851 protein-coding genes, 11 tRNA genes, 2 other RNA genes, 6 pseudogenes and 2 riboswitches (2 of these 872 running past the window's edge) are annotated in these 911,451 nt (G+C 65.2%); of the genes and pseudogenes, 388 read left to right on the top strand and 482 right to left on the bottom strand.

The genetic code is table 11. The features are described 5' to 3' along the window. The 9 genes from RPC_RS14575 to RPC_RS14535 form a co-directional block, all read left to right on the top strand. Positions 1-6,548, top strand: partial view of a filamentous haemagglutinin family protein gene (locus RPC_RS14575; protein WP_415914844.1) — the 3' portion only. It extends 5,863 nt beyond the left edge of the window; the window shows 6,548 of its 12,411 coding nt (coding positions 5,864-12,411); its start codon lies beyond the left edge, outside the window; it ends in the stop codon at positions 6,546-6,548. After that, the gene (locus RPC_RS26245) at positions 6,538-7,017 is read left to right on the top strand and encodes a hypothetical protein (RefSeq protein WP_011473353.1); all 480 of its coding nucleotides are present in this window, start codon (positions 6,538-6,540) and stop codon (positions 7,015-7,017) included. The genes RPC_RS14575 and RPC_RS26245 overlap by 11 nt, the downstream gene beginning before the upstream one ends. 7 nt (positions 7,018-7,024) lie before the next feature. Continuing rightward, positions 7,025-7,813 (top strand): lytic transglycosylase domain-containing protein, encoded by a 789-nt coding sequence (locus RPC_RS14565; protein WP_011473352.1) that lies wholly within the window; start codon positions 7,025-7,027, stop codon positions 7,811-7,813. 38 nt (positions 7,814-7,851) lie between these two features. Next, positions 7,852-8,238, top strand: coding sequence for a hypothetical protein (locus tag RPC_RS26830; RefSeq protein WP_415914711.1), 387 nt, complete (start codon positions 7,852-7,854; stop codon positions 8,236-8,238). Positions 8,239-8,632: 394 nt separating this feature from the next. Then, positions 8,633-9,313 carry an STN domain-containing protein gene (locus tag RPC_RS14555; RefSeq protein ID WP_011473350.1) on the top strand — a complete coding sequence of 227 codons (681 nt, stop codon included), beginning with the start codon at positions 8,633-8,635 and terminating at the stop codon, positions 9,311-9,313. Further along, positions 9,310-10,017, top strand: a complete 708-nt coding sequence (locus RPC_RS25085; RefSeq protein WP_011473349.1) for an energy transducer TonB — start codon at positions 9,310-9,312, stop codon at positions 10,015-10,017. Before RPC_RS14555 ends, RPC_RS25085 begins: the two co-directional genes overlap by 4 nt. Before the next feature lie 150 nt (positions 10,018-10,167). Then, positions 10,168-10,710 carry an RNA polymerase sigma factor gene (locus tag RPC_RS14545; RefSeq protein WP_011473348.1) on the top strand — a complete coding sequence of 181 codons (543 nt, stop codon included), beginning with the start codon at positions 10,168-10,170 and terminating at the stop codon, positions 10,708-10,710. A gap of 390 nt (positions 10,711-11,100) precedes the next feature. After that, positions 11,101-12,084, top strand: a complete 984-nt coding sequence (locus RPC_RS14540) for a FecR family protein (protein ID WP_011473347.1) — start codon at positions 11,101-11,103, stop codon at positions 12,082-12,084. A 305-nt stretch (positions 12,085-12,389) separates the two neighbouring features. Then, entirely contained in the window at positions 12,390-12,794 is a 405-nt protein-coding gene (locus tag RPC_RS14535; RefSeq protein ID WP_011473346.1) for a DUF4174 domain-containing protein, read from the top strand. Positions 12,795-12,911: 117 nt separating this feature from the next. On the opposite strand, the gene RPC_RS14530 is transcribed toward RPC_RS14535, so the two are convergent. Both RPC_RS14530 and RPC_RS26510 read right to left on the bottom strand, forming a co-directional pair. Further along, the gene (locus RPC_RS14530; RefSeq protein ID WP_041802870.1) at positions 12,912-13,253 is read right to left on the bottom strand and encodes a septal ring lytic transglycosylase RlpA family protein; all 342 of its coding nucleotides are present in this window, start codon (positions 13,251-13,253) and stop codon (positions 12,912-12,914) included. Positions 13,254-13,363: 110 nt separating this feature from the next. After that, positions 13,364-13,897: a hypothetical protein gene (locus tag RPC_RS26510; protein ID WP_167532077.1), complete on the bottom strand. Its 534-nt coding sequence runs from the start codon at positions 13,895-13,897 to the stop codon at positions 13,364-13,366. 60 nt (positions 13,898-13,957) lie between these two features. On the opposite strand from RPC_RS26510, the gene ssrA reads away from it, so the two are divergent. From ssrA to RPC_RS14480, 9 genes are all read left to right on the top strand, one after another. Continuing rightward, positions 13,958-14,316: a transfer-messenger RNA gene (gene ssrA, locus RPC_RS25515) on the top strand. A gap of 368 nt (positions 14,317-14,684) precedes the next feature. Next, complete coding sequence (locus RPC_RS14515) at positions 14,685-15,719, top strand: class 1 fructose-bisphosphatase (protein WP_011473342.1); 1,035 nt, start codon at positions 14,685-14,687, stop codon at positions 15,717-15,719. Positions 15,720-15,744: 25 nt separating this feature from the next. Next, complete coding sequence (locus RPC_RS14510; RefSeq protein ID WP_011473341.1) at positions 15,745-16,620, top strand: phosphoribulokinase; 876 nt, start codon at positions 15,745-15,747, stop codon at positions 16,618-16,620. A gap of 139 nt (positions 16,621-16,759) precedes the next feature. Further along, positions 16,760-18,727, top strand: coding sequence for a transketolase (gene tkt / locus RPC_RS14505; protein ID WP_415914843.1), 1,968 nt, complete (start codon positions 16,760-16,762; stop codon positions 18,725-18,727). A 37-nt stretch (positions 18,728-18,764) separates the two neighbouring features. Next, the gene (gene fba, locus RPC_RS14500; RefSeq protein ID WP_011473339.1) at positions 18,765-19,850 is read left to right on the top strand and encodes a class II fructose-bisphosphate aldolase; all 1,086 of its coding nucleotides are present in this window, start codon (positions 18,765-18,767) and stop codon (positions 19,848-19,850) included. Between the two features lie 75 nt (positions 19,851-19,925). Then, a complete protein-coding gene (locus RPC_RS14495) occupies positions 19,926-21,311 on the top strand; it encodes a ribulose-bisphosphate carboxylase (RefSeq protein ID WP_011473338.1) in 1,386 nt (461 codons plus the stop codon). A gap of 92 nt (positions 21,312-21,403) precedes the next feature. Continuing rightward, complete coding sequence (locus RPC_RS14490; RefSeq protein ID WP_011473337.1) at positions 21,404-22,105, top strand: HAD-IA family hydrolase; 702 nt, start codon at positions 21,404-21,406, stop codon at positions 22,103-22,105. 235 nt (positions 22,106-22,340) lie between these two features. Then, on the top strand, positions 22,341-23,096 hold the full coding sequence (locus RPC_RS14485) for a threonine/serine exporter family protein (RefSeq protein WP_415914710.1): 756 nt from the start codon (positions 22,341-22,343) through the stop codon (positions 23,094-23,096). Positions 23,097-23,119: 23 nt separating this feature from the next. Then, positions 23,120-23,578, top strand: a complete 459-nt coding sequence (locus tag RPC_RS14480; protein WP_041802867.1) for a threonine/serine exporter family protein — start codon at positions 23,120-23,122, stop codon at positions 23,576-23,578. Between the two features lie 125 nt (positions 23,579-23,703). Here the strand turns inward: RPC_RS14480 and RPC_RS14475 are convergent. Beyond that, positions 23,704-23,797, bottom strand: a tRNA-Ser gene (locus tag RPC_RS14475). A 650-nt stretch (positions 23,798-24,447) separates the two neighbouring features. On the opposite strand from RPC_RS14475, the gene RPC_RS14470 reads away from it, so the two are divergent. Continuing rightward, positions 24,448-25,968 carry a porin gene (locus RPC_RS14470; protein WP_011473334.1) on the top strand — a complete coding sequence of 507 codons (1,521 nt, stop codon included), beginning with the start codon at positions 24,448-24,450 and terminating at the stop codon, positions 25,966-25,968. Positions 25,969-26,220: 252 nt separating this feature from the next. Here the strand turns inward: RPC_RS14470 and RPC_RS14465 are convergent, their stop codons facing one another. Then, positions 26,221-28,464 carry a lytic transglycosylase domain-containing protein gene (locus RPC_RS14465; RefSeq protein ID WP_011473333.1) on the bottom strand — a complete coding sequence of 748 codons (2,244 nt, stop codon included), beginning with the start codon at positions 28,462-28,464 and terminating at the stop codon, positions 26,221-26,223. A gap of 250 nt (positions 28,465-28,714) precedes the next feature. Continuing rightward, positions 28,715-29,305 carry a BA14K family protein gene (locus RPC_RS14460; protein ID WP_011473332.1) on the bottom strand — a complete coding sequence of 197 codons (591 nt, stop codon included), beginning with the start codon at positions 29,303-29,305 and terminating at the stop codon, positions 28,715-28,717. 224 nt (positions 29,306-29,529) lie between these two features. Here RPC_RS14460 and RPC_RS14455 point away from each other — a divergent pair, with 224 nt between their 5' ends. Next, on the top strand, positions 29,530-29,940 hold the full coding sequence (locus RPC_RS14455) for an NADH:ubiquinone oxidoreductase subunit NDUFA12 (protein ID WP_011473331.1): 411 nt from the start codon (positions 29,530-29,532) through the stop codon (positions 29,938-29,940). Here RPC_RS14455 and RPC_RS14450 read toward each other — a convergent pair. Further along, positions 29,931-30,632 (bottom strand): DJ-1/PfpI family protein, encoded by a 702-nt coding sequence (locus RPC_RS14450; RefSeq protein WP_011473330.1) that lies wholly within the window; start codon positions 30,630-30,632, stop codon positions 29,931-29,933. The two genes, RPC_RS14455 and RPC_RS14450, sit on opposite strands and share 10 nt — an antisense overlap. A gap of 101 nt (positions 30,633-30,733) precedes the next feature. On the opposite strand from RPC_RS14450, the gene RPC_RS14445 reads away from it, so the two are divergent. Continuing rightward, complete coding sequence (locus tag RPC_RS14445) at positions 30,734-31,702, top strand: GlxA family transcriptional regulator (RefSeq protein WP_011473329.1); 969 nt, start codon at positions 30,734-30,736, stop codon at positions 31,700-31,702. 103 nt (positions 31,703-31,805) lie between these two features. Next, positions 31,806-34,262: a PAS domain-containing sensor histidine kinase gene (locus RPC_RS14440; protein WP_011473328.1), complete on the top strand. Its 2,457-nt coding sequence runs from the start codon at positions 31,806-31,808 to the stop codon at positions 34,260-34,262. Positions 34,263-34,491: 229 nt separating this feature from the next. On the opposite strand, the gene RPC_RS14435 is transcribed toward RPC_RS14440, so the two are convergent. Continuing rightward, on the bottom strand, positions 34,492-35,142 hold the full coding sequence (locus RPC_RS14435; protein ID WP_011473327.1) for a hypothetical protein: 651 nt from the start codon (positions 35,140-35,142) through the stop codon (positions 34,492-34,494). A gap of 217 nt (positions 35,143-35,359) precedes the next feature. On the opposite strand from RPC_RS14435, the gene RPC_RS14430 reads away from it, so the two are divergent. Next, entirely contained in the window at positions 35,360-36,289 is a 930-nt protein-coding gene (locus RPC_RS14430; protein ID WP_011473326.1) for a DUF2155 domain-containing protein, read from the top strand. 194 nt (positions 36,290-36,483) lie between these two features. Here the strand turns inward: RPC_RS14430 and aat (RPC_RS14425) are convergent, their stop codons facing one another. Next, the gene (gene aat, locus RPC_RS14425) at positions 36,484-37,176 is read right to left on the bottom strand and encodes a leucyl/phenylalanyl-tRNA--protein transferase (RefSeq protein WP_011473319.1); all 693 of its coding nucleotides are present in this window, start codon (positions 37,174-37,176) and stop codon (positions 36,484-36,486) included. A 216-nt stretch (positions 37,177-37,392) separates the two neighbouring features. Between aat (RPC_RS14425) and RPC_RS14420 the strand changes: the two genes are divergently transcribed. From RPC_RS14420 to RPC_RS14410, 5 genes are all read left to right on the top strand, one after another. Continuing rightward, the gene (locus RPC_RS14420; RefSeq protein WP_011473325.1) at positions 37,393-37,986 is read left to right on the top strand and encodes a hypothetical protein; all 594 of its coding nucleotides are present in this window, start codon (positions 37,393-37,395) and stop codon (positions 37,984-37,986) included. 85 nt (positions 37,987-38,071) lie between these two features. Further along, a complete protein-coding gene (locus tag RPC_RS14415; protein ID WP_157043210.1) occupies positions 38,072-38,671 on the top strand; it encodes a hypothetical protein in 600 nt (199 codons plus the stop codon). Between the two features lie 4 nt (positions 38,672-38,675). Beyond that, positions 38,676-39,872, top strand: a complete 1,197-nt coding sequence (locus RPC_RS26240) for a hypothetical protein (protein WP_011473323.1) — start codon at positions 38,676-38,678, stop codon at positions 39,870-39,872. 546 nt (positions 39,873-40,418) lie between these two features. Next, positions 40,419-41,165, top strand: a complete 747-nt coding sequence (locus RPC_RS26235) for a hypothetical protein (RefSeq protein ID WP_011473321.1) — start codon at positions 40,419-40,421, stop codon at positions 41,163-41,165. A 16-nt stretch (positions 41,166-41,181) separates the two neighbouring features. Further along, complete coding sequence (locus RPC_RS14410; RefSeq protein WP_011473320.1) at positions 41,182-41,838, top strand: OmpA family protein; 657 nt, start codon at positions 41,182-41,184, stop codon at positions 41,836-41,838. A 57-nt stretch (positions 41,839-41,895) separates the two neighbouring features. On the opposite strand, the gene aat (RPC_RS14405) is transcribed toward RPC_RS14410, so the two are convergent. Then, on the bottom strand, positions 41,896-42,588 hold the full coding sequence (gene aat, locus RPC_RS14405; RefSeq protein ID WP_011473319.1) for a leucyl/phenylalanyl-tRNA--protein transferase: 693 nt from the start codon (positions 42,586-42,588) through the stop codon (positions 41,896-41,898). 145 nt (positions 42,589-42,733) lie between these two features. Here aat (RPC_RS14405) and RPC_RS14400 point away from each other — a divergent pair, with 145 nt between their 5' ends. Further along, a complete protein-coding gene (locus tag RPC_RS14400) occupies positions 42,734-44,551 on the top strand; it encodes a B12-binding domain-containing radical SAM protein (protein WP_011473318.1) in 1,818 nt (605 codons plus the stop codon). 206 nt (positions 44,552-44,757) lie between these two features. Here the strand turns inward: RPC_RS14400 and RPC_RS14395 are convergent, their stop codons facing one another. The 9 genes from RPC_RS14395 to RPC_RS26230 form a co-directional block, all read right to left on the bottom strand. Continuing rightward, the gene (locus RPC_RS14395; protein ID WP_041801839.1) at positions 44,758-45,444 is read right to left on the bottom strand and encodes a spermidine synthase; all 687 of its coding nucleotides are present in this window, start codon (positions 45,442-45,444) and stop codon (positions 44,758-44,760) included. A 15-nt stretch (positions 45,445-45,459) separates the two neighbouring features. Further along, complete coding sequence (locus tag RPC_RS14390; protein ID WP_011473316.1) at positions 45,460-46,548, bottom strand: response regulator; 1,089 nt, start codon at positions 46,546-46,548, stop codon at positions 45,460-45,462. Then, a complete protein-coding gene (locus RPC_RS14385) occupies positions 46,545-46,985 on the bottom strand; it encodes a response regulator (protein WP_011473315.1) in 441 nt (146 codons plus the stop codon). Before RPC_RS14385 ends, RPC_RS14390 begins: the two co-directional genes overlap by 4 nt. Continuing rightward, on the bottom strand, positions 46,982-48,511 hold the full coding sequence (locus tag RPC_RS14380) for a sensor histidine kinase (RefSeq protein ID WP_041802865.1): 1,530 nt from the start codon (positions 48,509-48,511) through the stop codon (positions 46,982-46,984). Before RPC_RS14380 ends, RPC_RS14385 begins: the two co-directional genes overlap by 4 nt. Positions 48,512-48,623: 112 nt before the next feature. After that, complete coding sequence (gene accC, locus RPC_RS14375; RefSeq protein ID WP_011473313.1) at positions 48,624-49,979, bottom strand: acetyl-CoA carboxylase biotin carboxylase subunit; 1,356 nt, start codon at positions 49,977-49,979, stop codon at positions 48,624-48,626. Between the two features lie 130 nt (positions 49,980-50,109). Next, positions 50,110-50,589 (bottom strand): acetyl-CoA carboxylase biotin carboxyl carrier protein, encoded by a 480-nt coding sequence (gene accB, locus RPC_RS14370; RefSeq protein ID WP_011473312.1) that lies wholly within the window; start codon positions 50,587-50,589, stop codon positions 50,110-50,112. A 35-nt stretch (positions 50,590-50,624) separates the two neighbouring features. Then, positions 50,625-51,080 carry a type II 3-dehydroquinate dehydratase gene (gene aroQ, locus RPC_RS14365; protein ID WP_011473311.1) on the bottom strand — a complete coding sequence of 152 codons (456 nt, stop codon included), beginning with the start codon at positions 51,078-51,080 and terminating at the stop codon, positions 50,625-50,627. Positions 51,081-51,504: 424 nt separating this feature from the next. After that, on the bottom strand, positions 51,505-52,164 hold the full coding sequence (locus RPC_RS14360; protein WP_011473310.1) for a DUF1236 domain-containing protein: 660 nt from the start codon (positions 52,162-52,164) through the stop codon (positions 51,505-51,507). A 249-nt stretch (positions 52,165-52,413) separates the two neighbouring features. Then, complete coding sequence (locus RPC_RS26230; RefSeq protein WP_011473309.1) at positions 52,414-52,704, bottom strand: hypothetical protein; 291 nt, start codon at positions 52,702-52,704, stop codon at positions 52,414-52,416. Between the two features lie 268 nt (positions 52,705-52,972). Here RPC_RS26230 and RPC_RS14355 point away from each other — a divergent pair, with 268 nt between their 5' ends. Further along, positions 52,973-53,203 carry a hypothetical protein gene (locus RPC_RS14355; protein ID WP_011473308.1) on the top strand — a complete coding sequence of 77 codons (231 nt, stop codon included), beginning with the start codon at positions 52,973-52,975 and terminating at the stop codon, positions 53,201-53,203. A 401-nt stretch (positions 53,204-53,604) separates the two neighbouring features. Here RPC_RS14355 and RPC_RS14350 read toward each other — a convergent pair whose 3' ends face one another. Together RPC_RS14350 and RPC_RS14345 are read right to left on the bottom strand one after the other, a co-directional pair. Beyond that, positions 53,605-54,372 (bottom strand): DsbA family protein, encoded by a 768-nt coding sequence (locus RPC_RS14350; protein WP_011473306.1) that lies wholly within the window; start codon positions 54,370-54,372, stop codon positions 53,605-53,607. A gap of 85 nt (positions 54,373-54,457) precedes the next feature. Beyond that, positions 54,458-55,876: a M48 family metalloprotease gene (locus RPC_RS14345; RefSeq protein ID WP_011473305.1), complete on the bottom strand. Its 1,419-nt coding sequence runs from the start codon at positions 55,874-55,876 to the stop codon at positions 54,458-54,460. A 112-nt stretch (positions 55,877-55,988) separates the two neighbouring features. On the opposite strand from RPC_RS14345, the gene RPC_RS14340 reads away from it, so the two are divergent. The 6 genes from RPC_RS14340 to RPC_RS14315 all read left to right on the top strand — a co-directional run bounded on the left by RPC_RS14340 (position 55,989) and on the right by RPC_RS14315 (position 63,855). Beyond that, positions 55,989-57,209 carry a pyridoxal phosphate-dependent aminotransferase gene (locus RPC_RS14340; protein WP_011473304.1) on the top strand — a complete coding sequence of 407 codons (1,221 nt, stop codon included), beginning with the start codon at positions 55,989-55,991 and terminating at the stop codon, positions 57,207-57,209. A gap of 277 nt (positions 57,210-57,486) precedes the next feature. Continuing rightward, a complete protein-coding gene (locus tag RPC_RS14335) occupies positions 57,487-58,836 on the top strand; it encodes a dicarboxylate/amino acid:cation symporter (protein ID WP_011473303.1) in 1,350 nt (449 codons plus the stop codon). A gap of 371 nt (positions 58,837-59,207) precedes the next feature. Next, a complete protein-coding gene (locus tag RPC_RS14330) occupies positions 59,208-61,478 on the top strand; it encodes a TonB-dependent receptor (RefSeq protein ID WP_011473302.1) in 2,271 nt (756 codons plus the stop codon). Positions 61,479-61,644: 166 nt separating this feature from the next. Next, positions 61,645-61,926: a DUF3649 domain-containing protein gene (locus RPC_RS14325; RefSeq protein WP_011473301.1), complete on the top strand. Its 282-nt coding sequence runs from the start codon at positions 61,645-61,647 to the stop codon at positions 61,924-61,926. Between the two features lie 58 nt (positions 61,927-61,984). Then, complete coding sequence (locus RPC_RS14320) at positions 61,985-63,559, top strand: PepSY-associated TM helix domain-containing protein (RefSeq protein ID WP_049766104.1); 1,575 nt, start codon at positions 61,985-61,987, stop codon at positions 63,557-63,559. After that, entirely contained in the window at positions 63,556-63,855 is a 300-nt protein-coding gene (locus RPC_RS14315) for a DUF3325 family protein (protein ID WP_011473299.1), read from the top strand. The genes RPC_RS14320 and RPC_RS14315 overlap by 4 nt, the downstream gene beginning before the upstream one ends. A gap of 135 nt (positions 63,856-63,990) precedes the next feature. On the opposite strand, the gene RPC_RS14310 is transcribed toward RPC_RS14315, so the two are convergent. Next, a complete protein-coding gene (locus RPC_RS14310) occupies positions 63,991-67,080 on the bottom strand; it encodes a ribonuclease E/G (protein WP_011473298.1) in 3,090 nt (1,029 codons plus the stop codon). Positions 67,081-67,772: 692 nt separating this feature from the next. Here RPC_RS14310 and RPC_RS14305 point away from each other — a divergent pair. The 4 genes from RPC_RS14305 to RPC_RS14290 all read left to right on the top strand — a co-directional run bounded on the left by RPC_RS14305 (position 67,773) and on the right by RPC_RS14290 (position 73,858). Then, complete coding sequence (locus RPC_RS14305) at positions 67,773-69,068, top strand: N-acetylmuramoyl-L-alanine amidase (RefSeq protein WP_011473297.1); 1,296 nt, start codon at positions 67,773-67,775, stop codon at positions 69,066-69,068. A 168-nt stretch (positions 69,069-69,236) separates the two neighbouring features. Next, entirely contained in the window at positions 69,237-71,729 is a 2,493-nt protein-coding gene (locus RPC_RS14300; protein ID WP_011473296.1) for a penicillin-binding protein 1A, read from the top strand. Positions 71,730-71,830: 101 nt separating this feature from the next. Further along, a protein-coding gene (gene prfB, locus RPC_RS14295; RefSeq protein WP_157043209.1) for a peptide chain release factor 2 occupies positions 71,831-72,962 on the top strand; the annotation gives its coding sequence in 2 pieces (ribosomal slippage) (positions 71,831-71,899 and positions 71,901-72,962; 1,131 coding nt in all). A gap of 14 nt (positions 72,963-72,976) precedes the next feature. After that, positions 72,977-73,858: an NAD(P)-dependent oxidoreductase gene (locus RPC_RS14290; protein ID WP_041802861.1), complete on the top strand. Its 882-nt coding sequence runs from the start codon at positions 72,977-72,979 to the stop codon at positions 73,856-73,858. A gap of 15 nt (positions 73,859-73,873) precedes the next feature. Here RPC_RS14290 and RPC_RS14285 read toward each other — a convergent pair whose 3' ends face one another. Further along, positions 73,874-75,241 carry a M23 family metallopeptidase gene (locus RPC_RS14285; RefSeq protein ID WP_011473293.1) on the bottom strand — a complete coding sequence of 456 codons (1,368 nt, stop codon included), beginning with the start codon at positions 75,239-75,241 and terminating at the stop codon, positions 73,874-73,876. 91 nt (positions 75,242-75,332) lie between these two features. Beyond that, positions 75,333-76,202: a peroxiredoxin gene (locus tag RPC_RS25510; protein WP_080507390.1), complete on the bottom strand. Its 870-nt coding sequence runs from the start codon at positions 76,200-76,202 to the stop codon at positions 75,333-75,335. A gap of 349 nt (positions 76,203-76,551) precedes the next feature. On the opposite strand from RPC_RS25510, the gene RPC_RS14275 reads away from it, so the two are divergent. Next, complete coding sequence (locus RPC_RS14275) at positions 76,552-80,265, top strand: DUF3971 domain-containing protein (protein ID WP_011473291.1); 3,714 nt, start codon at positions 76,552-76,554, stop codon at positions 80,263-80,265. A gap of 33 nt (positions 80,266-80,298) precedes the next feature. Here RPC_RS14275 and RPC_RS14270 read toward each other — a convergent pair whose 3' ends face one another. Both RPC_RS14270 and tyrS read right to left on the bottom strand, forming a co-directional pair. Then, positions 80,299-81,996 (bottom strand): methyl-accepting chemotaxis protein, encoded by a 1,698-nt coding sequence (locus RPC_RS14270; protein WP_011473290.1) that lies wholly within the window; start codon positions 81,994-81,996, stop codon positions 80,299-80,301. Between the two features lie 258 nt (positions 81,997-82,254). Beyond that, on the bottom strand, positions 82,255-83,511 hold the full coding sequence (tyrS, locus tag RPC_RS14265; RefSeq protein ID WP_011473289.1) for a tyrosine--tRNA ligase: 1,257 nt from the start codon (positions 83,509-83,511) through the stop codon (positions 82,255-82,257). Between the two features lie 162 nt (positions 83,512-83,673). On the opposite strand from tyrS, the gene RPC_RS14260 reads away from it, so the two are divergent. Continuing rightward, the gene (locus RPC_RS14260) at positions 83,674-84,777 is read left to right on the top strand and encodes an anhydro-N-acetylmuramic acid kinase (protein ID WP_041801836.1); all 1,104 of its coding nucleotides are present in this window, start codon (positions 83,674-83,676) and stop codon (positions 84,775-84,777) included. A 102-nt stretch (positions 84,778-84,879) separates the two neighbouring features. Here RPC_RS14260 and RPC_RS14255 read toward each other — a convergent pair whose 3' ends face one another. After that, positions 84,880-85,527, bottom strand: a complete 648-nt coding sequence (locus tag RPC_RS14255; RefSeq protein ID WP_011473287.1) for an alpha/beta hydrolase — start codon at positions 85,525-85,527, stop codon at positions 84,880-84,882. 246 nt (positions 85,528-85,773) lie between these two features. Here RPC_RS14255 and RPC_RS14250 point away from each other — a divergent pair, with 246 nt between their 5' ends. The 9 genes from RPC_RS14250 to RPC_RS14210 all read left to right on the top strand — a co-directional run bounded on the left by RPC_RS14250 (position 85,774) and on the right by RPC_RS14210 (position 93,691). Beyond that, complete coding sequence (locus RPC_RS14250) at positions 85,774-86,946, top strand: cysteine desulfurase family protein (RefSeq protein WP_011473286.1); 1,173 nt, start codon at positions 85,774-85,776, stop codon at positions 86,944-86,946. Between the two features lie 73 nt (positions 86,947-87,019). After that, the gene (gene sufB, locus RPC_RS14245) at positions 87,020-88,501 is read left to right on the top strand and encodes a Fe-S cluster assembly protein SufB (RefSeq protein WP_011473285.1); all 1,482 of its coding nucleotides are present in this window, start codon (positions 87,020-87,022) and stop codon (positions 88,499-88,501) included. Beyond that, positions 88,498-88,821, top strand: coding sequence for a hypothetical protein (locus RPC_RS14240; protein WP_041801834.1), 324 nt, complete (start codon positions 88,498-88,500; stop codon positions 88,819-88,821). The genes sufB and RPC_RS14240 overlap by 4 nt, the downstream gene beginning before the upstream one ends. After that, positions 88,808-89,203, top strand: coding sequence for a type II toxin-antitoxin system VapC family toxin (locus tag RPC_RS14235; protein ID WP_011473284.1), 396 nt, complete (start codon positions 88,808-88,810; stop codon positions 89,201-89,203). The genes RPC_RS14240 and RPC_RS14235 overlap by 14 nt, the downstream gene beginning before the upstream one ends. Positions 89,204-89,496: 293 nt before the next feature. Then, positions 89,497-90,252: a Fe-S cluster assembly ATPase SufC gene (sufC, locus tag RPC_RS14230; RefSeq protein ID WP_011473283.1), complete on the top strand. Its 756-nt coding sequence runs from the start codon at positions 89,497-89,499 to the stop codon at positions 90,250-90,252. Between the two features lie 28 nt (positions 90,253-90,280). After that, entirely contained in the window at positions 90,281-91,603 is a 1,323-nt protein-coding gene (sufD, locus tag RPC_RS14225) for a Fe-S cluster assembly protein SufD (RefSeq protein WP_041802859.1), read from the top strand. Further along, positions 91,600-92,847, top strand: a complete 1,248-nt coding sequence (locus RPC_RS14220; protein ID WP_011473281.1) for a cysteine desulfurase — start codon at positions 91,600-91,602, stop codon at positions 92,845-92,847. Before sufD ends, RPC_RS14220 begins: the two co-directional genes overlap by 4 nt. After that, positions 92,844-93,215, top strand: coding sequence for an SUF system Fe-S cluster assembly protein (locus tag RPC_RS14215; RefSeq protein WP_011473280.1), 372 nt, complete (start codon positions 92,844-92,846; stop codon positions 93,213-93,215). Before RPC_RS14220 ends, RPC_RS14215 begins: the two co-directional genes overlap by 4 nt. A 71-nt stretch (positions 93,216-93,286) precedes the next feature. Continuing rightward, a complete protein-coding gene (locus RPC_RS14210) occupies positions 93,287-93,691 on the top strand; it encodes a HesB/IscA family protein (RefSeq protein WP_011473279.1) in 405 nt (134 codons plus the stop codon). 566 nt (positions 93,692-94,257) lie between these two features. On the opposite strand, the gene RPC_RS14205 is transcribed toward RPC_RS14210, so the two are convergent. From RPC_RS14205 to RPC_RS14190, 4 genes are all read right to left on the bottom strand, one after another. Beyond that, positions 94,258-95,325, bottom strand: coding sequence for a GGDEF domain-containing protein (locus RPC_RS14205; RefSeq protein ID WP_011473278.1), 1,068 nt, complete (start codon positions 95,323-95,325; stop codon positions 94,258-94,260). A gap of 140 nt (positions 95,326-95,465) precedes the next feature. Continuing rightward, on the bottom strand, positions 95,466-96,956 hold the full coding sequence (locus RPC_RS14200) for a DEAD/DEAH box helicase (RefSeq protein WP_041801831.1): 1,491 nt from the start codon (positions 96,954-96,956) through the stop codon (positions 95,466-95,468). A 359-nt stretch (positions 96,957-97,315) separates the two neighbouring features. Continuing rightward, entirely contained in the window at positions 97,316-97,783 is a 468-nt protein-coding gene (locus tag RPC_RS14195; protein ID WP_011473276.1) for a hypothetical protein, read from the bottom strand. 101 nt (positions 97,784-97,884) lie between these two features. Beyond that, positions 97,885-98,070: a hypothetical protein gene (locus tag RPC_RS14190; RefSeq protein ID WP_011473275.1), complete on the bottom strand. Its 186-nt coding sequence runs from the start codon at positions 98,068-98,070 to the stop codon at positions 97,885-97,887. Between the two features lie 108 nt (positions 98,071-98,178). Between RPC_RS14190 and RPC_RS14185 the strand changes: the two genes are divergently transcribed. Beyond that, on the top strand, positions 98,179-98,466 hold the full coding sequence (locus tag RPC_RS14185) for a type II toxin-antitoxin system RelE/ParE family toxin (RefSeq protein WP_011473274.1): 288 nt from the start codon (positions 98,179-98,181) through the stop codon (positions 98,464-98,466). 12 nt (positions 98,467-98,478) lie between these two features. Then, positions 98,479-98,811 (top strand): HigA family addiction module antitoxin, encoded by a 333-nt coding sequence (locus RPC_RS14180; protein WP_011473273.1) that lies wholly within the window; start codon positions 98,479-98,481, stop codon positions 98,809-98,811. Between the two features lie 57 nt (positions 98,812-98,868). Here the strand turns inward: RPC_RS14180 and RPC_RS26225 are convergent, their stop codons facing one another. Together RPC_RS26225 and parE are read right to left on the bottom strand one after the other, a co-directional pair. Continuing rightward, complete coding sequence (locus tag RPC_RS26225; RefSeq protein ID WP_011473272.1) at positions 98,869-99,912, bottom strand: hypothetical protein; 1,044 nt, start codon at positions 99,910-99,912, stop codon at positions 98,869-98,871. A gap of 58 nt (positions 99,913-99,970) precedes the next feature. Beyond that, the gene (parE, locus tag RPC_RS14170) at positions 99,971-102,028 is read right to left on the bottom strand and encodes a DNA topoisomerase IV subunit B (RefSeq protein ID WP_011473271.1); all 2,058 of its coding nucleotides are present in this window, start codon (positions 102,026-102,028) and stop codon (positions 99,971-99,973) included. A 372-nt stretch (positions 102,029-102,400) separates the two neighbouring features. On the opposite strand from parE, the gene RPC_RS14165 reads away from it, so the two are divergent. From RPC_RS14165 to RPC_RS14140, 6 genes are all read left to right on the top strand, one after another. Further along, the gene (locus tag RPC_RS14165; RefSeq protein WP_011473270.1) at positions 102,401-102,931 is read left to right on the top strand and encodes a DedA family protein; all 531 of its coding nucleotides are present in this window, start codon (positions 102,401-102,403) and stop codon (positions 102,929-102,931) included. Between the two features lie 117 nt (positions 102,932-103,048). Beyond that, positions 103,049-104,038: an MBL fold metallo-hydrolase gene (locus RPC_RS14160; RefSeq protein WP_011473269.1), complete on the top strand. Its 990-nt coding sequence runs from the start codon at positions 103,049-103,051 to the stop codon at positions 104,036-104,038. 598 nt (positions 104,039-104,636) lie between these two features. After that, positions 104,637-105,320: an FMN-binding negative transcriptional regulator gene (locus RPC_RS14155; RefSeq protein WP_011473268.1), complete on the top strand. Its 684-nt coding sequence runs from the start codon at positions 104,637-104,639 to the stop codon at positions 105,318-105,320. Next, the gene (argC, locus tag RPC_RS14150; RefSeq protein ID WP_011473267.1) at positions 105,317-106,372 is read left to right on the top strand and encodes an N-acetyl-gamma-glutamyl-phosphate reductase; all 1,056 of its coding nucleotides are present in this window, start codon (positions 105,317-105,319) and stop codon (positions 106,370-106,372) included. Before RPC_RS14155 ends, argC begins: the two co-directional genes overlap by 4 nt. Beyond that, positions 106,369-106,971: a class I SAM-dependent methyltransferase gene (locus tag RPC_RS14145; protein ID WP_011473266.1), complete on the top strand. Its 603-nt coding sequence runs from the start codon at positions 106,369-106,371 to the stop codon at positions 106,969-106,971. The genes argC and RPC_RS14145 overlap by 4 nt, the downstream gene beginning before the upstream one ends. A gap of 133 nt (positions 106,972-107,104) precedes the next feature. Beyond that, positions 107,105-107,467 (top strand): hypothetical protein, encoded by a 363-nt coding sequence (locus RPC_RS14140; RefSeq protein ID WP_011473265.1) that lies wholly within the window; start codon positions 107,105-107,107, stop codon positions 107,465-107,467. Between the two features lie 202 nt (positions 107,468-107,669). Here the strand turns inward: RPC_RS14140 and RPC_RS14135 are convergent, their stop codons facing one another. Continuing rightward, the gene (locus RPC_RS14135; protein WP_011473264.1) at positions 107,670-108,068 is read right to left on the bottom strand and encodes an MAPEG family protein; all 399 of its coding nucleotides are present in this window, start codon (positions 108,066-108,068) and stop codon (positions 107,670-107,672) included. Between the two features lie 195 nt (positions 108,069-108,263). Continuing rightward, complete coding sequence (locus RPC_RS14130) at positions 108,264-110,069, bottom strand: PHA/PHB synthase family protein (protein WP_011473263.1); 1,806 nt, start codon at positions 110,067-110,069, stop codon at positions 108,264-108,266. A gap of 342 nt (positions 110,070-110,411) precedes the next feature. Here RPC_RS14130 and RPC_RS14125 point away from each other — a divergent pair, with 342 nt between their 5' ends. The 6 genes from RPC_RS14125 (at position 110,412) to recJ (ending at position 117,638) form a co-directional block, all read left to right on the top strand. Next, positions 110,412-110,747, top strand: a complete 336-nt coding sequence (locus RPC_RS14125) for a transposase (RefSeq protein ID WP_415914709.1) — start codon at positions 110,412-110,414, stop codon at positions 110,745-110,747. A gap of 212 nt (positions 110,748-110,959) precedes the next feature. After that, positions 110,960-112,180, top strand: a complete 1,221-nt coding sequence (locus tag RPC_RS14120; protein WP_011473261.1) for an LL-diaminopimelate aminotransferase — start codon at positions 110,960-110,962, stop codon at positions 112,178-112,180. Between the two features lie 99 nt (positions 112,181-112,279). Next, entirely contained in the window at positions 112,280-113,602 is a 1,323-nt protein-coding gene (locus RPC_RS14115) for a homoserine dehydrogenase (RefSeq protein WP_011473260.1), read from the top strand. Positions 113,603-113,663: 61 nt separating this feature from the next. Continuing rightward, a complete protein-coding gene (gene glpX / locus RPC_RS14110) occupies positions 113,664-114,665 on the top strand; it encodes a class II fructose-bisphosphatase (RefSeq protein ID WP_011473259.1) in 1,002 nt (333 codons plus the stop codon). A 51-nt stretch (positions 114,666-114,716) separates the two neighbouring features. Beyond that, entirely contained in the window at positions 114,717-115,445 is a 729-nt protein-coding gene (locus RPC_RS14105) for a haloacid dehalogenase type II (protein ID WP_011473258.1), read from the top strand. A gap of 351 nt (positions 115,446-115,796) precedes the next feature. Next, entirely contained in the window at positions 115,797-117,638 is a 1,842-nt protein-coding gene (gene recJ, locus RPC_RS14100; RefSeq protein ID WP_011473257.1) for a single-stranded-DNA-specific exonuclease RecJ, read from the top strand. A 194-nt stretch (positions 117,639-117,832) separates the two neighbouring features. Here the strand turns inward: recJ and RPC_RS14095 are convergent, their stop codons facing one another. From RPC_RS14095 to efp, 4 genes are all read right to left on the bottom strand, one after another. Further along, a complete protein-coding gene (locus RPC_RS14095; protein WP_011473256.1) occupies positions 117,833-118,924 on the bottom strand; it encodes an FUSC family protein in 1,092 nt (363 codons plus the stop codon). Beyond that, positions 118,924-120,141 (bottom strand): lytic murein transglycosylase, encoded by a 1,218-nt coding sequence (locus RPC_RS14090; RefSeq protein ID WP_011473255.1) that lies wholly within the window; start codon positions 120,139-120,141, stop codon positions 118,924-118,926. The genes RPC_RS14095 and RPC_RS14090 overlap by 1 nt, the downstream gene beginning before the upstream one ends. An 88-nt stretch (positions 120,142-120,229) precedes the next feature. Next, positions 120,230-121,933 (bottom strand): peptidoglycan DD-metalloendopeptidase family protein, encoded by a 1,704-nt coding sequence (locus RPC_RS14085; RefSeq protein ID WP_011473254.1) that lies wholly within the window; start codon positions 121,931-121,933, stop codon positions 120,230-120,232. Between the two features lie 26 nt (positions 121,934-121,959). Beyond that, positions 121,960-122,526, bottom strand: a complete 567-nt coding sequence (gene efp / locus RPC_RS14080) for an elongation factor P (RefSeq protein WP_041801825.1) — start codon at positions 122,524-122,526, stop codon at positions 121,960-121,962. A gap of 138 nt (positions 122,527-122,664) precedes the next feature. Here efp and epmA point away from each other — a divergent pair, with 138 nt between their 5' ends. From epmA to RPC_RS14060, 4 genes are read left to right on the top strand one after another with little or no spacing between them, the layout of a single operon-like run. Continuing rightward, positions 122,665-123,717, top strand: a complete 1,053-nt coding sequence (gene epmA / locus RPC_RS14075) for an EF-P lysine aminoacylase EpmA (RefSeq protein WP_011473252.1) — start codon at positions 122,665-122,667, stop codon at positions 123,715-123,717. Then, a complete protein-coding gene (locus RPC_RS14070; protein ID WP_041802850.1) occupies positions 123,714-124,796 on the top strand; it encodes a lysine-2,3-aminomutase-like protein in 1,083 nt (360 codons plus the stop codon). Before epmA ends, RPC_RS14070 begins: the two co-directional genes overlap by 4 nt. Positions 124,797-124,808: 12 nt before the next feature. Then, the gene (locus tag RPC_RS14065) at positions 124,809-125,009 is read left to right on the top strand and encodes a hypothetical protein (protein WP_011473250.1); all 201 of its coding nucleotides are present in this window, start codon (positions 124,809-124,811) and stop codon (positions 125,007-125,009) included. A gap of 25 nt (positions 125,010-125,034) precedes the next feature. Continuing rightward, positions 125,035-125,292 carry a hypothetical protein gene (locus tag RPC_RS14060; protein ID WP_011473249.1) on the top strand — a complete coding sequence of 86 codons (258 nt, stop codon included), beginning with the start codon at positions 125,035-125,037 and terminating at the stop codon, positions 125,290-125,292. Between the two features lie 6 nt (positions 125,293-125,298). On the opposite strand, the gene RPC_RS14055 is transcribed toward RPC_RS14060, so the two are convergent. Further along, entirely contained in the window at positions 125,299-125,871 is a 573-nt protein-coding gene (locus RPC_RS14055) for an HdeD family acid-resistance protein (RefSeq protein ID WP_011473248.1), read from the bottom strand. 325 nt (positions 125,872-126,196) lie between these two features. On the opposite strand from RPC_RS14055, the gene RPC_RS14050 reads away from it, so the two are divergent. After that, positions 126,197-126,436, top strand: coding sequence for a DUF3551 domain-containing protein (locus RPC_RS14050; RefSeq protein ID WP_011473247.1), 240 nt, complete (start codon positions 126,197-126,199; stop codon positions 126,434-126,436). A 172-nt stretch (positions 126,437-126,608) separates the two neighbouring features. Here RPC_RS14050 and RPC_RS26505 read toward each other — a convergent pair whose 3' ends face one another. Together RPC_RS26505 and RPC_RS14045 are read right to left on the bottom strand one after the other, a co-directional pair. Beyond that, positions 126,609-126,758: a hypothetical protein gene (locus RPC_RS26505; RefSeq protein WP_167532075.1), complete on the bottom strand. Its 150-nt coding sequence runs from the start codon at positions 126,756-126,758 to the stop codon at positions 126,609-126,611. A gap of 226 nt (positions 126,759-126,984) precedes the next feature. Continuing rightward, entirely contained in the window at positions 126,985-127,485 is a 501-nt protein-coding gene (locus RPC_RS14045) for a collagen-like protein (protein WP_049766103.1), read from the bottom strand. Positions 127,486-127,815: 330 nt separating this feature from the next. On the opposite strand from RPC_RS14045, the gene RPC_RS14040 reads away from it, so the two are divergent. Together RPC_RS14040 and RPC_RS14035 are read left to right on the top strand one after the other, a co-directional pair. Continuing rightward, entirely contained in the window at positions 127,816-128,097 is a 282-nt protein-coding gene (locus tag RPC_RS14040) for a DUF3551 domain-containing protein (protein WP_011473245.1), read from the top strand. 368 nt (positions 128,098-128,465) lie between these two features. Next, a complete protein-coding gene (locus tag RPC_RS14035) occupies positions 128,466-129,581 on the top strand; it encodes a beta-ketoacyl-ACP synthase III (RefSeq protein ID WP_011473244.1) in 1,116 nt (371 codons plus the stop codon). Between the two features lie 198 nt (positions 129,582-129,779). Here the strand turns inward: RPC_RS14035 and RPC_RS14030 are convergent, their stop codons facing one another. Beyond that, a complete protein-coding gene (locus tag RPC_RS14030) occupies positions 129,780-130,100 on the bottom strand; it encodes a hypothetical protein (protein ID WP_011473243.1) in 321 nt (106 codons plus the stop codon). Between the two features lie 191 nt (positions 130,101-130,291). After that, the gene (locus RPC_RS14025; protein ID WP_049766102.1) at positions 130,292-130,996 is read right to left on the bottom strand and encodes a TetR/AcrR family transcriptional regulator; all 705 of its coding nucleotides are present in this window, start codon (positions 130,994-130,996) and stop codon (positions 130,292-130,294) included. Between the two features lie 153 nt (positions 130,997-131,149). Between RPC_RS14025 and RPC_RS14020 the strand changes: the two genes are divergently transcribed. Together RPC_RS14020 and RPC_RS14015 are read left to right on the top strand one after the other, a co-directional pair. Then, positions 131,150-132,253: an efflux RND transporter periplasmic adaptor subunit gene (locus tag RPC_RS14020; protein ID WP_011473241.1), complete on the top strand. Its 1,104-nt coding sequence runs from the start codon at positions 131,150-131,152 to the stop codon at positions 132,251-132,253. A 15-nt stretch (positions 132,254-132,268) separates the two neighbouring features. Then, entirely contained in the window at positions 132,269-135,448 is a 3,180-nt protein-coding gene (locus RPC_RS14015; RefSeq protein WP_011473240.1) for an efflux RND transporter permease subunit, read from the top strand. Positions 135,449-135,521: 73 nt separating this feature from the next. Here the strand turns inward: RPC_RS14015 and RPC_RS14010 are convergent. Further along, positions 135,522-135,596: transfer RNA gene (locus RPC_RS14010), tRNA-Glu, on the bottom strand. Positions 135,597-135,903: 307 nt separating this feature from the next. Here RPC_RS14010 and RPC_RS14005 point away from each other — a divergent pair. Then, positions 135,904-136,161 (top strand): PilZ domain-containing protein, encoded by a 258-nt coding sequence (locus RPC_RS14005; RefSeq protein ID WP_011473239.1) that lies wholly within the window; start codon positions 135,904-135,906, stop codon positions 136,159-136,161. A 346-nt stretch (positions 136,162-136,507) separates the two neighbouring features. Here RPC_RS14005 and RPC_RS14000 read toward each other — a convergent pair whose 3' ends face one another. Further along, a complete protein-coding gene (locus RPC_RS14000) occupies positions 136,508-136,957 on the bottom strand; it encodes a VOC family protein (RefSeq protein WP_011473238.1) in 450 nt (149 codons plus the stop codon). Positions 136,958-137,948: 991 nt separating this feature from the next. On the opposite strand from RPC_RS14000, the gene RPC_RS13995 reads away from it, so the two are divergent. The 11 genes from RPC_RS13995 to RPC_RS13945 all read left to right on the top strand — a co-directional run bounded on the left by RPC_RS13995 (position 137,949) and on the right by RPC_RS13945 (position 147,336). Continuing rightward, positions 137,949-138,149: a hypothetical protein gene (locus RPC_RS13995; protein ID WP_041801821.1), complete on the top strand. Its 201-nt coding sequence runs from the start codon at positions 137,949-137,951 to the stop codon at positions 138,147-138,149. An 11-nt stretch (positions 138,150-138,160) separates the two neighbouring features. Continuing rightward, the gene (locus tag RPC_RS13990; protein WP_011473237.1) at positions 138,161-138,751 is read left to right on the top strand and encodes a hypothetical protein; all 591 of its coding nucleotides are present in this window, start codon (positions 138,161-138,163) and stop codon (positions 138,749-138,751) included. Between the two features lie 535 nt (positions 138,752-139,286). Then, positions 139,287-140,048: an SIR2 family NAD-dependent protein deacylase gene (locus tag RPC_RS13985; protein ID WP_011473236.1), complete on the top strand. Its 762-nt coding sequence runs from the start codon at positions 139,287-139,289 to the stop codon at positions 140,046-140,048. Between the two features lie 196 nt (positions 140,049-140,244). Further along, a complete protein-coding gene (locus RPC_RS13980) occupies positions 140,245-140,907 on the top strand; it encodes a cold-shock protein (RefSeq protein WP_011473235.1) in 663 nt (220 codons plus the stop codon). Positions 140,908-141,072: 165 nt separating this feature from the next. Further along, on the top strand, positions 141,073-141,555 hold the full coding sequence (locus tag RPC_RS13975) for a DUF192 domain-containing protein (RefSeq protein WP_011473234.1): 483 nt from the start codon (positions 141,073-141,075) through the stop codon (positions 141,553-141,555). Positions 141,556-141,611: 56 nt separating this feature from the next. Then, positions 141,612-141,688 (top strand) — tRNA-Pro (locus RPC_RS13970). Between the two features lie 92 nt (positions 141,689-141,780). Then, entirely contained in the window at positions 141,781-142,392 is a 612-nt protein-coding gene (locus RPC_RS13965) for a CAP domain-containing protein (RefSeq protein WP_011473233.1), read from the top strand. A gap of 146 nt (positions 142,393-142,538) precedes the next feature. Then, positions 142,539-144,275 (top strand): outer membrane beta-barrel protein, encoded by a 1,737-nt coding sequence (locus RPC_RS13960; RefSeq protein WP_011473232.1) that lies wholly within the window; start codon positions 142,539-142,541, stop codon positions 144,273-144,275. 340 nt (positions 144,276-144,615) lie between these two features. Continuing rightward, complete coding sequence (locus RPC_RS13955) at positions 144,616-146,064, top strand: tryptophanase (protein WP_011473231.1); 1,449 nt, start codon at positions 144,616-144,618, stop codon at positions 146,062-146,064. Between the two features lie 398 nt (positions 146,065-146,462). Further along, on the top strand, positions 146,463-146,990 hold the full coding sequence (locus RPC_RS25080; protein ID WP_011473230.1) for a hypothetical protein: 528 nt from the start codon (positions 146,463-146,465) through the stop codon (positions 146,988-146,990). Then, a complete protein-coding gene (locus RPC_RS13945; protein ID WP_011473229.1) occupies positions 146,971-147,336 on the top strand; it encodes a hypothetical protein in 366 nt (121 codons plus the stop codon). Before RPC_RS25080 ends, RPC_RS13945 begins: the two co-directional genes overlap by 20 nt. A 150-nt stretch (positions 147,337-147,486) precedes the next feature. On the opposite strand, the gene RPC_RS13940 is transcribed toward RPC_RS13945, so the two are convergent. Next, positions 147,487-148,734, bottom strand: a complete 1,248-nt coding sequence (locus RPC_RS13940) for an OpgC domain-containing protein (protein WP_011473228.1) — start codon at positions 148,732-148,734, stop codon at positions 147,487-147,489. A 215-nt stretch (positions 148,735-148,949) separates the two neighbouring features. Between RPC_RS13940 and RPC_RS13935 the strand changes: the two genes are divergently transcribed. The 4 genes from RPC_RS13935 to RPC_RS13920 all read left to right on the top strand — a co-directional run bounded on the left by RPC_RS13935 (position 148,950) and on the right by RPC_RS13920 (position 153,928). Further along, positions 148,950-149,255 (top strand): ETC complex I subunit, encoded by a 306-nt coding sequence (locus tag RPC_RS13935; protein WP_041801819.1) that lies wholly within the window; start codon positions 148,950-148,952, stop codon positions 149,253-149,255. A gap of 149 nt (positions 149,256-149,404) precedes the next feature. Further along, on the top strand, positions 149,405-151,009 hold the full coding sequence (locus tag RPC_RS13930; RefSeq protein ID WP_011473226.1) for a carboxyl transferase domain-containing protein: 1,605 nt from the start codon (positions 149,405-149,407) through the stop codon (positions 151,007-151,009). A 2-nt stretch (positions 151,010-151,011) separates the two neighbouring features. Then, positions 151,012-153,015 carry an acetyl/propionyl/methylcrotonyl-CoA carboxylase subunit alpha gene (locus tag RPC_RS13925; RefSeq protein WP_011473225.1) on the top strand — a complete coding sequence of 668 codons (2,004 nt, stop codon included), beginning with the start codon at positions 151,012-151,014 and terminating at the stop codon, positions 153,013-153,015. A gap of 7 nt (positions 153,016-153,022) precedes the next feature. Beyond that, on the top strand, positions 153,023-153,928 hold the full coding sequence (locus RPC_RS13920; protein WP_011473224.1) for a hydroxymethylglutaryl-CoA lyase: 906 nt from the start codon (positions 153,023-153,025) through the stop codon (positions 153,926-153,928). 32 nt (positions 153,929-153,960) lie between these two features. Here RPC_RS13920 and RPC_RS13915 read toward each other — a convergent pair whose 3' ends face one another. The 3 genes from RPC_RS13915 to RPC_RS13905 form a co-directional block, all read right to left on the bottom strand. Then, positions 153,961-154,248, bottom strand: coding sequence for a hypothetical protein (locus tag RPC_RS13915; protein WP_011473223.1), 288 nt, complete (start codon positions 154,246-154,248; stop codon positions 153,961-153,963). Continuing rightward, complete coding sequence (locus tag RPC_RS13910; protein ID WP_041801817.1) at positions 154,245-154,475, bottom strand: hypothetical protein; 231 nt, start codon at positions 154,473-154,475, stop codon at positions 154,245-154,247. Before RPC_RS13910 ends, RPC_RS13915 begins: the two co-directional genes overlap by 4 nt. A gap of 90 nt (positions 154,476-154,565) precedes the next feature. Next, entirely contained in the window at positions 154,566-155,537 is a 972-nt protein-coding gene (locus tag RPC_RS13905) for an ATP-binding protein (RefSeq protein WP_011473222.1), read from the bottom strand. 177 nt (positions 155,538-155,714) lie between these two features. On the opposite strand from RPC_RS13905, the gene yajC reads away from it, so the two are divergent. The 5 genes from yajC to RPC_RS13880 all read left to right on the top strand — a co-directional run bounded on the left by yajC (position 155,715) and on the right by RPC_RS13880 (position 160,097). Beyond that, positions 155,715-156,149: a preprotein translocase subunit YajC gene (yajC, locus tag RPC_RS13900; protein WP_011473221.1), complete on the top strand. Its 435-nt coding sequence runs from the start codon at positions 155,715-155,717 to the stop codon at positions 156,147-156,149. Positions 156,150-156,222: 73 nt separating this feature from the next. Further along, positions 156,223-157,827 (top strand): protein translocase subunit SecD, encoded by a 1,605-nt coding sequence (secD, locus tag RPC_RS13895; protein WP_011473220.1) that lies wholly within the window; start codon positions 156,223-156,225, stop codon positions 157,825-157,827. A 16-nt stretch (positions 157,828-157,843) separates the two neighbouring features. Further along, positions 157,844-158,848 carry a protein translocase subunit SecF gene (secF, locus tag RPC_RS13890; RefSeq protein WP_011473219.1) on the top strand — a complete coding sequence of 335 codons (1,005 nt, stop codon included), beginning with the start codon at positions 157,844-157,846 and terminating at the stop codon, positions 158,846-158,848. Continuing rightward, a complete protein-coding gene (locus tag RPC_RS13885) occupies positions 158,848-159,234 on the top strand; it encodes an Mth938-like domain-containing protein (RefSeq protein WP_011473218.1) in 387 nt (128 codons plus the stop codon). The genes secF and RPC_RS13885 overlap by 1 nt, the downstream gene beginning before the upstream one ends. Then, entirely contained in the window at positions 159,231-160,097 is an 867-nt protein-coding gene (locus RPC_RS13880) for a phytoene/squalene synthase family protein (protein ID WP_011473217.1), read from the top strand. Before RPC_RS13885 ends, RPC_RS13880 begins: the two co-directional genes overlap by 4 nt. Before the next feature lie 197 nt (positions 160,098-160,294). On the opposite strand, the gene trmFO is transcribed toward RPC_RS13880, so the two are convergent. The 3 genes from trmFO to RPC_RS13870 form a co-directional block, all read right to left on the bottom strand. Continuing rightward, on the bottom strand, positions 160,295-161,725 hold the full coding sequence (trmFO, locus tag RPC_RS13875; protein WP_011473216.1) for a methylenetetrahydrofolate--tRNA-(uracil(54)-C(5))-methyltransferase (FADH(2)-oxidizing) TrmFO: 1,431 nt from the start codon (positions 161,723-161,725) through the stop codon (positions 160,295-160,297). Between the two features lie 122 nt (positions 161,726-161,847). After that, the gene (locus RPC_RS25505) at positions 161,848-162,000 is read right to left on the bottom strand and encodes a DUF1127 domain-containing protein (RefSeq protein ID WP_011473215.1); all 153 of its coding nucleotides are present in this window, start codon (positions 161,998-162,000) and stop codon (positions 161,848-161,850) included. A gap of 454 nt (positions 162,001-162,454) precedes the next feature. Beyond that, on the bottom strand, positions 162,455-163,411 hold the full coding sequence (locus RPC_RS13870) for a DUF2189 domain-containing protein (RefSeq protein WP_011473214.1): 957 nt from the start codon (positions 163,409-163,411) through the stop codon (positions 162,455-162,457). A 321-nt stretch (positions 163,412-163,732) separates the two neighbouring features. On the opposite strand from RPC_RS13870, the gene RPC_RS13865 reads away from it, so the two are divergent. Further along, positions 163,733-164,116, top strand: coding sequence for a DUF3597 domain-containing protein (locus RPC_RS13865; RefSeq protein ID WP_011473213.1), 384 nt, complete (start codon positions 163,733-163,735; stop codon positions 164,114-164,116). Positions 164,117-164,247: 131 nt separating this feature from the next. Here the strand turns inward: RPC_RS13865 and RPC_RS13860 are convergent, their stop codons facing one another. After that, positions 164,248-164,538, bottom strand: coding sequence for a GNAT family N-acetyltransferase (locus RPC_RS13860; RefSeq protein ID WP_011473212.1), 291 nt, complete (start codon positions 164,536-164,538; stop codon positions 164,248-164,250). Positions 164,539-164,907: 369 nt separating this feature from the next. Between RPC_RS13860 and RPC_RS26825 the strand changes: the two genes are divergently transcribed. Continuing rightward, the gene (locus tag RPC_RS26825; protein WP_011473211.1) at positions 164,908-165,036 is read left to right on the top strand and encodes a hypothetical protein; all 129 of its coding nucleotides are present in this window, start codon (positions 164,908-164,910) and stop codon (positions 165,034-165,036) included. A gap of 10 nt (positions 165,037-165,046) precedes the next feature. Here RPC_RS26825 and RPC_RS13855 read toward each other — a convergent pair whose 3' ends face one another. Beyond that, positions 165,047-166,519, bottom strand: coding sequence for a DASS family sodium-coupled anion symporter (locus tag RPC_RS13855; protein WP_011473210.1), 1,473 nt, complete (start codon positions 166,517-166,519; stop codon positions 165,047-165,049). Positions 166,520-166,669: 150 nt separating this feature from the next. Here RPC_RS13855 and RPC_RS26220 point away from each other — a divergent pair, with 150 nt between their 5' ends. Then, on the top strand, positions 166,670-166,813 hold the full coding sequence (locus RPC_RS26220) for a hypothetical protein (RefSeq protein ID WP_157043207.1): 144 nt from the start codon (positions 166,670-166,672) through the stop codon (positions 166,811-166,813). 6 nt (positions 166,814-166,819) lie between these two features. On the opposite strand, the gene RPC_RS13850 is transcribed toward RPC_RS26220, so the two are convergent. The 4 genes from RPC_RS13850 to RPC_RS13835 form a co-directional block, all read right to left on the bottom strand. Then, entirely contained in the window at positions 166,820-167,596 is a 777-nt protein-coding gene (locus tag RPC_RS13850; RefSeq protein ID WP_011473209.1) for a potassium channel family protein, read from the bottom strand. A 114-nt stretch (positions 167,597-167,710) separates the two neighbouring features. Further along, a complete protein-coding gene (locus RPC_RS13845; RefSeq protein ID WP_011473208.1) occupies positions 167,711-168,067 on the bottom strand; it encodes a hypothetical protein in 357 nt (118 codons plus the stop codon). Between the two features lie 82 nt (positions 168,068-168,149). Further along, positions 168,150-168,905 (bottom strand): outer membrane protein, encoded by a 756-nt coding sequence (locus tag RPC_RS13840; RefSeq protein ID WP_011473207.1) that lies wholly within the window; start codon positions 168,903-168,905, stop codon positions 168,150-168,152. A 185-nt stretch (positions 168,906-169,090) separates the two neighbouring features. After that, positions 169,091-170,425: a ferredoxin reductase family protein gene (locus RPC_RS13835; RefSeq protein WP_041801814.1), complete on the bottom strand. Its 1,335-nt coding sequence runs from the start codon at positions 170,423-170,425 to the stop codon at positions 169,091-169,093. A 316-nt stretch (positions 170,426-170,741) separates the two neighbouring features. Between RPC_RS13835 and RPC_RS13830 the strand changes: the two genes are divergently transcribed. Further along, positions 170,742-170,963, top strand: a complete 222-nt coding sequence (locus RPC_RS13830) for a DUF433 domain-containing protein (protein WP_011473205.1) — start codon at positions 170,742-170,744, stop codon at positions 170,961-170,963. Positions 170,964-171,034: 71 nt separating this feature from the next. Next, positions 171,035-171,259, top strand: coding sequence for a DUF433 domain-containing protein (locus tag RPC_RS13825; protein WP_011473204.1), 225 nt, complete (start codon positions 171,035-171,037; stop codon positions 171,257-171,259). 139 nt (positions 171,260-171,398) lie between these two features. Here RPC_RS13825 and RPC_RS13820 read toward each other — a convergent pair whose 3' ends face one another. Further along, a complete protein-coding gene (locus tag RPC_RS13820; RefSeq protein WP_415914708.1) occupies positions 171,399-171,626 on the bottom strand; it encodes a hypothetical protein in 228 nt (75 codons plus the stop codon). 510 nt (positions 171,627-172,136) lie between these two features. On the opposite strand from RPC_RS13820, the gene RPC_RS26215 reads away from it, so the two are divergent. Then, complete coding sequence (locus RPC_RS26215) at positions 172,137-173,192, top strand: hypothetical protein (protein WP_157043206.1); 1,056 nt, start codon at positions 172,137-172,139, stop codon at positions 173,190-173,192. Between the two features lie 42 nt (positions 173,193-173,234). Here RPC_RS26215 and uvrA read toward each other — a convergent pair whose 3' ends face one another. Together uvrA and RPC_RS13810 are read right to left on the bottom strand one after the other, a co-directional pair. Continuing rightward, positions 173,235-176,240: an excinuclease ABC subunit UvrA gene (gene uvrA, locus RPC_RS13815; RefSeq protein WP_011473201.1), complete on the bottom strand. Its 3,006-nt coding sequence runs from the start codon at positions 176,238-176,240 to the stop codon at positions 173,235-173,237. Positions 176,241-176,519: 279 nt separating this feature from the next. Next, positions 176,520-177,263, bottom strand: a complete 744-nt coding sequence (locus RPC_RS13810; RefSeq protein WP_011473200.1) for an outer membrane protein — start codon at positions 177,261-177,263, stop codon at positions 176,520-176,522. Between the two features lie 455 nt (positions 177,264-177,718). Here RPC_RS13810 and RPC_RS13805 point away from each other — a divergent pair, with 455 nt between their 5' ends. Then, on the top strand, positions 177,719-178,228 hold the full coding sequence (locus RPC_RS13805) for a single-stranded DNA-binding protein (protein ID WP_011473199.1): 510 nt from the start codon (positions 177,719-177,721) through the stop codon (positions 178,226-178,228). A gap of 8 nt (positions 178,229-178,236) precedes the next feature. On the opposite strand, the gene RPC_RS13800 is transcribed toward RPC_RS13805, so the two are convergent. The 3 genes from RPC_RS13800 to mazG all read right to left on the bottom strand — a co-directional run bounded on the left by RPC_RS13800 (position 178,237) and on the right by mazG (position 180,914). Then, positions 178,237-178,608: a hypothetical protein gene (locus RPC_RS13800; RefSeq protein ID WP_011473198.1), complete on the bottom strand. Its 372-nt coding sequence runs from the start codon at positions 178,606-178,608 to the stop codon at positions 178,237-178,239. Then, positions 178,605-179,906, bottom strand: a complete 1,302-nt coding sequence (locus tag RPC_RS13795; RefSeq protein WP_011473197.1) for a hemolysin family protein — start codon at positions 179,904-179,906, stop codon at positions 178,605-178,607. Before RPC_RS13795 ends, RPC_RS13800 begins: the two co-directional genes overlap by 4 nt. A gap of 183 nt (positions 179,907-180,089) precedes the next feature. Continuing rightward, positions 180,090-180,914 carry a nucleoside triphosphate pyrophosphohydrolase gene (gene mazG, locus RPC_RS13790; protein WP_011473196.1) on the bottom strand — a complete coding sequence of 275 codons (825 nt, stop codon included), beginning with the start codon at positions 180,912-180,914 and terminating at the stop codon, positions 180,090-180,092. Between the two features lie 124 nt (positions 180,915-181,038). Here mazG and queC point away from each other — a divergent pair, with 124 nt between their 5' ends. Continuing rightward, the gene (gene queC, locus RPC_RS13785; RefSeq protein WP_011473195.1) at positions 181,039-181,761 is read left to right on the top strand and encodes a 7-cyano-7-deazaguanine synthase QueC; all 723 of its coding nucleotides are present in this window, start codon (positions 181,039-181,041) and stop codon (positions 181,759-181,761) included. 220 nt (positions 181,762-181,981) lie between these two features. On the opposite strand, the gene RPC_RS13780 is transcribed toward queC, so the two are convergent. The 3 genes from RPC_RS13780 to nthA are packed head-to-tail and all read right to left on the bottom strand — an operon-like array spanning position 181,982 to position 183,647. Beyond that, positions 181,982-182,365: a nitrile hydratase accessory protein gene (locus RPC_RS13780; RefSeq protein ID WP_011473194.1), complete on the bottom strand. Its 384-nt coding sequence runs from the start codon at positions 182,363-182,365 to the stop codon at positions 181,982-181,984. Next, entirely contained in the window at positions 182,362-183,018 is a 657-nt protein-coding gene (gene nthB, locus RPC_RS13775) for a nitrile hydratase subunit beta (RefSeq protein WP_011473193.1), read from the bottom strand. Before nthB ends, RPC_RS13780 begins: the two co-directional genes overlap by 4 nt. Then, positions 183,018-183,647 (bottom strand): nitrile hydratase subunit alpha, encoded by a 630-nt coding sequence (gene nthA, locus RPC_RS13770; RefSeq protein ID WP_011473192.1) that lies wholly within the window; start codon positions 183,645-183,647, stop codon positions 183,018-183,020. The genes nthB and nthA overlap by 1 nt, the downstream gene beginning before the upstream one ends. Before the next feature lie 218 nt (positions 183,648-183,865). On the opposite strand from nthA, the gene RPC_RS13765 reads away from it, so the two are divergent. Both RPC_RS13765 and RPC_RS13760 read left to right on the top strand, forming a co-directional pair. Beyond that, complete coding sequence (locus RPC_RS13765) at positions 183,866-184,195, top strand: YdhR family protein (RefSeq protein WP_011473191.1); 330 nt, start codon at positions 183,866-183,868, stop codon at positions 184,193-184,195. 158 nt (positions 184,196-184,353) lie between these two features. Then, the gene (locus RPC_RS13760; protein ID WP_011473190.1) at positions 184,354-185,076 is read left to right on the top strand and encodes a hypothetical protein; all 723 of its coding nucleotides are present in this window, start codon (positions 184,354-184,356) and stop codon (positions 185,074-185,076) included. Positions 185,077-185,197: 121 nt separating this feature from the next. Here RPC_RS13760 and RPC_RS13755 read toward each other — a convergent pair whose 3' ends face one another. Beyond that, on the bottom strand, positions 185,198-187,261 hold the full coding sequence (locus RPC_RS13755; RefSeq protein ID WP_011473189.1) for an ATP-dependent helicase: 2,064 nt from the start codon (positions 187,259-187,261) through the stop codon (positions 185,198-185,200). Positions 187,262-187,485: 224 nt separating this feature from the next. Here RPC_RS13755 and RPC_RS13750 point away from each other — a divergent pair, with 224 nt between their 5' ends. From RPC_RS13750 to RPC_RS13740, 3 genes are all read left to right on the top strand, one after another. Further along, positions 187,486-189,204, top strand: a complete 1,719-nt coding sequence (locus RPC_RS13750; RefSeq protein ID WP_011473188.1) for a methyl-accepting chemotaxis protein — start codon at positions 187,486-187,488, stop codon at positions 189,202-189,204. Positions 189,205-189,433: 229 nt separating this feature from the next. After that, a complete protein-coding gene (locus RPC_RS13745; protein ID WP_011473187.1) occupies positions 189,434-191,173 on the top strand; it encodes a methyl-accepting chemotaxis protein in 1,740 nt (579 codons plus the stop codon). A gap of 430 nt (positions 191,174-191,603) precedes the next feature. Continuing rightward, entirely contained in the window at positions 191,604-193,286 is a 1,683-nt protein-coding gene (locus RPC_RS13740; protein ID WP_011473186.1) for a methyl-accepting chemotaxis protein, read from the top strand. 67 nt (positions 193,287-193,353) lie between these two features. Here the strand turns inward: RPC_RS13740 and RPC_RS13735 are convergent, their stop codons facing one another. Beyond that, positions 193,354-194,649, bottom strand: coding sequence for an MFS transporter (locus RPC_RS13735; protein ID WP_011473185.1), 1,296 nt, complete (start codon positions 194,647-194,649; stop codon positions 193,354-193,356). A gap of 245 nt (positions 194,650-194,894) precedes the next feature. Further along, positions 194,895-195,788: a LysR family transcriptional regulator gene (locus tag RPC_RS13730; protein WP_011473184.1), complete on the bottom strand. Its 894-nt coding sequence runs from the start codon at positions 195,786-195,788 to the stop codon at positions 194,895-194,897. 97 nt (positions 195,789-195,885) lie between these two features. On the opposite strand from RPC_RS13730, the gene RPC_RS13725 reads away from it, so the two are divergent. Further along, the gene (locus tag RPC_RS13725; protein ID WP_011473183.1) at positions 195,886-196,977 is read left to right on the top strand and encodes an alpha/beta hydrolase; all 1,092 of its coding nucleotides are present in this window, start codon (positions 195,886-195,888) and stop codon (positions 196,975-196,977) included. 20 nt (positions 196,978-196,997) lie between these two features. Continuing rightward, on the top strand, positions 196,998-198,281 hold the full coding sequence (locus RPC_RS13720) for a sulfatase-like hydrolase/transferase (protein ID WP_011473182.1): 1,284 nt from the start codon (positions 196,998-197,000) through the stop codon (positions 198,279-198,281). Positions 198,282-198,327: 46 nt separating this feature from the next. On the opposite strand, the gene RPC_RS13715 is transcribed toward RPC_RS13720, so the two are convergent. Genes RPC_RS13715 through RPC_RS13705 form a run of 3 tightly spaced genes read right to left on the bottom strand, consistent with a single transcriptional unit; the run spans position 198,328 to position 200,687 of the window. Beyond that, positions 198,328-198,858 carry a GrpB family protein gene (locus tag RPC_RS13715; protein ID WP_049766101.1) on the bottom strand — a complete coding sequence of 177 codons (531 nt, stop codon included), beginning with the start codon at positions 198,856-198,858 and terminating at the stop codon, positions 198,328-198,330. A 39-nt stretch (positions 198,859-198,897) separates the two neighbouring features. Beyond that, on the bottom strand, positions 198,898-200,004 hold the full coding sequence (locus tag RPC_RS13710; RefSeq protein ID WP_011473180.1) for an ATP-binding protein: 1,107 nt from the start codon (positions 200,002-200,004) through the stop codon (positions 198,898-198,900). Continuing rightward, complete coding sequence (locus RPC_RS13705) at positions 200,001-200,687, bottom strand: response regulator (protein WP_011473179.1); 687 nt, start codon at positions 200,685-200,687, stop codon at positions 200,001-200,003. Before RPC_RS13705 ends, RPC_RS13710 begins: the two co-directional genes overlap by 4 nt. Before the next feature lie 211 nt (positions 200,688-200,898). Here RPC_RS13705 and RPC_RS13700 point away from each other — a divergent pair, with 211 nt between their 5' ends. From RPC_RS13700 to RPC_RS13690, 3 genes are all read left to right on the top strand, one after another. Then, positions 200,899-201,369 carry a DUF2147 domain-containing protein gene (locus RPC_RS13700; protein ID WP_011473178.1) on the top strand — a complete coding sequence of 157 codons (471 nt, stop codon included), beginning with the start codon at positions 200,899-200,901 and terminating at the stop codon, positions 201,367-201,369. Positions 201,370-201,563: 194 nt separating this feature from the next. Then, on the top strand, positions 201,564-202,118 hold the full coding sequence (locus RPC_RS13695) for an SH3 domain-containing protein (RefSeq protein WP_011473177.1): 555 nt from the start codon (positions 201,564-201,566) through the stop codon (positions 202,116-202,118). Positions 202,119-202,275: 157 nt separating this feature from the next. Then, positions 202,276-202,773 (top strand): GNAT family N-acetyltransferase, encoded by a 498-nt coding sequence (locus tag RPC_RS13690; protein ID WP_011473176.1) that lies wholly within the window; start codon positions 202,276-202,278, stop codon positions 202,771-202,773. A gap of 31 nt (positions 202,774-202,804) precedes the next feature. On the opposite strand, the gene RPC_RS13685 is transcribed toward RPC_RS13690, so the two are convergent. Continuing rightward, positions 202,805-203,371, bottom strand: coding sequence for a cytochrome b (locus RPC_RS13685; protein ID WP_011473175.1), 567 nt, complete (start codon positions 203,369-203,371; stop codon positions 202,805-202,807). A 299-nt stretch (positions 203,372-203,670) separates the two neighbouring features. Between RPC_RS13685 and RPC_RS13680 the strand changes: the two genes are divergently transcribed. Continuing rightward, on the top strand, positions 203,671-204,837 hold the full coding sequence (locus RPC_RS13680; protein ID WP_011473174.1) for an efflux RND transporter periplasmic adaptor subunit: 1,167 nt from the start codon (positions 203,671-203,673) through the stop codon (positions 204,835-204,837). Positions 204,838-204,855: 18 nt separating this feature from the next. After that, positions 204,856-207,966: a multidrug efflux RND transporter permease subunit gene (locus tag RPC_RS13675; RefSeq protein WP_011473173.1), complete on the top strand. Its 3,111-nt coding sequence runs from the start codon at positions 204,856-204,858 to the stop codon at positions 207,964-207,966. Between the two features lie 62 nt (positions 207,967-208,028). Here the strand turns inward: RPC_RS13675 and bla are convergent, their stop codons facing one another. Beyond that, on the bottom strand, positions 208,029-208,928 hold the full coding sequence (bla, locus tag RPC_RS13670; RefSeq protein WP_011473172.1) for a class A beta-lactamase: 900 nt from the start codon (positions 208,926-208,928) through the stop codon (positions 208,029-208,031). A 538-nt stretch (positions 208,929-209,466) separates the two neighbouring features. On the opposite strand from bla, the gene RPC_RS13665 reads away from it, so the two are divergent. The 5 genes from RPC_RS13665 (at position 209,467) to RPC_RS13645 (ending at position 214,874) form a co-directional block, all read left to right on the top strand. Then, on the top strand, positions 209,467-210,471 hold the full coding sequence (locus RPC_RS13665) for a hydroxyacid dehydrogenase (RefSeq protein ID WP_208855616.1): 1,005 nt from the start codon (positions 209,467-209,469) through the stop codon (positions 210,469-210,471). A gap of 23 nt (positions 210,472-210,494) precedes the next feature. Further along, positions 210,495-211,196 carry an RraA family protein gene (locus tag RPC_RS13660; protein WP_011473170.1) on the top strand — a complete coding sequence of 234 codons (702 nt, stop codon included), beginning with the start codon at positions 210,495-210,497 and terminating at the stop codon, positions 211,194-211,196. A gap of 208 nt (positions 211,197-211,404) precedes the next feature. Continuing rightward, positions 211,405-212,814: a DASS family sodium-coupled anion symporter gene (locus RPC_RS13655; RefSeq protein WP_011473169.1), complete on the top strand. Its 1,410-nt coding sequence runs from the start codon at positions 211,405-211,407 to the stop codon at positions 212,812-212,814. A 164-nt stretch (positions 212,815-212,978) separates the two neighbouring features. Then, positions 212,979-213,935, top strand: a complete 957-nt coding sequence (locus tag RPC_RS13650; RefSeq protein WP_415914707.1) for an amidohydrolase family protein — start codon at positions 212,979-212,981, stop codon at positions 213,933-213,935. Between the two features lie 15 nt (positions 213,936-213,950). Further along, positions 213,951-214,874 (top strand): SMP-30/gluconolactonase/LRE family protein, encoded by a 924-nt coding sequence (locus RPC_RS13645; RefSeq protein WP_011473167.1) that lies wholly within the window; start codon positions 213,951-213,953, stop codon positions 214,872-214,874. 233 nt (positions 214,875-215,107) lie between these two features. On the opposite strand, the gene RPC_RS13640 is transcribed toward RPC_RS13645, so the two are convergent. Continuing rightward, positions 215,108-216,994, bottom strand: a complete 1,887-nt coding sequence (locus RPC_RS13640; RefSeq protein WP_011473166.1) for a sigma 54-interacting transcriptional regulator — start codon at positions 216,992-216,994, stop codon at positions 215,108-215,110. Positions 216,995-217,568: 574 nt separating this feature from the next. Here RPC_RS13640 and RPC_RS13635 point away from each other — a divergent pair. The 3 genes from RPC_RS13635 (at position 217,569) to RPC_RS13625 (ending at position 219,536) form a co-directional block, all read left to right on the top strand. Further along, positions 217,569-218,312 (top strand): IclR family transcriptional regulator, encoded by a 744-nt coding sequence (locus RPC_RS13635; RefSeq protein WP_011473165.1) that lies wholly within the window; start codon positions 217,569-217,571, stop codon positions 218,310-218,312. A gap of 76 nt (positions 218,313-218,388) precedes the next feature. Continuing rightward, the gene (locus RPC_RS13630) at positions 218,389-218,616 is read left to right on the top strand and encodes a hypothetical protein (RefSeq protein ID WP_208855615.1); all 228 of its coding nucleotides are present in this window, start codon (positions 218,389-218,391) and stop codon (positions 218,614-218,616) included. After that, positions 218,613-219,536, top strand: coding sequence for an SMP-30/gluconolactonase/LRE family protein (locus RPC_RS13625; RefSeq protein WP_011473164.1), 924 nt, complete (start codon positions 218,613-218,615; stop codon positions 219,534-219,536). Before RPC_RS13630 ends, RPC_RS13625 begins: the two co-directional genes overlap by 4 nt. Before the next feature lies 1 nt (position 219,537). On the opposite strand, the gene RPC_RS13620 is transcribed toward RPC_RS13625, so the two are convergent. Further along, complete coding sequence (locus RPC_RS13620; protein WP_011473163.1) at positions 219,538-222,570, bottom strand: D-2-hydroxyglutarate dehydrogenase YdiJ; 3,033 nt, start codon at positions 222,568-222,570, stop codon at positions 219,538-219,540. A 194-nt stretch (positions 222,571-222,764) separates the two neighbouring features. Between RPC_RS13620 and RPC_RS13615 the strand changes: the two genes are divergently transcribed. Genes RPC_RS13615 through RPC_RS13600 form a run of 4 tightly spaced genes read left to right on the top strand, consistent with a single transcriptional unit; the run spans position 222,765 to position 226,889 of the window. Next, positions 222,765-224,129: an MFS transporter gene (locus tag RPC_RS13615; protein WP_011473162.1), complete on the top strand. Its 1,365-nt coding sequence runs from the start codon at positions 222,765-222,767 to the stop codon at positions 224,127-224,129. A gap of 1 nt (position 224,130) precedes the next feature. Further along, positions 224,131-225,045 carry a DUF1932 domain-containing protein gene (locus RPC_RS13610; protein WP_011473161.1) on the top strand — a complete coding sequence of 305 codons (915 nt, stop codon included), beginning with the start codon at positions 224,131-224,133 and terminating at the stop codon, positions 225,043-225,045. Positions 225,046-225,066: 21 nt separating this feature from the next. Then, a complete protein-coding gene (locus RPC_RS13605) occupies positions 225,067-226,389 on the top strand; it encodes an MFS transporter (RefSeq protein ID WP_011473160.1) in 1,323 nt (440 codons plus the stop codon). Beyond that, entirely contained in the window at positions 226,386-226,889 is a 504-nt protein-coding gene (locus tag RPC_RS13600) for an amidohydrolase family protein (RefSeq protein WP_011473159.1), read from the top strand. The genes RPC_RS13605 and RPC_RS13600 overlap by 4 nt, the downstream gene beginning before the upstream one ends. 150 nt (positions 226,890-227,039) lie before the next feature. Here RPC_RS13600 and RPC_RS13595 read toward each other — a convergent pair whose 3' ends face one another. After that, on the bottom strand, positions 227,040-227,717 hold the full coding sequence (locus tag RPC_RS13595) for an RraA family protein (protein WP_011473158.1): 678 nt from the start codon (positions 227,715-227,717) through the stop codon (positions 227,040-227,042). A 646-nt stretch (positions 227,718-228,363) separates the two neighbouring features. After that, entirely contained in the window at positions 228,364-229,035 is a 672-nt protein-coding gene (locus RPC_RS13585; protein ID WP_041801807.1) for a glutathione S-transferase family protein, read from the bottom strand. A gap of 126 nt (positions 229,036-229,161) precedes the next feature. Here RPC_RS13585 and RPC_RS13580 point away from each other — a divergent pair, with 126 nt between their 5' ends. The 4 genes from RPC_RS13580 (at position 229,162) to RPC_RS25075 (ending at position 235,655) form a co-directional block, all read left to right on the top strand. After that, positions 229,162-230,073 carry a LysR family transcriptional regulator gene (locus RPC_RS13580; protein WP_011473156.1) on the top strand — a complete coding sequence of 304 codons (912 nt, stop codon included), beginning with the start codon at positions 229,162-229,164 and terminating at the stop codon, positions 230,071-230,073. A 545-nt stretch (positions 230,074-230,618) separates the two neighbouring features. After that, positions 230,619-231,638: a TRAP transporter substrate-binding protein gene (locus RPC_RS13570; protein WP_011473155.1), complete on the top strand. Its 1,020-nt coding sequence runs from the start codon at positions 230,619-230,621 to the stop codon at positions 231,636-231,638. Between the two features lie 188 nt (positions 231,639-231,826). Next, positions 231,827-233,476: an acyl-CoA synthetase gene (locus RPC_RS13565; protein ID WP_011473154.1), complete on the top strand. Its 1,650-nt coding sequence runs from the start codon at positions 231,827-231,829 to the stop codon at positions 233,474-233,476. Positions 233,477-233,618: 142 nt separating this feature from the next. Next, positions 233,619-235,655 carry an ice-binding family protein gene (locus RPC_RS25075; RefSeq protein WP_011473153.1) on the top strand — a complete coding sequence of 679 codons (2,037 nt, stop codon included), beginning with the start codon at positions 233,619-233,621 and terminating at the stop codon, positions 235,653-235,655. Positions 235,656-235,670: 15 nt separating this feature from the next. Here RPC_RS25075 and RPC_RS13555 read toward each other — a convergent pair whose 3' ends face one another. The 7 genes from RPC_RS13555 to RPC_RS13525 form a co-directional block, all read right to left on the bottom strand. After that, positions 235,671-236,483, bottom strand: a complete 813-nt coding sequence (locus tag RPC_RS13555) for an MBL fold metallo-hydrolase (RefSeq protein ID WP_011473152.1) — start codon at positions 236,481-236,483, stop codon at positions 235,671-235,673. After that, complete coding sequence (locus RPC_RS13550; RefSeq protein WP_011473151.1) at positions 236,480-237,271, bottom strand: TatD family hydrolase; 792 nt, start codon at positions 237,269-237,271, stop codon at positions 236,480-236,482. Before RPC_RS13550 ends, RPC_RS13555 begins: the two co-directional genes overlap by 4 nt. Positions 237,272-237,285: 14 nt before the next feature. Beyond that, positions 237,286-238,854 carry a methionine--tRNA ligase gene (gene metG, locus RPC_RS13545; protein WP_011473150.1) on the bottom strand — a complete coding sequence of 523 codons (1,569 nt, stop codon included), beginning with the start codon at positions 238,852-238,854 and terminating at the stop codon, positions 237,286-237,288. A 73-nt stretch (positions 238,855-238,927) separates the two neighbouring features. Beyond that, positions 238,928-239,968 (bottom strand): DNA polymerase III subunit delta', encoded by a 1,041-nt coding sequence (locus RPC_RS13540; RefSeq protein WP_011473149.1) that lies wholly within the window; start codon positions 239,966-239,968, stop codon positions 238,928-238,930. Further along, positions 239,965-240,657, bottom strand: coding sequence for a dTMP kinase (gene tmk / locus RPC_RS13535; protein ID WP_011473148.1), 693 nt, complete (start codon positions 240,655-240,657; stop codon positions 239,965-239,967). The genes RPC_RS13540 and tmk overlap by 4 nt, the downstream gene beginning before the upstream one ends. Position 240,658: 1 nt before the next feature. Continuing rightward, a complete protein-coding gene (locus RPC_RS13530; protein ID WP_011473147.1) occupies positions 240,659-241,915 on the bottom strand; it encodes a D-alanyl-D-alanine carboxypeptidase family protein in 1,257 nt (418 codons plus the stop codon). 152 nt (positions 241,916-242,067) lie between these two features. After that, complete coding sequence (locus RPC_RS13525; RefSeq protein ID WP_011473146.1) at positions 242,068-243,006, bottom strand: septal ring lytic transglycosylase RlpA family protein; 939 nt, start codon at positions 243,004-243,006, stop codon at positions 242,068-242,070. Positions 243,007-243,287: 281 nt separating this feature from the next. Here RPC_RS13525 and RPC_RS13520 point away from each other — a divergent pair, with 281 nt between their 5' ends. Then, positions 243,288-244,394, top strand: a complete 1,107-nt coding sequence (locus RPC_RS13520) for an AI-2E family transporter (protein WP_011473145.1) — start codon at positions 243,288-243,290, stop codon at positions 244,392-244,394. Here RPC_RS13520 and RPC_RS13515 read toward each other — a convergent pair whose 3' ends face one another. The 5 genes from RPC_RS13515 to RPC_RS13495 form a co-directional block, all read right to left on the bottom strand. Continuing rightward, the gene (locus RPC_RS13515; protein WP_011473144.1) at positions 244,395-244,697 is read right to left on the bottom strand and encodes an antibiotic biosynthesis monooxygenase family protein; all 303 of its coding nucleotides are present in this window, start codon (positions 244,695-244,697) and stop codon (positions 244,395-244,397) included. Positions 244,698-244,801: 104 nt separating this feature from the next. Beyond that, complete coding sequence (locus tag RPC_RS13510) at positions 244,802-246,034, bottom strand: GGDEF domain-containing protein (protein WP_011473143.1); 1,233 nt, start codon at positions 246,032-246,034, stop codon at positions 244,802-244,804. Positions 246,035-246,264: 230 nt separating this feature from the next. After that, on the bottom strand, positions 246,265-246,750 hold the full coding sequence (gene rpsI / locus RPC_RS13505) for a 30S ribosomal protein S9 (protein WP_011473142.1): 486 nt from the start codon (positions 246,748-246,750) through the stop codon (positions 246,265-246,267). Position 246,751: 1 nt separating this feature from the next. Beyond that, entirely contained in the window at positions 246,752-247,216 is a 465-nt protein-coding gene (gene rplM, locus RPC_RS13500) for a 50S ribosomal protein L13 (RefSeq protein ID WP_011473141.1), read from the bottom strand. Between the two features lie 155 nt (positions 247,217-247,371). Further along, a complete protein-coding gene (locus RPC_RS13495; RefSeq protein ID WP_011473140.1) occupies positions 247,372-247,803 on the bottom strand; it encodes a PaaI family thioesterase in 432 nt (143 codons plus the stop codon). Between the two features lie 75 nt (positions 247,804-247,878). Here RPC_RS13495 and RPC_RS13490 point away from each other — a divergent pair, with 75 nt between their 5' ends. Together RPC_RS13490 and RPC_RS13485 are read left to right on the top strand one after the other, a co-directional pair. Continuing rightward, a complete protein-coding gene (locus tag RPC_RS13490) occupies positions 247,879-248,706 on the top strand; it encodes an enoyl-CoA hydratase (RefSeq protein WP_011473139.1) in 828 nt (275 codons plus the stop codon). Positions 248,707-248,923: 217 nt separating this feature from the next. Then, complete coding sequence (locus RPC_RS13485) at positions 248,924-249,466, top strand: CoA-binding protein (RefSeq protein ID WP_011473138.1); 543 nt, start codon at positions 248,924-248,926, stop codon at positions 249,464-249,466. Between the two features lie 5 nt (positions 249,467-249,471). Here RPC_RS13485 and RPC_RS13480 read toward each other — a convergent pair whose 3' ends face one another. After that, the gene (locus RPC_RS13480) at positions 249,472-250,395 is read right to left on the bottom strand and encodes an FTR1 family iron permease (RefSeq protein ID WP_080507336.1); all 924 of its coding nucleotides are present in this window, start codon (positions 250,393-250,395) and stop codon (positions 249,472-249,474) included. 158 nt (positions 250,396-250,553) lie between these two features. Here RPC_RS13480 and RPC_RS13475 point away from each other — a divergent pair, with 158 nt between their 5' ends. The 4 genes from RPC_RS13475 to RPC_RS13460 are packed head-to-tail and all read left to right on the top strand — an operon-like array spanning position 250,554 to position 253,029. Further along, positions 250,554-251,837 carry an O-acetylhomoserine aminocarboxypropyltransferase gene (locus RPC_RS13475; protein WP_011473136.1) on the top strand — a complete coding sequence of 428 codons (1,284 nt, stop codon included), beginning with the start codon at positions 250,554-250,556 and terminating at the stop codon, positions 251,835-251,837. An 18-nt stretch (positions 251,838-251,855) separates the two neighbouring features. Next, a complete protein-coding gene (crcB, locus tag RPC_RS13470; RefSeq protein ID WP_011473135.1) occupies positions 251,856-252,251 on the top strand; it encodes a fluoride efflux transporter CrcB in 396 nt (131 codons plus the stop codon). Next, the gene (gene crcB / locus RPC_RS13465) at positions 252,248-252,676 is read left to right on the top strand and encodes a fluoride efflux transporter CrcB (protein WP_011473134.1); all 429 of its coding nucleotides are present in this window, start codon (positions 252,248-252,250) and stop codon (positions 252,674-252,676) included. Before crcB (RPC_RS13470) ends, crcB (RPC_RS13465) begins: the two co-directional genes overlap by 4 nt. A 2-nt stretch (positions 252,677-252,678) precedes the next feature. Further along, a complete protein-coding gene (locus RPC_RS13460; protein ID WP_011473133.1) occupies positions 252,679-253,029 on the top strand; it encodes a DUF190 domain-containing protein in 351 nt (116 codons plus the stop codon). A gap of 7 nt (positions 253,030-253,036) precedes the next feature. On the opposite strand, the gene RPC_RS13455 is transcribed toward RPC_RS13460, so the two are convergent. Beyond that, positions 253,037-254,125: a COX15/CtaA family protein gene (locus RPC_RS13455; protein ID WP_011473132.1), complete on the bottom strand. Its 1,089-nt coding sequence runs from the start codon at positions 254,123-254,125 to the stop codon at positions 253,037-253,039. A gap of 93 nt (positions 254,126-254,218) precedes the next feature. On the opposite strand from RPC_RS13455, the gene RPC_RS13450 reads away from it, so the two are divergent. Further along, positions 254,219-254,428, top strand: a complete 210-nt coding sequence (locus tag RPC_RS13450; protein WP_011473131.1) for a DUF2842 domain-containing protein — start codon at positions 254,219-254,221, stop codon at positions 254,426-254,428. Positions 254,429-254,520: 92 nt separating this feature from the next. Continuing rightward, positions 254,521-255,720, top strand: a complete 1,200-nt coding sequence (locus RPC_RS13445; protein ID WP_011473130.1) for a GNAT family N-acetyltransferase — start codon at positions 254,521-254,523, stop codon at positions 255,718-255,720. A 208-nt stretch (positions 255,721-255,928) separates the two neighbouring features. Here RPC_RS13445 and RPC_RS13440 read toward each other — a convergent pair whose 3' ends face one another. Next, a complete protein-coding gene (locus RPC_RS13440) occupies positions 255,929-258,157 on the bottom strand; it encodes a GumC family protein (protein ID WP_011473129.1) in 2,229 nt (742 codons plus the stop codon). A 297-nt stretch (positions 258,158-258,454) separates the two neighbouring features. On the opposite strand from RPC_RS13440, the gene RPC_RS13435 reads away from it, so the two are divergent. From RPC_RS13435 to RPC_RS13420, 4 genes are all read left to right on the top strand, one after another. Continuing rightward, positions 258,455-259,609 carry a glycosyltransferase family 4 protein gene (locus RPC_RS13435; RefSeq protein ID WP_011473128.1) on the top strand — a complete coding sequence of 385 codons (1,155 nt, stop codon included), beginning with the start codon at positions 258,455-258,457 and terminating at the stop codon, positions 259,607-259,609. 92 nt (positions 259,610-259,701) lie between these two features. Further along, positions 259,702-261,246 (top strand): undecaprenyl-phosphate glucose phosphotransferase, encoded by a 1,545-nt coding sequence (locus RPC_RS13430; protein ID WP_011473127.1) that lies wholly within the window; start codon positions 259,702-259,704, stop codon positions 261,244-261,246. Positions 261,247-261,456: 210 nt separating this feature from the next. Beyond that, complete coding sequence (locus RPC_RS13425) at positions 261,457-261,771, top strand: hypothetical protein (RefSeq protein WP_011473126.1); 315 nt, start codon at positions 261,457-261,459, stop codon at positions 261,769-261,771. 250 nt (positions 261,772-262,021) lie between these two features. Continuing rightward, a complete protein-coding gene (locus RPC_RS13420; RefSeq protein ID WP_011473125.1) occupies positions 262,022-262,432 on the top strand; it encodes a hypothetical protein in 411 nt (136 codons plus the stop codon). 200 nt (positions 262,433-262,632) lie between these two features. Here the strand turns inward: RPC_RS13420 and RPC_RS13415 are convergent, their stop codons facing one another. The 8 genes from RPC_RS13415 to RPC_RS13380 form a co-directional block, all read right to left on the bottom strand. Then, positions 262,633-263,130, bottom strand: coding sequence for a hypothetical protein (locus tag RPC_RS13415; protein WP_011473124.1), 498 nt, complete (start codon positions 263,128-263,130; stop codon positions 262,633-262,635). A 193-nt stretch (positions 263,131-263,323) separates the two neighbouring features. Continuing rightward, positions 263,324-263,401 (bottom strand) — tRNA-Pro (locus tag RPC_RS13410). 120 nt (positions 263,402-263,521) lie between these two features. Next, entirely contained in the window at positions 263,522-264,280 is a 759-nt protein-coding gene (locus RPC_RS13405) for a MerR family transcriptional regulator (RefSeq protein WP_011473123.1), read from the bottom strand. Between the two features lie 8 nt (positions 264,281-264,288). Then, complete coding sequence (locus RPC_RS13400) at positions 264,289-264,615, bottom strand: integration host factor subunit alpha (RefSeq protein WP_011473122.1); 327 nt, start codon at positions 264,613-264,615, stop codon at positions 264,289-264,291. 131 nt (positions 264,616-264,746) lie between these two features. Next, positions 264,747-265,724 carry a beta-ketoacyl-ACP synthase III gene (locus RPC_RS13395; RefSeq protein WP_011473121.1) on the bottom strand — a complete coding sequence of 326 codons (978 nt, stop codon included), beginning with the start codon at positions 265,722-265,724 and terminating at the stop codon, positions 264,747-264,749. Further along, entirely contained in the window at positions 265,721-266,782 is a 1,062-nt protein-coding gene (plsX, locus tag RPC_RS13390) for a phosphate acyltransferase PlsX (RefSeq protein ID WP_011473120.1), read from the bottom strand. Before plsX ends, RPC_RS13395 begins: the two co-directional genes overlap by 4 nt. 298 nt (positions 266,783-267,080) lie before the next feature. After that, positions 267,081-267,641, bottom strand: coding sequence for a DUF177 domain-containing protein (locus RPC_RS13385; RefSeq protein ID WP_011473119.1), 561 nt, complete (start codon positions 267,639-267,641; stop codon positions 267,081-267,083). A gap of 22 nt (positions 267,642-267,663) precedes the next feature. Next, positions 267,664-268,215, bottom strand: coding sequence for a ubiquinol-cytochrome C chaperone family protein (locus RPC_RS13380; protein WP_011473118.1), 552 nt, complete (start codon positions 268,213-268,215; stop codon positions 267,664-267,666). A 107-nt stretch (positions 268,216-268,322) separates the two neighbouring features. Here RPC_RS13380 and RPC_RS13375 point away from each other — a divergent pair, with 107 nt between their 5' ends. Further along, positions 268,323-268,808 carry an outer membrane protein assembly factor BamE gene (locus RPC_RS13375; RefSeq protein WP_011473117.1) on the top strand — a complete coding sequence of 162 codons (486 nt, stop codon included), beginning with the start codon at positions 268,323-268,325 and terminating at the stop codon, positions 268,806-268,808. A 107-nt stretch (positions 268,809-268,915) separates the two neighbouring features. Here the strand turns inward: RPC_RS13375 and RPC_RS26500 are convergent, their stop codons facing one another. From RPC_RS26500 to glyA, 15 genes and pseudogenes are all read right to left on the bottom strand, one after another. Further along, a complete protein-coding gene (locus tag RPC_RS26500; RefSeq protein WP_011473116.1) occupies positions 268,916-269,074 on the bottom strand; it encodes a hypothetical protein in 159 nt (52 codons plus the stop codon). Positions 269,075-269,396: 322 nt separating this feature from the next. Beyond that, positions 269,397-270,206 (bottom strand): annotated as a pseudogene (locus RPC_RS13370) (sodium/proton-translocating pyrophosphatase); the annotation flags it as partial. A gap of 48 nt (positions 270,207-270,254) precedes the next feature. Then, positions 270,255-271,199, bottom strand: a complete 945-nt coding sequence (locus tag RPC_RS13365; protein ID WP_041801802.1) for a TIM barrel protein — start codon at positions 271,197-271,199, stop codon at positions 270,255-270,257. After that, the gene (locus RPC_RS26210; protein ID WP_011473114.1) at positions 271,199-272,542 is read right to left on the bottom strand and encodes a hypothetical protein; all 1,344 of its coding nucleotides are present in this window, start codon (positions 272,540-272,542) and stop codon (positions 271,199-271,201) included. The genes RPC_RS13365 and RPC_RS26210 overlap by 1 nt, the downstream gene beginning before the upstream one ends. Beyond that, complete coding sequence (locus RPC_RS13360; protein WP_011473113.1) at positions 272,539-273,540, bottom strand: dCTP deaminase domain-containing protein; 1,002 nt, start codon at positions 273,538-273,540, stop codon at positions 272,539-272,541. The genes RPC_RS26210 and RPC_RS13360 overlap by 4 nt, the downstream gene beginning before the upstream one ends. 25 nt (positions 273,541-273,565) lie before the next feature. Further along, a complete protein-coding gene (locus tag RPC_RS26205; protein ID WP_157043205.1) occupies positions 273,566-274,147 on the bottom strand; it encodes a hypothetical protein in 582 nt (193 codons plus the stop codon). Beyond that, positions 274,140-274,679, bottom strand: a complete 540-nt coding sequence (locus RPC_RS13350; RefSeq protein ID WP_041801796.1) for an ATP/GTP-binding protein — start codon at positions 274,677-274,679, stop codon at positions 274,140-274,142. Before RPC_RS13350 ends, RPC_RS26205 begins: the two co-directional genes overlap by 8 nt. A gap of 183 nt (positions 274,680-274,862) precedes the next feature. Further along, positions 274,863-276,986, bottom strand: a complete 2,124-nt coding sequence (locus RPC_RS13345; protein ID WP_011473112.1) for a sodium-translocating pyrophosphatase — start codon at positions 276,984-276,986, stop codon at positions 274,863-274,865. Between the two features lie 213 nt (positions 276,987-277,199). Continuing rightward, the gene (thiL, locus tag RPC_RS13340; protein ID WP_041801794.1) at positions 277,200-278,177 is read right to left on the bottom strand and encodes a thiamine-phosphate kinase; all 978 of its coding nucleotides are present in this window, start codon (positions 278,175-278,177) and stop codon (positions 277,200-277,202) included. A gap of 275 nt (positions 278,178-278,452) precedes the next feature. Next, on the bottom strand, positions 278,453-278,962 hold the full coding sequence (gene nusB, locus RPC_RS13335) for a transcription antitermination factor NusB (RefSeq protein WP_011473110.1): 510 nt from the start codon (positions 278,960-278,962) through the stop codon (positions 278,453-278,455). Further along, on the bottom strand, positions 278,950-279,462 hold the full coding sequence (gene ribH / locus RPC_RS13330) for a 6,7-dimethyl-8-ribityllumazine synthase (RefSeq protein ID WP_011473109.1): 513 nt from the start codon (positions 279,460-279,462) through the stop codon (positions 278,950-278,952). The genes nusB and ribH overlap by 13 nt, the downstream gene beginning before the upstream one ends. A 76-nt stretch (positions 279,463-279,538) precedes the next feature. After that, entirely contained in the window at positions 279,539-280,147 is a 609-nt protein-coding gene (locus RPC_RS13325; protein ID WP_011473108.1) for a riboflavin synthase, read from the bottom strand. A 1-nt stretch (position 280,148) separates the two neighbouring features. Beyond that, positions 280,149-281,300, bottom strand: coding sequence for a bifunctional diaminohydroxyphosphoribosylaminopyrimidine deaminase/5-amino-6-(5-phosphoribosylamino)uracil reductase RibD (gene ribD, locus RPC_RS13320; protein WP_011473107.1), 1,152 nt, complete (start codon positions 281,298-281,300; stop codon positions 280,149-280,151). Further along, a complete protein-coding gene (nrdR, locus tag RPC_RS13315) occupies positions 281,297-281,782 on the bottom strand; it encodes a transcriptional regulator NrdR (RefSeq protein WP_011473106.1) in 486 nt (161 codons plus the stop codon). The genes ribD and nrdR overlap by 4 nt, the downstream gene beginning before the upstream one ends. A 27-nt stretch (positions 281,783-281,809) precedes the next feature. Continuing rightward, a complete protein-coding gene (gene glyA / locus RPC_RS13310; protein ID WP_011473105.1) occupies positions 281,810-283,132 on the bottom strand; it encodes a serine hydroxymethyltransferase in 1,323 nt (440 codons plus the stop codon). 256 nt (positions 283,133-283,388) lie between these two features. Here glyA and RPC_RS13305 point away from each other — a divergent pair, with 256 nt between their 5' ends. Together RPC_RS13305 and RPC_RS13300 are read left to right on the top strand one after the other, a co-directional pair. Further along, positions 283,389-283,649 (top strand): TIR domain-containing protein, encoded by a 261-nt coding sequence (locus RPC_RS13305; protein ID WP_011473104.1) that lies wholly within the window; start codon positions 283,389-283,391, stop codon positions 283,647-283,649. Continuing rightward, positions 283,642-284,073 (top strand): toll/interleukin-1 receptor domain-containing protein, encoded by a 432-nt coding sequence (locus RPC_RS13300; RefSeq protein WP_011473103.1) that lies wholly within the window; start codon positions 283,642-283,644, stop codon positions 284,071-284,073. The genes RPC_RS13305 and RPC_RS13300 overlap by 8 nt, the downstream gene beginning before the upstream one ends. A 400-nt stretch (positions 284,074-284,473) precedes the next feature. Here RPC_RS13300 and RPC_RS13295 read toward each other — a convergent pair whose 3' ends face one another. The 5 genes from RPC_RS13295 to RPC_RS13275 form a co-directional block, all read right to left on the bottom strand. Beyond that, entirely contained in the window at positions 284,474-284,680 is a 207-nt protein-coding gene (locus RPC_RS13295; RefSeq protein ID WP_011473102.1) for a hypothetical protein, read from the bottom strand. A 969-nt stretch (positions 284,681-285,649) separates the two neighbouring features. Next, positions 285,650-285,856: a hypothetical protein gene (locus tag RPC_RS13290; RefSeq protein WP_011473101.1), complete on the bottom strand. Its 207-nt coding sequence runs from the start codon at positions 285,854-285,856 to the stop codon at positions 285,650-285,652. After that, positions 285,853-286,212 (bottom strand): hypothetical protein, encoded by a 360-nt coding sequence (locus tag RPC_RS13285; RefSeq protein ID WP_415914706.1) that lies wholly within the window; start codon positions 286,210-286,212, stop codon positions 285,853-285,855. The genes RPC_RS13290 and RPC_RS13285 overlap by 4 nt, the downstream gene beginning before the upstream one ends. A 118-nt stretch (positions 286,213-286,330) precedes the next feature. Beyond that, entirely contained in the window at positions 286,331-286,846 is a 516-nt protein-coding gene (ldtR, locus tag RPC_RS13280) for a transcriptional regulator LdtR (protein WP_011473099.1), read from the bottom strand. Positions 286,847-287,331: 485 nt separating this feature from the next. Continuing rightward, positions 287,332-287,793 (bottom strand): DUF6163 family protein, encoded by a 462-nt coding sequence (locus tag RPC_RS13275; protein WP_011473098.1) that lies wholly within the window; start codon positions 287,791-287,793, stop codon positions 287,332-287,334. Between the two features lie 161 nt (positions 287,794-287,954). Between RPC_RS13275 and hemB the strand changes: the two genes are divergently transcribed. From hemB to RPC_RS13260, 3 genes are all read left to right on the top strand, one after another. Beyond that, a complete protein-coding gene (gene hemB, locus RPC_RS13270; RefSeq protein WP_011473097.1) occupies positions 287,955-289,013 on the top strand; it encodes a porphobilinogen synthase in 1,059 nt (352 codons plus the stop codon). A gap of 237 nt (positions 289,014-289,250) precedes the next feature. Then, positions 289,251-289,799 (top strand): RDD family protein, encoded by a 549-nt coding sequence (locus tag RPC_RS13265; protein WP_041801792.1) that lies wholly within the window; start codon positions 289,251-289,253, stop codon positions 289,797-289,799. Positions 289,800-289,912: 113 nt separating this feature from the next. Beyond that, positions 289,913-290,689, top strand: a complete 777-nt coding sequence (locus RPC_RS13260; RefSeq protein ID WP_011473095.1) for an arginyltransferase — start codon at positions 289,913-289,915, stop codon at positions 290,687-290,689. A gap of 138 nt (positions 290,690-290,827) precedes the next feature. On the opposite strand, the gene RPC_RS13255 is transcribed toward RPC_RS13260, so the two are convergent. The 3 genes from RPC_RS13255 to RPC_RS13245 form a co-directional block, all read right to left on the bottom strand. After that, positions 290,828-292,216 (bottom strand): Nramp family divalent metal transporter, encoded by a 1,389-nt coding sequence (locus RPC_RS13255; protein ID WP_011473094.1) that lies wholly within the window; start codon positions 292,214-292,216, stop codon positions 290,828-290,830. A gap of 211 nt (positions 292,217-292,427) precedes the next feature. Next, on the bottom strand, positions 292,428-293,585 hold the full coding sequence (locus tag RPC_RS13250) for a YbfB/YjiJ family MFS transporter (RefSeq protein WP_011473093.1): 1,158 nt from the start codon (positions 293,583-293,585) through the stop codon (positions 292,428-292,430). Between the two features lie 16 nt (positions 293,586-293,601). Beyond that, entirely contained in the window at positions 293,602-294,471 is an 870-nt protein-coding gene (locus RPC_RS13245) for a LysR family transcriptional regulator (protein WP_011473092.1), read from the bottom strand. Between the two features lie 276 nt (positions 294,472-294,747). Between RPC_RS13245 and RPC_RS13240 the strand changes: the two genes are divergently transcribed. Next, a complete protein-coding gene (locus RPC_RS13240; protein WP_011473091.1) occupies positions 294,748-294,948 on the top strand; it encodes a hypothetical protein in 201 nt (66 codons plus the stop codon). Between the two features lie 28 nt (positions 294,949-294,976). Here RPC_RS13240 and parC read toward each other — a convergent pair whose 3' ends face one another. From parC to rpoZ, 11 genes are all read right to left on the bottom strand, one after another. After that, positions 294,977-297,232, bottom strand: coding sequence for a DNA topoisomerase IV subunit A (gene parC / locus RPC_RS13235; protein ID WP_011473090.1), 2,256 nt, complete (start codon positions 297,230-297,232; stop codon positions 294,977-294,979). Positions 297,233-297,285: 53 nt separating this feature from the next. Continuing rightward, complete coding sequence (gene recO, locus RPC_RS13230) at positions 297,286-298,050, bottom strand: DNA repair protein RecO (RefSeq protein ID WP_011473089.1); 765 nt, start codon at positions 298,048-298,050, stop codon at positions 297,286-297,288. A 38-nt stretch (positions 298,051-298,088) separates the two neighbouring features. Further along, the gene (locus tag RPC_RS13225) at positions 298,089-298,469 is read right to left on the bottom strand and encodes a hypothetical protein (protein ID WP_011473088.1); all 381 of its coding nucleotides are present in this window, start codon (positions 298,467-298,469) and stop codon (positions 298,089-298,091) included. A 7-nt stretch (positions 298,470-298,476) separates the two neighbouring features. Further along, the gene (gene era / locus RPC_RS13220; protein WP_011473087.1) at positions 298,477-299,439 is read right to left on the bottom strand and encodes a GTPase Era; all 963 of its coding nucleotides are present in this window, start codon (positions 299,437-299,439) and stop codon (positions 298,477-298,479) included. Further along, positions 299,429-300,247, bottom strand: a complete 819-nt coding sequence (gene rnc / locus RPC_RS13215) for a ribonuclease III (protein WP_011473086.1) — start codon at positions 300,245-300,247, stop codon at positions 299,429-299,431. The genes era and rnc overlap by 11 nt, the downstream gene beginning before the upstream one ends. Then, a complete protein-coding gene (gene lepB, locus RPC_RS13210) occupies positions 300,244-301,002 on the bottom strand; it encodes a signal peptidase I (RefSeq protein ID WP_011473085.1) in 759 nt (252 codons plus the stop codon). The genes rnc and lepB overlap by 4 nt, the downstream gene beginning before the upstream one ends. A gap of 261 nt (positions 301,003-301,263) precedes the next feature. After that, the gene (acpS, locus tag RPC_RS13205) at positions 301,264-301,683 is read right to left on the bottom strand and encodes a holo-ACP synthase (RefSeq protein WP_011473084.1); all 420 of its coding nucleotides are present in this window, start codon (positions 301,681-301,683) and stop codon (positions 301,264-301,266) included. After that, positions 301,680-302,447 carry a pyridoxine 5'-phosphate synthase gene (locus RPC_RS13200; RefSeq protein ID WP_011473083.1) on the bottom strand — a complete coding sequence of 256 codons (768 nt, stop codon included), beginning with the start codon at positions 302,445-302,447 and terminating at the stop codon, positions 301,680-301,682. The genes acpS and RPC_RS13200 overlap by 4 nt, the downstream gene beginning before the upstream one ends. A 57-nt stretch (positions 302,448-302,504) precedes the next feature. Continuing rightward, entirely contained in the window at positions 302,505-302,999 is a 495-nt protein-coding gene (locus RPC_RS13195) for a hypothetical protein (protein WP_011473082.1), read from the bottom strand. Positions 303,000-303,038: 39 nt separating this feature from the next. Beyond that, entirely contained in the window at positions 303,039-305,294 is a 2,256-nt protein-coding gene (locus RPC_RS13190) for a RelA/SpoT family protein (RefSeq protein ID WP_415914842.1), read from the bottom strand. Positions 305,295-305,721: 427 nt separating this feature from the next. Further along, the gene (rpoZ, locus tag RPC_RS13185) at positions 305,722-306,114 is read right to left on the bottom strand and encodes a DNA-directed RNA polymerase subunit omega (RefSeq protein WP_011473080.1); all 393 of its coding nucleotides are present in this window, start codon (positions 306,112-306,114) and stop codon (positions 305,722-305,724) included. A gap of 345 nt (positions 306,115-306,459) precedes the next feature. On the opposite strand from rpoZ, the gene RPC_RS13180 reads away from it, so the two are divergent. Both RPC_RS13180 and RPC_RS13175 read left to right on the top strand, forming a co-directional pair. Next, positions 306,460-307,086, top strand: a complete 627-nt coding sequence (locus RPC_RS13180; RefSeq protein WP_011473079.1) for an NYN domain-containing protein — start codon at positions 306,460-306,462, stop codon at positions 307,084-307,086. 24 nt (positions 307,087-307,110) lie between these two features. After that, positions 307,111-307,791: a uracil-DNA glycosylase gene (locus RPC_RS13175; protein WP_011473078.1), complete on the top strand. Its 681-nt coding sequence runs from the start codon at positions 307,111-307,113 to the stop codon at positions 307,789-307,791. 81 nt (positions 307,792-307,872) lie between these two features. On the opposite strand, the gene smpB is transcribed toward RPC_RS13175, so the two are convergent. From smpB to dapA (RPC_RS13160), 3 genes are read right to left on the bottom strand one after another with little or no spacing between them, the layout of a single operon-like run. Beyond that, complete coding sequence (gene smpB / locus RPC_RS13170; RefSeq protein WP_011473077.1) at positions 307,873-308,346, bottom strand: SsrA-binding protein SmpB; 474 nt, start codon at positions 308,344-308,346, stop codon at positions 307,873-307,875. Positions 308,347-308,356: 10 nt separating this feature from the next. Further along, positions 308,357-308,773 carry a large conductance mechanosensitive channel protein MscL gene (gene mscL, locus RPC_RS13165; protein ID WP_011473076.1) on the bottom strand — a complete coding sequence of 139 codons (417 nt, stop codon included), beginning with the start codon at positions 308,771-308,773 and terminating at the stop codon, positions 308,357-308,359. Positions 308,774-308,826: 53 nt separating this feature from the next. Then, positions 308,827-309,717, bottom strand: a complete 891-nt coding sequence (gene dapA, locus RPC_RS13160) for a 4-hydroxy-tetrahydrodipicolinate synthase (RefSeq protein ID WP_041801790.1) — start codon at positions 309,715-309,717, stop codon at positions 308,827-308,829. 283 nt (positions 309,718-310,000) lie between these two features. Between dapA (RPC_RS13160) and RPC_RS13155 the strand changes: the two genes are divergently transcribed. Together RPC_RS13155 and RPC_RS13150 are read left to right on the top strand one after the other, a co-directional pair. After that, positions 310,001-310,462: an Rrf2 family transcriptional regulator gene (locus RPC_RS13155; protein ID WP_011473074.1), complete on the top strand. Its 462-nt coding sequence runs from the start codon at positions 310,001-310,003 to the stop codon at positions 310,460-310,462. Next, a complete protein-coding gene (locus RPC_RS13150) occupies positions 310,452-311,267 on the top strand; it encodes a class I SAM-dependent methyltransferase (RefSeq protein WP_011473073.1) in 816 nt (271 codons plus the stop codon). The genes RPC_RS13155 and RPC_RS13150 overlap by 11 nt, the downstream gene beginning before the upstream one ends. 57 nt (positions 311,268-311,324) lie before the next feature. Here RPC_RS13150 and RPC_RS13145 read toward each other — a convergent pair whose 3' ends face one another. Beyond that, complete coding sequence (locus RPC_RS13145) at positions 311,325-311,732, bottom strand: (R)-mandelonitrile lyase (RefSeq protein ID WP_011473072.1); 408 nt, start codon at positions 311,730-311,732, stop codon at positions 311,325-311,327. Between the two features lie 82 nt (positions 311,733-311,814). Further along, positions 311,815-312,519 carry a ribonuclease activity regulator RraA gene (locus RPC_RS13140; RefSeq protein ID WP_011473071.1) on the bottom strand — a complete coding sequence of 235 codons (705 nt, stop codon included), beginning with the start codon at positions 312,517-312,519 and terminating at the stop codon, positions 311,815-311,817. Positions 312,520-312,741: 222 nt separating this feature from the next. On the opposite strand from RPC_RS13140, the gene pxpB reads away from it, so the two are divergent. The 3 genes from pxpB (at position 312,742) to RPC_RS13125 (ending at position 315,315) form a co-directional block, all read left to right on the top strand. Continuing rightward, complete coding sequence (gene pxpB / locus RPC_RS13135) at positions 312,742-313,476, top strand: 5-oxoprolinase subunit PxpB (protein ID WP_041801788.1); 735 nt, start codon at positions 312,742-312,744, stop codon at positions 313,474-313,476. Beyond that, positions 313,473-314,477, top strand: coding sequence for a biotin-dependent carboxyltransferase family protein (locus RPC_RS13130; protein WP_011473069.1), 1,005 nt, complete (start codon positions 313,473-313,475; stop codon positions 314,475-314,477). The genes pxpB and RPC_RS13130 overlap by 4 nt, the downstream gene beginning before the upstream one ends. Positions 314,478-314,547: 70 nt before the next feature. After that, positions 314,548-315,315, top strand: a complete 768-nt coding sequence (locus RPC_RS13125; protein ID WP_011473068.1) for a LamB/YcsF family protein — start codon at positions 314,548-314,550, stop codon at positions 315,313-315,315. Positions 315,316-315,319: 4 nt separating this feature from the next. Here the strand turns inward: RPC_RS13125 and RPC_RS26200 are convergent, their stop codons facing one another. After that, complete coding sequence (locus RPC_RS26200) at positions 315,320-315,472, bottom strand: hypothetical protein (protein WP_157043204.1); 153 nt, start codon at positions 315,470-315,472, stop codon at positions 315,320-315,322. Between the two features lie 224 nt (positions 315,473-315,696). Between RPC_RS26200 and rimO the strand changes: the two genes are divergently transcribed. Next, entirely contained in the window at positions 315,697-317,022 is a 1,326-nt protein-coding gene (rimO, locus tag RPC_RS13120; protein ID WP_011473066.1) for a 30S ribosomal protein S12 methylthiotransferase RimO, read from the top strand. A gap of 197 nt (positions 317,023-317,219) precedes the next feature. Here the strand turns inward: rimO and RPC_RS13115 are convergent, their stop codons facing one another. Together RPC_RS13115 and pcsA are read right to left on the bottom strand one after the other, a co-directional pair. Next, complete coding sequence (locus RPC_RS13115) at positions 317,220-318,194, bottom strand: quinone oxidoreductase family protein (protein ID WP_011473065.1); 975 nt, start codon at positions 318,192-318,194, stop codon at positions 317,220-317,222. 88 nt (positions 318,195-318,282) lie between these two features. After that, positions 318,283-319,017 carry a phosphatidylcholine synthase gene (gene pcsA / locus RPC_RS13110; protein WP_011473064.1) on the bottom strand — a complete coding sequence of 245 codons (735 nt, stop codon included), beginning with the start codon at positions 319,015-319,017 and terminating at the stop codon, positions 318,283-318,285. Positions 319,018-319,150: 133 nt separating this feature from the next. Here pcsA and RPC_RS13105 point away from each other — a divergent pair, with 133 nt between their 5' ends. Then, a complete protein-coding gene (locus RPC_RS13105; protein WP_011473063.1) occupies positions 319,151-320,353 on the top strand; it encodes a UbiH/UbiF family hydroxylase in 1,203 nt (400 codons plus the stop codon). Between the two features lie 9 nt (positions 320,354-320,362). On the opposite strand, the gene RPC_RS13100 is transcribed toward RPC_RS13105, so the two are convergent. Further along, complete coding sequence (locus RPC_RS13100; protein ID WP_011473062.1) at positions 320,363-321,310, bottom strand: AEC family transporter; 948 nt, start codon at positions 321,308-321,310, stop codon at positions 320,363-320,365. A gap of 122 nt (positions 321,311-321,432) precedes the next feature. On the opposite strand from RPC_RS13100, the gene hspQ reads away from it, so the two are divergent. Then, entirely contained in the window at positions 321,433-321,765 is a 333-nt protein-coding gene (gene hspQ / locus RPC_RS13095) for a heat shock protein HspQ (protein ID WP_011473061.1), read from the top strand. Positions 321,766-321,954: 189 nt separating this feature from the next. On the opposite strand, the gene RPC_RS13090 is transcribed toward hspQ, so the two are convergent. Next, positions 321,955-322,716, bottom strand: coding sequence for an invasion associated locus B family protein (locus RPC_RS13090; protein WP_011473060.1), 762 nt, complete (start codon positions 322,714-322,716; stop codon positions 321,955-321,957). A gap of 281 nt (positions 322,717-322,997) precedes the next feature. On the opposite strand from RPC_RS13090, the gene RPC_RS13085 reads away from it, so the two are divergent. Genes RPC_RS13085 through RPC_RS13075 form a run of 3 tightly spaced genes read left to right on the top strand, consistent with a single transcriptional unit; the run spans position 322,998 to position 327,628 of the window. After that, entirely contained in the window at positions 322,998-324,812 is a 1,815-nt protein-coding gene (locus RPC_RS13085) for an extracellular solute-binding protein (protein WP_011473059.1), read from the top strand. Between the two features lie 4 nt (positions 324,813-324,816). Continuing rightward, positions 324,817-326,346, top strand: coding sequence for an AMP-binding protein (locus tag RPC_RS13080; RefSeq protein ID WP_011473058.1), 1,530 nt, complete (start codon positions 324,817-324,819; stop codon positions 326,344-326,346). A 49-nt stretch (positions 326,347-326,395) separates the two neighbouring features. Continuing rightward, positions 326,396-327,628: a hypothetical protein gene (locus RPC_RS13075; RefSeq protein ID WP_011473057.1), complete on the top strand. Its 1,233-nt coding sequence runs from the start codon at positions 326,396-326,398 to the stop codon at positions 327,626-327,628. Between the two features lie 64 nt (positions 327,629-327,692). On the opposite strand, the gene mfd is transcribed toward RPC_RS13075, so the two are convergent. Then, positions 327,693-331,211: a transcription-repair coupling factor gene (gene mfd / locus RPC_RS13070; protein WP_011473056.1), complete on the bottom strand. Its 3,519-nt coding sequence runs from the start codon at positions 331,209-331,211 to the stop codon at positions 327,693-327,695. Further along, entirely contained in the window at positions 331,208-331,498 is a 291-nt protein-coding gene (locus RPC_RS13065) for a succinate dehydrogenase assembly factor 2 (protein ID WP_011473055.1), read from the bottom strand. The genes mfd and RPC_RS13065 overlap by 4 nt, the downstream gene beginning before the upstream one ends. 128 nt (positions 331,499-331,626) lie before the next feature. Between RPC_RS13065 and recG the strand changes: the two genes are divergently transcribed. Continuing rightward, the gene (gene recG, locus RPC_RS13060; RefSeq protein WP_085978888.1) at positions 331,627-333,759 is read left to right on the top strand and encodes an ATP-dependent DNA helicase RecG; all 2,133 of its coding nucleotides are present in this window, start codon (positions 331,627-331,629) and stop codon (positions 333,757-333,759) included. A gap of 152 nt (positions 333,760-333,911) precedes the next feature. Here recG and RPC_RS13055 read toward each other — a convergent pair whose 3' ends face one another. From RPC_RS13055 to glmU, 3 genes are all read right to left on the bottom strand, one after another. Beyond that, positions 333,912-334,709, bottom strand: a complete 798-nt coding sequence (locus tag RPC_RS13055; protein WP_011473053.1) for a DUF502 domain-containing protein — start codon at positions 334,707-334,709, stop codon at positions 333,912-333,914. A 250-nt stretch (positions 334,710-334,959) separates the two neighbouring features. After that, complete coding sequence (gene glmS / locus RPC_RS13050; protein ID WP_011473052.1) at positions 334,960-336,786, bottom strand: glutamine--fructose-6-phosphate transaminase (isomerizing); 1,827 nt, start codon at positions 336,784-336,786, stop codon at positions 334,960-334,962. Positions 336,787-336,926: 140 nt separating this feature from the next. Further along, positions 336,927-338,303 (bottom strand): bifunctional UDP-N-acetylglucosamine diphosphorylase/glucosamine-1-phosphate N-acetyltransferase GlmU, encoded by a 1,377-nt coding sequence (gene glmU, locus RPC_RS13045; protein WP_011473051.1) that lies wholly within the window; start codon positions 338,301-338,303, stop codon positions 336,927-336,929. Positions 338,304-338,471: 168 nt separating this feature from the next. On the opposite strand from glmU, the gene RPC_RS13040 reads away from it, so the two are divergent. Continuing rightward, positions 338,472-339,800, top strand: coding sequence for a hypothetical protein (locus RPC_RS13040; protein WP_041801785.1), 1,329 nt, complete (start codon positions 338,472-338,474; stop codon positions 339,798-339,800). A gap of 67 nt (positions 339,801-339,867) precedes the next feature. Continuing rightward, positions 339,868-340,248, top strand: coding sequence for a hypothetical protein (locus RPC_RS13035; protein ID WP_011473049.1), 381 nt, complete (start codon positions 339,868-339,870; stop codon positions 340,246-340,248). On the opposite strand, the gene RPC_RS13030 is transcribed toward RPC_RS13035, so the two are convergent. Next, positions 340,208-341,833, bottom strand: a complete 1,626-nt coding sequence (locus tag RPC_RS13030) for a beta-1,6-glucan synthase (protein ID WP_011473048.1) — start codon at positions 341,831-341,833, stop codon at positions 340,208-340,210. The genes RPC_RS13035 and RPC_RS13030 overlap by 41 nt on opposite strands. 257 nt (positions 341,834-342,090) lie before the next feature. On the opposite strand from RPC_RS13030, the gene RPC_RS13025 reads away from it, so the two are divergent. The 5 genes from RPC_RS13025 (at position 342,091) to RPC_RS13000 (ending at position 347,305) form a co-directional block, all read left to right on the top strand. Beyond that, positions 342,091-342,645 carry a beta-1,3-glucan biosynthesis protein gene (locus RPC_RS13025; protein ID WP_011473047.1) on the top strand — a complete coding sequence of 185 codons (555 nt, stop codon included), beginning with the start codon at positions 342,091-342,093 and terminating at the stop codon, positions 342,643-342,645. A 182-nt stretch (positions 342,646-342,827) separates the two neighbouring features. After that, the gene (locus RPC_RS13020) at positions 342,828-345,587 is read left to right on the top strand and encodes a glycosyltransferase (RefSeq protein ID WP_011473046.1); all 2,760 of its coding nucleotides are present in this window, start codon (positions 342,828-342,830) and stop codon (positions 345,585-345,587) included. A gap of 144 nt (positions 345,588-345,731) precedes the next feature. Continuing rightward, positions 345,732-345,807, top strand: a tRNA-Lys gene (locus RPC_RS13015). A 292-nt stretch (positions 345,808-346,099) separates the two neighbouring features. Beyond that, positions 346,100-346,768 (top strand): collagen-like triple helix repeat-containing protein, encoded by a 669-nt coding sequence (locus RPC_RS13010; protein WP_011473045.1) that lies wholly within the window; start codon positions 346,100-346,102, stop codon positions 346,766-346,768. A gap of 171 nt (positions 346,769-346,939) precedes the next feature. Further along, positions 346,940-347,305: a hypothetical protein gene (locus RPC_RS13000; RefSeq protein ID WP_011473044.1), complete on the top strand. Its 366-nt coding sequence runs from the start codon at positions 346,940-346,942 to the stop codon at positions 347,303-347,305. Between the two features lie 24 nt (positions 347,306-347,329). On the opposite strand, the gene RPC_RS12995 is transcribed toward RPC_RS13000, so the two are convergent. The 4 genes from RPC_RS12995 to cysK all read right to left on the bottom strand — a co-directional run bounded on the left by RPC_RS12995 (position 347,330) and on the right by cysK (position 350,535). Next, complete coding sequence (locus RPC_RS12995) at positions 347,330-348,448, bottom strand: hypothetical protein (RefSeq protein ID WP_011473043.1); 1,119 nt, start codon at positions 348,446-348,448, stop codon at positions 347,330-347,332. Positions 348,449-348,548: 100 nt separating this feature from the next. After that, positions 348,549-348,752, bottom strand: a complete 204-nt coding sequence (locus RPC_RS12990; RefSeq protein WP_011473042.1) for a hypothetical protein — start codon at positions 348,750-348,752, stop codon at positions 348,549-348,551. 486 nt (positions 348,753-349,238) lie between these two features. Then, entirely contained in the window at positions 349,239-349,478 is a 240-nt protein-coding gene (locus RPC_RS12985) for a BrnA antitoxin family protein (RefSeq protein WP_011473041.1), read from the bottom strand. 76 nt (positions 349,479-349,554) lie between these two features. Then, positions 349,555-350,535 (bottom strand): cysteine synthase A, encoded by a 981-nt coding sequence (gene cysK / locus RPC_RS12980; protein ID WP_011473040.1) that lies wholly within the window; start codon positions 350,533-350,535, stop codon positions 349,555-349,557. On the opposite strand from cysK, the gene RPC_RS26195 reads away from it, so the two are divergent. After that, positions 350,534-350,674, top strand: a complete 141-nt coding sequence (locus RPC_RS26195; RefSeq protein WP_157043202.1) for a hypothetical protein — start codon at positions 350,534-350,536, stop codon at positions 350,672-350,674. The two genes, cysK and RPC_RS26195, sit on opposite strands and share 2 nt — an antisense overlap. Before the next feature lie 86 nt (positions 350,675-350,760). Beyond that, entirely contained in the window at positions 350,761-350,976 is a 216-nt protein-coding gene (locus RPC_RS12975; RefSeq protein ID WP_041801781.1) for a hypothetical protein, read from the top strand. A gap of 167 nt (positions 350,977-351,143) precedes the next feature. Here the strand turns inward: RPC_RS12975 and tgt are convergent, their stop codons facing one another. From tgt to coaD, 5 genes are all read right to left on the bottom strand, one after another. Continuing rightward, on the bottom strand, positions 351,144-352,277 hold the full coding sequence (tgt, locus tag RPC_RS12970) for a tRNA guanosine(34) transglycosylase Tgt (protein ID WP_011473038.1): 1,134 nt from the start codon (positions 352,275-352,277) through the stop codon (positions 351,144-351,146). Then, complete coding sequence (gene queA / locus RPC_RS12965) at positions 352,274-353,350, bottom strand: tRNA preQ1(34) S-adenosylmethionine ribosyltransferase-isomerase QueA (RefSeq protein WP_041801780.1); 1,077 nt, start codon at positions 353,348-353,350, stop codon at positions 352,274-352,276. The genes tgt and queA overlap by 4 nt, the downstream gene beginning before the upstream one ends. Before the next feature lie 331 nt (positions 353,351-353,681). Continuing rightward, positions 353,682-354,152, bottom strand: coding sequence for a peptidylprolyl isomerase (locus tag RPC_RS12960; RefSeq protein WP_011473036.1), 471 nt, complete (start codon positions 354,150-354,152; stop codon positions 353,682-353,684). Positions 354,153-354,200: 48 nt separating this feature from the next. Next, entirely contained in the window at positions 354,201-354,764 is a 564-nt protein-coding gene (locus RPC_RS12955) for a peptidylprolyl isomerase (RefSeq protein ID WP_011473035.1), read from the bottom strand. A gap of 29 nt (positions 354,765-354,793) precedes the next feature. Continuing rightward, positions 354,794-355,291 (bottom strand): pantetheine-phosphate adenylyltransferase, encoded by a 498-nt coding sequence (gene coaD, locus RPC_RS12950; RefSeq protein WP_011473034.1) that lies wholly within the window; start codon positions 355,289-355,291, stop codon positions 354,794-354,796. A gap of 327 nt (positions 355,292-355,618) precedes the next feature. On the opposite strand from coaD, the gene RPC_RS12945 reads away from it, so the two are divergent. Then, positions 355,619-355,876: a hypothetical protein gene (locus RPC_RS12945; protein WP_011473033.1), complete on the top strand. Its 258-nt coding sequence runs from the start codon at positions 355,619-355,621 to the stop codon at positions 355,874-355,876. Positions 355,877-356,017: 141 nt separating this feature from the next. Here RPC_RS12945 and RPC_RS12940 read toward each other — a convergent pair whose 3' ends face one another. Then, positions 356,018-359,482 carry an autotransporter domain-containing protein gene (locus tag RPC_RS12940; RefSeq protein ID WP_011473032.1) on the bottom strand — a complete coding sequence of 1,155 codons (3,465 nt, stop codon included), beginning with the start codon at positions 359,480-359,482 and terminating at the stop codon, positions 356,018-356,020. Between the two features lie 373 nt (positions 359,483-359,855). On the opposite strand from RPC_RS12940, the gene RPC_RS12935 reads away from it, so the two are divergent. Further along, on the top strand, positions 359,856-360,875 hold the full coding sequence (locus tag RPC_RS12935) for a helix-turn-helix domain-containing protein (RefSeq protein WP_011473031.1): 1,020 nt from the start codon (positions 359,856-359,858) through the stop codon (positions 360,873-360,875). A 43-nt stretch (positions 360,876-360,918) separates the two neighbouring features. Here the strand turns inward: RPC_RS12935 and gyrA are convergent, their stop codons facing one another. The 9 genes from gyrA to dusB form a co-directional block, all read right to left on the bottom strand. Next, entirely contained in the window at positions 360,919-363,702 is a 2,784-nt protein-coding gene (gene gyrA / locus RPC_RS12930; RefSeq protein ID WP_011473030.1) for a DNA gyrase subunit A, read from the bottom strand. A 433-nt stretch (positions 363,703-364,135) separates the two neighbouring features. Next, entirely contained in the window at positions 364,136-365,521 is a 1,386-nt protein-coding gene (gene hflX / locus RPC_RS12925; protein WP_011473029.1) for a GTPase HflX, read from the bottom strand. A gap of 11 nt (positions 365,522-365,532) precedes the next feature. Beyond that, on the bottom strand, positions 365,533-365,781 hold the full coding sequence (gene hfq, locus RPC_RS12920) for an RNA chaperone Hfq (protein ID WP_006020546.1): 249 nt from the start codon (positions 365,779-365,781) through the stop codon (positions 365,533-365,535). A gap of 188 nt (positions 365,782-365,969) precedes the next feature. Continuing rightward, positions 365,970-366,827, bottom strand: coding sequence for a D-amino-acid transaminase (locus RPC_RS12915; protein WP_011473028.1), 858 nt, complete (start codon positions 366,825-366,827; stop codon positions 365,970-365,972). Positions 366,828-366,858: 31 nt separating this feature from the next. Beyond that, complete coding sequence (locus RPC_RS12910; RefSeq protein ID WP_011473027.1) at positions 366,859-368,229, bottom strand: sigma-54-dependent transcriptional regulator; 1,371 nt, start codon at positions 368,227-368,229, stop codon at positions 366,859-366,861. Positions 368,230-368,246: 17 nt separating this feature from the next. Beyond that, a complete protein-coding gene (locus RPC_RS12905) occupies positions 368,247-370,532 on the bottom strand; it encodes a sensor histidine kinase NtrY-like (RefSeq protein ID WP_011473026.1) in 2,286 nt (761 codons plus the stop codon). 188 nt (positions 370,533-370,720) lie between these two features. Next, positions 370,721-372,163 (bottom strand): nitrogen regulation protein NR(I), encoded by a 1,443-nt coding sequence (gene ntrC / locus RPC_RS12900; RefSeq protein WP_011473025.1) that lies wholly within the window; start codon positions 372,161-372,163, stop codon positions 370,721-370,723. Positions 372,164-372,172: 9 nt separating this feature from the next. After that, positions 372,173-373,345, bottom strand: coding sequence for a two-component system sensor histidine kinase NtrB (locus RPC_RS12895; RefSeq protein ID WP_011473024.1), 1,173 nt, complete (start codon positions 373,343-373,345; stop codon positions 372,173-372,175). Then, positions 373,342-374,349: a tRNA dihydrouridine synthase DusB gene (dusB, locus tag RPC_RS12890; protein ID WP_041802795.1), complete on the bottom strand. Its 1,008-nt coding sequence runs from the start codon at positions 374,347-374,349 to the stop codon at positions 373,342-373,344. The genes RPC_RS12895 and dusB overlap by 4 nt, the downstream gene beginning before the upstream one ends. Before the next feature lie 262 nt (positions 374,350-374,611). Here dusB and RPC_RS12885 point away from each other — a divergent pair, with 262 nt between their 5' ends. Together RPC_RS12885 and RPC_RS12880 are read left to right on the top strand one after the other, a co-directional pair. Continuing rightward, positions 374,612-375,808 carry a bifunctional 2-C-methyl-D-erythritol 4-phosphate cytidylyltransferase/2-C-methyl-D-erythritol 2,4-cyclodiphosphate synthase gene (locus RPC_RS12885; protein WP_011473022.1) on the top strand — a complete coding sequence of 399 codons (1,197 nt, stop codon included), beginning with the start codon at positions 374,612-374,614 and terminating at the stop codon, positions 375,806-375,808. Between the two features lies 1 nt (position 375,809). Then, entirely contained in the window at positions 375,810-376,418 is a 609-nt protein-coding gene (locus RPC_RS12880; protein WP_011473021.1) for a CinA family protein, read from the top strand. A 257-nt stretch (positions 376,419-376,675) separates the two neighbouring features. Here RPC_RS12880 and RPC_RS12875 read toward each other — a convergent pair whose 3' ends face one another. Next, the gene (locus RPC_RS12875) at positions 376,676-377,152 is read right to left on the bottom strand and encodes a ubiquinone-binding protein (RefSeq protein ID WP_011473020.1); all 477 of its coding nucleotides are present in this window, start codon (positions 377,150-377,152) and stop codon (positions 376,676-376,678) included. 9 nt (positions 377,153-377,161) lie between these two features. Beyond that, positions 377,162-378,121 (bottom strand): lipoyl synthase, encoded by a 960-nt coding sequence (lipA, locus tag RPC_RS12870; RefSeq protein ID WP_011473019.1) that lies wholly within the window; start codon positions 378,119-378,121, stop codon positions 377,162-377,164. Between the two features lie 145 nt (positions 378,122-378,266). Between lipA and RPC_RS12865 the strand changes: the two genes are divergently transcribed. Next, a complete protein-coding gene (locus RPC_RS12865; RefSeq protein ID WP_041801777.1) occupies positions 378,267-378,869 on the top strand; it encodes a DNA-3-methyladenine glycosylase in 603 nt (200 codons plus the stop codon). Positions 378,870-379,053: 184 nt separating this feature from the next. Here RPC_RS12865 and RPC_RS12860 read toward each other — a convergent pair whose 3' ends face one another. From RPC_RS12860 to RPC_RS12840, 5 genes are all read right to left on the bottom strand, one after another. Further along, the gene (locus tag RPC_RS12860; RefSeq protein ID WP_011473017.1) at positions 379,054-381,912 is read right to left on the bottom strand and encodes a valine--tRNA ligase; all 2,859 of its coding nucleotides are present in this window, start codon (positions 381,910-381,912) and stop codon (positions 379,054-379,056) included. 190 nt (positions 381,913-382,102) lie between these two features. Continuing rightward, on the bottom strand, positions 382,103-382,864 hold the full coding sequence (locus tag RPC_RS12855) for a PopZ family protein (RefSeq protein ID WP_011473016.1): 762 nt from the start codon (positions 382,862-382,864) through the stop codon (positions 382,103-382,105). 325 nt (positions 382,865-383,189) lie between these two features. After that, positions 383,190-384,584, bottom strand: coding sequence for a TolC family outer membrane protein (locus tag RPC_RS12850; RefSeq protein ID WP_011473015.1), 1,395 nt, complete (start codon positions 384,582-384,584; stop codon positions 383,190-383,192). Between the two features lie 199 nt (positions 384,585-384,783). Continuing rightward, positions 384,784-385,449, bottom strand: a complete 666-nt coding sequence (locus tag RPC_RS12845) for a protein-L-isoaspartate O-methyltransferase family protein (protein ID WP_011473014.1) — start codon at positions 385,447-385,449, stop codon at positions 384,784-384,786. 139 nt (positions 385,450-385,588) lie between these two features. Further along, positions 385,589-385,807, bottom strand: a complete 219-nt coding sequence (locus RPC_RS12840; RefSeq protein ID WP_041801774.1) for a hypothetical protein — start codon at positions 385,805-385,807, stop codon at positions 385,589-385,591. Positions 385,808-385,974: 167 nt separating this feature from the next. Here RPC_RS12840 and RPC_RS12835 point away from each other — a divergent pair. From RPC_RS12835 to RPC_RS26495, 4 genes are all read left to right on the top strand, one after another. Then, a tRNA-Asn gene (locus tag RPC_RS12835) sits at positions 385,975-386,049 on the top strand. Positions 386,050-386,161: 112 nt separating this feature from the next. Further along, on the top strand, positions 386,162-386,365 hold the full coding sequence (locus RPC_RS12830) for a hypothetical protein (protein ID WP_011473012.1): 204 nt from the start codon (positions 386,162-386,164) through the stop codon (positions 386,363-386,365). Between the two features lie 148 nt (positions 386,366-386,513). After that, positions 386,514-386,879 carry a hypothetical protein gene (locus RPC_RS12825; protein WP_011473011.1) on the top strand — a complete coding sequence of 122 codons (366 nt, stop codon included), beginning with the start codon at positions 386,514-386,516 and terminating at the stop codon, positions 386,877-386,879. A gap of 184 nt (positions 386,880-387,063) precedes the next feature. Beyond that, positions 387,064-387,240, top strand: a complete 177-nt coding sequence (locus tag RPC_RS26495; protein ID WP_011473010.1) for a hypothetical protein — start codon at positions 387,064-387,066, stop codon at positions 387,238-387,240. A 16-nt stretch (positions 387,241-387,256) separates the two neighbouring features. Here the strand turns inward: RPC_RS26495 and RPC_RS12820 are convergent, their stop codons facing one another. The 7 genes from RPC_RS12820 to RPC_RS12790 all read right to left on the bottom strand — a co-directional run bounded on the left by RPC_RS12820 (position 387,257) and on the right by RPC_RS12790 (position 397,952). Further along, positions 387,257-387,658: a BLUF domain-containing protein gene (locus tag RPC_RS12820; RefSeq protein ID WP_041801773.1), complete on the bottom strand. Its 402-nt coding sequence runs from the start codon at positions 387,656-387,658 to the stop codon at positions 387,257-387,259. Between the two features lie 142 nt (positions 387,659-387,800). Beyond that, positions 387,801-387,874, bottom strand: a tRNA-Cys gene (locus tag RPC_RS12815). A 63-nt stretch (positions 387,875-387,937) separates the two neighbouring features. Continuing rightward, positions 387,938-388,669 (bottom strand): tRNA-uridine aminocarboxypropyltransferase, encoded by a 732-nt coding sequence (locus RPC_RS12810; RefSeq protein ID WP_011473008.1) that lies wholly within the window; start codon positions 388,667-388,669, stop codon positions 387,938-387,940. 54 nt (positions 388,670-388,723) lie between these two features. Beyond that, positions 388,724-391,828, bottom strand: a complete 3,105-nt coding sequence (locus RPC_RS12805; RefSeq protein ID WP_011473007.1) for an efflux RND transporter permease subunit — start codon at positions 391,826-391,828, stop codon at positions 388,724-388,726. Next, positions 391,829-394,957, bottom strand: a complete 3,129-nt coding sequence (locus RPC_RS12800) for an efflux RND transporter permease subunit (RefSeq protein WP_011473006.1) — start codon at positions 394,955-394,957, stop codon at positions 391,829-391,831. A 195-nt stretch (positions 394,958-395,152) separates the two neighbouring features. Further along, positions 395,153-396,508, bottom strand: a complete 1,356-nt coding sequence (locus RPC_RS12795; protein WP_011473005.1) for an efflux RND transporter periplasmic adaptor subunit — start codon at positions 396,506-396,508, stop codon at positions 395,153-395,155. After that, the gene (locus RPC_RS12790; protein WP_011473004.1) at positions 396,498-397,952 is read right to left on the bottom strand and encodes an efflux transporter outer membrane subunit; all 1,455 of its coding nucleotides are present in this window, start codon (positions 397,950-397,952) and stop codon (positions 396,498-396,500) included. Before RPC_RS12790 ends, RPC_RS12795 begins: the two co-directional genes overlap by 11 nt. A 411-nt stretch (positions 397,953-398,363) precedes the next feature. On the opposite strand from RPC_RS12790, the gene RPC_RS12785 reads away from it, so the two are divergent. From RPC_RS12785 to RPC_RS12770, 4 genes are all read left to right on the top strand, one after another. Further along, a complete protein-coding gene (locus RPC_RS12785; protein WP_011473003.1) occupies positions 398,364-399,677 on the top strand; it encodes an NAD/FAD-binding protein in 1,314 nt (437 codons plus the stop codon). Between the two features lie 3 nt (positions 399,678-399,680). Next, a complete protein-coding gene (locus tag RPC_RS12780) occupies positions 399,681-400,511 on the top strand; it encodes a DUF1365 domain-containing protein (RefSeq protein WP_011473002.1) in 831 nt (276 codons plus the stop codon). Positions 400,512-400,646: 135 nt separating this feature from the next. Beyond that, the gene (locus RPC_RS12775) at positions 400,647-401,876 is read left to right on the top strand and encodes a class I SAM-dependent methyltransferase (protein WP_011473001.1); all 1,230 of its coding nucleotides are present in this window, start codon (positions 400,647-400,649) and stop codon (positions 401,874-401,876) included. Between the two features lie 105 nt (positions 401,877-401,981). Continuing rightward, the gene (locus RPC_RS12770; protein ID WP_041801771.1) at positions 401,982-403,019 is read left to right on the top strand and encodes a cysteine synthase A; all 1,038 of its coding nucleotides are present in this window, start codon (positions 401,982-401,984) and stop codon (positions 403,017-403,019) included. Between the two features lie 441 nt (positions 403,020-403,460). Here RPC_RS12770 and RPC_RS12765 read toward each other — a convergent pair whose 3' ends face one another. From RPC_RS12765 to RPC_RS12750, 4 genes are read right to left on the bottom strand one after another with little or no spacing between them, the layout of a single operon-like run. Beyond that, positions 403,461-404,198, bottom strand: coding sequence for an amino acid ABC transporter ATP-binding protein (locus RPC_RS12765; RefSeq protein WP_011472999.1), 738 nt, complete (start codon positions 404,196-404,198; stop codon positions 403,461-403,463). Between the two features lie 21 nt (positions 404,199-404,219). Continuing rightward, positions 404,220-405,719 carry an amino acid ABC transporter permease gene (locus RPC_RS12760; RefSeq protein WP_011472998.1) on the bottom strand — a complete coding sequence of 500 codons (1,500 nt, stop codon included), beginning with the start codon at positions 405,717-405,719 and terminating at the stop codon, positions 404,220-404,222. Then, the gene (locus RPC_RS12755; protein WP_011472997.1) at positions 405,716-406,921 is read right to left on the bottom strand and encodes an amino acid ABC transporter permease; all 1,206 of its coding nucleotides are present in this window, start codon (positions 406,919-406,921) and stop codon (positions 405,716-405,718) included. Before RPC_RS12755 ends, RPC_RS12760 begins: the two co-directional genes overlap by 4 nt. 22 nt (positions 406,922-406,943) lie before the next feature. Then, positions 406,944-407,960 carry an amino acid ABC transporter substrate-binding protein gene (locus tag RPC_RS12750; RefSeq protein ID WP_041801769.1) on the bottom strand — a complete coding sequence of 339 codons (1,017 nt, stop codon included), beginning with the start codon at positions 407,958-407,960 and terminating at the stop codon, positions 406,944-406,946. A gap of 347 nt (positions 407,961-408,307) precedes the next feature. Here RPC_RS12750 and metC point away from each other — a divergent pair, with 347 nt between their 5' ends. Then, on the top strand, positions 408,308-409,501 hold the full coding sequence (gene metC, locus RPC_RS12745; protein WP_011472995.1) for a cystathionine beta-lyase: 1,194 nt from the start codon (positions 408,308-408,310) through the stop codon (positions 409,499-409,501). 12 nt (positions 409,502-409,513) lie between these two features. Here the strand turns inward: metC and RPC_RS12740 are convergent, their stop codons facing one another. The 6 genes from RPC_RS12740 to RPC_RS12715 all read right to left on the bottom strand — a co-directional run bounded on the left by RPC_RS12740 (position 409,514) and on the right by RPC_RS12715 (position 420,826). Further along, positions 409,514-409,852 carry a lipid-A-disaccharide synthase N-terminal domain-containing protein gene (locus tag RPC_RS12740; RefSeq protein ID WP_011472994.1) on the bottom strand — a complete coding sequence of 113 codons (339 nt, stop codon included), beginning with the start codon at positions 409,850-409,852 and terminating at the stop codon, positions 409,514-409,516. Beyond that, positions 409,849-410,604, bottom strand: coding sequence for a glycosyltransferase family 2 protein (locus tag RPC_RS12735; RefSeq protein WP_011472993.1), 756 nt, complete (start codon positions 410,602-410,604; stop codon positions 409,849-409,851). The genes RPC_RS12740 and RPC_RS12735 overlap by 4 nt, the downstream gene beginning before the upstream one ends. Before the next feature lie 60 nt (positions 410,605-410,664). Continuing rightward, complete coding sequence (locus RPC_RS12730; RefSeq protein WP_011472992.1) at positions 410,665-411,510, bottom strand: phosphatase PAP2 family protein; 846 nt, start codon at positions 411,508-411,510, stop codon at positions 410,665-410,667. Then, complete coding sequence (locus tag RPC_RS12725; RefSeq protein ID WP_011472991.1) at positions 411,511-413,256, bottom strand: ArnT family glycosyltransferase; 1,746 nt, start codon at positions 413,254-413,256, stop codon at positions 411,511-411,513. Positions 413,257-413,306: 50 nt separating this feature from the next. Continuing rightward, a complete protein-coding gene (gene pbpC / locus RPC_RS12720; protein ID WP_011472990.1) occupies positions 413,307-415,397 on the bottom strand; it encodes a penicillin-binding protein 1C in 2,091 nt (696 codons plus the stop codon). A 215-nt stretch (positions 415,398-415,612) separates the two neighbouring features. Then, positions 415,613-420,826, bottom strand: a complete 5,214-nt coding sequence (locus RPC_RS12715) for an alpha-2-macroglobulin family protein (RefSeq protein WP_011472989.1) — start codon at positions 420,824-420,826, stop codon at positions 415,613-415,615. Between the two features lie 302 nt (positions 420,827-421,128). Between RPC_RS12715 and RPC_RS12710 the strand changes: the two genes are divergently transcribed. From RPC_RS12710 to RPC_RS12690, 5 genes are all read left to right on the top strand, one after another. Continuing rightward, a tRNA-Arg gene (locus tag RPC_RS12710) sits at positions 421,129-421,205 on the top strand. 456 nt (positions 421,206-421,661) lie between these two features. Beyond that, on the top strand, positions 421,662-422,282 hold the full coding sequence (locus RPC_RS12705) for a hypothetical protein (protein WP_011472988.1): 621 nt from the start codon (positions 421,662-421,664) through the stop codon (positions 422,280-422,282). Positions 422,283-422,474: 192 nt separating this feature from the next. After that, positions 422,475-422,990, top strand: coding sequence for a hypothetical protein (locus RPC_RS12700; RefSeq protein WP_011472987.1), 516 nt, complete (start codon positions 422,475-422,477; stop codon positions 422,988-422,990). Positions 422,991-423,062: 72 nt separating this feature from the next. Continuing rightward, positions 423,063-423,548: a hypothetical protein gene (locus tag RPC_RS12695; RefSeq protein ID WP_011472986.1), complete on the top strand. Its 486-nt coding sequence runs from the start codon at positions 423,063-423,065 to the stop codon at positions 423,546-423,548. 79 nt (positions 423,549-423,627) lie between these two features. Next, positions 423,628-424,113: a GNAT family N-acetyltransferase gene (locus RPC_RS12690; protein WP_011472985.1), complete on the top strand. Its 486-nt coding sequence runs from the start codon at positions 423,628-423,630 to the stop codon at positions 424,111-424,113. A 524-nt stretch (positions 424,114-424,637) separates the two neighbouring features. Here the strand turns inward: RPC_RS12690 and RPC_RS25500 are convergent. The 6 genes from RPC_RS25500 to RPC_RS12665 form a co-directional block, all read right to left on the bottom strand. Beyond that, complete coding sequence (locus tag RPC_RS25500; protein ID WP_415914832.1) at positions 424,638-425,120, bottom strand: addiction module antidote protein; 483 nt, start codon at positions 425,118-425,120, stop codon at positions 424,638-424,640. Next, positions 425,105-425,404 (bottom strand): type II toxin-antitoxin system RelE/ParE family toxin, encoded by a 300-nt coding sequence (locus RPC_RS12680; protein WP_011472983.1) that lies wholly within the window; start codon positions 425,402-425,404, stop codon positions 425,105-425,107. The genes RPC_RS25500 and RPC_RS12680 overlap by 16 nt, the downstream gene beginning before the upstream one ends. A 209-nt stretch (positions 425,405-425,613) precedes the next feature. Next, positions 425,614-425,724 carry a hypothetical protein gene (locus RPC_RS12675; protein ID WP_011472982.1) on the bottom strand — a complete coding sequence of 37 codons (111 nt, stop codon included), beginning with the start codon at positions 425,722-425,724 and terminating at the stop codon, positions 425,614-425,616. A 71-nt stretch (positions 425,725-425,795) separates the two neighbouring features. Next, positions 425,796-425,945: a hypothetical protein gene (locus RPC_RS26490; protein ID WP_415914854.1), complete on the bottom strand. Its 150-nt coding sequence runs from the start codon at positions 425,943-425,945 to the stop codon at positions 425,796-425,798. Between the two features lie 44 nt (positions 425,946-425,989). Further along, positions 425,990-426,727: a Crp/Fnr family transcriptional regulator gene (locus tag RPC_RS12670; RefSeq protein WP_011472981.1), complete on the bottom strand. Its 738-nt coding sequence runs from the start codon at positions 426,725-426,727 to the stop codon at positions 425,990-425,992. 241 nt (positions 426,728-426,968) lie between these two features. Further along, positions 426,969-427,436 (bottom strand): FKBP-type peptidyl-prolyl cis-trans isomerase, encoded by a 468-nt coding sequence (locus RPC_RS12665; protein WP_011472980.1) that lies wholly within the window; start codon positions 427,434-427,436, stop codon positions 426,969-426,971. A 321-nt stretch (positions 427,437-427,757) separates the two neighbouring features. On the opposite strand from RPC_RS12665, the gene RPC_RS12660 reads away from it, so the two are divergent. After that, a complete protein-coding gene (locus RPC_RS12660; RefSeq protein ID WP_041802789.1) occupies positions 427,758-428,102 on the top strand; it encodes a DUF6481 family protein in 345 nt (114 codons plus the stop codon). Between the two features lie 86 nt (positions 428,103-428,188). Here the strand turns inward: RPC_RS12660 and RPC_RS12655 are convergent, their stop codons facing one another. Further along, positions 428,189-428,479: a pentapeptide MXKDX repeat protein gene (locus RPC_RS12655; RefSeq protein WP_011472978.1), complete on the bottom strand. Its 291-nt coding sequence runs from the start codon at positions 428,477-428,479 to the stop codon at positions 428,189-428,191. Positions 428,480-428,787: 308 nt separating this feature from the next. Between RPC_RS12655 and dctP the strand changes: the two genes are divergently transcribed. From dctP to RPC_RS12640, 3 genes are read left to right on the top strand one after another with little or no spacing between them, the layout of a single operon-like run. Beyond that, a complete protein-coding gene (gene dctP, locus RPC_RS12650; RefSeq protein WP_011472977.1) occupies positions 428,788-429,804 on the top strand; it encodes a TRAP transporter substrate-binding protein DctP in 1,017 nt (338 codons plus the stop codon). Then, on the top strand, positions 429,801-430,355 hold the full coding sequence (locus RPC_RS12645; RefSeq protein ID WP_041801767.1) for a TRAP transporter small permease: 555 nt from the start codon (positions 429,801-429,803) through the stop codon (positions 430,353-430,355). The genes dctP and RPC_RS12645 overlap by 4 nt, the downstream gene beginning before the upstream one ends. After that, entirely contained in the window at positions 430,352-431,710 is a 1,359-nt protein-coding gene (locus tag RPC_RS12640) for a TRAP transporter large permease (RefSeq protein WP_011472975.1), read from the top strand. The genes RPC_RS12645 and RPC_RS12640 overlap by 4 nt, the downstream gene beginning before the upstream one ends. 324 nt (positions 431,711-432,034) lie before the next feature. Here RPC_RS12640 and typA read toward each other — a convergent pair whose 3' ends face one another. Both typA and RPC_RS12630 read right to left on the bottom strand, forming a co-directional pair. Beyond that, positions 432,035-433,858, bottom strand: a complete 1,824-nt coding sequence (gene typA / locus RPC_RS12635; protein ID WP_011472974.1) for a translational GTPase TypA — start codon at positions 433,856-433,858, stop codon at positions 432,035-432,037. Between the two features lie 300 nt (positions 433,859-434,158). Next, positions 434,159-435,619 carry a TAXI family TRAP transporter solute-binding subunit gene (locus tag RPC_RS12630; protein WP_011472973.1) on the bottom strand — a complete coding sequence of 487 codons (1,461 nt, stop codon included), beginning with the start codon at positions 435,617-435,619 and terminating at the stop codon, positions 434,159-434,161. Between the two features lie 167 nt (positions 435,620-435,786). Between RPC_RS12630 and RPC_RS12625 the strand changes: the two genes are divergently transcribed. Both RPC_RS12625 and RPC_RS12620 read left to right on the top strand, forming a co-directional pair. After that, positions 435,787-436,092, top strand: a complete 306-nt coding sequence (locus tag RPC_RS12625; protein WP_011472972.1) for a 4a-hydroxytetrahydrobiopterin dehydratase — start codon at positions 435,787-435,789, stop codon at positions 436,090-436,092. A 69-nt stretch (positions 436,093-436,161) separates the two neighbouring features. Beyond that, positions 436,162-436,551, top strand: coding sequence for a YkvA family protein (locus RPC_RS12620; protein WP_011472971.1), 390 nt, complete (start codon positions 436,162-436,164; stop codon positions 436,549-436,551). Positions 436,552-436,802: 251 nt separating this feature from the next. Here RPC_RS12620 and RPC_RS12615 read toward each other — a convergent pair whose 3' ends face one another. Together RPC_RS12615 and RPC_RS12610 are read right to left on the bottom strand one after the other, a co-directional pair. Then, positions 436,803-438,197 carry a peptidoglycan DD-metalloendopeptidase family protein gene (locus tag RPC_RS12615; protein ID WP_011472970.1) on the bottom strand — a complete coding sequence of 465 codons (1,395 nt, stop codon included), beginning with the start codon at positions 438,195-438,197 and terminating at the stop codon, positions 436,803-436,805. Between the two features lie 137 nt (positions 438,198-438,334). Continuing rightward, positions 438,335-438,985 (bottom strand): protein-L-isoaspartate(D-aspartate) O-methyltransferase, encoded by a 651-nt coding sequence (locus RPC_RS12610; protein ID WP_011472969.1) that lies wholly within the window; start codon positions 438,983-438,985, stop codon positions 438,335-438,337. 222 nt (positions 438,986-439,207) lie between these two features. On the opposite strand from RPC_RS12610, the gene RPC_RS12605 reads away from it, so the two are divergent. Continuing rightward, a complete protein-coding gene (locus tag RPC_RS12605; protein ID WP_041802787.1) occupies positions 439,208-439,582 on the top strand; it encodes a response regulator in 375 nt (124 codons plus the stop codon). A 220-nt stretch (positions 439,583-439,802) separates the two neighbouring features. Here the strand turns inward: RPC_RS12605 and surE are convergent, their stop codons facing one another. Then, positions 439,803-440,570 carry a 5'/3'-nucleotidase SurE gene (surE, locus tag RPC_RS12600; RefSeq protein WP_011472967.1) on the bottom strand — a complete coding sequence of 256 codons (768 nt, stop codon included), beginning with the start codon at positions 440,568-440,570 and terminating at the stop codon, positions 439,803-439,805. A 208-nt stretch (positions 440,571-440,778) separates the two neighbouring features. On the opposite strand from surE, the gene RPC_RS25070 reads away from it, so the two are divergent. Then, on the top strand, positions 440,779-441,297 hold the full coding sequence (locus RPC_RS25070) for a hypothetical protein (RefSeq protein ID WP_011472966.1): 519 nt from the start codon (positions 440,779-440,781) through the stop codon (positions 441,295-441,297). A 619-nt stretch (positions 441,298-441,916) separates the two neighbouring features. Here RPC_RS25070 and serS read toward each other — a convergent pair. The 12 genes and pseudogenes from serS to RPC_RS12540 all read right to left on the bottom strand — a co-directional run. Continuing rightward, positions 441,917-442,540: pseudogene (serS, locus tag RPC_RS26820) on the bottom strand (serine--tRNA ligase); the annotation flags it as partial. A 144-nt stretch (positions 442,541-442,684) separates the two neighbouring features. Continuing rightward, a pseudogene (locus RPC_RS26815) lies at positions 442,685-443,362 on the bottom strand (serine--tRNA ligase); the annotation flags it as partial. A gap of 349 nt (positions 443,363-443,711) precedes the next feature. After that, positions 443,712-444,011, bottom strand: coding sequence for a hypothetical protein (locus RPC_RS12585; RefSeq protein WP_011472964.1), 300 nt, complete (start codon positions 444,009-444,011; stop codon positions 443,712-443,714). A 94-nt stretch (positions 444,012-444,105) separates the two neighbouring features. Further along, entirely contained in the window at positions 444,106-444,921 is an 816-nt protein-coding gene (gene tatC / locus RPC_RS12580; protein WP_011472963.1) for a twin-arginine translocase subunit TatC, read from the bottom strand. Next, on the bottom strand, positions 444,918-445,436 hold the full coding sequence (gene tatB, locus RPC_RS12575; protein ID WP_011472962.1) for a Sec-independent protein translocase protein TatB: 519 nt from the start codon (positions 445,434-445,436) through the stop codon (positions 444,918-444,920). Before tatB ends, tatC begins: the two co-directional genes overlap by 4 nt. A 124-nt stretch (positions 445,437-445,560) precedes the next feature. After that, positions 445,561-445,797, bottom strand: a complete 237-nt coding sequence (locus tag RPC_RS12570; protein WP_011472961.1) for a twin-arginine translocase TatA/TatE family subunit — start codon at positions 445,795-445,797, stop codon at positions 445,561-445,563. Between the two features lie 114 nt (positions 445,798-445,911). Further along, positions 445,912-446,682, bottom strand: a complete 771-nt coding sequence (gene scpB, locus RPC_RS12565) for an SMC-Scp complex subunit ScpB (protein WP_011472960.1) — start codon at positions 446,680-446,682, stop codon at positions 445,912-445,914. A 20-nt stretch (positions 446,683-446,702) separates the two neighbouring features. Beyond that, the gene (locus tag RPC_RS12560) at positions 446,703-447,539 is read right to left on the bottom strand and encodes a segregation and condensation protein A (RefSeq protein WP_011472959.1); all 837 of its coding nucleotides are present in this window, start codon (positions 447,537-447,539) and stop codon (positions 446,703-446,705) included. Further along, positions 447,536-448,561 (bottom strand): beta-N-acetylhexosaminidase, encoded by a 1,026-nt coding sequence (gene nagZ / locus RPC_RS12555; RefSeq protein WP_041802783.1) that lies wholly within the window; start codon positions 448,559-448,561, stop codon positions 447,536-447,538. Before nagZ ends, RPC_RS12560 begins: the two co-directional genes overlap by 4 nt. 48 nt (positions 448,562-448,609) lie before the next feature. After that, complete coding sequence (locus RPC_RS12550) at positions 448,610-450,052, bottom strand: SPOR domain-containing protein (protein WP_011472957.1); 1,443 nt, start codon at positions 450,050-450,052, stop codon at positions 448,610-448,612. 102 nt (positions 450,053-450,154) lie between these two features. Next, positions 450,155-451,948: an arginine--tRNA ligase gene (gene argS / locus RPC_RS12545; RefSeq protein WP_011472956.1), complete on the bottom strand. Its 1,794-nt coding sequence runs from the start codon at positions 451,946-451,948 to the stop codon at positions 450,155-450,157. 165 nt (positions 451,949-452,113) lie between these two features. Next, on the bottom strand, positions 452,114-453,328 hold the full coding sequence (locus RPC_RS12540) for a deoxyguanosinetriphosphate triphosphohydrolase (RefSeq protein ID WP_011472955.1): 1,215 nt from the start codon (positions 453,326-453,328) through the stop codon (positions 452,114-452,116). Positions 453,329-453,435: 107 nt separating this feature from the next. Here RPC_RS12540 and erpA point away from each other — a divergent pair, with 107 nt between their 5' ends. Continuing rightward, positions 453,436-453,765: an iron-sulfur cluster insertion protein ErpA gene (gene erpA / locus RPC_RS12535; protein ID WP_011472954.1), complete on the top strand. Its 330-nt coding sequence runs from the start codon at positions 453,436-453,438 to the stop codon at positions 453,763-453,765. Positions 453,766-453,789: 24 nt separating this feature from the next. Here the strand turns inward: erpA and RPC_RS12530 are convergent, their stop codons facing one another. After that, positions 453,790-454,365: a histidine phosphatase family protein gene (locus RPC_RS12530; protein ID WP_011472953.1), complete on the bottom strand. Its 576-nt coding sequence runs from the start codon at positions 454,363-454,365 to the stop codon at positions 453,790-453,792. Between the two features lie 70 nt (positions 454,366-454,435). Continuing rightward, positions 454,436-454,580, top strand: a riboswitch (cobalamin riboswitch). A gap of 33 nt (positions 454,581-454,613) precedes the next feature. Here RPC_RS12530 and RPC_RS12525 point away from each other — a divergent pair. The 5 genes from RPC_RS12525 (at position 454,614) to RPC_RS12505 (ending at position 458,520) form a co-directional block, all read left to right on the top strand. After that, positions 454,614-454,832: a CbtB domain-containing protein gene (locus tag RPC_RS12525; protein ID WP_011472952.1), complete on the top strand. Its 219-nt coding sequence runs from the start codon at positions 454,614-454,616 to the stop codon at positions 454,830-454,832. 18 nt (positions 454,833-454,850) lie between these two features. Then, on the top strand, positions 454,851-455,567 hold the full coding sequence (locus RPC_RS12520) for a CbtA family protein (RefSeq protein WP_011472951.1): 717 nt from the start codon (positions 454,851-454,853) through the stop codon (positions 455,565-455,567). Positions 455,568-455,632: 65 nt separating this feature from the next. Next, positions 455,633-456,247, top strand: coding sequence for a hypothetical protein (locus tag RPC_RS12515; protein ID WP_041802779.1), 615 nt, complete (start codon positions 455,633-455,635; stop codon positions 456,245-456,247). 177 nt (positions 456,248-456,424) lie between these two features. Then, positions 456,425-457,453, top strand: a complete 1,029-nt coding sequence (locus RPC_RS12510) for a cache domain-containing protein (RefSeq protein ID WP_011472949.1) — start codon at positions 456,425-456,427, stop codon at positions 457,451-457,453. Then, positions 457,450-458,520: a hypothetical protein gene (locus RPC_RS12505; RefSeq protein WP_011472948.1), complete on the top strand. Its 1,071-nt coding sequence runs from the start codon at positions 457,450-457,452 to the stop codon at positions 458,518-458,520. The genes RPC_RS12510 and RPC_RS12505 overlap by 4 nt, the downstream gene beginning before the upstream one ends. A 118-nt stretch (positions 458,521-458,638) precedes the next feature. Here RPC_RS12505 and RPC_RS12500 read toward each other — a convergent pair whose 3' ends face one another. The 3 genes from RPC_RS12500 to RPC_RS12490 are packed head-to-tail and all read right to left on the bottom strand — an operon-like array spanning position 458,639 to position 463,144. Further along, positions 458,639-458,869 (bottom strand): DUF433 domain-containing protein, encoded by a 231-nt coding sequence (locus tag RPC_RS12500; protein WP_011472947.1) that lies wholly within the window; start codon positions 458,867-458,869, stop codon positions 458,639-458,641. Between the two features lie 15 nt (positions 458,870-458,884). Beyond that, complete coding sequence (locus RPC_RS12495) at positions 458,885-462,010, bottom strand: efflux RND transporter permease subunit (RefSeq protein ID WP_011472946.1); 3,126 nt, start codon at positions 462,008-462,010, stop codon at positions 458,885-458,887. A gap of 3 nt (positions 462,011-462,013) precedes the next feature. Beyond that, positions 462,014-463,144, bottom strand: coding sequence for an efflux RND transporter periplasmic adaptor subunit (locus tag RPC_RS12490; protein WP_011472945.1), 1,131 nt, complete (start codon positions 463,142-463,144; stop codon positions 462,014-462,016). A gap of 155 nt (positions 463,145-463,299) precedes the next feature. Here RPC_RS12490 and xth point away from each other — a divergent pair, with 155 nt between their 5' ends. Beyond that, entirely contained in the window at positions 463,300-464,091 is a 792-nt protein-coding gene (gene xth / locus RPC_RS12485; RefSeq protein ID WP_041802778.1) for an exodeoxyribonuclease III, read from the top strand. A 394-nt stretch (positions 464,092-464,485) separates the two neighbouring features. Here the strand turns inward: xth and RPC_RS12480 are convergent, their stop codons facing one another. The 10 genes from RPC_RS12480 to RPC_RS12435 form a co-directional block, all read right to left on the bottom strand. Then, positions 464,486-465,295: a tetratricopeptide repeat protein gene (locus tag RPC_RS12480; protein ID WP_041801760.1), complete on the bottom strand. Its 810-nt coding sequence runs from the start codon at positions 465,293-465,295 to the stop codon at positions 464,486-464,488. Beyond that, entirely contained in the window at positions 465,282-467,006 is a 1,725-nt protein-coding gene (gene ilvD / locus RPC_RS12475) for a dihydroxy-acid dehydratase (RefSeq protein ID WP_011472942.1), read from the bottom strand. The genes RPC_RS12480 and ilvD overlap by 14 nt, the downstream gene beginning before the upstream one ends. 254 nt (positions 467,007-467,260) lie before the next feature. Further along, positions 467,261-468,679, bottom strand: a complete 1,419-nt coding sequence (lpdA, locus tag RPC_RS12470) for a dihydrolipoyl dehydrogenase (protein ID WP_011472941.1) — start codon at positions 468,677-468,679, stop codon at positions 467,261-467,263. 109 nt (positions 468,680-468,788) lie between these two features. Then, entirely contained in the window at positions 468,789-470,156 is a 1,368-nt protein-coding gene (locus RPC_RS12465) for a pyruvate dehydrogenase complex dihydrolipoamide acetyltransferase (protein WP_011472940.1), read from the bottom strand. 2 nt (positions 470,157-470,158) lie between these two features. Beyond that, positions 470,159-470,464, bottom strand: coding sequence for a DUF5076 domain-containing protein (locus tag RPC_RS12460; protein WP_011472939.1), 306 nt, complete (start codon positions 470,462-470,464; stop codon positions 470,159-470,161). A gap of 3 nt (positions 470,465-470,467) precedes the next feature. After that, the gene (locus RPC_RS12455) at positions 470,468-471,865 is read right to left on the bottom strand and encodes a pyruvate dehydrogenase complex E1 component subunit beta (protein WP_011472938.1); all 1,398 of its coding nucleotides are present in this window, start codon (positions 471,863-471,865) and stop codon (positions 470,468-470,470) included. 54 nt (positions 471,866-471,919) lie between these two features. Further along, a complete protein-coding gene (gene pdhA, locus RPC_RS12450) occupies positions 471,920-472,963 on the bottom strand; it encodes a pyruvate dehydrogenase (acetyl-transferring) E1 component subunit alpha (protein WP_011472937.1) in 1,044 nt (347 codons plus the stop codon). Between the two features lie 176 nt (positions 472,964-473,139). Then, positions 473,140-473,457: an FtsB family cell division protein gene (locus tag RPC_RS12445; RefSeq protein ID WP_011472936.1), complete on the bottom strand. Its 318-nt coding sequence runs from the start codon at positions 473,455-473,457 to the stop codon at positions 473,140-473,142. Positions 473,458-473,531: 74 nt separating this feature from the next. Beyond that, complete coding sequence (locus RPC_RS12440) at positions 473,532-474,089, bottom strand: NADPH-dependent FMN reductase (protein ID WP_011472935.1); 558 nt, start codon at positions 474,087-474,089, stop codon at positions 473,532-473,534. 110 nt (positions 474,090-474,199) lie between these two features. Beyond that, positions 474,200-475,960 carry a TIGR03768 family metallophosphoesterase gene (locus RPC_RS12435; protein WP_011472934.1) on the bottom strand — a complete coding sequence of 587 codons (1,761 nt, stop codon included), beginning with the start codon at positions 475,958-475,960 and terminating at the stop codon, positions 474,200-474,202. Between the two features lie 284 nt (positions 475,961-476,244). Between RPC_RS12435 and RPC_RS12430 the strand changes: the two genes are divergently transcribed. Next, positions 476,245-476,859: a LysE family translocator gene (locus tag RPC_RS12430; RefSeq protein ID WP_011472933.1), complete on the top strand. Its 615-nt coding sequence runs from the start codon at positions 476,245-476,247 to the stop codon at positions 476,857-476,859. A gap of 183 nt (positions 476,860-477,042) precedes the next feature. On the opposite strand, the gene RPC_RS12425 is transcribed toward RPC_RS12430, so the two are convergent. Further along, a complete protein-coding gene (locus tag RPC_RS12425; RefSeq protein WP_011472932.1) occupies positions 477,043-478,188 on the bottom strand; it encodes a zinc-binding dehydrogenase in 1,146 nt (381 codons plus the stop codon). Between the two features lie 89 nt (positions 478,189-478,277). Further along, positions 478,278-479,570 carry a phosphopyruvate hydratase gene (eno, locus tag RPC_RS12420; protein ID WP_011472931.1) on the bottom strand — a complete coding sequence of 431 codons (1,293 nt, stop codon included), beginning with the start codon at positions 479,568-479,570 and terminating at the stop codon, positions 478,278-478,280. 131 nt (positions 479,571-479,701) lie between these two features. On the opposite strand from eno, the gene queF reads away from it, so the two are divergent. Next, a complete protein-coding gene (queF, locus tag RPC_RS12415; protein WP_011472930.1) occupies positions 479,702-480,178 on the top strand; it encodes a preQ(1) synthase in 477 nt (158 codons plus the stop codon). Positions 480,179-480,257: 79 nt separating this feature from the next. Here queF and RPC_RS12410 read toward each other — a convergent pair whose 3' ends face one another. Together RPC_RS12410 and RPC_RS26190 are read right to left on the bottom strand one after the other, a co-directional pair. Next, a complete protein-coding gene (locus tag RPC_RS12410; protein ID WP_011472929.1) occupies positions 480,258-481,862 on the bottom strand; it encodes a GMC family oxidoreductase in 1,605 nt (534 codons plus the stop codon). 72 nt (positions 481,863-481,934) lie between these two features. Continuing rightward, the gene (locus RPC_RS26190; protein WP_011472928.1) at positions 481,935-482,192 is read right to left on the bottom strand and encodes a hypothetical protein; all 258 of its coding nucleotides are present in this window, start codon (positions 482,190-482,192) and stop codon (positions 481,935-481,937) included. A gap of 169 nt (positions 482,193-482,361) precedes the next feature. Between RPC_RS26190 and RPC_RS12400 the strand changes: the two genes are divergently transcribed. Next, positions 482,362-483,453, top strand: coding sequence for a GAF domain-containing protein (locus RPC_RS12400; RefSeq protein WP_011472927.1), 1,092 nt, complete (start codon positions 482,362-482,364; stop codon positions 483,451-483,453). Positions 483,454-483,483: 30 nt separating this feature from the next. Here RPC_RS12400 and RPC_RS12395 read toward each other — a convergent pair whose 3' ends face one another. The 3 genes from RPC_RS12395 to RPC_RS12385 are packed head-to-tail and all read right to left on the bottom strand — an operon-like array spanning position 483,484 to position 486,475. Continuing rightward, a complete protein-coding gene (locus tag RPC_RS12395; RefSeq protein WP_011472926.1) occupies positions 483,484-484,680 on the bottom strand; it encodes an MFS transporter in 1,197 nt (398 codons plus the stop codon). Beyond that, positions 484,680-485,570, bottom strand: a complete 891-nt coding sequence (kdsA, locus tag RPC_RS12390; protein WP_011472925.1) for a 3-deoxy-8-phosphooctulonate synthase — start codon at positions 485,568-485,570, stop codon at positions 484,680-484,682. The genes RPC_RS12395 and kdsA overlap by 1 nt, the downstream gene beginning before the upstream one ends. A 29-nt stretch (positions 485,571-485,599) precedes the next feature. After that, positions 485,600-486,475 (bottom strand): VOC family protein, encoded by an 876-nt coding sequence (locus RPC_RS12385; protein ID WP_011472924.1) that lies wholly within the window; start codon positions 486,473-486,475, stop codon positions 485,600-485,602. Positions 486,476-486,691: 216 nt separating this feature from the next. On the opposite strand from RPC_RS12385, the gene RPC_RS12380 reads away from it, so the two are divergent. Beyond that, positions 486,692-486,976, top strand: a complete 285-nt coding sequence (locus tag RPC_RS12380; protein ID WP_011472923.1) for a BrnA antitoxin family protein — start codon at positions 486,692-486,694, stop codon at positions 486,974-486,976. Between the two features lie 63 nt (positions 486,977-487,039). Here RPC_RS12380 and RPC_RS12375 read toward each other — a convergent pair whose 3' ends face one another. From RPC_RS12375 to RPC_RS12350, 6 genes are all read right to left on the bottom strand, one after another. After that, positions 487,040-489,445 carry a DUF1217 domain-containing protein gene (locus tag RPC_RS12375; RefSeq protein WP_011472922.1) on the bottom strand — a complete coding sequence of 802 codons (2,406 nt, stop codon included), beginning with the start codon at positions 489,443-489,445 and terminating at the stop codon, positions 487,040-487,042. A gap of 150 nt (positions 489,446-489,595) precedes the next feature. Further along, a complete protein-coding gene (locus RPC_RS12370; RefSeq protein WP_011472921.1) occupies positions 489,596-491,227 on the bottom strand; it encodes a CTP synthase in 1,632 nt (543 codons plus the stop codon). 166 nt (positions 491,228-491,393) lie between these two features. After that, a complete protein-coding gene (gene secG / locus RPC_RS12365; protein WP_011472920.1) occupies positions 491,394-491,780 on the bottom strand; it encodes a preprotein translocase subunit SecG in 387 nt (128 codons plus the stop codon). 163 nt (positions 491,781-491,943) lie between these two features. Continuing rightward, a complete protein-coding gene (tpiA, locus tag RPC_RS12360; protein WP_011472919.1) occupies positions 491,944-492,717 on the bottom strand; it encodes a triose-phosphate isomerase in 774 nt (257 codons plus the stop codon). 83 nt (positions 492,718-492,800) lie between these two features. Next, complete coding sequence (locus tag RPC_RS12355) at positions 492,801-493,376, bottom strand: hypothetical protein (protein WP_041802770.1); 576 nt, start codon at positions 493,374-493,376, stop codon at positions 492,801-492,803. A gap of 36 nt (positions 493,377-493,412) precedes the next feature. Next, complete coding sequence (locus RPC_RS12350; protein WP_157043199.1) at positions 493,413-493,688, bottom strand: hypothetical protein; 276 nt, start codon at positions 493,686-493,688, stop codon at positions 493,413-493,415. Between the two features lie 235 nt (positions 493,689-493,923). Here RPC_RS12350 and RPC_RS12345 point away from each other — a divergent pair, with 235 nt between their 5' ends. From RPC_RS12345 to lpxD (RPC_RS12325), 5 genes are read left to right on the top strand one after another with little or no spacing between them, the layout of a single operon-like run. Beyond that, entirely contained in the window at positions 493,924-495,825 is a 1,902-nt protein-coding gene (locus RPC_RS12345; RefSeq protein WP_041801756.1) for a peptidylprolyl isomerase, read from the top strand. Positions 495,826-495,878: 53 nt separating this feature from the next. Continuing rightward, the gene (trpD, locus tag RPC_RS12340; protein ID WP_011472915.1) at positions 495,879-496,898 is read left to right on the top strand and encodes an anthranilate phosphoribosyltransferase; all 1,020 of its coding nucleotides are present in this window, start codon (positions 495,879-495,881) and stop codon (positions 496,896-496,898) included. Positions 496,899-496,906: 8 nt separating this feature from the next. Then, positions 496,907-497,725 (top strand): indole-3-glycerol phosphate synthase TrpC, encoded by an 819-nt coding sequence (gene trpC / locus RPC_RS12335; RefSeq protein WP_011472914.1) that lies wholly within the window; start codon positions 496,907-496,909, stop codon positions 497,723-497,725. A 56-nt stretch (positions 497,726-497,781) separates the two neighbouring features. Beyond that, on the top strand, positions 497,782-498,354 hold the full coding sequence (gene moaC, locus RPC_RS12330; protein WP_011472913.1) for a cyclic pyranopterin monophosphate synthase MoaC: 573 nt from the start codon (positions 497,782-497,784) through the stop codon (positions 498,352-498,354). 41 nt (positions 498,355-498,395) lie between these two features. Then, entirely contained in the window at positions 498,396-499,517 is a 1,122-nt protein-coding gene (lpxD, locus tag RPC_RS12325) for a UDP-3-O-(3-hydroxymyristoyl)glucosamine N-acyltransferase (protein WP_011472912.1), read from the top strand. A 24-nt stretch (positions 499,518-499,541) separates the two neighbouring features. Here lpxD (RPC_RS12325) and RPC_RS26185 read toward each other — a convergent pair whose 3' ends face one another. Continuing rightward, on the bottom strand, positions 499,542-499,688 hold the full coding sequence (locus RPC_RS26185) for a hypothetical protein (RefSeq protein WP_157043198.1): 147 nt from the start codon (positions 499,686-499,688) through the stop codon (positions 499,542-499,544). Between the two features lie 25 nt (positions 499,689-499,713). Further along, a complete protein-coding gene (locus RPC_RS26810; protein WP_011472911.1) occupies positions 499,714-500,127 on the bottom strand; it encodes a hypothetical protein in 414 nt (137 codons plus the stop codon). Positions 500,128-500,355: 228 nt separating this feature from the next. On the opposite strand from RPC_RS26810, the gene RPC_RS12315 reads away from it, so the two are divergent. Together RPC_RS12315 and RPC_RS12310 are read left to right on the top strand one after the other, a co-directional pair. After that, positions 500,356-500,862: an Hsp20/alpha crystallin family protein gene (locus RPC_RS12315; protein WP_011472910.1), complete on the top strand. Its 507-nt coding sequence runs from the start codon at positions 500,356-500,358 to the stop codon at positions 500,860-500,862. Between the two features lie 242 nt (positions 500,863-501,104). Next, positions 501,105-503,681: a cation-translocating P-type ATPase gene (locus tag RPC_RS12310; protein WP_011472909.1), complete on the top strand. Its 2,577-nt coding sequence runs from the start codon at positions 501,105-501,107 to the stop codon at positions 503,679-503,681. A gap of 170 nt (positions 503,682-503,851) precedes the next feature. On the opposite strand, the gene RPC_RS12305 is transcribed toward RPC_RS12310, so the two are convergent. Together RPC_RS12305 and RPC_RS12300 are read right to left on the bottom strand one after the other, a co-directional pair. Then, entirely contained in the window at positions 503,852-505,075 is a 1,224-nt protein-coding gene (locus RPC_RS12305) for an ABC transporter substrate-binding protein (protein WP_011472908.1), read from the bottom strand. Positions 505,076-505,197: 122 nt separating this feature from the next. Then, positions 505,198-506,049: an OmpA/MotB family protein gene (locus tag RPC_RS12300; protein ID WP_011472907.1), complete on the bottom strand. Its 852-nt coding sequence runs from the start codon at positions 506,047-506,049 to the stop codon at positions 505,198-505,200. 197 nt (positions 506,050-506,246) lie between these two features. On the opposite strand from RPC_RS12300, the gene RPC_RS12295 reads away from it, so the two are divergent. The 5 genes from RPC_RS12295 to lexA all read left to right on the top strand — a co-directional run bounded on the left by RPC_RS12295 (position 506,247) and on the right by lexA (position 511,991). Then, positions 506,247-506,873, top strand: a complete 627-nt coding sequence (locus RPC_RS12295) for an HAD family hydrolase (protein ID WP_011472906.1) — start codon at positions 506,247-506,249, stop codon at positions 506,871-506,873. Between the two features lie 224 nt (positions 506,874-507,097). Further along, entirely contained in the window at positions 507,098-509,095 is a 1,998-nt protein-coding gene (locus RPC_RS12290) for a methyl-accepting chemotaxis protein (protein WP_011472905.1), read from the top strand. A gap of 302 nt (positions 509,096-509,397) precedes the next feature. Continuing rightward, the gene (locus RPC_RS12285; protein WP_011472904.1) at positions 509,398-509,748 is read left to right on the top strand and encodes a hypothetical protein; all 351 of its coding nucleotides are present in this window, start codon (positions 509,398-509,400) and stop codon (positions 509,746-509,748) included. Positions 509,749-509,901: 153 nt separating this feature from the next. Next, complete coding sequence (glp, locus tag RPC_RS12280; RefSeq protein ID WP_011472903.1) at positions 509,902-511,113, top strand: molybdopterin molybdotransferase MoeA; 1,212 nt, start codon at positions 509,902-509,904, stop codon at positions 511,111-511,113. Positions 511,114-511,277: 164 nt separating this feature from the next. After that, the gene (gene lexA / locus RPC_RS12275) at positions 511,278-511,991 is read left to right on the top strand and encodes a transcriptional repressor LexA (protein WP_011472902.1); all 714 of its coding nucleotides are present in this window, start codon (positions 511,278-511,280) and stop codon (positions 511,989-511,991) included. A 95-nt stretch (positions 511,992-512,086) separates the two neighbouring features. Here lexA and RPC_RS12270 read toward each other — a convergent pair whose 3' ends face one another. Together RPC_RS12270 and RPC_RS12265 are read right to left on the bottom strand one after the other, a co-directional pair. Further along, positions 512,087-514,411 (bottom strand): ComEC/Rec2 family competence protein, encoded by a 2,325-nt coding sequence (locus RPC_RS12270; RefSeq protein WP_011472901.1) that lies wholly within the window; start codon positions 514,409-514,411, stop codon positions 512,087-512,089. 89 nt (positions 514,412-514,500) lie between these two features. Beyond that, a complete protein-coding gene (locus tag RPC_RS12265) occupies positions 514,501-516,180 on the bottom strand; it encodes a glutamine--tRNA ligase/YqeY domain fusion protein (RefSeq protein WP_011472900.1) in 1,680 nt (559 codons plus the stop codon). 155 nt (positions 516,181-516,335) lie between these two features. Here RPC_RS12265 and gltX point away from each other — a divergent pair, with 155 nt between their 5' ends. Together gltX and gltA are read left to right on the top strand one after the other, a co-directional pair. Further along, the gene (gene gltX / locus RPC_RS12260) at positions 516,336-517,760 is read left to right on the top strand and encodes a glutamate--tRNA ligase (protein WP_011472899.1); all 1,425 of its coding nucleotides are present in this window, start codon (positions 516,336-516,338) and stop codon (positions 517,758-517,760) included. A 166-nt stretch (positions 517,761-517,926) separates the two neighbouring features. Next, positions 517,927-519,231, top strand: coding sequence for a citrate synthase (gene gltA, locus RPC_RS12255; RefSeq protein ID WP_011472898.1), 1,305 nt, complete (start codon positions 517,927-517,929; stop codon positions 519,229-519,231). A gap of 79 nt (positions 519,232-519,310) precedes the next feature. Here the strand turns inward: gltA and lpxB are convergent, their stop codons facing one another. The 17 genes from lpxB to dnaE form a co-directional block, all read right to left on the bottom strand. After that, positions 519,311-520,501, bottom strand: a complete 1,191-nt coding sequence (gene lpxB / locus RPC_RS12250; RefSeq protein ID WP_011472897.1) for a lipid-A-disaccharide synthase — start codon at positions 520,499-520,501, stop codon at positions 519,311-519,313. Further along, complete coding sequence (locus RPC_RS12245; RefSeq protein WP_011472896.1) at positions 520,501-521,355, bottom strand: LpxI family protein; 855 nt, start codon at positions 521,353-521,355, stop codon at positions 520,501-520,503. The genes lpxB and RPC_RS12245 overlap by 1 nt, the downstream gene beginning before the upstream one ends. Before the next feature lie 18 nt (positions 521,356-521,373). Then, the gene (lpxA, locus tag RPC_RS12240) at positions 521,374-522,195 is read right to left on the bottom strand and encodes an acyl-ACP--UDP-N-acetylglucosamine O-acyltransferase (RefSeq protein WP_011472895.1); all 822 of its coding nucleotides are present in this window, start codon (positions 522,193-522,195) and stop codon (positions 521,374-521,376) included. Positions 522,196-522,409: 214 nt separating this feature from the next. Next, positions 522,410-522,865, bottom strand: coding sequence for a 3-hydroxyacyl-ACP dehydratase FabZ (gene fabZ, locus RPC_RS12235; protein WP_011472894.1), 456 nt, complete (start codon positions 522,863-522,865; stop codon positions 522,410-522,412). Then, the gene (lpxD, locus tag RPC_RS12230; RefSeq protein ID WP_011472893.1) at positions 522,865-523,941 is read right to left on the bottom strand and encodes a UDP-3-O-(3-hydroxymyristoyl)glucosamine N-acyltransferase; all 1,077 of its coding nucleotides are present in this window, start codon (positions 523,939-523,941) and stop codon (positions 522,865-522,867) included. Before lpxD (RPC_RS12230) ends, fabZ begins: the two co-directional genes overlap by 1 nt. Positions 523,942-523,972: 31 nt before the next feature. Then, on the bottom strand, positions 523,973-526,498 hold the full coding sequence (bamA, locus tag RPC_RS12225) for an outer membrane protein assembly factor BamA (RefSeq protein WP_011472892.1): 2,526 nt from the start codon (positions 526,496-526,498) through the stop codon (positions 523,973-523,975). A 173-nt stretch (positions 526,499-526,671) separates the two neighbouring features. Further along, positions 526,672-527,823 carry an RIP metalloprotease RseP gene (gene rseP / locus RPC_RS12220; RefSeq protein ID WP_011472891.1) on the bottom strand — a complete coding sequence of 384 codons (1,152 nt, stop codon included), beginning with the start codon at positions 527,821-527,823 and terminating at the stop codon, positions 526,672-526,674. A 42-nt stretch (positions 527,824-527,865) separates the two neighbouring features. Then, complete coding sequence (gene dxr / locus RPC_RS12215; protein ID WP_011472890.1) at positions 527,866-529,089, bottom strand: 1-deoxy-D-xylulose-5-phosphate reductoisomerase; 1,224 nt, start codon at positions 529,087-529,089, stop codon at positions 527,866-527,868. Between the two features lie 4 nt (positions 529,090-529,093). Continuing rightward, positions 529,094-529,942 carry a phosphatidate cytidylyltransferase gene (locus tag RPC_RS12210; RefSeq protein ID WP_011472889.1) on the bottom strand — a complete coding sequence of 283 codons (849 nt, stop codon included), beginning with the start codon at positions 529,940-529,942 and terminating at the stop codon, positions 529,094-529,096. 5 nt (positions 529,943-529,947) lie between these two features. Beyond that, on the bottom strand, positions 529,948-530,706 hold the full coding sequence (locus RPC_RS12205; protein WP_011472888.1) for an isoprenyl transferase: 759 nt from the start codon (positions 530,704-530,706) through the stop codon (positions 529,948-529,950). A 110-nt stretch (positions 530,707-530,816) separates the two neighbouring features. Continuing rightward, the gene (frr, locus tag RPC_RS12200; RefSeq protein WP_011472887.1) at positions 530,817-531,380 is read right to left on the bottom strand and encodes a ribosome recycling factor; all 564 of its coding nucleotides are present in this window, start codon (positions 531,378-531,380) and stop codon (positions 530,817-530,819) included. A gap of 64 nt (positions 531,381-531,444) precedes the next feature. Beyond that, positions 531,445-532,161, bottom strand: a complete 717-nt coding sequence (gene pyrH, locus RPC_RS12195) for a UMP kinase (protein WP_011472886.1) — start codon at positions 532,159-532,161, stop codon at positions 531,445-531,447. 64 nt (positions 532,162-532,225) lie between these two features. Further along, complete coding sequence (tsf, locus tag RPC_RS12190; RefSeq protein ID WP_011472885.1) at positions 532,226-533,152, bottom strand: translation elongation factor Ts; 927 nt, start codon at positions 533,150-533,152, stop codon at positions 532,226-532,228. A 138-nt stretch (positions 533,153-533,290) separates the two neighbouring features. Further along, positions 533,291-534,295, bottom strand: a complete 1,005-nt coding sequence (locus tag RPC_RS12185; RefSeq protein WP_011472884.1) for a 30S ribosomal protein S2 — start codon at positions 534,293-534,295, stop codon at positions 533,291-533,293. Positions 534,296-534,584: 289 nt separating this feature from the next. After that, entirely contained in the window at positions 534,585-534,983 is a 399-nt protein-coding gene (locus RPC_RS12180) for a type II toxin-antitoxin system VapC family toxin (protein WP_011472883.1), read from the bottom strand. Further along, complete coding sequence (locus RPC_RS12175) at positions 534,983-535,186, bottom strand: type II toxin-antitoxin system VapB family antitoxin (RefSeq protein WP_011472882.1); 204 nt, start codon at positions 535,184-535,186, stop codon at positions 534,983-534,985. The genes RPC_RS12180 and RPC_RS12175 overlap by 1 nt, the downstream gene beginning before the upstream one ends. A 67-nt stretch (positions 535,187-535,253) precedes the next feature. Next, positions 535,254-538,757, bottom strand: coding sequence for a DNA polymerase III subunit alpha (dnaE, locus tag RPC_RS12170; protein ID WP_041801751.1), 3,504 nt, complete (start codon positions 538,755-538,757; stop codon positions 535,254-535,256). A 482-nt stretch (positions 538,758-539,239) separates the two neighbouring features. On the opposite strand from dnaE, the gene RPC_RS12165 reads away from it, so the two are divergent. Further along, positions 539,240-539,503: a DUF3551 domain-containing protein gene (locus RPC_RS12165; protein WP_011472879.1), complete on the top strand. Its 264-nt coding sequence runs from the start codon at positions 539,240-539,242 to the stop codon at positions 539,501-539,503. 99 nt (positions 539,504-539,602) lie between these two features. Beyond that, positions 539,603-539,863, top strand: a complete 261-nt coding sequence (locus RPC_RS12160; protein WP_011472878.1) for a DUF3551 domain-containing protein — start codon at positions 539,603-539,605, stop codon at positions 539,861-539,863. Between the two features lie 60 nt (positions 539,864-539,923). On the opposite strand, the gene RPC_RS12155 is transcribed toward RPC_RS12160, so the two are convergent. The 31 genes from RPC_RS12155 to RPC_RS12010 form a co-directional block, all read right to left on the bottom strand. After that, positions 539,924-540,622 (bottom strand): ABC transporter ATP-binding protein, encoded by a 699-nt coding sequence (locus tag RPC_RS12155; protein WP_011472877.1) that lies wholly within the window; start codon positions 540,620-540,622, stop codon positions 539,924-539,926. A gap of 8 nt (positions 540,623-540,630) precedes the next feature. Continuing rightward, positions 540,631-541,911, bottom strand: a complete 1,281-nt coding sequence (locus tag RPC_RS12150) for a lipoprotein-releasing ABC transporter permease subunit (protein ID WP_011472876.1) — start codon at positions 541,909-541,911, stop codon at positions 540,631-540,633. Positions 541,912-541,987: 76 nt separating this feature from the next. Next, the gene (gene proS / locus RPC_RS12145; RefSeq protein ID WP_011472875.1) at positions 541,988-543,307 is read right to left on the bottom strand and encodes a proline--tRNA ligase; all 1,320 of its coding nucleotides are present in this window, start codon (positions 543,305-543,307) and stop codon (positions 541,988-541,990) included. A 122-nt stretch (positions 543,308-543,429) separates the two neighbouring features. Further along, the gene (locus tag RPC_RS12140) at positions 543,430-545,049 is read right to left on the bottom strand and encodes a FixH family protein (RefSeq protein ID WP_011472874.1); all 1,620 of its coding nucleotides are present in this window, start codon (positions 545,047-545,049) and stop codon (positions 543,430-543,432) included. After that, on the bottom strand, positions 545,046-545,567 hold the full coding sequence (locus tag RPC_RS12135; protein WP_041801748.1) for a YcnI family protein: 522 nt from the start codon (positions 545,565-545,567) through the stop codon (positions 545,046-545,048). The genes RPC_RS12140 and RPC_RS12135 overlap by 4 nt, the downstream gene beginning before the upstream one ends. Positions 545,568-545,584: 17 nt before the next feature. Then, positions 545,585-546,109, bottom strand: coding sequence for a copper chaperone PCu(A)C (locus tag RPC_RS12130; protein ID WP_011472872.1), 525 nt, complete (start codon positions 546,107-546,109; stop codon positions 545,585-545,587). A 109-nt stretch (positions 546,110-546,218) separates the two neighbouring features. Beyond that, the gene (locus RPC_RS26180) at positions 546,219-546,542 is read right to left on the bottom strand and encodes a hypothetical protein (RefSeq protein WP_157043197.1); all 324 of its coding nucleotides are present in this window, start codon (positions 546,540-546,542) and stop codon (positions 546,219-546,221) included. 62 nt (positions 546,543-546,604) lie between these two features. After that, positions 546,605-546,940 carry a DUF2946 family protein gene (locus RPC_RS12125; protein ID WP_415914841.1) on the bottom strand — a complete coding sequence of 112 codons (336 nt, stop codon included), beginning with the start codon at positions 546,938-546,940 and terminating at the stop codon, positions 546,605-546,607. A 513-nt stretch (positions 546,941-547,453) separates the two neighbouring features. After that, a complete protein-coding gene (locus RPC_RS12120) occupies positions 547,454-547,741 on the bottom strand; it encodes a DUF1467 family protein (protein ID WP_011472870.1) in 288 nt (95 codons plus the stop codon). 3 nt (positions 547,742-547,744) lie between these two features. Next, positions 547,745-548,149, bottom strand: a complete 405-nt coding sequence (gene mce, locus RPC_RS12115; protein ID WP_011472869.1) for a methylmalonyl-CoA epimerase — start codon at positions 548,147-548,149, stop codon at positions 547,745-547,747. Positions 548,150-548,187: 38 nt separating this feature from the next. Further along, the gene (locus RPC_RS12110) at positions 548,188-549,858 is read right to left on the bottom strand and encodes a ribonuclease J (protein ID WP_011472868.1); all 1,671 of its coding nucleotides are present in this window, start codon (positions 549,856-549,858) and stop codon (positions 548,188-548,190) included. 2 nt (positions 549,859-549,860) lie between these two features. Next, the gene (locus RPC_RS12105) at positions 549,861-550,664 is read right to left on the bottom strand and encodes a biotin--[acetyl-CoA-carboxylase] ligase (RefSeq protein WP_011472867.1); all 804 of its coding nucleotides are present in this window, start codon (positions 550,662-550,664) and stop codon (positions 549,861-549,863) included. Continuing rightward, positions 550,665-552,101: an NADH-quinone oxidoreductase subunit NuoN gene (gene nuoN, locus RPC_RS12100; protein WP_011472866.1), complete on the bottom strand. Its 1,437-nt coding sequence runs from the start codon at positions 552,099-552,101 to the stop codon at positions 550,665-550,667. A 25-nt stretch (positions 552,102-552,126) separates the two neighbouring features. Next, positions 552,127-553,635 carry an NADH-quinone oxidoreductase subunit M gene (locus RPC_RS12095; RefSeq protein ID WP_085978919.1) on the bottom strand — a complete coding sequence of 503 codons (1,509 nt, stop codon included), beginning with the start codon at positions 553,633-553,635 and terminating at the stop codon, positions 552,127-552,129. A gap of 11 nt (positions 553,636-553,646) precedes the next feature. Further along, positions 553,647-555,713 (bottom strand): NADH-quinone oxidoreductase subunit L, encoded by a 2,067-nt coding sequence (gene nuoL, locus RPC_RS12090; protein ID WP_011472864.1) that lies wholly within the window; start codon positions 555,711-555,713, stop codon positions 553,647-553,649. Between the two features lie 7 nt (positions 555,714-555,720). Then, on the bottom strand, positions 555,721-556,029 hold the full coding sequence (gene nuoK, locus RPC_RS12085) for an NADH-quinone oxidoreductase subunit NuoK (protein WP_041802760.1): 309 nt from the start codon (positions 556,027-556,029) through the stop codon (positions 555,721-555,723). After that, positions 556,029-556,667: an NADH-quinone oxidoreductase subunit J gene (locus tag RPC_RS12080; protein WP_011472862.1), complete on the bottom strand. Its 639-nt coding sequence runs from the start codon at positions 556,665-556,667 to the stop codon at positions 556,029-556,031. The genes nuoK and RPC_RS12080 overlap by 1 nt, the downstream gene beginning before the upstream one ends. A gap of 9 nt (positions 556,668-556,676) precedes the next feature. Further along, complete coding sequence (nuoI, locus tag RPC_RS12075; protein ID WP_011472861.1) at positions 556,677-557,165, bottom strand: NADH-quinone oxidoreductase subunit NuoI; 489 nt, start codon at positions 557,163-557,165, stop codon at positions 556,677-556,679. A gap of 7 nt (positions 557,166-557,172) precedes the next feature. Next, positions 557,173-558,198, bottom strand: a complete 1,026-nt coding sequence (nuoH, locus tag RPC_RS12070) for an NADH-quinone oxidoreductase subunit NuoH (RefSeq protein ID WP_011472860.1) — start codon at positions 558,196-558,198, stop codon at positions 557,173-557,175. Positions 558,199-558,205: 7 nt separating this feature from the next. Next, the gene (nuoG, locus tag RPC_RS12065; protein WP_011472859.1) at positions 558,206-560,284 is read right to left on the bottom strand and encodes an NADH-quinone oxidoreductase subunit NuoG; all 2,079 of its coding nucleotides are present in this window, start codon (positions 560,282-560,284) and stop codon (positions 558,206-558,208) included. A gap of 37 nt (positions 560,285-560,321) precedes the next feature. Continuing rightward, positions 560,322-560,531, bottom strand: coding sequence for a hypothetical protein (locus RPC_RS12060; RefSeq protein WP_011472858.1), 210 nt, complete (start codon positions 560,529-560,531; stop codon positions 560,322-560,324). A gap of 4 nt (positions 560,532-560,535) precedes the next feature. After that, complete coding sequence (gene nuoF / locus RPC_RS12055) at positions 560,536-561,861, bottom strand: NADH-quinone oxidoreductase subunit NuoF (protein ID WP_011472857.1); 1,326 nt, start codon at positions 561,859-561,861, stop codon at positions 560,536-560,538. Positions 561,862-561,879: 18 nt separating this feature from the next. After that, positions 561,880-562,098 carry a hypothetical protein gene (locus tag RPC_RS26485; RefSeq protein ID WP_041801746.1) on the bottom strand — a complete coding sequence of 73 codons (219 nt, stop codon included), beginning with the start codon at positions 562,096-562,098 and terminating at the stop codon, positions 561,880-561,882. Beyond that, positions 562,095-562,850 (bottom strand): NADH-quinone oxidoreductase subunit NuoE, encoded by a 756-nt coding sequence (gene nuoE, locus RPC_RS12045; protein ID WP_041801744.1) that lies wholly within the window; start codon positions 562,848-562,850, stop codon positions 562,095-562,097. Before nuoE ends, RPC_RS26485 begins: the two co-directional genes overlap by 4 nt. Before the next feature lie 13 nt (positions 562,851-562,863). Continuing rightward, complete coding sequence (locus RPC_RS12040; protein WP_208855658.1) at positions 562,864-563,826, bottom strand: FkbM family methyltransferase; 963 nt, start codon at positions 563,824-563,826, stop codon at positions 562,864-562,866. Continuing rightward, on the bottom strand, positions 563,826-565,016 hold the full coding sequence (locus tag RPC_RS12035; RefSeq protein ID WP_011472853.1) for an NADH-quinone oxidoreductase subunit D: 1,191 nt from the start codon (positions 565,014-565,016) through the stop codon (positions 563,826-563,828). Before RPC_RS12035 ends, RPC_RS12040 begins: the two co-directional genes overlap by 1 nt. Before the next feature lie 66 nt (positions 565,017-565,082). Next, positions 565,083-565,463 carry a four helix bundle protein gene (locus tag RPC_RS12030; protein WP_041801742.1) on the bottom strand — a complete coding sequence of 127 codons (381 nt, stop codon included), beginning with the start codon at positions 565,461-565,463 and terminating at the stop codon, positions 565,083-565,085. Between the two features lie 87 nt (positions 565,464-565,550). Continuing rightward, positions 565,551-566,150, bottom strand: coding sequence for an NADH-quinone oxidoreductase subunit C (locus RPC_RS12025; RefSeq protein ID WP_011472851.1), 600 nt, complete (start codon positions 566,148-566,150; stop codon positions 565,551-565,553). Then, positions 566,147-566,359 (bottom strand): hypothetical protein, encoded by a 213-nt coding sequence (locus RPC_RS12020; protein ID WP_415914831.1) that lies wholly within the window; start codon positions 566,357-566,359, stop codon positions 566,147-566,149. Before RPC_RS12020 ends, RPC_RS12025 begins: the two co-directional genes overlap by 4 nt. Positions 566,360-566,388: 29 nt before the next feature. Continuing rightward, a complete protein-coding gene (locus RPC_RS12015) occupies positions 566,389-566,994 on the bottom strand; it encodes a NuoB/complex I 20 kDa subunit family protein (RefSeq protein ID WP_011472849.1) in 606 nt (201 codons plus the stop codon). Further along, on the bottom strand, positions 566,985-567,350 hold the full coding sequence (locus RPC_RS12010; protein ID WP_011472848.1) for an NADH-quinone oxidoreductase subunit A: 366 nt from the start codon (positions 567,348-567,350) through the stop codon (positions 566,985-566,987). The genes RPC_RS12015 and RPC_RS12010 overlap by 10 nt, the downstream gene beginning before the upstream one ends. Before the next feature lie 177 nt (positions 567,351-567,527). Between RPC_RS12010 and RPC_RS12005 the strand changes: the two genes are divergently transcribed. Further along, entirely contained in the window at positions 567,528-567,734 is a 207-nt protein-coding gene (locus tag RPC_RS12005; RefSeq protein ID WP_041801740.1) for a hypothetical protein, read from the top strand. A gap of 261 nt (positions 567,735-567,995) precedes the next feature. On the opposite strand, the gene RPC_RS12000 is transcribed toward RPC_RS12005, so the two are convergent. Then, positions 567,996-568,072 (bottom strand) — tRNA-Asp (locus RPC_RS12000). A gap of 167 nt (positions 568,073-568,239) precedes the next feature. Between RPC_RS12000 and RPC_RS11995 the strand changes: the two genes are divergently transcribed. Together RPC_RS11995 and pepT are read left to right on the top strand one after the other, a co-directional pair. Continuing rightward, a complete protein-coding gene (locus RPC_RS11995; RefSeq protein ID WP_347339312.1) occupies positions 568,240-568,599 on the top strand; it encodes an HU family DNA-binding protein in 360 nt (119 codons plus the stop codon). A 54-nt stretch (positions 568,600-568,653) separates the two neighbouring features. After that, entirely contained in the window at positions 568,654-569,937 is a 1,284-nt protein-coding gene (pepT, locus tag RPC_RS11990; RefSeq protein ID WP_011472845.1) for a peptidase T, read from the top strand. A gap of 6 nt (positions 569,938-569,943) precedes the next feature. Here the strand turns inward: pepT and RPC_RS11985 are convergent, their stop codons facing one another. After that, positions 569,944-570,210: a hypothetical protein gene (locus RPC_RS11985; protein WP_415914830.1), complete on the bottom strand. Its 267-nt coding sequence runs from the start codon at positions 570,208-570,210 to the stop codon at positions 569,944-569,946. A 147-nt stretch (positions 570,211-570,357) separates the two neighbouring features. On the opposite strand from RPC_RS11985, the gene RPC_RS11980 reads away from it, so the two are divergent. Then, positions 570,358-570,432, top strand: a tRNA-Val gene (locus tag RPC_RS11980). 123 nt (positions 570,433-570,555) lie between these two features. Here the strand turns inward: RPC_RS11980 and lon are convergent. The 5 genes from lon to RPC_RS11955 form a co-directional block, all read right to left on the bottom strand. Continuing rightward, complete coding sequence (lon, locus tag RPC_RS11975; RefSeq protein WP_041802757.1) at positions 570,556-572,982, bottom strand: endopeptidase La; 2,427 nt, start codon at positions 572,980-572,982, stop codon at positions 570,556-570,558. A gap of 298 nt (positions 572,983-573,280) precedes the next feature. Beyond that, complete coding sequence (clpX, locus tag RPC_RS11970; RefSeq protein ID WP_011472842.1) at positions 573,281-574,555, bottom strand: ATP-dependent Clp protease ATP-binding subunit ClpX; 1,275 nt, start codon at positions 574,553-574,555, stop codon at positions 573,281-573,283. A gap of 401 nt (positions 574,556-574,956) precedes the next feature. Further along, entirely contained in the window at positions 574,957-575,589 is a 633-nt protein-coding gene (locus RPC_RS11965; protein ID WP_011472841.1) for an ATP-dependent Clp protease proteolytic subunit, read from the bottom strand. 330 nt (positions 575,590-575,919) lie between these two features. Further along, positions 575,920-577,281, bottom strand: coding sequence for a trigger factor (tig, locus tag RPC_RS11960; protein WP_011472840.1), 1,362 nt, complete (start codon positions 577,279-577,281; stop codon positions 575,920-575,922). 152 nt (positions 577,282-577,433) lie between these two features. Next, a tRNA-Leu gene (locus RPC_RS11955) sits at positions 577,434-577,518 on the bottom strand. A 152-nt stretch (positions 577,519-577,670) separates the two neighbouring features. Between RPC_RS11955 and RPC_RS11950 the strand changes: the two genes are divergently transcribed. Together RPC_RS11950 and RPC_RS11945 are read left to right on the top strand one after the other, a co-directional pair. Beyond that, positions 577,671-578,996: a multicopper oxidase family protein gene (locus RPC_RS11950; protein WP_011472839.1), complete on the top strand. Its 1,326-nt coding sequence runs from the start codon at positions 577,671-577,673 to the stop codon at positions 578,994-578,996. 129 nt (positions 578,997-579,125) lie between these two features. After that, the gene (locus RPC_RS11945; RefSeq protein ID WP_415914829.1) at positions 579,126-579,557 is read left to right on the top strand and encodes a virulence factor; all 432 of its coding nucleotides are present in this window, start codon (positions 579,126-579,128) and stop codon (positions 579,555-579,557) included. 99 nt (positions 579,558-579,656) lie between these two features. Here RPC_RS11945 and RPC_RS11940 read toward each other — a convergent pair whose 3' ends face one another. Continuing rightward, positions 579,657-581,156, bottom strand: a complete 1,500-nt coding sequence (locus tag RPC_RS11940; protein WP_011472837.1) for a bifunctional ADP-dependent NAD(P)H-hydrate dehydratase/NAD(P)H-hydrate epimerase — start codon at positions 581,154-581,156, stop codon at positions 579,657-579,659. Between the two features lie 155 nt (positions 581,157-581,311). Between RPC_RS11940 and RPC_RS26175 the strand changes: the two genes are divergently transcribed. The 3 genes from RPC_RS26175 (at position 581,312) to glnA (ending at position 583,412) form a co-directional block, all read left to right on the top strand. Further along, positions 581,312-581,593 carry a hypothetical protein gene (locus RPC_RS26175; protein WP_157043196.1) on the top strand — a complete coding sequence of 94 codons (282 nt, stop codon included), beginning with the start codon at positions 581,312-581,314 and terminating at the stop codon, positions 581,591-581,593. Beyond that, positions 581,580-581,918, top strand: coding sequence for a P-II family nitrogen regulator (locus RPC_RS11935; protein WP_011472836.1), 339 nt, complete (start codon positions 581,580-581,582; stop codon positions 581,916-581,918). The genes RPC_RS26175 and RPC_RS11935 overlap by 14 nt, the downstream gene beginning before the upstream one ends. Positions 581,919-582,002: 84 nt before the next feature. Next, positions 582,003-583,412 (top strand): type I glutamate--ammonia ligase, encoded by a 1,410-nt coding sequence (gene glnA, locus RPC_RS11930; RefSeq protein ID WP_011472835.1) that lies wholly within the window; start codon positions 582,003-582,005, stop codon positions 583,410-583,412. Between the two features lie 131 nt (positions 583,413-583,543). On the opposite strand, the gene RPC_RS11925 is transcribed toward glnA, so the two are convergent. The 4 genes and pseudogenes from RPC_RS11925 to fsrB all read right to left on the bottom strand — a co-directional run bounded on the left by RPC_RS11925 (position 583,544) and on the right by fsrB (position 586,811). Next, positions 583,544-584,047: a hypothetical protein gene (locus tag RPC_RS11925; RefSeq protein ID WP_011472834.1), complete on the bottom strand. Its 504-nt coding sequence runs from the start codon at positions 584,045-584,047 to the stop codon at positions 583,544-583,546. Between the two features lie 203 nt (positions 584,048-584,250). Beyond that, a pseudogene (locus RPC_RS11920) lies at positions 584,251-584,451 on the bottom strand (hypothetical protein); the annotation flags it as partial. An 85-nt stretch (positions 584,452-584,536) separates the two neighbouring features. Next, complete coding sequence (locus RPC_RS11915) at positions 584,537-585,436, bottom strand: DMT family transporter (protein WP_011472833.1); 900 nt, start codon at positions 585,434-585,436, stop codon at positions 584,537-584,539. 88 nt (positions 585,437-585,524) lie between these two features. After that, positions 585,525-586,811, bottom strand: a complete 1,287-nt coding sequence (fsrB, locus tag RPC_RS11910) for a siderophore utilization protein FsrB (RefSeq protein WP_011472832.1) — start codon at positions 586,809-586,811, stop codon at positions 585,525-585,527. A gap of 1,032 nt (positions 586,812-587,843) precedes the next feature. Here fsrB and RPC_RS11905 point away from each other — a divergent pair. The 7 genes from RPC_RS11905 (at position 587,844) to RPC_RS11885 (ending at position 595,414) form a co-directional block, all read left to right on the top strand. Then, positions 587,844-591,632 carry a vitamin B12-dependent ribonucleotide reductase gene (locus RPC_RS11905; protein ID WP_011472830.1) on the top strand — a complete coding sequence of 1,263 codons (3,789 nt, stop codon included), beginning with the start codon at positions 587,844-587,846 and terminating at the stop codon, positions 591,630-591,632. A 67-nt stretch (positions 591,633-591,699) separates the two neighbouring features. Next, entirely contained in the window at positions 591,700-592,290 is a 591-nt protein-coding gene (locus tag RPC_RS25490) for a restriction endonuclease (RefSeq protein ID WP_011472829.1), read from the top strand. Positions 592,291-592,531: 241 nt separating this feature from the next. Beyond that, positions 592,532-593,209 (top strand): hypothetical protein, encoded by a 678-nt coding sequence (locus tag RPC_RS11900; RefSeq protein WP_157043195.1) that lies wholly within the window; start codon positions 592,532-592,534, stop codon positions 593,207-593,209. A 380-nt stretch (positions 593,210-593,589) separates the two neighbouring features. Continuing rightward, positions 593,590-593,721, top strand: a complete 132-nt coding sequence (locus RPC_RS26805) for a hypothetical protein (protein ID WP_415914828.1) — start codon at positions 593,590-593,592, stop codon at positions 593,719-593,721. A gap of 223 nt (positions 593,722-593,944) precedes the next feature. Further along, positions 593,945-594,181, top strand: a complete 237-nt coding sequence (locus RPC_RS11895; RefSeq protein WP_041801734.1) for a hypothetical protein — start codon at positions 593,945-593,947, stop codon at positions 594,179-594,181. Between the two features lie 320 nt (positions 594,182-594,501). Continuing rightward, a complete protein-coding gene (locus tag RPC_RS11890) occupies positions 594,502-594,924 on the top strand; it encodes a DUF6232 family protein (RefSeq protein ID WP_011472827.1) in 423 nt (140 codons plus the stop codon). 136 nt (positions 594,925-595,060) lie between these two features. Further along, on the top strand, positions 595,061-595,414 hold the full coding sequence (locus RPC_RS11885) for a hypothetical protein (protein ID WP_157043194.1): 354 nt from the start codon (positions 595,061-595,063) through the stop codon (positions 595,412-595,414). 81 nt (positions 595,415-595,495) lie between these two features. On the opposite strand, the gene RPC_RS11880 is transcribed toward RPC_RS11885, so the two are convergent. Next, positions 595,496-596,059: a hypothetical protein gene (locus tag RPC_RS11880; protein ID WP_157043193.1), complete on the bottom strand. Its 564-nt coding sequence runs from the start codon at positions 596,057-596,059 to the stop codon at positions 595,496-595,498. A gap of 220 nt (positions 596,060-596,279) precedes the next feature. On the opposite strand from RPC_RS11880, the gene RPC_RS11875 reads away from it, so the two are divergent. Continuing rightward, entirely contained in the window at positions 596,280-596,501 is a 222-nt protein-coding gene (locus tag RPC_RS11875; protein WP_011472825.1) for a DUF2442 domain-containing protein, read from the top strand. A gap of 369 nt (positions 596,502-596,870) precedes the next feature. Continuing rightward, on the top strand, positions 596,871-597,161 hold the full coding sequence (locus RPC_RS11865) for a hypothetical protein (RefSeq protein ID WP_157043192.1): 291 nt from the start codon (positions 596,871-596,873) through the stop codon (positions 597,159-597,161). A 148-nt stretch (positions 597,162-597,309) separates the two neighbouring features. Here the strand turns inward: RPC_RS11865 and RPC_RS11860 are convergent, their stop codons facing one another. Both RPC_RS11860 and RPC_RS26800 read right to left on the bottom strand, forming a co-directional pair. Then, positions 597,310-598,356 (bottom strand): DUF2252 family protein, encoded by a 1,047-nt coding sequence (locus tag RPC_RS11860; RefSeq protein ID WP_011472823.1) that lies wholly within the window; start codon positions 598,354-598,356, stop codon positions 597,310-597,312. An 88-nt stretch (positions 598,357-598,444) separates the two neighbouring features. Continuing rightward, entirely contained in the window at positions 598,445-598,786 is a 342-nt protein-coding gene (locus RPC_RS26800) for a hypothetical protein (protein ID WP_011472822.1), read from the bottom strand. Between the two features lie 224 nt (positions 598,787-599,010). On the opposite strand from RPC_RS26800, the gene RPC_RS11850 reads away from it, so the two are divergent. From RPC_RS11850 to RPC_RS11830, 5 genes are read left to right on the top strand one after another with little or no spacing between them, the layout of a single operon-like run. Continuing rightward, positions 599,011-599,661, top strand: a complete 651-nt coding sequence (locus RPC_RS11850) for a TetR/AcrR family transcriptional regulator (protein WP_415914827.1) — start codon at positions 599,011-599,013, stop codon at positions 599,659-599,661. Beyond that, positions 599,658-600,692 carry an HlyD family efflux transporter periplasmic adaptor subunit gene (locus tag RPC_RS11845; RefSeq protein WP_011472820.1) on the top strand — a complete coding sequence of 345 codons (1,035 nt, stop codon included), beginning with the start codon at positions 599,658-599,660 and terminating at the stop codon, positions 600,690-600,692. The genes RPC_RS11850 and RPC_RS11845 overlap by 4 nt, the downstream gene beginning before the upstream one ends. 2 nt (positions 600,693-600,694) lie before the next feature. After that, positions 600,695-602,422 (top strand): ATP-binding cassette domain-containing protein, encoded by a 1,728-nt coding sequence (locus RPC_RS11840; RefSeq protein WP_011472819.1) that lies wholly within the window; start codon positions 600,695-600,697, stop codon positions 602,420-602,422. Next, the gene (locus tag RPC_RS11835) at positions 602,419-603,558 is read left to right on the top strand and encodes an ABC transporter permease (RefSeq protein ID WP_011472818.1); all 1,140 of its coding nucleotides are present in this window, start codon (positions 602,419-602,421) and stop codon (positions 603,556-603,558) included. Before RPC_RS11840 ends, RPC_RS11835 begins: the two co-directional genes overlap by 4 nt. Positions 603,559-603,565: 7 nt before the next feature. Next, positions 603,566-604,678 (top strand): ABC transporter permease, encoded by a 1,113-nt coding sequence (locus RPC_RS11830; protein WP_011472817.1) that lies wholly within the window; start codon positions 603,566-603,568, stop codon positions 604,676-604,678. Positions 604,679-605,090: 412 nt separating this feature from the next. Here the strand turns inward: RPC_RS11830 and RPC_RS11825 are convergent, their stop codons facing one another. The 3 genes from RPC_RS11825 to RPC_RS11815 form a co-directional block, all read right to left on the bottom strand. After that, positions 605,091-605,609, bottom strand: a complete 519-nt coding sequence (locus RPC_RS11825; RefSeq protein WP_011472816.1) for a hypothetical protein — start codon at positions 605,607-605,609, stop codon at positions 605,091-605,093. Positions 605,610-606,505: 896 nt separating this feature from the next. Continuing rightward, a complete protein-coding gene (locus RPC_RS11820) occupies positions 606,506-606,850 on the bottom strand; it encodes a hypothetical protein (protein ID WP_041801721.1) in 345 nt (114 codons plus the stop codon). Between the two features lie 127 nt (positions 606,851-606,977). Continuing rightward, positions 606,978-607,247 carry a hypothetical protein gene (locus tag RPC_RS11815; RefSeq protein ID WP_041802753.1) on the bottom strand — a complete coding sequence of 90 codons (270 nt, stop codon included), beginning with the start codon at positions 607,245-607,247 and terminating at the stop codon, positions 606,978-606,980. A 669-nt stretch (positions 607,248-607,916) separates the two neighbouring features. Between RPC_RS11815 and RPC_RS11810 the strand changes: the two genes are divergently transcribed. The 4 genes from RPC_RS11810 to RPC_RS11795 all read left to right on the top strand — a co-directional run bounded on the left by RPC_RS11810 (position 607,917) and on the right by RPC_RS11795 (position 610,177). Beyond that, complete coding sequence (locus RPC_RS11810; protein WP_011472813.1) at positions 607,917-608,099, top strand: Flp family type IVb pilin; 183 nt, start codon at positions 607,917-607,919, stop codon at positions 608,097-608,099. Between the two features lie 259 nt (positions 608,100-608,358). Beyond that, on the top strand, positions 608,359-608,532 hold the full coding sequence (locus RPC_RS11805; RefSeq protein ID WP_415914826.1) for a hypothetical protein: 174 nt from the start codon (positions 608,359-608,361) through the stop codon (positions 608,530-608,532). Between the two features lie 224 nt (positions 608,533-608,756). After that, positions 608,757-609,362 (top strand): CPBP family intramembrane glutamic endopeptidase, encoded by a 606-nt coding sequence (locus tag RPC_RS11800; RefSeq protein ID WP_011472811.1) that lies wholly within the window; start codon positions 608,757-608,759, stop codon positions 609,360-609,362. 62 nt (positions 609,363-609,424) lie between these two features. After that, the gene (locus RPC_RS11795; protein ID WP_011472810.1) at positions 609,425-610,177 is read left to right on the top strand and encodes a tyrosine-protein phosphatase; all 753 of its coding nucleotides are present in this window, start codon (positions 609,425-609,427) and stop codon (positions 610,175-610,177) included. A gap of 183 nt (positions 610,178-610,360) precedes the next feature. On the opposite strand, the gene RPC_RS11790 is transcribed toward RPC_RS11795, so the two are convergent. Continuing rightward, positions 610,361-610,606 carry a DUF2171 domain-containing protein gene (locus RPC_RS11790; protein ID WP_011472809.1) on the bottom strand — a complete coding sequence of 82 codons (246 nt, stop codon included), beginning with the start codon at positions 610,604-610,606 and terminating at the stop codon, positions 610,361-610,363. Between the two features lie 185 nt (positions 610,607-610,791). Between RPC_RS11790 and RPC_RS11785 the strand changes: the two genes are divergently transcribed. Then, positions 610,792-610,983 (top strand): hypothetical protein, encoded by a 192-nt coding sequence (locus RPC_RS11785; protein ID WP_041801719.1) that lies wholly within the window; start codon positions 610,792-610,794, stop codon positions 610,981-610,983. A gap of 81 nt (positions 610,984-611,064) precedes the next feature. On the opposite strand, the gene RPC_RS11780 is transcribed toward RPC_RS11785, so the two are convergent. Further along, positions 611,065-611,916, bottom strand: coding sequence for a tetratricopeptide repeat protein (locus RPC_RS11780; RefSeq protein WP_011472808.1), 852 nt, complete (start codon positions 611,914-611,916; stop codon positions 611,065-611,067). 155 nt (positions 611,917-612,071) lie between these two features. Here RPC_RS11780 and RPC_RS11775 point away from each other — a divergent pair, with 155 nt between their 5' ends. The 3 genes from RPC_RS11775 to RPC_RS11765 all read left to right on the top strand — a co-directional run bounded on the left by RPC_RS11775 (position 612,072) and on the right by RPC_RS11765 (position 613,421). Continuing rightward, complete coding sequence (locus tag RPC_RS11775) at positions 612,072-612,542, top strand: hypothetical protein (protein ID WP_049766094.1); 471 nt, start codon at positions 612,072-612,074, stop codon at positions 612,540-612,542. 176 nt (positions 612,543-612,718) lie between these two features. After that, the gene (locus RPC_RS25485; RefSeq protein ID WP_011472806.1) at positions 612,719-612,892 is read left to right on the top strand and encodes a DUF1328 domain-containing protein; all 174 of its coding nucleotides are present in this window, start codon (positions 612,719-612,721) and stop codon (positions 612,890-612,892) included. Positions 612,893-613,121: 229 nt separating this feature from the next. After that, positions 613,122-613,421, top strand: coding sequence for a hypothetical protein (locus RPC_RS11765; RefSeq protein WP_011472805.1), 300 nt, complete (start codon positions 613,122-613,124; stop codon positions 613,419-613,421). Positions 613,422-613,550: 129 nt separating this feature from the next. Here the strand turns inward: RPC_RS11765 and RPC_RS11760 are convergent, their stop codons facing one another. The 3 genes from RPC_RS11760 to RPC_RS11750 all read right to left on the bottom strand — a co-directional run bounded on the left by RPC_RS11760 (position 613,551) and on the right by RPC_RS11750 (position 616,190). Continuing rightward, positions 613,551-614,195 carry a GNAT family N-acetyltransferase gene (locus RPC_RS11760; RefSeq protein WP_011472804.1) on the bottom strand — a complete coding sequence of 215 codons (645 nt, stop codon included), beginning with the start codon at positions 614,193-614,195 and terminating at the stop codon, positions 613,551-613,553. Positions 614,196-614,466: 271 nt separating this feature from the next. Next, positions 614,467-614,865 (bottom strand): PaaI family thioesterase, encoded by a 399-nt coding sequence (locus RPC_RS11755; protein WP_011472803.1) that lies wholly within the window; start codon positions 614,863-614,865, stop codon positions 614,467-614,469. Between the two features lie 50 nt (positions 614,866-614,915). Continuing rightward, positions 614,916-616,190 carry an ArgE/DapE family deacylase gene (locus RPC_RS11750; protein ID WP_011472802.1) on the bottom strand — a complete coding sequence of 425 codons (1,275 nt, stop codon included), beginning with the start codon at positions 616,188-616,190 and terminating at the stop codon, positions 614,916-614,918. 1 nt (position 616,191) lies between these two features. Between RPC_RS11750 and RPC_RS11745 the strand changes: the two genes are divergently transcribed. Both RPC_RS11745 and RPC_RS11740 read left to right on the top strand, forming a co-directional pair. Beyond that, entirely contained in the window at positions 616,192-616,512 is a 321-nt protein-coding gene (locus RPC_RS11745; RefSeq protein WP_157043191.1) for a hypothetical protein, read from the top strand. Further along, complete coding sequence (locus RPC_RS11740) at positions 616,512-616,784, top strand: DUF6719 family protein (RefSeq protein ID WP_011472800.1); 273 nt, start codon at positions 616,512-616,514, stop codon at positions 616,782-616,784. The genes RPC_RS11745 and RPC_RS11740 overlap by 1 nt, the downstream gene beginning before the upstream one ends. 265 nt (positions 616,785-617,049) lie before the next feature. Here RPC_RS11740 and RPC_RS11735 read toward each other — a convergent pair whose 3' ends face one another. Continuing rightward, on the bottom strand, positions 617,050-617,271 hold the full coding sequence (locus tag RPC_RS11735) for a hypothetical protein (protein ID WP_011472799.1): 222 nt from the start codon (positions 617,269-617,271) through the stop codon (positions 617,050-617,052). A 210-nt stretch (positions 617,272-617,481) separates the two neighbouring features. On the opposite strand from RPC_RS11735, the gene RPC_RS11730 reads away from it, so the two are divergent. Further along, the gene (locus tag RPC_RS11730) at positions 617,482-618,126 is read left to right on the top strand and encodes a sensor histidine kinase (RefSeq protein WP_011472798.1); all 645 of its coding nucleotides are present in this window, start codon (positions 617,482-617,484) and stop codon (positions 618,124-618,126) included. 37 nt (positions 618,127-618,163) lie between these two features. Here the strand turns inward: RPC_RS11730 and RPC_RS11725 are convergent, their stop codons facing one another. Next, positions 618,164-618,583, bottom strand: a complete 420-nt coding sequence (locus RPC_RS11725; protein ID WP_011472797.1) for a hypothetical protein — start codon at positions 618,581-618,583, stop codon at positions 618,164-618,166. A 359-nt stretch (positions 618,584-618,942) separates the two neighbouring features. On the opposite strand from RPC_RS11725, the gene RPC_RS11720 reads away from it, so the two are divergent. After that, entirely contained in the window at positions 618,943-619,197 is a 255-nt protein-coding gene (locus RPC_RS11720; RefSeq protein ID WP_157043190.1) for a hypothetical protein, read from the top strand. Positions 619,198-619,387: 190 nt separating this feature from the next. Here the strand turns inward: RPC_RS11720 and RPC_RS11715 are convergent, their stop codons facing one another. After that, positions 619,388-619,930 (bottom strand): CreA family protein, encoded by a 543-nt coding sequence (locus RPC_RS11715; RefSeq protein WP_011472795.1) that lies wholly within the window; start codon positions 619,928-619,930, stop codon positions 619,388-619,390. Between the two features lie 211 nt (positions 619,931-620,141). Between RPC_RS11715 and RPC_RS11710 the strand changes: the two genes are divergently transcribed. The 3 genes from RPC_RS11710 to RPC_RS11700 all read left to right on the top strand — a co-directional run bounded on the left by RPC_RS11710 (position 620,142) and on the right by RPC_RS11700 (position 623,456). Beyond that, positions 620,142-621,704 carry a L,D-transpeptidase gene (locus RPC_RS11710; RefSeq protein WP_011472794.1) on the top strand — a complete coding sequence of 521 codons (1,563 nt, stop codon included), beginning with the start codon at positions 620,142-620,144 and terminating at the stop codon, positions 621,702-621,704. A 178-nt stretch (positions 621,705-621,882) separates the two neighbouring features. Next, positions 621,883-622,851: a polysaccharide deacetylase family protein gene (locus RPC_RS11705; protein WP_011472793.1), complete on the top strand. Its 969-nt coding sequence runs from the start codon at positions 621,883-621,885 to the stop codon at positions 622,849-622,851. Between the two features lie 95 nt (positions 622,852-622,946). Further along, a complete protein-coding gene (locus tag RPC_RS11700) occupies positions 622,947-623,456 on the top strand; it encodes a dihydrofolate reductase (RefSeq protein WP_049766202.1) in 510 nt (169 codons plus the stop codon). 233 nt (positions 623,457-623,689) lie between these two features. Here the strand turns inward: RPC_RS11700 and RPC_RS11695 are convergent, their stop codons facing one another. The 3 genes from RPC_RS11695 to phnA all read right to left on the bottom strand — a co-directional run bounded on the left by RPC_RS11695 (position 623,690) and on the right by phnA (position 626,606). Continuing rightward, positions 623,690-624,148 (bottom strand): DoxX family protein, encoded by a 459-nt coding sequence (locus RPC_RS11695; protein ID WP_011472791.1) that lies wholly within the window; start codon positions 624,146-624,148, stop codon positions 623,690-623,692. Between the two features lie 155 nt (positions 624,149-624,303). Next, the gene (pstS, locus tag RPC_RS11690) at positions 624,304-625,308 is read right to left on the bottom strand and encodes a phosphate ABC transporter substrate-binding protein PstS (RefSeq protein ID WP_011472790.1); all 1,005 of its coding nucleotides are present in this window, start codon (positions 625,306-625,308) and stop codon (positions 624,304-624,306) included. A gap of 32 nt (positions 625,309-625,340) precedes the next feature. Further along, positions 625,341-626,606: a phosphonoacetate hydrolase gene (phnA, locus tag RPC_RS11685; protein ID WP_011472789.1), complete on the bottom strand. Its 1,266-nt coding sequence runs from the start codon at positions 626,604-626,606 to the stop codon at positions 625,341-625,343. Between phnA and RPC_RS11680 the strand changes: the two genes are divergently transcribed. Further along, positions 626,588-627,652, top strand: coding sequence for a LysR substrate-binding domain-containing protein (locus RPC_RS11680; RefSeq protein WP_415914825.1), 1,065 nt, complete (start codon positions 626,588-626,590; stop codon positions 627,650-627,652). The genes phnA and RPC_RS11680 overlap by 19 nt on opposite strands. Positions 627,653-627,673: 21 nt before the next feature. On the opposite strand, the gene RPC_RS11675 is transcribed toward RPC_RS11680, so the two are convergent. Continuing rightward, positions 627,674-629,983, bottom strand: a complete 2,310-nt coding sequence (locus tag RPC_RS11675) for an NADP-dependent malic enzyme (RefSeq protein ID WP_011472787.1) — start codon at positions 629,981-629,983, stop codon at positions 627,674-627,676. 48 nt (positions 629,984-630,031) lie between these two features. Next, complete coding sequence (gene aspS, locus RPC_RS11670; RefSeq protein WP_011472786.1) at positions 630,032-631,804, bottom strand: aspartate--tRNA ligase; 1,773 nt, start codon at positions 631,802-631,804, stop codon at positions 630,032-630,034. 224 nt (positions 631,805-632,028) lie between these two features. Between aspS and RPC_RS11665 the strand changes: the two genes are divergently transcribed. Continuing rightward, on the top strand, positions 632,029-633,504 hold the full coding sequence (locus RPC_RS11665) for a protein adenylyltransferase SelO (RefSeq protein ID WP_011472785.1): 1,476 nt from the start codon (positions 632,029-632,031) through the stop codon (positions 633,502-633,504). 115 nt (positions 633,505-633,619) lie between these two features. Next, a complete protein-coding gene (gene rnd / locus RPC_RS11660; protein WP_011472784.1) occupies positions 633,620-634,774 on the top strand; it encodes a ribonuclease D in 1,155 nt (384 codons plus the stop codon). A gap of 17 nt (positions 634,775-634,791) precedes the next feature. Here rnd and RPC_RS25480 read toward each other — a convergent pair. The 7 genes from RPC_RS25480 to RPC_RS11620 all read right to left on the bottom strand — a co-directional run bounded on the left by RPC_RS25480 (position 634,792) and on the right by RPC_RS11620 (position 642,520). Beyond that, a protein-coding gene (locus RPC_RS25480; protein ID WP_415914824.1) for an IS630 family transposase occupies positions 634,792-635,734 on the bottom strand; the annotation gives its coding sequence in 2 pieces (ribosomal slippage) (positions 634,792-635,398 and positions 635,397-635,734; 945 coding nt in all). 263 nt (positions 635,735-635,997) lie between these two features. Beyond that, complete coding sequence (locus tag RPC_RS11645) at positions 635,998-636,333, bottom strand: type II toxin-antitoxin system RelE/ParE family toxin (protein ID WP_041801709.1); 336 nt, start codon at positions 636,331-636,333, stop codon at positions 635,998-636,000. Further along, complete coding sequence (locus tag RPC_RS11640) at positions 636,333-636,593, bottom strand: CopG family ribbon-helix-helix protein (RefSeq protein WP_041801707.1); 261 nt, start codon at positions 636,591-636,593, stop codon at positions 636,333-636,335. The genes RPC_RS11645 and RPC_RS11640 overlap by 1 nt, the downstream gene beginning before the upstream one ends. A gap of 684 nt (positions 636,594-637,277) precedes the next feature. After that, positions 637,278-638,783, bottom strand: coding sequence for an exopolyphosphatase (gene ppx, locus RPC_RS11635; protein ID WP_011472781.1), 1,506 nt, complete (start codon positions 638,781-638,783; stop codon positions 637,278-637,280). A gap of 12 nt (positions 638,784-638,795) precedes the next feature. After that, positions 638,796-640,997 (bottom strand): RNA degradosome polyphosphate kinase, encoded by a 2,202-nt coding sequence (locus RPC_RS11630; protein ID WP_041802747.1) that lies wholly within the window; start codon positions 640,995-640,997, stop codon positions 638,796-638,798. A gap of 159 nt (positions 640,998-641,156) precedes the next feature. After that, complete coding sequence (locus RPC_RS11625) at positions 641,157-641,834, bottom strand: DnaA ATPase domain-containing protein (protein WP_011472779.1); 678 nt, start codon at positions 641,832-641,834, stop codon at positions 641,157-641,159. A 140-nt stretch (positions 641,835-641,974) separates the two neighbouring features. After that, positions 641,975-642,520, bottom strand: a complete 546-nt coding sequence (locus RPC_RS11620; RefSeq protein ID WP_041801705.1) for a CDP-alcohol phosphatidyltransferase family protein — start codon at positions 642,518-642,520, stop codon at positions 641,975-641,977. A 259-nt stretch (positions 642,521-642,779) separates the two neighbouring features. On the opposite strand from RPC_RS11620, the gene purM reads away from it, so the two are divergent. Both purM and purN read left to right on the top strand, forming a co-directional pair. Continuing rightward, entirely contained in the window at positions 642,780-643,853 is a 1,074-nt protein-coding gene (gene purM, locus RPC_RS11615) for a phosphoribosylformylglycinamidine cyclo-ligase (RefSeq protein WP_011472777.1), read from the top strand. Between the two features lie 5 nt (positions 643,854-643,858). Continuing rightward, the gene (gene purN, locus RPC_RS11610; protein WP_011472776.1) at positions 643,859-644,515 is read left to right on the top strand and encodes a phosphoribosylglycinamide formyltransferase; all 657 of its coding nucleotides are present in this window, start codon (positions 643,859-643,861) and stop codon (positions 644,513-644,515) included. Between the two features lie 34 nt (positions 644,516-644,549). Here the strand turns inward: purN and RPC_RS11605 are convergent, their stop codons facing one another. Continuing rightward, positions 644,550-645,470: a LysR family transcriptional regulator gene (locus tag RPC_RS11605; protein WP_011472775.1), complete on the bottom strand. Its 921-nt coding sequence runs from the start codon at positions 645,468-645,470 to the stop codon at positions 644,550-644,552. A 97-nt stretch (positions 645,471-645,567) separates the two neighbouring features. Here RPC_RS11605 and RPC_RS11600 point away from each other — a divergent pair, with 97 nt between their 5' ends. Genes RPC_RS11600 through RPC_RS11590 form a run of 3 tightly spaced genes read left to right on the top strand, consistent with a single transcriptional unit; the run spans position 645,568 to position 647,380 of the window. Further along, on the top strand, positions 645,568-646,167 hold the full coding sequence (locus RPC_RS11600; RefSeq protein WP_011472774.1) for a YceI family protein: 600 nt from the start codon (positions 645,568-645,570) through the stop codon (positions 646,165-646,167). Between the two features lie 29 nt (positions 646,168-646,196). Next, positions 646,197-646,808 carry a cytochrome b gene (locus tag RPC_RS11595; RefSeq protein WP_011472773.1) on the top strand — a complete coding sequence of 204 codons (612 nt, stop codon included), beginning with the start codon at positions 646,197-646,199 and terminating at the stop codon, positions 646,806-646,808. Beyond that, positions 646,805-647,380, top strand: a complete 576-nt coding sequence (locus tag RPC_RS11590) for a YceI family protein (protein WP_011472772.1) — start codon at positions 646,805-646,807, stop codon at positions 647,378-647,380. The genes RPC_RS11595 and RPC_RS11590 overlap by 4 nt, the downstream gene beginning before the upstream one ends. Before the next feature lie 57 nt (positions 647,381-647,437). Here the strand turns inward: RPC_RS11590 and RPC_RS11585 are convergent, their stop codons facing one another. From RPC_RS11585 to ndk, 3 genes are all read right to left on the bottom strand, one after another. Continuing rightward, the gene (locus RPC_RS11585) at positions 647,438-647,641 is read right to left on the bottom strand and encodes a cold-shock protein (RefSeq protein WP_011472771.1); all 204 of its coding nucleotides are present in this window, start codon (positions 647,639-647,641) and stop codon (positions 647,438-647,440) included. 326 nt (positions 647,642-647,967) lie between these two features. Then, positions 647,968-648,816, bottom strand: coding sequence for a TerC family protein (locus RPC_RS11580; protein ID WP_011472770.1), 849 nt, complete (start codon positions 648,814-648,816; stop codon positions 647,968-647,970). Positions 648,817-648,898: 82 nt separating this feature from the next. Continuing rightward, positions 648,899-649,321 (bottom strand): nucleoside-diphosphate kinase, encoded by a 423-nt coding sequence (gene ndk, locus RPC_RS11575; RefSeq protein ID WP_011472769.1) that lies wholly within the window; start codon positions 649,319-649,321, stop codon positions 648,899-648,901. A 320-nt stretch (positions 649,322-649,641) separates the two neighbouring features. On the opposite strand from ndk, the gene RPC_RS11570 reads away from it, so the two are divergent. Both RPC_RS11570 and RPC_RS11565 read left to right on the top strand, forming a co-directional pair. Further along, positions 649,642-649,827: a hypothetical protein gene (locus tag RPC_RS11570; RefSeq protein WP_041801703.1), complete on the top strand. Its 186-nt coding sequence runs from the start codon at positions 649,642-649,644 to the stop codon at positions 649,825-649,827. A 64-nt stretch (positions 649,828-649,891) separates the two neighbouring features. After that, a complete protein-coding gene (locus tag RPC_RS11565) occupies positions 649,892-651,775 on the top strand; it encodes an ABC-F family ATP-binding cassette domain-containing protein (RefSeq protein WP_011472768.1) in 1,884 nt (627 codons plus the stop codon). Positions 651,776-652,413: 638 nt separating this feature from the next. Here RPC_RS11565 and RPC_RS11560 read toward each other — a convergent pair. From RPC_RS11560 to RPC_RS11550, 3 genes are all read right to left on the bottom strand, one after another. Further along, positions 652,414-652,953, bottom strand: coding sequence for a hypothetical protein (locus RPC_RS11560; protein ID WP_011472767.1), 540 nt, complete (start codon positions 652,951-652,953; stop codon positions 652,414-652,416). Between the two features lie 144 nt (positions 652,954-653,097). Continuing rightward, on the bottom strand, positions 653,098-653,550 hold the full coding sequence (locus tag RPC_RS11555; RefSeq protein ID WP_011472766.1) for a DNA polymerase III subunit chi: 453 nt from the start codon (positions 653,548-653,550) through the stop codon (positions 653,098-653,100). Then, positions 653,547-655,046 (bottom strand): leucyl aminopeptidase, encoded by a 1,500-nt coding sequence (locus tag RPC_RS11550; RefSeq protein WP_011472765.1) that lies wholly within the window; start codon positions 655,044-655,046, stop codon positions 653,547-653,549. The genes RPC_RS11555 and RPC_RS11550 overlap by 4 nt, the downstream gene beginning before the upstream one ends. Before the next feature lie 419 nt (positions 655,047-655,465). On the opposite strand from RPC_RS11550, the gene lptF reads away from it, so the two are divergent. From lptF to RPC_RS11510, 8 genes are all read left to right on the top strand, one after another. Continuing rightward, positions 655,466-656,632 (top strand): LPS export ABC transporter permease LptF, encoded by a 1,167-nt coding sequence (lptF, locus tag RPC_RS11545; RefSeq protein WP_011472764.1) that lies wholly within the window; start codon positions 655,466-655,468, stop codon positions 656,630-656,632. A 13-nt stretch (positions 656,633-656,645) separates the two neighbouring features. Then, positions 656,646-657,734: an LPS export ABC transporter permease LptG gene (gene lptG / locus RPC_RS11540; RefSeq protein WP_011472763.1), complete on the top strand. Its 1,089-nt coding sequence runs from the start codon at positions 656,646-656,648 to the stop codon at positions 657,732-657,734. Between the two features lie 68 nt (positions 657,735-657,802). Then, entirely contained in the window at positions 657,803-660,262 is a 2,460-nt protein-coding gene (locus tag RPC_RS11535) for an LPS-assembly protein LptD (protein WP_049766092.1), read from the top strand. Positions 660,263-660,344: 82 nt separating this feature from the next. Then, positions 660,345-661,274 (top strand): SurA N-terminal domain-containing protein, encoded by a 930-nt coding sequence (locus RPC_RS11530; RefSeq protein ID WP_041801701.1) that lies wholly within the window; start codon positions 660,345-660,347, stop codon positions 661,272-661,274. A 55-nt stretch (positions 661,275-661,329) separates the two neighbouring features. Further along, positions 661,330-662,349, top strand: coding sequence for a 4-hydroxythreonine-4-phosphate dehydrogenase PdxA (pdxA, locus tag RPC_RS11525; RefSeq protein ID WP_011472760.1), 1,020 nt, complete (start codon positions 661,330-661,332; stop codon positions 662,347-662,349). Further along, positions 662,346-663,206 (top strand): 16S rRNA (adenine(1518)-N(6)/adenine(1519)-N(6))-dimethyltransferase RsmA, encoded by an 861-nt coding sequence (gene rsmA / locus RPC_RS11520; RefSeq protein WP_011472759.1) that lies wholly within the window; start codon positions 662,346-662,348, stop codon positions 663,204-663,206. The genes pdxA and rsmA overlap by 4 nt, the downstream gene beginning before the upstream one ends. A 13-nt stretch (positions 663,207-663,219) precedes the next feature. Continuing rightward, the gene (locus tag RPC_RS11515; protein ID WP_011472758.1) at positions 663,220-664,275 is read left to right on the top strand and encodes an alcohol dehydrogenase; all 1,056 of its coding nucleotides are present in this window, start codon (positions 663,220-663,222) and stop codon (positions 664,273-664,275) included. 171 nt (positions 664,276-664,446) lie between these two features. After that, complete coding sequence (locus RPC_RS11510) at positions 664,447-665,382, top strand: hypothetical protein (protein WP_011472757.1); 936 nt, start codon at positions 664,447-664,449, stop codon at positions 665,380-665,382. A gap of 189 nt (positions 665,383-665,571) precedes the next feature. Here the strand turns inward: RPC_RS11510 and gmk are convergent, their stop codons facing one another. From gmk to fabG, 6 genes are all read right to left on the bottom strand, one after another. Then, positions 665,572-666,231 (bottom strand): guanylate kinase, encoded by a 660-nt coding sequence (gene gmk, locus RPC_RS11505; RefSeq protein ID WP_011472756.1) that lies wholly within the window; start codon positions 666,229-666,231, stop codon positions 665,572-665,574. A gap of 2 nt (positions 666,232-666,233) precedes the next feature. Beyond that, the gene (locus RPC_RS11500) at positions 666,234-667,121 is read right to left on the bottom strand and encodes a YicC/YloC family endoribonuclease (protein ID WP_011472755.1); all 888 of its coding nucleotides are present in this window, start codon (positions 667,119-667,121) and stop codon (positions 666,234-666,236) included. Positions 667,122-667,229: 108 nt separating this feature from the next. Next, the gene (gene mltG, locus RPC_RS11495) at positions 667,230-668,498 is read right to left on the bottom strand and encodes an endolytic transglycosylase MltG (protein WP_011472754.1); all 1,269 of its coding nucleotides are present in this window, start codon (positions 668,496-668,498) and stop codon (positions 667,230-667,232) included. A gap of 176 nt (positions 668,499-668,674) precedes the next feature. Further along, a complete protein-coding gene (gene fabF / locus RPC_RS11490) occupies positions 668,675-669,940 on the bottom strand; it encodes a beta-ketoacyl-ACP synthase II (RefSeq protein WP_011472753.1) in 1,266 nt (421 codons plus the stop codon). Between the two features lie 97 nt (positions 669,941-670,037). Beyond that, positions 670,038-670,277 carry an acyl carrier protein gene (locus RPC_RS11485; RefSeq protein WP_011441358.1) on the bottom strand — a complete coding sequence of 80 codons (240 nt, stop codon included), beginning with the start codon at positions 670,275-670,277 and terminating at the stop codon, positions 670,038-670,040. A gap of 289 nt (positions 670,278-670,566) precedes the next feature. Then, positions 670,567-671,304, bottom strand: coding sequence for a 3-oxoacyl-[acyl-carrier-protein] reductase (gene fabG / locus RPC_RS11480; RefSeq protein WP_011472752.1), 738 nt, complete (start codon positions 671,302-671,304; stop codon positions 670,567-670,569). Between the two features lie 235 nt (positions 671,305-671,539). Here fabG and eat point away from each other — a divergent pair, with 235 nt between their 5' ends. Continuing rightward, positions 671,540-672,931, top strand: a complete 1,392-nt coding sequence (gene eat / locus RPC_RS11475; protein WP_011472751.1) for an ethanolamine permease — start codon at positions 671,540-671,542, stop codon at positions 672,929-672,931. Positions 672,932-672,962: 31 nt separating this feature from the next. Here the strand turns inward: eat and fabD are convergent, their stop codons facing one another. Next, positions 672,963-673,922, bottom strand: a complete 960-nt coding sequence (fabD, locus tag RPC_RS11470; protein WP_011472750.1) for an ACP S-malonyltransferase — start codon at positions 673,920-673,922, stop codon at positions 672,963-672,965. A 457-nt stretch (positions 673,923-674,379) separates the two neighbouring features. Between fabD and rpsF the strand changes: the two genes are divergently transcribed. The 4 genes from rpsF to rplI all read left to right on the top strand — a co-directional run bounded on the left by rpsF (position 674,380) and on the right by rplI (position 676,889). After that, positions 674,380-674,886, top strand: coding sequence for a 30S ribosomal protein S6 (gene rpsF, locus RPC_RS11465; RefSeq protein WP_011472748.1), 507 nt, complete (start codon positions 674,380-674,382; stop codon positions 674,884-674,886). A gap of 5 nt (positions 674,887-674,891) precedes the next feature. Further along, positions 674,892-675,131, top strand: a complete 240-nt coding sequence (rpsR, locus tag RPC_RS11460; protein ID WP_002711478.1) for a 30S ribosomal protein S18 — start codon at positions 674,892-674,894, stop codon at positions 675,129-675,131. Positions 675,132-675,278: 147 nt separating this feature from the next. Further along, positions 675,279-676,241: a DUF2232 domain-containing protein gene (locus tag RPC_RS11455; protein ID WP_011472747.1), complete on the top strand. Its 963-nt coding sequence runs from the start codon at positions 675,279-675,281 to the stop codon at positions 676,239-676,241. 51 nt (positions 676,242-676,292) lie between these two features. Further along, positions 676,293-676,889, top strand: coding sequence for a 50S ribosomal protein L9 (gene rplI, locus RPC_RS11450; protein WP_011472746.1), 597 nt, complete (start codon positions 676,293-676,295; stop codon positions 676,887-676,889). Between the two features lie 330 nt (positions 676,890-677,219). On the opposite strand, the gene RPC_RS11445 is transcribed toward rplI, so the two are convergent. After that, complete coding sequence (locus RPC_RS11445) at positions 677,220-678,230, bottom strand: hypothetical protein (protein ID WP_011472745.1); 1,011 nt, start codon at positions 678,228-678,230, stop codon at positions 677,220-677,222. A gap of 219 nt (positions 678,231-678,449) precedes the next feature. Between RPC_RS11445 and RPC_RS11440 the strand changes: the two genes are divergently transcribed. The 4 genes from RPC_RS11440 to RPC_RS11425 all read left to right on the top strand — a co-directional run bounded on the left by RPC_RS11440 (position 678,450) and on the right by RPC_RS11425 (position 684,398). Then, on the top strand, positions 678,450-679,700 hold the full coding sequence (locus RPC_RS11440; RefSeq protein ID WP_011472744.1) for a class I SAM-dependent methyltransferase: 1,251 nt from the start codon (positions 678,450-678,452) through the stop codon (positions 679,698-679,700). A gap of 604 nt (positions 679,701-680,304) precedes the next feature. Further along, complete coding sequence (locus RPC_RS11435) at positions 680,305-681,801, top strand: replicative DNA helicase (protein ID WP_011472743.1); 1,497 nt, start codon at positions 680,305-680,307, stop codon at positions 681,799-681,801. A 119-nt stretch (positions 681,802-681,920) separates the two neighbouring features. Continuing rightward, a complete protein-coding gene (gene alr, locus RPC_RS11430; protein WP_011472742.1) occupies positions 681,921-683,144 on the top strand; it encodes an alanine racemase in 1,224 nt (407 codons plus the stop codon). A 51-nt stretch (positions 683,145-683,195) separates the two neighbouring features. Further along, positions 683,196-684,398: a sensor histidine kinase gene (locus RPC_RS11425; RefSeq protein WP_011472741.1), complete on the top strand. Its 1,203-nt coding sequence runs from the start codon at positions 683,196-683,198 to the stop codon at positions 684,396-684,398. A 48-nt stretch (positions 684,399-684,446) separates the two neighbouring features. Here the strand turns inward: RPC_RS11425 and RPC_RS11420 are convergent, their stop codons facing one another. From RPC_RS11420 to RPC_RS11410, 3 genes are all read right to left on the bottom strand, one after another. After that, entirely contained in the window at positions 684,447-684,704 is a 258-nt protein-coding gene (locus RPC_RS11420) for a hypothetical protein (protein ID WP_011472740.1), read from the bottom strand. 71 nt (positions 684,705-684,775) lie between these two features. Then, positions 684,776-685,162, bottom strand: coding sequence for a tautomerase family protein (locus RPC_RS11415; RefSeq protein WP_011472739.1), 387 nt, complete (start codon positions 685,160-685,162; stop codon positions 684,776-684,778). Positions 685,163-685,282: 120 nt separating this feature from the next. After that, the gene (locus tag RPC_RS11410) at positions 685,283-685,573 is read right to left on the bottom strand and encodes a DUF1330 domain-containing protein (RefSeq protein WP_011472738.1); all 291 of its coding nucleotides are present in this window, start codon (positions 685,571-685,573) and stop codon (positions 685,283-685,285) included. 118 nt (positions 685,574-685,691) lie between these two features. On the opposite strand from RPC_RS11410, the gene radA reads away from it, so the two are divergent. From radA to RPC_RS11385, 5 genes are all read left to right on the top strand, one after another. Then, positions 685,692-687,155 carry a DNA repair protein RadA gene (gene radA, locus RPC_RS11405; protein WP_041801695.1) on the top strand — a complete coding sequence of 488 codons (1,464 nt, stop codon included), beginning with the start codon at positions 685,692-685,694 and terminating at the stop codon, positions 687,153-687,155. Positions 687,156-687,372: 217 nt separating this feature from the next. Continuing rightward, the gene (locus RPC_RS11400; protein WP_011472736.1) at positions 687,373-688,014 is read left to right on the top strand and encodes a CvpA family protein; all 642 of its coding nucleotides are present in this window, start codon (positions 687,373-687,375) and stop codon (positions 688,012-688,014) included. 67 nt (positions 688,015-688,081) lie between these two features. After that, on the top strand, positions 688,082-689,548 hold the full coding sequence (gene purF / locus RPC_RS11395; RefSeq protein ID WP_085978917.1) for an amidophosphoribosyltransferase: 1,467 nt from the start codon (positions 688,082-688,084) through the stop codon (positions 689,546-689,548). Positions 689,549-689,558: 10 nt separating this feature from the next. After that, positions 689,559-689,741 carry a hypothetical protein gene (locus tag RPC_RS11390; protein WP_041801692.1) on the top strand — a complete coding sequence of 61 codons (183 nt, stop codon included), beginning with the start codon at positions 689,559-689,561 and terminating at the stop codon, positions 689,739-689,741. 127 nt (positions 689,742-689,868) lie between these two features. Further along, on the top strand, positions 689,869-690,612 hold the full coding sequence (locus RPC_RS11385) for an SDR family NAD(P)-dependent oxidoreductase (RefSeq protein ID WP_041801690.1): 744 nt from the start codon (positions 689,869-689,871) through the stop codon (positions 690,610-690,612). A 161-nt stretch (positions 690,613-690,773) separates the two neighbouring features. Here RPC_RS11385 and RPC_RS11380 read toward each other — a convergent pair whose 3' ends face one another. From RPC_RS11380 to RPC_RS11340, 9 genes are all read right to left on the bottom strand, one after another. Continuing rightward, positions 690,774-692,033 (bottom strand): TCR/Tet family MFS transporter, encoded by a 1,260-nt coding sequence (locus RPC_RS11380; protein ID WP_011472733.1) that lies wholly within the window; start codon positions 692,031-692,033, stop codon positions 690,774-690,776. 530 nt (positions 692,034-692,563) lie between these two features. Beyond that, the gene (der, locus tag RPC_RS11375) at positions 692,564-693,946 is read right to left on the bottom strand and encodes a ribosome biogenesis GTPase Der (RefSeq protein ID WP_011472732.1); all 1,383 of its coding nucleotides are present in this window, start codon (positions 693,944-693,946) and stop codon (positions 692,564-692,566) included. Positions 693,947-694,008: 62 nt separating this feature from the next. After that, entirely contained in the window at positions 694,009-694,524 is a 516-nt protein-coding gene (locus RPC_RS11370) for a hypothetical protein (protein WP_011472731.1), read from the bottom strand. A 74-nt stretch (positions 694,525-694,598) separates the two neighbouring features. Continuing rightward, positions 694,599-695,252: a tetratricopeptide repeat protein gene (locus tag RPC_RS11365; RefSeq protein WP_011472730.1), complete on the bottom strand. Its 654-nt coding sequence runs from the start codon at positions 695,250-695,252 to the stop codon at positions 694,599-694,601. A 160-nt stretch (positions 695,253-695,412) separates the two neighbouring features. Beyond that, a complete protein-coding gene (gene panB, locus RPC_RS11360) occupies positions 695,413-696,237 on the bottom strand; it encodes a 3-methyl-2-oxobutanoate hydroxymethyltransferase (RefSeq protein ID WP_011472729.1) in 825 nt (274 codons plus the stop codon). A 1-nt stretch (position 696,238) separates the two neighbouring features. After that, positions 696,239-696,823, bottom strand: a complete 585-nt coding sequence (locus tag RPC_RS11355; protein WP_011472728.1) for an NnrU family protein — start codon at positions 696,821-696,823, stop codon at positions 696,239-696,241. Positions 696,824-697,047: 224 nt separating this feature from the next. Next, the gene (locus tag RPC_RS11350; RefSeq protein ID WP_011472727.1) at positions 697,048-697,659 is read right to left on the bottom strand and encodes a hypothetical protein; all 612 of its coding nucleotides are present in this window, start codon (positions 697,657-697,659) and stop codon (positions 697,048-697,050) included. A 184-nt stretch (positions 697,660-697,843) separates the two neighbouring features. After that, entirely contained in the window at positions 697,844-698,290 is a 447-nt protein-coding gene (locus RPC_RS11345) for a cache domain-containing protein (protein WP_011472726.1), read from the bottom strand. 470 nt (positions 698,291-698,760) lie between these two features. Further along, on the bottom strand, positions 698,761-699,027 hold the full coding sequence (locus tag RPC_RS11340; protein WP_041801688.1) for a hypothetical protein: 267 nt from the start codon (positions 699,025-699,027) through the stop codon (positions 698,761-698,763). Positions 699,028-699,123: 96 nt separating this feature from the next. Between RPC_RS11340 and RPC_RS26170 the strand changes: the two genes are divergently transcribed. Continuing rightward, positions 699,124-699,474 (top strand): hypothetical protein, encoded by a 351-nt coding sequence (locus RPC_RS26170; RefSeq protein WP_011472724.1) that lies wholly within the window; start codon positions 699,124-699,126, stop codon positions 699,472-699,474. Positions 699,475-700,384: 910 nt separating this feature from the next. Here RPC_RS26170 and gatB read toward each other — a convergent pair. From gatB to gatA, 6 genes are all read right to left on the bottom strand, one after another. Next, positions 700,385-701,869, bottom strand: coding sequence for an Asp-tRNA(Asn)/Glu-tRNA(Gln) amidotransferase subunit GatB (gene gatB, locus RPC_RS11330; protein ID WP_011472722.1), 1,485 nt, complete (start codon positions 701,867-701,869; stop codon positions 700,385-700,387). Positions 701,870-701,914: 45 nt separating this feature from the next. Further along, the gene (locus RPC_RS11325) at positions 701,915-702,325 is read right to left on the bottom strand and encodes a type II toxin-antitoxin system VapC family toxin (protein ID WP_011472721.1); all 411 of its coding nucleotides are present in this window, start codon (positions 702,323-702,325) and stop codon (positions 701,915-701,917) included. 1 nt (position 702,326) lies between these two features. Further along, on the bottom strand, positions 702,327-702,749 hold the full coding sequence (locus tag RPC_RS11320) for a DUF7662 domain-containing protein (RefSeq protein ID WP_011472720.1): 423 nt from the start codon (positions 702,747-702,749) through the stop codon (positions 702,327-702,329). Between the two features lie 62 nt (positions 702,750-702,811). After that, positions 702,812-704,194 (bottom strand): patatin-like phospholipase family protein, encoded by a 1,383-nt coding sequence (locus RPC_RS11315; protein WP_011472719.1) that lies wholly within the window; start codon positions 704,192-704,194, stop codon positions 702,812-702,814. Positions 704,195-704,386: 192 nt separating this feature from the next. After that, on the bottom strand, positions 704,387-705,484 hold the full coding sequence (locus tag RPC_RS11310) for a sensor histidine kinase (protein ID WP_011472718.1): 1,098 nt from the start codon (positions 705,482-705,484) through the stop codon (positions 704,387-704,389). 73 nt (positions 705,485-705,557) lie between these two features. Continuing rightward, positions 705,558-707,036 carry an Asp-tRNA(Asn)/Glu-tRNA(Gln) amidotransferase subunit GatA gene (gene gatA / locus RPC_RS11305; RefSeq protein WP_011472717.1) on the bottom strand — a complete coding sequence of 493 codons (1,479 nt, stop codon included), beginning with the start codon at positions 707,034-707,036 and terminating at the stop codon, positions 705,558-705,560. A 197-nt stretch (positions 707,037-707,233) separates the two neighbouring features. On the opposite strand from gatA, the gene RPC_RS11300 reads away from it, so the two are divergent. Together RPC_RS11300 and RPC_RS11295 are read left to right on the top strand one after the other, a co-directional pair. Then, the gene (locus tag RPC_RS11300) at positions 707,234-707,515 is read left to right on the top strand and encodes a BrnT family toxin (RefSeq protein ID WP_011472716.1); all 282 of its coding nucleotides are present in this window, start codon (positions 707,234-707,236) and stop codon (positions 707,513-707,515) included. Positions 707,516-707,546: 31 nt separating this feature from the next. Beyond that, positions 707,547-707,756, top strand: a complete 210-nt coding sequence (locus RPC_RS11295) for a BrnA antitoxin family protein (RefSeq protein ID WP_011472715.1) — start codon at positions 707,547-707,549, stop codon at positions 707,754-707,756. A 38-nt stretch (positions 707,757-707,794) separates the two neighbouring features. On the opposite strand, the gene RPC_RS11290 is transcribed toward RPC_RS11295, so the two are convergent. The 6 genes from RPC_RS11290 to RPC_RS11265 all read right to left on the bottom strand — a co-directional run bounded on the left by RPC_RS11290 (position 707,795) and on the right by RPC_RS11265 (position 712,619). Further along, positions 707,795-708,001, bottom strand: coding sequence for a hypothetical protein (locus RPC_RS11290; protein WP_011472714.1), 207 nt, complete (start codon positions 707,999-708,001; stop codon positions 707,795-707,797). A 26-nt stretch (positions 708,002-708,027) separates the two neighbouring features. After that, positions 708,028-708,315, bottom strand: a complete 288-nt coding sequence (gatC, locus tag RPC_RS11285; RefSeq protein WP_011472713.1) for an Asp-tRNA(Asn)/Glu-tRNA(Gln) amidotransferase subunit GatC — start codon at positions 708,313-708,315, stop codon at positions 708,028-708,030. A 33-nt stretch (positions 708,316-708,348) separates the two neighbouring features. Beyond that, on the bottom strand, positions 708,349-709,464 hold the full coding sequence (locus tag RPC_RS11280; RefSeq protein ID WP_011472712.1) for an NAD(P)H-dependent flavin oxidoreductase: 1,116 nt from the start codon (positions 709,462-709,464) through the stop codon (positions 708,349-708,351). A gap of 95 nt (positions 709,465-709,559) precedes the next feature. After that, the gene (locus RPC_RS11275; RefSeq protein ID WP_011472711.1) at positions 709,560-709,796 is read right to left on the bottom strand and encodes a hypothetical protein; all 237 of its coding nucleotides are present in this window, start codon (positions 709,794-709,796) and stop codon (positions 709,560-709,562) included. Between the two features lie 168 nt (positions 709,797-709,964). Beyond that, positions 709,965-710,573, bottom strand: a complete 609-nt coding sequence (locus RPC_RS11270) for a TetR/AcrR family transcriptional regulator (RefSeq protein ID WP_011472710.1) — start codon at positions 710,571-710,573, stop codon at positions 709,965-709,967. 66 nt (positions 710,574-710,639) lie between these two features. Further along, the gene (locus RPC_RS11265) at positions 710,640-712,619 is read right to left on the bottom strand and encodes an oleate hydratase (protein WP_011472709.1); all 1,980 of its coding nucleotides are present in this window, start codon (positions 712,617-712,619) and stop codon (positions 710,640-710,642) included. 214 nt (positions 712,620-712,833) lie between these two features. Between RPC_RS11265 and ruvX the strand changes: the two genes are divergently transcribed. Together ruvX and RPC_RS11255 are read left to right on the top strand one after the other, a co-directional pair. After that, complete coding sequence (gene ruvX / locus RPC_RS11260; protein WP_011472708.1) at positions 712,834-713,325, top strand: Holliday junction resolvase RuvX; 492 nt, start codon at positions 712,834-712,836, stop codon at positions 713,323-713,325. Between the two features lies 1 nt (position 713,326). After that, entirely contained in the window at positions 713,327-714,253 is a 927-nt protein-coding gene (locus RPC_RS11255; RefSeq protein WP_011472707.1) for an AEC family transporter, read from the top strand. A gap of 2 nt (positions 714,254-714,255) precedes the next feature. On the opposite strand, the gene RPC_RS11250 is transcribed toward RPC_RS11255, so the two are convergent. From RPC_RS11250 to RPC_RS11225, 6 genes are all read right to left on the bottom strand, one after another. Further along, entirely contained in the window at positions 714,256-714,660 is a 405-nt protein-coding gene (locus tag RPC_RS11250; RefSeq protein ID WP_011472706.1) for a host attachment family protein, read from the bottom strand. Positions 714,661-714,754: 94 nt separating this feature from the next. Beyond that, positions 714,755-716,404, bottom strand: a complete 1,650-nt coding sequence (locus RPC_RS11245) for an acyl-CoA dehydrogenase family protein (protein WP_011472705.1) — start codon at positions 716,402-716,404, stop codon at positions 714,755-714,757. A gap of 177 nt (positions 716,405-716,581) precedes the next feature. Further along, on the bottom strand, positions 716,582-717,058 hold the full coding sequence (locus RPC_RS11240; protein ID WP_011472704.1) for an NUDIX domain-containing protein: 477 nt from the start codon (positions 717,056-717,058) through the stop codon (positions 716,582-716,584). A 218-nt stretch (positions 717,059-717,276) separates the two neighbouring features. Continuing rightward, positions 717,277-717,621 (bottom strand): BrnA antitoxin family protein, encoded by a 345-nt coding sequence (locus RPC_RS11235; protein WP_011472703.1) that lies wholly within the window; start codon positions 717,619-717,621, stop codon positions 717,277-717,279. Next, positions 717,608-717,811, bottom strand: coding sequence for a BrnT family toxin (locus RPC_RS11230; RefSeq protein ID WP_011472702.1), 204 nt, complete (start codon positions 717,809-717,811; stop codon positions 717,608-717,610). Before RPC_RS11230 ends, RPC_RS11235 begins: the two co-directional genes overlap by 14 nt. 127 nt (positions 717,812-717,938) lie before the next feature. Beyond that, entirely contained in the window at positions 717,939-718,718 is a 780-nt protein-coding gene (locus RPC_RS11225; RefSeq protein WP_011472701.1) for a M15 family metallopeptidase, read from the bottom strand. A gap of 117 nt (positions 718,719-718,835) precedes the next feature. Here RPC_RS11225 and RPC_RS11220 point away from each other — a divergent pair, with 117 nt between their 5' ends. The 4 genes from RPC_RS11220 (at position 718,836) to dprA (ending at position 722,972) form a co-directional block, all read left to right on the top strand. After that, entirely contained in the window at positions 718,836-719,789 is a 954-nt protein-coding gene (locus RPC_RS11220; protein ID WP_011472700.1) for an aspartate carbamoyltransferase catalytic subunit, read from the top strand. Between the two features lie 4 nt (positions 719,790-719,793). Beyond that, positions 719,794-721,095 carry a dihydroorotase gene (locus RPC_RS11215; protein WP_041801682.1) on the top strand — a complete coding sequence of 434 codons (1,302 nt, stop codon included), beginning with the start codon at positions 719,794-719,796 and terminating at the stop codon, positions 721,093-721,095. A 28-nt stretch (positions 721,096-721,123) separates the two neighbouring features. After that, positions 721,124-721,714, top strand: coding sequence for a glycerol-3-phosphate 1-O-acyltransferase PlsY (gene plsY, locus RPC_RS11210; protein ID WP_011472698.1), 591 nt, complete (start codon positions 721,124-721,126; stop codon positions 721,712-721,714). A 139-nt stretch (positions 721,715-721,853) separates the two neighbouring features. Beyond that, positions 721,854-722,972 carry a DNA-processing protein DprA gene (gene dprA / locus RPC_RS11205; protein ID WP_011472697.1) on the top strand — a complete coding sequence of 373 codons (1,119 nt, stop codon included), beginning with the start codon at positions 721,854-721,856 and terminating at the stop codon, positions 722,970-722,972. Here dprA and RPC_RS11200 read toward each other — a convergent pair whose 3' ends face one another. After that, the gene (locus RPC_RS11200; protein WP_011472696.1) at positions 722,973-723,425 is read right to left on the bottom strand and encodes a winged helix-turn-helix transcriptional regulator; all 453 of its coding nucleotides are present in this window, start codon (positions 723,423-723,425) and stop codon (positions 722,973-722,975) included. Positions 723,426-723,467: 42 nt separating this feature from the next. On the opposite strand from RPC_RS11200, the gene RPC_RS11195 reads away from it, so the two are divergent. After that, complete coding sequence (locus RPC_RS11195) at positions 723,468-724,076, top strand: FMN-dependent NADH-azoreductase (RefSeq protein WP_011472695.1); 609 nt, start codon at positions 723,468-723,470, stop codon at positions 724,074-724,076. Between the two features lie 101 nt (positions 724,077-724,177). Here RPC_RS11195 and RPC_RS26165 read toward each other — a convergent pair whose 3' ends face one another. Both RPC_RS26165 and RPC_RS11190 read right to left on the bottom strand, forming a co-directional pair. Next, positions 724,178-724,336 (bottom strand): hypothetical protein, encoded by a 159-nt coding sequence (locus tag RPC_RS26165; RefSeq protein WP_157043189.1) that lies wholly within the window; start codon positions 724,334-724,336, stop codon positions 724,178-724,180. A gap of 247 nt (positions 724,337-724,583) precedes the next feature. Next, on the bottom strand, positions 724,584-724,811 hold the full coding sequence (locus RPC_RS11190; RefSeq protein ID WP_011472693.1) for a hypothetical protein: 228 nt from the start codon (positions 724,809-724,811) through the stop codon (positions 724,584-724,586). 231 nt (positions 724,812-725,042) lie between these two features. Here RPC_RS11190 and topA point away from each other — a divergent pair, with 231 nt between their 5' ends. The 7 genes from topA to RPC_RS11150 all read left to right on the top strand — a co-directional run bounded on the left by topA (position 725,043) and on the right by RPC_RS11150 (position 734,249). Beyond that, positions 725,043-727,811: a type I DNA topoisomerase gene (gene topA, locus RPC_RS11185; protein ID WP_011472692.1), complete on the top strand. Its 2,769-nt coding sequence runs from the start codon at positions 725,043-725,045 to the stop codon at positions 727,809-727,811. A 4-nt stretch (positions 727,812-727,815) separates the two neighbouring features. Next, positions 727,816-730,188, top strand: a complete 2,373-nt coding sequence (gene rnr / locus RPC_RS11180) for a ribonuclease R (protein ID WP_011472691.1) — start codon at positions 727,816-727,818, stop codon at positions 730,186-730,188. A 3-nt stretch (positions 730,189-730,191) separates the two neighbouring features. Then, positions 730,192-730,641 (top strand): DUF983 domain-containing protein, encoded by a 450-nt coding sequence (locus RPC_RS11175; protein WP_011472690.1) that lies wholly within the window; start codon positions 730,192-730,194, stop codon positions 730,639-730,641. A 30-nt stretch (positions 730,642-730,671) separates the two neighbouring features. Continuing rightward, a complete protein-coding gene (locus RPC_RS11170) occupies positions 730,672-731,406 on the top strand; it encodes an NUDIX hydrolase (RefSeq protein WP_011472689.1) in 735 nt (244 codons plus the stop codon). A gap of 174 nt (positions 731,407-731,580) precedes the next feature. Beyond that, positions 731,581-731,748, top strand: a complete 168-nt coding sequence (gene rpmG, locus RPC_RS11165) for a 50S ribosomal protein L33 (protein WP_011472688.1) — start codon at positions 731,581-731,583, stop codon at positions 731,746-731,748. A gap of 1,877 nt (positions 731,749-733,625) precedes the next feature. After that, the gene (locus RPC_RS11155; protein ID WP_011472686.1) at positions 733,626-733,913 is read left to right on the top strand and encodes a hypothetical protein; all 288 of its coding nucleotides are present in this window, start codon (positions 733,626-733,628) and stop codon (positions 733,911-733,913) included. Positions 733,914-733,943: 30 nt separating this feature from the next. Further along, positions 733,944-734,249: a hypothetical protein gene (locus tag RPC_RS11150; RefSeq protein WP_011472685.1), complete on the top strand. Its 306-nt coding sequence runs from the start codon at positions 733,944-733,946 to the stop codon at positions 734,247-734,249. Between the two features lie 1,942 nt (positions 734,250-736,191). Here RPC_RS11150 and glpK read toward each other — a convergent pair. From glpK to RPC_RS11120, 6 genes are all read right to left on the bottom strand, one after another. Further along, positions 736,192-737,691, bottom strand: coding sequence for a glycerol kinase GlpK (glpK, locus tag RPC_RS11145; RefSeq protein ID WP_041801675.1), 1,500 nt, complete (start codon positions 737,689-737,691; stop codon positions 736,192-736,194). 320 nt (positions 737,692-738,011) lie between these two features. Continuing rightward, positions 738,012-739,154 carry a pimeloyl-CoA dehydrogenase small subunit gene (gene pimD, locus RPC_RS11140; protein ID WP_011472683.1) on the bottom strand — a complete coding sequence of 381 codons (1,143 nt, stop codon included), beginning with the start codon at positions 739,152-739,154 and terminating at the stop codon, positions 738,012-738,014. 196 nt (positions 739,155-739,350) lie between these two features. Beyond that, the gene (pimC, locus tag RPC_RS11135) at positions 739,351-740,541 is read right to left on the bottom strand and encodes a pimeloyl-CoA dehydrogenase large subunit (protein ID WP_011472682.1); all 1,191 of its coding nucleotides are present in this window, start codon (positions 740,539-740,541) and stop codon (positions 739,351-739,353) included. 182 nt (positions 740,542-740,723) lie between these two features. Then, a complete protein-coding gene (locus tag RPC_RS11130) occupies positions 740,724-741,911 on the bottom strand; it encodes an acetyl-CoA C-acyltransferase (RefSeq protein ID WP_011472681.1) in 1,188 nt (395 codons plus the stop codon). Further along, the gene (pimA, locus tag RPC_RS11125; protein WP_041801673.1) at positions 741,908-743,593 is read right to left on the bottom strand and encodes a dicarboxylate--CoA ligase PimA; all 1,686 of its coding nucleotides are present in this window, start codon (positions 743,591-743,593) and stop codon (positions 741,908-741,910) included. The genes RPC_RS11130 and pimA overlap by 4 nt, the downstream gene beginning before the upstream one ends. Before the next feature lie 196 nt (positions 743,594-743,789). Next, a complete protein-coding gene (locus tag RPC_RS11120; protein WP_011472679.1) occupies positions 743,790-745,883 on the bottom strand; it encodes a 3-hydroxyacyl-CoA dehydrogenase NAD-binding domain-containing protein in 2,094 nt (697 codons plus the stop codon). Positions 745,884-746,018: 135 nt separating this feature from the next. Here RPC_RS11120 and RPC_RS11115 point away from each other — a divergent pair, with 135 nt between their 5' ends. Further along, positions 746,019-746,888, top strand: a complete 870-nt coding sequence (locus RPC_RS11115) for an IclR family transcriptional regulator (protein ID WP_041802730.1) — start codon at positions 746,019-746,021, stop codon at positions 746,886-746,888. Positions 746,889-747,073: 185 nt separating this feature from the next. Next, positions 747,074-749,437, top strand: a complete 2,364-nt coding sequence (locus RPC_RS25060; RefSeq protein ID WP_167532073.1) for an ATP-binding protein — start codon at positions 747,074-747,076, stop codon at positions 749,435-749,437. A gap of 217 nt (positions 749,438-749,654) precedes the next feature. Here RPC_RS25060 and RPC_RS11105 read toward each other — a convergent pair whose 3' ends face one another. Further along, on the bottom strand, positions 749,655-750,230 hold the full coding sequence (locus RPC_RS11105) for a DUF3124 domain-containing protein (protein ID WP_011472676.1): 576 nt from the start codon (positions 750,228-750,230) through the stop codon (positions 749,655-749,657). 51 nt (positions 750,231-750,281) lie between these two features. On the opposite strand from RPC_RS11105, the pseudogene RPC_RS11100 reads away from it, so the two are divergent. Both RPC_RS11100 and RPC_RS11095 read left to right on the top strand, forming a co-directional pair. After that, positions 750,282-750,568 (top strand): annotated as a pseudogene (locus RPC_RS11100) (cation:proton antiporter); the annotation flags it as partial. Positions 750,569-750,754: 186 nt separating this feature from the next. Beyond that, positions 750,755-751,024, top strand: a complete 270-nt coding sequence (locus RPC_RS11095) for a GlsB/YeaQ/YmgE family stress response membrane protein (RefSeq protein WP_011472674.1) — start codon at positions 750,755-750,757, stop codon at positions 751,022-751,024. A 189-nt stretch (positions 751,025-751,213) separates the two neighbouring features. On the opposite strand, the gene RPC_RS11090 is transcribed toward RPC_RS11095, so the two are convergent. The 3 genes from RPC_RS11090 to RPC_RS11080 form a co-directional block, all read right to left on the bottom strand. Next, complete coding sequence (locus tag RPC_RS11090) at positions 751,214-751,966, bottom strand: AAA family ATPase (protein WP_011472673.1); 753 nt, start codon at positions 751,964-751,966, stop codon at positions 751,214-751,216. A gap of 326 nt (positions 751,967-752,292) precedes the next feature. After that, complete coding sequence (locus RPC_RS11085) at positions 752,293-753,720, bottom strand: alginate export family protein (RefSeq protein WP_041801671.1); 1,428 nt, start codon at positions 753,718-753,720, stop codon at positions 752,293-752,295. 252 nt (positions 753,721-753,972) lie between these two features. Beyond that, positions 753,973-754,869, bottom strand: a complete 897-nt coding sequence (locus RPC_RS11080; RefSeq protein ID WP_011472671.1) for a LysR family transcriptional regulator — start codon at positions 754,867-754,869, stop codon at positions 753,973-753,975. A gap of 119 nt (positions 754,870-754,988) precedes the next feature. Here RPC_RS11080 and RPC_RS11075 point away from each other — a divergent pair, with 119 nt between their 5' ends. Then, positions 754,989-755,621, top strand: coding sequence for a pyridoxamine 5'-phosphate oxidase family protein (locus RPC_RS11075; RefSeq protein WP_011472670.1), 633 nt, complete (start codon positions 754,989-754,991; stop codon positions 755,619-755,621). Between the two features lie 96 nt (positions 755,622-755,717). On the opposite strand, the gene RPC_RS11070 is transcribed toward RPC_RS11075, so the two are convergent. The 7 genes from RPC_RS11070 to RPC_RS11040 all read right to left on the bottom strand — a co-directional run bounded on the left by RPC_RS11070 (position 755,718) and on the right by RPC_RS11040 (position 760,605). After that, positions 755,718-756,017: a type II toxin-antitoxin system RelE/ParE family toxin gene (locus tag RPC_RS11070; protein ID WP_011472669.1), complete on the bottom strand. Its 300-nt coding sequence runs from the start codon at positions 756,015-756,017 to the stop codon at positions 755,718-755,720. A gap of 1 nt (position 756,018) precedes the next feature. Then, positions 756,019-756,279: a type II toxin-antitoxin system ParD family antitoxin gene (locus RPC_RS11065; RefSeq protein WP_011472668.1), complete on the bottom strand. Its 261-nt coding sequence runs from the start codon at positions 756,277-756,279 to the stop codon at positions 756,019-756,021. A 328-nt stretch (positions 756,280-756,607) separates the two neighbouring features. Further along, on the bottom strand, positions 756,608-757,312 hold the full coding sequence (locus tag RPC_RS11060; protein WP_011472667.1) for a hypothetical protein: 705 nt from the start codon (positions 757,310-757,312) through the stop codon (positions 756,608-756,610). A 56-nt stretch (positions 757,313-757,368) separates the two neighbouring features. Next, entirely contained in the window at positions 757,369-758,157 is a 789-nt protein-coding gene (locus RPC_RS11055) for a hypothetical protein (protein WP_011472666.1), read from the bottom strand. Between the two features lie 216 nt (positions 758,158-758,373). After that, positions 758,374-758,589 (bottom strand): hypothetical protein, encoded by a 216-nt coding sequence (locus RPC_RS26160; protein WP_415914822.1) that lies wholly within the window; start codon positions 758,587-758,589, stop codon positions 758,374-758,376. A gap of 153 nt (positions 758,590-758,742) precedes the next feature. Next, entirely contained in the window at positions 758,743-759,666 is a 924-nt protein-coding gene (locus RPC_RS11045; protein ID WP_011472664.1) for a hypothetical protein, read from the bottom strand. Between the two features lie 216 nt (positions 759,667-759,882). Further along, positions 759,883-760,605, bottom strand: coding sequence for an autoinducer binding domain-containing protein (locus RPC_RS11040; RefSeq protein WP_011472663.1), 723 nt, complete (start codon positions 760,603-760,605; stop codon positions 759,883-759,885). 106 nt (positions 760,606-760,711) lie between these two features. Here RPC_RS11040 and RPC_RS11035 point away from each other — a divergent pair, with 106 nt between their 5' ends. Next, on the top strand, positions 760,712-761,038 hold the full coding sequence (locus tag RPC_RS11035; protein WP_011472662.1) for a YkgJ family cysteine cluster protein: 327 nt from the start codon (positions 760,712-760,714) through the stop codon (positions 761,036-761,038). Between the two features lie 211 nt (positions 761,039-761,249). Here the strand turns inward: RPC_RS11035 and RPC_RS11030 are convergent, their stop codons facing one another. From RPC_RS11030 to RPC_RS11005, 6 genes are all read right to left on the bottom strand, one after another. Continuing rightward, positions 761,250-761,654, bottom strand: a complete 405-nt coding sequence (locus RPC_RS11030; protein WP_011472661.1) for a hypothetical protein — start codon at positions 761,652-761,654, stop codon at positions 761,250-761,252. 131 nt (positions 761,655-761,785) lie between these two features. Continuing rightward, positions 761,786-763,993, bottom strand: a complete 2,208-nt coding sequence (locus RPC_RS26155; protein ID WP_011472660.1) for a GGDEF domain-containing protein — start codon at positions 763,991-763,993, stop codon at positions 761,786-761,788. 142 nt (positions 763,994-764,135) lie between these two features. Then, positions 764,136-765,419: a sodium:proton antiporter NhaD gene (gene nhaD, locus RPC_RS11020; RefSeq protein WP_011472659.1), complete on the bottom strand. Its 1,284-nt coding sequence runs from the start codon at positions 765,417-765,419 to the stop codon at positions 764,136-764,138. A gap of 281 nt (positions 765,420-765,700) precedes the next feature. Further along, entirely contained in the window at positions 765,701-766,105 is a 405-nt protein-coding gene (locus tag RPC_RS11015) for a DUF3307 domain-containing protein (protein ID WP_041801667.1), read from the bottom strand. A 294-nt stretch (positions 766,106-766,399) separates the two neighbouring features. After that, positions 766,400-767,236 (bottom strand): DUF6537 domain-containing protein, encoded by an 837-nt coding sequence (locus tag RPC_RS11010; protein ID WP_011472657.1) that lies wholly within the window; start codon positions 767,234-767,236, stop codon positions 766,400-766,402. A 14-nt stretch (positions 767,237-767,250) separates the two neighbouring features. Further along, positions 767,251-767,934 (bottom strand): Crp/Fnr family transcriptional regulator, encoded by a 684-nt coding sequence (locus RPC_RS11005; RefSeq protein ID WP_041801666.1) that lies wholly within the window; start codon positions 767,932-767,934, stop codon positions 767,251-767,253. 200 nt (positions 767,935-768,134) lie between these two features. Between RPC_RS11005 and RPC_RS11000 the strand changes: the two genes are divergently transcribed. Continuing rightward, complete coding sequence (locus RPC_RS11000) at positions 768,135-768,950, top strand: enoyl-CoA hydratase/isomerase family protein (protein WP_011472655.1); 816 nt, start codon at positions 768,135-768,137, stop codon at positions 768,948-768,950. Positions 768,951-768,990: 40 nt separating this feature from the next. Here the strand turns inward: RPC_RS11000 and RPC_RS10995 are convergent, their stop codons facing one another. Then, positions 768,991-770,004, bottom strand: a complete 1,014-nt coding sequence (locus RPC_RS10995; RefSeq protein ID WP_041801664.1) for a pyridoxamine 5'-phosphate oxidase family protein — start codon at positions 770,002-770,004, stop codon at positions 768,991-768,993. Positions 770,005-770,145: 141 nt separating this feature from the next. On the opposite strand from RPC_RS10995, the gene RPC_RS10990 reads away from it, so the two are divergent. Continuing rightward, on the top strand, positions 770,146-770,988 hold the full coding sequence (locus RPC_RS10990; protein ID WP_011472653.1) for an AraC family transcriptional regulator: 843 nt from the start codon (positions 770,146-770,148) through the stop codon (positions 770,986-770,988). Positions 770,989-770,996: 8 nt separating this feature from the next. Here RPC_RS10990 and RPC_RS10985 read toward each other — a convergent pair whose 3' ends face one another. The 5 genes from RPC_RS10985 to RPC_RS10965 all read right to left on the bottom strand — a co-directional run bounded on the left by RPC_RS10985 (position 770,997) and on the right by RPC_RS10965 (position 776,624). Continuing rightward, positions 770,997-771,692: a nitroreductase gene (locus tag RPC_RS10985; RefSeq protein ID WP_011472652.1), complete on the bottom strand. Its 696-nt coding sequence runs from the start codon at positions 771,690-771,692 to the stop codon at positions 770,997-770,999. A gap of 182 nt (positions 771,693-771,874) precedes the next feature. Next, the gene (locus tag RPC_RS10980) at positions 771,875-773,116 is read right to left on the bottom strand and encodes an acyl-CoA dehydrogenase (protein ID WP_011472651.1); all 1,242 of its coding nucleotides are present in this window, start codon (positions 773,114-773,116) and stop codon (positions 771,875-771,877) included. Positions 773,117-773,266: 150 nt separating this feature from the next. Continuing rightward, positions 773,267-774,394 carry an acyl-CoA dehydrogenase family protein gene (locus RPC_RS10975; protein ID WP_011472650.1) on the bottom strand — a complete coding sequence of 376 codons (1,128 nt, stop codon included), beginning with the start codon at positions 774,392-774,394 and terminating at the stop codon, positions 773,267-773,269. 64 nt (positions 774,395-774,458) lie between these two features. After that, positions 774,459-775,217, bottom strand: a complete 759-nt coding sequence (locus RPC_RS10970; protein ID WP_011472649.1) for an SDR family NAD(P)-dependent oxidoreductase — start codon at positions 775,215-775,217, stop codon at positions 774,459-774,461. 744 nt (positions 775,218-775,961) lie between these two features. Further along, positions 775,962-776,624: a TetR family transcriptional regulator gene (locus tag RPC_RS10965; RefSeq protein WP_011472648.1), complete on the bottom strand. Its 663-nt coding sequence runs from the start codon at positions 776,622-776,624 to the stop codon at positions 775,962-775,964. A gap of 148 nt (positions 776,625-776,772) precedes the next feature. On the opposite strand from RPC_RS10965, the gene RPC_RS10960 reads away from it, so the two are divergent. After that, positions 776,773-777,945, top strand: a complete 1,173-nt coding sequence (locus RPC_RS10960; protein ID WP_011472647.1) for an acetyl-CoA C-acetyltransferase — start codon at positions 776,773-776,775, stop codon at positions 777,943-777,945. Positions 777,946-778,287: 342 nt separating this feature from the next. Continuing rightward, positions 778,288-779,829, top strand: a complete 1,542-nt coding sequence (locus RPC_RS10955; RefSeq protein WP_011472646.1) for an acyl-CoA synthetase — start codon at positions 778,288-778,290, stop codon at positions 779,827-779,829. Positions 779,830-780,204: 375 nt separating this feature from the next. Here the strand turns inward: RPC_RS10955 and murD are convergent, their stop codons facing one another. The 7 genes from murD to rsmH form a co-directional block, all read right to left on the bottom strand. Beyond that, complete coding sequence (gene murD, locus RPC_RS10950) at positions 780,205-781,605, bottom strand: UDP-N-acetylmuramoyl-L-alanine--D-glutamate ligase (protein WP_011472645.1); 1,401 nt, start codon at positions 781,603-781,605, stop codon at positions 780,205-780,207. Positions 781,606-781,759: 154 nt separating this feature from the next. Continuing rightward, positions 781,760-782,845, bottom strand: a complete 1,086-nt coding sequence (gene mraY, locus RPC_RS10945) for a phospho-N-acetylmuramoyl-pentapeptide-transferase (protein ID WP_011472644.1) — start codon at positions 782,843-782,845, stop codon at positions 781,760-781,762. Between the two features lie 11 nt (positions 782,846-782,856). Next, entirely contained in the window at positions 782,857-784,296 is a 1,440-nt protein-coding gene (locus RPC_RS10940; protein ID WP_011472643.1) for a UDP-N-acetylmuramoylalanyl-D-glutamyl-2,6-diaminopimelate--D-alanyl-D-alanine ligase, read from the bottom strand. Beyond that, positions 784,293-785,750, bottom strand: a complete 1,458-nt coding sequence (locus tag RPC_RS10935) for a UDP-N-acetylmuramoyl-L-alanyl-D-glutamate--2,6-diaminopimelate ligase (RefSeq protein WP_041801661.1) — start codon at positions 785,748-785,750, stop codon at positions 784,293-784,295. Before RPC_RS10935 ends, RPC_RS10940 begins: the two co-directional genes overlap by 4 nt. A 122-nt stretch (positions 785,751-785,872) precedes the next feature. Then, positions 785,873-787,621, bottom strand: coding sequence for a peptidoglycan D,D-transpeptidase FtsI family protein (locus RPC_RS10930; protein ID WP_011472641.1), 1,749 nt, complete (start codon positions 787,619-787,621; stop codon positions 785,873-785,875). A gap of 2 nt (positions 787,622-787,623) precedes the next feature. After that, a complete protein-coding gene (locus tag RPC_RS10925; RefSeq protein WP_011472640.1) occupies positions 787,624-788,004 on the bottom strand; it encodes a cell division protein FtsL in 381 nt (126 codons plus the stop codon). Then, positions 788,004-788,996: a 16S rRNA (cytosine(1402)-N(4))-methyltransferase RsmH gene (rsmH, locus tag RPC_RS10920; protein ID WP_011472639.1), complete on the bottom strand. Its 993-nt coding sequence runs from the start codon at positions 788,994-788,996 to the stop codon at positions 788,004-788,006. The genes RPC_RS10925 and rsmH overlap by 1 nt, the downstream gene beginning before the upstream one ends. Before the next feature lie 582 nt (positions 788,997-789,578). Between rsmH and RPC_RS10915 the strand changes: the two genes are divergently transcribed. From RPC_RS10915 to RPC_RS10905, 4 genes are all read left to right on the top strand, one after another. Next, complete coding sequence (locus RPC_RS10915) at positions 789,579-790,448, top strand: peptidoglycan recognition protein family protein (RefSeq protein ID WP_011472638.1); 870 nt, start codon at positions 789,579-789,581, stop codon at positions 790,446-790,448. A gap of 46 nt (positions 790,449-790,494) precedes the next feature. Beyond that, positions 790,495-790,923, top strand: an RNA gene (gene rnpB / locus RPC_RS25280) — RNase P RNA component class A. A 121-nt stretch (positions 790,924-791,044) separates the two neighbouring features. Then, positions 791,045-792,151 (top strand): RuBisCO large subunit C-terminal-like domain-containing protein, encoded by a 1,107-nt coding sequence (locus RPC_RS10910; RefSeq protein ID WP_011472637.1) that lies wholly within the window; start codon positions 791,045-791,047, stop codon positions 792,149-792,151. Then, positions 792,138-792,638 carry a cupin domain-containing protein gene (locus RPC_RS10905; RefSeq protein WP_011472636.1) on the top strand — a complete coding sequence of 167 codons (501 nt, stop codon included), beginning with the start codon at positions 792,138-792,140 and terminating at the stop codon, positions 792,636-792,638. Before RPC_RS10910 ends, RPC_RS10905 begins: the two co-directional genes overlap by 14 nt. Before the next feature lie 90 nt (positions 792,639-792,728). On the opposite strand, the gene RPC_RS26150 is transcribed toward RPC_RS10905, so the two are convergent. The 4 genes from RPC_RS26150 to RPC_RS10890 form a co-directional block, all read right to left on the bottom strand. Further along, a complete protein-coding gene (locus RPC_RS26150) occupies positions 792,729-792,893 on the bottom strand; it encodes a hypothetical protein (protein ID WP_157043188.1) in 165 nt (54 codons plus the stop codon). A 72-nt stretch (positions 792,894-792,965) separates the two neighbouring features. Next, entirely contained in the window at positions 792,966-794,768 is a 1,803-nt protein-coding gene (locus RPC_RS10900) for an ABC transporter ATP-binding protein (RefSeq protein WP_011472635.1), read from the bottom strand. 302 nt (positions 794,769-795,070) lie between these two features. Further along, positions 795,071-796,666 (bottom strand): DHA2 family efflux MFS transporter permease subunit, encoded by a 1,596-nt coding sequence (locus RPC_RS10895; RefSeq protein WP_011472634.1) that lies wholly within the window; start codon positions 796,664-796,666, stop codon positions 795,071-795,073. A gap of 46 nt (positions 796,667-796,712) precedes the next feature. Then, complete coding sequence (locus tag RPC_RS10890) at positions 796,713-797,939, bottom strand: HlyD family secretion protein (RefSeq protein WP_011472633.1); 1,227 nt, start codon at positions 797,937-797,939, stop codon at positions 796,713-796,715. 174 nt (positions 797,940-798,113) lie between these two features. On the opposite strand from RPC_RS10890, the gene RPC_RS10885 reads away from it, so the two are divergent. Further along, positions 798,114-798,770 (top strand): TetR/AcrR family transcriptional regulator, encoded by a 657-nt coding sequence (locus RPC_RS10885; RefSeq protein WP_011472632.1) that lies wholly within the window; start codon positions 798,114-798,116, stop codon positions 798,768-798,770. Here the strand turns inward: RPC_RS10885 and RPC_RS10880 are convergent. Then, entirely contained in the window at positions 798,755-799,936 is a 1,182-nt protein-coding gene (locus tag RPC_RS10880; protein WP_011472631.1) for an extensin family protein, read from the bottom strand. The genes RPC_RS10885 and RPC_RS10880 overlap by 16 nt on opposite strands. A gap of 149 nt (positions 799,937-800,085) precedes the next feature. Here RPC_RS10880 and RPC_RS10875 point away from each other — a divergent pair, with 149 nt between their 5' ends. Continuing rightward, the gene (locus RPC_RS10875) at positions 800,086-800,334 is read left to right on the top strand and encodes a hypothetical protein (protein ID WP_011472630.1); all 249 of its coding nucleotides are present in this window, start codon (positions 800,086-800,088) and stop codon (positions 800,332-800,334) included. Positions 800,335-800,372: 38 nt separating this feature from the next. On the opposite strand, the gene RPC_RS10870 is transcribed toward RPC_RS10875, so the two are convergent. The 3 genes from RPC_RS10870 to RPC_RS10855 all read right to left on the bottom strand — a co-directional run bounded on the left by RPC_RS10870 (position 800,373) and on the right by RPC_RS10855 (position 805,810). Next, positions 800,373-800,597: a hypothetical protein gene (locus RPC_RS10870; RefSeq protein WP_011472629.1), complete on the bottom strand. Its 225-nt coding sequence runs from the start codon at positions 800,595-800,597 to the stop codon at positions 800,373-800,375. 1,263 nt (positions 800,598-801,860) lie between these two features. Then, positions 801,861-802,181 (bottom strand): hypothetical protein, encoded by a 321-nt coding sequence (locus RPC_RS10860; protein ID WP_157043187.1) that lies wholly within the window; start codon positions 802,179-802,181, stop codon positions 801,861-801,863. Between the two features lie 86 nt (positions 802,182-802,267). Next, positions 802,268-805,810, bottom strand: coding sequence for an autotransporter outer membrane beta-barrel domain-containing protein (locus RPC_RS10855; RefSeq protein WP_011472626.1), 3,543 nt, complete (start codon positions 805,808-805,810; stop codon positions 802,268-802,270). Between the two features lie 683 nt (positions 805,811-806,493). On the opposite strand from RPC_RS10855, the gene RPC_RS10850 reads away from it, so the two are divergent. The 3 genes from RPC_RS10850 to RPC_RS10840 all read left to right on the top strand — a co-directional run bounded on the left by RPC_RS10850 (position 806,494) and on the right by RPC_RS10840 (position 809,492). Then, positions 806,494-807,204: a L,D-transpeptidase gene (locus tag RPC_RS10850; RefSeq protein ID WP_011472624.1), complete on the top strand. Its 711-nt coding sequence runs from the start codon at positions 806,494-806,496 to the stop codon at positions 807,202-807,204. Between the two features lie 185 nt (positions 807,205-807,389). After that, the gene (locus RPC_RS10845) at positions 807,390-807,749 is read left to right on the top strand and encodes a hypothetical protein (RefSeq protein WP_041801658.1); all 360 of its coding nucleotides are present in this window, start codon (positions 807,390-807,392) and stop codon (positions 807,747-807,749) included. Between the two features lie 201 nt (positions 807,750-807,950). After that, positions 807,951-809,492 (top strand): DUF4403 family protein, encoded by a 1,542-nt coding sequence (locus RPC_RS10840; RefSeq protein WP_011472622.1) that lies wholly within the window; start codon positions 807,951-807,953, stop codon positions 809,490-809,492. Positions 809,493-809,904: 412 nt separating this feature from the next. Here the strand turns inward: RPC_RS10840 and RPC_RS10835 are convergent, their stop codons facing one another. Continuing rightward, the gene (locus RPC_RS10835; RefSeq protein WP_011472621.1) at positions 809,905-811,275 is read right to left on the bottom strand and encodes an NAD(P)/FAD-dependent oxidoreductase; all 1,371 of its coding nucleotides are present in this window, start codon (positions 811,273-811,275) and stop codon (positions 809,905-809,907) included. Positions 811,276-811,362: 87 nt separating this feature from the next. Beyond that, the gene (locus RPC_RS10830; RefSeq protein ID WP_011472620.1) at positions 811,363-811,926 is read right to left on the bottom strand and encodes a PRC-barrel domain-containing protein; all 564 of its coding nucleotides are present in this window, start codon (positions 811,924-811,926) and stop codon (positions 811,363-811,365) included. Between the two features lie 169 nt (positions 811,927-812,095). Further along, positions 812,096-812,233, top strand: a riboswitch (TPP riboswitch). Between RPC_RS10830 and RPC_RS10825 the strand changes: the two genes are divergently transcribed. The 5 genes from RPC_RS10825 to thiC all read left to right on the top strand — a co-directional run bounded on the left by RPC_RS10825 (position 812,221) and on the right by thiC (position 817,240). Next, positions 812,221-813,261 carry an FAD-dependent oxidoreductase gene (locus RPC_RS10825; RefSeq protein ID WP_011472619.1) on the top strand — a complete coding sequence of 347 codons (1,041 nt, stop codon included), beginning with the start codon at positions 812,221-812,223 and terminating at the stop codon, positions 813,259-813,261. Its footprint overlaps the riboswitch before it by 13 nt. After that, positions 813,252-813,449: a sulfur carrier protein ThiS gene (thiS, locus tag RPC_RS10820; protein WP_011472618.1), complete on the top strand. Its 198-nt coding sequence runs from the start codon at positions 813,252-813,254 to the stop codon at positions 813,447-813,449. Before RPC_RS10825 ends, thiS begins: the two co-directional genes overlap by 10 nt. Position 813,450: 1 nt before the next feature. Next, complete coding sequence (locus RPC_RS10815) at positions 813,451-814,233, top strand: thiazole synthase (RefSeq protein ID WP_011472617.1); 783 nt, start codon at positions 813,451-813,453, stop codon at positions 814,231-814,233. Beyond that, the gene (locus tag RPC_RS10810; RefSeq protein WP_011472616.1) at positions 814,220-814,828 is read left to right on the top strand and encodes a thiamine phosphate synthase; all 609 of its coding nucleotides are present in this window, start codon (positions 814,220-814,222) and stop codon (positions 814,826-814,828) included. The genes RPC_RS10815 and RPC_RS10810 overlap by 14 nt, the downstream gene beginning before the upstream one ends. 282 nt (positions 814,829-815,110) lie before the next feature. Then, positions 815,111-817,240 carry a phosphomethylpyrimidine synthase ThiC gene (gene thiC / locus RPC_RS10805; protein ID WP_011472615.1) on the top strand — a complete coding sequence of 710 codons (2,130 nt, stop codon included), beginning with the start codon at positions 815,111-815,113 and terminating at the stop codon, positions 817,238-817,240. Positions 817,241-817,414: 174 nt separating this feature from the next. On the opposite strand, the gene RPC_RS26145 is transcribed toward thiC, so the two are convergent. Continuing rightward, entirely contained in the window at positions 817,415-818,275 is an 861-nt protein-coding gene (locus RPC_RS26145) for a hypothetical protein (protein WP_011472614.1), read from the bottom strand. Between the two features lie 212 nt (positions 818,276-818,487). Here RPC_RS26145 and RPC_RS25475 point away from each other — a divergent pair, with 212 nt between their 5' ends. From RPC_RS25475 to RPC_RS10790, 4 genes are all read left to right on the top strand, one after another. Then, positions 818,488-818,820, top strand: a complete 333-nt coding sequence (locus RPC_RS25475; RefSeq protein ID WP_011472613.1) for a hypothetical protein — start codon at positions 818,488-818,490, stop codon at positions 818,818-818,820. 265 nt (positions 818,821-819,085) lie between these two features. Further along, the gene (locus RPC_RS10795) at positions 819,086-819,709 is read left to right on the top strand and encodes a hypothetical protein (protein ID WP_011472612.1); all 624 of its coding nucleotides are present in this window, start codon (positions 819,086-819,088) and stop codon (positions 819,707-819,709) included. A 468-nt stretch (positions 819,710-820,177) separates the two neighbouring features. Further along, a complete protein-coding gene (locus tag RPC_RS26140; protein WP_157043185.1) occupies positions 820,178-820,354 on the top strand; it encodes a hypothetical protein in 177 nt (58 codons plus the stop codon). Between the two features lie 126 nt (positions 820,355-820,480). Beyond that, the gene (locus RPC_RS10790) at positions 820,481-820,924 is read left to right on the top strand and encodes a cupin domain-containing protein (RefSeq protein WP_011472610.1); all 444 of its coding nucleotides are present in this window, start codon (positions 820,481-820,483) and stop codon (positions 820,922-820,924) included. A 39-nt stretch (positions 820,925-820,963) separates the two neighbouring features. On the opposite strand, the gene RPC_RS10785 is transcribed toward RPC_RS10790, so the two are convergent. The 3 genes from RPC_RS10785 to RPC_RS10775 all read right to left on the bottom strand — a co-directional run bounded on the left by RPC_RS10785 (position 820,964) and on the right by RPC_RS10775 (position 823,310). Continuing rightward, positions 820,964-822,376, bottom strand: coding sequence for a GGDEF domain-containing protein (locus RPC_RS10785; protein ID WP_011472609.1), 1,413 nt, complete (start codon positions 822,374-822,376; stop codon positions 820,964-820,966). Positions 822,377-822,567: 191 nt separating this feature from the next. Then, on the bottom strand, positions 822,568-822,801 hold the full coding sequence (locus RPC_RS10780; protein WP_011472608.1) for a DUF6429 family protein: 234 nt from the start codon (positions 822,799-822,801) through the stop codon (positions 822,568-822,570). Positions 822,802-822,974: 173 nt separating this feature from the next. Then, on the bottom strand, positions 822,975-823,310 hold the full coding sequence (locus RPC_RS10775; protein WP_011472607.1) for a hypothetical protein: 336 nt from the start codon (positions 823,308-823,310) through the stop codon (positions 822,975-822,977). A gap of 267 nt (positions 823,311-823,577) precedes the next feature. On the opposite strand from RPC_RS10775, the gene RPC_RS10770 reads away from it, so the two are divergent. Continuing rightward, complete coding sequence (locus RPC_RS10770; RefSeq protein WP_041802712.1) at positions 823,578-824,735, top strand: hypothetical protein; 1,158 nt, start codon at positions 823,578-823,580, stop codon at positions 824,733-824,735. A gap of 9 nt (positions 824,736-824,744) precedes the next feature. Here the strand turns inward: RPC_RS10770 and RPC_RS10765 are convergent, their stop codons facing one another. Then, entirely contained in the window at positions 824,745-825,071 is a 327-nt protein-coding gene (locus RPC_RS10765) for a DUF6968 family protein (protein ID WP_011472605.1), read from the bottom strand. 184 nt (positions 825,072-825,255) lie between these two features. Here RPC_RS10765 and RPC_RS10760 point away from each other — a divergent pair, with 184 nt between their 5' ends. The 5 genes from RPC_RS10760 to RPC_RS10740 all read left to right on the top strand — a co-directional run bounded on the left by RPC_RS10760 (position 825,256) and on the right by RPC_RS10740 (position 829,110). Beyond that, positions 825,256-825,501: a hypothetical protein gene (locus tag RPC_RS10760; RefSeq protein WP_041801654.1), complete on the top strand. Its 246-nt coding sequence runs from the start codon at positions 825,256-825,258 to the stop codon at positions 825,499-825,501. 2 nt (positions 825,502-825,503) lie between these two features. Continuing rightward, complete coding sequence (locus RPC_RS10755) at positions 825,504-825,947, top strand: DoxX family protein (RefSeq protein WP_011472603.1); 444 nt, start codon at positions 825,504-825,506, stop codon at positions 825,945-825,947. A gap of 305 nt (positions 825,948-826,252) precedes the next feature. Continuing rightward, a complete protein-coding gene (locus RPC_RS10750) occupies positions 826,253-828,280 on the top strand; it encodes a methyl-accepting chemotaxis protein (RefSeq protein WP_011472602.1) in 2,028 nt (675 codons plus the stop codon). A gap of 324 nt (positions 828,281-828,604) precedes the next feature. Beyond that, positions 828,605-828,904, top strand: coding sequence for a hypothetical protein (locus RPC_RS10745; protein WP_011472601.1), 300 nt, complete (start codon positions 828,605-828,607; stop codon positions 828,902-828,904). Next, positions 828,901-829,110 carry a hypothetical protein gene (locus RPC_RS10740; RefSeq protein WP_041801652.1) on the top strand — a complete coding sequence of 70 codons (210 nt, stop codon included), beginning with the start codon at positions 828,901-828,903 and terminating at the stop codon, positions 829,108-829,110. The genes RPC_RS10745 and RPC_RS10740 overlap by 4 nt, the downstream gene beginning before the upstream one ends. A 24-nt stretch (positions 829,111-829,134) precedes the next feature. Here the strand turns inward: RPC_RS10740 and RPC_RS26135 are convergent, their stop codons facing one another. From RPC_RS26135 to RPC_RS25470, 7 genes are all read right to left on the bottom strand, one after another. Further along, positions 829,135-829,284: a hypothetical protein gene (locus RPC_RS26135; RefSeq protein WP_157043184.1), complete on the bottom strand. Its 150-nt coding sequence runs from the start codon at positions 829,282-829,284 to the stop codon at positions 829,135-829,137. Between the two features lie 83 nt (positions 829,285-829,367). Then, the gene (gene dapA / locus RPC_RS10735; protein ID WP_011472600.1) at positions 829,368-830,252 is read right to left on the bottom strand and encodes a 4-hydroxy-tetrahydrodipicolinate synthase; all 885 of its coding nucleotides are present in this window, start codon (positions 830,250-830,252) and stop codon (positions 829,368-829,370) included. Positions 830,253-830,275: 23 nt separating this feature from the next. Beyond that, positions 830,276-830,554, bottom strand: a complete 279-nt coding sequence (locus tag RPC_RS26130; RefSeq protein WP_011472599.1) for a hypothetical protein — start codon at positions 830,552-830,554, stop codon at positions 830,276-830,278. 114 nt (positions 830,555-830,668) lie between these two features. After that, complete coding sequence (locus RPC_RS10725; protein WP_011472598.1) at positions 830,669-830,953, bottom strand: hypothetical protein; 285 nt, start codon at positions 830,951-830,953, stop codon at positions 830,669-830,671. Between the two features lie 61 nt (positions 830,954-831,014). Beyond that, positions 831,015-831,302 (bottom strand): hypothetical protein, encoded by a 288-nt coding sequence (locus RPC_RS26125; protein ID WP_157043183.1) that lies wholly within the window; start codon positions 831,300-831,302, stop codon positions 831,015-831,017. Between the two features lie 392 nt (positions 831,303-831,694). Beyond that, on the bottom strand, positions 831,695-832,177 hold the full coding sequence (bfr, locus tag RPC_RS10720; RefSeq protein WP_011472597.1) for a bacterioferritin: 483 nt from the start codon (positions 832,175-832,177) through the stop codon (positions 831,695-831,697). Positions 832,178-832,336: 159 nt separating this feature from the next. Continuing rightward, positions 832,337-832,783, bottom strand: a complete 447-nt coding sequence (locus RPC_RS25470) for a (2Fe-2S)-binding protein (RefSeq protein WP_011472596.1) — start codon at positions 832,781-832,783, stop codon at positions 832,337-832,339. Between the two features lie 298 nt (positions 832,784-833,081). On the opposite strand from RPC_RS25470, the gene RPC_RS10710 reads away from it, so the two are divergent. The 3 genes from RPC_RS10710 (at position 833,082) to RPC_RS10695 (ending at position 834,581) form a co-directional block, all read left to right on the top strand. Next, a complete protein-coding gene (locus tag RPC_RS10710) occupies positions 833,082-833,402 on the top strand; it encodes a hypothetical protein (protein WP_011472595.1) in 321 nt (106 codons plus the stop codon). Between the two features lie 224 nt (positions 833,403-833,626). After that, positions 833,627-833,914, top strand: coding sequence for a hypothetical protein (locus tag RPC_RS10705; RefSeq protein WP_011472594.1), 288 nt, complete (start codon positions 833,627-833,629; stop codon positions 833,912-833,914). 418 nt (positions 833,915-834,332) lie between these two features. After that, positions 834,333-834,581 carry a hypothetical protein gene (locus RPC_RS10695; RefSeq protein ID WP_041801644.1) on the top strand — a complete coding sequence of 83 codons (249 nt, stop codon included), beginning with the start codon at positions 834,333-834,335 and terminating at the stop codon, positions 834,579-834,581. A gap of 60 nt (positions 834,582-834,641) precedes the next feature. Here RPC_RS10695 and RPC_RS10690 read toward each other — a convergent pair whose 3' ends face one another. The 5 genes from RPC_RS10690 to tam all read right to left on the bottom strand — a co-directional run bounded on the left by RPC_RS10690 (position 834,642) and on the right by tam (position 837,983). Next, positions 834,642-835,889, bottom strand: coding sequence for a lytic murein transglycosylase (locus tag RPC_RS10690; protein WP_011472593.1), 1,248 nt, complete (start codon positions 835,887-835,889; stop codon positions 834,642-834,644). Next, positions 835,886-836,128 carry a hypothetical protein gene (locus tag RPC_RS10685; protein ID WP_011472592.1) on the bottom strand — a complete coding sequence of 81 codons (243 nt, stop codon included), beginning with the start codon at positions 836,126-836,128 and terminating at the stop codon, positions 835,886-835,888. The genes RPC_RS10690 and RPC_RS10685 overlap by 4 nt, the downstream gene beginning before the upstream one ends. Before the next feature lie 100 nt (positions 836,129-836,228). Continuing rightward, positions 836,229-836,429: a hypothetical protein gene (locus tag RPC_RS10680; RefSeq protein WP_011472591.1), complete on the bottom strand. Its 201-nt coding sequence runs from the start codon at positions 836,427-836,429 to the stop codon at positions 836,229-836,231. Between the two features lie 84 nt (positions 836,430-836,513). After that, the gene (locus RPC_RS10675; RefSeq protein WP_011472590.1) at positions 836,514-837,098 is read right to left on the bottom strand and encodes a TIGR00645 family protein; all 585 of its coding nucleotides are present in this window, start codon (positions 837,096-837,098) and stop codon (positions 836,514-836,516) included. A 114-nt stretch (positions 837,099-837,212) separates the two neighbouring features. Then, on the bottom strand, positions 837,213-837,983 hold the full coding sequence (tam, locus tag RPC_RS10670; protein WP_011472589.1) for a trans-aconitate 2-methyltransferase: 771 nt from the start codon (positions 837,981-837,983) through the stop codon (positions 837,213-837,215). A gap of 218 nt (positions 837,984-838,201) precedes the next feature. Here tam and RPC_RS10665 point away from each other — a divergent pair, with 218 nt between their 5' ends. From RPC_RS10665 to RPC_RS10650, 4 genes are all read left to right on the top strand, one after another. Beyond that, positions 838,202-838,501, top strand: a complete 300-nt coding sequence (locus tag RPC_RS10665) for a BrnT family toxin (protein ID WP_011472588.1) — start codon at positions 838,202-838,204, stop codon at positions 838,499-838,501. Then, positions 838,488-838,745 carry a type II toxin-antitoxin system BrnA family antitoxin gene (gene brnA / locus RPC_RS10660; RefSeq protein WP_011472587.1) on the top strand — a complete coding sequence of 86 codons (258 nt, stop codon included), beginning with the start codon at positions 838,488-838,490 and terminating at the stop codon, positions 838,743-838,745. The genes RPC_RS10665 and brnA overlap by 14 nt, the downstream gene beginning before the upstream one ends. A gap of 76 nt (positions 838,746-838,821) precedes the next feature. Beyond that, a complete protein-coding gene (locus RPC_RS10655) occupies positions 838,822-839,079 on the top strand; it encodes an AbrB/MazE/SpoVT family DNA-binding domain-containing protein (RefSeq protein WP_011472586.1) in 258 nt (85 codons plus the stop codon). Then, entirely contained in the window at positions 839,076-839,477 is a 402-nt protein-coding gene (locus RPC_RS10650; RefSeq protein WP_011472585.1) for a type II toxin-antitoxin system VapC family toxin, read from the top strand. The genes RPC_RS10655 and RPC_RS10650 overlap by 4 nt, the downstream gene beginning before the upstream one ends. An 8-nt stretch (positions 839,478-839,485) precedes the next feature. Here the strand turns inward: RPC_RS10650 and ettA are convergent, their stop codons facing one another. Beyond that, positions 839,486-841,135, bottom strand: coding sequence for an energy-dependent translational throttle protein EttA (gene ettA / locus RPC_RS10645; RefSeq protein WP_011472584.1), 1,650 nt, complete (start codon positions 841,133-841,135; stop codon positions 839,486-839,488). Between the two features lie 233 nt (positions 841,136-841,368). On the opposite strand from ettA, the gene RPC_RS10640 reads away from it, so the two are divergent. Further along, positions 841,369-841,575, top strand: a complete 207-nt coding sequence (locus RPC_RS10640; RefSeq protein ID WP_011472583.1) for a hypothetical protein — start codon at positions 841,369-841,371, stop codon at positions 841,573-841,575. 326 nt (positions 841,576-841,901) lie between these two features. Here RPC_RS10640 and RPC_RS10635 read toward each other — a convergent pair whose 3' ends face one another. After that, positions 841,902-843,128, bottom strand: a complete 1,227-nt coding sequence (locus RPC_RS10635; RefSeq protein WP_011472582.1) for a L,D-transpeptidase — start codon at positions 843,126-843,128, stop codon at positions 841,902-841,904. A 328-nt stretch (positions 843,129-843,456) separates the two neighbouring features. Between RPC_RS10635 and RPC_RS25045 the strand changes: the two genes are divergently transcribed. Continuing rightward, positions 843,457-844,284 carry a hypothetical protein gene (locus tag RPC_RS25045; RefSeq protein WP_011472581.1) on the top strand — a complete coding sequence of 276 codons (828 nt, stop codon included), beginning with the start codon at positions 843,457-843,459 and terminating at the stop codon, positions 844,282-844,284. A gap of 7 nt (positions 844,285-844,291) precedes the next feature. Here RPC_RS25045 and sseA read toward each other — a convergent pair whose 3' ends face one another. The 3 genes from sseA to RPC_RS10615 form a co-directional block, all read right to left on the bottom strand. After that, positions 844,292-845,149, bottom strand: a complete 858-nt coding sequence (gene sseA, locus RPC_RS10625) for a 3-mercaptopyruvate sulfurtransferase (protein WP_011472580.1) — start codon at positions 845,147-845,149, stop codon at positions 844,292-844,294. A gap of 272 nt (positions 845,150-845,421) precedes the next feature. Then, positions 845,422-845,847: a rhodanese-like domain-containing protein gene (locus RPC_RS10620; RefSeq protein WP_011472578.1), complete on the bottom strand. Its 426-nt coding sequence runs from the start codon at positions 845,845-845,847 to the stop codon at positions 845,422-845,424. Between the two features lie 193 nt (positions 845,848-846,040). Then, on the bottom strand, positions 846,041-847,216 hold the full coding sequence (locus tag RPC_RS10615; protein ID WP_011472577.1) for a vWA domain-containing protein: 1,176 nt from the start codon (positions 847,214-847,216) through the stop codon (positions 846,041-846,043). A gap of 215 nt (positions 847,217-847,431) precedes the next feature. Here RPC_RS10615 and RPC_RS10610 point away from each other — a divergent pair, with 215 nt between their 5' ends. Next, a complete protein-coding gene (locus tag RPC_RS10610; RefSeq protein ID WP_049766088.1) occupies positions 847,432-849,318 on the top strand; it encodes a diguanylate cyclase in 1,887 nt (628 codons plus the stop codon). Positions 849,319-849,434: 116 nt separating this feature from the next. Further along, positions 849,435-850,277: an AAA family ATPase gene (locus RPC_RS10605; RefSeq protein WP_011472575.1), complete on the top strand. Its 843-nt coding sequence runs from the start codon at positions 849,435-849,437 to the stop codon at positions 850,275-850,277. Here RPC_RS10605 and RPC_RS10600 read toward each other — a convergent pair. Continuing rightward, positions 850,186-851,493, bottom strand: coding sequence for an MFS transporter (locus tag RPC_RS10600; protein ID WP_011472574.1), 1,308 nt, complete (start codon positions 851,491-851,493; stop codon positions 850,186-850,188). The two genes, RPC_RS10605 and RPC_RS10600, sit on opposite strands and share 92 nt — an antisense overlap. Before the next feature lie 118 nt (positions 851,494-851,611). Here RPC_RS10600 and RPC_RS10595 point away from each other — a divergent pair, with 118 nt between their 5' ends. Next, positions 851,612-852,175 (top strand): TetR/AcrR family transcriptional regulator, encoded by a 564-nt coding sequence (locus tag RPC_RS10595; RefSeq protein ID WP_011472573.1) that lies wholly within the window; start codon positions 851,612-851,614, stop codon positions 852,173-852,175. 164 nt (positions 852,176-852,339) lie between these two features. Here the strand turns inward: RPC_RS10595 and RPC_RS10590 are convergent, their stop codons facing one another. Both RPC_RS10590 and RPC_RS10585 read right to left on the bottom strand, forming a co-directional pair. Continuing rightward, the gene (locus RPC_RS10590; protein ID WP_011472572.1) at positions 852,340-852,624 is read right to left on the bottom strand and encodes a hypothetical protein; all 285 of its coding nucleotides are present in this window, start codon (positions 852,622-852,624) and stop codon (positions 852,340-852,342) included. A 135-nt stretch (positions 852,625-852,759) separates the two neighbouring features. Next, on the bottom strand, positions 852,760-853,353 hold the full coding sequence (locus tag RPC_RS10585) for a GNAT family N-acetyltransferase (RefSeq protein ID WP_011472571.1): 594 nt from the start codon (positions 853,351-853,353) through the stop codon (positions 852,760-852,762). A 437-nt stretch (positions 853,354-853,790) separates the two neighbouring features. On the opposite strand from RPC_RS10585, the gene RPC_RS10580 reads away from it, so the two are divergent. The 11 genes from RPC_RS10580 to RPC_RS10530 all read left to right on the top strand — a co-directional run bounded on the left by RPC_RS10580 (position 853,791) and on the right by RPC_RS10530 (position 863,726). Next, positions 853,791-855,542, top strand: coding sequence for an ATP-binding protein (locus RPC_RS10580; RefSeq protein WP_011472569.1), 1,752 nt, complete (start codon positions 853,791-853,793; stop codon positions 855,540-855,542). Positions 855,543-855,620: 78 nt separating this feature from the next. Further along, positions 855,621-856,199, top strand: coding sequence for a peroxidase-related enzyme (locus RPC_RS10575; RefSeq protein WP_011472568.1), 579 nt, complete (start codon positions 855,621-855,623; stop codon positions 856,197-856,199). Between the two features lie 23 nt (positions 856,200-856,222). After that, complete coding sequence (locus RPC_RS10570; RefSeq protein WP_011472567.1) at positions 856,223-856,759, top strand: MgtC/SapB family protein; 537 nt, start codon at positions 856,223-856,225, stop codon at positions 856,757-856,759. Beyond that, on the top strand, positions 856,759-857,673 hold the full coding sequence (locus RPC_RS10565; protein ID WP_011472566.1) for an ion channel: 915 nt from the start codon (positions 856,759-856,761) through the stop codon (positions 857,671-857,673). The genes RPC_RS10570 and RPC_RS10565 overlap by 1 nt, the downstream gene beginning before the upstream one ends. A 101-nt stretch (positions 857,674-857,774) precedes the next feature. Further along, the gene (locus RPC_RS10560; RefSeq protein WP_011472565.1) at positions 857,775-858,119 is read left to right on the top strand and encodes a hypothetical protein; all 345 of its coding nucleotides are present in this window, start codon (positions 857,775-857,777) and stop codon (positions 858,117-858,119) included. Between the two features lie 169 nt (positions 858,120-858,288). Then, on the top strand, positions 858,289-858,570 hold the full coding sequence (locus RPC_RS10555; protein WP_011472564.1) for an acyl carrier protein: 282 nt from the start codon (positions 858,289-858,291) through the stop codon (positions 858,568-858,570). Between the two features lie 11 nt (positions 858,571-858,581). Next, the gene (locus RPC_RS10550) at positions 858,582-859,055 is read left to right on the top strand and encodes a 3-hydroxyacyl-ACP dehydratase FabZ family protein (protein ID WP_011472563.1); all 474 of its coding nucleotides are present in this window, start codon (positions 858,582-858,584) and stop codon (positions 859,053-859,055) included. Continuing rightward, complete coding sequence (locus RPC_RS10545; protein ID WP_011472562.1) at positions 859,048-860,259, top strand: beta-ketoacyl-ACP synthase; 1,212 nt, start codon at positions 859,048-859,050, stop codon at positions 860,257-860,259. The genes RPC_RS10550 and RPC_RS10545 overlap by 8 nt, the downstream gene beginning before the upstream one ends. A gap of 22 nt (positions 860,260-860,281) precedes the next feature. Further along, positions 860,282-861,562 (top strand): beta-ketoacyl-ACP synthase, encoded by a 1,281-nt coding sequence (locus RPC_RS10540; protein ID WP_011472561.1) that lies wholly within the window; start codon positions 860,282-860,284, stop codon positions 861,560-861,562. Between the two features lie 209 nt (positions 861,563-861,771). Continuing rightward, positions 861,772-862,794, top strand: a complete 1,023-nt coding sequence (locus RPC_RS10535; RefSeq protein WP_011472560.1) for a zinc-binding dehydrogenase — start codon at positions 861,772-861,774, stop codon at positions 862,792-862,794. Then, positions 862,794-863,726 (top strand): lipid A biosynthesis lauroyl acyltransferase, encoded by a 933-nt coding sequence (locus RPC_RS10530; protein WP_011472559.1) that lies wholly within the window; start codon positions 862,794-862,796, stop codon positions 863,724-863,726. The genes RPC_RS10535 and RPC_RS10530 overlap by 1 nt, the downstream gene beginning before the upstream one ends. A 223-nt stretch (positions 863,727-863,949) precedes the next feature. On the opposite strand, the gene RPC_RS10525 is transcribed toward RPC_RS10530, so the two are convergent. The 6 genes from RPC_RS10525 to RPC_RS10500 form a co-directional block, all read right to left on the bottom strand. Beyond that, a complete protein-coding gene (locus tag RPC_RS10525) occupies positions 863,950-865,020 on the bottom strand; it encodes a polyamine ABC transporter substrate-binding protein (RefSeq protein ID WP_049766087.1) in 1,071 nt (356 codons plus the stop codon). A 54-nt stretch (positions 865,021-865,074) separates the two neighbouring features. Continuing rightward, positions 865,075-866,229 (bottom strand): aminotransferase, encoded by a 1,155-nt coding sequence (locus RPC_RS10520; protein WP_011472557.1) that lies wholly within the window; start codon positions 866,227-866,229, stop codon positions 865,075-865,077. Positions 866,230-866,236: 7 nt separating this feature from the next. Then, positions 866,237-866,563 carry a rhodanese-like domain-containing protein gene (locus tag RPC_RS10515; RefSeq protein ID WP_011472556.1) on the bottom strand — a complete coding sequence of 109 codons (327 nt, stop codon included), beginning with the start codon at positions 866,561-866,563 and terminating at the stop codon, positions 866,237-866,239. Between the two features lie 276 nt (positions 866,564-866,839). Beyond that, positions 866,840-868,732, bottom strand: a complete 1,893-nt coding sequence (locus RPC_RS10510; RefSeq protein WP_011472555.1) for a potassium transporter Kup — start codon at positions 868,730-868,732, stop codon at positions 866,840-866,842. Positions 868,733-868,997: 265 nt separating this feature from the next. Then, positions 868,998-869,825 (bottom strand): OmpA/MotB family protein, encoded by an 828-nt coding sequence (locus tag RPC_RS10505; RefSeq protein ID WP_011472554.1) that lies wholly within the window; start codon positions 869,823-869,825, stop codon positions 868,998-869,000. A 30-nt stretch (positions 869,826-869,855) separates the two neighbouring features. Continuing rightward, on the bottom strand, positions 869,856-870,629 hold the full coding sequence (locus RPC_RS10500; RefSeq protein ID WP_011472553.1) for a motility protein A: 774 nt from the start codon (positions 870,627-870,629) through the stop codon (positions 869,856-869,858). Positions 870,630-871,020: 391 nt separating this feature from the next. On the opposite strand from RPC_RS10500, the gene RPC_RS10495 reads away from it, so the two are divergent. The 3 genes from RPC_RS10495 to RPC_RS10485 are packed head-to-tail and all read left to right on the top strand — an operon-like array spanning position 871,021 to position 874,066. Beyond that, positions 871,021-872,175 carry an 8-amino-7-oxononanoate synthase gene (locus RPC_RS10495; RefSeq protein ID WP_011472552.1) on the top strand — a complete coding sequence of 385 codons (1,155 nt, stop codon included), beginning with the start codon at positions 871,021-871,023 and terminating at the stop codon, positions 872,173-872,175. Next, a complete protein-coding gene (gene bioD / locus RPC_RS10490) occupies positions 872,172-872,801 on the top strand; it encodes a dethiobiotin synthase (RefSeq protein ID WP_011472551.1) in 630 nt (209 codons plus the stop codon). Before RPC_RS10495 ends, bioD begins: the two co-directional genes overlap by 4 nt. Beyond that, positions 872,798-874,066, top strand: coding sequence for an adenosylmethionine--8-amino-7-oxononanoate transaminase (locus RPC_RS10485; RefSeq protein ID WP_011472550.1), 1,269 nt, complete (start codon positions 872,798-872,800; stop codon positions 874,064-874,066). The genes bioD and RPC_RS10485 overlap by 4 nt, the downstream gene beginning before the upstream one ends. A gap of 15 nt (positions 874,067-874,081) precedes the next feature. Here the strand turns inward: RPC_RS10485 and pssA are convergent, their stop codons facing one another. The 3 genes and pseudogenes from pssA to RPC_RS10470 all read right to left on the bottom strand — a co-directional run bounded on the left by pssA (position 874,082) and on the right by RPC_RS10470 (position 877,940). Next, on the bottom strand, positions 874,082-874,966 hold the full coding sequence (pssA, locus tag RPC_RS10480) for a CDP-diacylglycerol--serine O-phosphatidyltransferase (protein WP_011472549.1): 885 nt from the start codon (positions 874,964-874,966) through the stop codon (positions 874,082-874,084). 140 nt (positions 874,967-875,106) lie between these two features. Beyond that, a pseudogene (locus RPC_RS10475) lies at positions 875,107-875,820 on the bottom strand (phosphatidylserine decarboxylase); the annotation flags it as partial. Between the two features lie 134 nt (positions 875,821-875,954). Then, on the bottom strand, positions 875,955-877,940 hold the full coding sequence (locus tag RPC_RS10470) for an ABCB family ABC transporter ATP-binding protein/permease (RefSeq protein WP_011472547.1): 1,986 nt from the start codon (positions 877,938-877,940) through the stop codon (positions 875,955-875,957). A gap of 243 nt (positions 877,941-878,183) precedes the next feature. Between RPC_RS10470 and RPC_RS10465 the strand changes: the two genes are divergently transcribed. Beyond that, entirely contained in the window at positions 878,184-878,789 is a 606-nt protein-coding gene (locus RPC_RS10465) for a TIGR00730 family Rossman fold protein (RefSeq protein ID WP_041801641.1), read from the top strand. Positions 878,790-879,137: 348 nt separating this feature from the next. Here the strand turns inward: RPC_RS10465 and RPC_RS10460 are convergent, their stop codons facing one another. The 6 genes from RPC_RS10460 to cysS form a co-directional block, all read right to left on the bottom strand. After that, entirely contained in the window at positions 879,138-880,178 is a 1,041-nt protein-coding gene (locus RPC_RS10460; RefSeq protein ID WP_011471442.1) for an IS110 family transposase, read from the bottom strand. A gap of 185 nt (positions 880,179-880,363) precedes the next feature. Next, positions 880,364-881,779: an FAD-binding oxidoreductase gene (locus RPC_RS10455; protein WP_011472545.1), complete on the bottom strand. Its 1,416-nt coding sequence runs from the start codon at positions 881,777-881,779 to the stop codon at positions 880,364-880,366. 10 nt (positions 881,780-881,789) lie between these two features. Continuing rightward, complete coding sequence (locus tag RPC_RS10450; RefSeq protein WP_041801640.1) at positions 881,790-883,334, bottom strand: acetolactate synthase large subunit; 1,545 nt, start codon at positions 883,332-883,334, stop codon at positions 881,790-881,792. A gap of 300 nt (positions 883,335-883,634) precedes the next feature. Then, the gene (gene cimA, locus RPC_RS10445) at positions 883,635-885,233 is read right to left on the bottom strand and encodes a citramalate synthase (RefSeq protein WP_011472543.1); all 1,599 of its coding nucleotides are present in this window, start codon (positions 885,231-885,233) and stop codon (positions 883,635-883,637) included. Continuing rightward, a complete protein-coding gene (locus RPC_RS10440) occupies positions 885,230-885,742 on the bottom strand; it encodes a GNAT family N-acetyltransferase (RefSeq protein ID WP_041802699.1) in 513 nt (170 codons plus the stop codon). The genes cimA and RPC_RS10440 overlap by 4 nt, the downstream gene beginning before the upstream one ends. A 315-nt stretch (positions 885,743-886,057) precedes the next feature. Beyond that, the gene (gene cysS, locus RPC_RS10435) at positions 886,058-887,524 is read right to left on the bottom strand and encodes a cysteine--tRNA ligase (protein ID WP_011472540.1); all 1,467 of its coding nucleotides are present in this window, start codon (positions 887,522-887,524) and stop codon (positions 886,058-886,060) included. A 321-nt stretch (positions 887,525-887,845) separates the two neighbouring features. Here cysS and RPC_RS10430 point away from each other — a divergent pair, with 321 nt between their 5' ends. Together RPC_RS10430 and RPC_RS10425 are read left to right on the top strand one after the other, a co-directional pair. Then, positions 887,846-888,154, top strand: coding sequence for a hypothetical protein (locus RPC_RS10430; protein WP_011472539.1), 309 nt, complete (start codon positions 887,846-887,848; stop codon positions 888,152-888,154). A 112-nt stretch (positions 888,155-888,266) separates the two neighbouring features. Further along, positions 888,267-889,466, top strand: coding sequence for a DUF2865 domain-containing protein (locus RPC_RS10425; RefSeq protein WP_011472538.1), 1,200 nt, complete (start codon positions 888,267-888,269; stop codon positions 889,464-889,466). A gap of 228 nt (positions 889,467-889,694) precedes the next feature. Here the strand turns inward: RPC_RS10425 and RPC_RS10420 are convergent, their stop codons facing one another. Genes RPC_RS10420 through RPC_RS10405 form a run of 4 tightly spaced genes read right to left on the bottom strand, consistent with a single transcriptional unit; the run spans position 889,695 to position 894,366 of the window. Continuing rightward, positions 889,695-890,765: an AI-2E family transporter gene (locus RPC_RS10420; RefSeq protein WP_011472537.1), complete on the bottom strand. Its 1,071-nt coding sequence runs from the start codon at positions 890,763-890,765 to the stop codon at positions 889,695-889,697. A 60-nt stretch (positions 890,766-890,825) separates the two neighbouring features. After that, positions 890,826-892,580 (bottom strand): NAD+ synthase, encoded by a 1,755-nt coding sequence (locus tag RPC_RS10415; protein ID WP_208855644.1) that lies wholly within the window; start codon positions 892,578-892,580, stop codon positions 890,826-890,828. Positions 892,581-892,622: 42 nt separating this feature from the next. After that, positions 892,623-892,976, bottom strand: coding sequence for a diacylglycerol kinase (locus RPC_RS10410; protein ID WP_011472535.1), 354 nt, complete (start codon positions 892,974-892,976; stop codon positions 892,623-892,625). A 1-nt stretch (position 892,977) separates the two neighbouring features. Continuing rightward, a complete protein-coding gene (locus tag RPC_RS10405) occupies positions 892,978-894,366 on the bottom strand; it encodes a class II 3-deoxy-7-phosphoheptulonate synthase (RefSeq protein ID WP_011472534.1) in 1,389 nt (462 codons plus the stop codon). Positions 894,367-894,544: 178 nt separating this feature from the next. On the opposite strand from RPC_RS10405, the gene RPC_RS10400 reads away from it, so the two are divergent. After that, complete coding sequence (locus RPC_RS10400) at positions 894,545-895,450, top strand: alpha/beta hydrolase family protein (protein WP_011472533.1); 906 nt, start codon at positions 894,545-894,547, stop codon at positions 895,448-895,450. Positions 895,451-895,650: 200 nt separating this feature from the next. Here the strand turns inward: RPC_RS10400 and gor are convergent, their stop codons facing one another. The 3 genes from gor to rpiA are packed head-to-tail and all read right to left on the bottom strand — an operon-like array spanning position 895,651 to position 898,325. Further along, on the bottom strand, positions 895,651-897,036 hold the full coding sequence (gor, locus tag RPC_RS10395) for a glutathione-disulfide reductase (protein WP_011472532.1): 1,386 nt from the start codon (positions 897,034-897,036) through the stop codon (positions 895,651-895,653). Between the two features lie 43 nt (positions 897,037-897,079). Then, positions 897,080-897,601: a DUF2059 domain-containing protein gene (locus RPC_RS10390; protein ID WP_011472531.1), complete on the bottom strand. Its 522-nt coding sequence runs from the start codon at positions 897,599-897,601 to the stop codon at positions 897,080-897,082. A gap of 25 nt (positions 897,602-897,626) precedes the next feature. Next, positions 897,627-898,325 carry a ribose-5-phosphate isomerase RpiA gene (gene rpiA, locus RPC_RS10385; protein ID WP_011472530.1) on the bottom strand — a complete coding sequence of 233 codons (699 nt, stop codon included), beginning with the start codon at positions 898,323-898,325 and terminating at the stop codon, positions 897,627-897,629. A gap of 143 nt (positions 898,326-898,468) precedes the next feature. Between rpiA and gph the strand changes: the two genes are divergently transcribed. The 6 genes from gph to RPC_RS10355 all read left to right on the top strand — a co-directional run bounded on the left by gph (position 898,469) and on the right by RPC_RS10355 (position 904,942). Beyond that, on the top strand, positions 898,469-899,155 hold the full coding sequence (gph, locus tag RPC_RS10380; RefSeq protein WP_011472529.1) for a phosphoglycolate phosphatase: 687 nt from the start codon (positions 898,469-898,471) through the stop codon (positions 899,153-899,155). A 147-nt stretch (positions 899,156-899,302) separates the two neighbouring features. Further along, complete coding sequence (locus RPC_RS10375; protein ID WP_011472528.1) at positions 899,303-899,731, top strand: hypothetical protein; 429 nt, start codon at positions 899,303-899,305, stop codon at positions 899,729-899,731. Between the two features lie 120 nt (positions 899,732-899,851). Next, positions 899,852-900,886 (top strand): GTP 3',8-cyclase MoaA, encoded by a 1,035-nt coding sequence (gene moaA / locus RPC_RS10370; protein ID WP_011472527.1) that lies wholly within the window; start codon positions 899,852-899,854, stop codon positions 900,884-900,886. A 184-nt stretch (positions 900,887-901,070) separates the two neighbouring features. Next, positions 901,071-901,667 carry a TRAP transporter small permease subunit gene (locus tag RPC_RS10365; RefSeq protein WP_011472526.1) on the top strand — a complete coding sequence of 199 codons (597 nt, stop codon included), beginning with the start codon at positions 901,071-901,073 and terminating at the stop codon, positions 901,665-901,667. A gap of 36 nt (positions 901,668-901,703) precedes the next feature. After that, the gene (locus RPC_RS10360; protein ID WP_011472525.1) at positions 901,704-903,542 is read left to right on the top strand and encodes a TRAP transporter large permease; all 1,839 of its coding nucleotides are present in this window, start codon (positions 901,704-901,706) and stop codon (positions 903,540-903,542) included. Between the two features lie 290 nt (positions 903,543-903,832). After that, entirely contained in the window at positions 903,833-904,942 is a 1,110-nt protein-coding gene (locus RPC_RS10355) for an ISAs1-like element ISRpa5 family transposase (RefSeq protein WP_011472524.1), read from the top strand. Between the two features lie 230 nt (positions 904,943-905,172). Here RPC_RS10355 and RPC_RS10350 read toward each other — a convergent pair whose 3' ends face one another. After that, on the bottom strand, positions 905,173-905,811 hold the full coding sequence (locus RPC_RS10350; RefSeq protein WP_011472523.1) for a TetR/AcrR family transcriptional regulator: 639 nt from the start codon (positions 905,809-905,811) through the stop codon (positions 905,173-905,175). Between the two features lie 149 nt (positions 905,812-905,960). On the opposite strand from RPC_RS10350, the gene RPC_RS10345 reads away from it, so the two are divergent. Further along, positions 905,961-907,145, top strand: coding sequence for a TCR/Tet family MFS transporter (locus RPC_RS10345; RefSeq protein ID WP_041802695.1), 1,185 nt, complete (start codon positions 905,961-905,963; stop codon positions 907,143-907,145). A gap of 105 nt (positions 907,146-907,250) precedes the next feature. On the opposite strand, the gene RPC_RS10340 is transcribed toward RPC_RS10345, so the two are convergent. Together RPC_RS10340 and apbC are read right to left on the bottom strand one after the other, a co-directional pair. Then, complete coding sequence (locus RPC_RS10340) at positions 907,251-908,339, bottom strand: TRAP transporter substrate-binding protein (RefSeq protein WP_011472521.1); 1,089 nt, start codon at positions 908,337-908,339, stop codon at positions 907,251-907,253. A 196-nt stretch (positions 908,340-908,535) separates the two neighbouring features. Continuing rightward, positions 908,536-909,657 carry an iron-sulfur cluster carrier protein ApbC gene (gene apbC / locus RPC_RS10335; RefSeq protein WP_011472520.1) on the bottom strand — a complete coding sequence of 374 codons (1,122 nt, stop codon included), beginning with the start codon at positions 909,655-909,657 and terminating at the stop codon, positions 908,536-908,538. Between the two features lie 367 nt (positions 909,658-910,024). Between apbC and RPC_RS10330 the strand changes: the two genes are divergently transcribed. Together RPC_RS10330 and RPC_RS10325 are read left to right on the top strand one after the other, a co-directional pair. After that, positions 910,025-910,894, top strand: coding sequence for an NAD(P)-dependent oxidoreductase (locus RPC_RS10330; protein WP_011472519.1), 870 nt, complete (start codon positions 910,025-910,027; stop codon positions 910,892-910,894). 360 nt (positions 910,895-911,254) lie between these two features. After that, positions 911,255-911,451, top strand: the 5' portion of a protein-coding gene (locus RPC_RS10325) for a sensor histidine kinase (RefSeq protein ID WP_011472518.1). Its footprint extends 1,405 nt past the window's final position; only the first 197 of its 1,602 coding nucleotides appear in the window; its start codon is at positions 911,255-911,257; its stop codon lies off the right edge, out of view.

Below are 911,451 nucleotides of genomic sequence, written 5' to 3'. Positions count from 1 at the left end.
CCGCGACCGGCAACCAGGTGATCGTGTCCAACGGCCTGCTCACTCTGGCGCCGAACACCGCTGCGGCGAATGCCGTCACGGCCAGCGGCGTCCGCATCGGCGTCTGTGACAGCGGCAACTGCAGCGGCCAGACCGAAATCTATTCCGAAGGCACCATCGCGCTGGCCACGCCGAACCAGTTCCAGATGAACGATGCCGTGGCCTACGGCACCCGCAATCTCACGATGTCGGTCAGCCGGATCAATCTCGGCGACAGCGCGGTGCTGATTGACGCGGCAGCGCGCAACATCCTGCCGAGCGGGCTGTCGATGAACCAGGCGCTGCTCGACCGCCTGCTGCGCGGCGATACGCGCTACGGCGCGCCCGGGCTCGAGACGCTGACGCTGTCGGCGTCCAATGCCGTCAACATCTTCGGCAGCGTGACGCTCGACACCGTCGATCCCGCGACCGGAAAATCGACGCTGGCCAATCTGGTGCTGGGCACCCCGGCAATCTACGGCGCCGGCGCCGCCGGCGATGTCGCCACCATCCGCACCGGCAATTTCATCTGGCGCGGATCGACGCTGGCGCCGGGCGAACTCGTCGCCGGCGGCGCCGGGACCGGCAGCGGCACGTTGAACATCGATGCCGAGCGCATCGTGTTCGGTTACGGCGCCAATTCGCGCCCGACCGGAAATGATGTCGATGGCCGGCTGGCGCTCGGCTTCGCCAATGTCAATCTGTCGGCGACCGACCGCGTCAGCGCCAACCAGCAGGGCAACCTGTCGGTCTATCAGTCGCGCGGCGCTTATGTCGCCGGCCAGGGCTACAGCTATAGCGGCGGCAACCTCACCATCGCGGCGCCTTTGGTGACCGGCGAGGGCGGCTCGGTCAACAGCATTACCGCAGGCGGCGCGCTGCGGCTGCTCGGAGCGGGCACGCCCGGCGTGGTCGCCACCGACACGCTGGGCGCGCAGCTGACGTTGAAGGGCGACAGCATCGCGCTCGACACCGCGATCGTATTGCCGAGCGGCAAGCTGACGCTGAAAGCGACCAATGACATTTCCCTGACCGGGGCGTCGCGGATCGATATGAGCGGCCGCGAGGTGGTGTTCAACGATGTCAGGAAATACAGCTGGGGCGGCGATGTCACGCTCGACAGCAGCAACGGCAACATCCGCCAGGCGGCCGGCTCGGTGATCGACCTGTCGGCGCGCTTCAACAATGCCGGCAGCCTCACCGCGATCGCGCTCGATGCCGCGGCGGGCACGGTCGATCTGCAGGGCGCGATCCTCGGCACCACCGTCGGGCGCTATGACGCCGGCGGCACGCTGGTGCCGTATCGCGCCGGCAGCGCCACCGTGCGCGCGCAAAACTTCGGCGATTTCGCCGCGCTCAATGCGCGGCTCAGTGCCGGCGGCGTGTTTGGCGCGCGCAGCTTCCAGATCAAGCAGGGCGACCTCACCATCGGCAACGAGCTGAAGGCCAGCGAGATCAACGTGTCGCTCGACAACGGGCGTCTCACCGTGGCCGGGACCATCGACGCCAGCGGCGAGAGCGTCGGCACTATCAGGCTTGCCGCGAAGAACGGCCTGACCCTGACGGGATCGGCGGTGCTCGATGCTCACGGCACCGTGCTGCGCGTCGACAGCTACGGCAAGATCATCGATAGTCCGAACCGTGCGATCGTCGAACTCAGTTCGGGCAATGGCCGGCTCACGCTGGCGCAGGGCGCGCGGATCGATCTGCGGCACGGCACCAGTGCGTCCGTTGGTTCGGCCGCCGGACAGAATGACGGCCGCGCCCGCGGCACGCTGGAGCTCAACGCGCCGCGGATCGGCAGCAGCGGCAGCGTCACCGACCTCGATGCCGTGGCTTATGGCGACATCGATATCGATGTCGGCGGCATGCCGAACATCCAGGGTGCCCGCTCGATCGCCGTCAATGCGATGCGCAGCTACGACGACGCGCCATACGCGGCGGATCCGGCGGCCAATGGCCGACGCTATCAGTACATCGATCAGGCCTGGCTGAAACACCGTCACGACGAAAGCACCGACTTCATCAATGCGGCGCGCGTCAACGCCACGCTGGTCAACGGCAAGCTCGCCGGCCTCAACAATGCGACCTATCGCGACGTCTTCCACCTGCGGCCGGGCGTCGAGGTGGTCAGCAAGACGGCGGACGGCGATCTCGTGGTGCAGGGCGATCTCGATCTGTCCGGCTACCGCTACGCCAGCCTCAATCCGCATTCCCAGTTCACCGGCATCGCCGGAGATGGATCTGGCGAAGCGGGCGCGCTGACGCTGCGCGCCGGCGGCGATCTCAATATCTATGGCAGCATCAGCGACGGCTTCGCCGCGCCGCCGGCGACGCAGGATGACACTGGCTGGCTGCTGCTGCCCGGCAAGGAATTCACCGGCGCCGATATCGTCATTCCGCGCACCGGCGTGATGCTCGCCACCGGCACCGTTTTCTTCGGCGCCAAGGCGCTGAACTTCGATCTGCCGATCCGGGCGCGTCTGTTTTCCGCCGGCATGGTGATCCCCGTCGCCAGCGCGCTGAATGCCGTGATGAACTTGACGCCGGGGATGGTCATAACCGCCAATATTCGCAACGCCGGCGGCACGATCCTCTACGCTGCGGGCACGATCATCGGGACCGCCGTGAAGCTGCCGGTCGGGACTCGGTTCGATGCCGGCTGGAAGATGCCGGTGAACGCCAGCCTGGCGGCGATGGTCTGGCCGAAAGGCGTTCCGCTGCCGGGCGTATCCACTGCGCAGTACCTTCTGAACGGCAACCTCACGCTTGCGATGGGGGCGGTATTGCCGGCCGGGACCGATATCAAACTGCCGGACGGCGTGGCGTCGGTCGAGTTGCGGCCCGGCGCCGCAGGCAAAATGTATGGCGTCGCGGCGATGCTGCCGGAGGGCTCGCAGTCGTGGTCGATGCGGCTGGTGGCCGGCGCCGATACCCAGGCGGCCGACAATCGCCTGACCGATCCGCATGCGACGTATGGCGATCTGCGATTGGCCGACCATCACTACGGCCTCTACGGCAAGTCCAAGCCGGGGGGCGCCCTGGTCTGGACGCAGGAAGGCGTCGACGGCTGGGGTGACCCCAACAACGCGTCGATTTTTGTGGGGGCGCCGGTCGACGAGGCCGCGCTCGGCTATATCGGCATGTGCACCGACAATCCCGGCTGGTGCGTGGTCAAGCCGGTCTTTACCTGGACCCAGTACGCAGCCGACGATCTCGCGAATCAAGGAATCCCCGGCATCGTCGTGGGCGCGGTGATCACCGACAAGTTTCTGGACAGTTTGATCCCCGGCCTCACCGTCGATTCCCTGTGCGCCGGCACGCCCTCCTACTGCCTGAACACGGCCAAGGACACGTTCGACTTGCTTCCCGGCAGCACGCGCTTCAGCGTGGTCCGCACCGGTGCCGCCGATCTCGATCTGCTCTCGGCGCGCAATCTGCAGATGAACTCGCTGTTCGGCGTCTACACCGCCGGCACGTCATCGACCACGACCAGCGGCAGCGATCCCTACAATCTGCCGCGGGCCAAGACCGCGTCGGGCACGGTGCTTGGCGACGCCAATCATGGCTACGATAAATTCGTCGATGGCGGGGCGGACAGCCTGGCGCGCGCCTGGTATCCGACCGGCGGCGGCAATCTCACCATCAAGGCGGGCGGCGATCTGACCGGCAATCTGATGACCCCGCCGGTCTACACCAGTGGTGTTGGTCGGCCCAATCCTAAGGACGTCGGTTACAACAGTGCTTCCATCGGCAATTGGCTGTGGCGGCAGGGCACCGGCACGACGCTCGGCGGCGGCGCCGATCAGGCCACCGCCTGGTGGATCAATTTCGGCAGTTACGTCGCGCGGAATGGCTGGGCCGACACCTTGATCGGCTTCACCGGTTTCGGCACGCTGGGCGGCGGTGATCTGCGCGTCGATGTCGGCGGCAATGCCGGCATCGTCACGCTGATGGGCAGGAACGTCGTCGCATCGGATGGTGTATCCGCGCAGGATCAGACCAGCAACCAGCGCACCCAAGGTCTCGTGCTGGCCGTGGGCAGCACCGGCCGTGTCGGCGCCGATGGCAGCCTGACGCTGACCGGCGGCGGCGACCTCGATCTGCGGGTCGGCGGCAAGCTCAATCCGGCCTCGCTGTACAAGGACGCCAGCTTCAACGGCACCGTCACCAATTTGCGCGGCGACACCAGCATCGCCGCAGCCTCGCTGGGCATCGTGAGCCCGACCTATGGCGTGCAGCCGATCGATCAGTCGCCGCGCGAAAGCCGAGCCTTTGACGTATTCAATGCGTCGCGGGGCTTGGCCTTCGGCGGTTTGCTCCTGGCGCCCGGCGATTCCACCTTCACCCTGAACAGCGGCAGCGATCTGGTGGTGTCCGGCGCCAGCGATCCCGGCCGCGTCACCACGATGATCGATGCACCCTATGGGCCAGACTATGGGCGCAACGGCGCGGCCGGCGGCAAAACCTGGTTCTCGCTCTGGACCGACCACAGCGCCATCCACCTGTTCTCGGCGGGTGGCGACCTGGTGCCGATCAGCCTCGGCACGTTTGTGCCTTCCACCGACTCGGCGATGATGTATCCGTCGATCCTCACCGCCGTCGCGGCCGGCGGCAGCTTCTACTACGGCAATGCGATCTCCGATCGCTCCGCCCTGATCTCGGACGTTTACGCGCCGCTGCTGCTGGCGCCTTCGGCCAACGCCAAGCTCGAATTCCTGGCCTCGGGCTCGATCTATGCGGGCGGCTACACCGTGGCCCGGACCAGCGCCTCGGCGGCGTCGCTGGCGACCCCGTTCCATCCGGCTTTCACCGTGATCGACCCGACAACAGGCGCCAGCGCATTCAGCAATCTGTCTGCGGCCGGAAACGTGGCCGATTGGAGCCAGGGCATCTATCCGCTGTTCGCCTTCGGGCCCAACACCGCCAGCACGGAATGGGGCTCCCTCGACCCGGCACGGTTCTACGCCGTCAACGGCGATCTCGTCGGCGTCAGCAGCGGCCGCATCGTCAGCTTCGCCGCGAATGATCCGACGCGGGCCGGACAGGTCTGGTATCAGGGCGCAGGCCCGGTGCGCATGATGGCCGGCCGCGACATCGTCGGCAGCGGCACCGCGATCGGGACCACCGAGGACGGGCTGGGGTCCAATTCCAATACCTACTTCTCCTCAACCGGCAATCTGTTCGTGCACAATGCCGAGACCGATCTGTCGCTGGTGCAGGCCGGGCACGACATCATCTACAGCAGCTTCAATGTTGCCGGTCCCGGCGCGCTGCAGATCACCGCGGGCCGCAACATCCAGATGGACAACAAGGCTGGCGTCGTCTCCGTCGGCCCGGTGGTCGCCGGCGATCACCGTCCAGGCGCCAGCATCACGATGCTGGCGGGTACCGGCGCGACAGAGCCGAACTACCAGGCGTTGCTACGCTATCTCGATCCGGCCAACCTGCTGCCGAAGGGGACGCCGCTCGACGGCTCCGGCAAGGTCGCCAAGACTTACGAGAAGGAGTTGGTCGCCTGGCTCAAAGATCGTGCCTTCACCGATAAGGACGTTGACGAGGTCGGCGCGAAGTTTGCCAAACTGTCGCCAGAGCAGGTCGCCAAGACTATCGGCGAGGCCCGCGCGAAGTTCGCCGATCTGACGTCCGAGCAACAGGCCATCTTCCTGCGTAAGGTCTATTTCGCCGAGTTGACGGCGGGCGGCCGCGAATACAACGACGCCACCAGCACGCGTTACGGCAGCTACCTGCGCGGTCGCGAGGCGATCGCGGCGTTGTTCCCGGATGCTTCGGCGACGTCGGGCGGCATCACCATGTTCGGCGCATCCGGCGTGCAGACTTTGTTCGGTGGCGACATCCAGATGTTCACGCCATCAGGCAAACTGGTGGTCGGCGTCGAAGGTCTTGCGCCGCCGGCAACCGCAGGCCTGGTGACGCAGGGGGCGGGCAATATCCAGATCTACAGCCAGGGCAGCGTGCTGCTCGGCCTGTCGCGCATCATGACCACCTTCGGCGGCAACATCGTCGCCTGGTCTGCCACCGGCGATATCAACGCCGGCCGTGGCGCCAAGACCACGGTGGTCTATACGCCGCCGAAGCGCGTCTACGACATCTACGGCAACGTTGCCTTGTCGCCGCAGGTGCCGTCGGCCGGTGCCGGCATCGCCACGCTGAATCCGATCCCGGAAGTCAAGGCCGGCGATATCGACCTGATCGCGCCGCTCGGTACCATTGATGCGGGCGAGGCCGGCATCCGCGTCTCCGGCAACATCAACCTCGCAGCGCTGCAGATCGTCAATGCGGCCAACATCGCGGTGCAGGGCACGTCGTCCGGCATCCAGACCGTGCAGGCGCCGCCCGTCGCGGCGTTGACGGCCGCGGGCAACATCGCCGGCGCCACCCAGCAGCCCCCTCTGGCGGGGCAGTCGAACAGCAGCGGGCAAAGCTCGGTCATGATCGTCGAGATCATTGGTTACGGAGGGGCACAAGGCACGGACGACGACGAGGAGCGCCGGCGTCGTGGACAATAACCGTCGTCGCACAGCCTGGTGGCAACGGATCGTCCGGTCGTTCGGTTGGCTGACTCGGTCGGTCGCCATCGTCGCAGCAGGAACATGGTCCGCTGCCGCGCAGGACGCCGGCTATCGTTCCGCAGCAACGGCACCTGTAGCGTGGCAGGCCTTCGCCAAACAACTCCAAAGCCGCTTTGAACAGCGGCTTGCCGACGCCGACAAGGACGCCATCACGTTTCAAGACGGCGTGACGAAGCGTAACGCCGGACCGAATGTAGCGCCGCTGACGTTCGTGGCGCGGGCATGGGTTCTACCTGACGGCAAAGTCGAACGTCTCGAATTCGATGGCCTCGATGACAAGGAGATCGCGGTCTCGCTTCGTCAGCTGCTGATCCGTGTCAATGTCGGCAACCCGCCAGCGGACATGCTCCAGCCCTTGCGCTTGCGGCTTTCGCTTCGGCCAAAACAGCCGGCAGGCGGCAAGTGAGATGGCGATGAGTAAGCGTCATCGATGGTATGCGATCTGTACGTTCGTCCTGCTTGCGCTGGCGATCCTCCTGCCAAGGCCGGCGTTCGCCGAACTGCTGCCGCCCTCGACCCGATCCGATCGGCGCGTCGCAACGGTCGATGCGCTGCAGCGAGCAAAAGCTGCCCCGGCCGACGCCGTTTCCAATACAAAAGACGAAAGCAACGACAAGACCGCGAAAGACCTGCCAGCTTCGCGGCCTGGCCTCGGCGGCCATCTGAGCTATCGCGCCCTGATCGAAAAGGAGACCGCGGGAACGGGGCTTGCACCAGAGATCGCCGAAGCCGTGATGGCGGTGGAGAGCGGCTCCAACCCTGCTGCGATCGGCGGTGTTGGCGAAATCGGCCTGATGCAGATCTTGCCGTCCACCGCCCGCATGCTCGGCTTTGCCGGAAGCAATGCCGATCTCGCGGTGCCTAGCACCAACATTCATTACGGCGTGACCTATCTTGCCCGGGCTTGGCGGCTGGCCGGCGGCGATCTCTGTACCGCCGTGATGAAATACCGCGCCGGTCACGGCGAGACGCGCTTTTCGTTTCTGTCGGTCAATTATTGTCTCGCAGTGCGCAGCAAACTCGCTGCCCGTGGCTTTCGGGTGACGGGAATTGTTCCGGTCGCGACTTTCGGCGCGGCTGCGGCTGGAAGCACCGGTTGCAAACGCAAGTGCCTGGGGGAATCTCGTGTCGGCCGCGTTGATCTTGCCGCACTCAACACCCGGCTCGGCGCGCTCGTGATGCAGGCGAGGGCGGCGCGGTGACGATAGCTGCTGCAAGTCAAATGGCGGGAGCGGGGAGTTTGATACGCGCGCTGATCCTTGCCATGATCGCAGTGGCAGTGCTGGCCGTGATGCCGGCGCGGGCCGACGCGCAAACTTTGCTGCCTCAAATCACCGTCCGCCCGCCCTCACCGAAGAACACCGACCCCAAAGGCAGTGGCGTTGATATCAAGGGTGGGGATAGCAGCCCGTTCGGACGTCTCAATGATCAGCTCAAACGCAAAGTCGATGAGACCAATCCGATCGGAAACACCCCTCCGCTGGATGCGCGCTCGCCGGACACCAAGACCGGTGTCGTGAACATACCGGGCGTGCAGCAGCAATACGGCAAGAATTTCGGACACTCGGTTATTCCGTATCGACCGCCGCCGCCCGTTTACACGCCCCCGCTTGGCCCTCAACGATAAGCGCCGGCCCGATCAAGACAACCGCCGAGACCACGGCCTTAAGTGGTCACGAAGCGGTCCGGTCGGGTATCTTTTTTGGGGCATTTGTCGTCGTCTGGGGGGCCCTTGGTCGGGCCACGGGCGAGGTCACGGGGATGCGGATGGATATCTGTTACAATTAAACTATATCACAGGATCTTGGCTCGAACCGGTGATGGGCCGGCTTCGCATGAATCCGTGGCTCCGCGATGGCCATTTCGGGCGAGGCCATTTCGGGCGAGCCATGCGGTCCGGATACCCCGCGCGACGTGTGTGTAAGAGAATTTGACGAATGCTAGCGCAGGAACGGCAGCTTGGCGCGCCGATGGCGGCTCTTCTTCCCACGGCGGCCCGGAGGTCGACCGGGACGCGGGCGATGGTGGCGGTTGCCGCCTTGGTCGGAGCGCTGATCTGTGTCGCCAAGGCGGCCGAGCCCGAACAGCCATCGGCGTCACAGCCGATTGAGTTTGCGATTGCTTCGCAGCCCCTCGCCAACGCCTTGCACGCCTATGGACGAAAGGTGGGCATTCAGGTGCTTTACGAAAGCCGCTCAGCGATCGGCCGGCAGTCGGCGCCGGTGCAGGGACAGTTCACCCCGGACGAGGCGCTCAAGCGCCTGCTGGCGGGCACCGACCTCGAAGTCCGCCACGCGCGGGCGGACGCGATCACGCTTGTTGCGCCCGACGCGAGGGATATGCCGCCGGTTAATCCATTGGCGACTGCCGACCTGTCGATCGGTGAACTGCGGGTTCGTGCACCGGGCAAATCCAATGATCTCGCTCGATTCCAGGACTACAGCGAGAGCGTCCGCGCCGAGATCCAGCGCGCGCTGCTGAAGAACACGACAACGAGCTCCGGCAATTATCGGGCGGTCCTCGATCTGTGGATCGATGCCGACCGCATGGTCAAAAGAGCCGCGCTGTTGCAATCGACGGATGATACCGCGCGCGACGCCGCCATCACCTCCACAATCCAAGGCCTGACGATCAATCGACCGACTCCCGCGGACGCCCCTCAGCCGGTGCGCGCGGTGATCGTGGTGAGAACATCCCGATGAGGTTCACCGCGCGACACGACCGCTCGTCCGAGACGATTGGTCCGGAAGGCCATGACCCTGAGCCGCCGCCGACCACCGAGCTTTTGCGGCTAATCCTCTTTCCGGCGATCGTCGGGATGTTGTTTATCGGCGGTGTCTACTGGCTTCGCCTCCAGGTCGCAGCGGGCGGCGGCACGCCGGAATCGACCACGCTCGTCCAGGTCCATCTGCTGCCGCGCCCGGATCCAATCCCGATCCCGGTGACTCCGGCCACTCAATCGGCCGCCATCAGCGTTCCAAGTCCGACCAGCGGTCAGACCGAAGCGCCAGCCGCCGTGGCCAACCAGACCTTGGCCGCGTTGCCGACTGAGCCGCCAACGGTCTCCGAACCGGCGGTGCCAAGCACGAGCCCGCCATCCACCACGCATGCGCCGAGTCCTGCCACGCTGGAATTCAGGAATGCCTTGCTGCGGCACATCGCCCAGTTTCAGCGATACCCAAGGGCTGCCGAGCCCAAGCGCTTGCAAGGCACGGTTCGCGCGGTGTTCTCGGTCAGCCGGGACGGCAGGCTTCTGGGCGCCTGGGTGAAGACCAGCTCAGGCGAAGTCGTGCTCGACCAGGCCGCGATTGAGACGCTGCGCCGCGCCCAGCCGCTCCCGGTTATTCCTTCGGCCTTGCCCGATCCGATCAAGATCGAATTGGCGCTCGGCTTCGACCCGCCGTGACCGGAAAGTCGCGTCTCCGCACGGTCGAATGCGGCAGGGGAGCTATGGCGGCGCATTCCTATTGTCATAAATCCGTAGTTCCGGGCCGTTACCACCTGTTGATCCTCGGAATCTAGGCCCCGAGGTGGTACCAGGTAGGGGCCCGCGAACGTGGCGGATACCAATCGGCTCAAGCTGCGCCGGCAACTTGTCGAAAATTACGATAAACTGATCAAGCACCTGACGCGGCGCTTGGGATCGTCGGATTTCGCCTATGAAGCCCTGCACGAGACCTTCGTGCGGCTCGACGGCGTCCCGGAGACCACCGAGGTCCGCAGTCCTGCCGACTATATTTTCCGCACGGCCATCAATATCGCCAAGAACCGCCGCAAGGCGCAGAGCTATCGCGTCTCGCCGTTCGAGATCGAGGCGCTGATCGATGTGACCGACGAGATGCCGGATCCGGCAAGAACCGCGGAGGCGCGCTCGGATTTTCAGGCCTTTGAGCGGGCACTTCTGCAGCTTCCCGAGCGACCGCGTCACGTCCTCCGTCTGATGTCGCTGGAGGGCAAGACCGCCCAAGAGACCGCCGAGATCCTGGAGGTCAGCGTGCGCACCATCGCTGCCGACTATCAGCTAGCGCTACAACATTGCGCCCATAGCCTCAACCGGCCGCTCCTTGCCCGCCTTGGAGGTCCACGTCCGCGGGTGTGACAGTACCTGCGCCCTGGTCAGCCCGCTTCAATCGCCGCTACGGACAGACACTCGACACGTGCCGATTACCGCGGCTCTCGGGGCCATATCCACGATTGCAATATTTTCTTTCGTGATCGACCCTCCCCAGTTGTCTACTGAATAGGGCGCGTCCGCCGCGGGGTTCGATCGGTTGTCTCAGCGCACTTCGGGAAGCGATCTCGGCGGCCGGATAGCGCAGGGCATTGCAGCCCGCCGTAGGGGAATAGCCGTGAAGCGCGTCAGAGGTTTGGGGAGTTCACGGCCAACCGCAGCGGTGACCGCCGTTGACGAGAATCACTTATACGGGATGAACGCCTCCCTGCCGCCGAGCGGGATTTCGGCGGCTTGCGCGGCTCATGAGCGAAAATTGTGACCCTCTCACCTGAAACGCCCGGGCCCGATCCGCTCCTCGACGAGGCCATTGCGTGGATCGTCCGTCTCAAGACGGGCGAGCCGACCCGGGCTGACGTGCAAGCACTCGAACAATGGCGGGGCCAGAGCGCCGCCCACGAGGCCGCGTTCAAGCGCGCCGCCCGTATCCATCGGGACGCGGGGATTGTCGCTGGCCGGCTCACGGCGCGTTCGACCGCGCCGCACATCGTGCAAGCCGCCGCAGGGCGCCGACGGATAAGTCGGCGTTTCGTCCTCGGGGGCGGTCTCGCCGTGGCGGCCGCCGCCGGCTACGCGGTCGTCCAGCCGCCATTGGGCCTATGGCCGTCTTTGCAGGAATTGTCGGCCGACTACCGAACCGCCAAAGGCGAGCAGCGTAAGGTCCAGGTCACGCCCGAGGTATCGCTCGAACTGAACACCCAGACCAGCATCGCGCTGCGATCGCAGCAAGGTCAGCCGACCATCGAACTGATTTCCGGCGAGGTCCTCGTCAACGCGCTGCGTCCAACGTCAGGTCCGCTGGTCGTGCTCGCCGCCGGCGGACAGATCGGAGCCAGCGAAGCCCAATTCAACGCCCATTGCTTCGATGCGGCCGTCTCGGTGACCTGTCTGAACGGAACGGTCGACGTTCAGCATTCCGGCCAGTCCGTCCGGATCGGCAAAGGCCAGCAGCTCTCCTATACCAGCGCCGGGGTTGGGCCATCGATGAACGTCGACCCCGCCCAGGTGACCGCGTGGCAATCCGGGTTGCTGATCTTTCGCGATCGTCCATTGGCCGCCGTGGTCGAGGAGGTCAACCGCTATCGGCCGGGCAAGATCGTCATCGTCGGCGCGGAGCTCAGATGGCGCGCTGTCAACGGCGACTTCGAGATCAACAAGCTCGACTCGTTCGTCACGCAGGTCGAACAGTTGTTCGGCGCCCGCGCCACGTCGTTGCCCGGCGGCCTCGTTCTTTTGAGCTAAGCCAGGTCGACCGGCGTGCGGCGCATACCTGACTCGTTGCGAGGTAGGCCTCGCCTGAGTTGTCTGATGAGATGGTGGTAAGTTCTGCGCGCGCCGGGCGCCATCTCGCCGGCAAACGATTCCGGTCAACCTTCGTGGGGAGAGCATCTGAGTCCGAAGAGGTCAGCCTCGGGGCCGGCTGCCTGCCGATTTCGATCGCTTGATAATCTGAGCAAGCCGGCGGCGACGGATCCTTCGTGGTCCGCGGGGGTTATCGTCCAGAACCAGGCTGACGACACGCGGGCCGGAGGTGGTGAGAGGTAAAAATGCCATTACCAACTCTTGCGACGATGATTCTCACGGTGACGATCATGACGACAAATGAAGGCAAGGCGGCGCCGCTCGACCAGTTTCTATGGAAGAGCCGGGTGTTGGTCGTCGTCGCCCCCGTCGGAGACCCTGCGGCCGAGGAGCAACGACGGATCTACAACGCTGCCGCGAAGGGCATGTCCGAGCGTGCGATCGTTCTTAGCGAAGCGCTGGACGGGAGCGAGCGATCCCGCCAGATCCGGTCCCGGCTCGATGCCGACGGCAGGCGATTTCAGGTCTTCCTCGTCGGCAAGGACGGCAACACGGCGATTTCGTCCGATAAGCCAGTGTCCGCGGACTATCTGTTCGGGAAGGTCGACGCGATGCCCATGCGCCGGGACGAGATGCGCCGCGCCCGCTAGTTCGACCAAAGGGTGATCATTGGGGTGCCGTGATCTCAGCCCTGATCGTCGCCATGACCAGAGCTGAAGCGGCGAGGAGGCCACGCGTCGGGTAAATTCCACATGCGAGGCCGGGCGCTATTGCGGATCGATCCGCACCATCGCGGTGCCGCTGGCGATCATGTCGAGTTCGCGCGCCGCCGCGGTCGACACATCGATGATCCGGCCGCGGCCGAACGGCCCGCGGTCATTGATCCGCACCACCACCGAACGGCCGTTGCCGATGTGGGTGACCAAGACCTTGGTGCCGAACGGCAGCGTGCGATGCGCCGCGGTGAATGCTTGCGCGGTGCTGACCTCGCCGCTGGCGGTGCGGCCGCCGTGATAATAGGCGGCGCGTCCGGTTTCGGCCGCCGCAGGACCGGCGGCAAGCAAGGCCGCGCCGATGCTTGCCGCAAAGATCGTGTCTGACCTGGTCATGGTGGAACTTTGCAGTCGTTGGCGGATCAACTCGCAGCGGTGCTGCAAGAATGAAGGGAGCTCGTGCGCCTCCACACGAATGGATTGCGCACCAGACGCAATGACGCTGGCTAAATTGCGGCGGCCGGCGTGGAATGGCTTATGCATGGCCGGTGCAAGCAGGGCCGGGCGGCTTCGAGGCGGGCCGCCACGCCTGACAGGGGGGTGCTGACGCGGATGTCGCTGCGGCTGCAGGGGCTGGTGGCGCCTTCGAGGTCGGGGCGCCCGAGCCGCAGCGTGCTGCGCTGGCGCAGGCGCCTCGCGGTGCCGGCGGGCTCGCCTTCGGGCTGATCCCGGCGGCCGCGCGCGATCTCGGACAATGGGAGGCCAGCGATCCGCAGCTTCGCGAGTCGTCCCGTTCGCTGATGCAGCCGGATTTCCCCGCCGTGTCGTGCTGCGGCGAGGCCGACGCCTATTGGGCGGATTCCCATGAAATCGCCGACGGCCAATACGTCGCCATCATCACCAATCCGCGGCCGGACGCCCCGCTGCGCCGCCCGCATCTGGAGATCGGCACCAAGATCGTGGTTCCAAACCACAAGCTGAAATCGGACAGCGGCAATCCCACCGGTCACGGCATCATCTTCCTCGGCGGTCCGGGCCATGTGTTCTGTCATCTGCCGCCGACCGGGTGTCGGCGAGGGCGGCGCGCCGCCGGACGGTTTTGTGTGGTGACCGCGGACGATCTGGGCTACAATGGTCAGGTCGCAAGACGATGGCGCTGAAACTCAACGCGGACTGCGGGCAGACCCGGGGGCAGTACCCGGCGCCTCCACCCGAGCAGCTGACAATGCGAGATCTCGTTTTTACGAGTTCTCATTCCGTGCGACGGACTTTGTCGAGCTGCTCCGGCGGGGGCGAAACAGGATCGATGGCCGCGAAGAAGTGTTGAATTGTTCCCGGCATGATACCGCCGTTATCGGGTCAAAACCTAAATGCAAACGATAACGTTCGCATGAACGAAGTGCGCCTCGCGGCGTAACCGTTCGGGGTAGGTCCACCTAGCAACAGAACGGCCATGGCCGCGTCGTCCTTCACCGGACGGCGCGGCTTTTTCGTTGTCGAGCTGCCTTGCTGAGTCTTGGTGTGGCGTTTCGTATGCAACGCCGCGATCGTCGCGGCGATTTGCGCTGGATCAAAGGCAGCTACTTGCGACCGTGCAGATTGCTGCGATCGGCAGGCAATAGGCTTATTTCGCGCGAATTTCGGTTACTTGTCGATCCGGCGGCTGCAAATCCGATGGCGCGGAAACCCATCCTCCTATAAGAAAATCTTTGACGGTAACGAAGATAATGAAATTCTGGTATTTCACCGATCCGGTCCATATCCATCCCCAGCAACAATGACCTGGTTGGTCGGACGCTTGCGCTGCCGTATCCCGAGGACATGACCATGCACCAAGGCCTGACGCTGTCGCGCCACACGAATGAGTATGCAGGGACCGACAAGCTGCGACTCGCTGTTGCCGCCGCGATCGACGCGATCGCCGCCGCGTCGATCGACATTTCGGAACTGATCGGGCGCGGTCCGCTCGCCGGCATCACCGGTGAAGCGCAGGGCTCGAGCAACGCCGACGGCGACGTGCAAAAAGACCTCGACGTCCGCTGCGACGAAATGATCTTGGCGGGGTTGCAGAAAATCCCCTACGCCGCATTGGCCTCCGAGGAATCCGAAACGCTGGTGCTGGGCGATCCCGGCGCGCCGATCTCGGTGGCGTTCGATCCGCTCGACGGCTCCTCCAACATCGATACCAACATGACGGTCGGCACCATCTTTTCGATCGTGCCGAACAAGCAAGGCGAGGCGCCGTTCAGCGCTCCGGGCAACGTCCAGCTCGCCGCCGGCTTCGTGGTGTACGGGCCGCAGACCTCGCTGGTGCTGACGCTCGGCAACGGCGTCGACATTTTCACCCTGGATCGCCGCGACCGCACCTACAAGTGCATCCGCCAGCAGGTGCAGATTCCCGAGCACACCGCCGAATTCGCCATCAACGCCTCCAACCATCGGCACTGGGAACAGCCGGTGCGCGATTTCGTCGAAGAGTGCCTGGCCGGCGCCGACGGTCCGCGCAGCAAGGACTTCAACATGCGCTGGATCGGCTCGCTGGTCGCCGAAGCCTATCGCATCCTGACCCGCGGCGGCATCTTCCTGTATCCGGGCGATTCCCGGCCGGGCTATGGCGACGGCCGGCTGCGGCTGCTCTACGAATGCCATCCGATGGCGTTCATCATCGAACAGGCCGGCGGCGGCGCCTCGACCGGCCGCGAACGCGTGCTCGATCTCGCCGCCAAATCGATCCATCAGCGCGCGCCGCTGATCATGGGATCGGTCGACAAGGTGCAGCGCATCGAACTGCTGCATAACGACCCCGCGGCCGCGACCATCACCGCGCCCTTGTTCGGGCACCGCGGCCTGTTCCGAGTCTGAGAGAGCCGGAGTATAAAACAAACACATGTCACGTAAGCATCCGATCATCTCCATCACCGGCTCCTCCGGCGCCGGCACGACGTCAGTCAAGCGTACCTTCGAACAGATCTTCCGCCGCGAGAACGTCAACGCCGCCTATATCGAGGGCGACGCCTTCCATCGCTACAACCGGGTCGACATGCGCACCCGGATGGCCGAGGAGGCCGCGCTCGGCAACAAGCATTTCAGCCACTTCAGCCCCGAGACCAACCTGTTCGAGGAACTGGAGACCACGTTCCGCGACTACAGCACCACCGGCACCGGCAAGACCCGCTACTACGTCCACGACGACAAGGAAGCCGCGATCCACGGCGTCGAGCCGGGCAATTTCACCGACTGGCAGACGCTGCCCGAGGGCTCCGACCTGCTGTTCTACGAAGGCCTGCACGGCGCGGTGATGACCGAGAAGGTCAACGTCGCCCAGCACGCCGACCTCAAGATCGGCGTCGTCCCGGTGATCAATCTGGAATGGATCCAGAAGCTGCACCGCGACCGCAGCGACCGCGGCTATTCCACCGAGGCGGTCACCGACACCATCCTGCGCCGGATGCCCGACTACGTGCACTACATCGTGCCGCAATTCGGCGAGACCGACATCAACTTCCAGCGCGTGCCCACCGTCGACACCTCGAACCCGTTCATCGCGCGCTGGATTCCCACGCCCGACGAATCCATGGTGGTGATCCGCTTCAAAAGCCCGCGCGGCATCGACTTCGCCTATCTGCTGTCGATGATCCAGGGCAGCTTCATGTCGCGCGCCAATTCGATCGTGATCCACGGCTCCAAGCTCGACCTCGCGATGCAGCTGATCCTGACGCCGTTGATCATGCAGCTGATCGAACGCAAGCGCGGCGCCAAATAGACGTCAGGTCGACGTCACGTCATCCAGCCTGCGGACGCCCGCGCGTCCGCACCCATCCGTAGCCAACCCCATTCCGGAGGCTTTCTTGAATATTGCGACGCATGCCACGCCGATCCACCAAACCGTCCCGCACCGCGAGATGGCCAATGCGATCCGTTTTCTGGCGATCGACGCGGTCGAAAAGGCCAAGTCGGGACACCCCGGCATGCCGATGGGCATGGCCGATGTCGCAACGGTGCTGTTCTCGCGCTTTCTGAAGTTCGACGCCGCCGCTCCGGCCTGGCCGGACCGCGACCGCTTCGTGCTGTCGGCCGGCCACGGCTCGATGCTGCTCTACGCGCTGCTGTATCTGACCGGCAACGAGGACGTCACGCTGGACCAAATCAAGGCGTTCCGGCAGTGGGGATCGAAGACCCCGGGGCATCCGGAATACGGCCACACCAAGGGCGTCGAGACCACCACCGGGCCGCTGGGGCAGGGCCTCGCCACCGCGGTCGGCATGGCGCTCGCCGAGCGGATGAGCAACGCCCGGTTCGGCGACGACGTGGTCGATCACTATACTTACGTGATCGCCGGCGACGGCTGCCTGATGGAGGGCATTAGCCATGAGGCGATCTCGCTCGCCGGACATCTCAAGCTCAACAAGCTGATCGTGCTGTTCGACGACAACCAGATCTCGATCGACGGCGCCACCTCGCTGTCGTGCTCGGACGATCAGGTGGCGCGGTTTGCCGCCTCGGGCTGGGCCGCCAGCCGCGTCGACGGGCATGATCCGGAAGCCGTTGCGGCTGCGATCGAGCAGGCCAAGCAAAGCGACCGGCCGACGCTGATCGCCTGCCGCACCGTGATCGGCTTCGGCTCGCCCGGCCGCGCCGGCTCGGAAAAGGCCCACGGCGCGCCGCTCGGCGCCGAAGAAATCGAAAAGACCCGCGCCGCGCTGCAATGGCCGTACGCGCCGTTCGAGATCCCCGAGCCGATCCTGAAGGCGTGGCGCGAGATCGGCAAGCGCGGCGAGGCGGCGCACACCGCCTGGAGCGAGCGCTTCGCCGCCTGCGACGCCGGCCTGCGCACCGCCTTCGACGACGCGCTGCAGGGCAAATTGTCCGCCGAATACGACGGCGCGCTCAAGGCCCTGGTGCAGAAGTTCTCCACCGAGCGGCCGAACATCGCGACCCGGCAGGCCTCGCAGCTCACCATCGACACCATCGTGGCGGCGTCGCCGAACATCCTCGGCGGTTCTGCGGATTTGACGCATTCCAACCTGACCCACGCCAAGGGCACCGCGTCGGTGACGCCCGATAACTATGCCGGCAGCTACATCCACTACGGCATCCGCGAGCACGGCATGGCGGCGGCGATGAACGGCATCGCGCTGCATGGCGGCTTCATCCCGTTCGGCGGCACCTTCCTGTCGTTCGCCGACTATAGCCGCGGCGCGATCCGGCTCGGCGCCCTGATGGGCGTCCGCGTCATCCACGTCATGACCCATGACTCGATTGGGCTCGGCGAAGACGGCCCGACCCACCAGCCGGTGGAACAGGTCGCGTCGTTGCGCGCGATCCCCAACCTGTTGGTGTTCCGTCCGGCCGACGCGGTGGAGACCGCGGAAGCCTGGGACTGCGCGTTGAAACAGGCGCACCGGCCCTCGCTGCTGGCGCTGTCGCGCCAGGCGCTGCCGACCGCGCGTTCGGGCCTCAGCGAAACCAACCAGGTGGCGCGCGGCGCTTACCTCGTGGTCGATCCCGGCGACAAGCGCGACATCACCTTGATCGCCACCGGCTCCGAAGTCGCGATCGCCACCGACGCCGCCAAGCTGCTCGGTGAAGCCGGGGTCAAAGCCGCGGTGGTTTCTGCGCCGTGCTTCGAGCTGTTTGCGGAACAGCCGGAGGCCTACCGCGACGCCATCCTCGGAACCGCGCCGCGAGTCGGCGTGGAGGCGGCGATCGCAGCGGATTGGTATCGCTGGATCGGCGAGAAGGGTGAATTCGTCGGCATGACCGGGTTCGGCGCCTCGGCGCCGGCCAGCGTGCTATACCGCGAGTTCGGCATCACCGCGGATGCGGTGGCGAAGGCGGCGCAGCGCGCAATCGCGCGCGCGAAACATTGAAATCGAACCAGCGTCCACAGGACAGCCAGGAGGCATTATGGCGCGTATCACTTTAAGGCAGTTACTGGATCACGCGGCCGAGCATGGCTACGGCGTGCCGGCTTTCAACATCAACAACATGGAGCAGGGGCTGGCGATCATGGAGGCGGCCGCTGCGGTCGACGCTCCGGTGATCATCCAGGCCTCGCGCGGTGCGCGGGCCTACGCCAACGACATCGTGCTGGCGAAGCTGATCGACGGGCTGGCGGAAATGTATCCCGACATCCCGCTGTGCATGCATCAGGACCACGGCAACGACGAAGCCACCTGCGCCACCGCGATCCGCTACGGCTTCACCTCGGTGATGATGGACGGCTCGTTGAAGGCGGACGCCAAGACCGCCGCGGACTATGACTACAACGTCGCCATCACCCGCCGCGTCACCGATTTCGCGCATTGGGTCGGCGCCTCGGTGGAAGGCGAACTCGGCGTGCTCGGCTCGCTGGAGCACGGCGGCGGCGAGCAGGAAGACGGACACGGCGTCGAGGGCAAGGTCAGCCGCGACCAGCTGTTGACCGACCCCGATCAGGCGGTCGATTTCGTCCGCGCCACCAAGGTCGACGCGTTGGCGATCGCGATGGGCACCTCGCACGGCGCCTACAAGTTCTCCCGCAAGCCCGACGGCGACGTGCTGGCCATGAAGGTGGTCGAGGAAATTCACCGCCGGCTGCCCAACACCCATCTCGTTATGCACGGCTCCTCGTCGGTGCCGCAGGATCTGCAGGACATCTTCAACGAATATGGCGGCGCGATGCCGCAGACCTTCGGCGTGCCGGTGGAAGAGATCGTGCGCGGCATCAAGCACGGCGTTCGCAAGGTCAACATCGATACCGACTGCCGGTTGGCGATGACCGGCGTGTTCCGCAAGATCGCCACCCAGAACAAGGCCGAGTTCGACCCGCGCAAGTTCCTGAAGCCTGCGATGGATGCGATGCGCGACGTCTGCAAGCTGCGCTTCGAGCAGTTCGGCACCGCCGGCAACGCCGGCAAGATCAAGGTGATTCCGATCTCGGACATGGCCAAGCGCTACAAGTCGGGCGCGCTCGACCCGCAGATCGGCTCGGTCGCCCGCGCCGCCGAGTAACACCCCGCATCACCAGCAAGTCATTCCGTCCGGCGCGCTGCGGCGCGCCGGTCCCCCCGACCTTAGGAGACGATGATGGATCAGTCGAACCGTTACGCCAACCTCAACCTGACCGAGAAGGACCTGATCGCGGGCGGACGGCACGTGCTGTGCGCCTACATCATGAAGCCGAAGGCCGGGTTCGGAAACTTCCTGCAGACCGCGGCGCATTTCGCCGCGGAATCCTCCACCGGCACTAACGTCGAGGTCTCCACCACCGACGATTTCACCCGCGGCGTCGATGCGCTGGTCTATGAGATCGACGAAGCCAAGCAGCTGATGAAGATCGCCTATCCGATCGATCTGTTCGACCGCAACATCATCGACGGCCGCGCCATGATCGCTTCGTTCCTGACGCTGACGATCGGCAACAACCAGGGCATGGGCGACGTCGAATACGCCAAGATGTACGACTTCTACGTGCCGCCGGCCTATCTCAAGCTGTTCGACGGCCCGTCGACCACGATCAAGGATCTGTGGCGCGTGCTCGGCCGCCCGGTGGTCGACGGCGGCTTCATCGTCGGCACCATCATCAAGCCGAAGCTCGGGCTGCGGCCGCAGCCGTTCGCCAATGCCTGCTACGATTTCTGGCTCGGCGGCGACTTCATCAAGAACGACGAGCCGCAGGGCAACCAGGTGTTCGCGCCGTTCAAGGAAACCGTGCGCCTGGTCAATGACGCGATGCGGCGGGCTCAGGACAAGACCGGGCAGCCAAAACTGTTCTCGTTCAACATCACCGCCGACGATCATCACGAGATGGTCGCGCGCGGCGAATACATTCTGGAGACCTTCGCCGACAACGCCGACCACATCGCGTTCCTGGTCGACGGCTACGTCGCCGGCCCCGCCGCGGTCACCACCGCGCGGCGCAGATTCCCGAAGCAGTATCTGCACTACCACCGCGCCGGCCATGGTGCGGTGACCTCGCCGCAGGCCAAACGCGGCTACACCGCCTTCGTACTGTCGAAGATGGCGCGGCTGCAGGGCGCCTCCGGCATCCACACCGGCACCATGGGCTTCGGCAAGATGGAAGGCGAAGCCGCCGACCGCGCAATGGCCTATATGATCACCGAGGACAGCGCCGACGGGCCGTATTTCCACCAGGAATGGCTCGGCATGAACCCGACCACGCCGATCATCTCCGGCGGCATGAACGCGCTGCGGATGCCGGGCTTCTTCAAGAACCTCGGCCATTCCAACCTGATCATGACCGCGGGCGGCGGCGCCTTCGGCCATATCGACGGCGGTGCCGCCGGTGCGAAGTCGCTGCGGCAGGCCGAGCAGTGCTGGAAGGAGGGCGCCGATCCGGTGGCTTTCGCCAAGGAGCATCGCGAATTCGCCCGCGCCTTCGAGAGCTTCCCGCACGACGCCGACGCGCTTTATCCGAACTGGCGCGGCCAGCTCGGGCTCGCCGCCGCCTGATCACGCGTTCGATCTTGGACGGTTCGGCGATGGCCGCGCAGCGATGCGCGGCCATCGTCGTGTCGTAGCTCTCTCGTCGTGAGGTTCGGCCGATGATTTCCGCGATCATTTTCGACGTCGACGGCACGCTCGCCGAGACCGAGGAGCAGCACCGGCTGGCGTTCAACACCGCGTTCGAACAGGCCGGGCTGCCGTGGCGCTGGGACGAAGCGTTGTATCGCGAATTGTTGCAGGTCACCGGCGGCAAGGAACGGATTCTGCATTTCATCGCCTCACGGGCGCCGCTGCCGCAAGCCGAGGCGCAGGCGCTGGCGCCGCGGCTGCACGCTGCCAAGACCGCGATCTATACGGAAGCGGTGAGCGCCGGCGCGATCCCGCTGCGCCCCGGCGTCAAAGCTTTCGTCGAGGCTGCGGCGGAAGCCGGTCTGACGCTGGCGATCGCCACCACCACCAGCCTGCCGAACATCGCCGCACTGCTCGCCAGCGCGTTCGGCGCGCGCTGGGAACAGCTGTTTCCGGTGATCGCCGCCGGCGACATGGTGCCGCGCAAGAAGCCGGCGCCGGACGTCTATCGGCTGGCGCTGGCAAAGCTCGGCCTGCCAGCGGAGGCCTGCGTGGCGATCGAGGATTCCCGCAACGGCGTGGCCTCCGCCGGCGCCGCGGGCTTGCGGGTGATCGCGGTGCGCAGCCTCTACACCAGCGACGACGACCTGTCCGGCGCGGCCGTTGTGCTGCCGGACTGCCGCGACCTGGATCTGGCGCTGCTCGCGGAGCTCGACCGCGCGCGGGTCTGAGCTGCGAATACGGGCCAGAATACCGTTGAAAAATCGCGTAAGCTTGCCGCAAATTGAGGACGCGAATCATTATGAGCGAACCACAGGTCGTTTGCCCGATAGGCCGCGTGGCGATGCTGCCGTCGCCGAGCGTCATGCGCTGCACTGCGCGGCCGTGAAGTAACGCTGCGCGCCGCCGCCGATGATGTCTCCGCCCAACACCCCAGAGCATGATCCCGTCCCGGTCCGCCACCGCATGCTGGAACGCATCGCCCATGTGGCGCTCGAGGTCGGCCGCATCCTCAGCCAGAACGGGGCGTCGGTGCGGATCACGGATGAGGGCGCGCGGATGATCGCGGCGGGGCTGGGCGTCGAAGTGCTGGGCACGCGCACCGGCTATGCCTCGTTCGAGATCACGGTGGGTACCGGTCGCAACACCATCACCCGGATGATCCAGGTCGGTCCGCACGGCGTTAACCACCGGCTGGACTTCGCGGTGCGCCAATTGGCGGTCCGGGCCTCGGCCGGCGGCATGACGCCGGAGGAGATCGAGAGCGAACTGGCAAGGCTGCAGCGCGAGACACCGCGGCATCCGCCCTGGTTGGTCGCAGTGGCGACCGGGGCGGCGTGTGCGGCGTTCGGCCGGCTGCTCGGCGCCGACTGGCCGGCGTTCCTGCCGATGCTCGCCGCGGCGGGGATCGGCCAGGGGCTGCGCCATCTGCTGATCGGCCGCCGCCTCAATGTCTTCGTCATCGCCGCGATCGTCGGCTGCGTCGCCGCGACGCTCGGCGGGCTCGGCGCCCGGCTCGCCGGCAGCGCCACCATCGAACTGGCGATGATGGCGTCGATCCTGCTGCTGGTGCCCGGCGTGCCGTCGACCAACGCCCAGACCGACATCATGGACGGCTATCCGACGATGGGCAGCGCACGCGCGGTGTGGGTGATCATGATCATGGTGTTCGCGGTGACCGGGCTGTGGATCGCCGAATTCCTGCTGAGGATCCACCCGTGATCGATGCCGCCGCCGCCGTCGCGATGCTGCCCTATCTCGGGCACCAGGCTTTGTTCGGGGCGATCGCCGCCGCCGGCTTCGGCGTGCTGTTCAATTTCGGCGGCCGGGCGCTGGTCTGGTGCGCGGTCGCCGGCGCGCTGGCGCTCGCGGTACGCACCTTGGGCCAGCAGACCGGGATCAGCCTCGAGGCCGCGAGCTTCGTCGCCGCGGCGGTCACCTCCTGCGCGGCGATTCAGTCGCGGCGCTGGCTCGGCGTCGCCTGCCACGCCATCGCGCTGGCCGGCTGCATCCCGATGGTGCCGGGCGCGTTCTTCGGACAGGCCTTGCTCGGCTTCATGTCGGTGACCGGGGTCGCCTCCGACCACACCGTGCCGACCATCGTCACCTCGGTGCAGGCCTTTGTCCGGGTGATCTCGACGGTCGGCGCCATCGGCGCCGGCCTGACCATCCCGGCCTATCTGTTGCGCAGTCGGGAGTTCTGAAATCCGCCGCCGTGGCTCTGCGCCAGGCGGCAGCGTGGTGCTGCGTGCGGCGATTGCTGAGGTGGGGGAGGCGCATCACGCGGGACGCCGACGATGATCGACGGATCGATCGGCGAATCCAGCAATGGCGGAGACGGAGGGATTCGAACCCTCGATAGGGCTTTACAACCCTATAACGGTTTAGCAAACCGCCGCCTTCAGCCACTCGGCCACATCTCCGTGCGGCCCGATATGCCTGACGCGGTGGCGGGCCGCAAGCGGCCAATTGCGCATTTTGACTCATTCGCGAACTGGTGCGCCCGCGCACGGCATTTTCGGCCGAAATTCGCGGTCTGCGCGGCGCCGACATTGCGAAAAACGCTTGGTCCGCGATCCGCCGCTCAGTTTCCGTCGTCATGACGCGCAGAACGGCGCCGAAAAAAACACCTCTGCAACCGGCCGATGTGACCGATTCGCCGCAATCGGACGCTGATGCGACGGTCTGGCGCGTCACCTGCGAAGCACAGGCGGTCCGTCCGAGGCCTGGACGCAACCAATAACCGAAATGAAACAGTCACTTAGTGATTAGTTAGGAAGCGATCTGCGTGTTATTTGTGCAACACAGAGTCAAAAATGATGCGAGTTGTCCTGTTCCCAGCGGTTGCATTGTTGCGCGCAGGGCAGTGTTGAGTAATTGTCGTAGCTGCGACGGAGGGGGGCATCCCGAGGTCGCCCCGTTAGGTGGTTCGCTTTAGTCCCTCGCGTTGAGCGGGTGTGTCCGAAGACGCGAACGGCTGGGCGGTGTGTCATGGGATCAGGAACCAACCTTCGGGTGCTTGTCGCACCAGCGGATCAGGAACCTTCCCCAAAAAAGCAACTTGGAGGTTTACATGAAGATGGTTAAGAGCCTTATTCTCGGCTCAGCGGCGGCCCTGGTCGCGATTAGTGGAGCCCAGGCCGCCGATCTTCCGTTGAAGGCCAAAGCGGTCGAATACGTGAAGGTCTGCTCGCTGTACGGCGCAGGTTTCTATTACATCCCCGGCACTGACACCTGCATCAAGCTCGGCGGCTATCTGCGCGCCGACCTCACGCTCAACGGTTCAGCCGGCTTCGACGCGCCCGCCTGGAACGGCAATTCGGGTCAGCAGAATCGTCTGAAGAACGACTTCATCTTCCGCTCCCGCCAGGACATCAACATCGACACCCGCACCGCGACCGAATACGGCGTGGTCCGCACCTACTTCGATGCGATCTTCCAGTGGACGACCGGCACCGATACGATCGCCGGTGGCTCGCTCGGCGTGTACTACGCCTTCGTCCAGTTCGCCGGCTTCACCTTCGGTAAGGCGGTGTCGCAGTTCGACGCGCCGTGGTCGGGCTATCCCGGCAACAACACGTCCTACCTGCTCGGCGGCTACGACGACGTCACCGGCATCAACCAGATCTCCTACACCGCGCAGTTCGGCAATGGCGTGTCGGCCGCGATCTCGTTGGAAGATCCCTACGCCTATTTGCAGTCGGCGCTGTATAACACCTCTTTTGCGGCGTCCGGTACGACCGGATTCGCCGGTGGTGTGGCCGGAGCCGCCACGTTCTACGGGGCAAACTCCTACGCCGGCACTCAGATTCCCGACATCGTCGGTCAATTGCGTGTCGACCAGGCCTGGGGGTTGTTCCAACTCTCGGCGGCGGCGCACCAGATTCGCGCCAGTTACTACAATCCGGGTGATGAAACCACCGGTCACCCCGGCGACAAGTGGGGCTACGCCGTGCAGGCCGCCCTGTCGATCAAGAACATTCCGACCGGTCCCGGCGACAGCATCAACGTGAGCGCCGGCTATGCGGATGGGGCCAGCCGCTATTTGATCGGCGGCGTGACGGGCAACAGCTTCGCAATGTTCGGCGGCACCGGAGCTCCCGGCGCCTATCAGAGCTTAGCCTTCGCGGCGTCGTCGGACGGCGTGTTCGCCGGCACCTCGTCGGCCAACGGCACCGGCATCCAGACCACGACGGGCTGGGCGCTTCGTGGCGCGTTCAACCACAACTGGAGCCCGTACTGGTCGTCCTCGCTGTTCGGTTCGTACACCGCGATCAACTACAACGGCACCGCGACCGCTCTGATCTGCGGTGGCACTGGCTTCGGTCTGTTGAATATCACAGGTTACACTCCGGTCGCGGGCTCCGGCTATAGCTGCAACCCCGACTTCAACATCGCGCAGGTGGGTCTCGTCACCCGCTGGACCCCGGTCAGGAACCTGACGCTGTCCGGCGAAGTTCTGTACACCAATCTCGACCAGAACTTTTCCGGTGTCGTTGCCCTTCCTGCTGTCGGAACCAAGCCGGCTCGGAGCTACGAGTTGAAGGACCAGGACACCTGGACCGGCAACCTGCGCATTCAGCGTAACTTCTGATCGTCTTCGGACGAGCTGATCGATCTTCCCCCGGCGGGACACCGCCGGGGGATTTTCGTTGCTTGCGTTGTCTGTCGTATCTGCGCTGAGGTGGTGTGTCGTGCGCGGAGCGGGCGCGAGCTCGATCGGCTGCGCGGCCGGGCTGGTTGGCGATGCAATGCAACGACGTCGATCGAAAGAACGGCAAGGGTTGCGGCGCCCGTCGCTTGCGGCCTCGGCCCGGACGCAGCAGGCGCCATTGGCGCGCGATAGTTATTCGACGCTGGCGCCGCGATGCAGGTCGGCTTCGATCTGCAGCTTCGTGCCGCCGCCGAAGCGGGCGCGATAGACCTGGAGGTTTTCCATGATCCGCTGCACGTAGTTGCGGGTCTCGGCGAACGGGATCTGCTCGACCCAGTCGACCGCGTCGACCTGCGGATCGCGCGGATCGCCGTAGCGCTCGATCCATTTCCGCACGCTGCCACGCCCGGCATTGTAGCCGGCAAAAGTCATGATGTAGGAGCCGCGATAGTCGTCGATCAGGCTGCCGAGCTCGGCGGCGCCGAGCGTGGCGTTGTACGCCGAGTCGTTTTTCAGCCGGGCGAGATCGAAGCTCGCGCCATATCTCTTGCAGACATATTTGGCGGCGCCCGGCGTCACCTGCATCAGGCCGTAGGCGTTGGCCGGTGACACCACCGCGGGATTGAACGCGCTTTCCTGCCGGGCGATCGCATAGACCACGGCGCGGTCGACGTCGGGGCCGATCGATTTGAACGGCGGAATGCCGTTGACCGGGTAGGCGTAGTGCTCGAACGGCAGGCCGCGGTTCAGCGCGGCCTTGCCGAGCAGCAACATGCCGCGGGCGTCGCCGTTGCGCGAGGCGAGTTCGGCGAGGCCGACCAGCGCGTCGGGATCGCCGTTCTCGCCGATGTCGCCGAAGATTGGAATCGCGATGTCGCGCTCGTCGAGCGCGTAGAGCAGGGCCACCGCGCGAACGACCTCCAGCCGTTCGACGCCGCGGGTTCGACTGGCCGGCGCGGCGTTCAGCTCGATCTGCGGCAGCCCCAATTTGGCGCGCGCCAATTGGCCGTAATAGCTGGTGGATTGCTCGGCGGCCGCCGCATAGGCGTTGCGCGCCTCCTGGCTGCGGCCGGCGGCCTCGGCGGCGCGGCCCTGCCAATAGCCGGCCCGCGCCAGCGCCGTCGGGTTGACGCTGCCGACGCCGATCCGGGCGAAGTGCTGCGCGGCGGTGGCCGGGTCCTTGAGGAACCGCAGCGCGATCCAGCCGGCGGTGAATTCCTGCTCGGTCTTGTAGATGTCGCGCGACGGCAGCGCGGCGTCGCGCGCGATCAGATAGGCGGAGCGGTGCTCGCCGACGTCGAGCATCTTGCGCGACAACAGTCGTCGCTCGATCCACCATTCGTCGAGGTCGTAGAGTCGGGCCGGATCGCGCGGCGCATTCAGCATCAGATGCGCGGCCTCGGTGAACTTGTCCTCGCGGCGCAGCAGCTGGATCTTGGCCAGGATATAGCCGGGGTCGCCGTGTAGTTCTCTCGGCACCTCTTCGAGCAGCGCCTTGCTGTTCGGCGCCTTGCGCGCCAGTGCGATTCGGGCTTTGGCGAGCGCCAGCTGCGCGGTGCCGAGCCGCTTGGCGGCGCGCAATCCGGCGGCGCTGTCGCGTTCGTAAAGCAAGACGTCCATCCGCGCCTTGTGATCGCCGGGGGTCAGCAGCGGCGCGAACATTTCGAGCGCCATGGTCTCCAGCGCTTCGGTCATCTGGTCGCCGCGCCAGGACTCGCGGACCAGGCGCTCGGCTTCGCGGCGATCGCCGCGCGCCAACAAAGCGCGCGCCAGCGACAGCCGGCCCTTCGCCGACAACGGCGTTTCGTTCTGAAAATAGCTGAGCACGACGCCATCGTCGCGATGGTCGTCCCACAACGCTGCCTCGGCGCGCCGGCGCAGGAAGGTCTGCGACGGCCAGCTCGGATTGGCGGCGAGGAAGGCGCGGTAGCGCTCGACCGCGGCGCCGTTGTCGTCGCTGCGCAGGATCAGCCATTCGGCGAGCTTGCGTGCCACCGAATCCGAAATGCCCGCCGCCACCTGAGTGGCGTCGGCGGGTTTGTGGTTGCGGATCAGCTCGATCACGGTCTCGACCGCTTCGACGTCGGCCTGCGGCGTCGACGAGGTCGCGGCCATCGCCGCCGGTGCCGTGGGTTTGCGCTCCGGTTTGGCCGGCAGCGCGGCGTGCTTCCGGGTTGCGGGTTCCAGCGCCCGCGCCGGCGAGGCCGCAACCGATAGCGAGCCGCGGATCGGCGCTGGCGCCGCCGTGGCGGGAGTCGTTTTCGGCACCACGCCGCGGGCCAGCGGCCGCGGCTTGGGCAGCGGAACCTGCGATGCCGCGAAGGCATCGAGCGAGGCGCCAAGCCCAATCACCAACGCCAGCGCGACGCTGGAACTTCGCAGCGTCAGCGACGAGGTGGCCGGCAGCCCGGCGGTTCGTGAGGCATGATCATGCAATCGGAGCGGTCCTGAAACATTTCGCCGTGTGTTGATTCGCCGGTGTGTTATCGAATCAGAATACGCCCAAATTGTTGAACCGATGGTTTTTCGGCGGCGAGAGCGGCTGCACGCGTCAGCTCGCCGCAGCGATGGCGCAGTCGAGCCGACGTGACGGGCTCAAACGACGGCCGAGCTAGTTCAAGCGACGAACAAAAAGAGCGGCGTAAGTGCTACGCCGCTCTTTGCTAAATCAGATATCCCGCGTCAACTAGGGGCAGGGGTGCCGCAACCCGTCATAGCCCAGATAGGTTCCCGACGCCGGATCGTAGGAACGATAGCGCCGCTTGCAATAGGCCACGCTGTCACCGCCGACATCGGGGATCACCTCGACGGTCGGTCCGTCATCGTAGTAATAGGGGTCGCCGTAATAATAGGGCGAGGCCAGCGCGCCGCCGATAAACGCTCCGGTGGCAAAGCCCGGATAGAAGCCGCCGCCGCGATAGCGGTGCCCGCCATGATAACCGCCACCACCAAAGCGCGGACCGCCACCGCCAAAGCGCGGACCGCCGCCGCCAAATCGCGGGCCGCCACCGCCACCGCTAAACCGCGGGCCGCCACCGCCGCCGCCAAACCGCGGTCCACCGCCGCCACCGCCCCCCATGCGCGGGCCGCCGCCGCCGCCACCACCGAATGCCGGTCCGCCGCCGCCGCCCCCACGGGCGCCACCACCCCCGCTCGCAGCGCCGCCGCCGGGGCCGCCAAAGCCTTGTGCATAACCATCGGTCGCGCCTGCCACCGGCAGAGAGATCGCCAGCAGGGCTGCAAATGCGGCAGAACTCAAAACCTTCAAACTGATCATCGTCGGCTCCTAATCATGGGATCGTTCAACCGTCGTCAGGCGCGGACGTTCCCAAACGTTGCGCTTTTCACCCATCGCGCAATGTGGACCTGCGGAAATGTACGCGGAATGAATAGCGCGCGCGGGAAGCCACGGGGTTTGCGCTTTGGCCGGCCGCGGCGCACACTGGACATTGCTGCCAACCGGTGGCATCAGGATGTCGGTTGGTCACACGGAAGCTCGCTATGAAATTGTTTCTGCTCCGATTTTTCACGTGGTGGACAGGCTACACGTTGGGCACCCAGCTGTGGACCTGGCGGTTCGGCGAAGTGGTGGGAAGCGATGAGTTCGGCAACCGCTATTTCCGCACCAAAGGCGGCGTGATCGACCCGGCGCTGGGCTTCGAGCGACGCTGGGTGCTTTATAACGGCTACGCCGAGCCAAGTTCGGTGCCGGCGGATTGGCACGGCTGGTTACATCACACCGTGGACGTGCCGCCGACGGCCGAAACCTACACGCCGCGCGAATGGCAGAAGCCTCATCAGCCCAATCTCACCGGGACCCCCGGTGCCTATCGGCCGTCCGGCTCGACGCTGGCGAGTGGCCGCCGTCCCAAGGCCACCGGCGATTACCAGCCCTGGACTCCTCAGAACTGAGTTGAGGCGCCGGCAATCAGTCGCGCCGCGGCGCGGCTGACTGCGTCGCTTCGCCGCTGCCGCGCGGCGGCCATTCTGTCCTCGAGCAGCGCCAGCACCGCGGGCGGAGCGGAGGCGGGCGAGCCGGCGTCGAACGGCGGCGCCGGGTCGTATTCCAGCATCAACTGAATTGCCTGTGCGGTGGTCCGATCGGTCAGCATCTCGGTCAGCGTCAGCGCGAAGTCGATTCCGGCGGTGCCCCCGCCGCCGCTGATGCGATCGCGATCGATGCAAACCCGTGAGGCGGTGGGGATTGCGCCGAACGCCGCCAGATGCGGCATCGCCGACCAGTGCGTGGTGGCGCGGTAGCCGCGCAGCAGCCCGGCCGCGCCCAGCACCAGCGATCCGGTACACACCGAGGTGACGAAGCGCGCGCCAGCGGACTGGCTGCGCAAAAATGCCAGCGTCTCGTCGTCGCCGAGCAACGCGTCGGTCCCGGTGCCGCCCGGCACGCAGATCACGTCGAGCTGCGGGCAATCGACGAAGGCGATGGTCGGCAGCAGGCTCAGCACGGTGTCGCTCGGCACCGGCGCGATCCGCTTGGCGACGAGATGCACCGTGGCGCCGGGGATGCGCGAAAACACCTGCAGCGGACCGGTGAGGTCGAGCTGGGTCAGGTGAGGGAACAGCAACAGACCGATCTGGACAGGCATTGGCCGGCTCCTTGGCGCTTGACCCGGCGAGCGTGGCATGATCGGCTGATGTCCGAAATGGCGTAATTCCCTCATTTTCGGACATCGGACGGCGGCACGCAATGATCGGGATCCTGATCTATCCGCGGTTTCAACTGCTCGACGCCGCCGGGCCGATCGCGGCGTTCGAGATCGCGGGCCGGTTGGCCCAGGCGCCCGCCCGCATCAAGCTGTTGGCGACGGAACCCGGCCCGGTGCGGAGTTCGTCGGGCGTCGAGATGCTGGCGCGCGGGCTGCGCGCCGCCTCCGCGATGCGGACGCTGATCATCGCCGGCGGCGAGGGGGTCGGCGTCGCAGCCTTGTGCCCGCGGACGCAGGCGTTCGTGCGCGCCGCGGCGCGGCGCGGCTGTCGGATCGCCAGCGTGTGTTCTGCGAGCTACCTGTTGGCGGAAGCCGGATTGCTCGACGGACGCCGCGCCACCACGCATTGGGGCCGCACTCAGGATTTCCTGCGCCGCTATCCCAAGGTCAGACTGCAGCCGGATCGGATTTTCGTGCGCGACGGCGAGATCTGGAGTTCGGCCGGCATCAGCGCCGGGATCGATCTGGCGTTGGCGATCATTGCCGAACAGTTCGGCGACAAAGTCGCGCAGGACACCGCGCGCCAGCTCGTAGTGTATCACCGCCGCGCCGGCGGCCAGTCGCAGTTCTCTTCGCTGCTGGAATTGCAGGCGCCGGACGGTCGGTTCGCTGCGCTGCTCGGTTGGGTGCGCGAACATCTCGACCAGACGCTCACCGTCGAGCTGTTGGCGCAGCGCGCCGGGATGAGCGCGCGGCATTTTTCGCGGGCCTTCATCGCCGCAACCGGATCGACGCCCGCCAAGGCGGTGGAGCGGTTGCGGATCGAAGTCGCCAGAAGCCGGGTGCAGGAGTCCCATGAGGCGATCGAGCAGGTCGCGCGCGGCACCGGCTTCGGCGATCCTGAGCGAATGCGGCGCGCCTTCGTCCGCGCCTTCGGCCAGCCGCCGCAGGCGTTGCGGCGGGCAGCGCGCGGCACCGGCGATGCGCGGCGCGCCGAGCTTGCGACATGAACGCCGCGCCGGCGGCTGGCTGGCGCCGCGACGCTCTGCTATGACGGCCGAAACCGCTGACCAAAGCCGATATGAACGGAAGCGCCGTTTGACGTCACCGCAGATGCTCGACGAGATTTTCCCCGGCGACGGTGAACTCAGCCGGTTGATGCGGAGCCATGACTGGTCCGCAACGCCGCTCGGCCCGCCGGAGACATGGCCGCAGGGGCTGAAGATCCCGCTGCGGATGATGCTGACGTCGCGGTTCGAGATGTGGCTCGGCTGGGGACCGGACTTGGCGTTCTTCTACAACGACGCCTATGTGCCGACGCTCGGCAGCAAACATCCGGCGGCGCTCGGCCGGCCGATGCGCGAGGTCTGGCGCGAGGTGTTCGAGGCGGTCAAGGACCGCGTACGATCGGTGATGGTCGACAACGTCGCGACCTGGGACAAGGCGCTGCTGTTGCTGCTCGAGCGCAACGGCTACCCGGAAGAAACCTATCACACCTTCTCCTACAGCCCGCTGCGCGGCGACACCGGCGTCACCGAAGGGCTGATGTGCGTGGTCAGCGAAGAAACCGAGCGGGTGATCAGCGAGCGCCGGCTGAATACGCTGCGGGCGCTGGCCGACGGCCTGCTCAACACCCGCACCGCCGAAGGCGTGATCAACGAAATTCGGGCGGCGGTGCTGCTCGACCGCAAGGATTTTCCGTTCGGTCTGGTCTATCTGCGCGACCACGCCGGAGGCTGGAGCGGACAACCGTGCAGCCTCGACGCGGGGGCGCTGCTGACGGTCGACTGGCCGCTGCACGGCTTCGAAGGCGGCGCCAGCGCCAGGCGGGTGCCGCTGGCTCCGCTGGGATTGGCGCTGCCGTGCGGCGCCTGGGACCGGCCGCCCGGCGACGCGCTGGTGCTGCCGATCGCGCATGGCTCCGGCGAGTCGTTCGGGGCCTTGGTGCTCGGTCTCAATCCGTATCGGCCGCACGATCCGGACATCGTCGGCTTCGCCCAGCTGTTGGCCGGGCAGATTTCCGGCGCCCTCGCCAACGTGGAAGCGCTGAAATCCGAGATCCGCCGCGCCGACCGCATCTGGATCAATTCGCGCGATCTGCTGGTGGTGGTGGACGCCGACGGCATCTTCCAATCGGTCAGCCCGTCCTGGACGCGAATCCTCGGCTACGCCCCGGACGAGGTGGTCGGCCGCAGCTTTCGCCACTTCATCCATCCCGACGACCTGGCATTGGCGACCGGCGGACTGGAGACCGCCACCCAGGCGATCGATCTGACGGCGTTCGAGATCCGTCAGCTCAGCAACACCGGCGAGGTGGTCTGGGTCTCTTGGAACACCAAGCTGGAAGGCCGATTCGTCTACGCCTATGGCCGCGATATCACCGCGGAGAAGACCCAGGCGGCCGCGCTGCTGGTTGCCGAAGACCAGCTTCGGCAATCCCAAAAAATGGAAGCCATCGGCCAGTTGACCGGGGGCATCGCTCACGATTTCAACAATATGCTGGCCGTTGTTATCGGCTCACTGGAGCTGCTCGATCGCAAGATCGGCGACCCCAGCGCCGCCGTCCGCCGCTATATCGACGCCGCGATGGACGGCGCCAAGCGATCCGCAGCCCTGACCCAGCGGCTGCTGGCGTTCTCCCGGCGACAGCCGTTGAAACCGGAGATCCTCGATGCCAACCGGCTGGTCGCCGAGACCTCGGAGATTTTGCGGCATTCGATCGGCGGCAATGTGCGGCTGGAAACCGTGCTGGCCGGCGGGCTCTGGCGGGTGCACGCCGACCCCAACCAGCTCGCCAGCGCGCTGCTCAATCTGGCGGTCAACGCCCGCGACGCCATGGACGGCGGCGGCCGGCTGACCATCGAGACCCAAAACGCGCATCTCGACGACGCCTATGCGCAGGCGAATTTCGGCGTCTGCGCAGGTCAGTACGTGATGATCGCGATGACCGATACCGGCACCGGCATGGCGCCGGAGGTGATCGCCCGGGCGTTCGATCCGTTCTTCACCACCAAGGAAGTCGGCAAGGGAACCGGGCTCGGCCTCAGTCAGGTCTACGGCTTCATCAAGCAGTCCAGCGGCCATGTGAAGATCTATTCCGAGCCGGGCGAGGGCACCACGGTCAAGATCTACCTGCCGCGGATGTTCAACGCGATCGACGAATTCGTACCGCGCCTCGCCAGCACCGCGGATCCCGCCGGCAGCTTCGGCGAATTGATCCTGGTGGTCGAGGACGAGCCGGCGATGCGGCAATTCAGCATCGAAGCGCTGGGCACGCTCGGTTACCGGGTGTGCGAAGCCGAGGGCGCGGCGACGGCGCTGGCGCTGCTCGATGCCCACCCGGACATTGCGCTGTTGTTCACCGACATCATCATGCCGGACGTCAACGGCCGCCAACTCGCCGACGAGGCTTGCCGTCGACGGCCTGATTTGAAGGTGCTGTACACCACCGGCTACACCCGCAACGCGGTGGTGCATAATGGCGTGGTCGATCCCGGCGTTCAATTGATCAGCAAGCCGTTCACCATCGATCAACTCGCGGAAAAGCTCCGCGAGGTGTTGGACAGGTGAGCGAGCGTTTCAAGCGCCCGCTGTCGTCTAGAGACTTTACGGTTTGGATTGAATCATCCAACCACAACGTCGTCGTCATTCCGGATTGCGAGTTCGAAGAACGAGCAAGTCCGGAATCCATACTCCCTGCGGTGGTTATGGATTCCGGGTTCACTCGCAGCGAAGCTGCTCGTGCCCCGGAATGACGGCCCGGGACTCTTGAACCGCATCAATCCTAACCGAAAATGCTCTAATCGTACGGATCGTTCCAATCCGACCGGCTGTAGACGCGGCGCGAGCGGTTCAGCGGGATCAGCTGCTCCTCACGGCGGCCGTCGGCATATTCGATGACGCGCAACGTCATCAGCACCGGCCGGTTCGCGTTGCGGGCTTGCCGCGCCTTGCGGCGCGACACCGCGGTCTTCGCCGGCTTGACGCCGGTCGCCGCGTTCTGCGCTGGCGGCGGCATCGCGGCTGACGCCGCAGCGGATTCGGCCGCTGGCTCCGGCGGCACCGCGGCGGCCATCGCAGCCTCCGAGGGGTGCCGTTCGGCCATCGCGGGGGCGACCGTAATGGCGGCTGCGGAGGGCACCACGGCGTCGGCAGCGGGGGCGCTCTGCGGCACCGCGTTAGGCGGGGCGGTGGCGGTCGGCTTGGTCACATCCGACGACGCCGCGGCGCTTGCTGCGAGGTCGTCGGACGGGCTCGGGCCCGAACGGACGGCCTGCGCCGTGCGCGACTCGCCGGACTTCTTCGACGGGCTTTTGTTCGACGGGCTCTTGCCGGGCCGGGACTGCGCGGTGCTGACCTCGGGCGTCGGATGGCTCAGCAGGTACAGACCGCTGGCGCCGCCGCCGATCAGCAGGGCCAGCGCGACCAGGTAAGCAAACAACGCGGGCATGGCGAGGCCTCGACAAGGACCCATGCCAACGTCGATCGCCATGTTCTGTTCCGCCGCGTCGCGGCCTCCGCTGGAATGCGCTCGTCCCGCCCTTTCCCCGCCGTATTCGCCGTGTTAACCGAAAGTCCCGCGAGCGGCCCATTCGTACACGTGCCTGGCTGTATGTGCCTGGCTGTACAATGTCGCGAGCCCGATTCGTCGATTAGAGCCGCGCGATATGTTTCGAACCTTTGGCATGGCTGGTCTTGCAGCGTTGTTGGTCGCCCCGTTGATCGCGGTGGCGCCGCCGGCGCAGGCGCAGATCGGCAACATCTTTTCCGATCCGCCGCCGCGGCCGCCCGGAAGTGTGCCGCGCGGCGGACCCTACGACGACGAGGAAGAGGTGCCCGACCTGCCGCAGCAGGGCCGGCTGTTGCCGACCCCGAACCGGCCGCTGCCGGGGCAGGGCGCGCCGCCGCCCGGACCGGTGCAGTCGCAGCCGCTGCCGCCGCCGCCCGGCACCACCGTGATCCCGCAAAACCCGCCGGCCAGCGCCGCGGTGCCGCCTGCGCAGCCGTCTCCGGGTGTTGCCGCGGCCCCTCCGGCCGCCAATCCGTTGCCGGGGCAAGCGCCGGGACAGCGTCCTGCGCCCAAGACCGCGCCGCCGTCGCCGGCGACGCTGCAGCCCGGCGACGAGGTGGTCACCGAGCCGCCGGCGCAGAAGATCGTCAACAAGAAGGCGAGCTTCTCCGGGCTCGACAAGATCACCGGGCGGATCATCAATTTCGACGCCGACATCGGCGAAACGGTGCAGTTCGGCGCGCTGCGGGTGAAGACCGACGCCTGCTACACCCGCCCGGCGACCGAAGCCGCCAACACCGACGCCTTCGTCGAAGTCGACGAGATCACGCTGCAGGGCGAGGTGAAACGGATCTTTTCCGGCTGGATGTTCGCGGCGAGCCCGGGGCTGCACGGCGTCGAGCACCCGATCTACGATATCTGGCTGACCGACTGCAAAGGCCCGGAGACCACCGTGGTGGCGGCACAGCCCGACGCCAAGCCGGTGGCGGCCCAGCCGGCGCAGAAACGCGCCGCGCCGAGACAGCCGCGTCCGCTGCCGCCGCCGCAGGTGTTTCCCTACAACCCGCTGCCGCCGTACCGGCAGTAGGCGCAAAGGTCGATCGCACTCTGAGTCGTCATCCTGAGGTGCCCGAGCGCAGCGAGGGCCTCGAAGGATGCGGCTCCGAAGCGTCGCGCCGCCCCAAGTGCGCAGCCCATCCTTCGAGACGCCCGGCTCCGCTGCGCTTTGCCGGGCTCCTCAGGATGACGCCGAGCGAGTTTGAGCGTTGGGGAAATCTAACCTCATCCGCGCCCCAAGCCCTCGCGCCCGGAGATGATCGCCAGCGCCCGGGTGCCGGCGATCGGCTGTTCGGTCGGCAGCCGGGCGAAATCCGCCGCGCCGGTGATGGCGACATCCAGCATCGCCCGGTAGCGTCGCCGCGGCACCTCGGTGGCGCCGAACGTGCGCAGATGCTCGGTGACGAACTGGGTGTCGAGCAGCACGAAGCCGCCTTCGATCAGCCGCGCCACCAGATGCACCAGCGCCACCTTGGAGGCGTCGCGGGCGCGGTGGAACATGCTTTCGCCGAAGAACGCGCGGCCGAGATTGACCCCGTACAGCCCGCCGACCAGATCGTCGTTCTGCCAGACTTCGACGCTATGGCAGTGTCCGAGCTGATACAGCCCGATATAGAGCTCGCGGATCCGCCGGTTGATCCAGGTATCTTCGCGGCCGGGCTGCGGCGCCGCGCAGCCGTCGATCACCTGTTTGAAAGCCCGATCGACGCTGACGGTAAACACATCCGAGCGCACCGTGCGCGCCAGCCGCGACGCCACCTTGAAGCCGTCGAGCGGGATGATGCCGCGCCGCTCCGGTTCGACCCAGAACAGCGTCGGATCGTCGACGCTTTCGGCCATCGGAAAGATGCCGCAGGCATAAGCGCGCAGCAGCACTTCGGGCGTGATGTCGGATGATGCGGAGTCGCGGCCGGTCATGCGCCATCTTAGCAGACCAAAGCGCCGACGGCATGGGGAGAAGCTAGTCGGTCGCAACCAGCTTTCATTTTAATAGTACGTTCGTCGCAAACGGCTGGAGAACAGAAGATTCCACTTTTCAACCATCCTGGGTTGTGAAACGATACTAGTCGTTAGCTTTGGCGCGAGTAGTTGTTGTTATTTTGCTTCAACCGCAATCCCTAACAATTTGGAACGATGGCATTTGTCGTGAGGCGATACGGACTCGACGCAGCATTTCAGGTCAGGTCCCAGTCTTTTTCGCTGGGCCGCGGCAACAATCCTCTATCTTTAGTATCTGCTCTTCTTGGGATGTTGTTTTTTTGCATGAGTCTCGGGGCGGCCTTTGCCGAAGATGCCAAGGACAGGCTTCCGCTTGCAAAGGACCACCTCGGAGATCGATCCCGCGAAGATGTATTCAAGGCAATCGAGCAACAGCAACGGGAGCGCGAGCAACAAGATGCCGAGCGCGGAACGCGCGAAGCCGAAGTCAGGCGGATGCTAAAAGAAATCCGCGAACGATTGTTCGATATCGAGTTGTTTTTCGCCCAACGGAAGGACGGTGCACGTCCAATCGATTGCAAGACTGTATCAACGCAAACGGCTGATCTGCAAGCTCGGATCAAGGACGCGGAGGAGCTCCAAACGCGCGCGTCGGCAGCTTGCCGCGGCGGTGCAGCGAACGGGGCGCAAGCGCGGGCATTCTGCTCAAACCAAGAAGCAATGCTTCAAGCCGAGGTTCTGAAGTTAAAGGAACAGAGCAGCGCGCTGTCGGCGGAGTGTTCCCATTAGTTAGTTGACAGGCAGCCGATTTCAAATTCGAAGAATTGGGATTGCCATTGACATGACGTGCAGGTTTCGAACGGCCAGAATACTGATGACCAGCATCGTCGTCTGGAGCATCGTTGAGATTGACGATGCGCAATCGGGCTCGGGTGCTGCAGCTAATGCCGACACGTCCGCCGTGGCATCCCCGTTTCAAGATAAGACCAGCAAACTCCGAGCTGTCGAAAGGACGATGACCGAGTTGAGGGCCGCGATAGAAAGCTACCGGAACGACATCGCGGATTTCAATGCGGTCGTCGCCCTTTGGGAGGTTATGCGAAAACAGTTCCAGGCGTTCGAAGCGGCCGCAACGCATGCCCAAAAAAGTTGTGGCGAATATAGAGAAGAATTGAAGGAATTCCAAAAAACGTATCCCAACCAAGTGGCGCGCTTTTCAGCGATCATTCGGGAATGCCAGGGTGTTCTCGATCAGTCTGACACATTGATTTCGGAGTACGAGAAATCATTGGAGTACATTCGGCGAGACGTGCAGCATGTGAAGAATATCTCCAGCTTCACAGGGAAGAGCTACGATAAGTCCGAGGCCGCGCTGAAAGCGAAAGAAGCTGAGAAGCAATTATTAGACGGAATTAACAAGCTCCCGGGCATGTCAGGATTTACCAAAGCTATGCCGGATTTCAAAGGCTTCTGATGTCGTGATCATGATGTTTCAAGGCCGATATCGATCGATCCGTCTATCATTCTGGTATGTGACTGGCCGTCGCATTGTCTTGCGTATCACGTTATTCGCAGCGTTTTTGGTGGTGAATACTCCACTTTCTGCGATTGCCTCTGACTTTCGCGAGCTCGATGCGGCGTTCAGCAAGTCTGTTCGCCTCTCCAGTTCTGACAGATCTTATTACGAAGATAGGCTAAAAGAGTTAGCGAGTACGTACGGACTCTTGGCTGAGTCAACTCTGTTTCCCGGGTTGAATGTCCGTCAGACGATTGCGCAAGCACTCGATCAAATTGCCAAGTCGTCCTTCGGGCGGCTCGTCAATGAGGGAAGCCCGCCCCATCCCGACGCATTGCAAGATCTTAGCAATCTGCTGTCGACATTGCGTACGCTCGAAGAAACCGAAGCGAAGTCGGGACCGTTGAATGATGTAATGAGCATCAGAGAGCGGGTGTTTTCCACTTTCGTTGACCCGTTGGTCGCGAGACCCGGACGAAAGGATCTGAAAGCCCTAGCTGATCCGCTTGATGGTATCCTCCTGGTTCAGTTTCTGGGCGAGACTGCGGAAGGCGGCATTCGCGTTCTTGACCTTTATGCACGACCGGAGATCGCTGGTCTCAGCTGGTCGCTGAAGACCTTCACTGCTCCGTTTGATTCGCTAAAACGCACCGCCGATAGAGCGTACTTCGCTGATTATCCTCCTCGACAAGATGGCAAGCTTGCCCTCTATATCGACGTCGGGCCATTTGGAAAGCGATTACGAAAAGGCCTTTTCTCCAGAATTTCCGAGCTTCAGCGCGCTAATCTTGTCGTTATTCTCGATGACAGCTCTGCCCGTTTGGACGCCTGCGTTGAAACCGTAATCGAGCGAACGAGACGATCAGTGCTTGAGGATCGCGCCAAAGAGGGGCGTGAAAGTTCGGGACGAATTGCGGAGCGGTTACGCGCGGAGACGAGCCCTGATCCTGACGGAACGTCGCCGACAGCCGAAGAAACGGCTGCAATTCGCCAGCAATGCCAGGTGCGACTGCAAAGATCGGCACTGGACAATCGCGTCGTGCTGTTCGATCCGAAGCGGAATCTCGAGGTGACGAGCTTTCAAAGCACGCCGAATTCATCAAGTGAATTGGAGGCGCTTCTCGTGAAAGCGCAATACGCGGTGAAGCGGTGGCCGTAACTCTCCCAAAACGAGCACTGGCCTTCGCGGCCGCATTGCTGCCGTTGCTCGGTTGCGCGTCAGTTTCCCGGGAACCGCGCGTCAACGAGTTGGGTGTCGAACTTCATTCGATCTCGCGGGACGAAGGGCTGGGCATGTCGCTCGCAGCTTGCACAGCTGGCGGGCAGCTCGATCGGTACGTCGATAATGCGAGAGCCGGCGCCAATTCCTGGTACGAGGTAGTGCGAACGATCGATCAATGCAATATTGACGCCGCTCGATACTATACCAGTCCAGAAACGATGTCGCGGATTATCGTCCCGTTGGACACGTTGGTGCGTGTGGGAACGCCAGATTGTCGCGATAACGCCTCGGTGTTGCGGCAGCGAATTCTAGCAACAAACCGCGAGATAGTCGGTTTGGTTGGCGCCTTGACGTCATTGTGCCAGACGACGGACTCGCTTTCAGATATGGGGCTGCAAAAGCGGAGACTGCGCCAGCAGCGCGCGGATATTTGCCGGCGAATTGGCCGCGCCTTAGGTGGCTCAAGCGGAGACGGATGTCGAAGTGATTAGCTGGGTTGTATCATTGGCAGCGGCATTTGTGATCGCCATCGGAGCGGCGTTTTATATATGGGGTGAGCGCCGCAAGAGTATCGCGGCATTTCTGGTATCTCCACTGCTGGTGTTTGGTACAAACTTGAATGGAAGTCTGGAATTGATGGGGAAGATTCCGGCCGCGCTTGGGTGGTTTCGAGAAATGACGGGCAACGGAGATGCGGCTAGTCCATCGCCCCAGGCGACCAAGCCGAATCTGGGCGGCTCCGATCCGCCTCAAATCATTCAGCGAGAGCGGTGGGGTCCGCTGGATCGATCCGCCTGCGAGAGTGATCCGATCATCGGACCCGCGGGGGATAGGAAAACGCTCGACTTTTCGCGGTCGAATCTCATCAAGTGCTTGGACCGAATGGATTGCGGGCAAGTCGCGGCGAGTGTGTGCGCGCAAGCGAGGGGGCCGGTTGATATAGCGGAATGCTCGCGACAGTCACTTGGCTCGCTTCCGAATAGCGACCGCCGCGAATTGGCGGTTCAGTTTGAGGAGCGCCAGTGTTTTCGCGAAGCACTTATTTGGATTCTTGGCTCACGCAGTGGCGATTTGAAGCCGTGGCTTGCGCGTTGGAAGAGAAATGTCTGTGCTGCCGGCCGTGAGGATCTATTAGATGATGCCAATACACAGCAGATGTTCTCTGTCTTCGGAATTTCCAACCCATCCTACGATCGCGAAATTCCGTGGAGAACATGCGTCGCATTATAGGTGGGGAGGGTGGAGGATGGGCAGGCTGGTTTGGATGGCGCCTTTGATTGTTGCCGCGGGGTGTACAGCCGATCCATATACCCGGGAGCAGAAAGTCTCGGAAACGGTTCAGCAGGGGGGGATTGCAGCGGCACAGTGCGGCGGATTGTCATTTGTCAGCAATCTGTTGGGCGGTCGTTCCGGTGGAGATTCGGTCGCCGAGGCTGGGAAGGCCGCTGTCGTGTGTGGCGTTGCAGGGGCCGTCGTTGGCGCTCAACTCGACGCTTATGAACAGCAGTTGTTGAATGAATTGCAAGTCGCGGGCGTCAAGATGAACGTGCAGCAGGATGCGCGCATACTCGAAATGGAGGAGCCGATTTTGTTCTCAAGGGCGGACGCCAGGTTATCGTCGACATCTGCAAATAGGCTTATCGCTGTCGGAAAGATCTTTCAGAAATTCAATCAGAGGCAGGTGGATATCATCGGACATTCGGCTTCCGATGAAGCGGACGAGGTTGCGCTAGCCAGGGCCAAAGTAGTCACCTCGCGGTTGAAAGAGATGACGGGCGGTCGACTTCCATTACGAATGAGAAGTAAGGGGTCGAGCGAACCTGTTGGTGACAACAGAACGGAGACTGGAAGGGATCGAAATCGCCGGGTTACAATATTTGTGGCGCTCCATGCTTCGTCTTAAGAGTAGTGATCGGGTCATGTGTTCGACGAGAGTCAGCGCGTCTTGTAAAATCGACAGTCATCCGCGCCCCAAGCCCTCGCGCCCGGAGATGATCGCCAGCGCCCGGGTGCCGGCGATCGGCTGTTCGGTCGGCAGCCGGGCGAAATCCGCCGCGCCGGTGATGGCGACATCCAGCATCGCCCGGTAGCGTCGCCGCGGCACCTCGGTGGCGCCGAACGTGCGCAGATGCTCGGTGACGAATTGGGTGTCGAGCAGCACGAAGCCGCCTTCGATCAGCCGCGCCACCAGATGCACCAGCGCCACCTTGGAGGCGTCGCGGGCGCGGTGGAACATGCTTTCGCCGAAGAACGCGCGGCCGAGATTGACCCCGTACAGCCCGCCGACCAGATCGTCGTTCTGCCAGACTTCGACGCTATGGCAGTGTCCGAGCTGATACAGCCCGATATAGAGCTCGCGGATCCGCCGGTTGATCCAGGTATCTTCGCGGCCGGGCTGCGGCGCCGCGCAGCCGTCGATCACCTGTTTGAAAGCCCGATCGACGCTGACGGTAAACACATCCGAGCGCACCGTGCGCGCCAGCCGCGACGCCACCTTGAAGCCGTCGAGCGGGATGATGCCGCGCCGCTCCGGTTCGACCCAGAACAGCGTCGGATCGTCGACGCTTTCGGCCATCGGAAAGATGCCGCAGGCATAAGCGCGCAGCAGCACTTCGGGCGTGATGTCGGATGATGCGGAGTCGCGGCCGGTCATGCGCCATCTTAGCAGGCCAAAGCGCCCGCCGCGACTGCCGGCAAGCGCCGCGACTCCGAGTTCCGCGCGGATTGTGCCAGATATCGGGCGTTGGAATCGAACCGATCGATGCTAGCGTCCAGCTAACAATCAGGCGGAGGTTACGATGGCGGCAGCAGCAGCGCTTCCCGACCCGGCCGTGTTCCATTTCGTCGCCATCAAGCCGACGCATTACGACGATGACGGCTATCCGATCCAGTGGGTCAGATCCGCGATTCCCTCCAACACCTTGGCCTGCCTCAACGGTCTCGCCGAGGACGTTCGTCGCCGCAACGTGCTTGGACCCGACGTCGATTTCCGCATCCACACCTATGACGAGACCAACCGCCGCGTCCGCCCCGAACAGATCATCGCGATGATCCGCCGCGACGGCGGTCGCGCCATGATCGGCCTGGTCGGGGTGCAGTCCAATCAGTTTCCGCGTGCGGTGGATTTGGCGCGGCCGTTTCTCGCCGTCGGTCTGCAAGTCTGTATCGGCGGTTTCCATGTGTCCGGCTGTATCGCGATGTTGCCGGAGCTTCCGGCCGACATCCGCGCCGCGCAGGCCATGGGCATTTCGCTGTTCGCCGGCGAGGCCGAGGACAAGCGGCTCGACGAGGTGGTGCGCGACGCCTGGGCCGGCCGACTCAAGCCTTTGTACAACTACATGGACGACCTGCCGTCGTTGCAGGGCGAGCCGGCCGCGATCCTGCCGCGCGAGCACGTGCGGCGCACCTCGGGCTCGCTGTCGTCGATCGATCTCGGCCGCGGCTGCCCGTATCAATGTTCGTTCTGCACCATCATCAACGTGCAGGGCCGCAAGAGCCGGTTTCGCTCCGCCGACGATCTGGAGCGCGTGGTGCGCGACAACTACGCGCAGGGCATCGGGCGGTTCTTCATCACCGACGACAATTTCGCCCGCAACAAGCATTGGGAAGAATTGCTCGACCGGCTGATCGCGATCCGCGAAGGTGAGGGGCTCAACATCGGCTTCACGATTCAGGTGGACACGCTATGCCACAAGATCCCGAACTTCATCGAAAAGGCCGCAAGGGCCGGGGTGCGCCGGGTGTTCATCGGGCTGGAGAACATCAATCCGGATAATCTATTGGCCGCCAACAAGCGGCAGAACAAGATCACCGAATACCGGGTGATGCTGCAGAAATGGCGCGCGCACGGCGCTTTGACCTATGCCGGCTACATCATCGGCTTTCCCGGCGACACCAAGGAATCGATCAAGCGCGACGTCGAGATCATCAAGCGCGAACTGCCGCTCGACATTCTGGAGTTTTTCTTCCTGACGCCGCTGCCGGGCTCCGAGGACCACAAGCTGGCCTCCGCCAGAGGCGACTGGATGGACGGCGACATGAACAAATACGACCTCAACCACCGCGTCGCGCATCATCCGAAGATGTCCGACAAAGAATGGGAGGAGGCCTACAAGACGGCGTGGGAGACTTACTACACGCCGGAGCATATCCGCACCATCCTGCAGCGCACCGCCGCCAACAAACTCGGCCGGCTCTCCACCACGCTGACCACCATCCTATGGTTCACCCTGGCCTATTCGTACGAAGGCGTGCATCCCTTGGAAGCCGGCGCGTTCCGGCTGAAATTCCGCAGCGACCGCCGCTTCGGTCTGCCGCGGGAAAGCCCGCTGCTGTTCTATCCGAAATATGTCGGCGGCACCGCGGTGAAGCTCGTGCAATATCTGTCGTTGTATCTGAAGACCAAGGCGATGGTGAAACAGATCGCGCGGTCGCCGCAGCGCTACGACTACACGGATCTGGCGATCGCGCCGCCGCGCGACGACGAATTCGAGGCGCTCGATCTGTATCACGAGACCAACGGCGGCGAGGGCGCGCTGGCCCGCAAACGCCGCGACGACGAGATCCGCGACAAAGCAGCGGCGCCGGTGCCGGTCAGCATCGCGCGGGCGTCGTAGCCAGCACGCTGAAATGGCCCGAGCGCCCGTGTCCCGGACGCGGTGCAGCGCGCTTGCGTTGCTCCGCGAGCCGGGACCGTCTCAAAGGCAGCGTTGCGTAATGGCCCCGGATCTACAGCGCACCACGCCGCGAAGTGCGGCGCGTTGCGCTGCGTCCGGGCACGAGAGTTGAGATGGAAGCAATAAGAAACCGGGTTAGGGCCGCGCTATCCGCGCAGCGCGATCCAGATCAGATGCCGCGCGCCGCCGCGCTTGCCCATCGCCCGCACCGGGACCTCCTCGACGGCAAAGCCGGCCTGCCGCAGCCGGCGGCTGAACGACGGATCTGGCCCCGACGACCACACCGCCAGCACGCCGCCGGCGCGCAATGCCTGATGCGCGGCGCGCAGGCCGATTGCGTCGTACAGCGCGTCGTTGCCGGCGCGCGACAGCCCGTCGGGGCCGTTATCGACGTCGAGCAGGATGGCGTCGTAGCGCGCCTTGCCGGCGCGGATCGGCGCGCCGACGTCGCCATCGATAATGGCGAGCCGTGGATCCGCCATGCTGTCACCGAACACTTCGGCCATCGCGCCGCGCGCCCAGGCGACCACCGCCGGCACCAGTTCGGCGACTTCGATCGCGGCGTCCGGGCCCGACGCGGCGAGCGCGGCGCGCAGCGTGAAGCCCATGCCGAGCCCGCCGATCAGGATCCGCGGCGCGCTTTGCGATGTCGTCGTGCGCTGCGCGAGGCGGGCGAAAGCCAGCGTCGCCAGCGCCTGTTCGGAGCCGCCTTGCCGACTGTTCATCAGTTCGGTCTGGTCGAGCCGGATCGAGAATTCGCCGCCGCGGCGCAGCAGCCGCAATTCGCCGCCGCCGGGGACGCGCGTGGTGTCGAGCAAAGACCAGGGGATCACAAGGGCCGCGCCAATTCAGTGCGTCGCAGAGGCGAGGCTGGCGGCCGGCGCGCTGGTGGGGCGGAAGCGCAGCACGATGCGGGTGCCGGAATGGTTCGGGTCGCGCTCGACCGCGGCCTCCAATTTGCTGGCCATGGCGTTGACGATGCGTTGGCCCATCCCGGTGGAGTCCGGATTGACCTTGACGTTGAGGCCGACGCCATCGTCGGTGATCGACAATTCGAGAGCGTCGCCGGCGGCGTGCAACTCGACATGGATCGGCCCGGCGCCGTCCGGATAGGCGTATTTCACCGCGTTCATCACCAGCTCGTTGACGATGATGCCGATCGCCACCGCGCGGTCGGGGTCGATCTCGACGGCTTCCGACTTCAGCGTCAGCCGCGACATCCGGTTGCCTTCGGCCGAGCGCCGCAGATCCTCCAGCAGCGCCTCGAGATATTGATTGAGCAGCACGCTTTTCAGGTCGTGCGAGGTGTAAAGCCGACGGTGCACCTGCGCCACCGCGGCGACCCGGCCCATCGCGTTGGTCAGCGCCGCCTTGACGTCGGCCTGTTTGCTCGACGAGGCCTGCAGATGCAGCAACGAGGCGATGATCTGCAGCGAGTTGCCGACCCGGTGGTTGACCTCGCGCAGCAGCACCTCGCGCTCGGCGGCCAGCGCCGCGTAGCGGTCGCGCGAGGCGTGCACTTCGGCGACCGCGTCGTCGCGCGCTTTGCGGATCCTCGCCTGCTTCAGCGCCTGCTCGGTGGCGACGTGCAGCAACGGCACGAAGTCGCCGAGGGTATCCTTCATCAGGTAGTCGGCGGCGCCGGCCTTCAGCGCGGTGACCGCGATGCTGGAATCTTGCGAAGCGGTGACGAACACCACCGGCGGCGGATTCGGGATGTTCTGGATCTGCTCCAGCGTCTCCAACCCGTCCAGGCCCGGCATGTATTGGTCCAGCGCCACGACGTCGATGCCGCCCTGCCGCAACCGCGCCAAACCGGCCTCGCCGCTGGAGGCGTGCACCACGCAATAGCCCTGCCGCTGCAGCCCGCGGGTCACCAGCCGGCCGAGCGCGTCGTCGTCGTCGATATACAGCAGCGTGGGGGCGGGCGTGGTCATGCGATGGTTTCAGGCACCTGGATCACGGAGAAGAACAGCCCGAGCTGGCGGATGGCGTTGGCGAAGCTCTCGTAATTGACCGGTTTGGTAATGTAGACATTACACCCAAGTTCGTAGCAGCGCTTGATTTCGTGGGCGTCGTCGGTGGTGGTCAGCACCACGACCGGGGTGCATTTGAGATGGTCGTTCTCCTTGACCCGGCGCAGAATATCGATGCCGGAGGTGTCCGGCAGGTTGAGGTCGAGCAGGATCAACAGCGCGCGGCCCTTGTGCTCGATGCCGCTGCCGTCGGCCCCGAACAGGTAATCCAGCGCGGCTGTCCCGTTGGTGAACGGAATAATTTCATTGTTGACGCCGGAGCGGCGGATGTTGCGCTCGATCAGCCGGGCGTGGCCCTCGTCGTCCTCGATCATGATGATGGTAACAGGCTTGCTCATGCTTGCGAATCCCGGTTGGCCGCCGACCATTTGGCCGGCAGGGTGATCGTAAACGTGCTGCCGGTGCCGAGCTCGGAGGACACCGTCATGGTTCCGCCGAGCCGTCGGACCAGGGCGCGGACGTGGGCCAGCCCGATTCCCTGTCCGGGACGATCCTGTGTACCTGCGCGGCGGAAAAGGTCAAAGATCCTCTGGTGATCTTTGGGGTCGATGCCGCGGCCATTGTCCGCGACTTCGAATATTGCAAAACCGAGCTTCTGGCGGCCCCGGATCCGGATGTCGCCAGGAATGCCTTTTCTCAGATATTTCAATGCGTTGTCGATCAGATTGGAGAAGATCTGCTCCAGCGCCAGGCGGTCGCTGACGATCTGCGGCAACGGTTCGATGCGGATCTCGGCCTCGGCCTCTGCCGCCTGATGCGCCACTGTGGAGACGATGCCCTCGATCAGCTCGCGGGTGTCGATCAGCACCGGCTTGAATTCGCGGCGGCCCTCGCGGGTCAGGTTGAGGATGGCGCTGATCAGCCGGTCCATTTTGGCGATCGAGGATTTGATGAAGCCGAGCGCTTCGGTGAAGTCCTGCGACAATTGCTGGTCGGCGGCGTCGAGTTTCGGCGCGGCGTCGTTGTCGGCGTTTTCCGGCATCGGGTCCGGCGATGCGGCGCGGCCGAGCGTGGCGATGCGGCGGAAGATGTCGGTGCGCAGCTCCTCGAGCTCGCTGGTGAAGCCCATGATGTTGACCAGCGGCGAGCGCAGATCGTGGCTGACGATGTAGGCGAAACGCTGGATTTCGTCGTTGGCCTCGCGCAGGTCGGCGGTGCGCTCCAGCACCGTGGATTCCAGGTTGAGATTGGTGTCGCGCAGCCTTGTTTCCGCCTCATCGCGTGCCGCGGCCGAGCGGCGCACCAGGAAGATGGAGATCGCCGCCAGTAGCAGCACCAGCGCGGAGCCGGAGGTGGTGACGATCGCCGCCAGCGCCTGGCTGCGGTCGGCAGCGATGGTGCGCTCGCGGAACAGCCGGTGTTCCTCGGCGCTCATCTCCTCCGACAGCACCCGGATCCGGTTCATGGTGTCGCGGCCGGTATTGACGCGGAGGATCTCGGTGGCTTCGTCGAGCTTGTTGGCGTGGCCGAGCTCCAGCACCCGGCGGAATTGCGCCAGCCGGGCCTCGGTCATCGCCATGATCTCGATCACCGCCTGCTGCTGGCTGGGATTGTCGCGGGTCTGCTCCTGCAATTTGCGCAGCAGCGGCAGGATCCCACCCGCCGATTCCTCGTAATCCTCAAGGAAACCGGGCTGCTGGGTCAACAGATAGCCGCGCTCGGCGCTCTCGGCGCGGCGCATCTGCAGCAGCGACAGCGAAATCTGGTTCTCGACCTCCAGGGTATGCGCCACCCAGGCGGCGTCCTCGCGCGCCCGTTGCAGCCAATACACCGAGGCGATGCTGATCACCACCAGCACCGCAAATGCGATGCCGAGCAGAACAATCTGCAGCAAAGAGCGCTGCCGCGCGCGGGCCTGTGTCACCACGCGGCACCCAAACCATCAAAACCGACGTTCAATCCATCCCCCGGCGGAACCCGCACAAAATCGAGCTACAACGTTACGCCCCGGCAAAAGTTCCGTCGCGCGTCGGCTGTCAGGGCTTTTTGGTGTCGCCCGCCGCCAGATAATGCTCCAGCCAATGGATATGGTAATCGCCGTCGATGATGCCGGGCTCCCGCACCAGCGCGCGGAACAACGGCAGCGTAGTTTCGATGCCGTCGACCACCATTTCGTCGAGCGCGCGGCGCAGCCGCATCAGGCATTCCGCCCGGGTCTTGCCGTGCACGATCAGCTTGCCGACCATCGAATCGTAATAGGGCGGAATCACATAGTCCTGGTAGGCGGCGGAATCGATCCGCACCCCGAGCCCGCCCGGCGGGTGGTAGCGCACGATCCGGCCCGGCGAGGGCCGGAAGGTCACCGGGTTCTCGGCATTGACCCGGCATTCGATGGCGTGGCCGTTGAGCACGATCTCGTCCTGGGTGCAGGGCAAGTCGCCGCCGGCGGCGACCCGGATTTGCTCCAGCACGAGGTCGATGCCGGTGATCATCTCGGTGACCGGATGCTCGACCTGGATTCGGGTGTTCATCTCGATGAAGTAGAACTCGCCGTCTTCGTAGAGGAATTCGATGGTGCCGACGCCGAGATACTGCATGTCCTGCATCGCCTTGGCGCAGGTCGCGCCGATCTTGGCGCGGGCCTCGGCGCTGAGCACCGGCGAGGGGCCTTCCTCCCAGACCTTCTGGTGGCGGCGCTGCAGCGAGCAGTCGCGCTCGCCGAGATGAATGGCGCCGCCGCGGCCGTCGCCGAGCACCTGGATCTCGATGTGGCGCGGCTTCTGCAGATATTTTTCCAGATAGACCGAGGCGTCGCCGAACGCCGACTTGGCCTCGTTGCCGGCGGTCGACAGCGCCAGCATCAGGTCGGCTTCGGTCTGCGCCACCTTCATGCCGCGGCCGCCGCCGCCCGAGGCGGCCTTGACCAGCACCGGAAACCCGATCGCCTTGGCGATCGCCATGGCGTCGTCCTCGGGGCCGACCGCGCCCTCGGAGCCCGGCACCACCGGAATGCCGAGCCGGCGCGCGGTCTTCTTGGCCTCGATCTTGTCGCCCATCAGTCGGATGTGTTCGGATTTCGGGCCGATGAAATGCAGATTGTGCTCGGCCAGGATCTCGGCGAAGCGGGCGTTCTCCGACAGAAAGCCGTAGCCGGGATGCACCGCGTCGGCGCCGGTGATCTCGCAGGCGGCGAGCAGCGCCGGGATGTTGAGGTAGCTGTCCTTGGACGGCGGCGGCCCGATGCAGACGCTCTCGTCGGCGAGCCGGACATGCATGGCGTCGGCATCGGCGGTGGAGTGCACCGCGACGGTGGCGATGCCGAGCTCCTTGCAGGCCCGCAACACGCGCAGCGCGATCTCGCCGCGATTGGCTATCAGGATTTTGTCGAACATGGCTGTACCGAGCTGTGAGGGCGAAAGACGCGAATAGCGAGTGGCGAATAGCGAATGGAAAGCGCAGGGGGGGCGTCGCCGGCTTGGTCGGTGTCGTCCCTATTCGCTAGTCGCTACTCCCCATTCGCCCTTACTCTATGACGACCAACGGCTCGCCGAACTCGACCGGCTGGCCGTCTTCGACCAGGATCTGGGTCACGGTGCCGGCGCGCGGCGAGGGAATCTGGTTCATGGTCTTCATCGCCTCGATGATGAACAGCGTCTCGCCGGCGCGGACCTTGCTGCCGACCTCGACGAACGGCTTGGCGCCGGGCTCCGAGGCCCAATATACCGTGCCGACCATCGGCGAGGGCACCATGCCGGGGTGCTTGGCGACGTCGGTGACCGGCGCGGGACCGGCGGCGGCGGCCGCAGCGGCCGGAGCGTGGCCGGTCGGCACCGCGGCGGAAATCGTCACGGTGCGCGCCACCCGCACCCGCAGCCCGGCGCGCTCGATCTCGATCTCGGTGAGATTGGTCTCGTCGAGCAGCAGCGCGAGTTCGCGGATCAGCGCGTTGTCGTCAACCGCCTTGGGTGTCGCGGCGGCTTTGTCTTCAGGCGGGCGGGCCATATTCTCGATCCAAATTTTTGTGGTGATGGGGTGCGTCAGGCTTGCGCGCTGGCGCCGATTTTTGCGGCGAGGCCGCTGATGGCAAGGCGGTAGCCGTCGATGCCGAAGCCGCACAGGCTGGCAAACGCGGCTTTCGCGGTGAAGGAATGGTGGCGGAAGCTCTCGCGGGCGTGGATGTTGCTGACGTGGACCTCGACGGTCGGGATCCGCACCGCGACCAGCGCGTCGTGCAGCGCCACCGAGGTGTGGGAATAGCCGCCGGCGTTGAGGATGATGCCGACCGCCTTGCTGGCGTGGGCGTCGTGGATGAAATCGATCAACTCGCCCTCGCGGTTGGATTGCCGGCAGTCAGCCACCAACCCGAAGCGGGCCGCGGTCTCGGCGCACAGCCGCTCGACATCCGCCAGCGTCGCGTGGCCGTAAATCTCGGGTTCGCGCAAGCCGAGCAGATTGAGGTTCGGACCATTGAGGACATAGACTGTCTGAGGCATCACAATCCTAGTTTCGTCTGCGACCGGTCGCACGCACCGATGTACGATCGAGCTCCGTCAGGGCGCGCCACCGGCGCGGCTCTCTGGCGGACCTCTCCTTCGATGGGGCAACGAGAAATCAGATGTCTTGCGGCTTTTTTAGAGGTCCGCTGCTGAGCGCAAAGCCTGCGATCCGAGCGACGCACCGGTTTCCTGGCGGTTTATATGTAACCTTCCGCCGAAGGGAAAGCCTCCAGAGCCGATAAAGCCGCCGGATGAAGCTCTATCGGTTTGCCAGCACCGTTTGGCAAGCCGCGGAAACGACTGATTAACCATCGCTGGAGACGGTCGCGGCAGCGGCCCGGCCAGCCGGTCCTGCTTTGGTCTAACTATGAAAAAGGGGCGGCTTGGTGCCGCCCCTTGATCGCTGTTTGGCGGATCGCCGTCAGGCGTCGAGCACCGCGACGATCTCCAGGGTGCGCGGGTCGACCACCACGATCTCATCGCGCACCAGGAAGAATTGATAGCCGCGCCAATCCGGATAGACCGAGATGATTTCCGCCGGAAGCGGGTGGAAGCGGACCTCGCGCGGCACCCGCGTGCCGACCGAGATCGAGAAGTTGATGTTGGTGGCGGGCTCGATCCGCTGCTGCTTGATCACGGTGGTGATCTTGCTGCGCTGTTCGCCGGACAGCTTGGCGCCGGCGCCGGCCTGGCCGGTGGTGGCCGAGGAACGTCCGCTGTTGTTCTCGGCGTTACGGTTGCCGTCCTTGCCGCCCCTGTCGGCTTTGTCCGCCTTGTCGGCGCTCGTGCCTGACTTCTGACCCGGGCTGGAATCCTGGGCGCGCTGGCTGGTGCCGCCCGATGCGCCGGGCGCGGCGCGCTCGTTGGACTGCGTCGACTTCATGCCGTCGGGCGAGCCGCGGCTGGACTCCGCGCCTTGCGAACTTGGCTGGGCGCTGGAGCCGCCGGCCGCGCTCGGTGCGGCGGCGCCGCTCGAGCCGGCGGCGCTGCCGGGGCTGGCGTTCGGGCTCTGCGCGCTCGCGGCGCTGGTTCCGAATATCAATGCGGCGGTGGCGACGGATACTAGAAAACGTTTGCTCATCGAGTTCCTCCTCGCGTTTGCATCTGCCCGCCGATCAACCGAAGCGGCTGAATGATGTTCCGGCCCGCGGCAGTTTCCGGCGGGTTTGTTTTGTGAATACGAAATGAAGAGAAACCGCGCAGAGTGCCGCTCCAACGCAAAACGGGGCGGCTCGCTGCCGCCCCGTTCGCCCGGATAGCTGTCGGTCAGTGTCGCGCCGCGAGACAATCACTTCAGTAACGCCGCGCGGCGCTCGCGAACTGACTGAACTTACTTCTTGCTGCCGGTGCTCGGCGTGTCTTTGCTCATGCCGGAAGTTTCTCCCGTGCTGTTCGGCGCCATAGCGCCGCCTGGCTGCGACGCCGCCGTGCCGCTCGACGCGCCGCGGCTGGTCTCGGTGCCCTGGGAACTCGGCTGATTGCTGGAACTCGCGCGGGGCGCCGCCGTGGTGCTCGAGGACCCGGCGCTGCCAGGGGTGCCACTCGGGCTTTGCGCGTTGACGGCGCTGGTTCCAACGATCAGTGCGGCGGTGGCGACGGAAATCAGAAGACGTTTACTCATCTAGTTCCTCCTCGTTGTTTGCATCTGCCAGCAACAACTGGAGCGGCCGCATCATGTTCCTACCGCCGCGCAGGTTCCGCTGCGGTTAGTTTCGCAGTCGAGCTACCGCACTTTGCGCTGCAGTGCGGGACGCGACTCGCTAGGCCAAACCCTGGAAACGACGCTGTGTTAAAGAATCATTGATGAAGGTCAAAATCGAGCTTCGTGTTTGGCCCGGACTAATGCATCATCTGCCTGCTTCACCAATGGGGGCGACGCTGGAGGTTTCATGGCTCGTTACATGGTGACATTCTTCAAGGACATTCTTGGCGACAACGGCCATCACGCCGAAGTCTGCCAACACCTGCTGGAGGTCGAAGCCGCCAACAGTGGCGACGCCACCGAACTGGCCAAACGTAAGTTTTGCGAAATCGAACGACTGTCGGACTGGTCGCTGCATGCCGATCGTCTGCGGGTTTCCGAGAGCGAGCGGCCGTTAGAGCAACAAGCCCCGCACTAGCGAGCGGATAAAGCTCCGGCGTCAGTCTGGGCGAACGCGCGGTGCGGCCTCGTCCTACTCGACCCCGCTGCGGACTCCTGACCCAGCGATGCTCCGGGCCATCCTTCGAGACGCCGGCTTCGCGCTCCGCACTGCGCCGGGCTCCTCAGGGTCTGACCGACAAAGCGATCAATGAAATCACGTGCTAACGCGTCTTGCGAGGAGCTCTTGCGACGAAGCAATCCAGCGCCACGCATGCGGCCCTGGATTGCTTCGCTTCTCAGTCGGCGCACCGCGCCGCGCTCAGTTCGCAATGACGACGAGATCCTGATTTTGCTCGCTGCTGTTTCGGTCAGACTCTCAGGACGACGCCATGGGTGGGGAAAGGCAGATCTGAAATTATCCGGCCGACGATAAGACGCTCAGCAGGTCGCCTTGCCGCAGCGGGCGATGCCGATTTTTTCCTTCAGCGCCTCGAGGCCGACCGCTCCGACCACCACCTGCTTGCCGATCACATAGCTCGGGGTGCCGTTCATGCCCATCGCTTCGGCGAGCTTGAAGTTCTCCTCGATGGTGGCGCGCACTTCCGGGCTGGCGATGTCCTTTTCCAGCCGCGCCATATCGAGCCCGGCGTCCTTGGCGGCGGCCATCGACCGCGCCTTGTCGGCCTGGCCGCGGCCGTTCAACAGCTTCTGATGGAAGTCGAGATATTTTTTGCCGGTGGGGTCCTGCATCCGCACCGCCACCGCGACTTGCGCTGCTTCCACCGAGCCCGGCCCGAGCACCGGGAATTCCTTCAGCACCACCTTGAGCTTCGGATCGTCCTTCATCAGCTCCAGCATGTCGATCATCGCGCGCTTGCAGTAGCCGCAATTGTAATCGAAGAACTCGACGAAGGAGACGTCGCCGTCCTTGTTGCCGAGCGTGACGCCGCGCGGCGAATTGAAGATGGTCTGGGCGTTCTGCGCGATCGCCGCCTTGTGCTTCTCGGCTTCGGCGATCGCCTGCCGCTTGCTCAGCTCGGCGGAGACCTCCTCGAGCACCTCAGGGTGCGCCAACAGATAGCTGCGCACGATGGTCTCGATCTGGCCGCGCTGGTCGTCGGTAAAAGCCTGCGCCGATGCGAGGCTCGGCATCGCGGCGAGGGCGAGCCCGAACAGGGCGGAGGCGAACAGGCGAAACGGCGGCATGGGCAAATCCTTTTGAGAATGCTGGTTCTTAAATGCTCGGAGCCGATTCTGCGACCGGATTACGCGGAATTTGTGGAGCGGGGCGTTACTTCTGTCCCGGCATCGGTTTGGTGGCGACGATGTCGTCGGCCTTGACCCAGCCGGGCGAGCCGACCGCGAAGCGGGTCTTGGCGCGGGAGGCGAGTTCGCGCGCAGTCTTGCCGTCGCCGCGCAGGAACGCGGCCTGCGCGGCGGCGAGGTCGGCCTGGGCGTAGTCGCCCTTGCGGCCATAGGCCATCGCCAGCTGCGAATAGCCGAGCGGCGCCTCGGTTTCGCGCGCCAGCGCCACGCGCAGGATGCCGATCGCCTCGTCGGTGGTGGCCTTGTTGTCGGAGGCGACCAGCGCCTGGCCGAGCAGCATCGCGATCAACGGCGCACCGTTCGTCATCGCCACCGCCTTGCGCAGCGGCGCCACCGCTTCCGCCGGCCGGCCGCCTTCCAGCAGCGCCTGGCCGCGCAGCTCGTAGAAATACGGATTGGCCGGCTGCTGCTGGATCAGGCCGTCGATTTGGCTCAGCGCCGAGCGCAGGTCGCCGTGCAGATAGGTGGCGATGGCGCGGGCGTAGCGCGCCGGCAGGGTGTCGTTGGACGGCGGATAGCGCCGATACACGGTGTCGGCCTTCTCCATGAAGCCGGAGGTCTTGGCGCGCATCATGTCGTGGCGCAATTGCAGCGCGGCGTCGTCCTTCTTGTCCCAATAGGGGCTGGAGCGCGCCAGGTCTTCCAGCGCGCGGACCCGCTCCGCGGGCATCGGATGCGATTGCGCGTAAGGGTCGGCGCCGCGCGCCGCGAACAGGCTGTCGTCGGTGAAGCGCTTGAAGGTCTCGTACATGCCCTTCGGCGATTGCCCGGTGGCGGTCAGGAATTTGACCCCGGCGCGGTCGGCGTTTTCCTCCTGCTGGCGCTGGTACGACAACAGGTTGCGGCGGATCATCTCCTGCGGCGCGCTCAACGCGGCCATGCCGATATTGCCGGCGGCGCCTTCGCTGCCGCTCTTGGCGCCGGCCACCATGGCGCCGACGCCGAGCATCATCGCCACGATCATCTGGGTTTGCGCCTGCGCCAATTGTTCGCGCAGCTTCGACAGATGGCCGCCGGCGAGATGGCCGGTTTCATGCGCCAGCACGCCGATCAGTTGGTTCGGGGTTTGCGACTGCATCAGCGCGCCGTAATTGACGAAGATCCGCCGGCCGTCGGCGACGAAGGCGTTGAAGGTCGGGTCGTTGATGATCGCGACCTGGATGTTCTGCTTTTCCAGCCCCGCGGTGCGCAGGATCGGCCGGGTGTAGTCGCGCAGCAGCTGCTCGATCTCGGTGTCGCGCAACAGCCTTGGGCCGTTGTTGCCCTGCTGGGCCAGCGATGGCTGCGGCGCCAACGCCAGCGCCGCGGCGACCAGCCACGCGGTCAGCCGAACGCCTGAACGATGAAGGGCCGCGCGGGCCGACGGATGCTGTGGTTTAATCATTGGCCATGGTTCGATTGCGGGATATGCCCTCACAAGCCCCGGAATGGGGCAGCAGCGCGGCGCTGCCGGGTTGACCCCCGATGCTGAATACAGCTGGAGATAGCAGATTTCGATGCACGATGCGACAGGGGCAGACCGCGCGAGGCGGGTTATCGAAGGTGTTTTGACGCCGTCCGCGCGCAGCGACGTGCCGCCGTTCATGGTGATGGACGTGATGGCGGCGGCGGAGCGGATTGAGGCCGCCGGCGGCCAGGTGATCCATCTCGAGGTCGGCCAGCCCGCCGCCGCGGCGCCGCGCAGCGCGATCGAAGCCGCGCAGGCCGCGCTGCAACAGGGCCGCATCGACTACACCTCGGCGCTCGGCATTCCCGCATTGCGCGAGCGAATCGCGCGACACTATCGCGAGGCCTATGGTTGTGCGATCGATGCCTCCCGCATCGTCGTCACCACCGGCTCCTCCGGCGCCTTTATTCTGGCGTTCCTTTCGATGTTCGAGCCCGGCGACCGTGTCGCAGTGACGGTGCCGGGCTATCCGCCGTATCGCCACATCCTCACCGCGCTCGGCTGCGAGCCGGTGCTGATCGAGACCCACAGCGAGACCCGCCACGCGCTGACCGGCGAGGCGTTGCTCGCAGCGCACCGCAAGACGCCGCTGCAGGGCGTGCTGGTGGCGAGCCCGGGCAATCCCACCGGCACCATGATGAGTCGCGAGGCGTTGACCGACCTGATCGCGGTCGCCGACCGCGAGGGCATCCGCTTCATCTCCGACGAGATCTATCATGGGCTCGATTATGCCTTTCCGGCGGTGACCGCCGCGGAATTGTCGCCGAACGCCGTCGTGATCAACTCGTTCTCGAAATATTTCTGCATGACAGGCTGGCGGGTCGGTTGGATGGTGGTTCCGGACGCCTTGGTGCGGCCGATCGAGCGGCTGCAGCAAAATCTCGCGATCTCGGTGCCGACGCTGTCGCAGATCGCGGCGGCGGCGGCGTTCGATGGCCGCGCCGAGATGGAACTGGTAAAGCGCGGCTATGAAGAAAACCGGCAAATCCTGATCGCAGGTCTGCCGGCAGCCGGCTTGAGCGATTTTCTGCCCGCCGACGGCGCCTTCTATCTCTATGCGGACGTCTCGAAGTTCACCGACGATAGTTTTGCGTTCGCCCAGCGCATGCTGCAGGAAGCCCATGTTGCCGCGACCCCCGGGGTCGATTTCGATCCGCTTCGCGGTCGCAGCTTCGTGCGGTTCTCCTATGCCCGCTCGGCCGCCGACATGCACGAGGCGGTGGCGCGGATCACCCGTTGGCTCGGCCAGCAAGCCTCGCGGCTCGGTTGAATTAGGCCATAGGATACTTGCGCCGCGTCCCGCTTGCCCGCTATAGCGAGACCGATAATTTCCTTCCCGGAGAATTCCCATGCCGATCGTTTCAGCCGCGCCCTCGGGCGCGAAAGGAAATGATGCTGCGCTGGCGACTTTGATCCGGCCATCCGAATTGTTCGCGGCGTCGTCGCCGCTCTGTGACGCTCTGCCGATCGAACTTGCCTGGGGTCGACGGAGCGCAAGCGTCCAACAATGACAGGCACATCCTTGGATCAATCCGGAGAGAATGCCCATGTCGGCGTTGACTGAGAGTTTCGGGCCCGTGCCATCGGCCAAGTCAAAGCCGCCGGCGGCCAGAAAACCCTGGTACAAGCTGCTCTATCTGCAAGTGCTGGTTGCCATCGTGCTCGGCGTGCTGCTCGGCTGGTTGTCGCCGCATATCGCGACCAACGAATGGGTCAAGGCGCTCGGCGACGGCTTCGTCAAATTGATCAAGATGGTGATCGCGCCGATCATCTTCTGCACCGTGGTGTCCGGCATCGCGCACATCCAGGACGCCCGCAAGGTCGGCCGGGTCGGCGTCAAGGCGCTGCTGTATTTCGAGGTGGTGTCGTCGTTCGCGCTGCTGATCGGCCTGGTCGTCGGCAACGTCGTGCAGATCGGCCATGGGCTGGGGGCGACCGGCGACGCCGCCGCGGTTTCCAAATACGTCAAGCAGGCCGAGGCGCAGCATTCGGTCGACTTCGTGCTCAATATCATTCCCGACAGCGTGGTCGGCGCCTTCGCCAAAGGCGACATCCTGCAGGTGCTGCTGTTCGCGATCCTGTTCGGCTTCGCGCTGATGACGCTGGGCGAGCGCGGCCATCGGCTGCGCGACGTCATCGACGACGCCTCGCATGCGGTGTTCGGCGTGATCGCCATCGTGATGAAGGCGGCGCCGGTCGGCGCGTTCGGCGCGATGGCGTTCACCATCGGCAAGTTCGGCCCGGCGGCGCTCGGCAACCTGATCGGCCTGATCGCGGTGTTCTACATCACCGCGGCGCTGTTCGTGGTGCTGGTGCTCGGCCTGATCGCCAAGATCGTCGGCTTCAACATCTTCAAGTTCCTGAAGTACATCAAGGATGAATTGCTGATCGTGCTCGGCACCAGCTCCTCGGAAAGCGCGCTGCCGCAGCTGATGGAGAAGCTGGAGCGGCTCGGCTGTTCGAAGTCGGTGGTGGGCCTGGTGGTTCCGACCGGCTATTCGTTCAATCTGGACGGCACCAACATCTACATGACGCTGGCGACGCTGTTCATCGCGCAAGCGCTCGGCGTCGACCTGACCTGGACCGAACAGCTCACCATCCTGTTGGTGGCGATGCTGACCTCGAAGGGCGCCAGCGGCGTCTCGGGCGCCGGCTTCATCACGCTCGCCGCGACGCTGTCGGTGGTCAACCCGGCGCTGGTGCCCGGCATGGCGATCGTGTTCTCGGTCGACAAGTTCATGAGCGAGGTGCGCGCACTCACCAACATCACCGGCAACGGCGTAGCCACGGTGTTCGTGTCGTGGTGGGAGAATGAACTCGATCACGACAAGCTGGCGGCGGCGCTGAACAAGACCATCGATCCGTCAGATATCGAGACCGCGGTCACCACCGGCTAAGTCGGCCGACGGCTCGCGCGCCGGAGCGCGGGCCGCGCAATCCTCCATCAAACGAAAACCGCCCAGCTGTGCCGGGCGGTTTTTTTGTCTACGGGCGCCGCGACGTCCCGTGTCCACGAGCTGACGTTCGCGCCACCGTGCACGCTCTGCGCGCGTGTTCGCATGGCGGACGTGGTGCGGCAACAGTTAGTAACAAGCCGAGACGTGATGTGCCGTTGTTGTCGGCAACGAATGCTGAAGCTTCATCCATCGTGCCGCGAGGAGTTGCAGACCGACCCCTCTTGCAAACGTCAAGCAATTCTAAATCGACACCGTTGCTTCCGCATCGTCGTTTCCCTACGCAGACACCAACTGGTGAACTGGGGGCTTTGGTGAGTTACTTCAAAAACAATAACAACCGTTGGTATGTTGGCGTGACGACAAGCGTTGTATCGTTGGGCTTGTTCGGCGCGGGCGCTTCTCAGAGCTCAGCGCAGACCGCAGCATCGCAGGACTTGCCGCAGATCGCGGTTCGTGCGCCGAAACAGGCAAAGCCCGTCGCGCGGCCCGCGGTTCGCCGCGCGGCCCGCGTCGCGCCACCGCCGGCTGCCGAAGCTGCGCGCGAACAGACGGCGCCACCGACGATGGGAACCACCCGGACGATCGGCGCGCCGGCGCCCGCCTATGCGGGCGGCCAAGTGGCGCAGGGCGGCACGCTCGGCCTGCTCGGCTCGACCAGCGTGATGAACGTGCCTTTCAGCGCGGTCAACTACACGTCGAAATTGATCGAGGATCAGCAGGCGCGCACCGCGGCGGACACCCTGATCAACGATTCGTCGGTGCGGACCACCACCGGCGCCAACGGGTTCGACGACACCTTCATCATTCGCGGGTTCGCGGTTTCCGCATCCGACATCGGTTTCAACGGTCTGTACGGGCTGGTGTCCTCGCAGCGTGTGCCGGCCGAGGTCATCGAACGGATTGAGCTGTTGAAGGGGCCCGGCGCGCTGATCAACGGTATCGCGCCGAGCGGCAGCATCGGCGGCGGCATCAACATCGTCACCAAGCGCGCGACCGACCAGGACTTTGCGCGGCTGACGCCGTTCTTCATGAGTACCGCCAATTACGGCCTGCATCTGGAGACCAGCAAGCGGTTCGGCGACCGCAAGGAGTGGGGCGTTCGCTTCAACGGCGTCGGACGCAACGGCGAGGCCTCGATCGACGACGGCAACGTGCAGTCCGGTCTCGGAGCGTTGGCGATCGACTATCGCGGGGATCGCCTGCGCTGGACGCTGGATTTGTTTTCGCAGAACGACAACACCGACAATTTCCGGCCGCAGATCAGCCTGTCGGCGCTTGCCACCGCCATCCCGGCGCCGCCCGATGCGCGAAGCAATTGGTACCCCGGAACAACGCTGCGGCAGAAGGACAATACGGTCGCGAGTGCCCTCGAATACGATCTAACCAACGCGCTGACCGCCTATGCCGGCGTCGGCTATCGCGAAGGCAGTAACAATCAGACCTTCCCGGTGTCCACGACCGCCGTCGATGCGCTCGGCAATTTCACCGTCCGCAATACTTATTACGACTCCTACACCAAGACCGTCAGCGGCAATGTGGGACTCCGCTCGCAATTCGACACCGGCTTCATCAGCCATAAGCTCAACGTCGCCTATACCGGTTTCTTCCAGGAAGCCGGCAACGCCTACATTCAAGGTGCAACCACGACGGCCTCCAACATCTACAATCCGTCGCCGCTGGCGGCGATCGCCGCGACGCGCACCGCGCCACGGCATTCCTCCGACACGACGCTGACCAGCGCGGCGATCGTCGACACGATGTCGCTTCTGAACGACGCGGTGCTACTGACCCTCGGCGTCCGCCAGCAAGACGTGAAGGTGGATAGCTTCAGCACCAGCAGCGGCGCCTTGACCAGCGGCTACGACGCCAGCGCGACAACGCCGCTCGCCGGCATCGTCGTCAAGCCTTGGCGGAACGTCTCGCTCTATGCGAACTACGCCGAGGGGCTGACCCGCGGCACCATCGTCGGCGCCGGCTATGCCAACACCGGTGCCGTGCTCGCGCCGTACAAATCCGAACAGCAAGAAGCCGGCGTAAAGGTCGATTGGGGCACCATAACCACCACCGCGGCGGTGTTTCAGATCAAGCGGCCGAGTTCGATCACCACGGCGTCCAACGAACTGGCCTACGATGGCGAACAGCGCAACCGCGGCGTGGAATTCTCCGCCTATGGCCTGATTTTGCCGAACCTGCGCGGCATGGCCAGCGCCACCTTCCTGAAGCCCGAACTGACCAATCCGAGCAATCCGGCTCAACGCGGCAACGACGCAGCCGGCGTTGCCGACAAGACGTTCTCCGCCGGGCTCGACTGGGATACGCCGTGGGTGAGCGGGCTCGCACTGAACGGTCGCGTGATCTACACGTCGGGTTCCTATCTCACGACCGCCAACACCGTGCGCTTCCCGGATTGGACCCGGGTCGACGTCGGCGCGCGCTACACCACCGCGATCAACGGCAAGCCCGTCACCTTCCGCGCCAATATCGAGAACCTGTTCGACAAGGACTACTGGCTGACCACCGGCACCTACGTGACGGTGGGAGCCCCGCGCACCTACATCGTCTCCGCGGCTTTCGATTTCTAATCGAAGCCGTCGGCTCTCATCGGCTTGCCATGCCCGCGCGCGGCGCGGGCATGGTGGCGTTTTCGGTCGGAGGTTAATCAGGGGTGTCTGACATGACGACGTTCTGCTTTGCCGCGGCGGACCTGCTCGGGGCCGGACGAAGCGACAAGCCGGCACTTCCGGGCAAATGAAGACGCTGGCCGATCGGGTTCGTTCGCAAGGCCCGCTGATCTCGCGGATCGTCGCCGCGCTGTTCGGCGGCTATGCGCTGGCCGCGCTTCTGAGCGTCGCCGTGCTGGCGCTGCCGATGAGTAAGCCCCAGGCGGTGCTGACCGGACAACTGGCGAGCTTTGCAATCTACGCCGGCGCCGTGATCTGGGTGTTCGCCGTGCGTAGCGCATGGAAGGCCTGGAGCGGTCTCGCCATCGTCGCCGCGGCGCTGTTGCCGCTGGCCTGGGCTGTGTCCTGATGAGGGCCGGCGCGTGACAGCGGACCATGATCAGCGACGCCCCGGCGTCCGGCAGAGCATGTCCAGCCTGCACACCTGGACCGGCCTGCTGCTCGGCTGGATTCTCTATGCGATGTTCCTGACCGGCACGGTGTCTTATTTCAAGGACGAGTTGTCGCAATGGATGCGACCGGAATTGCCGCGGCTGTCGCAACTTCCCGATCCGGCGGCGGTGGCGCAGCGGGTCGCCGACGAGGTCGGCAGGATTGCGGCCGGGACCTCGCAATGGAGTCTGCGTCTGCCCGACGCGCGTAACAACAGCGTCTTTGCGTTCTGGCGCGAACCGACGCGCGATCGCGGCCGGCGCGGCTTCGCTGAAGCCCACTTCGATCCCGCGACCGGTCAGCGCGTTTCGTCGCGCGACACCCAGGGCGGCGACTTCTTCTATCGCTTCCACTTCCAGTTCCACTACATGCCGGTGCTGTGGGGCAGGTGGCTTGCGGGAGCGGCGGCGATGGTGATGCTGGTGGCCATCATCGCCGGCGTCATCACTCACAAGAAGATCTTCGTCGATTTCTTCACCTTCCGCTGGGGCAAGGGGCAGCGCTCCTGGCTCGATGCGCATAATGCGCTGTCGGTGTTCGGGCTGCCGTTCCATCTGATGATCACCTACACCGGGCTGGTGACCTTGATGGCGCTCTACATGCCCTGGGGCGACCGCGCGGCATTCACGACCCCGGCCGAGCGCCAGCAACTGACCGCGCAGCTCAGTGCTTTCATCCAGCCCGGCCAACCGAGCGGGCAGAATGCGCCGTTGGCCTCGGTCGAAGACATGGTGCGGCAGGCCGAGCAACGCTGGGGCCGCGGCAGCGTCGGGCGCGTCAACGCCGTCAATCCCAAAGATGCGGCTGCGCGTGTGGCGGTGACTCGAAGCGATGCCGGCCGCGTCTCGATGAGCCCGCAATACATCGAGTTCGACGGGGCCAGCGGCCGATTACTTGCGGTGCACGACCAGGTCGGCGCGGCGGCCGAGACGCGCGGCGTGCTCTACGCGCTGCACCTGGCACGCTTCGGCGACACCGCGACGCGCTGGCTGTATTTTCTCGTCAGCTTCATGGGGACGGCCATGGTCGGCACCGGGCTGGTGATGTGGACGGTCAAGCGGCGACAAAAGCTGCCGGATCCGGACCGCCCGCATTTTGGTTTCCGGCTGGTGGAGCGGCTGAACATTGCGAGCATCGCGGGTCTGTCGATCGCGATGGCCGCATTTCTGTGGGGCAACCGCCTGCTGCCAGTTGCGTTGCAGGGCCGCGCCGGCCTGGAGATCGACGTCTTCTTCGTGGTTTGGGCGCTGGCGCTGCTACACGCCGTGCTGCGGCCGGCCCGGTCGGCGTGGATCGAACAGCTATGGCTCGCATCGGTGCTGTTGTTCTTCTTGCCGCTGCTCAATGCGCTGACCACGCAGCGTCCGCTCTGGCACAGCCTGGTGGCGGGCGACCGGGTGTTCGTCGGCATCGATCTGATGTGCTGGGCGCTGGCGGCGTTGCATGCGGTGGTCGCGATCGGCGTGGCCCGGCGGCGGAGCAATGTTGGGCCGCGGTGCAACAGCCATCCGAAGGCTGGCGTCAGCGCGATGCCCGGGGCGGGAGCATGATGGGTCATCTGGTCGCGGCTGCGTTATGCGTGGCTGGATTTGTTGCGTTGGCATTTTCGACGCTTCGACAGCAGCGCGACCTGGTCGGCAGGGCGCTGCCGCTGGCCGCGACGTCCATGTTTCGTGCCGCCGGCGCTGGCGCTCTCATCGCTGCGCTCGGCCTCCTTATCGCCAGACATGGCTGGGACCACGGCCTGGTGATGTTCAGCGGCCATAGCAGTCTAGCTGCCGGCATCGCGTATTGCGCACTGATCGCCTATGCGAGAATTCATCACCGTTCGTTGCCGCACCGCTAGTCAAGCCGCGGGCCGCGGCGCGCCGAAGACGGTCGTCACAGCAAGCGCGGCCTCGATGTTTCTGTCGCGACGGGACTCAAACAAAAACCGCCCGGGTTTACCGGGCGGTCTGTGTCGTTTGCGTTGCGCCTGAGCTTATTCGCCGCCGCCGAACCGGCGGGACCACCATCCGGCGCGTCGCGGCTGCGTCGCGGCTTCGGGGACGGCGCTTGCGTCGGGCGTCGGTTGCTCAGCCGGAGAGGCTTCACTGCCGGCGGCTTCGACGGGCGCCGGGGCGGCAGCTTGCGGCTCCGCCTCGGGCACCGTCTGAGTTTCGGCGACAGCCGGCGCCTCGTGGCCGAAGCTGACCTTTTCGCGGACCGTGGAGCGCCGCCGCACCGATCGCTCGGTCTCGGCAGGCGCTTCAGGCACCGGCTCGCTACGGGTTTCCTGAACCGCGTCCGAAGCCGGGGCCTCACTGACCGCAGCCGGTTGCTCCGGCTCGGCGCTGGGCTCGGGCGCGGAATACTGCTGCGGTTGCGGCTCGCCGACCGGATCCGGCGCCGGGCCATCGAGATCGCCGACCGCTAGCGTCAATTCGGAGTCCGCCGGGAAGCCCAGATCGTCGGTGATCGAGCCGGGCAAGCCGTCCTCGGGACCGCCGCGCCGACGCCGACCGCCGCGCCGACCGCGTCGCCGCGGCCGCCGTTCGCCATCCGGGCCTTGTTCGAGACGAGCCTCGCCGTCGCTCTCGGCACCCTCGTCGCCTTCATCGCTCTCAGCCAGTTCGGCGCCTTCGATCTGCTCGACGGCACCGACAGGCGCCGCACCAGCATCGGCTTCGTCGCGCAGCGGAGCGCCTTCGCGCGCCTCGCCGGCACGGCCGCGCCGCCGCCGCCGCCGCTTGCGCTTGCGCACCTCGGCTTCGGCTTCGGTTTCGCCGGGTTCGGCACCTTGCTGATCGTCGGCCAGACCGACGGTCTCGTCGGTTTCGATTTCGGCTTCGAATTCGAACTGGTCGTCGTCGTCATACGGTTCGTCGGGCTGCGGCGGGAAGGCTGCGACCTGCGCCGCCAGCAACGCCTTGGCGGCTTCCAGCGTGTGCACCTGCTCGCCGCGATCGATGACGAAGGACTGCTGCCCGGTCACGGTCGGATCGGCGATCACCGTCAGCGACACCCGGAAACTGTCTTCCAGATCGCGCAGATGGCCGCGCTTGTGGTTCAGCACGTAGAGCGCGACGTCGTTGCGGGTGCGCACGATCAGATTGTGCGTGGCGCCCTTCATCAGGATTTCTTCCAGGCCGCGCAGCAATTGCAGCGCCACCGATGCCACCGAACGGACGTGGCCGCTTCCGCCGCAATGCGGGCAGGGCTCGGTCGAGCTCTCCAGCACGCTGGCGCGGATGCGCTGCCGCGACATCTCCAACAGGCCGAAATGCGAGATCCGGCCGATCTGGATCCGCGCGCGGTCCTGCCGCAGGCAATCGCTGATCTTGCGTTCGACCGCGCGGTTGTTGCGCTTCTCCTCCATGTCGATGAAGTCGATCACGATCAGGCCGGCGAGATCGCGCAAGCGAAGCTGCCTTGCGACCTCCTCGGCGGCCTCGATGTTGGTCTTCAGCGCGGTGTCTTCGATATGGTGCTCGCGGGTCGAGCGCCCGGAGTTGACGTCGATCGAGACCAGCGCTTCGGTCTGGTTGATGACGATGTAGCCGCCGGAGCGCAGTTGCACGGTCGGCGAGAACATCGCATCGAGCTGGCTCTCGACCCCCATCCGCGAGAACAGCGGCTGGCCGTCGCGATACTGCTTCACCGCCCGGACGTTGGACGGCATCAGCATCTGCATGAAGTCGCGGGCTTCCTGATAGCCGGCTTCGCCGGCGACCTGGATCTCGTCGATCTCCTTATTATAGAGGTCGCGCAGCGAGCGCTTGATCAGCGAGCCTTCCTCGTAAACCAGCGTCGGCGCCTGCGACTTCAGCGTCATGTCGCGGACGGTTTCCCACATCCGGATCAGATATTCGAAGTCGCGCTTGATCTCCGGCTTGGTGCGCGAGGCGCCGGCGGTGCGCAGGATGATGCCCATGCCTTCCGGCACGTCGAGATCCTGCACCACTTCCTTCAGCCGGGAGCGATCCTGCGCCGAGGTGATCTTGCGGCTGATGCCGCCGCCGCGCGCGGTGTTCGGCATCAATACGGCATAGCGGCCGGCCAGCGACAGATAGGTGGTGAGTGCCGCGCCCTTGTTGCCGCGTTCTTCCTTGACCACCTGCACCAGCATCACCTGGCGGCGCTTGATGACCTCTTGGATCTTGTATTGCCGGCGCGGCCGGAAGGCGCGCTCCGGAACTTCTTCCAGCACGTCGTCGCCGCCGACCGACTCGACGATGTCTTCTTCGGCTTCTTCGCCGTCGTCTTCGTCATCATCCTCGTCGGCGTCGTCGTGATGCTCGTCCAGCGCGGCCGGCAGAGCGACGTCGAGATCGGCCACGAGGTCGTGGTCGCCGTCGACCCGGACGGCCTGCGGCGGCTCGATCGGGAACGGCGCGTCCTCGACGTAGCCGTCATCTTCGGCGTCGGCATCTGGAACCACCGGCGCAATCGCCGTGGCGGGATCGAATTCCGCCGCGGGAGCGTCGGCCGCAAAGTCGTGCGCCGCGGTGTCGACGGCGCGCGGCTGATCGTCGCCGCTCGCGCTGTCGGGGGCCTCGTGATGCTCGTACGGCTGCTCGGCGTGATCCTCGCCATGCGGCGGCTCGGTTCCGGCGGCGGCCTGATCCGGTTGCTGCTGATCGGGATGGCCGTGCTCGTGATCCTCGGACTGCGCGCCATCGGTCGCGACGGCGTCGATCACGTCGCTCTGCACCCGCTCGCCATTGCCGCGGCGGCGCGAATTGCGATGCCGGGGGCGGCGGCGGTTGGAGCGGTTCTCGCTTTCTTCCTCGGCTTCGCGGTGGGCGCGTTCGTCGGCCTCGATCAGCGCCAGCCGGTCGGCGACCGGGATCTGATAATAATCCGGGTGGATTTCGCTGAACGCCAGGAAGCCGTGGCGGTTGCCGCCGTATTCGATGAATGCCGCCTGCAACGACGGCTCCACCCGGGTGACCTTGGCGAGGTAGATGTTGCCGCGCAGTTGTTTGCGCTGGGCGGTCTCGAAATCAAACTCTTCGACGCGATTGCCGCGAACCACGACCACCCGGGTCTCTTCCGGATGGGTGGCGTCGATCAACATTTTGTTGGGCATTTCTGAACTCTTGACGGCGGCCTGCGCGCATGACGACACGCGCGCGGAGCGCGGCCGGGTGACGCGATGGTCCACCTGATTCGGGGGTGAGGGGAAGGCCGAAACGCAACCCGGAGCGCCGCGCCGACGCTGAGCCCGGGGCGTTGCAGCGCGCGAAGCTATTGCTTCGCAGCGGCGCGGCCTTTGCGTGGGATCTTGTCGGCAACACAGTCTGGCGCATCAAGCGTCGGCCCGTCTGATCAGATTGGCGGCAAGGGCGCCGCCTGGTTTCGCTGAAGGACCAGCGCGGCGCCGAAGCGCTCGCCGGCTAGGGTTCTCGCGGCCTTGCGGCCGAAAATCGGTCGTGAAGTGTCTGGTACCGCCCCTGGAGCGAAAATGACCGGGGATCGGAAGCCGCCTGGCAGAAAACCGCCGCTCTTGCTCAGCCGCGCGCTGCGCTGGCTTGGGAGGGGCAGAAGACACTGAATCCTCTTGAGACTATCCGAGAGGATTCGGCGTTGCACCGGGAGGCTGGACGCGACACAACCGTAAGTTATACCGTCAGCCCTTTTTACATACGTCGAATGGACGACGGTGGCAAGCGAAGCGTCGCAGGCCGGCAACACCGCACCGGAATCGGCCGTCGCGGATTAAGCTCCGGTTAACCGTGCGGTTCTAATGCCGTAAACAGCTATGCGGGGAGACCAGATTCGTTGCCGGGCAGCGCAAATCATAAATTTGTGTTGGGAGCGCTTGTCGCGTGCGCTGCAGCATTGCTGTGCCTGGGCGCCGCCGCCGCCGGTTCGGCCCCGGCTGAGTCGCCAGCATCGGCCGTCAGCCTGTTTCCAGTTGTATCCGATGCCCGGCTGGCCGGCGACGCCAAGCAGACCCGGTTCATCGTCGATCTCGACAGCAAGCTGCAGCACCGCGTCTTCACTCTGGCCGACCCGTACCGGGTGGTGGTCGATATTCCGCAGGTCATTTTTCGCCTGCCGGCCGGCGCCGGGACCAGCGGGCGCGGTTTGGTCAAGGCGTTTCGCTACGGCTTGGTGATGCCGGGCGGCTCGCGGATCGTGCTGGAATTGAACGGCCCGGCGAAGATCGAGTCCACTTATGTGCTCGACGCGGCCAATGGCCAGCCGCCGCGGCTGGTGATCGAGCTCGCAGCGGTGGACCGCACCGCCTTCGTGCAATCGCTCGACGCCGAGAGCCGGCCCGAGCTGCGGCCGGCCGTCGGCAGCGTCGACGCTGTCGCATCGGTTACGGCCGCGGCGCGACCGGCAGTTGTGACGCCGCTGGATTCCCGGCCGGTGGTGGTGCTCGACCCCGGCCATGGCGGCATCGACAACGGCACCCAGGCCGCCAGCGGCGAGGCGGAAAAGACCTTGGTGCTGGATTTCGCGCTGGCACTGCGCGATCGAATCGAAAAGGCCGGCAAATACCGCGTGGTGATGACCCGCACCGACGACACCTTCATTCCACTCGGTGAACGGGTGCGGATCGCGCGGGCGCAGTCCGCGGCGTTGTTCGTCTCGATCCACGCCGACGCGCTGCCGCGCGGCGAGGGCGACGCCCAGGGTGCCACCATCTATACGCTGTCGGACCGTGCCTCCGACGCCGAGGCCGAACGGCTGGCCGAATCGGAGAACAAGGCCGACGCCATCGGCGGCGTCAATCTGACCGAGGAGCCGACCGACGTCGCCGACATTCTGATCGACCTGGCGCAGCGCGAGACCAAGGGTTTTTCGAATCGATTCGCCCGAATCCTGATGACCGAAATGAAGAGTGCGGCGCGGATGCACAAACATCCGCTGAAATCCGCCGGCTTCAAGGTGTTGAAAGCGCCGGACGTGCCCTCGGTGTTGCTGGAATTGGGCTACGTCTCCAACAAGGGCGACCTGAAACAGCTGGTGTCGGAGAACTGGCGGACGCGGACGGTCGGCTCGGTGGCGCAGGCGGTCGACGCGTTCTTCGCCAAGCGGGTGGTTTCGGTCGGCGCACCGGACTGAAAAGCGCGCTGAAGCCCTAGTTTGGACACAGCCTGTCCTATAAAAAGTCGGCGTGCGATTTGCAAAATCGTCTAAAATTGCCTGCCGTACGATCGGGAACGGCTGACGGGACTTGATCCCGGGATTTGGCCGCGTCAGGCGGCTTTTGGATTGAACGGACATCGTCTGATGCGGCTGCTGTTTCGGTTTATGGGCTTCCTGTTCGCGGCCGGAACCATCGTGTTCCTGGTCGGCGTGGCCGCGGCCGCCGGGCTGATCTGGCATTACTCCAAGGACTTGCCGGACTATTCGCAGCTGCAGGATTATGAGCCGCCGGTGATGACCAGGGTGCACGCCGCGGACGGCGCGCTGCTCGGCGAATATTCCAAGGAACGACGGCTGTATCTGCCGATACAGGCGGTGCCGAAAATGGTGATCAACGCCTTCCTCGCCGCCGAAGACAAGAACTTCTACGAGCACGGCGGCATCGACTATTCCGGCATGGCGCGCGCGGCGATTCTCTACGCGCAGAATTTCGGCTCCAACCGCAGGCCGCAGGGTGCCTCCACTATCACCCAGCAGGTCGCCAAGAACTTCCTTTTGACCAACGAGGTGTCGTTCACCCGCAAGATCAAGGAAGCCTTGCTGGCGATGCGCATCGAGCGCGCCTATTCCAAGGACAAGATCCTCGAACTGTATCTCAACGAAATCTATCTCGGGCTCGGCGCCTACGGCGTCGCCGCGGCTTCGCTGGTGTATTTCGACAAGTCGGTCAACGAACTGACGGTGGCCGAGGCGGCCTATCTGGCGGCGCTGCCGAAGGCGCCGGCGGCGCTGCATCCGATCCGCAACCGCGACCGCGCCATCGAGCGGCGCAATTACGTGATCGATCGGCTGCTGGAGAACGGCTGGATCAAGCAGGCCGATGCCGACAAGGCGCGCAAGGACCCGATGGCGGTGACCAACCGCACCAACGCCGCGCACATCTTCGCCGGCGAATATTTCGCCGAGGAGGTCCGCCGCGACGTGTTCGAGCGCTACGGCGAGAAGAAGCTTTATGAAGGCGGGCTGTCGGTGCGCACCACGCTCGATCCGAAGCTGCAGGTGATCGCGCGCAAGACCATGAGCGCCGGCCTCGTCACCTTCGACGAGGCGCAGGGCTGGCGCGGCGCCACCGCCAAACTCGACATCTCGGGCGACTGGGGCGTCAAGCTCGCCGACGTCAAGTCGCTGTCGGATATTTCGCCGTGGCGGATGGCGGTGGTGCTGGAGACCTCCGATCAATCGGCGCGCATCGGATTCCAACCGGGCCGCGAACTCGGCGGCGCGGTGCTGAAGGATCGCCAGATCGGCATCATCACGCTCGACGGGGTGAAATGGGCGAGGGCGGCCTCCGGGCCGCAGCGCGGTCGCACGCCCACCTCGGTGTCGCAGGTGCTGTCGCCGGGCGACATCATCTATGCCGACCCGTTGATCGCCAAGGACGGCAGCCTGGTCGAAGGCCAGTTCCGGCTGCGGCAATTGCCCGAAGTGTCCGGCGCCATGGTGGCGATGGACCCGTGGACCGGCCGGGTACTGGCGATGGTCGGCGGCTTCTCGTTCGACCAGAGCCAGTTCAACCGCGCGACGCAGGCCTATCGGCAGCCCGGCTCGTCGTTCAAGCCGCTGGTCTATTCGGCGGCGATGGACAACGGCTATACGCCGTCCACCGTGGTGGTCGACGCGCCGATCGAAATCGACCAGGGCCAGGGCGCCGGGGTGTGGCGTCCGGAGAACTATTCGACCGGCAAATATTACGGTCCGACCACGCTGCGCAACGCGCTGAAGCACTCGCTCAATACCGTGACGGTGCGGCTGGCGCAGGACGTCGGCATGCCGCTGATCGGCGAATACGCCAAGCGGTTCGGGGTCTACGACGAACTGCCGAACTATCTGTCCTATGCGCTCGGCGCCGGCGAAACCACGGTGATGCGGATGGTGACGGCCTATTCGATGTTCGCCAATGGCGGGCGCCGGGTGAAGTCGACGCTGATCGACCGCATCCAGGATCGCTACGGCCGCACCATCTTCAAGCACGACGCCCGCGAATGCCGCGGTTGCGACGCGCCCGAGGGATGGAAGAACCAGCCCGAGCCGCAACTGGTCGATCGCCGCGAACAGGTGCTCGACGCCATGACCGCCTACCAGATCACCTCGATGATGGAAGGCGTGGTGCAGGGCGGCACCGCGACCATCATGCGCGAAGTCGGCAAGCCGATCGCCGGCAAGACCGGCACCACCAACGACGAGAAGGACGCCTGGTTCATCGGCTTCTCACCGGACCTCGTGGTCGGGATCTATGTCGGCTACGACAAGCCGCGCAACCTCGGCCGCGGCGGTACCGGCGGCCATCTCGCCGCGCCGGTCGCCAAGGAGTTCATGAAGCTCGCTCTGGCCGACAAGCCGGCGATTCCGTTCCGCATTCCGGCCGGAATCAAATTGATCCGGGTCGACTCCAAGACCGGCACCCGCGCCGGACCCGGCGACGGCGGCCGCACCATCCTGGAAGCCTTCAAGCCCGGCACCGCGCCGCCGGACAATTACTCGGTGATCGGCGTCGCCGATGCCGAAGGCCGTTCGCTGACCGTATCGCCCGACGCCGACCGCTCGATCCTGCGCCCCGGCACCGGCGGGCTCTACTAGCGGGCCTATATTCGTGGTTCAGGCGATTGCGCTTTGCCGCAGTCGCCGCTACACCGCTGTCGCAATTTCCAACTGCGGCCAAGCCGCACATCAGGGCTTCCATGCGCGCTGAAATCGAAAGACTCGTCGAGGAGATCAAGCAGTCAGTCGGGCTGCTGAGGAGGCATCTTTGACGTCGATGCATCCACGGCCCGCCTCGCAGAGCTGAACAAGCTCGCCGAAGACCCCAATCTCTGGAACGATCCCCAGAAAGCCCAGAAACTGATGCAGGAGCGGACCTCGCTGGAGGATTCGCTCGGCGGCATCGGCAAGGTCGAGCGTGAGCTCACCGACAACGTCGACATGATCGAACTCGGCGAAGCCGAGAACGACGAAGGCGTGGTCGCCGAAGCCGAAGCCGCGCTGAAGGCGCTGAAGAAAGAGGTCGCGCGCCGCGAGCTCGAAGCGCTGCTGTCCGGCGAAGCCGACCGCTTCGATTCCTATCTCGAGGTCCACGCCGGTGCCGGCGGCACCGAGAGCCAGGACTGGGCCTCGATGCTGCTGCGGATGTACACCCGCTGGGCGGAGAAGCACGGCTTCAAGATCGAATATCTGGAAGAGACGCAAGGCGAAGAAGCCGGCATCAAATCCGCGACGATTCAGATCTCCGGCCACAACGCCTATGGCTGGCTGAAGACCGAGGCCGGCGTGCACCGGCTGGTGCGGATCTCGCCGTTCGACTCCAACGCGCGACGCCACACCTCGTTTTCGTCGGTGCAGATCTTCCCGGTGGTCGACAACACCATCAAGATCGACATCGCCGAAAGCGACGTCCGCGTCGACACCATGCGCTCGGGCGGCGCCGGCGGTCAGCACGTCAACAAGACCGAATCCGCGGTGCGGCTGACCCACATCCCGACCGGCGTGGCGGTGGTCTGTCAGGCCGGCCGCTCACAGCACAAGAACAAGGCGCAGGCCTGGGACATGCTGCGCGCGCGGCTCTACGAAATCGAATTGAAGAAGCGCGAAGAGCAGGCCGCCGCCGACCAGGCCGCCAAGACCGATATCGGCTGGGGCCACCAGATCCGCTCCTACGTATTGCAGCCCTATCAGATGGTGAAGGACCTGCGCACCGGCGTGCAGACCTCGGACACCGCGGGCGTGCTCGACGGCGATCTCGACGAGTTCATGGGCGCCACCTTGGCGCAGCGCGCCTTCGGCACCCCGCCGCCCTCGATCGAGGACGTGGATTAGTGACGCACGCCGCCTTGCCGCAGGTCGCCGTCATCGGTCTCGGACGGATGGGGCAAGGCATGGCGGGCCGCTATCTCGACGCCGGCTTCAGCGTCGCGCTGTGGAATCGCAGCAAGGCCAAGGCCAATGAACTGATCGCACGCGGCGCGCGCTTGGCCGCGTCGCCGGCGGAAGCCGCGCAAGGCGCAGACGCCATCGTGACCATGGTGGCGGACGATGCCGCTTCGACAACGGTGTGGCTCGGCGCGGACGGCGCCGCGCGGACGGCGAAACCGGGCGCGGTTGCGATCGAATGTTCGACCGTCTCCTATCAGCATGCGCTCGATCTCGGCCGCGAGCTGCGCGGCCGTGGTCTCGTCTATATTGATTGCCCGGTCACCGGGCTGCCGGATGCCGCGGCCAGCGGAAAACTCACTCTCCTGGTCGGCGCCGAGCCCGCCGATCTCGAACGCGCGCGGCCGTTCCTCGCGCCGCTCGGCGAGACCATCCGGCATTTCGGTCCGGTCGGCGCCGGCACGGTCTACAAGCTGATCAACAATCTGATGGGCGCGATCCAGATCGCCGGTCTCGCCGAAGGTCTCGCCATTGCCGAACAGGCCGGGCTCGACATGAAGCTGGTGCTGGACTCGATCAAGAGCGGCGTCACCGCGAGCCCGCAAGTGATCAAGCATGCGCCGCGCATGGTGGCGCGGGATTTTTCCAACGCGACGTTTACGGCGGCGCTTCGCCACAAGGACGCCGCCTATGCGGTGGTGTTGGCGGAAAGCTTGTTGCCGGATCTGCCGGTGTCTCGCGCGACCGTCGCAGCTTACGGCAAGGCCACAGCCCACGCGCCCGACGACGACGAGGGCCGGATCATCGAGACGGTGTCGCGGCCGAAGTCATCGACCGCGTGATCGTCCGGCGCGGTACTAACCCGCCCCCGCCAACCTCACCCCCGCGCGCAAAAATTTCTGCGGGTCGACCGCTTCGCCGTCGATGCGGGTTTCGTAATGCAGATGCGGGCCGGTGGAGCGGCCGGTCGAGCCGACCTCGCCGATGACTTGCCCGATCTTGATCGCATCGCCGACTTTCACGTTGATCTCCGACAGATGGCCGTAGCGGGTGGCGAGGCCGTTGCCATGGTCGACTTCGATCATGCGGCCGTAGCCGCCGGCCCAGCCCGACGAGGTCACCTTGCCGTTGGCGGTGGCGCGCACCGGATCGCCCATCGCGGCGCGGAAATCCAACCCGGTATGCATCGCCGGGCGACCGAGGAACGGATCGGTGCGCACCCCGAAGCCCGAGGTGAATTCCACTTCGCCGATCACCGGCTTGCGATACGGCACCAGCGACAGCGTGCGGTTCAGCCGTTCGACCTGGGCGCGGCTGATGTTGATCCGATAGAGCTGGCGTTCGAACGCGCCGGAGCCCGCCGCCGGCGGTTTCAGCGGCACGAACGGCCCGCCCATGCCGCCGCGCGGCGCGGAGGCCTCCATCTGCGCGACGTCGAGCCCAAGATCGCTGAGCACGCCACGCATCCTGCGGGCGCGGGAATCGAAGCTTTCCTCGACGAAGCCGAGCACCGCGATCTGCTTGGTCTCGACCTGGTCGAGCGAGCGCTCCAGCTTGCCGATCACATTATCGACGCCCTGGTTCTTGGCATATTGGTTGAGCGGCGGCGCGGCGATCTGCGGGGTGCGGGATTCCAGCCGGGCTTCGCGGTCCGGCGGCGCTACGAAGATTACGGTGTTGCTGATCGGCGACGGCTTCGGAATCCCCGAGGAGGTGCCGATGTCTGAAGCGGCGCCGCGTTGCGGCTTGATCGAGCCGGTCACCGCGACGTCGGGCAGGCCACTGAGCGCGGTGGCGCGCGACTCCAGCAGGCTCTGGCGACGCATCACCTGGTCGAGCTTCTGGTCGAACTGTTCCTGGTCGAGCAATTGCCGGCTAGTGGTGCGGTCGACCTTGGCGCGTAGCTCGGCAATGCGGTCCTCATAGGCGTATTGCATCTCGGCCTGGCGGGCGATCAGCCTTGTCAGCACGTCGTCGCGGAATGCGAAATAGGTCGCCGTCGCCGCCGACCAGGCGCCCAGCGCCACCACGCTGCCGACCACGATCCAGAACACCACCGGCCCGAACCGCACCTGCCGGCCGGCATGCACCAGGGCGTAGCCGTTCTTTGCCGGTTGCGGACGGGGCTGCTGCTGAGCGGGGGCGGGGCGCCGGGGTTGGGCTCGTCCGTGATCGTGGGCGTGGTGCTGCAGGGATTCGGAATAAGGACCTGTACGGTAGGACATTGGGGCTCCCGCGCCGGCCGGAAAACCGCTTCCATCGGCTCAACTCGCGGGCGGATTTGACCCCCTCATGGTTAATATTTGGAGAACGCTATCACTCCAATTCGATCGCTGCCGCCAGCACCTCGTCGGCATGGCCGTCAACCTTGACGTTGCGCCAGATCTTGCCGACGCGGCCGTCCTTGCCGATCAGCACCGTGGTGCGAAGAATGCCTTGAAAGATCTTGCCGTACATCGATTTTTCGCCCCAGACGCCATACGCTTCGAGGATCTGATGGGTCTCGTCGGACAACAGCGGCGTGGTCAGTTGGTACTTGTCGCGAAATGCATCCTGGGCCTTCAGATTGTCGGCGGAGATGCCGAGCACGCCGATCCCGGCGGTCGCGAAGGCGTCGGCCAATCGGGTGAAGTCGATCGCCTCTTTGGTGCAGCCCGGGGTGCTGGCGCGGGGATAAAAGAAAACCACCAACTTGCGTCCGGCAAAGCTGTGCGAAGATACCATGCCGCCGCCGTCGCGCGGCAGTTCGAAGGCCGGTGCTGCGTGCCCCTCTGCAAGGACGCCCTTGCTACTCCGCGGCGGCGCTTCGACGACCGGCGCAGCGACAACCGGTTTGGCACCCGCCGCCTCCACGGCTTGGGCGGCTTGCGCCGCCGCCGGTTTTGCGACGACGGCAGGTTTGATCGCGGCCGGCTTGGCGGCGACCGGCTTGGCTGCCACGGCGGCGACCGGCTTAGCTGCGACGTCAGCTGCGACGGGCTTGGCCGCCGCTGGCTTGGCCGCGGTAGGCTTGGCCGCCGCCGGTTTGACCGCCGCCGGTTTGACCGCGCGTTTGGCAATCGCCGTGGCGGGCGCTTTGGTCGCAGCGGCCTTGGCGCGGAGCGGCTTTAATGTTTTTGACGGTGCATTATGAGATGATTCGGCGGCGGACTTGCGGGTCTTGCTGGCATTCGGCTTCACCGACATCTTGGCTGCCGACTTCGCAGATGCCTTTGTGGATAGCTTGGCCGTTGGCTTGGCAGTTGGCTTGGCATTTGGCTTGGCGGTTTCTTTGGGCTTTGCCGCAGCGCGCTTGGTGATCGCTGGTTTGGAGGATTTCTTGCGCGTTTGCTTGGACATACGCCTTCCTTTCGTCGCTTTCGGTAGGTCAATAATCGTGGGATTGCGGATGTCGTGGCAAGGCTGCCGCTGCTGGGCAAGTCCGCCGACGTCGGGGTATGGTTACAAGGGATTCGAGACGCCAGCCATCCCCGCGCGTTGAATGGTCCGCAAGGGCCGCAAGAGGAATTTGGTTATCAACCGAGGATTGGCAGCAATGCCGCCAAAGGAGCGCAGCCTGCTCACCGGCGAGCGACCGTCCGGCGGCGAACAGGCATCCACTCCGCGCTCCCACCGAGAGGCAATGGCCAAGAATCATTCGACCCAGGTTCCGGAGTCGCGCGCTGGTCACCCGCCGCCGCATTGTGGTGATGACCATTGGCATCATGACCATGACGAGGCCGGCTGGCAGCGTGCGCGCGCCTTGCTGTCCGGGTCGCGGCTCGGGTTTCACTATGTCGGCGACCGCCTCGGGGCGATCGCGCATTGGATTATAGGCGAGCGCTGGGTGACGCGGGTCCTGATCACCGTCGTGGTGCTCGGGGTGATCTTCACCGCCTGCTTCGGCGGGCTGTGGTTGCGGCTCGGCGCCGGACCGATCAATCTGGACATGGCGACGCCGTGGCTGGCCGCGGCGATCGAAGACAACATCGGCAACGGCAACACCGTCGAGGTCGGCGGCACCCAGATCGAGCGCGCCGGGCGGATTCGCGTCGCGGTGCGGCTGCGCAACATCGTGGTGCGCGACCGTGATCACGTCATCGTCGCGACCGCGCCGAAGGCCGAGGTGCGGCTGTCCGGCTCGGCGCTGCTCACCGGCCGGCTGCGCGCGGAAAGCCTCAATTTGGTGGACGCCGAGCTCGCGGTCCGCATCACGCCGGACGGCCAGGTGACCGTGTCGACCGGGGACACCAACCGCCCGTTGGCCACCGGGGTCGCTTCGCCGCGACGCATCGGGGTGCCGGGCGCATCGGCCGAGCCATCCACGTCGGCAGCCGGGACGCCGGTGCCGCAGCCCGCGGCTCCTGCCGACAGCCAGGAGGCCTTCTCCGGACTGCTCGCCGGTCTCGATTGGCTCGACAGCCTGAGCCTCACCGGGCTCGACGGTCAGAACCTCAACGAGATCGGTTTGAAGAACGGCAACCTGGTGGTCGACGATCAGCAGCGTGGCAACCGCTGGAATTTCGAGAACATCACGCTCAGCCTGCGCCGCCCGAGCAAAGGCGGCGTCGCCATGAGCGTCGGCGAAGAGGCGGTGGCCGGCGAGGACAACGCGCGCGCCTGGTCGCTGCGGGTCGCGGTCGGCGCGCCGTCGAATGGCGTGCGGTCGGTGGAAATCCGTGCCAACAACGTCCCCACCCAGAATATCCTTTTGGCGCTGCGGCTGAAGGACGTGACCTACAGCGCCGATCTGCCGCTCAGCGGCGAACTGCAGGGCGAACTCGGCCGCGACGGGCTGCCGACCTATTTCCGCGGCAAGATCACCGCCGGCGCCGGCCATATCACCGACAGCGACACGCCGGACTATCCGATGGCGATCGACCAGGGCGAGATCAATCTGGAATGGGATTCCGGACGACGGGTTCTGGTCGCGCCGTTCAAGGTGATCTCTGGAGCCAATCGGGTGACGCTGCTGGCGCACCTTGAAGCGCCAAACGACAACATCCCGGATTGGCGGCTCGGCTTCAGCGGCGGCACCATCGTGCTGCCCGGCAGCGAGGGCGAGGCACCGCTGATCTTCAACCGTATCGCGATCGGGCTGCGCTTCGATACCGACAATCGCCGGATCATTCTGACCCAGGCGGACATCAGCAACGGCGAGATCGGCGTCGCCGGCACCGGCAGCATCGATTATTCCGGAGAGCCGCGGCTGAAACTGGGATTTGCCGGAACGCCGATGTCGCTGTCGGCGCTGAAGCGGATGTGGCCGATTCTGATCGTCCCCGAACTACGCGAATGGGTGATCGAGCGGATCGACAAGGGATCGATCCAGCGCATCGACATCGGCGTCAACTCGCCGGTGAAGAACTTGTCGCGCCGCGGTCCGCCGATCCCCGACGACGGGCTCGCCGTCAACATCGTGGCGACCGGGGCGATGATTCATCCGGTCGACGACATGCCGTCGATTCGCGACGGCGATCTCAAGGCGCGCGTCACCGGTCGCACCGCCACGGTCACGATCGGCCAGTCGGTCGCCGACACCCCGCAGGGGCGCAGGCTCAACCTGTCCGATATCGTGTTCGAGGTGCCGGATCTGGCGCCGAAGCCGGCGCCGGCGCGGGTCAGGTTCCGGCTCGACGGACCGGTCGCCGCGGTGGCGGAAATTCTCTCCTCCGATCGGCTCAGCGAGTTCAGCGCCGTGCCGATCGATCCGAATTCCAGCAAAGGGACGGTCTCGGCGCAAGTCGCGCTCGGCATGCCGATCAAACGCGAACTCACCAAGGTCGACACTAGCTACAATATCACCGCAGACCTCAACGGTTTCTCCGCCGACAAGCTGGTGATGAACCAGAAGCTCGAGGCCGCCACGCTGAAGGTGATTGCCAACAATCAAGGCTACCAAGTCAAGGGCGACGTCAAGATCAACGGCCAAGCGGCGGCGCTCGACTATCGCAAGCCCAATGACGGCGACGCGGAGATCAAGCTGCAGGCGACGCTCGACGACGCCGGCCGGGCGCGGCTCGGTTTCGATCTCGGCACCGCGGTGACCGGCGCGATGCCGATCAAGCTCAGCGGCAAGATCGGCGATCCGGACAAGGAAAACCGGCTCGCGATCGATGCCGATCTGACGGCGATGAAGCTCGACAACCTGCTGCCCGGCTGGGTCAAGCTTTCGGGCAAGTCCGGCCGTGCGGTGTTCAATCTGGTTCAGAAGCCGCAGTCGACGAGGCTGGAGGATATCGTTGTCGACGGCAGCGGCTCCAGCATCAAGGGCTCGGTTGAAATCGATCAGAACGGCGATCTGCTGAATGCCAATTTTCCGAGTTACGCGCCGTCCGATGGCGACAAAGCCTCGCTGAAGGCCGAACGCGGCGCGGACGGGGTGGTGAAGGTGACGATGCGCGGCGACGTGTTCGATGGTCGCGGCTTCATCAAATCCGCGATGTCCGGCAAGGAGAGCGATCCCAAGAGCAAGACCAAGGCGATCGATTACGACATCGACGTCAAGCTCGGCGCGGTTGCCGGCTATTTCGGTGAAGCCGTGCGCAGCGTCGACGTCAAGTTGTCGCGACGCAACGGCGCGATCCGAACTTTTTCGCTGGGCGGCAAGCTCGGGCGCGATACCGCGCTGACCGGCGATCTGCGTGGCCGCGGCCAGGGCCGCGAAGTGCTCTATCTGGAAACCAACGACGCCGGCGCGTTCTTCCGCTTCGCCGACATCTACGCCAAGCTGTTCGGCGGCCAGTTGACGCTGGCGATGGATCCGCCGACCGCCGAGCCGCGCGAACGGGAAGGGCTGCTCAACGTCCGCGATTTCTCGATCAAGGGCGAGGCGGCGCTCGAGCGCGTCGCCCCCAGCGGGACCAACGGCGCGCAATCCAACGTGGTGTTTTCGCGGATGCGCGCGGAGTTCACCCGGCAGAACGGCCAACTTACGATCCGCGAGGGCGTGGTCAAAGGGCCGATGGTCGGCGCCACCATCGAAGGCAGTATCGACTACCCCGCCAACCAGGTGCGGATGAGCGGCACCTTCGTGCCGATGTACGGCTTGAACAACATGTTCGGCCAGATCCCGATCGTCGGCCTGTTTCTCGGCGGCGGCAACGAGGGACTGATCGGAATCACCTACGAGATCGTCGGCTCGCCGGGCCAGCCGGTGTGGCGGATCAACCCGATCTCAGCGATGGCGCCCGGCGTGCTGCGCAAGATCTTCGAATTCGGCACCGGCAAGCAGAACAACAACAACGATTTCCCGATGCCGAACAACTGACGCCCGACGCGGCCCGGGCGTCAGCGATCGGGCTCAGGCGGCGCGGACGCCGGCGAGGAAGGTGTTGACCTCGCCGGAGAGCTGTCCGGCCTGCTTCGACAGGTTGGCGGCCGAACTGAGCACCAGATTGGCGGCGCCGCCGGTCTCGTTGGCGGCGGTGCTGACGCCGCCGATATTGGTGGTGACGGCCTGGGTCGCCTGCGCGGTCTGGGTGACGTTGCGGGCGATCTCGGCGGTGGCGGCGCCTTGCTCCTCGATCGCCGAGGCGATCGTGGTGGCGATCGCGCTGACTTCTTCGATAGTGGCGGTGATGCCTTCGATCGCGCTGACGGCCTCCTTGGTGGCGGCCTGGATCTGCGCGATGCGGTTGCCGATCTCCTTGGTGGCTTCCGCGGTCTGCCCGGCCAGGCTCTTGACTTCGGAGGCGACCACCGCAAAGCCGCGGCCGGCGTCGCCGGCACGCGCCGCCTCGATGGTGGCGTTGAGCGCCAGCAGGTTGGTCTGGCCGGCGATGCTGGAGATCAATTCGGCGACGTGTTCGATCTGCTGGGCGCCGTCCGACAGCGCGCGGACGATGGTGTCGGTGCGCCTTGCGCTCTCCACCGCGTGGCTGCTGATTTTTGCCGATTGCGCGACCTGGCGGCTGATCTCGGTGATCGACGAGGTGAGTTCTTCCGCCGCCGAGGCCACGGTCTGCACCCGCGTGCTGGCTTCTTCGGCGGCCGACGACACCACGGTGGCCTGCTGATTGGTGCGATCCGCGGTGCCGGTCATCGACCGCGCGGTGGTTTCCAGATCGGACGAGCTCGAGGCCATCAGCCCGACCAGATGGCCGACCGAGGCATCGAAGCGATCGGCCAGCGCCAGCAGCGCCTCGCGCTTTTCGGTTTCGCTGCGCTGCTTCAACACCGCCTGTTCGCTCTCCAGGTTGCGCGCGGTGAGGGCGGTCTTGCGCAGCATTTCCAGCGTCTCGGCCATCCGGCCGATCTCGTCGCCGCGGTCGGTCTCGCCGACCACCTCGTCGAGCGATCCGGTGGCGATGTTCTGCATGCGGGTCTGTTGCCGCTGCAAGGCACCCAGCACGTCGCGGGCGATCAGCCACGACAGCAGCCCCATCAGCGCCAGGACGCCGGCGCCGATCGAACTGAGCTTGATCAGCAGCGCGCGGACGTCGGCGTCGAGATCGTCGACATAGATGCCGGCGGCGATGGCGATATTCCACGGTTTAAACACCCGCGCGAACACCAATTTGGTGATCGGCGTGACCTGTCCCGGCCGCGGCCAGAGGTAGGTGGTGGTGCCTCCCTCGCTGTTGGCCACAGCGGCTTCGACGATCGATCTCGTGACTTCCACGCCGTTGGAATCTTTGGTGCCGGTGATCTTGTCTTCCAGCTTGGCGTCGGACGCGTTCATCATCACGCTGAGGTTCGTCACCCGGTAAGCCGCCGGATAGCCCTGTCCGGCGCTGAACCTCATCCCCGCGGCGCGGGCGCGAAATTGCAGCTCCGCTTCCGCCTGAGTGAGCTTGCCGGCGATCACCTCGTTCTGCAGCGATGTCGCCAGGCCGGTGACGATATCCACCACCGAGCGCAATTCCGCAGTGCGGTCGTGCATCATGCGGCTCTGGCTGAGCGAGGCGGCCACCGCGACGGTGACGCAAACGGCCGCAGCCGATAGCAGCACCATGCTGGAAATTTTGGTGCGAATTGTGAATCGGCTGAGTAGGTTCATGGCGACCTCTGATCTGAAACTGGGTCACAAACTACGCGTTCAGTTCCTTCCGATTAGTGAAATTACCGGTGCAATCCTTCGAACCTCCGGGATGTTACGGAGGTCGTCCAGCACCAAGAGAACGTAAGGCGAGCAATGCGCGCGGTTATTCACGCATCACGTGCAAATCGAGGCAGACAATGCGCCGCTAACCGCGGCTGTGGTGATTGCCAGTCGACAATTCAGCGCGTGTAGTTGGAGAAATGCAGCGTGAGGTTGTTAGCTCGGGCGCAGCAGCACGTGCTTCTTCTTGCCCATCGACAGCTTGATCACGCCGTCGGCGGTGAGATCGGCCGCGGTCAACGCCATCTTCTCGTCGGTCACCGCGACGTCGTTGACCTTGAGGCCGCCGGCCTTGATCTGGCGCCGCGCCTCGCCGTTAGAGGCGACCAGCCCGGTCTTCTCGGCGAACGCCACCAGCACGCCGAGACCGGCGTCGAGTTCGGCGCGCGACAGTTCGACGGTCGGCAGATCGCTCGCTGTGCCGCCCTGTTCGAAGGTGGTGCGGGCGGTGGCTTCGGCCTTGTCGGCGGCCTCCCGGCCATGGATCAGCGCGGTGGCCTCGGTCGCCAAGATCTTCTTGGCCTCGTTGATGTCCTGGCCCTGCAGCGCCGCCAGCCGCGCCACTTCGTCGAGCGGCAGCAGCGTGAACAGCTTGAGGAAGCGCTCGACGTCGGCGTCCTCGGTGTTGCGCCAGTATTGCCAGTAGTCGTAGGCCGACAGCATGTCGCCGTTGAGCCAGACCGCGCCGGCGGCGGTCTTGCCCATCTTGGCGCCGGACGAGGTGGTGAGCAGCGGGCAGGTCAAGGCGTGCAGCTGATGCGTGCCCATGCGGCGGCCGAGATCGACGCCGGTGACGATGTTGCCCCATTGGTCGGAGCCGCCCATCTGCAGATTGCAGCCGTAGCGCCGCGCCAATTCTACGAAGTCGTAGGACTGCAGGATCATGTAGTTGAATTCGATGAACGACAATTCCTGCTCGCGCTCGAGCCGCATCTTGACCGAATCCATGGTCAGCATGCGGTTGATCGAGAAATGCCGGCCGACGTCGCGCAGCATCTCGATGTAGTTCAGCTTGGTCAGCCATTCGGCGTTATCGGCCATCACGGCATCGCTCTTGCCATCGCCGAATCTGATGAACTTGGCGAAGGTGCCCTTGATCGAGTCCTTGTTGGCGTCGATCTGCTCGTAAGTGAGGATCTTGCGGGTTTCGTCGCGGCCGGAGGGGTCGCCGACCCGCGTGGTACCGCCGCCCATCAGCGCGATCGGCTTGTTGCCGGTGGCCTGCAGCCAATGCAGCATCATGATCGACAACAGATGGCCGACATGCAGCGATGCCGCGGTGCAATCGTAGCCGACATAGGACACCACTTCGCCGCGCGTAGCCAGCGCGTCCAGCGAGTCCGGATCCGAAATTTGATGAATGAAGCCGCGGCTTTGCAGAACATTCAGAAAATCTGATTTAAATGCAGTCATCGCTGTGGGATCCGGCTCATTGTTATTTCACGCTGTCGGCATTGAGTTGCGGCGCGTTTCGGGAAGGGACTGCCGAATGGCGGCGCCCTGTGGCATTATAAGAAGTGGTTGCGTGACACAAGTTGGACGTTGGCGGACGAGCGCCGCCCCCTGGAGGTGCCCATGCTGATGACCGCGATCGGGTTGATGAGCGGCACCTCGCTGGACGGGGTGGATGTCGCCTTGATCAAGACCGACGGCCGGCGGGTCAGCGCGCTCGGGCCGACCGGCTATCGGCCCTACAGCGATGCCGAACGCAGCCTACTGCGCCAGGCGCTGGCGGAGGCGGGGCAACTGACCCGGCGCGACGACCGGCCGGGCAGTCTCGGCGAAGCCGAACGCATGGTAACGCTGGCCCATGCCGAGGCGGCGGCCAACTTCACCGCGCAGCACGGCATCGCCCGCGAGGACGTCGATATCGTCGGGTTTCACGGCCAGACCGTGCTGCATCGCCCAGCGCAGAAACTCACGGTGCAGATCGGCGACGCCGCGGCCTTGGCTAAGGCGATCCGGGTTCCGGTGATGCATGATTTCCGCGCCGCGGACGTCGCCGCCGGCGGGCAGGGCGCGCCATTGGTGCCGGTCTATCACCGCGCGCTGGCGCAGTCGCTGGACCGCAGCGGTCCGCTTGCGGTGGTGAATATCGGCGGAGTCTCCAACATCAGCTATATCGATGGTCATGAGACGCTGATCGCCTGCGATACCGGCCCCGGCAATGCGTTGCTCGACGATTTCGTGCTGCGGGTGAGCGGTCAGCCGTTCGACGCCGAAGGCCGGCTGGCGGCGCAGGGGCAGGTCGACGAGGCCTGGGTCGCGGCCGCCCTGCAGCATCCGTTCTTCGCCGCGCCGCCGCCGAAATCATTGGATCGCAATGAATTTGCCGCGCTCGCTCTGCCGAAGCTGACGCCGGCCGATGGCGCCGCCACGCTGACCGCATTCACCGCGGGCGCGATCGCCGGGATCGTGCCGCTGCTGCCGAAGCTGCCGCTGAGCTGGATCGTCACCGGCGGTGGTGCCCGCAATCTCTCGTTACTGCGGATGTTGCGCGAAAAACTGGCGCCGGCCAGCGTCGAGAACGCCGATGCGCTGGGCTGGTCGGCCGACGCCATGGAGGCGCAGGCGTTCGGCTTTCTCGCCGCGCGCGGTCTGAAGGGCCTGCCGCTGACCTATCCGCAGACCACCGGGGTGGTGATCCCGATGACCGGCGGGCGGATCGCGCGGCCGTAGATTGAAAGGCGTAGACGTAGGGTGGGCAAAGCGCAGCGTGCCCACCGCGGTGCGGCTGGTGGGCACGGCGCAAGAGCGCCTTTGCCCACCCTACGATTTTGGTCACCGCACGTTGGCGAGCCGCATGTCGAGATAGCCGGTGACCGATTCCATCAACGGCTGCAATTTGCCGTCGAAGAAGTGGTTGGCGCCGGGGATGATGTGCTGGTCGATGACGATGCCCTTCTGGGTCTTCAGCTTTTCGACCAGGGTGTTGACGTCCTTCGGCGGCACCACGGCGTCCTTTTCGCCATGTACGATCAGGCCCGAGGACGGGCAGGGCGCCAGGAACGAGAAGTCGTAGAGGTTGGCCGGCGGCGCGATCGAGATGAAGCCTTCGACCTCGGGGCGGCGCATCAGAAGCTGCATGCCGATCCAGGCGCCGAACGAGAAGCCGGCGACCCAGCAGGCGCGGGCTTCCGGATTGATGGTCTGCGCCCAATCCAGCGCCGAGGCGGCATCGGACAATTCGCCGGTGCCGTGGTCGAACGAGCCCTGGCTGCGGCCGACGCCGCGGAAATTGAACCGCAGCACCGAAAAGCCGCGATGCACGAAAGCGTAATAGCACTGGTAGATAATCTGGTGATTCATGGTGCCGTGGAACTGGGGATGCGGATGCAGCACCATGGCGATCGGCGCATTCTTCTGCTTGGCCGGATGATAGCGGCCTTCCAATCGACCTGCGGGACCGGTGAAAATAACTTCAGGCATTGATTTTCCTTGGCAGAATCAGCCGACGTGGGGCGGGCTTTCGAGCTCTGCGCAGACCAGGCCGTGCAAATGGAGAGCGATCAGTGCCATTGCAGCGGGCCAACGGCGATTGAATGGAGGTCGCGTTCTAGCATAGGGCCAGGGGCCAATTGCAAGCATATTGAGCAGCACGGCGGTCAAGCACCGGGTTCCATTGGCATTTGGCGCTGCGGCCACCTAGATGTGCAGGCAGCAGCGGAGTTCAATTTGACGGCGGCACGGGTCTATCTGGATTGGAACGCGACCACGCCGCTACGCGAGGAAGCTCGCGCGGCCATGGCGGCGGCGTTCGAGCTCGGCAATCCGTCGTCGGTACATGCCGAGGGCCGCAGGGCCCGTGGCGCGGTCGAGGGCGCCCGCGAGGCGGTCGCGGCAGCGGTCGGAGCTCGCCCACAGGAGGTGATTTTCACCTCGGGCGGTACTGAAGCCAACGCGCTGGCGCTCACGCCCGGGTTGAAGAACTCCGGCAAGTCGCTTGATCGATTGATCATTTCATCGATCGAGCACGCCTCTGTGCTGGCCGGCGGGCGGTTCGCCGCCGATCGCATCAACGCGATTGCGGTCGACCGCTCCGGGGTCGTCGATCTCGAGCATCTGCGGCAACTGCTTGAGACCGAAGGCCCCGCATTGGTCTCGGTGATGCTGGCCAATAACGAGACCGGCGCAATCCAGCCGATCGCGGCGGTGGCGGAACTGGTGCACCAAGCGGGTGGCCTCCTGCACGTCGACGCGGTCCAGGCGCTCGGCAAGATACCATTCGATATCAAGGCCTTGGCTGCCGATCTGCTCTCGGTCTCGGCGCACAAGCTGGGCGGCCCGAAGGGCGTCGGCGCGCTGATCCTGGCGGAGGGCGTCGCACTTTCTGAGCCGCTGCTGCGCGGCGGCGGCCAGGAACTGGGCCGGCGCGCCGGAACCGAGAACGTCGCCGGCATTGTCGGCTTCGGTGCGGCGGTGAAAGCGGCGATCGCGGCGCTTCCGGCGGACGCCGAGCGGGTGCAAAAGCTGCGGCAAAAGCTGGAAAAAATCTTGCGGCAAACCCAAGGCAGCGTGATTTTCGCCGACGGCGTGCCGCGGCTGCCCAACACCACGCTGGTCGGGCTGCCGGGGCTCAAGGCGGAGACTGCGGTGATCGGTTTCGACCTCGCCGGGATCGCGGTGTCGTCAGGGTCGGCGTGTTCTTCGGGGAAAGTACAACCCTCGCATGTACTGCGGGCGATGCAGGTCGACGACGCGCTGACCCGCAGCGCGATTCGCATCAGCCTGGGCTGGTCCACCACCGACGCCGACATCGAACGCTGCGCGGAGGGCTGGCGAAAGCTGGTGGGATCATTAATTACAAGGGATGATGAAACAGAGCTTGAACGGTTCCAAACTAGCTGATTTCATGCTCGCAGTTGCGTAATATAATTCAACCATTCCACCGTGGTCCTTGAAACCGCGAGCGGAGGATAGAATGCCGGCTGAACAAGAGACGGTCGAACGGGTGCGCCGTGTCGACGTCGATCAGTATAAGTATGGTTTCGAGACCGACATCGAATCCGACAAGGCCCCGAAGGGGCTGTCGGAAGACACCGTCAGGTTCATCTCAGCAAAGAAGAACGAACCGGACTGGATGCTGCAGTGGCGGCTGGAAGCCTACCGCCGCTGGCTGACCATGACCGAGCCGACCTGGGCGCGCGTCGACTATCCCAAGATCGACTATCAGGATCTGTATTACTACTCGGCGCCGAAGAAGAAGCCGCAGCTGTCCTCGATCGACGAGATCGATCCGGAGATTCTCAAGACCTACGAGAAGCTCGGCATTCCGTTGCGCGAAGTCGAGGTGCTGGAAGGCGTGGTGCGGCCCGAGGGCGAGCGTCGCGTCGCGGTCGATGCGGTGTTCGATTCGGTGTCGGTCGCCACCACGTTCCAGAAAGAGCTGAAGGCGGCCGGCGTGATCTTCATGCCGATCTCGGAAGCGATCCGCGAACACCCTGACCTGGTGAAGAAATATCTCGGCACCGTGGTGCCGACCACCGACAACTACTTCGCGACGCTGAACTCCGCGGTGTTCTCCGACGGCTCTTTCGTCTATGTGCCGCCGGGCGTGCGTTGCCCGATGGAGCTGTCGACCTATTTCCGCATCAACGAGCGCAACACCGGGCAGTTCGAACGCACCCTGATCATCGCCGACCAGGGCGCCTATGTGTCGTATCTCGAAGGCTGCACCGCGCCGCAGCGCGACGAGAACCAGCTGCACGCCGCGGTGGTCGAGCTCATCACCCATGACGACGCCGAGATCAAATATTCGACGGTGCAGAACTGGTACCCCGGAAATTCCGAAGGCATCGGCGGCATCTACAATTTCGTCACCAAGCGCGGCGATTGCCGCGGCAAGAACTCGAAGATCTCCTGGACCCAGGTCGAAACCGGCTCGGCGATCACCTGGAAATATCCGAGCTGCATTCTGCGCGGCGATGGCTCGCGCGGCGAGTTCTATTCGATCGCGATCTCCAACGGCTATCAGCAGGTCGATAGCGGCACCAAGATGATCCATCTCGGCAAGAACACCACCAGCCGGATCATCTCCAAGGGCATCGCCGCCGGCAAATCGCAGAACACCTATCGCGGCCTCGTCACCGCGCATCGCAAGGCCACCGGCGCGCGCAACTTCACCGCCTGCGATTCGCTGCTGATCGGCGACCAGTGCGGCGCCCACACCGTGCCTTACGTCGAGGCGAAGAATTCCTCGGCGCTGTTCGAGCACGAAGCCACCACCTCGAAGATTTCCGAGGACGTGCTGTTCTACTGCGTGCAGCGCGGGCTCAGCCAAGAAGAGGCGGTCGGCCTGGTCGTCAACGGCTTCGTCAAGGACGTGCTGCAGCAATTGCCGATGGAGTTCGCCGTCGAGGCGCAGAAGCTGATCTCGATCTCGCTGGAGGGGAGCGTGGGATGAGTGGTTCGGACGATGGCCTCCGGCACGACGTTTGGATCAATGTTGGTCAGGACGGAAGTGTCACGCTGCCGACCGCTTTGCTCGCCGCCGCGCGTATCGAGCCGGGTGGACGGGTCATGGTTCGCGTGGTTGACGGCGTCGTCGAGTTGCTGTCGCACATGAGCGTTGCGATCGAAATTCAGCAGATGATCGACAAGGGGATCGACCCAGGCCCTGTCTTGAAGGCTCTTCCTGGCGTCGACGGACTGATCGTGGAACGTCGACTTGAATTTTTGAGGGAGGAACAGAAGGCCAGCGCGCAACACGATGCCGCAGAGTAGCAAAGTCGTCGTCTTCGATGCGTCCGCGGTGCTTGCGGTCGCGTTGCACGAGCCGGGTCATCAGGCGCTGCTCGGGCTCGAAAGTCCGGTGTTGGTTTCTGCCGTCAATCTTTCCGAGGTGAGATCGCGATTGTGGGACAAAGGCAATTCGGCGACGGCGATTGACGAGGTGCTGGCCGGGATCGAAATGGCGATCGTCGCATTCGATGCCGAGCAGGCGAGGGTTTCGGCGGAATTACAGCCGCTGACGCGAGCGTTGGGATTGTCGTTGGGAGATCGGGCCTGCCTCGCTCTGGCGATGCAGACAGGGGCGGTGGCCTACACGGCGGACCGGGCGTGGGCGAGGGTCGATCTGCCGGTTGAAGTTCGCGTCATCAGATAACGGAATGAACGGTGGCCCTGCGCAATGAGAAGAACCAACCGCAAGGTCGTTAGCAAGATGGTGCGGAATTTGCACGGCCACAAATGACCATAGCTCATCGCCCGGGATGGTCGCAAAGCGGACATCCCGGACAATGAACGACCAACTTGGACGAACTCGAACCAAGACGAACTCGAACTAAGACGTACTCGTACTAACCAACTAAGTGAGCGACGGAATTACTGACGATCATCCCGTGGGGGGCGTCGAAGCGCACCGCGGAATGGCGGCGAGGATAGAGGACGGACAACACCATGGCATTGCTTGAAGTCAAAAATCTCCAGGTCCGGGTCGAGGAACGCGAGATCCTTCATGGCCTGACGCTCTCCGTCAATGCCGGCGAGGTGCATGCCATCATGGGGCCGAACGGCTCCGGCAAATCGACGCTGAGCCACGTCATCGCCGGCAAGCCGGGCTATCAAGTCACCGGCGGCGAGATCCTGTTCAAGGGCGAGGACCTGTTGGAGATGGCGCCGGACGTGCGCGCCGCCAAGGGCGTGTTCCTGGCGTTCCAGTATCCGGTGGAAATTCCCGGCGTCGCCACCATGACCTTCCTGCGCACCGCGCTGAACGCCCAGCGCAAGGCGCGCGGCGAGGGCGAATTCTCCACCCCGGATTTCCTGAAGAAAGTGCGCGAAGTCGCCGCCTCGCTCGGCATTCCGCAGGAGATGCTGCGCCGCGGCGTCAACGTCGGGTTTTCCGGCGGCGAGAAGAAGCGTAACGAAGTGCTGCAGATGGCGCTGTTCCAGCCGAGCCTGTGTATTCTCGACGAGATGGATTCCGGGCTCGACATCGACGCGCTGCGGGTCGCGGCCGACGGCGTCAACAAGCTGCGCTCGCCGGATCGCGCCATGGTGGTGATCACCCACTATCAGCGGCTGCTCGACTACATCGTGCCCGACGTGGTGCACGTGATGTCGAAGGGCCGGGTGGTGAAAAGCGGCGGCAAGGAACTGGCGCTCGAACTCGAAGCTACCGGCTATGCGCAATATGCGGAAGCCGCGGCCTGACGTCGCCTCGACCAAAACGGATTTTGTGATGAATGTTGCAGCGACACAGATAGCACCCGTAGCTTCGGCCAGCGCCTTCGACGCGGTGCGCGCCCGGCTGCCGGGATCGGAGCCGGTGACCGAGCGGCGCCAGGCCTCGTTCGAGGCCTATGCCAGCAAGGGCCTGCCGAACCGCCGGATCGAGGACTGGAAATACACCGATCTGCGCGTCTTGATGCGCGAGGTGCTGCCGCTGGCGGCGGCGCCGGACGAGGCGGCGCTGCAGCGCGCCGCCGCGGCGCTGGCGCAGCTTGAAACCCGCGACACCACCAAGCTGGTGCTGGTCGACGGCGTGTTCGCGCCGTCCTTGTCCGACCACGCCGGGCTCGAGGCTGCGATCGAGATCCGTTCGCTCGCCGACGTGCTTGGCGACGACGGCAACGCCAGCCGCGCCGATCTGTTGAACATCAAGGCCAGCGCCGATGCGATGATTTCGCTGAACGCGGCGATGGCCACCGACGGCGTGTTGATCACCGTCGCCGACGGCGCCAGCGTCGGCAAGCCGATCCATATCGTCCACGTGGCGACGCAGTCGAAGGCGGCGTCCTACACCCGGTCGTTCCTGAAGCTCGGCAACGGTGCCCGCGTGACCTTCGTGGAGAGTTTCGTCGGCGCTGCGGGAGCTGCGAGCTACCAGGCCAACGACGCGGTGGTGATCTGGGTCGGCGACGGTGCCGAACTCGAACACGTCCGGTTGATGGAAGACGCACTCGACGCGATCAACATTTCCACCGCGGTATTCACGGTCGGCGCCAAGGCCAAGCTCAACACCTTGAACCTGACCTCGGGCGGCGGCGTCAGCCGCTACCAGGGCTTCGTCAGCATCGCGGGCGAGGGCGCGCACGTCGCCACCAACGGCGTCAATCTTTTGAAGGGCACCCAGCACGGCGACACCACGCTGGTGCTCAATCATGTGGTGCCGCATTGCACCAGCCGCGAGGTGTTCCGCGCAGTGCTCGATGGCCGGGCGCATTCGGTGTTCCAGGGCCGCATCAACGTGCATCAGCCGGCGCAGAAGACCGACGCCAAGATGATGACGCGGGCGCTGCTGTTGTCCGACGAGGCCGAGGCCGACAACAAGCCGGAGCTGGAAATTTTCGCCGACGATGTCACCTGCGGCCATGGTTCGACCACCGGCGCGTTGGATGAATCGTTGTTGTTTTATCTGCGGGCGCGCGGGCTGAGCGAAAAGGACGCGCAATCGCTGTTGATTCAGGCCTTCATCGGCGAGGCGATCGAATCGATCGCCGATGACGGCCTGCGCGAGCTGGCGATCGCCGCCGGCGAGCGCTGGTTGGAGGCACGTTCATGACGACACATCCCGCGGTTTCCAATGGAAGCTATGACGTCGCGCGTGTGCGCGAGGATTTCCCCGCGCTGGCGCTCAAGGTCTATGGCAAACCGCTGATCTATCTCGACAACGCCGCCTCGGCGCAGAAGCCGCGGGTGGTGCTGGATCGCATGACGCAGGCCTATGAGAACGAATACGCCAACGTGCATCGCGGGCTGCATTATCTCGCCAACGCGGCGACCGAGGCCTATGAGGGCGGCCGCGCGCGGGTCACCAGCTTCCTCAACGCCAGGCGGCCGGAAGAGATCATCTTCACCCGCAACGCCACCGAGGCGATCAACCTCGTGGCGTCGTCGTGGGGCGCGCCCAATATCGGCGAGGGCGACGAGATCGTGCTCTCGATCATGGAGCACCATTCCAACATCGTGCCGTGGCATTTCCTGCGCGAACGCCAGGGCGCGGTGATCAAATGGGCGGAGGTCGACGACGACGGCAACTTCCTGCTGGAAGAATTCGAAAAGCAGCTGACGGCGAAGACCAAGCTGGTCGCGATCACCCAGATGTCGAACGCGCTCGGCACCGTGGTGCCGGTCAAGGAGGTGGTGCGGATCGCGCACGCCCGCGGCATTCCGGTCTTGGTCGACGGCAGCCAGGCCGCGGTGCATATGGCGATCGACGTCCAGGACATCGACTGCGACTTCTACGTCATGACCGGCCACAAGGTTTATGGCCCGACCGGGATCGGCGTATTGTACGCCAAATACGATCACCTGGTGGCGATGCGGCCGTATTGCGGCGGCGGCGAAATGATCCGCGAAGTGTCGCGCGACGTCGTGACTTATGGCGATCCGCCGCACAAATTCGAGGCCGGCACGCCGGCGATCGTCGAGGCGGTGGGATTGGGCGCCGCGATCGACTACGTCAATTCGATCGGCAAAGCGCGGATCGCGGCGCACGAGCACGATCTGTTGGACTACGCCCAGGCGCAGCTGCGCGAGATCAATTCGGTGCGCATCATCGGCACCGCCCGCGACAAGGGGCCGGTGATCTCGTTCGAGATGAAGGGCGCGCATCCGCACGACATCGCCACGGTGATCGACCGCTCCGGCATCGCGGTGCGCGCGGGAACTCACTGCGTGATGCCGCTTTTGGAGCGATTCCAAGTCACCGCGACGTGTCGGGCCTCGTTTGGGATGTATAACACCCGCGAGGAAGTCGACCAATTCGTACAGGCGCTGATCAAGGCGCGGGATTTGTTCTCATGACAGATACTGTCGAAGCCCGAACCAGCAACATGCAAACCTCGTCGGCGCTGCCGCCCGAGGAGACCGAACGTCTCGGCAGCGACATCGTCGCGGCGCTGAAGACGGTGTTCGATCCGGAAATTCCGGCCGACATCTACGAACTCGGGCTGATCTACAAAGTCGACATCAAGGACGACCGCACCGTCGAGGTCGATATGACGCTGACCACGCCGAACTGCCCGGCTGCCGCCGAACTGCCGATCACCGTGGAGAACGCGGTGGCCAGCGTGCCCGGCGTCGGCGTCGTCACCGTCAACATCGTCTGGGAGCCGCCGTGGACCCCGGAGCGGATGACCGACGAGGCGCGGCTTGTGCTGAATATGTGGTGAGGCGCCGGCCCGGCGCACGACCAGCTCGAGATAACCACCGGCGGCCTTGAACCGCTGCGAGGATGACGTACATGAGCGATATGACCACAGCCTCCGCCACTCCCGCCGCAAAGCCGCGTCCGCGCCCGCAGGTGATGCGGCTGACCGACGCCGCCGCTGCGCGGGTCCGCGAACTTACAGAGCGCGCCGATTCCGAGATCATCGGGCTGCGGGTCGGCATCAAGAACGGCGGATGCGCCGGGCAATCCTACACCGTGGACTATGCCCACGACGTGCGGCCCTCCGACGAAGTGGTCGAGGACAAGGGCGTCAAGATCCTGGTCGAGCCGAAGGCGGTGCTGTTCCTGCTCGGCACCGAGATGGACTACAAAGTCGACAAGATGTCGGCGACCTTCGTGTTCAACAACCCGAACCAGATCAGCGCCTGCGGCTGCGGCGAATCGGTGCAACTCTCGCCGGCCAAGATCGACGGCTGAGCTGGGCCGCGGGCTGGCGCCCGCGTCGGGCGCCACTGCGCTGCTATGCTTGCTGCTACACCAGGACGCGCGCAGCTAATCCACAACTCAACACCCACTCAGCGTCATCCTGAGGAGCCCGGCTGCGCGCAGCGAAGCCGGGCGTCTCGAAGGATGGGCTCCGGGCACTGCGACGCCTGCGCCCGCGTCCGCATCTTTCGAGGCTCGCCTATGTCGATCGCGGGGCGAGGCCGTGATCGGGGCGCGGCGAGCACCTCAGGATGACGGCGCAGCGGGTGTTGCTTGCTGGTTCGGCGAAGCGAACTCGGCCAGCTGATAGCCGCTATACGTAGCGTGGCTCCACCCTCAGCGTCATCCTCAGCGTCATCCTGAGGAGCCCGGCTGCGCGCAGCGCAAGCCGGGCGTCTCGAAGGATGGGCCGCGGGCTCGGCGACGCGTGCACCCGCGTCCGCATCCTTCGAGGCTCGCCTGTGGCGATCGCGGGGCGAGGCCGTGATCGGGGCGCGGCGAGCACCTCAGGATGACGGCGTTGAGGTTGCTGCAGGCGAGGCGCGGCGATGTCGAGTTCACGCCACCTGGATGCGGTCGTGGTCGAGGTCGTCGCGGTCGATTTCGCAGATCACTCGGTTGCGGCCGTTGCGCTTGGCGGCGTAGAGGCAGCTGTCGGCGCGCTCGATCAGCGAGTCGGTATCGTCGTCGGCTCGCAGCGTCGACACTCCGACCGAGATGGTGACGCGGCCGAGAATTTCCCCGGTGGACTTCTTCTTCAGTTCCTTGGAGGTCACGGTCTGGCGGATGTTCTCCGCGACCGCGATCGCCTGCCGCAGCCCGGTGTTGGGCAGCACCACGGCGAATTCCTCGCCGCCGTAACGGGCCATGATATCCTGGCCGTTGATGCTCTGCTTCAGCGACATGCCGACCAGCCGCAGCACCTGGTCGCCGGTGAGGTGGCCATAGGTGTCGTTGAACGACTTGAAGTGATCGATGTCGATCATCAGCAGCGCCAGCGGTTGCCGGCTCGCCGAGGCGCAGCGCACGGCGTCGTCGACCGCGCGGTCGAAGTGCTTGCGGTTGCCGAGACCGGTCAAGGGATCGGTGAGGCTTTCGGCGCGGATCGCCTCGAGATTGTGCTGCAAATTGTTGATCTCGAGCTTCGAGGTCGACAGCCGGGTCTCCAGCGCGTTGTTGGCCTGCTGCATTTCCCGGGTCGAGGCCACCAGCCGTTCGACCACCGCCTTGACCTGGGCGCGATCCTTGGCGAGCGACAGCTTCTGATTGGCGCCGCTGAGATTGTCGCCGAAACTCGCGGTCAAGCCGAGCGCGTCGGTGATCAGCGACATCACGTCCTCGATTTCACTGACGACGCGGGCGCCGATCTTGTCGATGCGGTCGGTGGTACGACCATGCGACAAATAGGTGTCGTAGATCTGTTCGAGGTCGGACTCGCTCAGCTTGCCGCTGCGCGCCAGCGTTTCGTTGATGATCTTGTTGAGCGGGGCATTGTGCCCGGTCGCATAGACGTACCAGATCTCGTAGTTGCGCGGCAGCGCATCCTGCCGCAACGATCTGATCTGACGCAACGCCACCTCGGCATAGGCCATGGTGCGTTCGTGCTCGTCCCTGGGTGCAATCACTTTTCGCGTCCCTGCTGCGGGCGACGGTGCCCGAAACCTCGACGGCGGCAATAACGCCGTTAATATGAGGTGAGGCTACGTCCGCAGCGGTGAACGTCGGGTAAACGATCCGTACATTCCCCCAAGGGATTCCCCAGGATTTAACCGCGTGCGCGAACAGGTCGCAGCAGAAACGCCGGCAGATGCGAGTGATCGGCCGGTTCCAGATCGGGCTCGCGCGACGGCCGCGGTGCGGGAGTACGCCCGATCGATGGGGTCTGCGATGGCGGCAACGGCACCGGTGGTACAAACGGCTTGACGGCCTCGTCATTGCGACGCGGTTCGTGGCTGCGCTCGGGTCGGTCCTGACCGCCGCGGCTGCGCTCGCGGCGCGGCTTGCGCTCCTCCTGCTCCTGCGCCCGAGGCTCCGAACTGCGCTCCTCGCGGCCGCGCGACTCGGACGATTTCCGCGAACTACGCGAACGTCTTGCAGGGGCTTCTTCAACGGAGGCTTCAACGAAGTCGCTGACCCCGAGGTCGGCCTTGGGAATGTCCTGGCCGATCAGTTTCTCGATCGCGGCGATCGACTTGGTATCAGACGGGCAGACGATCGAAATCGCGGTGCCGGCGCGTCCGGCGCGGCCGGTGCGGCCGATCCGATGCACGTAGTCGTCGGGGTGATGCGGCACGTCGAAATTGATGACGTGGCTGACCTCGGGAATATCCAGGCCGCGGGCGGCGACGTCGGAGGCCACCAGGATCGGCAATTCGCCCTTGCGGAACTGATCCAGCGCCGCGGTGCGGGCGGATTGCTCCATGTCGCCGTGCAAGGCGCCGACGCTGAAGCCGTGTTTTTCCAGCGATTTCGCCAGCAGCGCGACTTCGCGCTTCCTGTTGCAGAAGATGATGGCGTTCTGCAGGTCCTTGGCGTCGCGCAACAGCCGGCGCAGCGTCTCGCGCTTCTCATGCGGCTCGCGGCCGGTCGCGACCTGCGACTGCGTCACGGTGACCGCGGTAGAGGCCGGCTTGGAGACTTCGATCTTGACCGGATTGTGCAGGAAGGTCTCGGTGATGCGGCGGATTTCGTTCGGCATCGTCGCGGTGAAGAACAGCGTCTGCCGGGTGAACGGGACTAGCTTGCAGATCCGTTCGATGTCGGGGATGAAACCCATGTCCAGCATGCGGTCGGCTTCGTCGATCACCAGCAGTTCCACGCCGGTGAGCAACAGCCCGCCGCGCTCGGTGTGATCGAGCAAGCGGCCCGGGGTGGCGATCAAGACGTCGACGCCGCGGGTCAGCTTGATGTCCTGGTCGCCGAACGAGACGCCGCCGATCAACAGCGCGACGTTGAGCTTCTGGCCGGCGCCGTATTTGTCGAACTGCTCCTTGACCTGGGCGGCGAGTTCTCGCGTCGGCTCCAGGATCAGGGTGCGCGGCATCCGGGCGCGGGCGCGGCCCTTTTCCAGCAGCGTCAGCATCGGCAGCACGAAGGCCGCGGTCTTGCCGGTGCCGGTCTGGGCGATGCCGAGCACGTCGCGCCGGGCCAGCACGTGGGGGATGGCCTGGTCCTGGATCGGGGTCGGGGTGGTGTAGCCGGTGGCCGCGACGGCGGCGAGCACCTTGTCGGACAAGCCGAGATGGGTAAAAGACATTGAGCCTCTGTTATTGGGCATGATCGGCTCCGAAAACCGGACAACCACTTTTCGGGATCACGCCTCTGGTCGAACCGCCGTTTGATTCTCGGACGTTCACTGTCGCGTCCAACCCCGGAACGGCACGCAATATTGCACGGGGAATGAGCTACGCTGACAGGCGGCTTACTCGAGTTATCGCGTTTCGATACCGGGCCGCGTCAAGCCGGAACATAGGGGCGAATTGGCCAAAGTCAATCCGCCATCTGTCCCGACGCCCCGAAAGCTTAATGTTTCCGGATAAATGCGCCTCTTTTAGCGGCACCTGTGCGGCCCACGGCACGGCCCCGCTGGACCAACTCGTCGTTTTGCAAGGAGTCCTAAGCGCCGCTCTGCAGCGTGCGGCTGATCCTGGTCACCACGCCGTCCCATCGGCGCTTTTCCGCCGCGGGATAGTTGATCAGCACGCAGTGCATCGCGCTTTGGCCGCGGTTGCAGCGATTGTACCAGATCTTGCCGTTGCGCACGCTGGAGACCACGAAGAACCGCGGCGTGATCCTGCGGTAGATGATACCGGGCGGCGGTCCTTTCTTGGCGAGAAACGTCGCGGGCGTATCACCCGAGGCGTTCGGCACCGACTGCACGATGAGGTCGGCGCGGTGATCGGCGGTCAGGAAGCGGCGGCCGTGTCCGGTCTCGACGCTGCCGGCGTCCTCGCTGAAGATATCGGTCGGGATCTCGACGCTGGCGCCGCTCGCCGGCACTTGGTAGCGCTGCCAACCTTGCGCCGCGGCGGGAGCGACGCCGCCGAACAGGGCGATCCCGATCAACAGATGTCGCAGCCGCATGTGATCCTCCGCGCGTGTGCGGCATCAATGCGATCGCGCGGGCTTCGTTCCGTGAGGGGCCGGCTGGAAAGGGCGCAGGCTAGCTCAGGCGTGCAGTGCCGCTAGCGTCGCGACAGCCAGATCAGCACCGCGCCGCCGAGCGCAGTGGCGCCGCCGTAATAGATCCACTGCGTCTGCTTCAGCATGAAGCTGGTCTCCGGCCAGTTGATGATCCCGGCACCTTGGCCGGTCCAGATCAGGCCGATCAGTAGCGTCAGGATACCGACGATCAGCAGCAGAATGCGCATGGGAGGCTCGCAATGTTGAGACCAAGGCCGCAAATGATCGCAAAATAGTAGCCTCGCAGCGGCAAAATGCAAATTGTCTCAATCCGTTTGCCGTAGTACGTTTATGCCATGATCCGGTCCTGGCGAAACGCCGCGAGCCGCAAACTCTGGGAGGGCCATCCGTCCAATCAGTTCCGCGGGCTGGACGTGGAGGCCGCCATCGATCTGTTGTTGGCGCTGAACGCGGCCAAGACGCTGCAGGATCTCAGTCCGTTGCGTAGCGTTGGTCTGCACAAGCTGAAGGGCGAACGCAGCAAGCAATGGGCGATGACCGTGAATGATCGCTGGCGGATCTGCTTCGAATTTCGCAAAGGCGATGCGTTCGACGTGGAAATCGTTGATTATCACAAGGGTTAGGAACCAAACGACGTGGCACCCGCATCACACCCCGGCCGGCTTCTGAAGCGTGAACTCGGCGCCCGCAAGCTCAGCGCCAACCGGCTGGCGCTCGATCTCGGCGTGCCCTCCGGTCGGATCACCGATATTCTCAATGGACGGCGGTCGATCACCGCCGACACCGCGGTGCGGCTGGGGCGCTACTTCGGCAACGCTCCGCAATTCTGGCTCGATCTGCAAAGCCAATACGACATCGCCGTCGTCGAGCGCGACAAGGGCGCGGACATCAACAAGCGGGTGAGGCCGGCCGAGGTGGCCGAGAGCTTGGCAAGACAGGCTACGACCCCGAGGGGCAACGCCGCCTAAGATTGGCATGACGTTCTCGCGGATAACACCTAACTAAAATTTGAAAAAGCCGACGCCTCAGGCATTTATGTATTCGTGATCTTCATAACCCCAGTCGTCAAAAGTGACGCCGCAATAAGTGTAAGCCGCACTGGGACGCCGCTCTGGCTCAATCGCCGCCTGCATCCGTTCCGTTAGGAGTTTTCGCTCAATAGAACGCAAGCCATCCCACCATGTTATGTTCATGCATGTGTTTTCGAGATGCTCGAACAGAGTTTGGATAATTAGGGTCGTGTAGTGACTGCTCTGCTGTCTGAGGAACGATTCAGCAAACAGTTTCGGAGCGTTGGCGCCCTTGACCCATGCAAAGATTACGGCCGCTTTTCCGAAAGATGAAAGAACAGAGATCGAAACTTGATCGCATGAAGCGGTTTCATCGCTAAGGTCCTGAAGTCGTCGCCCCCTGTAGTCGAACGCCGGCGAAAAGCCGCCAACACTCATCAGAGTGGGTGGTTGACGAAATTTTATCATCAAACCGCTTACATCATCGAACCGCCCGCAAAACAGAGCGTCCTCGCACCTTTGGAAAGTGCGGCCGACATCTATGAGTCCCAGTTTCGTTCCACATAGGACGCGCTGCGCAAAGTCCTGTCGGGTCGTGCGCTTCATTTTTTTACTCTTTGGAAGGTCGGATAGCGTCTTTTCGAGGCCGGCCAATGCAGTCATTTTCCGATACATCTCAGCTGCAATCGCGCGATAATGTAGGCAGGCAATTTGTTGGGGCGTGAAGGTAAGTGGGGCGTTTTCAATCGGCGAGAATACGCTTACGTCGTGATGCGAACAAAAGCAGTTGAGGGTGGAAAAGGTCCTTATGCCCTTTCTTGCCAACTCCAATTTTCCTTGCGTTTTGGCAAACGTCTGAAGGTTTCCAAAGAGCGTGAACACATGACCGTCTTCGGCAAGGTGCTGCAATTGGCTTCTTGGAATAGTATGCGCCGCAATAATCGGACCGGTGCATGGATCGCTGCTGGAAGAGGCCATGCAGAGTTTGGTTTCTCGAGATTTTTTTATAATCTCGACAGCTGCCCAAAAAGACGGGTCGTGTGAATTGGGGGTAGCCATCGGCGTCCTAGACTTCGGCGAATCTGTTGCTTCACAGCAAATAACAATGAAGGGCGCGCTACACGTCCAACAAATCCTCGCTGGCGAATTCGGCTTTTTCCGAGATGAAGGCGAAGCGGGCTTCGGCCTTGGTGCCCATCAGCCGCTCCACCGAATCCGCGGTGCCTTCGCGGTCGATGTCCGCCAGCGCGACGCGCAGCAGCGTGCGCTTGGCCGGGTCCATGGTGGTTTCTTTCAGCTGCGCCGGCATCATTTCGCCCAAGCCTTTGAAGCGGCCGACGTCGACCTTGGCGTTGGCGTTGAACTCGGATTTCAGCAGTTGCTCTTTGTGGGCGTCGTCGCGGGCGTACACCGTCTTGGCGCCGTGGGTCAGGCGGTACAGGGGCGGGACAGCCAGATAGAGATGGCCTTCGTCGATCAGCTTCGGCATCTGCCGGTAGAAGAAAGTGATCAGCAGCGAGGCGATATGCGCGCCGTCGACGTCGGCGTCGGTCATGATGATGATCCGCGAATAGCGCAGATCGTCCTCGCGATAATTCGCCCCACTGCCGCAGCCGATCGCCTGCATCAGGTCGGAGAGCTGCGCGTTGGCAGTGAGCTTGTCGCGGGTCGCCGAGGCCACGTTGAGGATCTTGCCGCGCAACGGCAGGATGGCCTGGGTCTTGCGGTCGCGGCCCTGCTTGGCGCTGCCGCCCGCCGAATCGCCTTCGACGATGAACAGCTCGGAGCCTTCCGCCGCGGTGTTGGTGCAGTCGGCGAGCTTGCCGGGCAGCCGCAGTTTCTTCACCGCGGTCTTGCGGGAGATTTCCTTCTCTTGGCGACGGCGCAGCCGTTCGTCGGCGCGCTCAAGCACGAATTCGAGCAGCTTGTTGGCTTGCAGCGGATTGCCACTCAGCCAATGGTCGAACGGGTCTTTGATGGCCTGTTCGACGATCTTCTGCGCCTCGGCGGTAGCGAGGCGATCCTTGGTCTGGCCCTGGAACTCGGGCTCGCGCACGAACACGCTCAGCATCACCGCGGCGCCGACCATGACGTCTTCCGAGGTGATCGATGAGGCGCGCTTGCCCTGGCCGGCGCGCTCGGCGTGGTCCTTGAGGCCGCGGAGCAGGGCGGAGCGCATGCCGGCTTCGTGGGTGCCGCCGTCCGGGGTCGGCACGGTGTTGCAGTAGGATGACAGGAAGCCGTCGGCGTCCGCCGTCCAGGCCACCGCCCATTCGCAGCCGCCATGGGCGCCGACCCGGCCGGAGCGGCCGGAGAAGATGTCGGGATGCACCAAAGTGTCGTTGTGGATCGCGGCGCCGAGAAAGTCCTTCAGACCGCCGGGGAAGTGGAAAGTGTCTTCGGCCGGCACGCCCTCCAGGCCCTTCAACAGTTCCGGATCGCAATGCCAGCGGATCTCGACGCCGCCGAACAGGTAGGCCTTGGAGCGCGCCATCTTGAACAGCCGCTGCGGCTTGAACGCCGCCTTCGGCCCGAAAATCTGCGGATCCGGCTTGAAGCGGATGGTGGTGCCGCGGCGGTTGTGGACCTTGCCGAGGCTTTCCAGTTTCCCCATCGGCAGGCCGCGCTCGAACGTCATCTTGTAGAGCTGCTGGCTGCGCGCCACCTCGACCTCGAGCAGGCAGGACAGCGCGTTGACCACGCTGACGCCGACGCCGTGCAGGCCGCCCGAGGTCTCGTAAACCTTGGAGTCGAACTTGCCGCCGGAATGCAGCGTGCACATGATGACTTCGAGCGCGCTCTTTTTCGGGAATTTCGGGTGCGGATCGACCGGGATGCCGCGTCCGTTGTCCGACACGGTGAGGAAGCCGTCGGCGGCCAGCGTCACCTCGATGAAGGTGGCGTGGCCGGCCAGGGCTTCGTCCATCGAATTGTCGATCACCTCGGCGAACAGATGGTGCAGCGCCTTTTCGTCGGTGCCGCCGATATACATGCCGGGCCGGCGACGCACCGGTTCCAGCCCCTCCAGCACCTCGATGTCGGCGGCGGTATAGTCGCCCTCGGCGCTCGACGCCCGCGGGGCCGCCTTTGCAGCAGCCGGGAGTTTCGGCTGCGGGGCCCCGAACAGGTCCTCCGCCGCCTTCGACTTGGTGTTCGCCTTCAATGCCTTGGCCATGGTTCCTAATGTCTTGCGTGCAGTATCAGCTGCGAATCGGTGCCTCTGACTATGCCACGGAAGGGTTGCAAATGTGACGCCGGGCGACGCCGAGGGGCCGCCGTGCCCCGGACGCGGCGCAGCGCGCCGCCCTCGGCGGCGTGGTGCGCCGCAGATCCGGGGCCGTTACGGAGTTCGGAATCTGGAACGGTCCCGGCTCACGGCGCAGCGCCAGGGCGCTGCCCCGCGTCCGGGACACGAGAGCCCTTCGCATCCGGGTTTGTGACTTGATGTGATCGCGGCCGACAGCATAGCTGTTCCGGCGGCTTGGCGCCGTCTTAATGGTTCGATGATACGCCGGAGGTTGCGGCGGTAGGATGAGGCAAGGGTAGTATGGAAGGCGCGGTGCGCGATCTGATCGAGTTCGTGCGACTGCACCAGGCCTGGGCCGCGCCGATCGTGATGCTGCTGGCGTTCGGCGAATCGCTGGCGTTCATTTCCCTGCTGGTTCCGGCCTGGGGCGCGCTGGTGGCGATCGGCGCGCTGATCGGGCCGAGCGATTTGTCGTTCTGGCCGATTTGTCTCGCCGGCGCGGTCGGCGCGGCGCTGGGCGACTGGCTGTCCTACTGGTTCGGCCATCGCTACAAGCATCAGGTGGCGAAGATCTGGCCGCTGTCGCTGTATCCTGGGCTGTTGCCGCGCGGCGAAGCCTTCGTGCGTAAATGGGGGGTGCCGAGCATCTTCCTCGGCCGGTTCTTCGGCCCGTTGCGTGCCGCGGTGCCGCTGGCGGCGGGGATTTTCGAGATGCCGTATTGGCCGTTCCAGATCGCCAATTTTCTCTCCGCGCTGGTGTGGGCGGCGGTGTTGCTGCTGTTCGGCGACGTCATCGGTCTGATCGTGGAGTGGCTCTGGAAAGCGCTGTAGCCCCGCGCGGGACGGCGGTCTCGCCCCGGGCGCCGTCGCGGCGTCATGCAAACGCTGATAGGTTCATCATCGGAATCCGACGGCCGCCGGGCCGCCGTCGCGCAAAGGAGATCTGCCATGAAGCTGTCACGACGCCATGCTTTGGCCGGCGCCACCGCGCTCGCCGCCTCGCCGTTGTTGCTATCGCGGGCGCCGGCGCTGGCCGCAGCGCCGCTCCCCGACAAACAGGCCCCGAGCTACTATCGCTACAAGGTCGGCGACATTCTGGTCACCGTGGTCTCCGACGGCGCCGCGACGTTTCCGCTCGCCGACAAATTCGTGCTCAACGCCGACAAGAGCGAGGTCAACGAAGCGCTACAAAAAGCCTTCCGGCCCAAGGACAAGATCACCATCAGTTTCGGGCCTCTGGTGCTCGCCACCGGCGGCAAGACCGTGGTGGTCGACACCGGCAGCGGGGCTGCGGCGTTCGACAAGAGCAAGGGCGCGGTCGGCCAGTTCACCGCCAACAGCGCCGCCGCAGGATTCGACCCGAAAGCGGTCGATGCCGTGGTGATCTCGCATTTCCACGGCGACCACGTTGGCGGGTTGTTGACCGCCGACAACCAGCCGGCGTTTCCCAACGCCGAGATTTTGGTGCCGGCTGCGGAATGGAAGTTCTTCATGGACGACGGCGAGATGAGCCGGGCGCCGGCCGGCCGGATGCAGGCGGTGTTCGCCGACAACCGCCGGGTGTTCGACGCCTTGAAGCGCAAGGTCACGCCGTACGAATGGGGCAAGGATGTCGCGCCCGGCCTGCTCGCGGTGGAGACCGCCGGGCATACGCCGGGCCACACCTCGTTCGTGCTGTCGTCCGGCAACGACCGCGTGTTCATCCAGTCCGACGTCACCAACAATCCGGATCTGTTCGCGCGCAATCCGGGCTGGCATATCACCTATGATCAGATCCCCGATCAGGCCGAAGCCACCCGCCGCAAGGTCTACGACATGCTGGTGGCGGAGCGGCTGCAGGTGCAGGGCTATCACTATCCGTTCCCCGGCCTCGGCAATATCGAGAAGGACGGCGCCGGCTATCGCGTGGTCCCGGCGCTGTGGAATCCGACGATCTGAGCGCGCCTGCAGCGGCCGACGAAAATGCTGCGTCGCTGATCGGCACTTCGCCCGACACGTCATGGCCGGGCGTCGTTCCGGCCATCCACCGAAACGGGCAGGGCGTCGCTTTGTGGGCGTGGATGGCCGCGACAAGCGCGGCCATGACGCGGAGAGGTGAGTGTCTCTCGATACGACTTCGTGAGTAGCAATCCGCAGGCGACGCGCGGCGGTGCCGTTCCCCGGACGCAGCGCAGCGCGCCGCGTGAGCGGCATGGTGCGCTGCAGATCCGGGGCCGTGACGGACCGCATGGCTTGGAACGGTCCCGGCTCGCGCGCAGCGCTTGCGCGCTGCGTCGCGTCCGGGACACAGGCTGCAAGTAACTGGCTCGTTGCCCTTGACGCCCCGCCGCCGCACCCGTATCAAACGAGCATGACCACGCTGTCGACCGCCAAACACGCCGTCCGTCGCCGCATCTCGCGGCAGGAGCGATGTTGCGCGTCTTGAACTGACGCTTTAGCGATCGACCTTCCTGCCGCCGGATTTTCTCCGCGGCAGGTTTTGCAAAACTCTCTCGTGGTCTGATCCGGCGGCTCCTTCACGCAGCAGGAGCCTGCCATGTACACCCCGCCTAGATTTCAGCCTGATCGCGCCGCCATGCTCGGCTTTGCCGCCGCGCGCGGTTTCGGCACCGTCTGCGGCTGGGACGGTGGCAAGCCGATCGGCGCCGCGGTGCCGTTCGTGATCGAATTTTCTTCCGATGGCACGCCGCTGTTGACGTTCCACGTCGCAAGGCAGAACCCTCTGACCCGGCTCGGCGACGGCCGCACGCCGTGGCTGATGGCGGTGAACGGCGCCGACGCTTATGTCTCCGCCGACTGGTATGCCTCGCCGGAGCAGGTGCCGACCTGGCTCTATCAGAGCGTGCATCTGTCGGGACCGGCGGCGCTGATGTCGGATCGCGAACTCGACCAGCATCTTGACGCCGTGACCGAGGCGTTCGAAAGCTCGCTGGCGCCGAAGCCGCCGTGGCGTTTCGCCAAGATGGCGGCGGGGCGGCGCGAGGCGATGAAGCAGGCGATCATGGGCGTGATGATGCGGGTGGACGAGGTCGAGGGCAGCTTCAAGCTGAACCAGCACAAATCCGACGCCGATCACCTCGCGGTGACGACGGCGCTGGCGCGTCGCGAGGATTGTTCCGCGCAACACGTGGCGGCGCAGATGCGCGCGATGCGGCCGCAGCTATTCACACAGACCAATCCGACCACCGACGCGGCGATGGCCGCGGGAGAGAGCAGATGAGTAAGAAGAAGATCGGCATCCTCGGCGCCTCCGGCTACACCGGCGCGGAACTGGTGCGGCTGTTGCTGCGCCATCCCAAGGTGGAGTTGGTGCTGTTGACCGCCGACCGCCGCGCCGGCCAAGCGATGGGCGACGTGTTCCCGCAATTTGCGCCCTACGAGCTGCCGCAACTGGTGGCGATCGACGGCGTCGATTGGGCGGCATTGGCGCTCGATCTGGTGTTCTGCGCGCTGCCGCACGCCACCACGCAAGTGGTGCTGAAGGATCTGCTGGCCAAAGCGCCGGAGACCAAGGTGGTGGACCTGTCGGCCGATTTTCGGCTCGACGATGCCGCGGCCTATGCCAAATGGTACGGCCACGAGCACCAGGCGCTGGAGCTGCAGCAGGAGGCGGTGTACGGCCTGGTGGAAGTCTATCGCCGCGACATCAAGAAGGCGCGGCTGGTCGCCAATCCCGGCTGCTACACGTCGTGTGCGCAATTGCCGCTGGTGCCGCTGTTGAAGGCGAAAGCGATCGAGCCCGACGAGATCGTGATCGACGCCAAATCCGGCATGACCGGCGCCGGCCGCGCCGCCAAGGAAGCCATGCTGTTCTCGGAAGTCTCCGAGGGATTCAACGCTTACGGCGTCGGTCATCATCGCCACATGGCCGAGCTCGACCAGGAATTCGCCAAGGCCGCCGGCAAGCCGGTGGTGGTGTCGTTCACGCCGCATCTGTTGCCGATCAATCGCGGCATCCTGTCGACGATCTATGTGCGCGGCCGGCGCGGCAAGACCGCGCAGGAGCTGCACGCGATCCTGGTTGAGGCCTATGCCAAGGAGCCGTTCGTGCACGTGCTGCCGTTCGGCCAGACGCCGCATACGCGACACGTGCGCGGCTCCAACATGACCATGATCGGGGTCGCCGCCGACCGCATCGAGGGCCGCGCCATCATTGTCGCGGTGCTCGACAATCTCACCAAGGGCGCCTCGGGGCAGGCGGTGCAGAACATGAACCTGATGCTGGGCTTCGTGGAGTCGACCGGGATCGATCAGCCGGCGATGTTCCCATGAGCGACGCCGCCGATCACGACACGCTGAAATTCTATCGCGCCAATGCGGAGACCTATGCGCAGCGTCAGCCGCGCGGCACCGAGCAGATGACGGGATTCCTGGCGGCGCTGCCGCCGGGCGGATCCATCCTCGAACTCGGCTGCGGCGCCGGCTATCAGGCGGCGCAGATGCTGGCCGCCGGCTTCGATGTGCATCCGACCGACGGCTCGGCGGAAATGGCCGCGCAAGCGCAGCAGAGACTCGGCCGCGAGGTCAGAACCATGCTGTTCCACGAACTCGACGCGGACGCTGCGTATGACGGGGTGTGGGCCTATGCCTGCCTGTTGCACGTGCCGCGCGATGAGCTGGCGTCCGTGTTGTCGCGGGTCTGGCGCGCGCTGAAGCCCGGCGGCTGGTTTTATGCCAGCTTCAAATCCGGCGAGGGCGAGGGTCGCGACAAGCTTGCGCGCTACTACAACTATCCGTCGGAGGAGTGGCTTCGCGCGCGCTATGCCGAGGCCGGCGGCTGGGCATCGATCGACGTCGCGCGCGACCAAGGCAAAGGGTTCGACGGCGAGCTGGCGAGCTTCCTGCACGTCATGGTGCAGAAGCAATCGTAGCGGCGCGTTCTGGAGACTCGCCAAAGCGTGATCGGCGAGGGCCGTGCTACAAGCCAGGCGCGCCGACAATCCGATTGACGGTTGGCGCGATGCATTCTTGAATGTCGGCAACCGCCACTCGATAGGATGACGCATGACCCCGACGCCGGTTGTTGCGCTGTTGACCGCTTCCGCGCTGCTCGGGCTGTATCTGCTGCTGTTGGTTCTGCGCGGCGAGCGCAGGCAGGGGCTGGTGGCGCTGCATCTGCTGCTCGGCTTCGGCGGGCTGGAAACGCTGGTGATGCTGCTGCACGGCGCGCCGGACGGCACCGCGCTGGCGGCGCCCGGCTCGTTCGCCAAGATCGCCGCGGGATTGTTCGCGGTGTCGGCGTTTTCCGGTTTCATCGCCGCGCTGGCGCGACGCTCGCCGGTGGCGGCGAACGTCTTGCTCGGCACTCACGTCAGCGTGGGCCTCGCCGGCTTCGCGCTGTTGCTGGCCGCGCTGTCGGCGATTTAGAGCATTTTTTGGTTAGGATTGATGCGGTTCAAGACTCCCGGGCCGTCATTCCGGGGCACGAGCAGCTTCGCTGCGAGTGAGCCCGGAATCCATAACCACCGCAGGGAGTATGGATTCCGGACTTGCTCGTTCTTCGAACTCGCAATCCGGAATGACGGCGACATTTTGGTTGGATGGTTCAATCCTAACCGAAGTCTCTAGGTCAAACGATCTGGAAGATCGCCAGCGCCAGCACCGCCTGCGCCGCGAAGCCGACCACGAAGGCCAGGGTGCGGGCCACCGGAATGCCGAGCGTGTAGACGATGGCGTGAACCAGCCGCGCCCAGAAATAGGTCGCCGCCGCCAGCACCGTCCACTTGTTGGAATAGTCGATGGTGTTGAGGATCAGCACCAGGGTGGCGAACACCACGAGATTTTCCGCGGCGTTTTCATGCGCGAACATCATCCGGGTGGCCCACGGGGCCTGCGGCTTGTCGGTCCGCGACGGGTTGGCCATCGCGCCGGACAGCCCGCGGACCTGCACCCTGTTGAGGATGTAGGGCAGCCACATCACCCCGGTCAGCATCGCCGTCAGCGTCAGCCAGAACAGTTCGCGCGTCATCGCAGAATCCTTTCAGAGAGATAGGCGTATGGTTTTCAATATGATGTGGTCAATTCGAAGTCATTCCGGGGCGCGCGCCCGCAGGGCAAGCGAACCCGGAATCTCGCTCCGCGTGGGGCTGATCGAAACCGGTTGCGAGATTCCGGGTTCGCTCGGGCTTTCGCCCTCGCGCCCCGGAATGACGAGATGAGGTGCTCAGGCCCGCACCCGGACGTAGCTGCCCGGCGCATCCTCGAGCGGCGGCAGGGCCTCGGTGCCGACGCTGCGCGCCGGGACTTCTTCGGGGTCGATGCCGGTCAGCCATTGCCGCCAGTCCGGCCACCACGAGCCCTTGTGCTCCTGCGCGCCCTTGATCCATTCGGCGACGGTCGACGCCGTGCTGGCCTCGTTGGTCCAATATTGATACTTGCCCGCGGCCGGCGGGTTGATCACGCCGGCGATGTGGCCGGAGCCGGACAGCACGTATTTCACCGGGCCGCCGAAGAATTGCGAGCCGTACAGCACGGAGTCCGCCGGCGCGATGTGGTCCTCGCGGGTGGCGAGGTTGTAGATCGGCACCTTGACCTTGGAAAGGTCGAGCAGGGTGTTGTCCAGCACCATGGTGCCGGCCGACAGCCGGTTGTCGAGATAGCAGTTGCGCAAATAATAGGAATGGTTCGCCGCCGGCATCCGCGTCGAATCGGAGTTCCAGTGCAACAGGTCGAACGCCGACGGCGGCTGGCCCTTCAGATAGTTATTGACCACATAGGACCAGATCAGGTCGTTGGAGCGCAGCATGTTGAAGGCCATCGCCATCTTCGAGCCTTCCAGCACGCCGCTGGCCTGCATCTCGCGCTCCAACGCGGCGATCTGATCCTCGTCGACGAACACCAAGAGATCGCCGGCATTGGTGAAATCCACCTGGGTGGTGAGCAGCGTCGCCGAGGTGACGCGGACCCGGCGCTTTTCGGCGAGCCAGGCCAGCGTCGCGGCGAGCAGGGTGCCGCCGACGCAGTAGCCGATGGTGTGCACCTTCATCTCGCCGGTGACCTGTTCGATGACGTCCATCGCGGTCAGCGGACCCTGTTTCATGTAGTCGTCGAAGGTCTTGTGGCCGAGGCTCTTGTCGGGATTGACCCAGGAGATCACGAACACCGTGACGCCCTGGTCGACGCACCATTTGACGAAGGATTTTTCCGGCTTGAGGTCGAGAATGTAATACTTGTTGATCCACGGCGGCACGATCAACAGCGGCGTGCGCAGCACGTTCTCGGTGGTCGGCTGATATTGGATCAGCTGCATCAATTCGTTCTGGAAGATCACCTTGCCGGGCGTCGTCGCCATGTTGACGCCGACCTCCAGATTGGCCGGGTCGGACTGCCGGATCCGCAACTGGCCGTTGCCCGCCGCGATGTCCTCGGCCAGCATGGTCATGCCGCGCACCAGATTGTCGGCGTTGCAGGCCAGCGTCTCGCGCAGCACCTCCGGATTGGTCAGCACGAAATTCGACGGTGCCAGCGCGTTGGTGATCTGCTGGATGTAGAACTCGGCCTTCTTCTTGGTATGCGGGTCGATGTCTTCGGCGTCGCGCACCAGCTGGTAGGCCCATTGCGTGGTCAACAGATAGGCCTGCACCAGGAAATCGAACAACGGGCTGGACTTCCATTCCGGGGCGCTGAAGCGCTTGTCGCGCGGCGGCACTTCGATGACGGCGGCGGCGTCTTCGCCGGCCATCCGCCGCATCGCGACGCCCCACAGATCGAGATAGGATTTGCCGAGCTTGGTCTGGATCTCGGTGGCGCGGTCCTTGTCGGACAACCAGTAGTTCGCCACCGCCGACAGCGTCTTCACCACTTCGGTGAGTTCCGCCGGCGGCTTGTCGAGCGGCTCGGCGCTGTCACGCGGCTTTAAATAAGTTGCCAGCGCCTTGCCGCTGTTCTCCATGGCGCGCGCCAGATTGAGCGCGAAAGCCTCGGGGTCGAAGCCCGGGGCAGGCTTGGTTTCGGTGATCATCTCACTCATCGTGCCACTCTTAAGGTTCGTCTCACGATCCCACCGCAGTTTGACACCGCCTGCGGCGATGATGGCACAATTTCGGTTGCTGTCGCGGGTTTCTATGTATTGCACTGCGACAAAAAGCTCGTTTCAGGCCATATTGGCGACCCAGTGTCGGGCTTTGCTGGCTCTGGAATAACAGGCCGGAGGTTGGATGGTTGCGGTTCAGGACAAGCGCGGGACGCTGAAAAGCCGGCACGGCTTTGGCATCTCGGACGGCTGCGCGGCTTGTCATGTGGACCGCGGATCGTATCATTTCGGTCTGGACTCTTGCCGCTTCAATGCTATTGCCGCGACATGCGAGGGAATGTGACAAGTTCAGAGCCGACCAGCACCCGCCGGCGCCTGCGCAGCGGTGCGCCCGCCGTGGCGCTGCTGTTGGTCGGGCTTGTGACCGGGCTGCCGCTCGGCGGTTGTTCGATACCGGTCTCCGATATGCCATTGCTCGGCGTCAGTGACGACCAGGAGAAGGATTCCAACGGCTACCTCGCGGTGAACGCCTTGCCGACGGGGCGGGAAGAAAAGGCCATGGAACCCGGCGAACGCTCCAAGCTGGAAAGCGAACTGATCGCCACCCGCGAGCGGCAAACCGCCGCCGCCGCGGCGGCCGCCGGAGCCACAGCCTCGGCCTCGGCGGCCAAATAGCTCCCCGGCCTGCGGACCAACTGGCATCCAGCCGCCGCCATGATAAGATCGCGCCGTCCGGGGAATGCCCGGGCCACGTCCGCGACGCATGCCAGCTAGGCTGGCGATCTTGCGCCAAATCGCGAAAACCAGCGATTCTTCACGCGAATCGGATTCCCCTTCGGGTAAGAACGCGCTAACGATCCTGCCGCCAAGGTTCGGGAGTCACGACTATGGAAGAATTTTACCGCATCCGCCGTTTGCCGCCCTATGTGTTCGAACAGGTCAATCGGGCCAAGGCTGCTGCGCGCAACGCCGGTGCGGACATCATCGACCTCGGGATGGGCAATCCCGACCTGCCGGCGCCGGCGCATGTCATTGAAAAGCTTAAAGAGACCCTCGGCAAACCGCGCACCGACCGGTATTCGGCGTCGCGCGGCATCACCGGCTTGCGCAAGGCCCAGGCCGCCTATTACGAGCGCCGCTTCGGCGTCAAGCTGAACCCCGACACCCAGGTGGTGGCGACGCTCGGCTCCAAGGAAGGCTTTGCCAACGTCGCCCAAGCGATTACCGCTCCTGGCGACGTCGTGCTGTGCCCGAACCCGAGCTATCCGATCCACGCCTTCGGCTTCCTGATGGCCGGCGGTGTGATCCGCTCGGTGCCGTCCGAGCCGACGCCGCAATTCTTCGAGGCTTGCGAGCGCGCGATCATCCATTCGATTCCGAAGCCGATCGCGATGATCGTCTGCTATCCGTCGAACCCGACCGCCTATGTGGCGAGCCTGGATTTCTACAAGGATCTGGTGGCGTTCGCGAAGAAGCACGAGATCTATATTCTGTCGGATCTGGCCTACGCCGAAGTGTATTTCGACGAGGCCAACCCGCCGCCCTCGGTGCTGCAGGTGCCGGGCGCGATGGACGTCACCGTCGAATTCACCTCGATGTCGAAGACCTTCTCGATGGCTGGCTGGCGGATGGGCTTTGCGGTCGGCAACGAGCGCATCATCGCCGCTTTGGCGCGGGTGAAGTCCTATCTCGATTACGGCGCCTTCACCCCGGTGCAGGTCGCCGCCACCGCGGCGCTGAACGGCCCCGACGACTGCATCAAGGAGATGCGCGACACCTACCGCAAGCGCCGCGACGCGCTGGTCGAGAGTTTTGGCCGCGCCGGCTGGGAGATTCCGCCGCCGCAGGCCTCGATGTTCGCCTGGGCGCGGCTGCCGCCGGCCTTCAAGGAGGTCGGCTCGATGCAATTCGCCACCTTGATGGTGGAGAAATCCGGCGTCGTGGTGTCGCCTGGCGTCGCCTTCGGCGAGCACGGCGAGGGCTTCGTGCGCATCGCCATGGTGGAAAACGAGCAGCGGATCCGCCAGGCCGCCCGCGGCGTGCGCCGCTTCCTTGAAACCGGCATTGAAACGTTGCACAACGTCGTTCCACTCGCCACCCGGCGATAGGCGTGATCCCGAAACCGACCGCCGCGGGCTTTGCCCGGGGATGCCTCGGTTTCGGACCAGTCACGCCAATGAAAAACGCTCCGGCAGGTTGATCGCGTTATGGTCGCTCCCCTGAAACTGGGTATCGCGGGCCTCGGCACCGTCGGTGCCGAGCTGTTCCGCCTGATCGCGCGGCAAGACAAGGTCTTGGCGGCGCGCTGCGGCCGTTCGGTGCGCGTGGTTGCGGTCACCGCACGATCGAAGGCCAAGAAGCGCGGCCTCGACCTGCGCGGCGTGGCTTGGGCCAAATCGCCGCTGGCGCTCGCCACCGACCCCGAGGTCGATTGCTTCGTCGAATTGATCGGCGGTGCCGACGAGCCGGCGCTGTCGGCGATCGAAGCCGCCCTCGGTCTCGGCAAATCGGTGGTCACCGCCAACAAGGCCTTGATCGCCAAGCACGGGCTGCGGCTCGCCGGCCTCGCCGAGCAGCACGGCGGCGCACTGAATTACGAGGCCGCGGTCGGCGCCGCGATCCCAGTGATCAAAACGCTGCGCGAAGGCCTCGCCGGCACCGAAATCAACCGCATCTACGGCATCCTCAACGGCACCTGCAACTACATCCTGACCCGGATGGAGCAGGAGGGGTTGTCGTTCGACGCCTGCCTGAAGGACGCGCAACGGCTCGGCTATGCCGAAGCCAATCCGTCGTTCGACGTCGACGGCCACGACACCGCGCAGAAACTATCGATCCTGGCGAGCCTCGCCTTCGGCACCAAGGTGGCGCAGAACGCGGTCTATGTCGAAGGCATCTCCTCGATCGCGCCGGAAGATCTCGCCGCCGCCGCCGAACTCGGCTACCGGGTCAAGCTGCTCGGCGTCGCGGTGCGCACCAAGACCGGCATCGAGCAGCGGGTGCACCCCACCATGGTGCCGCGCTCGTCGTCGATCGCCCAAGTGATGGGCGTCACCAACGCAGTCACCATCGACGGCGACGGGCTGAGCCCGATCACGCTGGTGGGACCCGGCGCCGGCGCCGAGGCCACCGCGTCCGCGGTGATCGCCGATATCGCCGACGTCGCCCGCGGCATCCGCGCGCTGCCGTTCGGCCGGCCGATCGCCAAGCTCGGCACCACCCGCAAGGCGCCGATGGAGCGCCACGAGGGCGGCTACTACATCCGGCTGATGGCGCGCGACCTGACCGGCACCGCGGCGACCATCGCCACCCGGCTGGCCGAGCAGGGCATTTCGATCGAATCGATCGTGCAGCGGCATCCCAACGGCAACCGCGACGCCGCCGGCGCGGCTAAGAAATCGTCGCCGGTCCCGGTGATCCTGATCACTTACGCCACCACCGAGGATGCGGTGCGCCGCGCGCTCGCCGCGGTGCAGCGCGACAAGGTGATCAGCGGTCGGCCGCAGGTGATCCGAATTGAGAAGAATTAGTCTCTCGCGGCCATCTCCATTCAGGATCATGGACCGGACCGACGTTTGAGGAGTTGAGCCGATGTCGACGATTATTTCCGTTCCGCCGCAGCTGTTGCTGGAGCGGATTCTGACGCTGGAGATCGTGCGGGTGACCGAACGCGCCGCGGTCTCGGCGGCGCGGTTGCGCGGTCACGGCCAGGAGAAGGCCGCCGACCAGGCCGCGGTCGACGCCATGCGGCGCGAACTCAACCGCATCCCGATCGAGGGCACCGTGGTGATCGGCGAGGGCGAGCGCGACGAAGCGCCGATGCTGTTCATCGGCGAAAAGGTCGGCATCAACGCCGGGCCGAAGGTCGACATCGCGGTCGATCCGTTGGAAGGCACCACGCTGTGCGCCAAGAACATGCCGGGCGCGATCGCCACCATGGCAATGGCGGAAGGCGGCACGCTGCTGCACGCCCCCGACGTCTACATGCAGAAGATCGCGATCGGACCCGGCTACGACAAGCACCTGATCGACATCGACGCGACGCCGGAAGAGAACATCCGCCGCGTCGCGCAGGCCAAGGGCGTGCCGACCTCGGCGATCACCGCGCTGGTGCTCGACCGTGCCCGCCACGCCGAACTGATCGCCGCGATCCGCAAGACCGGCGCCTCGGTGCGGCTGATCACCGACGGCGACGTCGCCGGCGTGATCCACACCGCCGATCCGGACAACACCGGCGTCGATATCTATATCGGCACCGGCGGCGCGCCCGAGGGCGTGCTGGCGGCCGCGGCGCTGCGCTGCATCGGCGGCCAGATGTACACCCGGCTCATTCTCGACACCCACGAGAAGCGCAACCGCGCGGAATCGATGGGCGTCAGCGATCCGAACAAGATCTACGCGATCGAGGACATGGCGCAGGGCGACTGCCTGTTCGCCGCCACCGGCGTCACCGACGGCTCGCTGTTGTCCGGCGTCAAGTTCCGCAAGGACAACGTGATCCAGACCGAGACCGTGGTGATGCGCTCGGTGACCGGCACGGTGCGCTACATCAAGGCCGATCACCGCCAGCTCGACAAATTCCACCTCGATTGAGCGGGCCGTAACTAACAAGTCTACTCAAAAAACCATCCGCGGGAGAGCGTCATGACCACGAAATCTGATACTCCCGCGGTCAAGGCGCTGTTGTTCGACATCTTCGGCACCGTGGTGGATTGGCGCGGCAGCCTGATCGCCGACCTCACGCAATGGTCGGCCAAGCGCGGCGTCAGCGGCGACTGGACAGCATTGGTCGACGCCTGGCGGCAGGCCTATGTACCGTCGATGAACGAGGTGCGCAAAAATCCGGGGCGCGGCTTCATCATCCTCGACACGCTGCACCGGCAGTCGCTGGAGCGGCTGGTGGTGGAGCTCGGCATCAACGGCCTCACCGACGACGACCTGCATGACATGACGATGGGCTGGCGGCGGCTGAAGCCGTGGCCGGACGTCGTCGCCGGACTGACCCGGCTGAAGCGCGACTACATCCTGTCGCCGCTGTCGAACGGCAACGTCGCGCTGCTGACCAATCTTGCGAAGAGCGCCGGGCTGCCGTTCGACCTGATCATCGGCGGCGACATCTCCGGCCACTACAAGCCGGATACTGAGACCTATCTCGGCGCCGCCAAGCTGTTGTGCCTGCGGCCCGACGAGGTGATGCTGGTCGCCGCACACAATAACGATCTCGCCGCGGCGCAGGCGCTGGGTCTGAAGACCGGCTTCGTGCCGCGCGTCACCGAATACGGCCCGCTGCAGGTGCGCGATTTCGAGCCGGACCGCGCCTGGGACATCGTGGCGCGCGATTTCGGCGACTTGGCCGAGCGACTGGGCTGCTGAGCGCTCGCTACGCGCACATGAGCGCCTTGTCCGGCGCCGCCACGCAGGCACGGTAAGTTGTTTAAGCCTCGGGCCCACCGCGTCATGGCCGCGCCCGTCGCGGCCATCCACGCCCACCTGCGACGTCTTGTATGTTTCCGTGGATGGCCGGGATAAGCCCGGCCATGACGCGGAGAGGGCGGGGGCCTCTCCAGACCGTGGGCCCGCGGAAGGTCTGATGAGATTCTCGCTCGGGCTCTTCAGGATGACGAATCAGCAGCGATGGTCAGCGGCATCACGGCAAGAATTTGAGCGGGGACTGCCAGTCGCCTGGCGTTGGCCTGATGCGCGCTTCGTGCTTATCTCCGCGCCATGACGCCTCCCGCCACCGCCATTCCGATCGAACAACCGCCGGCCTTTCTCGGCGTGGCGCGCTCGGCGACCGGCCGGGTGTGGCGCGACCGGCTCGATCCGCGTGGCGCCGCGCGGGCGCTGGCGATCGCGCAGCGCTATCAGCTGCCGGAAATGCTGGCCCGGGTGCTGGCGGGCCGCAATGTCGAGATCGACGCGGTGGAGGACTTTCTCGACCCGACGATCCGCAGGCTGCTGCCCGACCCCTACAGCGTGACGCAGATGGAAGCCGCCGCCAAGCGGCTTGCCGACGCCGTGCTCGGAGCGGAGACGGTGGCGATCTTCGGCGATTACGACGTCGACGGCGCTACCTCGGCGGCGCTGCTGGCCTGGCATTTGCGGCATTGCGGGCTCGATCCGTTGATCCACATTCCGGACCGCATCTTCGAGGGCTACGGCCCCAATGTCGACGCGGTGCGGATGCTGGCTTCGAGGGGCGCTACGCTCTTGATCACGGTGGATTGCGGCACCACCAGCCTGGAGCCGCTCGCGGAGGCCAAGCGGCTCGGCATGAGCGTGGTGGTGATCGATCATCACCAATGCGGCGATGAGCTGCCGGTCGTCGACGCGCTGGTCAATCCGAACCGACCGGACGATCTGTCCGGGCTGGGGCATCTCGCCGCGGTCGGGCTGGTGTTCGTCACGCTGGTGGCACTCAATCGCGAATTGCGCGCGCGCGGTTTCTGGACGTTGGAGCGGCCGCAGCCGGAGCTGCTGAACATGCTGCATCACGTGGCGCTCGGCACCGTCGCCGACGTCGCGCCGTTGACCGGGCTGAACCGCGCCTTCGTCGCCAAGGGGCTGATCGCGATGCGGCGGCGCGACCATGTCGGCCACACCGCGCTGATGGACATAGCAAGGCTGAACGGCCCGCCCGACGCGTTTCACTTGGGTTTCCTGCTGGGGCCGCGGATCAACGCCGGCGGCCGCATCGGCCGCGCCGACCTCGGCGTGCGGCTGCTGCTGGAGAGCGATATTTCCGAAGCCGCCAAGATCGCCGCCGAGCTCGACCGGCTCAATGCCGAGCGCCGGGTGATCGAACAGATGGCCGAAGCCCAGGCCGAGGCTGAAGCGCTGGCGGCGCTCGGCTTCGAGGACAAGGGCTCGGTGATCGTTACCGCCTCGGAAGGCTGGCACCCCGGCGTGGTCGGCCTCGTCGCCTCGCGGCTGAAGGAGAAATTTTCACGCCCCGCCTTTGCGATCGCGCTGGAGCCGGGCGGCATCGGCACCGGAAGCGGCCGCTCGATTCCCGGCGTCGACCTCGGCAAAGCGGTGCGTCAGGCGGTCAGCGACGGGCTGCTGCTGAAAGGCGGCGGCCACGCCATGGCGGCGGGGGTCACGCTGCGCAAGGAGAAGCTCGCCGAATTCCGCGCCTATATCGAGGCGGCGCTCGCCGCCGACGTCGCGCGGTCGCGCCACGCCAACGAGCTGTTCATCGACGGCGCGGTGTCAGCGCGCGCGGTGACGCCGGATCTGGTGGCGACGCTGAACCGCGCCGGGCCGTTCGGCTCCGGCAATCCGGAGCCGGTGCTGGCGCTGCCGTCGCATCAATTGGTCTATGCCGACGAGGTCGGCCAGGCGCATCTGCGGCTGCGCTTCAAATCCGGCGACGGCGCGATCGTCAACGGCATCGCGTTTCGAAGCGTCGGCCAGAAGCTCGGCAACGCGCTGCAGGAAAATCGCGGCCAGCCGCTGCACGTCGCCGGCTGCCTCACGGTGGATCGCTGGCAGGGCAACGAGCGGGTGCAGCTGCGCGTCACCGACGTCGCGGTGCCGGATCCAGGGCCAGCGGTGATCCGGTAAAAGGCGAAACTTTGCCACCGGGTGAGCAACTGCAACGGAAGCGTGCCCCGGACGCAGCGCAGCGCGCCGCACTTGCGGCGTGGTGCGCTGCGAGCCGGGGCCGTGACGGATGCTGCCTTTGGAACGGTCCCGGCTCGCGGCGCCGCGTGAAGCACGCGGCACCGCGTCCGGGACACGATGCCTCTCTCAGATGCTCACACCCCGAATCGCGCCGGGATCAGCCGGCGCAATTGCTTGCCCACCACGTCGCGAAATTTTGGGCTGTGCAGGCAGAAGCCGCCGGCAAGCCCGACCGCGCAGCCGAGCAGCGTATCGAACAACCGCGCCTCGATCACCGCATTGGGGTTACCTTGGCCGAGCGAGGCGGCGTCGGCGAGGAAGATGGTCAGCGGAGTGATGAAGATCACCGCAAAGCCGTAGTGCCGCACCACGGCGCTCTCGATGACGAAGCTGAGCGCGATCACCAGCAGCGCGATGCTCCATTTCTCCAGCGGCAGCGCCAACAGCATCCAGGCCAGCAACAGCCCCAGCGCAGTGCCGAGCACGCGATGCAATTGCCGCGTCCACACCGCGCGCAGCGACAATCCCTGGATCACCGCGAGGCAACTCACCGGCACCCAATAGGGCCGCTCGAGATGCAGCAGCTGCGCCAGCGCCAGCGAGATGCCGACGGCTACCCCGATCACCACCGAATCGAACACCACGAAATCGAAGGTCGCCGGCGGCAGCGGCGCCGCCGGCTGCGACGCCCGCAGCCGCAGCAGCGCGACGCTGTAGATGAAAGCGATCAACGCCGCCAGCAGGCAGCCCATGGTCAGCAGCCCGACCTTCAGCGGCACCTGCAGCACCTCGGTCGGCGAATAGGCGGCGATCGAGGCCGCCATCACGAAGAACAGGCTGCCGGGCACGCCGACGCGATAGAACCGGCACACCATCGACACCAGGATGGCGACCAGCCCCAGCACCGGCGTCAGCAGCAACGGAAAGAAGTGCGCGATGATGCCGAAGGCGTAGCAGGCGGTCATGCCGAAGCCGACCGCCATCAGCGATACCATGCGGTGATGCAGCGGTGTGGCCGGCAGATAGATGAAGGCCATCCCGCCGAGCGACGAGATCAGCCCGTAGTCGAGGCGGTCGAACCAGGCGCCGATCAACAGCGGCACGCCCGACGCCAGGGCCGCTGCGAACGGCATCTGCCAGGGCCGGTCGCTCGGGTTGATGGTGGTCAGATGGTGCCATTCGAGCTTGAGCAGCGCGACGAGCTTGTCCCAGAGCGAACGTCGCATCAGCGGCCCTGCCGCAACGCCGCCAAAACCTGCAACCCGCCATAGCCGTCGGCCGGCGACAGCCCGATCTTGCTCTGATAGTCGCGGATCGCCTTCATGGTGTCGTTGCCGACCCGGCCGTCGGTGCCGCCGGTATCAAACCCGGCGCGGGTGAGGCGGGTCTGCATCTCCTGCACCTCGGCCAAAGTCAGCGCCCGTTCCGAGCCGGGGAACGGCTGCCGGAACGGCGGCGCGCCGAGAATGCGGTCGCCGAGATGGCAGATCGCCAGCGCGTAGTTCATCGACGGGTTATAGCTTCTCACCGCGTAGAAATCCGGCCCCAGCAGGAATTTCGGGCCGCCCTCGACCGGTTGCCACATCTGCGCGTTGGCGTCGGGCAGCGGAAACGGCTCGCCGTCGATCCTGGCGACGCCCGAGCGCGACCATGCGGCGTAGCTCCGGCTGCCGCTGGCAGCGAGGCCGGGACCCTGCACCTCGTAGCCCCAATGCTCGCCGCGATGATACTTGCCGCGGTTGAGCAGAAATTTGGCGCTGGAGCCGAGCGCGTCGTCGGGCCGTCCGAACGGCGACACCTTGCCGTCGCCGTCGTAATCGATCCCGACATTGAGCCAGACTTCCGGCATCCATTGGGTATGGCCCATCGCCCCGGCCCAGGAGCCGCGCATCTCCTGCGGCGTCGACCAGCCGCGATCGACGATCTTCAAGGCATTGATCAACTCGGCTTCCCAGTAGACGCGGCGGCGCGGCTCTTTCCAGGCGAGAGCTGCGAGCGACGGAAACACCGGGCGCATGTGGTTCTGCTGCACCAAAGGATCGCCATAGGCGCTTTCCACGCCCCACAGCGCCAACAGCGTGCCGCGCTCGACGCCGAAATCGCGCTCGATCCGGGAAAACAACGCGGCGTGCTGCTTCAAGGCCGCGCGGCCGTTGATGATGCGCCAGTCCGACACCCGGCGGTTGATGTATTGCCAGAGCTGTTCGTTGAATTCCGGCTGCTTCTGCATCTGCCGGAACACGCTCATGTCGGGCTCGAGCGATCCCATCACCCGGGAATAGGTTTCGTCGGAAATGCCCTTGGCGCGGGCCTTGGCGCGAAAGCCGTCGCGCCACTCCGCAAAGCCCGCGGGGGCCGCGAAGGCCACGGCCGGCAGCGCGGCGAGGGCGGCGCCGAGCATGGCGCGGCGGGTGAGGCAGGCAGGGGAATCGGTCTTGGTCATGCCGCCAGTGTAACGGCGTCGGGGCGGGTGCGGCAAAGGGTGATGGCGTCGCGGAACCGATCGCCATCGACCGCCGGCGCGCCGCGGCTCAATCCCCGACACCCTCTTGCGGCGCCTCGGGATCCACCGGGTCCTGCGGCACCGTGCGGGCCGATGCGGGGACGGCGGGAGTCGGCGCGATCTCGCGGCCGCGTTGGCCGAGCAGCCGCTCATAGGCCGAGATCAGGGTGACGTAGGGATTGACCCACAGCCAGCCCTCACGGGTGAACACCTGGACGTCGAAATGCAGATGCGCGGTGGTGCCGCCGGCATGGTCCTGATAGTTCGACACCAGCCCGATCGGCTCGCCCTCGTCGACGCGGCGGCCGCTCCGCACGCCGTCCTGGTCCATGTGCGGCGGGCTCATATGCATGTAGCGGAAGCGGACGTGCTCGTGGCCGGTGTTGACCAACAGCGTCGCCGCTTGCTGCTTGGGCTGACGCAGCAGCACGCCGTCGCGCACCGCCAGCACCTTGTATTTGTTCGGCTCGCAGCGCTCGGCGCCGGCGTTGCGCTGGTCGCAGGCCGATGGCCGGATGTCCTGGCCCTGGTGGCCGAAGCCCGAGGCGCATTGCCCGACGCCGAAGTCGCGCGCCTCGCAGAAATTGTCCTGCCACGGATAGGCGTAGTTCTCGCCGGCGGCCTCGTCGAACACCAGCGACTTGGTGCTGCCCTTGCAGCGATAGCTGGCCCCCTTGCCGGACGGCGGCGGCACCCGGCCGCGATGAAAGCAATCGCCCCAGTTCAGGAAAGATTGCGAATTGGCGTAGGCCGGCGCGCGTTCGAGCGGAAACCGGATCTGCGAATACACCGTGTGGTCGGGGTGCCCGGGCTGGCCGCGATAGCCGCTGCCCTCGATGATTTCGCCGCTCGGCCGATAGCTGAACTCCGGCGACGGCGTGGCCGGGCGTTCGGCGAGTTGCGACGGCAGATAATTGCGCGGCCGCGACGGCCGACCGCCGACGATCCGCAGCGCCTTCAAGAACCGTTCGGCGATCGGCGAAGCCTCGCGGCAGCCCAAGCGCTTGGCGCGCGGGGAGGCGTCGAGGCACTGGATCGATACCACGTAAGGCACGCCGAACCGGGTGAAGGCGTAGCGGACGTGGCCTTCGCGGATCGTCCGGCGCAGGTCGGGATAAAGTGCGGCCAGCGCCTTCACCGGCTCGCCCTTGCCGGCCTGCGGATCGTTGATGTCGTAGGTCAGGAGCGATCCGGTGATCTGCACCTCGACCGGCTTGGCGAACAGCCGCGCGGGCAGGTCGTCGCCGGCGCCGGGCGGCAAGACGAACACCGCGTCGTAACCGGCGGCGCCGGCCTCGACCAGCTCGGCCGCACGGAATCCGGACTGATAGTGTGCGGCGGACAGGCGCTCCGGCGCGCCGCTTTCGCGATCGGCGAGCAACGCCGCGGTGTCGAACGGCAGCAGCACCGGGATCGGGCTGCGCGCGATGCCGGGAAACAGCCGCGAGGTCGCGGCGTTCAACTGCAGCAAGGCCGGCCAGGCGCGCGGATCGGAGCTGCGAAACCGGCGCTGCTGGGTGAAACTGAAGGCCGCGCCGATCGCGGGCTGCGCGCCGATCTCGGCCTTCAGCTGCTCGACTGCCGCGCGCCAATCCACCCGCATCGCCGAAACCGCAACGGTGCGGAATTCGTCGGCGGGCGAGGCGGTCGCGACCAGGCCGAGCGTGAGCCACGCCACGCCGATGAGCTTGACGGCTCGGTCGCAGATTTGGCCGAGAACCGTCAAAGGCACTGGCAGGTCGCTCCGGAAGTCAGAGGTCAGTCCTTGGCGCGCTCGACGTAGGAGCCGTCTTCGGTCATGATCACGATGCGGGTTCCGGTGCCGATATGCGGGGGCACCAAGGTGCGCACGCCGTTCGACAGGATCGCCGGCTTGTAGGACGACGACGCGGTCTGGCCCTTGGTCACCGGCTCGGTGTCGACCACTTCCAGGGTGGCGCGCTGCGGCATCTGGATCGCCACCGGAACGACGCCGTGCAGCGACAGCTTCACCGTCATGTTTTCCTGCAAGTAAGGCGCGGCATTGCCGACCACGTCCTTCGGCACCTGGACCTGATCGAAATTCTCGGTGTTCATGAAGTGGAAGCCGTCGGGGTCTTCATACAGATAGTTGAAATTGTGATCCTCGATCGTCGCCTTCTCGACCTGATCCGTGGTCTTGTAGCGCTCGGAGATCTTCACACCGTCGCTGATTCGGCGCATTTCGATCTGGCTGACCGGAGTTCCCTTGCCGGGATGGATGTTCTCGGCCGTCAGAACCACGTAAAGCTTGCCGTCTTGCTCGATGACGTTGCCCTTGCGAATAGAACTGGCGATGACTTTCAAAGGACTGTTTCCTAAATTTCGGGCCCGGGACCGATCCGGACAAAGGTGTCCTGTGGCCAGCGAAGCGGTTTCGGCCTGCAACATACTGATTTCGTATCGCGATGCCAGTGTTTTGCGGCTCGCGGCGGGACAACCTTAGTGGACGAGACCAGCCCGATTTCGCCGTGGTGGACGCCATCCCGCCACCTCGACCGCGCGCCGTTCTTGCGGGCGCGGGCCGAAATCACCCGCGCCACCCGGCAATGGTTCGCCGATCGGGGCTTTATCGAGGTCGAAACCGGGATTTTGCAGGCCTCGCCCGGCAACGAGACCCATCTGCACGCGCCGCGCACCGAACTGACCACCGGGTCCGGCGAGCGATTATGCCGCTATCTGCGGACCTCGCCGGAGTTCGCCTGCAAGAAGCTGTTGGCCGCCGGCGAACAAAAGATCGTCGAATTCGCCCGCGTGTTCCGCGACCGCGAACGCGGCGACCTGCATCTGCCGGAATTCACCATGCTGGAATGGTACCGTGCCGGCGCGCCGTATCAAGCGGTGGTCGACGATTGCGTGGCGGTGATCGGCGAAGCCGCGCGCGCGGCCGGCACAAGGCTGTTCGCGTTTCGCGGCCGGATCGCCGATCCGTTCGCCGCACCGCAGTTGCTCAGCGTGGCGCAGGCCTTCCGCAGCTTCACCGACATCGATCTGTTGGCCAGCATCGGCGGCGGCGAACCCGACCGCGCGGCGCTGGCCGCGATGGCGCAGCGCTGGGTGAAGGTCAGCGACGACGACGACTGGTCGGACATCTTCAGCAAGATCCTGGTCGAACATATCGAGCCCAATCTGGGGCAGGGGCAATTGACCGTGCTGTGCGAATATCCGGCGCCGGAGGCCGCATTGGCGCGGACGCTGCCGTCCGATCCGCGGGTCGCCGAGCGCTTCGAGGTCTATGCCTGCGGCGTCGAACTGGCCAACGGCTTCGGCGAATTGACCGACGCGCAGGAGCAGCGCGCGCGCTTCACCAAGGCGATGGACGAGAAACAGCGCCGCTACGGCGAGCGCTATCCGCTCGACGAGGAGTTTCTCGAAGCGGTCGGGCAGATGCCCGAAGCCAGCGGCGTGGCGCTCGGCTTCGACCGGCTGGTGATGCTGGCCGCCGGGGCGCGGCGGATCGACGAGGTGGTGTGGACGCCGCCGGCGGGCACGCCATGAGCAAGATTGTCAGCATCCCGAATGCAACGACGCTGCGGCAGCCGGCGGAGCTGGCGGCGCGCGGGCTGGTCGCGGCCGACCAGCTGCCGACGCTCGACGCCGTGGCGCAGCGCTACGCCGTGGCGGTGACCGAGGCGGTCGCCGCCCTGATCGATCCGACAGACCCGGACGATCCGATCGCCCGGCAATATATCCCGAGCGCCGCGGAGCTGGTGCGCGATCCGGTCGAGCGCGCCGATCCGATCGGCGACGCCGCTCACGCGCCGCTCGACGGCATCGTGCATCGCCACACCGATCGCGTGCTGTTCAAGCTGGTCAATGTCTGCGCGGTGTATTGCCGGTTCTGCTTCCGCCGCGAGACGGTGGGCCCGGGCAAGGCCGCGACGCTGTCCGGCGAGGCTTATCGCGCGGCGCTGGACTATATCCGCGCGCATCCGGAGATCTGGGAAGTGATCCTGACCGGCGGCGATCCGTTGATGCTGTCGCCGCGCCGGCTCGGCGAGGCGATGAGCGATCTCGCCGCCATCGATCACGTCAAGATCATCCGCATCCACAGCCGCGTGCCGGTGGCGGAGCCGTCGCGGATCAGCCGCGAGTTGGTCGGCGCATTGCAGGTGTCCGGCGCGACCGTGTGGATGGCGCTGCACGCCAATCACCCGCGCGAATTGAGCGCCGCGGCGCGCGCCGCCTGCGCCCGAATCATCGACGCCGGGATTCCGATGGTCAGCCAGTCGGTGCTGCTGCGCGGCGTCAACGACGACGGGCCGACCCTGGCGGCGTTGATGCGCGGCTTCGTGGAATGCCGGATCAAGCCGTATTATCTGCACCACGGCGATCTGGCGCCGGGCACCGCGCATCTGCGCACCACGCTGGCCGAAGGCCAGGCCTTGATGCGGCAGTTGCGCGGCCGGGTGTCCGGGCTGTGCCAGCCGGATTACGTGCTCGACATCCCGGGCGGCTACGGCAAGGCGCCGGTCGGCCCGAATTATTTGACGCCGGCCGATGAACCGGCGGCGGATTTGCGCTATCGTGTCACCGACTATTGCGGCGACGCTCACCTCTATCCGCCGACCTCGTAATCGCCGGTGCAAATGTCCGACCAGCGGCCGACCGACCCGGACAGCGATCGCGACTATTCGGGGCTGGAGAATTTGGCGCTGCTTGCCATGTTCGGGGTGGTGGTGGCGGCGGGAATCTGGCTGCTGTGGACCATGGCGGACGTGCGCAAGGTCCAGGATTGCGCGGCGCAGGGCCGGCGCAATTGCGCGACGATCGAACGGCCGGAGCGATAGCTGTTTCCGGCCGAGGAGAAGCGAGATGCGAAGACTGATCACATCCACGGCGGCTGTGCTCGTGCTGCTCGGCAGCGCGGCGTTCGCGCAGACCGGCACCCGCACAGCGCCGACCACCCCGTCCGGGACGCCGAACGTGTCGTCGGATCAGAAGATGATCGGAACAGCCCCGGTCGGCCACCGCCAGCCGAGGCTCGATCCGTCGTTGCCCGATCCCACCACGCGCGATCCTGCCGATGTGGCGCTGGATCGTCAGCTGCGCAGCATCTGCCGCGGCTGCTGAGCAGCCTCAGCGATTGCGCGCCGCCAAGGCCATCGCGATCATCGAGGCGCCGCCGAACAACAGATTGATTCCGACCAACAGGCCGATCGCCCACAGCGCGGTGCCCGGCAGGCCGCTGATGATGACGGCTGCGACCAGCAGGTCGGCGAGGCCCGAGGCCAACAGCCAGCCCCAGCGCTCGATCAGTTCGCGGCGATGCTCCAGCGCGTACATGATGGTCACCACGCCCTCGGCGAGGAAGTAGGCGCCGACCACGATGGTCAGGGTCAAGGTCGCTTCGAGCGGGCGGGCCAGCAGGATGACGCCCGCGATCAACGCCACCACGGCGGACGCCAGCGACCACCAGAAACCGGGCGATTGCCGCGCCCAAATCGTCAACGCCAAGCCGATGACGCCGCTGATCAGCAACATCCAACCCAGCAGAATGGTAAAGGCGAGACTGGCGAACGGCGGCAGGATGATCGCCGCAAGACCAAAGATGACGAAAAGCACGCCCTCGATCAGCAGCGCTTTCCAATGCGCGTGGACGGCGGCATTCAACTCGGCCTGAAGGCGGGTATTTTCTTCGGGAAGGGTCATCGAGATCTCCTCTGTCGTCGCCATGTCGGCGACGCACTATAGCTTGGGCTGCAAATAGAGCATTGTCGGTTGGGATTGAATCGTCCAACCAAAATGTCGTCGTCATTCCGGATTGCGAGTTCGAACAACGAGCAAGTCCGGAATCCATAACTCCTGCGGTGGTTATGGATTCCGGACTCACTCGCAGCTGACGCTGCTCGTGCCCCGGAATGACGGGCCGGGACTCTTGAACCGCATCAATCCTAACCGAAAATGCGCTAGCGACGGCAGTCGTATCGGAACACATTCCGGTCGACTCTGTTCAGCTTTACGAGGAGGAACCGTGATGCACAAAATCTGGATTGGCTTGGCCGCTTTGGTCGCCGCAGCGGCGCTGGGCGATCCCGCGCAGGCGCGCGATTATCGCTACTGCCTGATCTCGCCCGGATTCGGCTATCCCGGAGAATGCAGCTATTCGACCTATCGGCAATGCGCCGCCTCGGCCTCCGGCCGCTACGCGGACTGCATTGTCAATCCGCGGGCGTACGCCGAGCCGCGCAGAACGTATCGCCGCCGCCATCGGTAGCGACGCTGTCGGTCAAACCCCGACAGCGGCATCTCGGCGCCTCGACCGACGCCGCGCCACACCGCGGCCAAGTCACCAAGCCCTGCCTTTACGCCACCCGCAACTTGCGAGCCGGGCAGTGCACGGTTGCCCGTCACATTGGCCGACGTGGCCTGGCGACTGAACGATGCGTTCAGGCAGACAAGTGTTTGTTGCCGCGGCGCGGATCGACATGGGCGCGATGCGGCGCATGCTGCATGTCACCCAAAATCACCACGCTGAACAGGATTACGACGGTGGACACCGCGGCGGCAGATAGCAGCAGAATATCGACGGTCATCATGGCTGCACGTCCTCTGTAGATTTGTAATTATTCCGCCCGATTACGAGGATTGGCGTTGATGCGGATCAAATGCCGCCGGGCGGATCGCTGAATGGCGTCGCCCGGTGCGCCGCCGGCGACGCTGCGCAGCTTCGCGGCCGGCTACAGAGTTGCCATGACTGGAACCCGGTGGGTGCCGCGGTAGACCGCTACGGCTGGTCGGGCCCGCGTCGTGGTGGGCGATTGCTTACTTGGGTGCGCAGGCGACGATCAGTCGGCTGGAGCTGGCGCCGCATTTCGCCGTCAGCAGACCGTGGTCGACCAGCAAGGTGTCGGTCAGCCGGGTGCCGCTGCCGTTGACACAGAGTGCGGTGATCAAGGTTTCGCTCGCCTCACAGGCCAGCGGACAGCCGTCCTTGGCGCACGAGGAGGAGACCAGCGTTCGCAGCGCGGTCGCCGGCGTTCCTGCGGCGCCTTGCGGACCGGGCGCGCCAGGGTCGCCCTGTTCGCCCTTCAGGCTGCGGTTGTTCAAGGCCACGACGACGATCGCGATCGCGCCGATCAGTACGGTGGCCACCATCACCTGGTTGCGGATCTGCTCCCAGGTAAACGACGGCAGGGCGGGGCGCTTCCAGACCGGAAGCCCGGGCAGCGTCGCTTCACTCAACGCCATGTAGCCGATGAAGATCGACCCGCCGCCGAGCAGCAACAGCACCAGCAACGAGGCGATCGCCGAGAGATAATCCATCTTACCGTTCCACCTGAGCTGCGCCCCTGACCGCCTTACCGGGGCGGGGCGAGGGCCACATTGTTCGCCAATCAGAATAGTTCGCCAATCATAATAGCTGGCGGTCGCAGGCCGCCCAATCACGGCAATCCTAGCACCGCGCCGGCTTCGCTTCCTTGAGCTAAATCACTGATTGCGGAAAACGTGGTGAACGCGAAATGACCGGCGGCTGGACGCAGAGCACTTATCACCGACCGCACACGAACGGCTCACGCGCGCTTGTTCATGGCGTTCGGAACACAGCCGCCGCGCCGTGGTTCTGCAATGGTCCAACCAACAGGAGATTTCCACATGCGCTTGCTCATTCTCGCCGCCTTGGCCGCGACGTCGGTTGCCGCCCTCGCCGGGGCATCGTCGTCCCCGGCGGAAGCCCGGGAGTACGCCTATTGTCTGCAGGGCCGGCAACAAGGCTATCCCGGCGCTTGTGACTACTCCAGCTTCGGGCAGTGCAAGGCCGCGGCGTCGGGCACCGATGCCGATTGCAGCATCAATCCGCGATTCGCCTATGGCGTGTCACGTGGCCCGGCTTACTACCCGGCCTACAGTCCGTACGATTCCCGCGCCGAGTGGTAAGCGGCGAGCCGCCGACTACGCCGCCCCGTCGATCGGACGGGGCGGCATTGTTTTGCCTGCAGCCGGTGATATCCGAGTGCCGCCGACACGCTTCGGCGTCGGTGGCGAAATGGTGCGGACCGGGATCGTCAGATCGTACCGGCGGCGCCGGCCGGGGTGCCGGCGCAGATTCTGCTGCTTTGCAGCATCTTGGCTCGCAGCCGCGAAGTCCGGCGACCGCCACAACATGATGTCGGAAAACCCCGCCGGCGCTGGGTTCTCGACCTTCGCATCGCTAGACATCCAGACCAATAGGGCTGAAAACCAGCCGCGGCGGATCGACCGATCGACCGTCGTGCCACGCCCCACCTTTGGTTCTGGAGCCTTCCGTGCGCCCTGCAGTCATTGCCGCGACCGGCCTGTTTACCCCGCCCGAGAGCATTTCGAATGCCGAGCTGGTGGAGGCCTTCAATGCCTATGTGGCGCGGTTCAACGCCGACCATGCCGCGGCGATCGGCGCCGGTGAGATCGCCCCGCTGCAGCCTTCGTCGGCCGAGTTCATCGAAAAGGCCTCCGGCATCAAGTCGCGCTACGTGATGCAGAAATCCGGCATCCTCGATCCCGAGCTGATGCGCCCGGTGATCCCGGAGCGCTGCAACGAAGAGATTTCGATCCTGGCGGAGATGGCGGTGAAGGCCGCCGAGCAGGCGCTGCAGCGCTGGGGCAAACCGCGCGCGCGGATCGGGGCGGTGCTGTGCGCGGCCTCCAACATGCAGCGCGCCTATCCGGCGATGGCGGTCGAGGTGCAGGACGCGCTCGGTCTCGGCGGCTTCGCCTTCGACCTCAACGTCGCCTGTTCGTCGGCGACCTTCGGCATCAAGACCGCGGCGGACTTCGTCGCGACCGGCTCGGTCGACGCGGTGCTGATGGTCAACCCGGAGATCTGCTCCGGCCACCTCAACTTCCGCGATCGCGATAGCCATTTCATCTTCGGCGACGTCGCCACCGCGGTGATCATCGAGCGCGCCGACCAGGCGGTGGGCGGCTGGGACATCCTCGGCACCCGGTTGAAGACCCAATTCTCCAACGCCATCCGCAACAATGCCGGGTTCTTGAATCGCGCGGCGCCGGAGGGACGCGACCTGCCGGACAAGCTGTTCGTGCAACAGGGCCGCAAGGTGTTCAAGGAAGTGGTGCCGATGGTGTCGGAGATGATCCTCGATCACGCCGGCTCGCTCGGGCTCGCTCCGCAGGCCTTGAAGCGGCTGTGGCTGCACCAGGCCAACATCAACATGAATGTGATGATCGGCCGCCGGGTGCTCGGCCGCGACCCCACCGAGCAAGAGAACGTCATCATCCTCGACCGCTATGCCAACACCTCGTCGGCGGGATCGATCATCGCCTTCCACCAGCACTCCGACGACATGGCGGCCGACGACCTCGGGCTGATCTGCAGCTTCGGTGCGGGCTATTCGGCCGGCACGGTGTTCGTGCGCAAGCGCTGAGGGCCTCAGCGACTGACCGAAAGAGCGATCAATCACATCAGGCATCAAACCCGTCATTGCGACGAGCTGTTGCGACGAAGCATTTCAGGGCTCCATCGGCAGCCGCTAGATTGTTTCGCTGTTCAGCCGGCGCACCGCGCCGTCAACGGCTCGCAATGACGCCCCGCTGATTGCTTGCTGCTTTTTGCAGTCAGACTCTCAAGGGTGCCAATCCAGCACGGTGGTCCGGTTGCCGTATTGGGCGTTGAAGCTGATGGCGTGTCGCTGCATCGCCAGCAGCGAGGCTTCATCTTGGCTCCTTGGGCACTGCACGGTGTAATTCTCCAGATGTGAGCGCTTCAGCCGCGCCCTGAACGAAGCTTCGGCGCCGGCGATGTCCGCGTTGGTGGAGAACGGCGCCGACACATACGCTTTGTGCTCGGCATCCGAGGAGGCGAGGCAATAGCGCCAGTCGTTGGCGCAGGCCGGTCCGGTGGCAGCAACCGCCAACGCCACGGCCAGCAATCCGCTCTGCAACATCTTGAGAACTCATCGCTCGGTGATCAGGTCGGGCAGGTGAATGCCGCAACACTGCCGGCTTTCGATTAAAGCCACGTAAAATCGTCGCGGACCGCGAAGAGCGCCGCAGATCAGCAGGCGTTTGTGGCAGACGGTTGCACTGTGATTCTTGCCAAGAAGGCGGTGCAAGGCATGTTCGACCGTCGCACCTTCTAGGCGGTTTTTTTGACGCTTTGAGACTGCCGGCTTGGCTTCTGCGGCGTCAATCGCGAATCTGCGACGTAGGCGGCCAAAAAGACATCCACGGCTCTGCCGACTGACTTATCAATCGCGTCACGGGTGATCTCGTCGCCGAACTGGAGTGTCCGGCGGTAAGTAATCTCGGACTCAAGCAGAGCCAACAGATGATGCGCAGCGGCGTCAATGTCGACGACCGCGAGCCGTCCGGCGGCTGTCGCGGCTTCGAAGTAGCGGGTGAAGGCCTCGATCGCCTTTCCCGGACCCGCTTCGTAGAAGATGCGGCCCAAATTGCCGACCCGGCCGTACGACACGGCGAGGCGGTAGGCGGTCGTGGCGTCCTCTGCCAGCACGCGCCCGACCAACTCCTTGCCGACGTCGAGCAGGACCGTGCGGGGATGCTCCGCAGCGCGGTCCTGCAATCCTTTCAGCATCACCAGGATCTGCTGTCCGGCGACCCGCAGGGCGACGTGGACGAACAGCTCTTCCTTGGAGGGAAAATAGCCGTACAGCGTCGCTTTCGAGCCGCCGAGCCGCTTGGCGATCTCCGACATCGACGCCCCCTCGAGGCCGCGCTCCTGGAACACCTGAGCAGCCGTCTCGAGAATCGCGTCGCGCTTGGTTTCGGTCCGAACTCTCGCCATTCGCCTCGTCTCGTCGGTTTCGCCGTTGACGCTCATCGTCGGTGCCGACGAACACTCCGCCGATTTAAATACTGTACGTACGGTCATATTGACAGCCCCTCCGGTTCATAATAACCGTACGTACGGTACGTTTATTGGGTGTCGTCGGCTTTCCCCGGGCGGGCGGCTCCGCGGTTTCACGTTAAGGCGATGACGATGAGGGAGATCGCATTATTCGGACCCGCCATCGTCGCTTTGGCGCTCATGGTCGGCGGCTGCGATTCGGCCCTTCGCGAGCCCGCCAAGCGGGACGTCGCCGCCGCTCCTCTCCCAGTGATCGTCGCACCGGTGCGCTACCAGGACGGCGGCAGAACGCGGACCTTCGCCGCCACGATCAGGCCGGCGATCGAAAGCGACCTCGGATTTCGGGTGAACGGCAAGGTGGCGCGGCGGTTGGTGCGCAATGGCGACCGCGTGCGCAAAGGCCAGACGCTGCTTGAGCTCGATCCCGACGATCTGCAGCTGCAGCGCGAGCAGGCCGAGGCGGAGGTGAAAGCCGCCACCACGAGCCTGAGCCAGGCCGCGGCCGACGAACGGCGCGCCATCGAACTCCAGAGCAAGGGCTGGGCGGCCAACACCACGGTGGAGAAGGCGCTCGCCGCCGCGCAGGAGGCGCGCAGCCGATTGATCCGCGCGCAACGCGGGCTCGACCTCGCAGCGCATTCGCTCGACTACGCGACGCTCGCCGCCGAGGAGGATGGCGTCATCACGGCGACGCCGGTCGAACCAGGGCAGGTGATCACAGCGGCGCAGCCCGCCGTGCGGCTCGCTCGTCTCGCCGAACTCGAGGCGCTGGTGGCGCTGCCGGAAAGCTATGTCGAGCACGCGCGCCAGGCCGCGGCGTCGCTGACGCTGTGGTCGCTGCCGGAGCAGGTCTACGTGGTGCGATTGCGTGAACTGGCGCTCGCGGCCGAGCCGGCGACGCGCACCTATGCCGCGCGCTTCAGCATCGCTGATCCCGATGAAGCAGTCCGCATCGGCATGAGCGCGACGCTGATGCTGCGGGAGCAGGGCGGGCGTCCGGTAGCGCGCCTGCCGCTAACGGCGCTGTTCAACCACGGTCGCGGGCCGTCGGTCTGGGTCGTCGATGCCGGCGGCAGACTGGCCGAACGCGCCGTGGTGATCGACCGCTACGACGCGCGCTTCGTGCTGATCGTCTCGGGCGTGACCGAGGGTGAGAGCGTCGTCGCGCTCGGGGTCGAAAAGCTCGATGCGGGCCTGACGGTGCGGGCGGTCTCCGCGCTGTCGTTTTGATGCGAGGCCGAAGCGATGTCGCGATTCAACCTTTCCGCCTGGGCGGTCGCCCACCCGACATTGATGCTGTTCCTGATCCTCGTGATCGGCTTAACCGGCACTCTGTCGTATCAGAAGCTCGGCCGGGCCGAGGACCCGTCCTATACCATCAAGGTCGCGGTGGTGACGGCAAGTTGGCCGGGCGCCACTGCTGAGGAAATGCAGTTTCAGGTCGCGGATCGGATCGAGAAGAAGCTGCAGGAACTACCCTGGTTCGACAAGGTGACGACCTATTCGAAGCCGGGCTTCACCGCGGCCCAGGTCGAGTTTCGCGACACCACTCCGCCGGCCCAGGTGCCCTGGCTGTTCTATCTGCTCCGGAAAAAGCTGGCAGACGTGAAGCCGGATCTGCCGGAGGGGGTGGCGGGTCCCGAGGTCAACGATGAATACGGCGACGTCGATTCCGTCGTCTATATGTTGAGTTCGGACAGCGCCGACTACGCGACGATGAAGCGCATCGCCGAGCAGGTTCGACAGCGTCTGCTGAAAGTGCCGAACGTCTCCAAGGTGACGATCTACGGCACGCAGGACGAGCGCATCTTCGTCGACTTCGACCACGTCAAGCTCGCCAATCTCGGCATCTCGCCGCAGACGATTTTTGCCAGCCTGGCCCGGCAGAACGATCTCGCGCCGGTCGGGATGGTGCAGACCCGATCGACCCGCATTCCGTTGCGCGTCACCGGCGCCTTCGACGGGGTGAGCGCGGTGGAGGAAACGCCGGTGGCGGTCGCCGGCACGGTGATCCGGCTCGGCGACATCGCCACCGTATCCCGCGGTTACATTGATCCACCGCAATCGCTGGTGCGGCAACGCGGCGTGCCGGCCCTGGCGATGGGCATCGCCATGCAGCGCGGCGCCAACATCCTAAAACTCGGCGAGGACGTCGAGGCGGTGATGGCCGGCATCGAGCGGGCTATTCCGACCGGCCTCGGCTTCGAGCGCGTCGCCAATCAGCCCGCCATCGTCCGCGAGGCGGTCGGCGACTTCATGCGGTCGTTCGTGGAAGCGCTGGCGATCGTCCTGCTGATCAGTTTCGCGTCGCTGGGATGGCGCACCGGCATCGTGGTGGCGACGTCGGTCCCGCTGGTGCTCGGCATCGTGTTTGCGGCGATGCTGATGATCGGCATCGACCTGCATCGAATCTCGCTCGGCGCGCTGATCATCGCGCTCGGCCTGTTGGTGGACGACGCCATCATCTCGGTGGAGATGATGATGGTGAAGATCGAGCAGGGCTTCGATCGGGCGCGCGCGGCCTCCTTCGCCTGGCAGTCGTGCGCGGGGCCGATGCTGAGCGGCACGCTGGTGACGGCGGCCGGCTTCCTTCCGGTCGGCATGGCGGCCAGCGGCACCGGAGAATACGCCGGCAGCATCTTCTGGGTGGTCGGCATCGCGCTGGTGGCGTCGTGGCTCGTCGCCGTGGTGCTGACGCCCTATCTCGGCTTCAAGTTGCTGCCGGCGCGATCTCACCACGGCGATTCGGCGCTGGCGATCTACGACAAGCCGGTGTATCGCCGATTTCGAAGGTTGGTGGTTTGGTGCGTCCGCTATCGGCTCATGGTGATCGGCGTGACGATCGCGGCCTTCGCATTTTCGCTCGTGGGATTCGGCAAGATCCAGCGACAGTTCTTCCCGACCTCGGACCGGACGGAACTGTTCGTCGAGCTTCGTCTGCCAGGTGGCAGCGCGCTCGAAACCACCCTTGCGATCGCGCAACAGGCGGAAGCTCTGGTCGCCGCCGACGACGACGTCGTCACCTGGAGCACCTATGTCGGCAAGGGGCCGCCGCGCTTCCTGCTGAACGTCAATCCCGAACTGCCCAACGAGGCCTATGGCGAACTCGTCGTCGTCACCAAGGACAGCGCGGCACGCGAGCGGGTCAAGCGTCGGATCGAACTCGCCGTCCGCGACGGTGCGATCGTCGGCGCGCGGGTGCGGCTGAAGCGGCTCGCCCATGGCCCGCCGATCAAATTCCCGGTGCAATTTCGCATCATCGGCGAGGATCCGAACACGGTGCGCTCGATCGCCTACGAGGTCCGCGACGTCCTGCGCAACAATCCGGACGCCGTCGAGCCGCAGCTGGACTGGAACGAGCAGATGCCGTCGATCCGGCTCCTGATCGATCAGGACCGGGCGAGGGCGCTCGGCCTCGATCCGCAGGCGATCTCGCAGACGCTGCAGATGCTGGTGACCGGAACCACGGTGACCACGGTGCGCGATCGCACCGAGAAGGTCGCCGTGGTGGCGCGGGCGATCGCCGCCCAACGCAACGACCTCGGCGCCATCGACGATCTGACCGTGCTGTCGCGCAACGGCGTGCCGGTGCCGTTGTCGCAAGTCGCGCACGTCGAACAAGGCCACGAAGAAGCGATCCAGTGGCGGCGCGACCGCGACATGGCGATCACGGTCAGAAGCGACGTGCGCGACGGCGTTCAGGCGCCTTACGTGTCGTCGGTGGTGTGGACGGCGCTGGCCGATCTGAGGAGCCGGCTTCCCGAGGGCTATCGAATCGAGCTCGGCGGCGCGATCGAGGATTCCGGAAAGGCCAACGGCGCGCTGGTCGCGGTGATGCCGGCGATGCTGATCGTCATGCTCATGGTGCTGATGATCCAGCTGCAGAGCTTCTCCAGGCTTCTGATCGTTCTCCTGACGGCCCCGTTGGGACTGATCGGCGCGACCGCCGGTCTGCTGGTGTCCGGAAAGCCGTTCGGCTTCGTCGCTCTGCTCGGTCTGATCGCGCTGGCCGGCATGATCATCCGCAACGCGGTGATCCTGGTCGATCAGATCGAGCAGGACGTCGCCGCGGGCCGCGCACGCGGCGAGGCGATCATCGAGGCCACGGTCCGGCGCGCCCGCCCGGTGGTGTTGACCGCGCTCACCGCAGTGCTGGCGATGATTCCACTGAGCCGATCGAGTTTCTGGGGACCCATGGCGGTCGCGATCATGGGGGGACTGCTGGTGGCGACGGCATTGACGCTGCTGTTCCTGCCGGCGCTCTATGCGTTCTGGTACCGCCGCTCGCTCGAGCCGGCAGTCCTGCACCCGTTGCGCGACAGCGGCCGTGCCGACTTCGCCGGATCGGTGCGGGATTTATTGTCAGCGCTTCGGGCCAAAACAGTGAGAACGGTTTCGCCGAGATCTTCCCAACAGGACCGCTAGCCCGGCAAGCGAACGGTCCCAGGAGGCCCGAGCCGCCTGGTTCGCCGCGGTTTTGTTCTGAATGGTGGGATTTTGGCGCTCCCTAGCGGAATCGAACCGCTCTCTCCACCGTGAAAGGGTGGCGTCCTAACCGATAGACGAAGGGAGCAAACCTTGGTCCCGGCACCTCCGGAGGCGGTGCGGGGCCGCGTTTCGCACGGCTGTATAAAACGAGTCTTGCCGATCAATCAATGCCTTATCGACACCGACCGGCGCCGAAATCGCGCCGTTTGGCGGTTGATTTGGCAAGCGCGGGCGAACGTATAGTGGCGTTTTTCGACACGGGCAAGCGCTCTGCGCGAGGTTGCGCCACTTGTAACCAAAACCTTTCCGCGATGCTGCGGTTTTTCGCAGCCGGCGCCAACCATTCCGCAAGCCTCGACCGTTAAAGCTTGCTTCGATTTGGAGGCATGCTGATGGCATCGATCAACAAGAAGCGGGACAGCCGCAAAGCCGTGCAGCAGACCGGCTGGATCACCCTGGAGGGCGGCTTCGCCGCGCGGCCCTGCGTGGTGCTCGACCTCTCCGCCTCGGGGGCCAAGATCACTTTGCAATCGGCGCAGGCGCTGAACTCGAAATTGCGGCTGGCGTTTTCACGCGATGCGCGCAACGGCCGCGACTGCGAAGTGGTGTGGCGGCGCGGCAGCACGCTGGGCCTCAAATTCACCACGTAGCTGCGCGCGTCGCAAGCCGAGGCCCTGACGCAAAACAAGAGGCACCGCGATGCGAGGCCTCTTGCCTTTGCTAACTGTCGTTGTGCCCGCAGTGGCGCCGGCCTAGCGGCCCAGAAACAGCCACAGCAGAATGATCACCGGAATCGGTACGCCAATCAGCCAAAGCAAAAGTCCGCGTCCCATCGTCCACCTCCATACAAATCAGTATCGGTGGGAGAACGCCACGGCCGCCGCCGGGTTCCCGACGCGCCGGATTTCCGCGACGCCATCGCGCCCGCGGAAAGTGCGTAGTTGCCGGAATGTGCTCGTGGCGAACCCGGAGCAAGCAGCAGCGGATCGCCCGCGCTCACCAATGCCCGGTGTTCGGCATCGACGCCCACGGCTCCTGCGGCGGCAAGGCTTTGCCCTTTTGCAGCAGTTCGATCGAATGCAGATCGGGCGAACGCACGAACGCCATCTCGCCGTCGCGCGGCGGCCGGTTGATGGTGATGCCGAGTTTCATCAGCCGATCGCAGGTGGCGTAGATGTCGTCGACCTCATAAGCGAGGTGGCCGAAGAAGCGGTCTTCGCCGTATGTCTCTTCGTCCCAATTGTAGGTCAGCTCGACCAGCGGCGCGCCGCGGCCGGGACTCTGCGCGAGCAGTCCTTCGTCCTCGGCCGCGCACAAAAACACCAGGCTGAATCGCCCCTTGTCGTTGTCGATCCGCCGAACCTCCTTGAGGCCCAGCGCATCGCTGTAGAATTTCAGCGCGGCGTCGAGATTGCGGACGCGCAGCATGGTGTGCAGATAACGCATGCTTCTTCTCTCCATGGGAACATTTCGGGAATTCGGTTCGGCTTAGGCGCCTTGCGGCATCAAATATCAGCAAAATGCATCAAGGTGCAGGGGGATTGCGTGCGCTTTGCGTGCGGCTTTCCGCCCTTTGTGCTTCTTCCGTTCTGCTGGAGTTTTTTGGATTCTCCACCCAAGGAGAGCACCATGCAGATCGAATCAATGACCATTGAGCAACTCGCTGAATTGCGTGAACGGGTAGACCAAGCCCTCTCGTATAGGGTCACGTCCCGACAGCTGGAGCTCTCTGGTGAAGTCTGAGCGCCTTGCTGCAGGTGGGTCAACCGAACTGCAAATCGCTCCACAGGTCCGCGCAAAGCGTCCGGTCAAATATCGAGACGGCAACCTCGAATGGTCTGGCGTTGGTACCCCTCCAGCTTGGGCCAAGGCCAAGGGGGACACTCTCGAAAATTTCCGGATTTAGAATTTGAATATCAGCGCAAAGTGGATATGCTCCGGATATCAGCTTCTGCTGGTTTGTTTCGTTCAAGCCTTATGTTTCCGCCTATTTGGCAGCCGTGATTGGGTTCTCTGCATTCGTGATCATCGACTTCGATCTGACTATGGAGGTTCACATGAACGTTTTTGCTGATTTGCGACTGGAGCTTGCGGCACTGTGGAGAACCTAAGACGGTCAGCCTCATAGCAAGCGGAGACTCTTGAGAAACGAACCGGCGCGGAGTGCCGTAAGTTGGGCCTAAAGCCCTTTCTCCACACCAATTTTAAGGGGGCGTCCATTCGGGCGCCCTTTTTCATGGGTCGCTGGGTCACGGCCTCAAGCACAAAGCCTGTTCGAGCCCGTGTCTAATCGGAAAGCCCGGAATCGGACCCAGCCATCGGGTGGGTGGATTTTCTGATTAGCGCCTCGGCGGGGCGACCTGTGACTAGTGGGCTTATCCAGATTTTCCAACCTATCGCACGCTAAAATGGGCCTGTTCGCGAATCAGGAGCACCCATGCGAGAATTCTTCCGGAAGTGGTGGGACGGTGAATTCATTCCCCACAAGAACGAGCCGAACTCAGCCGTCTTCTTCGTAGGCGGAACGGACAAGCGCCATTGGACAGCGAACCGGGCCCGATGGGCTGTGTCGTTCTATTTGCGCGAGTGGAAGTGGGTGATCGGCTCGGTCGCCGCGGTCGTGGGGCGTTCGTCTTGAAAAGGTGAGGTATGGCGGAAAAGCCGTTCAAGGTGGCCAAGGGACAGCATCACGACGCGAGCGATTTCGTCCAGATGATGTCGCGTCGGTTCAAGGAAGAGTTGGAAGATCGTAGCGAAATGCACTTGCAGGTCGGGCGCACCATCGTCGCTCTGTCTGATATTGAACAATACCTGGAATCTTTCTTCGCGTTGTTCAGCTTGCCCATGGCCGAGGAGCAGTCTTCCCGGATGTTCTACAGCAAGCAGAACTTCAGCTCTAAATTGGGGCTGGTCGACTATGCCATGTTGAGGTCTGCTGAAAAAGAGCTGCACAAGCCTTGGATTGAGCTGAGTGAGCGGATCAAACAGCAGAAAGTGGTGCGCAATCTTGCGGCGCATGCCAGCATCCACTTCAAGTCGGAGAAGGGCGCTACGCGCTCGCGCGTTGTGATTAGTGCTTCTTCACAAGGCGGGAACAGCAAGAACGAGTTGGGCATCCCGGACGTTAGAAAGGCTGCCGACGAGTTAGAGGCGATCAAGCGTGATATGATCAAGTTCTTCAACCGAGCACTTCGGGTCATAACGAATGCCCGAAACATTGATGTAGAAAAAGTCGGGTAGGTGTCACGCTCTCTTCTGGCCATGGCTACACCAACACGCTCACATGCTCGGGCTTAACACGCTCCGTCTCAAAGACGCGTGTGATATTGTCGAGGGCCGAGATCGTCTCAATCGTTGCTCTATGATCTCACGGCAGAATGGTCGTATGGCTGGACAGAAGCTGGCCACCTCCATGGCACGTTAAAGCTCCTGCCACTGACCTTAGGGCCTTCTTTAATCCCGCGATGGGAAGAGACCTTGTCAACGGGATTTGTCGTTGAAAACGCGGCGCCGGGCAAGTCGGCGTGCGGTCTTGCGGCCCGAAGGCGGCGCGCAACGAAAAGAGCCCCGCCTTGGAGGGAACGGGGCTCTTTGGGTCGATGGGTGCTCTTCCGGTCAAAGAAGTCTTGTGCACTCGCCGTCACGATAGCGCTGCGGTGCCGCTCCGCAACTCACATATACGTGGGGTAAATGGCAGGGCTGCGCCGGGCTTTGGTAGGCCTTGCCGGGCGCGCGGCAACCTGCGAAGCCACGGCAAATTATCGGGTCTTGAGCCATGATCGCAACCGACCTTCGCGGCGCTGTCGAGCGGCTCGGTGACATGATCGCGGAAGCATCGGTCATCGTGCCTTTTACCGGCGCCGGCATCTCCACGGAATCCGGCATTCCGGATTTCCGGTCGCCCGGCGGGCTATGGAGCCGCAACCAGCCGATCCCGTTCGAGGCCTTCGTGGCCAGGCAGGACGCCCGCGACGAAGCCTGGCGGCGGCGCTTCGCGATGCAGTCGACGTTCGGCGCGGCGCGGCCCTCGCGCGGCCATCGCGCGCTGGCTTCGCTGTACCGCGCCGGCAAGATTCCCGCGGTGGTGACCCAGAACATCGACAACCTGCACCAGGCGTCCGGCTTCGCCGAGCACGACGTCGTCGAACTGCATGGCAACACCACCTATGCGCGCTGCATCGGCTGCGGCAAACGCCACGAACTCGAATGGGTCAAAGCCTGCTGGGAGCGCACCCATCATGCGCCGTGCTGCACCAGTTGCGACGAGCCGGTGAAGACCGCGACGATTTCGTTCGGCCAGGCGATGCCGGAACAGCAGATGCACCGCGCCGGCGACCTGGCGCAGAGCTGCGACCTGTTTCTGGCGATCGGCTCGTCGCTGGTGGTGTGGCCGGCCGCGGGATTTCCGGTGCTGGCGAAGAAATGCGGCGCCAAGCTGGTGATCATCAACAACGAGCCGACCGATCAGGACCACTTGGCCGATCTGGTGATCCGCTACGACATCGGGGAAATACTAGGTCCGTTCGTCGGAAACTGATGCGCAGGTGATTCGCCAATCAGCAAGATGTTCATAGTTCCCTAACGCGCTGTTTTTTGTCTTTGCCACCCTCGGCAGAATGTTATCTTCGAATCAGAAGATTCGCTTGGGCTGCATGTCGTCTGACATCGGAACCGGCGAACCGCCGTTATCGCACCGATGACGAGCCGAAGAAGATGATGTGGAGTCCGGGGTCATGGGGTCGGACGGTTTTGAGTCCAAGAGGCCGGGTGCAACGCTGGCAGGCGGGGTACCGACGGTGAAGCGCGCCGCGGGCGAATTTTCATCCGGCCTGGATCGCGATCACGCGGTCGATCCGATCGGCGCGCTGGGCGATTCCGCAAACCTCGTCGAGATCAGCGGCGTCATCAAATGGTTCGATGCATCAAAGGGCTACGGCTTCATCGTGCCGGACAATGGATCGCCCGACGTGCTGTTGCACGTCACCGTGCTGCGCCGCGACGGCTATCAGACCGCCTATGAGGGCGCCCGCATCATCTGCGAATGCGTGCAGCGGGCCAAAGGCTATCAGGCGTTCCGCGTGGTTTCGATGGACGAGTCGACCGCGATCCACCCGGCGCAGATGCTGCCGCCGCGCACCCATGTCAGCGTCACCCCGACCAGCGGGCTGGAACGCGCCCAGGTCAAGTGGTTCAACCGGCTGCGCGGTTTCGGCTTCCTGACCTGCGGCGAGGGCACGCCGGACATTTTCGTGCATATGGAAACCTTGCGCCGCTTCGGCATGACCGAATTGCGCCCCGGGCAATACGTGCTGGTGCGGTTCGGGCCGGGTTCCAAGGGCATGATGGCCGCCGAAATCCAGCCCGAAGGCGGCGCGCCCGGACTGTCCTCGCACTAACAGCCGCCGCATCCCCGCTCACCTGGCCGTGTGCGGGGTGTTCTATGCGCGCGGCAGCGGCGTGGGTCGGACAAATTGCGCTGCCTCGGAGGCCCGCCGATCTGCTAGCGTCGGCGCCGATATCGATGGCCAAGTCCTGAGCGGACAGACAAGCGGGCGTTGTGCATGAGTGAGCAGAGAATTCGATCGGCGTTGCGGGTCGGGGCAGGGCGCCTCGCGGCGCTGATGATGTTGGCGACGTGGCTGGTCGGCGCGGCCTCCGCCGCGGAGATGCAGACGCTGGAGATCGTCACCAAATCCGGCGTCCAGGTGTTCGCCGTCGAGGTGGCGACCACCGAGCAGGAGAAGACCACCGGGCTGATGTATCGCAAAGAGCTGGCGGACGGCCGCGGCATGCTGTTCGACTTCTCGCCGGAGCAGCCGGTGTCGATGTGGATGAAGAATACCTTCATCCCGCTGGATATGATCTTCATCCGCGCCGACGGCCGGATTTCGCGGATCGCCGAGAACACCGTGCCGCAATCGCTCAGCATCATCCCGTCGGGACCGCCGGCCAAGGGCGTGCTCGAGGTGATCGCCGGCACCGCCAAGAAATACGGCATCGCGCCCGGCGACCGGGTGGCGCATCCGTTGTTCAACGGCCGCTGAAAACGCCGCCTTGCCGGTTTGGCCGCAAGCGTGTAACGACAACGCTTCGCAGAGCTCGGGGTATAGCGCAGCCTGGTAGCGCGGCAGTTTTGGGTACTGCAGGTCCACGGTTCGAATCCGTGTGCCCCGACCATTCAAATCAAATGCTTAGCCGGGATCGCTGCGCCTTCGGCGCGGCTGATCCGGCGTTCCGATTGTCGCGGCGGCGGCGCGCAGAGGGGTGCGATGAAACTGGCTTGCTCGATGGGAGTTGCGCTGGCGCTGCTGTTGCCCGCGGCGGCCTTGGCGCAGCCCGCCGCGGCCCCGGCGGCACCGGCTCCGGCCGGCCCTGCCGAGATGATTTCGAACTTCCGCCTCGCCCATGGCGAGGGACGGGTGACGCTGGACCTCAAGCTCACGCAAATCGCCCATGACCAGGCCGCCGCGATGGCCGCCAAGGATGTGCTCAGCCACGAAGTGCTCGGCCCGTTCGTCAACCGCGTGGCGCCGGCCCGCGCCGGCCAGGCCGCGGAGAATGTCGCCTACGGCAATGACGGTTTCCCGAAGACGCTCGAGCAATGGATCCACTCGCCGGGGCATCTCAAGAATCTGCTGATGCCCGGGGCGTCGCGCGTCGGAGTCGCCAGCGCCCGCAGCGCAGCCACCCGGCGCACCTATTGGGCGATGGTGATCGCCGGGGGCTACGAAAAAACCCAGCCGCCGCGATCGGCGAAGAAACCGGCACCAAAAACCGCACCAAAAACCGCGGCGAAAACCGCGGCGACATCAGCGCCGAAAGCTGCATCGCAGCCGCCGCGCGAGAGCTGCCGGATGAAGCTGCTCGGCCTCTGCTTGTAAGCCGTCCCGCCGGTCAGCCGGGGTGCTCGGCGCGCCGGCCGTGCTACGCGCGCCGCCATCGCCGCCGCCTCGGTAAAGGTCGCATTGACAGCAGCAGATTTGTACTGCCAAGCCACCAGCGTCACGTCGCGCTTTGGGGGCTCGCAATGAAGATCAGTCTGCATCTGTCGGGGATGACCGCAACGGCGGTGGTGTTGGGATCGTCCTGGGCGATCGCGGCCGATCTGCCGGTCAAGGCGGTGGCGCCGCCGCCTGAGCTGTCGGCCTGGGAAACCCAGATCGGCGCGCGCTGGTGGTACTCGTCCGGCAAGGTGCAAAAGGATCTGTTCGGCACGAACAACACGCCGGGCGTGTCGCTGGCGGTGTCGCGGCTGATCTACGACAATCTCACCGGCCATTCCGGCGAGCTGTTCGGACGGGTCGATCACACCACAGGCCTGTTCTTCAAATTCAATGCCGGGCTCGGCTCGATGGGCAGCCACGGCAAGTTGAACGACGAAGACTTCGATCCATCGGCGATGGGTGGTTCGGGCTATTCCAACACCCTCAGCACGTTGCGCGACGGCAACCTGTCTTACGCCACTGCCGACGTCGGCTACAGCTTCGTCACTGCGCCGGGCGCCAAGCTCGGCGCCTTCGTCGGCTACAATCATTTCTTCACCCAGGAGAACGCCTACGACTGCGTGCAGCAGGCCGCCAATCAGTTCGTCAACGGCTGCGGCGTCAATACGCGCGCGATCACGGAATCCAACCATTGGCAGTCGCTGCGGGTCGGTCTGTCGGGCGAATTCGCGGTGTCCGAGCGGCTGAAGCTGAGCGTCGACGCGGCCTATCTGCCCTATGTCTCGTTCCGCGGCGTCGACGACCACGTGCTGCGCAGCCTGCGGATCGACGAGATCGGCGATAACGGCAATGGCGCGCAGATCGAGTCGGTGCTGTCTTACGCCGTCACCGACGGCTGGAGCCTCGGTCTCGGCGGCCGTTATTGGACGTTCAAGAGCAACGACACCAGCGCGCGCTTTCAGCAGCTGCCGAGGGCGCCCGACGCCTCCACCCAACGCACCACCTTCACCGCCGAGCGCTACGGCATGTTCCTGCAATCGTCCTACAAGTGGGGCGACACCACGCCGCCGTCGGCCGCCGTCGGGTTCGCCACCAAGGCGCCGCCGCTGGCGGTGAACTGGACCGGCGTCTATGTCGGCGGCCAGCTCGGCGCCGGCTTCGGTCCGAAACACTGGTCCGATTCAATCGGCTCGACCACGTCGCTGGTCAATCCGGGGTCGGATTTCCCGGCGGGCACGCCGCCCGGATTGAACGTCGGCGGTTTCGGCAAATCGACGCCGATGGCCGGCGGGCTTGGCGGGGCGCAACTCGGCTACAATTTCCAGACCGGCCGAACGGTGCTCGGCGTCGAGGCCGACGTGGCGTTTGCCGATCTCAAGGGCTCGCATACGATCTATTCCGGACTCGGCGGCGGCCAGGCCGAGGCGCACACCACGGCGCTGGGCAGCGTCACCGGGCGCGTCGGTTACGCGGTCGAGCGCAACCTGCTCTACGTCAAGGCCGGCGGCGCCTGGGCGGTCACCGACCACACCCTCGACACCAGCAGTATTTTCATTCCATCGCAGGGCGAGGGCTGCTGTCATGACAACGTGCGCAGCACGCGGCTCGGCTGGACCGTCGGTGCCGGCCTCGAATACGCCGTCGATCGTCATTGGTCGGCGAAGCTCGAATACGATTACATGGATTTCGGCAGCCAAAGCGTCAGCTTCCCGGTCAATGCCAGGCTCGGTCTGCCGAGTGTCGACATCGACCAGGCGTTCCACGTGGTCAAGATGGGCGTGAACTACAAGCTCGATTGGGGCGTCGTGGCCAGCAACTGACGAGAAGGCGCGCAACACACCAGTGCGCGCAACCGTGCCGTGCAGCGAGGCTCCTGCGTCCAACTCGCACGAGACTAACTGCCGGCCGTTCGACGACGTCGTGCGCGAATCCGGTTTGATTCAGCGCAATTGAGATCATTCGGCGGCTCGATATGTGTTGGCCTCTCGCTTGAGAGGAAAGCCGAGCGATCAAGCCTCTGCTGCCTGCGGATCGCAGGCGGGGGGCGCGCGCGACCGCGACCCGGTCATCGACGCCGACGCCACCGCCTTTCCCGACATTCGAAACACGGCAACCAGGCAGCCGCCTGCGTGCGCAGTCGCGCGGGTCGAGGAGACAGATATGGCGTCAGTGAAGTTTTACGGCAACGAGACCGTGCCGCTCGAAATGCACAAGGTACGGATCGTCCAGAAGCTCAGCCTGCCGCCGATCGAGCGCCGCCTGGAGAAGATCACCGAGGCCGGCAACAACACCTTCCTGTTGAAGAACGCCGAGGTGTTCCTCGACATGCTGACCGATAGCGGCGTCAACGCCATGAGCGACCAACAGCAGGCCGCGATGATGGTGGCCGACGATTCCTACGCCGGCAGCGCCACCTACACCCGGCTGGAGAACAAGCTGCGCGAGCTGTTCGGCATGCACTATTTCCTGCCGGCGCATCAGGGCCGCGCCTGCGAGCACATTCTGGCCAAGGCGTTCGTGTCGCCGGGCAAGGTGGTGCCGATGAACTATCACTTCACCACCACCAAGGCGCATATCACGCTGCAGGGCGGCGCGGTCGAAGAGCTGGTGACCGACGCCGGGCTCGAAGTGGTCAGCGTCAACCCGTTCAAGGGCAACATGGACATCGGCAAGCTGCGCGCGCTGATCAAGGCCCGCGGCGCCGACAACATCGCCTTCGTGCGGATGGAATCCGGCACCAATCTGATCGGCGGCCAGCCGTTCTCGCTCGCCAACCTCGCCGACGTCAGCAACGTCTGCAAGGAGAACGGCATCTTGCTGGTGCTGGACGCCAGCCTGCTCGCCGACAATTTGTATTTCAACAAGGTCCGCGAGGCGCATTGCAAGGCGCTCTCGATCCGCGAGATCACCCGGCGCACCGCGGACCTCTGCGACGTGATCTATTTCTCGGCACGCAAGCTCGGCTGCGCCCGCGGCGGCGGCATCTGCATCCGCGACCAGGGCATCTACCAGAAGATGCGGCCGTTGGTGCCGCTGTTCGAAGGCTTTCTCACCTATGGCGGGATGTCGGTCCGCGAGATGGAAGCGCTCACCGTCGGTCTCGAAGAGACCATGGACGAGGAGATGATCAACCAGGGGCCGCAATTCATCGCCTACATGGTCGACCAGTTGCAGGACCGCGGCGTGCCGGTGATTACGCCGGCCGGCGGGCTCGGCTGCCACATCAACGCCAAGGAGTTCGTCGCCCATATTCCGCAGGCGCAATATCCTGCCGGCGCCTTGGCCTCGGCGCTGTACATCGCCTCGGGCATCCGCGGCATGGAGCGCGGCACGCTGTCGGAACAGCGCGAGCCCGACGGCAGCGAAGTCTTCGCCAATATGGAGCTGGTGCGGCTGGCGATGCCGCGGCGGGTGTTCACGCTGTCGCAGGTGAAATACGCGGTCGACCGCATCAGCTGGCTGTACGACAACCGCAAGCTGATCGGCGGGCTGTCGTTCATCGAGGAGCCCGAGGTGCTGCGGTTCTTCTATGGCCTGCTGAAGCCGGTGTCGGACTGGCAGGACCGGCTGGTCGCCAAGTTCCGCGAGGATTTCGGCGACAGCCTTTGATTGATAGCGTGCCCCGGACGAAAGCGTAGCGCGCCGCACTCGCAGCGTGGCGCGTTGCATAGCCGGGCCGTCACGAAACGCGGGATCTTGAACGGTCCCGGGTGCGGATCCACAGCGAAGCGAGCATCTCATACCTGAGACACGACTCCGCAGTTGGCGGAGTTGGAGCAGGTCTTACGGCGAGGGAGGCACGGATGTTTCCGCCGGAGCGAGATTCTGCGCCGAAAATGCCAGTTATCGGTACTGCAGGACTGCAGCTTAAATCCGTGCTGCGTGACTAATTTTGCTTATTCTTCAGGCGCTTAATGTCGAGTACGGCGCCAATTATCGCTTTCCGTTCTGTGAATTGATTCTGCTTCCGCTGAAGCGTTTAATAGCTTCCATGCGGAGGTTGTCCCATGGAAATCAACAAAGAGGATTCCGCGACTGAGGTCGATATGGGTAAGGCCAACACCGAGTGGGCGATGGTGTTTGCCAATAGTATCGACGCTTGGTTGTTGCAAGGCGAGAAGATTCGGCTCTCTATCCTTGGGCGTGATCAGGCAGCTTTAGCGGCGCTGGAGGCTGCACGACGGATCGGCGAGGCGGACAGTCCGGTCGACATCGTCCGTGAATATCAGGATTGGCTCCGCGGCGCGGTGGCTCGTTTGCTGGAGGACGGCGCGGCCTATCGGACTCATTTGATCAAGACCGGAAGCGGGCTTGGCGAGTTGCCACAGGCTGCACGCGAAAACGAAGCCACTACCCCAGTTGGTGTTGTCGCTCTTCCGGAAGCCGCGGATGGCACCGCTGAAGATTGGCAGAACGTGAAAGCCGAGGCGATGAGGCTCCTTCAGGTCGAATTGTTGGACTCGCCTGCGTCACACTTGGCTTACATCCGGACGCGAACTGCACCGATAGTCGAGCATGGCCATGTGGAGCCGTGAGAAGGTCGGGAAGACGGCGCGGGAGATCGCGGATCACCTGATGATCGTCGAGAACGTCAAGGCGTTGCAGCAGGCTCAAAAAGATCTTGCGAATGCCGTTGCATCATTGGATGGACGCCTGAGCAAGATCGAGGCGGGCTTGGTTGCCGTGAAGGCAGAAACGAAATTCGAGGCGGTTAAAGAGACCCAGCAGATGCTCAATGCAGTCCAAGGGGCTTTCCACGAGAAGTTGACCGACCTCACGGTGCGGATTGCTAATGTCGAGCGCCAAGAACCATCCAAGACGCCACTGATCGCCTTGTCGTCAGCGGCAACTGGGGGCGACGGAGGGATGCCGCCAGTTTAAGTCGCAAAGTACATTTGTCTTTGACTGCGGGAGCAGTTCTGATGACAAAATCTGTCTCTGCCTTGGTCGCGTTGCTACTTGGCCGGCGCACCGCGCCGAGTTCGGCACCGCGGTGGATCATGGTCTGGCGGCGTTCGTCAGGCTCTTCGCTCAGGTGCGGTCGGCGGCCGCAGAATTGGCGGAGGCGGTTGCCTGTGCCGCCGGCTCTGACGCAGAAGCCGGCTCCGCCGCCTTTTCGGGTGCCGGCACGGCCGGCACGGCCGCCGGGGCCGGGCGCGGCAGCGGCTTGTCCTGCTTTTTCGACCAGCCGATGTAGTAGGCGACCAGACACAGGATCGCCAGCCCGGTGACACTGACGAAGATCTGCGCCAGCAGCGAGCCGGAGCTCATCATCAGTTCGAAGTGGGCGACGAACGACAGGAACACGCCGACGCAGAACACCGCCAGCGATTGCTGGCCGCATTTGATCAGCGGCTGGAAGATCGGCCATTCCAGCCCGGGCCATTCCTTCGGCACGAACCGCACCACCATGAACGCCAGCACCACAAAATGCAGCACCCGGTAGGGCGCCAGGAAGGTCTTGTCGTTGGGATTGAAGGCGTCATACAGCCAGGCCGGAAACATCGCGCCGAATTCCGGAAACCGCCCCGCCATGGTCATCACCAGCGCGAAGATCAGATACGCAATGCAGAAGTACAGCGTGATCGGCGAATTGATCAGCCGCCGCGACGCAGTGGCGCCGCCGAGCGCAAACCAGGCGCCGAAAACAAATAGCAGCTGCCAAGTGTACGGGTTGAAATACCAGCTGCCGACCGGATAGGCCACCAGGTTCCAGCCGAAATACCGCGCGGCGAAATACAGCGCGACCGACCCCAGCATGGTCAGATTGGGCCGCCGCAGCATCAGCCACAGCACCGGCGGGAAGAACCCCATCAGCACGATGTAGAGCGGCAGCACGTCGAGGTTGAGCGGCTTGAACTTCAGCAACAGGCCCTGGGTCAGGGTCTGGATCGGGTTGTCGACCAGGCCCGCGACGTTGAACTCATTGATAATGTCGGGGTCGTGGTAGCGTTGCGCGACGTAGCCGATCGCCGCGATGTAGATCACGAACAGAATGACGTGGGCGACGTAGAGCTGCCAGACCCGCTTCATCAGCCTGGTGGCGCCGACCAGGAAGCCGCGTTCCAGCATCATCTTGGCGTAGACGAACGAGGCGGTGTAGCCGGAGATGAACACGAACAGGTCGGCGGCGTCGCTGAACCCGTAATTCCGCGTGGTGATCCAGTTCACCACGTTGTTGGGAATGTGATCGAGGAAAATCGCCCAATTGGCCACGCCGCGAAACAGGTCGAGCCGCAGGTCGCGTCCTTTGGGGGGCAGGGTGGCGCGGATTTCCATGAAAGCCGTTCGTGCTGTAGCGGTCGTGCAGACCTTGCGGGGCCGACCCTGGCCGCGATTGTCACGACGAACCAGACCGAATATACCGAAACCGAAAAGCCAGACCGTCCGAAGACGGAATCAGAAAATCCAACTCGTAACGGATGACGGTACACCAGACCCGGGGTTTTCACCAAATAGGCGCAATGCCGCAGCCCAACAGGCCGTATCAACCCATGACCGCACGCATTTACAAGCCCGCCAAGAACGCGATGCAATCCGGGCTCGCCAAGACCAAGGAATGGCAGCTCGACTATGAGCCGGAACAGCCGCGCGTGATCGAGCCCTTGATGGGCTGGACCAGTTCCGGCGATACCCGCCAGCAGCTGACGCTGCATTTCCATAGCCGCGAAGACGCCATCGCCTATTGCGAGTGCGAGGGCATTCCCTACCAGGTGATCGAGCCGAAGCCGCCGGCGCGGCGCCGCGCCGCCTATTCGGACAATTTCGCCTTCCGCCGCGACATGCCCTGGACGCACTGAGCGGACGTTCGCCCGGCCTTCGGCAAAGTTCGCGCGCCGCGACACCGCGGCGCGCCATGCGATTGAGGTTGCATTGCGCCGCCGTGCGGTGACACGATGATCAGCCGCCCCGGCAGAGGGCGGCGTAACAACACGTTCTGTGGAAACGCATGCCGCTTCGATCGTCCGTCGATCCCGCTTCCTCGGATTTTGGCCGCAACGTCGAGGCGATGCGCGCAGCGGTCGCCGAGCTGCGCGACAAGCTGAACCAGATCGCCGGCGGCGGCGGCGAGGCCTCGCGAGCGAAGCATACGTCGCGCGGCAAAATGCTGGCGCGGCAGCGCGTCGACCTGTTGTGTGACCCCGGCACCGCGTTCCTGGAATTGTCGCCGCTGGCGGCGCACGGCCTGTATGGCGGCGACGTGCATTCCGCCTCGATCGTCACCGGGGTCGGCCGGGTGGCGGGGCGCGAATGCATGATCGTCGCCAACGACGCCACCATCAAGGGCGGCACCTATTACCCGATGACGGTGAAGAAGCATCTGCGCGCCCAGGACATCGCCCGCCAAAATAATCTGCCTTGCATCTACATGGTGGATTCCGGCGGCGCCTTCCTGCCGCAGCAGGACGAGATCTTTCCCGACGAGCGGCATTTCGGCCGGATCTTCTACAACCAGGCGCAGATGTCGGCTTTGGGGATTCCGCAGATCGCCATCGTGATGGGCTCCTGCACCGCCGGCGGCGCCTACGTGCCGGCGATGTCGGACGAGAGCATCATCGTGCGCCATCAGGGCACGATCTTTCTCGGCGGCCCCCCCTTGGTGAAGGCCGCCACCGGCGAGGTGGTCACCGCGGAAGAACTCGGCGGCGCCGACGTGCATTCCAGGCAATCCGGCGTCACCGATCACTACGCGCAGAACGACGCGCACGCGATCGGCATCGCCCGCAAAATCGTCGGCACGCTGAAGCCGCCGCAGCGTGCCGCGCTGAATTTGCGCGAGCCGCGCGAGCCGCTGTATCCGGCCGAGCAGCTTTACGGGATCGTCCCCGCCGACGCGCGAAAACCGTTCGACGTCCGCGACATCATTGCGCGCGTGGTCGACGGCTCGGAGTTCGACGAGTTCAAGAAGCTGTACGGCCAGACCTTGATCTGCGGCTTCGCGCATATCTGGGGCTTTCCGGTCGGCATCATCGCCAACAACGGCATCCTGTTCAGCGAGTCTTCGCTGAAGGGCGCGCATTTCATCGAGCTGTGCTGCCAGCGCGGCATTCCCTTGGTGTTTCTGCAGAACATCACCGGCTTCATGGTCGGCAAGAAATATGAAGCCGGCGGCATCGCCCGCGACGGCGCCAAGCTGGTCACGGCGGTCGCCACCGCCAACGTGCCGAAGTTCACCATCGTGATCGGCGGCTCCTACGGTGCCGGCAATTACGGCATGTGCGGCCGGGCCTATTCGCCGCGGTTTCTCTGGATGTGGCCGAATGCGCGGATCTCGGTGATGGGCGGCGATCAGGCGGCGATGGTGCTGAGCCAACTTCGCCGCGATAATATCGAGGCCAAGGGCGGCACGTGGTCAGCCGAGGACGAAGAGGCGTTTCGCGCGCCGACCAAGGCGCAGTTCGAGACCCAAGGCAGTCCGTATTACGCCACGGCGCGGCTGTGGGACGACGGCGTGATCGATCCCGCGGACACGCGGCTGGTGTTGGGCCTAGGTTTGTCGGCGTCGGCCAATGCGCCGATTCCGCCCACCACCTTCGGCCTGTTCAGGATGTGACGATGGCAAGGTCCGCGCTGTACCGTCGGTTTCGCACGCTGCTGATCGCCAACCGCGGCGAGATCGCCTGCCGGGTGATCCGAACCGCGCGCGCCATGGGGCTGCGCACCGTGGCGGTGTATTCCGAAGCCGACCGCGGTGCATTGCATGTGGCTGAGGCCGACGAGGCGGTGCTGATCGGCGAGGCGCGGGCGCGCGACAGCTATCTCGACATCGCGCGCGTCATCGCTGTCGCCAAGCAGAGCGGCGCCGAAGCGATCCATCCCGGCTACGGCTTTCTGTCGGAGAGCGCGGAGTTCGCGCAGGCCTGCGCCGATGCTGGAATCGTGTTCGTAGGCCCGACCGCCGCGATGATCACCGCGATGGGCTCCAAGTCCGGTTCGAAGCAGCTGATGGAACAAGCCGGTGTACCGCTGGTGCCGGGTTTTCACGGCGAAGCCCAGGACGAGGCCACGCTGGCGGACGCAGCTAACAGCATCGGCTATCCGGTGCTGGTGAAAGCCTCGGCGGGCGGCGGCGGCCGCGGCATGCGGGTAGTGCACACCGCAAATGAACTCAGCGCCGCGATCGTCAGCGCCAAGCGCGAGGCGAAAGCCGCGTTCGGCGACGACCGCATGCTGATCGAGAGATACGTTACAAACCCCCGGCACATCGAGGTGCAGGTGGTCGGCGACAGCCACGGCAACCTGGTGTCGCTGTTCGAGCGCGAATGCACTTTGCAGCGGCGGCACCAGAAGGTGATCGAGGAGGCGCCGTCGCCGACCTTGTCGCCGGCGCAGCGCGAGACGGTCTGCGCCGCGGCGCGCAAGGCCGCCGCCGCGGTGAACTACGTCGGCGCCGGCACCATCGAATTCGTCTCCGACGGCCGCGACGTCTTCTTCATCGAGATGAACACGCGACTGCAGGTCGAGCATCCGGTCACCGAGTTGATCACCGGCATCGACCTGGTCGAATGGCAACTCCGTGTCGCGTTCGGCGAGAAGTTGCCGCTCGCGCAGGACGAGATCAAGCTGAACGGCCACGCCATCGAGGCGCGGGTCTATGCGGAGAATCCGCAGAAGAACTTCATGCCCTCGGTCGGCACCATCAAGACCTGGCGCACGCCGCCGCAGACCCACGGCTTGCGGATCGACGCCGGCTATCGGCAGGGCGATAGCGTGTCGCCCTATTACGACGCGATGCTGGCCAAGGTGATCGCCTTCGCGCCGAGCCGCGACGCCGCGCTCGACCGGCTCGCGCGCGGGCTCGACGACACCGACATCCGCGGCGTGGTCACCAATACGGCCTTCCTCGCCGCGCTGCTGACGCATCCCGACGTGCGCGCCAACGCGATCGATACCGGCTTCATCGCGCGCGAGTTGGCGGCGCTGACGCCGGCGGCGGCGGAGCCCGGCGATCTCGAACTGTGTGCGGCGGTGGCGGCGATCCTGGTTGAGGAAGACAAGGCCGTGCATCGCGAGCCGGCCTCGCCATGGCGGACCGCGGGCTGGATGCCGGTCGGTCGCCGCGCCCGGGTGTTCGCGTTCCGCCACGGCGCCGCCGAGCACCGGGTGACGCTGCGCTACGGCAGCGGGCCGGCGGAGCTTGCGATCGGCGATCGGACTTTTGACTTCAGCACCGCCGCGCGTGACGACGGCGGCTTCGACCTGACGCTGGACGGCGCGCGCAGCCATGTCGTTGCAGTGATCGAGGGCCACGAGCTCTATCTGCGCAGCCGCAACGGCCGCTTCGACCTGCATTGGGTCGATCCGTTCGGCGGCGACGACGAGGAGCATGTCGGCGAGGACCGCATCGTGGCGCCGCTGCCGGGCACCGTGGTGGCGCTGTTGGCCGAGCAGGGCGCGACCCTAGAGAAGGGCGCGGCGATCCTCACGCTGGAAGTGATGAAGATGGAGCAGACGCTGCGCGCGCCGTTTGCCGGCGTGCTGACCCATCTGAAATGCAAGGTCGGCGACATCGTCCAGGAAGGCGTCGAACTCGCCGAGATCGAGCCTTCAGCCGCGTGAGGTGCGCATGAGTGACTCCGTTCGCATCGTCGAGGTCGGTCCGCGCGATGGGCTGCAGAACGAAAAGACGCCGATCGGCGTCGAAGCCCGCATCGGCTTCATCGAGGCGCTGCTGGGCGCCGGGCTCACCACCATCGAGGTCGGCGCCTTCGTCTCGCCTAAGGCGATCCCGCAGATGCAGGGCTCCGCCGAAGTGCTGCGCGGCGTGCAGCATCTCGCCGGGGAATTCCACGTGCTGGTGCCGAACGAAAAGGGCTATGACGCCGCGCGTGCCGCCGGAGCCAAAGTGATCGCGGTGTTCGCCTCGGCCTCGGAAGGATTCTCTCGCGCCAATATCAATTGCTCGGTGGAAGAGTCGATTGCGCGTTTCAAGCCGGTGATCGCGCGCGCGACAGCAGACGGCATCAAGGTGCGCGGTTATGTGTCTTGCGTGCTCGGCTGCCCCTATGACGGCGCGGTCGATCCGCAAGCCGTGGTCGATGTCGCGACCACGCTATGGGACCTCGGCTGCTATGAGGTCTCGCTCGGCGACACCATCGGCGTCGGCACCCCGAAGAAAGTCCGCGAATTGCTGCGCGCCTGCGCCGAGGCGGTGCCGATGCGAAGTCTGGCGATGCATTTCCACGACACCTACGGCCAGGCACTGGCGAATCTCTATGCCGGGCTGGAGGAGGGCGCGCGGGTGATCGACGCCGCCGCCGGCGGGCTCGGCGGCTGCCCCTATGCGCCGGGCGCCACCGGCAACGTCGCCACCGAGGACGTGGTCTATCTGCTCGAAGGTTTGGGAATCAGAACCGGCGTCGATCTCGACCGGCTGGTGACGGCGAGCAACGCGGTCGGTGCCCTCATCGGGCGCGCGCCGCCGAGCCGGGTGGCGGCGGCGATCGGCGCGAAGCAGCGGCGAACATCGTAGGTAAGCGTCTCCCACAGCCCGCCCACTGAATTCTACTTGCTCTCGGTGCGCTCGATGCTCCGGGTTAAGCTCTCTATTGCTTTGCGGAGGTCATCCGCGGTGCCCTTCAGCTCTGCCGCCATGGCAGGGCTAACCTGGTAGCCGGCTGACGGCGCACGATCGCTTGCGGCCGATGCGGTTGTCCTGGCAGCGGCTTGGTCATTGCGGTTGCCGCCGGATTTGATCTCCGGCGTAGGGTCGACGATCCTGGCGTAGACGAGCAGCGCGACACAAGCCGCCGTCATCACGGCGAGAATGACGAGAACGACGGAGAAAGTCATTCGATCAGACCTCCCAACAGCATCCTGCCACCCAAATGTAGTCCCAGCCCGATGACGAAGCAAACCGCTGCCAGCAAGATCACCTGATCCAGGTTCAGGATGGTCGGCAGCCCGGTTGCGAAGCTGACGATTGGGCCGAGCCCGCCGACCGAAAACACTGCTGCCCCAATCGTGTTCACGAAAGTGGCGGTGAGCTTGCGGCGCTCGTTATGGGAAGTCTTGTTCATGCAAGTTCCCCGGTCCGGTGGAACTCACTATGCCGTAGCAACTGGCGAACTGTCGAGCGTCCCCGGACGCCGCTATCGCTTCCGGGTTGGTTACTTCATCGCCGTCCGCAGCCCGAGCCGACCCGCCAAATCCTGGGTGAACTGCCAGGCGACGCGGCCGGAGCGCGAGCCGCGGGTGGTCGCCCATTCCAGCGCCTCGCGCTGCAATTCGGTGTCGTCGAGCGCGATGCCGAAATGCGCGCAATAGCCGCGCACCATCGCCAAGAATTCGTCCTGGCTGCATTTGTGAAAGCCGAGCCACAGCCCGAAGCGGTCGGACAGCGAGACCTTCTCCTCGACCGCTTCGCCCGGATTGATCGCGGTGGAGCGCTCGTTCTCGACCATCTCGCGGGCCAACAGATGCCGGCGGTTCGAGGTGGCGTACAGGATCACATTGTCGGGGCGGCCCTCAATGCCGCCTTCCAGCACCGCCTTCAGCGACTTGTAGGAGGCGTCGTTGCCGTCGAACGACAGGTCGTCGCAGAACACGATGAAACGGAATTGCGAGGCCCGCAGAATCGTCATCAACGCCGGCAGGCTCTCGATGTCCTCGCGGTGGATCTCGATCAGCTTCAGGAGGCCTGCGACCTCCGGCTTGGCGTTGACGCTGGCATGCGCCGCTTTGACCAGGCTCGATTTGCCCATGCCGCGGGCGCCCCACAGCAGCGCGTTGTTGGCGGGCAGGCCGGCGGCGAAGCGTTCGGTGTTCTCGATCAGAATGTCGCGCATCCGCTCGATGCCCTGCAACAGTTCGAGATCGACCCGCGACACCCGCGGCACCGGCGCCAGCCGGCCCTCGGGATGCCAGATGAAGGCCTCGGCCGCCGAAAGCTGCTCGCCCTGATTCTTAAGTTTCGGCGCGGCGGCCGCCAAACTTGCCGCGATCGCCTCCAGCGCGCGCGCGATCCGCTGCTCGGCGGTATCGATGGCGGGCTTCGGACGTTTTGTCGCGGCTTTGCGGGATTTCGCCGCGACGCTGGCTTTGGCGGCGCGCGCCGCGGTTTTTCCGGGTTTTTTCGGCATCTTCCCCATTCCTGACCGCGCAGCCATATCGGGCCGGATCACGGCCGGCAAGCGCCCGAAATGAACGGCTGGGCAGCGTTGCAATTGGGACCGCGGCCGCTATAGTCCGCGCGAATTTGCCAGGACCGGCCGGCTTGCAAGCCCAGCGCCGGCTCGTTTCATTTCACGGGGATTGTGATGCTGATTACTCCTGCGTTTGCTCAGGCCGCCGGCTCAGCCGGCGACACCAGCAGCATGTTGATGTCGCTGCTGCCGTTCGCGTTGATCTTTGTCATCATGTACTTCCTGATCCTGCGCCCGCAGCAGAAGAAGGTGAAGGAACATGCCGAACTGGTGAAGAACGTGCGCCGCGGCGACACCATCATCACCTCGGGCGGTTTGGTCGGCAAGGTCACCAAGGTGGTCGATGACGACAGCCTGGAGTTCGAAGTCGCCGACGGCGTCCGGGTGCGCCAGATGCGCCAGATGATCACCGGGGTGCGCGCCAAGGGCGAGCCGCTGAAGGAAAAGGACGTCAAGGAAGCCAAGGGCAGCAAGCAGCCCAAGGAAACCCAGGACGCCAAGGACGCCAAAGACGTGGCGGAGTCCAAGGACGATTCGGCCACCAAGTAACCGGCCGCCCATGGCGGTCACGGCGTTTCGCAGCCGCGGCGCGCCCCTTTTCAAGGTCTGACGGGTCAACTCGATGCTGTATTTCACGCGGTGGAAGGCGCTGGCGATCATTCTGACCGCGCTGGCGGTCTGCCTATGCGCGGTTCCGAATTTCTTCCCGGAAGCCACCGTCAAGACCTGGCCGAAATGGGCGCAGCGCCATCTGGTGCTGGGGCTCGATCTGCAGGGCGGCTCGCACATCCTGCTCGAGGTCGATTCCAACTCGGTGCGCAAGGACAAGCTCGACCAGGTCCGCGACGACACCCGCCGCACCCTGCGCGATGCCAAGATCCCCTACACCGGCCTTGCGGTGCGCAACGACGCCGTCGAAGTACGGATTTCCAAGGACAGCGACGTTGCGACCGCGCTCAGCAAGCTGCGTGAGCTGTCGCAACCGCTCGGCGGCCTGATGGGGCAGAGCGGCCAGCGCAACCTTGAGGTCTCCGACGCCGGCTCCGGGTTGATCCGGCTCGCGGTCACCCAGGCGGCGATCACCGAGCGGATCCGGCAGTCGGTCGAACAGTCGATCCAGATCGTCGAGCGCCGCGTCAATGAACTCGGCACCGTCGAGCCGTTGATCCAGCGCCAGGGCATCGACCGTATTCTGGTGCAGGTGCCCGGCCTGCAAGATCCGACCCGGCTGAAGGAACTGCTCGGCAAGACCGCCAAGCTGGATTTCCGCATGGTGGATCCCACGGTGCCGGCGGATCAGGTGCGGCAGGGCGGCGGCGTGCCGCCGGATTCCGACCTGTTGATGGGCGCGCAGGCCCCGAAACAGCCCTACGTCATCAAAAAGCAGGTGCTGGTGTCGGGCGGCGACCTCACCGACGCGCAGCCCGGCTTCGACCAGCGCTCCGGCGAGCCGATCGTCTCGTTCCGCTTCAACACCTCCGGCGCGCGCAAATTCGCCCAGGCCACCACCGACAATGTCGGGCAACCGTTCGCGATCGTGCTCGACAACGAGGTGATCTCGGCGCCGGTGATCCGCGAGCCGATCACCGGCGGCTCCGGGCAGATTTCCGGCAGCTTCACCGTGCAGCAGGCCAACGACCTCGCCATCCTGCTGCGCGCCGGCGCCTTGCCCGCGCCGCTCACCATCATCGAGGAGCGCACCGTCGGCCCCGGGCTCGGTCAGGACTCGATCGAGAAGGGCGAACTCGCCGCCTATGTCGGCTCGATCCTCGTCATCGTGTTCATGCTCTTGACCTACCGGCTGTTCGGCGTGTTCGCCAACATCGCAGTCGCCATCAACGTGGCGATGATCTTCGGCGTGCTGTCGCTTTTGAATGCGACGCTGACGCTGCCCGGCATCGCCGGCATCGTGCTGACCGTCGGCATCGCGGTCGACTCCAACGTGCTGATCTACGAGCGTATCCGCGAGGAAATCCGCGGCGGCCGCACCGCGATCTCGGCGATCGACGCCGGCTTCAAGCGCGCGCTGTCGACGATTCTGGATTCCAACATCACCACCTTCATCGCCGCGGCGGTGCTGTTCTACATCGGCACCGGACCGGTGCGCGGCTTCGCCGTGACGCTCGGCATCGGCATCCTCACCACGGTGTTCACCGCCTTCACGCTGACCCGCCTGATCGTCGCGGCTTGGGTGCGGTGGAAGCGGCCGCACAGCGTGCCGATTTGAGATTACGGAGCTCGCTGTGACACACTGGATCTTGATTGGGCTTGGCGCCGTGATCGCGGTGCTGACGGTTGTCAGCATCATGGGCTGGCTGCCGTCGCTGCGCATCGTCCCCGACGACACCCATTTCGACTTCACCCAGTTTCGCCGGATCAGTTTTCCGATCTCGGCGCTGCTGTCGATCGCCGCGATCACGCTGTTCTTCACCCACGGCTTGAACTTCGGCATCGACTTCAAGGGCGGTACGCTGCTCGAGGTGCAGGCCAAGACCGGCGCCGCCGATATCCCGGCGATGCGCGCGACGCTGAGCGCGCTCGGTCTCGGTGACGTGCAGTTGCAGCAGTTCGGCGGTCCCGCCGACGTGCTGATCCGGGTCGCTGAACAACCCGGCGGCGACGCCGCGCAGCAGGAAGCGGTGCAGAAGGTGCGCGCCGCGCTCGGCGACAATGTCGAGTACCGCCGCGTCGAAGTGGTCGGGCCGCGGGTGTCCAGCGAACTGTTGGCCTACGGCATGCTCGGGCTGATGCTGGCGATCTTCTCGATCCTGATCTACCTCTGGTTCCGCTTCGAATGGCAGTTCGCGCTCGGCGCGATGATCGCCAACGTCCACGACATCGTGCTGACCATCGGCTTCATGTCGATCACCCAGGTCGATTTCGATCTCACCTCGATCGCGGCGCTGTTGACGATTCTCGGCTACTCGTTGAACGACACCGTGGTGATCTACGACCGGATTCGCGAAATGCTGCGGCGTTACAAGAAAATGCCGATGCCGCAACTCCTGAACGAATCGATCAATTCGACGCTGTCGCGCTCGATCATCACCCACGTCACGGTGACGCTGGCGCTGTTGGCGCTGCTGCTGTTCGGCGGTCACGCCATCCATAGCTTCACCGCGGTGATGATGTTCGGCGTGGTGCTGGTCGGCACCTACACGTCGATCTTCATCGCGGCTCCGATCCTGATCTACCTTGGCGTCGGCATGAACCGGCACGACGCCAAGGAGCCGGCGTCGAAGCCCTGATGGCGGAGGATCCGTCGGACAGCCTGCATCTTCCGAGATCGGCGCCGATCGACTCCTACGGCAAGGGCGGGTTCTATTTCGCCGAGATGTCGCACCAGGGCTCGCTGCTGTGCCTGCCGGATGCGATCTGGGCATGGCCGGTCAGCGATCCGGCGCAGATCGATGAGTATTCGCTGCGCCGGGTGATCGAGAATGCCAACGCCATCGACACGCTGATCATCGGCACTGCCAACCAGGTCTGGCAGCCTTCGGCGAGTTTGCGCAACGCGATGCGCCGGATCGGCATCGTGCTCGATCCGATGCAGACCGGGCCGGCGATCCGCACCTACAACATCATGATCGGCGAGCGGCGCCGGGTCGCCGCGGCGCTGATCGCGGTGGCATGAGCGCCGCCGCGACCGCCGACGACGGCAACGCGGCGTTCTGCGCTGACTTGGTGCGCAATCACGATTTCGACCGCTATGCCGCAACGCTGTTCCTCGACGCCGAGCATCGCCGCGCGGCGCTGGCGCTCGCCGCCTTCAACGTCGAGATCGTGCGGGTGCGCGACCAGGTCAGCCAGCCGTTGCCCGGCGAAATCCGGCTGCAATGGTGGACCGACATGCTGGCGGGCCAGGGCCATGGCGGCGTCGAGGGCAACCCGGTCGCCGCCGAATTGCAGCGGGCGATCGGGCGTTACGCGCTGCCGGTGGCGCCGCTGTCGAGGCTGATCGAGGCGCATATTTTCGATCTCTACAACGACCCGATGCCGGACCAGACCACGTTCGAGGTTTATCTCGACGAGACCTCGGCGGCGCTGTTGGCGCATGCGGCGCAGCTGCTCGGGCCGGCTTCCGACGACATCGCGCATCTGGCGCATCACGCCGGCCTTGCGGTCGGCGGTTCGCGGCTGCTCGCGGCGTTCCCGCGCGACGCGGCGCGTCGGCAGCTGTTCGTGCCGGCGGATCTGTTGCAGCGCTCCGGTGCGACGTTGGAAGACGCCTTCGCCGGCAAGCTCACGCCTGAGCTGCGCGCCGCGCTGGAGCAACTGGCTGCCGAGGCGAGGGCGCATCTCGATCAGGCGCTGACGTTATTGTCCGAGGCGCCGCGTGAGATCCGGCCGGCGTTGCTGCCGCTGGCGCTGGCGCAGCGCGATCTGGCGCAAATGGCGCGCCCGGAGTGGGATGTCATGCAGCCGCAGCCGCGCTCGCGGCTGGCGACGCTGTGGACGCTGTGGCGGGCGAGCCGGTCGCGGGCGTTCCGGGGCTGATTACCCGGTGCCTGTGTCCCGGGCGCGATGCGGCACGAAGTGCCGCTTCGCAGAACCGGGACCGTTACGGACGCCGCGTTTCGTAATGGCCCCGGCTTAGCACTGCATCACGCCGCACCGGACGATGCTTCGCATCGCCGGCGCAGCGCGCTGCACTGCATCCGGGGCACGATGAACTCTTCTGCATTTTCCGGAAATCAAGCCGCCGCCGCAGCGCCCGGCAAATTCTCCGCAATCCAGCCGTCGAGGTCGGCCAGCGCGCGGGCGCTGAGCGCCTGTTTCTTGGCGACGGTCTTGTCGGGGCCGCGCAGCTTCTTGCCGTCGGCGCCGTGGGTCGGTGGGCTTTCCAGCGGCGGGAACAGGCCGAAATTGACGTTCATCGGCTGGAACGAGCGCGGCCCGGCGTCGATGGTCTCGATGTGGCCGCCGGTGATGTGGCCGAGCAGGGCGCCGAGCGCCGTGGTTGATGGCGGCGGCGCCAATGCGATGTCGCGCGCCTCTGCGGCGGCGTACAGCCCGGCGATCAGCCCGATCGAGGCGGATTCCACATAGCCCTCGCAGCCGGTCATTTGCCCTGCGAAGCGCAGCCGCGGCTCGGCGCGCAGCCGGAGCTGCTGATCCAATAGCTTCGGCGAGTTAAGAAACGTGTTGCGATGCAGCCCGCCAAGCCTTGCAAACTCGGCGTTTTCCAATCCCGGAATGCTGCGGAAAATGCGGCTCTGCTCGCCATGCTTCAGCTTGGTCTGGAAGCCGACCAGATTGTACAGCGTGCCGAGCTTGTTGTCCTGACGCAGCTGCACGATGGCGTAGGGCTTCACGGTGGGATCTTTGGGATTGGTCAGGCCGACCGGCTTCATCGGGCCGAACCGCAGCGTTTCAGCGCCGCGCTCCGCCATCACTTCGATCGGCAGGCAGCCGTCGAAGTAAGGCGTATTGGTCTCCCAGTCCTTGAAGTCGACCTTGTCGCCGGAGATCAATGCGGCGACGAAGCCCTCATACTGTTCGCGGGTCATCGGGCAATTGATGTAGTCGGCGCCGTTGCCGCCGGGGCCGACCTTGTCGTAGCGCGACTGGAACCAGGCCACCGACATGTCGATGGAGTCGCGGTGCACGATCGGCGCGATGGCGTCGAAGAACGCCAGCGAATCTTCCCCGGTCAAAGCCTGGATCGCCGACGCCAGCGGCGCCGAGGTCAAGGGACCGGTCGCGATCACCACATGGCCCCAGTCCGATGGCGGCAGGCCGTCGAGCTCGCCGCGCTGCAATTCGATCAAAGGATGTTCGGCGAGCGCCTTGGTCACCGCGGCGGAGAAGCCGTCGCGATCGACCGCCAGCGCGCCGCCGGCCGGCACCTGGTTGGCATCGGCCGCGCGCATCACCAGCGAGCCGAGCTTGCGCATTTCGGCATGCAGCAGCCCGACCGCGTTGTTGGCAGCGTCGTCGGAGCGAAACGAGTTGGAGCAGACCAGTTCGGCCAGCCCCTCGGTGCGATGCGCTTCGGTCATCCGCGCCGGGCGCATCTCATGCAGCACCACGCGGACGCCGGCTTGCGCGATCTGCCAGGCGGCTTCGGAGCCGGCGAGGCCGCCGCCGACGACGTGAACGGTTTTCAAAGGATCGGTGATCATGCGCCACAGCTAGCGCGTTTCGCCGCAAAGGGAAATCGCAACGAGCCGGGAACTCGCAGCCGCAGATACGACAACGCCCGCATCAAGCGGGCGTAATCGGAACACCGAACTAGGCAATGGGATCAGCCGTGATAGTGACCCGACGCAACGCGGGGAATGTCCGAGCGATCGAGGCCGATATCGGCCAATTCTCGGTCGCTGAGCTGGGACAATTCGCTCACATTGCGCTGATAGTCCCGAAATTCGCGGATCATGCGGATGAGCGAAAGTAACATGGTAGTCTCCTCGATATTCGTGATTCAGCCCTTGGAGGGAAGCCTCATCGCGGAACGGAAATATAGGGGAATATCGCGGCGCCAAACAGTGTAAATGCTGCGATGCAGCTAAGCCGGGGGCGCATGGCCCGGGCAAGGAATGAGTAACCAATTCCGTCTCCGGGGTCAGTTACAAATCGCCTGCATGGCGACGTCGCCGGAGCCTAAGAAGCGCCGTCAGTATGCTACCAAATCGATTATTTGCAAGACCTTGTGCGAGGAACCTGCATTTTTTGATTCGCGTTGATCGATCGCTCCGATTGCGACTAAAGGCGAAATGATTCCGGGTTTCCGCTGCACGTCGCATGCGAAAACACCGGTTGAAGCGCAATTCAGTAGGATTACGGAGGCTCTTTCGGAGCGGTCGCCGACAGGTCCTTTCGCAACCGCGAAAGCCCTGCCGGCGAGGTTTCGCCTAGCGGGAATCGCGCTTCCATTGGAACAGCGCGACCGGGAAATCGGCGGCCGATCGCTTGATCGGGTTGGCGGGCGGGATCACCGGTGGAAACGGGTTGGGTTCCACCACCTTGCGATAGAGATGCCAGGTGGCGTGGCCGAGCAGCGGGATCACCACGGCGAGGCCCAGGAAGGCCGGCAGCGAGCCCAGCACCAGCAGCGCGGCGACGATTAAGCCCCAGGCGGCCATGGCGAGTGGATTGCGCCACACCGCGCGCAGCGAGGTGGCGACGGCGTCGACAAAGCCGGCTTGGCGGTCGAGCATGATCGGGAACGCCACCACGCTCAGACACAGCGTCACCACGGCGAACAGGAAGCCGGCGCCGCAACCGATCAGGATCAACCGCCAGCCCTCCGGCGTGGTCAGCACCAGCCGGATGAAGTCCGGGATCGCCGCCGCCGGCGCATTGCCGAAGGTGGAGACATAGATCGCTTGCGCGGTGGCGATCCAGGTGACGAAGATCGCCAGCAGCAGCGCGCCGAGCCCGAGCATGGCGCCGAACGAGGGCGAGCGCAGCACCGCGGTGGCGTGCCAGGCCGAGGCTTGCTGGCCGAGTTCGCGGCGGCGGCTGAGTTCATAGAGCCCAAGGGCTGCGAACGGGCCGATCAGCGCGAAGCCGGCCGCCATCGGAAACAACAGCGGCAGCACCGAATAGCCGAGCACGGCGCGGGCCAGCACCAAGCCGAGCACCGGATAGATCACGCACAGCATGATGGCGTGGCTCGGCACCGCCTTGAAATCCTCCCAGCCGAGTCGCAACGCGGCGTGCAGGTCGGACAGCGAGATCTTGCGGATCGTCGGCGGCACGGCGCGCCGGGCTTGCGGCGCCGCTTGTCGCGCGTCGCCGGACTCGGCGTCCGCATGCTCGGTAAAGCGGGGATCGTCGGCAAATTCGTCGGAATATGGCGTGGCCATGCTCGTGCCTCCCTCTGCGCACGGGATCGCCGCCGAACCGGCGACGTCGTGCTTGGTGATCACGAGCTGACCAGACGCGAGAGCAAAGACCTGATCTTGCCGCGACCTGTTGATGGAGCCTAACGCCGATCGCCACCGGCGGTTGCTCACGCTTGGGTGATGCCGCCGCGCGCGATGCCGCAGAGCCCCGTCGTCAACGCTGCCGCGCGCGGCGGGAACAACGCCGCAACCCGCCAGTTAGTCAGCGTCCCGCAGGCCGGATTGCCGGCAATCGACTGCGGCCCGATCGGTTCCCGATCAGTTTTCCACCTGGAGCACCCCATGAGCATTTTCGGAAAGATTATCAGCGCGATCTTCGGCACCCACGCCGAGGCCGCGCCGGGCGGCACCACCGCGGGTGGACCGTCGAGCGCACCGGGCAGTTCGACTGCCGGGGCGCCGGGGCAGAGTGTCGAGGTCGCGCCGATCCTCGACAAGGCCGTGGCCGACAAGCACGAAAAGCTCGAATGGCGCACCTCGATCGTCGATCTGATGAAGGCGCTGGATATCGACTCCAGCCTGAGCGCGCGCAAGGAGCTGGCGAAGGAACTCGGCTTCAGCGGCGACATGAACGAGTCCGCGACCATGAACATCTGGCTGCACAAGCAGGTGATGAGCAAGCTCGCCGCCAATGGCGGCAAGCTGCCGGCCGATATCAAACACTGACCGCCGACCGGCTGACGCCACTCCGGCGACGCCACGCGGCCGACGACAATCAAAAAGGCCCGCACTGTGCGGGCCTTTTTTCAATTGCGATTGCTGTTTGCTCGGCGCATAGGCGCGCCGCGGAAGGAAGCTCAGCCCTTCAGGTCAGCATATTCCGGATGGGCGTCGAGATAATCGGCGACGAACCCGCAACCGGCGACCACTTTCAATCCCTCGGCGCGAATCAATTCCAGCGCGCCCCTCACCAGTCGCGAAGCGATGCCGCGGCCGCGCAGCGCCGCCGGGGTTTCGGTGTGGGTGATGATCACCTTGCCGTCGGCGCGACGGTAGCTGGCAAAGGCGAGCGAGCCCTGGGCGTCCAGCTCGAAACGATGGCAAGGCTTGTTGTCACGAACGGTGACGGTGATGTCGATCTTATTCACGGCGTTCCCCTGTATGTCTCGCGCAGCACGCACATCGGCATGATTGCAGCATTTTTCAAGTGCGGGTTAACCCCGGGCCACGGTCCCAGCTTTGCAGCGACGGCGCCATCGCGGTGGATGTCGCCACCGTTGTCAGTCTCCGCCATCGCGCGCAGCCTAACGCGCGATGGGGTAGGTGGTTTCATTCTCATTTCGCCGCCCGCGCTTGGCTGCCTGGCTCAGCTTGCAGAGCTCGGCGCGGATCGACCGAGGCCATTATAGCGCGGATCGAGCCGGTGGTGATCGCGATATTGCGCCGCAGTCCCCGCAACGGTGCTATGAGCGGTGATCGCGCGGCGCTTGCCGCCGCGCCCGAATCAGGAGCGCCTCATGGCCAACGACAAAGGCCCCAACATCAAGAAGAAACAGAAGTGCAAGAACTGCGAAGGCAAGGGCACGTTGAAGAAGGGCGACAAGGTGGTGACCTGCCAGCGCTGCAAGGGCAGCGGCGTCAGGTAAGCGCCCGGGCTCAGATATAGCCCAGCACGCTCCACCACACGCCGCCGACGCCGACCAGGATCAACAGGTTGACCACGCTCATCACCAGCCCCGCGATCCACCACTCGTTCAAGGTGATGTAGCCGGAGCCGAAGATGATCGGCGCGGTGCCGGTGGCGTAATGCGTCAGCGACATGTTGAGCGACGACGAGAACGCCAGCAACAGGCCGAGCAGCATCGGCGGGGTGCCGAGCGCGATGCCGGCGGCAAAGAACGCGGCGAACATCGCGGTGACGTGCGCGGTGGTCGAGGCGAAAAAGTAGTGCGCGTAGAAATACACCACCACCAGGATCGCCGCCGACGCCTTCCAGTCCAGCCCCAAATGGGTGATGCCGCCCTGGATGGTCAGCGAGAACCATTTGGTGAGGCCGAGATTGCCGAGGAAGGTCGCCATCATCACCAGCGCGGCGAACCAGATCAAGGTGTCCCAAGCGCTCTTGGCCTTGAGGATGTCGTCCCACTCCAACACGCCGGTGACCAGCAGCAGCGCCAGGCCGACGAAGGCGGTGGTGGTGGGGTCGAGCGCGAACGCCGGACCGAACAACCAGACCGGCACGCCGGCCCACACCGCCAGCATCATGATCAGCACGCACAGCGTGATTGCTTCGGGAGTCCGCATCGGTCCGAGCTTGGCCAGTTCGGCGCTGGCCATCTCCTTGGCGCCCGGGGTGTGGGTGATCTGCGGCGGATACAGCAGGTAGAGCACCAGCGGCATCACCAGCAGCATCACCAGGCAGGGCAACAGCGCCGCCAGCGCCCATTGCCCCCAGCTGATCGAGACCGCCCCGGCGGTGGCCGCCGCGATCAGCGCCACGCACAGCGGATTGGGCGCGGTGGCGGTGATGAACATCGCCGAGGTGATCGGGTTGGTGTTGTAGTTCACCAGCGCCAGATAACGGCCGATGCTGTTCTGGGTGCCGAGCTCGGGGCTCGACCCGTAGCTGTCGGCGATCGAGCGCATGATCGGATGGATGATGGCGCCGCCGCGCGCGGTGTTGCTCGGCGTCACCGGCGCGATCACCAATTCGGAAAACACCAAGCCGTAGGCCACGCCGAGCGTCTTCTTGCCGAACAGCTTGACGAAGTAGAAGCCGATGCGGCGGCCGAGCCCGGTCTTGGTCACCGCCAGCGCCACCATCACCGCGCTGACGATCAGCCAGATCAGCGGATTGGCGAAGCCGGACAGCGCGTCGGCCAACGCCGCGGCGGGCTTGGTCGGGTTGGTGACGCCGGTGATCGCCACCAGCGCGATGGCGAGGATCGACAGCGCGCCGAGCGGCATCGCCTTGCCGATGATCGCCACGATGGTGCCGACGAACAGCGCGAACAGATGCCAGGCATTCGGCGCGACGCCGGCCGGCACCGGAATCGCGAACCAGATGATCAGCGTCAGACAGACGACGACCGCAGTCGGAACCGGGCGGGGCAGAACCAGATGTTTCATGGGGAGGCCTCGAAGGTGCGCAGCGAGGCGGCGTTCGAGGCGGGAGCAAAGGCCCGTATCAGTCACTGCCAGCGGGTGCGCGCGGTCTAGCGTCACGGCTGTTAGTTAGCACGCGGTATTTTCAAACGCAGTGCTGCGTGCGTGGAACGCATGGCGCTCATCAGGAATGATACGGAGGCGAAGCCGCCGCCGTTCGCACAGCGGTCCTATCGATGGCTGCGGCTTATCGCGCGCGTCGATGCGATTTATCGCAGCGACACGCGCAGCGCGAAGAGCGACGGCGGTGCGCGGTGATCGCGCTCACACCATTCCTTCGTCGGGAATTTTCAGCACGGTGCCGCAGGCCTTGCAGCACACCGCGTCGCGGTCGTGCCGCTGCAGGCCGCAGGTGGGGCAGGGAAACCGCACCTTGTCGGGGCTGAGCAAAGCGCGCGCGAGATTGAAGAACAGCGTGACGCCGAAGATCATGATGACGACGCTGATCAGCCGGCCGGCGGTGCCCTGCAGCGTGATGTCGCCGAAGCCGGTCGTAGTAAGCGCGGTGACGGTGAAATACAGCGCGTCCGCATAGTTGCCGATTTCGGGGTTGCGGAATTTCTGGGTTTCATAGACCACCGAGGTCATCACGAAAATGAACACCGCGAGGTTGGTGACCGCGATGATGACTTCTTCGTTGCGGCGGAAAAAGCGGCTGTCGCTGCGCAGCCGCGCCAGCATCTGATAGTTGCGCAATAGCCGCAGCGTGCGCAGGATCCGCAGGAAGCCGCCGCCTTCGCCGGCGAGCGGCGCCAGAAACGACACGATCGCCACAATATCGGTCCAGGTCGCCAGCCGGGTGAACTCGCGCAGCGGGCGCCGGCTGATCGCCAGCCGCGCGGCGAAATCGATCAGGATCAACACGCCGAACACCAGGTCGAGCGTTTCGACCAGCTCGTTGGACGGCAGAAACGAGGTGGCGATGATGAACGTCACCGCGACGATGTCGAACGCCAGCAGCGCATAGCGAAAGGCGACGCCGCGCGGCGTGGTGCCTTCGTAGAGTTCGCGGACGCTGGCCTTGAGGTCCTGGTAGGTCATCGCCACACTAGGCCTGCTTCGCGGCGCGACCGCAACCGGCAAAAGCCACGAGGATGGCGGCGGCCGGCCGAGGTCCGGCCGGCGATGATTTAGCGGGCTTGGACGAAGATCCGATCAGCCGCAATTCCAGATCGGCCCGATCGGCGTCCGGGTCCAACACGGGCCGAAGCTGCCGCCATTGTAGCGCCCGCGGTAGAAGCCCGGCCGCCCGAGATAATGCAGCTCGCCGTCGTAGCCGTAATATTGCGGCACCGGATCGATGTACCAAGGCCGCCGTTTGCGCAGCGCCTTCCGCGACGCCGGAGTGTTGTCGGCGAACGGCGGCAGACTGTTGTTCGGCGGCTGATGATAACCGGGCAGAAAGCCGTAGCCGTGCCAGCGTTGCGACGGCTTCTTCGCCGGAGCCGACGACGCTGCGACCGGCAGCAGCGCCAGCGCGACGACCATCGTCAGAGAGGCGAGGCGGGACATCGCCGCAGCATAGCCGCCGGGCGGCTGGAAGGCGATTGAAATCAGAGGTCGCGGGCACGCGCGTTCGCGGCTGCGACACCGCTCAATAGGCCGCGGCGGCGTGGCCGCCCCAGCGATAATTCAGCCGCAGCGTCACCAGATCGACGTCCTGATGGATGCGGTCGCTGGCATAGGCGGTGCCGGCCGGCGCCACCGTGCCGATATTGGTGAACCGGATCAGCTTGTCCTGCATGAACATGTGATCGTATTCGACGCCGACCGACCAGGCGCCGCCGAAGCCATACTCCACGCCGAGCCCGACCACCGCGCCCCAGCGGGTGTCCTTCACGGCGTCGCTGATCTGCACGCCGTTGGAGGTGAGGTAGCCGGTGTAGCGATCCGAGGTCACCGCGCCGCCGGCCTTGAGATAGACCAGGGTGTTGCCCCAGGCATTGCCGATCTGGCCGGTGAACAGCCCGAAGGAGTCGACCTTGGTGGCGTTGACCACGGTCGGGAAGGCGACGCTGATATTGCTGCCGTTGAAATCCGCCCAGTTGCCCTGCGCCTCGACGCCGAACACCATATTGGCGGCCTGCCAGCGATAGCCGACCTGGCCGCCGGCGGTGCCGCCGGTGGCGTCGTGGCAGCCTTCCGAGCTGAGAAAACTGCCCGCCGCATTGACGAAATCCCAGCATTTGCGGCTGGAGCCCCAGCCGCCATTGCCGCCGAGATAGAACCCGCTCCAGCCGTAGACCGGCGCGCTGATCGCCTTGGCATAGGGCGCGGCGGCGACGTCGGCGGCGGACGCGGAACTCACCATCGCAAGGGCGGCAAAAGAGGCGAGCATGAACCGGATCATCGCGTTTCCTCTGGGCTGAGCGAATCAATCTCTCCCAGCAGCCTAAGGTTGCGCGGCGAAAATCTTGTCTCTTAAATGGGACAGTGCGGAAGTATCGCGCGGCGCAGGGCGGCTCGACCGCTTAGTCATGCATCGACGAGCGTTGCTGAGGGTGAGCGCGGCGATCGATGTCGATCGCGTGCCGATCAGCGCATCTCGAATAATTCCTGGTGGAAACGCGAGGTCGGCAGGCCTTGCGCCAGCATCGCGCTACGCATGGCGACGCCAAAGCCGCGCGGACCGCAAAACCAGACGTCGGCCTGTTTCCAATCCGGAACCATCACCGTCAGGCTCTCCAGCGTCAGCCGACCGGCCTGTGATCCATCCACCAGATGAAAGGCGACCCCGGTCTGTTCGGCCAATTGCCGGATCGGAGCCAGGAACGCGGGGTCCGGCGCATTGGTGGCGTAGAACAGATCGACCGGATCCGTTCGGCCGACACGGGCAAGCTGCCGTAGCCGCGCGATGAATGGCGTGACGCCGACCCCGCCGCCGATCCAGATCTGGCGATGGCTGGCGCCTTCAAAGTTGAACCGGCCGTAAGGGCCTTCAACGACGACGCCCTGACCCAGATGCAGATTGCCCGCCAGGGTTCGGGTGTAGTCGCCGAGCCCCTTGATCGAGAACAGCAGCAGCCCGTCATCATGCCATGCCGAGGAAATCGTGAAGGGGTGAGCATCCTCGACATCGTCGAAATTCACGAATGCAAACTGGCCGGCCTGATGTCCGGGCCAGGTGGTTTCCAGCCGGATCTCGACGTCGAGCACCTGATTGCCGTCATAGAGCGCCAGCTTGGCAATCGATCCGGAAGCCCGGCGCGACAGCCCGATCTTGCGGAACAGCGCAATCAGGGCGGCCAGCGTTCCGGCCATCAGCAACAGCGCCAGCACCGGACCGAGCGGCCTAAGCCAGTAACTGCGATCGATCAGGATGACGGCGTGAAACACCAGCACCAGATAGATCGCCGGCATCAAGCGATGGGTCTTGAAAAAGTATTTGTACGGAAACCGCTTCCACAGCGCCAACGCCACCAGCGCGAGGAGCAGATAGAACGCCCATTCACCGATCTCGGCGGCCGGATGCTTGAGCTCGCGAAACAGGTCGAAACCGGTCGCGACTTCTTTCGCATGCGGCGGCTTCGGCGGCACGGCGAACAGCCCGAGCTCGCTGAGCCACGACGGCCCCTTGCGCAACACAAAATGCGCGATGGCAAATCCGAGCGCCGCCAGCCCCAGCCATTTGTGCAGCCGATAGAACTTGTCGAGACCGCCGAGCGCAGTCTCGAACCACAGCGGCCGGGCCGCCAGGATCACGCCGACCGACATCAGGCCGAGCGCCAGCACGCCGCTGCCATAGACCAGGGTGGTGCGCGTCGCCCAGAATCCCTGCGACAGCGCGTCCGGCGCCAGGCTGAGCAGCCAGAGCCCCGCCAGCCCGACCACGGCGAAGGCAAATGTGGTGGTCAGTCGTGTGAACTGCATGCGCGTCGATCCAATCGGTGAAATCAGCAACGCGCATGTCTTCCGGCTGAAGCCGGCCATCAGCGTGTCTTCGGCGCTTATAGGCGTCCTGCACGGCCAACCTGTCTCTTATTGCACACGACTGCGATTTTGCGCGTGGGGGGAAGCGGTCAAGCTCGTGGACGTCAGGCGATGGATGTCGCAAGCGCTCGACCCATCTTGCACGCAGAGCTCGCCGCCGCGCCACCATTACGGTTCAGCTCGCTGAACGGATGACGCCGGCGGCCAGTTCATGGTATCAATCCAAGATATTTGGACTGCGACTTCAGAGGCTGCCATGCCCCACGAACGCATCGAATTCAATCCGGACGTGATGGGCGGCAAGCCGGTGATCCGCGGCACTCGGGTTCCGGTTGAACTGATCCTGCGCAAACTCGGCGCCGGGCTGCCGGCCGCCGCGATCCTCGCCGACCACCCGCGGCTGACGCAGGACGATATTTTGGCGGCGCAGGCCTTCGCTGCCGACTATCTCGCTGATGAAGACGTCATCTATGGCTGAGCATGCGCGGACACGTTCGGCGCGCTTGCTGACAAACTTGGTGAACGCTATTCTCCCCGCAGAGGTGTTCGATGTCGGACCTGCTTACGCGTATCACCATCGATCCGGACGTGCTGCACGGCCGCCCCTGCATTCGCGGCCTACGGATCAGCGTCGCCGATATTCTCGGTCAACTCTCGGCGGGAGCTTCGCGCGACGACATTTTGCGCGACTATCCGTATCTGGAAAACGCCGACATTGACGCGGCTCTGGCCTTCGCAGCAAAGCAGGCGGATCACCCGGTCATCGCGGCCTAAGAAAATCTGTAGCCCGCATGAGCGCAGCGATATGCGGGGCATCCAGCGGTCATGGAGAATCCCGCAGTCGCTGCGCTCATGCGGGCTACGCTTGCTCGCACGGGGGGAGGCGGTGATCGAGGTGTCGGCTCGACGTTGATCAAATAGAGATCGGCTTCAGTTCGAACACGCGGCCATACTTGGCTGCCTCGGCAACATCGCCGCGGCGCAGCGCCGCCCGCACCGCTTCGACCCGGCGCACATCGTCGGGCGAGAGAGTAGGCTCCCACGCGCCTTCCTCGCCGCGCTCGACCGTCACCTCGGCCGCGTAGCGGCCTTCACGGATGAGTTCGTTTCGTGTTCGGGGCATTGCGATCAGCCTCGTCAATAATTCTCTGTTGCATCCATGCTAGCAGGCGGCGTGTAGCCCGTCATGAGCGAAGCGAAATGCGGGGCACCCCGGCCAATGAGTCCCGGATTTCGCTTCGCTCATCCGGGCTACGCTTGCTTGTTTCGTGGATTATATATATGAAATCCACGCCTTAGCTGAATTCCATCTTATGGTAGCAATATTGTGCCCATAGTCCACCCGCTCCCCACGCCAAGCACGATTAAGTACCTTTATGCTCACGCTTTCAGTTGCGCGTTCGACGGCTGCAAAAGACCACTCTATACCATGGACCCTCAGACTGGTCGTAGAACCTTAGCGTCACGCGTTGCGCACATTTGCGCACGAAGCGAAGGTGGGCCTCGGTGGAATCCGTCGCAGTCGTCAGAGCAGAATCGTAGTGAAGAAAATTTGATACTGATGTGCACCGAGCATGCGGCAGCCATAGACGATCCCGCGTTAGTGGGTGCTTATACAACCGAGCGACTGATCGCCCTCAAGCGAGCGCAGTTGGACAAGTTCGACCAAATCAGACAAGGCTGGGTTCTCACTGACAAGATGGTAGAAGAAACAATGCAGCAATCGTTTAGCGCTGCTTACGAATTCGGTCACGGAAATACTTTTCATCTTGGGGGGCAAGGAGGTCTGGCTCCCAGCGCAGGCGGTGGTGGCGGCGGCGCAATCGGCAAGAACGCGAGAGCAGGCAAAGGGGGTGATGGCGGCTCCGTCAGGGTTGACGATTCGGGCTACACTGTTCCGACGCCCAGTACGCATTTTGAAGACATCAAACTGTCCGAATGGGATCCGGATACTTCGAGCGTTACGCCAGGAGCTGGAGGCGGTGGCGCTGGAGCAATAGGCGATGATGCCATTGGTGGAGATGGAGGGAACGGCGGAAATCAGGTCATTGGGACCTACGATATCGAGGCAATGCGTCGAGACGGATTTTCTGGCCAGATTGAAATTGTTATTGGCAAAGGCGGAAGACCATTATTGCCAAATCAACTTCCCAAAGCTGGCGAAGATACCATTCTACGATTTATGAAAAAGGACGGGTCGTTATTGAAAGAGGTCAGGGCGGAGGGCGGCCTCTCAGCAACCCCAAGCTTAGCAGCCTACCTGGACGGATGGAGCGAGCCCCAGCGGGACCATTTACGGGCAACTCGATTCCGAGTCACTTCTCTTATGATGGCGTCAGCCTTAGAAATGCACGCAGGAAATTTTTATGTCCTTGGTGCAGACTGGCGTTTCTTTGATCCGCCATGTATTCCCGTAGATACAATCTTTAATGTGATCGTTTCATGCCGATTTGACAGCTTATTAAAAGACGTCCCCACGGTGATATTTCTTTCTTTATTCGATCCGGCCGGGCGTGAAACGTCCAGGGCTCCGCTTATTTTCGACCCTGCGCAGTGCATTCATGGGATGGCTCACTTTGCGGTGCCGTTAGGTACGACGCTCGAACTCGCCGGAGAGTGGCAAGTTCGAGTATGGACGAGGAGTCAGATTCTATCATACATCGAATTCAAGGTTAGGGATCGGTCAATCCCTGAAGCATCGAACTAGACTTTTGATTGATGAAAGCCACGTAGTCTCACTCACAAGCCTTTACTCCGCCGCTTCGCCCGTCTTGCGCTTCTTCTTCGCGATGCCTGCCGCCTTTTCCAGCACCGGCTTCAGGAATTTTCCGGTGTAGCTGCGCGGCGCCTTGACGATATCCTCCGGCGGGCCCCAGGCGACGATTTCGCCGCCGCCGTCGCCGCCTTCGGGGCCGAGGTCGATCACCCAGTCGGCGGTCTTGATCACTTCGAGATTGTGCTCGATCACCACCACGCTGTTGCCCTGCGACACCAGCTCGTGCAGCACTTCCAAGAGCTTGGCGACGTCGTGGAAGTGCAGACCGGTGGTCGGCTCGTCGAGGATGTACAGCGTGCGGCCGGTGGCGCGCTTGCTCAGCTCCTTCGCCAGCTTGACGCGCTGCGCCTCGCCGCCGGACAGCGTGGTGGCCTGCTGGCCGACATGGATGTAGTCGAGCCCGACGCGCTTCAGCGTCTTGAAGGTCTCGCGCACCCGCGGCACCGCCTTGAAGAACTCGGCGGCTTCTTCCACCGTCATGTCGAGCACGTCGGCGATCGACTTGCCCTTGAACAAGACCTCGAGCGTCTCGCGGTTGTAGCGCTTGCCCTTGCAGACGTCGCAGGTGACGTAGACGTCGGGCAGGAAGTGCATCTCGATCTTGATTACGCCGTCGCCCTGGCAGGCCTCGCAGCGGCCGCCCTTGACGTTGAACGAGAAGCGGCCCGGCTCGTAGCCGCGCGCCTTGGATTCCGGCAGGCCGGCGAACCATTCGCGGATCGGCGTGAAGGCGCCGGTGTAGGTCGCGGGGTTGGAGCGCGGGGTGCGGCCGATCGGCGACTGATCGATGTCGATGATCTTGTCGATGTGCTCCAGCCCCTCGATGCGGTCATGCGGTGCGGCGCCTTCAGAGGCGTTGTTGAGTTTTCGCGCGATGGCTTTGTACAAAGTGTCGATCAGCAGCGTCGACTTGCCGCCGCCGGAGACGCCGGTGACGCAGGTGAACAGCCCGAGCGGAATTTCCGCGGAAACATTCTTCAGATTGTTGCCGCGGGCGTTGATCACTTTCAGGGTGCGGCGATGGTTCGGCGGCCGCCGCTCCGGCACCGGCACGAACAATTCGCCGGTGAGATATTTGCCGGTCAGCGATTTCGGATTCTTCATCACCTCGGCGGGCGTGCCCTGCGCGACGATATGGCCGCCATGGGTGCCGGCGCCGGGGCCGACATCGACGACGTAGTCGGCGGCGAGCACCGCGTCCTCGTCGTGCTCGACCACGATCACGGTGTTGCCGAGGTCGCGCAGCCGCCGCAGCGTATCCAAGAGGCGCGCGTTGTCGCGCTGGTGCAGCCCGATCGACGGCTCGTCCAGCACATAGAGCACGCCGGTGAGGCCGCTTCCGATCTGCGAGGCGAGGCGGATGCGCTGGCTCTCGCCGCCGGACAGCGTGCCGGAGGCGCGCGCCAGCGTCAGATAATTCAGGCCGACGTCGAGCAGGAAGGAGAGCCGCTCACGGATCTCCTTCAGGATCCGGACCGCGATCTCGTTCTGCTGCTTGTTGAGCAGTTTCGGCACGGTCTCGAACCATTCGCCGGCGCGGCGCACCGACAGCTCAGAGACCTCGCCGATATGCTTGCCGCCGATCTTGACGCACAGCGCCTCGGGCTTCAGCCGGAAGCCGTGGCAGGCGGCGCAGGGCACGTCGGAGAAATACTTGCCGAGTTCCTCGCGCGCCCATTCGCTTTCGGTCTCGCGGAAGCGGCGCTGGATGTTGGTGACGACGCCCTCGAACGGCTTCTTGGTGTCGTAAGAGCGCACGCCGTCTTCGTAGGAGAACTTGATCTCGTCGTCGCCGCTGCCGTGCAGCAGCGCGTTCTGGGTCTTCTTCGGCAGATCCTTCCACTTGGTGTCGAGCGTGAACTTGTAGAATTTTCCCAGCGCGGTGAGGGTCTGGATGTAGTACGGCGACGACGACTTCGCCCACGGCGCGATCGCGCCCTTGCGCAAGCTCAGCTCCTTGTCGGGGATCACCAGATCGGCGTCGATGTGCTGCTCGATGCCGAGCCCGCCGCAGGCCGGGCAGGCGCCATAGGGGTTGTTGAACGAGAACAGCCGCGGCTCGATCTCCGGAATGGTGAAGCCAGACACCGGGCAGGCGAATTTTTCCGAAAACATGATGCGTTCGGCGCCGGTCTTGTCGTGAATTTTCGCGACCTTCTTGTCGGCCTTTTTCTTTTCGGGCTCCGCGGCTGCGGTCGCCGCCGGCGACGTGGCCGGCGCGTCGGCATATTCGATCACCGCGAGGCCATCGGCGAGCTTCAGCGCGGTCTCAAAGCTTTCGGCGAGCCGCTGGCCGATGTCCGGGCGCACCACGATGCGGTCGACCACCACGTCGATGTCGTGCGGGAATTTCTTGTCCAGCGTCGGCGCTTCGGCGAGTTCGTGGAATGCGCCGTCGATCTTGACGCGCTGAAAGCCCTTCTTGAGATAGTCCGCCAATTCCTTGCGGTATTCGCCCTTGCGGCCGCGCACCACCGGCGCCAGCAGGTACAGCCTGGTGCCTTCCGGCAGCGCCAAAACCTTGTCGACCATCTGCGAGACGATCTGGCTTTCGATCGGCAGCCCGGTGGCCGGCGAATAAGGAATGCCGGCCCGCGCCCACAACAGCCGCATGTAGTCGTAGATCTCGGTCACCGTGCCGACCGTCGAGCGCGGGTTCTTCGAGGTGGTCTTCTGCTCGATCGAGATCGCCGGCGACAGCCCGTCGATCTGGTCGACGTCGGGCTTCTGCATCATCTCCAGAAACTGCCGGGCATAGGCCGACAGCGATTCGACGTAACGGCGCTGGCCCTCGGCATAGATGGTGTCGAACGCCAGCGAGGATTTGCCGGAGCCGGACAGCCCGGTGAACACCACGAGCTGGTCGCGCGGGATCTCGAGGTCGACGTTTTTGAGGTTATGTTCGCGGGCGCCGCGAATGGTAATTGAGCGCTGCTGGGAGCCCGCCGGCTGGCGCTTGGCCTTGATCACTTCATCCATCGAGCATTCCTGGACGCCAGCGCGCCACGTTGAAGGGCGCGCAGTCCCGGAATGACCGGATCTGACGCCAATGGGTTGCTTTGGAACATAGGAAGAACGGGGCGGGATTTCCAGTGCCGCGTGGCGGCCATCAACGGTTTGTTGCCGGGCGGGTTGCCGGTCGCGGTCACGTTTGCGGACGATCCAGCCGAATTTCTCGCAGACGATGCGCCAAAATAAAAAGGCCGGCGCGGTGCCGGCCTTTCGTCAGATTTTCTGACCGTTGCGGTCAGGCGAAGCTCAGAACCGCGGGATCAGCGGGCCGCCCCAGCGATAGTTGATGCGGGCGGTGACCAGATCGGTGTCGCCACCGGTGCGGAAGCTATCCGCCGCCGGCAGGCCGCCCGGGGTGGTGAAGGCAACGGTGTAGCGGCTCTCGAAGATATGGTCGTATTCGACGCCGAACGACCAGTTCGGGGCGAAGCCGTATTCAAGGCCGACGCCGACCGTGCCGCTCCAGCGGGTCTTGTAGCCGGTCGACGAGATCGGCGCGCCGGTGCTGTCGACCGTGAAATCGTACTTGCGGTCGGTGACCGCGGCACCGCCCTTGACGTAGAGCAGGGCGTTGTTCCAGGCGTAACCGATCTGACCGGTGAACAGGCCGAAAGCATCGGTCTTCGAGCTCAGCCGATTGTCGAACACCAACGGGTTGAGATGGTTGCCGCTCAGGTCAGCCCAATCGCCCTGAGCTTCCAGGCCGAACACCCAGGTGCCGGTCTGCCAACGATAGCCGATCTGACCGCCGGCCACCGCGCCGTCGGCGTCGTGCGCGCCGAGGTCGAGGCCGAAGGTTTCGTCGAAGCGGCTGTCGCGGCTGTTGCCCCAACCGGCGTTGGCGCCGATGTAGAAGCCGCTCCAGTCGTACACCGCGGCGACGTAGGCCGGGGCCTTGGTGTAGGTGCGGGCCGGAAGATCAGCTGCGACCGCCGGAGCGGCCAGACCCAAAGCAACAACCCCAACCGTCCCGAGCAAAAATTTCTTCATTTCAGTTTCCCCAATCTTGGTCGGCTTCGTCGTCCGGCAGTGGCATTCGAAGCGCGAGCGCCCTTATTGCGCGAGTAGTTATACGCGGTTTCGCGTAAAACGCAGTCACCGAAAAGCAACACTGGCGAGCCAAGTGAAGCGGGCGGAAGCTGGTGATTTGCTTGGGCTTTCCAGATTCTGGCGAACCGAAATACCGGGCGGATCGCGGCGCATTCCCGTAAACCCGCGGGAACCCGATGAAAATACACCTAATTTTGTTTTCCGACTTCTCATCGGAACAAAACTAGAACATAATGCCGTGATGTGGATAACGCCGCGACGGCGCCCGCGCGAGCCGTTCGAGAGGGTATAGCCTGGCGTCAAGGTGGCGGCGTGTGGCGTCAGTTTTGAGGTGGCCGTCCCCGAGTTGCGGGCGCGGCCGATGTGCAGAGTTCTAGCGACAGTGGAGAGCGGCGATGGCGGGAAGCGTGAACAAGGTGATTCTGATCGGCAATCTCGGCGCCGATCCGGAAATCAAGCGGACGCAGGATGGGCGGCCGATCGCCAATCTGCGGATCGCGACGTCGGAAACCTGGCGCGACAAGAATTCCGGCGAGCGCAAGGAAAAGACCGAATGGCACCGCGTGGTGATCTTCAGCGAGGGATTGTGCCGGATTGCCGAGCAATACCTCAAGAAGGGTGCCAAGGTTTACATTGAAGGGCAACTGCAGACCCGCAAATGGACCGACCAGAGCGGCGTCGAGAAGTACTCCACCGAAGTGGTGCTGCAGAACTTCAATTCGACGCTGACGATGCTCGACGGCCGCAGCGGCGGCGGTGGCGGCTTCGGCGGGGATGATGCTCCGGGCGGCGATTTCGGCTCCAGCGGGCCGTCCAGCGCGCCGCCGCGCCGCGCCCCGGCGGCGGCCAGCAGCGGTGGCGGCGGCGGTCGCTCCAGCGACATGGACGACGATATTCCGTTCTAAGCGATGGTTTACGCCGGCCGGGTGAACTGCCACAGCAGCAGCACCTGGCTGGCGGCAAACAGCGTGCCGAAGATCAGCTTGTTGGAGCTGGCGAGCCAGAGCGGCAGGTAGATGTCGAAATTGGCGGCGCGATCGGGCGTGTAACGCGCCGCGATCGCGGTCAGCGGGCACCGCATTCGATTGCCCGCCAGCACGATCACTTCGATCCAGACGAACAGGCTGGTCCACAGCGCGATCGCCAGCTGGCCCGACAGGGTGAGCAACGGAATCGCCAGGATCGACAGCGCGAACACCGCCCACACCGTGGTGTGCAACGCCTTGATGGCGGTCAGCGCCTGAGCCGGCGAGGGCGCGTTGGCCCGGTGGTGGTGGTGCGTCACGACGACGGCTCGGCTTCGCTGAGCTTGCTGGCGAGAATTTTGTCGATGCGGCGGCCGTCGAGGTCGACGATCTCGAACCGCCAGCCATGATCCTCGAAATGGTCGCCGACCTGCGGCAGCGCGCCGAAATGCTGCAGCACCAGCCCGGCCACGGTGTGATAGTCGCGATGCTCGGGGATCGGAATCGCCAGAAGATCGCCGAATTCGTCGACCGGCATCCAGCCCGACACCAGCAACGAGTCGTCGGCGCGGCGCACGAAGGCCGGCTCCGCGGGGCCGGTCTCTGAACTGAACGAGCCGACGATGGATTCCAGAATGTCCGCGGTGGTGACCACGCCTTCAAAGGCGCCGTATTCGTCGTAGACCAGCCCCATATGCACCGCGGAGCGGCGCAGCACCGCCAGCACGTCGCGGGCGTCGGCGGTCGACGGAATCACCGGCGCGTCGCGCACCAGCGCCCGGACGTTGGGCTTGTCGCCGCGCATATAGACCACCAGAACGTCCTTGGCCTGCAGGATGCCGATCGGGTTATCGCGATCGCCGTCGGACACCGGAAGCCGCGAATGCGGGCTGGCGGCGAAGATTTCGCGGATGGTGTCGGGATCGTCGTTGAGGTCGATCACGTCGACCTCGGGGCGTGGCGTCATCACCGCGCCGACCGGACGGTCGCCGAGCCGCATCACGCCGGCGATCATTTCCTTCTCGCCGGGCTCCAGCACGCCGGCGGTTTCGGCTTCCAGCACCAGGCTGTGGATCTCGTCTTCCGACACCTTGTCCTCCATGGCGCCGCTCTGGCCGAGCAGCGCCAGGATCGCCTTGCCGGACAGATCCAGCACGAACACCAGCGGCAGCGACACCATCGCCAGCACCGCCATCGCCGGCGCCACCTTGACCGCCACCGCTTCGGGATCGCGCAGCGCCACCTGCTTCGGCACCAGTTCGCCAACGATCAGCGTCGCGTAGGTGATCAGCGTCACCACCAGGCCGAAGCCGAGGATCTCCGCGGCGCCGGGGCCGACGCCGGCCTCCAGCAGCCAGGCGCTCAGCCGTTGACCCAGGGTGGCGCCGGAGAATGCGCCCGACAGCACGCCGACGAGCGTAATGCCGATCTGCACGGTGGAGAGGAATTTGCCGGGGTCGGACGCCAGCGTCAGCGCCTTGTCGGCGCCTTTGATCTTCTTTTGCGCCAACAGCGCCAGCCGCGCCGGCCGCGACGACACGATCGCCAGTTCGGACATCGACAGCAGGCCGTTGACGACGATCAGGACGACGACGATTGCAAGTTCAGCAGCGAGCATGGGGACGGGGCCGATCCGGTCGTGAGTGGGATCCCCAACATAAGCGCTGCGACGGCATTTCCCCAGCCGGGCCCGCGGCGCCGCAGCGCAAGCACCGCGAAAATTCTTGCTGTGATGCCGTTTAGGTGGAGTTTTTGATGCATTACATCAGCCGCGAGAGCGCGGTCGTGGAGTTTCGGCGGCTCAACCTTGCGACTCGACCGCCTTGGCGGCGTTCCACAGCGCGTCCATCTCGGCCAGCGAGGCCTCGGCGCAGCTGCGGCCCTGCGCCGCCAGCGCCTGTTCGATCGAGCCGAAGCGGCGCTCAAATTTGGCGTTGGTGCCGCGCAGCGCATTCTCCGGATCGGCGCCGACATGGCGCGCCAGATTGACCAGCGCGAACATCAGGTCGCCGGTCTCTGCGGCGATCTCGGCGCTGTTGCCGGCATCGAGCGCAGCTTCGATCTCGTCGGCTTCCTCGCGGATTTTGGCCAGCACCGCGCGCGGATCGTTCCAGTCGAATCCCACCGTCGAGGCCTTGCGCTGCAACTCCATCGCCCGCGTCAGCGCCGGCTGGCCGGGTTTGACGTCGGCCAGCAGCGACGGCGGCTGTGCCGGTTGCGCAGGCCGGCGCGCGGCGCGCTCGGCCTTCTCCTCGGCCTTAATGCGGTCCCAGGCGCCTTCGACGTCCGATGGCGTCAAGCGGCCGGCGCCGTCGGCGAACACGTGCGGGTGCCGGCGGATCATCTTGCGGGTGATCGCCTCGACCACCGCGCCGAAGTCGAACGCGCCCTGTTCCTCGGCCATGCGGGCGTGGAACACCACCTGCAGCAACAAGTCACCGAGTTCGTCGCGCAGATCGTCGAGGTCGTGGCGGGTAATCGCCTCGGCGACCTCATAGGCTTCTTCGATGGTGAAGGGCGCGATGCTGGCGAAATCCTGCTCCAGGTCCCAGGGGCAGCCGGAGCCCGGCGTGCGCAGCGCGGCCATGATTTCGAGGAGACGGGCGATATCGCGGGAAGGAGTCATGGCACACCGAGGCTTTAGGACAAACGTGTCTTCTATGCCGCAGGCTTCGCCCACAGCCCAGCAAAAACCGGCGCGCGCGCCCGGCGGGTTTGGCGTAAGCGATCTGCGATGCTAAGGGCAGGCGATGAGCCAGATCTTGCAACACGACGCCGCCCTGGTGCTGTTTTCCGGCGGCCAGGATTCCGCCACTTGTCTCGCCTGGACGCTGTCGCGCTTTGCCCGGGTGGAAACGCTCGGCTTTGATTACGGCCAGCGTCACGCCGTCGAACTCGACTGCCGCGACCGGCTGATCGATGGCCTCAAGCAGATCCATCCGGACTGGGCCAACAAACTCGGCGACGCCCACACGCTTTCGATCCCGACGCTGGCGACGATCTCCGACACCGCGCTGACCCGCGACGTGGCGATCGCCATGGGCGCCGACGGCTTGCCCAACACCTTCGTGCCCGGACGCAATCTGCTGTTCCTGACCTTCGCCGCCGCGCTGGCGTATCGCCGCGGCATCGGCGGCTTGGTCGGCGGGATGTGCGAGACCGATTACTCCGGCTATCCGGATTGCCGCGACGCCACGCTGAAGGCGCTTACCACAGCGCTCAATCTCGGCATGGCGACCGATTTCGAGCTGCACACCCCGCTGATGTGGCGCGACAAGGCCGCCACCTGGGCACTGGCGCAGGACCTCGGCGGCGACGCGCTGGTCGACCTGATCCGCGAGCACTCGCACACCTGCTATCTCGGCGAACGCGGCGCGCGGCACGACTGGGGCTATGGCTGCGGCGAATGCCCGGCCTGCCAGCTCCGCGCCAAGGGCTGGCGGGAATATCGCGAGGCGGGCACGGCGACCTAAGCCTGAGCAAGAGCAGGCGGCCCAGGCCCAAGCAATTCTGCTGCAGAAAGCGTGCCCCGGACGCAGCGCACCGCGCCGCCCTAGCGGCGTGGTGCGCTGCAGAGCCGGGGCCGTTACGGGCTCTGCGCTTGGAACGGTCCCGGGTCAGCGGCGCAGCGCCAAGAGCGCTGCACCTTGCCCGGGACACGGCGTCTCGCCGGGCGTCGAATTTCTCACGCGATCAGCCTGCAAAATCCCCCGGCTGCAGCACGATCGGCGCGCCGTGCGGGGTGCGGTCGGCGGCGCGGTCCCAGGCGTCGCGGGTGCGATGCAAAGTCTCGCTGCTGGCGACGCCCTTCTCGGCGATCAGCCGCTCCAGCGTCGCCAACCAATGTTGGTAGTAGCGCTCGCCGTTGTCGGGATCACCGGCGGCCTGCGCGCGCGTGATCTCATCGGCCAGCGTCGCAGCCCATTCGCGCCACGTAAACAGCCCGCGCTGATGCAACGCCAGCGCCATCGCAAAGGCCTGCGCCTGCCACGGCTCGGCGAACACCGGGCCATCGTCATCGCGCGGCAGGCCGGGCAGGCCGATGACCTCCGTCGTCTGCGCCGCCGCGTGGGTCATGACGCCGGCTCCAGATAGGATTCCCAGGCCTCGACGGAAATCTTGGTGTCCGGCTCGGCCTCGGCGCCCCACAATTCCGAGCCGTCGAAAGAGACGGTGTAGAGCCATTGCGGGTCTTCGATGCCGCGGGCATTGGCGTCGGCGAACACGTGACAGCCGTGAACGCACCAGATCACACCGAGATGGCCGCGGACGTAACGCGGCAGCCGCGTATGACCCGCCGTCGCGATGGTCTTCGCCCGCACCCGCGCGCCGATCGCGAACCGGGCAGGGCGCGGCGCGTCGCGGAGCGTCGGCGCGCCGCGTTGCAGCATGGCCGCCACCTCGTCGGCCCGCAGCACCGGCACTGCTTTTGCCGGATGCAGCGGCCGGCCGGCGGCGATCTCGTCGGCCGTGACCAGGCCGCGCTCGCTCATCAGTTGCTCCAGCCCAGCCAACCAGATCTCGTAGTAACTCTTGCTGAGATAATCCCGCGGCGACCGGTTCTCGCGGGCGTAGCGCGCCATGTCGATGGTCCAGCCGCCCGGCCTTGCCATCGCCAGCGTCAGCGCGAAGGCGCGGCGCTCCCACGCCGCATGAAACAGCGGTTCGTTCGGCTCCGGCTTGACCGCACCGAAGCCTTTCAGGCCGCCCATGTCGTGTGCGCCATCCATCAGCTTAGGTCCTGCGGCGATTTCGCCAGACCGGTGCCGATCATGCTATCGCGGGTGACAAGATCCGCCAGTTGCTGCTCGCTCCAGCCCTCGGTGCCGGCGGGCCGCATTGGCAACACCAGATAGCGGATCTCCGCGGTGGAATCCCACACCCGGATTTCGCTGTGTGCCGGCAGCGTGACGCCGAATTCGCGCAACACCGCGCGCGGCTCTTTCACCGCGCGCGAGCGATAGGGAGCTGACTTGTACCACACCGGCGGCAGACCGAGCACCGGCCACGGGTAGCAGGAGCACAGCGTGCAGACCACCATGTTGTGCAGCGTCGGCGTGTTCTCGACGACGACGAGATGTTCGCCCTGGCGGCCCTGATAACCGAGTTCCGCGATCGCCGCGCTGGCGTTCTCCATCAGCCGGGCGTGATAGGCCGGATCGCTCCAGGCCCGGGCAACGACGCGCGCGCCGTTGCGCGGACCGACCTTGGTCTCGTAGGTCTCGATCAACAGATCGAGCGCTTTTGGATCGACATAGCCTTTCTCGATCAGAATGGTCTCCAGCGCCCGGACCCGCAATTCGGTCTCGGACAGCTCGGAATGATCGTGGGAATGTTGCTGCTGCTCGCTGCTGCTCATGGGTCGCAGGATAGGCGGGAAATCGCCGCGCTGTCGAGGCGCAACGACCGCACGCTGTCGTCAACGATGTTGCAGCGCGACAACCAGGAACCGAGCGGCCGGCTTGCATGATGCCTGCGTCGCACTACGTTGCAGGAGCGGCTCAGACGTTCACGACGGGGCCCTAGCGGGGACCGGCGGATGCGGGCCGCCAAAGATGAGCAAAGGGAGACAGCGAGATGATCACCACGGTCGTACAATTTCATCTGCCCGCGCCGATCACGCTCAAGGAAGCGACACGCTGGTTCGAAAGCAGCGCGCCGAAATACCGCAAACTGGCGGGCCTGATCCGCAAGTACTACATCCGCTCGGAAGATGGTTGCACCGCCGGCGGCGTCTATCTGTGGGAATCCCGCGCCGCAGCCGAGAATTCCTATAATAGCGAGTGGACGGCGCGGGTGACACAGCTCTACGGCGCCGAACCGGTGATCAGTTGGTTCGAAAGCCCGGTGATCGTCGACAACCTCATCGACGAGACACCGCCTCGCGCCGCTGCGCGCTCGCGCTAGGTGACCTTCGCGACTGCGAAGGGATGCGCCGCAATGCGAAGTTGATTTCGCCTGGATGTCACGCGGCTAAAGATTTACTTGACGCTTAGTATGTGCAACTATGCATTGTACGGAAGCTAGCTCTCGCGAATTTCAAATTCATTTCGTTGGAGGCTACCATGTTCCAGCCAAGACTCTCACTCATTCCACAACCCGACGGCAGCTTCACGCTGCTGGTCCAGGCGTTGGTGCCGAACTCCTGCTACATCGCGGGAGCGATTACCAAGCGGAAAGAGGGAATCCAGATTCCCGAGATACAGGCCTATAATTTCGAAATCATCCACCATGAAGACATTTGCACGCAGTCCGTCCATTATGTGTCGGCGACATTGGCCGGGCTTCGCGCCGGTCAGGGGCACGATTCGGTGCTGGTGTTCAGCATGGTCGACGGCAAGGACGTCGGCCATGCCGCGGTGTCGTTCCCGCAGATCGAGGCCTTGAAGGCGGTGCCCAGCAAGCCGGTGCCGGGTTGTTTGATTATTCCGGACAGCGTTTCGGCGGTCGTGCATTCCGGACTGGTCGGTCCCGCCGAGCTGAGCGTGAGCTGCCTGGTATCGACGCCGACGCCGGGCTACAAGGCCAAACTGGAAAAGGCGAGCCCGCAGGGCTTCAATCCGTCGATCCTGCTGCTCAATCTGGTGGTGACACCGCCGGACCAGCCGGAGATCCAGATTCCCGCGACGACGCCGGCGCATTACGAGGACAGCCCCTACAAAGGGCACTATTCCGACGTCACCATCCTGAACGGCAGCCAGAGCGTCACGGTGCCGGTGATCGTGATCTTCTCGGCGTTCGAGGCATCGCACAAGTACGACTTCAGCACGCGGGGCGTCGGCGCCTGACGTCGCGTCGCCAAGCGCTGTGAAACCGCATCGCTCGGCCGGACTGCTGTTGTCGGTGCGTGGATAAATCGCGCGTCGCGTCAAACGGGCGTGACGCGCGGGTCCGCCATCACTGTCATTGCTATCGCCACATCCCGCGCATCCGCGCGCCGATGTCGAGCCGCGGGCCTTGCCGTTGCGCGGCGGCAGCCGCCGCCGTCACGCGCGGCCAGCTGACGCGTTCGAACAGCCCGAGCAGCCGATCCGGAATGAAGCGGCTGCGCGACGCGTAGACGTGGCGGTCGCCCTGCGCGTTCTGGCCGTGGGTGAAGAAGCGTTGCGGCACCACCAGATGCAGATCGTCCTTGGCCCGCGTCATCGCCACATAGAGCAGCCGGCGCTCTTCCTCGAGTTCGGCCGAGCTGCCGGTGCCGAGGTCGGACGGCATGCAGCCGTCGACGACGTTGAGCACATACACCGATTTCCATTCCTGACCCTTGGCGGAATGAATCGTCGACAGGATCAGATAGTCCTCGTCGAGCATCGGCACCCCGGCCTGGTCGGAGGTGGCATCGGGCGGATCCAGCGTCAGTTCGGTGAGAAAGCGCTCGCGCGACGGATAGCCGCCGGCGATCTGTTCGAGCTGGATCAGATCGGCGCGGCGGGTGATCGCGTCTTCGTGGATGCGGTCGAGATGCGGCTCGTACCACAGCCGCGCGCGTTCCAGTTCCGCCGGCCAGCCGGCGCCGCGATTCAGATCGAGTAGCGTCGAAACCAGGTCGCGCCAGTCGGCGGCGGCCCGCGGCGGGGCGGGCGCCTCGCTGAGCGCCGCGATCGGATCGGCGGCTTCGGCGATGTGGTCGAGCACGCGCTGCGCCGAGGTCGGGCCCACGCCCTGGATGATCTGCATCAGCCGGAAGCCGGCGACGCGGTCGCGCGGATTCTGCACGAAGCGCAACAGCGCCAGCAGATCCTTGATGTGCGCGGCGTCGAGGAATTTCAGCCCGCCGAATTTGACGAACGGGATGTTGCGCCGCGTCAGCTCGATTTCCAGCGGACCGGAATGCGACGAGGTGCGAAACAGCACCGCCTGCTGCTTCAACAACGCCCCGGCCTCGCGGTTGTCGAGCACGCGCTCGACGATGTAGCGCGCCTGATCGGCCTCGTCGCGCACCCCGACCAGCTGCGGGGCTGCGCCTGCGGCGCGATCGGTCCACAGGTTCTTGGTGAAGCGCTCTTTCGCCAGATCGATCACCCCATTGGCGGCGGACAGGATGGCTTGCGTCGAGCGATAGTTGCGGTCGAGCGTCACCACGGTGGCGCGCGGGCTGAACTGGTTCGGGAAATCCAGAATGTTGCGCACCGAGGCGGCGCGAAACGAATAGATCGACTGCGCGTCGTCGCCGACCACGGTGAGGCCGGCGCCGCTCGGCTTCAGCGCCAGCAGGATCGAGGATTGCAGGGCGTTGGTGTCTTGATATTCGTCGACCAGCACGTGATCGAACCGGCTCGCCACATCGGCGGCAAAGCCCGCGTCGGCCATCGCCTGCGCCCAGTACAGCAACAGGTCGTCGTAATCGAGCACGCAGTGCCGCTGCTTGGCTTCGACGTACGCCGCGAACAACTGCTTCAACTCGGCGGACCAGCCGGCGCACCACGGAAACGAGCCGCCCAATACGGCATCGAGCGCGGCCTCGGCGTTGACGCAGCGCGAATAGATCGAAAGGCAGGTGCCTTTGGTGGGAAACCGGCTCTCCATCTTGGAGAAGCCGAGTTCGTGCCGCACCAGGTTGATCAGATCGGCGGAATCCTCGCGGTCGTGGATGGTGAAGGCGGGATCGAGCCCGAGTTGCTCGGCGTGCTCGCGCAACAGCCGCGCGCCGATGCCGTGGAAGGTGCCGGCCCAGGTCAGCGCATCGCTGACCACACCGGCCTGCGCGCCGAGCGCCTTGCGCACGATCCGCTCGACCCGGCGGCTCATCTCAGCCGCGGCGCGGCGCGAAAACGTCATCAGCAACAGCCGCCGCGGATCGGCGCCGTCGACCAAAAGATGCGCCACCCGGTGCGCCAGCGTGTTGGTCTTGCCGGAGCCGGCGCCGGCGATCACCAGCAGCGCCGGGGCCGGCGAGGCGGTGTTGGCGCCGATGCCATGCTCGACCGCGAGCCTTTGCTCCGGATTGAGGCCGTCGAGATAGCCGTGGGGCACGAATCGTCCTTTTGGAAAACCCGAGACTCCCAGATTCCTGCTTTGTTCGCAATCGTGCTCGCGCCTGCAGGTCGGGCGCGAAGTTAGTTCCTCTACGAGGTAAAATATTAACTCTTCGGATAGTTTCTGAGGCGTAGGCCAACCCGTCAAACGCTCGTTCCGCCGACGAAAAGTGCAATAAATGCTTGCACTTGGGCGATAACCTTGACGTATCGGAGAGTGCCATGTCCTCGCTTCCCACTGCCGCTGCCGGGTCCCCCGCGCCACGCGCAAAAACCCTCGGTCTTGCGGCTCGGATCGTGCTGCTCTCGGTGTCGGGAATTCTGGCATTGGGTGTCTGCGTCACCAGCGTCGCCAAATACGTCCTGGAGCGAGGCGCCAGCGACGCCGCGCTGGAGCGGGTCGAGACCAATATGCGGGTGGCCTGGGACGTGCTGCACGCCCATGGCGGCAACTACAGCATCAGCGACGGCAAATTGAAGGTGGGCGGCCACGTCCTGAACGACGACGTCGCGGCCGTGGACAAGGTCAAGGCGCTGGTCGGCGGCACCTGCACGATCTTCATGAAGGACCAGCGGGTCGCCACCAATGTGATGAAGCCGGACGGCTTGCGCGCGGTGGGGACGTCGTTGGCGCGCAGCGAGGCCTCTGCGGCGATCTTCGACCGCAAAGCCTCGTATCGCGGCGAAGTCGAGATCCTCAACGAGCCGTATATGACCGCCTATGATCCGATCCTCGGCGCCAACGGCGAGGTGCTCGGCATCCTCTATGTCGGGATCAAGAAGGCCGAATTCCTCAAACCGGCCAAGGAAACCTTCTGGACCATCATCTACGCGACGCTCGGAGTGGCGGTGCTGGCGATGATCGTCAGCTTTTGGGTGGCGCGCGGCAGCGTGGTTCGACCGCTGAAATCGTCGATCGCCACGATGAACCGGCTCGCCGAAGGCGATCTCACGGTCGACACGCCGGCACCGCATCGCGGCGACGAGATCGGCGACATCATGGCGGCGCTGGCGGTGTTCAAGAGCAACGGATTGCAAATCGAGCGCATGAAGCGCGAACAACAGGAGGCGGAGGCCCGCAGCGTCGCGCAGCGCAAGCACGATATGCAACGCCTTGCCGACGACTTCGAAGGCGCGGTCGGCCAGATTATCGAGACCGTCTCCTCGGCATCGAGCCAACTCGAGGCCTCCGCCGGCAGCCTGTCGGTGAACGCCGATCGCTCGGAAAAATTGGCCACGGTGGTGGCGGCGGCCTCTGAAGAGGCCTCCACCAATGTGCAGGCGGTGGCCTCGGCCACCGAACAGATGTCCTCCTCGGTCAACGAGATCAGCCGCCGGGTGCAGGATTCCGCGCGGATCGCCGGCGAGGCGGTGGCGCAGGCGGTCAAGACCAACGACGACGTCGGCGAATTGTCCCGGATGGCGGCGCGGATCGGCGACGTCGTCGAACTGATCAGCAGCATCGCCGGGCAGACCAATCTGTTGGCGCTCAACGCCACCATCGAAGCGGCGCGCGCCGGCGACGCCGGCCGCGGCTTTGCGGTGGTCGCCTCCGAAGTCAAAGCGCTGGCCGAGCAGACCGCCAAGGCCACCGGCGAGATCGGTCAGCAGATCTCCGGGATTCAGAGCGCCACCCAGCGGTCGGTCGGCGCCATCGGACAGATCAGCACGACCATCAGCCAGATGTCGGAGATCGCCTCGACCATCGCCTCGGCGGTGGAAGAGCAGGGCGCCGCGACCCAAGAGATTTCCCGCAACGTCCAGCAGGCGGCGATCGGAACCCAGGAGGTCAGCTCCAACATCGCCGACGTGCAGCGCGGCGCATCCGAGACCGGGCTGGCTTCCGCGCAAGTGCACAGCGCGGCGCAGTCGCTCTCGGCCGAAAGCACCCGCCTGAAGCAGGAGGTCGGTAAGTTCTTGCACTCGGTACGCGGGGCGTAGAGGGCTCAATCAGCCCGTATTGCTACGCGGCTCGATCTTAACGAATAGGCTCCGCGAGTTCAGTACTCTCCGTCGACGACACCGTTGTTCCAACTACGCCGGCAACCGACAAAGCCGGCTTCGTTCTTTGCGGGGAGCGTTTGAACGAGCTGCGGCGCGGCGGACCCGTCGATCACGGAACACGGCCTCCGAACGCGTCCGCGGAGCCGCTATTGAAAGCTCGCGCGCGATGTCGCTGATCAAACTCTCCCTGAGCGGAAAGACCGCCCTGTCCAATGCGATGATGGCGCTGCTCATCTTGGGCGCCGTCGGCACATCGATCGCCTTCAATCGCCAGCAGATCGCCACGGCGAACCGGATCGATGCATTGGCCGATCTGACCGCCGGCCGGCTTCCGGAGCTGATGATCAACATCAAGAACATCCAGATCAGCATCATCCAAGTTCAGCAGTTCCTCCAGGACGTGTCGGCGACCCGCGCCCAAGACGGACTCGGAGACGGCTTCGCGAAAGCCGCCGAGAACGCCAAGAGCTTCGGCGAACTGGTCGCCGCCACGCGCGAACAGGCGATCAGCATCAAATCCGAGAAGGTCGTCGACGCGCTCGACCAGATCACCGCTGCGTTCGGTCCCTATTACGAAATCGGGCAGATCATGGCGAAAGCCTATGTGTCGGATGGTCCGGCCGCCGGCAACAAGATGATGTCAGAGTTCGACGCGCGGTGCGAAGCCTTGTCGGGCACGGTGGAATCCTTGATCGCCATTTCGCAGGGCCTCAGCAAGCAAGGTCAGGATCAAATTGCCGCGGAAACCGGCGGCGCGATCGCTCAGTTGCGCTCGTTGTCGGACGTCTTGTCGGTGATCGGGGTGGCATCGCTGCTGTTGGCCCTGGGAATCTTCGCCGTGACGCATTTCAGCGTCAGCAGGGCGTTGCACAGCATGGCCGAGATCATGCGGGCGCTGGCCGGCGGCAAGACCGACGTGTCGATTCCCGGCCTTGCCAGACATGACGAGATCGGCGCCATGAGCCGCGCGGTCGAGGTGTTCAGAGATAACGCCATTCGGATGCAGCTTCTGGAGGCCGAGCAAAAGGAGGCGGCGGAGGATTCGAATACCCGGCAACGCAAGATCGAGATGATGCAGTTGGCCGACACGTTCGAGAACGCGGTCGGTCGGATCATCCTGACCTTCGCATCCGGAACCAGCGAACTCGAGGACTCCGCGAAGCTGTTGCAGAGCAATGCCGACACCACGCAACGGCTGTCGAGCGTGGTCGCCTCGACGTCGCAAGATGCCGCCACGAATGTGCAATCGGTGGCGGCGGCGGCGATCGCGCTGGAATCCGCTGTCAGCGAGATCGGCCGCCAGATCGCGGAGTCGACGCGGATCACCAGCGAGGCGGTGTCGCAGGCCGCGCAAGTCGCAAGCCATATCGGAGAGCTGGCGAGCGCGACCATTCAGATCGATGAGGTGGTCAGCCTGATCGCATCGATCGCCGACCAGACCAATCTGCTCGCCCTGAACGCCACGATCGAAGCCGCGCGAGCCGGCGAAGCCGGCAGAGGCTTCACCGTGGTCGCCCACGAGGTCAAACAACTGTCGACGCAAACCGCGCGAGCGACCGACACGATCGCGCAGCAGATTCTGGGAATCCAGGCCGCGACCAAGGAGTCGGTCGAGGGCAACAGACAGATCGGCGAGACCATCGCCCGGACCTCGCAGATCGTCGCCGCGATAGCCTCCGCGATCGAGAAGCAAGGAAACGCGACGCGCGAGATCTCCCGCAATGTGCAGCAGGCCGCCGCCGGGACCGGAAAGGTCGTGACCGACATCAATGACGTCAAAGTCGGGGCCACCGAAACCGGACAGGCATCATCCAGGATCCTGAGCTCGACGAACTCGCTGGCGCAACAGAGCAAGTTGCTCGCCGACGAGGTCCAGCGCTTTCTCGCGATGGTGCGCGCGGCCTGACGTCGGACCTGCAGAGGCGCATCGGCGCTTCTGACCCAGGCGGTGAGTTCGAACGTCGCCAAGTACAGCGTGAGTACAGCGTCGCGCCACCGAGACCGGATCGGCCGCCGCCGCCGTGCAACGCGGGCTCGCGGCCAAGGGGCAGATGGCCCCGGCGCCAAATCGAGCGGGGACGGATCCACCGCTCCCGCTCCCATCGAGAGGTATCAGGGCGCGCCGACGGCGACGGTCGCCAACGGCGCCGTATTCAACTGGTAGTTACACCCATAAAACTTTCAACTTCTTCGCAATGATTCGAGCGCATCCTCGGCCTTGCTTGAATCGCGGGTCTGGGTAGCCGCCGAGTTCTCCGGCGTTTCGAACGGCAGATGCCGTTCGCGACTGCGCCGGCTGATTCGCCGCGGCACCGCCGTAATAGAGAGGCCACAAGGTGCGCATTTCGCTGAAGACGTCGTTGATAGCAATCGTCTCGCTGCTGTTGCTGGTTCTGGTCGGGCAGGCCTGGACGTCGCTGTCGAAGATCCAGGCGGTCAATCTGAAGACCGAAGACATCGCATCGAATTGGCTGCCGTCGGTCAAGCAGCTCGGCGAACTGAAATACGCCACCGTGCGCTACCGGGTCGCGAGCCTGCGGGTGTTGCTCGCCAGCGACGCTGACTACCGGCGAGAATTGGTCGCCAATCAGGCGATGCGGGCAGGGAGCGTGGCCGAACTGGCGAAACGCTACGAGCAGCTGATCAGCAGCCCGGATGAACTCAAGGTTTGGAACCATGTCAAGGAGAAGTGGGCGGCTTACCTGAAATTGCAGCTGCAGATGTCGGAACTGGCGCTGTCCGGGAAGGGCGGCGATCTGTTGAAAGCCGATGACGCCGCGGCGCGGCCGATGTTCGATGAGGTGCTCAAGCTGCTCGACGCCGACGTCGAGCTCAACGACAAGGGCGCCGCCGACGCCACGGCGGACGCGCGCAACTCGTACAACTCCGCCTGGCTGACCACCATCGTGGTCGGTGCGCTCGCGGTGGTGATCGGCATCGCCGCGGTGCTGTTCGTGATCTTCCGCGTCGCCGCCGGGCTCACCGGTTTGAACGGCGCGCTGGCCAAGATGGCCGGCGGTCAACTCGACATCGATATTCCCGGCGCCGGCCGTGCCGACGAGATCGGCGACATGGCCAAGAACGTGGTGACCATCCGGCAGAATTCCGAGAACGCCGCGCGCGCGGATGCCGAAGCCAAGGCGGAGCGCGACCGCCAAGCCGCCGAGCAGCGCAAACAGGAGATGTACCGCATGGCGGATGATTTCGAAGGCGCGGTCGGCGAGATCATCGAGACGGTGTCGTCGGCCTCCACCGAGTTGGAAGCCTCCGCCACCACGCTGGCCGCCACCGCGGAGCGGGCGCAGAGCCTCGCCACCGTGGTCGCGGCGGCCTCCGAAGAAGCCTCCACCAACGTGCAGTCGGTCGCCTCGGCCACCGAAGAAATGAGTTCGTCGATCACCGAGATCAGCCGCCAGGTGCAGGATTCCGCCAGGATCGCCGGCGAGGCCGTCGACCAAGCCCGTCACACCAACGATCGCGTCAGCGAACTGGCGATGGCGGCGAGCCGGATCGGCGACGTCGTCGAGCTCATCAACAACATTGCAGGGCAGACCAATCTGTTGGCACTCAATGCCACCATCGAAGCCGCCCGCGCGGGCGAAGCCGGCCGCGGCTTCGCCGTGGTGGCTTCCGAGGTGAAGGCGCTGGCGGAGCAGACCGCCAAGGCCACCGGCGAGATCGGCCAGCAGATCACCGGCATTCAGTCGGCGACGCAGCAGTCGGTCGGCGCGATCAGGGAGATCGGCGCGATCATCGGCAAGATGTCGGAAATTTCCTCGACCATCGCCTCGGCGGTGGAAGAGCAGGGCGCCGCCACCCAGGAAATCTCCCGCAACGTGCAGCAGGCGGCGATGGGCACCCACGAGGTCTCCGCCAACATCACCAACGTGCAGCACGGCGCCGCCGAGACCGGCTCGGCGTCCTCGCAGGTGTTGTCGGCGGCGAAGTCGCTGTCGCGCGACAGCAACCGGTTGAAGACCGAAGTCGGCAAATTCCTCAGCACGGTGCGCGCGGCCTGACCGCGCCGGCACCTCGTGGCGGCCCTGAAGGGCTGCGACGAGGCTCGTAGCGATGCCGGCGCGATGCTCAGATCTTGCGCGAGGCCAGGATGCACAGCAGCGAGACCAGCGCGGCCGCCAACTGATAGTAGCCGACATAGCTCATGCCGTAATTGGCCTGCAGCCAGGTGGCGATATAGGGCGCCAGCGACGCGCCGAAGATGCCGGCCATGTTGAAGGTGATCGACGACCCGGTGTAGCGCACCCGGGTCGGGAACGGGGCCGCCAAGGCGGCGCCGATCACGCCGTAATTCATCCCGAACAGCAGCATGCCGACGGTGGTGAAAGCGTAGATGCCGACCAGCCCGGCGCCGAGCAGCGGCGCCAGCGCGAACGAAAACAGCCCGAGCACGATGGTGCTTCCGAGCAGCAAGGTGCGGCGTCCGAAGCGGTCGCCGAGCTTGCCGGCCGCGATCGTGCTGATGCCGAACAGCATCGAGCCGTAGATCTGCACCAGCAGCGCGTCGCGAAACGACACCCCGGCGACCTTGACGTTGTAGGACAATAGATAGGCCGTGCAGATGTAGAACGCCACGAACGTCACCAGCGCCATGAAGGTGCCGATCAGCAGGCTGAGCTTGTGATGCCGGAAGACCTCCAGCACCGGCACCGCGACCCGCTCGGCCTTGTCGATGGCCTGCTGAAATTCCGGGGTTTCGGTGATCGAGAGACGGACCCACAGACCGATCGCGATCAGCACGATCGAGACGATGAAGGGGATGCGCCAGCCCCAGGCCAGCAGCGCCTCCTGCGACATGAAGTGGAGCAGCAACCAGAACACGCCGGAGGCGAGGAACAGCCCGACCGGCGCGCCGAGCTGCGGAAACATTCCGTACCAGCTGCGCTTGCCCTCCGGCGCGTTCTCGGTGGCCAGCAGCACCGCGCCGCCCCATTCGCCGCCGAGCCCGAAGCCCTGGCCGAACCGGCATAGCGCCAGCAGCAGCGGCGCAATCACGCCGATCTGGTGATAGGTCGGCAGCAACCCGATCACCACGGTGGAAATTCCCATCGTCAGCAAGGCTGCCACCAAGGTGGTTTTGCGTCCGACGCGGTCGCCGAAATGGCCGAAGATGATGGCGCCGAACGGACGCGCAAAAAACGCGATCGAGAAGGTGGCGAACGACGCCAACAGCGCGGTCATCGGATCGCTGTTGGGGAAGAACAGCGTCGGAAACACCAGCACGGCCGCGGTGGCGTAGACGTAGAAATCGAAGAACTCGACGGTGGTGCCGATCAGGCTCGCCAGCAATACCTGCGCAGGAGAATTCAACGGTTTGCCGCGCCCGGCGGCGGTGCCCGCCGGCCCGAAATTTGTTGCGTCCATGATGATCCAGATCCGTCAGATGCGGTTTGCCCGCATCCCGCGGGGGCACAAACCCGGTAAACCGGCCACTTAGCCCAATATCCGGTACGAGGGTAGTCAATTCCTCAACGATTTGACGAATTCGCAGCCGCTGAGATCCACATTGTGGCTGCAAGCTCAGGTCTTTGGGGAGTTTTGGCGACACCAGGCCCGCCGGCTTCGCGGACAACCGGTTGAGCCCGGACGAAGGCGGTTGGTGAGACCGGTCAGCTCAGCGACCGGACGATCTCGATGAATGCCCTCAACGGACGGCCGGCCCCCTTCGGCTTCCATGCGATCGACAAGTCCCAAGTCAAATCGACGGGAAAGTCGGACAGGGCAACCATGGTCACCCCTTCGACGCGCATCGAGCGGGCGCCCTCGGGCACCAGCGAGACGCCCATCTCGGCCGCGACCAGGCTGAAGATCGTGTGCATCTGCCGGGCCTCCTGACGAACCCGCGGCAGAAAGCCGGCTTGGCGGCACGCGCTCATCAACCGGCCGTGCAGAGCAGGGCCCTGAACGTAGGGAAAAAGCACGAAAGCCTCCGTCGCCAATTCGTGGAGGGCCACCGCGTCGCGTTGTGCGAAAGGACTTGAAATCGGCACCGCCAGCGCGAAGCGGTCGCGGCTGATCACCTCGAGTTCAAGGCCGGAGAATGCTTTGAGCGGCGGCGTCACGAAGCCGACATCGACCGATCCGTCCTGAAGCCCGGCAATCTGCGCATCCGTGGGGCGCTCATCGAGGCGAATCTCGACGGATGGGAACCGATCGCGATGCGCGCGCAACGCCGTCGGCAAGACGCGATAAAGCGCCGCGCTGGTGAATGTGACCGCCAGTTCCGCCAGGTTCTCAGCAGCCGCCCGGCGCGCAAGCCGCACCGTTTCGTCGGCCTGCTGCAAGGTGCGCCGCGCCTCGGCCAGGAATACTTGTCCGGCTGGGGTGAGTTCGACCCGGCGTTGCGTGCGCGAGAACAGCGCAAACCCCAACGCCAGCTCCAGGCGCTTGATCGACTGCGAGAGCGGCGGCTGGGCCATGTTCAACCGGGCGGCGGCCCGGCCGAAGTGAAGCTCCTCGGCGACCGCCACCAAGTGGCGCATGTGGTGGAGGTCGATGGCCATATCGCTCCGGTCTCAATAAACCGACAATTGATATTGGAATGCTGGCTTATCTGATCCCCATCCTGGTGGCGAGATCAAACATCCTCTGGAGGTCATCATGCGCTCGCGCGTCCTGCGTTGCAGCCTGGCTGCGGCGGCTGCCGCGGCAAGCATTCTGTTCGGCGGCTCGGCGCGCGCCGAGATCACGCGCCAGGAGTTCACGGTTTCAAGTGATCCAGGCATCCGGCTTTTCGTCCGCGAGGTCAGCGACCGCAGCGCTGTCGGGGGCAAGCCGCCGGTTATTCTGCTGCACGGTGCTCGCGTCTCCGGCGTGCCTTCCTTCGACCTGCCCGCGGAGGGCGGATCGCTCGCGGCGGATCTGGCTCGTGCCGGCCATCGCGTCTTCATCATGGATGCACGCGGCTATGGCGGTTCTTCGCGGCCGGGTCAGGATGGCAACCAGGACGGCGATCCGCTGGTGCGCTCCGCCGCCGTGGTCCGAGACCTCGGGGCGGTGGTCGATGCCGTCCAGGCGAGGACGAGGACCCTCAAGGTCGCGCTGCTCGGCTGGGCGACGGGCGGGCATTGGGCCGGCATGTATGCCAGCCAGAATCCGGGCAAGGTGAGCCACCTCGTGATCTACAACAGCCTTTACGGGGCACATGCCGGGCACAAGACGCTCGGCCCGGGGTCCGATACGGCCGATCCGAACGACCCCGGTCGCTTCAATGTGCAACGCTTCGGCGCCTACCGCCTCAACACGGCGGCCTCGCTGCTTCCGTCCTGGGACCGCTCGATTCCGATCGAGGACAAAGCGGCTTGGCGCGACCCGAAGCTGGCGGAGGCCTATCAGGCCGCGGCGCTCGCGTCCGATCCGGCATCGGCCAGTCGCACCCCGCCGTCGTTCCGCGCGCCATCGGGCGCCATGGCGGATTCCTTCGAACTCGCCTCAGGCCGCAAGCTATGGGACGCCGGCTCGATCACCGCGCACGTGCTGCTGATCCGATCCGGCCGCGACTTCTGGAGCCGGCCCGAGGACCTGACCACGCTGCAGCAGGATCTGAGGCAGGCGGAGAGCGTGGCCGCGGTCACGATTCCCGACGCCACGCACTACGTCCACCTCGACCGGGCGGAGCGGGGACGCAGCGGCTTTCTCGCCGAGGTCATCCGCACGCTGGCGCAGCCCGCCGGCATACAGGCGGCGCGCTGAGGCAGCACAGCGGCGAGGCCGTGTCCGCTCAGCTGGCCAGCCTTCTGCAGCAGCACGCCTCGCGGCCCATCGAAGCAGAGAACCAGATGTCGCTCAGATCGATCATCACCCTCGGTGTTGCCGTCGCGCTCGCCACGCTGATGGCTGTCCCGAACGTTGCGGCGCAGGCGCGCCCCGATCCCCGTCCGGCGCGTGTCATCATCTTCCACATGGACAGCATGCTCGCCGACGCGCCGGAGCGCCTCAGCCTGAGCAACTGGCTCGCGGTCGCGGCCGAGGGCACCCGCGCGAGCGAGATGACCACCGTGATTCCGTACCATCCGACGGATTCCGGCTACTTCGTGCTCAGCACGACCTCGTTTCCCAACCCGACGACGGCCGCCGGCACGCTCTTCCTCGAGCCAGCCATCGAACAGACCTATCTCCAGCATCGCTTCAAAGGCCACACCGCCTTGATCGCCGGCTCGACGGCCTACCGGTCGATCGGCGAAGGATTCACTTACACCAATCTGTCTCAGGCACTCACCGACGAGCGGGTTGTCGAGGAGGGGCTGCGGCAATTGCGCGAGCACCCCGACCTGAGCTTCATGCGCCTGATACTGCAGGACGCCAACGCCGTGTTGCAGCGTGTCGGCTTCACCCGGGAGAATGTGCCCTGGCGCGGCGACGCCTACGGGGAGGGCTCGCCCTACTTTGCATCGCTGCGGCGGGCAGACGCGCTGCTCGGCCGCTTCGTCGACGAGTTGAAGCGGATGGACAAGTACGAGGACACGCTGCTGGTGCTGATGCCCGATGGCGCCGCCCGCGGCGGCTGGCACGGCCCGCAGCAGGAAGAGAGCTGGCGCTTGCCCTTCGCACTACGCGGTCCGGGAATCGCGAAACGGCGTGTGATCGGCTATGCCGAGAATATCGACGTGGCGCCGACCATCGCCGCCATGATGGGTGTCGAGCCGCCGAACGCCGACGGAGCCTCGGGACGCGTCCTGACCGAGGTCATGGCGGGGCAACCCGCGACGGCGGCCGGCGGCGCGCGCCGCATCGAGCGCCTCAACCGCCAACACAAAGAATACTTGCGTCTCACCGGCTGGATGCAGGTTCATGCCGGCCGCTACCCGCTGCTCGACCTGGCGTGGATGGCGTCGCACAACCGGCTGGTACAACCGACGCGGTTCTGGGACCTTTCCAGCATCGACGAGTGGCGCCGCGCCGGGAGCTTCGATCGAATGCTCGCGGACAACGAGGCTGCGCTCGTCGCTCTTCGCGATGCTCTCGCGCGATCGGGCGCGCCGGCTCTGCCGGATTGATCTCGGCACACCGCCTTGTCTCACGGCCCGCGAGGGACCCGACCGTTCAGCGCGGTCGGTGATCGGACTCCGAGGAGGCCGCATCTGACCGGAGCACTTCGGCGATGAAGGCGTGCTTCGCCGCCCTGTAGCGATCCATCGGCTGATTGTGGTGGGCCAGTTTGAGGGCGTTGTAGCGCCGGACCAATTCGGGATCGGCCCGCAAGGCGGCAATGAAGCGGTGGAAGTGGTCGAAGGCCCCGCCCTTCGTCGTCAGTTGGATGCCCAGATGCGGCGTCCGCGCTGCGTCCGCGAAGGCGGCGAACTCATCGCTGCGGATCGACCCGGCGTTACGCGGGAAGAACTTCGCGAAGCGGGACTCCACCGCCAGAAAGTCGCCGCGTTCGACCCTGACCACGATATCGAGGTCGCCCTTGGTGAGGCATCCCGGGACCGCGGTCGCGCCGACGTGCAGGACCTCGGCTGACGCCGGCAGCATCGAGCCAAGCTCGCGCGTCACCTCGCCGAACAGCCGTTCGGCGGCGCGCCGCGCCTGCTGGTCATCGGAGGTCAGGCGGAAGACGTCGGAATCAGCCATGCGGCGATCTTCTCGCGTCGAAACGGCAGCCATGGTCGTTCACGAGGGACTCGTCGCCGCATCCGGCGCAGCGTCGGGCCCGTGGTCCTGCATCAGCGGAAGTTCGATTTCAAAAACCGCGCCGCCGCGCGAGGATCTTCGGTACGCGGCGCGTCCGCCATGCGCCTCGGCAATGGCGCGAACGACGGACAGTCCCAGTCCCGATCCGCTGAGGCGCCGCGAGCGCGACGGCTCGCTCCGCGCGAACGGCTCGAATGCGCGCCTGGCGAATGCCGGCGACAACCCGGGACCTTCGTCCTCGACCCGGATCACGGCGGAGTTGCCCGATTTCAGCGTCGTGAGTTCGATGGCGCCGGGCCGCGCATAACGCTGTGCGTTGTCGAGCAGGGCGAGCAGCGCTTGACGAATGCGAATTCCATCGCCGCGAACCACCACATCGACCAGCGTGACGTCGAGCGAGAATCCGGCTTTCACCAATGACGGCTCCAGCAACTCGGCGACGCTGCGAATTTCCGCGGCGAGTCCGATCTCCTCGATCCTGAGATCCAGGTGCCCGCCGTCGGCCAGCGTCACCGTGCGCAAGTCTTCCACGAGCCGCGAGAGCCCGTCAACTTGCAGCAGCAGATTGCGGATCAATGCCTCGTCGGGCGAGAACACGCCGTCGGCGATACCTTGCAGGCGGCCCTTCAAGACGGTGAGGGGCGTTCTCAGTTCGTGGGCGATGGTCGCGTTCCAGGCGGTCATGTCTTCGGCGATATCCTGAAGCCTTTGCGCCATCGAATTGAAATCGTCGACCAATTGGGCGGTTTCGCCGAGCGACCGGTCGCCGGGAAATGCGCGGGCCGACAGGTCTCCCGCAGCAATCTTGCGCGCGCTTTCCGCCAGCGAATTCAGCGGAGCCAGGATTCGTTTCGCCAGCCGAAGTGCCACGACGATGGCGAGCGCCAAACCGATCAGCAGAAAGAACGCGATCATCACCACATCCGACGCTTCCGGAAGCAGCGGGATCGGTCCGGGAGGCGGCGGGAAGTAACTGAGATAAATTCCATAGAAGATGAACGAGCCGACGAAGACGATCAGCATCGCGATCGTCGCCACGACGCTCATCGAGACGATGATCTGCCTGCTCAGGCGATACCGCTTCATACCGAGGCCAATCGATAGCCGATGCCGCGAACACCGGACAGCATGCCAGGCGCGCCGGCCTCGTCGAGTTTCTTGCGCAGATTGCTGATATGGCTGTCGACCGTGCGCTCCAGGGCGTCGCTGCCGGGAAGGCAGGCATCGACGAGTTCGCTTCGCGTGAAGGCCTTGGTCGGCGTTCGCGCCATGTGCGCCAGGAGACGAAATTCGGTGAGCGTGAGCGGCAGTGGTTGCGCTGTTCCGCCCGCCTCGATCTTGACCATGTGACTGTCGAGATCAATCGCAACGCAGTTGACCCGCAGCATACGGCCAGCGCTCGACTGGCCGACCCGCCGCAACACCGCCTTGCTGCGGGCGACGACTTCGACCGGGTTGAACGGCTTGACGACATAGTCGTCGGCCCCGATGCGCAGCCCCTGCAGGCGGTCGATGTCCTGGTCGAGCGCCGTGATCATGATCACCGCCGTATCGCCCCGGCGGCGGATCTCGGCCAGCACCTCCCATCCGTCGAGGCGCGGCATGGTCACGTCGAGAAGCACGAGGTCGGGTTTCAGCGCAAGGTGCAGGTCCAGTGCGGTTCGACCGTCGCCGGCGCGGACCGTGCGGAAGCCCTCGCGCGTCAGGTAAGCGTCGAGGATCTCGCTGATTTGCGGTTCGTCTTCGGCGATGAGGATAAGGGCGTTCATTGGAACACAAGGCCAAGCATCATCAGGATCTCATGACACGGGGGAAAGCGCCCCGTCGATCCAATATGGTGCCTCTCCACCATATCTCCATACAACCTCCATGGTCGATGGACCATCGCCGGCAATCAGGCGGAATACCGGCCCTTCCGGCAGGCCGGTGCGCGCGAAGCCGCCCGCTTGATCGCCGCGATCCTTGTAAGGACTTTCTCGAATGCGCATCGACCCCGTTCGTACCGCTGTTTACGCGCTGCCGCTGGTGATGGCTGTGTCGCTTGCTCTCGCACGCGACGTTACATCGGAGCGCAACAAGCCGAAAACCGATCCTTTCGGAACCTGGTTGACCCAGGCCGGCGACGCCAAGGTGTTGGTGAAGCCCTGCGGCTCGGCCATCTGCGGCAAGGTGGTGTGGCTGAAGCAGTCGATCGATGCCGCGACCGGAAAACCTCAGACCGACGACAAGAACCCGGATCCGTCGCTCAGAACCCGCCGCATCGTGGGACTGCAGCTGTTCCTCGACATGCTGCCCGCGACATCGAGCTCGTGGTCGGGACGAGTCTACAACGCCGATGACGGCAACAGCTATGCCAGCACGGTTGCTCTGCTTGATGCGGGACGTCTCGAAGTGCGGGGCTGCGCCGGCGCACTGTGCGGCAGCGAGATTTGGACCCGGGCCACGCGGTGAGCTGCGAGCCGCGAGGAGGCGAATCCTTGCGGGCGACCGCTTCGAGAAGACGTTGCGATGGGAGGCGTTTCGCGAAACCTCCACGCATCCTCGACGTGGAATTGACAATCGAGCGGCAATGCGGAGCGAGCGGCTCGGTGCGCCGCCAACATCTCGCCAAGCCCGTCGCGCCGACAGCCTCCATTGGATAAACCATGAGAAATCCTGCCGTTATCTATACAGCCACGCTGCTTTTGCTGATCGCCTTGGCCGGCGAAAGCCAAGCTGCAACGCGCGACGGATATTCCGGCGCCAATCTCAACATCCGCTCCGGGCCGAGTACGCGATTTCCGGCGGTGCGGAGGCTGGCGGCAGGATCGGCTCTGACGATTCACGGCTGCGTGGCAAACTACAAATGGTGCGACGTGAGCGCGTCCGGGGTCCGCGGCTGGGTGTCGGGAGCGCACGTTCAGTTCGTTCACGACGCGCGCCGGGTGTATGTCCCCGCCTACGCCGCGCAATCACAAATCCCGGTGGTGACGTTCAACATCGGCAGTTACTGGCGGGACAACTATCGCGACTATGGCTTCTACGGGGACATCGACCGCTGGAATGCCCATCACTGGGAGGACGACGGCAACCCGCCGGGCTGGCGCGACAACTGGGACGACGACCATTCCGCGCCGGAAAATGAGGCGGCTTTCGACCATGAGCCCGGTCCCGACCCTTCGTTCCGCCCCGACGACGAGCCTCCGCCGGACCACGAATAGGGTTCGATACCTGCAGATGGCGTCGTGCGGCAGCCGCAGCGAGCGTGGCCCGCATCAAAACGATCGGTCATCGCCGACGTTAGGTCGGCGATGACCGATCCGTTTCCGTCATCGGCGTGCAACCGATTTCGTCGTTCCTCCAAGAGAGAGCCAGTCCATGAGTGACCTTCTCGTCCGTCTCTATGATCTTCCCGAGGTTCGCACGGCGGAAACAATCGCATCCCACGGCATCACGGTTCGTCGCGCAATGGCGGCCGAGGCGCATGTCGTGCTGCCCTGGATTGAAAAGCACTTCGACAGTCCCTGGGTGAGCGAAGCGACACGCGCCTTCACGCGCTCCCCGGTGATGATCTGGATCGCCGTGCGGCAGAACGAACTGCTCGGCTTCGCCTGCGCCGACTGCTCGATGCGCGGCTTCTTCGGTCCGACCGGCGTGGCGAAGGCGGCTCGCGGCCAGGGCATCGGCGAGGCGCTGTTGTTCGCCACGTTGCGCGGCATGCGCGAAGCCGAATATGCCTATGCGATCATCGGCGGCGTCGGGCCGGTCGCATTCTATCGCAAGCACCTCGATGCGATCGATATCCCTGGCTCGGAAGAGAGTATCTACGCAGCGATGCTGCACGACGAGAACGGGCGCGGCTTCGACGACATGTAGGGCACGATCCCGCGCGTCGTCGGCAGCCTGCTCAGATCATCCGCGGCAGAACGTCGGTGCGCGGGTCCTTGTCGAGAAAGCGGTGCTTCAACGCCCCGGCGACATGCAATGTGATCAACGCCAGCAGGCTGTAGGCCAGCGTCTTGTGCAGCAGCTGGAACAGTTTGAAATTATCGTTATTCTTCGGCAGCAGCTCGGGAACGTGGATGCCGAAGAAGAACACCCCGTCGCTCTCGGCGTAGGAGCTGGACATCGCGTAGCCCATCAGCGGGACGATCAGCAGCAGCGCGTAGATCGTGACGTGCACCACGTGCGACAGGATTTTCTCGTGGGCGGGCAGCGGCGCCGGTGCCGGCAAACGCGATACCGCGCGGATCGCAAGCTGCGCGAGAACGATCAGGAACACCAGCACGCCGAACGATTTGTGCCACGGATAAAGCAGATCGAACTTCGCCGTGATCTCGTCGTTCAGCTCCGTCATGGTAAAGCCCGCCGCGATCAGGCCGAGGATCAGAACCGCCCGCACCCAATGCAGGATCCGCAGCGTTGCCGGATATTTGTCGATCGTCGGGTGAACGTTGTGGATCACGCTTTGCATTCTTTTTTCGAAGGACCTAAAATGCGTATCAACAACACGCGCCCGCCGGTCCGCGGCGAAGCGCTCTTTTAATGGCCGTCATTAAGTAGCGCAACCCGCGGTCGGAGATCACATCTGCGCAGCCTGCTGCAAAACACAGCGGTGAGCAGCTACCATGGCTGACAAACCGCTCCGGTTTCGACCATCGGAAGACGCATCCACCAAATCTCCACACAATCTCGACAATGCGCCAACACGCACGCGGCAATCCGCGGCAGACGGTGGTGTGTTGGCCGCACCGCCGCCGATCTGGATCATGAATGACGTATCAATTTCGTACCCCGAACATTTTGCTCGCGGTTCTGGCAGCGCTCGGCGTGGCGGGCTGCGACCGCGGGCAATCCGACGCAACCGGCGCGCAGGTTGGAGCACCGCCAGCCATCGTCACGGTGCTGTCGGTCAAGCCCGAAACGGTGATCCTAGCCGATGAATTGCCGGGGCGGGTGGCGGCATTCCGGACCGCGGAGATCAGGCCGCAGGTCGGCGGGATTCTTGAAAAGCGGCTGTTCGAGCAGGGGGCCGAGGTGAAGGCCGGCCAGGCGATGTTTCAGATCAATTCGGACGTTTTCAAAGCAGAGGTTGGCAGCGCGGCCGCGGTACTGCAGCGAGTCGAAGCGGGTGTTGCCCGCGCCCAAGGCAAGTTCGACCGCGCGAAGCAGCTGTTGCCGAGCAATGCGATCAGCCGCGAGGCCTATGACGACACCGTGGCGGATCTCGCTCAGGCCAAGGCCAATGTCGCGGAAGCCCAGGCGACGCTGCAGCGCAAGACACTTGATCTCGAGTTTGCAACGGTGCGGGCGCCGATCGCGGGACGTACCGGGCCGGCGCTGGTCAGCGAGGGGGCGCTGGCATCAGTGTCGTCGACCAACCCTCTGGCGATCATCCAGCAGATCGATCAAGTCTATGTCGACGTGCGTCAGCCGGCCACCCAGATCGACGTGATCCGCGAGGCTGCGCGGTCGGGGCAGCTCGACGATGCTTCCAAGGTGCCGGTGACGATATTTGCCGCCAGCGGCAAGGCCTATCCGGTGACGGGACGCGCGCTGTTCTCCGATATCAGCGTCGATCCCGGCACCGGCAACGTCACGGTTCGTGTCGAGGTGCAGAATCCGGATCGGATTCTGCTGCCGGGCATGTATGTCCGCGCTCGGATGCCCCGCGGCGTCAAACACAATGCGTTGTTGGTGCCGCAGCAGGCGGTGGTCCGAGATCCGGCCGGAGCGCCGCAACTCGTTATCGTCGACGAGCACAAGCGGGCGGCGCGCCGCGTGGTCGGTCTCGGCGAGATTGTCGACCGCCGTTACATCGTGACCTCCGGCCTGCAGGCCGGCGAGACGGTGGTGGTGCAGGGCCAGGAACGCGCGAAGAATGATGCGGTCGTCGAAACGGTGCCGTTCGCCGCTGCCGCCGCGCAAGCGATTGACTGAGCGCAGAGCGACAGCAGCATGGCTCAGTTCTTCATCAACCGGCCGGTGTTCGCCTGGGTCATCGCGATCTTCATCGCGCTGATCGGCGTAATCGCCATGACGCAGCTTCCGGTGTCGCGCTTTCCGACGATTGCGCCCCCCAGCGTCAGCATCTATGCGACGTATACGGGCGCGACGCCGCAGACCATCAACGACAGCGTCGTCACGCTGATCGAAAGGGAATTGTCGAGCGTCAAGAACCTGCTGTATTTCGAATCGACCGTGGATACGTCCGGCAGCGCCAGCATCACCGCGACGTTCAAGCCGGGCACCGCGCCCGACCTGGCCCAGGTGGACGTGCAGAACCGTCTGAAGGCGGTTGAACCGCGTCTTCCCGAGGCGGTTCGGCGTATCGGCGTCACCGTGGAATCCGCGGCCTCGGACTTCCTGATGATCGTGACGCTCAACTCGCCCAACGGCGCGTACGACGAACTCGCGCTCGGCGACTATATGACACGACACATCGTGCAGGAGCTGAAGCGCGTGGACGGCGTCGGCCGAGTGCAGACCTTCGGTTCAGAAAAGGCGATGCGCATATGGGTCGATCCCGCCAAGCTGGTGTCCTATTCGCTGTCGCTGGCCCAGATCACGGCTGCAATCCAGGCGCAGAACGCCCAGATCGCACCGGGCAGGGTGGGGGCGGAGCCGACGGTCTTGGGCCAGAAAGTCAGTATTCCGCTCACTGTCTACGGACAGTTGCAGACCCCCGAGGAGTTCAGGGCGATCGTTCTGCGCGCCGAAAGCGATGGCTCCAAGCTGGTGTTGGGCGATGTCGCGCGCGTCGAACTTGGCGCTCAGAGCCTTAGCTTCGCGACGCTCGAAAATGGCAAGCCGGCCACCGCCGCGGGCATCCAGTTGGCGCCGGGTGCCAACGCGGTGCGCGCCGCCGCCGCTGTTTATGCGCGCCTTGCCGAACTCGCGCCGGCGATGCCGGAAGGCATGAGCTATGCCGTCGGCTTCGACACCGCGCCGTTTGTGAAGATCTCGATCGAGAAGGTCGTCCATACGCTGATCGAGGCCATGGTGCTCGTCGTTCTGGTGATGCTGCTGTTCCTACAGAACATCCGATACACGCTGATCCCGGCGATCGTGGCGCCGATCGCGCTGCTCGGCACCTTCGCGGTGATGTGGATCGCCGGATATTCGATCAACGTGTTGACGATGTTCGGCATGGTGCTGGCGATCGGGATCATCGTCGACGACGCCATCGTCGTGGTCGAAAATGTCGAACGGATCATGGCCTCCGAGGGCCTGCCGCCCAAACAAGCCACCCAGAAGGCCATGAAGGAGATCACCGGCGCGATCATCGGGATCACCCTGGTGCTGTCCGCAGTGTTCATTCCGATGGGACTGGCGAGCGGTTCGGTCGGCGCGATCTATCGGCAGTTCACGCTGTCGATGGCGGTGTCGATCCTGTTCTCGGCGTTCCTGGCGCTCTCGCTCACGCCCGCGCTTTGCGCCACGCTACTGAAGCCGATCGCCGCCGGCCATCACGAGAAGAAAGGTTTCTTCGGCTGGTTCAACCGCAGTTTCAACCGGCTGACGGAAGGCTATGCCGGCTTCGTCGCGGCGTTGCTGCGCAGGACTGGGCGCATGATGGTCGTTTACGCCGTCATCGTCGCCGCGCTGGCCTACTGCTACACGCGGCTGCCGTCGTCGTTCGTCCCGGCGGAGGATCAGGGCAACTTCATGACCAGCTTCACGCTGCCCGCCGACGCGACGGCCGAACGGACCCTCAGTATCGTCAAGCAATACGATGCCTATGTCGCGACGCGAGCCGCGGTGGCGAGCAACACCTCGATCATCGGCTTTGGCTTCTCCGGCTCCGGATCGAACGCGGCGTTGGCGTTCACCAGCCTGAAGGATTGGGGCGAACGGACCTCGACCGTCGGCGACGAGGTCGCCGCCGCCACCGCGGCGATGGCCAAGGTCCCCGAGGGCACGGTCATGAGCATGAAGCCGCCGGCGATTGAATCGCTGGGCACCACCAACGGCTTCGCGATGCGCCTGGAAGACCGCGCCAATCGCGACCATCCCGCCTTGATGGCGGCCCAAGCCAGACTGCTTGAGCTGGCCGCGCAAAGCAGGCTGGTCAGCGGCGTCTATCCTGAAGGCCTGCCGAACGGACCGAGCGTGCGGCTGAAGATCGACCGCCAGAAGGCCGAAGCCCTCGGCGTGCCTTTCACCATGCTCAGCGATACGCTGACCGCGGCGATGGGGTCGACCTATGTGAACGACTTTCCGAATGCCGGACGACTGCAGCAGGTGATCGTGCAGGCCGACGCGCCGAACCGCATGCAGATCGACGATGTTCTGAAGCTCTACGTCCGCAACAATGCCGGCGGCATGGTGTCGTTGTCGGAGGTGGTCACCCCGGAGTGGGGCGAGGAGCCGCTGCAACTCGTGCGTTACAACGGCTACCCCACCGCGCGCATTGCCGGCAACGCCGCAGCAGGGGTCTCAAGCGGCGACGCCATGGCGGAGATGGAGCGGCTCGCCGCGCAGCTGCCGGCCGGCTTCATGGTGGAATGGACCGGTCAGTCGCTGCAGGAGAAGGACTCCGCGTCGCAGGCCCCGATCCTGCTCGCGCTGTCGATGCTGGTGGTGTTTCTGGTGTTGGCGGCGCTGTATGAAAGCTGGTCGATCCCGCTTTCGGTGATGCTGGTGGTGCCGCTCGGCATTCTCGGCGCCGTGCTCGCCGTGCAGATTCGCGGGCTGGAGAACGATGTGTTCTTCAAGGTCGGACTGATCACCATCATCGGGCTGTCGGCCAAGAACGCGATCCTCATCGTCGAATTCGCCAGGAGCCTGCGTGCCGAGGGACGGGAATTCGGCGATGCCGTCATCGAAGCCGCTCGGCTGCGCTTGCGGCCGATCCTGATGACATCGTTTGCCTTCGCGCTCGGCGTCGTCCCGCTGATGGTGGCGCGGGGAGCCAGCGCCGAGACCCAGCACGCGATCGGAACCGGGGTGTTCGGCGGCATGCTATCCGCCACCGTGCTGGCGGTGCTGTTCGTGCCGGTGTTCTACGTCGTCGTGATGAAACGCTTCGGCTCGCGCAAGAGCAACGGCGTGGCTCGCTCGACATAGCCGCGGTTGGCCACTCCGGCCGTCGCTTGGAGCGGCTTTCTCCAAATTTCAGATTCTGCGGCTTATCGCGTCAGGCTTGCCGCGATGGAGCGGGCAACGGAAGCATGGGTGGCGTTGCGCTGGTCGTCGGAGCCGGCCGTTTCGGTAAGATAGGCGGCAATGATCAGAGGCGCCCGATCTTGCGGCCAGATCACCGCCACGTCGTTGCTCGACCCGTGGCTGCCGCTTCCGGTCTTGTCGCCAACGCGCCAAGACGACGGCAGTCCGGCTCGCAACCTGGCGCCGCCGGTCTTGCAGTCGATTAGCCAGGTGATCAGACGATCCCGCGAGCCTGGCGAGAGCGCGGTCCCGACGGCAACCGCCTGGACGGCGCGGGCCATCGCGGCGGGTGTCGTCGTATCGCGGGGATCGCCCGGCGTGGCTTCGTTGAGATCCGGCTCCATGCGATCGAGGCGTGTCGCCTCGTCACCGAGGGAGCGGGCGTATCGGGTCAAGGCGGCGGGGCCACCGAGCCTGGTCAGCAGCAGATTGGCTGCCGTGTTGTCGCTGAGCACGATCGCCGCTTCGCAGAGTTCGGCAACCGACAGGTCTTTTCCGACATGCTGTTTCGTTGTCGGCGCGTACGAAAGGATATCCTCGGGGGCGATGCGTAGGCGTCGATCGAGCCGTTCAGTTCCGGCGTCGACTCTGGCCAATATGGCCGCTGCAGCGATGAGCTTGAACGTGCTGCACATCGGGAAACGCTCATCGAGCCGATAGCCGACGAGGGCGGCAGATTTGGTATCGAGAACCGCAACGCCAAGTCGGCCGCCGCTTGTTGCTTCGATCTTGGCAAAGCTCGCCGCCAACGCCGCGAAACCATCTGCGCCATCGGACGCGACAGACGATCCCGGCCGCAACGCCAGACAGGCCCCCAGCACTGTTGCCAAAGAGCGTTCGGTGAAGTGGCGTCGTGTGTACATAGGATCTCCTGCAGGTATCTCCCCGTCGGTATGCCGCCGCGCAATGACATGCTTATTGCGAAGCTTCCAGAAAAGTGCCGGAGCGTCTCGCAACTGACCTGCCCCTGAATTTACATCCATTTGCTATTAGAGTCTCGTCGAATGTTACGCCGTTCGGCGCGGGCTGAACAACGTGCGATCGGCGGAGATGGTCGGGGTTGCGGAGCCGATCGCACGTTGCTGCCGGACGTGACGAACGTGCCTGTTGCGGTTCGCAGCGTTTGCTGGCGGCGCGGGCGCATTCTCCGTTTGGATCAAATCGTCCGAAGCTAAGCGAAGGCAAAGGAAAGATCCGGCAGCCGCTTTTGGTGACAAGCCTTCCCGCCGAGGTCAATTTGAAATCAGCCGGCATTTTGACGGTCAGATTGACGCGCTCCATCCATGCGGGATGTGCTCGCTGCCGGACCACCCCCCCGGTCGATAATATATCCCAGCAAAATCAGACATATGACCTGCGGATCGGGTTCCGATCACGAATGGCACGCGCCTTGCGATGACGATGTCACGGCTGCTGGCCATCTCCGCCGCAGCGTTTCAGATGAACGGCAATGCGATGTCCAAACGAATACTGCTTCCACAAGAACTGATGCCCGAAGGGCGCGAGTATCTCGAAAGCCGCGGCTATCAATTGGTGACCGGGTCCGGAATGGATGAGGACCATGTCATCCACGACATCCCGGAATGCGACGGGATCATCGTGCGCCTATCGCCGATGTCAGCGCGCGTCTTTGATGCCGCCAAGAAACTGAAGGTCCTGGTGCGGCATGGCTCGGGCTACGACACGGTCGATCTGGCGGCCGCCAAGAAGCACGGCGTCACCGTCCTCAACGCGCCGCTGGCCAACAGCACCTCTGTCGCGGAACTGGCGCTGTTCTACATGCTTCACTGCTCGAGAAATTTCCGCTTGGTGCAGCAAACGATGTTGGTCGACTACTACAAGGCCAAGCTGGATACGCCGAAATCCGAGATCGCCTGCAAGAAGCTCGGCCTGATCGGCGTCGGCAACATCGGCTCGCGCGTCGCCAAGATGGCGCGGGGTTTCGACATGCAGGTGATCGGGTTCGATCCGTACAAGACGCAGGCGGATATGCCGGAAGGCGTCGAGCTCACGCAAGACTTCGATCGCATCTTCACCGACTGCGATTTCGTTTCGCTGCACTGCCCGTCCACGCCCGAGACAAAGGGATTCGTTAACGCCAGGCAGCTCGGGCTCATGAAAGGCAGTGCGGTCCTGATTAATACGGCGCGCGGCACCATCGTGAACGAGGACGATCTCTACGGCGCTCTCACCAACCGCAAGATTGCCGGCGCCGCGCTCGATGTCCTGGCGGTCGAGCCGTTCAAGCCCGACCACAGGATGCTCAAGTTGGACAACGTTGTCGTCGCCCCGCACATCGGCGCCGCGACGCGGGAAGCGACGCACCGTGCATCCCTGCATTCGGCGATCGGAATTCACGAGGTGCTCTCGGGACAAAAGCCGTCCTGGCCCGTTCCGGGCTTCTGAAATCATCAAAAAGGAGAAAAAAGATGCCCGTCGGAAACCGAGTTTTCCTGAAGCGAAATAATACCCCGAAGCACATCGTCGAGCAGTTCAAGGAACTGCCCGCGTCGAATATTGCGGACACCATGAACCGCCTGTGTGCTCTCAGTTCACAGATCCGCCTCGTCTCCCGGCCGGAAGCCCCGATCATGGCTGGCCCGGCCCTCACGGTGAAGGTGCGTCCGGGCGACAATCTCATGCTGCACATGGCCCTCGACATGGCCGAGCCCGGCGATGTCATCGTGGTTGCCAACGAAGGCGATCGTAGCCAGTCCTTGCTGGGCGAGATCATGGCGGCTTACGCCCTCCACGACCGCAAGGTCGCCGGGATCGTGCTGGACGGCAATATCCGCGATCTCGATGCGATCTCCAAGATGAACTTTCATCTCTACGCCGCCGGCACCACGCCGGGCGGTCCCTTCAAGGCGGGCCCGGGCGAGGTCAATGTGCCGATCGCGATCGGCGGCATCGCCGTGCATCCGGGCGATCTCGTGGTCGGCGACGCCGACGGTGTGATCGTGGTGCCGTGTCGGGACGCCGAGGCCGTACTCGCGTTGGCCAAACCTTATTCGGCCGCCGACCAGGCCAAGGTGGTCGCCGCCAAGAACGGCACGGCAAAGCGGGCGTGGGTGAAAGAATCCCTGCTCAAAAGCGGCGCCGACTTTATCGACGACGTCTATCGCGCCTAGTCGAGGTCACGGCCGAAATGTGAGGCGTGGCGTCCGCGTTCGGCGGGTGCTGCGTCTTCGCTCCCGACCACATGACTCCGCATCGCTGGCCGGTCGTGGTTTGCCCAGTCCGCTTAGGGCTCTGAAGCACAAAAAAGAGGAAAACACCGTGGCTCCCCTGTCATCTATCGCCATCCCGGCAACTCAACTGCAACAAGCACAAGGAGGAATGAGCGCCATCGGCCGCTATTGGCCGATGCTCTTGGTGGTGGGCTGTCCGCTGTTCTTCTGGGTTTCGCCGCATCCGGTCGGACTGAGTGTCGAGACCTGGCGGATGGTGGGAGTCTACCTGGCTCTGCTGAGTGGCATCGTGTTCCGGCCGTTCACCGATGCGGTGATCGTGCTGATCATCCTGGGCTTCGGCTCGTTGTTCTACGGGCCGGAAATCCTGCTGAAGGGTTACGGCAATTCCATGGTGTGGTTCATCCTGGTGGCCTTCCTGATCTGCCGGGCCTTCGCGATCACCGGACTTGGCAAGCGCATCGCCTATCTCCTGCTTAAGAAGTACGGGCGTTCGTCGTTGGGGCTCGGTTACTTGATGCTACTGACGGACCTCGCACTCGCGCCGGCGACCGCGTCCAACATGTCCCGGACTGGGGGGATCACTTTTCCGATATTCAGGAACATCGCCGAGACTCTGGGCTCGCAACCCGGCCCGTCGGCGCGCAAGATCGGCGCTTATCTCTCGATCCTGATGTATGTCATCTCGATGGGCACATCGACGTTCTTCCTGACGGGAATGGCAACCAACTCGATCACGGCCTCACTCGCCAAGCAGGTCCTCGACGTGAACCTGACGTGGATGACATGGTTCGTCGCCTCGGTCGTGCCGAGCGGCCTGTTGCTACTCGCGGCGCCCCTGATCATCTACAAGCTCTATCCCCCCGAACTCCGCATCCTCAAAGGGATCAAGGAAATAGCTGAAGCCGGGCTGGCCGAACTTGGACCGATGAAGCGCTCCGAGAAGATTCTGCTGATCTTGTTCCTGTTCGCGGTGTTGGGTTGGATGACCGGGGCGTACACCGACATCAGCATGCAGGCCGTTGGTCTTGCCTTCCTGGCCGCTCAATTGCTCACGAAGGTGATGACCTGGGATGACCTGATCCAGGAGAAGAGCGCCTGGGCGACGTTCGTCTGGTACGGCGGCTTCTTTGGCTGTGCGACCGTGCTGGCGGCTGGCGGCTTCTACAAGTGGTTGGTCACGATCGTCCAGGCCTACGTCACACTCTCGGACATCGGGCCGAACGTCGCCATCGTCACGCTCGTGGGGATCAGCATGCTGGCACGGTACTTCTTCGTGTCCAACAGCGCGTTCGTCGTGTCGTTCTATCCCGTCCTGTTCACCCTCGGTCTTTCGACGCAGGCGAGCCCCATGCTCATCGCGCTGTCGCTGGGCTTCTCGGCGGGCTACGGCTCGTTGCTGACGCACTACGGCAATGGTGCGGGCGTGATCACGTTCGCCGCGGGCTATGTCCCTCAGAAAACGTTCTGGGGACTGGGGACTGCGATGGCTCTCATTAGTGCCATTGTCTACTACGTCATCGGCGTTCCCTATTGGAAACTGATCGGGCTGATCTGAGTCCGATGCTTTCGCGTGGGCGACGCGCTGTCCAGGCGCGTCGCCTAAAGCAGACAGCACTGACTGCCCCGTTGCCATCACTCGAAGCCGCCTAATCGCCCGCCACGAGCTGATCCCGACCTCGCTTCTTCAGACTCCTCTCCGCAAACCGAAAGGAACATCACTTGGCCACGTATTCGATCGATCGTCGCGCCATGCTCGCCGGCTGCCTCGGAATTCTTCCGTCGCTCAGTCTCGGACGGAGCAGCGCGGCCGAGGTTGTGCGAGCGTCCGCTGGAACCGATGGACCCGTCGCGAAGGCTCCGCACGGCGCCACCGACTGCCACTTCCACACCTATGACCGGCGCTATCCGGCCGCTGGTGGCGCATCGCTGCTGCCGGCGGACGCGCTGCCGGATGACTATCGTGGCTTGCAGCGCCGTCTTGGGACCAGTCGCGGCGTGATCGTCCAACCCTCGACATATGGAACGGACAATTCGCTGCAACTGGCGTCGATGGAGGCCCTGGGCCGCGACCGTTTCCGTATGGTCGCAGTGGTTGCGGAGGATGTCCCGAACGCCGAACTCAAGCGCCTGGACGGGCTCGGCGTGCGTGGCGTGCGCTTCAACCTATCACTTCCTGGGCCGCTCACAGTGAGCTCGCTGAAGGTGCTCGCCCCTCGGCTTGCCGCACTCGGGTGGCACTGCCAGATCAACATGACTCCGAAGCAGATGGAAGACGAGCAGGCGCTGTTGTCGGAGCTGCCGGGGCAACTGGTGTTCGACCATTTCGGACAGATCCCGCAACCTGCCGGTACTGGGAGTCAGTCCTACGCAATCATCCGGCGCCTCCTGGACCGAGGTAATACCTGGGTCAAGCTCTCTGGCGCCTACCTCCGCAGTATCGACGGTGCTCCTGGCTACGCCGACTCCGGCCGCATCGCCGCGGCGTTCGTTGCGGCAGCACCGCAGCGCATCGTCTGGGGTAGCGATTGGCCGCACCCGACCAAGTCGAACGACGCCAAGCCGGACGACGCCGTGCTGTTCGACCGCCTGGCGGACTGGGCCGGAAGCCCGGAGATGTTCAGCCGCATTCTCGTCGACAATCCTGCCGTCCTCTACGGCTTTCCCCCGCTTTCGTGATCCGAGGTTCGCACAATGACTTATTTTTCGCCGCCACGTCGGTTGGAAACCACCGTGTTCTCGCGGCTTCCAGACCGCTTCCGCAAGCCGCGCCGCACCACGTGGGCCGACGCGAACCAGGGGGGACGACCGATCGATTCGTTCCTTGAGGGGCCGTCCTTCGACCAGCAGGGCCGCCTATACGTCACCGACATTCCCTATGGTCGCGTTTTCCGGGTCGATGCCGAGGGAAACTGGGAACAGGTCGCCGAATATGATGGCTGGCCGAACGGATTGAAGATCCATCGCGATGGCCGCATCTTCATCGCTGACTATAAGCGCGGGATCTTGCTGCTCGATCCCGACAAAGGAAACGTCGAACCCATCTTGGAGACAGCGGGGTCAGAGGGATTTAAGGGCGTCAATGATCTCGTCTTCGCGCCTTCAGGAAATCTCTATTTCACCGATCAGGGCCAGACGGGGATGCAGGATCCGACCGGCCGGGTCTGGTGTCTGACGCCGGAACACCGGCTCACTTGCCTCATCGATACGGTGCCCAGCCCAAACGGAATCGTGGTTGATGCCCATGAGTCGGTGCTCTTATTGGCGGTGACCCGGGCAAATCAGATTTGGCGCATTCCGTTGCTGGCCAGCGGCATTGTCGCCAAGGTTGGCATCTTTGCCCATCTGCACGGTGGTCCGGGTGGTCCGGACGGCCTCGCGCTCGACGAAGCCGGAAATCTGCTCGTTTGTCACACCGGGTTCGGCTCGGTGTGGCGGCTGTCACCGGTTGCCGAGCCGCTTGATCGCATCGTGTCCTGCGCAGGCGTCGGCACGACGAATATTGCCTTCGGCGGCCCGGAGAGAAAGTTCGCCTTCATCACCGAGAGCCGCACGGGCACCATCTTGCGCGCTGAACTCGATATACCCGGCCTTCAGATGTACTCGCATAGCGCTTGAGCACGGCACGGCGATCGCCGCGTCGGCTTTGTATCGGCAGTGCGCTCTCCTGCGCTGCGGAGGAACTGCGCTATCAGAGAAAATGGTGAGTACGGCGTCATTGTCGATCAGCGCTGTTGAAGCGCTGATCGACAATATCGACTACATTCCGGAGCCTGCGGAGTTGTTCACTCCGGTTATGCTTCCTCGGCGGGCAGCGACGATCGCATCGTTGCGCGCATCCGTGCTGACGATCAGAGCCCGTATTGCTTCTTTTTCCGTCCCAGCGTGCTCGGGCTGATGCCGAGAATGATGCTGGCTTTCTCTCGATTGCCGGTCGTGATGTCTAGGGCTTCCGCGATCAGGTCCCGCTCCATCTTCTCCAGCACGTTTTCGTCGTCCGGGGCCAAGGTCGATGGTCGCTGCTGCGCGGCCCCCTGAACGGATGCGCCTGCAGCTGTCCCGAGCAAGTCGCAGACCTCGGACAAGGACATTGAGGGCTGGTCGTACAGAACGTTCAGGCGCTCGATGAAGTTGCCAAGCTGGCGGACGTTGCCGGGCCAGGAATATACGTTCAGAAATCTTTGGGCGTCTGGTGTGAACGACACCTCCCTGCGGCCCGCCCTGCCCATGAAGTGGCGTATGAGTGTCGGCACGTCGCCGGTGCGTTCTCGCAGTGGCGGAAGCTCCAATTCCAGTGTGTTGAGGCGGAAATAGAGATCCTCCCGAAATCGTCCGAGCTTGACTTCGTTGTCGACGTTCTTGTTCGTTGCGGAAATCACACGGACATCCACAGGAACCAACTTATCATCGCCGATCCGCTGCACTTGGCGTTCCTGGATGACGCGCAGAAGCTTCGCTTGCATTTCGATGGGGATCTCGCCGATCTCGTCGAGGAATACGGAGCCGCCATGTGCGAGTTCGAAGATGCCGGACTTGCCTGCGTCTTTCGCGCCCGTGAATGCCCCCCGGACGTAGCCGAAGAGCTCGCTTTCCAGAACGTTGTTCGGCAGTGCCGCGCAATTGATTGCGACGAAGGGCTTACTGTGCCGGCGGCTGTGATTGTGGATGCTTTGGGCGAACAGCTCCTTTCCGGTGCCGGTTTCGCCGATGATCAGCACTGAACTTTCAGACAACGCGAATTTCTTGGCGCGTTCGATGGTGTGGTGGATCGCTTCGCCCTTGCCGACGATGTCTTCGAAGCGAATGCGAGCAACGTGACCTTTCGCGATATGTTGTTGCCGGATTTTCTGGCTGATGCCCTGGATGTAGTCGCCTTCCTGAACGGTTAGCACCGTCCCGCCGCCGTTCTCGCCATAGTCGATCGGCGACGCATTGAAAATCAATGTCGCCTTGCCTGAATTGACGATGCGGCTTCGAATAGGCTCACCGTTGGTGATGGCGATCCGGGAATCGCTCTCCGGCAGTATAGTATTGATATTGTCGCCACGTCCGCATCCGAGCAGGCGATGGGCATGGTGGTTCAACTCGAAAATCGTGCCTGACCCGTCGACGCCAAGAATGCCTTCATTGGCGCAGTTCAATATCGCTGAAACGATGTTGTACTGGCGATCGAGGTTGAGAACATATTTCAGCGTGTGGCGCGCCTGCTCGACGGCCAGTCGAATTGCCATTTCGTCGGCGTCGCCCATAATTGCGGCAATGCCGAACCGCTTGGCCATGCGCGCGACGCTCAGGCCGCCGATCACCACGCGAATTCCGCGCGCCTGCAGTTCCTCAAGCGCCTCCTCGATCTCCCCACTCTCGCGGATCACCCGCGTGAAAATGGGTATCCCGCACATCTCCGAGTAGTTTTGCATGATTTCCGCATAGAGCGGGAATGCCACGGTCGCAATTTTGTCGGAGACTTCGAGCGCCTGCTGAACGACCTTATGGACGCCGAAATAGTCGTGATGGATCTCCACGACGGGCGGGGTGAAGTGCTTCCGGATCAGGTCCGCAGTCCCGCCTCGGCTGATGATGACACGGGCGCCAGCCTTCACCTCCGCCTCGACCAGGGGCAGGACGTTGAACAGATCTTCCTCATAGACCCGAAACGACTCGCCCATGTCGGCCAGGACCCGCTTGATCGTCTTGGTCAGAGACGTCGTCACCGAAAAAACGACGATGTCGTGTGACATGGAAGGCAGTTCCCTAGATCTTAATCCGGCCTGAGCGTCTTGCACCGGTCCGGGGGGGGGGGGGGGCCGCATCGGTGACGCACGTGTGGATCAAATGCCGGCAGCCATATTGACGTGCGTCAAAGTATGTCATCCAGGCCGCGCGGCCTAACTGTAAATCTGCGTCGCATTTGACTCCAATAGGCGCCAAGACAGCGCCCACCCGACGCGCCATAAGTTGCGCGATTCATTCCAAATTATGGCCTGGCCTGGGGTCAACGTTGGACGCCGAAAGGGGGCAATATTCGGAGCCGAAACACACGGAGTTCTTATCGCTGCGAGCGGCCTTGCGTGAGTCGCGGACTGGCGCATACGCTGATTGCTTGAACTGAGCACCGTCAGCGGTCGGTTTGGCGGTTGCGGTCCAATATTCGGCTCTGACGTGGACATTTCCGGTTTACGCTTCGTCGACTGAAGTGGTTCAATTGCGGCCTCTTCTCGAGGGCGACTTCGTCACCGGCCCCCTGCGATGGCATCATAGTCCTTCTGCCTACGTTAAGAATGCCGTAGGAGGTGGCCGAAACGAGGATTTGAGATGGCCAAGCAGACCGTTAAGAAGCCACCCGTACTCAAGGGCGTATCGGCCGCCGAACGCGCATTGGCGGTTTTGACCGCGTTCCGCCGGGGCGACGGCGCCTTGAGCCTCGCCGAGTTGGCCGAGCGGACCGGTCTGGTCAAGAGCACGATCCTGCGGCTTGCATTGTCGCTGCAGCGATATCGGCTAATCGCACGCCTTCCCGACGGCAGCTACCGGCTTGATGCGGAGACCTTGCGCCTCGGGACAGCCTATCAGCAGGCGTTTCGTCTGTCCGACCATGTCATGCCCGTGCTCGAACAGCTCGCCGCGAAGACCGGAGAAACGACGTCCTTCTATGTTCGGAACGGCGACGAGCGGCTGTGTCTGTTTCGGGTGGAGACCACCAACCGGATCCGCATGGCCGTGCAGCCGGGCGATACCCGTCCGATGGACAAGTCCGCCATTGCGCAGACGCTGCGCCGATACGAATCCGGGCCGCCTGGACCTGACGACGAGCTGCCGCTGTTCACTTCGGGCGTGACGGATCCTCATGCGGCCGCGCTCGCCATGCCCGTGTTCGGCATCGGTGAATCGCTGGTCGGCGCGCTGGCCATCTCCGGGCCTATCAGCCGGCTTACCACGGCGCGGGCGGAGCAGGCCAAGGCACCACTGGTCGAGGCTGCCCACAAGCTCACAATGGCCTGCGGGGGCACCGTGTCATCTGCAGACGCAAAGCGCAGCCGGCGAAAGACCAACGCGTAGAACGCAACGTCGTTTCATTTTTCTTGCCCGACTAATCGGCCCGGCTTATAAGCCTCCCCATAATAAAAATGGGAGGATGAACGTCGTGGCATCAACTGCATTCACGCGGGGGACGGTTTTGGCCGGACTCGCTGTATCCGCTGTCGCCGGACTTGCGAAGGCGGCGGAGGTTCGGTGGTCGAGCGGCTCGGAGAAGCCGCGCTTCGTTCCGCCGCCGGGCGCCACGGATTGCCATTTCCACACCTATGACAAGACCTATCCGGCCGCAAAGGGCGCGACGCTGCTGCCCGAAGTCGCTCAATGACGTTCTTCAGTCCGCCGCGCCGGATCGAAACGAGCGTTTTCACAGCGCTTCCGGACCGTTTCCGCAAGCCGCGCCGCACCGCCTGGGCGGATGCCAACCAGGGCGGCCGCGAGATCGACGGCTTCCTCGAGGGGCCATCCTTCGATCGGCAGGGCCGGCTGTACATCACGGATATTCCGTATGGCCGCATCTTTCGCGTCAGTGCGGACGGCGAATGGGAGCTCGTCTCGGAATATGACGGCTGGCCGAACGGGCTGAAGATTCACCGCGACGGCCGCGTGTTCATCACCGACTACAAGCGCGGGATCATGCTGCTGGATCCCGCCAGCGGCAGCGTCACGCCGGTCCTGGAGACGGCGGCAAGCGAGAGTTTCAAGGGCGTGAACGATCTCGTCTTCGCGCCGTCGGGCAATTTGTACTTCACCGATCAGGGCCAGACCGGGATGCACGATCCCACCGGCCGGGTCTGGAAGCTCACGCCCGATGGCCGTCTCAGCTGCCTGATCAACACGATCCCGAGTCCGAACGGCATCGTCGTCGATCCAGCGGAGAGTTTTCTGCTGGTGGCGGTGACGCGGGCCAACCAGATCTGGCGCGTGCCACTGCCGACCAGCGGCCTGACCACCAAGGTCGGCATATTCTCTCATCTGCACGGCGGCCCCGGCGGCCCCGATGGACTGGCGCTGGACAATGCAGGCAACCTGCTAGTCTGCCACACCGGCTTCGGCTCCATATGGCGGCTGTCACCGCTGGCAGAGCCGCTCGATCGCATCGTCTCCTGTGCGGGCGTCGGCACGACGAACCTTGCTTTTGGCGGACCGGAGCGAAAGAGCCTCTTCATCACCGAAAGCCGCAGCGGGACGCTGCTCCGCGCCGAGCTCGAAACACCGGGCCTGCCGATGTTCTCGCACGCCCTCTAGCTCAGCGTTTCCCGAGACACGCGAGCAAGGCCTGCGCGGGGTGCGCGAGCATCTGCCCGTCGATGATCTTGACCTGCGATCGGCAGGAGTAGCCGGTCGCCAGCAAGCGGCCGCTCTGCGCCCATCTTTTGACCTGACGTCCCCAGCTCATGCCGTAGATTTGCTCGGACGAGGCCCGGTGTTCCGTCTCGTGGCCATAGGTTCCGGCCATGCCGCAGCAGCCCGACGGCAGCACGCGCAGACTGGTGCCCGCGGCCGCGAATGCCGTTTGCCAGTCCCGCAGACTCGTGAGGGCGAGCGAGCGCTCCGAGCAATGCGGCAGCAGCAGGTATTCACCACCGGCGCCGACCATCCTCGGGATGGCGTCGCGGTGTCGAGCCAGCCATTCCTGGAGCAATAGCACGGGCGGCGGCCGGTCTGCTTCAGCCAGCATGTCGTATTCCGAGCGGTAGGTCAGCGTCATGGAAGCATCCACGCCAACCAGCTCGATGCCGGTCGCTGCCAGGTCGCGCAGCATGGCGGCGTTGCTGGAGGCGGTGCGGATGAAGGCGCCGAGAAAGCCTTGCACATGCAGCGGCTTTCCATTGGGGCGGAGCGGCGCGATGAATGGCCTGAATCCGATCGCCTGCATGAGATCGAGTACTGCGAGCACGACATGCGACTCATGCCAGCTCGTGAAGGCGTCCTGCACCAGCACCACGCTACGCGCGCGTTGCTCAACCGGGAGCGCGGCAAGCGCCTGCGGGGTTGCCATCGCAATTCCGCGCGCGGTCAGTTCCCGTCGCATCGAAATGCCGGAAAGCCGCGGCGTATGCACCATGCCGATCGCGCGTAGCGCGGCACGGCCGGGCGGACTGGCGATGGCGGCGTTATACAGCCACCCCATCCTCCCGAGCAGGGGCAACATCGTCTCCAGTGAACCGACCATGTGGTCGCGCAGCGGCCGCAGATAGCGGCCGTGGTAGATTTCCAGGAATTTCGCTCGCAAGGCTGGCACGTCAACCTTGATCGGACACTGCCCGCTGCAGGACTTGCACGCGAGGCAACCGTCCATCGCTTCTTTCACGGCATGGGAGAAGTCCGGCTCGCGCGCCCAGCTATTGCGCAGCCGCGCGGGAAAATGCCGCCAACCGGAGCGTTGCCGAAGCGCCGCAGCCTCGGCGATCGGATCGATGCCGAGTGTCGCCAACTGCCTCAACCATTCGCGAGTGAGCGAGGCGCGGCCCTTCGGCGAATGCCGGCGGTCGCGCGTGGCCTTGTAGGAGGGGCACATCGCTTCGTCCGGATCCCAGGTAAAGCAGGCCCCGTTGCCGTTGCAGTGGAGCGCCCCGTCGTAAGCGGCGCGGGTGGGAGCAGGGATCACCCGGTCGATCTGACCGCGCGTGGTCAGCCCATCAATGGTCAACAGGACGCCATCAGCGGGCGCCGCAATCTTTCCCGGATTGAGCTGGTTGCGGGGGTCGAAGGCGGCCTTGATCGACTGTAACGTCGGATAGAGCGGTCCGAAAAAGCGTGGCGAGAACTCGGAGCGCACGCCCTTGCCATGCTCACCCCAGAGCAGCCCGCCATATTTCTCGGTAAGCTGGACAACCTGTTCGGTGATTTCTCGGATCAGCGGCTCCTGGGCCGGGTCCTTCATGTCGATGGCCGGACGCACATGCAGCACGCCGGCATCGACATGGCCGAACATGCCGTAGACCAGCCCGTGGGCGTCGAGCAGGGCTCGGAACTCGGCGATGTAATCGGCCAGATTCTCGGGTGGAACGGCGGTGTCCTCCACGAAGGGAATCGGCCGCTTGTCGCCGTGCATATTGCCGAGCAGACCGACCGATTTCTTGCGCATGGCCCAGATTGCGTTCACCTCGCTTGCGCCGCGGGCCACCGTAAAGCCGAGGCGACCGCGCGACGGCACAGCCGAGCCAAGCGCCTCCGCGATCCGGCCGATCGCCGCCTCGACCTTCTCATTGCTGTCGCCAACGAACTCGACGAGGTTCGCGCCCATGGCGCGCTGCCGATCGTCCTGCGGGAAGTATTGCCGGACCGAGTCCCAGACCACATCGTCCTGCGCAAGGCCGAGCACCTTGGAATCGACGGTCTCGATCGAAGCGGCGCCAAACCGCATCAGGTCCTGCGCGTCACGCAACGCCGCATCGAAACTGCCATAGCGCACATTGACCAATGCGCTGTATTTCGGGATCGGCACCACGTTCAGTTTGGCTTCCGCGATCAGCCCGAGCGTGCCCTCGCTGCCGCAAAGGATCGCGTTCAGGTTGAAGCGGCCGCGATCATCACGGATGTGCGCGAGGTCATAGCCGGTCAGGCACCGGTTCAGCTTCGGGAAATGGGCGGCGATCGCGTCCGCTTGCTCGCGCTGGACCGTGTCGATCAGTCGGTGGACGGTGCCGACGAGGTCGCTGCGCTGTTGGATCTGCTGCAGCTCATCATCTTCCAGCGCCCGCGATGTCCAGGCCGTGCCATCCAGCAAGACGGTGGTCAGCTCCAGCACGTGGTCACGCGTCTTGCCGTAGAGGCAGGAGCCCTGGCCGCTGGCATCGGTGCTGATCATGCCCCCGATCGTGGCGCGGTTGGAGGTTGAGAGTTCGGGCGGGAAGAACAGGCCGTGTTCGGCCAACGCGGCATTGAGCTGGTCCTTAACTACGCCGGCCTGTACCCGAACCCAGCGCTCCTCCGGGTTGATCTCGAGAATTCCGTTCATGTGGCGCGAGACATCGACCACAACGCCTTCGGTCAGCGACTGGCCGTTGGTGCCCGTTCCGCCACCGCGAGGTGCGAGCACGATATTTGCAAAGCGCGGCTCGGCCGTTACACGGGCGACCCGCACCAGGTCTTCCACGCTCCGCGGGAAGACGACGAGCTCCGGCAGGAGCTGGTAAATCGAGTTATCGGTCGCCGCGACGATACGTTCGCCATAGGCGTGCGCCAGATCTCCCTCGAATCCGCGCGCCCGCAGCTCGGCGGCTAGTTCGGCGTGCCGCGGGGCAGGGGCCCGTGAATTCGCAAGGCGCACCAGCATGCTGTCCTCCTGCCTCCCGGCATCGCAATGGGCGGTTGTTCTTTTTTGTGCGAGCACCCTGTGTCGGGCCCGCAACCGCCTGGGTGTGGTCTTTCAAAACGAAACATCGTTTCATAATGAATTGCAACGACGTTCTATTTTTGTTAGGAAGCGTCATGGCCGAGGGAATAACGGCTGATCGAGGAGGAAATCACATGGCAAATGTCGCCACCGCTTCGGCCGACGCCGGCTTCACACGCGAGCAGGAAAAGATCCTATCGAAGGTGATGTGGCGGATCGTGCCCTTTCTTCTGCTCTGCTACATCATCGCCTATCTCGACAGGGTGAACGTCGGCATCGCCAGTCTGACGATGAACGGCGACCTCGGCATCTCGCCTTACGAGTTCGGCTGGAGCGCAGGGCTGTTCTTCCTGGGTTATTTCCTCGCCGAGGTGCCGAGCAATCTGGCCTTGCAGGCCATCGGCGCCCGCAAGTGGATCGCCCGCATCTTGATCACCTGGGGGGTGATCTCGGCGGCAACGGCATTCGTGGTCGGCCCTGTCAGTTTCGGCGTCATGCGCTTTCTGCTCGGACTCGGCGAAGCCGGCTTCACCCCCGGCGTGTTTCTCTATTTTACGTACTGGTTTCCTGCGCGCGCCCGGGGCACCGCAACCGCTGCTTTCCTGCTCGGCATCCCGATCGCGAACATCATTGGCGCGCCGATCTCGAGTTTGCTGCTCACCATCGACGGCGTGGCCGGCCTGCACGGTTGGCAGTGGCTCCTGATCCTTGAAGGTCTGCCCGCAACGGTGCTTGGTGTCGTGTGTTTCTTCACGCTCACCGACAAGCCCGAACAAGCAAAATGGTTGAGCCCCGAGGAGCGGACCTGGCTCAACGGGGTGCTGGCGGCGGAGCGTCAGGCCATTGCCGCCAAACACTCATCGCGGCTCCGGGACGCCTTCCTCAACTGGCGCGTCCTGACGTGCGCCGCCGTCAATTTCTGCGCCATCATCGGTTCGGTCGGCCTCGGCCTTTGGATGCCGCAAATCATCAAGGGCCTCGGCTTTGGTGTCGTTGCCGTCGGCTTCATCGCGGCCGTCCCCTATATCTGCGGCGCCATCACGATGATGCTGTGGGCGCGCCTGTCGGATAAACGCGGCGAACGCAGCTGGTTCGTTGCCAGCGGGTTGCTGCTGGGTGCGGTGTCATTGGTTGCTTGCAGCTACGCGACGTCGTCGCCGCTAGTCTCGATTGTCGCGCTCAGCGGCGCGGTGATCGGGATCATGTGCTACCAGTCCACCTTCTGGCCGATCCCGTCGAGCTTTCTCACCGGCAGCGCTGCTGCCGGCGGCCTTGCGATGATCGTATCGATCGGCAATTTGGGCGGCTTCGTCGGCCCTTATCTGATTGGCCTGATCAAGCAGTCGACGGACAGCTTTTCATGGGCCCTGTTTTCGGTGGCCGCATTTCTCACCTTGGCCGCCATCCTGATCCGGGTGGTTGGTATCAGCCTGCAGCGACAGGATGGGGCAACCGGCGGCCGCTCCACCCCAATTGCAAGCCTCCCAAAAGGAGTTTGACATGAGCGAAAAGAAGCAGTTGCGGTTAGGTCTGGTTGGTTATGGCGAGATTGGCAGCACGTTGGGCAAAGGGCTGCGCGAGGCCGGCCTGCAGCAGATCTTCTGCTACGACAAATACGCCTTCGACGGTCCATATGCCGATCTGATCCAGAGCCGTGCCCAGGCGGCAGGCGTCACTCTGGTTAAGTCCAACCAGGAACTGGCGGATGCCGCTGAGCTGATTTTCAGCGTCACGCCGGGCTCCGCGTCGCTTGAAAGCGCGGCGGCGTTCGCGCCGGTGCTTGATGGCCGCCACACGTTCCTCGATTTCGCTTCCGCCACCCCCAAGGTGAAGTACGGCGTGGCCGAACGGCTCGCCAAGACCGGCGCCACGCTCGGCGACGGCTCGATCATGGGGACGCCCAAGAACGGCTACGCCATGCCCATGCTGTCGAGCGGCGCGGCCGGACAGTACGTCGTCGATCTGCTTGTGCCCTGGGGCATGAGCATCGAATTCGCAGGCGAGAAGCTCGGCACGGCTTCAGGCATCAAGATTCTTCGCTCCGTCTTGATCAAGGGGATCGAGGCGCTGATCGATGAAACGCTGTTGGCGGCCCGATCCTATGGTCTGGACGAGACGGTGCTGGCTTCCGCGTCGAAGAGCCTGACCCGACCGTTCATGGATACGGTCGAAAGCCTCACGCCCTCGGGTGTCATTCACGCCAAGCGGCGGACCGAAGAGGTCGAAATGGCTGCCGAGGCCGTGGAGGACGCCGGAATCGAGCCGCTGATGGCGCGCGCGACGGTGGCGCGGCTCCGCTGGAAGGAGAGCCTCGGCCTCAAGGAGCATTTCAACGGCGTGCTGCCGGCAAATTACAAGATCGCCATCGACGCGATGGTCGCCAAGATGCAGGCCAAGGCAAAAGCAGCCGAATAGGGGCACGAACAGGGGGAGGCCGTGACGACCATTCGGACAGACATCGATCAGATTGAGAAAGTGACAATGCGCAGGGTCATCCTGCGTCTCGTGCCCTTCCTGATGATCTGCTACTTTTTCGCACTGCTCGACCGCGTGAATGTCGGCTTTGCGGCATTGCAGATGAACAAGGATCTCGGGCTGACACCCGCGATGTTCGGCTTTGCCGCCAGCCTGTTTTTCGTCTCGTACTTCCTCGTCGAAGTGCCGAGCAACCTCGCCCTACAGAAGTTCGGGGCCCGGCGCTGGATCGCGCGCATCATGATCACCTGGGGATTGGTGACGGCGCTCATGGCCTTTGTCATCGGGCCGTACTCGCTCTACACGATGCGCTTCATCCTCGGCGCCGCCGAGGCCGGGTTTTTTCCCGGCGCCATCCTCTATCTGACCTACTGGCTGCCGTCGCAGTACCGGGCGCGCATCCTGGCGACGTTCACGGTCTCGATTCCGCTCGCCACGTTCCTGGGGTCGCCGCTTTCGGTCGGCCTGCTGGAGCTTGACGGAATCCTTGGCCTGCGCGGCTGGCAGTGGCTGTTCATCCTGGAAGGGATCCCCACCGTCCTGCTCGGTGTCGTATGCCTGTTCGTTCTGACCGACAAGCCGGCGCAGGCGTCCTGGCTGACCGCGGAGCAGCGCAACTGGCTGGTCGGACGCATGGAGTCGGAAGCGGCTGCCCGCAAGCCGGTCGGGCATCTCTCGCTCTGGCAGCTTGCCACCAACAAGTATTTTCTTGTCATGGGCCTGGTTTGCTCCGGCGCCTCCGCCACCGGCAGTGTCCTGTCGGTCTGGCAACCGCAGCTGCTGAAGTCGTTCGGCCTGTCGAATCTGCAGACCGGCTTCGTCAATGCAATTCCCTACGGTATCGCAACCCTGCTGATGGTCCTGTGGGGACGCCATTCGGACAAGTCGGGTGAGCGCCGCTGGCATACGGCCATCCCGCTGTTGCTTGCCGCGTGTGGCTTTACAGCATTGGGGATGACCGGAACTGCGGTCGTGCCGACGGTCATGATGGTGACGTGCTGTCTGGTCGGCGCCTATGCTTTCAAGGGGCCATTCTGGGCGCTTTCGGCGAGCTGGCTTTCACCAGGCACCCTGGCTGCCGGACTCGCCGGAATCAACGCGATTTCAAACTTGATTGGTGGTGGACTGATGATCAACGTGGTTGGAATTGTCAAAGATCGAACCGGCAGTTTCGTACTCGGGATGTTGCCGGTGGCGCTACTTTGTGCCGTGGCCGCGGTTTGCGCCCTTCTGCTTGGGCGCAACGCCGAGCGCGCGGCCGCAGTGGCGGCGGTCAAATCATGAGAACGCGCAGCAGGCAGCGGGCACAGGCCATCACGCGACGTGGCATTCTTGCAGGCATGATGGCTTGCAGCACCGGCGCCTGGGCGGCGGCGGTCGAGCAGGCCGTGCGCAACAACAGCACGGGCGCGGCGCCGCCGCGCCTGGATGTGCCGGCAGGGAGCTGCGACAGCCATCACCAAATCTATGATGAGCGGTTTCCCGCCTCGCCGCATTGGCGCCAGGGCATTGCAGCGGGTGCGACCGTCGCCGATTATCGACTGCTGCAGCGCCGGCTGGGTACGTCCAGAAGCGTGGTGGTGCAGCCGTCGACCTATGGCATCGACAACCGCTGTCTCGTGGACGCGCTGGGTCCGCTCGGACCTGGGTCGCGCGGCGTTACCGTCGTCGACACCGACGTCGGCGACAAGGAATTGCGCGCGCTGACGGAAGCCGGCGAGCGCGCCATCCGGGTGAATTCGTGTCTCCCCAGACCTGGGGGACGACGACACCGGAGATGCTGACCACACTGGCAAGGCGGGTAGCCCCGCTCGGCTGGCACCTGCAGATCCTGATGACCGGCGATCAGATCGCCACCCGAACATACGCGCCGGCGCATCCTGGTTGAAAATCCAGCCGAACTATTCGGCGTCTAGCCGCCAAGCGAAGGCATCTCAGTCGATGCCTTCGCACTTCATCGCGCGCAACTGCTTGTCCACCCACGAGGCATCATGGGTGCCGGCTTCGATGTTGGCGATCTGCTTTTGCTCTGCTTCGAACTTTGCGGTGGCCGCCGCAAATACCGCGTCGGTCTGATCGAACGGCACGCAGAGCAGGCCGTCATCATCGCCGATGATGAGGTCGCCGGACTCGATCACCATTCCGTCGATGGCGATCGGAACATTGATCTCTCCGGGCCCGTTCTTGTAAGGGCCGCGGTGCGTGACGCCTGCCGCGAAAACCGGAATCTTCTGGCCGCGAATATGACCGGCGTCGCGGATCGCGCCATTGATGACCACGCCGGCGACCCCTCGCTTGACCATCTGCATGAGCATCATTTCGCCGATGATGGCGTTGGTCAGGTCGCCGCCAACGTCCACCACAATGATATCGCCGGGCTCAGCAAACGCGATCGCCTTGTGCACCATCAGATTGTCGCCGGGAGGTGCCTTCACCGTCAGCGCCGGGCCCGCAAGTCCACCGCCCTGATGCATCGGACGAAGTCGGGCGCCGGCCGCCGTCAGACGGGACATGCTGTCGCTCACATTTGCGACCGGCAGACGCGCAAAGCGCGCGACAACGTCGGCATCGACCTTGCGTTGTCGTTTCAGTATCCTGAACCCTGCGGCCATCCGCTCATCTCCCATGAGTTTTAAATTTATAGAACGTCGTTTCATTTTGGCAAGAACGCGGGAATTCAACTGGCAATGATGCGATCTATTGCAGGCAAGCCAATTCGCAATTCGATTTTGTGCTACTCAATTCGAAACCCGCGTGTCCGAAAGGGGCCTCCACTAACAGGCCAAACTTGTAAGCTTCGCCTTAAGATAAGCAGACTGGAGTTCGCCATCTGCTCGCAACCGGAACACGACGATGAACGCTGGGTGAGAGTCCTTTGCCCGATCAATGACGGACAGGCTGAGGCGGATGCGATTGGCTCCACGGCCAAGCGTCGACTACAATTGAATCCGGGCGGCATTGGTGATGCGTTTATCGAGAGGAAGCGCCTGGCTAGCCGAGAGCCGATTGGCGGGCTGTGGGTCGAGGAGGTTCGTGCTCTCCAGATAGCCCGTACGGAATGCCTCAGAACGTTCGTTGGAAGTATGGGCGCCCACCTGCAGCCGACCGGACCCGTGATCTAGGGGGCAAGGGGCGGCTGGGATAATGGCCAGCGCCTTGGCCACCCTAGACGCGCTTTAGGAACGCCCGGCAGTCTACCGAACAGGTTCTCCAGCGCCGGGGGCATTTAACTCCGAACAACGCAGGCAGGCTTTGGAACTACAGCTTGATGCCGACGCTCGCCAGGAAGCGCTCCATCCGGTTATCGACCTCAGCCTTCGTCTCCGCCCACGCTGGGAACGAACGGAGAAGGTTGTCGTGCCAAGCGACCAGATTCGGAAACTCTTTGAACGGAAACTTCGCGCGACCGGCCTGGGAAAAGGGCGCCGCAATATCGATGTCGGCAAAGGTCAATGCATTGCCGACCATGAACTTGCGGCCTTCAAGATGCCGGTCGAGCACCTTTGCCGCGGCGCGGATTTTGCCCTCAGCAAACGCGACGAGAGACTCTTCCTTCGGTAAGCCCATAACCGTCTTCGCCACGCGCTCGTCGAAGATAGTGGTGGTGAAGGTGCGCCACTGTTCGCCCGACCAAAACATCCACTGAAGAACCTGGAAGCGCTCCTCTGCGGTGACACCGACCAACGGCGAATTCACCTTCTCGGCAAGATACAGATTGATCGCCGAAGCTTCCCAGAGAATGGTGTCTCCATCCTCAAGAACCGGCGTCAGGCCATGGGGATTGAGGCGTGATTTGAACTCGTCGGTTTGGCTCTCGCCTTTGAAGAGGTCCACATTAACGCGTTCGAGTTCGATGCCCATGATCTTCGCCGCCGCGCTCACGCGACGCAGACTTCCTGAGCCCGCGTCACCATAAATCTTCATCGCCATGACTTTTGCCTTCGGTTCGCGGCCCGGGGAGGGCGGCTTAACGAAGGTTCTCATATTCTATTTACGAATGAAATTGAGTCCATTAGAATTCCATCTATTCTCTTCAGGAATTGATCGGGATCAGCGATGGATAGGCTGGATGCGATGAGGATGTTCGTGCGCGTTGTCGAAAGCGGAAGCTTTTCGCAAGCGGCGCGTGACTTGAACGTCAGCCAACCAACCGTCAGCAAACAGCTTGCCGCGCTTGAATTGCGGCTCGGGACGCAACTGCTTTCGAGAAACTCCCGTGCTCTCGCCGTGACGCCCGCAGGACAGGACTATTACGAGGCCACCGTCCGGATCCTTCAGGATATCGACGTCGTCGAAGAGAGAATCCTCGAGGGGCAGGCGGCCCCTTCGGGGCTGGTCCGCGTGACGCTCTCGCCGGCGTTCGGGAGAATGTTCGTCATCCCCCGGCTGCCGGACTTCAGGCGCCGTTTCCCTAACGTCGCGATCGAGATGGAAATCTCCGGGCGACACGTCGATCTGATCGAGGAGGGAATGGATGTCGCAATCCGTATCGGTCGGCTCTCCGATTCAGCGCTCGTCGCCCGGCATATCGGCGACATGCGGATGATTACCGTGGCCTCCGCCGGCTATCTTGCCCAACATGGCACGCCGCAAACGGTCAACGAACTGCGTGACCACCAGCGTGTCAGCTACATCTACCAAGGGGATATCATCGGGTGGGGTTTCCAGGTTGCCGGCCGACCGGTCACGCTCGACGGTGGGGGAGCGTTCCGCACCAACGACGCCGAGCATGTCCGCGGCGCAGTCCTCGCGGGCCTCGGCATCGCCCACCATGCGAGTTGGTTGTTCACGGATGTGGTGGCCTCTGGCGAGGTTGTACGAATTCTGGATCAGCATGCTCCGCCGTCCTTTCCGATCAACGCAGTGACCGCTGCCGGACGACGCATGCCTTCGCGAGTGCGGCAGTTCATCGATTTTCTCGCTTCGATTTGCGCCGAAGAGCCGGAATTGAAGGTCGGGGACGGCTAGGGCAAGGCAGCTCAACTTCGTCCCGCCGAAAGCACAACGGTCTTATGGGATGCGCCGCGACGTTCATTTGGGATGAAGTGCAGACTTATGGGGTGCGCAACAAGCGGCAGCGGCGCAAGTCTGCGCCCCCCGGCATCGGTAATTCGCATAAGGTATATTATGGAATATAAATTCAAAGGGAATGTTTGAGCGTCGTCAGCCGGTTACGGCGTTTCGTTGACACGGCAGCGCGCGTGGCGGTCGAACGCCGGTCGACGGACCGGCTCACTCGGCGAACTGCGGCATCGCGCGTTCGCGACGCCCGCGCCATCGTCCGCCACCGCATCGCCGAAGCTGCGGCTCGCGACCGCAAGCTGCACGCAAGGCCCCACCACGATCTTCGTCAGCCGCGAGGCCGCGACCGGCCGAGCGCATCGCCGCAAGATGGCACAACGCCTTGGGGGCTGCGGCGGAAAGGACTTGACCGGATGGGGTTTGGATGATGACCAGATGACAATTTGGTTTTGCAGGGTTGGCTTACAACAACGCCGGCAGGGAGAAAGCGGATGAGCGTGTCGCGGCGGACATTGTTGAAGGCTTCGGCAGCCGTGGGCTTGCTGGGCGGCGCTGCGGCACCGGGGCTGGCCCGCGCGCAGCAGGCCGAGTTCAGCTACAAATACGCCAACAATCTTCCCGACACCCACCCGTTGAACCGGCGCGCCCGCGAGATGGCGGCGGCGATCAAGGCCGAGACCGGCGGTCGGCTCGAGATCCGGATTTTTCCGAACAACCAACTCGGTGCGGACACCGACATGCTGAACCAGATCCGCTCCGGCGGCGTCGAGTTTTTCACGCTGTCGGGCCTGATCCTGGCGACGCTGGTGCCGGCGGCGGCGATCAACGGTATCGGCTTTGCTTTCCCGGACTACGACACGGTGTGGAAGGCAATGGACGGCGAACTCGGCGGGCATATCCGCGGCGAAATCACCAAGGCCAACCTCGTGGTGATGGACAAGATCTGGGACAACGGCTTCCGCCAAACCACCTCCGCGAACCGGCCGATCAACGGCCCCGACGACTTCAAAGGCTTCAAGATCCGGGTGCCGGTTTCGCCGCTGTGGACCTCGATGTTCAAGGCGTTCGATGCCGCGCCCGCCGCGATCAATTTCAGCGAAGTGTATTCCGCGCTGCAGACCAAGGTGGTCGAAGGCCAGGAAAATCCGCTGGTGCTGATCGCCACCGCGAAGCTCTACGAAGTGCAGAAATACTGCGCGCTGACCAACCACATGTGGGACGGCTTCTGGTTTTTGGCCAACCGCCGGGCCTGGGAGAAACTGCCGGAAGATCTGCGCGCCATCGTCGCCAACACCATCAACGCCGCGGCGGCCAATGAGCGGGCCGACATCGCCAAGCTGAACCAGACGCTGCACGACGACCTCGCCGCCAAAGGGCTGGTGTTCAACCAGCCGAGCCCTGCTCCGTTTCGCGACAAGCTGCGCAAGGCCGGTTTCTACGCCGAATGGAAAGCCAAATTCGGCGAGCAGACTTGGTCGCTGCTGGAGAAATCCGCCGGCAAATTGGCGTAGCGCGGCGGCCGACTTTCGCCGGATCGATCGGTGCAGGTTGGCACTGGCGCGGAGGCCGGGTTCGATTATGGTAGCTGGGTTCCCGATGCTCGCGACCGGATTCGCGGGCGAGAGCGAGCCCAAGCGTAAGCTGTCGCATCGAGCAAGGAAATGCTGACAACGAATTGATAGAGTGAGGTTTCGTGCCCATGACGTCCGCGACTAATCAGTACCGCATCGGATTGGATCAGACCCCGGCGAATTACGTGCCGCTGTCGCCGCTGAGCTTCCTCGAACGCAGCGCCACGGTCTATCCGGAACTCACCAGCACGGTCTATGAGGGGCGGCATTTCACCTGGAGCCAGACCCGCGCGCGCTGCCACCGCTTCGCCTGCTATCTCGCCAGCCGCGGCGTCGCACGCGGCGACACCGTGGCGGCAATGCTGCCGAACGTTCCAGCGATGAACGAGGTGCATTTCGCGGTGCCGATGCTGGGCGCGGTGCTGAACGCGCTCAACATCCGGCTGGAGCCCTCGTCGATCGCGTTCCAACTCGACCATGGCGGCGCCAAGGTAATCCTGGTCGATCCGGAATTCGCCGCGGTGATTTCCGACGCGCTGGCGCTGATGGCCGGGCCGCGGCCGCTGGTGATCGACGTCGACGATGCGAGCTTTAGCGGCGGACAGCGGATCGGCGAGATCGAATACGAGGCCGCCCTCGCCGCCGGCGATCCGGATTTCGTCGGCGTGCGGCCTGATGATGAATGGGACGCCATTTCACTCGGCTATACGTCGGGCACCACCGGCAATCCGAAGGGCGTGGTGACGCATCACCGCGGCGCCTATCTCAATGCGGTGAGCAACATCCTGGCCGCCAATTTCGGCCCTCACCCGGTGTATCTGTGGACGCTGCCGATGTTTCACTGCAACGGCTGGTGCTTCCCCTGGACCATCGCGGCCGCCGCCGGCGTCAACGTCTGCCTGCGCAAGGTCGACCCCGCCAAGATCTTCGAACTGATCGAACAGCACGGCGTCACCCACATGTCCGGCGCGCCGATCGTCTACAACACGCTGATCAACGCCCCCAGCGCGCCGAAGACGCCGCGCAACAAGCCGGTGGTCGGGCTGATCGCCGGCGCCGCACCGCCGGTCGCGGTGCTGGCCGGCGCCGAAACCATCGGCATCAAGCTGACGCATGTCTACGGCCTGACCGAAGTCTACGGCCCCGCCTCGGTCTGCGCCGAGCAACCCGGCTGGGACGATCTGCCGGTCGCCGAGCGCGCCCAGCTGAAGCGCCGGCAGGGCGTCCCCTACCCGCTGCAGGAAGCCGTCACGGTGCGCGATCCCGACACCATGGAAGAAGTGCCGCGCGACGGCGAGACCATCGGCGAGGTGATGTTCCGCGGCAATATCGTGATGAAGGGTTACCTCAAGAACGAGAAGGCCACCCAGGAAGCCTTCGCCGGCGGCTGGTTTCACACCGGCGATCTCGGCGTGCTCGACGAATTCGGCTACGTCATCATCAAGGACCGCTCCAAGGACATCATCATCTCCGGCGGCGAGAACGTCTCCTCCGTCGAAGTCGAAGACATTCTCTACAAACACCCGGCGATCCTGTTCGCCGCGGTGGTCGCCAAGCCCGATCCGAAATGGGGCGAAGTGCCCTGCGCCTTCGTCGAATTGAAAGACGGCGCGCAAGCCACCGAGGCCGAGATCATCGCATTTTGCCGCGAGCACATGCCGGGCTTCAAGACCCCGAAGGTGGTGACGTTTGCGACGATCCCGAAAACCTCGACCGGCAAGATCCAGAAGTTCATGCTGCGCGATCAGGTCAAATCGGCGAAGGCGATATCGGAGTAGGAGCTACCCTGGTAGTGTCACCTGGCGGTAAATTAACGTTTCGTTAACCACAAGCCGCCAGCGTGAGCTCACTCAATCTCACAATGCGATCCGCGCATTCAATCAAGCGTGAGGAGTTTCCTTTGTCCCACAAGGAAAGCCCATGTTTGCGTTTGGTGCCGATTGCTTGTCCGTTCGTTCGTCCTGTCGTGACGGTCGATCCATCCGTCGCGCCGTCACGCGCGCGCGCCGATTGGGTTGGCCGCTGGCATGCTTGACCGCACTCTGCGTCCCATCCGCGGCGTGGGCGCAGACGCCCAACCTCGGCAGCGCCGCGAATTTTGCGGTGCTGGCGGGATCCGCGGTGAGCAACACCGGCCCGACCACCCTGATCGGCAGCCTCGGGCTCAGTCCCGGCAGCTCGGTGAGCGGATTTCCGCCGGGCATGGTAACCGCGCCGGGCGGTATCTACATCGGCGACGCCATCGCGATCCAGGCTCAGATCGATCTGGCCTCCGGCTACAACGCGATCGCCAGCCGTCCGACCACCGCGGACCTGACCGGACAGAATCTGGGCGGACTCACCCTCACCCCCGGCGTCTATAACTTCGCCTCGACGGCGCAACTGACCGGCGCGCTGACGCTCAATGCGTTGGGCAATCCGAATGCGATCTTCATCTTCAATATCGGCAGCTCGCTGACCACCGGCAGCGCCGCCAGCGTCACGGTGATCGGCGGCGGTCTCGGCAGCAACGTGTATTGGCGGGTCGGCAGCTCGGCGACACTCGGCACCACCACGGCGTTCGTCGGAGACATTCTGGCGCTCAGCAGCATCACGCTGAACACCGGCGCCAACATCAGCTGCGGCAGCGCGCTGGCGCGCAACGGCGCGGTGACGCTCGATACCAACACCATCGCGGCCCGGGCGTTTTCATCCTGCGTCCAGGCCGCGCTGTTGCCGACCGATTCAGGTGTGACCCCGGCGCAGTCCGGGATGGCCGGTCTGGTCAACAATGCCTTCGCCAACGCCATCGGCAACGGCAACAATCTGCCGCAAGGCTTCCTCAATCTGTCGGCTTTGACGCCCGAGATGCTGGCGATCGTGCTGCGGCAGTTGTTCGGCGAAGGCGGCACCGGGATCGCGCAGGGCGGCATCCTGGCGATGAACTCGTTCCTGTCGATGGTGCTCAATCCTTATGCCAACGGCATGATGTCGGACGGCCGCGCCGGGTTCGGCCCGGCGCAGCCGGTGGTGCGGACGCTCGGCTATGCGCCCGACAGCCGGATGGCCACCAAGGCGCCGGCCGCCGCGGCGATCGACCGCGGCCTGCTGGGAGGCTCGGACCAACGCTGGGGCAGCTGGGGCGCCGTGTATGGCGGCAAGACCGAGACCCGGGGCCTCACCGCGCTGGACACCAGCGATCGTTCGAGCCGCGGCTTCGGCGTTTCCGCCGGGCTGGACTATCGGTTGCTGCCCGACACCATCGTCGGCGTCGCCGTCGGCGGCGGCACCACCAACTACGCGCTGGGCAACGGTCTCGGCAGCGGCCACAGCGACATGTTCCAGACCGCGCTGTACAGCTCCACCCGCATCCACGCCGCCTATGTGTCCGCCGCGGTGGCCTATGCATGGCATGACGTGACCACCGATCAATTCCTCTCGGTCGCCACCGCCGATCACCTCACCGCGCATTTCAACGCCAACAATCTCGGCGCGCGGATCGAGGCGGGCTATCGCTTCGCGGTGCCCGGCGTGTGGATGGTGCCGGAGTTCGGCATCACACCTTACGGCGCGCTGCAGGCGCAGGCGTTCCGGACCCCGTCCTACGCCGAAAACATCAATTCGGACTTCGCGCGCAGCTTCGCCGCGCGCACCGAAACCGCGGTCCGCACCGAACTCGGCGCCTGGTTCGATCAGGCCAACCTGCTGGACGACGGCAATGTGCTGATCCTGCGCAGTCGCGCAGCCTGGGCGCACGACAGAACCTCGACGCCGACCATGAATGCCGCGTTCCTGGCGCTGCCCGGCTCCAACTTCACGGTGTACGGCGCGACCCCGGCCGGCGATCTGCTGCTGGCCACGGTCGCTTCGGAATTGCGCTTCCGCAACGGCTTCTCGGTCGCGGCGCAATTGGACGGCGAGTTCGCCGAACGCGCCACCCGATACGGCGGCACCGGACGGGTGCGCTACTCCTGGTAACGACGATCGACGTCGCTACGACGTCGCGACAGCATCGAGCGTGAGCTGCATGCCGTCGATCGCCGGAACGACGTGCGGCGGCAGTTGTCCACGCAGCACCTCGTAGTCGACGTCGGCGCTCATATTGGTGATCACCGCGCGCTTCGGCTTGAAGCGCGCGATCCAGCTCAGCGCCGCCTCGACGTTGAAGTGGCTGCCGTGGTGCTTGAAGCGCAGCCCGTCGATGATCCACAGATCGAGTCCTTCGAGCAGCGGCCAGCTTTGCTCCGGGATGTCGTTGACGTCGGGGGTGTAAGCGGCATTGCCGATCCGATAGCCCAGCGCCGGAATGCTACCGTGCTGCACCAGGAACGCCGTCAGCGTCAGCGCGCCGCCCGGGCCGTCGATGGTGCGGCTTTCGCCGGCCTCCACGTCGTGCGCTTCCAGGATCGCCGGATAGTTGCTTTCCGGCGCCTGTTCGAAGCAATAGGTGAACCGCAGCAGGATATGCGCCGCGGTGACCTTGTTGAGATAGACAGGAATGCGGCGGCGTTGCGCCATCACCACCGAGCGCAGATCGTCGATGCCGTGGGTCTGGTCGGCGTGCTCATGGGTGAGAAACACCGCGTCGATGTGATCGACGGCGGCGTCGATCAGTTGCTCGCGCAGATCCGGCGAGGTGTCGATCACCACCCGCGTGGTGCCCTGCCCCGATACTAACTCGGCCATCAGCGAGCAGCGGCGGCGGCGATTGAGCGGATTGGTCGGATCGCAGGCGCCCCAGCCCAATGCCGGTCGTGGCACCCCGGCGGACGATCCGCAGCCGAGGATCGTCAGGGTCAGCGTCATGCGACCTCCGCAGGTCGTGGCACTTTGTTGAACAGCGCGAAGAAATTCTCGGTGGTCTGCCGCGCGATTGCGTCGAGCGATACGCCGCGCAGCTCCGCCAGCAGCTTCGCGGTCTCCACGACATAAGAGGGTTCGTTGCGCTTGCCGCGAAATTTTCCGGGCGCCAGATACGGCGAGTCGGTTTCCACCAGGATGCGCTCGGCCGGCAATTCGGCGGCGAGGTCGCGCAGCGCCTGGGTCTTCTTGAACGTGAGAATCCCGGTGAAGCCGATGAACAGTCCCAGTTCGATCGCCGTCATCGCCAACTCCCGCCCGCCGGTGTAGCAATGCAGCACCGCCTTGAAAGGTCCGTTGGCCATCTCTTCGCGAAGAATCTTGGCGCAATCGTCGTCGGCCTCGCGGGTGTGAATCACCAGCGGCAGGCCGGTGGCCCGCGCCGCCGCGATATGGACCCGAAATCCGCGGTGCTGCGCCTCGCGCGAGCCGAGCTCGTAGAAGTAATCGAGCCCCGCCTCCCCCAGCGCCACCAGCTTCGGATGCTTGGTGTGTTCGATCAGTTCGTCGACCGAAATGCCGTCTTCCTCGTCGACGTGATGCGGATGGGTGCCGACCGAACAATACACGTCGTCAAACCGTTCGGCGATCTTGATCAGCTCCGGCAATCGCCGCACCCGCGTCGAGATCGTCACCATCCGCGCCACGCCGGCGGCCCGCGCCCGCGCGACGATGCCGTCGAGGTCGTCGGCGAAATCCGGAAAATCCAGATGGCAGTGGCTATCGATCAACATCGGCTGCGGCGCGCTCACGAAGGCGTCGGCTCGACGTAGCGCGGAAAGATCGGCGCCGGCGCCGGCAGCGGCGTGCCCGGCCGGATCCGCTCGTGGCCGCCGAGATGGGTGAAGTCGCGCTCCTCCTCGGCAATGCCGAGGCTGTCGAGCAGCTTCGCGGCGGACGCGGGCATCACCGGCTGCGCCAAAATCGCGACCTGCCGCAGCACTTCGGCGGTGACGTAGAGCACGGTCTTCTGCCGCGCAGGATCGGTCTTGGCCAGCGCCCACGGCGCTTCGCCGGCGAAGTAACGGTTGGCTTCGGCGACCACCGCCCACACCGCATTCAGCATGTGATGGATCTGCTGGGTCGCCATCGCCGTGCGGGCGAGCTCAATCATCGCGTCGGCCTGCGCCAGGATCGCCTTGTCATTGTCGCTGAAATCGCCCGGCTCCGGCAGCACGCCGCCGAGCTGCTTGCCGATCATGGTCAGCGAGCGCTGCGCCAGATTGCCGAGGTCGTTGGCGAGGTCGGCATTGGTGCGGTTGACGATCGCCTCGTGATTGTAGCTGCCGTCCTGGCCGAACGACACCTCGCGCATGAAGAAGTAGCGCATCTGGTCGACGCCGTATTGCTTGGCCATCTCGAAAGGGTCGACCACGTTGCCGACCGACTTCGACATCTTCTCACCGCGGTTGAGCAGAAAGCCGTGGCTGAACACCCGCTGCGGCACCGCGACGCCGGCCGACATCAGGAACGCCGGCCAATACACCGCATGAAACCGCACGATGTCCTTGCCGATGACGTGCAGGCTGGCCGGCCAGTAGCGCTTGAAGCTGTCGCTGTCGACGTCCGGATAGCCGGCGCCGGTGATGTAGTTGGTGAGCGCGTCGATCCAGACATACATCACATGGCGCGGCGCGCCCGGCACCTTGATGCCCCAATCAAACGTGGTGCGCGAGATCGACAGGTCCTGCAGCCCGCCCTTGACGAAACTCGCCACCTCGTTGAGCCGTTCGCGCGGCAGCACGAAGTCCGGCACCTTGGCGTAGAGCTCGAGCAATTTGTCCTGATAGGCCGAGAGCCGGAAGAAGTAGGTCTCCTCCTCGGTCCATTCCACCGGCGAGCCGAGCGGCTCGCGGCGCACGCCGTCCTCGCCGACCGTGGTCTCGGCCTCGTCGAAATAGGCTTCCTGGCGCACCGAGTACCAGCCGGCATATTTGTCGAGATAGATATCGCCGTTGTTTTCAATCGCGGTCCACAGCGCCTGGCAGGAGCGCTCGTGGCGCGGCTCCGTGGTGCGGATGTAGTCGTCGTAGGAGATGTTCAGCGCCGCCATCATGTCGCGGAACCGGGCCGAATTGCGGTCGGCGAGCTGCAGCGGCGTCAGCCCTTCGGCGATCGCGGTCTGCTGCATCTTCAGGCCGTGCTCGTCGGTGCCGGTCAGGAAGCGGACGTCATAGCCGTCGAGCCGCTGAAACCGGGCGATCGCGTCGCTGACCATCGCCGTATAGGCGTGGCCGATATGCGGCACGCCGTTCGGATAGAAGATCGGCGTGGAGAGGAAATAGGCCGGACGGGCTGAAGCGGATGCGGACGCCATGGGGGTACTTGAAACCTTGACTCAAAACGGTTGCGGCGGGATCGAGGATGGCCGGACAGCAACGTCGCATCGATCAGCGGATCGCCTCCGCGAGCAGTCCGAACACCGAAAACACCAGCGGTTTGCGCTCAAGGTTGAAGGCTTCGGTGTCGCGCGCGGCGCGGTTGATCTTTTCCCATACCTCCGCCAGCCGCGCAAGGCGGGGCAGATTGGCGTTCGGATCGTCGACCCGCAGCCGCTCGGCCACCCAACGGTCGACGCCGTCCATGAAGCTCGCCAGCGCCACGCGGTCGACGCCGCCGAGCGCGTCGCCGAGCGCATGCAGCGCGCGCGGATCGACATTGGGCAAGGTATCCAGCAACGCGGTGGTGCGCTGATGCAGGTTCAAGGCGTCGCCGCCGAGCAGCGTCAGGGTGCGGGCGACGCTGCCCTCCGATGCCGCCGCGGCCTCGGCCAGCAACGGATCGGCGGCGTCGCTGTCGGTGGCGAGCGCGGCGGCGGCGATCACGTCGGTGGTGGCGAGCGGGCGCAGCAGCAGCTTGCGGCAACGCGACTGGATGGTCGGCAGCACCCGCGCCGGGGCGTGACTGATCAGCAGAAACAGCGAGCGCCGCGGCGGCTCCTCGACCACCTTCAACAGCGCGTTGGCGGCGTTGGCGTTCAGTTCGTCGACGGTATCGACGACGCAGACCCGCCAGCCGTCGATCGCCGCGGTCGAGCCGAAGAAGCCGATGGTCTCGCGCGCCTCGTCGACGCTGATCATGGTGCGCAGTACGCCCTTGTCGTTCAGCGTGCGCTCCAGCGTCAGCAAGCCGCCATGGGCGCCGGCCGCGATATGCCGCGCCACCGGATCGGAAGCGTCGACCTGAAGCGTCGCGGCGTCGCGCACCGCGGGAGCCTCCGGATCGGGATGCGCCAGCACGAACCGCGCCATCCGGTAGGCCAGCGTCGCCTTGCCGATGCCCTGGGCGCCGCCGATCAGCCAGGCGTGCGGAATCCGTCCGCTGCGATAGGCGGCGAGCAGCGCCTGCTCGGCGTCGCGATGGCCGAACAGCGCGGTGGTCTCGCGCGGCCGCCGCGCCGCGATCTGGGGCTCGGTGCGACGGGTGCTCATGCGTGCTGCACTGCGCTGACCTTGGAATACAACAGCCGTTTCTGTACCGCGGCCCACACCTTGGCGGCGACCGGCTTGACCTTGGCATTGGCGTCGATCAGCACGCAGCGCTGCGGCTCGTCGGCGGCGATCTGCCGGTAGGCCTCGCGCAGCTTGCGATGAAATTCCAGACTCTCGGCTTCGAAACGGTCCGGCTCTGCAGCGCCGCGGCGCAGCCTGGCGCGCTTGACGCCGATCTCCACCGGCACGTCGAGAATGATCGTCAGGTCCGGCTTCAGATCGCCGATCGTCACCCGCTGCATCGCGTTGAGCAGCGCCGGCGCCACCGCGCCCATCTGGCCCTGATAGGCGCGAGTGGAATCGGTGAAGCGATCGCACAGCACCCAAGACCCCTGCGCCAGCGCCGGCTCGATCACGGTGTGGACGTGATCGTCGCGCGCGGCGGCAAACAGCAGCGTCTCGGCCTCGGTGCCGCCGATCAGCGACCCTATCCCCGAGAGGATCATGTGCCGGATGATCTCGGCGCCCGGCGAGCCGCCGGGTTCGCGGGTCAGCACGCAGCGGATCCGGCCGGCGTTGAGCCGTTCGGCGAGCAGCTTGATCTGGGTCGACTTGCCGGCGCCCTCGCCGCCTTCGAAAGTGATGAACCGGCCGCGGGTCGCGGCGCCGTTCGGGGTGTCCTTAGCCATCTCAGAGCTTCTCTACGCCGGCGCGGATCAGTCCGATCACCAACTCGCTGGCGCCATCGACCGCGCGCTGCATGGTGGTCCCGGTGGCGACAGCCTCCGCCGCCTGCAACGGCATTTCCACGGCGAGATTGCCGCCGCGCCAGACCTTGATGACGCCGATCGGCTGACCGGGCCCGATCGGCGCCCGCACCGGGCCGCTGTAGACGATCCGCGCGATCAGCTTGTCGCTGCCGTTCTTCTGCACCATCACCCGCACCGGCTCGGTGCTGGTGAGTTTGACCGATCGGCTCTCGCCGCCGAACACCTTGGCGTAGCCGACCGCATCCTGCGGATTGAACAGCGCGCGCGATTCGAAGTTCCGGAACCCCCATTCCAGCAGCTTCTTGGCTTCGCTGGCGCGATCGTCGATGTCCTCGACGCCGTTGATCACCACGATCAGACGCATGCCGTTCTGCACCGCGGAGCCGACCATGCCGTAGCCGCCCTCCTTGGTGTAGCCGGTCTTCAGCCCGTCGGCGCCGTCCAGCATGGTCAGAAGCGGATTGCGGTTGGTCTGGCGGATCTTGTTCCAGGTGAATTCGCGCTCGCCGAAGATCTTGTAGAACTCCGGATAGGTCTGGATCAGGTGACGGGCGAGCCGCGCCAGCTCGCGCACGCTCATCTTGTTGCCGGGGTCCGGCAGTCCGTTGGAATTGGCGAAGGTCGATTTGGCCAGGCCCAATTCGCGGGCGCGCTTGGTCAGAAGCTCGGCGAAGCCGCGTTCGCCGCCGCCGAGCGCTTCGGCGAACACCATGCAGGCGTCGTTGCCGCTCTGCACGATGGCGCCGCGCAGCAGATCTTCGACCGCGATTCGGCTGTGGATTTCGGCGAACATGGTCGAATTGCCGGCCGGTGCGCCGCCCTTGCGCCAGGCGTTTTCGCTGACCTGATATTGATCGGTGAGCTTGATGTCGCCCTGCTGCAGCGCGCGGAACACCAGTTCCACGGTCATCAGCTTCATCATGCTGGACGGCGCACGCAGCTCGTCGGCGTTCTTCTCGTACAGCACGCTGCCGGTGGAGGCCTCGACCAGGATCGCGGTCGGCGCGTCGACATCATAGCCGCCGTCGTCCTTCTTGGCCCCCTGCACGCTGTTGTTGGCGGCGAACGCCATGCCGCCGAGCGCGACGGCCAACGCCAAGGCGGCGGCGCTCAACACACGGCAAAGCCGCCCAAGGCCGGGCCGGACGCTGCCAGAGGATGGGGTCGAGACGGCCATGCGGATGTCCTGAATGCGCCGTTCTAACAGTTGCAAACCGCCCGAACAACACAAGCTGCCTGGCGATCGCATGCACCGAACAAGGCCGCCCGCAGGCTTGCGACTATCTTGCCAGACGAGATCAGCGATGTTGGCTTAGTCTTTGAAAGAAATCAATAAAGTCCCCGGCCCGAGATCATGTTGCCGATCTCGTCGCGGCCCGTCGGCGCGTAGGCCGCAACCGGCGCGGCGGCGGGCGGCAGCTCGCTGCTTTGCACCTGGTAGGACACCTGGTGGCGATTGTCGACCGTGCGGCCCGACCGCAGGCTGCGCGACGCCGACATCTCCGAGGTCGCGCTGATCGACGCCATGTCGACCGAAGTGTTGCCGAGCGTATAGGGCCGGCCTTCCGGCAGCGGCACGTCGCCGCGCAAGGCGCGATTCGGCGCGGCCATTTCCGGCACGAAGCCGCGCGCCGACGCCACCCGGACGGTGGCTGGCGACGGCGCCGGCTCGCCGGTGCGCAGCGTCGCCATCAATTGGCGGTCGTCGGAGCCCTCGAGCGGGGCGCGGGCGACGTATTCCACCCGGACCCGGGCGGTGCCGTGATTCTTGAATTCCAACAATTCGGCGGCGCGGTTGGAGACGTCCATCAGCCGGTTGCTGTGATACGGGCCGCGGTCGTTGACGCGGACGATCAACGATTTGCCGTTCTTCAGATTGGTGACGCGGGCGTAGCACGGCATCGGCAGCGTCGGATGCGCCGCGGACAACGACGCCATGTCGAACACTTCGCCATTGGCGGTCAGCCGGCCGTGGAAATCGTCACCGTACCAGGACGCCAGCCCCTCTTCGCGATAGGCCAGGTTCTCTTCCGGCACGTACATCTTGCCGCCGACCACATAGGGCTTGCCGACCCGGTAGGTGCCGCCGCCCTTCGGCACCGGTTCGCCCGGCTCGACCACGCGCGGGCTCGCCGAGACGCCGTATTTCGGATCGACCTTGCTGGCGAATTTGCCCGACGACGCACAATTGGCCAGGATCAGGCACGCGCCTACGGTGGCAACGGCACGCGCCGCGCGGCCGATCGAATCTGACTCGCGATTCCCCATAGTCCCCAAATACCATTCCTGTGCCCGGTCGCCTATTGGGCGCCCCTCCGGCCACGAACATGATGCGACCCACATCACACCGGCGAAGACCATACCGCAGCGCGATCGCGGCGAAAATGGGGTGAAGCCCCGGGTGGTGTGCGAATGGTTAACAGCCGATGTGTGCTTGCCAGCAGCGCCGCCCTCCGCAATGAGCCGCCGGCGGCTTGCTCTGGCGCGAAATAGACGAAAGAGTGCCGCCAACTGCGCGTTCAGACGACGCGTTCAAACAAGGATGGCCCGTGACAACTTCCGCCGAAGACCGTGTTCAGGCCCGCAATGATCTGGCGTGGGCGATTGCCGTCGGCGGCGGCACGACGGTGGTGTTCGCCGGTCTGCTGTTCTTCGCCTGGTATTTTGCCGCCACGCTGTTCCTGATCTTCGCCGGCATTCTGTTCGGGGTGTTTCTCAACGCCGTCAGCGAATTGCTCGGCCGCCTGGTCGGCGGCGGCCACGGGCTGCGGATGACCCTGGTCTGCGTGCTGCTGACCGGGCTGTTCGCCGGCGTGCTGGTGCTGGGCGGCAGCACCATCGCCGATCAGGCCGCGTCGCTCAGCAACACCATCAAATCGCAAATCGTCAATGTGAAGAGCTTCCTCGACGAGCACGGCGTCGACACCAGCTTCCTCGACCTCGGCACGCCGGAGCCCCCGGGCACCGCGGCGCAGCCGCGCAATCTGCCGAGCGCCGGCGCCATCGCCTCGGGCGGTGGCGCGATCGTCAGTCAGACCTTGAAGCTCATTCTCGGCACCATCGGCGCGGTCGGCAACTTCTTCATCGTGATCTTCTTAGGCCTGTGTTTCGGCGCGCAGCCGGCGATCTATCGCAAGGGCCTATTGCGCAGCGTGCCGGCGCGCTACCGGCTGAAGGCGACCGAGATCGTCACGGCCATCGGCGAGATGCTGAAGCGCTGGCTGCTGGCGCAGATGATCACCATGGCGGCGGTGTTCGCGGTGACCTCGATCGGCCTCACCATCATCGGCATTCCCGGCGCCTTCATTCTCGGCATCCAGGCCGGATTGCTGGCCTTCATCCCGACCATCGGCGCGCTGCTCGGCGGGCTGATCATCGTGCTGGCGTCGCTGGCGTCGGGCTGGGTCGCGGTGGCCAGCGCCTTTGCGCTGTTCCTCGCCGTCCATGCCATGGAAAGCTACTTGCTGACGCCGCTGATCCAGCAGCAGGCGATCGACATTCCGCCCGGCACGCTGTTCGCGACGCAGATCCTGCTCGGCATCGTGTTCGGGCTGTGGGGTCTGGCGCTGGCGCTGCCGCTGATGGCGATCGCCAAGGTGGTGATGAATCACCTGAGCGACGACAGCGCCGAGCACGGCGCGGCCGTCGTCGGCTGATCAGACGGCCGAGCTCAGCACCGTCTCGGTGTGTTCGACTTCGGGGGGCGAGGCGAAAAACGGCCCGACCAGGCCGCGCCATTCGGCAAAGCTCTCCGAGCCGCGGAAATCCACGGTGTGGTTCTCCAGCGTTTGCCACTTCACCATCAGCCGATAGCGCTGCGGCTTCTCCACCGAGCGATGCAGTTCGAAGCCGTGAAACCCCTTGGAGCGGCCGAACGCGGCGCGCGCCTTGGCCACCGCGGCTTCGAAATCGGCTTCCGAACCGGGCTTGATGTCGAGCTGGGCGATTTCGGTGATCATGTGGGCTCCAAAGCTGAGTGAGGCTGAACCTCTCTAGCCCAACCTTGGCTGGGGTTGAAGCCCGCCCGCGGCGCGGCGGCTGTGCTTGCCGCGCGGCCCGCGCCTTACGCGGCGCCGGCCAGCCCGACCTGACGCGGCAGCGCCGGGGATTTGACGGCGACGACCGACTTGCGCCGCCCCAGCTCCGGCACCAGCGGCTGTTCCATCGCCGCCTCGACGCGGTTACGGCCGCCGCGCTTGGCCTGATACAGCGCAGTATCGGCCGCCGCCAGCAGCACCTCGAGCTCGGTGCGCGGCGGTCCGCCGGCGACGCCGATGCTGACGGTGGTTTCGACCGGCGCGTCGTCGACCACGATGCCGCAGGTTTCGAACGCCTCGCGGACCCGCTCGGCGGCGACCAGCGCTTCGTCCATCGAGCACGGCAGCAGAGCTGCGAACTCTTCGCCGCCGATCCGGCCCGAGAGGTCGCTGATGCGCAGCGTGTTGGTGACCAGGGTGGCAAACAGTTTCAGCAATTCGTCGCCGGCGGGATGGCCGAAGCGGTCGTTGATCGACTTGAAAAAGTCGATGTCGAAAATCATCACCGTGACCGGCCGTCCGGCGTCGGCCTCGCGTGCGATCATCCGCGTGGTGGCCTCGGAAAAGCCGCGGCGATTGAACATCCCGGTCAACGGGTCGATCGCGGCCGCGGTCTTGTGCGCCCGCACGGTGCGCTCCGACACCAGCATGAAGATCACGAACACCGTGCCGACCGCATACAGCACCAGCTCGATGGCGAAGATCGTCACCCAGACGTTGCTGGTGATCGGGCGCCCCGCCGGCGTCAGCAGGTCGGCCAACAGGATCGGCGCCATCAGCACGCCGCCATGCAGCAGCGGCACGAGGATCGCCGGCCAGCGACGCTGCACCGCCTTGCGACGCTCGCTGCCGAGTTGCGCCGCGGTCAGCCCGGCATAGATCGCAACGATGCCGGCGCCGAGCGTCATGCGCAGCGCGACCGCGTCAGGCGGCAAGCTGACGGTCGCCGCCACCCAGGCCAGCGCGCCGAGCAACAGGCCGGGCCAATTCGGCTTGGCGCCGTGGAACACGCGAGCCGCATTCCACACCATGCCGCAAGCGATGAAGCCCAGCGCATGGATCGCCTGCGCAAAAGTCTCCGGCAGCGCCGGACTGGCCAGCGCCCACAACGCGACGTCGGTGGCGCCGAGCAGATAGGCATAACCCCACCAATCCAGCGCGGCGATATTCTCCTGCTTGCCGAAATACATCAGCATTCCGCCGAGCAACGCGGCGAGCAGCGTCGCGACGAGATAAAGCGTGGAAATATCGAGAGACATGGGGCCACCGGAATTGCGCGTGGCTTGACGGTAAGAAGCCGAAGTTGAAATCGCGTTTGGACGCGGGGGCAAAGTTTCACGAAAAATCGACGCAGTTCAACGGCGTTTTGTGAACAACCCCCGCCAATGGTTCGCAACCGATCCCGGCGACCCAATTGGCAGAAAAAAAGGCGCCCGAAGGCGCCTTTTGAGATTGCAACTTCGCCAACTGCGAAGGCGGTCGAATGCGATCAGCGCTTCGAGAACTGGAACGAACGACGCGCTTTGGCGCGGCCGTACTTCTTGCGCTCGACGACGCGCGAGTCGCGGGTCAGGAAGCCGCCCTTCTTCAGCACGCCGCGCAGATCCGGCTCGAAATAGGTCAGCGCCTTGGAGAGGCCGTGGCGAACTGCGCCGGCCTGGCCGGACAGGCCGCCGCCGGCGACGGTGCAGATCACGTCGTATTGGCCGGCACGGGCCGCGGCCAACAGCGGCTGCTGGATCAACATCCGCAGCACCGGGCGGGCGAAATACACTTCGACCTCGCGGGCATTGACCATGATCTTGCCGGCGCCGGGCTTGATCCAGACGCGGGCGACCGCGTCCTTGCGCTTGCCGGTGGCGTAGGCGCGACCGAACTTGTCGACCTTCTTCTCGTATTTCGGCGCGTCGGGTGCCGCGACCTTCAGCGAGCCCAACTCTTCGAGGGACTGCAGGGACTGCATGGTATCGGACATCTTATGCGGCCCTCATGTTCTTGCGGTTCATCACGGCGACGTTGAGCGGTTCGGGTTGCTGGGCTTCGTGCGGATGGTCGGGACCGCCATAGACCCGCAGATTGCCCATCTGCATGCGGCCGAGCGGGCCGCGCGGAATCATGCGCTCGATCGCCTTCTCGACGACGCGCTCCGGGAACCGACCCTCAAGGATCGACTTCGCGGTGCGTTCCTTGATGCCGCCGATGAACCCGGTGTGGTGATAATACACCTTGTTCTCGCGCTTGCGGCCGGTCAGCACCACCTTGGCGGCGTTGACGATAATGACATGGTCGCCGCAATCGACGTGCGGGGTGTAGGTCGGAAGGTGCTTGCCGCGCAGCCGATTGGCCACCAGCGTCGCGAGCCGGCCAACCACCAGGCCCGTGGCATCGATCACGATCCACTTCTTGGTGACCTCGGCCGGCTTAGCCGAAAACGTCTTCATGTGAGAATTTCCGTGAAAAGGGGACATTCGGCGCGCAATCGCACCGGACTGCGGTGCTTTTAGATGAACCGCCCCGCCCCCGTCAATCCCCGCGACGGTCGTTTTATCCTTGTGAAACAAGGCGTTATAATTATGGTTCTATATTACCTTCGAAATCAGTCAGTGATCGGAATGGAATAGGTGGATGTGACGTGGGCGATCGGATCGGGCGAGGTGCCCGACAGCAGCACCACCTCGCCGACCGCCAGCCGCTTGCCGAGCTTCAACAGCCGCGCTTGTGCCAGCACGTCTTGCCCGGGCAGCCCCTTGCGGAGAAAATTGATGTTGAGATTGGTGGTGACGGCGAGACCGACCGGCCCGATCGCCGACAGCAGCACGACATACATGGCGAAGTCGGCCAGCGCCATCAGCGTCGGCCCCGACACCGTTCCGCCGGGCCGCAGCATCCGCTCGCTGTAGCGCTGCCGCAGCAGGCTGGTTGCGCCGTCGGCGCTTTCGATGCTGATATCGTCGTTGTTGAAGGCTTGTGGAAATTCGAGATGCAAGAAGCTCTCGAGTTCCGTTACGTTCATCTTCGCCTTAGCCATGCCGTCCCCGCCCTGCTCACGCGCTCCCTGGTCTGTTACATTAACGTGACGCTCGTTCCCAGCCCCGGATTTTCGATGACAGCACAGCACGCCTACGTCGCGCCGCCGCACCCGCCGATCCTGTTGCGAGAGACCATCGACGGCGGACTCGCCGTGCTGACGCTCAATCGGCCGGCGCAACGCAACAGCCTGTCGAAAGACCTGATCGTCGAATTGCAGGCGGCGCTCGACTCGATCGCGCGTGACGATGGCGTGCGCGTGGTGGTGATCGCCGCCAACGGCCCGGCGTTCTGCGCTGGACACGACCTTAAGGAAATCACCGGGCATCGCGCCGATCCCGACCAGGGCCAGGCTTGCTTCGCCCGGCTGATGACCGCCTGCAGCGCGATGATGCAGTCGATCGTCACCCTGCCGAAGCCGGTGATCGCCGCGGTGCAAGGCGTCGCGACCGCCGCCGGCTGCCAATTGGTGGCGAGCTGCGACCTCGCGGTGGCATCCGAGAAGGCGGCATTCGCCACCCCCGGCGTCGACATCGGGCTGTTCTGTTCGACCCCGATGGTGGCGCTGTCGCGCAACGTGGCGCCCAAGCACGCGATGGAAATGCTGCTGACCGGCGAGATGGTCCCCGCGCAGGCGGCCCGCGAGATGGGCTTGATCAATCGCGTGGTGGCGGTCGGGCAAGAGCGCGACGCCGCGATCGCACTCGGCCGCAGCATCGCCCGCAAATCCGCCCACACCCTCAAAATCGGCAAGGCGGCGTTCTATCGCCAGGCCGAGATGAGCCTGGCCGACGCCTACCAATTTGCGGCGCAGGTGATGACCGAGAACCTGATGTCGGAAGACGCCGACGAGGGCATCCGCGCCTTCATCGACAAGCGCCCCCCGGTCTGGAAGGACCGGTGAGGCAGGTCAGCAGACGGCAACGCATCGAACTACGGCGTTCGATTTTGACCGAGGCCTCGTGTCCCGGGCGCGGAGCAGCGCCCTTGGCGCTGCGCCGCAGAACCGGGACCGTTCCAAGCGCTGCGGTCCGTAACGGCCCCGGCTCGCAACGCACCACGCCGCAAGCGCGGCGCGGTGCACTGCGTCCGGGGCACACTGCCGCATTTTGGGTGCACGCATGAATCATGACGCTTACTCCGACGATGACATCCGCGAGATTCTCAACAGCGTGAAAACCATCGCCATGGTCGGCGCCTCGCCGGTCAATGTGCGGCCGAGCTATTTTGCGTTCAAATATCTCGCCGGGCGCGACTACGACATGATTCCGGTGAACCCGGCGCATCTCGGCAAGAGCCTGATCGGCATTCCGTTCGTCGCGTCGTTGCGCGAGATCGGCCGGCCGATCGACATGGTCGACATCTTCCGCAGCCCCGAGCACGTGATGCCGCTGGTCGAGGAGGCGCTGGCGCTGTCGCCCTTGCCGAAGGTGATCTGGATGCAACTCGGCCTGCGCAACGACGAGGCCGCGGCGAAGGCCGAAGCCGCCGGGCTCAAGGTGGTGATGAACCGCTGCCCAAAGATCGAATTCGGCCGGCTGTCGGCGGAAATCTCCTGGCTCGGCGTCAATTCGAAAGTGCTGAGCTCGAAGCGCGCCGCGCCGCCCACCAAGGGCATGCAATTGTCGCTCGGCTCGGCGCCGCGCAACCGGCGCGGCGACTGAGCCGACTAGGACTTCGAGGCGCGTAACGCCGCCGCCGCGGACTGCCGCGCCAGCCGGTTGTTGCGCTGGACCACAAGCAGGTAGCTCGCCAACGCCAACACGATCACCACCAGCTGCGCGCCGAGCGCCTCTGCGGTGGGGTTCAAGCCGATCGCGCTAAGCCATTCGCCGCCCGGCACCGGCGTGTAGCCCAAAAGATTCTGTTCCTGGAATTCCAGCGCCGCCTCGCCGATGAACTTGATCGCCATCGCGAACAGGAACGCCGAGGTCGCCACGAACAGCGCGCGCAGCGGAATCTGCTGCGCCACCCGCTTGATCAGGAAGAACAATACGAACAGCCCGGCGGTCGCCGCCGCCAGCCCCGACAGTAGCGGCGCGGTCCAGCCGCCCGCGGTAGTGGCCAGCGCATTGACCAGCAGCACCGTCTCGGCGCCCTCGCGGAACACCGCGAGAAACGCCAGCGCCGCCACCGTGAAGGCGCTGTCCTGCGACAGCGCCCGGTCGGCCTTGCGGGCCAGATAGGCCTGCCAGTCGCGCGGATGCTGCTTCACCATCATCCAGCCGCTGACATAGAGCATCAGCGCCGCCGCCAGCAGGATCACGCAGGCTTCCACCAGGTCGCTGTGGTTGCCGGCATTCAGCGTGGCAAGCAGCCAGGCCGCGACGATGCTGGCGGCGACCGCGGCCAGTGCGCCGCCATACAGCGCATGGATGCGATGCGACGATCCCGCCTTGGTGAGATAGGCGGCGAGTGCGGCGATCACCAGCATGGCTTCGAGCCCCTCGCGGAGCAGAATGACGGCGGCTTGCAGGAAGGTGGCGGACATGAAGGACCCTTGGTTGCCGGGGTTTTTATTCGCTGCCGCGGCCATGTAAAGCGCTTGCCGCAAATGGCGCCGCACGACCAAGGGATAAACCGCTGAGAACATTGCTCGCAGGCGGGGATCACGACGATCAGAATCGTTCAAATCTGCGACGCGCGGCGAAGCCCAGGGCGGCGCATGCCGGCACCGGCCGCGGCTTGACGCCCCTGCCCGATGCGCTCAGATACGCGCCACGCCTGTCTCACAAGCATCAGGGATCAATTATGACAGATCGCACTCCGGGGTTCGCCACGCTCGCCGTTCATGCCGGCGCCCATCCCGATCCGACCACCGGTGCCCGCGCCACCCCGATCTATCAAACCACCTCGTTCGTGTTCAACGACGCCGACCACGCCGCCTCGCTGTTCGGGCTGCAGGCGTTCGGCAACATCTATACCCGCATCACCAACCCGACCACGGCGGTGCTGGAAGAGCGCGTCGCAGCGCTGGAGGGCGGCACCGCGGCGCTCGCCACCGCGTCCGGTCACGCCGCGCAGCTCGTGGTGATGCAGCAATTGATGCGCCCCGGCGACGAATTCATCGCCGCGCGAAAACTCTATGGCGGCTCGATCAACCAGTTCAAACACGCGTTCCAGAGCTTCGGCTGGAACGTGGTGTGGGCCGATCCGGACGACGTCGGCAGCTTCGAACGCGCGGTGACGCCGAAGACCAAGGCGATCTTCATCGAATCGATCGCCAATCCGTCGGGCAGCGTCACCGACATCGAGGCGATCGCTGCGGTGGCGCGCAACGCCGGGGTGCCGCTGATCGTCGACAACACGCTGGCGACGCCGTACCTGATCCGGCCGATCGACCACGGCGCCGACATCGTGGTGCATTCGCTGACCAAATTTCTCGGCGGCCACGGCAATTCGCTGGGCGGCATCATCGTCGACGCCGGCACCTTCGACTGGTCGCGCGACGGCAAATATCCGATGCTAAGCGAGCCCAGGCCGGAATATCACGGCATCAAGCTGCAGGAGACCTTCGGCAACTTCGCCTTTGCGATCGCCTGCCGGGTGCTCGGCCTGCGCGACCTCGGCCCGGCGCTGTCGCCGTTCAACGCCTTTATGATCTTGACCGGCATCGAGACGCTGCCGCTGCGAATGCAAAAGCACTGCGAGAACGCCAAGGCGATCGCCGAATATCTGTCGACCCATCCGGCTGTCGCTGCGGTGAACTACGCCGGCCTGCCCGGCGACCCCTACCACAAATTCGCCCGCAAATACGCGCCGAAGGGCGCCGGCGCGGTGTACACGTTCAGCCTGAAGGGCGGCTACGACGCCGGCGTCAGCCTGGTCTCCAACCTGAAGCTGTTCTCGCATCTGGCCAATGTCGGCGATACCCGTTCGCTGGTGATCCATCCGGCCTCCACCACCCACAGCCAGCTCGACGACGCCCAGAAGACCGCCGCGGGGGCTGGGCCCGACGTGGTGCGGCTGTCGATCGGCATCGAGGACAAAGAAGACCTGATTGCCGATCTGGCGCAGGCGCTCGGCACCACCTGACGCGGCAACGCCGTGGCGATGCGGGAGATCATCCAAGGGCTGCTGTTCGTGGCGCTGGGCAGCGTGTTCGGCGGCATGGCGCGGTTCTGGCTGTCCGGCATGGTGGCGCGGCGGATCGGCGAGACCTTTCCCTGGGGCACGCTGACGGTGAACGTCAGCGGCGCCTTTGCGATCGGCGTGTTCGGTGCGCTGGCCGCCAGCGGCCACGGCGTATTCTCAACCCCGGGGCCGTGGCTGTTCGCGGTCACCGGCTTTCTCGGCTGCTACACCACGGTGTCGTCGTTCGCCCTGCAGACCTTGGCGCTGGCGCGCGACGGCGAGAGTCTTCGCGCGATCAGCAATGTGACGTTCTCGCTGGTGTTCTGCCTGATCGCGGTAGCGCTGGGGTTCGCCGCCGCACGGGTACTGGCATGATGTCGCTGGACGAGTTGCGCGACCGCGCCGCGCTCTACGCGCTGATCGCGGCCGGTAGCGTGATCGGCGGCTGCGCGCGCTATCTGGTCGGAGTGGCGCAGCTCAGCCTGCTCGGCACCGATTTTCCCTGGGCGACGTTGTTCGTCAACGTCACCGGCTCGTTCGTGATCGGCTTCTACGCCGCGATCGCCGGCCCCGACGGCCGGCTGTTCGCCTCCAGCCGGCAGCGGCAATTCGTGATGACCGGGATCTGCGGCGGCTACACCACGTTCTCCGGCTTCAGCCTCGAGACCTTTCAACTGCTGCGCACCGGCCACGCGCTGGCGGCGCTGATCAATCTCGGTGTTTCGCCGATGTCCTGGTTAGTTGCGGTGTGGCTCGGCCACCTCGTCGCCACGAGGCTCAATCGCCTGAAAGGAACGTGATCATGCAGATTCCCAAACAAGCGGTACTGCTGCGGATTTTCATCGGCGAGGACGACCGCTACGAACACCAGCCGCTGCACGAGGCGATCGTGCTGAAAGCGCGCGAAATGCATCTGGCCGGCGCCACCGTGCTGCGCGGCGCGGTCGGGTTCGGCGCCTCGAGCCGGTTGCACACCTCGAAGATCCTGCGGCTGTCGGAAGACCTGCCGCTGATCATCGAGATCGTCGACAGCGAGGACACCATCAACGGCTTCCTGCCGGTGCTCAACGACATGATGAGCGGCGCCAGCGGACTGGTGACGCTGGAGAAAATGCAGGTGCTGCAATACGGCCGGGCCGCGGATTCCGCCTGAGCGCGCCTCAGCCGCGACCTTGCGCCGGCTGGCCGAGGCTCGGCGCGGCCGCGTGCTGCGCGGTTTGCACCACGCCCGGGCTGAACCGCGCGAGCTGCAGCACCGCAAGCGTCAGCACCAGGATCGCCATCGCCTGATGCGCGAGGCCAAGCCCGATCGGCACCGCGTAGAGCAGCGTCACGATGCCGAGCGCGGCCTGCAGGGTGATCGCCACAGCCAGCGCCAGCGCGCCGCCGGCCGCTGCCCGCGCCCGCCAGGCGTCGATCGCGTGCAGCACTGCCAGCGCCCACAGCGCATAGGCCAGCATGCGATGGTCGAACTGCACGGTGAGATGGTTGTCGAACAGGTTCTTCCACCACGGCTGCTCGAACCACAGCCGCGCCGCCGATGGAATCAACGCGCCGTCGATCTGCGGCCAGGTGTTGTAGATCCGCCCGGCGCGCAGCCCCGCGACCAGCGCGCCGAGATAGAGTTGCACGAAGGTGAGCCCGAGCAGCACCGCCGCGGTGAGCCTCAGCCGCAACGGCGCCACGATCGCCGGCCGCGGCGTCAGCTGGCGCAGCGTCCAGACGATCCCGGCAAAGATCAGCAGCGCCAGCACCAGATGCGTGGCAAGGCGCACCTGCGAGACCTCGACCCGCTGCGACAGCCCGGAAGCCACCATCCACCAGCCGACCGCGCCCTGCAGCGCGCCGAGCCCGAAGATGATCCACAGCCGGCGCTTCAGCCCGCCGCCGAGGTCGCCGCGCCACAGGAACCAGAGGAACGGCAGCAGGAAGGCTGCGCCGATCACCCGGCCGAGCAGCCGGTGGCTCCATTCCCACCAGAAGATGGTTTTGAATTGGGCGAGCGTCATCCCGGCGTTGAGCTCGCGATATTGCGGGATGGTCTTGTAGGCGTCGAACGCCTGCGTCCATTGCTCGACGCTGAGCGGCGGCAACGTGCCGGTGATCGGCTTCCACTCGACGATCGACAGCCCGGATTCGGTGAGCCGGGTGGCGCCGCCGACCAGCACCATCACCGCGATCAGGCCGGCGATGATCGCCAGCCAAATCCGGACGGCGTGCATCGGGCGGTCGGCAGGGACGGCTGGCATGATGCAGCACCTTGATTGAATTGCGCCAAACTTTATAGTCGCGCGGCTTTTGCGCGCAAGCCGCGCGGTATTTTGTTCCGGACCCGCATCGCCATGAAAATCCGCACCCGAAAATTCCTTGGCGCCATCTTCCTGCTGGTTCTGGCGATTGTGTGGTCGCTGGTGGGGATGTCGCTGGCGCAGCTGCCGATCTTCGAGACCTCGAAGTGGCTGCAGGCGGCGTTCTATGTGGTGGTCGGCATGGGCTGGGTGCTGCCGGCGATGCCGATCGTCAGCTGGATGTCGCGTCCCGACCTCGCCTGAGGCGCCGCCGCGGCATTGTCCTCATGGTTTGTTGATATTTGTTTGCAAAGCTTCGCGCCGCCAAAACTGACAATTCAGTCACGGGTGTAGCGATGGCGATGATGACAGCGGTGATCGACGGTTCGGCTGCGCAGGCCACGCCCACCGGCGCGGTCAGCAGGATCGCCGACGTCGAGGTGTTGCAGGATCTGGCTTCGGCCGAACCGATCTGGCGGGCGCTGCAACAGCCGCCGCATCTTTCCACCCCCTATCAGCGTTTCGAACTGCTCGCGGCCTGGCAGCGCAATGTCGGCGCCGGCCAGCAGATCTCGCCATTCATCGTGGTCGCCCGCGACGCCGAGCAGCAGCCGCTCGTACTGCTGCCGCTCGGGCTGCAACGCGCCCACGGCTTGCGCATCGCGAAATTTCTCGGCGGCAAGCACACCACCTTCAACATGGCGCTGTGGCAGCAGGACTTCGCGCAGCGCGCCGGCGCCGCCGATCTCGCCGCGCTGATCGCCGGGTTGCGCCGTCATGCCGACAAGGTCGACGTGCTGGCCTTGCTGCAGCAGCCGGCGAGCTGGCGCGGCGTCGTCAATCCGCTGTCGCTCGTGCCGCAGCAACCGTCCGCCAACGACTGCCCGCTGCTCTGCATCGCGCCGGGCGCGACGCCAGTCAGCCTGATCAGCAATTCGTTCCGCCGCCGGCTGAAGAGCAAGGAGAAGAAGCTGCAGCCGCTTGCCGGCTATCGCTACGGCATCGCCACCACCGACGCCGAGATCACCGCGCTGCTGGATTGGTTTTTCGCCGTCAAGCCGCTGCGGATGGCGGCGCAGAAACTGCCCGACGTGTTCGCCGAGCCGGGCATCGCCGGCTTCATCCGCGAGGCTTGTTTGGCGAAGCTTGCCGATGGCGGCCGCGCCATCGACATCCACGCGCTGCAATGCGACGACGAACCGATCGCGATCTTCGCCGGCGTCGCCGACGGCCAGCGCTTCTCGATGATGTTCAACACCTACACGCTGTCGGACAGCGCGCGCTACAGCCCCGGCCTGATCCTGATGCGCAACATCATCGATCACTACGCCGCACTGGGCTACAACGCGCTCGATCTCGGCATCGGCTCCGACGACTACAAGCGGCTGTTCTGCAAATCCGACGAGCCGATCTTCGACGGCTACATCGCGCTCACCGCGCGCGGCCGATTCGGCGCCGCAGCGCTGGCGGCGACGTCGCGCGCCAAGCGCGTGGTCAAGCACAACGCGGCGCTGATGCGGTTGGTGCAGCTGGCGCGCGGCGCGCTGCGACGATAGCGAAATTGCGCAGTTCTCTTGCGAATTATCGAGACGTCATTCCGCGGCGTGAGCAGCGATAGCTGCGAGCGAGCCCGGAATTCATAACCACCGCCGGGAGTATGGATTCCGGACTTGCTCGTTCTTCGAACTCGCAATCCGGAATGACGGCCGATTTTTGGTTCGATGAAGACCGCTGAACGAAAGCCGGCGTGAACCGGCGTCCGGACTACGCCGCCACGGTCCCGGATCGCTCGGCCTCATTGTCCTGCGGCGAGGCGCGCTGCAGCAGCGTGACCTTGGCGAAGCCGACGCTTTCCAGCTGCTGGCACATTTCGATGCGGGCCGCGGGGCTCATCGACGGCGCCGGCACCAGCAGCGCGCGGGCCTGCGCGGTGAGCAATTCCGCCGGCAGGTCGGTGGCGGTGCCGGCGTCGAGCAGCACGTGGTCGTAGACCCGCAGCAACGCGTCGAGCGCGAGGTTCAGCCGCGGCGACAACAGCAGCGCGCGATCGAAGCCCGGCTTGCCGGCGCTGACCAGATGCAGCCGCGACAACCGATCCTTGCTGATGATCTCGCCGAACGACGCCTCGCCCAGCATCAGCTCGGCAAGCCCCGGCGCCTCGGGATCGGCCGACACCGCGGCCAGCGTCGGCGAGGACGCCGACAGATCCACCAGCACCACCTTGGCGCTGCGCGCCAACAGCCGCGCCAGAGTCAGCGCGGTCAGCGTCACGCTTTCGCTTTGCCCGGTGCCGAGCACGGTGACCTTGCGCGCCGCTTCGCCGGCACTTCGCAATTCCTCGGCGAGCGTTTCCAGCTCGCCGACCGCGGCCGACAGTTCGGGATGGGTGTCGGGCAACGACGGCGCCAGCGGCGGCGGCGCGGCCGGCGCCGCCATCGGTGCGACCGGTTCGATGCGCCGCGCCGGCGACGTCGCCGGGTCGAGCGCCGCGGCGCTGGCGCGCGGCGCGCTCAGTCGCAGCAATTCGCCGGTCACGATGCTGCCCGAGGTGAGGAGCAGCGTCGCCAGCGTGGCGATCAGCACGACCGGCAATTTCTTCGGATAAGCCGGCGTGTTGGAGACGATGGCGCGGGAAATGATCCGGCCGTCGGCCGGCGCCGAATCGATGCTCTCGCGCGTGGTGGCTTCGCGGAACTTGGCCAGGTAGGATTCCAGCAGGTCGCGCTGCGCCTTGGCTTCGCGCTCCAGCGCACGCAGCTGCACGTCCTGGCCGTTCGACGACGACGCCTGCTTCTTGAGCTGATCGAGGCTGGCGATCAGGCCTTCGACGCGGCCGCCGGCGATGCGGGCGTCATTGTCGAGCGAGCGCGAGATCTTGCTGGCCTCCTCGCGCAGCTGCCGGTCGAGATCGCCGAGCTGCGCCCGCAATTCCTTGATCCGCGGATGGCCGTCGAGCAGCGTCGAGGATTGCTCGGCGAGCTGCGCGCGCAGCGTGACGCGCTGCTCCGACAACCGCCGGGTCAGTTCGGAGTTCAACACTTCGGAGGCTTCGATCGGCTTGCCGCTCTGCAACATCTCGCGGATCAGTCGGGCCTTGGATTCGGCATCCGACTTCAAGGCGCGGGCGTTGTTGAGCTGGGTGTTGAGTTCGCCCATCTGCTGATTCGACAGCGAGGTGTTGTTGGTGCCGATGAACAGGCTGGACTTGGAGCGGAAATCCTCGACCTTGGATTCCGCTTCCGCCACCTTCTTGCGCAGGTTTTCGATTTCGCCGGACAGCCACTGCCCGGCCGACTTGGCCTGCTCCTGGCGCGCGCCCTGCTGCAGCACCAGATAGCCCTCGGCGATCGAATTGGCGACCCGTGCGGCGAGCTCCGGATCGCGCGACTGGAATTCGATCACCACGACGCGGGATTTATCCACCGCATAGGCGGTCAGCCGTTCGAAATAGGCGTCCAGCACGCGCTCTTCCGGCGTCATCGAGAACGGGTCGCGGCCGATCCCGATCAGCGCCAGCAGCGACTTCAACGGCGACAGCCCTTGCAGCACCGGATCGAATTCCGGGCGCTCGGCGAGCTTGTTCTTCTTGATGATCTCGCGCGCCAGATCGCGCGACAGCAACAGCTGCACCTGGCTGGTGACCGCTTCGGGATCGAGCGCGGTGCGTTCCTCGTTGCGCTCGCCGCTCGGCCGCAGGAACACGTTCTCGCGGCCGTCGATCAGGATGCGGGCTTCGGATTTGTAGCGCGGGGTGATCATGTTGACGATCGCCAGCGACACCACCAGCGCAAGCAGCGTCGGCGCGATGATCAGATGCTTCTTGCGGCCCAGCGCCTGCAGAATGGCGCGGACGTCGATGTCGCCGAGCGGGGCCGCCGGCTCTGCCGCGAGCGCGGCCGGCGCCGCGGGCTTTGCGGGAGTCGGCGAGGCTTCGGGGGCGACCGTGGCGGCCGCAATCTGCTTGCCGCCCTTACGCCAGAACACGAACCGCATTGTTCACTCCCGCTTAACGCGACCACTGGTCCAACTACCCGTGATTACACTCCATTAAGGTTGCCGCCCGGTTAATTTACGCAGCCTGCGCGGATTTGCGATTCAACCGCAGCGATCATGTTTTGTTAACCATGGAAGTAGTTAATCGGTCTCGACATCGTCCTGGAACGTTCCCATGCAACGCGCGCGCGCCGTGCTCCCCTTGCTTGTCTGTGCGCTGGCCTTGCCGGGTCGGGTGCACGATTCCGTCCCGCTGGCTGCGACCGTGCTGGTCGGCGAACGTTGGTTCTGAGCGCGATGGCCGCCACCATCACCGATCAGCCGCTTCGTATCGTTCACGCCGTGCGCGCCCCGGTCGGCGGCATCATCCGGCACATTCTCGACCTCGCCAACGGCCAGGCCGATCGCGGCCACCAGATCGGGCTGATCGCCGACAGCCTGACCGGCGGCGCGCGGGCCGAGGCGGCGCTGGCGGAGATCGCGCCGCGGCTGGCGCTCGGCGTGCATCGCTTGCCGATCCGCCGCGCGCCGAGCCCGAGCGACGCGTTGCTCTGGCTTCGCTTCGCGCAGCTGCTCGGCCGGTTGCGGCCGGACGTGCTGCACGGCCACGGCGCCAAGGCCGGTGCCTTTCTGCGGATGCTGCCGCGCAAGCCCAACACCATCCGGGTCTACACCCCGCATGGCGGCTCGCTGCATTATGCGCCGAACACGCTGCAGGGCGCGTTCTACAGCCGGCTGGAACGCGCGCTGATGAACCGCACCGAGCTGTTCCTGTTCGAAAGCGCGTTCGCCCGCGACACCTATCGGCGCGTCATCGGCACGCCGCACGGCCTGGTGCGCTGCGTCTTCAACGGCGTCGGAGCCGGCGAATTCGACCCGATCGAAGTCGCCGACGATGCCGCCGACCTGGCTTATGTGGGCGAGTTCCGCAAGATCAAGGGCGCCGACCTGTTGATCGACGCGGTGGCGCAGCTGCGCGGCGCCGGCCGCACGGTAACGCTGTCGCTCGGCGGCGACGGCGAGGAAAGCCAGGCTCTGCAGGCGCAGATCGCAGCGCTCGATCTCGGCGGCGCGGTGCGACGGCTCGGCCACGTCAAAGCGCGCGACGGCTTTGCCAAGGGCCGGCTGCTGGTGGTGCCGTCGCGCGGCGATTCCATGCCCTATGTGGTGATCGAGGCGGCGGCCGCCGGCGTGCCGATGCTAGCCGCCGATGTCGGCGGTATCCCGGAAATCTTCGGCCCGCATCGCCAGGCGCTGTTTGCCCCCAACGATCCGGCGGCGATGGCCGCGGCGATCGCCGCCGCGCTCGACGATCCGGCCGCCGCGATGGCTCGCGCGCAGGCGTTGCGGCAACGGATCTTCCAGCATTTCTCGCAGGGCGCCATGGTGGAAGGCGTGCTCGCCGGCTACCGCGAGGCGTTCGCCGCGGCCACCCCGTCGCCTGGCCGATAACTAATTGTTCTGACATTTCCGTTAAGCGTCGATCGGGGCTTTCGCCCGCCGACGCAGTCTGCCGCGCGGCGGATAACAACGGACGTTGTGACGTGGAACCAATCAACGCACGCTCCATGATCAGCGCCGCAGCCGTAGCGGCAGCCGCGACCAGCGGCGCGCCGCCGACCGAGCGCCGCCGCCGGCTATCGGCCTCGGCGCTGGCGGTCGCCAACCAGAAAGTGCGCCCGGCTTACTCGCCGGTGGTGATCGCCGGCCTGGTGCGCATGGTGGATCTGCTGCTGATCAACCTGGTCGGAACCGCGCTGTATTTCGGCTATGTGGCGCACGGCGACACTCCGAGCTGGGAGTATATGGCGGCGATCTTCGCGATGTCGCTGGCCGCGGTGGTGGCGTTCCAGGCGGTCGATATCTACCAGGTGCAGGCGTTTCGCGGCCTGCTCCAGCAATTCACCCGGATGATCTCGGCCTGGTCGGTGGTGTTCCTGTTGTTCATCGGCGCCTCGTTCTTCGCCAAGCTCGGCGGCGAGGTGTCGCGGGTCTGGCTGTCGGGGTTCTTCGTCGTCGGGTTGAGCGCGTTATTTGCCGAGCGGCTGGCGTTGCGCGAATGGGTGCGGCGCTGGGCCCGCGACGGCCGGCTCGATCGCCGCACCGTCGTGGTCGGTTCCGACGACAACGGCGAACGACTGATTGCCGCGCTGAAGGCGCAGGAGGATTCCGACCTCGACATTCTCGGCGTGTTCGACGACCGCAACGACGCCCGCGCGCTGGATAGCTGCGGCGGCAGTCCCAAACTCGGCAAGGTCGACGACATCGTCGAATTCGCCCGCCGCACCCGGGTCGACCTGGTGCTGTTCGCACTGCCGATCTCGGCCGAGACCCGGATCCTGGAGATGCTGAAGAAGCTCTGGGTGCTGCCGGTCGACATCCGGCTGTCGGCGCACACCAACAAGCTGCGGTTTCGGCCGCGCTCCTACTCCTACCTCGGCAAGGTGCCGACGCTCGACGTGTTCGAGGCGCCGATCACCGACTGGGATCTGGTGATGAAGCACCTGTTCGACCGGCTGGTCGGCGGGCTGATCCTGGTGCTGGTTTCCCCGGTGATGGCGCTGGTGGCGCTCGCGATCAGGCTGGACAGCCCCGGCCCGGTGCTGTTTCGCCAGAAGCGGTTCGGCTTCAACAACGAGCGCATCGACGTCTACAAATTCCGCTCGCTGTATCATCACCAGGCCGACCCGCTGGCCGCCAAGGTGGTGACCAAGAACGATCCGCGCGTCACCAAGGTCGGCCGCTTCATCCGGCGCACCAGCCTGGATGAGCTGCCGCAGCTGTTCAACGTGGTGTTCAAGGGCAATCTGTCGCTGGTCGGGCCGCGTCCGCACGCCGTGCAGGGCAAGCTGCAGAGCCGGTTGTTCGACGAGGCGGTCGACGGCTACTTCGCCCGCCACCGCGTCAAGCCCGGCATTACCGGCTGGGCGCAGATCAACGGCTGGCGCGGCGAGATCGACAGCGACGAGAAGATCCAGAAGCGGGTCGAATACGACCTGTACTACATCGAAAACTGGTCGGTGCTGTTCGACCTGTTCATCCTGTTGAAGACGCCGCTGGCGCTGCTCAAGGGCGAGAACGCCTATTGAGGTGGGCTCTGCTGCCCCGCGGACCTTCGAGGGCTGCCGGCGCCCCTTCACCCGTCATCGCAGGCGGCTGTCGACCCGGCCCGACGGTAACATGTTGCACGGGCGCCCCCGGGCCGCGACCGCGCGCAGGAGCCAGCATGGCACTTTCCCGAGCGTCAGAATCAACCTATGCTGCGCTGTCAAGCCGAGTGGACAGTTGAGGAGATCGTCATGCTGGTAACCGTTGTGGACGCGCTGTCGTCCCTTTTTCTCGCCGCCATCGTGGTGATCCTGTTCAGCCTGCTGGTTGCGACTTTCGCGCCGACGATCAAGTCGACGCAGCAGGGCTTTCTCACCGTGCTGGCCTATCTGCTGGCGGAACTGGCGGCGCTGTTCTGTGCGCTGTGGATCGTCTCCGGCATCGCTCAGTACGACCTGTTGCCGACATTGCTCGCCGCCGCCGTCGCGGCGCTGATCTTCGTGCCGGGTCTGGCCGCCAAGCTGCCCAGCCCCGCCGCCGTGACCGGCCTGTTCAAGCGGAGCTGAACGCGCTCCGAAGCGGAGCTTAGCCGCCGTCGCCGGCTGCTCTGACGAGCCGTGTATCACCCGATAGTTACGGCGGTTTGTTAGTTCGGATCCTCATCAGCCGCCCGCAAACACGGGCGGCTTTTTCGTGGATGCCGGCCAACTACGCGTCCGCTCAATTTGCTGCGACTGTCCAATTCTGCTCATCCGATCGTCGCGACCGGCGTTATGTTAGGTGTCCTCAATCACCAATCCCGGACGGAGAAAGGTCATGAGCGATAGAAACGATAGCGATAGCGTGGTGTTATTTCCGCAGATCCTGCAGCCGGCAGCAGCTTTGAAGACCATCGCGCCGGTCAGCGTCAAATTCTGGGAGAGCCAGGAAGTCGTGCTCTCCGGCATCAAGCAATACTCCGACGGCTGGTTGGCGCGCCGCCAGCAAGGAACGCGTGAAGCGATCGAGGCCGCCAAGCGCATGGGCGAAGCCGCCACACCGGTCGACGCGCTCCGGGAGTATCAGGATTGGTTGAACGGCGCGGTCCGCCGGCTGATCGAGGACGGCACCGACTTCCAGCGGCATGTGCTTAGCGCCGGAACGCAGGCCACCGCGGGATTGTCCGCCGAGGTCGAAACCGCCGCGAAATCCGCCTCGCGTGCCTATCAGGAGCAGAGCAACGGCTAACCGCCCGTTCGTTCGATGCCATCAACCTGACGCCAGTCCGATCCACCGGGCCAAGCGGCAGAGCTGTGCCTGAACTGCGGATGCGCAGTTCTCGCCACGCGCTGCCGCAAGGCCGCGGGGTGTTGGCTGTTGGTCGATGGCGGCCAAACCCAGCCCGGCGATTGCAATACTCGCGACGTCGCAATGCCGTTGCTGTCCGGTTATGCCGACTTATCGCCTTCGCTACTCGCATCGCTGCGTTCGGTCGCGTTCTGCCCGCTCGAAGGAAACATCCGGTCCAGCATGAGGCCGAGCACCGCGATCGCCGGCGCACTCTTCACCGTGACGATCGGCAGCACGAAGCGCAGCACCAGGAATATCAAGCCGATCGACACCAGAACTTCGACCAGGACATTGTCCGACACCGCGACCGCCAGTTCCAACGCGCCCCAGGTCAGCACCGCGAGCAGCGTGAACTCGACCATCGCGTTCATCACGGAAAAAGCGACGTCGCGGCGCGGATTGGCGGGGTTGCCGCGCCGCGCCTCGGCGATTCGCGCGGCCGGCCAAGTCGCAATCACGCCGAACACCACGCCCAAGCTCGGCGGCCCGTCCGATGCCCAAGCCGGCTTTTGCCCCGGCGCCGCGGTGATGCCGTTGGCGGCGCGGGTCAGGCCGATGAACAGGTAGCTCAACAGCAAGCTGATTGCGAAGATCATCGAATCCTCCGCGAGACCGCAAATGACTTGACCAGCGATGCCAGCTTGGCGACCGAGGCACCCTGACCGGCGTCAATTTTTCGCGGATCGGATGCGATTTCCGCCGCCACGGCGAACCACGAGGGGATTGTCGAACTGCTGAATGGGTTTTCGCAGCACAAAGACACAAGCTATTGAAACAGCTTGGTAGAGGTGGTCGGAGCGAAAGGATTTGAACCTTCGACCCCTAGTCTCCCAGACTAGTGCGCTAACCGGGCTGCGCTACGCTCCGATGCCAACTGGCTCCGTTCCTGTAGCTTCGTTCAGGCCCGGGCGCAAGAACCGCGGAGGCGAATTGCCACCGATCGTGGCGATTGGGCTGCCGCGGCTCGTGGGCGAACCGCTTCGGCACTCACAGCGCGGCCGACGGCGAGCCGTCCTCGAAGGCGCTGTCCAGCATCTGCTTGCAGGCGACCAGATCCTGCAACGCGGTTTCCAACCGCTCGAGATCGAGTTCCCGCCGATTCGCAGCCGAGACCGAATGGGCGGAGGGGCGACCGTCCTCGGCGTGCCGCAGCATCGCCGGCCCATGCGGCGGCCCAAGATCCGGCCCAAGATCCGGCTCGCGCCGTGCCGGCCCCAAGGAAGCGCCGAGCGGAGATCCAAGCGGAGAACCAAGGGTAGATCCAACTGCAGATCGAAGCGTAGGTTCGCGCCGCGCCGCGCCCAGCGCACCCAGCGCCGGTTCACGCCGCACCACGACCGGCGCCGTGCGGTGATCCTCGGCCTCGTCGTCGGTGTCCGCGTCAAGCTCCGGCGACGGCAGGTTGGCCTCGTCGAACCCGCCGGACGGCGATTCGACATCACGCGGATCCGGCGCCGCCGGCCGGGCCAGGCCGTTGGCGAGGCCTTGCACCGATTTGATGCCCTGCTCTTTCAGGATGCGCTGCACGCCGCGGATGGTGTAGCCCTCGCCGTACAACAGCCGGCGAATGCCGCGCAGCAGGTCGACGTCGTCGGGGCGATAATAGCGGCGGCCGCCGCTGCGCTTCATCGGCTTGATCTGGGCGAATCGGGTTTCCCAGAAACGCAGCACGTGCTGCGGGATGTCGAGGTCGTCGGCGACCTCGCTGATGGTTCGGAATGCATCGGGCGCTTTGTCCAAATGCATGCTCCCGATCAGTCGGTCTTGGTGGGGGCAGCGGCGCCGTTGGCGTTGATCCGCTGCTTCAGGATCGCCGATGGTTTGAACACCATCACCCGGCGCGGCGAGATCGGCACCTCGGTGCCGGTCTTCGGATTACGCCCGATTCGCTGGCCTTTCTTGCGAACCATGAACGAGCCGAACGACGACAGCTTCACCGTCTCGCCTTTCTCCAGGCAGTCGGTGATCTCTTTCAATACGAGCTCGACGAACGCAGACGACTCCGTGCGCGACAGCCCCACCTTTTGGTAGACGGCTTCGCACAGATCGACGCGTGTCACTGTCTTTCCGGTTCCGGTCATCGCCTGCCCCAACTCACGGCGAACAAATTCATCGATCGAAATTAAGAGGTTAGCGACGCTGGGTCAACAGCGCTCATCAATGCAAACGCATGGAAATACAAAGTGCTGTCGTTAAAACTTGACGTAAACGCTTACCAACGCACCAAAGCCGAGCCCCAGGTGAAGCCGCCGCCCATCGCTTCCAGCAGCACCAGGTTGCCCTTCTTGATGCGGCCGTCCTTCACCGCGGTGTCGAGCGCCAACGGAATCGACGCCGCCGAAGTGTTGCCGTGGCGATCGACGGTGAGCACCACCTTCTCCGGCGCCAGATGCAGCTTGTGCGCCGAGGCGTCGATGATCCGCTTGTTGGCCTGATGCGGCACGAACCAGTCGATGTCCTTCGGCGTGGTGCCGCTGGCCTCGAACGCGTCGATGATCACCCCGGTGATCATGCCGACCGCGTGCTTGAACACTTCGCGGCCTTCCATGCGCAGATGCCCGACGGTGCCGGTCGAGGACGGTCCGCCGTCGACATAGAGCTTGGACTTGTGGCGACCGTCGGAGCGCAGATGCGTGGTCAGCACGCCGTGATCGACGCTGGTGCCCCAACCCTGCTGCGCCTCCAGCACGATGGCGCCGGCGCCGTCGCCGAACAGCACGCAGGTGCCGCGATCGTTCCAGTCGAGAATCCGCGAAAAGGTTTCGGCGCCGATCACCAGCGCCCGCTTGAAGGACCCCCCGCGCAAAAAATTGTCGGCGGTGGCGACCGCGAAGACGAAGCCCGAGCACACCGCCTGCAAGTCGAACGCCGCGCCATGGTGGATGCCGAGCGCCGCCTGCACCGCGACCGCGGTGGCGGGAAAGGTGTTGTCGGGGGTCGAGGTGGCGAGCACGATGAGGTCGATCGATTGCGCGTCGATGCCGGCGTCGTCGAGCGCCGCCTGCGCCGCCTTGATCGCCAGATGCGAGGTGAACTCGCCCTCGGCGGCGATGTGGCGCTGCTTGATGCCGGTGCGCTGCACGATCCACTCGTCCGAGGTATCAACCTTGGCGGCGAGTTCGGCGTTGGTCAGAATCCGCTCCGGCAGATAGGAACCGCAGCCGAGCACTACCGAGCGTGTGACAGTCACGAGACAGCCTCCCGAGCGGTGGGCGTACCGCCAAGGGCGCCGCCACCGCGATTGAGCGTTTGGTTGATCTTGTTCAGGAGATCGTAGCGGACCATGTCATAGCCAACGTCGACCGCATAGGCAAAGCCGTCGGCGCTGGTTCCGCCGTGGCTCTTGACCACCACGCCGTTGAGGCCGAGGAACACGCCGCCGTTGGATTTGTTCGGGTCCATCTTGTCGCGCAGCGAGCGGAACGCCTCGCGGGCGAACAGATAGCCGATCTTGGAGCGCCAGGTCCGCGACATCGCCGCCTTGAGATATTCGCTGATCTGCCGCGCGGTGCCCTCGGCCGCCTTCAGCGCGATGTTGCCGCTGAAACCTTCCGACACGATGACGTCCGCGGCGCCCTTGCCGATGCCGTCGCCCTCGACGAAGCCGATGAATTCGAATTGCGGCGAATTCATCTCGCGCAGCAATTCGGCGGCGGCGCGGATTTCCTCGCCGCCTTTGATTTCCTCGACGCCGATGTTCAACAGGCCCACGGTCGGCCGTTCCAGATCGAACAATACGCTGGCCATCGCGCTGCCCATCACCGCCAGCGCTTTCAGATGTTCGGCATCGCCGCCAATGGTGGCGCCGAGATCCAGCACCACCGAATCGCCGCGGATCGTCGGCCAGATCGCCGCGATCGCCGGCCGGTCGATGCCGGGCAGCGTGCGCAGACAGAAACGCGCCATTGCCATCAAGGCGCCGGTGTTGCCGGCGGAGACCGCAACATCGGCCTCGCCCTTCTTCACCGCCTCGATCGCCAGCCACATCGACGACACCTTGCGGCCGCGGCGCAGCGCCTGGCTCGGCTTGTCGTGCATGCTGACGGCTATGTCGGTGTGGAACACACGCGACACTTTCTGCAGTGCCGGATGCAGATCGAGCTGCTTGTTGATCAGGGCGCTGTCGCCGAACAGCAGGAATTCGGAGTCGGGGTGCCGGGTAAGCGAAATAGCCGCGCCGGGAACGACGACCGAAGCGCCGAAATCGCCGCCCATGGCGTCAAGCGCGATTCGAACCTTTTGGGACATGAACGTTCCGGAAACCTAACAAGTCGCGGCCCCAAAGCGCTTGGCCGCAGACGAATGAATTTCGCCGGTCAGGGGCGATGGCCGGAGCGCAGCGCCGCGCTCCTATCGGGCGGGGACAATAACGTTTCTCCGCCCCGATACAACATCCCGACCTGCCCGTTTTAAGTCGAACATCACGGCCCTGGAGCCGGTATTTGCCGCCGAAACCCGCACGAATCTCGAAAATCGGTCCGGTGCGGCCCGCCGCCAGCATCCCACCGGTAGTTTTCTACTGCGTCGGGCGAAGCGAACCGCTGGGCTATTTCTTGGATTTTGCCGGCGCCGGGGCGGTTTTCAACGCTTTTAACGCGGCGAACGGATGCTCCTCGGGATCGTCCGGGGTGATCAACGGCTCGAACGTGGCGTCGGGCTTGCGCGGATAGGGGTCGAGGCCGAGAAACAGCGCGTCGGTGGCGACGCGGCCGACGTCGATCAAACCGTGCTCGATTGGCTCCGGCGGGTCCGGAACGTCGGCGCCGCCCTCGGCGTCGTCGTCGACCAGGTCGGCCATTTCCGGAATTTGCGAGGCCGGCGCGAAGATCAGGTCGATCGCCTCGTCGACGTCGTTCTCGATCGGCTCCAGCGTCACCACGCAGGTCTGCCCGACCCTGGCGCGGACCCGGCCGACCACCCGCACCCTGCCCTCGACGATCGGCACCAGATCGAACGATGCCGACGCCGACAGGATTTCGCGCAAGCCGCCCAGCGCGGCCATCGCGGTGCGCTCATGGGCGTTGGCCGCGAGCTCGCGGTGCAGGCCGGTTTCGGGGATCTGCGCCACCACCACCGGAAGGCTCCATGGATTGGCCATGTCGGTCATCGGATCATCCTGCGTTCGGCAATCAGGCCACGGCCAGCGCCGGCGGGAATCGCCAGCGACCGCTGCGCAGCGCGGCCGCGTCGACCCGTGCCAGGGTCGCCGCGGCGTTATCGACATAGGCCGCCAGCAGCCGCGCCTTGTCCAGCCCGAAGCCGTTCAGCACGTTACGGCACAACGCCTTGGCCATCGCTTCGCTGGGATTGTCTTCGTCGGCCAGGGCGTTGTCATAGGCCGCCGCGCGGCCGTAGAACGCCTCGCCGAACTTCTGCATCCGCTTCGGCACCGTCAAGTCGCCGACGCCCATTTCGCGCAGATTGGCGTCCAGATCGCTACAGAAATAGTCGAACAACGCCTGGCCGAACGCCACGTTGTCGGACTGCGCGCGGGCCTGCCGCAGCACCAGCCACAGGTGCAACACGATCATCTCGAAACGGCCGTTGACCGAGTCCTGCACACCCAAGGTCTTATAAAATGCCGGTTCTCGCGCTTGCGCCACGATCATGCCATAGATGGCTTCAATGGTGCCGCGCGACGGCGACCGGGGACTGGTGAATTGATCAAACGGCCAAATCATGATGGGTTCCTACTGCGAGCCCGCGACGGCCGCACCTATTGCCAAGGGGATTGCAGCCGGGTACGGCAACACCGTGTTCGATGCAAGGGGATGGGGCCCGCTCCCGAATGACACTTTCGATTGACCAACGCGCAAGCCGCGCGTTTCCGCGGGTTTTTGCTGCGCTCCGGCAAGGGTTGCGACCGCTGGTCGCGGTGGCGATGCTGTGCGTCGCGCTGCCCGGCTGCACCTCCGAGCAGTTTCAGAAGGGCTATATCCTACCCACCGGCGCGCTCGAGCAGATTCCGATCGGCGCCAGCCAGGACCAGGTGCTGATCGTGATGGGCACCCCCTCCACCGTCGCCACATTGAGCGGCGAGGTGTTCTACTACATCTCGCAGCGCGCCGAGCGGCCGGTGGCGTTCATGCCGCAGAAGCTGATCGACCAGCGGGTGATCGCGATCTATTTCGACCAGAACCGCCAAGTTCGGCGGATCGCCAATTACGGCCTGCAGGACGGCAAGATCTTCGACTTCATCAGCCGCACCACGCCGACCTCGGGCCAGGAAATGAGCTACCTGGCGCCGCTGTTCAAGCTGATCAGCTTCCACTAAGCGCCGGCCGCCTGATTGCATCGTTGAAAGCCCCGCGGCGCCCGCCGCGGGGTTTTTCATTGTGCGTCGCTCAACCTCCTGTTGGCTTCGTCCGCCGCGCCCTCGCCTTATCCCTTCGCCTTGTTGAGGCTCTTGATCTTGGCGTCGGTGGCCTCGATCGCGCCGGCCAGTTCCAGGATCGCTTTGGAGAGCAGCTCGGCCGCCTCCTTGTGATCCTGCGATTTGGCGGCGCGCAGCGCGTAGTTCTTGGCGGACGACAGCGACATCGATTCGTTCCTTGATCTGGGGCGCAGACAGATAAAGCCCGGATCATGCGACGCGCAATCCGGCCCTCCACATCAGCGCCGTCTCGAACAGCACCGCCCTCTCCAGGTCATGGCCGGGCTTGGTCCCGGCCAGCCACGGAAACGTCGAAAGCCATGGCTGTGGGCGTGGGTGGCCGGGGCAAGCCCGGTCATGACGGGGCGAGCGAAGCGTTCAACTCCGTCGCGGCATTTGCGGCCAACTCTAACAATGGCTGATCAGCGCCCAAAGAAAAACCCCGCGGCTTGCACCGCGGGGCTTTCGTGTCGATCAGAAAATCGATTCTCAGTGCGCCAGGATCGCCAGCAGCAGCAAGGCCACGATGTTGGTGATCTTGATCATCGGGTTCACCGCGGGACCCGCGGTATCCTTGTAGGGATCGCCGACGGTGTCGCCGGTCACCGCGGCCTTATGGGCGTCGGAGCCCTTGCCGCCGAAATGGCCGTCTTCGATGTACTTCTTGGCGTTGTCCCAGGCGCCGCCGCCCGAGGTCATCGAGATCGCGACGAACAGGCCGGTGACGATGACGCCGAGCAGCATGGCGCCGACTGCGGAGAACGCCGCCGACTTGCCGTCGGCACCGCCGCCGGCAATGAAGTAGATCGCGAAGTAGACGAAGATCGGCGACAGCACCGGCAGCAGCGACGGGATGATCATTTCCTTGATCGCCGCCTTGGTCAGAAGGTCGACCGCGCGGCCGTAATCCGGCTTGTCGGTGCCCTTCATGATGCCCGGCTTCTCGCGGAACTGACGACGCACTTCCTCGACGATCGCGCCGGCGGCGCGGCCGACCGCGGTCATGCCCATCGCACCGAACAGGTAGGGCAGCAGGCCGCCGAACAACAGGCCGACCACGACGTAGGGGTTGTTCAGCGAGAAGTCCGGCAGCACGCCCTGGAAGTAGGGATACTGCGCGCCGTTGGCGATGAAGAACTTGAGGTCTTCGTTATAGGCGGCGAACAGCACCAGCGCGCCGAGACCGGCGGAGCCGATCGCGTAGCCCTTGGTGACCGCCTTGGTGGTGTTGCCGACGGCGTCGAGCGCGTCGGTGGCCTTGCGGACTTCCTTGGGAAGGCCGGCCATTTCGGCAAGACCTGCATACCTCTGCAGAGAAAAAGGCATTCGGATCGATGAAACGATCAATTAAGCCGCATCCAACCTAGTACCCAAATTATGGCAAATGACGGCATCTCTCAGAGCGGCGGCGCCCTCCTCCTGACTGTCGTGCGTTTCTGAGATGACAGTGAAGTCCATCCGCGAAGCAACACATAGGCGAGCAAGGGCAGCAGCTACGGGTTCCACTCGCGGATGAAACAGCCCATCCCGAGATTGCTCTCCCGGCGTGGAAGTCCCGAAAAGCGATTGTTGAGCTAACGGCGGATACCGATCATGAATGGCTCGGTGTTGAATTTCGCCACGCTGACCAAAATGGATCGGCGTATAATGAAAATGGATTCGTAAATTGTCTCTTGATTGCAGATACAATTCTAGTTGTGACGCAATGGCATCAACAGCTGCGGGATCTTCGAGCGTCCCTAGTGTGCGAGCATGCACGTGGCCAAAGTCGATGCAGGGGAATGTGCCGTCAAGCCGGGTACAAATTTCCAGGATCTCGTCAACCGAACCGAGCTGCCCGACTTTGCCGGCTGTTTCCACAAAGAGCCCAATGTCGGTCCGACCTATTGAATTCAAGCAATTTCCAGTATTCTCCACGAATCGTTCGAGAGGCTCACTACCGCTCGCCCCGTATAGCGGACCAGGATGCAGCACGATCGTCCTTGCCCCAAGACGTTCAGCTGCCTCATACGTGCGCTTTAGCGTATCCTCGGATTGCAGAATCTTCGCCGGATCGTCGCTTGTAAAGACAATGAAGTACGAAGCGTGAACAGACAGCCGCACCCCAGTGGCCTCAGACATCTGACGAAAGAGGACGCAATTCTCGGCAGTCATTCGCGGACCATACGTCATCTGCAACTCGAACGCATCGAGTTGCAGATCGACGAGCCAATGCAGGACATCGAACCTGTTCTTTCTATACTTCGACTCCTTGAATGCAGGGGGGAAGCCTGCAACTCCAAATCGGATCATCAAGCCGCTTTCGATGAATTGGGGTGTGTCAACACTTCATCAATAAGCATGCCAGTTGCGACTGATTCTACCAAGGCCCAACCGACCCCGGACGCCAGAGCCTGTACGATACCCCTGGATAGCCCCGCAGCATCCCCTATAATGGACAGCCCTTCGACATTGGTCTGAAAACCTGTGGATAGACTAGGCAAGGGCCAATAACGATCCACCGCTGGGCCATAAATCTTTACAGCTTCTCCGGGAATTGATGTTCCGAACATGTCCACCTGCTTTCCGGCGACTACCGCGTCCAAGAGTTCCGCCATCAACGATTTGTGCCGATCGGATGGCCAAACGGGAACGCTCGCAAGTATAGTCGCCGCGGAGGGACCGCCTTCAGCGCTGACCTCGCCGAGGAGAAGGCTCTGCCCAGAACGAACGTTCACAAACCGGCACCACTCGTCGAGTTGCTCTGAGGTTAGCAGTTGAGATGATCGAACCATCAGAGCAACATTCGTAACGTCACTGAGACCACTCACAAACGCCCCGTCGGCGAAGAAGCCATTCCCAAACTTTACTGGCACTATGTGTCCGCCCCGACAGGCGCAGAATGTTCGGGAAGTTCCCAATTCCCCGTGATCGACTTTAAACTTTGGATCGTTTTGATAGAAGAAAGATTCGCTAAATAAGCCGGTGCGTGCTTCCAGTCGAATTCCCACATCGGTCTCCGCCTCGACATATGACACGCCAAGAGAATCAAGCGTCCGTCGGATAAATTTGTGCCCCGATCGCCCTGTTCCCAATACCAGCTTTGACGTTTTGACCTTTTCCCCTGAGGCGAGTTGAAGTTCAAAGCCCTCAGCCCCTTTTTGAACGGACGCAACTGCCGCATCCGAGCGCAATTCAACAGAATGGGATAGCTCGGCCAACAACTTGGCGATAAGAGCCCCATACTCCGATCGGAACAACACATCGGCTGAGTAGAATTTGCGACGAACTGTCCCAACAGGAAACTCCGACACCTCGGGCGGCCCGGGATCGCGGCCCAACAGTTGAGCTATGATATCCTCCACCTGCAAACGCACTTCCTGCGGAACTAAGGACAATGTCTCCGAACTGGCCGGAAAACGGCACATCTTGTTCCCGAATCCAGCGCTTGAGCCGCCGACGCCCATCGTCACCCGGCACCCGCTCTTGCTGCAATCTGTGCAGGTGCGACGCCGCATTCCTGGACATCCTCGATGCTTTAGCGTGCCGCCTGCCTCCAATATTAGGATACACGCCCCCGGCTGGCTTTTCGAAAGCAGACCTGCGGCAATCAATGAGGCCGGACCTGCACCGATAAAAACATAATCCCAGTTCATCGATCTCTGCCTTCGCCATTTGTAGGCTTGTTCCCAGAAGCGCGATCTGAAGTCCCGCCCGGCGATGCCGTCCGAGTAATCCTTTTCTCTAGGTCGGAAATCCTCTGGATCGCATGCTTCAATGATTCCTCGTTCTCTGTAGACTTCTCGCGGACTTCTTTCACACTTTCTTTCAACCGTGAATTCTCGCTTCGCACGGACTCCGATAGCGCCTTGGCTTCCTCAATCACTGCGGTCGGTTGAGGGTGTGCGGCCGGAAACATCCGCTTAAAGACATATGGAGCGAGGTTAAATGCAAAGGGGGCTAGCACCGTTATGACGCCCGTCACCAACACGGTCAGTAGGATCGTATAAAATGCGATGTTGCGAGGGCGCGCTTCGCGAATTTCTTCTTCAATCTTGGCATTACTCTCCTTGATATGTGTCAGCATTTGATCGAGAGTGCTCTTCACCGCGATCGACCGCACAAAATCTTTCATCTCAACAGGCTTGTCGCGCGATGGAACAATCGCCTCTTTACTAGTATAGTAGAACTCAATGGTGAAAAGTCGGTACTCAAGATCTTTGTATTTGATTTTGACCGGCTCGCCAGTGATGTTCTGCAGTAAGGCAAACAATCGTCCATAGTAACCAGGCTCGACCTGAGTACCCATTTGTACAAACAGACCTCGGAGCGCCTGCCTAATTCGAAGGTTGAACTTTCCAACTACAACCGGCGGAAGCCTGACTATCTCGTACGTCGAAACCACTACGCTTGAAAATGGTTCGACAATCAACTCGCCTGCGTTCTTGCAGTCCAATATCCTGAAATTTCGTGTCCCCCGTTCTACTATACCCGGCGACACGTATTCGGCCCCCAGCCGCATATCGTAGCTCGCCGGCTTAAAACAATCAGCGTTGTCCTTGTCCTCTCCATCAGGAAATTCAATTAGTTTAAGACCTTGAATTTCGCTCTTAATCAGTACGCCGGATGGATTGGGAGGGTTTGAAGTGACCATGATGATGTTCCGGAATGCGCATCGACTACCCCCCGACGGGAAATAGTTCGTAGAAGAAAATCTGCTGATCTGTTGTTATTGCGACCTCGGAATAGAAGCGCGGAAGAGGAACCCGCCTGAGATAGGAAAGAACCCGTCGTACAAGCCTTTCGGTAGATGGTGCATAGTCGCCAATGTATACAACTGCATCACAGCGTCGATTGCCTGAGACGCGAAGCGAGACCTCTGGCATTTCAGTGCCGTCCGAGATTCCTTTTTGTGACCCATGTTTGCCTTCGACAGTAAAGGCGTCGGCGTCAAAAACAACATTGAAGGACATGATGAACTTCCAAGAGGGATAGACTATGTAGAATTCCCCCTTGCCGAACATATTCGACCTCTCATTGAGAACTCGCAAAATTTCCTCGACCGGAAGATTGTTCGCAAAGAAGCCGCCCGTTTCGCGCTGGCCGTCTGTACGACAAGTTCTAATTGTCCACCCGAAAGGGCGCTCAGAAAGACATAGTTTTGCGATTTCTCCGTGGTTTCGCACTTCTTCCCAATTCGGGGTCGGTAAACCAAATGAACGCAGGGCTCGTAGACCATTCAGACGCCTCGATTCAGACATGATCCAGGCTTTCGATCACCGTCGCTGCCCGCTGAATGATGGTCCCACGAGCGACGACAGTTCTCCCTCCAAAATATGATAAAAGCCGCTCTGCTTCTGAATCAATATGACGTTGGTATTTCTCATCGGGGGGGCGCACCTCGTCCTGCGGCAGTGGAAATTCGACAGGAAGATAGACGTAAAGGTCCACAGTCTTAGCTTCCGCGAAGACCAACTCATGCAGCATCTCCACAAAGTGAGGCCGGATGTGCTCAGACGAGTTGTGTGTGTACAAGTAGAGATCGAAGAGAGAGCGGTCTGCCAGGACCAATTCGGATTGACACTCCCTAACTGTCTTCAGATAGGTCTGGATATATGCTATGAATCCTTCTTCGGTCATTTCGTCGTTGACCTTGAACCCTCGTCGGACAAGTTCCCTTGCCGTTTCTGGAATGAGACGCACGCTCCGTGACGCCCCCAACTCGGAAGTCAAGTGTTCTGCCAGAGTCGTTTTTCCGACCCCGTGAGATCCAGTCAAGACGATGAAGGTCAATTGATGCCTCCAAATTGCGATGAACCAAGGACTGCATAGGACTTAAGTTCAGGCAGCATTGCCGACTTTAGGTGCCAACAGGAGGCGGCCCCGCAAGTTCGATTGAAAGCAGGCTTGTGATCTACCGGCAACAGAAAACCCCGCGGTTCGCACCGCGGGGTTTTGGCTTCAAGTCGTGACAGCTCAGTGCGCCAGGATCGCCAGCAGCAGCAAGGCCACGATGTTGGTGATCTTGATCATCGGGTTGACGGCCGGGCCGGCCGTATCCTTGTAGGGATCGCCGACGGTGTCGCCGGTCACCGCGGCCTTATGGGCGTCGGAGCCCTTGCCGCCGAAGTGGCCGTCTTCGATGTACTTCTTGGCGTTGTCCCAGGCGCCGCCGCCCGAGGTCATCGAGATCGCGACGAACAGCCCGGTGACGATCACGCCGAGCAGCATGGCGCCGACCGCGGAGAACGCCGCCGACTTGCCGTCGGCACCGCCGCCGGCAATGAAGTAGATCGCGAAGTAGACGAAGATCGGCGACAGCACCGGCAGCAGCGACGGGATGATCATTTCCTTGATCGCCGCCTTGGTCAGAAGGTCGACCGCGCGGCCGTAATCCGGCTTGTCGGTGCCCTTCATGATGCCCGGCTTCTCGCGGAACTGACGACGCACTTCCTCGACGATCGCGCCGGCGGCGCGGCCGACCGCGGTCATGCCCATCGCACCGAACAGGTAGGGCAGCAGGCCGCCGAACAACAGGCCGACCACGACGTAGGGGTTGTTCAGCGAGAAGTCCGGCAGCACGCCCTGGAAGTAGGGATACTGCGCGCCGTTGGCGATGAAGAACTTGAGGTCTTCGTTATAGGCGGCGAACAGCACCAGCGCGCCGAGACCGGCGGAGCCGATCGCGTAGCCCTTGGTGACCGCCTTGGTGGTGTTGCCGACGGCGTCGAGCGCGTCGGTGGCCTTGCGGACTTCCTTGGGAAGGCCGGCCATTTCGGCAATGCCGCCGGCATTGTCGGTGACCGGACCGAAGGCGTCGAGCGCCACGATCATGCCGGCCAAGGCCAGCATCGTGGTGGTGGCAATGGCGATGCCGAACAGGCCGGCGAGGCTGTGGGTGACCAGAATGCCGGCGATGATCACCATCGCCGGGCCGGCGGTGGATTCCATCGAGATGGCGAGGCCCTGGATCACGTTGGTGCCGTGGCCGGTGACCGAGGAATGCGCGATCGACTTGACCGGGCGGAAATCGGTGCCGGTGTAGTATTCGGTGATGACGATGATCAGACCGGTGACCACCAGGCCGACCACGCCGCATTCGAACAGCGCAAAGCCGGTGTAGCTGACGCCGGTCAGCGGACCGAAGCCAACCAGCCCGTAGATCACGCCGGCCACCGCGAACAGCGACAGCACGCCGGTGGCGATCAGGCCCTTGTACAAGGCGCCCATGATCGACTGCGAGGCACCGAGCTTGACGAAGAAGGTGCCGGCGATCGAGGTCAGGATGCAGGCGCCGCCGATGGCCAGCGGCAAGGTCATCATGTTGACCAGCAGGTCGGGGGCGCTGGCGAAGAAGATCGCCGCCAGCACCATGGTGGCGACCGCGGTCACCGCATAGGTCTCGAACAAGTCGGCGGCCATGCCGGCGCAGTCGCCGACGTTGTCGCCGACGTTGTCGGCGATGGTGGCCGGGTTGCGCGGATCGTCTTCCGGAATGCCGGCTTCGACCTTGCCGACCAGATCGCCGCCGACGTCCGCACCCTTGGTGAAGATGCCGCCGCCGAGCCGGGCGAAGATCGAGATCAGCGAGGCGCCGAAGCCGAGCGCGACCAGCGCGTCGACCACGGTGCGGCTGTTGGCGGTCAGCCCGAGATAGTGCGTCAGGAAGGCGAAGTAGATGGTGACGCCGAGCAGCGCCAGACCGGCGACCAGCATGCCGGTGATGGCGCCGGCCTTGAAGGCGAGCTCAAGCCCGCCGGCCAGCGACACCGTCGCGGCCTGCGCGGTGCGGACGTTGGCGCGCACCGAGACGTTCATGCCGATGAAGCCCGCGGCGCCCGACAGGATGGCGCCGATCAGGAAGCCGACCGCCACCAACACGCCGAGGAAGTAGTACAGCAGCGCGAAGATCACGATGCCGACCAGGCCGATGGTCATGTATTGCCGCTTCAGATAGGCCTGCGCGCCTTCACGCACCGCGGCGGCGATTTCCTGCATCCGCGGATTGCCCGCATCCGCGCTCAATACCGACGACGTCGCCCAGATGGCGTAGACAATGGAAAGCGCCCCGCAGAGCACAATCACCCATAATGCTGTCATTGATTTTGCCTCAGGTCCTTGGACTTGCCCCGCGTCCAGAACCGCGGCAGCGGAGGACGCACAAAAACAAGGCTCGCTCTGCTTAAAGGGCGGCCTCAAATCGGCGGGGACCATGCCAAAATCGCAACCGCGGTGCAACGCTGCGAAGGTCATAAATGTTTATTTTTGGAATGATTTCGGCAACGCTCGATCGGCTTCGGCGGCGCCGTGCCGCTAGAAGTGGCTGTACGACAAGGCTGACAACGCGATCGGGCGACCTTCGGCGTCGCTGAATTGCGGCGTGGCGGCGCCGTCCGTGATCCGGCCGATCACCGTCACCATGACCCCGGCCCGGCGCGCATCGGCCTGAAATGCGTCCAGCCGAGCCTGTGGCACCGTGCAGAGAATCTCGTAGTCGTCGCCCCCGGCGATCAATTGCGCGATTCGTCCGGCCCCCGCCGCCAACACCGCGCGAGCGGCCTCCGACAGCGGAACAGCCGCGGCGTCGATCGCGGCCGAGACCGCGGAGACGGCGCACAGCTTGGCGAGGTCGCCGGCCAGACCGTCGGAGACGTCCATCGCGGCCGAGGCATGGTCGCGGACCGCTTGCGCCAATGCGCTGCGCGGCTGCGGCTCGCGGTAGCGTTGCACCAAAGCGGCGCGGGCCTCGCCCGAGACCGCGCCAGCCGCCGGCCCACCCTTGAGGATATCCAGCCCGAGCGCGGCGTCGCCGATGGTACCGGAGACCACGACATGGTCGCCCGGCCTGGCGCCGGCACGGCGCACCATGCGGCCCGCCGGCACCCGGCCGAACGCGGTGACCGAGATCATCAGCGGCCCCGGCGTCGACACGGTGTCGCCGCCGAGCAGCGGGCAGCCGAACGCCGCGGCATCCTCGCCGAGCGCTTTTGCAAATGGCGCCAGCCAGGACTCCTCGGCGCTGCGCAGCGCCAGGGTGAGCAGGAAGCCCGCGGGCGAAGCGCCCTTGGCGGCCAAGTCCGACAGGTTCACCCGCAGCGCCTTGCGGGCGATGCTCTCGGGCGGATCGTCGGGCAGGAAATGCACGCCCTCGACGATGGCGTCGGTGGTCAGCACCAGATCGTCGCCCGACGACGTCAGGATCGCGCAGTCGTCGCTGAGCCCGAACGCGCCGGCGTGGTTCGCCAGCGGCTTGAAGTAGCGCGCGATCAGGTTGTCTTCAGCGGAAGCCATGCCTTGCCATCCATCGCACCGACGGCCGCAGCAGCACATCCTCTGCCGACAGCCTGACCAGAACCGCCGCGATGGCGATCCGGGATTTCGCTCAACCCGTCATGGCCGCGCTTGTCGCGGCCATCCACGCCCGCAAGCGAGACTTTCGATGTTTCCGTGGATGGCCGGGACGAGCCCGGCCAAGACGCGGAGAGTGCGGTGATCATTCGAAGAGGTTGCCCGCGATGAAGCCTCATTTCGGCCTGCGCGAAAGACGGCCGCTCCGATCAACGCAGCTAGCCCCGCGAAAACTCATCGGCGCGAAACTGCCGCGCGATCTGGTCGAGCACCGCGTTGACCATGCCGGTTTCCTCGCCCTCGACGAAGGCGTTGGCGACGTCGACATATTCCGACACCACGACGCGCGCCGGCACGTCCTTGCGGTGTTCGAGCTCGTAGGCGCCGGCCCGCATCACCGCGCGCAAAATCGCGTCGATCCGCGCCAGCGGCCAGCCCTTGGCGAGTGCGACGTCGATCAACGGATCGAGCTTGGCCTGGTCGCGCACCACGCCGGACACCACGTCCTGGAAGAACGCCTGCTCGGCCGGCAGATACTGATCGCCCTCGACCTCGTTGCCGAGCCAATGGCTTTCGAACTCGGCGAAGATGTCGTTGAGGCCGGCGCCGCCGACGTCCATCTGGTACAGCGCCTGCACCGCGGCGAGCCGCGCCGCGCCGCGGCGGTTGGCTTTCTTCTCGCCCTTCGGCGCGGGCTTGTTGTCGATGGTCTTTTTCATCTCGGCCATGATGCCGTTCTGCTCCGCGTCAGACGGCGTTTGATCCGCAGCATCGCCAGCGCCGCCCGCGCCGCGTCGCCGCCCTTGTTGAGTTCGGAGGCCCGCGCGCGCGCCCAGGCCTGTTCGTCGGTGTTCACCGTGATGATGCCGTTGCCGAGCGGAAATTTCCGCGTCACCGCAAGGTCCATCAGCGCCCGCGACGATTCCATCGAGACGATCTCGAAATGGATGGTGTCGCCGCGCACCACGCAGCCCAGCGCAATCGCCGCGTCATAGGGTTGGCCGTCTGCTTCCGCGGCATCCAGCGCGATCGCGATCGCGGCGGGAATTTCCAGCGCGCCCGGCACGGTGAGGATGTCGTGGCCGACGCCGGCAGCCTCGAGTTCGGCCAGCGCGCCTTCCAGCAGCGCGTCCTGAATATCATCGTAGAACCGCGCCTCGACGATCAGCGCGCGGGCGCCGGAAACGTCGGTCTGGTCCTGCAACTGAGCGCGTCGCGCGTCCGCCATCGTGGATCCGTCATGAATGTGAATTGCGCACGGGTTTTAGGCGTGCCGCCGGCCAAAGCCAACAGCAAAGCGCGCGCTATTTCATTTCCGCGAGCCGCGCTGCGTAACGCGCCATCAGGTCGATTTCGAGGTTGATCGCGCTGCCGGGCTGCCAGTTTGACAGCGTGGTGACCTCCAGCGTGTGCGGGATGATCAAGACCGAAAACGTGGTGTCGACCGCAGTGTTGACGGTCAGCGACACGCCGTCCAGCGTCACCGAGCCCTTGGCGGCGATAAACCGCGCCAGGTCGCGCGATGTGGTCAATTCGAACCGCGCCATCTCGGGCAGCTCTTCGCGCGAGACCACGGTGGCGATGCCGTCGACATGGCCGGTGACGATATGGCCGCCGAGTTCGTCGCCGATCTTCAGCGCGCGCTCCAGGTTCAGCCGGGTGCCGACCCGCCAGTGCTTGGCGGAGGTGACGGCCAGCGTCTCAGCGCCGGCGTCGACCTCGTACCAGGTCTTGCCGTTGTCCAGGCCGCTGCCGACCACGGTGAGGCAGATGCCGTTGGCGGCGATCGAGGCGCCGTCGGCGATGCCCGCGCGATCGTAGCCGCAGGCGATCCGCAGCCGGTGCAGGCTGCCCTGCGCGGTGGGGGTCAGGGCTGTGATCTCGCCCTGGTCGGTGATGATGCCGGTGAACATTTTAGCTGCGCTCGTAGATGGTGAGGGAATCGGGGCCCAGCGTTTCGCTGGTGCGGATCTTGAAAGCGGCGGCGGCGGTGATGACGCTGAGCGGCAGGCCGTCGAGCGCGGCCACGCCGCCCTCGCCGATCGTCATTGCGCCGCGCAGCAACCAGACCTCGTCGACCAAATCGGCCGCGACCAACGACGAAGCGACCCGGGCGCCGCCCTCGACCAGAAGCCGCGTGATCCCGTTGCCGGCCAGCGCCTGCAGCACCGCGGGCAGATCGAGCCCCGGCATGGCGTCGCAATCGGCGACGTGGATGATCTGCGCGCCGGCGGCGCCGAGCTTGGCGGCGGCCGCGGCTTCGGCGATTTCAGACGCTAGCAGCCAAAGCGGCGTGCTCCGCGCCGAATGCACCAGGCGGCTGTCGCCGGGCAGCCGCAGCGCGCGGTCCAGCACCACCCGCACCGGCGAGCGCTTCTCCATGCCGGGCAACCGGCAGGTCAACAGCGGGTCGTCGGCCAGCGCGGTGCGGATGCCGATCAGGATGGCGTCGCATTGCGCGCGCAGCAGATGCACCCGCGCCCGCGCCGCCTCGCCGGTGATCGCGGTCGGCTGGCCGGGCGTGGCGGCGATCTTGTCATCGGAGGAAACCGCGAGCTTCAGGATCACATGCGGCCGGCCGTCGCGCACCCGGCGAAAATGCCCGGCGTGGTCGTGCGCGGCCTCGGCGGCGCCGAGCCCGACATCGACCCGGATGCCGGCGGCGCGCAGCCTGGCATGGCCCTGCCCGGCCACTTGCGGATTGGGGTCTTCGATCGCCGACACCACCCGGGCCAGGCCGGCGGCGATCACCGCGTCGGCGCAGGGCGGCGTCTTGCCGTGATGCGAGCACGGTTCCAGCGTGACGTAGAGAGTTGCCCCCCGCGCGGCGAGGCCGGCGCGGTTCAGCGCCTCGATTTCGGCATGCGGCCGTCCGCCGGGCTGGGTCCAGCCGCGGCCGACGATCACGCCGTCTTTGACGATCACCGCGCCGACCGCCGGATTGGGCGCGGTGCGGCCCTGCCCGCGACGCCCCAGCGACAGCGCCAGCTGCATGAAGCGCAGGTCGGCGGCCTTCGCCTGATGGATCTTGTCGGCGTATTGATCTTCCAGGATGCGGAAGATCATTTCAGCCGCAACGCGGCCAGCCGCGCCATCTCGTCGCCGGACAATTCGCCGAGCACCGCCTCGAAATCCTTCGCCTCGCGAAAATTGCGATACACCGAGGCGAACCGCACATAGGCGACGTCGTCGAGCTTGCGCAGATGCTCCATCACGATCTCGCCGATCGCCTCCGAGGAAATCTCCGCCTCGCCGGCGCTTTCCAATTCGCGCACGATCGCCGAGACCATCTTCTCGACCTTTTCCGGCTCCACCGGGCGCTTGCGCAGGCTGATCTGCACCGAGCGCACCAGCTTGTCGCGGTCGAACGGCACCCGGCGGCCGTTGCGCTTGATCACCGTCAGCTCGCGCAGCTGCACCCGCTCGAAGGTGGTGAAGCGGAAGTTGCAGGCCATGCAGACCCGCCGCCTGCGAATGACGGCGGAGTCCTCAGTGGGACGGGAGTCCTTAACCTGGGTATCGAGGCTACTGCAACTCGGACAGCGCATGCGGAGTCCTTAAAGGATCAGAGACCCTTACTGATAGATCGGGAAGCGATCGGTGAGCTCCTTGACCCGTGCCTTGACCGCGGCTTCGACCAACGGCGCGGTGCCGTCTTCGGACTGCGCGATGGCGTTCAGCACCTCGGCGATCATGCCGCCGACCTGCTGGAATTCGGCGACGCCGAAGCCGCGGGTGGTGGCCGCCGGAGTTCCCAAGCGAATGCCCGAGGTGACGAACGGCTTTTCCGGATCGTAGGGAATGCCGTTCTTGTTGCAGGTGATGCCGGCGCGGACCAGCGCCTTCTCGGACACATTGCCCTTCAGGCTCTTCGGCCGCAGATCGACCAGCATCAGATGGTTGTCGGTGCCGCCGGAGACGATATCGAAGCCGTGGCCGCGCAGGGTTTCCGCAAGCGCCTTGGCATTTTCGACGACGTTCTTCGCGTAGACCTTGAAGTCCGGCTGCAGCGCTTCCTTGAACGCCACGGCCTTCGCGGCGATGACATGCATCAGCGGGCCGCCCTGCAGCCCGGGGAAGATCGCCGAATTGAACTTCTTGGCCAGCGCCTCGTCATTGGTGAGGATCAACCCGCCGCGCGGGCCGCGCAGCGATTTGTGCGTGGTGGTGGTGACGACATGGGCGTGCGGCACCGGGTTGGCATGGACGCCGCCGGCGACGAGGCCAGCGAAATGCGCCATATCGACCATGAAATAGGCCCCGACACTGTCGGCAATCTCGCGGAACCGCTTGAAGTCCCAGGCCCGCGAATAGGCCGACCCACCAGCGATGATCAGCTTCGGCTTGTTGGCCTCGGCGATCTTGGCGACCTCGTCCATGTCGATGATGCCGTCTTCGCGGCGCACGCCGTAATGCACCGGCTTGAACCATTTGCCGGACATGTTGACCGAAGAGCCATGGGTGAGATGGCCGCCGGCGGCGAGATCAAGCCCCATGAAGGTGTCGCCTGGCTGCAGCAGGGCCAGGAATACCGCCTGGTTCATCTGGCTGCCGGAATTCGGCTGCACATTGGCAAAACCGGCGCCGAACAGCTTTTTGGCGCGCTCGATCGCCAGATTCTCGGCGACGTCGACGAATTCGCAGCCGCCGTAATAGCGGTGGCCGGGATAGCCCTCGGCGTATTTATTGGTCATCACCGAGCCCTGGGCTTCCATCACCGCGCGGCTGACGATGTTCTCCGAGGCGATCAGTTCGATCTCGTGGCGCTGCCGGCCGAGTTCGCCCGCAATCGCCGCGGCGATCTCCGGATCGGCATCGGCAATCGTGGCGGAAAAGAACGAGTCGGGGGCGGAGGCGGTGGCGGCGGACTTAGCGGCGGGCTTGGCGGATGCGCTCATGAGTGAAATATCTCCATCGCCGCAACCCCTTAGCCGATCAGGCGGCATGAGTGCGGGCGGCTGTCTGGTGCGGTCGGAAGCTGGCAGGGCAATATCATATCCGGCCAAAATGGCCAAGGTTTTGCGTCTGCCGCGGGATATTTAAGCAAGATATGGTGGATGCGCCAGGGCGGCGGGGGCTTTCAGGAACTCTGTTGGCGACCAAGCCAAAGAGGCTAGTGCTCTACTTGGCGAGTGGTCGCCTCAGGGGAAAGCGATGTCCCACAACGTGTTCGTATCGCATGGCTGGCACGACCGCTGGATCGCGCGACAGATGGCAAGAATGATCGTCGAGAGGACCGGGGCGGAGGTCTTCATCGACATCTTCGACATCAAGAGCGGCGATCGGATCGAACAACGCGTCCATGCCGGCCCGATCGGCTGTACGGAATTGGTGTCTCTGTTGACGTCCTGGTCGGCCGATCGAACCTATATTGGCGAACTAGCCGAACGCGTGAAGGGTGCCGTCGATGTCTGAAGGCGACAAGCGGGTTTTCATTTCCTGCGCGCAGGAAGATCGCGACTTCGCGCATCAGCTCGGTGACCTGTTGAAGCAGCGCGGGGTCTCGGTCGCTGGGGACCTCGACACCGCTTTCGGAGGCGATTGGGCCGACGGGTTGCGTCGGCGGATCGAGGACGCCGCCGCGCTGGTGTTGCTGATTCCATCGCAAAACGCACCAAACCGTAACACCATCTGGTTCGAGGCCGGCGCCGCCAAGGCGCTCGGCAAACCGGTGCTTGCGGTGCTGCCGCCTTCGCGCGACGCCGGCGCCACCGAGCTGCCGACCGACCTCGCCGGCCTGCTGCTACTCGACGTTGATCGTCGCTCGCTGGAAAGCGTGGCTGATACTTTGGTCCAGGCGGTGCCGGCGGAAAAGCTGCAGCTGTTCGCGGAGCATTGATCGCGGCTGTCGGCGTTGCGCAAGGCAGCCTGCGACGCGGCCGGGATGATCTGGTTCGGAAGCCGGCATCAAACTGCGTTGGTCCGGGCGCAGCTTCAAAATGGATTGATACGCGCCGCAAAATCGTGCCAGCCGGACCATGAGGCCGGCGCTCGCCTTTGAGACTTATGTTGCGGTAGCAACACTTTGCAGCGTCATCCTGAGGTGTTCGCCGGACAGCGCGCTTGCGCTGTCGGGCGGGCCTCGAAGGATCCGGCGACGAGTGCCCGTGTCCGCATCCTTCGAGGCCCTCGCGTTGCTCGGGCACCTCAGGATGACGGCGTCTGTATTGAAGCTGACGCGGTGCCGATCGACGTCAGGCGCCAACCAAAACACGCGCCTTGCCTGCCCCCCGAAAACCTCACATCGCGATCTGGCTGTGGCCGCATTCCTTGCAGGCGTATTTCACCCGGGTCTCGCCCTTCGGCGCGGAGATCTTGTTGGCGGCGCCGCACTTGCCGCAGGTCGCCATGATCCGGGTGTCGCCCTGCTTGACCACGACGGCCTTGCGTTCCATCGCCTCGCGCATCAGCCGCTCGGCCTCCGCGCGCATCGCCGCCTTATCCATGACTCACAACCCCTCACCGAATGCCGACCTCTTATCCCGCAATGCCGCCGGCGCCAACAATTCGATTGACCCAAACGGCAAATTGGATTAAATTCCTAGTCGTCCTGTCCGTGAGGGGCGCTTTCGCGAGGCGTCACGTTAGCGGGACAGAGCGAGCGGTGGGGCGACCCACCGATCGCTACCGAAAGGGAGCTTGCTCTCCTTCGGTCGACGCGGCGTCCCGCGCTGGTGCCTCGCAAGCATCACTCGGGAGGCCCCAGGTCACCGTCCGGGCCCACTACGAGGCTCTGCCACTTGCTGGTTGGCTGGACGCGGGACAGGTGAACGGCGAGAGATCGCCGGGATCAGTGGTGCGGAGTGCATCGCGCCTGTCCCCGGAAGCACGGTCCCGGGGCCCATAATCGCCGCAGGTGGGCGCGCCGCAAGGCGACGCGCGGTCGCGGCTGGCCTTGCGAGGCGAGCCGCAGCACCGCGAAACATCTACCCCCGCGCCATGCGGCGCGCCTCCCCCCTCATCGCGGTGAGGGGCACTTCGCAAAGCTCGGGCGCGTGGCGCCGCGAGATCGCGAGCGGCTATCCGTAACTGATCGTGGCTGTTTGACATTTTGGACGCATCGGCGGGCCGATCGCCGCCCATTTCAGCGTCATCCTGAGGAGCCCGGCGCAGCGCGCAGCGCGACGCCGGGCGTCTCGAAGGATGGCCGCGGGCGTAGCGCAGCCACAGGCCGGGGCGACCGCATCGATGCGCAGCCGCATCCTTCGAGGCCCTCGCTGCGCTCGGGCGCCTCAGGATGACGACGCTCAGGATGACGACGCTGGGCTTTGGATCGTCAGCAACCCAATCAGCGTCATCCTGAGGAGCCCGGCAAAGCGCGCAGCGCGACGCCGGGCGTCTCGAAGGATGGCCGCGGGCCTGGCGCAGCCCCAGAGCGGGGCACGTCGCGCGGCCGCCCTGCCCTCAGATCCCGGCTACAGTCCGCCTTGCCGGGAGACGTTGCTGCCGTCCTGCTCGCGCAGATAGACCAGTCCGCAGACCGTCAGCCGGTCGACGTCGGTTTCGCCGCCCTCGACCAGGGTGCGGATGTAATTTTCCACCCGCGGCTGCGCCGCGATGGCGGCCTCGCGGTTGGTCAGCAGGCCGTAAGTCTGGACGATGCGGTCGATCGCGGGTTTCATGAGGCTCCTGGCGTGGGCGCGCGCTGCGCGGCTTCGAATTTGGCGATCGCCCGGTTGGCGAGGCTCAGTTGATGGGTGTCGCCGCGCTCGAACATCTTGACGATGGTTTCGCGCAGCGCGTCATGGGTTGCGGCGTCGTCCGGGATTGTCCCGGTCCGGCGCAGATAAAAAGCGGCGATGTCGTAGGCTTTGCCGATCACGTCGACAGTCATGACGTGCAGGCCGCGCTCAACCAGCATGGCTCGAACTCCCCGTGACTTCGGATCATTAAGCTGCGGTGCGGGAGAAGGTTCCCCGACTCGGGAACTTTTTCCAAAGCGGCCTGCCGGGCTCTGCAAAGCAAAACGGCCCTCCATGGGAGGGCCGCGTCGACGAGGCAAGTCAGGATGGCGCGTGGCTGCCTTTGATTGGCAGGCCGGGTGGCTGGAGAACCCACCGGCGATCCTTGGCGCCATCCTGGAAAGGCTCAGAGGCTCAAAGCCGATACAGGATCTGGTCGGTCCAGAACCGCTCCAGCCGATGCAGCGACTTGTTCAGCGTGGCGAACTCGTCGTTGGAGATGCCGCCGACCTGCTCGACGGTCTTGACGTGCTTCTGATACAGCGCATCGACGATGTGGCGGATCTCCTGGCCCTGCGTGGTGAGCCGGATGCGCACCGAGCGGCGATCCACCCGCGAACGCTGATGATCGAGGAAGCCGAGTTCGACCAGCTTCTTCAAATTGTAGGAGACGTTGGAGCCGAGGTAGTAGCCGCGGGTGCGCAGCTCGCCGGCGGTCAATTCCTTGTCGCCGATGTTGTACAGCAACAGCGCCTGCACCGAGTTGATATCAGAGCGTCCGCGGCGGTCGAACTCGTCCTTGATCACGTCGAGCAGCCGGCGATGCAGCCGTTCCACCAAGGTCAGCGCTTCGAGATAGAGTGGCTGCACCGGCGTGACGCCGGACGCGGTCGAAGCGGTTTCCACCGCCGTGGCAACGGCTTTGATCATGACATACCCCTGTTGTCTTTTTTGTCGACTTTTTCGACGAAACTTGTGTCCCGTCTGATAGCCACAACTTAAGCGGGGCGTTTGAAGATCCGCTTAAATAAGACAATAAAGAGATCATGAATTTAAGACAGTGAATCGCGCATTAAGCTTGCAAATCAAGGACTTTTCGCAACCTTTCCTTGACGTTTGAAGCCCTTCGTTCACGCTTCGTCTGCCGCGGTGTCGCATTCGAAGACAGCATCGTTCAAATTCGAAAGGTTCGCGTAACACAGATGACCACGCTGTTAGGGTGACCGAATTCTTGACGGCGAAAAACAGTAAAACAAATTCGCCCGTCGCCGCACTGCCGGGCTTTACCAATGTGGCGCGCGCATCCGGCGAGCGAAACGATGCGAGCGACGATGCGCGAGGAGCGCCGCGCAAAGCCGCGGCGCGTGATGCAGAGGCGGGAAAAAATCGAGGCCGCAACTCAAGGCGCGGCGAGGCTATGGCGGACGTTCGCGCGCCGCCATCCAGGCCAGCGCCAGATAGGCCGACAGCAACAGCGCTTCGATCGCCACCACCAGCAGGCTGCCGCCGTAGATCGCCGGAAACATCAGCTCGATCACCGCCATCGACACCACGGTGGTGAGCCAGACCACCGCGCCCCACGGCGTCGCCAGCCACAGCCCGACCGCGGCGACCAGTTCGATCACCGCGAAATAGACCGTGGCGGTCTGCCAGGCCATCGGCTGATATTCGAAGGCGTCGTCCTCGCCGCCGACGAAGCCGGTGACCTGGGCCCAGTGATACAGCCCCTTGGCGACCGCGAGCACCGCCATCACCCGCAGGAACAGCACAAGCCGCCTCGTCCAGACGTTGTCGTCGGACTGCGGGCGTTCGTGCGACATCGCGGCGACGGATATCGCGCTATCTCGGCTCTGGTCGCGGTTGGACGTGTCAGACATGCGGGTCGCTGCTCATCGTGGGATGGCCCTCCGGGCGCGAGTCATGCAACCTCGATCCCGCAAAATCAATCGCAGTTGCGGCAAATCAAGAGCACTATGACCAGATAATGCCAAACTGGCAGGCTATAGTCCGTCAAATCATCCCCAGGAGTGACGTTACAATGGCGATCAAATTTGGCCGTCCGATCGAGATGCGCGATACCCCGCGGCACGAGGCCTCCGCCGCCCCGGCGCTCGATCTGGTGGTCCGACCGCGCCGCAACCGCAAGTCCGAATGGGCGCGGCGGCTGGTGCGCGAAAACGTGCTGACCACCGACGACCTGATCTGGCCGATGTTCGTGATCGACGGCGACAACAAGCGCGCGCCGGTCGGCTCGATGCCCGGCGTCGAGCGGCTCAGCGTCGACCAGGTGGTGCGCGCCGCCGAGCGCGCCATGAAACTCGAGATTCCCTGCATCGCCCTGTTCCCGTTCACCGAGCCGTCGTTGCGCGACGAGTTGGGCACCGAAGCCACCAACGCCGACAATCTGGTGTGCAAGGCGGTGCGCGCCTTGAAGCAGGAATTCCCGGATCTCGGGGTGTTGTGCGACGTGGCGCTCGACCCGTTCACCAGCCACGGCCATGACGGCCTGCTGCGCGACGGCAAGATCCTCAACGACGAGACCGTCGAGGTTTTGGTGCAGCAGTCGCTGGTGCAGGCGCAGGCCGGCTGCGACATCATCGCGCCCTCCGACATGATGGACGGCCGGATCGGCGCGATCCGCGAGGCGCTGGATGCCAACGGCTTCCTCGACGTGCAGATCATGGCCTATGCGGCGAAATACGCTTCCGCCTTCTACGGCCCGTTCCGCGACGCGATCGGCTCGGCCAAGGCGTTGACCGGCGACAAGCGCACCTACCAGATGGACGCCGCCAATTCCGACGAAGCCTTGCGCGAGGTCGAACTCGACCTCGCCGAAGGCGCCGACATGGTGATGGTGAAGCCCGGCATGCCCTATCTCGACATCGTGCGCCGGGTGAAGGAGACCTTCGCGGTGCCGACCTTCGCCTATCAGGTGTCCGGCGAATACGCGATGATCGCCGCCGCCGCTGCGAACGGCTGGATCGACGGCGAGCGGGCGATGATGGAAAGCCTGCTCGGCTTCAAGCGCGCCGGCGCCGACGGGGTGCTGACCTATTTCGCACCCGCCGCCGCCGAGAAGCTGAAGAAGCACGGCTGAACCGGCTGCGCGCTGCGCCAAAACATCGCGTGCGGCCGGTGTCGGCCGCACGCCGGAGCCGCCGCTGAACGAGGACGCGACTGCCGCGGTGGCGCGCGAAATGGCGCCGGGAACCAGGTTGCGGGCTTGCCCGGCGCGCCGGGACTTGTAACCGCGCGCGGCCGTCTCCATGTCCTGCGACGTACCAGGTCAACCAACCTGGGCCAGGAGCACCGACCGATGTCTGAGCGCCCGACGATGTCTGACAATGGTTCTCGCGACAACTCTGGCTGGCACGACGACGGCATTGATCCGCGAGAGCCGGCGTTCGATCCCTGGCTGCAGCCGGAACTGTTTCGCGGCGTGCTGACCCGCCGGGTGCTGGCATTCCTGATCGACCTGGTGCTGCTGGCGATCCCGATCATTCTGGCCGTGGTGTTCATCAGCGTGTTCGGGGTGTTCACCCTGGGGCTCGGCTGGGCGCTGTTCTGGCTGGTGTCGCCGGCCTCGGTGATCTGGGCGCTGATCTATTACGGCGCCACGCTGGGCGGGCCGTATTCGGCCACGGTCGGGATGCGGGTGATGGATCTGGAAATGCGCACCTGGTACGGCGAGCCGAGCTATTTCGTGATGGGCGCGGTGCACGCGATCCTGTTCTGGGTGTCGATCACCATGCTGTCGCCGTTCGTGCTGTTGGTCGGGCTGTTCAACGGCCGCCGCCGGCTGCTGCACGACATCGTGCTCGGAACCGTGATCGTCAACAGCTCGGCGCTGGGCCACGGCGCCGAACCGCTGCGATCGTTCTAATTGCGAACAAACCGCATTGACCGGCGGGGCCGAGAGCGCGATGCTGGCGACGCGCACCACAGCTGACAAGTAACCGCGTAGCTTTGCTGGCAGATGGAGGTTGACCGGATTCCGTGACTCAACACTCGCGTGACACCCCGCAGTTCTACCTGACGGCGCCGTCGCCCTGCCCCTATCTGCCGGGGCGGCACGAACGCAAGGTGTTCACCCATTTGGTGGGCGGCAAGGCCGGCGAGCTCAACGACCTTTTGACCCATGGCGGCTTCCGGCGCAGCCAATCGATCGCCTACCGGCCGGCCTGCGACCAGTGCCGCGCCTGCGTCTCGGTGCGGGTGGTGGCCAACGAGTTTCGCGCCTCGCGCGGCCAGCGCAAGATCCTGGCCCGCAACGCCGACGTGATCGGCGAACTGCGCAGCGCGGTGCCGACCTCGGAGCAATACTCGGTGTTCCGCGCCTATCTCGACCGCCGCCACCGCCACGGCGGCATGGCCGACATGACCGTCTTGGACTACGCCATGATGGTCGAGGACAGCCACGTCAAAACCAGGATCATCGAATATCGTCGCCGCGGCCCGGACAGCGGCATCACCGGCCGCGGCGAGGATCTGTTGGCGGTGGCTTTGACCGACATCCTCAATGACGGGCTGTCGATGGTGTACTCGTTCTTCGAGCCCGGCGAGGACAGCCGCTCGCTCGGCACCTTCATGATCCTCGACCACATCGCCCGCGCCCGCCGGCTCGGCCTGCCTTACGTTTATCTGGGCTACTGGATCGAAGGCTCCAAGAAGATGGACTACAAGGGCCGTTACCTGCCGCAGCAGCGCCTGGCGCCCAGCGGCTGGATCCGCGTCGACGCCTCAGGCGAAAGCGCGGTCGAGCCGCAGGATTAGAAGGCGAACAGCGAATAGCGAATAGCGAATAGCGAAGATGAGTAGAGCGTAGCCCGGATGAGCGCAGCGAAATCCGGGAAGCAACGCTCACGGTGTCCCCGGATTTCGCTGCGCTCATCCGGGCTACAATTCTCCTACTCACCCCGTCACGAAATCGAACACCAGCTTGGCGTTGAGCGCGATGATGATCACCGCGATCAGCACAGCGGCGGCGGTGAGCCAGCGCGGCGCGACGAACACGCCCATCTTGGCGCGGCTGGCAGTGAACAGCACCAAGGGCACCACGGCGAACGGCAATTGCAGGCTGAGCACCACCTGGCTCAGAATCAGCAATTGCCCGGTGGCCTTCTCGCCGGCCCAGATCGTGACGCCGACGGCCGGCACGATCGCGATCATCCGCGTCACCATGCGGCGCAGCCACGGCGCGATCTTGAGCTGGATGAAGCCTTCCATCACCACCTGGCCGGCCAGCGTCGCGGTGATGGTGGAGTTGAGGCCGCAGCACAGTAGCGCGATGCCGAACAGCGTCGGCGCCAGCGCCGAGCCGAGCAGCGGCGCCAGAAAGGCGTGGGCCTGATCGAGCTCGGCGACGTCGGTCTTGCCGACGTGGTGGAAGGTGGCGGCGGCGAGGATCAGGATCGAGGCGTTGATGGTCAGCGCCAGGCACAGCGCCAGCGTCGAATCGATGGTGGCGAGCCGGATCGCCTCGCGCTTTTCCGGCACGCTGTCGCCATAGCCGCGGGTCTGCACCAGACCGGAATGCAGATAGAGATTGTGCGGCATCACGGTGGCGCCGAGGATGCCGAGCGCCAGATACAGCATGCCGGGATTGGTCAGGATCTGCGTGGTCGGCGCGAAGCCGCGGATCACCGCGCCCCAATCCGGATCGGCCATCGCGATCTGCACCGCAAAGCACGCCGCGATCACCCCGAGCAGCGCCACCACGAAAGCCTCGATCCAGCGGAAGCCGAACGCCTGCAGCGCCAGGATCAGAAACACGTCGGCGGCGGTGATGATCACGCCGATCTCGAGCGGAATGCCGAACAGCAGATTGAGCCCGATCGCGGTGCCGATCACTTCGGCGAGGTCGGTGGCGGTGATGGCGATTTCCGCCGAGATCCACAGCGGCCACGACGCCCAGCGCGGATAGGCGTCGCGGCAGGCCTGCGCCAGATCGCGCCCGGCGCCGACGCCGAGCCGCGCGCATAGCGACTGCAGCACGATCGCCATGATGTTGGAGACCAGCGCCACCGCGAGCAGCGCGTAGCCGAATTTCGAACCGCCGGCGAGCGAGGTCGCCCAGTTGCCGGGGTCCATATAGCCGACCGCGACCAGATAGCCGGGGCCGAGGAACGCCACCAGCTTGCGCCAGAACGAGCCGCTCTTGGCGACCCGAATCGAGCCGAACATATCGGCCAGCGACGGCTCGCCGCGTTCATCCCGCCAGCCGCCCGGCGGATGGTTCACTGACTTCGCGACCGGCAGACCGGCGGGATCGCGGGATAGCAGCGGGGTTTTAGCGTCCATTCCGAGAACCTGACTCGGATTGGACGTTGATGCAACTAATTTGCATGTGCAAGTGGCCTGGTTCCCACCATTCTTCCTTTGAATTTAGAACGGTTCCAAGAACAACGCAGAATCGGGAACCCGGTTCCCTCATCAGTTTCATCTTAGCGGCGAGGCAACAAAAGGCGATAGATCGATGCCGGCAGGCGCCCAGCGGGCGCCCTCGCCTCCTCTAGCGCACCGGCCGGACCGGCCGCGCGGTCCCAAAACAGAAGCCGGCGGCAATGATGAGTGCGACGGCGGCTGCGACAAGCGATGCGTCGAAGGATTGCGTCCGGCTAAACAGTGCGGAGGCGATCAGCGGGCCGATGATCTGTCCGACGCCATAGGCGGCGGTCAGGATGGCAAGCATATTGAAGCGGGTTGTCGCAGCCATACGCCGCGCCGCCGGCATCACGATGGTGACGGTCCCCATGAATGTCCCACCGACCAACAGCGCCGAACCGACATAGGCTGCCGAGCTGTGCAGTACCGGCAGCGCCACACCGATCGCCTGCAGTGCCAGATTGACCATCAGGCTATGGCGGGTACCCCAGCGCTGGTGGAGCGCGTGCCAGATGAAGCAGGACGGCGCGCCGCCGAGGCCAAAGATCGCCCAGACATGCACGGGATCGACCGATGCCATTGCGCTGCGAACGAACAGGGGCAGATAGGTCGCGGTGATGATGTAGCCAAAACCGGCGAGACCATAGATCACGACCAGCCGGGTCGGCCCAAAGGGCGGCGGCCGCTCCTCGCGCAGCCGCCGCACAGCAGGTTCGACCTGCGGCTTGATGCGATCGATGCGGCACTGCATCGCGACCGCGATCACGCCGATAACCGACGCCGCCATCGCAACCGTCAACCAGATGGCGCGGCTCGACAGCGCCGCACCATGGCCCGCCGCGATGATTTCCGCCGACACCAAGATTCCAAGTCCGACGCCGGCGAACAACGTCGGCGCGCCATGATGATGGCCGCGATCGTGGATCAGCCAATGCGAGGCAGCCACCATCGCAACCGCGCTCGCCGCACCGGCTACGCCGCGCACCGCGATGATCAGCCATTCGGGCATTGCCACGGCGAGCAGGCCGAGCATCACAAGGGTTGTTGCGGTCGCTAAGGCGCAGAGTTTTCGACTGGAGATCGCCGTCCACACCGCGGCCAGCAACGCACCGATCAGATAGCCGGCATAATTGGCCGAGGCGGCATAGGCGCCGCCGTCGAGCGAGATCTGACCGTCCGCCACCATCAGCGGATAGAGGCCGGTGAACGCGAAGCGGCCGAACCCCATCGCGACCACCAGCATCAAGGCAGCGGCTGCCGCCGCAAGCTGATTGGTCCGGCGCATGGCAGGCGTTGCCACGCTACGAGAACGCGGCAAGCATGTTACGGAATTCAACAAAGGCCGGCGTCTTGAATCCAGGCCGGCTGGCGAGGACGGTGTCAACCGTCATCAGCGGCTTGATGGTAAAGCGCCCGGCATCAGGAATGAGATCGAGGACACTTCGGGGCAGGATCGCAAAGCAGGAGCCGGCCGCGGTGCACGCCACCATGGCGTGATACGACTTCACCTCTTGAAAGTGGATCTGTGCCGGCCTGGTGCCGAGACCGGTCAGCCACTGCTCAGCAAGCATCCGGTAGGTGCAACCGGGCGCGAAGGCAGCCAGCGAACGCGGCTTGATATCGTCGATCTGCTCGACTTCGGGATGTCCGGGCGGCAATAGCAGGATCAGTTGTTCCTGATACACGCTGACGGTCTCAAGTTCACCCTCCCCGAGCCAGCCGATGTCGTCGGGAATCGCGACGAGGGCGCAGTCGATCCGCCGCGCCAACAAGGCCTCGACCAGTGGCCGGGTCGGGCCTGTCGACAGGTCGATGGTGACGTCGGGCCAGGTCGCATTGAATTTTGCCAAAGGCTGCATCAAGCGCGCAGCGGCGGTGGATTCCATCGAACCGATCCGCAAAACGCCGCGCGGCGCGGTGGGGTGCACAACCTGCTGCGCCTCATCAGCCAGGTTGAGGATGCGGTCCGCGTAGTCGAGATAGATTTTCCCCTCCGCCGTGAGCGCCATGCCCCTGCGGTCCCTTTGGAACAACGCCACCCCGATTTCGGCTTCCAGCTGCTGGATCCGCGTGGTGACGTTGGAGGGCACCCGCCCCAGCAACTCGGCCGCCCGGGTCACGCTCTGCTCGGTTGCCACAGTACGAAACACCGCCAGCGCTGCGAGATCCACGACTATTCTCCAAACGCGAAATTGTCGATCAATATATTCTCTATATGAGAACCGTCGTCAATGCTGATTCATAATCATTCAGAGAGAACAAGCCCGGGCGCCGGTTCTATATTACCTGTCCCAATTGGGGCTACCTGTTGAGATTGCGCCAGAGCGGACAGTCGCGGGACAGCCAACGCCACCGCCTCGGCCTGTCACCGCGCATACATACAGGCCGGGTGCGGCCAGGATGGAATCCGGCTTCCCATCGTCGAGATTTTCACGCAAAACCGCAGCATGAGCGAACAGAACGAGCCGCCCGCCACCTTGCAACAGCGCCTGCGCTGGCTGATGACGCCGCCGCAAGCCTATCTGGCGTATTTTATCGCCGTGCTACTGATCGGCGGGGCGTCGTTCTATGCCGGCTCGCTGAAGCAGAACAAGAAGAGCCTGGTGCCGCCGCAATCGCTGCAGCATCCGGCGCCGCCGCAGAACTAAGCGGCGACGCAGCCGTTGCGCCGCCGCGCTATTCTATGCCGCGGCCGAATTTGTTCGACTTCGGGAAGCCCTTCGGCGGCATCCGGCCGGCATCGGCGCGGTTGCCGCGCCATTCCGCCAGTTCCTTGATCGAGGCGCTGAACTCGCGGCCGGCGGAATCCCGCCAGGAGAAGCCGTCCTTGGCGGTGAAGGTGGCGATGTCGGACAATCCGCCGTCCTTGTACTTTTGCAGCCGCACGCCGCGGCCGCGCGCCATTTCCGGCACCTGGTCGAGCGCAAAGATCAACAGCTTGCGGTTCTCGCCGATCACCGCGACGCTGTCGCCGGAGACCGTGCACACCGCCCTCGCCTCGTTCGGCATTTCGACGTTGAGGATCTGCTTGCCCTTGCGGGTGTTGCCGACGCAATCGTCCTCGTTGACGATAAAGCCCTGGCCGTCATGGCTCGCCACCAAAAATTTGCGGCCGCCGGTGTGCACGAACAGCGCCACGATCGCGGCGTCCTGATCGAGGTCGATGAACATCCGGATCGGCTCGCCATGGCCGCGGCCGCCGGGCAATTTGGCGACGTCGAGCGCGTAGAACCGGCCGTTGGTGGCGAACAGCAACAGCTTCGATGTAGTCTCGGCGAAGAACGCTTGTCCGAGCTTGTCGTCGGTCTTGAAGGTGAGCCCCGACAGATCGGCGACGTGGCCCTTCAGCGTGCGCACCCAGCCCTTGTCGGAGATCACCACGGTGACCGGTTCGCGCTCGACGAAGGCTTCCTCGATCGCGGCGAGATCATGCTCCGGCGCATCCGCGAACATGGTGCGGCGCTTGCCGAGCGCGGTCTTCGGCCCGAACATCTCGCGCACCTTGCGCACCTGTTCGGCGACCTTGGCCCATTGCTCGGTCTCGGACTTCAGAATCGCGTTGATGCCTTTCAGCTCGGCGCGCAGATTCTTGTCCTCGGTGCGGATCTCGAATTCTTCCAGCTTGCGCAAACTGCGCAGCCGCATGTTGAGGATCGCCTCGGCCTGGATGTCGGTGAGGTTGAACGCCTTCATCAAGACAGGCTTCGGCTCATCCTCGGTGCGGATGATCTTGATCACCTTGTCGATGTTCAAGTAAGCGATCAGGTAGCCGCCGAGCACTTCCAGGCGATGCTCGATCTGGCCCTTGCGATAGCTGCAGCGGCGCAGCAGCACGTCGCGCAGATGGTCGAGCCATTCCCGCAGGCACTCGGCGAGGCCCAGCACTTTTGGGATACGGCCCTTCACCAGCACGTTGAGGTTGAGCGGGATCTTGCTTTCCAGCTCGGTCAGCCGGAACAGCGATTCCATCAGCAGTTCGGGATCGACGGCGCGCGACTTCGGCTCGATCACCACGCGGATGTCCTCGGCGGATTCGTCGCGAACGTCGCCGACCAGCGGCAGCTTCTTCTCGTTCAACAGTTCGGCGATCTTCTCGATCAGCCGCGACTTCTGCACCAGCCAGGGAATTTCGGTGATGGCGACGACCCAGGTGCCGCGAGCGCCGTCTTCCTGATGCCATTTGGCGCGGGTGCGGAACGAGCCGCGGCCGGTGGTGTAGGCTTCGGCGATGCTCTCGCGGGAATCGATGATGACGCCGCCGGTCGGAAAATCCGGACCCTTGACCCACTTCAACAGCGTCTTGGACTTGGCGTCGGGCTTCTCGATCAGATGCAGTGCTGCGTCGCAGAGTTCGGCGGCGTTGTGCGGCGGAATCGCGGTGGCCATGCCGACCGCGATGCCCTGCGCGCCGTTGGCGAGCAGGTTGGGAAAGCCGCCGGGCAGCACGATCGGCTCTTTCGACTGGCCGTCGTAATTGGCGCGGAACGCGACGCCGTCCTCGTCGATGCCGTCGAGCAGCAACCGCGCGACGTCGGTCATCCGCGCTTCGGTGTAGCGGTAGGCGGCGGCGTTATCGCCGTCGATATTGCCGAAATTGCCCTGGCCGTCGACCAACGGATAGCGCGAGGAGAAATCCTGCGCCAGACGCACCAAGGCGTCGTAGATCGACTGGTCGCCGTGCGGATGGAACGAACCCATCACGTCGCCGACGATTTTGGCGGATTTCTTGAACGGCGTGCCGGGGTCGAGCCGCAAGAGCCGCATGCCGTAGAGGATGCGCCGATGCACCGGCTTCAGCCCGTCGCGGGCGTCCGGCAGCGCGCGGTGCATGATGGTCGACAGCGCATAGGCGAGGTAGCGCTCTTCCAGCGCCTCGCGCAGCTGCACGTCGTGAATCTCCGCCGGCTCCGGCGGAATCAGTCGTTTTCCCATGGCAACGGGTTAACCGCTGGCGCCGCGCCGGACAAGCCGCGAATCACCATGCGCTATTTCGGCGGCGCGGTTTCCGCCAGTTCCCGGGTCCGCAGCCGCACAACCGCGTTGATAAATCCGTCGCGGGCGTCGGAATGGCCCTGGCCGCGCGGCTCCAGCACGTTGCGCAGCAGGAACCGGCCGGTCAAAAGGAAGCCGTCCTGCAGGTCCTGGTCGGACCAGTCGTTGCGTTGCGCGCTGCCCTCGCGCAGGAACGGCGGCAGCCGCAGCAGCTTGTCGCGCCACGGCTCGCCGGCGGCCCGCGACACCGCGCCGCCGGATTTCGGCGACACATAGATCAGGTCGGAGGTCACCCCGGTCGCTGCGCAATTGGCCAGATCGAGCCCGAAGCCGAGTTCGGCCAGCATCGTCAGTTCGAAGCGGATCACATGCACCGCGGCCTCGCCGACGTCGTCGAAGTCGTCCAGCGTGCGCTCCAGCCGCTCATAGATCTCCGGCTGCGGGTCGCGCTCTGGCAACAGCCGCGCCAACGACGCCAGATGGGTCACGCCATAAACCGCGTGGCTCGACGCCAGCAGCATCGCCGCGCGCATCCGCGTGCCCTCCAGCACGTAATAGCCGAGATGTTCGTCGAGCCGCGCCCGCCACACCGCGCTCACGCTGTTGCCGGGCTGCAGCAGCGGCCGCAGCTTGGAGCCGGCGCCGCCGCGCACCAGGCCGAGATGGCGGCCGTGGCCGCGGGTCAACAATTCGACGATGGCGCTACTCTCGCCATGCCGCCGCACCCCCAGCACGATGCCTTCATCGGTCCATTCCATCGGTCGACTATACAGGACGGGACGAGTGTTCGCAGCCGCTACTGGTTGAACCAGTCCTTGGCGTCGCCGGTGAACGACAGATACAGCCCAGTGGCGGTGAGCATCGTGGAGACGATCTCGAGCCAGCTGTCGAACTGCAGCCCAGAATCGCCGATGATCTGCGCCAACGACACCGCCGACAGCGCCAGCGAACCTGTCAGCACCCAGCGCGGCCAGTTCTTGCGCTGCTGCGCGGCGAGCCAGACCAGATACACCAGGGCGACGATCAGGCCGGCCGCGATCAGGTTCGCCGCCATGATGATGCCGTCGCTGATCTCGGCCGTCGGGGTGCGGTCCTGAAACGCCACCGACAGCGCGTCGAGCCCCAGCGAGGCATAGAGCAGCGCCTCGAACAATTGAACATTCCTGGGCGTCGCCATGTCCGCGTTAATCCTTCGGGAACTCGAGGCCCATCTCGTGATAGCGATTGGGATCGTCGCCCCAGTTCTCGCGCACTTTGACGAACAGGAACAGGTGGACCGGCTGGCCCAAAATCTCGGCGATCTCCTTGCGGGAATCCGCGCCGATCGACTTGATGGTGGCGCCGCCCTTGCCGAGCACGATCTTGCGCTGGCTTTCGCGCTCGACGAAGATCGTTTGCTCGATCCGCACCGACTTGTCCTTGCGCTCGGTCCAGGTGTCGGTCTCCACCGTGGACTGATAGGGCAATTCCTGGTGCAGCTGGCGGAAGATTTTTTCCCGGGTGATTTCCGCCGCCAGATGCCGCATCGGCGCGTCCGACATCTGGTCTTCCGGATAGTGATAGGGGCCCGGCGGCACCTTGGAGGCCAGCGACTTGCGCAGGTCCTCGACGCCGTCGCCGGACAGCGCCGACACCATGAAGGTCTCGTCGAATTTCAGCCGCTCGTTGGCGGATTGCGCCAGCTTCAACAGCTTTTCCTTGGAGACGATGTCGACCTTGTTGATCACCAGGATCTTCGGATGATTGACCTGCGACAGTTTGGTCAGGATCGCGTCGGCCTCCTCGTCGATGCCTTCGCGGGCGTCGAGCAGCACGCAGACCAGATCGGCGTCGTGCGCCCCGCTCCACGCGGTCTTGACCATGGCGCGGTCGAGCCTGCGCTTCGGCAGGAAGATGCCGGGGGTGTCGACCAGGATGATCTGGGCGTGGTCCTCGATCACGATGCCGCGGATCAGGGCGCGCGTGGTCTGTACCTTGCGCGACACGATGGTGACCTTGGAGCCGACCAGCGCGTTGACCAGCGTCGATTTGCCGACATTCGGCGCGCCGATCAGCGCGACGAAACCGCAGCGGGTTTCAACCGGCCCGGCAGCGGATTCGGCGTCTTGCTCGGACTCAACGTGATCGTTCAAAACATCATCCTTCATTGCCGCCGGAGCTGACGCCCTCGCGGGCCAGCATCACCGAGGCTGCGACTTTTTCTGCGGCGCGCTTGCTGCCGCCAATGCCTTCCGCGGGCGCCAGGCCCGGCAGGTCCACCGCGACGCGGAATTGCGGATCGTGATGCGGCCCGGTGCGTTCGACTTCGCGATAGACCGGGGTCGGCAGACCCTTGCCCTGCGCCCATTCCTGCAGAATCGTCTTGGCGTCGCGCAACGGCCGCACCGGCTTGCGCATCCGCTCCAGCCAGTTGCGTTGCACGAAACTCTCGGCCGCCGGATAGCCGCCGTCGAGGAAGATCGCGCCGATCACCGCTTCGCAGATGTCGCCGAGCACGGATTTGCGCAACCTGGCGCCGGCGCCGGCGCCGACCGTGCCGAGCTTGATGCCGTCCAACAGGTCGAGGCTGCGCGCCACGTCCGCGCAGGCTTCCTTGCGCACCAGATCGGCCAGCCGCTTCGACAGTTCGCCCTCGTCGGCATTGGGAAACGCCCGATACAGCATGTCGGAGACCACGAGGCCCAGCACGTGATCGCCGAGAAACTCCAGCCGCTGATAGCTGTCGGCGCGGTTGCGCGCCGATTTCAGCGCCGAGACGTGGGTGAAGGCGGTAGCCAGCAGCGCCGGATCGGCGAAGGCGTGCCCGATCCGCGCTTCGATCGCGGCGGCGGCGGCCTTGGCGTCGGCCTTGCTGCGCCGCTTGCGCGCGGCCGCGGTTTCGCGACCGGGGTCGGGCGCAGCGGCCGCGGCGTCCGGTGTCGGCGAAACCTCGATGCTGGTGGTGTCCTGCTTCATCGCACGATGTTGAAGATACGATGCCAGCGCACCGCGGTCGGCCAGCGCCAGATCTGCCAGGCGTGTTCGCCTTCCGCGATCGAGAAGAAGATCATCTGGGCGCGGCCGATGATGTTCTCGAACGGCACGTAGCCGACCGCCGACAGCACCCGGCTGTCGGTGGAGTTGTCGCGGTTGTCGCCCATCATGAAGAAGTGGCCGGGCGGCACGTTGTAGACGTTGGTGTTGTCGTAGAAGCCGTTGTCGACGCAATCCAGCGATTCATAGCTGACGCCGTTCGGTAGCGTCTCTTTCCAGCGTTTGACCCTTGCTGTGGCGTCGGAACCGCAGGGATCCTCGCCGACGAAATCGCTCAGACGCTCGCGCTGCACCGGCACCTCGTTGATGTAGAGCAGGCCCTCTTTCATCTGGATGCGGTCGCCCGGCAATCCGATCACCCGCTTGATGTAGTCGGTGGAATCGTCCTTCGGCAGCCGGAACACCACGACGTCGCCACGCGCCGGCTCGGCGCCGAAGATCCGGCCGGAGAAGATCGGCGGCGACAGCGGCAGCGAATAGTGGCTGTAGCCGTAGGAGTATTTCGAGACGAACAGATAGTCGCCGACCAAAAGCGTCGCCTTCATCGAGCCGGAGGGAATGTTGAACGGTTGGAACAGCACGGTTCGGATCACCAGCGCGATGATCAGGGCGTGGATGACGACGCGAATGGTCTCGCCGATTCCGCTTTCGGATTTGGTCCCTGAGGTCACGCTCATCGCTTTCTCGTTCCCGTCGCGTAGCCGCGCAGCGGCAGTGTTCTCAACCAAAGCGAGGCCGCTTCGCGATGAGACGTGATGTGGTGGGCGATTTCCCCCGGCCGTCGCGGCGCGCGGACGCCACGAGCCGATGGAGACTCCGCGCGGGTTTTAGACCGTTGTTTCCATCGGCGCAATCAACGGCTCTCCGAAAACTTTCTAATCACATGATCTAACAGCGATTTTTAGTTTCGGTGGAAAAACGCCGGGGCCGCCCTCGGGCTACGCCTTGGCGCTGCTGACCGCCGAAATCACGACAAAGGCCTGCGCCAGCGGCCAGTCGTCGGTGATCGACAGGTCGATCCTGGCCTCATAGCCCGGCGGGGTCATGGCGTCGAGCCGCGCCTTGGCGCCGCCGGTCAGCGCCATGGTCGGCCGGCCGCCGGGCAGGTTCACCACGCCCATATCCCGCCACCACACGCCGTCGCGGATCCCGGTGCCGAGCGCCTTGGCGCAGGCTTCCTTGGCGGCGAACCGCTTGGCGTAGGTCGCCACCACCATCTTCTCGCTCTTGGCGCGGCGCGCCGCCTTGGCGCGCTCGGCATCGGTGAACACCCGGTCGAGAAACCGATCGCCGTGCCGCTCGATCACCTTGCCGACACGGCGGATGTCGATCAGGTCGGAGCCGATGCCGAGGATCATGCGGTGGCCTCCAGGGCCTGGCGGCCGCGCGCCATCGCGGCGCGCATCCTGCGGATCGATTCGGTGAGGCCGACGAACAGCGCCTCGCCCATCAGGTGGAAGCCGATGTTGAGCTCGGCGATCTGCGGCAGCGCCGAGATGGTCTGCGCGGTCGCGTAATCCAGCCCGTGGCCGCCGTGAACCTCGAGACCGACCGACTGCGCCAGCTTGGCGCCGGCCACGATGCGCTGCCATTCGGCCTCGGCCTTGACGGCGTTGCCGGCCTCGACCGCGTCGCACCAGGCGCCGGTGTGAATCTCGATCACCGGGGCGTGCAGCTCCGCCGCCATCTCGATCTGCGCCGGGTCGGCGGCGATGAACAACGAGGTGCGGATGCCGGCGTCGTTGAACCGGGCAATGAACGGCGCCAGCGTGTTGTGGTGGCCGATGACGTCGAGGCCGCCCTCGGTGGTGACCTCCTCGCGACGCTCTGGCACCAGGCACACCGCGTGCGGCTTGGTGGCGAGCGCGATCTGCACCATGTCGGGGGTGGCCGCCATTTCGAAATTCAGCGGCTTGGAGATTTCCGCCTTCAATCGCGCCATGTCGGCGTCGCGGATATGCCGTCGATCCTCGCGCAGATGCGCGGTGATGCCGTCGGCGCCGGCCTCGATCGCGGCCAGCGCCGCGCGCACCGGATCGGGATGCTTGCCGCCGCGGGCGTTACGCAGCGTGGCGACGTGGTCGACATTGACGCCGAGGCGCAGCGGAAGGGCTTTGGACATGGAGAACTCGCGAGATATGGATAGGAAGTGGCTGAACGCACCTCAAGAGAGTGTCTGTTAGTTCTTGCCGCGGTCTGCAGAATCAACCTCGGCCTTAAGTACCTCCCACTCTCTTTTTAGTATTCGCTGACAGACCCCCACGTATTGAAGGTTGGCGGCGTATTTCTCTTCAGGCGATCTAGCGTCCAAATATCTATGCATACACATCTGCAGATCGGGGAAATCTTCATCGCCCGGATTCATGAACAGTTCGATCTTTGTCCCGTACTCGTAGAATTCTCGCTGCATGTGATGCTCGATGCTCGGCGTACCGGCATAAGATTGAAATGCTGCCATCGCTTGCCTAAGGTCATTAATCCAAGCCTGCCTCATTTCAGCAATCTTTAGCGCGTGCGCCGACTTCAATTGCTTATCGATGCTTCGCCACTGAAGCGCGACGGTAATCAATACGCCGGCCAGAGCCAACAACGAAGCAACCAGGGGGATTGCCCAGGTCCACGTTGGGGCGCTGATCACAGTCTGCAATTTCCCCTCCAGCTGTTCGCTGCCCATTGCGGCAACTCACGTGTTTCCAGGAAATAGCAGAAAGGGTCAGCCATTCACCCGCTCGACCTTGGCGACCACCGCCTTGGCGCGCAACTGCGCGATGATGGCGCTGAGATGCTTGAGGTCATAGACCTCGAGATCGATGGTGAGTTCGGTGAAGTCCGGCGAACGCCGGCTCATGTTGATATTGTCGATGTTGCCGTCGTGCTCGGCGATCACGGTGGCGATTTGCGCCAGACTGCCGGGCTCGTTGACGTTCTGCACGAACAGCCGCGCCGGAAAGCGCTGCGGCGTGGTTTCGTCGACGTCCCATTTGACGTCCAGCCAGCGCTCCGGCTCTTCCTCGAAATCCTTCAAGGCCGGCGACTGGATCGGATAGATGGTGATGCCCTCGCCCGGCGAAACGATGCCGACGATGCGATCGCCCGGCACCGCGCCGCCGTTCGGCGCGAACTTCACCGGCAGGTCGGAATTGAGGCCGCGGATCGGAATCACCGAGGTGACGCGCGCCGCGGAGCCCGGCGCTTTCAGCTTGGTGACGTCGGCCGGATCGCGCTTGCCGGCGAAGCGGCCGAGCCGCTCCTCCTTGTAGTCCGGATACATCGCGCGGGCGACGTCGGAGGCGCGCAGTTCGCCGCGCCCGACCGAGGCCATCACCTCGTCGATCGACGGCCGCGCCAGCCGCGGCAGCGCCCCCTTCAGCTTGTCGTCGGCGTAGTCGATCTTGGCGCGGACGAACAACCGCTCGACGATGCGGCGGCCGAGCCCGGCATATTGATCGCGCACCGCGGTGCGGGTGGCGCGGCGGATCGCGGCGCGGGCCTTGCCGGTGACCGCCAGCGATTCCCAGGCCGACGGCGGCGCCTCTTGGGCCGCCGAGGTCAGCACCTCGACCTCGTCGCCGTTCTGCAATTCCGAGGACAACGGCGCGAACTTGCCGTTGATCTTGCAGCCCACCGCGGAATTGCCGACATCGGTGTGCACCGCATAGGCGAAATCGATCACATTGGCGGCGCGCGGCAGCGCGATCAGCTTGCCCTTGGGGGTGAAGCAGAACACCTGGTCGTGGAACAGTTCGAGCTTGGTGTGCTCCAAAAACTCTTCAGGATTGGCGCTTTCCGAAAGCACTTCGATAGTGTGGCGCAGCCAGGCGAAGGCGTTGCTCTCGCGCTTCAACATTTCGGTCGGCGAGCCGACGCCGTCCTTGTAGAAGGAGTGCGCGGCGATGCCGATCTCGGCGATCTGGTCCATCTCTTCGGTGCGGATCTGCAGCTCGACGCGCTGCTGGCCGGGGCCGATCACCGTGGTGTGGATCGACTTGTAGTCGTTCTGCTTCGGGGTCGAGATGTAGTCCTTGAAGCGGCCCGGCACCACCGGCCAGGTGGTATGGACCACGCCGAGCGCGCGGTAGCAGGCCTCGACATCCTTCAGCACCACGCGGAAGCCGTAGATGTCGGACAATTGCTCGAAGCCGACCGATTTGCGCTCCATCTTGGTCCAGATCGAAAACGGCCGCTTGCGCCGGCCGGTCACCTCGGCGGAGAGCCCGTTCTTGGCGAGGTTGGCGGACAGCTGGGTCTCGATCTCGCCGATCAAATTTCGGTTACGCTCGGCCAGCGAATCCAGCCGCTGCATCACCACCGCGAAGGCATCGGGATCGAGGCTCTGGAACGAGAGGTCTTCCAGCTCTTCGCGCATCTCCTGCATGCCCATGCGGCCGGCCAGCGGCGCATAGATGTCCAGCGTCTCCTCGGCGATGCGCTGCCGCGACGCCGGCGGCACGAATTCGAGCGTGCGCATATTGTGCAGCCGGTCGGCCAGCTTGATCAGCAGCACCCGGACGTCGTTGGACACCGCCAGCAACAGCTTGCGCAGGTTTTCCGCCTGCTTGGCCTCCCGCGAAACCAGCTCCAGGCGCTTCAGCTTGGTCAGCCCCTCGACCAGCGCTCCGATTTCGTGACCGAAGATATTGTCGATCTCGGTGCGGGTTGCCTCGGTATCCTCAATCGTATCATGAAGCAGCGCCGCGACGATGGTAGCATCGTCGAGCTTGAGGTGGGTGAGAATCGCCGCGACTTCGAGCGGATGCGAAAAATACGGGTCGCCCGACGCCCTGGTCTGCTCGCCATGCGCCATCATGGCGTACACATAGGCGCGGTTCAGCAGGTCCTCGTCGGTATCCGGATTGTAGGATCGGACCCGCTCGACCAGGTCGTATTGCCGCATCATGCGCGAGCGCGGCCGCGCCGGCTTCACCGCAGCCGGCTTCAACACCGCGACGGTCCCGCCCGCAGCCTCCATCTGCCGTGAATTACGGCTCCAATGCGCCATCCAATCGCAACCCCTTTGCCGCGCGCAGCCTTCAGATACCGCGAATGCCGACCGTCCGATTCACCCCTTGGTCCGGTTCGAGCGCGCTCGTCGGACCGCCGGCCTCATCCAAAATGAGAGCATATTCATCGCCTTCGGTGCTCGGAGCCGGCGTCTTCCGATCCCGGATTCGTGCAACAGAACGAAGGACAAGTTCACGACTTTAGAGTGTTTTGTGATGAAGTGAAGCCGTTTCGCCGGCCCCCGGATTGCCGTCTGTCTTAGGTCCGAGTCCGCGCCCCGTACACCCCGAAATCGTATATGGCGCAGCACGCCAGCTCTGCACCTGCCGAATAGAAAACGGCCCGGAAACCGTCCGGGCCGTCAAATCCATTGGCACGAGAGAACAGCGGCTCGGCTATTCGTCTTCCTCGGGCTGCTCCTCGGGAGGCGCCAAGCCTTCCAGACCCTTCAACAGCTCTTCCTCGGTCATCCGCTCGGGCGCCACCTCGGTGTCGTCGGCGTCGACGCTGGCCCCGGCGGAGCCGATCAGCGGCACGGTATCCGGCTCGGGTTCGTCGACTTCGACGAATTTCTGCAGCGAATGCACCAGTTCTTCACGCAAATCCTCGGGCGAGATGGTCTCCTCGGCAATCTCCCGCAACGAAACGACCGGATTTTTGTCATTATCGCGATCGATGGTCAGTTGCGAGCCGGACGAGATCATCCGGGCGCGGTGCGCAGCCAGAAGGACCAGGTCGAACCGGTTGTCGACCTTATCAATACAATCTTCCACGGTGACGCGCGCCATCGACTGTCGCTCCGTTAAATGGGACGAATATGCGGGTTATGACCGCTAGGTATAGGGGGTTAGGGGTTTCCGCAAGAACCAATTTGCCATTTGGGTCTTCTGCAAGGCCGCCGGCCCCCTCAACCCACGGCTGCGACAAAAAGTACTTTGGTTTTGCAGAGGACAACAAAACGCCTGTATTGGCCGCGCAAAAGTATACACTCACCTGGCTTGCGTTGTTTGGCCGACGGTGGTGACTGTGTCGGCCGGCCGGGAATTTTATGCCCACAAACGCGACTTTGAAATGCGTCGCGGACTTTGCCGCGCCAAAAACCCTTAACAACAAACGCACCGTGAGAAAACTTGATGTCCTCTGCTAGCAGCAAAATCGCGCTCTTCATTGATGGAGCCAACCTTTATGCCACCGCGAAGACGCTTGGCTTCGACATAGATTACAAGCGATTGCTCAAGGAATTTCAGAGCCGCGGCACCCTGGTGCGGGCGTTCTATTACACCGCCATCATCGAGGACCAGGAGTACTCGTCGATCCGGCCGCTGATCGATTGGCTCGACTACAACGGCTATACCGTCGTCACCAAGGCGACCAAGGAATTCATCGATGCTTCGGGCCGGCGCAAGGTCAAGGGCAACATGGATATCGAGCTCGCGGTCGACGCCATGGAATTGGCCGAGCACATCGACCAGATGGTGCTGTTCTCCGGCGACGGCGACTTCCGCTCGCTGGTCGAGGCGGTGCAGCGCCGCGGCGTCCGTGTCACGGTGATTTCGACGATTTCCAGCCAGCCGCCGATGATCGCCGACGAATTGCGCCGCCAGGCCGACGTGTTCACCGATCTGGTCGAATTGCAGTCCAAGCTCGGCCGCGACCCGGCGGAACGCCCTGCCCCGCGCGAGCCGCGGCACACCCCGCAGTTCCTGCAGCGCGCCACCACTACGGCGCCGCGCGTCGAGGACGACGAGTTCGAGGACTGAGCGAGCCGGCTCGGCCGGCGGCCGATGATGGCCATCGCGCGAAGCGAACCCGACCGGAACTGCCCGCTGTGCCCGCGGCTGGTCGACTATCGACTGGCGGTGCGGGCCCGCGCGCCGGACTGGTTCAATGCCCCGGTGCCGACCTTCGGCGATCCCGACGCGGCATTGCTGATCGTCGGGCTCGCCCCCGGCGTGCAGGGCGCCAACCGCACCGGCCGGCCGTTCACCGGCGACTTTGCCGGCGACCTGCTCTACGCCACGCTGATCGAGCATGGCTTTGCGAAAGGTGTCTATCAGGCGCGACCCGATGACGGCTTGCGGCTGGTCGACTGCCGGATCGCCAACGCGGTGCGCTGCGTGCCGCCGCAGAACAAGCCGCGGCCGGTCGAAATCAACACCTGCCGGCAGTTTCTCTCGGCGGTGTTAGAGACCATGCCGCGGCTCACCGCCATCGTGGCGCTCGGCCGGGTGGCGCACGACTCGACGGTCAAAGCGCTCGGCCTGCGCGCCTCCGCCGCGCCGTTCGGCCACGGCGCGGTGCATACGGCCGGCGCCCGCACGCTGTACGACAGCTATCATTGCTCGCGCTACAACACCAACACCCGGGTGCTGACGCCACAGATGTTCCGCGAGGTGTTTGCAAAAGTGCGCGCTGATCTCGATGGCGACAAACCAAAGCGCGCCATGAGCAAAACGTCATCCTGAGGAGCCCGGCTGAGCGCGTAGCGCGAAGCCGGGCGTCTCGAAGGATGGCCGCGGGCTCCCGACGCCGGCCCAGAAACCGGCTCAGCCCCGCGCCCGCATGATGCGGCCTTTTTCCCGGCTCCAATCGCGCTTCTTCTCGGTGTCGCGCTTGTCGTGCAGCTGCTTGCCCTTGGCCAAAGCCAGTTGCAGCTTCACCCGGCCGCGCTCGTTGAAGTACATCTTCAGCGGCACCAGGGTCATGCCCTGGCGCTCCACCGCGCCCATCAGCTTGTTGATCTGCTTCCTGTGCAGCAGCAGTTTGCGCGGCCGCTTCGGCTCGTGGTTGAACCGGTTGGCTTGCAGATATTCCGGGATGTTGGCGTTGATCAGCCAGATCTCGCCGTCCTTCGGATCGGCATAGGATTCCGCGATCGTCGACTTGCCGTTGCGGATCGATTTGACCTCGGTGCCGGTCAGCGCGATGCCGGCCTCCAGCGTGTCCTCGATGGCGTAATTGAACCGCGCCTTGCGGTTTTCCGCGATCACCTTGATCGGACGTTCGTTCTTCTCGGCCATAAAATTCCAATCAGCGCCGCATGGTTTTCAGGATGTCGCGGATCTCGGTCAGCAATTCCTGTTCCGGGTTCGGCTTCGGCGCCGGTTTCTCGGCGTCGTTGCGCTTCAACCTGTTCATGAAGCGGATCACCACGAACAGCACGAAGGCGACGATCAGGAAGTTGAGCGTCAGCGTCAGGAAATTGCCCCAGGCCAGCACCGCGCCTTGCTTCTTGGCATCGGCGAGGTTGGTGGCGGTCACCGCGCTCGACAGCCCGGTGAAGTAGTTCGAGAAGTCGAGCCCGCCGGTGATCGCGCCGATCAGCGGCATAATGATGTCGCCGACCAGCGACGACACGATCGCGCCGAACGCCGCGCCGATGATGATGCCGACCGCGAGATCGACGACGTTGCCCTTCATCGCGAATTCGCGGAATTCTTTCAGCATCCGCAATCCTTGCTCAGAAGCCCGGCCGTCGCGACATTCGCCAATCGGACGCCCTAGTTGATCAGCCCGGCGTGGATCATGGCGCTGCGGATCACCGCACGGGTCGGCTCGGTGACCGGGATCAGCGGCAGCCGCACCTCTTCCTGGATGCGGCCGAGCAGCGCCAGCCCGTGCTTGGCGCCGGAGACGCCCGGCTCCTTGAACACCGCGTCGTGCAGCGGCACCAGCCGGTCCTGGATCTTCAGCGCGGCGGCATAGTCGCCCTTGGCGACGGCGATCATCAGGTCCGAGCAGGGCTTCGGCGCCACGTTCGACACCACCGAAATGCAGCCATGGCCGCCCGCCGCCATATAGGCCAGCGCGGTCATGTCCTCGCCGGAAAGCTGGATGAAATCCGGCCCCATGGCGTGGCGCTGCTGCGACACCCGGCTAAGATTGGCGGTGGCGTCCTTGACGCCGGCGATGTTCTTCAATTCGTAAAGCCTGGTCATGGTGTCGACCGACATGTCGACCACCGAGCGCGGCGGGATGTTGTAGATGATGATCGGAATGCCGATCGCATCGTTCACCGCCTTGAAGTGCAGATACATGCCCTCCTGGGTCGGCTTGTTGTAATACGGCGTCACCACCAGCACCGCGTCGGCGCCCGCGGCTTCGGCGTGCTGGGCCAGTTCGACGGCTTCCTTGGTGGAATTCGAGCCGGCTCCGGCGATCACCGGGACCCGGCCCTTGGCCTCCTGGACGCACCATTCCACCACCTTGTGGTGCTCGGCATGGCTGAGCGTCGGGCTTTCGCCGGTGGTGCCGACCGGCACCAGGCCGGCGGTTCCTTCGGAAATCTGCCAGTCCACCAGCTTGCGAAACGCCTCTTCGTCGAGCGAACCATTCTTGAAAGGCGTGACCAGGGCGGTGAAAGAGCCCCGAAATGCGGTGGTGGTGGCCAAAGCTGTTCTCCTGACTCGGCGCGGCCTCGAAAGAACACGCCGCGCCTGACTATTTTCAAAGCAATTCATACCGGGTCCGGAGCTTGCGCGAAAGGGCCGCGGCGGCCTCCCGGCGATCCGTTCGAGGGGCCGCGAGCGGTTCTGACGGCACCCCGAGCTGCGATGGCTCGGATAGCGGAATGAACCGCTGCGATCGATCAGCAGGCTTTTGAGGACAAGTCGGGGCGATCACCGTCTCGCCGCGGTCTGGACATCCATCATTTCATGCAATATATGAAGTTACATGAAACGAGATGGTCGATTGTCCGGCGTGCTCCACGTGCTGCTGCACATGATCGGCTTGGAACAGCCGACCACGTCGGAGCACCTCGCCAAGGCGATGATGACGAATCCCGTCGTCGTCCGCCGGATCATGGCGGGGCTGCGCGATGCCGGCTTCGTGCGGTCCGAAAAGGGGCATGGCGGCGGCTGGACGATCGCATGCGATCCCGCCGCGATCACATTGGCCGACATCTATCGCGCCGTCGGCGCCCCCGCCATCCTCGCCATGGGCCACCGGACGGAAAGCCCCGGCTGTCTTGTCGAACAAGCGGTCAATCACGCCCTCGACGGCGCCTTTCGCGAGGTCGAGACCGCCTTCATGGCGAAGCTCGGCGATGTCACGCTCGCGGTTCTCGCCAAGGATTTCAAACAGCGGCTCGCCAAATACGGCCAGACCCTCGAGGACCAAATCCATGCGGCATGATGAATCCACCAACATGAAGCCGGTCGATCCGAGCTACTGGGACAAGCTCGTCGCTGATTACGAAGCGCAGGCGCAGCCCTTCACCTCCTATTTCGCCGAGGCCGCGCTGCGGACGCTTCAGCTGGATCGATCCACCCGGCTTCTCGACATTGCCACCGGAACCGGCGCGGTGGCGCTGGCGGCGGCCCGGACCGGTGCGCAGGTGATGGCGATCGATTTCTCGGCCGGAATGGTGCAGCGGGTTCTGTCGCACGGCGTGCCGAACATCGAGGCCAGGCAGATGGACGGTCAGGCGCTGGAGCTGCCCGATGCCTCGTTCGACGCGGTGCTGTCGGTATTCGGCGTGATGCTGTTTCCCGATTGGCGCGCCGGCTTGCGCGAGATGGCGCGGGTGACGCGACCCGGAGGATCGGCGGTGGTGGCGGTCTGGAAGGATGAGGATGGCGCCGCGACGAACCTGCTGTTGTCGCAGCTCCGCAAGGCGCTCTATCCCGATCTGGCGCCGCCGCGACCGTTTCCGGGCATGATCGAATTGTCCGATCCGCAGCGCTTGTCCGCGGCGATGATCGACGCCGGTTTTGCCGAACCGTCGATCGAGGAGATCACGCATGATTCCCAATTGAAGCTTGCCGCGCTCGATGACGCCGACCGGCTGTTCGAGCTGATACCGGCCTGGAATACGCTCGCCCCCGAGCAGCGCGTCGCAGTGCTCGGTGAAATGCGCTCCCGTGCCGAGCAGGACCGCGTCGGTGACGTGCTGCCCATTCCCTCGACGGCGCTGATCGCGACCGCGCGCCGACGCTAGCAAGCGCCCCCACCCGGGGGGCGCAACCCGGATCACAATGCCGATCAGCAGTTTCGGCTAAGCTTCAGCGTTAGCGTTATATTCCGCGTCGGACACCTGCTCCAGCCAGGTGGCGAAGCTGCCGTCGAGCGCCTCCTGCATGGCGATATGGGTCATGCTGTTGCCGGGCGCCGCACCATGCCAGTGCTTTTCACCGGGCGGGATCCACACCGTATCGCCGGCACGGATCTCGCGCAGTGGCCCGCCGTCGAGCTGCACCCGGCCGACGCCCTCGACCACATAGAGCGTCTGGCCGAGCGGATGGGTGTGCCAATTGGTGCGGGCGCCGGGCTCGAACGCCACCCTCGTCGCCATCAAACGGGCCGGCGCGGGCGCCGCCACGATCGCATCCTGCCACACGGTCCCGGTGAAATACTCCGGCGGCGCGCGGCGCGTCGGCCGCGAACCGGCCTGATAGATCTCCATGGTGCCCTCCCGGTGCGCGGCCATGATTGGCCGCGCTTGTTTTTGATTGAATCGAGCGCTGACGCGCCCGGTCAGCCTTTGTTTAACCCTTGGCCTTCCAGGCGGCGTAGCGCGCCTTGGTGGCGTCGTTCATCGGATACAGGCCCGGCAGCAGCGCGCCGGCGTTGACCTCGTTGACGATCCAGCCTTCCATCCGTTCCTGCTCTTCGCCTTCGGCGAGCACGTGCTCGAGCATCGCCTGCGGGATCAGCACCGCGCCGTCCTGATCGGCAACCACGATATCGCCCGGAAACACCGCGACGCCGCCGCAGCCGATCGGCTCGCCCCAGCCGACGAAGGTCAGGCCCGCGACCGAGGGCGGCGCCGCTGCGCCATTGCACCACACCGGCAGCCCGGTGCCGAGCACGCCTTCGAGATCGCGCACCACGCCGTCGGTGATCAATGCGGCGACGTTACGCTTGGCCATCCGCGCGCACAGGATGTCGCCAAAGATGCCGGCGTCGCTGACGCCCATCGCGTCAACCACGGCGATGCAGCCCTCCGGCATCGCTTCGATCGCGGTGCGGGTGGAGATCGGCGACGACCACGACGCCGGCGTCGCCAGATCCTCGCGCGCCGGCACGAAGCGCAGCGTGAACGCTTCACCCACCAAACGCGCCTGCCCGGGACGCAGCGGACGCGCGCCGCGCATCCAGACGTTGCGCAGTCCCTTCTTCAACAGCACGGTGGTGATGGTCGCGGTGGAGACGCGAGCAAGAACGGCTTTGGCTTCGGCGGTCAACGACATGAATGAGCTTCCGATGAGATGAACTGTAACCGCATCTTGCTGCTGAGAGATGCGGCGTCAAGCCACGCAAACAGGCAACTGCGCTGTGAAACCAACCACCCATCAGCGGAGTTTATCGCGGTGTCGCGGGCGAGTTTATGCCCAGCAACGCTCCGCGCGATGTGAATTTTACTCGGCGATGAAACCCGCTATGAGACGTTCATACCTATGAGCTTGGAGGCTATGGTCACACCCCTTTCCCCGCCCCGCATCCTGCCGAGTGGCGACGCCGCGATCACCGTCGAGTTCGGCCGCGAGATCGATCAGCGTGCCAGTGAACGCGTGCTTGAACTCGATCGCGCGTTGGCCAATACGCCAATCGCCGGTGTCATTGAAACCGTGCCGACCTATCGCTCGTTGCTGGTGCACTACGATCCCGAACAGATCGGATTCGACGCGCTCGGGGGACAACTCACCGCGCTGGCGCAAGCGTCCTCGCAACCTTCCCCGGCGACGATCCGACACTGGCGGATTCCGGTGTGCTACGGTGGCGACTACGGCGTCGATCTCGACGACGTGGCCGGCTCGCTCGGACTTTCGCCGGACGAGGTCGTCAGGCGCCACGTCGCCGGTGATTACCGGGTGGCGATGATCGGCTTTACGCCGGGCTGGTCTTATCTCAGCGGGCTCGATCCTTCGTTGACCATGCCGCGGCGGCAAAGCCCGCGGCTGCTGACGCCCGCCGGCACCATCTCGATCGGCGGGGTACAGGCCGGCGTGCAGTGCCTGCCCGGCCCGAGCGGCTGGCATCTGCTGGGGCGCACTCCGGTGCGAACCTATCAGTTGCATCGCGAACCGATCTTTCTCTTGGAGCCAGGAGACATCGTGAGATTCTTTGCGATCGACGCCAAACAATTCGCCGAGCAGGACGCCGCCGCCGAACATGGCGCCATCGTCGCCGAGTTGGTGGCGTCATGAGCAAACTGATCGTCGACCGCGTTGGGCCTGCGACCTCGGTACAGGATGCCGGACGGCACGGCACGCAACGCTACGGCCTGCCGCCGAGCGGCGCGATGGACCCGCTCGCACTCGCCGCGGCCAACGCGCTGGTCGGCAACCCGTTGTTCGCCGCCGCGATCGAGATCGGCCCGCTCGGCGCGGCGTTCCGGGCGCGCGGTGCGGTTCGCATCGCGCTCAGCGGCGCGCCGCGTCCCGCCGATATTTCAGACCGCCCGTTGGCGAATAACAGCTCTGCCACGCTGCAGGACGGCGACGTGCTGACGCTCGGCGTGGCGCGCGGCGGGGTGTTCAGCTATCTGGCGATCGACGGCGGCATTCAAGGCGAACCGATGTTCGGCAGCCTCGCGGTCAACGCCCGCGCCGGGCTCGGCAGCCCCTATCCGCGACCGCTGCAGCAAGGCGACGAAATCTCCGCCCCCTTCGCCAGTGACGCGCCCGATCGAAGCATCGAGCTGCCCGCCGCATCGGAGCGGCCGATCCGCGTCGTGCTGGGACCGCAACACGACGAGTTCGGCGACGCCACGCAGTCTTTTCTCGATGCCGAGTGGCGAGTGTCGGCGGCGAGCGACCGGATGGGCTACCGGCTCGAAGGCGAGAGCATCCCGCATCTGCACGGCCACAACGTGGTGTCCGACGGCACCGTGAACGGCAGCATCCAGATTCCCGGCAACGGCCTGCCGATCGTGCTGATGCCCGACCGCGGCACCACCGGCGGTTATCCGAAAATCGCCACCGTGATCACCGCCGATCTCGGCCGCTTGGCACAGACCCAGGCCGGCCGCGGTTTCCGCTTCAAGGCCGTCAGCATGGCCGAGGCGCAGGCCGAGTACCGCACCATGGCAAAGCGGTTGCGCGGCCTGCCCGGCCTGGTGCACGATGCGCGCAGTTCATGGCTCGACCTCGACGCTTTGCACCGCGCCAATGTCGCCGGCACCGCCGTCAGCGCGTTCGACGGCTAGCGCATGATCGCGCGATCCCGCCGGATCGTGCGCAAACACCCCTTCAAATCCAGCGGAATGCACAACTAACATGACCACGATCGATCTGAATTGCGATCTCGGCGAGGGCTTCGGCGCCTGGCAGATGGGCAACGACGCGGCGATGATCGAACTCGCCAGCAGCGTCAACATCGCCTGCGGATTTCATGCCGGCGACGCCGACATCATGCGCAACACCGTGGCGCTGGCGAAGGCCGGCGGCGTCAGCATCGGCGCCCATCCCGGCTACCGCGACCTGCACGGCTTCGGCCGCCGCCCGGTCGCCGGCCTCAGCGCCGCCGAGATCGAGAATTTGGTGGCGTATCAGATCGGTGCGCTGCAGGCGGTTGCCTCGCTCGCCGGCCACAAGGTCACCCACGTCAAGGCGCACGGTGCGTTGTCCAACGTCGCCTGCGAGGACGACATGACCGCGAACGCCATCGCCGCCGCGATCAAGGCGGTGGATCGCAACCTGATCTTCGTGGTGCTGGCGAATTCGCGGCTGCTGAAGGCCGGCGAGGCCGCCGGATTGCCGCTGGCGCATGAAGTTTTCGCCGACCGCGCCTATGAGGACGACGCCACGCTGGTGTCGCGCAAGAAGCCCGGCGCGGTGCTGCACGATCCGGCACAGATCGCCGCGCGCGTGGTGCGGATGGTTCAAGACGGCGCGGTGGTCTCGGTCACCGGCAAGGCGATCAAGATGCGCACCGACACGGTGTGCATCCACGGCGATACCCCGGGCGCGGTCGAGATCGCGCGCGGCGTGCGGCAAGCGCTGAAAGCCGCCGGGATCGCGGTGGCACCGTTCGCCGGCGGCTAACTCTTCAGAACGGATGGTTCGACAGCGTGCCGAAGATCACCGCGGCGATCAACGCCAGCGCGGCGTAAGGCACGAGCGCGAGGATCTGCCGGCGCAGCCGCGCCGGAACCGAACTCCCAGGCAGATCGAACCTGCCGTCCAATGATGACTCGCTCATCTTCGCTCTCCATCTGCTCCGGCATAGGAAACGACCAACCGGCCGCAGACAAGTGGCGCGGGAAAATAGCGATGCGCACGCCGTGCCGGAGCGCAAAACCAGGCGATTTTTCTCTGCCCCGGGTTTGCCACAGGGGTTTCTTTCGCCGTCCGGACCGCCCCGTCAGCCTTGTATTGTGTCCGGATCGGGGTTAGCTGCTGCCATTCAACCGGACAGATCAGATCATGAACCAGGCGGCTGCGCCCAAAGTCAGCTTCGTTTCGCTCGGGTGCCCGAAGGCGCTGGTGGATTCCGAACGCATCATCACCAGGCTGCGCGCCGAGGGCTACGAACTCGCGCGCAAGCACGACGGCGCCGATCTGGTGATCGTCAACACCTGCGGTTTTCTCGACAGCGCCAAGAAGGAATCGCTCGGCGCCATCGGCGAAGCCATGGCCGCCAACGGCAAGGTGATCGTCACCGGCTGCATGGGCGCGGAACCCGAGCAGATCGAAGCCGCCTACCCCAACCTGTTGTCGATCACCGGCCCGCAGCAATATGAGAGCGTGCTCGACGCGGTGCATCGCGCGCTGCCGCCGTTGCACAATCCGCATCTCGATCTGGTGCCGGCGCAGGGCATCAAGCTGACGCCGCGGCACTACGCTTACTTGAAGATTTCCGAGGGCTGCAACAACCGCTGCAGCTTCTGCATCATTCCGAAGCTGCGCGGCGATCTGGTATCACGGCCGGCCGGCGAGGTGTTGCGCGAGGCCGAGAAACTGGTGAAGGCCGGGGTCAAGGAATTGCTGGTGGTGTCGCAAGATACCTCGGCCTACGGCGTCGACCTGAAATACGCCGAGAGCCCGTGGCAGGATCGCAACGTGCGCGCCCGGTTCTACGATCTCGCGAAAGAGCTCGGCGAACTCGGCGCCTGGGTGCGGCTACAATATGTCTACCCCTACCCGCATGTCGACGAGGTGATCGGGCTGATGGCGCAGGGCAAGGTGCTGCCCTATCTCGACATCCCGTTCCAGCACGCCAGTCCCGAAGTCTTGAAGCAGATGAAGCGCCCGGCGGCGCAGGACAAGACGCTGGCGCGTATCAAGCAGTGGCGCGAGATCTGCCCAGAACTGACGCTGCGCTCGACCTTCATCGTCGGCTTTCCCGGCGAGACCGACAGCGACTTCGCCTATCTCCTCGATTGGCTGGAGCAGGCCGAGATCGACCGCGTCGGCGCATTCAAATACGAGGCGGTGCGCGGCGCCACCTCGAACGCGCTACCGGATCAGGTCAGCGACGAGGTCAAGACCGAGCGCTGGAACGCGTTGATGGCGCGGCAGCAGAAGATCTCGGCGCGGCGGCTGAAGCGCAAGGTCGGCACACGGCAGCAGGTGATCATCGATGAGGTGGGGCCGACCGTCTCGAAGGGCCGCTCCAAAGCCGACGCGCCGCAGATCGACGGCAGCGTGTATCTGACGAGCCGCCGGCCGCTGCGGGTCGGCGAAATCGTTACCGCCAAGATCGAACGCGCCGACGCCTACGATCTGCACGGCAGCGTCGCGGGGTTTTAGAGCAAACTGAAAGGCGTCGTGTCCCGGGCGCGGCGCAGGGCCTTGGCGCTGCTCCGCAGAACCGGGACCGTTACGCGCGCCGCGTTCCGTAACGGCCCCGGCTCTGCAGCACGCCACGCCCATGGGCGTGGCGTGCTTTGTCCGGGGCACGTTTCCTGATCTCGAAGAGTGTAGCCGGGATGAACGACGATCTTCTTCTACGGCTTCAGAATCGACGCCCCCGTCGTGGCGCGGCTTTCCAGATCGATATGCGCCTTGGCGACGTCCTTCAGTGCGTAGGCGTGGTTGATCTGGATGTGCAGCGTGCCCTCGATGATCGCCGAGAACAGCGCATCGGCGCCTTCGATCAGCTCTGAGCGCTTGCTGATATAATCATTGAGCTTCGGTCGCGTAGCGAACAGCGAGCCGTGGTTGTTGAGCTCGCTGAGCGCGAACGGCGGCACCGGACCGGAGGCGTTGCCGAAGCTGACGAACAGGCCGCGCGGCTTGATGCAGGACAGCGAACCCGGAAACGTGGTCTTGCCGACGCCGTCATAGACCACGTCGCAGAGTTCGTTGCGGCTGATCTGCTTGATCCGCGCGACGAAGTCTTCCTGGGTGTAGATGATGACGTGGTCGCAGCCGGCCGCCAGCGCGATGTCGGCCTTGGCTTTCGAGCCCACCGTGCCGATGACGTTGGCGCCGAGCGCCTTGGCCCACTGACATGCGAGCAGCCCGATGCCGCCGGCGGCGGCGTGTATCAGCACGCGGTGCCCGGGCTCGACCTTGAAGGTCTTGTGCAGCAGATACCACACCGTCAGCCCCTTCAGCATCAGCACCGCGCCCTGCTCGTAGGTGATGTGATCGGGCAGCTTGACCAGTTTGTCGGCGGGGATGTTGCGCTCGGTGGCATAGGCGCCGAGGTTGTAATAATAGGCGACGCGGTCGCCGGGATGAAAATTGGTCACGCCGGGGCCGACCGCGACCACTTCGCCGGCGGCCTCGTTGCCGGGAATGAACGGCAGGCCCGGCGCCTTGTAGAGCCCGGTGCGGAAATAGACGTCGATGAAGTTCAGGCCGACGGCGTGCTGGCGAATCCGGACCTCGCCGGTCCCCGGCTCCGGCAGATCGATCGCCTCATAGACCAGGGCTTCCGGTCCTCCGACCTTGTGCACCCGTACCGCCTTCGTCATCCAGTCCTCCTCGAAATCGTCGCGCCAAACGAAGGCTATCGTCGCAGCATTGTCAACTGAATCGCTTGCCGTAACGGGCGGATCGCGATCATCGACGGGCGCGCCGCACTAGGCGAATGACCGCGTCGCCGCAGCCGATGTAAAGCGCGATCGCGCACAGCGACGCGGACACCGCCAGGTGCACTCTGAAATCCTCGACCAGCACGAAGATCGCGAGCACCGCCCAGATCGCGATCAGCGCCAGGTTGAGGATTCGCAGCCGTTGCACCCGCACCGGATGAATCACGTGCAAAGGAATGAAGGTCAGCACGATCAGCGCCGCGATGCCGAGGCTGGCCAGCCATGGCGAGGGATGCAGCAGGAACAGGTAGAACGCCGCCGCATTCCACAGCGCCGGAAAGCCGCGGAAGTGATTGTCTGCGGTCTTCATGCGACGATCGGCGAAGTACAACGCACTGCTCATCACGATGCCGATGCCGAGCAGTGGTGCGGCGAGCGGCAGCAGCATGCCGCTGGCGGTGATCGCATAGGCCGGCACGAACACGTAGGTGACGAAATCGACCACCAGGTCGAGCGTATCGCCGGACCAGTCCGGCTGCAGCCGCGCCACGTCGAGCCGCCGCGCCAGCGGCCCGTCGAGCCCGTCGACCAACAGCGCCACGCCGAGCCAGCCGAACATCGCCGCCCAATGCTCGCGCACCGCTTCCAACAGCGCGATCAGCGCAATTCCGGCGCCGAGCGCCGTCAACAGATGCACGCCGAACGCGGCGGCGCGCCGCGCAGGCGAGGAAGTCGGCAACTCGGGCTGGCCGGGCGAGGTCATTATTCGGCTGCTTATCAGGAAATCCGCAGTTTTGCATATCCAGGGCCGCGGCGGTCGGCCGCGCGAATCAGAACGCGACGATTCTGCACCGGCGCGGGCTTGAAAAAGCCCCGGCGAGCGTCAATTGTGAGCCATGGATGATATTCTCGCAAAGCCGAACCATTTCGACGTCGTCGTGATCGGCGGCGGCCCCGCCGGCGTAGCGGCCGCCATCGCCATCGCCGTGACCGGCGCGAGCACCGCCTTGGTCGCCCGCCGGCTGCCCTATGCCGACAATCGCACCACCGCCCTGCTCGGCGATTCGGTCGACCTGTTGGAACGATTGGATGTCTGGCGGCGCTGCGCCGGCAAGTCGGCGGCGTTGCGCATGATGCGGCTGGTCGACGATACCGGCCGGCTGATCCGCGCCCCGGAGGTGCGGTTCGCCGCCAATGAAATCGGCCTCGACGCGTTCGGCTACAACATCGAAAACCGCACGCTGATGCTGGCGCTGGAAGAACGCGCCGCCGAACTGCCCACCCTCACCAGGTTCGACGATGAGGCGGCAAGCATCATTCCGGAGGAAACCACCGCGGTGGTCACCACCCGCGCCGGCGAGACCATCTCGGCGCCGTTGGCGATCGGCGCCGACGGGCGCAAATCGGCCTGCCGAGAGGCTGCCGGCATCAAGGTGAAGAGCCGCGCGCTGAACCAGTCGGCGCTGACCTTCAACGTCAGCCACGCCCGGCCGCATCAGAACATCTCCACCGAGTTTCATACCGGGCATGGCCCCTGCGTATTCGTGCCCTTGCCCGGCAAACGCTGCAGCGTGGTCTGGGTCGCGGATCCGAACGACGCCGAACGTTTAATGTCGCTGAGCGACGCCGATCTGTCGGCCGCCGCCGAAGGGCAATCGCATTCGATCCTCGGCACCATGAGCGTCGAGCCGGGACGCAACCTGTTTCCGCTGGCGATCGAACGGCCCGATCATTTCGCCGCGCAGCGCATCGCGCTGGTCGGCGAAGCCGCCCACGTCATCCCGCCGATCGGCGCACAGGGACTGAACATGGGTCTGCGCGATGCCGCCGACATTGCGGAAATCGTGCGCGCCGCGCTCGTCGCCGGCGAAGATCTCGGCGCACCGGCGGTGCTGTCGCGGTTCGAAAGCGCCCGCCGGCTCGACGTCGCCAGCCGCACCTTGGCGATCGACGTCGCCAACCGCTCGCTGCTGAGCGACCTGTTGCCGGTGCAGGCGGCGCGCGCGCTCGGCATGCATCTGCTCGGCGGCGTCGGCCTGCTGCGGCGCTTGGCGATGCGCGAAGGTCTGGCGCTGGCCTGGCGTCCCGGCCGGCATTGAAGCCGCCGACTAAAACGCGATCTGACCGGTCCTGATCAGCCACATCACGCTGGTCAGCGTCAGCACCGAGACGAAGGTGCCGGTCAGCACCGCGACCGAAGCCGGCTCGACCCAGCTGTTGTATTGCCGGGCGATCACGAACACATTCAGCGCCGGCGGCAGCGAGGCCATCAGCACCGCCGTCGCCGCCCATTCCGGCGTGAACGGCCCCATCGCCATCATCAGCCCGGCGATGATCAGCGGATGCAGCACCAGCTTGATCATCACGACGGCCGGGATCTCCCACGGGACCCGCCCGAACGGCCGCAGCGCCACGGTGACACCGAGCACGAACAACGCCACCGGCGCGGCGGCGTTCTGCAGGAACTGCAGGGTGTTGTCGACCGCGACCGGAACTTGCAGGTGCAAGGCCGCGGCCAGCGCCCCGCAATAGGCCGCGACGATCAACGGATGAAAGATGATGGCGCGCGACACCATGCCGATCGTCGACAGCAGCGACCCGCGGTCGCCGGTCAGCGCCATCAGCAGCGGGACCAATGAGAATAGCAGGATGCTGTCGAAACAGAAGATCAGCGCGGTCGGCACCGCGGCCTTGGGGCCGAGCACCGCCAGCGCCAACCCGGGTCCCATATAACCGATATTGCCGTACCCCCCAGCCAATGCCGCCATCGTGGTTTCGCGCAGCGACAGCCGGCCGGTCCAGCGCGCCGCCGCGCCCGACAGCAGAAAGGCGCAGCTGGTGCCGAGCGTGGTCGCCACCACGAACGGCAGGTTGTTGAGTTCCTCGAACGGCGTCCGCGACATGATCCGGAAGAACAGCGCCGGCAGCGAGACGTACAGCAGGAAGAAATTCATCCAGGCCAGGCCGTTTTCCGGCAGCCGCTTCCAGCGGCCGCAGGCAAAGCCGACAAAGATCAGGCCGAAATAGGGAAGCGCCAGGTTCAGAATGTCGAGCATTGATGAATCGACGTTATTCGTGATTATCGGCGCCAGGGCGGGCGGTTCGGCGCGGCGGACACGACATACGATTCATCGGTTTCCCCTAGCATCGGCCACAATCCTGGTTTATTCGACGAAGGATGATCAAGACCAGAACCGCCAGGTTTCAGATTGGACAGATCGTGCGCCACCGGATTTTCTCATTCCGCGGCGTGATTTTTGATATCGACCCGGAATTCAACAACACCGAGGAATGGTGGCTGTCGATCCCCGAAGAGGTGCGGCCGCACAAGGATCAGCCGTTCTATCACCTGCTCGCCGAAAATTCGGACTCCGAATACGTCGCCTATGTCTCCGAGCAGAACCTGCTGCCGGATGAATCCGGCGAGCCGATCCGCCACTCGCAAGTGGCCGAGATATTCGTCAAGGACAAATCGGGCAGCTATCGGCCGCGCAATCCGTCACTGAACTGATTGCCGGCGGCGCGGCTTGGCGAACGGATTGCCAGCCGGATCGCGGCCCTGGCGGCGGCATAGCATCCTGCATCGCTCCGCTTTCGTCGGCCGCTTGCCCAGCCATCGCCGCCCGCACAAACTCCGCCCGCATACAACAAAGGGGAGCGCGAGGCTCCCCTTCTTGCGATCTCACAAGCCCCGGCCGGCTTACTTCGCCGCCGGGTTGGCCGCAGCGGGCTGCTGCGCCTCGAGCTTCTTGCGCTGCTCTTCGGCGCGCTTCTGCAGCTCTTCCTGCAGCTTCTTCTGGGTCTCTTCGAACTGCTTCGGGTCGGTCGGCGGGCCGTCATAGGCTTTGGCGAATTCCGCCAGCGGCAACGGCAACGTCAGCGGCGCGCCGTTCGAATTGATCGCCTGGACGATCAGGTTCTGGCCCTTCTTGAGGTTGGCGAGCAGTTCCGGCGTGACTTCGTAGTCCGACATGCAGCCGTTGGCGAAGCAGATCACATAAGGGCTCTGCGCCGGCGGGTTGTTATCGACGATGACCCGCGTTCCATGCACCAGCTGCATGCCGAGCGGCAGCGTGACCCGCAGGATCTTTTTCGGCTCGCCTTCCGGCTCGATGATCACCGCGGCGATCACCGGCTGGCCGGATTCGATTCGGCCGTCTTTGCCGGTGAAGCAGACCTGCTTGGCGTTGGCATCCTGCCCCTTCAGGCAGAACTTAGTCCACGGTGCGTAGATCAGCTGCACCTGCTGGTCGGCCGGCGGAACGGCCGGCGCCTGGGCTCCGGGCGCTGCCTTGGGCGCCGCCTTCGGTGCTGGCGCGGCTTTCTGAGCCGCCTTCGGAGCGGCGGGCGGCTGCTGCGCCTGCGCCGCAGGAATCACGGTCATGGCGGTCATTGTTGCCGCCAGCAGAGCGATAGCCCGCCCGCGCGGCAAGGCCGACGCGGCCAAGAGACGGAAATTCATTGCGGAGACCCTTTCTGAAGCGGTAACGCACCCGCAAATGATTGCGAGCGCTGACATCTCACCGGTCGGCGGCTGTCTCGGTGCCAATTGGGGCGGATACGTGACAGGACCTGCGGCGTGGTCAATGGCCCGCATTCAATACAACGGCGGGCGAAAAGATCAATGCCGGCTACAACTCTCTGGTGACATGGCGGATCCCTCCCCGCCGGCTGTGGTAAAATTTCGCCGTGGGAGTCAGCGAATCACATCGTCATCCGCTGCTGCAGGCCGCCGGCCGGCTGATGAGCCGGCTCGCGGCGGCTGGCACGGCCGTGATCATCGGATCCGTGGCGGCTTCGGCCGCCGATCCTGCCCCTGCAGTTTCTAGCCATGGCATCGCCATGCACGGCGCGCCGGCGCTGCCCGCCGATTACGTCCAGATGCCCTACGTCAATCCGCAGGCTCCGAAGGGCGGCAGGCTGATCCTGGGCCTGCTCGGCGCCTTCGACAGTCTCAATCCGCTGATCGTCAAAGGTCTCGCCGTGCAGCAGATCCGCGGCTACGTCATCGAAAGCCTGATGGCACGGGGCAATGACGAGGCCTTCACGCTGTACGGCCTGTTGGCGCAGAGCGTCGAGACCGACGACGCCCGCAGCTACGTCACCTTTCGAATCGACCCGCGGGCGCGGTTCGCCGACGACCATCCGCTGCGCGCCGACGACGTGATCTTCTCCTGGCAATTGCTGCGCGACAAGGGCCGGCCCAATCACCGGATGTACTACGCCAAGGTCGCCAAGGCGGAAGCGCTCGATTCCCTCACCGTGCGATTCGATTTCGGCGGCAGCAGCGACCGCGAACTGCCGTTGATTCTCGGGCTGATGCCGGTGCTGCCGAAGCACGCGGTCAATGTCGAGACCTTCGAAGAAACCTCGCTCGCCGCCCCGCTCGGCTCCGGTCCCTATCGCGTCAGCGCGGTTCGACCGGGCGCCAGCGTGACGTTGACCCGCAATCCGAACTATTGGGGCCGCGATCTGCCGGTCAATCGCGGGCTGTGGAATTTCGACGAGGTCCGGCTCGACTACTATCGCGAGGCCAACGGGCTATTCGAAGCCTTCAAGCGCGGGCTGTACGATGCCCGGGTGGAGAACGAGCCGCTGCGCTGGCACGAGGGCTATGACTTCCCGGCGGCGCGCCATGGCGAGGTGATCCGCGACACGATCAAGACCGGACTGCCGCAGCCTTCGGAATATCTGGTGTTCAACACCCGGCGCCCGGTGTTCGCCGATATCAGGGTCCGCGAGGCGCTGACGCTGCTGTTCGATTTCCAGTGGATCAATCGCAACTACTTCTATGGCCTGTATGCCCGTTCCGCCGGCTACTTCGCCGGCTCCGAACTGTCGGCCTATGCCCGCCCCGCCGGTCCCCGCGAGCGCGAATTGCTTGGGCCGCTGCTTGACCGGCTGCCTGCGGCGATCATCGACGGCAGCTATCGGCTGCCCGCCGGCGACGGCTCCGGCCGCGACCGCGAAGCGCTGCGACAAGCGCTGGCGCTGCTGGCGCAAGCCGGCTTTGAGCTCGACGGCACCGCCTTGCGGCAGCGCTCGACCGGCCAGCAACTGAGCTTCGAGATGCTGGTGACGACCCGCGATCAAGAGCGCATCGCGCTGGCTTTCGTCCGCGATCTCAAGCGCGCGGGTATTCAAGCCAACGTCCGCGCGGTCGACGGCGTGCAGTTCGACCAGCGCCGCCTGGCCTTCGATTTCGACATGATCCAGAACCGCTGGGACCAATCGCTGTCGCCGGGTAATGAACAGTCGTTCTACTGGGGGAGTGCGGCGGCGGACAATCAGGGCACCCGCAATTACATGGGCGCCAAGGACCCGGCGATCGACGCGATGATCGCGGCCTTGCTGGAAGCGCGCGATCGCCCCGACTTCGTGTCCGCAGTGCGGGCCTTAGACCGCGTCCTGATGGCGAGGTTCTACGCAATTCCAGCGTATAACGTGCAAGAACAATGGATCGCCCGCTGGAATCGGATAGAACGGCCTAGGGCCAACGCCTTGTCCGGCTATCTGCCCGAAACCTGGTGGCACGCGCCACCGACGTTGCAAAGGTGATCCTGTGAATCAGAGCAACGCGTCACCGACGCTCGACGGGCTGTTTCGCCGGATCCTTGCCCGCCAGCCCCACGCCGTGGCGCTGATCGATCCCGACAACAAGCTGAGGATCACCGGCCAGCCGCCGCAGCGGCTCACATTTGCGCAGGCCGACCAGGCGATTTCCTCGCTGGCGGCGCATTTCATTGCCGCCGGGCTGCCGGCCAACGCGGTGATCGCCGTTCAAATGCCGAACTGCGTCGAGTTCTTCCTGACGGTCCTGGCCGCGCACCGCGCCGGCCTGGTCGTGGCGCTGTTGCCGCAACTCTGGCGGCAGGCGGAATTGACCGTTGCGCTGAACCGCACCGGCGCACGCGCGATCGTCACCACCAGCCGGATCGACGGCGTCAGCCACGCAAATCTGGCGATGGACGCCGCCGCCGAGGCGTTTTCGATCCGCCATGTCTGCGGCTTCGGCAGCGATCTTCCGGAGGGCATGGCCTCGCTCGATGCGGCCATGACCCAACCTGCCGAACCCGCCCCGGTCCGCCAGGACGCCCGGCGCGCCGCGATCATCTCGTTCGACGTCACCGCCAACGGATTCCGCCCGGTGCCGCGAACCCATTTGAACCTGATCGCGGGCGGATTGGTGCTGTCGCTGGAAAGCCGGCTGACCCAGGGCGCCTCCATCCTGTCGGCGATGGTCCCCTCGTCGTTTGCCGGCCTGACCTCGTCGCTGGTGGTGTGGCTGCTCACCGGCGGCAGCTTGGCGCTGCACCATCCTTTCGACGCCGAGAGTTTCGAGCAACAGATCGTTGAGCTGGAATGCGATGCCCTCAGCGCGCCGGCGGGATTGGCGCTGCGCCTGGCGGAGAACGGCGTACTGGCGAGCGCACCGAAGCTGCGCAACGTCATGGCGCTGTGGCGCGCGCCCGAACAGGTGATGTCCAGCCCGGCGTGGCCCGCCGGAGCCTCCGCACTGACCGACGTCTATCTGTTCGGCGAGGCCGGATTGCTCGCCGCCCACCGTCCCGAGGATGGCATGCCGTTGCCGATCAAGCTCGGCGTTCACGGCGCCCCGCGCGGTGCTGCGGGGTCGTCGAATGCCGGCGAACTCTTGCTGACGCCGAACAGCACGCTGGCGCTGCGGGGCCCGATGGTACCGGTCGCGGCCTATGCCCCGGACCCCTCGAACCGGATCGAGATCGATAGCGCGCCGCCCGACTACGTCGACACCGGCTATGCGGCGCGGACCGATCGTACCACCGGGGCCCTGTGCGTGACCGCGCCGCCGGCCGGAATTATGGCCGTCGGCGGTTATCGATTCCTGTCGCAGGACCTGTTGGAATGGGCGAAACGGCTCGGACAAGGCGCGCTGTTGACCGCCTTGCCGGATCGGCTCAGCGGCTATCGCCTGGCCGGACGCGCCAAGGACAATGCAAGGGCGCGCGAAGCGCTCGCCGAACTGGGGCTGAATCCGCTCATGGTTGAAGCGTTTCGGGACAGTTCCTCACAGAGTGATTCAAATCGACAGGCGACGTTGACGGGGCATTAAGCGCAACGGGGCTAGGTTCGGGGCTTCCAAACAGAGTGCCCGGTTGTCCATGTCCCATCAAGGCCCGATCATCCTTGTCTCCTCCCCGACCCCGGCGGCGCTGACCGCGGCGCTGTCGGATGCGAACTTGTTTCCAGTCATTGACGCGGCCTGGTCAGAGGTCGCCGAAGCGGTCGAGCGCTTGCAGCCGGCGGCCGTGGTGGTGTCCGGCGACTATGAAGAACGCGCCATGGCCGCGCTGGCCGGGCAGATCTCCGCCAAACAACCCTACATTCCGCTGATCGTCACCGACCCGAGCGGACCGCTGCCGCGCAATGCGATCAGCTTTGCATCGCTCGAAGGCCAGTTCGATCGGCTGGTGCCGCGACTGCGCGCGGCGTTGCGGGTGCGGACGCTGCATGCCACCGTGCTGCGCCGGATTGCCGCCGATCCCGAACTCCGCGGCTCGCTGGCGCGAACCGATCCTCTGGATGAAGCGACGGTGCTGCTGATCGGACGCGGCTCCGGCTATCCGGCGCTGTCGGTGGCACTCGGCGAACGGCTCGGCGTGGTCGGGACCCTGAGCATCGAAGGCGCCGCCAGGCATCTCAATGCACGCGACCTCAACGGCATCATCCTCGGCGAAGGCTTCAGCCCGCGCGTGGTCGACGCCTTCCTCACCGTGCTGTCCGAGGACGCCCGCTTCCGCAATTTTCCGATCCTGGTCACCGTCCCCGGGGTGACCGCGGGCTACGACCTGCCCAATCTCGAACTCGCCTCGGGCGATCCGCTGCGCGCGGTGGACGACGCGCTGCCGCTGATCCGGCAACATGCCTTCGAGGCCAGACTCGGTCGAACGCTGCAATCCATCGATGCCGGCGGCCTGCTCGATCCGCGCACCGGCCTGTTGACGGTCGCTGCCTTCGATCGCGACTTCGCCACGGCGGTGTACCACTCGCACGACCGCGGCAGCGGGCTTTCGGTGGCGAAGTTCGCCTTCGATCAGAACGACGATCGCGTGCTGATGGACGCCGCGCGGATCGTCAGCCGGCTGATGCGCAAGATGGATTTCGGCACGCTGCAGGACGACGGTTCGATCATCGTGGTGTTCGCCGAAACCGATCTGCGCAACGCGCACGCCATCGCGCGGCGGCTGTCCAGCGTGATGCGGCAGACCTCGCACAGCGCGCGTCGGGAATCCCGCATCGATCCCACCGTGACCGTGGCGACGCTGCTGCCGAACGACTCCGCACGTGCGGTGCTTGGACGCTTGTCGCAGGACGGCCGGCGCGCGGCATCCTGAGCGCGCCGCACGCCGCCATCGGCAGCCTTGCCGGTGGCCGTTTTCGTTGCGGCAAACTTGTGACCTACGCCGCCTTGCGGTCTTCCGCCAAATTGGCGAGCTGGCGCAGGATTTCGGTGGTGCCGATCAGCCGCTCCTCCGGGGTTTCCCAGTCCTGCAGGAACACCACCTTCATATCCGGGCGCACCTTGGCGGCCTTGCCGTGCTGCTTGATGAAGAACACCAGCCGGTCCGGCTGCGCGAACGAGTTGTCGCGGAACGAGATCACCACGCCCTTCGGGCCGGCATCGACCTTCTCGACATTGGCCCGGCGGCAATACGCCTTGATCGCGGCGACCTTGAACAGATAGCGCACCTCGTCGGGCAATAGACCAAAGCGGTCGCGTAGTTCGGCGGCGAAGGCGTCGATCTCCTCGTCGGTGTCGAGATCGGCGAGCCGGCGATACAGCGACAGCCGCACCGACAGGTCGGCGACGAACTCTTCGGGGATCAGCACCGGCATGCCGATGGTGATCTGCGGCGACCAGCGGTCGGCGACCGGCTCGACCACGCCGGCCTTGAGGTTGACGATCGCCTCTTCCAGCATCGATTGGTAGAGCTCGAAGCCGACCTCCTTGATGTGGCCGGACTGTTCTTCGCCCAAGAGATTGCCGGCGCCGCGGATGTCGAGATCGTGCGAGGCGAGCTGGAAGCCGGCGCCGAGCGTCTCCAGCGATTGCAGCACTTTGAGCCGGCGCTCCGCCTGCGCGGTGATCTGATGCTGCGACGGCAGCGTGAACAACGCATAGGCGCGCAGCTTGGAACGCCCGACCCGGCCGCGCAGCTGATAGAGCTGCGCCAGGCCGAACATGTCGGCGCGGTGCACGATCAGCGTGTTGGCGTTGGGGATGTCGAGGCCACTCTCGACGATCGTGGTCGACAGCAGGATGTCGTATTTGCCGTCGTAGAACGCCGACATGATGTCCTCGATCACCGTCGGCGGCATCTGGCCGTGGGCCACCGCGACCTTCATCTCCGGGACGTGCTTGTCGAGGAAATCCTTCACACCGGCGAGGTCTTCGATGCGCGGGCAGACATAGAACGCCTGGCCGCCGCGGTAGCGCTCGCGCAGCAGCGCCTCGCGGATCATCAACGGATCGTGCGGCGCGACGAAGGTGCGCACCGCCAGACGATCGACCGGCGGCGAGGCGATGATCGACAGATCGCGCACCCCGGTCAGCGCCAACTGCAGCGTGCGCGGGATCGGCGTGGCGCTCAGCGTCAGCACGTGCACCTCGGCGCGCAGCTGCTTCAGCCGTTCCTTGTGGCTGACGCCGAAATGCTGTTCCTCGTCGACCACGATCAGCCCGAGGTCCCTGAACTTGATCGACTTGCCGAGCAGCGCGTGGGTGCCGACCACGATGTCGATGGCGCCTTCGGCGATGCCCTTCTTGACCTTTGCGAGTTCTTTCGGCGGCACCAGCCGCGAGGCCTGCCCGACATTGACCGGAAAGCCGCGGAAACGCTCGGTGAAATTGCGCGCGTGTTGCCGCGCCAGCAGCGTGGTCGGCACCACCACGGCGACCTGCTTGCCTTCCATCGCCACCGCAAAGGTGGCGCGCAGCGCCACCTCGGTCTTGCCGAAGCCGACGTCGCCGCAGACCAGCCGGTCCATCGGCTTGCCACTTTCCAGATCGTGCAGCGAGGCCTGGATCGCGCCGAGCTGATCCTCGGTCTCGTCGTAAGGGAAGCGTGCGCAGAACTCGTCATACAGATGCGGCTGCACGACCAATTTCGGCGCTTCGCGCAAATGCCGTTCGGCGGCGATCTTGATCAGCTCGCCGGCCATTTCGCGGATGCGGTTTTTCAGCTTGGCCTTGCGAGCCTGCCAACCCGAACCGCCGAGCCGATCCAATTCCACATGGGCGTGGTCGGAGCCATAGCGCGACAGCAGTTCGATATTTTCGACCGGCAGAAACAGCTTGGTATCGGCGGCGTAGTGCAGCTCGAGGCAGTCATGCGGCGCGCCGCCGACCTCCAGCGTCTGCAGCCCGACGAAGCGACCGATGCCGTGCTCGACATGGACCACGAGGTCGCCGGCGGCGAGACTCGTCACTTCGGAAATGAAATTGTCGAGCTTGCGGCTGGCCTTGCGCGGCCGCACCAGGCGGTCGCCGAGAATGTCCTGCTCGCTGATCACCGCGACGCTGTCGGTCTCGAAGCCGGCTTCCATGCCGACCACCGCCAGCATCGCCTCGTTGCGCGGCGTCGCCTGCACCGTGCGCCAGGAATTCACCGAGGTGAGGTTGAGCAGCTTGTGGTCCCTCAGCATGCTCGCCATGCGGTCGCGCGAGCCTTCGCTCCACAGCGCTACCACCACCTTCTTGCGCTGGCCCTGCAACGCCAGCACATGCGCGACCACGGCTTCGAACACGTTGACCGCGGCGTCGGCGCGCTCCGGCGCGAAGTTGCGGCCGGCCCTTGCTGCGGCATCGATGACGTGGCCGTCGTCGGCCGGCACCGCGAACGGCGTCAGCCGCGCCAGCGCCACGCCTTGCAGGCACTTCTCCCATTCGGGTTCGGCCAGATACAGCCGGTCAGGCGGCAACGGATTGTAGATCGCGCCGCCGCCGGGGATGTCCCGCGCCTCGCGCCGCGCCAGATAGTAGTCGCCGATCTGCTTGAAGCGTTCGCGCGCGGCATCCTCGCCCTGCGGTTCGATCGCGATCGGCGTGCGGTCGAGATAGTCGAACAACGTGTCCATCCGCTCCTGGAACAAGGGCAGCCAGTGCTCCATGCCGGGATAGCGGCGGCCTTCGCTGACCGCTTCGTAGAGCTGATCGTCGCGCAGCGGCGCGCCGAATTCGGCGACATAGCCCATGCGGAATTTGCGGATGGTGTCGGTGACCAGTTGGAATTCCGAGATCGGCACCAGATCGAGCGCGCGCATGTCGAGCAGCGTGCGCTGGGTCTCGGCGTCGAAGGTGCGGATCGATTCCAGCGTGTCGCCGAAGAAGTCGAATCGCACCGGCTGGTCGAGGCCGGCCGGAAACAGATCGAGGATGCCGCCGCGCACCGCGTATTCGCCGGGCTCGCGCACCGTCGAGGAACGGTTGTAGCCGTTGTGCTCGAGCCAGGCGACGATCGACTCCATCGACACCGCGTGGCCGGGCGCCACCGACAGCGCCTGCGCGGCGATCACTTCGCGCGCCGGCACCCGCTGCACGATGGCGTTGACCGTGGTCAACACGATCAGCGGCTTGTCGCTGCCCTTCAGCCGCGACAGCCGCGCCAGCGTGGTCAGCCGCTGCGCCAGCACGCCGCCGTGCGGCGATACCCGGTCATAGGGCTGACAATCCCAGGCCGGGAATTGCATCACCGCAAGATCCGGCGCGAAGAATTCCAGCGAGCGCGCCAGCTGCTGCATCCGCGGGCCGTCGCGGCAGATCACCGCGAGCGACACCGCCGGCGGCTTCGGCCGCGCCGCGACCGCGCGCGCCAGATCCGACACGATCAGCCCTTCGGCGCTCTCGGCGACGTTGGCGAAGGTCAGAGCCTGTCCGGGGGCGAGCAGCTCCGCGGGCGAGCGGGTCGGTGATTTCATGCGTCGCGGTCCATATTGCCGTAGGTCTTGACGCGCTCGAACAGCCCGCCTTGGAATGGCGCCGGCAGCGCTGCGTCGCCGGTCACCGCGGCGTAGAGATCGTGATCGGTGAGTTCGATCAGCCGCTCCAATTCGTCGACTTCGCCGTCGGTCAAGCTGCCGATCTCGGCGTCGGCAAACTGGCCGAGGATCAGATCCATCTCGCGGGTGCCCCGGTGCCAGCATTGGAACAGTAGCCGCTTGCGCCGGACGTCGAGGCCGCCGCTGGATCGTGTCGTTCCTGTCATTGTCTCAACCTGTCTGAACGCCGAAAGCCCGGACGTGCCGGGCGCGCCTGCTATAGCGGTCGGCGGCGGCGCTGTCAGCCTCTGATCGCGCATTGCATTCGGCGCAAAATGCATCCAATCGTCGTCGATTGCAGGCAACGCCATGTGCCCAGAGTCGTTCGATGCGCCCTCCGCTGCTCAATCCATTATTCGCGCCCGTGACCAGCCTGCCCGGCGTCGGGCCGAAGCAGGACAAATTGTTCCGTTATCTGCTCGACCGCAGCGAGACGCCGCGGCTGGTCGATCTGTTGCTGCATCTGCCGGTCAGCGTGATCGATCGCAGGGCACGGCCGAAGATCCGCGACGCGGTGCCGGGCTCGATGGTGACGCTGGAAGTCACCGTCGATCGGCATCGCCCGGCGCCCGGCGGCCGCTCGCGCGCGCCGCATCTGGTCTATGCCAGCGACGACACCGGCGACGTGGTGCTGACCTATTTCCGCGCCCAGCCGGGCTATGTCGAGAAACTGCTGCCGGTCGGCGAAAAGCGTTACGTCTCCGGCACCGCGCAGATGTTCGACGGCACGCTGCAGATCGTGCATCCCGATCGCGTGGTCGACGAGGCCGGCCTCGCTTTGCTCTCCGGCATCGATCCGGTCTATCCGCTCACCGAGGGACTCGCCGTCGGATCATTGCGCCGCGCCGTCGCGCAGGCGTTGCTGAAATTGCCGACGCTGCCGGAATGGACCGCGCCGGAGGTGATGCGACGTTGCGGCTTTGCGCCGTTCGCCGAGGCGCTGCAGCGGGTGCATCGCCCGGTCGAGCTCACCGACATCCTGCCCGACGGGCCGTTCTGGTCGCGGCTGGCCTATGACGAACTGCTCGCCGGGCAACTCGCGCTGGCGCTGGTGCGCGCGCAGTTGCGCAGGCCGGCCGGCACCCGCAATGCCGGCGATGGCGGATTGCGGGCCAAGATCATCGACGCGCTGCCCTACGCGCTGACGGCCTCGCAGCAGGCTGCCGCCGCCGCGATCGCCGAGGATCTGCGGCAGCCGGTGCGGATGCTGCGGCTGCTGCAGGGCGATGTCGGCTCCGGCAAGACCGTGGTGGCGTTGCTCGCCGCGGCTGCCGTCGCCGAGGTCGGCAAACAGGCGGCGCTGATGGCGCCGACCGAAATTCTCGCCCGCCAGCATTTCAAGACCGTCGCGCCGCTCGCCGCGCAGGCCGGGTTGCGCGTGGCGATTCTCACCGGCCGCGAGAAAGGCAAGGAGCGCCGCGAGATTCTGGCCGCGCTCGCCAGCGGCGAGATTCATTGTCTGGTCGGCACCCACGCGCTGATCCAGGACGACGTGGTGTTCAACGATCTGGCGTTGGCGGTGGTCGACGAGCAGCATCGCTTCGGCGTGCGCGAACGCCTCGCTCTCACCAACAAGGGCGCTGCGGTCGACGTGCTGGTGCTCAGCGCCACGCCGATCCCGCGCACGCTGGTGTTGAGCTATTTCGGCGACATGGACCTGTCGGAATTGCGCGAGAAGCCGGCCGGCCGGCAGCCGATCGACACCCGCGCGGTGCCCAACAGCCGGCTCAACGAGGTGATGGACGCGGTCGGCCGCGCGCTCGCCGCCGGCAAGCTGGTGTACTGGATCTGCCCGCTGGTCGAGGAATCCGAAACCGTCCATCTCACCGACGCCGAGCAGCGCTTCGAGAGCCTGAAATTCCGCTATGGCGACCGCGTCGGTCTGGTGCACGGCAAGATGCGCGGCCCCGACAAGGACCGGGTGATGGCGCAATTCGCTGCCCACGAGATCGGCCTGTTGGTCGCCACCACCGTGGTCGAGGTCGGCGTCGACGTGCCGGACGCCACCATCATGGTGATCGAGAATGCCGAGCGTTTTGGGCTTGCGCAATTGCATCAGCTGCGCGGCCGGATCGGCCGCGGTTCGGAATCCTCGACCTGCCTGCTGCTCTACAAGGAGCCGCTCGGCGAGATGTCGGCGGCGCGGCTGCGGGTGATCCGCGAGACCACCGACGGCTTCCGGATCGCCGAGGAAGACCTCAAGCTGCGCGGCGAAGGCGACGTGCTCGGCACCCGGCAGAGCGGCCTGCCCGGCTATCGCATCGCGCGGCCCGAGGTGCACGCGCAGCTGATCTCGCAAGCGCGCGACGAGGCGCTGCAGATCCTCAAGGACAATCCGAAGCTCAAGGGCGAGCGTGGCGAGGCGCTGCGCTGCCTGCTCTATCTGTTCGAACGCGACGAGGCGCTGCCGCTGATCGGCGCGGGGTAATCATCGTCGCATGGCGTCATTCCGGGGCGCGAGGCCGAAAGGCCAAGCGAACCCGGAATCTTGCGGCAGACAGAGCGTGGAGCGAGATTCCGGGTTCGCTCGCAGCTAAAGCTGCTCGCGCCCCGGAATGACTCCAAAGTCAGCTGAAAGCTCTAATCCACTTTCGCACGTCGCCGCGAGAACGCCGATTCCGGCGCGTCGCTGGCGGTTCGCGCGGCCATCACCGTGCCGGCCAAGGCGGCGATCTTCTTCTGCGGATCGGAGCCCGGTTGCACCACGCCCGCCGACATGATCAGCGTCGCCGCGGCCTCGGCGGTCATGTCGACCTCGATCACCTTGCTCTTCGGCACGTAGAAGAAAAACCCGGTGGTCGGGTTCGGCGCGCAGGGCAGGAACACCGACATGTGCTCATCCTGGCCCGGCAGTTTGCCGGCGATCTCTTCGCCAGGCGGCTGCGAGATCAGCACCAAGGACCACATCCCCGGCGCCGGAAACTCCACCAGCCCGACTTTGCGGAAGCTGGAGCCGGTGGCGGAGAACAGCGTCTCGAACACCTGCTTCAACCCGCGATAGATCGCGCGCACCACCGGCATCCGGCCGAGCAGCCGCTCGCCGAGATCGACTAGGGTGCGGCCGATCAAGTTGGCGGTGAGAAAGCCGAGCAGCGTCAGCGCCAAGAAAGCCACGATCAGACCGGACCCCGGCACGCCGAACGGCAGATAATGCTGGATATAGGTCTCGGGGCGATAATCCGCCGGGACGAACGGCCGCACGAAGGCATCGACCCAGGTGACGAACGACCAGGTCAGATAGAACGTAATGGCGATCGGGCCGGCGACGATCAGCCCGGTGAGAAAATAGTTTCGGATCCGCGCCATGAAGCCGCGCGGCGGATCGTGCGGAAGCTCGATGGGACTGTCGGTCGAGGATTGGTCGTTACGGGTCATCATGGATCCAGGTCATTTGAAAGAACATCGTGGCTGGACCACGAATCGTCAACGCCGTTCGAGCCGAGGCCGCTGCGAATGAATCATTCTAGCAGACCATCTAGCAGACTATTGCACGTCCGGTGCCAGCCAACGGCTTTCCATGGGGATAAAATTTATCCCCATGACAATCATAACCCGTTGTAATCGCATAATTGTTTCTATGTATCGGCGCTGCGGCAAAAAACCAGTGCGACCGCCTGCGACGGTTTGCCTATTCGACGGTCACCGACTTCGCCAGGTTTCGCGGCTGGTCGACGTCGGTGCCCATCACCACGGCGGTGTGGTAGGCCAGAAGCTGCACCGGGATGGCATAAACCATCGCGGTGAACGCCGCCGCCATATCCGGCAGCACGATGGTGACCGTCGACTGGATGGTGGCCTCCGCCGCCCCCTTGGCGTCGGTCATCAGGATGATGTTGCCGCCCCGCGCGGCCACCTCCTGCATGTTCGACACCGTCTTCTCGAACACCCGGTCATAAGGTGCGATCACCACCACCGGCATGTTCTCGTCGATCAGCGCGATCGGGCCGTGCTTGAGTTCGCCCGCGGCATAGCCCTCGGCGTGGATGTAGGAGATTTCCTTCAGCTTCAGCGCGCCTTCCAGCGCCAGCGGATAGCTGGTGCCGCGGCCGAGATAGAGCACGTCCTGCCGCTTGGCGATGTCGCGCGCCAGTTTCTCGATCTGCGGTTCGGTGGCCAGCGCCGCCGCCATCAGTCGGGGAATTTCCACCAGCCCGTGTACCAGCCGGGCTTCGTCGTCGGCGGACAATTCGCCGCGTGCCTTGCCGGCCGCCACCGCAAGCGCCGCCAGCACCATCAACTGGCAGGTGAACGCCTTGGTCGAGGCGACGCCGATCTCCGGGCCGGCCAGCGTCGGCAATACGATTTCACTCTCGCGGGCGATGGTCGAGGTCGGCACGTTGACCACCGACAGCGTGTGCAGACCCTGCGATTTGGCGTAGCGCAACGCCGCCAGCGTATCGGCGGTTTCGCCGGATTGCGAGATGAAGATCGCCAGATCGCCTTTGCGCAACGGCGCCTCGCGGTAGCGGAACTCGGAGGCGACGTCGACCTCGACCGGCACCCGGGCGAAGCGTTCGAACCAGTATTTGGCGATGAATCCCGCGTAGCTCGCGGTGCCGCAGGCGGTGATCGAGACCCGCTGAATGTCCTTGAAATCGAACGGCAGCGTCACCGGCAACGCGGTGCAGTCGTTCGCCATGTCGACGTAGCGCGCCAGCGTATGGCCGACCACTTCCGGCTGCTCGTGAATTTCCTTGGCCATGAAATGTCGGTAGTTCGCCTTGTCGACCACCAGCGACGAGGCGCCGGATTTCAGCGTGTCGCGGTCGGTGACGACGCCAAGTTCGTCGCGCACCACCGCGCTGCTGCGGGTCAGCACCACCCAGTCGCCGTCTTCGAGATAGCTGATGGTGTCGGTGAACGGCGCCAGCGCGATGGCGTCCGAGCCGAGATACATTTCGCCGTCGCCATAGCCGATCGCCAGCGGCGAGCCCTTTCGGGCGCCGATCAGCAGGTTGTCGTGACCGCTGAAGATGAAGGCCAGCGCGAAGGCGCCGCGCAGTTGCGGCAAGGCCTGCCGGACGGCTTCTTCCGGCGACGCGCCGGCGGCGAGATAGGAATCGACCAGATGCGCCACCACCTCGGTGTCGGTCTCGCTGCTGAAGATCGCGCCGTGCTTCTCCAGCTGCTGCCGCAACTCGCGGAAATTCTCGATGATGCCGTTATGCACCACGGCGACGCGTTCGGTGGCGTGCGGATGGGCGTTGCCTACGGTCGGCTTGCCGTGCGTCGCCCACCGGGTATGGCCGATGCCTGAATGACCTTGCAGCGGCGAGGTCTTGAGCAGTTTTTCCAGGTTGCGCAGTTTTCCTTCGGCGCGGCGACGCACCAGATGCGTGCCCTCCAGCGTGGCGACGCCGGCGGAATCATAGCCGCGATACTCAAGACGCTTCAAGGAATCGACCAGTTGATCCGCGACCGGACCATGTCCCAATATGCCGACAATGCCGCACATGCGGTTCAATCACTCCACGTTGACAGAGGCGGACGCCCGAAATGGTCTTATGAGCTTCTGCGAAAGCGAAGCTAATCAATAATCATTTCGGAGTAAGACAACGTTAATTCTGACGGTAAATCGGCCGCCCGAGTCGTTAACTACTTGGCGTCCTTGGCATGGCCGGTGTCCTTGGCCTTGCCGCGCGATTTCGCCTCGCGAAACCGTTTCGCCCAGCCCTCGCGGATCGCCTGCTGGCCGCGCGCCACCGCCAGCGCGTCGTCGGGGACGTCGCGGCTGATCACAGATCCAGAGCCGATGTAGGCCCCCGCCCCGATCGTCACCGGCGCCACCAGCGAGGAGTTCGAGCCGATGAAAGCGCCGGCGCCGATCTTTGTCTTGTGCTTGCCGAAGCCGTCGTAATTGCAGGTGATGGTGCCGGCGCCGATATTGGCGCCTGCGCCGATATGGCTATCGCCGATATAGGTCAGATGGTTGACCTTGGCGCCGGCGTCGATGATCGCGGCCTTGGTCTCGACGAAGTTGCCGATCTTGGCGCCATCGCCGAGCGACGTGCCGGGCCGCAGCCGGGCGTAAGGACCGACCGAGGCGTTCTTGCCGATCACGGCCTGTACGAGATGCGAAAACGCATGGATCACCGCGCCGTCGGCGATGCTGACGCCGGGGCCGATCACCACGAACGGTTCGATGGTGACGTCGACGCCGAACGTGGTGTCGGCGGCGAGGAACACGGTGTCCGGCGCGATCATCGTCACCCCGGCGTCGAGCGCCGCGCGGCGCAGCCGCGCCTGCATCACCGCTTCGGCCTCGGCGAGCTGCGCCTTGGTGTTGATGCCGCGCACCTCGTCCGCGCTGGTCTCGATCACGGTGGCCTCCAGTCCAAGGTCGCGCACGATTGCGACCGCGTCGGTGAGATAATATTCGCCCTTGCTGTTGGCGTTGCCGATCCGCTCCAGGATGGCGAGCGCGGTGCGGCCGTCGAATGCCATCACCCCGGCGTTGCACAGCGTGATTTCGCGCTCTTCGGCGCTGGCGTCGGCCTGTTCGCGGATCGCCACCAGCCGGCCGCCCTCGACCAACAGCCGGCCGTAGCCGGTCGGATCGGCCGGCCGAAACCCGAGCACCGCCAGCGTCGCGCCGTCCCGCAACGGCTGCCGCAGCCGCTCGAAGGTCGCCGCCGAAATCAGCGGGGTGTCGCCGAACGCGATCAACAGGTCATCGGCGCCGGCGGCGATCGCCTCGCGCGCCGCCAACACGGCATGCGCGGTGCCGAGGCGCTCGCGCTGCACGAAGGTCGCCGCGTCGGGGCGCACCCGCTTGGCCTCGTTGGACACCGCGGCATGGTCCGGACCGACCACCACGGCGAGCGAGGCGCCATCGCCCCTGGGTGCTGCGTTCAACACGTGGGCGAGCAGGGATTCTCCGGCGACCTGGTGCAGAACCTTGGGCGTCGCGGAGCGCATCCGCGTCCCCTCGCCCGCGGCGAGGACGATAGTCAGGCTGGTTCGACGCAACATTCGATTCGGAATCCCATGGTGGTCTGCGGTGCTGCGGCGTTCATATGGGTTTTTCGCCGAGCTGGAAACACCGGCGACCGCGGAGTCGTACGAGCGACGTTCGGGCAAGCTTTCCCTGATAATGTTGGGCGTGTGATTCGCGTGGCTGCGGGGGGCAGCAGACGTCGTATGGCAAGAAATCGCGATGAGCTGGCGGAAAGCCTGAACACCGAATCGGAGGGCAGCCTGATGGGCTTGCTGGCCGAGGAGGAGAATTTGGACCGCCGCGCGCTGTGGCGGCTGGGCTCCTGGGCGGTCGGTTCGATCGGCGCGCTGGTGCTGGCCATTCTGGCCAGCCAGTCCTCGATCCAGGTCCGCCAGGAACAGGCCGCGGCCGCCGATCTGGCGCGGCAATCGCAGCAGATCCAGCGCATCGCCAAGGAGGCGCAGACCGAAACCAACCGGCTGGCGTCGGCGATCGAGACCCTGAACGGCGACCGCGACCGGCTGTATTCGCGCGTCACCATGCTCGAGCAGAATGTCGAATCGGTGACCGGCTCGATCAAGCGCCAGACCACGCACGTTGCGCCCTCGCCCGCCCCCGCCGCGACCGAATCACGGCCGGCCGCCCAAGCCGCTGCAGCCCCGACACCCGCCCAGGCTCCGTCCAAGGCGGCACCTCCGCCCGCAACCGTGGCGGCAGAGCCCGCAGACCTCCCGCAAGCGATGCGCGAGTCTGGCCCGGTCCGTGCCGCCCAGGCGGCCTCGCTGATCCCCGTCCCCGCCGCCGCGGCTTCGCCGACCCCGCACGTGGCAGCGTCGACGGTCGCGGCCGCAGCCCCGCCGCCCGTCGCGGTGATCGCGCCGCCGGCCGTCGTCGATGCCGCCCCGCGCCGTCCGCTGCTTGAACTGCAACCGGTGACGCAAAAACCGCCAGCCCCGCTGGTGCCCGCCAAGTCCATCCTCGGCCCGCCAGACCCCTCCGCAGCGAAACTGACCGAGCCGGAGGCCCGGCCGGCGGCTGGGTCGCCTCCTGTGGTGATCGCCGCCGTCGATGCGGAGCCGACCGGATCCGATGCTGAGCCGGTCACAGCGCAGCGCACCGAATTCGGCATCGACCTCGGCGGCGCGAATTCTGTGGAGGGGCTGCGGATCCTCTGGCAGCGGCTGCTCAAATCCAACGCCTCGCTGACGGCGCTGCGGCCGCTGCTGGTGGTGAAGGAGCGCAATTCGGGGGCCGGCATGCAGTTGCGGCTGGTCGCCGGACCGATCAGCGACGCGTCGACCGCCGCCAAACTGTGCGCCGGATTGGCTTCCTCCGAGCGGTTTTGCGAGACCGCGATCTATGACGGGCAGCGGCTGTCGACCGGCGCCGCGCAACCCGCCACCGCACGGCCAAGCCGCAAACGCGTCAGCGCGCGGATCCCGGTTGCCGAACCCGAGCCGGTTGCGCCGGCGGTGCCGCCGCCGCCGCCGCCCCCCTCCTCGCCGCTATTGACGCTGCTCGGCGTGCGCTGACGCTCCGACGACTTGCTATGGCTGGATCGGGTTGTCCTGAGGCGCGAAGCGCAGCATAATCGCCGCCATGAAAAAACAACCCTTCCGACTGACCCCATATCAGGTGCAGTGGCTGCTGATCGTCGGCTTTCTCACCGTTGGTTACGCGCTGTATCTTCGCTATCTGGCGATCGAACTGTCCACCGTGGCGCTGGCCTGCGACGCCGGCCTGCCGACGATGCTGTGCAAGACCCGGATCCTGATGACCTATCTGTTTCGCAATTCGGTGTTCGGGATCGCCGCGCTGGTGATCGCGGTGCTGCACGTGATCCGGCCCTCGATCGTGCTGTTGACCGCGGGTCTGGTGGCCGCCGGCTTCGGCATCGTGCTTTACAATATCGGGCTGTCGGGGCTGGCGATCGGCCTGCTTATTTTGGGGTTTGCTCGCCCCGCGCCTGCCACAGCGTAAGGCCGAGCAGAACGTAACCGGCGCAGGTCCACAGCGACTGCCAGTTGTTGGGACCTTCGTTGAAGCCGGTATAGAGCGCGGTGACCACGAACACCCCGGCGAACACCGCCTCCGCGATCGGCCGCGTACCGGTCTTCGGCCGGTTCAGCAGCATCAGGGCGAAGAACGGCACCACCGCCATGGTCAGCGCGGCGAACGGGAAATCGCGGTAGCGCGGATCGAACAGGAAGCCCAGCGCGGTCATCGCGGCGATCACCGTGGTGATCAGCAGCGTCAGCCCAAGTCCGCGCGCCAGCCATGAGGGCGTGCGGCCCTCGCGCGGGCCGACCAGTTCCAGGAAGCTCGGCAGCGCGCGGCCGGAGATCAGCGCACTGGCGGATAGAATCGGCGCCAGCGTCGCCGCGCCGAGCAGCGCTCCCCAGCACAGCCAACCGCCGACGCCCAGGCTCTCATACAGCATCTTGTCGGCGGCCACGCCAAACAGAATACCCGCCGAGGTCGCCGATGCGGTGACCGCGAACCACGACAACAGCCGCGGCGACCATGGCCGACGCCGCATCGTCAGCATCGCCGCGCCGAATACCAGAATGCTCAAGCCGAGCCCGCAGCCCAGATAGATCTTCCACAATGGGTAATTGTTGACGCTCTGGCCGGCGGGATATTTCAGCGCCCGCTGATCGGCGTCGATCAGCCCCCAGAAGCCGCCGACAGTGCCCTCGAGCTGGCGCTTCCAGGGCTGGTCGTAGGCCTCGATCAGGTTGACGCGGAATTTCTCTTTCTTCGCCAGATCGAGAATCTCCGACACCACCCGCGCCTGATTGGTCCGCGACGGCAATGCGCCTTCGCGCATCCGGCCGGCGCTCGGCCAGCCGGTTTCGCCGATCAGGATTTCCTTGCCGGGGAACGCCACGCCGATCCGTTTGCGGATCGAGTCGACATGGCTGGCGGCGTATTTGGCGCGGACCGGGAAATCCTCCCAGTATGGGAGAATATGGATGGTGACGAAATCGACCGCCTCGTACACCTCACGATTGCGCAGCCAGTATTCCCAGACATCGGCATAGGTCACCGGAACCTTGACCTGCGGCTTCACCATCCGAATCGTGGCGGCGAGGTCGGCCGCGGTCATCTCGCCGCGCAGCAGCACTTCGTTGCCGACCACCACGGAGCTGATCACGCCGGGATATTCTTTAGTCAGGCCGACCACGGTGGCGATCTCGGCCAGGTTTTTATAGCGGTTGCTGCCGAGCCAGATCCCCTGAATGACCTTCAAGCCGACCTTTTCCGCCAGCGCCGGGACCTGATCGAGGCCGTTCTGCACCGAATAGGTCCGCACGCATTTGGAGATCGTCGCGAGCTGCGCGAGGTCCTGGGCGATCTGCTCCGGCGCAATCTGGGTCGAGGCGATCAGCGGCGTCTGGCTGCCGCGGAACGGCGCATATGAAACGCATTCCAACTTGTCGGACGGATCGATCGGCGCGCGCACCAGCGCGACCGGCGTGGCCAGCCACCACCACGCCGCGACAATCAGACCCAACGAGACCAGGAGAAGCGCCAGCGGCGTGCGAAGTGAAATCGGTTCCATCCTCCACGAAGGACCCGTCGATTAGCCGGTCATCGCCGATCTGCCAAGACCGGATTGCTCCAAATCGAAACTTCGAGGCGTCAACGGCTTTGTTCACCCGGCAGTCATCCGCGAAGATGTATTGCGCCATTGCTGGACAAATTCAAAAATGTCCGTCATGGGAATTCGTCGAGGCCTGCGCCGTATTCGGGACCAGATTGACCACCAAACAGACGGTGACGTCTGACCGGTCGGGCCGGAGCAATATCGGGGATTTTATGCGTGGACTGCTGATCGAGCTTCAGAACGCTGCGGTGCGTTGCCTTGCTGTAAGTGGATTGGCCCTGTTGATCGGGGTCGGAGGAGCGATCGCCCAGAGCGGCGACCTGCGCGCCCAGGATCAGTCCGGCAAACCCGCCCCAGCCAATACCACCCCCGCTGCCCCCGCCGATCCGGTGAAGGACAGCCAGCGCAAGACCGACGAGTTCGTCGAGGCTGCGCAGGCGATCAACGGCCCGGCCGGCAATCCGGAATGCGTTTGGCTCGGACGCCGCGTCGTCGGCCTGATGTGGCGCGACGATCTCGACACCGCGTTCCGCCATCTCGATCTCTACGATCGGTTCGGCTGCCCCGGCGGCCACGTGCAGGCGACCTTCCGCTGCCTGGTGCGGTTCGGCGCGATCGACCCGAAGGCGCCGGACAGCCTGAGCGGCCGGGTTCATGCCTGCTGGATCAATCCGAATGCGCAGCCGCAGGCGGCAGCGTCCGCCGCCAGCGCGCCGGCTCCGGCCGCAGCCCCGGCGGCACCGCCGGCGCCGCCCGCCGCGAAATGAGTTAAGCGCCGGAACGATGCGAGAATTCGGCGGTTGAAAACGCCGCCGCCCTCAAATCGCCACGGCACCATAAGAGTTGTTTGTTGACGTGGCAGAGCTATGCTTGGTTTGCCGCAGCCTTGGTCGGACCTCGGGGACGGGTCCGTTTCCCTGCCATGTTGGCCCCGTATGGTTGAGTCGCGATGCGCGCCGTCGTCGCCGTTCTGCTCTTGGTCACCGCTGCTCATGCTGCCATCTGGGGGATCTTCAGGGAACAGCAGCAGGCACCGGATTTCCGAGGCATCCTTCCCAGCGTTTCCTACGCACCGTTTGACGGCACCGGGCATCCGGACGTCGACAACATTCCCAATGCCGAGCGCATCCGCTCCGACCTGAAGACGCTGGCGCCACTCAGCCGCGCCATCCGGTTGTACTCCTCGACCGGCGGCGTCGAACTGGTGCCGCCGATCGCCGGCGAGGTCGGCCTCAAGGTCACCGTGGGCGCCTGGATCGACAAGAACGTCGATCGCAACGAGCGCGAGATGCTGTCGGCGATCGACCTCGTCAAGCACAACAGCAACGTCAACGGCATCGTGGTCGGCAACGAAACCATCTACCGCGGCGAGCAGAAGGTCGAAGACCTCATCAAGCTGATCCAGCGCGTCAAGGGCCAAGTCAACGTCCCGGTGACCACCGGCGAGATCTGGAACATCTGGCTCGAGCATCCGGAACTCGCCTCCTCGGTCGACTTCATCGCCGCGCACATCCTGCCCTATTGGGAAGGTTTTTCCGACACCAAGGCGGTCGACCAGGCGCTGATCATCTATCAGAAGCTGCGCGACGCGTTTCCCGGCAAGCGCATCGTGATCGCCGAATTCGGCTGGCCCTCCGCCGGCTACAATCTGAAGGACGCGGTGCCCGGCCCGTTCGAGCAGGCGGTGACGCTGCGCAATTTCGTCAACCGCGCCGAAGCCATCGGCATGGAATACAACATCGTCGAGGCGATCGATCAGCCCTGGAAATTCTTCGAAGGCGGCGTCGGTCCGTATTGGGGGATCCTGAACGCGGCGCGCGAACCGAAATTCGCCTGGAGCGGCCCGGTGGTCGATCCGGCCTATTGGAAGCTCGCCGGCATCGCGCTGCTGATCGGCATCCTGCTGTCGACGCCGATCCTGCGGCTGGCCCAGCCCAGCGCGATGCAGTCGTTCATGCTGTCGGCGGCCGCGCACGGCGTCGGCGCCTGGGTCGCCACCGTATTCGCCTACTGGAACGGGCATTATTTCGTGTTCGGCTCGGCGCTGGCGCTAACGCTGGGCTTGATCCTGCTGGTGCCGCTGGTGTGTATCGCGATGGCGCGGATCGAGGAAATCGCCGCGGTTGCGTTCGGCCGCGCGCCGGTCCGGCTGTTGAAGAAGCCGCCGCCGGCGACCGTGGCGTCGCCGCCGCTGGCGCTGGCCGCGTCCTCCGCAGAGGCGGTCCGCGCCGATGCAGACCAAGTCGGCGACGTCGTCGCCGAAGCCCCCAAGATGCCGAAGGTGTCGATCCATATCCCGGCCTATTTCGAGCCGCCGGATATGTTGAAGCAGACGCTGGATGCGGTGGCGCGGCTGGATTATCCGAACTTCGAATGCGTGGTGATCATCAACAACACCCCGGATCCGGAATTCACTCAGCCGATCCAGGATCACTGTCGCGAGCTCGGCGAGCGCTTCAAATTCATCAACGCCGAGAAGGTCGAGGGCTTCAAGGCCGGCGCGCTGCGCATCGCCATGGAGCGCACCGCCGCCGACGCCGAGATCATCGGCATCATCGACGCCGACTATATGGTCGAGCCGGACTGGCTGAAGGATCTGGTGCCGGCGTTCGATGACCCGCGGGTCGGGTTGGTGCAGGCACCGCAGGACCATCGCGACGGCGACCGTTCGCTGATGCACTACATCATGAACGGCGAATATGCCGGGTTCTTCGACATCGGCATGGTGCAGCGCAACGAGCTCAATGCCATCATCGTGCACGGCACGATGTGCCTGATCCGCCGCGCCGCGATGGAGATGGTCGGCGGCTGGGCCGGCGACACCATCTGCGAGGATAGCGACCTCGGCCTGGAAATCATCGAGCATGGCTGGCTGACCCATTACACCAACCATCGCTACGGCTATGGCCTGTTGCCGGACACCTATGAGGCCTTCAAGAAGCAGCGGCATCGCTGGGCCTATGGCGGCTTCCAGATCATCAAGAAGCATTGGCGGCGCTTCCTGCCGGGCGCCAGCCGGCTGACGCCGGATCAACGGCGGGAATTCGCGCTGGGCTGGCTGAACTGGCTCGGCGCCGAGAGCCTCGGCGTGGTGGTGGCGATCCTCAATCTGATCTGGGTTCCGATCGTCGCCTTCGCCGACATCGCGATCCCCGACAAGATCCTGACGCTGCCGATCATCGCCTCGTTCGTGGTGACGCTGGCGCACTTCCTGGTGCTGTACCGGCTGCGGGTGAAGATCACCGTGCCGCGGATGCTGGGCGCGATGATCGCGGCGATGTCGGTGCAGTGGACGGTGTCGCGCGCGGTGGCGCAGGGCCTGATCACCGAGCACCTCGCCTTCGCCCGCACCTCCAAGGGCGGCTTTTCGCTGATGTCGGTCGAGTTCCAGGCGTTCTGGGAGGCGGTGATCGGCGTGCTGCTGCTGGTCGGCGCCGCCGTGCTGGTGGCCTCCAACGCCTATAAGGAAGTCCACGAGATCTACATCTTCGCCGCGGTCTTGGTGCTGCAGAGCCTGCCGTTCCTGGCCGCGGTGGCGATCGCGATCCTGGAGAACTCGCGGATCAATTCGTTTGCGTTCTGGAAGAACACCGGGGTGCGCACCGCCGAATTGATCGGGCTGCGGCCGGTGGCGTTGCCCAAGACCGTGCCGGCGGCGATGCCGGCGCCGCAGCCGGTGGTGTCGGAAATCCACCGCGATACCGTGTAATCTCGCCCGCGAAGTTCAGGCAACGAACGAAAGCCGGGGCCTAAATCCATGGCCCCGCACGTCGTTTCAGCGTCCGCAGCGCTCCAATTGATTCCGCCCCGGACTTGACCCGCTTCGTCCCGCCCCCTACACAGCGCGTCACGTGAGCGCGTAGCTCAGACGGTAGAGCACGTGACTTTTAATCATGGGGTCGAGGGTTCGAGTCCCTCCGCGCTCACCATTCTCCTCATTCGAAAACCATGCGGCCAAGCGATGGCGATCAGCAGTGCTGGCCGCGCGTTGTCGCCGTGCGCCGCACCCCATCGCCCGCGCTGGAACCCGGCCTCCGCGGACGCGACAACATGCAGCATCGGCGAGTGCCTCGCCCCGGGGAAACTGTTATCCTTGCCGCCTAGGATGCCGGTTCGGCAAGTTCGAACCGCGCCACGCGGAACGGCAAGCCGCGATCCGGATTGCACCCGCGTGGTAGCGGTCGCACATCGGGACATCGGGGAAACGAAGGGAACCTGCACATGCTGACACGTACTCTGCTGCTTGGCTCGGTCGCGCTGCTGCTGTCGGCGAGCGCCGCGTCCGCGCTCGACATCAATGAGGTGGCGATCGAGAGCGGCAAGCTGGTGATCACCGGCCGCACCACAAGACCGAATCAGCCGGTGGTCGTGGTCGGCAGCGGCGACAAGGTGCAGAGTTCGTCGTCCCGTCGTTTCCGGATGTCGCTGTCCTATCTGCCGGAGAACTGCAAGCTCGATCTCAAGGTCGGTGACGAGGTGCTGAAGGATCTGCTGGTCGCCAATTGCGGCCCGCGCGGGCCGAAGGGCGAGCCCGGCGCCAAGGGCGACACCGGGCCGCGCGGCGAAGCCGGTCCACGCGGCGAAGCCGGCCCCAAAGGCGACACCGGAGCACGCGGCGAAGCCGGGGCACAGGGCGAAGCCGGAGCGCAGGGTGCCCCCGGCCCCAAAGGCGACAGCGGAGCGCGCGGCGAAGCCGGTCCCAGCGGCGAGCCCGGACCGAAGGGTGACGCGGGTCTGCGCGGCGAGCCAGGCCCCAAGGGTGACACCGGGCCGAAAGGCGAGCCCGGCCCCAAGGGCGAGCCCGGTGCCAAGGGCGAGCCGGGAGGCAAGGGCGAGCCGGGAGGCAAGGGCGACGCGGGTCCGCAGGGCGATCCCGGGTCCAAGGGCTGATCGGCTCGGTCGCGTTCGCTGCGCAGCTCGCGACGCCGGGCCGCGCCGCGCGGCCGGTCAAAGCTCCCGGACGCCCGACCCTGTTTCAATTTACGTCCCGTTAACCGCAGCCGGGTCTAATGTGCGCGTCGCAGCGCTGCGCGCTGCTGGACATTGGCGCGGAGCATCGGCATGGCCGACTTATTGAGCATTCTCGCGGCGAACTACACCGCCGTCGGATTGAATCCGGGCACCTCCACGCCTTACAAGAACGTCGACGCCAAGGCCTATGAAGGCACTTGGCAAGGCACCTACAGCAACACCAAGAAATTCAAGATCACGGTCACCGACGTCAGCGGCTTTCGCGCCCAGGTGAAATATGAAGGCGAAGGCAGCCTCAAGTTTCAGTCGGTGTTGATCAAGGACAACGCGTTCCGCGTCGGCGACAGCAAGTTCACGCTGACCGGCAATGGCAAGGCAACTGTGAAGACCGCGGTCACCGACCCGGTCACCAGCCAGACCAGCCTGGTCACCGGCGCCGCCAAGCGCGACACCTGAGTCGCAGCAGCGGATCTGTCGAAGCTACCAAGCCGCCCGATCACCGCGTTCGAGGCCGGCTGCCGGCATCTCGGCCCGCCGTCCCAATAGGCCGCGGGCGTCACGCCCGAGCCGCCGCAACGCCGGCCAAGCCTGCAGCAATCCCAGCGGCCACAACGGCGCAATCATCAGACCCCAGTACGAGTTGTTCGGCCGGCCGACGATCATAAAGGCCAAGGTGTAGCCCGCGACGGTCAGCGCCAATCTGACGCCGAGCGCGCTGCGCAGCGTCGACAGCCCGAGCAGTGCCAACGGCAGCAGCACCGCGCCGAGCCAGTTCGGCCCCGCCTCCAGCAGCAGATTCCAACTGGCGGTCTGCAGCACGAAGCCCCAGCCGCCGAACCGCAGCCAGGGCGGCGACCCGGGGTCGGCGGCGGTCACGACGGCACCGACCTCGTAGGCGTGCCAGCCAAGCGCCAGCGCAAACACCGCCAAGCCGGCCAGCCAACCGGCGGCTTCCTTGCGGCAACCGTCCTTCAAGGCCATCACCGCCATCACCACGAGATAGGGCGCCGCCAATTCGCGCAGCAGCGCCGCCAGCGTCGCCACCGCCACGCTGAGCCACCAGCCGTTGCGGCGGCGCAGTGCCAGCGACAGCGCGATCAACAGCCCGGCCCAGACCTCGTGCAGCGGATAGGCGTTCGGCGCCAGCGCCGGGATCATGCCGCTGCCGAGCAACACGAGAAACGCCGTGGTGCGCAGCGGCTCGCCGCGCAGGCTGCGCCAACGCCACGCCCAGGCCGCGAAGGTGACGGCCGCGAGCGTCCCGAGCGCCAACCGGATCACGCCGTCGGTGGTGACCGCCATCGCCAGGCTGAGCCCCGGCGGCCGCACCGTGACGAACGGGCGCAGCGGATAGTTGTTGGCGCGCAACTCGTCGACGATTGCGCTGTAATAGGCCTCGCCGTGACGCAGCTGCTCGACCACGCGGTTGTACAGCGCCAGATCGCCGTTGCCGTTGGTCGGCGGCAACGGGGCCGCCGGGCCGGGCCGTAGCCCGGCCGCGATCAGCGCAACCAGCAGCAGCAGCGTGCAGAGCGCGACGACCGACCGCACCGCATCCCGCGGCCGGCGCGGTGCACGGCTCGGTCGTTCGCCCGCCATCTGCATCCCCATCAGCGAAACGCCGATCTGAGACAGCGAGTGGCTAATAATTCGTTCAGGCCGATCGAAATCGCCGCAGACCGCGGCCGATCCGCTCGGATCAGGCGGTCTTGGTCGGAACCGCCAGCGCCTCGGCGGTCTTCTTGATCGTCTTGGCGATCAGCAGCGCCTGGTCCTTGCTGACGGCGAAATCCTGCACGCCCTTGGCGGTGGTCAGCGACAGGATCATCAGGTCGGGCTGGTGCTCCGGCCAACCGGTGGCAAAGCCGGTCACGAAGTCGGCCGAGGTGGAACGCTGGGTCATCTGCTTGGTCCTCTGAGCGCGTTGCGGCGAGTGGACGGCACGCGCGCGTCGCTCCTCCACCGGCGGCGGAGATACTCCGCCGCGCCGATCAACACAAGCGGACGCCCGGGCGTGTGGATCGACCGCGGCCCGATCGGACCAGCGGCGCGCGACCGCTGGATCTGGCGCGGGCCCGCGGCCCATCCTTCGAGACACCCGGCTGCGCGCTGCGCGCTTCGCCGGGTTCCCCGGGTTCCTCAGGATGACGGTGGTGATGTTGAATAGCTGCGCGCTTCGCCGGGCTCCTCAGGATGACGGTGGTGATGGTGAACATCTGATGCTCGCAGCCACGACGGTTACCACACCACGCGCCGTCATCCTGAGGTGCCCGAGCAACGCGAGGGCCTCGAAGGATGGGCCACGAGCACCATTGGTGTCATCCTTCGAGGCTCGCTGACAGCGCAAGAAGCGCTGTCAGCGAGCACCTCAGGATGACGGCAGCCTGAACTACTTCCCCGCCGCCTTGCGCAGCGCCTCGTTGATGCGGTCCTGCCAGCCCGGACCGCCATCCTGGAAATATTCCAGCACGTCCTGATCGATGCGCAGCGAGACCATCTCCTTGACGCCGGGAATGGCGACCGGCTTCGGCGGCAGTTCGGCGACCTTGGTGGTGGTTTTCTTGAAGGCCGCTTCGGCTTCGGTCCGCGCATCGGCCAGGGTGCGCGGGCGTCGTGGAGGCTGTGACATCGACTGACTTTCTCGATCGTGATTATCTTGGAACACTACTCACTCGACGTCCCGATGGCTGGCACGCCGGACGACTTCAAACTCCCTCGAACAGCGCGGTCGACAGATAGCGCTCGGCGAACGACGGCACAATCGCCAGGATCACCTTGCCTTCGGCGTCCGGCCGCTTGCCGATCTCCAGCGCCGCGGCGATCGCAGCCCCCGACGAGATGCCGCCGGGAATGCCTTCGTTGCGCGCCAGCGCCCGCGAGGTCGCGAGCGCGGTAGCGCTGGAAATCTGGATGATCTCGTCGATCACCGAACGATCGAGAATCTCCGGCACGAAGCCCGCGCCGATGCCCTGGATCTTGTGCGGCGTATGGGTGCCGCCGGACAGCACCGGACTCTCCGCCGGCTCCACCGCGACCACCTTGAGCGACGGAATCCGCGGCTTCAACACCTGGCCGACGCCGGTGATGGTGCCGCCGGTGCCGACGCCGGCGACGAAGTAATCCAGCTTGCCGCCGGTGTCGTTCCAGATTTCCTCCGCGGTGGTGCGGCGGTGCACTTCGGGATTGGCGAGGTTCTTGAACTGTTGCGGCATCACCGCATTGGGCGTGCTGCGCACCAATTCCTCGGCGGTGGCGATCGCGCCCTTCATCCCTTGCGCGGCCGGCGTCAACACCAGTTCGGCGCCGAGAAACGCCAGCATCTTGCGGCGCTCGATCGACATCGAGTCCGGCATCACCAGCTTCAGCCGATAGCCGCGCGAGGCGGCGACGTAAGCGAGAGCGATGCCGGTGTTGCCGGAGGTCGGCTCGATCAGCACGGTGTCGGCGTTGACCACGCCGGCCTGTTCCATGGCGATGATCATCGCCGCGCCGATGCGATCCTTCACGCTGGTCGCAGGATTGAAGTATTCCAGCTTGGCGAGAATCGTCGCTTTGACGCCGTTGAGTTCCGGCAGTCTTCGCAGCCGCACAATCGGCGTATCGCCGATCGCCTCGACGATGCTGTCGAAAACCTGGCCTCGGCCAGGCGCGCGCGTGTGCACTGCAGTCGGATCGGATGTCGTCATGATGAAGATCTCCCACGCGGCAAGAGGGCCTGAAAACAAGCAAGTAGCACAAATTATTGCCACTGTTACGCACGGTTGCAAGCGACAAACCGCGATCATCAACGCTGCACTGCAACCGGAATTGTCGACGGCAAAATAAATCACATAACAAACGCATTTGTGTTGCGACATCGTCAGAGTTTCCGGTGTATGATTTGCGCAACTGATCCGTTGAGGAGGTCCCCGATGCCAGCACTTGCTGAAGTCCTGTCGACCAATGCGCCTCGTCCCGCTCCGCGTGGAAGTGATCTGCCCACCTGCCCGGTCTGCGCCGATTCCATGGTCGCCGCGGAGGCTTCGGCTTTTGTGGCCGACAACGTCATCAGCTATCTGTGGAGCTGCGATACTTGCGGCTATGGTTTCGTCACCAAGCATGCGGTGAAGCGATTCAGCTGCAATTGACGCGGTGCACGTCACGCGCATCGCATTGGTTTACAAATCGTTAGTTGCTCATCTGATCGTGGCGCGTTGAGCGCCACTTTTGGTTTCTGACGATCGCAATCGATGGAATCGCCATCCAATCTGATCGATGGGTGCAATGGCGCAATCGGCGGGATGACAGCTGAGGCCTACAGCGCCGGGATATCGCCGCGCGCCCAGTCTTCGCGGGTCTGCTGCCGAAACGCCTCGAACGTGCCGTTGCCGATCGCCTCGCGGATGCCGCTCATCAGGCTCTGGTAGTAAGCGATGTTGATCTCCGACAACAGCATGGCGCCGAGCGTCTCGCCCGACTTCACCAGATGATGCAGATAAGCCCGCGAGCAATTGCGCGTCGACGGCCAATTACTCTCCGCGTCGAGCGGACGCGGGTCGTCGGCATGGCGCGCGTTGCGCAGGTTCACCGAACCAAAGCGGGTAAACGCCACACCGTGGCGTCCGTTCCTTGTCGGCATCACGCAATCGAACATGTCGATGCCGCGCGCCACCGCCTCCAGAATATCCTCCGGCGTGCCGACGCCCATCAGATAGCGCGGCCGGTCCTGCGGCAGCACCGGCGCGGTCTCCTCGATCATCGCCAGCATCACTTGTTGCGGCTCGCCGACCGCCAGCCCGCCGATCGCATAGCCGTGGAACCCGATCTCGATCAGCCCGCGCGCGCTTTGCTGGCGTAGCTCCGGCACGTCGCCGCCCTGCACGATACCGAACAGCATGTGACCCTGCGGCGCGTGCTCGAAGGCGCGCTTGCAGCGTTCCGCCCAGCGCAGCGACAACCGCATCGCGCGGTCGATGTCGTCGCGCTCCGCCGGCAGCCGCACGCATTCGTCGAGCTGCATCGCGATGTCGGAGCCGAGCAACAGCTGCACTTCGATGGCACGCTCCGGCGATAGCTCGATCGCCGCGCCATCGATATGCGAGCGAAAATTCACCGCCTTCTCGGTGACCTTGCGCAGCTGCGCCAGCGACATCACCTGGAAGCCGCCGGAATCGGTCAGCATCGGCCCGTTCCAGGTGGTGAATTTCTGCAGGCCGCCGAGCGCTGCGATCCGCTCGGCGCCGGGCCGCAGCATCAAATGATAGGTGTTGCCGAGCACGATGTCGGCGCCGGCGTCACGCACCTCGCGCCAATGCAGCCCCTTCATGGCGCCGAGCGTGCCGACCGGCATGAAGGCCGGCGTACGCACCACGCCATGCGGCGTGGTCAGCCGGCCGAGCCGTGCCGCGTCGCTTTGGCCGATGAGTTCGAAGTGATTGGCGAGCGTCATGAGCGTTCCGGAAACAGCAGGCAGGCGTCGCCATAGGAATAGAACCGATAGCCGGTGGCAATGGCGTGCGCATAGGCCCGCTGCATGGTCTCGCGGCCGGCGAACGCCGACACCAGCATGAACAGCGTCGAGCGCGGCAGATGGAAGTTGGTCATCATCAGGTCGACCGCCTTGAAGCGATAGCCCGGGGTGATGAAGATCGCGGTGTCGTCGGCGAACGGCTGGATGCTGCCGTCGTCGGCCGCCGCACTTTCCAAGAGCCGCAGCGAGGTGCTGCCGACCGCGACGATGCGGCAGCCCTTGGCGTGCACCGCATTCAGCGCATCCGCGGTGGCACGCGAAATGGTGCCCCATTCGGCGTGCATCTTGTGATCTTCGGTGTCGTCGACTTTCACCGGCAGGAAGGTGCCGGCGCCGACATGCAGCGTGACGCGGTGGATGCTGACGCCGCGTGCGGCCAGCGCCGCTTCCAGTTCGGGCGTGAAATGCAGCCCGGCGGTCGGCGCCGCCACGGCGCCTTCATGGGCCGCGAACATGGTTTGATAGTCGGCGGCGTCGCGGTCGTCCGGCGCGCGCTTCGAAGCGATATAGGGCGGCAGCGGCGGCGCGCCGAGCTCGGCGATCGCCTGGTCGAGCGTGGGGCCGTGAAACGAGAACGAAAGCGTGATCTCGCCGGCTTCGCCCTTGTGCTCCACCGTGGCGTCCAATTGCCCGAGCAGGCAGACCCGGCCGTCATGGCCGAAGCGGACAACGTCGCCTTCGTTGAGTTTCTTGGCGCCCTTGACCAGCGCCTGCCAGCGCGAGCCGTCGAGCCGCTTGATCAGCGTCGCCTCGATCTTGGCCTCGCTGTCGCGGCCGATGCGGCGGCCACTGAGCTGCGCGGCAATGACGCGGGTGTCGTTGACCACCAGCGCGTCGCCGGGGGCGAGCCAGTCCGGCAGATCGCGCACCACGCCGTCATGCAGCGCCGCGCCGGGCCTGACCACGAGGAGGCGCGCGGCATCGCGCGGCTGCGCCGGCCGCAGCGCGATCGCCGTGGCCGGCAGCTCAAAGTCGAATAGATCGGTGCGCATCAAGCCGCCCCTGCGGCGCCCGGATCCTCGGACCCTGGGCGGAATTCTACCAGACGCATCCACATCCGAGACGTTTCGAAAATGGACCGCCTCTCCGCGTCATGGCCGGGCTTGTCCCGGCCATCCACGGAAACGTCGACAGCCATGCTTGTGGGCGTGGATGGCCGGGACAAGCCCGGCCATGACGTGTTGGGCGAAGTGCCTAATTGTCGACGCACCATTTGCGGTCCGCGCCTGAGAAACCGCGTCCTCACCGGATCTCGAAGGACGATGCTCCTCATGGTTCGAGACGCGCTCGGGCGCGCCCCTCACCATGAAGGCTCAGCGGCAATCAGGCCGCGGCGTCGTCGGCGGCCATCCGGGCCTTGACGATCTTGTCGGGGTCCTTCACCGGCTCGCCGCGCTTGATCTTGTCGACGTTCTCCATGCCGTCGACCACCTTGCCCCACACCGTGTACTGGTTGTTGAGGAACGAGGCGTCGTCGAAGCAGATGAAGAACTGGCTGTCGCCGGAGTCCGGGCTGGCGGCGCGGGCCATCGAGGTGGTGCCGCGGACGTGCGGCTCCTTGTTGAACTCGGCCTTCAGCTTCTGGCCCGAGCCGCCGGTGCCGGTGCCCTGCGGACAGCCGGTCTGCGCCATGAAGCCTTCGATGACGCGGTGGAACACGACGCCGTCGTAGAAGCCTTCGCGGACCAATTCCTTGATCCGGGCGACGTGGTTCGGCGCCAGATCCGGGCGCATCTCGATGGTGACCGGGCCCTGGGTGGTGTCGAGGATCAATGTGTTTTCGGTAACGGCCATGATGGGGATTCCTATTGGCTGAATTATTTGACGATTACTTTTCGATGATTACTTGATGTCGGAGGCGACCTGGACTTTGACCATCTTGTCGGGGTCGCTGACCGCGCCGCTGGCGGAGCCGGCAGGTGCCTTCTTCAGCTTGTCGACGACGTCCATGCCGGTCACCACTTCGCCGATCACGGTATATTGGCCGTTGAGCCCGGAGCCGTCGGCGAACATGATGAAGAACTGCGCATTGGCGGTGTCGACGCTGTCGCCGCGCCGCGCCATGCCGACGATGCCGCGCTTGAACGGCACCTGGGAGAATTCCTGCTTCAGGTTGGGATATTTCGAGCCGCCGGTGCCGTTGAAGTTCTGGCCGTCGCCGGTCTGCGCCATGAAGCCGTCCATCACCCTGTGGAACGGCACGTTGTTGTAGAAGCCTTCGCGGGTCAGCTGCTTGATGCGCTCGGCGTGCTGCGGCGCCAAATCGGTGCGCAGCTTGATCACGATGCGACCCTTGGTGGAATCGATCACGATCGCATTGGCCTTGTCGAGATTGGCCGGCAGCGGTTGGGCGATGGCGGGAGCCGCGCAGAGCAGCGCGGCGATGAGGCCTAGAATTCGGATCATGGTAACTCCGGATCAGAGAGAAAAGCCGGTCAGCCGGCGAATTTGGTGGTCAGGCTGTGGGCGACCTGCGGCGGCACGAAGGCCGAAACATCGCCGCCCATCTGAGCGATCTGCCGCACCAGTGTGGCGGTGATCGGGCGGACGCTCACCCCGGCCGGGATGAACACCGTATGGACGTCGGGCGCCATGGTCTCGTTCATGCCGGCGATCTGCATCTCGTAGTCGAGATCGGTGCCGTCGCGCAGGCCGCGGATCATGATGGTCGCGCCGACCCGCTGCGCCGCGGTGACGGTCAGATTGTCGTACGTGGTGCAGTCGAAGGCGCAATGCGCGGCGGCTGCGACCGGCGCGAACACCGTCTCCACCATCTCCAGCCGTTCCTGGGTGGAAAACAGCGGCTTTTTGCCGGGATGCACCCCGATCGCCACGATCAGCCGGTCGCACAGCGCCACGGCGCGGCTGACGACATCGAGATGGCCGTTGGTGACGGGGTCGAACGAGCCTGGATAGAGAGCAATACGGGGCATCCCCCCCCTCTAGCCTGCCGACCGCGGGCTCGCAAGCCGGTCCGGCTCCGGCGCGCCCCGCGGCTGCGTCAAGGTTTATTTTCGACCTCGCCGTGAACCATTTGGGGGCTCGCGCGTCATCCGGGTGCGACACGCGAAAACTCTGAAAACATTGCGGGTTTTCTCGCATTGTTTCGTAACGCCGAAGCGATGAAACAATTCGGTGCTGCGACGAAGCCTTATTCCAGGACGGACGAAAAGCTCCTGAAACCGGAGCTGGGTAAACCGCCAGCATAGGGAAGCGACAAACTAACCGGACCGCAAAGGTCCATCCGACAGGGGTTCGTCATGATCAAGGCTCTTTCAGCAATCGCCGTCGCCGCGTTCGTTGCAGCCGCCCTGACGCTTTTGCCGGGCTTTGCGCCGCAGGTCGAAGCCAGCGTGCCGGTGGCGCTGGCCAAGAGCGACCGGCTCGACATCCGCCCGGTCGGCCGCGACTGCTCCGAGCAGGCCTGGCCGAATTTCGAGGCCTCCTGCCTGCGCACCGCCGGCGCCAAGACCCTGACGATCCGCGAAGCCCGGCTGGTCACCACCGAGCGCCGCTAACCGAATTCGAGTTTACCAAAGCGCTTCCTCCAAGTAGCGCTCTTCGAAGGCCCCCGGAGTGCCCGCCGGGGGCCTTTTCGATTCGGAGTATGCCAAGACGGGGCGGCCCTCCGGGGAGCGAACCTGCCGAATCTCCCGGCCTCACCAATTCATCCGCGCGCCGGCGGAGATCTGATGGCTGGTGGCGTTGCTGCGGAATTCGCCGTTGTAGGCGGCGAACAGCCGGAACGATTCGGTGCGCCAGCCGGACAGCTTGGCGCCGACCAGCGCGGCGTTGCGGCCGGGCTTGGCGGCGTCGACCAGGAAGGCTTCGTCGAGCAGCGCCGCCTGGCTGACCAGCGTGGTGTCGCGCAGGTCATAGCCCCAGCCGAGCTTCAGCTCCGGCATCAAGGTGGTGCCGTCGAGCGTGCGCAGCCGCGCGCTGAACGCGGCGCCCGCTGTGCTGGTCAGCTTCTCATAGGTCTGTGCGGCATAGACCAGACCGATCGGCAGCTGGCTTTCGCTGTAGCCGTCGCGGCGAAAGCCCTGCCAGCTCAGGCCGGCAAACGGCTTCACGGTCAGATCCGGCGTCAGCGCAAAGCGGTAGCCGGCCTCCAGCGTGGTGCCGACGCCGATGCCGTTGGCGTTGCCTTGCAGGCCTGAAGGCGCCAGCAGGATCTGGCGGGTGGTCGAGCTCTGGCTCGGACCGGCGGCGACCCGCAGGTCGACCACCGCGGCGCCCGGCGTCCAGCTCGCATAGGCGGCGCCGGCGTAAGTATCCGACGTGCCGCGAATGTCGGTGCTGGTGGCCGTGGTCCGGGCGTAGCCGAACGCAGCACCGGCAAGCAGATTGTTGGAGAACCAGCGGTCGGCGCCGAGCGTGAAGCCGCCGCTGACCGCCTTGGAGCCGGCCAGATCGCCAGAGTCGCCGATCCGGCTGCTGCGGCCGAAGCCTTGCCCCCACAGCGACCAGCCGTCCTGGACGCGCTGCGCCGGGGCGATGCTGGCCAATGCGTTGACCGCCGAATTGGTCCCGGCCGTCATGGTGTTGCGACCGGCATAGGACATCTCGAAGGCTTGCGCGGTGCCGGTGTGGCCCTGCTCGCCGCCCGCGGCCAGGGCGTCCTGACGATCGCCGATCGAGCCCAGGAAGCCGGAGAACGCCTGCAACGGCGCGCTGGCGATCGCCGGCTGACCGGGGCCGCCCAATTGGGTCAGCGCCTTGTCCAATTCCGCGACGGTGTCGAGCTTGTACAGCGCGTCGTACAGCGCCTTTCCGTCGGCCTGCGGCATGGTGCCGGAGGCGGCGCGTTCGCCGTCGAGAATTTTGGCGACCGACCGCTGCGAGGCGCCGAGCTTGTCGGTGCTCGCCAGCGCGCCGTAGCTTGCCGGCGTCACCACCAGGGCGATCGAGGTCGAATTGTAAATCAGGTCGAAGCGGCCGTTGGCCGGCAGTCCGGAGCTCGGCTGCACCAGCGTCGAGAACGCGCCCGCGGTCGAGGCGCCGTTCTGCGCCTGCACGAAGGCGTATTCGCTGCCGATCGGCGGCGTGTAGTTGCTGACGGTGCCGACGCTGCCGCGCAGCACCGGCGTCAGCGTGCCGGCGGCATAGAACACGTTGCCAGCGCCGGTGACGTAGATCTTGTCATAGGTGCCGGGGCCGCCTGGAACGATCAGCGAGCCGTCGACGTCGATCCTGGTATTCGCCGTCGAGGTCAACGTGACATTGCCGTTGAAGGTCAGCGTGCCGACCGAGTTGCCGTTCAGCACGGTGCCGGCCGGGACCACATTGTTCGAGAAGAAATCGCCGACATTGGCCATCTTGCCGGGCGACAGCGTGCCGGCGACGACCGTGTTGCCGACCACGGTGCCAAAACCCGCCAGCGTGGCCGGCTGCGCCACCTCGAGCTTCTTACCCGAAGCCACCGTGAGCGTGCCGTCGACCGCGAGCGTGCCGAGTTGCGCCAGCACGTTGCCGCCGGCATTGGTGCGTCCGGAGATCGTCAGGATGCCCGCGCCGGTGTTGGCGAGGTCGCCCTGGGTGGTGAGCAACTGACTCCAATACGCGGTTTGATTGTCGGCGACCGAGACGATGGCATTGGCGGCCAGCGTGGTCGGGCCGTCGGTGGCGCGATCGAGCCGGATCAGGCCGTAACCGAACACGGCGTCGACGCCGGCCGCGCCGAGATCCTCGGTCGTCGAGAACAGCAGATGCGCGAGATCCTGCGCATTGTAGTTCGGATTGGCCTGGATCAGCACGGCGATCGCGCCGGAGACGGTCGGCGCCGCCATCGAGGTGCCCTGCGCGAAGCCGTAAGTGTTCTGCGGAATCGTCGAATAGACCGGCGCCTTGGTCTTGTCGTCGCCGCCCGGCGCCGCCACGCACCAGCTCGCGGTGACGCCGCAATAGTTGGAGTACCAGGCCGCCGCCTTGGTGATGCCGACCGACATCACGGCGACGATCTGCCCGTTCTGGCTTTGCAGCGGCGTGCCGTCGAACAGCTGGCCCTGATCGTCGTAGACGCCGAGCCCGGCATGCGCCGGGTTGAGGAACGGCAACAGCGCGAGGCCCGAGGGATTGTTGGCGGCGACGGGATTCTTGCCGCGGTCGTTGCCGTTGGCGGCGACGATGATCTTGCCGGCCTGCAGCACGTTCATCGCCGCGTTGCCCTCGTCGGTGACGTCGTTGATGGTCCATTTCTTCAGCCCGGTGTAGGCGTCGAAATTCGGGCCGTAGCTGGCGTTGTAGACCATGGTGCCGGACAGGCCGGCGAAGTAGTTCAGCGCCAATACAGAGGAGTCGCCGCCGACAGTGGAATACCCCTCCTCGGCGATCGCGCGCAGCGGAATGACCTTCGCGTCATAGGCCACGCCGTGGGCATCGACGTTGTCGAACTTTTCCGCCGCCACGAGGCCGGAGACGTGCGAGCCGTGGATGTCGTTCTTCAGCGCGCTCTGCGGCGTCAGATCGTTGGGGTCGTAGGTCTCGCCGTCGCGGACCACGTAGTTCTTGCCGAGATTGGTCAACAGCTTGTTCGACAGCGCCGCATTGGTCAGATCGAAGCCGGTGTCGGCGACGGTGACGACGACGCCGGCGCCGGTGAAGTTGCGACTATAGGCTGCCTGGGCGTGGATCAGATCGAGATTCCAGGTCTGCAACACCGGGTCCGGCAGCGGGTTCGGCAGGTTCGGCGAGGTGTTGCTGGCCATCGCGACGTTTTGATAGGAGGTCGCGCTGAGCCCCGAAACGGCCGCGGTTCTCGTCGCCGGCGCGGCATTCGGCGCCAGCATCATCGGCTGACCCGACGTCAGCACGCCGAGATCGGCGGCCGTGGTGACGTCGCGCAAGGCGCGCGACGACAGGCTCCCCGCGTGCTGAACGACGGCGTCCCGCAGCCGCGGATCGCGATACGTGCTGTCATAGACCTGGGCGATCAGTTCGCGTTCGCCCTGGCGCAGTGCTTGGGCGAGCCGCTCTTTCAAGTCCGAGGGCAATACGGAGCGTGCAGCCGAGTTCGGCTTGGCGGGGATTTCCGCCGCCTGCAGCACAGCCGAAACCGGAGCGGCAACGAGAAACGTCGTGCACAACAACAGCTTCGAGACATCACGAAAGAACCCAGCCCCCACGAAACACCCCCTTGATAGTCGGCGCAGCCGCGCCCGCCTTCGTTGCGGTCGCTACGCGGAACGTAGTTCAGTGCGCTCGACCCTTGTTCCCTTCTAGGACGACGGCGGCGGACTCGAACAGCGCGCGATGCGCCGGTTTGCGGGGTACGTGGCGTTTTCCTTTGACCGAGCGTCTCAACCGCCGCCGGGACCCGCCGCGCCGGCCATCGACCGCAGCGAAAGCCCCGGCCGGTTCACCCCGCGAGTGAATCTCGCAAGCCACAACCAACATAATGTCGTAAGCTGCCGGTAACGCCGCTACACTGGCGCTACCGCCCCGCCGCGACACCGCACGATCCGACCGAACTACAACCGTCATTCCGACCGGCCCGTCATGTCGCCGCTGCCCCGACTGTTTTACGTCACCTCCGGATTGGACCCTGCCAACGCCTTCGCGACCTGGCGCGCGGTGATATCGCCGCTGTTCGAGCCGCACCCCTGCGGGCCGTTCAAGAAGACGCCCACCGGATCGGCCTACGGCATCATCATCGGCGACCTGATCATCGCCAAGGTGGCATTCAACGCGCAGAATTTTCTGCGCGACGGCGAGCTGATCGCGGCCACGCCGGACCATTTGTTGTTGCACCTCTACGTCAGCGGCGGCTTCAACGGCGTGGTCACCCGGCAACCGACGACGATCGGCCCGGGCAAGGTTGCCCTGATCGATCTGGCCTGCCCAATCGCCACCCGGGCCTTCGCATCCAACACGGTGTGCCTGATCGTTCCGCGCAGATTGCTCGGCGAGCTGCCGTTGCAGTCACTCAAGCCGCGGCTCGACTCATTCCGCAACGACCTGCTCGCGGCGCATATGCTGTCGTTGCTGGAGCGCAGCGCTCAACTCACCAGCGCCGATGTCGCGGCGACGGTGGCCGAGACCGTGGATTTTCTCCAACGGCTGCTGGCAGCTGAACCGGACCAATCGTTGGCGCAGCGCGGCTCCGACGAAACCGTGCTCACGCTCGCCGAAGCGCTGATCCGCGACAATCTCGCGCTGGCGGAATTGTCGCCGGATTGGCTGGCGCTGCAGCTCGAGGTCTCCCGCGCGTCGCTGTACCGGCTGTTTGCCAGCCGCGGCGGCATCATGCGCTATGTTCAGGAACGCCGGTTGCTGGCGGTGCAGGCGGCGCTCAGCGATCCCTTGGAAACCCGGCGTCTGTCCCGCCTCGCCGCCGATCTCGGCTTCAAGAGCGAAGCGCATTTCAGCCGCGCGTTTCGCGGCCGCTTCGAGATGACCGCCAGCGCCTATCGCAAGTCGCAGCTCGAAGCCTCGTCGACGATCAAGCTCACCAACCCGGCCGTGGTGCAGCAATGGTGGATGACGGTGAGCGCGCAAGCGGCGGAGCCGTCAGGCTGACCGCGCCGCCAACAATTGACCCGCCAGCCAGCGGACGACAGCCTCAGCCGCCGTCCTGCCCGTTGTCATGGCCGTTGCCGTTGCCGTTCTCGGTGTCTTCACCGATGCGCTCGACCGAGACCACGTGCTCGTCCTCGGCGGTGTTGAACACCGTGACGCCCTGGGTGGAGCGGCCGACGATGCGGATGCCGCCGACCGGGCAGCGGATCAATTGCCCCTTGTCGGTCACCAGCATGATCTGATCTTCCTCCTCCACCGGGAACGAGGCCACCAGCTTGCCGTTGCGCGCGTTCACCGCCATCGCGACGATGCCTTTGCCGCCGCGGCCGGTGGTGCGGTACTCGAACGACGAGGTCCGCTTGCCGAAACCGTTCTCGCTCAGCGTCAGCACGAACTGCTCGTTAGCCGACATCTCGGCGTAGCGATCCGGACTGAGCGAGGCGATCGCGTCGACCTCCTCCGGCTCGGCGTCGGCGACTTCCGCCGCCAATTCGCTGCCCTCGACCGCCTCGGCCTCTTCGCCGGTGGCGGCGCGGCGAATCGCGCCGGATTGCTTCAGATAGGTGGAGCGTTCGGCCGGGTTGGCATCGAAATGCCGCAGGATGGTCAGCGAGATCACCTGATCGCCATTGGCGAGCGCCATGCCGCGCACGCCCATCGAGGCGCGGCTCTGGAACACGCGGACGTCGGTCACCGCGAAACGGATGCACTGGCCGCCGGCGGCGGTCAGCAGCACGTCGTCGCGATCGGTGCAGATCTGAACGTCGACGATCGCCTCGCCCTCGTCCAGCTTCATCGCGATGATGCCGGAACGGCGCACATCGACGAAGTCCGACAGCTTGTTGCGGCGGACGGTGCCGCGAGTGGTGGCGAACATCACGTCGAGCTCGGCCCAGGAGGATTCATCCTCCGGCAGCGGCATGATGGTGGTGATGCGCTCGCCCTGCTCCAGCGGCAGGATGTTGATCAAGGCCTTGCCGCGGCCGTTCGGCGGCGCGATCGGCAACCGCCAGACCTTTTCCTTGTAGACCTGGCCGCGCGACGAGAAGAACAGCACCGGCGTATGCGTCGAGGCGACGAACAGCCGGCTGACAAAGTCCTCCTCGCGGGTCTGCATGCCGGAGCGGCCCTTGCCGCCGCGGCGCTGCGCCCGATAGGTCGACAGCGGCACCCGCTTGACGTAGCCGGCGTGCGACACCGTCACCACCATGTCCTCGCGCTGGATCAGGTCTTCGTCTTCGACCTCGCCTTCCTGCTCGATGATGGTGGTCTTGCGCGGCGTGGCGAATTCCGCCTTCACCGCCGCAAGTTCTTCCTTGATGATGGTCTGCACCCGAGCACGGGACCGCAAGATCTCCAGGTAGTCGGCGATCTCGATCGCCAGCTTGTCGAGCTCTTCGGAAATTTCCTCGCGGCCCAACGCGGTCAGGCGCGCCAGCCGCAGATCGAGGATCGCCTTGGCCTGCTCGAACGACAGCCGCGCGGTGCCGTCGGCATTCAGCCGATGCCGCGGATCGTCGATCAGCGTGATCATCGCCGCGACGTCCTTGGCCTCCCAATCGCGCGCCATCAAGGTGTCGCGCGCGGTGGCGGGATCGGGCGAGGTGCGGATCACCCGGATGATCTCGTCGATATTGGCGACCGCGATGGCGAGGCCGACCAGCACATGGGCGCGGTCGCGCGCCTTGTTGAGCAGGAATTTGGTGCGGCGGGTCACCACCTGTTCGCGGAACGCCACGAACAGCCGCAATAGATCCTTCAGGTTCATCAGCTGCGGACGGCCGGCATCGAGCGCCACCATGTTGGCGCCGAAATTGGTCTGCAGCGGCGTGAAGCGATACAGCTGATTCAGCACCACGTCGGGCACCGCATCCCGCCGCAATTCGATCACCACGCGAAAACCGTCGCGGTCGGATTCGTCGCGCAGATCGGAGATACCTTCGATCTTCTTCTCGCGCACCAGTTCGGCGATGCGCTCCACCATGGTGGCCTTGTTCACCTGGTAGGGAATTTCCGAGATGATGATCGCTTCGCGATCCTTGCGGGTCGGTTCAATGGCGACCTTGCCGCGCATCACGATCGAGCCGCGGCCGGTGTGATAGGCCAGCCGGATGCCGGCGCGGCCCAAAATGATGCCGCCGGTCGGGAAATCCGGACCCGGCACGATCTTGGTGAGATCGTCGATGCTGAGCGCAGGATCGTCGATCAGCGCTACGCAGGCGTCGATCACCTCGCCGAGATTGTGCGGCGGGATGTTGGTCGCCATGCCGACGGCGATGCCGCCGGCGCCGTTGACCAACAGATTGGGGAATTTCGCAGGCAGCACCCGGGGCTCGCGGAACGAGCCGTCATAGTTGTCCTGATAGTCGACGGTGTCCTTGTCGAGATCGTCGAGCAACAGCTGCGCGATCTTGGTCAGCCGGGACTCGGTGTACCGCATCGCGGCCGCGGAATCGCCGTCGACCGAACCGAAATTGCCCTGGCCGTCGATCAGCGGCACGCGCATCGAGAAGTCCTGCGCCATCCGGACCATGGCGTCATAGACAGACTGGTCGCCGTGCGGGTGATACTTACCGATGACGTCGCCGACGGTACGCGCCGACTTGCGATACGGCTTGTTCCACTCGAAGCCGTTCTCGTACATCGCGTAGAGAATGCGCCGGTGCACCGGCTTCAAGCCGTCGCGGGCGTCCGGCAACGCGCGGGCCACGATCACGCTCATCGCGTAATCGAGGTAGCTGCGTTTCATCTCGTCGAGAATTGAAACGGGGCGGATATCCGAGGGCGCCGGCGGCTCCCCAGGTTTGTTGTCGTCGGTGTCGGCCAAAGGTGATTTCCGGTCAGAATCTGTTTCGCATTTTATAGCCGATCCGGGGCTGCCGAACCACCCTTAAACGGTTCCGGCCGAGGGTTTTTCCGTTAATTTTTCCAATTACTTACGCGGCAGCTGCGGCTTACTCAACGGGTCATTCCGGGGCGCGAGGCCGCAGGCCGAGCGAACCCGGAATCCTGCCGCAAGCACGGACAATGGCGCGGCACCCGTCGCAAGATTCCGGGTTCGCTCGCAGCTTCGCTGCTCGCGCCCCGGAATGACGGCGTCGGCGCGGAGGACGACACGCGTACGCCTACCACTCGTGCGCTGCAGATCCGGGGCCATTACGATACGCGGTTTCTGGAATGGTCCCGGTTCTGCGGAGCAGCGCTTCGCGCTGCGCCGCGCCCGGGACACCAGGCCGCAAAGCTGGGCGTTGAGGCCGCCCTTACTCCGGATGCTGAACCGCGCCGAACCGGCTGATCACGGTGTCGCGCTTGGTCGGGTCGACCCGCACCGTCATGACGAAGCGGCCGTCCTCAAGTTCTTTCTCCAACACCTCGGCGTTGCGATGCAGCCAGCTGACGCCGGCGCCGTCGGCGGCGTCGATGGAAAGATCGAGCGTGATCCTGGCCGCTGCCAGCCGATCCTCGATCGCCAGCAACAGCGCGTCGATGCCCTCGCCGGTGACGGCCGACACCAACAGGCAGGGATGCTCCGGATCGCGCCTGGCCGCGATGTTGCGCAGGTTGGCCAGTTCGTCGGCGGCGAAGCGGTCGATCTTGTTCCAGACCTCGATGATGCGGCCGCCGCCGCCGGCCTCCGGATCGATGCCGAGCTGGCGCAGCACGGCGGCGACGTCGTCCTGCTGGGCGTCGGCGTCTTCGTGCGCGATGTCGCGGACGTGGAGAATGAGATCGGCTTCCAACACCTCTTCCAGCGTGGCGCGGAACGCCGCCACCAGCTGGGTCGGCAAATTGGAGATGAAGCCCACGGTGTCCGACAGCATCGCCTTGCCGCCGTGCGGCAGCGTCAGCGCGCGCAGCGTCGGATCGAGCGTGGCGAACAGCATGTCGGCGGCTTGCACCTCGGCGCGGGTCAGCCGGTTGAACAGCGTCGACTTGCCGGCATTGGTGTAGCCGACCAGCGCCACCACGCGGTACGGCACACGCTGCCGGCCGGCGCGATGCAGCCGCCTGGTGCCCTGGACCTTCTTGATCTCGTTTTCGATCTTGCTGATGCGGTCGCCGATCAGTCGGCGGTCGGCCTCGATCTGGGTTTCGCCGGGGCCGCCCATGAAGCCGAAGCCGCCGCGCTGCCGCTCCAAATGGGTCCAGGAGCGCACCAACCGCGAGCGCTGATAGTTGAGATGCGCGAGTTCGACCTGCAGCGCGCCTTCCTTGGTCTTGGCCCTGCGGCCGAAAATCTCCAGGATCAGCCCGGTGCGGTCCAGCACCTTGGCGCTCCAGGCCTTCTCCAGATTGCGCTGCTGGATCGGCGACAGCGCGCAGTCCATCACCACCAGATCGGCCTCGTGGGCCTTGATGGCGCCTAAGATCTCTTCGACCTTGCCCTTGCCCAGATAGGTCGCCGGACGGATCTGGCCGATCGGCGCCAGGATGGCTTCCGCCACGGTGAGGTCGATCGCCAGCGCAAGGCCGGCGGCTTCCTCGAGCCGGGCCTGTGAACTGCGTTGGGCATGAATCTCCGCTTGCGGGTCGGGATCGCCCCGACGCGCACGCAGATACGGACCGATGACGACGGCTCGCCCGGTCGGCTGGTTGCCTGACGGCCGAGGCCGGTCAGCGTCCCCTTCGAAGCTCCGGGGTTCCAATTAGGTTGTGCTCAAGCTGGGGCGTCCTCGCCACCTTCGAACAGCTGGATCGGAGCACCCGGCATGATGGTGGAGATCGCATGCTTGTAGACCAGCTGCGAATGTCCGTCGCGCCGCAGCAGCAGGCAGAAATTGTCGAACCAGGTGACAATGCCTTGCAGCTTGACCCCGTTGACCAGAAAGATCGTGAGTGGCGTTTTGGTCTTACGTACGTGGTTGAGAAAAGTATCCTGTAGATTCTGTGCGCGGTCGGCCGCCATTTTTTTTATCCCGAGTGTCGTTTTGTTTCTTTTTTTAAACCAGACGCCGCTCCCTGCAGGGAGAATTGCCTCGGTTGCCACCCAGCCCTGAGATCCCCCTCCGGCTAGATGTCAAGACGATTAGACGGCACGGGTGGTTTGAAGGCAAGCCAGTTCGCGCGGTGGTGGTGCAGCGACGGACAGAAAGTTCATGAAAAACTCGAAAAGCGGTGGAATTGCTCCCGCAGCCGCCTGGTAATTTTACCAGGTTTACCGTCGCCGATAAGTTGTCCATCGATCGCCACCACAGGCATCACGATCTGGCTGGAGGCGGTGACGAAGGCTTCGGCGGCGCCAAACGCCTCCTGCGGGGTGAACGGCCGCTCCTCGAATCGCAGCTGCAGCGCCGCCAGCGCCTCGATCAGCACCGCCCGGGTGATGCCCGGCAGGATGCCGCTGTCGGCGGAGCGGGTCACCACCCGGCCCTCCTTGGTGACGATCCAGGCATTGCTGGAGGCACCCTCGGTGACGTGGCCGTCGCCGTCGACATACCAGGCCTCATAGGCGCCCTGCTCGCGCGCCGCCTGCTTCGCCAGCACGTTGGGCAACAGCGCCACCGACTTGATGTCGACCCGCGGCCAGCGATTCTCCGGATAAGTGATCACCTTGATGCCGTGCGCCGCGGTGTCCTGATTCTTGGCAAAATTCAGCGGCCGCGCGGTGACCACGATGCTGGGCTTCACCGAGGCCGGCGGAAAGCCGTGGTCGCGCCGCGCCACGCCGCGGGTGACCTGCAGATAGACGATGCCGTAGCCGACCCGGTTGCGCCGGACCACCTCGCGCAGCACGATCTGCAGCGCCGCCAGCGGCATCGGCATCGCGATCCGCAATTCGCCTAAAGAGCGCTGCAGCCGCGCCATGTGCCGGGGATAGTCGACGATCTGGCCGCCACGGATTTCGCAGACCTCATAGACGCCGTCGGCGAATTGATAACCGCGATCCTCGATGTTGACGCAGGCGTCACGCAGATCCTGATAGTGGCCGTTGACATAGGCGATGCGAGCCATGTTCCATTCCAATTGAAAATTCAGCGAACGCTCAGCCGACGCCGAGCGCCTTGAGCTTGCGATGCAGCGCCGAGCGCTCCATGCCGACGAATTCGGCGGTGCGGGAGATGTTGCCGGAAAACCGGCTGATCTGCGCGATCAGATAGTCGCGTTCGAACACCTCGCGGGCCTCGCGCAGCGGCAGCCCCATGATGTGCTCGCCATTGGTGCCGGTCGGCATGGTCGGCACCATCGAGCCGACGTCCTGCGGCAGCATGTCGGCGGTGATGATCACCTCCGGGCCGCCGCCGGCCAGAATCATCACCCGCTCGACGTTGTTGCGCAACTGCCGGACGTTGCCCGGCCAGACGTGCGACTGCAGCACCGCCATGGCGTCGGCGCCGATCTGGCGTTTCGGCAGCCCGGTGGCGAGCGAGATCTGATCCATGAAATATTCGATCAGTTCGGGAATGTCCTCGCGGCGCTCCGACAAGGGCGGCACCCGGATCGGCACCACCGAGAGCCGGTGATAGAGATCCTCGCGGAAGCGGCCTTCGGCGATCTCCTCCTCGAGATTTCGCGCCGTCGAGGAGACGATGCGGACGTCGACATTGACCTTGATGGTGCCGCCGGCGCGCTGGAAGGTCTGATCGACCAGCACCCGCAGAATCTTGTTCTGGGTCTCGCGCGGCATGTCGCCGATTTCGTCGATGAACAGCGTGCCGCCATGCGCCTCTTCCAGCGCGCCGGCCTTGCGCGGCTGCTCGCCGTTGCTCTGCTCGACGCCGAACAGCTCGACCTCCATGCGCTCCGGGGTGATCGCCGCGGCGTTGATCACCACGAACGGGCCCTCGGAGCGGCCGGAGGCGTTGTGCAACGTCCGCGCCGCGAGCTCCTTGCCGGCGCCGCTTGGGCCGACGATCAGGATCCGGCTATTGGCTTTCGCCGCGCGCTCGATGGTCTGGCGCAGCTGATTCATGCAGGCGGAATGCCCCATCAGCGTCGAGGCGATCGGCGCCTGCTGCTTCAATTCCTTGACTTCGCGTTTCAACCGCGAGGTCTCCAGCGCCCGCGTCGCCACCAGGATCAGCCGGTCCGACTTGAACGGCTTTTCGATGAAGTCGTAGGCGCCGCGCTTGATCGCCGCCACCGCGGTTTCGATGTTGCCGTGGCCGGAGATCATCACCACCGGCACGTCGGCGTGCTCGCGCTTGATCTGCTCCAGCAACTGCAGGCCGTCGAGCTTCGAGCCCTGCAGCCAGATGTCCAGGAACACCAGGTTGGGACGGCGGTTCGACACCTCGGCCAGCGCGGAATCGCTGTCGCGCGCGGTGCGGGTGGTGAAGCCCTCGTCCTCGAGGATGCCGGCGACGAGGTCGCGAATATCGGCTTCGTCGTCGACAATCAGAATGTCATTGGCCATGGGTCGCGCCTGTCATCTTAGTTGCCGCTTGTGACTGGAATTTTCGGTTCGCCCGGGATCGAGATCGCCGGCGGGCCGGGCTGTTCTTGCGGCGGCTGGCCGGAGATCGAGAAGCGCAGCCGCATCCAGGCGCCGCGCTGCCCGGGCCGCAGCAGCGATGCGTCGTTGAGTTCGATGGCGCCGCCGTGATCCGCCAGCACCCGGCCGACGATCGCCAGCCCGAGCCCGGTGCCCTTCTCGCGGGTGGTGACGTAGGGCTCGAGCAACCGCGAGCGGCTGGTCTTCGGCAGACCGATGCCGTTGTCGATGACGTCGATCACGATGTCCTCGCCCTCGCGCCCCGCCACCACTTCGATGCGGCCCTTGCCGAGTTCTTCCGGCGGCACCGCTTCGATCGCCTCGGTGGCGTTCTTGATGATGTTGGTCAACGCCTGCGAGATCAGCCGGCGATCGAACCGCGCCCGCAGCGGTTCGTCCTTGATTTCGGCGGCGATGTCGATGTCGGGATGTCCGACCCGCATCAGGAACACCGCCTGCCGCACCGTATCGGCGACGTCCTCGCCCTCAATCACCGGCTTCGGCATCCGCGCGAAGCGCGAGAACTCGTCGACCATGCGCCGGATGTCGTCGACCTGGCGGATGATGGTGTCGGTGCATTGCTCGAAGATGCCCTTGTCCTCGACGATCAGCTTGCCGAATTTGCGTTTGATGCGCTCGGCCGACAGCTGGATCGGGGTCAGCGGGTTCTTGATCTCATGGGCGATGCGGCGGGCGACGTCGGCCCAGGCCGAGGTGCGCTGCGCCGACACCAGCTCGGTGATGTCGTCCAGCGTGATGATATAGCTGTCCTGCGAGTGACTGGTCTGCTCGGCGCTGATCCGCACCGACAGATTGCGCTCGTGGCCTTCGCGATTGATGGTGACCTGGCCCTGCAGCAGGCGCTGCGCGCTCTCGCGCGCGGTCTTCATCATCTCGTCAAGTTCGGGAATGATCTCGGTCAACGGATGGCCGAGCGTTTCGGATTCGGAGTGGCCTATCAGCTTCTCGGCCGAGCGGTTGAGGATGCCGATCGAGCCCGAGGCATCGACGCCGATGATGCCGGCGGAGGCCGACGACAGCACAGCCTCGATGAAGCGGCGGCGGCTGTCGATCACCTCGCTGGCGCTGACCAACTCGTCGCGCTGGCTGCGCAATTCCTGCGTCATCTTGTTGAAGGTCTCGCCGAGATGCGCCAGATCGCCTTCGGATTTGATCACCGGCACCTGGACGTCGAGGTCGCCGGTCGACACCAGATTGGCGGCGCCCATCAGCCGGCGGATCGGCCCCACCAGCCAATTGGCGAAATTCAGCCCGATCAGCACCGACGACATCAGCACGGTGAGCGCGATCACCGTGAACAACAGCGCCAAGGTCACCTGGAAGCCGAGCCGGCTGGCTTCGATCTCGGCATATTCGGCGACGCTGGCCTGGGTCTGGCGCAGCTGCGCCACCACCCGCGGATCGAGCAGTCGCGCGACATAAAGGAAGGTGTCGCTGAACGCGCTGAGCCGGATCACCGCGGCGACGTAGTTGGCCTCGATGAACACCGCGATCTGCGGCTCGGTGTCGTCGACGTTGCTGAGGAATTCCGGCGCCGGGGTGTCGAAGTCCTGCCGGATGCCGGTCTGCGCCGATTCCAGGATGTTGCGATCCTTGTCGATCAACATCGCGCCGGGCAGATTGCGCGAGGCGGCGCCGGCGGTGAGAACCTGCCGGAAACTCTGGCGGTCCTGGTCGAACAGCGGCCGGGCATGATTGACGTCGTTGGCCATGCCGATGATGTCGCCGCGAATCAGCTGGGCGTGTTCGTGCAGATAGGCGTTGGCGACGATCAGCGAGTTCTGGATCACCGCCCGGGTCGGCCCGGAGAACAGCCGGTCCAGCCCGCGGTCGATGGTGACATTGGCGACGATCGACACCAGCACCGCCGGCAGCACCGCGATCACCGAGAACAGGCTGACGATCTGCACGTGGAGTCTGGCCGCGGCGCGTCCGCGCCGCCGCGCCTGCACCACCTGCCACAACTCGCGGGCGATGATCATCACCAGCAGCAGCACGGTGGCGGCGTTGATCAGCAGGAAGGTGACCACCACCTGCCGAGTCGGCGTGATCGGGGTCAGGCCGGTCAACACCACGAAGGTCAGGAACGCCGACAGCAGCGCCAGGGCAACCGCGAACGGCGCCAACAGCTTGTGCAGCCGGCGCCTGCGCGGTTCTGCCTTGTGCGGTTCGGAAGATGGGGCCGCCGTATCTGCGCTGGTCATACCGGGACTGGGGTGAGCGTGGAACGTGGCCGGGCTGCCGTGCGAGAACACGAGCCGACTGATGCATTCCTACAACAATGTTGCTCAATTGCGACAATTCCGCGGCGCGCTGTGGACGCGAAATTGCTCTTCATCCGGGCATTCGCTGTGGATTGCGCCGATTTAGACGCAATCCAACCGCGAAAGGTTCAACCGCCGCTGCGATAGACCTGGATATCGAGGTCGCGGATCTTCTTGCGCAGCGTGTTGCGGTTGAGGCCGAGCAGGTCGGCGGCGCGAATCTGGTTGCCGCGGGTCGCAGCCAAAGCCGCGGTCAGCAGCGGAACTTCGATCTCGCGCAGAATCCGATGGTAGAGGCCGGGCGGCGGCACGCCGTTCGGGAAGCTGGAGAAGTGCGAGGACAGGTAGGTCTCGACCGCGCCGCCGAGATTGTCGACGGTGTTGGAGATGCTGCCGCCGGACACCACCGCGGGCGGCGCCAGTTCGCCGTCGATCACCGAGCCGGTGATAACGTCCTGCGGGTACAGCGCCGCGAGCCGCCGAGCCAGATTTTCCAACTCGCGGACGTTGCCGGGCCAGCGGTGCTGCTTCAACCGCTCCAACGCCTGGGCGTCGAGCTTCTTGGCCGGCAAGCCGTCCTTCTCCGCCAGCGCGAAGAAATGCCGCACCAGGTCCGGCAGATCCTCGATGTGTTCGCGCAGCGGCGGCAACCGCAGCGGCACCACGTTGAGCCGGAAGAATAAATCTTCTCGGAACAGGCCCTGCTGGATCAAGATCCGCAGATCCTTGTTGGAGGCCGCGACGATGCGGACGTCGGTCTTGATCGGGGTGCGGCCGCCGACCGTGGTGTATTCGCCCTGCTGCAGCACGCGCAGCAACCGGGTCTGCGCTTCCATCGGCATGTCGCCGATCTCGTCGAGAAACAGCGTGCCGCCCTCGGCCTGTTCGAAGCGGCCAGAGGCGCGGGTGTTGGCGCCGGTGAAGGCGCCGCGCTCGTGGCCGAACAGTTCGGACTCGATCAGGTCGCGCGGAATCGCCGCCATGTTGACCGCGACGAACGGACCGTTGCGGCGCTTGCCGTAGTCGTGCAGCGCGCGTGCTACCAGCTCCTTGCCGGTGCCGCTCTCGCCGGAGATCATCACCGTGAGGTCGGTCTGCATCAGCCGCGCCAGCACCCGGTAGATTTCCTGCATCGCCGGCGAGCGGCCGACCAGCGGGATCGAATCGAATTCGGAATCGTCGGCGTGGCTGGCGGCGCGGTCCTTCGGTTCGGCCAAAGCGCGGCCGACGATGGCGATCAGTTCCTTCAAGTCGAACGGCTTCGGCAGATACTCATAGGCGCCGCGCTCGGAGGCGCGGATCGCGGTCATGAAGGTGTTCTGCGCGCTCATCACGATGACCGGCAGGTTGGGCCGCATCTTCTTGATCCGCGGCAGCAGGTCGAAGGCGTTCTCGTCCGGCATCACCACGTCGGTGATGACGAGATCGCCCTCGCCCTGGCTGACCCAGCGCCACAGCGTCGCGGCGTTGCCGGTCAGCCGCACCTCGTATCCGGCACGCGACAGCGCCTGATTGAGAACCGTGCGAATGGCGGTGTCGTCATCGGCGACAAGAATACTACCTGCGGGCATTGTCAGTCCTCATCTTGCATCCTGGGCGGCGCGGGACGACGCCGGCGCGTCGTCGCCAAGGCCTTGATTGTAATTCTTTGCGGTGTTGAACATCGGCAGCAGCACGCGGAACGTGGTCTTGCGCGGCTGCGACTCGCATTCGATGATGCCGCCATGGTCGCCGACGATCTTGGCCACCAGTGCAAGCCCGAGCCCGGAGCCCGACGGCTTGGTGGTGACGAACGGATCGAACAGATTCGGCAGCAGATCTTCCGGCACGCCGGGGCCGTTGTCCTTGACGCAGAACTCCAACGGCAGCGATACCCGCGATTTTTTGCCGGGCACCGACAATCGCACCCCGGGGCGGAACGCGGTGGTGAGCTGGATCTCGCCGTCGGTGCCGAGATCGACCACGGCTTCGGCGGCGTTCTTCACCAGGTTGAGAAACACCTGGATCAGCTGATCCTGATTGGCCAGCACCGGCGGCAGCGAGGGATCGTAATCTTCGCTGAATTTGATGTTGCGGGCGAAGCCGGACTGCGCCAGCCGCTTCACGTGATCGAGCACCGAATGGATGTTGACCGGGCCGCGCGCCACCGGGCGCTCGTCGCCGAACACCTCCATGCGGTCGACCAACGTGACGATGCGGTCGGCCTCGTCGCAGATCAGCCGCGTCAGCATACGGTCTTCGGATGACGCCGCCTGCTCCAGCAGCTGCGCCGCGCCGCGGATCCCGGACAGCGGGTTCTTGATCTCATGCGCCAGCATCGCCGCCAGCGCGATCACCGAGCGCGCGGCGCTGCGATGGGTCAATTGACGGTCCATCTTGTCGGCGATGGTGCGCTCCTGCAGCATCACCACGATATGGCCGGGGCGCTCGGCGAACGGCGCCACGTGCAGATCGACCTGGCGATCGGCGCCGATCCGCGGCGTGCCGAGATCGACCTTGTATTCGTTGACCGGCGAACCGGACTCGCGGACCTGATCGATCAGCGCCAGCAGCGGACTGCCGAACGGCACCAGCTCGGTGAGCGATTGGCGGCGCAACAGCTGCGTTGATATTTCGAAGAACGATTCCGCGGCCATGTTGGCGTCGACGATCTTGCCGTCGGGTGCCACCAGCATCACCGGATTCGGCAGCGCGTTGAGAATGGCATCGCCATCGGTATGCGCGGTGCGGCGCGATTCAGCGGCGCTACTCATGCGGCGGCCCTCCAGGCAAAATCGTCAAACGCCTCGACCAGCGCGCGACGGACCGCGGCGGGATCCTCCGACCGCAGGATCCGTTCGCGCCAGGATTTCAGCGTCGCGGGCTCGGCGTCGGTTGCGCTGGCGGCGACTTCGAGCGACCAGCCGAGATGCTTGCGGGCGTGACGCAAGCCGACGTGCAGGCCGTAAAGCTCCAACAGTTCGTCATACAGCGTCTGCAGATAGCTCAGCTGTTCGGCGAGCGACGGCGGCGCTTCGGCGATGCCGGTCTGCAATTGCCGGCCGATCTGCCCCGGCAGCCAGGGCTGGCCCTGCGCGCCGCGGCCGATCATCACCGCATCGGCGCCGGACTGCCGCAGCGCTTCGCGCGCGGCTTCGACCGAGGTGATATCGCCGTTGACCACCAGCGGCAGCGAGGTCGCCTCGCGCACTGCGCGCACCGCGGCCCAATCCGCCGTGCCCTTGTAGAACTGATTGCGGGTGCGGCCGTGCACGGTGATCAGCTGCACGCCGGCGGCCTCGGCGCGGCGCGCCAATTCCGGCGCGTTAAGGCAATCGCGATCCCAGCCGAGCCGCATTTTCAGGGTCACCGGCACCCGCACCGCGCCGACCGTGGCTTCGATCAGCGTCAGCGCGTGGTCGAGGTCGCGCATCAAGGCCGAGCCGGACTGCCCGCTGCCGCCGGTGACGTGGCGGGCCGGACAGCCCATGTTGATATCGATCAGGTCGGCGCCGCCGGCTTCCGCAATCCGCGCGCCCTCCGCCATCCAGCGCGCCTGGCAGCCGGCGAGCTGCACCACATGCGGCCCGATCCCCGCGGTATCGCAACGCCGCACCGACATCGGCCGGCCGCGCGCCAGATCGTCGCTGGCGGTCATTTCCGATACCACCAGGCCGGCGCCGAGCGCCGCGGTGAGCCGCCGGAACGGCGCATCGGTGATGCCGGACATAGGGGCCAGGAACGCCCTGTTCACCACCTCAACAACGCCAATTTGCAGCGCGCGAGGACATGTTAAAGGAGAGGCGGTCACAGCCTTCTCGTGGTTCGGCGATCGCAACAATGCATCGTCCTTCGCTCAAATCTTGAGCAAAAATTTCAACTGCCTACAGTTTAGCCATTTTCCACAGACTTGCAAGTGCATTGCAGCAATCCATCAACGAATTCACCGCTTAGCCGGGGAATCGTGATGTTATTGTTCCCGGCCGTGGTAAGTGCTTCGCCTCACCGCCCACCCCTCGATCCGCTTGACTGTTGACCCCATGTCCAACTCGAAACGAACTGCCGCAATTATCGTCGCCGGCGGCCGCGGCTTGCGTGCCGGCGCCGGTGGACCGAAGCAATATCGCTCATTGGCCGGGCAACCGGTCATTTTTCGGGCAATGCAGCCGTTTTGCACGCATGCCGAGATTTTCGCCGTGCAGCCGGTCACCAGTCCGGATGATGCGGAGATGTTCAAACTGGCAGTTGCCGGATTGAACTACCAGCCCCCCGCCCCTGGCGGCGCCACCCGGCAAGGCTCGGTGCGCGCCGGTCTGGAAGCGCTCGCCGCCGACGCGCCGGACATCGTGCTGATCCATGACGCGGCGCGGCCGTTCGTCGACGCCGCGCTGATTTCGCGGGCGATCGTAGCGGCCCAGATCACCGGCGCCGCGGTGCCAACGATTGCGGTCACCGATACCATCAAACAGATCAACGCCCAGGGCGACGTGGTGGCAACGCCGGATCGCGCGCGGCTGCGCATCGCGCAGACCCCGCAGGCGTTCCGCTTCGACGTGATTCTGGAGGCGCATCGCCGCGCCGCCCGCGAGGGCCGCGACGATTTCACCGATGATGCGGCGATCGCCGAATGGGCGGGATTGACGGTGGCGACCTTTGAAGGCGATGTTGCGAACATGAAGCTCACCACTCCGGAAGATTTCGTCCGCGAAGAATCCCGCCTCGGCGCGCTGCTCGGCGACATCCGCACCGGCACCGGTTACGACGTCCACGCCTTCGGCGACGGCGACCACGTCTGGCTGTGCGGACTCAAAGTGCCGCACAATCGCGGCTTCCTGGCGCATTCCGACGGCGACGTCGGGCTACATGCGCTGGTCGACGCGATTCTCGGCGCGCTGGCCGACGGCGACATCGGCTCGCACTTCCCGCCGACCGATCCGCAGTGGAAGGGTGCTGCGTCCGACAAATTCCTGAAATACGCCGTCGATCGCGTCACCGCGCGCGGCGGCCGGATCGCCAATCTCGAAGTCACCATGATCTGCGAGCGGCCGAAGATCGGCCCGTTGCGCGAACCGATGCGGCAACGCATCGCCGAGATCACCGGGCTGCCGGTGGCGCGGATCGCGGTGAAGGCCACCACCAGCGAACGGCTCGGCTTCACCGGCCGCGAGGAAGGCATCGCCGCCACCGCCTCGGCAACGCTCCGGCTGCCCTGGGGCACCAACGGACTGGCGGACTGAGATGGCTGGCAGCGACCCGCGTGCCCTCGCCCGCGCGCTGCTTGATCTGTGCCGCTCGCGCAAGCTGACCATTGCCACGGCTGAATCCTGCACCGGCGGGCTGGTCGCCGGCGCCTTGACCGAAATCCCCGGCTCCTCCGACGTGATCGACCGCGGCTTCGTCACCTATTCCAACGACGCCAAGCACGCCATGCTCGGCGTCGAGACCGCGACGCTGTTGACCTTCGGCGCGGTCAGCAAGGAAACCGCGATCGCGATGGCGATCGGCGCGCTGGAGCACGCCGAGGTCGATCTCACGGTGGCGATCACCGGGATCGCCGGCCCCGGCGGCGCGACGCCCGGCAAGCCGGTTGGCCTGGTGCACATCGCGGTCGCTTCGCGCGACGGCCGCATCGCGCATCGCGAGCATCGCTTCGGCGCGATCGGCCGCAGTTTGGTGCGGCAGCGCTCGGTGGTGGAAGCGTTGCGCATGTTGTTGGAACTCGCGCGCGGGCCGAAGCCGGCCAAGCCGCGCCCGGTCAGCGTATCGCGCGCCCGCGTGGCGCGTAGCCCGCGACGCAGCGCGGTGAAGCGCCGCGTCACCCCGCCGCTGAAGCCGAAGAAGAGTTGAGCGGCGCGTCGCTAAGCACGGCGTAGCAAGGGGTCGTCGCTGCTTTGAATGAAGGACCGGCGTCAAACAAGAACAACCACGTCATTCCGGGGCGCGAGAGCGTAGCTCGAGCGAACCCGGAATCTTGCAATGGGCGTGGGCTAGCATCCGCAGCGAGATTCCGGGTTCGCTTGGCCTGACGGCCTCCCGCCCCGGAATGACCGCGTAAGGTTTCACCATCAGCTTGCGGCGCTCGCGCTCCGAATGACGGCTGTGAGCTATACCGTCAGCTTGCGCAGTACGGCGCGGCCGTAAATCGCGTCGGCGCGTTGCTCGAACGCCGCGGCGAAGCGGTGGAACGCGGTGTCGAACATCGTCCCCATCAGCAGCGCCAGCATCTTGTTTCTGAACTCGTAGCTGAGGAAGAAGCCGACGTCGCAAGCGTCGTCGCCGCGCGATTCGAAGCTCCAGCGGTTCTCCAGATTGGAGAACGGGCCCTGCAGATACTCCACCAAAATCTTCAGATTGGCGCGGTCGAGCGTCACCCGGCTGGTGAAGGTCTCGCGCACCAGCTTGAACGACACCGTCATGTCGGCGGTCAGCACTTCGGTGCCGTCGGGGCGCTGCGCGCGATGCTTGATCTTAAGCGCGCTGCACAGCGGCACGAACTCCGGATAGCGCTCGATGTCGGCGACCAGATCGAACATTTTCAGCGCGCTGTGACGGACCCGGCGCTTGCTTTGAAATTGCGGCATCGAAACAACTCAGCGCGACAGCGCGGCGCGCGCCGCCTGCAGTTTGGTGAAATTGTCGCCGGCGTGATGCGACGAGCGGGTCATCGGGCTCGACGACACCATCAGGAAGCCCTTGGAATAAGCCACCGACTCGTAGCCGGCGAATTCCTCTGGCGTAACGAAACGCATCACCGCGTGGTGCTTCAGGCTGGGCTGCAGATACTGCCCGATGGTGAGAAAATCGACGTCGGCCGAGCGCAGATCGTCCATCACCTGCAGCACCTCGTGGCGCTCCTCGCCGAGCCCGACCATGATGCCGGACTTGGTGAACATCGTCGGATCGATTTCCTTGACCCGCTGCAACAGCCGGATCGAATGGAAGTAGCGCGCGCCCGGCCGCACCGTGAGATAGCGCGACGGCACGGTTTCCAGATTGTGATTGAACACGTCGGGCTTGGCGGCGACCACGGTTTCCAGCGCGCCGTCCTTGCGCAGAAAATCCGGGGTGAGAATCTCGATCGTGGTCGAGGGGCAGCGCGCCCGCACCGCGCGGATGGTGGCGGCGATATGCGCGGCACCGCCGTCGGCGAGATCGTCGCGGTCGACCGAGGTGATCACGATATGCTTGAGGCCGAGCTTGAAGGTGGCCTCGGCGACGTGCTCGGGCTCGGCTTGGTCGAGCGCCTCGGGCATTCCGGTCTTGACGTTGCAGAACGCGCAAGCCCGGGTGCAGGTGTCGCCCATGATCATGAAGGTGGCGTGCTTCTTGTCCCAGCACTCGCCGATATTCGGGCAGCCGGCCTCCTCGCAGACCGTGACCAGCCCGTTCTCTTTGACGATGGCGCGGGTGTCGGCATAGCCGCGCGAGGTCGGCGCGCGGACCCGGATCCACTCCGGTTTCTTCGGCGACAGCGAATCCGGCCGCGCCGCCTTTTCAGGATGGCGCGGGCGAATTGGAGTGGCGGAGACGGTATCGACGACGACGACCATGAAATGTCCGTTCTGCGAAGGCTTTACCTAATCCGCCGGACAGCGTCCCGCAACCCGGCCGGGTTGCTGGGGATTGTCCATTGGAATAATGCTCAAACTGTATCATTCGCCAGCCCGGCTGGCTCCTCCCCGATTTTGGGTGTCGATGGTCGATTTGCGCATCCCCGCAGCCTTGAAGCTCGGCCCCAAGCTGAAGCGATCGTTCTTCGCCCGCAGCGTGCACGAGGTGGCGCCGGACCTGATCGGCGCCACGCTGCTGGTCGAGGGCAGCGGCGGCGTCATTGTCGAGGTCGAAGCCTATCACCACACCGACCCGGCGGCGCATTCCTTTGGCGGCCAGACGCCGCGCAACGCCGTGATGTTCGGCCCGCCCGGGGTGGCTTACGTCTACCGCTCCTACGGCATCCACTGGTGCCTCAACGTGGTCTGCGAGGAAGCCGGTTCCGCCAGCGCGGTGCTGATCCGGGCGCTGGTCCCGACCGATGGATTGGCTTTGATGCGGCGACGTCGCGGCGTCGAGGATGAGCGCGCGCTGTGTTCCGGGCCTGGCAAGCTGGCGCAGGCGCTCGGCGTCACCATCGCGCATAACGGGCTGAAGCTCGACGCCCCGCCGTTCGCGCTGCATGGCCGCCTGGCCGCGCCCGAGATCGTCGCCGGACCGCGGATCGGCATCAGCAAGGCGGCCGAGCTGCCGTGGCGCTATGGGCTGCGCGGCTCGAAGTTCGTCAGCAAGCCGTTTGCGGAGTGAGCCCAACTCACGTGTCCCGGACGCGGCGAAGCGCCTTGGCGCGAAGCCGTGAGCCGGGACCGTTACGCCGGAAACGCCGGCTCGGTGCCTGAGCCGACGTTGTTGTTGCGGTTTGCGCCCCACTCGTAACGGCCCCGGCTCGCACGCCACGCTGCGCGTGGCGCACGTCCGGGGCACGTGGCGCTCAGGTGGCGTTCTTCAGCCGCTCCAGCGCTTCCAAAATCTTGGCCTTGCGCGCGACCGCGGCCTCGCGCTTTTCCTTCTCTTCCTCGACGATCTCTTCCGGCGCGTTGGCGACGAATTTCTCGTTGGAGAGCTTGGCGTCGACCCGCTTGATGTCGGCCTCGGCCTTCGCCAGTTCCTTGTCGAGCCGGGCCTGCTCGGCGGCGACGTCGATCACGCCCTTCAGCGGCAATGCTGCGACCTCGCCGCGGATCAACAGTTGCACCGCGCCCTGCGGTGCGCTGTCGGCAAACGAAATCTCGCCGAGCCGGGCCATCCGCTTCACCACATCGCTCCAGCGCTGCGCGCGGTCGCGGGTCTCCGCCGAAGCGCCGGCCAGCACCAGCGGCGTCAGCGTCGACGGCGTGATGTTCATCTCGGCGCGCACCGAACGGATCGCGGTGACCAGGTCGACCACCCAGCCGATTTCGGCCTCGGCCGCGGGATCGCTGAAGTCGGCGACGTGCGGCGCCGGCAGGATCACCGGCGGCACCATCGGGTCGGTCAGCGCCGGGGCGTCGAACACCTCGACCGCGGTCTCGGCCTTGCGCGACCACGGCGTCAGCGTCAGCAGCGTGTCGCGCTCCGCGGTCACCGCCCACAGCTCTTCGGTGATGAACGGCATGAACGGATGCAGCAGCTTGAGGATTTCATCGCGCGCCCAGGCCACCATGGCGCGGGTCTCGGCCTTGGCCGGGCTGTCCTCGCCGAGCAGCACCGGCTTGGCGAGTTCGAGATACCAGTCGCAATACACGTTCCAGACGAAACGATAAGCGGCGCCCGCCGCGTCGTTGAAGCGATAGGCCTCGATCGCCTCGGTGACCTCGCGCACCGCGCGCACGGTCTCGTGCGCGATCCAGCGGTTCAGCGTCTGCTTCGCCGCGGTCGGATCGAAATCCGCGGGCAGCGCGCAGGCGTTCATCTCGGCGAAGCGGCTCGAATTCCACAGCTTGGTCGCGAAATTGCGGTAGCCCTCGACGCGGCTGGAGGCGAGCTTGATGTCGCGGCCCTGCGCCGCCATCGCGGCAAGCGTGAAGCGCAGCGCGTCGGCGCCGTAATCGTCGATCAGGTGCAACGGATCGATCACGTTGCCCTTCGACTTCGACATCTTGGCGCCCTTCTCGTCGCGGACGAGGGCGTGGATGTAGACGGTCGGGAACGGCACGTCGTCCATGAAGTGCAGCCCCATCATCATCATCCGGGCGACCCAGAAGAAGATGATGTCGAAGCCGGTGACCAGCACGTTGGTCGGGTAGTAGCGCTTGCAATCGGTGTCGTCGTCCGGCCAGCCCAGCGTCGAGAACGGCCACAGCGCCGAGGAGAACCAGGTGTCGAGCACGTCCTCGTCGCGGGTGATGAAGCCGTCGCGAAGCGAAGCGTCCTGGGTCATCGCATGCGCCTGCGCCGGGGTGATGACTTCCTGCTCGACGTAGTAGCCGAGCGCGTTGCCGACCGCTTCGTCCTCGGTCTCGGCGACGAACACCTTGCCGTCCGGGCCGTACCAGGCCGGGATCTGATGGCCCCACCACAATTGCCGCGAGATGCACCAGGGCTGGATGTTGTCCATCCATTCGAAATAGGTCTTTTCCCAGTTCTTCGGCACGAAGGTCGTCGCGCCCGAGCGCACCGCGGCGATCGCCGGCTGCGCCAGCGTCTTGGCGTCGACGTACCACTGGTCGGTCAGATACGGCTCGATCACCACGCCGGAGCGGTCGCCGTGCGGCACCATGTGGACGTTGGGCTCGATCTTCTCCAGGTAGCCGAGCTCTTCGAGCCGCGCCACGATGCTCTTGCGCGCGGCGAAGCGTTCCAGCCCATGCAGTTCTTCGGCAAACTGCGCGGCGTCATCCGGCAGTCCGTGCAGATAGGCTTCGTTGTCGACGAGGTCGATGCGGCCTTCGATGTCGAGCACGTTGATCTGCGGCAGGTTGTGCCTTCGGCCGACCTCGAAGTCGTTGAAGTCGTGCGCCGGCGTGATCTTCACCGCGCCGGAGCCCTTTTCGGGATCGGAGTAATCGTCGGCGATGATCGGAATCTTGCGCCCGACCAGCGGCAGGATGACATTGCGGCCGACCACATGCGAATAGCGCACGTCGTCCGGATTGACCGCAACCGCGGTGTCGCCGAGCATGGTCTCCGGCCGCGTGGTGGCGACCACGATGAAGGTCTCCGGATCGTCCGGATTGAATTCGACGCCGTCCAGCGGATAGCGCAGGTGCCACAGGTTGCCCTTGACTTCGACCTGCTGCACTTCGAGATCGGAGATCGCGGTGAGCAGCTTGGGGTCCCAATTGACCAGCCGCTTGTCCTTGTAGATCAGGCCTTGGCGGTGCAGCTCGACGAACACCTTGGCGACCGCGCGCGACAGCCCCTCGTCCATGGTGAAGCGCTCGCGCGACCAGTCGCAGGAGGCCCCGAGCCGCTTCAGCTGGTTGACGATGACGCCGCCGCTTTCGGCCTTCCACTGCCACACCCGCTCGAGAAACTTTTCGCGGCCCATGTCGCGGCGGCTCGGCTCCTGGCGCTCCATCAGCTGCCGCTCGACCACCATCTGGGTGGCGATGCCGGCGTGGTCGGTGCCGGGCTGCCACAGCACGTCGCGGCCGCGCATCCGCTCGAACCGGCACAGGATGTCCTGCAGCGTGTTGTTGAGCGCGTGGCCCATATGCAGCGAGCCGGTGACGTTCGGCGGCGGGATCACGATCGAGAACGGAATGGCGTCGCGGCGCTCCGGGCGGCCGGCTTTGAAGGCGCCTTCGGCGTCCCAGGCTTGTGCGATACGGCCTTCGATGTCGGCGGGCTGATAGGTTTTTTCGATCATGGCGGGGTCGATTCTGAGGTCTCGCCGGCAGGCTGCAATTGCGCCGGTCGCGCGCTAGAAAGCCGCCGGCGCGGCGCAAGTCAACACGCCCAGCCGATTCAATCGGGATTTCGCCGGGCAAATGCCGCTCAGCTAGGGAATGGCTGCAATGTCGGCGACCCGACCTGCGGACCGCCGCACCCGCCGGCGGTCAGCGGCCGCGCGACACCCGCTCGATTTCCGCCTTGACGATCCGCTCGACCAATTGCGGCAGATTGTCGTCGAGCCAGGATTTCAGCATCGGCCGCAGCATCTCCTTGACGAGATCCTCCAGGGTGCGGGCATTGTTGCTGAGCACCGTATTGGCCAGCGAATTGAACGCGGATTCCACCGCCGATGCGGTGGAGCGGGACAGCATCTCCGGCTGTTGCGACGGCTGATAGGCCTGCGGCTGGTAGGACGGCGGTGCCGGCCGCTCCATCACGGGCGCCGGCGCCGGCATCGACCAGGACGGCGCCTGGGCCTGCTCCCGCTCGGCGCGGATCGCCTCGGCGAATTCCAGGTCGGCCTCGCTCTCCACCTTCTGGAACGCCGGCGGCGCCGGATCCGGCAGCGCCATCTCGTCGGTGAGCTCGAACACGTCCTCGTTCGGATCGGGTTCGGGAACCGCGGCGGGGCGCACCTCGGCCGGCGTGGTCGAGGCATCCAGCCCGGCCAGCAAGGCGTCGATATCGTCCTGGTTGTTGGATTCGGTTGCCGCGGGCTGCGGCGCCGGCTGCGGCGCTGGCGGCGGGGTGGTCACCGCAGGCTTTGCCACGGCGGCTGCCGGCTTTGCAGGTTCCGGCTTCGCAGCTGCAGCGACGGGCGCCGGCGCGGCAGCCGCTGGCTTCGCTTCGTCGTCGGCGATGATGCGCCGGATCGAGGCCAGGATCTCCTCCATCGAGGGCTCTTGGGCCTTTGCAGGTTGCGTCATCCCCGACTCCACATCATCACGCGCTCGTCGCAGTGTTACACCAAAGCGGTGCAAGAATGGCCCGTTCCACAAACCGAACGCCGGTTTCCGGCCAGCGAGCGCGACTTGTCCCCAGCTCAAAAGAAGGCAGATTTCCGATGCCGCCCCGCATCGACACCGCGCTGATCAGCACCCGTCATATGCCGAGCAAAAACGCACGAATCGACCTGCCCGCTCAACAAGAGGTATGGCACGGCAATAATCGATTGCAAGCAAGGCGGGCTGTCGACGCCGCGCCATTTGCATTGGCGCGGCTGTATTATTGGCGCGGCTGTATTGGCGACGATCAGCGACCGTCCGGGGTGCGAACACCGAACCAGCTGTCGCGGACCTGCTGGTAGTGCACGCTCGGGTCATACACCGTGGTGCTGAGCTTCAAGACCTGCGGCGACAGCCGGCCGACGGCGTTGAGCACGGCGTAGGACGCCACCACGCGGTCGTGCTGCGCGGTGACCAGCGCCACCCGGGCGTTGACCAGCGCCTGCTGCGCGTTCAACACGTCGAGCGTGGTGCGCTGGCCGGCGCGGGCTTCCTCGCGGACGCCGTTCAGCGCGATCTCCGAGGCCGCGACCTGGGCCTGCGCCGAGGACACCTGGGCGCGGCCGGCCAACAGCTGACCCCAGGCCTGCACCACGCTGGCGCGGGTCTGGTCGCGGACCTGCTCGAGATTGAGCCGCTGCTGCGCCAAGGATTCCTTGGACTGCCGGATCAGCGCGTATTCGGCGCCGCCCTGATAGATCGGAACCGTGAGCTGCGCCACCGCGGAGGCGACGAACTGGCGCGGCGTGCTGATGGTCTGTTCGTAGCCCTGCTGCGCGTTGCCCTGCAGCGTCAGCGTCGGAAACAGCGCGCCCTCGTTGACCTTGACGTTGAGGAAGCTGACGTCGATGCCGAACATCGAGGCGGTGACGTTGGGATTTTCGGTCAGGCCGAGTTCGATGGCGGTGGGCAGCGTCGCCGGCAGGAAACGATCCACCGGCGAGCCCGGCGCCAGCGCCTGGGGTTCGTTGCCGATGATGCGGCGGAAGTTCGACCGCGTCGTAGTCAGGTTGGATTCGGCGGTGAGCTGCTGGGTGCGGCCGGCGGCGAGTTGCGCCTCGGACTGCGCCACGTCGGTGCGGGTCACCTCGCCGACGTTGAAGCGGTCGCGGGTCTGTTTCAGGGTCTGCTCGAGCACCCGCACGTTGCTGCGCTGCACTTCGACGATCGCCGAATCGCGCAGATAGTCCATGTAGATCGTCGCCGCCGAGAGCATCACGCTCTGCTCCAGCACGCGCAGTCCTTCGCGGGCCGACGACACCTGACTTTCCGCCGCACGGGTGCGATTCGCGGTCTGGTTGCCGTTGAACAATGTCTGGGTGGCGGTGACGCCGACCGCGCGCGGCGCCGTATCACCGTGGATGCGGTTGGTCTGGCCGCCCTGGGTGGCGATCACGTCGGTGTATTGATAGCCACCGCTCGCGGTCACCGAGACGCGCGGCCGATAGCCGGACAGCGCCTGCGGCACGTTTTCGTCGGTGGAGCGCACCGAGGCGCGCTGCGCGTTGAGCTGCGGATTGCTCTGATAGGCGCGAACCAGCGCCGCTTCGATCGTGTCGGCCAGAACCGGCGTCGCACCGAGATGAGCCAGAATCAGTCCGGCGATTGCAGTGCCGGCAGCTTGTCTTCGAAACTCACCCATCCGCGGCAATCCATTCCAACCAATAGCGCCACCCACGCAACCCGCGTCGATCCGCCCTGTTTTTACAGTCGAAGTCCCGCCGCACCATAAGGCACGCCGCCGCCCGACGGAACCCCCGCGCCCCGCTCCCGGTCGAAACTCTCGATCTGGGGCATCCAGGTCACACTTCTGATTTTGAACAACAATTGCGGGAGAAACGTTAGAAAACGAAGCCCTTGGGGCGTTCCAGCCCAGGCAGAACCGGAACCGAGGTATCGAACAACGGCCGGCTGCCGAAGTCGTCGTCGGACCGCGTCACGATTTCCGCGCGCGGCGTGCGGCCGAGCGCGAACACCCCAACCAGCCGTCCGCCGTCCTGGAGTTGCCGGTATAATTCAAGCGGCACGAGTTCGGTGGCGCCGTTCAGAATGATGGCGTCGTAAGGGGCGGTGGCCGGAAAGCCCTCGGCCGAGCCGGCCTGCTGCACCCGGACGTTGCTGACGCCGAGCGTTCCGAGAATCTGGCTGGCTTCGGCCGCCATGCTGGCTTCGCTCTCGGTGGCGACAACCTGGTCCACAAGCCGGGCGACGATCGCCGGCAGATAGCCGGTGGCACAGCCGACCACCAACACACGATCGGTCGGCTGCAGATTGGCCGATTGCAGCAGTCGCGCGGTGACCGCGGGTTTCAGCAGGTAGCGTTTGACCGGACCGGCTTCGCTGACGTCGAGGTCGAGGTCGAGATAGGCCAGTGCGCTCTGGCTCTCCGGCACAAAGGCTTCGCGCGGCACCGCGCGCATCGCGTCGATGATTCTCCAGTCGGTGACGCTGCTCGGCCGGATCTGACCATCCACCATGAACCGTCGGGCGGTCGAGAAATCGGGCATCGGCTATCCTTGCAATCGATACATTCGCGGAGCGCGCCATGTTTGATGCAAGGACTGTCAAAACGCAACACCGCGCGACACCGAGGCGATCAGCCGCCCTCTCAATGGAGCGCCCCGGATGAGATCGATCAGCGCGCGATCAACATTCCAACGGCACCGCGAGCCGCCCGATCAGCGAAGCCACTTCATCGAGCCGCTCGGCATCCTGTCGCTCGACCGCGGCCTCGAGGCGCCGCAGGCATTCGTCGTCGCTGATCGAATCGCCAGCGGCATCCGCAAGCACCACATCGTCGCGGCCCTGCGACACCGAATCGCGCCGCGGATTGCGGGGCGCCGAATCATGCTGAAGATCGGACATCTGATGTCTCCAAACGGGCGGGATCGCGCGTCAACGACAGCGTCGCGGACAAGTTCCTGAAAAACATGGGCCGTCGCGGGACAATCCGGGCCGGTTCGGCAATTTCCCGCTTTGCAAGCCGCGGAGGCCTTGCTATAGGCTGCCTCGCGAGCTTCGCTTCGCTCTGTTCCCTGGTAGCTCAGTGGTAGAGCAACCGGCTGTTAACCGGTTGGTCGCTGGTTCGAATCCGGCCCGGGGAGCCAACATTCTCAATCAGCAAGCCGTCAACCACATGGCTCTGAAGACGTCCGCGGCGCTCGCCGGCAAATCTGTTGCGTACGCATCACCTTTCGATGCGCGATCGGGGACACAAGGATGACCGAGCGTTTGGAAACCCTCAAACGGGCACGTCAGCGCATGATCGAGGATCGCGATGCGTTCGCCAAGATTCTGGCAGCGCCGTTCGATCGCAGCACCGCGGAGCGCTCGCGCAACAAATTCGTCGAGACCCAGGTCTTGATCGACGCCATCGACCGCGCCATCGCCGGCGAATTGGCCTCGGGCGACCAACAGGGCTGAGCGCCCCGCGACAAGCGTGGCGCTGGCACCCGCGCCGGATCGAACGCGTCGCCCCCCTCACCTCGGTTTGAATTGCACCGCACCATAATTTGGCGGAACGCGCACGCCTGCGGATCGTTGGTCACGATCGATCACGCAGGAGAATTTCATGACTCGTTTGACACTTTTTGCCGCCGCAGCCGTGCTGACCACCGCGCTCGCCACCCCGGTGACGGCGCAGCAGATGTCGAACCCGGGATGGAACGGTCCTGACCGCAGCTATAGCCGCGACTATCGGCACGAGCGCGGCCCGCGTCACGACCGTGGCTTCGAAAGCAACGCGTTCTGGCCGGCCGATGTTGCCGCCGGGGTGGTCGGCGGAGCCCTCGGCACGGCCGGCGCCATTGCCGCGGCGCCGTTCGGCGGTCCTGATCAGTTCGCCTACGATGAGTCCTACGCCAAGCGGAACGGGTTCGTCTGTCAGCCCGGAACCTTGTTCCGCGGCAGCGACGGTCGGATGCATCCCTGCCAATAACCGATGCCGTCACGCCAATCGCAATGCCGCCCCGACCGGGCGGCATTTTTTTGCGAGCCGTTGGTGAACCCCGGGTTCGGGTCCGGCGACCGATTTGTCGGCGATCGATAGAATTTGAACAAAATCTGCAACGGCCGAACAAAGCCTTTCTGGGACATTCCCCTGGTCATCGGGGGAATGGGTCATGAACGAGTACGAGTACAATCGGATGTTGGACGATATCGCCTGGGCGATGGAGGACAACGCGCAGGACAACGTCCCGAGCGCGGCCATCCTGCCCATGCCGCTACGCGCCGCCAACGACAACCAGATCGAATGGCCGTTGCTGCCGTTCCCCGAAGACTGGACCGCCTGCTGCTGATCCGGCGATCGGCGGATCAGCCGGTCGGTTCGCCGGCGAGCCGCTCGAAGATCGCTACCGCTTCGGCGTCGGTGGCCCGCTCGATCGCGCCGCCCGCGACCTCCTGCTGGGTCCACATCCACGACCGCGCCGGATCATCCCGCATCGCCCAATCCGGAAACAGCCGCTGCGTCACGCTGCGCCGGCTCAACAGCCGCAATTCGAGATGGCGGTGGTCGGCCGCGATTCGGGCGAAGGTGGCGTCGACCGCTGCCTGCGGGCCTTCCAGCAATTGCAGATAGACGTCGGCCCGGCAGATCAGCGCGCCGGTGATGTCGTCGCGCGCGTTGCAGCGCCGCGCATCCATCAGGATGCCGTTCAGCATCGCCTCGTCGAAGCCGAACGGCCGCGACGCGTAAATCAGCTGGATCATCGACATCACACGTCTCGCTCTTGGAGGGCGTCAGCCGTCGGCGCCACGCCACCATTGCTTTAACGCAGCCGCGCGGACGAGCCCAAATCAGTTCAGTTCAAGATGGAAGAAGTTGCGATAAGCGCTTGCAGCGATTCACAAACAAAGATGGAGGCCACGTCGGGACTCGAACCCGAGTAAACGGTTTTGCAGACCGGCGCGTAACCACTCCGCCACGTGGCCCCATCGGCGGATCAATATACGGCCTGTTGCCGATAATCAACCAAGCCCGCCGCCGGAAAGTGCTCAGGCGTGCTTCTTGCGCCGGTAGTCGCGCTTTTTCGGCTTCGGGGCCAATTCCGGCAGCGTCGCCTGCACTTCGCGGAAGCGCGCCAGCATGCGGTCGAAGGCACCCAGCAGCGTCGCCTCGATGTCCGGGCGCTTCTCCAGCCCGGAGATCAGCATCGCGGCGGCTTCCAGCGTCGACAGCCCGTCGCGGCGCGGCTCCTTGCGCAGCTTGCCGTAGCGCGACGGCGCCTTGGGGCCGAGAATCACCCGCTGGCATTTCAGCATCCAGGCGTTGCGCCACCACAACGCCTTGGCCTGGCTCCAGGTGCCGTCGAGCAGCACCACGCCTTCGATGTCCTTGAGGATGGCGCGCTGATTCTCCTCGACCTCGCCCTTGCGGCCGATCGCCACGATGTCGCGGTCGGTGTCGAGCTCGGCGACCTTGGCGGAGCCAAGATACAGCACCGCCCAGCGCGACGGATCGTGCACCGGCTGGCCCCAGGCTTTCGACAGGCTCGGCCAGGACAGCCCGACCCGCACCACGGCGTTGGGGAAATGCAGCGCGGTCAGCCGCGCGGTGGCGAGCGCCCGGTCCTGCTCCTGCGGATGCTGCAGGATCAACAGCTTGGTGCGGTTCTCCAGCGGCACGATGCTGTCGCAGATGCACAGCGGCACCGGCTTCTGGCAGCGCGGGCATTCCGGGATCGGCTCGGCCGCCTCGGCCGCGTTCAGGTCTGAAATCTTGGTCATCGGCCCCTATACGCCGCGCGGCCTGCCGCCACAACCGCGGCGACGCGCGGCCGGCTATTCTGCGGGCACCGCCGCCGGCACCCCGCTCCAGCGCCGCCGCAGCCGGTCGATCAACAGATAGATCACCGGCGTGGTGTACAGCGTCAGGATCTGCGAGACGAACAACCCGCCGATGATGGTGATGCCGAGCGGGCGGCGCAGCTCGGTGCCGGGCCCGATCGCCACCACCAGCGGAATGCCGGCGAACAGCGCCGCCATCGTGGTCATCAGGATCGGCCGGAACCGGACCACGCAGGCCTCGAAGATCGCATCCGCCGAGGACAGCCCGCGGCTGCGCTCGGCCTCCAGCGCGAAATCGACCATCATGATGCCGTTCTTCTTGACGATGCCGATCAACAGAATGATGCCGACGAAGGCGATGATGGTCAGCGGCGTGTTGGTGACCTGCAACGCCAGCAGCGCGCCGAGCCCGGCCGACGGCAGCGTCGAGATGATGGTCAACGGATGCGCCAAACTCTCATAGAGCACGCCGAGCACGATATACATCGCCACCAATGCTGCGAGGATCAGCAGCGGCTGCTTCGACGAGGTCTTGGCGAAGTCGCCGGCATTGCCGTCGAACGAGCCGCGAATGCCCTCCGGCATGTGCAATTCGTCGACCGCGCGCTGGATGTTGGCGGTGGCGGTCTGCAGCGGCACGTCGGGCTGCAGGTTGAACGACACCGTGGTCGAGGGGAACGACTGCGAGTGATACACCGCCAGCGGCGACAGATCGCGCTTGGTATGCACCAGCGCAGACAACGGAATCTGCGCGCCGCCGGCGCCCGCGACGAAGATGCGTTCGAGGTCGGAGGGATCGTTCTGGAATTTGGCGTCGATCTCCAGCACCACCTGATACTGGTTGCGCTGGGTGTAGATGGTGGAAATCTGCCGCTGCGAAAACGCGTTGTTGAGCGCGTTGTCGATGTCCTGGACGCGGACGCCTAAGCTCGAGGCGACATTGCGGTCGATCGCCAGCGTCAGCTGCAAGCCGCCGGGATCGCGATCGCTGGAGACGTCGGTGATGCCCTCGACGCTCTCCATGCGCTTGCCGACCAGCGGCGCCCAGGTCTGCAGCAGGCTGAGGTCGGTCGAGGTCAGCGTGTACTGATAGTCGGAATCGCTCTGCCTACCGCCGGTGCGCAGGTCTTGGGCTGCGAACATGAACAGCCGGATTCCGGCCACCGCGCCGAGATTCTTGCGCAGCCGGTTGATCACCATTTCGGTTGAAAGGCCGTCGCGCTGCTCGATCGGCTTCAGGCTGATGAACATCATGCCACGATTGGAGCCGCCGCCGCCCGGCCCGCCGCCGCCGCCGAGCGCCGAGCCGATGCCTTCGACCGCCGGATCGGCCATCACGATGTCGGCAAGTTGCTGCTGCATCTGCTTCATCGCCTGGAACGAGACGTCGGCCGAGGCGCGGGTCGAGCCGATCACGAAGCCGGAATCGTCGGTCGGGAAATAGCCCTTCGGGGTCTTGATATAGAGCGTCACCGTCAGCGCGATGGTGGCGAAGAACACCAGCATGGTCAGCCCGGGATAGCCGAGCACGGCGCGCAGCGTGGTGGCGTAGAAACTCACCAGCCGCGACAGCCCGCCCTCGATCAAGCGATCGAACCAGGTCTCGTTGTGCGACACCGCGCCACGGATGTAATGCGCGCAGATCATCGGCGTCACCGTCAGCGACACCACGGTCGACACCGCAATCGCAAAGGTGAGCGTCAGCGAGAATTCGCGCAGCAGCCGGCCGACCATGCCGTCCATGAAGATCAGCGGCGTAAACGCCGCCACCAGCGACAGGCTGATCGACAGCACGGTGAAGCCGATCTGTTTGGCGCCATCGAGCGCCGCCTGCAGCGGCGCCATGCCGCGCTCGAGATTGCGGTACATGTTCTCGATCATCACGATGGCGTCGTCGACCACGAAACCGACCGAGATCGCCAAAGCCATCAGCGACAGGTTGTTGATCGAGAAGCCGGCCAGCCACATTCCGGCGCAGGTGCCGGCCAGCGCCAGCGGCACCGAGACGCCGGCGGCGATGGTCGGCGTCAGCCTTCGCAGGAACACGAACACCACCCCCATCACCAGCACCGCGGTGGCGAGCAGCGTCCATTGCATGTCGGCGACGCTGGCGCGGATGGTGCCGGTGCGGTCGGTCAGCGTGGAGATTTCGACGCCGGCCGGAATCCACTGCTTCAGTTCCGGCAGCAGCGCCTTGACCCGGTCGACGGTGTCGATGACGTTGGCGTCGCCCTGCTTGGTGATCTGGATCAGCACCGCCGGCTGCTTGTTGAACCAGGCGATCGATCGGCTCGAGCGGGTGGCGTCCTCGACGGTGGCGACGTCAGACAGCCGCAGCACATTGCCGCCGCTGCTCTTGATCACGATGTCGCGGAATTCGGCGGCGGTGCGCATCTGCTTGTTGGTCGACAGCGTCTCGCTCTGCCGCGCGCCGTTGAAAATGCCGACCGGCCCCAGCGGATTGGCGTTGACGATCGCGGTGCGGACGTCGTCGGTGGAGATGTTGGCGGTCGACAGCGCCACCGGGTTGAGCGCGATGCGCACCGCCGGCTGATCGGCGCCGGACACCGTCACCTCGCCGACGCCCGGCACCTGCGAGATGCGCTGCGCGATCACGGTGTCGGCGACGTCGTAGATCGCGCTCGGCTGAATCGTCTTCGAAGTCAGCGCCAGAATAAACACCGGCGACGCCGCGGAATTGGCCTTGCGGAATTTCGGCAGCGTCGGCAGGTCGGTCGGCAAATCACTCAGCGAAGCGTTGATCGCAGCCTGAACGTCGCGCGCGGCGCGGTCGACGTCGCGGCCGATCGCAAATTGCAGCTGGATCCGGGTCGAGCCCAGCGAACTGGTCGACGTGATCTGGTCGATGCCGGCGATCTCGCCGAGCCGGCGCTCCAGCGGGGCCGCCACCGTCGCCGCCATCACCGAGGGGTCGGCGCCGGGCCGCGAGGCCTGCACGAAGATCATCGGGAAATCGACGTTCGGCACCGCCGCCACCGGCAGAAACTTGTAGGCCACGAGCCCGAGCAGAAACAACCCGATCGCCAGCAGCGTGGTGCCGACCGGCCGTCTGATGAACGGTTCGGACAGCGACGCCATCTACGGCGCCTCCCCGGCAGCTCGGGCGACCGGCGGAGGTGACGCCGGCGCCGGCGGCAGCGCGCCTTCGATGCGGCGGTTGAGCCGATCGAGCGCGAGATAAATCACCGGCGTGGTGTAGAGCGTCAGCAGCTGGCTGAGCAGCAGGCCGCCGACGATCGAGACGCCGAGCGGAAACCGCAATTCGGCGCCGGTGCCGCTTTCGATCGCCAGCGGCAGCGCGCCGAACAGCGCCGCCAGCGTCGTCATCATGATCGGCCGGAAGCGCAGCAGGCAGGCCTGCACGATCGCGTCGTAGGACGACAGCCCCTTGTGCCGCTCCGCCTCCAGCGCGAAGTCGATCATCATGATGGCGTTCTTCTTGACGATGCCCATCAGCAGGATGATGCCGATCAGCCCGATCACCGAGAGATCCTGTCCGAACAGCATCAAGGCCAGGATCGCGCCGACGCCGGCCGAGGGCAGCGTCGACAGAATGGTGATCGGGTGGATGTAGCTCTCGTACAGCACGCCGAGCACGATGTAGATCGTCACCAATGCGGCGAGGATCAGCCAGGGCTGCCCGGCCAGCGACTTGGAGAACTCCGCGGCGTCGCCGGAATACAGCCCGACGATCGAGCCCGGCATGCCGATCCGTGTCTCGATGCTCTTCACCGCGTCGACCGCGTCGCCGAGCGCTTCGCCCGGCGCCAGGTTGAAGCTGAGCGACACCGCCGGAAACTGCGCCTGATGCGAGATCGCCAAGGGCGCGGTGGTGCGCGTCATCTCCGCCACCGCCGAGATCGGCACCTGAGCGCCGCCGGTGCCGGGCACGTAGAGCTTGGACAGGATCGAGGGATCGCGCTGATACTGCGGCATCGCCTCCAGCACCACGCGGTACTGATTGGCCTGGCCGTAGATGGTGGAAATCTGCCGCTGCGCAAACGCGTCGTTCAAGGTGTCGTTGATCGCCTGGATGCTGACGCCGAGCTGGCCGGCGCGCTGCCGGTTGATATCAAGCGCGGCGCGCAAGCCGCCTTCCTGGGCCTCCGACGACACGTCGCGGAACAAGGGATCGCGGCGCATTTCGGCGACCAGTTTGTTCGACCACAGCGACACCGCGGCGGCGTCGGTGCCGGTCAAGGTGTACTGATATTGCGAGCGGCTGGCCTGCGTGGAAATCTGGACGTCCTGCACCGCCTGGAAATACACCGTCATGCCGGGGATGCCGGCGACGCGTTGCTTGAGCCGCTCGATCACCTGCGCGACGTCAGCCTTGCGTTCGCCGCGCGGCTTCAGGTTCATCACCAGGCGGCCGACATTGGTGGTCGGATTGACCGAGCCCGCGCCGATCACCGAGACCACGCCGGTGACGTCGGGATCGGCCTTGATGGCGTCGGCGGTCGCCGCCTGCCGCGCCTGCATCTCGGCGAACGACACGTCGGGTCCGGCTTCGGTCACCGCGGTGATCGAGGCGGTGTCCTGCAAAGGCAAAAAGCCCTTCGGCGCGATCACATAAAGCGCCAGCGTCGCCGCCACGGTGACGAAGGTCAAAACCAGCGTGGCGCGCTGCCGCTGCAGCACCCACAACAGCGAGCGGTGATAGGCCTCGGCGGAGCGGTCGATCCAGCCCGAGATGGTGGCGAGCCCGGGGATCTGCCGCTCCTCGCCGGGATGCTTCAACAGCCGCGAGCACATCATCGGCGTCAGCGTCAGCGACACCACCGCGGAGGTCACCACCGCGATGGTCAGGGTCAGCGCGAATTCGCGGAACATGCGGCCGACCAGCCCGGACATGAACAATAGCGGGATGAACACCGCGATCAGCGACACGGTGAGCGAAATCACCGTGAAGCCGATCTCGCTGGCGCCGTCGAGCGCCGCCTGCATCGGGGTTTCGCCGTCTTCCATGTGGCGGACGATGTTCTCGATCATCACGATGGCGTCGTCGACCACGAAGCCGGTGCCGATGGTCAGCGCCATCAGCGACAGATTGTCGAGGCTGAAGCCGGCGAAATACATCACGCCGAACGAGGTGATCAGCGACAGCGGCAGCGCTACGCCAGCGATGATGGTGGCGCGCATTGAGCGCAGGAACAACAGCACCACCAGCGTCACCAGGATCACGCTGAGCAGCAGCGTGAACTGCACGTCGTGCACCGAGGCGCGGATGGTGACGGTGCGGTCCGACACCACGGTCAGCTTGACCCCGGCCGGGATCGCCCGCTGCACCTTGGGGATCTCCTCGCGGATCTGCCGCACCACCTCGATGACATTGGCGCCGGGCTGGCGCTGGATGTCGAGGATCACCGCGGGGGTGCCGTTGAACCAGCCGCCGGTGCGGTCGTTCTCCAGCCCATCGACGATCGAGGCGACGTCGCCGATCGTCACCGGCGAGCCGTTGCGGTAGGCGATGATGATCGGCCGGTAGGCGTCGGCGGCGGCGATCTGGTCGTTGGCGGCGATGGTGTAGGCCTGCTGCGCGCCGTCGAGCGAGCCCTTCGGCCCGGAGACGTTGGCGCCCGCAATCGCGGTGCGAAGGTCTTCCATCGCGATGCCGTAGGCGGCGAGCCGCGCCAGATCGGCCTGCACCCGCACAGCGGGCTTCAGCCCGCCGAGCACGGTGACGCGGCCGACGCCGGAGATTTGGCTGAGCCGCTGCGCCAGCAGCGTGTCGGCAATGTCGCTCATCGCCCGCATCGAACTGGTCTCGGAGGTGAGCGCCAGCGTCAGCACCGCGGCGTCGGCGGGATTCACTTTGGCGTAGGTCGGCGGATACGGCAGGTTCTTCGGCAGCACGCCGGCTGCGGCGTTGATCGCCGCCTGCACGTCTTGCGTAGCACCATCGATATCGCGGTTGAGGTCGAACTGCAGCGACACCTGGCTGACGCCGAACGAACTCGTCGAGGTCATCGCCGACAGCGACGGGATCTGGCCGAGCTGGCGTTCCAGCGGCGCGGTGATCAGCGAGGCGATCACGTCGGGGCTCGCGCCCGGCAATTGCGTGGTGACCTGCACGGTCGGGAAATCGACCTGCGGCAATGCCGACACCGGCAGCGCCAGATAGCCCAGCAAGCCGCCGAGCAGCAGCGCCACCCCCAACAACGAGGTGGCGATCGGACGGCGGATGAACGGCTCCGAGACGCTCATGGCTGCGCGCTCGCGGTTGGAGAAATCGTCAACCTGCTACACCGTGTCCCGGGCACGGTGCAGCGCTCTTCGCGCTGCTCCGCAGAACCGGGACCATTCCAAGCACTGCGTTGCGTAACGGCCCCGGCTCTGCAGCGCACCACGCCGCAAGGGCGGCGCGCTGCGCCGCGTCCGGGGCACGATGGTCAGATCGCATCATGGCTGCTTCGCCCCACCGGCCGGCGCGCTCGACGGTGCCGGCGCCGGTCCGGTCTGGCCCTTCTGATCGCCTTCGCTCGAAGCCCCCTTGCCTCGCTCGCCCGGCGCGCCGCCCTTGCTTTGGCGTTTGCGCGGCGCCAGATCCGGCGTCAGCGTCTGATCGCCAGCGCCGACGCTGACCTTGGCGCCGTCGGACAGGTTGGCAAAGCCGGTGGTGACGACGCGCTCGCCGGCCGAAAGACCCTTGGCGATCACCGCCTCGGTCTCGTTCTGCTGCGTCACCGTGACCGGCCGTGCTGACACGACGTCGCCCTCGCCGATCACATAGGAGAAGGTACCGGCCGGGCCGCGCTGCACCGCCGAGCTCGGGATCACCAAAGCCTGCGGCAGCGTCTCGACCTTCAGCCGCACATTGACGAACTGCCCCGGCCATAGCTGGAAACGCGCGTTGGGGAATTCCGCCTTCAGCTTCACCGTGCCGGTGGTGGAATCGACCTGGTTGTCGATGCCGCGCAGCGTGCCGCTGTCGACCACGGTGACGCCGTCATTGCCGAACACGTCGACGCTAAGCGGCGCCTTGCCCTGCGCGGCGTTGACCCGGACGATCTGCTGCTGCGGCAGGCTGAACTGCACCGCGATCGGCTGCAATTGGGTGATCACCACGAGGCCGGTGGCATCCGAGGCGCGGATGATGTTGCCCTGGTCGACCAGCCTGAGCCCGGCGCGGCCGGACAACGGCGCGATCACCTTGGTGTAGCTGAGCGTCGCCGCGGCGTTGTCGATCGCCGCCTGGTCGGAGCGCACCAAGGCTTCCAACTGCGCCACGGTGGCGCGCTGGGTGTCGGCCTGCTGCTTGGAGCCGGCGTTGGAGGCGGCGAGCTGCTGATAGCGGGAAAGGTCGATCCGCGCATTGGCGAGCTGGGCTTCGTCCTGCGCCTTCTTGGCCACCGCCTGGTCGTATTGCGCCTGATAGATCGCCGGATCGATCTCCGCCAGCACGTCGCCCTGCTTGACGTCCTGGCCCTCCTTGAAGTTGATCGAGATCAGCTTGCCGTCGACCTGCGCCCGCACCGTGACGTTGTTGAGCGCGCGCACCGAGCCGACGCCGTCAAGATACACCGGCACGTCCTGCACCCGCGGCGTCGCCGCCAGCACCGGCACTGCCAGATCCGGCCGCACCCGGTTGGCGGTCTGCTTCTGCTGGAACGAGCTCCAGGCGATATAACCGAGCACGCACAGGATCAGTGCGGTGATCAAGAGCGACAACAGCCGGCGCCGCTTGCGCGGCGGCGGCGCAGCCACGCCGGGCCCGATGACTCCGGGGGCAGACTTGGGCTCCGGCTTAAAGAGCATTGACCGGCCTCTCCAGCCGCGGCTGCCAGCCGCCGCCCAACGCCTGATACAGGCTGACGATCGCCAAAAGCCGCGCCAATTGCGCCTGCGACAGCGCGTCTTCGGCCTGAAACAGCGTCAATTGGGTGTTGAGCACGGTGACGATGTCGGCGGTGCCGGCGCGCAACTGCTGTTCGGCGAGATTGAAGGCGCGGCGCGAGGATTCCAACACCACCCGTTGCAGCCGCAGCCGCTCGGTGTTCTGCCGGATCGATTCCAGCGCGTTGTCAACGTCGGCGAACGCCGACACCACGGTCTTGCGATAGGTCTGCAGCAATTCGTCCTGCCGCGCCTGATTATATTCGAAATTGGCGAGGATTCGGCCGCCGTCGAAAATCGGCTGGGTCAGTCCCGCGGCGACGTTGTAAAACGCCGCATGCGGGGTGAACAACGAGGCCAGCGCCGCGCTCTGATAGCCGCCCTGCCCGGTCAGTTGAATGCTTGGAAAAAACTGCGCCCGCGCGCTGCCGACATTGGCGGTGGCGGAGGCGAGCTGGGCTTCCTGGCGGCGGATGTCGGGGCGTTGCGTCAGCAATTCCGACGGCAGCCCCGGCGTCACCCGCGGCGCGGCGATACGGTCGAGCGAACCGCCGCCGACCCGCACCGCCTCCGGCGGCCGCGCCACCAAGGTCGCCAGCGCGTTGACGTTCTGCGCCAGCGTCAGCCGCAGCGGCGGCACCGCGGCGCGCTGATTGGCGAGCACGCTCTCCTGCTGGGCGACGTCGAGATCGCTGCCGGTGCCGACGCTGAGCCGCAGCTTGATGGCGTCGAGGATGCGCTGCGCGGAGGCGATGTTGCGTTCGGCGGTGCGGATCCGGTCCTGCGATGCCAGCACCTGGAAATACGCGTTAGCGACGCCGGCGGCGGTGGTCAGCGCGACCACGTCGCGGTCGAACCGGTTGGCGTTGGCGATTTCTTCGGCGGCGAGCGTGGCGTCGCGATTCTTGCTCCAGAAATCGATCTCATACGACGCACTGAGCGAAGACGAATAGGTGGTGATCTCGCGGCCGCCGAGACCGACGCCGGTCCCGCTGCTGCTCGCGGTCGAACTCTTCGAGCGCGTCGCGCTGCCGCCGGCGGTGAGGCTGGGGAGCAACGCCGTGCCGGTGATCCTTGCCTGGGCGTCGGCCTGGATGATTCGCGCCGTGGCCGCGGCAATGTCGAGGTTGACGGTCTGCGCCTCCTCCATCAACTGGGTCAGCTCGGTGGAGCGGAAGCCGCGCCACCAGTCGAGCGCCGGCACAGCCTCCACCGTGGTGGCGCGCGCGGCCTTATAACCGGTTGGAATCTCCAGCGCGGGATCCGGCAGGTCCTGGGTCAGGATGCAGCCGCCGACGGTCGCGGCCAAGGCCAGCGTGGCCGCCGTCCCGGCAAGCCGTCGAATCAAGGAAGCAGCCCCGGTCATGCGTACCGCGACCTCACGTCGCACGCAGCGCCCGCCCGCGTCGCAGCGATCGGCGGCCGACGGATCAATTCGCTTCGATGTGCAGTTTGCGACACGTGACTTCGGCCCGCCTCTTTTATCTTCGGACTATTGTAGCCGCCGGATTGCCGCGCGCACAGGGCTTGTTGCACGTCATGACCCACCGGATAACCGCTGTTTCGACATCGCCACGGTCGCAAAACCGCGGATTTGCTGGGGTTGTTACGACCTTGACGCGCTTGCCGGTTGTGGCAAATCTTACCAAGATTTCATCTCCGCATCGTCGCTCGAGGATTCGCAGCTGCCCGGCCCGGTTACCCAGCAACGCAAATTGTTGAAACTCAAGTGGCGATGCGCCGTAACTGGCGCATTACCGGGGGACAGGGGCTAGGAATGCGCGTCGCTATTGTTGGAACGGGAATCGCTGGCAACGCCGCCGCTTGGGCCTTGTCGCAGCGATATCCCGTCACTGTCTATGATCGCGAAATCAGGGCCGGCGGCCACAGCCACACCATCAGCGTCGACTATGATGGCAAGTCGATGGCCGTCGACATCGGCTTCATCGTCTATAACGAGCTGAATTATCCGGATCTGACCGCGCTGTTCGCGCATCTGGGGGTCGAGACCGAGGCCAGCGACATGAGCTTCGCGGTTTCCGCGGACTCTGGGCGGTTCGAATGGATGGGCGGCGGCACCAACTGGTCGGAGACCGCACGGGGTCTGTTCGCGCAGCCGTCGAACCTGCTGTCGCCGTCTTACTTGCGGATGCTCAGGGATATCCTCAGCTTCAACGAGCGCAGCGTCGCCGATCTCGCAGCCGGCGCGCTGAAAGGGCTGACGCTGGCGGACTACTTCGCGCTGCGCAAATTCGCACCGCGGCTGTTGACCGATTACTTGGCGCCGATGGGCGCCGCGATCTGGTCGGCTCCGGCGGCGCAGATCATGAATTTCCCGGCCGAAAACTTCGTGGCGTTCTTCAGCGAGCATCGGCTGTTGCAATACGACCGGCCGGTGTGGCGGTCGGTCAAAGGCGGCAGCCAGAGCTATGTCGACAAGCTGACCGCCACGTTCAAGGACCGGATCCGGCTCGGCTGCGCGGTGACCTCGATCGAGCGCACCGCGCAGGGGGTGATCGTCGACGACAGCCACGGCGGCCGCGAAACCTACGACCATGTGGTGATCGCCGCGCACAGCGACCAGGCGTTGGCGATGCTCAAAGACCCAAGCGACGACGAGCGCGGCATCCTCGGCGCCATCGGCTATTCCAGCAACGTCATCTATCTGCATCGCGACCCGCGCTTGATGCCGAAACGCAGGCACGCCTGGGCGGCGTGGAACGTGCTGCGCTGGCCGCGTCAGATCGAATGCGTCAACGACATCTCGGTGACCTATTGGATGAACCGGCTGCAGAGCATTCCCGACGACAAGCCGCTGTTCGTCAGCCTCAATCCGCCGTTCGCGCCCGATCCGGCGTTGACCTTCGGCCGCTACGTTTGCGAACATCCGCACTACAATGCCGCCGCATTCGCGGCGCAACAACGGCTCGGCGAGATCCAGGGCCAGCGCCATACCTGGTTCTGCGGCGCCTGGACCGGCTACGGTTTCCACGAAGACGGCCTGCGCTCGGGTCTGGCGATCGCAAAAACGCTGGGGGCGTCGGTGCCCTGGCACAAGCCGCCGGCCGAACTGGCCGAGGCCGCGGAATAGACCATGTCGAATCCTCCGAACGCCGCCGCCGAACCGCCCGCCGCGCTGTATTTCGGCGAGGTGATGCACGCCCGCATCAAGCCGGTGGCGCATCGCTTCAACTACCGGGTGATGAGCCTGCTGATCGATGTTGGCCGGCTCGATGAGGCCGATCACCTGTCGGCGCTGTTCGGCGTCAACCGCCGGGGGCTGTACAGCTTCCACGAATCCGACCACGGCCCGCGCGACGGTTCGTCGCTGCGCAACTACGCGCAGCGCTGCGCCGACGAGCACGGCGTCGACCTCGAAGGCGGCCGGGTGCTGCTGCTGTGCTATCCGCGGCTGTTCGGCTTCACCTTCAACCCGCTGTCGGCGTATTTCTGCTATCGCGCCGACGGCGAATTGGCGCTGGTGATCTACGAAGTCCGCAACACTTTCGGCGACATCCACGCCTATGTGCTGCCGGTGACGCCGGATCAGGTCAGCGCCGCCGGCATCCGCCAACAGCAGGATAAATTGTTCTACGTCTCGCCGTTCATCGAGATGGCGATGCGCTACCATTTCCGCATCGCGCCGCCCGGCCAACGGGTCAAATTGCGGATTCTGGAAACCGACGCCGAAGGCGCGGTGCTCGCCGCGACCTTCAACGGCCACCGCGCGCCGCTCAGCAGCCGCCGCTTGCTGAAAGCCTTCGTCGGCTTGCCGGCGGTGACCTGGAAGATTTTCGGCGCGATCCACTGGCAGGCGCTGCTGCTATGGATCAAAGGTGCGCGATTGGTGCCCCGGCCGGCGTCCGTTGCCGCAAAACCCGGCTTGGCGGCCACGCCGGCCGGCGATTATACTCGGCGAAAATAGTCCGACCGGACGGACATCCGGATAGTGGGAAGTGCTCTGGTCCAGATGAAGATCGATACTGAGGTTATTCGATCGCTCGATGCGAGAGTCGGCACTGACACATCTGACCCGAGAGCGGCAATCGACGGAACTGCAATGTCTGAGTTGATCGTTCTGACCCCGGAAAACGTCGACAACGAACTCTCCGATCTCCCCCGCATGGTCAGACTGGCATTCGGCTTCGGCGCAAAATTGCGCCGCGGCACGCTCGACGTCACCCTGCCCGACGGCCGCACCGTCCGGCTCGGCGGGCTGGAGCCCGGCCCACAGGCTTCGATGACGCTGTACGGCTACGGCTTCGCCTCGCGGCTATTGAACGGCGGCGACATCGGCATCGCAGAGGCCTATCTGCACCGCGAATGGGACACCCCGGACCTCACCCAGTTCCTGTATCTGTTCTGCGTCAACCACGAGTTGATCCAGGCGATGCTCGGCGACAATCCGATGATGCGGCTGGTGCAGGTGGTGCGGCACTGGTTCAACCGCAACACCAAGCGGCAGGCGCGGCGCAACATCTACGCGCATTACGACATCGGCAACGATTTCTACTCGGCCTGGCTCGACCCCAGCATGACCTATTCGTCGGCGCTGTACGAGGAGCACACCACCGACCTCACCGCCGCGCAGCACAACAAATATCAAAGGCTCGCCGAGGCGATCGATCTGAAGCCCGGACAAAAGCTGCTGGAGATCGGTTGTGGCTGGGGCGGCTTCGCCGAATACGCGGCGAAACATTTCGGCGTCAACGTGGTCGGCCTCACCATCAGCCGCGAACAGCGCGATTTCGCCACCCAGCGGATCAAGGACGCCGGGCTGTCCGAGCAGGTCGAGATCCGGTTGCAGGACTATCGCGACGAGCGCGGCCAATACGACCGCATCGCCTCGATCGAGATGATCGAGGCGGTCGGCGAGGAGTTCTGGCCGAAATATTTCTCACAGTTGCGCGACCGGCTGCTGCCGGGCGGGCTGGTCGGGATCCAGGCCATCACCATCCAGGACAAGTTCTTCCAAGCCTATCGCCGCGAGGTCGACTTCATCCAGCGCTATGTGTTTCCCGGCGGGATGCTGCCGTCGCCGCAGGTGCTGAAGGCGCTCGGCGACAAGTTCGGTGTCCCTGTCATCCGCGAGCGGATTTTCGGGCAAGATTATGCCAAGACGCTGGCGGCCTGGAGAGATAATTTCCGCGCCGCCTGGCCGAACCTGACGCCGCTCGGTTTCGACGAACGCTTCCGCAGGCTCTGGGAATATTATCTGGCATATTGCGAGGCCGGGTTCCTGTCCGGCAACATCGACGTGCGCCAGGTGGTGTTCGCCAAGGCCAAGTAGCAACAGCCTCGCCGCGGCGTTCCGCGCGCGCGGCGCGGCGCCTTGTATGACCGCGCCCGGTTGACTAGGTTGTGGGTCACTCCAACCCACAAGATCCTCCAAACCATGACCATTGATAACCATGTCGTCGACGCGATCGGCCGCACGCCGCTGATCAAGCTGCAGCGCGGCTCGGAATTGACCGGCTGCACGATCCTCGGCAAGGCCGAATTCATGAATCCGGGCCAGTCGGTGAAAGACCGCGCCGCGCTGTTCATCATCAAGGACGCCATCGCGCGCGGCGCGCTGCGGCCCGGCGGCGTGGTGGTCGAAGGCACCGCCGGCAACACCGGCATCGGCCTGGCTTTGGTCGCCAACGCGCTCGGCTTCCGCACCGTGATCGTGATCCCGGAGACCCAGAGCCAGGAAAAGAAGGACATGCTGCGGCTCAACGGCGCCGAGCTGATCGAAGTCCCCGCCGTGCCGTACTCCAACCCCAACAACTACGTGAAGGTTTCCGGCCGGCTGGCCGCGCAGCTTGCCCAAAGCGAGCCGAACGGCGCGATCTGGGCCAACCAGTTCGACAACATCGCCAACCGCCAGGCCCATATCGAGACCACCGCGCCGGAGATCTGGCAGCAGACCGACGGCCGGGTCGACGGCTTCGTCTGCGCGATCGGCACCGGCGGCACGCTGGCCGGCGTTTCGCTCGGGCTGAAAGCCAAGAACGCCAATATCCGCATCGCGCTGGCCGATCCGCTGGGATCTGCGATGTACAGCTACTACACCTCCGGGGTGCTGAAGTCCGAGGGCTCCTCGATCACCGAGGGCATCGGCCAGGGCCGCATCACCGCCAACCTCCAAGGCGCGGTGATCGACGCCGCCTATCAGATCGCCGACAATGAGGCGGTGCCGATCATCTATGATCTGTTGCAGCACGAGGGGCTGTGCCTCGGCGGCTCCAGCGGCATCAACGTCGCCGGCGCCATTCGGCTGGCCCGCGAGCTCGGCCCCGGCCATACCATCGTGACCATCCTGTGCGACCATGGCGGGCGCTATCAGTCGAAACTGTTCAACCCGGATTTCATGCGCGGGAAGAATTTGCCGGTGCCGCAGTGGCTGGAGCAGCGCAGCGCCATCGCGGTGCCGTTCGAGACGGCATGAGCGGCGCCACCGAGACGGCTCGCTGAGTTAGCAGACGCCGTCCGAATTGCAAGACACCGTGTCCCGGACGCCGAGCAGCGCGCTTGCGCTGCGACGCGAGCCGGGACCGTTCCAAGCGCTGCCGTCGTAACGGCCCCGGCTCTGCGGCGCACCACGCCGCAAGCGCGGCGCGCGGCGCAGCGTCCGGGGCACGCACTCATTTCTTCCGAGGCAGGCACTCATCAAACTCGCGCTCCACATCCCCTGCCGTCATCCTGAGGAGCCAGGCTGAGCGCGTAGCGCGAAGCCGGGCGTCTCGAAGGATGGCCGCGAGTGACCGCCGCGCGCGCCCCACCCGTCGCCGTCATCCTTCGAGACGCGGCGCCCTTGCGGGCGCGCTCCTCAGGATGACGATTCAGTGCGTGTAGCAAGGCTCCCGTCGCTGCCGGAAAGCAGCAGCCCTCAGCGCAAAATCTGCCCGAGGAACAGCTTGGTGCGGGCGTGCTGCGGGTTGGCGAAGAATTCCGCCGGCGTATTGGCCTCGATCACCTGCCCGGCATCCATGAACACCACGCGGTCGGCGACCTGCTTGGCGAAGCCCATTTCGTGGGTCACCACCATCATGGTCATGCCCTCTTCGGCGAGGTCGACCATGGTGTCGAGCACCTCCTTGACCATCTCCGGATCGAGCGCCGAGGTCGGCTCGTCAAACAGCATCACCTTGGGGTTCATCGACAGCGCCCGTGCAATGGCGACGCGCTGCTGCTGGCCGCCGGAGATCTGCCCGGGGAATTTGTGCGCCTTGTCGGGGATCCGCACCCGCTCGAGATATTTCATCGCGGTGGCTTCGGCGTCCTTCTTCGGGATGTTGCGCACCCAGATCGGCGCCAGCGTGCAGTTCTCCAGCACGGTGAGATGCGGGAACAGGTTGAAGCTCTGGAACACCATGCCGACCTCGCGGCGGACTTCGTCCACGGTGCGCAGGCTCGGCCCGAGCTCGATGCCATCGACGATGATGCTGCCTTCCTGAAATTCCTCCAGCGCGTTGATGCAGCGGATCAGCGTCGATTTGCCGGAGCCCGACGGACCGCAGATCACGATGCGCTCGCCGCGCGCGACGTCGAGCGAGATGTCGCGCAACACGTGGAAATCGCCGTACCACTTGTTGAGGGCCGCGACGGTGACGATCGGTTCTGCCATTGCAATCCTATCCGATGATTCTCAACTGCGCCGGTGGGCATTGAGACGGTGTTCGACGAACAACGAATACCGCGACATCCCGAAGCAGAACACGAAATACACGATGCCGGTAAAGGCAAAGCCGGTGAACAGCGTGGTCGGCGTCGACCAGGTCGGATCGGCGAACGACGCCCGCAGGCTGCCGAGCAGATCGAACAACGCCACGATCGACACCAGCGAGGTGTCCTTGAACAGCGCGATGAACGAGTTGACCAGACCCGGAATGACGTGGCGCAGCGCCTGCGGCATCACCACGAGGCCGGTGATCTTCCAATACGACAGCCCGAGCGCGCTCGCCGCCTCGGCTTGGCCGCGCGGGATCGCCTGCAGGCCGCCGCGGATCACCTCGGCGTTATAGGCACCGGCGAACAGCGCGATGCCGATCAGCACCCGCACCAAGCCGTCGACGGTGAAGTTGCCGGGCAGGAACAGCGGCAGCATGTAGGTGGCGAAGAACAATACGGTGATCAGCGGCACGCCGCGCCAGAACTCGATGAACAAGACCGAGAAGATCCGGATCAGCGGAATCGTCGAGCGTCGCCCCAGCGCCAGCGCGATGCCGACTGGCATCGAGGTGACGATGCCGGTGACCGAAACCACCAGCGTCACCAGCAGGCCGCCCCACATCCGTGTGTCGACGATCGGCAGCCCGCCGCGGTCGAGCCGCATCACGAAGATCACCACGGCGATGCCGGCGAACATCGCCAGGCTGCGCAGCAGCGCCCGCCAGCCGTTGCGGAAGCCGCCGTTCAGCACGAACAACAGGCCGGAGACCACCGCAGCGGTGCAGACGAAGTCGAACCACAGCGGCCGCGCCGAAGCCTGGATCGCATCGCGCAGCCAGCTCAGCGGCCAGATCAGAACCCAGACCGCGGTTCCGAAGCCGTAGATCAGCGAGCCCAACAACGAGGACACGCCGCCGCCGGCGGCGAGCTTGCTGCCCGCCTCGCTGACGCTGGCGGAGAAACCCGACAGCAAGTCCGCGGTCCAGCTCAGCGCGAAGCCGTGCAGCCCGCCGCCATGCAGCAGGAAGAACGCCACCACCGGGAAGGCGACGAAGAACAGCCCGGCGTTCAGGCTCTTGGCCGGCACCCGCGGAATCAGCAACGGCAGCAGCAATAGCGCCGCGAGGCCGAAGGTCAGATTGACCCGCCAGCGCTCCTGCTCCGGATAGAACCCGTAAACGAACTGCGCGAATTTCGCCTGCACGAACGGCCAGCAGGCGCCGACCTCGTGCCCGGCACCGGCGGCCAGGCAGTCGGTGCGGCTGGTGCCCTGCCAGACCGCGTCGATCAGCAGGAATTTGACCGTCGGCACGATGGTCAGCCACAGCAGCGCCGCCCCGACGATGGTGAGGATGGCGTTGGTCGGCGTATTGAACAGCCGGGTGCGGATGAAGCCGGTGAAGCCGGTGGTCTTCACCGGCGCCGGACGGCTGTCGACCAGATCCTGGCGGACGAACGAGGCGGGAACGCCGGTCATGAGCCGAGACTCCGCCCGAGCCGCCAACCGTAGAAACTCATCAATGCGCTGGTGACGATCGAGATCAACAAATACACGCTCATGGTGATGGCGATGATTTCGATGGCCTGCCCGGTCTGGCTCAGCGTGGTGCCGGCGAACACCGAGAACAGATCCGGATAGCCGATCGCCACCGCCAGCGACGAGTTCTTGGTCAGGTTGAGATACTGGTTGGTCAGCGGCGGCAGGATCACCCGCAGCGCCTGCGGCACCACCACCAGGCGCAGCGTCGAGCCGCGCGACAGCCCGAGCGAGGCGCCGGCTTCCATCTGTCCCTTGTGCACCGACTGAATGCCGGCGCGCACGATCTCGGCGATGAACGCCGCCGTATAGGTCGACAGCGCCAGCGTCAGCGCGACGAATTCCGGCGCCACGCGGGAGCCGCCGGCAAAGTTGAAGCCCTTCAGCGCCGGAATCTCGAAGCTGAACGGCTTGCCGAAGATCAGCGTCGCCAACAGCGGCAATCCGATCAGCAGGCTGAGCGCGAACGGCCACACCTTCATCGGCTTGCCGGTCTGGAACAGGCGGCGGCGGGCATAGGCCGGCAGCATCATCGCAATCGCGATGGCGACCGCAACGGCGATCAGGAAGGCGTCGAGCCCGGCTTCGCCGACCGGTTTCGGCACTACGATGCCGCGGTTGCTGAGGAAAAACGCGTCGAACACCGACACGCTTTGCCGCGGACTCGGCAAGGTGCCGAGCACCGCGAGGTACCAGAACAGGATCTGGAACAACAGCGGCAGGTTGCGCACCAATTCGACGTAACCGCCGGAAATCTTCGACAACAGCCAGTTCGGCGACAGCCGGCCCAGCGCCACCATGAAGCCGATGATGGTGGCGAAGATGATGCCGATGATCGACACCACCAGCGTGTTGACCAGCCCGACCAGAAACACCCGCGTATAGGAGTCGGCTTCGGAATACGGAATCAGCGCCTGGCTGACGCCGAATCCGGCGGTCTGCGACATGAAGCCGAAGCCCGAGGCAATGCGCTGATTGGCGAGATTGCCGCGGGCGTTGTCGACGATCTCGTAGGCCACCCAGACCAGGGCGGCGACGAAAAGCACTTGCAGCAGCAGTCCGCCCCAACCGGCGCGTCCGCCCAGCAGCCGACGCAGTCTTGCAACGAACTGCGTCGGCGGGGGGCGGGCCTCGATGGCCATCGCGAGTATCGATTCGTTGTGGTTAGCGGATCGGCGGCGCGTACTGGATGCCGCCCTTGTTCCACAACTGGTTGAGGCCGCGGGCGATGCCGAGCTTGGAGCCGGCGCCGACGTTGCGATCGAAGATTTCGCCGTAATTGCCGGTCGCCTTGACGATGCGGATCACCCAATCCTTGGTCAGGCCGAGCTGTTCGCCGAGGTTGCCGTCGGTGCCGAACACCCGCTTCAGCTCCGGCTTGTCGAGCTTGGCCTGGTCGTCGACGTTCTTCTGGTTGACGCCGAGTTCTTCGGCGTTGAGCAGCGCGAACAGCGTCCATTTCACGATGTCGAACCACTGGTCGTCGCCGTGGCGCACCAACGGGCCGAGCGGCTCCTTGGAGATCACTTCCGGCAGCACGGCGTGGTCGGCCGGGGTGGCGAGCTTCAGCCGCAGCGCATAAAGCTGCGAAACGTCGGAGGTGAACACGTCGCAACGGCCGGATTCATAGGCCTTGACGGCTTCGTCGGCGGTGCCGAAGGCGATCACCTCGTACTTCATGTTGTTGCCCTTGAAATAGTCGGCAACGTTCTGCTCGTTGGTGGTGCCGGTCTGCACGCAGATCGACGCCGAGTTGAGTTCGAGCGCGGAATTCACCTTCAGCGCCTTGCGGACCAGGAAGCCCTGGCCGTCATAATAGGTGACGCCGGTGAAATTGACGCCGAGCGAGGTATCGCGCGACACCGTCCAGGTGGTGTTGCGCGACAACACGTCGATCTCGCCGGACTGCAGCGCGGTGAAGCGATCCTTGGCCGACAGCGGCACGAACTTCACCTTGGTCGGATCGTTGAACACCGCGGCGGCGATGGCGCGGCAGACGTCGACGTCGATGCCGGTCCAGTTGCCCTTGTCGTCGGGGGCGGAGAACCCCGGCAGGCCCTGGCTGACGCCGCAGGACAAAACGCCCCGGTCCTGGACCGTCTTCAGGGTTTGCGCGCCGGCCGCCTGGGTCAGAAACCCGGCGGCGACGGCAACAGAGAGAGCGAGAGATACGCGTTTCATAGCCAAGCCTTTCAAGGAACGTCGTCCTGGACGCATTCGTCAGTATTCGTGGTCGTCATATCACCGCAGAGGAGAACGGCCGATCGGTGCCATCGTCGTCCCGGCCGGCGAAGCGATATCAGCTTCCCTCGACAGATGGGATAGGCGTTGGTCGATTTCGCAGCGTGCCCCTCGAACGTGCGGCAATCAGACAGTGCGGCTGCATCACAGAACGAGTTGAAGTCCGGGTCAAGGGGTTGACGGCCGTCTTCTGTGTCCTGCTAGTAGGAAGTCCAGCCCGCCGCAGCCGCTTTGCACCCGTAAGGGGCAAACTGCTGCATCAGCAGATGCTTTTTTGGTCATAACGCATGAACTCCTCCGATAACGGCGATCTGCCGCTTCGCACCGACACCCATCTGGTCACCGCCGGCCGTGACACTGCAGCGCAAAAAGGATTCGTCAATCCGCCCGTGGTGCGCGGCTCCACCGTGCTGTATCCGACCGCGGCCGATCTGCACGCCCATCGCGGCGAGTTCTCCTATGGCCGCCACGGCACCCCGACCACCAAAGCCCTGCAACAGGCATTGGCGGCGCTGGAAGGTCCGAATTGCGCCGGCGTGGCGCTGGCGCCGTCCGGGGTGGCGGCGATTTCCACCGCCCTGCTCGGCGTGCTGAAGGCTGGCGATCATCTGTTGGTGTGTGACAACGCCTACCGTCCGACCCGGCTGTTCTGCGACGGGCTGTTGCAGCGCTACGGCGTCACCACCGGCTATTTCGATCCATCGATCGGCTCAGGCATCGAAGCGCTGTTCAGGCCGAACACCGCCGCCGTCATGGTCGAGGCGCCCGGCTCGCAATCCTTCGAAATGCCGGACATTCCGGCGATCGCCGCGGTGGCGCACGCCCATGGCGCGCTGGTGCTCGACGACAATACCTGGGCGACGCCGCTGTTTCACCGTTCGCTCGACCACGGCGTCGACATCTCGATCCAGGCCGCGACCAAATATATCGGCGGCCATTCCGACATCATGTTCGGCACCATCTCGGCCAACGCCAAAGCGTGGCCGCGGGTCGAGGACGCGGTCCGCGCGCTCGGCGTCTGCGCCGGCCCCGACGACGTGTTCCTGGCGCTGCGCGGCTTGCGCACGCTGGCGGTGCGGCTCAAGCATCACCAAGCCGCCGGGCTGGAGATCGCGCGCTGGCTGCAACAGCGCCCCGAGGTCGCAAGGGTGCTGCATCCGGCATTGGAAACCGATCCCGGCCACGCGATCTGGAAGCGGGACTTCACCGGCGCCTCCGGGCTGTTCAGCATCGTGCTGAAGCCGGCCTCACAAAAGGCGGTCGACGCGCTGCTCGACACCGTGAAACTGTTCGGCATGGGCTATTCCTGGGGCGGCTTCGAGAGCCTGGTGATTCCGTTCGATTGCGCCAGCTACCGCAGCGCGACCACATGGGCGCCGGGCGGACCGGCGTTGCGGCTGCATATCGGGCTGGAGAGCGTCGAGGATCTCAAGGCCGATCTGGAGCGCGGCTTCGCGGCGTTCAACGCCGCGACAAGCTGACGGGGTCGCGCGTCAGCTATCCAGGGTCTTCGAGCCGCTGGCGTGGTTCTTCACGATCAGCATGATGTTGCGGACGTAGACGAAGGTCGCCGCCGCCTGGCCAATGATGATCACCGGCTCGCGTTTGACGATGCCATAGACCAACGTCATCAGGCCGCCGGCGATCGAGAAGAACCAGAACGACATCGGCACCACGCTCTGGCCGAGACGCTCGCTGGAAATCCACTGCACCAGGAATCGGGCGGTGAACAACAATTGCGCCACCAGGCCGAACGCCAGCCAGAAATCGAACTTGGCGACGAACACGTCGAACAGGTAGTCGCCAAGCACCTGGCCGTAATGAATGATCATGAGGCGATCTCGGTTGCGATGGGGGTGGATTTCTTGCGCCGGATCAGCCACCACACCCCGACCAGATCCATGATCCCGATCCACAGCCGGTCGAAGAAGCCGTAATTCGACACCCCCGACAGCCGCGGCCGGTCGGTGACGTCGACAAAGGCGATCTCGAAGCCCTCGCGGCGCACCAGCGCCGGCATGAAGCGGTGCAGACCGTCGAAGTAAGGCAGCGACAGATACACGTCGCGGCGGAACGCCTTCAGGCCGCAACCGCTATCGCGGGTGCCGTCGCGCAGGATGGCGTCGCGCACTTTGTTGGCGATCCGCGACTGAATCTTCTTGAAGCCGGTGTCCTTGCGGCCGAGCCGCTGGCCCGCGGCAAGCCCGACGCGGGCGCCGCCCTGCTCCACCGCGGCGATCAGGTCGGGCAGGAATGCCGGATTGTTTTGGCCGTCGCCATCGAGCGTGGCGACGATGGCGCCGCGCGCCGCGCGCACCCCGCTGCGCACCGCGGCGGATTGCCCGGACGAGGCGGTATGGCGGATCTGGCGCAGATTTTCGCGGCTCTGCCGGATCGCGGCGATGCGTTGCGGCGTGGCGTCGGTGGAGCCGTCGTCGACATAGACGATCTCATAGGCCCAACGGCCGTCCAACGCGGCGGCGATCTCGGCGATCAGCGGCGCGACATTGTCGGCCTCGTTACGCACCGGAACAACGATGGACACGGCAGGGGTGGTGCCGGAACTGGTCAAATGCACGCTCATGGTCGGATCGGCCCGCAGCCTTGGAACTCACGCCGGGGTGCGGTTCGCGGAAGCCCGCTTTTATGGGGCGAAGGCCTCGCGGGCAACCCTTTTGAGGTGGGACCAGGACGGCCCCGGAAGGGCAGCAACGCTGCCGTCGCGCGCGATCGTAAATGCCAGATGACGCGCGGCGAACCAGTAGCGCACCGCCATCGCGCCGACCACCCCGGTCAGCGCGCCGGCCACCACGTCGCTCGGATGATGCGCCAACAGCACCAGCCGGCTGACCGCGATCGCCAGCGCATAGGCGATCATGACGCCGCGCGCCCGCGGCCACACCGCGGCGACCGCGAAGGCCAGCGCGAAACTGGTGGTGGCGTGGCCCGACGGCAGGCTGGAATAGGCCTCGTTCCACGACCAATAGGAGAAGTTGAAGGCGTTGGCCTCGCCGCCGACGAACGGCCGGCCGCGGCCGATCGCGCCCTTCAACACCTCGCCGGCCAACACCGGTACCAGCACCGCAAAGAAGATGAACTGCAGCCTTGTGCCGAAGGCGAGCAGCACCGCGCGCGACCAGCCGGCGAGCCGCGGCGTGATCAGCAGCAGCGCCAGCAACGCGGCCAGCAAGGTCCACAGCACATAGGTGGCCTTGCCGAAATCGGTGACGATCTTGACCGGCCACAGCCAGGCGGTGCCGCGCGCCGGCATCCAGCCGATCTCGTGGACGTCGAGCGCCACCATCAGCACCGCGACCGCCACCGCGACCAGCGCCGTCAGGATCAGCACGCGCCGCGCGCCGCTGCGTGCCGCTTCGGCGCGCCGCGAATGCGACGGCCGGCGCGCCAATTGCAGAAGCGAGGCGCCGAGCAGCTGCAGCACCCGCACCACATAGCTCGGCGGCGTGTCGGCCCGGCGATGCGCTGCCATTTACTGGGTGCCCTCGGAGCGGAACACCGCCACCGAGATCGCCCGGCCCTGCGAGAAATTATAGCCGTCGATCCGTGCGGCGACGTCGTAGCGCAGGCCGATGGCTTCGGCGCGCGCCGCGAACGCCCGTTCGGTACGGGATTCCACCAGCGCGAAGCGGCAACTGCCTTGGCCTAAGAAATCCGCGGCGCCGGAGCCGTCGGTGAGCAGCGTCGAGGTCCCGGTCATGAACACCAGGCTGGGCTCCTGATAGCCCGCCGCCGCCGCCTTCGGGCCGACGCAGACCACGTTGCGCAGCGCACGGGCGATCTCGACGCTGGGAAACAGCGGCGTCAGCGACGGCACCACGATGCCGTACACGGCAACGCTGAGAAACAGCGACGACGCCACCGCGTTGAGCATGGCGTGCTCGGAGCGGATGTCGTCATAGAGCCGCCAGGCCAACAGCCCGAAGATCATCGACACCGCGACGAACGGCCAGGCCAGGAACGCCGGCTGCCGTGTCAGCCACACCGCGCCGACCACCGCGATGGTCAGCACCGCGGCGGGAATCGCGAACCACCACGCCGCCCCACGGGTCAGCCAGCCGCGCGACAGCACGCGCCGCTCCAATGCCCCGACCAGCAGGATGGCGATCGCCGGATACAGCGGCAGCACGTAATGCGGCAGCTTGGTCATCACCAGTTCGAACACGATCCAGGACGGCACCAGCCAAGCCAACAGATATTGCGCGCCGGGCTCGCGCCGCGCCCGCCACACCGCCGGCGCCGCCATCGCGGCGAGCGGCGCGCCGGGCCAGAACGTCACCCAGAACAGCAGGAAATACACTCCGGGCGGCGCGCCGTGGGATTCCTTGGCGCTGGTGATCTTGCTCAGCATGTCGCCGCCGACCGAGTCGGAAAAGAAGCTCTCGCCGGCGCGCTGGAAGATGGCGATGAACCACGGCAGCACCAATGCCAGCATCCACAGCGCGCCCCACAACGGCCGCAGCCGCCGCAGCCAGGCCAGCGAGCGGTCGCAGATCGCCAGGGTGACGATGGTGAGGCCGACGAACATCAGGATCAGCGGCCCCTTCAGCAGGATGCCGCCGGCCAGCGCGGTCCAGAAGATCGCCGGCGTGGTCCACGAGCCGCGCGCGGAATCCTCGCCGCGCTGCCAGGCGAGATAGACCCGCGCCATCGCCCCCATCGCGGCGATCACGGTCAACAGCAGCACCGCGTCGGTCTTGGCGAGCCGGGCTTCGACGCCGAGCAAAATCGAACTGCAAAGGATCAAGCCGGCGAGCACCGCGCCGCGCCGCGTCACGAACGCCAAGGCGGTCCAATAGGTCAGCAACACCGCGCCGATCGCGCCCAGCATCGAGGGCACCCGGTACAGCCAGATCCGCACCTCGGCGCGCGGCAGGCCGAGCGCCGAGGCGGCTTCGACCACGGTCGCCTGCAGCCAATAGATCCCGACCGGCTTCTTATAGCGAACCTCGCCCTGAAACCGGATATCGACGAAATCGCTGGTCTCGACCATCTGCTTGGTGGCCTGTGCGAAGCGCGCTTCGTCGCGGTCGATCGGCGGAATCGTGAAAAATCCCGACAGCGTGAACAACAACCCGCACAGCGCCAGAAAGGCCACCGCGCGGCCATGGCTGGCGGCGACGTAATCGATCACGCCGACCAGCCGCTGGCCCGGATTGATCCGGTTCTTCGGCTCCGGCGGCATGCCAAATCGGGGTCTTGCAAAGGTCTCGCTCATCGGTTTCGCATACGCTGAAACCGCTACGCGGACAACCAGTTGGCGGGCCTCTACTGAATTCGGACGACGACTGTGTCCGCGGCGCCCATGGCGTCCATCACGGTGAGCCGGACGAAGCCCGGCCCGGGCTGGTCGAGCAGCCGTTGCCGGCGGCCGTCGATCTGCCCTACCGCCACACCGTTCACCAGCATGGTCAGCGGCAGTACCCCGCCCGCCACCTTGACCGGCAGCGACGGCGTCGAGATGTCGCCGGAGCCGTCGATCCGCGAGCCGTTCAGCGGAAACTGGATCCGCAGCGGCTGCTCTGCGCCATTGCGCAGCAATTCGCCGACCGGACGGAAGCGCCGCAGCGGCAACGGCAATTTGGCGTTGCTCGCCATCAGCGTGCCGCGCGGGGCTTTCGCCAGCGCCGCCGGCAGCCGGCCGGTGCGGGCGAAGGCGTCGAACAGGATCGGCGCTGCGGCGGTGCGGCCGACCAGGCCGGGCACCGCGGCACCGTCCGGCCGGCCGACCCAGACCCCGATGGTGATGCGGCCGTCGAAACCGACCGACCAGGCGTCGCGATAGCCGTAGGAGGTGCCGGTCTTGAAGGCGATCCGATTGGCCGCGGCGTTGTCGGGCGGCGGGGTGCCGAGCAGCACGCTGCCGACCTGCCAGGCTGCCACCGGATCGAGCAGCCGCAGCGGCTCCGCCGGCGTCGCCTCCCCCAGCGCGATCTCGCGCAGCGGCACCGTGGCGCCGAGCCGGGCGATGCCCGAATAGAGCTGCACCAGATCCTGCAGCCGGATGCCGACGCCGCCGAGCCCCATCGCCAGCCCCGGCGCCTCGTCCTTCGGCAGCACCAAGGCCGCGCCGGCCTGTTTCAGCCGCGCCGCGAGGCGACTCGATCCGACGCGGTCCAGCAACGCGATCGCCGGCACGTTGAGCGACAATTGCAGCGCCTTGCGCACCGGCACCGTGCCTTGGAAGGTCATGTCGAAATTCTCCGGCGCGTAGGCGCCGAACCGGATCGGGCGGTCGTCGATCAGGCTCTCCGGATGCACGAAGCCGTCCTCGAAGGCGAGCCCGTAGATGAACGGCTTCAGGGTCGAACCCGGCGAGCGCACCGCGCGGCTCATGTCGACCTGGCCGGCGCGGCGGTTGTCGAAGTAGTCCGGCGAACCGACCCGAGCGAGAATCTCGCCGCTGGCATTGTCGACCGCGAGCAGCGCGATCGAGATATCGGGTCCGAGCGCTGCGGCGCGGTCGCGCGCCAGCGCTTCCAGCGCGCGCTGGATGGCAGCGTCCAGCGTCAGCCGGATCGTCGCCGCGCCTTTCCCGGCCGCCATCGCCTGATCGGCGGAATGCGGCGCCAGCATCGGCATCGGCGTGCGCTGCCGCGCCAACGCCACCGCCTTGGCCTGCGCCGCGTCGTCGCCGCTGAGCACGCCGTCCTCTACCATGCGGTCGAGCACGCGGTCGCGGGCGGCCCGCGCCGCCGCCGGATGGCGGTCCAGCCGGCGGGTTTCGGGGGATTGCGGCAGCGCCACCAACAGCGCGGATTCGGCGAGCGACAGCCGCTTCGGCTCCTTGCCGAGATAACCGATCGACGCCGCGCGGATTCCTTCGAGGTTGCCGCCGTAGGGCGCCAGCGTCAGATAGAGATCGAGGATCTGGTTCTTGCTGAGCTGCCGCTCCAGTTGCAGAGCGCGCACCATCTGGCGCAGCTTGGCGTGGACCGAGCGCTCGCGGCGCGGCTCGAGCAGCCGCGCCAGTTGCATGGTTATGGTGGAGCCGCCGGAGACGATGCGGCCGTGCGTGAGCAGCTGCCAAGCAGCGCGGCCGAGCGCCAGCGGATCGACGCCGTGATGGCTGTAAAACCGCTTGTCCTCATAGGCCAGCAACAGATCGAGATAGCGCCGGTCGACGTCGGTCGCCCCATGCACCGGCAGCCGCCAGCGGCCGTCCGCCATCGCATAGGCGCGTAGCAATTTGCCGTTGCGGTCGACCACCGAAGTCGAGACCTGCCGCGCAGCCTCGAGCGGCAGCGGCCCGAGCGACCAGACCCACGCCGACATTGCGCCGGCGGCGATGACGCCGAGCACCGCGACGACAATCGCCGCGGTTCTGATCTGCCGCCACCTGCTCGGGGTCTCACTCATGATCGGTTCAACATCATCTGCCGTCGAAGTTCCTCTTTGTCGTTACAGCATCGTGCCCCGGACGCAGTGCAACGCGCCGCTCTTGCGGCGTGGTGCGCTGCAGAGCCGGGGCCGTTACGGATGCTGCCTTCGTAACGGTCCCGGCTCGCTGCGCAGCGCAAGCGCGCTGCTTAGCGTCCGGGACACGCATGTCGAGATCTCCAACTCCAAGCCCCTCATTTCGCCGGCCGCACCTCGACGCTGCCGGTGGAGCTGCGGCCATAGCGCGAGGGATTGTACATGTCCTCGACGTAAGCCTGCGGCAGCACGTATTTGCCCGGCGACACCGCGCGCACCACATAGGCCACCGTGAACACCGCCTTGTCGTCGCTCTTGCGGTCGATCGCGGCGCTGAAGCGGTCGTCGCGGAATTCGCTGTGGACCGGCTCGACGCCGTCCTCGATCCAGCCCAGCGTGCCGCTGTCGCCCGACGACACCAGATGCGGGTTGTCGATCTCGAAGCCGGCCGGCAAATAGTCCGCCACCATGATGTGACCGTATTCCGGCTTGGCCTCGGTGATCTTCAGCACCACCGCGAAGCGGTCGTTCTGCTTGGCCTTAAGAATATGCGCCGGGGTGCCGTCGAGCGCGAAGTAGTTGCGCTCGATCTTGAAGCCGTTCGATGCGGCCGGCTCCGGCGTCATTGGCGCGCCGCTGACCGACACCACCGCCTGCGCCGGGGCGTCGCCGGTGTTGACGATCTTGATCGGCCGGCCCGCCATCTCGCTGGCCTTATAGCTGCGATACAGCGCGGTCTTCACCGGACTGCCGTCGACCTCGAGCGCCAGCGTTTCCTTGGCGAGCGCACGCGCCGCCAGCACCAGCCAGGCGTTCTCCTGCGTCGACGTATAAGGCGTCAGCCCCCTCGCCGCCTCGACCCGCTGCACCGCCTGGGTCAGCGTGGCGCGCGGCGCGTTGCCCTCGCTGGCGAGCGACACCAGAGCCGCGGCGTCGCGCAGCGCCGAGCCGTAGTCGACCCGGCCGAACGCGATCACGGGCTTCGGCGTGAGACTCTGCAGCGCGTCGGCATAGACCCGCTCGGCGCGTCCGCGATCGCCGACCAACGCCAGCGCCGCGGCGAGCTGCGCCTTGGCGATCGGGGTGGCCAGATTGTCGAGCTTGGTATCGGCGAGATAGCGCAGATCGCCGATTGGTGCCGCGCCGTTGCGCGCCAGCACGTAAAGCCCGTAAGCGAGATCGCGGCCGCCGTCCTTCTCCGGCTCGGCGGCGTTGACCACCGCATTGCGGACCCGGTCGAGCGCCGACTTGAACACCACGTCCGGCACCACGAATCCCTTCTCGCGGGCGCGGGTTAGGAAGTCGGTGACGTAAGCGTCGAGCCAGGCATCGTCGCCGCCGGCCGACCACAGCCCGAACGAGCCGTTGGAGCCCTGCCGGGCCGAGAGCCGATCGATCGCGTCCTTGATGCGCTGGTCCACCGTTCCGTCCATCGCCAGATACGCGCCGGCCGCGAGCTCGTTGACATAGAGCAGCGGCAGCGCCCGGCTGGCGATCTGTTCGGTGCAGCCGAACGGATAGCGATCCAGCGCCTTCAGGATGGTGGCGGCGTCGAGCGCGGTGGACAGCCCCACCGACAGCGACACGCCGCCGGTGCCGGGGACGAGATCGGCGAACATGTCCGAGGTCAACGTCAGGCTCTCGCCCTTCGCCAGCGTCCTGATCGAACGTCGCGCCAAAATCTGCGTCGCGGGCTTCACCTCGATCGCGTAGTGCCGCGCCAAGGTCAGCCCGTTCGGCCCTTTGATCGAGACGTCGAACGCCGCGGTGCCGGCGCCGCCGGCCTCCAGCGCCAGCGCCATCGTGCTCCGCTGCTTGGCGGCGAGCTTCAGCGTGGTGGTCGGGTTGCCGGCGAGTTTCACCGGCCCCGAGGCGGCGACGCTGATGGCGTAGTCGCCGGGAGCGCCTTCGACATTGTCGAGATCGAAGCTCAGCGTGCCGCGGTCGCCGCCCAGCAGAAAGCGCGGCAGCGTCGCGGTCAGCACCACGGGATCGCGCACGGTGACGTCGATCGTAGCGCGGCCGACCTTGGTGGCGGTCCAGGCCACCGCCATCAGCCGTGCGGTGCCGGCGAATTCCGGGATCTCGAAATCGATCCTGGCGGTGCCGTCGGCCGCCACGGTGACGATGCCGGAATACAGCGCCAGCGGCTTCTGCGTCGGCGGGCTGCCCTGCAGCTCGGCGCCGGCCGAATCGCCGCCGCTTCTGATTTGGCCACGCGAACCCTGCATGCCGTCGATCAATTGCCCATAGAGGTCGCGGATTTCCGCGCTCAGGCGGCGCTGGCCGAGATAGTAATCGTCCGGCGCCGGCGGCTTGTAATTGGTGAGGTTGAGAATGCCGACGTCGACCGCGGCGACCACGATCTTGGCGTCCTCGCCGGGGGTGAGCCCGCCGATTTTCACCGGCAGCGTCAAGGTGGTGGACGGCCGGATCAGCGCCGGCGGCGACAGCGCGACCGAGAGCGTCCGCGCGGTCTTGTCGATGCCGAACCATTTGAGGCCGATGGCGCGGCCGGGCATCCGCTGCGCTGCGGCGTCGAGCGGCCGGCGCAGCGTGGTCACCACATAGGCGCCGGTGCCCCAATCCTTGCCGACCGCGAGCCTAACCTGGGACTGGCCTTGCTGGACGTCGACGCTCTGCGTGGTCAGCAGCCGGTCGCCGAGCACGTTGACGGTGAGCTTGCCGGCGCTGCGGGCATTGACCGTGACCACCAGCGTGTCGCCGGCGGCGTAGTCGGGCTTGTCGATCGAAGTTTCCAGAAGGTCGGGCGTGTCGGCGGAGCCGTCGGAATACCAGCCGACGTCGAACTGCACTTGCGTCAGCGGGCCGTCGGCGTCGGCGGATTTGACGTCGAGCCGGTAGCGGCCGGGCTGCGGCTGGAACGTCAGCCGCGCCGGCTTGTCGGCCGCAAGGCTGAGATCGCCGTCGGCGACCCGCCTGGTCGATTTCACCGGCTCGTAATCCCAGGAGGAATTCTGCCGGTACCATTGATAGCGGGTCTCGATCTTGAGCAATTCATAGCGCAACCCGCCGCGGGCCAGCGGCTTGCCCTCCGGCGACACCAGCACCACGTCGAAATTGGCGTTGTCGCCCTCGGTGACGGTCTTGTCCGCAAACAACGGCTTGACGCCGATCGCCGCCGCGGCCGGCACCACCGGCAGCACCAATTTGCGCTCCACGGCGCGGCCGCCGGCTTCCGCCATGCGGATGAAGATCTGCGCCTCCTGCGGCCGGGTCGACGCCGGCGGCTTGGGCAGCACCAACGGGAAAGTCGCCACGCCGTTGGCGTCGGCCTCCGGCAGGTTCTCGAGCGGGGTGCGCTCGTGGCTTTCGGTCTCCTCGTCGGCAATGCCGAAGCGATAGCCGGCAAAGCCGGGCCGATCAGCCGCTGGCGCCACCAACAGGTCGCCCTCCAGCTGCAGGCCCGAGGCCGGCGCGCCATAGAGGAAATGGCCATCGACCTTCAGTTCCACAGGAACATCAGCTTTGATCAGCTTGTCCTTGCTGGAAATATCGAATTCGATACGGTCCGGAACGTAGTCCTCGACCATGAAGGTGGTTTCGCCGACGCTTCCTCCCTTCGGATCGGTGAAGGCGCGAACCCGCCAGGTACCGGTCGGCACCGCGGAATTCAACGGCAGCGTCAGGCTGCGGCCGCCGGCGCCCTGGTCCGGCAGCACGGCGCGGCGGAATTCGACGCCGTCCGGCCGCTCCACCACCAGGGTCAGCGGCGCGCCTGCGAGCGCATTGCCCTGGCCGTCGCGCAATAATGCGGTGAGATAGACCGTCTCGCCGGAGCGATAGACGCCGCGCTCGGCATAGACGAAGGCGTCGGCGCCGGCCGGCACCGCGCGGCCAGAGACGCCGCGGTCGGAGAGGTCGAAGGCGTTGGATTTCAGGCTGAGGAAGGCGTAGTCGGCGGATGCGCCCGACACCGTGAGCAGCGCCGGCGACGACCCGCCCTCGCCGCGCGAAAGCCCGGACTCGAACAGCACGTGGCCGGAATCGTCGGTCTTGCGGGTGGCCAGAATCTCGTTGTTGCGGGCGAGCAGCCGCACCTCCGCCTTGCCGACCGGCTCGGTCGAGGCCAGCGAGTTGACGAAGACGTGGATGCCGTCATTGCCGGAGAACGCGGTCAGCCCGAGATCCGAGACGATGAACCATTGCGTCGCCAGCGAGCCGCCGTCCTCGTCGCCGGACGCAGCCGGCCCTTTGGCCGCCGCGGCCATCACATAGACGCCGGGTTGCAATTCGCCCAGCACTTCGCCGACCGGAAACGCGGTGGTGACGTCGGCGTTCAGCGTGCTCTCGGTGTCGAGTTCGCCGCTCCACACCTTGATGCCGCGCTCGCCGCCGAGCTCGGTCAACTCATAGGCGCTCAGCGCGCGCTGGAAGTCGCTGCCGACCACGGTGTTGATCAAATTGCGGTCGCCGATCCGGAACACCTCAACCGACACCGTCTTGGTGTTGACGCTGACCAGCGGAATGCCGCGCTGGCCGCTGCGCGGCAGCACATAGGCCCGCCCGGTGAAGCGCACCAACGGCTTGCGGTCGCGCACATAGATGTTGAACTCGGCGGATTTCGGCAGCGTCTCCTTCACCGCCGACGGCAGCCCGGCGCGCAGATGGACGGTGTAGCGCTCGCCGTGCTTGAGGCCCTCGACGCAGAGCTGCTTGTCCTCGCTGGTCAGCGCCGGCTTGTCGGTGCCGGCCTGCGCCAGGAACGGCGCGAAATCGACGCGCTTGGCGAGGTCCTCGGAGAACTGGAAACAGGCCCGCGGCGACGCCGAATCGGAATCCACGGTGTAGTCCAACAGCCGGAAGCCGTGGTCGTCGCGCAGCTTCTCGTATTGGCCGCGCACCTCGGCGACCTCGCGCAGATCGAGCGACAGCCGCAGCGTGTCCAGCGCCGGCCGCCACAGCTTGCGCTCGGCGAAGGCGCGGCCGAGCAAGGCCAGCGCCTCGGCCTCCTCGCCGGCATTGCCGGCGCGCTGATAGGCGATATAGGCTGCGGTCGAGGCGCGCTCCAGCAGCAAGGCCTGGTCGCTCCCGGTCGGCGTCCAGATCCGGAACACGGCGCGCGCCAGCCGCAGCCAGTTGCCGCTGTCGTCCGGCGAAACGGTGGCGATCTGGCCCATGATCTGCAGCGCGGCGCGGCTGTCGCCCCGCTTCACGGCGGCGTCGGCGTCGGCCCGCAGCGCCGCCACCGGCTTACTGACCGCGCCGGCTTCCGACTTGATCTGGGCCTCCAGCTTGATCGCGGAATCCGCCAGGTCGTCGCGTTTGAACGCCTTGTCGGCGGCCGCGGCGGACAACAGCCCGAGCGCCAGCGTGGCGCACAGCATGACGGCGCGAAGCAAACCCCTCATCGATGGCACTCCCTGCGCGGTCGAACGCCGCGTGTCGAAAACAAAAGCGCGAAAGCTGACGCCGTGATGTCGCCGGCTGGGGGCCCCGGCTCGCCCGCCGCCCCGGCGGCGCGCTCGCTGCCCCACGCGGGCATCATTGCGTGCGGCCACGCCGAATACAACGGCGCAGCCGCTTTGCTTTGACGCAAGCTCGCGCTAAATGGTTCGCAGGCATTGGGGCGGGGGATGGATTTTTCCGCCGCCCGGTGCTGGATGGTTGCCGGCCACCGGTGCTAAGAGCGCGGGCGGCCGACCGGCCCGACGGTCCCATAGCTCAACTGGATAGAGTAACGGATTTCTACTCCGTGGGTTGCAGGTTCGAATCCTGCTGGGATCGCCAACGATTTCAAGAACTTATGCATTTCGTTCTCATGATTTTCGTGTTGCGTTGTGTATCGGGAAAAACGCTTTGATTTGAGGCTTTCCCGATGAGTCCACGCAACACGGACGCAACACCGCGATTCATCATTCGTTCTTGAAAACAGCGGTCTCACCCAACCGTGCGGGTAGTGAGGCCAGCTCACTGGATTATCCGCAGATCCCAAAGCGGAGTAAGTAATTTCACGCCCGCGGTCGTCGATGCCAATCTAGGGCACAGATCCTTCGATGGATTGAGGGTGTTCCAGATCCGGGTTTCCCAAGCCCAGGGAGACGCAGCCCTGATTTGCTAAACAAAATCCACCCCTCACAGGGCGCTTCGACGCGTCTATAGTCCAGCCGATGACACTCGGTTGCCAACACTGCGCCCGCTCGGCTCTCGGCGCACTGCGCAACCGTCCGAATAGCAAAGTCGCTGATGGCCTACGAACCGCCTTTCGACGCTAAGATTTTAGACGAGACGCTGATCGAGGCCAGGACGCCGCACGATCTGCGCACTCGTTCACACCTCTTCAGACGCGCTGCAGGCCTCATATGGGATGTTTCTTGGGCTGCGAACCAGGAAGTGAACGGCGCCTTCAATAGAGGACTTTCGAGGAGCGAAATCACTGAGATTGTTGACCGCGTTAACGGGGATTGGCGCCTCATCCAAATAGCGATTTTTCAGGAAGCCGTTGCCCTGGAGCTTTGCTTAAAATCCATCTTGGCCCAACGATCTAACTACGACTATGCGGAGTCGCGCGGACATCAGCTGAGGTCAATCCTTCGAGAAATTGACAGCACCATGCACGATAGCGATCACGGTGCAGAAACGATTGTGTGGCACCTCGAGCAAGCTTTAGTCTGGCAGGGTCGCTATCCCACACCCAAAAAGAAGTCGCTTGCAAAGGGTGATCACCGTAGAACGCACTCGAATATCCCAACGATGTCGGAGATGGCCGGAGTTCTCTTTCATACCCATCGGCCCGAGATCGACACCCTTTTTTTGCGCATCGACGCGATCGCCGCCGCGGAAGGCATCGAACTGCGCGCTCCCTGAACAGGTGCCGCCGCCATTGCCGGACGACTGTCAGTGGCAGCGATCGCCAAGGATACGCACAATCTGCCGCCGCGTCGAGGATGGCCAGTGTGTGCCTACCCTTCGAAGGGATGGGCGTCCGCCGGGTATTCGATCTTGCGCGCGACTACGGGTTGCGGTTGGATGTTCCATTAGATTTTCGGGGATTTCACCATGCGTATTTCAATAATTGCGGCCGTGCTGGCCTCACTGCTGGTCGCGGGCTGCCAGACGGCTCAAGCGCCGACGACCGCCAGCGGAAAGCCCGAGGTGACAATTCGGGCTGCCCCCGGCGCAATCAAAGCGCGTCTGCTTTCACTCGCCATGGACCGGCGCTTCAACGTGTCCAAGGACACGGAATATCTTCTTCAGGTTGAGAAGCCTACAGACAACATCGCAGCGAGCGTCCTGCTCGGATCGAAATACGACAGTACTCCAGCCGAGCGGATTGTCTTCACGTTCGCTCCGCTTGGGGAGAATGTTCGCGTTGTTGCGTCGCTGATGTACGTCACCAATCCCGGCTCAGCATTCGAGCAGGTCACGCCTATCAATGCTGGTGAGGGTGTCGACAGGACACAAGCGACTCTGTCCGACATCAAGCAGAGCCTAGAGGTTCCTGCGGTCGCACCGCCACCACCGGCTAAGCGCACGAAACCTGCGCAGCCCAAGCCGGCAATTCCGGCAACATAGAGAAAAGGCACGCTGCGTGAGCATTAGACGATTGTTCACCGGAGCCGAACGCAGCAAATCGGGAGGAAAACCATGATTGTAGATGGAAATGAGGACTTGATCGCCGAGGAGCTTGGCATCGACCCCGACGAACTGGCCCAACTGAAATACGTTGAGGGGGAAAGCGCCTCTGAGGACGGCATAATTTACTACTATTACATCACCTTTTCCGAAGGAAATCCGCCGGCCATCATGGCGAAGATTAAGGGGCTCGTCGGTCTTACCGTACAGCTGAGTCCGAATCTCTTCGAGGAGCCTGACGGCGATCAAGATCTTGATGAAGATCGAAACGTGATCTCCCCTCTGTTTGAGGTTGGAAAACGGTATGAATTTAGAATGATCATTGATGGGGAGGAAACTAGGTTTTGGCGGACCATCGCTCAATATCAGCACCCTATGGTGAAGTTCGCTGACGTCGAATCAAAGGCAGTAAACGAGCTTCTCAAAGCAAAGACCTTGCACGGCGAAATTATCAACGTGACATCACCGAACTTCATTAGCGCAACAATTCAAGACTAGATCACCCCGGCGCGACCAGAGGCCTATTCTCTCGCACACGAACTTCGATAGTGCACAGCATTCATTTCGGAATCAGAGATTGCCAGAATTTACTGACCCAACTGCCGCAATGCTTTCTTTTCAGCATGCCCTGGCAACTAACGAGATTCACCTTCAACGAGGAAAGCTGGATTGCGACATCTTTGTCTTCTGCGATCAAGCTAACGATTCGCCGAGATTCACTTACGTGAGCCTCGATGGCGGGGACGTAATCGCGTTTGTCAATCTGATCCTCGTGGATCCCATCGACGATGGCATCGTTTGTTTTCAGATCGGCTACGCAGTGTCAGAAAAGTATCGCAATCAAGGATACGCAAAGGCCGCAATTAAGAGCGCCCTTGCAGAGCTCTGGAGTGGATTGTCGCAGAACGGCATTCCGTCTCTTTGCATTGAGGCTGTCGTTCATATCGACAACCACGCATCTAATGCTGTGGCACGTACAACACTGTCAGATCGACCAACTGAGGTAACGGACTGCGTTTCCGGGCTTCAAGCCTTGCACTACGTCTTGAGAATTCAAAAATAGGCACCAAACGCCGCAACCTGGCCGGAGGAACTCTGCGGTTCTGAGGTATCTGAGCTTCAACCGGCAATAAGAACAATCGTGCAGACTAACGAATTGCCCGCTGGCACCTTCCGACTGGGGACTCAGGTAGAACGGGCTTCAAAACGCCCCCGTATCTTGCAGGCAAGCACCCAGCACGCTCACCCTCGGAACTGGCCACGTTTTTTAGATATGCGGAAGAACCCTCTTACGTTCGGCAATGGGTCAGCAGCAGGGTGGGTCCGCAAACAGGAGTGGGTTACGGCCGGGAGCGCTGGATTCCACACCGGAGACCGGCTGACGGGACGTAACACTGTCAGCAACACCACCGCAACACGCCGCCCGCAAACCATTGCCATTGCTTGCCTGACGCCGGTTTTCTACTCCGTGGGAATCCTGCTGGGATCGCCAAATATTAACCCGGCGTCGCCTGGGTGGCGGGTCAGGGGCACGTCTTGCTTCGGCCTGGTGTCGGAAACCTGGCGTCAGATGCCCGGGGCGGTGGTTCACGCTTGCGCTAATTGACGTCGCTTACTTCCACCCTGCCGCGCGCCGGGGTGCGCCGGCATCTTGGCTGTCCGCTGTTTCGCAATCGCCGTGACCTTCGCTTTCGCGATTGTCCCAGCCCGCGGCTTGGAGAGCTTGCCGACCTTCGCGCCCCTCGCCACCTTCACGACCTTCATCGCTTTCACCGCAGGCCGCGCGTTCTTGATGCTGAGCTGCAGATCGAGCGCGCCGAGCACCTTCATGACGGTGGCGAGTTCGGGGCGGCCCGCGGCGGAAAGCGCCCGGTACAGGCTCTCGCGGGACAGGCCGGTCTTGCGCGCGATGTCGGTCATGCTTTTGGCGCGCGCGACGGTGCCGAGCGCGTGCGCGATGAAGGCGGCATCGTTGGTCTCGAGAGCCTCCGCCATGTAGGCCCGCATCGCCTCCGGCGAGGTGAGGAATTCGGCGGTGTCGTAAGGCGCGGTTTTCATCGCTTTGTCCACTCCTTGAACAGTCGTTTCGCCTGTTTGATATCGGTGTTCTGGGTCTTCTTCGTTCCGCCCGCCAGGAGAATGATAATCTCGGATCGGTGCTCGGCGTAATAGACCCGATAGCCGGGGCCGTAATGGATCCGCAGTTCGCTGACCCCCGCGCCGACCGGCTCGGCGTCTCCCGGATTTCCAAGCCGGAGGCGGTCGATCCGCGCGGTTACCTTGGCGATGGCGTCGGGATCGCTCAGCCGTCTCAGCCAAGCCGCGAACTCATCGGTCCGATGGGTCGGCTTCATCAACGTAGCCTATAGGCTACGGACTTCGCAAGCGTCAACACAGACACACGGGCCTGGTTCCAGCCGCCAGCCCAGCACCTCAACGCCCTGCCCGATAGCGATCATCCGTCCCCCTGATGGGCGACGCGCGCCGAGCCGCCCAGCTATCGCGGCGCGCGCGTCCAAGCAATCGCCGCACTTGCAAACAGCAAGCCACCGACTGCGCCGCCTCAGATCTTCGCCAGCGCCGCCGCGATGCGTCCCTGCAGCACCACGCCGAACCAGATCACCAGGGTCGACAGCGCGGCCGCGGCGATCACCAGAATATCCGTTTGGGCCATGACAAGGCATCCTGTTGCCAGACGTGATGCGTGACGATGCCCGCGGTCTGCGGGGTGGTCGTTGACCTGTATCAAGCCGGCAGAACCGGCCGCGGCTGCCCCAACGCCACGCCTTGCGCCAGGTTGAAGCCGATGGTGGTCGCCGGAAACTGGCCCTGATGGCTGATCGACAGCGGCCGCACCGGCACGGTGCTCCATTTCGCGAAGGCCGACGGCGGCACCCGGTCGCCGGTGGACGGCGATTTCAGATACAGCTTGCCTTGGCTCAGCCGTTGGCCGATTCCAGCGTCGCACCGAGGCCTTTCGGCGCGCCCAGCAGCCGGTCGAATTCCGCCTTGCTCACCGCGTAGCATTCGCACGAGGTGCGTTCGATCCCGGCGCGGTCGAGCATGGTGACGTGGCCGCGCACGTAACTAATCAGTCCGCGATTCTTCAGTCGCTTCGCCGCCTCGGTGACGCTGGAGCGTCGCGCGCCGAGCATCATCGCCAGGAACTCCTGGGTCAGCAAGAAATCCTCCGCCTGCACCCGGTCGTGGGTCATCAGCAGCCACCGGCAGCAGCGCTGCTCGATCGAATGGAAATGATTGCACACCGCCGACTGCGCCACCTGATTGAAGAACGCATGGACGTAGTGCAGCATCAGGGTGCGGGTGGCGACGCTTTGCTGCAGCGCCTGCCGCAGGATCTCGGCCTTCAGCTTCAGTCCGTGGCCCGGCACCTGGACGTAGACATTGGTCGGCGCGACAGTGTCGCCGAGAATGATCGGGGTGCCGACGATGCCTTCATTGCCGATGGTGCCGATCTCGGCTGATGAGCCGTCGGCCATGGTCGACACCAGCGAGGCCACGCCGTCGACCGGAAAGTACACGTCGTTGATCGGCGCGAAGGCTTCGTAGAGCGGCATCTTGTAGTCGAGCACGACGCTGTGCAGATGCGGCCGCAACCGGTTCAGGTCGTCCCGCGGCAACATTTCGAGCAGTCTGTTTCGCCGCGACTGGATCATCGGGTCCTCCTGGACCGCGACAGCCTGATGCCGCATTGACGCTCGCCACTCTGAACAGCGCGGTCTTGCGAACTCCGCACCACGACGACACGCTGCGACGGCGGTTTGCTGATGGTGTCGGTTCGAGCGTCCGTTCCAGGCATCGCGCGCGGCACCGGAGAGAATGTCCGAAACCGTACATTAGTCGTCTTCGGTGCCGGCCGCAACCGAGCCGGCACCGATCGTTGGGCGCGATCCGCGCCTAGCCCTTCACGCCGAGCAGTTCGACGTCGAACATCAGCGTGGCGTTCGGCGGGATCACCCCGCCGGCGCCGCGCGCGCCGTAGCCGAGCTGCGGCGGGATGATCAGCGTGCGCTTGCCGCCGACCTGCATGGTGGAGACGCCCTCGTCCCAGCCGGCGATCACCCGGCCCTTGCCGATCGGAAATTCGAACGGCTCGTTGCGGTCCACCGAGGAGTCGAATTTCTTGCCCTTGACGCCGTTCTCGTAGAGCCAGCCGGTGTAGTGCATGACGCAGATCTGTCCCGGCTTCGGCGTGGCGCCGGTGCCGACTTCGGTGTCTTCGATTTTCAGGCCTGAAGCTGTGGTCATGGTTTTTCCTGCGGTCTGCGCCGTGGCGGGTGAAACCGGCGCGAGCGTCGCGCCGGCGGTGAGCATTGCGGCGACCGCGATCGCCATCGCGACGCGAGCCCGGTGTGTGGTCGGCATGGTCACTCCTCGTCGAGAATTTGAGTCCGATGCTGCGAAGCCGCGGGAACCCGACGGCCGTCGCCGACAAAAACCATCGCCGCGCTGCGGTCAACCTGGTTTCAAAGACCATGCCGCGACGGCGCCGCGCTGTCGAGCCGACCAGCGCCGGCGGTGACCGCGGTTTCTGCTGCCAAAGCGCAGAATTCGCAGATAATTGATGCGCGAAAGCCTCGCGGCCTGTAAACCGGCGTCGAGTTCAAGATGGCGCTGCCTCTTTCCGAGTGCGCGCAGACTTTCGGCTCGCCACAACAACGCAACGAAACCAACAAGGGCCGTCACATGAGCGGATTCAAGGAACCAAGCTTCGCCGACCGCCAGAAGGCCGCGCAACAGGCCCGCAAGAGCATCCTGGAAAAGTTCAAGGCCCAACCCGGCCCGGACGATCCGGCGGTGCAGCAGCGCGCCGCCGAGCGCGAGGCGCAGGCCGCAGCCAGGGCCGCCGCGAAGATCGCCCGCGACGCCGAAAAGGCCGAGAAGAAGCGCCGCGACGAGGAAGCCGCCGCCGAAGCCTTGGCGTTGGCCGCGCGCGAAAAGGAAGAAGCCGCCAAGCGCGAAGAAGCGCTGGAGGCCGAACGCAAGGCGGCGCGCGACGCCCGCTACGCCGCCCGCAAGAAGCGCAAGTAACGCGCCATCAATCGCGGCGCGCCTTGTCGCGCCGCGATGCTCTGGGCTGCCGAATCGGGGGCTCCGCCCCCGCGCGTGGCGAAGCGCTATTTCTTCATCGAGTCCTTGGCCATGCCGTGGTCCTTGGCCATGCCGTCCTTGGCCATGCCGTCCTTGCTCATGCCGTCCTTGGACATGGCGCCTTTCGACATCGCATCCTTTGACATCGCGTCCTTGGACATCGCGTCCTTGGACATCGCGTCTTTCGACATGGTGTCGTGCTTCATGGCGTCGTCCTTGCTCATCTTGTCCTGAGCGAACGCAGCCGGCGCGAGCGCCAGGCTGAGTGAAACCGCTGCGGTGAGAACGGCGGCGACGTAACGGCGATTGATCGTCATGCTGTGTGATCCTGTGTCATGGGGCGACGCGCGACGAATGCCGCCGTCGCCATCAGGGACGATGGCCGACGCCGGAATGTTACCTGCCGCGCGCAAATATTCTGCCGCTGCGGTGCGGACCCGCCGCCGCTGCGTTTGAAGAGCGCTGCCGCGCGCCGATCGGCACCTCGCCTGCCGCCGCTGTGCGGCGCAACATGCGAAGTCGACCGCAACCACTATCCTCCAGGAGAATTTGCGGGCAAACTTGCCCAAACACCGCGGCACGGCACGATCCGGCACGCGGTCATAACAAGTTCAGGGAGGTTTTGATGATCACGCGCCGCCACGTTCTTGCTTCCGCGCTCGCAGCCCCCGCGATCCTGCGCTTCGGCCCGGCGCACGCCGCCACCACCTTGAAAATCTCCCACCAGTTTCCCGGCGGCACCATCGACAAGGGCGACTTCCGCGACCGGCTGACCCGCAAATTCGCCGACGAGATCGCCAAGCGTAGCGGCGGCGAACTGATCGGCGAAGTCTATCCGAACTCCTCGCTGATCAAGACCACCGCGCAATTCTCGGCCTTGCGCAAGGGCGCGCTCGATCTCAGTCTGTATCCGATGCCCTATGCGGGCGGCGAAGTGCCGGAGACCAATATCGGGCTGATGCCGGGGCTGGTGTCGACCTATGATCAGGGGCTGCGTTGGAAGACCCAGCCGATCGGCAAGGCGCTGACCGATTTCCTCGCCGACAAGGGCATCGTGCTGATCAGCTGGGTGTGGCAGGCCGGCGGCGTCGCCAGCCGCACGCGGCCGTTGGTGGCGCCGGAAGACGCCAAGGGTCTCAAGGTGCGCGGCGGCTCGCGCGAAATGGACATGGTGCTGCAGACCGCCGGCGCCGCGGTGCTGTCGGTGCCGTCGAACGAAATCTACGCCGCGATGCAGACCGGCGCCTGCGACGCCGGCATCACCTCCTCCACCAGCCTGATCTCGTTCCGGCTGGAAGAGGTCGCCAAGCATCTCACCTCCGGCGCCGGCGCCTCCTATTGGTTCATGCTGGAGCCGTTGATGATGTCGAAGGCGATCTTCGACAAGCTGCCGAAGAACCAGCAGGACATCATCCTCGCCGTCGGCAGCGAACTCGAAGCGTTCGGCCGCAAGGGCGCGCAGGACGACGATGTCGAGGTCGCCAAGGTCTACGAGAAAGCCGGCGCCAAGGTCGCCCCGCTCGACGCCGCCATCGTCGGCAGATGGCGCGACATCGCCCGCGACACCGCGTGGAAGGACTACGCGGCGAAGACCGCGACCTGCGCCAATCTGCTGAAGCTCGCCACCGACGTCGCCGCGTGATGCACGGTCCGTTGCCGGACGGCCACCATCATCCGCAGGCCGTTCCGCAACGCGGCGTGATCGCGGCGTTGGCGCGCGGGCTGGCGCTCTGCAACACCGCGATCGTGGTGCTCGCCGCCATTGCCCTGATCGCCGCCTGCGGCATTCTCAGCTTCAGCGTGCTGAGCCGCAGCCTGTGGCACAGCGCCACCTATTGGCAGGACGAGGCCGCGGTGTTCCTGCTGGTCGGCGCCACCTTCCTCACCGCGGCCTATGTGCAGCAGCAGCGCGGCCATATCGGCATCGAAGCCTTCGTCGGATTGTTGCCGCCGATCGTCAACCGGATCCGGCGCTGGCTGGTCGATGTCGCCAGCCTCGCCTTCTGCGGCTTCTTCGCCTGGAAATCCTGGACCCTCACCCATGAGGCCTATGTCGACGGCCAGGTCTCCAATTCGATGTGGTCGCCGCCTTTGGCGATCCCTTACGGATTGATGGCGGCCGGCATGACGCTGCTCTGTTTGCAACTACTGGTGCAAGTGCTGGCGCCGGCGGCGCGGAAGCCGCAGCAATGAGCGTGCTCGGGATCGGCATCAGCTACGGCGTGGCGACGCTGCTGGCGATGTTCTCCGGGATGCCGATCGCGTTCGCGCTCGGCGCCGTCGCGGTTCTGTTCATGGCGATCTACATGCCGGCGGCCTCGCTCGATACCGTGACGCAGAACGTCTATGAGGAGATGGCCTCGATCACGCTGTTGTCGATTCCTCTCTTCATTTTGAAGGGCGCGGCGATCGGCAAATCCCGCGCCGGGCAGGACCTGTATTCGGCGCTGCACGCCTGGCTCAATCGGGTGCCGGGTGGGCTCGGCGTCGCCAACGTATTCGCCTGCGCGCTGTTCGCCGCGATGGCCGGCTCCTCGCCCGCGACCTGCTCGGCGATCGGCTCGGCCGGCATTCCGGAGATGCGCAAGCGCGGCTATTCCGGCGGGTTCGCCGCCGGCATCATCGCCGCCGGCGGCACGCTCGGGATTCTGCTGCCGCCATCGATCACCATGATCCTGTTCGCAGTCGCCGCGGAAAAATCGCTCGGCCGGCTGTTCCTGGCCGGGATCGGCCCGGGCCTGTTGCTTGTGCTGCTGTTCGGCAGCTACGCGGTGTTCCGCTTCCGCAAGGAATACGCCGCGGCGAGCCGGCTTTACGAACAGACCGGCGTCGATGCGCCGATCTTGGCGCGCGACAAATTCACCATGGCGCAACGCTTCAACGCGCTGCCGCGGGTGGCGCCGTTCGTGATCCTGCTCACTGGGGTGATGATCGCGCTGTATGGCGGCTACGCCACGCCGTCGGAAACCGCCGGCCTCGGCGGCTTGCTGGCGCTGGCGCTGATCGCGCTGATCTACGGGGTGTGGCGGCCGACTGATCTGGCGCCGATTCTGCAGGCGACGATTCGCGAATCCACCATGCTGATGATGATCATCGGGATGTCGCTGTTGTACTCCTACGTGATGAGCTATCTGCACATCTCGCAGTCGGTCGCCGAATCCATCGTGGCGATGCAGCTGCCGCGCTGGGAATTGCTTGCGGCTATTCTCGTGATGGTCGTGGTGCTGGGCTTCTTTCTGCCGCCGGTGTCGATCATCCTGATGACCGCGCCGATCATCCTGCCGCCGCTGCGCGCCGCCAATTTCGACATCATCTGGTTCGGCATCGTCATGACCATCGTGATGGAGATGGGGCTGATCCATCCCCCCGTCGGGCTGAACATCTTCGTGATCCGCAATGTCGCGCCCGACATCCCGCTCTCGGAGGTGATCTGGGGCACGCTGCCGTTCGTGCTGCTGATGATGTTCGCCGTGCTGCTGCTGTGCTTCGTGCCGCAAATCGCCACCGGCTTCCCCGATCTGGTGATGGGACCGGAAAGCGTGCGGTGATAACCTTTCTTCGGCCGCGCCACACATTCCGCCGTCATCCTGAGGAGCCCGGCGGAGCGCAGCGAAGCCGGGCGTCTCGAAGGATGGGCCGCACGGATCTGGTGGGCCGCGCGTCTCGCAGCCGCATCCTTCGAGGCTCGCCCGACCGCACAAAGAGCGCTGTCGGGCGAGCACCTCAGGATGACGGCGCCCGTGTTGCGGCGGCGGCGCGGAGTTCGATGCACAACTATCAACGCCTAAGCCGCAACGAAAAAGCCTGCCTCAGGAGTGATCCCGAGGACAGGCTTCATTCGTAAACCGGAGGAGTGCCGGTGAAAGCGGCGGTTACGCCACCGCCACCTTGCTCTTTTCGGCGCGCTTGCGCTCGTTGGCGTCGAGGTGACGCTTGCGCAGCCGGATCGACTTCGGGGTGATCTCGACCAACTCGTCCTCCTCGATATAGGCCAACGCCTTTTCCAGCGTCATCCGGATCGGCGGGGTCAAGCGCACCGCTTCGTCCTTCGAGGTGGTGCGGATGTTGTTGAGCTGCTTGCCCTTCAGCACGTTGATCTCGAGGTCGTTGTCGCGGGTGTGCTCACCGACGATCATGCCCTTGTAGACCTTGCAGCCCGGCTCGATCATCATCGGGCCGCGATCTTCCAACTTGAACATCGCGTAGGCCACCGCCTCGCCCTGGTCGTTGGAGATCAGCACGCCGTTGCGGCGGCCCTGGATCTCGCCCTTGTACGGCAGGTAGTTGTGGAACAGCCGGTTCATCACCGCGGTGCCCTTGGTGTCGGTCATCAACTCGCCCTGGTAACCGATCAGGCCGCGGGTCGGCGCGTAGAACACCAGCCGCAACCGATGGCCGCCGGACGGCCGCATCTCGATCATCTCGGCCTTGCGTTCGCTCATCTTCTGCACGACCACGCCGGAGAATTCCTCGTCGACGTCGATCACGACCTCTTCGACCGGCTCCAGCACGGTACCTTCTTCGTCCTTGCTGAGCACCACGCGCGGACGCGACACCGAGAGCTCGAAACCTTCGCGGCGCATCTGTTCGATCAGGATCGCCAGCTGCAATTCGCCGCGGCCGGAGACTTCGATGGCGTCCTTGTCGGCGGATTCCACCACCTTCAGCGCGACGTTGCCTTCGGCCTCGCGCATCAAGCGGTCGCGGATCAGCCGGCTTGTCACCTTGTCGCCTTCGGTGCCGGCGAGCGGCGAGTTGTTGACGATGAACGACATCGACACCGTCGGCGGATCGATCGGCTGGGCCTGGATCGGGGTCTCGACGCTGGGATCGCAGAAGGTATCGGCCACGGTGCCCTTCGGCAGCCCGGCGATGGCGACGATGTCGCCGGCTTCGGCTTCGTCGATCGGGGTGCGCTCGAGGCCGCGGAACGCCAGGATCTTGGTGATGCGGCCGGTTTCCACCAGCTTGCCGTCGCGCGACATCACCTTGACGCTCTGGTTCGGCTTCACCGAGCCCGAGGCGATGCGGCCGGTGATGATGCGGCCGAGATAGGGGTTGGCCTCCAGGATGGTACCGAGCAGCCGGAACGGGCCGTCTTCCACCACCGGGGCGTGGACGTGCTTCACCACCAGTTCGAACAACGGCTTCATGCCCTCGTCCTGGCTGCCGTCGGGCTTGTCGGACATCCAGCCGTTCTTGCCGGAGCCGTACAGGATCGGGAAATCCAATTGGTCGTCGGTGGCGTCGAGCGCTGCGAACAGGTCGAACACTTCGTTGACCACTTCGGTGATGCGGGCGTCGGGGCGGTCGACCTTGTTGATCGCCACGATCGGCTTGAGGCCGAGCTTCAACGCCTTGCCGACCACGAATTTGGTCTGCGGCATCGGGCCCTCGGCGGCGTCGACCAAGACGATCACGCCGTCGACCATCGACAGGATGCGCTCCACCTCGCCGCCGAAATCGGCATGGCCCGGGGTGTCGACGATGTTGATGCGGACGTCCTTCCACTGCACCGAGGTGCACTTGGCCAGAATGGTGATGCCGCGCTCTTTTTCCAGATCGTTGGAATCCATCGCGCGCTCGACCTGGCGCTGGTTGTCGCGATAGGTGCCGGACTGCTGCAAGAGCTTGTCCACCAGCGTGGTCTTGCCGTGGTCGACGTGGGCGATGATGGCAATGTTGCGAAGTTTCATGGTTCTTCTTTTAGGTTAAAGCGGCCTGGATGCCCAATCAGCGCAATCGGCGGATGGCTTCGGACGCACAAATTTGCCCGCCCGCACCCGCTTTGCCTGAAACGCGCAAGGACATCCCAGATCAGGGCAATCCCTAAAAAGCAAGCCCGGCCAAAAGGGGCCGGGCACTCGCACGCGTTGCGACGCAATATAGTTGAAAATCGACAAAAAACAATGCGTGGCTGCGATGTTTTCGCAGTCTCCGGCGGAATTTCGCCGCGCATCGCCGCGCCCGGCGGCGTCGTTGCGCTCGCCGACGCCCTACAGGCCGCTGCCCGCCAGCAACTGCACGTTGGCGCGCGGCGGGCTTTGCGGCGCCAGCGCCAGCAGCGCCTTGCGGTCGGCCACCGCGTTGTGGAACTGCTCCAGCGCGATGTTGAACGCGGTCAGGGTGCCCTCCTCGATCGCGCCGTTCTCGAAGCAGGTCAGCGTATCGCGCAGGATGTTGTCGGCCTCGGCCTGCATGGCGTCGAGTTCGTCGGTCGAATCGCTCTTCCTGGCCATCGCGATCATGTCGAGCAGCCGCTCGCGCAGCCAGGAGTTGTTGGTGCGCTCGTCCTTGCGCAGATAGCCGGCGAACCAGGCGCCGATCGAGCCCAGCGCCGAGGCGCCCATCAGCGACCACCAGATGTAATCGCTGTAGCGGTCGAGGAAGGTCTTCTCCTCGCCGTCAACATACGCCGCAGCACCCGGATGCACCGGGATCGCGGCGTCCTTGTCGGTATCCGGGGTCTCGATCTTCGCCGCCAGCGGGAATTCGTTCATCACGGTCTGGCGGATCGCGAACAATTGCCGGGTGAACGCCGAGACGGTGGGGTCCGGCAGCCCCTTCCGCGCCACGATGTGGTGCGCGAAGCTGATGGTCTTGACCTCGTCCTCCGGCCGCGCCGGCGCGCCGCCGAACACCCCGGCGGGAATTTCCGCGGCCTCGTACATCGGATGGTTCTGCGCGATCGCCTCGGCGGAATCGATCGGCAGGAAAGTCGGCGCGCCGCCCTCCCGGATCGAGGCGGCGATGGCGTCGGCGGTAATCTTGCTGTTGACCGGGCCGGCCGCCAGGAAGGCGTCGACCTTCTGGTCCTTGATCGCCTCGGCGACCTCGCTGGTGGAGAACTGCACGATGTCGACCTTGGCCGGATCGACGCCGTATTGCTGCAGCACCACTTTCAAAAGGTTCACATTGGCCTGGGTGCGGCCGATGATGCCGATCCGCTTGCCGTCGAGCTGCGCGATCTTGCTGATCTTGGCCGCGGCCTTCTTGGCCTTGGACGCGGACTTCGGCTTGGCCGGCACCCACAGCACCGCGACGTTCTTGCGCAGCACCGCCACCGCCTGGGCGTTCTTCGGCACTTCGAGGTCGCCGCGGATCACCGCCAGGTCGGCCTTGCCGTCGGCCAGCGCGGTGGCGCTGCCGAGCGCGCCGTCGGTCAACACCGGGCGCAGCCGCACCGAATTGTGGTCGCGGGCGAACGCCTGGGTCAGCGCCTGCACCACCCGGACGTCGTCGGAATTCTGCGGTCCCACCGCAATGCGCAGCGTCTCCGGCCGCATCGCAAAGTAATAGGCGCCGGCCACCGCGCCGACCACGGCGAGCACCGCGGCCAGCACCACGAAGGCGGCTTTTTGTCGTCGAGAACGCGATACCGATTGCACCGTGGGTCCCACCGGGTCAGGGCCATCCACGATCTGTCTGGAAAACAATCGTTCGAGGCTGGAACCCATTGTGCTCCCGATTAAATCAAGATCGTAGCGATTTCCTTGCGCGCCTGGTGGGGTGAGCTGCACATGGTTACTGTGGTCAGTGAACCGGCTTTGCCGCCTTATTGTGGCATGGATCAGCTTTGCTTCGCGGCGGTTCAGGGTCAACATGCTGTGAGTGGGAGGCGAGGATGGTGAAACGACTAACCGACGAGGACCGCCACGCGGCGCTGCGCGAGCTGCCCGGCTGGAGCGCGGCGGAGGGCCGCGAGGCGATCGCCCGCACGTTTGTGTTCAAGGATTTCAACGAGGCCTTCGGCTTCATGGCGCGGGTCGCGTTGATCGCCGAGAAGCACGATCATCATCCGGAATGGCGCAACGTCTACAAGACCGTCGAGGTGGTGCTGACCACCCACGACGCCGGCGGCGTCACCGCGCGCGACATCGATCTCGCCCGCGCCATGAACGCCATCGCCGCACAATTGTCGCCGCGCTGATGCAATCCCGCGGCGGCCTCCCTACATCCAGGGTGGAACAGGACCGCGCGGGCGGCTTGAGGTGGAACGATGAGTTCAGAACACAGCGTGGGCTATGAGCCGGCCGACCGGCTGGCGCAGGACCCCGACAGCGTGCGCCGGCGGTTCTGGCAGAAGCTGAAGCGCCTCGCGGTGAAGCTGCCGTTCGCCGAGGAGCTGCTGGCGGCGTATTACTGCGCGTTCGACCGCCACACCCCGCGCCACGTCCAGGCGGCGCTGCTCGGCGCCATCGCCTATTTCGTGCTGCCGTTCGATTTCGTGCCCGACATGCTGCCGCTGCTCGGCTTCACCGACGACGCCGCGATCCTGGCCACCGCGATCCGCATGGTGGCGAGCCACATCACCCCGGAACACCGCGCCGCCGCCCGCGCCGCGATGGCCCGCGGGCTCGATCGCGGCGAGGACGTCGCCGACGAATAGCGGGCGATGAAAGTCTCGTTGTTAGTTCAGCCCAGCCCATAAACGCTGTCATTCCGGGGCACCAGCAGCTTCAGCTGCGAGTGAACCCGCAATCCAGTATTCCAGGGCGGTGAGTACTGGATTCCGGGTTCGCTCGGCCTGCGGCCTCGCGCCCCGAAATGACAGCCTCGTTGATGTGGGACGCGCGTCATCATCATAGAACGCGCCGTCGGCCAGCATGCGATGATGCGTCATCACATGCTGAGGCGCGCTTACGCGCCGTTGAGGAACTGCAGCGGATCGACCGGCGCCGAGCCCTTGCGGATCTCGAAGTGCAGCTGCGGCGAGCCGACCTCGCCGGACTGCCCGGACTTGGCGATGGTCTGGCCGCGCTTGATGGTTTCGCCGCGCTTCACCATCAGCTCGCTGGCATGCGCATAGGCGGTGACGTAGCCGTTGGAGTGCCGCACCAGCACCAGATTGCCGTAGCCCTTCAGCTCGTTGCCGGAATAAGCGACAACGCCGTCTTCGGCGGCCTTGATCGGCGTGCCCTCGGGCACTGCGACGTTGATGCCGTCGTTTTGTTTGCCGTTGGTCTTGGCGCCGTAGCTGGTGATCACCCGGCCGCGCACCGGCCAACGGAAGGTCGGCAGCGCGCCGGTGGCCTCCGCGGCTTTCACCGGGGCTTCGGGGGCGGCGGTCTCGGCCGGCGTCGCGGTAGCGCTGGCGAGCCGGACTTTTTGCGCGGGTTCGGCCGGCGTGGCCGCGGCCATCCGGATCGGCGGCGCGGCAGCGGGCACCGCAGCCGGCGCCGCGGCGGCAACCGCAGGCGCGGCGGCCGGAACAGCCGCCTCGGCGGTCCGCGTGCTCGGCACCATGAGCTTGGTGCCGATCTTCAACTGCGCGTTCGGCGGCAGACCATTGGCCCGCGCCAGTTCGGCGACCGGCACGCGGTTGCGCCGCGCGATGCTCATCAGGCTGTCGCCGCGATTGACCACATGGACGCTGGGCGCCGCGGCGGCGAGCACCGCCGGCCGGGCGGCGGGCGCAACCATCGCGGGTGCCGCGACCGGAGCCGCCAGCGCCGCGGCGGCGCGGGTCGGAATGATCAACTGCTGGCCGGGCTGCAGCGCCCGCGGGCCCTTGTAGCCATTGGCCTGCAGGATTTCCGCGGTGGAGACGTTGTAGCGCCGCGCCAGCGTCTCGAGCGAATCGCTGGTGCCGACGATGATGGTGGTGCCGCGCACCGCGGGCTTCGCGGCGACCGAACGCGGCGCCGTCGAGCCGGTGACGACATCCGAAGCGGCGGCGCTCGGCGGCGCATAGGACGCCACGCCGCGCCCGCCTCCAGACACCCCGGCATCGGCGCTGGGATAGCTGCGCGGAGCCGGCGCACTGGGATAGGATTGCGGCGCGGCAACCGGCGGCGGCAGCGCCTGCGACTGGTATTGCGGCTGCTGTTGCTGGTACTGCGGCCTGGAATATTGCGGCAGATCCCGCGGCGCCTGCTGGGCCACCGACCCGGTCGCCTCGCGCTGCGCGAACGGATCCTGCGACAGACGCGTCTGCATGTCCGCGCTGCAGCCACTGAAACCGACGGACATCAACGCCAGCGCCGCAACTTGCGGAGCGCGGCGCGAGCAAAGCAACTCGAGGACGCGGGACATGGTTACTCACTCTTTACGCAACAGAACTTTACCTTTTGAGTAAACCACCCGTTCAGTTACCAACCGTTTAACCGTGCCCTCGAAAACATCGCCGCGGCGGCGCAACCGTTAACGGCGAACGAGGTTTCGGCGCCCGGCTACAGTTCGCGCGCCAGCCCCGGCAGCGCCGGCACGAAGCGGACCGCGACCAGCTCCTTGCGCTCGATGCCGCTTTTGGATTTGCGAATCCGCAGCAAGGTCTGGGTGGCGTTGTGCGGACCGACCGGGGCGATCAGCACGCCGTCGAGGTCGAGCCTGTCGAGCAGCGACGCCGGGACCTCTTCCATCGCGGCGGTGACGATGATGCGGTCGAACAGCCCGGCGTCGGCCGGCACCGCGAAGCCGTCGCCGATCCGCACCTCGACATTATCGCAATGCAGCGCCGCAAGCCGGGCCCGCGCCTGATCGGCCAGCGTCTTGAAGCGCTCCAGCGTCAGCACCGCGCGGCTGAGCCGCGACAGGATCGCCGCCTGGTAGCCCGACCCGGTGCCGATCTCGAGCACCCGGTGCTCGGGGCGCAGCTGCATCTGCTCGGTCATATAGGCGACCACGAACGGCTGGCTGATGGTCTGGCCGCAGGCGATCGGCAGCGCGGTGTCCAGCCAGGCCTCGGCGCGCTGCCCCGGCTCGACGAAGGCGTCGCGCGGCACCTCGTCCATCGCCCGCAGTACCGCTTGATCGCTGATGCCGCGACGCCGCAGACTGAGCTGGAACATCATCTTTTCAGGCGGCGGCGGTCCGATGGGCATGACGGTCTCTCGGGCTGAATCGGCGGCACATCTTGTTCCGCGCCAGGAACTTAGCAAGCTTTTCCGGGGCACTGCGGAAACTCTCACTAAGCCTGCGCCGAGAAGAAAGTTGACATTGCGCTGCCGGGCCTTATTTGCGACTTTGGTCGGTGTTCCAAATGTGTCGGACACTCGGCCGTTGGGCTCGGCGCAGGCCGAGCGAGGTGGGCAAGGAATTCCATGATGACGACGACTGCTCCGGCCGGCTCCGTGTTCCTGGTCGAGGACGAAGCGATGATCCGCATGATGGTCGCCGATATGCTCGAGGAGCTTGGCTATCGCGTCGTCGCCGAGGCCGGCGAGATCAACGAGGCGATCCGGCTCGCCGGCTCCACCGCGTTCGACATCGCGATTCTCGACGTCAACGTCAACGGCAAGGTGATTTCGCCGGTCGCCGACCTGTTGAAGGCGCGCAACTGCCCGTTCATCTTCGCCACCGGCTACGGCGCCCAGGGCGTGCCGGAGGACTACCGCGACCGCCCGGCGCTGCAGAAGCCGTTCCAGATCGAAACTTTGGCGCAGCTACTGGCCAGCACGCTGAAGGGCGCCACGGTTTAACTTCGCCGCTGTCACCAAAATCCATCCTGCACTGAATCGTCATCCTGAGGTGCCCGAGCATCGCGAGGGCCTCGAAGGATGCGGCCGCGAGTCCGTGCGGGTCCGCCAAGCCCGCGGCCATCCTTCGAGACACCCGGCTTCGCGCTACGCGCTTCGCCGGGTTCCTCAGGATGACGGCGCGTGATGCGGCGCGGATGTGAAGCGCCGAGCGCCGCCCCCGTTACCCCAGCGTCGTATTCAGCACCTGCGAGAACACGTCGTCGGTGCGGTCGAGACGCAGCGGCGTCACCGAGACGTAGCCCGCCGCCAAGGCCGCGAGGTCGGTGCCCTCGGCCGGGGTGTCGACCACCGCGATGCGTTCGAAGCCGATCCAGAAATACGGATTGCCGCGGCCGTCGCGGCGCTCGTCGACCCGCAGGAAGCCCTGGTTGCGCTTGCCCTGCCGGGTCACCCGGACGCCCACCACGTCGCCCGGCGCGCAGGCCGGGAAATTGATGTTGATCACGGTGTTCTTCGGCACGCCCTGGTCGATGATCTTGCGCAGGATCGCCGGGCCATGCGCCAGCGCGGTCTCCCACAGCGGGGTGCCCTTGTTGTCCATCGAGAATTCCTGCGACAGCGCGAACGACGGAAAGCCCAAGATGCTGCCTTCCAGGGCGCCGGCGATGGTGCCGGAATAGACCACGTCCTCGGCGACGTTGCGGCCCTTGTTGACGCCGGACAGCACCAGGTCGGGTCCCTTGTCGCCGAGAATGTGCCGCGCGCCCATGATCACGCAGTCGGTCGGCGTGCCGCGCACCGCGAAATGCCGCGGCCCGATTTCGCGCAGCCGCAAGGGATCGTTCAAGGACAGCGAATGCGACACCCCGGATTGATCGAGCTCCGGCGCCACCACCCAGACGTCGTCGGACAATTGACGCGCGATCTGTTCGACGATCTTCAGCCCCGGCGCGTGGATGCCGTCGTCATTGGTGCACAGAATCCGCATGCGCTGAAATGCCTTTGTCACTGCCGAACGGGTTGAGGGGCGGAGCGAACTTTTGCCAGCCTGCGGCGGTTTTACCAACCGGTTTTTTGGCATGGAGCCGGCGCGCTCGGGCATCGCGGCGCCGGTTCGCGGAACATTCGCCGCCGGAAACCGTTTCCTGGCGATCAACACCGCCGCACCGAGATGGCGGGCTTGGCCGGGTGGCAATATGGCGATGCGCTCTGGATTGGCGATCGTTACGGGAGGGCTGCTGCTGAGTGGCATCGGCGGCTGGCTGCTGCTGGCGCCGCAGCACCTGCGCGAGCCGGTCGGCCTCGCCGAAGCCGCCCCCGCCGCCGCCGAAGACGATGGCTCCAATCCGCAAACCCCGCCGCCCGCTGTCGCACCCGGCCGCGCCCCGCGCGAGGCCCAGGCGATGCTGCCCGCCGCCGCGGCGCCGCTGAAGCGAATCAGCCTCGTCCGGCAATCCTGGAAGCGCGGCGGCATGGGCTCCAAGGCGCTGGCGAGCTTCACGGTGCGCAACCGCAACGGCTTCCCGATCAAGGATCTGGAGATCCTCTGCGCGTTCCGCAGCGACGACGGCAGCTACGCCACGCAGCGCCGCCGCGTGCTGCACGAGACCGTGAAGACCCGCAGCCGCAAGACCTTCACCGACACCCTGATCGGCCACGTCAACCTCAACGCCACCTACGCCAAATGCCGCCTGCTCGGCGCCAGCCGGGCGTGAGCGCGAGACGCGCGTGTCCCGGACGCGGCGCAGCGCCTTTTGGCGCGAAGCCGTGAGCCGGGACCGTTCCAACGGCAGCGCCGGCGATCACCAAGCGATCGAAGCAAGCGCTCCGGCTCGTAACGGCCCCGGCTCGCCGTGCAACGCTGCGCGTTGCAGACGTCCGGGGCACGCTTGCTGCTTGCTGCTTGCTGCTTGCTGCTTGCTGCTTGCTGCTCGGTGCTTGCTGCTTGCAGCGCCGAAAGCACCGTGTCCCGGACGCGGCGTAGCGCCGTCGGCGCGGAGCCGTGAGCCGGGACCGTTCCAGCGGCAGCGCCGGCGATCACCCCAGCGATCGAAGCAAGCGCTCCGGCTCGTAACGGCCCCGGCTCGCCGTGCAACGCTGCGCGTTGCACGCGTCCGGGGCACGCTTGCTGCTTACTGCTTGCTGCTTGCTGCTCGGTGCTTGCTGCTTGCAGCGCTGAAAGCACCGTTGCAGCGCTTCCAGCACCGTGTCCCGGACGCGGCGCAGCGCCGTCGGCGCGAAGCCGTGAGCCGGGACCGTTCCAAGCGCTGCGGTCCGTAACGGCCCCGGTTCGTCCGGCGCGCCCGTCGATCCGTCTTTCCGGCGACGATGCGCTCAGCCGTTGCTGATCACTTTCAGCCCGCCCATATAGCGCTGCAGCACGGTCGGCACCGCGATCGAGCCGTCTTCTTGCTGGTAGTTCTCGATCACCGCGATCAGCGCGCGGCCGACCGCCGTGCCGGAGCCGTTCAGCGTATGCACGAAGCGCGGCTTGCCGTCGGGGCCGCGCGAGCGCGCGTCCATCCGGCGGGCCTGGAAATCGCCGCACACCGAGCACGACGAGATTTCGCGATACGCCCCGCCCTCGCCCTGCCCCGGCATCCACACTTCGATGTCGTAGGTCTTCTGCGAGGCAAAGCCCATGTCGCCGGTGCACAGCGTCATCACCCGGTAATGCAGCTCGAGCCGGCGCAGCACTTCCTCGGCGCAGGACAGCATCCGCTCGTGCTCGTCCTTGGATTGCTCGGGCGTGGTCACCGAAACCAGCTCGACCTTGGTGAACTGATGCTGCCGGATCATGCCGCGGGTATCGCGCCCTGCGGCGCCGGCCTCAGCGCGAAAGCACTGCGTCAGCGCGGTCATCCGCAGCGGCAGTTCTTTCTCGTCGAGGATGCTTTCGCGGACGAGATTGGTGAGCGGGACTTCGGCGGTGGGGATGAGCCAGCGACGAGTCAATTCAAGAGCGATCTGCTCTGTCTCCAGCCTTAAATAATTCTCGAGAAGTCGATCGTATTTGCTTTTTGGAACAAACATATCGGGAATATTTTTAACATCGTCGGCTTCGATAGTCGCACGCATCTCTTGTTGCAACCTTCGAACGTTGTTGCCATTGCCGACGAAGAATTGATCATCCTCAAATTTCGGCAGTTGCGCCGTTCCGAACATCGCCTCGTCCCGCACTAGCAGCGGCGGATTCACCTCGGTGTAGCCGTGCTCCTCGGTGTGGACGTCGAGGAAGAACTGCCCGATCGCGCGCTCCAGCCGCGCCAGCCCCTTCTTCAGCACCACGAAGCGCGCGCCGCTAAGTTTCGCGGCGGCTTCAAAATCCATCTGCTTCAACGCTTCGCCGAGCTCGTAATGCGGCTTCGGCGTGAATGCGTAGCTGCGCTTCACCCCGTAATGGCTGCGCACCTCGTTGTCGTGTTCGTCCTTGCCCTCCGGCACGTCGGCGAGTGGCAGATTGGGGATTTCCGACAGCGCTTTTTTCAACGCGGCGTCGGCGTCCTTCACCGCGGCGTCGAGCGCCGGCATGGTGGTTTTCAGTTCGGCGACCTCAGCCATCAGCGCCTCGGCGCGGACATTGTCCTTGGCCTTCTTGGCGTCGCCGATTTCTTTCGACGCCGCGTTGCGCCGCGCCTGCGCCTGTTCGGAGGCCAGGATCGCCTTGCGCCGCGCGTCGTCCTTGTCGATCAGCGATTGCGCGATCGGCGCCAGCCCGCGCCGGGTATAGGCGTCGTCGAAGGCGGTCGGATTGTCGCGGATCGCTTTGATGTCGTGCATGGGTCGGGTCCTGGCGGGTGGCGTTGACGCTTCGCAGCAACGCAAAATCTCACCGCGGCTCAGTACCCCGAATACACGACATTTGGAACATCAAAGGGGACTGCGCTGGTATCGCGCGCGCTTCATCCTGAAGCCGCATCCGCTGCTGAGTCGTCATCCTGAGGCGCCCGAGCGAAGCGAGGGCCTCGAAGGATGCGGTCGCGAGACGCGTGGCGGGCTCCGACCGCGCAGCCCATCCTTCGAGACACCCGGCTTCGCGCTGCGGGCTGCGCCGGGTTCCTCAGGATGACGGCGGAATCTGGGGCGCTTCAGGACGCTGCGAGATAACCGATCACAGCAGCGACCGGAATCAATGCTGACGCAGCACCAGCGCCAACACCGCGATCGCCGCCGCAAGGACTCCGACGCCCACGGCGACGATGCCGCCCAGACGCACGGTCAGCCGCAGGGTCTGGGTGTCGATCGCCGCCTGCAATTCCGACTTCACCAGCAGCAGATCGGATCTGACGGCCTGCAAATCGGGTTTGGTCACAAGCTCGGTCATGATGAACTCGCGCGCCGCCTCGGCATGAGCCTCGGCCTGTTCGTTCGACACGCCCGCATTCCGAAGACGCTTGGCGTAACCCAACGTATCAAATGCGAACGCCACCGCGATGCCCCGACGCCAGAAACTGCAACCCAGGATAGATTGACTCCGGGGGCCACCGCAAGATCATCGCGGCAAAGCTGGAGCCGTGAACGCCCTACGCCGCCGGCGTGACGTCCGGCGGCGGGGTAGCGGCCCCGGCCGCGGCCGCGGTCTTGGCGGCCTTCTTTTCCACCACCACGACGGCGATGATCGAGCCCTCGTAGAGCAGCAGCAGCGGGATCGCCAGCGAGGCCTGGCTGATCACGTCGGGCGGCGTCAGCACCGCGGCGATGACGAAGGCGACGACGATGAAATAGCGCCGCTTCTCGCGCAGCTGCTTGGCGGTGATGATGCCGATGCGGCCGAGCAGCGTCAGGATCACCGGCAATTGGAACGCGAGGCCAAAGGCGAAGATCAACGACATCATCAGCGACAGATATTCGCCGACCTTGGGCAACAGCTGGATCTGCGCGGTTTCGGCGCCGCCGATCTGCTGCATGCCGAGCGAGAACCGCACCAGCATCGGCAGCACGACGAAATACACCAACAGCGAGCCGAGCGCGAAGAAGAACGGCGTGGCGATCAGATACGGCAGGAACGCGCCGCGCTCGTGCTTGTAGAGGCCGGGCGCCACGAACATGTAGATCTGCGCTGCGATGATCGGGAACGAGATGAAGCCGGCGCCGAACATCGCCAGCTTGAGCTGGGTGAGGAAATATTCCAGCAGCGCGGTGTAGATGAATTTCGAATTCTCCGGCCCGGCGATCCAGACGAACGGCCACACCAGCACGTTGTAGATCTGCTTGGCGAAGAAGAAGCAGAAGATGAAAGCGATGCCGAACGCCAGCAGCGCCTTGATCAGCCGCGAGCGCAGCTCGATCAGATGATCCATCAGCGGCGCCTTGCTGGCCTCGATGTCCTCGGCGCTCATGAGGCTTTGGCGTCCTTGATCGGCGCAATGGCGATGGCGGCAGCCGGTTCGGGGGATGGCAGCGCCGGATGGATTTCCTGGGTGATCGCCAGCGGCTCGCCGACTTCGGTCACGGCCGTCGCGGCGCTGATGCTGGCGGCGTGAGTCTCGGCTTCGAGCAAGGTCTCCGCGGTCGGCGGCTCCGGCGTGGTCGGCTCCACCGGCGAGGTGTCGATATGCTCGATCTTGTCGATGGTCATCGCCGCATCGACGTCCTTCTGCAGCGAGGTCATGATGTTGTCGCGGCTGAAAGTGTTGGCGGTGGCCTTGATGTCGTCGAAGCTCTTCTTGAGGTCGGCCATTTCGGCCTCGCGCATCGCCTCGTTGAACTGCCCCTGGAACTCGGACGCCATCTTGCGCGCCTTGCCCATCCACTGCCCGACCATGCGCAGCACGCCGGGCAATTCCTTCGGGCCGATTGCGATCAGCGCGACGACGCCGATCACAAGCAGTTCACTCCAGCCGATGTCGAACATGAAAGCTTCCGCTCACGCGAGGAATTGGCCCGAAGTCAGCCGCCCCCACGTCTCCCCCTGGTCGGAAAAACCCTGTGACGAGCCGCCCCCGGCGCGCCACAGCTTTGCCGCAAGCTTTGCGGCCTTAAACGACCTTGCTGCCGACGTCGGTGCGGGGCGCCGCAGCGGGCGGCGCGGTGTGGTCGATCGACTTTACGGGTTCGGGCTTTTCCGCAGTCTTTTCATCGTCCTGCAAGCCCTTCTTGAAGGACTTGATGCCCTGGGCGACGTCGCCCATCAGGTCGGAGATCTTGCCGCGACCGAACAGCAACAAGACCACGCCGATGACGACGATCCAGTGCCAAATGCTGAGTGAGCCCATCCTGATTCCTCCAAACACGCGGCCGGCGCACCAGCCTCATCTGAATTTGAAGCTAGGCGCAGGAGGTGTCAAAAACAAGAACTTAAGCCGTGTATTGCGCGCCGCAGACGCGCGTCAATCGGCGCTGCCGTTGCCGTCCTCGGCGTCCGCCACCGGCGCCAGCGCCAGTTCCAGATCGCCGATCTCCAGCGGGTCTTCGTCGTCGCGCAACGCCGGGTCATCCGACGGCATCGGCACGCTGAAGCCCACCGGCAGCCGCGAGTCGAGCAGCCCGGTGCCCTTCAGTTCCTCGAGGCCGGGCAGATCGCCGAGCGATTCCAGGCTGAACTGCGACAGGAACGCCTCGGTGGTGCCGAAAGTCAGCGGCCGGCCCGGGGTCTTGCGACGGCCGCGCGGCTTGACCCAACCGGTCTCCAGCAGCACATCCAGCGTGCCCTTGGAGGTGACCACGCCGCGAATGTCTTCGATCTCGGCACGGGTCACCGGCTGATGATAAGCGATGATCGCCAGCATCTCGATCGCCGCGCGCGACAGCCGTCGCGTTTCCGTGCTCTCGCGGGTCATCAGCCAGGCCAGATCGCCGGCGGTGCGGAATGTCCATTTGTTGGCGACCCGCACCAGATTGACGCCGCGATGCGCGTAATCGGCCTGCAGCTGCAGCAGCGCCGCCTTGACGTCGACGCCCTCCGGCATCCGCTTGGCGAGCGCGGCCGTATCTAGCGGCTCGGCGGAGGCGAACAGCAGCGCTTCCAACAGCCGCAGTTCTTCCGGCCGCGCCTGCGGATGTTCAGAGACCTCTTCGCGGGTCGGTCCGAAGACCTCGGCAGCGCCATCCTCGGCGACGTCGTCGGCTTCGATCACACGCATTTCCGCCAGACTGGCCATGGCTTGATCTCCTTCTTCCACTACTCGGCCGGAACGTCCGGCGCGGCCGCCGCATCCACCGGATGCGGCGCCCGCTTACGAAAATACAACGGCGCGAACGCCTCCGACTGATGCAGTTCGAGTTTGCCTTCGCGCACCAGTTCCAGCGCCGCGGCGAAGCTGGAGGCGAACACGGTGGCCTTTTGCGAGGGATCGATGACGTATTCGATCAGGTAGTCGTCGAGCTTGGCCCACTCGTCGGCGATGCCGACCAGCCGCTCCAGCGACGCCCGCGCCTCCGCCAAGGACCAAACCGTGCGGCGCGCCAGATGCACCTTGGCGATGACGCTCTGCTGGCGCTGCGCCGCATAGGCCGACAACAGGTCGTACAGCGTCGCGGTGAAGCGCGGATGCTTGATCTCGGCGATGCCCTCCGGCAGTCCGCGCGGAAAGATGTCGCGCTGCAGCTGCGGCCTGGTCATCAGCCGGTTCGAGGCCTCGCGGATCGCCTCCAGCCGGCGCAGCCGGTTGGCCAGCGCGGTCGCCATGTCCTCGGCGCTCGGGCCATCGGGCGTCGGCGGTTCCGGCAACAGCAGCCGCGATTTCAGAAACGCCAGCCACGCCGCCATCACCAGATAGTCGGCGGCGAGCTCGAGCCGGATTTTGCGGGCGGCCTCGATGAACACCAGATACTGGTCGGCCAAGGCCAGGATCGAAATCTTGTGCAGGTCGACCTTCTGCTGCCGCGCCAACGCCAGCAGCAGGTCGAGCGGGCCTTCATAGCCCTCGACATCGACCAGCAGCGCCGGTTCGTCGTCGGCAGGCACCAGTTCGGCGGCAGGACGGCCGGTTTCGAACGACAAGATCTCCGCGCTCATGCGCCCACTCCAGCTCGGCCGATCAGGGCGTCGAGTTCATTGCGTGCCGCGATGCGGTCGAACGGCTGCGGTTGCTGACGCTGAGCCAGCGCGCGGTCGGCGCGCGCCTTGGCTTCGTCGACAAGCCACGGCGCCTCGGCGGCCACCGCCTGCATTTCGTCGAGCTTGCCGTTGCAGTGCAGCAGCATGTCGCAGCCGGCCGCAACGATGGCGCGGCTGCGCTCGGCGATCGTTCCGGCCAGCGCATTCATCGAGACGTCGTCGCTCATCAATAGCCCCTGGAACCCGATCGTCCCGCGAATCACACGTTCGATGATTGTCGCAGAAGTGGTCGCGGGTTGGGCGGCATCGAGGTCGCTAAACACAACATGTGCGGTCATCGCCATCGCAAGATCGGCCAGCGGCTGGAAGGCGGCGAAGTCGGTGCGCTGCAGCTCGGCCAGCGGGGTGTCGACCACCGGCAGCGCATGGTGGGTGTCGGCGGTGGCGCGGCCATGGCCGGGAATGTGCTTCAGGACCGGCAGCACGCCGCCCTGCGCCAGGCCGTCGGTGACGGCGCGGGCGATCGCCGCGACCTTGCCCGGCTCGTTGCCATAGGCGCGATTGCCGATCACCGCGTCGGCGCCCGCAACCGGCACGTCGGCCAGCGGCAGGCAGTCCACCGTGATGCCGAGATCGATCAGATCGGCCGCGATCAGCCGCGCGCTGAGCCGCGCCGCGGCGAGGCCGAGCTGCGAATCGATATCGTAGAGCGTGGAGAAGATCGCCCCCGGCGGATACACCGGCCAGTGCGGCGGGCCGAGCCGCTGCACCCGTCCGCCCTCCTGGTCGATCAGCACCGGGGCCTCGGGGAAGTCCGCCTCCGCGCGCAATTCCGCAACAAGTTTCGAGACTTGCTGAGGCGTATCGATATTGCGCTTGAAGAGGATAAAACCCCACGGCCGGGTCGTGCGAATGAACGCGCGTTCCTCGGCGGTCAAAACGGTGCCGGACACACCGGTAATAAATGCGCGCCTGTTCATCATGGGCCGATTAGCCCGCGTGGCGCTCCGGGGTCAAGGAAACCGCCGTTAATTTCTTTGGACGACGCACTGTCCGCCGGCACTTTTCAGGTTGCCGCAGAACTGCGAGGCCTCGTCGGGCGAGCCGAACGGCCCGACCATGGCGCGATAATACACGCCCTTTTCGCCGAGATCGGCGCGCTTGATCAGCGGCCGATGCGATCCGAGCACCGATCCGAACTTGCTCTGCAGCGCGCGAAACGAGGCCTGGGCGTCGGCCTCGCTGCGCTGCGACGAGACCTGCACCACATAGCCGCCGCTGGTGGCGGGCTGCGCGGTGGGCTGGGTCGAGGCGACCCGCGCCCGCGGCTCGGCGGGCTGGCTCTGCGGCGACAGCGACAGCGGCGCATTGGCGGTCGAGGCATTGGCGTTGGCCACCGGGGCCGGCGGGGTGCGCGCGGCAGCCGGCGCCGGCGCGGCCGGCTTGGCCGCGGGCCGTCCATACGGCGCCGCTGACGGATCGGCCTGATCCGGCCGGACGCTGAGGGTCTTGATCTTGCGCGGTTCTTCGCCGAGCGCGCCGGTGCTGCTGGCGGAGAGCTGTTTACCGCCCGGCGCCACGCTGGCGGGGGACGGCGGATTGCCGTTCGGCGCCAGCGGCGGCAACACCACGCGCGGCGCCGCTTTGCTCGGGTCCTGCGGCTGTTCTTCCCGCGAAATCAGGGTTTCGACGGCGTTTCCCGCGGCCAGCCGATCTTGAATCGGCTTGCTGGCGGCGTCGCCCGATGGCGGAACCACCTTGATCGGGCCGGCCTCTGCCCTGATCACCGGCGGCTCGCCGCTGCGCGGCGATCCGACATAGGTGCGGTAACCGAACGCTGCGCCAGTCCCGACCACCGCCAGGGTCAGCACCGCCACAACGGTCATCATGCCGCTTCGGCGCGGCTTCAGAACCTCTCCGCCGTCGTCGGCATAGCTGTCGGCGTAATCGTAGGGCTGATCCGAATAGCCGTCCTGCTGCGGATGCAGGTAGCCCTGCGTCGGCTCGATCGCGCCATACAGCGCATCATCGTAGCGCTCCGGGTCGGCCGGCTGCGCCGCCGTAGCCGCGGCATAGAGTTGCTGGTCGCGGTAATCCGGCTCGGCTGCGGGTTGCGGGGTCGCGTAGCGCTGCGCCGGGTGCGGTGAACTCGACGGCTCCTGGCGAAATCCGGTGTCTCGCCCGGCGCGGTTCTGCATCCACGAGGGCAACGGCGCCATCGGCGCGTCGTCTTCGACTTCGGGAGACTGCGACGGCAGACGAAACTGCTCGCGCAACGGATCGCGCGCGGGCTCGCTCGGAGCGGGCGGCGCCGGTTGATTGGCGCGACCGAAATTTGCGAACGGATCGGTCTGGCCGATCAGTCGCGCCAATTCGGCCAACGGATCGCCATCAGCCTTGGCGGCAGCGTTCTGACCGTTGCGGTAATCGTCGTCCGCAGGAAAAGGTCTGTCCTGGTATCGTTCAGCCATCGTGATGTCGCATCCCCTTCGGGAAAGCCGCCAACCCGCCGTTACAAACGAAACAGCCGCTGTTAAGAGCCGTCACGATCCCGACGTGACAGCCGTCCCCGCCTAACGCATCTCGTCTGGTGCATGGACGCCGAGCACGGCGAGACCTGAAGCCAGAACCGAGACGGCACCCTGAACCAAGGCCAGCCGTGCCTTTGTTATCTCTGCATCATTATTGATAATGAAGCGTAAATGAGGCAAATCGCGCCCGCGGGTCCACAGCGCGTGGAATTCGCTGGCGAGTTCATAGAGATAGAACGCGATGCGGTGCGGCTCGTGGGCCAAAGCCGCAGCTTCGACGATGCGCGGATAGAGCGCGAGCTGCCGCAGCAGGCCGAGCTCCGCGGTGTCGGTCAGCCGCTCCACCGCCGCATCGGCGAGGAACGCCGCGCGGGCCACCGTCTCCTCCGGCAAATCCGGAACTACCTCGCGGGCGTTGCGGAACACCGAATGGCCGCGGGCGTGGCCGTATTGCACGTAGAACACCGCGTTGTCTTTCGACTGCTCGATCACCTTGGCGAGGTCGAAATCCAGCACCGCGTCGTTCTTGCGGAACAGCATCATGAACCGCACGGCGTCGGAGCCGACTTCATCCACCACTTCGCGCAAGGTGACGAAGTCGCCGGAGCGCTTCGACATTTTCACCGGCTCGCCATTGCGCAACAGCTTGACGAGCTGCACGATTTTGACGTCGAGCGCGCCCTGCCCGCCGGTCACCGCCTTGATCGCCGCCTGCACCCGCTTGATGTAGCCGCCGTGGTCGGAGCCCCAGACGTCGATCATGTTGCGGAAGCCGCGATCGAACTTGGTCTTGTGATAGGCGATGTCGGAGGCGAAATAGGTGTAGGAGCCGTCCGACTTCAACAGCGGGCGGTCGACGTCGTCGCCATAGGCGGTGGCGCGGAACAGGGTCTGCTCGCGATCCTCGTAGTCCTCGATCGGCGCGCCCTTCGGCGGCGGCAGCCGGCCCTCATAGACGTCGCCCTTGCCGCGCAGGAAATCGATCGTGGCGGCGACGCGATCGGTGTCGCCGGCGATCAGCGAACGCTCGGAAAAGAACTCCTCATGGGTGATGTTGAGCGCCGCGAGATCGCCGCGGATCATCTGCATCATCATCGCGATCGACTTGGCGCGGGCGATCGGCAGCCATTCGGCCTCGTCCATGGCGAGCAGCTTGTCGCCATACTCCGCGGCCAGCGCCTCGCCGACCGGCTTCAGGTAATCGCCGGGATACAGCCCCTCCGGGATTTCGCCGATCTCTTCGCCGAGCGCCTCGCGGGTGCGCAGCAGCGCCGAGCGGGCCAGCACGTCGACCTGGGCGCCGGCGTCGTTGATGTAGTATTCGCGGGTGACGTCGTAGCCGGCGAAGTCCAGCAGGCTGGCCAGCGCGTCGCCGAACACCGCGCCGCGGCAATGCCCGACATGCATCGGCCCGGTCGGATTGGCCGAGACGTATTCGACGTTGACCTTTTCACCGGCCCCAACCGCGCTGCGGCCATAGCCGGCGCCGTCAGCCAGCACGGTGCGCAGCGCCTCCGACCACACCTTCGGCTGCAGCGTGAGATTGATGAAGCCCGGTCCGGCGACCTCCACCGCGGCCACCAGATCGTCGGCGCGCAGCTTCTCGGCGATCTTTTCGGCGAGATCGCGCGGCTTGGCCTTGGCTTCCTTCGCCAGCACCATCGCGGCGTTGGTCGCCATGTCGCCATGGCTGGCATCTTTCGGCGGCTCGACCACGATCCGCGCGAGATCGATTCCTGCAGGCAGCGCGCCCTCGGCGGCCAGCGCTTCGCAGACCGCGTGGACGCGGGACAGCATGACGGCGAACAGATGCGGCGGCGAAACGGACTCGAGCATGGGACTTGAAACCAAAACTTGCGCCGGGTCATTCCGGCTGAGGGGCGTTTGCCCGTGGGATAGCCGGTTTGCCGGCGGCGTGCCGCAAAACTTTCCGGGCGGCACCGTCTGCGCCGTCGGAGAAGACCGGATTTGACTGACCCGGGAAGCACTTAACGCCGCCGCCTAACGCAATTCCGGCGTTAAGTCAAAGAGCCGTTGGTGCTCGGTCAGCGCGTAGCGGTCGGTCATGCCGGCGATGAAATTGCAGATTCGGCGCAGCCGATCCGCCTCGGTTTCGCCCTGCCCGGCGTTCGCCGGCAGCCATTCCGCCGGCAGATCCGCCGGATGGTCGCGGTAGCGGGCGAACAGCTCGAACACCACGGTCTCGGCGTCGTCCATCACCCGCATCACCCGCGGATGGCGATACATGTGGCGCTTCAGGAACGCCTTGATCAGCGCTTCGGCTTCGGCGGCGTCCGGCGCGAACATGATCAGATCCTGGCCGGCCTCGCGCACCGCCTGCACCGAGGCGGGCTGCGCCGCGATCAACCGCCGCTCGGCTTCGGCCACCGCGGCGCCGATCAAGAACGAAATCAGCTCGCGCACCAGTTCGGCGCCGCGCCGTGCCGGGTCGAGCCCGGGATAGCGGACGTCGATCGCGGCGGTCATCTGCGCGGTCAGCGGCATCTCGCCGAGATCGTCGACGCCGAACAGCCCGGCGCGCAGCCCGTCGTCGATGTCGTGGGCGTCATAGGCGATATCGTCGGCGATGCCGGCGACCTGCGCCTCGAGCGAGGCGTGGCTCCACAATTCCAGGTCGAAACAGCGGTTGAATTCGACGATGCCGGTCGGCACGCCATGCGCCTGATAGCGGCCGAGCGGCGCGCCGCTGCGGTCGGTCAGCGGGCCGTTGTGCTTGACGATGCCCTCCAACGTTTCCCAAGTCAGATTGAGGCCGTTGAACTCCGGATAGCGATGCTCCAGCGCCGTCACCACGCGCAGGCTCTGGGCGTTGTGGTCGAAGCCGCCATAGCGCTGCAGGCAGGCGTCGAGCGCGCGTTCGCCGGCGTGGCCGAACGGCGGATGGCCGAGGTCGTGCGCCAGCGCCAGCGCTTCGGTAAGGTCTTCGTCGAGCCCGAGTTGGCGGGCGATGGCGCGGGCGATCTGCGCCACCTCCAGCGAATGCGTCAGCCGGGTGCGATAGTGGTCGCCCTCGTGATAGACGAACACCTGGGTCTTGTGCTTCAGCCGGCGAAACCCGGTGGAATGGATCACCCGGTCGCAATCGCGCCGGAACGGACTGCGGGTCTTGCTCGGCAGTTCGTCGAACAGCCGGCCGCGGCTGGCGTCGGGATCGCAGGCGAACGCCGCGCGAGGAGCTGCCATTCCGACCGACACGATGCCTTGTCCCTTCTGCGATTGATTCCGTAACCCGCCGCACTTAACTATGGCGGGCGGCTTATTCCAATGATTTGCAACGCCGTTCACGGTTTCGGAGACAGCTCATGACCGCCAGCGTCACCATCAGCGAACGCGCCGCCCGCCGAATCGGCGAAATCCTCTCCAAAGAGGGGACCGGCGCGATGCTGCGGATCAGCGTCGAGGGCGGCGGCTGCTCGGGCTTTCAGTACAAATTCGACGTCGAGCGCAACCAGAACAACGACGATACGGTGATCGCGCGCGACAGCGCCGTGGTGCTGGTCGACTCCGCCTCGGTGCCGTTCCTGGAGGGCGCGGAGCTGGATTTCGTCGACGACCTGATCGGCGCCTCGTTCCGGGTCAACAATCCCAACGCCACCGCGTCCTGCGGCTGCGGCACCAGCTTTTCGATCTGACCCCCACGCAATCCGGGTGGCCTCTCAATCGCTGAGGCCGCGCCGCGCTGAGACCGCGCGCAACGCCCAACGGCGCTCGTTGCGGCTGAGCTCGATCGACGACAGCGGTCCGGCATCGACGCGCCAGAAACTTGCCGCCGGCGCCTGCAGCACGTGGATCGCCGCGCCACGCAGGATCGCAGCGTGGCTGACCGCCAGCACCCTGCCCGAGAACGGCAATTCATCGAGCCACAATCCGACGCGCGCGATCAGCGCCGCGATCGATTCGCCGCCATGCGGCGCCGCCTCGGGTGACGACATCCACAGCGCCAGCGCGTCCGGCTCGGCGGCTCCGACATCGCCGAGCGGACGACCGCGCCAGCGGCCGTGATCGGCATCGCGTAGCTGCGGGATGGTTTCGGCTTCCAGGCGCAGCGCGGCTGCGGTCTGCAACGCCGCGCGCGCCGGACTGCTCAGCACGCGATCGAACCGCGGCAGCTTGCCCGACAAGGCTGCTGCTGCGGTTGCGCCCTGGTCGTCGAGCGGCTCGTCGTCGGCAAAGGCCGCAGCGCGGGTCGCGGCGGTCGGCGGATGGCAAAGTAAGGTGAGATGGAGAGTCATGTCGGCCCCGTGCGGTCGGCGGCGTCGGATCAGCTGCTGCTACCACACGTCGCCTCACGATTGGCTACGTTGACACTGTGCATGTGAAGGGGCATCATTCGCCGTCTGCTATCGATCGGAAGCCGGTGAGAACCCGGCACGGTCGCGCCACTGTAACCAGTCCTGCTGCATCAAGCTTGGATCGGAAGTCAGACCCCTTCGGAAGCAGTCATATCTCGAACGGGACGCGCAATCCCAGAGGAGTCCTCATGCCATACGTCGCATCCGCGTCGGCTATTCAGCCCACGATTCCGGCCGTCATTCCGGTCCGCGAGATCCTGCCCTGGGCGATCTTCGGCGGCCTTCTCGCGCTGCTCGCGATCTATTTCGTCGGCGCCGAACAGGGCGCGGTCGCGCTGTTCGACGGCATGTACATCCACGAATTCGTGCATGACGGCCGCCATCTGCTCGGCTTCCCCTGCCACTGAGCATAAGGCCGACACATCATGGTTAGAACTCTCCTGATCCGGGGAATGCTGGTTGGCATTCTCGCCGGACTGCTGGCGGGTGGCTTCGCTTACCTGTTCGGCGAGCCGCAGGTCGATCTCGCCATCGCCTTCGAAGAACATGCCGCCGGTGCCGCCGCCGAAGCCGAACCCGAATTGGTCAGCCGCGCGGTACAGAGCACGTTCGGGCTGTTCACCGGCATCGTCGTGGTGGGCTGCGCGCTCGGCGGCATCTTCGGGCTGGCGTTCGCCTATGTCCACGGCCGGCTCGGACGCTGGTCGCCGTCAGTCACCGCCGCGCTGCTCGCTGCGACCGGCTTCGTCGTGCTTGTGGTGGTGCCACAACTGAAGTACCCGGCCAATCCGCCCGCGGTCGGCAGCGCCGACACCATCGCCACCCGCACCGGGTTCTATTTCCTGCTGCTCGGCCTGTCGGTCGCGGTCGCCATCGCAGCGCTCGGCACCGGGCGGCAGTTGGTCGCGCGGCTGGGGCGCTGGGGTGCCGCGCTGACCGGAATCGCGATCTATGCGATCGCGATGGCTTGCGTGATGCTGGCGCTGCCGTCGATCAACGAGGTGCCGGCGGATTTTTCCACCGAGCTGTTGTGGAAATTCCGCGCCGCCTCGTTCGGAATCGGCGCGGTGCTGTGGGCGACGCTCGGGGTGGCCTTCGGTCTGCTGACCGAGCGGCAGTTCGCCGCCGGCCGCATCCGTTAGCGCCTTCGCGACCCGTAAACCGGTGCGCTCCTCCGGGAGCGCACCTTCGCCCCCGGGACTCCATGATGAAGCGCCCCGGCCTGACCGCAAGCCTCCTACGTGCCGCCGCGATGCTGCTCGTCGTCGCGACGGTGCTGGCGCCGGCCAAGGCGCATCACCGCAGCCCCGGCCCGACCAGCGGCATCGCGATTCCCAGCCTATCGCATGGCCAGATGGCCGTCTATGACGCCAACCGCGCCGCGATCCTGGCACTGGCCGAGCGCCAGCCTGTTCCCCAGCAGCGCTTTTCGCGGATCCTGAACTACGCTCGGATCCAATATACGATCTGCCTGTGGGGACTGATGCCGGGGGCGATCGACAATGACGACAGCCCGTTCAACGAATGCGCCCACGCTTACCTCGCAGCGACGAGGGCGTTGCTGACCGCGATCAACGAGACGGCGGCGCCGTCACGCGAAGCGCAAGCACTCGCCGCCAAGGTCGACCGCGAATTGCTGCTGAACGGCACGCTGGTGCTGTGCAGCTTCAGCGCCGAGACCTTCGACACCGCCGACGTCGTGCTGCCGCACTGGTCCGAGATGCCCGGCCATCTGCCGAGCCTTGCGGCGTTAGGTAGTCTGGCGCTGGCCGCGTTCGGCGGCATCGCGCTGGCGCTCCGCGCGGGACGCCGGCGGCGGTAACATTTTGCTGGCGCCCGCCAGGCCAACTCGGCGGGTTCCATTGCGCTTGAAAACGCTTCGCGTTTCCACTAATCGCAAGTCATCGACCCCGCCTCACCAACGTCCCCTCACGACGTCATCCGGATTGCCTGACTCGCGAACCACGCCCGAGGCGGGACTCTGCGCGCAGGAGATGCAATGGACTTTGTCACTGACGGGACGCTGCGGCCGAGCAAAGCGCCAACGCTGCCCTGGCTCTGGGTTGGAATTGCTACCGCGCTGGTGCTGGCGATCGGATTCGGCGCCATGATCGCCATCACCTTTTCGATGCAGACCGAAATGATCGCGCGCGATCGCGACAACCAGATGGCCGCGGTCAGCGAGGCGATCACCGCAGCACTCGACCAGGCCGGCAAGTTCGCTCTGACCCAGGCCGAGACCACGGCCCGGCGGGCCTCGGTCGGGCGCGCGCTGGCGGCCGGCAACCGCGCCGAATTGCTGGCATTGACCGCCGGCACCTACGGCTATCTCAAGACCCAAAGCGTGCCGGTGTTCGGCTTCCACAGCGCCGACATGAAGTATCTGCTGCGGCTGCATCTGCCGGAGAATTTCGGCGACGACCTGACGCGGATCCGGCCGATGGTGCTGGCCGCGAACAAGAGCCGCCGCTCCCAGGTCGGGCTGGAGATCGGCATCGCCGGCACTTTCGTGCGCGGCATCGCGATCGTCGAGAACGGCGCCGACTTCGTCGGCACCGTCGAGGCCGGCCTCAATCTCCAGCCGATCCTCGAACAGGTCAAATCGATCAGCAACGCCGACATCGCCATCGTGCTCAGCCAATCTTTCGCCGGGCTGCCGGCGCGCGGCCCCAACGACAAGGGCGTCGGCGAAGTCTTCGGCGATCTGAACCTGTTCGCGTCGACCGATTCGCCGCTGTTCGCCGCGTTGTTGCGCGACGGCGCGATCCGGCTGGTGCGCAGCCGCGAAGTCGCCGAGCGACAGATTCAAGGCCAGAGCGGCGCGGTGCTGGTGCAACCCTTGATCGACTTCAGCGGCCGGATGATCGGCAACGTCGTCGCGGCGAAAAGCTTCGCCTATCACGGCGCCGAGCTGCGCCGGACCCAAACCGAACTAATCGCGGCCGCCTTGATCGGCGCCATCTTGGCCTTCGTGGTGTTTTCCATCCTCGCGCGGATGATCGCGATCCGCGCCGGTTGGCGCCCATGAGAGCGATGATCAGAGCGCTCTTGACGCTGTGCTTCGCCTGCATTCTCGCCGGCATCGCCGGCCCCGGCTTCGCCGCCGAGAAGGACGAACTGCCGAGCGGCGTCGAATTGCCGGTGCGGGTCCGCGTCGGGCTGCGCGTCATCGACATCACCGAGATCAAGGAAGTCGGCGGCCGCGCCCGGTTGTTCGTCGAAGTCACGCAGCGCTGGAACGACCCGCGCCGCCGGTTCGATCCGCTGGAAACCGGCGCGCCGCGGATCGATCGGGTCGGCGACGAGGCGCAGCAGTTCGTCGGTTCGATCTGGACCCCGGGGCTGGTGATCAGCAATCAGCTGAGCGAGCCGCAATCGCGCAGCCAGGCGGTCTCCGCCTATGCGGACGGCGACGTCGTGCTGGTGGATCGTTACGAGGCCGATTTCCGCGTCGCGATGGACATGCAGGCGTTTCCGTTCGACCGCCAGCAGATCGCGCTATCGTTCTCGCTGCCGCGTTACCCCAAGCAGGACGCCGTGCTGGTGACCACCGAGACCGACCGGCTGTTCTCGCGCGTGGAAAACCGGCTCACCGTGATCGACTGGCGGCCGCTGGCACTCAGCTTTGCCTATGACGAATCCACCGGCTGGAACGCGCGCAGCTATTCGCAGCTCAATGCCACGGTCGGACTCGAACGGATGTCCGAGCGCTATCTGCTGCGGCTGTTCATTCCGATCATCTCGACGCTGGCGGTTTCGATCTTCGTGCTGTGGCTGCCCGGCGCCTCGCCCAAGGACAGCGGCGGCCTGGTGTTCTCGGCGCTGTTGGCGCTGGCTGCGATCAGTTTCACCTTCGAGGCGAGCTTTCCCGGCTCGATCTCGCTGAACACGCCGATCGCCAAAATCATCTCGCTCGGCTACCTCTATCTGGTGCTGGTGGTGCTGATCGACGGCGTGGTGGCGGGCTCGTGCAAGGATCCGGCCTCGCGCTTCCACGTGCTGGCCTGCGAAGTCCGCGGCCACACCAAATGGGCGCTGCCGGCGATCATGACCATCGTCTGCGCCGCCGCGGTGATCCGCGCCATGCCGGTTTGAAACGGCGTCGAGACGCCTCAGAGAAACATCGCCATTGCGAGCCGAGGCCGGCGCGCAGCGACCGTCGACGAGCGAAGCAACCCCGGGGCCTCATGCGTGGCCCTGGATTGCGAGGCGGTCACGCCTCCGGAAATACTTTCTTGGCATGAACCAGATCGCGGGCGTAGCTCAGGCACGCCGCGATGTCGGCTGGCGCGAGCGCCGGATGCTTGGCCAGAATATCAGGCTCCTTCCAGCCATCCGCCATCAGACCGATGACGGACTCCACGGTGATCGTGGTCCCGCGAATGACCGGCTGGCCGCCCAGCACGGCCGGATCGATCACGATGCGATCTTGCGCCAGTGTCATCGCTGAGCGCCTCCCCTATTCCGCCGCCGCGATCCGCGGGCGGTCCTCGTTCAGCGCATCGAGCTGCGGCTCCAGCTTGCGCTTCAGCCTCCTGTCGAACTTGTCGAGATAGATGTAGATCACCGGCGTGATGAACAGCGTCAACAGCTGCGAGACGCACAGCCCGCCGACCACCGCGACGCCGAGCGGCTGGCGCAGTTCGGCGCCGGCGCCGGCGCCCAGCGCGATCGGCAGCGTGCCGAAGATCGCCGCGAAGGTGGTCATCATGATCGGGCGAAACCGCAGCAGCGCCGCCTCGCGGATCGCCTGTTCGGCGGACAACCCGAACCGCCGCCGCTCCAGCGCGAAGTCGACCATCATGATGGCGTTCTTCTTGACGATGCCGACCAGCATGACGATGCCGATCATCGCGATCACCGACAACTCCATGTTGAACAACATCAGCGTCAGGATCGCCCCGATGCCGGCCGACGGCAGGCCGGAGATGATGGTGATCGGGTGGATGAAGCTCTCATAGAGAATCCCGAGGATCACGAAGGCGGCGAACACCGCGGCCAGGATCAGCACGCCCTGCCCGCGCAAGCTATCCTGAAACACCTGCGCGGTGCCGGAGAAGCCGGTGGCGATGGTCACCGGCAGATTGGACTGCGCCTCGATCTTGGTGATTTCATCGACCGCGTAGCCCAGCGAATGGCCGGGCGCGAGGTTGAACGAGATCGTCACCGCCGGCTGCTGGCCCTGGTGGTTGATCTGCAGCGGCCCGACCGTCGGCACCAGCTTCGCCACCACGTCCATCGGAATGGTCTGGTTGTTCGCCGTCTTCATGTAGAGCTTCGACAGATCGGACGGATCGACCCGGAACTGCGGCTGCGCTTCCAGGATGATCTGGTAGTCGTTCGACGGCATGTAGATGGTGCCGACCTGGCGCGAGCCGTAGGCGTTGTAGAGCTGGTTGCGCACCTGATCGACGGTGATGCCGTAGACCGCGGCCTTCTCGCGGTCGATCTCCACCGTCATCTGCGGATTCTTGATGTAGAGGTCGGTGGTGACATCCAAGAGCCCCGGCACCTTGGCGATCTTGTCGCGCATCTCCGGCGCCAGCCGATACAGCGCCTCGGTATCGCCGCTCTGCAAGACGTATTGATACTGACTCTTCGACGGCCGACCGCCGATGTTCAGATTCTGGATGCTCTGGAAGAACGCCTGCAATCCAGGGACCTGCATCGCGGTCTCGCGCAGCCGCGCCATCACCACCGGCGCGCTCTCGCGCTCGCCCTGCGGCTTCAGCGCGATGAACAGCCTGCCGTAATTGCCGGTCGGATTGGGGCCGCCGGAGCCGACCGTTGAGTTGATGTAGTCGACCGCCGGATCGGATTTCAGGATCTTGACCAGCGCCTGCTGCCGCACCGCCATCGCCTCGAACGAGGTGTCGGTGGCGGCCTCGGTGACGCCGGTCAGAAAGCCGGTGTCCTCCTGCGGAAAGAAGCCCTTCGGCACGATCATGTAGAGATAGACGGTGCCGCCGAGCGTCGCCAGCGTTGCCAGCAGCATCAGCGCCTTGCGCTTCAAGACGTGGTCGAGCGCCCATTCGTAGCCGCGCAGCCAGGCGGCGAACATCGCCTCGAACACCCGCAGGACGACGTTCTCCTTCTTGGCGGGATCGTGCGCCTTCAAGACCCGCGCGCACAGCATCGGCGTCAGCGTCAGCGACACGAAGCCAGACACCACGATCGCGGCGGCGATGGTCACGGCGAATTCGCGGAACACGCGGCCGACGATGCCGCCCATCAGCAGCACCGGGATGAACACCGCGATCAGCGAGAAGGTGATCGAAATGATGGTGAAGCCGATCTCGCGGGCGCCCTTCAGCGCCGCCTCGAACGGCCGCATGCCGTGTTCGATGTGGCGGACGATGTTCTCCAGCATCACGATGGCGTCGTCGACCACGAAGCCGACCGACAGCGTCAGCGCCAGCAGCGTCATGTTGTTGATGGAGAAGTCCAGCATGTACATCACCGCGCAGGTGCCGAGCAGCGAGATCGGCACCGCCAGCGCGGGGATGAAGGTCGCCCAGGCCGAGCGCAGGAACAAAAAGATCACCAGGATCACCAGCACCACGGCGATCAGCAGCGTCTCCTCGACGTCGGCGACCGCCTGGCGCACCGATACCGAACGGTCCATCATCACGCTGACGTTGATCGAGGGCGGGATCTGCGCGCGCAGCCCCGGCAGCTTGGCGCGGACGCCGTCGACCACCGCCACCGTATTGGCGTCGGGCTGTTTCTGGATCGCCAGCACAATGGCGCGGGTGTCGTTCAGCCAGGTGGCGATCTTGTCGTTCTCGACGCTGTCGTAGATCCGCGCCACCTCGTCGAGCTTGACCGGCGAGCCGTTGCGCCACGCCACCACGATGTGGCGATAGTCGACCGCCTTGTCCATCTGGCCGGAGGCCTGCAGCGAGATGTCCTGCTTCGGCCCGTTCAGGGTGCCGACCGGGGTCGAGGAATTGGCCCGCGCCACCGCGGTGCGGATGTCTTCCAGCGACAGCCCCCGAGCCGCCGCGGCTTCCGGATCGGCTTGCACGCGGATGGCGAATTTCTGCGCGCCGAAGATCATCACCTGCGCCACGCCGGGCACCTGCGACAATGCCTGGCCGATGGTGATGTCGCCATATTCGTTGACCGCGGACAGCGGCAGCGTCGCCGAACTCAGCGACACGAACAGCACCGGAAAGTCGGCCGGGTTCACCTTGCGGAAGCTCGGCGGCGTCGTCATCTCGATCGGCAGCCGGCGCTGCGCGATGGTCAGCGCGGTCTGCACGTCGAGCGCCGCGGCGTCGATGTTGCGGTTGAGGTCGAACTGGATGGTGATCGCGCTGGTGCCCTGCGACGAACTCGACGACATCGACGAGATCCCGGCGATGGTCGAGAGCTGCCGCTCGATCACGCCGGCGACCGACGCCGCCATGGTGTCGGCGCTGGCGCCGGGCAGCGTCGCGGTCACTGCGATGGTGGGGAAGTCGACCTTGGGCAGCGCCGAGACCGGCAGCAGCCGGAAGCCGAAAATGCCGAAGGCGATGATCGACGCGGTGATCAGCGTCGTCATCACCGGGCGGCGGATGCAGACTTCGGAGAGCGTCATGGCTCAGGCCCCGGCTTTGCGGGCGCGCGCCTCGACCTTGGTGCCGTCCGACAGCAGCAATTGACCGTCAGTCACCACCTCTTCGCCGCCGCGGAGCCCCTCGGCGATCACCGACAGCCCTTGTGAGGTGCGATCGACCTTGACCGGCTGCACATGCGCGGTGCCGTCCTTGACCACGAACACGAAATTGCCGGTCTGGCTGCGCTGCACCGCCACGGTCGGCACCACCACCGCGGTCTCGCTGCGCACGATCAGCTTGGTGGTGACCAGCGTGCCCGGCCACAGCGTCTCGTTGCCGTTGTCCATGATGCCGCGGACCGTGACCATGCCGGTGGTGGAATCCACCGCATTCTCCACCATCGCCACCTTGCCGGTCTCGGAGCGCCCGCTGCCCGGAATGGTCGCGATGAGCTTGGTGGTGTCGGCGGCGATGGCGTCGCGCAGATCGGCCAGCACCCGCTGCGGAACCGCGAACGAGACGTAGACCGGCGCCATCTGGTTGATGGTGGCGAGCGGCACGGTGTCGGCCGGCCGGACGAAATTGCCGATCTTGACGTTGGCGGCGCTGATGCGGCCGGCGAACGGCGCGCGGATCGTGGTGAAGCTTTTTTGGACCTGCAGATTGTCCAGCGCCGACTGGTCGGCCTGGATGGTGCCTTTGAGGATGTCGGACTGGGTCTTGGCGTTATCGAGGTTGACCTGGGTGGTGGCGCCCTTGCCGATCAGCTCGCCATAGCGCTTGAGGTCGCGGTCGGCGCCGGCGAGCTGCGCGCGGTCGCGCGCCAGATTGCCTTCGGCCTGCTCGATCTGGGCGTCGAGCTGCCGTGAATCCAACGTGAACAGCAGCTGGCCCTCTTCGACCCTGGCGCCGTCCTGGAAATGCACCGCCACGATGGTGGTCTCTAACCGCGATTTCAGCGCCACGCTGGAAATCGGCGTCACCATGCCGATGGCGTCGACGTCGATCGGCACTTGTCGACGTTCGGCGCGGGCGAGTTCGACCGCCACCACCCGGGCGCGTTGCGGCGCCTGGGCATTGACGCTGGCCGCCAGCCAGGACGACCGCGTCAGATAGGAGCCGACCACGACGATGCCGAGCAGAGCTGCGACGACGATCCGATTACGCTTGTTCATGACATCCTGCGTGGTCCGGTCCACCTTGGACCGCGACCTCTGATTCCCTTGGCCTCGCCGCGCCAAGCGACTTTTGCGCTTGAAACAATGACTTATCACAGGGCACCGGCCCATGGTATGCCACTGCGGCTAAATTTGCGGTAATGAAAGTCCCGATGCGCATCGCAACTTGGAACGTGAATTCTGTGCGGCAACGGCTCGACCATCTGCTGGTCTGGCTGAAGGACTGCGCGCCCGACATCGTCTGCCTGCAGGAGATCAAATGCGTCGACGAGGCGTTCCCGCGCGAAGCCATCGAAGCGCTGGGCTACAACGTGGTGACGCACGGCCAGAAGACCTTCAACGGCGTGGCGCTGTTGTCGAAATATCCGCTGGAAGAAGCCACCCCGCGGCTGGCCGGCGACGACGACGACCTGCACGCCCGCTTCATCGAAGGCGTGGTGTCGCTGAAGAGCGGCGTGGTGCGCGTCGCCTGCCTCTATCTGCCCAACGGCAACCCGCCGGAGACCGAGAAATACGCCTACAAGCTCAAATGGATGTCGCGGCTTCTTGACTACGCGAAGGAGCGGCTGAAGACCGAGGAGCCGCTGATTCTGGCGGGCGATTTCAACGTCATCCCGGCGCCCGGCGACGTCTACAATCCGGCCGCCTGGGTGGGCGACGCGCTGTTCAAGCCGCAGACCCGCGAGAGTTTCCAGGCGCTGCTCGGGCTCGGCCTCAGCGACGCGCTGCGCGCCGTCACCGACGCCCCCTCGCAATACACGTTCTGGGACTATCAGGCCGGCGCCTGGCAGAAGAACTGGGGCATCCGCATCGACCACCTGCTGCTGTCGCCGCAGGCCGCCGATCGGCTCACCGGCGTCGGTATCGATAAGCACGTCCGCAGTTGGGAAAAACCCTCCGATCACGTGCCGGTGTGGATTGACCTCGATCTTGCGGCGGCGTGAGGCCGCAAGCGACCTGACGACCCAACCGCCTAACGCCCCAAGCACGACGTCATCCTGAGGTGCCCGAGCAACGCGAGGGCCTCGAAGGATGGGCCGCGAGCACAACTGACCGCCGTCGCCCTTCGAGGGCTCGCTGCGCTCGCCGCCTCAGGGTGACGGCTTCGCGGCGGCCTCGTTCTGCGTGCCCCGGACACAGCGCAGCGCGCCGCGCGCTGGGATGTGAGCCGGGGCCGTTACGGAACGAGGCGGTTGAGAGAATCCCGATCGAACGGTCCCGGTTCTGCGAAGCGGCACTGCGTGCCGCATCTCGCCCGGGACACGTCACAATTAGGTCAAGCAAAAGCGTCGATAAGTTCAGTACAAGAGATGCCGCGCGTGCGCGTCGAAAAGCAGCTCAGTCCTTGCGGCCTTGGACCCAGTGCTCGAGCATCTGCAGCGCCATGGCGCGGTCGTCTTCGGAGGCCTTGGTGATCGCCTTGTTGTAGCTGTCCTTGATCCAGGTTTCGTCGGGCGCCGCCGCGTCGCGGGCCAGCGTCAGCCACATCAGGCCGCGCGCCGCCTGCTTCGGCAATTGCTCGCCGTTGAACAGCATCTGGCCGAGCAGCGCCTGGGCCTGGTGCTGGCCCTTCTGCGCGGCGAGGCCGAGCCAGCGCGCGCCGTAGCGCGAATCGCGCGGCGTGCCGACGCCGTTGAGATACAGCCGGGCCAGGTCATATTGCGCGTCGGCATTGCCGAAATACGACGCCGCGTAGGAGAACATTTCCCGCGCCCGCTCGGCGTCGGCCTTGATCTTGGAGTTCGGGATGCCGCCGAGATAGTAACGCCCGAGCGCCACGAAGGCGTTGGCGACGATCGCCGCCTGCGGCGCCGACGGGCTGTCCTCGGCATGGGCGTTGGCGATTCGGCTGAAGTACTCGAACGCCACCACGTCGTCCTGGGCAACGCCGTCGCCGATCGCGTACATCCGGCCGAGTTTCCATTGCGCCACCGGGTGACCACCCTCGGCGGCATATTGCAGCGCGGTCAGCGAGGTGATCGGCGGCGCAGCCTTCTTGATCGTCGCCACCGTGCCGGGCTGCGCCGCCGCCACCGGAATGGCGGTTTCGTCGCCAGCGACCGGCGTGCCCTCGAAGGCCAACGCCGGTGCCGCCGCCAGAGCGCCGAGCACCATCACCACTGAAAAGCTACGCTTAAACATCCGCATAACACTGTTTCTCGTGCGAACCACCCGGATGGGTCACCGCGCCACCGAGCGCGGGGCCGACCTGTTGGGCATACTTCCACAACGCGCCTGACGAATGGTTGGTCTCACGCGGCTGCCAATTGGTCTTGCGCGCGGAGAGTTCGGCTTCGGTCAATTTTACGTTAAGCGTGCCGGCCACCGCGTCGATCTCGATGATGTCGCCGTCCTGCAACAGCGCGATCGGGCCGCCGAGCGCGGCTTCCGGTCCGACATGGCCGATGCAGAAGCCGCGGGTGGCGCCGGAGAACCGGCCGTCGGTGATCAGCGCGATCTTGCCGCCCATGCCCTGCCCGGTCAGCGCCGCGGTGGTCGACAGCATCTCGCGCATGCCGGGGCCGCCGCGCGGCCCTTCGTAGCGGATCACGATCACTTCGCCTTCGCGATAGGTCTTGTGCTGCACCGCCTCGAAGGCGTCCTCTTCGCGATCGAAGCAGCGCGCCGGGCCGGAGAATTTCAAGTTGGACATCCCGGCGACCTTCACGATCGCCCCCTCGGGGGCGAGGTTGCCTTGCAGCCCGACCACCCCACCGGTCACGGTGATCGGGTTATCCGCTGCGCGCACCACGTCCTGGTCGGGATTCCATTTCACGGTTGCCAAATTTTCCGCAATCGTCCGGCCGGTGACCGTCAGGCAGTCGCCGTGCAGGTAGCCATGATCGAGCAATGTTTTCATCAGAAGCGGTATGCCACCAACTTCGTACATGTCTTTGGCGACATAACGGCCGCCGGGTTTCAAATCCGCGACATAGGGTGTCTTTTTGAAGATTTCGGCGACGTCGAACAGGTCGAATTTGATGCCGCATTCATGCGCGATCGCCGGCAGGTGCAGCGCCGCATTGGTCGAGCCGCCGGAGGCCGCCACCACCGCCGCGGCGTTCTGCAGCGCCTTCAAGGTGACGATGTCGCGCGGCCGGATATTCTTGGCGATCAGCGTCATGATCTGCTCGCCGGCGGTCATGCAGAAGGCGTCGCGGATCTCATAGGGCGCAGGTGCTCCGGCCGAATAAGGCAGCGCCAGGCCGATCGCCTCCGACACCGTCGCCATGGTGTTGGCGGTGAACTGGGCGCCGCAGGCGCCGGCCGAGGGGCACGCCACCCGTTCGATTTCGTCGAGGTCGGCGTCCGACATCGCGCCGACCGAATGCTTGCCGACCGCCTCGAACATGTCCTGCACGGTGACCTGCTGGCCGCGGAAGGTGCCGGGCAGGATCGAGCCGCCATAGATGAAGATCGACGGCACGTTGAGCCGGACCATCGCCATCATCATTCCGGGCAGCGACTTGTCGCAGCCGGCAAGCCCGACCAGCGCGTCGTAGGAGTGGCCGCGGATGGTCAGCTCGACCGAGTCGGCGATGCATTCGCGCGACGGCAGCGACGAGCGCATGCCGTCATGGCCCATGGCGATGCCGTCGGTGACGGTGATGGTGCAGAATTCGCGTGGCGTACCACCCGCGGCGGCGACGCCCTTCTTCACCGCCTGGGCCTGGCGCATCAGCGAGATGTTGCAGGGCGCGGCTTCATTCCAGCACGATGCCACGCCGACGAACGGCTGGTGGATCTGCTGCGTGGTCAACCCCATCGCATAGAGGTAGGAGCGGTGCGGCGCACGCTCCGGGCCTTCCGTCACGTGACGGCTGGGCAACCTCGCCTTGATGTTGGAGTTGGCGTCCACGAATCTGTTTCCTCGGCCATTTGTTGTTGTCAGCCCGGAAAACCCGAGAGGTTTTCCATCGCCTTCGCAACACGAGCGGCCAATTTGCTCTACCGGAAATGATTTCGTGGAGGGGTGTGGCTAAATAGCGGCGCAGGCAAGGAGCACCTGCGGTCAGGGTTAAATCTTAAGGAACTGTGGCGGCGAAGCAACATTCGTTGCTCGCCGGCCACCATCATCAGCGCCTGTCACGGCCGGACACGCGCGCTGCTGGCTCAGGCGTTCAGCACCTGGCCGTAGGCGTCGAGCACGGCTTCCTTCATCATCTCCGACAGCGTCGGATGCGGGAAGACGGTGTGCATCAACTCGGCCTCGGTGGTTTCGAGATTCATCGCCACCACATAGCCCTGGATCAGCTCGGTGACCTCGGCGCCGATCATATGCGCGCCGAGCAGCTGGCCGGTGGTCTTGTCGAAGATCACCTTGACCAGGCCCTGGTCCTCGCCGAGCGCGATCGCCTTGCCGTTGCCGGCGAACGGGAAGCGGCCGACCCGGATCTCGCGGCCGCCCTCCTTCGCCTTGGCCTCGGTGAGCCCGACCGAGGCGATCTGCGGATTGCAATAGGTGCAGCCGGGAATCAGCAGCTTGTCCATCGGATGCGGGTGCAGGCCCTTGATCGCCTCGACGCAGATCACGCCCTCATGCTCGGCCTTGTGCGCCAGCATCGGCGGACCTGCGACGTCGCCGATCGCATAGATGCCGGGGATGTTGGTCTTGCCATAGCCGTCGATCACCACGCAGCCGCGCTCGGTCTTTACCCCGAGCTTTTCCAGCCCGAGGTTTTCGATATTGCCGACCACGCCCACCGCCGAGATCACCCGGTCGAACTCGATCGCCTCGGTGGTTTTGCCGTCGTCGATGGTGGCGATGACGCTGTCGGCCTTCTTCTCCAACTTGCTGACCTTGGTGCCGGTCAAGATCTTGATGCCCTGCTTCTCGAAGCGTTTGCGGGCGAGACCTGCGATCTCGGCGTCCTCGACCGGAAGCACCTGCGGCAGCACCTCGACCACGGTGACTTTGCTGCCCATGGTGTGGAAGAATGACGCGAATTCGATGCCGATCGCGCCGGAGCCGACCACCAGCAGCGATTTCGGAATGGCGTCCGGCACCATCGCCTCGAAATAGGTCCAGACCAGCTTCTTGTCGGGCTCGAGCCCGGGCAGCACACGCGGCCGCGCGCCGGTGGCGATGATGATGTGCTTGGCCTGATAGGCGCCCTCGCCCAGCGCGCCCTTCGGCGGCTCAGACTTCGCGGCCTTCACGGTGATCTTGCCGGGCGCGTCGATGGTCGCGGCACCCCAGATGATCGAAATCTTGTTCTTCTTCATCAGGAAGCCGACGCCGTCGGCGAGCCGCTTGGAGACGCCGCGCGAGCGCTGCACCACGGCCTTCGGATCGTAGCTGATATTGTCCGCCGACAGCCCAAAGTCCTTGGCGTGCTGCATGTAGTGATAGATTTCCGCCGAGCGTAAGAGCGCCTTAGTCGGGATGCAGCCCCAGTTCAGGCAGATGCCGCCGAGATAGGATTTCTCCACGATCGCGGTCTTGAGGCCGAGCTGCGCGGCGCGGATCGCCGCCACATAGCCGCCGGGGCCGGAGCCGATGATGATGACGTCGAAGGAGGTGTCGGACATTTCAATCGGCTCGCTTACTTTCTTCCCTCTCCCCTTGTGGAAGAGGGTGGCGAGCGAAGCTCGCCGGGTGTTTTTCGACGGCGTCCCTCTCCCACCAGGGAGAGGAGAATCACACCACCATCATCACGGGATTTTCGATCAGCAGCTTGAACGCGGCCAAGAACTCGGCGCCGAGCGCGCCGTCGACGGCGCGGTGGTCGGTGGAGAGCGTGGCGCTCATCACGGTGGCGACCTCGACCTTGCCGTCGATCACCACGGCGCGCTGTTCGCCGGCGCCGACCGCCAGGATGGTGACGTGCGGCGGATTGATCACCGCGGCAAAGTCCTTGATGCCGAACATGCCGAGATTCGACACCGCGGTGGTGCCGCCCTGATATTCCTCCGGCTTCAGCCGCCGGTTGCGGGCGCGCGCGGCAAAATCCTTCATCTCGCGCGAGATCGTCGACACCGATTTCAGATGCGCGTCGCGCACCACCGGGGTGATCAGCCCGCCCGGGATCGACACCGCGACGCCGACGTCGGAGGCGCGATGCTTCAGCATGGTGCCTTCGGTCCAGGTGACGTTGGCGTCGGGCACCCGCTGCAGCGCCAGCGCCAGCGCCTTGATGATGAAATCATTGACCGAGAGCTTGTAGGCCGGCTTACCGTCCTTGTCCTTCGGCGCCTGCGCATTGATCGTTTCGCGCGCGGCCATCAGCCGATCGAGGTTGCAGTCCATCGTCAGGTAGAAATGCGGAATGGTCTGCTTCGCCTGCACCAAACGTTGCGCGATAATCCTGCGCATGCTGTCGTGCGGCACCTCGTCGTAGCTGCCCTCGGGATAGAAGCCGCGGATCTGCTGATCCGACATCGATGGCGCGCTCTGCGGCGCGGCCGAGGGTGCCGCGGCCGGCGCCTTCAGGCCCTTGCCAGATTTGGCCTCCTCGACGTCGCGGGCGATGACGCGGCCGTGTGGTCCGGAGCCTTCGATGCGCGTCAGTTCAATGCCGGCGTCCTTCGCCAGCCGCCGTGCCAACGGCGAGGAGAATACCCGGCCGTTGCTGTGCGCCGCATCGCCCTTCGCAACGGGCGCTTTCGCGCCTTCCTCAGCGTGAGGCGCGGCATCCTTGGCTGCGCCAGGCGCGGCCGTCTTATCCTGAGCAACCGACGCCGCGGCCTTCTCGGGAGATTTTTCGGCCGGCGCCGCGGCGGGCTTCGATGCGGAAGCTCCCGCCCCCGCCGCCTTGACGTCCTCGCCCTCGGACGCCATCACCGCGATGATATCGTTGACCGGGACGTCTTGGGTGCCTTCCGGCACCACGATCTTGGCCAGCGTGCCGTCGTCGACCGCCTCGACCTCCATGGTCGCCTTGTCGGTCTCGATCTCGGCGAGCACGTCGCCGGATTTCACCGCGTCGCCCTCTTTCTTCAGCCACTTGGAGAGGTTGCCCTTCTCCATCGTCGGCGACAGCGCGGGCATCAGGATGTTGATCGGCATTGTCAGTGACCTTGTTGCGACCGCGGCGAGGTTTGGCCTGTGTCGGTCGGCCGCGCGATTTCAGCTTCAAACATATCGACGATGCGGCTCAGCGCCTCGTCCTCGGTGTAGTCGCTCTCGCGGCCATAGGCGCGCGCGGCGTGGCGGGCGATGTCGACCAGCAGCAGGCCCCACATTTCGGGATCTTCAAACGCGCGCATGAAGGCGATCGACAAGCCGCCGTCGAGCACGAAGGCGCGCAAGACTTCGACGGCGTCCTCGCGGCCGACCACATCGGGCGGCAGCGGCTGTTGCTTCGGATCAGCCATGGCTCACCGATAGCAGACGGCTTTGGCGGCCTCGACCACCTCGGCGACGCTGGGCAGCGCCAGCTTTTCCAGGTTCGCCGCATACGGCATCGGCACGTCCTTGCCCGACACCCGCTTCACCGGCGCATCCAAGTAATCAAACGCGTGCTCCATGATCCTTGCCGCGATCTCGGCGCCGACGCCGTTCTGCTGCCAGCCCTCCTCGACCGTCACCGCACGGCCGGTCTTCTTCACCGAGGCTATGATGGTCTCTGTATCAAGCGGGCGCAGCGTGCGCAGGTCGATCACTTCGGCCTCGATGCCCTCTTTGGCGAGTTCGTCGGCGGCCTTCAGCGCGTAGCTCATGCCGTTCGACCAGGCGATCAGCGTGACGTGGGAGCCTGCGCGCGCCACCTTGGCCTTGCCGATCGGGACCACGTAGTCGTCGAGCTTCGGCACTTCGCCGGAGTGGCCGTACAGCATTTCGTTTTCGAGGAAGATCACCGGATTGGGATCGCGGATCGCCGCCTTCAACAGCCCCTTGTAGTCGGCGGCGGAATACGGCGCGATCACTTTCAGCCCGGGGATCTGCGAGTACCAGGCCGAGTAATCCTGGCTGTGCTGCGCGCCGACCCGCGCGGCGGCGCCGTTCGGGCCGCGGAACACGATCCCGCAGCCCATCTGGCCGCCGGACATGTACAGCGTCTTGGCGGCGGAGTTGATGATCTGGTCGATCGCCTGCATGGCGAAGTTGAAGGTCATGAATTCGACCACCGGCTTGAGGCCGGCCATCGCCGCGCCGACGCCGACGCCGGCAAAGCCGTGCTCGGTGATCGGGGTGTCGATCACCCGGCCTTCGCCGAATTCCTGCAACAGCCCCTGCGTCACCTTGTAAGCGCCCTGATATTCGGCGACTTCCTCGCCCATGATGAAGACGTCGGGATCACGCCGCATCTCCTCGGCCATGGCGTCGCGCAACGCTTCTCGGATCGTCACCGTCACCATCTCGGTGCCTTCGGGAATCTCCGGATCGTCGGCGACCGCGACGTGCGGCGCCGCGGCGGCGGGCGACGGCTCACGCGGCGCCTCGCCCGACTTGGCCTCGGCAGGCGGCGCGGATTCCGCGGCCTTCTGCTGCGCCGCCGGGGCCGCGGCGTTGTCGGCGTCCGACGCGCTCTCGCCCTCGCTGAGGATAGTGGCGATCGGGGTATTCACCGCGACGTCATGGGTGCCTTCCGGCACCAGGATCTTGCCGAGCGTGCCTTCGTCGGTGGCTTCGACTTCCATCGTCGCCTTGTCGGTTTCGATCTCGGCGATGACGTCGCCGGATTTGATCGCCTCGCCTTCCTTCTTCAGCCATTTCGAAAGGTTGCCCCTCTCCATGGTCGGCGATAGCGCGGGCATCAGAACTTGAATGGCCATGGTCGCTCCGGATCAGTTCAAACTTGCGCGGTCGCGCGGCACAACGCGGCGCATCTAGCGGTAGACGTCGGTATAGAGCTCGGCGGGCTCCGGCTCGGGATCGTGCTGGGCGAACTCCGCCGCGCCGTTGACGATCTCGCGGACCTCGGCATCGATCGCCTTCAATTCCTGCTCGCTGACCTTGAGCCCGAGCAGACGCTGGCGTACCTGCTCGATCGGATCCTGATCGCTGCGCACCTTGTCGACTTCCTCGCGGGTGCGATACTTCGCCGGGTCCGACATCGAGTGGCCGCGATAGCGATAGGTTTGCATCTCCAGGATGTAGGGGCCGTTGCCGGCGCGGCAATGCGCCACCGCCTTGTCGCCGGCGGCCTTCACCGCGCGGACGTCCATGCCGTCGACCTGCTCACCGGGAATGTTGAACGACACGCCGCGCTTGGAGAAATCGGTCTGCGCCGAGGAGCGCTTGACCGAGGTGCCCATCGCATAGCGGTTGTTCTCGATGACGTAGACCACCGGCAGCTTCCACAGCTGCGCCATGTTGAAGCTCTCGTAAACCTGGCCCTGATTGGAGGCGCCGTCGCCGAAATAGGCCAGGCTGACATTGTCGTTGCCGCGGTAGCGGTTGGCGAACGCCAAGCCAGTGCCGAGCGAGACCTGGGCGCCGACGATGCCGTGGCCGCCGTAGAAATGCTTCTCCTTGCTGAACATATGCATGGAGCCGCCCTTGCCCTTGGAATAGCCGCCCTGGCGTCCGGTCAATTCGGCCATCACGCCTTTGGCATCCATTCCGCAGGCCAACATGTGGCCGTGGTCGCGATAGCCGGTGATGACCTGGTCGCCCAGTTTCAGCGTCATCTGCATGCCGACCACGATGGCTTCCTGGCCGATATAGAGATGGCAGAACCCGCCGATCGCGCCCATGCCGTAGAGCTGGCCGGCCTTCTCCTCGAAGCGGCGGATCAGCAGCATGTCGCGCAGCGCGCGCAGCTCCTGGTCCTTGCTGAACTCGAGAACCGCCGGATGCTGCGATCCATTGCCGGATCGCGGCTGAATCTCGTCCCCTGCTGCGGTGTCGCGCTTCTTCGATGCGGCCATGGCAAATCCGATGTTGTTATTTGCGTCACTGTCTAGCCTAACTGCGGCCGCAGCAAAAGGATTGCGTCACGATCTCATTCGCATCTCGCAGTGCAGCGAGACGACGAAACTTTCGCGATGGAATGACGGGATTTTTGGAACTTAAGAGATCGAAGTCAGCGAATACCGCAACGATCTCACTTCGCCGGCAGCATCCGCACCAGATCGGCGGGGTGCGCGTAATCGAGCTGGTAGCGCACCCGCTCGTCGAGCATGTCGGGATCGACTCGGTCGGAGCGCAACAGCGACACCCGCTGCTCGCCGGCGGCGCGCTCCTGCTTCAGGCGCTGCAGCTCCGAGGTCAGCGCGATGATCTCCTGGTCGAGCTCCTGACGCGCGTTGAGCCCGTATTTTCCCGTGTAGGCATTGGTGCCGAAATAGCCAACCATCGCCGCGGCGATCGCATAAAGAGCGACGCCGGTGAGCAAGGATTTGAGGCGAGTGCGGGAAACCATTTTTTGAAGATGCGACAGCGCGGTTAACGTAACGCTAACGAACGATAACCGCGGCTGCCATCATTGCGGCTTCTTCACTTCTTCTGCTGCGCCACCCAGGCCGCGAAGGCGTCGATGTATTTCTGCATGAAGTCGCGCAGCGGCGCCTTGGTCAGCTCGCCCTGCTCGTCGAAAGCATCTGCGATGCCGCCGACATAGGCCTCCGGCTGCTGCAGCACCGCGATGTTGAGGAAGGTCAGGCACTGCCGCAGATGGTGGTTGGCGCCGAAGCCGCCGATCGCGCCCGGCGAATTGCTGATCACCCCGCCCGGCTTGCCGTCGAACGCGCTGTGGCCGTAGGGCCGCGACCCGACGTCGATGGCGTTCTTCAACACGCCCGGGATCGAGCGGTTGTATTCCGGGGTGACGAACAGCACCGCGTCGGCGGCCTTGATGCGCTGACGGAACGCCACCCAGTCGGCCGGCGGCGTGGCTTCGAGATCCTGGTTGTAGAACGACAGATCGTGCAACGTGACGACGTCGAGCTTCAGCGTATCCGGCGCGAGCTTGACCAGCGCCTGGGCCAGACGCAGCGAATAGGCCTGCTTGCGCAGGCTGCCGACGACGACGGCGACGGTGTAGGGTGTGGCCATAAGTGAATCCTTCTGCGGGGAAGTCTCCGAGGATAGCCCAGCCCCACCCGCCCCACAACGCCACGCCGCCCCGATCGGGTGCGGCGCGCCGCGCGCGGCCGGGATCGCCGTCATTTCTCTGGTGCGGCGGCGCCGTGCGGCTGCTCCACCGCCGCGACGCGACGCAGTTTGGCCTGCATCGCAGCACTCAACGGCATCACCAGTTCGGCATTGTACGCGCCGGTCGGCCGCAGCGGCGGCGGCGCCTGGGTCAACTTGCTTGACGCATAGATCTGCAGCGCCGCGACCGCATGGCTGCGCGACGCCGCCGCCGGCGTGCCCTCCTTCACCGCGGGATCGACGTCGGTGGCGAAGATCGACAGCGTGTCGTCGCTGTTGCGGACGATGTCGAACAGCCGGAACTGCTGCGGGAAATCCCGCAACGACGCGGTCTCGACCTGCCAGAACCCGAGTTCGGGCCGCGCCGGGTCCGGCGACTTGAACGCCGTCACCGTATTGTAATGGCGATGCCCGGCGACCAGCAGGATCAGGTTGGGATATTGCTGCAGCGTGGCGATCAGTTGCGGCTCGGACACCTCGGCCGCGGAATTCCAGCCGACGAACGAGCTCGGCGGCTCGACGCCGATCGGGATGTGCGCGGCGATGATCATCAACTCGCCGGCCGCCTGGCCGTCTGCGAGTTCCTTCAGCAGCCAGTCGTAACGCTTCTTATCGAGCGAACCGTGGCCATAGCCGGGCGACGACGTTGCGGAATGCGGTGGATTGGCATCGTGCTCGTTCTGGGTGTCGTCGAGCACGATCACCTTCAGCGGCACCGCCGGATTGGGATGAAAGCTGTAGCAGGCGAAATCCTGTTCGACGTTCGCCGGCGAAAAGCCGTGCCCGATCGGCTGCGAACTGGTCGAGAAGAATTCCTGCATCCATTGCCGGCGCAACAGCGAGCGGCGGTCCGGATCGGCGACCAGCTTCGGCGGCGCCGGAAATTCCGCCACCGGCCCCGCCCAGACGACGTCGCCATAGGGCGTCGATCCATCGAGCGTGCCCATGTAGTAATCGCGGTGATTGATGCCGTCGGGATCGGCGAAGATGTCGCCGAGCGCCAGCACCTCGTCGCCGACGAACGCCTGGCGGATATAGTCGCTGACCGGATTGGTGCCCATCCAGAAATGGTCGTGATTACCGAGGGCCTGATACCAGTTGATGGACTTGTCGAGGCCCGCGGCCTGATAGGGCTTCTGGTAACCGATCGTATCGGCCCCGGCATGAGCGCCCGAGCTCGGCGTGATCGGCTTGCCGTCGAGCACGTCGATGTACCAGCGCAGTTCGTTGTACTGGGTGTCGTTGCAGACGTCGCCCAGCGAAATGCCGAAATCGAACCGATCGTTGCGGTGTAGCACGTTGATGGTCTGCACCGCGGCGTCGAGCACGTGGGTGGATTCCAACATCACCGCCGAATAGCCCGACGAAATGCCGTGCTTGAGGCCGAGATAGATCGCCGACGACGGCGACTCCTTATCGCAGATGTGAACGTCGGTGATGGTGAAGAAGCGCAGCAGCTTTTCGGCATTGTAGACCGAGGCGGGTTGGTAGCCGGCCGCGACGAGATCGAGCCGCTTGTCGTAGCTCAGCGGCGCCCCAAAGGACCAACCGCCGTAGCCGTATTGCTGGTATTTCGAAACCTCGTCGGGGCGGATGTTGATGGCCGGGGCCGGCTTCGGCAGCACCGTCCGCTGCAGCGTGGTCACGACATCGGCGTCGATCGGATAGCGCAGCGGCAAGGCGTTGGCGGCACCAAGCTTCCCCGCGGCAGCGCCGGTGAGCACCAGCGCCGCAGCGCTTACTCCGAAGTCACGTCGCGACAACCTGGTCATAGCTCGCTCCCCTGTTTGCCGGCGCTCGTCGCCCTAGGGCGATGATCGGCGGCGCGGCCCCTCGAAGGCAGGTAGTTCTGCGACTTAGTCGCAGTTGATCCCGCACTAAGTTCACCCGTCGCCGCGACACTCCGCTTTGCCGACGGTGCGCATGATCTTTTCCGAGCACCGGTATTCACTTTTCAAGGTGATGCTCTAATATTCGATGAATTCGATCGGTTGAGCGCGCTTGCCCGACGCGGGTGGGCCATGCATGCGACGCGCCGTCCCGCAGGAGAACCGTCTTGAGCATCGAATTCCTGGTGACCTCGCTGATCGTCATCGCCTCGCCCGGCACCGGCGTGCTGTACACGCTGGCCGCGGGGCTTTCGCGCGGTTCACGCGCCAGCGTGGTTGCGGCGTTCGGCTGCACCATCGGCATCGTGCCGCATATGGCGGCGGCGATCCTCGGGCTGGCCGCCTTGCTGCACACCAGCGCGCTGGCATTCCAGACCTTCAAATATCTCGGCGTCGCTTACCTGTTGTACATGGCGTGGACCACGCTGCAGCAGCGCGGCGCGCTCAGCGTCGACGACAAGCAGGTCGGCGCGCAGTCGGTGGTTCAGGTCACCGTCACCGGCATCCTGATCAACATCCTCAATCCGAAGCTGTCGATCTTCTTCCTGGCGTTCCTGCCGCAATTCATCCCCACCGACGAAGCCCAGCCGCTGCCGCAGATGCTGGAGCTGAGCGCGGTGTTCATGGCGCTGACCTTCGCGGTGTTCGTCGGCTACGGGCTGTTCGCCGCCGCGGTGCGCGATCACGTCATCGCACGGCCGAAGGTGCTGACTTGGATGCGCCGCAGCTTCGCCGCGGCCTTCGTGGCACTCGGCGCCAAACTCGCCACCGCGGAGCGGTAATAACCTCTCGCTCCCAAGGTATCGTGTCCCGGGCGCGGCGCAGCGCGAAGCGCTGCTCCGCAGAACCGGGACCGTTCCAAGCGCTGCGTTCCGTAACGGCCCCGGATCTGCAGCGCACCACGCCGCAAGCGCGGCGCGTTGCGCTGCGTCCGGGGCACGCTCGCATCGAGCGCTGCTTAGCCCTCACCCCAAGCTCGGATCGATCAAAAACTTCTCGCCGGTCGCCCGCTTGGCGTAGACCGCGATGACGTCGGGCTGCAGCGTCTGTTGCAGCGACACCACCCGCGTGTAGTGGCTGGCGAAGGTGGTCTTCAATTCGGACGCGACGCGCTGGCGCAATTTCGCGGCGTCGGCCGGGCCGATCTTCTGCAGAAAATTGAACAGCAACCAGCCGCCGGCGCCCCAGGACATCCCGGCGGCCCGGGTCAACTCGATCGGACGCGGATCGAGGCTGCCATAGATGTAGACCTGTTTGTGGACGCTAGAGCCGTAGCGGCTGTAAACCTTGGCGGATCTATTGGCCACCGCTTCCATGCAGGTCAGGATCTGGCCGGCCAACGGGCCACCGCCGATGGCGTCGAAAGCGATCGTCGCGCCGGTGTCGCTCAGCGCCTGCGTCAACTGCTCGAGGAAATCCGGCGCGCTGGAATCGCAGATATGCTTGGCGCCGAGGTCGCGCAGGAGCTTTGCCTGTTGCGCGCTGCGCACGATGTTGACGAGTTCGATGCCGTCCTTCAGGCAGATCCGGTTCAGCATCTGGCCGAGATTGGAGGCCGCGGCGGTGTGCACCAGCGCGGTGTGGCCCTCGCGGCGCATGGTCTCGACCATGCCGAGCGCGGTCAGCGGATTGACGAAGCAGGAGGCGCCTTCCGCCGCGGTGGTGCCGATCGGCAGCAGCAGGCAGTCCGCCGCCTTGATCAGCCGGTATTGCGCGTACATCGCGCCGCCGATCATCGCCACGGTCTTGCCGAGCAGGGTCTGCGCCGCGACCGCATTGCCGGCCTTGATCACGGTGCCGGCGCCCTCATTGCCGACCGGCATCGATTGATCGAGCCGCCCGGCCATCGCCTTCATCGCCGCAGGCGGCACCGTGCCGGTGATGATCGGACGCTCTGTGCTGCCCGCCGCCTGCAAGGTGGCGAGGTCGGCGGCGCCGAACAGCAGGCCGAGGTCGGAGGGGTTGAGCGGGGTGGCCTCGACCCGGACCAGCACCTCGTCGGCGCCGGGCTCCGGGATCGAAACTTCTTGCAGCGAGACTTCGAGTTCGCCGCTGGCCTTGATCAGCGAGCGCAGCTCAAGTCCGGTCGTCTTCGTCTTATCGTCGGCCACGCCAACCTCCCTGCTCGTCCATTTGCTTGCGCGGCACCTTGGTGCATGGACGAGCCGGGTTCAAGTCGGCCGGACCGGCGAAGGCCGGTTTAGTCGAGGTAGCGGAACGCCTTCAGCGCCGCGCGGCCGGCGAACTTAGCCTGGCCGCCGAGTTCCTGCTCGATCCGCAACAGCTGGTTGTACTTCGCGGTACGGTCGGCGCGAGCCAGCGAGCCGGTCTTGATCTGCCCGCAATTGCTGGCGACCGCGAGGTCGGCGATGGTGGAGTCCTCGGTCTCGCCGGAGCGATGCGACATCACCGCGGTGTAGCCGGCCTTGTAGGCCATCTCGATCGCCGCCAGCGTCTCGGTCAGGGTGCCGATCTGGTTGACCTTGATCAGGATCGAATTGGCGCGGCCGTTCTTGATGCCGTCGGACAGCCGCTCGACATTGGTGACGAACAGGTCGTCGCCGACCAGCTGGCACTTGTCGCCGATCAGCTCGGTGACCTGCTTCCAGCCTTCGAAATCGTCTTCCGCCATGCCGTCTTCGATCGACACGATCGGATAGCGGCCGACCAGCTCGGCGAGATACTTCGCCTGGGCGTCGATGTTGCGGGCTTTCTTTTCGCCTTCATAGACGTAGGAGCCGTTCTTGAAGAACTCGCTGGACGCCGGGTCGAGCGCCAGAGCGATGTCCTCGCCGGGCTTGTAGCCGGCCTTCTCGATCGCCCGCATGATGTAGGTCAGCGCTTCGTCGGCCGACTTCAGGTTCGGCGCGAAGCCGCCCTCGTCGCCGACATTGGTGTTGTGGCCTTCGTCGTGCAGCGACTTCTTCAGGGTGTGGAACACCTCGGCGCCCATCCGCAGCGCTTCCGAGAAGCTCGGCGCGCCGATCGGCATGATCATGAATTCCTGGAAGTCGATCGGGTTGTCGGCGTGCACGCCGCCATTGATGATGTTCATCATCGGCACCGGCAGAGTGCGCGCCGAAGTGCCGCCGACGTAGCGATACAGCGGCATGTCGAAGGATTCCGCCGCCGCCTTGGCGACCGCGAGCGAGACGCCGAGAATGGCGTTGGCGCCGAGCCGGCTCTTGTTCGGAGTGCCGTCGAGGCCGATCATGATTTCGTCGATCTGCACCTGCTGCTCGGCATCCATGCCGCCCAGCGCGTCGAAGATCTCGCCGTTGACGGCTTCCACCGCCTTCAACACGCCCTTGCCGAAATAGCGCTCCTTGTCGCCATCGCGCAATTCCACCGCCTCGTGGGCGCCGGTGGAGGCGCCGGACGGCACCGCGGCGCGACCGACCGCGCCGTCCTCCAGCACGACATCGACTTCAACGGTGGGGTTGCCGCGGCTGTCGAGAATTTCGCGGCCGATAATGTCGACGATGGCGGTCATGGCGGTCCTTCGGAATTTACAGATGGGAGGGTGGAACAGATGGCGGTGCTTCTACAACATGCGGGGCTGAGGGAAAAGGCCGCGTGACCGCCGCGGTCCGATTGGCTAAGACGCGAGCAACGGAGATCTCGATGTCGAAAACGCCCCGCAAACCGTCACAATCCCCTGCCCTGCAGCTCGGCCGCGCCGTCGATTGGCCGCAGACGCCCGACGAGGCCAAGCTCGACCGGGTGCCGAATCCGCAAGCCGACACCGATTATCTGGTGCGCTTCACCGCGCCGGAATTCACTTCGCTGTGCCCGGTGACCGGGCAGCCGGATTTCGCCCATCTGATGATCGATTACGCGCCGGGAGCCTGGCTGGTCGAATCGAAGTCACTGAAACTTTATCTGGCGAGCTTCCGCTCGCATGGCGCGTTCCACGAGGATTGCACGGTGGCGATCGGCAAGCGCATCGCCCAAGAGATCAAGCCGAAATGGCTGCGGATCGGCGGCTATTGGTATCCGCGCGGCGGCATCCCGATCGACGTGTTCTGGCAGACCGGAAAACTGCCGAAGGGCGTCTGGGTGCCCGAGCAAGGCGTCGCCACCTATCGCGGCCGCGGCTGAACCGGGATCGCAAAAGCGGATCCCGGTTTCTGGATCATGCTCCAACCATTCGCGGCCCGACCGGGCGCGGCGGCAGCCGCTAGATCCGGTGCGCGGCCTTGATCATCTCGGCCGCTCTTTCGCCGATCACCACGCAGGGCGCCATGGTGTTGCCGCTGGTGACGTCAGGCATGATCGAGGCGTCGGCGATGCGCAGCCGGTCGATCCCATAGACCTTCAGGCGGTGGTCGACCACGGCCATCGGGTCGCGTCCCATCTTGGCGGTGCATGACTGATGCCAGAAAGTGACGGCGGCATTGCGGGCAAACTCCTCCATCGCGCCGGGGCCGAGCTTGCCCGGCAGGGCCTCGCGCCGCACCAGTCCGGAAAAGGCGGAGCTGTTGCCGAGCTCGCGGCATAGTTCGATGGTGGTCCGCGCGTTCACGAGATCATCCGGGTGCGACAGCGTGTTGGCCTCGATCAGGATCGGATCGAACACATCCGCGCCGGACAGCCGCAGTTCACCGCGGCTCTTGGGATGCGCCAATCCCGCAAACATCGTCCAGCCCTGCTCCGGCACGCCCAACGCCGCGGTTTCGGCGCTGGGCACGGGAAATTCGACTTGGCACTGAAACAGGTCTGGCAGCGCGAGGCCGGTTTCGCTGGTCCAATACAAGGTCGCTTCGGAGCCGCCATGGCCGACCGGCTGCGGCTCGTTGCATTCGAAAATGCAATTGAACGACACATGGTCCTGATGGTTCTGACCGACGCCGGGCAGATGCTGAACCACCGCAATGCCATGGCGCCGAAGTTGTTCTTGCGGTCCGATCCCGGACTGCATCAGCAGCTTTGGCGTATTGATCGCGCCGAGCGAGAGCACCACTTCGTGATCCGACAGATAACGACGCCGCCCCGATCGCTCGACCGTCTCGACGCCGACCACCGCGGTGCCTTCGAATAACAACTTGCTGACGATCGCGCGCGTCAGCACCGTCAGGTTGGGTTGCGTGAGGCGCGGATGAACATACGAGCGATAGATCGAGGAGCGCAGCCGGTCGCGAACCAACAGGTCGTTGATGGCGACGCCGCCGCGACCTTCCATCATCTCGCCGTTGGGGCTGTCGAAGGTCGGTAGCCCGAGCGATTTGGCGGCCTCCACCATGGCGCAGGCGACCGGCTGCGGATCGCTGGCCGACTGGACGTGAACCGGGCCGCCGCGACCGCGGCGCAAGGGATCGTCGGCGCCCTGCCAGTCCTCGATGCGCCGGTAGATCGCAAGGATCGACTGATATCCCCACGCCGGATCGCCCGCCTCCGCGGCGAAATGCTCCCAATCGTTCTTGTGGCCGCGCGCCCACACCCCGACATTGATGCTCGAACTGCCGCCCAGCAGCTTGCCCATGCTGAGCGGGATCGAGCGGCCATTGAGATGCGGATTGGGTTGCGCGCTGAAACCCCAGTCCCGCTCCGAGCCGAGATTCAGCGGCCAGTGCGCGGGGTTCACGACGTCGGCAACGTCGTCGCTGCCGCCGGCTTCAATCAGGAGCACCCGCACGGAGGGATTTTCGGCCAGCCGCGCGGCGACCACCGAACCCGCGGGACCGGCTCCGCAGACGATGAAGTCGTAATGGTCGTTGCGATGTTGCGCTTCGCGCGCCGCGGTCAAATCGACAGGCTTATCGTTGACGACGGGATCATCGGTCATCGGAATCTCCATTTGGTTGAACGCCAGGATGATTGAGGTCGAGGATGAAGCGGCAGCGCCGATGCGCTCGCGCTATCGCTGCGGGACGGAGCGCATCGCGGCCTCGGTCGGCACGGCCTCCCGCAAGGCCTTCACGCAGAGAATGCAGAGCGCGATGCCGATGACGCCGCCGGCCAGCAAGGTCGGGGCGGTGCCGAGCTGCAATTGCCCGATGCTGGAACCGATTGGCCCCAAGGTCTGGCCGAGCGAAATCGAGGTCGAATGCAGCAATTGAACCGCAGCGCGCATCGCCCGGTCGGCAGACGCAAAATCGATGGGGGAAAGGATCATTCAAGCACCTCCGATTGGATCGTCAGCGGGCAATCTATCAAATCTATCAAATTTAGCAATTACATCACATATACTTGATTTCGACGCGTGTGACGCTTAGATTTCGCCTAGCCGGCGCGGCATAAAGATCTTTTAGGCGGGCGCGGACGCCGGCGATGGACATCGACAAATGGAACGAGACGTTGTGACCACCTCGCAAGCGGCCAAGCTGCTCGGCATTTCCGTGCGCACGGCGCAGCTGTTGGTGGAAAGCGGCGCGCTGACCTCGTGGAAAACCCCAGGCGGCCACCGGCGGGTGTACCGCGCCGACGTGATGGCGCTGATGAAACAGCCCAACCAGCCACCGGCGGTTTCCTCTGCCGTCGTCGTGCTCGCTGCGCCGGATCGGCTGCCGCTCTATGAGGATATTCTCTCAACCGTGAGGGAATGCTCCGCCGAGTTGCACAGTGAGGTCTATCAGGCGTCGTTCGCGATCGGCGCGCGGCTTCCGGCGGCCGTGATCGTCGATCTGAACGAGGACGGCGGCGAGCGGCTTGCCTTCGTGCGCAGCCTGGAGTCCGATCCGGCGATCGGGCATGCGCGGGTCATCGTGGTGGGCGGCGATGATGATGCGTCGGATGGCGCCGCCGGGCCAAAGCGAATCCCCTCACCGCAATTGGTGCCGGATGCGCTCCGCGCTGTGTTGGCGTGCGCGACGAAGTCCAGCGCGATCGACGGCCCCCTGCCGTTTCCGATCGCCGCCAATGAAGCTCAGCGGTTGATCGCGTTGCAACGGTCAGGTCTGGTCGACACCGCTGCGGAGAAATCCTTCGATCGGGTGACGTGGCTCGCCAGCCATGTTTTGGGAACGCCGATCTCGCTGATGACGCTACTCACGCCGAGCCGCCAATGGTTCAAGTCGCGTCAGGGCCTCGACATGGTGGAGACGCCGCGGAGCTGGGCGTTCTGCAATCAGACGATCCTGCAGCGCGACGTGTTCGCCGTGGAAAATTTGGCGCTCGATCGACGTTTCGCCGATAACCCGGCGGTCGCCGGCGATCCTCATTTTCGATTTTATGCCGGCGCGCCGGTACTCGATCCCAACGGATTCGCGCTGGGATCGGTGTGCGTGATCGACTACGAGCCGCGCCGGCTCGATCGAGACCAGACCGAGTCGCTGCGTGCGCTGGCGGCGCTGGCCTCCGATCAGGTTCGTCTGCGGGCCAATGATCGCGAGCTTCGTTGGGCTCAGAACGAACTCAGCCGCGCCCGCAAACATTGAGTTCGCCCGACAGCACCGCGCGCCGCAGCGCTAGGTCGCATCCGCCGGCTTGAGCTGCCGCATCCACAGCGCGCAGAGCGGCCCCAGCGCCAGCACGATCGCGGCGGCGACCAGCATCGTCGGCAGCTTGCCGAGATGGGCGAGGCCGAAGCCGTAGACGATCGGGCCCACGGTCTGGCCCATGAAGAAGAAGAACGAATGCAGCGACAGCGCGGTCGCGCGCGCGGCTTCCGACAATTCGCTGGCGAACACCTGCAGGCAGCCGTGCAGCATGTAGAAGCCCCAGCCCATCGCGATCAGGCTTAAACCCTGCAGCTGCCAGCGCGGCCCCAGCGCCACCACCGCCAATTGCGAGCCGACCAAGACGGCACCGACGATCATCATGCCGCGGACCTTGAGAAGCGGCAGCAGCCGCGACACGGTGAGCGTGTAGAACAGCCCGCCGACCGCGAAGCCGGCGATCACCAGGCCGGCGATGGCCAGCCGCTGCTCGCCGAGCTCGAACAGGAACGCGGCGACGAACGGAAACACCCCGAGCACGCAGCAGCCCTCGATGAACACCGCGGCAAAGCAGATCTTGGCATTGGGATTGGCGAAGATGGTGGCGTAGCCCCGCCGCAGCACCGAAAGATTCATCTTCGACGGCGGCCGCGCCAGCGAGGCGCCGCGCAGCCCGATCGCCACCGCCAGCGACGCCGCGATCACCAAGATGCCGAGCGCCGCCAGCACGCCGCGCCAGCCTAAGAGATCGCCGATCAGCCCGGAGGCCGAGGCGCCGAGCAGGTTGCCGGTCATCGCACCGGCGAGCAGCCGGCCGATCGCGACTTGGCGCTTGTCGGGGGCCACCATGTCGCTGGCCAGCCCCATCGCGATCGGAAAGATGCCGCCGGCGCCGATGCCTGAGAGGATGCGGCTTGCGAACAGCATCGGGAACGAGGTCGCAAACGCCCCGAACAGGCTGGAGAGCCCGAGCAGCACCAGGCAGACGATCACCAGCCGGCCTTTGCCGAACAGATCCGCAGCGGCGCCGAGCGCCGGCTGCACGATCGCGAAGGTGAAGGCGAACACCGCGGCCAGAGAAGCCGCGGTGGCGATGCCGACGGCAAAATCCTCGGCGATATGCGGCAGCACCGGGTCGAGCGCGCGCGACGACAGGCTGGCGGCGAACGCCGACAGCGCGATGATGTTCAACAGCGGCGGCAGTCCGGCGCGGGCTGCCTGCGGCATCAGCGCGCCTTCGCCAGCGCGTCGAACTGCATCAGTCTCTGCATCAGCGCTTCGAACTCGCGCAACGGCACCATGTTGGGGCCGTCGGACGGCGCGTGATCGGGATCCGGATGGGTCTCGATGAACACCCCGGCAACGCCGACCGCCACCGCGGCACGCGCCAGCACCGGGACGAACTCGCGCTCGCCGCCCGAGGAAGTCCCCTTGCCACCGGGCTGCTGCACCGAATGGGTGGCATCAAAAATCACCGGCGCGCCGGTGGTGCGCGCCAATATCGGCAGCGCCCGCATATCGGAGACCAGCGTGTTGTAGCCGAACGACACCCCGCGCTCGGTCACCAGCACATTGGCATTGCCGGCGCTGGTCAGCTTCTGCACCACATTAGCCATGTCCCAGGGCGCCAGGAACTGGCCCTTCTTGACGTTGACGACTTTGCCGGTCGCCGCCGCCGCCAGCAACAGGTCGGTCTGCCGGCACAGGAACGCCGGGATCTGCAGGATATCCACCGCTTCCGCGGCCCGCGCGCATTGCTCGCTCTCATGCACGTCGGTCAGAACCGGCAGGCCAAAACTCTCGCGGATTTCGGCGAAGATCGGCAGCGCCTGCTCGAGCCCGAGACCGCGCTGGCTCGTGGCGCTGGTGCGGTTGGCCTTGTCGAACGAGGTTTTGTAGACGAGGCCGATGCCGAGCTTCTGCGCGATCTCTTTCAGCGCGCTGGCGGTTTCCAGCGCGTGGGCGCGGCTTTCCAATTGGCAGGGACCTGCGATCACGGCGAGCGGCAGCGCGTTGCCGAAGCGGACGGAGCCCGCGGTGACGATCGGCGCGGCGGCGATGGGAGCGGTCAAAGCGGCGTCCTTTGCTTCGTCAAACCTGAATATCTGACGGATCATGCAGCGCGGGCAGCGTCAACCCTCGCCGCTCACATCGGGCCATGCGGCTCGAGGATCAGCGAGGCGCCGAATGCAACTTGCGGCGGCAGCACCAGCCGGTCGCCGCGGCGGCTGAACGCAAGCCCATGGTCCTGCCACAGCCGCTCGACCGCATCGAGATCGTCGACCGCGATGCGCAGGCCGGCAAACCGCGCGCCCTCGCCCGGCGCAGCCGGCGCGAGCCCGAACTGGTCGCGGAACGACACCGGCTCCATGATCTCGATGTCGCCGTGCGGCGAGCGCGCCGCCACCCCGATCGAGCTCGAGGACAGGTCGCGAACCCCGGTCAGCGTCGACAGGAAGATATGGTGGTCGCTGGGATTGTCGGCGACCAGCACCGCGGCGCGCACCGACCGCGCGCCATTGTCATGGCGCTGAAACGCCGCGTTCCAGAAGTTCTCCGGGAAGTGATGCTGGCAGACCGCGAAGCCCGCCTCCGGCGACGCCGGATCGACCGCAAACGCCAGCGAGAACGCCAGCTTCGCCACGCTGCCGTCGGGGCGGCGTCCGTCGCGCGCGAAATCGAACACGTCGAAATCGCCGAACCCTGCAGCGGCGAAATCGCGGGCGTCGGCAGCGGCGTCGTGGCTTTGCAAGAGCAGCATCGACAGGCCCTGCCGATCGGCGAGAAAATCGCGCTGGAACGCGCCGAACGAGAACGCACGCGGGCGATGCGGCACGATCTTCTCGGGCTCCGCCACGCTGAGAATCTCGATGAAGAAATCCTTCAGCTGCACGATGCGGTTGTGAGTGCCCCAGGGATGGACGTTGCGCCCGCCGACCTGGAAGCCCGCGCGCTGGTAGAGCGCCGCGGCGGCGTCGAGATCATGCACGGCATGAACGATGTGGTCGAGGCCGCGCGGCATCAGCGACGGCCCTGACGCCGGCCCGGCTCGCAGCGCGAGAGGCGCAATTGGCAAATCATAATGTGCTCCGGCTGGATTCTACCGAGGCGTTATAGCGACTGGTTGTGGGGCTGTCTTGATGTCCAAGGCGCTCGGCAACGAGCCGCGCCTCGAACGCGGCCAAAGCAAATCGTATATACAATGCTTGGCTGATTTCGATCCGGCCAAGGACGCGCTATGCCCCGTAAGGTCAAACAGCCGGTGTTCGACGACGATAATCCGGAATGGACCAAGGCGGATTTCGCCAGGGCCACGAGGTTCGATGGCATCAAGGCGAAGGATCTCACCCCTGAGATGCTGGCCCGCATTCGCGGCCAGCGCGGCCCGCAAAAAGCCCCGACCAAGATCGCGGTGTCGATCCGTCTGAGCCCCGAAGTGGTCTCACATTTCAAGGCCACCGGCGCCGGATGGCAGGGCCGGATCGACGACGCCTTGCGCAAGATCGTCAAGAAGGCCGGCTGATCTCCGCGCCGGCACGATCCGCGGCGGCGGCCAGGACGGTGCGACCGCCGCCCGCTCCTGCCCTCAGCGCCGTCCTCCCAACCGAGCAATCGCCAGGAACGTATCCTGACTGATGCTAGCGCCGGACCCGGTCAAAATGGCGAGCGCCGGCGACTGGTTTTGGCTGGCGTTCTTCACGTCATACATCACAGAGAACCGGCTCAGGATTTTTGCGAGCTGCGCCGGGTCGCTGAGATCCTTCAGCTTGAGATATTTCTCCACGATCTTGGCTTGCTGTTCGATCGGCGCGTTGGCCATCGAGTCCGGCAGATTGTAGGTGGTGCGAACCACCTCCGAGAGCGCCTTGTCCGCCAGGATGTCATAGGCCGATGTAATGTCCGGCGCCTTGCGCTGGAAATACAGCGCCAGACGAACGCCGGGGTTGGCGCCGCCCTGTTGCGCTTCCAGGCTTTGCTGCAGATATTTGGTCTGCGTCTCCAGCAGCTGCTCGCGGTTCTGCGGTCCGGCGACGACGAAGCGGGCGACCTTGCCGGTCTTATCGAAATTGAACGACGCCGCGAGCTCGGCGAAGCGGGTGTCGCTCGCGGTGTTGGCGAAGCTCTTCGGATCGCTCAGATCGGAACTGAGGATCTTCTTCAGCGTGTCGGGGGTCACCTTCTTGGGATCCAGGCCTTTCGCCACCAAGATGAAATTCACCAATTTCTTGTCCGAAAGCAGTTCGGCGACACTGTCGACGCCGGCGATCTTGCTGCGGTACTCCACCGCGTCGTTCTCAGCCGTCTTCTGCAACGTAGCTTTGTCTGCCGCAGTTGCGAATTTCGTCTTGGCGATGACGTAGTCCTTCGCAATATTGCCGACTTCGGCGGTGTCTTGCGCCACCAGCGGCGTCGTCAGGTGGCCCTTGCTGTCGAAATTGAAGGAGCGTGCGAGCTGCACGTATCTTTCGTCCTTCAGCGTATAGACGTAGCTTCTGGGATTGCTCAAATCGCTTTCCAGCGCGGCCTTCACCGTGATCGCGGACACGCTATCCGGGTCGAGCCCGACGGATTTGAGCGCGAAATTATACACCGCGGGCGTCGACACGAATTTCTCGATCGACGTGATACTGTAGACGCCGTTCCTGAACCTCTGGATCGCCAGCTTGTCGCTCGCCTCATCGGCGTCGTTGTAGGCCACCATGTAATAGCCGACGGTGGTCGCCGTCTGGGTTTCGGACTGCGCGTCGACCCCGGCGTCCAGCGTTCCGTCCTGATTGAAATTGAACGCCTTCATCAGCCGGGTGTAGGCGTCCTTCTTGGAACCGGCGGAATTGACATAACTGTTCGGATTGTTCGGGTCGCGATCGCTGGTGAGGATGCTCTTGATGGTCGAGAGCGGCAAGGTGCCGAGGCCGAACGCCGTGCCGATAAAACTCGCCACCCGAGCGGCATCGGGCGCCGCAAGCAGCTGATCGACGGTGCGCGCGCCGGCAATTTTCTGCTGAAAGAACTGCTTTTCCAACAGCGCCGTCGATGGCGAGGTCCGCGGCTGGCTGGTAATGAACCTCTCGTTCGTGGTCTTGCGGCTTGCATCGGTTTGAGCAGAGACGCCGGCGGCCAGCGTCCCGTCCGGCGAAAATTCAAAAGCCCCCGCCAGATCGAAATAATGGCTGATGGCGGTGATCGAGCCGGTGTAACTGGAGATGTCGGCGGCGGTCTTGCCCAGGCGGGTTCTTTGCTCCGCGATCTTCGCATTGAGATCGGCCAGATCGGCGCCCGGTTGGGTGAGCTGCGTGGTGTAATCCACGATCTTGGATTTGGCGTCGCTGGAGTCGAGCTGCGCCTGATCCAGCTTGGCGATCAAGTCGTCCAGCGGCGGGCCCCAGACGGCGTTGACGTAGCTGTTCGGGTCGGAGGAATCGCTGCTCAGAACCTTCCTCAAGGTGTCGCGCGACCAATGATCCTCGTCAATTCCGAACGCCGAAAAGACGTAGCCGCGCAACCGATCGTCGTTCAGCAGTTGATCGACGGTCGTGACGCTGCCGATCTTGGCGTTGTAGTAACGCGTATCCTCGCCCACCGCGTCGGCCTGCCGCTGCAGCGTGGCCGTGTAGAGGCCGACCATCTCGTCGGTCTGGTAGGACGACTGCGCAGCCGCCGTTGTGCCGCCGGTGAATGAAAACGCCGACGCGAACTCCCGATAGCGCTTATCGGTCAATTTGTTGGCGAAGCTCTTGGTGTCCGACAGATCGCTTTCCAACACCTTTCTCATGAACGCCTTGGCGAAGGTCATGTCCTCCAACCCGTAGGCCTTCATGGCATATCGGTAGAGACGATCGTTCTTGAGCAGGTCATCGACGGTCTTCACCTTGCCGATGTTGTCTTTGTAATAGGCGGCCTCCCGCGTCACGTCGGTCTGTTTGGCGACGCGCGTCAGCGACTGCTTCAGGTTGCGCGCGACCAGGTCGTAGCTGAGATATGTCGAAACCATCGGGGCGTCCTTTGCAACTTGCGCCGCAATACTGCCCCTGCTGGGTTGCCTGAAGCTGGAAGACCGGTGACCGCCGCGCAGTGCCGCTGACCGGCCGCACGAATGCGGCCCTGACACGTCCTCGGGTGGTCCGTCGCTCGGTGGAGGCGGCTACACCAGCCGGCTCTGCACCACCGCCGCCTGGACGAAGGAGGCAAACAGCGGGTGCGGCTCGAACGGCCGCGACTTCAGCTCGGGGTGGAACTGGACGCCAATGAACCAGGGATGGTCTTCGTATTCGACGATTTCCGGCAGCACGCCATCCGGCGATAGTCCCGAGAACCGCAAGCCGTGTTGCTCGAGGCGATCCTTGTAGGCGGTGTTGACCTCGTAGCGGTGGCGGTGCCGCTCGGAGATTTCCAGCGCTCCGCCATAGACCTCGGAGACCCGGCTGCCGCGCTGCAGCATCGCCGGATAGGCGCCGAGCCGCATCGTGCCGCCGAGATCGCCGGCGTGCGAGCGCTGCTCGCGTTCGTTGCCGCGCAGCCATTCGGTCATCAGACCGACCAGCGGCTCCTTGGTCGGGCCGAATTCGGTGGAGTTGGCCGCGGCGATGCCGGCGAGATTGCGCGCCGCCTCGATCACCGCCATCTGCATGCCGAAGCAGATGCCGAAATACGGCACGTTGCGCTCGCGGGCGAATTGCGCCGCGCGGATCTTGCCCTCGGCGCCGCGCTGGCCGAAGCCGCCGGGCACCAGAATGCCGTTGACGTGTTCGAGGAACGGCGCCGGGTCCTCGTTCTCGAACACCTCGCTCTCGATCCAGTCGAGATTGACCTTCACCTTGTTGGCGATGCCGCCATGGCTCAGCGCCTCGCTGAGCGACTTATAGGCGTCCTTCATCCCGGTATATTTGCCGACGATGGCGATGGTGACCTGACCCTCGGGATTGCGGATCCGTTCGTTGATCACGTTCCAGCTGATCATGTCGGGCTCCGCCTTCGGAGCAATCCCGAACGCCGCCAGCACCTCGTCGTCGAGCCCGGCGGCGTGATAGGCCTCCGGCACCGCGTAGATGTTGTCGACGTCGCGGGCCTCGATCACGGCACTTTCGCGGACGTTGCAGAACAGCCCGAGCTTGCGGCGTTCTTCCTTCGGGATCTCGCGGTCGGTGCGGCACAGCAGGATGTCCGGCTGGATGCCGATCGAGCGCAGCTCCTTGACCGAATGCTGGGTCGGCTTGGTCTTCAATTCGCCGGCGCTCGGGATATAGGGCAGCAGCGTGAGGTGGACGTAGATCGCCTCGCCGCGCGGCAGGTCGTTCTTGATCTGGCGGATCGCCTCGAAGAACGGCAGCCCCTCGATGTCGCCGACGGTGCCGCCGATCTCGCACAGCACGAAATCATAGGCGTCGTTGCTGTCGAGGATGAATTCCTTGATGGCGTTGGTGACGTGCGGGATCACCTGGATGGTGGCGCCGAGATAGTCGCCGCGCCGCTCCTTGGTGAGGATGTCCTGGTAGATCCGCCCGGTGGTGATGTTGTCGGCCTTGGTGGCCGGCCGCCCGGTGAAGCGCTCGTAATGCCCGAGGTCGAGATCGGTCTCGGCGCCGTCGTCGGTGACGAACACCTCGCCGTGCTGATACGGCGACATCGTCCCGGGATCGAGGTTGAGATAGGGATCGAGCTTGCGCAACCGCACCTTGTAGCCGCGCGACTGCAGCAGCGCGCCGAGCGCGGCTGAAGCCAAACCCTTGCCAAGCGAGGAGACCACGCCGCCGGTGATGAAAATGTACCGCGCCATGGGACTTAACCTTTAAGGCTCCCGCACCGATTCGCCAAAACGAATCGCAACCGCTATCCGGTCGCCGGGTGCGCTGTGGGTGACTGAAAAAATTCTAAAAGATCAAACGCCTGTGGTGAACTTCTCAGAGTTCACCACAGGCCGCTCAAAGCATAGCCGCGATGCTTTATTGCGATCGCGGGGGCTGCGGCGCCGACGGCGCCTGCTGATTGTCGCGCTGGTCCTGCTGTTTCAGGGTGTCGAGAACGCCGCCGCCTTGCGACACCGGCGGCGCCGGCTGCGATTGGGTGGCGGGGGTATCGATCACCGTGGTCGGCTTGCGATCGTAGCTGGCGATCCAGGACAGCAACAGGCTGGTGATGAAGAAGCCGACGGCCAGCACGGCTGTCGTCCGGGTCAAAAGGTTCGCGGTGCCGCGACTCGACATGAAGCCGCCACCACCGCCGCCGCCACCGCCCATGCCGAGCGCACCGCCCTCGGATTTCTGCAGCAGCACCGTTGCGATCAGGGTCGCAACGATCATGAGGTGGAGAACGATAATGACAGTTTGCATCGGTACCTTCCATCGCAAGCCCAAGGCCGACGTTCGAACCGGCGAACGGCTCCTCGACAGGCTTGCGGGGTATTGAAGTCGCGCGGTGTCTACACGATCGGACGATGAATTGCCAATACCGGAGCGACCCCGCCGGCGGTCTTTTCGTCCGTCGTAGCGTTAGTTAGGGACAGCCGGCCGCAATCGCAAGAAAATCGCCGGCTTTCAGGCTGGCGCCGCCGACCAGCGCGCCGTTGACGTCGGCCACCGCCATCAATTCCTGGGCGTTCGACGGCTTCACCGAGCCGCCATAGAGGATCCGAACCTTGCTCCCCTCGCCGCTCATCCGTTGGGTGAGCGACTTGCGGATAAAGCCATGAACCTGCTCGACATCCGCAACCGTGGGCGTGCGCCCGGTGCCGATCGCCCAGACCGGCTCGTAAGCCACCACCGTGTTGGCGGCGGTGGCGCCATCGGGCAGCGAGCCGGCGAGCTGGGTGCCGACCACATCGAGGGTCTGGCCGGCGTCGCGCTGGCCCTGCGTCTCGCCGACGCAGATGATCGCGACCAGCCCGGCGCGCCAGGCCGCCTCGGCCTTCTCCCGCACCAAGGCGTCGCTCTCGCCATGGTCGGCGCGGCGCTCGGAATGCCCGACGATCACCGCGCTGGCGCCGGCGTCCGCCAGCATTTCCGCCGAGATGTCGCCGGTGTGGGCGCCGGAAGCTCTCGGATGGCAATCCTGTGCGCCGATGGCGAAGGAATTCGATCGCGATCCGGTGTCGGCGGCGAGCTTCTGGGCGAATGCCGCAACCAGCGTCGCCGGCGGACAGATCAGCAAGTCGGCGGTGGCCGACAGCTTGCCGGCGCCTTCCAGCATCAGCTTCAGTTCGGACAGCGACGCCCGCAACCCGTTCATTTTCCAGTTTCCGGCAATCAACGGTCGAATCGCAGCTGACATTTTTGGGCACTCGCGGGCGGTAAGGGCTAAGGATGGCCTGCGCTAGCAGAGCCGCCCGAGTTCCTCAAGAGCGCCGGGCCCGCTCAGCCGGCCGGCTGCTCGCGCCGGCGCGCGATCTCCTCGTCGGTCGGCCCAGGCGCAGCCGGATCGAACGCCGCCCAGCCGGACGATTGCCATTCGGTGCGCCGCTGCGAAATATCGACCGACGACGGATCCAGCAGCGCCTCGAGCCGTGCCTTGTCCGGTTCCGGCACCCGGGCACTGACCAGGCTGCCGCCGCGGCGAATGCTCTCGGCATAGATTTCCGCCTCGTTGGTGGCGACCCCGGCCTCGGCCAGCATGCCGACAATGCCGCCGGCAGCGCCCACCGCCGCGGCGCAGGTCAAGGCCGCGGCCAACCATCCGACGGCCACCACCGGCCCAAGCCCCGGCACCACCAGAAGTCCAAGCCCGGCCAACAACCCGCCGACGCCGCCAAACCCGGCGCCCACCGCGGCGCCCTTGCCGGCCGCGCTCGCCAGATCCGGCGCGAACCATTTTTCCGAATTATTGGCCAGCAGGCTGATGTCGTCGTCGCGAACGCCCGCTTCTTGCAGCCGCGCGATCGCCGCCTGCGCCACGCTCGCGTCGTCATAAAGTCGGGAGATCGTCACCGTCATGCCCATGCCTCCCTGGCCGCCGGCGATCGCGAGCACTTAGCGCGCATCGACGTGGCCCTTATAGTCGACGCTGACCTGCACCTGTTCGCCGTGCCGGGTGGCGGTGCCGCGCCAGATGCCCTGGCTGTCGTTGACCAAAGGCGAGACGTTCTCGAACCCTTTCGCCGCAATCGCGGCCCTGGCTTGGCTCTCGACGAAACTGTTGGCGCCCGGGGCGAGCGACTGCGCCGCGGGTTGCGGATCGCGCGCCGCCGGCGCCGGCTGCGCTGCGGCCTGCGCCAGCAGCGAACCCGAAAATACCGCCGATGCCATTGCGACGATGATCCGCATGTGCTTCCGCCCCAACCGGCCGCAATCGCGAGAAAAACCGCGAGGCCCGCAAAGGGTTCCGGGGGTTGGAGCCTGCACGACCGGCATCTGGGCGGCTGCTGCGCGGTTGCGACGACGTGACCGCCACTTTATGGTGGATTATCAAGCCGGCGTCGCCCATTGGTGCAGCCGCTTAAGCCGGCGGCGTCCGGTTCCCTCCTGCCAACAAAGTGAACCTATGCTTCGAGGAATTCGTAAGGCCTCATCGAATTGGGTCGGCAAGACCATCATGATCATCGTCATGAGCGTGCTGATCCTGAGTTTCGCGGTCTGGGGCATCGCCGACATTTTCAAAGGCTTCGGTCAATCGACGCTGGCCAAGATCGGCTCGACCGAAATTTCCACCGAGCAATTCCGCCAGCTCTACACCGAGCGGCTACAGCAGATCGGCCGCCAGTTCGGCCGCCCGCTGACCCAGGACCAGGCCCGCGCCTTCGGCATCGACCGCCAAGTGCTGCAACAGGCCGTCGCCGAGGCCGCGCTCGACGAGGACGCCCGCCGCATCGGGCTCGGCCAGTCCGACGCCGAGACCATGCGCACCATCGTCAGCGATCCGAATTTCCGCGGCACCAATGGCGGGTTCGACCGCGCCCGCTTCGCCCAGGCGATCCGCCAGTTCGGCTACACCGAGCAGCGTTACATCGCCGAGCAGCGCAAGGTGTCGTTGCGCCGGCAGATCGCCGGCACCCTCACCGCCGAACTCGAGCCGCCGAAAACCCTGCTCGATGCGCTGACCCGGTTTCAGAACGAGCAGCGCTCGATCGACTATGTGAAGCTCGACGCCAACCATGCCGGCACCATCGCCCCGCCGTCGCCCGAAGTGCTCGCGGCCTATTATGCCGACCACAAGACCCAGTTCCGGGCCCCGGAGTATCGCAAGATTTCGTTCGTCGCGCTGACCCCGGAGGCGGTGGCGAAATGGACCACGGTGTCTGACGAGGACGCCAAGAAGGTCTATGAAGCGCGCCGCGACAAATTTTCCACGCCGGAACGCCGGCAGATCACGCAGATCGTGTTCCCAAATGCCGAAGAGGCGCAGGCCGCGCGCGCCAAGATCACCGGCGGGCTGTCGTTCGACGATCTCGCCAAGGAACGCGGGCTCTCCCCCGCCGACGCCGATCTCGGCCTGGTCTCCAAGGCTGAGATTCTCGATCCCGCGGTGGCCGACGCCGCCTTCGCGCTGCCGGCGAACGACGTCAGCCAGCCGATCCCGGGCCGGTTCGGCGTGACGCTGCTCAAGGTCGGCAAGATCGAGCCCGGCAGCCAGCAGAGCTTCGAAAGCGTGGCGCCGGCGCTGAAGCGCGACATCGCGATCGACAAGGCGCGGGCGTCGATCGCCGACCTGCACAACAAAATGGAAGACGCCCGCGGCGGCGGCGCCAGCGTCGTCGAGGCGGCGCAGAAGCTCGGCCTTGCCGCGGTGACCATCGAGGCGCTGGACCGCTCCGGCCGCGCCCCGGACGGCAATCCGACCGCGATTCCGCAGGGGCTCGACCTCGCCTCGGCGGCGTTTTCCAGCGACGTCGGCGTCGACAATGACGCGCTGGCGTTCGGCGGCGGCTATGTCTGGTTCGACGTGCTCGGCGTGACACCGTCGCGCGAGCGCAGTCTCGAAGAGGTCAAGCCGCAGGTCGAAGCGCGCTGGCGCGACGAGCAGATCAGCACCAGGTTGCGCGACCAGGCCACCGACATGGTGCAGAAGGTCGAAGCCGGCGGCAAGCTCGCGGATGTCGCCGCGGCGGCCGGCCTGAAGACCGAGACCGCCACGGCGTTCAAGCGCGACGGCAGCGTGGCCGGACTGCCGAGCAGCGTGGTCGAGGCGGCGTTCCGCACCGCCAAGGACGGCGTCGGGCAGGCCCCGGGCCTGAGCGGCGGCGAGTGGATCGTGTTTCGCGTCACCGACGTGAGCGTGCCGCCGGTCGATCTGGCGTCCGAGGACGCCGCCAAGCTGAAGGACACCCTGCAGCGAAGGCTCGCCGACGAATTGCTGGCGCAATACGTCGCCAGGCTGGAAACCGAGATCGGCACCAAGATCAACGAAAGTGCTGTTGCACAGGCAACGGGGGCGGCGACAAACTGATAGTCCCCGCCCCTGTGCTGCGTGTCCAAGTGCTGCGTGTCTGAAAGTCATCGATGAACGATTTCAAGTCCATTATCGGAAAGCTTGCGACCGGCGTCACGCTGTCGCGCGAGGAGTCGGCCGGCGCGTTCGACGCCATGATGTCCGGCGAAGCCACGCCCTCGCAGATGGGGGCCTTGCTGATGGCGTTGCGGGTGCGCGGCGAAACCGTCGAGGAGATCACCGGCGCGGTGGCGGCGATGCGCTCGAAAATGCTGCGGGTGACCGCGCCGGCGGACGCCGTCGACGTGGTCGGCACCGGCGGCGACGGCTCCGGCTCGGTCAACGTCTCGACCTGCGCGTCGTTCATCGTCGCGGGCGCCGGCGTCCCGGTCGCCAAGCACGGCAACCGCGCGCTGTCGTCGAAATCCGGCGCCGCCGACGTGTTGGCGGCGCTCGGCGTCAAGATCGACATCACCCCGGCTGAGGTCGGCCGCTGCATCAAGGAGGCCGGGATCGGCTTCATGTTCGCACCGACCCATCATCCGGCGATGAAGAACGTCGGCCCGACAAGGGTCGAACTCGCCACCCGCACCATCTTCAACCTGCTCGGGCCATTGTCCAACCCCGCCGGCGTCACCCGGCAGATGGTCGGGGTGTTCTCGCGGCAATGGGTGCAGCCGCTGGCGCAGGTCTTGAAGAACCTCGGCTCCGAGTCGGCCTGGGTGGTGCACGGCTCCGACGGGCTCGACGAGATCACCATCTCCGGCCCGACCTTCGTGGCGGCGCTGGCCGACGGCAAGATCACCACCTTCGAGATCACGCCGGAGGACGCCGGCCTGCCGCGCGCCGGCGCCGACGTCCTGAAGGGCGGCGACGCCGAGGCCAACGCCGTGGCGCTGCAGGGCGTGCTCGACGGCAAGCCCAGCGCCTATCGCGACGTGGCATTGCTCAACGCCGCCGCGGCGCTGATCGTCGGCGGCCGGGCCAACACGCTGAAGGACGGCGTGGCGCAGGGCGCCCAAGCGCTCGACAGCGGCGCCGCCGCGGCGAAGCTCAAACAGCTGATCGCCGTCTCCAACGCCGCCGCGTAAGGATTGGCATGTCCGACATCCTGACCAAGATCGAAGCCTATAAGCGCGAGGAAATCGCGGCCGCCAAGCGCGCGCGGCCGCTCGCCGAACTGGCGGCCGCGGCGAAGACCGCCTCGCCGCCGCGCGGCTTCGTCGCAGCGATCCGCGAAAAACTCGCCGGCGGCGACACCGCGCTGATCGCCGAGATCAAGAAGGCCTCGCCGTCGAAAGGCCTGATCCGCGCCGATTTCGATCCGCCGGCGCTCGCCAAGGCCTATCAGCAAGGCGGCGCCGCCTGCCTGTCGGTGTTGACCGACACGCCGTCGTTCCAGGGCAGCCTCGATTATCTCGTCGCGGCGCGCGCCGCGGTGACGCTGCCGGTGCTGCGCAAGGATTTCATGTTCGACACCTATCAGGTGGTGGAAGCCCGCGCCCATGGCGCCGACTGCATCCTGATCATCATGGCGGCACTCGACGATGCCGCGGCGCAAGACATCGAGGATGCCGCGATCGCGCTTGGCATGGACGTGCTGATCGAGATCCACAACCGCGACGAACTCGAGCGCGCGTTGAAACTTCGCTCGCCGATGATCGGCGTCAACAACCGCAATCTGCGCAGCTTCGAGGTCACGCTGGCGACCAGCGAAGCCTTGGCGCCGCTGATTCCCGCCGACCGGCTGATGGTCGGCGAAAGCGGCATCTTTGCGCCCGCCGACATCGCCCGGCTTGAACGGGTCGGCATTGCGACCTTCCTGGTCGGCGAAAGCCTGATGCGGCAGCACGACGTCGCCGCGGCGACGCGGACGCTGCTGGCGCGGGACTCGCTTCGTACCACCGGAACGCGGTAGTGACATACAACGTCGCCCCGCCACCCTCCCCTGAGGGGGAGGGTTAAGGAACAGTCATGGCCAAGAAAAACAAACAGACTCCCGCCGAACAGCCCGCCCTCACCCATATCGGCGAAAGCGGCGAGGCCTGGATGGTCGACGTCTCGGCAAAGCCCGACACCGAACGCACCGCGGTGGCCGCGGGCAGCGTGGTGATGAGCAAGGCGACGCTGGCTTTGATCCGCAGCGGCAACGCCAAGAAGGGCGACGTGCTCGGCACCGCACGGATCGCCGGCATCATGGCGGCGAAGCGCACCGCGGATCTGATTCCGTTGTGCCACCCGCTGGCGCTGTCGAAGGTGACGGTGGAGATCGAGCCGGACACCAAACTGCCGGGCTGCCGGGTGCGCGCCAGCGTCACCGTGACCGGCCCGACCGGGGTCGAAATGGAGGCGCTGACCGCCGTATCGGTGACGTGCCTGACGATCTACGATATGATCAAGGCGGTCGAGCGCGGCGTCTCGATCCAGGATATTCACCTGGTCGAGAAAAAGGGCGGCAAGTCCGGACACTACTTGGTCACGAACGACCGCGATAAGAGCCAACGCGGCAAGGCAAGCCGCGGCAAGGCAACGTCGGCCACGTCATGACCGCGGGGCCTCGCGGCGGCGAACAGGCGCGAGGAAACGACATGAGCGAAAGCGGTTTCTTCCTCGACGCGGTCGGCCTCAGCGTCGGCGACATCGTCGCGCTGACCGGGGCGACGCCGCGCGACGGCGCCGACCTGTCGCGCGCGATCAGCGATCTCGCGCCGCTCGACCGCGCCGGCATCGCCGATCTCAGCTTCATCGCGGAAACCAAATATGCCGGCGTGCTGGCGGCCACCCAGGCCGGCGCGGTGCTGACCACCGAGCGCTTCGCCCACCTCGCCCCGGAGAGCGTCGCGGTGCTGCGGATCGCGAAACCCTACGAGGCCTTCGTCGCGGTGGCGCGGCGGCTCTACCCCAGCGCGCTGCGCCCGACGTCGCTGTTCGGCACGCTCGGCGTTGCGCCGGGCGCCGTCGTGCACCCTTCCGCGAAGCTGGCGGCGGGCGTCACCGTCGACCCCGGCGCGGTGATCGGGCCGCGCGCCGAGATCGGCAAAGGCTCGCTGATCGGCGCCAATGCGGTGATCGGCCCGCATGTCAAAATCGGCGCCGACTGCGCGATCGGCGCCGGCTGCACCGTGACCCACAGTGAAATCGGCGACCGCGTCATCGTGCATCCCGGCAGCCAGATCGGGCAGGACGGCTTCGGCTATATCTCCAGCGCGAACGGCCATACCAAAGTGCCGCAGATCGGCCGTGTGGTGATCCACGACGACGTCGAGATCGGCGCCGGCAGCAATATCGATCGCGGCGGCATGCGCGACACCGTGATCGGCCAGGGCACCAAGATCGATAATCTCTGCCAGATCGGGCACAATTGCGTGATCGGCCGGCACTGCATCATCGTCGCGCAATCCGGCCTCAGCGGCAGCGTCACGGTGGAAGACTTCGCCGTGCTGGGCGCCCGCACCGGCGTCATCCCGCACATCACCATCGGCAAGGGCGCGATGCTGGCGTCGCGCTCCACGGTGTACAGCAACGTGCCGGCCGGCGCGGTGTGGGGCGGCTTCCCGGCGCAATCGAAGCGGCAATGGATGCGCGAAGTGGTGGCGCTGCGGCAGCTCGCCGCCCGCGACCATGACGGCCGCACGGCGGCGTCTGCAGAGGCCGCAGCGCCCTCCTCCGACGCAACCGGCGTGGATCAGCCCGACCAGGCGGCGTCCTGACGACGCCGCTCAGGCGGTCATTGCTCAGGCGGTCATTTGCTCGGGCTGGGCGCGGCGATCGACCACGAACCGGCTGACATTGTCGCAATTGAAGCAGCGATAGATGTGGCGGTCGAATTCGTGGGCGAACCCGACCGGCCGCGGTTCGACCCGCGACAGCCGCATCCGCATGCCGCAATTAGGGCAGCGCGATGGATCAAACGTAGCGTCCTGCCAAATCATGCCGCCTCCCGATCGATCGACGTGCCAATCGCTGCCGGTTGCAGGCGTCGGCCGCCACCTGAGTGCGGCGCCGCACGTCCTCCAGCCGGATCGCCATGCCGCCCTTCGGCGGCGGATCGGGATCGTCGTCGAGACGCCGCAGTGCCTCGAGGATCGACGCCAGCGCCACCGGCTGGTCGCGGCCGGGAATAAGCCGCAGCCACGGCTTGGAGTCCACCGCGTGGGCGTCGGAGGCCCAGGACGACAGCGTGGCGCGCTTCTCGGACCGCGACAATGACGGCGCGCGTAGCACCGCTTCGGGATCGCTGATACCGGCGGCCGGATCCGGGAACGCCAGAACGGTAGCCGGGGCTGCCGGCGTAGGGGTCTCAAAGTTTGTCAGGCTCATGATATCCTCCCGAACTGCTCCTTTCAAACGGGACGCCGCAAGAATTAGACGGCCGATCGCAGCCTTCAAGACCGCCGCTGAAATTTTTTTCGCGTAGTTGCGGCAGCCGCCATTGACACCCCGCCAGCGCATCCCAACTCAACGGCAGCGCCCCGCATGGCGCGGGGAGCGTAACTATCCGAGGTAACAAGTGTTACCCGAGTTCGCACTAGACGAATGGAGGCTTCCATGAACATGCGCGACATCATTCCCTGGAGCCGCGGCAACGCGCAGCCGCTCGCCCGCTTCGACGACGAGGCCAATCCGTTTCTCTCGCTGCATCGGGAGATGAACCGTCTGTTCGACGACGCATTTCGCGGCTTCGACGTACCGACGTCATTCGGCCGGCTCGCCCCGCTCGGCGGCGCCTGGCCGAAGCTGGACATCAGCGACACCGAGAAGGAGCTGAAGATCACCGCCGACGTGCCCGGTCTCGAGGAGAAGGACATCGAGGTGCTGCTCGACGACGGCACGCTGACGCTGCGCGGCGAGAAGACCTCGGAGACCAACGACAAGGACCGGCAATTCACCGAGCGGTTCTACGGCCGCTTCGAGCGCCGGATCCCGCTGGACTACGAGGTTGCCGAGGACAAGGTCACCGCGGCGTTCAAGAACGGCGTATTGACGGTAACGCTGCCGAAGACCGAACGCGCCGTCACCAAGTCGAAAAAGATCGCGATCACCAGCCAGGCCTGAGCCACAAGCGACCAAGCCACCGGAAGCGTCCGCGCTCCCGGTGGCGCCCCCTTCACGCGCCGCAAGGCCTCGGCGATCAGTCCTGGCCGATCAGGTCGCCCCCTACCACCACGCTTTGCTCATCCAGTCGGGCCGACGGTGCGCGGCAGCCGCGTCGCGCTCGAGCGCGACCAAACGCCGCCATTGCGTCGGCGCGGCGATCCGCCGATACCCGAGGGCGCGATCGCCGCAAAGGACGCCCGATGTCCGACACCGCCTCCCCGCCTCCCGCCGCGCTGCGCGGTCTCGACGCCGCCGCGGTGCGCGCCCGCCAGGCCGCCGAGGGCTTCAACGAACTGCCCCGCCCCGATCGCCGCACCCCGTTTCGCATCGTGCTCGAGGTGCTGCGCGAGCCGATGCTGGCGCTGTTGATCGGCGGCGGCGTGGTCTATCTGGCGCTCGGCGATCTGAAAGAGGCGCTGATCCTGTTGTGCTTCGCCAGCCTCTCGGTGGTGATCACCGTGGTGCAGGAAACCCGCACCGAGCGCGTGCTGGAAGCGTTGCGCGACCTCACCAGCCCGCGCGCGCTGGTGATCCGCGGCGGCGCGCGGCAACGCATCGCCGGCCGCGAGGTGGTACGCGGCGATCTGATCGTGTTGTCCGAGGGCGACCGGGTGCCGGCCGACGCGGCGCTGTTGCAAAGCCAGGACATGCAGACCGACGAGTCGCTGTTGACCGGCGAATCGGTGCCGGTGCGCAAGCTCGCCACGGCCGATGGCGCGTCGTCCGAGATCCACCGTCCGGGCGGCGACGACCTGCCTTACGTCTTCTCCGGATCCTTGGTGGTGCGTGGCGCCGGCGTCGCCGAGGTGGTGGCGATCGGCGCGCACAGCGAGATCGGCAAGATCGGCCAATCGCTCGGCGCATTGAAGACCGAGGCGCCACGGCTGCAGGCGCAGACCAGGCGGCTGGTGCGGGTGTTCGGCATCGTCGGCGGCGCGGTCAGCCTGCTCGCCGTGGTGCTGTACGGCACGCTGCGCGGCAGCTGGCTCGACGCGGTGCTGGCCGGCATCACCATCGGCATGTCGATGCTGCCGGAAGAGTTTCCCGTGGTGCTCACCGTGTTCATGGCGATGGGCGCCTGGCGGATCTCGCAGGCCCGGGTGCTGACCAGGCGCGCGGCGTCGATCGAAACGCTCGGCTCCGCCACCGTGCTGTGCACCGACAAGACCGGCACGCTGACCAAGAACAAGATGTCGATCGTGGAATTGCGGCTGCCGGACGGCGCGGCGCTACGCCCCGACGCATCGGCGACGACAGTCGCATTGCCTGCGGCGTTCAGCGGGTTGTTGCAGGCCGGTGTGCTGGCGGCGGCGCCCGATCCGTTCGATCCGATGGATGTGGCGTTTCACGAGCTCGGCAAGGCGACGCTGCCCGCCTCCTTCACGCAGCGCCAGATCGGCCGCAAGCCGGTGCAGAGCTATGGCCTGCGCCCCGATCTGTTGGCGATGTCGCAAGGCTGGGACGGCGGCGACGGCCATTCCGTGGTCGCCGCCAAGGGCGCGCCGGAGGCCATCGCCACGCTATGCCGGCTCGACGACGCACAACGCGCGCGCTTGGCGCCGCAGATCGACGCGATGGCCGAAGCCGGATTGCGCGTGCTCGGCGTCGCCCGCGCCGCGTTCACCGGCGAACAATGGCCGGCGTCGCAACGCGACTTCGATTTTGAATTCCTGGGCCTGGTCGGGCTCGCCGATCCGCTGCGCGACGCGGTGCCCGCCGCGGTGAAGGATTGCCGCAGTGCCGGCATCCGCGTGGTGATGATCACCGGCGATTATCCGGCGACCGCAAGGGCGATCGCGCGCAGCGCCGGGCTCGCGGCCGACGATTGCGTCAGCGGCGACGCGCTGGCGCGGATGGACGACGCAGCGCTCGCCGCCCGGGTGCGCAGCGCCACCGTGTTCGCGCGGATCATGCCGGAGCAGAAGCTGCGCATCGTCGAGGCGCTGAAGGCCGATGGCGAGATCGTGGCGATGACCGGCGACGGCGTCAACGACGCGCCGTCGCTGAAGGCCGCGCATATCGGCATCGCGATGGGCGGCCGCGGCACCGACGTTGCGCGCGAGGCCTCTTCGATCGTGCTGCTCGACGACGACTTCGCCTCGATCGTGCGCGCGGTGCGGCTGGGGCGGCGGATCTACGACAATCTGCGCAAGGCAATGGGCTTCATCTTCGCGGTGCACGTGCCGATCGCGGGGCTCGCGCTGTTCCCCCTGCTGTTCGGCTATCCGATCCTGCTCGGACCGATCCACATCGCGTTTCTGGAAATGATCATCGATCCGGTGTGCTCTTTGGTGTTCGAGGCCGAGACCGAGGAGAAGGACGTGATGCAGCGGCCGCCGCGCGATCCCGAGCAGCCGCTGTTCTCCGGCGCGCTGATCGGCTGGGGGCTGTTGCAGGGCGCCCTCGCGCTGGCCTTGGTGATCGGCGTGTTCGCGATCGGGCAGTCGCGGGGAATGCCGGAGACCGAGATCCGCGCGCTGACCTTCTTCGCGCTGGTGCTGTCGATCGTCGGGCTGATCCTGGTCAACCGCTCGTTCAGTTCCTCGCTGTGGGAGGCGCTGCGGCGGCCGAGCCTGACGCTGGTCGCGGTGCTGGTGCTGGTGGTCAGCGTGCTCAGCCTGTCGCTGCTGTGGCCGGCGGCGCGCGAGCTGTTCAAGTTCGGCCCGCTGCATCCCGACGATCTGGCGCTGACGCTCGGCGCCGCGGTCACCATGCTGATCGGGCTCGAGCTGATCAAGCCTTTGTGGCGCGACCGGATCCATGGCGGCGTGCGATAACACGTCTCCAATTAGTCGGAGGCGCTTCGCAAATACGAGCCGTCATTCCGGGGCGCGAGCAGCTTCGCTGCGAGCGAGCCCGGAATCCATAACCCCTGCAGGGGATATGGAGTCCGGACTTGCTCGTTCTTCGAACTCGCTCCCCGGAATGACAGCTTCATTGTGGATAACTACTTCACCAGCGGGCAGCCGCCCTCGGCCAGCGGCCGATAGGCCTGCGCGGGCGCAATCGTCGAAACCAGCTTGTAGTAGTCGTAAGGATATTTCGATTCCGACGGCGTCTTGATCTCGAACAGATAGATCGGATGGATCACCCGGCCGTCCGGGCGGATCGCGATCTCGCCGAATAACTTGTCGTGCCCCTTCAGCGTCTTCAGCTGCGGCACCACGTCCTGTGCATTGTCGCTGCCGGTCGCCGCCACCGCGTTGAGATAGGCCAAGGTCGCGGCATAGACCCCCGCCTGATTGCCGCTCGGCATCTTGCCGCCGATCCCGGGCCGCTGCGCAAAGCGCCTGGCGAAGGCACGGGTGTCGTCGCTCAGATCCCAGTAAAAGCTCTCGGTCAGCAACAGCCCCTGCGCCACCGGCAAGCCCATGGCATGGACGTCGTTGATCGCCATCATGAACGCCACCAGCGTCTGGCCGTGTTGCCGCAGGCCGAATTCGCCGGCCTGCTTCACCGCATTGATGGTGTCGGGGCCGGCATTGGCGAGACCGATCACCTTTGCCCCGGAGCCCTGCGCCTGCAACAGCAGCGAGGCGTAGTCCGAGGTACCGAGCGGATGCCTGGCGGAGCCCAGCACCCGGCCGCCATGGCCTTCGATGTAACGGCTGGCTTCGGCCTCGATACCCTGCCCCAGCGCGTAGTTCACCGTGATGAAGTACCAGTCGCGGCCGCCGCGGACCATGGCCGCCGCCGCGGTGGCGTGGCCGCTGGCCCAGGTATCGTTGGTCCATTGGATGGTGTTGGGCGAACATTCTTTGCCGGTCAGTTCCGAGGTCCCGGTGGTCGAGGCGAGAAACGTCATCCGGCTGCCGCGCAATAGCGCGTTGAGCGCGAGGCCGACCGAGGAATTCGGCACGTCGACGATGGCGTCGACTTTCTCGATATCCAGCCAGCGGCGAGCGATCGCGGCGCCGACATCGGGCTTGTTCTGGTGATCGGCGTAGACGATCTCGACCTTGGTGGCCTTGCCGCCGGCGGCGACAAAATCTTCCGCCGCCATCCGCGCGGCCTCCACCGAGCCCATGCCGTTGGTGTCCTGGAACACGCCGGAAATGTCGTTGAGCACGCCGATCCGCACCACGTCATCGGAAATCTCGGCCTTGGCCGCGCCGCAGGATGCGCTGGCCACCAGTCCCGCCGCCATCAGCGCCACTCGCACTCGCGTCATTGCCGCCCTCCGCCGCTGGTCATCGCGAGCGCAGTAGCACCGCCGCAGGTTTTCGCAAGCCGACATTGGGCCGCGCCGAGCATTTGCGCGCGCCGTCGCCGCATCGGACCATCCATCGCCGGTTACGGCTGCAAGCCCGGCGGCATCGGCGGGCTCTCGCGCATCAGCGTGATGGTGACGCGGCGGTTGGCGGCGAGCAACGGCGCGTCCGGAAACAACGGCTCGCTGTCGGCCTTGCCGGTCACCGCGAATACGTGGCTGCTCGGCAGCCCCTCGCCCTTCAGGATCTGCCGCACCGTGTTGGCGCGCTGCCACGACAGCACGAAGGCGTCGTCATCGTCGCGCCCCGGCGCCCCCGTAGACGAGGTGTGGCCGACGATCGAGATTCGCAACGCGGTGGCGCGCAGCGGCGCCGCCAGTTTGCGCACCAGCAGCATGGTCCGCTCATAGGGCAGCGGCGAGCCGTCCGGAAACATCGGCCGCCCCTCCTGATCGACGATCTGCAGATTGAGCCCCTGCGGGGTTTCCTCGAACATCACGTTCTTGGAGATTTCGGTGATCTCCGGCATCTCCTGCAGAGCTTGCCGCAGCGAGGCCGAGGCCAGCGCGAATTCACGGTCGGCCTTCAACTGGGTGCCGAGCTTGGCCATGCCGCCGCCCTCGTCCGGGCTCGGCCTGTTGGTGGCCTGGTCGGGGGCGATATGCTCGACGTTCTTGACCTTGCCGCGAGTCGGCAGACCGTCTTTTTCGATCACGCCGGAGTAACGGGCGTCCATCTGCACGCCGAAGGCTTCGCGCATCGAACCGGCGACGATCTGCAGCTTGTACTGATCCTGATGCGAAAATGACACCAGCATCACGAAGAAGCCGGTCAACAACCCCATCAGATCGGCGAAGGTGACGAACCAAGCGCCGACGTGGCCGCCGGCCTCTTCGGGCTTTTTCTTGTTGCCGCCCTGCCGCCCTAATGCCATCAGCCGTCGCCTACGCCGCAATTCGCGCGGCAACGCCGCGCATCCACGCCAGAAGCAACGAATATACCCCTGCGACCGCAGCGAATTGCTAACGCTGTGTGGCTGTCGGCAGATGCGAGACAGAACGCCGCGATAGCGTTAGCAAATCTATAACGGAGCGCGGCCTTGCCCCGCCCAGTTCTTGGAGATGCCCGGCCATGCTCGACACGCTTGCCCCCGACGCCGCCGACGCGCTGTTGTTCGATCTCGGCCGGGTGGTGATCGATTTCGATTTCGACCGCACCGTCGCCGCCTGGGCCCGCGACGTCGGCTGCACGCCGGCCGATCTGCGCGCCCGCTGGACGCCCGACGACGCCCATCACCGCCACGAACGCGGCGAGATCGACGACGCCGCGTTCTTCGCCATCCTGCGTGACCGGCTCGGCCTCGCGCTCACCGACGCCCAGTTTCTCGCCGGTTGGAACGCCACCTTCGTCGGTGCGATGCCGGGCATCGCGCCACTGCTGGCGCGCGCCGCCGCGCGGCTGCCGCTCTATGCGCTCAGCAACACCAACCCGGCGCATGTCGCGCATTTCTCGCAAGCCTATGCCGACCTGCTCGGACATTTCCGCCGCGTGTTCGCGTCGTCGGCGATCGGAGCGCGCAAACCCGATCCCGCCGCCTACGACCACGTCATCGCCGAGATCGGCGCGAAGGCTGAGCGCATCGTGTTCTTCGACGACCTGATCGAGAATGTCGAAGCCGCCCGCGCCCGCGGCCTGATCGCCGTGCATGTTCGAAGCAGCGCCGACGTGGCCCACGCATTGGATGCGCTCGGCGTGTAGCCATGTCGCGTGATCGCGACGCATAGTTTCACGTAACAAATGTGACAGCCGCTGCACAAAAATTCGGCTTAGGCAGCGTGGGATTCTTGCATGTCGAGAAACCCCGTGGCGCTTTACCAAATCTTCTCGATTGGGTTCTTACGACCGGCGCCATCACGAAGCGATCATGCTGATCGCTTAGATCAGCACGATCAAATCAACGCGTGCCCGGAAAGCTGTCTCACATGTTCACACTTCGCGGTCGGCTTGCCGGACTGTCCGGCAAATTGGCTCGTCATATCCGCCTCGGTCTGCGCGTTCAGATCGCCTTGTTGGGAATAGTTGGCGTTCTACTGACCGGCGCCATCTGCCTGTTCGGACTGAAACTCGCGGACACCGCCCAGCAACAATCCGCGCAACGGATCGCGCTGCGCGCGCACGTCGTCGAGCTGTCGGCGAATTATCTCGAGGCCGGCCTGATCGGCACCGCGTTTCTGCGCAAGCCGGACGACAAGCTGATCGCCGATCACAAGGCGGTCGTCAGTTCGGCCCACCTTCACCTCGACGCCATCGAAAAGATGGTCGAGCCGTTCGACGACGGCGACCCGTTGAAGCAGACCAGCGCGTTGCGTTCGGGGTTCAATCTCTACCTCACCCGCTTCCAAAACCTAGTCTCGGCACAGCAGGTGCTGGGGTTCAACGAAAATCAGGGGCTGCAAGGCAAACTGCGCGCCACCGTGCACCAGGTGGAAAGCCGGCTCGCCGAATTCGATCAGCCGCGGCTGTCCAATCTGATGTTGATGATGCGCCGCCATGAAAAGGATTTCATGCTGCGCGGCGACGAAAAATACACCGTCCAGTTCGACAAGCGGATCGACGAATTCGGCGAGATGCTGGCGGCGTCGGACATGTCCGCCGCCGTGAAGGCGGAGCTGGCGACGCTGATCAAGTCCTACAATGCGAGCTTCCTCGCCTTCTCGGTCAGCCAAAGCACGCTGAACGACGAAGCCGCCGATTTCGTCACGGTGTATCAGCGCAACCGCCCGGCGCTGGACGCGCTGATCAAGGCCGCGGAAGATCGCTATCAGGCCTCCGAAGCCAACGCCGTCGAATTGCGCAAGGCGCTGGCCTGGGCGATCGGCGGCGCGACGCTCTGCATCGGCATCCTGGCGCTGTTGTTCGGCCAACGCATCGCCGGGATGATCGCGCGGATGACCGGCGCGATGCAAAAGCTCGCCGCCGGAGACTTCGAACTGGTGCTGCCCGGCTTGGGCCGCCACGACGAACTCGGCGAGATGGCGCGGGCGGTCGAGCACTTCAAGGCGGTCTCGCAGCAGCGGGCCCGCGACGAAGTCGACGCCAAGATCCAGCACGACGCGATCCTCGCGCAGCGGCGCCGCGCCGACATGAACCGGCTGGCCGACGGTTTCGAAGTGGCGATCGGCGAGATCATCGAAGGCGTCTCCTCGGCGTCGATTCGATTGGAGCAATCCGCCGGTTCGCTGACCGCGACCGCGGAACGCTCGCAAGAGCTCGCCTCAGCGGTGGCGGCGGCGTCCGGTGAAGTCACCACCAAGGTGCAATCGGTGGCGGCGTCGGCCGAACAGATGGCGTCGTCGGTCGACGAGATCGGCCGGCAGATTCGCCAGTCGGCGGCGATTGCAGCGAAAGCCGCCGAGCAGACCCGCCGGACCAACGACCATGTCGGCGAACTGGCCAAGGCCGGCAGCCGGATCGGCCACATCGTCGAACTGATCACCACCATCGCCAAGCAGACCAACCTGTTGGCCCTGAACGCCACGATAGAAGCGGCGCGCGCGGGCGAAGCCGGCCGCGGCTTTTCGGTGGTGGCTTTGGAGGTCAAGGCGCTGGCAGCGCAGACCGCGCGGGCGACCGACGAAATCAACGAGCACGTCGGCGGCATCCAGGCGGCCACCACGCAATCGTCGGATTCGATCAAGGAGATCAGCGACACCATCGGGCAGATGTCGGCGATTTCGACAACCATCGCGCGCGCGGTCGAGCAGCAAGGCAGCGCGACCGCGCAAATCTCACGCAACGTTCAGCAAGCCGCGCAAGACACCCAGAACGTCGGCGCCAGCGTCACCGACGTGCAGCGCGGCGCCACCGCCACCGGGGCTGCGTCCTCGCAGGTGTTTTCCGAGGCGCGGTCGTTGTCGAGCGAAAGCGCGCGGCTGAAGGCCGAGGTCGGGAAATTCCTGGGCTCGGTGCGAGCGGCGTGACGATGATCAGCAGCGGCGCGGCGCCGCTGCGCCGGGGCAATTAAAGTCCGTGCCCCGGACGAAAGCGCAACGCGCCGCACTTGCGGCGTGGTGCGCTGCAGATCCGGGGCCGTTACGACGGCAGCCTCCGCACCGGCTCGCGGCGCCGCGCAAGCGCGGTGCTCCGCGACGGGGACTCGCTCAGCACGGCGCCTCGCGCTCAGCCTGTCCGCTTCCACCTTGTCGAATGCCCGGCGCTGCGGCTAATAGCAGGAGACGCGCGGCCGCGTCTTGGCGGATCGCGGCGGTAATAGGAGTGGCCGATGCAGGATATGGCAAAGTGGATTTTGCGCGGCGTGATCGTGGTGTTCGGCGCCGGGTTTCTCTACGTCTATGTCAGCCGCAACGGCTGGACCATCGCCGAGATGCCGACGGTGTGGGACGCCAGAGCGCCCGCCGCGAGCGACAGCGCGGCGACTGCCGCAGCCAGTCCCCCGACCGCGCCGGCCACGACCACGTCCCCCAGCGCGCCGAGCGCAAACGTGCTTGCCCGAACGCCCGCCGCCGCGCAGCCCGCTGCTGCGCCGGCCTTCCCGCAGTGCCAGCCGATCGGCCGCACCGAAAAAGGCGAACTGGTCTATTCGATGGACTGCAGGCGGCTGCCGCAGCCGTAATCGCCGCAGCACAGCCCGGCGCACCATCGGTTTGCGCGAAGCCGCGGCGGACTGCCCGCTGCGGTGCCTGACTTCCCGCGCCGGATCGGTGTACAGTTGGGCCGACGCTTCCCCCCGCGCCTTCGCGCCGCCCGCCCCCTCGGAGATCTTCCCATGGCCTTGATGCCGGTTGCCGATGCATTGGCTGCGATTCTGTCCGGCGCCGATCCGCTGCCCGAACAGCCGGTCGCGCTCGATCAGGCGCATCACCGGGTGCTGGCGCGCGACCTCGCGGCGCGCCGCACCCAGCCGCCGCAGGCGATGTCGGCGATGGACGGCTATGCGATCCGCGGCGGCGACGCCACCGCCCCGGGCACCCGGCTGCGGGTGGTCGGCGAAGTCGCCGCCGGACGGCCGATCGAGCGCGCGCTCGGCCAAGGCGAAGCGATCCGGATCTTCACCGGCGGCGTGGTGCCCGAGGGCGCCGACACCGTGGTGATCCAGGAGGATTGCTCGCGCGACGGCGACGTCGTGATTCTCGACGCGCCGGCGAAGTTCGGCCGCCACATCCGGCCCGCCGGAATCGATTTCAACGAAGGCGACGTGCTGCTGCGCCAGGGCGTGCGCTTGAGCGACCGCGATCTGGCGCTGGCGGCGTCGATGAACCATCCGCTGCTGCCGCTGCGGCGCCGCCCGCGCGTCGCATTGCTCGCCACCGGCGACGAACTGTTGATGCCGGGGGCGACGCCCGGGCCCGGACAGATTCTCTACTCCAATGGCTATGCGCTGCACGCGCTGGCCCGCGAGGAAGGCGCCGAAACCTTCGACCTCGGCATCGCCGCCGACACGCTCGATTCCACCACCGCCGCGATCCGCCGCGCCCGCGCCGAGAACGCCGACATCCTGGTCACCACCGGCGGCGCTTCGGCCGGCGACCACGACATGGTGCTGCGCTCGCTGCAGGCCGAGGGCGTCGAGATGGCGTTCTGGAAGATCGCGATGCGGCCCGGCAAGCCGATGATGCACGGCCGGCTCGGCGCGATGCGGGTGATCGGCCTGCCCGGCAATCCGGTGTCGTCCTATGTCTGCGCCTATCTGTTCATGGTGCCGTTGATCCGCGCGCTCGGCGGCCGCAGCGACGTCGCCCATTGCCGCGAGGTCGCGGTGCTCGGCCAGGACCTTCCCGCCAATGACGGCCGCGAGGACTATCTGCGCGCCGCGCTGTCGTTCGATGACACCGGCCGGCTGGTGGCGACCCCGGTGCAGCGGCAGGATTCTTCGCTGCTCGGCTATCTGTCGAAGGCGCAGGCGCTGCTGATTCGCCCGCCCTTGGCGCCGGCTGCGACGGCCGGCTCGCCCTGTCTCATCCTTAAGCTCCCGTTGTAACGATCGCCGAATGTCTTGACCGCAAATTAACCGGTTGCGGAACACATATGGAACAGATAGTGTTCGTTCATGATTTGTTTTCGGGAATTCGCCTGCGCGCGGGCTCCTGAGAACGCGGCGGGGCCCGACGCGAGGCCGTTCGCCAAGCCTCAAGGACCGGTGAAATGCTCACCCGCAAACAATACGAACTGCTGCGCTTCATCAATGAACGGTTGAAGGAAGCTGGCGTACCGCCCTCCTTCGACGAAATGAAGGACGCGCTCGACCTGCGATCCAAGAGCGGCATCCACCGGTTGATCACTGCGTTGGAAGAGCGCGGCTTCATCCGCAGGCTGCCGAACCGCGCCCGCGCCATCGAGGTGATCAAGCTGCCGGAACTCGGCGTCAATCCCGGCGGCGGCAACGGCCGCCGCGGCTTCACGCCGAGCGTGATCGAAGGCAATCTCGGCCGGGTGCGGCCCGCCGCCAGCCTTGGCGGCGACGACGACAGCGGCCGCACCGTCGCGGTGCCGGTGATGGGCCGGATCGCCGCCGGCACCCCGATCGAGGCGCTGCAGACCCGCAGCCACACCATCAGCATGCCGGCCGACATGCTCGGCTCCGGCGAGCACTACGCCTTGGAAGTGCGCGGCGATTCGATGGTCGACGCCGGCATCCTCGACGGCGACATGGCGCTGATCCAGAAGAACGACAGCGCCGACACCGGCGACATCGTGGTGGCGCTGATCGACGAAGAGGAAGCCACGCTGAAGCGCTTCCGCCGCCGCGGCGCCTCGATCGCGCTGGAGCCTGCCAACGCCGCCTACGAGGTCCGCATCCTGCCGCCGAACCGGGTCCGCATCCAAGGCAAGCTGATCGGGCTGTATCGGAAGTACTGAGCCACAGCGCCGCCGTGTTCAGGACAGCCGTAGTTGGTCGACTGAACTAATCAGATTGGCTCGGCTTGGCTCGGACCGATCCCGTGGGTCGAGCTTCAGTCCTGGTCGCTCCGCTCCGACTCCGGCGGCGTGGCATCGGCCGAGGTCGGCGCGCGGCGCTGCGGAGTGATGTCGGCGCCGGCCGAAGCTCCAGCTCCCGAAGTTCCGCCTCCGGCGGTATCGCGGTCCTCCGGAACCGCCGGCGACCACGGCCGATCGACGCCGCGCGGCCGGACCGCGATCGCGGCGAACCTGCCACCGGTTTGCCACAAGATTTGCGCGCCCTGTCGCCGCAGGCTGTCCTGGTCGATCACCGGCGCCGCACAGTCGGCCGGCGGCTGCCGCAGCGTCACGATCAACCGCACCCGCTCGCAATCCTCCGCCACTGCCTCCGGCCGCCGCGCCAACGCGACGAGACCGCCATCGGGCAGCGGCGCCACGCAACCCGCAGCATCGCAAGACACGCCCTCGGCCAATGAGGAATCGGTGACCGCGCGGCCATCGGCGTCGGCGGCGAGCCATTCCTTTAGCAAAAACGCATCCTTGCCGTCCTGCATCACGCGGAGCCGGCCATCCGCACCGCGCACCGCGACGTGGCGGCCATCGGCCGCGACCAGGATATCCGGCTGCGGGGTCAGCAAGGCCCATCCGATCGCAAGACCAAGCACCGCCGCGCCGCTGAGCCGCAGCGGCGTGCGCAACAGCCCGAGCAGGATCAGGCCAAGCGTCGATGCTAACAGCGGCCCGCTGCCGAACGCCGCGACGCGGCCGACCGCGCCGGGCAAGGCCGCGACGCCCTCAGCCACCACGATCATCCAGTCGATGCCGATGTCCATCAGCCGCCAGAACACGCCGTCGAAACCGAACGGCATCGCCGCAAGCCCCAACAACCCCGCCGGCATCACCAAGGCCGACACCACCGGCATCGCCAACAGATTGGCCAGCACGCCATAGGGCGTCACCCGATGAAAATGAAACGCCGCATAGGGCGTGGTGGCGAGACCCGCGACCAGCGAGGCTAAGCCCAGCACCATGATTTCACGGGCGCCCCATAGCGCGGCACGCGCGGTCGCGGAATTGTCCGGCGACGCAAGCAGCTTCGGCATGCCGATCTGCACCAGCGCAACCAATCCCAGCGTCGCGGCGAACGACATCTGGAAACTCGGATGCACCAAGGCTTCCGGCGAAAGCGTCAACACCACCATCGCCGCCACCGCGAGGGTGCGAAAGGTGATGGCTTGACGGTCGACCATCACGGCGATCAGCACCACCGCGGTCATCAGGAACGAGCGCTGGGTTGCGACCTCGGCACCGGACAGCAACAGATAGAACAGCGCCGCGGCGAGCGCCGCGGCCGCCGCGCATTTCTTGATCGGAAAGGTCACGGTCAAAGCCGGGATCAGCGCCAACAGCGCGCGCACCGCAAAGAACACCACGCCTGCCACCACCGCCATGTGATAGCCGGAGATCGACAGCACATGGCCCAATCCAGAGACGAACATCGCGTCGTTGACCGGGACCGAGATCGCGTCGCGCCGTCCGGTCAGAAGTGCTGTGGCGATGGCGCGATTGTCGCCGCTCAGCGTCAGCCGAATGCGCGCGTCGATGGCGTCGCGCAAGCCCTGCATGGTCGCGGCATAGCGCAACGCGAAGCCAATCTCGCCGGGCGGCGGCCGCGGCTTGATCGCGCCCATCACGAAGCCGGTGGCGGCGATGTTCTGGAAATACAAGTCGCGTCCGAAATCGTAAGCGCCGGGCCGCAGCGGCTGCAGCGGCGGGGTCAGCCGCGCCTTCAATTCGACGAAGCTGCCGACTTGCGGCGCCGTGCCCTTTTTCACCGACAGCCGCACCCGTTCGAACTTGATCGGATCGCGTGAAACATCCATCTGCGTGATGCGCAGCACGAAGCGGTCGGTCTTGTCGCGCTCTTCGTGGGTTTCGACGAAACCTTGCAGGCCGACCGAATGCATCGGCCGCGCCAGCACGCCATGCGCGATGCGGTTGGCTTTCAGCGCCACGGTGGCAAAGCCCGCGGCCAGCGCCGCGATCAGCACCGCCAGCGCGAACACCCGCTGCCGACGCAGCGCCACCGCGGCGGCGCCGAAGCCGGCGGCGGCGAGTGCCGCCACCCAGGCGATCGGCTCATGGTCGGCGGCGAAATACAGCGCAATGCCGGCGCCGAACGAAACCGGCACCCAGGGCAGCAATCGCCCGGCCCCGGCCTCGGCGTGAGCCCAGCCGCGCAACCGTTCGATCAACGCCTGCCAAGCGCGAACGCCGAACGGCACCAGGCCAGCAGCCCGCGCGGCTTCGCCCAACGGCCAGGTGCGCGCCCCTGCTCGCGCCCCCGTCTTGGGCCTGCTGTTGCCCGCTTCGCTCACCCCGCACGCCCCTGACGAGCCGTGCGGTCAAAATGAAACAAAAGGTTGCAGCCCGCAACCGCGGACTGCGGAGCATCAGGTTGAGGCCGTCAGCCCTTGGCGACCTCTTTGGCAAACGTATCGCGCAGCCCGATGGTGCGGTTGAACACCGGCTTGTCCGGCGTGGACTCCCGATCGGGCACGAAATAGCCCTGCCGCTCGAACTGCATCACCTCGCCCGCCGCGGCCTGCAAGGCTGCCGGCTCGACCCGCGCGTCGCTCAGAACTTCCAGCGACTGCGGATTGAGATCGGCGGCAAAGTTGGCCGCATCCGGCGACGGGTTGACGAACAGCGGGTTGTAGACCCGGATTTCCGCCGGCACGGCGTCGGCCGCGGACAGCCAGTGCATGGTGGCTTTGACCTTGCGGCCGTCCGGCGCGTTGCCGCCGCGGGTCGCCGGATCATAGCTGCAGCGCAGCTCGACGATTTCGCCGGCGGCGTTCTTCACCACGTCGGTGCATTTGATGAAATAGGCGTAGCGCAGCCGCACCTCTTTGCCGGGCGATAGCCGGAAGAACTTCTTCGCCGGGGTCTCCATGAAGTCGTCCTGTTCGATCCACAATTCGCGGCCGAATGTGATCTTGCGGCTTCCCGCGGCCGGATCATCAGGATGGTTGATGGCCTCCAGCGTTTCGCTCTCGCCTTCGGGATAATTCTCGATCACCACCTTGAGCGGCCGCAGCACCGCCATCCGCCGCAGCGAGCTCTTGTTGAGCTCTTCGCGGATGCAGAACTCCAGCATGCCGACATCGACCACGCTGTTGGCTTTCGCCACGCCGATGCGCTTGATGAATTCACGGATCGCCGCCGGCGGCACGCCGCGCCGCTTCAGGCCGGCGATGGTCGGCATCCGCGGATCGTCCCAGCCGTTGACGTGGCCCTGGCGCACCAGCTCGGTGAGCACCCGTTTCGACAACAGCGTGTAGGTCAGATTGAGCCGGGCGAATTCATACTGCCGCGGCTTCGACGGCACCGGCAGCTTGTCGAGCAGCCACTCGTACAGCGGCCGATGGTCCTCGAATTCCAGCGTGCAGATCGAATGGGTGATGCCTTCGATCGCGTCGGACTGGCCGTGGGCGTAATCGTAGCTCGGATAGATCGACCAGGCGTCGCCGGTGCGCGGATGGGTGGCGTGCAGGATGCGATACAGCACCGGGTCGCGCAGGTTGATGTTGCCCGCCGCCATGTCGATCTTGGCGCGCAGCACCCGCGCGCCGTTGGGAAATTCGCCGGCCTTCATGCGGCGAAACAGCTCGAGATTTTCTTCGACGCTGCGCTCGCGAAACGGCGAGTTCTTGCCGGGCTCGGTCAGCGTGCCGCGGCTGACGCGAATCTCCTCCTGCGACTGGTCGTCCACATAGGCGTGCCCGGCTTCGATCAGGGCTTCCGCCCAGCCGTACAGCCGCTCGAAATAATCCGAGGCGTAAAACAGATCGGTTCCCCAGTCGTAGCCGAGCCAGTGCACGTCGGCCTGAATCGAATCGATGTATTCTTGCTCTTCCTTGGTCGGGTTGGTATCGTCGAACCGCAGGTGGCAGCGGCCGCCGAACTCCTGCGCAATACCGAAATTCAAAGCGATCGACTTGGCGTGGCCGATGTGCAGGTAGCCGTTCGGCTCCGGTGGGAAGCGCGTCACGATCTGCGCGTGTTTCTTGGAGTCGAGATCGGCCTGAACGATATCGCGAATGAAATCGCGCCCTGCCTCAGCCGTCGCTGCCTCTGCCGTCATTGCTGTGAATTCCTGCGTGTCGGGACCTTTAGGCGTATGTGCCAAATCCGGAGCGCCCCGCCAACCCCGGTTGTCCGATCGAGAGCTTTGTTTATGCATCGTTCCTGCTATACACCCTGCGCGCTGCTCCGGCGTGCCAATCATTGCAGACCTGAATGACCCTTCCCGTCGTCACCCGCTTCGCCCCCTCGCCCACCGGCTTCCTCCACATCGGCGGCGCCCGCACCGCGCTGTTCAATTGGCTTTACGCCAAGAAGCGCGGCGGCAAGATGCTGCTGCGGATCGAGGACACCGACCGCGAACGCTCCACCCAGGCGGCGATCGACGCCATCCTCGACGGCCTGAAATGGCTGGAACTGGGTTGGGACGGCGACGTGGTCTACCAATATGCCAACGCCGCCCGGCACCGCGAGGTGGTGGACGAGATGCTGGCCGCCGGCACCGCGTATCGCTGCTATGCCAGCGCCGAGGAATTGGCGCAGATGCGGGAATCCGCCAAGGCCGAAGGCCGCACCCGGTTCTACAACGGGCTGTGGCGCGATCGCGACCCGTCCGACGCCCCCGCCGGGGTCAAGCCGACGGTGCGGCTGAAGGCGCCGCTCACCGGCGAGACCGTGATCGAGGATCAGGTCCAGGGCCGCGTGGTGTGGCAGAACGACAATCTCGACGACCTCGTGCTGCTGCGCGGCGACGGCAGCCCGACCTACATGCTGGCGGTGGTGGTCGACGACCACGACATGGGCGTCACCCACGTCATTCGCGGCGACGACCACCTGATCAATGCCGCGCGGCAGAAGCAGATCTACGACGCGCTCGGCTGGGAGATTCCCAGCATGTCGCACATTCCGCTGATCCACGGTCCGGACGGCTCGAAACTGTCGAAGCGCCACGGCGCGCTCGGCGTCGACGCCTATCGCGCGATGGGCTATTTGCCGGCCGCGCTGCGCAATTATCTGGTGCGGCTGGGCTGGAGCCACGGCGACCAGGAAATTTTCTCCACTGAGGAAATGATCGAGGCGTTCGACTTGCCGGCGATCGGTCGCTCGGCGGCGCGTTTCGATTTCGCCAAGCTGGAAAACCTCAACGGCCACTACATTCGCCACGCCGACGATCAATCGCTCGTGACCATGCTGGAAGACGTATTGCGGTATATTCCGCATGGTGACGAGATCGCCGCCAAGATCAACGACACCACCCGGGCGCAATTGCTGCAGGCGATGCCGGGCCTGAAAGAGCGCGCCAAGACGCTGCTGGAACTGATTCACAGCGCCGACTTCATCCTGGCCGACCGTCCGCTGCCGATCGAGCCGAAAGCCCAGGCCGTGCTGACGCCTGATACCCGAAAATTGATAGCTCAGCTGCGCGCGGCGCTTGAGACGGTGACGTCGTGGTCGGCTGCGACCACCGAAGCGGCGATGCGGGCATTCGCCGAGCAGCACGGGCTCAAGCTCGGCGCGGTGGCGCAGCCGCTGCGCGTGGCGCTGACCGGGCGCACCACCTCGCCGGGGATTTTCGACGTGCTGGCGGTGTTGGGACGGCAGGAATGCCTCTCGCGGCTCGCCGACCAGGCCTCGGAATAGGCCCAGGATCCCGTCTTCGCGCGACGGGTCGGTGCGCCTTGCAGTGCACACGGCAATGAGCTACGCATTCAACCTGCACAAATAGAACGTCCGGCTTCCGGCGCCGTCTGTTTCAGATGGTGGTTGGAGTTGGCCGCTCGGCAACGATCTCATCGGGGACCACACGATGGACGCAACAACAAACACCAAGAACGCCACGCTCACGGTCGGCAACAAGACCTATGATTTCCCGATTCTCAGCGGGACTGTCGGGCCTGATGTCGTCGACATCAGCAAGCTGTACGCCCAGGCCGGGATGTTTACCTACGATCCGGGCTTTACCTCGACCGGCAGCTGCCAATCCAAAATCACCTACATCGACGGCGACGCCGGCATCCTGCAATATCGCGGCTATCCGATCGAGCAGCTCGCCGAAAAGGGCGATTTCCTCGAGACCTGCTATCTGTTGCTGTACGGCGAATTGCCCGACAAGGCCGCGAAGGAAGACTTCGACACCCGGGTCACGCACCACAACATGGTGCACGAGCAGATGGCGCGGTTCTTCCAGGGCTTCCGCCGCGACGCCCACCCGATGGCGGTGATGGTGGCCTCGGTCGGCGCGATGGCGGCGTTCTATCACGACTCCACCGACATCACCGATCCGACCCAGCGGATGATCGCCTCGATCCGCATGATCGCAAAAATTCCGACCCTGGCCGCGATGGCCTACAAATATTCGGTCGGCCAACCCTTCGTCTATCCGAAGAACTCGCTGAGCTACGCCGCCAACTTCCTGCGGATGTGCTTCGCCACGCCGTGCGAGGAATACGTCGTCAACCCGGTGCTGGCGCGCGCGCTCGACAAGATCTTCACGCTGCACGCCGACCACGAGCAGAACGCCTCGACCTCGACGGTGCGGATCGCCGGCTCGTCGGGCGCCAACCCGTTCGCCTGTATCGCCGCCGGCATCGCCTGCCTGTGGGGACCGGCGCATGGCGGCGCCAACGAAGCCGCCTTGGCGATGCTCAAGGAGATCGGTTCGGTCGAGAACATTCCCGACTTCATCAAGCGGGTGAAGGACAAGAACTCCTCGGTGCGGCTGATGGGCTTCGGTCACCGCGTCTACAAGAACTACGATCCGCGCGCCAAGATCATGCAGCAGACCTGCCACGAGGTGCTGGCGGAGACCGGCCACGGCGGCGATCCGCTGCTCAGGGTGGCGATGGAGCTGGAGAAGATCGCGCTCAGCGACGAGTACTTCATCGAGCGCAAGCTGTACCCGAACGTCGACTTCTATTCCGGCATCACGCTGAAGGCGATGGGCTTCCCGACCGACATGTTCACCGTGCTGTTCGCGGTGGCCCGCACCGTCGGCTGGATCAGCCAGTGGAGCGAGATGATCGAGGATCCGCAGCAGAAGATCGGCCGTCCGCGGCAGCTCTACACCGGCGCCACCCACCGCGACTACGTCGAGATCGACGCGCGCAAGTAACGCGCGCGCCGACGACTTCGATCAACGGCCCGCCTCGCGCGGGCCGTTTTGATTCGGCGATGTGATGAAGCGGTGCGTTTTAGCGCAGCGCGGGCGCGGCGGCGGGTAACAGTCCCAGCACGATGTCGGCGGCGCAGGCGCTCGGCGACTGCGCGCCGGTCGACATGATGGCGTCGATCCGGCCGAACGCTGCGAGCTGGCGCTGCCGCAGCGGCGAATCGGCGAGCACGTCGCGCAATGCCGCGGCCAACGTCGGCGCCGTGCACTCCTCCTGCAGATATTCCGGGGCGACGTTCTCGCCGACCACCAGATTGGCCAGGATCACCGACGCCGAGGTGATCCGTCGCCGCACGATCCAGGCCTCGAGCTGGCCGGCGCGATAGGCCGTGACCATCGGCACCCCGGCAACCGCCAGTTCCAACGTCACCGTGCCGGACTTGGCGAGCGCCGCGCGGGCGATGCGAAACGCCGCGCGCTTGTCGTTTTCGCCGACCACGACGCGCGGCTGCAGCGGCCAGTGCTTGAGCGCCTCGGCGATCAAGGCTTCGAGGTGCGGCATAGTCGGCAGGATCAACTCGAACGCCACGCCCTGCGCCTGCAACAGGCCGAGCGCTTCGCCGAACACCGCCATGTGGTGTCGGATCTCGCTGCGCCGGCTGCCCGGCAGCACCAACAGCACCGGCGGCGCGGCGTCGCGGCGCAATTGCTCCTCAGGGTTCGGCCGCAGCGTGGCAATCTGCTCGGTCAGCGGATGGCCGACATAGCTGCAAGGCGGCCCCTGCAGCCGGCGATACTCGTCCGGCTCGAACGGCAGCAGCGCCAGCACGTGGTCGACATATTTGCGCATCACCTTCGCCCGCCCCGGCCGCCACGCCCACACCGTCGGCGAGACGTAGTTGACGATCGGGATCGACGGGTCGCGCGCCCGCACCCGGCGCGCCACGCGGTGGGTGAAATCCGGACTGTCGATGATCACCAGCACGTCCGGCGCGGCCTGCAACGCGGCGTGCGCCGCGGTGCGGATGTGGCGCAGGATGGTCGGCAGCCGCCGCGCCACCGCCGACAGCCCGATGATCGACAATTCCTCGATCGGAAACAGCGATGTGAGGCCCTCGCGCGCCATCGCCCGGCCGCCGACGCCTTCGAAGCGCACGGCTGCACCGAGCCGATCGCGCAGCTCGCGCATCAGGCTGGCGCCGAGCCGGTCGCCGGATTCCTCGGTGGCGATCAGGAAGATCTTTCGCACGGCGTGGGTTGCAACGGCGGTCATCACGCCGGCATCCCGGTGATGAACAGTCCGGCGCGGTCGGCGGCGTCGATCATCGGCTGCGGTTCGGCGACCACGGTATGGCCGGCCACCACGGCGATGCCGGCCAATTCGGCGGCGGCGACGCCGGCGATGGTGCGCGGCCCCAGCGCCGGCAGATCGAACCGCAGGTTCTGGCCGACCTTCGGCGCCTTCACCAGCACGCCGCGCCTGGGCTTGGCGCGGATCAGCCGCTGCGCGCGCAGCCGCGCCACACTCGCCAGCAAGGCGTCGGTGCCGCCGATATCCTCGACCGCCACGACGTGGCCGTCGATCACCACGCAGCCCTGCCCGATGTCGAACGGGCTCAGCGCCGCCAGCACGGCGCGGCCCTTGGCGATGTCCGCTACGGTGCTGCCATCGGGCGTGGCGCGGGTCAGGCAGCCCGCCGGCATCAACAGATCCGGCGCGACGTCGCGGATGCCGAGCAGCCGAAAGCCGTCCTTCTCGAAGATCTGGCCGATGCCGGACAACAGATGATCATCGCCGCCGCGATACGCCGCCATCACCGCGCGGATCACTTTGACGGCGCCCCAATCCAGCCGGACCTCGGACAAGGACGGCCGCACCACCGCGCCGATGAACACCAGTTCGCGGCAATGCTCGGCGCGCAACAGCTTCTGCAGCCGGCCGAACCGGCCGATCGAAATCCAGTGGTGGCGATAACGGTGCAGCGCGGCGGCATCGCAAAAGCCGTTCAGCGCAAAGATGATCGGGGTGATGCCGCGCGCCAAGAGCGAGTCGGCGACCGCGAACGGCAACACGCCGCCGCCCGCGACCAGGCCGATCGGTGAGGAGATCTGCGCAACCTCGGCCATGGCCCTCGAGCGACTCCGCTAATCGACGACGCTGCCGCCGTCTGCGGGCATGCACAGCGAGCGATGTCGGCCGCCCCGCGCCTTGCCCTCGTCGATGAACGCAATGATCTCGGCGATCGCCGGATCCTCGCCGGCACGCCGGCGCACCTGCTCGAGCCGATCGGCGAACAGGCCCGCGCTATGAAACAGTTCGTCGAAGAACGAGCGCACCACGACGAGCCGCTGCTTGGTGAATTTGCGCCGCCGCATGCCGACGATGTTGAGGCCCGACAGATGCGCGTAGATGCCGTTGGCGAGGCCGTAGGGAATCACGTCGTCGCGCACCCCGCTGGCACCGCCGATCATCACCTGGGCGCCGACCCGGGTAAACTGCTGAAACACGGTCATGCCGCCGATGAAGGTGAAGTCGCCGATCTCGCAATGTCCGCCGAGCGTTGCGGTGTTGGCGAAGATCACGTCGTTGCCGACGTGGCAATCGTGGCCGATATGGCTGGCGGTCATAAAGAAGCCGCGGTCGCCGACCCGGGTGATGCCGCCGCCCGACACCGTGCCGCGATTCATCGTCACCGATTCGCGAATCGTGCAGCCGCTGCCAACGTCGAGCTTGGTCGGTTCGCCCTTGTAGCCGGTCGATTGCGGCGGCGTGCCGAGCGAGGCGAACGGATAAATCGTGGTGCCGTCGCCGATCGTGGTGTGGCCGTCGATGTTGACGTGCGAGATCAACCGGCAGTTGGCGCCGATCACGACGTCGCGGCCGACGATGCAAAACGGACCGATCGAGGTGCCGTCGCCGATCACGGCGCCGTCTTCAACCCGCGCGGTGGAATCAATCGTGCTCATGGAGCTCCAGTCTAGGTCAGTCTCGCGCATGATCCGGCCGACAACCGGATCCGGTTCTCGGGATCATGCGTCTTGGCGTTGATTTCGTGTGGTTAGCCCCTGCCGCCAAAGCTGTCCACTAACGTTGGATCACGCAATATGACAACGCGCCTGGCGGGCGCGGACGGCTCATCCGGCGCGCGCGACAACGCGCGGGATCGACGGCGCAGCCAGCTCAGTCGGTCAGCATCGCGCCGACGTCGGCTTCCGCCACCACCACGCCGTTGACCTTGGCGTCGCCGTGAAACCACCACATCGACTTGCGCCGGCCAATGCTCTTCATGTGATATTCGATGGTGTCGCCGGGCAGCACCGGCTTGCGAAACTTGCACTTGTCGATGGTGAGGAAATATACCGCGCGCGGCTTCTCGGTGCCTTCGACCGACATAATGCCGATCACGCCGGCGGTCTGCGCCATGCCCTCGATCATCAGCACGCCGGGAAACACCGGCCGCTCGGGGAAGTGCCCGAGAAACGCCGGCTCGTTGAAGCTGACGTTCTTGATGCCGATGCCGCTGTAGTCCTGGCGGATGTTGACGACCCGGTCGATCAGCAGAAACGGATAACGGTGCGGCAAGGTCTTGAGAATCGTGTTGATGTCCACGGTCTCAATTCTGATCGGTGACTCCATCAACCTTGCCTCTCGCCCTTCGCATCTTTTGAATCCGCGCCCGGCGCGCCGCTCTTCGGCAAGCGCTCCACCGCGAGAATTTCGCGGAACCATTGCTTGGTCGGCTTTGCGAAGTAGCCGCCCCAGCGGCCATTGGCCGGCACGTCGTCCTTGACCGCGCTCATCGCGGTCACCTGGGCGCCATCGCCGATGTGGAGATGATTGTTGATCCCGACCTTGGCGCCCAGCGCGACGTTGTCGCCGAGCGTCAGGCTTCCGGCAAGTCCGCATTGCGCGGCAATCAGGCAATGTCGACCAATTGTTACATTGTGGCCGATCTGCACCTGATTATCGATCTTGCTGCCCTCGCCGATCACGGTGTCGCGCAGGCTGCCGCGGTCGATGGTGGTGCCGGCGCCGATCTCGACGTCGTTCTGGATGATGACGCGGCCGGTCTGCGGCACCTTCTGGTGAGTCTCGGCGAAGATGAAACCGTAGCCGTCCTGGCCGATCTGGCAGCCGGGATGGATCAGCACGTTGTTGCCGATCAGCGCGAATTGAATCACCGTGCCGGCGCCGACATTGCAGTCCCGCCCGATCCGGACACCCGGCGAAAGCACCGCGCCGGAGCCGATCACCGAACCGGCGCCGATTTCCACCTGCGGACCGATCACCGCCAACGGATCGACGGTGACGCCGTCCTCGAGCCGCGCGGTCGGATGGATCACCGCGGAGGCCGCGATGCCGGTGAGATCGAAGCCGGACTGTGGCCGCATCGCGTCCTGGTGGATGAGGCGCGCATAGGCGACGAAGGCGCGAAACGGGCTCTTGGCCCGCAGCACCGCGACGTGCGGCGGCACGCTGGCCTCGAACCGCGGGCTGACCAGAACGGCGCCGGCGCGGGTCTGCGCCAACTGCCCGGCGTATTTGATGTTTTCGAAGAAGCCGAGATGCATCGGCCCCGCTTCGTCGAGCGAGGCCACCCCGGTGATGCGATGGTCGGCGCGCGACGCGTCGACCAATTCCGCCTTCGTCAACGCCGCGATTTCAGCCAGCGTCGACGAAGGGCCTTGCTTGAAGAACGATGGTTGCGCCATTACGCCCGTCGCTGTCTGGCCCCGGTGGGGCTCAGAACGAGGTGCCGCCACCGAACTTGAACTGCTGCACGCGGTCGAACTGACCTTTGGTGAGCGGGATCGCGTAGTCGAAGCGCAGCGGACCGAACGGCGAGGCCCAGATCAAGCCGACACCGACCGAGGTGCGGACCAGATTGCTGTCGTCGTAGGTCATGCCGGCACAGGTACCGACATCGTTCTTGGTGGCGGGGACGCAGGTCGCGGTGTTGACCTGGTTGGTGAGCGCCCACGAGGTCGGGCCCTTGTAGTCCCACAGCGAACCGGCATCGGCATAGATCGCGCCCTTGACGCCGACTTCCTTCGGCAGGAACCAGAACGGCATCTGCAATTCAGCCGACGCACCCCAATATTTGGTGCCGCCCAGCGCATCGCCGTAGCCGGTCAGACCGTAGTTCGAGATGTCGCGCGCACCGATGCCGTTCGGCGCAAAGCCGCGCACCAGGTTCGGACCCATCTGGAAATGATCCAGCATGCGGATGTCCTTGCCGCCGGCTTCGTTCAGGATACCGCCCTGCACGTGGATCAACCCGACGATATCGGCGACCAGCGGAGTGTAGTACTTCGCATCGAAGGCCGACTTCAGATAGCTGACGTCGCCGCCGACGCCGGCGTAGTCCTGCCGCAGATCGATCAGCAGACCGTCGGTCGGGTTCTTGTTGTTGTCGAGGGTGTTGTAGGTCAGCGTGTAGCCGATCGCCGAGGTCAGCGCCTTGCCGTCCTGCAGCTCGATGCGGACCGGAAGCGCGGCTTCGCCGTCGCCGAGACAGCCATATGAACCATACGACGTGTTGTTCGGGTTGCCGGCATTGATGAAGCCCGGGGTCGGGAAATAGGACGACCCGAAGTTGTTGTTACAATTGTTCAGCGCGTCCGGCAGCGAGATTTCCTGCTGATAGATCGAATAGCGCACCTGCAGCGACAAATCTTCCCGCAGACCGAAGCCGAGCCGCGGGCTGAAGCCGAGCGTCTTGGTGGTGTAGGAGACGTAGCTGTTGGCGAGCTGCTGGCGCTGATAGAGGTCGAGGCCGAGCGCCACCCGGTAGTCGAGCAGATAGGGCTCGACCAGGGACAGCGAATAGCCGCGGGAATACTGGCCGTAGCTCACCGAAGCCTTGGCGAACAGGCCGCGGCCGAGGAAGTTGCGTTCCGACACCGAGACTTCGGCCAACGCGCCGTCGCTGGTGGAATAGCCGCCCGACACCGAGAAGTCGCCGGTGGATTTCTCTTCGAGATCGACCACCAGGATAATGCGGTCGCTCGACGAGCCGGGCTCGGTGACGACCTTCACGCTCTTGAAGAAGTCGAGGTTCTTCAGCCGGCGCTCGGCGCGATCGACCAAGGCGCGGTTGTAGGCGTCGCCTTCGGACAGATCGAACTCGCGGCGGATCACGTAATCCCGGGTGCGGGTGTTGCCGCGCACGTCGATGCGCTCGATATAGGTGCGCGGACCTTCATCGATCGCGAACACGATCGACACGGTGTGGTTGTCGTAGTTGCGGTCGCCGCGCGGACGCACGGTGGCGAAGGAATAGCCGCGCCGCGACGCCTCGATCGACATCTCCTCGACCGACTTCTCCAGCGCTTCGGCGTTGTACAGCGAGCCAACCGACACCCGCGAATAGCTGCGGAACGAATTGGCATCGAGCGTCGGAATGGTGGACTGGAATTCGACCGAACCGACGCGATACTGCTGGCCTTCCTCGATCTTGAAAGTGACCAGGAAGCCCTTCTTCTCGGGATCGTATTCGGTCAGCGCGGCCACCACCTGCACGTCGGCGTAGCCGTGCTTCAGGTAATAGCGGCGAATCAGGTCGCGGTCGGCTTCGACCCGATCCGGATCGTACAGATCGCCCGAGGCCAGGAAGCTCAGGAAATTGGACTCGTGGGTCTTGATGATGTCCTTGAGGCGATAGGACGAGAACGCGTTGTTGCCGATGAATTCGATCGAGCGGACGCCGGTCTTGGCGCCCTCCTCGACGGTGAACACCAGGTCGACGCGGTTGTTCGGCTGCTCGATGATTTCCGGCGTGACGCGGACGTCGTAGCGGCCGGAGCGGCGATAGATTTCGGCGATACGCAGCGCGTCGGATTGCACCATCGGGCGCGACAGCGTGCCGCGCGGCTTCGATTGGAGTTCCGCGCTGAGCTGTTCGTCCTTGACCTTCTTGTTGCCCTCGAAGGCAACGCGGCCGATCACCGGGTTTTCCACCACGGTGACCACCAACCGGCCGCCGGCCTGGTTGATGCGCACGTCCTGGAACAGGCCGGTCTCGATCAGGGCCTTGAGGCCGTCATCGATCCGCCCCTGGTCGAGCCGACCACCGGGACCCGCCTTGAAATAGGAGCGGATGGTTTCCACTTCGACGCGCCGATTCCCCTCGACGGCGATGGAGTCTGCCGTTTGGGCAGACGCAGGCGACGTCAGCAGCGCTGCAGTCACCGTAGCGGCGACAGGCACGGCGAAAAATACCAAGGCTGCCGTCAGGCCTCCCCGCAACACTCGCATTCCAACGTTCATGCGCAACGCGCCCTTGTCATTCCAGTGCCGGATTGCACCCCAGCGCACCGGCAGATTCCCATTCGCTGCATCGCTTGTAGACAATTTTGTCGATTGGGCAAACGGCCATTCGCGGTGCAATTTCAATTTCATTCCAAGACGTTGCCTATCGGCCACGGGCTCCGAATCGCGGCTCATGACGCCGCCAGATGCAAGATATCATTGTAGGTGGCGAACACCATCAGCATCAAAACCAGCCCTAAACCGATGCGAAAGCCCATTTCCTGGGCGCGTTCCGACAACGGCCGGCCGCGCGCCGCCTCGACCGCATAGAACAAAAGGTGTCCGCCATCGAGCAGCGGCACCGGAAACAGGTTGAGCAGTCCGATCGACACCGACAGCACCGCCGCCAGATGCAGCAGCGGCGAGATGCCGAAGGTCGCGACCTGCCCGGAGATCTGGGCGATTCGCAGCGGCCCGCCGAGCTGATCGGCGGCCTCGCGGCCGGTGAAGATGCCGCCGATATAGGCCAGCGTGCGATCGACCACGAACCAGGTTTCCTTGACGCCAAGCAGCAGCGCGGTCGCCGGGTCCACCCGCTCGGTCACCACGTCGCCCGGATTGGTGGCGCGGCTGATGCCGAGAATGCCGACCCGGTGCGCGTTGCCGAAGCTGTCCTTGATTTCCTTCAGCACCGGAGTGGCGCGAAGTTCCAGCGTGGCGTCGCCGCGCTTGATGGTGAAGCTCAGCTCTTGGCCCGCCTCGCTGCCGACGGTGCGCTGCATCTCGGTGAAACTGTCGATCTTCTTGCCGCCGATCTGCAGCACGACGTCGCCGGGCTTAAAGCCGGCGGCGGCGGCCGCACTGTCGGCCTGCACGGTGTCGACCCTGGCACTGGTGATCGGCCGGCCTGAAATCGTGAACAGCGCGGCGAAAATCGCGATCGAGAGCAGGAAATTGGCGATCGGCCCGGCGGCGACGATCGCCGCCCGCGGGCCGACTTTCTTGTGGTGAAAGCTGCCTTCGCGTTCCGCCGCGGACATCGCCGACAACGCGGCGCTGGAGGGCGTCGACGCTTCGCTCTCGTCGCCGAAGAATTTGACGTAGCCGCCGAGCGGCACCGCGGAGATCTTCCAGCGGGTGCCGTGCTTGTCGTTGAAGCCGACCAATTCCGGACCGAAGCCGAGCGAGAACGTCAGCACTTTCACCCCGGCCCAACGGGCGACCAGGAAATGCCCCAGTTCATGGAAGAAAACCACGATCGTCAAAACAAACAGAAAGGGAATGACGTAACCGATCACGCCATGGCTCAATACGTTGAAACTATTTAGAAAAACGTCCGGCATCCGATTCCCCTCAGCAGGGCCGAAGGCCCTGTGTTTAATGCTCTAGGATGCCTTTGCGGCAATTTGAGGCAATAGCGCGGCAGCCATATTTCGCGCGCTGTGGTCGACCGCGATGGCGTCGTCGGCGCAGCTCAACGGCGCCTGATTGCCGGCGCGGATCCAGGAACTCATGGTTTCCTCGACCAGGCGTGCGATCGCGCCGAACCGGATCCGCTGCGCGATGAACGCGGCCACCGCGACCTCGTTGGCGGCATTGTACACCGTGGTGGCGCCGTTGCCGGCGCGCAACGCCTCATAGGCCAGCTTCAAACCAGGGAACCGGGCATAATCCGGCGCCTCGAAGGTCAGGGTTCCGATCTTGGCGAGGTCGAGCGGCGCGGCACGGCCGACGATGCGGTCGGGCCAGCCGAGGCAATGCGCGATCGGGGTGCGCATGTCGGGCGACCCCAGTTGCGCCACCACCGAGCGGTCGGAAAACTCCACCATGCCGTGGATGATCGACTGCGGATGCACCACCACGTCGATCTCGTCGGGCGACAGCGCGAACAGCCAGGACGCCTCGATCACTTCGAGGCCCTTGTTCATCATCGACGCCGAATCGATGGTGATCTTCTGCCCCATGCTCCAGTTCGGATGCTTCAAGGCCTGCGCCAGCGTCGCCTGCTCGATATCGGCGGCGGCCCAGGTGCGGAACGGGCCGCCCGAGGCGGTGATGATCACCTTGGTGAGTTCGTCGCGGTTGCCGGAGGCGAGCGCTTGGAACAGCGCGTTGTGTTCGGAATCCGCCGGCAGGATGGTGGCGCCGGCTTTCGCCGCGCGGTCCATGAAGAATTCCCCGGCGCAAACCAGGCATTCCTTGTTGGCGAGCGCGACGTGAGCGCCGCGGTCGACCGCGGCCAGCGTCGGCTTCAACCCGGCGGCGCCAGCGACCGCCGCCATCACCCAATCCGCCGGCCGCTCGGCGGCTTCGACGATGGCGCTGTCCCCTGCTCCGCAGGCGATGCCGGTTCCGGCCAGCGCCGCGCGCAATTCGCTCAAGCGCGCGGGATCGGCCACCGCGACGAAGCGGGCGTTGAATTCGCGGGCCAGCTTGGCGAGGCCGGCGACGTTGGTGTTCGCGGTCAGCGCCTCGACCTGGTAGCGCTCGGGCGAGGCCCGCAGCAGGTCCATCGTGCTGTCGCCGATCGACCCGGTGGCCCCGAGCACGCTGACGCTACGGACACCCGACGCCGCGACTTTGGCGTTTCGCAATGGAACTGCACTCATTTTTTCACCAAACCATAAGACCGCGGCCTGCGCCATCCAAAGCGCCCCGCATCACCCCGAAAAGGGCCGCAACGACAATTGCCGCAACATAGCCGTCGAGGCGGTCGAGCAGACCGCCATGGCCGGGGATGATGTGACTGGAATCCTTGACGCCGAACCGCCGCTTCACCGCCGATTCGAACAGGTCGCCGAGTTGCGACACCACCGACAACAGCGCCGCCAGCGCCAACAGCGGCAGCCATTTGCCATAGCCGAGCGCGGCAAAGCCGGAGGCCACGATCAGGCTGCCGAAAAATCCGCCGAGCGCGCCGGCCCAGGTCTTCTTCGGGCTGACCCGCGGCCACAGCTTCGGCCCGCCAATGCCGCGGCCGGCGAAGTAGCCGCCGATGTCGGTCACCCACACCACCAGCAGCACCAGGATCAGCGCGGCAAAGCCTTCGTTGGGATCGAGCCGCACCAGCACCGAGGCGATCAGCGCCGCGGCGGCGTAGCCATAGCCCAGCACGCTCCAGCCGCGCCGCTCCGCATTCAGCGCCGCCACCGCAACCAGTCCGGCCACGATCAGAAACACGCAGAGCGCGCCCTGCCCGAGCGCCAGCGCGCCGCCGCCGAGCGCCAGCGCGACGCTACCGGCCGCGACCACGCGCTTGTCGCCGACCGCGCCGACTACGCTGAGCCATTCGATGTAGAGGCCGACCGCCACCGCGGTGGCCAGTACGGCCCAGGCCCATCCGCCCGCATAGGCAATGCCGATCGCCAGCGGCGCCAAAACCAGCGCGGTCGCTGCGCGCATCACCAGATTGCGCGAGCCGGTGTCGGCCACCGGTGTCGGCGCCGCCTGTTCCTGATTCACCTCGGTCACGATCCTGTTTTCGCCGCCAAACCGCCGAACCGGCGTTCACGGCGGGCGTATTCGGCGATCGCGCCCTCAAGCGCCGCCTTGTCAAAATCAGGCCAGTGAATCGGCACGAACACAAGTTCGCTGTAAGCCGCCTGCCACATCAAAAAGTTGGAGAGCCGCTGCTCGCCGCTGGTGCGGATGATCAGATCGGGATCGGGAATGTCCGGGGCGTCGAGATACTGGCTGAGGCTGTCGGGGTCGATGCTGGCGGGATCGCGCTTGCCCTCGGCGACTTCGCGGGCCAGCCGCTGCGCCGCATTGGCGATCTCCTGCCGCGAGCCGTAGTTGAACGCGACCACCAGATTGAGCCGGGTATTGTTGCGGGTCAGCTCTTCGGCTTCGGTCAACAGCGCGCAAAGGTCCGACTCCAGGCCGTCCCGCTCGCCGATCACCCGGACCCGGACGCCGTCGCGGTGCAGCGTCGCCAGATCGTTGCGGATGAAGCGTCGCAGCAGGCCGAACAGATCGCCGATTTCGCTGGCCGGCCGCGACCAGTTCTCCGAGCTGAACGAAAAGATCGTCAGATAGGCGATGCCGAGTTCGTTGGCGGCGCGGACCACGCGGCGCAGCGCGTCGACCCCGCGGCGGTGGCCTTCGGCGCGCGGCAATCCGCGCGCCGCCGCCCAGCGGCCGTTACCGTCCATGATGATGGCGACGTGCACAGGCACCTCGGACGAATCCGATCGGTCAGGCGCGGGCGCGGCGACGTTCGACATAGGTCAATTCCCAATGCGTAATCCGCGAAGAGGCTTCCCGTTTGCCGCAGTAACCTGTCCATCAGTAGGCTGCGCAGATTCCGACCGCAAGACCACAGCCGGGATCGACATCAGACGGTGAGGATTTCCTTTTCCTTGGCCGCCAACAGCTGATCAACCTCGAGAATCGTCGCGTCGGTGGCCTTCTGCACCTCGTGCGCCAGACGCTCCTGATCGTCCTCGGAGATCTCGCTGTTCTTCTCGAGCTTCTTCAGCGTGTCGAGGCCGTCGCGGCGGACGTGGCGGACCGCGACGCGGGTGGCCTCAGCATATTTGTGCGCGACCTTGACCAGTTCCTTACGGCGCTCCTCGTTGAGCTCCGGAATCCGCAGCCGCAGCACCTGTCCTTCGGTGGCTGGGCTGAGGCCGAGATTGGAATCGACGATGGCTTTTTCGACCGCCTTGACCATCGACCTGTCCCACACCTGGACCGACAACAGCCGCGGCTCCGGGACGCTGACGGTGGCCAGTTGGTTCAGCGGCATGTGGCTGCCATAGGCCTCGACTTGCACCGGCTCCAGCATCGAAGCCGCCGCGCGCCCGGTCCGCAGACCGCCCAGCTCGTGCTTGAGCGACTGAGTGGCGCCCTGCATGCGACGCTTCAATTCGTTGATGTCAAAACCGCCCGTTGGCATTGCCGCCTCTCCTTGCAAACGCTTACTCGATATTCGCGGCCGTCGCCTGCGACCTTGGCCGCGATCAGCCCGCCACCACCGTGCCGCGCCCGGTGCCGCTCAGGATCGCACCGATCGAACCGGCTTCGGCGATCGAAAACACGATGATAGGCAGCGAGGTCTCACGGGCAAGCGCGAATGCGGTGGCGTCCATGACCTTATAGCCGCCTTCCAGCGCCTGTGAGTGCGACAGCCGCTCGAAACGCTGCGCCGATGGATCTTTTTTCGGATCGGCGCTGTAGACGCCGTCGACATTGGTGGCCTTCAACACCGCCTGCGCGCCGATCTCGCCGGCCCGCAATACCGCCGTGGTATCGGTGGTAAAGAACGGATTGCCGGTGCCGCCGGCGAGCAGCACGATCTTGCCTTCGGCCAAGTAGCGATGCGCCGCACCGCGGGTGAACAATTCGCAGACCTGCGGCATCACGAAGGCCGACAAGGTCCGCGCCGCCACCGCGCGGCGCTCGATCGCCGCCTCCAGCGCCAGGCAGTTCATCACCGTCGCCAGCATGCCCATGGTGTCGCCGGTCGGTCGCGACACCCCGCGCGACGACACTTCGACGCCGCGAAAGATATTGCCGCCGCCGACCACAACCGCGATCTCGACGCCGAGCTTCTGCGCCGCGATCAGGTCGCCGGCGATCCGATCGATGGTCGGCTGGTCGATGCCGAATGACTGGTCGCCGGCGAAATATTCGCCGGACAGCTTGATCACGACCCGACGATAGACCGGCTCACCCATGATACGATCGCTTCCCCTCGGAGCGCGGCTCCCGGCCGTTGCGGCCGGGAGCTAGCGTCGACAGTTACTTCTGGCCGCTGGCTGCGGCGACTTCGGCGGCGAAGTCCGAGGTCTGCTTTTCGATGCCTTCGCCGAGCGCGTAGCGCACGAAACCCGTGACCTTGATCGGCGCGCCGACCCGGCCCTCGGCTTCCTTGACCGCCTGCGCGACCGACTTGCCCTTCTCGTCGAAGATGAAGGCCTGCTCCAAGAGGCAGACTTCCTTGTAGTAGGTCTTGAGGCCGTTCTCGACGATCTTCTCGATCATCGCCTCGGGCTTGCCCTGCTGGCGATACTTGTCGGCCATCACGTCCTTCTCGCGGCGCACCACGTCCGGGTCGAGCCCGGCGGGCTCCAGCGCCTGCGGATTGGCGGAGGCGACGTGCATCGACAGCTGCTTGCCGAGCGCCGCCAGTTCGTCGGTCTTGCCGGCGGATTCCAGCGCCACGATGACGCCGAGCTTACCGGCACCGTCGGTGACGGCGTTATGCACGTAGCTGGCGACCAGGCCCTGCCCGACTTCGAGCACGGCGGCGCGGCGCAGCGTCATGTTTTCGCCGATGGTGGCGATCGCGTCGGCGATCGCGGTGGCGACGGTCGAGGAGCCGACCGGCGCGGCATTGATCTTGTCGAGATCGGCGCCGACCTTGAGCGCGACCTGGGCGATCATCTTGACCAGGCCCTGGAACTGCTCATTACGGGCGACGAAATCGGTCTCGGAGTTGACTTCGACCAGCACGCCCTTGGTCTTGTCGGTCAAAGCGCCGATCAAGCCTTCGGCGGCGACGCGGCCGGCCTTCTTGGCGGCCTTCGACAGGCCCTTCTTGCGCAGCCAGTCGATCGCGGCCTGCATGTCGCCGTCGTTCTCGGTCAGTGCCTGCTTGCAATCCATCATGCCCACGCCGGTGGTCTCGCGCAGGTCCTTGACCATCGCCGCTGTAATCGTTGCCATCTTTGAACGTCCTTCTGCCTGTCAGGGCGCGCACGGAGCAGCCATGGTGCTGCCCGCGAATTCGCCGTCAGGACTCCGAAAATTGATTGTTGCCGGCAAAACATTGCGGCCGGATGTCCCGGCCGCAATGCGTGTGCGTTATTCCGCTTCCGCGGTCATCGCCTTGGCCTGGGCAACCCAGCCATCGGCGCGGCTCGGCAGACCGACTTCTTCGCCGATCTTGTGCGCGGTGTCGCGATCCAGTTCGGCCAGCTGCCAGAAGTGGAAGATGCCGAGATCGTTGAACTTCTTCTCGATCGCGCCGGACACGCCGGTGAGCTTCTTGAGGTCGTCGGCGGTGCCGCGCGGCCCGGCCAGGCCCTGGAAAGCGGTGGCGGTCGGCGCCGCTGCGGCCGGCAGCTCTTCGCGCACCGGCGCAACCGAAGCGCCGATGTCGAAGCCGGAATCGCCCTGGGCGCGGGAGATGCCGTCGATCACCGCGCGCGCGATCAGATCGCAATACAGCGTGATGGCGCGGCCGGCGTCGTCATTGCCGGGGACCAGATAGGTGATGCCCTTGGGGTCGCAATTGGTGTCGACGATCGCCGCCACCGGGATGTTGAGCCGCTGGGCTTCCTGGATCGCGATGTCTTCCTTGTTGGTGTCGATCACGAAGATCAGGTCGGGCAAGCCGCCCATGTCCTTGATGCCGCCGAGCGAGCGGTCGAGCTTGTCGCGCTCGCGCTGCAGCGTCAGGCGCTCCTTCTTGGTGTAGGCGTTGGCGTCGCCGGAATTCAGCACCTCGTCGAGGTGGCGCAGCCGCTTGATCGAACCGGAAATGGTCTTCCAGTTGGTCAGCGTGCCGCCGAGCCAGCGCGAATTGACGAAATACTGCGCCGAACGCTTGGCGGCTTCCGCCACGCCGTCCTGGGCCTGGCGCTTGGTGCCGACGAACAGCACGCGGCCGCCCTTGGCGACGGTGTCGCTGACCGCCTGAAGCGCGCGATGCAGCAACGGCACGGTCTGCGCCAGATCGATGATGTGGATGTTGTTGCGGGCCCCAAAGATGTACTCGGCCATCTTGGGGTTCCAGCGGTGCGATTGGTGGCCGAAATGGACGCCAGCTTCGAGCAGCTGACGCATCGAGAATTCGGGAAGTGCCATCGTGATATTCTCCGGTTGGTTCCTCCGGAAGCGTGTGAGCAAACGAGCGTGCGAGCAGGACGATCCTGCCTCGCGGCCCGGCTGCCACCGGACGGCGGTTAAGCCATGCTTCCGTGTGAGATGGCGCGGTATATAGCCGGATTCTGCGCAGAAGCAAGGCAAATGGGCGGGTTGGGGCCTGTGGCCGGCTCCGGCCGGACCTGGATTGGCCGCCCCCGCGGGGCGTCTGACAAGCCGGAACCCTGTCAGGCGCCAACCGAGTTTTGGAGCCAGGAACCGAGCGTCACGGTCACGCCGGCATCGGCGCTTCCAGCAGCCCGAGATACCTCGCCATCGGCCTAAAATCGCTGTCATTGTGTAACAAAATCATGCGGTTCTCGATGCACCATGTCCCGATCAAGAGATCGATCGTCTTGCGAATGGTGATGCCGCGCCGGCGCAGGGCGCGGAAATTGCGGGCTGCGGAGACCGCGATCGCATCGCCCGCCATCGGCGCGATCTCGAACCGACGCAAAAGCGCTTCGACCCGGCTCGCGTCCCGCTCGCTGGACAAACCCTGCAGCACCTCGCACAGCATGAGATCGCCGAGGATGACCTCTTCGACGCCGAGCGCCGCCCGTAGACGTTCGACGTGAGCGGCCTTGCGGCCATTGAGGAAGTCGATCCAGACGCTGCTGTCGACCACCATCAGCGCGCGCCTCGCCCGCTCCGGCTGCGGGCCAGATTGCCACGCCAGCGGTATTGACCAAAAGCCTGGCCCACCTCGCGCTGCTTTTTCAAGCGGATCATCAAGCGAAGCGCCTGCTCCACCGTGTCCTTCTTGGTGGCTTTGCCGGCCGCTTCCTGAGCTTCCGCCATCAGCGTGTCGTCAATGTCGATATTGGTGCGCATCGCTGGTCATCTCGCGACGATGTGTACGGTTGAATGATAGCATACACACGCGTGGCGGAAAAAGAGGCTACACGGTCTGCACGTCGACCACGCCCTGCACCGCCTTGATCGCGCCGGCGATCTGCGGCGACACCCGGAACCGGCCGGGCAGCTTCATTTCCACCTCGGTCTCGAGGTCCAGCATCATCACCAGCGTCACCTCGCCGTCGCCGCCCGGCCGCTTCGGTTCGCTGGCCGGCGTCGCCGATCCGCCGCCACCCGCCTCCGGCATCTGCAGCCGTTTGGCGATGGACTCCAGCGGCTTGGTGTCGCGCAGGAAGATCCGCAGCCCCTTCTGGGTCTTGGCGGCGGCGTCATCGAGCGGTTCGGCGTGCAGGATGCGGGCGCGGACGTCCTCGCCCTGCAGTTCGGCGCCGAGCTGCAGCAAGACCGCGCCGCCGGGCTCCAGCACCTCGCGATATTGCGCGAGGCCTTCGGAGAACAGCACCGCCTCGAAATGCCCGGTGGGATCCGACAGCCCGAGGATGCCCATCTTGTTGCCGGTCTTGGTGCGCCGCTCCATCCGCGACACCACGGTGGCGGCGACCTTGCCGGCGGTGGCGCCAGACTTCACCGCGCGGCAGAACTCGGCCCAGGACTGCACCCGCAGCCGCTTCAGCGCGGTGGCGTAGTCGTCGAGCGGATGCCCGGACAGGAAGAAGCCGATGGCGTCGTATTCGCGGCGCAGCCGCTCCGCCGGCAGCCAGGCCTCGAGCTGCGGCAGCATGATCGTCGGTGCATCGGCCATGCCGCCGAACATGTCGTTCTGCCCCATCGCCGCCGCCTCATGGTGGCGTTGGCAGGCCGCCATGATGGCGTCGGCGCCGCCGAACACCGCGGCGCGGTTCGGATTGAGCCCGTCGAACGCGCCGGCGGCGGCGAGACTCTCGATCACCCGCTTGTTGATCGCCTTCGGGCTCACCTTGGCGGCGAAGTCCGCCAGCGAGCTGAACAGACCGCCCTTGCGTCCCTCGACGATCAGCTCGACCGCCTGCGCCCCGACGCCTTTCAGCGCGGCGAGCGCGTAGTAGATCACGCCGTCGGCGACCTCGAAGGTGGCGCCGGAGCGGTTGACGCTCGGCGCCTCGAGCTTGATGCCGAGCCGCTGCGCCTCGGCGCGGAATTCCGACAGCTTGTCGGTGTTGTGGATTTCCAGCGTCATCGACGCCGCCAGAAACTCCACCGGGTAATGCGCCTTCATATAGGCGGTGTGGTACGACACCAGCGCGTAGGCCGCGGCGTGGCTCTTGTTGAAGCCGTAGTCGGCGAACTTCGCGAGCAGTTCGAAGATGGCGTCGGCCTGCGCCTTGGGCACGCCGTGCTCGACCGACCCGGCGATGAAGCCGGCGCGCTGCTTCTCCATCTCGGCGCGGATCTTCTTGCCCATCGCGCGGCGCAACAGGTCGGCTTGGCCGAGCGAGTAGCCGGCCATCACCTGGGCGATCTGCATCACCTGTTCCTGATAGATGATGACGCCGAAGGTCTCCTTCAGGATCGACTCCAGAATCGGGTGCAGATATTCCGGCTCCTCGTCGCCGTGCTTGCGGGCGCAATAGGTCGGGATGTTGGCCATCGGGCCCGGCCGATACAGCGCCACGAGGGCAATGATGTCCTCGAAGCGGTCGGGCCGCATGTCGATCAGCGCGCGCCGCATGCCCTGACTTTCCAGCTGGAACACGCCGACCACGTCGCCGCGCCCGAGCATCGCGAAGGTGTCGGGATCGTCGAGCGGCACCGTCGGCAGCGACACCACGACGCCGCGCTGCTTCAACAGCTTCACCGCGACGTCGAGCGTGGTCAGCGTCTTCAGGCCGAGGAAGTCGAACTTGACCAACCCCGCCGGCTCCACCCATTTCATGTTGAACTGGGTGACCGGCATGTCGGATTTCGGATCGCGATACATCGGCACCAGCTCGGAGAGCGGGCGGTCGCCGATCACGATGCCGGCGGCGTGGGTCGAGGCGTGGCGGGTCAAGCCCTCGAGCCGCTGCGCGATGTTGAAGGCGCGCGCCACCACCGGGTCTTCGTCGCGGAACGCCTGCAGCTTCGGCTCGCTTTCGATCGCCTGCTTCAGCGTCACCGGCGCCGCCGGATTTTGCGGCACCAGCTTGGTCAGCTTGTCGACCTGGCCGTAGGGCATCTGCAGCACCCGGCCGACGTCGCGCAGCACGCCGCGCGCCTGCAGCGTGCCGAAGGTGATGATCTGCGCCACCTGATCGCGGCCGTAGCGGCGCTGCACATATTCGATCACTTCGCCGCGGCGGTCCTGGCAGAAGTCGATGTCGAAGTCGGGCATCGACACGCGCTCGGGATTGAGGAAGCGCTCGAACAGCAGACCGAAGCGGATCGGATCGAGGTCGGTGATGGTGAGCGCATAGGCCACCAGCGAGCCTGCGCCGGAGCCGCGGCCCGGACCGACCGGAATGCCGTTTTCCTTGGCCCATTTGATGAAGTCGCCGACGATCAGAAAGTAGCCGGCATATTGCATCCGGGTGATGATGCCGAGTTCGAATTCCAGCCGCGCGCGGTACTCCTCCTCGGTGGCGCCTTTCGCCACGCCATGCACCTGCAGCCGCTTGATCAGCCCCTGCTCGGCCTGCGCCCGCACCTCGTCGGCTTCGTTGCTGGAGGCAGCCGCGGCATGGCTGCCGGTGCCGGCGCCAAGGGTGAAATGCGGCAGAATCGGCTTGCGGGTGCGCGGCCGGAACGCGCAGCGCTCGGCGATTTCCACGGTGGAGGCCAGCGCCTCCGGCAGGTCGGCGAACAGCACCGCCATTTCGGCCCGGGTCTTGAAGCGGTGATCCGGGGTGAGCTGCGGACGGTCGGTCTCCGCCACCAGCCGGCCGCCGGCGATGCACAATAGCGCGTCATGGGCCTCGTAATCGTCATTGGTGGCGAAATACGGCTCGTTGGTCGCCACCAGCGGCAGCCCCTTGGCGTAGGCCAGATCGATCAGCGCCGCCTCGGCGCGGCGCTCGGCGTCGACGCCGTGACGCTGCAATTCGATATACAGCCGGTCGCCGAACAGCGCCGCCAAACGGTCGCAGCGGGCTTCCGCCAAGCCCGCCTGGTCGGCGGTGAAGGCCAGCGAGATCGGCCCCTCCGGGCCGCCGCTCAGCGCGATCAGATCCTCGGCCTCGCCGTTCAGCCAATCCAGCTTGATGTGCGGCGTCTGGTTCACCGGGGTTTCCAGGAACGCCCGCGAATTCAGTTTGATCAGACTGCGGTAGCCGCGCTCGCGCGCCGCCAGCAGCACGATCCGCGACGGCGCCGCCGAAAGCGCGTTGCGGGCGTTGGGATCCTGATCGCCGAAATCGACCGCCAATTCGCAGCCGACGATCGGCTGGATGCCGTAGCCCGCCATCTTCTCGGAGAATTCCAGCGCCCCGAACATGTTGTCGGTGTCGGTCAGCGCCAGCGCCGGCTGATGGTCGGCCTTGGCGAGCTCACACAGCTTGGCGACCTTGATCGAGCCCCGCAGCAGCGAATACGCCGAATGCACGTGCAGATGAACGAAGCCGGCATTGGTCATGGGCGCGGTGTCAATCCAGGGAACTGAGGACGGCGGCGACCGGGGTCGCCACACTCGACTCGGACCTCATGGTGCGTCGCCACGCCCCACCTGTAAACCGGCACCGTAGGTCCCTTCCCCGCTGTCCCCAGCCGCGGTTCAGAACTGCGGATTACAGCTGCGGAATGACTTGCGCCCACACCGCGATCATCCCGACGAACAGCACGATGGACGTCAGCGCCGCGGCCTCTTCAACGAAGGTCTTCAACATCTCTGCCTCCTTGGCTGGAACATAACCAGAACATTGTTCTTGATCCGTTCCAGAGTCAAGCCGTCGCCCCGGCGACGCACGGAGATGGCTGATAAAGCGTAAATGTCCGGGTTTGACGCCGCAGGCGCTGGCCGGATAGCACCTGCGCGGCGAAGTGAGTTGACGCCGCCCGCAAGGAACGGCTTGCTCTGGCCGTGGAATCACAGACGGCCGCGGCCGGTTGGAGGATAAAATGCGTGCTGCACTTTGGGCTTTGCTGGCGCTCGGCGCGGTTTCGGCGATCGACACCACGCCCGCCGAAGCCAGGGACTATCCGTTCTGCATCAAGGGATACGACTACGATCAGGTGCTGGGCGACTGCAGCTTCATGACCTATCAGCAATGCCAGGCCACGGCCTCCGGCCGTTACGCCTATTGCGACACCAATCCGTATTTCCAGGCCACGCTCGAACCGCAGCCGCGGACCCGCCACAGCCGTCGTCATTATCGCGAGTAATCCCTCAGGGGTGGCCGCGAGTCGGCGCCAGGCGGTCGGGCCCTCGCTCGAACCATGTCGGTCGGGGCCCGCCGCGCAAGGGCTCGAATGGAGGTATCGATGCGTATCGCAGGTCTGATCGTTCTGGGCGTGCTCGCCTATCCCTCGACGCTGCTGGCAAGGGACTATCCGGTCTGTCTGCGGGTCTACCACGGCTACGTCGATTATTACGACGAGTGCGCCTATACCTCGATCCCGCAATGCCAGGCGTCAGCCTCCGGCCGTGCCGCGCAGTGCCTGGAGAACCCGTGGTACGCCGCTCCGGTGGAGCGCCCTCGGGCGCCGCGTCAGCGGCCGCATCAACGTCATCGCCATCGTTGAACCGGCGACCATCGAACCGGAGCCGCCCCACCGATCGATCTTTGCGATCGTGCTGATACCTTAATCGAGCTCGACCACGAGGCCGTCCTGGATCGAGACCCGGCGGTCCATCCGGCCGGCCAATTCCATATTGTGGGTGGCGATCAGCATCGCCACCTGGGTGGCGCGGACCAGCTGCATCAGCGCCTGAAATACATGGTCGGCGGTGTGGACATCGAGATTGCCGGTCGGCTCGTCGGCGAGCAGCACCCGGGGCGCATTGGCCACCGCACGCGCGATCGCCACCCGCTGCTGCTCACCGCCGGACAGTTCCGCCGGACGATGGGTGATGCGGTCGCCGAGCCCGAGATAGGCAAGGATTTCCTTGGCCCGCTCGGTGGTCTCGGATCGCTTCAAGCCGCGGATCATCTGCGGCAGCATGACGTTCTCCAGCGCGGAGAATTCCGGCAGCAGCCGATGCGACTGGTAGACGAAGCCGATATCGGTGCGACGGATCTGGGTCCGCTCGGCATCGCTCAAGCCCGAAGTGGCGGTGCCGCCGACATAGACCTCGCCTTCGTCCGGATGCTCGAGCAGGCCTGCGATGTGCAGCAGCGTCGATTTGCCGGCGCCCGACGGCGCCACCAGTGCCACCGACTGGCCAGCCCACAGCGCCAGCTTGGCGCCGTTGAGGATGGTCAGGATCGACTCGCCCTGAACGTACTGCCGCTTGACGTCGTGCAGATAGACGACCGGGACTTCTTCAGCGACCTCCTCCATCGTCGTGCTCACTCGTACCTCAACGCTTCGACGGGATCGAGCTTGGCCGCGCGCCACGACGGATACAGCGTCGCCAGGAATGACAACGTCAACGCCATGATCACCACCGCGGCGGTTTCGCCGACGTCGATTTCGGCCGGCAGCCGCGACAGGAAATACAGTTCCGGCGAGAACAGCTCGGTGTTGGTCAGCCAGGACAGGAATTGGCGGATGGTCTCGATGTTCAAACACACCAGGAGGCCGACCAGAAACCCGGTCAAGGTGCCGACCACGCCGATGGCGGCGCCGGTGATCAGGAAGATCCGCATGATCGAGCCTTGCGAGGCGCCCATGGTGCGCAGGATGGCGATGTCGCTGCCCTTGTCCTTCACCAGCATGATCAGCCCGGAGACGATGTTGAGCGCCGCCACCAGCACGATCAGCGTCAGGATCAGAAACATCACGTTGCGTTCGACCTGCAGCGCGTTGAAGAAGGTGGAATTGCGCTGCCGCCAGTCGACCAGGAACACCGGTCGGCCCGCCGCCTCGGTGACGCTCTTGCGGAAGGCGTCGATCTTGTCGGGATTGTTGGTGAACACTTCGATCGCGGTGACGTCGGAGGCGCGGTTGAAATAGGCCTGGGCTTCCGGCAGCGGCATGAACACGAAACCACTGTCGTATTCCGACATGCCGATCTCGAACACCGCGGTGACCTTATAGGGCTTGATCCGCGGCGTGGTCCCCATCGGGGTCACGGCGCCGCGCGGCGCCACCAGCGTGATGCTGTCCCCGGCATGCAGCGACAATTGGTCGGCAAGGCGGCGGCCAATTGCGACGCCCTGCCCCTCGTCGAAGCCTTCCAGCGTGCCTTGCTTGATGTTCTTGGCGATCGAGGTGAGGTTGTTGAGGTCGTCGGCGCGCATGCCGCGCACCAGCACGCCGGAGGCGTTGAACGGCGACGACGCCAACGCCTGGCCGTCGACCACGGGCGCGGCCAGCCTGATGCCGGCGACGCCGTTGATGCGTTCGGCGACGTCCTTCCAGTCGGTCAGCGGGCTTTCCAACGGCTGCACCAGCAGATGGCCGTTGAGGCCCAAAATCTTGTCCAGCAGTTCCTTGCGGAAGCCGTTCATCACCGCCATCACGATGATCAAAGTGGCGACGCCCAGCATGATGCCGAGGAAGGAAAACCCGGCGATCACCGAGATGAATCCCTCCTTGCGACGCGCGCGCAAATAGCGTCCGGACAGCAGCCATTCGAATGGCGCGAAAGGTGGGGTTCGAACTGGCTCGCTCATGGCTTCATCCATAGTCCGAATCTCACACGATTCGGGCTTATTCTAGCCTCGCCGTCCGCGCCATCGCGAGCGCACGGTGGATAAGTCGTTATGTGGTCAGCCGTGCGACGGCCTCCGCCGGGGTCACATTCTCACGCGAGCCGTCGGCGCGGCGCTTCAACTCGACCTTGCCCTCGGCCAGTCCCTTCGGGCCGACCAGGATCTGCCACGGAATTCCGATCAGGTCGGCGGTGGCGAATTTGCCGCCGGCGCGCTGGTCAGTGTCGTCATAGAGCACGTCGACGCCCTTGGCGGAGAGCTCCTTGTAGAGCGCCTCGCAGGCGGCGTCGGTGTCGGCTGAGCCCTGCTTCAGGTTGAGGATCGCGGCGCGGAACGGCGCCACCTCTTCCGGCCATTTGATGCCGTTCTCGTCGTGGCAGGCCTCGATGATCGCGCCGACCAGCCGCGACACGCCGACGCCGTAGGAGCCGCCATGAACCGGCACGTCGACGCCGTCGGGGCCGGCGACCAGCGCCTTCATCTTGTCGGAATATTTGGTGCCGAAATAGAAGATTTGCCCGACCTCGATGCCGCGGGTGTTGAGCTTCTTGTCGGCCGGCACCTCGCGCTCGAAGCGCTCGGCGTCGTGGACGTCCTCGGTCGCCGCATAGACCGAGGTCCACTGCTTGATGATCGGGGTCAGATCGCCGTCGTAATCGACGTCGTCACCGGGCACCGGCAGGTTCAGCACGTCGCTGTCGCAGAACACCCCGGACTCGCCGGTCTCGGCCAGCACGATGAATTCGTGGGACAAGTCGCCGCCGATCGGGCCGGTCTCGGCACGCATCGGGATCGCCTTCAGGCCCATCCGGGCGAAGGTGCGCAGATAGGCGACGAACATCCGGTTGTAGGATTTGCGCGCCGCCGCCTCGTCGATGTCGAACGAATAGGCGTCCTTCATCAGGAATTCGCGGCCGCGCATCACGCCGAACCGCGGGCGCTGCTCGTCGCGGAATTTCCACTGGATGTGGTAGAGGTTGAGCGGCAGGTTCTTGTAGGAGCGGACATAGGCGCGGAAGATCTCGGTGATCATTTCCTCGTTGGTCGGCCCATACAGCAATTCGCGCTTATGCCGGTCGGTGATGCGCAGCATCTCCGGGCCGTAGGCGTCGTAGCGGCCGCTCTCGCGCCACAGGTCGGCCAATTGCAGCGTCGGCATCAGGCATTCGATCGCGCCGGCGCGGTTCTGTTCTTCCCTGACGATCTGCTCGATCTTCTTCAGCACCCGCAGGCCGAGCGGCAGCCAGGCGTAGATGCCGGCAGCTTCCTGCCGCATCATGCCGGCGCGCAGCATCAGCCGATGCGAGACGATTTCCGCCTCCTTCGGGGTTTCCTTCAGGATCGGCAAAAAGAACCGCGACAATCGCATGGGGATACTCAAGAATCGGTGGGACAAGGGCGGACGGCAGTGAAACCGGATTGAATGCCAAAACACAAGGGCGGGGCCGCAGCAAGGCGGAAAACCATGCCATCGCCGGTGCTGCGCTGCGGTCAAGGCAGCTCGAGCGGCGCCTCGAGCGACAGTTTGTCGAAATCATCGACCAGAATGCCGAGCCCGAGCCCCCAGCGGCCCGGCAAGGGCGCGGTCAGCGTCGCCCGCCAGCGGCCGTCGTCGCCGCGCCTCGCTTGGGCCGTGATCGGCTCGATCTGCAGCTCCGGCCGCGCCAGGGTCACGGTGACCGCCTGCGCGGCGAACGGCAGATGGGCAGGCGTGGCAAGCGCGACCGTGATCTCGACGCCGCCGGCCGCCGCGGCGACGCTGACCTGCGCCAGCAGGCGGTCGCTGCGGATCTCGGTGGTGATTGGCGGTTGCCGCGCAGCGGCAGTCGCCGCTGGCGGCGGCGTGAACCGCCACAGACCGACCACGCCGAGGATCGCCGCGACCACCGCCAGTTCGACCACGATCGAGCGCCGCAGCCACCGCCGCGCTGTGTCGCCTGCTTCGATCCGCGGCGTCAGCCACAGCCGGTTGCCCGCCGCGAGCGCCAGCAGGATCAGAACCAGCGCCAGCTTGGCGATCAGCACGCGGCCGTAGCCGCTGCGCCACAGCGCATCAAGGCGCGGCAACTCGATCAACATCAACGCGACACCGCTGCCGAGCAGCACCGCCACCGCCCAGGGAATGACGCGGGAAAACCGCCGCAGCGCCGGCAGCGCCACCTCGCCCGGCGCCCGCAACGCCGCGTAGAGCGGCAGCAGCGCGCCGATCCAGAACGCCAGGCTGACGCCGTGCAAGAAGACTGCGGCTGAGGCCAGCAGCCGCGGCGTGGCACTGGCGGCGTGGCCGCTCGACGCGAGCGCGGCTCCGACGCAGAGCATCGCCGCGGCTGACGCCGCCCTCGCCGCGCCGCGCGGCCAGCGCAGCGAGACAAGCCCGAGACCGAGCCCAAGCGCGGCGGCGGCGGCCGACCAGCCGAACGAGCCCCGCAGCCCGGCGCTCCAGACGGCGGCCGTCGCCAAGCCCGAAGCCGGCGCCTCGAGCGCGTCCAGTCCCTGCAGTCCGATGGCCAAGCCAACCGCGAGCAGCGCCGCCACGCCGCTTGCCGCGCAGATCGCGACAACGCGGCGGCGGCCCGGCGGTCGCAGCCAGGCCACGAAGAACGCGCCGCCGATGCCGACGAACAGTCCGATGTCGATGACCAGCTGCGCGGTCCAGATCGCCGCCTGCAGCGTGAAGGAATTGGCGCGCGCGAGTTGCGGCGCGGCGGCGGCCTGCGCGCCGATCGAAAAGCCGAACGAGCCGCCGACCGGGTGGCCGTCCTCCGACATCACCCGCCAACTGACGAGATAGCTGCCGGTCCGCAACGGCGACGGCGGCGTCAGGATCAGCATCGGCCCGCGCCGCGCGATGTCGGCGATCTCGATCGCCCGGCCATCGGCGGCGATGATCCGCACCAGGAGCGGCGTGACCTCGTCGCTGAAGGTCAGCGTCAGGGTGGCCGGCGCGGTGACGAGCACCGCGTCGGCGACCGGATCGGTTGCGACCAGACTGGCATGTGCGAGCGCCAGGCCGGGCTGCGCCAGCGCCAGTCCGATCCACAAGAGCGCCCGCGACAGCCAAAGCGCGACGCTTCGCGCTTTGGCAATGGGCGTCGCGGTCTGCCCGCTCAAGGCGCCTTCGGCTTCAATCGCAGCACCGGCGCCGGTTCGTGCAGCTTGTCGGCCGATTGACCGGCCGCAGGAATCTCGATCCAGCGGTTCACCCCCTGCTCGCATTCCTGCACCACCGGAAAGTACAGCGTCTGCCCCGCGCCGTCGGGCGTCTTCATCTGCAGGCCGAAGCTGTCGTAGAGATGGTCCGGCAACGGGCCGCCGCGCCACGACACTTCGTCGACCACTTCGGTGATGGTCTTGCCGTGCAGCCCGGCGACCGGGGCGTCGAGTTTGCGTTTCTTGATCTCGACGCTCCAGCCCGGCTTCATCTGCGGCTTCACCGACATCACGCCGTTCGGGATCTTCACCCGCACCGCGACCGTGGCGCTGCCGTCGCAGCCGTGGGGGACGTTCAGCGCGGCCTCGACATAGCTGCCGGCGGCGGCCTCATTGGGGCGGATGGTCACGTGGGCGTCGGCCGCGGTCGATCCGACGCCCACCACAACCGCCACCAGCGCAACGCGCGCGCAGCGCATCCCCGTCATCGCGCCGCTCACTTCGACATCTTCATGCCGGAGTGATCGGGCGCCATCTTGTGGGCGTCGCCGCTGCTGGCGGCCGGTGCCTGCGCGCCGACGCCCTGCACGTCGAGATTGACGTCGACCTTGCCGGCCTTCTCGAAGGTCAGCGTCACCGGCACCCGCGCGCCCTGGATCAGGCCACCCTTGAGGTCCATCAGCATCAGGTGATAACCGCCCGGTGCCAGCTTGATGCTTTGGCCCGGCGCAATCGCCAATCCCTTGTCGAGCGGCCGCATCGTCATCACGCCGTTATCCATGCTCATCTCATGCAGTTCGACCTTGCCGGCAATCGCAGCGGTGCCGCTCAGCAGACGGTCCGGCGCGGTGCCCTTATTCTCGATGGTGAGATAACCGCCGGCCACCTTGGCACCGCCCGGCGTGGCCCGGCTCCAGGGCTGCGTGATCAGCAGATCGCCGACCTTGGCGTCCTCGGCTTGCGCGGCGATTGTCGACACCAGGATCAGCGCCGCAGAGGCCATTACGCGGGATATCTTCATGGGTAGCTCCTTCTTTTGACAGAGGTCACTTCAGAACTTGATCTTGACGTCGGCGACATAGGTTCGCCCGGGAAACGGATGGAACAGCGTGTATTTGGCATTCCCGACATTATCGACGCCGAAATCCGCGGTCGCGGTTTCGCAAAATTTGTACTGCGCGCGCAGGTCCGACGACGGTGAAGCTGTCGAACGCGCCATAGACGTTGGAGATGATATCGGTGTTGTCCGGCGTCGAGTATTGCTTGCCGCTGCAGCGCATCGCTGCGGTCAGCGCCCAATAGGCGTCGGGCCGGTAGGTGGCCCCTAACGTGGCGCGCCAGTCCGGCACATAGGGCACTGGCGGGAAAATGAGCAGCGCGCCCAGCAGCAGCGTGCCGCGGCCGTCGACGGGTGGTAGGCGTCCCATGGAGAGTTCCCCGATGCCGGTACGCACCAGCTCACTGAGGCGTCAATGAAGCCGGCGCGCGCCGGCTTCGTGCACTGCGACGTGTCAGATCAGGAGAAAAGCGGGGGCGCCCGCGCCTGGGCATTGGAGCCGGCGCGCAGCGGCGTCGGCGCCGGAGTCGCCTGCAGCCAGAGCACGCGCTGATACTGCCGCTGCAAGGCGACGAAGCTCGGCGCCGGGGGATTGAGGGCGGCGCCGCCGGCCTGCGCCGCGGCGCAGAAACCGCAGCATTTGCTGTCAGGCTCGGCCGGACCGGCCGGAGCCGAGGGCTGGTCGGAGTCGTGCAGACCGCTGCAGATCGCGCTCAGCGACAGCGGATCGGAGATCGCCTGGGCCACGGCACGAACCGCCCCGATCGGCGCGATCAACTGCACCAACAAGGCCATCGCAACGAGGGGAAGATATCCCAGCCGTCGGCGCATGATCGCTGCCACCTCTCTGATCGATTCGGTATCATGCAAAAATACCGCTGTCGAGCAGTGCCCTCCGGCGGCTCTGCGCGCGCCGATTGTAAAGCTGTCTTGACAGCACTGCCCCACTGCTGGGCAGACCAGACCACTACGAGAATTCGGGGCCTGCTGTTTCGTTCCCTGCAAGCCTGAATTTTGGACGGTTGTTGCCGCGAATGATGACAAGTCAAAACAGATCGGTTACGAATTAGTTGCAGGCTAACCGCACGGTCTTAGTCTGGTGGTCCAAGTCTCGGGAGGAGCCCGACGCGCACAAGCAGCGTCACCCGTCAAATCAACGATAGACCTCAACGTAGGACGGGAAATAGGGTCGACACAGTTTTCGAGCAGGGCGCAACCCCTGCTCATTTTTTTGAGAGCGACTGTTTTTTCGAAACGATCAGCGCGCGCGTAGTTGTCGGCTGATCCTCCGCTTGCGCGCCGCACGCATCACAGCGGAATGCCCATCAGCTTGGTCAACCGCTCGACGTTGAAATAGCCGGCTCTGTAGGCCAGCATCGCGACGCCGTAGATCACTGCGGAAATCACCGTCGTCCACAGCACCTTGCGCAGCATCAAGGCTTGCACCGGCGCGCCTGGGTCATTGCCGGGACTCTGCGGCTCGGCGCCCTCGCCGCTTTCGGCCTGGTTACGCACGCCGAACGGCAAGGTGGCGAACAGCACCACCCACCACAGCACGAAGTAGATCGCGAGTGCGGTGGAGATGCTGGTCGCCATCGCTCAGGCCTGCTCGATCTCGACCAGCGCGCCGGAGAAATCCTTCGGATGCAGGAACAGCACCGGCTTGCCGTGCGCGCCGATCTTCGGGGTGCCGTCGCCGAGCACGCGGGCGCCTTCGCCGATCAATAGGTCGCGCGTGGCGATGATGTCGGCGACCTCGTAGCAGAGGTGATGAATGCCGCCGTCGGCGTTGCGCTCGAGGAACTTGGCGATCGGCGAGCTCTCGCCGAGCGGCTGCAGGAATTCGACCTTGGTGTTCGGCAAGCTCACGAACACGGTGATGACGCCGTGGTCGGGCAGCGGCACCGCCGCGGAAATCTCCGCGCCGAACGCCGCGCCATAGATTTTCGCGGCCTTCTCGGCGTCCTTCACCGCGATCGCCACATGGTTGAGCCGTCCCAGCATGATCCCCTCCGTGTTCGGTTCAAACCCGGTCTCTAGCGTCAAACCGTCAGCACGTGAACGTAGCACAAAGGCTTCTTGCCCCACTGCTCGTTGAGCGCCGAACGCACCGCGCGCCGCACCGATTCACCGACCGCATCGGGATCGCGCCGCTTCGCCTTGGGCAGCGTCTCCACCGTCGAGATCACCAGCTCGAACACCAGATCGTCGAGCGGCTCGCCCGCCGTGTTTTTCTCCGGGATGCCGACGAGTTCGACCTCGGGGTCGTCGGCCAGTTCGCCCTTGGCGTCGAGCGCGATCGCCACGAAGGCGCAGCCGGCGAAAGCGATCTTGCGGCGCTCGACCACGGCGCGCGACTTGGCGTCTTCGAGAATGTTGCCGTCCTTGTACAGCCGCCCCGACGGGATCTGTTCGATGATCGCCGGATCGCCCGGCCCGAGCCGCACCAGATCGCCGTTGACGCAGGTCAGCACCTTGGGCACGCCGCAGGCCCGCGCCAGCTTGGCGTGTTCGAACAGATGCAGCGCTTCGCCGTGCACCGGGATCAGCAGCTGCGGCCGCACCCAGGAGATCATCTCGCGCAATTCGTCGCGCCGCGGATGGCCGGAGACGTGCACCAGATGGGTGCGGTCGGTGATCACCTCGATGCCCTGCTTGATCAGCCCGTTGATGATGCCGCCGACCGACTTCTCGTTGCCGGGGATGGTGCGCGACGAAAAGATCACGCAGTCGCCCTTGTTCAGCGTGACCTGCGGGTGGTCGTCGTTGGCGATCCGCGCCAATGCGGCGCGCGGCTCGCCCTGGCTGCCGGTGCACAGCGCCAGCACCTTGTCCGGCGGAAAATGCCCATACAGATCGGCGCCGCGGAAATTCTGCACGCCGTCGAGATAGCCGGACTCGCGCGCCACCTGCACCACGCGCTCCATGGCGCGGCCAACCACCACCACTTCGCGACCGACCGCGCGGGCGGCATCGGCCACCGCGCGCAGCCGTGAGACGTTGGAGGCAAAGGTGGTGACCGCCACCCGGCCCTTGGCGTTCTTCACCAGTTCGGCGAGGGTCTTGGCGACCTCGGTCTCCGACGGCGAAGTGCCCTCGCGCACCGCGTTGGTGGAATCGCCGATCAGCGCCAGCACGCCCTCGTCGCCGAGCTCGCGCAAGCGGCGCTCGTCGGTCGGCTTGCCGATGATCGGGGTCTTGTCGATCTTCCAGTCGCCAGTGTGCAGCACCACGCCGACCGAGGTGCGGATCGCCAGCGCATGAGCTTCCGGAATCGAATGCGCCACCGGAATGAATTCGACGTTGAACGGGCCGAGGTCGACCTTGCCGCCGGACGGCACCACGGTGACCGGGATCTTCGGCGGATTGCGTTCGGCCTCGCATTTCGCCCGGAACAGCGCCGCGCTGAACTGGGTGGCGTAGATCGGGCATTTCAATTTCGGCCACAGATCCAGGATGGCGCCGAAATGGTCCTCATGGACGTGGGTCAGCACTAGCCCGACCAGGTTCTTGCGCTCCTTCTCCAGGAAGCGGATGTCCGGCATGATCAGGTCGATGCCGGGCAGATGCTCTTCGTCGCCGAACGACACGCCGAGATCGACCGCGAGCCACTTGCGCTGCGAACCTTTGCCGATGCCGTAAAGGTAAAGGTTCATGCCGATCTCACCGACGCCCCCCAATGGTGCGAAGGTGAGTTCATCTGGTCGTGTCATAATCAAGCTGCTCCCGCCGAAGCCGTCGAACTGAAATAAACGTCGCCCGCGGCGATCGGGATCTGTCGGCCTTCAGGCGTCCTGACAATCAGGCAGCCGGTGTCGTCGATGCTGTCGAATAGGCCTTCTACGGTGGTTGCGCCAGACCGGATCGAGACAGTCCCGCCAAGACCTGCGGCGTGCTGCAGCCATTGCCGGCGGATTTCGGCGAATCCCCGACCGAGGTCCCAGATCGCCCGATAGCTCGCCCAGTGATCCGACAGCGCCGCAAACAGCTGTTCCGCAGTGACATCCAGGCCGAGCGCCTTGAGCGAGGCGGCGGGATAAGGGGTGTCGCCGGGGGCCGCCACCACATTGGTGCCGATCCCGACCACCACCGCGAGCCTTCCGTCGGCGACCTCCTCGGCCTCGAGCAGAATGCCGGCGAGCTTGTGCGATCCGGCCAACACGTCGTTCGGCCATTTCAGCCGATAGTCGATCGCAGGGCCTTCCCCAACCGCCTGCGCGGTCAGCGTGCGCAGCGCCGCCTGCAACGCCAGTCCGGCTGCAAAGCCGAGCGTAGCGGCTGTGCCCGGCGCCACCTCCATCACTTCGAGAACGCTGCTCGCCAGATTGCCGCGCGGCGCGATCCACGAGCGCTGCCGCCGGCCGCGGCCCGCGGTCTGTTCGGTGGTGACCAGCCAGATCGGCCCCGCCTCGCCCTGGCGGGCACGCGCCATCGCCTCGGCATTGGTCGAGCCGATGCTGTCGAACGCGGCGACCCGGTAGCCCGCCGCGACAGCCTCTGCGCCGAGCGTCAACGTCATCTAGAACAGCGACTTCGCCGCGACCGTCGCGGCGCTGACCAGCGGCGCCGGGTAGACGAAGAACAGCAAGTTGAACAGACCCGCGACCGCTAGCACCGCGCGCAATTCGAACCGCACCGGATCGACCGCCGGCTTCGGCTCGTCGAAATACATCACCTTGACGATGCTGAGATAGTAATAGGCGCCGATCACGCTGGCGACGACGCCGATGATGGCCAGCGTGAACAGCCCGGCCTTGATCGCGGCGACGAAGACGTAGAATTTCGCGAAGAACCCGGCCAGCGGCGGAATTCCGGCGAGCGAGAACAGCAGCACCGCGAAGAAGAAGGCGAGTTGCGGATTGGTCCGCGACAGCCCGGAGAAATCGCTGATCTGCTCGACCGCAAAGCCGTTGCGCTTCATCGCCAGGATCACCGCGAACGCACCCAGCGTCATCGCCACATAGATCGAGATGTAAACCAGCACGCCCTGCGCGCCTTCCACCGTGCCGGCGGCGAGCCCGACCAGCGCGAAGCCGATATGGCCGATCGCCGAATAGGCCATCAGCCGCTTGATGTTCTTCTGGCCGATCGCGGCGAACGAGCCCAGCACCATCGAGGCGATCGCGACGAACACCACGATCTGCTGCCACTGCCCGAGCACGCTCGGAAACGCCGTCAGCACCACGCGGACGAACACCGCAAGCCCCGCAACCTTCGGCGCCGAGGCGAAGAACGCGGTGACCGGGGTCGGCGCGCCTTCATAGACGTCGGGCGTCCACATGTGGAACGGTACCGCCGAGACCTTGAAGCACAGCCCGGCCAGCAGGAACACCAGGCCGAACACCAGCCCGATATTGTTCTCCTTGGCGGCCGCGGCGATGCCGGCGAAATTCACCGTTCCGGTGAACCCGTAGATCAGCGAGGCGCCGTACAACAGCAAGCCCGACGACAGCGCGCCGAGCACAAAATACTTCAGGCCGGCCTCGTTGGATTTGGCGTCGTCGCGATTGATCGCCGCCACCACGTAGAGCGCCAGACTCATCAGTTCGAGGCCGAGATAGATCATGATCAGATCGCCGGCCGAGATCAGCACCATCATGCCGACCGAGGCCAGCACCACCAGGATCGAATATTCGAAGATCTTGCTCGATGGATCGGCGAGAAACTGCCGCGACAGGATCAGCGTCGCGGTCGAGCCGATCAGCGCCAGCACCTTCAGGAAGCGGGCGTAGTCGTCGACGATGAAGCTGCCGCCGAAGGTCTCCAGCCGCCCCGCCGGCAACAACAACTCGGCTGCCCCGGTCGCCACCAGCAGGCAGATCGCGAGGCCAGTGACGACGCCGGTGGTCTTCGGCCCGCCATAGGCGCCGATCATCAACAGCACCATGCCGCCGACCGTGAGCATCAGCTCCGGCAGCACGGGAAGCAATTGGTAGCCGGCCGCATCAAAAGTCATGGTGTCGCTTCCTGAGCTGCCGCAATCATGGCACGAGCGCAGCTGCCTTCACGGCAGAGGCTGCGGCGGCGTAAGTGGTGACGAGGTGCTGCACCGAGGCGGCCGACATGTCGAGCACCGGCTTCGGATAGACTCCGAACAGCAGCGTGAGGATGAGCAGCGGCACCAGCGTCAGGCTCTCGCGCCAGGTGAGATCCTTGATCGAGGCGAGCGACGGCTTGACCAGCGCGCCGAACACCACCTTGCGGTACAGCCACAGCGCATAGGCCGCAGACAAGATCACGCCGAGCGTGGCGACGGTCGCGGTCGGGATGTTGACCTTGAAGGTGCCGAGCAGCGTCAGGAATTCGCCGACGAAGCCCGAGGTGCCAGGCAGACCCACATTGGCCATGGTGAACACCATGAACACCACGGCATAGATCGGCATCCGGTTCACGAGGCCGCCATAGGCCGAAATCTCGCGGGTGTGCATGCGGTCGTAGACGATGCCGACGCAGAGGAACAGCGCACCGGAGACGATGCCGTGCGACACCATCTGGAATACGCCGCCGGCGACGCCCTGGGTGGTGCCGGCGAAGATCCCCATGGTGACGAAGCCCATATGCGCCACCGAGGAGTAGGCGATCAGCTTCTTGATGTCTTCCTGCATCAGCGCCACCAGCGAGGTGTAGACGATGGCGATCACCGACAGCGCGAAGATCAGCGGCGCGAAGTCGTGCGAGGCGTCGGGGAACATCGGCAGCGAGAACCGCAGGAAGCCGTAGCCGCCCATCTTCAGCATGATCGCGGCCAACACCACCGAGCCCGCGGTCGGCGCCTCGACGTGGGCGTCGGGCAACCAGGTGTGCACCGGCCACATCGGCATCTTCACCGCGAATGAGGCGAAGAAGGCGAGCCAGGCCCAGGTCTGCAGGCTGCGCGGCACCGCGGTGTGCATCAGCGTCGGAATGTCGGTGGTGCCGGCGTTGAGATACAGCGCCATGATCGCCAGCAGCATCAACACCGAGCCGAGCAGCGTGTAGAGGAAGAACTTGAACGAGGCGTAGACCCGGCGCGGGCCGCCCCACACCCCGATGATCAGGAACATCGGGATCAGGCCGCCTTCGAAGAACAGATAGAACAGCACCAAATCGAGCGCCGAGAAGGTGCCGATCATCAGCGTTTCCAGCACCAGGAACGCCATCATGTATTCGCCGACGCGGCGGGTGATCGATTTCCAGCTGGCGATGATGCAGAACGGCATCAGCGCCGTGGTCAGGATCACGAACGGCAGCGAAATGCCGTCGACCCCCATATGATAGCCGATGCCGGCGGCGAGCCAGGGCGCCTTTTCGACGAACTGGAAATCCGCCACGCTGGAATCGAACCGCGCCACCAGGATCAGCGACACCGCGAAGGTGATCAGCGTGGTCCACAGCGCGATCCAGCGCGCGTTGCGCTGCGCCGCCGGATCGGAGCCGCGGATCACCAACAGCAGCAGCGCGCCGACCAACGGCAGGAAGGTGACGACGGAAAGAATGGGCCAGGTCATGATGGAAGCCGACATTACCGGCCCCCCCCGCCGAGCATGAACCACGTAATCAGCCCGGCGACACCGACCAGCATCGCGAAGGCGTAGTGGTAGAGATAACCGGTCTGCAGCCGCACCGCGCCGCGGGTGATATCGAGCACCCGGGCGGAGATGCCGTCCGGTCCCAGCCCGTCGATGATGGTGCCATCGCCGGCCTTCCACAGGAAGCGGCCGATCCACTTCGCCGGCCGCACGAAGATCAGGTCGTACAATTCGTCGAAGTACCATTTGTTGAGCAGGAATTTGTACAGCAGCTGGTGCTGGTTGGCGAGCTCGACCGGCAGATAGGGCTTGCGGATGTAGAACATCCACGACACCACGAAGCCCAGCGCCATCATCGCGGTCGGCAAATAGGCCACCGCCACCGGAATGTGGTGCATCTCGTCGATGATGTGCGGGTTCATCTTCAGCGACTCGCGGAAGAACTCGCCGACGCCGTGGCCGGCGAACACTTCCTTGAACGGAAAGCCCGCGAGGATCGACCCGGCGGCCAGCACCACCAGCGGGATCAGCATCCAATACGGGCTCTCATGCGCGGCGTCGTAATTCTTCTGGTCGTGCGGCGTGCCGTGGAAGGTCTTGAAGATCAGCCGCCAAGAATAGAAAGAGGTCAGGCCGGCGGCGATCACCGTCATCAGGAAGCCGTAAAACGCCACGGATTTGTGCGAGGCGAACGCCGCCTCGATGATGGCATCCTTGGAGAAATAGCCGGCGGTGAGCGGGAAGCCGGTCAAAGCCAGGGTGCCGATCACCATCACGATGTAGGTGAAGGGGATCTTGTCCTTCAGCCCGCCCATCTTGCGGATGTCCTGCTCGTGGTGCATCGCGTGGATCACCGAACCCGAGCCCAAGAACAGCAGCGCCTTGAAGAAGGCGTGGGTGAACAGGTGGAACATGCCGACCGAATAGGCCCCCGTCCCCATCGCCACGAACATGTAGCCGAGCTGCGAGCAGGTCGAATAGGCGACGATGCGTTTGATGTCGTTCTGCACCAGGCCGATGGTCGCGGCGAAGAACGCGGTGGTGGCGCCGAAGAAGATCACCACGTTCTGCGCGTCCGGTGCCAGTTCGAACAGCGGCGACAGCCGGGCCACCATGAACACGCCCGCGGTCACCATGGTGGCGGCGTGGATCAGCGCCGACACCGGGGTCGGGCCCTCCATCGCGTCCGGCAGCCAGGTGTGCAGCAGGAACTGGGCGGATTTGCCCATCGCGCCCATGAACAGGAACAGGCAGGTCAGCGTCAGCGCGTCGGCGTGCCAGCCGAAGAAGTTAATTGTCTTGCCGGTGAGCCCCGGCGCCGCGGCGAAGATGGTCTCGAAATCGATCGAGCCCACCAGCATAAAGATCGCGAAGATGCCGAGCAGGAAGCCGAAATCGCCGATCCGATTGACCACGAAGGCCTTGATCGCGGCGGCATTGGCCTCGGGCTTTTGGTACCAGAATCCGATCAGCAGATAGCTGGCGAGACCGACGCCCTCCCAACCGAAGAACATCTGCACCAGATTGTCGGCGGTCACCAGCATCAGCATCGCGAAGGTGAACAGCGACAGATAGGCGAAGAACCGCGGCCGATGCGGGTCCTCGTTCATGTAGCCGATCGAATATAGGTGAACCAGCGACGACACGGTGTTGACCACCACCAGCATCACCGCGGTCAGGGTGTCGACCCGCAGCGACCACGCCACCTGCAGGTCGCCGGAGTTGATCCAGGGAAACAGCGGAATCCGGGCGTCGTGATGCATGAAGCCGACGTCCACCAGCGCCAGCCAGGACAGCCCGGCCGCAACCAGCAAGAGACCAGTGGTGATCAGCTCGGCGGCGCGGGAGCCCACGGCCGGCGTTTCGACCGGATGATCGTGGCCGTGGTCGTCATGCGCGGCATGGATCACAGCGGCGTCGCCGGTCGGCGCCGCATGGCCATGCGCGGCGTCGTGCTCGACGGTGTCGCCACTCGGGTTGCGGGCGTGGGCGCCGAACAGCGCGATCGCGGCTGCGAGCAGCGCGCCGATCAGCGGCAGGAATACGATGGCCTGGATCATCAGCCGCTCAGCCCTTCATCAGATTGATGTCTTTAACCGCGATCGAGCCGCGATTGCGGAAATACACCACCAGCACCGCCAGTCCGATCGCCGCTTCCGCGGCGGCGACCGTCAGCACCAGCAACGCGAATACCTGGCCGACGATGTCGTGCAGGAACGCCGAGAACGCCACCAGGTTGATATTCACCGCCAGCAGCATCAGCTCGATCGACATCAGGATGACGATGACGTTCTTGCGGTTGAGAAAGATGCCGAGCGTGCCGATCGTGAACAGGATCGCCGCGACCGAGAGGAAATGTCCGAGACCGACCGTGATCATTGCACCCACTCCGCCGCGTCCGCGTCCTGCAGCCCCTGCCCCGACGCCACCTTGCGCACGTCCATCGCGGTCTCCGGGTTGCGCGCGTTCTGAGCGGAAATGTTCTGCCGCTTGACGCTGACCCGGTGCCGCATCGTCAGCACGATCGCGCCGATCATCGCCACCAGCAGGATCAAGCCCGAGATCTGGAAGTAATGGATGTAGCGGGTGTACAGCACCATGCCGAGCGCTTCGGTGTTGCTGATATTGTCCGGGATCGGCGCGGTGATGGCTTTGGTCAGGGTCGGATGGATCACCCAACCGCCGGCCAACAGCAGCAATTCGGCGAGGAAGATCACGCCGATCAAGAGGCCGAACGGCAGATATTCGAAAAACCCTTCGCGCAGCTGCTTGAAGTCGATGTCCAGCATCATGATGACGAACAGGAACAACACCGCGACGGCGCCGACATAGACGATGATCAGGATCATCGCCAAGAACTCGGCGCCCATCAGCATGAACAGGCCTGCGGCGTTGACGAACACCAGGATCAGGAACAGCACCGCGTGCACCGGGTTGCGCGACACGATCACCATGGTGGCGGCCGCCACGCAGACGCCGGAGTAGAGATAGAAGAACAGATCAGGAAGGGTCATGCGCTCATCTCACCGGTATGGCGCATCGAGTTCGATGCTCTTCGCGATTTCACGTTCCCAGCGGTCGCCATTGGCGAGCAATTTCGCCTTGTCATAATACAGCTCCTCGCGGGTCTCGGTGGCGAATTCGAAATTCGGCCCCTCGACGATGGCGTCGACCGGACAGGCCTCCTGGCACAGCCCGCAATAGATGCACTTCACCATGTCGATGTCGTAGCGCACGGTGCGCCGCGTGCCGTCGTTGCGGCGCGGCCCGGCCTCGATGGTGATCGCCTGGGCGGGACATACCGCTTCGCACAATTTGCAGGCGATGCAGCGTTCCTCGCCGTTGGGATAACGACGCAGCGCGTGTTCGCCGCGGAACCGCGGCGAGATCGGGTTCTTCTCGAACGGATAATTGATCGTCGGCTTCGGCTTGAAGAAGTAGCGCATGGCGAGAAAGAACGCCGAAACGAACTCCGTCAACAGCAGCGAACGTGCAGCAGCGGTAACCCTCATGACGACCTCATTGCGGCGCGAGCCCCGCGAATTGCAGCACGCCTGCGACGATCACCACCATCACCAGCGAGAGCGGTAGGAAGACCTTCCAGCCCAGCCGCATCAGCTGGTCATAGCGGTAGCGCGGCACGATCGCCTTCGCCATCGCGAACAGGAAGAACATGAAGAAGCCCTTGAGCATGAACCAGATGATGCCCGGGACCCAAGTGAACGGCGCGTAGGGCACCGGCGGCAGCCAGCCGCCCAAGAACAGGATCGCGCCCATCGCGCACATCGTGGTGATGGCGACGTATTCGCCAAGCATGAACAAAAGATACGGCGTCGAGGCGTATTCCACCATGAAGCCGGCGACCAGTTCGGATTCGGCTTCCACCAGATCGAACGGCGGGCGGTTGGTTTCCGCCAGCGCCGAGACGTAGAAGATCACGAACACCGGGAACAGCGGTAGCCAGTACCAGCCGAGCAGCCCCCATTTGGTGTTTTGCGCCTCCACGATCGCGGTGAGGTTGAGCGAGCCGACGCAGAGCAGCACCGCGATGATCACGAAGCCGATCGAGACCTCGTAGGACACCATCTGCGCCGCCGAGCGCAGCGCAGCCAGGAACGGGTATTTCGAGTTCGACGACCAGCCGGCCATGATGATGCCGTAGACCGAGAGCGACGACACCGCGAGGATGTACAGCACGCCGACGTTGATGTCGGCGATCACCCAGCCGGCATTGACCGGGATCACCGCCCAGGCTGCCAGCGCCAGCACGCAGGAGACCAATGGTGCCAGCAGGAACACGCCCTTGTTGGCGCCCGACGGGATCATCGGCTCCTTGAACACGAATTTCAGCAGGTCGGCGAAGGATTGCAGCAATCCCCACGGCCCGACCACGTTGGGGCCGCGGCGGATTTGCACCGCCGCCCAGATCTTGCGATCGGCCAGAAGGATATAGGCAATGGTGATCAGCAGCAGGATGAGCAGCAACAGGCTCTGCCCGATCACCACCAACAGCGGCCACAGATAACTGGTCCAGAATTCGGCCATCAGTCGCTCACTCCGCCGCGGTCAAGATCTGGCCGGAGGCCACGCGCGAACATTCCGCCATCACCGCCGAAGCGCGGGCGATCGGGTTGGTCAGGTAGAAGTCGCCGATCGGCGACAGCAGCGGCGCCTTGCCGACCGCGCCGCCGCCGCGCCGCGCGAGCACGGCGAGCGCCGCCGGATCCGCCGGGGCGATCTGATCGATCCGCAACAGATGCGGCACCTTTTCAGTCAGCGCCTTGCGCAGCGCGCCAAGGGAATCATACGGCAGCGTGGCGCCGAGCGCGTCGGACAAGGCACGAACGATCGCCCAGTCCTCGCGCGCCTCACCCGGCGGAAACGCCGCGCGGCCGGTGATCTGCACTCGGCCTTCGGTGTTGACGTAGATCGCAGACTTCTCGGTGTAGGCGGCACCCGGCAGGATGACGTCGGCGCGATGCGCGCCGCGGTCGCCGTGGGTGCCGATATAGACCACGAAGGCATCGGCCGGCAGCTTGATCTCGTCGGCGCCGAGCGAAAACACCACGTCGAGCGCGCCTTCTGCGGCCATCTGCGCCGCAGTCAGCCCGCCCTCGCCCGGCGCAAAGCCGATGTCGAGCGCGCCGACGCTGGAGGCCGCACTGTGCAAGACCGCAAAGCCGTTCCAGCCGTCCTTGACCGCACCGATATCGTTCGCAAGCTTCGCGGCCATCGCCAGCAGCGCCGCGCCGTCGGAGCGCGCGGTGACGCCGGCGCCGACCAGCACGATCGGGTTGTTGGCGCCCTTCAGCACCTCGGCGAACGACTGTTTGCCGGCGGCCAACTCGCTCAACGTATCCACGCCGGCTCCGAGGTAGTCGTATTTGTAGGTCAGCTCGGCGTGATCGCCGATCACGGCGATCTTCAACTGGCCGGTGCGCCAGCGCTTGCGGATCCGGGCGTTCAGCACCGCGGCTTCCCTGCGCGGGTTGCAGCCGATGATCAACAGCGCATCGGCCTGCTCGATGCCGGCGATGGTCGGGTTGAAGATGTAGGAGGCGCGACCAAGGCTCGGGTCGAAGGCGTGGGTGGCCTCGGTTGCGAGATTGGCCGAGCCGAGCCGGGTCAGCAGGTCCTTCAGCGCGAACATCTCTTCGACCGCGGCGAGGTCGCCGGCGATCGCGCCGATCCGCTTGCCCTTGACGTCCTTGAGCTTGGCGGCGATCGCCGCAAACGCTTCCGACCAGCTCGCCGCGCGCAGCTTGCCATTCTCCCTCACATAGGGCCGGTCGAGCCGCTGGGCGCGCAGGCCATCGACGATGTGGCGGGTCTTGTCGGAGATCCACTCCTCGTTCACCGCCTCGTTGACGCGCGGCAGGATCCGCATCACTTCGCGGCCCCTCGTATCGACCCGGATCGCCGAGCCGACCGCGTCCATCACGTCGATCGACTGGGTCTTGCCGAGTTCCCAGGGTCGCGCCGCGAACGCATAGGGCTTCGACGTCAAGGCACCGACCGGGCAGATGTCGACCAGATTGCCCTGCAGCTCCGAGGTCAGCGCGCTTTCCAGATAGGTGGTGATCTCGACGTCCTCGCCGCGGCCGATCGCGCCCATCTCCGGCAGGCCGCAGACTTCGGCGGCGAAACGCACGCAGCGGGTGCACTGGATGCAGCGGTTCATCGAGGTCTTGACCAGCACGCCGAGATACTTGTCCTCGACCGCGCGCTTGTTCTCGGCGAACCGGCTGGTGTCGACGCCGTAGCCCATCGCCTGGTCCTGCAGGTCGCACTCGCCGCCCTGGTCGCAGATCGGACAATCCAACGGATGGTTGATCAGCAGGAATTCCATCACGCCTTCGCGGGCCTTCTTCACCATCGGCGAGCGGGTGGAGATTTCCGGCGGCTCGCCCTTGGGACCCGGCCGGCAGTCGCGCACGCCCCAGGCGCAGCTCGCCACCGGCTTCGGCGTGCCCTTCACCTCGACCAGACACATCCGGCAATTGCCGGCGATCGACAGCCGCTCGTGATAGCAGAACCGCGGAATTTCCGCGCCGGCGGCCTCGCAGGCCTGCATCAGCGTGTACTCCGGCGGGACCTCGATTTCCTTGCCGTCGACGATGAGCTTGATCATTTGGTTACGGTCGCTCTCAATATTCGCCAAAAACTCGTCAGTGCGCCTGATCCGTCAGTTCGAGCCGTCGCTCGATCCGGTCCACGCGCCATTCCAGACGGTCGAGCCGGCGATTGACGCCTGCAATGCTTTCCTCGACCGCCGTCATGCGGACTTTAAGGTCATGCGCGTCATCTAAAACGCGATCGAGCTTTTCATCGAGCCGCCGCAGATAGACCAGCACAAGATTGTCGGGTTCGTCGGCCATCGCCCTACTCCGCCGCGGCCAGATGCGCGGGATCGAGGATGCCCTGGTCGTCGAGCGCGGCGCGGCGCGAGAAGTCGTCGATGCGGCGCTCGATCTCCGGCCGGAACGCGCGGATCAGGCCCTGGATCGGCCACGCCGCGGCGTCGCCCAGCGCGCAGATGGTGTGACCCTCGACCTGCTTGGTGACCTCGAGCAGCATGTCGATCTCGCGCTTGTGGGCGCGGCCCTCGACCATGCGCGACAGCACCCGCCACATCCAGCCGGTGCCCTCGCGGCACGGCGTGCACTGGCCGCAGCTCTCGTGCTTGAAGAAGTAGCTGATGCGCGCGATCGCCGCGACCACGTCGGTCGACTTGTCCATCACGATGACGCCGGCGGTGCCGAGGCTGGACTTCACCGCGCGGGTGCCGTCGAAATCCATGATCAGCTCGCCGCAATCGGCGGCCGGAATCAACGGGCACGACGCGCCGCCGGGAATGATCGCCAACAGATTGTCCCAGCCGCCGCGAATCCCGCCGCCGTGCTTTTCGATCAGTTCGCGGAACGGAATGCCCATCGCCTCTTCGACGACGCAGGGCGTGTTGACGTGGCCGGAGATGCCGAACAGCTTGGTGCCGACATTGTTCGGTCGGCCGATCGAGGAGAACCAGGCCGCGCCGCGGCGCAGGATGTCGGGCGCCACCGCGATCGACTCGACGTTGTTGACCGTGGTCGGGCAGCCATAGAGACCGACGTTGGCCGGGAACGGCGGCTTCAGCCGCGGCTGGCCCTTCTTGCCTTCCAGGCTTTCCAGCAGTGCGGTTTCCTCGCCGCAGATATAAGCGCCGGCGCCGTGCGTGACATAGAGCTCGAACGGCCAGCCGTGAATATTGTCCTGGCCGATCAGCTTGGCCTCATAGGCCTGATCGACCGCCGCCTGCAGATGCTCGCGCTCGCGGATGAATTCGCCGCGGACATAGATGTAGCAGACCTTGGCGCCCATCGCGAAGCTGGCGAGCAGGCAGCCCTCGACCAGCACGTGCGGGTCGTGCCGCATGATCTCGCGATCCTTGCAGGTGCCGGGCTCGGACTCGTCGGCGTTGACCACGAGGTAGCTCGGTCGGCCGTCGGTCGACTCCTTCGGCATGAACGACCATTTCATTCCGGTGGGGAAGCCGGCGCCGCCGCGGCCGCGCAGCCCGGAGGTCTTCATCTCGTTGATGATCCAGTCGCGACCTTTTTCGATGATCGCCTTGGTGCCGTCCCAGCTGCCGCGGCGGCGCGCGCCTTCGAGGCCCCAGTCGCCCTGGCCGTACAGATTGCGGAAGATGCGGTCCTTGTCATCGAGCATGGCTAGGCGCTTCCCCGATCAACGATTGGCTTGCATGTAAGCGAGGCCCGCGGCGCAGCCGCCGAAGGTCAACGCCCACACCAGGCTGGATTCCAGCGACGCGCTCAGCGCGTAGTGCTGCAGCAGGAAGATGAACACCGCAGCGGTCACCGCGTGCAGCATTATATAACGCAGATGTTGCATCGGCCCAACTCCCTTGGATACCGCCGAACCCGGAACGCCGCGGTCGGTCATCATCGATCCTTCCGGGTGGCGTCGTCCGCCGGCGGCTTCGGCGACGGACGTTCCTGAACGTTGGCCGCCTCGCCCGGTTTCTTGGCCTCGGCGTCGGTCAGCACCGGGTGCGGCACCGCGCCGTGGTCCGGGTCAGTGTCCGGCGCGCCGACCGACTTCAGCACGCGCGGGCCGCCTTCGGGCGCGGCGAACTGTCGGCCATTCTGCGGACCCGGGGTCGGGAAGTTGCCGCTGGCAAAACCATCCAGCACCTTACCGAAACTTTCCGGCGTCAGATCCTCGTAGGTGTCCTTGGTGATCATCACCATCGGGGCGTTGACGCAGGAGCCGAGGCACTCGACCTCTTCCCAGCTGAAATTGCCGTCGGCCGACAGATGAAACGGCTCGTGGTGGATCCGGTTCTTGCAGACCTTGATGATGTCCTCGGCGCCGCGCAATCGGCACGGCGTGGTGCCGCAGACCTGGACGTGGGCCTTCTTGCCGACCGGCTGCAGCTGAAACATCGTGTAGAAGGTGGCGATCTCCAGCGCGCGGATATGCGGCATCTGCAACAGATCGGCGACCGCGCGGATCGCGGCTTCGGTGATCCAGCCGCCGAGTTGTTCGTGCGCCCGCCACATGATCGCGATCACCGCGGAGGCCTGCCGGCCCGGCGGGTATTTCGCGATCTCGCGCTGCGCCCATGCGAGATTCTCCTCGGTGAAGGCGAAGCTCTCGGGCTGCAATTCCTTGGGTGCCAAACGACGGACGGCCATTATCTTAAGTCTCTCATTGAACCCGCCGCGAGGCGTTGGCATTCAGGCTGTTGATGCGCTCGTCCCAGAACGGGCTGGCGGTGCCGAACACGTTGTATCCGACATTCGATGCGACCTTGATCCGGTCGAGGATCGCGAAACTGTCGACGGCTTCGAAACGTCCCGTGGTCGGATCGTAGACATACAGCTTCAGGGCGGTCTGGGTCAGAATAAAGCGCGACACCGTGTGGTTGGCGTCGCTGCCGTGTTCCTCGCACAGGATCATGGCGTCGCCTTGCAGCAAGCTCCGACCGCCCTTGATGGCTTCGATCTCGACGCCTTCGACGTCGAGCTTGACGATGTACTTGCCGCCCGCGGGCAGCTTGCCCTGCTCGAGCAGGCTGTCGAGCGACACCACCTGAACCTGCTCGCCGCCGGCAGCGGAATCACCAACGATGCTGAACGCCTCGTGCTTGGTGCCGGACAGCCACGCGGTGCCCGGCACCGCGCCGATCGCGCAATTGAGAATCGCGAAGCGATCGCCGTTGAGGCGCGCGTTGTCGGCGAGCCTGGCGAAATTCACCGACGACGGCTCGATCGCGATCACCTGGTGCGCCCCGAACGGCGCGCTGGAGGCCAGCACCGACCAGTAGCCGTAATTGGCGCCGCAATCGACCATGACGTAGTCGACATCGACGCAGCCGCGAAACAGCAGTTCGATCTCGTTTTCGTAGTGGAACGAGCGATCGAGCAGCTTGCTCCAATAACCGTCGCCGTAAGGAAACGCGAACACCGCATCCGGATTGAGCCGGATCGCGATGTCGCGCTGCGGCAACGCCTTGCGCAACAGATTGGCGCAGCGATTGTAGCCGCGATACGAGAAGGTCGAGGACACCTTGGTGCCGGCCCACAGCGCGCCTGCGGCCAGCCGTTCCCAGGCGTTGGCGCCTTCGAGAACTCCGGTTGCGCGGTCGAACTGGATGGGCGGCTGCGCGATCACCGATCGACCTCGCCGAACACGATGTCGAGCGAGCCCAGGATCGCCGAGACGTCGGCCAACAGATGGCCGCGCGAGATAAAGTCCATCGCCTGCAGATGCGCGAAGCCCGGCGCGCGGATCTTGCACTTATAGGGTTTGTTGCTACCGTCGGAGACCAGGAACACGCCGAATTCGCCTTTCGGCGCCTCGACCGCGACGTAGACTTCGCCGGCGGGCACGCGGAAGCCCTCGGTATAAAGCTTGAAGTGATGGATCAGCGATTCCATCGAGCGCTTCATCTCGCCGCGACGCGGCGGGAAAATCTTGTTGTCCTGGACCGCGACCGGGCCGCCGCCGTCCGGCGCGCGCAGCTTGGCGATGCACTGCTGCATGATCCGCACCGACTGCCGCATCTCCTCCATGCGGATGCAATAACGGTCGTAGCAGTCGCCGTTCTTGCCGATCGGAATGTCGAATTCCAGCTCGGCGTAGCACTCATAGGGCTGCGACTTGCGCAAATCCCAGGCGGCGCCGGAGCCGCGCACCATGACGCCGGAAAAGCCCCACTCCCAGGCCTGCGCCAGCGTCACCACGCCGATATCGACGTTGCGCTGCTTGAAGATCCGGTTGCCGGTGAGCAGCCGATCGAGATCGTCGATGACTTGCGGAAACGCGACGCACCACGCCTCGATGTCGTCGACCAGCTTCGGCGGCAGGTCCTGGTGCACGCCGCCGACGCGGAAATACGCCGCGTGCATCCGGCTGCCGGAGGCGCGCTCGTAAAACATCATCAGCTTTTCGCGCTCTTCAAAGCCCCACAGCGGCGGGGTCAGCGCGCCGACGTCCATCGCCTGCGTGGTGACGTTGAGCAGATGCGACAGGATGCGGCCGATCTCGCAATACAGCACCCGGATCAATTGGGCGCGGCGCGGCACCGCGATGTCCAACAGCTTCTCGGCGGCGAGGCAGAAGGCGTGCTCCTGATTCATCGGCGCGACGTAATCGAGCCGATCGAAATACGGGATCGCCTGCAGATAGGTCTTGGCCTCGATCAGCTTCTCGGTGCCGCGATGCAACAGCCCGATATGCGGATCGACCCGCTCGACGATCTCGCCGTCGAGCTCCAGCACCAGCCGCAGCACGCCATGCGCCGCCGGATGCTGCGGTCCGAAATTGATGGTGAAGTTGCGAAGCGCGCCTTCAGGCATGGTGTGCGACCTCCGCAGGCGCCGACGGCGCGCGAGCGAGTAGCGAATGGCGAATGGCGAATGGAATCACTGCGGCGACGCCCTCTGCTGAAGCGACCGGATCAAGGCGCGGATCATTTTGCCCAGGCTTTCGCATTGAAGGAGAACCGGCTGCACATCGGCCTGCGCAATTGAAACCCGCTGCGCCAGCAGCAGATGGGTTTCGAGTTCCTTCAAGGAGCCCTGCGCGATGCGCAAATGCTGCACGAAGCTGCCGGTGTGCTCCCGACCATGACCTTCCGCGATATTGGCCGGCACCGAGCCCGCCGCACGTCGGATCTGCGATGTCAGGCCGAACAGTTCGTCGCGCGGAAACTGCCTGGTCAATCGATAGCAAGCCTCGGCCAAGGTCATGGCGTCCTGCCATACCCTGAGGTCCCGATATGAATTGATCGATGGATCGCTCAATCGTCATTCCCGCTCGCCGCTCGCTATCCGCCACTCGTCCCGCTTTCCGATCATGCCCTGCTATTGCTATTCGCTATTCGCCACTCGCTATTCGCTTCTTTTCTCGTCGCCGGGCAGCGGATAGTCCGCGCCTTCCCAGGGCGAGAGGAAATCGAATTTGCGGAATTCCTGGTTGAGCCGCACCGGCTCGTACACCACCCGCTTCTCGTCGTCGTCGTAACGCACCTCGACGAAGCCGGAGAGCGGAAAGTCCTTGCGCAGCGGATGGCCGTCGAAGCCGTAGTCGGTGAGGATCCGCCGCATGTCGGGGTGGCCGGTGAAGATCACGCCGTAAAGATCGTAGGCCTCGCGTTCGAACCAGTCGACGCCGGGGAACAGGTCGATCAGCGAGGGCACCTGGGTGGTTTCGCTGGCTTCGGCGCGCAGCCGGATCCGGGTGTTCAGCGACGGCGACAGGAAATGCCAGACCACGTCGAAGCGATTGGCGCGGCCGGGATAGTCGACCGCGGTGACGTCGATCGGGCTGATGAAACGGCAGCGCGGATCGTCGCGCAGAAACCGCACCACCTCGACGATCTTGGCGGCATCGACGGTCAGCGTCAGTTCGCCGAACGCGATCGATGCGTTGCTGACCGCTGCCGGCAGCGCCGCCTTGATGGTTTCGCCGAGTTCCGCGAGGTCTGTCACTTCTGGCTCTCCAAGTCCCGAACCTTCTTTTCCAGCGCCACGATGCGTTCCTCGAATTCGCCGGTAATCAGCTTGCTCATGAGCGTATCGGCCGTGAGCGCGTGCTTGAAGCTCTTCTGCGCGCTCTCCATAACGTCGAACCGCGCATCCATATGATCGCGCAACGCCGCCACTTCGCTCCGCATTTCCCGCAGCAGCGGAATGATCATGTCCTCAGGTTCGGCCATGGCTCAGGACCTCAGCGTTCGATCGTTCCGGTGCGCCGGATCTTCTTTTGCAGCAGCATCACGCCGTACAGCAGCGCTTCCGCGGTGGGAGGGCAGCCCGGCACGTAGATATCGATCGGCACGATGCGATCGCAGCCCCGCACCACGGCGTAGGAGTAGTGATAATAACCGCCGCCATTGGCGCAGGATCCCATCGAGATCACGTAGCGCGGCTCCGGCATCTGGTCGTAGACCTTGCGCAGCGCCGGCGCCATCTTGTTGGTCAGCGTGCCGGCGACGATCATCACGTCGGACTGCCGCGGAGACGCGCGCGGCGCAAAGCCGAACCGTTCGGCGTCGTAGCGCGGCATCGACATCTGCATCATCTCGACCGCGCAGCAGGCCAGACCGAAGGTCATCCACATCAGCGAGCCGGTGCGCGCCCAGGTGATCAGATCATCAGTCGCGGCGACGAAGAAGCCCTTGTCGGCGAGCTCGTTGTTGACCTCGAGGAAAAACCGGTCGTCGGCGCCGACCGGACGGCCGGTGCGCGGATCGAGAATGCCGGTCGCGGCCGGCGCGACCAGGGGCCGCGGCAATCGCGGCCCGGCAGTCGTGGCGTTCGGGCTCAATCCCATTCCAACGCGCCCTTCTTCCATTCGTAGGCAAATCCGACGGTCAGCACACCGAGAAACACCATCATCGACCAGAATCCGGTGGCCCCGAGTTTCCCGAACGCCACCGCCCAGGGAAACAGAAATGCAACTTCGAGATCGAAAATGATGAACAGGATCGCCACCAGGTAGAACCTGACGTCGAATTTCATCCGGGCGTCCCCGAAAGCAGTGAACCCGCATTCATAAGCGGACAATTTTTCGGGGTCCGGCTGCTGGTAGGCGACCACGAAAGGCGCCACGAGCATCGCCACGCTCAAGCCCGCCGCGACCATGATAAAGATCACAATGGGAAGATAATTCGGCAAAATGCCGCTCATCGGCCGTCCCTGTTCCCGCGGCGTGCGCTGCTGCGGATTCGTTGAGTTTTAGAATTGCTCTGGCTTAGCGCAGCGCAATAGGGGTGGCAAGACACGGTCTTAGGAGGCTGGTCTCGGGCCGCCGGGCGGCGGCGAGCGGGAACTTGCAACAATGCGGGTTCATCTTCAAGTCATACAGTGAATCTCAAACGCCTCCGCTTTTCGCTCGCAGTTCATCACCAGCAACGCCCTTCCCGCACCGATGATTCGGCCGCGCGATGGTCGGCGCTCGCGATGATCGTCCTCGCGATGATGGCTCCGGCGATTCGCCGGGGCAGCCGCCACGTCCAGTCCGCGATCGCGCCGCGACGCGATCAGGCGCCCGTCGCGGGCAAGCAATCCTGAACATTGCCCGCGCCGCGCCGACGCCGTCCCTGACGATCGCGGCTCAGATGGGAGATCGCCGCGGCGGCGCAAGGGCTGAGAGCGTCGGGCGAGCCGTAGCGCCACTTTTTATGCTCTCGACGGCAGAACGCGGCAATCCATGCGGCAGCAGAAGATCCTCGTGCAAACGCAGCGCAGCGTTTGACTTGCGTGAGGCCCGCTTGGAAGCGTCGGAATTCAATGGAAGGTCGGTGGCGCGGCTCGAAAGGGCCATCGAAATGATGGCGCGAGAGACGGGGCTCGAACCCGCGACCTCCGGCGTGACAGGCCGGCGCTCTAACCAACTGAGCTACTCCCGCGTGATGTGCATCGCGCAGGTGACGGGACTTAAAGGGCGGATGGATGCAAGTCAAGGCTATCGCGAAACCCTTTTTCTGCCGGCCGCTTTTGCGAGGGTGATGCAAATAATGGGCTATTTACGGGCCAAACGGCGTAGGCAGAACGCACCCGAATCGTTTAAGGCCTGATACGTCTTAGTTTCCTAAGCCGACAACAACCTGGAGGGCCAAAAATGGCGAAGAAAGCAGCGACCGCGAAAGCCGCGACACCGACCACCGTGACGCTCAAGCATCTGGCGGCCGCATTGGCCGAAGAGCATGAATTGTCGAAGAAGCAGACCGAAACCATCCTCGGCGACCTGGTCGGCCGCATCACCAAGCACCTGAAGAAGGGCGAACGGATCCGAATCGTCGGCCTCGGCATCCTGCAGGTTCGCAAGCGCGCCGCCCGCATGGGCCGCAATCCCGCGACCGGCGAAGCGATTCAGATCAAGGCCAGCAAGAAAGTCGCCTTCCGCGCCGCCAAGGAACTGAAAGAAGCGGTCTGAGTTCGACCGGTCTAACGTGGTCATTCCGGACCGCCGCGCCGCGGCAGCGCCGGAATGGCCGATGTGAAGATGCACGAGGTGACGGTGTCGTCCCGAATCAGTTTTCCCCACACCGTCACCGAGCGATTCTTGCGCTACGTCGCGATCGACACCCAGTCGGACCCGAGTTCGGCGAGTTGCCCGTCTACTGAAAAGCAGAAGGATCTCGGCGCGCTGCTGGTCCAGGAGCTGCGCGCCATCGGCCTGGCCGATGCCGAACTCGACGCCCACGGCTATGTCTATGCGACGATCCCGGCGACCACCGACAAACCGGTGCCGGTGGTCTGCTTCTGCTCGCATATGGACACCTCGCCGGATTGCTCCGGCGCCGGCGTCAAACCGCAGATCGTGAGGAATTATCAAGGCGGCGACATCGTCCTGCCCGGCGATCCGACCCAGGTGATTCGCGCCGCCGAGCATCCGGCGCTGGCCGATCAGATCGGCCACGACATCATCACCACCGACGGCACCACGCTGCTCGGCGCCGACAACAAGGCCGGCATCGCCGAGATCATGGATGCGGCCGCGTTTCTGGTCAGCCATCCACAGATCAAGCACGGCGCCATCAAGATTCTGTTCACCCCGGACGAGGAAATCGGCCGCGGCGTCGACAAGGTCGACCTGAAACGACTCGGCGCCGACGTCGCCTACACCATCGACGGCGAGACCGCCGGCCATCTCGAGGACGAGACTTTCTCGGCAGATTCCGCGGTGATCACCATCGAAGGCGTCAGCGCCCACCCCGGTTTCGCCAAGGGCAAGATGGAGCACGCCATCAAGATCGCCGCGGCGATCGTCGAGCGGCTGCCCAAGCACGGCTGTTCGCCGGAGACCACCGAGGGCCGCGAGGGCTTTGTGCATCCGATCGGGATCAGCGGCGCGCTGGAAAAGGTCACGCTGGTGCTGATCGTGCGCGACTTCACCGAAGCCGGTCTGCACGACAAGGCAGCCCTGCTGCAGCGCATCATCGACGAGGTGATGCAGGATTATCCGCGCTCGACGGCGAAGCTCGAGGTCAAGCCGCAATACCGCAACATGAAAGAGGTGATCGATCGCCACCCGCAGATCGTCGACTTCGCGATCGAGGCGATCAGGCGTGCCGGGCTCACCCCGGTCCGCACCAGCATCCGCGGCGGCACCGACGGCTCGCGGTTGTCGTTCATGGGGCTGCCCTGCCCCAACATCTTCGCCGGCGAACACGCCTTCCATTCCCGGCTGGAGTGGGTCAGCCGGCAGGACATGGAAAAGGCCGCGGAGACCATCGTCCACCTGGCGATGATCTTTGAAGAGCGATCCTAAGCGCTCCTATTTCGCCGCCCCGGTCGCCTTCGCGGAACTGCCGGGTTTGTTTCGATTGGCCGGGGTTGCTGCGGTCTTCGCCGGTCCGTCCTGGCGCACGGTGCCCCAAGGGTCGGTCGGAGCGGCGTTGGGAACGTTGCCGAGCGATTTTTGATAGGCTCTTTCAGCCCGCTTTTCGGACTCGATCTGGGCGGGGGTTTTGTCGGGATCCGGTTCGCCGTATTTCTGCACCGGCTGTTGCGCAGCGGCAGGTCCGGCAAGCAATGCGATCATCGCGATGGCGCAGAAAACTCTCATTGCGGAAGCTCCAGGCTGAATACCCCTGCTTATCATCCCCCTCGCACTGTCGCCAATGGGATAGCGCAGCGCGCCGCCGGCCGCCTTGCGCGCAGCACCGCTGCCGCGCTAGATGAGGGCTCCGGGCGGTTAGCTCAGCGGTAGAGCATTCCCTTTACACGGGACAGGTCGGCGGTTCGATCCCGTCACCGCCTACCACCTCCCCCCAATTCCCAGCCCCCTTCCCTCGGACATCAGCCTGCTCCGGCCATACTCCGGCGCGCACAAAAAAGCGGCGCCCCGAAGGACGCCGCTGATGTCGTTTGCTGGGCCTCAGGAGGCTCAGTGCGCGGTCAGACCGCCGGCCGCCTCATCGGCCGCATCCGGCTTGGCCGGCAACGGGCTCGGCTCTTCCCAGACGATCGGGATCGGCCTGCGCACCAGCGCGTTGCCGATCACGTCGTCCATCCGCGCCACCGGGATGATGTTCATGCCGCCCTTGATGGCGTCGGAAATCTCGGTGAGATCCTTGGCGTTGTCCTCGGGGATCAGCACCGTCTTGATGCCGCCTCTGGCCGCCGCCAACAGCTTCTCCTTCAAGCCGCCGATCGGCAGGATCCTGCCGCGCAGCGTGATCTCGCCGGTCATCGCGACGTCGTGCCGGATCGGAATGCCGGTCAACACCGAGACGATGGTGGTGGCCATCGCCACGCCGGCGGACGGACCGTCCTTCGGCGTCGCGCCCTCCGGAACGTGAACGTGGATGTCGCGCCGTTCGAACAGCGGCGGCTCGATCCCGAAGGTGATCGCGCGCGAGCGGACGTAGGACGCCGCCGCCGAGATCGATTCCTTCATCACGTCGCGCAGATTGCCGGTCACCGTCATGCGGCCCTTGCCGGGCATCATCACGCCTTCGATGGTCAGCAACTCGCCGCCCACGTCGGTCCATGCCAATCCGGTGACCACGCCGACCTGATCGTCGCTTTCGATCTCGCCGTAGCGGTACTTCGGAATGCCGAGGAAGTCTTCCAGCGACTTCTCGGTGACCTTGACCACCTTCTTCTTCGACAGCATCAGCTCCTTGACCGCCTTGCGGGCGAGCGTCGACAGCTCGCGCTCAAGGTTACGCACGCCCGCTTCGCGGGTGTAGCGCCGGATCATCAGCAGAAGCGCATCGTCGTCGATCGACCATTCCTTGGAGTTCAACCCGTGCTTGGTCAAAGCGTTCGGGATCAGATGTTTTCGCGCGATTTCCACCTTCTCGTTTTCGGTGTAGCCGGCGATCCGGATGATCTCCATACGGTCCATCAGCGGCCCCGGGATATTCAGGGTGTTCGCCGTGGTGATGAACATCACGTGGGACAGATCGTAGTCCACCTCGAGATAGTGGTCGGCGAAGCTGCCGTTCTGTTCGGGGTCGAGCACCTCGAGCAGAGCCGACGACGGATCGCCGCGGAAATCGGCGCCCATCTTGTCGATCTCGTCCAAGAGGAACAGCGGGTTCGAGGTCTTGGCCTTGCGCATCGACTGGATGATCTTGCCGGGCATCGAACCGATATAGGTCCGGCGATGGCCGCGGATCTCCGCCTCGTCGCGCACGCCGCCGAGCGACACCCGGACGAATTCACGTCCCGTGGCCTTGGCGATCGACTTGCCGAGCGAGGTCTTGCCGACGCCGGGCGGGCCGACCAGGCACAGGATCGGGCCGGTCAGCTTGTTGGCGCGGCTCTGCACCGCGAGATACTCGACGATGCGGTCCTTGACCTTCTCCAGCCCGTAGTGGTCGTTGTCCAGCGTCGCTTGCGCGGCCGCGAGGTCCTTCTTGACCTTGGACTTCTTGTTCCACGGGATCGACAGCAGCCAGTCGAGGTAGTTGCGCACGACGGTGGCTTCCGCCGACATCGGCGACATCTGCCGCAGCTTCTTCAGCTCGTGCTGGGCCTTGTCGCGGGCTTCCTTGGAGAGCTTGGTCTTGACGATCTTCTCTTCCAGATCGGCCAATTCGTCGCGACCTTCGTCGTCGCCGAGCTCCTTCTGGATCGCCTTCATCTGCTCGTTGAGGTAGTACTCGCGCTGGGTCTTCTCCATCTGCCGCTTGACGCGGCTGCGGATGCGCTTTTCGACCTGCAGCACCGAGATCTCGCTCTCCATCAGCCCCAGCACCTTCTCCAGGCGCGAGGTCACGGACAGCGTCTCCAGGATGCCCTGCCGATCGGCGATCTTCACCGCCAGATGCGAGGCCACGGTGTCACCGAGCTTGGCGAAATCGGTGATCGCCTGCACCACGCCGACGACTTCGGCGGAGATCTTCTTGTTGAGTTTGACGTAGCTCTCGAAGTCCGAGACCACCGAGCGCGACAACGCCTCGGCCTCGACGCTGTCGGCGTCGGTGTCGGCGAGCGCCACCGCGGTGGCTTCGTAATATTCGGTGCGGTCGGTGTATTTCTCGACCTTGGCGCGCTCCAGCCCTTCGACCAGCACCTTGACGGTGCCGTCGGGCAATTTCAGGAGCTGCAGCACGCTGGCCAGCGTGCCGATCTCATAGATCGAGTCCGGCGCAGGATCATCGTCCGACGCGTTCTTCTGCGTCGCCAGCATGATCAGCGCGTCGTTCTTCATAACTTCTTCGAGTGCACGGATCGATTTTTCGCGGCCGACGAACAGCGGCACGATCATGTGCGGGAAAACCACGATATCGCGAAGCGGCAGCACCGGATAGGAGTGGCTCTCGCCGTGAACGATCGATGGCCGGGGTTTGGTGGCGGTCATGGCCCATTCCTTTTGTTGCGCCCCCTTGCACGCGACCCGCTTCATCGGCGCCGTCGCCACAAGGTGCAGAGGTGGTCCGACTCGTTCGGCCGAAGGGCTCCACTTGTCCGGATCAGATGACGGCGAATCCAAGTCAGTTCGTCATCGCCGCTGCATTAGGTGGCTATCGACCCACAAGGTGTCAAGCCGCTGCAAACACTGGTACGAAAGGGCTGAATGCGCGTGCGCGCACAGCGAACACCGCGACGCTGGCGCGGTGTTCGCAGGACTTTGACGGCAGCAATTGCGCTGCAACTGATCAGGCGCTGGCGCTGCTTTCGGCGGTCCGATCGGAGCGGTCGGCGTAGATGTACAGCGGCCGCGCCGTACCTTCGACGACCTCGCGCGAGATCACCACCTCTTCGACGCCTTCCAGGCCCGGAAGATCGAACATGGTCTCGAGCAGGATGCTCTCCAGGATGGAGCGCAAGCCGCGCGCGCCGGTCTTGCGCTCGATCGCCTTGCGGGCCACCGCGCCAAGCGCCTCGTCGGCGAAGGTCAGCTCGATGTTCTCCATTTCGAACAACCGCTGGTACTGCTTGACCAGCGCGTTCTTCGGATCGGTGAGGATCTTCTTCAGCGAAGCCTCGTCGAGATCCTCGAGCGTCGCCACCACCGGCAAACGACCGACGAATTCCGGGATCAGGCCGTACTTCAGCAGATCCTCGGGCTCGACGTGGCGGAAGATTTCGCCGGTGCGGCGATCTTCCGGCGCCAGCACCTGCGCCGCGAAGCCGATCGAGGTCGACCGACCGCGTGCGGAGATGATCTTCTCGAGACCCGAGAACGCGCCGCCGCAGATGAACAGGATGTTGGTGGTGTCGACCTGCAGGAATTCCTGCTGCGGATGCTTGCGGCCGCCCTGCGGCGGCACCGACGCGACGGTGCCTTCCATGATCTTCAGCAAGGCCTGCTGCACGCCCTCGCCCGAGACGTCGCGGGTGATCGAGGGGTTGTCGGACTTGCGCGAGATCTTGTCGATTTCGTCGATGTAGACGATGCCGCGCTGCGCCCGCTCGACGTTGTAGTCGGCCGACTGCAGCAGCTTCAGGATGATGTTCTCGACGTCCTCGCCGACATAGCCGGCTTCGGTCAGCGTCGTCGCATCGGCCATCGTGAACGGCACGTCGAGGATGCGGGCGAGCGTCTGCGCGAGCAGCGTCTTGCCGGACCCGGTCGGGCCGATCAACAGGATGTTCGACTTCGCCAATTCGACGTCGTTGTGCTTGGTCTGGTGGTTGAGGCGCTTGTAGTGGTTATGCACCGCGACCGAGAGAACCTTCTTGGCATGGCTCTGGCCGATCACGTAATCGTCGAGAACCTTGCAGATTTCCTTCGGGGTCGGAATTCCGTCGCGCGATTTCACCAGTGAGGATTTGTTCTCCTCGCGGATGATGTCCATGCACAGCTCAACGCATTCGTCGCAGATGAATACGGTGGGTCCCGCAATCAGCTTGCGGACTTCGTGCTGGCTCTTTCCACAGAACGAGCAATACAGCGTGTTCTTGGAGTCGCTCGTGCCGACCTTACTCATTTATATCTCCGTCCGCCGTTCGATCTCATCTGCCGATCGCTCCACCCGGAACTCCGGGACTTAAAGTAGAAATAGAGCAAAATCCGTACCAGAAAAGATCCCCGCGCTCAGCTGCCGCACGAATTGCGGCCATTTCGAATCCCCCAACCACTCAGTCGATCCGTTAAGCCAATCATGCTGTCATCCGACTATCAAGAATTCGCTAATCGAATGAAGGCATGACGACGTAACCATAGCGTGATTTGGGGCGGTCACGCGACCCTCATTGACGGAAAACAGAGCAGAGTTGCGAGATTACCACTTTCGCCGAGCACGAATGCGGAACAATCAAGCAACAAAGGCGGTTTTCCGGGATCTTTTAAGTCCTACCTCCGTAATCGACCGGGGGGCCTGCCCGGTGCTTACGGCGCCTTCGGCGTCGGTTCCTCGGAGCGCTTGTCGATCACCTTGTCGACGATGCCGAAGTCGCGGGCCATGTCGGCGGTGAGGAACTTGTCGCGCTCCAGCGCGTCCTCGATCGCCTTGTAGGTCTGCCCGGTGTGCTTGACGTAGATCTCGTTGAGCCGCTTCTTCAGGTTGAGGATCTCCTGGGCGTGCAGCATGATGTCGGTGGCCTGACCCTGGAATCCGCCGGACGGCTGATGCACCATGATCCGGGAGTTCGGCAGCGAAAACCGCATGTCGGGATGGCCGGCGGCCAACAGCAGCGAGCCCATCGAGGCGGCCTGCCCGGTGCACAGCGTCGACACCGGCGGGCGGATGAACTGCATGGTGTCGTAGATCGCCAGGCCCGAGGTCACCACCCCGCCGGGCGAGTTGATGTACATCGAGATTTCCTTCTTCGGATTCTCGGCTTCCAGAAACAGCAGCTGCGCCACGGTCAGCGTCGACATGCCGTCCTCGACCGGCCCGGTGACGAAGATGATGCGCTCCTTCAGCAGGCGCGAGAAGATGTCGTAGGCCCGCTCGCCGCGGTTGGTCTGTTCGACCACCATCGGCACGAGGTTCATGTAGGTTTCCACCGGATCGCGCATAAATCACCTGAAGGTTGCCGGAGGCGAGCGTCCATCGGCAGAGCCCACGGCGGCGGGGTTGCGGCGAACGAACGTCCCGTGATGCAGGACTTGAAGCGAGTTCACAGATAGGCGCCGGATCGGCGGCGACAAGGGCGAAACTCGGCTCACGTCCAAGTTCAAGCTGATTCGCGGCACCACGGCAAAGCAATGCGGACCGCGGCACCGCCGATGCTGGCTTTATCGTTAACGCCGACTCCACACGGCCGAGGTCCGAAACGACATCGGGCGCCGCACCCTTGCGGTGCGGCGCCCGATCGGCAATTCGTGTGACTGATCGCGTGACTGAAATCAGGCCGCGGTCTTCTCGGCGTCGTCGTCCTTATAGAGCTCCTCGCGGCTCACCGTCTTCTCGGTGACGTTGGCAAGCTCGAGGATGAAGTCGACCACCTTGTCTTCATAGATCGGAGCACGAAGCTGGGCTAACGCCTCGGCGTTGTTGCGATAATACTCCCAGACTTCCTTCTCGTGGCCGGGCATCTGACGCGCCCGCTCGATCACCGCCCGGCTGACTTCGTCGTCGGTGACCGTGATCTTGTTCTTTTCGCCGATCTCCGACAGCACCAGCCCGAGCCGCACCCGGCGATCGGCGATCTTGCGGTATTCCTCCTTGGCGGCCTCTTCGGTGGTGTTCTCGCTCTCGAAGGTCTTGCCGCCGGATTCCATCTCGGCCTTGATCGAGCGCCACATCAGGTCGAACTCCTGCTCCACCAGCGACGGCGGGGCTTCGAAGCGATGGGTCTCGTCGAGCCGGTCGAGCAGCACCCGCTTGACGCGCTGCCGGGTGGCGCCGGCATATTCCGCGGTCAGGCGGCCGCGCGCGGCTTCCTTCAGTTTGTCGAGCGATTCGAAGCCGAGCGTCTTGGCGAACTCGTCGTCGATCACCGACTCCTGCGGTGCTTCCAGCACGGTCGCGGTGGTCTCGAACTCGGCCGGCTTTCCGGCCAGTTCGGCATTGGTATAATTCTTCGGGAATTCCACCTTGAGCGTGCGGGTCTCGCCGGCGCCGATGCCGATCAACTGGTCTTCGAAGCCCGGGATGAAGGTCGCCGAGCCGATCACCACCTGGATGCCCTCGCCGGTACCGCCGTCGAACGGCGTGCCGTCGATGGTGCCCTTGAACGAGATCGTCACCCGGTCGCCCGACTCCGCCTTGGCGCCCTCGCCCTTGTCGGCATAGCTGCGGTTGCCCATCGCGATGCGGTTGATAGCCTCGTCGACGTCGCTGTCGGCGACCTCGGCGACCGGCTTCTCGACGCTGAAGCTCTTGAAGTCGGCGAGTTCGATGGTCGGCACCACTTCCACCGCCACGGTGTAGTTGAGGTCCGACTTGCCGGCCAAGATCTCCTCGACCTCGTTTTCCTTCGACGGCATGGTGATCTTCGGCTCGGTGGCGAGCCGGAAGCCACGCTCGGTGAAGATCTGGTCGTTGGTTTCGCGAATCAGCTTCTCGACGGTCTCGGCGGTGACCGAGCGGCCATAGATCCGCTTCAGGTGGCCGATCGGAACCTTGCCGGGGCGGAAGCCATTGAGGCGAACCTTGTCCTTCATGTCGTCCAGCCGCGCAGCGACCTTGGCGCCGATGTCCGCAGCCTGGAGAGTGACTTCGAATTCGCGCTTCAATCCGTCTGCGACGGTTTCCTTGACCTGCATGGCGTAAATCTTCTTCCCGCTTGGTCCGGTACAACGACCGGCATTGTCAATCTGATCGATGCGCGGCCAAACAGCCTGCATCGGTGGTTTGGCGGCATACCCTTGCGAATACGTCCTCCGGAAAATCGTCATGCGCAAACGCCAACGGCGCTTGGTGCGGGCGGAGGGACTCGAACCCCCACAACTTTCGTCACTGGAACCTAAATCCAGCGCGTCTACCAATTCCGCCACGCCCGCGAGGAGCATCATGTCCGGCCGCGATGCCGCGGGCGGCGGGCTTATAACATGGCTGACGTATATCGCAGCAACAAAAAAACCCAGCCGCCGCGGCGCAGCGCTGCCCCGTCCGCGACTGGACAGGATCGCAGGGACATGGTCCGAATCATAGCATGAACGCAACCTCGAATGCCTGCGGAATCCCGCTCAACCGCCGCCGCCTGATCGAAGGTCTCGGTGCCGCGTCGCTGGCCGCAGCACTGCCGCGACGCCTCCTCGCGGCGCCGTCGCGCGCGGTGCTGCTGCGGGCTACGACCGGGCTCGCCGCGCTGCGCGCCGGGCAGCCCGAAACCGCGATCGCCACCTTGACGGCGCAGCCGCCGCAGAACGCGCTGCGGTTCCGCCGCGGCGACGAACTCGCGGTGCGGTTCGAGAACGCCCTCGCCGCGCCCGCGCTGCTCGGCTGGCGCGGCATCGCCGACGCCGCCATCGAACCGCTGCTGGCGCGCCGCGCGGTCACCGGCGGCGGCAGCGACTCGGTAGCGCTGACGCTGCGCCACGCCGGCACCGCACTGTGCGATCTGCGGCTGCTCGGCGACGGCGGCGCGCAGCCATTGCCGGCCCGCGCCGTGATCGTCGAGGAAGCCGAGCCGGTGGCGGTCGATCGCGACGAAGTGCTGCTGATCGAGGATTGGCGAGTTGCGCCGGATGGCCGCGCGCTCGCCCCCGGCCGTGACGCCAAGGACGCCGCGACGGTCTACACGGTCAACGGCGCGACTGCCTTCGAGTTGAAAATCCGCGCCGGCCAGCGACTGAGACTCCGCTTCATAAATGGATGTCAACGCTCTGTTGCAGCAGTCAAAATTGCAGATCACGAATGCCAGGTAATGGCCATCGACGGGCAGCCCTGCGAGCCGTTTCCGGCCCGCGGCGGGCAATTGCTGCTGGCGCCCGGAACGCGGGTCGACGGCTTTGTCGACGCGCAGCGCCCGCCGGGTTCGAGCGCCGCGATCCTGCTGCACGACGGCGCGACCGCCCGCCCGATCGCCCGGCTGGTGTATTCAGAAGAACCGCCTGTGCGTGCCGGCTCCCTGCCGCCGGCAGCCCCGCTGCCCAGCAACGGCCTGCCGGCGCAGCTCGATCTGAAGGCGGCGCAGCGGGTCGACCTCGCGCTGGATGGAGCGGCGTGGCAACGGCCCGCCGCCTTCAATCCGGCGGCTGCCCCGGCGTTTCGGACCAAGCGCGGCCGCACCGTGGTGCTGGCGCTCAGCCATCGCGCCGCCGGCCCGATGGTGTTCCATCTGCACGGCCATCATTTTCGGCTGCTCGACCGGCTCGACGACGGCTGGAAGCCGTTCTGGCTGGACACGCTGGTGGTCGGCCCCGGCCAGACCCAGCGGGTCGCCTTCGCCGCCGAGACCGCGGGCCCCTGGCTGCTGGAGGCGATGGCCGCCGATTGGTCGGCGCCGCGGATGGTCTCAACCTATCTCGTGGACTGACCCCAATCGGCTGCCGCGGTGTGAACCGCCTTCTTGGTCGCCCGGGTTGTATTGGCCGGCGCGGCCTATATCGTAACGAGGCGACTAATAGGCCTCGGTCCAGGTGCAAGGTCGGATGGTGAGGTGCAAATGACAAAGCTTCAGCAAAAGCCGCGCCGCACTAAACTTGCGGTTGTTCCAGGCGTCGGTCACCATGGCTTCTGGCCAGAGCAGACCAGACCGCCGGGGGGCAGGATGTATGCGATTGCGTTTGATCTCGATGTCGAGGCGCTGAACACCCACTATCACAACCAAAGCTGGAACAATGCCTACGAAGACCTGCGCAAGGTCTTCGAAGCCCACGGCTTCTCCCGCCAGCAAGGCAGCGTGTATTTCGGCAACGAGCACGTCACGCCGGTCAATTGCGTATTGGCCGTCCAGGAAGCCCAGAAACTGCATCCATGGTTCGGCAAGGCCGTCCGCGATATTCGGATGCTTCGGATCGAAGAACACAACGACTTGCTGCCCGCCATCGCCCAGCAAGAGCTTGAGTTGGACCGGCAGAAGGCCGCCGGAGCATAATCCCTTATCGCTTTCGGCATCGGCCGAGAGCAAGCCGGCTTCGCCGACTGCATCGTGTCGATGCCTTGTCGGCCCCCGGGCCTTTTCGGGGGCGTCGACTCAGTACTCGATCCCGAACTCGTCATAAAGCCTGCGGAACACCGCCGGCAGCACTTCGGGCAGATCCTCGGCGATCAGCCCGGGGCCGGCCTCGCTGCCGGCTTCGCCATGCAGCCAGACCGCGATGCAGGTCGCTTCGAACGCCGGCACCCGCTGCGCCAACAGCCCGGCGATGAACCCGGACAGCACGTCGCCGGCGCCGGCGGTGGCGAGCCAGGGCGGCGCGTTGGCGGCGATGGTGGCGCGGCCGTCCGGCGATGCCACCACGGTATCGGGCCCCTTGAGCAGCACCACGGCGCCGGAGCGCTCCGCTGCCACCCGCACCCGTTCAAGTTTCGAGCGAAGTGGATTTTTGTTGCTCATGTCGCTGAACAGCCGTGGGAATTCGCCCTCGTGCGGGGTCAGCACAACCTGTGAATTCTCCGCGGATTTGATCGCCTCGAACAGCCGGTCCGGGGCATCGGCGAAGCTGGTCAGCGCGTCGGCGTCGAGCACGCTGCTGCAGCCGGCTCCGAGCGCGGCATGAACCAGTTCGCGGGTGCGGTGCCCGACCCCGGCGCCGGGACCGATCACGCAGGCGTTGAAGCGGCGGTCGGTCAACAGCGTCGCAAATTCGGCCGGGGTGTCGATGGTGCGCAGCATGATCGCGGTCAGCGCCGCGGCATTGACCGCAAGCGCGTCGCGCGGCGACGCCAACGTCACCAGGCCGGCGCCGGCGCGCAACGCGCCTCGCCCGGCCAGCCGCGCCGCACCGGAGGCTCCGAGCCCGCCGGAGACGATCACCGCGTGACCGCGGCCATATTTGTGGCCGTCGATTCGCGGCACCGGAAACGCGCGCTGCCACCACTCCGGACAGTTCTCGAAGGTGGCCGGGTGGATCTCCTGCAGCACCTCGTCGTCGATGCCGATGTCGACGACGCGGACCCGGCCGCAATTGAGCCGGCCCGGCAGCAGCAGGTGTCCCGGCTTGCGGCGGAAAAACGTCACGGTCTCGCGGGCGCGGATCGCCACGCCCATGATCGCCCCGGTATTGCCGCTGATGCCGCTCGGCAGGTCGATGCTGAGCACCGGCGCGCCGCTGTCGTTGATCGCCTCGATCACCGCCTGCGCATCGCCCTTCACCGGCCGGTTGAGGCCTGCGCCGAACAGCGCGTCGATGATCAAGGCGGGTGTTTTGATCGCCTGCGGGTGGAACGGGAACACCGGGCCCTTCCATTCCCGCGCCGCCAGCGCCGCGTCGCCTTTCAGCGCGTCGCGCTCGCCGAGCAGGATCACCGAGACCTCGCGGCCCTTCGCCAGCAATTCGGTGGCGGCGATCAGGCCATCGCCGCCGTTGTTGCCGGCGCCCGCCACCACCAGGATCGGCCCCTCTTCCACGAGGTCGCTCGCCGCATTGGCCACCGCCCGGCCGGCCGCCAGCATCAACGCAAAGCCGGACGACCCGCTGGAGATCGTCAACAGGTCGGCGCGTTCCATTTCAGTCGTGCTGAGAATTTCCATATCAGTCTCGTCACTATCGCCTTATCAAGAGGCAGCGCGCTGCGCTTTGATCGCGATCATCTGCATACAATTTGGGCTTATCGCATCATTGTTGATCATTCGGGCCTTGGTGAGCCCACCAAAGTCTACGCGCCAAGGGCCTTAATGATCTGATAATGCTCCAGGATCGGTCGACGAGCGAAATTGGCACGGACCCTGCTTTTACGGAAGTCATGTTTCGATCCTTCGTGCTCACCGGCAAAAGCAATTGGTGCGCCCGACCGTTTTCGGCTGTCCGCCTGGGCACCGCGAACGGCGCGGCGTTGCCGTTCGACCGACCGACCAGCAGAGTCATCGATCAAAAGCGCAGCGCAGCGCCATCTTCAACAGCCGTATGGAACGGCAGCTTACACACGAAGTCGGAAGTGCCGGGAGGACGTTTAGGTGAAGAAAATTGAAGCGATCATCAAGCCATTCAAGCTCGACGAGGTGAAGGAGGCCCTTCAGGAGGTTGGACTGCAGGGAATCACCGTCACCGAGGCCAAGGGCTTTGGACGGCAGAAAGGTCACGCCGAGCTTTATCGCGGCGCCGAATACATCGTCGACTTCCTGCCCAAGGTCAAAATCGAGATTGTGATCTCCGACGATCTGGTCGAGAAGGCCATTGACGCGATACGACGTGCCGCCCAGACCGGCCGCATCGGCGACGGCAAGATCTTCGTATCCAGCATCGAAGAGGCAATTCGCATTCGAACCGGCGAATCCGGGTTGGACGCCATCTAAAGACTGACCTCAGCCATCGAGCATCACCCATTGGCTGCTGGCGCGGCCATAATCACGACGACCGTAGACATATAAGGGGTAATCATGACCACCGCTAAAGAAGTCCTGCAATCGATCAAGGACAACGACGTGAAATACGTCGATCTGCGTTTCACCGATCCGCGCGGCAAGTGGCAGCACGTCACCTTCGACGTCTCGATGATCGACGAGGACATTTTCGCCGAAGGCACCATGTTCGACGGTTCCTCGATCGCCGGCTGGAAGGCGATCAACGAATCCGACATGATGCTGATGCTCGATCCGTCGACCGCGACGATCGACCCGTTCTTCGCAGAGACCACCATGGTGATCACCTGCGACATTCTCGAGCCCTCGACCGGCGAGCCCTACAACCGCGACCCCCGCGGCATCGCCAAGAAGGCCGAAGCCATGGTCAAGTCGATGGGCATCGGCGACACCGTGATGGTCGGCCCGGAAGCCGAATTCTTCGTGTTCGACGACGTGCGCTACCAGACCACCCCCTACAACACCGGCTTCAAGCTCGACTCCTCGGAACTGCCGATCAATTCCGACACCGAATATGAGGGCGGCAATCTCGGCCACCGCATCCGCACCAAGGCTGGCTACTTCCCGGTGCCGCCGCAGGACTCGGTGCAGGACATGCGCTCGGAAATGCTCGGCGCGATGGCCAAGATGGGCGTCAAGGTCGAAAAGCATCACCACGAAGTCGCGTCCGCCCAGCACGAGCTCGGCATGAAGTTCGACACCCTGACCCACATGGCCGACCAGATGCAGATCTACAAGTACTGCATCCACCAGGTCGCGCACATCTACGGCAAGACCGCCACCTTCATGCCGAAGCCGGTGTTCGGCGACAACGGCTCGGGCATGCACGTGCATCAGTCGATCTGGAAGGACGGCAAGCCGGTGTTCGCCGGTAACAAGTACGCCGACCTCTCGGAAACCTGCCTGCACTACATCGGCGGCATCATCACCCACGCCAAGGCGATCAACGCCTTCACCAACCCGTCGACCAACTCCTACAAGCGTCTGGTCCCGGGCTATGAAGCCCCGGTGTTGCTGGCCTATTCGGCCCGCAACCGGTCGGCCTCCTGCCGCATCCCCTACACCACCTCGCCGAAGGCCAAGCGCGTCGAAGTCCGCTTCCCGGACCCGATGGCCAACCCGTATCTCGGCTTCGCCGCGATGCTGATGGCCGGCCTCGACGGCATCAAGAACAAGATCGATCCGGGTCCGGCGATGGACAAGGACTTGTACGACCTGCCGAAGGAAGAGCTGAAGTCGATCCCGACGGTGTGCGGTTCGCTCCGCGAAGCGCTGGAAAACCTCGACAAGGACCGCGGCTTCCTGAAGGCCGGCGGGGTGTTCGACGACGACTTCATCGACGCCTATATCGAACTGAAGATGACCGAAGTGATGCGTTTCGAAATGACGCCGCACCCGGTGGAATTCGACATGTACTACTCGCAGTGAGATTTTGCCGCGGGTTTTTCCCGCGGCGCCTCACCTGGAATCGGAAAGGCGCTCCGCGAGGGGCGCCTTTTTCGTTGCGACGCGGTGCGACGCCGTGGTGAATTCGGCAGCGACCGCGGGACCGAAGCGCGCTAGGTTTCGTCGGCCGGGCCGGCCGCGCTTGCGGTCTCGTCACCGGCCTCGCGACCGCGCTGGTAATCGCGGTCTTGCTGCCGTTGCGCGGCGCGCGCGCCCGCCGCCATCTCCTCGCGAAGCCGATCGAACTTGCGCTGCGCCTCGCCTTCGCGCTGGTCGATATACGCCACCACCTGGTCCTTGCGCATCGGCCCGGTGCTGATCGGCCGCGACGCATAGCCGATGGTCTCGTCGACGTAGTAGTTGTCGTCGGCATCGCGCCGCGCGGTCCATCTGAAGCGCAGCGCCTCGAGCGGACCCGGGCCGCAACGCGAATAGCCGTCGATCTCAGGTTCGATCACGGCCGCCTCGGCCGCGCTCGGTTCGGTTCGATCGGCGGCGTCGGCACGATCATCGTCGTGCGCTTGCGCGGGCTCGGCCTCGGCCGGCTTGGCCGCGGGCCTTTCGAAAATGCTGGCGATCGCGGCAAGCGCGCTATCGGTCGGATCGTTATGACTCACTGGCTCGTCCCCCGACGAAATTTGACTGTCCGGATCGGCGCTGCAACGCCGACATTGCAGGCTTGTTCCGAAATCCCTGTGGCTTTTTTAGGCGCAGCGCCACGAACGGCGAGGTTTCCACGCCGCCTCGCGCAAGTGGCGAGGCGCTTCGCGACCTTGGGTCGCCAAATTTCCTCGTCGACGCCATGCCGATCGGCAGATCGTTACCGCTCGATCACGGCAGCGACAGCCCCGGCCAGCACGTCCTGATTGACGACGTTCTGCCGGATCGGCGCGCCATCGAGCGCGCTCAGCATGTTGCGCGCGGTCTGCTCACCCATGCGGTCGAGCGCCTCGAAGGTGACGCCGGCGACGTGCGGCGCGATGATCACGTTGGGCAGTTCGAACAGCGCATGGCCGATCGGCGATTGCTGGTCCGGCACGCCGCCGCCGCGGTCCCCTTAGCAGGGCGGCATCGGCGGGGTCCATCACGAATCCGGCGGCGCGGCGCTACGACCGTGTCGCCAACACCACGCCGGCCAGCGTGAAAATCAGCGCGCCGATCTGGCCCCAGCCGAGCGGCTCGTGCAGCGCCACCGCCGAGGCCACCACGCCGATCACCGGCACCGCCAACGTGCCGATCGCCGCCACCGAAGCCGGCAGCCGTTGCAGGGCAGCGAACCAGCAGACATAGGCGATGCAGAATTGCACCACGGTCATGTAGGCCATCAGGCCCCAGCCGACGCCCGACAGCGCGCGGACGTCGGGATGTTCGACCAGCAGGCCGGCCAGCGCCACCGGCACGCAGCCAAGCCCGATCTGCAACGCCGCCGAACTGAGCAGCGGCAACGCCAGCGGCAGACGCTTCGCTGCCACGGTGCCGAGCGCAAAGGCAAACGCGCCGACCAGCACCATGACGACCCCCGGCAGTTTCTCCATGCTGGCATTGAGGCCGTTGCCGCCCATCAGCGCGGCGATGCCGGCGAACGCCATCAGCAGCGCCGCCATCCGGGTCCACGACATTCGCTCGCCGAGCATCAGCCAGGCCAACAGCGCGGCCCACACCGGCATGGTATAGGCGATCACCGCGGCCTCGCTGGCCGGCAGCCACAGCAGCGCCAGGCCCATCAGCGTCATCCAGACGGTGACGTTGAGAAACGCCGACAGCAACAGCCGCGGCCACATCGCGCGCGGCACGGCCAGGCTGTGGCCCCGCGCCAACGCCAGCACTGCCAGCAAGGCCGCACCCACGACGCCGGTCAGGCCGCGCGCCGACAGCGGCGGCCATTCGCTGAGGATCAGCTTCATCACCGGCCAGTTCAGTCCCCAACCGACCGAGGTGATGGCGAGGAACAACAGCCCGGTCGGCGCAGCCCGCGCGGCGGCGCCAGAGATCTTCAGTTCGGTCATGCAGGATCGGCCCGTGAGGTGAAGGGACCGCCAGAATGGCGGTATTCCGCGCTTCTTGCCACCCGAAACCCGCGGCGGATGGCGATGCCTATTCCGCCGCTGCGAGCCGCCGTGGCCGATCGTCGGCGCGGCTGCGGATCCGCACCCGGGCGCGGCGCTTGCGCCACCAGATCACCACGCCGGTGACCGAGAGCGCGGCCACTACCAGTCCCATGAACGAGATCAGGATGCGGCCGGGCAAGCCCAGGATGCGCCCGGAATGGGTCGGGAACTGGGCCTGCACGAAAATGTCGGCGGCGGTGCCGACCCAGGGCAGCCGTTGGCCGATTGGGCGACCGTCCTCGCTGTCGTAGTAAAGCTGCGCCGGGCCGACGCCGCCGGCGCCGTGGTCCTCGCCGGGATGGAAGAACGCCGCCGCATAGACGCCGTGCGCCGAGCCGTAGAACAGCGAGCCGACCGGTGTCTCCCAGCCGCGCGCTTTGCCGTCGGCCGTCGCGCGCGCCAAAATGTCCGCGAAGTTCAGCTTCGGCGCGATCGGATGGTCGAGGTCGCGAAATTCGCGCTGCTCGTAAGGGGTCGGCGTGTAGTCCGAGACCGTCTTCATGATCGGCGAAAACACCTCGAAATACAGATTGAGCGAGAACGCCGTGAAGGCGATCACGAACAACAGCGCCCAGGTCCACAGGCTGAAGGCGCGGTGGATGTCGAAATTGATCCGATAAGCGCTGCCGGTGGTCTTGATGCTCCAAGCCGGTGCCCAGCGCGCCAGGAAGCCGCGGCCAAGCTCGCGCTCCACCACAGCCGCCCGCCCCGGTTTGGCGCGGCGGCGCTGCGGCAGCGTCAGATAGAAGCCGACGAAGCAATCGATGGTCCAGATGATGGCGATGACGCCGAGGATGCGCGTGCCCCAACGATCGCTGCCCCAGAATTCCGGGATCTGCATGGTGTAGTGCAGCTTGTAGAGAAACGACACGAAGTTCTCGCGGCTGACCGGCCACACCGCGCCCCAATAGCGGCGCCCGAGTTCGGCGCCGGTGTTGGGATCGAGGAACACCTGGTTGTAATCGAGCGTGAAGCGCTTGCCGGTGGCGGGATCGATCCGCGGCTGCACGAAGAACGAAAGCGACTCCCCCGGCTCGGCGGCGGTCAGCAGATAGTTGACCTGGGCCCGCGGATCGCGCTGTTCGATCAGCGCCGCCAGTTCGACCGACGGCTTCGCCGGACCGTTGGTGGTGACCTCGAAGAACTGCTTGTTCAACAGGTCGTCGAGCTCGTGATCCCACGAGATGATCGCCCCGGTGATGCCGGAGAAGAACAGGAAGCCGGCGGTGAGCAACCCCGCCCAGCGATGCAGTCGCCCGAACATCGATCTCATGGCGCAGCGCCCCTGTTCATTGTCGCTTCAATCACGCGAAATGGCCGGCGCCGGCACCTTGGCCGGCGGCGCCTGTTGATGCCGGACGTTCAGCGGCGGCGAATACCTGTGATGGCGTCAGCGCTTCGCGGAGTACAGCGAGGGCGGGTTAGAATAGCTTTAGGGTGCAGCAGCGCAGCCCGCCCGCCGCGTGATCGCCGCGAAACATCGCGACTTCCGGCAGATTGGAATGCCTCCAACATCGCCGGCTTTCACGGATGGCCCACAACCAGGGCTGGCGCCGCGAATGGCTTGCGCCGCTCGCCCCAGCGCGGTGAAGCCCTCGCCGCGGCGGCGCCGCCTGCAGCCTGCCGCCGATTCTTGTGCCGCAGGCCGATACCCGGCCGGTCAGACTCGAGGGCGCCGCCTGCCGAAAAGCCGCTCCGGCGACGCTCGTTTCAAGGTCGGCGGGCCTGCCGCCTGAGTCGCCCGATGGCAACCCGTTGCGGCAAAAAAATACCTGCCTGTGAACAGCGGGTGCAGTTCGCCGGCAAGATTTTTTTGCCTTCCGATTCCCTGAGGACTCACCGATACTTGGCCGGCATCAGGGATCTGGCCTCCCCCTGTTTTCCCGTATTTTCCACCATATTTAGTATTTCATTCAGGAACCCGCACTAGTCCTTGACGGGCGAGAGGGAGTCGGCCTAGTTTTGACCTCGTTCGGCGCCGTTGTTTTTCAGTCCCCGCCGGGCGCTCCCAATTGGGTCAAACGAGCCAACTCCGTCACCGGTCGAGGTAGCGGGGTCTGGGCTCGTCTGTGCCCGCGGCCATGGGCTTCGGGCGGCAAAACACGAGCGGAACAAACGAGCGAAATGGCTCGCGCAAGCGACTGAGGCGTTGAATAGGCATGACCGTCTTCCCGGTACACGGGAACCGGTGGTGTCGCAGAGAACCAGGACCGGGACCACCCGGCCAACCCGCGGGCGAAGCCGCCCGTGACGAACTATAATCGCCGGACCGCATTGGCGGCTTCGGCTCAGAACGGGGCACGATATGAAGATCGAACGGCGCTACACCCAGGACGGCCAGTCTCCCTATGCCGAAATCGCGTTTCGGTTGACCACCAGTGAGATTCGCAATCCCGACGGGTCGGTGGTGTTCCGCCTCGAGAATGTCGAGGTGCCGGAGTTCTGGTCGCAGGTCGCCTCCGACGTGCTGGCGCAGAAGTATTTCCGCAAGGCCGGCGTCGCCGCGCGCTTGAAGAAGGTCGAAGAAGAGACCGTGCCGTCGTGGCTGTGGCGCTCGGTGCCCGACACCGAGGCTTTGGCGCTGCTGCCGGAGAACGAGCGCTTCGTCAGCGAATTGTCGTCCAAGCAGGTGTTCGACCGGCTCGCCGGCTGCTGGACCTATTGGGGCTGGAAGGGCGACTACTTCTCCTCGGAAGACGACGCCCGCGCCTTCAACGACGAACTGCGCTACATGCTGGCCAAGCAGATGGTGGCGCCGAATTCGCCGCAATGGTTCAACACCGGGCTGCATTGGGCCTACGGCGTCGACGGCCCCGGCCAGGGCCATTTCTACGTCGACTGGAAGACCGGCAAGCTGACCAAGTCGAAGTCGGCCTATGAGCATCCGCAGCCGCACGCCTGCTTCATCCAGGGCATCCAGGACGACCTCGTCAACGAGGGCGGCATCATGGACCTGTGGGTGCGTGAAGCACGGCTGTTCAAGTATGGCTCCGGCACCGGTTCCAACTTCTCGCGGCTGCGCGGCGAAGGCGAAAAACTCTCCGGCGGCGGCCGCTCCTCCGGCCTGATGAGCTTCTTGAAGATCGGCGACCGCGCCGCCGGCGCCATCAAGTCGGGTGGCACCACGCGCCGCGCCGCCAAGATGGTGGTGGTCGACGCCGACCATCCGGATATCGAGACCTATATCGACTGGAAGGTGAAAGAGGAGCAGAAGGTCGCCGCCCTCGTCACCGGCTCCAAGCTGAACCAGAAGCATCTGAAGGCCGTGCTGAAGGCCTGCGTGAATTGCGAAGGCTCCGGCGACGACTGCTTCGACCCGGAGAAGAACCCGGCGCTGCGCCGCGAGATCAAGCTCGCCCGCCGCGCGCTGGTGCAGGACGCCATGATCAAGCGCGTCATCCAATACGCCAAGCAAGGCTACAAGGAGATCGACTTCCCGACCTACGACACCGACTGGGATTCCGAGGCCTACCTCACCGTGTCGGGGCAGAACTCCAACAACTCCGTCTCGCTGAAGGACGATTTTCTGCGCGCGGTGGAGACCGATGGCGACTGGAATCTGATCGGCCGCACCAACAAGAAGGTGATGAAGACGCTGAAGGCCCGCGACCTGTGGGAGAAGATCGGCTACGCCGCTTGGGCCTCGGCCGATCCCGGGCTGCACTTCAACACCACGATGAACGACTGGCACACCTGCAAGGCCTCGGGCGACATCCGCGCCTCGAACCCCTGCTCGGAATACATGTTCCTCGACGACACCGCCTGCAACCTGGCCTCGGCCAACCTCTTGACGATGTACGACACCACCACCAACCGCTTCGACGTCGATGCCTATGAGCATCTGTGCCGGCTGTGGACCGTGGTGCTGGAAGTCTCCGTGATGATGGCGCAGTTTCCGTCAAAGCAGATCGCGGAATTGTCCTACGAATTCCGCACGCTGGGGCTCGGCTTCGCCAATATCGGCGGGCTGTTGATGACCATGGGGCTCAGCTACGACTCCAAAGAAGGCCGCGCTTTGTGCGGCGCGCTCAGCGCGATCATGACCGGCACCGCCTATTCCACTTCGGCGGAGATGGCGCAGAAACTCGGGCCGTTCCCCGGCTACAAGAAGAACGCCGGCCACATGCTGCGGGTGATCCGCAACCATCGCCGCGCCGCGCACGGCGAATCCCGCGGCTATGAGGGCCTTGCGGTCAATCCGGTGCCGCTCGATCACGCCTCCTGCCCGCAGGAGGACGTCGTCACCCACGCCAAGGCGGCCTGGGACAAGGCGCTCGAACTCGGCGAAGCCCACGGCTATCGCAACGCCCAGACCACCGTGGTGGCGCCGACCGGCACCATCGGCCTGGTGATGGATTGCGACACCACCGGCATCGAGCCCGACTTCGCGCTGGTGAAATTCAAGAAGCTCGCCGGCGGCGGCTATTGGAAGATCATCAACCGCGCGGTGCCCGCCGCCTTGCGCATCCTCGGCTATCCGGAACACCAGATCGCCGAGATCGAGGCCTACGCGGTCGGCCACGGCTCGCTCTCCAACGCCCCGGCGATCAACGTCGCCACGCTGAAGGCCAAGGGCTTCACCGACGAGGCCTTGAAGAAGGTCGAGGCCGCGCTGCCGACCGCCTTCGACATCAAATTCGCCTTCAACAAATGGACTTTTGGCGAGGAGTTCCTGCACGACACGCTGAAGCTCGCGCCGGACCTGATCGCGGCGCCGAATTTCGACCTGTTGGCCGCGATCGGCTTTTCCAAGCGCGAGATCGAGGCCGCCAACATCCACATCTGCGGCGCCATGACCATCGAAGGCGCGCCGCATCTGAAGGCCGAGCACTACGCGGTGTTCGATTGCGCCAATCCCTGCGGCAAGGTCGGCAAGCGCTATCTGTCGGTGGAAAGCCACATCCGCATGATGGCGGCGACGCAGCCGTTCATCTCCGGCGCGATCTCCAAGACCATCAACATGCCGAACGACGCCACGGTGGACGACTGCAAGTCGGCCTATCTGCTGTCGTGGAAGCTCGCCTTGAAGGCCAACGCGCTGTACCGCGACGGCTCGAAACTGTCGCAGCCCTTGAACTCGCAGCTGATCGCCGACGAGGACGACGAGGACGACGGCATCGACGCCTTCATGGAGAAGCCGATGGCGGCGCGCACCGCCGCGCTCTCCGAGAAGGTGGTGGAGCGGCTGGTCGAGCGCATCGTGGTGATGCGCGAACGCGAGAAGATGCCGGACCGCCGCAAGGGCTACACCCAGAAGGCGGTGGTCGGCGGCCACAAGGTCTATCTGCGCACCGGCGAATATGACGATGGCCGGATCGGCGAAATCTTCATCGACATGCACAAGGAGGGCGCCGCCCTCCGGTCGTTCATCAACAATTTTGCGATCGCGGTGTCCTTGGGCCTTCAGTATGGCGTGCCGCTGGAAGAATATGTCGACGCCTTCACCTTCACCCGCTTCGAGCCCGCGGGCCCGGTGCAGGGCAACGACTCGATCAAGTACGCCACCTCGATCCTCGACTACGTGTTCCGCGAACTCGCGGTGAGCTACATGGGCCGCTTCGACCTCGCCCATGTCGACCCCCGCGAATCGCATTTCGACGCGCTCGGCAAGGGCATCGCCGAGGGCAAATCGCCGGAGCCGGCGCAGGCCAACAAGTACCTGTCGAAGGGCCTGACCCGCTCGCGCACCGACAATCTGGTGGTGATGCGGCAGGCGCCGGCCGCGACGCCGCCCGCCACCGGCGGCGAGACTGCGCGCAGCACGTCGACGGCGGGAGTGCACTCGGTCACCGCGCTTGGCGGCACCCAAGCCGCGCACGGCGCCCGCGTCGCCGACACGCTGGAAGGCGTCACCGCACTGAAGGCGGAAGCCGACCACGACCTGTCGCCGACCGAAAAGCTGGAAGCACTGCAGTGGAGCAAGGCCAACACCGCGCGCGAACAGGCCAAGCCGTCGAAATCCGAACGCCGCGCCGAAGCCAAGGCCAAAGGCTACGAGGGCGAAATGTGCGGCGAATGCGGCCACTTCTCGCTGGTCCGCAACGGCACCTGCATGAAGTGCGACACCTGTGGGGCGACCACGGGGTGTAGTTGAGCTACTAATCCAAACGGAATAGAAATGGCCGCTCCAAAAATGGAGCGGTCTTTCCTGGGTTGAAACCATGTTTGGTCGCGGACCTTTTGGTTCTCACGCATTCGGTTCAAGCTCGTTCTCGACCCGGGCGAACGACTCTCGTCCCACACTCATCGTTTCTGGACTCATCGTCCCCGAGGAAAGGCAAGCCGAGGGCTTACTCGTCAAATCGACGTCCGCCATTTGGTTCGAGGTTGCCAAAGAATTTGCGACGGATTGGTCGAGGGCGATGGATCTGTCACCTCGGCAATGGGAAGAGTTAGTCGCAGGCGCATATGAACAAGCTGGCTACAACGTGATCCTGACACCGTCCTCGGGAGACTATGGGCGCGACATTATCGCAACAACCACAGGCATTGGATCGGTCCGAATACTCGGCTCGGTAAAAGCATACAAGAAGGACCACCTCGTCGATGCTGACGCAGTTAGATCTCTCATTGGAGTCATCACCGCCGACCGACAAGCTTCCAAAGGAATCATAACTACGACATCTGATTTCGCACCAAAAATCATCAATGACCCCTCGATTGCCCCCATGCTGCCGACAAGGCTGGAACTCATGAATGGGACCTCCCTACAGTCGTGGCTCGCCGAGCTAACTCGACGCACGACAGATTGACGCAGACAGTCCACAAATCACATCAATAGCGTCGAAACCATCATAAGGCATCTTCATATCGGCTGCGAGGAGTTCCATGGACGAGGCTACCCGCAAAGCAATCGCCAGGTCTCATCTTGACGCCGCTGAGGCTTGGGTTAGGCGGCTAATCGACCTCAAATTGAGGCAGTCTTACGGCGGGACTTACCTCGAGCCGGGCCCAAGCGGCTGCACCTTCATAGGCGAGGGAATGCGAAAGAGGATGGCTTCACTCTTCGCGGCAGAACCAGGCAGATATGCACGCAGAATCGACACCGCCAATTTCGACGACGTCATAAAAATTCTGCTGTACGACGATCTCTATTGGGCTCATTTCGAAGAAGCTCTGGATAGCGCGTACTCTGGCAGTCGCGACTTGGCACGGTCCTTTCTTCGTCGAATGCGCGACATCCGCAATAAGTTGGCACACGGCGGCGTGTGTAGCACCCGTGACTACGAAAAAGCCGTTTGCTATTCGAACGACTTAGTTGAATCAATAATGGAACACCTGAAAGACGTGGGTATGGAGCGAACGTTTAATGTACCAACATTCATTCGCGTGTGGGATAATCTTGGCAACGACTTTCATCTAACCCCTGACATAAATGGAATGAGATTCATTGACGTCATTTCCAACGGTCGCGGTGAGTTGAATGTTGGCGATCGGCTGACTATCGAAGTAGATGTCGATCCGAGTTTCGAGAATTACACAGTCGAATGGATGACATTCAAGGGCGACCTTGCGAAATCTTACCCAGTCGATCTGACAATTGCGTTATGCCACGTGGGTCAACAACTGGACGTGAGGTTGCAACTTAGATCCGACAAACAATGGCACCGACTTATGGGAGGCTGGGACGATATGCTGGATTTGCGCTACCGCGTCCTGCCACCAATTTGATTGCGAGCAAGCCCGTAGCCCGTAGTACCCAGTAGGATGGGTTGAGCCCTTGCGAAACCCATCGCCGCATTCGCAACGTCTCGGTGGGTTTCACTTCGTTCAACCCACCCTACGGACGCGGCGGCTCGGCAAACGTCGTCCGGATCAGCGAGCGTAGCCCGGATGAGCGCAGCGGAATCCGGGGCATCGCCGCCGCAAAGATATCGCTCCCGGATTGCGCTACGCTCCATCCGGGCTACAATTGCCGCATGACCGTTTCGCTATCCAGTCTGTAGGGCGGATGCGCGAAGCGTCATCTGCCCTCTCGCCCACAGGACGCAATGCGCCGCGCTCTTGCGACGATGCTTTTCCGAGCGTCGGCGCCGTGCTAAAAGCGCCCCATGAAAACCAAACCCTTGGCTGACATTCTCGAACGCGTCGAAAGCTGGCCGCCCGATCTGCAGGACGAGCTGGCGGCCTTTGCGCGCGAGCTCGACGCTGGTGCCAATGGTCCCGACTATCAGCGAGCGTAGCCCGGATGAGCGCAGCGAAATCCGGGGCATCGCCGCCGTGGAGATATCGCTCCCGGATTGCGCTACGCTCCATCCGGGCTACAATTCCCGCATGACCGTTTGGCTATCCAGTCTGTAGGGCGGATGAGCAAAGCGTCATCCGTCGTCTCGTCCACAGGACGCAATGCACCGCGCTCTTGCGACTGTGCTTTTCCGAGCATCGGCGCCGTGCTAAAAGCGCCCCATGAAAACCAAACCCTTGGCTGACATTCTCGAGCGCGTCGAAAGCTGGCCGTCCCATCTACAGGACGAACTGGCCGCCTTTGCGCGCGAGCTCGACGCTGGCGCCAATGGTCGTGACTATCAGCCGACGCCCGAGCAACTAGCGGGGATCGACCGCGGCTTGCGCGACGCGGCCGAAGGTCGCTTCGCCAGCGACGCGCAGGTCGATGCCGCCTTCGCCAAATTTCGCGGCCAATGAAGCAAGCGTAGCCCGGGTGAGCGCAGCGATACCCGGGGCATCGCCGCCGCGGAAATGCCGTTCCCGGATGGCGCTACGCCGGGCTACATGCTGCGGCACGCGACTTTATTTTAGGGGGCGGATCGCAATTAGCCCGTAGGGTGGGCAAAGGCGCGCTTGCGCCGTGCCCACCGATTGCCGCATGATTGATGAGGCCGCGACCATGTGCAGGTTTCCCCACTCTTCGTGTTAAAGCGGACAAGACGCTGGCCCTACGGCTTTCGGCCAATAGTGCATGACACGCTTTTCGCTACCTTTGCTGGAGCGCGAGGGGGTCTGAGATGTCGGAACAGACGTTATTGAAGATCGGTGATATCGAGATTACCACCAAGATCGCACGTTTCGGCGGGATCTCTTACCAAATCTGCAACATCGGTAGCATTGCAATCTATACAGCCCGCAAGATGAACCCGATCGCCGTGCTGATGCTCGTTGCCGCCGTCGTTATCGGAGCGTTCGCCACCAGTCAGGCAAATCAGCAATCCGACCAGACGTCGATGGTAGTAGCGATCGCGGCTGTGCTCGGCATCGGCGCGTTCATCGTCCAGAAATTTTGGCCAAAGCATATCTTCACTTTGGTGCTCAAGACCTCCAGCAGCGATGTTCAGAAAATCGCTTCAGAGGATCGCGAATATCTTCAATCCATCCAGCTCGCAGTTGAAGCCGCTTTTTCGGGAGCTACGACCGAAGAACGGAGCCCGTAGGATGGGTTGAGCCCTTGCGAACTCCATTGCCCCATTCTTGATCCTTGCGGTGGGCTTCACTACGTTCAACCCACCCTACGGACCCGGCTGCAGAATAGGCGGAGCAAGCGTCCAAGGCGCCACGGAAGGAGCTTGTATGGGCTGGCCTAACATACTGTCATCTATAGGCACCGGCGTGGAGGTAATTGGGTTTGGCTTTCTTGCCTGGGAGTTGAAGAAGGCAAACACATCAGCGATCACCGAGAACAATGAATTTCGCCGAGAGACGTCGGACGCTGAATGTGTAATTTGGCGCGATGGTGTTGGAGACACCGCCGGAATGTTTGTCGAAGGCGGTCGACTCGGGAACTTGATCGAGAGCATTAACGGACGTCAGGTCAGCCTCAATCAAAGCAAGCGTTTGATATTTTACGGGCTGCTTTGGACTGGGTTCGGCATTTTGCTCCAGCTAATCGGTTCAATCGGCCAAACCTTCGATTCATGTATCTAACAAGCATAGCAAGCGTAGCCCGGGTGAGCGCAGCGATACCCGGGACGCCAGCATTGCTGGCTAGACCGCTCCCGGATGGCGCTAGCGCTTATCCGGGCTACTTGCGCATGGCTGAATTGGGTCTGGACACTTTACCGCTTGGGCATCCGGACAACTCTCCGGCTTTGGCTCCTTCTCGGGACACGCCTCCGCCCGCCCCTCCTCGACATAAATCTTGATCTTGTCGAATGCGCTGCCGAGATCGCACCGGCAATGATGGACATGTTTCTCTAGATAGAAAATATCACACTTGATGCGCCAAGAAAGGTACCGATTGTCAATGAGGTTGTCATTTGCTAAGCCGGCCACATAATTGAGCTGATCGACAAAGGCTCTCTGAATCAGCCACTCCCGGCTCGGTTGTTTGTATTTTTGCGATCTAATATCGGCGTAGTCTTTGGCCCACTTGGGGTCCGATAGATAAGATCTTGTGATATCTATCGCCGCCACGGTCTTACGGTCTTGCTCCGCATTCCGATTCTGTTGGTAGGTGAACCAGATCGCGCAAATGGCTACCACCACTGACGCTATCGATGCGAAGATTTCCCAATCGATACTCTTCGGCTCCTCGCCGTCCGTCGCATAGAGCGTTAATTTCTTCTTCAATCCCCCCTCCATCGCCCAGGCCTGCGAAACCCGTCGCCGCATTTCTTCATTGTTACCGGAAATCACTTCTTACAACCCAGCCTAGACTCATCCGCTCCCCGCCGAGAGATTAGCAAGCGTAGCCCGGATGAGCGAAGCGAAATCCGGGGCATCGCCGCCGCGGAAATGCCGTTCCCGGATGGCGCTACGCTTATCCGGGCTACATGCTACAATTCGTACCATGCCCGTTTCCCCAATCAGCGTCCGCTTTGACGATCACACGCTCTGGGTCGAACTCTCCGACGGACGGACGCTCGGCGCACCTCTGGCGTGGTTTCCGAAGCTGGCGCACGCAACGCCGGAGCAACGCGCGACGGTCGGGTTGAGCCGCCTTGGCCTGCATTGGGACGCGCTCGACGAGGATATTTCCATCGCGGGCTTGCTCGCCGGACGCGGCGGTTAGGCATCAAGCGCGGCCCGTAGGGTGGGCAAAGGCGCGCTTGCGCCGTGCCCCCCGCAAGCCGCGATCGGTGAGCCGGATGATGGGCACGCTGCGCTTTGCCCACCCTACGGACTGGCGGCGCCCGTCATGATCTCGTGGGTCCCGCCCCTCCCGGGCCAAAGCCGCCACGCCCGCCACGCCGCCACGCCGCCACGCCGCCACGCCGCCACGCCGCCACGCCGCCACGCCGCGGAAACCCCTCTCCCCCGCGAAATCCAAGGAAATTTCTTGACGCCTCGGAAAGCTCCAGATGATAACCAAACTCATTCTCATCTGATCCGGCCGTCAGCACGGCGGCCCGGGTTCCCTCTTGTGACAGCAAGGCGCCCCATGCAGACCTCCCAGAGCCCCTCCACACCCGTGCGAAACGATCGGCTCGGGCGCGCCCAGCTTGCCGGGCTGGCCGGTGTGGCGGCGGTGCTGGTCGGGCTGACCTACCAGTTCGGCTATGCCTTCGTGATCTCGCTGGCGCTGTTCGCGACCGCCGCCGCGCTGACCTTCCTGGTCTATCTGATCGGCTCCGATGCGTTCGTTAAGCGAACCGCGCAAACGCCCGAGCCGGTGGCGAAGCCGCGCCGGGTCCGGCGCGCCGAGCGGATGGTGCTTGGCGCGGCCGAGTGAAGCGCTGCCTCGGCAGGCGCGCCGCGTAGGGCGGATCAGCGAGGCGTGATCCGCCCGGGCGAAAGGCGGCGCGAAAGGCGGCGCAATACGCTTCGCTCTTGCGCCCGACGACGCGACGACGCGTCGTCGCCCCGCCGAGCCCCTCGCCTCACCCCGCCCATTGCCGATAATCGCGCGTGACCGCGGCGGCGGCCAGCTTGGCCGCGGCGTTGAGCCAGCCGCGCCGGCGCTGGTTCAGATCGTCCAGCAGCTTGTCCGCGCCGGGCTCGCCGGCGGCGTGGATCGCGCCGAGATCGTAGCCCATCGTCCACATCAGATTGGCGTTCACCGCGGAGCCGGCTTTGTCGCCGAGCTCGATCTTGCGGGAATCCGGCGCCAGCCGCCGGATGATGCAATGCGCGCGGGTGTCGAGAAACGGATCGGGCGCGCGATAGTCGGCGGTCGCAAGATCGAGCAGATGCGCCGCCTTGCCGCCGTGCGCCCAGACCCAGGCCGAGGGCACCAGCGCCTTGGCCTCGCGCAACACGGTGCCGCCGCGCCATTGCGCGATCGCCACATAGCGCGGCCGCCCCAGGCTGCCGCCGCCGGCGCTGCGGCAGCGAAACTGGATGTCTTTGGCGTCCTCGGGCAGGCTCTTGGTCAGCGCGCGGATCACTTTGTGCGGCGGCTCGGCGGTCGGCCATTCGGCGACGTCGTGCCAGAATTTTTTCGATTTGCCGTCGGCGCCGAGCGCGTAGCGCAGCATCCAGAGATCGCTCTGGTCGAGCAGCGCCGGGCGCGGCTCGGCAAGGCCGGCGCGATAGCCCTTCAGCACCGCGTCGGCCGCGGCCTGCTTGCCGAGCGGCCCCGGCGGCGCCAGCCGGATGCTGGTGGCGAGCCGCACCAGATCCAACGGATACGGCATCACCGCGGCCTCGTCGAAATCGTTGACGCCCCACACCAGGCGCCCCTCGGCGTCGCGCCAGGTGCCGAAATTCTCCAGATGCAGATCGCCGACCGCCAGCACCTGCGGCGCGTCCATCAGCTCCGGCAACAATTTCGGGACGGTCTTGGCAAAGCGGAAGTAGGTCGCGCGCAAGAACAGGAACGCGCTCTTCTTCATCCGCTTGTGTTTCTTGGCGACGTCGCGGGCGACCACGTCGCATTGGCGGCCGAGCCAGGCCTCATAGGCGGCATTGTGCTTGCGAAACGACATGGCACCTCCCGCGGCGATCCTGGCGGTGGGCGCCCATCTCAATCCGAAATCCGAAAAAATTCAACTCGCCGCCGCGCCGCGGCGCCGGTCAGCTGCGCGCGGCAGGCGGCGCCGCGGCCTCGGCGGCCGCGGCGCCGACCACTTCCAGATAGGCCTTGTGGATCGACTGCACGGTCTTGACGTCGTCGAACTTGACCCGCCAGCTGCTCGGCCCGCCGCGCCCGACGATCACGCCCTGCCGCGCGCCATAGCGCGGATGCCGCTGCCGACCGAGCGCGCTCATCTGCACCCGCGCGCCGAGCGCCAGCTCGGCCGGCTGACGCGCCGCCGGATCGACCTGCTCGCCGCAAGGCGCCGGGGTCGGCTCGCCGCGGCCCTGCCACAGCGCCATCATCGCGCCGGCGTCACATCGCTTGATCGTCCCGGTCATCTCGGCTCCGCCCGCTTGCTGCACTGCGGCTCAAGTATTTTTGACTGACCAATTAGTCAACGAAACTTTTCGTGTTCGCGGGATAACGCCTGTTTCCAGAATAGTTTCCGTAACTTAGCAGCTATGTCGGGGTCCTTCCGCGCTTCGCCGCGACTTTCGAATAATTGACTAATCAGTCAGTCATGATAGGATTCGTTCCCTGGTCTTGCGCAGGAGAAGCCGCCTTGTCGACCCTCGACACCCCCAAACGCGTCGCCGGCAAGCGGGTCCGCGAGCAGGAGCGGCGCCGCCAGGCGATCCTCGACGCCGCCTTCGTGCAGTTCACCAGCGAAGGCTTTGCGGCGACCAGGCTCGACGCGGTGGCGGACGCCGCCGGCGTCGCCAAGGGCACGATCTATCTGTTCTTCAAGGACAAGGAAGATCTGTTCGAGAAGACCGTGCTGGCGGCGATCGGCCCGACCTTGAGCAATCTCGACAGCGTGGTGGCGCGCGCCGACCTGCCGTTCCCGCAACTGCTGGGGCAGCTCTCCGATCTGTTCCGGCGCGAGATCCTGGAAACCAAGCGCCGCGAGATCGTGCGCTTGGTGATCGCCGAGGGCGCGCGGTTTCCCGGGATCGCCGAATTCTATCACCGCGAGGTGATTTCTCGCGGCCTGTCGATCATCCGCAAGGCCGCGCAACGCGCGCAGGACAACGGCGAATTGCCGTCCGACGCGCTGGTGCGGTTTCCGCAATTGCTGTTCGCGCCGATGCTGATCAGCATCATCTGGAGCTGCGTGTTCACCCAGCACGAGCCGCTCGACGTCGAGGGCATGCTGGCGGCGCATCGCGATCTGTTGCTCGGCGTGCCGCATGACGGGAGCGCCAAGCCATGACTCCCCGCCTCAAGATCATCATCCCGATCGTCGTGATCGCGCTCGCCGGCGCCGCCGGCGCGTGGTGGTGGACGAGCCACCGTGGCGACGACGACGTGCTCACCTTGCAGGGCAACGTCGAGGTCCGCCAGGTCAATCTCGGCTTCAAGGTGTCCGGCCGGATCGCCGCGCTCAACGTCGACGAAGGCGCCCGGGTCGAAGCCGGCGACAAACTCGCCTCGCTGGATGCGGTGTATTTCGAAGACAATCTGCGGCAGATGCGGGCGCAACGCGATCAGGCCGCCGCCAATTTGGCCAAGATGATCGCCGGCAACCGGCCGCAGGAAATCGCCCAGGCCGAAGCTTTGGTCAGCGAGCGCGAAGCCGCCAGCGCCAATGCCAAGGTCAGTCTCGACCGCGCCACCCAATTGCTGAAATCCGCCGCCGGCACGCAAAAGACCTATGACGACGCCGCGGCGCTGAACCGCCAGACCACGGCGCAGCTGGCGTCGGCCAACGAAGCACTGCGGCTGATGAAGGCCGGCTTCCGCGAGGAGGATATCGACCTCGCCCGCGCCCAGCTCGCCGACAAGGACGCCGCGCTCCGGATCGCCGAGCGGCAGCGGATCGACGCCGACCTGCTGGCGCCGACCGCGGGCGTGGTGTTGAGCCGGGTGCGCGAACTCGGCGCCATCGTCAACGCCGGCGAGACGGTGTTCGTGCTCAGCCTCACCACCCCGGTGTGGGTGCGCAGCTACGTCTCCGAGCAGGAGCTCGGCCGCATCAAGCCCGGCATGGCGGTCGAGCTGCACTCCGACACGACGCAGATCAAGCCCTTGAAGGGCACCGTCGGCTTCATCTCCACCACCGCGGAATTCACCCCGAAGACGGTGGAAACCCGCGAGCTGCGCACCGCGCTGGTGTACCGGATCCGCGTCGTCACCGACGATCCCGACAACGTGCTGCGCCAGGGCATGCCGATGACGATCATCGCCCACCCCGACGCCGCCACCAAGCCCGCAGCGGGCATCCCCTCCGCCGAGGCGAAATAGCCATGGCGGCGCTGGTCTCCACCGAGGGCCTGGCAAAATCCTTTGCGCCGAACGCCGCCCCGGCGATCCAGGCGCTAACGACGACAATCAAGGCCGGCCAGGTTACCGGGCTGGTCGGCCCGGACGGCGCCGGCAAGACCACCTTGATGCGGCTGATCGCGGCGTTGCTGGAGCCGAGTGCAGGCCGCATCGACGTGCAGGGCCGCGACACCCGCACCGAGGGCGCCGCGATCCACGACGAGATCGGCTACATGCCGCAGCGCTTCGGGCTCTATGAAGACCTCTCGGTGATGGAGAACCTCACGCTGTACGCCGACCTGCGCGGCGTGGTCGGCGACGAGCGCACCGCGACGTTCGAAAAGCTGCTGGCCTTCACCGATCTGGCGCGCTTCACCGACCGGCTGGCCGGCGCATTGAGCGGCGGCATGAAGCAGAAGCTGGGGCTCGCTTGCGCGATGCTGAAATCGCCAAAACTGTTGCTGCTCGACGAGCCCAGCGTCGGCGTCGACCCGATCTCGCGGCGCGACCTGTGGAAGATGGTCTACACCCTGATCGACCAGGGCGTCGGCGTGGTGTGGAGCACCGCCTATCTCGACGAGGCCGAGAACTGCGCCGAAGTGATCGTGCTCAATCAGGGCCGCGTGCTATTTCAAGGCGACCCCAAGGACATGACCGCCAAGATGGCCGGCCGGGTGTTCAAGCTGCATGGCGCCGGCTCCGAGCGTCGCGCGCTGCTGGCGCGCACGCTGACCTCCGACGACGTGATCGATGGCGTGATGCAGGGCGAAGCGATCCGCCTGGTGATCGCCGAGGGCGCCGCCGCGCCGACGGCACAAAGCATCGGCGCCGCCTCTGTGACCATCGCGCCGACGCCGCCGCGTTTCGAGGACGCCTTCGTGGCGATGCTCGGCGGCCAGCCGAAGCGCACGCTGGCGCAGGCCACACGACAACGCAGCGACGAAGCCGGCCAGGCCCCGGTTCAGGCCAAGGCGCTGACCCGCAGGTTCGGCAATTTCACCGCCGCCGACCACATCTCGTTCGAGATCGCGCGCGGCGAGATCTTCGGCCTGCTCGGGCCGAACGGCGCCGGCAAATCCACCACCTTCAAGATGATGTGCGGGCTGCTGCGCCCGACCGAAGGCTCGGCGCTGGTCGACGGCCTCGATCTCTACAAGGCCCCCTCCGCCGCGCGCGCCCGGCTCGGCTACATGGCGCAGAAGTTTTCGCTGTATGGCGATCTCAGCGTCGCGCAGAATCTGGATTTCTTCGCCGGCGCCTATGGGCTGTCCGGCGCGCGCCGCCGCGAAGCGGTCGGCCGGGTGATCGAAGCGTTCGATCTGAAGCCGTTCCTGAACGAGAACTCCGGCGGCTTGCCGCTCGGCTTCAAGCAGCGCCTCGCGCTGTCCTGCGCCATCATGCACGAGCCGCCGGTGCTGTTTCTCGACGAGCCGACGTCGGGCGTCGACCCGCTGACCCGGCGCGAGTTCTGGAGCTTCATCAACGGCATGGTCGGACGCGGCGTCACCATCATGGTGACCACACATTTCATGGACGAAGCCGAATATTGCGATCGCGTCGCCTTGATCTATCGCGGCAAATGCATCGCGGTCGACACCCCCGAGGCGTTGCAGCACGCGGTGAAATCCAAGGAGATCCCGGAGCCGACGCTGGAAGACGCCTTCATCGCGCTGGTCGAGCAGCACGATCGCGCGCAGCAGGCCGCGGCATGAGCGCCGCCTCGCTGAAATCCGGGCGCTGGCGCCGGATCCGCGCGCTGATCGTCAAGGAGACGCTGCAGGTGGTGCGCGATCCGTCCAGCATCGTGGTCGCCTTCGTACTGCCGGCGCTACTGTTGTTTCTGTTCGGCTTCGGCATCACCTTCGACGCCACGCGCGTGAAGGTCGGCCTGGTGATCGAGGAGCCGACGCCGGAAAGCGCCGAATTCGCGATGTCGCTGTCCAACACCCGCTACTTCGACGTCCGTCAGGCGCAGAGCCGGCTCGCCTTCATCGACGACCTCGCCGCCGGCAAGATCAGCGGCGTGATCGTGTTGTCCGGCGATTTCGCCGAACGGTTGGAGCGCGGCGACACCGCCGGCGTCCAGGTCATCACCGACGGCAGCGACCCCAACACCGCCGGCCTCGTCACCGGCTATGTGCAAGGCGCCTGGCAGAGCTGGCAGAACCAGCGCGGCTTTGCCAAGACCACGTCGATGCCGGGCCAGATCGACGTCCAAGCGCGGTTCTGGTTCAACCCGGAGCTGGAGAGTCGCCGGCTGTTGGTGCCCGGCTCGATATCGCTGATCATGATGATGATCGGCGCGCTGCTCACCGCGCTGGTGGTTTCGCGGGAATGGGAGCGCGGCACCATCGAGGCGCTGCTGGCAACCCCGATCGGGACGCTGGAATTCCTGATCGGCAAGCTGGTGCCGAATTTCATGCTCGGGCTGTGCGCGATGGCGGTCTGCGTGCTGGCAGCGCTGTTCGTGTTCGACATTCCGCTGCGCGGCTCGCTCTTGATCCTGATCGGCTTCACCGCGGTGTTCATGAGCGTCGCGCTCAGCATCGGGCTGTTGATCTCCACGGTGGCGAAGACCCAGTTCGTCGCCAGCCAAATGGCGATGCTGGTGGCGTTCCTGCCCGGCTTGTATTTCTCCGGCTTCCTGTTCGAGATCGCCAGCATGCCGGCGCCGCTGCGGGCGTTCTCGGTGATCGTGCCGGCGAAATACTATGTGCAGGGGCTGCAGACCATCTTCCTCGCCGGCAACATCGCCTCGGTGCTGGTGCCCTGCACGCTGATCCTCGTCTTCATGAGCACGGTGCTGTTCGCGCTGACCGCGCGCAACACCCGGCAACGGCTGGATTGAGGGCGCGATGATCTGGACCAGGCTGCTCGCGCTGATCGTCAAGGAGATGCTGGCGGCGTTCCGCGATCCGAAGGCGCGGATGGCGCTGGTGCTGCCGCCGCTGATCCAATTCTTCCTGTTCGCCTTCGCCGCCACTTTGGAGGTCTCTAACGTGCCGGTCGGCGTGTTGAACCAGGATTGGGGCGCGCAGTCCGAACAATTGATTAGCCGCTTCGAGCGCGCCTCGGCGTTTTCCGAAGTGCGGCGCTACGGCAGCGAGGCCGAGGCACGCGCCGCGATCGACCGCCAGGACGTCATGGTGGTGATCCAGATCGGCCAGGATTTTTCCCGCAAGCTCGCCGGCAACGAAAAGCCGACGGTGCAGCTGTTGCTCGACGGCCGCAAATCCAACAGCGCGCAGATCTTGAGTAACTATCTCAACACCATCATCGCGCAATACAGCGCCGCCTATCGGATGGGCGGCGCGGCCGTGCCGCCGGAAAGCGAGATCGTCGACCGCAGCTGGTACAATCCCAATCGCGGCTATCGCGAATCCATGGTGCCGGTGCTGATCGCCACGCTGCCGATGACCATGGTGCTGATGATCGTCGGCATGTCGGTGGCGCGCGAGCGCGAACTCGGCACCTTCGAGCAACTCCTGGTGTCGCCGCTGCAGCCGTTGGAGATCGTGGTCGGCAAGGCCGTTCCCGGGCTGATCGTCGGCTTCGCGCAATGCACCATCATCACCTTGATCGTGATCTTCGGCTTCGGCATCAGCTTGACCGGGTCGGCGCTGGTGCTGTTCACCGGGCTTGCGATCTTCCTGGTCTCGATCATCGGCATCGCGCTGTTCATCTCCTCGCTGGTGTCGAACCAGCAGCAGGCGATGATGGGCATCATGGTGACGATGATGCCGCTGATGATGCTGTCGGGATTCAGCTCGCCGGTGCAGAACATGCCGGACTGGCTACAGCCGGTCGCGCAGATCAACCCGCTGACGCATATCGTGGTGGTGATCCGCGGCGTGTTCCTGCGCGACATGGCGTTCGGCGCGGTCGCGGAGCGGCTGTGGCCAATGGCCGCAATCGCGGTGGTGACGATCTCGGCTGCCGCCTGGATGTTCCGCCGCAAGATCCAGTGAGCGAACACGCCTCGCGATGACGATGTTGTGATCGGAAGCTACGCGGGCCCAAGCGCCAAAGCGCCTACCTAACGACCGGCTTTTGCGCGGCTCCGGTCGGCCGATGCCGCGGCGGTCGCGGTGTGATCGTGGTGGAGGTCCGGGGCGGCTGCGGCGCGCCAACGGTCGGCGGCAGGCCGCTCCGCAACCATGACAGGGCTTGAGACAGTCCCGGCAACACCCGGGTCGAGCGTTCGCTGCAGATCATGCTGACTACCCTTCCCGGTTCCGATGGTTGGTCCAATCTGGATCCGGCGGCTGCGCCTGGTTGTTTGATTATCGGGCCGCAGCGTCAGCAAGGTACTCCTCGCCGACGCCGCTGGCACCTCCGTACGCTACCGAGGGCCAACCCGCAGCTGGCCGCGTAGTTCCACTACTTGTTTCCCCCGGTGGCCTGTTTCGCCGGCGGCTCCTTGGTCAGGATCGCCACCAGGCTGTAGTCTGGGGTTTGTCCCGGCGCGCTGGCGATCTGGTCGTAGATCAGCACGTCGCCGTCCAGCCGCATCTTGATATCGTCGATCTTGACGTCGTCGATCGGATTCAGCGTCACCAATGATTGTCCCTTCACCGAGCCCACCTTGGTGTTGGGCTTCAGATTGGTGGCGGTCCCTTCCACGAAGGTGATGGTGCCGTCGTTGTCGATAGTGAATTTGTCGACCTCGGTGAAGGTCTGCTTGCCGAGTTCCTCGCACACCATATGCGCCTCGTGCACCTGGTAGCTGGTCTCGCTGCCGACGAACTTCATCTTGATGTCGCCGCAGCTATGCACCTTGTCGCCCATTTGGAAGGTGCCCTTGCCGACCCACACCCCGTCGATGAACGACGCGCCGCCGCCGGCATAGGCCGGCGTGCTCAGCGCCAATCCAAGTCCTGCGATCCATCCCAACTTCATGGCCGTTTCCTCCGCTGATGTTGTTGTGGGGATGTGTAGCGCGCGACCGCGATTGCAAGCCTCGCCGCGCGACGAACCGAAAAATCAATTAGTAAGCGGTGTCCTGATAGTGATCACGCGCCGCGCATGATCAGCACGCGACGTCCGAAGCGACCAGACGAAATTCAAGCTGAGGTGATCGCCAGCGAGGTCGCTTGGCTCGCGATAATCGCCATCGGGCTGCCGCGCCACAGACACGGGGCTGGCCACAGCGACGCCGCGCATAGCGCTGCGCACCGACCGCGTTGACAGGCTTCGTATTATTGATTATATTCCTAGTCGTCCTGTCCGTGAGGGGCGCTTTCGCGAGGCGTCACGTTAGCGGGACAGAGCGAGCGGTGGGGCAACTCACTCATCGCTGCCGATGCGGAGGCAACTCCAATTCGGTCGACGCGGCGTCCCGCGCTGGTGCCTCGCAAGCATCACCCGGGAGGCCCCAGGCCACCGTCCGGGCCCACTACGAGGCTCTGCCACTTGCTGGTTGGCTGGACGCGGGACAGGTGAACGGCGAGAGATCGCCGGGATCAGTGGTGCGGAGTGCATCGCGCCTGTCCCCGGAAGCACGGTCCCGGGGCCCATAATCGCCGCAGGACGGCGCGCCGCAAGGCGACGCGCGGTCTTTGCGACTGGCCTTGCGAGGCAAGCCGCAGACCGCGAAACATCTACCCCCGCGCCCTGCGGCGCGCCTCCCCCCTCATTGGTTCGAGGGGGCCTCTTGCAAAGCTCGGGCGCTTAGCGCCGCGAGATCGCGGGCGGCTATCCGGAATTCGTTGGGCTGTTTGACATTCGAATCAAGGACGTATGGCGCTCGGCCAATCATCCAAGGCACGGCGGCCGCCGGCCCCAGCCCTCAGCCCTCAGCCTTGCGGCTTTTGCTGCTTTTCCACGAAGCCGTTGAAACAGCTCAGCCGCTCGTCCTGCTCCTTGGTGAAGCGGCAGTCGGTGACCGCCTTGACCTTGGGCGGTTTCGGCTTGGGCTGCGGCGCGATCAGCGCGTCGTAGCAGTCCAGCCGCTCCTTGGAGCCGTCCTCGATCTCCAGGCAGGCCTGCAGCTGCGAGGGCAGCGACGGCTTGCCGGGCTTGGCGGCAGCCACCTTCGGCTTGATCTGCAGCAGCGGCCGGTCGCCGACCGTGGGCGGCACGGTCTGCGCCGACGCCGCGGCGGAATACAACACTACAAGGGGCAACAGCAGACGCTTCATGGCATGTCCTCGAACCAACGCGGCCATGCTAGCAAACCCGGCCCGGTGCGGCGAAGCGAAAAAATCTTATGACGGCGCGTGCGCCGGGCGGCCGGCTCCGGGTCGGCGGTGCGCAGCGCCACGCGGCCTAGCGCTGAAAACTGCTCTTGATCTGGGCCAGCAGCGTCAGCACCCAGCACAGCGCGAAGCCGCCGGCCAGGCCGATGCCGGTGCGCTTGTCGATCAGCGACAGCCCGGTCCACAGCCAGACCCGCCAGATCCACAGCGCGGCGATGCCGACCCCGAGCAGACAGACCAGCAGCTTGACGAAGCGCGAATTGGCGACGCCCACCGCCGCGAACAGGATGGTCAGCGGCACCAGAAACATCTGGCAGGTGGAGATCAGGGTCTCGTTCAAAGCGGCGGCTCCGCGCATCGGGGGCGATAGCCGCAAGCCATAAGGGCCAAGTTCAAACAAATCGTTGCGGCCCGGGCTTCGCGGCCCGCGGCTTTCGGTCCGGCAGCCGCAGCATGCCGTCGGCCGCCGGCCGCCGCGACATTGAGGCCGGATGTCGCCGCGGTCATCCAAGGCGACCATTCTTGCCAGGCTGCAGCCTCTCACCCCGTCGCCGCGCCTCACTTGCCCATGGCGAGGCGTCGTCCTGCTCACGCTCCGATACGGCAGTCCGGCAAGCGCCCCCGACGCCGCGGCGACCGCCCGCCTCGGCCACGGCGACATCGTTCGCGGATAATTCGGCCGCCGCCCCCCCCCGCAGCGAGCGCGTAGTTGTCAGACCCTAATATGCGACACCTTGTCGCTACAACAATCACCCGTGGTACTAATTTACTACCTGTCGCGGCAAGCCACCCCGGCAACTACCTCTCACCTATCATTTCAGTTACTGCGCTCTGGATACGTCTCGACATATTTTGCAAAGAATCTTCGTATCATCGGTATTTTTGTACCACTACTATTGGTTGTTCGTCAATCCGATTCAACCCGAGTTAAGTTTTTCACGGCAAGTTCGCGGCGTTGAAGGAAACACTCACCGCCCGGGCAAAATAGCTGAACTAACAGGAGAGACACATGAACAACATCGTCATGAAATTTCTGAAGGACGAGTCGGGCGCAACCGCGATCGAATACGGCCTGATCGCCTCGCTCATCGCCCTCGCCATTATCACCGCGCTCACCACCATCGGCAGCAATCTGAGTACCAAGCTAGGCGAAGTTGGAGCCGCGCTGACCACCCCCGAGCCCAAAAAGTAAAGGAGGACCTCGCAAGATAACTACTCTATTTTCTCCGTGGCTGGAGAGTCTTCTGCGGGCTTCGATTCTCAGTCGAAGCCCGTTTCAGTTGGCGGCTGTCGCATCGGCGCCAACGTCGTTCAATGAGCGGCATCGCGGCGCCTGGCCATGCGGCGCTGGCCACCCGGCCGAGACTGCGTTATCAAGGCCGATGAAACTGATTTTCGCGGCTCTCATCGTCGCCGCGCTACCGACTGTGGCCTGCGCGGAACAGACGCCCGTGACCGCCGGCACACCGACGCCGCGCGATACGCCGCGGCCAATTCCGCATGCGGCGAAATCCAATCCCTGCGCGCAGTTCGGCCCCGGCTTCGTGATGGTCGAGGGCTCCTCCACCTGCGTCAAGCTCGGCGGCGCGATCAGCGTCCGCGGCGGCGGCCGGATGTCGCGCTAGCGCATTCTCGGTTGGAATTGAATCATCCAGGCCGCGCCCGCCGCGGCGGCCGCCATGGCGGCGAGCCGAGTGGGCATGACGGCGGCACGGTGTTTGAACGCCTGAACCGCATCGGCGTTGTCAGCCACGGAACACATCGCAAAGACTTTCGCTTCCCCGGAACCCTAGGAAGCTTACCGGCATATCGCTGCATGACATTTTTAAGTCTCCTGGTATAAGGGTATATGACATTTTTGCGTCAATGGCGGGCCCTGGCGCCGCTAGCGGGCTTTGCCGCGCTGATCTCGATCCCCGGATTAGCCATCCATTGGGGAGCGCTGTCGTTCGAATATCGGCTGCATGCGCTGCTCGCGGTGTCGGCGCTGTGCATCGCGCTGTGCTTCTACAGCGGCTTTTCCTTCGCCGAACTCGGGCTGAGCCGGCCGATCCTGATGTCGCATTGGATCGGCTGCGGCGCCGTCACCATCGGGCTCGCCGCCATCATGGTGATCGAGGCGCAGATCTTCAGCTTCACCCGGCAGCCGCCGAACTGGCTCAGCTTCGCACCGTTCTACATCCTGGTGTCCAGCCCCTGCCAGGAGGTGGTGTGCCGCGCGATCCCCAAGCTGATGACCGACAAACTGCAGACCAGCAACTGGACCTATGTGCTGTATTCCTCGGCGATGTTCTCGCTGATCCACCTCGCCTATGGCGACGCCATGCTGCTGCTGAACACCTTCCTGGTCGGGGTGATCTGGGGCTTCGCCTATCTGAAGATGCGCAACATCTGGCCGTTGATCCTGTCGCACGCCGCGGTCGGCACGCTGGCGTTCTCACTCGGCATCGCCTGACGCTGCGTCGGCACGCGCACTCTGTCATCCCCTCGCCATTGCCGATCGGCTACACTGGCACCATGCTTGATTCTTATCCGCGACATCTCGCGCTGACCGGCGCCTGCAATTTCCGCGATCTCGGCGGCTATCCGGGCAAGGACGGCCGCGGCGTGCGCTGGCGGCAGCTGTTTCGCTCCAATCATCTGGCGCACCTGAGCTGCGACGACATCGCGCTGCTGCGCAGCCTCGGCCTGAAGAACGCGTTCGATCTGCGCGGCGTCGAGGAGCGGCTCAGCACGATGTGCTGCGTCGACGATATCACCGTACATTCGCTGCCGATCGAGCCCGCGATCATGCTGGCGCTGCGCGAGCGCATCCTCAGCCGCGTGCCGCTGTCCGCCGCAGAGACCGCGGAGTTGATGCGCGACTCCTATCGCGATTTCGTGCGCAACAACACCAAGGCGTTCCATGCGTTGTTCGCGCATCTGCTGGAAGATCACGCGCCGCTGGTGATTCACTGCACCGCCGGCAAGGACCGCACCGGATTCGCCTGCGCGCTGATCCTGCACGCGCTCGGCGTCGCCGAGCCCACCATCGTCGAAGACTATCTGCTGACCAACCGGCACTACCGGCTCGATGACGCGACGGCGAAGACCCTTGCGTTGCCGGCCGAGATCACCGCTGTTCTGGTGTCGGTGGAGGACTCGTTCCTGGCCGCGGCGTTCGAGGCCGTGCGCGCCGATTATGGCGATCTCGAAACCTACTTTGCCGATGGGCTCGGCGTTGGCCGCGCGCAACGTGCCGAGCTCGAGGCGCGCTATCTGGAGCGATAGCCGGCTTGGCGGCTCGCTCGCCTCCACGCCGTCTCGGCGCAATCCATGAACTACTGATTGTGGGTGGCTGTTTTCGGTCAGGCTTTCAGGAGTTCGAGCAGAATGACGATTTGGGATCATCCTGCTCGGGTCATTCGGCGGGCCGCGGTCGCGGACTCCTATAGCTGCGCCGCCGCGGCGAGACTACTTTTCTTCTTCTTCCATCGTCACCGCGACGTCGCCATTGGCCGACAGCCGCACCTTGCTGCCTTCGATCTCGGCGACCAGGCTGCCTTCGATGAAATGGTGATGGCCCTTGTGGCTGCCTTGGCCGCTGTCGGCTTTGGTCAGCTTGATGCGATCGCCATCGACCCGGTCGACCGTGCCGATATGAACGCCGTCGGCGCCGATGACTTCCATGTGTTCTTTGATGCCGCTTACGCCAGCCATGGTTTGTTCTCCGAGGAATGGAACCACTTAACGCGCAGCCCCGGTTTAAGTTCGGGCGCCGGTGGATTTCTCGCAGGTTCGTCCTGCGGCGTCGCGCGCGCATTGCGCTCCTTGGTTGCTCCGGCGCAACGATCGGCCTTGGCGATCGGGCAAGGTCACGCGCATCAGCGGCAAGGGAGAGCAACATGCGGGTTTTCGAACGCCTGAGACAACGCTACGGCGCCGAGGCGCGGCAACGCGCCGCCGAATTGGACGACCAGCAAGCCCGCCTGCTGGCGGAGATCAAATCAAGCGACGAGGCCGATCAGGCCGGCCAATGCTGCGGCTGTTCGATCGGCCATGAGGCGTCAGCACAACCGGCGGCGGCTCGGCGCTGATCGAGGCTGGGCGGCCGGCACTTGATGACGACGGCGTCATCCTGTGCGGGCACGCCCGTTATTGCCGGATCAGTTGCGCGCTCAGAAGCACAGATTGGTGACGACGCCGCCCTGCTTGTCCTTGAGCACGTAAGGGCAGTCGGCGCGCTTCAGCGCCGCCTTGGCGTCGTCATTGCCGAGCGCCGCGGCGCGTTGATAGTAGTCCTTCGCCGCTGTGGCATCCCGCGGCCCGCCGCGCCCGCTCTGCGCGAACGCGCCCATCCGCTCCATGGCGGCGGCATGGCCCTGCGCCGCCGCCTTCTCGAACAGATTGCGGGCGCCCGCGTCATCCTTGGCGCCGCCCTGCCCCTCGGCCAGCATCATGCCGAGTTGATACTGCGCTTCGGCATTGGTGTCGGCCGCCTTCGCCAGCAGCGCGCGGGCGCGCGCCGGATCGGCTGGTGCACCAGACCCCGACAGCGCCGCGAGATTGCTGACGCCGCGCGGATTGCCGGCCTCGGCGGCGCGTTCGAACAGTTTGCGCGCCGCGGCGTCGTCCTTGCCGACGCCGGAGCCGGTGGCATAGAGCACGCCGAGTTCGACCATCGCCGAGCTGGAGCCCTTGTCGGCGGCTTTGCGGAACGCCGCGATCGCCTCGTTGGTTTGCCGGTTGGCCGCATAGGCGCGGCCGAGCCCATACAGCGCGCGGCGCGACGATGAAGCGGCGGTGCGGCAGAACTTGATCGCGGTGGCGACGTCGCCGGGCGCGATCTCGGCGACGCCCTTGACGTCGGCCGGCTTGTCCGGATCGGCGGGATCGGCGGCGAGCCGGTCGCACAGCACCAGATCGGCGGATTGCGCCTGCGCGGCGGAGCCGGCGAAACCGGCACCGAGCGCCAGCAGACTAACGCCGAAGACAGAAGCGAGCGAAGTTGCAAGAATTGGCTTGATCATGGTCCCCTGCCGGTTGGTCGGCCACGCGCGAACCTACGGCGCCGCGGCGGCGCCAGCAAGCTCGCGCACGCGTCCCTACCCCGATGCTCTGCACGGCATGTCCCCGGGGTCCGAAGGTGCGTGAAAGCAGCGCGGCTTTCTGCTACACGTCGGCAATGAGCAAACGACACGCCAATTGGGACACCCGCTCTCCCGCGAGCAAATGGGCCCATGTCATGGAGCGCATCGGGCTGGCGATGGCTGGCGCGTCGTGCGGGCTGTTCGTCGCCGCCAATATGATTCGCACCAATGTCGAGATGGGCTCCGGTGCCGCCGCACTGGCGATGCTGCTGTTTGGCGCCATCGGCTTCTATCTCGGCATCGACCTGCCGCCGCCGCTGCACGATCCGGACGCGCCGCCGCCGCCCGGCCACCTCGCCAGAACCGATTCCGTCGAACTGTTCAGCGCCACCGGCACGTTTCTGAGCGCGCTCGCGGCGGTGATCTCGGTCTATGTGATCGTGGTCGACGAACGGCTGCATCTGGCCGTGGTGCTGCTGATCGGATTAGCTTGGCTGATCGGCAGCATCATGCAGGTCGCAGCCGGCGTCATCGCCCGGGTCCGGCGCTCGCGCTCGACGGCCTGAGCGCCGCCACCGCGGAAACAGCCCGATCAGCCTGAACCGCGCGGCGCGCGGCGTGTTCGCAGCAAGCGCTGGCCGCGAGGTGTCGTCTGCATCGCACCAAACGACCTCACCGCGGCCAAGCGGAACCAACACCTGTGCTGCTCGTTCAAACTCCGCGTGACGAGACGGAGACGGCGATGACGATTCTGAAATGGGCGCTGATTTTCTTCGTGGTATCGGTGATCGTCGGCGTGCTGGGTTTCACCGGAATCTCGGCCGCCTCAGCGGACGTCGCGCGCATCCTGTTCTACATCTTCCTGGTGATTTTCCTGGTGCTGCTGATCTTGGGGTTGACGATCTTCAGGGCCTGACGTCGGGCGCACCGCACGGATTGCAGGACGATCTTCCTTCAACCCTGACCGCGCATAACTAGCCGCGCAGCGGCATTTGCGCGCATGCGCGGCTTTGCTTTATTGATCTGGCGCAACGCGCCCGGTAATCGATCAAGGCAAAGAGATCGCGTCGAGTCTGCCACGTAATCTTCATTTCTACGTCGCAGCATGCGGTCAATCACTTCATCAATTCAGCACAGGCCGACCAATGAGCGAAGATTGGAATACGAAATATGGCGTGAGGCGCGTGCGTCGCGACCCGCCGACGCTGGATGAAGCGATTTTCGCCGCGATGGGCATCACCGACGACCTGGAATCCCAGGCCGAGATCGCCGCCTCGCTGATGGGCATGCCGGTCGAGTCGGTGCAGACCGAGGTGCGCAAGGCCAGCCGCGCCGCCGCCCGCACCACGCGCGTGATCACCGGCGAGCAGGGTTTCCAGCGCTCGATCGTGGTGGAGCGCCGCGTCACCCGCAAATTCGGCAACGACAAGCGGATCGGCTCGTAACAGCCGGACGCGCCGGCGATGCAGCCTGCGCTACGCAGGCTGAGAGCAGTTGGTTTTAGGATCGCGCGCGAACAATACAACCGCGCAGCCGCGCCGACCAAAGCGTCGGCGCCGAAATCGCCAAATTGGCTAGGCGGCCTTGCCGAAGCCCGACATTCTCAAAAACAGTTTCCAGCACGCCTGATTGAAATCGATCAGCGCCTTCGCCGCATCGGCGGGGACCTCTTCCTTAACATCCAATTCGCGGCCGTCCGCGGCCAGGTTGGGCGCGTCGACGTTCGGATTGAGGTCGATGGTGCCGGTGGATTCGCCGCGCCGGAACGTCAGATGGGCGCCGAACTTGTTGGCCAACGCGCGCATCGCCTGGTTCTGCGAGCCGGTGGTGATCCGCAGCCGCTCGTAACCCAGCGAACTCGCCACCGCGATCAGTTGCTTGAACAGCGTGCTACCAACCCCCTTGCGCCGCAAGTTGGCCTCGACGCTGAAGGCGATCTCGGGCAACGAGTCGGAAGACAGATCCGGCTGGTGCAGTTCCGCCGCGGCATGGACCGCGCCGTCTTCGGCGAAATAGGCCAAGATGATGGTGCCGTCGCCGGCACATTTCGCGGAATAGCGCTCGATGAACCCTTCATCGGCATAGCCGTTGAAGCGATCCCGGCGGCTCTCCGGATCGAGCCGCATCAGATGATCCTTCAGCAACGGAAGTTCCTGATTGATCAGCGATCGGACTCTGCACTTGGCAGCCGTCTGGCCAGCTATCGCAGCGTCGTTCATTGCCTTGCTCCTCTTGGAAGAAGGCCCTCGAGGAGGCGTTCGATTCCCTAGACCGACAATATTGTGCATCGCACCATGCATTTCAAGAGCATATGCTATGCGTGCGCCACAGAGATTCATCGGATCCCATGCGGAGCAAGTGTTAAGCAAACCTAAACGACTGTAGTTAAAGAGAACTTAAGATAAATCAAACCACCCTGGACTGTGGTCAGCCCTAGTATCAGCCAGCGGTTGCGGCTTCTGCGCAACACCGCGCTCGGCGCCGCAGGCCTCACAGTACCAACTGGGTCTGCGTGACCACCGCCACCAGCCGCCCCTCTTCGGTCTCGATGCGAGTTTGCCATACCTGAGTGCGGCGGCCGCGATGCACCGGCTCCGCCACCGCGCGCACGGTGACGCCGGCCTTGGCCGGACCGATGAAATTGGTCTTGCTCTCGATCGTGGTGGTGCCCTGCGCGCCCTCCGGCAGATTGATGAAGGTGGCAGCGGCGCCGATGGTGTCGGCCAGCGCCATCACCGCCCCGCCATGGATCACGCCGCCAAGCGTGCAGAGATCGTCGCGCACCGTTATGATCGCGGTCACCCGCTCCGGCATCGCTTCGGTGAACTGCACCCCGATCAGCGCGGCGAACGGCAGCGGCCGCGACCGGATCATCTCGAGCGGCGTCATCGTCCCTCCCGTTGCTATGATCCGTCGCGCAAGCCGCCGCCGCGCTCCGTCTAGACGGCTTCCACGCCGCACCATTCGGCGATGAACAGCGCGGTGGCCTTGGTGGATTGCCGCAACGAATCCAGATCGACGAATTCGTTGAAGCCGTGCATCGCGCCGCCGCTGGCGCCGAAGCACAGGCTCGGGATGTCGTAGTTCAACCCATAGAAGCGGGTGTCGGTCAGCGCGGTGAACGACATGTCCGGCACGCTGCCGCCATAGACCGCGGCGTAAGCCTTGCCGAACGCCGCTTCCGGCGCCGCGGAGTCTTTCAGCTCGTAACCTTCGGAGAGGAAGCCGGTCCATTGCACGACCGGCGGATTGTTCGACAGGAAGCGATGGTCGCGCGCCGCCGCCGCCACGCAGGCCACGATCTCGGCCTGATGCTCGGCCACCGACCAGCCCGGCAGGATCGCGATCCGGCAATCGACGTCGCACCACGCCGGCACGCTGGACGCCCAGTCGCCGCCCTTGATGATGCCGGGATTGAAATTGATCGGATGGGCGACGTTGCCGAAATGCCGATCGGACGCGGCGCGTTCGTTCCACGCCGCCTCCAGTTTCTCCAACGCCTGAATCAGATGATACGCCGCATTGATCGCATTGGCGCCGGCGCCGGCCTCGTAGACGTGCACCGGCAGGCCGCGCACTTTCAATCGAAACCAGATCACGCCGACCTGCGAGCGCACCATCTTGCCGAAGGTGGGCTCCGGAATGAAGCAGGCGTCGGCGCGGTAGCCGCGTTGCAGCGTGGAGAGCGCACCGAGCCCGGTGCTCTCCTCCTCGATCACCGATTGAAAGTGAATCCGCGCGGTGGGTTTCAAGCCCGCGGCCTTGATCGCATCGAGCGCATAGAGCGCGCCGATGGTGCCCGACTTCATGTCGCAGGCGCCGCGGCCGAACAGCTTGCCGTCCTTCACCACCGGGTCGAATGGCGGGGTGTCCCACATCTCCACCGGCCCCGCCGGCACCACGTCGCAATGGCCCTGCAGAATCAGCGACTGCCCGGCATGGCGCGCCGGCCGATAGGTCCCGACCACGCTGCGGGCTTTGGAGAAATCGTGCTCGATCGGGCCGAAGCCGCGCATCTCCTTCAGATCCTCGACGTCGATGTGCCAGTCGTCGACCTCGTAGCCGCGCTGCCGCAACAGATCCGCCATCATGTCCTGGCACGGCGCTTCGGCGCCTCGCGTGCTCGGGATCGCGACGAAATCGCGCGTGGTGGCGAGCTGGGCGTCGAAGCCCGCGTCGACGGCATCAAGAATGCGGCGGTGATCGTCGTTCAAGTTGATTTCTCCTGTTGTGTTCTTCTCAGGCGTCGTCGGCGCGCCATGCGAATGTGATCAAATCATGTTTGGCGGAGATTTGAAGCGGTTTCTGCAAGCTTTGAGAATCGCCGACCGGCAATTACAATTGCGGCTCCAGTTGCAGCAACGCAACCGAGTGGAGAACATCGTGCCGAACAATCGCAATGTTTTATATCTGATCATCGGGGCGCTGGTCGTCGTGCTCGGCGTCGTCGGTTACAATCTCTATCAAGAGAAGAAGGAACCCAACGGCGTGCAGATCAACATCGGCCCGGACGGCCTCAAGGTGCAGAACAAGTGATGACGATCCCGCCCCCCAAAGCGATGCTGCGCAATCCTGCGCTATTCGCCGCGACCGTCGGGATCGCGGCGTTGCTGCAGGCCACCCCGGCCGCCGCCGAGCAGGTTCCGCGCGAGCAGGACATTGTCGATTTGCGGCTGGGCCAACGCATTCTGGTCGACGACGGATCGTGCCCCGTCGGCCAGATCAAGGAGGTGCTGGGCGCGACGCTGTCGTCGACCGGCATCACGCGCACGCGCTCATGCGTGCCGCGGTTCGGCAAGAAGAGATAGCGTCACGACGCCGCGGCACTCGGTTGCGTTACGTCGGTGTGGCGTGCTGCAGATCGAAGCCCATCGCGAGACGCCGCCTGCGCGGCGCTCCGGCGGGAGCCGTCGCAACACGCGCGGCACGCCCGACGTCGAACGCATCTGGGTTCGAAACGAACGAGCCATCGAGGCATTTGCGATCCGCCTGCGGCCGGTGCGGCTGCGGGCGGCCCTGCGGCCGGTGCACCCACCGCGACCCGCTGACGCATCCCCGGGTGACGTAGCGCGGCTAGCGTTTCTTGGTGCCGCCGCTGACCACCCCGAAATCCGCAGATTTCGTACCGCTGTCGCAGACCGCAAAGCCTTCGGCTGTTAGTCCGCGCCGCAGCAACTCGCGCACCGCGGCCGCTCGGCTCGGCATATGGCGGCTGAAGCGCCAGCTATCCAGCGCTTCATATTCCTCTTCCGTGAGCATGAGTTGCAGACGTTCGCCGCGAGGACTGCTGACCATGACGCCCTCCTCGTAATTTTACTCATCCGGCTCATTTTACTCCAACTTGGCGGTTGGCGCCAACAACGCTATCGGCGCAGATGTCCACAGTGCGGGAGACTACGTAGTTACTTCAGCTACGGCATTCTGCAAAAGTGACCCCAATTGAACAGGAAGTATTTGTTGTCAGATCGATAATGGAGGCGCAGATTTCTGCGGAGGTTATTCATCATGACCAGGCAATCTTCCCCGGCCAATTCCCAGGACTCCACCGAGCTCGACTTTCACGGCGAAGCCGATTACCGGATCGCGAAGAGTCTGACGATGATCAGCAGCATCGCGCGGTTGCAGGCCTTCAAGGGAGCGCCCGCCGACCCGCAGATCGTGCTGCTGGAAACCGCCAACCGCATTGACGCCGTGGCCGGTCTCCACAACCTGCTCGCCTGTTCGAGGACCGGGACCATCCAGCTCAGCAAGTATTTGGAAGACATCTGCGAGCGCTCAGTGCGCGCGCTGTGTTCGGTGTCCACGTCATACACCGTGACCTGTGCGCCGGAGCACGTCGTGCCATTCCGGCTGGCGTTACCGCTCGGGCTGATCACCGCGGAGTTGTTGTCCAATTCGGTGAAGTACTCGCATCCTGCGGGTCTTCCGGCGCGAATCACGATCAGCTGTCGCCGCGCGACGCGCGACTCGCTCACCTATCGGTATCAGGATGATGGCGTGGGGTTTCCTGAGAACTTCGACGTCGGGCGGGATGGCCATGTCGGGATGCGGCTGATCAAGTCGCTGAGCGAGCGCTCGCGCGGTAGCCATCATTGGTCGAGCGGCCCTCTGGGGATCAGCTTCGAGATGGTCGCTCCGATGGCGGCGTAGTCGGCGCGGCATCGCGCGACCCGGCAAGGCTTGCACTTCACGGCAGCGGTTCGAACATGCACTGCAACGCCGGTTTGGCGATCTGCGTAAAGGTCTCGTCGATCCGGGATTGCTTGGCGGCCGGCACCCACTCGTTCTCGATGCTCGGCACCCCGGTTTCGCCGATGCCGCGCAGCAACGCCTCGCGCAGATCGGGATCCTGCACCGAAGCGACCGCGTGATCGTGCAGGCACCCGCACACCGCCTGCGGGTGCGCCCAACGTCCCGCCATGTGAGTGGTGCAAAGCCGGATGAATTCGGCCCGCCGATCCGACGACTTCAGCGCCGTCCAGATCGGCGGCGGCGCGGGCAGTTTGGCCTTAACCTCGCTCCGAAACGGCAGCGGCGCTTGCGCCGCGGCAGCCGCGGTCCAAAGACTCGCAACGGCGAACGCGGCAAACGCAACATTTCGACCCATCGGGCGCCGACCCACTGTGCCACCACGGTGATCAGCGGATTGCCGCCTCGGCGAGCTGCGGCGCCTCGTCAACATCGGCGCAGCGCTTTAGAGGATCGCACGCAAACTCCGCATCTGGCTGTCTCCGGGCCGCGGTCTGCCGCCGCGTCCCTTGGCGGTTTGATAACCAACTCATGTTTCCGGATGTTTGCGTCGGCCCGCAAAACGGTTTCGTCACGGATTTGAATTGTTTCATCGCTACAAATGCGACGAAACAGACCGTGCTTTGCCGGTCCAAATGAACTATCGTGTAAGTGGCAATCGCCCGGGATGGAACTTTTTCGACCCTCGCCGGTTACCCAACATCAGGTAGGGAAAGGATGACGATCGTGAACAGAAGCACGCGCATCGGCGACGCTTCGTCAAACGTTGGATCATCTCAGATGGCCGCGCGGCTGAGCAGCCGCCGCAGCTTGGCGCAAGACAGGATGATGCTCGGCGACACGCCGGGCGAAATGGCGCTGCAATCCAACAACAATCACCATTCCAGCTACTGTGCGCCGCAAGGCTTCGTGCAGCTGGTCGGCTATCGCGACCCCAGCGGAAAATTACGCGCAGGCAAAGCCGCACGTTAGCGCGCCCTAGCAGCACTTATCGAGGCGCGCGCCGCGGCCGCGCGCATCATGGCATCCCGCGCATCACGGCATCGCATCCCGCATCGTGTCGTCACGGGCATCGTGGCATAAAACAGCTTGATCAAACGTGATGACGGGCTGGCCTACCGAGGCCAGCCCGTCATCATGTGTGCAATCGTTGATATGCGCGTTACTTGAAGAAGTCGGCGCATTTCTGAACGGCCGCGTCGCCCGCGCCCCACGGCATCACCGGCACCGACGAGGTCGAATTTTTCGGCGAGCCTTCGATGATGCGGTCCGAATACACCATGTAGACCAGCACGTTTCGCTTGATGTCGCAACCCCGCACGATCTGCATCTTCTTGAAGAACAACGAGCGTTTCTTCTGGAACATGTCTTCGCCCTGCTCCATCTTGTCTTTAAAGCGGATCGGGCCGACCTGACGGCAGGCCAACGAGATGTCCGACACCTCTTCGGCCAATCCCAGCCATCCCTTGAACCCGCCGCGCTCCGGCACCGTGAAATGGCAGGCGACGCCCTCCACTTCCGGATCGTCGAGCGCATAGGTGGCGAGCTTGTCGTTCGGGCTCAGCCATTTGAAGACGGTGGAGCGCCGGAAGATCAGGTCGGGTTCTTCTGCGGCGCTGGCCACCGACCCCGACAGCAACGCAAAGGCGAGCGCAGCGAGTGTCCAGGTCTTCAAATGGGAAATGCGAGGGGCTCGAACAGTCATTGGTGTCTCCGTCAGCAAAGGTTCCCCCTATGTAGGATGACGCGGCAACGCTGATAAGGTGCCGCACCGCGGCTTTAACCAGTTGTGAGGCATTTCTGTTATTGTTTGAAACGGATTTTAGGATGATGTCGCGCGCGGCGACGATGCGCGCGCAAGGCCGTGCGAGAATCTTATAAATTTCGGGCGTGACGACGGTATTCGAGGGTAACACGTGGACCGACAACAGGCATTTCATCGAACCGGTCCGCATCGCGCGACTGCCCCGCTCAACCCTTCGCTTCGATCCCGGTCGTGGTGGCGCGTTGGCGCCTTGGTGACTGCTGGACTGCTGGTCGGCGGCAGCGCCGACGCCACCGCGCTGTTCTGGCCGGACAGCGATTCCGCCGATTACGGCTATAGCGACCCCGCGCCGCCGCCACCGCCGCCGCCGAAGCGGCGGCTGAAGGCGCATCGCCCTGCCGAATTCAAGCGCGAGAAGCTCGAGACCGAGACCCGCAAGCCGCAGGGGCCGCTGATGATCGCCATCTCGATCGAGAAGCAACAGCTGAAGCTGTACGACGCCAACGGCCTGTTCGCGGAGTCTCCGGTATCCACCGGGATGCGCGGTCACGCCACGCCGATGGGCGTGTTCAGCGTCATCCAGAAAAACAAATGGCACCGCTCCAATATTTATAGCGGCGCGCCGATGCCCTACATGCAGCGCATCACCTGGTCCGGCATCGCGATGCATGCCGGCGCACTGCCGGGCTATCCGGCGTCGCACGGCTGCATCCGCATGCCGGCCAATTTCGCCACCAAGATATGGGGCTGGACCCGGATGGGCGCGCGGGTGGTGATCGCCCCCGGCGAGCTCGCGCCGGAGCACTTCGCGCATCCGCTGTTGATTGCGCAGAAGCCGGCCCCCGCGCCCGCGGCGGCGTTGCCGGCGCTGGTCACGGTGGGAAAATCCGATAAGGAAGCCTCGGCTGCGGCCCCGGTTTCGACGCCGGCGCTGTCGATGGCGGAATTGCGCAGCACGCTGGCCACCGACAAGCCGGCCGTGACGTCGCCGTCGGCGGTGCCGCCGCTCGGTCAGCGCCGCACCGCCGACGCGAGCCGCGTGCTGGCGTCGCCCGCCGCGAGCGATGCGGCGGCGCCGCAGGCTGCCGTCGTGCCGGCGGCGGACAAACCCGCCGACAAACCGATCGAGACCACCGAGTCGGTGGCGGTGCCCGCCGCCGCGCCCGATGTGTCGAAAGACGATGCTTCCAACGATCTGCCCAAGGATCAGGGCCGCGCGCCCGACGCCGGCGCCGCAAAGCCCGAACAGGCGCAGCCTGCGAAGCGCAGCGGTCCGATCGCGGTGTTCGTCAGCCGCAAGGACGGCAAGCTCTATGTGCGGCAGAATTTTGCGCCGCTGTTCGACGCGCCGATCGAAATCGCCGCCGGTGATCGCCCGCTCGGCACTCACATCTTCACCGCGCGGCTCGACAAGGCCGACGCCAACGCCATCACCTGGTCGGTGGTGTCGTTGCCGAGCGTGTCTCGGCGCGCCGACACGGTCGCTGACGACGGCGCCACACGACGCCGCAAGAGCGTCGGCGCGATCGAGGTGAAGCCGGCGCCGCTGCCGAACAGCGCCGCCGAGGCGCTGGACCGGCTGACGATCCCGCCCGACACGCTGGCGCGGATCGCCGAATCGCTGTCGACCGGCAGCTCGATCATCGTCTCCGATCAGGGCGTCGCCTCCGGCGAAACCGGCGAAGGCACCGATTTCATCGTGCCGCTGCGCTAACAACGTCGCGGGCCGCTCGCGCTCGCGACCGCCCTCGGATGAGTCCCGGCCCGCCCTCCGATCAGCGAGGCGGCGCATAAAACCATTGCTGTTTCGGCGCGGCTGCCTCTAGGCTGGTGAATCAGGCGGGATGACAAGCCGGCCCGTGAGCCGGAGCACGCGAGCGAAGGGAAACGCGATGCGCATAGCGACAGGATTGCTGGTTGCTGGTGTAGTTTCGGTCGGCGTGGCGGTGACCGCCTTCGCGCAGAGCCCACCGCGTTCTGCCAAAGCCCCGCAAGCCATCGCCGCCGCCCCGCAGGCCGCGGCCCCCGCCGCTGCCGCTGCGGCCCCGCTGCCGCCGCCTGCCCCGGCCAAAGCGGCCTGCGCCAATCCCGACGCGCTCGGCGTCGGCCGCGTCGTCGAGATCGACACCACCGGCGGCCCCGGCTTCGGCTTCGAGCACTTCAAGCAGCTGGATTTCCTGCGCGACAAGGAAGTGGTGCTGACCTTCGACGACGGCCCCTGGCCGGTCAACACGCCATCGGTGTTGAAGACCCTGGCCGACGAATGCACCAAGGCGATCTTCTTTCCGATCGGCAAGCACGCCACCTACCATCCGGAAATCCTCAAGGCGGTGGCCGCCGCCGGCCACAGCATCGGGTCGCATACCTGGTCGCACGCCAATCTCAACAACAAGAAGCTGACCGAGCAGCAACAGAAAGACGAGATCGAGAAGGGCTTTTCCGCAGTGAAATGGGCGCTCGGCAGCGCGCCCTCGCCATTCTTCCGCTTCCCGGCGCTGCAGCATCCGCCGGCCATGGTGACCTATCTCGGCACCCGCAACGTCGCGATGTTCTCCTGCGATCTCGACTCCTTCGACTTCAAGGCCGGCAAGCCGGAGAAGATCGTCGAGACGGTGATGAGCAAGGTCGACAAGCTCGGCAAGGGCATCATCCTGATGCACGATTTCCAGAAGCACACCGCCGAAGCGCTGCCGACGCTGTTGCGCCGCCTGAAGGCCGGCGGCTACAAGGTGGTGCAGATGAAGGCCAAGGCGCCGGTCGCGACCATTGCGGAGTATGACGAGGCGCTCGCCAAGGAAACCAAGCTGCCGACGGTGAGTTCGCGCCCGCTGAACAGCGTGGTGCAGACGATTTCCGAATAGGTGAGCAGCGGTCGAAATGGCGTCGTGTTGAGTTGGTGATCACGCTGCAATTCAGGCTTCGCATCGAGGGTTACGTCATCGTCTCGGCCGACGGCATGCTCGCCGATGCCCGCCACGTGATGCCCGAGGCGTTGAAATTTCCCGGCGACCAGCGCTTCTTCGCGTCGGCACTGGACCGCGCCGAGCTGATCGTGCACGGCCGCAATTCATTCGAGGATCAGCCGAATTCGCCGCAACGCCGCCGCATCGTGGTGACCCGCAAGGTCGCGGGTGTCGCTTCCGACCCGGCCAATCCGAACGCGACGCTGTGGAATCCGGCCGGCGCCCCGTTCGACCAGGCCTGTGCGCAGGCCGGCGTCGATACCGGCACCGCGGCGATCATCGGCGGCCCCGAGGTGTTCGCGCTGTTCTTCGATCGCTTCGATACGTTCTGGCTGTCGCAAGCGCCGCAGGTCCGGCTGCCCGACGGCGAACCGTGCTTTCCCGGCGTGCCGGCGCGCTCGCCCGAACAGATCCTCGCCGCGCACGGCCTGCGGGCGTGCGAGGTCGAGATGCTCGACCATGCCGCCGGGGTCAGCGTTACCGCTTGGCGGCGCGAGGCGTGATCGCAGGCTTGAACGCCGCTAGCGTTTGATGTGCTTCGCGCAATTCAAAGCGGCTGTCATTCCGGGGCGCGAGTTCGTCAGAACGAGCGAACCCGGAATCCTGCCGCGGAGGCAAGCATCCGCCACGCGCTGCGAGATTCCGGGTTCGCTTGCGGCTTGCGCCGCTCGCGCCCCGGAATGACGGCTCCCTTTGAAGCCGCGTCTCGAAGGCGCAACGTTGCTAACCGTCGCCGCTACACCTCGGTATAGCTCGGCTCCGCAGCCACGGCGGCGCGCGGGCCGCGTCCGATCCCGGCGATGATCAACAGCGCGCCGATCAGCGACAGGTTCTTCAGCGCGTGCATCATGTTGTTGGTGGCCTCCGCGCCGGTCTGATTCCAGAAATCATGCTGGGTATAGGTCGCCACGATCACGAACACGATCAACAGCAGCGCGAAGTAGCGGGCGGCGAAGTTGAAGGCGATCATCACCCCGCACAGCAATTCGGTGACGCCGGCGGTGATCGCCAGCAGCTTCGGCATGGTCATCCCGGCCATGGCTTCGAGGTCGGTGGTATAGGGCGTCAGCAGCGCCGGGATCGCGATCTTCGACACCACCTCGGTGGTCGCCGCGAGATCGAGCAGCTTGGCGGCTCCGGAAAAGATGAACAACACGGCGAACAGAAAGCGGCCGAAGCTGATGAACGCGGGCATGGTCGACCTCACTGAAGGCAGCAGAGACGGTTGGCGATGGCGCGCGGAGTATGCGGGGTCGGTCGGCGGTTTTCAAACGGTGATATCGCGTTGTTCACGCGACCAAAGGCGTGCGCGCGGCGAATGCGACCTCTGGCCCCGCCGCGCTTTGCCGTTCATTTGCCGATCTTCCTGCTGATCTCGGCTTTGACCTTGCTGGGCAGCGGGACGAATTGCATCGACCGCGCCGTGCCGTCGCCATGCGCAAAGGCCCATTTGAAGAATTTGATCGCCGCAGCCGAGGTGACGGCCTTGGCCGGGCTTTTCGGCACCAGCACAAAGCTGGCCGTGACGATCGGCCAGGCTTGGTCACCCGGCATATCGGTCAGATCCACGGCGAAGTTCGGCACCGACCAGTCGCCATGCTCGGCGGCGGCCGCGAAGGTCTCGCCGTTCGGCAGCACGAACCGGCCGGCCTTGTTCTGCAGCTGCACGGTCGCAAGATGGTTGGCGAGCACATAGGAGAGTTCGGCATAGCCGATGCCGCCGGTGGTCATCGGCACGGTCGAGGCCGCGCCATAGCTGCCTTTGACGCCGGCGCCGACCGGCCAATTCAGCGTCATGCCGATCCCCATCCTGTCGCGCCAGGCGTCGCTGGTCTTGGACAGGTATCGGGAGATCGCGTAGGTGCCGCCAGATCCGCCCGCATGATAGAGCAGCGAAATCGCAAGCTTCGGCAAGCTGAGACCGGGATTGAGCGCCACGATCCGCTCGTCATCCCACGACGCAATGCGCCCCATGAAGACGTCGGCAAGCACCGGCGCCGTGAGCCGCAGTTTGCCGGGCGCAACACCCGGAATGTTCACCACGACCGCATAGCCGCCGGCGATGGTGGGAAACTGCAGGATGTCCCCCTCCTTCAGCTTGGCATCGTCCATCGGCACGTCCGAGGCGCCGAAATCCGTCAGGCCTTTCAGGACCTGGAGCTGCCCGACGGAAGATCCCGACGGTTGATAGTTGATCGCAAGCCCCGTGGTCGACCGCTGTCCCTCTGCCCATTTGAGGTAGATCGGAGCGGCGAAGGCCGACCCGGTACCCATCACCGAGGTCTCGGCGTGGCCGGCGCCCGGACCGGCCGCGGCGAGGCTAAGCGCTATCATGGCAATGCGAAGTGCACGCATGTCTGTTGTCCTTTGAGCTGCGGAGGAAGGGATTATTCGACGCCGTTGAGGGCGAAGTCGAAGATGTCGTAGTTGCGCAGCACGCCGGCTGCCGCGCGCTCGCGGTAGTCACGCGTGAGCGGGCGCGACACCACGAAGGGCACCCGCTGCTCGCCAAGCCCGCCATGCGAGCGCAAGCTATGGCTGCCGAGCGCCGACAGGTCGTGGTCTTCACGCCGCGCGCCCACCACCGTGCCACGATCGCTGAACACCGCGAAGTCGCCCTCGCGATCCGGCGGCAACTGGTAGCGTTCGCACACCGTGGCGCGATCCAGCACCAGCTCGACGCCGGGCAGCGACCGCGCATAGGTCATCATCGCTTTGATGTCGCAGGGCTTCAGCAGGTGGACGCGGACGAAGCCGCCGAGCGCGCCGTGATGCCGCACGAACGGATCGGCGATCGGACAGATCACCCGCGCGGTGCCGGCACCGAATTTGTCGTTCAGGGCGTCCTCGAGATAGACGACGTTCGGCCGGCCATCCGCGTCCGTTTTGTCGGCCATGCCGTGATCGGCGGTCAGCGCGACGGTGGCGCCGAGTTCGATCAGGCGCGCCATGCGGCTGTCGACCGCGGCGTGGAAGGCATTCGACTCCGCATCTCCGGGCTTGTATTTGTGCTGCACATAGTCCGACGTCGACAGATAGATCAGTTGCGGCCTGGCCGTCTCCATGAGCTTGATGCCGGCGTCCAGCGCGAACAGCGACAGGTCGGCGGAATATTGATCCGGCTTGGCGCGGCCCACCATGTCTTCGCCGCTCTTGAAGCCGAGCGCAGTGAGATCGGCTGAGTTCGGGTGTTCGGATGAGAAGGCGATCCCGTCCATCTCAAAGGCCAGCACCTTGAGCAGCTTGTCCTTGGCGGTGACCACCGCGGTCTTAACGCCCGCCTTGCTCATCGCCCCGAGAATGGTGCCGCAGCGCAGTCGCCGGGCGTCGGTCACCATGATCTCTTCGCCGGTGTCGGCATCGAGATAGTAATTGCCGTTGATGCCGTGGACGGCGGGCGACACGCCGGTGACGATCGAGGTGTTGTTGGTGTTCGTAGTGGTCGGCACCGTGGCCAGCGCGGTGCCGATATAGCCGCCCGACTTGAATGCCGCGATGGTCGGCAGCACGCCATCGGCAATGCCGCGCTCCAGATAGTCGGGGTCGAAACCGTCGAGACAGATCACCACGACGGGCCGTTGCGGCATGGCGTAGCTGCGCCCGTTGACCTCGATCAGAGTCTGCGAGCGGTCGGATGGAGAAAGCGTCGTCATGGTGTGGTCCCGGTGCTGAAGGCCGCCCGTCGTGTCGGCTGATGGCCCCTGGTAGGCTGTTGAGATGTGAGAATCGATCGAATAAAACACACCGAGCTGTGAGAAAAAGTCGTAACAAAAGCGACGTTCATGGGCGCTGCTGTCACACGGAGGTCATGGTGAAAGAACGAGAACTGCCGCTGATCGCGCTTCGGGCGTTTGCGGTCGCGGCGCGCAGCGACAGCTTGAGTGCGGCGGCCGCAGAACTCGGCGTCACCCACGGCGCCGTCAGCAAGCAGGTGCGATTACTGGAGGACTGGCTGGGACAGCAGGTGTTCACCCGCGAGGGCCGCGGCGTCGCGCTGACGCCCTACGGCCGCGTGCTGGCCGAACAGCTGAGCCAGTCGTTCCGCGATATCGAAGCCGCCTGCCACTACGTCCGACGCCGACGCAGCAAGGCGGTGCTGGCGGTCGAGGCGCCGTCGACATTCGCGATGTACTTTCTGATGCCGCGGCTCAAACGGTTCGAGCAAGCCAATCCGGATCTGGCGGTCTGGATTTCGACGCGCATGACCGGACAAACCCCGGACGTGTCCTCACATGATCTCTTGATCACGCGCGGCAGCAGCGAGAGGATCGGCGGACATTCGAAAGCATCCACGGCGTTGTTCGAAGAAACCCTGACGCCGGTTTGCAGCACGGCGCTTCTGCAGAACAGTGCCATCAGGACGCCGGCGGATCTTCTGGAATTCCCCTTGATCACCTCGGCGACGCGGCCGGGACACTGGGAATCCTGGCTGCAGAAAGCAGGTCTGCGCGACCATGTCTTCGAAGGCGGCCACCGTTTCGATCACATGTTCGTCGCGATGCATGCGGTGCGCGAAGGCTTCGGCTCGATCGTGGCGCCCAAGGAATTCTTCCCCGGCCAACCGGAATGGCGCCTGACCTGTCCTTTTCCGGACCTTGTCGTGAAGGGCGAGAAATACTTCGCTCACCCGACGTCGCGGGCGGATTCCCGCTATCTTCGCCGTTTCGTCGATTGGCTCAAGGACGAGATCAAGACGTGACGCATGAACTCCGGCGTTACGTCACGCAAACAACGTCGGCTGCTGCCGTCCGGCGCGTTCCTGGGCTTCGACGGCGGCGACCGCGGTCATGTTGAGAATGCCGCGCGAGGTCACCGACGGCGTGAGAATATGCGCCGGCCGCGCCGGGCCGATCAGGATCGGCCCCACCGGCAGCGCATCCGCCAGCACCTTGATCATCTGATAGGCGACGTTGGCGGTGTCGAGGTTCGGCATGATCAGCACATTGGCCTGACCTTCCAGCCGCGAATGCGGCAGGATGAATTTCCGCGCCGCTTCCGACAGCGCGGTGTCGCCATGCATTTCGCCGTCCGCTTCGATCTCCGGATGATTCTCCGCCAGGATCGCGGTGGCGCGGCGCATCTTGCGCGAGGACTCGGTGTCGTAGCTGCCGAAATCCGAATGCGACACGAAGGCGATCCGCGGCTTCATGTTGAAGCGCTGCACGTGGATCGCGGCGAGCGCTGCGATCTCGGCGAGTTCTTCCGCGCTGGGGTTCGGCCGCACCTGGGTGTCGGCGATGAAGATCGCGCCCTTCGAGGTGATCATCAGCGACAGCGCCGCGAAATCGGTGATCCCGGGCAGCGAGCCGATGATTTCGCGGACGTGGCGCAGATGGCTCATGTAGCGGCCGTCGACGCCGCAGATCATGGCGTCGGCCTCGCCGCGCGCCACCGCCAGCGCCGCGATCACGGTGGCGTTGGTGCGCACCATGGTGCGCGCGGTCTCCGGCGTCACGCCGCGGCGGCCGGCGACGTCGATGTAGGACTGCACGTAGGAGCGATAGCGCGGATCGTCCTCCGGGTTGATCAGGTCGAAGTCCTGGCCGGCGCGGATCGACAGGCCGTAGCGCTTGATCCGTGCCGCCACCACCGCGGGACGGCCGACCAGGATCGGCCGCGCCAGCTTCTCCTCCAGGATGGTTTGCGTGGCGTGCAGCACCCGTTCGTCTTCGCCTTCGGCGTAGATCACCCGCACCGGCTGCGCCTTGGCCTTGGTGAACAGCGGCTTCATCACCAGACCGGAGCGGAACGCGAAGCGCTCGAGCTGCGCGCTGTACTCGTCGAAATCGGTGATCGGCCTTGTGGCGACGCCGGAGTCCATCGCCGCCTTGGCCACCGCCGGCGCGATCCGCAGGATCAGCCGCGGATCGAACGGGCTCGGGATCAGCGAGCCGGGGCCGAAGCCCAGCTCCTCGTCGCCGTCAAAGCCGATCGTCATTGCCTCCGACGGCGGATCCCGCGCCAGCAGCGCGATCGCATCGACCGCGGCGGCCTTCATCTCTTCGTTGATCGCGGTGGCGCCGACGTCGAGCGCGCCGCGGAAGATGTAGGGAAAGCACAGGACGTTGTTGACCTGGTTAGGGAAGTCGGAGCGTCCGGTGCAGATCATCGCGTCGGGGCGAACCTTGCGGACCTCGTCCGGCATGATCTCCGGGGTCGGATTGGCGAGCGCCATCACCAGCGGCCGCTCGGCCATCTGCGCCACCATCTCGGGCGTCAGCACTTTCGGGCCGGACAGGCCGAGGAAGATGTCGGCGCCGCCGATCACTTCGGCCAGCACCCGCTTGTCGGTGGGCTGCGCGTAGACCGCCTTCCAGCGGTCCATCAGCTTTTCGCGGCCCTCATACACCAAGCCCTCGAGATCGCAGACCCAGATGTTCTTGCGCTGCGCGCCGAGCAACACCAACAGGTTGAGGCAGGCCAATGCCGCGGCGCCGGCGCCGGCGGCGACGATCTTGACCTCGTCCAGCTTCTTGCCGGTGAGCTGCAGCGCGTTCTTCACCGCGGCGCCGACGATGATCGCGGTGCCGTGCTGATCGTCGTGAAACACCGGGATCTTCATCCGGTCCTTGAGCTGGGCTTCGATTTCGAAGCACTCCGGACCCTTGATGTCTTCCAGGTTGATGCCGCCGAAGGTCGGCTCCAGCGCCGCCACCGTCTCCACCACCCGCTCCACGGTGTCGGCGGCGATCTCGATGTCGAACACGTCGATGTCGGCGAATTTCTTGAACAGAACCGCCTTGCCTTCCATCACCGGCTTCGACGCCAACGGCCCGATATTGCCGAGCCCCAACACCGCGGTGCCGTTGGTGACCACCGCGACCAGATTGCCGCGGATGGTCAGCGAGGCGGCTTGCGTCGGATCGGCGGCGATGGCGTTGCAGGCGGCGGCGACGCCGGGCGTATAGGCCAGCGCCAGATCGAGCTGGTTGGCGAGCGGCTTGATCGCCTTGATCTCGAGCTTCCCGGGCCGCGGCAAGCGGTGATACGCCAGCGCCGCAGCCTGCAGCTCTTCGGAATTGGTGGCCATGCGTCCCCCCGGCAACGTGTCGGCCTCAGATCACAGCTGCGGCCGTTATTAGTTTTCCGGCAGATTGAGCCGGATGTGTAGCTCGCGCAACTGCTTGGGCGTGACGTCGCTTGGCGCGCCCATCAACAGATCCTCGGCGCGCTGGTTCATCGGAAACAGCGAGATTTCGCGCAAGTTGTTGGTGCCGCACAGCAGCATGACGATGCGGTCGACGCCGGCCGCCATGCCGCCATGCGGCGGTGCGCCGTATTGGAATGCACGGTACATGCCACCGAAGCGGTCGACCACTTCCTGCTCGCCATAGCCGGCGATCTCGAACGCCTTCACCATCGCCTCGGGGCGATGGTTGCGGATGCCGCCCGAGGCGATCTCAAAGCCGTTGCAGGTGATGTCGTACTGGAACGCCTTGATGGTCAGCGGATCCTGATTGAGCAGCGCATCCATGCCGCCCTGCGGCATCGAGAACGGGTTGTGCGAGAAGTCGACCTTCTTGTCGTCCTCGTTGTATTCGTACATCGGGAAATCGACGATCCAGGCGAGCTCGAAGCGCTCCTTGTCGACCAGGTTCAACTCCTCGCCGAGTCGTGTGCGCGCAAGTCCTGCGAAGCGGACGAACTTCGACGGATCGCCGGCGACAAAGAACGCGGCATCGCCTGCCTTCAGCCCAAGCTGCTCGCGGATCGCCGCGGTGCGCTCCGGTCCGATGTTATTCGCGAGCGGTCCAGCGCCCTCGCCGCCCTCGCGCCACATGATGTAGCCGAGCCCCGGCTGGCCTTCGCCTTGCGCCCAGGAATTCATCCGGTCGCAGAACGCGCGGGAGCCGCCGCCCGGTCCCGGGATCGCCCAGACCTGGTTGCGCTCTTCCTCGAGCATCCTGGCAAACACCTTGAAGCCGGAGCCGCGGAAATGCTCGGAGACGTTTTGCATCTCGATCGGGTTGCGCAGGTCGGGCTTGTCGGTGCCGTACTTTTTCAGGCTGTCCGCATAGGCAATCCGCGGCCAAGATTTGGTCACAGGTTTGCCCTTGGCGAAATCCTCGAACACGCCGGTGATCACCGGCTCCATCGCCGCGAACACGTCGTCCTGGGTGATGAAGCTCATCTCGACGTCGAGCTGGTAGAATTCGCCGGGCAGCCGGTCGGCGCGCGGGTCCTCGTCGCGGAAGCACGGCGCGATCTGGAAATAGCGGTCGAAGCCCGACATCATCAACAGCTGCTTGTACTGCTGCGGCGCCTGCGGCAGCGCGTAGAACCTGCCCGGATGAATCCGGCTCGGCACCAGGAAGTCGCGCGCGCCTTCCGGCGACGAGGCCGTCAGAATCGGCGTCTGGAATTCGAAGAAGCCCTGCTCCTTCATCCGCTTGCGCATCGAATCGACGATCGCGCCGCGGGTCATGATGTTCTGGTGCAGCTTCTCCCGACGCAGGTCGAGGAAGCGGTACTTAAGCCTGATGTCCTCAGGATATTCCTGCTCGCCGAACACCGGCAGCGGCAACTCGCCGGCGGGCCCCAGCACTTCGATTTCGGTGATGAAAATCTCGACCTGGCCGGTCGGCAGGTCGTTGTTGTCGGTACCCTCCGGCCGTCGCCGGACCTTGCCGTCGATCCGCACCACCCATTCGGCGCGCAGCTTCTCGGCATCCTTGAACGCCGGCGAATCCGGATCGGCGACGCATTGCGTCAGCCCGTAATGGTCGCGCAGGTCGATGAACAAAAGCCCGCCATGGTCGCGGATTCGATGGCACCAGCCGGAGACGCGGACGGTCTGGTCGATGTCGCTTTCGCGGAGCGCGCCGCAGGTGTGGGATCGGTAACGGTGCATGGAAATCCTGGAAAGCCGTCAGAGGGCAGAATCAATCGGCTCCGCAGCGGCTGCGGAACGGGTCAGGGTTTAGCCGAGCCAACGGGACCGGGCAACCGCGTGCGGCGCAACGGTCCGGCGTGCAATGGCAGGGATCGGCCGGCATTGCAACAAACCGGAACGACTTGCAGATGCAACGCTTGGATGATTGTCTGAGCTTCGATCGATCCCCACCTGGGTGTGTGATGGCCGTGCATTTTCCGTTCGACAACAGCTACGCCGCGCTGCCCGAAGGCTTCTTCGCCCGGGTCGCGCCGACCCCGGTCGCGACGCCGCGGCTGATCAAGCTGAACCGGCCGCTGGCGCGCGAACTCGGGCTCGATCCGGACCGGCTCGACAGTCCCGAAGGCGCCGAAATTCTCGCCGGCAAACGCATCCCGGAAGGCGCCGACCCGATCGCCATGGCCTATGCCGGGCACCAGTTCGGGAATTTCGTGCCGCAGCTCGGCGACGGCCGCGCCATCCTGCTCGGCGAGGTGATCGACCAGAACGGCGTGCGCCGCGACATCCAGCTGAAAGGCTCCGGTCCGACACCCTATTCCCGCCGCGGCGACGGCCGCGCCGCTCTCGGACCGGTGCTCCGCGAATATATCGTCAGCGAGGCGATGGCGGCGCTCGACATCCCGACCACCCGTTCGCTCGCAGCCGTCATCACCGGCGAAACCGTGGCCCGCGAAACCCTGCTGCCCGGCGCGGTGCTGACCCGCATCGCCACCAGCCATATCCGGGTCGGCACCTTCCAGTTCTTCGCCGCGCGGCGCAACCAGGACGCGGTCAAGGCCCTCGCCGACCACGTCATCGCCCGGCATTATCCTAATGCGATCAATACAAAACAGCCATATCTTACCTTGCTGCAAGAGGTGATCCGGCGACAGGCCGAGCTGGTGGCGCGCTGGCTGCTGGTCGGCTTCATCCATGGCGTGATGAACACCGACAACTGCTCGGTCGCCGGCGAGACCATCGATTACGGCCCCTGCGCCTTCATGGACGGCTATGATCCCACCAAGGTGTTCAGCTCGATCGACCACACCGGGCGCTATGCCTATGGCAACCAGCCGCGGATCGCGCTGTGGAATCTGACCCGGCTGGCGGAGTGCCTGGTGCCGCTGATTTCCGACGACCAGGACGCGGCGATCGCCGACGCCGAGGCGGCGCTCGGCCAATTCTCCGAGCAATTCGGGCAAGCCTATCACGCCGGCCTGCGCGCCAAGCTCGGGCTGTTCACCGCGCAGGACGGCGACCGCGAATTGATCGGCGACCTGCTCGGAGCGATGATCGAGCAAGCCGCCGATTTCACCCTGACCTTCCGTGGATTGAGTGACTTAGCCGGAAATGCTGAGACGGATTCGGTGCGAAACTTGTTCGCCGAACCGGCCGCGTTCGACGGCTGGCTGGGCCGTTGGCGGCAGCGCACCGCCGCCGAGCCGCAGGACGCGGCCACCCGCCGGGCGGCGATGCAGGCGGTCAATCCGGCATTCATTCCGCGCAACCACCGCATCCAGGCGGTGATCGAGGCCGCGGTCGAGCGCGACGACTTCGCGCCGTTCGAGGAGCTGCTGGCGGTGCTGGCGCATCCCTACCGGGATCAGCCCGGCTTTGCCGGCTATGCGCAGCCGCCGCAGCCGCATGAGCAGGTCCTGCAGACCTTCTGCGGAACTTGATCGCGGCGGATGGAGCGTGTCTAGTGGCTGGATTCGCCCGCCACTTTCTCTGAAAGCCGCTTGACATATCAGCGCTTTGGGCAGAACGCCGGTCAAGAAGCGTTATGGACAATCCATGGATCTGATCACCACCACCGACCAACTCGCCGCGGTTTGCGACCGCCTTGCCAAGCACCCGGCGATTACCGTCGACACCGAGTTTCTCCGCGAGACCACCTACTATCCGCTGCTCTGCGTGGTGCAGATGGCGAGCGCCGAGGACGCCGTGGTGGTCGATACCCTGGCGCCGGGCATCGACCTCAAGCCGTTCTTCGATCTGATGGCGAATGACGACGTGCTGAAGGTGTTTCATGCCGCCCGGCAGGACATCGAAATCGTCTGGCACCGCGCCGGCATCGTGCCGCATCCGATCTTCGACACCCAGGTCGCCGCGATGGTGCTGGGCTATGGCGACTCCATCGCCTACGACCAGCTGGTCGAGCGCATCACCGGCCACCGCCCCGACAAGACCCACCGTTTTACCGATTGGGCGCGCCGGCCTTTGACCGATGAGCAGCTGCATTACGCGGTGTCCGACGTCACCCATCTGCGCGACGTGTTCGCCGCCCTCGACGCCGACCTGAAGAAGCGCGGCCGCAGCGACTGGGTCAGCGAGGAGATGGAAGTCCTCACCTCGCCCAAGACCTACGACTTCCACCCCGAACGCGCCTGGGAGCGGCTGAAGACCCGGGTGCGCAAGCCGAAAGAGCTGGCGGTGCTGATGGAAGTCGCGGCCTGGCGCGAGCAGGAAGCGCAGAGCCGCGACGTGCCGCGCTCGCGCGTGCTGAAGGACGACACCGTCGGCGACATCGCCACCCATGCGCCGACCAGCCTGGAGCGGCTGGCCGGGCTGCGCTCGCTGCCGAAGGGATTCGATCGCTCGAAATGGGGCGCCGATATCGTCGCGGCGGTGCAGCGCGGCCTCGCCCGCGATCCCGCCACCCTGCCGAAGATCGAGAAGCCGCGCGGCAACGGCAATGGTGCGGCAATCGTCGAATTGTTGAAGGTGCTGCTGCGGATGACCTCGGAGCGCCACGCCGTCGCCAGCAAGGTGATCGCCACGGTGGACGATCTCGAGCAGATCGCCGCCGACGACCATGCCGACGTCGGCGCGCTGCAGGGCTGGCGCCGCGAACTGTTCGGCGAGGCCGCCCTCGCCCTCAAGCAGGGCCGGCTCGCATTGGCGATCGAAAAAGGCAAAGTGGTGCGGGTCGAGCGAACCGAGGTTTAGTCTAGAGCATGATGATTCTACGTTGACGCATATCCGGAATTGACGAAGTAGTTGGCGCATTCGGCGGGTGAGAATTTGCTGAGGAGTGCGCCAATCCGTTTCCAGGTGGCTTCGACGCTGCGTTCCGCGGCCTTGCGCAGCAGGTGTTTGAGCTTTGCGAAGACCTGTTCGATCGGGTTGAGGTCGGGGCTATAGGGCGGCAGGAAGATCAGATGAGCGCCGGCGGCCCGGATCGCGGCGCGCACCGCTTTGCCCTTGTGGCTGCCGAGATTGTCCATCACCACGACGTCGCCCTGCTGTAATGTCGGAACCAGCACCTGCTCGACATAGACCAGGAAGCTTTCGGCGTTGATCGGTCCATCGAATACCCAGGGCGCCGTGATCCGGTCATGGCGCAGCGCAGCCAGGAACGTCATGGTCTTCCAGTGGCCGAACGGGACTTTGGCGCGCAGCCGCTGGCCTTTGGCCGCCCATCCGCGCAGCGGCGCCATGTTGGTCTTGGCCCAGGTCTCGTCGATGAACACCAATCGGGAGGGATCAATCCTGTTCTGGTAGGCCTGCCACCGCGCCCGCCTGCGGGCGACGTCGGGCCGATCCTGCTCGCTGGCCAGCACGGTTTTTTTTGAAGCTCAGCCCCTCGCGGTGCACGAACTTCCACACCGTCCGATAATCCACCGACAGCCCGCGTTCGGCCAGTTCCGCCACCAGCCCGCGCAACGTGAAGGCCGACGCGCGGATCCGCTCAATCAGCCAATCCCGATGCGCTCCGGCGATCTTCGGCGGCACGTAACCGCCGATCCGTCCCGGTGCCGCACTGCCCGTGGCGCGAAGCCGTTGCGACCACTTCACCACACTCGAAGGGCTGATACTCAGTGCCGCCGCCACCGCGCGGATGCTCTCGCCAGCCGCAAGCCGCGCCATCGCCCGCTCGCGCAAATCCATCGACAGGGGTCGCGTCATCCCTGCTGGCCTCCCAATTCCAGCATCAAGCTTGAATCAGAAACCGCCTGATTTGGGAATCCCCCATCGATTCAGCCAAGCATCATCCCGCTCTAGCCTGTGCACGGGCACCCCTCCCCGAGCGGCGAAAGCCGCAGCGAAGATTGTAAGATTCGTGATGGGCATCGCGCCCAGCGGAAGACGCGGTCGAACGCTTATGCACAACAAGGCGATGAGAGCGGCCGCGCGGAGAATGGGCCTAGAAGCGGCCGTTGGAATGCTTGTCAAGGCTTGGGAATAGGCGTGTCGTCGTCGGATTCGTAGTCGAAATCCTCGTCCAAGCCGAGAGAGACGTCGGACTGACGACCATGACGAATGGCCGTGATTTCGATGCCGTCCAGTCCTGAATCGTAGTCGATCAAGTAGTTACCGATGACCACGCGCCTACTCCCCTTGGTCGGGACGAGTTGGAACCCGATCTCTGGATATTTCCCGATGCGTCGTCGAGCAGACCGGATATCTTCAAGAAACGCGGTTGCCGCTGCGGGGCTTCTTTCGGCTAGGTATTTGGCTTCGCGCAAAAGATAGGTTCGCGCGTCGCCGGAAAGTCGGACCTTCATCAAGCCGCCTTCGAATTCACGATGGCTTCGATTTCCTTGATTACGTCGTCCATGTCGTGGACGTCACCGGCCGCGATCTGTTCGCGCCCCTTTGCGATGGCGAGAATATCTGCACCTTCACCTGCGAGATAAGCCTTCAATGCGCGCACAATCACCCAGCTTCTCTTGCGATCAGACGCCGCTGCAATCTTCTCGATGTCGGCCAGGACGTCGAGAGGAAGTCGAATCGTCAAAGGTTCGGACAGGGGGCTCTTGCTCATCCAATTCTCCCGAGTTTGTAACACACCGTATTACATTTTTGAGCGAGCTGCAACTCTTCGACGAGACTTAAGCGCGAGCCCCTGCTGTCGCGGCGGATGGCGCTATCGAGCAGTGAACCACTCCTCGCCGGGGCGACGATGCCAACACGGACCGTCCTGGCGAACGCCTCTTGAATGTTTCCGCCGATCCGGTCGAACCGAGAAGCTCGAGCGCGTCGAGAATGTCGATCTTCTTGTCCTGAGCGAGCCGCCTAGCTGCCTCCCGTCGTTCCGGGGAGACCACCGCGAGAATCCGCTTCTTATGGTCTTCCGCCCCTCACTGGTGTCGCCGACGATGTCGGGATAGGTGGTCCGCGGCAGCCTCTGTCCGATCCCGAGGAGGGTATCCAGCGTCGATCGAAGCGGCAACGACGATTCCGAAGCCGCTGGGCCAACGCTTGCGGGCCAGGAGATCGGCGCAAGCCTAGTCGTCATGGAATTCATCCATGAACGCCTCGACCGAGGGCGGCCGATCATGCTTCCAGCGCGTCGGAAAGAGCGCTTCTCTCGCCACGCGCGAGATTTCAGTATCGCCCCGCCAAAGAGTCGATCGAAACCGCTAAATATGGTTACTACCGGAGCGAATGGGACAAGCAGTTTTGGGAATCCCAAATAGCTTCAGCGAAGCGTCATCCCGCTTACCGCTTAGCGTCGCACGATGTTGCCGGAGCAGCCGACCAGCCGCGCCAGCTGCTTGAAGCGGCTGCCGACCCGGTCGGCCACCAGGTCGACCATGCGATGCTCGAACACCAGCGTCAGCTTGCGGCCCTTCTTGCTGAAATGCGTGGCCGGCAATACCCCGGGACGCGCGGCGCTGATCAGATGGGCGACCCGGAACGCGGCGCCGAGCAGGCGGGCGCGCTCGTCCATCGCCGGCGTCACCATCTGGCGGGCCAGCGGCGGCGGCTCGTTCTGTTCGCCGAAACCGGCATAGCGGTAGTAAACCGAAAGCGCCACGAACGCCCTGCCCTGATGGGTGACGTCGCCGAAATTGCCGTTGATGATCAGGTTGAGGGTCTGCTCGCCGCGGTAATCGGGATGCGCGCGCCAGCCGACGTCGGACAACAGGCAGGCGGCGTGCCGCAACCTGCGGTCGTCGGGCGTCTCCGCCAGCTTGGCCATGCGGACGAAACGGTCGGTCCAGCCGATCAGCTCCTTGGCGTGCAGCGCCGAGCGCGACAGCAACTCGTTCAGATTGCCGGCGGCGCAAATCAGTCCGTCCTTGGCGCGCTCCACCGCGGGCAACTGTTCGTAGAGCAGCCCCTCGCGCACGCCGAAGGTCGAGAACACGATGGTGGTCGGTTGCGCCACGCGGATGATGTATTCCAGAACCAGCGCCGCATAGACCAGCAGCGGGCGCCGTGCCTCGGCGACGGAATCGATATCGGCCAAAGTGTTGGCCGCAGCCAGCCGGCGCAGCCGACGGGCGAAGCTCAGCGCCTCGGTCGCGGGAATCGAATAGCCGTGCATCACCCGCAGCGGATATCCGCTTTGCAGGATGTGGATGCGTGCGAGCGCACGCCAGGTGCCGCCGACGGCGTAGAAGGTGCGCCCGCGCCCGGCCTGCAGCGGCCCGGCATCGGCCAGCGCTGCCTGCACAAGGCGTTCGGCGCGCTTCGGCGATTTTTGCGAGGCGTCCTGCAACGCCAGGCTGCCGAGCGGCAGCGTCACGCCGGTGCGGACCCGATTGCCGCGCACGTCGATCAATTCCAGCGAGCCGCCGCCGAGATCGCCAACGATGCCGTCCGGCTTGTGCACGCCGGAGATCACGCCCAGCGCCGACAATTTGGCTTCGCGCGGACCGGACAGGATTTCGATGTCGACGCCGCAGATCCGCTCGGCATTGGCGATGAATTCAGCGCCGTTGCTGGCATCGCGGCACGCCGCGGTGGCGATCGCATGGACCCGGCCGACCCGCATCACCTTGATCAGGGCCCGGAAACGCCGCAGCGAGGTCAGCGCCTTGTCGACCGCGTCGGCCGCCAACAGTCCGGTCGACTGCACCTCGCGTCCAAGACCGCACAGCGTCTTTTCGTTGAACAGCGTCACCAGGCTGCGCGCCGTCGATTGATAGACGACGAGACGGACCGAGTTCGATCCGATGTCGATGACGGCCACGCTGGCGTCGGGTTTGCGCGTCCGTCTGGTCACCGCGTAACGGTCCTAGGACGACTGCTGCCGCTCCGCCTTGCGGGTGAGCCTGCGCGGCGACGATTCCTTGAGCGACTTTCCACGGCCTGACAGACTCGGATTGGTCATGAAATAATTGTGCACGTTGAAAGGCTCTTCGCCCTTCGCGGCCTTCATACGCGTTGACGATCCATCCGGCAATAACTGCCAGCTCTGCTCGGTGTCCTTCAGGTTCGCCACCATGATCTGTTCGAGAACCTGTTGGTGTACCGTGGGATTTTGCAACGGACAGAGCACCTCGACGCGGCGGTCGAGGTTGCGCGGCATCATATCCGCCGATGAAATATACACCGCCGCCTTGGCGGACGGCAGGCCGTGCCCCATGCCGAAGCAGTAAATCCGGCCGTGCTCGAGGAAGCGGCCGATGATCGACTTGACCCGGATGTTTTCCGACAGCCCCGGAACGCCGGGCCGCAGGCAGCAGATCCCGCGCACCACCAATTCCACCGCGACGCCGGCCTTCGACGCCTCGTACAGCGCGTCGATGATGTCGGGATCGACCAGCGAGTTCATCTTCAGCCAGATCGCCGCCGGCTTGCCGCTTTTGGCGTAGCCGGTCTCGCCGTGAATGTGCGCCAGCATGCATTGGCGCAAAGTCAGCGGCGACACCGCCATCTTCTCGATGTCGCTCGGCTCGGCATAGCCGGTGATGTAGTTGAACACCCGTGCGGCGTCGCGGCCGATCGTCGGATCGGAGGTGAAGTAGGACAGATCGGTGTAGATCCGCGCGGTGACCGGATGATAGTTGCCGGTGCCGGTGTGAACGTAAGTGGTCAGCCCCCCGCCCTCGCGGCGCACCACCAGCGACAGCTTGGCGTGGGTCTTCAGTTCGAGAAAGCCGTACACCACCTGCACGCCGGCGCGCTCCAGATCGCGCGCCCAGCGGATATTGGCTTCTTCATCGAACCGCGCCCGCAGTTCGACCAGCGCCGTGACCGATTTGCCGGCCTCGGCGGCCTCGGCCAGGGTGCGCACGATCGGCGAATTGTTCGAGGTGCGGTACAGCGTCTGCTTGATCGCGACCACGTCGGGGTCGCGCGCCGCCTGCTGCAGGAACTGCACCACGACGTCGAACGATTCATAAGGGTGGTGGACGATCAGATCCTTCTGCCGGATCGCCGCGAAAATATCGCCGCCGTGATCGCGCACCCGCTCCGGATGCCGCGGCACGTAGGGCGGGAATTCCAGATCGGGACGATCGAGCCTGGTGAGTTGCGACAGTTCGTTCATCGCCAGCACGCCGTCGACCAGCAGCACTTCGTCATCGGTGGTCGACAGCGCGTGCTGCACGAAGGCGCGCAGCTCGTCGGGCATGGTGGCTTCGATCTCGAGTCGGATCACCGATCCGCGCCGGCGCCGCTTCAGCGCGGTCTCGAACAGCCGGACCAGATCCTCGGCTTCTTCCTCGATTTCCAATTCGGAATCCCGGATCACCCGGAACGCGCCCTGGCCCTTGACCACGTAGCCCGGAAACAGCCGGCCGATGAACAGCGAGGTCGCCTGCTCCAGCGTGATCAACCGCACCGCGGCGTCCTTGCTGGACGACGGCAGTCGGATGAACCGATCGATCCTGCCGGGCATGCGGATCAGCGCATTCATCGGCTTGCCGTCTTTCACCCGCGCCAATTGCAGCGCGATGGTGAAGCCGAGGCTGGGAATGAACGGGAACGGATGCGCCGGATCGATCGCCAGCGGGGTCAACAGCGGAAAGATGTTGTGGAGGAAGTGATCCTCGATCCAGGCCCGCTCCGACTTGGTGGCGTCGCGGCCATCGAGCAGCGCAATGCCGACCGCGCCCAATATGCCGCGCAGGCCGCGCCAGATCGCCTGCTGGTCGCTGCCCAACCGCGACACCGCTTCGTTGATCAGCACCAGCTGCTCGGAGGGCGACAGGCCGTCCGGGCTGCGTTCGGTGATGCCTTCGCGCACCTGCGCCTTGATGCCGGCGACCCGGACCATGAAGAATTCATCAAGGTTGTTGGCGGAGATCGAGAGAAACCGGACCCGCTCCAGCGCCGGATGGCTGGGATTGACGGCTTCCTCCAGCACGCGGCGATTGAAATGCAGCCAGGACAGTTCGCGATTGATGAACCGCTCGGGCCCCGTCGCAATCACCGAAGCCGGTTCGGTTTCGCCATTTTTCTCTTCAATAGCAATTGCTTGCGACAAGCTCATCAGGTTCATCAATCCATTTGCAATCGAAGACGCGGGGCTGCCGACGATCGGCCGCGGACCTTCGCTGATTGTCGTGACAGTTTTCTGACATTGGGGGGCCTGCGACGCACCGCGTCAAGCGGCGCGGCGCGGGCAAGATGCCGCTATCCGGGCGACGACTCAGAGGTCGCGGAATAGTTCCGCGGCCAGCGCCCGGGTCACCGGCCGGCCGAGCCGCAGCGCCTCGGTGTCGAGCCGCTCCACCGCTTGGCGGGCGGCAATGAACGACCGATCGATCCGGTTCGCCACAAAGCTCACCAGGCTTTCGTCGACGCTCATCTGCCGATCCGCGCAGAATTTGACGATCAGCGCGCGAAACAGCTGATCGTCGGGCGGCAGCAGCGTCACCGCGGGGACCGCGCGCAGCCGCGAGCGCAGATCGCGCAAGTCGACTTCCAGCGCCGAGGGCGGCAGCCGCGAGGTGATCAGCACATAGGCTTGATCCTCACGCGCCAGATTCAACAGGTGGAACAACGCCCGCTCGTCGATGCAGGGCGGGCAGAGGTCCTCGACCACCAAGGCGCCGGTGGCCAGCGCGCCCGGGACCGCCGAAGACGTCAGCGCGTGCGCGGTGATGGCGCGGGCGCCGGCCTGCTCCGCCCAGATCGACGACAGATGGCTCTTGCCGGAGCCTTCCGGACCGGTCAGCAGCATCACCCGGTTCGGCCAGTCGGGCCAATGGTCGATCAGCTTCAGCGCTTCGCTGTTGCTCGGTCCCTCAAGGAAATCGTCGCGCGACAGGCTCTCGGCGTGCGGCAAAGCCAATGCAAGTTGACGAGGTTGAACGCGGGCTACCACGCGGATGACTCCATGCCGGCGGACCCCCGGCGTTCTCGTTCACTCCGGAGCAGATGACCGATCGGAAATGTCATTCTGCTCCAGATGATTGTTTGCGCATGACCTTTTCCGAAAACCGGGAGCGCTTCCGGGAGCCTGCGCTAGTGGCTGCGCTCGATCGTGCCCATGTGTTTGGTCCACTCGACGAGATAGAAGGACACCGAAAGCAAGGTCAAGACGGCCACCGTGCCCATTAGAATAAGATCATAAGGCTGCGGCGAGAACCCGAATCCCAGCGCCGCCAGGATCAGGGCGGCGAATCCGACCTGCGCCACGGTGTTGAGCTTCGAGACCATCAGCGGCTTCATCGGTATCGGCTTGCCGAACACCCACGACACGATCACCGCGCCGACGATCATGATGTCGCGCGACACCACCAGGATCACCAGCCAGCGCGGGATCGCACTCTCGATCCCCAGCGCCACATAGATCGACACCAACAGCGCCTTGTCGGCCAACGGATCGAGCAGCGCGCCGAGTTCGCTCGCCATATTGAACCGCTTGGCGAGGAAACCGTCGACCGCGTCGCTGACGCCGGCGACGATGAACAACGCGAAGGCGATTTCCATTTGGTTGGACGCGATCGCCCAGACGATCACCGGCACCAGCAGAATGCGGCCGAGCGTAATGATATTGGGAATGCTCACGCGACGATTCCGGCTCCCGGCCTCACTGCCAACACGCGACTGAACTCTGGCGACCGGGGTCTGCATCCTGTCTACATAATATAACGCCGGCACGCGAGCCATTGCACGTTGGCGTAATCCGACGTAACCAGCCCGGCATTACAAGGCCCGCAGCCGGGCGGGGTTCCCGTCCGGTCTGGCGTGACGCTATGGTTAATCCAGTCGAGCTGTTTCGCGCACCGGCGCAATTCGCTCGCCGCACATGCCCCAGGAAACGGCTATGACCGACCGCAAGAACGGCCTCACCTATGCCGACGCCGGTGTCGATATCGACGCCGGCAACCGTCTCGTCGATCTGATCAAGCCGATGGTCCGGGCCACCGCCCGGCCCGGCGCCGATGCCGAAATCGGCGGATTCGGCGGATTGTTCGATCTGAAGGCCGCCGGCTTCAAGGATCCGGTGCTGGTCGCCGCCACCGACGGCGTCGGCACCAAGGTCAAGATCGCCATCGAGGCCGGATTGCACGCCGGGATCGGCATCGATCTCGTGGCAATGTCGGTCAACGATTTGGTGGTCCAGGGCGCCGAGCCCTTGTTCTTTCTCGACTACTTTGCCTGCGGCAAGCTCGATCCGGTGGCCACCGCGGCGATTGTCGCAGGGATCGCCGAGGGTTGCCGCGACTCCGGCTGCGCGCTGATCGGCGGCGAGACCGCGGAGATGCCCGGGCTCTACACGGACGGCGATTACGATCTCGCCGGCTTTGCGGTCGGCGCGGCGGAACGCGGCACCCTGCTGCCCGGCAAGGATATCGCCGCCGGCGACGCGGTGATCGGGCTCGCCTCCTCCGGCGTGCATTCCAACGGCTTCTCGCTGGTGCGCAAGATCGTCGAACGCTCAGGCCTCGGCTACGACGCCAACGCGCCGTTCTCGCCGGTGATGACGCTCGGCGGCGCGTTGCTGGCGCCGACCAAGCTCTACGTAAAATCCTGCTTGCGCGCGATCCGCGAAACCGGCGCGGTGAAGGGCCTCGCCCACATCACCGGCGGCGGCTTCACCGACAACATCCCGCGCGTGCTGCCGCCGCATCTCGGCGTCGGCATCGACCTGCCGCGACTGCCGGTGCTGCCGGTGTTCAAATGGCTGGCCGAGCAAGGCGAGATCGCCGAACTCGAACTGTTGCGCACCTTCAATTGCGGCATCGGCATGATCGCGATCGTCAGGGCCGACGCGGTCGAACAAGTCAGCGACATCCTCACCGAGGCCGGCGAAACGGTCTGCCTGCTTGGCGAAGTGATCGAAGCCAAGGGCGAGCACCGCGTGGTCTATAGCGGCCATCTCGATCTGGCGTGGTGATTTCCGTGAAGCGCCGCACCGCCATCCTGATTTCCGGGCGCGGCTCCAACATGGCCGCGCTGATCGACGCCGCATTGGCCGACGCGGATTTTCCCGCCGAGATTGTCGCGGTGATCTCCAATACGCCCTCTGCCGGGGGGCTGGCGATCGCCGCGCAGAGCGGGATTGCGACCGTGGTGGTGGAGAGCAAGCCGTTCGGCAAGGACCGCGCCGGCTTCGAGGCCAAGCTGCAGGCGGTGCTCGACGACGCCCGCGTCGAGCTGATCTGCCTCGGCGGCTTCATGCGGCTGTTCACCGCCGATTTCGTGCAGCGCTGGCACGGCAAGATGCTGAACATCCACCCCTCGCTGCTGCCGTCGTTTCCCGGGCTCGACCCGCACGGCCAGGCGCTGCGCGCCGGCGTCAAGATTTCCGGCGCCACGGTGCATTTCGTCATTCCGGAGACCGACGCCGGCCCGATCGTGATGCAGGGAGCGGTGGCGGTGCGCGACGACGACGACGCCGACAGCCTCGCCGCGCGGGTGCTGAGCGTCGAACACAAGATCTATCCGGAAGCGCTGCGGCTGGTGGCCTCGGACGCCGCCCGGCTCGACGGCGACTATTGCCGGCTGGTGACGTTGCAGAGCTGCGACGACAGCCTGATCGTGCCGCCGCCGCATTGACCTCGGCCGCGACCGCCGCCGACCCTCGGCTGCTTCATTGCGTGGCGCCGCCGGCCTCCTCGGCCGCGGTTTCAAAAAAATGCCGCATCATCCATAGCGCGGCAGGCCCGAGCGGCCGCGACGCCAGATGCGCGGCGCCCATCACCAGATGCGCGGTGCGAGCGTCGAACTCGGCGGGATGGATCACCTTGAGGCGGCCGTCGCGCACGTCATCAGCCACCAGATGCGTCGGCATACTGCCCCAGCCGAGCCCGGCCAGCAGCATGGCGTGCTTGGTGCCGAGATCCGCCACCCGCCAGGTCTGCGACGACAGCACGCCGTAATCGCGCCCCTCGGTCAGCGCCGAGCGATCGGTCAGCACCAGCTGCAGATGGCGCCGGATGACGTCGGTCGGAATCGGTCCGTCGAGCTGCGCCAGCGGGTGGTCCTGCGCCACCACCGGCAACAGCTGCACGGTGAGCAGCGGCACGTGCTGCAGCCCCGCCGTGTCGCTGAACACCATTGAGAGCAGGCCGATCATGCAGGTGCCGTTGAGCACAAATTCCGTCCCCGCCCCCATCGACTGCACGTAAATCCGCGGCGGCACCGTCGGGAATTTCGCCGTGAAGGCGCGCAGCGCCTCGACCAGCCGCGGCATCGGAAACATCGCGTCGATCACCAAGGTCAGTTCGGCTTCCAGCCCGCCGGCCAGCCCCTGCGCCTGGTCGCGCAGCGCCGCGGTTTCATCGACGATGCGCCGCGCCCGCGGCAACAGCGCGCGTCCGGCTTCGGTCAATGACGGCCGATAGCTCGAGCGATCGAACAGCGCCACGCCAAGCTGCGCCTCCAGCTTCTGGATGCCGTAGGTGACCGCCGATTGCGCGCGGTTGAGTTTTCGCGCAGCGCCGGAAAAGCTGCCGTGATCAACCACGGCGAGCAGCAGCTGGATTTGATCCAGGGTGAGAGCATCAGACATGATCTAAATAATAGATCATCCCGAGCTAAACTCTTTCTCTATTTTCGGCCAAATTCCTGCGGTAAACGCTATCAACTTGCAAAAAGGAGCTATTTTCATGGCGCGATCTCTGCTGTTGCCCGTCCTGGCCGCCACTTTGGCCTTCACCGTCCCGGCGCTGGCGCAAACCGCCGCGGCCCCGCAGGTCGAAGCCGGCACCTACGCCGTCGACCCCGGCCACACCCAGGTGGAGTTCGGCGTCTCCCATATGGGCTTCACCAATTTCCGCGGCCGGTTCAGCGACGTCTCGGGCACGCTGCAGCTCGATCCGAAGGCGCCGGCGAAGAGCACCTTCGACGTCACCGTGCCGACCATCTCGGTGAATACGCCGGTCGCCAAGCTCAATGACGAGCTGAAGAGCGACCAATGGCTCGACGCCAAGGCCTTCCCGCAGATCACCTTCAAGGCCACCAGCGTCACCCCCACCGGCCCGAATGAGGCCAAGGTGACCGGCAACTTCACCCTGCACGGCGTCACCAAACCGCTGACGCTCAATGCCAAGCTGCACGGCGCCGGCGTCAATCCGCTGAACAAGAAGGTCACCGTCGGCTTCGATCTCACCGGCTCGCTCAAGCGTAGCGATTTCGGCGTCAAGACCTACGTGCCGCTGATCGGCGACGATGTCGAGATCACCATCAGCGCCGCGTTTGAAAAGTAGAGCTTACACCTGAGAACCGCGGTCGCGAGATGACCCGCTCCCGCTATACCGGCGTTGCGATCGGCCTGCATTGGCTGATCGCAGCGCTGATCGTCGCGCTGATCATCATCGGCCTGACGATGGCGCACGCGCCGATCGCAATGGCGACCAAGTTTCAGCTCTATCAGCTGCACAAATCGATCGGCATCAGCGTCCTCGGCCTCGCCGTGCTGCGGATGTTGTGGCGGCTGACGCATCGGCCGCCGGCCTTGCCCGACACCATGCCGCAACTCGAACGCAAGGCCGCGGCCGGCAGCCATTGGCTGCTCTATCTCCTGATGATCGGACTGCCGTTAACCGGCTGGGCGCTGGTCTCGGTCTCGCCGCTGCGGATTCCGACCGTGCTGTTCGGGGTATTGAGCTGGCCAGATCTGCCATGGCTGCCGCAATTGGCCGACAAGGCGCGCTGGTCCGCCGTGGTCGACAATATCCACGCCTATGGCGCCTTCGTGCTGATCGCGCTGATCGGGCTACACAGCGCCGCGGCGCTGCGACATCATTTTGTCGTCGGTGACGATGTGCTGCATCGGATGCTGCCCGTCGTGAAACCCTCGGGCAAGACCGCGTCGGACGGCGCACATTCGGAAAGGACGCCGACATGACCGGCTTTGCCAAAGCTGCGCGGATCCTGGCCGTTGTCGCGCTCGGCGCAGCTGTCACCGACGCCGCCGAGGCGGCGAGCTGGAAGGTCGACCCGGCGCGAAGCCAGATCGGGTTTTCCGGGACGCAAACCGGCGAACACTTTCAGGGCAAGTTCAGCCGCTATCAGGCGACGATCGACTTCGATCCCGCCCAACCCGACAGCGGCCACGCCCTGATCCTCGTCGAGCTCGGCAGCGCCAACACCGGCGACAAGCAGCGCGACCAGGCACTGCCCGGCGAAGACTGGTTCGACGTCGCCCGCTTCCCCACCGCGACCTTCGAGGCCAAGCGTTTCGTCGGCAAGGGCGGCAACGCTTATGAGGCGCAGGGGACGCTGTCGCTGCACGGCATCAGCCGCGACCTGGTGCTGCCGTTCACGCTCGACGTCGAGAACGGCACCGCCCACGCCAAAGGCCATGTCGAGCTGTTGCGCAACGCCTTTGGGGTCGGACAAAACGCCTGGAACAGCGACGCCTATGTGGGCTTTGCGGTCGGCGTCGACATCGACCTGATCGCGACATCCACCCGCTAGCAAAAACCCCCGGCTGCGCGCCGGGGGCCGTCGTCACGACAACTGCGCGATGGCGGGTTACGAGATCTTCAGGTTTTCCGCGGAGGTCTTGCCGCGATTTTCGACCAGCTCGTATTCGATGGTCTGGTTTTCATTGAGGGTGCTAAGTCCCGCGCGTTCGACCGCCGAGATATGGACGAACACGTCCTTGTCCCCGGTGGTCGGCCGGATGAACCCATAGCCCTTGGTCGGGTTGAACCATTTGACGGTGCCTTTCTGCATCGTCTGTCTCCTCCAGCGCGCTTGCTCGCAAAAGTGGATTCCGGCGTTGCGATCAGTCGGCGCGCATCCTTATGGTCGAGTTGAGAGCATTTCCGACGGCAAGCCGGATCCACCTTGCCGCAAAACACCCACGACGAAAAAGACGCGCCACGCTTCATGCGTGCCGCGCCACAAACCGGCTTCCCGATGTCTGTTTGTTTTCTTGTGGTGAAACGCACAGTCGAACGGCCTAACTCCGATTGTGAAGCGATTGCAACACGAAACGGCGGTATTCGCAAGCCTCCGTGCGAAGCCAGCCGGCTCGGTGCGGCGGTCCTTTTCGCTGATCAGGCCGGATCGATCCGGGCGGCGTCCGCCGCGACCTCGCGCAGTTTCGAGCGCCGCCACAGCGTTCCGACGCTCAGCACCACAATCGCTCCTGCCAGCGACAGCGTGAATTCACCGAGATTTTCGAAGCCGGCGAGATGCTTGGCGACGCCGAACAGCGGCGATGTCAGATCGAGATCGATGCCGATCTGGCCATCCAGCAGCCGCTGCAACCAGGGATGCACCGCGGGATCGGTCGCCATGATGTCGCCGGCGATCCAGCCCAGCAACGCGGCGCCGGCCCACACCAGGATCGGCAGCCGATTCAACACCAGCATGATCAGCGCCGCCCCGGCGACGATCAGCGGGATGCTGATGGCGAGGCCAAGGACCAGCAACGGAACGCTGCCATTGGCCGCCGCGGCCACCGCGATCACATTGTCGAGACTCATCACGATGTCGGCGACGACCACGATCTGCACCGCGCGCCAAAGATGCGAGGCGGCCTTGATGCTGTTCTCGTCGTCTTCGTCTGGAACCAGCAGTTTGGCTGCGATCACGATCAGGATCAGACCGCCGATCAGCTTCAGATAGGGCAGCTCCATCAGCGTCGCGACGATGCCGGTGAAGATGATCCGCAGCACCACCGCGATGCCGGCGCCGAGGATCATGCCCCACAGCCGCTGTCGCGGATCGAGCGCCCGGCAGGCCAGCGCGATCACCAGTGCGTTGTCGCCGGACAGAAGGACGTTGATCCAGATGATTTTGCCGACTGCGAGCCAGAACGTCGGCTGCTGCATTTCGCTATGGAACTGGCCGGCGAGCGTCCCGAGACTTACGGAATCGAAGATTTGCAGCACCCAGTCCACAGCGACCTCACGGTGTGTGGCATAGCATCACGCCAGGCGAGTGTCGATCAATGCCTGGCGTGATGTCGAGATTGAGAACCGATCAGCCGACGATTTCGTTGCCGGAGAAGAACTGCGCGATTTCGATCGCCGCGGTTTCCGGGGCGTCGGAGCCGTGCACCGAGTTCTCGCCGATCGACTGCGCATGCGCCTTGCGGATGGTGCCGTCGGCGGCCTTCGACGGATCGGTGGCGCCCATCACGTCGCGATACTTCAGCACGGCACCCTCGCCTTCCAGCACCTGCACCACCACCGGGCCGGACACCATGAAGTCGACCAGCTCGCCGAAGAACGGCCGCGCCTTGTGCACGGCGTAGAAGGTCTCGGCCTGGTCGCGGGTCATGCGAATGCGCTTCTGCGCGACGATGCGAAGCCCCGCCTGCTCGATCAGCGCATTGATCGCGCCCGTCAGATTGCGCTTCGTGGCATCGGGCTTGAGAATCGAAAAGGTGCGTTCAATGGCCATGTTTTGTCCTTGAGATGCGGAAGATTGGGAGTTTCGGAGAGTTGCGGCGCTTATATCGACGCCGTTCCTGAACGGCAAGCCGCGGCACCGGCGCGCCCACTCGGCCGCCGCGTCCCGCCCGGCGCGCCAAACCCCTCGGTCTCTCGGCCATCGCAAGAAAAACTTAACGCCGCGAGCCCGACCGAGCCCCGCCGTGTCAGGATTCTCCCGACTTGCCACCCAAAAGCGGCGGCTATTTATTCTATTTTTACCGAAACCGCGGGCAATCCCGGGGCAGCGAAACCATTGCAGGGCCGTGGACTTAGTACTGTGAAGACAACATGACACTGGAACAGGCGATGCCGATTGCAAGCGACAGCGAACCACTCGACGGGCGAACCAGCCGCTCGATCTGCCGGGCGATCGGTGAAAAGCTGCAGCAAAGCATGCCACCGGAGCCCCCCAAACTGCCGGACCAGCTTGCGCACCTGGTCGCCGAAATGCGACGCCGGGAGGCCAAAGACTAGCGCCCCGGAAGACCTGGCCCGCATGCGGGGTTGCGTTTGACCGGGGAGCCGGTCACAACGCGCCATGCTCTCACTCAATGAAATCTCGATCCGGCTTGCCGGACGGCTGTTGATCGATCACGGCACCGCGCAGATCGCGCCGGGCGCCCGGGTCGGCTTCATCGGCCGCAACGGCGCCGGCAAATCCACCCTGTTCCACGCCATTCGCGGCGACCTGCCGACCGAAACCGGCAGCATTTCGCTGCCGCCGCGCTGGCGGATCGGCAGCCTCGCCCAGGAAGCCCCGAACGGCCCGGAGACGTTGCTCGAAGTTGTGCTGAAGGCCGATCTGGAACGCGATGCGCTGCTGATCGAAGCCGAAACCGCGCACGATCCGCACCGCATCGCCGAGATCCAGACCCGGCTGGTCGACATCGACGCCCATTCCGCCCCCGCCCGCGCCGCCGCCATCCTCTCGGGCCTCGGCTTCTCCACCGCCGACCAAGCGCGCTCCTGTTCGGAATTCTCCGGCGGCTGGCGGATGCGGGTGGCGCTCGCCGCCACGCTGTTCTCGGCGCCCGATCTGTTGCTGCTCGACGAGCCGACCAACTATCTCGATCTCGAAGGCACGCTTTGGCTGGAGGACCATCTCGCCAACTATCCGCGCACCGTGATCGTGATCAGCCATGACCGCGATCTGCTCGACACCTCGGTCAACGAGATCCTGCATCTGGATCGCGGCAAGCTGGTGCATTACCGCGGCACGTATTCCGCCTATGAGGAATTCCGCGCCAACAAGGAAGCGCTCGACGCCAAGAACTTCAAGCGCCAGGAGGCGCAGCGCAAGCATCTGCAGTCGTTCGTCGACCGCTTCAAGGCCACTGCCTCCAAGGCTCGTCAGGCGCAGTCGCGCGTGAAAATGCTGGAGCGGATGAAGCCGGTGTCGGCGCTGGTGACGCAGGACGTCAAGGAATTCCACTTCCCGGCGCCGGAAAAGATCCTGTCGCCGCCGATCATCGCCGTCGACAACGTCACCGTCGGCTACGACAAGAAGCACCCGGTGCTGAAGAACGTCACGCTGCGGATCGATACCGAAGACCGCATCGCGCTGCTCGGTTCCAACGGCAACGGCAAGTCCACCTTGGTGAAGCTGTTGGCCAACCGCTTGGCGCCGTTCTCCGGCTCGGTGATCCGCGCCGACAAATTGGCGATCGCTTACTTCGCGCAGCATCAGCTCGACGAACTCAACGAGGACGGCTCGCCCTACGACCACGTCCGCAAGCTGATGCCGGACGCCACCGAAACCAAGATCCGCGGCCGCACCGGCGCGCTCGGCTTCTCCGGCAAGGCCGGCGACACCATCGTGAAGTCGCTCTCGGGCGGCGAGAAGGCGCGGCTATTGCTGGGGCTAGCCACCTTCTTCGGTCCCAACATGATCATCCTCGACGAGCCGACCAACCATCTCGACATCGACAGCCGCGCTGCGTTGGCAGAAGCGATCAACGATTATCCCGGCGCGGTGATCATGGTGTCGCATGATCGCTACCTGATCGAGGCCTGCGCCGATCAGTTGTGGGTGGTTGCCGACCACAAGGTGACGCCGTACGACGGCGACCTCGACGATTATCGCCGCTCGGTGCTGTCGAGCCGCGGCATGCGCGCCAGCCCGCGCGATCGCGGCGGCCAGGACGGCGGCAATGATCGCGGCAACGGCAAGGTCGCGCGTGCCAAGGGCGAGAAGAAACCGTCGTTGAAGGCACAGATCGCCGCGGCCGAGGCCGAGATGGAGCGCATCACCGGCATCATCGCCAAGCTCGACACCGCGCTGGCGCTGCCCGATCTGTTCAAGAAAGATCCGAAACAGGCGGCGCAACTCAGCAAGGCCCGCGCCGGTGCCGAAGCCGCGTTGCAGAAGGCCGAAGAAACCTGGCTGGCGGCGAGCGCGTCCTACGACCAGGCGCAGGGGTGAACGGCGTTCGGCTCGAGGACTGATGAGTCCTTCAAAACCTCGGACCGCAAGTCCGCTTCATCATTGTGAATTCGCCACACGACAAAGTCGCCATTCCGGGGCGCGAGTTCGTCAGAACGAGCGAACCCGGAATCTTGCTACGCGTGCAAGAGTCCGCCCCCTGTTGCGAGATTCCGGGTTCACTCGCCGCTCACGCGGCTCGTGCCCGGAATGACAACATCTTACGAACCAGGCGCAGGAACGAACGGGCCGTGTCCCGGGCGCGGTGCAGACCGTCCCTTGGTTTATTCGGATTCCGCCGACCTAAAACGAGGCCGTCATCCCGGATTGCGAGTTCGTAGAACGAGCAAGTCCGGGATCCATACTCCCGGCGGTGATTATGAGTCCCGCAAGGCTTCCAAGGCTTCGGACCGCAAGTCCGCTTCATCATTCTGAATTCGCCACACGACAAAGTCGTCATTCCGGGGCGCGAGTTCGTCAGAACGAGCGAACCCGGAATCTTGCTGCGCGTGCAAGAGTCCGCCACCTGTTGCGAGATTCCGGGTTCTCTCGCCGCTCACGCGGCTCGTGCCCCGGAATGACAGACATTTGTTAGTTAGGCGCAACGACCTGAAAGCGCGCGGACGAGTCGAAACGACTCAGCCCGCCGTGTGCTTCTTCGCCTTCGGCTTGGCGGCCTTCGGCTGCGCCGCCGCCTCCGGCAAGCGCTCGATCGAGGTCAGCCGACCGGCGGTGAAGGTGTAGATGCCGGCGCGCGGACCGCGCGAATAGGTCAACAGCGCCACGCGATCGCCGCGCGGATTGGTCGAGAGGCTGACATTGTCGGGGGAGCCGGCGCCACGCGCGACGTCGCATTCGGTGTGTCCCAGCGCCACCACGCCGATCCGGGACGGCGCCGCGGCTCCGGCGTCGGTCAAGGCGTTGGCATCGGCCGGCGGCGACATGCCGGGGCACATGCCGTCGGCGCTGATCAGATCCTCCTGCGCGACCGGCTTGTCCGGCGTCAGCGGCGGGGTTTCGATCGAGACGTTCTTGATGAACACCCGGCCCGGCCGCGAAAACCATTCGGCGTCGCGCGACAGCAGATCCGAGGAAAACATATCCGAGGTCGCCGAGCAGCCGCCGAGCAGCGGGGCGCCCAGACACAGCAACAGCACGGCATGGCGAGGAGAAATCATCTGTCGCACGGTCACGTTGGTCCCATTTCGCAGCTTGGCGGTTGTAAAAACATCAATTTACGGCACGACCGTGACCGTTTGACGAGTCCAGCACAGCGCGTCAAGGTAGCATCGATTGCCGGCCGTCGCTATCGGCGGCGCGCGCTATTCCCGGCTTTGCCAACCGCCTGAGCCATCGGCCTGGCGGTAGATCACCGCAAAACCGCGCGACTTGCTATCGGTCCAGGCCGCGCGCGCCATCACCACCGAGTCTTCGTCGTCGCCGTTGAACACCAGCACCAGCCGATCGTACAACGCGACGTCCGTCGGCAAGGCCGCATTGTCGATCAGAAACCGGACCTTGGCGCCGTTCGGGTTGGCCTCGTCCGCAGTCAGCACGATCGGCTGCTGCGAGGCGTCGGCTACCCGCCAGGTGGCGTGCGGCAGAAACGAATCGTCACGATAGGTCCACAAATGCGTATCGAGCGCGTCGGCGCGCTCCTCGGTGGTGGCTTGCACCACCACCCGCCAGCCGCGCTGCAGCGATTTTTCCAGTAATGACGGCAGCACCTTTTCCACCGTCATGTTCTGCAAATGGTAGAACAATACTTCGGTCATTTGGACTCGTAGTAATCCGCAACCAACCGATCCAGCAGCCGCACCCCGTAGCCGGAGCCCCAGCTCTGGTTGATGTCGGTCTTCGGCGCCCCCATCGCGGTGCCGGCGATATCCAGATGCGCCCACGGCGTATCGTCGACGAAGCGCTGCAGGAACTGCGCCGCGGTGATCGAGCCGCCATGGCGGGCGCCGGCATTTTTCATGTCGGCAAATTGCGAGTCCATCATCTTGTCGTATTCCGGCCCCATCGGCAGCCGCCACACCCGCTCGCCGGTGGCCTGCCCGGCTTCGGTCAGCCGTTCGGACAACTGATCGTTGTTGGAGAACAGCCCAGCATATTCGGTGCCGAGCGCGACCAGGATCGCGCCGGTCAGCGTGGCGAGGTCGACCATGAATTTCGGCTTGTGCTTCTTCGCCACGTACCAGAGCACGTCGGCAAGCACCAAGCGGCCTTCGGCGTCGGTGTTGATGATCTCGATGGTCTGACCCGACATCGAGGTGACGATATCGCCCGGCCGCTGCGCGTTGCCGTCCGGCATGTTCTCGACCAGGCCGATCGCGCCGACCACGTTGATCTTGGCCTTGCGTGCCGCCAGCGCATGCATCAGCCCGACCACGCAGGCGGCGCCGCCCATGTCGCCCTTCATGTCTTCCATGCTGCCCGACGGTTTGATCGAAATGCCGCCGGTGTCGAAACAGACGCCCTTGCCGACGAAGGCGACCGGCTGCTCGCCCTTCTTGCCGCCGTTCCAGCGCATGATCACGGTGCGGCCGGGCTGCGTCGAGCCTTGCGACACGCCGAGCAGCGCGCCCATCTTCAGCCGCTTCATCGCCGGCACGTCGAGCACCTCGACGCCGACGCCGAGCTTGCGCAGTTGGCTGGCGCGACGGGCGAATTCCACCGGAAACAGCACGTTCGGCGGCTCGTTGACCAGTTCGCGCGCCATGATCACGCCATCGACCACGTGATTCTGCGGCGCGAACGCCTTCTTGGCCGCGGCGACGTCGCGCACCGCGATCGCCACGCTGGCGTTCAACGGCGTGTCCTCGCCGTCCTTCTTCTTGGTCTTGTAGCGATCGAATTTGTAGGCCCGCATCCGCACCCCGGCCGCGACCGCCGCGCCCTGCGCCGGCGTCATCGCGCCGGTCGGCAGTTCGGCGATCACCGTGACGGCTTCCTTGCCGCCGCCGATCTTGCCGGCCAGCACGCCGCCGAGTTTGAGAAAGTCGTGGTCCTTGATGGCGGCGAGCTTGCCAGCCCCGATTACCACCAGCCGCACAGCCTTCAGGCCCTCCGGCGCCAGGATATCCAGCGTCGACCCGCTCTTGCCCTTGAACTGGCTGGTCGCCGCGGCGCGCTTGACCGCATTGGCGGCGGTCCCGAGTGCCTTGACGGTGTCGGGTCCGAATTTCAGCGCGTCGTCGCAGAATACGAACAGCACGCCGCGCGCACTCGTGGCCATCGGAACGAAGCCAACGTTGACGACGTCGGGCATGGGCAATCCTCCAAACTTGGGCAAAAAACGACGGACCAGGCGAAGATCCGCACGAGGTGACTCGCGGAATCGTCGGTTTCGGATCCGGCGCGGGATGAGGCACACTATGACGCTTCATTCCCCATGCTGCCAAGAGCTACTGGCGGCCTCGCCGTTGGCCGAATTTGAACACCGGCTGCCTCGGATATCCACCTGGCAAGCCGGAGCCGGCAGCGAGAAGCGTGGCTTTCGGGTGACATCCGGGAAACATTAACCATCCGGGCAAGGCGCCATGCCACAGCCATTTTGTTGACGGATCAGACAGATGGTAATGGTCCTGTCAGGATGGGGAAGAGCCTGGCGGCGACGGGAGATTCGTTGGCGGGGATTCGGGCGGTGCGCCAGCAGCACCGGACTGGAATTGGGGATCGTGCGGAGCGATGGGGTCAATCGACAGCTACATTTTCCGCACGACGCTGACGTCGTTTGCGGTGATCCTGGCCAGCCTCACCGGCGTGATCTGGATTACCCAAGCGTTGCGCGGAATCGACCTGATGACGAGCCAAGGTCAGACCATCCTGACCTTTCTCGGCCTCACCGGCATGGCGGTTCCGGTTCTGGTGCTGGTGATCGCCCCGATCGCGCTGATGATCGCGGTGGCCCACACCCTGAACCGGCTGGCCAATGATTCGGAAATCATCGTGATGAATGCCGCGGGGCTGTCGCCGCTGCGGCTGGTGCGCCCCTTCATGTTTGCTTCGGTGGTGGTGGCGATTCTGGTCGGCTTCATCTCGGCCTATGTCGCGCCCGAGGGGCTGCGCCGGATCAACCGCTGGGACAGCGAGATCACCGCCGACATCCTGGCCAATATCCTGCAGCCTGGCCGGTTCTCGCAACTCGAAACCAATCTGACGATCAGGGTGCGGGAGCGGCAGCCCGGCGGCGTGCTGGTCGGGGTGTTCATCGACGATCGCCGTGATCCGAACGAGCGGATCAGCATCATCGCCGACCATGGCACGGTGCTGAAGAACAACGACGGCTCGTTCCTGGTGCTCGAAGACGGCACGCTGCAGCGCTTCGAATCGGGCAAACGCGACCCCGCGCTGGTGGCGTTCGGCCGCTACGCCTTCGACATGTCGAAGTTTTCCCGGGCCCGCGACGTCTCCTACGGCATCCGCGAGCGCTATCTGTGGGAATTGCTGTGGCCGGAGCCCGATGATGCGCTGTACGCCCGCTTGCCCAACCAGTTCCGCGCCGAGATGCACGACCGCGTGCTGGCGCCGATCTATCCGTTCGTGTTCGCAGCGCTGACTTTCGCGTTCCTGGGCTTGCCGCGCACCACGCGGCAGAGCCGGAATTTTTCCATGGCCGGCGCGATTGCGGCGGTGTTCGTGGTGCGGCTGGCCGGATTCGCCTGCTCGATCGTGGCCAGCAGCACGCCGGCGGTCGCCATCGCCCAGTATCTGCTGCTGGCGGCGGCGCTGGCGGGAAGTCTGTGGGTGATCGCGCGCAACATCGTCATCGAGCCGCCGGCCCGGTTGATGGAGCTCCTCAACGCGCTGTCGGCGTCGATCGCCCGCCTCCGACTGCGTCCGATGCCGTCATGACCGGACCCCGCGCATGATCGCCAACACGCTCAGCCGCTACTTTGCCGGCCGTTTCGTCACCGCGGCGCTGGCGGTGTTCGCCGGCCTGTTCGTGCTGCTGGTGTTCGTCGATTACATCGATTTGCTGCGCCGCGCCGGCGGACGGCCGTCGATTTCGGCGCTGCTGATCGTGCAGACCTCGGTCTATCGGGTGCCGCAGCTGCTCGAGCGGCTGATGCCGTTCTGCATCCTGATCGGCGCGATGACCTGTTACCTTGCGTTGTCGCGGCGACTCGAGCTTGTGGTGGCCCGCGCCGCCGGAATCTCGGCTTGGCAATTCATGGCGCCGGCGCTGTGGAGCGCCCTGGCGCTCGGCGTGTTCGCCACCGTGGTGTTCAATCCGATGTCGGCCAACATGCAGGAGCGTGCCAAGCAGATGGAGGCCGAGATGTTCGGGGATTCCTCCGGCAGCCTGCAGGACGCCAGCGGTTTCTGGATCAACCAGGTCACCACCGAGGGACAGGCCATCATCAACGCCGCCCGCAGCCAGCAGCAAGGCGCGCTGCTGACCGGGCTGAGCGTGTTCCGGTTCGAGCCGGACTTCTCGTTCAGCGAGCGAATCGAGGCCCGCGAAGCGACGCTGGAGCCGGGGTTCTGGCGGTTCAAGAACCTGCGCCGCTACACCCTCGACGGCCCGCCGGTCGACCAGGACGTTTTTCTGCTGCCGACCACCCTGACCCTCGCGCAGGTCCGCAACAGCTTTTCCACCCCCGAGACTGTGTCATTTTGGCAACTCCCGGGTTATATCCGCTCGTCGGAAAGCTCTGGATTTGCCACGGCCGGTTACCGATTACAGTTTCATAAGCTTCTGGCACGGCCCTTTCTGCTTGCTGCTATGGTTATGCTAGCCGCTTCTGTTAGCTTGCGATTCTTCCGTTTTGGCGGTGTTCAAAAGATGGTTTTGAGTGGCGTGGGCGCAGGCTTTCTGCTCTATATCCTGTCGAAAGTAACCGAAGATTTGAGCAAGGCCGAGTTAATGCATCCGCTTGCTGCCGCGTGGCTCCCTGTGTGTGTGGGAAGTCTCGCTGGTTTTTTAGCCTTGCTGCACCAGGAGGACGGATAGTGGTCGCCGCCCTTCCGGAGAGGCATTTGATTTCGCGGCGCGGCCGTTTTGGCGCGTCTCGCTTTGTCATGTCTCGCTTTGTCACGTCTTCCGTTCTGAGCGCGCTCGGCGCGGTGGTGTTGGCGGCGGCGCTTGGTGTCCCCGCGGCAACGCCCGTGGCTGCCCAGAGTTTCACCTTCAATCAGCCGCCGGTTCGTCCGAAAGCGCCGCCTGCGCCCGATAGCGGGCAGATGCTGGTTCAGGCCACCGAGGTCGATTACGATTACAACAACTCGCGGGTGTCGGCGGTCGGCAACGTGCAGATGTTCTATGGCGGCACCACCGTCGAGGCCGACCGGGTCGTCTACGACCAGAAGACCAAGCGGCTGCAGGCCGAGGGCAACGTCCGCATGACCGATGCGGACGGCAAGATCACCTACGCCAACCAGTTGGATCTGAGCGACGACTACCGCGACGGTTTCGTCGATTCGCTGCGGGTCGACACCGCCAACCAGACCCGCATCGCGGCGTCGCGGGCGGAGCGCACCGAAGGCGCCTATAACGTGTTCCAGAACGGCGTCTACACCGCCTGCGCGCCGTGCCGGGACAATCCCAAGAAGCCGCCGCTGTGGCAGGTCAAGGGCGCCCGCATCATCCACGATCAAAACGAGAAGATGCTGTATTTCGAGAACGCCCAGCTCGAATTCTTCGGCGTCCCGTTGGCCTATCTGCCGTATTTCTCGACGCCGGACCCCACCGTCCAGCGCAAGACCGGCTTTCTGATGCCGATCTATCTCTCGAGCACGGCGTTCGGCTCGGGCTTCGAAGTGCCGTTCTACTGGGCGCTGGCGCCGGATTACGACTTCACCATCTCGCCGCGCTACACCACCACCCAGGGCGTGTTGATGCAGGGCGAATTCCGCCAGCGTCTGCTGGACGGCGCCTATCAAATTCGCGCCTATGGCATCAACCAGCTCGATCCGGACAATTCGAATCTGGCCACCACCGCGCAACGCGAGTTCCGCGGCGCCATCGACACCAAGGGCCAGTTCGCGCTGAACGACAAATGGGTCTGGGGTTGGGACGGCGTCCTGATGTCCGACAAGACCTTCTTCGTCGATTACCGGCTGGCGCAGTACAAGGACACGCTGGGCACCTTCCTCAGCCAGTCCAACGAGGCGACCTCGGACCTCTATCTGACCGGTGTCGGCAACCGCAGCTATTTCGACGCGCGGGCGTTCTACTTCCAGGGCTTCACCGGCTATGACGTGCAGAGCCAGATCCCGGTGGTGCTGCCGGTCATCGACTATGCCAACGTCTTCAACCGGCCGATCCTCGGCGGCGAAGTCAGCTACAAGACTAACCTGACCAGCATCAACCGACAGAGCGCCGATTTTGACGCGCTGACGAGCGCGGCAAGTCAACAGGACCTGTGCAGCACCAGCTCGATCGCGCAGATGTCCGCCGACAAATTAGCGAACCTCAGGAACAACTGCCTGCTGCGCGGCATCCCCGGCACCTACACCCGGTTCAGCGCCGAGGCGCAGTGGCGGCGCTCCTATACCGATCCCTACGGCCAGATCTGGACGCCGTTCGCCTCGCTGCGCGCCGACGCCATCGACGCCTCGATCTCCAACCAGCCCGGCGTGTCCAATTACACCAGCGACACCCAGGCGCTGCGGGTGATGCCGACGGTGGGTCTGGAATATCGCTATCCCTTCATCAACGTGCAGCCGTGGGGCACCACCACGGTGGAGCCGATCGCGCAGATCATCGTTCGCCCGAACGAAACCTACGCCGGCAAGCTGCCCAACGAAGACGCCCAGAGCATGGTGTTCGGCGCCGACAACCTGTTCAGCGTCGACAAGTTCTCCGGCTACGACCGCGTCGAGGGCGGCGGCCGCGCCAATGTCGGCGTGCAGGCCACCACCCAATTCGACAAGGGCGGCTCGGTCAACGTGCTGTTCGGTCAGTCCTATCAGCTGTTCGGCATGAACTCCTACGCCGTCGCCGACCTGATCAATACCGGACTGGATTCCGGACTGGATAAGCCGCGCTCGGATTATGTGGCGCGGGCCTCCTATTCGCCGAACAGCACCTTCAAATTCACCACGCGTGCGCGGTTCGACGAGGCCACGGCCAGCGTGCAGCGCTTCGAAGCCGAGGGCAGCGCCAGCTTCAATCGCTGGTCGGTGTCGATGATCTACGGAAACTATGCCGCGCAGCCGGATCTGGGCCTGCTGGACCGCCGTGAGGGCATCCTGGGAACCGGCTCGATCAAGCTCGCCTCGAACTGGGTGGTGACCGGCGGCGCACGCTGGGATCTCGAAGCCAACAAGATCGATCAATACATCATCGGCGCCGGCTATGTGGACGACTGCTTCGTGATGGCGCTCAATTATGTGACCGCCTATTCTTATTCGAACAGTGCGCTGGTTGCGCCCACACTTAGCCACTCCGTCATGTTTCAGATCGGGTTGCGAACGATCGGCACCTTCGCGCTCGCGCAGAGCGTGTCCGGTGCCTCGAACGGCCTGATCGGCCAATAACATCGACGCCGCATCTCCCCCGTGAGTCCGGCCTCGTGTTTGGAGAAATATGGATCTCGATCCGCCCCATGGCAGACCTGACATGACCGCAACCCCTCCCCTCCGTCTGATCCGCGTGGCGCTTTGCTGTGCCGTCGCGATGCTGGCGATCTGTCTCGGCCCGGACCTGCACGCGCAATCCGTCGCGGTGATGGTCAATGGCGAGCCGATCACCAATTACGATATCGAGCAGCGCTCCAAGCTGATGGCGCTGTCGACGCACAAGAGCCCGAGCCGGCAGCAAGTGATCGACGAACTGATCAACGAGAAGGTGAAGATCCGGGAAGGCAAGAAGTTCGGCATCGACCCCAGCGTCGCAGACATCGACGGCTCGTTTGCCGGCATGGGGTCTCGGATGCGGATGTCGGCCGAACAATTGACCAAATCGCTCGAGGGCCAAGGCATCCGACCGGAGACGCTGAAGCAGCGGATGCGCGCCGAAATGGTGTGGACCAGCCTGGTTCGCGGCCGGTTCAAGGACAGCCTGCTGGTCGGCGAGAAGGAAGTTCGGGCGGCGCTCGGCGGCGACGACAAGTCGTCGGGCGAGAGCTTCGAATATCAAATGCGGCCGATCGTGCTGATCGTGCCGCGCAACGCCGCCCCCTCCGCGCGGGAGTTGCGCATGAAGGAGGCCGAGGCGTTGCGCAGCAGGGTGCAGAGCTGCGCCGAGGCCGACGACCTGTTCAAATCGATGCAGAACGCCGCGATTCGCGACACCGTCACCAAGACCTCCGCCGACATCCCGGGGGTGCTTCGCGAGGTGCTGGACAAGACGCCGATCGGGCATCTGACCGCGCCCGAAGTCACCAAGCAAGGCGTCGAGATGGTGGCGCTGTGTTCCCGCAAGCCGACCACCGCGGATACGCCAAAGAAGCGCGAGATTCGCGACAAGATGTTCGCCGACAAGTTCGAAGCCAAATCGAAATCCTATCTGCGCGACGTCCGCAAGGCGGCGATGATCGAGTACCGCTAGTGTCGCGCAGCCGGCGTTGGCATGACGGGGCGCGGCCGGTTATGACGAGCGTCGGATGACCGCCGTGTCGAACAAGCCGCTGGCGCTCACCCTCGGCGAGCCGGCCGGCATCGGTCCGGACGTAGCGCTCGCGGCCTGGCTCGGGCGCGGCACGTCGCCGATCCCGGCCTTCTATCTGCTCGGTGATCGGGCGTTTCTACAGGCCCGCGCCGCCACGCTCGGCCTCAACGTGCCGTTCGCAGAAGTGCGGCCCGATCAGGCCGCCGCGACATTTGCCGATGCCCTGCCGGTGGTCGGAACCGGCCACCCCGTCACCGCCATGCCCGGTCGGCCGGACGGCAGCAGCGCGGCTGCGGCGATCGGCGCGATCCGCCAGGCGGTGCAGGACGTGATCGCCGGACGCGCCGCGGCGGTGGTGACCAATCCGATCGCCAAGAGCGTGTTGTACCAGGCCGGCTTCAAACATCCCGGCCATACCGAATTTCTCGCCGAACTGGCGCGGGGCGAAGGCGCGCCACCGCAACCGGTGATGATGCTGTGGTCGGAGGCGCTCGCCGTGGTGCCGGTGACGATCCACCTGCCGCTGCGCGACGCCATCGCGCAGCTCACCACCGGACTGATCGTGTCGACGGCGCGGATCGTCGCGAGCGCCTTGCGGCGCCACATGCGGATCGCCGCGCCGCGGCTGGCGGTCTCCGGACTCAACCCGCACGCCGGCGAAGACGGCGGCCTCGGCCGCGAGGACCAGAGCATCATTGCGCCCGCGGTCGAGATCCTGCGCCGCGACGGCATCGACGCCCGCGGCCCGCTCCCCGCCGACACCATGTTCCATGAAGCGGCACGCAAGACCTACGACTGCGCGCTGTGCATGTATCACGACCAGGCGCTGATCCCGGTGAAGACGCTGGCGTTCGATCGCGCCGTCAACGTCACGCTGGGGTTGCCGTTCGTGCGCACCTCGCCGGATCACGGCACCGCCTTCGACATCGCCGGCAGCGGCCGCGCCGATCCGTCCAGCCTGATCGAAGCGCTGCGGCTGGCGGCGCGGATGGCCACGCCGACGACGCCGGCATGAGCGGCATCGACGATCTGCCGCCGCTACGCGATGTGATCAAGCGCCACGATTTGTCAGCGCGCAAATCGCTCGGCCAGAATTTCCTGCTCGATCTGAACTTGCTGACCCGGATCGCGCGGGCCGCGGGACCGCTGGACGGCGCCACCGTGATCGAGATCGGTCCCGGCCCCGGCGGATTGACCCGCGCCCTGTTGGCGCTCGGCGCCGCCAAGGTGATCGCGATCGAGCGCGACGAACGCGCGCTCGGCGCGCTGCAGGAAATCGCCGCGCATTATCCCGGACGCCTCGAAATCGTCTGCGCGGATGCCACGATCTACGATCCTCGCCCGCTGCTCGGCGGCGCGCGCGCGAAAATCGTCGCCAACCTGCCCTACAACATCGCGACCCCGTTGTTGATCGGCTGGCTCAGCATCGAGCCGTGGCCGCCCTGGTACGACACCATGGTGCTGATGTTTCAGCGCGAGGTCGCCGAACGCATCGTGGCGCGCGAAGACGACGAGGCCTATGGCCGGCTCGCCGTGCTGGCCAATTGGCGCGCCGAGACCAAACTGTTGTTCGACATCTCGCCCGCCGCCTTCGTGCCGCAGCCCAAGGTCACCTCCTCCGTGGTGCGCCTGGTGCCGCGCGAAACCCCCGAGCCCTGCGATCGCCGGATGCTGGAGCAGGTCGCAGCCGCCGCGTTCGGCCAGCGCCGCAAGATGCTGCGGCAAAGCCTGAAGCCGCTCGGCGTCGATCCGGCCCGGCTCGCGGCCGCCGCCGGCGTCGATCCGACCCGGCGCGCCGAGACCATTGCGGTCTCGGGCTTTGTTGCCATGGCCAGGGAATTGACCGATATACGAGCGATAAAATCGGTCTAGGGAGAACACCACCATGGCGCTGATGCGTCGGCAATCGCTCGTCAAGTTCGACGCACCGCTGTGCGAGACCATCGTGCCCACGCCGCAGCCGCAGGGCCGCGAAGTGTTGGTCCGGATCGAGCGCTGCGGGCTGTGCCATTCCGATCTGCATATCCAGGACGGCTACGCCGATCTCGGCTCCGGCAAGCGGCTCGACACCACCAAGGGCATGACGCTGCCCTTTACGCTCGGCCACGAGATCGCCGGCGTGGTCGAAGAGGTCGGCCCCGACGCCCCGGCCGAACTGATCGGCCGCAACAAGGCGGTGTTTCCCTGGATCGGCTGCGGCCAGTGCCGCGACTGCCTCAACGACGACGAAAATCTCTGCACGCGCAACCGCTTTCTCGGCGTTGCGATCGATGGCGGGTTCTCCACCCACGTGCTGGTGCCGGACGCCAAATATCTGCTCGACTACGATCCGTTGCCGATCAACCAGGCGGCGACGCTGATGTGCTCGGGCGCCACCGCCTACGGCGCGCTGAAGCGCCTCGTCGATCGCAAGCGGCAGCGCAACCTGTTGCTGATCGGGCTGGGCGGCGTCGGCATGATGGGATTGTCGCTGGCGAAGTCGATGTTCAAGCAGGACATCAGCGTGGCCGACATCAATCCGGCGGCGCGGGAAACCGCACTGAAGAACGGCGCCGCCACCGCCTACGATCCCACCGAGCCCGATCTAATCAAGCGCATCATGAAAGAGACCGGCGGCTTCGACGCCATCGTCGATTTCGCCGGCAACGACAGATCGATGGGCTTTGCGACCAGCGTGGTGGCGCGCGGCGGCAAGATCGTGGTGTCCGGACTGATGGGCGGCAGCTTTACGATGCCGATGGTGAACTGGATCTACAAGCGGATGACCATCGAAGGCTTCATGACCGGGACGCTGACCGAAGCCAAGGAATTGCTGGAGCTGGCGCGCGCCGGCAACATCGCGCCGACGCCGATGCAGGAACAGCCGATGGCCGAGGTGCAGACATGGATCGACGAATTGCGCGCCGGCCACGTCGTCGGCCGCATCGTGCTGACCAACTAAGCCGCCATCATAAGCTCTGAAGATAAGGCTCGCCCGGCTGTCGGTGCGGGCCTGAATATTGCCCACAGCTGTTCAGAATTACGGCGCATTGCCACCCCATTTCTCAACGAAAAGTTACCGGCCGAAAAACTCCGGCCAACACCGCATCGTTGAGTAACAAGGGGAACGCGCATGCGACAGCGCAACCGGACATTGTCTTCCGCGGCGGTCGCCGCATGGATGCTCGGCAGCGGCGCCGCGATGCTGCCGCTCGGTTCATTGCAGGCCGCGGACTGCCTGACCGCGCCGAACGGCGCCGCGCCGAAGGGCTCGCATTGGTACTACCGGCTGGAGCGCGAGACCAAGCGGCAGTGCTGGTACACGAGAGCCAAGAGCGCCGCGCCGCCCACCGCGGTCGCCGACGCGGCGACGCCGGAACCCGCCGCCGCCGAAACGCCGGCGCCTGCTCCGTCGTCGACACCGGCGCCACGCGACTTGTCCGACGCCCGCGCCGAATATCTGCCGACCCGCGAATTGACCGACAGCAACCGCGGCAACGTCGCGCCTCCGCCGCAGCCGGCCGAGCCCTTCGCCGCGGCCGGCGCGGTGGCCGCCGCCGCATCACCCGATCTGCAAAGCCAGCGCGTCGCCTTCGCCAATCGCTGGCTGGAGCGCCAGGCCGCGCAGAGCGACGCGACCGCTACGAGCGGCGAGACCGCCGCCGCTACGACCGAGCCCGCGACCCACGCGCCCACGGCCGCCGCGCCGGCGCCGGCCGCCGCCGACAAATCGCTCTGGCTGCTGATCGCGGGACTCGCCGCCGCGCTGGGATTGGCCGGACTGATCGCGCATCTGGTGATGCGGTTCGGCGCGCCGCGGCCGATCATCCGCCGCGACGAGGCGCTGTATCACGACGCGATCTATGACGTTGCAATCCCCGAGCCGCCCTCCGAAGCGCCGTGGATCGAGCCGGCGGCCCCCGTCCATGCCGCGCACGCGACAGCCGATGAGTTGGAAGACGAGCCGCCGCCGATGAACTGGCTGCGCATCGCGCGCGACCGCGGCAAGTCGGCGCCGAGCGACGCCGCGATCGCGCAACTCCTGGCGAAGGCGTCGCGACCGAGCTGACGTCGAAGCGAGACGCCTTGGGGGATCGCATCTGCGTCGGCTGACGGACGCGCTCCAGCGTAAACGAGGCTGTCATTCCGGGGCGCGAGGCCGCAGGCCGAGCGAACCCGGAATCCAGTACTCACTGCCCTGGAATACTGGATTCCGGGTTCTCTCGCGGCTTACGCCGCTCGAGCCCCGGAATGACAGCTACCGCTCCAGCTGCTTCTGCAGATCGCGCACGAAGGCCGTCAGGCCGGTGCGGCGTTCGCGCTTCAAGCGTTCCGCCTTCAGGATCGAGTGCACTTCGGCGAAGGCCTCGTCGATGTCGTGATTGACGACGATGTAATCGTATTCGGCGAAGTGACTGAGCTCGTGGCTGGCGCGGCTCATCCGGCCGCGGATCACCTCGTCGGAATCCTGCGCCCGGGTGTGCAGTCGCTTTTCCAGATCCGCCGCCGACGGCGGCAGGATGAACACGCTGACGACGTCATCTCGGGCCTTCTCGCGCAGTTGCTGGGTGCCCTGCCAATCGATGTCGAACAGCACGTCCTGCCCGACCGCCAACGCCGCCTCGACCGGCGCGCGCGGCGTGCCGTAGCAATTGTCGAACACGTTGGCCCATTCCAGCAATTCAGCGTTTTCGGTCATCGCCTGGAAGCGCGCGTGATCGACGAAGTAGTAGTCGCGGCCGTCCTCCTCGCCCGGACGTTTGGTCCGCGTGGTCGCCGACACCGACATCTTCAATCCGGCGACGCGCTCGATCAACAGCCGCGACAACGTCGTCTTGCCGGCGCCCGACGGCGACGACAGCACGAACATCAATCCGCGTCGTTCGAGGCTTTCCAAGCCGTGACCAGGGGCCGTCATGCTCACTCCAGATTCTGAACCTGTTCGCGGAACTGCTCGACCACGTTCTTCATCGCAAGCCCGGTGTTGGTCAATTCCAGATCGTTGGATTTCGAGCAGCAGGTGTTGACCTCGCGGTTGAACTCCTGCGCCAGGAAATCCAGCCTTCGTCCGACCGCGCCACCCTTCTTGATCATGTCGCGGGCCTGCGCGATGTGCGAGGCGATGCGATCGAGCTCTTCGCGGATGTCGGCCTTGGTGGCGATCATGATCGCTTCCTGATTGAGCCGATCAGAATCAAAGCGATCCGACGCCTCGAGCAGCGCCGCGATCTGCTCGGCGAGCCGCGCCCGGATCGCCTCCGGTTTACGCCCTGGCGCCTGCTCGGCCTGCTTCGCCAGGCGCTCGATTTCGTCCATCCGCTGCAACAAAATCTCGCCGAGCGTGTCGCCTTCGCGCTTGCGCATCTCGACCAGGCTGTCGAGCGCTTGCGCGAAAGCGGCCTCCACCGCGGTCCGCGCGGCCTTGTCCTCGGCCTCGTCGCTCTCCGGCTCGACCACTTCGATCACGCCCTTGATCGCCAACAGACCGTCGACGCTCGGCGCCACCGCGTCGATCCGGCCGGTCAATTCGCCGGCGACCTTCAGCACCGAGTTCAGCACGTCCTGATTGATGCGAATCGTGGACAGCGCGTTGGCGCGCTTCACGGTGAGATTGGCGTACACGGTGCCGCGCGACAGCAGTTCGGCGGCGCGCTTGCGCACGATCTGCTCGATGTCGTCCCAGCCGGGCGGCAGCCGCATCCGGAAATCGAAGCCCTTGGCGTTGACCGACTTCAATTCCCATTCGAACGCATAGGGACCACTGTTTCCATGGCTGCGGGCAAACCCGGTCATACTCGACAACGACATCGCCAAAAGATCTCCACGGATTTCAGGGATTCAGATTCGAAAAACAAGGTGCGCGGAACTTAGCGCGTCCGGCGCCAAAGGGGGACCGCTTTCGCCGGCTGTTCGCCGCTATTCTTGGCTGGCCGGCGCGGTCGGCGCCGCCGGCTGCGCAGCACCTTGCCGCGCCGGCGCGGCGGCACGCGTCCGTTTCTGCGATTTCGACGGCGCAGCGGTGGCCGGCACCGCGGCGTTGGCATCCGGCGCGGCCGGCGACGCCGCCGGCGCGGCGTCGTCCGGCGGCTCGACGGTGTCGTTCTGGATCTGGCGTTCCAGGGTGCGCAGCCTGGCGACGTTCTTCTGGTGCTGATCGTAGGTCTCGGTGAAGCTGTGTCCGCCGCTGCCGTCGGCGACGAAGAACAGATCGCGGGTGCGCGCCGGATTGGCGGCGGCTTCCAGCGAGGCGCGGCCCGGATTGGCGATCGGCCCCGGCGGCAGGCCCTCGACCACATAGGTGTTGTAGGGCGACGGCTGGATGATCTCGCTGCGCTTGATCGGGCGGCCCAGCGTGCCCTTGCCGCCGACCAGGCCGTAGATGATGGTCGGATCGGACTGCAGCTTCATCTTCTGGCGCAGCCGATTGACGTAGACCGCGGCGACCCGGCTGCGCTCGTCGGCCTTGCCGGTCTCCTTCTCGACGATGGAGGCCAGCGTCACCAATTGCTCCGGGGTCTTCACCGGCACGTCGGGATTGCGGCGCTCCCAGATCTCGGCGAGCACCCGCTTCTGCGCCTGCTGCATCCGCACGATCACCGATTCGCGGGTGGTGCCGCGCGGGAATTTGTAGGTCTCCGGCAGCAAGGTGCCCTCGCGCGGCATCTCCCGCACATTGCCGGAGAAGATGTCGTTCTCCGTCAGCCGCGCCAGGATCTGTTCCGAGGTCAAACCTTCGGGGATCGTCACCGCGTGCTGCACCACCTTGCCTTCGACGATGGTGGCGATCACGTCGCGCAGGCTGGCGTTCTTCTGAAACGAGTATTCGCCGGGCTTCAGATCGGCGCGCGCCTTCAGCGCGAACACGCTGCCGATGAAGGCCCAACGATTATTATCGATCACGCCTTCGCGCTGCAGAATGTCGCCGATGTCGCCCATCCCGGCGCGCTGCGGAATGTTGACGATCTTGTCGTCCTGCAAGGGACCGGGAGCTTCGATCTTCTGCTTGCCGTAGACGTAGATGCCGCCGGTGCCGATCATCACCACCAGCACCACGGTGATGATCGCATTGCCGATCACCACCAGCGGATTGCGGGCGCGGTCGGACCGCTTCGGCGGCGGCGGCACCTGCTCAGGCTCCAGCGCGGCACGCGGGCTCTTTGGCGAAATCGGCGGCCTTTCACTCATCGGTGCAACCTGATTCCTGTCGTTCAATCGGGGCCGGCGAAAACGACGATCGTAGCTGAGCTTCGGAAAGTGCCCCCGAGGCAGTGGCGGGCTCCGCAATCGGCATTGCGCGAACCACCGCCCCCATAGGGTTCAGCGATTGCGGCGAAACGGAGGACCCATAGCACCATTCAGCGCTAATTGGTTACACGCTGGACGATCACCGAGGCGTTGGTGCCACCGAACCCGAACGAGTTCGACAGCGCGACGTTGATGGCGCGCGGCCGGGCCTTCAGCGGCACCAGGTCGATCGCGGTTTCCACCGACGGATGGTCGAGATTGATGGTCGGCGGCGCGACGTTGTCGCGAATCGCCAGGATGCAGAAGATCGTTTCCACCGCACCTGCGGCGCCGAGCAGATGGCCGATCGAGGATTTCGTCGAGGACATCGACGCGGTGGACGCGGCGTTGCCGAGCAGCCGCTGCGCCGCGGCGAGTTCGATCTCGTCGCCGAGCGGCGTCGAGGTGCCGTGGGCGTTGATGTAGTCGAGATCGGAGGGCGACAGCCCGGCGCGTTTCAACGCAGCACTCATGCAGCGATAGGCGCCGTCGCCGTCCGGGGTCGGCGCGCTGATATGATAGGCGTCTCCCGACATGCCGTAGCCGACGATCTCGGCGTAGATCCGCGCGCCGCGGGCCTTGGCGTGTTCGTATTCCTCGAGCACCACGATGCCGGCGCCCTCGCCCATCACAAAACCGTCGCGATCGCGGTCGTAGGGCCGCGAGGCCTTGTGCGGGGTGTCGTTGAAATTGGTCGATAGCGCGCGCATCGCGCAGAAGCCGGCCATCGCCAGCCGGCTGATCGGCGCCTCGGAGCCGCCCGCCACCATGACGTCGGCATCGCCGAGCATGATCAAGCGCGAAGCGTCGCCGATCGCGTGCGCGCCGGTCGAACAGGCGGTGACCACCGCGTGATTCGGGCCTTTCAGGCCGTGCTCGATCGAGACGTAGCCGGAGGCCAGATTGATCAGCCGTCCGGGAATGAAAAACGGCGACAGCCGCCGCGGCCCGCGTTCCTTGAGCAGCACCGCGCCATCGGCAATGCCGGACAGCCCGCCGATACCGGAGCCGATCATGGTGCCGGTCGCGCAACGCTGTTCTTCGGTAGCAGGATGCCAGTTAGCATCGTCGAGCGCCTGACGCGCCGCGCACATCGCATAGATGATGAAATCGTCGACCTTGCGCTGGTCCTTCGGCTCCATCCACTGGTCGGGATTGAAGGTGCCGTCGGTGCCGTCGCCGCGTGGCACCACGCAGGCGATTCGGCTGGTCAGATCGGAGACGTCAAAGGTCTCGATCTGCCGCGCCCCGCTCTCGCCGTTGAGGATCCGGTTCCAGGTCTGCTCGACGCCGCAGCCAAGCGGCGAGACCATGCCAAGGCCCGTGACGACAACCCGCCTCATATGCAGCACTCCGGCCCGGGATTCGCGGTGCATAACAAGAAGCCGGTGGACCGCGTGGTGGCGGCCCGCCCGGCTTCGTTAGTCCCGCGCCAGAGCGTCAGCTCTTTGCGTTCTTTTCGAGAAACTTGGTGGCGTCGCCAACCGTCAGAATGGTTTCTGCGGCATCGTCGGGAATTTCGCAGCCGAATTCTTCTTCGAACGCCATCACGAGCTCGACGGTGTCGAGGCTGTCCGCACCGAGGTCGTCAATGAAGCTCGCGCCGTCGACCACTTTCTCGGGCTCGACACCAAGGTGCTCCACCACGATCTTCTTAACCCGCTCGCCAATCTCACTCATCGTTCAAACCTCGTGCTGTTCCATTGGACCCGACCGCTAGGATACGAGCCATCGTGGTGCGTTAACTCGTTAAGTTCCCGTCGCAATCGCGTAAGTCTTGATTATCCCCGTCCCCAGGGAAAGCCCGGCAATCGACCGCAGGCTCCGCACCGCCAATATACAGGGTTTTGCTCTCCCGCAATGGCGTTCTTTGCCCATCCGTTCGTCGTTCGGTTATCATACTTCGTATGTCTTGACTACAAGCCTCCGCCGTAGGCTGCTGCCGACCCGCGGCGGTGGAAAACTCTGGTTAGATCATCGCCATCCCGCCGTTGACGTGAATTGTCTGGCCGGTGACGTAGGCGGCTTCGTTGGAGGCCAAATACACCGCCGCCGCGGCGATATCTTCCGGGGTGCCGAGCCGCCCCGCCGGCACCTTGGTGAGAATCGCTTCGCGCTGCTTGTCGTTGAGCACCTCGGTCATCGACGTGGCGATGAATCCGGGTGCGATGCAGTTGGCGGTGACGTTGCGCTTGGCATATTCCGCGCCGAGCGTCTTGATCATGCCGATCAGGCCGGCTTTCGACGCGGCGTAATTGCCCTGCCCGGCATTTCCGGTGACGCCGACCACCGAAGTGATCGCGATGATGCGGCCGAACCGCTTGCGCATCATCAATTTGGTGGCGGCGCGCGCCAGCCGAAACGTCGCGGTCAGATTGACTTTGATCACCTCGTCCCAGTCCTCGTCGCGCAGCTGCACGAACAGATTGTCGCGGGTGATACCGGCGTTGCTGACCAGGATGTCGAGCTGCCCCATCGCCTTCTCGGCGGCCGGCACCAGCGCCTCGACCTCGGCTGTGTCGGACAGATTGCAGGGCAGCACATGAACCCGCTCGCCGAGCTTGGCGGCGAGTGCCTCCAGCGCCTCGCGTCGCGTCCCGGAGATCGCCACCGTGGCGCCCTGAGCGTGCAGCGCTTGCGCGATCGCACCGCCGATGCCTCCGGTCGCGCCGGTCACCAACGCGGTCCTGCCTGATAAATCGAACATCCCAGTCTCCTTGCAGCATCGGCGGGCCAGGCCGCCGTCTCGGCCCGGCCGAAGATCAGCGCGAAATGCCGCGACAAAGCCGCCGCCGTCAATGATCCACGCGCTTGACACTTCGATTCATTTCGCGCGGCGGAAAGCGCGGATCGGCCCGCGCGGCCATGGCACCTGTCTTGCATGACATTTGTACAACACGGCGCGAACGCGCTGGCCAAGCGACTGGCAACAGGAGGCCTTTATGTCGATCAGCACGAGCACGCCACCATCCCCGGGCCTGAAGAAGGTGCTCGGTCCCGTCCAGCTCTGGGGAATCGCCGTCGGACTGGTGATATCAGGCGAATATTTCGGCTGGAGCTTCGGCTGGGCCAGCGCCGGCACCTTGGGCTTCCTGGTCGCCACCGTGCTGGTGGCAACGATGTACACGACTTTCATTTTCAGCTTCACCGAACTCTCCACCGCAATCCCGCACGCCGGCGGTCCGTTCGCCTATGCGCGACGCGCCTTCGGGCCGACCGGCGGCTTCATCGCCGGCTTTGCCACGCTGGTGGAATTCGTGTTCGCGCCGCCGGCCATCGCCCTGGCGATCGGCGCTTACCTCAATGTGCAATTCCCCGGCATCAACCCGAAATGGTTCGCGCTCGGCGCCTATGTGATCTTCATCGGGCTGAACTGGATCGGCATCGGCATCGCCGCCGCCTTTGAACTGTTCGTCACCGTGCTGGCGATCTTCGAATTGCTGGTGTTCATGGGCGTGGTGCTGCCGGGCTGGTCGCTATCGAACTTCGTCGCCAATGGCTGGGCCGGGAGCAACGCGTTCAACGGCGCGGCGATCTCCGGAATCTTCGCCTCGATCCCGTTTGCGATCTGGTTCTTCCTCGCCATCGAAGGCGCCGCGATGGCCGCCGAAGAGGCCCACCACCCGCAGCGCACCATTCCGCGCGCCTATATCGGCGGCATTCTCACTTTGGTGCTGCTGGCATTCGGCGTGATGATCTTCGCCGGCGGCGTCGGCGACTGGAGCAAGCTGTCCAACATCAACGATCCGTTGCCGCAGGCGATGAAGGTGGTGGTCGGCGACAACTCGGGATGGCTGCACATGCTGGTGTGGATCGGGCTGTTCGGCCTGGTCGCCTCGTTCCACGGCATCATCATGGGCTATTCGCGGCAGATCTTCGCGCTGTCGCGGGCGGGCTATCTGCCGGCGATGTTCGCAGCGCTCAGTCCGCGCTTCAACACCCCGCACCGCGCGCTGTTGGCCGGCGGCGTGATCGGCATCGTGGCGATCTTCAGCGACGAATGGGTGCAGTTCGGCGGCCAGACGCTGACCGCCAACATCGTGACGATGTCGGTGCTCGGCGCCATCGTGATGTATCTGACGTCGATGGCGGCGCTGTTCAAACTGCGGCGCAGCGAGCCGTCGATGCCGCGGCCGTTCCGCGCGCCGTTCTATCCGGTTTTTCCGGCGATCGCCTTCGCGCTGGCGCTGGTCTGCCTCGGCGCCATGGTGTGGTTCAATGGGATGCTAACGCTGCTGTTCGTGGTGCTGATGGGGCTGGCCTACGGTTACTTCCGCTTCACCGCGCATCAGCGCCACAGCGCCGCCCCCGACGACATGCTGGCGACGGTCTGAGCTCTAAGCAACGGCCGCGTGAGCCGCGGGCTCACGCGGCGCCGGAGGCCGCCAGCGCCTGCTTCGCCGGTTCGATATCGTTGGGACCGCCGACCGCGATCCCCACCGCGCCGTCGGCGATGCGCTTGACCAGGCCGCTCAACACCTTGCCGGCGCCGATCTCGAAGAAATGCGTCACGCCCTGGCTGGCCATGAAGGCCACCGATTCGCGCCAGCGCACCGTGCCGGTGACCTGCTCGACCAAGAGGCGACGGATCTCGTCCGGCGCGGTGACCGGGCTCGCCAGCACGTTGGCGACCAGCGGCGCCGCCGGCGGCAGAATCGTCACATCCGCCAGCGCCTGCGCCATCGCCTCGGCGGCGGGCTGCATCAGCGTGCAATGGAACGGCGCGGATACCGGCAGCAGCAGCGCGCGCTTGGCGCCCTTGGCCTTGGCGATCTCGAGCGCGCGTTCGACCGCGGCCTTGGCGCCCGACACCACCACCTGACCGCCGCCGTTATCATTGGCTGCCTGGCAGACCTCGCCCTGCGCCGCCTCCTGCGCCACCGCCACCGCGGTGTCGAAATCGAGCCCGAGCAGCGCCGCCATCGCGCCGACTCCGACCGGAACCGCCTTCTGCATCGCGAGGCCGCGGGTCCGCAGCAGCCGCGCGGTGTCGCTGATCGTCAGGCTGCCGGCCGCGGCCAGCGCGGAATATTCCCCGAGCGAATGGCCGGCGACGAAGGCGGCGTGCCGCGCCACCGAAAATCCGGCTTCGGTTTCCAGCACCCGCAAGGTGGCCAGCGACACCGCCATCAGTGCCGGCTGGGCGTTCTCGGTGAGTTGCAGGGTCTCGGCCGGGCCGTCCCAGATCGTCGCGGTGAGCTTTTCGCCGAGCGCCGAATCGACCTCGTCGAACACCGCGCGCGCCGCCGGAAACGCCTCGGCCAAGGCCTTGCCCATGCCGACCGCCTGCGACCCCTGGCCCGGAAAGGTGAATGCTGCGGTCATTTTATTCCCCGATGCTGGGAAGCTGTCGCTCCAGCGGCCGGACGAGCCATGAGCCCGAGCCACGCGCCAAACGAGCTGTTCCGATCAAATTCTGCGCGTTATCCCTGCAAATCGGCTGGATTTGCCGGACCGCGCGGCAAGCCGGGCCGTAAGACACTGCGGCGGGCGGTTCTGTCAAGCGGACCGCCGGCGGCCGGCCTCAGCCATTCGCATGGGTCGGGTTCCCGGCCAGCGTCGCTTGCCATTCCCCGCAAAATCCGTATAACCGCGCATCCGCAGATCCCGGCCGGGAGCTGAACGGACGGTCTCAGCAATTTCACCTTTCAGGCGATCTTGATGCGGCAGGGCCAGTAGGTCCGTCGTCCCGTGCTTCCGCCTTCTGAGCATTCTCGAGTCCTTTCCGAAGGGTTCGAAGGGCTTGCCGCCGGGACCCGCGCTAACCTTGGAAAGGACAGCCATGCCTCTTTATGAGCATGTTTTTCTCGCGCGTCAGGATGCGAGCACCCAGCAGGTGGAAGAACTGACGACCCAGATCACCAGCGTGATCGAAGGTCTCGGCGGCAAAGTCGTCAAGATGGAATCCTGGGGCGTGCGCTCGCTTACCTACCGCATGCACAAGAACCGCAAGGCGCATTTCGTGCTGTTGAACATCGACGGCCCCTCCGCGGTGGTCGCCGAAGTCGAGCGCCAGGAGCGCATCAACGAAGACGTCATCCGTTATCTGACCGTGCGCGTCGATGAACTCGAAGAAGGCCCGTCGGCGATGATGCGCAAGGCCGACCGCGATCGCGATCGCGACGACCGCGGCGGTTTCCGTGGCGACCGCGAAGGCGGCTTCCGTGGCGATCGTGAAGGTGGTTTCCGTGGCGGCGACCGTGAAGGCGGCGGTTTCCGTGGTGACCGTGGTCCGCGCCGTCCGCGCGACGACGCCGCCCCCGCCCCCGCCGCAGCGACTGAGGAGTAAGAATCATGGCTGAAGCAGGTGCCCGCCGTCCGTTTTTCCGCCGCCGCAAGACCTGCCCGTTTACGGGTCCGAACGCGCCGAAGATCGACTACAAGGATTCCAAGCTGTTGATGCGTTACGTTTCCGAGCGCGGCAAGATCGTGCCGAGCCGCATCACCGCCGTCTCCGCCAAGAAGCAGCGTGAACTCGCCCGCGCCATCAAGCGCTCGCGTTTCCTCGGTCTGCTGCCCTACGTGATTCGCTAAACCTGTTACGACCCGCGGCGTTCGCGCCGCGGGTCCTTGCTCCTTGCCGCTGCTACATGCCATTTTTCATAAGGCGTCGGGTCGTTCCGCGCGCCGATGGTTGGGGTCGATACGGCCTCTAACCGCTCGAAAGGAGCGGGACAGCTGATGATCTTCACCGCCCTGATCACGCTTGCGGCCGGCTCTGCGTCGGCGCTGATGTTCGCCTCGATCATTTCGGGCGCGGTGATCTCGCTGCTGTTGTTCTACCTCGCCCCGCTGCCGCTGATGGTCGCAGCATTGGGCTGGAGCGCCGCGGGCGCCGCCGCGGGCGGCCTGATCGCCGGGGCCGGACTCGGCCTGCTGGTCGGCTTTCCGTATTTCGCAGCCTTTATGATCACCGTGGTGCTGCCGGCCTGCTGGCTCGGCCACCTCGCGCTGCTCGGCCGTCCAGCGTCGCCCGGTCCCTCGCCGGCCGGCGAGCCGCCCGCAATGGAATGGTATCCGGTCGGCCGCGTCGTCGCCTGGACCGCAGGCCTCGCGGTGCTGACCACGATGGCGGCGCTGTTCACGCTGGGCACCGACAGCGACAGCATCAACGACGCGCTGCGCCGCGGCATGCTGCGCGTGATCGGCACCCGCGACAACGCCACCCCGGGCGAAGCCGAGCAGCTGGTCGACGCGCTGGTCAAGATCGCGCCGGCGGCGGCGGCGATCGTGGCGATGATGACGCTGACGCTGAACCTTTGGCTCGCCGGCAAGGTCACCGCGCTATCGGGGCGGCTGCAACGGCCGTGGCCCGACCTCAATGCCGCGACGCTGCCGCCGATGACGCTGGCGGTGCTGTCGCTGGCGATCGGCTTGAGCTTCCTCGGCGGCCTCGTCGGCATGATCGCGCAGACCACCACCACCGCATTGATGATGGCTTACGCGCTGAACGGCCTTGCGACGCTGCACACCCTGACGCGGGCGATCAAGCATCGCGGCTTCTGGCTGAGTTCGAGCTACGCGCTGGTGATGGTGTTCGGCTGGCCGGTGCTGCTGCTGGTCGTGCTCGGGCTCGCCGACGCGATTTTCAATTTTCGACAGCGCTACCTGCAACGCAGCAAGCCGCCGGTCCCGCTGTCCTGATCCGCCACCACATCCGCAACAGATTGCTATTCAACCCACAAGGAGAACACCATGGAAGTCATTTTGCTGGAGCGCGTCGCCAAGCTTGGTCAGATGGGCGAAGTCGTCAAGGTCAAGCACGGCTTTGCGCGCAACTTCCTGTTGCCGCGCGGCAAGGCGCTGCGCGCCACCACCGACAACCGCGCCAAGTACGAGCACATGAAGGCCGACCTCGAGGCCCGCAACATCGAAGCCAAGGCCGAGGCCATCAAGGTCGCCGAGAAGATCGACGGTCGCAACGTGGTGGTGCTGCGCCAGGCCTCCGAAACCGGCCAGCTGTTCGGCTCGGTCACGGTGCGTGACATCATCTCCCAGTTCACCGCCGACGGCGTTCACATCGAACGCAGCCAGGTGCTGCTCGACCACCCGGTCAAGACCATCGGCAAGCACAGCATCTCGATCGCCGTGCATCCGGAAGTCGAAGTCTCGGTGTCGGTGACGGTGGCGCGCAGCGCGCTGGAGGCCGAGCGCATCAACCGCGGCGAAGACATCTCGACCCGCCAGGAAGACCAGGACGCCGCCGCCGAGGCGCTGGCCGCCGCCGGCGAGTTCTTCGATCCGGAAGCGCATAACGACGGCGAGCAGGAAGAAGAAGCCGGCGACAAGTAAGCCGGCGCTACTCACCGGGATCGCGTCCCGGGCGCGGGGCAGCGCCCTTCGCGCTGCTCCGCAGAACCGGCACAGTTACGAGCGCTGCGTTCCGTAACGGCCCCGGCTCTGCAGCGCACCACGCCGCGAGCGCGGCGCGTTGCGCTGCGTCCGGGGCGCGCTTGTCTGGCGATCTCGGCGTTTCATCCATCCGGCTCGGCGCTCAGGCCGGAGCCGAACTCGCAACAAAAAGCCCGGCCTGATCTCATCAGGTCGGGCTTTTCTGTATCGACAGAGCGAGCAAGTTGCGGCGGGGCCGGCTTGACGTTGCCGGTCCGCCGCGATGTGCCGCTATTTCAGCGGCGGCACCATCTCGTCGGCAGGCGCCGGCGTGGCCGGCGACGCCGCCCCCTCTGAGGCCGAGGGACGCGGGTTCGGCGAAGACTCGCCGTCACTGGCCTTCGGCGCCGGAGTCACCGCGGGCACCGGATCGGACCGCAGCGGCACCGGTTCGGATTTCGCCGGCTCGGATGCTGCCGGCTCCACCGGCTTGGCGGGTTCGGACCTGATCGGCTCGGCCTTGGGGACCTCGGCCTTGGGGGCCTCGACTTTGGGGGCCTCGACCTTGGGAGCTTCAGACTTCGGCGCATCAGATTTCGCGGCGTCGTCTTTCGCAGGCGCGGTTTTGGCCGGTTCGCTCTTCGCCGGCTCGGTGGCGGCGGGAGCGGTCTTCACCGCATCAGCCGGCTCCGGCTTGGCCTCGCGACGATGCTTGCCCTTCTTGCTCTTCTTTTGCCGGGGCGCCGGCTTCTCCTCGACCACCGCGGGCGGCTCGCCTTCGACGGCCGGCGCCGCGATCGCGGGCTTCTCCGCTTCGGGCTTGGCCTGGCGCTTGGCATTGCGATGGCGCCGGCCGGGGGTGGCCTCCTGCGGCGGCAAACCGTCGGCGTTGGGCGGTGCGGCCTCCCGCGGCTGCGCTTCCTGGCGCTGGCGGCGGCTGGGGCGGCCTTCCGCCTGATCGGGTGCCGCACCGGGCGCGGCTTCCGGCTTGCCGTCGCGGCCCGGCTTGGCCGGCGCGACGCCATAGCGCGTATCAGTGGCGCCGTTGGAGATCAGATAGGCGCTCAACAGCGCCGCCATGTCGCTGCTGGTGGTGTAGTGCTGGCGCAGATAGCCCGGCAGCGCGCCCGGCGCCACGGTCCGCAGCAGCCCGCGCGGACTCTTGTGACACACCGTACAGGCGCCGGCGAAAATCTGCGATGGGCTCTTTCCGGCTTCGAGGTTCTGAGCCTGTGCCGGCTGCGCCATGGCGCCACCGATCAGCAGCACGACCGTCGCTAAACTGAGCGCTCGGCTCGACATTCGAATCCTCCAGATGTGGGTAGCGCCGGCAGCGCGGCGGTCACCTTTTAGCCGATTGGGCCGTGAATGGAAGCACCCAGATGACGCATCCCTGTGAACATAACAGCTGGTATTTTTTTGCACGTGTCCAAACTCTTGGCGCCGCGCAACGCCGCGCCTATTTCGATTCCTGGGAGGTCACCCGCGGGTTCTCACCATGCGTTTCATGGGACGTAACCGATGGACAGCCTACTGCGCTTTTTCCTGTCGCGCTTCATCCGTCGCGGCAACATCACGTTTGCCACCGCCGCCGGCACCCGCTTCACCTGCGGCGACGGCACGGGACAACCAGTAGCAGCGAGGTTTCTGACCGCCAAGGCGCAACGTCGGTTGTTGCTCGATCCCGAATTGGCGTTCGGCGAAATCTACATGGACGGCAGCTTCGTAGTCGAGCGCGGCAGCATTGCCGACGTGCTGGCGATCGTGATGGACCAGCCCGATCTGTCGCCGCGCTGGGGCAAGCCGCTGTGGTGGGTGCGCTATCTGCTGCGCAGCTTGCAGCAGTTCAATCCGCGGCGCCGCGCCCGCCGCAACGTCGCGCATCACTACGATCTCGATCGCCGGCTGTATTCGCTTTTCCTCGACGCCGACCGGCAATACAGCTGCGGTTATTTCGAAGACCCCAAGGCCACGCTGGACGATGCGCAACGCGCCAAGAAACGCCATATCGCCGCCAAGCTGATGATCCGGCCCGGCCAGCGGCTGCTCGACATCGGCTCGGGATGGGGCGGGCTGGGACTGTACTTGGCCGGAACCTTGGGCGCCGACGTCACCGGCGTGACGTTGTCTCGAGAGCAATTGCAACTCTCGAATGCCCGCGCCGCGGAGAAGAATCTTGCCGAAAAGGCGCGGTTTCTGCTGCAGGATTATCGCGACGTCCCAGGCCCGTTCGATCGCATCGTTTCGGTCGGGATGTTCGAACACGTCGGGGTGGCGCATTTCGCCACCTACTTCCAACGCTGCGCCGAGTTGCTGGCCCCGGACGGCGTGATGCTGCTGCATTCGATCGGCCGCTCCGAGCAGCCGGGAATCACCAACCCCTGGATTGCCAAGTACATCTTTCCCGGCGGCTATCTGCCGGCGCTATCCGAGGTGCTGCCCGCGATTGAGCGCGCCGGTCTATTGGTGTGCGACATCGAAATCCTGCGGCTGCATTATGCCGACACCCTGAAGGCCTGGCGCGAGCGCTTCCTGGCGCGGCGCGAGGAAGCGGCGCGGCTGTACGACGAGCGATTCGTGCGGATGTGGGAGTTCTATCTGGCGGCCTCGGAAATGACCTTCCGCAAGCAGAACACCATGGTGTTCCAGATCCAGCTCGCCAAGCGTCAGGGCGTCGTCCCGATCACCCGGGATTACATCACGCGTGAAGAAGGTCGGCTGCGCGAGATCGAACGCCGTCAGCGTCCGCAATTTCAACTCGCGGGCGAATGACGGATGCGCGGGACGCCGCCCCATCAATGGCGCAGGGCCGCGCCAGATATTCTCGCGCCGATTGCTCTCGCGCCAAGTATTGTTCCGCGGCGGCGAGCAATGCCGGATCGCAAGGCTGCGCGTGCACGGCGGGGGTCGAGACCGATTCGATCGCATCGACCAGGCCCGTCAGCCAGGCGCCGTCACGACGATCTTGCATTCGCACCTGCTGGGTCATGGTCTACCCTCGGTTTTCCGGACATTAACCCGATCTTAGGAAATCGGTTCCCGAATGCCCGGCCGCTCGCCTGAATTATGTAGCTGAACCGCTTGTCGGAACGCTTAAGCCGACGGGTCCAATTGTCTTCAACCATCGATCTGCGCGAAATGGATCGCGGTGATGCGGCAACAATGAGTCGGCGCAACGACGCGCAGGGTTCATCTGGCTGAACCGCTGCGGCGATCGCGCAAATCCGCGTCAATCCCGACGTGCGGAGCATCGACAGCTTTTGTCCCGCGACGTGTGTGAATCGGGCATAAGCCTGCATGAGGCTTCCGCCCGAGCCGGGAATGGCGCTTTAGTCCCGCCCCGCTCACGACAAATTCCGCTAGACCTATAGAGACCATGGCCGCAACCGATTCGAACGTTCTCAAACTCGCGCCGGAACCGGGCACCCCGGCCTACCGCATGGCGCCGCATAATATCGAGGCGGAACAGAGCGTCCTCGGCGCCATCCTGATCAACAACGACGCGTTCTACCGGGTCTCGGATTTCCTCAAGCTGGAACACTTCTTTGAGCCGATCCACCAGACCATCTACGACACCGCCGCCAGCCTGATTCGCGCCGGCAAGGTCGCCACCCCGGTGACGCTGAAGACGTTTCTCCCCGCCGACACCGACCTCGGCGGCATCACCGTGGGGCAATATCTGGCGCGGCTCGCCGCCGAAGCCACCACCATCATCAACGCCCATGATTACGGCCGCACCATCTACGAACTGGCGCTGCGCCGCGACCTGATCGGCATCGGCACCGACATGGTCAACGTCGCCTATGACGCGCCGGTGGATTTCGCCCCGAAGGCGCAGATCGAGGACGCCGAGCGGCGGCTGTACGAGCTTGCGGAATCCGGCCGCTATGACGGCGGCTTCCAGAAATTCTCCCAGGCGCTGACCACCGCGGTCGACATGGCGGCGGCGGCGTTCCAGCGCGACGGCCGCTTGTCCGGCATCGCCACCGGGCTGCGCGACCTCGATAACAAGATGGGCGGCTTGCAGCACTCCGACTTGATCATCGTCGCCGGCCGCCCCGGCATGGGCAAGACCGCGCTCGCCACCAACATCGCCTACAACGTCGCCCGCGCCTATCGCGGCGAGATCCAGGCCGACGGCACCAACAAGACCGTCAATGGCGGCATCGTCGGGTTCTTCTCCTGCGAAATGTCGGCCGAACAGCTCGCCACCCGTATTCTCGCCGAGCAGACCGGGATTTCATCGAGCATGATCCGCCGCGGCGGCATCAGCGAGGCGGATTTCGACAAGATCCGCGATTACTCGATCGAATTGCAGTCGCTGCCGCTGTTCGTCGACGAGACCGGCGGCCTGTCGATCTCGCAGCTCACCGCGCGGGCGCGGCGCTTGAAGCGGCAGAAGGGCCTCGACCTGATCATCGTCGACTATATCCAGCTGTTGCAGGGCAGCGGCAAACGCTCCGACAACCGCGTCCAGGAAGTCACCGAGATCACCACCAGCCTGAAGGCTTTGGCGAAAGAACTCAACGTCCCGGTGATCGGGCTGTCGCAGCTGTCGCGTCAGGTCGAAAGCCGCGACGACAAGCGGCCGCAATTGTCCGACTTGCGCGAATCCGGCTCGATCGAGCAGGACGCCGACGTGGTGATGTTCGTGTATCGCGAAGAATACTATCTGCAGAACAAGGAGCCGCGCCCCGGCACGCCGGAGCACGAAAAATGGACCACCGACATGGATCTGGTGCACGGCAAGGCCGAAGTCATCATCGGCAAGCAGCGCCACGGCCCCACCGGCACCGTCGACTTGCAGTTCGAGGGCCAGTTCACCAGGTTCAGCGATCTGGTGCAGGACAGTCACCTGCCCGACCGCATGTGAGCCCTTCCGCGCGCGGTGTTGAACCGCGCTAGCGGCGTGCGTAATGTTGCCGCGTTCGCCAGCCATGCTGCCGCGGCTCTCGCGGCCGTGCGATGCCAGCGCCAGGAATCCGTTACAGCATGAACGTCGTCCCCAGTCCGAAGTCGATCGCCCCTGAGTCATCACGCGCGGCAGAATCCGCACGCCCGGCGGCGCTGGCCGCCGCCACCGGGGTGCTCAGCATCGACCTCGACGCCATCGTGGCGAACTGGCGCAAGCTGGAAAAGACCGCGGTGCCTTCGGAATGCGCCGGCGTGGTGAAGGCCGACGCCTATGGCTGCGGGGCCGGCCCGGTGGCGCGCGCGCTATTGGCCGCCGGCTGCAAGACCTTTTTCGTCGCCACGCTCGATGAAGCCCGCGAGCTGCGCGCTGCGGCGCCCGCGGCCGTCGTCTATGTGCTCGACGGCTTCCTGCCGAACTGCGGCGACGCCTATGCCGAACTCGACTGCCAGCCGGTGATCGGCAGCCTCGACGAACTCGCCGAATGGGATTCGTTCTGCCGCCGCAGCTTCTGGAAGGGCGGCGCCGCGATCCATATCGACACCGGCATGAACCGGCTCGGGCTCGGCATCGCCGAGGCCGAAGGCATCGTGCCCAGGATCACCGCGGGCGATCACGGCATCACCCTGGTGCTCAGCCATCTGGCCTGCGCCGAGACCCTGAACCACCCGCTCAACGCCAAACAGGCGAGCCATTTCCGCGGCATCGCCAGCGCGTTTTCCGGGGTGCCGGCGTCGCTGTCGGCGTCGTCGGGGATCTATCTCGGCCAGCAATTCCACTTCGACCTGGTGCGGCCGGGCGCGGCTTTGTACGGCATCAACCCGACGCCGGAGGCCGACAATCCGATGCAGCCGGTGGTGACGTTGCAGTCGCGGATCCTGCAGGTGCGCGAGGTCGCGCGCGGCGACACCGTGGGGTACGGCGCGACCTGGACGGCGCGGCGGCCGACAAGGATCGCGGTGGTCGCGGCCGGCTACGCCGACGGCTATTTCCGCGCCGCCGGCTCCAGCGACGGCACCCGCGGCGCCGACGTGATCATTGCCGGGCAGCGCTGCCCGGTGGCCGGGCGGATCTCGATGGATCTTTTGGCGGTCGACGTCACCGATCTGCCGCCGAACGCCGCGCGGCGCGGCCACATGGCGACGCTGATCGGCGACGGCATCACCGTCGACGAGCTGGCGCATCATTTCGGCACCATCGGCTACGAGGTGCTGACCAGCCTCGGCAAACGCTACGCGCGGCAGTACAAGACGGCGCGGGCAGACCCCGCTGACCTCCCTGCCGCCGCGCCGGAGGCGAAATAGGCAGCCCGATCTCGTCCCGCATTGGATGGATCGGCGACGGGACATGACGCTATGGGCACCAATTTCGGCGACGCATCAGAGGTCGCTCCTTCATCGGCGCTGCGCTGCGACGAAGTGCGCTATCGGCTGCGGCAGCAGTCTTTGCTGGTCGAGTTCGGCCGCCACGCCATGCAGACCCGGGATTTCCGCCAGATCCTGCAGCGCGCCACCGAGCTCGCCGCGGAGGGACTGGAGACCACATTCGCCAAGGTGCTGGAATACATCCCGGAGGAGAATCGGCTGCTGGTGCGCGCCGGCGTCGGCTGGGCGCCGGGAACCATCGGCAAGGTGTCGCTCGGCGCCGACGTCGAATCGCCGGCCGGCTTCGCCTATCAGTCCGGCGAGGCGGTGATCTCCAACCATCTGGAGAGCGAAACCCTGTTCCGCACGCCGCGGCTGCTGGCCGAGCACGGCATCAGGCGCGCGATCAACGTGCTGATCCCGCAAGGCGGCGAAGGCAACGCGCCGTTCGGCGTGCTCGAGGTCGACAGCGCCGAGCCCGGCCAGTTCGACCGCGGCGACGGCTATTATCTGGATGCTTTCGCCGGCCTGCTCGGGATCGCCATCGAGCGTCAGCAAGCCGACGCCGAACTGCAGCGCGCGCTGGAACACCAGGCGCTGTTGACCCGGGAGATGAGCCACCGCGTCAAGAACAGCCTGACCTCGGTGGTCGGGCTGTTGCGGGTGCAATCCCGCGGCGCGGTGTCCCAGGACGTCAAGGACGCGCTCGACGACGCCAGTTCGCGGGTCGCCACCATCGCGCAGGTCCACGACCACCTGTGGCGCGGCAACAAGATCGGCTTCGTCGAACTCACCGACTTCCTGGCCGAGCTGTGCCGCAACCTGCAGGCCAACGCCGGGGGCCATACCCTGCGCTGCCAGGCCGACCCGATGTTGATCTTGGCCGACCATGCCATCCCGCTCGGCCTAATGATCAACGAGCTGGTGACCAACGCGGTCAAATACGCCTACCCAGGCCGCCGAGGCGGGATCGAGGTCAGCGCGCGCGAGATCGACGGCCATCTGCAGCTCGCCGTCGCCGATCAGGGCGTCGGGCTGCCGCCGGATTTCGACATCGAGCAACCGCGCGCCAGCCTCGGCTTCAAGGTAATCAAAGGGCTGGTTCGCCAGTTAAACGGTCAGCTCAAGGTCGAAAGCGGCGCCGGCGGCGGCGCCCGCTTCGTGCTCGAGCTGCCGATTCTTCCCGACCGTTGAGGTTGCGCGCGGCCTCGGCCGTCGGCGGCGCCGCGCTCGAAGGCGCCTTCAGCCGTCGTCGGCGGCGAGCATCAGGAACGCGGTGAGCGCCGCGCCGAGCCCGAGATGCACCGACACGCCGATCACGAACCAGGCTTCCAGCGTGCGCGGCGCGACGCTATCGGCGATCATGTCGTGCAGACCGAACATGTTCTTGAACAACAACACCAGCGCGAAGGCCGCGCCGAGCGCCGCGCCGAAGCCGAATTGCAAGGCGATCTGCCGCAGGATGTACTGCTCTTTGTGCTTGTACGGCTTCGACGGCATGGTGGGGTGCTCTGCTGCTGCGGCCCTGCCCGGCAGTCTGCCACCAAAACCGGGCCGCCGCCAAGTGTGCGCTACACGTCCAGCTTGAAACCGATCTCGATCTCCGATCCGGCGATGCCGCCCCTCAGCCCCCAGTTTGGCGTCGGCACTTCCACCAGAATGATCTTGGTTTCCAGTTCGGGGACGCCCAACGCCGCGAGATTGTCGACGATCGCGCGATACAAGGCCCGCTTGGCCTCGATCGATCGGCCGGAAAACAGCTTGATCTCGACCCGGGTGAAGCGGTCCGACTTGCCGGTCGGCACCGCCCGCCGCGTCGCGTCGTAGACATCGACGGTGATGTCGCGATCCCAGTCCGGGATCTTGATCGTGCTCACCATCGCGGCTTGCACCGCCTCGATCAGTTCGGTGCAGCGATCACGGGCCCATTCTCCGGTGACGATCCGCACGGACGGCATGGCCATCTCCCTTCAACCTGTAGCCCGGATAAGCGAAGCGACATCCGGGTCTTGTCATTGCCCCCGCATATCGCTGCGCTCATGCGGGCTACTCGTTACTCGCGTGCGCGCTACTACCGATTATTCGATCCCCTCGACGATGATCATACGGGCTGAACTGCAAGCATCTCGAATGCTTTTCAGTCCTTGGTAGGTGGCACCATGATAAAACGACTCATAAGCCGCGACTGACGGAAATTCGAACAAGACAAGCCGTCGAGGCTCCCAATCTCCCTCGTAAACCTTGTGCGCTCCGCCGCGCGCCAGATATTTGGCACCAGCGGTTTCCAAGGCCGGCTTCACGCCCGAGATGAACTCTTGATATTGCTCGGGGTCACGAACATCGACGCCGAAAATGACGTAAGCGGCCATCGGAATCCTCCCAGCGATCTGCGGACGCGTATTCTGTCACGGCTTGACTTTGCGCTAAAGCCTAGAACAAATGGCGAACAATAATCTCTCCGTTCTCCGACCAGCGATTCCCACGCCCATGGCCAAAGCCACCCTCTCCTTCGTCTGCCAGAACTGTGGCGCCGCCTATAACCGCTGGCAGGGCAAGTGCGAATCCTGCGGCGAGTGGAACACGCTGGCCGAGGAGGATCTGACCGGGGCGGCCTCGATGCCGGCCTCGATCCGCTCCAAGCGCCGCGGCCGCGCCTTCAAGCTGGAGAGCCTCACCGGCACCAGCGAACAAGCGCCGCGGCTATCGTCGGGCTTAGGCGAACTCGACCGCGTCACCGGCGGCGGCTTCGTCCGCGGCTCGGTGCTGCTGGTCGGCGGCGATCCCGGGATCGGCAAGTCGACGCTGCTGACGCAAGCCACCAGCCTGATGGCGCGCGAAGGCCACCGCATCGTCTATATCTCCGGCGAAGAGGCGGTGGCGCAGGTGCGGCTGCGGGCGACGCGGCTGGGGCTCGCCGACGCCGCGGTGCAGCTCGCCGCCGAGACCTCGGTCGAGGACATCATCACCACGCTGTCGGAAGGCGCGGTGCCGCGGCTGATCGTGATCGATTCGATTCAAACCATGTGGACCGACACCGTGGAATCCGCGCCCGGCACGGTGACCCAGGTCCGCGCCTCGGCGCAGGCGCTGATCAGGTTTGCCAAGAAATCCGGTGCTGCGATCATCCTGGTCGGCCACGTCACCAAGGACGGCCAGATCGCCGGCCCGCGCGTGGTCGAACACATGGTCGACGCGGTGCTGTCGTTCGAGGGCGAAGGCTCGCAGCAGTTCCGGATTTTGCGCGCGGTGAAGAACCGCTTCGGCCCGACCGACGAGATCGGCGTGTTCGAGATGACCGGCTTGGGGCTTCGCGAAGTCGCCAATCCGTCCGAGCTGTTTTTGTCGGAGCGCGATCTCGGCAGCCCCGGCACCGCGGTGTTCGCCGGCATGGAAGGCACCCGCCCAGTGCTGGTGGAATTGCAGGCTTTGGTGGTGCCAACCACGCTCGGCACGCCGCGGCGCGCGGTGGTCGGCTGGGACTCTTCCCGGCTGTCGATGGTGCTGGCGGTGCTGGAGGCGCATTGCGGCGTCAAGCTCTCCGGCTACGACGTCTATTTCAACGTCGCCGGCGGCCTGCGAATCAACGAGCCCGCGGCTGATCTGGCCGCCGCCGCCGCTTTGGTGTCGTCGCTGGCCAATGCGCCGTTGCCGACCGATGCTGTGTATTTCGGCGAAATCTCGCTGTCCGGCGCGGTGCGGCCGGTGGCGCAGAGCTCGGCGCGGCTGAAGGAAGCCGCCAAACTGGGCTTTGCCCGCGCCATCCTGCCGGAGACCGCGCGCGGCGACGCCGGCGGCGATGCCGGGCTCACCCTCAACACCGTCGGCGGGCTGTCCGGCCTCGTCGCCGATATCGCCGCGCGAGGCAGCCCGAAGCCCGGCCGCGACAACGGTAAAAGCACAGCGCCGGAGAAAAACGCCGCGCCGGCGCGATTCCGTCGTCAGGAAGGCTAATGCCCGCGTGACCTCGGCCGGCGCCGCCGCTATAACCCGGCGGCGCGGCATCCGAGCAAGTTGTGACACGGACTATTAAGCCATCGGACCAATGGTGTCCTGACGGTTCCGTTGGCGATTTTCCGGTGTTGCAAGCCGTGCGATATGACACTCACTGAAGACCACCCGGCGCCACGCCGATTCGCGGTTTCGATTCACGAGCGGACCTGACCAGCCGATGCCGATTACCATTCTCGATCTCGTCCTGCTCGCGGTGATGTTGATATCGGGCCTGCTGGCGATGGTCCGCGGCTTCATGCGCGAAATCCTGTCGATCGCCGCCTGGGGCGCCGCCGCGCTGGTGACGCTGTACGCCTATCAAAAGCTGCTGCCGACCGCGAAAACCTATTTCAGCAGCGACACCGTCGCCTCCGCGGTGGTGATCGCCGGCGTCTTCATCGGCACGCTGGTGATCGTCTCGATCATCACCGTGCGAATCTCCGACATGATCCTGGATTCGCGAATCGGCGCGCTCGATCGCACGCTGGGCTTCCTGTTCGGGCTCGCGCGTGGGTTGTTAATCGTGGTGGTCGCCTATCAATTCTTCATCTGGCTGGTCCCCGACAAGCAGCGTCCGGATTGGGTCACGGCTGCGAAATCGCGCACGGTGTTGCAGGGAACCGGGGATTGGCTGATGGCGCTCTTGCCGGACGACCCTGAAAATACCATCTTGAAGAGGTTCAAGAAGAACAAGCCGGAAGATGATCAAACCGACGCCGATCAGGCGACACCGCCGGCTGCCGAGGGCTCCGAGGGCTATCCGAAGAACGCCCGGGACGATTTGAAGAAGCTGATCGAAGGCAAGCCGGCCAAACGCTAGTTTGAGCGAGGATAGAGGCGTGATGAACGATATGCAGAGCCCGCCCGAAGCAGCGAAGTCGCCCGACATGGATCCGCAGATGCAGGATTTCGACATGGACGGCGACACGCTGCGCGAAGAGTGCGGCGTATTCGGCATCTTCGGTCATCCCGATGCCGCGGCGATCACCGCGCTCGGGCTGCACGCCCTGCAACATCGCGGTCAGGAGGCCGCCGGCATCGTCTCGTTCGAGGGCGGCCGGTTTCATTCCGAGCGTAGGCTCGGCCTGGTCGGCGACACCTTCTCCCGCGCCGACGTGATCGCGCGGCTGCCCGGCACCGCCGCGGTCGGCCATGTGCGCTATTCCACCACCGGCGAAACCATTTTGCGCAACGTGCAGCCGCTGTTTGCCGAACTCAACGCCGGCGGCTTCGCGATCGGCCACAACGGCAATCTCACCAACGGCCTGACGCTACGCCGCGAACTGGTGCGCAACGGCGCGATGATGCAGTCGACCACCGATACCGAGGTGATCCTGCATCTGGTGGCGCATTCCAAGCGCGCCCGCTTCGTCGATCGTTTCATCGAGGCACTGCGCGCCATCGAGGGCGCCTATTCGCTGGTGTCGCTGACCAACAAGAAGCTGATCGGCGCCCGCGATCCGCTGGGGATTCGCCCCTTGGTGCTCGGCGAACTCGACGATTGTCCGATTCTCGCCTCGGAGACCTGCGCGCTCGACATCATCGGCGCCAAATACGTCCGCGACATCGAGCCCGGCGAAGTCATCGTGTTCGACCGCCACGGCGTCACCAGCCACAAGCCGTTTCCGCCGATGCCGGCGCGGCCCTGCATCTTCGAATACATCTACTTCGCCAGGCCGGATTCCGTGGTCGGCGGCCGTTCGGTCTATGACGTGCGCAAGGCGTTCGGCCAGCAATTGGCGCGCGAAAGCCATGTCGACGCCGACGTCGTGGTGCCGGTGCCGGATTCCGGCGTGCCGGCCGCGATCGGCTATTCGCGGCAGTCCGGCGTGCCGTTCGAACTCGGCATCATCCGCAATCACTATGTCGGCCGCACCTTCATTCAGCCGACCCAGAGCGTGCGCGAGCTCGGCGTCCGCATGAAGCATTCCGCCAACCGCGCCGCGATCGAAGGCAAGCGCATCGTGCTGATCGACGATTCGCTGGTGCGCGGCACCACCTCGAAGAAGATCGTCAAGATGATGCGCGACGCCGGCGCCAGCGAAGTGCATTTCCGCATCGCCTCGCCGCCGATCACCCATCCGGATTACTACGGCATCGACACCCCGGACCGCGCCGGCCTGTTGGCGGCCACGCATAATCTGGAAGAGATGCGCGAACTGATCGGCGCCGATTCGCTGGCGTTCCTGTCGGTCGACGGCATCTACCGCGCGATGGGCGAACCCGGCCGCGATCCGGCGCATCCGAAGTTCACCGACCATTGCTTCACCGGCGACTATCCGACCGCGCTGACCGACCTCAACCAGACCGAAGCGCAGCCGCGGCAATTGTCGCTGCTGGCGGAAGCCAGCTGACGCCGCCACAATGGCGAAGGCCGCGATATTTGTCGCCGTCTGGCTCGGCTGCATTGCGGCCGGCTATGTGGTGCCGATGCAGCATGGCAACGACGTGGTCACAAGCGCGCTCGCGGCGGCCGCTCTGATGATCATCGGCGCCGGCGTCGGGCCGTACCTGGCGCTTGCCATCGTCCGGCGGATCTTCAATTGATCGGACGCCACGCCCGGCCGCATCAAGCGAAAGTTCGTCACGCCCGGCCTTGTGCCGGGGCTCAAGGTCTTTAAAAGACGCTGTGAATCGCCGGCCTGTGCCCGGCCGTGACGGATCACAACGCGCCATGACCCTGCCCCTCGCCTCCCGTATCGCTCTCGTCACCGGCGCCTCGCGCGGCCTCGGCTACGCCACCGCCCGCGCCCTGGCCAAGGCCGGCGCCCATGTCGTCGCGGTGGCGCGCACCCAGGGCGGGCTGGAAGAGCTCGACGACGAGATTCGCAAAGCCAGCGGCGAAGGCGCCACGCTGGTGCCGCTCGACCTCACCGATCTCGAAGCCATCGCAAGGCTCGGCGGCGCGCTGCACGAGCGCCACGGCAAGCTCGATATTTTCGTGGGCAACGCCGGCATCGCCGGGCCGTCGTCGCCGCTCGGCCATATCGCGCCGAAGCCGTGGGGCGACGTGATGGCGATCAACCTCAACGCCAATTTCCAGCTGATCCGCTGCATGGAGCCGCTGCTGCGGGTTTCCGACGCCGGCCGCGCGGTGATGATCAGCTGCGACGAGGCGCGCCGCGCGCCGGCCTATCGCGGCCCCGCCGCGGCCTCGAAAGCCGCGCTGGAAACCTTGACCCGGGTGTGGGCGGCGGAAAACGCCACCACGGCGCTGCGCGTCAACCTGTTCGATCCCGGCCCGGTGCGCACCCGGCTGCGCGCCACCATCATGCCGGGCGAAGATCCGGAGACCCTGCCCACCGCGGCCGAGGTCGCCGAAGCGCTGCTGCCGCTGTGCCTGCCGTCGTGCGACGACAACGGCAAGCTCTACGACTACGCGAGCCGCACGCTGCGGGACTTTGCCGCTGCGGTGTAGCGCCCGCCAACTATACTGCGGTCATCGCCCGCGAAAGCGGGCGACCCAGTATCCCAGGGAGCTCGTGACGGAACGGAAAAGCTCCGGCGTACTGGATCCCCGCTTTCGCGGGGATGACAGCCGTGCTTTTGGCTAGCCGCTCAGCGCTCTTGCGCCGCCTGCTACCTGTTCATCGCCGCCACCGCGCTGCCTGCGATCAGCATCGACACCAGCAACAGCGCACCCGCCACAATGAACGGCGCGCCGGGCAGATGCAGCGGCGTGCCATCGGCGATGAAGAACGCGAAGATCAGCGTGAACAGCGACGGGCCGACCAGTTCGGCGACGCTGTTGACGCTGGTGTTGGCGCCCTGCAACTGGCCCTGCTGGTCCGCCGGCACCAGCCGCGTCATCAGGCTCGAGGTCGCGGGTCCGGCGATGCCCCAGATCGTCATCACCGGGATGCCGATCCAGAACAGCGGCCCGTTCGGCGCGAACGCGTAGATCGCAAAGCCGAGCGCGCCGCCGCCATAGCCAAGAATCATCGCCCAGCGCTCGCCGAGCAGCTTCAGCGACGGCCCGACCAGCCCGCCCTGCACGATGGTGGTGCATAGTCCGACGAAGGCCAGCGCCAGCCCGACCGTGGTCTGGTCCCATCCGTAACGATAGGTGGTGTAGAGCACGAAGGTCGCCGGCAGCGCGACATGCGCCACCTCGGCGCAGAACGTCACCACGGCGAGCGCCGCCAGCGTGGCGTTGGAGCGCAGCAGCCGCAGCGCGCCGAGCGGGTTGGCGCTGCGCCATTTGAACGGCGAGCGGCGCTCTTTCGGCAGCGATTCCGGCAATACGAAGTAGCCGTACATCGCGTTGGCGAGGCTGAGCCCGGCGGCGACCCAGAACGGCAGCCGCGGATCGACGCCGCCGAGCAGTCCGCCGATCGCCGGGCCGAAGATGAAGCCGAGCCCGAACGCCGCCCCGATCTTGCCGAACACCGCGGCGCGTTTCTCCGGCGCCGTGACGTCGGCGATATAGGCGAACGAGGTCGAAATGCTCGCCGAGGTGACGCCGGAAATCATCCGGCCGACGAACAGCCAGATCAGCGACGGCGCCAGCGCCATCATGATGTAGTCGAGCCCGAGCCCGAAATTCGACAACAGGATCACCGGGCGGCGGCCGAACCGGTCGCTCAGCGCGCCGAGCACCGGCGAGGCGAAGAACTGCATCAACGCCCAGGCGGTGCCGAACAGGCCGTAGATTGTTGCGGCGTCCGCGGTGTTGTTGTCGGCGAAGCTCTCCACCAGCTTCGGCAGGATCGGCAGGATCATGCCGATCGACAGCATGTCGAGCAGGATAGTGATGAAGATGAAGCCGACCGCGGCGCGGCGCGGCCCTTCTATGGGAGGCGTCGCGATGGCCTCCGCGACAGGCTGTTCGACAGTCATGGGATTGCGCTGCGCCTCTGCGCCATGGGTCGGCGCGTCCTTCGCAAGCTAACGCCTCCGGGCTGGGGCGACAATTCGCAAAATGGCGGTCATTCGCAGCTGATCGCGACGCCCAAGCCTCCGGCTTTCCACTCACGCCGCCGTCATCCCGGGCATCGTGTCCCGGACGCCGAGCAGCGCGCTTGCGCTGCGAGGCGAGCCGGGACCGTTCCAAGCGCTGCCGTCGTAACGGCCCCGGCTCTGCGGCGCACCACGCCGCAAGCGCGGCGCGTTGCACCGCGTCCGGGGCACAGGATCGCAAGAGCTATGCGCTGCGAACTTCCACTTGCATCGCCGTCATCCTGAGGAGCCCGGCGCAGCGCGAAGCGCGACGCCGGGTGTCTCGAAGGATGGCCGCGGGCGCGGAGCGGCGCCGCGCCAGCGGCACATCCTTCGAGGCCCTCGCGTTGCTCGGGCACCTCAGGATGACGGCAGTGTGAGTTGGAGGCCGCGAGAAACCAGAGATGCGCAGCGTTACGACGGTCGCGACGTCAGTTCGGCCGCCGCCGTTTATGTGCAAACGGGTTGGCTTTTTCGCGCAACGTGATGCGCACCGGGGTCCCGGGCAGATCGAAGAACGCGCGCAGGCTGTTGACCAGATAGCGCAGGTAGGATTCCGGCACGGCGTCGGCGCGCGAACAGAATACGATGAAGCTCGGCGGCCGCGCCTTGGCCTGGGTCACGTAGTTCAGCTTCAGCCGCCGTCCCGACACTGCCGGCGGCGGATTGGTCTCGACCGCCTGTTCGAACCAGCGATTCAGCGAGGCGGTCGGCACCCGCCGGTTCCACACCGCGTAAGAATCCTCGATCGCCTTCATCAGCCGGTCGATGCCCTCGCCCATCAGCCCGGAGACCGCGACGATCGGCACGCCCTTGACCTGCGGCAACAGGTGATCGACGTCGGCGCGCAGCCCCGCCACCAGGCTGGCCTGCTTGCCCATCAGATCCCATTTGTTGACCGCGATCACCAGCGCGCGGCCCTCGCGCTCGATCAGGTCGGCGATCCGCAGATCCTGTTCCTCGAACTTGTTCTGCGAATCCATCATCAGCACGACGACTTCGGCGAAGCGGATCGCGCGCAGCGCGTCGGCGACCGAGAGCTTTTCCAGCTTCTCCTCGATCCGCGAGCGGCGGCGCAGCCCCGCGGTGTCGAAGATCCGGAACTGGCGGCCCTTGTAGTCGACCTCGACGGAAATCGAATCCCGCGTGGTGCCGGCCTCGGCGCTGGTCAACAGCCGCTCCTCGCCGAGCAGATGGTTGATCATGGTCGACTTGCCGGCGTTGGGTCGGCCGACGATCGCGACGCGAATTGGGCGGGTGGAAAAGTCTTCCTCGCTGACGCCCTCGACGTCGTCGTCCTCGTCGAACAACACGTCGGGCTCCGGCATCACCGCGCGCAACGCGTCGTAGAGATCGCTGAGGCCCTCGCCGTGCTCGGCGGAAATCTGGATCGGATCGCCGAGCCCGAGCGCGTAGGATTCCATCGCGCCGATCTCGCCGTGCCGGCCCTCGCTCTTGTTGGCGACCAGGATCACCGGCTTGTTGGCGCGGCGGGCGAAGTCGGCGAAGGCGCGGTCGTTCGGCGTGAGCCCGGCGCGAGCGTCGATCACGAACATCAGCGCATCGGCCAAGGCGATCGCCGCCTCGGTCTGCTCCTGCATCCGCGCCACCAGCGAACCCTTGGCGCCCTCGTCGAGGCCGGCGGTGTCGATGATGGTGAATTCGAGATCGCCGAGCTTGCCCTGGCCCTCGCGTCGATCGCGGGTCACCCCCGGCGTGTCATCGACCAGCGCGAGCTTCTGCCCAACCAAACGGTTGAACAGCGTGGATTTGCCGACGTTGGGCCGGCCGATAATAGCAAAGGTGAACGACATCGCTGATGCGTGCACTCATTCCCGGCGACATGTCAATGTCGGGGGTGCACGAAGCCGTTCGCTCAGCGCTGGAAACTGCCGCCCGGCAGCGGCGCCGGGAACGGCTGCGACGATTGTTGCGCCGGCGCCGTGGTGGTGGTCGCCGCGGGCTCGTCCGGCGGCGGCGCCGTGGTGCGGCGGCGCGATTGCTTGGCGGGCCTCGGCGCCGGCGGGGCCGCGGCGGTGCTGCCGTCCTCCTCGGGGGCCGGCTCGGCCGGGGCACGGGCCACCGCGGGCTTGCTGCGGGTCCTGGACTTCGAGCCGCGCTGTTTCGGCTCCTCGACCGGCGCCGGCGCTGCCGCGGCATCCGGCTGCGGCTCTTCGACCGCGCCGCGATAAAGATGCTTCGGCACGCCCTGCTCGAGCCCGGGGACGCCTTCCGGGAACACCGGCTTGCGATCGCCCGGCAGCTTCTTCTTGGTGTCGAGGAAGTCCAGCATGTCGGTCGGGTCCCAGCCGGTGGTGCTGCCGCAGCCGGTCAACGCGCTGCCCAGCGCGATCAGCACGGCGGCAGAAATCAGACGAGAGGTACGGCGCATGGGGGTCTCACTCAACTCGGGGCGACTTATCGGTGTCGTTTCGCGTGCCTTGGGTTTGCCACAAGCCTTTTGCGTCAGCTTTTGGCGGCCGGCGGCAGCAACGCCTGCAGCACGTCGGCGCGGCTGCGCAGGCTCGACGGCGTCTCGGCATCGGTCGAAATCAGCTCCAGCCATTTCCGCGCTGCGGTCGCGTCGCCGCCACGCCAGGCCGACAGCGCCAGCAATTCGCGCGCGGTGTGGCGATAGGTGCCGTCCGCGGTGGTCGCCGGCTCCAGCCGCTGCAGCAGGTCGCTGTAGCTGGCGGTCTCCAGAAGTAGGCCAGCAGCGCGGACTTTTGCCAGATCGCGATCCACCGCCGGCACCGCGCGATCGGCGGCGATCTCGTCATAGGCCTTGGCGGCGGCCTGCGGATCGCGGGTTGCGATTTCCGCCGCGTTGCGCAGTCGCGCCAGCGTGCGATAGCCGGCCGGCGCCGTGGTGGCGAGCTTGGCGAACACCGCCTCGGCCTCGGCGTGTTTGTTCTGTTCGGACAGTTCGGAGGCTTGGTTGAACGCAGCCCCCGCTTCGGCCGCCTTCTTGGCCTCGAAATACTGATACCCGCGCCAACCGCCGACTCCGGCGATGATCAGGATCGCCCCGACGATGATCAGCAGCGAGTAACGGTCCCACAGCCGCTTGAGCTGTTCGCGGCGCAGCTCTTCGTCGACTTCGTTAAATAATTCAGACACTTAAATGTATCCCATCCCGAGTGGCAGGCGCCGCAGCGGAGCGCCGGCGGGCGACCCGCCGCGATCCCGCGGCGGGCGATACCCTAGCGATATGGCGACCGCAAGGCAAAGTAAGCCCGATCAAAGTGTTAACCGCGCGCCGCGGCGCGCTGTCGCGGTTTTAGCTCTTCGCTTTCATGCCGTAGACGTGCTCCGGCCCCGGAAACGCGCGGGAGCGCACCTCGTCGGCGTAGTCCTTGATCGCGGCCTCGATGCCGGGGCCAAGATCGCCGAACCGTTTGACGAATTTCGGCGCCCAGGGCGACAACCCGAGCATGTCCTCGAGCACCAGCACCTGGCCGTCGCAGGCCGCGCTGGCGCCGATCCCGATGGTCGGAATCGCGATGTCGGCGGTGATCTTGCGCGCCAACGGCTCGGCCACCGCTTCGATCACCACGGAAAACGCTCCCGCCTCAGCGACCGCGCGGGCGTCGGCCTCGATCGGGGCCCAGTTGCTTTCCTCGCGGCCCTGGGCGCGGAACGAGCCCAGCGTGTTGATCGACTGCGGTGTCAGCCCGATATGGCCCATCACCGGAACGCCACGCTCGGAAAGAAAGCGGATGGTCTCGGCCATCTTCACTCCGCCTTCCAGCTTCACGGCGCCGCACAAGCTTTCCTTCATGATCCGCACCGCGGAGTGAAACGCCTGCTCCTTCGAGGCCTCGTAGGAGCCGAACGGCATGTCGACCACCACCAGCGCTTCCTTGGAGCCGCGCATCACCGCGCGTCCCTGCAGGATCATCATGTCCAGCGTCACCGGGACCGTGGTCTCGAAGCCGTGCATCACATTGCCGAGCGAGTCGCCAACAAGGATGACGTCGCAATAGCGATCGACCAAAGCGGCGGTGTGGGCGTGATACGAGGTCAGCATCACCACCGGATCGCCGCCCTTGCGGGCACGAATTTCCGGCGCGGTCTTGCGTTTGATTGCAGATTGAACCGACATCTTAAGCTCCGAACACGGGAACGCCGATCACCACCGGATGGAAGGCGAAGGCAAGCGCCAGATAGGCGATGATGCCGACCGCGATCGCGATCAGATCGTTCTTCGGCCCGCCCACCGGGATCGGCGGACTGCCGGGGTCGCTGCGACGTTTCAGCGAAATCCGGTCGAACACCGCCCAGCCCAGCAGCGTGCCGAACAGGATGATGGAGCCGAGATCGCCGTTGGCGATCAGATGCGCCACCGCCCAGGTCTTCACGCCGGTCAGCATCGGATGTTTCAGCGTGGTGTAGATCCGGCCGCGCAGATAGGCCGATACCACCATGATCACGGCCGGCAGCATCAGGGCCGCGGCCAGATGCTTGGTCCAGAGCGGCGGGTGCCAGATGTCGATCATGCCGGCGGCGCGGTAGCTGCCGAAGCCGTAGGAGATCAGCGCGATGCCGACGATGGCCAGGATCGCATATCCGATCTTGTAGACCGCATCGCCGCCGAAGCCGATCAGGCGGGCCCGCAGATCGCGCTGCGTGGTCACGGCGTGGACGCCGACGAACAGCGCCAACCCAAGGATCATGATCGCAAGTCCCATGGCTCTCCCCCTGGCGCACCCCGTTCGCGCCGGCCAATTTCAACTCTGATCCGCGCCCTCGGCAGGTCGCCGCCGCCGCGCGCAAGCTGTTCCGGGTATCATTCTTTATGGGAACGACGCAATGCTGCGCGGACGCATGCCGGCTGTCGAATTCCGGCCTCGGTGGCACGCCGTGAACCGGCCCCGCAAGCTCGCCCGCGGTTCGCGCCTTGCGTGGTCGTCCGTCAATTCTGGCGGTACGGCTGCTGCAACGTGCGGTTATCGACGTAGCGGATCATGATCGGTCGGCCGGCGATGGCGCCGCCCAACGCGGCGGTGAAGCGCAGCGGCAGGCAATGACCGAGCGAGCCATTGATCGCATCCAGATAGGCGCTGCGCACTTCGGACGGCGCGTCCCTCGTGGCAAAGGTCAGCCGCGGCGGGGCAATCATCTCGCCGGACTTGCGAAAGCTGAACAGCACCGACATCTGCATGCCTGCGCGTGCGGCCGCCAGGTCGGGCGGCGACCAGCAGGCCCGCAAGGCGGCGAACAGATCGCCGATCGTGTTCAGATCGTGGTCGGGTTTTTGATAGCGGACGGCGTCGCCGGCGGCTGGTACGCTGAGGATGGTAAGCTGCAGGTTCTCGCCGAGCGGGTAGTCGATTTCGGGAACGCAGGGACCATGATTGAAGACGTTGCAATAGGACGGCGTGCACGGCTGGCCGTCCAGCACGCTACAGGGCGAATGCGCAAACGGCGCCGCGTCGATCCGGTGACGCGCCCGCGCCTCGCCGGCCCCGGCGCCGAGCCCGGCGGCCGCCATCAGCACAGCCACAATGAACCAACGCCGCATCATGCAGTTCCTCGTGGCGCCGCTACCCTGAGAGATGACAACGACGCCTCAAGCGATCAAGGCTTCCGCCAACGAGCCTGTGGCGATCAGCCCAGGGCGATCGCGCCACATCAGAGACGCAGCCTCGGAATGGCGTCCGCAGCTGCCGAACTGGCGGCGAGGTTGCCTCGCCGCCGGCCGCGCCGGCCTACTTGTAGTAGCCGACGGCGCAGGTTTGGTCGCCGACCTTGGTGACGAAGGAAACCTTCTGCACCGGATCGGTCTGGCCGGGACGCGGCCACATGTAGCTGACCTCCTTGACGTCGCCTTCCTTGGCGGTCGCGTAGATCTCTTGGCCGAGCGCCTTGCCGGTCTTGTCCTTGAGTTCCTTGAGACTCTTGCCGGTCAGCGTCGGGTGCGCGGTGAACAGGCCGTCGGGACCGCCGCAGAACGGATAGAGGTCGCGGTCCTTGAAGCCGCCTTCGCCCTTGGCGAACTGCGCGAGTGCGGTGGTCTTGTCGGCCTTCACCGCAGCGGCGGCTTTGTTGAGCATCGCCTTGGCTTCGTCCGCGGTGCCGAATTCGCCGGCCGATGCGGCGGAGACGGTGAGCGCGCCAACCATGGCGACGAGGCAAAACAGTGTCTTCCTTGTCATGGCACATTCCTCCTTGAAGGCTCCTGTTTCGGAGCTACGCGAAGACTACATTTGCCGCGGCGGCGCGGTCTGCGCGACTTAGGACTAATTCCGGCGACGCAAATACCATTTGGTGTGCGCTGCGACGAAACGGCCCACCACCTCGCCCCGGTTGCGTTCGGACTGCCGCTGGTCGCGGCAAGCCGCGCCGCGTGCGACGCGCTGGAGATTTCAGGGGGAGCTTTGAGGAACCACGGCACCGGAGCTAGCCCCGGGCCCTGGGGGCACGACCTCGTCACACGTCGGTTCGCACAGCCGGCTATCGCGGCAGGTAGTCGGTCGCGAGCTGTCACGCCCCGCTGTTGCGGTTCGGCATTCCCGGATGTCGTTGATCAAACCGCCATCGCGCGCCGCGACGCCGGCCGAAACCGCACGGTCGCCTCGACTGCCCGCGCCAAAGGCCGACAGCCATGCTCCGCAGCGGCAACCGTTCAATGCGCGGCCATCCAGGCCCGCGCTTCGCGCTGCGCCCGGGCGATTTCCGCCTCGGTCATCAGTTCGGCGACTTCGCGCCGCAACGCGATGGCATCGACCCGGCCCTTCAGCGCAGCGAGGTTGAACCATTTATGCGCGGTGATCAGGTCGATGCCGACCGAGCGTCCGCAGGCGTATAGCAAGCCGAGCTCGAACAGCACGTCGGGATTGCCGCCCGCTTCGACGGGCGTGGCGTGATCCAGATCGAAATTGCCCTGAAACATCTGTCTCTCCATCTGCGCCGGCCCACCCCACGAGCGCGGCGTCCTGTCCAATCGTCCAACCCATTCCCCGCCGTAGTCCGGCGCGTTGGGAACAGCATGCCGATCACATTTGAAGAGCAGTTTAAGTATCGCGATGAACGGAATCTGAACGCGGCATGGTTTCGAATTTGCTGCGATTCAAAAAACCATTGCGGCGCAGCGCTTTGTGCCGACCGCCCAGGTTTGGTTTACCTTCGGCGTTGCGACATCGATAACCATCGCGGCGATCACGCGGGATCGCCGCGGACCGCGCCGGGGCAGCCGAGCGGCGCGGCGGCGGAGGATCACATTGGCGTATGGGGAGAAAGCTGGTTCAAACGCCGGGCGGCGATCCGCGGCGGAACAAAGACGAGGGCGTCGGCGAACACGTCAGAGTCAAATTTCACTGCTGCGGTGACCCGCCGGTGAAACCGCGGACGCAAGGATCCGCACCGCATGAAGAAACTGTTTCTTCCGCCGAACCGGTTCTCGACCCGGGACACCCCGGTGATCATCTCGATCCGGCCGTTTGACCTGATGTCTCGCCGACACCCTCTTTCGTCGACCAGAGCCGTGGTTGAAGTTCGCTCTCTTCAAGATGTCGTAGCTGAAGCGAACTGGTCCGCCGGCTCGTGTGACGTCGCCGGCGTCAAAGCCGCCGGCAATTATCTGCGGCGAGGTTACTTCTTCTTGGCGACCTTCTTGGTCTTCTTCGCGGTCTTCTTCACCGCGCTCTTCGCCGTCTTCTTCACGGTCTTCTTCGCTGCCTTCTTAGCTTTCTTGGCCATGTTGCCCTCCGATAAGTGAGATGGCTTAAACGCTGCGTGCACTCGGGAATCGAAATGCACTACAACCCGAATACACCAACACATTAGAAAAAACAGTGGTCCGCTTAAGGAAGTGTTGATGGCGCTATGTCGCCACGCGCGCCTTGCGTTGTTGCGCATCGATGCTGCGGCAGCGCTGCGCGATGCAAATAGTGCGCGGAAAAGCTACGTCGACGAATGTCAAGATTGCAGAAAGTCCTTGCGCCACGGGTATTTTCGTAATTCTCAAGTTGATCTAAGTAATAACAATGCACAACATCGCGAGTCGCCGCGACGCGCCCAAATTGCCGCGCGCAGACTCTGAGTCGGGAACTTTGGCAACGAAAAAATTTTTCGGTCTTCCACCTTCGTGTCGCCGACGGGCTCGCAAAACCGGGCGTTTTCGGCGGAACGGCCAAGGTGATTCGCGACGCGGATTCGCGCTTCGGCGTCGCCGCGTCGCGTCATCGCGGCGCGATCGACGCGTCGTCGTCGCGCCGAAACGTCGGCATCGGCCGACCGCGCGGCAGCTTTCAGAGGCCGAGCTTGCTCTTCAACAGGTCGTTGACGGTCTGCGGATTGGCCTTGCCGCCCGACGATTTCATCACCTGCCCGACGAACCAGCCGATCAGTGCCGGCTTGGCCTGCGCCTGCGCGACCTTGTCGGGGTTGGCGTTGACGATGTCGTCGACCACCTTCTCGATCGCGCCCGTGTCGGTGACCTGCCTCATGCCGCGCGCTTCGACGGTCGCCCGCGGATCACCGCCCTCCTGCCAGACGATCTCGAACAGTTCCTTGGCGATCTTGCCGGAGATGGTTGCCTCGCCGATCAGGTCGACGATCGCCGCCAGTTGCGCGGTGGACACCGGTGAGGCTTCGATCGCCACGCCCTCCTTGTTGAGCCGGCCGAACAATTCGTTGATCACCCAATTGGCGGCGAGCTTGCCATCGCGGCCTGCATCGGCGAGCTTCGACAGCACCGTCTCGTAGAACTCCGCGCTCTCGCGCTCGCTGACCAGCACGCCAGCGTCGTCCGCCGACAAGCCGAAATCGGCGATGAAGCGCGCCTTCTTGGCGTCCGGCAGTTCCGGCAGTTCCGCTTTCAGCGCGTCGACGAAGGCCTGGTCGAACTGCAGCGGCAACAGGTCGGGATCGGGGAAGTAGCGATAGTCGTGCGCCTCTTCCTTCGACCGCATCGAGCGGGTCTCGCCCTTGCCGGCGTCGAACAGCCGGGTCTCCTGATCGATCGAGCCGCCGTCTTCCAGAATGCCGATCTGGCGGCGCGCTTCATAGTCGATCGCCTGGCCGATGAAACGGATCGAATTGACGTTCTTGATCTCGCAGCGGGTGCCGAGCGGCGCACCGGGCTTGCGCACCGAGACGTTGACGTCGGCGCGCAGACTGCCCTTCTCCATGTCGCCGTCGCAGGTGCCGAGATAACGCAGGATGGTGCGCAGCTTGGTGACGTAAGCCTTGGCCTGGTCCGCAGAGCGGATGTCCGGCTTGGAGACGATCTCCATCAGCGCCACGCCGGAGCGGTTGAGATCGACCAGCGACATCGTCGGGTTCTGGTCGTGCAGCAGCTTGCCGGCGTCCTGTTCCAGATGCAGCCGCTCGATGCCGACAGTGACGCCGTCGCCGTCCGCGACGTCGACTTGCACTTCGCCCTCGCCGACGATCGGAGATTTGAACTGGCTGATCTGGTAGCCCTGCGGCAGGTCGGGATAGAAATAGTTCTTGCGGTCGAAGGTCGAGCGCAGGTTGATCTGGGCGTTGAGGCCGAGCCCGCTGCGCACCGCCTGCTTGACGCATTCCTCGTTGATCACCGGCAGCATCCCCGGCATCGCCGCGTCGACCAGCGAGACGTGGGCGTTGGGGTCGCCGCCGAATTCGGTCGAGGCGCCGGAAAACAGCTTCGACTTCGAGCTGACCTGGGCATGAACCTCCAGCCCGATCACGATCTCCCAATCGCCGGTGGCGCCCTTGATCAGCTTCGATGGTTTGACAGGTGCGTTCATGGCGGATGTCCCAATGCGCTGCGGCTAATATGTTGACTGATGACCTCAGCAGGCCAAAGCGCGAATATGCCCTCGATCGGAATACGCCAATAGCTGCTTATCCCGCGTCAATAAAGTGAAACCGTATTCGCGGGCGGTGGCGACAATGATGCGGTCGGCAGGATCGCGCAACGGCAAATCCGGAAGGAACGATGATGAGATCAGGACGTCCGACGACAATTCGGCCAAAGCGATGCCGGGCTTTTGCAGGACGCTGTCGAACCATCGCTTTGGCGCTATCGAAAGATTGAGCCGGCCAAGCGACACCAAAAGACCGATCTCCCAGGCCGAAATCGGGGAGACGAAAACCATTTCGTCGGTCTCGTAGGCGCGCTGCAACGCTGCCGTGGCTTTGCCAGCCTCCGCCACGTTCGCCGTCAGAAAAATAAGAGCACAGGTGTCCAGCAGCAGAGCCATGTCACCGCGAGCATTTCGAGGCGTCGCGACCGTAAGCGATCTCGCCCCATTCGGGATCGGCAGGCTCGGTCAGATCGACTCCCTCAGGGATATAAACCGTGCCTTTCATGCATCCGATCAGCGGATGCTGCCCCGACTTTTTAGTCTTGGTCGCGGAAAGATCGCCCTCGTTCGCGGATGAAGCGGAAACTCTGCGAAAAACCAATTTGCGCCCGGCGATATCGACCTGCTCGGTTTGAAAACCGGCATCGAGCCACACCCTGGTCATCGTATTGTTCATGGGGTTGTTGCTCCACCACGCCGGATAGCGTTGGGAACCGGGCAGTTTTCCGCCAATGATTTTCTCGATCTCGGCAAAGCTCACTTGAACGCGGCCGGCCCGCTGTTTGCTCAAAAAATCGCCCAAAGCGGCATATTTGCTCATGGCAAAACGCTCCTTGCGGACTTTAACTTAAGTAAAGTGAGTTAAGCTGTCAAATATCGACATCACAGGCTCGCGGCAAATGCCCGGAAGGTCGGGCTGCTGCGCAGCACGTCGCGGCCGGCGGCGATCACGTCGTCGACCTGCTGCGGCGGCAGCTGAAACCGCGTCGGCACCGCCTCGAGCTGGGTCGCGCGAGCCGGCTCCAGCTGATCGAAGCCGAGCCGGCCAATGAAGAATTTCAGATCTTTGCAATTCCAGCCCGGCCGCACGCCGTAGCGCGCGCGCTCCGCCGCCGACAGCCCGCAGCGCCAACGCACCAACGAATCCTGCCAGTCCGCCATGGTGCGGTCGAAGGCCGAATAGCTGGCGCCGACACTGGCATCCATCGTGGTGTTGACCGCGGCCTTGATCAGTTCGACGCCGCTCGGGCCCTCGACGTTGCGGACCCAGTCACCGGCAATCCCAGCCTTGGCATCGACGACCAGGAACATGCCGCGCCGCAGCTTGACCGCCTGTTGCGGGGTCAATGGTCCGTAGGGCGTCACTGACGATTGCCGTTCGATGGTGAAGCCGGAGATGCCGTAATTGTCCACCAGCCCACCGTCGAGCAGCTTGATGAAAGGCACCGCGCCCTCGCGATACCGCACGATCGCCTTGGCATACGAGCCCAACATCGGCGCCGCGTTGCGGTCGGCGGCGGCGCGGATGATCCACGGCGGTAGCGGGTCGTTGCAGGTGCCGGGAAACGCCTGCACCACTGCGGGCGCGAATGCGATCGGCACCGCGGCCGAGGCGGCCACCGCGCTGGAAATCGGGTAGCGCGACAGATCGCTGCAGATCGCGGTGAACGCCACCGCGCCGAACACGAACGGCACCCGATTGTAAATGTCGGACGCATTGATCCAGACTTGCGGTCGGGACTCGCGGAACCGGCCGAATGTGGCGCCGTCAAACAGGTTGGCGTCGAGCCACTTGGTGAAGCCGACCGAGTCGTTGACGCCGCCGGAGAAAGCGCGGCCGAGAGTGTCGAGCGTCAGCGAAGTCTGCAGTCCCTCTTCGGCGTTGCGGAGCAGGAAGCGTTCGCGGAAATCCGCCAGCGCCGAGCGCTTCTTCAAGCCGAAATAGGCCGCCGTGACCGAGCCGCCCGAGACGCCGGAGACGAAGTCGATCCGCTCCAGCATCGAGCCGCCGGCGCCGCGCAGTGGCGTGCGATCCATCTCCTGCAGCACGCCGAAGGAAAATGCAGCGGCACGCGTGCCGCCGCCGGAGAACGACAGCCCGACCACGACATCGTCGATCTCTCTGCCGGTTTCGAAGGAAACCGGCGAATTCTCCGCGGCGCCGGCGCCGAGCGGCACGTTCACCGGGAGATTGTGGACCGAAGCACAGCCGGCAAGCGCCACGCAGAGCGCAGCCAACATCGAGGGGGAGCGCAGCCAGTTCATCGAGGATCCAACGCTCGCGCGTTCCTATCCGGGGCGTGGCTTCAGGCGAAGCATCGCATATGAGTTGAGCCGCTCTGCAGCCTGGCGAAGCCGGGACTGTGCGGACGAAAGGTTCAGTTCACCTTAATGAACCGTGTGGCCGGCCGATGATCGACGCCTCCAACAAGGCTCGAGCAAGGCGGACCGATGCGCTCAATTCGGGGCCGGCGCCGCGACGAGGTCGAAACCGAAAGTGAAGAACGTCCCCTGGCCGCGAATGCTCTCAGCGCGGAACGTGACGTTCTTGGCGTTCTCCTTCAGCGTCTGCAGGATCAGGGCGCCGAGCTTGCGCGGCGACGGCCATTCCACATTGTCGCCGAGCCCGACGCCGTCGTCGGAGACGATCACGGTGACGCGGCCGGCGTCCGAGCTGCAGATCAGCTTGATCTTGCCGCTGCTGCGCCCGACGAAAGCATATTTCAGCGCGTTGGTCAGCATCTCGTTGACAAGCAATCCGGCCGGCATCGCGATGTTGATCGACAGCGGGCAATAACTGGCCTGCACGTTGATTTCGATCGACGGCATGGCGTTCGCCTGCATCACCGCGTCGGCGACGTCCGCCAGATACTGGCCAAGATCGATATCGCCGACGGCGTTTTCCGCCGACAGGATGCGGTATAGCACGGTCAGAGCATCGATCCGGCTCGCCAACCGCGCCAGCGCCACCGATTCCCCTTCCGCCGCCGAGCGCGCCTCAAGGCGCACCAGCGCGGTGATCAGCTGCAGATTGTTCTTCACCCGGTGCTGCAATTCGCGCATCAGCATGTCGCGATCGCGAATCTGGTTTTCGAACTGCTCGATCTGCGCCCGCTCGCGGCCGGCGACATCGACCAGAGCTGCGATGCGGAAATTCTCCACGCCGTCGTCGCTCTCGATCACCGAGGCATAGGCCTGCACGATCACCAAGCGGTCGGCCGGCGCCACCGGGCGAAACACTCCGATGAAATCCTCGCTGTCGCGGATCGCCTCGCCCAGCGTGCGCGAGGGGTTGTCTTCGTCGCGAAAGCCGTCGAGAAACACCCAGCGTTGGCCCTCGACCTCGGACGGCGGCAGCGACAGCAGCTGCTCGAAGGCCCGGTTGGCGTAGACCATGCTCTGCTCGTCGCCGGTGCCGCGCGACACCGCGACCGCCACCGGGACGGCGTCCAGCAGATGCTTGTATTTGTCGTTCTCGATCGCCGAGACGAGCTTCGACGAGCCCAGAATCTGATCGACCTGTTCGGAAGCTGGCAGTCCCTCGTCAGCGCTCATCCGCGACCCATTCTCATCGACAAATCATGACCAATCACATTGCAAAACGCAACGCAAGAACCATGCCTGACGGTCAAATCCACCATTTTGCCGCGGTGAAACGGCCCGCGGCCTGCTCGATCACCTCGCCCAGCGAGAACAGCGTTTCCTCGTCGAACGGACGGCCGATCAGTTGCAACCCGAGCGGCAGGCCCTGCGAGTCGCGGCCGGCGGGAACCGCGATGCCGGGCAGCCCGGCCATGTTCACCGTCACCGTGAAGATGTCGTTGAGGTACATTTCCACCGGATCGGCTCCGCCCTTCTCGCCGATCCCAAACGCCGCCGACGGCGTCGCGGGAGTCAGGATCGCCGAGACCCCCTTGGCAAAGCACTCTTCGAAATCACGCTTGATCAGCGTGCGGACCTTCTGCGCGCGCAGATAATAGGCGTCGTAATAGCCCGCCGACAGCACATAGGTGCCGATCATGATGCGACGTATGACTTCGGCGCCGAAGCCCTGCGCGCGGGTGTTTTCATACATCTCGGTGATGTTGCGGCCATTGACCCGGGCGCCGTAGCGCACGCCGTCATAGCGTGCGAGATTTGAGGAGGCTTCCGCGGGTGCCACGATATAATAGGCCGGCAGCGCGTATTTGGTGTGCGGCAGCGACACCTCGACCAGTTCCGCGCCGGCGGCCTTCAGCCAGTCGGCGCCCTGCTTCCACAGCGCCTCGATCTCGGCCGGCATGCCGCCGATGCGGTACTCCTTCGGAATGCCGATCTTCATGCCCTTCACCGAGCGGCCGACCGCGGCCTCGTAGTCCGGCACCGCCCGATCCACCGAGGTGGTGTCCTTGGCATCGTAGCCGGCCATCGAGCGCAACAGGATCGCGCTGTCGCGCACCGTGCGGGCGATCGGCCCGGCCTGGTCGAGCGAGGAGGCGAACGCCACGATGCCCCAGCGCGAGCAGCGGCCATAGGTCGGCTTGATGCCGACCGTGCCGGTGAAGGCCGCCGGCTGCCGGATCGAGCCGCCGGTGTCGGTCGCGGTGGCGCCGAGGCACAGCCCGGCCGCAACCGCCGAAGCCGAGCCGCCCGACGAGCCGCCGGGCACCAGCTTGGCGTCGGAGCCTTCGCGCCGCCACGGATTGACCACCGGGCCGAAGCAGGAGGTCTCGTTCGAGGAGCCCATCGCGAATTCGTCGTTGTTCAACTTGCCGAGCAGCACCGCGCCGTCGCGCCACAGCTGCGAGGTCACGGTCGACTCATACGGCGGCGTGAAGTCGTCGAGGATCTTCGAGCAGGCGGTGGTGCGCACGCCCGAGGTTGCGAACAAATCCTTGATGCCGAGCGGCAGGCCTTCGAGCGGCCCGCCCTCGCCTTTGGCTATCTTGGCATCGGCGGCTTTCGCCATGCTACGCGCCTGGTCCGGCGTCTCCAGCACAAAGGCGTTCAGCACCCGCGCGGCTTCGATCGCCGCAAGATGGGCGTCGGTCAGTTGCAGCGAGCTGAAGGATTTGGCCGCCAGCCCGTCACGGGCCTCGGCGAGCGTCAGCGATGTCAGGTCGGTCATTGCGAGGTTACAACCTAGGTGATTGATTTCATTGGACCGATACCCGCAAGCGCAGTGACCCAACCGGGTGTCGACCAAGCCGGCTGGCTAGCACAGCGCTGGTCGAAAATGAAGCAATTGTGCCGGCGAGATTTCCGTAGTGACATATGTGTTGACGGGACCGAATTGCGTAACTACTTATTGGTTAATGGCTCCGCATGGCGATCACCTTCGATCCGGCCAAACGCAAGATCACCCTGAAGGAACGCGGCATCGATTTCGCCACCGACGCCGCAAAGGTGTTCGCCGGCAAGACCGCAACCTTTACCAGCGACCAGATCGGTCACGGCGAGAAACGCGAAATCACCGTCGGGTGGCTGGACCGTCGCATGGTGATGATGGTCTGGACCCAACGTGGCGAGCACCGCCACGTCATTTCGACGAGGTACTTTCATGCCCGAGAGGAAAAAAAGCTCCTCGATCGCTTCAAGCAAACGTAAGCCATGGGTCGATCCGGACGACGGACCGGAATTGACCGACGCCATGCTCGATCGCGCCGTGTTCCGCGACGGCGACAAGGTGGTCCGCCGCGGCCGGCCGCCGCTCGGCGCCAGGCCGAAAAGCTCGGTGACGCTGCGGCTCGATGCCGACGTTCTGGAAGCCTATCGCGCGCTCGGCGCCGGCTGGCAGTCGCAGATCAACGCCGACCTGCGCCGCGTCCGCAAGCTGAAGAAGGCGTGAGCCGCAAGCGCGGCTGCAGCTCCGCAAGGCGACGCGGATTATTTGTTGACCGGGCTGCAGAAGAACGGCGACAGCGTCTTGTCGTCTTCCGGCGCCACGGGCTTCGCCACGGCCGCCTTCTGCAGCTGGTCGAGCACCGCGCCCATCGCCTTTTCGGGATCGGCGGCCTCGCCCTGGCGCTGCATCGCGTCGAGGTAGTTCATATAGGCCAGATAGGCCGCTTCATCGTTGCAGAGCAGGCACATCGGATTTCCGGTCTCCTGTTGCCGCGCTATTCGACGACCTTGGGCACCAGAAAGAAATGGTCCTCGGTCGCCGGCGCGTTGGCCACCACCTGGTCGGCGATCTCGCCGTCGTTAACTGCGTCGACGCGCTTCTTCATCTGCATCGGCGTCACCGAGGTCATCGGCTCGACCCCGTCGACGTCGACCTCACCCAACTGCTCGACGAAAGCCAGCATCGCATTCAGTTCGCCCTGCAAATGCGGGACCTCGGCATCGGTCACCGCGATCCGAGCCAGATGCGCGATACGGCGGACGGTGGTGGCATCGACGGACATTGTGAGAGCCTTCCCGGAAGATCTGCAGCCGCCCTATAGCAGAGGGAGGTTTTGCGCCGCAACCGGGGCGGCGTGGCCGTTGAGCTGGCTGAGCCGCAGCAGAGCCGCGCCAGCCAGCGCGCGGGTCAGTTCCGCCGCCGGCAAGTCGTGGCCGAGCCGTACCGCCTGCCCGGCCCACAGATTGCTGAAATCGGCCCTGCCGTGTTTTTCCGCGGCGGCCTTCAGCGGCGCCAAGGCGGTGGCGGCATGTGGAAAGGCCGGCGCGTCCGCCGAGAGCGGTCCGACCTCGCGCATCAGCCGGTTGACGATGCCGCGAGCCGGTCGCCCGGTCATCACATTGGTGATCACGGTGGAGTCGTCGCGCGCCTGCCCGAGCGCGGCGCGCGCCAACCCGCTCAATTTGGACTCCGGGCAGCGCAGATAGGCGCTGCCGATCTGCACCCCCGATGCGCCCAGCGCGAAGGCTGCGGCGATGCCGCGGCCATCGGCGATGCCGCCGGCGGCGATCACCGGCACATGCACCGCGTCGACCACTTGCGGCAACAGTGCGAACAGCCCGGGCTGCTCCGCAATGGCCTCGGTGAGAAACATGCCGCGATGGCCGCCGGCCTCAGCGCCCTGCGCGATGATCGCGTCGACGCCGCGTTCCTCGAGCCAGATCGCCTCACGCACGATGGTCGCCGACGCGATCACCTTGGCGCCCGCGGCTTTGACCCGGTCGAGCAATGAAGGCTGCGGCAGTCCGAAATGGAAGCTGACCACTTCCGGCTTCAGCTCCTCGACGAGGTCGCACATCGCGGCGTCGAACGGCGCGCGGTTGGCGGCGGCAAGCGGCGCCGCGGGATCGACGCCGTACTCATTGTAATAAGCGCCCAGGCGCCGCTTCCAGCCCACCTCGCGCTGTGGATCGGCGTCGACCGCGGTGTGGCAGAAGAAATTCAGATTGACCGGCGTGCGCAGCCGCTGCCGGACGATGCCAACCTGCTCGCGGATTGTCTCCGCCGACAGCATCGCACAGGGCAGCGACGGCAACGCGCCCGCGGTCGCGGCACCGATCATGATGTCGGCGTCCTGCGCCGCGGCCATCGGCGCCTGCACGATCGGCAGTTCGATGTTGAAGAGTTCGAGAAGTCGGCGGTTCGGCCACATCACGGGTCTGCTCGCTTGCTGATAGAAAACGGAGGGAGGTCTGCCTTAGGCGTCGTTGCCGGTCCGGCAGTCTAACATGGCCCAAACGGCCACTGCTATCCGCGATCGGCCTGCAATGCTCGCGGCTTCAGCATCCAGCGCCGCAGCGCCACCCCGGCCCAGATCGCCTCGACCAGCCCGAACGGCCAGGCGCCCTGCATAAAACCGTAGATCGAGCCCAACCCGCAGGCAACTGCGAAGCCCAGCACATACCAATGGCTGCGCTCTTCCATCGCATAGCAGATCAGCATCGCGGTCACCGCGAGCAATCCGAACAGCGTCAGCGCGTCCATGGCGTGTCTTTCAGGATGATTGCGAACGGAATCGGTCTCGGCTGACCCACACTAGCTATATTTGCCGGCCATTCCCAATTCCGTCGATGGCCCGGATAGCCAAGGGCAGCGGCGTGCCCATGCGACGATGCCGACGGACACCCTGGTTCGGCGCCTTAAGCCGCAGCGTCAGCGGTTCGATGGCGATCCGCCGATAATCGCACGCAGAAAGGCAAGGAAGATCTCATCTCGCGGTCCAGCGCCGGGCACGGTCCCCTGAACGGCGAGCCCCGACCAAAGCGCGTAAAGCCCGATGGCGATCTGCAGCGGCGGCAGCGCCGGCAGAAGCTTATGCCGCCGCAAAATCTCGTCGACCAGCAAGGCGAATTCGGCATGATAGCTGATCTTTGCCGCGTTGTAGGCGTCGGCGAAATCGGCATCGCGCTGGGCATGCAGTTGCAGTTCGATCGCCAGCAGCGACCATTCGGTTTGCTTCGCCAGATCGGCAAGGCGCGCCGCGACCGTTGCCAACACGTCGTCCAACACCTTACCATGGGTCACTTGGACAAGGCGCCGCAGCGTTTCCACTTCGGCGAGCACATGGCGCTCCATCAACGCCAGCAGCAGATCGTCGCGGCTGGCAAAATTCGAATAGAACGCGCCTTGCGAATAACCGGCCTCCTCGCACAGCCGACGCAGCGACAGGCCGCCGATGCCATCCCGCCTGATCGCCGCATGGGCCGAAGCGATCAGGCGCTCCCGGGTCTCCAGCCGGCTTTGTTCCCGCGTCTTGCGCATGTGGTGTGTCCCAGTGAAAAGTCGTGAGCGGAAGCAGGCGGCGCGCCGCCCGCTTCCGCCGTTTGGTTATTTCGATGTGTTGCTGCTGCCATCCCGCAATCGGTCGAGCCAGCCATACACCGCGCCGAGCGCCTGACTTCCTTTGCCGAGCAGAGTGGACAATTCGGCTTCGGCCCGTTCTCGCAGCGTGTCGTCCTGCTCGGGCAACGGCGGAAGAATGTGGGCGTAATAGGTGTTGTCGAGCAGCCGATGCAGCAACCGCTCGCCGGGGAACGGCTCGTTGTTGTTCAACGCGCGCGCGCCCTTCATCAGGTTGCGGATGTCGTATTGCGTCGGGCTGATATCGGCGACCTGCTTGGGCAGGCCGAGCAGCGTGTAGACACCGATCCGCGCGGTGCGCACCGAGGCCTCCATGGTGAAGATGATGTCGTTGCTGGTCTCCACGAATTGCCCCAGCAAAGCCAGGTTGGTGCACCCCTCGGGGACGACGCGGGGCCGGTCGCCGGCAGCCCGCGGCATGAATTGCGCGGTGATGTAGGGCATCAGCGCCAGCCGAACCTTGGTCTTGGCGGCAACCGCATCGAGCTGGTCGACGATGCCGAGATGATAGCAGAGCTCCGCCAGAATTTCCCGGCCGGTGCAAGCCGGCATCGGCTTTTTGACGTAGTTGCCGTCCTTGTCCATCAGCAGCGCATAGACCCACAGCACCAGCACGTCGTTGGGCTGGGTCGGGAAATGCGGTTGGCGGTTGCAGGTGAAGCTCAGCACCCAGTTGGAATCGGTGAAGGTGATGATTCCGCCGGTCACCGTCTTGCCGGAGAACGGATCGTTGACCGACAATTCCTTCAGCTTGTCGACCAAGGGCGACGGCCTGCAGGTCAGCGTCGCCGATTCCCACATCGAGCCGGCCACATTGCCGTAGAATTTTTCCGGCTTGCCGAACACCGGCGAGGTCTTCGCCAGGTTCTTCCAAAGCACCCAGTCGCTGTCCTCGCCGGGCTCGGCGTTGCCGCGGGCCAGCACCGGGGCGGTGTCCATGTCGCCGTAAGCGGTGCCTTCGGTCATCGAGCCGGTCAGTGCGAACACCACATCCTTCGGACCTATGGCGATGCTGTCGTCCTTGCCGTCCTTCTTGCAGCGGATCGCGGTCACGGTGCGACGGCCGCCCTCCTCGACCATGGCGAGGTCATAGGCCCTTGTGCCGAACTGCACCTTGACGCCCTTCTCCTTGAGAAGCCGCGTCAGCGGCACCACGAAACTATCGTACTGATTGTATTTCGGGAACACCAAGGCCGACATGTCGGTCAGCCCGTCGATCGCATCGAGGAAGCGATGCATGTAGAGCTTCATCTCCAGAAGGCTCTGCCAATTCTCGAAGGCGAACATCGAGCGCCACAGATACCAGAAGTTCGTTTCGAGAAAGCTCTCGCTGAAATATTGCTCGATGGTGATGTCGTCGAGCTCTTCCTTGCGCTTGAGCAGCAGTTTGACGATTTCCCACTGGTGCAGCTTGCTCAGGCCCAGCGTCGAGAAGTCGCGGATCTGGCCCTGCTTGTGCATCAGCCGCGCCTTCGACCAGTTTGGATCGTTGTCGTTCACCAGCCGGTATTCGTCGAGAACGCTAAAGCCATTGGGCAATTCCAGCGCCGGCACGTCCTGAAACACGTCCCAGAAATTGTCGTAGTTGAAATTCATCTCGCGGCCGCCGCGAATGATGTAGCCTTGGTCGGCATTGCCGGCGCCGTCGAGCGAGCCGCCGGCGATCGTCATCGTATCGAGGATGGTGATGTCCTCGCCTTTCATGCCGCCGTCGCGCATCAAGTAGAACGCGGCGGACAGCCCAGCGATGCCGCTGCCGATGATCCAGGCCTTGCGCCCATCCACCGGCTCCAACGGAACCGGACGGTTGCGCATGTAGGGACCGACCATGTCGGGCGGTGGCAGCGTGTCGTTCGGCCCTTTGCGCCAGAAGGCGGCGCCAGCGTCGGCCTCAATCGGGGGCGTGCCGGGAACCGACGGGATCGGCCTAGAGGTGGATTCGGTCATGAGGTTTCCTTCCATCGATCAGCATCCGGAGGCAGATGCAATCGAAATATCAACTGTTATCCAGATGACATATGATATCGCCCAAAAGAAGGCGGCACGCGGATTAAATCAATCCCCGTGGTGGTCAATGCAGTGGCATCGCTCGGAATCGCGTCCGGCTGGCTGCTTTGCGGGATCAGCTTTCCGCCACGACCCCGGGCTGCTATGCGAGGCGATGCCCGCTCCTATCCTCCCATTGATCGAAGCCGCCGCGCAGTGGCCCGCGCGCGGTGCGCTGATCGGCCTCGACCTCGGCACCAAGACCATCGGGGTTGCGGTGTCGGACCCCGATCGCCGGCTCGCCACCGGCGTCGAGACCATCATTCACACCGCCTTCAAGGCCAACGCGGCGCGGCTATTGCTGCTCGCCGGGCAACGCAACGCGGTCGGCTTCGTGCTCGGCCTGCCGATCAACATGGACGGCAGTGAAGGCCCGCGCGCGCAATCGACCCGCGCCTTCGCGCGCAATTTCGCGAGACTCACCGATTTGCCGATCGGGCTGTGGGACGAGCGGCTCTCGACCTCGGCGGTGGAGCGCGAATTGATCGCCAACGACGTCAGCCGCGCCAAGCGCGCCAAGGTGATCGACGAGCACGCTGCGATCTTCATCCTGCAAGGCGCGCTCGACCGGCTCACCGTGCTCAACGCCGCACCCCGGACTGACTGACATGCTGACTGTGTTTGGCGCGCTGGTGCCGGTGTTCCTGTTGATCGTGCTCGGCCATGTGCTGCGGCGGATGTTGCTCACCGAGGACAAGTCGTGGAGCGGCATTGAGCAACTGGTCTATTACGTGCTGTTTCCGGCGCTGCTGATCGATACGCTGTCGCGCGCCAACTTGGCAGCGGTGCCGGTCGCCGGGGTCGGCGGCGCCTTGCTGCTGGCGGTGGTGGCGATGTCGGCGCTGTGCCTGGCGTTGCGGCCGTTGCTGGCTGCGCGGCTCGGCCTCGATGGCCCGGCCTTCACCTCGGTGTTTCAGGGCGCCACCCGCTGGCAGAGCTTCGTGGCGCTGTCGGTCGCCGGCAATCTCTATGACGACATCGGCATTACGCTCGCCTCGGTGGCCATGGTGGCGATGATCCCGCTGCTCAACGTGTTCAGCGTCGGCGTGTTGGCGCGCTACGCCGCGCCAATGCGGCTGTCTTGGCCGAGCATTCTGCTCGCGATCGCCCGCAACCCGCTGATCTGGGCCTGCCTGCTGGGGCTGGCGATCAATCTGTCGCAGATATCTGTGCCGCGGCCACTGCATGAATTTGCCGACGCACTGGGACGCTGCTCGCTGGCGCTGGGGCTCTTGGTGGTCGGCGCCGGACTGCATCTCGAAGGGCTCCGCAAGCCGAAGCCCGCCGCGCTCATCACCGTTGGACTGAAGCTTGCCGTGATGCCGCTGCTCGGCACCGGTTTCGGCCTCGCTTTCGGCCTGTCGGGCACCAACCTCGCGGTGGTGGCGTGCTGCGCCTCGGTGCCGAGCGCCTCGAACGGTTATATCCTGGCTCGGCAAATGGGCGGCGACGCACCGCTGCTGGCACAGATCTTGACCCTGCAAACCAGCCTCGCGGCGCTCACCATGCCGTTGTTCATCACGCTGGTGGCGTGAGGTTACGCCGCCGCGATGGTCTTCTCGATGTCGTGCAGCGGGTGACCGGTGAGATCCTTGGAGATCTCGCCGCGCAGCACGTCGGCCAATTTCTTGTGGTAGCTTTTGCGCAATTCGCCGAGCGTTCGCGGCGCGGCGATGATCACCAGGTCGGCGATCTTGCCGTCGAGCACCCGCTTGTTCAAGAGATCGGCGATGCCGCCGGCGAAGCCGTCTTCGGCGGCCTGGCTCTCGTCCGGATTGGACGAGCTGTTTTGATGGCTTGAGCCTGATCCCTTGTTGGCGCTCTCGATATCCGCCTCGGGCAGCGCGGTCAGCGCCGGGTTGGCCTCGTCGCCGGTGTTCTGAAACAGATTGAACTTCTCGCCGTCGGCCACAGCCACGATTGTTCCCTGAGGAAGCAGCATCAAACTCTCCATATGTCGGAAGGTGGCCCGTCAGTCAGGCACCAGACCAATCGATCACTCCTCGTTTGGTTCCCCGGCTGCGACCGGTCACCGCCTATGGCAACGGCAGCGTGCGCTCCAACAGCCGGCGCGTCTGCGCGGTGTCCAAGTCGATAGCGCCGTACATGTCGCCCAATGACGGCACCAGTCTCGTCGCGGCAAACAGCTCTGCGTGCTCCGGATGCACGCCGTTCAACGCCGCCGCGGCTGCGAGCTTGGCCAAGGTCTCGACCGAGAGCCGCGCCACGCGCTCGCTGTCCGGGCGTTGAAAGGTCTTGCCGACCAACGCCGCCGCCTCCGCCGCACCAGGCAGGCCTTTGGTTTCCGCAACCAGGTTCTGCAGCACGGCTGCGGCCAGATCCGGCTCGCGCGACAGCGCGCGCAGCACGTCGAGGCACATCACGTTGCCGGAGCCTTCCCAGATCGCGTTGACCGGAGCCTCGCGATACAGCCGCGCCAACACGCCCTCTTCGACGTAACCGTTGCCGCCGAGACACTCCATCGCCTCGTAGAGAAACGGCGGCGCGCTCTTGCAGATCCAGTATTTCACCGCCGGCGTCAGTAAGCGCATCCAGGCGGCCGCGACCTCGTCGCTGCCGGCACGATCGAACGCGGCGCACAGCCGCATCACCAGCGCGACCGACGCCTCGACCTGCAGCGCCATGTCGGCGAGCACCGCCTGCATCAACGGCTGATCGGCGAGCCGCTTCTGAAATACGCTGCGATGCCGCGCGTGATGCAGCGCCTGCGCCAATCCGGCGCGCATGAAGCCGACCGAGGAGATCGCGCAATCCTGCCGCGTCAATTGCACCATCTCGATGATGGTGCGGATGCCGCGGCCCTCGCCGCCGACGCGCTGCGCATAGGCGCCGGTGAACTCGACCTCCGAGGACGCGTTGGAGCGGTTGCCGAGCTTATCCTTCAGCCGCTGGAATTGCAGCGCGTTGACCGAACCGTCCGGCGCAAAACGCGGGGTGAAGAAACAGGTCAGTCCGCCCTCGGCCTGCGCCAGCACCAGGAAAGCGTCGCTCATCGGCGCCGACATGAACCATTTGTGGCCGATCAGCCGATAGGCGTCGCCATCGCGCACGGCGCGGGTGGAGTTGGAACGCACGTCGGTGCCGCCCTGCTTCTCGGTCATGCCCATGCCGAGCGTCATGCCGCGCTTCTGCTGCCACGGCTTGAAGCTCGCATCGTAACTACGCGTGGCGATCACCGGCATCAGTTGCTGCAACAGATCCGGCTGCGCCGATAGCGCGCCGACCGCGGCGCGGGTCATAGTAATCGGGCACAGATGCCCGGACTCCACCGGCGCAGCCATGTAGAATTTTGCCGCGCGGATCACTTCCGCGGCGCCGCCGGCGGGCTTGCCCTGCGCATCCCAGGTCGAGTTGTGCAGCCCGGCGCGCATGCTCGCCGCCATCACCTCGTGATAGGCCGGATGAAACTCGACCTCGTCGCGGCGCAGGCCGCGAGCATCGAAACTCTTCAGCTTCGGCGTGTTCTCGTTGGCGAGCCGACCGCGCTCCGCCATCTCAGCCGAGCCCCATTCGCGGCCGAATTCGGACAATTCAGCCGCCGCCGACGCCCCGCCATACGCCGCCACCGCATCGGCCAGCGGCCGGTCGAGCGCGAACAGATCGACGTCCTCGAACGGCGGCGACTGGTTCCATACCTCATGGGTGGCGAAGCTGGTCCTTGTCATGGTTTCCTGCCTTGGCGTTTCTTGGTTGCCGCGACGCTGATTTGTCACGCCCCCGACACGGCCGTCTAGTCTTTGCGATACCGCGGCAGCGGAAAATCATCAGCAGTCGGAACGGCCATCCACGCAGCGGAATAACAATGCCAGCCAGGGTCAGCGCATGCGCCCCGGCGATGCGATCTACAGCGCCGCCTTGCGATGCGCTTCGTAGGAACGGGACTGATCCGCCGGCTTCCCGCCGGCGAGAAACGGCAGTGCGACGCGGACCGCATGGGTGATCGGCTGCGGCAGGCTGCTGGCGTCGAACCAGCCAAGCGCCTCGATGGCACCCGGTTCCATGACCCGGGCGTCGCCCGCAATGTGGTCGGCGAGATACACCGGAGACACCCAATGCTGCGGCGGCGTCAGTTCGGTCTCGAACTGGTCCACCACGCATAACAACCGCACGATCCGGATCTCGACATCGGCCTCTTCGCGAATTTCCCGCGCAACGGCGTCTTGAACGGCTTCCATCCATTCAACTTTGCCGCCCAGCCATCCCCAGCAACCAGCTTCAGGTGCGCGTCGCCGTTTGCCAAGCAGCAGCTTTCCGTCGGTTCGAATGACCACGGCTCCACAGCCCAGCCGTGGTCGACATTGTGCGGCGTCACCTGTCATCTACTTAATCCTCTTGGTCGCAGCGGTCCTTGGTCATGGCCTTCGAATTTGAACGGTTAGCTATCGCCAGACGCAGAGCCCCGCAAGGCTGGCCTTTCTGGCTCACCGAAAGCCGTCTACTCCCCATGATACCGCGGCACCGAAAAATGCGTTGACCGAGCCACGTTCTCCCACGGGGCGGAATAATTCGACCTCGGAACGAATTTAGGTGGGGCCGCTTAACGAGCCACCTTGCGATGCGCTTCGTAGTAGCGCCGCAACACGGAGTTGATCCTCGTCTGATAACCCTTGCCTTGCGACTTGAACCAGCCGAGCACGTCGTCATCGAGTTTGATGCCGACGGACACCTTCTGCGGCTGCACGACCGCGGCCGCCGCCCATTCCACGTCGGTCATCGGGGCGCTATCGCGGTCGCGCGCCGCGACCGCCTCGACCTGCGCTGCGCTTTGCCGATCGAGCCGCGCCCAATCGGTCTTGCCTTTCAAGGGCACTAGACTGCCATCCGGCTTCTTCTGGTAGGCCCGGCCATCGACCAGCACGGCGCGGACTTTAGCCTTGGTCATAGCGACGTTGCTCCCGTTGATTGGCTTTGCGCGCCGAGATGATCCAGGTGATCTCGCCGCGTTCGGTATAGGTGACGTGGAACAGCCGGCCGTTGATCTTGGCGAGCATGTTGTAGCGCACCTCGCCGTAGTCCTTGCGCGGATCCCGGACTACCTTTTCTGTCAGGATCGAGGAAACCCACCGGCACATCGGCAAAGTCGATGCCGCGCTCCGTGAGCGTCTTGCTGCGCTTGGCCGGATTCCAGTCAAACTGCATGACAGAGGATGGCCTTGATCTAGACTTTTATCAAGACAAATTCACTCCCGGCACGGCCGTCTAGTCTTTGCGATACTGCGGCACCGGAAAATCGTAAGCCTGCAAACCGCTCATCCCGGCCTGCGAAAAATGCCACCATTCCTTGGCGTAGTTGACGAAGCCGTGCCGGCGCATCGCCGCATTCAGGGTCTCGCGCCACTTGCGCTGCGCCGGCGTGATCGACCGCGCCGCGGTGTGCGCCTTGGCGTCGGAACAATCATAACCGGTGCCCATGTCGACGGAGGCCTCCGGCGCGCGCAACGCTTCCGGCGCGGTACAGTCGGCATAGGCTTTGCCGGGATCGAACGCCGGCCCGCGCGGCGCCCGCAGGTCGACCAGCGTCAGATCGACCGCGGCGCCGGTGGAATGCCCGGAGCGTTCGGCGATGTAGCCCAGCCGGAACAGTTCGCGCTTGGAGAAGCCCGGGTTGTAGCGCCGCTCCGCGGCGGTCTCGCGGCCGTCCTGCGCCCACGCCACCATGTCCCGCGAGGCGCGTCCCGGACGGAAGCAATCCAGCATCTTCAGCGACAGGTTTTGCCCGCGCAGGCCGCGCTGAACCGCGCGCAGCGCCAGCCCGACCGGGCGCCTGACGATGCACTCGGCGCCGTCATAGCCGTCGAGCCTGCGGCCGATGAAATTGTTCGCCCCGGCATAGCGGATGTCCTGCTGAATGCTGGGATCGACGTCGTGCAAAAACACCAAATCGTCGGGCAGCGGCTGCGCGGCCGCCGGAACCCCGAGCGCCAGCGCCAACAGCCCAATTCCGAACGCTGCAAACTTGCTCACGACACGCCTTTCCATCGCTTCCGCCCGACCCGGCAGCCCGATCCGCCGCTGTCCGAACGACCGGGGGAAAACTCATGCTCCGGCAAATCCCGCTTGCCCCCTCTCGGGTCTCTGCCTATAGCTCTCGCTTTAATGACCCCTGCACCGAAATCCAGTTTCGTCCTTGCTCACCGGCATCTGCTGGGCATCGAGGGCCTTTCCGCCGCCGATATCACCGGCCTGCTCGACCTGTCCGAAGAATATGTCGAGCTGAACCGCCAGATCGACAAAAAGCGCACCAGTCTGCGCGGCCGCACCCAGGTCAATCTGTTCTTCGAGGCCTCGACCCGGACGCAGTCCTCGTTCGAGATCGCCGGCAAGCGGCTCGGCGCCGACGTCATGAACATGTCGGTGTCGTCGTCCTCGATGCGCAAGGGCGAGACCCTGATCGACACCGCGGTGACGCTGAACGCCATGCATCCCGACCTCCTGGTGGTGCGGCATCACGCCTCCGGCGCGGTGGAACTGCTGGCGCGCAAGGTTGACGGCTCGGTGGTCAACGCCGGCGACGGCGCCCACGAACATCCGACGCAGGCGCTGCTCGACGCCCTCACCATCCGCCGCAACAAGGGCCGGCTGGAAGGCCTCACCATCGCGATCTGCGGCGACGTGATGCATTCCCGCGTCGCCCGCTCCAACATCCTGTTGCTGAACATCATGGGCGCCCGGGTCCGCGTGGTGGCGCCATCGACGCTGCTGCCGCCGGGCATCGAGCGGATGGGCGTCGAAGTCGCCCGCGACATGCGCGAAGGCCTCAACGGCGCCGACATCGTGATGATGCTGCGGCTGCAGCGCGAGCGCATGAACGGCTCGTTCGTGCCCTCCTCGCAGGAATATTTCCAATATTTCGGCCTCGACCAGAAGAAGCTCGGCTATGCCAAGCCGGACGCGCTGGTGATGCATCCGGGCCCGATGAACCGCGGCGTCGAAATCGACTCCATCGTCGCCGACGGCGCGCAATCCCTCATTCGTGAACAGGTCGAGATGGGCGTAGCGGTCCGCATGGCCGTACTGGAAGCGCTCGCGCGCAATTTGCCCAATGCGTAGTAACATGCTGACAGACCGCCGCCCGATCCTGCTCGCCAACGCCCGCCTGATCGATCCCTCGCGCGACGTCGACGGCATCGGCGACGTGCTGATCGCCGACGGCACCATTCGCGAAGCGCGCCGCGGCATCGGCGCCGCCGGCGTGCCGGAAGGCACCGACATCATCAACTGCGCCGGCAAGATCGTGGCGCCCGGCCTGATCGACATGCGCGCCTTCGTCGGCGAGCCCGGCGCCGGTCACCGCGAGACCTTCGCCTCGGCGAGCCAGGCCGCCGCCGCCGGCGGCATCACCACCATTATCTGCCAGCCCGACACCTCGCCCACTATCGACAATTCGGCGACCGTCGACTTCGTGTTGCGCCGCGCCCGCGATACCGCGATCGTCAATATCCATCCGATGGCGGCGCTGACCAAGGATCTTGCCGGCCACGAGATGACCGAGATCGGGCTACTGAAAGCCGCCGGCGCGGTCGCCTTCACCGATGGCGTCAGAAGCGTTATGGACGCCCAAGTGATGCGCCGCGCGCTGACCTATGCGCGCGACTTCGACGCCTTGATCGTGCATCACACCGAAGATCCCAATCTGGTCGGCGAAGGCGTGATGAACGAGGGCGAACTCGCTTCACGGCTCGGGTTGATCGGGGTGCCGAACATCGCCGAAGCTGTGGTGCTGGAGCGCGACATGCGGCTCGTCGCGCTGACCGGCGGCCGTTACCACGCCGCCTCGATCACCTGTGTGGAGTCGATCGAGATCCTGCGCCGGGCCCGCGAGGCCGGGCTCAAGGTCACCGCCTCCGCCTCGATCAACCATCTGACGCTGAACGAGAACGACATCGGCCCCTACCGCTCGTTCCTGAAGCTGTCGCCGCCGCTGCGCACCGAGGACGACCGCCAGGCGCTGGTCGCCGCGGTCGCCGCGGGTCTTATCGACGTCATCATGTCCGACCACAATCCACAGGACGTCGAGGTGAAGCGGCTGCCGTTCGCCGAGGCCGCCGCCGGCGCCATCGGCCTTGAGACCATGCTGCCGGCCGGCCTGCGGCTGATCCACTCCGGCGAGTTGGATTTCCTGACGCTGATCCGGGCGATGTCGACCAAGCCTGCCGAATTGCTCGGCCTGCCCGGCGGCACGCTGCGTGCCGGCTCCCCCGCCGACCTGATTGTGATCGACGCCGACGTGCCCTGGGTGGTCGACCCCAACGAACTAAAGTCGAAGTGCAAGAACACGCCGTTCGACGAGGCCAAATTCGCCGGACGCGTCGCCCGCACCATCGTCGCAGGCCGCACCGTGTACGAACACGTCTGAGCGCGCCGCACACCATAGGTGAAGACCGATGATCCTGATTGATACCGCCTCGCTGATCGTCGGCTATCTGCTCGGCTCGATCCCGTTCGGACTGATCCTCACCCGGCTCGCCGGCACCCAGGATCTGCGTTCGATCGGCTCCGGCAATATCGGCGCCACCAACGTGCTGCGCACCGGCCGCAAGGGCCTCGCCGCCGCCACCCTGCTCGGCGACGCCTTGAAAGGCACCGCCGCGGTGCTGATCGCGGCGTCACTCGGCGGTCCGGAGGCGGCGATGCTGGCCGCGCTCGGCGCCTTCCTCGGCCACCTGTTTCCGGTGTGGCTGAAATTCAAAGGCGGCAAGGGCGTCGCGGTCTATATCGGCGTGCTGCTCGGGCTATTTTGGCCGGGCGCGATCGTGTTCTGCGTGCTATGGCTCGCCACCGCTTTGACCGCGCGCTACTCGTCGCTGTCGGCGCTGGTCGCCGCCTTCATCACGCCGATCTTTCTGTGGTGGTTCGGCCATCTTGCGCTGGCCTCGCTGTTCGCGATCCTCACCCTGCTACTGGTCTGGATGCACAGCGAAAATATCAAGCGGCTGATGGCCGGTACCGAAGGAAAGATCGGAGAGAAGAAGTAGCGACCGCGTTTCTGGCGGTATTCCTCGGCGTCCTGCACTGCTGCACCACCGGCTTCGCGGCGACAACCGTCGCGTCGTTGGCTATCCCGTCTCTTGTCCACACGCAAAACTTGCGCGACACTTCGCTGGGGGCGCGAGCGTGGACAACGAGCAACGTACCAGCCATCTTTCCGACGCGCAGCGGCTCGATTGGCTGCGGCTGATCCGTTCCGACAATGTCGGACCGCGCACGTTTCGCTCGCTGGTCAATCACTTCGGCAGCGCGCGCGCGGCGCTGGAGCGGCTGCCCGACCTGGCGCGGCGCGGCGGCGCCGCCCGCCCCGGCCGCATCGTCAGCGAGCATGAGGCGCACCTCGAACTCACCGCCAGCAAACGGCTCGGCGTCAGCCTGATCGCGCCGGGCGAACTCGGCTATCCGCCGCGGCTGGCGCTGATCGAGGACGCGCCGCCGCTGCTCGGCATCCGCGGCGCACCCGACGCCCTGATGCGGCCGATGATCGCCATCGTCGGCTCGCGCAACGCCTCCGGCGTCGGCCTGAAATTCGCCGGCGCTCTCGCCCGCGACTTGGGCGTCGCCGGCTTCGTGATCGCCTCCGGGCTGGCGCGCGGCATCGATCAGGCGGCGCATCGTGCCAGTCTCGGCAGCGGCACGGTGGCGGTGTTGGCCGGCGGCCACGACAAAATCTATCCGCCGGAGCACGATGAGCTGCTGGCGGCGATCCTCGGCGAAGGCGGCGCCGCGATTTCGGAAATGCCGCTCGGCCATGTGCCGCGGGCGCGGGATTTTCCCCGCCGCAACCGGCTGATCTCGGGCGTCGCGCTCGGCGTCGCGGTGATCGAGGCGGCGTATCGATCGGGCTCGCTGATCACGGCAAGAATCGCCGCCGAACAGGGCCGCGACGTGTTCGCGGTGCCGGGCTCGCCGCTCGATCCGCGTGCCGCCGGCACCAACGATCTGATCAAGCAGGGCGCGCAGCTGATCACCGAGGCCGCCGACATCGTCACCGCGGTGGCGCCGATCCTGGAGCGGCCGATCGAATTGCCGAGCCGGGAGCCCGACGAGGCCGCGCCGATCGATGAGCCGGGCAGCGGCGACCGCGCCCGCGTCACCTCCCTGCTCGGCCCCAGCCCGATCGGCCTCGACGATCTGGTGCGGCTGGCCGGCGTGTCGCCGGCAGTGGCGCGCACCGTGCTACTCGAACTGGAGCTTGCCGGCCGGCTGGAGCGACACGGCGGCGGGCTGGTGTCACTGCTCTGACTACGCCTGCTCGGCCGAACGGCGGCGATCGAAGCTCTCCCGCGCGCCTTCGATGTCGGGCAGATGCTGCTTGGCCCATTGCCCGAGTTCCTTCACCGGCGCGCTGAGGCCGCGGCCGAGCTCGGTGAGTTCGTAGTCGACGCGCGGCGGCACGGTCGGAAACACCGTGCGGGTCACGAGGCCATCGCGCTCCAGCCCGCGCAAGGTCAGCGTCAGCATCCGTTGCGAGATGCCGCCAATCATGCGCTTGAGTTCGTTGAAGCGCAGCGGCCGCTCGCCCAGCATCATGATCACCAGCACGCTCCATTTGTCGCCGACCCGCGACAGCACCGTGGCAACGCCGCGACAATCGTTGTGAATCGACGCTTGCGGGGCGGTTACATCGCTGTGCCCAGGCAAATCGCTGTGCTCGAGTTTCAAAACAGTGCCTTCTTGTGCGGTTTTTGCAGTCACTCATAGTGCGTCAGTTACAAACCTATACCAAGGATGACGCCAATGAAACTGCTCCATATCGACTCCAGCGTGCTCGGGCCGCATTCGGTCAGCCGCCAGGTCTCCGCCGCCATCGTCGCCCGGCTGCGCGAGGTCAATCCTGGCGCGGCGGTCACCTATCGCGACCTTGGCGCCAGCCCGCTTGCGCACCTGTCCGGCGCGCATCTGGCGGTCGCCCAAGGTGCGGTGCCCGCGCCGGAGCTGCAGGACGATCTCGCCGCTGGAGCGGCCGTGCTGGAGGAATTCCTGGCCGCCGATACCGTGGTGATCGGCGCGCCGATGTACAACTTCACCATCCCGACCCAGCTCAAGGCCTGGATCGACCGCATCCTGGTGGCCGGCAAGACTTTCAGTTACAGCGGCGGCACGGTGCAGGGCCTGGCGGCCGGCAAGCGGGTGATCATCGCGATATCGCGCGGCGGGTTTTACGGCCCCGATACGCCGATGGCGGTCGGCGAACACCTGGAAAGCTATCTGCGCTTCGTGTTCGGATTTATCGGAATTACCGAGCCGGACATCATCGCGGCGGACGGCATCAAATTCAGCCCGGAACATCGCGAAAAGGCGATCGCATCGGCGCTGTCGGCCGTCACCGCCCTGCGCGCGGCCTGAGCAGCACGCCCAGCCGTCGCCTCCGCGACCAAGCGGCGGCGACGCGCGCGGGCGAAAAACAGCAGGGCCGCCGCCGAAACCGAGCGGCGGCTGGGTTCGATCTAGCCGGCGGCGAACATCAGCTTTTCGGCGATCAGCAGCATCACCGAAATCAACAGGCCGCTGCCGCAGAACAGCGCGAGCGGCAGCAATTCGTCGCGGTCATACGTGATCGCCTTGGCAACGCTACGGGTCAAAGCGGGACGAGCGGGGTAGGACATAGCAGTCTCCATTATGCGGCCTTGTCGCGCTTCCGCCCAATGGAAATCCGCGGCGCTTCGGCCGCTTGCTTCAGCTCGATGGCTGATTGCTGATAATACCGCAGGTAACGCCGGTGCTTGCCAAGCGCAAGGCACTAGGATATGCGCGCGCAGCACGGCTGAACTCCGATTTCGCAGTGCAGCGAGAGCGCCCGCAAGGCCGGCGTCGGACCGGCGAAGTGGCATTGGCAACACCCGCCCCGCCCCGCTATCTGCGCGGTTCGTTGCCGTTGTGACGGCGGCGTTGCCGCACCAGTTCGGTCGCCTCCAGATGCGCCATTTCCAACAGATAACCCAGCATGTCGAGCCGGTGACGGCGCGCCAGCCGCGCCAGTTCCGCGACAGTCGTGGCGAGGTAATGTGCGGCTTCGTCCGGGCCGCCGTCGCCGCTGCGCGGCGGAGATGGCAGACCATCGCTCCCGCCGCTGGATCCCATGACTCATCCCTCTTGCCGCGGAGCCCTCCGGTTCCGCGAGTCACTTATAGCTCTACTACTTATACGTGTGCAACCTAGAGTGTATAATATTTGAAAATTCTCCCAAAAGTTCACCTCCTGCAACCGGACGATTTGACAGCGCCGTCCGCTGCACCCATGTTCGCCCCCAACCGGTCGTCGCGACTCTCGCGGAAAAAGACCGCATAAATCCCTGTAAACACCTGGAATGACATGAATATCGTCATTGTCGAGTCGCCTGCGAAGGCCAAGACGATCAACAAATATCTGGGCAGTTCCTACGAGGTTCTGGCCTCGTTCGGCCATGTCCGCGACCTTCCGGCGAAGAACGGCTCGGTCGATCCCGACGCCAATTTCCAGATGATCTGGGAAATCGATCCCAAGGCCGCCGGCCGGCTCAACGACATCGCCAAGGCGCTGAAGGGCGCCGACAAGCTGATCCTCGCAACCGACCCTGATCGCGAGGGGGAAGCGATCTCCTGGCACGTGCTGGAGGTGTTGAAAGAGAAGCGCGCGATCAAGGATCACAAGATCGAACGCGTGGTGTTCAACGCCATCACCAAGCAGGCGGTCACCGATGCGATGAAGAACCCGCGCCAGATCGACGGCGCGCTGGTCGACGCCTATATGGCGCGCCGCGCGCTGGACTATCTGGTCGGCTTTACACTCTCTCCCGTATTGTGGCGCAAACTGCCCGGCGCCCGCTCCGCCGGCCGCGTCCAATCGGTGGCGCTGCGGCTGGTCTGCGACCGCGAGCTCGAGATCGAGAAATTCGTGCCGCGGGAATACTGGTCGCTGGTGGCGACCCTGACCACGCCGCGCGGCGAGATGTTCGAGGCCCGGCTCACCGGCGCCGATGGCAAGAAGATCCAGCGGCTCGACATCGGCACCGGCGCCGAGGCCGAGGATTTCAAGCAGGCGATCGAAGCGGCGCTGTTCAATGTCGCCAGCGTCGAAGCCAAGCCGGCGCGGCGCAACCCCTACGCGCCGTTCACCACCTCGACGCTGCAGCAGGAGGCCAGCCGCAAGCTCGGCTTCGCCCCGGCGCACACCATGCGGATCGCGCAGCGGTTGTATGAAGGCATCGACATCGGCGGCGAGACCACCGGTCTCATTACTTATATGCGTACCGACGGCGTGCAGATTGATTCCTCCGCCATCACCCAGGCGCGCCAGGTGATCGGCGAGGACTACGGCAAGCAATACGTTCCGGAGGCGCCGCGGCAATACACCGCCAAGGCCAAGAACGCCCAGGAAGCCCATGAAGCGATCCGGCCGACCGACCTCAGCCGCCGCCCCGCCAGCTTGCGCGCCCGGCTCGACCACGATCAGATCCGGCTCTACGAGCTGATCTGGATCCGCACCATCGCCAGCCAGATGGAATCCGCCGAATTGGAGCGCACCACCGTCGAGATCGCCGCCAAGGCGGGCTCGCGGGTGCTGGAACTGCGCGCCACCGGCCAGGTGGTGAAGTTCGACGGCTTCCTGGCGGTGTATCAGGAAGGCCGCGACGACGACGGTGACGACGAGGATTCCCGCCGACTGCCGGCAATGAGCCAAGGCGAAGCCTTGGCTCGCAAGGACCTCGCCGTCACCCAGCATTTCACCGAGCCGCCGCCGCGCTTCTCCGAAGCCTCGCTGGTCAAGCGGATGGAAGAGCTCGGCATCGGCCGGCCCTCGACCTACGCCTCGATCCTGCAGGTGTTGAAGGACCGCGGCTACGTCAAGCTCGACAAGAAGCGGCTGCACGCCGAGGACAAGGGCCGCGTCGTGGTCGCGTTCCTGGAGAACTTCTTCGCCCGCTACGTCGAATACGACTTCACCGCGGCGCTGGAGGAAAACCTCGACCGGATTTCCAACAACGAAATCTCCTGGCAACAGGTGCTGCGCGATTTCTGGACCGACTTCATCGGCGCGGTCAACGACATCAAGGATCTGCGCGTCGCGCAGGTGCTGGACGCGCTCGACGACATGCTCGGCTCGCACATCTATGCGCCACGCGACGACGGCGGCGATCCGCGGCAATGCCCGAGCTGCGGCACCGGCAAGCTCAACCTCAAGGCCGGCAAGTTCGGCGCCTTCGTCGGCTGCAGCAACTATCCGGAATGCCGCTACACCCGCCCGTTGGCGGCTGACGGCGGCGGCGACGGCGACCGCATTCTCGGCAAGGACCCGGTGTCCGGCCTCGAAGTCGCGGTCAAGGCCGGCCGGTTCGGTCCCTATATCCAGCTCGGTGACGCCAAGGACTACGCCGAGGGCGAGAAGCCGAAACGCGCCGGCATTCCGAAAAACTCCTCGCCCGGCGACATGGAGCTCGAGCTCGCGCTGAAGCTGTTGTCGCTGCCGCGCGAAGTCGGCAAACATCCGGAGACCGGCGAGCCGATCAAGGCCGGCATCGGCCGCTTCGGTCCCTATGTGCAGCATGAGAAGACCTATGCCAGCCTGGAAGCTGGCGACGAGGTGTTCGACATCGGGCTGAACCGCGCGGTGACGCTGATCGCCGAGAAGATCCTCAAAGGCCCGAGCAAGCGACGGTTTGGTTCGGACCCCGGCAAACCGCTCGGCGAGCATCCCTCGCTCGGCACCGTGGCGGTGAAGAGCGGACGTTACGGCGCTTACGTCACCGCCGGCGGCGTCAACGCCACGATTCCGAGCGACAAAACTCAAGAGAGCATCACCCTGCCCGAGGCCATCGCGCTGATCGACGAGCGCGCGGCGAAGGGCGGCGGCAAGCCGAAGAAAGCCGCGAAGAAAGCGCCGGCCAAGAAGGCCGCGAAGTCCGATACCGACGCAGCGGCAGAGACGAAAAAACCCGCGAAGAAAGCCGCGGCGAAGAAGTCGGTCGCCAAGCCGAAGGCCGACGGCGTCGCCGTAAGTGCCGCGCGCGCGCCGGCGAAAGCCAAATCCTCGACCAAGACCGCCGCAGCCAAGAAGCCTGCAAAGCCGGCGGCGAAAAAATCCGCGGGCAAAGCCAACGGCTGATCATGTGAGCACGAAAAAGCGCGACACCAGCTTTCCCGATCGCGACGCGCTCGTCGCCTTCATCCGCGCCCAGCCGGGCAAGGTCGGCACTCGCGAAATCGCCCGCGCGTTCGGCCTCAAGAACGAGGATCGCGTCGAACTGAAGCGGGTGCTGCGCGACCTCGCCGACGCCGGCACCATCAAGCGCCGCGGCAAGATCGTGGCCGAACCCGAGGCGCTGCCGCCGACGTTGATGGCCGATATCACCGCGCGCGACGATGATGGCGAACTGATCGCCACGCCGACCGAGTGGGACGAGCAGAGCGGCGAGCCACCGAAGATCCGCATCCATGTGCCGCGCCGCGCGGCGCCCGGCACCGCGGCCGGCATCGGCGACCGTGCGTTGCTGCGCGTCGAGCCGGGTGCGGAGGCCTATCGCGCCCGCGTCATCAAAGTCGTCGATCAGACCAAGACGCGCATCCTTGGGATCTTCCGCGCGCTGCCCGGCGGCGGCGGACGGCTGATTCCTGTCGACAAGAAACAGGTCGGCCGCGAATTCAACATCGCCGCCACGGACGCCGGCGGCGCGCAGGACGGCGATCTGGTCAGCGTCGATCCGATCCGCACCCGCGGCTATGGTCTTGCGTCCGGCAAGGTGAAAGAGCGCTTGGGATCGCTCGCCACCGAAAAGGCGGTCAGCCTGATCGCGATCCACTCCCACGAAATCCCGCAGGAATTCTCCGCTGAAGCCATTCGCGAGGCCGACGCCGCCAAGCCCGCGAGCCTGAAAGGCCGCGAGGACTGGCGCGAATTGCCGCTCGTCACCATCGATCCGCCCGACGCCAAGGATCACGACGACGCGGTGCACGCCGAGCCCGACCCCGATCCGAACAACAAGGGCGGCTACATCCTCCACGTCGCGATCGCCGACGTCGCCTACTACGTGCGGCCGCAATCGGCGCTCGATCGCGACGCGCTCACCCGCGGCAATTCGGTGTACTTCCCCGACCGCGTGGTGCCGATGCTGCCGGAGCGGATCTCCAACGATCTGTGTTCGCTGAAGCCGGGCGAAGCGCGCGGCGCCCTCGCCGTCCGCATCGTGATCGGCCCGGACGGCCGCAAGCACTCGCACTCGTTCCACCGCATCCTGATGCGCTCGGCGGCGAAACTGAGCTACGCGCAGGCGCAGGCCGCGATCGACGGACATCCCGACGATACGACCGGCCCGTTGCTCAAGCCGATCCTGCAGCCGCTGTACGACGCCTACGCGGTGGTGAAGCGCGGCCGCGACGAGCGCGATCCGCTCGATCTCGACCTGCCGGAGCGCAAGATCCTGTTGAAGCCCGACGGCACCGTCGACCGCGTCATCGTCCCGGAGCGGCTCGACGCGCATAAGTTGATCGAGGAATTCATGATCCTCGCCAACGTCGCCGCCGCCGAGATGCTGGAGAAGAAGGCGCTGCCGCTGATCTATCGCGTGCACGACGAGCCCAGCGTCGAAAAGGTGCACAACCTGGTCGAATTCCTCAAGACGCTGGATCTGTCGTTCGCCAAGCAGGGCGCGCTGCGGCCCTCGCTGTTCAACCGCGTGCTGGCACAGGTCAAAGGCCACGACGCCGAACCCTTGGTCAACGAAGTGGTGCTGCGCTCGCAGGCGCAGGCCGAATACGCCTCGCAGAATTACGGCCATTTCGGCTTGAACCTGCGCCGCTACGCGCATTTCACCTCGCCGATCCGCCGCTACGCCGACCTCGTGGTGCATCGCGCCTTGATCCGCGCGCTCAATCTCGGCGACGGCGCGCTGCCCGACACCGAGACCGTGGAGACGCTCGCCGAAGTCGCGGCGCAGATCTCGGTCACCGAACGCCGCGCCATGAAGGCCGAGCGCGAAACCACCGACCGGCTGATCGCGCATTTCCTCGCCGACCGCATCGGCGCCTCGTTCCAGGGGCGGATTTCCGGCGTCACCCGCGCCGGGCTGTTCGTCAAACTCGCCGACACCGGCGCCGACGGACTGATCCCGATCCGCACCATCGGCAGCGAGTACTTCAACTACGACGAAACCCGCCACGCGCTGATCGGAACCCGTTCCGGTACCATCTATCGGCTCGGCGACGTGGTCGACGTGCGGCTGGTGGAGGCCACTCCCGTGGCCGGCGCGCTGCGCTTTGAACTGTTGGGCGACGGCGGCGTTGTTGCGGGCGGCCGTCCGCGTCCCCATATTCGTAGCCGTGGGGCGGCGTCGTCGGAGCCCCGCAGCAAGGCCCACCCCGGACGCAATCCGAGCAAAGCCAAGAAAGACAAGAAGTCCAAGCCGCCGAAGCGCGACCGCAAGAGCAAGATCAAGAAAGCCAACAAGGCCAAAGGCGGAACACCCGGCAAGCCGAAGAAGGGCTGATCCATGAGCGTCGACGACAGCGCAGCGCGGCCCGCCCGCAGCTGGAGCGCGGAGGTCATTGCGCCGGAGAAGCGCAACGCCGTCACCGCGATCAAGCGCGGCTTGTTCGGCCGCTGCCCGCGCTGCGGCGAGGGCAAGCTGTTCCGCGCGTTCCTCAAGGTCGACGATCACTGCGCCAAGTGCCAGCTCGACTTCACCCCGCATCGCGCCGACGACCTGCCGGCCTATCTGGTGATCGTCATCGTCGGTCATCTGGTGGTGCCGATCGTGCTGTGGATCGAGACCAATTATTCGCCGGCGGTGCCGCTGCAGCTGGCGATCTATCTGCCGATCACGCTGCTGCTGTCGCTGGGATTGCTGCAGCCGGTGAAGGGCGCCGTGGTCGGGCTGCAATGGGCGTTCCGGATGCACGGCTTCGACGACAATCCCCCTGGCGATATCCCCGCGGTCTAGCTAAAACGCTGCGACCGCAGCGGGGATGGCATGAGCGACACGGCCAACGTCGACATCGAAGCCGAGCATCATCCGTATTTCCGCCCGAAAGACGCAGCGACGCTGCTGTTGATCGATCGCACCGGGCGGGTCCCGAAAGTGCTGGTCGGCCGCCGCCACGACAATGTGGTGTTCATGCCGGGCAAATTCGTGTTTCCCGGCGGCCGGGTTGACAAGACCGATTGCCGCATCCCGGTGGCGGCGCCGCTTCCCGCCGGACTCGAGGCCAATCTGCTGCAGGGCCGCCCGCTGATCAGCCGCGCCCGGGCCCGGGCGCTGGCGGTCTGCGCGATTCGCGAGGCCTGCGAGGAGACCGGGCTGTGCCTCGGCCGCAAAGTCCATGGCGCCGCGGCGCTCGACGGGCCGTGGGCGCCGTTCGCGCAGGCCGGGCTGCTGCCGGACCCCTCCGGGCTGTTCCTGGTCGCCCGCGCCATCACCCCGCCCGGCCGGGTGCGCCGGTTCGACACCCGTTTCTTCACCGCCGACGCCTCGATGATCGCGCACCGCGTCGAGGGCGTGATCCACCCGGGCGCCGAGCTGGTCGAGCTGGTCTGGGTGGAAATCGGTTCCGAACCGCTGGCCGGGCTGCACCAGATGACCCGGCAGGTGCTGGGCGAGCTGGAACGGCGGCTGGCCTCGGGGCCGCTGCGGCACGACGCCCAGCTGCCGTTTTTCCATGTCGCACGCGGCCGGATGCAGATGGATCTGTTGAGCGGCACCGCCTGAGCGCGCTGGCCGATCGAGCGCCGCAACCGGGCTGTCGGCCTGGCAAAGCCGCCCTCGCCCGGTTATTTCCGGCGCCAACCTTGACTTTGCCGCGTCGGAAGCTAGGTTGCGCGGCGAATGCAGGCCGGCAGCGTTGGCCCGCGCCCGATTCCAGACATTTCGAGGTTTTTTACCATGGCCAAGGCGGTCACCATCAAGATCAAGCTCGTCTCGACCGCGGATACCGGCTTCTATTACGTGGCGAAGAAGAACTCGCGCACCATGACCGACAAGATGGTCAAGAAGAAGTACGATCCGGTGGCGCGCAAGCACGTCGAGTTCAAGGAATCCAAGATCAAGTAAGCTGTTTCAGCGCGCTTGCGGATTTCAACGGGGCCTTGCGGCCCCGTTTTTGTTGCGGCCTATCCAAAAGAGAACCTGTCCAAAAGAAAACCCCGTGTCCCGGACACGGAGCAGCGCCTTGGCGCTGCGCAGTGAGCCGGCTCCTCACAGGATGAGGCGGATTGCGAGTTGATGATCCCCCCCAGAGTCGTCATCCTGAGGCGCCCGAGCGCAGCGAGGGCCTCGAAGGATGCGGCTACGCGACGATGCGGTCGCCCCGCTCTGGGGCGGCGCCACGCCCGCGGCCATCCTTCGAGACGCCCGGCTGCGCGCTGCGCGCTTTGCCGGGCTCCTCAGGATGACGCTGATTGGGTTGCTGATGATCCAAGCCCAGCGTCGTCATCCTGAGGTGCCCGAGCGTAGCGAGGGCCTCGAAGGATGCGGCTACGCGACGATGCGGTCGCCCCGCTCTGGGGCGGCGCCACGCCCGCGGCCATCCTTCGAGACGCCCGGCTGCGCGCTGCGCGCTTTGCCGGGCTCCTCAGGATGACGCTGATTGGGTTGCTGATGATCCAAGCCCAGCGTCGTCATCCTGAGGTGCCCGAGCGTAGCGAGGGCCTCGAAGGATGCGGCTGCGCGACGATGCGGTCGCCCCGCTCTGGGGCTGCGCCACGCCCGCGGCCATCCTTCGAGACGCCCGGCTGCGCGCTGCGCGCTTTGCCGGGCTCCTCAGGATGACGCTGATTGGGTTGCTGATGATCCAAGCCCAGCGTCGTCATCCTGAGGTGCCCGAGCGTAGCGAGGGCCTCGAAGGATGCGGCTGCGTATCGATGCGCTCGCCCCAGCCTGGGGCAGCGTCACGCTTGCGGCCATCCTTCGAGACGCCCGGCTGCGCGCTGCGCCGGGCTCCTCAGGATGACGCTGAAATGGGCGGCGATCGCCCGCCGTTGCGTCCAAAATGTCAAACAGCCACGATCAAGAAGCTCTGGATGTGCGCTCGCGATCTCGCGGCGCGATGCGCCCGAGCTTTGCGAAGTGCCCCTCACTGCAATGAGGGGGGAGGCGCGCCGCAGGGCGCGGGGGTGGAGTTTCGCGGTGCTGCGGCTCGCCTCGCAAGGCCAGCCGCGACCGCGCGTCGCCTTGCGGCGCGCCCTCCTGCGGCGATTCTGGGCCCCGGGACCGTGCTTCCGGGGACAGGCGCGATGCACTCCGCACCACTGATCCCGGCGATCTCTCGCCGTTCACCTGTCCCGCGTCCAGCCAACCAGCAAGTGGCAGAGCCTCGTAGTGGGCCCGGACGGTGGCCTGGGGCCTCCCGGGTCACGCTTGCGAGGCGCGAGCGCGGGACGCCGCGTCGACCGAAGGAGAGCAAGCTCCGCCTCGGCAGCGATCGGTGGGTTGCCCCACGTCTCGCTCTGTCCCGCTAACGTGACGCCTCGCGAAAGCGCCCCTCACGGACAGGACGACTAGGAATATAATCACGCGCGTGAAATTGTCAATGGGGTCGGCGCTGTAGCCCGGATGGAGCGCAGCGAAATCCGGGACAGCGTCTCCACGCTGGAGTTGTCGGCGTGATATCCCGTCGAGAGGCGAGCGCTATTTGCTCCCGGATTACGCTTCGCTCCATCCGTGCTACGTCGGCTAATCGCAGTTTGCTCTACTCAGCCGCCTCCCACATGATTCGGACCATCGCATCCAATGACCAAACAGTCTTTTCTCGATTGTCTGGAAACAGGAAGGCTTTCGGAGATCGCGGATGCGCTGATCGCAGACGCTCGCGCAGACTCACGTCGCGCAACATCTCAACGCCACGCGCCATTCATTTGCTCCTCCCTCGGAACAATCCCCCGCCTCACCGCTTGTTGGGGGCGCCTTGTGGCGCCTTCCAGGAGAATTCAATGAAACGTATGCTCATCGCGGCTGCTGCCGCGGGCTTTCTCGGTCTCGGCCTGATGTTGCCGGCCGCCGCCATGCCGGCCAGCGGCCTTGCCGCCGCCGCCGCGACCACCACCGCAGCCACCAACGTCGTCGAAGCGCAGTATCGCCGTCGCCACGTCGTGCGTCGCGGCTACTATGGCCCGCGCCCCGGCATGCGTCGCGCCTATGGCCCGCGTCCCGGCATGTATCGCGGCCATCGCGGCCCGAATTACGGCTGGTCGCGCGGCCGCCATCGCGGCTGGCGCTAAACGCTCGCTCTGACAGTCAAAGGACAGATCATGAAAAGCCTCGTTCTGGCGGCGGCTACGGCCACCGCGCTGTTCGCCTCCGCGGCCTCCGCGGCGCCGCTCGCGGCGCCATCGCTCGGCACCACCGCCAGCGGCACCGAACAGGTCCGGCTGGTGTGCGACGAATACGGCCGCTGCTTCCGCAGCCGCCCGCGCTACGTCGAGCCGCGCTACGGCTATCGCGGCGGCTATCGCGGCGGCTATGAGCGCCGCGGCTACGGCCATCGCCAAGGCTATTACGGCGGCGGCGGCCCGAGCATCGGCTTTGGCTTCGGCGGCGGCGGCGGTCGCTGGTAAGCGTCTTGCTTCCGGATTGCGCTTCGCTCCATCCGGGCTACGGCTCAACGACGAAGGCCGGCCGAAAGGTCGGCCTTTGTCGTTTGCCGCGTCGTCCCGTCGTCCTGTAGCCCGGATGAAGCGCAGCGAAATCCGGGTTGGCACCGCGCCCGTGGTCCCGGATTGCGCTTCGCTCCATCCGGGCTACAGCTCAACAACGAAGGCCGGCCGAAAGGTCGGCCTTTGTCGTTTGCCGCGTCGTCCCGTCGTCCTGTAGCCCGGATGAAGCGCAGCGAAATCCGGGTTGGCACCGCGCCCGTGGTCCCGGATTGCGCTTCGCTCCATCCGGGCTACAGCTCAACAACGAAGGCCGGCCGAAAGGTCGGCCTTTGTCGTTTGCCGCGTCGTCCCGTCGTCCTGTAGCCCGGATGAAGCGCAGCGAAATCCGGGTTGCTCCGTGCCCGTGGTCCCGGATTGCGCTGCGCTCCATCCGGGCTACGGCTCAACAACGAAGGCCGGCCGAAAGGTCGGCCTTTGTCGTTTGCCGCGTCGTCCCGTCGTCCTGTAGCCCGGATGCAGCGCAGCGAAATCCGGGTTGCTCCGTGCCCGTGGTCCCGGATTGCGCTGCGCTGCATCCGGGCTACGGCTCAACAACGAAGGCCGGCCGAAAGGTCGGCCTTTGTCGTTTGCCGCGTCGTCCCGTCGTCCTGTAGCCCGGATGAAGCGCAGCGAAATCCGGGGTGCTTCGCGCCCGTGGTCCCGGATTGCGCTGCGCTGCATCCGGGCTACAGCTCAACAACGAAGGTCGGCCGAAAGGTCGGCCTTTGTCGTTTGCCGCGTCGTCCCGTCGTCCTGTAGCCCGGATGAAGCGCAGCGAAATCCGGGGTGCTCCGTGCCCGTGGTCCCGGATTGCGCTTCGCTCCATCCGGGCTACAGCTCAACAACGAAGGCCGGCCGAAAGGTCGGCCTTTGTCGTTTGCCGCGTCGTCCCGTCGTCCTGTAGCCCGGATGAAGCGCAGCGAAATCCGGGTGCTTCGAGCCCGTGGTCCCGGATTGCGCTGCGCTGCATCCGGGCTACGGCTCAACGACGAAGGCCGGCCGAAAGGTCGGCCTTTGTCGTTTGCCGCGTCGTCCCGTCGTCCTGTAGCCCGGATGAAGCGCAGCGAAATCCGGGGTGCTTCGCGCCCGTGGTCCCGGATTGCGCTGCGCTGCATCCGGGCTACGGCTCAACAACGAAGGCCGGCCGAAAGGTCGGCCTTTGTCGTTTGCCGCGTCGTCCCGTCGTCCTGTAGCCCGGATGAAGCGCAGCGAAATCCGGGGTGCTCCGTGCCCGTGGTCCCGGATTGCGCTGCGCTGCATCCGGGCTACAGCTCAACAACGAAGGCCGGCCGAAAGGTCGGCCTTCGTCGTTTGCCGCGTCGTCCCGTCGTCCTGTAGCCCGGATGAAGCGCAGCGAAATCCGGGTGGCACCGCGCCCGTGGTCCCGGATTGCGCTGCGCTGCATCCGGGCTACAGCTCAACAACGAAGGCCGGCCGAAAGGTCGGCCTTCGTCGTTTGCCGCGTCGTCCCGTCGTCCTGTAGCCCGGATGCAGCGCAGCGAAATCCGGGTTGGCACCGCGCCCGTGGTCCCGGATTGCGCTTCGCTCCATCCGGGCTACAGCTCAACGACGAAGGCCGGCCGAAAGGTCGGCCTTTGTCGTTTGCCGCGTCGTCCCGTCGTCCTGTAGCCCGGATGAAGCGCAGCGAAATCCGGGGTGCTTCGCGCCCGTGGTCCCGGATTGCGCTTCGCTCCATCCGGGCCACGGCTCAACGACGAAGGTCGGCCGAAAGGTCGGCCTTTGTCGTTTGCCGCGTCGTCCCGTCGTCCTGTAGCCCGGATGAAGCGCAGCGAAATCCGGGTGCTCCGTGCCCGTGGTCCCGGATTGCGCTTCGCTGCATCCGGGCTACGCTTTGACTTTGTCGTTACTCGTCGTCGCTGGCGAGCAGCCCGCGCACCGCGGCGGCCCAGCCTTTCAGCTTGCGCGCGCGGGTCGCCTTGCTCATCACCGGACGGAAGCGATGTTGCAGCCGCCAATTGTCGGCGAATTGCTGCGGCTCCGGAAAGATCCCGGCACTGAGGCCGGCGAGATAGCCGGCGCCGAGCGCGGTGGTCTCGGCGATCATCGGCCGGTCGACCGGGGCGTCGAGCAGATCGGCGAGCCGCTGCATGGTCCAGTCCGATGCGGTCATGCCGCCGTCGACCCGCAGCACGATCGACGCCTCGTCGGCGTCCGGCCAATCGGCGCGCATCGCCGCCCACAGGTCGTAGGTCTGGTAGCACACGCTCTCGAGAGCTGCATGCGCGAGCTCCGCCGGGCCGGTGTTGCGGGTCAGCCCGAACAACGCGCCGCGGACCCGCGGATTCCAATACGGCGCGCCGAGCCCGACGAAGGCCGGCACCAGATAGACGCTCTGCAGCGAATCCGATTTGTCGGCGAGCGGCCCGGTCTCAGAGGCATGATCGATGATATGCAGCCCGTCGCGCAGCCATTGCACGGCGCTCCCTGCGACAAAGATCGAGCCTTCCAGCGCGTAGGTGCGCACGCCGTTCAGCTGATAGGCGATGGTGGTGAGCAGCTGGTGCTGGGATTTCACCGCCACCGCGCCGGTGTTGAGCAGCGCGAAGCAGCCGGTGCCGTAGGTCGATTTCATCATGCCGGGCGCAAAGCAGGCCTGGCCGATGGTGGCGGCCTGCTGATCGCCGGCGATGCCGCGAATGGCAATGGCGCCGCCGAACAAGTCCGGCTCGCTGTCGCCGAAATGATGCGAAGAGTCTCTCACCTCCGGCAGCATCGAGCGCGGCACGCCCAGCAGCGCCAGCAGCTCGTCGTCCCATTGCCCGGTGTGGATGTTGAACAGCAGCGTGCGCGAGGCGTTGGTGGCGTCGGTGGCGTGGATTTTGCCGCCGGTCAGCCGCCACAACAGATAGCAATCGACGGTGCCGAACAACAATTCGCCGCGCTCGGCGCGGGCGCGGGCGCCGGGGACGTGGTCGAGGATCCACGCCACCTTGGTGCCGGAGAAATACGGATCGACGATCAGCCCGGTCTTGGCCGCCACCATCGGCTCGTGGCCGTCGGCCTTGAGCTGCGCGCAGGCGGCTGCGGTGCGGCGATCCTGCCAGACGATGGCGCGGTGCACCGCCTGCCCGGTGGCGCGGTCCCACACCACGGTGGTCTCGCGCTGGTTGGTGATGCCGATCGCCGCGATGTCGGAGGCGCTGAGCCCGGCCTGGGCGAGCGCGGCGCGGCAGGTGGTCAGCGTCGACACCCAAATGTCCTCGGGCTCGTGTTCGACCCAGCCGGAGGCCGGAAAATGCTGCGGGAATTCCTGCTGCGCTTGTGCTGCGATCGAGATGTCCTGACGAAACACGATGGCGCGCGACGAGGTGGTGCCCTGATCGATGGCCAGCACATAGGACATGGCGTTCTTCCGTGACGCGAGGGATGGTGCGTCAACAGCAGCCGATTGCGCGCAAGAGGTCAAGATGGGCAAAAGAGAGTCGCAACGCACCGCGGCGCTCTCCCTCCCCCGCTTGCGGGGGAGGGTCGGGGTGGGGGAAATCGCGGGCACGGCGCGAAGGGCCGCACGGCGTGATGACTGCGCGTTCGTGCGCGGCGCGCCCCCACCCGTCCGGCCTGCCGCCGGCCCCCCTCCCCCGCAAGCGGGAGAGGGAAGGTTCGCGCGGCGCCTCTTCGCCTCAGGGCCTCTGCAGGCAGCGTCGAGAGTCTGGAGCCCGGAGTCTAGATCAGCCCGCCGGCGGCGCTGACGCGGCTGAGGTGGAAGTCGCTGTCGCCGAACGCGTGCTCGATCATGGTCAGCCGCTTGAAGTAGTGGCCGATCTTGTACTCCATGGTCATGCCGACGCCGCCGTGCAGCTGGATCGCCTGTTCGCCGACGAATTTCAGCGACTGACCAACTTGGACCTTGGCTGCGGCGATGGCGTTGGCGCGCTCGCGGGCGTCGTCGAAATCGCTCGCCATGGTGGCGAACAGCGCCATCGAGCGGGCCTGCTCGACCGCGACGAACATGTCGGCGGCGCGATGCTGCAGCACCTGGAACGAGCCGATCGGCACCCCGAACTGGGTGCGGGTCTTCATGTAGTCCACGGTGGACTTCAGCGATTCATCCATCGCGCCGACCGCCTCGGCGCACAGCGCGGCGCGGGCGTCGTCGACCACCCGCTCGACCAGCGGCAGGCCGTTCTCCGGATCGCCGATCGCGCAATCGGCATCGATCACCACGCCGGACAGGCTGATGTCGGCGGCCTGCAGCCCGTCCTGGGTCGGATAGCCCTTGATGCTGACGCCCTTGGCGCCCGCCGGCACCAGGAACACGCCGATGCCGTCGCGGTCGCGCCGCGCGCCCTTGCTGCGCGCGGTGACGATCAGGGTGTCGGCGGTCTCGCCATGCAGCACGACGAATTTCTCGCCGTCGAGCACCCACATCGCGCCGGTCTTCTTGGCGGTGGTGGTGACGTCGCCGAGATCGTAGCGCGAATTCTTCTCCAGTTGCGCAAACGCGAAGGTCTTGGAGCCGTCGATCAGCCCGGGCAGATGCGCGGCCTTCTGCTCGGCCGAGCCGCCGTGGCGCAGGAAGCCGCCGCCGAGCACCACGGTGGCGAGATAAGGCTCGACCACCAGCGCCTTGCCGAGCGCTTCCATCACGATCATGGTTTCCACGGAGCCCGCGCCGAAGCCGCCGTCGGCTTCGGAAAACGGCAGGCCCAAGAGGCCCTGCTCGGCGAGCTTGCTCCACACCGTCTTGCTCCAGCCGCCGGGCTCGGCCTGATACTTCTTGCGGGCGTCGAAATCATACGAGGTCTTCAACAGGCCCTCGACGCTGTCCTTCAGGAGCCGCTGCTCCTCCGAGAGATCAAAATCCATCTTGGTATTTCCCCATATTCCGAAAGCGATGCCCGTTCGGGCGAAAGTCTCTGGTCATTCCGGGATACGCCGCAGTCGGCGAAGCCGGCTGGGGCGTAGGCCCGGACTCCATATCCCCTGCGGTGGTTATGGATTCCGGGCTCGCTCGAGCTGGCGCTCTCGCGCCCCGGAATGACAGCAATGAACGACGCAGGGATCACAACCCCAGCACCGCCTTGCTGATGATGTTGCGCTGGATCTCGTTGCTGCCGCCGTAGATCGAGACCTTGCGGTTGTTGAAATACGAAGGCGCGATCTGCGCGGTCCAGTCCATCGCCTCGTTGGAGCCGTCGTCGCCGTGGATGTCGTAAGGTGCGGCGAACGGGCCGATCACGTTCATCAGCAATTCGGTGGTGGCCTGCTGGATCTCCGAGCCCTTGATCTTCAACACCGAGGACGCCGGATCGGGCTTGCCCTTGCCGTGCTTGCCCTCGTTGGCGACGACGCGGAGCTGGGTCAATTCCAAAGCCTTCAGCTCGATCTCGACCAGCGCCAGCTTCTCGCGGAATTTCTGATCCTCGAGCACCGGCTTGCCGCCGGCCTGCACCTTGGCGGCGAGCTCCTTGATGCGCTTGATGCGCTCCTTGGAGACGCCGACCCGGGCGATCCCGGTGCGTTCATTGCCGAGCAGGAATTTGGCGTAGTCCCAGCCCTTGTTTTCCTCGCCGACCAGATTCTCCACCGGCACCTCGACATCGTCGAAGAACACCTCGTTGACTTCGCTGGAGCCGTCGATGGTCTGGATCGGCCGCACCGTGATGCCCTTCGACTTCATGTCGACCAGGATGAAGGAGATGCCGGACTGCTTCTTGGCGGTGGGATCGGTGCGGCAGAGACAAAAGATCCAGTCGGCGTGTTGCGCCAGCGTGGTCCAGGTCTTCTGGCCGTTGACGATGTAGGTGTCGCCCTTCTTCTCGGCCTTGGTCTTCAGCGAGGCCAGATCGGAGCCGGAGCCGGGCTCGGAGAAGCCCTGGCACCACCAGTCGTCGACATTAGCGATCCGCGGCAGGAAGCGCGCTTTCTGCGCCTCGTTGCCGAAGGTGTAGATCACCGGGCCGACCATCGAGACGCCGAACGCCAAGGGCGCCGGCGCCGGCGCCATCTGCAGTTCTTCGTTGAAGATGTAGTCCTGCACCGAGGTCCAGCCGGTGCCACCATATTGCTTCGGCCAATGCGGCACGCCCCAGCCTTTGGCGTTGAGCACGCGCCACCAGTCGACCATTTCCTGCTTGGTCGGGTGGCGGCCTTCCATCAGTTTCTGCCGCAACGCCGCCGGCACGTTGTCCTTGAAGAAGGCGCGGACCTCGTCGCGAAACGCCAGTTCGTCCTTGCTGAAGCTCAGATCCATGTTGTCCTCCTTGGTCGGACTACAGATGCCAGTTGAAGTTCTCTGTCATTCCGGGATGCACTCCAGGCGGCGAAGCCGGCTGGGGTGCAGGCCCGGAATCCATATCCCCTGTGGTGGTTATGGATTCCGGGCTCGCTCGCAAAGCGCTCGCGCCCCGGAATGACGCATTCTATTGGTCGTCCTTACTGCACGATCTCGAACAGGCCGGCCGAGCCCATGCCGCCGCCGACGCACATGGTGACGACGGCGTATTTCGCCTTGCGGCGGCGGCCTTCGATCAGCGCGTGGCCGGTGAGCCGGGCGCCCGACATGCCGTAGGGATGGCCGACCGCGATGGCGCCGCCATCGACGTTGATCTTCTCCGGATCGATGCCGAGCTTGTCGCGACAATACAGCACCTGCACCGCAAAGGCTTCGTTGAGCTCCCACAGGTCGATGTCCTCGATCTTCAAGCCGTGGCGCTTGAGCAGCCGCGGCACCGCATAGACCGGGCCGATCCCCATCTCGTCCGGCTCGCAGCCCGCCGAGACGAAGCCGCGGAAGATGCCGAGCGGCTTTAGGCCCTTCTTGGCGGCGAGCGTGTCGCTCATCACCACGGTGGCGCTGGCGCCGTCGGAGAGCTGCGAGGCGTTGCCGGCGGTGATGGTGAAGCCCTCGCCGCGCACCGCCTTCAACGCCGCCAAGCCTTCCGCCGAGGTGTCCGGCCGCGGGCCTTCGTCCTGCGACAGCGTGATGTCCTTGAACGACACCGCGCCGCTGGCCTTGTCGACCACGCCCATCTTGGTCGAGATCGCAGCGATCTCGTCGGCGAACTTGCCGCCCTGCTGCGCCGCCGCGGTGCGGCGCTGGCTCTCCAGCGAGTACTCGTCCTGGCGTTCGCGCGAAATGCCGTAGCGCTTCGCCACCACCTCGGCGGTGTCGAGCATCGCCATATAGACGTCGCCCTTGATCGCCTGCAGCGCCGGATCGACGGCGTGGAAAGTATTCATTTTGTCGTTCTGCACCAGGCTGATCGACTCGCCGCCGCCGGCGACCGCGATCTCGACGCCATCGAACAGCACCGAACGCGCCGCCAGCGCGATCGCTTGCAGGCCGGAGGCGCACTGCCGATCGATGGTGGTGCCGGCGACCGACACCGGCAGCCCGGCGCGCAGCAGCGCCTTGCGGGCGATGTTGCCGCCGGTTGAGCCCTGCTGCAAGGCGGCGCCCATCACCACGTCCTCGACCTCCTTGGGGTCGATGCCGGCGCGCTTCACCGCGTGCTCGATGGCGTGGCCGAGCAAGGTCGCGCCCTCGGTGGCATTGAGCGCGCCGCGATAGGCCTTGCCGATCGGGGTGCGCGCGGTGGAAACGATAACGGCCTCGGTCATGGGCGACCTCCTGTTGTGATTTGTTGTTGTTGAGTTTGGTGGTTGGGTTGCTTGGCGCGCAACTCGTGGCGCGACAATTTGCCGACGCTGGTGCGCGGCAATTCGTCGACCAATTCCAGCGCCGCCGGCAGTTCGTGCTTGCCGAGCTTGCCTTTAAGAAATTCCCGCAGCGCGTCGACGCTGAACGGCGCGGCGCCGCTACGCAGCTTGACGAAGGCCTTGGCCGCCTCGCCGCGATATTGATCGGGAATGCCGATCACGATCACTTCCTGCACGCTCGGGTGTTCATAGATCGCCTGCTCGATCATCTGCGGATAGACGTTGAAGCCGCCGCAGATGATCATGTCCTTCTTGCGGTCGACCAGAAAGAAGTAACCGTCGCGGTCCATGGTGCCGATATCGCCGGTGAGAAAGCGGTCGCCGACGAAGGCTTCGGCGGTCTCCTGCGCCCGGTTCCAGTAACCGCGCGTGACGTTGGGGCCGCGGATCCGCAGCTCGCCGACTTCGCCCGGCGGCAGCGGCTTCGAAGTATCATCGAGCGACACCACGTCGAGCTCGATGCCGGGCAGCATCAGCCCGATCGAGCCCGGCTTGTCCGGGCCTTCGAGCGGATGCGAGGTGCCGGGCGAGCAGGTTTCGGTCATGCCCCAGCCGCTCTTCAATTGCAGCCCGGTCTTGCGCTCGAACACTTTGGCGACCTCGACCGGCAGCGGCGCGCCGCCGGAGCCGCAAGTCGCCAGCGACGACAGGTCGCGGCTCTCCAACGACGGATCGTTGGCCAGCGCGATCCACATCGTCGGCACCCCGGGAAACACCGTGGCGCGCTTCTCTTCGATGTCGCGGAAGATCGCCGCGACGTCGAAGCGCTGATGCAGCGAGATCAGGTCGCCGTTATTGAGCGAGCGCAACAGGATCACGGTGAGCGCGTAGATGTGGAACAGCGGCAGCACGCAGATCACCCGTTCCACCGTGTTGCGTTCGGCGCGGTCCCTGGCACCCCACAGATCGTAGATCGACACTGCCGATGTCAGATTGCCGTGGCTCAGCATCGCGCCTTTCGGCAAGCCCGTGGTGCCGCCGGTGTATTGCAGCACGGCGACGTCGTCGGGCTTAAGCGCCGGCCATTGCGCCGGCGGCGTCGCATCTTTGGTGAAATCGGCGTAGCGGACGATGCGCGGATCGTCGGGGATCGGGGTGTGCGGATTGCCGACCGCGCCCCAATGCTCGTCGTCGCAGACGATCAGCCGGTCGAGCAGCCCCTTCTCCAGAAATTTCAGCGCCATCGGCAGCAGCCCGGCGAGATCGCTGGTGATCAGGATCCGCGCGCCGGAATCGCTGAGCTTGTGCGACAGCGCGCGCTCGCCGTCGAGCGGCGACAGATGCACGACGCGGGCGCCGGCCTTCAGCGCGCCGAAGAAATTGATCGGATGATCCGGCAGATTGCCGAGATACAGCCCGACCGAACAGTCCTTGCCATAGCCGGCGCGCAGCAACGCCGCCGCCGCGGTTTCGACCAGCGCTTCCAACTCGGTGAAGCTGATCGCGCGGTCGCGAAACTCGATCGCCGGCCGCGCGCCGTAGCGGGTAGCCGAGGTTGATAGCAGATCGGGCAGCGTGCCGCGCGCAACCGGCGCGTCCCAGGTGAGGCCCGCGGGATAGAACTGTTCGCCGGGATGGGTCATGGGCGACATCCGCAGCTTAACCCTGATCCGAGCAGAGCCTCTCCGTTCCCTCCCCCCTTGCGGGGGAGGGTCAGGGAGGGGGGTAAGCCACAAGCACTGCGACTCGAAGACCCCCACCCCCGACCCCTCCCCGCAAGGGGGAGGGGAGCAGAGCCACGCATCGATGGGTGAATCTGGATCGACTGCAGCGACACCATCACGCGGCTTTCGCCCGCTGCGTCAGCGTGGCGAATGAGCCGCCCTCGGCGGCGAGCCGCGCCAGCAGCGGCGCCGGCTCAAGCGTGGGATCGTTGGTCGCCTTGGCGTAGTAGCTCAGCCGCTCGGCGACGTGCTTCAAGCCGACCTGGTCGGCATAGTACATCGGTCCGCCGCGATAGATCGGCCAGCCGTAGCCGTACAGCCAGATCACGTCGATGTCGGAGGGACGCGCCGCGATGCCCTCTTCGAGAATCCGCGCCCCCTCGTTGATCATCGGATACATCATCCGCTCGAGGATCTCCTCGTCGGAGACCTCGCGGCGCTTCAGCCCGAGCTTGCTCAGCGTGTCGTTGATCAGCGCCTCGACCTCCGGATCGGGCAATGGCGCGCGCGAGCCCGCCTCGTACTTGTAGTAGCCCTTGCCGGTCTTCTGGCCGAACCGGCCGGCCTCGCACAATGCGTCGGCGATTTCCGATTTGATGCCGCGATCCTTCCGCGAGCGCCAGCCGATATCGAGGCCGGCGAGATCGCCCATCGCGAACGGCCCCATCGGCATGCCGAACTTGGTCACCACGGCGTCGACCTGCTGCGGCAGCGCGCCTTCGAACAACAGTCTTTCCGCCTGCTTGCCGCGCGCCGCCAGCATGCGGTTGCCGACGAAGCCGTCGCAGACGCCCACCACCGCCGGCACCTTGGCGATTTTTCGCGCGATCGCCACAGCCGTCAGCAGCGCGTCCGGCGCGGTCTTGTCGGCGCGGACGATCTCGCACAGCTTCATCACATTGGCCGGCGAGAAGAAGTGCATGCCGAGCACGTCCTCCGGCCGCTTGGTGACCTGGGCGATCTCGTCGATGTTGAGATAAGACGTGTTCGACGCCAACACCGCGCCGGGCTTGGCGTAGGCGTCGATCGCGGTGAAGACTTCTTTCTTCACCGCCATGGTTTCGAACACCGCTTCGATGACCAGATCGGCGTCCTTGACGTGCTCCAGACCGACCACGCCGTTGATCAGCGCCATCCGCTTGGCCGGCGCGTCGGCGGGGATTCCTCCCCGCGCGGCGGTGGCGTCGTAGTTCTTCTGCATCACGCCGAGGCCGCGTTTCAATTGCTGCTCGCCGGTCTCGATCAGCGTCACCGGAATTCCGGCGTTGGCGAACGACATCGCGATGCCGCCGCCCATGGTGCCGGCGCCGATGATGGCGACGCGCGCCACCGGCCGCGGCTTGGTGCCGTCCGGCACGGAGACCTTGGCGGCCTCGCGCTCGGCGAAGAACGCGTAGCGCTGCGCCTTCGACTGCTCGCCGGTGACCAGCTTCATGAAGCCGTCGCGCTCCTGCTTCAGCCCCTCGTCGAACGGCAGATCGATCGCGGCGCCGACCGCGTCGGCGGCGGCGAACGGCGCTTCCAGCCCCCTCGCCTTCTTGGTCATCGAAGCCACGGCTTGCGTGAAGATCGAGCGGTCGGTCTTCGCCGCCTGCAATTTGGAGTCGTCGTCGCGCAGTCTGCGCAGGCCGCGTTGCTCCGCCAGCACCTTGCGCGCGAAGGCCTCGCCGCCGGCAGCGGTCGCCTCGACGATTTCATCGATCAGGCCGTGCTGCAGCGCCTCGGCGGCGCCGATCGGATCGCCGCCGACGATCATCTTCACGGCCAACTCCGGGCCGACCGCGCGCGGCAGCCGCTGCGTGCCGCCCGCCCCTGGTAACAGTCCAAGCTTCACCTCCGGCAGACCGAGCCTGGCGTCTTTTACCGCGACGCGGAAATGGCAGCCGAGCGCCACTTCGAGCCCGCCGCCGAGCGCGGTGCCGTGGATCGCCGCGACGATCGGTTTCGGCGAATTCTCCAACTCGGTGATGACTTCGCCGAGGCCCGGCGACTGCGGCGGCTTGCCGAATTCGGTGATGTCGGCGCCGGCGATGAAGGTGCGGCCGGCGCAGGTCAGCACGATCGCCTGCACCGCGGGATCGGCGATCGCCTGCTTGACGGTTTCGGAGATGCCGCGACGCACCGCCGCGCTCAGCGCGTTGACCGGCGGACTATCCACCGTGACGATGGCGATCGCATCATGGCGTTCCAGCTTGACGACGTCGGTCACGCAACTCTCCTTGTGGTTTCTGTTTCCGTTTTTTACTTATTTCGCACTGCGAAATTTAATTCCACATCTTGACACGGAGGGTTATTTTGAAGAGCGTCGCTTGTCAACGAGATCGATACGATCGATATGGCGGGCATGAAACGTCCAGGCAAGAAGGTGGCGACCGATCGCAACTTCGTTGTCGCGCTGTCCCGCGGCCTCGACGTGCTGCGCGCATTTCATCCCAATGACGGGCTGCTTGGCAATCAGGAGATTGCGGCGCGCACCAATTTACCCAAGCCGACGATTTCGCGGCTGACCTACACGCTGTGCAAGCTCGGCTACCTCACTCAAGTTCCCCGCTTCGAAAAGTACCAATTGGCGCCGGCGGCGCTGGCGATCGGCTATGCGGCGCTGGCCAATCTCGGCATACGGCATTTGTCGGAGCCGTTCCGCGAGGAACTGATGCGGCAGACCGGCGGGGCGGTGGCGATCGGCGGCCGCGACCGCCACAGCATGATCTATTTCGGCCAAGCCCGCTCCAGCCTCACCGTCGGCGTGCAGCTCGACGTCGGCTCCAGGGTTCCGATCGCCACCACGGCGATGGGGCGGGCCTATCTCTGGGCGCTGGCCGACGACGAACGCGCCGCGCTGTTGCGCGACCTGCGCGAGCATTACGGCAGCCGCTGGAGCAAATTGAAGGACGGCATCGAGCGCTCCGGCGAACTGGTCGCCAAGCGCGGCTTTGCGATCTCGGCCGGCGAATGGCAGGACGACGTGCACGCCGCCGGCGTGTCGTTGAAGCTCAACGACGGCACCGGGCCCTACGCGTTCAATTGCGGCGCGCCGGCATTCCGTTTCACGGAAGATCGCCTGATCAACGACATCGGGCCGCGGCTGGTGGCGATGGTCCGCAACATCGAAGCCGCGCTCGGCGGCAAGGCCGCGCCGCCGCCGCGAAAGACCGACAACAACAAAACCAAACCGGGAGGCAAAGGTGCGCGCGTGGTCGAGGGGACCAGATAGCAGCCGGCGCCTGCTTTGACGGCTTTCCAGGCTGCGATCGCCGCCTGCCGGGCGAGGCCACCCGGTAAACATACGTAGTTGCTACCTCTAGTTGCGAATCATAAGCTGGTAGCAAGCTTCCAAGCCCGCGGTTGTCGCATATGTACATCGGGCGTGCGAACCAAGTCCGCCGTCGAATGCACGCAATGATGGACAGCATACCCTCGGCGGCACGTTTCGTCCGTGGATTCCAGTCGCTGTATGCCCGGATCCTGCTGGTGGTGGGCGTCGCGCTGCTGCCGGCGTTCGGATTCCTGGTGTATTCGGAACACGAGGGCGCGCTGATCCGGCAGCAGTTCATGGAAGACGAGGCGCTCCGGCTGACCGCGCTGGTCAACGCCGAGCAGTTGCGCATCTTCGAAAGTGCCGAACAGATTCTCGACCTGGTGATCGCCTCGCCGCAGGGCACACGCTCCAGCGCGTGCGACAGGCTGGCGGCCGATATCGTGCATATCCAACCGCGCTATGCCGCGGTCGCGGTGATCGGGCCGGACGGCCAGATCGGCTGTCGCGCCGCCCGATCGAGCACCACGATGGCGGCCTTCGAACCCGCCTATCGGCTGGCGCTGCAGGACGACGGGCTGTTCATCGGCGAGTACATCGCGGCCACCGCCTTGCAGCCCGCGACCATCGGCTTTGCCAAGCGCTTCCACGACGCCGACGGCGCGATCGCCGGCGTGGCGGCGCTGTCGCTCGATGTCGCTTGGCTGCAGGATAGATTCAAGCGTACGCCGCTGCCGCCGGGCGCCGAGGCGATGATCGCCGACCGCAACGGCATCATCCTGGCGCGCACCGCCGAGGCGGCGGGGTTTGCCGGAGCCTCGATCCCGGCGGACAGCCGCTGGATTCTGCGGGGCGACGCATTACGGCTGGTCTCGATCGCCGGCGCCGATGGGCATTCCCGGCTGGCGGTGTACGCGCCGCTCGGCCTCGAACCGAAGGGCGTGTTCATCGACGTCTCGCTGGACCGTGAGGTCGCATTCGTTTCGATGACGAGGACCAACCGGGTCGGCGAGGTGCTGCTGGTCGGCGGCGCGCTGCTCGGGCTGTTGCTGACAATTCTGATCGGATCGCGCTTGATCCGCCGCCCGTTCAACCGGCTGCTGGCCGCCGCGCAGGCCTGGCGCGCCGGCAACCTCGCCACCCGCACCGGGATGGGCGCCGAGCTCGGCGAGTTCGGCCGCCTCGCCGCCGCGTTTGACCAGATGGCGGAAACCTTGGAGCATCGGGATCGCGCCTTGCGTTTGCTGCGCGACAATCTCGAAGCCCGCGTCACCCAGGAGGTCGCCGCCCGCAACACCGCGCAGGCGCGCGCCACCCAGGCCGAACGCACCCAGGCGCTCGGCCTGTTGGCCGGCGGCATCGCCCACGACTTCAACAACGTGCTGCAGACCATCGTCGGCGCCACCCACCTGATCGAGAACCGGCCCGGCGACGAAGCGGCCAACCGTCGGCTGGCGCGGCTGGCGATCAGCGCCGCCGAGCGCGGCGAAGCGATCACCAGCCGGCTGTTATCGTTCAATCACAAGACCGAGCTGCGCGCCGAAAGCCTGGATGTCGCCCCGCTGTTGGGCGGCCTGCGCGAAATTCTCAGCCACACCCTCGGGGCGGCGATCGGCGTCAGCGTGCAGACCGAGCCGCGGCTGGCGATCCTTGCCGATCACCGCCAGCTCGAGACCGTGCTGGTCAACCTCGCCACCAACGCCCGCGACGCGATGCCGAAGGGCGGCCAGCTGCTGTTTCGCGCCGAAGCGGAAGCCGACGCCGCCGAAGGTGTCCCGGCTCCCAGCAACCTGCGGCCGGGACGCTACATCCGCATCTCCGTCACCGACACCGGCGCCGGCATGGCGGCAGCGACCCTGGCGCGGGTCGGCGAACCATTCTTCACCACCAAGAAGAACGGCGACGGCACCGGGCTGGGATTGTCGCTGGCCCGGGAGTTCGCGGAGAAGTCGGACGGCGCGATGGCGATCCACAGCGCTCCCGGCCAGGGCACCACGGTGACGCTGTGGCTGCCGGCCGCACGGGCCGCCACCGCCGACGCCGCCGGCGTGGTGCTGCAGCCGCACGCCGCGGCCCACGAGGCCCCCGCCGCGCTGGCGCACGGCCGCGCCCGGGTGCTGGTGGTCGACGACGAGGAAATGATCCGCGAGCTGATCGGCGAACAGCTGCGCGACGCCGGTTATGACACGCTGACCGCCGCGGGCGGCGCCGCGGCGCTCGAACTGCTCGACAACTGCGAACCGGTGCAATTGCTGGTCAGCGATCTGTCGATGCCGGCGATGGATGGCGTGGCGTTGATCCAGGCGGCGCAGCTGCGGCTTCCCGGGCTGCCCACCATCCTGCTGACCGGCTACGCCGGCGCCGGGGTCGCCGATGCGCTGCGCAAAGCCATTCGCGGCCCGCATGCGCTGTTGCGCAAGCCGGTCACCGGCATCGAATTGGTCGACCAGATCCAGGCGCTGCTGGCCGGCCAGCAGGTGCCGCTGCAGCCGACCTCGTTGCACTGAGTAGCCGGCGCGTCACGCCGGCGCGCGCCACGCCCGATTGAAGACGACGGCGTCATTCCGCGGCGCGCGTTCGTCAGAACGAGCGAACCGGGAATTGCGCAACACATGAGGAATTGTGCCACACAGCGAGATTCCGGGTTCGCGCGCAGCTCACGCTGCTCGCGCCCCGGAATGACGGCCTCGTCGTTGTAAAGTCCATCAACCGCAAGAAAATCCGCTAGTTCTTCCCCACCTGCCGGATCGGCCGGCCCTGGGTGATGAAGGCGTAGTGGCCGTTGGCGATCGAGCCGATCATCAAGGCTTCCACCACCGGCTCGGCGATCTCGCCGGCCGCCGCCCAGTCGACCACGAAATTGGCGCCGGTGCCGCCGCGCACGTCGGTGTTGGCGACGAACGCCTCGATGGTGGAGAACGGCTTCAGCGCCACCGGGGCCTTCAGATAGCTTTCCACCAACTTGCCGGCGGTGTCGAAATAACCGATCCGCCGGATCACCAACGGCTTGGTCTCCGACGCGTTGTGGATGCTCAGCGTCACCGAGAAATCGCCGCGCAACCGGCCGTGGCTCATCGACACGCTGGAATAGGCCGGCACGTAGAATGCGCCCGCGACGCCGAGCGGCTCCGCCGGCAGCGCGGTCAGCGAACCGGCAAAGCTCCGCTCGATCGGCGGCGCGCTCTGCGCCGCCGCGCCTGCCATCGGCAGCAGCGCCAGCGCGCACAGCGCCAGCGCGGCCAGCTGTCCGTGCCGCGTCGCCGCGCGGCGCGCGCCTGGAATTCGTGCTTTGACCGTCATGGCTGCGCCCTTACTGTGAGAGTCCGAGGATAGCTCAATGGCCGCCACCGCATGCACGAACTCATTCGCGATATCACCCTGTGCATCCTGTTTGCATGGATGCTCGGACTTCTGGCGCATTTCTTCCGGCAGCCGCTGATCCTCGCCTATCTTATCGCCGGCTTCCTGATTGGTCCATTCGGCTTAAAGTGGGTGAAGTCGCAGGAGTCGATCGCGATCATCTCCGAGCTCGGCCTGATCTTCATGTTGTTCATGATCGGGCTGGAGATCGACCTCAAGAAAATCGTGCGCCCGGCCCGGTGATCCTGTTCGCCGCCGCCGGGCAACTGGCCGGCGGCGTCGGAAGATTCCGGGTTCGCTCGGGCTATCACCCTCGCGCCCCGGAATGACGGCCCTGTGCGGGGACACGGAACTCTGCTCGGCGCGCCGACTTGTCGTGCACCGCACATATGCTGTGCTGCGGTGACCAAGCTCTGCGATCCGTCACCCCCGACGGCGCGAGCCCCTCCCCAAGGAACGCCGCCATGCATCTGTCCAATGAGAGCCTTCTGGTTATCGTCTTCGTCGGCATCGTCGCCGGCTGGCTGGCCGGCCTGATCGTCCGCGGCACCGGCTTCGGGTTGATCGGCGATCTGATCATCGGCGTCGGCGGCGCGCTGCTCGCCAGCCTGCTGTTTCCGCGGCTCGGCCTGCAGCTCGGCAGCGGGCTGGTCTCGGCGATCATCTATTCGGCGATCGGCGCGGTGCTGCTGTTGTTGATCGTCCGGTTGATCCGCGGCCGCGGCCGATTCTAGCGCCGCTCTGCGTGCATCAAAAAAAATGGCCGGACCGCTTGCCCGGTCCGGCCATTCGTCACTGGGTCTGCCCCCAAACCGCAGTGAAGTCCCAGAGCAGGACGACGTTTCTTCGAACCGTCATCCTGCTCTAGCTGGTTTGAGCATGATCGCTTCCGAAAGCCGGGATCGATCTTTCGGGATCATGCTCTAGTCGGCGCTGGCGACAACCTCGTCGGCCGCCGCGTCCAGCTGATACAGCGCCGGGGTGATCTCCGGCGAGGGCTGGAATTCGATCAGAATGTCCTGCGTCAGCGCCGGCGCTTCGACGCCGAGCCGAGCCTCGATCCACTGCCACAACCCGCGGATCTCGTCGGCGGATTTGCCGTTCGGCGCGTATTCCGACACGGCGAGGCCTGCCCCGAGCGCATCCTGATGGTCGTTGCGCATCATGATGTAGGGCAGCGCCAACACCCCCGCGGCATCCAGCGCCGCCTCGTCGGTCAGCGTGGTGGCGGCATGGCCGATGCGCTGACCGCGGTACGGGGTCTGGTTCAGCACATAGGCGAACGGCCGGTTGCAGCCGCGGATCGCCGCCAGCGTCGGCACGGTGGCCTCGATGTCGGCGACGCTCGGCCGCACCGGGATCAGGCAGAGATCGGCGCAGGCCAGCGCCGCCTCGGTCAGCGCGTGGATGCCGCCGGCGGTGTCGATGATGGTCAGCGTCACCCCGGCGCGGTCGAAGGTGGCCAGGCGCTGCGCGACGTCGTCGGCGGAGGCCAGCGCCTCCACCACCGGCTGGGCGTTGGCGCGGCGACGGCGCCAGTTCGACAGCGTGCCCTGCGGGTCGGTCTCGATCAGCCGGACCGCGTGGCCGTGCTGCATTGCGGCGAGCGCCAGCCCGATGGCGAGCGTGCTCTTGCCGCTGCCGCCCTTTTGGGTGGCCAGAACGATGGTATGCATGATGTGCCCTTTTGAATTGGTGATTGCGAAATACGCGATTGACGCGGCATTCCAACCAATTCTTGGCTTGGACTTTTCGGGGTCGACCTGCGGTCTTTGGCACGATCGCGCTGCCCGAATCAGCAACAATTCGACGATGCGTCAGTCTGATGAACAAGTATAGTGAGTACGACTACTTGTTAGGATCACTACTTATCATCACTCATCGATTATCAGCCGACTTATTCGACACTGCCACGCGTGTATCTCGTCCTCTTTGCCACCCGACGAGACGCCGAGCGACACCCCCGGAAACCCCTCTGCCCCAGGCCTTTCCGCCCCCCGCGTCACCACCGCGCCATCAGCTGCAGCCGATAATAGTCGAAGTCGCGGCCGCCCGCCGCGACCACGTAGCCGCCGGCATAGACGTGGGAATACAGCGCGTGGAGCTGCAGCAATGCCGAGGCGTCCCAGACCATGTCGAGTTGCGCGATCTGCGCGACATCGCGCGAGGTGGAGGTCTTCGCAGTGATCAGCGTATTGCTCGGGCCATAGACCGAATCCGCGATTGTCGCCTTGCGCAGCACGTTCCAGCTCGCCCCCAGCGTCAGTTTCGGTCCGACGAACAGCTGCAGATAGGGCTGCAGGTTGATCAGGTTGGACGCCGAGATCAGCGACATTTCCGACACGATGCTGGCCGCAGGATAGGCTGCCACGAAGGTGCGGAAGGTGGCATCCTTCAAGTTGGAATCGCCGGAGCCGTAATGCCCGCGCAGCCCCAGCTTCGGCGTGATCGGCGGTCCGCCGAGCGCGATCGGCGTCAGGCGCTTTCCGATATCGGCGAAGGCGCCGACGGCATCGATGGCGGCGCCGCCGAAGCTGCCGCCCTGCTTGGCCGCCTCGGCGGCGATCTCGAAGCCGCGCCATTTCATCGCCAGCCGGCCGCCCGCGGTCCAGCGGTCCTCGCGCGCGGTGCCGCGGCGATAGCTGGCGCTGTCCTGTTGCTTGGTATAGCCGTAGAGGTCCAGCGTGCCCGGCAGGCCGAGCGGCGACTTCAAAGTCATATAGCCGCCGCGAAACGACTCCGCACCGTTGCCGGCGTCATCGAACAGCCCCGGCGTGATGTCGACCGGCCGCGCCGCGAAGCCGCGCAGCGTCAGCGCGGCGTCGTCGTATTCGGCGAGCCCGCCGTCGAAGCTGCGGCGCAGATTGGTTGGGTCGCGCACCGCCAGCCAGCGCGACGGGCCGAGCCACAGCTCCTGCCGGCCGCCGCGCAGCGTCAGCTTGCCATTGCCGGCCGGCAGCGCCCAATCGACAAAGCCGTTGCGCAGATCCGGGCTGCTGCGATCGAAGGCGCGCTGCACCGGCCGGCCGTCTTCGGTGGCCGCATCGAATTGCACGAAAGCGCGAAACGCACTCCAGTGCAGATCGACGTGCTGAAGCACCCGCTCCTGGCTCGAGGCCCAGGCGGTGCCGCTGCGGCCAAGCCCGAACAAATAGCGATCGTAGCCGTCGAGCCGATAGCGCAGCTCGCCGCCGAGCGACAGAAAGGCGCCGGTCCCTTCGCCGAGGGGAATGTATTTCAAGCTCTCCCAGCCAGATAATTGCTTGCCGGCGAGAGTGGAGTAATCCTCCTGCCAGCGATACAGTTTGAACGCGGTCTTGCGTTCGGTGCCCTCCGGTTCGTCCTGCGCCTTGACGACGGCGCCGCCGCAGAGCCACGCCACCGTCGCCAGCGCGACGCCGATTGTTGTCATCGTCGTGCTGAGCTTCAAGGATTGCCGCCATTGCAGAGGGTGATCGGCAAATTGTGCGGAGTTCCGCGCGACCGATAAAGCGCAGATTGCGCGGCGCGCGGCGATCGCGACGATTCGACGCGCTGGTTGGCGCCGATCACCACCGCAGCTGCTAACAACTCAGCGTTACTACGCATCGTTTGCGTTGCGATGCAGCAGCAGATCCTGGTCAATGCGGTCCAAAACGGTAGCGCGATCCGCAAAATCTTTCGCGGTGCGATGCAGGCCCGCTCAGCGCGCGAAACGCCAATCGGCGGTCTCGATCAGCAGATCGATGAAGCTGCGCACCTTGGCCGACAGCAGCCGCGAGGTCGGATAGACGATGTGGATCGGCAAAGGCGGCGGTTCGAATTTGCGCAGCACCACTTTCAAGCGCCCGGCGGCGAGCCCTTCGGCGGCCTGATAGGCCAGCACCCGGGTCAACCCGCCGCCCTGCTCGGCGTGCCAGATCGCAGCGTCGGCGACGTTGGTGGTGAAGCGCGGCGTGCAGGCGACGCGGATCTCGCGGCCGGCGTCTTGGAAGCGCCAGTCCGGCGCCGCCGCCAACGCACCGAACTGGATGGTGTCGTGCTTGGCGAGCGCGGCCGGCGTCTTCGGCACGCCGCGCGCCGCCAGATAGTCCGGCGACGCCACCACGATGCGGCGCATGTCGCCGACCGCGCGCGCCACCAGGCTGGAATCCGGCAATTGCCCGATCCGGATCGCGCAATCGACGCCGTCTTCGACCAGATTGACCACGCGGTCGGTCAGCCGCAATTCGCCGGCGACCTCCGGATAGCGCTTCAGCCAGGCCGAGATCAGCGGCGTGACGTGCAGCCGGCCGAACCCGACCGGCGCCGACACCACCAGCCGCCCGGCGGGCTGGGTGCGCTCGGCCTGCGCCGAGCCCTCGGCCTCCTCGACGTCGGCGAGAATCCGCCGCGCCCGCTCCAGATAGCGGGCGCCGACATCGGTCAGCGTCACCGAGCGCGTGGTCCGCTGCAGCAGCCGGGCGCCGACGCGTTCTTCCAGCGCCGCCACCAGCCGCGTCACCGCCGACGGCGACAGCCCGAGCTTGCACGCCGCCGGCGCGAAACCCTGCAGGTCGGCGACCGCCACAAAGGCGGTCATGGCGTCGAGGCGGTCCATGGCGCTATTTCACATTATGCAACAATGAAGTGTCAATGGCGTCGATTGCGTCAGCCGCTCGGCGGGCCATATTGGCGGCAGCACGCGCCGGACGGCGCGGTTGTTCGGGAGGACATCCGATGAGCGAGGTTTTGACTGCTTCCAGCGACGTCGCCTTCACGCCCGCGGTGAAGGCGATCCAGACCCGCAAGGGCTCGCGCGACGGCTATGCGCAGGTCGAACGCAACGGCGGCTGGCGCAGCGAGGTCGATGATCAGCTGGCGCACTTTCTCGCGGCGCAGACCAGCTTCTTTCTCGCCACCGCCTCGGCCGACGGCCAGCCCTATATCCAGCATCGCGGCGGCCCCGAAGGCTTCATCCACGTGCTCGATCCGCACACCCTGGCGTTCGCCGATTTCAGCGGCAACCGGCAATACATCACCCAGGGCAACCTGTCGGAGAATCCGAAAGCGCATATCTTTCTGATGGACTACGCGCATCGCCGCCGCATCAAGATCTGGGGCGAGGCCCGCGTTGTCGAGGACGATCCCGCGCTGCTGCAGGCGCTGATGCCGCAGGGCTACCGGGCGCGGCCCGAACAGGTGATCGTGTTTTCGATCAAGGCCTGGGACAGCAATTGCCCGCAGCACATCCCGCAGAAATTCGACGCCGCGGACGTCGCCGCGGCCTTGGCGGCGCGCGATGCCAGGATCGCCGAACTCGAGGCGGCGCTGGCCGCGGCGCAGCCGATATCGACCCAACAGCAAGCGTAGGTTGAGTTCGTTAGGCGCCCTTGCGGCCTCACCGTGAGCCGCGACCCGAGCCGGCGGGTGACGCGCTGAGCGCTACCCCACCCTGCGCGCTGGCCGCTATTTCTGTGGTAGCGCAAGGCGCGACAAGTCGCGGGCGCCGTCCACAATGCGGACGATCTGCACGCCTTGCTCCACTACGCGGTAGATCGCTATCCAGCGCTCGACCACAAGCATCCTGGCGTCGGGGGCGATGTCGCGGCGCTCCCGGCCGATCTCGGGAAACGCCGCAAGTTGCTTGCAGCGGGCCTCGATGCGGTCGAGGCATTGATCGGCGGTTGCCGGGCTTTCCGCGGCAATGTGCCTCCAAATATCAATGAGATCCTGCCGCGCTTTCCGAGTGTAACGGACCGCGCCCAAGCTATTTGGCTTTCTCGCTCATGCTGGCGCGGGCTTCCGCCTTCACGGCGGCAAAATCAATCTCGCCGGCATCGCCGCTCGCCGAACCCTCGCGGTAGGCCTGCTGCAACCATTGCAGTTTGGCGGCCTCCGTCTGTTCGTGGCGCTCCATCAGCCGCAGAGCTTCGCGCACCACCTCGCTCGCGGACGTGTAACGTCCGGACGAGACCCTGGATTTGACGAATTCACCGAGTTCGTCGGTCAGTGACACGTTCATATTCATGGCTGGCGCCTCCGTGCCGGAATTATACGCCGACCACAGACATTAGCAATCTTTGCCACAACCTTGGATTGCGTTATACAGGCCGTTCAGGGGTGGCCTGACACAACCAACTCCATATCGGCCCAACACCAAGCGTAGCGTGGTTGTCAGGCGCCGTTGCGCCGTGCCCCACCATCGTCAGCCGCGATCCGGAGCCGGCGGGTTACGCGCTGCGCGCTGCTGCGCGGCGCCGTTGTAACAACGTGCGATCGCATCAGCGCGCTTCGCGCTCAAGCGCGGTCGTGCGACGTCCGGATGAACGTAGGGATGTGCATATTTCCGAGCAGCATCACCAGCTGACGTAAACGTCGCCGCGATCCGCCGTCCAGAACGCCAGGGCGCGACCCTGATCAAGCGAGTCTTTCGCCGCTCCCGTCGGATTGGATTGATGCGTGACGCTCATGCCCTGCAAACCGCCCGGGCTTCCGGTATAGCTCACCGTCGACTGATAGTTGAGGCCGGCGACGTCGGAGGCTTTCTGAACCTGAAGTGTGCCGCTGTCGATGGCCGTCTGCAGCGCCGCGACTTTCTCGGCTGGAGCCCCGGACAGCGAGGTCAAGAGCGCGTCCTTGATCTTGTCGATAAACCCGGCGTCGGAGATCGTCGGATCGCCGTATTTCGATCCGGCTTCCCATTGCGTTGTGCTGCTGGCTTGCGTCTGCGAGCGGCCGCTGAGCTTGTCGAACAGCGACGTTGCATCGTCGGATTTCGGCTTCGCGGTAGCGGTCTTGCCGCCAGGGCGCTGCAGCGATTGCACCAGATCGGAGAGTTTGCCGGCGGCGACCTGCTCCGTCTTGGCGCGGGCCAGAATTTGCTTCGCGTGGTCGGAGAGATCGACGATATCGACTGGGTTGCCTGCCCCCGCCGCCGAAGCGCTCGGCGACGACGACGAACTCCGTTGCGAAGCGAGGGGCGATCCTGACGAGGCCGCATCCTTGATCAGCGATGCAATGGCGGCGTTGGCGGATGTGTTGCTGGTGCTGATTGCCGTCATGGCGGAAGACCTTTAGCAAGTAGCCCGAATGAGCGCAGCGGCATCTCGGATCGACGTCAAGAGGCCGCGTTCGCCTTCGGCCAGGAAATGACAGTTCCGCTGCCGCTCACGACATAATTGGTGGTCGGATCCTTGAATATCGCTGCGTCGTGATTGTACGACGAGGCGCCGTTGATGGAGACGCCGCCCTCTCCGCCCTGAATCGTCCAGGTGTTGTGGAAATTCAGCTCGGCAATGTCCTGTGCATTCTGCACCGTGACTTGCCGGTTCTGGATCGCCTGGGCGAAGGCATTGTAGCTCGGATCATTGAATGCAGCGGCCGCTTCAATGTATCCCTGACCGACTGTCTTGTACCATTCGCCCGTCGATGGGACATTGAGAACATCGCTTTCGGTCTTTGTGAAACTCGGCAACGAGCCATCCGGCTGTCGCTGGGCGTCGGTCAGCGATTGAAAATGATCGGACAGGGCTTGGTCGCTCCCGAACGTGATCGCGGTCGTGCGTGGCGTTGCTCCGGCCGACGACGTCGGCGATTGATCTTGAGAGCTGGCGTTGCTCACCTGGCTCGCTGCCTTGCCGCCGTTCTGCGCTCGCAAGGTCTGCACCAAGGCTTGCAACCGACCGGCGACGACTTGTTCGACCTTGTTGCGTTCCAGGATTGTTTTGGCCCGGTCCGAGAGGTCAATCCGCACGGCGGGATTGCCGCCCGCCGATGACGCTGCCTGATCTGACTTCGTTGCTGTGGCGGCCGATGTGCCACCAGCGGTCCCCGCCGACGCCGCATCGCTCAGCAGCGACGCCACGGCACTGCTGGCGGAGGAATTGACGGCGGCAATCGCGCTCATGGTCCGCTTCCTTCTCGGTCGAATGCCGGCGACGGCATCTCGCCTCAAAGTAACAAATCGCCGAGGTTCAGCAATCTGTTGAAACACAACGATCTTGGCCGATTGTGTGAAGGATTGGTTAAGATCGGTGACTTCGTTGCAGATAGCAGTAGCCCGCATGAGCGCGGCGACATGCGGGGCTTGCGTCAGTCCCGGATGTCGCTTCGCTCATCCGGGCTACGCTTGCTGTTCTGTCTTGGCGCGTGCCAGCGTTACCTTGGCGTGGTCGGAAAGATCGACGATATCGACCGGGTTGCGGCTGGCCGAGGCCTGGTCTGACTTCGTGGTCGCTGAGGCGGACGTGCCGTCAACGGTCGCGGCCGACACCGAATTGCTCAAGAGCGAGGCAACGGCACTCGTAGCGGATGAGTTGACGGAAGCAATTGCGCTCATGGTCCGATTCCTTCACGGCCCCCGCCGAAGGCTGCAAATCAGCAATATTCAGCAATAAGTTGAAATGGAGGCCGCGTCATTTGTGTTAGGAATGAGTTAAGCCCTACCGTGGCAGGCCCAAAATAGGGTGGGACCACATGACGGCTACGCGCGTCACCAGGTAATCACCCATCCGGTCGTGTAAGGACTCGAACCTATCTGAATATTTTCCGTCCCATACTTGTTGATGATCGAGTTCCAGTCTGAAGTTGTCGTCGTCTGCCCACGACCGCTATACCCGATAGCGTCGCGCTGCATCGTGAACTCGGATTTCGCCCCGACCAGCCTTGTATCAGTCTCGGAAGTAATCTTCATTGTGCCTTCCCGCGCGGCGGTGAGCTCAGATTCATAACGGGTTACTTGCTTCTCCCAGTACTCGCCCGGGAGCTTTCCATCGACGATGTCAGATTTCATCTGGTTGATCATGTTCGGATACCCATCGATCACCTGATTCACGTGCTGCGAAAGCGCTTCATCAAGAGTTTTTGGCATCGCGTCGTAAAGACCCTGTACGCCCTGAACGATCGCAAAGAGCGTTTTTTCCTTATCGCTGAGTTGGGCTACCTGTCCATCAGTCAGATGAAGGGGCAATTGCGGGACCTTGCCGTCACGTACCAGCGATCGAACGGCATCGTCAGCCCGACCGTTCGCCGCTGAACCAAATTCTGGCATCTTGGCCATCGCCTTGATCGCATCGACCGTCTCGTCCCCGGTCGCCGCCGCGTCACTTTGTGCGGAGATCTTCGCCAGATCTGTATAGGTGGCGGCTTTGCCCTTTGACCCCTGCGACTTTAGCTCTCGCACCAATTGAATAAGCTTTTCTGCAGCGACCTGCTCTGTCTTGGCACGCGCGAACGTCTGCTTCGCGTGGTCGGAGAGATCGACGATATCGACTGGGTTGCGGCTGGCCGAGGCCTGGTCTGACTTCGTGGTCGCTGAGGCGGACGTGCCGCCGGCGGTCCCCGCCGACGCCGCATCGCTCAGCAGCGACGCCACGGCACTGCTGGCGGAGGAATTGACGGCGGCAATCGCGCTCATGGTCCGCTTCCTTCTCGGTCGAATGCCGGCGACGGCATCTCGCGTCAAAGTAACAAATCGCCGAGGTTCAGCAATCTGTTGAAACACAACGATCTTGGCCGATTGTGTGAAGGATTGGTTAAATTCGGTGACTGAGTTGCAGATAGCAGTAGCCCGCATGAGCGAGGCGACATGCGGGGCTTGCGTCAGTCCCGGATGTCGCTTCGCTCATCCGGGCTACGAATTTTGCAGCAGCTCCAGCCGAACTGCCTTGGCGATGGCCTGCTCGTGCGTCGCGCAGTTAAGCTTGCGGCGCGCCGTGCGCAGATAGCCGTGGACGGCGCTGGCCGACAACTCCAGGTCGCCGGCGATCTGGCCCGGCGTCCGACCGTGGACCAGGCCTTGCAAACATTGTTGCTCGCGGCGCGACAATGGCCGCATCGCATGGTCGAGCCGCAGGCCGGCGAGCCGCATCGCCCGATCATGCAGGTAGTGCGCCAGCAGGTGAAAATCCTTCAGATAGCTGAACCGCCAGCGGTGCCAGTGGTCGTCCGTCGCGTTGGTGGTGATGGTGAACAAGGCGCGCTCGGCAGCCGGACCGCGGATCGGCAAGGTAAAGCCATGGCGGCCGACGCCATAACTCTCCGCCTCGGCGAAGAACTGTCGCGCCTGCGGGGTAGCATGTTCGACCGACATCCAATCGATCGGCAGCACGGCGTCGCGGCCGGCGACGACGACCGGATCGATGCCGAAATAGTCCTGCTCGACGTAGCGCTTCACCCAGGCGTCATCATAGGTCAGCAGCAGCACCGGATTGGGCTGTTCGCAGCCGGGAACATGGGTGGCGTGGTAGACGAGATGCGCGACGCCGCTTTCGTTGCGCCAATCGACAAGCGTCCGGGCCAAGTCATCCACGCTGTTGGCGCGGTCGATGGTGCTCAGCGCCTGCTCGATGTCCATGCGGTGTTCCCCCGCGCAAATCTATCGCCAGAGGTGCGGAACGCAATCCGACTTGCGCGTGGGCGCACGGCTATCGCCCGCCGCCGCTTCGCGCTAAAGCGCTGGCATGACCAGCGACACCCTGCCCGCCGCCGCCGAAAGCCCGTGCCAGCCCTGCGGGGCCTGCTGCGGCTATTCGGAAAACTGGCCGCGCTTCACCACCGAGGACGACGCCGCGCTGGATCTCATTCCGGAGCAATTCGTCAACGCCAAACTGTCGGGAATGCGCTGCGACGGCGACCGCTGCAGCGCGCTCATCGGGCAGATCGGGGTTTCGACGGCGTGCGGGATCTATCAGCTGCGGCCGGAGGTGTGCCGGACCTGCCAGCCTGGCGATCCGGAATGCGCCATGGCGCGACGGCGCCACGGCCTGGCGCCGCTCAGCGCGAGCTAGAGCATTTTCGGTTAGGATTGAATCATCCAACCAAGATGTCGTCATGCCGGATTGCGAGTTCGAAGAACGAGCAAGTCCGCAATCCATACTTACGGCGGTGGTTATGGATTCCGGGCTCGCTCGCAGCTAACGCTGCTCGCGCCCCGGAATGACGGCCAGGACTCTTGAACCGCATCAATCCTAACCGAAAATGCTCTAATCTTGCAGCCGATCAGGCGGTGGCGGCGTGGCCGAGATCGTCGTCGAGATCGTGCACGATGCGCGGGACGCTCGACAACGGCTTGGTCGACAGGGTGATCGGCTTGCGGTGCGCGGAATAGGCCGCAGGCGTCGGACGAAACGCCTTGGCGTCGCGCGACAGCGCGTACAGCGTCGAGCCGACGCGGCCGCCGAGCTGGATCAGATCGCGCTCCTCGCAACTCGAGGCGATCGACAGTGCCAGCGAATGCAGATGGCTTCTTCGGTAGCAGAACAGCGCCAGCATCGCCCGAACCTCGGACGAGACGCTTTCTACGAGTTGCGGAAGCCCGCTTTCGCTGGCGCGATACATCTCGCCCAGCAGATCCTCGCGGACCGGGCAGAAATCGTTCTCAAACGCTTCTCGGCTGGACCACATGAGCTTTCTCCACAACCATAGAATGCAGTGGAAATCGTTAACGAGAGGTTAACCGAACCCCCTGTTACCGTTACTAGGATATTGAAATTTTCGGGCGAATCAGACAGCCGCGGGAACCTGACTCCGCCGGGTCAGCCGGTGGGCGCCAAGGCCGGCGCCTCGGTCAGCGGCGGCGGCGCCAGTTCGACCCGGTTGCGGCCGTTCATCTTGGCCCGATAAAGCGCATTGTCGACCCGGGCGAGCAGGCTCTCCGGGGTGTCGCCCAATACGCATTCGGCGACGCCGAAGCTGCAGGTCAGATTGCCGACATCGTCGAACACGGTGTAGGCGATGGTGGTTCGCAGCTTTTCGGCGAACTCGACCGCCGCGGTCTGGTCGGCCCCGACCAGCAGGATGCCGAATTCTTCGCCGCCCCAGCGCGCCAGGAAATCGGTCTGGCGGACGCTGCGCGACAAAATCCGCGACAGATGTACCAGCACCTGATCGCCCATCAGGTGACCATGCACGTCGTTGATCTCCTTGAAATGATCGATGTCGCACAACAACGATGAGAACGGCGTCTGCTGCCGATTGAAGCGGACGAGTTCGGCGGCCAGTCCCTCGTTGAACACCCGCCGGTTGAACATCCCGGTCAATGGATCGGTGGTGGCTTGAACTTGCAGCCCGCGCGCCAGCTCCTGCAGCTCGATGCGTTTTTCGGTGTGGATGCTGTCGCGGATGCCGTGCTCGCGGCCGTAGAAGTAGAACAACGCCATGATCGAGAATTGCAGCGTGATGACGATGCCGAGAAACCGGGTCGGAAAGATTCCGGTGACTGGAAACACCATCAGCAACGACCAGCCGCCTTCGTCGGCGGTGTGTCGCAGCACATAGGCCGGGACCCCGTCGGCCGTGGTCCAGACCGAGTCGACGATCGCGCGCGACATCATGGTCTTGGCCGCCGGACTCGGCTTCGCCAGCCGCAGTTCGTCCACCGCGCGCGGCCACAGCGCGCGCCCCAACATCTCGGCGCGATTGGACAGCATCACCACGCCGTCGTCGTTGACGAAGTAGAACTCCCCATCGAACGACAGCAGGCTGGCTTCGAGCCGGTCGAGCGATTTCTTCAGCATCGCAACACCGACGACGCTGCCGTCGCGATCGCGAATCGGCGTACTGGAGGTGTAGCTTCGCATCCCGCTAACCGGATCGAACTCGACATGACTGCTGGCCAGCCCGGCGATCGCGCTCTGAAAATACGGCGCCGCACTTTCGTTCGGCAGAGCGAGCGTCGCCGCTTGGCGCCGATCGGACGAAGCGATCACCGTGCCGGATCGGTTGAGCACCATGCCGACCAGGGCTCCGGCGGCTTCGACATCGCGCTGCAGCACCTCGTCGATGTGTTGATCCTGCGCGCCGCCACCACCATTCAGCATCGGCAGCAGCACCGGCGACCTCGCCAGCGCTTTCACCATGGCGTCGAGCACCGCGGCTTCCCCGGTCAGACGGCTGACCAGCAATTCGCTGTCGCCCCGTGCTTCCGACTCGACGTTCCGTTGGTAGATGCCGCCAAGATAACTGGTCAGCCCCCACCCGCCGGCAAAGATCAAGACCAGCACGATCATGGTCCAGACGAATTGCCGGCGCAGATACGCCGTGTAGCGCGCCGACGCCACCGTCTCGACCAGGATTTGTCCCCAGAACGCCCAACACAGCACGGTCAGTGCGCCGCCGAGCACGCCGCGCACCAGTTGAATGGGCGTTCCCGTCAGCTCGACGAACCATTCCCAATTGTAGACGCTGGCCGGCCAGAACGGCGCCGGCGCCACCATCAGAACGCTCGTCACCCCATAGATTGCCAGCACCACCGCAAACGCCGTGAGCAGACGTCGACTGAACGGCGGATGCTGCCTGGCGCGTAACGCCACCACCAGGCTTGCGCCGAGGGTGCCACATAGTCCCAGGCCGTAGCGCGCCGCGACATTCGCCGTGGGCAATCCGCCGAGCACCCCGGCCGCGATAATCAGCCCAACCAGTGAAAAATACACCCAGCTGTCCGGCTGTTTGAAGCCCAGACCGATGGCTCCCCTGCGGGCGTATTCGATCAAGAACAGATACGACGTCGTCAACAGCGCCAGGCGCACCGCCTGGAACGGCGCATTGTCGCCGAGGATCAGGGCAGCAAGGTCGAACCATTCGGCGAAACCGTGAACCAGCGCAAAAAATCCGAACGGCCAAAGCCCGACCGTGCCCCCGAGCCCGGCGCGCGCAATCGCCAGAAAGGCGGCGCCGAGCAGGATGAAGACCATGCCGTAGAAGAAGTAGATGAAATCCAGCTGGGACTGCAGGAAAGAGGCCATGGTTCACGCGCGTTACGATCCGGCCGCCTGTCGCGAACACCGCTTCGTCGACGGTTGCTGCCGCGTCGACAGGGTACAATCCAGCTCACGCCATCCCGTTAATTTCGCACCAGGTAGATTTACGAGGTCCGCAGCGAGCGTCTCAGTGCATCAGGTTGTACTGCATCACATAAACCGCCGCGCCGGCAAAATAGCCCAGCAGCGCCAGCACGCTGACGCGGCGCAGGTACCAGAAGAATTCGATCTTTTCGATCCCCATCGCGGCGACGCCGGCGGCCGAGCCGATGATCAGGATCGATCCGCCGGTGCCGGCGCAATAGGCGATGAACTGCCACAGAAAACTGTCGGGCGGATATTGCGCCAGGCTGTACATGCCGATCGACGCGGCAACCAGCGGCACGTTGTCGACGATGGCGCTGACCAATCCGAGAATCAGGACGATCAGATCCTGGCGTCCCACGGTCTGATCCAGCCATGCCGCCAGCGCGGTCAGGATGTGGGAATGCTCGAGCGTGGCAACCGCCAGCAGGATGCCGAGGAAGAACACCACCGAACTGAGATCGATCCGGGTCAGCGCGTGAGCCAAGGTCAGGTGTTCGAACTGCTCGGGCGGCTTGTGGCGGTGGATGATCTCAGCACCCAACCAGAGAATTCCCAGCCCAAACAGCATGCCCATGAACGGCGGCAACCCGGTGACGGCCTTGAAGGCCGGCACCAGCACCAGAATGCCGAGCCCCAGGAAGAAGATCAGATTGCGCTCGAACACGTTGTTGGTAGCGGCCGCGGGGTCGGCATCGATCGGCTTCGGGACGAAGGCCCGCCCGCGCAGCCGCCAGGTCACCATCACCAGCGGCACCAGCAGGCTGACCATCGACGCCAGCACCACGTCCCTGACGATCGCGACGGCCGAGAGCTGTCCGCCGATCCACAGCATCGTCGTGGTGACGTCGCCCATCGGCGACCAGGCGCCGCCGGCGTTGGCGGCGATCACCACCATCGCGGCGAAGAACAGCCGGTCGTCGCGGTCGTCGAGCAGCTTCTTGGTCAACGATGTCATCACGATGGTGGTGGTCAAATTGTCCAGCACCGCGCTGAGGAAGAACGTCACCAGCCCGACCAGCCACATCAGCGTGGCGAGCCGGTTGGTGCGGATCTGCGAGGTGATGATCTCGAAGCCGTTGTGCGCGTCGATCACCTCGACGATGGTCATGGCGCCCATCAGGAAAAAGATGATCTCCGCGGACGACGCCACCGATTCGTCGAGCTGATGCATCACCCCGGCATGATCGGGGCTCGACATCGAATACAAGATCCAGAGCACCCCGGCGCCGAGCAGCGCGGTGGCGGATTTGTTGATGCCGAGCGGATGTTCCAGCGCGATCGCCGCGTAAGCGACGACGAAAACGGCGATGATCGCGGCCTGCATTCCAACCCGTCCCCCCTGTCCTGGGCCCTGAATAGCAGAACTATCGCGGCCGACAAACCCAAGGATCCAGGTCAAGCGGCGCGGAGCGCTGATGCGCTTCGCAAATCCGCGCCGTCATTCCGGGGCGCGCGAGCGACAGCTCGAGCGAACCCGGAATCTCGCAACATGGACGGACTGTTGCACGAGCGGCAGATTCCGGGTTGGCGCGCAGCTGCGCTGCGCCCGCCGCGGAATGACGAACTTGGTTTTCGGGCGGTCGCCTGGTTTTGGCGCCGTCCGGCTCAGCCCTGCGCGGCGAGCCAGATCGACAGCGCAAAGCCGGTGAGATGATGCAGCGCCTGATCGGTGCCGATCAGCCACCAGAACCATTGATGGTCGCGGGTGACGTCGAAGGTGGCGACGCAGAATCCCTTGGCGCGGTCGATCAGGATGTGAATCGCAAAATCGATCAGCCCGATGAACCAGAACCGCGGCGCGATGATCAGCATCAAGGCGGTGGTCAGCCCGAGATGAATCGAACAATGCAGCAAGAGCGGCCAGGCCCAACCGATCTTCTGGTCCTTGCCGATAGCCATCCAATGGGTCTGCAGAAAGAAATCCGCCACCACATGCTTGGCGGTGAGCACCAGCATCCATCCGATCAGCGCGCCTACGGCGACCGACGACGACAATGATGGAAACACCAAGCGAGCGCCCTTTGCTGGATGGCGGGCCCTGAACGGCGGCACGACCGGCAGCGAAATGCAGAATGCCGGTCGTTCATGGCCCGCAACTCGCGCGGAGCCAAACGCTCCCCGGATCATGCGCGCGGACCGCCGATTTATGACACTTCGTCGCCGCAAATGCACGCCCGGAGCGGCGTTTTTGCCCCCCCAAGGATACCGGGCCGCCGGCCGGCCGCGGCGCTTGGCGCGACGGAATTTGCCGACGAACGGTAACAAGGTAGCCGCACCCGGCGCGATCAGCCCGTCTGGCTGCAGTCACCGCGCGGCGGCGGCCGTTGCTAGAATCTCCGCGACGCAGCGCTGCAGCGCGCGCCGCTGCGGATCCGGCGTCACCGCGGCGCGCGCTTGCGCGATCGCGGCGGCAAGGTCGGGCAATTCGAGCACGCCGTCGAAGCAGGGCTTGGCGAGGCTATCGATGATCAGGCACCAGTCGGCCTGCCGCTGCCGCAACGGCTCGCCGCAGCCGTGAATCATCGTCGCGGTTTGCACGATGGCGGCCGCGGCCGCCGGCTGCTTGGTCAGCGCGCGATCGATCATGTGCAGCCAGCGCTCGACCAGCGCGCGCTCCTTGGCATAGCGCGGCGACAACAGCCGCCAGCGCCGCAACGACGCCTCGAGCTTGAGCCGGCGCACCGCGAACCAGCTCGTGGTGCTGAAGCGCAGTCGCACCTTGCGGCGTGACAGCCCGGCCCAGCCGACCAATTCCAGCGCCTGTCCGGAGATCACCTCCGGCAGCGTCGACACCAATTCGTCGAGCCGAAACGTCTTCACCTCGCCGGGCCCCGGCGGCTGTTGCAAGGCGAGCTGCGCCAGCCGGATCACGTCCTCGTAGCACATTCGCTGCGCCAACAGCCGCGCGATGTCGATGAACAGCTCATCGCCAACGCCGCGGCGGCCGATGAAGCGGCGCAGCCGGTCGAGATAGAGCTGCGCGTAGCTCGGTCCCTGATAGTCGATCAGCATGAACACGGCGTCGCTGGCGGTCGCCCGCACCGCCTCCGGCAGCCCCTCGGGCAGAAACGGCGCGGCGCGGCCGTCCTCGCCCATCCATTCGGCGAGCGTGGCGCGGATCGCCTCGATGAAGCCGGCCACCGCGGCGGCCTTCGCTAGGCCGAACCCTGTGCGGCTGGCGCTGGCGCTGCAGCGGGCGCCGGCGTTTGCACCGTATACTCGGCCAACCGCTGCTCCAGCCGGCCGATGTTCTGGAACAGCCGGGCGCTGGCCAGCCGCAAGAAGTAGAAGCCGAATTCCGGGTTCTGCACGTACAATTCCTCGACCTGCCGATAGCTGACGCCGAGCACGGTGCCGCGTTCGATGCACTCCAGCGTCTGGGTCCGCTCGTTCAGCGGCGACAGCATGCCGAGCTCGCCGACGATGGCGCCGACCGGCAATTCGATGCCGGATTCCACCAGCCGGTAACGGCCGCTGACGATGTAGAACATGTCCTCGGCCTTCTCGTCTTTGTAGAACAGCACCTCCCCGGCCTCGCAGCAACGCTCGGTCATGAACGGCTTCAGCCATTCCATCGACAGGTCGCTGTTGACCGATTTTTTCACGTCGCGCACCAGCTGCAGCATCTGGTGCAGCCGGTAGCCGTTCAGCGGCAGCAGCACGGCGTGCAGCAGCAGCGTCGGATAGGCGTGGCTGAAGATCGAGGTGGTGATCAGGATCACGTTGGTGATGATGCCGAACACCCGCAGCGGGATCATCGTGCGCATCGTGGTGGTGGCGACGACGAAGATCGAGGCGAAAAACGTACCCGCCTGAACGGCGATATGGGGCGAATCCATGGGCGAACCATTCCCTGAAACGGAATCACGTGGCCCCGGAAACGTTGCTCCCCGGGGCATCGATCCTTGGGCTGCGAATATAGCCGATCCGTCCGCAATTGCCGCCCCGCAAAACCATGCCTTGGATCACGGTTTGTGCCGGCGGCGTTGACGGCCCCCATCGGCGCAGGGCAGGCTCGGCCGACAGCTAGGAGACCGAGATGTCGGAGACGACGACGATAACCGCCACCACCGCGAGCGACGAACCCACCGACAGCACGCCGATCCTGACCATCGCCGGCGCGCGCGCCGAGATCCGGCTGAACCGGCCGCGGCATCTCAACCGGCTATTGCCGGACGACCTCGACGCGCTGATGCGGCAGTTCGAGCAAATCGAAGGCGATCCGGCGCTGCGGGTGCTGGTCTTGACCGGCACCGGGCGGGCGTTTTCCGCCGGCTTCGATCTCGGCAAGGTTGCGGAGCGCGCCGCCGCGGAGGCCGCGCAGCCCAGCGCCGGGGCGGCGTTCGAGGTGGTCGCCAACCGGCTCGAGGATCTTGCGCTGCCGACCATCTGCCGGCTCAATGGCGGGGTCTATGGCGGCTCCACCGATCTGGCGCTGGCCTGCGATTTCCGCATCGGCGCCGAGGGCTGCGAAATGTTCATGCCGGCGGCACGGCTCGGGCTGCACTACTACAAGAGCGGGATTCGCCGCTACGTGTCGCGGCTCGGCGTCGACAACGCCAAGAAGCTGTTCCTCACCGCACAGAAGATCGACGCCCGCGAGATGCTGCGGATCGGCTATCTCACCGCCTTGGTGCCGATGAAGCGGCTCGACGCCGAGGTCGACGCGCTGGCGACCATCCTGGCCGGCAACGCACCGCTGGCGATGGCCGGCATGAAGCGGGCGATCAACGAATTCGCCCGCGATCAGCTCGACGAGGCGGCCGCCGATCAACGCGCCCAGGACAGCATGCAGAGCGCCGAAATCAACGAAGGCATCGCCGCCTTCAAGGAGAAGCGCGCGCCGCGGTTTTGAGCGCGGCTGCCGGGCCGCGGCGCCGTTTCTCCGCGGCGCGTTAGTACAGGTTGTTCTTGTATTCCTTGTCCAACGCCGTCTTCAGCAACCCGGACACCCCGGGCACCGACAGCGCGGCGCCGGTCAGCCGAGCGGCGAAGCCGCTGTCGCGGTTCAGCTTGATATGTTCGACGAACAGCTTCGCCGCTTCGATGCCGTGGGTCGGCGGCTGCAGCGGCCACAGCCTGGCGCGCCGCAGCGCAGCACTGTCGCGGAGCTCAATCGTCAAATCGTCGATCGCAGCGACCAGCGCCGGCGTCTTGTCCTGCACGGCGAACGCGGCGCGCCTTGCCGCGTCAGAGCTGATCCGGGCGCGGCCTGACAAGTGGACGACGTAGCTCGAGCCGGGGATCAGCAGCGCCGCGGCGACGCGCGGCTGGACGAGAATGTTGCGGAAGCTGTCGGTACGGCGGTTGCCCGGTCGATCCGCGAACCAGGCGGTGTCGTCCTCAAGCCGCAGCAGGCCGCCGGCGGGATCGCCCTTCGGGCTGAGATCGGCGTGGCCCTGCGCGTCGCTGCTCGCCAGCGCCATCAGCCGGCTATCGGCAACGAAGCTGGCGACATCCTGCGGCGCTGCGACCTGCGGCATCGCCGCCCAGAACTCCGAACGCAGCAGCGCCTTGCCGCAATGGCCGTAGCATTGCTCCACCGCAATGCTGACCTCATGCTCATCCACTGCCGCGACGGTGCCGTTGATGCGCAACATCTCGACGGTCCCGGGCAGCAGGAACAGCGAGCCGAAGCCCAGCCCCGGCCGCGCCAGCGCCGGATCGTCGAGCCGATCGAGCGGCAACCGCAGCCGATGCGCGTCGCCGCCGGCAAAACCCGGCTCGCCGCCGCCGAGCGTCAGCGCCATCGCGCCGCCTTGCGCGAATCCGGCGAACATCAGCGGCGAGGCCGCGATCCAGCGCAACGCACCGGCATCGAGGTGATCGATCACCTTGAGGTTCATCATCTGCGGCGTCTTGCCGACGATGGCTTCCAGTTCGGCGACCGAACCGATGGTGTCATTCATTGCAGTCTCCGCTTGCGAGAGGGCCTCACGAACCGCGGCCCGGGGCAGCGACATACCTATGCGCCCGTGGGATTGGCTACATCTGGCAAATATGCCATATTATTTCGAAATCCTGCCAATGAGCCTTGGACGAGAACCAGCGTGCCGATTCTGAAGGAGCCGCCTGATCCGGCCGAATGGTCCGACCCCGACGACATCCCCCGGCCGGTGGTGGCGTTCGGCGTGACCTTGGCGGGTCCCGGCCTGGAGCTTGCTCCGCATCGGCATCGCAAGGCGCAATTGCTGCTGAGCTTGCGCGGCGTGCTCACCTGCGAAGCGCAGAGCGGGCTGTGGCTGGTGCCGCCGCAGCACGCGATCTGGATTCCCGGCGGGGCGCTGCACGCCATCAGGGCCACGGGGACGATCGAGGGTTACGACATTTTCGTCGAGCCGGCCTTGACGCTCGGCATGCCCGCAAGCTGCTGCACGATGTCGGTGACGCCGTTGCTGCGCGAACTTCTGGTCCGCGCCGCCGGATTTCCGCTGCTGTATCCCGAAGGCGGCGCGGAATCCCACCTGTTCACGCTGCTGCTCGACGAGGTCGCGACGGCCTCGGTGCAGCGTCTGTACCTGCCGATGCCGGCCGACGTTCGGCTGCGGCGGATCGTCGAGCTGATGATGGCCGACCCCACCGATCGCGGCACCATGGCGAGCTGGGCGAAACGCGCCGGACTGAGCGAACGCACGCTCGCCCGGCTCTTGGCGCGCGAGACCGGCATGAGCTTCGGCCGCTGGCGCCAGCAACTGACGATCATGCTGGCGCTGCAGCGGATGGCCGAGGGCGCGCCGATCCAACGCCTTGCGGTCGAGCTCGGCTATGAGAGTGCGGCGAGCTTCGTCACGATGTTTCGCAAGACGCTCGGCAGTTCGCCCGGCCGCTACATGGCGCGGCTGCGCGGCAGCCCGGCCGCAGCGGATCAAGATCCCAAGCAACCCGCCCGCTGACGTCGCGATCACCCCACGAAGGTCGCCACCTCGCTGATCGGCGCCCGGCTGGTGCGGTAGGAGTTGATCTTGTGCGCGGTGTCGGCAAATCCAAACGAGATGCCGCACACCACGCGGCGATCCTCGCCGAGCCCGAAATGCTGGCGCACCACCGCCGAGTGAAACGCCAATGCGGCCTGCGGCACGGTGGCGATGCCGAGCGCCTGCGCCGCCAGCATGAAATTGCCGACATAGCCGCCGCAATCCACCGCGCCATAGACGCCCAGCGCCTCGTCGGTGGTGACGATGGCGACGTGCGGCGCGCCGAACAACCGGAAATTCTCCAGCGCCTGTTGGGCGTAGGCCAGCCTGTCGCCCCTCGGAATGCCGATCGTGTTGTAGAGCTGGAAGCCGCTCTCGCGGCGGCGCTGCCGATAGACCCCGCGATATTCCCGCGGAAATTCAAAGTCGCTGCTCGACGCCGCCCCGGACGCCGCCACCGGATACAGCGCGTCGCGGAATTTCTCGGTTTCCTCGCCGCAGGTGATCACCACCTGCCAGGGCTGGCTGTTGCACCACGACGCGGTGCGCTGCGCGGCGCCGAGAATCCGCTCGATGATCTCGCGCGGCACTTGGTCCGTCTTGTAGGCGCGGCACGAATAGCGCTGCGCCAGCAAGGATTCCAGCACGTCGATCGGGGCGGTGTCGGCGATAGTGGACGTCATGCGCAATCTCTCCAATTCTCGGCGTCATCCTGAGGTGCTCGGCCCGGCAGCGCTAAGCGCTGACGGGGCGAGCCTCGAAGGATGCTGTTCTGCGAAGCCCGCGCCGCGACGCCGTCGCCCTTCGAGGCTCGCCGAAGACGGCGAGCACCTCAGGGTGACGGCTCGAGAGGCATACCTGAACTCTAGCGCCCTCGCGTGGGAATTTGGTTGAACGGCACGTCTTTGTCGACGCGGATGTCGCCGGGCAGCCCGAGCACCCGCTCGGCGATGATGTTGCGCATGATCTCGTCGGTGCCGCCTTCGACGCGGGTGCCCGGCGCGCGCAGCAGCATCGCCTGGAATTTTCCCGCGGCGTCGGCTTCCGGCCCGGAGAGCACGCCGGCGGCGCCCTGCAGGTCCAGCGCATACATCGCGACTTCCTGGATCATCGAGGCGGCGACCAATTTGCCGATCGAATTCTCCGGCCCCGGCCGCTCGCCCTTGGACAGCGCCGAGATCGCCCGCAGGCTGGTGTATTTCAGCCCCGACGCCTTCACCGCCCAGTTCGCCAGTTTGGCGCGCACCGCACGGTCGTCGATCGCCGGGCCATCGTCCAGCATCAGGCCGTTGCAGTAGTCGAACAATTCAGGAACGCCGGTGGTGATCTGCGCGCCGATCGACAGCCGCTCGTTCATCAGCGTGGTCAGCGACACGGTCCAGCCGTCGTTGACCGCGCCCAGCCGCTGCGCGTCGGGAATCCGCACGTCGGTGAAATACACCTCGTTGAACTCCGACTGGCCGTTGGCCTGCTTGATCGGCCGCACCTCGACGCCTTGGCTTTTCATGTCGAGGAAGAACATGGTGAGCCCCTTGTGCTTGGGCACGCTGGGATCGGTGCGGGTGATCAGGATGCCGTAATCCGAGTAATGCGCGCCCGAGGTCCAGATCTTCTGGCCGTTGATGATCCAGTCGGAGCCGTCGCGCTCGGCGCGGGTGCGCAGACCGGCGACGTCGGAGCCGCCGGCCGGCTCGGAAAACAGCTGGCACCAGATCTGTTCGCCGGAGGCCAAGGCCGGCAGATAGTGCCGCTTCTGCTCCTCCGAGGCGTAGGCCATCATGGTCGGGCCGCACATGCCATGGCCGATGATGAACAGGAAGCTGAGCTTGCCGAAGGCGCCCTCCTCCTGCTGCCAGATCACCCGCTCGATCGGCGTGGCGCCGCGACCGCCGCACTCCTTCGGCCAATGCAGGCAGGCCCAGCCGGCCTCGGCTTTTTTCTTCTGCCAGGCCTTGGCGACCTCCAGCGCGGTGGTGCCGTCGAGCACCAGCCGGCCGAGCGAGGCTTTGCGCAATTGCGCTTCGTATTGCGTCGGCGCGTTGGCGGCGATCCAGGCCTTCGCCTCGGCGCGAAACGCGGCTTCTTGCGGGGTGTCGTCGAAGTTCATGGCCCTCACTCTCGCTCCGCGTGTCCCGGCCGCGGTGCGGCGATCTTCACGCCGCGCCGCTGACCCGGGACCGTACCAGATGCTGCCCTCGTTACGGTCCCGGCTCTGCGGAGCAGCGCTTCGCGCTGCGCCGCGTCCGGGACACGCGCGTTACGCCGCATTCTTCTGCCGCATCCGCTCGATCAGCTGGTCTTCCCAATAGGATTGGCTGCCGAGCGCCAGCGCCAGCGCGTTGGCGCGGCGATAGTACAGATGGCAGTCGAACTCCCAGGTGAAGCCCATGCCGCCATGCACCTGGATGTTGTTCTTGGCGCAATGCTGATAGGCCTGCGTGGCGCTGATCCGCGCCGCGGCCGCGGCCTCCGGCAATTCGGCGGCGTTGGTCGACAGCGCCCAGGCGCCGTAGTAGCAATTCGAGCGCGCCAAAGTCGCGGCGACATACATGTCGGCGAGCATGTGCTTGATCGCCTGGAACGAGCCGATCGGGCGGCCGAAGGCGATGCGGTCGAGCGCGTAGTCGCGGCCCATCTCCAGCGCGCGGTCGGCGCCGCCGACCTGCTCGAAGCCGATCAGCACCGCGGCGCGGTCGAGCAGCCGGGTGACCAGGCTCCAGCCCTCAGAGGCTTCGCCGAGCGGTTCGGCCTTGACGTTGGCGAAACGAATCTCGGCCTGACCGCGCGACGGATCGAGATTGGCGAGCGCCTTCGTCTCGACGCCATCGGCGGACAGATCCACCAGAAACAGCGCGATGTCGCTGTCGCGGCCGCTCGCTGCAGTGCGCGCGGCGACGACGGCGAAATTGGCGATCGCGCCGTCCGGGACCGGCGACTTTGTACCGCTGAGCATGCCGTCGGTCGCGCTGAGCTGGATCGCCCGCGGCGACGGCTGGCCGCGGCCCTCGAACAGCGCCAGCGTACCGATCGCGTCGCCCGCGGCGATCAACGGCAGCCATTTCTTTTTCTGCGCTTCGGAGCCCGCCATCAGCAGCGCTTCGGCGGCGAGGTACACCGTGGAGGAGAACGGCACCGGGGCCAGCGCGCGGCCGACCTCTTCGGCGAGCACGCAGAGTTCGAGCTGGCCGGCGCCGGCGCCGCCATATTGTTCGGGGATCGCCACGCCGAGGAATCCCATCTCGGCAAAACCCTGCCACAGCGCGCGATCGTAGGGCGCCTTGCCGTCGAGCACCTCGCGCACCGCTTTCGGCGGGCACTTCTCGGCGAGAAAGCGCCTCGCCTGCTCGCGCAACTGCTTCTGTTCGTCGGAGAAATCGAAATTCATGGCGTTGGTCCCATGTTTTTTTGCCGCACGCACCGCGCGGCGCATCGTCTCCGGATCGCCGCTGCTAGCGCGGCGCCATGCGGATCGCGCCGTCGAGCCGGATGGTCTCGCCGTTCAGCATCGGGTTCTCGACGATGTGGACGGCCAGCATGGCATATTCGCTAGGATCGCCGAGCCGCGCCGGATGCGGCACCTGGGCGCCGAGGCTCTTCTGCGCCTCCTCCGGCAATCCCTGCAGCAGCGGCGTCAGGAACAGGCCGGGCGCGATCGTCATGACGCGGATGTTCAAGGAGGCAAGATCGCGCGCCACCGGCAGCGTCATGCCGACGATGCCGCCCTTGGAGGCGGAATACGCCGCCTGCCCGATCTGGCCGTCGAACGCCGCCACGCTCGCGGTGCTGATGACGACGCCGCGCTCCTCGCCGATCGGCGGCGCGCTCTGCATCCGCTCGGCGACCAGGCGAATGCAATTGAACGAGCCGATCAGATTGACCTTGATGACGCGGGAGAACTGATCGAGCGGCAGCGCGCCGTTCTTGCCGACGGTCTTTGCCGCGTTGCCGATGCCGGCGCAATTCACCAGCACCCGGATCACGCCATGGGCGGCTTCGGCCTTGGCGATCGCTTCCTGCACCTGGGCTTCTTCGGAGACGTCGCCGACGCAAGCCGTGCCGCCGATCTCGGCGGCGACCTTCTCGGCATTGTCCTTGTTCATGTCGAGCACCGCGACCTTGGCGCCCTTGGCGGCCATCGCCCGCGCGGTCGCGGCCCCCAGTCCAGAGCCGCCGCCGGTGATCAGGACGGAGACGTCTTTCAACTGCATCGTAACGAACCTTTCCTCGATCTGTCCCTACCTACCCTTGGCTACCCTTGGCTAGCCTTGGCTACCCTTAGCTATTCTTAGCTATTCTTGGGCGTTTCCGACTTGTCCATCGAGACCGGCTGCAAGGCGGCGCCCGACACGCGTAGCAATCCAGAGGCATCGCGCGATGCCCTGGATTGCCGCGTCGCAACAAGCCGCGTCATCAAGATTGCCCCCTGATGACGTTGAATGCCCCGACTTCGTTGATCGCAGTGTGAGTCAGGTTGTCAGAAAGACAAGTCCTTGGGCGTTTCCGTATCTTTGTTGGTGTGTCGTCTGCTCCGTCCTTGGGCGCGTCCTGATCTGATAGCCGGGATCACGCGTATCGCTGCTTGCCGCAGTCTGTTTGGCGTCTGCTGAAACGACCGTTTCAACGTCTGCTTCGAAGTCTCCCTGGGTCCTTGGGCGTTTCCGTGTTTTCTTGTTGGCCGTGGTGTTGCGAGCTCCTTGGGCGCTCCCCCAATCTGGCGTCGGGGTCAGCGCGTCGCGAAACAAAAGTCCTTGGGCGTTTCCGAATGGTGTTCTTGTTGATTGGTATCAGTCTTGTTTTTGTTCTGGTTTGAGTCTTGCTGCTCGAATTTCTATCCTTGGGCGTTTCCGTGGTTTCTTATCAGCGTTGTCCTTGGACGTTTCTTATTGTCTTGAAGCTTGTCGTTTGAAGTCTGTCCTTGGGCGTTTCTTATTGTCGTTGAGGAGTCGGCGCGGCTAGCTGACGGCGCCCCGAGGCGACCCCAGCAGGCCGTCGAGAATCAGCGTCTCCATATGCACGATGTAGTCGCGGCACACCTGATCGGTGATCGGGCCGACGCCGGTCGCGCGGGTGATCGAATGCCGGCTGAAGAACAGGTGATCGCAGGCGCCGACCAGGCTGGTGTAGAACAGCACCGGATCGACGTTGCGGAATTGTCCGGCGGCGACGCCTTGCGCCAACAGCCGGCGCTGAAAGTCGAGCAGCGGGCCGACGAAGAACTTCGACACTTCGTCGGCGGCTTCGGCGCTGCTCTCGTGCAGCATGTAATGGATCAGCCGGTTCATGTAGGGAAACTGGTGATAGGTCTTGATGATGCCGGCGATGTGCAGCCGCATCTTGGCGGCGGGCGAGATCGGCTGCGCCAGCAGATATTCCAGATTGGCCATCTCGGTGACGGCGTCGCGCTCGAGCAGCGCCAGCATCAAGCCGTCCTTGTTGCCGAAGTGATATTTTACCAGCGCGGCGTTGACGCCGGCCTTCACCGCGATGTCGTGCAGCGACACGTCGATGGAATTGCGCTCGGTCATCAACTCGCCCGCCGCCACCAACAGCCGATCGGCGGTGGTGTTCTTGCTCGCGGGCAACCGATGCGAAACGTTGGTACTGAGGTGCGGCATTCCAATTCCAAATCAACAACGTGATGCGCACATAACCCGATGCCGCAGCGAAGCTCAAGCATTTAATTGACTGATTGACTAAAAGCTAATTGGCCCATTAAATTTGCCTCGCATCCAGGCAGCACAATAAAAAGCAGGGAGAGACGCCATGGCCGAGGCCTATATCGTCGCCGCGGCGCGCACCGCCGGCGGCCGCAAAGGCGGCCGGCTCGCGGGCATTCATCCGGCCGATCTCGCGGCCGCGGTGCTCGATGCGCTGGTGGAGCGCTGCGGCGCTTCGCCGGAGCAGATCGACGACGTCATCATGGGCTGCGTGATGCAGGCCGGCGAGCAATCCAACAACATCGCACGCATCGCGATCATGGCGTCGAAGCTGCCGGAGAGCGTGCCCGGCACCTCGATCGACCGGCAGTGCGGCTCGTCGCAGCAGGCGCTGCATTTCGCCGCCCAAGCGGTGATGTCCGGCGCCATGGACATGGTGATCGCCGCCGGGGTGGAGTCGATGACACGGGTGCCGATGGGGCTGCCCTCCGCGCTGCCGGCGAAAGACGGCTTCGGCCACTACAAGAGCCCGGCGATCGAGGCGCGCTATCCCGACATCCAGTTCAGCCAGTTCACCGGCGCCGAGATGATGGCGGAGAAATACGGCCTGTCGAAAGACGAGCTCGACGAATTCGCCTACCAGAGCCATCAGCGCGCGATCGCCGCGACGCAAGGCGGCCGCTTCAAGGACGAGATCATCCCGCTCACCATCACCCGCGCCGACGGCTCGACCGACAGCCACACGATCGACGAAGGCATCCGCTTCGACGCCACGCTCGACGGCATCCGCGGCGTCAAGCTCATTCAAGACGGCGGCAAGCTCACCGCGGCTTCGGCCAGCCAGATCTGCGACGGCGCCTCCGGCGTGATGGTGGTCAGCGAGGCCGGGTTGAAATCGCTCGGCGTTCAGCCGTTGGCGCGGATCCATCACATGACCATGATGGGCGGCGATCCGGTGATCATGCTGGAGGCGCCGTTGCCCGCCACCGAACGCGCGCTGCGGAAGGCCGGCATGGCGATCGACGACATCGACCTCTACGAAGTCAACGAAGCGTTCGCCTCGGTGCCGACCGCCTGGCTGAAGACGCTGCACGCCGATCCGCAAAAGCTCAACGTCAACGGCGGCGCGATCGCGCTCGGCCATCCGCTCGGCGCCAGCGGCACCAAGCTGATGACCACGCTGATCCACGCGCTGCAACAGCACAACAAACGCTACGGATTGCAGACCATGTGCGAGGGCGGCGGCATGGCCAATGTGACGATCGTGGAGAGGTTGTAGGGACGAGGAGCGAATAGAGCGGGCGAATAGCGAGTGGCGAATAGCGAGTGGCGAATGGCGAGTGGCGAATGGCGAGTGGCGAATGGCGAGTAGGGAATAGGGAGTAGGGACGAGGCAATGCGAGCCGATGCGTGGTCCGGACACGCGGCGGCGCGAAGCGCGGCGAACGTTGAACCGGGGTGCGGGGCCTGGGTTTGGCGAGGCTACGCAGCATCGCAGCGGATGCAGATTGCCGCAGCGCGTGAATCCCTACTCCCTACTCCCTACTCCCTATTCGCTATTCGCTATTCGCTATTCGCTATTCGCTACTCGCCCCTCGCCGTCTCCAAGGAGAACACGCCGATGAGCCATCCGTCGATCCACGCCAAGACCCAGCCCGACAAGATCGCCTACCAGATGGCCGGCTCGGGCCAATCGATCACTTATCGCCAGCTGGACGAACGCTCCAACCAGGGCGCGCAGCTGTTTCGCGCGCTCGGCTTGCCAGCCGGCGGTCATATCGCGCTGCTGTTGGAGAACAGGCTCGAATTCATGGAAATCTGCTGGGCGGCGCAGCGCTGCGGGCTGTACTACACCGCGATCAGCCGCTACCTCACCGAGGACGAAATCCGCTACATCGTCAAAGACTGCGGCGCCCGCGTCGTGATCGCCTCGGCGAAGGGCGCCGACACGCTCGCGCCCTTGATCGCCGAGATGCCGGAGGTCGCCTTCTTCAGCGTCGATGCCGCGCCGCCGGGGTTCCGCTCCTGGCACGAGGCGCGGGCCGCGCAGCCCACCACGCCGATCGCCGACGAGGTGGCAGGCAGCGACATGCTGTATTCGTCGGGCACCACCGGGCGGCCGAAGGGCATCAAGCGCGCCTTCGACAACAATCCGATCGAGCTACCCAACCCGTTCCTGAGAATTCTCTGCGCCGGGATGTGCGGCATGGGCGCCGACAGCATCTATCTGTCGCCGGCGCCCTTGTATCACGCCGCTCCGTTGCGCTTCAACATGATGGCGATCACGCTCGGCGGCACTTCGATCATCATGGAGAATTTCGACCCCGAGGAGTTCTTGGCGCTGGTGGAGACGCACAAGATCACCCAGTCGCAGCTGGTGCCGACGATGTTCGTGCGGATGCTGAAGCTGCCCGACGAGGTCCGTACGCGCTACGACGTCGCCTCGCTGAAAGGCGCGATCCACGCCGCGGCGCCCTGCCCGATCGACGTCAAGGCGAAGATGATCGACTGGTGGGGGCCGATCCTGATCGAGTATTACGCGGGCTCCGAGGGCAACGGCGTCACGGTGTCGAACTCGCAGCAATGGCTCGGCCATCGCGGCACCGTCGGCCGTCCGGTGGTCGGCCAAATCAAGATTTTGGACGACAACGACGAGGAATTGCCGGCGGGCGAGATCGGCACGGTATATTTCGCCGGCGGACCTTCGTTCAGCTATCACAACGATCCGGAGAAGACGAGCCGCGCCTTCAACGCCCGCGGCTGGTCGACGCTCGGCGACGTCGGCTATCTCGACGCCGAGGGCTTTCTCTATCTCACCGACCGCAAGAGCTACATGATCATCTCCGGCGGCGTGAACGTCTATCCGCAGGAGACCGAAGACGTGCTGCTGACCCATCCCGAGATCGCCGACGTCGCGGTGTTCGGCGTGCCCAACGAGGAGATGGGCGAAGAGGTCAAGGCGGTGGTGCAGCCGCGCGACATGGCGCTGGCGGGGCCGGCCTTCGCGGCCGAGCTGATCGCGTTCTGCCGGCAGAAACTGTCGCCGATCAAATGCCCGAAGAGCATCGACTTCGAAGCCGAACTGCCGCGCACCCCGACCGGCAAGCTGGTGAAGCGGCACCTCAAAGACCGCTACTGGCCGAAGCAGAGCGCGGCGGCATGAGACTTGCGCGGCGGTTTCGCTACTCTACGAAGCGTCATCCTGAGGAGCCCGGCGCAGCGCGCAGCGCGAAGCCGGGTGTCTCGAAGGATGGGCCGCGGGCTCGGAGCTGGCCGCGTCGCTCGCGGCCGCATCCTTCGAGGCCCTCGCTGCGCTCGGGACCTCAGGATGACGACGCCGTGGTCGGCAATACGCGCAGAATTAGCCACACAATCAGCGTCATCCTGAGGAGCCCGGCGGAGCCCGCAGCGCGAAGCCGGGTGTCTCGAAGGATGGGCTGCAGGCTCGGAGCTGGCCGCATCGCTCGCGGCCGCATCCTTCGAGGCCCTCGCTGCGCTCGGGCACCTCAGGATGACGACGCTGAAGATCAAGCGCCGCTCACACCACCGGCTCGACGTGCGGCAGCGCGGTGACCAGTTCGCGGAACCGGTTGCCGCGGATTTCGAAATTGCGGAACTGGTCGAACGAGGCGCAGGCCGGCGACAACAGCACCACCGGGTCGACCAGCTCGGAGGCTGCGGCGTCGCGCGCGGCGTGCGGTACCGCGACTTCCAGCGTCTCGCAGATCTCGTAGTCGACCTTGCCGTCCAGCGTGGCGGCAAATTCCTGCGCGGCTTCGCCGATCAGATAGGCCTTGCGGATCTTCGGAAAGAATCCAGCGAGGCTGTCGATGCCGCCGGTCTTCGGCTTGCCGCCGGCGATCCAGAAGATCTCCTCGAACGACGACAGCGCCTTGGCGGCGGCGTCGGCATTGGTGGCCTTGGAGTCGTTGACGAACAGGGTTTCGCCCTGGCGGCCGACCTGCTCCATGCGATGCGCCAGGCCGGGGAAGCTGCGCAGCCCGCGCTGCAGCGCCTCGCGATCGACGCCGAGCGCCAGCACCGCCGCGGCGGCCGCGGCGGCGTTCTGGGCGTTGTGCAGGCCGCGCAGCGAGCCGATGCCATCGATCCGCGCGATCGCCTCGCGCTCGCCGTCGGTGACGCGATAGATCGCGTTGTTTTCGACGACGATGCCATTGGCCAGCGGCCGCTTCACCGACAGCCGCAGCACGGTCTTGCCGTCCAAGGCGACGCGCTCGGCGGCGGTGGCGCTGAAATCGTCGTCGACGCCGACGATCGCGGTGCCGCCGTCCGGCACGCCGGCGACCAGCCGCTGCTTGACCGCGGCGTAGTGCTCGATCGAACCGTGGCGGTCGAGATGATCCTCGGTGACGTTGAGCAGAATGCCGACGCTGGGATCGAGCGACGGCGTCAGATCGATCTGGTAGGATGACATCTCGACGACGTGGACCCGGCCCGCCGCGGGCGGCTCGAGCGACAGGATCGCGGTGCCGATATTGCCGCCCATCTGGGTGTCGAAACCGGCCTGCCGCAACAGATGCGCGATCAGCGCCGTGGTGGTGGATTTGCCGTTGGTGCCGGTGATGGCGACGAACGGCGCATCGGGCGCCAGCAATCTCCGCTCGCGGCAGAACAGTTCGATATCGCCGATCACTTCGACGCCCGCGGCCTGCGCCGCCAGCACGGCCCAATGCGGCGCCGGATGGGTCAGCGGCACGCCGGGGGTGAGCACCAGGGCTGCGATATTGCTCCAGGCGACGCTGTGCAGATCGGCGGTGATGAAGCCGGCCTGCGCCGCCTCGACCAGCCGGTCGATGTTGTCGTCACTGGCGACGACGTCGGCGCCGCCGGCTTTCAGGGCCTGACAGCTCGCCAAGCCGGAGCCGCCGAGACCGAATACGGCAACCGTCTTGCCGGCGAAGGATGTAATGGGGATCACGAAAGAACCTTTCCCGCAACAGGGAGCGCGTCATCCTGAGGTGCGCGCCGCAACTGCGGCGCGCCGCGAAGGAGGCGCGCCATTGGATTGCCGTCGTGCTTCGAGGCGCGCAAGAGCTCGCACCTCAGGATGACGGCAAAATCACGCGGCGCCATCACCGCAGCTTCAGCGTCGAGAGGCCGGCGAGCGCCAGCATCACCGCGATGATCCAGAACCGGATCACGATCTGCGGCTCGGTCCAGCCTTTCTGTTCGAAATGGTGGTGGATCGGCGCCATCTTGAACACCCGCTTGCCGGTCAGCTTGAACGACGCCACCTGCACGATCACCGACACCGCTTCCAGCACGAACAGCCCGCCGATCACCGCCAGCACGATCTCGTGCTTCACCGCCACCGCGATCGAACCCAACATGCCGCCGAGCGCGAGCGATCCGGTATCGCCCATGAAGATCGAGGCCGGCGGCGCGTTGAACCACAGAAAGCCGAGCCCTGCGCCGAGCAGCGCGCCGCACAGCACCGACAACTCGCCGGTGCCGGCGACGTAATTGATCTGCAGATAATCGGCGAATACCGCATTGCCGGCGAGATAGGAGATCAGCCCGAAGCTCGCCGCGGCGATCATCACCGGCACGATGGCGAGCCCGTCGAGGCCGTCGGTGAGGTTGACCGCGTTGCCGGCGCCGACCACGATGAAGGCGCCGAACCCCACGAAGAACCAGCCGAGATTGATCGCCACGTCCTTGAAGAACGGGATCACCAGCGAACTCGACAACGGGTCGCGGCCGAGCCGCACCAGTGCGTAGCAGGCCGCCGCGGCGATCACCGCCTCGATCAACAGCCGCCAGCGGCCGGCGAAGCCGTTCTGGCTGCTCTGCTTGGTCACCTTGAGGTAATCGTCATAGAAGCCGACGAAGCCGAAGCCGAGCGTCACCGCCAGCACGATCCAGACATAGGGGTTGAGCGGATTGGCCCACAGCACGGTGCCGACCACCAGGCCGGACAGCACCATCAGCCCGCCCATGGTGGGCGTGCCCTTCTTGCTGAGATGGGATTGCGGACCGTCGCTACGGATCGGCTGGCCCTTGCCCTGGCGCAGCCGCAGATTGTCGATGATCCAGGGGCCGCACAGGAACACGAACAGCGCCCCGGTCACCATCGCGCCGCCGGTGCGGAAGGTGATGTAGCGAAATACGTTGAACGCCGGAATCGTGCTGGCGAAATCGATCAGCCAATAAAGCATGCAAGCCGCCCTTACACCGCAGCGTCGCTGAGCGCGGCATTGTCGGGATAGCGCCGCTCCAGCGCGGTGACGATGGTTTTCATGCGCGAGCCGAGCGAGCCCTTCACCATGATGACGTCGCCGCCGCGGATCGCGGCGATGACCTGCGATTCGAGAGCGGCCGCATCCTCTGCATAGCCGCCTCGCTTTCCGGTGGAAAGGGCGTCCCACAACTGCCGCATCAGCGGCCCGCAGCAGAATACCGTGTCGATGGCGTTGGCCTTGATGGCTTCGACCAGCCCGCGATGCAGTTGCGGGCCGCGCGGCCCGAGTTCGAGCATGTCGCCGAGCACCGCGATGCGGCGGCCCTGCGGCCCGACCGCCGCTTGGCCGAGCACGTTGATCGCCGCCGCCATCGAGGCCGGATTGGCGTTGTAGCTCTCGTCGATCAGCGTGGCCTCGCCATGGGCGACCAGCAGCGTGTGGCGGACGCCGCGACCGGCGGCGGGCTGAACCTGCGACAGCGTCAACGCCGCCAGCGCCAGGTCGGCGCCGACCAGTTCGGCAGCCGCCAGCACCGCCAGCGAATTGATCGCCATGTGGCGGCCGGGAATGCCGAGCTTGTAGGTGACGTCCTCGCCGAACACCGCCGCGCGCACCGCCGAGCACTCGGGCTGCAGCGCGATGTCTAACAATCGCGCGTCGGCCTTCTCGTCGGCGCCGAACGAGACGATGCGGCTGATGCCGTGCGCCTTGGCGCGTTTGCGCAGCCGCGCGAATTGCGGATTGTCGCGGTTCAGCACCACGGCGCCGTTCGGCTCGAGCCCGGTGAAGATCTCCGCCTTGGCGTCGGCGATCGCCTCGACGCTGTCGAAGAATTCCAGATGCACCGGCTCCACCGTGGTGATGATCGCCACATGGGGGCGCACCAGCGCCACCAAGGGTTGGATCTCGCCCGGATGATTCATGCCGATTTCGAACACCGCGAATTTCGCCGACGCCGGGCAGCGCGCCAAGGACAGCGGCACGCCCCAGTGATTGTTGAACGACGCTACCGAGGCGTGGGTCTCGCCCTGCGCGCCGAACACCGCCCGCAGCGCCTCCTTGGTCGAGGTCTTGCCGACCGAGCCGGTGATCGCGATCACCTTGGCGCCGAGCCGCGCCCGCGACGCGCGCGAAAGATCGACCAGGGCGGCGAGCACGTCGTCGACCAGCAGCAGCGGCGCGTCGGCGGGGAATTTGTCGCGCTGCGCGCGCTCCACCACCGCGAGGCCGGCGCCGGCGTTCAAGGCCGCGGCGACGAACGCATGACCGTCATGAACCTCGCCGCGAATCGCGAAGTAAGCGTCGCCCGGGATCAGCGTGCGGCTGTCGATCGAGATGCCGAAGATCGCGTCGGGCAGCGCGCCGCTCGGCGTCGCGCGCATCGCCTCCGCCATCGCCGAAGCGGTCCATAGGGGCAATTTGCTCATGCGGCGCTCGATGAAAGGGCCGCCGCGGCGGCCTCGTGATCGCTGAACGGCAGCACCCGGCCGCCGATGATTTGTCCGGTCTCGTGGCCCTTGCCGGCGATCAGCAGCGCGTCGCCGCTCTGCAGCGCGCCGATCGCGGTGCGGATCGCCTCGGCGCGGTCGCCGATTTCCACCGCGCCGCCCGCCGCCGCCATGATCGCGGCGCGGATCGCCGCCGGATCCTCGCTGCGCGGATTGTCGTCGGTGACGATGACGCTGTCGGCCAGTCCCGTGGCAATCGCGCCCATCAGCGGCCGCTTGCCGGCGTCGCGGTCGCCGCCGGCGCCGAACACCACGATCAGCTTGCGCTTGGCGTAGGGTCGCAGCGCCTGCAAGGCTTTCGCCAACGCGTCCGGCTTGTGCGCGTAGTCGACGAAGATCGGCGCGCCGTTTCTGTCGCCGACCAGTTCGAGCCGGCCCTTGGCGCCTTCGAGATGCTGGAGTGCCGCGAACACCTGCTCGGCATCGCCGCCGGTGCCGATCGCCAGCCCGGCCGCGACCAGCGCGTTCTCGATCTGGAATTCGCCGACCAGCGGCAGCCGCAGGCCACGCTCGCGGCCGCGGAATTCGACGGTCAGCCGCTGCGCGAAACCGTCGATGGTCGCCCCGATCAGCCGGATGCCGTCCTGGCGATTGCCGTTGCGGCCCACCGTGATCAGCCGCAGACCGCGCGCGCGCGCCGCGGCGATCACCGCTTCGGAATGTTCGTGATCGGCGGAAATCACCGCGGCGCCGCCGTCGATCACCAGATCGGTGAACAGCCGCAGCTTGGCCGCGAGGTAATGCGCGACGTCGGGATGGTAATCCATATGGTCGCGCGACAGATTGGTGAAGCCCGCGGCGGAGACTCTGACGCCATCGAGCCGGAACTGATCGAGCCCGTGCGACGAAGCTTCCAGCGCCAAATGCGTGACGCCCTCGCCGGCGATCTGGTCGATCTCCCGATGCAGCGCGATCGGGTCCGGCGTGGTCAGCGAGCCATAGACGCTGCGTTGCGGGGTGACCAGGCCGATGGTGCCGATGCTGGCGGCGGCAAAGCCGAGCCGCTGCCAGATCTGCCTTGTGAACGCCGCCACCGAGGTCTTGCCGCTGGTGCCGGTGACCGCGGCAATCGTCGCCGGCTGCCGCGGAAACATGCGCGCCGCGGCCAAAGCCAACGCGCGCCGCGGATTGGCCACGCGCACCAGTGCGACGCGATGGTCGGAGTCAGGAAACTGCTCGCCGACGACCGCGACCGCGCCATTGGCAATCGCCTGGTCGATATAGCGCGCGCCATCGGTGTTGGCGCCGGCGAGCGCGAAGAACACCTCGCCGGACAGCACCGCGCGACTGTCCGACGCGACGCCGCGGACCTCGATTTCCGAGGCCTCGGCCGCGATCGCAACATCATCGCTGAAAAGCTCGCGGAGCTTCATATTGATCCAGTCCGGCGCATTCGAACAACCGACGTCCAACGGTCCCGGAGCTTTTAGCGCAACCAGACCCCGGCGCAACCGATTGCGCCGTCCCCGCCGACCTCTTCAACCGGCGGAATCGCCTATTGAGTCGCCTTCGATGCCGCAAGAATGAGGCGGTCGGACGGCGGCAGATCGAAACGCGGCGCGATTCCCAACAGCGGCGCGATGCGGGCGATCACCTTGCCGCCGGCCGGTACTGCATTCCAGCCCGAGGTGATAAAGCCGTGGGTTTCCGGCAGCGCCTTCGGCTCGTCCAGCATCACCAGCACCTGAAACTGCGGATTGTCCGCCGGCAGAATCGCGGTGAAGGAATTCAGCACCTGCTTCTTCGAATAGCGGCCGCCGACCACTTTCTCGGCGGTGCCGGTCTTGCCGCCGATATAATAGCCCTTGGCGATCGCCTCGGCCGATTTGGCGGTGCCGATTTCGGCGTTCAGCCGCATCAAATAGCGGATCTTGTCGCTGGTGTCCTTGCGCACCACGCGCTTGCCGATCTCCAGCGCCTGCTGCTCGGTGCGCTTCAGGAAGGTCGGCGGAATCAGATAGCCGCCATTGACCATCGCATTGATGCCCATCACCGCCTGCAGCGGCGCCACCGCGATGCCGTGGCCGAACGAGATGGTGATGGTGTTGAGCTCGCTCCAACGCTTCGGCAGGATCGGCGCGGCGCTTTCCGGCAATTCGGTGCGCAGCCGATCCATCTGGCCGACCTTCTTCAAGAACGCCTTGTGCGCCTCGACGCCCTGCGCCAGCGCCACCCGCGCCGCGCCGATGTTCGACGAGTAGGTGAATACCTCAGTCAGGGTGATGGCGCGGCCGAGACTGTGGGAGTCGTGGATGGCGAATTTGCCGAAGTGCAGCGCGCCGCGCGCGTCATACAGCGTGTTGAGGTTGGCCTTGCCGGAATCCAGCGCCATCGCCAGCGTCAGGGTCTTGAAGGTCGAGCCCATCTCATAGACGCCGGTGGTCAGCCGGTTGATGCGATCGGGGTCGTGCGCCTCGCGCGGATTGTTCGGATCGAAATCCGGCAGCGACACCATGGCGACGATCTCGCCGGTACGCACGTTCGACACCAGCCCGGACGCCGCCTTGGCGCTGTATTTCTCCTTGGCCTTCATCAGTTCGTCGCGCAAGGCGTGCTCGACCCGCAGGTCGACCGCGAGTTCGACCGGCTTCTGCAGCCGGTCGGAGGCAAAGCCGGCGCGATGCAGGTCGGCGAGCCCGTTGGTGTCGAGCCATTTCTCGATGCCGGCGATGCCCTGGTTGTCGATGTTGACCAGCCCGATCAGATGCGAGACCGCAGGGCCCGACGGATACACCCGCTTGTTCTCGCGCAGGAAACCGATGCCGGGAATGCCGAGCTTGCGGATCTCCTGCTGCTGCAGCGGGGTGATCTCACGCTTCAGCCAGACGAAGCCCTTCTTCGACGACAGCCGCTCGCGGACTTCGGCGGTATCGAGGTCGGGCAAGGTCGCGGTCAACAATTCGACCGCCTCGTCCTGGTCGATGATGCGGCGCGGCTCGCCGAACAGCGACGGCGTCTTGACGTCGGTGGCCAGCACCTCGCCGTTGCGGTCGACGATGTCCGGCCGCGCGGTCGCCACCGCGTCCTGCGCTGCGGCGCGGCGCCCGCCGTGGCTGTCGCCGACCACCGCGATGGTCACCAGTCGGAAGCCGATCACCGAGTAGATCGCGGCGAAGGCCAGCATCGCAAAGCCGACCCGCGCCCGCGCCTTGATCGAGCGGTCGACGTTGCGGCCGTACAGCAAGCCGCGGATCAGCCGCTGCCGCCAGGGCTCGGTGGGCTGCGGCTTGGAATTGGCTTGCATGCTCACCGCCCGACCTCCGGTGCCGGCAACGAGCCGGTGATGATGTCGGGATCGATGGTGTCGATCATCGCCCCGATCGAGTCGGATTCATTCGGATTGGCGAGATTCAGCGGCCGCTCCGGCAGGTTCTTCAAGGAATCGAATTGCGGCGCCGACACCGGCTTCAGCTTCAGATGCCGTTCGGCGAGGCCCTGCAGCCGCAGCGGCGCGTCGAGCTTGGCCCATTCGGCGCGCAACGCCGCGATGGCTTCGCGCTGCTCGCGCACTTCGGCGTGCAGCCGCAGCACCCGCTCGGTGCGCGCGGTGGATTCCATCTTGATCTGGTAGACATAGGCCGCCGCGAACACCAGCGCGCCGATGACGAGGAGATGGAGCAGCCGCATCAGCGCCTCCCCATCACGGCATCGAGCGTCGGCCAGGCCGGCAAATCCTCACCAGGATGGGCCAGCGCCGCGGTGCGTTCGCCGGCGCGCAGCTTGGCGGAGCGCGCGCGCGGATTGCCGGCGAGTTCGTCGGGGCCGGCGGTGATCGGCCGCTTGGTCAGGATCGCGAAGCTCGGCGCCTCTTGGTCGAGTTCCGGCAGATGCCGCGAGCCGCCGCCGGTCTTGCCGCGGGCGTTGAAGAAATTCTTGACGATGCGGTCTTCCAGCGAATGGAACGAGACCACCACGAGACGGCCGCCCGGCTTCAGCACCCGCTCGGCGGCACTCAGCGCCAGATGCAGCTCGTCGAGTTCGCCGTTGACGAAGATCCGCAGGCCCTGAAACGTCCGCGTCGCCGGATGGATCTCGCCTGGCTTGGCGTGCACCACCTTGCCGACGATATCGGCGAGCGCGCGGGTGGTGGTGATCGGCTCAATGGCGCGGGCCGCCACGATGGCGCGGGCGACGGCGCGGGAATGCCGCTCCTCGCCGAAGATGTAGATGATGTTGGCAAGCTCGGCTTCCGAGGCCACCGCGATCACGTCGGCGGCGGAGGGGCCACTCTGCCCCATCCGCATGTCGAGCGGACCGGCGAGCCGGAACGAAAATCCGCGCTCGCTCTGGTCAAGCTGCATCGAGGAGACGCCGACGTCCATCACCACGCCGTCGACCAGGCCCGCGCCCTGCGCGGCACAGACCTCGGCGAGATTGGAGAAGCGATCCTCGACCAGCGTCAGCCGGCCGCCCGATCGCTCGACCAGATCGAAGCCGCCGGCGATCGCGGTGCGGTCGCGGTCGATGCCGATCACCCGGGTGTCGGCAGCCGCGAGGATCAGTCCGGAATAGCCGCCGGCGCCGAAGGTGGCGTCGACATAGACGCCGCCGTCGCGCGGCGCGAGAAGGCCGACGGCCTCCTGGCCCAACACCGGAATATGGCGGGACGGCTCGGTCATCGGCGGCTGCCTGCGGCCGCGCGGGCGCGCAATCCGGGTCGCCCCGAAATATGCGTTGTGCCGCGCCCGCGGCAGCTGCCCCAATCCGACATCAACCAGCCCATTCCACCAGGGATTTCCAAGCCTTGATCCAAACCTCGCCGCCGTCCCGGCGACCGGTGGCAAGGTCGCGCGACCGACCAATCCCGCGCGCGCCACAAGCCTCCGGCCGGTGCGACGTGCAGGCAAACCCGGCGCGCCGCATGGAATTGGACAGGTTGCCATGGCTCGGGCGTCAAAAGGGCCTCGGCCTTGCCCAACCGGGCTCGGCTCTTCAGCATTGAGTAACGTCATTCAGCGTTAAGAAACCGTTGACGGGATCGATCGGATTGGCGGTGCCAAGGTGGGGTCGTGGCGTCCCGACCTGGCCCGGCCGAGGCGGAACGGTAAGCAGGTGATGCACGGCGTCCACACTCCACAGAAAATGGCAAGCCGGCGTCACACACTTATTGCGCGCCGACTCCTCGCTCCGGATAGTGCGACCAAGCAGCCGGTGGGCTGCAGGGCATCGCTGCCGTCCTCCCGCCTGGATTAGGTTGTCCCATGCTCTCAGGTTCGTTCGCGGCCGCACGAGTCGATCCAAAGCGTCGACCTACCCTCCCCGTTCCCAAGGGCGTCGCCGAGATGAAGACATTTACCCCGGATTCCTCGGTGGTTTCCGACGTGATTCCGTCGCCGAACCATGGCGAGCGCAACAAGTCTCGGCTGCCCGACATGATCGTGCTGCACTATACCGGCATGCCCGACGTCGAGGGCGCGCTGGCCCGGTTGTGCCAGGCCGGCACCGAGGTCTCGGCGCATTATGTCGTGCTGGAAGACGGCCGGGTGATCCAGTGCGTGCCGGAATCGCGGCGCGCCTGGCACGCCGGCGTCGCCTCCTGGGCCGGCGAGGAAGACATCAATTCCTGCTCGATCGGCATCGAGATCGTCAACCGCGGCCACGACTGGGGCTATCCGGATTTTCCGCTGCGGCAGATCGCAGCGACCATTGCGCTGTGCCGCGGCATTATCATTCGGCGCGGCGTGCAGGGCCATCGGGTGCTGGCGCATTCCGACGTGGCGCCGTCGCGTAAGAAGGACCCGGGAGAGAAGTTCCCCTGGCAGTCGCTGTCGGATTCCGCGGTCGGACATTGGGTGCCGCCGGCGCCGATCGTGCGCAGCGAGGTGCTGAAGCTCGGCGCCGACGGCGACGAGGTGATGGCGCTGCAGCGGGCACTGGCCGACTACGGCTACGGCCTGACGCCGAACGGCTGCTACGACCCCGCCACCGCCGACGTGGTGACCGCGTTCCAGCGACATTTTCGCCCGCAGCGGGTCGACGGCATCGCGGACGCCTCGACGCTGACGACGCTGCATATGCTGCTGGAGAGCCGCCGCGGCGCGGCGGCGGCGGCCGCCGCGGCGCGGCCGTAACGGCAAGCCTTGACGCGGCGGCGCGAAGCCCGCATGGCTTCTCGGGTCAGTCGGCCGGACGGCCGCTCTCGCTACGGTCGAAAGGCTGCGAGGGAGGAAAGTCCGGGCTCCATCGACATACGGTGCCGGATAACGTCCGGCGGGGGCGACCCCAGGGAAAGTGCCACAGAGAACGAACCGCTCGGCGAAGTCCGCAAGGACGAAGCGGAGTAAGGGTGAAAAGGTGCGGTAAGAGCGCACCGCGTTTCCGGCAACGGAAACGGCAGGGTAAACCCCACCGGGAGCAAAACCGAATAGGGGCGGCAACGCAGAGCGTTCGCGCAAGCGATAACACTGCAGGGCGATGTCAAGCTCGCCGTCCGGGTAGGTTGCTAGAGGCAGCGTGCAAACGTTGTCCCAGAGGAATGGCCGTCGCGTATCGCTCGTGCAAGCGGGCGGTGCCCTCCAGAACCCGGCTTACAGGCCGGCTGATATTTACGAACGAGGGGTTCGGCGCAACACGCCGGGCCCCTCGCCAGTTCGTGCCCTGCGCGCGAACTGGATCCGGCTGTCGGAAGAGATCATGCTCAATCACGCATCGAGAGACTGATCCGCCGATGACCGAGCCGCGCATCGTCGCCACCTATCACATCGCCAGCGACGCGGAGCGCATCGAGCAGCGGGCCTTGGCGCTGGCGATCGAGCAGAGCGTCGAATGTCCGCTGGAGGCGATCGGCGATCCGGCGATCGTCGCCAATATCGTCGGCCGGGTCGAGGACGTCGCCGAGCTGCAGCCGGGCCGCTATGCGGTGCGGATCGGTCTAGCTGCGGCGACCGCGCCGGCCGAGCCTGGGCAGTTGCTCAACATGCTGTTCGGCAACAGTTCGATCCAGCCCGACATCGCGCTCGCCGACGTTGAACTTCCGGCACACTACCTGACCGCCTTCGGTGGGCCACGGGTGGGCCTTGCCGGGATCCGGACTCTGACCGGCGCGCAGAGCCGCGCCCTCACCGCCTCGGCGCTGAAGCCGCAAGGCCTGTCGCCCGCGGCGCTGGCCAGCATTGCTCACCAGCTGGCATTGGGCGGGGTCGACCTGATCAAGGACGATCACGGCCTCGCCGACCAGGCTTTCAGCCCGTTCGCTGAACGTGCGGCTGCGGTCGGCAAGGCGGTGCGCGAGGCCAATGCCGCCCGCGGCGGCCGAACCCTCTACGCTCCCAATATCTCCGGCACGCTCGACGACATGCGCCGCCAGCTCGGCGTGATCCGCGACGAAGGAATCGGCGCCGTGCTGGTGGCGCCGATGATCGTCGGCGTTTCGAACTTTCATGCCATCGTCAAAGAAGCCGCAGGCCTGGTCGTGGTGGCGCATCCGGCGATGGCGGGCGCAGCCAAGATTGCTGCGCCGCTGCTGCTCGGCAGGCTGTTCCGGCTGTTCGGCGCCGATGCCACGGTGTTTCCGAACTACGGCGGCCGTTTTGCCTATTCCACCGCCTCCTGCCTGGCGCTGGCGCAGGCGGCGCGCGATCCGTTTGGCAAACTGAACGCTTGCATCCCGACGCCGGCAGGAGGCATCATGCTGCAGCGCGTCAACGAACTGCTGCGGTTCTACGGGCAGGATGTCATGCTGCTGATCGGCGGCAGCCTGCTCGCCTCGCGCGAGCGATTGACCGAACAAGCGTCACGATTTGTCAATAAGGTTGCGGACTATGGTCAACGATAGAACGACGACGCACGGCGAAACCGAGCCACGGAGCGAACAACCGGGGATCCGCGCTGCGGCCGGTCCCGGCCGATGGCACGACGTCGAGTTGATGGCCTACAAGCCGGACGACGCCGCGCCGTTCCGCTCGGTCACCCGGCAGGTGCTGTTCTCCGATCTGCGACTGGGCTGCGAGTGGCGCTACTTCGAAGTCGCCGAGGGCGGCTATTCCACGCTGGAACGGCACCAGCACGTTCATGCCACGATGATCCATCGCGGCCGTGGCCAATGCCTGGTCGGCGACGTGATCAGCGACGTCGCGGTCGGCGACCTGGTGTTCATCCCGCCGATGACTTGGCATCAGTTCCGCGCCAACGCCGGCGACGTGCTCGGCTTCCTGTGCCTGGTCAACGCCGACCGCGACCGCCCGCAACTGCCGCGCCCGGACGAACTCGCCGTCCTGCGTCAGAACAAGGCGATCGCGTCGTTCATCGGCGCGGAAGCGTAACCACAACGAAGCTCCGACCCTGCGGCGGTCATTCCGGGGCGCGAGGCCGCAAGGCCAAGCGAACCCGGAATCTTGCTGCATGTGAAAGCGTCAGGCCTTGTCGCGAGATTCCGGGTTCGCGCGAGCTTCGCTCTCGCGCCCCGGAATGACGACGATCGGAATGAACTCGCCGAGGGTGGGCAAAAGCCGCGCTTGTGCCGCGCCCAGCAACCGAGCGATGCGACAAATCTGGTGGGCACGCTTCGCTTTGCCCACCCAAACATTGCTCGCAGTGATCTTATCGAATGAGGGGGCGGCGGACTGCGCCGCCCCCTCGCCCGTTCCACCTCACTCCGCAGCCGCAACCCGATCGGCCTGCTGGGCCTGCCGCTCGAACAGGCCGCGGTAAATCCCGCCGGCGCGGGCGGCGAGCGTGGCATGGGTGCCCTGCTCGGCGATCCGGCCGTGATCGAACACCAGGATCCGATCCAGGCTGCGCACCGTGGAGAGCCGGTGCGCGATCACGATCGCGGTGCGGCCCTTCATCAGCCGCTCCATCGCCTGCTGGATCAGCGCCTCGGATTCCGAATCCAGGCTCGAGGTCGCCTCGTCCAGGATCAGCACCGGCGCGTCCGCCAGAAACGCCCGCGCCAGCGCGACGCGCTGCCGCTCGCCGCCGGACAGTTTGACGCCACGCTCGCCGACCAGCGTGCCGTAGCCCTTCGGCAGCCGCATGACGAAATCATGCGCATTGGCAAGCTGCGCCGCATGCTGGATCGCCGCCATCCCGGCGCCGGGCCGGCCATAGGCGATGTTCTCCGCCAATGAGCGGTGAAACAGGATCGGATCCTGCTGCACGATCGCGATCTGGCTGCGCAGCGATTGCTGCGTCGCCTTGGCGATATCCTGACCGTCGATCAGGATGCGACCATCGCTGACGTCGTAGAGCCGCTGCACCAGCTTGACGAAGGTGGTCTTGCCGGAACCGGAGCGGCCGACCAGGCCGATCCGCTCGCCGGCGCGGATCTCCACCGACAGCCGGTCATACAGCGGCGTCGGATGGCCGCGGTAATGGAACGTGACCTCGTCGAATACGATCCGGCCGCCGTGGATGGCGATCGGCAGGGCGTCGGCCGCGTCGTCGATGCCGATCGCCTCGTCGTGGATCGCAACCAGTTCCTCCATGTCGTTGACCGAGCGCTGCAGATTGTTGATGTGCATGCCGACATCGCTCAGATAGGCGTGGATGATGTAGTAGCTGGTCAGGACAAAAGTGACGTCGCCCGGCGTGGCGCGGCCGGCCATCCACAACAGCAAGGCGCCGCCGATCACCGCGGCGCGGACGCAGAGCAGCACCGCCAGCTGCGCGGTCGAGGTGTAGTTGTAGCGCATCCAGGTGCGCAGCACCCGCGCCCGCCAACGCGTGATAACGCGCGCCAGCCGTCCGTCCTCGCGGCTCTCCGCCCCGAACGACTTCACCACCGCATTGCAGGTCAAGGCATCCGCCAGGGTGCCGCCGACCCTGGTGTCCCAGGCGTTGGAGAGCCGGGCGGCGGGCGCGACGACGCGGATCGATAAAATCACGGTCATCGCGATATAGACCAGCGAGCCGATCCCGATCACCAGGCCGAGCGACGGCCAATGCAGGCCGAGCAGGATCATCGATCCGACCAGCACGACGATCGACGGCAGCAGCGCCATCAGCAGGGTGTCGTTGAGCAGATCGAGGGCCCACATTCCGCGCGTCACCTTGCGCACGGTGGAACCGGCGAAGCTGTTGGCGTGCCAGTCGGTGGAGAAGCGCTGCACCCGCGCGAACGCCTCGCGCGCCACGTCGGACATGATCCGCAACGTGAACGGCACGATCGCCTGCATCCCGGCGAAACGCATCACCACCGAGACCACCCCGAGCGCGACGATCGCGCCGAAGGCTATGAAGGCGGCGCGGCGCGCCGTCGGATCGGTCGCGCCGGCCGTGACGGCGTCGACCAGACGCCCGGAGAACAGCGGCATGAACAGGTCGGCGACGGTGGCGCCGAGCAGGCCGAAGGCGACCGCGATCGCGCGCATCGGCTGCTTCAGCCAGTGCCGAAACACGAAGGGCAGCACCACGCGGATCGCGGTTGGTCTGGTCTTGGATTGTGTGGTCATGACATCATCATCCACCCGTGCTCACGCACAGAGCGGCTCCAACGGGGTGACGCGGGGCGGCCGTGGCGCGCGCAAGCGTCGTTAAAAATACGGAACTGGTTTGGGAGTCATGGGATCGGGAATTCAGCCCGATCGACGCTGGCGAAAATCGCCCCTAACGGGCGAAACTGGCATCCGGCTTTGGCATCGGACGCGAGGGGGCGATCTGCGAAAGCACTGTGATCATGCAAATCTCCCCGGTTCGAGCGACATGCCGCCTTATAACCCGATCGCGACACCTTCGCAACATCCCACGCCGGATCTCAATGCGCGTCCGGCGTGTCCATCGGATTGCCTGGCTTCGCCAACAGCACCACCAGCGTGCTGAGCCCGACATAGAGCACCGTCATCAGCAGGAACGCATCGGCGAAGCTCATCACCACGGCCTGGCGGTGCACGATCTGGTTGAGCTGCTTCATCGCCATCATCGAGGCGTCGCCGAGCCCCTGGAAGCGCTGGGTGAAGCTGTGGAGCAGATCGACCGCCTGGGCGTTGCCCCAGGTCACCTTGTCGTGCAGCCGCGAGATGTGAAAATCGGTGCGGTCGTCGAGCGCGGTGTTGAGCGCGGCGAGCCCGACCGCGCCGCCGAGATTGCGCATCAGGTTGAACAGCCCGGAGGCGTTCTTCAGCCGCGCCGGCGCCAGCGTGCCCAGCGCCACGGTATTGACCGGCACCATCGCCAGCATCATGCCGACGCCGCGAAAGATCTGCGGCCACAGCAATTCATTGAAATCGTAGTCCCGCGTCATCCAAGTCATCTGCCAGGTGCCGAAGGCGAACAGCAGCATGCCCACCGCGATCATCAGCCGCATGTCGACCTTCTGCATCAGCCGGCCGACGATCGGCGCCGACACGAACATCGCCACGCCGGAAATGAACATGGTCTCGCCGATCATCAGCGCGCTGTAACCGCGCACCTCGGCGAGATAGCGCGGATAGATATAGGTCAGGCCGTACAGCCCGATGCCGACCACGAAGGCGAACATGCAGCCGAGGCCGAAATTGCGGTTGGTGAAGGTCTTGATGTCGACGATCGGCTCGTGCGCGGTCAGCACCCGCCAGAAAAACGCCACCGCCGACAGCACGCAGATCACCGCGAAGGTCGCGATCGAATCGTCGTGGAACCAGTCGTTGCGCGGCCCCTCCTCCAGCACGTATTCCAGCGAGCCGAGGAAGCCGCCCATGAAGGCCAGCCCCCACCAGTCGAAATGATCGAGCAGTGCGAAATGCGGCTCGTCGAAATCGACCAGCAGCAATACGCCGATAGTGATGCCGATGCCGGGAACCACGTTGATGAAGAACAGCCAATGCCACGACATCAGGTCGGTGATGTAGCCGCCGATGGTCGGCCCCACCGTCGGCGCCAGCGTCGCCACCAGCCCGATGATGGGTCCAACGATGTGGAACTTGCTGCGCGGAAACACCGTGTAGGCCGAGGCGAACACCGTGGGGATCATGCCGGCGCCGACGAAGCCTTGGATCGCCCGCCACAGGATCATCTGCTCGATCGACGAGGTGAAGCCGCACATCAGGCTGGCGCCGGTGAAGCCCGCCGCCGAGATCGCGAACAGATAGCGGGTGCCGAGCGCCCGCGACAGAAACCCCGACAGCGGAATCGCGATCACTTCGGCGATCAGATAGGCGGTTTGCACCCAGGAGATTTCGCTGGAGCTCGCCGACAAGCCGGCCTGGATGTCCGACAGCGAGGCCGAGACGATCTGGATGTCCAGGATCGCCATGAACATCCCGAACACCATGATCAGGAACGCCAACAGCCGCATCGGCGCGATGTGGTCCGACGCCACCGGCGGGGCCGGCGGCGCGCCGGCGGCGGCCGGGGATGCGGTGGTATCCGACATGAAGCTGTCCGGGTTGATGATGGCGCCGAGCGCGGCGCCGACGCGATTAGTCCTTGGTGTTGACGCTGACGTAGACCGACATGCCGGCGCGCAGCATGTTCTCGCGCGCCACAGCGGCCGGCACCTTCACCCGCACCGGCACGCGCTGCACGATCTTGGTGAAATTGCCGGTGGCGTTGTCCGGCGGCAGCAGCGTGAACACCGCGCCGGCGGCCGGCGACAGGCTGTCGAGCGTTCCTTCGATGTGCCGATTGCTGAAGGCGTCGACCGAGATGTCGACCTTCTGGCCGGGCTTCAGCCGGCGCAGCTGGGTCTCCTTGAAGTTGGCGTCGATATAGACGTCGTCGAGCGGCACCACATTGCCGAGCCGCTGCCCGGCCTGGATGAAGTCGCCGGTGTTGACCAGGCGGTTGGAGAAGATGCCGTCGACCGGCGCGCGCACGATGGTGAAATCCAGATCGCGCAGGGCCTTGGCCAGTGCCGCCTGCAGTTCGACGAGTTGCGCGCGGGCCTCAAGCTGCTGCGCCTTGGTGACTTCGACATTGTCGCTCGCCGCCGCATAGGCCGCCTGGGCGGCCTGCACCGCCGCCGCCCCCTGATCGCGGCCGGCCTGCGACACTTCGAAGGTGGCGCGCGACGCGAAGCCCTTGGTGCTGAGCGCCTGCTGGCGATCGAAATCCAGCCCGGCGCGCTTCGAGGCGGCGTCGGCAGAGGCGAGCTGCGCCTTGGCCTGCTCGACGGCGCTGAGCTGCGCGGTGACCTGGCGGCCGATCCGCTCGATGGTCGCCTGTTGCGTGGCGATCTTGGCGCGTGCGGAGTCGACCGCGATCCGGTAGTCGCCATCGTCGATCCGGAACACGACGTCGCCGGCGCGAACCTGGACGTTGTCGCCGGGCAGGATCGCGGCGAGATGTCCCGACACCCGAGCGCCGAGCGTGGTGTTGTTGGCCCGCACATAGGCGTCGTCGGTGCCGACCAGGAAGCGGCCGACCAGCATGTAGTTGACGCCGAAATAGATCGCGGCGAGCGCCAACAATGCCGCGACGCCGAGCCCGATCAGCTTGCGCTTGTTGGACTTGTTGGCGGTGCGGGGCGGGACCTTGTCGGTGGCCTGCGGCTGGTCCTGCATCGGCGCCTCGGCGCGCGGCGACGCCGTCTGCTCCGGCTGCGGGCGCACCGGATCATGGGCAGGCGCTGCGACGCGCGCCGGCACGCTGTCGACATCCGTTTCGACCGGCAGAATGCGGGCAGTCTGGTCGCGGCTTCCGGCCATCGCGGGCTCCTTGGACGAGTTAGTGGGCCAGACGCCGTCGGCTTCAGCCTGTTTGGAGTACCTAAATTACCATTGACCGAACGGTTCGGTCAACGTAGATCGTACTTAGAATGCTTGCAGGCTCCCCTTTCGAATTGGTGCAGCGGACGGCCTTTCCTCATACGGTCTAAACCAGTGGTTGCATTTTCCAGCTCAAGCGCGGGCGCGCCGGCCGATGAAGACAGCGCCAAGCGCCGCCAGATTCTCGACGGCGCCCGCGCGGTGTTTCTCGAGCTCGGCTTCGACGGCGCCAGCATGGGAGAGATCGCGCGGGCGGCCGGGGTGTCGAAGGGCACGCTATACGTCTATTTCACCGACAAGAGCGCGTTGTTCGAAGCCATCGTCGCCCGGGAAGTGCTCGAACAGGCTAAGATCGCGTTCAACTTCGATGTCACCCGCGACACCCCCTCGACGCTGCGGGATTTCGGAATTGCCTATATTCAGTTGCTGTGCCGACCGGGCGGCGGTTCATCGATCCGCACCGTCATGGCCATCGCCGAGCGCATGCCGGAGGTCGGGAAGCGCTACTACCACAATGTCATCGCTCTGGTGATCGATCGGTTGGCGAACTATCTCGAGCAGCGCGCCGGCCTCGGCGAGCTCGCCATCGACGACTTCCATCTGGCGGCATCGCAATTCATGAAGTGCTGCCAGGCCACCTTGTTCATGCCGTTTCTTTTTAACGCCAAGCCGTCCCCCTCTGCCGAGGAGATCGTGCGGGTCGTCGATAGCGCGATCCGGATGTTTCTTGCCACCTATCAGGTTAAGCGAGGCGACTACTCGTCTTCGTAATCGTCGTCGCCGGCGGGCTTGTGCCGCGGCGGCACCTTGTGCGCGCCCAAAGAGCCGGTGATGGCCGGCGAATTCGTCGCATAGGGGTTGCGCTGCTGGACCCGCGCGGCGACCTCTTCGCCGGACACCGCGGCCGGCTGGCAGATGATGCGGCGGCTCGAGCGGCGCATCAGATCGACGTGGATGTGATCGTAGTGGAAGACGTTGGAGCCCGGCGACAGCACGGTGTTGAACACCTGGCAGGCCGAGGCATGGACGTCGCGCAAGAAGCCCTGTTCTTCCGGCAAGCCCTTCCAGCCGTCCTTGACCGAGATGCGCCGGCCGTCGGCCAGCGTGAAGGCGGCGATGTCGAGCGCGTTGCCGAAGGCGTGTTCGGAAATATGCGCGCGCGAATTGCCGTTCATGCCGCGGCAGGAATATGCCGAGATCTGCTTGATCTCGACGACGCGGACGCCGAACCAGCGCTGCGCCGCCGGCTGCACCGCCTCCGCCAGCCATTTGTCGAGCGCCGAGACGATCGGACAGGCCAAGGTGGCGACCGGCTTCAGCGCCACCGGGCCGACCGCGCCGGTGAGATCGCCCGGCCCGGGGCCGAGCCGCGGCTGCGAATAATCCTGCGGCAAAGCTGGGGCAGCGTTGCGATCGGCCGAATAGCCGGAGCTTGCGGCGCCCACCGGGCGATAACGCGGCGGTTCCGTGGCCTGGTAGGCCCCCTGCGGCGCGCCATCCGGGGGTAGATCGATGTCTTCGGCGGGCTGCGCTAAGCCCGGCGGGTTCAGCGTCATCGGTCCGGCCGAGGACGGGTATTGCGACTGCGGCGCGCTGGTCACCGGATAGGAGCTGGGCGCTGACCGTGCCTGATTGACCGGCCAGCGCGGCTGGTCGCCACCGATCGAGCCCGGCGGTCGCAGATCGTCGGCAAAGCCGAGGCCGGCGCTTTCGCCCAAGGCCGTGACCTTCAACGGAAACTCGGCACCGCAGACCCCGGGGCCGGAGATCGGATCGATCCGCACCAGGTCTTGGGTCTCTTTCACCGCGCCGGATTTCAGGCAAGCGATCTCGGCCTCGGCGCGCCAGGGTTCTCGTTCGGCTTGATACCGACCGCAACCAGCCATCGCGACGAGGACGAAGGAGCCGACGAGATACAAACGAACTCCGCGCGTCATGCGCGCACAATCGAACAATTTCTTTAACGATCTGTTCGTGCGTCGGGTTCAGCAAGCATTAACCATGGCGGCCGCGCCGTTAAGGTTGAGCGGTTAGGTTAAGTGCAGCTTGGCGTTGACGACGCGCCGCCGACGGCGCACAGCACGGCATGATGATCGACGACGACGATCGCTATCAGCTCGACGCGCAGGGCAACCGCGTGCTGATCGGGCTCACGGTCGAAGAGACCGCGGAGTTCTTCGAGCTCGAGGACGCGATCGCCAATTCCTGCCCGCGCTCGCAGCACGCCGACGACGACTGGGCGCTGCCGGAAGACCGCCGCTGGCTCGAACTCTTCGAAAAACACGAATCGGCGCGGCGGCCGTTTCTCAACGTCGGCAACAAGACCCGGCATTGAGCGAGGGAGCCGAAAACGACGACAGAGCTGAGATCGAATTACGTCCGAACGCAAGCTCGGGAGGCCGCCCCGTGCGGCGAGCCAAGCGCGGGCGCCGCCTTCACGCGCGCGACCAACCGCGCTTGGGTCCAAAGCGCCATGTCGTAGCCGTCGATGAACTGCTTGACCCAGACGATGGCGTCGTCGTCATCGGCGGCAACGAAGGCCCGCGAGGTGATGACATAGCCATCCGGGCCAACCGTAGAGGCGCAATATCCTGGCATCGTCGACTATCCCGGTTTCCTCAGTTCGCCCGCGAGCCAACCGACCGCGCCAGACCGCAGCGGATCTTCGCTCCGGCGCGCCCGGCTCTCGTTGCACTTCAAGCATTTGAAAACCCGCTCTTCCGCTCCGTTGGGTTCGGGCGCGACCGCCACCGATACCATGCGGACCTGGCATTTGGGGCACCGCGGCCGCTGCATCGGCAGCAACTCCGCATCGAGCCGCTGATCGGTCTGCTCCGCCGTCCTCGACAGCCAACTATTCATGCGTGACGCCACTTGTAGCTGACCGATCTTCTGATTGACCGCTTCGCGTTCCGGCCCCTCCGGAAGTTGGCTGGCTTGGGCTTCGAGCCGACCGCGATGCCGGGCGATCTGGTCTTCAAACGAATGCGGCTTGGAACGGCGTCGCTGCATGGCGCTAGCCTTCTTGAGGGCGTCGGCTTGATTGCCTCAGACGCTGGTAGTCTAGGGGTCCGGCGCCCTGTCTGTCTGTCAGGCAGCCAACAGTTCGGACCACCAAAATACACATAGGAGCCGTTCCGCTGCGACGCGGAGTGTGAGCCTCGATACCAACGCGTCCGGCGATCGCCTTCCGCAGCGCAACAACGCGACCGCGATGGAGCCGCTGCATCCGCGTCGTCGCTGCGCAGGCAGTTCTCTCGCAAGCCAGGGTGATGGGTCGCTGCGTGCGCAGCGACGCGTTGCGGAGGAGCGCGGCCCGATCGTAGCGCTGCGATGCAGACATCGGTATTTGATGATCCCGGCTTCCTGGAGCGTGCGCGGCTCGGCGGTCCTGAAACGGACTGACCGTTAGGCTTCATAGAAAAACGGCTGTCATTCCGGGGCGCGCGTTCGTCAGAACGAGCGAACCCGGACTCTCGCTGCCGGAGCAAACCGCCGCCACCTGTTGCAAGATTCCGGGTTCGCGCGCGGCTTGCGCCGCTCGCGCCCCGGAATGACGGCTCTTAGCGGCGAGACGCCGCGACGAAGAGTCCCGGATTTCGCTGCGCTCATCCGGGCTACGGATCTACGGGTCACAGTTAACTCAGCTCACTACGTCGCATCGAGCCGGTAGCCCGCATGAGCGAAGCGATATGCGGGAGGCAGCGGGTTGATGCGCCGATTGTTGCGGCGCAAGGACGGTTCGTCTCGCATCGTCAGCGCCGACAGATCACACCGCCTCGCGTAGCATGATGTCACTCCGCGTCGCGGCGGCGAGAGATTTTTTGTCTCGCCGCGCGCGAAGTGTGACGCCGCGGCGCGCTAATAGCCGTAGTCGTCGATATAGCGATCGAACGGCCCCGGCGGCAGGGTCTGCTGCCATTCGCCCACCGAAGCATAGCCGGGGCCGCAGCCGCCGCAGCCCTGCACCGGGACCAGATGCCGGACGTAGTTCGGCGGCGCCTGCACCCAGATCACCGGCGGCGCCTGCGGAATCCGCGGCATCGGGGCGGCGTAATACATCGGCGGCGGAGCGCGGCGCACGTAACGCGGCTGAACCGGCGCGGCCATGTAATCGGCGGCGAGTGCCGAGGTCGAGGCCAGCGCCGCGATGGCTGTGACGCAATACTGGAGCTTGTTCACGGGCGTTCTCTCGCGTCGGAGGGCTGCTGCAACCACCCTGGCGCAAGAAGGTAAAGGAACGTTTGCGGCCGGCGTCCGGCCGCGCCTCACCAAGCGTAGCGCACCACGCCCTTGCCGGCATAGGAGCGGCTGACGTCGGAGAACTCGCCCTCGAAGCTCGCCAGCAGCGAGATGCCGCCGGCGAAGCTCAGTTCCGCCTGCGCCGTGGTCAGCGCGGCATCGCGCGCCACCCTGGCGCCGCCGACCACGAAGGACGCCCCCGGCAGCGTCTGGAAGGTCGCGGCGAGGCTGCGGTCGGTATCGAAATCATGCGCCCAGGCGACGCGGCCGCGCAGCGTCAACAGCGCCGCGTTGAGCGCGAACGCCTTGTCGCTGCGCAGGCCCAGTTCGCTGCGGGTCGCGGTGGCGGTCTTGGCGCCATAGGCCAGCGCGAAGGTGTTGGGGCCGGCATTGGCCTGCTCGGCATAGGCCGGCAGATCGAACGCGGTGACTTGCGCCGCGGCGTAGGGCGTCAGGCCGAAGCTGCCAAATCCGCCGAAGCTCGGCAGCAGATAGCGGTTGCCGGCTTCGACGCGGCCGGAATAGGCGTTGGCGTTGAAGCTGCCGTGCAACTGCGCCAGCCCGCCGAGCGCGACGGTGCGGTCGGTGGTGACGTCCTGCCAGCCGTAAGCGGCGGCGGCGGTGACGTAAGCCGCGCCGCGCTGATGCCGGATGAAGGCGCCGGCCTGGAACAGGTCGGAACGGCCGCTGCCCAATCCATCGACGCCGAAACTGCTGCCGCCGCCCGCCAGTGCCACGCCAGCGACGGTCATCGGCGACAGCCAATAGTCGGCGCCGACCGCGGTGCCGGCCAGCCGCGAGGTGGCGCGGTTGGATCCCTGCGACGCGTTGCCGTCGGTGGTCTGCGAGCCGCCGAAGCCCGCGGCCCAGACGTTCCAGCGCGGCTCGACGATCGGGCGCGGCAGCGGATGCGGCACCGCCTTGCCGACCATCGCAAAGGCGCCACGCGGCGCGCCGCGCTCGCCGGCCGCGTCGGCGAAGGCCGCAGCGCCGCTCGACGGATCGACGCCGCGTCCGGCGGCGAACGGATCGGTCAGCACGCCCATGAACAGCGTCATCGCAGTGAATGTGGACTGCTGCATGCCGGTGGCCGGCTCGCCCGCCGCGATGCTCAGCCCGGCCGGCGTCAGCGCGCCGAACACCATCGGAATGCTGCCGGCCCTGGCGAAGTAATTGCTCAGCGCGCTGGCGACCCGGGCCTGGTTGACGTTGAGGCCGACCGCAGGCGTGTCTCCGGTCGGGGAAGGCGTCGGCGCCAGGTCGAGCACCAGATCGAGATAGGCGTTATTGGCGTCGTAGCCGAGGCTGGATTTGAAGCCGGACGGCAGGTTGCTGTTCGAGAGCGCCCCGAAGGTGCCGATGATGCCGCCGGTGGCATTGACCAGGGTGTATTGCTTGTTGGCATAGCTGCCGGCCGCGAAACTGGCATTCACCGTGGCGCCGCCGAGCGTCGCTGTGCCGCTGACGTTGGTGCGGTCGGAGGCGGTCGGCGAGATTTCGACCATGTAGCTCGCGGCGGCCGTGAGGGTGAGGTTGCCGGTCACGCTCAGCGTGCCGATCGAATTGCCCGGGGCGAGTGTACCGCCATTGATCGTGGTGTTGCCGACGCTGCCGGTGCCGGCGAGCGTGGCGCCGGCATTGACGCTGGTCAGCGCCGAGCTCGCGATCGAACCGTTCACCGAAAGCGTGCCGGCGTTGACCGTGGTGGCGCCCGAATAGGCGTTGGCGCCGTCGAGCGTCAGCTGGCCGGCGCCGGTCTTGGTCAGCGACACCGCATTGACGCCGTTCTGCACGACGCCGGAGAACACGGTGTCGGTGCCGTTGCTGCCGGTGGTCAGCGTGACGGCGCTGCCGCCGCCATTGCTGACGGTGCCGGCGCCGGCCAGCGAGCCGAGCCCGCGCGCAAAGCCGTTGAGGTCGAAGGTCGCGGCATTGGCGACGGTCATCGCGGTGCCGCTCGGGATCGCATTCGACGCCCCGGCGCGCAGCGTGCCGCCGGAAACCGTGGTGGCGCCGCTGTAGGTGTTGGTCGCCGACAGCAACAGCGTGCCGTCGCCGCTCTTGACCAGCGAGCCGGCCGAGGTGCCGTTGCCGACGACGCCCTGCAGCGTCGTGGTGGTGGCGCTGGCGACGTCGATGGTGGACGTGCCTGCGATGAAGAAGGCACGGGCAGCGGCCAGCGTCGTCGTCGCGGTGACGGCCAGGCCGGCGCCGTCCGAGATCACCACGTCATTGGCGACGTTGCCGAGATTGGCCGTGGCGGCGATCGACAGCGTGCCGGCGGCGATCGCGACATTGCCGGTGAAATCATTGGTCGCCGACAGCGCCAGCGTGCCGGCGCCGAGCTTGGTGATCGCGGTGTTGACGCCGCCGGTGGTCAGGCCGGTGCCGCCGATGCTGTTGGCATAGGTGACGTTGCCCGCCGACACTCCGATATTGGCCATCACGCCGCTGAGAAAGATGCCGGCGCCGGCGGTGCTGCCGGTGCTGCCGGCGCCGCCGGGGATCGCACTCGGACCGGTGCCGGTGCCGCCGGTGCCGCCGGCGCCGCCGATAGCAGTGGCGCCGTTGACCGGGGTGTCGAGAATGGTCAGGCTGCCGCCGGTGGCGACATAGATCGCGCCGCCGCGGGCACCGCCGCCGACGCCGCCGTTGCCGCCGTCCGCGCCCGGCCCCGGTCCACCGGCGCCGCTGGCGTTGGTGGCACCGTCGCCGCCCTGCCCGCCGGCGCCGCCGTTAGCATTGCCGCTGCCGCCGGGATTATTCGAGGTGTAGTTGATGCTCGCGGTGGTGCCGGAGCCGCCGCCGCCGCCGCCGCCATCGCCGAACGCCGCTCCCGGCGACCCGGCGGTTCCCTGGGTGCCGGTGTGGCCGCCGGTGCCGCCGGCGCCGCCGCCGCCGGTCGCTCCGGAATTATTGGCGACGCCGCCGGCACCGCCATTGCCGCCATTGACCGGATCCGAAACCGTATTCTGTGCCGAACCGCCCACGCCGCCGGCGCCGCCTTGCGCGATGTTGCCGGTGAAGGTCACCGCGCTCAGCGTCACGATGGCGCCGCTGCCGACCAAGAGGCCGCCGCCGCCGCCGAGCCCGCCGCCGCCACCGCCGCCCGAGCCGTAGGACAGCCCGCCGCTGTAATAGCCGTTCTCCCCGGCCAAGCCGCTGCCGCCGGTCGCCTTGGTGTTGATCACCGACAGATTGGAAATGTTGACGGTCAAGGCATTGGCGCCGTTGACCTGGATGCCCTGATAGGTCGAGCCGCCGTCGATCACCAGGCCGTTGCCGTTGACGTTGACGGTGACGTTGAGTTGGACGGCCAACAGCTGCGGCAGCGAACTCGTCAGCGTGAAGCCGGCGGTGATGTTGATGGTGACCGTGGCCCCCGCGGCGGCCGCGCCGACCGCTACGACGGCGTTATCCCAATCGCCACGACTGCCGACATCGATCGCGCGGGCAGCGGTGCCGAACAGGCAGAGCACACACCCGAGTGACAACAGCGAGGTCAGCAGGCCGCGCAGGACGCGTCCGCACGGGCCGGACCGGCCTCGGATGGTGTCAGCAGTCGTCATTTCGGGCCTGCCGTCTGAAGACTTGTTCCCGGCGTCCGATGACGCGCAGGCCGCCGTGCAACACACCGCGACGCGATCGCGGCCGACACCTTCACGCCGCCGAGAACGGCAGACGTGACCAATTCGTTGACGGGAAAGCGCGAACGCAACAACTCGTACCAGTACCAGGCCACCATCTGGCGCGGCCGGAGGCGCCGCCGGGCCGTGGAAAATCACTCAACATAAGCAGAGGGATAGCGCAGACAGAAGGGCTCGAAGCCGGTGCGATTGTTCCCCGCGCCGCGAACTCCTCAACCGTTCGTTGCATTAATGCATCATCGAACTGGGCCCGGCCGGCACACCGCAGCGGCGCTGCGCGGCATCCGCGGCGCGCGGAACTGTCGATTCGCCGCCGGCTTGACGACACCTGCAAGCCGCGAACGCCGGAACCGGGCTGGTTCGCGGCGGGGCGATCGCCTGCCGCGCGTGATGAAGGAATGACTAATCGCCGGCGTTGAATCGCACGGCTGGCGCAGCAGATCAGCAAGGCTGATAGCAACCGGCGCCGCCGATGAAACAATTCCGCCTGCGACGAAACCATTTGCCGGCATCGACGACAACTTCCAGAAACCATTGCCGCCTATCTCTGCAGCCAACGAAGCGCCGCAATGGCGCTCACAGGGCGCTCAAATCGGAGACAGGTCATGATCAATTTCGCTGGTTTCAAGCTCGCTGATAGGTCCCGCCGCTACCTTGCCTCGCTCGCGGTCTTGACGATCGGCGTCGTGGCCTTTGCCGGCCCGGCGCAGGCTGCGCCGCTGCCGCTGTTCCCGTTCCTGCCGCTGCCGATGCTGCAGCAACCGATGCCGCCGGCACCGCAGGCCCAGATCGCGCCGCAGGACGACGACGCCGTGGTTCGCAGCGAACTGCCGGCCCGGCTGAAACGCCAGGTGGTGAACTACACCACCCGCGAGGCGCAAGGCACCATCGTGATCGACACCGCCAACACCTATCTCTATCTGGTGCTCGGCAATGGTCGGGCGATGCGCTACGGCATCGGGGTCGGCCGCGACGGCTTCACCTGGTCCGGCGTGCAGCCGATCACCAGGAAGGCCGAATGGCCGAACTGGACGCCGCCCGCCGAGATGATCGCGCGGCAGCCCTATCTGCCGCGCTTCATGGCCGGCGGCCCCGGCAACCCGCTCGGCGCCCGCGCAATGTATCTCGGCGGCTCGATCTATCGCATCCACGGAACCAACGCGCCGGCGACCATCGGCACGCGGGTGTCCTCCGGCTGCATCCGGCTGACCAATGCGGACGTCGCCGATCTGTATTCGCGGGTCAATGTCGGCACCAAGGTGGTGGTGCTGCCGATCGATCGCCGCGCCGACAGCGCCGACCGCAGCCGCGGCTGATCGCACGCCGGCGGCGCCGCGCCTGGCGCCGAGCTGATACCAGACTTCGATGGCCGGCTCGCCCGGCCATCGCGCGTTTGCATCCATCGCCACGCCTGTCAGCTAACTGTCAGCTGAACTCTGCTAATGACCGGCCGAGTTGTCGCGCGACGTCGTACTCCGGCGCGAAGCGAAGGAGCGGTCCGATGGATCATCACAAGCAACAATCGGCAACGCAATTGTCGCGCCGCAAGATCTTGACGGGCGCCGGCTTCGCCGCCGGCGCGGCCTGTCTCGGCCTTGCTGTGAGCGCCGCGGCGGCGCAGCCGGGCGCGGGTCAAATCGGCTGCTCGCAGCTGATCCCGAAGAAGGCGGCCAAACACGACGTCCACCACGTGGCGAGGGTCAATTCCTTCAAGAGGTGCGAAACCTGCCGGATGTTCCTGTCGCCCGATCAGTGCATCGTGGTCGAGGGCCGGACCAACGCCGACAGCGTGTGCGAGCTGTGGGCGATCAGGGGTGGCGGTCGCATCGGCTGCGTCCCGGATCAACTGATCCAGTTGTAATCGCGCGCCGGCCGCCCTGGTGTTGGACCGAGCCTCGAACCGAGCGCGACGCCGCGTCGCCACATTGGCGACGTAATCGTTGATCATGCGACCGCGTCATGGCTTTCTCTTCACTTTGACGCGGCACTGCCTTAGCCCCGCGCCGCTGGCGTGTCTCGCCCTCCGGCTGTAGACTCGCCAAGCTCAATCCCCGGGGTCCCCATGCGTCTGAAACCTATCCTGCTCACGGTCGCCGTGCTGGCCGTGTCGTTCGTCGTCGGCCTGAAGGCATTCGACATGCTGTCGCCGCGCGTGGTGGCGACCAAGGCGCCGCCGCTGGCGCCGCTGCCGGCACTGCCCGCGGCGCGGACCTCGAGCATCGTGGTGCCGATGTCGATCACGCTGAGCGCGATCCGCGACGTCGCCGAGCGCGCCGCGCCGCGCAACTTCGCCGGCAAGGCCCCCAACCCGATGCCGCAGCTGCTGCAGGACGCCGACATCAACTGGACCGCGGCGCGCGGCGCGATCACCGCCGCCGGTTCGCAGAACCAGCTCGGGCTGGCGGCGCCGATCAACGGCTCGCTGGCGGTGAAGGGCGCGCTCAACGGCAACGCCAAGGGCGCGGTCAACGACGTGCTCGGCAAGCTGCTCGGCGGCAAGGCCGCGGCGCAGATCGGCGTCAACATCAAGAACTTCCACGCCAACGCCGACATCAAGGGCGCCATCATGATGGCGGCGCGGCCGACCATCACGCCGAACTGGCGGGTCGAGCCGAACCTCACCGCGCAAGTCTCGCTCGGCGACAGCTCGGTCGCGGTCGCCGGGATGCGCGTCAACGTGCCGGCGCAGGTCAAGCCGATGATCGACAAGGCGGTCAACGAGCAGCTCGCCTCGTTGCAGCAGCGGATCCGCAACGATTCGACGCTGGAGCAGAACGCGCGGCGCGAATGGGGCCGGATGTGCCGCTCGATCCCGCTGCAGGGCATCGCGGTGCAGGGACTGTGGCTGGAATTGCGCCCCACTCGCGCGCTGGCGGCGCAGCCCAAAGTCGACGGCAGCGCGGTGACGCTGACGCTCGGCATCGAAGCCGAGACCCGGGTGACCGCGGCGCAGACCAAGCCGGACTGCCCGTTTCCGGCGGCGCTCGGCATCGTGCCGGCGGAGGCCGCGGGCGTCTCGATCGCGGTGCCGATCGACACGCCGTTCACCGAGATCGACCGCATCCTGGAGACCCAGCTCACCAACAAGACCTTCCCCGAAGACGGCTCCGGCGCCGTCGAAGTCACCGTCAAGCACGCCTCGGTCAAGGCCTCGGGCGATCGGCTGCTGATCGCCCTCCTGGTCAACGCCAAGGAGAAGAGGAGTTTCTTCGGCTTCGGCGGCGACGCCACGGTGTACATCTGGGGCAAGCCGGTGCTCGATTCCGAGAAGCAGACGCTGCGGCTTGCCGATCTCGAACTCGCGGTGGAATCCGAGGCGGCGTTCGGGCTGCTCGGCGGCGCCACCCGCGCCGCGATGCCGTTGTTGCAGCAGGCGCTGGCCGATCGCGCGGTGCTCGATCTGAAGCCGTTCGCCAGCAATCTGCAGCGCCGGATCGCCGCGATGATCGCCGACTACCATCTCAACGAGGAAGGCGTCCGGGTGGCCTCGGAGATCGACAGCCTGCGGCTGACCGCGCTTTCCTTCGACTCCACCACGCTGCGCGTCACCGCCGCCGCCGACGGCTTTTTGAACGTCACCGTGACCGCGCTGCCGAAGCTGTGAGCTAATCGGTCGTTCCGCGCGGGTGGCGTCTCGGAGGCTGCGCCGCCCTCTCCGCGTCATGGCCGCGCTCGTCGCGGCCATCCACGCCCACCAGCGACGCCATGCCTATTTCCGTGGATGGCCGGGACAAGCCCGGCCATGACCGGGGTGAGCGACGTGCCGGACTACTCACGTGGCACTTGCGGCCGGTGGTCGAATGGGTTTCGCGAACAGCTCAACTCATTCCACGATGCTACGATATTGCGAAGCGCAATATCGCAAGCGTGCCCCGGACGAAAGCGCAGCGCGCCGCGCTTGCGGCGTGTTGCGCTGCAGAGCCGGGGCCGTCGCGGAACGACGCGCTTGAGACGGTCCCGGCTCGCATCGCAGCGCAAGAGCGCTGCTCAGCGTCCGGGACACGACTAAGCAGCCCTCAATGCAGCTTGACGCTCGGCGTCGGGCGCTGCGAGATGGTCGACAGCATCGCCCGCCAGAACACCGTGGAGCGGCCGTGCAGCGCCGCTTCGTGCATCTTGTACAGCGAGCGATACATCAGGCGTGCGAACATGCCCTCGATGAACATGCTGCGGCCGATCGCATAGCCCATCAGATTGCCGACCGCGGAGTACTTGCCGAGCGACACCAGCGAGCCGAAATCGCGATACTCGAACGGCGGGACCGGCTGCCCCGCCATGATCGGCGCGATGTTGCGGATGATGTGGGTCGCCATCTGGTGCGCCGCTTGCGCCCGCGGCGGCACCGGCGCGTCATGGCCCGGGCGCGGGCATGAGGCGCAATCGCCGATCGCGAAGATCTGCGGATCGCGGGTGGTCTGCAGCGTCGGATTGACGACGAGTTGATTGATCCGGTTGGTCTCCAGCCCGTCGAGGTCGGCGAGAAAATCCGGCGCCTTGACCCCGGCCGACCACACCACCAGTTCGGACGGGATCATCTCGCCGCTCGACAGCACCACGCCGTCGGCGCGCACCTCGGCGACGCGGGCGTTGGCGCGCACCTCGACGCCGAGTTCGCTCAACAGATCCTTGGTGGCGATCGAGATCCGCTCCGGCAGCGCCGGCAGAATGCGCGGACCCGCCTCGATCAGCACGATGTGGATGTCGCGCGACGGATCGATGCGGTCCATGCCGTAGCCGACCACGTCGCGCACGGTGTGGTGCAGTTCGGCGGCAAGCTCGGTGCCGGTGGCGCCGGCGCCGATGATGGCGATGTGCAACTGCCCGGGCCGCGGCCCATCCGGCTGCGCATTGGCGCGCAGGCAGGCGTTGACGATGCGGCGGTTGAAGCGGCTGGCCTGCTCGGGGGTTTCCAGCGGCACCGCGAATTCGGCGGCGCCCGGGGTGCCGAAATCATTGGTGACGCTGCCGATCGCCATGATCAGCGTGTCGTAGGGCACCGACGAGGCCGGCGTGATCTCGCGGCCCTCCTCGTCGAACATCGCCGCCAGCTTCAATTGCTTCTCGGCGCGGTCGAGCCCGACCACCTCGCCGTAGCGATAGACGAAATTGTGCCAATGCGCCTGCGCCAGATAGTTCAACTCGTGCTGCGAGCGACGCAGGCTGCCGGCCGCCACCGAATGCAGCAGCGGCTTCCACAGATGGGTGCGCGAGCGCTCCACCAGGGTCACCTTGGCGAGGCCCTGCTTGCCCAGCGTATCGCCGAGCTTGGTGACCAGCTCGAGCCCGCCGGCACCGCCGCCGGCCACCACGATGCGGTGCGGCCGTTCGGCCGCCGTCGCCAGTTCCGTCATGCCGCTGCCCTTTTGCGTTTCCTGCGAAGCTGACATGCTGTCGCTTCGTTCTGCTTAACGCATGCACGAAAAAGGCCGGGCAGCATAGCCGCCCGGCCTGGTAACATTACTGATAGCGCGCGATCAGGTCGAGTACTTGAACTCCGGCATCGCCTTCAGTTCGTCCTTGCTGGCGTTGAACACCGCATGATCGGGATACCACTGCTTGTCGCTCGTGCTGGACGCCGACGAGCCGGAAGCCGAGGAGCCGGTGGTGGTGGACGACGCCGTGCCGGTGCCGCTGGCGGCCGTGCCGCTCGCGGCGTCGCCGGTAGCGGCGCTGCCGGCCGGGCGGTTGGCGGCGGCGCTGCGCAGCGGCTCATTCACCCACTTGATCTTCTCGAACGGGATCGCGATGTTGCGCTCGCCCATGCCGAGGAAGCCGCCGACGCCGATCACCGCGGCCTGGATCTTGCCGGACTGATCGACCAGCAATTCGCTGATTTCGCCGAGGCTCTCGTTGTTGCTGTTGTAGACGTTGATACCGATCAGCTTCGAGCTGCGCCATTGGCCCTGATGCGACATGCTGGAGGCCGACGTCGCAGACGCGCTGGGCGCGGTGGTGGTGGCGCTCGGCGTCTGCGCGACCGCGGCGGACGCCAGCAAAGCGGTGCCGAGCAGGCCGGCGGTGATGGATTTCGCGAACATGTGTCTCTCCCTGTTGGAACGGTCCAATCGAAACGACCACCGCGCGCGCATGTTCCGGACGTGCGACAATTTTGACTCGCGCCAGCCCGGTTCCACGGCGGAGCGTCGCGCGATCCCCTCGTCCTCGGCAAAGGCGCGTTGACACCGCGCGCTATCGGCCTACATTGCGGGCTGTTCCGAGGGGGGCTCCGACGAGGAGCTGAGATACCGCTTGCTGGCATTCGCATGGAGCGAATCACCAGGGCGCGGTGACCCTTTGAACCTGATCCGGGTCATGCCGGCGAAGGGACAGGGATGTACCAGACCACGCAGTCTAAACGCGGGCCGTTGCCCGTTGATCTCCGCACAAATGCGCCGATTTCGGTGATCGGCGCCGGCATTGCCGGGGCCTGGCAGGCCTTGATGCTGGCCCGCGCCGGACGCGACGTGACGCTCTACGAGAGCGGCGATTCCGAAATGACCCAGGCCACCAGCCATTGGGCCGGCGGCATGCTGGCGCCGTGGTGCGAGGCCGAATCGGCCGAGCCGGTGATCAGCCGGATCGGCATGCGCTCGCTCGATATCTGGCGCGAGGAATTCCCCGAGACGCCGTTCAACGGCTCCTTGGTGGTGTCGCATCCGCGCGACCGCGCCGACTACGAGCGCTTCGCCAAATTGACCACCGGGCATCAGCGGCTCGACGCCAAGGGCGTCGCCGAACTGGAGCCGGCGCTGGAAGGCCGCTTCCGCGAAGGCCTGTTCTTCGCCGACGAAGGCCATGTCGAGCCGCGCGTGGTGCTCGCCAAATTGCACGAACGGCTGATCGAGGCCGGCGGAACTATTCACTTCATGTCGGCGCAGAATCCCGACGAGCTCGACGGCGTGGTGATCGATTGCCGCGGACTGTCCGCGCGCGATGCCGCCCCCGAACTGCGCGGCGTCAAGGGCGAGATGATCGTTATCGAGTCCAAGGACGTGCAATTGTCGCGCCCGGTGCGGCTGATGCATCCGCGCTGGCCGGTCTATGTGATTCCGCGCCCCGACAACGTGTTCATGGTCGGCGCCACCACCATCGAGAGCGAGGACGAGGGCGTCAGCGTCCGCTCGGCGCTGGAACTGTTGACCGCGGCCTACGCGCTGCATCCGGCGTTCGGTGAGGCGCGGATTCTGGAATTCGGTTCCGGTCTGCGCCCGGCGTTCCCGGACAATCTGCCGCGGATCTCGCTCGGCAACGGCCGCATCGCGGTCAATGGCCTGTATCGCCACGGCTTCCTGCTGTCGCCGGCGCTCGCCGAGATGACGCTGGCCTATGTGCAGCGCGGGGTCATCAACAACGAGGTGATGCAATGCGTGTGATCGTCAATGGCGAGCACGCCGAGGTTGCCGCTGCCCGCGTCGACGCGCTGCTGAGCGAACTCGACTACGCCGGCAGCCACGTCGCGGTGGCGGTGAATTTCGAAGTGGTGCCGCGCACCAAATGGGCCGAGACGCCGCTGAACAGCGGCGACGAGATCGAGATCATCACCCCGCGCCAGGGAGGCTGAGATGGTCAATTTCTGCGGCAAGGAATTCTCATCGCGGCTGTTGATCGGCAGCGCGCTGTATGAATCGCCGGCGATCATGCAGGACGCGATCCGCGCCGCGGGCGCCGAGATCGTTACGGTGTCGCTGCGTCGCGAGACCGCCGGCGGCAAGGCCGGCGACGTGTTCTGGTCGCTGATCCGCGAACTCGGCGTCACCGTGCTGCCGAACACCGCGGGCTGCCGCACCGTGCGCGAGGCGGTGACCACCGCCAGGCTGGCGCGCGAATTGTTCGGCACCTCCTGGATCAAGCTCGAAGTGATCGGCGATAACGACACGCTGCAGCCCGATGTGGTTGGCTTAGTCGAAGCCGCCACCGAGCTAGTCAATGACGGCTTCGAGGTGTTTCCCTATTGCACCGAGGATCTCAGCGTCGCGATGCGGCTGGTCGACGCCGGCTGCAAAGTGGTGATGCCTTGGGCGGCGCCGATCGGCAGCGCGCGCGGCATCACCAACCGCGACGCCTTGCGGCTGCTGCGCGACCGGCTGCCCGACATCACGCTGGTCGTCGATGCGGGGCTGGGCGCGCCGAGCCACGCCGCGGCCGCGCTGGAACTCGGTTTCGACGCCGTGCTGCTCAACACCGCGATCGCCAAGGCGGCGGATTCGGTGGCGATGGCCGGCGCCTTCAAGCTCGCGGTCGAGGCCGGACGTATCGCCTACGAGTCCGGGCTGATGGACGCCCGCGACTTCGCTTCCCCCTCCACTCCAGTGATCGGGACACCCTTCTGGCATGCCGTATCCTGATCGCTTCTATCCGGTGGTCGACAGCCTCGCCTGGGTGGCGCGGCTGACCGCGCAGGGCGTCGGCACGCTGCAGCTGCGGGTCAAGGAGCTCGACGACGCGCAATCGCTGCAGCTGGTCACCGACGCGCTGGCGCTGGTGAAAAACACCACGACCCGGCTGGTGATCAACGATTACTGGCGCGCCGCGATCGTCGCCGGCGCGCAGCATCTGCATCTCGGCCAGGAAGACCTCGCCGACGCCGACCTTGGCGAAATCCGCAAGGCCGGGCTGACGCTCGGGCTCTCGACCCATGACGACGCCGAACTCGAAACCGCGCTTAAGGCAGAGCCGGACTACATCGCGCTCGGGCCGATCTTTCCGACCACGCTGAAGTCGATGCGCTTTGCGCCGCAGGGCGTGCCGAAGCTCCGCGACTGGAAAAAGCGCGTCGGCAACATTCCGCTGGTGGCGATCGGCGGCATCAAGCTGGAACAGGCCGACGAGATTTTTGCAGCCGGCGCGGACTCCATCGCCGTGGTCAGCGACGTGACGCAAAACCCCGACCCCGACGCAAGGGTGCGGGCCTGGCTGGATTATGTCGCGGCGGCGGGATGATGAACGACCGAACCGAAAAGCGTGCCCCGGACGCAGCGCAACGCGCCGCCCTTGCGGCGTGGTGCGCTGCAGAGCCGGGGCCGTTACGGAGGCAGTCTTCGTAACGGTCCCGGTTCTGCAAAGCCGCGCGAAGCGCGCTGCTTTGCGCCCGGGACACCAAGCCTGTTCGGCGGAACCGATTTCTTGCTCCGCGCCGACTTGGCTCGCAATGACGGGGGGATTGCACCCGATGCCGACACCGAAACGCTACGCCGTCGATAAAAACACAAACAGGAGGATAGCATGAACATCCGGTCCAATCCCGACACCACGCTGCCCGCTGTGACCACCGGCCCGCTGCCCTCCTCGCGCAAGATCTTCGCGACGCCCGACGAAGCGCCGGAGCTGCGCGTGCCGTTGCGCGAGATCATCCTCAGCGACGGCGCCGGCGAACCGAACCTGCCGGTGTACGACACCACCGGCCCCTACACCGATCCCAGCGTCACCATCGACGTCAATGCCGGGCTGTCGCGGATCCGCACCGCCTGGGTGAAAGAGCGCGGCGGCGTCGAGGAATATCAAGGCCGCGACGTCAAGCCGGAGGACAACGGCAATGTCGGCGCCGCCCACGCCGCAAAATCCTTCACCGCCTATCACAAGCCGCTGCGCGGACTGGATGCGCCCGCCGCAGGCACGGCGAACTCCCCTCCCCCTCGCGGGGAGGGGTCGGGGGTGGGGGGAGCAACAAACACTGTGCCCTCCTCTACCCCCCTCCCCACCCCTCCCCCGCAAGGGGGGAGGGAGCAAGGCATCGCCTATGCGTGCGGCCCACACCTGCCGCCGATGGTGACGCAGCTGGAATTTGCCCGCGCAGGCATCATCACCAAGGAGATGATCTACGTCGCCACCCGGGAAAACCTCGGCCGCAAACAGCAGCTCGCGCGCGCCGAGGCAGCGCTGGCCGACGGCGAATCGTTCGGCGCGTCGGTGCCGGCCTTCGTCACCCCGGAATTCGTCCGCAGCGAGATCGCGCGCGGCCGCGCGATCATCCCCGCCAACATCAACCACGGCGAGTTGGAGCCGATGATCATCGGCCGCAATTTTCTCACCAAGATCAACGCCAATATCGGCAACAGCGCTGTCACCTCCTCGGTCGAGGAAGAAGTCGACAAGATGGTGTGGGCGATCCGCTGGGGCGCCGACACCGTGATGGACCTCTCCACCGGCCGCAACATCCACACCACGCGGGAATGGATTCTGCGCAACGCGCCGATCCCGATCGGCACCGTGCCGATCTATCAGGCGCTGGAGAAGTGCGAAGGCGATCCGGTCAAGCTCACTTGGGAGCTATATCGCGACACGCTGGTCGAGCAATGCGAACAGGGCGTCGATTACTTCACGATCCACGCCGGCGTGCGGCTGGCTTACATCCACCTCACCGCCAACCGCACCACCGGCATCGTGTCGCGCGGCGGCTCGATCATGGCGAAGTGGTGCCTGGCGCATCACCAGGAGAGCTTCCTCTACACGCATTTCGACGAGATCTGCGACCTGATGCGCAAATACGACGTGTCGTTCTCGCTCGGCGACGGCCTGCGGCCGGGCTCGATCGCGGATGCCAACGACCGCGCGCAATTCGCCGAATTGGAGACGCTCGGCGAGCTCACCAAGATCGCCTGGGATAAGGGCTGCCAGGTGATGATCGAAGGCCCCGGCCATGTGCCGCTGCACAAGATCAAGATCAACATGGACAAGCAGCTGAAAGAATGCGGCGAGGCGCCGTTCTATACGCTCGGGCCTTTGACAACAGACATTGCGCCTGGCTACGACCACATCACCTCGGGCATTGGGGCGGCGATGATCGGCTGGTTCGGCTGCGCGATGCTGTGCTACGTCACGCCGAAGGAACACCTTGGCCTGCCCGATCGCAACGACGTCAAGGTCGGGGTGATTACTTACAAGATCGCCGCCCATGCCTCCGATCTCGCCAAGGGCCATCCGGCGGCGCAATTGCGCGACGACGCGCTGTCGCGCGCCCGCTTCGACTTCCGCTGGCAGGATCAGTTCAACTTAGGCCTCGATCCCGACACCGCGCAGGCGTTCCACGACGAGACGCTGCCGAAGGACGCCCACAAGGTGGCGCATTTCTGCTCGATGTGCGGACCGAAATTCTGCTCGATGAAGATCACACAGGACGTGCGCGACTACGCGGCGGGGCTTGGCGACAACGAGAAGGCGGCGCTCAATCTGGCCGGCGGCAGCTCATTGGGCAGCGTCGGGATGTCGATCTCCGGCAAGCTGGAAGACGGCCTGCCCGCCGACGCTTTTGCCAAGGCGGGCATGGCGGAGATGAGCGAGAAGTTTCGGACTATGGGCGAGCAACTCTATCTCGACGCCGAGAAGGTGAAGGAAAGCAACAAGGCGCTGTCGTAGGGCGCGCACTGTCGCTTATAAAGTTATGCCCGGGTTTGACCCGGGCATCCATCTCCACAACGAGAGTCGTGCGAGAATCGGTGCTATCATCGCAATAGTAGCGGGGAATCGGCGTCCGCGATCACGAAAAGCGAGCCGTGCCATCAAAACCGATTCTCGACATATCGCCAATCGTCAGAACGTGTGATTGACTGCGACAAACTCCTCGCCTTCGAATGGCCTACAATAGAAGTCTGACGGTTTCCAACTCGGCACTTTACTCAAATTGAAAAACGTTCTCAGCTCACTTCTTGACCAGTATTTCGGCTGACCGAATTGCGCGCACATCATTACAAAGCACCCACATAGGGCCTCCAAAGCGTTGCGAAGCGTTGCACTTGAGAAGTGCGTCTCACGGTCGTGTTTGACTTGGTTATATGCATGATACCATGGCAAGCTCTTGGTGGGGTGCGAAGTCCTCCAACCGGCAAACGGCCGTATTGGCCCAACCCATGGGTAGAATTGCAACGATAACTCGTACTCATCCAGCTTCATTGGCTCCAACAACTTAACGTAATCGTTAGTTGAATTTCCAGTACTTCCGTTTGCGGTAAGTATGGCTCGCCAACTCGTCTCAACCTCCATTGCCGCAAGCATCAAAAGGTTACGAATCTCGTGACCAAATACATTCATCGTCTGAAATGGATCTGGATGCACCACCCGGAACACCTTCTCGATCTGCTCAACCAGCGCAAAGAGCTGCCCATTGTTCATTTGTATATACGACCACGCGGCACTCGTACCAGGATTGAACCCTGGTGACGCCGTTACCTTATGATCAGCCGGCCTTGCCATTCGCGGAAAGTACTGTCCTGGTCGAAGAGAAAGCCGCACGAACTCCCAATCAACGTGATGTTCTATGGCCAAAGGCTCCTCAGAGAGAATTCGGCAACATTGAGCCTGCCCTACTCGTTGAAGAAATTCGTCTGAGATTGTCCAGATCGTCGCCCCGCCAATTTTCCCTCCAGGAGGGATGCCAACGAAATAGTTCTCCATTCTTCGAATGCCTTTTTTCGTGTCGATCGCAATCGTAGCGCTTCGGATTGGTTAAGCAAGCAAGCGTAGCCCGGATGAGCGAAGCGATATCCGGGGTCTTGCGTGAAGTGCCCCTCCCCCGCGTGTCGCTACGCTCACGCGGGCTACGGCTTCGCCAATCGCCCTGCTCCCGGCGTCTCGACATTCGCCCCCTCCGCAATTAGTCTCTTGCCATGAACCTGATCCGCCGCACCCTTGAGATCGATGCCGCCACCGACGCTCGTCTGAGCGAGATGGCCGCCGAGCGTGGGCAGGATGTGGCAGCGGTGCTGGCAGAGGCCGTGGCCTCGCTGGATTCGGTTGTCGACCTGGCGGGCCCTGATATCGGCGAAGACCGCCGTCGCCTTGATGCGTTCAATCGGACGGGGCTCGCTGTGCCGCTCGGTGACGTCAAGGCATGGGTCGCAAGTTGGGGATCGGCGGACGAACTCCCCCCCCTCGGCCGCGCAAGATCGGATGATCCTGCTTTCGCCCGACGCCGTCGCGGACGTCGAGCGACTGCGTAGCTTTCTTAAGCGCAACGATTCCGAAGCCTGTAGGATGGGTTGAGCCCTTGCGAAACCCATCGCTACGAATCGGCTGTGTCTGATAGGCTTCGCTGCGCTCAACCCATCCTACGTTCAACGCAGCCTACGCGCTGCGGCACAGTCGCCCCGGCTTCCTTGCAAGCCGACGCCGATCACTTGCCCGCGCCGGCCCGACGCGATTACCACCACAGCATCTTGTCTGCCGCGGCGGGATTCACTACCCTTGCGTGCAAGGGGGCTTCCGATGCGTGTGGCGTATCGCGTCGTCGCAGCGATGAGTTTGAGCCTGCTCGCCGGTTGCGTCACGGCGCAGCAGCAGAAGGTCATTCTGTCGCAACGCCAGTCGGCGTTCGCCACGCCGCTCGACGGCAAGTGGCGCAAGGCCCATGAGACGCGCCCGATCGCCATCCTGCTCGGCCGCGCCGAGACCACGGTCATCCTCGCCCCGCGCCGCGCCGCGGTGGAGGCGAGTTGTTATCGCGGCAAGCCGCGCATTCGGCTGGCCTACGACGTCGGGCTGCGCAGCGGGCCGATTTCGGTGGCGTATCATTTCAACGACGCCGCCGAGCAGACCGGGACCGTGCTGGTCCGCGGCCTGCGCCGCAACATCGTGGTGATCGATTATCAGCCGACCGCGACCGCCTTCCTCGCCGAATTGCGCGCCTCGACCACGCTGCAGGTGCGGGTGTCGCGCTCGGTGTTCGAGATGCACGACGCCGGCTTCCGCTGGGAGCCCGACGACCCCGTCCTCAAAGACGTGCTGGCGGCCTGCCATGGCACGATGCCGGACGACAAGCGGCAAAACCAGCCCGACGACAACGACGAACCGCTCGACGACGCGATCAGGGAGGTGTTGTCGGAGATGTAGGGGAATCGGCGTGGGGGGATGGCCGCTGAAGGACGCCCACAAGGCAGCAACCGCAGCGTGGGCAAAGGCGCCCTTGCGCCGTGCCCACGTTCAACGTCACGCCCAGGCTCGGTGGGCACGCTTCGCTTTGCCCACCCTACGCGCTGACATTGCCTGGCCGAACCACCAGCCCGCCTCGACAAGCCGCCCGGGCTTGCTATTCCGCCGGAATGAACACCAAGGGCGGCAAGCGTAGCCCGGATGAGCGCAGCGACATCCGGGGTGTTGCGCGAGGTGACGCTGCCCCGCATGTCGCTGCGCTCATGCGGGCTACTGTTGCGCGGCCCTCGGTATCGCTCACGTCATCTCGCATCGTCGGCGCCGGCGGCCACGGCCGGCGCCTTAACCGAATACTAACCATGAACTTATCGACAATGAACTAAAGTTTAACCATCCCATTGTCCCCGCGGAATTCATCAGGAGCGGACGATGAGCGAAGCGGTTTTGATCTTGCCCAACATGCGCGGCGGCGTCGCGACGGTCGGCAACACGGTGCACACGCTGTTTCGGTTGAACAGCCGGCAGCGCATCGTGGCGGAGACGGCGACGGCCCCCGCAGCGGCCGGCGAGACCGCTCAAGCCAACAGCCGCGGCGAGCCCGCGTAGCAGGCGAGCCCGGGTAGCAAGGATAGCCCGGATCAGCGAAGCGACATCCGCAGCGGCGATTGACATCCTGTCGGCGCGCTGATCTTGATTGATCGGCGACGCAACCCCTCTCGCTAAGGATCGCCGATGCACCGCCGCTGTTTCGCAACTGCACTCGTCCTGCTGGCCTGCGCTATCGCCGCTCCGGTCGCCGCGCAGGACGCGCAGCTCGGCTACCCCGCGGTGCCGCTGCTCTCGACCGGCACCACCATTCTCGGCCAGAAGATCCGCTATCCCGCGGGCGATCCCCATGTCGATGCGGCGATCGTCACGCTGGCACCAGGGCAACGCGCCATGCTGCACAAGCATGACGTGCCGCTGTTCGCCTATATCCTCGAGGGCGAATTGACCGTCGACTACGGCAGCTATGGCCAGCGGGTGTATCGCAAGGGCGACTCCCTCGTCGAGGCGATGGACGTGCCGCATTTCAGCGTCAACACCGGCACCACGCCGATGCGCCTGCTCGGCGTCTATATCGGCGCGGTCGGCGTCAAGGACATGACGCCGGTCACCGAGCCCGGCGCGAAATGACGGCGGCTGGCGCGTCGCGGATCGGATGAGGCGACGCAGCTACGCCGACAGCGAAATCAGCGCATCGCCTTGGGCGGGCGCCAATCGGCACTGATTGCGGCCGCAGCGCTTGGCTTGCAGCAGCGCGTGATCGGCGCGGGCGAGCAGGCTCGCCGCGTCCTCGGCGGCTTCGTAACCGGCGACCCCGACGCTGATCGTCACCGGCCTGGTGATAAGCTCGAATTCGCAGCGCGAGATCGCCTCGCGCAACTGGTCGGCAACGCGCAGCGCGGCGGCCTGGTCGGTGTTCAGCAGCAGCACCACGAATTCCTCGCCGCCCATCCGCCCGACCAGGTCGGTCTGCCGCAGCAGGCTCTTCATGGTGGCGGCGAGCTGCACCAGCACGCGATCGCCGGCGGCATGTCCGAAATTGTCGTTGATGCTCTTGAAGTGATCGATATCGACATACAGCACCGACAGTTCGCCGCCGGCTTTGGCGGCGCGCGCCACTTCGCCGTCCAGCCGCTCGATCAGCAGCCGGCGATTGGCGATTCCGGTCAGCGGATCGGCGTGGGCGAGCCGCTGGAATTCGCGGGTGCGCTCCTCGACCTGCTGTTCGACCCGGCTGTTGGCCTCGCTCAACAGCCCCTCGGACAGCTTGACGTCGGTGACGTCGATGCCCGACGCGATCAGGCCGATCGACCGTTCGCCGTCCATCCGCGGCGTGATCTTCTCCAAGATCCAGCGCCAGCTTCCGGATGCGGTCCTGACCCGGAATTCGGCCTCGGCCTGCAGCGGCGACACCATCAGCCCGGCGATCAGCGCCAGATAGCGATCCTTGTCGTCGGGATGCAGATAGCTGGTCCAATCGATCGGCGCATCCGCGCTCGGCGTCGCGCCGACGAGGTCGAACCACGCTTTGTTGGCGAAGTCGCGCACGCCGTCGATGCCGCAGATCCAGATCAGCGTCGGCGCTTCGTCGGAGATCACCCGAAACCGCCGCTCGGTCTCCATCAAGGCGGAGATCAGAACCTGTTCGACGGTGATCCGCTTGTCGGCGTCGAGCGCGGGCTGCCGCAACAGCGCCTTGGTCATCCGATGATCGAGCTTGAGAATATGGGTCACCAGCCAGGTGACCAGAAACTGCAGAAATTCGCTGACCGCTTCCACATTCGACAGGTCGCGGCGCGCCGCGAGATCTTCGACCTTCTTGATGAACGAGCGATGCGCGCAGGCGTGGCGGGTCTTTTCCTGGATCGCCAGCGCCGAGCAGCGCATCAGTTGCTCCTCGTCGCAGAAATGCGTCGCGGCGTAGTCACGCAGCTTGAGGACGAGCGCGGAGATTTCCGGAAGTTTCTCGCCGTTCTGCACGGCGCGGGCGAGATCGTTGGTGAGTTCGAACAGCGTGCGATGCTGGCGATCGATCCGGGCATTGCCGGTTTCGAACAGCGCATTCCATTGAAACGGGACCATTTTGTTGTTTTCATCCCTGCGATTCGCCGCAGCGGGTTAGCAGACTTCGCTTTACGGTAAGTTAAGACCCCCGTAAAAACCCCAGCGATGCCGCGCCGGCTCATCCATGATGGCTGCGATGGGCTGACAACAGCTCAGCCCATGCGACCTCTGCGCTAAGCCGCGATGAAGTTCACCTCGCCGCGCTGCTGCTAGACCTCCTCCTTCACGAACAACTCTTCGAACAATTGCCGGGCGCGCTGCAGGCCCTGTTCGGTGAACACCACCGATTTCACCTTGCCGACCGGATCGTCGATCATGCCGGCCTCGTGCAGCCGGCCCAGCACGCCCCAATCGAAGCCCTTCCAGGCGCGGCAGCCGTCGTGCAGCGTGAGATACAAAAGCGCCAGCGCGGCGCGGTCGATCTTGTCGGTGTCGAGGGTCATCCCATCCTCCTTGGCCCACCCGGCGATGATATCCGGACCGCCGCGCGGTGCAATCCGGCGCGGCGCCCGTCGATGTCCGTAGGATGGGTCGAGCCCTTGCGAAACCTATCGCCGCCACGGCGACGCCTCCGATGGGGTTCGCTGCGCTCAACCCATCCTACGTCGATCCTCAGCTACCTGCACAATTGTCCGCGCTGCAGATAGACGTTGAACAGGTACACCGCCTTGGGGTTCAGGGTGCCTTCGTCGGGCGAGATCAGCGGCAGGTCGGGCGGCGCCAACAACGCGAACTGCCGACCCCACTCATAGGCCCATTGCATGCCGTCCTGCGCCAGCGCATCATCATCGAATCGCGGGCTGCGCCCGGTGCGCACTTCGACGACGCCGCGGCGAAAGGCGTGGCTGCCGACGATCACTTCGGAGGCCACCGGTTCGGGCTCGGCCTGCTTGGGCTGTTCGGTCGGAGCGGCTTCAGTCGGAGCGGCTTGAGTCGGAGCGGCTTGGGTCACGGCAAAACCTGGATCGGCAGAGGGGCGCGGCGGTGGTGCCAACCTAGCGCAATCGGACCTTGTGGCAATCGGCCGATCGGCGGCGTGCGTTCGACCAAAGTCTGGTGGGTTGGAAGTAGCAGAGTATAGGCAATGCGTGGGCGTTGCGGCATGTTTCGCGCAATTTAACGTTGCTCGCGAAAATGCCGTCCCGATCGAAGGTACGCCTATCAGGCGCACAGAATCCTTGGTAGGTTATCCACAACTGATCCTATGGGCGGGTGTGTGGTGCTCAGCAAAAAACTTGACGATTTCTTTTTGGCTCACCCGGTCGAAACCATTGCTGCGGCGATCGGGATCTTCATCATCGCGATCGGCGTGCTGCTCGGTTCGCAGACCGGCTGGGTGTGGTTCTCCGGCCAGATCCTGGCGATCTCCGGCGCAGCATTGGCGGCGATCGCGATCGCCTGGACGTTTGGCCACGACGCCTCGGAGACCCGCGTCAGCGGCCATCTCGGCGTGTTGGCGCGGCAGCTCGAACTCTCCACCGGACAGATCCGCAAATCGGTCAAGCTCGGGCTCGCCGACGCGCAGCACCCGGCAGTGTATTTCGGCCAGATCGAACAGAGCATCGCCAATGTCTCGGGCGTGATCCACGAACTCGGCAAGCTCACCGGCGAGGTGCCGCTCGACGGCTGCGAGACCGCCCGGGTGCGCGGCCTGCTCGAAGAATTCAGCAAGCTATTGGATGCTCAGCCGGTCAGCGCGATCGCGCAGTACCAGCCGCTGGTCTCCTCGATGAAGGACAACGTTCAGGAGCTGTTGCAGCGGCTCGATGGCCACGCCGCGCCGGAGCGCGCGCCAAGCTCGGAGCCGAAGACCGAGCCGACCCTAGGCTCGGGCGCAACGCCGGCTGCGGCGCCGACCGCCTCGCCCGCCACCGTGACGGAGAATTGCCCGAACTGTAAGAAGCCGGTGTCGTTTCCGATCGGCGTGCATCCCGGCGACAGCGCCACGCCGACCTGCGAGAGTTGCAAGCAGCGCTTCCATGCGCATCGCGCCACCAATGGCGCGGTGTTCGTGCGGGCGCGCGGCGCCTCGCACGCCACCGTCGCGGTCACCGCCGCCTGCCCGGTCTGCGCGTCGCGGATTCCGGCCAATATCGACGAAGGCCAGACCGAGAGCGAAGTGCGGTTCTGCTTCTCCTGCGGCGCCAAGGTCGGCATCGACCCGGTCAGCCACGAATGCACGCTGATCGCCAAGACCGACAAACTGCGCGGCCGCTTCGACGACGCCGGCATCTTCATCTGCGAGCATTGCGGCGAACCCACCATCCTGCTCACCGCCAACAATCAAGGTACCTTCGGCATCTGCCGCAAGGACGATGCGCTGGTGGTGCTGCCGGCCAATCAGGACGCCCGCGGCCCCGGCCGCAGCGCAGCCTAGACCACCCGCTCACAGCAAGCGGGCGTCGTCGCCGATCAGCCGGTCGCGAATCGTGTTCGGCACCGGAAAGCCGTAGCCGCGGCCGGGCTGATCCCACATCAGGCGGCCGGCTTCGTGCAGATCGCTGCTGTAGAGCAAGGTGCCGATCAGCCGCAGCGCAAATTCCAGCGCCTGCACCGCATCGGCGCCGGCGGCGCGCTTGCGCTGCACGCCCTGCGGCCAGCCGATTTCGAAGGTGCATTCCCAGCTCCGTTCGGCCTCGACCGGCGCGAAGATCCGGATTGGTATTTCAGCGTTGTCGCCGCGCAGCTTCAGCACGCGTGTCGCGATCACCATGACGCCCTCCCTGTTATGATTTGAGGTGATCATGACCGGCTGCACGGGCTGCGTGCAAGCGAATCATACAAATGGTAGTATGATATGTTGAGCCAACGCGGAACCCGGGCGGAGCGGGTGCGTTGCCCCCACCGCAGCCGCGCAGCCGGTTATTATGCGCCTGCACCGATCACAGCGAGGTCCCATGACAGAGGTCGTTTACAAGATCGTCGAACATGACGGCGGCTGGGCCTACCGGGTCGGCGACGTGTTTTCGGAGGCCTTTCCGGACCACAAATCCGCCGCCGCGGCAGCCCGCCGGGCGGCCGCCGAACAGCGCGTGCCGGGCCGCACCGAAGTGATCCAGTACGAGGACGAGCACGGCCATTGGCACGAGGAAACCGCCCGCGGCAATGACCGCCCGCGCACCGACATCATCGACAAATCATAACGATGAAGACGGCGGCGCGCCTCCGCGCCTGGTCCGCCACCGCGCGCTTGGCGATGCGCTGGATCATGGCGGTGCTGTTCGCCGCCGCCGGTGTGCTGCACCTTGCCGCGCCCGACAAGCTGTTGGCGATCACGCCGTCCTTGGTGCCGTTCGCCCCGCAGGTGATCTTCGTCACCGGCTTGTGCGAGATCGCCGGCGCCATCGCGCTGCTGACCCGCTCGCTGCGCTGGTGGGCCGGGGTGGCGTTCGCGGCCTATGCGCTGTTGGTGTGGCCGGCCAACATCAAGCACGCCGTCGCCGGCATCGACCTACCCGGGCTGCCGAGTAGCTGGTGGTATCACGGGCCACGGCTGGCGTTGCAGCCGGTCATCATCTGGTGGGCGCTGTATTGCGCCGAGGTGATCGACTGGCCGTGGCGGCGCGTCAACGGCGGCCCCGCCGGGTGATCGCCGCTCCGACCGCGCCACCGAACTGAATTGAGGCGGCCGGTCGCGACGACGGACGGTTCGGGAGCGCGACGGGCTCTTGCGGACAACTACGAGCCCATCTTGTTACCTTTCCGCTCAATTCCGGCAATCTTTACTCAGTTCCCGACCAGAAATTAATCCGAACTTCATCCCCTCCAGCGTACTTCGCGGCAGACTATCGTTCCGTCTTATTTTCGACACGGAGCAATCTCCGCCGTACCGGTCGACATGCACACGCCAGCTGTGGCGGCTTCGATTGTCCGGCGCAACAAAAGGCATGGGGCATGAAACTCAATCGCATCGCCTACAAGCTCGGATTCGCCGGTCTGGTCGGTATCGCGCTGTCGTTGACGATGTCCGGCAATCAGATGATCTCCGAAACCGCGGTCAATCTCGGCAACGACCGCGCCGATGCCCAACAGAGCATCGCCCGCCACGCACTGGAAGCCGACGTCGGGCTGCGCCGGATGCAGCTTTCGGTGCGCGATATCCGGCTGGCGAAAACTGCGGCGGAGGCCGAAAAGGGCATCGCCAACCTGCGCGAGGCCAATGCGCTCAGCGGCCGCGAGCTCGACGCCGCAATCAGCCAGACCGCGGCCTCCGAGAACAAAGGTCGGCTCGAAACCGTCAAGACGGTCGCGGCGGAGTACTACCGGCTCGCCGAAGAGATCGCCAAGACCCAGCTGAAGTCGCTGGAAGTCGTCGAGATGCGCACGGTGATCATCGGCGAATGGCGCCGCGCCATGGAATCGGCGCAGTCGCAGCTGGGAACCCTTGATGCCACCCGCCGCTCCGACATCGAGAAGGTGCTGTACGCCACCGACGCCACCTTCAACATGCTGGAAGCGGCGACCTGGCGGTTCGGCGCCACCGACGAGCCCGAGCAGAAAGAGATCATCGAAAAGCTGCCCGGCGATCTGAACGCCCAGCTGATGCGGCTGCGCCGGCTGAACAGCGACCCGGAATTCATCGGCGACGTCGACTTCATGAATTCGATCCTGACCGGCTATTACGATGCCTCGGCCGAGGGCGTCGCCGCCGAAGTGGCGCGCAAGAACCTGGTCGACGTCAAGGCCATGCCGCTCGGCAACCGCGCGCTGGACCTGATGCGCACCGCGGTCGACGCCAGCGAGACGCTGGCCGACGAAGCCAAGAGCCGCGCCAAGGCCGACCTCTCCTCCGCCAACCAGGTCAATTTCGGACTCGGCATCTTGGTGATGCTGTCGTCGGTGGTGTCGGTGGTGTTCGGCTTCGCCAGCGTGTCGCGGCCGCTGATGAAGCTCAACGGCGCGCTCGGCCAAATGGCGAGCGGCGAGCTCAACGTGGAAATTCCCGGCGCCCAACGCGGCGACGAGGTCGGCGACATCGCCAAGACCGTGGTGGTGATCCGCGAGAACGCCGCGCATCGCGCGCAGCAGGAGGCCGAAGCAATGGCCGACCAGGAGCACGCCGCAACCGAACGGCGCAAGCAGGACATGCACCGGCTCGCCGACGAATTCGAAGGCGCGGTCGGCAAGATCGTGCAGACGGTGTCCTCGGCTTCCGCCGAACTGGAAGCCAATGCCGGCACCCTCACCGCCACCGCCGAACAGACCGAACGGCTGACCACGGTGGTGGCCGCCGCCTCCGAGCAGGCTTCGACCAACGTGCAGACGGTGGCTTCGGCGACCGAAGAGATGGCCTCCTCGATCAACGAGATCAGCCGCCAAGTGCAGGACTCCGCACGGATCGCCGGCTCCGCGGTGCAGCAGGCGCAGAACACCAACCAACGGATCAATCAGCTGGCGCAGGCGGCGAGCCGGATCGGCGACGTCGTCGAACTGATCAACACCATCGCCGGGCAAACCAACCTGTTGGCGCTGAATGCGACGATCGAGGCCGCCCGCGCCGGCGAGGCCGGCCGCGGCTTCGCGGTGGTTGCCTCCGAGGTCAAGGCGTTGGCCGAGCAGACCGCCAAGGCCACCGGCGAAATCAGCCAGCAGATCACCGGCATGCAATCGGCCACCAAGGAATCGGTGGCGGCGATCCACGAGATCGGCACGACGATTTCGCAGATGTCGGAAATTTCCTCGGCGATCGCCTCCGCGGTGGAACAGCAGGGCGCGGCGACCCAGGAAATCTCCCGCAACGTGCAGCAGGCGGCGCTTGGGACCACCGAGGTGTCCTCCAACATCGCCGACGTGCAGCGCGGCGCCAGCGAAACCGGCTCCGCCTCGTCGCAGGTGCTGGTCGCCGCGCAATCACTGTCGCGCGACAGCGACGATCTGAAGCGCGAGGTCTCGCGGTTCTTGGATTCCGTCCGCGCGGCGTGAGGCCACGCTGCCCGCGAATTCGCCGTGTCCCGGACGCGGAGCAGCGCTGTTGCGCTGCGACGCGAGCCGGGACCGTTCCAAACGCTGTGTTCCGTAACGGCCCCTGCTCTGCCGCGCACTACGCCGCAAGGGCGGCGCGCTGCGCTGCGCCCGGGGCACGCTTCTCCCCATGGATGGACGTCGTCAGGCGCAAACGCCTGACGTTGTTGGAGCACTTTGAGCCAACCACTTATGCCGCGGCTATGACGCGGCCTCTGGCGTCGTCTCGATTTCCTACGCCGCGCTGCGCATCTTCGCCTCACCAACGTGATGTGGAGACCTGCGATGACGCATTCGATTTCTCAGATCTTGATCTCTCGGCACGGCCTGCACGCCGGGCTGGCGCAGATCGCCGGCTATCATGCACGCATCAAGGCGCGCGCCGAGCGCCGCGCCCGAGCCCGCGCCGGACAACTCGTGCCGGCGCCGCGCCGCGCGGCGAGCCGGCTCAATCGTCTCATCGCAAGCATTCTGGCGGCGACCGCCGGCGCCAAGCTGCACCGGCTCAGCCGCGAACTGGCGCTGCGCGGCGTGCGCTACGACCGCGCGCCGATCGCCGTTGCCGCCAGCAGGAGCCGCCGATGAGCCGAACCGGTTCCGACGCGATGTTCGAACGCATCAGCGGCCATGCCAAGGTGATAGGCGCTCTGCTGAAAGGGCTTTTTCGCAACTGGCGCGGGCCGGACCGTTATCACCCCGGCGCGCACTACATGCGCGGACCGGGGCCGAAGTCCCGCGCGAAGCTCGACGAAGGCTATTACGATTGCGATCCGCCGCACCGCCCGAGTTAGTTCGATCTTTGGTGGGGGCGCCGATCATCGGCTGCGCCGCGGCTCGGCCGATGACCGGTTTTTCGGCATCAGCCGCGCGAGCGCCTGACGGCAAGCGCGCGCTTTTCCGATAACGATCATTTGCTTGAGCATGTTCGATTGGATTGAAGCATCGAACCGAAATGCCGTGGTCATTCCGGCTTGCGCGTTCGCAAGAACGAGCGAACCCGGAATGACGGCGTGGCAATGTTGCAGCGCCCATCCGGATCCAAGCGTCGCTAGCGGGCGTCGTCCACCCCCGCCATCAGCGCTCGTGCGATGGCGGCCTTGGCGGCCTCGCCGGGCTCGACCATCGGCGGCCGCACATGCGGCGCGATCGCCCCGAGCAGGCTCAGCGCGTATTTCAACCCGGCCGCGGTGCCGTCCTCGGCGAGAGCCGCGGTCAATCGCATCCAATGATCGCGCATAGCCGGGTGCGCAGAGCACAGATTCGCGGTCGCCGAGATGGCGCCGTCGCCCCCCAACGCCAAGAAGGCCGGCGCGCTGGCGTCATCGCCCGACAGCAGCCGAAAGCCCGCCGGCAAGCGTGCGCGCAGCCGCTGCGGACGTCCGAGATCGCCGCCGGCGTCGACCAGCCCGACGACATTCGGCAGCCGCGCCAGCCGCGCCACGGTGTCGTCGGTCAGGCCGCGGGCGCAACGCGACGGATTGTCATACAGGATCACCGGCAGCGCGGTGGCGCCGGCGATCGCCTCGAAATGCGCAACGATGCCCTGTTGCATCGGCCTGTTGTAGTAAGGCACCACCGACAGCACGGCGGCCGCCCCCGCCGCCTCGGCTTGGCGGGTCAGCGCGATCGCCTGCGCGGTGGCATTGCTGCCGGCCCCCGCAATCACCCGTACGCGGCCGCGCGCGATCGCCACCGCGGTGCGGATCAGCGCGGCGTGTTCGGCGTGGCACAGCGTCGCCGCCTCCCCGGCATTGTCGCCGATCAGGATCGCCGGACAGCCGGCCGCAATCTGCCGCTCGCACAACCGGGCTACGCCTGCGAAATCGAGGCCGTCGTGGGCGTCGAACGGGGTCGGCAGATCGGCGATGCAGCCGTCGAGCCACGCCATCGAAGAGAGGCGGCTGAGGTCAGGTGTCGGCGCGTAAGCGTCCATGTCGGTGATCCTCGATCGATCGCTCAGGCGGCGCGGCGCGCCGGCATCGCGGTTTGGCGCGGCGGTGACGCCGCGAACGCCAGTTCCAACTCGCTCACCGGCCAGATCATGGCGCCGCCGCGGCGGCCGTTGCCGGCCGTCGCATAGCGCAGCGCCGCCTCGCGATCGACGAACAGGCCGCCGAACAAGCCATTGTTTTCCCGCACCACCCATTGGCCGCGGCTGTTGCGGCCGATCAGCACGATGGCGGCAAGGGGCAGCACGCGGCAGGTCCGCGAGGCAGGTTCCGTAACAAGGTCCACGTCAAGTCTCCTGTGGCGACAAGGTTGTGAGTTGCACGTGGCGTGCCAGTTCGCCGCGCCCACAACGACGAAATCAGACTCGCGCAATCTCATGGATGGAGTTCCAGTGGCGGGCTAAGCGGCCAGCGCTGCATGTACGACGTTGGCCAGACAGAACAGCGATCCGAACGCGGCGGCCTCGTCCCAGTAAGTCAGAACGTGCTCCCCGATCGTCTCGCGCAACAGCACCGCGGCGCCGACGCACAGCATCGCCGACAGCCACAGCAAGGCGACCAGGCTGCGGGCGAAGCCGATGTCGCCGAACGACGCAACCGCGCCGACGATGGCAACGTGCAGGACGAAGCGGATCACCACCTGCAGATTGCGGCGTTCAGCGGTGGTGTGATCGGACCGTGACATGGCGTATTCGTGGCAAGGCCGAGCGATCGATCAGGCGAGAGCAGCGCGGCACGGCGGCTGGTCACGATCGCCTTGCGATGCCGCGCGTGTTCGGCCGCGCGGTGATGCGGATCGTTGGGCGGCGGCGAAGCGCCGCCGGATCGCAATCGGCCGCCGGGCGGCGCGGTTCAGGTTCAGAAGGTTGATCAGCAGCGACATGGATCATCTCGCAGGTTGCGCGGACGATTTCGACCGCACCGGCAAGATGGGAGAACTGCGATATGAAAACGAGACGGCGCGCGGCGTGCGGATATAGCAATCTCATAAGTGTGCCGGCCGCCGCCGATCGGCGCGGATCGTCGCCGCCCATGCACCACTCGCTCTTTGGTCGCCGACTGCGGCGGCGTGCGTGCGGGGCTGTGGAGTTTGCTGGGGTTGAGGATGGCTGCGCTGCTCGGCCGATGCGGCGCCGATCCCTAGGTCAACGCTGCCAGTGTCCCGACCAGCGCCGGCAATTACCTAGGCAGGCAGGCAGCCCGCCCCGAGATTCGTGCCCCGGACGCAATGCTACGCCCCGCACTTGCGGCGTGGTGCGTTGCAGATCCGGGGCCGTTACGGATCGCTGCCGTCGTAACGGTCCCGGGTCTGCGGAGCCGCGCTACGCGCTGCCCCGCGCCCGGGACACACGCCTCGTTCGGGAGCTAATACCCACTCATCGTCGAGCGATCGCGTCGTGCGACGCGATCGCTGCGGGAGCTTGGATCAATCGTGCTCGAGTTCGCCGACCCGGGTCGACTGGTAGAGCTCGATGCCGATGCGGCCGACCAGATCGAGCTGAGTCTCGAGAAAGTCGATGTGGTGTTCCTCGTCCTTCATCAGCTGCTCGAACAGGTCGCGCGACACGTAGTCCTTGACGCCGTGGCAGTAGGTCGCGGCTTCCTGATACAGCGTGCGGGCGCCGATCTCGGCGGCGAGGTCGGCGTCGAGCACTTCCTTGACGTTCTGGCCGATGTGCAACGGATCCAGCACCTGCATGTTCGGGAAGCCGTCGAGGAAGATGATGCGGTCGGTCAATTTGTCGGCGTGCTCCATCTCCTCGATGGATTCCTTGCGCCACTGCTTGGCCATGGCCTTCAGACCCCAATTGTCCAGCAGCCGATAGTGCAGCCAATATTGGCTGATCGCGGTCAACTCGCTGCGCAGACCCTTGTTGAGATATTCGATGACCTTGGCATCGCCCTTCATGTGGTCGCTCTCCTATGGCCGCCAAGCCGTCGGCGGCTGTTGCACGTCGGAATCCGAGACAAATCATGTCTCGAACTCTTCTAGGAGCAGTGCATCAAAACGACAACACAGAATACGACGCGTTCGCAAGCGCCCGCATTGCGGACCGAACCGGCGGCGTCAGGCGGCTTCCACGATCAGTTCCCGTTCGGCTTCGGCGGGCGCGCGGGCGTGCTCGTGGGTATGATGGTATGGCTCGCCGTGCTGATGGGCAGCCGGATGCGGGTGCGCGGGAGCGGGTTGATGGGGGTGCGGATGCGGATGCCCGTGGTCATGCTCATGCCGATGCCCATGGGAATGGCCATGGGAGTGGTCGTGGGCGTGGGCGTGCTTTTCGGGATGGGAATGCTGATGACCGTCATGGCATTGCTCGATCGTGCACACCGCGGAACAAACGTCGGTCAGGGCCTCATGCATGATCTTCTTGATGGTCCGGGCGCAGCGACCGCACTGCCGGCTGCAGCCGAGGCAGCCATAGACTTCACCCGTCGTGAGCGGGGCTTCGGAAGCCAGAATAGCGCCGCGGATTTCGTTGTCGCTGAGGACATTGCAAGAACACACAATCATAGGTCACGTCATTCCCGAGAGTGAGTGGCTAAGCGCTATTAAGACCGATATGCAACTTGGGCTCGTGATGCAAAAGGAAAAGCCGTGTTTTCAAGCTATTCCAATCTGCCGGCGGTGTTTTGATATGGCTCAAGGTCGGCGCCCTGGCCTCAACTTGCCCAGTAAATTGGACGGCGTCGAAATCGGCCGGTCCGCGGCCCAGGCGTTCATGGAGTGTTCAACTCTGCTGTGAAATTCTCCCCCAAGCCGGACCGACACGCGGTCGGATCCAGGCAACGAACGATGCAAAGGTGAAGCCATGAATAAGAGATTGATGGCGCTCGGCGCGGTGGCCGCCCTGACTGTTTCGGCGGTGGCGCTCCCTGCCCCGGCCCAGGCCCAGCGCGGTCTCGGCGTGGGGATTGCAGCCGGCCTGCTCGGTGGCGCGATCGTCGGCAGCGCTTTGGCCGGCCCGGGGTACTATTACGGACCGGGCTATTATGCGCCGGCCTATTATGGCGGCGGCTATGGCTACTACGGCGGGCCGGCCTATCTCGGGGTGCCCGACTGTTATTGGCAGCGGCAGCGGTTCTGGGACGGCTACGGCTGGCGGCTGCGCCGGGTTCGGGTTTGCGACTAGCCCGACGCCCACCCCTCGACGGATCCGCGCGGAAAAGGCCGGTTTTTGGGAACTAATTGGAAAGCAGCCCGAAAAAGACCTTTTTTCCCCGTCAATGAACGGCAAGCGTTTACTCCAAGTTGACGGTCATGCGTTTTTCATGACGCATTGCTTTGTGAACCGGGCGTGCGAGTAGCCCCTCAACCCCGCGCCGGATGCGGCGCACCCTCAGGAGAGCCCCAGACATGAAGAAGACAATTTCCGCCCTGCTCGCGGTCGCCACGGTTGCCGGTTCGCTGGCGGCGGTTGTGCCGGCCAAGGCCGATGGCGGCCGCATCGCCGCCGGCGTTGCCGGCGGTCTGATCGGCGGCGCCCTGCTCGGTGGTGCGATCGCGTCGAGCCGTCCGGCCTATGGTTATGCCGAACCCGCGCCGGTCTATATCGAAGAGCCGGCCTGCCGCGTGGTTCGCGAACGGTTCTGGGACGACTACCGCGGCGTCTGGCGCAGCCGCCCGGTCCGCATCTGCGATTGATGCAACGCCTGAGTTAAAGCGCCGGCGCATCGCTGCGCCGCGCTGAAATGGTTAAGCCCGGCCGGGATTTCTCGGCCGGGCTTTTTGCTGCCCGATGAACTGGTGCCGAAGGTATGTGGCGCGGGTTCTCGGCATCGGCTTCCAGCGAAATGACTAATTGAGCAGTCATCGCCTTGTGAAACCCGTCATGAGCCCTGCCCGTACTGAGAGCGTCAAACTAATCGCGGCTTGGTTCAATACCGTCTCGGCGCCTTGATCACCGTCGGTGTTTTCGCTCCACTGGCTTCTTGGATCTACGGCATCGGCGAGCCGCGGCGGAACTGGATCCTATTCCAGGCATTTCCATTCGTTTGCATCTTCTGCTCGGCAGCCCTACATTTCTTCGGGCAATGGGCGCTGCTCGAGCTGGAACACTCAGATGCCGGCCAATGAAATCGCGGTGATAGCCTGGCCCATTATCGGCGTGATCTCGATGGGCCTGTTCGGTTGGTGGATGCTGGGTTGGATTGATCGCAAGCACCCTCGGCAAACGAACACTCCGGCCGGCAAGCCGGCCGAGAACCACGGCGCTACGCCGCTGCGGGGCAGACCACGCATCCGGCAGTGGCGCGCCACGCCTATCGAGACGATGCCGCGCGTCAGGCCGCGGAGCGCGGCGGACAAATAGCCCGAGCTAAGCCGTCGGTTTTCCGTCAGCGGTGAGAAGCCTCGCCAAGCAACCATCTCGCTATCGCCTCGCCAGCGAGCGCAGCACCGCGTCGCTCGGCCAGCAATCCAGCTTGAGCCCGGCGGATTTCTGGTAGGCGCCGAGCGCCGCGCGGGTCTGCATCCCGGCCTTGCCGTCGATCTTGTCGGCGTAGAGCCCAAGCTTCGTCAGCTGCCGCTGCATCGCCTCGACGTCCGTGCTGCGCAGCTGCGTGGTCGCCGACCACGGCGTCGCGAACGGCTGCGGATCGAGGATGCGGTCGGCGAGATGGCCGACGAACAGCACGTAGAGGTCGGAGAAATTGTACTGCTTGATCACGAAGTAGTTCTTGGTGGTGAGGAACGCCGGACCATAAATTCCCTCGGGCTGCAGCAGCGAGGCCGGCTCGGCGCGCTCCGCGGCGCTGAGTTTCTGGCCACGCACCGGCACGAAGCCTGAGCGGATCCACTCGCCGATCGGCTTGGTGATCTCCGGCACGCCCTGGCTGCAATCGACGTCTTTGGGGGCGCGGACCTCATAGGCCCAGCGCAAGCCCGGCTGCCAGCCTTTGTTGGCGAGCTGCTGCGCGGCCGAGGCCAGCGCGTCGGGGATCGAGCGCCAGATGTCGATGCGGCCGTCACCATCGAAATCGACGCCGTGGTTGTAGAATTCCGAAGGCAGAAACTGCGTCAGCCCGGTGGCGCCGGCCCATGACGAACGCATGTCTTTTCGCGGCACGTGGCCCTCGCCGATGATCTTCAGCGCCATGATGAATTCGGTGCGGTACTGCTCCTTGCGGCGGCCGACATAGGCCTGCGTCGCCAGCACCCGCAGCGCGTCATAGGGCAGCCGGTAGCGGCCGAAATCGGTCTCGCGGCCCCAGATCGCCAACACCACGGTGGCCGGCACGCCGAAGCGCTGCTCGATCGCTGCCAGCGTGGCGCGATGCTGCTTGAGCAGGCGCTGGCCTTCTTGGGCCAGGCGAGCGATCGAGGCTTCCTTGACGTAGTCCGCCGGCACCTGGACGAACTCGGCCTGCGACGGCGCGCCGGTGGCCGGCCGGCCCGGCAGCAGCAGGTCGGGCAGCTTGTAGTCCGGCTCGAGCCCGGCGGTTTCCGCCTCGAAAGTGGCGCGCGGCACCCCGGCGTCGCGCGCCTCCGGCCATAACGATGCTATAAAGGCGGTGAAGCCGGCGTCGGCGGCGGCACACGCCACGGCCGGCGCGAGCAGCGTGAGCAAGAGCGACAGCAGGACCGCGAGGCGGCCGTTGAAACCCAGCAAGCGGCTCATGCTTCGGTCAGGTCGAGACGGTGTTCGATACGCTCGATGCGGTCCGACATGCGGTCAACCCGGTCGGACAGCTCGGCTACCTTGACATGGACCTGGGCCAATTCGACGTGAATCAAGGCGACTTCCCGCTCCACCGCACCGATGCGCTGCTTCACCTCGCGCATATCCTCGCGCAGCCCATCGACCCCGCCGCGGATGTGGCGCAAATGTTCGAGCACGAGGTTGTCGACGTCGGCCATCCTTGTTTGCTCTTGGCTCCGCGTGTCCGCCGGAAGACTACCACGCGCCCGGCCGCCGGCAACCCGGCTCCAGCCGCCTATCGCTGATGCGGCGCCCGGCTCATGCTTCGGTCAGATCGAGGCGGTGCTCGATCCGCTCGATGCGCAGGTCCATGCGGTCCAGCCGGTTCGACAGGCTGGCATATTGGCTTTCCAGGTTGCCGATGCGCTGCTTCACCTCGCGCATGTCGTCGCGCAGTCCGTAGACCGCGCCGCGGATGTGGCGCAAATGCTCGAGCACCAGGTTATCGGCGTCGCCCATGGCCTGCTCTGTGTTCAACTGCTCGACTGACAGCCTACCACGCGCGCGACGTCCCGCAACCCGCCGCGCGCTGATGCTCAAGCCTCAATGCGCGGCGTGCTTGGCGGCTTCGGTGGCGTCGTTGGACAATTTGTCGACATAGGCGATGCCGATCGCCGACAGGATGAACACGGTGTGGATGATGGTCTGCCACATCACCCCGGTCTCGGTGTAGTTGCCGGTGCGCGCCGAGCCCAGCGCGCCGGCTTCGATGAAGGTGCGCAGCAGATGGATCGAGGAGATGCCGATGATCGCCATCGCCAACTTGATCTTCAAGACGCTGGCGTTGACGTGGCTGAGCCATTCCGGCTCGTCCGGATGGCCCGCCAGGTTGAGCCGCGACACGAAGGTCTCGTAGCCGCCGACGATCACCATCACCAAGAGGTTGGAGATCATCACCACGTCGATCAGCCCGAGCACCGCCAGCATGATCTGCTGTTCGCTGAAATCGAAGGCGTGCGCGAACAGATGCCACAATTCCTTCAAGAACAGCACGACATAGACGCCCTGCGCCACGATCAGCCCGACATAGAGCGGCAGCTGCAGCCAGCGCGAGCCGAAGATCAGCATCGGGATCGGTCGCAGCCGCATCCCTTTCGGCGGCAACGGCGTTTCGGGCGTCATGGACATCGTTGGGGTCTCACTGCAGTCGGAGAATCGCGGACAGCCCGCGCGCCGCGGTTATATCCGAGGCCACGCGTGCGATTAGCGCGGCAACTGGCCGCAGCCGGATGGCCCGCCGCGCTACTTGATCGCGACGACGAACAGCCGCGGAAACCGCAGCAGCACCTTGCCGTCGGCCTGCGGCGGATAAGCGGCGGCGATCCGCGCGGTGTAGGCCGCGAGATAGGCCTTGCGTTCCGGCAGTTCCAAAGGATCGATGAACGGCCGCAGCCCGGTGCCCTTGACCCATTCGACGATCGCCATCGCATCGTCGAGCACGTGATTATACACGGTGTGCCAGATCTCCAGCCGGCTGCACAACGGCCGCAGCGCGTCGTAATAGGCCCCCGGCTTCGGCAAGTTGTCGCGCAGCTGCGCCGCCTCGGCGAGCTGATGCCGCCACGGCTCCTGGAACGCCACCTCGCGCATCATGATGTGCGACGGCTCGTCGAGATTGTCCGGCATCTGCACCGCCAGCACGCCGCCCGGCTCCAGCGCGCCCACCAGCCGCTGCATGTGCTTGAGATGGTTCGGCACCCATTGGAACACGGCGTTGGCGAACACCACGTCGGTGCCGACCGGCGGCGCCCAATGCGCGATATTGGCCTCGATGAAATTGTGGCCGGGCAGCCGCTCGCGGGCCTGCCGCAGCATGTCGGCGGAGGTGTCCACCCCGGTGACCCTGGCCTGCGGCCAGCGCCTCACCAGCAGCTCGGTGGAATTGCCCGGACCGCAGCCGATGTCCGCCACCCTGCGCGGATCGTCGAGCGGGATTTGCGCCAGCAGGTCGCGCGCCGGGCGGGTGCGCTCGTCCTCGAACTTCAGATACTGCTCGGCGTCCCAGTCGGCCATCCGTCGAATCCCCGTACACCCCGCCCCACCGCGCCCTGCCATTATGCCAGCACGCCCAGACGGGCAAGATACGAAATTGCGCGGAGAAAGTTTGACCGGTTGGGCCCGACGACCTCAAATCGCGGCGACGGGATTCAGCATCGCCGCAATCAGCAGCGGGCGCGCGGCCGGCGGGTGCTGCGGCTTGACCTTTCTGTATATGATGACAATATACAGCAATGGTCGATCTGAACCAAATGACCGGGTTCGATTGGGACCCGGGCAACAGCCGGAAAAGCACCGACAAGCATGGCATCAGCCAGGCGGAGGCGGAGCAGGTGTTTTTCAACGACCCGCTCATTGTGGCCGACGATGTCAAACACTCCACTGCCGAGCCGCGATTCAACGCTCTCGGCAAAACGAGCGAGGGACGACTGCTGCATGTGACTTTTACCTTGCGGCAAAGCAGCACACTGATCCGGGTGATCTCGGCTCGCGCTATGAACCGGAAGGAGCGGACGCTCTATGAAAAAGCTTAAGCCAATTCCCACCTTCAAAACCGAAGCCGAGGAACGGGAATTTTGGGAATCCGAAGATTCCACCGATTATGTCGACTGGAGCACGGCGCAACGCGTCCGCTTCCCCAACCTCAAACCGTCGACCACGGCGATCTCGCTGCGGCTGCCGGTCGGCCTGCTGGAGCAGATCAAGATCGCCGCCAACAAACGCGACGTGCCGTACCAGTCGCTGATCAAGATCTGGCTGGCGGAGAAGGTGGGGTAGGCTCGGCCGGGAAGCGCATGATTGACGCTGCAACACCCTGCTAGTCGCCTTTTTGATAAGTATTACGGAGCCTATCATGTCGACCACCGTAACAATCAAGGGCCAGATCACGCTGCCCAAGAAGGTCCGCGACGCCGCCGGCATCAAGCCGGGCGACAAGGTCGAGATTCGCAACACAGCGTCGGGGGGGATCTTCATAGGAAAATCCGGCTCCGAGGCGGATTATCTCAAGAAATTGCAGGCGATCGCGAAACGTTATCCGATCCACGGTAGCACAACGGACGAGATCATGCTCGAACTGCGAGGTGACCCGGCGGACGACTACAAGACGTGACGCTGATCGATACCAATATTCTGATCGACATTTTGTCGAGCGATCAGAACTGGCAGCCTTGGTCGGCCGCGGCGCTGCGACAGCAATCGCAGCACGGCGTTCTTCTGATCAACGAGATCGTCTACGCTGAGCTTTCCGGCCGCTATGCCAGCCAGCAGATGCTGGATGCCGTGATCGACGAGCTCGGACTTCGCTTCGAATGGCTCCCCAAGTCAGCCCTCTATATCGCCGGTCAGACCTTCAGCGCCTATCGGCGTTCCGGCGGCGTCCGAACCGCCATCCTCGCCGATTTCTTCATCGGAGCTCACGCTGTCGTGGCGAGAATTCCAATCCTGACACGAGACACCGGGCGATACCGCAGCTACTTCCCCGACGTCGAACTGATCGCGCCGCGCTGACGCGTGACCTACCGCGTCAGCTTCTTGTACTTCGCGCGATGCGGGATCACCGAGTCCTGGCCGAGCCTTCGCATCTTGTCCTTCTCGTAGTCCTGGAAGTTGCCTTCGAACCATTCGACGTGGCTGTCGTCTTCGAACGCCAGGATATGCGTGGCGATGCGGTCGAGGAACCAGCGGTCATGGCTGATGATCACGGCGCAGCCGGCGAAGTCTTCCAGCGCTTCTTCCAAGGCCCGCAGCGTATCGACGTCGAGGTCGTTGGTCGGTTCGTCGAGCAAAAGGACGTTGGCGCCGGATTTCAGCATCTTGGCGAGATGCACGCGGTTGCGTTCGCCGCCGGACAGTGAGCCGACCTTCTTCTGCTGGTCGCCGCCCTTGAAGTTGAACGACGAACAATAGCCGCGCGAATTGACCTCGCGCTTGCCGAGCAGGATCAGTTCGTTGCCGCCGGAGATTTCCTCCCAGACGTTCTTGTTGCCGTCGAGGCTGTCGCGCGACTGGTCGACGTAGCCGAGATGCACGGATTCGCCGACCGTGATGGAGCCGGCGTCGGGCTTCTCCTGCCCGGTGATCATCCGGAACAGCGTGGTCTTGCCGACGCCGTTCGGGCCGATCACGCCGACGATGCCGCCGGGCGGCAGCTTGAAGGTCAGATTGTCGATCAGCACGCGATCGCCGAAGCTCTTGCTGAGGCCTTCGACGTCGACCACGTTCTGGCCGAGCCGCTCCGCCACCGGGATGACGATCTGCGCGGTCTGGCTTTGCTTCTCGCTGGCCTTGTTGAGCAGCTCCTCATAGCGCTGGTAGCGCGCCTTGGATTTGGCTTGGCGGGCCTTCGGCGAGGCCGAGATCCATTCCTGCTCGCGCAGCAGGGTGCGCTGATGGGCGGCGTCCTCGCGGCCCTCCTGCTCCAGCCGCTTCTGCTTCTGCTTCAGCCAGGACGAGTAGTTGCCCTCGTAGGGAATCCCCTTGGCGCGGTCGAGTTCGAGAATCCAGCTGGTGACGTTGTCGAGGAAGTAGCGGTCATGGGTGACGATCAGGATCGCGCCCGGGTAGTTGCGCAGATGGCCTTCCAGCCACGACACCGATTCGGCGTCGAGATGGTTGGTCGGCTCGTCGAGCAGCAGCAGTTCGGGCTCGTCGAGCAGCAGCTTGCACAGCGCGACGCGGCGGCGTTCGCCGCCGGACAATTTGGTGACGTCGGCGTCGTCGGCCGGGCAGCGCAGCGCGTCCATCGCCTGGTCGACCTTGCTGTCGAGATCCCACAGCCCCGCGGCCTCGATCTGGTCCTGCAGATTGGTCATCTCGTCGGCGGTTTCTTCCGAATAGTTCATCGCCAGCTCGTTGTAGCGATCGAGGATCGCCTTCTGCTTGGCGACGCCGAGCATGACGTTGTCGCGCACGCTCAGCGCGGGATCGAGCTGCGGTTCCTGTTCCAGATAACCGACCCGGGCGCCCTGCGCGACCCAGGCCTCGCCGGTGAATTCCTTGTCGATCCCGGCCATGATCTTGAGCAGCGTCGATTTGCCGGAGCCGTTGACGCCGAGCACGCCGATCTTGGCGTCCGGATAGAACGACAGGTTGACGTTATCGAGCACCTTGCGGCTCGGATAGGTCTTGGACAGACCCTGCATGAAATAGACGAACTGGCGAGCCATCGTGATCCCTGAAAAGCCGTCGGATGTGTGGAAAAGGGTTGCCGCTGATGTAGCGGTGCGCCTTGCAAAGGGCAACCCGAGTGAACGCCGCGTTCAGATTTCATTAAGGATGGCGGTCCGATAAGGTCCGATCGCGGCAATTCGAACCAGTTTTTAATCAGTTCGGCAAACACTTGCTGCAAGCCCTGCGAGCACTGGCGATCGAGGCGGGGCACCCAACAACGGCATATGCCATGGCCCACGTCAGCACGACGTCGTCACCCTCTCCGCAGCAGGCCCTCGAGCCGCCGGCGCGGCCGTTCGAGGAAATCCGCGAATTCTGGCGGCAATTCTTCGTCGCGGCGTTCAGCCCGTATCGGCCGGAACTGCATTACATGCGTGGACCGGGACCCGCCTGGGAAGCCAAGCACGGCCGCCGGCGGAATTCACATTCGGACTGAGCGCGCGCCGCACCCGACGTTTTATTGCACTCACCGTTCTTCGAGCAACCTGTCCGGCTGAATCACTCACGCGCCCCACTGCGGCAGCGCGCTCCCCCTCCCCCTTGCGGGGAGGGGTTGGGGGTGGGGGTGGGGGTAGAGCGAGAGCCAGCGCTCGTTCAAGTCGAACGAGCCCGGTGCAATAGGGTCACGCGCACCATGAAGCGATCGGAATCGGTGCTTGTTGACCCCCACCCCGCCCCCTCCCCGCAAGGGGGAGGGGAGCAGAGGCGCTCGTCATTTTGGCCTAAACGTCAGAAAGCCTGGAAGTCTTGAGGTGAGTGCAATCAGCGCACCGTCACCGGCGCCGGCAGCGGCGGGACCACGGTTGGCGCGGTGCCGGGGACCGGCGAGACCTGCACCGCGGCGCCCGGGCCACCGATCGGCTGCGCCTGCGCGGTGGTGGTGGCGACCGCCGGCCGCGGACCGGCCGGCAACACCACCACGCGGGTGCCGACCTTGACGCGATCGAACAGGTCGGAAACGTCGTCGTTGAGCATGCCGATGCAGCCCGACGACACGAACTTGCCGATCGTCGAGGGCTGGTTGGTGCCGTGGATGCGGTACACGGTGGAGCCGAGATACATCGCCCGCGCGCCCATCGGATTGCCCGGACCGCCGGCCATGAAGCGCGGCAGATAGGGTTGGCGCTCGATCATCTCGGTCGGCGGATGCCAATCCGGCCATTCAGCCTTGCGGGAAACCTTTTGCACGCCGTTCCAGGTGAAACCGTCACGGCCGACACGGACGCCATAACGGATCGCCCGACCGCCGCCCAGCACGTAATAAAGGTGGGTGTTCGGGGTATCGACCACCAGCGTGCCCGGCGGCTCCTTGGTCGGGAAAGCGACTTCCTGGCGACGCAGATTCGGCGGCAACTCGAAATTGGTGTCGGCCTCCGGCTGTTCTTCCGGCGGCAACGCCGACAGCGTCACCGGCCGCCCGTCATTGCCGACCGCGCCATTTGGCGCAGCACCAGCCTGCGACGGTGCGCCCACGCCTTCCGGCGGGCGGACCGGACGGGTGTCATCGCCCGGATAGATGAAGCCGGCTCCGGGGCCGCGGCCGGAGTCATTGCCGCGATCCGAATAAGTCGGCTGGGTGCCGGCGGGACGATCGGAATAGATCACCGGCGGCGGACCGGCCGGACGGCCGTAGCGCGGATCGTCGGGCGACAACACCGGACCGAGCGGCACCTGGCTCTGCGACGGCGCACCGCGATCGGAATACACCGGCGCGCCGGCGGGGCGGCCATAGCGCGGATCATCGGGCGACAGCACCGGCCCCGGCGCGGGTAGCGCCACCGAACCTGGTCCGCGGCCGCCGTCTTCCTCGTCGAAGGCGTCGAAATCCGGCGTCGCGTCGGAGCCGCGCCGATATTCCGGCGTATAGGCCCCAGGCGGCCGCGTATACGAACCGTCCGCAGGAAGATTGCTCTGCGCGATGGCGAGCGGCATCGCCGCAGCGCTCGCCGCCACGGTCGCGAGAATCGTCAAAATGCGTTTGATCGTCATTACTTTTGTATAAACCTCAAGCCACACCGGATCATTAACGGGGATGGCGGACGATCACGGCACATTCAAGACAAAACCCCGCATTGCCGCCGAAATCGAGCATATTCTCCGGAACTTGAGAGATTTGTGATCGATCTTCGCCGATCGTGTTGTGCGGGCAACGGTGATCCGCAGCGCAGCGGTTTTTTCTGCGAGTCGCGCCGGCCCTTACGCTATTCTGATTCACGCTGATTCGCGGCGCCGTCCGCTGCGATTCGGCTGTGTTGTGTTGTCACCGCGTTCCCGATTGCTCGAAGCTCTTCGCCGCGGCGAAGGCGGAACAAGACGAATGCTCCCCGGATTCCGTTTTTTGTTCGCGGCGGTGATGTTGTCGATATCGCTGCTGGTTTTCGGCCTCGGCGCGGCGGCGTTGCTGCGCGCGTCGCACGAACAATTCGTGTCCACGCCGACCCTCCGCTTGCCCTCGTCGCTCGTCGCCCGGAGCCAACAGGCGCCGCCGCCGATGTTGACCATGTTGCGGGTCGATGCTGTGCCGGATCGTTCGCTGCAGCAGCAGGTCGGCCTGACGGCAGCGGCCGCCGCCGCGCAGCCGGCGGCAACCGAGCCGGTGGTGCCACAGCCGGTCGCGTCCTCCGCCGACGCGGCCGACGACCCCGCCTCGGCGCCGCCAGCGGCAAGCCCGCAAGCCGGCGCATCCGCCGCTCCGGTTTCGACGGTCAGCGACCCGACGGCTGCCACTGAAGCCGTGAACACCGAGGCGGTGCCCTCGGAACAGGACAACGGCGAAGCCGCCAACGTTGTTGCCGCGCTCGCCGATCCGCCGACGACCGCTGCGGCGGCACCGACCGCTGCGGCGGCACCGGCCCAATTCATTACGCCCGCGGAGCCGACACCGCCCGCCCCGCGCGATGCCAGTGTCGCCGAGCCGCCGGCCGACACGCTGGTCGACCGCCCAAGCCTCGACGAGGCCAGGATCGCGGCGCTGCCGCAGACGGTTTCAGCGACCGAGCTCGCCGCGCCGCCGAAGGTCGCCGTCAAGAAGAAAAAGAAGCGCGCGCAGGCGCGCAAACCGGCGAAGCGCCGCGTCGTCGGCCGGGCGCGGAGCCCGCGCCGAGCCGCAGCCGCGCCGGCGATTCCCTCGCCGTTCGGAAATTAGCCGCCGATCAGCTTACGCCGGTCGCCACCGGCGGCCCGTCCGGCAGGCCCCATTCCGCCCATGAGCCGTCATACAGCGCGGTACGATCGACGCCGAGCCGCGTAAGCGCCAGCGTGATCACCGCCGCGGTGACGCCGGAGCCGCAGCTGGTGACGATCGGCTGCTCGAGATCGACACCGGCAGCGGCAAACACCTCGCGCAACGCGCCGGGCGATTTCATCGTGCCGTCGGGATTGAGCAGATCGGTGAACGGCACGTTGAGGCTGCCGGGAATCCGGCCCGGACGGCGGCCCGGCCAAGGCTCGACCACCGCGCCCTGGTAGCGCTCGCGCGAACGCGCATCGACCACCTGCTCGGCTTTCGATGTCAGATTGCCGACCATCTGATCGATCCGCCGCAACCGCGCGGCATCGAACCGCGGCGCAAAGTCTTGCGCGCGCGGCACGACCTCGCCGATCTCGGTGGCGTGGCCGTCCGCGACCCAGGCCTTCAGCCCGCCTTCCAGCACCCGCACATTGTCGAAGCCGTACAGCTTGAAGCTCCACCAGGCGCGCGGCGCACCGAGATAGCTGCCGGAGTCGTACACCACCACCTGGCTGTCGGCGCCGACCCCGAGCGCGCCGACATAGCGAGCGAATTGCTCCGGCGACGGCACCATATGCGGCAGCGAATTGCCCGGATCGGCGACGGCGTCGACGTCATAGAACGCCGCGCCCGGGAGATGCCGCGCCAGATAATCCTCGCGCGCACTCGGCGGCCGCGCCGCCGGCATCTTGTAGGAGGCGTCGATCAGGCGAAGTTTCGGATCGGCGATGTGGTCGGCGAGCCATTGCGGCGAGACCAGCGGATCGTGAGTCGATGTCATGGGATAGGTCCGTGTTGGGTGCACTTAGTGAGCCGGAATCGAGGGCGTTGTCCAGGGCATGTGCGCGGCGTCGAGACGACGCGTGGCAGCTTCGCGCTTGTCGACGAAGACGGCGTCATCCTGAGGAATCCGGCGAAGCTCGAAGAGCGAAGCCGGGTGTCTCGAAGGATGGGTTGCGAGGTCGGAGCCGCCACGGACCGCAGCCGCATCCTTCGAGGCCCTCGCTACGCTCGGGCGCCTCAGGATGACGGCGCAGGCTTTCTCCGATGCCCTCACGCCTTCGCCTTGCGCGGCTCGACCTTTTCCACCGCGCCGCCGGCGTCGCGCCAGGCCGCAAAGCCGCCTTCGATATGCGCCACCGGATGCAGACCCATGTCCTGCGCGGTCTTCGCCGCCAGCGCCGAACGCATCCCGCCGGCGCAGTAGAACACGAACTTCTTGTCGCCCTGAAACACCGGCTTGGCATAGGGGCTGTCCGGATCGATCCAGAACTCCAGCATGCCGCGAGTGCAGGCAAAGGCGCCGGGAATCCGCCCCTCGCGCTCGATCTCGCGCGGATCGCGGATGTCGACGATCACCACGTCGTTGTCGGCGCCGACCTGATAGGCCGCGATCGCCTGCTGAGCGCTCAGCGTTTCGATCTGCGCGTTGGCTTCTTCGAGCAGCGCCTTGATGCCGCGGGTGATGTGCTGGGGCATTTAGATCCTACCATTTTCGGTCCCGTGTCCCGGACGCGGTGCAGCGCGTAGCGCTGCTCCGCAGAGCCGAGACCGTTACGGATGATGAGCTATTCGACATGACCCGACTGCGATCCGTGACGGCCCCGGATCTGCAGCGCACCACGCCGCAACAGCGGCGCGCTGCGCTGCGTCCGGGGCACAGAACTCCACCTCACCGCACCAATTCCTTCATCGCGGCCTCCAAGCCCTCCAGCGTCAAGGGATACATCCGCTCGGAGAACAGCCGACGGATCTGCTTGGTGGATTCCGAATAGTCCCAATGCCGCTGCGCCACCGGATTGAGCCACACCGCATGCGGATAGGTGCGGGTGACGCGCTCCAGCCAGAGCGCGCCGGGCTCCTCGTTGATGTGCTCGACCGAACCGCCCGGCATCATCAGCTCATAACTCGACATCGCGGCGTCGCCGACGAACACCACCTTGTAGTCGTGCGGATATTTGTGCAGCACGTCCCAGGTGGGCGTGCGGTCGGTGAAGCGGCGGCGGTTCTCTTTCCAGACGCCTTCGTAGAGGCAATTGTGGAAGTAGAAATATTCCATGTGCTTGAATTCGGCCTTCGCCGCCGAGAACAATTCCTCGACCTGCGAGACGTGGGAATCCATCGAGCCGCCGATGTCGAAGAACACCAGCACCTTGACGGCGTTGCGCCGCTCCGGGCGCATATGCACGTCGAGATAGCCGTGGTTGGCGGTCTGCTTGATGGTGGTGTCGAGATCGAGTTCGTCGGGCGCGCCGGTGCGGGCGAATTTGCGCAGACGGCGCAGCGCCACCTTGATGTTGCGGATGCCGAGCTCGACATTGCCGTCGAGATCCTTGAACTCGCGCTTGTCCCACACCTTGACCGCGCGCTGATGGCGGCTCTTGTCCTGGCCGATCCGCACGCCTTCCGGATTGTAGCCCTCGGCGCCGAACGGCGAGGTCCCGGCGGTGCCGATCCATTTGTTGCCGCCTTGGTGGCGTTCCTTCTGTTCCTTCAGGCGCTCGCGAAGGGTCTCCATCAGCTTGTCCCAGCCCAACGCCTCGATCTGTTTCTTCTCGTCTTCGGTGAGATATTTCTCCGCCAGCTTCTTCAGCCATTCGGCGGGAATCTCCGCCTTCTCCATGGCGTCCAGCAGGTTCTCCAGCCCCTTGAACACGGTGCCGAACACCCGGTCGAACTTGTCGAGATTGCGCTCGTCCTTCACCAAGGTGGCGCGCGACAGATAGTAGAAATTCTCCACGCTCTGCCCGGCGAGGTCGGCGTCGAGCGCCTCCATCAGCGTGAGGTACTCGCGCAGCGTCACCGGGACCTGCGCGTCGCGCAGCGATGTGAAAAATTGCAGGAACATGGTTGACAGATTGCCTGACCGCCCGCGTGCGTCAAGGGCCGTGACCGACGAAAGCCCTGCAACAGCAAAGCCGGCGCCCGCAGCGCTCGTCTCGACGCGGCGACGGCGGCGGCGCAGCGGCGCCCGGCTCTTAGCCCTCGGTAAAGTAAACCGGCGCTAAGCTGTGCTCCCGTCTGCCTCCGAGCGCTTTCCGAATGCCCCAACACACCCCCCGAATGGCCCGACTGCTCAGCCGCCCCGTGTCCGCCGCCATCGTGATCGCGCTGTTCGTTGCGGCGATGAGCGGCGCCGTGATCGGATTGGTGGCGTGGAAGGCCGCGACGGCGCGGCAAAGCGAACTCGCCCAGCGTTCCGCCGCGAACGAGAACCTGGCGCATTCGCTGGCCGAACAGGCCTCGCACGCGATCCAGTCGGTCGACGTCGCGATGAGCAACATCGCCGACACGCGACCGCTGCAGGCTGCGGATTCGGAGCGCAGCAGGCGCCGTCTGAGCGAGATCGTCGAGCGGCTGCCGCAGATCCACGCCATCGCCATCCTCGATGCCGACGGCAAAACCGGCACCTCCTCGCTCGCCGACCCGGTTCTTCCGGGCGACGCGCTGGCGTCCGACCTTGCTTATCACCGCGATCGCGCCGACCGTGCGCTGCACATCTTCGCGCTGCGGCTCGCCGGTCAATCCGGCGTCGGGCTGTCGAAGCGATTGTCCCACGCCGACGGCAGCTTCGCCGGTGTCGTGGTGGCGATCATCAACACCGAGCATTTCAGTGCGCTGTACCAGAGCTTTCAGCTCGGCAAGCGCGGCAGCGTCAGCATTCTGCGCGCCGACGGCGTGGTGCTGATGCAGTCGAAGCCGGCGCTGTCCGCGACCGCGTCGCGCCACGATCTGGCGCCGCAACCGTTGCCGGCGCCGTTCACCGGAACGCGCAAAGTCGTGGCCCGCGACGGCGGGTGGCGCCACTACGGCTATGCGCACGCGCCGCGCTACCCGATCGTCGTCGCGGTGTCGCAGCACGACGACGATATCCTGCAGGGTTGGCGCGACGGACTGCGCTCCGATATCGCCGTCGCGGCGCTGCTGTTGTGCTGCGTCGTGCTGCTGGCGGCCTTGCTCACCTCGCAATTCCGGCTGCGGCTCTCGATCGAGCGCGCGTTGCGCGAGCGCGAGACCCGCTACCGGCTGCTCGCCGACAACATCGCCGACGTGGTGATGCTGCTCGACCGCGACGCCAAGTTTCTCTACGTGTCGCCGTCGTCGCAAGCGGTGCTCGGTATCGAGCCCCGGCGACCGCTCGGACGATGCTGCTTCGACTTCATTCTGCCGGCCGACATCCGATCGGTGCGGCGTGCCGCAGCACGGTTGACCGATGCCACGGAAACCCGCACCGCGTTGTTTCGCATTGTGCGCGGCGACCGCGCGCAGGCCTGGGTGGAAGTCAATTTCAAGCTCGCCGCCTCCGGCGACCCGGACGGCCATGAGGTGGTGGCGGTGCTGCGCGACGTCACCGAGCGCCACAAGATGGAAGACGAACTCAAGGCGTTGAATTTCCGGCTCGCGGAACTGGCCACCACGGACGGCCTCACCGAGCTCGCCAACCGGCGCAGCATGGACGACTTCCTGCGGCTGCACTTTGCGGCACAGGATCAGCTCTCGCTGCTGTTGATCGACGTCGACCACTTCAAGCGCTTCAATGATAGGTTTGGCCACCAGGCCGGCGACGCTTGTCTCACGCGCATCGCCAAGGTGTTGGCGGAGGCCGCGCCGGCGCCCGGGCTCGCGGCGCGCTACGGCGGCGAGGAGTTCGCCATCATCCTGCCCGGCGTCGCCGAACCGCACGCGATTCGTATAGCCGAAGCGGTCCGCCTCACCATCGCGGCCCTGGCGATTGCACATCCAAACGGCGCCGCCACCACGGTCACGGTGAGCATCGGCATCGCCAGCAAGACCAAGGCCACCGCCAGCGAAGAGGACCTGGTGCGCGCCGCCGATCTGGCGATGTACGCGGCGAAACGAGGCGGCCGCAATCGCAGCGTCGCCAGTTCGTCGCTACCCGACGATGAGAGCGGAGTCGTGCCGCTCAATCGGCTGATCTCCGCGGGATGAACCGCCGTGGCGATGGGAAGCTGCCCCGTCGATGCCCGCCTGCCCTGGACCTCGGCGGTTTTTCAACTAGTGTGGTTCACCGCACACGCCATGAAAAACCACAGGGCAGACCACGGATGAAATTCACCGGCACCAAGGACTACGTCGCGACCGATGACCTCAAGATCGCCGTCAACGCCGCGATCGTCTTGGAACGCCCGCTGCTGGTGAAAGGCGAACCCGGCACCGGCAAGACGGTACTGGCCGAGGAAGTCGCGAAAGCGCTCGGCGCGCCGCTGTTGACCTGGCACATCAAGTCGACCACCAAGGCGCAGCAGGGCTTGTATGAGTACGACGCGGTGTCGCGGCTGCGCGACAGCCAGCTCGGCGACGCCCGGGTCTCCGACATCTCCAACTACATCAAGCGCGGCAAATTGTGGGAGGCCTTCACCCATCCGCAGCGCCCGGTGCTGTTGATCGACGAGATCGACAAGGCCGACATCGAATTTCCCAACGACCTGTTGCTCGAACTCGACCGCATGGAATTCCACGTTTACGAGACCGGCGAAACCATCAAGGCGGCGAAGCGTCCGATCGTGATGATCACCTCGAACAACGAGAAGGAACTGCCGGACGCGTTCCTGCGTCGCTGCTTCTTCCACTACATCAAGTTTCCCGACATCGACACCATGAACCAGATCGTCGAGGTGCACTTCCCCGGCATCAAGCCGCGGCTGGTCGCCGAGGCGATGCGGATCTTCTTCGAGGTCCGGGAGGTGCCGGGGTTGAAGAAGAAGCCATCGACCTCGGAATTGCTCGACTGGCTGAAGCTATTATTGAACGAGGACATGACGCCGGAGACGTTGCGCGAACGCGACCCGCGCAAGCTCATTCCGCCGCTGCACGGCGCGCTGTTGAAGAACGAGCAGGACGTGCATCTGTTCGAGCGGCTGGCGTTTCTGAGCCGGCGCGAGGTTTAACCCTCGCCGCCCAAAGCGACGCGATCAGCGCGATCACCGCAAGCGCGATGATCACCCCGCCATAGATGTAGGCAACGGTGGCAAGCCCGAGCCACGGCACGCCGAGCCCCGCGGCGATCGCCGGCAGGCTGAACGACAGGTAGGACTGCACGTAGAACGCCGCCAGCAGGCCAGCGCGCTGGTGCAATTCGGCGGTCGGCAGCAATGCGCGCAAGGTTGCGGAAAAACTCGAGCCGAAGCCGACCCCGGCCACCACGGTGCCGGCGAACAATTCAGCTACACTGTGCTGCTGAATGCCGAACAGCGAGATCGCGACGCCGAGCGCCAGCGTGCTGGTGCCGATCGCCATCAGCCGCTCCGCCGGCACAAACCGCAATAGCCCGACCGAGATCGCCGCGGTCAGCATCAGCGTCGCGACGACGCTGCCGCCGATCCAGGGCGAACTGGTGCCCATCGTCGTCGCCACCACCGTCGGCATCAGCGACAGATGGAATCCGCCGAGCGCCCAGGTCGCCACGCCGGCCGGCATGATCCGCAGCAGCACCGCCCGCGATTGCCGGGGCACACTGACCTGCGGTCGCAACGAGGCCAGCGCGCCGGGCTTGCGGCTGGCGCTTTCCGGCATCAGCCACAACAGCCCGATCATCAGCGCGGAGCAGCCGAGCAGCACATTATAGACCAGATGCAGCGGATCCGGCGCCAGACTGATCAGCGCGGCGGTGCCGAGCGCGCCGATCATCATGCCGATAAAGGCCGTCACGCTGTTGAGCAACGGCCCCTGCGTCCGATTGGTGTCGAGGATTGCCGCGCCCAGCGCCGTCATCGCGGTGCCGACGCAGAGTCCCGATACCGCGCGCGCCAGGATCAACTGCCCGACATTTTCCGCGCCGGCGAACAAGATCATCGCCGCGGCGTTCAACAGCAACGCCCCGAAGATCACCGGCCGCCGGCCGACATAGTCGGACAAGCCGCCGACGGTGAGCAACGCCGCGAGCAGGCTGAAGGCATAGACCGCGAACACCACGGTGACGACCAGCGGCGAAAGCTGCATCGACTGCTGATAGAGCGGGTACAACGGCGTCGCCGCGGTGCTGCTCGCCGTCACCAGAACGGCAGCGAGGAAACTGAACGCGGTCATGGCGGCGGGCGGCAGCCGATGGCGGGCGGGTGGACATGCCGGCACCGGCGCGGCGCAGATCTGCGGGCTGGCTTGCATCACGGCCTCCTTAAAGCTAAATGATTGTCTTAGACTAGGGGCAAAGGAGGCTTAACGCAAATGTTTTGCGTTAAAATCGTCGTCCTTGGGCGCATAGCCCCGTTGCAAGGCATTCATCATGGCGGTCAGGGAACAGATCCGGGTCGGCGGGCGTAGCGCGCGGATCCAGGCCGCCGTGCATCAGGCCGTGAAAGACCTCAGCACGACGACGCCGCGCGACGAGCTCACGGTGCCGCAGATCGCCGCCGAGGCCGGGGTCACGCCGTCGACGATCTATCGGCGCTGGGGCGATCTCGGCGCCCTGCTCGCCGACGTCGCGGTGGAGCGGTTACGGCCGATCGCCGATCCGGAGGACACCGGGGCAGTCGAAACCGACCTGCAGGCCTTCGTCGACCAATACGCCGAAGAGATGTCATCGCCGGTCGGCCGCGCTTTGCTGCGCGACGTGTTCGCATCCGCGGAGAGCTTCCCGCTGCAATGCGCCGGCTTCATCCAGAATCATCTCACCATCATCGCGGCACGGGCGAAGGCGCGCGGCGAACAGCCGTTCGCGGTCGATGAGCTGATCGACCACGTGGTGGCACCGATCCTCTATCATATCCTCTACGATGATCGCGAGATCACGCCGGACTATTGCCACGCTTTGCTCGCGCGTCTTCACTCGCTGCCGCAAGGACGCTGAGCGGGCCGTCGACGCGACGCGACATCATTGCAAGGAGTCTCTTGCGACCAAGCGATCCCGAGCTACCTGGTGTCACAGCTTCGCTTTCGCGGCGCGCCACCGCAGCTCATTGACAAGTATCGGATGACTTTTTGCACCCAGCTTGCGGCGCGTGGGGTGTGCGCCTAGCGCAGCTCTTCGCCGAGATCGAACAACGGTTCGAAGTTCCACTGCGGCCGCACCATCACCTGGCAGCCCTTCTCGAACGGCAGCACGCCGACGGTGCGTTCGTCGCGGACGATCTCGACCGACCAGTTCTTCGAGGCGTCCGGATGCTGCTGCACCAGACGTCGGATCACGCCAGCGGCGAACAGCGTCGCATCGATGTCATCGTCGAGCGCGGCCCCGTCGTGGCCCGGGCCATCGACGCGGTTGATCGGATCGCAAATGTGAAATCGATAAAACGGCATGACCCCACTTTGCCCGGTCGGCTTGAAAACGAAATGATGTATGTCAAATCGGAACCCTGGCGGGGTGCGGGAACGACCACCAAATCCCAGAAAACTTCCAGTTTTGATCGCGACGCCGACCGGTACGTTGTTCGCCTAGCGCAACCGGCCATTGAGTTGAAAGTCGAGGTGCGCCTTCACCGTCGGCCATTCGGCGGCGACGATGCTGTAGACCACGGTGTCACGCAGCGTCCCGTTGGGCGCGAGCTGATGACTGCGCAGGATACCGTCCTGCTTGGCACCAAGTCGTTCGATCCCGCGTCGCGACGCGTGGTTGAAGAAATGCGTACGAAACTCGACCGCGATGCAACCCATTGCCTCGAAAGCATGGGCGAGCAGCAAGAGTTTGCATTGGGTGTTGACGCCGCTGCGTTGCACCCGCCTGGCGTACCAGGTCGAGCCGATCTCGACCCGGCGATTGGCAGCGTCGACGTGCATATAGCTGGTCATGCCGGCGATCGCGCCCTGGCCGTCCTTGACGGTGAAGGGCAGCATCGCGCCAGTGCTGTGCAGCGCCAGCCGGCGGGCGATCTCGGCCTCCATCGCCTCCGGCGCGGGAATCAACGTGTACCACAGCTTCCACAACTCGCCGTCCTGAACCGCCGTGATCAGCCCGTCGCGATGCGCGGGCGCCAAGGGCTCCAGCGTGGCGTGCGGGCCGCTGAGCGTGATCGGTTGCAGCCAAGGCATCGGGAGTCCTCCAAGGATGTTCGGGCGCGCCAGCTTTGCAAGCCGCGCCGCCGCGATGCAACCGTTTGCGCCGAGCGACGACGCGGCAATGCAAGGAATGTGATCCGCGTGTGCCGCGGCCCGGCGTAGTTCGCTTTGCGAACAATCGCCGGATAGTTCGTGGAAAGTCCGCGGCGGCGCCGCGGCTTTCCACCGCGGATAATTAACAAACAATCAATGCGCCGGCGCCGACCACGGCCGGCGCAGCGGCGTCACCTCCGCCGATCGTCGTTATCCCAGCGAAAACAACGCGCGACAGCCGCGCAGCGCGGTCGCGGCGCGCTGCGCGCCGCAACCCGAACGATCCCGGCCTGGCCGCGCCGGGCCATGCTTAACGCTTTGTCCAACAACATCTTGCATATTTGCCCAATTCAGAGGCGCGACAACGCGGTCGATTGATGCAACACGAAACACTTTCCGCCGGCTTCGGCACGGTCATTTCGGTCCGCGGATCGCTGGCCCGGATTGGGCTATTGGCGGCCAGCAAGCTGGAACGCGCCGAGGTGCGCGCCACCGTCGGCCGCTTCATCTCGATCCGCTGCGCCAATTCGACCATCGTGGCGATGATCACCGAGGTGACCTGCGAGAACATGTCGCCCGCCGACGATTATATCGCGATCGCCTCGGTCGACCTGCTCGGCGAAATCGTCAACGCGTCGGTCCGCCCCAAATTCCAGCGCGGCGTCACCAACTATCCGACCATCGGCGACGCCGCCGAACTGATCACCAGAGAGGAATTGCGCGCCGTCTATGCGCCCACCGGCTCCGACCAGATCAACGTCGGCACGCTGCAGCAGGACCAGTCGGTGATCGCCTATGTCGACGTCGAAGAAATGCTGTCGAAGCATTTCGCGGTGCTGGGCTCCACCGGCGTCGGCAAATCCTCGGGCGTGTCGCTGCTGCTCAATGAAATCCTGAAATCGCGTCCGCATCTGCGGATCTTCCTGCTCGACGTCCACAACGAATACGGCCGCTGCTTCGGCGACCACGCGCTGGTGCTCAATCCGCGCAATCTGAAGCTGCCGTTCTGGCTGTTCAATTTCGAAGAGATCGTCGACGTCTTGTTCGCCGGCCGCCCCGGCGTGCCGGAAGAACTGGATATTCTGGCCGAGGTGCTGCCGATCGCCAAGGGCGTCTACACGCAATATCAGAACTCCGACCGCATCGGACTGAAGCGGGTCGATCCGAAGACCATCGGCTACACCGCGGACACGCCCGTTCCGTATCGGCTGGTCGACCTGATCTCGCTGATCGACGAGCGGATGGGCAAATTGGAGAACCGCTCCTCGCGCATCATCTATCACAAGCTGATCTCGCGGATCGAAACCGTGCGCAACGACCCGCGCTACGCCTTCATGTTCGACAACGCCAATGTCGGCGGCGACACCATGGCGGAAGTGATCAGCCATCTGTTCCGGCTGCCCGCCAACGGCCGGCCGATGACCATCATGCAGCTCGCCGGCTTCCCCGCCGAAGTCGTCGACTCGGTGGTCTCGGTGCTGTGCCGGATGGCGTTCGATTTCGGGCTATGGAGCGACGGCGTCTCGCCGTTGCTGTTCGTCTGCGAAGAAGCGCATCGCTACGCCTCCGCCGACCGCAACATCGGTTTCGGCCCGACCCGCAAGGCGGTGTCGCGGATCGCCAAGGAAGGCCGCAAATACGGCGTCTATCTCGGCCTGGTGACGCAGCGGCCGGCGGAGCTCGATCCGACCATCATCTCGCAATGCAACACGCTGTTCGCGATGCGGCTCGCCAACGAGCGCGACCAGGCGCTGCTGCGCTCGGCGGTGTCGGACGCCGCCGCCAATCTGTTGTCGTTCATTCCCTCGCTCGGCACCCGCGAGGTGCTGGCGTTCGGCGAAGGCGTGGCGTTGCCGACCCGGCTGCGTTTCAAGGAAGTGCCGCCGCATCAATTGCCGCGTTCCGAGGCCACCATCGCCACCGTGCCCTCGGTGGCCGCCGGCCATGACATGCACTTCGTCAGCGCGGTCTTGGAGCGCTGGCGCGGCGCCACCTCGCACCGCGAGGTGCCGAACGATCCCGGCCCGACCGAGCGACCGATCGCCCGCAGCATCGAGGCGCCGCTGCTGCAGCCCTCGCTCGGGCTCGACCCGGACCGCTTCTCGCTGTTGAAAAAGCCGCTGCGCTGATCGGCGCGGCGCCGCCGGCTTGCTTTCGCCGCGGCCGCGACCGACACTGCGCCTTCTCAGTTCGCCGGATCCTTCGCCATGCCGTCGCCGATCGCCCCGCGATTTCCCGTGCCCGCCCTCGACCAGCTGCCCGACGACATCCGCCAGCGGATTTTGGCGGTGCAGGAAAAGTCCGGCTTCGTGCCCAACGTGTTCCTGACGCTAGCCTATCGGCCGGACGAATTCCGCGCCTTCTTCGCCTATCACGACGCGCTGATGGAGAAGGACGGCGGCCTGACCAAGGCGGAGCGCGAGATGATCGTGGTGGCGACCTCGGCTGCCAATCAATGCCACTACTGCGTGATCGCCCACGGCGCCATCCTGCGGATCCGCGCCAAGAACCCGCAGATCGCCGATCAGATCGCGGTGAATTATCGCAAGGCCGACATCACCGCGCGGCAACGCGCGATGCTGGACTTCGCCATGAAGGTGTCGCGCGCCGCCGAGACCGTATCCGCGCAGGATATCGACGAGCTCAGCCGCCACGGCTTTTCCGACGACGAGATCTGGGACATCACCGCGATCGCCGCGTTCTTCGCGCTGTCGAACCGGCTGGCCAACGTCACCGCGATGCGGCCGAACGACGAATTCTACCTGATGGGCCGACTGCCGAAATAACGGCGGCGAAGCGAGGCTGTACGTTGATCGAGTGGTCGGAGATCGTCCTGCGCCTTGGCGTCGCTACCCTGGCCGGTGGCGCGATCGGACTCAATCGCGACCTGCACGGCAAGCCGATCGGCGTCCGCACGCTGGGGCTCGTCAGCCTCGCCTCCGCGGTGGTGGTGATGTTGGCCGATCCCGGCGACAGCGTCGGCCGCATCACCGACGCCACCAGCCGGGTAATTCAGGGCATCCTGACCGGCATCGGGTTTCTCGGCGCCGGCGTGATCATGCGCTCGCCGCACCGCGCCAGGGTCCGCGGCCTGACCAGTGCCGCCTGCACCTGGCTCACCGCCTGCGTCGGCATCGTTTGCGGCGCCGGGCAATGGCGCATCGTCGGCGTGGCGCTGGCGATCGCCTTCGTCATCCTGCTGATCGGCGGCCCGTTGGAGCGCACGCTGCATCGGCTGCTCGGCGGCAAGGACGAGCAAGCGGAAAAGCCGCCCGCCGGGACAGCGCCGGGCGATGCAGGCGCCGTCGACGCCGCCGGACCTGATCGAACAACCAAGCCAGAGTGATGACCAAGCGTCCCCAGCCAACAACCACCAAACGGCGCATCGTTCACTTCGGTGGCCACGAGATCGTCACCGAAGGACTCGAACTCGGCTTCTGGGCCGACATCAGCCATCGCTGCATGACCGCCTCGTGGCCGAGCTTCATCGCCGGCGCGGCCGCGGTGTTTCTGATCTTCAATGCGGTGTTCGCGCTGTTTTACTGGATCGGCGACCAGCCGATCGCCAACGTGCCGGGCGGCGCCTATATCGATTTCTTCTATTTCAGCATCGAAACGCTATCGACCGCCGGCTACGGCGACATGCACCCGCAGACCCATTACGGGCATTTCGTCGCCACCGTCGAACTGTTCACCGGCATCTTTTCGATGTCGCTGATGACCGGGCTAATCTTCGCGCGGTTCTCCCGCCCCAACGCGCGGGTGATGTTCGCCAAGCGTCTTGTGGTGTCGACCCATGACGGCCAACCGACCTTGATGGCGCGGTTTGCCAACGAGCGCCACAACATCGTCAGCCATGCCACCGCGCAGATCTCGCTGTTCAGGACCGGCATCAGCAAAGAGGGCCATCGCTACGGTCATTTTACAGACTTGGCGCTGACCCGCGGCGACAGCCCGGTGTTGGCGCTGAGCTGGATGCTGTACCACGTGATCGACGCGCACAGTCCGCTGCATGGCCTCGGCCCGGACGATCTCAAGGCCGTCAACGCGCACTTCGTGGTGCTGGTTTCGGGCTACGACGAGACGGCGGCGCAGACCGTCCGCTCGCGGCAAACCTACTTCCTCGACGACGTCCGTTTCGGCGAACATTATGCCGACATCGTCAGCGTGTCCGACAATGGCCGGGTCCGGATCGACTATAGCCGGTTCCACGACACTGAACCGGACCTCGATCCGCGCCATCCGGAGCCACGAAGCTAATATGCAAATCGGCTGACGGTTTCCGGTTGTGGTCCGCGAGATTTTTCTCCAAACTACGCCGACGCGCTGTGAGTACTGCATCGCGTGGCGGATTAGCAGCCATGAAGGCTCAGCGACCTATCATTGCCGACGATGATCACCGCGTGCTGCAGTTCCGGCCGCGCGCCGCCGCGGCGCTGCCGCCCGACCAACACGCCGCGCCGCGGCGCAAGGGAACCGCGCCGACGCCCTCCGCCGCCGACTCCGCGCAGCACCAGCCCAGCGCCCACCAGTCCGACGAGTTCCGGCATCGCATGCTGGCCAATCTCGCCGCCTTCGGCTTCACCATCGCGCTGACCGCGATCGGGATCTGGCTCGCGGTCAATATCGCCGATCTGCGCAAGACCCAGGACTGCGCGTTGATGGGACGGCGGGACTGCGCCCACATCGCCAGTCCGCAAGGCTGAGCCCCTCGGAACATGATACCGTTCTGATGTTTCCGCGCCATTGAACTCCGGCCAGCGCTCCGTTATACGGGCAAACGATCGCTTCCTTGCCGCGCGGAGCCGTCCGGGGGACGCTTGGTTTTGGTTCCTGCAGCGGGCAAATTCTCTTCACAATATCAAAGGCTTCATGATGACTTCCACATTTGATCGGGTCGCCACAATCATTGCGGAAACCTGCGACATCCCGCGCGACACGATCACGCCGGAAAGCCACGCGATCGACGATCTGGGGATCGACAGCCTGGACTTCCTCGACATCGCCTTCGCCATCGACAAGGCGTTCGGCATCAAGCTGCCGCTGGAAAAGTGGACCCAGGAGGTCAACGACGGCAAGGCGACCACCGAGCAGTATTTCGTGCTCAGCAATCTCAGCGCCCGGATCGACGAACTGGTCGCGGCCAAGGGCGCGTAGCGCCCAAGCCCATGAACCTTGCTTATTTCCACCTGATCGACCGGATCGTCGCGCTCGACGTCGACAAGCGCAGCATCATGGTCGAGGCCCAGGTTCCGCAAGAAAGCACCATCTTCGAGGGGCATTTTCCCGGCTATCCGTTGATGCCGGGCGTGCTGTTGATCGAGACGATGGCGCAGACCTCGGGCTGGCTGCTGCTCGGGCTGATGAAATTCGAACGGATGCCGTTCCTCGCCGCGGTGAAGGAAGCCAAGATGCGCAGCTTCGTCACCCCGGGAGAATTGCTGACCATCGAGGCCAGCATCATCCACGAAGGATCCGGCTACAGCATGACCTCCGCCAAGATCTCGAGCGGCGACAAGCTGGCCTGCAACGCCACCCTCACCTTCCGTCACGTGCCGTTCCCCAACGCGGACCTGCGCGGACACATGGCCGTGATGGCTGAACGCATTGGTTTCCCGCAACAGGCGATCGCCCATGGCTGAGACGCGCACGAATGCAACGCAACCGGTAGAAGCCTGGATCACCGGGATCGGCCTCGCCAGTTCGCTGACCGAAGGCCTCGACGCGCATTGGGAGGCGCTGAACGCGCGCCGCGTCAATGTCGATACCCAGAGCCTCGCGCCCTATGTGGTGCATCCCTTGGCGCCGATCAGCTTCGACCGGCAGATCCCGAAAAAGGGCGACCAGCGGCAGATGGAAGCCTGGCAGCGGATCGGCACCTACGCCGCCGGTCTGGCGCTGGAATCCGCCGGCCTCAAGGGCAACAAGGACATCCTGTCGAAGATGGACATGATCGTCGCCGCCGGCGGCGGCGAACGCGATCTGGCGGTCGATTCGGCGATCCTCAACGCCGAGGCGCAGGGCAATACGCCGCCGGGCTTCCTCAACGAACGGCTGATGAACGATCTGCGGCCGACGCTGTTTCTCGCGCAATTGTCCAACCTGCTCGCCGGCAACATCGCCATCGTGCATGGCGTCACCGGATCGTCGCGCACCTTCATGGGCGAAGAGCCCGCCGGCATCGACGCCGCGCGGATCGCGCTGGCGCGGATCGCCGCCGGCCAGAGCGACATCGCGCTGATCGGTGCTGCGCAAAACGGCGAGCGCAAAGATCTGTTGATGCTCTACGAATTCGGCGACTTCAGTCTGAAGGACGCCTACACGCCGGTGTGGCAGCGCGAACCCAAGGGCGGCTTCGCGCTCGGCTCCGGCGGCGCCTTCCTGGTGATCGAATCGCGCGCCCATGCCGAGGCCCGCGGCGCCAAGCCGTTCGCGCGGCTGGGCAGCGTGGTCGCCGATCTGGCCCCGCGCAAGCAGCCGGGCGAAGTGACGGCGACCTTGCAGAAGCTATGGTCCAGGCTCGGTCCGGTGCAAGCCGGCGCCGCCGCGATCATCACCGGCGCCACCGGCGCCGAACCGGTCACCTCCGAGGAGCGCGCGTTTCTGCGCCAGCACGCCGAACTGCCGGTGCGCGCCAGCGGCAGCAGCTTCGGCCACATCATGGAAGCGCAGTTTCCGCTCGGCATCGCGCTCGCCGCGTTGTCGATTTCGCGCGGCGCGTTGTTTGCGCCGAACGACCCGACCGGGTTCGAGCGCGAGATGTCCGGCGCGCCGAACCAGATCGTGGTGATCGGCACCGGCCACTGCCGCGGCGAAGGCATGGCGCTGGTGGAGTCGATCAGTTGAACCCGTACCCGACGGAGTTGTCATGACAGCAACGCGCGACAAGTTCGGCCGACCGATCGTCGTCATCACCGGCATGGGCGTGGTGACCTCGCTCGGCGCCGGCAAGACCGACAACTGGGCCAAGCTGATCGCCGGTGAATCCGGCATCCGCACCATCACCCGATTCCCGACCGACGGTCTGAAGACCACGATGGCCGGATCGATCGACTTCGTGCCGGTCGAGCCGTTTTCTTCGACCGTGCTGTCGGAGCGGCTCGCCGACATCGCCACCGAAGAGGCGATCGCGCAGGCCGGCATCGGCCGCAAGGGTGACTTCCCCGGCCCGCTGTTTCTCGCGGTGGCTCCGGTCGAGCTGGAATGGGCGGCGCGGCGCGATCTTGCGGCTGCGGTCGAGCGCGACACCGAGATCAACTATGACTCACTGCTGCGGGTCTCCGGCGGTGGCAAGTTTGCGCATTACCACCGCCGCTTCATGTTCGCCTCGGTGGCCGACCATCTCGCCGACACCTACGGCACCAAAGGCTCGCCGATTTCGCTGTCCACCGCCTGCGCATCGGGCACCACCGCGATCCAGCTCGGCGTCGAGGCGATCCGCCGCGGCGACGTCGACGCCGCGCTGTGCGTCGGCACCGACGGGTCGGTCAATCCCGAGGCGCTGATCCGGTTTTCGCTGCTGTCGGCGCTGTCGACCCAGAACGATCCGCCGCAGGCCGCGGTGAAGCCGTTCGCCAAGAACCGCGACGGCTTCGTGATGGCCGAAGGCGCCGGCGCGCTGGTGCTGGAAAGCTACGAGTCGGCGACCGCGCGCGGCGCCAAGATCCTCGGCATCGTCGCCGGCTGCGGCGAGCTCGCGGATTCCTTTCACCGCACCCGCTCCAGCCCCGACGGCAAGCCGATCGTCGGCTGCGTGCGCAATGCGTTGTCGGACGCCGGCCTGGTGCCGGAGCAGATCGACTACATCAACGCCCACGGCACCGGCACGCCGGAAAACGACAAGATGGAATATCTCGGCATCTCCACGGTGTTCGGCGAACGCGCCACCACCATTCCGGTGTCGTCGAACAAGTCGATGGTCGGCCACACGCTGTCCGCCGCCGGCGCCGTCGAGGCGATCTTCTCGCTGCTGACGCTGGAGCATCAGCGGATCCCGCCGACCATCAATTACGACGTGCCCGACCCGGCGATTCCGTTCGACGTGGTGCCGAACGTGGCGCGCGACGCCCGCGTCACCGCGGTGATGTCGAACTCGTTCGGCTTCGGCGGCCAGAACGCCTCGCTGATCCTGACCGGCGAACCGGGCTAGCGCCGTCCGGCAACCGTGCGCCGAGGAGCGCGGCTTCCCCTCTCCCTTCGGGAGAGGTCGGCGCGTTGCCGACACCGCGCGGTTCGGCGCGCTGCGCCCGCCTCCGCCCATCCGCCCTTGAGTTAATGCGCCGGGCGGTTGACGCCTCGGCTTCAAGGGGCGATACGCAACCAGCGGAAATCCCGCCTTTTCTTCCGGAACACCATCTTATGCGCGCGCTCACCCTCGTCGCCGACCGCCAATTGGTGGTTGCAGAACTTCCCGATCCGCCGCCGCCGGCCGTAGGCGAAGTGCAGATCCGCGTCGGCGCGGTGGCGCTGAACCACATCGACGTCTGGGGCTTTCGCGGCATGGCGTTCGTCAAGCGCAAGCTGCCGATCGTGGTCGGCGCCGAAGCCGCAGGCGTCATCGCCGCGGTCGGCGACGGCGTAAGCCGGTTCAAGGTCGGGCAGAAGGTCGCGATGTATGGCGCGCTGACTTGCGGCCACTGCAAGCCCTGCGTTGAGGGCCGCGACAATTTCTGCGAGAACGTCGGCGGGCTGATCGGCTTTCACGTCGACGGCTTCGCCCGCGAATTGCTCAACATGCCGGAACGGCTGGTGATCCCGGTCCCCGACAATGTCAGCGTGCGCGACGCCGCCTGCGCGCCGATCGCGTTCTCCACCGTGCAGCACATGCTGTTCGACAACGCCAAGCTGCAGCCTGGCGAAACCATTCTGGTGCACGCCGGCGGCTCCGGCATCGGCACCGTCGCGATCATGATGGCGAAGGCGATCGGCTGCACCGTGATCACCACGGTCGGCGACGACTCCAAGATCGAAGGCGTGAAAGCGCTGGGGGCCGACCACGTCATCAACTACCGCAACGACCGCTTCGAGCACGAGACCCGCAAGATCACCAAGAAGAAGGGCGTCGACGTGGTGTTCGAACACGTCGGCGCCGACACCTTCAACGGCTCGCTGCTGGTGATGAAGCGCGGCGGCCGCCTCGTCACCTGCGGCTCGACCTCCGGGCCGACCGCGACGATCAACCTGATGCAGCTGTTTCAGCAGCAATACCGCATCTTCGGCTCGTTCGGCGCCAGCATCCGCAACATCGAACAGAGCCTGGAGAAGATGGCCTCCGGCATGCATCCGGTGATCGACACCGAAGTTCCGATCGAGGACGTCGAAGTGGCGCTGAAGCGCATGGAAAGCCGGCAGGTGTTCGGCAAAATCATCGTCAAACTGTGATGAACCGGCTGTTGCTCCGATCCGCGGCGATCGCCCGCACCGCCGCCAAGTCGGCGATTGGCGCCGTGGTCGGCGCGCTGGCGGTCGGGCTGTTGCGAACCACGCGGCATTTCGATCCGATCGCCACCGCGGATTTCTTCGGCCGCATCACGCGCAAGATCGGCCCGCATCTGTCGGAGCAAAAAATCGGCCGCGCCAATCTGGTCGCGGCGTTCCCGGACAAATCGCCGGACGAGATCGACAAGATTCTTGACGGCGTGTGGGACAATCTCGGTCGGCTCGCCGCCGAATTCGCCCATCTCGACCACGTCTGGCAGCTCGATCCCGAGCATCCGGAGCGCGGCCGCATCGAGATCACGCCGCGCACGCTGGAATTGTTCGAGAAGCTCAGGGACGACGGCAAGCCGGCGCTGATCTTCGCCAGCCACCTCGGCAATTGGGAATTGCCGGCGGTCGCCGCCGCAGCCCACGGGCTCGACACCGCGGTGCTGTATCGCCCGCCCAACATCGCCGCCGCCGACCGCATCGTGCAGCAATTGCGCGCGGTGAAGATGGGCACGCTGGTGGCATCCGGCGCCACCGCGCCGTTCAAGCTGGCGCAGGCGCTGCAGGACGGCAAGCACACCGCGATGCTGGTCGACCAGTGGTTTTCCAAAGGCGTCGAGGTGACGTTTTTCGGCCGCAAGACCCGCGCCAATCCGCTGTTGGCGCGGCTGTTGCGGCAGATCGACTGCCCGATCCATGGCGTGCGCATCATAAGGCTGCCGAACCACCGCTTCCGCGCCGAACTCACCGAAGAAATTCCGCCGGTCCGCAACGCCAAGGGCGAGATCGACATCCAGGGCACCATGCAGGTGATCACTTCGACGATCGAGACCTGGGTCCGCGAATATCCCGATCAGTGGCTGTGGCTGCACCGGCGCTGGCGGTAGCGGCGCTGGTGTAATCCCGCGAGGTTTCCACATCGGAAGCACGGCGGCCTCCCCAATCAGGACCGTCATTCCGGGGCGCGAGGCCGCAGGCCGAGCGAGCCCGGAATCCATACTCCCTGCAGGGGTTATGGATCCCGGGCTCACTCGCAGCTATCGCTGCTCGTGCCCCGGGATGACGGTTTGTTGTGATGTCGAGCGCCGCGATTCAAATTCCGACGATCCGCTACATCCCGGTCTTCACCTTGGTCCACAGCCGGTTGATCACCCGCTGGGTGGCGGCGTCGCGCGCGGTGATGACGAACAGCCGCTTCTCGGTCGCCGAATCCGGAAACACCATCTTGTTGCCGATCACCTTCGGATCGATCAGCTTCTGGCTGGCCAGATTGCCGTTGGCGTAGGACAGGAAGCCGGAATTCTTCGCCGCGACGTCGGGGCGGTACAGATAGTTGATCAGTTCGTGCGCCTCGGCGACGTTCTTGGCGTCGGCCGGGATCGCCAGATTGTCGAAGAACATCTGCGCGCCTTCCTTCGGAATCGAATAGCCGATCTCGACGCCATTGTTGGCCTCGGCGGTGCGGCTGCGCGCCTGCATGATGTCGCCCGACCAGGCGACCACCAGGCAGATTTCGCCGGTCGCTAGCGCGTTGAGATATTCCGAGGAATGAAACTTGCGGACATAGGGTCGGATCTTGCCGACCAGATCGGCGGCTTTTTCCAGATCGGCCGGCTTGGTGGAGTTCGGATCGAGGCCGAGATAGGTCAGCGCAGCCGGCAAAATATCATCGGGCGAGTCCAGCATGTGCACGCCGCACTCGGTGAATTTCGCCAGATTCTCCGGCTTGAACACCGTGGCCCAGCTGTCGATCACAGCGCCCTCGCCGAGGATCTTGCGCACTGCGGCGACGTTGTAGCCGATCCCGGTGGTGCCCCACATGTAGTTCGCGGCAAAGCGGTTGCCGGGATCGTAGGTCGCCAGCCGCTTGGTCACGACGTCCCAGGCGTTGCCGAGGTTCGGCAGCTTCGCCTTGTCGAGCTTCTGGAAAATATTGGCGGCGATCTGCCGCTGCAGGAAATACGCGGTCGGAACCACCACGTCGTAGCCGGATTTTCCCGCCAACAGCCGCGTTTCCAGCGTCTCGTTGCCGTCGAAGGTGTCGTAGATCACCTTGATGCCGGTCTCGCGGCTGAACTCGTCGAGCACGCCGGGGGCGATGTAGTTCGACCAGTTGTAGAAGTTGACGACGCGCTGTTCGGCGCGGGCGGGCGACAGCAGTAGGACCGCGCAACCGATCATGGCTGCGACAAAGCGCAATTTTTGCAAGCCGGTCGAACAGCGCATCGTATGGTCCTAGCGTCGGTGCACCGCGTCCGACAGCCGCTCCAGCGCGGTGTCGATGGTGGCGTCCTTCTTGGCGAAACAGAACCGCACCACCGAGGTCACCGCGTCCTCTTCGTAAAACGCCGAGACCGGAATCGCGGCGACCTTGTAGTCGGTGACGATCCGCTTGCAGAACGCCTCGTCAGTCTCGTTGAGCCCGAGCGGCGCCAGATCGACGGTGAGAAAATAGGTGCCCTGCGACTGGATCACCGGAAAGCCGATGCTCTTGAGGCCGCTGGCCAGCCGGTCGCGGCTGACCGCGAGCTCCTTGCGCATCTGCAGGAAGTAATCGTCGGCCTTGCCGAGCCCGTAAGCCACCGCAACCTGCAGGTTCGGCGCGGTCGTGAAGGTCAGGAACTGATGCACCTTGGCGGCGACGCGCAGCAGCGGCGGCGCCGCGCAGACAAAGCCGATCTTCCAGCCGGTCAGCGAGAAGATCTTGCCGGCCGAGCCGATCTTGATGGTGCGGTCGCGCATCCCCGGAATCGAGATCAGCGGAATATGCGCGCGGCCGTCGAACACCACGTGTTCCCAGACCTCGTCGCAGATCGCGATGGCGTCGAACTCCTGGCAAAACCGCGCCAGCAATTCGAGGTCTTCGCGCGGATAGACCACCGCGGCCGGGTTCAGCGGATTGTTGAACAGCACCGCGCGGGTCTTGGGCGTGAACACCGCGCGCAGCGCCTCTTCGGTGAGCCGCCAATACGGCGGCTCCAGCCGCACCAGCTTGGGAATGCCGCCGGCCTGGCGGATGATCGGCAGATAGGAGTCGTACACCGGCTGGAACACGATGACTTCGTCGCCGGGCTCGACCACCGCGAGGATCGAGGCGGTCAGCGCCTCGGTGCCGCCCGAGGTCACCATCACCTCGGTCATCGGATCGAGCGCGAGGCCGTGCCAATGCGCATAATGCGTGGCGATCGCCTGCCGCAGTTCCGGAATCCCCATCATCGACGGGTATTGGTTGTTGCCGTGCAGCACGGCGTCCGCCGCAGCGCGGCGGATGTCTTCCGGACCCGGATCGTCGGGAAAGCCCTGGCCGAGATTGATGGCGTTGTTGTCGCGCGCCAGCTGCGACATCGCCTCGAACACCGTGACCGGCAGATCGGCAAAGACAGGATTCATCGGCGGATCAGTGGCCCGGCTTGGTCGGCAGTCCCGACGCCTTCCAGCCGAGAATGCCGCCGGCCAGATGCTTGTCGTAAGCCAGCCCCGCGGCCTGCGCGGCCAGCGACGCCGTCACCGAGCGCTTGCCGGAGCGACAGGCGAACACCACCTGTTTGCCCTGCGGATCGGGGATGTTTTTCGGATCGAAGCTCGACAACGGCACCACCACCGCATTGGGATAGGCCTCGGCGGCGACCTCGTTCGATTCGCGGACGTCGACCAGCAGATAGCGGCCCTCCGCAATCCCCGCCGAAACCTGCTGCGGCGTCAAATCGTGAACCTGAGCTCCCACGCTTATCTCCCCCGCCGTCGCATCGATGGAACTGAATTGCGCCGCAACGAGCACGGCGACGCTCGGCAAGGGCAGCATCAAAGTCGCGCCTTGCGCGATGAAAATCAAGCGCTTGAGCCAATAGGTCATGACCGGAATCCTCGGCGTGGCGGTTCGGATATTCTTTGCGAGATGCCGTTGTGAGGCAAAATCATCCGAGTTTCATTGATCTGCGTTGTCCGATCGAATCCGAGATGCAGACCTGCGATCGCGGCATCGCGCTTCGGACCGGTCCGCTCAGATCGTCACCTGGGTGCCGACCTCGACCACGCGGCCGGTGGGGATTTGGAAATAGTCGGTGGCGTCGTTGGCCGAGCGACTGAGCGCGATGAACAGGTGGTTCTGCCAGCGCGGCAGGCCGGATTGCGCGGCAGGCTTCAGCGAGCGCCGCGACACGAAGAACGACGTCGACATGATGTCGAATTGCCAGCCGAGCTTGCGGGCGATCACCAGCGCCTTCGGCACATTGGGGGATTCCATGTAGCCGAACCGCAGCCGGACCTTGGAGAATTTGTCGCTGATGTTCTCCATCGTGACCCGCTCGGCCGGGTCGACCCGCGGGGTCTGCGCGGTCTGGATCGTCAGGATCACGTTGTGCTCGTGCAGCACCTTGTTGTGCTTGAGATTGTGCAGCAGCGCCGTCGGCACATATTCCGGATCGCTGGTGAGAAACACCGCGGTGCCCTTGACGATGTGCGGCGGACGCTTCTCCAGACTCTGGATCAGGTCGTTCAAAGGCACCTCGGTGCGACGGGTCTTCAGGATCAGCATCGCCGAGCCGCGACGCCAGACCCAGATCAGCGTCGCCATCAACAGGCCGAACAGCAGCGGCACCCAGGCGCCTTCCAGAAGCTTCAGCAGATTGGCGCTGAAGAAGATCGCGTCGACGGCGACGAACGGAAAGATCAACGCGGCGGCGGCGGCCGGGCGCCAGCCCCACAATTTCCAGATCACCACGAAGCCCATCACGCCGTCCGCCACCATGGTGGTGGACACCGCGATGCCATAGGCCGAGGCCAGTCCGCTGGAATTGCGGAACAGCAGCACCAGCATCAAGACGCCGATCAACAGCAGCATGTTGACCCGCGGCAGATAGATCTGGCCGGCGTGGGTCTCCGAGGTGTAGCGGACCTCGAAGCGCGGCAACAATCCGAGCTGCACCGCCTGGCTGATCAAGGAAAACGCCCCGGTGATCACCGCCTGGCTGGCGATCACGGTGGCGGCGGTGGCGAGCACGATCAACGGCACCAGAAAACTCTCCGGCACCATGCGATAGAAGGTGTTCTCGACGGCCTCAGGATGCGACAGCACCAGCGCGCCTTGGCCGAAGTAGTTGATCAGCAGCGACGGCAGCACGAAAAACAGCCAGCCGGTCTGGATCGGCTTGCGGCCGAAATGGCCGAGGTCGGCATACAGCGCCTCGCCGCCGGTGACCGCGAGAAACACCGCTCCGATCGTCACCAGCCCGACCATGCCGTGCGACAACATGAAGTGCACCGCGTGCCAAGGATTGATCGCCGCCAGCACCGACGGATCGTCGTTGATGTGGATCAGCCCCATCACCGCCAGCGTGCTGAACCAGACGATCATCACCGGGCCGAACGCCGAGGCGACCCGCGCGGTGCCCCAGCGCTGAAATGCGAACAGCACCACCAGAATGCCGACCGTCAGCGGCACCACGTAATGTTCGAGCGCCGGCGCGGCGATCTTCAAGCCTTCGACGGCCGACAGCACCGAAATCGCCGGCGTGATCATGGAATCGCCGATGAACATCGAGGCGCCGATCACCCCGAGGCTCATCAGGAAAACGCTGCGGCGCCCGATCGCGCGCTGCCCCAGCGCCATCAACGACAGCGTGCCGCCCTCGCCGTTGTTGTCGGCGCGCAGCAGCAGCAGCACGTATTTCGCCGTGACCACGATGAACAGCGACCACAGGATCAACGACAGCACGCCGAGCACGATGACCCGGGTGACCTGGGCGCCTTCCGCGGCGACATGCACCGCCTCGCGAAAGGCATAAAGCGGCGAGGTTCCGATATCGCCGAACACCACGCCGACGCCGCCGAGCGTCAAAGCCCAGAAGCCTGTTGTCGGAGGTGCGTCGGTGGACGCGGCGCTGGTGAGGGCCATGATGCTGGAACGCTCTGATGATAGTTTTTGATCCCGACCGAGCCGGCCGGGAGAGTGCCATGAGGTGACGCGGATTATAACACCGTTGGTTCGATGTCACCCCCCGCGCGTCGCCCGCAACAGGAGAATGGCGGCACGAGGCCAAAACAGTGAGAACCTGCCAGGCGGCAATCAGGTTGCGGGCCCACGCCCAGTATTGCGCTCTAAGCCGTTGAAAGCCAACACAATAAGACCATGCTACAGGTCGCCGAATACCGCGCCGGAGCTACGGTTTGAGGCCGGGGGGCAGCGGCGGGCTTTCCCGCATCAAGGTAATGGTGACGCGGCGATTGGCCGCCAACATCGGATCGTCGGGAAACAGCGGCTGGCTGTCGGCCTTGCCGGACACCGCGAACACGTGGCTGGTCGGCAGGCCTTCGCGCTCCAGAATTTGGCGCACCGCATTGGCACGGTCCGACGACAGATCGAAGGCGTTGTAATCGGTGCGTCCCGGCATCAGCCCGGCCGAGGTATGGCCGACGATCGACACCCGCAGCGGGGTGGCGCGCAGCGGCGCCGCCAATTTCTGAATCAACAGCCGGGTGCGCTCGAACGGCACCTTGGAGCCGTCGGCGAACATCGAGCGGCCGTCCTGGTCGATGATCTCGAGGTTGAGGCCCTCTTTGGTCTCCTCGAACATGATGTTCTTCGACAGTTCGGTCAGTTCCGGCAGGTCCTGCAGCGCTTGGCGCAACGACGCCGAGGCCAGCGCGAATTCTCGCTCGGCCTGGGTCTGGGCGCCGGCGGCCTTCGAGTCGCCGGCCTCGTCGGGATTGGGGGTGTTGCTCGCGTCGTCGATCGCGACGTGCGCCTTGTTCTTGACCTTGCCGCGAGTCGGGATGCCGTCGGTTTCCAACACGCCGGAATAGCGGGAATCGCTCTGCACGCCGAACGCCTCCCGCATCGAACCCGCGACGATCTTCAGCTTCTTGGTATCCTGCGTCGAGAACGCCACCAGCATCACAAAGAACGCGAGCAGCAGCGCCATCAGGTCGGCAAATGTCACGAACCAGCCGTGACCGCCGTGTGCTTCCTCGCGTTTCTTTTTGGCCATTTGCCCTGATCCGCGATCCTATGCCGTGTGCTACGCTGGAACCATTTCGCCTTCTTCATGGCGGTGCTTCTCGGGCAGATAGGCCAGCAGCATTTCGCGCACCAAAGTCGGGCTCTTGGAGTCGCGGATCATCAGAATGCCGTCGATGATCAGCGTGCGGTTGGTCTCCTCGTCGATCAGCTTGCCGTGCAGCTTGTCGGCGATCGGCAGACAGATCAGGTTTGCCACCAGCGCGCCGTACAGCGTCGCCAGCAGTGCCACCGCCATAAATGGCCCGAGCTTCGACGGATCGGACATGTTGGAGAACATCTGCACCATGCCGAGCAGCGTGCCGATCATGCCGAACGCCGGCGCGCAGTCGCCGATCGCGCGGTAGATCTTGCTGCCCTCGTTGAGATGCAGCAGGAAGTTGTCGCGGTCGCGCTCCATGTTGTCGCGGATGAATTCCAGATCGTAGCCGTCAGCCACGTAGCGAATGCCCTTGGCCAGGAACGGCTCGTCGGTCTCGACCTTTTCCAGCCCGACCGGGCCGGATTTACGCGCGATCTCGGCGATCCGCGCCAGTTCTTCCACCAGGTCTCGAGCCGAAAGGCTACTTAGCGTGAATGCGAATTTGGCGCCGAGCGGCAGGCCATGCATCATTGTCGACAGCGGAAAGCGGATCAACGTTGCGGCGAAGGAGCCGCCGAAAATGATGATGACGGCATGAATATCGTAGAACATCCGGAAATCGCCACCCATCAGGATGAGCGTCGTCAAGACGATGCCGCCCGCGACCAGGCCAAGGAGAGTTGCGATATCCATTTTGAACTCCGGTACGCACGCACTCAGCCGCCAACCAGCATTGGCGGCGCGCGACCCTTCTGAGCAGCGCGCAACCACCGTAGCGTCGCCGCGATTAAAGACCCGTTACCGGATAAGTAATTATTAACAACAGCCTAATCGCTACAAAGCGACGCAGCGATGCGCTGCTGCGTTCGCTGCCTGCGGTGCAGAGCGAGGCAGCGCCAGTCAGAACCAGAGCGGCGGGCTTGCGTTGCGGCCTTGGCGGTCGAGGTCGGGTCGCCTTGGCGCGGCAAAGCCGCTATAGATCGGCCCGATCGACTCGACCGCGCATCGCGCAACGAAACCCTCCTGGCAACGAGCCGCCGGTCCTCTGAGGCGCCGACGCGACCGCGTTGCCGACGAAGAAACCATGACCCCAGCACCGAACAACAAGCTGTTCCGCTATGCGGAGGCATTGCAGACATTGAACGACGACGGCCGGCTGCGGCTGCTGAAGCCGCGTAGCGGCATCGATTTCGTCTCCAACGATTATCTGGCCTTGGCCAACGCGCCGCAGATCAGAGACGCGGTGATCGCCGCGCTGGAAGCCGGCACCCCGATCGGCTCCGGCGGCTCGCGCAGCCTGCGCGGCAATTGCGCCGAACATGAGCGCCTCGAAAGCTACGCCGCGCAGTTTTTCGGCGCCGACGCCGCGCTGTTTTTCGCCGCCGGCTATGTGGCGAATTTCGCCGTGCTGACCACGCTGCCGCAGCGCGGCGATCTTTTGGTGCTGGATACGCTGGTCCACGCCAGCATTCACGAGGGCGCCAGAGCCGGCCGCGCCGAGCATCGCGATGGCGGCCACAACGACGCCCAGGCGATGGACGACACCATCAAGACCTGGCGCGCCGAGGGCGGCACCGGCCGGGTCTGGCTCGTGGTCGAAAGCCTGTACAGCATGGACGGCGATTTCGCGCCGCTCGAGCAACTGATCGCGCTGGCCGAGCGACACGACGCCTTCCTGATGGTCGACGAGGCCCATGCCACCGGGATCTATGGCCCGCAGGGCCGCGGCCTCACCGCGCCGTTCGAGGGCCGCGAGAATCTGATCGTCATCCACACCTGCGGCAAGGCGCTCGGCGCCGCCGGCGCGCTGGTCACCATGACGCGGGTGTTGCGCGATTTCATGGTCAATCGCTGCCGGCCGTTCATCTTTTCCACCGCGCCGTCGCCATTGGTCGCGTTGGCGGTGCAGCAGGCGCTGATGCTGTTGCACGACGAGCCGGAACGGCCACAGCGGCTGCTCGATCTGATCCAGTTCACCCATCGCGAATTCGAAGCCCGCTTCGGGCGAAGGCTGTCGAACTCGCAGATTCTGCCCTATATCGTCGGCGACAACGCGCGGGCGATGACGCTCGCCGCGGCGATGCAGGCGCGCGGCTTCGACATCCGCGGGATCCGGCCGCCGACGGTGCCGGCCGGCACCGCGCGGCTGCGGATTTCGTTGACGCTGAACGTCGGCGAGGCCGAAGTGCTGGCGATGCTCGATGCGCTCGACGAAGAGACCAAGGGGGCCGCGCGATGACCCCGCGCATCGTCGTCACCGGCACCGACACCGACATCGGCAAGACGGTGTTTTCCGCCGGGCTCGCCGGATTTCTGCAGGCCAGCTATTGGAAGCCGGTGCAGGCCGGGCTCGACGGCGGCACCGATTCCAGCCGTGTCGCGGCGCTCAGCGGCCTGCCCCCGCAGCGCATCCTGCCGGAACGCTTTCGCCTCAACACCCCGGCCTCGCCGCATCTGGCGGCGCAAATCGACGGCGTCCGGATTGAGCTGGACGCGCTCGACGTGCCGCAGATTGCAGGCTCCCTGGTGATCGAAGGCGCCGGCGGGCTGATGGTGCCGCTGAATTCCGACACGCTGTATATCGACGTGTTCGCGCGCTGGAATTTGCCGGTGGTGCTATGCGCGCGCACCGCGCTCGGCACCATCAACCATGCGCTGCTCTCGGTCGAGGCGTTGCGGCGCCGCGGCATTCCGATCTGCGGCATCGCCTTCATCGGCGACGACCATCGCGACAGCGAGGACATCATCTGCGCGATCGGCCAAGTGCGACGGCTCGGCCGCTTGCCGCGGCTCGATCCGCTTGATCGCCATACGCTGCAAGCGGCTTTCAAAACGTCGTTCAACCGGGAAGATTTCACGTCGTGACCACCACCCACTCGCCGATCTGGCATCCGTTCACTCAGCACGCGCTGCACGGCGCCATGACCAAGGTGGTGCGCGGCGAAGGCGCCTACCTCTACACCGAGGATGGCGCGCGGATCATCGACGCCATCGCGTCGTGGTGGGTGGTGACGCACGGCCATTGCCATCCGCATATCGTGCAGGCGATCCAGCGGCAGGCCGCTGAGCTCAACCAGATCATCTTCGCCGGCTACACTCACCAGCCCGCCGAGGACGTCGCCAAGGCGCTGCTGAAGCTGACGCCCAACGGGCTGGACTACGTGTTCTTCTCCGACAGTGGCTCGACCGCGGTCGAAGTGGCGCTGAAGATGGCGCTCGGCTATTGGCGCAATATCGGCGAGCCGCGCTCGCGGATCGTGGTGATGCAGCACTCTTATCATGGCGACACCATCGGCACGATGTCGGTCGGCGCCCGCGGCGTGTTCAACGCCGCCTATGAGCCGCTGCTGTTCGACGTCACGGTGATCCCGTTCCCATACGCCGGCCAGGAGCAGGCGACGCTGGACGCGCTGGAATCTGCCTGCCGCGCCAAGCCCGCGGCGTTCATCGTCGAGCCGCTGCTGCTCGGCTCGGGCGGGATGCTGATCTATCCGCCGGCGGTGCTGCGCGAGATGAAGCGGATCTGCGAGGCGGCGGGCGTGCTGTTCATCGCCGATGAGGTGATGACCGGCTGGGGTCGCACCGGCACGCTGTTCGCCTGCGAGCAGGCCGACATCTCACCGGACATCGCCTGCTATTCGAAGGGCCTCACCGGCGGCTCGCTGCCGCTGGCGGTGACGCTGTGCCGCGGCGAGATCTACGAGGCGCATTACTCGCCGGACCGCACCCGCACCTTCTTCCATTCCAGTTCCTACACCGCGAATTCGGTGGCCTGCGCGGCCGCGAAGGCCAATCTCGATCTGTGGCAGGACCCGCAATGCATGGCGCGCGTCGACGCGGTCGCGGCGATGCAAGCGCAGCGGCTCGAGCCGTTCGCGAACGATCCGCGGTTCGAGAACGTGCGGCGGATCGGCACCATCACGGCGCTCGATCTGAAATCCCCGGACGGCGGCTATCTCGCCGGCATCGGGCCGAAGCTGTTGAGGTTCTTTGCCGGCCGGGATCTGCTGCTGCGCCCGCTCGGCAACACCATCTATGTGATGCCGCCGTATTGCGTCTCGGCCGCCGATCTCGACGAGATCTATGCGGCGATCGGCGAAGCCGCGGATGTGGTGACGCGGGCCGCGTAGAGCTGCGCCGCAGGCTCAGTTCAGCCGCGGCGGCCGCTCGTCATGGGCGGGATCTGCGGTCGGCGCCACCGTGGAGTTCGGATGCGCGCCGTGGTGGCCGGTCGCCGGGCCGTGCGCCGGTTGCGCGGCGGCGGCGCTGCGGGCGCGATACGACCGCACCCCGAGCGGCAGGCTGATCAGATACAGCAGCGTGCCGACCGACAGCATGTACCACGGATAGCCGATCAGCAGCGCGATGATGAACACCACCGAGACGAACACCGGCAGCACCATCTCCGGCGGCACCCGCATCCGCACCGTCTTGCCGGAGAATACCGGCAGTCGCGACACCATCAGCCCGGCGATCACCAGCGTGTACAGCGTCGTCACCACGGCCGGCAGCGACGGCGCGCCAAGAAACGACATATAGACCGGCAGCAGCACCGCGATGGCGCCGGCCGGGGCCGGCACGCCGGTGAAGAAATTCGCCGCGAACGCCGGTTTGTTGGGATCGTCCATCGTCGAGTTGAAGCGCGCCAGCCGCAGCCCGCCGCTGATCGCGAAGATCATCGAGGCGATCCAGCCGACATTGTGCAGCTCGTGCAGCTGCCAGAAATACAGGATCAGGCCGGGCGCCACGCCGAAATTGACGAAGTCGGCCAGGCTGTCGAGCTCGGCGCCGAATTTCGACTGGCCTTTGATCATCCGGGCGACCCGGCCGTCGAGGCCGTCGAGCACCGCGGCGAACACGATCGCCGCCACCGCCAGCTCCATCCGCCCCTCGGTGGAGAGCCGGATCGCGGTCAAGCCGGCGCAGATCGCCAGCAGCGTGATGAAGTTGGGGACCAACATCCGCACCGGGATCGGGCCGAACCGGCGCCGCGGCGGGTCGTTGAATTTCGGATCAAAGGGCATCGACATGGCCTTCAAGAGATCGACATGCCTTCAAGAGCACGTCTTCAGCGAGCCTGACACCGACCGCTGACAAGCCTGATATAGACCTCCCGAAGCGGCTTCGCCATCGCCGCGGCTGCGGCCGATGGCGTCACCCTTAACGATCCTCAGGCGGCGCGATAGCTTCGGCCGCCGTCGCCCTGGCGAAAATCCGCCAGCACGGTTTCGCCGGCGATCGAGGTCTGTCCCGGCGACACCAGCGCCTTGGCGCCGTCCGGCAGATAGACGTCGAGCCGCGAACCGAACCGGATCAAGCCGAAGCGTTCGCCGGCGCCGAGCACCTGCCCGACCCGCACGAACGATACGATCCGCCGCGCCACCAGGCCGGCGATCTGGATCACGCCGATCTGGCCGCCCGGGGTCGAGATCACCATCGAATTGCGCTCGTTGTCTTCGCTGGCCTTGTCGAGATCGGCGTTGATGAACTTGCCGGGGCTGTAGACGATGCGCTCGACCCGTCCGGCCACCGGGGCGCGGTTCACGTGGCAGTTGAACACGCTCATGAAGATCGAGATCCGCAACAGCGGCTTGTCGCCGAGGCCGAGCTCGGCCGGCGGCACCATCGACACCACCATCGACACCCGACCGTCGGCCGGTGCCACCACCAGGTCGTCGCGCACCGGCGTCACCCGCACCGGATCGCGGAAGAACAGCGCACACCAGATCGTCAGCACTACGCCGATCCAACCCAGCGGCGTCCACAGCCAGAACAACAACAGACTGATCAAAGCGAAGCCGCCGATGAACGGATAGCCTTCGCGATGGATCGGCGGAATTTGCGCACGAATGGAATTGACGATCGACATCAGCTCACTGCTTCTGTTGTCCCCTCTCCCCTTGTGGGCGAGGGTGGCGCGTCGCGCGGCGACGGGCCGGAAACCGCGTTATATGAAAAAACCTGCGTCGCCGCCATGATTCGCTGCGCCGACGGCGGCGGTATTGCGCGAGGCCTCACTCACTCCGCAGCGTCGGGCGTAGCCAGGGTGTCGTGCACCGGCTCCCGCGCCGGCACCACATCGTCGATCGCCGGCGCGCGGGCCGGGGACGGCGCTGCGTCATCGCCGATCAGCGCCAGCTTTTCACGGGCCTCCTGCGCCTCGCGCTGCCTGTTCCACATACTGGCGTAAAGCCCGTTTGCGGCGAGAAGCTGACCGTGCTTGCCGCGCTCCACAATGCGACCCTGGTCCAGCACGATGATCTCGTCGGCGCCGACGATGGTGGAAAGCCTGTGCGCGATCACCAGCGACGTACGGTTGCGGGATACCCGCTCCAGCGCATCCTGGATCTCCTGTTCGGTATGGCTGTCGAGCGCCGAGGTGGCCTCATCCAGCAACAGGATCGGCGGCGCCTTCAGCACGGTGCGGGCGATCGCCACGCGTTGCTTTTCGCCGCCGGACAATTTCAGGCCGCGCTCGCCGACCTCGGTCTCGTAGCCCTTCGGCGAGGCCTGGATGAAGGCGTCGATCTGCGCGGTCTTCGCCGCCTCCTCCACCTCGGCGTCGCTGGCGTCCCAGCGGCCGTAGCGGATGTTGTAGCGGATGGTGTCGTTGAACAGCACGGTGTCCTGCGGCACCATGCCGATCGAGGCCCGCAGCGAGCCTTGCGTCACTTTGCGGATGTCCTGGCCGTCGATCAGGATCTTGCCGCCGGAGACGTCGTACAGCCGGAACAACAGCCGCGAGATCGTCGACTTGCCGGCGCCGGAGGGCCCGACGATCGCCACGGTCTTGCCGGCCGGCACCTCGAAGCTGAGCCCTTTCAGAATCGGCCGCTCCGGATCGTAGGCAAACCGCACATCGTCGAAGCGGACGTTGCCGCTGGAAACGACCAGCGGCTTGGCGCCCGGCAGATCCTTGACCTCGGGGTTCTTGGTCAAAACGCCGAACATCTTCTCGATGTCGACGATCGCCTGCTTGATCTCGCGATACACCATGCCCATGAAATTCAGCGGCTGGTACAGCTGGATCATCATCGCGTTGACCATCACGAAATCGCCGACGGTATTGGTGCCGTTGCGCACGCCGATCGCGCACATCAGCATGGTGGCGGTCAGGCCGCAGGTGAAGATCACCGCTTGGCCGGCGTTGAGCACGGCGAGCGAGGTGTAGGTCTTGACGCTGGCGTGCTCGTAACGCGCCATCGAGCGGTCGTAGCGCTCGGCTTCGCGGGTCTCGGCGCTGAAATATTTCACGGTCTCGTAGTTCAACAGCGAATCGATCGCCTTGGTGTTGGCCTCGCTGTCGGACTCGTTCATGTTGCGGCGGATACCGATCCGCCATTCGGTGGCGAGATAGGTGTAGTACATGTAGATCACCACCGTGATCAGCGTCACCACCACGTAGCGCCAGTCGAACTGCCACAGCAGCACGCCCATCAGCAGCGTCACCTCGACGATGGTCGGCACTAGCTGCAGGATCACCATCCGCACGATGACTTCGATTCCGTTGCGGCCGCGCTCCAGCACGCGGGTCAGCCCGCCGGTCTTGCGCTCGAGGTGAAACCGCAGCGACAATTCGTGCATATGCACGAAGGTCATGTAGGCGAGCTTGCGCACCGCATGCATCGCCACCTGGGCGAACATGCCGTCGCGCCACTGCGTCAGCACCGCCATGATGATCCGCACCGCGCCGTAGCTCGCGGTCATGATCAGCGGCGAGGCGATCAGCCACAGCGTCCAGTTCGACGGCTCCACCGGCGCGGTGTCGGCTCCGGTCAAGGCGTCGATCGCCCATTTGAAGGTGAACGGCACCACCATGGTGGCGAGCTTGGCGATCAGCAGCAGCACCATCGCCCAGACCACCCGCATCTTCAGATCGAAGCGCTCGCCGGGCCAGATATACGGCCACAGGTGCACCAGCGTGCCCAGCATGGTCGCCTTTGGCGCCGAATCGTCGGGACTTTGCGTCGCCTGCTCAGCCGGCCGCGCGTGGTGAGGAGTCATCGAGAATGCCTGAGAAATGCCTGCAACGAGGCGCGACGGCAAAGCCGCCGCATCGCGCGGATCGGAGTTTTGGTCAGCCCGTCATATAGGAGCTTTGCGCCCGCCATGCACCCTTGAAGGCGATTCTTTTCGGCCTCGCAGAACCACCAGTTGCCGCTGCGCCGCGCTGCGATTCGCATTTCGCGGCGCGACACGGCCGGTCGATGTCTTGACGATGTGGTCTTGCGGTGCCACATCGCCCGCATGGGCGACATCAAAACGGTCTGTGTCTATTGCGGCTCCGGGGCCGGCAGCAATCCGCGGTTCATCGAGGCGGCCATCGCGTTCGGCCGACAGCTGGCGCTGAACAACGTCGGCCTGGTCTATGGCGGCGGCTCGATCGGCCTGATGGGCGCGGTGGCGAAGGCCGCGCTCGACCACGGCGGAACCGTCACCGGCATCATTCCAAGCTTCCTGACCAAGAAGGAGCACATGCTCGAGCGCGTGCAGGAACTGATCGTCACCGACGACATGCACGAGCGCAAGCGGCTGATGTTCGAACGCTCCGACGCCTTCGTGGCGCTGCCGGGCGGCATCGGCACGCTGGAGGAACTGGTCGAGCAATTGACCTGGCAGCAGCTCGGCCGCCACAAGAAACCGATCCTGATCGCCAATATCGACGGCTTCTGGGAGCCGCTGCTGGCGCTGCTCGACCATATGCGCGACACCGCCTTCATCCGGAAGAATCTCTCCGTCGAGCTGCTGCAGGCCGATGCCGTGGAGCGGATCCTGCCGATGCTGCACGCTGCCGCCGCCGCAACGCCGGCCGAGGCCGAAGCCGTGGTGCCGGAAATCGCCGAGCGGTTTTAGGACACTGTTCGCTGGTTGGAGGCGTCCGACCAAAACCAAGCCGTCATTCCGGATTGCGAGTTCGTAAGAACGAGCAAGTCCGGAATCCATATGTGGACGGCCCCCGAGCCACAAGAGTTTTTGATGTCGGATCGGATCGCTTGCATCCATATGTCCGGCCTGTTGATGCGGTCGCTTTGGACCGCTGGCCAAGATGGTTTCCGCGACGCGAGCTCCACACATAGTCACGACCTTTACGTGCCAATGGATTCCACGGACTGTCTCGCCTCTCGGATCGATCGATCGCGCCATCTGTCTCCTCTTGCAGCTCCGGCCCGGCCGGCGGGCGAATGCCTGCCGGCCGATCTCTCAGGCGGCGTGCGGCGATGCGTTCAGCATCCGCGCGCCGTCGTAATTTTCTCCGGTCAGCATCAGCTTCCAGGCGATCCGGGCGATCTTGTTGGCGAGCGCTACCGCCGCGAGCTTGGGCGGCTTGCGCGCCAGCAGCGCCAGCAACCACGGCGACGCCCGGCCGCGGCCACGGCGCACCTGCTGGATCACCGCGGTCGCTCCCGCCACCAACAGGCTGCGTAGCAGTTCATCGCCGGCGCGGGTGATGGTGCCGAGCCGAAGCTTGCCGGCGGTGGAATGATCCTTCGGCGTCAAGCCGAGCCAGGCCGCAAAGGCCCTGGCCGAGGCGAAGGTCTGCGGCACCGGCGTTTTCATCACCAGCGCACTGGCGCCGATCGGTCCTACTCCGGGAATCTGCGCCAGCCGCCGGCTGCAGGCGTCGGCGCGATGCCAGGCCAACAGCTTGGCGTCGATCACCTTCAGCTCATTCTGCAGTCGCGCGTAGTCCTGGCCCTGCAGCGCGAACAGCTCGCGCGCCAGCGTCGGCACGGTGTCGTCCTGCGCGATCCGCAACAGCAGCGGCTCGATTTTGTCGAGACCTCTCGGCGAGATCAGGCCGAATTCCGCGGCATAACCGCGAATCGCATTGCTCAGCTGGGTACGCCTTGCGATCAGCTGCTGCCGCAGTCCCATCAGCATCAGCGCCGCCTGCTGCTCCGCGGTCTTCACCGGCACGAACTCCATCGTCGGCCGGCTCATCGCCTCGCACAACGCCTCGGCGTCGCGCCCGTCGTTCTTGTTGCGCTTGACGTAAGGCTTGACGTGCTGCGGCGCCAACAGCTTCACCACGTGGCCGAGTTTGCCCAGCTCCCGCGCCAGGTAGTGCGCCGCACCGCAGGCCTCGATCCCGATCGGCGTCGGCGGCAGCTTGGCGAAGAACGCCAGCATCTCCTTGCGCCGCAGCTTCTTGCGCAGCACCGGCTTCTCGGCGGCATCGACCCCGTGCAGCTGGAAAAAATGCTTCGACGTATCCATCCCAATGCGGATAATCTGCTCCATGGACGGCTCCCATGTTTGAGTTTGCGACAACCTCATTCTGGCACAAAGCGATGCCGTAGGGGGCCGTCCACACCATCATATCCCCTGCAGGGGTTATGGATTCCGGGCTCGCTCGCAGCGAAGCTGCTCGCGCCCCGGAATGACGACGTGCATTTTATCAAGCGCACTAACTTGGCTGGAATTGTCTAAGCCGACGCGCGCTGCGCCGCCGGGGCGATCTCGAAAATCTTGCCGGGGTTGAGGATGCCCTTGGGATCGAGCGCCGACTTCAGCGTGCGCATCAGCGCGATCTCGGCGGCGTTGCGGCTGATATGCAGATACGGCTTCTTCTCCAGACCAATGCCGTGTTCGGCCGACACCGAGCCGCGGCAGGCGGCGAGCGGCCGATACACCAAAGCCTCGATCTTCGGCCGCAGCGCCAGGTAGTTCTGCGGCTTGACCTGCACCACGACGTGCAGATTGCCGTCGCCGAGATGGCCGAAGATCCACAGCCGGTGATCGCCGATCTCCGCCTCAAGCGTCGCGCGCAAGCCCTCCGCATAGGCTTCCATCGCGGCGATCGGCAGCGAGACGTCGAACACCACCGGCAAGCCGCCCTGCACCACCTGGCCGACGTCGTCGCGCAGCGCCCAGAACGCCTGGCAATCGGCCTCGGACTGCGCGATCGCCGCGTCGGCGATCAGCCCAGCCTCCAGCGCCTGCTCCATCGCCGCATGGAACCGCGGGGTGTCGAGTTCATGGTCGGCGCCCTGGCTCTCGATCAGCACATAATAGGGATAATTCTGCGCAATCGGCGGCTGGCCCTTGGCGGGCGCGGTGGTGACCAATTGATAGAACGACTGCCACATCACCTCGAACGCCGACAGCGTGCCGCCGAGCGCGCGGTCGCTATGCTTGAGGAATTTGGCGACCGCGTCGAAACTGTCCAGCCCGACGAACGCCATGTTGGTGGCGAGCGGCTTTTCCCGCAACCGCAGCACCAGCTTGGTGATGACGCCGAGCGTGCCTTCCGAGCCGATGAACAATTGCTTCAAATCGTAGCCGGCATTGTTCTTGATCAGCTGGTTCATCGAGGACACGACGCTGCCGTCGGCCAGCACCACTTCAAGCCCGAGCACCATGTCGCGGGTCATGCCGTAGCGGATCACCCGATTGCCGCCGGCATTGGTGGCGGCGTTGCCGCCGATCGTGGCGCTGCCGCGCGCGCCGAGATCGAGCGGAAATGCCAGATCGTACTGCTCGACCGCCTCCTGCAAAGTCTGCAGCACCACCCCGGCCTGCACCGTCGCGGTGCGCTGCACCGGATCGATCGCCTCGATGGCGCGCATCCGCTCCAGCGACAGGATGACGTCGTTGGGACCGGCGTCGGCGCCATGCACCAGCCCGGTGAGGCCTCCCTGGGTGATGACGGCGACGTTGTGGGCGTGGCACCAGCGCAGCACGTCGGAGACCTCCTTGGTGCTGGCCGGCCGCACCAGCGCGGCGGCGCGCAGATTGTCGAAGCGGTAGGCGCCGGCGGAGCGCTTGCCGAGTTCGGCGGGCTCCAGCACGCCGGTGTCGCCCACGATGTGGCGAAGCGCAGTGACGATGGCCGCGGTCATTGGATCCTCCCTAAATCATCGCTTCGATCAGGCGGGGTCCGCGCTGCGCCATCGCGTCGGCGTATTGCGCGGTGAATTCTTCTGCCGTGGTGGCGCGGCTGGCCGCGACCCCGAGGCCGGAGGCGATCTGCACCCAGTTGATTTCCGGATTGTGCAGATCGAGCATCGACAGCGCCTTGGCACCGGCGCTGCCGACGCCGACCCGCTGCAGCTCGATGTTCAAAATCGCGTAGGAATGGTTGGCGAAGATCACCACGGTGACGTCGAGATTTTCCCGCGCCATGGTCCACAGCGCCTGCAGCGTGTAGGCGGCGCCGCCGTCGCCGGAGGGGCACACCACCTTGCGGTCCGGGGCGGCGAGTGCCGCGCCGACCGCGAGCGGCAGTCCCTGCCCGATCGAACCGCCGGCCAGCGGCAGATGCGTATAGGGCCGCGCCCGCGCCAGATGGATCATCAGCGCCAGCCCGGAGGTGGCGGATTCGTCGGCGTAGATCGCGTTGTCGGGGGTGTAATGCGCGATCACTTGCGCCACGCCGAGCGAGTTCAGCTTGCCCTTCGGCAATTCCGGCAGCACCAGCGGGGTGCGCGTCGCGGGTTCGGCCGGCGCATCCAGCGCGTCGGCGAGATCTTGCAGCGCGCGGGCGCAGTCCTCGGTCGGCTGTGCCAAGTAACTGAAGACGCAGCCCTCCGCCGCGCCCCAGCTCGGCTTGCCGGGATAGGCGAAGAACGACACCGGCGGCTTAGCGCCGACCAGGATCAGTTGCTCGACATCCTTTAGGAACATCACGATCTGTTCGGCGAAATACGGAATGCGCTCGACCGGCACCCGGCCGGCGCCGAATTCGCCATGCGGCGCGAAGGTGTCGCACAACAGCCTCGCGCCGGTTTTGGCTTGAATGCGCCCGGCGGCCTCGAGGCCGGCGCCGCGCAAGCCATCGCCGCGGATCAGCAGCGCGGATTTCTTGCCGTTGCCGAGCAGCGCCGCGACGGCCTCGATGCTGTCAGCGGCAACCCGCGAGGGGCCAATATCGTCGAGCTTGTGCGCCGCGAGCGCGGCTTCGTTCCACGCCACGTCGGCCGGCATGATCAAAGTGGCGATGCCGCCCGGCGCTGAGCGCGCCGCCTGCACCGCGCGCGTGGCGTCTGCGCCGACACTGCCGGCGCTGGTCGATTGATGAATCCACGACGACACCGGCCGGGCGAAGCCGGCGATGTCCGAGGTCAGCAACGCATCGTATTGCAGGTGATAGGTGGCGTGATCGCCGACCACATTGACGATCGGGCTCGCCGCGCGCCGCGCGTTGTGCAGATTGGCGAGGCCGTTGGCGAGGCCGGGGCCGAGGTGCAGCAGCGTCGCCGCCGGCTTGCCGGCGATCCGGCCGTAGCCGTCGGCGGCGCCGGTCGCCACGCCTTCGAACAGGCACAGCACCGGCCGCATGCCGCCGACCGCATCGAGCGCTGCGACAAAATGCATTTCCGAGGTGCCGGGATTGGCGAAGCAGACTTCAACGCCGCAATTGACCAGGGTCTGCACAACCGAATGTGCGCCGTTCATGGCGTGGCCCAAACTGACGTCTCCTCATGGTATCGCCCCGGCTCTTTGTTGCGGACACTGTGTCCAGCAGTCGGCGGGGTCGTAGTCGGCAAGCGGCGCAGCGATCGAAAGCCGGGCGGCCGAGCAAAAGCCCAGCCGCGCCGCCACTTCGAGCCGCAGCGCCGTTATCGGGCAGTGTGAGAGTGTAGCCACGCGCACCGCATTGATTCAAGTCAACGCAGGCCGCGGCGTAAATTTCTCGCGACGAAATCGCTTATCGCACCTGCGAGAAGGCGCGGTCAGGGCAAGGTCGGCGAAGCATCACGCCTGGGCGTTGCACTTCACCAGCTTGTAGACCACCGAATCCATCAGCGCCTGGAACGAGGCGTCGATGATATTCGGCGACACCCCGATGGTGGTCCAGCGTTCGCCCTGCTCGTCCTCGCTCTCGATCAGCACCCGGGTCACCGCCTCGGTTCCGCCATTGAGGATACGGACGCGGTAATCGATCAGCTTGAGGTTCTCGATGTACTTCTGGAACTTGCCGAGGTCCTTGCGCAGCGCAACATCGAGCGCGTTGACCGGGCCGTTGCCGTCGGCGGCCGAGATCAGCACCTCGCCGTCGACATTCACCTTGACCACCGCCATCGCCATGGTGACGCGATTGCCGTGCGAATTGTAGCGCTGCTCGACATTGACGTCGAACTGCTCGACCCGGAAAAACTCCGGCACCTTGCCCAGCGTGCGCCGCGCCAACAGATCGAACGAGGCGTTGGCGGATTCATAGGCATAGCCGGCGGCCTCGCGCTCCTTCAATTCCTCGACCAAGCGGTTCAGCTTCGGATCGTCCTTGTCGAACGGAATGGTGGTGCGCGACAGCGCCGCCAGCACGTTGGAGCGGCCGGCCTGATCGGACACCAGCACCTTGCGGTGATTGCCGACGGTCTCGGGCGAAACGTGCTCATAAGTGTGCGGATCCTTCATCACCGCCGAGGCGTGGATCCCGGTCTTGGTGACGAAGGCGCTGCCGCCGACATAAGCCGCGTGCGGATTGCTCGGACGATTGAGGATATTGTCGAGCGCGCGCGACACCTGCACCAGCGTGGCGAGTTTGTCCTCCGACACCCCGATGTCGAAGGCCTCGGCGAATTCCGGCTTCAGCTTCAAGGTCGGGATCATCGAGCACAGATTGGCGTTGCCGCAGCGCTCGCCGAGCCCGTTCAAGGTGCCCTGGATCTGCCGCGCGCCGGCGCGCACCGCGGCCAGCGAACAGGCCACCGCCTGCTCGGTGTCGTTATGGGCGTGGATGCCGACATGGCTGCCGGGGATCTGTTTGACCACTTGGCCGACGATCGCCTCGATCTCGTGCGGCATGGTGCCGCCATTGGTGTCGCACAACACCACCCAGCGCGCGCCGGCGTCATAGGCGGCCTTGGCGCAGGACAGCGCGAATTGCGGATCCTCTTTGTAACCATCGAAGAAGTGTTCGCAATCGACCAGCACCTCGCGGCCACGGGCCTTGGCGGCGCCGACGCTGTCGCGGATCGAGGCGAGGTTTTCCTCGTTGGTGGTGCCGAGCGCGACGCGGACCTGATAGGCCGAGGACTTTGCCACGAAGCAGATCGCGTCGGCCTTGGCTTCGAGCAGCGCCGCGATGCCGGGATCGTTGGACGCCGAACGGCCGGGCCGCCGCGTCATGCCGAAGGCGGTGAAGGTCGCGGATTTCAGGGCCGGATCGGTCGCGAAAAACTCGGTGTCGCTCGGATTGGCGCCCGGATAGCCACCCTCGACGTAATCGATGCCGAGATCGTCGAGCATCGCGGCGATCAGCCGCTTGTCGTGCAGGGTGAAATCGACGCCGTTGGTCTGCGCGCCGTCGCGCAGCGTGGTATCGAACAGATAGAGGCGTTCGCGGCTCATGACTTGGCTCCTGCGGCCGCGGCGTCGGCCAGATTTTTCTGCATGGTGGTGTTGGCGAGCCATTCGCCGTTCAGCGTCACGGTGTTGCGTTGCGTCGCGACATAGCCGCGCTTGGCGAAGAACGGCTCGGCATTGTCGCTGGCCTCGACGGTGAGAAGCTTGGCGCCGCGGGCGGCGGCGAGCTTTTCCAGCGCCTCGCACAACAGCGACGCTACGCCCTGCAAGGCGGCGCTGGGATGCACGTACAACAGGTCGATCAGGTCGGCGCCCTTCAGCGAGGCGAAGCCGACCGGCGAACTCTGCAGCGTCGCGATCAGCGTCAGCTGCGAGCCCAAACGTTCGCCGAACGCCGCTTCGTCGTCGACGGCAGCGATCCAGGCCTGCTGCTGCGCCTCGTTGTAGTCCTCGGCGGTCAATTCCTCGACGCTGGCGGCGAAGATCGCGGAGAGCACGGCGGTGTCGGCCGGCAGGAACGGCCGTAGCGCCGGCCGTGGCATGGCTTGTCCCATCTCGCTCACCAGAATCCGTAGAGTTTCAGCACCAGCGCGATGGCGCCGGCGAGCAATCCGACCTTGATGGCGATGTAGTACAGCCAGTGCTTTGGAAACGGCGTGTCGGGCTTGCTCATCGCAGGGTCTCCCATGCTGATCTTGTCGGTGCGGAGAATCCACCCGGCGTCATTCCGGGATGCGCGGCCCCAGTCGGCGTCAGCCGACGCCGGGTTGCGCAGGCCCGGAATCCATACTCCCGGCGGGGGTTATGGATTCCGGGCTCGCTCGCGCGAGCGCGCTCGCGCCCCGGAATGACGATGTGCTCGGGGCGAGTCATCGCGCGATCTCCCAGGTGGTGGTGGGTTTGCCGTCGGCGTCCTTGCCGTCCTTCAGCACGACGCCCATCGCGGCGAGTTGGTCGCGGATGCGGTCGGATTCCTTGAAGTCTTTGCGCGCACGGGCGGCGGCGCGGGCGTCAATCAACTGCTGAATATCTGATCGCTCCACAGAACTGGAGGCGGTGCTAAACGTCGCTGTCCCGCCACCAGCCGCAACGAAGGCACCCTCAGCGTACAATCGAACGTGTTTACGCCCTTGAATAAACTCTCGACCGATGGGAATTCCTAGCAAATCAAGGCCGGACCGCAAAGCTGCGGAATTCTTGTTCTTGAATTGAACGCGCAGCGCGGTGATAGCAGCCGAAGTATTCAGGTCGTCGGCCAATGCAGACATAACGTCGTTCGCATCGTTCGGATCGCCGCCCGAAGCCGACTCCAGAAATTCGAACCAACGGTCAAGCTCGCGGCCAGTCTCACTCAGATTGTGCTGGGTCCAGTCTATCGGCTGCCGGTAATGGGTCTTCAGCATGTTGAGCCGAAGCACCGCCGGTCCCCACTGATCCCGCTGATCTGAGATAGTCAAAAAATTCCCGAGGCTCTTCGACATCTTCTCGCCTTCGACCTGCAGGAAGCCGTTGTGCATCCAGGTGGTCGCCATGCGGTCGGTGTGGAAGGCGCAGCAGCTTTGCGCGACCTCGTTCTCGTGATGCGGAAACACCAGATCGATGCCGCCGCCATGGATGTCGAATTTCTCGCCGAGGTGCTTCCAAGCCATCGCCGAGCATTCGATGTGCCAGCCGGGCCTTCCCTGCGTGGCGATGCCGGCCGGCGACGGCCAGGACGGCTCGCCCGGCTTCGACGGCTTCCACAGCACGAAATCGGTGACGTCGCGCTTATACGGCGCGACATCGACCCGGGCGCCGGCGATCATCTCGTCGAGCGAGCGATTGGCGAGCGACCCGTAGCGCGGCAGAATGCCGTCCGCGGCGTTCATCGCCTGCGGCGAGAACAGCACGTGGTCCTCGGCGACGTAGGCGAAGCCGCCCTCGACCAGCCGGTCGATGATGCTGCGCATCTCGCCGATATGCTCGGTCGCGCGGGGTTCGATCGTCGGCCGCAGGCAGCCCAGCGCGTCGACGTCGTCGTGGAATTGCTTTTCGGTCTGTTCGGTGACCTTGCGGATCGCCTCGTTCAGCGGCAGGCCGGGGAAGTCGCGCGTGGCGCGGTCGTTGATCTTGTCGTCGACGTCGGTGATGTTGCGGACGTATTTGACGTGATCCGGCCCGTAGAGATGCCGCAGCAGCCGGAACAGCACGTCGAACACGATCACCGGCCGGGCATTGCCGATATGGGCGAAGTCGTAGACCGTCGGGCCGCAGACATACATCCGCACGTTCGACGGATCGAGCGGCGCGAAGTCGCGCTTCTCCTTGGTCAGCGTATCGTAAAGGCGCAAAGCCATGGATATCCCGTCCCTTGCGGCCGGGCGTCCAGTGATCTCATGTGAGAAAAGACGGCCTCAGCCAGCGGTGAGCTAGCTAATAATCTCGCGGCAAAGGCCACAAATCGAGAAAAGACCGTTCATTTCGGCACCATGGAACAGCCGGCGAATCGCGTCAAGCCCGCCGAGCGTCGGAGGCGGCGCCAACTTCCCGGAACCGACCGATTTCGGCCATGATCGGGTCCTAACCCGCTGTCGCCTGACCGAACGGCCATGGTTAATGATTCTTAACCCTTCGGGTCTAACGAGAATGGGAGTTTTTCTCTCATTCATTGGTGCGTTATGAAATCGATTTCCGCATTGCTGGTGGCGGCCTCGCTGCTGTCGGCCTCCGCCGCTCTCGCCGACAGCCGCGTCTTCATCGTCCCCAACCATTCCGACGGCTACGGCATCGACCAATGCCTCGCCAAGGGCGAGAAATGCGGCGCTTCCGCCGCGCAGTCGTATTGCCAGTCGCGGGATTTCGCCGCCGCGACGTCGTATCGGCAGATCGAAGCCGACGAAATCACCGGCACCGTGCCCGCCTCGGTCGGCAACAGCTGCGCGCACGGCGCCTGCAACGAATTCCTCGCCATCACCTGCACCCGGTGACGCAGCGTCCGACCGAGATTTGCCGATGCTTCCACTTGCCACACCGGCGCCTCGGAAACGACGTGACGGTGCCGCCAGAAGCGGCTAGACGGGTCGCGCCTGCCGCTGAAAAATGGTTGAGACCTTGATGCGATCCCCGATCCGCCGGATTTTGGCCGGCGCCGCGTTGTTGGGCCTTGGTGCCCTCAGCTTCGAAGCCGCGGCGCAGGGCTATCCGCCTGCATCCGCGCCGCCTCCCCAACAGGGCTATCCGCAGAGCTATCCGCCCGGGCAAAACCCGCAGGGCGGCGCCGCGACCAATCCGATGTGCCAGCGGCTGGAAGCGCAATTGGCCAACGTCGACCGCGGCGGCAACGGCGATCAGGCCAAGGCCGAGCAGATTCGCCGCTTCGAGGATTCCGCCGCCAGGCAGCAAGGCGAACTCGACCGCGTCACCACCCAGGCCAAGCGGATGGGCTGCGACAGCTCGGGATTCTTCTCGCTGTTCAACAACCAATCCGCGCAATGCGGCCCGATCAACAACCAGATCCAGCAGATGCGCGGCAATCTGGACCAGATCACCATCAGCCTGGAGCGGCTGCGGATGGGCGGCGCCGGCACTTCGGAGCGCGACAATCAGCGCCGTTCGGTGCTGCTGGCGCTGGCGCAGAACAATTGCGGCCCGCAATACGCCGCCGCGGCGCGCAACGGCGGCAATTTCCTCGACAATCTGTTCGGCAACAACAACAACCCGGGCGGTAACGACAATCCCGGCGGCGTCCCCGTCCCGGCCGATCTCGGGCCGCAATCCGGCACCTATCGCACCGTCTGCGTGCGCAGCTGCGACGGCTTCTATTTTCCGATCTCGTTCGCCACCGTGCCGGGCCGGTTTCCCGACGACGAAAGGTCCTGCAAGAACCTCTGCCCGGCCGCGGAAGCCACGCTGTTCACCTATCGCAATCCCGGCGAGGACATGAACCAGGCGGTGTCGATCAACGGCCAGCCCTATGCCTCGTCGCCGAACGCGTTCCGCTATCGCCAGGAATTCAACCCGTCTTGCGCCTGCAAGGCCGCCGGCCAGACCTGGGCCGACGCCTTGAAGAGCATCGACGACAAGGGCTCGGTCGAACAAGGCGATATCTTCGTCACCGAGGAGCGCGCCAAGAAGATGTCGCAGCCGCTGGCGAAGCCGGCATCGGCCGCGCAGAAGAAAGGCGCCGCCACCCCCGCGGCTGCACCCAGCGCGGCCCCGGCGCCGGCGGCGGATGCAACCACCGATGCCAGCGGCAACAAGATCCGCTCGGTCGGCCCGACCTTCATCCCGGCGCGATAGAGAATTGACGGCAGCGTGCCCCGGACGCAGCGCAATGCGCCGCGCAAGCGGCGTTGTGCGCTGCAGAGCCGGGGCCGTTACGGAACGCAGCGCTTGGAACGGTCCCGGGTCTGCGAAGCAGCGCTTCGCGCTGCGCCGCGCCCGGGACACAAAGGTCTGATCAGCCCCCGGGGCAGTCTCGGGGCTCAGATCCTCGCCATAGCTATCAAGCGATGCCCTGCGTCGTGATCACGGCTCCAGCGCCGGCTGCGCATCCTGTTGCCGTGACGCCGAAAAAATGTCCCACACCGCGATGAACAAGGCCGCGATCACCGGCCCGATGACGAAGCCGTTGATGCCGAACACCTCGATGCCGCCCAGGGTCGAGATCAGCACGATGTAATCCGGCATCTTGGTGTCCTTGCCGACCAGGATCGGCCGCAAGATGTTATCGACCAGGCCGATCACCAACGCGCCGTAAGCGATCAGCAGCACGCCCTTCCAGATCGAGCCGATCGCCAAGAGATAGATCGCCACCGGCCCCCAGATCAGCCCGGCGCCGACCGCCGGCAGCAGCGACAGGAACGCCATCAGCACCGCCCACAGCAGCGAGGCGCTGATGCCGAGAAACCAGAACATCAGCCCGCCGAGCGCGCCCTGCAGCAGCGCCACCAGCATGTTGCCCTTGATCATGGCGCGGACCACGACGGTGAATTTGTTCAGCAGCGCCTTCTGTTGCTCGGGTCGCAGCGGAATCGCGGTCCGGATCCGCCGCGACAGCGCGGCCTCGTCGCGCAGCAGGAAGAACAGCAGATAGATCATGATGAAGAGTTCGAGCACGAAGTCGAAAGTGCTCTGACCGACGTTGAGCGCCTGGGTGGCAATGAACTGGCTGCCCTTCAACAGCCCCGCAGACAACTTGTCCTGCACCGCGCCGAGGCTGGCGAGGCCATAGCGCTCGAGCAGCGAGGTCGCCCAGCTCGGCAGCACGTTCAGCACTTCCTGAAACGACCGCACCAAGTCGAGATCCTTCGACTGGATCTTCTCGTAGACGCTGGCGGCCTCCTGCGCCAAGGACGCCACCACCAGCGTCAACGGCAGGATGACGATGAAGACGATGATCAACAGCGTGATCAGCGCCGCAAGGGTCGGCCGCTGCGGCATCAGCGCGGCGAGCCGACGCGACAGCGGCGCGAACACCACCGCGATGACGACGCCCCACAGGATGGCGCCGTAGAACGGCCACAGGATCCAGCCGAACGCCAGCGAGATCACCACCACCAACAGCAGGAAGGACTTGTCCTCAATGGAACGTCGCATACGGGATCCTGTCAGGTCATCGATCGACGATGGCTTGTCTTGCCGCGACGCCGCGCGCCATCACCCCTCGAACGCATCGCTGGTGGCGCGGCTGGCGCGAGCGACCAACGCCTCGTCAGGTTGACGCAGCGGCGCGCCGGAATCGCGAAACCGGTTGGTGATCGGGTAGCGGCGATCGCGACCGAAGTTCTTTCGCGTGACTTTCACGCCCGGCGCGGCCTGCCGGCGTTTGTATTCGGCGATGTTGAGCAATCGGTCGATCCGCACCACGGTGTCGCGATCGAAGCCGGCGGCGACGATCTCCGCCAGCGGCTGTTCGCGCTCCACCAGCCGCTCCAGAATGCCGTCGAGGATGTCATAAGGCGGCAGCGAATCCTGGTCGGTCTGGTTTTCGCGCAATTCGGCGGTCGGCGGGCGGGTGATGATGTTGACCGGGATCACTTCGCCGGACGGGCCCAACGCGCCGTCGGGCTTCCAGGCGTTGCGCAAGGTGCAGAGCCGGAACACTTCGGTCTTGTAGATGTCCTTGATCGGGTTGAAGCCGCCATTCATGTCGCCGTACAGCGTGGCGTAGCCGACCGACATTTCCGACTTGTTGCCGGTGGTCACCACCATGGCGCCGGTCTTGTTGGAGATCGCCATCAGCAGCGTGCCACGGGTGCGCGCCTGCAAATTCTCTTCGGTGATGTCGCGCGGCAGGCCCCTGAAGGTGCCGGCGAGAATCTCCTCGAAGCCGTTGACCGCTTGGGCGATCGGCAGCACTTCGTACTTAAATCCGAGCGCGCCCGCGAGTTTCGCCGCGTCGTCGAGCGAGACCTGCGCGGTGAAGCGGAACGGCAGCATCACGCCGCGCACCCGCTCCACCCCCAGCGCGTCGACCGCGATCGCCGCGCACAGCGCGGAATCGATGCCGCCGGAAATGCCGAGCAGCACGCCGGGAAAGCCGTTCTTGTTGACGTAGTCGCGCAGGCCCAGCACGCAGGCGGCGTAATCGGCCTCGTCGTCCTCGATCACCGGCGCGATCGCGCCGTCGCAGCGCCAGCCGGAATCGCCGTTGACCCAGCGCAGCGTGGTGAGGCTTTGTTCGAACGCCGGCAATTGCGCCGCCAGCGTGCGATCGGCGTTCAGCGCGAACGAGGCGCCGTCGAACACCAATTCGTCCTGGCCGCCGACCTGATTGACATAGATCAGCGGCAGATCGCTCTCGGTGACCCGCGCCACCTGCACCGACAGCCGCAGATCGGCCTTGCCGCGGGCGTAAGGCGAGCCGTTCGGCACGATCAGGATTTCGGCGCCGGTCTCGGCCAGGCACTCGACCACGTTCTCGTAGTCGGCGGATTCCTCCATCCAGGTGTCTTCGCAGATCGGCACGCCGACGCGGACGCCGCGGATCGTCACCGGCCCGGACACCGGGCCGCGGCAAAACACCCGCTTTTCATCGAACACGCCGTAATTCGGCAGATTGACCTTGAAGCGGATCGCGGCGATCGCGCCTGCGTCGAGCAGCGCGCAGGCGTTGTACAGCTTGCCGCCGTCGACCCAAGGCGAGCCGACCAGCATCGCGGGGCCGCCATCGGCGGTGTCGCGCGCCAGGTCCTCGACCGCGGCGCGGCAGGCCGCCTGGAATGCCGGCTTCAACACCAAATCCTCCGGCGGATAGCCGGAGATGAACAGCTCGGGAAATACGATCAACTGGGCGCCGTCTGCGGCCGCCCTCGCCCGCGCCGCGCGGGCCAGGCCGGCGTTGCCGGCGATATCGCCGACCGTCGGGTTCAATTGCGCCAGCGTGATCTTGAAGTCAGCTTGTTCGGTCATGAAAAACATCTAGCCGCGACCGCGCGGCGGCGCAATGTCGGGCTAGACCATGCCGATCCGTTCGGCCAAAGCGAACAGCCAGAACAGCCCGGCCATCACCAAAGCGACGCCGACCGCGGCGGAGCCCATATCCTTGACCCGGCCGATCTGCGGATCGTGCTCGGTGGTGAGCCGGTCGGCCAGCTTCTCGATCGCGGTGTTGAGCAGTTCCACCACCAGCACCAGCACCACCACCGCAATCAGCTCGACCCGGCGCATCGCGGTCGATCCGACCAGAAACGCCAGCGGCAACGCCAGCGCCAGCGCGATCAGCTCCTCGCGGATCGCGGCTTCGGAACGGATCGCGAAGGCGAGCCCGTTCCGGGTATTGATGGTCGCCCGCCAGAACCGCAGCACATCACAGTCCAGCGGCGACCGGCAACGGGCTGGCCTTGCCGACCCGATCCTGCTTCAACAGTTCCGCGATCAGGAACGCCATGTCGATCGACTGCTCGGCATTGAGCCGCGGATCGCAGGCGGTGTGATAGCGGTTGTTGAGGTCCTCGTCGGTGATCGCCCGCGCCCCGCCGATGCATTCGGTGACGTCCTGGCCGGTCATCTCGAGGTGCACGCCGCCGGCGTGGGTGCCTTCCGCGGCGTGGATGGTGAAGAACGATTTCACCTCCGACAGGATGCGGTCGAACGGCCGGGTCTTGTAGCCCGAGGTCGAGGTGATGGTGTTGCCGTGCATCGGATCGCACGACCACACCACGGCGCGGCCCTCGCGCTGCACGGCGCGGATCATCCCCGGCAGGCTGTCGCCGATCTTGTCGGCGCCGAACCGGCCGATCAGCGTGAGGCGACCCGGCTCGTTGTCCGGATTGAGCACGTCGATCAGCTTCAGCAATTCATCGGTCTTGAGCGACGGGCCGCACTTCAACCCGATCGGATTCTTGATGCCGCGGAAATATTCGATATGGGCGTGATCGAGCTGGCGGGTGCGGTCGCCGATCCACAACATGTGGCCGGAGGTGGCGTACCAATCGCCGGTGGTGGAATCCACCCGGGTGAAGGCCTGCTCGTAGCCGAGCAGCAGCGCCTCATGGCTGGTGTAGATCTCGGTGGCGCGCAACTCCGGATGGCTTTCCAGGTTGAGGCCGCAGGCGCGCATGAAGTTCAGCGCGTCGGAGATCCGGTCGGCCAACTCTTTGTAACGCCGCGACTGGTGGGAGTCCTTCAGGAAACCAAGCATCCACTGGTGCACGCTGCCGAGATTGGCGAAGCCGCCAGTGGCAAACGCCCGCAGCAGGTTCAGCGTCGCCGCCGACTGCCGATAGGCCATCAGCTGGCGCTGCGGATCGGGCACCCGCGACGCCGCAGTGAAGCCGATGTCGTTGACGATGTCGCCGCGATAGCTCGGCAATTCGACGTCGCCGCGCTTTTCCATCGGCGAGGACCGCGGCTTGGCGAATTGCCCGGCGATGCGGCCGACCTTCACCACCGGCAGCGCGCCGGCATAGGTCAAGACCACCGACATCTGCAGCAGCACGCGGAAGAAATCCCGGATATTGTTGGCGCCGTGCTCGGCGAAGCTCTCGGCGCAGTCGCCGCCCTGCAACAGGAAGGCTTCGCCGGCGCAAACCCGCGCCAGTGCCCGCTTCAGATTGCGCGCCTCACCTGCAAAAACCAGCGGCGGAAACGTGGCCAGCTGCGCCTCGACCTCGCCAAGCGCCTTGGCATCCGGATAATCCGGCATTTGCTGCACCGGCTTGCTGCGCCAACTGTCGAGTGTCCACCGCTCGGACATGAGATCAACTCCTGAGGAAAAACCGCGAGTTAGGGTACCCGGCGGCGGGCGGGTTATACACAGGCTTGTGCCGCACCGCCAGTTGGAATTCATGCGCAGAACACAACCCCTTGCAGTCAAAGCCGAATTCGCCTCTGTTGGGGGCTTTCCAACAGGCTTTCCGGAATTCGCCTTGGTTATGGCCGCGCCCGACGATGTGTTCTCCGACGACATCACCTTTCCTGCAACCGATGGATTTGTGCTGGCGGCGACACTGTATTTGCCACGCGGCGCCAAAAAGCATGCGGTGCTGATCAATTCCGCCACCGCGGTGCCGCGCAAGATCTACCGGGGCTTTGCCAGCTATCTGGCGCGGCGCGGCAGCGCAGTCTTGACCTACGATTATCGCGGCACCGGCGGCTCCCGGCAACCGTCGTTGCGCAGCGGCGGCCAGCCCTGCTCGCTGGTCGGCTTTCAGGCCACCATGGCGGACTGGGCCGAGCGCGACGTCAGCGCCGCGGTGGCCTGGATGCGGCAGCGCTACGACGCGATGCCGCTGCGTTATGTCGGCCATTCGTTCGGCGGCCAGGCGCTGGGATTGTTGCCGAACAACCACGAGGTGTCGCGCGCGCTGTTGATCGCCGCACAAGCCGGATCCTGGAAACTGATGACGGCGCCGGAGCGCTATCGCGTGCTGCTGCTGCTCAATCTGGTCGGCGTGCCGCTGACTTATCTAATGGGCTATGCGCCGGGCCGCCTCGGGCTGGGCGAAGATCTGCCGAAGGGCGTATTCCTGCAGTGGGTCGATTGGGTGATGCGGGAGCGTTACATGTTCGACGACGCAGGGCTGATCGCGCTGGCGAATTTCCCGTTCTACCGCGGCGCGTTGCGGGCGCTGTGCATCACCGACGATCCGTGGGCGACGCGCGAGGCGGTTGAACTGTTGTGCGAAGGCTTTAGTTCGATCGTCCCGGAGATCGTCGACGTCAGTCCCGCCGATTCGGGCGTCGCCAAGATCGGCCATTTCGGATTCTTCCGGCCGGAGCATCGCGACACGCTGTGGCGCGACGCGGCGGAGTGGCTATTGGAGGAAGAAAGCGAATAACGAGCCCCTCGGCGTGACGCCTTCAACTGAAAGCAAAGCCGTCATTCCGGATTGCGAGTTCGCAAGAACGAGCAAGTCCGGAATCCATACGCCGCAGCCACCGAAGGGGTGCGACGCGCTTAATCATTGCTGCCAGGGATTATGGATCCCGGGCTCACTCGCAGCTGACGCTGCTCGTGCCCCGGGATGACAAACTGCTGTTATTCCGCCGCTTCGCGCACGTAGCGCGCGAAGGGCGTGCGCATGGTGACGAGTTCTTCGGCGGCGGTCGGATGCAGCGCCATGGTGGCGTCGAAATCCGCCTTGGTGGCTTTCATCTTCACCGCGATCGCGATCACCTGCACCAGTTCGGCGGCCTCGTCGCCGACGATGTGACAGCCCAGCACGCGATTGCTGTTGCCGTCCACCACCAGCTTCATCAGCACCCGGGTGTCGCGGCCGGACAACGTCGCTTTCATCGGCCGAAAGCTCGCCTTGTAGATGTCGACATGGGTGAAGGCCGCCCGCGCCTGCGCCTCGGTCAGCCCCACGGTGCCGACTTCGGGCTGCGAGAACACCGCGGTCGGGATCTCGTTGTAATCGACCTGCACCGGCCGATTGCCGAACACCGTGTCGGCGAAGGCGTGGCCCTCGCGGATCGCCACCGGGGTCAGATTGATGCGGTGGGTGACGTCGCCGATGGCGTAAATATGCGGCACCGAGGTCTGCGAGAAGCCGTCGACGGCGATTCCGCCGATCACCGGGTCGATGGCGACGCCGGCCTTTTCCAACCCGAGATTGGCGACGTTGGGGTGGCGTCCGATCGCGAACATCACCTGGTCCGATCCGACGCTGGAGCCGTTCGACAGATGCGAGGTGTATTCGGTGCCGTGCTTGTCGACCGCGGTCACCGTGCAGCCGGTCAGGATGGTGATGCCCTGCTTCTCCATCTCGGCACGAACATGGGCGCGCACATCCTCGTCGAAACCGCGCAAAATGTTGTCGCCGCGATAGACCACGGTGACGTCGCAGCCGAGCCCGGCAAAGATGCAGGCGAATTCAAGCGCGATGTAGCCGCCGCCCTGGATCAGGATGCGCTTCGGCAATTCCGGCAGATGAAACACTTCATTGGATGAAATGACGTGCTCGATGCCCGGAATGATGGTGCCGTGGTTGGGGGCGCCGCCGGTGGCGATCAAGACGTAGCGGGCGCGAACCGTCTCGCCGGTGGCGAGCCGCAGCGTGTGCGGATCCTCGAACACCGCCCGCGACTTCACGGTTTGGGCGCCGGATTTTTCCACGTTCGCGGCGTAGATCGATTCCAGCCGGTCGATCTCGCGGTCCTTGTTGGCGATCAGCGTCGGCCAATCGAAGCTGGCCTGTGGGATGGTCCAGCCGAAGCCGGCGGCATCGGCGAGCTCATGCTGAACATGAGAGGCGTAGACCAAGAGCTTCTTCGGCACGCAGCCGCGAATCACACAGGTGCCGCCGAATCGATATTCTTCGGCGATCATCACCCGGGCGCCGTGGCCGGCGGCTATCCGCGCGGCGCGTACGCCGCCCGAGCCACCGCCCACCACAAATAGATCGACGTCGAAATCGCTCATGTCGCCTCGCGCCTGATCGAGTGTTCGAGTCGGATGTCGCGACTCAGATTTCCTTGCCGCGCTTGCGCATCTCGGCGCGGAATTGGCCGTTGACCTCTTCGGCAAAGCTCTGCGCCCACTGATTCATGTACTGCATGCTGGCCGAAATGGTCTTCGGCTCCTGCGCCAACAGCTTCTGGCCGAGCGGGGACTTGTAGAAGGTGACGAGATCCTTCAGCTCCTGCTCGGTGAAATCGCTGGCGTAGATCTTGGCCATCTGCTCGCCGATGTCCTTCTCGCGACCCGCCATCGCCTTCGCCACCACCAGCGCAACCTCGTTCAGGTCTTTCTGATAGTTGAGGTTGTTCTGCAGCAGGGTTTCCTTGGTGCGCTGAACGATGTTCGGCACCGCGGCGGCGTACATCGCGCTGACGTTCTTCATCGTCAGAATTTCCTTGGCCGCGGCGACCGCCGCCGGCGAGGCCGGCTTCAGCGGTGCCGGCGCCGGCGCCTGAGCGGAAGCGCCCGACAGCGACAACCCGAACGCAAGGCCGGCCGCAAGCAGCGCGTTGACAAAATATCTCATGACGATTTCTCCAGAATTGCGGCGCTCACGGCCGTTCAATGATGCGGATTCCGTTGGGGCCCGCCAGCACCGCCATGCTTGCCAGACCAATAAACAACCCGTTCTCGACAACGCCCGGGATCGCGTTGAGCTGGTCCGCCAGGCTGGGAGCATCGGGGATCCGCCCCAATTGGGCGTCCACGATCCAGTGGCCCCCATCGGTGACGAAAGCATGGCCGTCGCTGCCTTTTCGCAACGAAAGCGGTCCGAAAACGCCACATTCGGCGCAGGCCTCTTCGATCGCGCGCAGCGTCGCGGCCAGACCGAAGGAATTGACTTCAATGGGCAGCGGAAAGCGGCCGAGATTGGCGACCAGTTTGCTTTCGTCGGCGATCACGATCATGCGGTCGGAGGCCGCAGCGACGATCTTCTCGCGTAGCAAGGCGCCGCCGCCGCCCTTGATCAGGTTGAGCGCGGCATTGATTTCGTCGGCGCCGTCCACCGTGAGGTCGAGCCGGTCGACCTCGTCCAGCGTGGTCAGGGCGATGCCGCAACGCAGCGCGTCGGCGCGCGTGACCTCGGAGGTCGGCACGCCCACCACGTTCAGACCGCCGCGCACCCGTTCGCCGAGCAGCTCGACGAAGTGTTTGGCGGTCGAACCGGTGCCGAGGCCGAGCTTCATGCCGTCGCGAACGTGCTCGAGCGCAGCCGCGGCCGCCTGCCTCTTCAATTCATCCGAGCTCATGAACGATTGTCCCTTTTGACCGCGCCCTCCGCCCGATGGCGGCGGGCATATCTAGCGTCGTTTCCCGACCGCGAACAGCGCGGAATTCACCTTGCCGGCCACAGACGGTTGCGCAATCGCCCCAGGGGCTGTAGCGAAAAGATATGACATCATCTCGCATCATCGTCTTCGATCTCGACGGCACCCTGGTCGATACCGCGCCCGACCTGATCAGCGCCCTCAACCACATGCTGGTTCGCGAAGGCATGCCTCCGGTCGAATTCCCCGCCGCCCGCAACATGATCGGCGCCGGCGTCCGCAAACTGATCGAGCGCGGCCTGGAGATCGACGGCCGGGTCACCAGCGCGGCCGACATCACCCGGCTGACCAACGACTTCATCGATTATTACGCCGAGCATATCGCCGACGCCTCGCGCCCGTTCGAAGGCTTGGATGAGGCCCTCGATCAGCTGGCGGCCGATGGATATCGCTTCGCGGTCTGCACCAACAAGCTGGAGTGGCTGGCGAAACTGCTGCTGGACAAGCTGGATATGACCAAACGCTTTTCAGCCATCTGCGGCGGCGACACCTTCGGCGTGGCGAAGCCGGACCCGGTGATCCTGCGACAGACGGTGGCCATGGCAGGAGCCCAGATGGCCGGCGCGATCATGGTCGGCGACGCCGGCCCCGACGTCGGCGTTGCCCGCCGCGCCGGGATCCCGGTGATCGGAGTGGAGTTCGGTTATACCGACGTTCCGATCGCCGAGCTGAAGCCGGATCGGCTGATCGGACATATGCGCGACCTGCCGGCCGCCGTCGAGAGCCTGTCCGCCGTCCAGGCGCCTCGCTAAATCCTTGATTCAACAGTGCAGTGTCGATCGGCCACAGTCGTTAACCAATAATTAACGGGTCCGCTCCGCGCGGTTGCCAGGGGGGCGGGACGCTCCTATGGTCAAGTTGGGACTGTGGCTGTAAGTCGCAAATTAGTGGATTGTATCATGCGTCGTGTCATTGTGATTGCGGCAGCGGGCCTTGGCTTGGCTGGCTGTTCTTCGTTTTCGTTGGATGCCTTCAAATCGGCTCCGCCTCCCGTCACAGTGCAATTGGACTCGGTGCCACCGGGCGCGGAAGCCCGCACCTCGGCCGGACCAAGCTGCAAGACGCCCTGCTCCGTCGAGATTCCGCCCAGCGAGAATTTGAGCGTGACCTTCACGCTGAACAAATTCCAGACCGCGACGGTCCCGGTCACCGTGACGCGGACGCCGGGCGACTTCACCTCGCCGCCGACCACCACGATCGATCCAAACCCGGTGGTGGCGGAGCTGCAGCCATTGGCGCCGACCAAGAAGTCGAAGATGGTGCGCAAGCGGAAGCCGAAGCCCGCCGAGGCGGCCCCTGCCGAATCTCCGTTCCCGCAGCCGGAATAACCAGCCAGCCGACCGGTTCCGCGCCGCAACGCAACATAGTTGCGTGATTGTGCGGAGCCGCCGTCGTGCCTACATTACGAAAACACCGCCGCACCGGCGGCGAGCGTAAGGGCATGGCGGATGATCGGATCGACGCTGACTCCAATGGCACCCGGCGGCTCGGCGATGACCGATCCGTTTGGCCGCACCATCAGCTATTTGCGGGTCTCGATCACCGACCGCTGCGATCTGCGCTGCGTCTATTGCATGTCCGAGGACATGACCTTCCTGCCGCGGGCCGACCTGTTGACGCTGGAAGAGCTCGACCGGCTGTGCTCGGCGTTCATCGCAAAGGGCGTGAAAAAGTTGCGGCTAACCGGTGGCGAGCCGCTGGTGCGCCGCAACATGATGTCGCTGGTGCGCTCGCTGTCGCGCCACCTGCACACCGGCGCGCTGGACGAGCTGACGCTCACCACCAACGGCTCGCAGCTTGCGCGCTACGCCGCCGAACTCGCCGACTGCGGCGTCCGGCGCATCAACGTCTCGCTCGACACCCTCGACCCTGACAAATTCCGCGCCATCACCCGGTGGGGCGATCTCGGCAAGGTCTTGGCCGGCATCGACGCCGCCCGCGACGCCGGGCTCGCGGTGAAGATCAACGCGGTGGCGCTGAAGGACGTCAACGAGGACGAGATCCCCTCGCTGATGGAATGGGCGCATGGCAAGGGCATGGCGCTCACCTTGATCGAGGTGATGCCGATGGGCGAGATCGGCGAAGGCCGCATCGATCAGTACGTGCCGCTGTCACTGCTGCGCGCCCGGCTCGCCGGCCACTACACGTTGATCGATCTCGACGACAACACCGGCGGCCCTGCCCGCTACGTCCGGGTCAGCGAGACCGGCGGCAAGCTCGGCTTCATCACGCCGATGACGCATAATTTCTGCGAATCCTGCAATCGCGTCCGGGTCACCTGCACCGGCACGCTGCACACCTGCCTCGGCCATGAAGACGCCTCGGATCTGCGCCGGCCGCTGCGCGGCTCGCAGAGCGACGAATTGCTCGGCGAAGCGATCGACCGCGCCATCGCCCTGAAGCCGAAGGGCCACGACTTCATCATCGACCGCCAGCATAACCGGCCCAGCGTCAGCCGGCATATGAGCGTCACCGGCGGCTAAGCGCCGCATCGCCGCCGGACCGCTGCCCGCCGCCCCGTCGCAGCGCGATTCATCGCGGCATAACGGCTTGATGTTACGTTAATTTGTCGAATTTCCAATTGACGACCCGTAACCGCGCTGAAATGGTGCCGACGCTTCGCATTCCCCGTTGCTCAATCGGGGAGGCAAAACGGGAGGTCGCACAGTGCGGGCGATGCTGGGAGTGAGCCGGGCGATCGACGCGTTCAACACGCTGATTGGTCGATGGGTGTCGTGGCTGATCGTGGTCGCGGTGGTGATATCCGCGACCAACGCGATCATCCGCAAGATCTTCGACGTGTCGTCGAATTCGTACCTGGAATTGCAGTGGGTGTTGTTCAGCGTGGTGTTCCTGCTGTGCTCGCCATGGACGCTACTCAACAACGAACACATCCGCATCGACATCATCAATCACTCGCTGCCGCTGAAACTGCGCGGCTGGATCGACATGATCGGCCACGTGCTGTTCCTGCTGCCGTTCACGCTGATCATGCTGTGGTGGTCGATCCCGTTCTTCCTGACTTCGCTGAGTCAGAACGAGCAATCGTTCAGCGCCGGCGGGCTGCCGCAATGGCCGGCGAAGTCGCTGATCATGATCGCCTGCGTGCTTTTGTTGCTGCAGGGCATCTCCGAGATCATCAAACGCGCCGCGATGATGCTGGGGATCATCCCGGATTCCAACGCCTCGGCGATCAGCGCGCACCGCGCCGCCGAACTGGAAGCCGAACGGCTGGCGGCGGTGATCGCCGGCGACAAGCATTGAATTCATCCTGGTCATCGAATTGAAGGGCAAAACCGAATGACCGCGATGTTCATTCACTACATGGCGCCGATCATGTTCGCCTCGCTGGTGCTGTTTCTGCTGCTAGGTTACCCGGTGGCGTTCTCGCTGGCGGCCAACGGCTTGTTGTTCGCCTTCATCGGCATCGAACTCGGCCTGTTCCGCCCGGACTTCATGCAGGCGCTGCCAGAACGCGTCTACGGCGTAATGAACAACGACACGCTGTTGGCGATCCCATTCTTCACCTTCATGGGGCTGGTGCTGGAGCGATCCGGCATGGCCGAGGATCTACTGGAAACCATCGGGCAATTGTTCGGCTCGATCCGCGGCGGCATCGCCTACGCCGTGGTGTTCGTCGGAGCATTGCTCGCCGCCACCACCGGCGTGGTCGCCGCCTCGGTGATCTCGATGGGGCTGATCTCGCTGCCGATCATGCTGCGCTACGGTTACGACCGCCGCGTCGCCACCGGCGTGATCGCCGCGTCGGGAACGCTGGCGCAGATCATTCCGCCGTCGCTGGTGCTGATCGTGATGGCCGACCAGCTCGGCCGTTCGGTCGGCGACATGTACGAAGGCGCGTTCATTCCCGGCATCGTGCTGGCGCTGATGTATGCCGGCTATATCTTCCTGGTCACGCTGATCGCCCCGAAAGCGGTGCCGGGCCTGCCGTTGGAAGCGCAAACGCTGCGCGAATTGGAGACCGCGAAGCATCCGTTGATCCTGCCGTTGGCGGCGCTGTCGGCGGCGGCATCGGCGTATTTCTTCACGGTGCATGTCGGGCTGTTCGACTGGACGCAGCCGGCCTTCGACATGATCGGTCTCGGCAAGCTGGCGCTGCAGGGCTTCTGGTTCGTCATTCTGCTGGGAATCCTGACGCGTCCCTTCATCGGCATCATCCGCACCATGACGATGTCGCTGTTCCTGGTGGTAGCCGGCTCGACCGCGATCGGCATCGTCGCGATGAGCTTCACCGACGTGAAATCCGGCGCCGACTATGTGGTGCTGACGATGTCGGTCACCGTGGCGCTGTCGTTCGTGCTGGCGGTGATCAACCACGTCACCCGCCTCAAACTGCTCTCCAAGCTCGCCGAGCAGGTGGTGTTCGTGATGGTGCCGCCGCTCGGGCTGATCTTCCTGGTGCTCGGCACGATTTTCATCGGCGTCGCCACCCCGACCGAGGGCGGCGCGATGGGCGCCGCCGGCGCCATCCTGCTGGCGCTGATGAAGGGCCGGCTGACCTTCGATCTCACCAAGCAGGCCACCGAGGCCACCGCGAAACTCTCCGCCTTCGTGGTGTTCATCCTGGTCGGCGCGCGGGTGTTCTCGCTGACCTTCTACGGCGTCGACGGCCACCGCTGGGTCGAGGAGCTGCTGGTCGGGCTGCCCGGCGGCCAGGTCGGCTTCCTGATCTTCGTCAACGCCTTCGTGTTCATCCTGGCGTTCTTCCTGGATTTCTTCGAACTCGCCTTCATCGTGATTCCGCTGTTGGGACCCGCCGCCGAAAAGCTCGGCATCGATCTGATCTGGTTCGGGGTGATGCTCGGCGTCAACATGCAGACCTCGTTCATGCATCCGCCGTTCGGCTTTGCGCTGTTCTACCTGCGCTCGGTGGCGCCGAAGGAATCCTATCTCGACCGGATCAGCGGCAAGCGGATGGAGCCGGTCACCACCGGGCAGATCTATTGGGGCGCGGTGCCGTTCGTGATCATCCAGGTGATCATGGTCGCCCTGGTGATCACCTTCCCGGCGATGGTGATGCACTACAAGGGCGTCGCCTCCACCGTCGATCCCTCCAAGATCGAATTCGACCTGCCGCCGATGGACCAGGCGCCGCTGGATTTCGGGCCGTCGAAGTAGCGGGCGGGCGCCATGAGCGTGCCCCGGACGCAGCGCGGCGCGTCGTCCTTGCGGCGTGATGCGTTGCCGAGCCGGGCCGTTGCGAAGCGCGGCGCTTGGAACGGTCCCGGCTCGCAAAGCGGCGCAATTGCGCCGCTCTGCGTCCGGGACACAGGGCTTGACCTGCTATCGGCCTCACCACATCGGCAGCGCGCTCCCCTCCCCCTTGCGGGCAGGGGAATCGCATGTGGGAATTTGTAAGCTGTTGCGAAGCGGAGGGAAATTGATTCTGAAGGAGGCTCCCGATTCGGATGGAGCAGCCGATGGATCGATTTGCGGAGTGCTTCGAAGACCTGCCCGACCCGCGGGCGGGCAATGCGTTGCACGATCTGACCGAGATCTTGTTCATTGCCCTGATGGCGACGCTGTGCGGGGCGACCAGTTGCACCGACATGGCGCTGTTTGCGCGGATGAAGGCCTATCTTTGGCGGGATGTGCTGGTCCTGAAGAACGGCCTTCCGAGCCACGACACGTTCAGTCGGGTGTTCCGCATGCTGGACCCGGAGGCGTTCGAGAAGGCGTTCCAACGCTTCATGAAAGCCTTTGCCAAAGGCGCCAAGATCAAGCCGCCGAAAGGGGTGATCGCCCTCGACGGCAAGGCGCTGCGGCGCGGCTACGAAAGCGGCAGAAGCCACATGCCGCCCGTGATGGTGACGGCCTGGGCGGCGCAGACCCGCATGGCGCTGGCCAATGTGCAGGCCCCGAACAACAACGAAGCCGCCGGTGCCTTGCAACTGATCGAACTTCTGCAGCTCAAAGGCTGCGTCGTGACGGCCGATGCGCTGCATTGCCATCGTGGCATGGCCGAAGCGATCAAGGCCCGGGGCGGCGATTATGTGCTGGCCGTGAAGGACAACCAGCCAGCGCTGATGCGGGATGCGAAGGCGGCAATCCGCGCCGCCACGCGCCAGGGCAAGCCATCGACGATCACCGTCGATGCCGGTCATGGACGCAAGGAAAAGCGCCGTGCTGTCGTCGCCGCTGTCCCGCAGATGGCGCAAGACCACGACTTTGCCGGGCTCAAAGCGGTGGCCAGGATCACCAGCAAGCGCGGCACCGACAAGACCGTCGAGCGTTACTTTCTGATGAGCCAGGCCTATCCCCCCAAAGACGTCCTGCGCATCGTCCGGACCCACTGGACCATCGAAAACAGCCTGCATTGGCCGCTCGACGTCGTGCTCGACGAGGACTTGGCGCGCAATCGCAAGGACAACGCCCCCGCCAACCTCGCCGTGCTCAGACGCCTGGCCCTCAACGTCGCAAGGGCACATCCAGACAACACCACATCGCTGCGTGGAAAGCTGAAACGTGCAGGATGGAACGATACGTTCCTCTTCGAACTCATCCAACACATGCGATAGCCCTGCCCTTGCGGGGAGGGGAGCAGAGGCGCTCATTGCTGTAGCAAGAGACAGTTGAGGGGAAAGGTTGCGGTGACGAGATATGAGGCTCGTCTTCGAGACGCAGCGCGAGAACACGCTTCGCCCCAGGATGACGCACTTAACTAACGCGCAAAATTCGCGCCGGCAGCGCGCTCCCTCCCAACTCTCGGGAAAGACATGTGCTGCCGCGGCCGCAAGGAGCAGACGGCTCAGGCGTAGGGCGTGCCTGCCATGGCAGCTTTGAGAGCGCGGCCTCCCTTATCGACAAGTGCGAGAAAGGCGGCGTTCGCTCGCTTGGTATCGTGCGTCTGACGAAAGGTCCGATGCGCCTCGATGAAGGCCACGGTCCACACCGCCAACAACAGACCGGCGGCCAATTGGGCGTCGGGATCGCTCGGTTCTCGCCCTGCGCATTCGGAAAGCGCCAGCGCTACCACTTGCGCGAACTCGTCACGGATCGCCCGGGCCCTCGCCTTGAGGGTTTCGCTGGCCTCGATCGCCTCTATGAAGCTTTGGCTCCTCGCAGAAAATTCGACGACTGGGCTGTGTTCCGCAATCAGCCGATGGGCGAGCAGACCATACGCCTCGATCAGACCGACGCCGGGATCACGCTGCAGCAAGGCTTCGCGCAGCATCTGGCGGCCCTCTTCGTCGCGATCAAAGAACATGTCCTCCTTGCGGGGGAAATGGTTGAACACCGTCATTCGCCCGACGTCAGCGGCGGCCGCAATGTCGTCCACCGTCACATGATCGAACCCCCGCTCGATGAAGAGGCGCGTGGCAGCGTCGGAGATGCCTTCGCGCGTGGCGAGACGCTTCCGGGATCGGCGGTCGGATGGAATTGACATGGCGCTCCTGATGGCTTAAAAAAACTATACTGAGTATATATCGGGATCAAGTATATGAAAAATTGGTCGCATCAACAAGGCGATATGAGAGGTAGGGCGATCGAACCCCTGACCTCCGCCTGGCCGGGCGCTTGCTCTCTGGTCTCATGATGAACAGGCCGCTTGTCGTTATTTTTGCCACCATCTGCCTGGACGCCGTCGGCATCGGCCTCGTCTTCCCTGTTCTGCCGCGGCTTCTTGAGGATGTCACGCACAGCCCGAACATCGCGCCCTATATCGGGATCATGACCGCGCTCTATGCGGTGATGCAGTTTGTCTTCGCCCCCGTGCTCGGTGCTTTGAGCGACAACCTCGGCCGGCGTCCCGTGCTGCTGATTTCGCTCGCGGGAGCGGCCATCAACTACGTCATCATGGCGTTCGCACCGCAGCTTTGGATGCTGATGCTCGGCCGCGCAGTTGCCGGCCTGACCAGCGCCAATGTCTCCGTGGCAACGGCCTACATCACCGACATTTCATCCGAGGACCAGCGCGCCCGCAGATTCGGCCTGTCCAACGCCATGTTCGGCATCGGCTTTATCATCGGGCCGGTTCTCGGCGGCCTGCTCGGCGACACCTGGCTGCGGCTGCCTTTCATCGCCGCCGCCGCGCTGAACGCCGGCAATCTCCTGCTGGCGTTGTTCGTGCTGCCGGAATCCCGCACGGCGGCCCGTGAGAAGATCGATCTGGTCGCGCTCAACCCGCTTCGGCCGCTGCGTTGGGTGTTCGCCATCAAGGGGCTTTTGCCCGTCGTGTTTGTGTACTTCATCTTGAGCGCAACCGGGGAGGCCTACGGCGTCTGCTGGGCGTTGTGGGGTTTCGACACGTTTCAATGGAGCGGCCTGTGGATCGGGCTTTCGCTCGGCGCTTTCGGTATCTGCCAAACGCTGGTGCAGGCCTTGCTGCCCGGCCCCGCGACCAAACTGCTTGGCGAGCGCATGGCCGTTGTGGTGGGCATCGCCTGCGCCTGTATCGCTCTTGTCGCGCTGGCCTTCGCCAATCAAGGCTGGATGGTATTCGCCATCATGCCGTTGTTCGCTCTCGCCGGAATCGGCACGCCGGCGTTTCAAGCCCTGGCCACCCGGCAGGTTGATCCGGACCGTCAAGGTCAATTGCAAGGCGTGCTGGCCTCGGCCGTCAGCCTGGCGTCGATCGCAGCGCCGCTCGCCTTCTCGACGTTCTACTTTGTCGTTCAAAACGACTGGCCCGGAGCCATCTGGCTCTTGGTGGTCGTCATTTATGCAATCGCGATTCCGCTGGTTCTTCTCGGCACCCGGACCGCCCGCGCTGCGACGTGACGGGCACGCTCATCCTGCCCTGCCCCACCCTCGCGTCATCCCGCGCCCACAAAAAACGCCCGACCTTTCGGCCGGGCGTTTCATTGTCGATGATGCGACGAAAAATCAGCCGCGGGTGCGCGAGCGGATCATGAAGCTGTCGAAGGTGTATTCGGCGACCTGCCACCACAGATACTGATCGGAGCGGTAGGCCTGCATCGCGTCGATGCCCTTCTTGAAGTCGGCGTTCTTGGCGGAGATTTCGCCCCACAATTCGTTGGTCGCCTTCAGGCAGGCGTCCAGCACCTCGTTGGAGAACGGCCGCAGCTGCGTGCCGCCTGCCACCAGGCGCTTCAGCGCCGGCGGATTCTGCATGTCGTAGCGCGCCGCCATCCAGCTGTTGGTGGCCTGCGCGGCGTTGGCCAGGATCGACTGATAGCTCTTCGGCAGCGAGTTGTACTTTTCCAGATTGGCGAAGGCGTGCACGGTCGGACCGCCTTCCCAGAAGCCCGGATAGTAGTAGTACTTCGCGACCTTCTGGAAGCCGAGCTTCTCGTCGTCATAGGGGCCGACCCACTCGGCCGCGTCGATGGTGCCCTTTTCCAGCGCCGGATAGATGTCGCCGCCGGCGATCTGCTGCGGCACCACGCCGAGCTTCTGCAGCACCTGGCCGGCGATGCCGCCGATGCGGAATTTCAGCCCGGACAGATCGGCCACGGTCTTGATCTCCTTGCGGAACCAGCCGCCCATCTGGGTCCCGGTGTTGCCGCAGGGAAATCCGATCACGCCGTATTTCTTGTAGAACTCGTTGCCGAGCTCCATGCCGCCGCCCTGATACCACCAGGAATTCTGCTGCCGCGCGTTCAGCCCGAACGGCACCGACGCATAGACCGCGAAGGTCGGGTCCTTGCCGACGTAGTAATAGGACACGGTGTGGCTCATCTCGACGGTGTTGTTCGAAGTGGCGTCGAGCGCCTGCAGGCCGGGCACGATTTCGCCGGCCGCGAACACCTGGATCTGGAACTTGTTGTCGGTCATCTCGGCGACTTGCTTGGCGAGATATTCCGCGCCGCCATAGATGGTGTCGAGCGACTTCGGGAAACTCGAGGTCAGCCGCCACTTGATTTCCGGCGAGGACTGCGCAATCGCCGGCGACGCCACCGCGGCGACCGCAGCGCCGGTTGCGGATACTTTCAAAAAGTCACGACGTTTCATCAAGCCTTCTCCTTGTTGCCGGCGTTTCCCGGAATTTCCCTCGGGCGTGTTCGACGGCGAGGCCAATGCCCTCGCCGAAGACGCTCTGGTGTGTGGTCTGTACCACGATGTAGGGCGACGGGAAAACGCCGCGAGGTCGCCGATCAGCAGCATGCAACCAAAGTCGAATGCCGCCGCAAGTGCAGTGCGGAACAACTCAGGCGGCGACCACGGCGTCGAGCTGGAGCCGCACCTTTTCGGCGATCGCGCGGTAGATCGCGGCATGGACGCCGCTCGGTTCGCTCTCCACCACCGGGGTGCCGGCATCGGAGTTGCTGCGGATCGACATGTGCAGCGGCACCTCGCCGAGGAACGGCACGCCGAGCCGCTCCGCTTCCTGCCGCGCGCCGCCATGGCCGAAGATGTCCGACCGCGCGCCGCATTCCGGGCATTGGAAGTAGCTCATGTTCTCGACGATACCGAGCACCGGCACGCCGACCTTAGTGAACATCGCCAGCCCGCGCCGCGCGTCGATCAGCGCCAGATCCTGCGGCGTCGACACGATCACCGCCCCCTTCAACGGCACGTTCTGCGCCAGCGTCAGTTGGGCGTCGCCGGTGCCGGGCGGCATGTCGACCACCAGCACGTCGAGCGTGCCCCAGACGACGTCGCGCAGCATCTGGGTGATCGCCGACATCACCATCGGCCCGCGCCAGATCATCGCGCTGTTTTCTTCGACCAGAAAGCCGATCGACATGATCGACAGCCCGAACCGCATGATCGGAATCATCTTGCGGGCGTCGTCGAGCTGTGGCCGTTCGTTGATCCCGGTCAGCTTGGGAACCGACGGGCCGTAGATGTCGGCGTCGAGCAGACCGACCTTGAGGCCGAGATCGCGCAGGCTGAGCGCCAGGTTCAGCGCGGTGGTCGACTTGCCGACGCCGCCTTTGCCGGAGGCCACCGCGATGATCGAGGTGATGCCGGGAATTTCCGCTTGCTTCGACATCGGCGAAGCCGGACCCGGTCCCGGCGGCGGCCGATGCGCGGCAGCGGGCGCGACGCCGGCGCGCGGAGCGGCCGGGCTCGATCCCGGCTTGCGTTCGGCGGTCAGCGCGATCATCGCCGACTTGACGCCGGGGATCGCCGTCACCGCGGCTTCCGCCGCGTTGCGAACAGCTTCCCAGGCCCGCACCTCGGCGGCTTCAACGTTGATGGCGAAATACACCTTGCCGTCGTTGACGGAGATCTCCGACAACACGTTGGCCTTGGTCAGGGCGACGCCGCGCGGCGACGCCACCTTCGCCAAACCATCGAGAATTTGCTGCTGCGTCACGCTCATGAGACTCTCCTGTCACCGCTAGTGTCCCGAATCCGAAGTTCGCCAACCACAACGGCGCGGTCTTCGCAGGGGTCAAACATCTGATGCCGCCGGGCTCGGCCGGGCTCGTTGCTCTGGCGCAAGGACGTTGCCGGGCGGCAGTTCCTCGGCTCGCGCCGCACGACGCCCCTTTTAGGCCGAATAGGTCGCAAGACAAGCCGAAGCGTCGCTCCGGTTCCGGATCGGTCGCCCCCCGGGGGGCCAGGGGCTTTGACGCTGTAGCAGCGCGGTTTATGCTGGCGCTCCGCATCGACCGCCCTCTCCCGCAACGATCCTCCCCTTCAGAATTTCGGCGTTGCGCGCGCCGAGCAAACTCAGGATTGAAGACATGGCCAAAGTCGCTTTTCTCGGTCTCGGCGTCATGGGCTTTCCCATGGCGGGACATCTGGTCGCCAAGGGCGGCCATGAGGTCACGGTGTTCAACCGCACCCAAGCCAAGGCCAACATCTGGGCCGAGAAATTCGCCGGCCGCACCGCGCCGACGCCCCGCGAAGCCGCCGAAGGCCAGGATTTCGTGATGGCCTGCGTCGGCAATGACGACGATCTGCGCAGCGTGACGATCGGCGACGACGGCGCCTTTGCCGGGCTCGACGCCGGGGCGATCTTCGTCGACCACACCACCGCCTCCGCCGAGGTCGCCCGCGAGCTCGACGCCGAGGCGACCAAGCGCGGCTTCGCCTTCGTCGACGCGCCGGTGTCGGGCGGTCAGGCCGGCGCCGAGAACGGCGTGCTGACGGTGATGTGCGGCGGCAGCGCCGAGGCCTACGCCCGGGCCGAGCCGGTGATCGCCGCCTATGCGCGGATGTGCAAGCTGATGGGACCGGCGGGCTCAGGACAGCTCACCAAGATGGTCAACCAGATCTGCATCGCCGGCCTGGTCGAGGGGCTGTCGGAGGGCATCCACTTCGCCAAGAAGGCCGGGCTTGACGTCAATGCGGTGATCGACACCATCTCCAAGGGCGCGGCGCAGTCCTGGCAGATGGAGAACCGCCACAAGACCATGACCGAGGGCAAATTCGATTTCGGCTTCGCGGTGGAATGGATGCGCAAGGATCTGGCGATCTGCCTCAGCGAGGCCCGCCGCAACGGCGCCAGCCTGCCGGTGACGGCGCTGGTCGATGCGTTCTACGCCGAGGTCGAGAAGCTCGGCGGCCGCCGCTGGGACACCTCGAGCCTGTTGGCACGGCTGGAGCGCTGATCGGCGTCACAAGGCCTTCCGTGCTTCCCGGCGTTTGCGTTCGTGAGTTCGGCTCCGACCAGCGCGCCCCGGACGAAAGCGCACCACGCCGCGTTTGCGGCGTGGTGCGCTGAGAGCCGGGGCCGTTACGGAACGCCGCCTTCGTAACGGTCCCGGTTCTGCGGCGCAGCGCGAAGAGCGCTGCACCGCGCCCGGGACAGCAGCTACCTGATGCACGGCGGCCACTGTGGCTGGAAACCGGCGGTTGTTAGCTATTTGTTAACCGGATTGGCCTCCCCTCTAAGGTTACTCTTAACGATTTCGGACGAAAAATAGCCGAAGGTAACCGCGCGCGTTTTTGCGCAGGATTTGTGTTGGTCGATGAGTATCCCCGCCGATAGGCCTGAGGTGGTTCAGCTTCCGGCTGAACCACCGGTCGTGACACCGGCGCGCAACCGACGCGCGGCGGCGCAGCGGGTCCGTGAGGCCCGCGATCGGCTGACCTCGACCAGCGGCACCCGCCCGGCATTCGATCACGAACTGCTGCGGCAATACGCCCAGATGCGGCAATCGGCTTC

Source organism: Rhodopseudomonas palustris BisB18 (assembly GCF_000013745.1).
GTDB lineage: Bacteria > Pseudomonadota > Alphaproteobacteria > Rhizobiales > Xanthobacteraceae > Rhodopseudomonas_A > Rhodopseudomonas_A palustris_F.
This window is presented reverse-complemented; position numbering and strand designations above follow the sequence as displayed.

Excerpts from the sequence above, each read along its gene's own strand:
- RPC_RS14565 (WP_011473352.1), top strand. The coding sequence starts at position 7,025 with ATGAGTAAGCGTCATCGATGGTATGCGATCTGTACGTTCGTCCTGCTT.
- RPC_RS14555 (WP_011473350.1), top strand. The coding sequence starts at position 8,633 with ATGGTGGCGGTTGCCGCCTTGGTCGGAGCGCTGATCTGTGTCGCCAAG.
- RPC_RS25085 (WP_011473349.1), top strand. The coding sequence starts at position 9,310 with ATGAGGTTCACCGCGCGACACGACCGCTCGTCCGAGACGATTGGTCCG.
- RPC_RS14535 (WP_011473346.1), top strand. The coding sequence starts at position 12,390 with ATGCCATTACCAACTCTTGCGACGATGATTCTCACGGTGACGATCATG.
- RPC_RS14530 (WP_041802870.1), bottom strand. The coding sequence starts at position 13,253 with ATGACCAGGTCAGACACGATCTTTGCGGCAAGCATCGGCGCGGCCTTG.
- RPC_RS26510 (WP_167532077.1), bottom strand. The coding sequence starts at position 13,897 with ATGGCCCGGACCGCCGAGGAAGATGATGCCGTGACCGGTGGGATTGCC.
- RPC_RS14515 (WP_011473342.1), top strand. The coding sequence starts at position 14,685 with ATGCACCAAGGCCTGACGCTGTCGCGCCACACGAATGAGTATGCAGGG.
- RPC_RS14510 (WP_011473341.1), top strand. The coding sequence starts at position 15,745 with ATGTCACGTAAGCATCCGATCATCTCCATCACCGGCTCCTCCGGCGCC.
- tkt (WP_415914843.1), top strand. The coding sequence starts at position 16,760 with ATGGCCAATGCGATCCGTTTTCTGGCGATCGACGCGGTCGAAAAGGCC.
- fba (WP_011473339.1), top strand. The coding sequence starts at position 18,765 with ATGGCGCGTATCACTTTAAGGCAGTTACTGGATCACGCGGCCGAGCAT.
- RPC_RS14495 (WP_011473338.1), top strand. The coding sequence starts at position 19,926 with ATGGATCAGTCGAACCGTTACGCCAACCTCAACCTGACCGAGAAGGAC.
- RPC_RS14490 (WP_011473337.1), top strand. The coding sequence starts at position 21,404 with ATGATTTCCGCGATCATTTTCGACGTCGACGGCACGCTCGCCGAGACC.
- RPC_RS14485 (WP_415914710.1), top strand. The coding sequence starts at position 22,341 with ATGCTGGAACGCATCGCCCATGTGGCGCTCGAGGTCGGCCGCATCCTC.
- RPC_RS14480 (WP_041802867.1), top strand. The coding sequence starts at position 23,120 with ATGCTGCCCTATCTCGGGCACCAGGCTTTGTTCGGGGCGATCGCCGCC.
- RPC_RS14470 (WP_011473334.1), top strand. The coding sequence starts at position 24,448 with ATGAAGATGGTTAAGAGCCTTATTCTCGGCTCAGCGGCGGCCCTGGTC.
- RPC_RS14460 (WP_011473332.1), bottom strand. The coding sequence starts at position 29,305 with ATGATCAGTTTGAAGGTTTTGAGTTCTGCCGCATTTGCAGCCCTGCTG.
- RPC_RS14455 (WP_011473331.1), top strand. The coding sequence starts at position 29,530 with ATGAAATTGTTTCTGCTCCGATTTTTCACGTGGTGGACAGGCTACACG.
- RPC_RS14450 (WP_011473330.1), bottom strand. The coding sequence starts at position 30,632 with ATGCCTGTCCAGATCGGTCTGTTGCTGTTCCCTCACCTGACCCAGCTC.
- RPC_RS14445 (WP_011473329.1), top strand. The coding sequence starts at position 30,734 with ATGATCGGGATCCTGATCTATCCGCGGTTTCAACTGCTCGACGCCGCC.
- RPC_RS14440 (WP_011473328.1), top strand. The coding sequence starts at position 31,806 with ATGCTCGACGAGATTTTCCCCGGCGACGGTGAACTCAGCCGGTTGATG.
- RPC_RS14435 (WP_011473327.1), bottom strand. The coding sequence starts at position 35,142 with ATGCCCGCGTTGTTTGCTTACCTGGTCGCGCTGGCCCTGCTGATCGGC.
- RPC_RS14430 (WP_011473326.1), top strand. The coding sequence starts at position 35,360 with ATGTTTCGAACCTTTGGCATGGCTGGTCTTGCAGCGTTGTTGGTCGCC.
- aat (WP_011473319.1), bottom strand. The coding sequence starts at position 37,176 with ATGACCGGCCGCGACTCCGCATCATCCGACATCACGCCCGAAGTGCTG.
- RPC_RS14420 (WP_011473325.1), top strand. The coding sequence starts at position 37,393 with ATGGCATTTGTCGTGAGGCGATACGGACTCGACGCAGCATTTCAGGTC.
- RPC_RS14415 (WP_157043210.1), top strand. The coding sequence starts at position 38,072 with ATGACCAGCATCGTCGTCTGGAGCATCGTTGAGATTGACGATGCGCAA.
- RPC_RS14410 (WP_011473320.1), top strand. The coding sequence starts at position 41,182 with ATGGGCAGGCTGGTTTGGATGGCGCCTTTGATTGTTGCCGCGGGGTGT.
- aat (WP_011473319.1), bottom strand. The coding sequence starts at position 42,588 with ATGACCGGCCGCGACTCCGCATCATCCGACATCACGCCCGAAGTGCTG.
- RPC_RS14400 (WP_011473318.1), top strand. The coding sequence starts at position 42,734 with ATGGCGGCAGCAGCAGCGCTTCCCGACCCGGCCGTGTTCCATTTCGTC.
- RPC_RS14390 (WP_011473316.1), bottom strand. The coding sequence starts at position 46,548 with ATGACCACGCCCGCCCCCACGCTGCTGTATATCGACGACGACGACGCG.
- RPC_RS14385 (WP_011473315.1), bottom strand. The coding sequence starts at position 46,985 with ATGAGCAAGCCTGTTACCATCATCATGATCGAGGACGACGAGGGCCAC.
- accC (WP_011473313.1), bottom strand. The coding sequence starts at position 49,979 with ATGTTCGACAAAATCCTGATAGCCAATCGCGGCGAGATCGCGCTGCGC.
- accB (WP_011473312.1), bottom strand. The coding sequence starts at position 50,589 with ATGGCCCGCCCGCCTGAAGACAAAGCCGCCGCGACACCCAAGGCGGTT.
- aroQ (WP_011473311.1), bottom strand. The coding sequence starts at position 51,080 with ATGCCTCAGACAGTCTATGTCCTCAATGGTCCGAACCTCAATCTGCTC.
- RPC_RS14360 (WP_011473310.1), bottom strand. The coding sequence starts at position 52,164 with ATGAGCAAACGTTTTCTAGTATCCGTCGCCACCGCCGCATTGATATTC.
- RPC_RS26230 (WP_011473309.1), bottom strand. The coding sequence starts at position 52,704 with ATGAGTAAACGTCTTCTGATTTCCGTCGCCACCGCCGCACTGATCGTT.
- RPC_RS14355 (WP_011473308.1), top strand. The coding sequence starts at position 52,973 with ATGGCTCGTTACATGGTGACATTCTTCAAGGACATTCTTGGCGACAAC.
- RPC_RS14350 (WP_011473306.1), bottom strand. The coding sequence starts at position 54,372 with ATGCCGCCGTTTCGCCTGTTCGCCTCCGCCCTGTTCGGGCTCGCCCTC.
- RPC_RS14345 (WP_011473305.1), bottom strand. The coding sequence starts at position 55,876 with ATGATTAAACCACAGCATCCGTCGGCCCGCGCGGCCCTTCATCGTTCA.
- RPC_RS14340 (WP_011473304.1), top strand. The coding sequence starts at position 55,989 with ATGCACGATGCGACAGGGGCAGACCGCGCGAGGCGGGTTATCGAAGGT.
- RPC_RS14335 (WP_011473303.1), top strand. The coding sequence starts at position 57,487 with ATGTCGGCGTTGACTGAGAGTTTCGGGCCCGTGCCATCGGCCAAGTCA.
- RPC_RS14325 (WP_011473301.1), top strand. The coding sequence starts at position 61,645 with ATGAAGACGCTGGCCGATCGGGTTCGTTCGCAAGGCCCGCTGATCTCG.
- RPC_RS14320 (WP_049766104.1), top strand. The coding sequence starts at position 61,985 with ATGTCCAGCCTGCACACCTGGACCGGCCTGCTGCTCGGCTGGATTCTC.
- RPC_RS14315 (WP_011473299.1), top strand. The coding sequence starts at position 63,556 with ATGATGGGTCATCTGGTCGCGGCTGCGTTATGCGTGGCTGGATTTGTT.
- RPC_RS14310 (WP_011473298.1), bottom strand. The coding sequence starts at position 67,080 with ATGCCCAACAAAATGTTGATCGACGCCACCCATCCGGAAGAGACCCGG.
- RPC_RS14300 (WP_011473296.1), top strand. The coding sequence starts at position 69,237 with ATGCGGCTGCTGTTTCGGTTTATGGGCTTCCTGTTCGCGGCCGGAACC.
- RPC_RS14285 (WP_011473293.1), bottom strand. The coding sequence starts at position 75,241 with ATGTCCTACCGTACAGGTCCTTATTCCGAATCCCTGCAGCACCACGCC.
- RPC_RS25510 (WP_080507390.1), bottom strand. The coding sequence starts at position 76,202 with ATGTCGGTGAAGCCGAATGCCAGCAAGACCCGCAAGTCCGCCGCCGAA.
- RPC_RS14275 (WP_011473291.1), top strand. The coding sequence starts at position 76,552 with ATGCCGCCAAAGGAGCGCAGCCTGCTCACCGGCGAGCGACCGTCCGGC.
- RPC_RS14270 (WP_011473290.1), bottom strand. The coding sequence starts at position 81,996 with ATGAACCTACTCAGCCGATTCACAATTCGCACCAAAATTTCCAGCATG.
- tyrS (WP_011473289.1), bottom strand. The coding sequence starts at position 83,511 with ATGACTGCATTTAAATCAGATTTTCTGAATGTTCTGCAAAGCCGCGGC.
- RPC_RS14260 (WP_041801836.1), top strand. The coding sequence starts at position 83,674 with ATGCTGATGACCGCGATCGGGTTGATGAGCGGCACCTCGCTGGACGGG.
- RPC_RS14255 (WP_011473287.1), bottom strand. The coding sequence starts at position 85,527 with ATGCCTGAAGTTATTTTCACCGGTCCCGCAGGTCGATTGGAAGGCCGC.
- sufB (WP_011473285.1), top strand. The coding sequence starts at position 87,020 with ATGCCGGCTGAACAAGAGACGGTCGAACGGGTGCGCCGTGTCGACGTC.
- RPC_RS14240 (WP_041801834.1), top strand. The coding sequence starts at position 88,498 with ATGAGTGGTTCGGACGATGGCCTCCGGCACGACGTTTGGATCAATGTT.
- RPC_RS14235 (WP_011473284.1), top strand. The coding sequence starts at position 88,808 with ATGCCGCAGAGTAGCAAAGTCGTCGTCTTCGATGCGTCCGCGGTGCTT.
- sufC (WP_011473283.1), top strand. The coding sequence starts at position 89,497 with ATGGCATTGCTTGAAGTCAAAAATCTCCAGGTCCGGGTCGAGGAACGC.
- sufD (WP_041802859.1), top strand. The coding sequence starts at position 90,281 with ATGAATGTTGCAGCGACACAGATAGCACCCGTAGCTTCGGCCAGCGCC.
- RPC_RS14220 (WP_011473281.1), top strand. The coding sequence starts at position 91,600 with ATGACGACACATCCCGCGGTTTCCAATGGAAGCTATGACGTCGCGCGT.
- RPC_RS14215 (WP_011473280.1), top strand. The coding sequence starts at position 92,844 with ATGACAGATACTGTCGAAGCCCGAACCAGCAACATGCAAACCTCGTCG.
- RPC_RS14210 (WP_011473279.1), top strand. The coding sequence starts at position 93,287 with ATGAGCGATATGACCACAGCCTCCGCCACTCCCGCCGCAAAGCCGCGT.
- RPC_RS14200 (WP_041801831.1), bottom strand. The coding sequence starts at position 96,956 with ATGTCTTTTACCCATCTCGGCTTGTCCGACAAGGTGCTCGCCGCCGTC.
- RPC_RS14195 (WP_011473276.1), bottom strand. The coding sequence starts at position 97,783 with ATGCGGCTGCGACATCTGTTGATCGGGATCGCCCTGTTCGGCGGCGTC.
- RPC_RS14190 (WP_011473275.1), bottom strand. The coding sequence starts at position 98,070 with ATGCGCATTCTGCTGCTGATCGTCGGTATCCTGACGCTACTGATCGGC.
- RPC_RS14185 (WP_011473274.1), top strand. The coding sequence starts at position 98,179 with ATGATCCGGTCCTGGCGAAACGCCGCGAGCCGCAAACTCTGGGAGGGC.
- RPC_RS26225 (WP_011473272.1), bottom strand. The coding sequence starts at position 99,912 with ATGGCTACCCCCAATTCACACGACCCGTCTTTTTGGGCAGCTGTCGAG.
- parE (WP_011473271.1), bottom strand. The coding sequence starts at position 102,028 with ATGGCCAAGGCATTGAAGGCGAACACCAAGTCGAAGGCGGCGGAGGAC.
- RPC_RS14165 (WP_011473270.1), top strand. The coding sequence starts at position 102,401 with ATGGAAGGCGCGGTGCGCGATCTGATCGAGTTCGTGCGACTGCACCAG.
- RPC_RS14160 (WP_011473269.1), top strand. The coding sequence starts at position 103,049 with ATGAAGCTGTCACGACGCCATGCTTTGGCCGGCGCCACCGCGCTCGCC.
- RPC_RS14155 (WP_011473268.1), top strand. The coding sequence starts at position 104,637 with ATGTACACCCCGCCTAGATTTCAGCCTGATCGCGCCGCCATGCTCGGC.
- argC (WP_011473267.1), top strand. The coding sequence starts at position 105,317 with ATGAGTAAGAAGAAGATCGGCATCCTCGGCGCCTCCGGCTACACCGGC.
- RPC_RS14145 (WP_011473266.1), top strand. The coding sequence starts at position 106,369 with ATGAGCGACGCCGCCGATCACGACACGCTGAAATTCTATCGCGCCAAT.
- RPC_RS14140 (WP_011473265.1), top strand. The coding sequence starts at position 107,105 with ATGACCCCGACGCCGGTTGTTGCGCTGTTGACCGCTTCCGCGCTGCTC.
- RPC_RS14135 (WP_011473264.1), bottom strand. The coding sequence starts at position 108,068 with ATGACGCGCGAACTGTTCTGGCTGACGCTGACGGCGATGCTGACCGGG.
- RPC_RS14130 (WP_011473263.1), bottom strand. The coding sequence starts at position 110,069 with ATGAGTGAGATGATCACCGAAACCAAGCCTGCCCCGGGCTTCGACCCC.
- RPC_RS14120 (WP_011473261.1), top strand. The coding sequence starts at position 110,960 with ATGGAAGAATTTTACCGCATCCGCCGTTTGCCGCCCTATGTGTTCGAA.
- RPC_RS14115 (WP_011473260.1), top strand. The coding sequence starts at position 112,280 with ATGGTCGCTCCCCTGAAACTGGGTATCGCGGGCCTCGGCACCGTCGGT.
- glpX (WP_011473259.1), top strand. The coding sequence starts at position 113,664 with ATGTCGACGATTATTTCCGTTCCGCCGCAGCTGTTGCTGGAGCGGATT.
- RPC_RS14105 (WP_011473258.1), top strand. The coding sequence starts at position 114,717 with ATGACCACGAAATCTGATACTCCCGCGGTCAAGGCGCTGTTGTTCGAC.
- recJ (WP_011473257.1), top strand. The coding sequence starts at position 115,797 with ATGACGCCTCCCGCCACCGCCATTCCGATCGAACAACCGCCGGCCTTT.
- RPC_RS14095 (WP_011473256.1), bottom strand. The coding sequence starts at position 118,924 with ATGCGACGTTCGCTCTGGGACAAGCTCGTCGCGCTGCTCAAGCTCGAA.
- RPC_RS14090 (WP_011473255.1), bottom strand. The coding sequence starts at position 120,141 with ATGACCAAGACCGATTCCCCTGCCTGCCTCACCCGCCGCGCCATGCTC.
- RPC_RS14070 (WP_041802850.1), top strand. The coding sequence starts at position 123,714 with ATGAGCAAGATTGTCAGCATCCCGAATGCAACGACGCTGCGGCAGCCG.
- RPC_RS14065 (WP_011473250.1), top strand. The coding sequence starts at position 124,809 with ATGTCCGACCAGCGGCCGACCGACCCGGACAGCGATCGCGACTATTCG.
- RPC_RS14060 (WP_011473249.1), top strand. The coding sequence starts at position 125,035 with ATGCGAAGACTGATCACATCCACGGCGGCTGTGCTCGTGCTGCTCGGC.
- RPC_RS14055 (WP_011473248.1), bottom strand. The coding sequence starts at position 125,871 with ATGACCCTTCCCGAAGAAAATACCCGCCTTCAGGCCGAGTTGAATGCC.
- RPC_RS14050 (WP_011473247.1), top strand. The coding sequence starts at position 126,197 with ATGCACAAAATCTGGATTGGCTTGGCCGCTTTGGTCGCCGCAGCGGCG.
- RPC_RS26505 (WP_167532075.1), bottom strand. The coding sequence starts at position 126,758 with ATGATGACCGTCGATATTCTGCTGCTATCTGCCGCCGCGGTGTCCACC.
- RPC_RS14045 (WP_049766103.1), bottom strand. The coding sequence starts at position 127,485 with ATGGATTATCTCTCGGCGATCGCCTCGTTGCTGGTGCTGTTGCTGCTC.
- RPC_RS14040 (WP_011473245.1), top strand. The coding sequence starts at position 127,816 with ATGCGCTTGCTCATTCTCGCCGCCTTGGCCGCGACGTCGGTTGCCGCC.
- RPC_RS14030 (WP_011473243.1), bottom strand. The coding sequence starts at position 130,100 with ATGTTGCAGAGCGGATTGCTGGCCGTGGCGTTGGCGGTTGCTGCCACC.
- RPC_RS14025 (WP_049766102.1), bottom strand. The coding sequence starts at position 130,996 with ATGAGCGTCAACGGCGAAACCGACGAGACGAGGCGAATGGCGAGAGTT.
- RPC_RS14020 (WP_011473241.1), top strand. The coding sequence starts at position 131,150 with ATGACGATGAGGGAGATCGCATTATTCGGACCCGCCATCGTCGCTTTG.
- RPC_RS14015 (WP_011473240.1), top strand. The coding sequence starts at position 132,269 with ATGTCGCGATTCAACCTTTCCGCCTGGGCGGTCGCCCACCCGACATTG.
- RPC_RS14005 (WP_011473239.1), top strand. The coding sequence starts at position 135,904 with ATGGCATCGATCAACAAGAAGCGGGACAGCCGCAAAGCCGTGCAGCAG.
- RPC_RS14000 (WP_011473238.1), bottom strand. The coding sequence starts at position 136,957 with ATGCGTTATCTGCACACCATGCTGCGCGTCCGCAATCTCGACGCCGCG.
- RPC_RS13995 (WP_041801821.1), top strand. The coding sequence starts at position 137,949 with ATGCGAGAATTCTTCCGGAAGTGGTGGGACGGTGAATTCATTCCCCAC.
- RPC_RS13990 (WP_011473237.1), top strand. The coding sequence starts at position 138,161 with ATGGCGGAAAAGCCGTTCAAGGTGGCCAAGGGACAGCATCACGACGCG.
- RPC_RS13985 (WP_011473236.1), top strand. The coding sequence starts at position 139,287 with ATGATCGCAACCGACCTTCGCGGCGCTGTCGAGCGGCTCGGTGACATG.
- RPC_RS13980 (WP_011473235.1), top strand. The coding sequence starts at position 140,245 with ATGGGGTCGGACGGTTTTGAGTCCAAGAGGCCGGGTGCAACGCTGGCA.
- RPC_RS13975 (WP_011473234.1), top strand. The coding sequence starts at position 141,073 with ATGAGTGAGCAGAGAATTCGATCGGCGTTGCGGGTCGGGGCAGGGCGC.
- RPC_RS13965 (WP_011473233.1), top strand. The coding sequence starts at position 141,781 with ATGAAACTGGCTTGCTCGATGGGAGTTGCGCTGGCGCTGCTGTTGCCC.
- RPC_RS13960 (WP_011473232.1), top strand. The coding sequence starts at position 142,539 with ATGAAGATCAGTCTGCATCTGTCGGGGATGACCGCAACGGCGGTGGTG.
- RPC_RS13955 (WP_011473231.1), top strand. The coding sequence starts at position 144,616 with ATGGCGTCAGTGAAGTTTTACGGCAACGAGACCGTGCCGCTCGAAATG.
- RPC_RS25080 (WP_011473230.1), top strand. The coding sequence starts at position 146,463 with ATGGAAATCAACAAAGAGGATTCCGCGACTGAGGTCGATATGGGTAAG.
- RPC_RS13945 (WP_011473229.1), top strand. The coding sequence starts at position 146,971 with ATGGCCATGTGGAGCCGTGAGAAGGTCGGGAAGACGGCGCGGGAGATC.
- RPC_RS13940 (WP_011473228.1), bottom strand. The coding sequence starts at position 148,734 with ATGGAAATCCGCGCCACCCTGCCCCCCAAAGGACGCGACCTGCGGCTC.
- RPC_RS13935 (WP_041801819.1), top strand. The coding sequence starts at position 148,950 with ATGACCGCACGCATTTACAAGCCCGCCAAGAACGCGATGCAATCCGGG.
- RPC_RS13930 (WP_011473226.1), top strand. The coding sequence starts at position 149,405 with ATGCCGCTTCGATCGTCCGTCGATCCCGCTTCCTCGGATTTTGGCCGC.
- RPC_RS13925 (WP_011473225.1), top strand. The coding sequence starts at position 151,012 with ATGGCAAGGTCCGCGCTGTACCGTCGGTTTCGCACGCTGCTGATCGCC.
- RPC_RS13920 (WP_011473224.1), top strand. The coding sequence starts at position 153,023 with ATGAGTGACTCCGTTCGCATCGTCGAGGTCGGTCCGCGCGATGGGCTG.
- RPC_RS13915 (WP_011473223.1), bottom strand. The coding sequence starts at position 154,248 with ATGACTTTCTCCGTCGTTCTCGTCATTCTCGCCGTGATGACGGCGGCT.
- RPC_RS13910 (WP_041801817.1), bottom strand. The coding sequence starts at position 154,475 with ATGAACAAGACTTCCCATAACGAGCGCCGCAAGCTCACCGCCACTTTC.
- RPC_RS13905 (WP_011473222.1), bottom strand. The coding sequence starts at position 155,537 with ATGCCGAAAAAACCCGGAAAAACCGCGGCGCGCGCCGCCAAAGCCAGC.
- yajC (WP_011473221.1), top strand. The coding sequence starts at position 155,715 with ATGCTGATTACTCCTGCGTTTGCTCAGGCCGCCGGCTCAGCCGGCGAC.
- secD (WP_011473220.1), top strand. The coding sequence starts at position 156,223 with ATGCTGTATTTCACGCGGTGGAAGGCGCTGGCGATCATTCTGACCGCG.
- RPC_RS13885 (WP_011473218.1), top strand. The coding sequence starts at position 158,848 with ATGGCGGAGGATCCGTCGGACAGCCTGCATCTTCCGAGATCGGCGCCG.
- RPC_RS13880 (WP_011473217.1), top strand. The coding sequence starts at position 159,231 with ATGAGCGCCGCCGCGACCGCCGACGACGGCAACGCGGCGTTCTGCGCT.
- trmFO (WP_011473216.1), bottom strand. The coding sequence starts at position 161,725 with ATGATCACCGATCCTTTGAAAACCGTTCACGTCGTCGGCGGCGGCCTC.
- RPC_RS25505 (WP_011473215.1), bottom strand. The coding sequence starts at position 162,000 with ATGTTACTTTCGCTCATCCGCATGATCCGCGAATTTCGGGACTATCAG.
- RPC_RS13870 (WP_011473214.1), bottom strand. The coding sequence starts at position 163,411 with ATGGCCACGCCATATTCCGACGAATTTGCCGACGATCCCCGCTTTACC.
- RPC_RS13865 (WP_011473213.1), top strand. The coding sequence starts at position 163,733 with ATGAGCATTTTCGGAAAGATTATCAGCGCGATCTTCGGCACCCACGCC.
- RPC_RS26825 (WP_011473211.1), top strand. The coding sequence starts at position 164,908 with ATGGCCAACGACAAAGGCCCCAACATCAAGAAGAAACAGAAGTGCAAG.
- RPC_RS13855 (WP_011473210.1), bottom strand. The coding sequence starts at position 166,519 with ATGAAACATCTGGTTCTGCCCCGCCCGGTTCCGACTGCGGTCGTCGTC.
- RPC_RS26220 (WP_157043207.1), top strand. The coding sequence starts at position 166,670 with ATGGCGCTCATCAGGAATGATACGGAGGCGAAGCCGCCGCCGTTCGCA.
- RPC_RS13850 (WP_011473209.1), bottom strand. The coding sequence starts at position 167,596 with ATGACCTACCAGGACCTCAAGGCCAGCGTCCGCGAACTCTACGAAGGC.
- RPC_RS13845 (WP_011473208.1), bottom strand. The coding sequence starts at position 168,067 with ATGTCCCGCCTCGCCTCTCTGACGATGGTCGTCGCGCTGGCGCTGCTG.
- RPC_RS13840 (WP_011473207.1), bottom strand. The coding sequence starts at position 168,905 with ATGATCCGGTTCATGCTCGCCTCTTTTGCCGCCCTTGCGATGGTGAGT.
- RPC_RS13835 (WP_041801814.1), bottom strand. The coding sequence starts at position 170,425 with ATGCAGTTCACACGACTGACCACCACATTTGCCTTCGCCGTGGTCGGG.
- RPC_RS13830 (WP_011473205.1), top strand. The coding sequence starts at position 170,742 with ATGCCCCACGAACGCATCGAATTCAATCCGGACGTGATGGGCGGCAAG.
- RPC_RS13825 (WP_011473204.1), top strand. The coding sequence starts at position 171,035 with ATGTCGGACCTGCTTACGCGTATCACCATCGATCCGGACGTGCTGCAC.
- uvrA (WP_011473201.1), bottom strand. The coding sequence starts at position 176,240 with ATGGATGAAGTGATCAAGGCCAAGCGCCAGCCGGCGGGCTCCCAGCAG.
- RPC_RS13810 (WP_011473200.1), bottom strand. The coding sequence starts at position 177,263 with ATGAAGAAATTTTTGCTCGGGACGGTTGGGGTTGTTGCTTTGGGTCTG.
- RPC_RS13805 (WP_011473199.1), top strand. The coding sequence starts at position 177,719 with ATGGCGGGAAGCGTGAACAAGGTGATTCTGATCGGCAATCTCGGCGCC.
- RPC_RS13795 (WP_011473197.1), bottom strand. The coding sequence starts at position 179,906 with ATGCTCGCTGCTGAACTTGCAATCGTCGTCGTCCTGATCGTCGTCAAC.
- mazG (WP_011473196.1), bottom strand. The coding sequence starts at position 180,914 with ATGACTCCTTCCCGCGATATCGCCCGTCTCCTCGAAATCATGGCCGCG.
- queC (WP_011473195.1), top strand. The coding sequence starts at position 181,039 with ATGAGCCAGATCTTGCAACACGACGCCGCCCTGGTGCTGTTTTCCGGC.
- RPC_RS13780 (WP_011473194.1), bottom strand. The coding sequence starts at position 182,365 with ATGACCCACGCGGCGGCGCAGACGACGGAGGTCATCGGCCTGCCCGGC.
- nthB (WP_011473193.1), bottom strand. The coding sequence starts at position 183,018 with ATGGATGGCGCACACGACATGGGCGGCCTGAAAGGCTTCGGTGCGGTC.
- nthA (WP_011473192.1), bottom strand. The coding sequence starts at position 183,647 with ATGAGCAGCAGCGAGCAGCAGCAACATTCCCACGATCATTCCGAGCTG.
- RPC_RS13765 (WP_011473191.1), top strand. The coding sequence starts at position 183,866 with ATGATCACCACGGTCGTACAATTTCATCTGCCCGCGCCGATCACGCTC.
- RPC_RS13760 (WP_011473190.1), top strand. The coding sequence starts at position 184,354 with ATGTTCCAGCCAAGACTCTCACTCATTCCACAACCCGACGGCAGCTTC.
- RPC_RS13750 (WP_011473188.1), top strand. The coding sequence starts at position 187,486 with ATGTCCTCGCTTCCCACTGCCGCTGCCGGGTCCCCCGCGCCACGCGCA.
- RPC_RS13745 (WP_011473187.1), top strand. The coding sequence starts at position 189,434 with ATGTCGCTGATCAAACTCTCCCTGAGCGGAAAGACCGCCCTGTCCAAT.
- RPC_RS13735 (WP_011473185.1), bottom strand. The coding sequence starts at position 194,649 with ATGGACGCAACAAATTTCGGGCCGGCGGGCACCGCCGCCGGGCGCGGC.
- RPC_RS13730 (WP_011473184.1), bottom strand. The coding sequence starts at position 195,788 with ATGGCCATCGACCTCCACCACATGCGCCACTTGGTGGCGGTCGCCGAG.
- RPC_RS13725 (WP_011473183.1), top strand. The coding sequence starts at position 195,886 with ATGCGCTCGCGCGTCCTGCGTTGCAGCCTGGCTGCGGCGGCTGCCGCG.
- RPC_RS13715 (WP_049766101.1), bottom strand. The coding sequence starts at position 198,858 with ATGGCTGATTCCGACGTCTTCCGCCTGACCTCCGATGACCAGCAGGCG.
- RPC_RS13710 (WP_011473180.1), bottom strand. The coding sequence starts at position 200,004 with ATGAAGCGGTATCGCCTGAGCAGGCAGATCATCGTCTCGATGAGCGTC.
- RPC_RS13705 (WP_011473179.1), bottom strand. The coding sequence starts at position 200,687 with ATGAACGCCCTTATCCTCATCGCCGAAGACGAACCGCAAATCAGCGAG.
- RPC_RS13700 (WP_011473178.1), top strand. The coding sequence starts at position 200,899 with ATGCGCATCGACCCCGTTCGTACCGCTGTTTACGCGCTGCCGCTGGTG.
- RPC_RS13695 (WP_011473177.1), top strand. The coding sequence starts at position 201,564 with ATGAGAAATCCTGCCGTTATCTATACAGCCACGCTGCTTTTGCTGATC.
- RPC_RS13690 (WP_011473176.1), top strand. The coding sequence starts at position 202,276 with ATGAGTGACCTTCTCGTCCGTCTCTATGATCTTCCCGAGGTTCGCACG.
- RPC_RS13685 (WP_011473175.1), bottom strand. The coding sequence starts at position 203,371 with ATGCAAAGCGTGATCCACAACGTTCACCCGACGATCGACAAATATCCG.
- RPC_RS13680 (WP_011473174.1), top strand. The coding sequence starts at position 203,671 with ATGACGTATCAATTTCGTACCCCGAACATTTTGCTCGCGGTTCTGGCA.
- RPC_RS13675 (WP_011473173.1), top strand. The coding sequence starts at position 204,856 with ATGGCTCAGTTCTTCATCAACCGGCCGGTGTTCGCCTGGGTCATCGCG.
- bla (WP_011473172.1), bottom strand. The coding sequence starts at position 208,928 with ATGTACACACGACGCCACTTCACCGAACGCTCTTTGGCAACAGTGCTG.
- RPC_RS13665 (WP_208855616.1), top strand. The coding sequence starts at position 209,467 with ATGTCACGGCTGCTGGCCATCTCCGCCGCAGCGTTTCAGATGAACGGC.
- RPC_RS13660 (WP_011473170.1), top strand. The coding sequence starts at position 210,495 with ATGCCCGTCGGAAACCGAGTTTTCCTGAAGCGAAATAATACCCCGAAG.
- RPC_RS13655 (WP_011473169.1), top strand. The coding sequence starts at position 211,405 with ATGAGCGCCATCGGCCGCTATTGGCCGATGCTCTTGGTGGTGGGCTGT.
- RPC_RS13645 (WP_011473167.1), top strand. The coding sequence starts at position 213,951 with ATGACTTATTTTTCGCCGCCACGTCGGTTGGAAACCACCGTGTTCTCG.
- RPC_RS13640 (WP_011473166.1), bottom strand. The coding sequence starts at position 216,994 with ATGTCACACGACATCGTCGTTTTTTCGGTGACGACGTCTCTGACCAAG.
- RPC_RS13635 (WP_011473165.1), top strand. The coding sequence starts at position 217,569 with ATGGCCAAGCAGACCGTTAAGAAGCCACCCGTACTCAAGGGCGTATCG.
- RPC_RS13630 (WP_208855615.1), top strand. The coding sequence starts at position 218,389 with ATGAACGTCGTGGCATCAACTGCATTCACGCGGGGGACGGTTTTGGCC.
- RPC_RS13625 (WP_011473164.1), top strand. The coding sequence starts at position 218,613 with ATGACGTTCTTCAGTCCGCCGCGCCGGATCGAAACGAGCGTTTTCACA.
- RPC_RS13620 (WP_011473163.1), bottom strand. The coding sequence starts at position 222,570 with ATGCTGGTGCGCCTTGCGAATTCACGGGCCCCTGCCCCGCGGCACGCC.
- RPC_RS13615 (WP_011473162.1), top strand. The coding sequence starts at position 222,765 with ATGGCAAATGTCGCCACCGCTTCGGCCGACGCCGGCTTCACACGCGAG.
- RPC_RS13610 (WP_011473161.1), top strand. The coding sequence starts at position 224,131 with ATGAGCGAAAAGAAGCAGTTGCGGTTAGGTCTGGTTGGTTATGGCGAG.
- RPC_RS13600 (WP_011473159.1), top strand. The coding sequence starts at position 226,386 with ATGAGAACGCGCAGCAGGCAGCGGGCACAGGCCATCACGCGACGTGGC.
- RPC_RS13595 (WP_011473158.1), bottom strand. The coding sequence starts at position 227,717 with ATGGCCGCAGGGTTCAGGATACTGAAACGACAACGCAAGGTCGATGCC.
- RPC_RS13585 (WP_041801807.1), bottom strand. The coding sequence starts at position 229,035 with ATGGCGATGAAGATTTATGGTGACGCGGGCTCAGGAAGTCTGCGTCGC.
- RPC_RS13580 (WP_011473156.1), top strand. The coding sequence starts at position 229,162 with ATGGATAGGCTGGATGCGATGAGGATGTTCGTGCGCGTTGTCGAAAGC.
- RPC_RS13570 (WP_011473155.1), top strand. The coding sequence starts at position 230,619 with ATGAGCGTGTCGCGGCGGACATTGTTGAAGGCTTCGGCAGCCGTGGGC.
- RPC_RS13565 (WP_011473154.1), top strand. The coding sequence starts at position 231,827 with ATGACGTCCGCGACTAATCAGTACCGCATCGGATTGGATCAGACCCCG.
- RPC_RS25075 (WP_011473153.1), top strand. The coding sequence starts at position 233,619 with ATGTTTGCGTTTGGTGCCGATTGCTTGTCCGTTCGTTCGTCCTGTCGT.
- RPC_RS13555 (WP_011473152.1), bottom strand. The coding sequence starts at position 236,483 with ATGACGCTGACCCTGACGATCCTCGGCTGCGGATCGTCCGCCGGGGTG.
- RPC_RS13550 (WP_011473151.1), bottom strand. The coding sequence starts at position 237,271 with ATGTTGATCGATAGCCACTGCCATCTGGATTTTCCGGATTTCGCCGAC.
- metG (WP_011473150.1), bottom strand. The coding sequence starts at position 238,854 with ATGGCGTCCGCATCCGCTTCAGCCCGTCCGGCCTATTTCCTCTCCACG.
- RPC_RS13540 (WP_011473149.1), bottom strand. The coding sequence starts at position 239,968 with ATGAGCACCCGTCGCACCGAGCCCCAGATCGCGGCGCGGCGGCCGCGC.
- tmk (WP_011473148.1), bottom strand. The coding sequence starts at position 240,657 with ATGGCTAAGGACACCCCGAACGGCGCCGCGACCCGCGGCCGGTTCATC.
- RPC_RS13530 (WP_011473147.1), bottom strand. The coding sequence starts at position 241,915 with ATGGCCGTCTCGACCCCATCCTCTGGCAGCGTCCGGCCCGGCCTTGGG.
- RPC_RS13525 (WP_011473146.1), bottom strand. The coding sequence starts at position 243,006 with ATGGGGAATCGCGAGTCAGATTCGATCGGCCGCGCGGCGCGTGCCGTT.
- RPC_RS13515 (WP_011473144.1), bottom strand. The coding sequence starts at position 244,697 with ATGATCACCGAAATCGCCCAGCTCGACATCAAGCCCGGTTCGGAAGCC.
- RPC_RS13510 (WP_011473143.1), bottom strand. The coding sequence starts at position 246,034 with ATGTCTCTCGATATTTCCACGCTTTATCTCGTCGCGACGCTGCTCGCC.
- rpsI (WP_011473142.1), bottom strand. The coding sequence starts at position 246,750 with ATGTCCGATACCATGCAGTCCCTGCAGTCCCTCGAAGAGTTGGGCTCG.
- rplM (WP_011473141.1), bottom strand. The coding sequence starts at position 247,216 with ATGAAGACGTTTTCGGCTAAGCCGGCCGAGGTCACCAAGAAGTGGATC.
- RPC_RS13495 (WP_011473140.1), bottom strand. The coding sequence starts at position 247,803 with ATGGCTAAGGCGAAGATGAACGTAACGGAACTCGAGAGCTTCTTGCAT.
- RPC_RS13490 (WP_011473139.1), top strand. The coding sequence starts at position 247,879 with ATGACAGCACAGCACGCCTACGTCGCGCCGCCGCACCCGCCGATCCTG.
- RPC_RS13485 (WP_011473138.1), top strand. The coding sequence starts at position 248,924 with ATGAATCATGACGCTTACTCCGACGATGACATCCGCGAGATTCTCAAC.
- RPC_RS13480 (WP_080507336.1), bottom strand. The coding sequence starts at position 250,395 with ATGTTCTCAGCGGTTTATCCCTTGGTCGTGCGGCGCCATTTGCGGCAA.
- RPC_RS13475 (WP_011473136.1), top strand. The coding sequence starts at position 250,554 with ATGACAGATCGCACTCCGGGGTTCGCCACGCTCGCCGTTCATGCCGGC.
- crcB (WP_011473135.1), top strand. The coding sequence starts at position 251,856 with ATGCGGGAGATCATCCAAGGGCTGCTGTTCGTGGCGCTGGGCAGCGTG.
- crcB (WP_011473134.1), top strand. The coding sequence starts at position 252,248 with ATGATGTCGCTGGACGAGTTGCGCGACCGCGCCGCGCTCTACGCGCTG.
- RPC_RS13460 (WP_011473133.1), top strand. The coding sequence starts at position 252,679 with ATGCAGATTCCCAAACAAGCGGTACTGCTGCGGATTTTCATCGGCGAG.
- RPC_RS13455 (WP_011473132.1), bottom strand. The coding sequence starts at position 254,125 with ATGCCAGCCGTCCCTGCCGACCGCCCGATGCACGCCGTCCGGATTTGG.
- RPC_RS13450 (WP_011473131.1), top strand. The coding sequence starts at position 254,219 with ATGAAAATCCGCACCCGAAAATTCCTTGGCGCCATCTTCCTGCTGGTT.
- RPC_RS13445 (WP_011473130.1), top strand. The coding sequence starts at position 254,521 with ATGGCGATGATGACAGCGGTGATCGACGGTTCGGCTGCGCAGGCCACG.
- RPC_RS13440 (WP_011473129.1), bottom strand. The coding sequence starts at position 258,157 with ATGCGGTTCGTGTTCTGGCGTAAGGGCGGCAAGCAGATTGCGGCCGCC.
- RPC_RS13435 (WP_011473128.1), top strand. The coding sequence starts at position 258,455 with ATGGCCGCCACCATCACCGATCAGCCGCTTCGTATCGTTCACGCCGTG.
- RPC_RS13425 (WP_011473126.1), top strand. The coding sequence starts at position 261,457 with ATGCTGGTAACCGTTGTGGACGCGCTGTCGTCCCTTTTTCTCGCCGCC.
- RPC_RS13420 (WP_011473125.1), top strand. The coding sequence starts at position 262,022 with ATGAGCGATAGAAACGATAGCGATAGCGTGGTGTTATTTCCGCAGATC.
- RPC_RS13415 (WP_011473124.1), bottom strand. The coding sequence starts at position 263,130 with ATGATCTTCGCAATCAGCTTGCTGTTGAGCTACCTGTTCATCGGCCTG.
- RPC_RS13405 (WP_011473123.1), bottom strand. The coding sequence starts at position 264,280 with ATGCATTTGGACAAAGCGCCCGATGCATTCCGAACCATCAGCGAGGTC.
- RPC_RS13400 (WP_011473122.1), bottom strand. The coding sequence starts at position 264,615 with ATGACCGGAACCGGAAAGACAGTGACACGCGTCGATCTGTGCGAAGCC.
- plsX (WP_011473120.1), bottom strand. The coding sequence starts at position 266,782 with ATGTCCCAAAAGGTTCGAATCGCGCTTGACGCCATGGGCGGCGATTTC.
- RPC_RS13385 (WP_011473119.1), bottom strand. The coding sequence starts at position 267,641 with ATGACCGACATGGCCAATCCATGGAGCCTTCCGGTGGTGGTGGCGCAG.
- RPC_RS13380 (WP_011473118.1), bottom strand. The coding sequence starts at position 268,215 with ATGATTTGGCCGTTTGATCAATTCACCAGTCCCCGGTCGCCGTCGCGC.
- RPC_RS13375 (WP_011473117.1), top strand. The coding sequence starts at position 268,323 with ATGACACTTTCGATTGACCAACGCGCAAGCCGCGCGTTTCCGCGGGTT.
- RPC_RS26500 (WP_011473116.1), bottom strand. The coding sequence starts at position 269,074 with ATGTCGCTGTCGTCCGCCAAGAACTACGCGCTGCGCGCCGCCAAATCG.
- RPC_RS13365 (WP_041801802.1), bottom strand. The coding sequence starts at position 271,199 with ATGATCCGATTTGGAGTTGCAGGCTTCCCCCCTGCATTCAAGGAGTCG.
- RPC_RS26210 (WP_011473114.1), bottom strand. The coding sequence starts at position 272,542 with ATGAACTGGGATTATGTTTTTATCGGTGCAGGTCCGGCCTCATTGATT.
- RPC_RS13360 (WP_011473113.1), bottom strand. The coding sequence starts at position 273,540 with ATGGTCACTTCAAACCCTCCCAATCCATCCGGCGTACTGATTAAGAGC.
- RPC_RS26205 (WP_157043205.1), bottom strand. The coding sequence starts at position 274,147 with ATGTCTGAATCGAGGCGTCTGAATGGTCTACGAGCCCTGCGTTCATTT.
- RPC_RS13345 (WP_011473112.1), bottom strand. The coding sequence starts at position 276,986 with ATGACAGCATTATGGGTGATTGTGCTCTGCGGGGCGCTTTCCATTGTC.
- thiL (WP_041801794.1), bottom strand. The coding sequence starts at position 278,177 with ATGGCTTCCGCTGAAGACAACCTGATCGCGCGCTACTTCAAGCCGCTG.
- nusB (WP_011473110.1), bottom strand. The coding sequence starts at position 278,962 with ATGGCCGAGATGAAAAAGACCATCGACAACAAGCCCGCGCCGAAGGGC.
- ribH (WP_011473109.1), bottom strand. The coding sequence starts at position 279,462 with ATGGCGGACGCGCGACGCGCTCAGTTGCAGGACCAGACCGACGTTTCC.
- RPC_RS13325 (WP_011473108.1), bottom strand. The coding sequence starts at position 280,147 with ATGTTCACCGGCATCATCACCGACCAGGGCGAGATCACAGCCCTGACC.
- ribD (WP_011473107.1), bottom strand. The coding sequence starts at position 281,300 with ATGATCTTCCGCATCCTGGAAGATCAATACGCCGACAAGATCCATCAG.
- nrdR (WP_011473106.1), bottom strand. The coding sequence starts at position 281,782 with ATGCGCTGTCCGAGTTGCAGTAGCCTCGATACCCAGGTTAAGGACTCC.
- glyA (WP_011473105.1), bottom strand. The coding sequence starts at position 283,132 with ATGAGCGCATCCGCCAAGCCCGCCGCTAAGTCCGCCGCCACCGCCTCC.
- RPC_RS13305 (WP_011473104.1), top strand. The coding sequence starts at position 283,389 with ATGTCCCACAACGTGTTCGTATCGCATGGCTGGCACGACCGCTGGATC.
- RPC_RS13300 (WP_011473103.1), top strand. The coding sequence starts at position 283,642 with ATGTCTGAAGGCGACAAGCGGGTTTTCATTTCCTGCGCGCAGGAAGAT.
- RPC_RS13295 (WP_011473102.1), bottom strand. The coding sequence starts at position 284,680 with ATGGATAAGGCGGCGATGCGCGCGGAGGCCGAGCGGCTGATGCGCGAG.
- RPC_RS13290 (WP_011473101.1), bottom strand. The coding sequence starts at position 285,856 with ATGAAACCCGCGATCGACCGCATCGTCCAGACTTACGGCCTGCTGACC.
- RPC_RS13285 (WP_415914706.1), bottom strand. The coding sequence starts at position 286,212 with ATGGAGGGCCGTTTTGCTTTGCAGAGCCCGGCAGGCCGCTTTGGAAAA.
- ldtR (WP_011473099.1), bottom strand. The coding sequence starts at position 286,846 with ATGATCAAAGCCGTTGCCACGGCGGTGGAAACCGCTTCGACCGCGTCC.
- RPC_RS13275 (WP_011473098.1), bottom strand. The coding sequence starts at position 287,793 with ATGTCTGACACGTCCAACCGCGACCAGAGCCGAGATAGCGCGATATCC.
- hemB (WP_011473097.1), top strand. The coding sequence starts at position 287,955 with ATGGCGATCAAATTTGGCCGTCCGATCGAGATGCGCGATACCCCGCGG.
- RPC_RS13265 (WP_041801792.1), top strand. The coding sequence starts at position 289,251 with ATGTCTGACAATGGTTCTCGCGACAACTCTGGCTGGCACGACGACGGC.
- RPC_RS13255 (WP_011473094.1), bottom strand. The coding sequence starts at position 292,216 with ATGGACGCTAAAACCCCGCTGCTATCCCGCGATCCCGCCGGTCTGCCG.
- RPC_RS13250 (WP_011473093.1), bottom strand. The coding sequence starts at position 293,585 with ATGCGCCGGACCAATCAGCTTGCGGCGGCAGCCGCTGCCTTGATGCTG.
- RPC_RS13240 (WP_011473091.1), top strand. The coding sequence starts at position 294,748 with ATGAGCGAACAGAACGAGCCGCCCGCCACCTTGCAACAGCGCCTGCGC.
- parC (WP_011473090.1), bottom strand. The coding sequence starts at position 297,232 with ATGGGAAAACGACTGATTCCGCCGGAGCCGGCGGAGATTCACGACGTG.
- recO (WP_011473089.1), bottom strand. The coding sequence starts at position 298,050 with ATGGAATGGACCGATGAAGGCATCGTGCTGGGGGTGCGGCGGCATGGC.
- RPC_RS13225 (WP_011473088.1), bottom strand. The coding sequence starts at position 298,469 with ATGGCGACGCCCAGGAATGTTCAATTGTTCGAGGCGCTGCTCTATGCC.
- era (WP_011473087.1), bottom strand. The coding sequence starts at position 299,439 with ATGAAGGATGATGTTTTGAACGATCACGTTGAGTCCGAGCAAGACGCC.
- rnc (WP_011473086.1), bottom strand. The coding sequence starts at position 300,247 with ATGAAGCAGGACACCACCAGCATCGAGGTTTCGCCGACACCGGACGCC.
- lepB (WP_011473085.1), bottom strand. The coding sequence starts at position 301,002 with ATGAGCGTGACCTCAGGGACCAAATCCGAAAGCGGAATCGGCGAGACC.
- acpS (WP_011473084.1), bottom strand. The coding sequence starts at position 301,683 with ATGATCCTCGGCATCGGCTCCGACCTGATCGACATCCGCCGTGTCGGC.
- RPC_RS13200 (WP_011473083.1), bottom strand. The coding sequence starts at position 302,447 with ATGTCCAAAGCCCTTCCGCTGCGCCTCGGCGTCAATGTCGACCACGTC.
- RPC_RS13195 (WP_011473082.1), bottom strand. The coding sequence starts at position 302,999 with ATGGGCAGCGAACAGCTGGAGGGGAAATTGCAGACTGTGATCAGCGCC.
- RPC_RS13190 (WP_415914842.1), bottom strand. The coding sequence starts at position 305,294 with ATGGAGGCTGCGGGCGGGACCGTCGCGGTGTTGAAGCCGGCTGCGGTG.
- rpoZ (WP_011473080.1), bottom strand. The coding sequence starts at position 306,114 with ATGGCGCGCGTCACCGTGGAAGATTGTATTGATAAGGTCGACAACCGG.
- RPC_RS13180 (WP_011473079.1), top strand. The coding sequence starts at position 306,460 with ATGTCCTCTGCTAGCAGCAAAATCGCGCTCTTCATTGATGGAGCCAAC.
- RPC_RS13175 (WP_011473078.1), top strand. The coding sequence starts at position 307,111 with ATGATGGCCATCGCGCGAAGCGAACCCGACCGGAACTGCCCGCTGTGC.
- smpB (WP_011473077.1), bottom strand. The coding sequence starts at position 308,346 with ATGGCCGAGAAGAACGAACGTCCGATCAAGGTGATCGCGGAAAACCGC.
- mscL (WP_011473076.1), bottom strand. The coding sequence starts at position 308,773 with ATGCTGAAAGAATTCCGCGAATTCGCGATGAAGGGCAACGTCGTCGAT.
- RPC_RS13155 (WP_011473074.1), top strand. The coding sequence starts at position 310,001 with ATGAAACGAGATGGTCGATTGTCCGGCGTGCTCCACGTGCTGCTGCAC.
- RPC_RS13150 (WP_011473073.1), top strand. The coding sequence starts at position 310,452 with ATGCGGCATGATGAATCCACCAACATGAAGCCGGTCGATCCGAGCTAC.
- RPC_RS13145 (WP_011473072.1), bottom strand. The coding sequence starts at position 311,732 with ATGGAGATCTATCAGGCCGGTTCGCGGCCGACGCGCCGCGCGCCGCCG.
- RPC_RS13140 (WP_011473071.1), bottom strand. The coding sequence starts at position 312,519 with ATGTCGTTGACCGCCGAAGCCAAAGCCGTTCTTGCTCGCGTCTCCACC.
- pxpB (WP_041801788.1), top strand. The coding sequence starts at position 312,742 with ATGGTCACACCCCTTTCCCCGCCCCGCATCCTGCCGAGTGGCGACGCC.
- RPC_RS13130 (WP_011473069.1), top strand. The coding sequence starts at position 313,473 with ATGAGCAAACTGATCGTCGACCGCGTTGGGCCTGCGACCTCGGTACAG.
- RPC_RS13125 (WP_011473068.1), top strand. The coding sequence starts at position 314,548 with ATGACCACGATCGATCTGAATTGCGATCTCGGCGAGGGCTTCGGCGCC.
- RPC_RS26200 (WP_157043204.1), bottom strand. The coding sequence starts at position 315,472 with ATGAGCGAGTCATCATTGGACGGCAGGTTCGATCTGCCTGGGAGTTCG.
- rimO (WP_011473066.1), top strand. The coding sequence starts at position 315,697 with ATGAACCAGGCGGCTGCGCCCAAAGTCAGCTTCGTTTCGCTCGGGTGC.
- RPC_RS13115 (WP_011473065.1), bottom strand. The coding sequence starts at position 318,194 with ATGACGAAGGCGGTACGGGTGCACAAGGTCGGAGGACCGGAAGCCCTG.
- pcsA (WP_011473064.1), bottom strand. The coding sequence starts at position 319,017 with ATGACCTCGCCCGGCCAGCCCGAGTTGCCGACTTCCTCGCCTGCGCGG.
- RPC_RS13105 (WP_011473063.1), top strand. The coding sequence starts at position 319,151 with ATGGATGATATTCTCGCAAAGCCGAACCATTTCGACGTCGTCGTGATC.
- RPC_RS13100 (WP_011473062.1), bottom strand. The coding sequence starts at position 321,310 with ATGCTCGACATTCTGAACCTGGCGCTTCCCTATTTCGGCCTGATCTTT.
- hspQ (WP_011473061.1), top strand. The coding sequence starts at position 321,433 with ATGATCAAGACCAGAACCGCCAGGTTTCAGATTGGACAGATCGTGCGC.
- RPC_RS13090 (WP_011473060.1), bottom strand. The coding sequence starts at position 322,716 with ATGAATTTCCGTCTCTTGGCCGCGTCGGCCTTGCCGCGCGGGCGGGCT.
- RPC_RS13085 (WP_011473059.1), top strand. The coding sequence starts at position 322,998 with ATGAGCCGGCTCGCGGCGGCTGGCACGGCCGTGATCATCGGATCCGTG.
- RPC_RS13075 (WP_011473057.1), top strand. The coding sequence starts at position 326,396 with ATGTCCCATCAAGGCCCGATCATCCTTGTCTCCTCCCCGACCCCGGCG.
- mfd (WP_011473056.1), bottom strand. The coding sequence starts at position 331,211 with ATGAAATCACCGACCCGCTCGCCCGCGGAGCTGCTCGCCCCCGGACAG.
- RPC_RS13065 (WP_011473055.1), bottom strand. The coding sequence starts at position 331,498 with ATGACAGGAACGACACGATCCAGCGGCGGCCTCGACGTCCGGCGCAAG.
- RPC_RS13055 (WP_011473053.1), bottom strand. The coding sequence starts at position 334,709 with ATGATGACCCGTAACGACCAATCCTCGACCGACAGTCCCATCGAGCTT.
- glmS (WP_011473052.1), bottom strand. The coding sequence starts at position 336,786 with ATGTGCGGCATTGTCGGCATATTGGGACATGGTCCGGTCGCGGATCAA.
- glmU (WP_011473051.1), bottom strand. The coding sequence starts at position 338,303 with ATGTTGCGTCGAACCAGCCTGACTATCGTCCTCGCCGCGGGCGAGGGG.
- RPC_RS13040 (WP_041801785.1), top strand. The coding sequence starts at position 338,472 with ATGGCAAGAAATCGCGATGAGCTGGCGGAAAGCCTGAACACCGAATCG.
- RPC_RS13035 (WP_011473049.1), top strand. The coding sequence starts at position 339,868 with ATGAAAAAACAACCCTTCCGACTGACCCCATATCAGGTGCAGTGGCTG.
- RPC_RS13030 (WP_011473048.1), bottom strand. The coding sequence starts at position 341,833 with ATGGAACCGATTTCACTTCGCACGCCGCTGGCGCTTCTCCTGGTCTCG.
- RPC_RS13025 (WP_011473047.1), top strand. The coding sequence starts at position 342,091 with ATGCGTGGACTGCTGATCGAGCTTCAGAACGCTGCGGTGCGTTGCCTT.
- RPC_RS13020 (WP_011473046.1), top strand. The coding sequence starts at position 342,828 with ATGCGCGCCGTCGTCGCCGTTCTGCTCTTGGTCACCGCTGCTCATGCT.
- RPC_RS13010 (WP_011473045.1), top strand. The coding sequence starts at position 346,100 with ATGCTGACACGTACTCTGCTGCTTGGCTCGGTCGCGCTGCTGCTGTCG.
- RPC_RS13000 (WP_011473044.1), top strand. The coding sequence starts at position 346,940 with ATGGCCGACTTATTGAGCATTCTCGCGGCGAACTACACCGCCGTCGGA.
- RPC_RS12995 (WP_011473043.1), bottom strand. The coding sequence starts at position 348,448 with ATGGCGGGCGAACGACCGAGCCGTGCACCGCGCCGGCCGCGGGATGCG.
- RPC_RS12990 (WP_011473042.1), bottom strand. The coding sequence starts at position 348,752 with ATGACCCAGCGTTCCACCTCGGCCGACTTCGTGACCGGCTTTGCCACC.
- RPC_RS12985 (WP_011473041.1), bottom strand. The coding sequence starts at position 349,478 with ATGTCACAGCCTCCACGACGCCCGCGCACCCTGGCCGATGCGCGGACC.
- RPC_RS26195 (WP_157043202.1), top strand. The coding sequence starts at position 350,534 with ATGATGAAGATCTCCCACGCGGCAAGAGGGCCTGAAAACAAGCAAGTA.
- cysK (WP_011473040.1), bottom strand. The coding sequence starts at position 350,535 with ATGACGACATCCGATCCGACTGCAGTGCACACGCGCGCGCCTGGCCGA.
- RPC_RS12975 (WP_041801781.1), top strand. The coding sequence starts at position 350,761 with ATGCCAGCACTTGCTGAAGTCCTGTCGACCAATGCGCCTCGTCCCGCT.
- tgt (WP_011473038.1), bottom strand. The coding sequence starts at position 352,277 with ATGACGCTCGCCAATCACTTCGAACTCATCGGCCAAAGCGACGCGGCA.
- queA (WP_041801780.1), bottom strand. The coding sequence starts at position 353,350 with ATGCGCACCGATCTATTCGACTTTGAGCTGCCGGCCACGGCGATCGCG.
- RPC_RS12960 (WP_011473036.1), bottom strand. The coding sequence starts at position 354,152 with ATGGCCGTTACCGAAAACACATTGATCCTCGACACCACCCAGGGCCCG.
- RPC_RS12955 (WP_011473035.1), bottom strand. The coding sequence starts at position 354,764 with ATGATCCGAATTCTAGGCCTCATCGCCGCGCTGCTCTGCGCGGCTCCC.
- coaD (WP_011473034.1), bottom strand. The coding sequence starts at position 355,291 with ATGCCCCGTATTGCTCTCTATCCAGGCTCGTTCGACCCCGTCACCAAC.
- RPC_RS12945 (WP_011473033.1), top strand. The coding sequence starts at position 355,619 with ATGATCAAGGCTCTTTCAGCAATCGCCGTCGCCGCGTTCGTTGCAGCC.
- RPC_RS12935 (WP_011473031.1), top strand. The coding sequence starts at position 359,856 with ATGTCGCCGCTGCCCCGACTGTTTTACGTCACCTCCGGATTGGACCCT.
- hfq (WP_006020546.1), bottom strand. The coding sequence starts at position 365,781 with ATGGCGGCCGACCGCGCACAGAATCTACAGGATACTTTTCTCAACCAC.
- RPC_RS12915 (WP_011473028.1), bottom strand. The coding sequence starts at position 366,827 with ATGGCTCGCATCGCCTATGTCAACGGCCACTATCAGGATCTGCGTGAC.
- RPC_RS12910 (WP_011473027.1), bottom strand. The coding sequence starts at position 368,229 with ATGGCCAATGACATTCTGATTGTCGACGACGAAGCCGATATTCGCGAC.
- RPC_RS12905 (WP_011473026.1), bottom strand. The coding sequence starts at position 370,532 with ATGACCAGCGCAGATACGGCGGCCCCATCTTCCGAACCGCACAAGGCA.
- ntrC (WP_011473025.1), bottom strand. The coding sequence starts at position 372,163 with ATGCCCGCAGGTAGTATTCTTGTCGCCGATGACGACACCGCCATTCGC.
- RPC_RS12895 (WP_011473024.1), bottom strand. The coding sequence starts at position 373,345 with ATGAGTAGCGCCGCTGAATCGCGCCGCACCGCGCATACCGATGGCGAT.
- RPC_RS12885 (WP_011473022.1), top strand. The coding sequence starts at position 374,612 with ATGTCCAACTCGAAACGAACTGCCGCAATTATCGTCGCCGGCGGCCGC.
- RPC_RS12880 (WP_011473021.1), top strand. The coding sequence starts at position 375,810 with ATGGCTGGCAGCGACCCGCGTGCCCTCGCCCGCGCGCTGCTTGATCTG.
- RPC_RS12875 (WP_011473020.1), bottom strand. The coding sequence starts at position 377,152 with ATGCCGCAATTTCAAAGCAAGCGCCGGGTCCGTCACAGCGCGCTGAAA.
- lipA (WP_011473019.1), bottom strand. The coding sequence starts at position 378,121 with ATGGTCGTCGTCGTCGATACCGTCTCCGCCACTCCAATTCGCCCGCGC.
- RPC_RS12865 (WP_041801777.1), top strand. The coding sequence starts at position 378,267 with ATGGTCGATTTGCGCATCCCCGCAGCCTTGAAGCTCGGCCCCAAGCTG.
- RPC_RS12860 (WP_011473017.1), bottom strand. The coding sequence starts at position 381,912 with ATGATCGAAAAAACCTATCAGCCCGCCGACATCGAAGGCCGTATCGCA.
- RPC_RS12855 (WP_011473016.1), bottom strand. The coding sequence starts at position 382,864 with ATGACGCAACCTGCAAAGGCCCAAGAGCCCTCGATGGAGGAGATCCTG.
- RPC_RS12850 (WP_011473015.1), bottom strand. The coding sequence starts at position 384,584 with ATGGGTGAGTTTCGAAGACAAGCTGCCGGCACTGCAATCGCCGGACTG.
- RPC_RS12845 (WP_011473014.1), bottom strand. The coding sequence starts at position 385,449 with ATGCCCGATTTCTCGACCGCCCGACGGTTCATGGTGGATGGTCAGATC.
- RPC_RS12840 (WP_041801774.1), bottom strand. The coding sequence starts at position 385,807 with ATGTCCGATCTTCAGCATGATTCGGCGCCCCGCAATCCGCGGCGCGAT.
- RPC_RS12830 (WP_011473012.1), top strand. The coding sequence starts at position 386,162 with ATGACCGAGCGTTTGGAAACCCTCAAACGGGCACGTCAGCGCATGATC.
- RPC_RS12825 (WP_011473011.1), top strand. The coding sequence starts at position 386,514 with ATGACTCGTTTGACACTTTTTGCCGCCGCAGCCGTGCTGACCACCGCG.
- RPC_RS26495 (WP_011473010.1), top strand. The coding sequence starts at position 387,064 with ATGAACGAGTACGAGTACAATCGGATGTTGGACGATATCGCCTGGGCG.
- RPC_RS12820 (WP_041801773.1), bottom strand. The coding sequence starts at position 387,658 with ATGTCGATGATCCAGCTGATTTACGCGTCGCGGCCGTTCGGCTTCGAC.
- RPC_RS12810 (WP_011473008.1), bottom strand. The coding sequence starts at position 388,669 with ATGACCAAGATTTCAGACCTGAACGCGGCCGAGGCGGCCGAGCCGATC.
- RPC_RS12805 (WP_011473007.1), bottom strand. The coding sequence starts at position 391,828 with ATGGCGTCGCTGTCCGAACCGTTCATCAGACGGCCGGTCGGCACCACG.
- RPC_RS12800 (WP_011473006.1), bottom strand. The coding sequence starts at position 394,957 with ATGAGCGTCTCGGAGCCGTTCATCCGCCGTCCGATCGCCACCTCGTTG.
- RPC_RS12795 (WP_011473005.1), bottom strand. The coding sequence starts at position 396,508 with ATGCTCTTTAAGCCGGAGCCCAAGTCTGCCCCCGGAGTCATCGGGCCC.
- RPC_RS12790 (WP_011473004.1), bottom strand. The coding sequence starts at position 397,952 with ATGACCGGGGCTGCTTCCTTGATTCGACGGCTTGCCGGGACGGCGGCC.
- RPC_RS12785 (WP_011473003.1), top strand. The coding sequence starts at position 398,364 with ATGCGCGTCGCTATTGTTGGAACGGGAATCGCTGGCAACGCCGCCGCT.
- RPC_RS12780 (WP_011473002.1), top strand. The coding sequence starts at position 399,681 with ATGTCGAATCCTCCGAACGCCGCCGCCGAACCGCCCGCCGCGCTGTAT.
- RPC_RS12775 (WP_011473001.1), top strand. The coding sequence starts at position 400,647 with ATGTCTGAGTTGATCGTTCTGACCCCGGAAAACGTCGACAACGAACTC.
- RPC_RS12770 (WP_041801771.1), top strand. The coding sequence starts at position 401,982 with ATGACCATTGATAACCATGTCGTCGACGCGATCGGCCGCACGCCGCTG.
- RPC_RS12765 (WP_011472999.1), bottom strand. The coding sequence starts at position 404,198 with ATGGCAGAACCGATCGTCACCGTCGCGGCCCTCAACAAGTGGTACGGC.
- RPC_RS12760 (WP_011472998.1), bottom strand. The coding sequence starts at position 405,719 with ATGACCGGCGTTCCCGCCTCGTTCGTCCGCCAGGATCTGGTCGACAGC.
- RPC_RS12755 (WP_011472997.1), bottom strand. The coding sequence starts at position 406,921 with ATGGCCATCGAGGCCCGCCCCCCGCCGACGCAGTTCGTTGCAAGACTG.
- RPC_RS12750 (WP_041801769.1), bottom strand. The coding sequence starts at position 407,960 with ATGAAACGCGTATCTCTCGCTCTCTCTGTTGCCGTCGCCGCCGGGTTT.
- metC (WP_011472995.1), top strand. The coding sequence starts at position 408,308 with ATGAACTCCTCCGATAACGGCGATCTGCCGCTTCGCACCGACACCCAT.
- RPC_RS12740 (WP_011472994.1), bottom strand. The coding sequence starts at position 409,852 with ATGATCATTCATTACGGCCAGGTGCTTGGCGACTACCTGTTCGACGTG.
- RPC_RS12735 (WP_011472993.1), bottom strand. The coding sequence starts at position 410,604 with ATGAGCGTGCATTTGACCAGTTCCGGCACCACCCCTGCCGTGTCCATC.
- RPC_RS12730 (WP_011472992.1), bottom strand. The coding sequence starts at position 411,510 with ATGGCAGCGCATCGCCGGGCCGACACGCCGCCGAGCTATGTGGTGCGG.
- RPC_RS12725 (WP_011472991.1), bottom strand. The coding sequence starts at position 413,256 with ATGAGCGAGACCTTTGCAAGACCCCGATTTGGCATGCCGCCGGAGCCG.
- pbpC (WP_011472990.1), bottom strand. The coding sequence starts at position 415,397 with ATGAGTGAGACCCCGAGCAGGTGGCGGCAGATCAGAACCGCGGCGATT.
- RPC_RS12715 (WP_011472989.1), bottom strand. The coding sequence starts at position 420,826 with ATGAGGGGTTTGCTTCGCGCCGTCATGCTGTGCGCCACGCTGGCGCTC.
- RPC_RS12705 (WP_011472988.1), top strand. The coding sequence starts at position 421,662 with ATGGCCTACGAACCGCCTTTCGACGCTAAGATTTTAGACGAGACGCTG.
- RPC_RS12700 (WP_011472987.1), top strand. The coding sequence starts at position 422,475 with ATGCGTATTTCAATAATTGCGGCCGTGCTGGCCTCACTGCTGGTCGCG.
- RPC_RS12695 (WP_011472986.1), top strand. The coding sequence starts at position 423,063 with ATGATTGTAGATGGAAATGAGGACTTGATCGCCGAGGAGCTTGGCATC.
- RPC_RS12680 (WP_011472983.1), bottom strand. The coding sequence starts at position 425,404 with ATGAAGCCGACCCATCGGACCGATGAGTTCGCGGCTTGGCTGAGACGG.
- RPC_RS12675 (WP_011472982.1), bottom strand. The coding sequence starts at position 425,724 with ATGGCCCAAACGGATATTCTGGTGATCGCCGCGGCCGCGCTGTCGACC.
- RPC_RS12670 (WP_011472981.1), bottom strand. The coding sequence starts at position 426,727 with ATGATCCAGTCGCGGCGAAACAGACTGCTCGAAATGTTGCCGCGGGAC.
- RPC_RS12665 (WP_011472980.1), bottom strand. The coding sequence starts at position 427,436 with ATGCCGACCACACACCGGGCTCGCGTCGCGATGGCGATCGCGGTCGCC.
- RPC_RS12660 (WP_041802789.1), top strand. The coding sequence starts at position 427,758 with ATGAGCGGATTCAAGGAACCAAGCTTCGCCGACCGCCAGAAGGCCGCG.
- RPC_RS12655 (WP_011472978.1), bottom strand. The coding sequence starts at position 428,479 with ATGACGATCAATCGCCGTTACGTCGCCGCCGTTCTCACCGCAGCGGTT.
- dctP (WP_011472977.1), top strand. The coding sequence starts at position 428,788 with ATGATCACGCGCCGCCACGTTCTTGCTTCCGCGCTCGCAGCCCCCGCG.
- RPC_RS12640 (WP_011472975.1), top strand. The coding sequence starts at position 430,352 with ATGAGCGTGCTCGGGATCGGCATCAGCTACGGCGTGGCGACGCTGCTG.
- typA (WP_011472974.1), bottom strand. The coding sequence starts at position 433,858 with ATGAAACTTCGCAACATTGCCATCATCGCCCACGTCGACCACGGCAAG.
- RPC_RS12630 (WP_011472973.1), bottom strand. The coding sequence starts at position 435,619 with ATGGGTTCCAGCCTCGAACGATTGTTTTCCAGACAGATCGTGGATGGC.
- RPC_RS12625 (WP_011472972.1), top strand. The coding sequence starts at position 435,787 with ATGGTGAAACGACTAACCGACGAGGACCGCCACGCGGCGCTGCGCGAG.
- RPC_RS12620 (WP_011472971.1), top strand. The coding sequence starts at position 436,162 with ATGAGTTCAGAACACAGCGTGGGCTATGAGCCGGCCGACCGGCTGGCG.
- RPC_RS12615 (WP_011472970.1), bottom strand. The coding sequence starts at position 438,197 with ATGTCCCGCGTCCTCGAGTTGCTTTGCTCGCGCCGCGCTCCGCAAGTT.
- RPC_RS12610 (WP_011472969.1), bottom strand. The coding sequence starts at position 438,985 with ATGCCCATCGGACCGCCGCCGCCTGAAAAGATGATGTTCCAGCTCAGT.
- RPC_RS12605 (WP_041802787.1), top strand. The coding sequence starts at position 439,208 with ATGACGACGACTGCTCCGGCCGGCTCCGTGTTCCTGGTCGAGGACGAA.
- surE (WP_011472967.1), bottom strand. The coding sequence starts at position 440,570 with ATGCGGATTCTGTGCACCAATGACGACGGCATCCACGCGCCGGGGCTG.
- RPC_RS25070 (WP_011472966.1), top strand. The coding sequence starts at position 440,779 with ATGGCGATGCGCTCTGGATTGGCGATCGTTACGGGAGGGCTGCTGCTG.
- tatC (WP_011472963.1), bottom strand. The coding sequence starts at position 444,921 with ATGAGCGCCGAGGACATCGAGGCCAGCAAGGCGCCGCTGATGGATCAT.
- tatB (WP_011472962.1), bottom strand. The coding sequence starts at position 445,436 with ATGTTCGACATCGGCTGGAGTGAACTGCTTGTGATCGGCGTCGTCGCG.
- RPC_RS12570 (WP_011472961.1), bottom strand. The coding sequence starts at position 445,797 with ATGGGCTCACTCAGCATTTGGCACTGGATCGTCGTCATCGGCGTGGTC.
- scpB (WP_011472960.1), bottom strand. The coding sequence starts at position 446,682 with ATGGCCAGTCTGGCGGAAATGCGTGTGATCGAAGCCGACGACGTCGCC.
- RPC_RS12560 (WP_011472959.1), bottom strand. The coding sequence starts at position 447,539 with ATGAGCGCGGAGATCTTGTCGTTCGAAACCGGCCGTCCTGCCGCCGAA.
- nagZ (WP_041802783.1), bottom strand. The coding sequence starts at position 448,561 with ATGAACAGGCGCGCATTTATTACCGGTGTGTCCGGCACCGTTTTGACC.
- RPC_RS12550 (WP_011472957.1), bottom strand. The coding sequence starts at position 450,052 with ATGGCTGAACGATACCAGGACAGACCTTTTCCTGCGGACGACGATTAC.
- argS (WP_011472956.1), bottom strand. The coding sequence starts at position 451,948 with ATGCTCGAGTCCGTTTCGCCGCCGCATCTGTTCGCCGTCATGCTGTCC.
- erpA (WP_011472954.1), top strand. The coding sequence starts at position 453,436 with ATGACCGCCAGCGTCACCATCAGCGAACGCGCCGCCCGCCGAATCGGC.
- RPC_RS12530 (WP_011472953.1), bottom strand. The coding sequence starts at position 454,365 with ATGACTCTCCATCTCACCTTACTTTGCCATCCGCCGACCGCCGCGACC.
- RPC_RS12525 (WP_011472952.1), top strand. The coding sequence starts at position 454,614 with ATGCCATACGTCGCATCCGCGTCGGCTATTCAGCCCACGATTCCGGCC.
- RPC_RS12520 (WP_011472951.1), top strand. The coding sequence starts at position 454,851 with ATGGTTAGAACTCTCCTGATCCGGGGAATGCTGGTTGGCATTCTCGCC.
- RPC_RS12515 (WP_041802779.1), top strand. The coding sequence starts at position 455,633 with ATGAAGCGCCCCGGCCTGACCGCAAGCCTCCTACGTGCCGCCGCGATG.
- RPC_RS12510 (WP_011472949.1), top strand. The coding sequence starts at position 456,425 with ATGGACTTTGTCACTGACGGGACGCTGCGGCCGAGCAAAGCGCCAACG.
- RPC_RS12505 (WP_011472948.1), top strand. The coding sequence starts at position 457,450 with ATGAGAGCGATGATCAGAGCGCTCTTGACGCTGTGCTTCGCCTGCATT.
- RPC_RS12500 (WP_011472947.1), bottom strand. The coding sequence starts at position 458,869 with ATGACACTGGCGCAAGATCGCATCGTGATCGATCCGGCCGTGCTGGGC.
- RPC_RS12495 (WP_011472946.1), bottom strand. The coding sequence starts at position 462,010 with ATGACGCTCTCCGAAGTCTGCATCCGCCGCCCGGTGATGACGACGCTG.
- RPC_RS12490 (WP_011472945.1), bottom strand. The coding sequence starts at position 463,144 with ATGAACAAGCGTAATCGGATCGTCGTCGCAGCTCTGCTCGGCATCGTC.
- xth (WP_041802778.1), top strand. The coding sequence starts at position 463,300 with ATGCGCATCGCAACTTGGAACGTGAATTCTGTGCGGCAACGGCTCGAC.
- RPC_RS12480 (WP_041801760.1), bottom strand. The coding sequence starts at position 465,295 with ATGCGGATGTTTAAGCGTAGCTTTTCAGTGGTGATGGTGCTCGGCGCT.
- lpdA (WP_011472941.1), bottom strand. The coding sequence starts at position 468,679 with ATGTCCGACACCTCCTTCGACGTCATCATCATCGGCTCCGGCCCCGGC.
- RPC_RS12465 (WP_011472940.1), bottom strand. The coding sequence starts at position 470,156 with ATGCCGATCAACATCCTGATGCCCGCGCTGTCGCCGACGATGGAGAAG.
- RPC_RS12460 (WP_011472939.1), bottom strand. The coding sequence starts at position 470,464 with ATGGCTGATCCGAAGCAACAGCCGCTGCCGCCCGATGTGGTCGGCCGC.
- RPC_RS12455 (WP_011472938.1), bottom strand. The coding sequence starts at position 471,865 with ATGGCCATTCAAGTTCTGATGCCCGCGCTATCGCCGACCATGGAGAGG.
- pdhA (WP_011472937.1), bottom strand. The coding sequence starts at position 472,963 with ATGGCCGCATCGAAGAAGCGCGACACCGCAGCAGGGGACGAGATTCAG.
- RPC_RS12445 (WP_011472936.1), bottom strand. The coding sequence starts at position 473,457 with ATGGTTTCCCGCACTCGCCTCAAATCCTTGCTCACCGGCGTCGCTCTT.
- RPC_RS12440 (WP_011472935.1), bottom strand. The coding sequence starts at position 474,089 with ATGGCCACACCCTACACCGTCGCCGTCGTCGTCGGCAGCCTGCGCAAG.
- RPC_RS12435 (WP_011472934.1), bottom strand. The coding sequence starts at position 475,960 with ATGACCAGGTTGTCGCGACGTGACTTCGGAGTAAGCGCTGCGGCGCTG.
- eno (WP_011472931.1), bottom strand. The coding sequence starts at position 479,570 with ATGACCGCCATCGTCGACATTATCGGCCGCGAAATTCTCGACAGCCGC.
- queF (WP_011472930.1), top strand. The coding sequence starts at position 479,702 with ATGTCGAAAACGCCCCGCAAACCGTCACAATCCCCTGCCCTGCAGCTC.
- RPC_RS12410 (WP_011472929.1), bottom strand. The coding sequence starts at position 481,862 with ATGACCGATGATCCCGTCGTCAACGATAAGCCTGTCGATTTGACCGCG.
- RPC_RS26190 (WP_011472928.1), bottom strand. The coding sequence starts at position 482,192 with ATGATCCTTTCCCCCATCGATTTTGCGTCTGCCGACCGGGCGATGCGC.
- RPC_RS12400 (WP_011472927.1), top strand. The coding sequence starts at position 482,362 with ATGGAACGAGACGTTGTGACCACCTCGCAAGCGGCCAAGCTGCTCGGC.
- RPC_RS12395 (WP_011472926.1), bottom strand. The coding sequence starts at position 484,680 with ATGCCGCAGGCAGCCCGCGCCGGACTGCCGCCGCTGTTGAACATCATC.
- kdsA (WP_011472925.1), bottom strand. The coding sequence starts at position 485,570 with ATGATCCGTCAGATATTCAGGTTTGACGAAGCAAAGGACGCCGCTTTG.
- RPC_RS12385 (WP_011472924.1), bottom strand. The coding sequence starts at position 486,475 with ATGCCGCGCGGCCTCGACCACATCGTTCATGCCGTGCATGATCTCGAC.
- RPC_RS12380 (WP_011472923.1), top strand. The coding sequence starts at position 486,692 with ATGCCCCGTAAGGTCAAACAGCCGGTGTTCGACGACGATAATCCGGAA.
- RPC_RS12375 (WP_011472922.1), bottom strand. The coding sequence starts at position 489,445 with ATGGTTTCGACATATCTCAGCTACGACCTGGTCGCGCGCAACCTGAAG.
- RPC_RS12370 (WP_011472921.1), bottom strand. The coding sequence starts at position 491,227 with ATGGCGCGGTACATTTTCATCACCGGCGGCGTGGTCTCCTCGCTTGGC.
- secG (WP_011472920.1), bottom strand. The coding sequence starts at position 491,780 with ATGCAAACTGTCATTATCGTTCTCCACCTCATGATCGTTGCGACCCTG.
- tpiA (WP_011472919.1), bottom strand. The coding sequence starts at position 492,717 with ATGTCAGCTGCGATTCGACCGTTGATTGCCGGAAACTGGAAAATGAAC.
- RPC_RS12355 (WP_041802770.1), bottom strand. The coding sequence starts at position 493,376 with ATGACGGTGACGATCTCCCGACTTTATGACGACGCGAGCGTGGCGCAG.
- RPC_RS12350 (WP_157043199.1), bottom strand. The coding sequence starts at position 493,688 with ATGGCATCGGCGGTATTTTCGGGTTCGCTGCTGGCGCAGGCCGCAGCG.
- RPC_RS12345 (WP_041801756.1), top strand. The coding sequence starts at position 493,924 with ATGCTTCGAGGAATTCGTAAGGCCTCATCGAATTGGGTCGGCAAGACC.
- trpD (WP_011472915.1), top strand. The coding sequence starts at position 495,879 with ATGAACGATTTCAAGTCCATTATCGGAAAGCTTGCGACCGGCGTCACG.
- trpC (WP_011472914.1), top strand. The coding sequence starts at position 496,907 with ATGTCCGACATCCTGACCAAGATCGAAGCCTATAAGCGCGAGGAAATC.
- moaC (WP_011472913.1), top strand. The coding sequence starts at position 497,782 with ATGGCCAAGAAAAACAAACAGACTCCCGCCGAACAGCCCGCCCTCACC.
- lpxD (WP_011472912.1), top strand. The coding sequence starts at position 498,396 with ATGAGCGAAAGCGGTTTCTTCCTCGACGCGGTCGGCCTCAGCGTCGGC.
- RPC_RS26185 (WP_157043198.1), bottom strand. The coding sequence starts at position 499,688 with ATGCGGATGCGGCTGTCGCGGGTCGAACCGCGGCCGGTCGGGTTCGCC.
- RPC_RS26810 (WP_011472911.1), bottom strand. The coding sequence starts at position 500,127 with ATGAGCCTGACAAACTTTGAGACCCCTACGCCGGCAGCCCCGGCTACC.
- RPC_RS12315 (WP_011472910.1), top strand. The coding sequence starts at position 500,356 with ATGAACATGCGCGACATCATTCCCTGGAGCCGCGGCAACGCGCAGCCG.
- RPC_RS12310 (WP_011472909.1), top strand. The coding sequence starts at position 501,105 with ATGTCCGACACCGCCTCCCCGCCTCCCGCCGCGCTGCGCGGTCTCGAC.
- RPC_RS12305 (WP_011472908.1), bottom strand. The coding sequence starts at position 505,075 with ATGACGCGAGTGCGAGTGGCGCTGATGGCGGCGGGACTGGTGGCCAGC.
- RPC_RS12300 (WP_011472907.1), bottom strand. The coding sequence starts at position 506,049 with ATGGCATTAGGGCGGCAGGGCGGCAACAAGAAAAAGCCCGAAGAGGCC.
- RPC_RS12295 (WP_011472906.1), top strand. The coding sequence starts at position 506,247 with ATGCTCGACACGCTTGCCCCCGACGCCGCCGACGCGCTGTTGTTCGAT.
- RPC_RS12290 (WP_011472905.1), top strand. The coding sequence starts at position 507,098 with ATGTTCACACTTCGCGGTCGGCTTGCCGGACTGTCCGGCAAATTGGCT.
- RPC_RS12285 (WP_011472904.1), top strand. The coding sequence starts at position 509,398 with ATGCAGGATATGGCAAAGTGGATTTTGCGCGGCGTGATCGTGGTGTTC.
- glp (WP_011472903.1), top strand. The coding sequence starts at position 509,902 with ATGGCCTTGATGCCGGTTGCCGATGCATTGGCTGCGATTCTGTCCGGC.
- lexA (WP_011472902.1), top strand. The coding sequence starts at position 511,278 with ATGCTCACCCGCAAACAATACGAACTGCTGCGCTTCATCAATGAACGG.
- RPC_RS12265 (WP_011472900.1), bottom strand. The coding sequence starts at position 516,180 with ATGACGGCAGAGGCAGCGACGGCTGAGGCAGGGCGCGATTTCATTCGC.
- gltX (WP_011472899.1), top strand. The coding sequence starts at position 516,336 with ATGACCCTTCCCGTCGTCACCCGCTTCGCCCCCTCGCCCACCGGCTTC.
- gltA (WP_011472898.1), top strand. The coding sequence starts at position 517,927 with ATGGACGCAACAACAAACACCAAGAACGCCACGCTCACGGTCGGCAAC.
- lpxB (WP_011472897.1), bottom strand. The coding sequence starts at position 520,501 with ATGACCGCCGTTGCAACCCACGCCGTGCGAAAGATCTTCCTGATCGCC.
- RPC_RS12245 (WP_011472896.1), bottom strand. The coding sequence starts at position 521,355 with ATGGCCGAGGTTGCGCAGATCTCCTCACCGATCGGCCTGGTCGCGGGC.
- lpxA (WP_011472895.1), bottom strand. The coding sequence starts at position 522,195 with ATGAGCACGATTGATTCCACCGCGCGGGTTGAAGACGGCGCCGTGATC.
- fabZ (WP_011472894.1), bottom strand. The coding sequence starts at position 522,865 with ATGGAGTCACCGATCAGAATTGAGACCGTGGACATCAACACGATTCTC.
- lpxD (WP_011472893.1), bottom strand. The coding sequence starts at position 523,941 with ATGGCGCAACCATCGTTCTTCAAGCAAGGCCCTTCGTCGACGCTGGCT.
- bamA (WP_011472892.1), bottom strand. The coding sequence starts at position 526,498 with ATGAACGTTGGAATGCGAGTGTTGCGGGGAGGCCTGACGGCAGCCTTG.
- rseP (WP_011472891.1), bottom strand. The coding sequence starts at position 527,823 with ATGCCGGACGTTTTTCTAAATAGTTTCAACGTATTGAGCCATGGCGTG.
- dxr (WP_011472890.1), bottom strand. The coding sequence starts at position 529,089 with ATGAGTGCAGTTCCATTGCGAAACGCCAAAGTCGCGGCGTCGGGTGTC.
- RPC_RS12205 (WP_011472888.1), bottom strand. The coding sequence starts at position 530,706 with ATGTCGAACGTCGCCGCGCCCGCGCCTGACCGATCGGATTCGTCCGAG.
- frr (WP_011472887.1), bottom strand. The coding sequence starts at position 531,380 with ATGCCAACGGGCGGTTTTGACATCAACGAATTGAAGCGTCGCATGCAG.
- pyrH (WP_011472886.1), bottom strand. The coding sequence starts at position 532,161 with ATGGGTGAGCCGGTCTATCGTCGGGTCGTGATCAAGCTGTCCGGCGAA.
- tsf (WP_011472885.1), bottom strand. The coding sequence starts at position 533,152 with ATGGCAACGATTACAGCGGCGATGGTCAAGGACCTGCGCGAGACCACC.
- RPC_RS12185 (WP_011472884.1), bottom strand. The coding sequence starts at position 534,295 with ATGGCACTTCCCGAATTCTCGATGCGTCAGCTGCTCGAAGCTGGCGTC.
- RPC_RS12180 (WP_011472883.1), bottom strand. The coding sequence starts at position 534,983 with ATGGTGGTCGACAGCAGCGTCTGGATCGACTTCCTCAATGGCCGCAAG.
- RPC_RS12175 (WP_011472882.1), bottom strand. The coding sequence starts at position 535,186 with ATGCGCACCAATATCGACATTGACGACACGCTGATGGCGGAAGCTCAG.
- dnaE (WP_041801751.1), bottom strand. The coding sequence starts at position 538,757 with ATGACCAATGCCGGCTTCGTTCATCTGCACGTGCATTCGGCGTATTCG.
- RPC_RS12165 (WP_011472879.1), top strand. The coding sequence starts at position 539,240 with ATGCGTGCTGCACTTTGGGCTTTGCTGGCGCTCGGCGCGGTTTCGGCG.
- RPC_RS12160 (WP_011472878.1), top strand. The coding sequence starts at position 539,603 with ATGCGTATCGCAGGTCTGATCGTTCTGGGCGTGCTCGCCTATCCCTCG.
- RPC_RS12155 (WP_011472877.1), bottom strand. The coding sequence starts at position 540,622 with ATGGAGGAGGTCGCTGAAGAAGTCCCGGTCGTCTATCTGCACGACGTC.
- RPC_RS12150 (WP_011472876.1), bottom strand. The coding sequence starts at position 541,911 with ATGGATGAAGCCATGAGCGAGCCAGTTCGAACCCCACCTTTCGCGCCA.
- proS (WP_011472875.1), bottom strand. The coding sequence starts at position 543,307 with ATGCGATTGTCGCGGTTCTTTTTGCCGATCCTGAAGGAAACCCCGAAG.
- RPC_RS12135 (WP_041801748.1), bottom strand. The coding sequence starts at position 545,567 with ATGCGCTGCGCGCGCGTTGCGCTGGTGGCGGTTGTGGTGGGCGTCGGA.
- RPC_RS12130 (WP_011472872.1), bottom strand. The coding sequence starts at position 546,109 with ATGAAGATATCCCGCGTAATGGCCTCTGCGGCGCTGATCCTGGTGTCG.
- RPC_RS12125 (WP_415914841.1), bottom strand. The coding sequence starts at position 546,940 with ATGGCCTTGTTGGTGCAGTTGATCGCGCCGATCGGGGCGGTTCGTGCC.
- RPC_RS12120 (WP_011472870.1), bottom strand. The coding sequence starts at position 547,741 with ATGGCGACCAGCATCTCCACCGCACTCGCGATCTACTTCGTGCTGTGG.
- mce (WP_011472869.1), bottom strand. The coding sequence starts at position 548,149 with ATGCTGGGACGGCTCAACCATGTGGCGATCGCGGTGAAGGACGCCGAG.
- RPC_RS12110 (WP_011472868.1), bottom strand. The coding sequence starts at position 549,858 with ATGACACGACCAGATGAACTCACCTTCGCACCATTGGGGGGCGTCGGT.
- RPC_RS12105 (WP_011472867.1), bottom strand. The coding sequence starts at position 550,664 with ATGACGTTGACGCTCGGCGCAGAGGCTGTCGCGGCGGGCTACCGGGTC.
- nuoN (WP_011472866.1), bottom strand. The coding sequence starts at position 552,101 with ATGACTTTTGATGCGGCCGGCTACCAATTGCTTCCCGTGCTGCCGGAG.
- nuoL (WP_011472864.1), bottom strand. The coding sequence starts at position 555,713 with ATGATCCAGGCCATCGTATTCCTGCCGCTGATCGGCGCGCTGCTCGCA.
- RPC_RS12080 (WP_011472862.1), bottom strand. The coding sequence starts at position 556,667 with ATGACCCTTCCTGATCTGTTCTTCTATCTCTACTCCGGCGTCTGCGTG.
- nuoI (WP_011472861.1), bottom strand. The coding sequence starts at position 557,165 with ATGAGGGTTACCGCTGCTGCACGTTCGCTGCTGTTGACGGAGTTCGTT.
- nuoH (WP_011472860.1), bottom strand. The coding sequence starts at position 558,198 with ATGGCCGAATTCTGGACCAGTTATCTGTGGCCGCTGTTGGTGGTGATC.
- nuoG (WP_011472859.1), bottom strand. The coding sequence starts at position 560,284 with ATGATCAAGCTCATCGTCGACGGCAAGGAAATCGAGGTCCCGCCGGAG.
- RPC_RS12060 (WP_011472858.1), bottom strand. The coding sequence starts at position 560,531 with ATGGCCGACGAACCCGACAATCTTGTGCTGGTCTATCTGCGGCGGCTC.
- nuoF (WP_011472857.1), bottom strand. The coding sequence starts at position 561,861 with ATGCTCGATGACAAGGACCGCATCTTCCGCAATCTGTACGGCCAGGGC.
- RPC_RS26485 (WP_041801746.1), bottom strand. The coding sequence starts at position 562,098 with ATGATGACCGACCGCGGCGTTCCGGGTTCGGCGGTATCCAAGGGAGTT.
- nuoE (WP_041801744.1), bottom strand. The coding sequence starts at position 562,850 with ATGGCCGTCCGTCGTTTGGCACCCAAGGAATTGCAGCCCGAGAGCTTC.
- RPC_RS12035 (WP_011472853.1), bottom strand. The coding sequence starts at position 565,016 with ATGCCTGAAGGCGCGCTTCGCAACTTCACCATCAATTTCGGACCGCAG.
- RPC_RS12020 (WP_415914831.1), bottom strand. The coding sequence starts at position 566,359 with ATGATCATTCCGCTGCTGCGGGAAATGCGGAGCGAAGTGGCGGCGTTG.
- RPC_RS12015 (WP_011472849.1), bottom strand. The coding sequence starts at position 566,994 with ATGGGATTGAGCCCGAACGCCACGACTGCCGGGCCGCGATTGCCGCGG.
- RPC_RS12010 (WP_011472848.1), bottom strand. The coding sequence starts at position 567,350 with ATGAGCGGCATTTTGCCGAATTATCTTCCCATTGTGATCTTTATCATG.
- pepT (WP_011472845.1), top strand. The coding sequence starts at position 568,654 with ATGGCCGATGTGAAGATGCACGAGGTGACGGTGTCGTCCCGAATCAGT.
- RPC_RS11985 (WP_415914830.1), bottom strand. The coding sequence starts at position 570,210 with ATGATCGCATTGCTTGCCGGACCTGCCGCTGCGCAACAGCCGGTGCAG.
- lon (WP_041802757.1), bottom strand. The coding sequence starts at position 572,982 with ATGACCGCCACCAAACCCCGGCCATCGATCGTTCACGGCGAGAGCCAC.
- clpX (WP_011472842.1), bottom strand. The coding sequence starts at position 574,555 with ATGAGTAAGGTCGGCACGAGCGACTCCAAGAACACGCTGTATTGCTCG.
- RPC_RS11965 (WP_011472841.1), bottom strand. The coding sequence starts at position 575,589 with ATGCGCGATCCGGTGGAAACCTACATGAACCTCGTGCCGATGGTGGTC.
- tig (WP_011472840.1), bottom strand. The coding sequence starts at position 577,281 with ATGCAGGTCAAGGAAACCGTCGCAGACGGATTGAAGCGCGAATTCGAA.
- RPC_RS11950 (WP_011472839.1), top strand. The coding sequence starts at position 577,671 with ATGAACGCAACCTCGAATGCCTGCGGAATCCCGCTCAACCGCCGCCGC.
- RPC_RS11945 (WP_415914829.1), top strand. The coding sequence starts at position 579,126 with ATGACAAAGCTTCAGCAAAAGCCGCGCCGCACTAAACTTGCGGTTGTT.
- RPC_RS11940 (WP_011472837.1), bottom strand. The coding sequence starts at position 581,156 with ATGGAAATTCTCAGCACGACTGAAATGGAACGCGCCGACCTGTTGACG.
- RPC_RS26175 (WP_157043196.1), top strand. The coding sequence starts at position 581,312 with ATGCTCCAGGATCGGTCGACGAGCGAAATTGGCACGGACCCTGCTTTT.
- glnA (WP_011472835.1), top strand. The coding sequence starts at position 582,003 with ATGACCACCGCTAAAGAAGTCCTGCAATCGATCAAGGACAACGACGTG.
- RPC_RS11915 (WP_011472833.1), bottom strand. The coding sequence starts at position 585,436 with ATGACCGAACTGAAGATCTCTGGCGCCGCCGCGCGGGCTGCGCCGACC.
- fsrB (WP_011472832.1), bottom strand. The coding sequence starts at position 586,811 with ATGAGATCGATGTTCGGGCGACTGCATCGCTGGGCGGGGTTGCTCACC.
- RPC_RS11905 (WP_011472830.1), top strand. The coding sequence starts at position 587,844 with ATGAAGATCGAACGGCGCTACACCCAGGACGGCCAGTCTCCCTATGCC.
- RPC_RS25490 (WP_011472829.1), top strand. The coding sequence starts at position 591,700 with ATGTTTGGTCGCGGACCTTTTGGTTCTCACGCATTCGGTTCAAGCTCG.
- RPC_RS11900 (WP_157043195.1), top strand. The coding sequence starts at position 592,532 with ATGGCTTCACTCTTCGCGGCAGAACCAGGCAGATATGCACGCAGAATC.
- RPC_RS26805 (WP_415914828.1), top strand. The coding sequence starts at position 593,590 with ATGAAAACCAAACCCTTGGCTGACATTCTCGAACGCGTCGAAAGCTGG.
- RPC_RS11895 (WP_041801734.1), top strand. The coding sequence starts at position 593,945 with ATGAAAACCAAACCCTTGGCTGACATTCTCGAGCGCGTCGAAAGCTGG.
- RPC_RS11890 (WP_011472827.1), top strand. The coding sequence starts at position 594,502 with ATGTCGGAACAGACGTTATTGAAGATCGGTGATATCGAGATTACCACC.
- RPC_RS11885 (WP_157043194.1), top strand. The coding sequence starts at position 595,061 with ATGGGCTGGCCTAACATACTGTCATCTATAGGCACCGGCGTGGAGGTA.
- RPC_RS11875 (WP_011472825.1), top strand. The coding sequence starts at position 596,280 with ATGCCCGTTTCCCCAATCAGCGTCCGCTTTGACGATCACACGCTCTGG.
- RPC_RS11865 (WP_157043192.1), top strand. The coding sequence starts at position 596,871 with ATGCAGACCTCCCAGAGCCCCTCCACACCCGTGCGAAACGATCGGCTC.
- RPC_RS11860 (WP_011472823.1), bottom strand. The coding sequence starts at position 598,356 with ATGTCGTTTCGCAAGCACAATGCCGCCTATGAGGCCTGGCTCGGCCGC.
- RPC_RS26800 (WP_011472822.1), bottom strand. The coding sequence starts at position 598,786 with ATGACCGGGACGATCAAGCGATGTGACGCCGGCGCGATGATGGCGCTG.
- RPC_RS11845 (WP_011472820.1), top strand. The coding sequence starts at position 599,658 with ATGACTCCCCGCCTCAAGATCATCATCCCGATCGTCGTGATCGCGCTC.
- RPC_RS11840 (WP_011472819.1), top strand. The coding sequence starts at position 600,695 with ATGGCGGCGCTGGTCTCCACCGAGGGCCTGGCAAAATCCTTTGCGCCG.
- RPC_RS11835 (WP_011472818.1), top strand. The coding sequence starts at position 602,419 with ATGAGCGCCGCCTCGCTGAAATCCGGGCGCTGGCGCCGGATCCGCGCG.
- RPC_RS11830 (WP_011472817.1), top strand. The coding sequence starts at position 603,566 with ATGATCTGGACCAGGCTGCTCGCGCTGATCGTCAAGGAGATGCTGGCG.
- RPC_RS11825 (WP_011472816.1), bottom strand. The coding sequence starts at position 605,609 with ATGAAGTTGGGATGGATCGCAGGACTTGGATTGGCGCTGAGCACGCCG.
- RPC_RS11820 (WP_041801721.1), bottom strand. The coding sequence starts at position 606,850 with ATGAAGCGTCTGCTGTTGCCCCTTGTAGTGTTGTATTCCGCCGCGGCG.
- RPC_RS11810 (WP_011472813.1), top strand. The coding sequence starts at position 607,917 with ATGAACAACATCGTCATGAAATTTCTGAAGGACGAGTCGGGCGCAACC.
- RPC_RS11800 (WP_011472811.1), top strand. The coding sequence starts at position 608,757 with ATGACATTTTTGCGTCAATGGCGGGCCCTGGCGCCGCTAGCGGGCTTT.
- RPC_RS11795 (WP_011472810.1), top strand. The coding sequence starts at position 609,425 with ATGCTTGATTCTTATCCGCGACATCTCGCGCTGACCGGCGCCTGCAAT.
- RPC_RS11790 (WP_011472809.1), bottom strand. The coding sequence starts at position 610,606 with ATGGCTGGCGTAAGCGGCATCAAAGAACACATGGAAGTCATCGGCGCC.
- RPC_RS11785 (WP_041801719.1), top strand. The coding sequence starts at position 610,792 with ATGCGGGTTTTCGAACGCCTGAGACAACGCTACGGCGCCGAGGCGCGG.
- RPC_RS11780 (WP_011472808.1), bottom strand. The coding sequence starts at position 611,916 with ATGATCAAGCCAATTCTTGCAACTTCGCTCGCTTCTGTCTTCGGCGTT.
- RPC_RS11775 (WP_049766094.1), top strand. The coding sequence starts at position 612,072 with ATGAGCAAACGACACGCCAATTGGGACACCCGCTCTCCCGCGAGCAAA.
- RPC_RS25485 (WP_011472806.1), top strand. The coding sequence starts at position 612,719 with ATGACGATTCTGAAATGGGCGCTGATTTTCTTCGTGGTATCGGTGATC.
- RPC_RS11765 (WP_011472805.1), top strand. The coding sequence starts at position 613,122 with ATGAGCGAAGATTGGAATACGAAATATGGCGTGAGGCGCGTGCGTCGC.
- RPC_RS11760 (WP_011472804.1), bottom strand. The coding sequence starts at position 614,195 with ATGAACGACGCTGCGATAGCTGGCCAGACGGCTGCCAAGTGCAGAGTC.
- RPC_RS11755 (WP_011472803.1), bottom strand. The coding sequence starts at position 614,865 with ATGACGCCGCTCGAGATGATCCGGTCGCGGCCGCTGCCGTTCGCCGCG.
- RPC_RS11740 (WP_011472800.1), top strand. The coding sequence starts at position 616,512 with ATGACGATCCCGCCCCCCAAAGCGATGCTGCGCAATCCTGCGCTATTC.
- RPC_RS11735 (WP_011472799.1), bottom strand. The coding sequence starts at position 617,271 with ATGGTCAGCAGTCCTCGCGGCGAACGTCTGCAACTCATGCTCACGGAA.
- RPC_RS11730 (WP_011472798.1), top strand. The coding sequence starts at position 617,482 with ATGACCAGGCAATCTTCCCCGGCCAATTCCCAGGACTCCACCGAGCTC.
- RPC_RS11725 (WP_011472797.1), bottom strand. The coding sequence starts at position 618,583 with ATGGGTCGAAATGTTGCGTTTGCCGCGTTCGCCGTTGCGAGTCTTTGG.
- RPC_RS11720 (WP_157043190.1), top strand. The coding sequence starts at position 618,943 with ATGACGATCGTGAACAGAAGCACGCGCATCGGCGACGCTTCGTCAAAC.
- RPC_RS11715 (WP_011472795.1), bottom strand. The coding sequence starts at position 619,930 with ATGACTGTTCGAGCCCCTCGCATTTCCCATTTGAAGACCTGGACACTC.
- RPC_RS11705 (WP_011472793.1), top strand. The coding sequence starts at position 621,883 with ATGCGCATAGCGACAGGATTGCTGGTTGCTGGTGTAGTTTCGGTCGGC.
- RPC_RS11700 (WP_049766202.1), top strand. The coding sequence starts at position 622,947 with ATGCTCGCCGATGCCCGCCACGTGATGCCCGAGGCGTTGAAATTTCCC.
- RPC_RS11695 (WP_011472791.1), bottom strand. The coding sequence starts at position 624,148 with ATGCCCGCGTTCATCAGCTTCGGCCGCTTTCTGTTCGCCGTGTTGTTC.
- pstS (WP_011472790.1), bottom strand. The coding sequence starts at position 625,308 with ATGCGTGCACTTCGCATTGCCATGATAGCGCTTAGCCTCGCCGCGGCC.
- RPC_RS11680 (WP_415914825.1), top strand. The coding sequence starts at position 626,588 with ATGGAGAAAGCGTCGTCATGGTGTGGTCCCGGTGCTGAAGGCCGCCCG.
- phnA (WP_011472789.1), bottom strand. The coding sequence starts at position 626,606 with ATGACGACGCTTTCTCCATCCGACCGCTCGCAGACTCTGATCGAGGTC.
- RPC_RS11675 (WP_011472787.1), bottom strand. The coding sequence starts at position 629,983 with ATGGCCACCAATTCCGAAGAGCTGCAGGCTGCGGCGCTGGCGTATCAC.
- aspS (WP_011472786.1), bottom strand. The coding sequence starts at position 631,804 with ATGCACCGTTACCGATCCCACACCTGCGGCGCGCTCCGCGAAAGCGAC.
- RPC_RS11665 (WP_011472785.1), top strand. The coding sequence starts at position 632,029 with ATGGCCGTGCATTTTCCGTTCGACAACAGCTACGCCGCGCTGCCCGAA.
- rnd (WP_011472784.1), top strand. The coding sequence starts at position 633,620 with ATGGATCTGATCACCACCACCGACCAACTCGCCGCGGTTTGCGACCGC.
- RPC_RS11645 (WP_041801709.1), bottom strand. The coding sequence starts at position 636,333 with ATGAAGGTCCGACTTTCCGGCGACGCGCGAACCTATCTTTTGCGCGAA.
- RPC_RS11640 (WP_041801707.1), bottom strand. The coding sequence starts at position 636,593 with ATGAGCAAGAGCCCCCTGTCCGAACCTTTGACGATTCGACTTCCTCTC.
- RPC_RS11630 (WP_041802747.1), bottom strand. The coding sequence starts at position 640,997 with ATGAGCTTGTCGCAAGCAATTGCTATTGAAGAGAAAAATGGCGAAACC.
- purM (WP_011472777.1), top strand. The coding sequence starts at position 642,780 with ATGACCGACCGCAAGAACGGCCTCACCTATGCCGACGCCGGTGTCGAT.
- RPC_RS11605 (WP_011472775.1), bottom strand. The coding sequence starts at position 645,470 with ATGTCTGATGCTCTCACCCTGGATCAAATCCAGCTGCTGCTCGCCGTG.
- RPC_RS11600 (WP_011472774.1), top strand. The coding sequence starts at position 645,568 with ATGGCGCGATCTCTGCTGTTGCCCGTCCTGGCCGCCACTTTGGCCTTC.
- RPC_RS11595 (WP_011472773.1), top strand. The coding sequence starts at position 646,197 with ATGACCCGCTCCCGCTATACCGGCGTTGCGATCGGCCTGCATTGGCTG.
- RPC_RS11590 (WP_011472772.1), top strand. The coding sequence starts at position 646,805 with ATGACCGGCTTTGCCAAAGCTGCGCGGATCCTGGCCGTTGTCGCGCTC.
- RPC_RS11585 (WP_011472771.1), bottom strand. The coding sequence starts at position 647,641 with ATGCAGAAAGGCACCGTCAAATGGTTCAACCCGACCAAGGGCTATGGG.
- ndk (WP_011472769.1), bottom strand. The coding sequence starts at position 649,321 with ATGGCCATTGAACGCACCTTTTCGATTCTCAAGCCCGATGCCACGAAG.
- RPC_RS11570 (WP_041801703.1), top strand. The coding sequence starts at position 649,642 with ATGACACTGGAACAGGCGATGCCGATTGCAAGCGACAGCGAACCACTC.
- RPC_RS11565 (WP_011472768.1), top strand. The coding sequence starts at position 649,892 with ATGCTCTCACTCAATGAAATCTCGATCCGGCTTGCCGGACGGCTGTTG.
- RPC_RS11560 (WP_011472767.1), bottom strand. The coding sequence starts at position 652,953 with ATGATTTCTCCTCGCCATGCCGTGCTGTTGCTGTGTCTGGGCGCCCCG.
- RPC_RS11555 (WP_011472766.1), bottom strand. The coding sequence starts at position 653,550 with ATGACCGAAGTATTGTTCTACCATTTGCAGAACATGACGGTGGAAAAG.
- RPC_RS11550 (WP_011472765.1), bottom strand. The coding sequence starts at position 655,046 with ATGCCCGACGTCGTCAACGTTGGCTTCGTTCCGATGGCCACGAGTGCG.
- lptF (WP_011472764.1), top strand. The coding sequence starts at position 655,466 with ATGGGGTCAATCGACAGCTACATTTTCCGCACGACGCTGACGTCGTTT.
- lptG (WP_011472763.1), top strand. The coding sequence starts at position 656,646 with ATGATCGCCAACACGCTCAGCCGCTACTTTGCCGGCCGTTTCGTCACC.
- RPC_RS11535 (WP_049766092.1), top strand. The coding sequence starts at position 657,803 with ATGTCTCGCTTTGTCACGTCTTCCGTTCTGAGCGCGCTCGGCGCGGTG.
- RPC_RS11530 (WP_041801701.1), top strand. The coding sequence starts at position 660,345 with ATGACCGCAACCCCTCCCCTCCGTCTGATCCGCGTGGCGCTTTGCTGT.
- pdxA (WP_011472760.1), top strand. The coding sequence starts at position 661,330 with ATGACCGCCGTGTCGAACAAGCCGCTGGCGCTCACCCTCGGCGAGCCG.
- rsmA (WP_011472759.1), top strand. The coding sequence starts at position 662,346 with ATGAGCGGCATCGACGATCTGCCGCCGCTACGCGATGTGATCAAGCGC.
- RPC_RS11515 (WP_011472758.1), top strand. The coding sequence starts at position 663,220 with ATGGCGCTGATGCGTCGGCAATCGCTCGTCAAGTTCGACGCACCGCTG.
- RPC_RS11510 (WP_011472757.1), top strand. The coding sequence starts at position 664,447 with ATGCGACAGCGCAACCGGACATTGTCTTCCGCGGCGGTCGCCGCATGG.
- gmk (WP_011472756.1), bottom strand. The coding sequence starts at position 666,231 with ATGACGGCCCCTGGTCACGGCTTGGAAAGCCTCGAACGACGCGGATTG.
- RPC_RS11500 (WP_011472755.1), bottom strand. The coding sequence starts at position 667,121 with ATGTCGTTGTCGAGTATGACCGGGTTTGCCCGCAGCCATGGAAACAGT.
- mltG (WP_011472754.1), bottom strand. The coding sequence starts at position 668,498 with ATGAGTGAAAGGCCGCCGATTTCGCCAAAGAGCCCGCGTGCCGCGCTG.
- fabF (WP_011472753.1), bottom strand. The coding sequence starts at position 669,940 with ATGAGGCGGGTTGTCGTCACGGGCCTTGGCATGGTCTCGCCGCTTGGC.
- RPC_RS11485 (WP_011441358.1), bottom strand. The coding sequence starts at position 670,277 with ATGAGTGAGATTGGCGAGCGGGTTAAGAAGATCGTGGTGGAGCACCTT.
- fabG (WP_011472752.1), bottom strand. The coding sequence starts at position 671,304 with ATGTTCGATTTATCAGGCAGGACCGCGTTGGTGACCGGCGCGACCGGA.
- eat (WP_011472751.1), top strand. The coding sequence starts at position 671,540 with ATGTCGATCAGCACGAGCACGCCACCATCCCCGGGCCTGAAGAAGGTG.
- fabD (WP_011472750.1), bottom strand. The coding sequence starts at position 673,922 with ATGACCGCAGCATTCACCTTTCCGGGCCAGGGGTCGCAGGCGGTCGGC.
- rpsF (WP_011472748.1), top strand. The coding sequence starts at position 674,380 with ATGCCTCTTTATGAGCATGTTTTTCTCGCGCGTCAGGATGCGAGCACC.
- rpsR (WP_002711478.1), top strand. The coding sequence starts at position 674,892 with ATGGCTGAAGCAGGTGCCCGCCGTCCGTTTTTCCGCCGCCGCAAGACC.
- RPC_RS11455 (WP_011472747.1), top strand. The coding sequence starts at position 675,279 with ATGATCTTCACCGCCCTGATCACGCTTGCGGCCGGCTCTGCGTCGGCG.
- rplI (WP_011472746.1), top strand. The coding sequence starts at position 676,293 with ATGGAAGTCATTTTGCTGGAGCGCGTCGCCAAGCTTGGTCAGATGGGC.
- RPC_RS11445 (WP_011472745.1), bottom strand. The coding sequence starts at position 678,230 with ATGTCGAGCCGAGCGCTCAGTTTAGCGACGGTCGTGCTGCTGATCGGT.
- RPC_RS11440 (WP_011472744.1), top strand. The coding sequence starts at position 678,450 with ATGGACAGCCTACTGCGCTTTTTCCTGTCGCGCTTCATCCGTCGCGGC.
- RPC_RS11435 (WP_011472743.1), top strand. The coding sequence starts at position 680,305 with ATGGCCGCAACCGATTCGAACGTTCTCAAACTCGCGCCGGAACCGGGC.
- alr (WP_011472742.1), top strand. The coding sequence starts at position 681,921 with ATGAACGTCGTCCCCAGTCCGAAGTCGATCGCCCCTGAGTCATCACGC.
- RPC_RS11425 (WP_011472741.1), top strand. The coding sequence starts at position 683,196 with ATGGGCACCAATTTCGGCGACGCATCAGAGGTCGCTCCTTCATCGGCG.
- RPC_RS11420 (WP_011472740.1), bottom strand. The coding sequence starts at position 684,704 with ATGCCGTCGAAGCCGTACAAGCACAAAGAGCAGTACATCCTGCGGCAG.
- RPC_RS11415 (WP_011472739.1), bottom strand. The coding sequence starts at position 685,162 with ATGCCGTCCGTGCGGATCGTCACCGGAGAATGGGCCCGTGATCGCTGC.
- RPC_RS11410 (WP_011472738.1), bottom strand. The coding sequence starts at position 685,573 with ATGGCCGCTTACGTCATTTTCGGCGTCGATGTTCGTGACCCCGAGCAA.
- radA (WP_041801695.1), top strand. The coding sequence starts at position 685,692 with ATGGCCAAAGCCACCCTCTCCTTCGTCTGCCAGAACTGTGGCGCCGCC.
- RPC_RS11400 (WP_011472736.1), top strand. The coding sequence starts at position 687,373 with ATGCCGATTACCATTCTCGATCTCGTCCTGCTCGCGGTGATGTTGATA.
- purF (WP_085978917.1), top strand. The coding sequence starts at position 688,082 with ATGGATCCGCAGATGCAGGATTTCGACATGGACGGCGACACGCTGCGC.
- RPC_RS11390 (WP_041801692.1), top strand. The coding sequence starts at position 689,559 with ATGGCGAAGGCCGCGATATTTGTCGCCGTCTGGCTCGGCTGCATTGCG.
- RPC_RS11385 (WP_041801690.1), top strand. The coding sequence starts at position 689,869 with ATGACCCTGCCCCTCGCCTCCCGTATCGCTCTCGTCACCGGCGCCTCG.
- RPC_RS11380 (WP_011472733.1), bottom strand. The coding sequence starts at position 692,033 with ATGACTGTCGAACAGCCTGTCGCGGAGGCCATCGCGACGCCTCCCATA.
- der (WP_011472732.1), bottom strand. The coding sequence starts at position 693,946 with ATGTCGTTCACCTTTGCTATTATCGGCCGGCCCAACGTCGGCAAATCC.
- RPC_RS11370 (WP_011472731.1), bottom strand. The coding sequence starts at position 694,524 with ATGCGCCGTACCTCTCGTCTGATTTCTGCCGCCGTGCTGATCGCGCTG.
- panB (WP_011472729.1), bottom strand. The coding sequence starts at position 696,237 with ATGTCGGTTCAATCTGCAATCAAACGCAAGACCGCGCCGGAAATTCGT.
- RPC_RS11355 (WP_011472728.1), bottom strand. The coding sequence starts at position 696,823 with ATGGGACTTGCGATCATGATCCTTGGGTTGGCGCTGTTCGTCGGCGTC.
- RPC_RS11350 (WP_011472727.1), bottom strand. The coding sequence starts at position 697,659 with ATGATGCGGCGTTGGTTCATTGTGGCTGTGCTGATGGCGGCCGCCGGG.
- RPC_RS11345 (WP_011472726.1), bottom strand. The coding sequence starts at position 698,290 with ATGACAAGGAAGACACTGTTTTGCCTCGTCGCCATGGTTGGCGCGCTC.
- RPC_RS11340 (WP_041801688.1), bottom strand. The coding sequence starts at position 699,027 with ATGTTTCAGGGCAATTTCGATCTGGATCACGCCACGCCCGTCGAAGCG.
- RPC_RS26170 (WP_011472724.1), top strand. The coding sequence starts at position 699,124 with ATGCCGATCACATTTGAAGAGCAGTTTAAGTATCGCGATGAACGGAAT.
- gatB (WP_011472722.1), bottom strand. The coding sequence starts at position 701,869 with ATGAACGCACCTGTCAAACCATCGAAGCTGATCAAGGGCGCCACCGGC.
- RPC_RS11325 (WP_011472721.1), bottom strand. The coding sequence starts at position 702,325 with ATGGCTCTGCTGCTGGACACCTGTGCTCTTATTTTTCTGACGGCGAAC.
- RPC_RS11320 (WP_011472720.1), bottom strand. The coding sequence starts at position 702,749 with ATGAGCAAATATGCCGCTTTGGGCGATTTTTTGAGCAAACAGCGGGCC.
- RPC_RS11315 (WP_011472719.1), bottom strand. The coding sequence starts at position 704,194 with ATGAACTGGCTGCGCTCCCCCTCGATGTTGGCTGCGCTCTGCGTGGCG.
- RPC_RS11310 (WP_011472718.1), bottom strand. The coding sequence starts at position 705,484 with ATGAGCGCTGACGAGGGACTGCCAGCTTCCGAACAGGTCGATCAGATT.
- gatA (WP_011472717.1), bottom strand. The coding sequence starts at position 707,036 with ATGACCGACCTGACATCGCTGACGCTCGCCGAGGCCCGTGACGGGCTG.
- RPC_RS11300 (WP_011472716.1), top strand. The coding sequence starts at position 707,234 with ATGGCGATCACCTTCGATCCGGCCAAACGCAAGATCACCCTGAAGGAA.
- RPC_RS11290 (WP_011472714.1), bottom strand. The coding sequence starts at position 708,001 with ATGTGCCTGCTCTGCAACGATGAAGCGGCCTATCTGGCCTATATGAAC.
- gatC (WP_011472713.1), bottom strand. The coding sequence starts at position 708,315 with ATGTCCGTCGATGCCACCACCGTCCGCCGTATCGCGCATCTGGCTCGG.
- RPC_RS11280 (WP_011472712.1), bottom strand. The coding sequence starts at position 709,464 with ATGTGGCCGAACCGCCGACTTCTCGAACTCTTCAACATCGAACTGCCG.
- RPC_RS11275 (WP_011472711.1), bottom strand. The coding sequence starts at position 709,796 with ATGGACGCGCTGACGCTGTTCGGATTGCTCGCGGTGACCGCGATGCTG.
- RPC_RS11270 (WP_011472710.1), bottom strand. The coding sequence starts at position 710,573 with ATGCGCAAGACGCGGGAACAAAGCCGGCTGGAGACCCGGGAGCGCCTG.
- RPC_RS11265 (WP_011472709.1), bottom strand. The coding sequence starts at position 712,619 with ATGACCGAATCCACCTCTAGGCCGATCCCGTCGGTTCCCGGCACGCCC.
- ruvX (WP_011472708.1), top strand. The coding sequence starts at position 712,834 with ATGCCCGCTCCTATCCTCCCATTGATCGAAGCCGCCGCGCAGTGGCCC.
- RPC_RS11255 (WP_011472707.1), top strand. The coding sequence starts at position 713,327 with ATGCTGACTGTGTTTGGCGCGCTGGTGCCGGTGTTCCTGTTGATCGTG.
- RPC_RS11250 (WP_011472706.1), bottom strand. The coding sequence starts at position 714,660 with ATGCTGCTTCCTCAGGGAACAATCGTGGCTGTGGCCGACGGCGAGAAG.
- RPC_RS11245 (WP_011472705.1), bottom strand. The coding sequence starts at position 716,404 with ATGACAAGGACCAGCTTCGCCACCCATGAGGTATGGAACCAGTCGCCG.
- RPC_RS11240 (WP_011472704.1), bottom strand. The coding sequence starts at position 717,058 with ATGACAGGTGACGCCGCACAATGTCGACCACGGCTGGGCTGTGGAGCC.
- RPC_RS11235 (WP_011472703.1), bottom strand. The coding sequence starts at position 717,621 with ATGACCAAGGCTAAAGTCCGCGCCGTGCTGGTCGATGGCCGGGCCTAC.
- RPC_RS11230 (WP_011472702.1), bottom strand. The coding sequence starts at position 717,811 with ATGTGCCGGTGGGTTTCCTCGATCCTGACAGAAAAGGTAGTCCGGGAT.
- RPC_RS11225 (WP_011472701.1), bottom strand. The coding sequence starts at position 718,718 with ATGGAAAGGCGTGTCGTGAGCAAGTTTGCAGCGTTCGGAATTGGGCTG.
- RPC_RS11220 (WP_011472700.1), top strand. The coding sequence starts at position 718,836 with ATGACCCCTGCACCGAAATCCAGTTTCGTCCTTGCTCACCGGCATCTG.
- RPC_RS11215 (WP_041801682.1), top strand. The coding sequence starts at position 719,794 with ATGCTGACAGACCGCCGCCCGATCCTGCTCGCCAACGCCCGCCTGATC.
- plsY (WP_011472698.1), top strand. The coding sequence starts at position 721,124 with ATGATCCTGATTGATACCGCCTCGCTGATCGTCGGCTATCTGCTCGGC.
- RPC_RS11195 (WP_011472695.1), top strand. The coding sequence starts at position 723,468 with ATGAAACTGCTCCATATCGACTCCAGCGTGCTCGGGCCGCATTCGGTC.
- RPC_RS26165 (WP_157043189.1), bottom strand. The coding sequence starts at position 724,336 with ATGTCCTACCCCGCTCGTCCCGCTTTGACCCGTAGCGTTGCCAAGGCG.
- RPC_RS11190 (WP_011472693.1), bottom strand. The coding sequence starts at position 724,811 with ATGGGATCCAGCGGCGGGAGCGATGGTCTGCCATCTCCGCCGCGCAGC.
- topA (WP_011472692.1), top strand. The coding sequence starts at position 725,043 with ATGAATATCGTCATTGTCGAGTCGCCTGCGAAGGCCAAGACGATCAAC.
- RPC_RS11175 (WP_011472690.1), top strand. The coding sequence starts at position 730,192 with ATGAGCGTCGACGACAGCGCAGCGCGGCCCGCCCGCAGCTGGAGCGCG.
- RPC_RS11170 (WP_011472689.1), top strand. The coding sequence starts at position 730,672 with ATGAGCGACACGGCCAACGTCGACATCGAAGCCGAGCATCATCCGTAT.
- rpmG (WP_011472688.1), top strand. The coding sequence starts at position 731,581 with ATGGCCAAGGCGGTCACCATCAAGATCAAGCTCGTCTCGACCGCGGAT.
- RPC_RS11155 (WP_011472686.1), top strand. The coding sequence starts at position 733,626 with ATGAAACGTATGCTCATCGCGGCTGCTGCCGCGGGCTTTCTCGGTCTC.
- RPC_RS11150 (WP_011472685.1), top strand. The coding sequence starts at position 733,944 with ATGAAAAGCCTCGTTCTGGCGGCGGCTACGGCCACCGCGCTGTTCGCC.
- glpK (WP_041801675.1), bottom strand. The coding sequence starts at position 737,691 with ATGTCCTATGTGCTGGCCATCGATCAGGGCACCACCTCGTCGCGCGCC.
- pimD (WP_011472683.1), bottom strand. The coding sequence starts at position 739,154 with ATGGATTTTGATCTCTCGGAGGAGCAGCGGCTCCTGAAGGACAGCGTC.
- pimC (WP_011472682.1), bottom strand. The coding sequence starts at position 740,541 with ATGGATCTGAGCTTCAGCAAGGACGAACTGGCGTTTCGCGACGAGGTC.
- RPC_RS11130 (WP_011472681.1), bottom strand. The coding sequence starts at position 741,911 with ATGACCGAGGCCGTTATCGTTTCCACCGCGCGCACCCCGATCGGCAAG.
- pimA (WP_041801673.1), bottom strand. The coding sequence starts at position 743,593 with ATGACCCATCCCGGCGAACAGTTCTATCCCGCGGGCCTCACCTGGGAC.
- RPC_RS11115 (WP_041802730.1), top strand. The coding sequence starts at position 746,019 with ATGAAACGTCCAGGCAAGAAGGTGGCGACCGATCGCAACTTCGTTGTC.
- RPC_RS25060 (WP_167532073.1), top strand. The coding sequence starts at position 747,074 with ATGATGGACAGCATACCCTCGGCGGCACGTTTCGTCCGTGGATTCCAG.
- RPC_RS11105 (WP_011472676.1), bottom strand. The coding sequence starts at position 750,230 with ATGACGGTCAAAGCACGAATTCCAGGCGCGCGCCGCGCGGCGACGCGG.
- RPC_RS11095 (WP_011472674.1), top strand. The coding sequence starts at position 750,755 with ATGCATCTGTCCAATGAGAGCCTTCTGGTTATCGTCTTCGTCGGCATC.
- RPC_RS11090 (WP_011472673.1), bottom strand. The coding sequence starts at position 751,966 with ATGCATACCATCGTTCTGGCCACCCAAAAGGGCGGCAGCGGCAAGAGC.
- RPC_RS11080 (WP_011472671.1), bottom strand. The coding sequence starts at position 754,869 with ATGGACCGCCTCGACGCCATGACCGCCTTTGTGGCGGTCGCCGACCTG.
- RPC_RS11075 (WP_011472670.1), top strand. The coding sequence starts at position 754,989 with ATGAGCGAGGTTTTGACTGCTTCCAGCGACGTCGCCTTCACGCCCGCG.
- RPC_RS11065 (WP_011472668.1), bottom strand. The coding sequence starts at position 756,279 with ATGAATATGAACGTGTCACTGACCGACGAACTCGGTGAATTCGTCAAA.
- RPC_RS11060 (WP_011472667.1), bottom strand. The coding sequence starts at position 757,312 with ATGACGGCAATCAGCACCAGCAACACATCCGCCAACGCCGCCATTGCA.
- RPC_RS11055 (WP_011472666.1), bottom strand. The coding sequence starts at position 758,157 with ATGAGCGCGATTGCCGCCGTCAATTCCTCCGCCAGCAGTGCCGTGGCG.
- RPC_RS26160 (WP_415914822.1), bottom strand. The coding sequence starts at position 758,589 with ATGAGCGCAATTGCTTCCGTCAACTCATCCGCTACGAGTGCCGTTGCC.
- RPC_RS11045 (WP_011472664.1), bottom strand. The coding sequence starts at position 759,666 with ATGAGCGCGATTGCCGCCGTCAATTCCTCCGCCAGCAGTGCCGTGGCG.
- RPC_RS11040 (WP_011472663.1), bottom strand. The coding sequence starts at position 760,605 with ATGGACATCGAGCAGGCGCTGAGCACCATCGACCGCGCCAACAGCGTG.
- RPC_RS11035 (WP_011472662.1), top strand. The coding sequence starts at position 760,712 with ATGACCAGCGACACCCTGCCCGCCGCCGCCGAAAGCCCGTGCCAGCCC.
- RPC_RS11030 (WP_011472661.1), bottom strand. The coding sequence starts at position 761,654 with ATGTGGTCCAGCCGAGAAGCGTTTGAGAACGATTTCTGCCCGGTCCGC.
- RPC_RS26155 (WP_011472660.1), bottom strand. The coding sequence starts at position 763,993 with ATGGCCTCTTTCCTGCAGTCCCAGCTGGATTTCATCTACTTCTTCTAC.
- nhaD (WP_011472659.1), bottom strand. The coding sequence starts at position 765,419 with ATGCAGGCCGCGATCATCGCCGTTTTCGTCGTCGCTTACGCGGCGATC.
- RPC_RS11005 (WP_041801666.1), bottom strand. The coding sequence starts at position 767,934 with ATGGATTCGCCCCATATCGCCGTTCAGGCGGGTACGTTTTTCGCCTCG.
- RPC_RS11000 (WP_011472655.1), top strand. The coding sequence starts at position 768,135 with ATGTCGGAGACGACGACGATAACCGCCACCACCGCGAGCGACGAACCC.
- RPC_RS10995 (WP_041801664.1), bottom strand. The coding sequence starts at position 770,004 with ATGAATGACACCATCGGTTCGGTCGCCGAACTGGAAGCCATCGTCGGC.
- RPC_RS10985 (WP_011472652.1), bottom strand. The coding sequence starts at position 771,692 with ATGACGTCCACTATCGCCGACACCGCCCCGATCGACGTGCTGGAATCC.
- RPC_RS10980 (WP_011472651.1), bottom strand. The coding sequence starts at position 773,116 with ATGAACTTCGACGACACCCCGCAAGAAGCCGCGTTTCGCGCCGAGGCG.
- RPC_RS10975 (WP_011472650.1), bottom strand. The coding sequence starts at position 774,394 with ATGAATTTCGATTTCTCCGACGAACAGAAGCAGTTGCGCGAGCAGGCG.
- RPC_RS10970 (WP_011472649.1), bottom strand. The coding sequence starts at position 775,217 with ATGCAGTTGAAAGACGTCTCCGTCCTGATCACCGGCGGCGGCTCTGGA.
- RPC_RS10965 (WP_011472648.1), bottom strand. The coding sequence starts at position 776,624 with ATGCCGCACCTCAGTACCAACGTTTCGCATCGGTTGCCCGCGAGCAAG.
- RPC_RS10960 (WP_011472647.1), top strand. The coding sequence starts at position 776,773 with ATGGCCGAGGCCTATATCGTCGCCGCGGCGCGCACCGCCGGCGGCCGC.
- RPC_RS10955 (WP_011472646.1), top strand. The coding sequence starts at position 778,288 with ATGAGCCATCCGTCGATCCACGCCAAGACCCAGCCCGACAAGATCGCC.
- mraY (WP_011472644.1), bottom strand. The coding sequence starts at position 782,845 with ATGCTTTATTGGCTGATCGATTTCGCCAGCACGATTCCGGCGTTCAAC.
- RPC_RS10940 (WP_011472643.1), bottom strand. The coding sequence starts at position 784,296 with ATGAGCAAATTGCCCCTATGGACCGCTTCGGCGATGGCGGAGGCGATG.
- RPC_RS10935 (WP_041801661.1), bottom strand. The coding sequence starts at position 785,750 with ATGAAGCTCCGCGAGCTTTTCAGCGATGATGTTGCGATCGCGGCCGAG.
- RPC_RS10930 (WP_011472641.1), bottom strand. The coding sequence starts at position 787,621 with ATGCAAGCCAATTCCAAGCCGCAGCCCACCGAGCCCTGGCGGCAGCGG.
- RPC_RS10925 (WP_011472640.1), bottom strand. The coding sequence starts at position 788,004 with ATGCGGCTGCTCCATCTCCTCGTCATCGGCGCGCTGGTGTTCGCGGCG.
- rsmH (WP_011472639.1), bottom strand. The coding sequence starts at position 788,996 with ATGACCGAGCCGTCCCGCCATATTCCGGTGTTGGGCCAGGAGGCCGTC.
- RPC_RS10915 (WP_011472638.1), top strand. The coding sequence starts at position 789,579 with ATGCTCTCAGGTTCGTTCGCGGCCGCACGAGTCGATCCAAAGCGTCGA.
- RPC_RS10910 (WP_011472637.1), top strand. The coding sequence starts at position 791,045 with ATGACCGAGCCGCGCATCGTCGCCACCTATCACATCGCCAGCGACGCG.
- RPC_RS10905 (WP_011472636.1), top strand. The coding sequence starts at position 792,138 with ATGGTCAACGATAGAACGACGACGCACGGCGAAACCGAGCCACGGAGC.
- RPC_RS10900 (WP_011472635.1), bottom strand. The coding sequence starts at position 794,768 with ATGACCACACAATCCAAGACCAGACCAACCGCGATCCGCGTGGTGCTG.
- RPC_RS10895 (WP_011472634.1), bottom strand. The coding sequence starts at position 796,666 with ATGTCGGATACCACCGCATCCCCGGCCGCCGCCGGCGCGCCGCCGGCC.
- RPC_RS10890 (WP_011472633.1), bottom strand. The coding sequence starts at position 797,939 with ATGGCCGGAAGCCGCGACCAGACTGCCCGCATTCTGCCGGTCGAAACG.
- RPC_RS10880 (WP_011472631.1), bottom strand. The coding sequence starts at position 799,936 with ATGACGCGCGGAGTTCGTTTGTATCTCGTCGGCTCCTTCGTCCTCGTC.
- RPC_RS10875 (WP_011472630.1), top strand. The coding sequence starts at position 800,086 with ATGATGATCGACGACGACGATCGCTATCAGCTCGACGCGCAGGGCAAC.
- RPC_RS10870 (WP_011472629.1), bottom strand. The coding sequence starts at position 800,597 with ATGCCAGGATATTGCGCCTCTACGGTTGGCCCGGATGGCTATGTCATC.
- RPC_RS10855 (WP_011472626.1), bottom strand. The coding sequence starts at position 805,810 with ATGACGACTGCTGACACCATCCGAGGCCGGTCCGGCCCGTGCGGACGC.
- RPC_RS10850 (WP_011472624.1), top strand. The coding sequence starts at position 806,494 with ATGATCAATTTCGCTGGTTTCAAGCTCGCTGATAGGTCCCGCCGCTAC.
- RPC_RS10845 (WP_041801658.1), top strand. The coding sequence starts at position 807,390 with ATGGATCATCACAAGCAACAATCGGCAACGCAATTGTCGCGCCGCAAG.
- RPC_RS10840 (WP_011472622.1), top strand. The coding sequence starts at position 807,951 with ATGCGTCTGAAACCTATCCTGCTCACGGTCGCCGTGCTGGCCGTGTCG.
- RPC_RS10835 (WP_011472621.1), bottom strand. The coding sequence starts at position 811,275 with ATGTCAGCTTCGCAGGAAACGCAAAAGGGCAGCGGCATGACGGAACTG.
- RPC_RS10830 (WP_011472620.1), bottom strand. The coding sequence starts at position 811,926 with ATGTTCGCGAAATCCATCACCGCCGGCCTGCTCGGCACCGCTTTGCTG.
- RPC_RS10825 (WP_011472619.1), top strand. The coding sequence starts at position 812,221 with ATGTACCAGACCACGCAGTCTAAACGCGGGCCGTTGCCCGTTGATCTC.
- thiS (WP_011472618.1), top strand. The coding sequence starts at position 813,252 with ATGCGTGTGATCGTCAATGGCGAGCACGCCGAGGTTGCCGCTGCCCGC.
- RPC_RS10815 (WP_011472617.1), top strand. The coding sequence starts at position 813,451 with ATGGTCAATTTCTGCGGCAAGGAATTCTCATCGCGGCTGTTGATCGGC.
- RPC_RS10810 (WP_011472616.1), top strand. The coding sequence starts at position 814,220 with ATGCCGTATCCTGATCGCTTCTATCCGGTGGTCGACAGCCTCGCCTGG.
- thiC (WP_011472615.1), top strand. The coding sequence starts at position 815,111 with ATGAACATCCGGTCCAATCCCGACACCACGCTGCCCGCTGTGACCACC.
- RPC_RS26145 (WP_011472614.1), bottom strand. The coding sequence starts at position 818,275 with ATGGAGAACTATTTCGTTGGCATCCCTCCTGGAGGGAAAATTGGCGGG.
- RPC_RS25475 (WP_011472613.1), top strand. The coding sequence starts at position 818,488 with ATGAACCTGATCCGCCGCACCCTTGAGATCGATGCCGCCACCGACGCT.
- RPC_RS10795 (WP_011472612.1), top strand. The coding sequence starts at position 819,086 with ATGCGTGTGGCGTATCGCGTCGTCGCAGCGATGAGTTTGAGCCTGCTC.
- RPC_RS26140 (WP_157043185.1), top strand. The coding sequence starts at position 820,178 with ATGAGCGAAGCGGTTTTGATCTTGCCCAACATGCGCGGCGGCGTCGCG.
- RPC_RS10790 (WP_011472610.1), top strand. The coding sequence starts at position 820,481 with ATGCACCGCCGCTGTTTCGCAACTGCACTCGTCCTGCTGGCCTGCGCT.
- RPC_RS10785 (WP_011472609.1), bottom strand. The coding sequence starts at position 822,376 with ATGGTCCCGTTTCAATGGAATGCGCTGTTCGAAACCGGCAATGCCCGG.
- RPC_RS10780 (WP_011472608.1), bottom strand. The coding sequence starts at position 822,801 with ATGACCCTCGACACCGACAAGATCGACCGCGCCGCGCTGGCGCTTTTG.
- RPC_RS10765 (WP_011472605.1), bottom strand. The coding sequence starts at position 825,071 with ATGGTGATCGCGACACGCGTGCTGAAGCTGCGCGGCGACAACGCTGAA.
- RPC_RS10760 (WP_041801654.1), top strand. The coding sequence starts at position 825,256 with ATGACAGAGGTCGTTTACAAGATCGTCGAACATGACGGCGGCTGGGCC.
- RPC_RS10755 (WP_011472603.1), top strand. The coding sequence starts at position 825,504 with ATGAAGACGGCGGCGCGCCTCCGCGCCTGGTCCGCCACCGCGCGCTTG.
- RPC_RS10750 (WP_011472602.1), top strand. The coding sequence starts at position 826,253 with ATGAAACTCAATCGCATCGCCTACAAGCTCGGATTCGCCGGTCTGGTC.
- RPC_RS10745 (WP_011472601.1), top strand. The coding sequence starts at position 828,605 with ATGACGCATTCGATTTCTCAGATCTTGATCTCTCGGCACGGCCTGCAC.
- RPC_RS10740 (WP_041801652.1), top strand. The coding sequence starts at position 828,901 with ATGAGCCGAACCGGTTCCGACGCGATGTTCGAACGCATCAGCGGCCAT.
- RPC_RS26135 (WP_157043184.1), bottom strand. The coding sequence starts at position 829,284 with ATGACCACGGCATTTCGGTTCGATGCTTCAATCCAATCGAACATGCTC.
- dapA (WP_011472600.1), bottom strand. The coding sequence starts at position 830,252 with ATGGACGCTTACGCGCCGACACCTGACCTCAGCCGCCTCTCTTCGATG.
- RPC_RS10725 (WP_011472598.1), bottom strand. The coding sequence starts at position 830,953 with ATGTCACGGTCCGATCACACCACCGCTGAACGCCGCAATCTGCAGGTG.
- RPC_RS26125 (WP_157043183.1), bottom strand. The coding sequence starts at position 831,302 with ATGGGCGGCGACGATCCGCGCCGATCGGCGGCGGCCGGCACACTTATG.
- bfr (WP_011472597.1), bottom strand. The coding sequence starts at position 832,177 with ATGAAGGGCGATGCCAAGGTCATCGAATATCTCAACAAGGGTCTGCGC.
- RPC_RS25470 (WP_011472596.1), bottom strand. The coding sequence starts at position 832,783 with ATGATTGTGTGTTCTTGCAATGTCCTCAGCGACAACGAAATCCGCGGC.
- RPC_RS10710 (WP_011472595.1), top strand. The coding sequence starts at position 833,082 with ATGAATAAGAGATTGATGGCGCTCGGCGCGGTGGCCGCCCTGACTGTT.
- RPC_RS10705 (WP_011472594.1), top strand. The coding sequence starts at position 833,627 with ATGAAGAAGACAATTTCCGCCCTGCTCGCGGTCGCCACGGTTGCCGGT.
- RPC_RS10695 (WP_041801644.1), top strand. The coding sequence starts at position 834,333 with ATGCCGGCCAATGAAATCGCGGTGATAGCCTGGCCCATTATCGGCGTG.
- RPC_RS10690 (WP_011472593.1), bottom strand. The coding sequence starts at position 835,889 with ATGAGCCGCTTGCTGGGTTTCAACGGCCGCCTCGCGGTCCTGCTGTCG.
- RPC_RS10685 (WP_011472592.1), bottom strand. The coding sequence starts at position 836,128 with ATGGCCGACGTCGACAACCTCGTGCTCGAACATTTGCGCCACATCCGC.
- RPC_RS10680 (WP_011472591.1), bottom strand. The coding sequence starts at position 836,429 with ATGGGCGACGCCGATAACCTGGTGCTCGAGCATTTGCGCCACATCCGC.
- RPC_RS10675 (WP_011472590.1), bottom strand. The coding sequence starts at position 837,098 with ATGTCCATGACGCCCGAAACGCCGTTGCCGCCGAAAGGGATGCGGCTG.
- tam (WP_011472589.1), bottom strand. The coding sequence starts at position 837,983 with ATGGCCGACTGGGACGCCGAGCAGTATCTGAAGTTCGAGGACGAGCGC.
- RPC_RS10665 (WP_011472588.1), top strand. The coding sequence starts at position 838,202 with ATGGTCGATCTGAACCAAATGACCGGGTTCGATTGGGACCCGGGCAAC.
- brnA (WP_011472587.1), top strand. The coding sequence starts at position 838,488 with ATGAAAAAGCTTAAGCCAATTCCCACCTTCAAAACCGAAGCCGAGGAA.
- RPC_RS10655 (WP_011472586.1), top strand. The coding sequence starts at position 838,822 with ATGTCGACCACCGTAACAATCAAGGGCCAGATCACGCTGCCCAAGAAG.
- ettA (WP_011472584.1), bottom strand. The coding sequence starts at position 841,135 with ATGGCTCGCCAGTTCGTCTATTTCATGCAGGGTCTGTCCAAGACCTAT.
- RPC_RS10640 (WP_011472583.1), top strand. The coding sequence starts at position 841,369 with ATGGCCCACGTCAGCACGACGTCGTCACCCTCTCCGCAGCAGGCCCTC.
- RPC_RS10635 (WP_011472582.1), bottom strand. The coding sequence starts at position 843,128 with ATGACGATCAAACGCATTTTGACGATTCTCGCGACCGTGGCGGCGAGC.
- RPC_RS25045 (WP_011472581.1), top strand. The coding sequence starts at position 843,457 with ATGCTCCCCGGATTCCGTTTTTTGTTCGCGGCGGTGATGTTGTCGATA.
- sseA (WP_011472580.1), bottom strand. The coding sequence starts at position 845,149 with ATGACATCGACTCACGATCCGCTGGTCTCGCCGCAATGGCTCGCCGAC.
- RPC_RS10620 (WP_011472578.1), bottom strand. The coding sequence starts at position 845,847 with ATGCCCCAGCACATCACCCGCGGCATCAAGGCGCTGCTCGAAGAAGCC.
- RPC_RS10615 (WP_011472577.1), bottom strand. The coding sequence starts at position 847,216 with ATGTTCCTGCAATTTTTCACATCGCTGCGCGACGCGCAGGTCCCGGTG.
- RPC_RS10610 (WP_049766088.1), top strand. The coding sequence starts at position 847,432 with ATGGCCCGACTGCTCAGCCGCCCCGTGTCCGCCGCCATCGTGATCGCG.
- RPC_RS10605 (WP_011472575.1), top strand. The coding sequence starts at position 849,435 with ATGAAATTCACCGGCACCAAGGACTACGTCGCGACCGATGACCTCAAG.
- RPC_RS10600 (WP_011472574.1), bottom strand. The coding sequence starts at position 851,493 with ATGCAAGCCAGCCCGCAGATCTGCGCCGCGCCGGTGCCGGCATGTCCA.
- RPC_RS10595 (WP_011472573.1), top strand. The coding sequence starts at position 851,612 with ATGGCGGTCAGGGAACAGATCCGGGTCGGCGGGCGTAGCGCGCGGATC.
- RPC_RS10590 (WP_011472572.1), bottom strand. The coding sequence starts at position 852,624 with ATGCCGTTTTATCGATTTCACATTTGCGATCCGATCAACCGCGTCGAT.
- RPC_RS10585 (WP_011472571.1), bottom strand. The coding sequence starts at position 853,353 with ATGCCTTGGCTGCAACCGATCACGCTCAGCGGCCCGCACGCCACGCTG.
- RPC_RS10580 (WP_011472569.1), top strand. The coding sequence starts at position 853,791 with ATGCAACACGAAACACTTTCCGCCGGCTTCGGCACGGTCATTTCGGTC.
- RPC_RS10575 (WP_011472568.1), top strand. The coding sequence starts at position 855,621 with ATGCCGTCGCCGATCGCCCCGCGATTTCCCGTGCCCGCCCTCGACCAG.
- RPC_RS10565 (WP_011472566.1), top strand. The coding sequence starts at position 856,759 with ATGACCAAGCGTCCCCAGCCAACAACCACCAAACGGCGCATCGTTCAC.
- RPC_RS10560 (WP_011472565.1), top strand. The coding sequence starts at position 857,775 with ATGAAGGCTCAGCGACCTATCATTGCCGACGATGATCACCGCGTGCTG.
- RPC_RS10555 (WP_011472564.1), top strand. The coding sequence starts at position 858,289 with ATGACTTCCACATTTGATCGGGTCGCCACAATCATTGCGGAAACCTGC.
- RPC_RS10550 (WP_011472563.1), top strand. The coding sequence starts at position 858,582 with ATGAACCTTGCTTATTTCCACCTGATCGACCGGATCGTCGCGCTCGAC.
- RPC_RS10545 (WP_011472562.1), top strand. The coding sequence starts at position 859,048 with ATGGCTGAGACGCGCACGAATGCAACGCAACCGGTAGAAGCCTGGATC.
- RPC_RS10540 (WP_011472561.1), top strand. The coding sequence starts at position 860,282 with ATGACAGCAACGCGCGACAAGTTCGGCCGACCGATCGTCGTCATCACC.
- RPC_RS10535 (WP_011472560.1), top strand. The coding sequence starts at position 861,772 with ATGCGCGCGCTCACCCTCGTCGCCGACCGCCAATTGGTGGTTGCAGAA.
- RPC_RS10530 (WP_011472559.1), top strand. The coding sequence starts at position 862,794 with ATGAACCGGCTGTTGCTCCGATCCGCGGCGATCGCCCGCACCGCCGCC.
- RPC_RS10525 (WP_049766087.1), bottom strand. The coding sequence starts at position 865,020 with ATGATCGGTTGCGCGGTCCTACTGCTGTCGCCCGCCCGCGCCGAACAG.
- RPC_RS10520 (WP_011472557.1), bottom strand. The coding sequence starts at position 866,229 with ATGAATCCTGTCTTTGCCGATCTGCCGGTCACGGTGTTCGAGGCGATG.
- RPC_RS10510 (WP_011472555.1), bottom strand. The coding sequence starts at position 868,732 with ATGGCCCTCACCAGCGCCGCGTCCACCGACGCACCTCCGACAACAGGC.
- RPC_RS10505 (WP_011472554.1), bottom strand. The coding sequence starts at position 869,825 with ATGGCCAAAAAGAAACGCGAGGAAGCACACGGCGGTCACGGCTGGTTC.
- RPC_RS10500 (WP_011472553.1), bottom strand. The coding sequence starts at position 870,629 with ATGGATATCGCAACTCTCCTTGGCCTGGTCGCGGGCGGCATCGTCTTG.
- RPC_RS10495 (WP_011472552.1), top strand. The coding sequence starts at position 871,021 with ATGACCCCAGCACCGAACAACAAGCTGTTCCGCTATGCGGAGGCATTG.
- bioD (WP_011472551.1), top strand. The coding sequence starts at position 872,172 with ATGACCCCGCGCATCGTCGTCACCGGCACCGACACCGACATCGGCAAG.
- pssA (WP_011472549.1), bottom strand. The coding sequence starts at position 874,966 with ATGTCGATGCCCTTTGATCCGAAATTCAACGACCCGCCGCGGCGCCGG.
- RPC_RS10470 (WP_011472547.1), bottom strand. The coding sequence starts at position 877,940 with ATGACTCCTCACCACGCGCGGCCGGCTGAGCAGGCGACGCAAAGTCCC.
- RPC_RS10465 (WP_041801641.1), top strand. The coding sequence starts at position 878,184 with ATGGGCGACATCAAAACGGTCTGTGTCTATTGCGGCTCCGGGGCCGGC.
- RPC_RS10460 (WP_011471442.1), bottom strand. The coding sequence starts at position 880,178 with ATGGAGCAGATTATCCGCATTGGGATGGATACGTCGAAGCATTTTTTC.
- RPC_RS10455 (WP_011472545.1), bottom strand. The coding sequence starts at position 881,779 with ATGACCGCGGCCATCGTCACTGCGCTTCGCCACATCGTGGGCGACACC.
- RPC_RS10450 (WP_041801640.1), bottom strand. The coding sequence starts at position 883,334 with ATGAACGGCGCACATTCGGTTGTGCAGACCCTGGTCAATTGCGGCGTT.
- cimA (WP_011472543.1), bottom strand. The coding sequence starts at position 885,233 with ATGAGCCGCGAACGCCTCTATCTGTTCGATACCACGCTGCGCGACGGC.
- RPC_RS10440 (WP_041802699.1), bottom strand. The coding sequence starts at position 885,742 with ATGGGACAAGCCATGCCACGGCCGGCGCTACGGCCGTTCCTGCCGGCC.
- cysS (WP_011472540.1), bottom strand. The coding sequence starts at position 887,524 with ATGGCTTTGCGCCTTTACGATACGCTGACCAAGGAGAAGCGCGACTTC.
- RPC_RS10430 (WP_011472539.1), top strand. The coding sequence starts at position 887,846 with ATGAAATCGATTTCCGCATTGCTGGTGGCGGCCTCGCTGCTGTCGGCC.
- RPC_RS10425 (WP_011472538.1), top strand. The coding sequence starts at position 888,267 with ATGGTTGAGACCTTGATGCGATCCCCGATCCGCCGGATTTTGGCCGGC.
- RPC_RS10420 (WP_011472537.1), bottom strand. The coding sequence starts at position 890,765 with ATGCGACGTTCCATTGAGGACAAGTCCTTCCTGCTGTTGGTGGTGGTG.
- RPC_RS10415 (WP_208855644.1), bottom strand. The coding sequence starts at position 892,580 with ATGACCGAACAAGCTGACTTCAAGATCACGCTGGCGCAATTGAACCCG.
- RPC_RS10405 (WP_011472534.1), bottom strand. The coding sequence starts at position 894,366 with ATGTCCGAGCGGTGGACACTCGACAGTTGGCGCAGCAAGCCGGTGCAG.
- RPC_RS10400 (WP_011472533.1), top strand. The coding sequence starts at position 894,545 with ATGGCCGCGCCCGACGATGTGTTCTCCGACGACATCACCTTTCCTGCA.
- gor (WP_011472532.1), bottom strand. The coding sequence starts at position 897,036 with ATGAGCGATTTCGACGTCGATCTATTTGTGGTGGGCGGTGGCTCGGGC.
- RPC_RS10390 (WP_011472531.1), bottom strand. The coding sequence starts at position 897,601 with ATGAGATATTTTGTCAACGCGCTGCTTGCGGCCGGCCTTGCGTTCGGG.
- rpiA (WP_011472530.1), bottom strand. The coding sequence starts at position 898,325 with ATGAGCTCGGATGAATTGAAGAGGCAGGCGGCCGCGGCTGCGCTCGAG.
- gph (WP_011472529.1), top strand. The coding sequence starts at position 898,469 with ATGACATCATCTCGCATCATCGTCTTCGATCTCGACGGCACCCTGGTC.
- RPC_RS10375 (WP_011472528.1), top strand. The coding sequence starts at position 899,303 with ATGCGTCGTGTCATTGTGATTGCGGCAGCGGGCCTTGGCTTGGCTGGC.
- moaA (WP_011472527.1), top strand. The coding sequence starts at position 899,852 with ATGATCGGATCGACGCTGACTCCAATGGCACCCGGCGGCTCGGCGATG.
- RPC_RS10360 (WP_011472525.1), top strand. The coding sequence starts at position 901,704 with ATGACCGCGATGTTCATTCACTACATGGCGCCGATCATGTTCGCCTCG.
- RPC_RS10355 (WP_011472524.1), top strand. The coding sequence starts at position 903,833 with ATGGAGCAGCCGATGGATCGATTTGCGGAGTGCTTCGAAGACCTGCCC.
- RPC_RS10350 (WP_011472523.1), bottom strand. The coding sequence starts at position 905,811 with ATGTCAATTCCATCCGACCGCCGATCCCGGAAGCGTCTCGCCACGCGC.
- RPC_RS10345 (WP_041802695.1), top strand. The coding sequence starts at position 905,961 with ATGAACAGGCCGCTTGTCGTTATTTTTGCCACCATCTGCCTGGACGCC.
- RPC_RS10340 (WP_011472521.1), bottom strand. The coding sequence starts at position 908,339 with ATGAAACGTCGTGACTTTTTGAAAGTATCCGCAACCGGCGCTGCGGTC.
- apbC (WP_011472520.1), bottom strand. The coding sequence starts at position 909,657 with ATGAGCGTGACGCAGCAGCAAATTCTCGATGGTTTGGCGAAGGTGGCG.
- RPC_RS10330 (WP_011472519.1), top strand. The coding sequence starts at position 910,025 with ATGGCCAAAGTCGCTTTTCTCGGTCTCGGCGTCATGGGCTTTCCCATG.